Here is a 922746-nt window from a genome sequence, read left to right as displayed (position 1 = left end):
TTTAGATTATAAAGGTGATAATAATCAACTTATACAATTGAACCATCGCTTTGCAAATGATGTCTCAGATAATATAATTGAACAAATGGGTGCCTTTACTAGCATTCCAATTGCTGATAATTGGCAGTTTATTGCGAGTTATCAAAGGGACTTAGAGCATAACCGTAGTGTTGAAATTTTATCAGGACTGCAATATGAATCATGTTGTTGGGCAATTCAATTCACAGGCCACAGACAAATAGAAACTGATTTAAATCAATCAGACTCAGAGTTTGGACAACAAGACGCAGTATTTAATTCAGGATTTAGACTGAATTTTGTATTTAAAGGGCTGGGTGGAAAAAGTAACTACGATGCTAAAAAGTTATTACAACAAGGCATCTTTGGTTACCGTCGCCCTTATTTTATAAATAATTAAATCAAGAAATTAAAATGAAGTTAAAAACACTATTAGTAAGTACAGTATTTGGAATAGGTCTCAATTTTGGCCTAAGCAGTAACTTAGTCGCAAAAGAAGTTGAGCTAGATAAAGTCATTGCAATCGTGAATTCTGGCGTGATTTTAGAAAGCGAAGTAAACACTATAATTAATCGAGTCAAGAGCAGAGCTAAAACCGAATCTCAAACACTGCCTTCAGATAAAGCGCTTTATAGCCAAGCTGTCGATCGTTTGATCAATCAATCTTTATTAATGCAAATGGCCGATAGAATGGGCCTTAAAATATCTGATGGTCAATTAGATCAAACATTAATGAGAATGGCACAAGAACAAAATGGTAGCATTGAAGATTTAAGAACAACCATAGAAAATTCAGGCGATAACTACCAAGCTTACCGCGAAGAAATCCGTACAGAGATGACCACACAGCAAGTTTTACGTGGTAATGTTGACCGCCGTGTATACATCAGCCTGCAAGAAATTAATAACCTTCTAAAAATTATGGATAAGCAACAAGGTACTAGCGAAGAATATGATTTAGGTCATATCTTAATTGATATTCCAGCAGACGCATCCGCTGAAGATATTGAAAACTCAAAAAAACGTGCTGAAAAAGTAATTGAACTTCTTAATAAAGGTGAAGAGTTCAAACGTATTGCAATTGCTTCATCTAGTGGTTCAAGCGCATTAGAAGGCGGACAAATGGGTTGGATGAATATCAATGAAATGCCAACACTTTTTGCTGAAGCTGTAAAAGGAAAGAAAAAAGACAAGATAATAGGCCCGCTAAGATCGGGTGCAGGTTTCCATATTGTTAAGATTCAAGATATCAGAGGTATAGAAGTTGTTGAAACAGTTGAAGTACGTTCTCGTCATATTTTAATTAAGCCTTCAGTCATTGTTAGTGAAGAAAAAGCTCGTTCTATGCTAGCTGGTTTTGTTAAAGATTTACGTGCAGGTACAGCTGACTTTTCCGAACTTGCAAAAGAGCATTCAGAAGATCCGGGCTCAGCACTTAAGGGTGGTGAATATGACTGGACAGATCCAACTATGTGGGTGCCTGCATTTAGAAAGAACGCGTTAGCACTTAAAAAAGATGAGATCAGTGAACCATTTAGATCAAGCCATGGTTGGCACATAATTCAACTACTGGATAAACGCATTGCAGATAAAACAGATCTTGCTAAAAAGAATCGCGCTTCAAAAATGCTTTACAACAAAAAATATAAAGAAGAAAGCTTTGCTTGGCAACGTGAGATCAGAGAGCAAGCATATATAGAATTAGTGGTGGAAGCACAGTAATGACGATTAGAATAGCAATTACGCCAGGCGAACCAGCGGGTATAGGCCCGGATCTGCTAATACAACTTATTCAACATGGCTGGTCTGCCCAGCTAGTTGCTATTGCTGATAAGGAATTACTTAAGCAAAGAGCCCAGCAATTAGGTCTCCCATTAAAACTTATAGAGTTTAATGCCGATAAACCTGCTCAGTCAAATAAAGCAACAGAGCTTTATTACACACAAATTGATATGACAGTACCCGCGATACCAGGTGAATTAAACGAAGCCAATGGCGAGTATGTTTTACATACCCTGCGCCTTGCCTCAGAGCAAAATACCAACGGAACTTTTGCTGCAGTTGTTACAGGCCCTGTTCATAAGGGCATAATCAACAAGGCTGGCATCTCATTTAGTGGTCATACAGAGTATTTTGCACAACAAACTAATACATCTGATGTTGTTATGATGTTAGCAACTGAGGGACTAAGAGTTGCGTTAGTTACCACCCATATTCCATTGGCGTATGTATCTAAGGCTGTCACAGCTGAAAGATTAACTAAAGTAACCGAAATTCTGCATCACGATTTACAAGAAAAATTTGGTATCAAGCACCCAAGAATTTTAGTCTGTGGTTTAAACCCACATGCTGGGGAAGATGGCCACTTAGGCACAGAAGAACTTGAAACCATCACGCCTACAATTGAAAAATTAAATGATTTAGGCATGAATTTAACAGGCCCACTTCCTGCAGATACATTATTTCAGGATAAATACCTAAATCAAACTGATGCCGTGCTTGCTATGTATCACGATCAGGGTTTACCTGTGCTAAAATACAAAGGATTTGGTAACTCAGTAAACATTACCTTAGGTTTACCTTTTATTCGCACATCAGTGGATCACGGCACAGCATTAGATTTAGCTGGCACAGGTCAAGCTGATGTTGGAAGTTTTGAATTAGCTATTAGTGAAGCCATTCACTTAGCAACAAAAAATAAAGTAATTATTAATGACAGATAAAGTACATTTAGGCCATAGAGCAAAAAAACGTTTTGGACAAAACTTTTTATATGATGAAGGCATCATTGATAAAATAGTGACTGCAATTGATCCAAAGCCGGAAGATACCTTAGTAGAAATCGGTCCAGGTTTAGGTGCAATTACCGAGCCTGTTACCGCGCTTGCTGGTCATTTGACTGTTGTTGAATTAGATAAAGATCTTGTTAAACGCTTAACATACCACCCAACCTTAGGTGACAAGCTAACAATTCACCAAGGTGATGCACTTACTTTTGACTTTTCTCAACTGGTAAAAGCAGATTGTAAATTCAAAGTATTTGGGAATTTACCTTACAATATTTCTACACCTTTATTGTTTCACTTATTTGAATATGCTCAAAATATTGAACATATGCATTTTATGCTACAAAAAGAAGTTGTTAAACGCATGGCTGCACAGCCAAATTGTAAAGCCTATGGCCGCTTAAGTGTAATGACACAATATTACTGTCATGCAATGCCTGTAATCGAAGTTGGCCCAGAATGTTTTAAACCAGCACCTAAAGTTGATTCAGCAGTAGTAAGGTTAATTCCTAAAAAACCTGAACAGTTAACTGCCAAAAGCACAAAAATGCTCAATACCGTTTGTTTAGAGGCATTTAACCAACGACGTAAAACAATTCGTAATAGTCTTTCAAACCTATTAACACCTGAGCAAATTGAAGCGCTTGGTTTAGATTTAAAAATGCGAGCTGAAAACATTACATTAAATCAGTTTATTGTTATAGCAAATTGGCTTTATGATAATAAAGCAAACCTTGATAATTGTAACACGGTATCAAATGACGATTAAAAATAGCTTAGGCTCACCAATAAAGGTTTCTGTTGAAACCTTTTATATTGAAGCACAATCTGAACCAGAAAAAGAAAAGTATTTATTTGCTTATACTATTACGGTTAAAAACCACAGTTTATGCAGTGCGAAGCTCGTAAGCAGATTTTGGTTAATAACCGATGCGAATGGTAAAGAAGTAGAGGTTGAAGGTGAAGGCGTTGTGGGTGAACAACCGAGTATATCTCCAGGCGAAAGCTACAGCTATACGAGCGGTGCGCAATTAGATACACCTGTTGGTACAATGCAAGGGCATTATAAAATGCGAAATGAGTTTGGCACTGAGTTTGATGCACCTATAGATGTCTTCAGATTATCAACCCCTAACATTCTTCATTAAAAAAGCACTCATAATAAATAACCTAATTTAATTTAGGTTATTTAATCTCCTCCAAAGTATACAAAAAGGTTAAATCTATGGCTGATTATGCAGTTGGAGATCTTCAAGGATGTTTTACTGAGTTTAAGTTACTTTTAGAAAAAGTAAACTTTAACCCTAGTAAAGATATCTTATATCTAGTCGGCGACATTGTTGCGAGAGGTCCTGATTCACTCGATTGCTTAAGGTATTTAAAAAACCTAGGAGACAGTGTAAAAATCACATTGGGAAACCATGACTTACACTTAATTGCCACATATTACTTAGATAAACAACCAAAAAAAAATGACCTATTAGATAGTTTATTTTCTGCATCGGACTTTCCAGAACTTATCTCATTTTTACAAAAACAACCTTTAGCTATTTGGCTTGAGTCTTATCAAACATTAATTTGTCATGCTGGACTTTCACCACATTGGAATATTAAAACCGCACTCACTCAAGCAAACTTAGCAACAAAAAAATACCAAAGTGATGATGCTTTATACTACTTTAAAAATATGTATGGTGAAGGACCTTTAATTTGGTCTGATGAATTATCTGAGATTGAGTCATTTCGCTACACTGTAAATGCCTTTACTCGAATGCGTTTTTTAACCCCTAATAATGAAATGGACTTTATCCATAAAGACGCACCACACAATACCCCAGAACTACAACCTTGGTTTAAACATCCAAATATACAACGCTTAAAAAATACTAAAATTATATTTGGACACTGGGCGTCCCTTTTAGGTAAAACCGACAATGAAAATATTATTGCATTAGATACTGGATGTGTCTGGGGTAAAGAGCTAACCTTATTAGAGTTAAATACAGGTACAATTACGACACAAGCAGCAATTTAGTTCCAATTTTATAAAGTATTCGCTATGTTTTATGTAATTTAGTGTTTATTTTATAAATATCTGTTAAATTTATTACAAGTAATACTCAACTTATTGAGTTTATAACCGATACTTTGAGTAGAGTATTTCACCTGTTCAATAGGAAATTATATGAACCTAACTGTTAGTCAGCGGATCTGGGGCGGATTCGTCTTTATTACTTTTTTACTTCTATTAATTGGGGGTAACTCGTTAGGGAAAATTTCGAATATAAATAAATCAGCACAACTTGTTAACCAGCTTTCTTTGCCTGCTTTAAGTATCAGCTCTGAACTGCAAGTTGAGTTTGTTATGATGGGTAAAATTAGTTTACAAATTTACCATGCAAAGGAAGAAGCTGAGCTTGATAGATTAAGAGCTGAATTTAAAAAAATTGAAGGGAAATTTGACGCATTATATAAAAACTTAATTCAAAGTGTCAGTGTTCATCAAGCACTTTCTAATGAAAGCGCTCAAATCAAAAAAACATATACAATCTTCGCTGAAGATGTGAATACACTCTACCTTAAAAAGAAAGCAGTTATTCAACTGCAAAAAACATTAAAAACTCAATTAGAAGAAATCGAAATTAACTCTGACGATGCCAGTACAGTTGTACTTGATATCATTGATGAGACTAATTTAGAATCTGAAGCGCCTCGCGCATTTCAAGCTGCGAGTAATATGGAGAATAGCTTTTTATCTATTGTCAGTAATAGCACAGATCTTATTTCTGTAAACAATGCTCAAACACTAGAAACGTTAAATAATGAGCAAAAATTTAGTATCACAGACTTAGAAAGAGGGCTTAGCCTTATAAATGAAGCTATTGCCAGTAAAGAACCTGACTTACTCTCGGATTTAACTGATTATTTTGAAGTACTAAAGACTAACATTATTGGTTCAAATGCATTAGTCATAAATAAACAAGCACATTTAGATGCCTTATCTCAAGCAAAAACAGCCTTAGATCATGCTGAAAATGAAACTAAGACTGCTATTGAGCAACTAGATAAGTTAGTACAAATATCTAGTACTTTGGCTTTTGACTTACAAGCAGAAGTTAATGATAACGTATCTTCTGCTAATTTATGGACTCTGATTGGAATGGCAATTGCTACATTGATTGCAATTTTAGTTGCTTACTTAACAGTTCAACGCATCATTCGTCCATTAGCTGAAGTTAACAATATATTAGAAACTGTCGCTTCAGGTGATATGACCAGAAAACTAGATGATTCAGCGCAAGATGAGTTCGGTGAACTTGCAACAAACTGTAATACCCTGATTGATAATTTAAGAACACTAATACAAGGGATTATATCCCGCTCAACACAACTTGCAGCAGCTTCAGAGGAAACATCTACAATAACCACTGAATCAAGTCAGGCGATGCAAGCACAACGCGCTCAGGTTGAACAAGCAGCTACAGCAACAACTGAAATGAGCAGCACATCACAATCAGTTACTCATAGCGCAGAAGAAGCACTTAATGAAATAAAACATGCCGATAACGAAGCTGAACGTGTCAAAGGCATTTCAGCTGAAAACAAAAACACCATTGAAAAACTTGCTAGCGAAGTTGATTCAGCATCAAAAGTTATTAATAAACTTCATCAAGATAGTGCCTCTATTGGCAGTATCTTAGACGTTATTAGAGGTATCGCTGAACAAACAAACCTACTAGCTTTAAATGCAGCAATTGAAGCTGCAAGAGCCGGTGAACAAGGCCGAGGCTTTGCTGTTGTAGCTGATGAAGTAAGGTCTCTTGCGAGTAAAACACAGGAATCAACCCAAGAAATACAAGCTATGATTGAATCATTACAATCAGGAGCAGAAGAAGCTGTATCTGTGATGGCTAAAGGTAAAGAGCAAGCAGTTTCTTGTGTTAATCAAAGTGAGCAGGCAACACGAGCCCTTGAACTTATTACTAAAGCCGTATCTCAAGCTCATGATATGAGTGAACAGATCTCAACGGCCGCACAAGAGCAACACCATGTCTCTCTTGAGATAAGCGAACGCTTAGAGTCAATTGTATCAATCACAGAGCAAGCTTCATCAGGAGCCGAACAAACTTCAACTGCCAGTCAGGAAGTTGCAAAATTAGCTGAAGAACTGAGATTATCAGTAGATGAGTTTAAAGTTTAAATTTATCAATAAGTAAATAATAAAAAGCCAGATGAAATCTCATCTGGCTTTTTTGTATGCGCGACCTTGTTTAATCTAGTAACTAATAATCAACTTTATCAACACATACAAAAAAAGCGCACTATGCACTTTTTTATTTATGATCAATTACAATATTTAAAGACCTGCTCTTTCCTTTATCGCTGCAACGATAGGCGATGATGAGTGGCCATTTGAGCCAGCCCACTCTACATCTCCACCAGATGCCAATGTGCTCTTAGGAAGCTTTTTAACGATAAATTTACCTGTTCCCTCGGCATTATTAGCCATAGCATGACGTAATAAATTATTACCGCCACAACTTATACCAGAAAAAACATTTCTCAGTTTTATACGTGTTTCTTTCATTTTTTTACGAAGACGACTTTTATCATCTGCAGCAACATAATCACATAAGCTCGCGGCTAGCTGATCATTTGCTTGAGCAGAGACCGAAAATAAAACTGAACTGGCACAAATTACAGACAGTGTAAAAATACTTTTCATTTTCATATCTTATCTTATCTCCAAATATTAAAATTATTTAAATCCCAGCTCGTGCTTTTATATCGGCAACTATCGGAGATCCTGAATGACCATTTGCAGCAGCCCAATCAACATCACCGCCTGAAGCAAGATCAGATTTTGGTAATTTTTTAACAATAAATTTTCCAGTACCATTTGCATTGCTTTGCATCGCATGTCTTAGTAAGTTATTGCCTGAACACGATACACCCGCAAAAACATTTCTTAACTTAACTCTAGACTCTTTTAGTTTTTTACGTAAGCGGCTTTTATCATCAGCAGCAACATAATCACATAAACTAGCTGCTAGCTGCTCATTAGCAGACGCCGGCGTAGCCACTAAAAAAGAGCTTGAAATTAAAGCGCTTACTACAAGTGTTGTCTTGAAATTCATTAACGTACCTTATTTAATACTTTATAACTACTTCGTTATAACAAATTCTATCAGCAAGTTAAAAAATGTGCAATAAAGTAACACTTAGTTACTGTATGTTATAAAAGTATAGTTATAAGGATTCGAACTGTCACTTTTATGTTCTTCTACCTGTTCTTTTGTCCAAGTTCTAGCTGATTCATAATCTGGAAACTGTGTATCTCCTTCCACTTCTAAATCAATATGAGTAAGGTATAACCTATTACATAATGGCAAAAAAATATCATATATATGTCCGCCACCTATAATCATAACCTCAGGCACATCACCAGCACTTTCAATAGCTAACTCAGGTGTTGATACCACCTCAACACCTTGCGCTTCGTAGGATGTATCTCTACTAATCACAATGTTCTTTCTACCTGGTAATGGGCGCCCAATTGATTCAAATGTCTTACGACCCATTATTATTGGCTTGCCTAAAGTCACAGCTTTAAAATGTTTTAAATCAGCAGGTAAATGCCAAGGCATTTGGTTGTCTTTACCTATAATACGATTATTTGCCATCGCAGCTACCATTGAAATCTTCATAGTCAAATCCAGTACTTTAGTATTAATTTAAATTGAGAGTTTTTGTTTTAAATTATTATTTTTTTTGTTATTTCTTTATGAGGTAGTTTTATATATTAAAAAAGGCGCTAATGCGCCTTTAAAAAGTAATTTTTTATTTATCTTTGGTAGATAACTTCTACATCGTAGTCGTCTTCATCCCAGTCTTCATCATCTTCAAAAGAGCCACTTTCATCAATAACTGCGCCTTCATGGTAAGTATCCCACTTAAACTCAATTTCTTCTTTTGTTTCTTCAAACTTATCTACTGGCATTGTATCAAGTAGATCCATGATATCGAAACATAGCGGTTCAGTATTCAGCTTATTAATCGCTGAGATTTGATAAATATTTTCTGTTTGACCTAAGGCTTCGGCAATATCGTTACATATTTCTTTAGCTTCGTCTTCAGGCATCAAGTCAATTTTATTAAAAATAAGTAAACGAGGACGTTCAGCTAATTTAGGGCTGTACTTTTCAAGCTCTCCGACAATTGCTTTTGCATTTGCAATTGGGTCAGAGCCATCTACCGGCATAATATCAATGATATGTAGTAAAACACGACAACGCTCTAGGTGTTTCAAGAACTGAATACCTAAACCTGCGCCATCTGCTGCACCTTCAATCAATCCAGGAATATCAGCAATAACAAAAGATTTATTCATTGCAGGACGTACAACACCCAGATTAGGCACTAATGTTGTAAACGGATAATCAGCAACTTTAGGTTTTGCAGCTGAAACACTACGTATGAATGTAGACTTACCCGCATTTGGTAAACCTAATAAACCCACATCAGCAAGTAACATTAGTTCAAGCTTAAGCTGACGAACTTCACCTGGCGTCCCAAGCGTTTTTTGGCGAGGCGCTCGGTTTGTACTTGTTTTAAAACGTGCATTACCTAAACCATGAAAGCCACCTTTAGCAACTAGCAACTGCTTACCATGTTCAGTTAAATCGCCAAGCATTTCGTCAGTGTCAATATCACGCGCTCTTGTACCAACAGGCACCTTTAGACATAAGTCTTCGCCTTTTTTACCCGTACAGTTAGCACCACGGCCATTTACACCTCTTTCAGCTCTATGAAAACGCTCAAATTGATAATCAATTAAAGTATTTAAATTTTCATCAGCTTCTAGATAAACATTTCCGCCATCACCGCCATCACCGCCATCTGGACCACCAAATGGCACGTATTTTTCACGACGAAAAGACGACGCGCCACTACCACCATCACCAGCTTCTACACGGATTTCAGTTTCATCAACAAATTTCATAACAACCCTTAGATTTGTATCTTGCTTGCGCTCACTTCTCAAGTATCACTGAATTATAGCTTAAGTTCATAACGACGAAGTGAATTAGGTGCAAGTCTATCGATTCTTGAATATATATCTAAATATTCTAGTTAACTTGTGAATATTTTTAAATTATTGAGATATATACTCATTAAAAACAAAAAACCCCGCCTGAGCGAGGTTTTTCAGCATTCATTTGAGTAATTACTCAGAAACGATGCTTACGTATTTACGGTTAAGTGAACCTTTTTGTTCAAACTTAACTTTACCGTCTGCTTTAGCAAAGATTGTGTGATCTTTACCTAGGCCTACATTTGTACCAGCGTGGAATTTAGTACCACGTTGACGAACAATGATGCTACCAGCAAGAACTGACTCACCACCGTAACGTTTAACACCTAAACGTTTGCTTTCTGAATCGCGACCGTTACGAGTACTACCAGCTGCTTTCTTATGTGCCATTTTTCCGTACTCCTAATTAAGCGTTGATGCTTGTGATTTTAACTTCAGTGAACCACTGACGGTGGCCCATTTGCTTACGAGAATGTTTACGACGGTTAAATTTAACTATCTTAACTTTCTCGCCACGACCGTGAGATACGATCTCAGCAGAAACCTTGCCACCAGCAACAAAAGGTGCGCCGATTTCAATTTTTTCGCCATTTGCAACTAAAAGAACTTTATCAAATTCAACAGATGCACCTGTTTCTACGTCTAATTTTTCAAGACGGATCGTTTGACCTTCAGTCACACGATGCTGTTTACCACCACTTTGGAAAACCGCGTACATAATTAACTCCGTTGTGCGCCCTCAAATCGGCGCAACTAATATATTTTTCAATGGTCGCGAATTCTACGGTAAATTTAAATAACAAGCAAGCCAAAGTTCAATAAAAACACAAATATAAATAAAGTCATATTTTTGCAAAAATTAAGCTATTAAGAGAGGCCATTTATTATGTATAATTGCGGCCAAAATAACCATCACATTAGAAGCAGGTTTCAAGCTCAATGGATATAAAAACTATCCAGGCGTTAACTGACAACGACATGCATAACGTAAATCAACTGATTTATGCACAAATGCAATCTGATATCGCCTTAGTTAACCAATTAGGTCTATATATAGTTAATAGTGGTGGTAAAAGAATTCGCCCTATGTTGAGTATTATAGCAGCAAAAGCATTTGGCTATAAAGGTGATAAACATATTACCTTAGCAACGATCATAGAGTTTATTCATACGGCAACTTTGTTACATGATGATGTTGTAGATGAATCTGATTTAAGACGTGGTAACCCAACAGCAAACGCTGAATTTGGTAACGCCGCAAGTGTATTAGTTGGCGACTTTATCTATACCCGCTCATTTCAGTTAATGATCAATTTAGAAAAAATGTCTGTTATGAAGATTTTATCTGATGCAACCAATGTTATTGCTGAAGGTGAAGTCCTTCAATTAATGAACTGTAACGACCCAGATACGACTGAAGAAAGTTACATGCAGGTTATTTATAGCAAAACTGCAAAACTGTTTGAAGCGGCTACACAACTTTCAGCCATAATCACTGAACAAGATGAAGCAACAGTAGAAGCTATGAGACTTTACGGAATGCATTTAGGTACAGCATTCCAGCTTATTGATGATGTACTAGATTACAATGCTGATCAAGATACTTTAGGTAAAAGCATTGGTGATGATCTTGCTGAAGGCAAACCAACACTTCCGCTTATATATGCCATGCAAAAAGGTACACCTGAACAAGTAGCACAAATAAGACAAGCGATTGAAAAGTGTGATGGCATGGATTATCTAGACGATATTCTTGCTACTTTAGCGCAAACTAAAGCCCTTGAATTCACAACTCAAAAAGCTGAAGAAGAAGCACAAAAAGCAATTAACTGTTTATCTATTATTCCTGATAATGAATATAAACTTGCATTAGAATCTCTTGCTCGCTTGGCTGTGGCACGTAATTCATAAATAAATTTCTACGCAATCTTTATTAAAGCCACTTAATGGCAAAAGAAAAAGAGATAACATTGTTATCTCTTTTTTAATACCTAAATACATTTAAGCATATAAATTACAGCAATAAAAAAGGGTGATATAAATATCACCCTTTTTCTATAATAGCATTGCAAAGCAAATCTATTAAGCCATAAAATCAACACCTTCTTGGATGTCTGATTTTAAAGTTGCTAACATATCATTTTTAGCTTGCTCTTCAAACGCGCTTAATGCACCGTAAGAAAGAATCTCTTCAACACCGTTTTTACCTAAACGTACTGGGTGTGCAAAGTATGGCGCATCGCCATTCTCAACAGCTACATATGCGTAATCGACAACATCTTCACCTTTTAGGCCTTTAACTAAAGACATACAAAAACGAGCTGCTGCTGCGCCCATAGAAAGTGTCGCTGAACCGCCACCCGCTTTAGCGTTTACAACTTCAGTACCCGCATTTTGGATACGAGGAGTAAGTGTAGCAACTTCTTCATCAGTGAAAGTAGCACCTTCAACTTGTGAAAGAAGTGGTAAAATAGTCGTACCAGAGTGGCCGCCAATTACAGGTACTTTAACGTCAGCAACGTTTAAGCCTTTAAGCTCTGCAATGAACGCTTCTGAACGGATCACGTCAAGAGTTGTGATACCAAATACACGGCTAGCATCATAAGTACCCGCTTTTTTGAATACTTCAGCAACAATTGGCACAGTACCATTAACTGGGTTAGTGATAATACCTACTAAAGCTTTAGGACAGTTAGCAACAATGCCTTCTGCTAAAGTTTTAATAATACCAGCATTAACATTGAAAAGGTCAGCACGGTCCATACCAGGCTTGCGCGGCATACCTGCTGGGATTAATACAATATCAGCACCAGTTAAAGCATCACCTAGGCTATCAGCACCAAAGCCAGCTACTTTAACGTCAGTTGGGATGTGAGATAAATCTACAGCAACACCAGGAACAACTGGAGCAACATCATAAAGAGATAATTCTGAACCTGCAGGTAACTGAGTTTTTAACAATAAAGATAGAGCTTGACCGATACCACCAGCGGCACCTAAAACGGCAACTTTCATTTGTATTCTCCGAAGATTAAAGAAGGGTAATTAATTTCGCCCATAAAGATAAAGAAAATCTCTCCTAAAGACAAATGAAACCCGCAATTATTAAGCAAAGTTTCGACTATAGTTGTAAATAATTTCAATTTAGACCATTTTCAAGCATTACCGATGAAAATATCGGCTCTAATATAGGCTTGATCGTAAAATTTGTGTAAACTTTACAAAACCCGTTCAAAAAAAGTTACGTGATGCAAATTCAAGATAAACAAGAAGCTTTAGTTAAAGCCTTTAAAGCATTATTAAAAGAAGAAAATTTTGGTTCTCAAGGTGAAATCGTTGATGCTTTAAAAGATCAAGGTTTTACAAATATTAGCCAAAGTAAAGTTTCACGTATGCTGAGTAAGTTTGGTGCTGTAAGAACGCGTAATGCCAAACAAGAAATGGTTTATTGTTTACCTGCTGAAATGGGTGTGCCAACTGCCAAAAGCCCTTTACGACAACTAGTAATTGATATCATGCATAACGAAATGATGATCATCATACGAACGAGTCCAGGAGCAGCACAATTAATTGCGCGATTACTTGATTCATTAGGTAAAGCAGATGGTGTATTAGGCACAATTGCAGGCGATGATACTATTTTTATAGCACCAGCAAAAATATCTGAAATTGATGTCACGTTAGAAAAAATCAAAAACTTATTTGAAACTGTATAGATCAACTTCTCATTTCGATTAGGAGCACTAGCAAACTTTAAATTGTGCTCCCTGCTTCATTTATTTTTATAAAGCGTTTAAAAAATCAATTGATGGCGCAAAAAATGAAGCCCCCATATCTGCTTGAGTAAAATCAAGCCAAGCATCATAACTGTGTGCATCCCCTAATCGCGCTTTAGTCAATACCTCAAATGCATCACCATCATTACTACAAGTAACTAATAACATACCTTGCTCATGCATATCACCATATGGCATGCCCTGATGTAATAATATAGGTTGGCCAAGCTCATTCTTTAATTCAATTTTATTTGCGTGACTTGAGGCATTGACAGGCATAATTAACTCATTATCTAAACGTGTACGTCCAATTACCTGTTCTTGCTCAGTAACCGATAACTTTTGCCATTCAACTAAATTATGGCGATAGCGCTGCACATGGATATAACTCCCTTGCGCAAACTCACAATCGTTTGCGACTAAAGCCATATTCATTTTAGTGCGCCCTCTTGGTGTATCACCACCATATTTAAAACCATTAAAATCACGGCCATCTAAAAAGCGAAAACACTTAACTTGATCAACAAGCTCTACATCAGATGAAAATAAAGAAAGTATATTTGATGCAAACAAATGAATAACATCTAATCTATCAGATCTAATTTGAATCAATAAATCAACTGGCTGACTCGGCATTGCATGTTCATCATGACTTATATGCGGAAAGCTTTTTAAGCCACTCGGGAGTGATGAAGGATATAAATGCGGCCAATATTGCGCGCCTATCGCAACCATACTTGAAAGCATCGCTTCTGAAAATTGCTCACTGTACTCTTCTTGTAATGCCGTAATTTTTCCAAGCTTATTTTTTATCGCATCATCATGGCCATCTAATACATTAAAAAAAAGGTATAGGCCATGTAGGTTTGCTTCAGCACAAACACCTGATTGAGCTTGGGGCATTAAAGTTCCTAAATATAAGTAATACCAATAAAGAGATTTTCACTAACTTAATAGAGTTGGTATAAATCGACTAATTTATAAAAAAGTTTACTGGATGTGGCAAAATATTCAAGTTAACTTGATCGCCATGATTAAACTCACCATCATCAGTTGATGCTATTTCAATCTCTTGTTCTAAAATATTAATGCGATAAATATAACGCGTTCCCATAAAACGCTTACTTAATATCGTTACACTATGATCTGTTTTACTAGTGCATTTAGATTTTAAGCTAATATACTGGGGTCTAATATATAAAACGCCTTGGTCATTATCAGCATTAACATCTTGAGTTGATGTTACAGCCCCCAAAGGTGTTTTGAAACTCAGTTCACCTTGATATTGCGCATCGATATAAATTCCTTGCCCTAAAAATTCTGCAACCATTTTGGCTTTAGGTTGGTAGAATAACGCTTTTGCAGTGCCCTGCTGAATAATCTTACCTTCATTCATGATCGCCAGCTGATCTGCAAACGCAAACGCTTCATCTTTAGAGTGAGTAACAAAAATAGCAGATACTTGCTGATCTTTTATGATCCGACGAATATCTTCAATTAACTGAAATCTTACTTGATGATCTATATTCGAAAAAGGTTCATCTAATAACAATATACTTGGTTTATATGCAAGCGCTCTGGCAATTGCGACTCTTTGTTGTTGGCCACCAGATAACTGATGCGGAAAACGCTCACCAAAACCTTTAAGCTTAACCAAACCCAACATTTCATTAATGCGCTCTGAGTTAGCCTTTTTATCTTTACTTAATAAACCATAACCAATATTTTGACTAACGGTTAAATGGGGAAATAAAGCATAGTCTTGAAACATCATGCCAATATTGCGCTTTTCGGGTGCAATACAAGATTTGTTATCATTGAATGTTTTATTTGATATTTTAATCAAACCTGAAGCCGGTTCAATCAAACCTGCCACAGCTTTTAATGTTGTTGTTTTGCCACAGCCACTGGCACCTAACAAACAAACGATTTCATTTTTTTCTATCGTCAAAGATAGATTATCAATCACTTTATTACCTTGATAATCAAAGTTTAACTTTTCAATCAACAAATCACTCATTAGCGGTTTCTTCTTCTAATTTAGCACTTTCCATAGAGCTGGTAATAAAATACAAAGGTAGTAAACCTACCAAAACAATAAATAATGCAGATATTGAAGCTAGCTCCAACTGCTCATCGCTCACATATTGAAAAACATGTGTTGCTAAAGTATCAAAGTCAAAAGGCCTTAATAGTAACGCGGCTGGTAGCTCTTTCATACATTCAATAAAAATCAGCAAAGCAGCTGTTAACATGCCTCTGCGTAATAATGGGAAGTGTATCTTAGAGAGTGTTTGCCCCGGTGTTTTACCCATAGAGCGACTCGCCATATCTAATGAGGGAGAAATACGCGAAAAACTCGCTTCTATTGTGCCTTGAGATATTGCATAAAAACGTACGACATAAGCGAGCGTGATCGCAACTAAGGTACCACTAAATATCAGTCCGGGCTCTTCCATAAACGGCCTTACAAATTGATTAACAGCATTATCTAGTAAGCTTAAGGGTAATAATACTGCAATCGCTAATACGGTACCGGGTAGCGCATAACCCATGCTTGCCATTCGACCAGGAATTAAATCTATTGATTTTGTCGACAAGCGCTGATTAAAAACAACAAATAAACTCAAAGCAACACAAATAAAACTGACAATAGATGCTAATTTTAAGCTTTGCCAAGCATATAAAAAGAATTCGCTATTAAAAGCCTGATCAAAATAACTGATGGCATAACTCACTAATATTGAAACAGGAATGAAAAAAGCAAATAGCAGCACCAAACAACAAAATGAAGTTGCTAAAAAACCATTGCGTTTAGACAACTTATAAAGCATGGCATCATTATTAACCCCACCTCTTTCATGTACAGCTTTATTACGTCGGCTAAAGCGCTCAATGCTTAAAAACATAAATACAAATAACAGCATAATACCTGATATTTTTGCAGCGGCTGTTAATGAGTAATATCCAAACCAAGTATCATATACTGCTGTTGTTAACGTACTAACAGCGAAGTAATTTACAGTGGCAAAGTCAGCCATTGTTTCCATGGCAATTAAAGCAAGTGCTGCAACAATAGAGCCCCGAGCTAAAGGTAAAGAGACTTTAAAAAAGCTTTGTATCGCGCTATAACCCATTAGTTGACTTGCTTGTACAAGTTTAAATGATTGCTCTCTTAATGCAGTTTTAAAAATCAAAAATAAATACGGATATAATACCAAGGCAATCATCACAATAGCGCCCGGCAGTGTTCTTATATCAAAAAACCAATAATCATCTGGATTTTGCCAACCAAAGGTATTTCGCAACCAAATTTGAATCGGACCAGCATAATCGAGTAAATCAGTATAAACATAAGCGATGATATAAGTTGGCATTGCCAAAGGCAGCATTAACGCCCATTCAAACTGCTTTTTACCAGGGAAATCACAATAAGCAACAAGCCAACCTAAAGGCAAAGCAATTAAAGCGCTTAATGCTAATACACCAAAAATCAGTACAAATGTATTATAAGTGTAATCCCATAAAACGGTATTCCATAAATGATCAAATACATCAGGATCGGGAATGAGAGATTCAAAAATAAGAAATATAAGCGGAAGAGTTAAAATAATTCCGGCAGACCAAGCAATGACCTGCCATCGAGAAATTGAAAAACGCATTGATACCTTTGAAATGCTACGAGTTTAAAGCAGTATAATACTTTAAACTCGCATATTTAATTAGTTATAAATCAAATTTCACTTCATCAATTAATTTTAGTGCTAACGTGCGGTTTTCACTGATTTTATCAAGTGAAATTGCATCTTCTGAGAATTTTCCCCAAGAAGCGACCATATCTGATAAAGCAACACCTGATTTAACAGGATATTCCATATTTAATGAAGCATACATTTTTTGTGCTTTTTCATCACTCATAAATTCAATTAATTTCAATGCATTGGCTTTATGCTTAGTATATTTACTTAAAACGACACCTGACACATTAATATGAGAGCCTCGATTGGTTTGATTTGGGAAATTAATAAATACAGAATCAGCCCACACTTTTTGTTTAGGGTCTTGCATCATTTTACCAAAGTAATAACTATTACCTAACGCGATATTACATAAACCTTCTTTAACTGCTTTTACTTGTGCACGATCATTTCCTTGAGGTTTACGCGCTAAATTAGCTTTAACACCTTGCAACCAAGTTTTTGTTTCTTGCTCACCATGATGGGCAATCATAGAGGCTATTAAACCTAAGTTATACGGATGCTTACCAGAACGAGTACATAACATGCCTTTATATTTAGGATCGGCTAAGTCTTCGTATGTCAGTTCCGGTAACGCACCTAAACGCTCTTTAGATGAATAAACATTACGTACACGCTTAGTTAAAGCAACCCAATTGCCTTGAGCATCTTTAAATTGACCAGGGATGTTTTTATCTACAGTATCGCTTTGAATTGGCTGTGTTAGATCTGCATTTTCTAACTGTAATAAAGCACTAAAGTTTGAAGTCAGTACTAAATCGGCAGGAGTATGTTTACCCTCACGCTTCATTCGCTCAATAAGACCTTTTTTTGCAAATACCACTTTTGTTTCAATTCCGGTTTCTTTAGTGAACTCATTTAAAATAGGCTCAATCAAAAATGGTTGGCGAAAAGAATAAACATTCACTACCTGTCCACTTGCTTTTTCCTTAGTATTTTCGGCAGTTGTTTCAACCTTGTTTTCTGATGGCGCTTGATCACAAGCTGCTAACCCCAAAAGGGATAATGCTAGAATTGTTTTTTTCATTTTAGAACCTATTTTTATAATACTTTATTGAACAGTATCTTTTTAAAATAAAACTAATGACAAGCCATGAATAATAACGATTATCAATTAACTATTCAAACTTTTTAAGTTTTTCTATGATCTATCTCACTCAAGGTAAACAATAAAATTAAAATGTAGACTATAAACGGATAAATACTGTGAGATATATCCCACAAATATGACAGACATATCATTAATTAACGATACAAAAAGAATAAAAAAACAATCAAACCATTGAATTTACTTACAATAAACATAAAATCACAATATTTCATATGTAAAACAATTAATAATTCATCTCTCACTTATACCTTTAAAGCATCATTTCTCTATAATTTACTCATCGCTTGAAGGGAAGAAGGATGCTCAAGCAGACAGGATGTTGATTACGACTCAGATGAGTACAAGTTGAGGAAGAGCAAGATGCTCACAGTTTAACGACTGATATCATGGAACGACTTAGTTAAGGAGTAACAGACAAGATGTCTGTTTTAAGGATATATAGCAAAGATTGCTAACATTGGATGTTTTTCAGTGATGAACCGGATTATGACAAGGGATTTGTTAGTCATATTAGAATAAAAATATGCCTAGGGAAAAGTTTTAACGGAACTAGTATTACTAGAAAGCAGGACGCTTAGAAAGATTCCAGTCAGCGTGGTATATGTTTTCATATATCACGCATTTTCTTGTCCTAAATAAATATGCGCAGCAGATTTATCTTTTTTTACACTTTAAATATGCTTCTCTAAAATCTTCAAAGTGCTGACTTAGTTTATTTGCCGCATCTACTTCATTTGCAAGCTCTAATACCATAATAGCAACTTCAGCTGTACCTAAATGATTATCATGTACTGCTACTCTCAATTTATATTCAGATAACTTATCAGGTGTAATCGATAAAACAGGGTATTGATCTAAATAAGGACTTTTACGGATCATTTTTTTAGCTTCACGCCATGTGCCATCCAAAAAGATCAATAACGGCTTTTTACCTTCTGTACGCTCAACGGTTTCAACGACTCTTTGTGACTCGATGCCTTCTGATGGAAAGATAATCAAAGGTTGATACTGCTCATCACTAATAAGCGCTAAAAATCCTTTATCTGGATCAGTTCGATCCCAACGAAACGCGAAGTTTTCAGGTATTACATCAGCTATTAGACGCCCTGTATTTGAAGGCTTAAAACTTTCATTATGATACATCAGCATACATACAGCTAAACCACACTGCGCTTCCTGAATGCCATCGCAAATACATTCATTGATATCTATTAAACAATGATCACATCGTTTAAGTTTAGCGCCACGTGCTCTGAACTCTTTTTTAGATGTTTCTAATTGTTTTTTTCTTAATACCAATACTGAATTTTTCATTTAAATCTAACGAGCAATTAAAAGGGCAGCTAGTTTATAGGGAAATGGGTGTTTGATCTATAATTTAAGTTTATTAAACCTCAGCTTCACATTTTTTGACGTTAAAAATAGTCAGGCTAAAGCCCAACCTACAAAATCATACCTAATAACTACACATTCAACCTGCGTAGATAAATTTCTGCCACAAAACAAATAAAACTAAGCATTGGCAATAAAGTGAAATAATACGTTAATAAATCAAACAATAAAAAAGGGTGAAATCATTCACCCTTTTTTCGGCATAGCCGAGTTTTAAATAAATTTGTTTACAAATTTATTTTTTCTTTTTAACTGCTTTTTTGTTTGGTAAATCTGTGATTGAACCTTCAAAGATTTCAGCAGCTAGACCAATTGACTCATTTAGTGTTGGGTGAGCATGAATCGTAAGCGCTAAGTCTTCACCGTCTGCGCCCATTTCAACTGCTAAACCAATTTCGCCAAGCATTTCGCCAGCATTGATACCAATCATAGCACCACCGATCACACGACCAGTGTCTTTATCAAAGATCATTTTAGTTTGACCTTCAGTACGTGCAGAAGCGATTGCACGACCAGATGCAGCCCAAGGGAATACTGATGTTTCGATGTTTAAACCTTGCTCTTTTGCTTCTCTTTCAGTTACACCAACCCAAGCAATCTCAGGATCTGTGTATGCAATTGAAGGAATACATTTAGGGTCGAAGAAATGCTTTTGACCAGCAATTACTTCAGCAGCTACGTGTGCTTCATGTACTGCTTTATGTGCAAGCATAGGCTGACCTACGATATCACCGATAGCAAAGATGTGGTTTACATTAGTACGTAATTGCTTATCAACATTGATAAAGCCACGCTCATCTACTGCAACGCCCGCTTTTTCAGCATCAAGTAGTTTACCGTTTGGCGTACGACCAACAGCAACTAATACTTTGTCATAACGCACTGGTTCTGTAGGTGCTTTTTTACCTTCAAAAGTAACGTATAAACCGTCTTCTTTAGCTTCAACACCAACAACTTTAGTAGAAAGCATTACGTTGAATTTATCTTTTACGTATCTTTGGTAGATTTTCATTACGTCTTTATCAGCAGCAGGCACTAATTGGTCTGCAAACTCAACAACATCAATTTGAGAACCTAGCGCACGGTAAACAGTACCCATCTCAAGACCGATAATACCACCACCTAATACAAGTAGTTTCTCAGGAACATCTTTAAGCTCTAATGCACCAGTTGAATCAATTACACGGTCATCCTGTGGGATGAATGGTAAGTTTACAGGTTGAGAACCTGCAGCTACGATAGCATTATCAAAAGTGATTGTGGAAGTTGTATCACCATCAACAACTTCTAAAGTGTTAGATCCAGTAAATTTACCGTAACCGTTAACAACTTTAACTTTACGCATCTTAGCCATACCGTCTAGACCACCAGTTAACTGGCCGATCACAGACTCTTTCCAAGAGCGGATTTTGTCTAAATCGATTTTAGGCGCGCCAAAAGTAACACCATGAGATTCCATTGCTGCTGCATCATCAATTACTTTAGCAACATGTAGTAATGCTTTAGAAGGGATACAACCAACATTAAGACACACACCACCTAAAGTATTGCGAGACTCAACTAAAGTTACTTCTAAACCTAAATCAGCAGCACGGAAAGCTGCAGAATAACCACCAGGTCCACCACCTAGTATAACGACTTGCGTTTTAATTTCGTTACTCATGCTTTTACCTTTATATTTTTGAACGGGACAAAATCAGTTCTGCCCACTTATTTTCCTGTCACCCATCACTGAAAATCGTATCAATAACAGGAATAAGGACATATTGAATAAATTTGTGGCCGGATTGTATCACCCGACCTAAAAAAGCGCGAATAAATTCGCGCTTACAATTACATTACTAACTGGCGAATATCGCTCATGTAATTAGCAAGTGTCACAGTGAAACGTGCAGCTAATGCGCCGTCGATAACACGGTGATCGTATGACATAGATAAAGGAACCATCAGTTTTGGTTCAAACTCTTTGCCATTCCACTTAGGCTTAATTTCAGATTTAGATACACCTAAAATTGCAACTTCAGGTGCATTTACGATAGGTGTAAATGAAGTACCACCAATGCCACCTAAAGATGAAATAGTAAAACAACCACCTTGCATATCTGAAGATGTTAATTTGCCTTCACGTGCTTTTTTCGAAATATCCATTAATTCGCGAGATAGTTCGATAATGCCTTTATTGTTCACATCTTTAAATACTGGAACAACTAAACCATTTGGCGTATCAACAGCAACACCAATATTGATGTATTTCTTAAGAATTAGGCTTTCACCATCTTCACTTAATGAAGAGTTAAATCTTGGGAAATCTTCTAACGCTTTAGCTGCTGCTTTCATAACAAACACAAGCGGCGTGATTTTCACGCCAAGTTTGCGTTTTTCAGCCATCACATTTTGTTCTTTACGGAACACTTCAAGGCTAGTGATATCTGCTTCATCAAACTGAGTAACATGAGGGATTTGAACCCAGTTACGGTGTAAATTAGCACCAGACAGTTTTTGAATACGAGATAGTTTTTGCTCTTCAACTTCACCAAATTTAGAGAAATCTACTTTAGGCCATGGAATTAAACCTAATTCACCGCCACCAGCATTTCCTTTAGAAGCAGAAATTTGACCTGATTCAACTTGCTTAACTAGGTTTTTAACATAGTTTTGCACGTCTTCTTTAACAACACGACCTTTACGGCCAGTACCAGTTACGTTAGCTAGGTTTACACCAAACTCACGGGCTAAACGACGAATAACAGGCGAGGCATGTGCATAAGCATCATTTTCTGCAAAGCTTTCTTGTGCAGCTGATACTTTAGCTGCAGGTGCCGCAGCAGGTTTTGCCGCAGGCGCTGTAGAAGCAACAGCTTGTGCTACTGGCGCTGCAGCAACTGGCGCACTTGAAGTTGTTTCAAATATCATCACTAAAGAACCAGTAGATACTTTATCACCAGCAACTACTTTAATTTCTTTAACAGTACCTGCAAATGGTGCTGGTACTTCCATTGAAGCTTTATCGCCTTCAACGTTTAAAATTGATTGGTCTTCTGCAACAACATCGCCAACAGCAACTAAAATTTCAGTTACTTCAACTTCGTCACCACCGATATCTGGTACATTTACTTCCTGTACTGCAGATACAGCAGCTGGTGCTGCTGCAGGAGCTGCTTCAACAGCCACAGGTGCTGCTTTTGCTGCACCCGCTACTTCAAAGATCATCACTAAAGAACCGGTAGAAACAGTATCACCTGTTGCTACTTTGATTTCTTTAACAGTGCCAGAAAATGGTGCAGGCACTTCCATTGATGCTTTATCGCCTTCAACGTTTAAAATTGACTGGTCTTCTGAAACAACATCGCCAACAGCAACTAAAATTTCAGTTACTTCAACTTCATCACCACCAATATCAGGCACATTTACTTCCTGTGCTGCTGATGCAGTTGCCACGGGAGCCGCAGCTGGCTCAGCTGCAACAGGTGCCGGAGCAGCAACTTCTGCTGCACCTTCAAAAACCATTACTAAAGAACCAGTTGTTACTGAATCACCTTCAGCTACTTTGATTTCTTTAACAATCCCTGCAGTCGCTGCTGGGATTTCCATTGAAGCTTTATCACCTTCAACATTTAAAATAGATTGGTCAACTTCAACCTTGTCGCCTACGCTTACAAGAATTTCAGTCACTTCAACTTCATCTGAACCGATGTCTGGTACATTAATTTCGATTGTCATGTTTTTATCTCTTATGCGTATAAAGGATTAAGTTTATTAGTATCGATGTCGAATTTAGCAATCGCATCAGTGACAACACTTGCTTCTACTTCACCACGTTTTACTAACTCAGTTAACGCTGCAACAACAACATAACCTGCATTCACCTCAAAATGACGACGTAAATTATCACGGCTATCTGAACGACCGTAACCATCAGTACCTAGTACTTTATAGTTTTCTGTTGGTACGAATGCACGTACTTGCTCTGCGAAGTTCTTCATGTAATCAGTTGCAGCAATTGTTGCTTCAGAACCTAATACTTCATTGATATATGCTTGGCGTTGTTCAGCCGAAGGGTTAAGCATGTTGAAACGCTCAACATCTTGTCCATCTCGCGCTAATTCATTAAATGAAGTTACAGAGAATACATCAGAGCTAATACCGTATTCTTCACTTAAGATAGTTGCTGCTTTAAGTACTTCTATCATGATAGTACCTGAGCTTAATAGCTGAACTTTCGATTTCTCGCCAGCAAGCGTTTTAAGTTTGTAGATACCTTTACGAATACCTTCTTCAGCACCTTCAGGCATAGCTGGCTGATGATAATTTTCGTTCATCACAGTTAAGTAATAATAAATATTTTCTTGTTCTTCACCATACATACGACGAATACCGTCTTGTACGATTACAGCAACTTCATAGCCATATGTAGGATCATAAGAAATACAGTTAGGCACAGTGCTCGCTAGAATATGACTGTGGCCATCTTCATGTTGTAAACCTTCACCATTTAACGTTGTACGACCTGCTGTTGCGCCTAATAAGAAACCACGTGCTTGCTGATCACCAGCCATCCAAGCCATATCACCAACACGTTGGAAACCAAACATTGAATAATAAATATAGAATGGGATCATAGGTAAATCGTTTGTACTATAAGATGTTGCAGCAGACACCCATGAAGACATTGCACCTAACTCATTGATACCTTCTTGCAATACCTGACCAGAAGTACTTTCTTTATAATAAGAAACAATTCCTCTATCTTGTGGTGTGTAGTTTTGACCATGAGGATTGTAGATACCAATTTGACGGAATAAACCTTCCATACCAAAAGTACGCGCTTCATCAGCAATGATAGGGACAATGTTTTCGCCAATATTTTTATTTTTTAATAAAATATTTAATGTACGAACAAACGCCATAGTTGTAGAGATATCACGTTTTTGCTCATCTAATAATACTTTGAATTCTTCAACTTTAGGGATCACAAGATCTTTAGTAAAGTTTGGTAGACGTGCAGGTGTATAACCATGTAATGCTTTACGACGCGCGTGTAAGTATTTATGTTCAGCCGAACCTTCTTCTAGCGTTAAATAAGGCAATTCTTTTAATGCTTCATCAGATACTAAATCTTGTAAACCTAAACGAGAACGTAAATGCTCAACATGGCTCATATCCATTTTCTTAACTTGGTGAGCAATGTTTTTACCTTCGGCAGCTTCACCCATACCGTAACCTTTAACTGTTTTAGCTAAAATTACAGTTGGACGACCTTTAGTTTCTTCAGCTGTTTTAAATGCAGTATAAAGTTTAGAAGGCTCATGACCACCACGCTTAAGCGCGAAAATTTCATCATCTGTCATATCAGCAACAAGTGCTGATGTTTCTGGGTAACGTCCGAAGAAGTGTTCACGTACATACGCACCATTTTTAGCTTTATATGTTTGATAATCACCATCAATTGTTTCATTCATTAGCTCTAATAATTTACCTGTCGTATCTTTAGCAAGTAACTTATCCCAACCAGAACCCCAAACAACTTTAATTACATTCCAACCAGCGCCTTTAAATAGACCCTCTAGTTCTTGAATGATTTTACCGTTACCCATAACTGGGCCATCTAAACGCTGTAAATTACAGTTAACTAAGTAGCACAGGTTATCTAACTTTTCACGCGCTGCAAAAGAGATAGCACCACGTGATTCTGGCTCATCCATTTCACCGTCACCTAAGAAAGCAAAAACTCTTTGGCTCTTAGTATCTTTTAAACCACGGCCATCTAAGTATTTTAAGAAACGAGCTTGGTAGATAGATGCAATTGGACCTAAGCCCATAGATACAGTTGGGAACTGCCAAAACTCAGGCATTAATTTAGGATGCGGGTATGAAGGTAAACCTTTACCATCAACTTCTTGACGGAAGTTATCAAGTTGATCAGCACTAATACGACCTTCAAGGAAAGCACGTGCATAAATACCAGGAGAAATATGACCTTGATAATAAACTAAATCGCCACCGTTGATTTCATTTGCAGCTTTAAAGAAATGGTTAAAACACACTTCATAAAATGCAGCTGATGATTGGTACGATGCCATATGGCCGCCCAAATCTAAATCTTTTTTAGATGCACGTAGTACAATCATGATCGCATTCCAGCGAATGATTGAACGAATACGACGCTCTAGGTTTACATCCCCAGGATATGCAGCTTCTTGATCTGCAGGAATTGTATTTACATAGTTAGTTGTTATACCTGTAGGCATATCAACACCATCTAAACGTGCTTGCTCTAGTACTTGCTCAAGTAAAAACTGAGCACGTTCAACACCTTCTTCTTTTACTACAGATTCTAGTGCTTGCAACCATTCCTGAGTTTCAAGTGAGTCAATATCATGTTTCTGGACTTCAGACATAGGATGTTTCCTTAATCTATTTAATATTAAATTTTTGTATTCGTACAATCATAAGTATTCTATTGAAATACTAGTTTTGCTGTGTACGTCTTAAACTGCGTTTTATTCTGGAATTCTCTTTACCTGCTTTTAATAAAGCTTCTTCAATAAAAGCTAAGTGAGCATTACTTGCCTCTCTTGCTTGTACTGGCTGCCCTTCTATTACGGCATTAAACAGGGTTTTTCTATGTTCTGCTAACTGCGCTTTCACGCTATCCTTCTCAACTAAAACAGTTAAATTTTCTAAAATGCTTTGCTCTAGTAAAGAAGACATACCACGTATTAAGTGCAATAACACAACATTATGTGATGCTTCAGCGACTGCAAAGTGAAATTCATTAATCGCTTTTGCTTTCGCTTCTAAATCTATCGCTTTTTCAATTTGGTTGAAGCTCAGTTTCACTTCTTCGTAATCAGTATCTGTACCGCGCAATGCTGCATAATAAGCTGATATACCTTCAAGTGCATGTCGAAACTCCAATAAATCAAACTGCGATTCAGGATGTTTACTTATCAATTCAAATAAAGGGTCTGTCATGCCTTCTTCAAGCTGGTTTTTAATATAAGTACCACCCCCTTGACGACGATAAACTAATCCTTTTACTTCTAGCTTTTGAATTGCCTCACGCAATGAAGGACGGGAAACTTCAAATTGTTTTGCGAGTTCTCGTTCTGGCGGTAATTTTTGTCCTGGCGCAAGCGACCCTTCAAGGATCATATTTTCTAACTGCTCAAGAATGATGTCAGATAATTTTGCTGTTTTAATTTTAAAATTCATGGCTAAAAATAGTACCTAAACCTCAACGGTAAATTGGTCATACCAAATTATTCTGCATAAATTAACAAAAATAGTGAATATAGTCAAAGTTACGCAGACCAATGGCTGTAATTTAAACCGATCTATATCAACAAAAGGTAAATTATGGAAAAAATGTCAAAAAAGAAAGGTAAATATCGATAAAACAAAGTGGTCAGACCAATGAGTTGATTCTAATTATAGCCAGAGATGTTTTAGATTGCTTCACTATATTAAACGCAACTTTATCGGTTAACTCAAAAAATAAAAGATAGAAATAATTCTATCTTTTAAATGCCACGTAATGGCCACAATAAAGGTGCGAAGCAGATTTATTAAGGCAAATCTGAAAATAAAGTTAATAATGCGGTCAATGCTAAAAACAAAAATATATTTCTTTTCACTAACCTGACCATACATTTAGCTTCGAATGTACAGCCAATATGTTTTTGCTCTACTTGCTCAGCCGCTAATGCGGTATGAGTAACAACTTTTCGATTACTCACTTTAAAATCTAATAAGTACTTTAACCAACATGTAGTGCCTTTATTAAAATTACCTATAATCAAATAACCTAAACTAGCGATACGTGCCGGTAACCAATCAAGCCAAAACAATAAAGACTGCAGCACTTTGTGATATTGCGTAATTGAATATTCAAAGTCGACTTGCTCTAATTCTTCAGTATCTTCATTTTTTTGTTTAGTTACTTCTATGTCTTTTCGTACCAAATCAGCATAAGTGCGCACTAAGGCATAAAATACAGCGCCAGCAGGTCCTAAAACAACAAACCAAAATAATACCGCACAATAAAACCTAAAATTAATCCAAGAGAGTGTTTGCCCTAAAGTTTCACTATCCAGTTGTTCTGCAGTTTTCTTTTGGCCTAATTGCAAAGCATATAAGGTTGCAGCTTCATTATCTTGACGCTGCATGGCATTTAAGTAGCCTTTGTACTTTTCTCGTAAATAAATACAACCAATGCAAATTAATAAAATGACAACATTAATTGCCAATTGAAACAGCACAAAGTCAAATAAGGTATAAATAAAGCCCACACATGCAGCTGGTATTACCAACCAAAGTAAAAAACCAATTTCTTTTTTTAACAAAGGTTGAGTGACTGAATGAGCAATTGAAGAATCACCCGTTGATAAATTTAAGTATTTACTGGCATATATGTGCATTTGCCAATAACGGCCTTTTGCATCTAAACGTTCAATAATTAAAGCTATTAATATAGAAATCAGCGTCATAGTTCACCTAGGTAGCAGTAAATCATAAGTACTTTGAGATTATAAATCGATTAATTGATAAAAATATGACCAATCAAAACTTTCACCAGGATCTGTTTTTCTACCTGGTGCAATATCTTGATGACCAACGATACGCGCTTTAGTGAGCTTAGGATAATGCTTTATTAATATTTTTGCTATAGCGCTAAGTGATTGATACTGCATTGAAGTATATGCAATCGTATCTGTGCCCTCTAATTCAATACCAATACTAAAATCATTACAGCCATCTACACCATCAAAGCTTGATACACCAGCATGCCATGCACGCTTATTAAAAGGTACATATTGTATGACTTCTCCACAGCGTTTTATTAAACAATGCGCCGATACTTCTAAACCTTTTAAATCAGAAAAACTATGATGTGCATTGCAATTAAGTGCTCCCATAAATAAATCATCAATATATGAATTACCAAACTTTCCCGACGGTAAAGAAATATTATGGACCACTAAAAGAGAGATATCATTCTCATCTGGTCGTTCATTAAAATGAGCCGAGCAATGAAAATCAACCTCATTTAAACAGCCATTACTAATAGAGTAATCTTTCATAAAAGATGTATTCCCTTAAAATCCAACATACCTAAAACAAGTAAGGCCCATAAATTAATATGGGCCTTACTTAGTTACAAGATAATTATTTATCTTTAATTATTTAATTTCAACTCTTTGAGAGCGCATTACCACTTCATCATTCAGTTCGATGCCAATACCCGGCTCTTCAGACACTTCAAAGAAACCATTTTTAGGTTGCGGATCTTGTAAACATAATTCACGATTCCACTTTTTAATCGCATAAGTATGATGTTCATGAATTAAAAAGTTAGGGATCGCAGTTTCTAAATGTAATGATGCAGCTGTTGCAACTGGACCACCACAAACATGTGCTTGAATACGTACATCAAAAATATCAGCGTAATCACATACCTTTTTAGTTTCTGTAAAACCACCACATAAACCAATGTCAGGCTGCAGTACATCTACACTTTGATCTTCAAGGTATGGACGAACTTGCCATCTATTATAAAGTCTTTCACCACCCGCAATTGGCACATTTACTTTGTCAGCCACTTTTGCATGTAACGAGTGGTTTAAGTAATTTACGGGTTCTTCATAGTACATACAGTCAAACTCTTCAGCAATTTCACCTAACTGAATTGCAGATGTTGCGCCAGGTAAACTATGACATTCAAAAATAATATCAACTTCATCGCCAACTGCTTCACGAATAGCTTGCATACGTGCACGATATAACTTCATTTCTGAACGATGAATAATATTAGTACGATCATAATAAGTTTCACCATTTTTGTTATACATAATAGGATCAACTTTAACTGCATCGTAACCTTCTGCCACCGCTTTTAAAGCCGCCTCAGCGTATTCTTGTGGTTGTACTAGTGCTTTAAACTCGTCATCCCAATCAAATTGTAATTGCGATGCATAAGTTCTTAATTTGTCGTTTACCTTGCCACCTAAAAGTTGATAAACAGGCAAACCTAACGCTTTACCTTTAATATCCCAAAGTGCAGTATCTAATGCACTCATAGCTGAATACACAACTGGTCCGCCGCCTAAGCCCCAAAAGCTTTCTCGTAACATACGAGCCCATAGCTTTTCTGTTTGGAAAGGGTCATGACCAATTAAAAAGGCTTCAGCCATCTCTTTAATCATCGCAGCTGCAGCACTGTGACCTAAATCATAAGCTAGGCCCGCTTCACCCACACCAGATATACCTTCATCAGTATGAATACGAACAAAAACAGGTGTCCAAGCAGGTCTATCTGGACAATGGATATCAAACACTTCGACGCGAGTTACTTTCATGATTGTTCCTATTTAATTTGATTATTGAGTCAAGCCCTGAAATACAGCGCTTAGCTTTAATTTACTTAGCAAAACTTGGATCTAAACGATATGCTTTACGTAACATAGCAGGCCAAGAAACCTGACCGCCTGTACTACCTGTATGTACTTTATTTTGCTGAGTTTTAACTGTATCTAAAATATTTCCCGCTATTGGGATCAGCGGCTTTCCTGTTGAAAGTGCCATCACTTGCACTTCACACGCACGTTGTAAATCAGCCCAACGCATAAATGCTTCACCCACTGTTGGCCCTAAAGTTAAAGCGCCATGATTTGGCAACATTAAAGTATGGGCATTGCCTAAATCTTGTTGTAAACGTGCTTTTTCTGCTGCATTAACCGCTAAACCCTCATAGTCATGATAAGCAATCGCACTTAGTGGAAACATTGCATGCTGACAAATAGGTTGTAAGCCATCCTCTAAGGTTGAGACAACAATGGTTTCATTAGTATGTAAATGAATCACACAATGTGCATCTTCACGTACTTCATGGATCGCACTGTGAATTGTAAAACCAGCAGGATTTATCTTAAATGGTGAGTCATCTAAAATCTCTCCTTGTAAATTTACCTTCACTAAATTGGACGCTGTGATTTCATCAAATGCAAGACCAAAAGCATTAACTAAGTACTCATCTTTACCCGGAAGTCGTGCAGAGATATGTGTATAAATGGTGTCATCCCAACCATATGAATGCGCAAGTCGATAACACGCAGCGAGATCTATTCGTAATTGCCATTCATCATCTGGAACTTTATTTTTTAAATCTAATTGCGGTAATTCAAACATGATGAGATCTCTTCTTGAAATTTAGGATCGCCAGTCAAACTAACGATAGATGTTTAGAAGTCTAAAACAAGCTTTAGAATGTTACAATGATCTAAAATAAAAAAACCGCTTAAAGCGGCTTTTTTATAATTACGATTACCAGTTCAAATCATCTGGCACTTCAAAATCAGCATATGGATCATCTTCGTCTTTTTTATCATCTTCAGGCAATGCATGTAATACGATATATTTTTCGTCTACTTCAGCTATTTTACGAGCTGGTTCATCATTTAATACATAAAAAATGCCTTCAAGCACACATATTGCTAAGCGACCTTTTGCCAGTGCATTTTTTGTAACTTCATTTACATCTAGATCTTTGATCTTATTTTCATAAGTAAAGTTAAAGGTTAACTCACCTTTGATCTCTGATTGATTATGATGCTGTAAAATCTGTTTAACACGCGCTATTTGCTCTTTTTCTTTTTGCTCAATCACTTTAGCTTGGTTAAGTGCTTCTGCTTTTTTCTGCTGCTCTAATTTATTTTTTTCAATATGCTTTTGTAAGTCGCTTGGATTGCTACTTGCGCCTTTTTTCTTCTTTTTTTGTTGCTTGCGTTTAGTTGTTTTTGCCACTTTAATTTTATGTTCAGTGGTTAAACCTGATTTTAATAGCTGGTCTTGTAATGAACCCATGATCATCATGCTCTATATAGATGGAATACGCTTATTTTAATAATCATTTTGATTAATTAAAAGCCTTGTATTGAAGTTTTAAAGGATTAAGCTATCCACAGTTTAATTTCTAAGTATTGTAAAAGCTAACTTATGCATTTTTTTCACTTATTGTGCAGCTCTGTTTTCATCTTTTTTGTGCTTTATGCACCACAACCACTGCTGCCCTTATTTTCCAACACATTTAATGTTAGCCCTGCCGCTGCTGGTAGTTTAATGACTGCCACTATGATCCCCTTAGCAATCGCACCACTGTTTTATGGTTTTATATTTCAAAAACTAAATACTTTGAAAATACTAAAAAATACTATGATGTTATTAGCGATTACCTGCATCATATTTCCTTTTATAAAAACCTTTGAGCTATTGTTATTTTGTAGAGTGTTACAGGGGTTATTACTACCAGCGGCATTAACAGCTATGACAAGCTATATCGGTCAAACATATCAAAATGATCAGCTGCAAAAAAATATGACCATCTATATTGGTAGTACCATTCTTGGCGGTTTTTTTGGCAGGTTATTAGCAGCCAGCTTTACTGAGTTTTTTAATTGGCAGAGCTTTTATTACCTAATCGCTATTAGCTTATTGAGCTTAGCTATTTTTATTAAAATTAATATTAAAGGACATATCCCAACCAAGAATAAGACACAAAATAAAGCAACGCCCTCTATTCTTTCGGGCATTAAAAATTTAAAACAACCTGGGCTATTTAAAGTTTATAGTGCCATTTTTTGTATGTTCTTTTGTTTTACTGCAGTTTTAAATTATCTACCATTTATTTTAAAACATGACTTTAATATGCAAAATACTGCCAATATAGGCTTAGTATATATTGGCTACCTATTTGGGGCTATTGCATCATTATTAACACCATTCTTAGTTAAAAGATTCCAGATACCTTTTAAATTATTGAGCATTATTTTCATCATTTATTGCAGCGCAATTGTATTAATGATGCCAAATCAGTTCCCTGTCTTTTTTACCGCTTTTTCACTCTTTTGCGGCGCTATGTTTATTATTCACTCAATCTCAGCACCGCTAGTAAACAAAATAAGCCAAGCACCAGCTAGCGTCACAAATGGTGTTTATGTCTCTTTTTATTATTCTGGCGGTGCGCTAGGGTCATTTTTACCCGGATTAGTTTATCAAAGCCATGGTAAAACAGCTTTTTTAATGGTTATTTTATTGGTGTGTATATTTGGACTGGGGTTAGTATATTCAGGTTATTTAAAATCAAATAAGCAACTATTGGAATATGAATAACTTTTACAAGAAGGGTTCAGCTACTGTTTGACCAATAGCTGAGTTGTATTACTATAAACACTTACCACTTAATTTCACACTATAATCACGCCACACTACATCATCTATCGAGTGAGTTTTGTCACAATAACTGCGCTTTTTAAGCTCTTTTTCTAACATGTTAGCGGCTTTATCTTCTAGCTCTAATTTTAACGCACCAGAATCACTAAAGCGCTCTGTGAGCAGTAATTTTTTATAAGCACTGCGTGACATATTTTTTGTTGGGGTCAGGTCAACTGCCCCCGTAGGTTTAACTGAGACCGTATATGAAAACGACTTTTGTTTATTTTCAGTTGAAGCGATAAACTTTTCATTATTAATTTCATAAGCGGGCATGTCTGATTTACTGGCGCACCCAGATAACAATGTTAATAATATTATCGGTAAAGCCTTTTTCATTGAATAACCCTTTTGTAATTTTGCTTATGATTTCATTAACTACATTAACCCTTAGCGCTAATCTACACAATGCCCTAATATTCTAAAAGTGGTATTTTGCCAATATTTCTCATCAAGCTCATAACCATAACTGCACCATTTTTTTGATTTAAGTTTTTATCTAACATACTTAAAGCTTTTGTTTTATTTTTAAACATTCAAAAAAATAATAATAAAAAGTACTTGACCAAAGTTATGAATAAACATACAGTACGCACCGTTCAAGGCAACCAGTAACCTTGAATGATGGAATGTGGGGTTATAGCTCAGCTGGGAGAGCGCCTGCCTTGCACGCAGGAGGTCTGCGGTTCGATCCCGCATAGCTCCACCACTTATTCATCAAATAAATATATACACTTCTAAAAAATCTAGTAATACCCTGTAAAAAAAACCTATACTTAATAAACAATTTGTTTTGGTTATTTCAATTATGAAATTCTCAATTGCCTTGATATGTGCTTTATTGCTTTTAATACCTTTAAATAATAATGCCGCTGATAAAAAGCTTAATATTGTTCGAACCATAGCACCTCAATCTGATACAGATACTGCCCACTTATTTTTTACTGACATCATCCAATTAGCACTTGATAAATCTCAAGACAAATACGGCCAATCACAACTGGTATTAAGCACAATTTCTATGACTCAGGGTCGCTGGTTCAGAATGCTAAAAAATAGAATTTATCTTGATATCACTTGGGGCGGAGCCAATAAAGAACGAGAAGAGAGCTTTACCGCCATTCCAATAGATTTGCTTGGTGGTATTTTAGGTGTTCGCGCACTCATTATCAGAAAAGCAGATAGAAAAAAGTTTTCAAACATCACTACTATGGAACAATTAAAAACATTAACCGCCTGCCAAGCAGAGCATTGGCCTGATACCACCATTTTAGAAAATGCGGAATTAAAAATTTTAAAGGTTAATAAATTTGAAATTAACTTCAAAATGCTAGAAAAAGGACGTTGTGACTATTTTCCAAGGGGCATACATGAAGGCTACAGCGAAATAGAAAAGTATCAAATAATGTGGGGCAATAAATTGGTTATATTTGACGAGTTTTTATTAGTTTATCCATTTAATATGTGGTTTTATGTTGATAATAAAAACTATGCCTTAGCAAGCCAAATCAGTTATGGTCTCAAGCAAGCAATAAAAGATGGTAGCTTTAAAACAAAACTTGAAAATCACCCTATTACAAGTCACTTGTTTCCATTAAGTAAATGGGGCGGTAAAAGGCTATTTTTATTAAAAAACGATCAACAAGATCTACAAGCTACTCAAGATGCTTGGTGGCTACTTAAAGAATTTCCTTTTTATAAAGATATAAAATTTAAATAAATATATGAATTTTCATCTTGTTATGTAATTTAGACTCCCATAAGATAAGAAAAAAAATTCATTTATTAATGCATTCACATAACCAAAGCCTCATATATTTACACATTGCCGTATTTTTGTTTGGTGGTACCGCTTTATTTTCTAAACTAATAGGCATGCCTGCTTTAGATATTACAGTCTATCGCACAGCAGTCGCTGCTATTACTTTATTCATTTTATTATATCTAACAAAAAAGAAAATAAAGCTCGCTAATAAAAAAGATTATGGCATTGCTATCTTATTAGGTATTGTTGTTGGCATTCATTGGGTTACTTATTTTACTGGCATGCAAATGGCTGGCGTAACCATCGGTATTATCGCTTTTTTTACTTACCCTGTTTTCACTATTTTTTTAGAGCCATTATTTAATAAAACGCGCCCTAAATTAAAAGATTTAATGCTAGCGTGTGTGGTTGTTTTTGGTATTTATTTACTTATTCCTGAAGCCAGTTTAGGTAACCAAGTAACAATTGGCATAATAATCGGTGTGATATCTGCGGTATTTTTTGCCTTAAGAAATGTATTACATAAAAATTACTTTGTGCATTATTCTGGCCCGCACACTATGCTTTATCAAACTTTAGTGGCTTGTTTAATGTTATGTTTATTTGTTGAAGTGCCTCCATCTGAAGTAACACAAACTGATTGGTTATTAATACTGTTAGTTGGCGTGATATTTACGGCAGCACCACATTCATTATTTGCTTCAAGTTTACAAAATTTATCTGCAACAACCGCAGGTTTAATCTCGTGTTTACAACCGCTATACGGCTGCGTTTTATCTTTTATCTTATTAAGTGAGCGACCAAGCTTAACAACCTTTATTGGTGGTTTTTTAGTTGTCAGTGCGGCTTTTTATGAAACTTGGTCGGTTAATAAAGCAAAAAAAGCTAAAGCGAGTAATAATGGCAGTTGTATTAAGTAAGTTCCCACTCAGAGGCATTGGGTTTTTCAATTCTAGGCATGTTATCGCAGTAATGGTTACTCACTTAAAAGATAACATAACAACGAAGTGTAAATCCCCAGAGGCTTATGTAAGGTGGGTTTAAATAAAAGGAGTTGATTGTTAAATGAAAGTATTTGCTCACAGAGGTGCCAGTGGAAATTATCCTGAAAATACCAAAAGTGCGATAAAAGCGGCTTTAGAGATAGAAGTAGATGGCATTGAAGTCGATTTACATAGCGCTAAAGATGCCTATGTCATTATTCATGACTCATGGTTAGACAGAACAACCAATGGCCAAGGTAAAGTGAGTAATTACACTTTAAACCAATTAAAAGCACTTGATGCTGGCATGGGCGAACAAATCCCTAGCCTACAAGAACTAATAAATTGGAATAATAATCAAACTTTATTAAACATTGAGCTTAAACATACATTTGATTTAACTCAACTTGTTGAAGATATTAAAAACAACCTTGAAAACGGTAAAATATCACAAGAAAATTTAATCATTTCATCTTATGATCACCACCAATTAAGATTTATAAAACAGCAATTACCTTGGATTAAAATAGGCGCGCTTACCTCAAGTATTCCTCTTGAGTATGCTAAGTTTGCTCGCACATTAAATGCTTTTAGTATCCATTTAGATAAAGATTTTATTAATCAGGATTTTGTTTCTGACGCTCACAAAAGAGGTTTAAAGGTTTACGCTTATACTCTAGATAAAGTAGACGATATCAAAGCCATGCTGACCTTAGGTGTTGATGGTATTTTTACTAATTACCCAGCAACAACCAAAGGTATTATTCAAGATCTGACTAATTAACCGGTTAAATAAATCTAAGCACGCTCTATATCAAAGCTAATCACATCTTTGATTTGACTCTGCTCTAGCGCTAGCATTATTAATCTATCAATACCTAAAGCCACACCTGCACACTCAGGCATACCAGAAGCTAAGGCATCTATTAGATTAAGATCCGCAGGCACCTGAGCTAAGCCCATATCTTTTCTTTTTAAGTTATCGCTTTCAAACCTGTTTAACTGCTCATTGGCATCTGTTAGTTCATTAAAACCATTAGCCAATTCCATATTTTTAAAATACAGCTCAAATCTATCAGCTACTTGTGGGTTATCTTTGTTTATTTTAGCAAGCGCTGCTTGAGATGCTGGAAAGTCATAAATAAAACAGGGTTGTTCTTGCCCTATTGTTGGTTCAACAACCATACTAAATAATAGCTGTAACAAGGTATCTTTGTCTGTTTCGTCTTTAGCTATGTTTTCAAAACCATGTTGTTCGCAAAGCTGTTTCAGTGTTTCTAATGAAGCTGTTAATGGGTTTGTATTAAATATAGATCCAAAAGCAGCTTGATAGGTTATTCTCTGTGCTTTTTCGCACTTTAAAATAGCTTGCATGAGAGAATCAATTTCATCCATTAAGTCAAAATGATCAAAACCAGGTCGATACCATTCTAACATTGAAAATTCCGGATTATGATGCTTGCCCGACTCTTCATTTCTAAAAGCTTTGCTTATTTGAAAAATAGCGCCACTGCCACCAGCTAATAGCCTTTTCATTGCGTATTCAGGTGATGTTTGCAAATAAAGCGGTACACCGTTGCTATAATTTGGCCCTAAAAATTCAGTATTAAAACTGATTAAATGAATGTCTGTCACACTTGCTTGAGATAGGCTTGGCGTTTCAACTTCCATTACATTTCTTTGGTAGAAAAACTCTCGAATACTACGAATAATTTCAGCACGTTTTTTTAAATTTTTTATACTGGCGCTTGGCTGCCAAAGAGGAGAGTTCACAATAAGACCTTAAGGAAATTTAAATAGGGAAGTTAGCAATGCAGATAAGTGGGATATGTACCCAAACGACTTTGAGAGTCATTTAACTACATACCCACGGAGATAGCCACGCAGTGGCCTTAATAGAAATGCGAAGCAGAACTATTTAGCAACACGACTCACATATTCACCAGTACGAGTATCAACACGAATTACTTCGTTTACTTGAACAAATAATGGAACACGTACAACAGCACCTGTTGATAAAGTTGCAGGTTTACCACCAGTACCAGCAGTATCACCTTTAAGGCCAGGATCTGTATCTGTGATCTCTAGCTCTACAAAGTTAGGCGGAGTCACTACAATAGGACGACCATCCCAAATTGTAAGTGTACACACATCATTTTCAACTAACCACTTAAGTGCATCACCTAATGCTTTTTCGTCTGCAGCAACTTGCTCAAATGTTTCGTTGTTCATGAAGTGCCAAAACTCACCATCATTATAAAGGTAAGCAAGCTCTGTATCCATTACATCAGCAGCTTCAACAGTATCACCTGATTTAAATGTTTTCTCTAATACTTTACCAGAGATCAATTTACGTAATTTTACACGGTTAAAAGCTTGGCCTTTACCAGGTTTTACCATTTCATTTTCGATAATACTGCAAGGTTCGCCGTCCATCATAAATTTTAGGCCTCCCTTGAATTCATTAGTGCTATAATTCGCCATCTTATCCTCTATTAATCAATTCGAGTTATTTACTAAGCTATGATACAAACAATTGAAGCAAATTTGCATACTAACTGGCAAAAAGAATTAGCAATGGCCGTATCTGAGCCAAATAAATTGCTAAAAATGCTCAAAATTGATGAAAAAGCTTTTTCTGAAGACATGAAAGCACGAAAACTGTTTGCGATGCGTGTGCCTTTACCTTTTATAAAAAAAATGAAAGTCGGTGATAGTCATGACCCCTTATTATTACAAGTACTGCCTTTACATCAAGAATTTTTAATCAAAAAAGGTTTTGATCACGACCCTTTACTTGAACAAAACAATCAAATCCCTGGTTTATTACATAAATACAAATCCCGTGTACTTATCATTTTTAAAACAGGTTGTGCCATAAATTGTCGTTATTGCTTTAGACGTCACTTTCCTTATCAAGATAATCATTTAAACAAAAAAGCACTGATCGATTCTTTAAAATATATCGCTAACGATAAAAATATTAATGAAGTGATTTTAAGTGGCGGCGATCCGCTTATGGCAAAAGATGATGCGATTGATTGGTTTATGACAGAACTGGAAAAAATACCTCACATAATAAGAATAAGGATCCATAGCCGACTTCCCGTGGTGATCCCTAATCGGATCACAGATCAATTGTGTAGACGTTTCAAGTCTTCACGATTAAAAGTTATTTTAGTAACCCATATTAATCACGCTAATGAAATTGACCTCGCATTAAGCCAAAAACTACAACAATTAAAGTTAGCAGATGTCACTTTATTAAACCAAGCAGTACTTTTAAAAAATATTAACGATACAGTTAAAGCGCAAGTTGATTTAAGTGAAGCGTTATTTAGTGCGCATGTTTTACCTTATTACTTACATGTTTTAGACAAAGTACAAGGTGCTGCACACTTTGAGGTTGCTGAAAAAGACGCGATCATAATTCAAAAAGGCATCTTAAATGAGTTACCAGGGTTTTTAGTACCAAAATTGGTAAGAGAAATAGGCGGCGAAAAAAGCAAAACGCCTATTGATTTAGCATTACAATAATATGCAACTAGACGCGTATATTAATATTTTGCCCTAACGTTGCTGTCACAGAAGAAGCTGAAGGTTGATTGCTCACGATTTGTGAACTACTAGTCGCTGATTGAATTAAAGCTAATGCAGCTTCGCCTTCTAGCTTTTGGTGTGACTTTGCCAATGCAGCTGAATACACTTGTGAACCTTGAGAGTTATTAATTGAAGATAAACCTCCACCTGAAATATCCATCTAATTCTCCATTTTAGAAATCAAGCATTAATGATATTATAGCGGCAATTTTCAAAAAACCTTTAGATAAAAATGAATCCAGTAATAGAGCAGTTAAATAACAACTTAAAAGTATTATACAGACAAGCCCTTGATGCAGATAATCAACTAGACACATTACAAAAAAATGGCCATGCTAAATTTAGTGCTCTGTTAAAAGATCCTGCTTTTTCGTTTGATGCAAAACGTTTTAAGCCTTATATATTAGATATTGCATCTGCAGTTGAAACATTAAGTAAACAAGATGATTTAGATACAGCGTTATTAGAATCAACAGTTGTGAAATTACAAAAAATTCACCAATTACTCGCTAATTTCAACAGCAAGTAACGTACATTATTCAACCAGGCGGTTAATTTAAGCTATACTTAATCTAATACCATTTATTTGGAGGGATTATGTCGATAGCACTCCCTTTAACTGTCGGTAGTGAAATACAAAAGGCGGGCGCACTTCAAAAACAAAAAGGCTCTGAATCATCGAGCTCTCGATTTGGTGCGTTTTCCGATGATGTTATTAAAATATCGCAGTTAGGTTTACAAAAACAGTTAAGTGAAAAGCTAACTGAAACCTCAGTCAGTACATCAAATGAATCGGTTAGAGTAAGTAGCACAATTGGCAAGTCGCAATCAGTAAGCAATTTAACGCAAACACAAGCAACACAACTTTATAAAGATATTGCTGCTATTTTATAAAACACTTTAACCTTTTCAAAACAAAAAACCTCATTAAAAATGAGGTTTTTTTGTATTTATTTGTAGTATCGCTTTATTTAATTTGCGTTAATAATTGTTTATTAAACCACTCTGATATTAACTTATGATCGTAGTAAAAAGAGCCATCTCTGCCACTTTTAATTTTATCCATAAAACCCATATCTTTTAGCTTTACATCATCTTTGTTTATTAACTTGCCTTTACTGTCGGTTAATACATAGCTAAATTTAATTTTAGGGAAGTAGATAGGTTTTACAACGCGCATTTCATTCATACCACCAAAACGCACATCACCCGCTAAATCTAGGTCATTAACTTTAACTCTTAATTTATATCCATCAGGTAATTTTTTAGCTAATTTAGCAAAATGCTTTTCAAATGATTTCTTAACCTGTTTATGAAAAGATCCTTTAGGTCCGCCATTTGGTCTCACGTCCGTAAAGTCGTTAAAATCACCCCAAGTTACTTTTGATTTAAAATCACTAGGACTATCAGAAGCATTTGCCAGAAGAGGTATAGATAAAACCAATACTGCTGCTATTTTATTAATTACTTTCATTACGCCATCTCCAAGAGAAAAACAACTTAAAATATTTGCAGCTAAGATACCAAGTATAAACTTAACATAAGCTTAATGAGCATCAGACAATCAGCATATAATATCAATAAATTTTACGAATTATTTACCTAATAGTAAATGGAAAACAATTGAATAAAAAGCTTAATAAATGATTTTCATAAGAGAAAAGTCATTGCCTACAATCAATATATTCCCTAAAGCGCTTTGAATTTACGCTGAGTGACTGGTAAATTAACGGAAATGCTATTAAGTCAAAATGCCTGACATGCTTTGTTTATAACGACGAGATAAATTAAGTAAATCACCATTTTTTAATGTTACTAAATAATCGCCATTATCTGTTGGTTTTAGCTCAGTAATACTCTGTTTTTTCACCAGTGAAGATCTATGAATACGAATAAACCCATATGATGTTAATTTATCTAACATAGCTGATAAGGTTTCTCTGTGTAAAATAGGCCTTTCTTCATCGGATAAATGTAGTTCAACATAGTTTCCTGCACTGCCAACCCATAAAATATCATCGGTATCTATTATGCGAATTTTGCCAGTATCTTTAACAACGATGGGGTCTTTTGCCGTATTAGGTAATTGAAATTGACTCAATAAATTTTGAATGTGTGCCATAGGAGCTTCAACAACACGATTTAATTCTCTTAACAATTTACGTATGCACTTTTGGAATCGCTCACTACAAAAAGGCGTAATTAAATAGTCAATAACCCCTAAATCAAAAGCATTAGCAGCTTGAATTGAATTTTCAGATAAATATACAATTCTGATATTTGGGGAAAGTTTTTCTATTAAATGGCTTTGTTCTTCATCAGAAAGCAGATTTGAGTCAATGAATAAAACATCTATCTCACCAGATAAACATACACCTAATACATCGTCTTTATTACTTGTCAAAGCAACGGCTTCAAAGTCAAAATAAAACTCTAATAACTGCTTTATATTAAGGCGTGTTTTTTCATTTGCACTGGCGATAACAACATTATATTTATTCATTTCCCACTTCCTTATACGATAGAACTCGCAGTAATATACGAAACTTATCGTACAAGTCAATACTTTAGGAATTTATTTCACGTTATTTTATACTTACTTACTCAGAAACAAGCTCTACTGAGCGATAAAAACCATCATCATTTGAAAGTAATTCAACTAACTCTGGCATCACTGAATCCATAGTATTACTTAGATTCCACGGTGGGTTTATCACTATCATGCCTGATGCTGTCATGCCATGTTCTTCGGTATCTTTTGAAGTGCCTAGCTCATAAAGGTGAACATTTTTAATACCTGATTCAATCAGTGACGCTTCCATTTTTTCAATTCGCTCTCTATCTACAACTGGGTACCAAATCATATAAGTACCTGTTGCAAATTTTTTATATGCAGTTGCAACTGTTTTAACAACTAATTCATAGTCTGATTTAATTTCATAAGGCGGATCAATTAAAACACAAGCACGACGACATAAAGGCGGTAATAAGCCTAATAACCCCTGAAAACCATCTTCTTTTCTTACTTTTCTTTTTCTTGTTGGTCTAAAATTATTAGATAAATGGCCATGATCTTGCGGGTGTAATTCAAATAACCAAGACTTATCTTGTGCTCTTAATACCTTATGAGCAACCGCAGGAGAACCTGGATAAAATGACAATTCATTTTGGTTAAAACCTTTGATTAAATCTAAGTAATCTATAATTGCTTGATTATCACCTGAATACGACCATAATTTAGCGATACCTTGTTCAAATTCTTGCGTTTTTTGTGCTTCACTTGAGGAAAACGCATACATTCCAGCTCCACTATGCGTATCAATATACTCAAATGATTTATCTTTTTTTGTGAGGTACTTTAATACTTCAAACAATACTAAGTGTTTTAACACATCGGCTGGGTTTCCAGCATGAAATGAGTGACGATAACTAAGCATTTAAAATCCTATTTTTCTTTTAATAAAGAGGTAGCTTTCGCTATTTTACTTAAAAAGCTAACTTATTTCAGCTATTCGTGCGTAAACAGTAGCAATATGTACAAGTTTAGATTAAATTTGCAGTTATTATTAAACCAGTTATAAGAGCGCCTTATGTTAAACGAAACACTTCCTCAACTCGAACAACTGATCAATCAACTTATTGAACAAAACAACCAGTTAAAACAAACTGTTTCTGAGTTAAAAGATCAAAACCACAAACTTACTGATGAAAATGAAACACTACAACTTGAAGCGTTAGAAGTAGATGAAAAACAAAAGCATGCTGCAACAACTCTTGAAGGTTTATTAACTAAATTACAAAGTGTTCAGCAGGCTAATTAATGTCTCCAACCCACCCAAAAGGTATTAAGGTTGAAATCATGGGGCAGCAACACCAGTTTGCTTGCCCAGATGGACAAGAGCCCGCTTTAAATGAAGCAGCACAACATTTAGATAAGTTATTTTGGGATATCAAACAGCGTAGTGGTATTCGAAATAATGACAGAGCACTTTTGATGACAGCTTTAAATTTAAGTCACGAACTCGCTTTGGCAAATCAAAAATTAGAGAAAAATCAGCAAGATCTCAATGCTTTAATTTCTACAGTAAATAACGCACTCGATAATAAATAGTGCGTTATTTCGCATAAACCTCTGGTAATTAATACCCTTTTATAACCATAATGTACTCCACTTTTGTAAACATGAAAACTTTATGGCTTCAAAAAGTAGAATATTAGGCATTAAATTCATTTTAGTAAGCATTACTTTGCTTGCTGTTTTAATTAGTGATGCGCATGTATTTGCAACCTTACTTAAAATTCAACAAACTCAAAGTACCAGTCTTTTACAGTTATGGGGCTTTTTAATTGTTGCTGGCGGATTGATAGCGGGTTGTTCATTGTTAAAAATTAAAAAAACGCATTATATTCATTCAGCAATTTATTTAATTATGGCGGTTGTTTTTATATTTTTACCTTTCATAATCATTAAGTCTCCTTATGTGGTTTTACAAGTTATTAGTTAATATTTTTATTACAGCTATTTTTTAAACTAGTCTACACTCAAAATATTCATCAGCTCGGATTACAATCTGTATGGCGCAGCTTAGAATATTAATTATACTTGCTCTTATCGGCTGTCAATCAAATAACGTGGCGGTTAACAAATCAAGCCTTAAAGTTAAAAATAACCACTCACCGATAAAGCCTAATGAAGCAGATAAAACACCTAAAATTACACAAATAGCAAATAAAGAAAAAATACAAAAAACAACGATTAAAAAACCAGCTGAAGTTACTGACCTATGGCTTAGAATAGCTATGCAGTTAAAACTGCCAGCTCCGAAAAATAAAAAAATAGATCAAAGAATTGCTTGGTATTTAAAACACCCTTATTACATGCATACAATAACAAAACGCAGCGAACCCTTTCTTTATCATATTGTAAATCAAATAGAACAACGAAAATTACCATTAGAGCTGGCTTTATTACCCATAGTAGAAAGTGACTTTGAAATAAAAGCGCTATCAGCACAAGGTGCAACGGGGATTTGGCAACTTATGCCAATTACCGCAAAACATTTCAATTTACAAAAAAATGCTTGGTACGATGGTCGCTATGATGTGCTAGCAGCAACCACTGCCGCTTTAGATTATTTAGAGTATCTACATTTTAAGTTTTCAAAAAATTGGCTACATGCCATTGCTGCATATAATTCGGGCGAAGGCCGTGTAAAACAAGCTATTATTGAAAATAAACGCTTAGGTAAAAAAACTGATTTTTGGTCATTAAAGTTACCGACTGAAACAACAAATTACATACCCAAACTACTTGCTTTATCATCTATTTTAAAGCAACAAGACAAATATCATTTTTGGCCTAAATTAAAAAACCAAGCAACTACAATTAATATAGATATAGGCCAGCAATTTGATATGTTAATTGCTGCTAAAATCGCAAAAATAAAAATGCAGACGTTATATAAGTTAAACCCAGGTTATATAAGTAACTCAAGTCCAAAAGATGGTCCGCATCAATTATTAGTACCCATTAGCCAAGCTCATTACTTCGACTCGCATTATCAATTAATTGATGGCAAACTTGTTTATGGCCGTTATCAAGTAAAAGCAAAAGATTCATTATTTAAAATATCAAAGAAATTTAATACCACAGTTAATAAGTTAAAAGCTATCAACCAACTAAATGGCGACTTAATTAAAATAGGCCAAGTATTAGCATTACCAGCATATAAGAACTCAGAACTCACAGTTAAATATCATATAAGCCCCTATTTACAACGTAAAAAGATACCTAATAAAGTTAAAGTAAGTACGTATTACACCGTTAAAAAAGGCGATACATTATGGGATATAAGCCAGCTATATGGGGTATCCTTTAAAGATTTAGCTGTTTGGAATGAAATTGATAAAAATGCAATTTTAAAGCTAGGTAAAAAAATTATTATTTGGCTAGAAAAAGATCCCGCACCACTTGAAGCCAAACCAAAAGCGACTGTTAACAATCAGTTTTTAGATATATTAAATATAAATACTACTATTCCTAATTAATTTGTTTTAAAGCGTTATATTCCAGTACAATTATAAAAATTTATAAATAAACTGAAATATTATGTCTATAAGCAAAAATTCTGTTGTTGAATTCCATTACACACTTACTGAAAATGATGCAGAGATTGAAAATAGTCATTCATCTGAGCCGCTACAATACTTGCACGGTCATAATGCCATGTTACCGGGTATAGAAAACGCTATTGAAGGCAAAGCAACTGGCGATAAGTTTGAAATCACTTTAGCGCCAGAAGATGCTTATGGTGAAATCCAAGATGGTTTACAACAAAGAATTCCATTAAAACATTTATTAGACGGTTCTGGTGCACCAACTAAGAAAAAAGCCAATATCTTCAAAGCAGGAATGAACGCTTTTGTTGAAACAGATCAAGGCCGCCGCCAAGTTACAATTCTTAAAGTAGGTAAATTTAATGCCGACTGTGATTTAAACCACCCATTAGCAGGTAAAACACTTACATTTGCAATTGAAATAAGCTCAGTAAGAGAAGCTACTGAAGAAGAGTTATCTCATGGTCACGTACACGGCGCAGGCGGTTGTGGTCAATAACCAATCTGCTTCGCACCTTAGTATTAACCACTGCGTGGTATTAAGATAAAGCAGTGCGATACAACTAGATTCAATAATACTTTTTGCATTTTAAAACGTATTATTGAATCCCCTATTAATTAAAGCTATTTTCAAGTAAATAAACACCAAAAACTAACCAGTCATTCCAGAAGTTTTTTATCGGAAATCTCGCCACCTGAAAACTAGTTCTCTACAATATTTAAAACTATTTTTAAATGAATAAACGGCAAAAACCAGCCTAGTCATTCCCGAAGTCTTTTATCGGGAATCTCATTATTTAAAATCAGCTCACAACAGTCTTTAAAGCGATGTTTAAATGAATAAGCACCAAAAACAGTCCAGTCATTCCCGAAGTCTTTTATCGGGAATCCCATTATTTAAAATCAGCTCACAACAGTCTTTAAAACGATATTTAAGCGCATAAACTTCAAAAACCAGCCTAGTCATTCCCGAAGTCTTTTATCGGGAATCTCATTATTTAAAATCAGCTCACAACAGTCTTTAAAACGATGTTTAAATGAATAAACGGCAAAAACCAGCCTAGTCATTCCCGAAGTCTTTTATCGGGGATCTCGTCATCTGAAAATAAGGCAGTTATACTCACCTCTCAAGGTTCTTAATATCAAATCAATAAGCGATGAAAAACAAATGAAACATAAAATAATAGACCCACATATTCACTTATTTGATTTAACAAAAGGCCAATATCACTGGTTGCAAACTAATAACCCGCCCTTTTGGCCAGATAAGCACATCATTCAAAAAAACTTCACCGAGCAAGATCTCCAGTTAAATAATAATTTTATCCTTGAAGGTATTGTGCATATTGAAGCTGGTTTTGATAATGACTCTCCGCTAAAAGAGATCAATTTTTTACAGACAACAATTATCAATACACCTTTTAAAGCGGTTGCTTTTATTGATTTAACGCTACCGAGTAAAGAGTTCAAACTACAACTATCTAAACTTCAACAACATAAAAATAATCAACTAATAGGCATCCGCCATATAATGGAAGGTACTGATAGTGATTTAATATTTAATGAGAACTTATTTACCAACTTAACTTTATTGGCTGAATTAAATTTAATCTTTGAAGCACAATTTGAATTTCATGACCTTAATGCCACTAAACAATTAGCAATACACGCTAAAAGCTTATCAAGTTTAAAAATAGTGATAAACCATTGCGGTTTAGTTACTCAAGGTAAATACGAGCTTTGGCAACAAGCGATTAGTATTTTATCTCCCTATGAAAATATACATATAAAATGCTCTGGCTGGGAAATGGATAACAGACAATATAAACAGCTATGGCTAGAAAAAATCGTTAATCATTTATTATCTCAATTTGGCGAAAACCGAATTATGTTAGCAAGTAACTTTCCGCTTTGTTTGTTTAGTAAAAGTTACAACAATTTATGGCAAAGTTATTATGATTTAAATTTGCCAAATAATATTTGGCAAGCTATCAGCTTTGATAACGCAAAAGATACTTACCAACTAGAAGCAAAACCTAGCATCACAGTTTAAATACAGGTAAAATTTAACCATAAACTTATCTTAGGTATAAACCTGAGTAATTGACTCCACTATTCAAACAATACTTTGTAAAGAGAATTAAAAATGTCACTCTCACCAGACTTAATCAGCCAACTTGTTAAACTTGCATTAGACGAAGATTTAAATACAAATAAAGATGATACTTCATCAGGCCTAAGTACCACTGGAGATATCACGGCTTTATTAATTCCGCAAACACAAACAGCCAATGCAATCGTGATCACTCGTGAAGATTGCGTATTTTGTGGTAAGGCTATTGTTGAAGAAGTTTTTAAACAAGTAGATTCAAGTGTAAAGTTAGAGTTTTTAGTAAACGATGGCGACTCAGTAAAAGAAAATAGCATATTATTTATTGCAACTGGTAGCGCAAGAGCTATTTTAACTGCAGAACGTACAGCGCTTAACTTTGTGCAAACATTATCTGGCACAGCGACGACTACATCAATGTGTGTTAAAGAGCTTGAAGGCACAACGACACAATTACTTGATACCCGTAAAACGCTCCCAGGCTTAAGACAGTTACAAAAATATGCAGTTAAATGTGGTGGTGGACAAAATCATAGAATCGGCCTTTTCGATGCGTTTTTAATTAAAGAAAACCATATAGCAGCCTGCGGTGGTATCAATCAAGCAGTAACAGCTGCTAAACAAAGTATCGCTAAGCAAAAAAACCCAAGCATAAAAGTAGAAGTTGAAGTAGAGAACTTTGACGAACTAGAGCAAGCTATCAATGCAGGCGCTGACATTATAATGTTAGATAACTTTACAGTGGAACAAATTCAACAAGCAGTCACTTTTACAGATAAAAGAGCTAAATTAGAAGTTTCGGGCAATATGACTATTGAAACGTTAAAACAATACTCGCAAGCAGGTGTTGATTTTATCTCTAGCGGTGCATTAACAAAACATGTAAACGCAGTTGACTTATCAATGCGCTTTAGCAACAACTAATACAAAATACCTACTTGACTTTCAATAAGTAGCGCCATTTAAGTATCAGAAATAACATAATGTGTGTCTTAAAAAGTGAATTTACTCTAAATACAGTCTAAAACACAGATTTGTTATAAAAAGGTAACTAATAAACTACCAATAATCATTTTTGCATGATAGCATCTAATAATAATTGAGGGGTATATGGAGACACCTCTAATGATAAAGGGTTAGATGTTTTTTTTGAATTTAGTAATAAAGTCAAAAAACAATCTACTCTGAGTTTATAATGTATCAATGAGTTAAAACGGAATTAAATAAAAACTCAAAGACACACTTTCTCATTAGAGAATTTTAACTATACTAGAATAAATGCGTAGTTTAGCTGCCCAGTAGGCAGTGACATAGCGCTCTGTATATTAAGTCCCAACCCCGTTAGGAGAATAACGATGCAAAACATGAAAAATATGAAACAAAAAGCCCAAAAGGGTTTTACACTAATTGAATTAATGATCGTAGTCGCAATCATCGGTATTTTAGCAGGTGTTGCACTGCCACAATATAAAGAATATGTGCAACAGTCAAAATCTACTGCGGCAGTAAACGCATTAGAACCAAGTAAATTAAGAGTTGCGATGGCTTATTCAATTGTTGGCTCATTAGGCTGTACAGATAAAGGAGCTGGTACTACTAGTGACTCTACAACAATTAAAAACTGTAGTGGTAAAGGTATATTAGAAGTTACAAATGAAGGTATAACGGCTAAGCTGACACCTGCAGCATCTGATGATCAAATAACTTGGGCCTGTGAATTAGCTGGCACCAATGTTGTCGCTATCAAAAACTGTACTATTAAAAAGTAAATCTAACTTTTATTATATACGGAGCCTGTTGATATACAGGCTCTATTCTTTAGCTTAATCTCCCCTAAACAATTCTCTTAATAAAAATACTCATACAGCTTATTTATCCAACTATTAAATAAATAATTATTTTTATGATGCTTTTTATTTCAAATAGTTACAACTACTACATTAAAAACACTCACAAACAGCCTTTCTCAATTAAAAACGTTAACTATACTGAAATAAACGCATGATTTTTAATCAGAGTATATTTGTATTTAAGCTGATTTATTTAGATTAGATATTATGTGATTTATGAAGTAATAAATTAAAAAATTAACTAATTTTATCCCCAATCCCCGTTAGGAGAGTAACCATGATAAATTTTAATTTTAAACAAAAGGCACAAAAGGGTTTTACACCCGACATTCCGCAGCATTTTTAGCAATAAATTTCTTGATAGATGCTGCCCATGCAATTAATTATAATACTGTTCCTCTCCTCCACATTGAGGACTAATTGTTGCTCGCCACTGATTGTTAATACATGAAGACCTCGAAAGCAAAAGAACACCCAGCGAGCAGTTGGATTTTGGCACGTTTTGTATTTTAAGTTGGGAAAATATACCGACTGAGCCTTTAACTTTCTTCTGAGCTTATGCTCCAATGCGGCATAAACCATTAAGCAACACGTCATTACCATCAGTAGTGCTTCAATCCTTTCTGGCTTTTTCAAATAAAGAGACGCGGTTAAAAAGTCAGGACTCTTTAGGGATCTAAAGCCCTTTGCTACACTTTGTTGTGATTTATAAAGGCTAAGCATTTTCTCCATAGTTAGTGTTTCACTCAAGTCATTGTTTCTAAAATAAACATACCTTTTTACTGCAATCGCTGCTCCCGATTTTTTAACGACCAATATAACAGCCCTGTTATTTGATATTCATAGCTATCGGGTTGCTGATTTAGTTTGGGACGGCCACTTTGTTTAAATACAGCGTGTTTGAGTATTTCACTGTCACTTTTTCCAACCTCACGATAGGATTTTAACCATGTTTTTAATGCCTTATCCGCATCTAATGCACAAGAAAAACGTTGATGACTAAGTTTTTTGAATGATTTGAGAGCCGCGTTTGATTCTTTTTCCATACGTTTATCTAGCGTATGTTGCTCTCGTTTTTTCGCTTGTTCACTTTTAATTAATAACCAACGTTGCTTAACTTCGCCATAATTTGACTCAAGCCATGCTGCGCTTTAACCGATATCAAGCGGCTTAAAGTCGAGGGTGTACTGCTGAGCTATTGCTTGTTTTACTTGTTTTAACTACTGTGGGGCACGAGAAATAAATAACTGCTTCTGTTCGTCAAGTGATTGAATTGTTTCAGCAGTGCTGCATCGGCAATAAAGTATTGGCCATCTTGAGCTGCTTTTAGACTGCTAATATGATGTTTAACAATATTTTTAAACCCTTCATTGTTATTAATATTGCCACTGGCTGCTTGTATATATAATGGAATACCTGCCTTGTTTTCAGTGATCAGGTTAAGTACAAACTGATTCAGCTCTGGGCGATAGTCTCGACTGTAACCTCGAACTAGTTTTACTACTTTACTGTCGTTGTCATGCTCATAATTGCCATCAACATGAATACTTGTTGAGTCTAAATTAATGCCCTAGCAAGGAAGCTCTAGGTGCTTCACTACACTCGCTGATAACGTTTGGTAAATATCTGACACACCAGTTTCATAAAGCTTATCAAGGCAGCGCCCCAGAGCATCATCGTTAATATACTCCGCCTTGATCCCTTTACCTATAAAGCGCTCAACAGGGGTTCTTTAAAATATTGCGGATACATATGCAAAGTACGCCCAACAAAACCAAGGCCATTTAAAATCATGGCTTCAACAAGCTGACCATAAGAAATAAGCTTGTCATCACTGTGCTCAGGGAGTGCCTTATCAATTAACTTGGCAATACCAAGCTCTTTGTTCTTGCCAGAAATCAAACCTAAATAATCAAGACCTTTTGTTGAATACGACGCCATTATTTTTCCATCACCCAAAGATAAGTAATAGATCAAATATGGAGATCTGCGTCAAGCTTTTTTAATTAAATTTTTAGGTGCGGAAAGACAGTTACACTAATCGAATTAATGATTGTTGTTGCAATCATAGGCATTTTAGCCGCTGTGGCCTTACCTAAATATCAAGCGATACCGCAGGCTCAAAAGCAAATTCATGTTATAAAGAAATAGTTCCTGGAAAAACACAATTTGGAGTACTCACTGTATCTGGTCGTACTGCTGAATTAACTGATGGACCTGCAATTGGTTTACCGGTTGCTACAGTTTTTGAAAGCCACACAGTGACAACTACAACAATCGTTGGTGCTCTTCAGGGTGCTGCATCTATTGATTCAGGTGTTTTAAAGCTCACTAGAAACGCAACTGCAGGCATTTTGACTTGTACAACAACAGTTGCTGATCATGATTTAGTCCCTTCTGAATGTAGAAATGCACCTTAATTTTATAATCATAGTTTGAAAAACATGGTGTGATACTTCACACCATTTTTAATTATCTAATAGTATTTGCCTAATAATTATGAAATCAAACAATTTTGGCTTTACCTTAATAGAGTTAATGATAGTAGTTGCAATTATTGGCATATTTGCTGCTGTTGCTTTACCTGAATATCAGAGTTACGTTGCCAAATCCGATGTATCTTCATGTTATAAAGAAATACAATCTGGTAAAGTATTATTTGAAATAAAAGCAAATTCAGGAACACCTCAAATTGCTGCAGCTAAACTCTCTGAAATTAACGTATTAAACTCAGAATCTTATTCAAGCCATAGTATAACCTCTACGACTATCACAGGTGTAACCAAAGGTAGTACACCTGTAGAGCAGGTGCGAGTATCAATTTAGTAAGAAATGAAATTACAGGAATATGGACATGTAATATAACAAGTAGGCCTACAACATGGAGTAGTGATTATTCACCTCAAGGGTGTACTGAACTTTAATTACAGACTAATGAATTAATTATCTTCATTTTATTTATATTCTAGACCTATTTAAATTTACTATTTTATTGACTTAATGACTCTTTTCTATTGAAATGGTTATATAAATTATTAATTAAATAATTAGCGATATAATGTTATTAAACTCCCCCTTAATTAGAAAATTAGTCCACTTAGGTGTACTTGATTTTGAAAAAATAAGTAAAGCTGAAAATACTGAAAATTTATCAGTGGCTGAGCTCATTTGTAGGGAGTCGAGTTTAACCGCACCAGAACTTGCTCAACGTGCATCCCAATTATTTCATGCTCCTCTTCTAGATTTAACTGATTTTGATAATACTCTTTTACCTGATGAAAAAATCCTTAATGAAAAGCTTATAAAAAAACATCATGTATTACCTATATCAATAAAAGGTAAAACCCTGTATTTAGCAACCAGTGACCCTACTAACTTTGATGCCTTTGAAGATTACGAATTTAATACAGGTATGCAGAGCGAAGTAATAGTTGTTAGCTACGATCAACTTGAACTTGCTATAGAATCTTTATTTGATACCACATCAGCATTAGAGCTCACAGATGCGCAAATGGCTGAGCTCAGTGGAGAATCCCCTGATGGTGATAAAAATAGCGCATTATCTACCGATGTAAACAATAAAGAAGATGATGCGCCTATTATTGTTTATATAAATAAAATATTAATGGATGCAATTAAACGAGGTGCATCAGATTTACATTTTGAACCTTATGAGCATATGTACCGGATTCGTTTTCGTATAGATGGTGTTTTGCATGAAATAGCTAACCCTCCTATTGGGTTAGAGAGTAGAATATCAGCTCGCATAAAAGTTATGTCGCAAATGGACTTAGCTGAAAAACGCAAACCGCAAGATGGCCGTATTAAATTAAAAATAAATAAAAAGAAAAGTATCGATTTCCGTGTTAGTACCCTACCGACTTTATGGGGTGAAAAAGTTGTAATGCGTATTCTTGATTCATCTAGTGCCATGTTAGGTATTGATGTATTAGGTTACGAAAAAGAGCAAAAGGAATTATATCTCGCTGCTTTAGCTCAACCGCAAGGCATGATTTTAGTCACAGGTCCTACTGGTTCAGGTAAAACAGTATCTCTTTATACTGGTTTAAATATACTAAACAAACCAGAACGTAATATTTCAACAGCCGAAGATCCTGTAGAAATAAATTTAGTGGGCGTAAATCAAGTACAAATAAACGTACGTGCAGATATGACCTTTGCTAATGCATTACGTGCTTTCTTACGTCAAGATCCTGATATAGTTATGGTGGGTGAAATTCGTGACCTTGAAACCGCCGAGATATCTATTAAAGCAGCACAAACTGGTCACCTTGTATTATCTACCTTACATACAAATTCAGCCCCTGAAACATTAACGCGGTTAATGAACATGGGTGTACCGAGTTATAATATCGCCAGCTCAGTGACTTTAATTATAGCCCAGCGATTAGCTCGCAGGTTATGCCACCATTGTAAAGAGCCGGAAACTTTACCTAAAGAAGAACTTATTCGTTTAGGTTACCTTGAAGATGATATCCCTAATTTAAAGCTTTTCAAAGGCGTTGGTTGTGAACACTGTACTGAAGGCTACAAAGGCCGCGTTGGTATATATGAAGTGATGCCTATTACGCCTGCAATAGCACAAATTATTATGAGAAATGGTAACTCATTAGAGATTGCAGAAGCCGCTGAAAAAGAAGGTATTAATAACTTAAGAAAGTCAGGCTTAAAAAAAGCAGCAAGCGGCGTAACCAGCTTAGTTGAAATAAACCGCGTAACGAGTTTTTAATAAAGATAAAGTATAGCTAATATTACCAAAGCTATATTATAGAGTATTGTGTGATATAAAATTATGGTCATTCCCGAAGTGTTTTATCGGGAATCTTTCTAAAACTTGACTTAGAACCTTAAAATAGGATCTCCGATAAAACACTTCGGAGATGACTGATGTTACATTAATGCTTACAGCCAATTTTTATTTACATACTTATTATTGAAGTTATTAAAATATAATACAACTTCAATCAGCTAAGAACTTAAATAAAATAACTATAAAGAGCTAATACAAAGAGCTAAATTATGGCCACTAAAAAAGCAAAAGTAGTAGAGCAGGATATATACCAATGGATAGGTGTAAATAACCGAGGTAAAAAACTCGAAGGAGAAATGAGCGAAGATAGTCTTGCTCGTGTAAAAGCAAAACTACGCCAACAAGGAATTACTCCCTCAAAAGTAAAGAAAAAAGCTAAACCGTTATTTGGACTTTCAAGCACTCCTAAAATTACAGCTAAAGATATTGCTTTATTAACACGACAAATAGCGACTATGTTGCTTGCTGGTGTACCATTAGTACAAGCTATAGATATGATAGGTAGTGGCGCAGATAATAAGTCAGTTAAAAAGTTAACGGTAAATATTGGATCAGAAATTAAATCAGGGCTTCCGTTAAGTGATACTTTAAGAAAGCATCCTCTATATTTTGATGATTTGTATTGCGATTTAGTTGAGTCAGGGGAAACCTCAGGAGCATTAGATCGTATTTTTGATAGAGTTGCTATATATAAAGAAAAAACAGAAGCTTTAAAATCTAAAATTAAAAAAGCGATGTTTTATCCAATAGCAGTAATGGTTGTTGCAGGCATAGTTACTTCAATACTTCTAATTTTTGTTGTACCACAATTTCAAGATATTTTTGCTGGTTTTGGTGCTGATCTGCCAGCATTTACTCAATTTGTAATTGGTATATCTGAATTTATGCAAGAATATTGGTGGGTTGCGCTAGCTGGTATGTGGGCCGGAGGTTATGCATATAAACATGCCCACCGAAATAGTAAAAAGGTAAGAGACAATACAGATAAAGCAATCCTCAAACTCCCCATTATTGGAACTATTTTAAACAAAGCAGCTGTTGCTCGCTATGCGCGTACACTTTCTACTACTTTTGCTGCAGGCGTACCTTTAGTTGATGCTTTAGATTCTGCGGCAGGTGCATCAGGTAATGCAGTGTATAGAGATGCTATATTAGAAATAAAAGCAGAGGTAAGTTCTGGTAACCAAATGAACTATGCTATGCGAAACTCAAATATCTTCACTTCAATGGTAATTCAAATGGTCGCTATTGGTGAAGAATCTGGATCACTTGACAGTATGCTTGATAAAGTTGCCAATATTTATGAAAGTGAGGTGGATGATGCCGTAGATGGCTTATCTAGCTTATTAGAACCTCTGATTATGGCCGTTTTAGGTGTATTAGTGGGTGGTTTAATTATTGCTATGTATTTACCGATATTCCAATTAGGAGCTGTAGTTGGTTAATTTATTTCAAGATATTATTATTACTTTTACTGAAAGCCCTGTATTTTTTCTATTAACTATAGCCTTGACCAGCTTATGCATTGGCAGTTTTTTAAATGTAGTAATTTATCGTTTGCCAGTAATGATGCAAAACGAATGGAATCATGAATGTAAATTATTATTATCCGATGATTTAAAGCAACCATATGAACAAGGCCAAGCTACAGAATTTAACTTAGCTACACCGGCTTCAACTTGCCCTAAATGTAAAAGTAAAATTAAAGCTTGGCAAAATATACCAGTTTTCAGCTGGTTATTTTTAAAAGGTAAGTGCGGTAGTTGCGATAACTCAATATCTATTCGATATCCTAGTATTGAATTACTTACAGCAATTGCAAGTGTTGCCATTGCGCATTATTTTGGCCCTACAGCATTAGGCTTATCCTATTTAATAGTTACTTGGTGTTTAGTAGCACTCATATTCATTGATATTGATCACATGTTATTACCAGATCAAATCACCCTACCTTTACTTTGGTTAGCGCTACTTGCATCAGTATTAGGTTTTACCATGATAGAACCTGCGCAGGCCATTATAGGAGCTGCTGTTGGCTATTTATGTTTTTGGTCTGTTTACTGGGTATTTAAACTGGTAACTGGTAAGGAAGGCATGGGTTATGGTGACTTTAAATTAATGGCAGTATTTGGTGCTTTATTAGGATGGCAATCTTTACCTATGATCATTCTATTATCTAGTTTAGTTGGCGCTGTAATTGGCATTACGCTATTAAGTATTCAAGGCAAGGATAAAGCGACACCAATTCCGTTTGGACCTTATATTGCGATTGCTGGCTGGATTGCCATGATTTGGGGTGAACAAATTACATCTGCTTATTACCAATTTGCTTTAGGACATTAATTATCTCTCAAACAATTATTGGTTTAACCGGTGGCATAGGCTCAGGTAAATCAGCCATCAGCAATAAGTTTGAACAATTAGGCATTAATATAGTTGATGCCGATATTGTAGCGCGTGAAGTGGTTGCTGTAGGCTCTGATGGTCTAAATGAAATTAGTAACCACTTCGGTGCTGACATTCTCAATGCTGATAAAACCCTTAACCGAGCTAAGTTACGTGAAATAATTTTTAAAGATGAGTATCAAAAGGCTTGGTTGAATAATTTACTTCATCCAATGATCCGTGAGCAAATAGTTTACCAGTTAAATCAAGCTACAAGTCATTATGTTATTTTAGTCGCACCATTATTATTTGAAAATAATTTGAATAAACTATGTGATCGCAGTTTATTAATTGATGTGCCCGTTGACACTCAAATTCAAAGAACAACCTCAAGAGACAATGTAAGCATAGAACAAGTTAGAAATATTATTGCTTCTCAAATGTCTCGAGAAGATAAATTAAATATTGCAGATGATGTATTAGATAATTCATTGCCCTTAGAACATGCATTTGAAAAAGTCGATGAGTTACATCAATATTATATTACTTTAAAAAATTAGCCCAAAGCTAAGCCGCTTTATGATTTCCTTTCAAACTTTTATGAAGACTCTTTATTTATATTAAAAGTACACTGATGCTAACCCTACATTTGAACATAATGGAAAATTTAATACATTTCATTTAGGTTGGGCTTTAGCCTAACAGCTTTAAATTCAAGTTTTGGGGCTTTGCAAGGCTGAAGCCTCACCTACAAAAAAGACACCATCTAAAATTTAATGTTAACCCTACATTTGAACATAATGGAAAATCTAATACATTTCATCTAGGTTGGGCTTTAGCCTAACAGCTTTAAATTCCAGATTTTGGGCTTTGCAAAGCTGAAGCCTCACCTACAAAAAAGACACCATTTAAAATTGAATGCTAACCCTACATTTGAACATAATGGAAAATCTAATACATTTCATCTAGTTTGGGCTTTAGCCTAACAGCTTTAAATTCCAGTGTTTGGGCTTTGCAAGGCTGAAGCCTCACCTACAAAAAAGACACCATTTAAAATTGAATGCTAACCCTACATTTGAACAGAATGGAAAATCTAATACATTTCATGTAGGTTGGGCTTTAGCCTAACAGCTTTAAATTCCAGTGTTTGGGCTTTGCAAGGCTGAAGCCTCACCTACAAAAAAGACACCATTTAAAATTGAATGCTAACCCTACATTTGAACAGAATATTTAAATTTAATACATTTCATGTAGGTTGGGCTTTGGCCTAACAGCTTTAAATTCCAGTGTTTGGGCTTTGCAAGGCTGAAGCCTCACCTACAAAACTACTATCTAAAATTTGATGCTAACCCTACATTTGAACAGAATGTTTAAATTTAATACATTTCATGTGGGTTGGGCTTTAGCCTAACTGCTTTAAATTCCAGTGTTTGGGCTTTGCAAGGCTGAAGCCTCACCTACAAAAAAGACACCATTTAAAATTGAATGCTAACCCTACATTTGAACATAATGGAAAATCTAATACATTTCATCTAGGTTGGGCTTTAGCCTAACTGCTTTAAATTCCAGTTTTGGGGCTTTGCAAAGCTGAAGCCTCACCTACAAAAAAGACACCATTTAAAATTGAGTGCTAACCCTACATTTGAACATAATGGAAAACTTAATACATTTCATCTAGGTTGGGCTTTAGCCTAACGGCTTTAAATTCCAGTGTTTGGGCTTTGCAAGGCTGAAGCCTCAACTACAAAAAAGACACCACCTAAAATTTAATGTTAACCCTACATTTGAACAGAATGTTTAAATTTAATACATTTCATCTAGGTTGGGCTTTAGCCTAACAGCTTTAAATTCCAGTTTTTGGGCTTTGCAAGGCTGAAGCCTCACCTACAAAAAAGACACCATTTAAAATTTAATGCTAACCCTACATTTGAACAAAATATTTAAATTTAATACATTTCATGTAGGTTGGGCTTTAGCCTAACAGCTTTAAATTCCAGTTTTTGGGCTTTGCAAGGCTGAAGCCTCACCTACAAAAAAGACACCACCTAAAATTTGATGATAATGCCAATCACATTAAATTCATAAACACCACAAAGCAAAAAAGCCGATACATATCTGTATCGGCTTTCTTATGATTATGAGAGTGGAGCCTGATGTATTGGCATCTTTAGACTGAATAATATTAGACTCTAAAACGCGAAAATCCCAACTCAATGAGTTAGGCTTTTTACTGAAATTATGAGGGTAAGCCTGGCGATGCCAGCTAACACAATATTTTTAAATTATAAAAAGCAAAAAAGCCGATACATTTCTGTATCGGCTTTCTTTAATTAGGAGCCTGGCGATGTCCTACTTTCACATGGGAAACCCCACACTATCATCGGCGCTGTTTCGTTTCACTTCTGAGTTCGGCATGGGATCAGGTGGGTCCAAAACGCTATTGTCACCAAGCAAAATTTGTCTGGAACAATTTTCAACGCACTTTAGTGCGGCCCGCTAGGGTAAATTACATGGATGTAATTTATAAAATTATTCCTAATTCGCTTTGTTCTTGTTCTTTAATAAATTCGGTCTGCTGATACAGATATCGTAAAAGTATTCTACTTTAGTTAACACTAACTTCTTGCTTGTTTCTATCACACACAAAACCACTTTGGCGTTGTATGGTTAAGCCTCACGGGTAATTAGTACAAGTTAGCTCAAGGCCTCACAACCCTTACACACCTTGCCTATCAACGTTGTAGTCTCCAACGGCCCTTCAGAGTGCTTATAGCACTAGTGAGAAATCATCTCGAGGCCTGCTTCGCGCTTAGATGCTTTCAGCGCTTATCAGTTCCGAACGTAGCTACCGGGCAATGCCATTGGCATGACAACCCGAACACCAGCGGTTCGTTCACTCCGGTCCTCTCGTACTAGGAGCAACCCCTCTCAATTCTCAAACGCCCACGGCAGATAGGGACCGAACTGTCTCACGACGTTCTAAACCCAGCTCGCGTACCACTTTAAATGGCGAACAGCCATACCCTTGGGACCGACTTCAGCCCCAGGATGTGATGAGCCGACATCGAGGTGCCAAACACCGCCGTCGATATGAACTCTTGGGCGGTATCAGCCTGTTATCCCCGGAGTACCTTTTATCCGTTGAGCGATGGCCCTTCCATTCAGAACCACCGGATCACTATGACCTACTTTCGTACCTGCTCGACGTGTCTGTCTCGCAGTTAAGCTTGCTTCTACCATTACACTAACCGTACGATGTCCGACCGTACTTAGCAAACCTTCGTGCTCCTCCGTTACTCTTTGGGAGGAGACCGCCCCAGTCAAACTACCCACCAGGCACTGTCCGCAATCCCGCTTAGGGACCTACGTTAGAACATCAAAACTACAAGGGTGGTATTTCAAGGTTGACTCCATAACATCTAGCGACGCTACTTCAAAGTCTCCCACCTATCCTACACATGTAGGTTCAATGTTCAGTGCCAAGCTGTAGTAAAGGTTCACGGGGTCTTTCCGTCTAGCCGCGGGTACACAGCATCTTCACTGCGATTTCAATTTCACTGAGTCTCGGGTGGAGACAGCGTGGCCATGGTTACACCATTCGTGCAGGTCGGAACTTACCCGACAAGGAATTTCGCTACCTTAGGACCGTTATAGTTACGGCCGCCGTTTACCGGGGCTTCGATCAAGAGCTTCTCCGAAGATAACCCCATCAATTAACCTTCCGGCACCGGGCAGGTGTCACACCGTATACGTCATCTTTCGATTTTGCACAGTGCTGTGTTTTTAATAAACAGTCCCAGCCACCTAGTTTCTGAGACCAACTTCAGCTCCACACGTAAAGTGCTTCACCTAATGTTGGCGTACCTTCTCCCGAAGTTACGGTACAATTTTGCCTAGTTCCTTCACCCGAGTTCTCTCAAGCGCCTTAGTATTCTCTACCTGACCACCTGTGTCGGTTTGGGGTACGATTCATTATGAACTGAAGCTTAGAGGCTTTTCCTGGAAGTATGGCACCAACAACTTCATCACCGTAGTGACTCGTCTCGTGTCTCAGCCTTAATGACAACCCGGATTTACCTAAGTCATCAGCCTACGCACTTTCACATGGACAACCAACGCCATGCTTGTTTAGCCTGCTCCGTCCCCCCTTCGCATTCATAATAAGTACGGGAATATTAACCCGTTTCCCATCGACTACGCCTTTCGGCCTCGCCTTAGGAGTCGACTCACCCTACCCTGATTAACATGGGATAGGAACCCTTGGTCTTCCGGCGTGGGGGTTTTTCACCCCCATTATCGTTACTCATGTCAGCATTCGCACTTCTGATACCTCCAGCATACCTCCCGGTACACCTTCAACGGCTTACAGAACGCTCCCCTACCCCGCATACAAAGTACGCAGGCGCATCTTCGGTGGTATGTTTAGCCCCGTTACATCTTCCGCGCAGACCGACTCGACCAGTGAGCTATTACGCTTTCTTTAAAGGATGGCTGCTTCTAAGCCAACCTCCTGGCTGTCTGGGCCTTTCCACATCGTTTCCCACTTAACATACACTTTGGGACCTTAGATGGCGCTCTGGGTTGTTTCCCTCTTCACGACGGACGTTAGCACCCGCCGTGTGTCTCCCGGATATTACTTAACGGTATTCGGAGTTTGCATGGGGTTGGTAAGTCGGGATGACCCCCTAGCCCAAACAGTGCTCTACCCCCGTCAGTATTCATCCGAGGCTCTACCTAAATAGATTTCGGGGAGAACCAGCTATCTCCCGGTTTGATTAGCCTTTCACTCCTAGCCACAAGTCATCCCCTCACTTTTCAACGTAAGTGGGTTCGGTCCTCCAGTTGATGTTACTCAACCTTCAACCTGCCCATGGCTAGATCACCGGGTTTCGGGTCTATACCCTGCAACTAGTCGCCCAGTTAAGACTCGGTTTCCCTACGGCTCCCCTATTCGGTTAACCTCGCTACAAAATATAAGTCGCTGACCCATTATACAAAAGGTACGCAGTCACAAAGCAAAGCTTTGCTCCTACTGCTTGTACGTACACGGTTTCAGGTTCTATTTCACTCCCCTCACAGGGGTTCTTTTCGCCTTTCCCTCACGGTACTGGTTCACTATCGGTCAGTTGGGAGTATTTAGCCTTGGAGGATGGTCCCCCCATATTCAGTCAGGATATCACGTGTCCCGACCTACTCGATTTCACTTTATATAAGTTTTCGTATACAGGACTATCACCTTGTATCGTTGCACTTTCCAGAGCATTCTACTAACTACAATAAAGCTTAAGGGCTGTTTCGATTTCGCTCGCCGCTACTTTCGAAATCTCGGTTGATTTCTGTTCCTACGGGTACTTAGATGTTTCAGTTCTCCGCGTTCGCCTCGTTAACCTATGTATTCAGTTAACGATACCTATAAATAGGTGGGTTTCCCCATTCGGAAATCTAAGTCTCAAGTGCTTTTTACTAGCTCGACTTAGCTTATCGCAAGTTAATACGTCCTTCATCGCCTCCAACTGCCAAGGCATCCACCGTGTACGCTTATTCACTTAACCATACAACCCAAAATAGTCTTACAACTAAAATGCGCTGTATTATTTCGTGACAGTTAACTTCGCCAGAAGTTAATGTTTTGAATACTAAAGTAGACGCCAATCATTAATTACTTATAAATAAGTAAACAATAAATTGGCATGAATGCATCACCATATAACATGGCTATCATTCGTTTCTTTTACTTTTTGAAAACTCTTAATAAATGTTTAATAAACATTTATTAGAATTTTTATATCAGCTTTCCAAATTTTTAAAGAGCACATAAATAATTCATTCCAAAGAACAAACTATTTAATAATCATCTGTGTGGACACTGGCATGCAAACCAGTTCTTTCGTATAAGGAGGTGATCCAGCCCCAGGTTCCCCTAGGGCTACCTTGTTACGACTTCACCCCAGTCATGAATCACTCCGTGGTGACCGTCCTCTGCAAGCAGTTAGACTAGCCACTTCTGGAGCAACCCACTCCCATGGTGTGACGGGCGGTGTGTACAAGGCCCGGGAACGTATTCACCGCGGCATTCTGATCCGCGATTACTAGCGATTCCGACTTCATGGAGTCGAGTTGCAGACTCCAATCCGGACTACGACAGGCTTTAAGTGATTCGCTTACCCTCGCGAGCTCGCAGCACTCTGTACCTGCCATTGTAGCACGTGTGTAGCCCTACACGTAAGGGCCATGATGACTTGACGTCGTCCCCACCTTCCTCCGGTTTATCACCGGCAGTCTCCCTAGAGTTCTCAGCATTACCTGCTAGCAACTAAGGATAGGGGTTGCGCTCGTTGCGGGACTTAACCCAACATCTCACAACACGAGCTGACGACAGCCATGCAGCACCTGTCTCAGAGTTCCCGAAGGCACGAAACTATCTCTAGTAACTTCTCTGGATGTCAAGTGTAGGTAAGGTTCTTCGCGTTGCATCGAATTAAACCACATGCTCCACCGCTTGTGCGGGCCCCCGTCAATTCATTTGAGTTTTAACCTTGCGGCCGTACTCCCCAGGCGGTCTACTTAATGCGTTAGCTTTGGAAAAGTCATCCGAAGATTCCAGCTCCTAGTAGACATCGTTTACGGCGTGGACTACCGGGGTATCTAATCCCGTTTGCTCCCCACGCTTTCGTACATGAGCGTCAGTATTGACCCAGGTGGCTGCCTTCGCCATCGGTATTCCTTCAGATCTCTACGCATTTCACCGCTACACCTGAAATTCTACCACCCTCTATCATACTCTAGTCTGCCAGTTCGAAATGCAGTTCCCAGGTTGAGCCCGGGGCTTTCACATCTCGCTTAACAAACCGCCTGCGTACGCTTTACGCCCAGTAATTCCGATTAACGCTTGCACCCCTCGTATTACCGCGGCTGCTGGCACGAAGTTAGCCGGTGCTTCTTCTGCGAGTAACGTCACAGCTATAGTCTATTAAACTATAACCTTTCCTCCTCGCTGAAAGTGCTTTACAACCCTAGGGCCTTCTTCACACACGCGGCATGGCTGCATCAGGCTTGCGCCCATTGTGCAATATTCCCCACTGCTGCCTCCCGTAGGAGTCTGGACCGTGTCTCAGTTCCAGTGTGGCTGATCATCCTCTCAAACCAGCTAGGGATCGTTGCCTTGGTGAGCCTTTACCTCAACCAACTAGCTAATCCCACTTGGGCTAATCTTTAGGCGTGAGGCCCGAAGGTCCCCCACTTTGGTCCGTAGACATCATGCGGTATTAGCAGTCGTTTCCAACTGTTGTCCCCCACCTAAAGGCATATTCCCAAGCATTACTCACCCGTCCGCCGCTCGTCAGCAGATAGCAAGCTATCTCTGTTACCGCTCGACTTGCATGTGTTAGGCCTGCCGCCAGCGTTCAATCTGAGCCATGATCAAACTCTTCAATTAAAAAGTTTTTTGTCTTTGTCTATAAAATAGATGAGACAGCTCAATGAATTCTGTTTTTGATATTAAATTTAACAAAGTTAAACTTAACGTCGCATATGACTGTGTAGTCACTCGCTCTTTCCTAAAAGGATTAACTGAACAGATTTTAATGAGACTCTAATTTTGTGTCACTTCGAAAAGTGACTTTAGAACTCAATCTGCAAGAGTGCCCACACAGATGATTACTTATTGTTAAAGAACGTTGCTTTGAAGCTGAGCTTCTAAGCGGAGGTGCATAATACACCTTAAAAATTTTGAGTCAATGGTTAATTTAAAATTAATTTTTTAACTTTAAATCTGATTCAAACTTTTTGGAGATAAATCTCCTTCCAACATCATTCGATATCGCTACATCCCTTTTAGAATGTTGCTTGCCGTCTGTGTCGGTGGAGGCGCAGTATAGGCATTTTTAAATTCTGCGCAAGTGTTTTTTTGAGAAAAATTGATTTAAATGACTATTCGTTTATATTTCGAACGAAACAGCCTAAAACGAGATGTTTTCATGCTTACAATAGAGGCAAAGCTTCACTTCTTGATACCCAAAACACTGCTTTAATCAATTTATAAAAACGTATTTGATAATTTGTAGGCTTCTTCTACCGCTATTGCATGACGCTGCGCTAATAAATGCTCATTTTTATCATAGCCACCACCTATTACAGTGGCCACTGGTATCTTTAATTCTAAGCAACGTTTTAGTACATAATTATCTCTAGCACGAATTCCCGATAAACTAACATTTAATAAACCGAGCGGATCATCTATGAATACATCAACGCCGGCATCATAAATAATAAAGTCTGGTTTACTTATAGCTACAGCCTTTTCAAAACCATCAGCCATTATTTGTAAGTACTCATCAGTTTGGGTATCTCTTGGTATATTTATGTCTAAATCACTTTGGGCTTTTCTAGCAGGAAAGTTTTTTTCACAATGCACTGAACAAGTAAATACTTTATCGTTATTCTCTAAAATTCGCGCAGTACCATCTCCTTGATGAACATCTACATCAAATATTAAAACCTTTTTTACCTTTCCTTGTGTAATAAGCGTATTTGCGGAAATTGCTAAGTCGTTCAAAATACAAAAACCAGATGCAAAATCATAATGTGCATGATGCGTGCCACCAGCTAGATGACATGCAATGCCATTTTTTAATGCTAATTGGCAAGCTAAGGTAGTACCTACGGGTGAAATAAGTGTTCTACGCAATAAACCTTCACTCCAAGGCAGGCCCATTCTACGTATTTCTTTATCTGTAAGTTGATTAGTTATAAATCTATTTAAATAGTCAGGGCAATGCGCGTTTTGCAGTAATTCTATTTTTGCACTGCCAGGTCTAACTGTATTTGAAGCTGTCGCTATGCCCTGCTCTTTTAAATATTGATGTAAGAGTTTAAATTTTTGCATCGGAAAACGATGCTTTTGGGGAAAGTCATAACTATATTCAGGGTGGGTAACTAAGGCTAAAGACATTTTAAACTTAAAAGATGCAAAAAATGTCATGATACTGTTGGTTATGTATAAGCGCAAATGTGAGTACTAGAGCAAGTAGTTACTTATCACCAAAAATAATTACTTCTTTTGATTCTAGCCATAATGGATATTCTTTCATTACTTTAGAAAACAATGCACTTTGTAAGTAGCTATTAAGCCAAGCTCTCATTTTTGGATAAGGTGATTGTAAATACCACTTGCGTTCAACTCTCGCAAATTTTCTAATAAAGGATATTAATGCAATATCCGCTAAACTTTCATTTTCTGATATTAAAAAGGCATGTTTAGTTAATCTTTGCTCTAAATCGCTTATATATACCTCACAATCTTGGCGATACTGTTCAACATTGTCGTCATGATAACGCTTTGCTGCGCTGTATTTATCAAAAGCGGCTTTAAAACCGATATCAAAACTCTCTATCAATTTTAACATTAAAGGTAAAGCTTCTTCATTATTACTATGCAAAAGATCATTTGGATCATTTTTATTTAAAGCCCAAAGCATCACCTCTAAACTTTGATCTATTATTAATGAGGGTGAAACAACTAATGTAGGCACTTCCCCTTTTGGGGATGCAGCTATCATTTCATCTGGTTTATTACTTAAAACGATATCTCGTAAAATAACTTGCTGTTTAGATTTAAAAATACCAAACCTAGCACGCATCGCGTAAGGGCAATTTCTTAATGAATAAAGTATTGGTAAATCAGTAGGTTCTTTCATTTTAGGTTTTGGTTTGGCTTTATATGTAGTAATAATACACTTTAATTATGTTCATAGTACAAAGATGTATGTAAAATCCCCTCCTTTAAATTTAACAGATACAAGTTGTAAATATGAATCCTAACATTGAATTATTAGCGCCTGGTGGCGATGTTGATGCCATAAAAGCAGCGATTATAGCTGGTGCCGATGCCGTTTATTGCGGTTTAGATACCTTTAATGCCCGTAATCGTGCATCTAATATTTCTTTTGATGAACTCATTGGGATCATACGACTTGCACATCAATATGAGTGTCAGATCTTTTTAACACTTAACATTGTTATTCTTGAAAGAGAATTTAAAGCGCTCACAAAATTATTAAATAAATTAGTAAATACCACATTAGATGGTGTAATTGTTCAAGATTTGGGTATGTTTAATCTGCTTACTAAACATTTCCCTACGTTAGATATTCATGCTTCAACACAGTTAACAACACATAATGCTGGCCAAATTCCATTTTTGAAAAAGTTAGGTGCATCACGTGTTAACTTATCTAGAGAGTTAAATTTAAGAGAAATTACCGCATTAACCGCTGTTGGTCGTAAGCATGACACTTTAACTGAAGTATTTGTGCATGGTTCTTTATGTGTGGCTTTCTCTGGATTATGTTACTCAACATCTGCAAGTGTAGGTAATTCAGGTAACCGTGGTCGTTGTAGCCAAGCTTGTAGAGAAGAATACGAAACAACCGAGTCAGGTAACAACTTTCCGTTAAACATAAAAGACAACTCAGCATTTTTTGATTTACCTGCATTGATCGAAGCTGGCGTACATTCTTTTAAAGTTGAAGGGCGTATTAAAGGTTCAAGTTACGTACATACAGTAATTGATAGCTTTAGAAAACAAATTGATGGTTTTTTAAAAACGGGCGAATTATTAGAAGATGGCGAACGTTTATATAAAGTATTTAATCGCGATTTTACAAACTCATTCTTAAAAGGTGATTTAAACCAATCAATGTTTATTGATAACCCACGTGATAACTCAAAAGATCACGCTATCAATAAAAGTAATGCCATTTCAGTGGTGCAAATTTTTGATGCCAAGCAAGAACTTCATCAAGAAAAAAGCATTATTAATGCCACTGTAGATGACAAAATAAAACATCTGAGTATTGAAAAAGTACCGCTTACCTTAAGCTTTTCGGGTAAACAAGGTACACCATTAACTTTAACAGTAACAACTGAAGGTTTTTCAGTAGAGCAACAAACTTATGTTGTTATATCTGACTCTGAATTAAGACAAAGCGATAAAGTTAATTTTGATGCTGAGTTATTAGAGCACAGATTTAAAAGCCTAAATAATGCAGGCTACAACTTACAACCTATTAATACGGATGAATTAGAGTCAGATTTATGCATTACTTATAAAGAGTTAACGCAAATTAAAAATAAAGTATCTGCTTTATTAAATGAATCTCAAGAAATTGTAGCTGAAGTCGCATTACCAAAATTAGTTAACCATGAAAAAACAGAGTCAGGTACTAAATTATCAATTTTAATTTGTGATGAAGCAGATGTAAAATTAGCAGATACGACTGATGCAGATATTTATTTCAAACTACCAGATGCTTACAAACGCGGCTGCACTAAATACATCGACTTTTTAAAGCAAAATCCAAGGTTAATTCCTTGGTTCCCTTCTGTATTAATTGGGAAAGATTACGATGTAGCGCTTAATATCCTACAACAAGTAAAACCTGAACTTATTGTAACTAACAATACAGGCATCGCTTATGAAGCGCATAAGCTAGGTATAAAATGGATAGCTGGTCCATTTTTAAATATCACAAATTCATATGCCCTAATGGCAATGAAAGAAACCTTTGATTGTAGCGGTGCGTTTATTTCAAACGAAATAAACCGCCAACAAATACAAAACATTGCGCGTCCTGAAAACTTTAAAATGATGTACAGTATTTATCATCCAATTCTATTAATGGTAAGCAGGCAGTGTTTCTTCCAACAAAGTGTTGGTTGTGAAAAGCCACGTATTGATAATGGCTGTATGTTGTCGTGTGATAAATCTACCAGCATTACTAACTTAAAAGGTGACTCTTTTGCCATTGATAAGCAAAAAGCCGGTTACCCTAGTATTTATAATCAAGATCAGTTCTTAAATATGGAGATCATTAATGATCTTTCTCACTTATTTGATAACTTTATGATTGATTTAACTAATATCGGTGCTGGTGATAAAACATCACCAGATAAAGAAGATCTGATAAAACAGTTTGAATTATTGCTTGAAGGTAAAACTGAAGCTGAGCAATCGTTGAACCATTTAGTAGAACAAAGAACTAACGTGCAGTACCACAACGGTTTGTAATACCATAAATAGTCTAAACCAAAAAGAGCCTATCAATTAAGATAGGCTCTTTATATACCCAAACCACTCCAAGATGCAGAATTCAGTTGGCGTTAGAAACGCTTTAGACAAGGCATTGATTGCAGATAATGGTCATTCCCTTTTCAAAATCAATAACGCAGTATAAAGCGTTTCTAAACCAACCCTGCGGGGACATCTGAAACTCGCATCTTGAAGTGGCTTGGGTATAAATTAACCATCATTTCTAATAACCATACTCCCTGCTAACATATCGTGCCAGCCTCGTTTTTTTTCATCAAATAAAGCCCAGATAAAACCTAAACCAAATGGAATAGCAGAAATAATATAACCGACATATCTAATAATTGATTGGCCGATAGATAAGTTATTACCCGTTTTGGCATCAACCACTTTGGCATTTAATAACATTTTACCTGGTGTAGCTGCTTTATGAACCCAAAACATCACAACTAGCAATAAAGGTAATAGCTCGTTATACACTATACCGTTAAAACTCCATTCATTTTGATTCGCTAGCCAGTCTGAATCACCATAAAAAACTGCAAAAAATACAGCTAAAATCAAACTTAGTAGAATGCTGTCTATTATGATTGCTGCAAATCTACGGGTAAAACTCGTAAGTTCAACCGTTATAATATTTTTGTATTCTCTATTTTGTGAATATTCATAATTTGAACTTGTCATAATTACATCCTCTTCTCAATATGCACAAAAACCTAATTTGGCATAATAAACCTAACTAAAATGAGTAGGCTTTATTTTTCTGATGTAATAAGTATCTAGCAATTTAACTTGTAGAAATTAAATTAATGACAAACGGTAAATTGAGATGATAGAAGCACATTATGAGAGTTAACAAGTAAAAATAAAGAACATGCTTTTAATAAAAAACAATGATATAAAAAAGTATAATAAGAACTATAACCGCCAAAAATGAATTTATTTCACAAAACATATATATCACGTATATCCATTATCACATTATTATGTAGCATTATTTTATTTAGTTCATCATCTCAAGCTCAAACTATTGATGAGTCATTAAACTTAATTGAGAAATACTATTTTAAAAACATACAATCTGCAGAAGCTGAAATACAAAAAATAGAACCTGAATTTAATAATATATCAAACAAGAATAAACTACGTTTAATCGTAATAAAGCTCAGTATTGCTGCAAATCAACAAAATCACTTTCAACTACTGCAAATCAAAAACCGCCTACCTGCACTATTACAATCATTCGGTAATAATAAAGAGATATGGCTGTCATTACTCTCACTTAAAGTCGACCTCTCTTTAGGTAACTCACCGAAGTTTTTAGAACAATTACAAGCATTAGAGGCTGAAATAGAATCACATAATAATGCCTATTTAAGCGCAGTATTTAATCGTGCTTTATATTATGAATTTATTCGTAACAATATTATTGATGTTGCTTTAGATATTGCTATTAAAAACAAAAAGCAATGGCTGAAACAAGAACAATATTATCCGGCTTTAGAAATGCAATATAACATTACGAATCTCCGTGTCACTATGATGATGGATGCTAGTTCTGAAGCACTTATCAATAAGCTTGAAACTGAAGTACTCAAACTTGAAGCAGATTTATATTACCCCTTAATTACTGAACTAAAAGCTATTTGGTATACAAGAAATGGCAATGCACAAAAAGCTTATGAGATAGTTGAGCAAGCACTAAAAGATCAAAACCTAAAATTATCCGATAATGGCAGAATCAACCTAACATCATCATTAGCCTCTATTAGCTATCAACTAAAAAACTACGCTCAAACAATATCTTTATTAAAGGAGCTATTAGAACACCCCAATCTAAAAAATATTCAAAAAATAAAACAAATTAAGCTCACCTTAGCAAAAGCCCTCATAGAATCAGGGCAGCATGAAAAAGCGCAAAACATTATTCTAGAAATTGAGAAAAACATAAAAGATATCAGTACTTATGCACAGTTTGAAATAGACAATATGAAAATTGATATTTTATATAAAAGTAAAAATATTGATGAGCTGTATCACACAACAAAAAACATGATAAAAAACATTACAGCCCCTGAATCTCAAAGCCATATGGAAAGACGTGTCGCACGAGCAGAAAATGCAGCCCATGTTGAAGAGCAAACAAAGGTAGTTTATGCGCTTGAAAAAAATAACCAATCACAGCAAAAAGAGTTAAATTTAACCAAACAACTCATAGATGCAAAAGATAAATACCTATTGATACTGTCTAGTTTTTGCATTGTATTAATTGCTCTATTTATATGGCTAATATATTTACTTAAAAAGGTTAAAAAATTAGCAAATACCGATGGACTAACACAAATTAGCAATCGTAGATTTGGTATCCAGCAAGCACAAAAAATACATAATAAATTTTTCAAATCTAGTGCTAATAATACAATGGCAATTGCTATGATGGATCTTGATCACTTTAAAAGTATAAATGATGCTTATGGCCATGACATTGGTGATGAAGTGATTAAAGCGAGTGTAAACATTGCTTTATCACAATTAAGTAAAAATGATGTTTTTTGTCGGATGGGCGGTGAAGAGTTTTTATTTGCAATCAAAGGTGCAAGTAAAACGGAGATAATAAATAAGCTTGATCTAATTAGGGAAAAGCTATATCAATTTGACACTCTCCCTTTAGGTATGTCTAAGCCTATTAGCGCCAGTTTTGGTATCTCTATCATTAGTAAAAACGACAATCTTAAAATATCAGATCATATCACTCAGTCAGATACTGCACTTTATGATGCCAAAAATTCAGGTAGAAACAAAGTGAGTCTATTCTCTATCGATGAGCCTACTCATAATAAATAGGAAGACAATAAATGGATAAATCAGCAGCCAAAATACTCGTTATTTGCATGGGTAATATATGTCGCTCACCTACGGGTGAAGCGGTTCTAAAGTCAAAGGCACAGGAACTAGGTATCAATATAACCGTAGATTCAGCGGGAACCATAAGTTATCACGCAGGTAATCCGCCAGATCCTAGAACGGTTCAAGCTGGAGTTAGTAGAGATTATAATTTTTCCGGTATGCAATCGCGCCAAGTTACAATTAATGACTTTGAAGATTTTGATTATATTCTTGCTGCTGATAAAAGTAACTTAAGCGATTTAATAGCGCTATGCCCTTCTCACTTACAATATAAACTGTCTTTATTTTTATCTCATGGCGACTCTGATCATATTGAAGTGCCTGATCCCTATTACGGTGGTGAAAATGGTTTTGAATTAGTATTAGATTTAATAGAAGAAGCCAGTGTTAAGTTTTTAGAAAAGATTAGTAATGGCTAGCTGAATATTAACAATAACTGCAAACGAACCTAAGTTAGCGCTTGCCATCACCACATTATTAGTTGGCTTATGGATCATAAAAGGTCTTACTAAGGTTTTAAAAGTATCAATGGAGCGATCTAAAGTAGATCCTACATTAATTCCTTTTATGAGCAGCTTAGTATCATGGATGCTCAAAGTGCTATTGTTTATTTCTGTTGCTTCTATGATAGGTATCGCAACAACTTCTTTCGTAGCTGCATTAGGTGCAGCAGGTTTAGCAATTGGTTTAGCACTACAAGGTAGTTTAGCTAACTTTGCTGGCTATGATATTCAAGCTATACAAAGTAGGTGATTTAATTGAATCTCAAGGCCACTTAGGTGTCGTTAAAGAAGTACAAATATTTAATACCATTTTACTGTCGCCACAATCTAAGCGAATAATAAATAGCGTGAGAATTTTAATACTCACGCACCTCCCTTTCAAATTTCAAATAAAATGACTCTCATCCTAGAAAAATTATCTAAACTGCAATTAATTATTTAAAGTGAGAACCTGTTTCTTAATGCTTTAATTATGACTTTATTAGCCACTAAAAAACCGAGATAATAAGCTATTAATACCGAAAATACACATTAGGTGAAAAAGTGAAAAAAATATCAAAGTTAATAGGAATATGTGCTAGCTTATTGCTATCGTCAAATACAATGGCATGGGGCCAAAATGGTCATAGAGTTGTTGCGCAAATCGCTTTTAATCACTTAACACCTGATACTCAACAAGCAATATTACCTTTATTAGAAGGTAAAAAATTAGCTGAAGTTTCAACTTGGCCAGATGAAATGCGCTCAAATCCTACTGATTTTTGGCAAAAACAGTCAACACCTTGGCATTATATCAATATGAGTAAAGCGTCTGAGTTTAAACCTGCTAGCTATGAAATCCCAGAAACTAAAAACGATATTAAAGACGCTTACGCATTAATGATAAAAGCAACAGATGTTTTAAATGACTCAAAAGCTTCAATTGAAGATAAGCAGTTTTACTTTAAGTTTTTGGTACACGTTGTCGGTGATATTCATCAACCTATGCATGTAGGTCGTAGTGAAGATTGGGGTGGAAATAAAGTTAAGGTTAAGTTTTTTGGAAAAGAGAGCAACTTACATAGCTTGTGGGATACTTTAATGGTTGAAAACCAAAAGCTATCTTTCACTGAGTTTACAACTTTCATTGATACTAATGATTCAAAAATCATCGCTAAATACCTAAATAGCCAACCGAAAGATTGGGTGATTGAATCTTTTTATGAAGCAGAAAAGCTATACAACGTAGGTAATGCAGACTTTAAATATAATTATGTTTATGAACAAAACCCGTTAATGAAACAAAGGTTAACCCAAGGTGGCATCAGATTAGCCGGTTTACTAAATGGCATATTTGATAAATCAGCTAAACCTTTAGTTAATGCATTGAAGAAGTAACTAATTTAATCAAACTAACTAAGCAACAATCATTATTCTAGCGTTGCTTAGTTGGGTATCCCCTTAACTTGCTTTTCAATTAACAGCAATTCTAGCCTCATTATTAAATCTCAAACTGTTCAATCAAATAATAAATTTGATATTCTATAAATAAAACCTATTCTTAAATTTATGATTAAAACCAAGGATTGGTTATGTATAAATCACAAAATTTAAGAAAAAACAGAACGTCAACCCCTTTTCATTATTACTCAGTAACGACTGTGTCTCATCAACGTAAAGCAATTTTCAACTCAATTGAAGTTTCTCAGATAATAACAAACAATATGAATAAACTAGATAATGAACAGGCCTCTAAAACCATTTGCTTTGTATTAATACCAGATCATATTCATTGGCTATTTCAATTGCAGGATAAATTACCATTGTTCAGAACCATTCAATATTTTAAAGGGCGATGTGCACGAGAAATTAAGATAATAAACCCTGATGTTCATAATATTTGGCAGAAAGGTTATTTTGAACACTGTGTTCGTGATGAAAAGGATTTAATCAAACAAGCCAGATACATCGTCGCTAATCCGTTACGCGCAGGGTTAGTTAAAAAAATTGGAGATTATCCATATTGGAATTGCATCAATTTGTGATTAAAGAGTCTCAAACAATAAAATGGGATTTATTCGATATTATTTAAAACTTAAAACATGCGCGACTAAAGTCGAGCCTACGTCGATCGTTATTTAGGACTAGTCACAGCCAACAAAAAAGGCTCCAAAGAGCCTTTTATATTTCAATAAATATCAATTAAATATTTATTAGAAAGTATAACGCATACCTAGTTTAATACGCCAAGTTGATTCGCTTTGGTTAAACGTATCGTAGTTATTTGTATCTAAACCATATGCTTCAGTTAAGATATATTGACCATCATCGTTAATCGTTGCGCCAATTACTGCATTGTTACCGTAGCCCATAGTATGAACTTGGCCCCAATCGCTGTTTAGTAAGTTAGCTAAGTTATCAACTGTGAAGTATGCCATACCTTTTTGATCGCCTTGGAAACCTTTAAATTCTTGTGTAACGTTTAAATCTAATGTTGTTACCCAAGGCTGTGTTTCAGAGTACTTGTCAGCATAACCGCCAGCTTCGCCATTAATACCTGCTTCGTCGTAAAGCGCCATTAACTCATCATATGTATAAGTACTGTTGTCCCAATCAACTGCAGAATCATCAGGACCGGTTGGGATATATGGTAAGTAAGTTTGAGACTTAGACATACCGTATTGATCGCCAAAGCTAGTATCGCCGTGTGTATCCATAGTAGCTGAGTAAGGACGACCAGAACGACGCTCGAAAAATAAATCGATGTTAGTATTGTAACCATCAACAAACTGAGCTGTATAACCTAAGTTTAAAACAAAACGATGTGCTACTTCATAGTAAGCTGTGCCTACTTGTGATTCATTTTTATTTACGCCAACATTATATTGGTAGTTTGACTCTGCTTGTGAGCTTGTACCAGGATTCGCTTCTGTAATATCTTGATGTGTGTATGACATATTCATACGAACACCGTTATCCCAGATTTTTTGTAAGCTAGTCGTGAAGATTAAGCTACGGCCGCCATCATCCATGTTTGTCATCATGATATCTGAATTACCTTCTTGATCAGTGCCTTCATAAACACTGTCATAAATAATTCTGCCACCATCAGCAGTTGTTTTGCCATTGTCGATACGTGATACATCTTCCCAAACTGTTGCATCTTGACGATCAACATAGTTCATTTCAACAGTTAGTTTAAAGTCTTCGCCAACTTTAGGGATGTCTAGTGTCCAATCTAAGCCTAACTGGTAACGCCAATCTGAGCTGATTTTGTAGTTAGGATCTAAGAACGTAGTAGAGCCCGCACCTTGTTGCAATGAATCTTGTGCAACATCTGGTACATCATGGAAATCGATACTTGAAGGATCGTTTTTACCATTTACAATAACTTGTTGCTCTGCAGCTTGTGTTGCTGATACGTAAGTTACACCATCTGTCGGTACTGCCCAAATATTTGGTTTACCACCTGAGAATTTACCAATACCACCACGTACTATCATGTCATCGTTTAAGTAGTACTTAAAACCAACACGTGGTAATAAAATATCTAAACCATCAGTTGTTGCAGTATTGCTCATACCATAAGTTTCGTTAAAGCTATCATTTTCAGACGCAGAAGTATCTGCACCTAAACGCTCATAACGCACACCAAAAGTCACATCTAAATCAGAATCAACAGTCCACGTATCTTCAATATATAACGCAAGTGTTGAACTTTCGTATGTGTAAGACGCATCATCGGTATCATTTGTATATGCATTTGAGTAAGAAAAACTTGAAATATTACCAGATGCAAAATCTTCTAAACTATCAAATTCCCATACACCCATAGATTCTTTTGAGAACAAGTTATATAAATCTAGTGCTTCAAAGCTCGCACCAAACTTAATATCATGGTCGTCCATTAAGTAGTTAGCACCAAACTTGTAGCTCCATGTTTTTGTAGAGCTAGTGTTACCTTGACGGTAAACATCTTGACCTGCGTTAATAGTACCGCTGTCAGTACGAACACTTACTTGACCAAAATCAGAGTTAGTTTCTGATTCACGGTAAGAATCTTTATATGCAATGCTTACTTCAGTTGAGAAATCATCATTCCAATCTGAATATAAGTGAACTGCGTAGTTATCTAGTGAAGTCGTATCAATATAACCATGAGAACCCATATTTAAGCTATTGCTGTAATCATTGGTATTTTTATCTTCAGCAGTGCTTTGGTATTGGTAAGTGAAGTCAGCACGATGGCTATCGTTAATATTCCAATCTAATTTTACTAAAAACTTGTCATCACTTTCTTCTGGATCGCCGCTATTTACGCCATCTTGAATGCCGTAAACATCGTCCATAATAGTAACAAACTCGTTATATTCTGCTTCAGTTACTTTACTTGGGCTACCTTCATCAATACCAAAAGCAACAGGTGTTACTTTATTGAATTTTTCAGCTGAGAAGAAAAAGAATAACTCATCTTTAATTAATGGACCACCAACTGTGAAACCTGTTGTTTTTTGCTCGCCAACATTAAAGTTATTGCTACTAGGATTATCTGACTTAGAATCTTTTGGCTCACCGGCCATGTCTTCGCTCATCATTTCAAAGAATGTTGAACCTTTAAATTCATTAGTACCAGACTTAGTTACTACATTAACTGTACCGCCAGAAAAGCCCCCTACAGATGAAGAAAATGGAGAGCTATCAACTGCAATCTGATCTACCGCATCTAAAGAGATAGGTGAACGGTTAGATGGGTAACCGCTTTCGTTAAGACCAAAATCATCATTTTGACCGATACCATCTACTGTAATTGAGTTAAATTTAGGGTTTGAACCACCAAAGCTTAAACCACCTTCTTCATCAACAACCGCCATTGGGTTATTACGAACAATATCTTTTAAATCACGGTTAAATGCAGGAGCTCGTGCTATGTCTTCTTGACCAAATGAAGATGCAGCACCGCTTGAATCAAAACCAATAGCAGAGCCAGTTACTTGAATTGTTTCCATGCTGCTTTTAGCTGAAAGTTGAAAACTTAAGCGCTTAGTATCACCAAGTTGAATGCTAATGCCTTCTTCTACAGTATCTTGATACTGATCAGAATTAACAACGATAGTGTAAGGACCACCTACACGTAAACCTTTAACACTGAATAGACCAACTTCGTTCGTTTGCACTTCACGAATGGTACCTGAAGGTTGGTGAATAATAGTGATTTTTGTATTTAAAGCGGGTTGGCCATTAGGGCCTACGATTTTACCACGCATGCCAGATGAAGTTTCAGCAGCTGATGCTACACCACTCATACCTAAACATGCGGCAACTGCCAATGTAACTGCTGTTTTTTGCAATCGAGTTTTCATTTTGTTTCCCATTTAACATGATTTTTCAGTAAAATTACTGGTTTCGGTTATCAATTTTTTAATGTGAGCTTACAACTGTTATTGAAATTTATAATTTCAATATGATGGGCACTTATTGAATTGTTTTTATTTTTAGAAATGAGTGGCAATCAGCAAGAATCTTTTAAATTTAAGTTATGTCATTTTTTGAGTTATCTCACTTAATAGTCTGGAATAAATTAGCGATAGTTATTTATTAATGCGCTTATTTTATTCATCACCTATTAGATTAACTGAAAATTTTGTGGGGTAATTATACTAATATGGTTAAAATAAGTTCCGCCTAAATTGTTTTCCTTTGTCACAACCAGTTATCAGCGAATTACACTTACGTACAGATAGTTAAATTTAGAGGTGCGTAAAACAGTAATTAAACCTATGATTTACAAAACAAGAATAGGAACAAGTCAAAAGCAATAAATAGGAGGGTAAAAACAATAAGAGCGTTATTTTTATACGTAAATATATAAAGTAATATCTATATAACAAAAAGTAAGGTTATTTATGCAGTTATAAATTAGCCTTTATTAGGGATCAAATATCCCTACAGTTTATGATTTATAATCAATAAGTTAACCTTCTAAGCTACAAAATATAAATTTTACAACTACAACTATAACTTCTCTTTAAAGCCTTCTTTGTAGCGTCTTGAAAGGTTTAAAACCTTGCCATTGATGAGTTTTATCTCGCTATCTCCACTACTGAGCGGTGTAATAGAGTCAACATAATCTAAGTTAACAGCGTGTGATCTATGAATTCGACTAAACCCTTTATCAGATATTCGATCGATTAAACTCGTTAATGTTGCACGAATTGGATAAATGCGACCTTTAATATGCAAATTTACATAATTGCCAGCAGATTCAAGCCATTCAACATCATCAATTTTAATAATAAATTCTTTACCTAGTTTTTTAACCAATAAACGATCAATATTATGTGCCTCAGTCGGACTTTCAGTTTCCTCTTCACTTTGCGCTATAGGGTTTGCCTCGCCTTGTAATCTACTGATAATGAAGTTGTAACCCTGAATAAATATAAGGAAGAAAATAAAACTCCAAAGATCTTTTCGGTATTCATAAAATAATTCAAACCAAATATCACCAAAGTCATAATTACCTGACATTAAAAAATATACAAGCTCCCTCATGCCTACCATTAACAACACATGAGATAACGAAAACACCACAGACGCTAAAAAATAGTAAAATAAAGACTGCTTTAAGGTCAGCCAACTTAAAGGCACTTGCTTTAATAAATAAACAATCGCAGGAAATAACAACAACGCACTTAAAGCGCTAGAGTATTCCCATACAAAAGGTTCCCATAATTGAAATGGTAAAACGCTATAATTTCGCTGCCCTTCCATAATCACAGACGTTGCCAGTAAAGTACTATTAATTAAAAAAAAGCAAACTAAAAAACCAATTTCATATTTAAATTTGTATTTTTGAAAGTGTTGTAATTTATTCATTTTCATCTCATATCAAAAAAGGTCGTAGTTTCCATCCCACTATACCACCACTTATCCCTATCCATTGTTTTTAAAGCCATTTAACTAGTGTAAAAATAATTTATTTTGAAATGATAACCTTATTAATTATATATAGGACTTTAATTATTATGTCATTAAAGATAAACAATTTATCATGGATTAGCAGTTTATTCATACCTGATAAAAAGGATATGCCAGAGCGTAGACACGATCTAGATTGGCTTCGTATTGCTGTATTTACTTTACTCATTTTATTTCATTCGGGTATGTTTTATACAGCAAATTGGGGGTGGCATGTTAAAAGCAATTACCAATCACAAACGCTTGAAAGTATCATGTTACTGGTTGAACCATGGCGTATGGCTGTACTTTGGTTAATTGCTGGTATCTCAATAAAATTTATTATGGCTAAAGTATCTATTTGGCGCTTTATTAGTATCAGGAGTTTTCGCCTATTATTACCCCTGCTATTTGGCATTTTAGTAATAGTGCCACCTCAACTGTATATTGAAATGACACATAATGGCGATCTCAATATGAATTACTGGCAATTCTTAACTGAATTTTTTGCGACCAATAGTAATGTTTTTGAAAAGTATCAATCTGGTATTTGGCCACATATAGATGTTAACCACTTATGGTTTATTCGGGCATTATGGCAATACTCTTTAATCATTTTATGTCTATTACCTTTATTAAACTCCAAATTCGTCAATCATGGAATTAATTGGCTTTTTAATCAAAATACAGCAGTTGTAATTTTCATCGCTACTTTGCCGCTTTTTATTATCCAAGTGAATTGGGATTTAGATACAGTTCGCTACCCTATTGGTTTTACTTTGATGCTTTATGGTTATTTGATTGGTTGGCATAAAGTTTTTTGGCTAAAGATAACAAACAACTTAAAACCATTAATTTATGTATTCATAACTTGTTATGTAATCGTAATTATTTTTTATAATGGCGTTTGGATCGATATTATCAAAGGCGGTCAAACATCTGATGAATGGCTGATTATGTTAGGTTTATTCAATTACAGCTTATTGAGAGTGATAGGTGCATTCATGGTATTTTCTATTGCATATAAGTACTTTAACCTTCCTTCCAAAAAATTAAGTTATTTAAATGATGCTGTTTATCCATTTTATATTCTGCACCAATCACTCATTGTTGTATTTGGCTATCAACTATCACAATTTAATTTAGGACCAATTATAGAGCCTTTAATACTAATTGTATTAACGATTGCGGGCTGTTTGATTGGCTTTGAAGTGATCCGAAGAACAGATATTTTAAGACCTTTATTTGGCCTTAAGGTAAATAACAATTATCGATTGGAAATACAAAAAATGGGTTATACATTATCAAGTTTATTCATATTCATTATTGGATTAGAAATTCTAATTTAAACTTCATTACTGATAAATGGATTAGCAGATAGCCCGATTATAGAAATATAATGTTATATATATAAAGTTACCTTATGTTGCAATAATAGGGATTGTTACAGAATATAGGGACATCCAATGCTTGCAATACTCTTCAATCAAGGAATGTAAAATGATAAAAAAAACAATATTATTTTCTGCAGTTGCTATCGTAATAGCAGGCTGTAACAATACTTCACAGCAAGTAAATACACCTATAATTCAAAACCAAAGCCAATTTGAACAATACTCTGCCGAAACCTTTTTTGATACTACAAGCATCATGGGTAGTTCTTTTTCTCAAGATGGTAAACGTATCTTAGTCAGTTCAGATGAAACAGGTATTTTTAATTTATATTCAATAGATACAAATACAGGCTTAAAAACTCAGCTAACTGAATCAAGTGATACAACATATCCTGTACGTTACTTTCCTAATGATGAACGTATTTTATTAACACGAGATCAAGGCGGCAATGAGCTATTCCACCTTTATGTACGTGATGAAAATGGCACTATTACCGATTTAACGCCTGGTGATAAAGTTCGCGCTAGATTCAGTGGTTTTAGTGATGATAATAAATCATTTTATATCTCAACCAATGAACGTGACGCTAAATTCATGGATTTATACCGTTACGATGCAAAAAATTACAAACGCACACTCATATACCAAAATAATACAGGCTTAAACGTTCAAAGTATAAATTCTGAAGGTAACCTTTTAACATTAGGAAAATCTAATTCAAACAAAGATAGCGATATATTTTTACTTGATTTAACAGAAAAAAATGCAAAACCACAGTTAATTTCAAATTTTAAACAAGATGCTCAAATCACTGCCAACACCTTCTCAAAAGACGGTGCTTACCTATATTACACAACAAATGGCAAAGGAGAATTTAGTCAAGTCTGGCGATATAACCTCAAAAACAGCCAACATAGTGAATATATAAAAGAATCGGCCGCAAGCGACCGAGTTTCAAAAGAGTCCTAACTGACTTTCGAGCTCTTCTTTTTTATCCAATTCAACCAATTGGTTTTGCACATATTTACGAATAGTATCTTCCGTTGCATTTCCAATTGTTTCAACAAAATAACTCTGAGTCCAAAGCTTCCCTCCCCAGAAATAACGCCTTTTAATATCTGGGTATAATTTGAAGAATTCTCTGGCTGAAATAGTTTTTATCACCTGCATGATCTGGCTTGGTGACATTTTTGGCTCACTTCTTACGACCATATGAATATGGTCTTCCGGTATTTCTAACTCGACTATATCAATGTCGTAATCGTAACCAATTTTTTGGATTATTGTTTTCATCGCCTCACGATAAGGCTCCGAAAAGACTTTACGCCGATACTTAGGTATCCACACAAAGTGGTACATTAATCTAAAAACATGATGCGAATTTCTTTGAATTTCCATGTATTGGATACTACAGACTGAGGCAAGCTCAGTCTACACTATCCAGCACGGGGGCAAGCCCCCGAGATTTTCGCTACGCTCTGTTAAAGGATGATTGGGATATTAACTTTATATACTTCTCTAAATCAGGCAAATACAGAGTTAAAGTAGTAAATGAAGATTCTAGTGCAAAAGTAACTGTTATAGATACACAAACCAATCAAGATCTAAGTTTACCGTCATTACCTGCAGGCAGCCTAAGCCGTGTTAATTTTTCAGATGATGAATCTCGTATGTCATTTTACTTAAATTCAGATACATCACCTAACAATTTATATGTCTGGCCTATTGGTAGTAAAAATGTAAAAAAATTGACATCATCTCTAAGTCCAGCCATTAATCCTAATAACTTAGTAGAAAGTACTATTGCTCGCTTTAAGAGCTTTGATGGCTTAGAAGTACCAGGTGTACTTTATAAACCGAAACAAGCCAGTAGTGTTAATAAAGTACCAGCCATTGTTTTTGTTCATGGTGGTCCAGGTGGACAAAGTCGAACAGGCTATAGTGCAATGAAGCAACATTTGGTCAATCAAGGGTATGCTATTTTTGCTGTTAACAATCGCGGTAGCTCAGGTTACGGAAAAACCTTTAATCATCTTGATGATAAAAACATGGTGAAGACGATCTACAAGACATTGTTTGGAGTAAAAAGTACTTACAAGGACTTGAGTGGATAGACGGTGAAAGAATTGGCATCATGGGTGGTAGTTATGGTGGTTACATGACTGCAGCAGCACTTGCATTTGAACCTGAAGAATTTAAAGTCGGAGTTAATATTTTTGGTGTGACTAATTGGGTCAGAACACTAACTTCAATTCCACCTTGGTGGGAAAGCTTTAAAAAGTCACTGTATGATGAGATGGGCGATCCAGCAACAGATGGCGACCGTCATCGTCGTATTTCTCCGTTGTTTCATGCTAAAAACATCACAAAGCCATTAATGGTTGTGCAAGGTGCTAACGATCCGCGAGTACTTCAAGTAGAAAGTGATGAATTAGTAGAGGCTGTTAAATCGAATAATGTACCTGTTGAATACGTATTATTTGATGATGAAGGTCATGGTTTTACTAAAAAGGTAAACCGAATAACTGCATCAAATGCTTATGTCACTTTTCTTAATAAGCACTTAAAATAGTTAAGCTATTTATCTAAAGCGTCATAGCAGGAACTATGACGCATTTTATTTACCAAATTAAAAATAACTAGTCCAATTAAATAAAGTAAACCACCTAGTACTAACTTATATTAACCTATCATTAACTGATATTTATTTGGTTTTATATTTTTCAAACCAAGCTAATGTATGCTCAATTTTAGTGATCATACGAGAAGGTTTACCAGCAATACCGTGTGGCGCACCTGGAACTTTCACCAATACAGTATCTATTTTACGTAATTTTAATGCTTGGTAATACTGTTCAGTTTGTGCCATTGGTGTACGTAAATCTTCTTCACCTGTCATTAATAATGTAGGTGTAGTGACATTACCCACTAACGACATAGGCGAACGCTGCCAATAATGTTCAACGTGATCCCAAGGCATACCAGGGAATTGCGTAGGAATTTGACCTAAACCACTGTCTGCAGTTAATACTTTGCTCAACCAGTTAATTACAGGTTTTACAACAGCTGCTGCTGCAAATCTATCAGTTAAACCAATTGCATAAGCTGTTGCGATACCACCAGCAGAACCACCAGCGATAAATAGGTTTTTATCATCTATAAAACCTAAATCTATCATCGCATCTACACCTGAGTTGTGATCTGCAAAGTCTTCTTTTGAGCTGTATTTGTATTTAAGTAACATCGCAAAACGCTCACCATATGAGCTACTACCACGATGATTATCATAAAATACAACATAACCTTGTGCTGCAAAACGCTGAAGTTCAGCTGTAAAATGCGGACCGTAAGCTAAATGTGGACCACCATGTATCTCTAAAATTAAAGGATATTTTTTTGTAGGATCAAAATCTGGTGGCGTAATGTACCAACCTTGAATTTGCTCACCATCAAATGACGATTTGTAGTTAATTTCATGCATTTTCCCTAACTTTTTATGCGCTAATAAATCTTCATTCAGGCTAGTTAACTGTTTAACTTTACCGCGTGTAGTTACCATAGCAACATCAGCTGGGCGTTCTGCAGAGCCCGTTGTAAATACAATTTTACCTGATGAATTCGCGTCAAATTCACCACTAATATATGGTCGACCTAAAGTAGTACCTGTTACCGTATCTGTTAAATCTTTGATTTTACCTTTTGTCGTAATCGTCGCTATTTTGCGTTTACCAAAATCATCGTAACTAAAAGCAAGTGATGAAGAAGAAATCCACTTTGGTGATCTTATTGAACGATCAAAATCAGCAGCTAATGGCGTTACTTTTTTAGAACCCCAATTTAAAATGTTTAATTTTGCATTACGATAAGGGTTTAGCTCATTAGAACCTGAAAGAAACGCTAAGCTTTTACCATTTTCAGAAAAAGTAGGGCTATATTCTTTACCTGGAGTAGAAGTTAACTGAGTAATTTCGCCAGTATTGATTGCTACCGAAAATAAATCACCTTCCAGTCTTTTATATTCCCAATCACTGATGCGATTAGCTGAAAAAACAATATTTTGGTTGTCTTTAGTCCAAGCAAGCGTGCCTTTATGATGGTATTCACCACTGGTTACTTGGCGTGCTGTACCGCCATCAGCTGGTAATACAAAAATATGGTTATAGCCAGGCTTAATTAAACCACTGCCATCAGCTTGATAATACGCTTTATCAATGACAATGACTGGCTCAGCCCATTTAGCCCCTTTTGGCTTTTTAGGCATTTTTGTTAATTGAGTTTTTTTACCTTTGACTTTTTGGCTAAAGGCTAACCACCTGCCATCTGGCGACCAAGTTAAACTGCTCACGCTTGCCTGTACTTGACTCACCATAGCTGTTTTATTTTCAGCGATATAATGAACATGAATTTGTTTGCTACCGGTTTCATTGCTCACAAAAGCAATTTTTTTACCATCTGGTGACCAAGTTGGTTGTGAATATTGATTGCCATTAGAAAATAAAGGTGTTTGCTCACCTGATTTAACATCAACCAACCATAAATTTTTATTTTTATTGTCTGTCATAATGTTGTTTGAATTTCTGATATAAACAACTTTTTTACCATTTGGAGAAAGTTTAACGCTGCTTGCATATTCAAGGGCAAAAATATCTTCGGCTTCAAAAGTAGATGATGCAGATACCAATGCAGAACTTAGCATACTGCTAAGTAATACAGCACCTTTAAAGGCTTTTTTCATGTTTAGCTCCAAATAGAAAATAAGTTCATTTATTACATTACGTTAAACTATGCCTTTGTCATTATTGTTTCGCAAATATTATGCGTTTATAGGGTGGTTTTTTAAGGTAAAGCTTTAATTTATCTTATCAAAAAAGTTTACTTTGGAATTAATTTCAATATAGTGTCCCTGTTTTTTACACTTTACTTAAACAAGGATAATGTTTAATGAAATACGCAGTTCTTCCTGTTCTCTAGCTACGGGATTATTTTCTCAATCAGTTATTGCAAAAGATGCACCTTCTTTCACATTTGCTGAGGCATTTTATACCCAATCAGATTTTTGCTGAGGCATTTTATACCCAATCAGATTTCGACAGCGACTTTGATACTTCAGGGTTTGGTATCAAAGGTTCATATGAATTTGGTGAATACTTTTTTGTAGAAGCTAATTACACTCAATCATCTGGCGATATTAATAATTTTGATATCGATTATGATACATTTCAATATGGTCTAGGTGCTAAGTATGCTCTTGATAATGGGGTAACTGTATTTGCCTCATATAACTTAGGTGATTGGAAATTAGAAGAAGCAAATACTGGTGATGAATCTTTTGATGTCGATACATTTAAACTAGGCTTACGTTCTAATATAACAGATGCAATTGAACTTAATGCTGCGTACACAAATACCGATCCTGAAGAAGGTGACCGTGAATCAGGTTTTGTTTTAGGCGCTAATTATAAAGTAGCGGAAACTTGGTTTGTTACAGCTGGATATAGCCGTATAGCAGGTGATAGAGACGTTGATACGCTAAATATTGGTTTAAGAAAAACTTTTTAGCTATTTATGAGTAAAGGTACAAACTTTGTACCTTTACTCTTCTAATTATTCGATACGTCACCGCTAAACTCTATTTTAAAATAAGCTTAATTGTTCAGTGATATGGATAGTATCACCTACTTGAATATCAGCATCATTTAATACTTTACACGTTAAGCCAGCTTTAAAGTTATCATTTAATGCCACTGATAACCCAGGGTGAACCCAATCCATTTTATAGCAAGGTTCAGTTTCACCTGTAATCAATAATTGTAACTCACCTATATGTATCACTTTACCAACATGCTGGATATTAAACTGTATGCCACTAACAAGTAAGTTAGCTCTTCTTGCGGTCCAAGGTAACTTTATATTTAAAGTATCACACGCTTGTTGCCATTGTTCAAAAGATAAAAGTGTCACTTGCCGATTACCTTGTCTCCTGGGCAATCCAATATTAATACCTTTCTCTTTTGTCACTTTGGCAGAGTTTACTTCAAAAATTGGCCCACCTTTTAAGTTTTTATATCCTATTGCTCTTAGCTCTGCCATGTACTTCTCATAAGTTATCTATTTAACCAATAATACGTATAAACTTATCACCAAGTTTGCAAATAAACGAGAAACATTAAACTGATGTTCAATAAGTCATTTAGAATTAAAAAACTAGCATTAAAAATTATATTAACCTATGCTTTTTAGATAGTTACGGTAGCTTTCATTACGTTCAATTCGGCTTTTAAGCCAATTTTCATCATAATAACTATTTAAATAACGCTCTCCACTATCGCATAATAACGTCACAATAGAGCCTTTTTCGTTTGCTTTTTTCATACGTTCGGCAAGCTTTAAAACCCCCACAAAATTAGTCCCTGTAGAAGGACCCACTTTACGACCTAGCTGTTCACTCAGCCATAACATAGCTTCAATGCTTTTCGCGTCAGTTACCTTTAGCATTTCATCAATCACGCCAGAAATAAAAGAAGGCTCAACTCTAGGTCGCCCTATGCCTTCAATTTTACTTCCTTGTGTATTTTGTAAACCTGCATTACCCGTTTTGTAATAATCATAAAAAACTGAATGTTCTGGGTCGACAACTAATAATTTACTATCTTGACCTTGATAACGAATGTAACGACCTATCGTTGCTGATGTGCCGCCCGTACCAGGGCTCATTACTAACCAACTTGGTACTGGAAAACGCTCTTTCGACATCTGGCTAAAAATACGTTCAGCTATATTATTATTACCACGCCAATCGGTGGCTCTTTCAGCAAAAGTGAACTGATCCATATAATGGCCATTTAACTCTTTGGCTAACCTTTCTGACTCACTATAAATTTGTGTAGTGCAATCAACTAAGTGACATTCACCGCCATAAAATTCAATTTGTTTTATCTTTTCTTTCGCCGTACTGTTTGCCATTACAGCAATAAAGCGTAAACCTAATAATCGTGAAAAATACGCTTCAGATACCGCAGTTGAACCACTTGAAGATTCAATAACAGGTGTATTCTCATTGATCCAGCCGTTACATAATGCATATAAAAATAACGAACGGGCTAAACGGTGCTTTAAAGAACCGGTTGGATGGGTGCTTTCATCTTTAAAATAAATATCAATATCTTTAAAGTACGGTAAAGGTAATTGAATAAGATGCGTATCTGCTGAGCGTGTATAGTCAGCTTCTATTTGGGAAATCGCATATTTAGTCCAACTCGTATTCATATAAACTCCAAAGTTAATCTTACAGCTTGTGTATCAATATAAAATTTAGAAATAAAACAATACACTAATAATGAAATAAGTGATTGTATTAAATCAAACTAACGATTATGTAATTAATAACATTAAACATGATATCAAAACGACATAAAACAACTTTGTAATCACAGCTATAAAAATAAGGTATCTAAAAATGCGACTAATAAACAGGAACTGATTTGGTTTGTAGAAGATAAAGCAGAAAACAAACATTTACTCGACGAGAATTATGATATCGGTGATAACATCAATATCAGAGATTATCTCATTTAATACCGCTTCAGTTTGTGTGGCTTGTTGCACACTTTCAATGCCCTGCTCTTTACAGTTATTTACGACTGCAACAATATCAGACGTTTTTACTTGAAGCTCACTTATAATAGAGGTTATTTCAGCGGTTGAACTTTGCGTTCTCACAGCTAGCGGTCTAACTTCATCAGCTACAACAGTAAAGCCTCGTCCCTGCTCTCAGCCCTAGCGGCTTCAATTGAAACAAAAAGGAAAACAGCGACCAATACTAGCCGCTGAGCAAATTATCTACGTGTAGATTCTGAATAGACAATAGTCTGAGGTGTTAATTTCATAATACCTATTAACAGAATAATCCCCTGAATAATAAGCAAGTAAGCACCAGATACTGGCATAATAATAGCAACAATAATCCCTATTGCTATAAACCCCCAAGCTAAAGACAGTGGCGGCGTAAAACCTTCTTTAAGCGCTTTTTGTAACATTAAACCAAATAAAACCCAAAAGAATCCTGTTAATAAAAACCAGACTATGGCTTCTCGCTGGAATATCATTTGGCCATTTACAATAGTGCTAGCAAACCAATTATCTTGATGCATATCAACTAAGCTTTGCCAACCTAAAGCTAGACCAATTAAGTTGTGAATAATACCTGTAAAAACTAAGTAATAACCGGAGTATTTCATTGCTTTCATCTTCTTGTTCCTTAAGTTTATAAAAATTCAATGTTAACTTACTTGATGTTAGTTATTATCAATCTTGCAGTTATGGCATAAATACCTTTGATGCCATAGCCGATACCCTTAAAACCGTTTCCATTGACGGTTTGGGATGTATCTGCTGCATACCTAAAAAATTAGCATAAGCCATTAGCGCAATATCTTGTGCTTGATCTTTATCCATCCCAAGCTCTATATAACAATGCGCTAAATAGCTTTGCCTTTGTTGGTCTATTCTTTCTAAATGCTTTGCGATGGTTTTCTCTTTTAAAGCCCATGCACGGATATGCATTTCAGCTTCAATGTTATGACTCGCAATCACTTGGTCTAACTTTTTTAATCGTTCTAGAGGAGATGCTTGTGTATTGGCTTGTGTTATAAACTCTAGTGTCATTTCTTGATACCAATGCATCATTAAGGTTTCAATAAACTCAGAACGATTTTTAAAATGGTGGTAAAAAGAGCCTTTAGTGACGCCTTTTAAATCACACAAAGGGATTATTTTTAAAGAGTCTGGCCCCTTTTTAATTAATATATCTAAGGCAAATTCAAGCCAGTCTAACTGACTATTTTTAGTTTCTTTTTTCATATTCTATTGGCTTTAATTGCATTATTTATCACTGTACGCGCAATAATATAGTGAAAAGGTAAAATACTATTTACATAAATGCGTCCAATCAGTGTTTTTTGATTTACTAAAGTAGACACAATAACTTCGTCTGATTTTTTTAATACTGATATGTAAAACGTCATATGTTTATCTTCTGAATAAGAGATGATTTCACTCTCTGATTTTTCAGTGATTGTTAAAAAACCCGCTTTATCACCTACTTCTAATTCATCACTGGTTGGTTTTAAGTTATCTGCCCCTACTTTAAAACCAAATGATTTCACAATACAATTACGTAATCGCATTAAACTGCTAACCCAGTTTGGCATGTAAGCAAAAATGGCATGCTGCAATTGACTAGGTGAGAGTTCAGATTTTGTTATTGCAGCAGATAATGCATCACGAAAATAATGACTTTCAGCTTTACTGGCTAGATTATCGTTTACAGGCGCTTCGAGTGTGCGCACATTTGGGAATAAAAAATTCATCACAACTCCTACGAAAAAAACATACCATACAGCATGGTATGCATGTTAAGTTGGTTTTCATTATAGGTAAAGTGTTTTGTGTATTTTTTATGCTATTTAAAATGAGTTATCTAGTTACCATATCACTCTTTGAATTTGCGTATTTTTAAAAGCGCGCTTGGTTATTAAAAATCGCTCATCATCAGCTGCAGCAAACGAGTAAGATTTAAATGGCAGTTTAACTTCACTCACTTCACCAGATTTCAAACTCATACGATATATAGTTGATATGCCATCCGTACTATAAAAATAGTCTTTTCCTATTGCTAAATTGACTAAGCCAACATCAGGTATTTTTACTTTTTTTTCATAAGTACCATCAACTGACTTTAAACTATTCTCACTTAGATAAAACACATTACCTTGTTTATCCGATATCAGATTTTTACCGTTTGTTGACGAAATTAAGCTTTGTTTCCTCGTTAATAAATCAAATTCAAATATTTGACTGTTTTTATCATTAATTTCAGAAACAAAATGAAGCTCTTTCGTATAAACATTAATAAACTGAAGCTTTTTATTACGAACAAATAATAAATATTTTTGATCATTTGAAAGCCGTAAATTTTTGATAGTAGAACTAGAGTCTTTAAACTGACTTATTTGTTCAATTTGATCTTGGTTGCCTCGCCATATTTGACTTTGACCCGAACGCTGAGATACAAAATAAAGTGATTTAAGCTCATCTCGATTGACTGTTGGATGAAAATTACTCTTATCAGATTCGAAAACAATCGAATAACTAAGTGGCTCTAATGTAAATAAGTTTTCTACATTTAATATTTCATAATGCTGGGTATTACGTGTAGATAATAAGATTTTATTTGTATCTCCAACAGCCAAATAAAATGGTGTAATATCTTCAGGCAAAGTAATAATGTCAACTTGTTTAGACTCTATGTCAATGTGAAATAAATCATTGTTATCGGCAACTACAATCTTTTTATTATCTTTACTCCAATCAAGTGCAAAAGTGAGTTCAGCTTTGTTTAGTTCATGCAAAAAAATATTTTCTCTCGTTTGCAAGTTGATCAAATATACCTTAACTGGCGACTCTATTTCAGACCAAAGATACGCTAAATATTTACCATCATTTGATACTTTTAAATTCAAAGCACCATAATTTACATAGCTAGGAGGGACTATAATGTTATTTTTATTACGTGCAATATCGTATTGATATATTGCATTGCCGCCATAACCTTCATCTTGTTAACTAAAATATAAGAAATTACTATTTGGACCCAATTGCGCATATCCGTTCTTTCTCATATCACAAGGCTTTATAATTTTAGGTTCACTCAAATTAGGAAAGCTTGATACATCAGCCAAAGCATATTGGCACTCATTGCGACCTAAGTGCTTTAATTGTAATAATATTTTTTGGTGCATTGGCTGCCATGAAAGTACGCCAACGCCGTAGTCTTTATAAATGAGTTTTTCTTCTTTTTTATCTTTATTACGTTTAACAAAACTCGTCCATTTTCCTTGATAAATATTACTATAAGCAAAGTATTTTTGATCCGTGGATACTAGAGGGTTTCCTTCAGCCCCTAAATTCCAAGTAGCAGCCGTTATAGAAAATGACTTTGGTTGAACTTGCTTTATTTCAACGGAATTAATTTTCTTTGAATCTGATCCTTCACTGATAAATTTCACAAGTATAAAAACAACCAATATAGCTGCAATCCATTGTGATTTAATAAAGCTTAATAATGGTTTTATTTTTTGTTTTTTAATAACACTCTGGGTTTGATTTAAATCGCCATTAAAGTTTGATTCAATTGGCTCTGCTTTTTCACGACTTATATTTTTATCTATTATTTTTTGATTTTCACTTTGACTAACCATATCTTCAGATATGACCAAGTCACTTTTCTCTAAACTACTTTCTATTTGTTCATTGCGCTGTTTTACCTCAAAAACTTCAACTGTCAAACTGTAACCTTTTCGGTAATGCGTTTTGATTAATTGCGTTTTATATGTGGGGTGACTTAACTGTTTACGTAATTCAGAAACGGCACGATTTATTGCATTATCATCTACAAAACTTTGTTGCCAAACACACTCAATTAACTCCTGTCTTGTGACTATTCGGCTCCCTTGTTTTACCAAGTAGTTAAGTAGCTTGAATGACAGAGGATCTAGTTCGCGCTCAATACCCTTAGAATTAATTAAACATAAAGCAGGTTCAAAAACCCAAGGACCAAAGGAGTAGTTCACAATAACTCAATAATTGAAAGTAGTTTCCATAAAAGTAACGAAAATAGAAACAGATTAAAATATCCCTTATAAATTAGCAATTTAAGTTACAACCTTATCAAAAAAACTAACTTTATAAGGTTTCTATAATGATTAGCCATTAAAAACGTAAATCACTGTTATTTAATAACTATATTGAAATAACCCTTATTTATTAGTTAGAGTTTGATAAGGGACTTTAACTTAAAACATCATTAATCTTGTTTCCATCAACAGTAAGTGAACTCAATATTAAATATCATAAAAACAAAAGGGGCATGAAATGAAAAAAGAAAACACAAAATTCACAGCTTTAATTATCACTATATTTTTATGCTTATTTGCAATTAGTAACACTATAAAAGCAAGTGAATATATACAAAACACTTCAGTTGTAACAAAAGAAAACAGTAATTTAAAACTCGAAAAACCAGCTAGTGGCATACAACTAGAACTATGCATCAACCCATTTAATTTAGAGCTTTGTATTAAATTAGCTTAATTTTTAAATAAGAAATATATCCCATTATTCCAGTCGATTTTAATTTATAAAGGCTCCCTAAAATGAAGTTTTAGTGTTTTAAAGAAGATTTATTTATGGAAGCTTGTATCAAAGCACTGCTAACTAGCATAGGTCTCTTTATGGTGATTTTCAGCGCGAGTTAAATGCCTAAATTATTGCTATTACCTATAGGTCAAACATTAAAGCCACAAACGGCGACAATTTTAGACAACTCAATTTTGCTACAATATCTTTCTTTTATTGGCGGCACACTATTCATAATTACTCTAATATTAAATTTAGTCAGTTAACATTTTATTTCTTCTTATGAAGCACAGTGAGTTATTACAGTAATAAAAAAAGTCCTTAAAGCATTGCTGCAATAAGGACTTTGACAACACACGTTAGGTTATCAATTGATCACAGTATCTATTACATGGATCACACCATTAGATGTATAAATATCTGTTGTTGTAACATTGGTACCTTGCACTTGCAGTGATACTTGTTGCTGCTTCACAGTCCACCAAGCATCGTTTACACCTTGACCTTTCATATCACCTTTGGTGGTATCGCCAACATAAAAATAAAGTGGGCGGCCTAAATATGCAGCCTGCATTGTATTGTCATCACGGGTAATTGTTGAAAGTCCAGGAATGTTATCAACAGCACCATCTGTCACTAATACTGGTGGCCAGTTAGCGGCGCACGTATCATTACATGTACTACCTGAAGTCCCTAAGTCATTATCAAATACGTATACTGTAAAACCATCTGATTGTGAGTTCATGCCACCCACTAACATTTCAGATAAAGCATTGTATGCAACCTCATCAGATTCACTATTGGTCGTTTTAGTAAAATTAACTAAATCAACACTGACTTTATCACCTGAAAGTGTTTCAACCATGGCGCCATTTGCCGCATAAGCAGACAAAGCATTTACTTCAGCACCCACAACGTGTTTAAGTAAAACATTAGTTAATGCAGTGGTATCTGCTAATAACGCACTCAGTGCAGCACTATCAATTTTTGAAAATGCATTATTGGTTGGTGCAAATACAGTGAATGTACCAGCGTCATCATCAAGAGTAGATACAAGGTCGGCAGCTGTTAGTGCGGTTACTAAAGTAGAAAATTCTGGATTTGATACTGCAACATCAACAATACTCATTGAAGAGTCAACTTTTACACTAGGCGGTAAAATAACCTGGTCTACAACATGGATCACACCATTATCTGCCATAATATTAGCAGCTGAAACTGCTGATTTATTCACATATAATGTAGAATCAGTTAATGATAAACTTGCCTTTTGTGAATTGGTCATAGTAATCATTTTGTTATCTGATTGCGCGATAGTAACAGCTTGATCTTGCATAACTTTAGCGTCTGATACAACGTGGTAAAGCAATATATTACTCAGAGCTTCAGGATCAGCTAACAAGGCATTGATTGTATCTTCACCTAATAATGCAAAAGCCTCATCTGAAGGCGCAAATACTGTATATTGTGCATCTAAATTAGCTAATGTTTCGTTTAAACCGGTCGCAGTTAGCGCAGCAACTAAAGTATTAAAATTCCCTGCTTGCGTTGCTACATCAACAATACTCATTGCAGGCTCAGGCACTACAACATCAGCAACAACCACCATATCAATTACATGTATTACCCCATTGGTAGTGTAAAGATCTGACATCACAATTTTAGCACCGCCAAAGGTTAAACTATCTGTTTCACTATTAATGTTAATTGGGACCATCGCACCAGATAAAGTTGTCGCTTGCTTCCCATTCAAAGTGAAGGCTGCTGTTGAAGATACTGTTGTTTCTACAACATGCTGTAATAAGATATTTGAAAGCGTTTCAGTATCAGCTAATAGTGCAGCAATCGTATCAGCGCCTAAAAGATTAAAAGCCTCATCAGTTGGTGCAAACACTGTAAATTCTTTAGTTTCGTCTGCTAATGCACCGTCTAAACCAGCCGCTTGTAATGCTGTTACTAAGGTAGTGAAATTACCTGCATTAACTGCTGTTTCAACAATATTCATTGTTGGTTCGCCTTTATCTTTAGGCGGTAAAATAACAGCATCAATTACATGGATAATGCCATTATCTGTTTGTAAGTCGGTAGTAATAACTGTAGCAGTATTAACGAGTAAATTATCGCCATCGAGTGACAGCCCAACCATATCGCCATTGAACATTTCAACTGTATTACCAACACTGGCTAAAGCTGTTGCTGCGTCAACTTCACCACTAATAACATGATAAGTTAGGATATCTGATAATGTTTCGGTATCTGCAAGTAACCCATTAATTGTATCTTCGCCTAATAATTCAAAAGCATCATCTGTTGGCGCGAATACTGTAAACTTAGCATCTGGATCTGATAACGTCGCATCGAGTCCTGTTGCCTGTAGTGCTGTAACTAAGGTTGTAAAACTACCATTAGCAACTGCGGCATCGACTATTGTCGTTACAACTGGCTCAGGTAAGGTAACGGTTTCTTTTTTGTCATTATCATTGTCACTACAAGCTTGTAATAAAAATAAGCTTGTAATTAGAAGTATCATTTTTACGTTTTTCACTGGCCCATCCTCTAGTTATAAATTATTTAACGAACGATCAGGCATACGCTTTAAAAAAACATAAAGTTCATATTTTATGCGAAATAAAAAAATATTTTAAATGTGCAAACTTTATTTAACACAACATCGTATTTTTGAATTTTTTGTTTTTTTAGACTGAAAATGAAAAAAACATCACTTTTATTAGCGATTACGCTAGGGGTTACATCAGTAGGTACTTTTGCGGCTCAAACAAATAGTTGGTGGCGAACAGTTTCGGCTCAAGCATCTTCACCAACCCCTGCAGATCACAATCAGGTATGTGCTAAAGCAGAGTCTAAACTTAGAGCATCATATAGTGATGTAACAACAGTAAAATTAGCGCCGAGTTTTGACCAGTATAATAGTATTCTTTATTGTACTGCTAGAGGCCAAACTCAGCAGTAACAATAGATTAGCTTTAGTGTTGTGAGGCATTAAAGCTGTTATTTTTGATCGTACTATTAATTTATTTCGTAATGTAAAGTAATTATTAAAATAATACATATTATAGGTTACACAATGAAGTTACTTATTTGCTTAATTATCACTATCATTATCACTGGCTGTAGCACAGCTTTCCCAAATAAAAATGTCACAGGTTTAACACTCCCTGAAATGGCTGGTGAAACACTCACACAAAAAGAAGTTTCCTTACCTAGCATGTTCGCTACAAAAAATACCTTACTGTTAGTTGGTTACAAACAAAATTCACAATTTGATATTGATCGCTGGCTTATCGCGCTAGATATGACAAATACTGATGTAAAAGCTTATGAAATACCAGCTATTCAAGGCATGTTCCCACGTATGTTCAGCACAGTTATAAATGATGGCATGAGAGCTGGGATCCCAAAAGAGCTTTGGGGCGGTGTAGTCACTTTGTATGCTGATGGCGAAAAAATGCAAGCCTTCACAGGCAATGAAGGCGGTAACAACGCAAGAATTTTGTTGATTGATGAAACCGGTAAAGTTTTGTATTTTTATGATCGCGGCTTTTCAGTACAAGCGCTCAATGACTTGAGAGATATTCTTAAACAAAGTTAGTAATACTCAGTTTTAGCTAAGCACCATTTAACTTAATGGTGCACAGTTTTAATCACATGCTTTGAGCTAAATATTCAAAGCATGTGATTTCAATAAATTTAACGATATTCACATGATTACTGTCATTTAATAATTCGTTCAATTGCGCTGGTTTTAAATTCATTATCACTAATTGGTTTTTAATCTCTAAACCTAAGTCCTCTGGGTTTGTTAATTCTTTTACTGCGCTCACAACTTTGTTTTTTGGCAAGTTTGTAGAATGCACCAATTCAGGGAAATTAAAGTCTGCTTGCCAAAAAGACAGTTACTTAAAAAATCAGTACACGTTACAGCATAATATCTACCTAATTTACAATCATCTCTATCATTACTTCCTTAGAAGTATTTTCTATTTAAAATGTGGTAATCTGTGTACAACCTTCTATATATCTTATTTAAATGGAATTGAATAATGAAGTACTTTTTACTATCAGTTTTTATACTCATTGTTTGCTTGATCGTCAAAGCACAAGCAGCTGAACAATCAGCTTTTGTTGGCAAATATAAAAAATCAGATCATGAATCTTTATCAGAACTTTATATATTAAACGATAAGACGTATTGCTATGTTTTTATGGGAGGATCTTTAGATTTAATACGCTCAGGCAGTTGGGAAGTAAGCAATAAGCATAAAAATGCGATAGTGCTAAGTGATAAAAATATCGACAGCTCGAGTCATCTTGCACGTGGTCAAAAATTTAATCGCCTAGATAACAAAATCTCTATTTCCATAAATGGATATAGCCTGCATGACGTCAATACGCCAGTGTTTGCTTTTTCCAAGAGTAATACTCCTCCGTCTAAATTTAGAACCTTATTACCTAAAAATAATAATGTTGGCAGAGCGAGTTATTCATTTCCTTTAATTTCACCTGATGATGCAAAATATATTTATTTAGGCAGTATTGTAGATTCTGATAAAAACAGCACTCAACAGCTACAAATTACCCAATATAAAATCGGTTCAAACGACGTATTACAACTTGGTTTTGATAACCAACAAAACATGTTACCTCAAACTATGTATGCGCAATTAATCGATGGTAAATTAAATTTAAATGGTGAATCCATAGGGAGAAAATCCAAGTTAAAACAACGAATGATAGATGAAGTAAAAGAGCATTGTATAAAAGCCAATGATCAGGAAGAAAACTCTGAATGGACGATATTAAAGCCAAGTGATACTTTTTATGAAGAGCAAAGTGTTATTATCGATAAACCATATTTTAATGAGAATGACAGCGAAGAAGCTAAAAGAGAAAATGACATAAGTGCACTGATAAAGGATGAAAAGCAACTTTTAGAAATACATTATCAAAATGCTCAACAAGATCTAAAAAGTTTTAATGAATTCTTAAGTATCTCAAAAAATTTGCTACTCAGAAAAAAACGTAAGAATATCTATATCGAAGATATCAATATGAAACTCTCACAGTTATTGGTAAATACCAATCAATTTGGGAAAGTAGATTCTGCCATAGAACAATTTAATGCCTATGCTTTAGACATTTACCCACTAATAAAAGACAGCACTAACAAACAAGTACAATATTCAATCTTAGTGATGGCAAGTCAAGGCGCTGTTATTTATGGGATAACTCGTGATGAAACAATACTAACAACAATATTTAATACTTTACTTAGCGAAAATTTCGATATTAAAACCACGAATAACCCAACACTTGCCTATAACTTAGCTTGTATTTATGCGCTGACAAAAAACAAGTCTGAAATGATTAAAGCAATCACAGCTGCACGAAAAATGAAAAAGCCGACAGAGCAATTTATGAAAGATGGAGACTTTGCCTTTTACTTAACGGATAACGACTTTCTAGCGGCAATAAATACGGGTTCAACTGAATTATAAAACTTGGATTATTAAAGCTTTAAAAGGGAGATATGATCACCCTTTTTATTTTTATCTTCACATCCAATGACTTTAAGTATGTTGGTATACTATGAGCAGTTAAATATCTAAGTTAAGCGCTTTAATTGCTTTTTACGCATGATTATTTCAACAATAGATAAATTGATAACGATACCTAATAGCCGACCATAATCGTACTGAAATTGCGTTAACATTGTATAAATTACCTCAAAGTTACTGAATATGATTAAAATAAGAATATCTAAAAATAGCGGTGTAATAGCCGCCAAAACGATTGCAACGGATCGTGCCATCCATAACTGATGAACTTGAATATTCCCTTTAATTACATAAAAAAGTGCAATTAAAAAACTGCTACAAATAGCCATACTCGTTATTATAAGAATACTGTAACGTACTCCCTGAGATTCAGGCGACAACACATTATGCATCCACACACCTGATATCGCCATAATACAACCTGAAATCACAGCAATGCGACCTGCTAATTTATGTCGTTTCGGATTAGCAGCACGCACTTTAGGTGAAAATTGAAATGGCATCGTTAAGAAAAATAAAATACCCGCTCCCCCATGTACAAACATTGCCCCAGGCTTACTAAAATGAATACTACTAATAAACGATGGTTCACCTCCAAGTCCTACTACTGCCAAAGCGACCATAGCGACACCAAACATAGCTGGTATGCCCGCAATTCCAGTTAAAAAAAGTAATGTGCCAACCACGGGCCAATTGTAAGGTGTATTTGATGAGTCAATATTATTAGTTTTAGATAACATCATAATGTCATAATTTCTCGAATGGCTAAGTTGAGACCGATTATGTAGAATAACTTTAAAATTAGCGTCCGGTTGGGTTGATTGAGACCAATTAATTAGTTCGGCCTATAAGGCTGGATATATAAAAACCTTCCAGAACGCCTATAAAACCTAGCTTTAAAAAAGTAAGAGAATTATTAGCAATGGAAAGCACTGCACTGTTTGCAATTAACTTATCAACACTTATTATCATTATTTTTAGCGCTCATTTGTTATGTTTACGTGCTTTTGAACGTCAAACATATTTGCCATTAGCTATATTTTTATTATCCATTGGTATTGTTATTTGTCAGCCTACATTAGCTAATTTAGCTGATCAGTTACGACCTACTATGATCATACTTTCACTGCCTGCTATTTTATTAACAGCACCTAGTTTTTGGTTTTATGTAGAAGGTATTACTGCCAAAAAGCCTTGGCAACTTAATCAAATGCATAAAAAGCATTTTATATTATTCATAATAGGATCAATTGTTGCCTTGATGGGGTTATTTATACCATTCGATATTCAGTATGCTTTGCTAATTAATGATGATGAAAGTATTTTCGACAAAATCACTCCAACAGAAAAATCTACAACGATAGCAACGCTTATTGCAACCGTATTACTGGTACTTGCATGGATAGCTCAATCAGGTTTTTATCTTTATAAGGTGATAAAAAGATTAACGCAATATAGAGAACATTTAAAAAGCCTATTTGCCAGTACAGAAGTTAAAGAGGCTCGATGGATCAGTTGGTTATTACTCGCTATTGCAATTGTATGGGCTGCGACTGCTGCCAACATTATCGTAAACAACATATTATTTTCGAACGAAGTTAACGCAACAGTATCTGGTTTGATTATTTTAATTATGACTTGGAGTGTTGCTATTTGGGGGCTGCGCCAAAAACCTGGATTTGAAGAACTATATGATGCTGATGAAGATATTCAACAAATACTAGAAGATACTCCCGCACAATCAGAAAAGTACCAGCGTTCAGCTTTAGATAATCAAAACGCAGTAAAAATAGCAGAAAAAATAGAACAAGCTATGCAACAAGATCAACTCTATTTAGATGCAGCATTGTCTTTGCAAAAACTCGCTAAACATATCAACACCTCACCTAATTACATTTCACAAACGCTGAATGAAACATTAGGCGCTAATTTTTTTGATTATATTAATCAGTACCGAATCAATGAAGCAAAAAAGCAATTAAAAGAAACTAAAAACACTGTTTTAGATATCGCGATGAATGTGGGTTTTAATGCAAAATCATCTTTTTACACTGCATTTAAAAAAGAAACCCAGCAAACACCAAGTCAATATCGTAAAGTGAGGCTTAAGTAGAGTTTTATTAAATAAACTCAAATTTCACCTACAGATTTGGTTTTTGTAGGTTGCCCTTTAGTGAAAGACTACCGATAACTGCTATTGCGTTATTCTTGTGCCTAAATCCATGTAGGCAAAGCCTCATCTACTTAAAATTACGAATTTAGTAAGATGAAGCCGTTAATTCAATTGTATACACAACTAAACCGCACCACCACAGGCAACACCAGAGCTCCACGCAAACTGGAAGTTATACCCTCCTAGCCAGCCAGTTACATCTATTACTTCTCCTATAAAGTATAGGCCAGGCGCTTTTTTAGCTTCAAAAGTTTTAGAAGATAATTCGTTGGTATCTACACCACCTAAAGTCACTTCGGCTGTTCTGTAACCTTCTGTACCATTTGGTTTAATTTTCCAATTGTGAATGTAGTCACTTAAAGCTGCTATTTCGCCATGTTCAAGCTGTTTAATGGTTTTATCAATGATGTCTCCTTGGGTGATCATCGCTTCAATAAATCGCTTAGGCAATATAGTCACTAACATGTTTTTAAGTGATTTTTGGCTATGCTGCTCTCCCCAGTTTTCAAGTAATTCAGTAATAGGCGTATCAGGTAAAAGATCGATTGTAACTGTTTGGCCGGCTTGCCAAAAAGAAGAAATTTGTAAAATTGCAGGACCTGATAAACCGCGATGAGTGAACAATATATTTTCGCGAAATTGCGTGCCATCTTCGCTTGTCACTTGTGTATCAACACTTATGCCAGATAAACCATCAAACCTTTGTTTATCGTGATCATGCAAAGTAAATGGCACTAATGCCGCAGTGGTTGGTAATACATTTAAACCAAACTGTTCAGCAATCTTATAACCTATTGGCGAGGCACCAAGTTTTGGCATAGTTAACCCACCAGAAGCTACAATCAGTGAATTACATTCAAAATCATCTTCACTGGTAGACACTAAATACCCCGATTCAGTTTTTTCAACTGAAGTCACTTCATTACGCAAAAAATGCGATACACCTGCCCATTCACATTCGGTCATTAAAATATCTACGATATCAGACGCACTGTTATCACAGAATAATTGGCCTAATGTTTTATGATGATATTCAAGACCATGGCGATCCACCAACTCAATAAAATCATGTTGTGTATAACGACTTAATGCTGATTTAACAAAATGCGGGTTTTGACATAAGTAATTTTCTGGGCTGGCATTTTCGTTGGTAAAATTACAACGACCACCGCCGCTAATTAAAATTTTACGACCTGGCTTTTTGCCCATATCTAATACTGCAACACTGCGGCCTTTATAACCTGCGGTAGCTGCGGCCATTAAACCTGCTGCGCCTGCACCGATAATTACTACGTCAAACTGTTTCATTTTTTACCTTGAAAGCTGATAAGTTACTTGTGTATTACTACTAGAATCATTTACAGATTTAAAATAGCGCCACTGAGCCGCGCATTTTCTCATACATAACGCTTGTAAGCTATGTAATACGTATGCCTAAGGTTGAACAAATTTAGCTCAACTTGCTTAATGCTTGTTTAATCTCGAAAAGCTATTTTTTGTACCAAATATTTAATATGCTTATATCACTTAAATTTACTGTGAATTTGAATTTTTAACTCATGATTTCAATTAAAGGGCTCAGTTTTAGCTGGCCAAAACAACACGCTATTTTAAAAATAAATGAACTTGAGATAAAAAAAGGCGAAAGCATTTTTTTACAAGGCCCGAGCGGCTCAGGTAAATCAACTTTACTGTCATTACTGGCAGGTATAAACCAGCCTAGCAGCGGTAAAATAGAAATATTAAATACAAATTTAAATGAATTATCGGCAGGTCAAAGAGATAAATTTAGAGCTAAGCATATAGGTTATATTTTTCAAATGTTTAACCTATTACCTTATTTATCTGTTATTGAAAATGTCACGCTTGCGTGTGAGTTTTCTACAAAAAGAAAAGTTAAGGCCCTGCAAAAAAGCAAAACCGTCATTGATGAAGCTAAACGCTTATTAGATCATTTAGAAATCCCTGAACATTTATTTGATCAAAAAATTTTAAACTTAAGCATAGGTCAGCAACAACGTGTAGCCAGCGCACGCGCTTTAATTGGCAGCCCTGAATTATTAATTGCTGACGAACCTACTTCAGCACTTGATCAAGCAAGTCGTGAAGCTTTTATAAAACTGCTATTTAAAGAATGTAAAAGTGCCGGCACTACTTTGTTATTTGTAAGTCATGATGAAACATTAAAGCCCTTATTTGAGCGCTATGTATGTTTAAAAACAATCAATGAGGCCTGCTAATGAATATGTTTACTTTGGCACAAAAAAGCCTACTCAACCGTAAATCAACAGTATTGCTAACCTTATTAACCATAGCCGTAAGCGTCATGTTATTGCTAGGTGTAGAACGCATCCGTACACAAGCTAAAGCCAGTTTTGCAAATACTATATCGGGCACAGATTTAATTGTTGGTGCACGGACAGGTTCAACTAATTTATTGCTATATTCGGTTTTCAGAATTGGTCATGCTACGCATAATGTTAGCTGGCAAAGTTATGAAAATATAAAAAAACATCGCACTGTAAAATGGGCGATTCCGTTATCGTTAGGGGATTCCCATAAAGGATTCCCTGTACTTGGTACCACAACAGATTATTTTGAACACTACAAGTTTGGTAATAAACAGCATTTAACTTTTGCACAAGGGCATGCTTTTGAAAAACCATCTGATATTGTTTTGGGTGCTGCAATCGCCAAAAAACTGGGTTATAAACTTAACGATAAAATAGTAGTGTCTCATGGCGCAGGCAATACCAGCTTTCATCATCATGATGAGCATCCGTTTACTGTAGCTGGTATTTTAAAACCAACAGGTACACCGCTAGACAAAACATTACACCTACCGATAATAGCAATAGATAAGATGCATGGTTCTAGCACGAACACTCAAAATCACGATCACGATCACGATCACGATCACGATCACGATCACGATCACGATCATCATAACCATGACATAGATTTGATTGGTGAACCAAAGCAAATTACAGCCTTTTTATTAGGGCTAAATTCGCGTATTGGGGTTTTATCTTTACAACGCAGTATTAATACAGATGCTAACTTAACTAAAAATGAAGCTTTATTGGCGATTATTCCTGGGCTTACATTACGTCAACTATGGGAAATGCTCTCTATGGTTGAGCAAGTTTTATTAGTTATTTCAGGCTTTGTAGTCGTTTCAGGCTTATTAGGCATGTTAACTAGCTTATTAACCAGCTTAAACCAACGCCGCCGCGAGCTGGCAATTTTACGCTCACTTGGGGCAAGGCCATGGCAAATAGGCATGTTATTAGTCAGTGAATCTGTACTACTGACCGCAACAGGCTGTATTATAGGCATAGGATTATTATATGCTGTGCAATTAGCGACAGCCGCGCAATTACAAGAGTTATCTGGTTTGCAATTATCGCTCACTTGGTTAACACAACATGAAATATTATTAATAGCGGGTGTATTATTGTCTGGATTATTAGTCGGTTTAATACCAGCTTGGCGCGCTTACAAATACTCACTCAGCGATGGCATGAGCATTAGAGTTTAACAAGAGAGAACAATGCAAAATTTAAAAGCAATTTTAGTGGCGAGTTTAATGGCTGTTACGTCATTTTCAAGTTACGCAGGCCCTTCTAAAGAGTTATTTTGGGATGAGCTTATTCCTAAAGGTCATGTGCAATTAGAGCAACAAGATGCAAGTAGCCATAACGAAAATACACAAGCGAACTGGGTGCAACCCGATTTAGATGCGCCAGTTGTGCAAGAATTAAATGGTAAAACTGTCAGTATTCCTGGCTTTGTAGTGCCGCTTGAAGGCGATGATGAACTCATCACTGAGTTTTTATTAGTGCCTTATTTTGGTGCTTGTATTCATGTGCCACCACCACCGCCAAATCAAATTGTGCATGTGATCATAAAAGACGGTGTACCAATTGATAGCTTATACGATGCAATTGTTGTAACAGGTGAGCTTTCAACTAAAGGTTGGAGCGGTGAAATTGCCGAAGTAGGCTACACAATGAAAGGCATTGGTGTAGCACCATTTGAGGGTTAAGCTTCAATTTACGAGCTAATTTATTATTACAAACTTTAGCTCGTAACATTCTTTAACGTATTAACCTATCAGCATTCCTCGCCTTTTTTATTTTTTTGCCTTACACTTATTTTTAATTTATATCCCCAAGTAAAATAAAGGAAAAAACATGGCTCTAGCAACTGCAAGACACATTTTAGTAGACGACGAAGCAAAATGTAATGAACTAAAAGCGCAAATTGAAGCTGGTGCTGATTTTGCTGATATCGCAAAGCAAAACTCTAACTGTCCTTCAGGCTCTGAAGGTGGTGATTTAGGTGAGTTTGGTCCTGGTATGATGGTTCCTGAATTTGATAAAGTTGTATTTTCTGCACCTGTAAATACAGTTCAAGGTCCAGTACAAACACAGTTTGGTTATCATTTATTAGAAGTTACTAGCCGTAGCGAATAAAAATATCCAGTTTCTCGCATCAATCAGTAAGTGATGCGAGATATTTAAAATAACATTTACCAGCAGTGGCCTATAAATCTGCAAAGCAGGTTTATTTTAAAAGGAATTCCCATGCAATTATTTGGTTCAACTAGTTCCCCTTATGTTCGTCGTATTCGCGTTTTATGTCATGAACTTGATATTCAACATGAATTTATTAACTTAAATATATTTGATGAGAAAGACCGTCAAACACTTATTGAGCTAAATCCAACACGCAAAATCCCTATGCTAAAAGATGGCGAACAAGTCATTTTTGATTCAAATATCATTCACCGTTATTTAAAACATACATTTGAATTAGCACCACTGAATTGGCATCAAGAAAATCAACTTACATTAATTAATTCATGTAATGATTCATTAGTTGAAATGCTGATCTGCCAACGATCTGATCTAGACACAAAACAAGATAGTTTATTCTTTAATTTACAGAACGAACGTATTACAGAAGTACTGTCAGTACTGAATCAACAAGTGATGAATAAAGAGTTTAACTCCTTTGATTATCCTGAAATCAGCCTATACTGTTTAATAGACTGGATACAATTTAGAGAGTTAAAAGATCTGTCAGTTTATCCAGCATTAGTGCATTTTTGGCAGTCTCATCAAAGCCGTACAAGCACACAAAAGAACGACCCAAGGTTGTAAAGAGGTACACATGGATATTAAAGAATTGGCGCCTGAGCACTATGATGCTGTTATCGCATTGGGGAATTTAGTTCATGGCGATAATTATTTAGATCTTGAATCAATTAAATTGATCCATCAAAAAAGCATTAAAGATAATATAAATGCGAGTTTTATTGCTACAGAAAACAGCCAACTTTTAGGCTTCAGACTCACTTATGCACCATTAAACTGGCAAGTAGATCAATGGTGCAGCAGTGAACTATGGCAAGTACCACTCGACAAAACCTGCTATTTTAAATGTAATACCGTTGCCGAAGCTGCTCGCGGTAAAGGCATAGGCCGCTTATTATTAGCCGAATCAGTTAAAGCCGTAAAAAAACAAGGCGGCGTTGCAGGCGCAAGTCATATTTGGATGCAAAGCCCTGGCAACTCAGCATTTCGTTATTTTACCAAAGCAGGTGGAGAGTTAATAAAAGTCCACCCTGATCGCTGGCTACCCGATAGCTTAGATCATGGATATGTTTGTACAATTTGTGGTAATGAATGCCATTGTGATGCAGCTGAAATGCTATTAAAGTTTTAATAAAAAAATAATAAATATATGACATACGATCCGTTAATTTCAAAAAATTGTGCAGACCAACCTTTGCCTGATAGCTATTGGGCAAGTACCATAACTTATCCACCAGCTGAAAACCTTTTATCACAAAATCAACAAGTCGATGTCGCCATTATTGGCGGTGGCTTTACCGGGCTTTTAACAGCTTACTATCTAAGTACAGAATATCAAATTGATTGCTGTGTATTAGAAGCAAACCAAGTTGGCTTTGGTGCTAGCGGTCGAAATGCAGGTTTTGTACTTAAAGGCTCTGGACGTTTGAGTTACAGTCAAATGGCCAGCAAGTGGGATTTAGATATAGCTAAAGGCATTTACAATGAATTTAGCGAAGCCGTAAGCAGAGTTGAAGGTTTAATAGAGTCACATAATATTGATTGTGATAAGCAAGAAAATGGTTATTTAAAAATAGCACACAACAAAAAAGCACTGAGCTCTTTACAAGCGCAAAGTGACTTTATCGCTAAAAATATTGGCGGTAATTCAGAGTTTATTTCATCTGAAAAGCTTAAATCTGATTTTATGATAAACCATGAAGCTTATGGCGCATTAAGATTAAATGATGGTTTTGGTATTAACCCATTAAAATTAGTACTTGGCTATGGAGATATGGTTCGTAAACAAGGGATCAGCATTTTTGAGAAAACTCCTGTATTAGATTGGCAGCATAATAGCGATAAACATATTCTCACTTGTCCTAATGGCACAGTAACCGCTAAGCAAGTTGTATGTGCAGCTAATGCTTATAACAGCCAAAAAACACATCAAGCAATTGCGCAAAGGTATTTGCCAATTCTCAGCAATATAATGGTCACTCGCCCGTTAACTGAACTTGAATTACAAATAACAGGCCTTAAAACCAATCAAGTCACTATGGATACGCGTACTTTAAAATACTATTACAGATTATTGCCTGATAATCGTATTTTATTTGGCGGTCGAGGTGCTGTAAAAGGCAAAAATCAAGATAAAGCAATTTATAAACAACGATTACAAGCTGCATTAGGTCAATGCTTTCCAGTATTAAAAAATATAAATATTGATTACTTCTGGAGTGGTTGGATAGCAGCAGCATTAGATGATATGCCGCATGTTTTTAGTAATAACAATACCGCATATAGTTTAGGTTATTGTGGCTCAGGTGTTTCGTTTAGTGCACAAGCTGCTTATAGACTCGCACAGCAAATAGCTAAAGATAAAGTCCCTGATTTGCCTTTATATAATGCGCCTTTACCTAAATTTCCTTTTGCACAATTTAGACGTTTAGGCCAAGCAGCTTATTACAATTACGGTTGGTTAAAAGATAAGTATTTGTAGTTTATACATTTTGCGCGGCTAAAGCCCAGCCTACAATTGAATTTTTTGTAGGTTCATTTCAAATCTTTTGTAGATTTGTGCTTTAGCTTAACTTTTTTAAGATTAACCTTGAAAGGCTAAAGCCTCTCCTACACATTCATATTTGTATGCACATAGCAAAAAACACAGCTGGTTGACTGTGTTTTTTAAGTTACAAACGGGTTGGGTTTGTGTCTAATTTTTACTAAATTTTTTAAGATTACTTAGTTAGCGCATATGTTGCACTCATTATTGTGACCGCTATTACTGAACCGACCGCGACAGCTGATTCCATGCCATTAAATGCTAATACTCCCATTACTAAAGCGCCTAAAACAGAAGTTGTAAAAAGTTCGCCATTGCTTGAAGTATTCATAATCATTTCCTTTATATAATCAATTCAGTTTTTAAATGAGTGTGCTACTGAGTAGCTGTTGAAATGAATAATAGTGAAGATTTTAAGTGTTTATTTCACCTAAGTGTTTAATGGTCAATTTTGGTGATAGTGGGCAATATAATGTGATGAGTGAATATAAAATTAACAAATTACTAAAAGACTATTCCACCAATTTAAGATAGAATTCTCGTAGTGCTTTATTTCAAGGATATTGGTTGAAAACACACTTAGGTCGCCGCCCCTTTACTGCAATGGAATTGCACGCTTTATTTAATGGTTATATATATTCTGATAGCAAAGTATCTAGAGAACAACCAAAGCATTGGCATTTTTGGCTACCCGTTTTAGCGTATTATACTGGCGCTTATAGCGATGAAATTAGCCGACTTACCTTAAATGATGTCATTGAGATTGATTCAAACTTATATTTTCACTTTCATACTAATGGCAAAATAAAATCCAGATTAGTGCCCATCCACCCTGGTTTAATTCACGCGGGATTACTCAATTTTTTTGAATTTATTAAAGCACAAAATCAAAACAGGCTGATGTATGATCTCCCCGCTAAATCAGGACGCTATAGTGAAAAAGTAAGAATTTGGTTTTCTGGCGAAGGTGAACGATTTGGTTATTTACAAAAATGCGGCATTCCCAATATAGATCATGTTGGTCGAAAAGCTGCAATTAGCTCTTTTCGTTTAAACTTCGAAGAACAAATACGCATATTTGCCATTCAAGCCAAAAATAAAGATGTCTTTCATTATTTACTTGGCTTTAATGAATATAATCAAAGTAACTTTGAACATTCGCAGCTATTAACCGACGTTGTAAAACAACTTAGGCCTCTTTCAGATAAAACGACTTGGCAGCGATTTGTCGAACGTGAAAAAGCTTAGCTCTAAAACAGGGCCTCCCCCCTCTTCACTTTCATTTACGATTTGTTACCAACTAACAGGTTGTAAACTTTATACTGCATGCGAGATTTGCTACTTTTTTATTACTATTAAAATAAATCGTAATAATTATTTAATGAACTAGGGAACCTTCATGAAAAATAAAAATATTTCTATGCTGAAAAAAGCATTCTCGCTTTTAGCATAGGCTTTAGTCTTTGTGGTGTCGCACAAGCAAATAAGTTTCAAGTTGCAAAACCAAGTTTTCAACATGTGAATTTAATGCTAAATACTGCAAAAGATAACTTTTCAGGCTCAACAACGATTAAATTAGAAGCTCTAAAAAAACTAAAATCATTGAATTAAGTCGCAAAGATTACACAGCACAAATAATTAAGCTAATAGGCGATAAAAACTGTGATATGACAGCAACTATGCTAGAAACACATAAAGTTAGCTTAGAATGTGAACATGATATTCAACCTGGTAAATACACACTAAATATCGACTTTACGGCGCCTTTCAACAAATAATCTATTGGTTTATATAAAACCATAGATAAAGAACTCCCTTATTTATTCACGCAATTTGAAATGAGCGATGCGCGTCGTGCATTTCCAGTTTTTGATGAGCCTAGTGACAAAATTCCATTTCAGCTAACAATTACCGCACATAAAGATCAAAAAGTATATGCAAATACACCTGAGCTAAAAACTATTATTGTTGGCGATATGGCAACACATCATTTTGATAAAACACCGCCTATTTCATCTTACTTAGTTGCTTTAGCAGTCGGTCCATTTGTTGAAACTAAAGTAGATGGAATGCCGATTGAAGGTCGTATCATTACAAGTAAAGAAAAACAAAAATTAGCACAATATGCCGCAGATGAAATACCTGCCATTTTAGCTTCCATGAAAGATTACTTTGGTAGCCCTTATCCATATAAAAAGCTAGATTCTGTTGGTGTGCCTGAGTTCCCGTTCGGTGCTATGGAAAATGCAGGTAAAGATGTACCTAGTGTTTTAAAATCATTTATTGAGCAATCTTCTTTCCCACTTGTTGCAGTAAAACAAAATGGTAAAACTATCTCGCTATCGCAAAATCGTTTTGCTAATAAAGGCGTTGATGCGCCAGCACAACTGTGGAGCGTACCAGTTACGATTAAATATGGTCGCGGCAATGAAGTAAAAGAAGCAAAATTTTTATTAAATTCAGATTTAGCTAAAGTTGATTTAGATTTTGAGCCAGAATGGATTTACCCTGATGCAAATGCGATGGGCTATTACCGCTGGATGTTAGAAGACAAACAGTTAGATACTTTATTAACGAATGCAGCTGATGTATTTACAGTACGTGAGAGACGTGTATTTATCTCAGCGAGTGATGCCTTGTTAGATTCAGGTTTAATGTCTGTGGTAATTTGCTTAAAGCTTTAGGTCAATTTATTGATGATGCACACCCTAGAGTGGTCTCTATGGCACTAGGTTATATTCAAAGCCAAAAATCTGTCTTTATTGACGAAAGCAATGAAGATGTATGGGCTAAATTTATTACAGCAAAAGCACAAAGCGCGTTAAATAAATATGGAGTAACAGCTAAGCAAGGTGAAAAAGCTGCTATTAGCAAGCTGAGACCGCAACTTATTAGTCTGTTAGCATTTTATGGTGATGAAAAGCAATTAACTCACTTCACTCAGGCATTTGAAACAACGCCAGACCCTCAAGCCCGCACTAACTTATTAATGGCGCTATCTTACTTTGGTAATAAACATCTGCAGCTTTAAGTTAAGTGTTTAATTTATAATTATTAAACATACGCGGCTCAAGTCCAGTTACGTCGTATAAAATCCCGCCTAATGTGCGGGATTTTTTCGTTGGAGTACATCATAAGGCTAAAAGCTTTCGGGACTAATTAAAAAATGATGAATATTGTAGGTAAGACTTCAGTCTTACGAGCTCAATATTAAAAAGTTAAGCTAAAGTTCAACCTAGAACACCTCGAAACCTCACAAACAAATCACCAAGTATTTTTAAGCTATGCCTTAACATGTTATCTTATACACCATATTGATGATCCCAAATGAAACTAACTCATGAGTCATACAAACAAAAAAATATTATTAGCCATATCCGGTGGTATTGCTGCTTATAAATGCCCTGAACTAGTAAGACGTTTAAAAGAACGTGGTATGCAAGTCAAAGTAGTTATGACTCAATCTGCACAATCATTTGTCACACCTTTATCGCTACAAGCAGTATCTGGAGAGCCTGTTTCAGACTCTTTATTAGATCCAAGCGCAGAAGCTGCTATGGGCCATATTGAGTTTGCTAAATGGGCTGATTTAATTTTAGTTGCTCCAGCCACCGCTAATATCATAGCTAAGATGACTCACGGTATTGCCGATGACTTATTAACAACCCTGCTATTAGCAACGCCAGCAAAAGTGGCTGTTGCACCCGCTATGAATCAACAAATGTATGCCCATGCATCAACACAAGCTAATTTAAATACTTTAAAACAACGTAATGTAGATATCTGGGGCCCAGCAAGTGGTGAACAAGCCTGTGGTGATTTAGGTTTAGGTCGCATGTTAGATCCACTCGATATTGTTGAGCATTGCATAAACTTTTTTGATGAAAAAAATAACAGTACAAAAGGTGATTTACTAAAAGGAAAAACAGTAACCATCACAGCAGGACCGACTCGTGAAGCTTTAGATCCAGTGCGTTATATTAGTAATCATAGCTCAGGGAAAATGGGATATGCATTGGCTATTGCAGCCGAGCAATTAGGTGCAACAGTCAATATTATTAGTGGTCCGGTTAGCTTATCTACACCAAATAATGTTAGCAGAGTGAATATTTCAAGTGCCCTAGATATGCAGCAAGCTGCATTAGAATTCGCACCACAATCAGATATTTTTATTGGTTGTGCAGCAGTAGCTGATTATCGCGCAGCAGATATACAAACTCAAAAAATTAAAAAACAAGGCAATGAAATCTCATTAACTTTAGTGAAAAACCCTGACGTTATCGCCTCTGTGGCATCTTTAAAAAATAATAGGCCTTTTACTGTTGGTTTCGCAGCTGAAACACAAAACGTCGCCCAATACGCTCAAGGTAAATTAAAAAACAAAAACTTAGATATGATTTGTGCCAATGACGTGTCTCAAGAAGATTTAGGTTTTAACTCAGAGCGGAATGCTTTAACCCTTTACTGGCATGATAAACAAGGTAAAGATGCCCAGTTAAACCTACCCGAAGACAGTAAGCAAGCATTAGCTATCCAGATCATAAAAACCATTGCTAATGCTTGTTTTTAAAGTGCTGCCACTTTATGATAACTGCCAAATAAAAAGCTTAGTCCTAAAATAAGAATAAGAAGTAAGGGATAAAAATGCCTGCTAAAAAAAGTAGCAATAGAAAAGAACAAATACTGCAATCATTAGCGCAAATGCTTGAAACAAACCCAGGTCAAAGGATTACTACAGCTAAATTAGCTGCTGAGGTCGGTGTTTCTGAAGCTGCGTTATATCGCCACTTCCCAAGTAAAGCAAGAATGTTTGAAGGTCTAATTGAGTTTATTGAAGATACTTTATTATCTCGCATCAATATCATTTTAGATAATGAAAAAGATACACAAAGCCGCATGTATAATATTTTAATGCTGCTTTTAGGCTTTGCAGAAAAAAACCCTGGTATTACACGTATTTTGACAGGCGATGCATTACAAGGCGAGCAAGAACGCTTACGTGCACGTATTCAAGGTCTGTTTGAAAAACTAGAAACCCAATTCAAGCAAGTATTAAGAGAGCGTAAATTACGCGAATCAAAAACCTTCACTATTGACGAATCTCATTTAGCTAATTTATTTTTGGCTTTTGTAGAAGGTAAAATGAATCAATTTGTGCGCTCTGATTTCAAACAAAAACCAAGTGCGTCATTTGAAGCACAGTGGCAGCAGTTGTCATTTGCTTGGCATTAATAGCTTTCAATAAATATGCCTACATTCTAGTGGGCATAATTTCACACTCTTATTAAATCAGCACTGTTCAAAAAAACAATCAAATTACTCTCAATTTAATATCTTTTCTCTATCGATTCGTCTCATTTGTATTCAATTTAACTCATTTTCGCTCGACCTCACTTGTTGAATGTTTACAATAGGTTCACCTTAAACACATTAATAGTTTTGAATTTAATTTATGAAACGTCTCCTCTCTATCGTAGCGAGCGCCGTTGTTCTATCAACAACACCCGCTCACGCTCAAGAAGCTCTACAATTTAATGATGTATTTGATTTTAAATATGCTAAGTCTCAGCAGTTATCTGAAAATGGTAAAATTTTAGCGCTTTCTGCAACGCCTTATCGTGGTGATGCACAAGGCCAAGTATATAACCTGTCAAATAATGACTTGTTAAGCCAAGTACCTATGGGCACAAAACCTGTTATTAACAAAAATGCTAGTTGGGTTGCTTTTACAGTAAAACCTAGCCTATTAAAAAGTGAAAGTGCTTCAAAAAAAGAAAAAAAACAGCTTAAAAACTCACTCACATTAATCAATGCTAACACTGCTGAAAAATTTGAATTTGAAAATGTGAAAGACTTTAAGCTATCAGATGATGGTTTATGGCTAGCTTACAGATTAGATGAAAAATCAGATGATAAAAAAGCTGATAAAAATAAAGATAAATCAGCTATAAAAGCAGATAAAAAAGATACTGCATATAACTTAATGATCGTCAGCTTAAAAGATCAATCAAGTCACACTTTAAATAACGTTTTAACTTATGGTTTTAGCCATACAAGTGAACAAATGTTAATAAGCACTGTAGTAAAAGATGGTGTTAAAAATCAAATATCTTTAATTGATTTAGCAAAAGATTATAAATCAACGTCACTAATGAGCGAACCAGGCATAGTTGCAAGCAAAATAAGCTGGCATCCAGAACAAGCGAGTGTTGCATTTACGGCGGGTAATTATATAAATGACGATAAACGTCGCCGTGAATATCAACTGTATATTTGGCATGATAAACAAGGTGAGTTAGCTAAAGTAGCGACACCAAAAGAAAACTGGTTTGTTGGTAAAACTGCAGATATTAGCTGGTCTGAAACAGGTGAAAGACTTTATTTTAAAACACGCCCAGAACTTGCTAAAAAAATAGCAAAAAAGAAATATAAAACAGCTGAAGATTTAACTGATTACGCTACAATCCGCGATCAAAAAGGTTTAAAAGTTTGGCATAATAATGACGCGCAAATAAAACCAAGAGAACAAATTACTTGGAATAAAGACGATAAAAACCGTCATTTTCAAGCTGTATATCACTTAGCAACTAAGCAAAGCATTCAATTAGCAACACCTAATATGAACGATGTAAATCTTCATAAAGAAAAACTGGCATTATTAGGTGAATCAAATAATAAACACCTAGAACGCATCATGTATGACGGTTTTTTTGCAGATTACTATGCTGTAGATATAACTACTGGTACTCGTAAAGAAATTATATCTAATACACGCACAAGGCCTACGCTATCACCTGAAGGTGGCTTCGCAGCTTATTTTGATAAAGGTCATGTGCAGCTTAAAAACATGCAAACAGCTAAATTAAGCAACCTTACTAAAGGGATCCGTAGTAGTTTTGAAAATGATCAACATGATTACCCTACTGAAGTCCCTGGTTATGGTTTTGCAGGCTGGATGAGTGATGGTAGTGCTGTTTTAGTTTATGATAAATACGACATTTGGGCATTTGATACCAGCTCATTAAAAGCAACACGTTTAACTGATGGTGAAAAAAGTAATACCCGCTACCGTGTTATAAAGCTTGATAAAACAACTGTAGGCTTTAAAAAGGGTGATACAGTATTTGTTAAGGCAATCAACCTGAAAGATAAACAGACTGAAATTGCTAAATTAAACTTAAGCGACAAGTCACTGACTAAAGTACTAACAGGTAAAAGCCGTTTTGATTTAATCAAAAAAGCAAAACACGCTGATAAATTATTATTTACTCAGCAAACTTACCATCAATTCCCTGATATTTGGCAAACGGATGCTAGCTTTAAAAATAAGCAGCAAGTTACTAAACTAAATCCTCAAATGAAGAACTTTGATTGGGCTCAAAAACCTGAGCTTGTAAGCTATAAAGGTTGGGATGGCGAAGACCTTCAAGGTGTTTTAATTAAGCCTGCAGGTTACAAAAAAGGCGATAAGCTACCTGTTGTTATCTACTTTTATCGTTATATGAGTCAACGCATGTATGACTTCCCTAAAATGGAGTTAAACCATAGGCCTAACTTCCCTATGTTTACCTCTAACGGTTATGCGATATTTTTACCTGATATCCGTTTTGAAGTTGGGCACCCAGGTCGCTCTTCAACTAAAACTATGATCAATGCTGCACAAAAACTAATTGATTTAGGTATTGCAGATCCAGATAAGATCGGTTTACAAGGTCATTCATGGGCAGGTTACCAAAGTGCGTTTATGGTGACAAAAACAGATATGTTTAAAGCTGTCGTTTCAGGTGCGCCAGTATCTAATATGACAAGTGCTTATAGTGGTATACGTTTAAAATCTGGTTTAGCACGTCAATTTCAGTATGAGACTGGTCAAAGCCGTATTGGTAAAAACTTATTTGAAGCACCTGAGTTATATATTGAAAACTCACCGGTATTTTTTGCAGATAAAGTAAATACACCTATTATGATCATGTTTGGTGATAAAGATGGCGCTGTACCTTGGCAAGAAGGTATTCAGTATTATCTAGCTTTACGTAGAGCTGGAAAAGATGCGATCTTCTTACAATACGAAGGTGAACCTCATCACTTGAAAAAATTCCCTAACCAGGTCGATTTTTCAATTCGTATGATGGAATATTTTGATCATCACCTTAAAGGCAAACCTGCTCCAGTATGGATGGAAAAAGGCGAAGCTTTTATTAAAGAGTAACGCTTAATTCTTGAAGCTAACCTTAAAAGATAACATAACAACGAAGTGTAAATCCCCAGAGGCTCCTGTAAGGCGGGTTTAAAAGCGGTTTATATTGCGTTAAATAATTTAGAAATAGAATAACTATGACTTCAATTATTTACCTTGTCTAAAGCGCTTTTAACTCCCGCTGAATGAGAAGTTAATTAATACAATTGGTATTACTTACGCTTTTTATTACCGCCAACACGCGGTTTAGTATTAGCAGTATTAAACTGGCTAGAACCTGTATGGCGAGATAAAGCTGGACGACCGCCCTTTTTAGCTGTACCTGGCTTAGCATTTTGATATTTGCCATTGCCTTTAGCTGAACCTCGTTTTTCTTCACGCGATTCTGGTGGTACTAAATGCTGCGGTGCTTTACCAATTAAATTAGCCATGCCCATTTTACGTAACGCTTCACGAATAATCGGCCAACCAGATGGATCGTGGTAACGTAAAATTGCTTTGTGTAAGCGACGCTGACGTGCACCTTTTGGCACTGGTACTTCATCTTTATTATTTTTAATATTACGCAACGAGTTCATTTCTGTATGGTAAATGGTCGTTGCATTTGCCATAGGAGATGGATAAAAGTTTTGTACTTGATCTAATTTAAAGTTTTGTGACTTTAACCAAATTGCCAAGTTAACCATATCTTTATCTGTGGTACCTGGGTGCGCAGATATAAAATAAGGGATCAAATACTGCTTTTTACCCGCTTCTTTAGAGTATTTATCAAATAGCTCTTTGAATTTATCATATGTGCCCATACCAGGTTTCATCATACGAGATAATGGACCTTCTTCTGTATGCTCTGGTGCAATTTTTAAATAACCACCTACATGATGTGTTGCAAGCTCTTTAATATAACGCGGATCTTCAATGGCTAGATCGTAACGCACACCCGATGCAATTAAGATCTTTTTAATACCTTTAACTTCACGTGCTTTTTTATAAAGCGATATTGTTGGGCTATGATCCGTATCCATATGCTTACAAATGTCAGGGAAAACACAAGATAAACGGCGACACGTACTCTCGGCTTTTTTGCTCTTACATCTTAATTTGTACATGTTAGCGGTTGGACCGCCTAAATCAGAAATGACACCAGTAAAACCAGGTACTTTATCTCTGATCTGTTCAATTTCATTTATGATAGATTCTTCAGAGCGACTTTGAATAACACGCCCTTCATGCTCCGTAATAGAACAGAAAGAACAACCACCAAAACAACCACGCATAATATTTACAGAAGTTTTGATCATATCAAACGCTGGGATCTTTTTATCACCATAGCTTGGGTGAGGTACGCGTTGATAAGGTAAATCAAATACGTGATCCATTTCTTCAGTTTCAAGTGGGATCGCAGGCGGGTTTACCCAAATATGGCGATCACCGTGACGTTGGAATAGTGCTCGTGCACAACCAGAGTTTGTTTCTTGATGCAAAATACGAGAAGCATGTGCATATAAAGGTTTATTAACACTTACTTGTTCAAAAGCAGGCAGTTTAACATAGGTATTTTCCCATGGCTTTTGACGTTCTTTTTTTGTTTTATGAGGCTGCACCATGATAGGTTTTGCTGCTTCTTCAGCTAAATCTATACCAGCTTGCTTAAACTCTGATTTATCACAGCCAACATCATCAGCACCATAAGGGTTTGGGATCGGATCTATTTTACCAATTTTATCGATTGCTGTTGAATCAGAACCGCGCCAACCCGGCAAAGGCTCTTTACGAATAACAGCTGTACCACGTACATTATGGATTTGGGATGGCGCTTCACCATTTGCTATTCTATGCGCTATTTCAACTAAAGGACGCTCAGCATTACCGTAAACTAGAATATCTGCTTTAGCATCAAAAATAACACTACGACGTACTTTTTCAGACCAATAATCAAAATGAGCAATACGGCGTAAACTCGCCTCAATACCACCAATTACAACAGGCACATCTTTATATGCTTCTTTACATCTTTGACTATAAACCAATACAGCACGGTCTGGGCGTTTTCCACCCACATTATCAGGTGTATAAGCATCATCATGTCGCATACGCTTTTCTGCAGTATAACGATTAATCATTGAATCCATATTACCTGCGGTCACACCATAAAATAGATTTGGCTTACCAAGCTCCATAAAGGCGTTTTTATTTGACCAATCAGGCTGAGAAATAATACCAACTCTAAAACCTTGCGCCTCTAAAACTCGGCCTATTACTGCCATACCAAAGCTTGGATGATCTACATAAGCATCACCAGTAACCACTATAATGTCACAGCTATCCCAGCCTAACGCGTCCATTTCAGCGCGTGTAGTCGGTAAAAAAGGCGATGTATCGTAACACTCAGCCCAATATTTTGGATAAGAGAAAAGTCCGCTATGTGGTGATAAAGCTATCATTCAATGACTCTAGTAAATGCAAAGGGTGCGGATTATACACGAGTTTAACGCTAAGGTGAATTGTTTAAATATTAAGCAGGTAATTATCTACTCTGCTCAATATTTTAAATAACTGATTAGAGGGGTTTAAGTTAGCTATCGAGATTTATGCCATTACATTTTACAAATTCAATTAGCTCTTGTGCTGGTAAAGGTTTTGAATACATAAAGCCCTGTGCTTCATCACAACCTAAATTTATAAGGTAATTAGCTTGGTCTTGTGTTTCTATGCCTTCAGCTATGGTTTTTAGGTTCATTTTTTTACCTAAAGAAACAATCAGTTCAGCAATTGCACCGGCATCTTTTTCAGGGATATCTTTTACAAAAGCGCGATCTATTTTAATGCGGCTGATAGGCAATTTTTGCAAGTAACTTAATGACGAAAATCCTGTACCAAAATCATCTATCGCAATCTCAATACCATAATCTTTTAATTCAGTTAATACATTGATCACAGCTTGAGGATCATCCATTACAACGCTTTCAGTTACTTCAAGCTCTAAACAGCTAGGATCAACACCATATTTATCTAAGGTATCTTTTACTTGTTGCACATAGTTAGGGTTCCTAAACTGAGGCACTGATACATTCACTGCCATTCTTACTCTATAACCTTCTGATTCTAGCTGTTTTTGCTGCATACAGGCTTTTTCAAGTACCCATTGACCTATTTCAACTATCATTCCTGCATCTTCTGCTAGCGGCACAAAAACAGCTGGAGAAATAAAGCTACCATCGCTGGCAGGCCAACGTAATAAAGCCTCGCAACCTATCATTTTTAAATTTTTAAAATCAATTTGTGGTTGATACCATACTTTCAATTTATTATCAGCGAAGTCTTGTCTTAACTGACGAATAATACCTAATCGCCATGTCATTTTTTCTTCCATTTCAGGAAGGTAAAACTCATAATTATTTTGAGATTTGGTTTTTGCTAAATTCAGTGCAATATAAGCGCTTTTTAATGTTTGCAAACCGCTTTTATTAAAGTGCTCACCATCACAAATACCAAATGTAAAATCTATCGGTAATAAATGCTCACCCGCTCTTAAAGGTACATTTAATAGTTCATTTAATCGTTCAGGCTCTAATAGAGATTTATCGATAACTACTGCAAATACATCAGCACCGATTCGCGATAATAAACTCGCATCTGGTAATTCTTCTTGTAATCTAGTGACAACAGATTTCAATAATAAATTACCTATGTCTTGCCCTAAGCCATTATTAATATCTGAAAACTGTGAAATATCAATCAAAAATAAGCGGTTACTTTGTCCTTGCTCAGTTGCATAGGTTGATACTTTATCAACAAAATCTGTTCTGTTAGATAAACCCGTTAATGCATCTTTAAAAGCAGAATTTCTCAAACTATTGAAAAGTTTTATATTATCAAAGCCAACATCTACATTAGTTAAAAATATTTCTGCAAACTGTAATTGTGCTTGAGATGGCGGGTTTGTAAGTTCAAGAAAAACGGCTGACTGCTGTTCATTTGCATTTAATATAAAGGTAATATCAAACTCGGTTATTTGCAGTTTTCTGTGTGTTATACAATTTTGAATTTGATGTATGGCACGACCATTATCCAGCTGTTCAATACCTAGCCCCACTGAGCCTTGATACTCTGAACTGCCACCTAATATAAGCAACTCATTATTTGTTTTAGCACACAAAACACCTAACGCAGGGCAGTCTAAAATATCAGCCAACTGTGTTACTACGGCATTTGAAAAATCATGAATATCTGTAATACCAAGAATTGATTTTGAAGCTGAAATAACTTTTTCTAGCCCAAGACTTTGCAGCTCTAATTGACGAAGTTGCTCATATGAGCGAATAGCAGCCACTAAAGAAGTTACAAGTTTACTACGTGTTAATTCTGTTTTTGTTTTATAGTCATTGATATCGTATTCACGTATGACCTGCTCTTCAGGCGCATAACCAGGTTGCCCCGTTCTTAAAATGATACGAATATTATTGTTTTTAAGGGTTTCACGAATATGTTTAACTGCATTTAAACCTGCGTCGTCACTTTCCATAACAACATCAAGTAAAACTACAGCTATATTGTGGTTTTTAGATAAGAAGTCAATCGCCTCTTTACCTGAATATGCATGAGAGAACCTTAAGGGTTTATCCCAAAACAAAACACCAGACAGCGCCAGTTGTGTCACTGAATGTATTTCAGAATCATCATCAACTATAAGCACATCCCAAAATTCAGTGTGCTGAATTTCTTGTTCAGGCTCATCCTCTTGTAAAAACAGGAAGTCATCATGGTCTGCTTCGGTCATGTCACCTCAATAATGAACAAATATTTACATAAATGTGAAAGTTATGTTTATTGTTATAATACTATTAATATAGATATTTGGAAGCGCTAAATATCCCTCAATCATTATAGTTGATAAATCATCAAAAAATGTAGTGCTCAAACAATTAATATCAATTGCATAACAAACCATTTTTGTTTAACTTCATTTAATATTGGATTTTAATACATTGAATATATAACAAATAAAATTTTATAATTTATTAAACTAGAGCTCATAAGCAACAAAGAGGCTTAATGAAACGACTACTTAAATACGCTTTTATTTTTTTATTAAGCTTAATTATTATTGGCTTATTTTTACCAACACACTATAACATTAAAAAAAGCATTAACATTAATGCAGCACCGCAAGCTATTCAATATTGGGTAAATGATTTTAAGCTATGGCCCACTTGGTCTCCATGGGAAGTAATCGACCCTTCATATAAAACCACCTTAGGTACAAAAACCCAAGGTGTTGGCGCAAACCTAGCTTGGTCAGGTCAATCTGGTCGTGGAGAGTTAACAGTTACTCAGGTTAATAGTTCAAGCGTAAATTATAATATTATTTTTAATAACGAACATTTAGCAACGTCTTCTTTTAATTTTAAAAAAGAGAAAACGAGTACACAAGTAACTTGGCAAATAACAGGTAATAACCACGCAGCTATTATTGCCGGTTATCAAGTATTGCTAATAAAATATATAATATCACCTACGCTAGAGTTAGGTTTAAAAAATATAAAAAGCCAAACAGAAATGAATTCAGCAATAAAAAGCGACTCACAAAATGCAACTTAAAGTATCTACAATAAGTGATAACTTATCGTTTATTATTAAAAAGAAACTCGGTACTGAGGTTCATAAAAGTGAACCGATACAACCTTTGCTCAAACAAGAAAATAAAATAGCTGATCGCCATGGTGTTGCACCTAAATATACTTTTGATATGAGTGATTCTTTGCAACAAAGGGCACAAAAAAGACAAAGACTTGCACTACTTCGAAAACAGCAAAATATTGAATCTATTATGGCACTCGCTTTAGAGTACTGCCCTCAAACAAGCGCAGAACAAGAACCCGATCCTGACTGGGTTGAGAGATTTATTAGCCTGGCAGAAGATAGTTCCAACAAAAAAATGCAAAAACTCTGGGCTAAAATAATGATGGGTGAAACCACCAAGCCCGGCACTTTTTCTTATAAAAGCTTATTAACCTTAAAGCAAATGACGCAAAAAGAAGCCAGCTCATTACAACTTTGTAGTAGCTTAAGTGCCCGTAGCCCAATAGATAACGGCAGCCTGATTTTATTAGGTTATTACAAAAAACCATCGTTATTTAGCTTTTTACGCTTACAAAACAAACCTCACTTAAATTTAAGTAAAGCCGGGTTAAACTTCCCTGATATTTTGACTTTAATAGACATTGATATTATTTATGGGCAAGAAATAGAATCTGCAGAATTAAAATTTGGTGATGAATATAAACTTAATTTTAAGAATATCGAGTTAACTTTAAAAGCAAAAACCTCAGGTTTAGTACTCAATTATTATAAGTTAACACAAACAGGCAACGAGCTAACCCAGTTATCCAATACCAGTATAAATAATCAATTTAAACAGCAATTAGAATCGATATTCGCCAGAGATTTTGAATTCAGTTGGAAATAATCCTAATCCGAATATAAATTTCAGAATAAAAAAACCAGCTATTAAGCTGGTTTTTTTATTCTCTAAGCTATAAATTTTACGTTTCCTAAAAAGGAAGACTTACAATTTAAAGAGCGTAAAGCTCGTTCGTTCGTTATATTTCCATTTAAATTCAAGTTAATAATGACAAATTAAATAATTAATCACCTTAAATACATAGAATAAAACAAAAAACGTAAAGATCAGCTGATTTTTATCAAGCCTCTTTACATTTTTATCAAAATCGATTTTATTCTAAAGCGGCATATTTATTAAAAACACAATAAAAATGGACTTCCCAAATTTCACTAGACAGACTTTTATTCAGAAAAACAAACTGCATATAGAGTAATTAATATCTATTCGAGAATAAAACCCTAAGCCTCCTAATTCACTTCAATAAGCTCTCTCTTATCTAGCATACTACTTTCAAGTGTATAAACATGGTTGTTTTTCATGCTAACAAACTAAAGGTTACATCTTTATATTGAATAAAAAACTTTTTATCTTCATTATGTTACGTTGCATTCAGTTCTAATCTTAGATTTAACACAATGCAATATTTACGGTGAAGACTTGTTTTCACTTTTTTTTACACTCCAAAGGATAATCCAATGGAAACTAAATTTTTGAGGAAAGTAAATTATAATGAGCACGATAGAAAAAAAGGACCTAGTTTATGCAGCTAGACTAATTAGTAAAATTGCAGGCGAAACAATTCCAGCCCAAGAGATTGAAAGCATTCCTATGAAAAAACTGCCATTTGCAGTTCTAGAAGCAATAAATGCAAAGGATGATTCCTTAGCTGATGATGTTGGAATGAATGAAGTTCGAAATGTGGTTGTTGATGAAATTAGCCGTCATGTAGAGTCAAAGTTATCTGGACGCTCTCATTCCGTACCATATCAAGAAATTCCTAAGAATTCGAAAATGTACCGCATTCAAGAGACCGGCTATGATTCAGCGATCTATTACGGAAACGGTACAGATGGTCGATACAATCACCATCGTGGTGAAGTAAATGTCATGTACGCAGCTGAAAAGCCAGATACGTGTCTTGCGGAGATTACAGAGCGAACAGCTGATGGTAAGGGAGAAGGAGCAACAGCCGACAATACCAAAGTTCAAGATTCATTTTTTGATGATTATGACATTGGTGAATTGGAAGCCCAAAGGGATTTGAAGCTTTTAGATGTAAGTATGCTCGGTACTACGTTGAAGTTATCAGGGCAATTAACTGACAATTCTAACTATCGACATACACAGGCAATTGTTGCTGCGGCTACAAATTTAGGTATAGTAAAAGATGGCTTTTCATACACAAGTGTACACCATGGAAATGGTGCTGCTTATGCTTTAGTTGAAAACGAATCCAATCCTCAATTGAACTCATTGGTGGTTACTAAACTTTCTGAGCATCAGGTAGATGCTGCGGAACTTCCTTCTAGTGAATTTACTAAACAGAATAAGCAAGTAACGATGAAAGCCGTTATGACCGAAATTCTGGGTGGTGAAATCTACGACGAAAACTAACTAGTAGGGGCTCTAAGCCCCTACTTTCTTTCACCCATAGAATGGATAGACCTTGCTCTTTTCTCAATCTGTTCATAAATGTAACGAGGCTGTTTTTCTCCACGGAGAATCTTATATATCGGCTTTAAATTTCCATTTCTATCTTCAAGCTTTTGAGTAAAAAAGAAAAAGCTAGAAACTCTATCCTTGTTAGCCAAAATAGTGAGCACTTTCTTAAATGCACTTGAAACTTTCTTCTCATCAGAAAATTGGAAAGTAGGAAAATATGTTTGACCACCTACTTTTACATAAAACAGCTGTTCTCGACTCTTCTTATTAGATATAGCTTGCTTGGAGACTTCTAGTTTTTCAGCTAATTGCATAGAAGTATAACCTCCTCCATGCTCTTTTAATGATTCCAAAAATTTTTGTATCATCTTATTTTTTTTAATACTACTATCAACTACTTCACTATGAGTTTGCAGCATATGCCTTTCAGCAATTGCATTTCCAAACCTCATCGAAAAATCAATATCTTGGAGGGTTAATAGTTGAATAACCTCATCATTACTAACACCACTAATGTTATTAATAATATTAGTAATGCCTCTTCGAATTAATGTCATTTTCAAAGGATCATTACTAACAGACTCGGCAAGAATTGTGACTTCTCTTTCTTGTATAGTGTTCATAATTAGCTCTTTACTAAGTTATATATTAAGTTATTTATTAGATTCTGTTTACCTGTGTACTATAATAGAATACAGTACACTAAAAATCAACATATCTTCTACCTTTTAAAATGTCAACTCAAAATAAAGCTCCAAACCAATAAACGCTTAAAACCAACCTCTATTAATATCTATTCATTAATAACCCCTCCTAGTCCTACGTGTCTATTAGATGAAGTTGAAGGTTCAATAATAGCTTTATTTACACTACCTAAATCTCCCATTACAATAACATGCTCACTACAGTCAAAGTTTAGTTTCTAAGTAATTTATTACTACCAGATTAGGTCGAAGTTTAGTTTCGAAGTGATTTACTACTACCAAATTAGGTCGAAGTTTAGTTTCGAAGTGATTTACTACTACCAGATTAGGTCGAAGTTTAGTTTCGAGGTGATTTATTACTACCAGATTAGGTCGAAGTTTAGTTTCGAAGTGATTTACTACTACCAGATTAGGTCGAAGTTTAGTTTCGAGGTGATTTATTACTACCAGATTAGGTCGAAGTTTAGTTTCGAGGTGATTTATTACTACCAGATTAGGTCGAAGTTTAGTGCGAGGTGATTTATTACTACCAGATTAGGTCGAAGTTTAGTGCGAGGTGATTTATTACTACCAGATTAGGTCGAAGTTTAGTGCGAGGTGATTTATTACTACCAGATTAGGTCGAAGTTTAGTGCGAGGTGATTTATTACTACCAGATTAGGTCGAAGTTTAGTGCGAGGTGATTTATTACTACCAGATTAGGTCGAAGTTTAGTGCGAGGTGATTTATTACTACCAGATTAGGTCGAAGTTTAGTGCGAGGTGATTTATTACTACCAGATTAGGAGCAGAACTTATTATAAAGAATAAATAAAGCACCTATAGAAAATCGATGGTTGTGTTTTCATTGGCGAGTCGATATGCCAATATTTCCTGCACTTTACTTGCGTCTAAGCTTCTAGAGATATGACCAAATTTATTCAAATAGTCACTATATTTTTCTTTTCAATCACTCATGATTTTCTCTGTTTTAAATTGTACGATGTAGCGTCTGTACCTTCGTTTTTATTACGTGATATTGCTTCGAAAATAACAAAGGCTAATTTGATTAATAAGCTTTCATCTACTCTATAATGTTGTAACTTTTACAATAGTTTTACCATCCCATAATCCATACCATGAGGATACTCTTCCTATTATCATTAATAGCATTGGTCTCTTAGGCATTTTTTTTTGCCATTCAGATAAATCTAGCCCTGACGGAGTTGGATGATCTTCCGGATGTGTATGCCAATCTCCTGTAAAAGTTTGAATATGTTTAGAGGCCGACCAAGCACTTATAGCTGCAGTATTATGGTGTGGACTCCGCCTTTTAAATCTTATTCGACTTCTTTTATCAAGGATACCTGGTAGGGTTGCGCTAACTATCCTTAGATCTTCCCCTCTATATTCACCAATTAATATACCCCCAGCTTCAGTATCTTTAGATTTTTTTTGTCGATATTCTTGAGGAGCGTTTAAAACACCTTTTTCAATCAGAATCCGAGTTCCGTTATTTGCATGCAGAATTAGTTCAGGCATACAGGGCATCCTTTTTGCCTTGAAAGTTTTACATCTTTTACTTCTTTTGCCGATTGAGTAATTCGTCTTTGTAAAAAATTTGGCGACGTCTTATTTTCTTGCTGGAGCAATTGTGTAATCATTGCAGCCGAACTCATACTGGCATTTGAAGAAAAAGGTAAGTGACTAGCCCCACAACTACGTTTAAAGGCTAAATAATCAGGGCTGTTTCCTTTTGTAAAACTTTCATGACGTTCTCTTTTTGGTTTATGACTGTAATCAAATTGACATGCATAACAACCTAATCGACCATCATCCCTCAGCGCTCGAGTAATATGCCCAAACCCTGATATCCATCCATGAATAAGTAAAGGTTTATCTCTTTTATTAACTCGGTATCCATGAATCCATTTCGCTAAAAGAAGTGAGAATGAATGACTTCCTGTAGCATCAATAATAACATCCCAATTAGCTGATACATCTTCATATTTAAATGAGTGTTGATGTAATATCTTATTAGCCAAACCTGTTGATTTTAACCAATGAACCATTGCCGCACTTTTATTTTCACCTAAATAATTTATTCCGAGTAAATGTCTCCCTAAATTACCCGGCTGAATATTATCTTTATCAAACAGAGTAAGGCTACCATTTAGGCTCCCAGCTCCTAGCTGAACAAGAGATTGAGCTGTATAACCACCAATAGTACCACAGCCTATCAATGCTATTTTTTTCCTAGCTAATGGAGGTTGGTTATTAATAATGTTTCGCTCTAAAATATAACTTTCAGTGCATAATTTAACATCCATTCGCCAGAAACTTTCTTCAGACTGCTTTGAACTAAGTAACTTTAACATCTGGCTTCGGCTAGTTTTTCCTACCTTCCTATTTCCTTTACGCTTTACATGTTTATTGTTTTTACCTAAATAACGTTTAAGAGCCTCCCTACAAGAAGCATGTAAGGTTACAACAAAACCAACAAGCTCAGTTTCATAACGTAAAACAACCGATACCATAGCCTTTTCTGTTCTATTTCCAATTTTAGCTATTAAGGAATCAACAGCTGGAGGCTCTATTCTACTTAGCCATTGGATCACATCACTAAATGATTTGAGAGGCCATGAATTTCCAAAGGGAACATATGGGCCGCACCTTAAATCCACAACCACAGAGGGTATTTCTGAGTCCAAAGATGAGCCAATACGTTTTTCCCTCCATTCATCAGCATTCTCTCTTGAATCAGCTACTACAAATTCTGTTTTCTTCTTTTTATCAACTCCAATTCTAGAGTAGCCACAAAGAACATTATCAATTTTAGATGAGATAAAAAAACAGCTTATTTCACTTTGCCAATAAGAAGAAAATTCAGCGGCAAATTCCGATTGCAAATCTTTAGATACCCAAAGATCTATTATTTTTTCAACTTGTACAACCCAAGCTGCCACAACAGACTTTGGGTTTAGAGGGTCTAATATGATTGTTTCTTCATCAAAGAGACAACAATAACGTCCGGCACTGAGATGGGGGAGTTTTTCTTTTTTTAGTTCATCAGGCATTTCTTCTACAGAAACTAAGGGGAGATGTTGGAGTGTCATATCCCACACTTCAAATTTAATTGTAAACCGCCCTATCTCTTTATCATAAGTTCTGATGAAAGATTGCCCTTTACCATTAGATGTTCTGCAAAAACTATAATCTCTAGCTAAAAACTCATCTCCTATTGAAGCAGATAAAATCACTAACCAGCATCCGCATTATGTACTGATGGCTCAGGCTGAGTTTGTGCTGGTTGCTTTCTAATTGTTGCAGCCAAAGGAATAGCTTCCACTAAATCAGGTCTATTTGGGATTCTATTCCCAAAAACTTGCTGACAACGACTAATAACCTCATTATTAGATACTGCACCAGTCAATGCTAAATCTATTTCCGATGAAAGTTCTTCTGCTGCAGAAATAATGTTATCGATTTCGTTATCACTCATATGTGATTTTGGAAACATCATTTCCTCTTGTTCTTGTGCTAAATTTCTTACACCTAGCCGTAATTGTTCAGGAAGATCTTTAACACAACACAGTAAAGCCTCAGATTCATCTTTATTAGTAAATCTTTGTTTTCTTTTGGATGTATGTATCTGAAACGACTCAACTGCACACATCATTAATGCAATCGAAGAGGGGCCTCCATCTTTAAAAGTAAAATCTCGCCAAGCTTTTAAGTAACGACAGATTCGGCGTAATACCTCACCATGAAAGCCTACATGCTCAAGATACCAATCACTAATTACTTTAGGATCACTTACAGTCCAATTTTCGGCATTACGAAGAGCTAAATTAACTTCTTCGGCTTGAAGGTATAGATCTGCGTTATCTTGATAGCTTTCCATTGCTAAGTTTGATTTTTCATTTATCGAAGAAGCCATCATTTCAAATCGTTCTTTCGGTATAGCATACAAGGGGACATCAACATGAATATCATGACTAACAATCACTCTAGAACACGTATTCTTCTTACCATCAAATAACCAGCCATTTGCATCAGCAAGTTTTTTTAACGTTGAATCGACAAATGAAAAAAATAAATCTTTGCTTACAATAGGCTTATCTTCAAACATATCTAATGGTAGGTAAATTCCATCATCCAAATCCATCTGTTGTGGAGTCTGACATGGACTATTCATAGTTTTATATACAAAAGAGCCCTGACTAGAGAACTTGGGTTTTAGATTATGAATAGATGACTTTTGCTCAGAAGAAAGTTTGAGTAACTCTTCAGAAAGAAACTTTGTTTCTGCTGTTTCAATATAATGCATTCGACCTTGTTTTTCTTCAAAAGAAGATGCTAAATGCTGAAAACTTTCTCTTAGTGCTTTACGCACAATAACTCGAACAGACTTTAATGTACTTATTTTATCTGCAGCAGGTGTAATTGTACTTAAAAAACAGCTACTTCCCTCAGTTAACAACCTATTAATACTATATTTCATTTATTGTATGCCTCAATTGTAAAACGTAGGTGCTTTAGCTTCATGTTGAAAGAAGTCCATTATATTTTTCTGGCCTGTTGCTTGTTGAGCACGATCATTAGCATGCAATTTGAGCGCCTCAGCTGTATCATCACTTGAATCAGCCAAATTAAAGTCATGTATATTCTCATCATCTAAAGAAACAAACCGCTCTTCAAGATAATGCTCCGTCATTTTGTTGTGCCAATGTTCAGAAACTCCCATGACCATTTCTAGTAAGCCACGGCCAAATCCCCAACCTTTTAAATAACCCTCTTCACCTTTAGAACCAATTGACATTTTAGGAGTTGTGCCCATAGTTCCAACTTTTAACATATGTACAGAGTTTGAGGAAATACCTAAAAAGCGAGAGCAAGTTGTTTCGTGATAAGCTATGAATGATGGGCTATTTGCAAAAAGCCCTCCATCTAACATCAAGCCCATATTTTCTTCAGAGAATGAATGAGCTTTAAAGTAAGTAGGAGCTGCACTTGTTGCTAGAGCAACATCTGATACCTTTCTTTCACCATCCCAAGTAAACTCTTCATGGTGGGGAGTTTTAAAAACCTTTGGCAAACCTTTAGAACCGTTTACAGCAGGAACGATAACTCTGGTGCCTAAGTTCTTTAATCGAATAGTACCAATTTCTGTTTCAATAATCTGAGCCAAAATTTCAGCATCAAATGCAACACCTTTAGCTTGACTCCACCATCTACGTTTCTTTTGCGGAAAAATGACTTTCCGCTTTTCATCAAGAAGAGTTTGAAGAGAGCGAGCATTTTTACCTGCCGCTAGTGCAAGAGCTAATATACCTCCAATTGAAGTGCCCGCAACCATATCGAAATGCTTTACGATATTATAATCATGTATGCCTTTATCTTTTGAAAGTTTGTCTTCAAGTTCGGCTAATACACTAATGGTATAAAGCCCTCGAACTCCTCCTCCAGATAAGCAAAGTATCTGAAATCTACCTTTTTCTTGTTCTATCACTTCAATCACATGTATAAAATATAAACTAAATCAATAATATCAAGAAACAAGAAAAAATAAAGATTTAATTCAAGAAGATATGATCTAAATGGTATTGAGTTTCAAACAAATTAATTCATAAAATACAAAATTATAATACTTAAATTAATATGACTTCTCACTCAAAGTTTGATCAATGAATTCCCCCAATCCTACATGTCTATTGCTTGCACTTGGTAATTCTGTAATAGATCTATTTATAGCCAATAAATCCCCCATTACAATCACATGCTGACTAGCACGTGTTATTGCTGTATATACTAAAGTTCTATCAAGATTTACGGATTTGACTGCCGCAAATATAACTCGAGGAAATTGACTACCTTGTGATTTATGGACTGTAATTCCATATGCTAGTTGGATGCTCTCGACAAGTTCCAGAGGCAATTCTGTTATATATCCGTCTTTACTGCCGTCATCCCAACAAATTCGACCGTATGTCGCTATATTGACTGTTTTTTTTGATTTTTTTGACTTACGTATCTCTATTTCTCTTGGATTTCTATAGACTTCGATTACCCTCCCCATTGAGCCATTACGAAGATCATATTCATCGCGATATATATTGGCTTTGCAGATAACAGGATCATTTAAGCGAATACCTGTGCCATACATTAAATTTTCAAAACTATAAAATACTTCGACTCCATTAGGATTTAATAGCCCCTGTGCTTTTGTGTTGATCTCGAAAACTAATTTATTAGTTGCACAAAGGATCTGAGTTTTTCCTGATTGTTTAGTATATTCTTCAATAACTTTATCTATAAGTTCCATTTTATTAATATTATGAAACTCAACATTATTCCCGTACTCATGAGGTATTTTACCATTTCGAATATTTTCAGCTACTTTGGGGATGGAGCTTTCCTTTCCCTGACGCTTAACTACTGAGAGTTCTGAGACAGGGAGATACTTACGTTCAACTAATTCATGCAAAACCAAACCTCCACCGACTGGAGGTAACTGATAAGGGTCACCAATAAGAATAATATGTACTTGCTCTGGTGTTTTATCTATTAATCTATACATACTATGAATATCAACCATTGAAGCTTCATCAATCACTAATACTGTTTTTGATTGTTTCTCCGGAGTAATATCATCCCAGTTAAAATGGTATAGATAACCTGCAATAGTGCTAGCCTCTTCCTGAGTCGCTTCATACATACGCTGAGCTGCTCGCCCTGATAAGGCTAGTTGTTTACGTTCATATCCAGCAGCATCATACAAGGCGAAAAGAGCTTTTAATACCGTCGTTTTACCAACCCCAGCACCACCTGTAATAATAGAAAACGGATGTGATACTGAGCTTGAAATGGCTATCTTCTGCTGATTGGTTAAATTGAACCCTTGAACTAACTCAAATTTAGCAATAACAGAACTGATTTTTTCATGTGACAATGGCGAAACGTAGTTTATACACACTAAGTCTACAATACGGTTTGCCACCATCATTTCCATTACTGCAGGCTCAAACGGATGAATATAATTATCTCGCAAAATTCCGCGAGACTCCTCTATCATACAAATATGAGCCATTACCCATTCTTCTAGCTCACCACCTAACAACCTTTTCATCAAAGGTACAAATTCACTCACAGGGAGCTTTGTATGCCCATATTCATTATATGCCCCCCATAAAGCTTCAGTTACCGCGGCCTGTAAACGTCTATTATCAGTGCAACTAATATTAAATGTCTTTTTGGCAAGTGCATCAACAGTCTTCCATGGCATATTAAATGAGGAAAGACGATAAGGATCTTCTTCAATAGCAATAATGCTATTTTCACCATGAAAATCGAAAACTTTTTTAGCCAAAATTGGATCTATACTTTTTTCTTCAAACCATTTCAATGCATCAGTACTACCATGCTTAGCCCAGCCTTTGATCAGAACATTGGCATCCCATTCGGTGATCTGTGGTGCAGAGAATAATGCCTCAGCATTATTTGTGTCTAACGCTTGATAAAGCGGTTCATGACCATTTTTATTGCTTAAAGTATCTATAAGGTTAACAGCCTTGTTTTTACCAATACCGGGATACCAATCAGAATGAGTAAAATGCCATATTAGGTGTTTACCTGAAGGCCGTATTAACACGGTTTCAATTGGCTCTATTGTAGTTACAGGTCGAGCATAGCCATGCTCAGTGATTAACTCGCTACTCCATGAAGTACCACTTATGACACTCCATATCTGACCTTCTTCAACAAAATTTCTAAACAGTTTATGAGATGCTTGAAGGTAATAAAGACCTTTGCGATCAAGCATATTTCCAATCATATCAACTAGCGTACACGTTGCTTTAAAATTACCGGCTGAATCGTTATCAACACGTAATATTCGCAGTAATCCTGTAAACTCATTTGACTTTATTTTCATATCAAACACCTCAGCCTACACTATTTACGTGGCTTCATTAACTGCTGTATAGCACGGTTCAATTCGGATAAATCTGTATACTTCTGTAATTCATTCTCCAATTTTTTGATCCGAATATTAGCTTGGTGAAGCTTGCCTTCAGTTTGTTGTAGTTTAGTTTTCAGCCGCATATCGGCTAAATCTTTTAATGGATTACTTTCAGCTGTGACAGTCTGACGAAAAGCAACAAAATTACCCTTTTGATTTTCATTATCAAACTCAGGAGAAACAGATCCAACTAAACCACTTTCTTTAACTAGAACATTCATCTGATTCAACAAAGTCCTGAACCGTTCTCTTTTCCAAATATTATCAGTTGCACAAAGCTCCGCAGCTATTTCACGTTGATTTAACTTTCCAGTTTTTTCATTGATAAGCCGTAACCAATCCTCTTTTTCTTGCAGTGGAAACCATAATTCCAAAGCATCAAATATTGCATCTCCTTTTTTTTTACTGGCAGGCATTCTCCTAATTTGTTCTTTGAGTATCTCCAGCTTAGATGTAGTTGCCATATTAGTTCTCTTGAGTACGTTTACGGAGTTGTTCTTTAATCGTTGGGTCAATAGGCTTATTAAGTGCCTCTACACTTATTCCTTTAGCCATGGCGTTCTCTTGCCATCGAATATACTTCTGTTCATATTCATGAATTAATGCATTTGCATCCGTAATTTCTTTTTTAAGCTTTTTATTTTCTTTTGCTATATCAGCTAAAATATCGATTTCACTTGTAGTATCTTTAAGGGTAGTTATCACATCATTATAAGCTTCTTTAATTACCTTATTTCCACTCAATGCTTGTCGAGAATAACCAAATGATTTACTAATAATTCCCCAAGTTAGCTTTTTCCCATACTTCCCAGTTTTCCACTCACCTAAGTATTTAAGAATGTCAGATTCAATCTCGACTGTTATATATCTATTCATCATTAGCCTCTTCACATTGATCGATACCTTCAGGAAATATTTGAATAATCTCACCTATTGAGAATCGTTCATCCGTTTCTATGGCTAATGCAGCATCACAACCACTAACTAATTCTTTATGGTTCAAATACCAATTATTAGCACCTTCAAAGTCATCATCAGCATCTTCCTTAGCAAGCCTCATTTGCTTAATCGTCATATCCCTTCTTAATGTGATTTTTTCAATTTCCGCAGGATCTCCTTTTTTTCGTTTGTAGTTAATACAGTTACGTAGACACATGTAATGCATTCCACATTGCCCTTGCGTATAATCATGCCTACAGCGCCCAATATCTGTAAAGTGGTATGAACCAGCGTCATCCAGATCTTTTTGCAGTTCTTCATGGGAGAGTAATGGAAATCGTTGGATAACATCTTTAGCTTTCTCAGCGTCTAGATTTAGTTTACTTAATACATTATCTTGGAAATGCTTAGTTCGATCGGCATATTTAGTAGGCTCAATTTTATGGTTATAAGCCTTATTATCTTGGCTATTTTTGCGTAAAAAATTTTTAGCAATATCTTCTTGCGAGAACATATCTGACTCTTGCATCAAAGTATTCAGTAAATGACGAAATTGATGTGTTCTAACAGAACCATCTACATCCCCTAATTCAAGAAATTCATATCTTTCAAAAACACTGAGCACACGTTTTTCATCTCGGCTCACTCTGGAAATATAATCTCGACCCCTAAAAAAATCTTGAATCTGAGTGCCTGTTAATGGTTGCGCAAAAACATTGAGTTTTTCTTTCGGCGTATATTGATCTTGGAAACGCAAAGTTAGCAACTCCCAAATCGGTATTATTAACTCTCCATGACCAAAGCCATTACGAATAGGGCCTATTCGATCAACATAATAATCACGAAATCCCTCATGAATATCTCCCACTCTAAATCGGGTATGTCTAGGCGGTGAATCAGGATCCTTCTCTACACCATAGCGCTTCAAAGTACTTATAATATTAGATGTTGAATGCCCTGAAAACCCTAAGACTGATTGCACCTCTTTTGCTGATAAATACTCATCGTCATCATAAGATGCGAACTTTAGCCATTTTCCCTCTTCAAGAAATGTTTGTGCCATAAGCCGATGAGGCTCACTAATCACTTTAAGTCTATCAACGGCCTCAAAGATAGTATCAACAGTACATGAAGGTACTATTTTCTCATCCCAATGGTATTTTTTCCTTGCTAATGCTCTAATCCTAAGAACTCGTGTATATGTGCCTCGCTCTGGATCAAGTTCATAATCTTGAGCTTCATATTCTTCACGGCTAGGGATACAATTCATGTCTAAACCAACAAATTCATCCATACGAAAGCCACAAACCATAAGAATAACAGCCATACAAACTAAAGCCTTGTCACGCTCTTCAATTTCATCATAATTTGCCCACATTGCAGACAAAAAAAGCAAAATTTCAGTTTTAGGGAGCTGCTTAGCTCTTTCTTTTTTAGCTTTTTTTCCTCCTCGGTTATGAGCTGAACCACCATGTTTATAATTACGAGGAATAGAATTTTTCCACTCTATAAGCGATCTAGTCAAACGATGCTTGTCTAATACTGAAGCAATTTCCTCTAACTTTCCTCCAGTAACATAAAGTGTGCTGTTTTTTTCTCGCTTCATTGCACGGTTAAGAGCCAAATCAAAATGCTCAGGGAGTATATCGCTGATACAAGGAAACTCTTTATTGGGTAGGACTTCATATATATATCGTATTGCTCTCATTGAGACCATATGCGAAGCATGATTTTTAGGTTTAACTTTATGGTTATGAGTTATAAAAGCTTTAGCAAAAGATGCAAATGGTTCTGCAAAAGGTGCTTCATGAACTCTAGCTATTTTTTGTTTTGGTTTTAACCCATTGCTTTGAGTAAAAAGGATATTTGCATCATGGGTTACATCTTTTAGACCTGTTGTAGATTCAAACCCCCGAATATCCCAGCAGTAATCATCCCACTTAACTCCATAATCAAACATCGAATTATGAATTTTTTTAGCATTTTTAATAAAATCATCTATATTTTCAATGTTATTATCAGAAGCATCGAACAAGGGTATGACGTTTTGTTTGCGTCTTTTCATTCGATTACTTTTTTTAGATCCGTTACTGGAATTAATAACTTTCAACTCATGATCCATATTATCTTTCATCTGCAACCTCCAATTGTGAAATTAAAGATCGACAGGCTTTAATATGGTCCATTTCATATTTCTCAGGAGCTGCTTCATCTCCAAATAGATGTATTACGTCTTCAAACATGACATCGAGAACTTCCTCATGTAACTGCTTATTATTACAAGCTTCAAACTTCCGGCATGTATAGCATGAATAAGGGGGAGCCAATCGGCACAACTTATCTTTTCCGCAAAACCCTATTCCCACCAAACGACGCAAACCAGTAGGACCGAAAACTTGTTCATTTTTATTAGCCTCACTTAATTCTTTTAGTGTGATTGTTCCCTTGAAGTAATCAAGTATTGTGCCGAATTGATCTCGATAAACGTTGTCAATTTTATTTGAAAAATTTGCCCCTAACTTGTAATACACCATAATGTGTTGCATATCCTCATGGTCCAGCAATTCCATTAGAAGCATTGCAGGAGTACCACAAGCAGCAGCATGAGTAGCAAAAGTTTTTCGTAGGCGGCGAGGTGATACTTTTTGATTAAAACTCCTTTGCCCAGAATCAACTTGATATTTATTTAGTTGCTTCAAAAGTAAGAAAGGAGCTTTTGTTATTGGAACCGAACTATAAATATTATTGAATACAGAATTTCTAGAGTTACTTTTGCGCTTATGATGACCTGTCGTTGGCATAAACAAAGGGATTTCTTTTAATGAAATCTCAAAATCATTCTCTTTTATCCATTGAAGGTTATAATCTTTCAAAGCTTGTAGCATTTCCCCTAAGAAAGCAGGGATAGGACGAGATCTAAATCTGCTTCTGGGAGTCTCATTCCTTTTTTTTACTGATGGCACATTTAAAATATAAGTCTTTCGCCCAGTATTTTCATCCTCATTTACTGCCAAATCTATAGTCATTAATAGGCGTAATTGTAGAGGACGAATTCCTAGCGTGATAAATACCCAAGTAGCAACTAAACGCCAATAATTAGTTTGCCCAACCATAAATTTGTATGCGTATTTCTGTAATAATTGACGAATATCTGCAAGTTGGTTTGAATTTAGCGGACTCTTGTTCTTGATATGTACAAGAATATCTAAACCCTTTATATTACCCTTTAGTTTCAATTCACCCAATGCATCCGAAACTGCCTTCTGAAACATCGGTAATTTTAGTTTAGTTCCTTTTTGATACCATAAACGTAGCAGGTTTAGGCTTCCTTCATCATGTTGCCTACGGTTATTAACAAAATAATATAGAATCTCATCTGCTAAGGCATCTGCTAAATCCTCCCCTGACTCGTCATCAAAAGACTCACTTGAATTAAGTAATACTTTTACTGCTCTAAAGACGCTATAAGCGTGCACAGGACTCTTGGATTTAACAAGGTATGCTACAACATATTTAAGCTGATCTAACAATTCCATATTTGATGTTTCGATTAAATCAAAATTCAAAAGATAAGAAGTTGATTCACCTATGTCCCATTGCTCACCAGAGGTATCCACCATACGATTACGGGTTTTTATATGATCTTCTGTAAAGAGCTGTTGGTAATTGTAAACCTCCTTTGATTCTATGCCGAGTCCTGAGTCATTAATTATCGATAAATCAGACATTATTCTTACTCCTCATGCCACTAGTTTTACATAGGGATATCTTCGTCATATTGTGAGCTATCATTCATAGTGCTTTCTTCTTTTCTCCAAACACCATTCAGAATGTTGTCTTGAAGATTTATCAAATGTCTTTGAACTCGCATCTCTTGAGATCTATGTGTATAAGTTCCACCTTCATCGCTAGTATCAGACCAACCATTTAACCATCTCTGCAAATTTAAAAATTCTTCTTCACCCATACTATCCGCATAGGATAAAACCAAGTTGTCATTAAATGTGTGCCTTAAGCGATGAGGGTGTAAATTAGCAAGTCTGTCTGGAAATTTTTCTTTCAGATGGTTCGTCATATGATAAATTGCTCCTTCAGTCATTGGAGATGGGTTTTTATACGTATTTAGGAACACATAAGATGCAACTTTTCGAGCTACTCGCCCACGAGCTTTTCGCTCATTTAAAATATAACTATCAACCTCATCAGCTAATGAGGGAGTAATATATATTTTACGAGGTAAAGTTTTAGCATCGGGAGGTAGTTGTCGAGGATCTTTTTCTTTTGTGATGTTGTGCCCAAAATAAAGGAATGGTGTATCACCGATCAGGTGACAATTCTCAGTTTTAAGTGCCAGCAACTCCCCCATACGAACTCCACATAAAACAAAAATTTTTATTATCAACCCATTACGAGCTTTGGTTCGTGATTCGAATGGATTTTCTGGATTATCAGGGTGTGTGATATCAAGAAGAGTTCGTTGCTCTTCCACTGTTAAGCCTATACGAGGCTTACTTGTAGAACTGACTTTTCTTGCATCAAGCTGCTCATTCAAATGTTTAATAGCAGGACTAATTGCTGCATAGTAAGGATCTGTGATTAACCTGTTTTCAACAGCCAGTTGCCCCAACCATGTAAAGTAACCTTTCACAGCATCTATTTTCTGCTTTAGCATTGATCCAGAAACATAACCTGAAAATTCTATAACATTACCTTTTTCATCTTTACTAGTTTCTTGCTTACGTACTTGTCGACGATTCAAAGAGAGATACTTCATTAATGAATCGATCTCAGTAATACCAAAGATATGCCCCGACTTAATTCGCTCGTTTAGATCTACCCCAGCTTCATCAGCCCAGCGATAAAGTTGGCAAATATTTTTAGCTAAATTTAAAACAGTCTTAATAGAACGAGGTTCGCGTTGCCTTAATAAATATCGGCTAGGCAGATCGACCGGCATACCTGAACCGCCCACAATCATGACTGCCCGCTCTCCGGTATCATCAATTCGGAACAACTTAGCCGTAAATGACATGCATCCTCACTTGACACTTTAACTACGCATAAACCTAGCGTAGTACACCAATCTGAACATGCAAGCTACAAAATAAAAAAATTATAAAAAAGCCCCGTTAAAACGGGGCTTTTTTATAATCTCATTTAAATTGTCTTTACAAAAAAGACAACCCGGAGCCTAAAACGGAATATCGTCATCAAAATCAATTGGCGGTTCCATAGGTGCTGAAGCACTGCCTGGATTTTGAGGTTTAGGTGCAAAACCACCACCTTGTGGTGCTGGTGCAGACTGCTGTTGTGGTGCAAAACCACCTTGTTGCGCTGGTGCAGACTGCTGTGGTTGGTTAAAACCACCTTGTTGTGCTGGTGCAGATTGCTGTTGTGGAGCAAATCCACCTTGCTGAACTTGTGATTGACCTTGGTTAAAATCACCTTGTTGTTTTTGGTAGCCGCCTTGCTGCTGTTGTGCAGGTTTTTGGAAACCGCCGCCACCAGCTTGTGCGCCATCATTACGACCACCAAGCATTTGCATTTGACCACTAAACTGATCTACAACTACTTCTGTTGTGTATTTATCTTGGCCTTGCTGATCTTGCCATTTACGAGTTTGTAATTTACCTTCAACATAAACTTGAGAGCCTTTACGTAAGTATTCGCCAACGATTTCAGCTAGCTTGCCAAAAAATACAACACGATGCCATTCAGTTTTATCAACCATTTGGCCTGTGTTTTTATCTTTGTAGCTGTCTGCTGTTGCTAAAGTGATGTTTGCAACTGCACCGCCATTTGGCATATATCTTACTTCTGGATCTTGGCCTAAATTACCAACCAGTATTACTTTATTTACACCGCGAGCCATTAAGTACTCTCCTTTTATTTGGTTACATATACCCAAACCATTTCAAGATGCAGAATTCAATTGGAGTTAGAAACGTTTTAGACAAGGCATTGATTGCAGAGAATGGTTAATCCCTTTTTAAAATCAATAACACAGTATAAAACGTTTCTAAACCAACCTTCTAGGGTCTCCTGAGTAAATCATGCTCGTTGTTTCATCTTTTTTTAAGGGAATAACCATTAATACAAAGATGAGCCTAGATCATGAGTTACTCAGAAGTCCTGAAACTCGCATCTTGAAGTGGCTTGGGTATAATTAATTAAGCAGCAACGATTTCTCGTGCTTGTTCAAGGTCAAATTCTTTATCTTTAACCTTTAAATATGTTCTATTCTCTTCTAAAACAACCGTTGCTTCAACTACACCTTTTAATGCCACTAAACGTGCAGCTAACTCTTGCGCTTGTTGTTCTGTATTTATTTCAGTTAATAAACTAACTAATTTACTTCTCGGTGGAATTACCATACCTGAAGCGATAGCAATCCATATTACCCCAACCAAGGCCGCCGCGGCAAATACTGATTGCGCAGAATCAAAAGAAGCAATCAATCCTCCTAAAATCCCACCTAAAAATGCGCCAAAAAATTGCCCCGATGAAAACACGCCCATCGCAGAGCCTTTTTGGTTTGCAGGTGCCATACGAGAGACCATAGCTGGCATGGTTGCCTCTAAATAATTAAAAGCAACAAAATAACCTAACATACAGGCAGCTATGCCCCAAGACGATTCAGAGACTAAAGTTAATGTCATTAAGCTGGCAACCATAAGTACAATTGAACCTATGAAGGCTTGTTTTTCTTTTTCTTTTTTTATGGCGATAATCATTATAGGTACCATCAAAAAGAAAGCTAAAAATAATACTGGTATATACAACTGCCAATGTTGCTCAGCATCCAAACCATCAGCGATAAGTTGGCTTGGTAATACAACAAATATCGCAGTTAAAGTAAGGTGTAATATCATTACGCCAACATCTAAACGCGCTAACTGTGGGTTTTTTACAATTTTTTTAATATCATCAAATACTGCTGATGTTTCACCTTTTGGTGCACGATTAACAGCTGTTGGTACTAATGTTAATACAATCACGATACCCGCTAATGCTAATACTGCCGTTAACCAAAATATACCGCTCACACCATAAGAGCTTGCGACTATTGGCCCTAATAACATCGAAAATGCAAAGCTTAGCCCAATGCACATACCTATCACAGCCATTACTTTTGGCCTTTGTTCGTCACGGCTTAAATCTGCTGCTAAAGCCAATACTGTACTAGCTATTGCGCCCATACCTTGCAAAGCACGGCCAAGTGTTACCATATAAATAGATTCAGCCATCGCAGCAATCAGTGAACCGATAGCAAATAATACTAAACCTGACACAATCACCCGTTTACGGCCAAATTTATCTGACAGCCAGCCCATAGGGACCTGTAATAAAGCTTGTGTTAAACCATAAGCACCAATCGCTAAACCTATCCATAAAGGCGAAAAGCCCTCTAGATCTTGACCATAAATAGCCAAAACAGGCATTAGCATGAATAAACCTAACATGCGAAACGCAAATACGCTGGCCAATGTCACTGCGGTACGTTTTTCTAATGCATTAAGGGAAGATGAGCTCATATTATTTTTAACACTTATTTATAAAATAAATAGGGGGAGATTAATTGCGGGCAGTTTAACACAGATATTCAAAACGGATCAAAATGCTGTTGACAAAAGTTTGATCTCAACACTTAAAATGTCATAAAACTGCAAAAATAAAACAACTGTATAAATATCCACTAAAAGCGTAAATTTAAGTTAGGTTTCTTGATTAATTGTGAGATACTCACTTTAAGATTAATAAAAGTTAAAAGCGATAGCATGGACCAAATAGACGTTAGAGGCGCAAGAACCCACAACCTAAAAGACATCAGCCTAACCATTCCTCGAGATAAATTAATAGTTATCACAGGTTTATCGGGTTCAGGTAAGTCATCTCTTGCTTTTGATACTTTATATGCCGAAGGCCAACGTCGTTATGTTGAGTCTCTATCAGCTTACGCGCGTCAATTTTTATCTTTGATGGAAAAACCAGATGTAGATCATATTGAAGGTTTATCGCCTGCTATTTCTATAGAACAAAAATCAACATCACATAATCCACGCTCAACTGTGGGTACCATCACAGAAATATACGATTATTTACGTCTTTTATTTGCCCGTGTTGGCGAGCCTCGCTGTCCGACACATAGCTTACCTTTAACGGCACAAACTATCAGCCAAATGGTTGATCATGTTTTAGAGCTAGAAGAAGGCACTAAAGTCATGTTGCTTGCTCCTGTTGTTAAAGAACGTAAAGGTGAGCATGTAAAATTACTAGAGCAACTTGCTGCGCAAGGCTTTATTCGTGCAAGAATTGATGGCGAAGTCTGTGATTTATCAGATCCGCCTACATTAGAACTCCATAAAAAACATTCAATCGAAGTGGTTGTTGATAGATTAAAAGTGAAAGACGGTTTACAACTTCGTTTGGCTGAATCATTTGAATCAGCACTGGCTTTATCAAATGGTGTTGCCCATATCGCCTTTATGGATGAACCCGATAAAGAACACATTATTTTTTCAGCTAACTTTGCTTGTCCTAGTTGTGGTTATGCCATGACAGAATTAGAGCCCAGGCTATTTTCATTTAATAATCCGGCTGGTGCATGTCAAACTTGTGATGGATTAGGTGTTAAACAATTTTTTGATCCTGACCGTGTCGTACAAAATGCAGAACTTAGCCTTGCAGGCGGTGCGATCCGAGGTTGGGACAAACGCAGTTTTTATTACTTTAAAATGCTGCAAGCAGTCGCAGAACATTATGAATTTGATGTTGAAATGCCTTTTAAAGATTTACCAAAATCAGTACAAAAAGTGGTTTTAACTGGTTCAGGTAAAAAAGAAATAGAATTCAAATACTGTAACGATCGCGGTGATATTGTAGTACGTAAACATGTTTTTGAAGGTGTGCTTAATAATATGAGTCGCCGCTATATTGAAACCGAATCAACTTCTGTTCGTGAAGAGCTCGCGAAATATCAAACCAATCAAGATTGTCCAAGCTGTTCAGGCACCCGTTTAAAAGAAGAAGCAAGAAACGTATTTATAGGCCAAACTAATTTACCTGACATCACCAGTATGAGCATAGGTGAAGCCACTACATTTTTTGATAACTTAAAACTGACAGGCCAAAAAGGCCAAATCGCCGATAAAATACTAAAAGAGATCAAAGACAGATTATCTTTTTTAGTGAATGTTGGTTTAACGTATTTATCACTTGAACGCAGTGCAGAAACTTTATCAGGCGGTGAAGCACAACGTATTCGCTTAGCCAGCCAAATTGGCGCAGGCTTAGTTGGCGTGATGTATGTATTAGATGAACCATCTATAGGTTTACATCAAAGAGATAATGATAGACTGCTTAAAACCCTGACTTATTTACGTGATTTAGGTAATACAGTTATTGTTGTAGAACATGATGAAGACGCTATTCGTTGTGCCGATCATATTATTGATATTGGCCCAGGAGCAGGTGTTCATGGTGGTTATGTGATCGCTGAAGGTCAATATGAAGATATTGTTAGCTGTAAAGAATCAGTCACCGGACAATACCTATCTGGTGAAAAAGAAATTGCAGTACCTAAAAAACGCCATCAATGTGATAACGGCCCTGATGGAAAATGGTTAGAGCTGTTAGGTGCAAGTGGAAATAACTTAAAAAATGTCGATTTACGTATACCATTCGGCTTAATGACTTGTGTTACTGGGGTATCAGGATCAGGTAAATCAACTTTAATAAATGATACTTTATATAAATTAGCGCATACCGAACTCAATGGCGCTACGACAGCAGAAGCCTCTGCACATAAAGAAATCAAAGGCCTTGAACATTTTGATAAAGTCATTGATATCAATCAAAGCCCAATAGGTAGAACACCAAGATCAAACCCTGCAACTTACACAGGCATATTTACTGCAATACGCGAATTATTTGCAGGCACACAAGAAGCACGTTCACGCGGCTATAAAGTCGGTCGATTTAGTTTTAATGTAAAAGGTGGTCGCTGTGAAGCCTGTCAGGGCGATGGCATGATCAAAGTAGAAATGCACTTTTTACCTGACGTTTATGTACCTTGTGATGTCTGTAAGTCACAAAGATATAACCGTGAAACCTTAGAAATTTTATATAAAGGTAAAAACATTCACCAAGTATTAGATATGACAGTTGAAGATGCTTACACCTACTTTGATAAAATCCCTGCAGTAGCACGTAAGTTAAAAACATTAATTGATGTCGGTTTATCTTATATTCGCTTAGGACAATCAGCTATCACGCTATCAGGTGGTGAAGCGCAAAGAGTTAAACTAGCAAAAGAGTTATCTAAACGTGATACCGGTAAAACGTTATACATTTTAGATGAGCCTACAACAGGCTTACATTTTCATGATATTCAGCAACTATTAGCCGTACTGCATAGACTTCGCGATCATGGCAATACTATGGTTGTTATTGAGCACAATTTAGATGTTATAAAAACTGCTGACTGGATTGTAGATCTAGGCCCTGAAGGAGGTTCTGGAGGCGGTGAAATCTTAGTATCAGGCACGCCTGAAGAAGTTGCAGCTCATAAAAAATCATTTACTGGGCACTACTTGAAGCCATTGTTAAATTAATCATCGTTTTCTAAACGGTGAAGCAAGCAAAAAAGGGGGATTTGAATAATTCAAATCACCCTTTTTAAATTTTAGCTATTAAAACATTAGCTAATAATTAGTCTTGCATATAATTAATTGGTAATGGTAATTGCGCAACACCAGAATCTATAGCAGCTTGTGCTACCGCTAAAGCAACACGCGGTAGTAAACGTGGATCCATAGGTTTAGGTATAATGTAGTCTGTACCAAACTCTAATGAATCAACACCCGCTGCTTTTAATACTTCTTTTGAAACAGGCTCTTTTGCGATATCTCTTATTGCGTGTACTGCAGCAATTTTCATTTCATCATTAATTTTACTTGCACGTACATCAAGTGCACCGCGGAAAATAAATGGGAAACATAAAACATTATTAACCTGATTAGGGTAATCTGAGCGACCTGTAGCCATAATTAAATCATTTCTAGATTCATGTGCTAACTCTGGATTTATTTCAGGATCTGGATTTGAACATGCAAATACCACAGGCTTATCAGCCATTAATTTAAGATCATCTGCTGATAATAAGTTAGGGCCTGATACACCTACAAATACGTCCGCTTCAGCAATCACGTCTTGTAATGTACGTTTATCAGTATTGTTTGCAAATAACTGCTTATATTCATTTAAATCATCACGACGAGTATGAATTACGCCTTTACGATCTAACATGTAAATGTGTTCACGCTGTGCGCCACATTTTATTAATAACTCCATACATGCAATCGCGGCTGCACCGGCACCCAAACATACAATCAATGCATCATGTATGCTTTTACCTTGCACTTCTAACGCATTTAACATGCCTGCAGCTGTTACAATTGCAGTACCGTGTTGATCATCATGAAATACTGGAATACTACAACGTTCAATTAATGCTTTTTCAATTTCAAAACACTCAGGTGCTTTAATGTCTTCTAAATTAATGCCACCAAAAGTATCGGCGATGTTTTCAACTGTATTAATAAAGTCTTCTGTTGTTCTATGTTTTACTTCAATATCAATAGAATCTAAATTAGCAAAACGCTTAAATAAAAGTGATTTACCTTCCATTACTGGTTTTGATGCAAGTGGTCCTAAATTACCTAAACCTAAAATAGCAGTACCATTAGAAATAACAGCAACCATGTTACCTTTAGCTGTGTATTTATATGCATTATCAGGATCTGCTGCAATTTCTCTTACCGGCTCTGCAACACCTGGACTATATGCCAATGCAAGGTCGTTTACTGTTTCTGCCGGTTTTGTTAGTTCAATACTGATTTTACCGGGAACGGGTTCGGCGTGGTATTTTAAAGCTTGTTCTTTGAAGTCAGACATGATGTGAGTTTTTCCTGCTAAGAAATTAAAAGTGTGAGAGATAAAAACAGTCGCGACTAGGTTAAGCCACTAAATACAACAATACGCATATTATTTTTAAATTCAAGTAAAAACCAACTGTTCATCATGAATTTTTATAACTTTAATTTTAGCGGCAACTTTAACAGAAGTTAGACCACTTTTCCCTGAACTTAAAAGCAATCAATTTGTAACGCCAAGTATTAGCATTGTAAAAAAGATTATAAAACAAGCGAACATAACAACTTTTAGATATAAAAAACAGATTACTTATAACTAAAGTTAAAATCATTGACATCACAAACAAAAAACAAAAGAAACCTAACTTTGACAGCAATTTAGCAGAATTTAACCGCAAAGTTTCACTTAAAGTATAATTTACAAACGAATCTGTAATTTTTTAGATAAGTTATTCTTTCAAAAATATTGCAAAAATATTCATTTACCGGCTTCCACTAAGTACCGCACAGGCCCAATAAAATTGTATTTTTAAATATAAAAGAAGAAATGTGTCAGGCGATATAAAAATGAGTATCAAGATTTCCATAACCTCTCAAGCTGAGGAGTCACGCTCTGAAAATTTAACCTAATTTATATTTGATCGATACTTATATCATTTCCGATAATTTACTGGTCACTTAATTATCGGAATTGGTATTAATAGAGTTGGTATTAATAGAGTTGGTATTAATAGAGTTGGTATTAATAGAGTTGGTATTAATAGAGTTGGTATTAATAATTGGCATTAAAATTGTGGATATATATGACTCTCATAAATTTTAGGCACAAAAAAAGCACCCTTAGGTGCTTTCTTCTGCTTGAAGCGGCAATTACTTGCTGCTAAGGCTTCCGAAACGCTTGTTGAAGCGATCAACACGACCACCTGTATCGATAACACGTTGGTTACCAGTGTAGAAAGGGTGACATTTACCACAGATATCTAAATGGATGTCTTTACACAAAGTTGAGTTCATTTCAAATTTGTTACCACATGAACAAGTTGCATTGATTGTTTCGTACTTAGGATGGATATCTTTTTTCATTTTGGAAAACCTCAGTTAAGGCCGCATCGCTCTCCAAACCCGAAGTCTGGTACCATACGTTGTTAATTTATACATCAATCATTGATTGATAAGTTAGGGCGCGTATTTTAGACAAATCACCCAAGATCTTCAAGCATTATTAATTATATCTATAAGCATTATATTTGATGGCGATATTTATACTTAATTAGATTTAATTAATACAAGTCTATCAGTGATTTTAACTATCAAGAGACTGATGATTTTAGTAAATTAGAGTCATAATAATATTTAAGATTTTTATTAATGAAAATTGCTGCTGTATCAATCAAAGTACCTTTACATAAAACTTTTGATTACCTGCTACCTGAGCATTTACCTTTTACTGTAGAACCGGGAATGCGCGTCGTTGTGAATTTTGCACGTCAAAAAAAGATAGGCATCATAATTGAGGTTAAAAACGAATCTGATTTTGATATAAAAAAATTAAAAAAAATAGATGAAATATTAGATAATACCCCCATTTTACAACCTCAGCTTCTCGCGCTGTTAAAATTCGCAGCTAAATATTATTGTTACCCTTTAGGTGAAACTCTACAAATCGCTTTGCCTAAATTATTAAGACAAGGAAAAAGCCCAGATAAAACCAGTATTAGTTACTTAGAGCTCACTGAACAAGGCAAAACACAAAAGCCGCTAAAAGGTAAAAAACAACAAGCTTTAGTTGAGCACTTACTTGGCTCTGGCAAAACACCAATAACAGAACTAAAAGCTTTAGGTTTTGCCAGCCAAACCATTAAATCTCTGATCGACAATGAAGTAATTCATGAATTTATTGAATTTGATGAACAATGGCAATCTCGAGAATTATCAGTACAAAGCCGTCTAACATTAAATAGTGAGCAAGCTGTTGCTTGTGCTGCTATCAATCAAAGCAAAGGCTATAAAACATTTTTGCTAGAAGGCATAACTGGCAGTGGTAAAACTGAAGTTTATTTACAAGTATTAGAGCAAGTATTAAAACAAGGGAAACAAGCCTTAGTATTAGTACCGGAAATTGGCTTAACACCGCAAACAGTTAACCGTTTCCGTCGGCGATTCCCTGATACACCCATCATGTTATGGCATTCAGCATTAACCGATAACGAACGACTACAAACATGGCGTTTTTGTGAAAAAGGCAGCTGTGCAATCGTTATTGGTACTCGCTCAGCTATTTTCACGCCATTCGCGAAACTAGGTATGATAATTGTTGATGAAGAACACGATAACTCATTTAAACAACAAGATACATTACGTTATCATGCGCGTGATTTAGCTGCATTTCGTGCCCACCAATTACAGGTTCCATTAATTTTAGGCAGTGCAACACCCGCTCTTGAAACCTTACATAAAGCCTTGGCAAACAAATACCAATTATTAACTTTGGCTAACCGTGCGCAAACAGCAACAGATAACCAATATCACTTACTTGATATGAAAGGCCAACCTGAAGAAGCAGGCATTGCAAAAGCCAGCTTAGACACGATAAAACTACATTTAAAAAAACAGAAACAAGTCATGATTTTTTTAAACCGCCGTGGTTTTTCTCCTACTTTAATTTGCCATGAATGTGGTTGGTTAAGTGATTGCGAACGCTGTAGTACCAATGCCACTTATCATAAAAGCATACAGAGCCTTATTTGCCATCATTGTGGTGAGCAAAAGCCACCACCATTTCAATGTCCTGATTGCGGCAGTACGCAAATTATGCCAGCGGGTAAAGGCACTGAACAAATTGAAGAATATTTACATGAGCAGTTTCCTGATATTCCTATCAATAGAATAGACAGAGAAACAACACGTAAAAAAGGTAGTTTAGAGCAGGCACTAACCGAGATTAATACTTCTGGCCCCCGTATTTTAGTGGGCACACAAATGCTCGCTAAAGGGCATCATTTTCCTGATGTCTCTTTAGTGATTATTTTAGATGTCGACTCAGGGCTTTATTCGTGTGATTTTAGAGCCACAGAACATTTAGCCCAGTTAATAATTCAAGTATCAGGCAGAGCAGGACGCAGCGGTGAAGCCGGACAAGTTTTATTGCAAACACACTTTCCTGAACATCCGTTATTACAAGATTTAATCAATAATGGCTATCAAGACTTTGCCCGTTATGCCCTCACTGAGCGGGAAGTAACTGAATTACCACCCTATACTGCTATGGCATTATTTCGTGCAGAAGCACACGATATACAATTAGTTCTCGATTTTTTGAATTTACTTATACCTGAGCAATCACTCCATGGTATACAATTGCTTGGTCCAATCCCTGCTCCATTAGAAAAAATAGCAGGTAAATTTCGATATCAGATACATATACAATCTGATAATAGAAATAATTTACATCAATACCTTTCTCAACTAGTTGATTACTTATCAAAAAGTAAGTTAGCAGCCAAAGTGAGATGGAGTTTAGATGTTGACCCAATTGATATGGCATAAAAATTTTAGATACATCAGATACAAGGCATAGTTAAATAAAAAATGGCACAACACGATTTTATAAATAAAAAACGCCCGAATAAATCAAAAAAGAAGGCAGCTAAAAAGAAACCTATTGGTTGGATTTTAGTTGCTTTAACACTGCTCTTTGCATTCATTTACGGTTTATTTTACGTATTTACTAACAGCGAAGAAAAGTTGCAATCTGAAGCAAAAAAAGTCAAAGCTGTAAAAAAAGAAGCACTGAAAAAACCTATAGATTCTGATTTTATACAAGCCATAAAAGAGCCTGACTTAGTAAAAGTTGAAGTCACTGAAATGGCACAAAAAGGGCCTTATGTTATGCAGTGTGGCTCTTATAAATCAAGAGAGCAAGCTGAAACATTAAAAGCTAAAATTGCTTTTACTGGCATTATCTCATTTATAAAACATCAAGGCTCTTGGTTTAAAGTGCGTTTAGGTCCCTATGAAACAAAACGTAAAGCCGAAAGTGATAAAAACTTACTAAAACGCCAAAAGATCATAGGCTGTAATATTTGGTTCTGGAATAAGTAACCTATATAGAAATAATTAGATTTCTATATTTTAGCGCTGTTTACCAGCGCTTTTACTTGAAATTTTCACACCCCTCCCCCATCTATTAGTCATTAAAGACTAAAAGACATAAATACAAAGCAGCAACCGCTGCTATGTGATCACGTAATAAAAAGAGATTAACATGACTACAATTGTTTCAGTTCGTCGCGGCGATAAAGTTGTGATCGCTGGTGATGGCCAAGTTTCACTTGGTAATACAGTGATGAAAGGCAATGCACGTAAAGTACGTCGCCTATATAACGATAAAGTAATAGCGGGCTTTGCTGGCGGAACCGCCGACGCATTTACATTATTTGAAAAATTTGAAAGTAAACTTGAAATGCATCAAGGTCATTTAACACGTGCAGCTGTCGAAATGGCAAAAGACTGGCGTTCAGATAAAATGTTACGTAAATTAGAAGCGTTATTAGCAGTAGCTGATGAAACGGCTTCTCTTATCATTACAGGTAATGGTGATGTCATTCAGCCTGAAAATGATTTAATTGCAATTGGTAGTGGTGGTGCATTTGCACAATCTGCAGCAACCGCACTATTAGAAAATACAGAACTTTCTGCAAGAGAAATTGCAGAAAAAAGCCTAAAAATAGCAGGCGACATTTGTGTATTTACTAATCATAACCATACTATCGAAGAATTATAATAGGAATTATTATGTCAGCTATGACGCCAAGAGAAATTGTTCATGAATTAGACCAACATATTATTGGTCAAAAAAATGCAAAAAAAGCAGTTGCTATCGCATTAAGAAACCGCTGGCGCAGAATGCAACTTGACGAAGATTTTAGAGCTGAAGTAACGCCTAAAAATATACTGATGATAGGTCCAACGGGTGTTGGTAAAACTGAAATTGCACGTCGTTTAGCTAAATTAGCAAATGCACCTTTCATTAAAGTTGAAGCAACTAAATTTACTGAAGTAGGTTATGTTGGTAAAGAAGTTGAAACGATCATTCGCGATCTTGCTGACATCTCAATTAAACTAACTCGTGAGTTAGAAACTAAAAAAGTGAAACATCGCGCTGAAGAAGCCGCTGAAGAACGTATTTTAGATGCCTTATTACCGCCAGCAAAAAATACATTTGGTGAAACAGAGCCTGCTGATAACTCATCTACAAGACAAGTTTTCCGTAAAAAATTACGTGAAGGCAAGTTAGATGATAAAGAAATTGATATTGATATTTCACAGTCTCCAGTTGGCGTTGAAATCATGGCGCCTCCAGGCATGGAAGACATGACAAATCAATTACAAAGCATGTTCCAAAACATGTCGAATGAGAAAAAATCTTCTCGTAAATTAAAGATTAAAGAAGCCTTTAAACTGTTAATTGAAGAAGAAGCTGCAAAATTAGTAAACCCAGAAGATCTTAAAGAAAAAGCGATTCAGGCTGTTGAGCAAAACGGTATTGTATTCATTGATGAAATGGACAAAATCTGTAAACGCGGTGAATCTTCAGGTCCAGATGTAAGCCGTGAAGGTGTACAACGTGACTTATTACCTTTAGTTGAAGGAACGACTGTTAGCACTAAACACGGTATGGTTAAAACTGATCATATGTTATTTATTACCTCAGGTGCTTTCCAAATGTCTAAGCCATCTGATTTAATTCCAGAGCTTCAAGGTCGTTTACCAATCCGTGTAGAACTAGAAGCTTTAGGTGCTAAAGATTTTGAACGCATTTTAACTGAACCTCATGCATCTCTTACAGAGCAATACGTTGCGTTATTAGGTACTGAAGGAGTTAATGTTGAGTTTACTGAAGAGTCAATTACAGCGATTGCAGAATCAGCATGGCGCGTAAATGAAAAGACCGAAAACATTGGCGCACGTCGTCTTCATACTGTGATGGAACGCTTAATGGAAGAAGTATCATATGATGCTTCTGAAAAAGCAGGTGAGCAACTAACAGTTGATGCTAAGTACGTAGAGAAATTCTTAGGTAGTTTAGTTGAGAATGAAGATTTAAGCCGCTTTATTCTATAATACCTTTGCTACGCAGGTCTATTTAAGGCAACTGCGTAGCAAAACATAAAACGAAATAGGCATGAATCAATCATGCCTATTTTTTTGATGTAAACTAATTAACTATATATCCCTTTAGTTAAATCTTCCGCCACGTAGTGGCTTTAATACAACTGCGGAGAAAATTTATATGTCTATATTAGTCACTAAATTTCATTATCATAAAAAAACTAAATTACTGGATGTCTATTTTAAAAATACATCGAATGAAATAACACAATCTCATTTTAGTACTGAGTTTCTACGTGTACATTCACCATCAGCTGAAGTACAAGGTCATGGCAAAGAGGAGATGAAGTTAGTTACAAATAAAAAGCAGGTGAAAATAAATAAAATCGAAGCTGTGGGTCATTATGCCGTGAAACTTATATTTGATGACGGCCATGATTCAGGCATATATAGCTGGCAATACTTAGAATATTTACAATTAAACCAAAATAGTCTTTGGCAAAAATATTTAGACCGACTGACAAAACACAATGCCAGCCGAGATCAAATTATCCCAATTAGGATCCAATAATAAAAACTGCGCAGCAGGTTTTATACTTTAAACTTAGCTATCGCTCCGTGTAATACTCTGGCTTGTTCAGAAACTTCCTCACTTGTGTGTGCGTTTTTACTGGCATGTTCTGTTGCTTGCTCTGCTATATCACGAATTTTCACCACATTTTTATTCACTTCAGAAGCAACTAAGTTTTGCTCATCAATTGCAGTCGCAATTTGAGTGCTCATATCCATAATATTTTGCACATCTTCAGTAATTGATTGTAATAATTCACCCGCCTTAGTTGCTTGAGCAGAGCTTGCATCACCTTGTTGGCGACATTGCTGCATCAAGGATACCACTTGCTGTGTTCTTTGCTGTAACGTGCTTATAATACTCTCTATCTCTTGAGTGGACTCTTGTGTTCTTTGCGCTAATGATCTCACTTCATCAGCTACCACAGCAAAACCTCGTCCTTGCTCCCCTGCCCTGGCTGCCTCTATTGCTGCATTTAAAGCCAGTAAATTAGTCTGTTCTGCGATACCTCTAATAACATCTAATACCGAGCCTATAGTTTCACCATCTTTTTCTAACTGGGATACCACTTCAGATGCGCCGCCTAAAGAAGTCGATAGCTCAGAGATACGTGCCACAGTTGAATCTACTTCACTACGCCCCTCTAAGGCACTTACATTAGTTGATTCTGCTTTGTTTGCAGCTGCTTCCGTATTATGTGATATATCTTGTATTGTGGCCTGCATTTGTGTTGCGGCTGTTGCGACCATATCAGCTTCATGTAACTGGTCTTGCATACCATCACTGGTTGCCGAAGTAGTTTCTGCTAAGTCTTCTGTTGCTGCATTTAAAGTTGAAAGAGCAGAATTGACTTCAAATATAAGGGTTTTAAAGTCACAAATTAAACCATTAAAATCATGGGTCATAGCCGATACTTCATCTTGGCCTTTTTCAACTATTGATAAAGATAAATCATTTCGTTCTCTAATTTTATGAATTGTTTCACACACTTCATTTATAGGGATTATGATAGAACTACTGGTGAGGTAAACTAGACTCATCACAATTAGAAGGGATATACCAAATACAGTAAAAGCCGTAACTTTAGCGCTACTAGATGTTGATTCAGTCATTTCTTTTGCTTCACTGAGCATTTTTTCAAACATCGCATCAGTGCTTTTAATTGATTTACGCATTTTACCTAGTGCACCTAACTCCATAGATAAACCAAGCTCTTCACTTTTATTAACTAACAATATAAATTTATTTTGATAAATGACTAACATAGATTTGATATCTGATTTAATTTGCTCAGATAAAGCCGATGAAGAAACATCTTGCTCCAATTGTATGATGTTTTTTTCAAATTTAGCTAAGTATTTTAAATCACTTCTCAACATGAAGTCTTTTTCATTTCTTCTTAATTGCAGCATACCAGAGAGCAATTGATAAGTTTTATATTCATTAAGTAACTCTTCAACAGAGTGCACAGCGGCTCTAAGCTCACCATACAGCGCATCTTTTGGGTGTAATCCAATTTCTCTTTGTAAACTGACCACATGGTCAAAATCTTTTTTATATTGTCTTGCCAAACTCTCAAATTTTAAAAGCTTATTTTGATCTACATTTAAATCTTCATAGTAGACTTTTAATGTTGTAACACCTTGTTGCATTTCTTTATATTTTTTTTCGAATTTGTCTAATGATGTTTGTTGTTTATAAGCTAAAAAATCTTTTTCATCTTTTCGCATACCTAATTCTTTAGCGTTTAAAGTACCCGTAATGCTAGTTATTGCATTAAGTGATTGCATTGTTTGCGATTGAAAAATTATCACAAATAACATCACAAGCATAGCAATACCAACCACTAGCGCATTTATTTGCAAACGCATTTTTATTGATAAACGTTCTAGTAAACCCATTACTTTGTGATCCTTATATTTATAATTATCTAAAGTATAGAAAATAAATAAAAAACTGTCTTCAATAGTTTAAAATTTAGCAAAAATTTAATTATTGTCTTGGAAATCAAGCTAGGTATACTAACAACTTGTTTTTATGACTTTTCGAAGGATCACAACATGGAATACAATACATCTGCATTATGTGATAAATACCCAAACCTCATCGATGTTTTAGAGCCTATGTTTATCAATTTTGGTGGTAGAACATCATTTGGTGGCCAAGTTAGCACTATAAAATGTTTTGAAAGCAATGAATTGATCCGAGATGTATTAGCACAAGATGGTACAGATAAAGTTTTATTAATTGATGGTGGCGGTTCTACACGTCGTGCATTAATCGATTTAGAAATTGCCGAGTTAGCACTTAATAATAACTGGGAAGGCTTAGTTGTTTACGGCTCTGTAAGACACGTAGATGAACTAGAAGAGCTAGATATTGGCATACAAGCGATTGCTTCTATTCCGGTTGCTGCAGACAGTAACGGTCACGGTGAAGCTAATTTAGGTGTTAATTTTGCTGGCGTATCTTTTTTTGATGATGATTATATTTATTCCGACAGCACCGGCATGATTTTATCACCTGAACCTCTAGAAGCTGAAGAAGACTATCTAGCTGAGTAATCCCTATATTTTTAGAGCTTTGCTTTTTAACTTAAAACCAAAGTTCTATCTGTTACCCTAAATGATAAGGGACCACTTTTTCATCAAGTTTTTTCTGCCATTGCATAAGCCAACTGGTCAACCCCTCTGAATTTAACGGTCTGGTAAATACATACCCTTGTGCACCGTAGCAATTAAAACCTTTAATAAACTCTAAAAGCTTTTCTGATTCTATGCCTTCACAAATTACTTTAGTTTGTAAATTATTACCCATATCAATAATGCCACTGAGTAAACTGCGCCCATTAACATTACGGCTTAATTCTTCAATTAAATGCTCATCAATTTTAATATAGTTTAATGGCATAAAAGATAAGTTAGCTAAGGATAAAGGGCTGGCGCCAACATCATCTAAACAAATAGGCAAACCTATGGCTTTAAGTCTTTTCAGCATAGTAGCGCCACTATCATCAAAGTTAGTGAGTATATTGGCTGGGCACTCTATAATAATATCTTGAGATGTTAAATTATGCTCAGTTAAAATTGCATCCACTTTTTCAATAAACTCATCTTGCAATAATTCTGCACCAAATAAATTAATACTGACCGGGACATTCAAGTCTTGGCACCTTAATACTAAAGATATTTCAGCTGCTTTTTCCAATACCCAAATGGCGACTTCATACGCTAAACCAGCTAAACGAATTTCTTCAACAAAACTAGAGGCGCTTAATAAACCTTGCTCTGGATGTTTCCATCTCAGTAATAATTCAACAAATTCTATTTTATTGGTTTCGAGCACGACAATAGGATGAAAATGTAATTCAAATGCATCATCAAAGTTTAGCGATGCTAATTCACCTATTGTTTTTAATTGCGCTTGTTGATCAACTGACATTTCAGGCCGATATTGTGCAATACGTTCCCCTTCACATTGCACACTATCGATCGCAAGATAAGTATGTTCTATTAAGCTTTCGATGCTTGTGTCTTTATCTCCTTTTGCAAAAGCAGCTCTTAATAAAATCTTTTGTGAATGCCCATTAATGACTGAAGCTTGTTCTGTCGCAACTTGAATTTTTTTAATGAGTTTTTCATGTAAATGCTGATGCATATTAGTGCCAATCACAAATACAAAATCAACATTGCTTAATTGGGCGAGTTTAATGTGTTCTTCATCAAACTCCAATATAGTAATCAATTCCTCATGATCTAATTGTTTTTTTACTTTAGATGCCAGCTGAGTTAATAAAACATCGCTTAACTCACGCCCTAACCTTTGATTTATATCATTTAAGCCATCAAATTTAATCAGTACAAAAATACATGCTTTACCGTCATTTTGCTGCCATTTATTAAAGGCTTGCTTTAATAAAGCACGATCAGGCAAAGACGTGCCTTGACCGCTATTAGTCGCATGTTGCTCATTCGTATTGATCGATGTTAAGCCCGGCACTTCTATCAGTGAGGTTTCAGTCGATTGGGATAATAATAATGGAATAATAACTAAGGAAATAACGCTAGCTGGTAATATTGATAACCATGCTAAACAAGATAATACCACTATTGAGCTTAACGTGATTAACATACCTATTTTAACAACTTTATTACCTTTTTCTGTTGTTAAAAGATATATCGCTTGAGCTGACACTAAAAATACAAAAGTGATAAGTAAAATACTAGAATTAAAACTTAAAAACGATAAAACACCTATGCCAGATAATAAGTTAAATGCCCTATGAATGATACTTTGCTTATGTTGCACGCACGACAGTAAAGCCAAAAAGGCCATGCCCGCAAAAAAGTAGTCTAAATTACCATTCGACATAGCAGTGGATGCCTGAGCATATGGTGTAAATACCACCATCATAAAAATGAGTCCTAACTTTTGCATCCACTTACCTCTTAATCCAATTTAAGGAAGCCATCCCCTAGCTAACAACATTCTCGCCCTCAATCCATTGTTTTGCAAGTGGGTTTACACCAAATTGATAAGCTAATTCTGCTGGATGTTCTATATCCCATAAAACTAAATCAGCACGTTGGCCTTTAGCTATCACACCACGATCCGTTAAGCCTAAGGCTTTAGCGGCATTAACTGTTACACCCGCTAATACTTGCTCAGGTGTCATGCTAAATAAAGTACAACCCATATTCATCATTAATTTTAGAGAACAAACAGGAGATGTGCCTGGATTAAAATCTGTAGAAATCGCAATTGGTACATTATATTGTTGTAATAACTTAATTGGCGGTAATTGCGTTTCACGTAAAATATAAAAAGCACCAGGCAATAACACAGCGACAGTGCCAGCATCAGCCATGGCTTTTACACCTGCTTCATCTAAAAACTCAATATGATCAGCTGACAAACCATTAAACTCTGCAACAAGTTCAGCACCTTTTAAATTAGATAGCTGCTCAGCATGTAGCTTAACTGGTAAACCTAGCTCTTTTGCTTTTTCAAATACTTTACGTGTTTGCGCATTTGAAAAACCGACACCTTCACAAAAAGCATCAACCGCATCAGCAAGCCCTAACTCAGCCACTTTAGGCATCATTTTTTCACATACTAAATCTATGTATGCATCAGCACCTTGCTCTGGTGGTGTCGTTTTATATTCTGGTGGTAACGCGTGCGCACCTAAAAATGTCGTTTTTACATCTACTTTATGATGCTCACCTAAAAGCTTAGCAACTTTCAGCATTTTAATTTCAGATTCTGTATCTAAACCATAGCCTGATTTAATTTCAACAGTCGTAACACCTTCGTTATATAAAGCGTTTAATCTTTTTTTAGCACTAACAAATAATGCTTCTTCTGACGCTTCGCGAGTTGCCTTTACTGTTGAAACGATACCGCCACCTTGGGCTGCTATTTCTTGATAAGAAACACCTTGTAAACGCATTTCAAATTCACGGGCGCGTGAGCCACCAAATACTAAATGAGTATGACAATCTATCAAACCAGGTGTTAACCATTGACCTTTAGCTGCAATAACAGGCGTTGATAAAGCATCAAACTTAGGCAAGTCTTCATATTTACCTAACCAAGCAATCTTGCCATCTTTTAGTGCAACAGCCGCATTTTCAATGGCACCATAAGCTGCAGACATTGCAGGATCCATTGTCGCTACATTCACATCAATTATGACTTGATCAAATTCTTCATTTAACATCATACTCACCCAGACTCGTAATAAAATTTTATTTAGTCTAACATTAGAACTTGTATATACAAGTAATCTATGCCACTTTATTAATCACCAGTTCTTTTGAATTATTAATCATTTACCATGAGCACATATTTAATAGACTTGGTATCATATTATTTTATAATCCGTTTATCTAAATAAGGTCCCCACGGCATTGACGATGATCACACCTAAATTTGCGCAAATAAAGCGCTTTATTATCGACAAAATAAAATCAGGTGAATGGCCTGAGCATAGCCGAATTCCATCAGAAAACGAATTAACAGTGCAGTTTTCTGTCAGCAGAATGACAGCAAGACGTGCATTAACAGAATTAACCGAAGAAGGTATTTTAACTCGCTCTCAAGGGTTAGGGACTTTTGTTGCGAGCTTTAAGTCGCAATCATCTTTATTAGAAATAAGAAATATCGCAGATGAAGTAAAAGACCGTGGTGGCCAATATACTTGTAATCCAATTGTGCTAGAATCAATGCAAGCTATCGCCCCCATTGCAATCGCTTTAGGTGTTGAAGTTGATTCTTTAGTATATCGCAGTATATTAGTGCATTTTGAAAACGATAAACCCCTGCAAGCTGAAGAACGCTTTGTTAACCCAAGTCTAGCACCTGAGTATTTACAGCAAAACTTTGAACAAATCACCCCACATGAATATTTAAGCCAAGCGGCACCATTAACTGAAGCTCGCCATACTGTTGAGGCCATTACGCCCTCTGATGAAGTGTGTGAATGGTTAACCCTTTATAATCTAGAGCCATGTTTACAAGTTATTCGTAGAACTTGGTCATCAAAAGGTGTTGTAAGTTTCGCTCGATTAATTTCACCCGGTTCTAAGTATCGCTTAGGTGGTCATTTAACATTTAAAAAATAAAAAAACCGTATCTCATACGGCTTATTTATTAAGTTTAAACTATGAATTAACTAATCTACTAACAAGTGCTCACTTAACATATTTTTTTCTGACTCAGATAAAGCTTGTGCTTTTTTAGTATCAAAATCATAACGTACAACAACCGTTTTACCTAAAGCACACAGCTCCTCATGCTGCCATGCACTTTGCTCGATAACAAAAGAGCTGTTCCCAATTTTACGAATAGCAGTTTTAATTTCAACTTCTTGCCCGTAGAATAACTCACCTTGAAACTCAACCTCTATTTTAGCAATGATCAGTTTCCACTGTTTTGGATCAAGATCTGGGGTGAAAAACCTAAAAATAGGCGTGCGAGTTGCTTCAAACCAAACTGGTAGTACGGTATTGTTTATATGCCCTAAAGCATCCGTTTCAGTGAAACGTGGCATTATTTTTTCTTTAAACATATCTACACCTAAACAGGTTCCCAAAGAAGAACCTTACATAATAAATTTAACAAGGGATCTCATTTATGCCAGATCTTATTCGTACATATGAAAACGCACTTAGCCCTGAGTTCTGTAATAACTTTATCAAACTTTTCGAACAAAGCCCCCATTTAAAACAGGGAACTACCAGTGGTGGTATCGATTTAGCTAAAAAAGATAGCAAAGATCTGTATTTGAGCATGCACCCTGAATATGCACAGTACAACCAACATATACAAAAGATCACCGCTGAAAAAGTATTTGAATACATATCAGATAACTTTTTAATCATGATAGGTGCATTTGGTTTAACGGTTTACCATCCAAAAACAGGTGAACCAACCAATTTAACAGTAGAAAACTTTGAAGAAGTAGGTAAACCTCAAGTATCTACTTTAGTGCAGCAGCTTTTTAGACTGGGGCCAATACAAGCGCAAAAATACGAAAAAAATAAAGGTGGATATCCTTATTATCATAGCGAAGTATATCCACAAGCAGGTCATAACGAAGCGCTGCATCGTGTGCTTGCATTCATGTTCTATTTAAATGATGTTGGAGAAGGAGGAGAAACAGAGTTTTATTACCAAAAGCTAAAACTGAAACCAACCCAAGGTACTATGGCTATTTTTCCTGGGTATTTTACCCATACACATAGGGGTAATACGCCAATCTCAAATGATAAATACATTTTTACCTCTTGGGTTTTATTTAATCATGCTGAAAAAATTTACGGCACGCCTCAAACAAACAAATGAGAAAAACTAACATGCTAAAAAAAGTATTAATTGGCTTATGCGCAACTGGGATCGCCAATACTGCATTAGCTGAAGCGCTAGATAAAAGTAAAATCAATTATCTAGGTCCTATTGCACCGCAAAGTCAATTTAAGCCTTATGAAACGGCTCAACAAAAAGAGATCATAAACAACTTATTGCCGCAAATTTCACAAAATAATAAATCAGTGAATATTTTTGGTGAAAAAATAAAATGGCAACCGCTTTCTCAAGTCAGCGCGCTGACAGAGCCTGGCCTACAAGCGATTAAATTTACTTTATCAGTAGATAGATTTGTACAAGGTGATTTAAAAATACAAGGTATAGAAACAGCAAGCGTGTTTATTAACAATACTCCTATAAGTGCTAGCGATAAAAAATACCCATTAACTTTACCTACAGGTGACCACCAGATCACGGTAATTGCTGAACAAGTCAGCGATTGGAAAAAAGTAATGTTAGATTTTGATGGTCAATCAGATCATGACAAAGTCACACTGACTAATCATGATTCTCATCCTTTATCAGCTAAGCAATTATATGATGCAAAAGTGATTTCAGGTGTATCGCTATCACCCGATGCAAAGCAAATGATCTACAAAAGCAAAGCATATAACGATAAGTCAGCTAATAAAGCAGTACGTACCGCTCAGCTATTAGATACTAAATCAAATACTGTAAGATACCGCTGGGAAGACGGCAAAGCATCTAACTTTATTTGGAGCCCAGATAATAAAAAATTAGTTTATTTATCAAATGGTAAATTAAAACAATTAGACAGAAAAACCCTTGAAATAAAAGTATTAAGTGACAACTTAGCCAGTACCAGCGGCTTTGAGTTTTTTGATAACGATACTTTAATTTTCAGTTGGAATAAAACCCCAACTAAAAGTAAATCGCTTACAAAACATTATAAAGGCTTAGAAGATCGTTGGTCATATGCACGAAATACCAACCAGGTTCATTTATTAGATCTTAATTCTGGTTTGATCCGCCAAGTAAGCTCACCAAAATTCAGTCATAGTCTTGAAGATCATAATGCAAAACGCGGTACTGTTTTATTAAGCCGTAATCCAATTGATTATGCTGCACCACCACATATGATCACAGAGTTAGTTGAAGTTAACTTAAAAGATCATAGTGAAAAGGTAATCGGTAAATATCGTACGTTTAATAATGCACAATATCGTAAAAATGGCTTTTATATCACAGCAGGTCCTGCATTTATGAATGGTGCTGGCCAAAATTTACCTAAAGATATGCTACCTAATAACTATGATGGGCAGTTATATAAACTTAGCTTTAATGGTAAAGATGTGACTGCTTTATCTAAAGAGTTTGATCCGTCAATTGGTCGTTTTGAAGTATTAAAAAATAGCGATGTTGTGTTATCTGTAACAGAAAAAGATACTAAACAAGTCTATTTATTTGATGAAAGCAAAAGCAGCTTTAAAAAACTCAACACTAAGCTTGATATTGTAGAGCGTTTTTCTTTATCTCAAGGTAAAAAGCCACAATTATTATATACAGGCACCACAGCCTCTAAGCCTCAGCAGGTTAAGCTGTTAAATGTTTATAAAAATAAAGCTAAAACGCTATCAGATAGCCAAGCTGACTTTTATCAAAACAGTGAAATTGCGACTTTAGAAGAATTTAACTTTGTAAATAAAGACAATGTTGAAATTAGTGGCCGTGTTTATATCCCTCATAATTTAGATAAAACTAAAAAACACCCTGCACTTGTTTATTATTACGGTGGTACATCACCAGTAACACGTGGTTTTACAGGTCGTTATCCATTTAACTTATGGGCAGCTAATGGTTATGTAGTTTATGTATTACAACCAACAGGCGCGACAGGTTTTGGCCAAGAATTCTCAGCTAAACATGTGAATGCTTGGGGTAATTTCACTGCTGACGATATCATGCAAGGTACAGGCGAGTTTTTAAAAGCTTATCCTTATGTTGATGCAAAAAAAGTAGGTAACTTAGGCGCATCATACGGTGGTTTTATGACTATGCTACTTACTACCAAAACAGATATGTTTAGTGCGTCAATATCACATGCTGGGATCTCAAATATCACCTCATATTGGGGTCAAGGTTGGTGGGGCTATTTATATTCTGGTGAAGCGTCTAAAGGCAGCTTCCCTTGGAATAATGCAAAGCTTTATAGCCAACATAGCCCAGTATTTAATGCTGATAAAGTAACAACACCATTATTACTGATCCACGGTAATGCAGATACTAACGTACCACCAGGCGAGAGTCATAATATGTATACTGCGCTTAAATTACTTGGTCAAGATGTTGAGCTTGTTGAATATCATAATACTAACCATCAAGTCTTTGCCCGTGATAAACGTTTTCACTGGTGGGATACTATGATGGCATACTTTGATAAAAATCTAAAAGATCAACCACAATGGTGGGATCATTTATATCCAAGTAAATAACTTATTTACCTGGGCTTTGGATAAGCGTTTTGCTTATCCGAATTTCAGATTAACAGGACTACTGACATTTATTGTCAGTAGTCCCTGATATGCTGTTCTTAGTTTATAAAACAAATTAAGGACAATTATGATCGAACTTCACCAATTTCCACCCGCTTTTGGCCTAGCCAATGCCAGCCCTTTTGCCATAAAACTACAAGCTTATTGCCAATTAGCAAATATTGAATATAAGAACCATTATCGTGTTGATAGCCATAAAATGCCTAAGGGTAAATTACCTGTCGCTATAATTGATAACGAGTTAATTGCTGATTCAAGCCTGATCATTAATAAGCTTGAAGCCACACATGAACTAGATAAAGATCTGACACCTACAGAACACGCGCAAGGTCATTTATTACAACAACTATGTGAAGAACAGCTTTATTGGTCACTAGTTTATAGTCGTTGGATTGACGATGATTTTTGGCCTGTTAGCAAAGAAGAGTTTTTTGGTAAGTTACCCGCTTTTTTAAAATTATTTGTACCAAATTCAATGCGAAAACGCGCAATCAAAAACTGTAAATCACAAGGAACAGGTCGACATGACAAACAAGAGATATATGCCATAGCCAATAAATCAATTGATCATTTATCGGTATTATTAACAGATAAAAACTTTTTTATTTCAGAAAAGATGACTCGTTACGATTGTGCAATATACGGTTTATTAACTAACTTTTTAAACGGTGGCATTCAAAGCCCAATCAAAAAACGATTAGAAAGCCATAAGAATTTAGTGGCGTATATTGGCGAAACACAAGCAGCCACGATGCTAAGCCGAACACCTAATTAATTCTGCGCGTAGCTGAAAAGGTGGTGCGGGTATTGCAATTACCACCCTATTAAACCGTCTTTTCTCTTCAGGCAACGCGAGACTTAAAGAAAGTGATTAATATTAAGAGCTAATAGGTCTATTTTTTGTTTTTAGAGGTTTTTAGGTTTTGTTTGTAATTGTGTTTGTTTTTGTTTGATAGGCTTAAAATGCGTTATAGAGGCTTTGTAATTGATAAAAATTAATTTTATGTTATTTTCAATAGTGTAGCTTGATGGCTCTGACTACTTTGTTCATAATAATCAAGTGGAAATTTTAATGACTATTGGGATTTCCACAAAAGGCAATCGAAACAAAGGAGCTATGATTAGCTGTTTTTTGAAACCCGTCGATTCAAAAGAACTACACCCTTCTCAATTAACAGTAATCTAAATTCTAGTGTAAAAATTCCCATTTTGTTTATTTTCTTACATTTATTTGCTTACACTATGGTAAATTTTTATCATTTTAATAACTATTATTTCAGCTATATTTTGCTTAGTGAAAGCATATACAATAAACAAACATCCCATTAGTATATAATTAATATACCCAAAAGATTCCCATAAATTGTACTTAAAAAAATCCAAAAGCAATTGTTCGATACCAAAAAAAACGAAAGCTATACCTATAAAAAAACCTAAAACTCGAATAACCATAAAATCCTTACCCACTTAATTTTCTACAATAATTATATGCTCCGAATTGATACCCTGCCGCAAAACTTCCTATAAAACCATTAGCCTTTAACAAAAATTTAAACTGCTTCAAAGTTGTCACTTTTCTTAATGCACCTTCAAATCTTTTTTTACTTCCATATAAATCTCTAGTAGATGAGTCTTTTAATCCATCAAGAATTGCATCACTAAGTACATTTAATGAGACAGCTGTAAATGATAAAGGGCTAGCTAATGATGCCAATTCATAGGATTCACCATAATTATTTTTTATACATTTATTTATTTTAATTTTTTTTAATTTTCCTTTTAATTTATTTATATGTCTTTCCATGTGCAGCTTAGCAATTCCTTCAAGTTTTTCTTTTATAATTTTTAGAGCCTCAATTTCTTCTTCAAGCTCTTCTTGAGGGGTTCTTTCTCTCATTCTTTCTCTTAATTTAGCTAAAGTATCTATTCCTTTAAGACCTAAAAAATCTAAATATTTTTGTCTTCCTTTTGATAAACCATATTTATTTTCTAAATACATATTGTATAAATAATAAGGATATCTTTTTTTGTTTCTAGCATCTAAATAAGCCGAAATAGTTATGACTTCCATTCTTGAACTAGGCCTATAACTTCTGCTCATTCTACCCGAAGATGTTTTCATTTCAGTAATTTCATCTATTATTTTTAAAAACTCATCATAACCAAGTTCTACAGCAGATGGATTGTTAATTTTGTATGTATCATTATCAACATTAACTCGTAACACATTTAAGTTTGGATGTGATTCAGTGAAATATTGCTTAATTTCACATGATTTATCCAAGATAGTTCTAGCATCTATTGAAGCAAAGATAGTAACCGTATTTTCTTGAGTCATTAATACTTGAGATATTTTTTCTGATGCTTCTTTAAAGCTAGTGAAACTATCAAAAACTAAGTCCTGCTCAAAAATAGAGCCTTGATAATTTTCAATGAATGAAAAACTTCCATTCATTTCTATAGGAGGGGTAACTGAATAACATTCCTCAGCCGAAGAGTTAAATGATATACCTAAGAATATTAGGAAGCTTAAAGCGATGCGGTCTATTAAACGGTTAGGAATTTGAAAATTTTGAAAAGATTTAAAATACAAAGTATATGCTGACGCGTTTACGCTGAACTAAATTGAAACGCGGCAAGAGATACTGAAGCTAAGAGTGATTTTTTATTAAATATCATAATTTTACTTATTTATTTTAGATATAAAAAAGCCTAATAAGGTATGAATTATTCGGCTTTTTTGAACCGTTTTTTATGATTTCGTAAATGCAGTAGTAAAGCATAAACTATACTATTAAATTTTGTCATTCAATATATTATTTTATTAGAAGTTTTTAGGTTTTGTTTGATAGGCTTAAAATGCGTTATAGGGATTTATAATTGATAAAAATTAATTTAATGCTATTTTTGTTGTGTAGTCATCCTTACTACGTACACAATTAATCACTTTGAACCTAATAAACCGAATCTTTTCCTTGTTCGGTTTATTTTTCTCCCCCTGGTACTTGATTGATGTAACGTATTTCAAATTATTTCTCCCGGGCTTGTTGATGACATATCAAAGAGTGATAGCAAGCCTAAACTCCGTCATTCCCTAAGTGTTTTATAGGCAATCTCATCCCTTGTTCTTAAACACTAAAGCCAGATCTCCGATAAAACACTTCGCAGATGACATATGAAAGAGTGATAGCAAGCCTAATCTCCGTCATTCCCTAAGTGTTTTATAGGGAATCTCATCACTTGTTCTTAAAAACTAAAGCCAGATCTCCGATAAAACGCTTCGGAGATGACATATGAAAGAGTGATAGCAAGCCTAATCTCCGTCATTCCCTAAGTGTTTTATAGGGAATCTCATCACTTGTTCTTAAAAACTAAAGCCAGATCTCCGATAAAACGCTTCGGAGATGACATATGAAAGAGTGATAGCAAGCCTAATCTCCGTCATTCCCTAAGTGTTTTATAGGGAATCTCATCCCTTGTTCTTAAAAACTAAAGCCAGATCTCCGATAAAACACTTCGCAGATGACATATGAAAGAGTGATAGCAAGCCTAATCTCCGTCATTCCCTAAGTGTTTTATAGGGAATCTCATCACTTGTTCTTAAAAACTAAAGCCAGATCTCCGATAAAACGCTTCGGAGATGACATATGAAAGAGTAATAGCAAGCCTAATCTCCGTCATTCCCTAAGTGTTTTATAGGGAATCTCATCCCTTGTTCTTAAAAACTAAAGCCAGATCTCCGATAAAACACTTCGGAGATGACATATGAAAGAGTGATAGCAAGCCTAATCTCCGTCATTCCCTAAGTGTTTTATAGGGAATCTCATCCCTTGATCTTAAAAACTAAAGCCAGATCTCCGATAAAACACTTCGCAGATGACATATGAAAGAGTGATAGCAAGCCTAATCTCCGTCATTCCCTAAGTGTTTTATAGGGAATCTCATCCCTTGTTCTTAAAAACTAAAGCCAGATCTCCGATAAAACGCTTCGGAGATGACATATGAAAGAGTGATAGCAAGCCTAATCTCCGTCATTCCCTAAGTGTTTTATAGGGAATCTCATCCCTTGATCTTAAAAACTAAAGCCAGATCTCCGATAAAACACTTCGCAGATGACATATGAAAGAGTGATAGCAAGCCTAATCTCCGTCATTCCCTAAGTGTTTTATAGGGAATCTCATCCCTTGATCTTAAAAACTAAAGCCAGATCTCCGATAAAACGCTTCGGAGATGACATATGATCGATTAGTGATAACTTTCTTTTACTGCCAAGGACGCTGTTTTTTAAGTTGTGCTTCAAATGCATCAATTTGTGGATTAAATGTTTCAGTCACACCAATAAAATCTAAACCACTTAATAAACGCTGTTTAATATCAGGACGAATATCAAAGTCGATTGGCTCAAATTTATCACTGATCAATTGCTGATTTTGTAGATCTACATTAATCTGAATATCTTGCTTATCCGCAAAACATTGTTCGCTAATGGCAAATAACTTATCTAAAGTAGCTTCTGGTAAAGCAATCGCTAACATTTGATTATTCATACAGTTATTAAAAAAGATATCTGCAAAACTTTCAGCAAGAATCACAGTAAACCCATACTGTTTTAATGCCCAAGGCGCATGTTCCCGAGATGAACCACAACCAAAGTTGTCACGAGTTAATAATACAGTCGCACCTTGATAGCAGGCTTCATTTAAAATGAAATCTGGATTTTGATCGCCATTATCTAGATAACGCCAATCATAAAATAGAGCTGCATCAAACCCATCTCGACTCGTTGATGTTAAAAATTGCTTAGGAATAATTTGATCAGTATCTACATTATTTTTATCTAAAGGCGCTAATAAACCTGAGTGATAAACTTCATTACTTGCAGTCATTATGCTTCTCCTCTGATATCTACAAATTTACCATAAACAGCTGCTGCTGCTGCCATTGCAGGACTTACTAAGTGAGTTCTACCACCACGACCTTGACGACCTTCAAAATTACGATTTGAAGTAGATGCACAACGTTTACCAGCTTCTAATTTATCGTCATTCATTGCTAAACACATAGAACAACCGGGCTCACGCCATTCAAAACCAGATGCTTTAAAGATATCAGCTAAGCCTTCATCTTCAGCTTGTTTTTTAACTAAACCAGAACCTGGAACAATCAAGGCTTCAATGCCATTTACAACTTGCTTGCCTTCGACAATTTGCGCTGCAGCACGTAAATCTTCAATTCGGCTATTAGTACATGAACCAATAAATACAACATCAACTGCAATATCTGCAATTGCCTGACCTGGCTGTAAATCCATATAGGCAAGTGCACGGCGAATGGCATCAGCTTTAATTAGATCTGTTTCTTTATCTGGATCTGGAATGATCTCATCAATGCCAATTACTTGCTCAGGGCTAGTACCCCAAGTAACTTGTGGTTGAATATTATCAGCATGCATTACCACAACATGATCAAACTCTGCGCCTTCATCTGATGCTAAAGTTGACCAATACTCAACAGCCGCCTGCCAATCATCACCTTTAGGTGCAAATGGGCGACCTTCTAAATAATCATATGTTGTTTGATCCGGTGCAATTAAACCTGCTTTTGCGCCCATTTCGATGCTCATATTACATAACGTCATACGCGCTTCCATCGAAAGCGCTTCAATGCCAGTACCACAAAACTCTGCAACAAAACCTGTACCACCAGCAGTACCTAGCTCACCAATTACCGCCATGATTAAATCTTTAGAAGTAACCGTTGGCTTTAAAATGCCATCAATTTGAATTTTAAGAGAACGTGCTTTTTTCTGCTGTAGTGTTTGAGTTGCTAAAACATGTTCAACTTCAGATGTACCAATACCATGAGCCAGTGCACCAAATGCACCATGAGTAGATGTATGGCTATCACCACATACGATTGTTGTACCAGGTAAAGTAATGCCCTGCTCAGGACCTACAACATGAGCGATACCTTGCTCTATCGAGTTTAAATCATAAAGCGGTACGCCAAACTGCTTACAGTTATCTGTTAAAGCATTTAACTGATTTTGCGCCACTTCGCTTGCTGCTGATATTTTACGAACTTTGGTCGAAATATTATGATCCATAGTCGCAAATGTTTTATCTGTTCTTCTCACTGGACGGTTTTGTTCACGCAGCCCTGAAAATGCTTGTGGAGAAGTCACTTCATGTACTAAATGTCTATCTATATATAATAAATCTGTTTCATCGTTGATTGCTGTGACAGTATGCGACTGCCAAATTTTGTCATATAAAGTGTGTGCCATTACTTATTTCGCCCCAAAATTTTTATCTGAATACTTTATTGCTTTCTGCGCGGATAAATCCCCGCCTACAAAAACTAACACCGTCATATCCGATTGCTTTTATCGCAGATCTTTATTTAAAATCTCAATTCCAACAAACGAGATTCCCGATAAAACACCTCGGGAATGACGGAATTTATAGCTACGCGGATAAATCCTCGCCTACAAAAAACTAACACCGTCATATCCGAGTGCTTTTATCGCAGATCTTTACTTAAAAATCTCAATTCCAACAAACGAGATTCCCGATAAAACACTTGGGGAATGACGGAATTTATAGCTACGCGAATAAATCCTCGCCTACAAAAAACTAACATCGTCATCTCCGAGTGCTTTTATCGCAGATCTTTATTTAAAATCTCAATTCCAACAAACGAGATTCCCGATAAAACACCTCGGGAATGACGGATTTTATAGCTGCGCGGATAAATCCCAGCCTACAAAAAACTAACATCGTCATCTCCGAGTGCTTTTATCGGAGATCCTTTATTTAAAATCTCGATTCCAACAAACGAGATTCCCGATAAAACACCTCGGGAATGACGGATTTTATAGTTAGTTATCACATCGTTAATTTCATTTATCTAACAGATAACTTAAATTCTCTCAACGATCGCCGCTGCTACATCACTTGTTGTGTAACGCTCGTTTGGATAAATATCTTGCGTGCCAATGCCAGCTTTAACAGTTTCTGCTACTGCCTTTTCAATTGCACGAGCCGCTTCTTCTTGTTTAAGAGAATAACGTAACATTAATGCTGCACTTAAAATTTGTGCAATTGGGTTTGCAATGCCTTTACCTGCAATGTCAGGAGCTGAACCACCAGCGGGCTCATATAAACCAAAACCTGTTTGGTTTAAACTAGCTGAAGGCAGTAAACCCATAGAGCCTGTGATCATGGCACATTCATCAGATAAAATATCACCAAATAAGTTATCACATAAAAGTACATCAAATTGTGCTGGATCTTTAACTAACTGCATTGCAGCGTTATCAACATAAATATAATCAAGCTCAACTTCTGGGTAACTTTTAGATACTTCAGTAACCACTTCACGCCATAAAATACTTGAAGCTAATACATTAGATTTATCTACCGAAGTCACTTTATTACTACGTAATTTAGCTGCTTCAAAAGCAAATTTAGCAATACGCTCTATTTCGAAACGAGAGTATTTTTGTGTATCGAATGCAAACTCTTGCTCGCCTTCGCCTGAACGACCTTTTTCGCCAAAGTAAATACCGCCTGTTAATTCACGTACGCATAAAATATCAAAACCTTTTTCACTGATATCAGCACGCAGTGGTGATGCAGCGCTTAAAGCTGGTAATAGCTGTGCTGGGCGTAAATTACAAAATAAGTTAAAATGTTTACGAAGCGGTAATAAAGAACCACGTTCAGGTTGCTCTTGTGGTGGTAAATCAGCCCACTTTGGACCACCTACTGAACCAAATAAAATGGCATCTGCGTTATCACATGCAGCTAAAGTCGATTCTGGTAATGCTTTGCCAAACTTATCAATTGCAGCGCCACCAATTGCATGGTGTTCACGGTTAAGCTTTAAATTAAATTTACTACATACAACATCAAGTACTTGATCTGCTGCATTCATGATCTCAGGACCTATGCCATCCCCGGCTAAAACTGCAATATTAAATTCTTTTTGAGTCGTCATTTCTCTTATCCTGCTTTTTTCTGCTGCTTTAAACACATAACTTGCTGTGCACGATTAATTAAGTTGTATACGTGGATCATGGCGCGAACCGATGATTCAACAACATCCGATGCTAAACCTGAACCATGGTATTGGCGATCTTGATATTCTGTGATGATATCAACTTGGCCTAATGAGTTTTCACCTTTACCTGTTGCATCTAAGTGGTATTGACGCATTTGCGTATTCATTTGGGTGATGTTTTTCATTGCGGTATAAGCGGCTTCTACTGGTCCATCGCCTGTCGCTGCTTGAGTAAATAATTCACCATTCACTTTTAAGCCTACAGTAGCACTGGCTACGGTTTGTGAGTTAGTTGTGGTATTTAAGAACTCAAGTTGGTAATAATCATTATTATCTGAGATTTTATTAAAGTAGATCATGGCTTCAAGATCGTAGTCGTAGACTGTGCCTTTTTTATCAGCCAAAGCGATAAAACTTTGGTATAAGGTATCCATATCATAATCACCTTCTTGGTAACCTAATTCAGTTAATCTATGCTGAATTACGTGACGACCAGAACGAGAAGTCATATTCAACTTATTATTTGGCACACCTACTGTTTCTGGTGCCATAATTTCATACGTATTTTGCGCTTTTAATACACCATCTTGGTGAATACCCGAACTATGGGCAAAGGCATTTTCGCCGACAATCGCCTTATTTGGCTGCACTGGCATATTACATATTTGGCTTACTTGACGAGATGCATGATAAATTTCTTCACTTTGAATATCACAATTCACACCTAAGTGATCGCTACGCATTTGCATAATCATAGCAACTTCTTCTAACGAACAATTACCAGCACGTTCACCTATGCCATTTACAGTACATTCAATTTGACGTGCACCTGCTTGAACTGCAGCAATAGAGTTAGCAACAGCTAAACCTAAATCGTTATGACAATGCACACTTAAGCGTGCTTTATCAATGTTTGGTACATTAGCCATTAAATAGCTGATCATCAATGCATATTCATCTGGTGTAACATAACCGACAGTATCAGGTAAGTTAATAGTAGTAGCACCAGCATCAATCACAGCTTCTACCACTTTACATAAATCATCATGCGGTGTACGACCTGCATCTTCACAAGAAAATTCAACATCTTCAGTGTAAGTTAATGCTAACTTAATTGATTTAACTGCCATTTCAATGGCTTTATCTAAGGAGATTTTTAATTTATGTTCTAAATGTAATGGGCTAGTAGCTATAAATGTATGAATACGGCTTTTTTCTGCGGGTTTTAATGCTTCACCACATGCTTCAATATCTTTAGCCACTGCACGTGCTAAACCACATATCACAGGACCTTTTACTTCTGTTGCAATACGTTTCACGGCATTAAAGTCTGCAGGGCTAGAAACAGGAAAACCCACTTCCATCACATCAACATTCAGGCGGCTAATAGTATGTGCTAAACGTAGTTTATCATCTTCAGTTAAGCTGGCTTTTAGTGCCTGTTCACCATCTCTTAATGTGGTATCAAAAATCCAAACTTTATCGCTCATACTATCACCTCAAACCCTATTACTTTAAATTCAAAAAAAAACCCCGCAATCTATGCGGGGTTTTTTTGTATTACTTGATGCAAATACACTAACGCCCGCAAACTCTTTGTAAGAGCTCCAGTTTTAGAAGTAGTGTAATTAAAAGTGTTTTTTGCATCGTTAAATTCAGCTATTTAATTAATGATTAAATTATGATGCTATTTTTATCACCATTAAACATAATGAGCAAGCATAATTTATACTTTAAAATTTGAAATAAACAGCGTACAAAGGAATTAAAATTCAATATAATGCAAATATAAGAATTAATTATTCACACATTCGAATTTAAATGACAAGTAAACATCAAGTTAACAAATATATGAAATAAATATACTAAATCAGTTAACCATTAAAATTCCTCAACCCAGCAAATACCTTTGTAGGTTGGGCTTTAGCCTAATGGTTTTGGTTTGATGTTAAGAGTTTTAGATGAGGGGTTTTATATAAGACTGAAACCTCACCTACGCGGTAAGCTTTATCGGAGATCTTGTTTTAATGTCTACTTCGGTGGCATAGATTCCCGATAAAACCACTCAAAACAATCATTCGTCATCTGCGAAGTGTTTTATCGGAGATCTTTTTTATATCTAAATATCAAGTAAGGCTAAAGCCTCACCTACAAAATCGCGAAACCATTAAAGTCCCCCGCAACCTAACAAATATCTTTGTAGGTTGGGCTTTAGCAAGTCGCGGTAAGCTTTATCGGGGGTCTGGTTTTGACTTTTATTATACATTTAAGCTCTAGTGATGAGATTCCCGATACAACAATTCGGGAATGACATGAGTTGTAAATTAATCACAACCTTGACATTCGTCATCTCCGAAGTGTTTTATCGGAGATCTTTTTTATATCTAAATATCAAGTAAGGCTAAAGCCTCACCTACAAAATCGCGAAACCATTAAAATCCCCCGCAACCTCACAAATATCTTTGTAGGTTAGGCTTTAGCCTAATGGTTTTAAACCTCGACTCTAAACTACTTAATATCGCTATAGATTACGATAAAACAACTCGGGAACGACGAAATTAGAGGGCGGCTTTTCCCTAGCACCTAGTCTTTTCCTAGTACCTGTACCTTCTGAGCACCTAGCCTTTAAGAACCATACCCTTGCGGATTTTTACTTTGCCAGCGCCAAGCATCGGCCATCATGGCATCTAAACCACGAACAGCTTGCCAATCTAACTCTGCTAATGCTTTTTCAGGAGCAGCATAACAGGCTGCGATATCACCAGGGCGACGAGGCACTACTTTATAAGCTAAATCATGACCACAGGCTTTTTCAAACGCTTTAAGCATTTCAAATACCGAATAACCATTGCCAGTGCCTAAGTTAAATACATGTACACCTGATTCTGAATCAATCTTAGTAAGCGCTTTTAAATGGCCTATAGCTAAATCAACAACATGAATATAATCACGTACACCAGTACCGTCTTTAGTATCATAATCATCACCAAATACAGCTAACTCTTTTAACTTACCAACAGCAACTTGTGAAATATAAGGTAATAAGTTATTTGGTATGCCATTTGGATCTTCACCAATCAAACCTGACTCATGAGCGCCAACTGGATTAAAGTAACGTAAAATAGCAAAAGACCAACGTTCATCTGATTTAGCAACATCTTGCAAAACCATTTCAACCATTAATTTAGATGTACCATATGGATTTGTAGTACCACCTACAGGAAAGTCTTCTTTAATAGGTAAGCTTGCAGGATCACCATAAACAGTAGCAGATGAGCTAAATACCAATTTAAATACATTAGCATCACGCATTGCATCTAATAAAGTTAACGTACCTTGTACATTCACTTGATAGTACTCAACAGGTTTAGCAACTGACTCACCAACAGATTTAAGACCTGCAAAGTGCACCACACTATTAATTGAGTGCTTTGCAAAAACCGAATCTAAAAAGGCTTTATCTAAAATATCACCTTGATAAAAAGTACAGGCCTTTCCAGCCAGTTCAGCAACACGCTTTAATGACTCTTGCGATGAATTTTCTAAATTATCAACAACAACAACATCTTCACCTTGTTGTAATAATTCTAAAACAGTATGTGAGCCTATATAGCCTGCACCGCCTGTAACTAAAATTGACATAGTTTATCCTTAATTAAGGCCTAAAGAATTAAGAGTCAGAACCAAATAAATCTCTTGTATATACTTTCTCAACAACATCATCTAAATCAGCAGACATACGATTAGAAACTATAACATCAGATACTTTTTTAAATTCATTTAAATCAGTCATCACTTCTGAGTGAAAAAACTCAGCTTCTTTTAACTCAGGTTCAAACACTACAACTTTAATACCTTTCGCTTTTATGCGTTTCATAATACCTTGAATGGCTGATGCTCTAAAATTATCAGAACCTGACTTCATAATTAAACGGTAAACACCAACCACTTGTGGGTTACGTTTTAAAATAGACTCTGCAACATGATCTTTACGTGTTGTATTAGCATCAACTATGGCACCAATTAAAGAGTTAGGTACATCTTTATAATTAGCACGAAGTTGCTTTGTATCTTTAGGTAAACAATAACCACCGTAACCAAAAGACGGATTATTGTAATGTGTTCCGATACGCGGATCTAAACCAACACCATCAATAATATGCTGTGTATCTAGACCATGAGATTCAGCATAGCTGTCTAGCTCATTAAAGTAAGCTACACGCATCGCTAAATAAGTATTAGAGAATAACTTAACTGCTTCAGCTTCCGTTGAGTCAGTTAATAAAACGGGAATATCAAGCCTAACAGCACCTTGCACTAACAAGTTTGCAAATGTGCGTGCACGTTCAGACTCTTCACCTACGATAATACGGGATGGATGAAGGTTATCGTAAAGGGCTTTACCTTCTCTTAAAAACTCAGGTGAAAATAATATATTTTCACAATTGAACTGTTGTTTTATTTTTTTAGTAAAACCAACGGGTACAGTCGACTTAATAATCATTACCGCATTAGGATTAATAGCAATAACATCTTTAATAACAGCTTCAACTGAATTGGTATTAAAATAGTTAGTCTGTTGGTCGTAATCAGTAGGCGTTGCGATTACTACAAATTCAGCATCTTTATAGGCCAAGTTTTTATCTGTAGTCGCAGTTAAGTTAAGACTTTTATTTGCTAAAAAGTCTTCAATTTCAACATCAGAAATAGGAGATTTTTTATCGTTAATTAAATCTACTTTTTCTTGAATTATATCAACCGCAATCACGTCATTGTTTTGCGCTAATAATACTGCATTCGACAAACCTACATAGCCAGTCCCGGCTATTGCTAATTTCATTTTATATTCCTTTACTTATTTTTAATTTTATTACTAATAAATTAATTAACTATTCTTGTAAAAGAGAATTGATTATACGCTGACAAGCCTGTCCATCTCCGTATGGGTTATGAGAAAAGCTCATTTTTTCATATGCAGCTTTATCATCTATTAACTCTGATACCGATGAGACAATCAGATCAACATTTGTACCTACAAGTTTAACTGTTCCAGCTTCCACTGCTTCAGGGCGCTCTGTAGTTTCACGCATAACAAGAACAGGCTTACCTAATGATGGTGCCTCTTCTTGAATTCCACCAGAATCAGTCAATATCAAATATGATTTATTCATTAAGTAAACAAATGGAAGATAATCTTGAGGCTCAATTAATTTTACATTTGAATGACTAGCTAAAAGTCGATTTACAGGTTCTTGAACATTTGGATTTAAATGAACCGGATACACAAAGTTATGGTTTGGGTATTTAGCTGCTAACTGTGAAATCGATTCACAAATTCTTTCAAAGCCACCACCAAAACTCTCTCGCCTATGCCCCGTAATTAAAACAATTGGTTTTTCAATAAGATCACTAAACTTGGAAGCGAATTTTTCGTTAATTTCAGATTTAGTTAAAACCTGCTCTTTAACCTGTAATAAAGCATCAATTACAGTATTGCCTGTTATTGCAATATCTGTAGGTTTTACATGTTCATGAAGTAAGTTATTAGCAGAGCCCTGAGTTGGAGCAAAATGGCGGTTAGCTAAAGTTCCTGTCAATGTTCTATTTGCTTCTTCCGGCCATGGGCTATATAAATTACCAGTTCGTAAACCAGCTTCCACATGTCCTACTTTTATTTGCTTATAAAAAGCAGCTAACGAGGCTGATAATGTTGTTGTTGTATCACCGTGAACTAAAACCCAATCAGGTTTGAACTCATCTAAAATAGGACGTAAGCCAAGTAGTATTTTAGATGTGATATCAGATAAATCCTGACCTGCTTTCATTATATTTAAATCATAATCGGGCTTTATTTCAAATAACTCTAAAACTTGATCTAACATTTCACGATGCTGAGCAGTAACACAAACCTTTGACTCAATACCTTCAGCATCTTGTAAAGTCAATACCAATGGTGCCATTTTAATTGCTTCAGGACGCGTGCCAAATACTGTTAATACTTTCATTATATTTTTACCTAAAAAAAGCCCACTATCGAGTGAGCTTCTTAATCATTATTTATATTTAAAAAATACCACGACTATCTATTAATACTTTTTTAGCCATTTCTACTGGGTCAATTTCTTTAAACTCTTTATGATCAACCAAAACAGCAAATGTATTAGCCGTATCCATAGCTTCTTCTATTGATACTAATTTAATATTTAAACCATCAAAATCCTGTGGCAACTCATCTATATTAGGCTCCACAACTAATACTTCACCAATTTCTGCATGAGCTAACATTTTAGTAATATCAAGCGCTGGACTTTCACGTAAATCATCAATATCTGCTTTAAAAGCAATGCCTAAACAAGCAATAACAGGTTTTTTAAACTGATCAGCTGCCTGCTTTATTTGTTCAAGAATATAATGTGGTTTTGCATCATTAACTTCTCTGGCTTGGCGGATTAACTTTGCTTCCTCAGGAGCAGAACTAACTATAAACCATGGATCAACAGCAATACAATGGCCACCAACGCCAGGCCCTGGATTAAGAATATTTACTCTCGGATGCCTATTTGCCAGCTTAACAAGCTCCCAAACATTAATATCTAGCTTATCACAGATCACCGAAAGTTCATTTGCAAATGCAATATTTACATCTCTAAAAGAGTTTTCTGTTAGTTTGGCCATTTCAGCAGTACGTGCATTTGTAATTAAGCACTCACCTTTAACAAATAGTTTATATAAACCAATTGATTTTTCAGAACAAGCATCTGACATACCGCCAATTACACGATCATTTTCTACTAACTCTCTTAATACATAACCTGGCAATACACGTTCAGGGCAATGTGCTACATTAATATCAGCTTCACTTCCAACTGCTTGTGGGAAAGTTAAATCTGGTCTTGCTTCTGCAAGCCACTCAGCTAATCTTTCTGTTGCACCAACTGGGGAAGTTGATTCCAAAATAACTAAATTACCCTTTTCTAATACAGGAGCTATCATTTTGGCAGCTGATTCAATATAAGATAAATCTGCTTTATAGTTTTCTTTAAAAGGTGTAGGTACCGCAATCATAAAAGCATCGGCTTTTTCAGCTTGAGTTGTCGCTTTTAACTTGCCATCAGTTACTACAGCTCTTACAACAATATCTAAATCTGGTTCAACAATATGTACATTGCCACTATTAATAGTATCAACAGCAGATTGATTAACATCTAAACCAATCACATTAATACCACGTGAAGCAATAACCGCAGCAGTTGGCAGCCCTATATACCCTAAGCCAACAACTGACACCCTGTTAAACTGAACCATTATATTTACCTAATTACTTTAAATTACCTGCATTGTAACGTAAATTAAACTGAAACAAAATGAAGCTTTCTGATAATCATCCTATATTTAGATACTAAAATACGAAACCTAAATAATTTAACCTTCTCCATATTCAATCAACTTTTTCACTCGCGCATAAATAGATATTTCATTCTCAAATTTTTTATTATTAACCTCAGTTGAGACAGTAACTATATCTACATTATGCTTAAGTTCATTAATGGAGGGTTTATAATTTTCTTCATTTAATGTAAAAACATTAACAGCAATACCTAAAGCTTTAGCATAATCACTTAACAGTGATATCGTATCTGTATTTGTTTTTATATCAAATTCAACCATATCCAAACCGCACTGATAAGCTTGATATACATCACTAGTCATTGAATTGTGACTTTGATTTAAGTACAAGCGGCTTAATTTTAAATAAGGCTGAATATCAACAAACTCATCCTCGCTTAAAACATCTCTAAAGTTTGATAATGTTTCATAATGACGAGAACTACGGATAATAGTAAAGCGCTCTGCTCTAAAATATGCAGAATCACCAGATGAGTTCCGTTGTTTTTTTAATATATTCAGAATACTTCTAATATGTGCTTTAGATTCTATTTTATCTTTAATTTCAATAAACAGAATTTGTGATGCGTTAGTTAATATTTCGCTTTCTACTACTTTCTCAAATGAACCCCCCTCATAAGAGAGCCCATTTAAATTACCACCATGACTAATTACAGCTTTAGCATCTAATTTATTTTCTTGAATAATATCTAATTCAATTAAATCGACACCTTCCTCCATAGCAGCTTCTATTTTAACTAATGTATCTTGATATTCTAAACGGCTATTGTCATAACAATTATGACAAGCTATAGCTAATCTATTCCCTGAATCTTCACTTAAACTAATGTTTTGGTTAACCCCATCAAAAAGCTTACTCTCTGAAGTTAAAGTTGGAACAACATTCAAACAAGACTCTTCTTTATTAGAATTGTCACAAGCTTGAAGTTGCAATAAAACAACGCAAGTTACTAGTGTTTTTATTTTTGTTATCACTAGATAGCTCTCCTTTATTTTAAATAATATAAATTAACCGTTCAAAATACGTAGTCTGATAAAGCCTCAGCCCAAATTTGATAACCTAAAGTACTAGGGTGCAGCCCATCAGGCATTATTTCACTAGGTATGTCACCATTGTCATTTTCAAATACAGAATTTATATCTAGGTATATCACTGAAGGGTTATTAATTTGTGAAGCAACTAATTCACTTGCTTTATCTAATATCTCCCTCTTAGGATCTGTTGATGATCCTCTGGGAAATATACGATGAACTATCAATTTAGTATTAGGCAACCTTAATACAATACTATCAATAACAACCTTTATTCCTTCAGCGATATCTTCCGCTGAGTCATCAAATACATTATTAGTTCCAATCATCAATACAGCTACAGAAGGCGACATACCATCTAACGCACCATTTTCAATTCGCCATAATAGGTTTTGTGTTTTATCACTACTAAAGCCCATATTAAAAGCGAAATCAGAGCCATAATGTTGTGACCACACACTTAAACCAAACTTAGCGCTCTCCCAGTTTTGAGTAATAGAATCACCTAAAAACAGTAGTTCAACATTTGATTTATCAGCTTCTAAAATCGCTTTATGGCGAGCTTGCCACCAGCTATCTGAAACCTCTTTAGCAATTGCTGAATCAGGGGGAGACAGGTCATTTGAATCAGTACTGCACGAAACCAAAAAAAGACTAGCAATAAAAAACAACAAAATATTTAACGGTTTACTTATAAAAAATGTCATATCCTTTAACCTAACTAGCTCTAATTAATATAAAAAACCTCACATATTCGTGAGGTATATTTTATTTCTGTGTTTTACTTTCTAAACGCCTCGTTTTGATACCGTAATTAGCTCTCGACGGAATAAAATGAAACATTAAGCGATAGACAATTTGAATAAAAGGTATTATCAAACGATTTGTTTTAGGTGTATATCCCGATTCCACTTTTGCACTCGTATATTTATACGCTGCATTTTTCCATAATTGTCCAATAGTCTTATAAGTTATTGCATCAAAAAAATTATGGTGTATTAAAGTATTAAAAATGCGTTTATGTGTAAAGGGTGATACTACACTATACGGTTGTGCGCAAAGAATATTACTGCAAAAAACAGTGTATCTTCCCCCTCTACCAAATAAAGACTCATAATATGCTACTTTTTGAAATTCATTTAAATCTAAGTTAAGGGTTTTACTTTTAAAGTCTTCATTTAGCAATAAGAATTCTTCATCATTTAATTCTTTATAACGCTTTCTTAAAAGTGTTTTAGCATCCCAGTTTAATAGCTTATTGATGCTTGGGAAGATTTTAAATAGCTCCCCTAAAATACCTTTAAAATTAACATAGGTACCTCGTTGTAAGCCATCCCCTAAATACCCATCAAAAAAAGCATTTGAATCAGGATACTTATCTTTAACATGCAAATAATTAGTTAATAACCTTGGAAGAGGGTTTACCGAACCAAATGACATTTCATTAATTATTTGTTCTTCAAAATCATGTAAAGGTGGTGCATTATAATCGAAAGCATAATATTGAGAGAAGTCACCTGAATACTGACCTGCAATATTAATCTCAGGTGAATTCTCAGGGCCGTAAGTAAAACCATTACAAAATTTTCCGTTTGCTAAAATAAACCTAGAATCCAATCCACTACTTAAAGGTAAAATCCTTTCATTATAAGACCATTTATCAGCTAACTTCGAAATTTCCGAACCAACCTCTGTCAACGGGACTACATAATCTTTTGATAAACAACTTAAGTATGAAACACCATCAAAAGAGTAAATGCCACCAGGTGAAAGTCTTTCTATACCATCATAAATAGTATAATTACCAAATAAATGCTCTTTTTTATGCAAAATACTTTTAAATAAAGGGTTTATTGAATGTACATTTTGATCAAATAAAACCTTAGGGCTAGGTGCTATTTTCAAACTATTTTCTGTTAAGTCTATGAAGTGATTAGATAGCCCCATAGGATCAACTATCACACTCGAATTTTTTCCATCATTAATAAAAATAACAAAAGATCCCATTTCAATATCACTCACCACCTCAGGACCTTTTGAAATAATATTTTGAGCTAACTCTTGGAGATTATTTTTTTTATTTTTATAAATAAACCAACCAGCTACAATAAATACAAAATTATCTTCTATAAATATAGGAGGTGACAGCCATTCCTTTGGATTATAAATTACTTGACCTTTACCAAGATCTTCAGGGAATATAAATGTTTTACTATATTTTTCTGATAATCCAATACTTGCTGGAATATTACTACCATCACAATTGATGTATAGGCCTCTCATTTATTTACCTCTAACTCAGATTTATTTTTATTGCGCTTGAACCTATTACTATACAACACTCAGAATAAAAAACATTTGAATATTCGTTACTTTAAAAGTTATTAAAGTAACAGCTTCAATAACGAAAATACTCTTCCACCTTAATACAAAAAATAATGTCACTAGTAATTAATAAAAAAATAAAAAATATAACTGTGATAAAATATGTTCAACCAAAATAAATATGCTTAATTATGCCAGCTCAAATATCTATCTCTATTATCGTTCCTATTTATAATGTTGAACCATATTTAAATGAATGCTTAACAAGCCTTATTTGTCAAAACATTAATAATTATGAGGTAATACTTGTAAATGATGGTTCAACCGATAACAGTCCCGAAATAGCCCAAAGGTTTTCAGATTTACACCCAAATATATTTAAATTTTTTACTAAAAAAAATGGAGGCTTATCTGATGCACGCAATTATGGGCTTAATAAAGCTCAAGGTGAGTTCATTGCATTTTTAGACTCTGATGATTATGTTTCTCCAAATATGCTTAGTATCTTATATAATGCAACTCAGTTTAAAGCTGATATAATTTGTTTTGGCATGAGTGAGGTCAGTGAGAGCGGTGCATATTTAAGGGGTATTCCTGCAAACTCAAAAATATCATCAGGCACGTATACTCTCAGTGAATGCGATAACTTGATCAGTAGTTCTTTGCCTAATGCTTGCAATAAACTTTTCAAAAAGTCTTTATTTACTGCGAATTCAATTATATTTCCTAAAGGCTTATGGTATGAAGACCTTGCTGTTATTCCACAACTATTTTACTTTGCAAATAAAATTACATACATCGAGGATGAGCTTTACTTTTATAGAAAAAGAGAAGGAGCAATCACTAAAACATTTTCTTTAAAAGTAATGGATATTTACCCTATTTTAACTAAAATTTCTGATTTTTTTGAGACTCATACTAAATACAAAAATGCCCAGCATGAACTAAATACTTGGTATATTAATTTAACGTCTATTACCCTAGCTAGATTTTCAGCTGTAACCAATACAAAAGAAAAAAAAGCTGCTTTGAAAAAACTTGAGATAGAAATCAAAAACAGATTTCCACAGCCTTTAAATATTTTTAATTGTGCATATTCAAAGCCACAGTATAAAATATTTGTTTTACTTGTAAGACTTGGACTTACAAAACTCACTGCGATTGCTATAAAAAAACTAGTTGAAATGAAAGTAATAAAAATATGATAAAAAAAATAGCCCTAATTGCCTATTATGGTTTAGTAAAACACCTACCTACAAATGAAACATTATTCTTTGGCAAAACTAGCTGTCGATTACGCCGAGTGATCACTAGAATGATTTTTAAATCATCAGGAGATGGAGTTAATGTCAATAGAAATGCAAGTTTTGGTTCAGGCACTAATTTATCAATTGGAAGTAATTCCTCTATAGGTAGAAACTGTCAATTGGCAAATGACGTTACTATTGGCGATGACGTAATGATGGCCCCAGACGTAATTATCTTTTCTGTTGGTCACAATACTCAAAGCATAGATATGCCAATGCGTAAACAAGGAAATACCCTACCTCAACCTGTTACTATTGAAAATGATGTATGGATAGGCCAACGAGTGATTATCTTACCTGGAATTACCATTGGCCGAGGTTCAATAATTGGAAGTGGTTCAGTCGTTACAAAGGATATTCCTGCATTTTCTGTTGCAGCCGGAAATCCTGCGAAAGTAATAAAATCGAGACTCAAATAATAATTATACATTCATCTTAAAAGGACTGTTATATGCGAATTCTATTAATATTATTATCTTTTTATTCTTTCGATATATATGCCGTTGACTTTAACCAATATTGCCAATTTAATAAAGGTGAAGAAGATTGCTCCGAAGAGTTTATATTAGCTTTAACGGATGCTTCAATAACAAAAGAAAGTATTACATTAAATAGCAATGAAACATTTGTTTTAAATGAAGTTAATACGGCAGGCATACACTTAAGCGACATAAATATTATCGGGTTATCAGACTCAACTAAGAAACCGATAATAAAAACAAATAAGCTTTACCTCTTTGATATTAATGATTTATTAATCAATAATATTAAAATTATGGGTATCAATAATGACGAGGGTGAAACAAAACAGAGTAATACTTTAGTTTTAATAGGTGCAAAAGATAAATACAACAAAGCAAGTAATATAACTATAACCAATAGTGAGTTTGAAAACTCAGCTGAAGATTTATTGGTATTCTGGAATACCCAAAAAGTAATAGTCAAAAATAATATATTCAAACGCTCTGGCTTAGCAATGCGAATTGCTGAAACAATCGGAGATCCGAATGATCTCAGACCTAGAGGAAGTGGTTTGTTATTTCATAATATTATTAATGCATCAATTGAAAGTAATGAATTTTATGAAATGAAAAAGTTTGCTGTTTTTTTAGATGGTTCTGACATATTAGATGATGATATACGCATATTTGATAACCACATTGACATGCTTAACTTTGAAAAACCAACAAAAAGATACGGGCTAAAAGGTGGTGCAGGAATTTACATAGGAAATTCAACTAACTCTCAAAATATTCACATTTTAAATAATCGCATTTTAAATTATACAATGAATGGAATGCGTATTAATGGTGATAATATTATCGTTGAAAAAAACTCATTCAATTTTAATTCCGCATGTACAACAGCTGATCATACAATTTCTTCGCCACTAGTTGGTATGGCAATCAAAGCCCATTTTTTAACAAACTCTAAAATTGAAAATAACTGTGTTCAGAATACCGCAGCTGGAATTGTACTTGAAAGTTGGGAGAATATTGAAAATATTGATATTTCACAAAATTCAATTTATGGCGCAATCACCCCTTTTTATTTCATTAACAAATATGGTGGACAACATTCAAATATCACCAAAGAAAACAATATAATAAGTGATGCAGTTCCAGAAAAAGAAAAAAACACCTCATCAGGCTCTCTATACATCTTACTCTTCATCAGCTCATTTTTTACATTAAAAAGAATCTTTAAATCGGCGCAAACTCAAAAGGAATTAGTTTCCTTTAGTTGAATATTGTATTATCTACGCAATTTTTATAATGGACTAATTTTATGCATATTTTTTTATTCGGTTTATTACTGCTTGCATTAAACGTGTTTGCTTTAGACTTTAATCAAGTTTGTAAATACAACCAAGGACAACAAGATTGTTCAAATGAATTTATCGAAGCATTAACTATTCTAAACGAATCAAATGAAGCTCTTATTTTTGAAGAGGACGAAATATATCGCTTAGAGAACATCGATACCGCTTCTCTAGATTTTAGTAATATCAAGCTACTTGGTGTTAGTACTAATAAAGGAAAAAAACCGACTATATTAACCAATAAACTATATTTATTTGATATCAATAATCTGTTAATTAATAACTTAAGAATCATGGGAATAAATAATGATGAAGGTGAAACAGAACAAAGTAATACATTGGTACTGATAGGCTCTAAAAACAAAGACTATAAAGCTGAAAATCTTACTGTAAGTAACTCTGAGTTCATAAACTCTGCAGAAGATCTTTTAGTTTTTTGGAATAGCCGAAATGTAACTATCAATAATAACGAATTTCGTCGCTCTGGTTTAGCAATGAGAATAGCACCAATCATTGGAGATCCAAACGATTTAAGACCTCGAGGAAGTGGTTTATTATTTCATAATATTATTGATGCATCTATTAACTTCAATGAGTTTTATGAAATGAAAAAATTTGCCATTTTTTTTGATGGTTCTGATTTATTAGATAAAAACATTAATATTTTTAACAATCATATCGATATGCTTAACTTCGAAAAGCCGACAAAAAGATACGGTTTAAAAGGCGGTGCAGGTATATATATAGGTAATTCAACTAACTCTCATAACATCCGCATTCAAGGTAATAGAATTCTAAACTACACCATGAATGGCATGCGAATTAATGGTAGTGAAATTATTGTTAAAAATAACTTTTTTAACTTTAGAAATAACTGTAATGAACATGATGAATCTATAACAGGTCCATTAGTCGGTATGGCTGTAAAAGCGCACTTTTTAATTGATTCTGAAATAACTGGAAATTGTGTAAGAAACACCAGTGCAGGTATCGTACTTGAAACTTGGAAAAATATTAAAAACATCAATATTGAGAATAATACAATTACCGATGCAAAAGCATCAATTTATATCACACATAAATATTCAGGAGTTTATTCAAATTTAAAAATCAACCGTAATATTTTGCTTGGCTCTATTAATAATGGCATTGCAATGTATTCCAATGGTTTAAGTGAAGGTAATTCCATTACTGGAAATACTATGGTCGATAAGTCAAAATCGCTTCAAGGCCCGCTAATATCATTACAGAATCAAACAAATTTATATTTTGATAACAACTGGCTTACAGGCCAAGCAACATCATTAAAATGGAATTTTTTAAGATTAAGAAACGTACATAATTCATCATTTAAACGCAGTGCAATAAATAGTTTTAGCGGTAATGATAAAGCTTATGGCGGTATATATATTGAAGATCCACTTTCTTCAGGAAATTATTTTAAAGATATAACTTTTAAAAATTTATCTCCTGGCGTCCATGATAATGGTGTTAACAATATTTTTGACAATATAACTATTAATTAAGTCGATTAAAAAGGCTGTTGAACTTAATAACTCACTCAATAGCCTTTGCTTTATATAACGTTTATCTTTACGATCTCATTTTCTAATTATAAAGATTTTCAACCAATATTATTTTATTTTCTTGCTGTGCAATAATATCTAAATCACCATCTTTATCTAAATCAAACCATAACCTAAAAATTGCATTTTCAGGTAATTTTGCAGAGATTTTCTGTGTAATAACGGGCGTTTTTAATTGCTCATTAAAATCATAAATACTGACATACTGATTATCATAATCAAAAAAGTAACGACTCTCCTTAGAAAATAATGCATCATAATATTGCGGTATAAAAGCAGCCTCTATTACTTTTCGCTCACTGTCTAACGTACTCGATGGCAGCCAAAATAATATTCCATCATCTACATTCTCACGATATAAATAACCATAAACATCATCATGGCCATCACGATTTACATCTGCAACACTTAAGTAGCGAAATGTATCGCCTTCACTGCTAATTACTTGCCAATCTGAATAATCATTATCTTGAAGCTTTTCTCTGTATTTAAGTGATTTTAAGCGATAAAAATTCCCCCCTCCCAATAAATCAGTATCTCCATCTAAATCAAAATCTAAATACACCTTATAAAAATCGTCAAAATCATCATCGTGATGACCATCATTACCGCTACTAAAAATAAATTGAGCGCTATCAGGCTCCCAAACAAACCAAGCAGAGCCAGTGCCTTCTCCAGTATAGTCATATTTTAAATCGAGATATTCATCGTCATTAATATCTTTTAGCTCACTTATAGATTTAACAAATGTATTCATTTGCCAACATGTAGAATTTGGATCGTCTAATAAAGAATTTATATTGCTACTATACCAATCCCCTTCTCCATATCTAATACTGATTCCACCATATGTACCATAATCATATGAACCATCATCATGAAAATTATAAGTACAAGCATTAACATATAACAAATCTTCGGTTCCATCTTTATCAAAATCAGCAAAAAATACTGTTCCATCTATAGATGAGTCTGGGCTGTCGTGGCTTTGTGCCACATCACTTTTAATCGGTTGGTGCTCAGATAAAACTAAAGCACTATCATTGTAAGAATAAAGAGCACTTTCGTCTGATTCATAAACTTGTAAATGTTTACCATAATCACTTATGTAAATATTTGAGCTTGTGAATTCTTTAATCACTTTAGCGGGTGAAAAATAATTATCTGCGGGGTTAATCTTAACCAATATCTTTTTTACGACTTGGGTATTAAAGTCATCTGTAATCAAAAGCTGGAGGTTAAATATAAGAGAGTCACCTTCAATTAAAGGTGCTTTAAAACTAATATAGTTACTCGTTATGCTAAGTTCTGAGCTTTCTGACAATTCTTCAGGTGTATCTATTTCAAATTGTGCTTCACCAACCTCAATTGAGGCTGAAATAGGAATAACGACATTAGCACCACTTTTAACAGTGATTTCAGAGATTTGATTTGAAGAATTGATATTCGGTAAAATAGCAATAGAGGCTAATTTACTGAGCGTTTGACCGCTATTATCCGTTGCCTTAAATTCGAAAGTAAGTTCACTAGCACTTTCAATAACGGGAATATTAAAAATACCGGAGAATTGACTGTAACTCCTGATAATTGAACCCAAGTAACATTTGTTGTATTTTCACCTGCGGTGATATTTATTACGATACTTTGTCCTGAAACACCCTTTAAAGGCGCTTCTAAACTTAGCGTTGGAGATATAGGCTCTTCACTTTTATCTTTATCACCACAAGCAACTAACAAAAGTAATAAAGTTAAAAATAATATTCCTTTGATAAAAAATTTCATATGCATCCATTCAAATTCAATAAGTATCAATAGCATATAATAACTAGGATTAAATATGTACCTTTTTTAATCTTTGAATATCAGTTAATAATATCTCTTATTTTATTCCATAGTTGTTTGCTACCTTCCCCTTCAGTTTCGTTATAAAATGATTCCCTTATCGCTAATAGATCTATTTCATTATGAAAATACTGAGGTAGCAGGTTTATTAACTCAGGCCAGTTTTTTGCCATTTCATAAGGAAATAACTCCTTAGGCTGAAAATATAGCTGACGATCTTCATTTAAGTACGAGTCCAAACCAAATGGCGCCATAATTGTTTTAATATTTACCGAAACTGCATCATAGTAAAGACTTGAAAAATCAGTTATTACCATTTCATATTCAGTGATCTCTTCATATAAATCTTTATCACCACCAAGAGAAAGTCGGTCCATATTAGCTATCTCAAGTTGTAATGATTCAGGCAAAGTATTAGCTGGGTGAAGTCTAATAGTTAAATTCTTATCATGTTCGGTAAGCCACTGATTCATGCTTTCAGGATCAAAACCAAACATAGTCAATAAATCATTCTCACTATTATATTCTCCTCTATAGGTAGGAGCATATAAAATAGAGCCTCTAATTGGTTGTTTTATCTCTTGAATTAAATGATCTAATTTAGGGTAACCTGAAACAATAATATGATTAACGTCAACACCCATTGCTGAGCTTAATAGAGTGGCAACTTTAGGTGAACTCGCTAAGTAATAAAGTTCTTTATCAAGTAACTTATTTTTAAATTTTCTTATATAGTTAGGCGTATTACGGCTAATAAAACCGCTGCGCTTTACCCCTAAGCGTTCCGATGAAATATCTGATGCAATTGCATCGAAACCTATTTTTTTTATTGGCGTACCATGCCATAAATTAAAAATAATCGTTTTTCGATTCAGGTAATTTCCAAATAAATCAGTGTTTGGTGAACAGTTACAAAAAACAGCTTTAGCCCTTAAATGAAACCAAATAACCGGTAAACTATTACCATAAAGCACATTGATATTTTTTGCTTTTAGTTCTTTATATACTTCACTATTTTTGGTAATCCAATAGCATTGATAATCTGTGTTTTTTAAATGCCATTCAAAAAAGTATCTAGGATTATCGCCATATTTATTACCATACCAAGAGCCAAACAAAAGTAATTTTTTTTGAGTTGGAATTAAAAATGATATTACTGAACAAATCAAATGTACTAGTAGTGTTTTCAACTTAACCTCTATTTAGCAATAACTTATCAAGCTCTGCTTTCAATAGCTTATGTACATGATTAAAACCTTGTTGGCTCAAATGAATGTTATCAATTGTATTTAGCTTAATCTCTTCAGAAGACCATGTAGATAAATCAATAAATGTATTCAAAGACTGTTTACATATATTTGAATATTCTAAAATCATATTCATATTATTTGGTCTTTCACGCCAATAATTTCCTCTCCAATCACTTAATACTGGACTACAACCAACCATAATTAGATTTGGAATGTTCTTTAATTGAGGAATAATACTATCTTTCAAAAAACCTTTGGGGTAAAAATTCTTAACTGTTTTACCAAAATACAAATCATCAAATGAATCATCATGATAAGCTTTAAAATCACTTATCAACTTGCGACCATTATCAAAAATATATTCTATTTTATGAGATTTAGCTGCCATCATGTCATCTAACATGGAAGTTGGCCTAGGAGAAAAGTCAACCACGCCCACATGTGCTATTACAGCATCATAATGCTGGCCGCTTGTTATCCGTTTTTGATATTCATATACAAAGTCTATTACTGTTGTACTGAACTCAGGGCATATTACATAGTCAACATCATACTCTTGACATAAGAGCCCAACATAAGACGCATAGGCGCTTTTGCGATTCCAAGGTTTTACAACTTCATAACCTCTAGAATCAGTAAAAACTAACAACTTAGGTTTGCTTTTATTCTTTTGCTTGTAATAAACATCTTTAGCAATATGACAAAGCTGCCCAGTTCTAAATGAAGCGGCATCTGTTACCCTTTTAGTAAAACTGATTTTACGCATTTTGCCCCCTTTTAATAGATGATAGAGAAAAAATAATAATCAAGATAGAAGATAATAAATAAGTAGCTATAGAGGACCCAATCACACCATTTACCCCATAATTACCGACTAAGAACCAAGCTAAAATTACGTGTAATGCCGATGAAAAAAAGGTAATACTCGATAATAATTTAACGCGTTTAAAAAAGTATAAAAAGTTACTAAACAAAGTTACTGTAGCTTGAAAAAAAGCAACTGCACACATTAAAGGCAGCAGACTCTTAGCTTGTTCAAATTTTACATCTATCAATAAGTCAAAAATTAAAGGAGCGGATAATGCCAGTAAAATACAAATAATCATATATCCAAATATCACTTTAAAGCACAATAAAACCGTTTGTGAAAACTGATTTTCACTGAGCATTTTCATTATCTTTGGTGTAAAAGCTTGATTTACCGCATTTGAAAATACGATCACAATTAAGCTCAATTGTGCTGCAATAGAGTATAAACCGACTTGATGTACAGAAACGAACTTAGCAATAATCATACGATCCATGCCTGTTCTTGCCCACCAACTTAATGCATGAGGCAATACACCTAAACCAAACTTCAAAGCTGGTTTTGATTGTTCGGTATTAAGTTTTGGCCAATTTTTATTTGTTCGTTTATAAACAAATAAACTAATGCACATAATTAAAATTGATGTAAATAAATACGCAATATAACGCGCTTCATCTAAGTATTCTAAGCTTAAAAAATAAACCGTAAGTATACCTGAAACCGCTGCTGATAATAAATTTAGTAGCCCAACATATAAGGCCTGTCCTTTACATTGCAAAAATGCAAGAACCAATAATATGATACTTTGAGTTAATGCAATTAATACCGCAGCATATAACCAAAATGCAGAATGTTGCGTTGGATCTAAATCAAATAATACAAATAAAAACATTAACAATAACGCAATTGGTAAAGTCACAACTAAATTAATAAATACTGAACCAAATAATGATGATTGTTGTTTTGTTTTAAAATACTCTACTCTAAAGTAAGTATTCCCTCCCATAACGACAAAAATTATCATTATTTCAACTATTATATTAAAGACAGCAATGCTACCAAATTGCTCAGGTGTTAAATAAAGTGTATAAAATGGAATTAATAAAAATGGGATCCCTTTAGCTAAAAGATCCGATAACATATATATCAATACGTTTCGGTTTTCACGATTTGACCATTTTTGCTTTAAAGAATTAAACACGCTTTTCTCAATAGTGAATAGTTAGGATATTATTTGCCAAGATATATTTTATAAATTTAATGTTACTTCAATAACGCAATAATATTGTGGCAGGCAGTTTTTGATGTATAATTTTCTAGCACTCTTTGAGGGCCTTTACCTGAATAAACAGATAAATCAGTACAAATATCTACAATGGCGGTTTTAACTTGCTCAGCACAAGGTTTAGAGCAACATATCCCCACATCTGGCGTAACTACGTCGGATATTGGCCCCCAGCCATAAGCTATAACAGGTAAATCAAAAGCCATAGCTTCAATAAAAACCATACCAAAAGAGTCATATGTTGACGGTAAACAAAATAAGTCTGCTTCAGATAATAACGCCTTCTTTTTCTCCCCGTCAATCCAGCCAAGAAACTCGACTCTATCTGATACACCGCTGCTCTGAGCCAATTGAACTAGCGACTCTTTAAGCGGTCCTTCACCAGCAATTTTAAGCTTATAATTATTAGGCAACTCGCTGATAGCCTTAATAACAAGCTCAACACCTTTCCCCTCAACCAACCTAGCCATAGATAATACAGTAAACGACTCTTGAACTTTTACGAGTGATTTATTACTTTTAAAATATTTTTTAGCTATATCGCAATACTCATCACTATTTGGGTTTGGAGATACAACAGCTTTTTTTGATATGCCATTTTCACATATTAATGATTTCCACCAAGGTGTTAGCATAATTAAGTGAGTATAAGGACTAATTGATAACTTAGTTAAACATTGAGAAACTTTACTTTTAGTTAAGTAATCATTAAATGCAGGAGAATGAATATGCCCTAATGTTTTACAACCGAAAAGTCGCGGAATAATAGCTAAACTAAATTTACGTATTGCTGATAGCCATGGTCCGCAATGAAACCAAAAAACAGCATCACCATTTCTATGTTTTATCGATAATAATAATATTTTCCAAAAAGCTGAAAACCAAGCAACAATAATCCCTTTACTATTATGAGATTCAACCAGCTGATATTCTATATTTTCCTCTTTAAATCCGTTTAAGTATCCATTTAAAGCTGATGATATACCACCTTTACCACCATCTACTTTAGTTGCTACAACAATCAGTTTTTTCACGAATACTTTCCATAAATTTTTTAATGGTTAGCATTTGCCTTTTAAAATTATCTTTTATAAACAAATACTAAACCTTGATTTATTTTTCTAAAATTTGCCTACGAATTTTGGCAAAAAACTTTAAATTGGATGATAAAAAATAACGACTTTTTTGCAACATTAAACCCGCTTTCAACTGCGTATATAACACATTAAGCTTTAATGGTTGCTGCTGTGCTATCATACGCCTAAATTCTTGGTTCGTTTTATTCTTATCAGTCATATCTTTTTGGTGTTTTGCCATAAATTGACTATGTCCTCTAAGCCAATTATCAGACTGAGTTAATCTCGTAATACCTTTATCTCTATGTATTACATATAAAGCACCTTCAACCCGCTTTGCGGGGCCAAACTCTTTAATTAATCGAGTCCAAGTATCATAATCCTGACAGGCAACAAACTCACTATCAAAACCACCTATGGCTAATAAGCGATCTCGTTCAACTAAAACCTGATTGGTGGCATAGTTATAACTTAATTGCTCTTTTAAGTTAATAACCTTAGCAGTTGCATCAACACGACGGCACTTACTGCCATAATTCCACAAAAACCCCGTACATACAAAAGCATAACTACTATCATATTGCTTAATTAAACTTGCTATTCTTTCAGGTAAAAACTCATCATCGTCATCTAAACCAGTAACAAACTTACCTTTAGCATGACTAATTGCTAAGTTTCTAGCAACACATGCACCTAAAGGTTTTTCGTGTTTGAAAATTTTAATATTTTCATTAGCTATAGAGCTGAGGTAGTCCCAAGTATCATCACTAGAGCCATCATCAACAATAATTAGCTCTATATTTGAGTAAGTTTGCTTTTGTACTGATTTAATCGCTCTTTCAAGAAAATTTCTACGGTTATGAGTTGGAATATAAACAGAAACTAAATCAGACATGAGTCTTTACCATTTTATTTTTAGCCATATAGCGGCTGTATTCCAGATAAACCATGCCATTTAACAGCCCCCACAGAGGCGCCAACATACCTGATGTTAATGTATGACCAGCTATAAAAGACAAACCAAATAGTAAAATATTAGCTATTAATGCAAAAGGAGCCCAAAAGCTAATTTTTTTAAGGGCAGCGCGATAACTAATATAAATAAATGAACAAAATAACCCCACCAAATAGAGCAAGCCAGGTATTCCAAACCAAAAATACATATCTATAGGTTCAATTTCGACAGTTAATCGCTCAATCACTGCAAGACCACTTAAGCCGATACCAAATAAAGATTCAATAATGCCTGCATGTTCATAAAAGGATTCAAGAGTAGCGACTGCAAATTCATTTCTACCAGAGAATATAATGCCAAATACACCTTTTTTCTCATAAAACCAAACTAAACGATCCCACAGACCTGTAGCTTGTAAAATAGGAACTGCAAAATATACTATTGCTATCAATCCAACTAATGCAGGTGTAAAAATAGATATTTTTAACCAAGTAAGATTGAACATTTTATAACGTTCATTTACTAAAGGAATTAATACCACTAATAATAAACCCGCAATCATAGCTGCTTTTGTTGCGATTAAAACACCACTTATAACTGCTATTGGAGCCATTATTAAAAAGTAAATTTTACGAGGTGAATTCCATGCAGCACTTAAAATAAAACTGAACAATAATACAAATAAGCCACTTACTTCATTACCTGCATAAAAAAAGCCTTTTATACCGATCGATACTTCACCGTCTTTACTTCCATAACTAGAAAAACCAAAACCAAGAATACCTGCAATGATATTAAAAAGTAAAACACAAAAACTAAAATAGAATACTTTTAAGCCATACCTATATGCATTATCAGGCCAACGTTTTATAACTTCAATACAAAACAAAAAAATCATTAAAGGGGTTAATATTTTTATTACATATGAAAAATCGAACAAAAAACCCATAACATCATAGGTATTTATGAGATTAAAGAGTGGGCCTATTAATAAAGTAAGCATTAAAGAGAATAGAATAATGATATTTTTTCTTGAATAACAGGCAAGTGCAAAAATTAGCAATATGAGTAAACCAAACTTAAACATTGCAGAAAGCTTTAAATCAAGTCCAAGCCCAGATACAAAAAAACCCGTAAGTGTATCTATTGCAAGAGAGCAACCGAGTAATAAAAAAGTAAATTGAAAAATTGAATAGTTCATATTAATGTCACTAATTAATTAAATATAAACTATTTTCTTGCCGCTCTAACAAAAACAAATATCACACCTATAATGCCACCTAAAAAGGCAACCACAATACCGATTAATAAGCGTTTAGGTTTAGATTTTAATTCTGGTACTATTGCAGGATCTATTACCTTCATAGCGTATTCTTCTTTTAGTTCCGTCAGCATTTTAGACTTAACTTGTTCTTCCATTAAGGTAGAAAAAACTGTTTTCAGCTCTGAAATTCGAGTTTGAGCAATCAAATTCTCTAAATATTTAATGCTTTCTGTCGCTTCTTTTTGATCTATCTTTTTCAAGCTAGTATTGAGTTTTTTAACTAAAGCATTTGCCCATTTTGCAGATAATTCTGGAGAATAAAACTCTACTGACAACTTGTAGAATTTATTACCAGGATCTTGCTCTACATTTAAAAACTTTAGGAATTGCTTATGCGCTTCCTGCAAGCTTGGCTTTGCAGCATAAGGTCCTTTAATTGGGCGGATCCATGTTTGTGTACTTTCATCATACATTTTTTCATTTATGATCAACTTACCGGTATTACGATCCCAATTTGTAGCAGCCATTACTGGCACAAGTAAATCATTTTCTTCAATAAACTCACTTAAAAAACGATATGATTTCACAAGTGCAATTGCCATTTTAGCTTGCGACTTAGAGCTATCAGGTAAAGAAATACCCGCTAAAGAAGCCATTCCAGACAAACCACCTAAGCCACCTAAAGAACCTTGAGAAGATTCAGCAGGCATCATTAAAACGGTAGATTTATAATGATCAGGTTGATAAATAGCCCAAGTGATAGCAGCTATACCAAAAACCATTGAAAAACCTAATAATACATACCACTTTTTCAACAATAGAGAAAATAAAGAATAAAGAGAAATCTCTTCTGTTTTAGATTGTGCATTACTTGTCGTTACATTCATGTAAATTAGATCCGATAAAAACAGTTAAATTATATAGCCACTAAGCGCTTTTAATTACAGCAACAATTTATAATTGCCGAGTAAGTTCTAAATAAAGATATTTTAATAAATTAGTTTGACGAAACAACCTACTAGGCTGGCTCATTAAACGGTAAAACCACTCTAAATTGAGCTTAATAAAAAACTCAGGAGCACGCTTTACATTTTTGGTATATACATCATATGTACCACCTACACCCATAAAAAACGTATCAGGGCATACTTTACGGCACTTTTCTATAAAGATTTCCTGCCTTGGAGAGCCTAATGCAACCGAAACAACTAAAGGTTTAGCTTTAACTATTTGATCAATCACTTCTTGCTCTTTTGCTTGATCAAAATAACCATCTTGAAAGCCACACACATTAACTGAGTATTCTGCTTCAAGTTTTAGCTTAGTTTGCTTAATGACATCAGCAGATGCTCCAACTAAAAAAACAGGCGTTTTTAGCTTACCTGACTTTTTCATTAGCGCTTCCCACAATTCACAACCCGGAATGCGAGAAACTTTTGATTTTGATTTTCGGGTTAATGTTTTAACTACTCCTATACCGTCGGCATAACGTATCGAGGCGCACATTAACGTATCGTATATATCAGAGCTTTGCATTGAACGAATTATTTTTTCTGGGTTTATTGCAATTGCACTACCCGGAATTACTTTACCATCATCTGGTAATATACTTTGTAAGCAATTGTCTATACTTGAAAATATATTAAGCGGAAGTCCGCCAACTAGATTTTTATCTTTACTCGGGTACATTAAATTCCAAATACTCTCATATCCCGAAAAAGGATTGTTTTTATAAGGTGAATATTGATTATTGACAGCAGCAGATAAAGCACTTTCTATCAATGTTAAATCATAACAAACACTTGCAAGGTTCTCATCATCTACATATTTAGCTAAATCAAATTGATGGCTATCTATACGTACATTATTTGGCACCACAACTAATTTTTTTTGTTTTTCTAACAGCTTAAATACTGAGCCGGCACCGGCATGTGTAATTACAACATCAGCTTGATCTATGTAGTCATTTACATGATCTGTAAATTTAAAATATGTATGATTCTTTGGCGTATACTGCCCTTCAGCCAATTGAATTGTTACATCAAAGTCATCCGGAGAGATTATTTCATCTATTGCCTGAATCAAATTGTTAAAGTAAGTATTACCAACTGTCACAAAAATCTTCATAGTCGCCCCATATACTTACTTTTGGGATAGAATTTTTTAATCGATTTATGCTGTATAAAAAATAAACTCGCAATTTTATGCATTAAACGACCAGCAATTGATGGGGTAAAAAAACGAGACCAAGACTCAAAAAACACAACTTTCTTACCCGTTAATCGGCATAATATGCCAGGAATAACAGCTAAACCAGGCCCTGTAGAAATCATACCTACAACTTTATATTTCATAAAAATTCTAAATACTTGGCAAGTAGCCAATAAAAGGTAAGCCATAAAAATAAATACATTCACATACCAGTGATATTTATTTCTCGCTTCCATTAAAAAGAAATACTCTTTAACCTGAGAAAAACTTAGATTAGAATTAGTTAACGCAATATATTCTTTCGGTGTATCGGTAGTAGGTTGATTTTTTAAAAATCGTTCCATCTGAGCTGTGTGCCCACCTTTTCCATAAACCAACAAAACCACTTCTGGCCGACTTTTAAACATTTTTTACCTGTAAACAAATAAGACTTTAGAATAAATTAAATCTCTTTAACTATTTCGATTAATTCAGTAGTAGAAATTGAAGGGGTTCTTGGTAAATAAATTACTTCACAAATATCTTTAAATTCATCAAACTTCCCTTTCCAGTCATCGCCCATAACCAATATCTCGGCTTTATAATCAATGATATACTGTCTTTTAAGCTCAAGAGAATCTTCATAAAAGACTTCACTAACACACTTTAAAGCATCAATAATTTCAGAACGACTGTTTTGAGGGCAAATTGGATATCTTTGCTTTTTTGAGTAATTTAATGCGTCGGTAGAAATGCCAACAATTAAAGTATCACCTAAAGCAGCTGCTCTTTTCAAAATATTTAAATGACCAACATGAAAAAGATCAAAAGTACCAAATGTGATTACTCGACTCATTTAATTACCAAATTAAAATTAATAAATTTTTGCGCATTTTACATCAAATATATAATAGGTGCTAGTTAAGTCACCAGAATGACAAGATGGTTTTGATAATACCTAAAAATGCAGTTATGTAGCATTAATAACTTCTGTTACTTTTTTCCACATTTGTTCCGATAAAGCCTTAAACTCCGTAATTTTTGGCTCTAATGTATTTTTTATTAATGCTTGTTCATTTATAGAATAGCGAACGAAATCTTCGAGGCTTTTATTTGATAGTTCAGGAGTCAGTAGCATAGTGCTTACACCATATTCTGAAAACAACTTTTCATATTTATGGCTCCAACTTGTGCCTAAACACGGCACTCCCTGAGATAATGCACTCACACAACCATGGTACCGAGAACAAACAACGGCTTTACTCTGACCTATTACTGCTTTTACATCTAAGGACGAGTCAGGTGATAATACTTCTAATTTAGAATTTAATAATGAGTTAATCTCATTGCAAACATTTAAATCAGATTTACCTTCATGGTTCAATAAAAAAACATTTTCACCAAGATCTTGATATGCATTTATTGTTTTAACAAGAATAGATAAATAATTTTGTCGCCATAATGTATTTTTATTTTTAGTGCTGAGCATTTTACTATTCGGCACTATGGCAATTTTATCTTTAAAAGGTTCAAACTCTTGTTTCAGTTCAGCTTTAACTAAATTTGTAAAATCAGGAGCTAAAATAACATTGGTATTTTTAGAGCAATCATTAACATTAGCTAATGATTCAACTTCTCGAGCAAACACTATTGAAGATGCTTCAAATGCTTTTTTTGCTGCGGCTCTGTTTGCTGAAGAACTGAAAGGCCCTAAAGCTTGTGGCATAAAAATATAATGCTTATTTTTTCTTTTTAGTCTACGGGCTTCAATGGCTGTTTGCTTTAAAATTAGCGTATTCCATTGATCGCCATATGCAAAGCCTGAAGCGTCTAACACGATATCAATATCGGCTTCTGTAACTATGCCCCACTTACTTTTTAGCTTTTTTCTTAGTGATAGAGGCAAAAAATAAAATATGCTATTTAAATCCAAAACATTCTTTTTTAAACCTAACTTTTGAAAAGCCCCGACATCAGTGCGCTTTAAATAGGGAGAAAGTGGATTTGGAGCTAAGCAAAATTCAGCATCAGGCCAAATAGCCTTCGCTTTTTGTAAAATAGCATGCAGCATTAATTCAGCACCTTTATTTACAAACTGCACGCCCTTTATTTCAATTAGCATTAATGTACTTCCTTGATCAGTAAACTCGGGCTTTTCTTTTGAGAAAATGGGATAAGTCCATCAGGATCGCCATAACCCACAGCCATTAGCATAATAGTTCTTTGGTGATATTCTAAATTGAGCTTTTTTGAAATTTTATTTTCAAACTTATCAATATCAGGCCAATTAATCGGACAAGTAGATAAACCTAAAGTTTCAAAAGCCAACATTAACTGCATAGCAACTAAACCACCATCAATATAAATAACATGGCGATCTTGCTCTTTAGGATACGCAGATAAATCACCAATGATAGCAATTAAAGCAGGTATATTTTCAGAAAAACCAGCGGTTCCCATAGCTACTTTTGCAATTTCACTAGCTTTATCTAAATTAGTAATAACGTGAAACTTAAAAGGTTGCCTATTACAAGCGCTTGGTGCTAGAGTCGCTAACTCAACCGCTTTTTCAATCAGTGTAATATCCACTTGTTTGTCTTGATACCATCTTACAGAGCGACGTTGTTTAAATAACTTATGTAATTGTTCCGTTGAAATGTTTGACTGAACTCGGTCTTCATGTCGATAAGGCAAGGATTCATCCGATGAACTTTTTTGCTTGTGTACCAAAGATTTAAATTTTTCATTTGCTTTATCAATAACACTTGAGCCATTTGTAACTGAAAAAAACTTGGTTAGTACATCATAAGCCCACTTTAATTCATCTTTACATAGTGAAGCTGAGATTAAACATTTTTCATAACATTCAACGGTTTCATCTATATAGGCTTCAGCAAAAACATCTCGCCTAGGCTGCATTATTAGGCCTTTTTCTATTCTATGAGTATTTCGCCTTAATAGAACACTCGTTTGGTTAATAACGTCTAAAGATTTAGCATATTCTAAACGACCCTTTAAAACAGCTTGGTGCTCTCGATGAAATTTTGAATTAAAAAGCACAAAATAAACAGAGCTAAAAAAACCTTTGCTCGCAAACACAGGTAATAATTTATTATCTAAACGACTTATCAGTTTTTTTAAAATATCGATAAAGTTTGAGGGGAGTAATTTCTTTAAAAAAAGCTTCATAAATAAATTTGGGGTTAAACTCAAAGAATAATAGCTAGACTTTACTACCCTAAAGTATGTTTTCCTAGCTATGTTTGTTGATATTGCTATTAACGTAAGTGATTAAATATAAAAACTTAAGTATTAGCTTCTTTGAGCTAGGCTGGCTACCTTTTTACTTTTACGGCCAACACCAAATAAACGTCTAATTTTAACACTTACTTTCCAAATACGACTCATCATGCGGTAATAAACTAAAAACATAACAATAAAGCTATAAAACATAATATATTCAGGTACATTCATCATTTCACCGATAACACCAACAGCAGCAAATACAGACGCTAAGCTACAAATAGTGACTAAGGTCATAGATGAGTTTAACCCTAAGCGCTGTAAAATATGGTGTAAATGTTTACGGTCTGGTTGAAATGGCGATTGACCTTTTTTAATACGTCTAAAAATTGTATAAACAGCATCCATAATTGGAATAGCCGCAATCCATAGTGCCGTAACAGGGCTAATGGCTGGCGAACTTGACTGTGAGCCTTCAATTAATAACCAAACAACTGTAAAGCCTATTACAGTGCTGCCTGCATCACCCATAAACACTTTGAATCGTTGTCCTAAAGGCAAACCTAAATTAAGTAAAATATATGGTAGTGTTGCTACAATAATAGCTAAACAAAATGACATTAGGTCTAACTGGCCATTCATAAAAAATAATAAACCAAGGGAGCCAAAAGTAACTATCGACAAACCACCTAACAAACCATCAATACCATCAACCATATTAAAAGCATTAATAGCGCCTACAACCGTAATAACTGTGACAAAGTAGCCAAAAAATGACAAATCAAGTGTAAATGGTGCAACCAACATACCTAAATTTTGCAGCACTAAGCCGCCCACAAACATCATTAAGCCAGATATAACAACTTGTAATAATAGGCGAAATTTAAAGCTGATATCGAGTAAGTCATCAAAAACGCCAACAACTAACAAAGTAATAGCACAAGACAAGTATAAATAAGGAGTTGTAATGGTATCTGGAAAAGCAAATAAAAATGAAAAAACAACAACGAATATCGCTAAGCCACCCACTAAAGGTACTGAACCTGCATGATGTTTTCGGGCGTTTGGGCTATCAACTAAATTAATTGCTTTTGCTAATTTTCTAAATAAAAATAAACTTAAAAAAGAGCAAAAAAAGATACCAATATTATTTAAAATCACGCTTAGATTAACCTATATAGATCACTCTTAAATAATAGAAAATCAAAGAGCGAAGCATTTAAACAAAAACACAGATAAATTAGACCAAAAATAATACAAGCCTAATAAAAATTCAAGAGGCGAATTTTATCTGTTTGTATCCATAACTTCAACTCTTATAGCACAATCACATAAATATTATGTGATTTTAGTAAATTTACCTTTTTAAAAACTATTTATAGATATACATCAAACTTTGCTAATTGAAGCTGTGCATTGTTTAAAATATACTTATCTTCTTTATGATTAAGCACCTAAAAATATGACTGCTGTTAAATGAGATTATCTAAAAATATAAAAAATAGTCTGTTATTAATCACTGAAAAAATAGTATTAATCGGCTTAAGCTTTTTAAACAGTGTTTTAATTGCCCGTATTGCAGGTCCTGACTTTTTTGGTAGCTACTCATATATTTTAAGTTTTGGCGCTTTATTTTTACCTTTAACCGTAATGGGATTAAATAACTTAACCAGTAAATACTTTATAAAACACCCAAAAAATAGTCATTATTATTTTTTAGCAGCACTTAAAGTAAGGTTTTCAGGTGCTATTTTTAGTTTACTATTAGGCAGTTGTTTAGCTTATTGGTTTTTTAATGAAGTAGCACACATACAAGCCATAATTTTACTTCTATGTTTTCAAGTTTTTAATATCTTTAATCTTGTTGAATACTACTATTTAGCAAAACAAAAAGTGTCGAACACGCTATATATTAGACTCAGTATTTTATTAATAACGAAACTGGTTATATTGTTTTCAATAATTAATAATGCAAGCCTAATAACCTTAATTGCGCTTAATGGGGCTGAATTCATTCTGCTTGGAAGTTGTTATTTATTTATTTATTATAAAAACAAACAGCATCAACACATAAAAAAACAACCTAAGTTCACAGCTTCACTGTCTCTATTTAATAAATCAAAATGGTTATTTTTTTCAGGTATTGCAGCTGTAATATATTTAAAAATAGACCAGTTGATGATCGCTCATATTCTCAATACCAAAGAAGTCGCCTTTTATGCCGCAGCAGCCAAGCTTTCTGAATTTTGGTATGTATTTCCTGTACTAATTGCTAATGCATTTAATGCTCAATTAACTAGCACAAAACTTAATAACGCTCGTAAATATAAGCAGCTACTTTTGAAAATTTTAAGCTTTATGGTCAGCGCTGCTTGCCTTATCAGTATTACTACTTTCTTATTTTCAGATCAAATCATCAATGTATTATTTGGTGAGCAATACAGTAAAAGCGCTAAAATTCTTCAAATTCATATATTTGCTTCTATTTTTATTTTTCAGCGCGCTATTTTAAGCAAATGGTTAATTATTGAAGGTCATTATAAATTTAGCTTATACACTACTGGCTGCGGAGCTGTATTAAATGTACTACTCAATCTATGGCTAATACCTAACTATGGTGGTGTTGGCGCTGCTTGGGCTACATTAATGTCATACATGATGGCCAGCATGTTTAGCTTAGCTTTATTCAAACATACACGACCCTTCTTTTTATTGATGGTAAAAGCCATGTTAAAATGGCCTAGCATATTGCTTAATTCATATACCATAGCTAATAGAAAACATATCAACTAACTCAGCATACAAAAAACTTTAAAGGAAAATAATGAAACATAAGATTAAAGAATGGATTGGAATTGGTTCAGCATTAACCGTAGTTAGCTTAGCTTTAGTTGGTATTTACTCACTTATTCCTTTGATATCGATTTACGGCGCAGTGCTAATTTTAGTTTTACTTTTTATTTCATTCAAATATGTCTGAGTTGATACTATGAATACAGGTTATGAGTTATTAAATCAACATTCAGTTGCCAATATAGAACCTTTATATCAGCCTAATACTATAAAAAAATGGAATGAACTATTTGACGAGGTTTTTAGCAAACAAACAACCAAAAGACGATATGTATTCGCTGATGATTTATATAAACTAAACCTACTCGATGAAATTTTCACTTCTAAATTACAGTCATTATTATATCAACTGATACCCGATGCAGAGCTGTATCATTGTCATGCATACGAAATAGCGGCTAATCAAAGCAAACCTCATATCATAGGTGATAACAACCTAAGTGGCTGGCATAGAGATATTGATTGCAAACATGATTTTGGAAAATCAAACTTACAACATATCAGCCTATTCGTTTATTTAACCGATGTAAGTGAAGGCAACGGTTATTTTGAAATATCAAACAAAAGATTTAGCCTTTTACCAAGCTTTGGTAATACTGCTAACTGCTATAAATTATTTGGTAATAAGGGACAATGTTTTTTATTTGATAGAAAAGCGTTTCATCGTGCAAGTCCAAACACCAGTAAAAGCGCACGTCGCGTATTAAAAATTTCTATACAGAGCAAGTCACTCTTTAACCATAAACTCAATACTGATGCGTTTATTGCAGTCAAAAAGCAACTAAATAATAACCAAGCTTTTTTGCGCCAATTATTTGGTGATAAAAACATTAATACCCAAGTAGTTGATAGCTACGCTAAACAACATTTATCATCAGATAAGTTTAGTGGTGAATTACCAAATGAAAGCTACCAAGAAAACTTTTCATTAATGCAAAACTATCGTCGTTATATTCGAGACTTACGCTATGCAAGTAAAAGGTTAATGATAAAATATTTACAGCTAAATGATGCAAAAACACCAATAAGTAAAATCAAGAATAATTAGAGCTTTATAATTTATGACAAAAAAAATATTACTTATCGGCTCCGGCATGTTTATTGAGCAAACCATATTGCCAGCCTTAGTATGCCTTAAACAACAATTTAAAATAGTTGGTATATTAAATAATAGTGGCAAAGTAAGTACCACTATTGAGCAACTTCAAGCAAATTTAACTGTTACTAACGATATTAAACATTTTAGCGCTAATGAGATTGATATTGTTTTTATGTGCATTCCTGTGCAAAGCGTGCCTAGTACGCTAAGCAAGCTACTTAAAAACAACTTTAAAAATGTGACCTTGTTTGTTACTACACCTGTTGTACCGTTAAACAAATTAAACTTAACCCGCGAACTCAAACAATTCAAAAAAGCTTATGCTTTTGAGTTTGTGCCCTTTTTATCTAAATATCGCCTGGCAAGAACATTAATAACAGAAGGCAAAGTGGGTAAATTTAAAAAGTTATGGCTAAACCATAATGGCTATTTATATCACGGTTTAGCAACCATACGCTCGTTTATGAATTGGCAGTACCCTGTTAGCGTTAAAGCCTTAAAGTTTGGGCCATATAGTGAATACCAGTTTAAATTTGCTAACAGTGCTTTTGCTGCTATTAAAGAACCTAAAGATTATCATAATGGTTCATTTTTAATTGCTGGCACAAAAGGTTTGATCTGTGATCATCCTCTGAATGCTAAAAACACTTACCTTATTGACCATGCACTAGATAAAAGTGGAAAAATAACTGGGTTTACTGTAAATAATACCCAGCAACCTATTACAGAGGCTGAGCAAATTGTATTTTCCGAATTACCTCTTGAATTGTTATCCGATAAAACTGAAATAAGGCAACTCAATATAATTGCAGCCGCAGAGGTATTTAATGCTGCATTTAATAATGATTTAAGTAAGCTCTATAGTTATCAAGATACGATTTTAGATCATGCTATTATCAGAATAGCTAAAAAATGCAGACACTATTTAGACCCTTTTGCCTATTTTGGCACTTCAATTCTAAAAGCGATAATTCGAAAGTAATTACAATTTCATAATTAAAGCAGAAGCGCATATAGTAATGTGTATTACAACTTACTATATTGCTCTTTTGCTTTTGCATAGTTTTCAATTTCATACTTAGCTAATGTATTTAATTGTAGTTTAGTTGCTTTATCATCAAAAAAGTTACGCAATGTTTCTTCTACTTTTGCTTTTTCTTCACCCACTATTTTATTAGTAACATTTTTTCTTGGAATGACGATATCTTTATTAGTCACTTGTTTTATTTGTTCTACAAATTGAGGTAATTCATCTAAAAAACCAACTGTAGTAAAGTGTTTTAGATTATTAGCTACTGTACTTTGCACTTGTTTTGCGTGCTCTACATCTTTAGGAAACTGCCCAGTAAGACACATAGTCGGCGTATTAATCATATGCCAGCCTCTACGACTATTTAAAATATCTCTCGCCTCTGCAATTAGGTTATCTGTATTAAATTTATTAGGCAGCATTATAGGTAGCTCATTAGTGAGTTTGGTATAGATATAGTGTGATATGAAACGTGCTACCGGCTCTCGCAATACCGTTACAAAATTGTTTTTATTTGCATATTTAGCTAAAAGTTCAGATGTCACCGCAGTATGCCCGCTAATATATGACCAATTTAGCTCAAGGTGATAATTCACTAACATTTGAATGGTGTGTGAGTGTAAGTCACCAAAGCGAGCACTGTTCTCAGGGGATTCACAATCTTGGGTGAAGTTTTGCAAACTAGTATTAATAGCAGCATTGCGATTTATTCTAGGTTGACCAGGAGATGCAAAAACACTACGTAATGCTGTATCTATCGAAATACCACCACATTTAGCAATATGCACAAATACAATGCCTTTATCTGTATATGCTGTTGGAGATATACGGTTTAGCTTTAGCTCAAACCCCGCTTTACGAATAATATTTTTTACAGCTTGCTTTAAAAACAAATTGGGTACCTTGATTGATTAATCTAAACGATTAAAGTGGATGCAACTTAACGTAAACAAGTAAAATATCTATATTCACTCATTTAGTGCTGCTTTTCACCTCTAGCTCAAGCATGGCTAAGCGTTGGGCTAGTCTATCTAGTTTAACTTGTGTTTTGGCTCTTTCAATATCAGCTAATAACACTTTCACCATCAAAACCAAACAGGCAATAGTAACAGGTAATATTGGAGGGTAAGAAATACCTAATACACCAGCGGCCAAATCAGAGAGTTGAGGATATACACCTAATATAAGAGTACCAATAGCAATTGCAAACCATCGAAATGCTGCTCCCATTAAAATAGAATCTCTTCTAATTAATGTGAACACGATAATGAAGAAAATAATCGCTATTGAAGCGGTGAAAACTTGATAATGCTGCAACTTAACTCTACTTAATATTTAATTAGTAATTTCTTGTCTATTTGTCTTAAATTTACTAATGCATAACATAGTTGTGTAAGCCATATAATAAAGTACGGCACCCCATGAATAAAAAATACGAGATATACCATGCTCTCGCTCTTTCATTGCAACTTCAACTTCAGATTTTTCTAGTTTAAATCTACGTAACATAAGTAGAACCCCAACATCTTGATACTCTAACAAAGTTGCTTCCTTAGAACTCAATACTGAAATTGCAGCTTTATTATAAAGTCTCAGTCCTGATGTTAAATCTTGAACTCCCACTCCAGAAATCGCTCTAAATAATTTCCAGGCTATATGCCTAGCCAGAGTGCCTCTTTTAGGGCAAGATCCAATAATAATATCTGCATCAGTGTTAATACTAACTGTTATTAAATTAGCAAGTGAATCAGCTAAGTGCTGGCCATCGGCATCAAAAGTAATAGCGTACTCAAAATTATTTTCGTTAGCATAGCGTAAACCAGCTTGAGTCGCTTTCCAAGCTCCCATATTGTAAGGTAAACTCATTACCTTAGCGCCTGCTTTCGTTGCTAATTTTGCAGTATCATCTTCACTAGCGTCATCTACCACCAACAAATTAGTGAAGCCATTTGTTTTTAAGTCATTAATAACAGATAAAATTGTATTTGCTTCATTATGTGCAGGAATAATTAAAAGTACTGAATCCATTTATTATTTTTATTCCTTGAGGGTTAGAATTCTGTAAAGTAAAAGCCATTCTACACAAATGAAACTTTTTAAGCTAGAAAATGAAATATATTAACTTTATATTATTTAAATAAAGAAAATAAAAAGTATGACAGTTTTTTTAATTGTTTAAAATCAAACCTTATAAAGGATTGGAAAATTAAAAAAATAAGATGTAATTTAATAATCACTTTTTTATTCGCGACTTTTTTTGTTAGTAACCAAGAATCCAATACATCACTTTCCACCTGAGTATAAATAGATACTTCTTCTTCAAAGCGAATTAATGATTGGGTTAACTTTGATGTTTGATTATTTGAATGACGCCGATATAAATACAACTTTTCACTTGTGCCAGTCAACACCCCACCTGTTTTTATAGTATTAATATAAAAATCTAAATCAGTTACCATTTTCCATTTTTTATTAAAGGGTTGCTGAGTTAATTTAGATTTTCGATAACACATTGTAGGACAAAAAATAAATACTCCTTTCAATAAATGAGCTAAGCCTTTATCTCCACTTAAATGAATAAACTTACCTTTAGGCTGTATAAATCGTTTAATATAATCAGCTATAGTGAGAGTCAATTGCTCTTGTTCATCAATGGTATTTACATTACAAAAATAAGCTGATGAGTTTGGGTTCTCTTTTGATAATTTAACCATTTCTTCTATATAATTTGGAGAAAGCATATCATCATCGTGTAATAAGGTCACAAGCTCAGTAGCAGCTAAATTGAAAGCATAGTTCCAGTTTCCAGACATAGATTTATCTTGAGAATTAATAACATATTCAATTTTTTTATTGTTTAAGCCTAAAGCCCAAGATTTTATTTTTTTTGATGGTTCTGTTGAACCATCTACTAACTTTAATATCCAGTCACTTGAAGACTGCGCTAGCACACTTTGCACTGCACGATCTAAATATTCAAAATTGGAATTGTAAATAGGTATACATATCGAAATCATTTAAAACTTTCATCAATATATAACAGTTGCGTTATTCTCATATCTATAACCATTTTACTAGAAAAAACACAAAATAAAGATAAACCCTCTCATATTTTGACCTATTTTTAAAAATATCATGAGCATACATAACTCTTTTACAAGAGCTTATGTTTTTTAAATTAGCAAAATCATTGATAAATATTTCATAACATTCGTTTGCATAAGGCAGTGTCTTTGCGCCTGATTTGCTTAAAATTTCTGCTTGCTGAATAGCTGACGACAACAAAAAAGGGAATTTAAATAAAGATTTATATATGTACTTTTTGAAGAAACTTCTTTGTTCTTTAAGTCGAGTAGCACCAATTGAGTTTATTCCATGCTGACGATAATAAACCAAAGGCTTAGCTATAAACTTTTCAGCCCCAAAAGATTGAGCACAGAGACCAAACCACCAATCATGGACTGGTGCACATGATGGGATTGGTGTTGCAAGATCTAACAGTGCCTTGTTAAACATGGTTGCACAACCAGTCACTACATTTTGATATAAAAACTCCGGAAAGTTATGCTTATCAGGGTTAGGTAATCCTTGATAATTGATAAATGAAGGAGCAATTTCATCAAGCCGCTCATCAACAACAACAAGATCTGAATGCACTAAAATTGGTAAATTCACCCCATGTTGTTTTTCAAGCTTATGTATTTCATGAATCATTAAACTCAATTTATTACTGTGCCAGACATCATCTTGATCACTAAAACAAAAATATTCTGACTGGCTATTTAATGCTATTTCAGATAAAGCTGAAAAATTAAAGCTGTGTCCTTTTTGCTTAGAAGTATTTTCAATTAAAGTGATATCAAGATCACATTTTTTTTTATAGCCATTTATTAAGTCAATAGTGTTATCGGTAGAGCCATCATCCCTAATAGTCACTTTAATATTTGTATAAGATTGAGAAAAAATTGAGTCTAATTGTTCAATTATAAACTCAGCGCCATTATAACTTGCTAATAATATATGAATTTGTGGAGGGTTATATTCTGACATACCAAACAACTTTATTTTCAATTAACAATGCACTTCCATAAAAACCAAATTATTAAATAATATGCTCATAAAGCAATAAAAAATAAATTTATGGTAGAAATAAACACTTGACAAATTTAAGTTCGATTAGAGTTTTTTCGAACGCTTTATATCACAATGAAAGTCTCCTCCCAACTATTTAGTATATGGGAACACAGTTTCCGAATCGGAACATATGTATAAAGTAAATTTATATCATAGTTCCGAGTAAATGTTCAACACTAAATATTACAATTGTAATTTAGTCTATTCATAGATAATCAACTAATGATATGTTTTTATTTTTAGTGCTGGCCCAAGTATCAAAATTATTCATTTCACTAAAATGAGATATATCACCCCACTTACCACTAGTCACGAAATCAATAAGTAACCAATGAAGCTCCTCTGTCGAAGAGGGAAATGCCAAACGGGTTAATAATTGCTGATATTTTTGAGAAAAATAAAAGCCACCTTCATTGATTTCTTTAACTTTATTGATAGATTCATATTTTTCGCCACGACCGGTATCAGTTACAGGAAAAACCTTCGAATTATGAATCTGTAAACCTATAACAGTATCATGTGGTGCAGAGAAGAAAGTTTCAATCGTCACTCTGTTTTTATAAATATCGTTGAGTGTTTTAATATCTACCGATTCAGCTGAGATCAGACCAGCCATGTTCTGACTATTTTCTCTTTCTTTTTTTTCTGAAGTTTCCGCTAAGCAAAAATAGTAACCAAATACATTCACATCTATCAACTGCTTAACAACTTTGATAAACGATTCTTGTGATGAACCACTCCAACCGACATCAATCAAAGCGATGTTATCCCCACTTTTTATGTTTAGCTCATTCAGATACTTAAACAGCGCTCTGCGATTCCTTTTACAAACTTTCAATATTTCCCAACGAAAAGCATGAAGAAAACGCTGCATATCTATATCATTGGAAGCATTCAAAATTAAACCATCATCAAGCCCCAAAGACTCCATCACTCCTGCATCGGGTGCAGCAACGCCAATCCGCTCTAAAATCTCAAAAGGTGACAGGCCTTCAGAGCCAGAAAGAAAGTAAGGAATAGCTTCATTGAAGTTATCTTCGTTAATCGCAGCAAGGTTAAAAGTGGTTCGAGAGCCATAAAAATAATCGTATTTGGGGAAGTCCACTGACTTATATTCATCAACGATTTGTTTTAACAAGAAACCATCACGAGCCAAAAACAGGACTTTATCTATTTTATCCTCTTTAGCTTTATTTTCAATCCACTGTAAATATGATAAACAAGCAGGACCACCATACTGAAACCCCAATTCAAAGCATGATTTTTCAGCGACAACAGGATAGTGAAGTTGTATTGATCCCCTTGCCAATGAAGCAGCAGGAGAATAATGAAGAGGTGCTTCCGGAACCCGTTTTGGCAGGTAATGATATGCCTGTAAGCCCTTCTCTATTGCCTTTTCTACATCTCCTTGATAATTATCACCTAGATGCAATATACCAGCCTTATCAACACCCAACTTATTCGACATAACATCAAATAAGTCTCCATGATCTCTTTTGGTAGCATTATCACTACTTGAAGCAAAAATAGGTACCATACTGATATTATGAAGCTCTAATGCTTTAACAAAAAATGACCTTGGCAAGTACATATCGGAGGTGATGACCACGGTCTTCCCTTGACTCAAAGCCATTTCATAAATATCAACTAATTCCGCATTAGGATGAACCAACTTAAGCTCAAGCTCATACTCGGCATCGACCAACTGCTGTGTAGTATATTGGTCAGTGATGAAATTATCATAGATCATCTCAATGGTAATTTCTTTTAATCCCATGGCATGCATTTGTTGAAAGCCCAAGGCTTGAGCATGCTTTCTACGCTCCCTAAAATCTTCTATATCTAACTGAATACCTAAAATATCAAAAGCATCCTCAGGCTTACACAGCGGCCTGACAAATAAGGTATCAAAAAAGTCGAATGATACCACATCAACGTTATTCACCAGCTCGGTTAGTTCTTTTAAATGATTAACTGCATTGCTGCCTATTTCTGTACTATTCATGGGCACATCTCGAATTTAATTCCATTTGGGTGCAAATTTACATTATAAAACGGGTCATTTTGAAAAAAGTCAGGGTGTTTGTAATACATTCTTTTCCGTTCTTGTTCGAGTCGTAACATTTTTTCAGGATTGACATCATCATGCCCTCTACTGATGGATTCATGATGAGTCAAACGTGCCGCTTGGCAGACGGTATTATAATACCCAGCATCGAGTAATCTCATACACAATTCAACATCATTATAGGCAATTGGAAAATCTTCATCGAAGCCCCCAACTACTTCAAACTTTTTCGCATCGACCATTAAACATGCACCAGTCACAGCAAACCAATTATACTCAAGTAGGCTGCGCATATAATAACCGGGTGCATCACCATCATCTTGCAAAAATGCATGGCCAGGTCCAGCCTGTAAATTCAAGATACCACCGTGCTGAATCGAAGTGGAATCCGGATACAGTAGTTTGGCACCAATAGCACCTGAATGTTTTAATTGGGCGTAGCCTCCTAAACGTTCCAACCAGTCTGGAGTAATAACTTCTGTATCATCATTCAAGAATAGCAGCAGTTCTCCTGAGGCCTCTCTTGCACCAATGTTATTCAACTCAGAATAATTAAAAGGATGATCATGCCGGATCACTTTTGCCTGGCCTTCATTACTAACTTCCTCAAGATAGGATAAAGTGCGTTCATTGACTGAGCCATTGTCGAGAATAATCACTTCGATATTTTTATAACTGCTAAGCGCGTAAATAGAGTCAATGCAGGCTTTCAAAACTTTGGCATTATCTCTTGTCGGAATAATAATCGAAATCAAAGGCGAATTAACAAGTTCATAACGGACCCTGAAATATCCAGGGACTTGCTTGATCTCTTCCATAACGCCATTATAGCCTCGTCGTTTCATCGCATCTAAGCGAACATTTTTAGAAGCCTCAATAGCATATGATTTGGCACTCAGAGATGACGCTATTGATTGCGGAATAATACGCCAGTGATATAAAACTTTTGGTATATGACTGATCTTATCGGTTTTTTCAGTAACCCTTAATATTAAATCCCAATCCTGACAACCGTCATACTCAGAACGAAAGCCTCCAATACTTCTTATTAAGGATGTACGTATACAGCATACATGACAAGTATACATTGTACTCATCATAGTATCTGGAGACCAACCAGGTTTAAAATGTGGTTCTACATATGCACCTTCTTCGGACAGTTTATCTTCATCACTATAGATAAAATCAGAATCATCCCTATTTATACAAAGCGCCAATTCATATAAACAGTCAGCAGTCAGTTCATCATCATGGTCCAATAAAACAATAAAGTCCCCTTTTGCTGCATCTAAAGCTACATTGCTCGCTCCGGCGATCCCTTTATTCTGCTCTAACCAAACTACGTTTACAGATTCATTTGTGATTTGCGATAAAGCTTCCCTAACATCTTCGTTAGGACTGCAATCATCTGCGAGAATCAGCTCATAGTTTTCATACCACTGTGACTCTACAGACGATAACATTTTTTCCAATAAATCCAAGGGAGTATTGTAGATTGGAACCAAAATGGATAAAAATGGCTTGTGATCCATAGCTATAATGGTCTTTTCGAAATCGCTCGGCTTCCTTTTGGGAATATAAGTATAAGAGCTGGGATTTCTGCACAATAAATATTTATTTGATTCATTATCAAAACCAATAGATGCATTCGAATTGGAATTGAGTCTAACCAACTTCTTTGACATTCCATTGTTTTTGTTCTCAACAAGCCACTTTTGGCGTATTTCCAATTGCAGCTCTGGTGAAGCTTCAATTTCCACTAATTGCTTAAATAGCTGCTTTCTAGCACCATTAAGAAATGATTTAAAAGAAGAAATTTGAATGTCAAATGAACCTTGTCCTTCTGACTTTTTAATACTTTTCAATTCTCTGGTTTTACAAGATAAAACCGCCAGTCGATCGACTTGTTTTACTTCCAATCCACTAAAATGAAAGTCAATTTGGCTTTCGTCGGGATCTAGACGAATATTTTTTATATTTTTTTCAAAAAAATAGCAACCAAAAATTGTTCCTTTATTATAACAAAGAGGGTATCTATGGATTTCTGAAAAGCCCTCTCCAAAATCTATATATAAAGAAGGGGTCACTTTATCTGTATTAAACTTTGCTTTAAATTCGAATGAAATCCAGCCTTTTAACTCATAAACATCAGGTTCAATTTCAGATTCAAGTACTAAGTACGGGTCATTTGAACTACTAATATATCGACCATCATACAACTCACAGTTCGTTGGAACAAAACCTTTAAAAATACAGGCCTTATTTTGTATTCGATTGTATGTAAATTTGATAATTGAACCTAGGCTCCTTAGAGGGGCAGTGCACCTCCATGACCAGCTATTTTTTAGGTCCTGAATCGACTGTTCCAGTGCTTTTCTATTTTTAATTTCATTGGCTTCTTTTAAAGACATTAATTGTATCTCATCACTTATTTCTTTTAGAGTATTCTCTAGAACAACTTCCCTTTGTTGCTGTTCGATTAAAATTTCGCCTTTACTCCGTAAAGATTGCTCGATAATCTCCAATTCAGAATCCTTTTGATTCAATAACCTTATACTTTTTTCTATATCAAAATCTTTAGTAACTAATTCATCTTTTAATTTATTAATTTTTACTTCTTTATTCACTAACGTTTCACTGAGTTCATTGATGTTTGCTTCTTTACTCACTAACATTTCATTGAGTTCATTGATGTTTGCTTCTTTACTCACTAACATTTCATTGAGTTCATTGATGTTTGCTTCTTTACTCACTAATGTTTCATTGATTTCATTGATGCTAACGTCTTTATTTAATAGCGCTTCGTTAAGATGATTGACTCTTTGCTGTTCAATACTCAACTTAAAATATAATTTATCAATATAAATTATAGAAGTTGTGAGGTGTTCATATTCTGATACCCACTGACTAACTTTACAAGTTAAAAGGTTAAAGTCATCTGTATCAGCTGATTTAACTTCTTTAATAATCTGAACGTATATTTCCTTAACCAACGCGGGACAACTCTGATCATTTAATAGGTCAGTATCAGTATAATTTTCGTTACGTAATTTTTTATCTAAAAAACTTTTCAAATAAAGATCTAATTCTTCATTATTAACTTTCAGTTTTAGCTTTTTTGCAACTCTGGTTATCTCATATTCAGGTGACTCAAGTAAACGATTATATTCCACCGTAACTCTCTGTTCTTGAGTTGTATTAATCAAACTCGGCATCATATGAGCTAACCACAAAAGGTAGCCTTTTTCTGTATCAAGACCATCCCTGCTTAGAAGGGACTTTGCAACGCATAAGGGGTTCCTAACAATTAAAACATAATCAACATCAACGCTTAGCTCTTTGAAAACTTCTTGCCAAAACAGCAACAACTTTGACGTTCTTGGATCTTTAAAACCAAATAAGCAACAACTATCAATTTTGTTCTTTAATAAATTAAGCGCTTTATCGAAGTACCCATTCTCTTTAAAAAAATCAACATCATTATGAGTGATTTTTTCTAAATAATGCCAATCGCTATTCAATGCTTTCAATAATTCCACATTAAGCGCATTAATACTATTATCCTCAAAAAAACCTTTCTCATTATTCCCTTTTATAGCTGGCATCAAGTCATTTCCAAGCTCAACACCAAGCACTTGCAGAGATCTAGTAATCGCACTTGTCCCACTACGATGCATACCTAAAACAACAATTATTCTTTTTTTCATCTTTTAGCCAATATTTAAATAACTTTACAATAAAAACAACTTACACCAAAAATATAATTTTATTATTTAAACTAATCATCAAAACATTTGACTGTATTTATTCTAGAATCAGTAGAAGAGAAATCAATTAACCCAGTAACACGTAAACTATTTTCATGAACAACTCTAAAAACACAAGCATCAACAATACGATGTAGAAAAACCTCACTACTATCCTTATTCCCTACGACTCCTGCATTTAAAAAGAATGTGCCTGGTAACAAAGTACACTTAAAATTAAATGTAAATTGGAGTGTCGTACCAGCTTCAACATACTTTATACCATTACCTTGACTATGAGATTGGATACCTCCTAGTTCAACTCCTGTAGTGGTTTTAAACATATTGCCAGCTCTCACGTTGAAAGCAGCTTGATCAAATTGTACAACATAACGAAATATGTAGTTTTTGCCACGTTTTAGAATATTTACTGTTTGGCCATTTGAATTTAGAATGCATATATCATTTATTACAGCACCTTCGGATGTGTAATTTATTGTACTTTGGGCTTTAAGATTTGGATCAAAAAAATCATACTCACCTATAGTTGAAGTAAACTCCTCCTTTACATCAGCCTTATAAAACTCCTCATCTTCAGTACTAATAGATTCCTTTATTTCCTCAAGTATAGCCGTATGTTTTTCTTTCGGCGCATGTAGCAAACGTTGATATTTACTTATAACTTGTTTTGGTGTTCCTGATAATACTAATTGCCCTGCATCTAACAATAGTGCTCGGTCACACAGTTCGACTATAGCTCCAGCAGAGTGAGAAACAAACAATATTGTAGCTCCGCTCTCTTTGATTTCTTGAATTTTTGCAAAGCACTTCCGCTGAAAAAGCTCATCTCCTACAGAAAGGGCTTCATCTACTATTAATATTTGCGGCTCAACATTTATAGCTACAGCAAAAGCTAAGCGCATCATCATTCCACTTGAGTATGTTTTTACGGGTTGATCTATAAAAATACCGATATCTGCGAAGTTAACTATTTCATCATATTTATGATCTATTTCTTGCTGTGTTAGGCCCAGTATTGTTGCATTAAAATATACATTTTCACGCCCTGTAAATTCGATATTAAAACCTGAACCCAGCTCAAGTAAAGCAGCTACCCTACCATTTGTTTCCATTACACCTTTTGTTGGGGTTAATATTCCGCAAATAAGCTGTAACAAAGTAGATTTACCACTCCCATTCTTCCCAACTATGCCAACAGTTTCACCCTTTCGAATCTTAAAAGATACGTCATTTACTGCACAGTATTCATCATAATAATCTTTTCCTCCAATAGAAATCATTTGCTTTAAACGATCTTGAGGTTTATTGTAGATATGGAAGTTTTTACTTATATTTTCAACGCTAATAGCAATATTAGAGGACATCAGCAAATCCTTTTCTAGTTTTCTGAAAACAAACAAACCCTAACCAAGCAATAAAAGTAGATACTAAACTATAATTAAAAAGTAAATTCCAATTAGGTAACTCTCCGTAAAAAGCTATCGCTCGCAATTGTTCAATAGGAATTGTTAAAGGGTTCATCATTAAAAAAGGTTGGTAGACTTGTGGCATTGCAGACAAAGGAAAAAATATTGGAGATAGAAACATAGTAGCTGTTATTAATAAAGTAACAACTTGTCCTATATCTCTTAAATATACACCAAAAGCAGCTAGAAACCATGAGAACCCCATAATAATCCCCATGAGAAGTAACAAAATAATGGGGGTAAATAAAATTGTGAAATGGGGAACTCCATACAATAGAATATAAGCAATAATCCATACCGTCATACTGATAATAAAATGAAAAATAGCACTCCCCATTGTAACCCACGATAAAGTTTCAATTGGAAAGATCACTTTTTTTACATAATTTTTATTAGCAATGATTTGTCCTGGTGCTTGGCTAATACACTCTGAGAAAAGGTTAAAAACAATTAACCCCGAAAATAAAATTAAAGCAAATTCTACTTTAGAGTCAACTCCTCCACTCCATCGCGCATTAAATACCTCACCAAAAACAAATGTATAAATAGCCAACATTAATAAGGGATTAAAAAAAGACCAAAAGATCCCCATTATTGAACCTTTATATCGACCAATAATATCCCTCTTAATTAGTCTCAATAATAAAGTTCTATGCTTCCATAGACTAAAAAACATCTCTACAGGAGTAGAACTAAACTTATTCATCAATCAAAAACCTCGGCAGAATTTAAAGTTTTACCTATTTGATCTTTTGTAGACAGTTGAGGTGTAATATTTTCAGGCCATGAAATATTAATAGCTTCATCATCCCATGCAATACAACGTTCATGCTCTGGTGAGTAGTAATTAGTTGTTTTATAAAGAAACTCAGCTGTATCGCTTAAGGTAATAAAACCATGAGCAAAACCTTCAGGTACCCAAAGCTGGCGTCCATTCTCAGCGGAAAGAACTTCACCTACCCACTGACCAAAAGTTGGTGAATTTTTACGAATATCCACTGCGACATCAAACACTTCACCTTGGGCTACTCTTACTAACTTGCCTTGAGCCATCGGAGGTAATTGATAGTGTAAACCTCTTAAAACACCTTTTTGAGATTTTGAATGGTTATCTTGAACAAAATCACGCTTTAAGCCGGCTACTTCTTCAAATATTTTTTGATTAAAACTCTCAAAAAAGAAACCTCTCTCATCACCAAATACTTTTGGCTCAAACAAAATAACTTCAGGAATAGTTAACTTTGTTGCTTTCATTATAATATATTCTCTTTTATAACTTGCTGAAGATACTGGCCATAACCATTTTTCAATAAAGGCTGCGCCAATTTTTCAAGTTGTGTCGTATCGATCCAATTTTGTCGAAAAGCAATTTCTTCTGGACAAGCAACCTTAAGCCCTTGCCTATGTTGTAATGTTGCAATAAATTGACTTGCTTCTAATAAAGAATCATGTGTACCGGTGTCTAACCAAGCATAGCCACGTCCCATAATTTCTACATTTAATGAACCTTGTTCTAAATATATACGGTTTAAATCTGTAATTTCTAATTCACCACGTTCAGAAGGCTTAATACTCTTCGCAATTTCTACAACTTGACTATCATAGAAATAAAGCCCAGTTACTGCATACTGCGATTTAGGGTTTGTTGGCTTTTCTTCAAGGCTTATTGCTTTATTATTTTCATCAAACTCAACAACACCATAGCGCTCAGGATCATGTACATGATATGCAAATACACTTGCCCCTTCTGTTTTTTCAGATGCACTTGTTAGTAAATGAGGAAAATCATGGCCATGATATATGTTATCACCTAATACTAAGGCGACTAAATCATCACCAATGAAGTCTTCACCAATAATAAAGGCTTCTGCTAAGCCATTAGGCTCTTCCTGAACTGCATAAGAAAGCTTTAAACCCCACTGCTCACCTGAACCTAGTAACTGTTCAAATCTAGGAGTGTCTTGCGGAGTAGAGATGATTAGTATTTCTTTAATACCCGCAAGCATTAACGTACTTAACGGGTAATAAACCATCGGTTTATCATATACCGGAAGCAACTGTTTGCTAATTGCTAATGTGGCAGGATGAAGACGAGTCCCTGAACCACCTGCTAAAATAATGCCTTTACGCTTGGTCATTTTATATTCCATTTAAATTAGTTCTTCTAACATTCTGTCGACATAAACAGGCCAAACAGGCAAATTAATTGAAAATGCTTGTTCAAGCTTGTTTGTATTTAATTTTGAATTTTTAGGTCTAGCAGCTGGTAATGGATAATCATCTGTATTTATGGGTAAAATATTTTCAGATGGAGTACTTAGGCGCTGACCTAGTTCACTTGCTTTATTTATTACATGTTGAGCATATGTGTGCCACGTAGCCTCACCATTAGCAACGAGATGATAAGTACCAATCCTTTCATTAGCAAATTGTTCTGTATTTGAAGTTAATTGATGGATACATAAGGTTGTAACATCTGCAATTAACTCTGCTGACGTAGGGGCGCCAACCTGATCTGCTACAATTTTAAGCTCGGTTCGCTCAGACGCCAACCGTAGCATAGACTTTATAAAATTATTGCCCTTAGTAGCAAAAACCCAACTGGTTCTAAAATTAAGGTATTTACATCCTGATTGGCGTATAGCATTTTCGCCTGCCAATTTACTTTGACCATAAACAGATAAAGGATTTACACTGTCTGTTTCCAAGTAATCAGTAATTTTTGTGCCATCATATACATAATCTGTGGAATAATGAATAAGCCATGCATTTAACTTTTTAACTTCTTCAGCTAATACAGCTACAGATTCAGCATTTATTTTATATGCTAATTCTATCTCAGTTTCAGCCTTATCAACAGCCGTGTAAGCAGCCGCATTAACTATAATATCAGGCGCGCAGTTTGCCACAAAAGCTCTTAATTGCTCTGGTTCTGCTAAATCGACTTGTGTTCTATCTACAGCTATTAGTTCACCTAATGGTGCAAGCGCTCTTTGTAATTCCCAGCCTACTTGCCCATTTTTTCCTAATAATAAAATTTTCATTAATATTGCTTTTCAACCCACTTACGATATTCACCACTTTGCACATTAGTGGTCCACTCTTTATTGTTAAGATACCACTCAACAGTCTTGCGTATACCAGTTTCAAATGACTCTTCAGGAACCCAACCTAATTCTTTCTCGATCTTAGTTGCATCAATTGCATACCGTACGTCATGACCAGGACGATCTTTTACATAAGTAATTAAGTCAGCATATTGAGTAATGCCATGTGAAGATTCATCTGATTGTAATTTGTTATTTTTACTAATGGGTACTAGTTCATCTAAAATTGAACAAATAGTTTTAACAACTTCAATATTTGCTTTTTCATTATGACCACCAATATTGTAAGTTTCACCTACGACACCTTTACTTACCACTTTAACTAATGCACGAGCATGATCTTCAACATATAGCCAGTCTCTAATTTGCATACCGTCACCATATACTGGTAGCGCTTTACCCTCTAATGCATTTAATATTACTAATGGGATTAGTTTTTCAGGGAAGTGATATGGACCATAATTGTTTGAACAATTAGTTATTACAACAGGTAAGCCATAAGTTCTGTTCCATGCACGTACCAAGTGATCGCTAGATGCTTTTGATGCTGAGTATGGGCTACTCGGTTCATAAGAGGTCGTTTCTGTAAATAAGTCTGTTGTTCCTTCTAAATCTCCATATACTTCATCTGTAGAGATATGATGAAACTTAAATTCTGATTTCATAGACTCATTCAAAGTTTCAAAATATTGACGTGCAGCTTCTAATAATTGATATGTGCCTACAATATTTGTTTGAATAAACTCACCAGGACCATCTATAGATCTGTCTACATGTGATTCAGCAGCTAAATGCATTACCCATTTTGGTTGATATTGCTCAAATAAGCGATTTAGTTCTTTTGCATCACAAATATCTACTTTTTCAAAAGTGTATTTTTCATGCTCTGCAACAGATGAGAGGGATTGAAGGTTACCTGCATAGGTTAGTTTATCTATTACAACTATCTGAAAATTTGTACTATCTATTAAATAACGAACCACTGACGAACCAATAAAACCAGCACCACCAGTTACAAATACTGTATCCATATTCTTAAAATCAACTTCTATAGCTTAAAACTTACAAATCCCAATCATATAATAAAGGACACTTTAAGGGGGGATTATAACCAAATAAAAATTACAAAGCTATTATATATATTTAAGGGTTTCATTGGTTGTTACAGAAATAATTTAGAACAGCCGATGCTCTTTCCTATTTATTTATTAGGTAAATATATTCAACATGTTATTATACTGCTTTACCCTTCAATAAGCTGTAGGTTATTTATGTCAGGTAGTTTTTTATTAAACAAATGGTTTTCGATTTTTATAATTGCTTCGGTAACTTGGCTTATCTATTTCAATAGCTTATATGTGCCTTTTTATTTAGATGACATACGCTCTATTTCACAGAACCAACTACTTATAAATGGCTCTACTTTTGAAATTTTCAACCACAACATAATGCGCTCTCTTGGGTACATAAGTTTTGCATTTAATTTAAATGATTCAAAAGATGTTCTACCGTTTCATATTACCAATGTTTTGATACATATGATTAATGGTATATTAGTATATTGTTTGACTTACTTACTTATTTTCAAAACATCTTTTGATAAAAAATACAAAACTATTAATCTGAAATATTTACCACTTATAGTTGCTATTATCTTTATTGTTCACCCGTTACATACACAAGCCGTAACTTATATAGTGCAACGTATCGCAGCATTAGTCGCATTATTTTATTTTGCTGCATTATGTAGTTATATTATTTTGCGAAATCAAACCGAATTAGCTGCAAAAGCATTTTGGTTTATCATTTTTATTGTAATGACTATTTCAGCACTATTAACCAAACAAAACAGTGTCACTTTACCGCTTGTCATTATTGCCTTGGAGCTAATTTTATTTCAAAAGTTAAAGTTCAAACATATTGGAATAATTACTAGCATTGTTTTTACAGCACTTATTTTGGCATTTATTACAAACGCTGAAGGATTCAAGGAAGTTTACACGGCACTAGATAATTACACTCGAGAAACTAAACAATTTAGTCGATTAGATTACTTTTTAGCACAAGCAAATGTTATTTGGATTTATATCGCTAAACTATTTGTACCTTATCCTATCAGACTAGAATACCCTTACCATGTTAACTCCTTTGAGTTATGGCAAACAGTAATAGCTGCTCTAGGTCATATTTTAGTTTTTTCATTAGGTTTTATATTCAGGAAGCATGCGCCATTAATTTTATTTGGTATTTGTTTTTATTATTTGGCTCACATGGTTGAATCAGCTTTAATTCCAATAAGGGATATTACTTTCGAACATAGAAGTTATTTACCTGATTTTGGTTTGATTTTAGCTGTATTTTCTGGGTTTTTAGTATTACTTATTAAATATAATTCAAAGCCAAACCATACGTTCTTAGCTATAACCTTACCTATCATAGTTATTCTTTCTGCTATTACTATAAATCGTAATAATCAATGGCAAGATCCTATTCTTTTTTATCACAATGAACTTGTTCATTCTCCTTATAATACTCGAGTGTTAAATAACTTAGCTACTGCTTACTACAATAATAATGAATTATCAAAAGCAATGCCCCTTATCGAAAAAAGTGTACAACTTAGTCAAGGAGAAATGAGTGGTGAAATGATAAATAATTATTTAGCATTTATGATTGAATCTGGAAGTTATTTAAGAGCTGAAGAAATCGGTCTAAAATCATTGCCTCAAATAAAAGACTTACTTGCTAAAGCTCGTGTATTAAATAATTTAGGGATTTTAAAACTTAAACAAGGCCTTTTACCTGAAGCTGAAACCTATTTTAAGCGCTCAATTAAACAGCCGAATTATGCCACTAAAACATTATTCTCTTTATCTTTAACCTTAGCAAAGCAAGGTAAGTTAAAAGAAGCGCAACAATACAACATTAAGGCCTTAAAGCTAGATCCCGAGAATAATGATGGACATAAGTTGCTCAATCAGATTAATCATTATTTACAACAAGCTCAAAGGAGACCTTAGCTAATAGCTCTTAATATGCGTATCATAAGTCTTTTATGATACGCTCGATGCTAGCTGGTTACACTATGATTATTGAGGTAGATTTGTATATATAATAGAGTATTCTCTAAAATTACTTATTTAATACTCTTGCTATAGTTTAAAGCTTTTTATCAATCTTGAAAATTCTGATTTAACTTCTCTTACAGCTCTTTCATTACCACTTACGGACATAGTGTAAACCGTATTGTTTGATTTATCTAATACAGCTAAATTGTAAATATGCTGTTTATTTCCAGGCACTGATCCTGTAAATATATATTCTTTATGAGCTAGTTTACCTTGATAGACTTTATCATCCTCACCTACCATAGTAATTTGTAAATCTGTATAGTTTGCTTTCAGCAAACCATTAACCGCTGAGCTGATAAACGATTGCCACTCTTGCTCAGAACCTGTGTAGCTTGCCCCTGACAGCTTTTGACAAATAGCATTTGAAGCTATTTTTACCCCACTGCTACTGTGTACTGCTAGCATTTGTTTTATGTATATACTGACATCTTTAGATGCAGGTATTACTTGCTGTTTTTCTTTAGCGTTAGTTACAAAATCTACATTTATTTCGCACTTAGAAGCAGAAAATGCCTGAGCCGAAAACAAACTGAATATACCTAACAATGTGTAAAATTTTCTCATTTATCTTTCCTATATTTAAAGCAGCTAAATATTATATGGTTCAATGTACATCTGGGAATAATCTAAATCTGAAGGGGGAGTTTAAGGTTTTTTTATTTTTATTGAAAGAAGTTATTTTAAGTTAGTAAATCACAAATTTAGTATACAAAAAACCCGGCTAAAGCCGGGTTTTATCTATCAGCTTAAACTGATATTACTTACGTTGTTGAGAAGTAGAAACTTCAGAACGACCGTCAGCACTTTGAACAGTAGCGTATGCGTTAACATCGCCTTTATCAGCATCGATGTTGAAAGTAACACTTAGTTTAGTAGCAGTATCAATTTTGAATAAAGTAGCAATATCAGTTTGCTTAACTTTAGTTACTGTTTTAGCAGCAAGCTTAGAACCTAAGTTAAGTGGACCGTATTCAGTACCATTATTATCAATCGCAGTAACGATAACGTCAGCTTCTTTTTTGCTTTCATTTGCAAAATGAACTGAAGTACTTGTACCTGTGTATAATACTGGGAAGTAAGGAACATTAATTACAGTAGCATCTAACTCCCATTTACCAGCGTCAACAGATGATGCAATGACTAGACCACCAGTAGGTAAAGTACCAGTACCAGACTCAGAAACAACTACAGCTTTCGCTGAAACATCACCTGTTACTGGGATTACTGCAGTACCATTTGTAAAGTCAATAGCAGTTTTAACAACAGCTTTACCTGTCATATCAGAATCAGCTAGTTCTACAACTACTTTTTTATCTGAGGCAGCAACAGTACCAATTGAATTCATAGCAACAGAAGTAAATGAAGTTACATCTTTAAAGTTACCATCAAAAGTAACATCAATTTTAGAACCTAAAATAGCTAAACCTAAAGTTTCATCATTTGAAACAGTAAAGCCTAAAGAATCTTTAGTTTGAGTTACATCGTTAAGCACCCATGATTTTTGCTGTTCACGCTCAATAACACCGTCAAGATCAGCTGTTACAACAAAACCATACTGAGATACTTCTTGTGCAATTACACCAGTACCAGTCTCGATAGCTGTTTTATCTGATTTAGCTGATGAGTAAGCTAAGTTTGAAGCACCTGATACTAAGATAGCATCAGTGCCAGTGTTAGGAGCAACTGCGAAATCATGCTTACCTAAGATTACACGGAAAGCAGAATCTGCTGATAAAGCATTACCTAAGTTTACGTCAAAAGTAATTTTATCAGTTTCACCTTTAGTTGCATTACCATCTGTAACTACAACGTTATCAAATGTGAAGCTACCAGTACCGTAGTTAAAACCAATATCACCACAATATGCTTTACCACCACCAACTACTTGAGTCACTGAACCTGAAGAACAGTTTAACTTAGATGTAAAAAACTCAACGTTTTTATCAAAATCTAAAGTGATAGTAGATGCTGCTGGGTGATTTTTATCTACAACGATATCAAAAGTTAAAGTTGTCGCTGTAGCAGAAACTTTAGCTGCAACACCTTCAGAAGAAAGTTTAAGAGGTGTGCTTGATACAGTTGCGGCTTGAGTTGCAAATGCACTTAAGATAGCCGAAGCTACTAGGGCTTTTTTTAAAATTTTCATTTTTGTTTCCATTCTCCAGTTTCATGAAACTGGCTTATTAAGACATTTAACAAGCCAAAATTATTAGATCCGGCAAGGAGTTTACCAGATCGAACATAAATTTAAGATTATTTAATAGCTAAGTCAAGTGCAAAAAACACCTAAGTAATGATTTTTTTTGCTGTTTAAAGGCATTCATTTTATTAATCTACAACATTTTGGCAACATTACTCAGCTAATTAGTGGTATTATCATATAGAATCTAATCAATGTCTAGACTGCTCAGTCATAATGTGTACATTTAACATACAAAAATTTGATCTAATACAATTTTTAACAATTGTTAATTAGAAAAGGCTAAAATTTAAGGTTTTCTAACCCTTTTATAAAGCTATCTTTCACTCTTTGCCAATCTTCTAAATTATGAATAATTTTAGGAGTTACTAGAATCACCAATTCGGTTTTATCTGTTTCTTCGCTATCGGTTCTAAACAAATGCCCTAAAATAGGCATATTCCCTAATAATGGGATTGATGTAGCTGACGTATTTTTATTTTCACTGATTAAACCGCCTAACATTACAGTCTGACCATCACCTGCAACAACTTCGGTACTGACTTTACGTTCAAATACAGCTGGAGACCCCTCTAAACTTGAAGCACTCGAGACATTAGAAATATTTTGTTCTATAGTCATAATCACAGTGCCTTGCGCATTAACTGTAGGTGTTACCATTAAGTCAACACCCGTTTTTCGGTATTGGATAGTAGTTGTTTCCCTATCACCACTGATGGGATCAGATGTTGTACTGCCTACAGTAGGTATATCATCACCCACACTTATATTTGCTGATACACCATCTCGTACTAATAATGTAGGTCGGGACAATACATTAACTAAACTATCAGTTTGATCTAAATTAAAGTTTACATTACCATTCATACCTACAACAGAATAAGCAAAGCCCCCTTTGCCTTTAAAACTAAAATTCTCAGTTCGACTACCACTAGGGCCATTTTTCACTGCAAATTCAACTCCTTTTGCAAAAGTACCAGCTAGCTTAACCTCTGCTATCACAACTTCTAACATCACTTGCTTAGGCATGACATCTAATTGACGAATAATAGGTTGCAACTCTTGGTAATATTTACCCGAGGAGTAAAAGATTAATGCGTTAGATCTATCATCAACAACTAAGCGCATATTATCACCTTCTACAGTTTGCACTGAGTTAGCTGATGCTTGATTTGCAGCCACATTATTTGAAGTGCTAGCTGATGTTGTTTTTTGATTTACTTTATTACCACCAGATAAACTACCACCAAGTAATGGTGCTAAACTTTGCCCTAAATCGGCAGCTCTAGCATATTTAGGATGATATATATAAAAACTTTGCTCAGCTCCTGTGGCTGGTTTATCAAGTTGTTCACGCCAATACTCTACTTTATTAATAATTTCATCGGCAGTTGCAAATACAACTATTTGGCCTAAATGTTCAATAGGTACAAAATTAATACTGCCACTACCAACAAATCTGCCACCTACTTTGATCCCTTGTTGTGCTAATAATAAAGTAACTTTTTCGATGAAACTTTCAGAATCAATATAATTAAAAGTTAATAGTGCTACAGCTTTATTATACACACTTGGGCTATCAAGCAATTTTACTAATGATAAGGCTCTAATAACTGTTTCCCTTTTACCTACAACAGTCAATAACCCTTGAACCTGATCTAAACTAACTTCAGCATCTACAAGCCTATTAAGTGTACTTCTAAGCCCTGGCGACATACCATATTCCACTGGTACTAACTGAATAATTTCACTTGATACATTTGGTACACTTGACTCTTCCCTGCCAAAACCAAATGCCTTTGCTGAGTTTTGATCGTCTTTTAATGCTGGGTGAATGTAAAAGATTCCGTCATTTAATGCGATATTAATATTATTCTGTGATAGTACTTGTCGTGTTAATTGAAACAACCTTTTACTAGTAATGCTTTCTTTAAGTTCTAGTGTTACGGGTACATTATTCGCTTTAACAGTCGGCTCAATTAAATATGACACTTGTAATAATTCACCTAAAGCATAATGCAAAAAGTCATTTAAAGGCAGTGAGTTAACCGACATTTGGTGTTTTTTATTGTTACTAAACTGATTGGCTAAATCAATTTCCAATTTCAAATCTTGGTTTGATTGAGAAAGCACATGTAAATGTTGAATGCCACCTGCATTAATATCATTTTGTGTTTCAGTCAGATTTTGCTCTTTAATTTCTGCTGTTTTTTGATCTAAATAAGACTTTTCAACATTTACTCGAGATGGAGCAACATCGGAATTCGGTCTCAAGAGAGAATTACAACCTGTTGTAGACAAAACAAGTGCTACCGTAAAGGCTAAATTATATTTTTTAATTTTATACATTATTATCACGTTCAAAAAGTTTAAATTCGATAGTTTTTTCGGTAGTTGTTAAGGTGATTTTATCAGAACTCACACTTGTTAATATCACTCCCGGGCTAATTTCGGTTCCTTGCGGCACCTGCTTTAATTGTTCACTTTTAGTTTTTAATAAAATAAATGGATTATCACCTGTTTTAAAAATACCTAATAACTGATATTTAATTCCTGCAATTGTCAGGGTAGGCAGCACTTTTGCTTTAATTTCAGGCTTTGCTTTCAAATCTGGTTGTAACACAGCTTTAGCAGCAGCTATTCTTTGTTCTTTTAAGCCATGCCATTGTTTTTCAATTTCAAGCTTATCTACAGCTGCCTTAGGCGGGATAAACATTGCCAATTCCATCACTGATTTTGTCTGTTTATTTTGTGAATTGTTAATGAAAAAATCACTACCAAATAAATAAAGTGTGAGCATTGACAATATTACGCTAAGCCACTTCATAAAGATTCCTCACCTAAATATTGCCACATAACTAACTCTAATTGAGCTCTAACTATACTAGAAGGGTCACTATCAATACGACGGCCGCCATAAAAATAATCGTTAACTCTAACTATAGGCTTTAAAGATTCAAGCTCTCGAGCCGCTGTTAATAAGCAGCTAGGTCCACCTTTAAAGCGCGCATCAAGCTGCCATCTACGAATATCATTTGATAAATTTTCTGAGCCTTGCCACCCAATTTGTTCAACTTCACAATTAGCTTCTTTTAAGCTAGTTTCAATTGCAGTTTGTGCTGTAAGTTTAAAAACAGCTTCATCTTTTTGTTTGTACAAAAGAGGTAAAAATTTAAACAAGTTAAGTTGAATTTTTCCTTGCTGTATTTCTAGCAACTCTTTTTGAGTTATTAAGTGTTCTACTTTATTAACTCTATTTTCTATTGAATTAGCTTTACTTTTTAACTCGGTTTGATTTTGCCATAAAGGCTCTATTATATAGTTTGCGATTAGTAAGGCTGCTAAAAACAATAAGTGGTGTTTAAATTTTATTAAATCCTGCATCATAAATCCCTCCCTAATTGCAGTTGAATAATAAAATAGTCTTGTCCTCGTGACTTTCTTACTGCACCATCAAATACAGCACTTGAAACTTGTGGTAACTTATTAACACCAGCCAAGACTTTTGATGCATTGTCCGCTATACCACGTAATATAATTTTCTCATCTCTTTTACGAAATTGATGAACTTCCATACCTTGTATCGTTGCTTGATGTACAATATCCCAACTTGGAAGCACTGCCTTATGCGTTTTAATTTCAGAATTTAGTAATTTAATCAATTCAGAGTGCTGATCTTGTTGCTGTTTAAAATTTAAAAGCTCATCAACAATTGACCCTTTAGCAGTAAGGTTATTTTCCAGTATATTATTTTTGTAAATTAAATAGCTATTAGTCGAAATTAAAAATAACAAAGCAGTTATCAATGGTGCCCAATATAATGCGTGCATTGATTTAGGCTGTATGAATAAATTAATTTTAAATGATGAAAGAGATAACAGTTTTTTTATAGGTAAATTTAATAATCCATTTTTCAACAGTTTTAAAAAATCTACTTCAGTAAATAATTTCTGCTCCACTGTATCTGATAATCCGACACTCATTTTAAAGGTAGTAACATTATTAACCATACCTTTACGATAAGCACTATGTGTCTTTGTATCTGTTTTAGCTAAAAACAACACTCCTGCAGGTGTTTCTAGTTCACAAATAAACCTATTGATATTTACTAAATCAAACAGCTCAGTTTCAGGGATCAAGATTGTTTCTGCTGGTAATAAGGTATTTAGTTCTGAAGAGAAAGTTATAGTTTTAACATCAAAACCATCATGCTCTTTATTCACAAAATATTGCTGAATAGGTGAAAAACCTGAGCTGACTTGCTTCTGCAAGTCTAATAAACTTTTCAGCTCTTTTAAACTCAATGCAGGATACAATTGCCAAGTTTCATTATAATGATGCCTAGCAACAATCATTACACTCTTTGACTTCTTTGTTGCTGATAATGCACTCTTTGAAAGTTCAAAAAATGTATCCGACACATAACCTATTTTGTTATATAACCAACTTTCTGTTAGTTTTGACTTTGATATAATATTTAATTTCACATGTTATTCCATTTTACACCAGTCAGTACAATTGGGTACATTATTGACCTAGGCCTACGTTCTACGATAAAACTTTTAACTATTCTTTGAGTTTCATTATTTGCTTCTATCGTAACAAACAGTTGGTTACCGGAAGAAAAAGAAATAAACTCATCTGAGTCCATTCCTGTTATTTGTACAAATCTTAACTCTGTTAATTTACCTTCTTCCCTTAATTCTATCACTTCTTTAACTTTTGAATCATCCTTTACAATTGATTTTAATATTGTCTCAGGTGAATTTAAGGGGTTAAAACCATTTACAAACTCAACCGAAAAGTACTTCTGCCATTGAGTAAATGTTAATGTATCAGCACCTTTAATATATTCAACCTCAGAAAGTGATTGCAAGTATCCATTTCTTGGCCCTTTTTGCTGTATGGAACGATAATAAGCTGATTCAGCACCATTTAAATGCTTTAGATCGTCTTCATCTTTCCAGTCCTCTAACGAATCTATAAATATATTTGTTTCTTCAATTGAAAGACCGAGGTCACTCAGCAAAGATTTTGTTATGGTTTTATCGATACTATTTAAACTAATTAAACCATTCAAATCTTGAATTGATATTTTTACATTCTCAGTAATAGAAAATTCTTTACCATAAAAGTTCCACTTTCTCACTATCTCATTTCTTGATGTTTTACTGACATATAAATGTTCAGTCAAAATAGTTTGTAATAAACGGGCCTCTGCATCCTCTATTTGTAAACGAAGTTTAAATGCATCATTCATCGTATGTGCAATAGCTGTTTGAAATTGAACAGTTTGAGCAATAAAAAGACTCAACAATGTCAATACGACTGAAATGATCAATACTTGAACTAAAGCGATACCTTTGTGAATATGCACTTTAAATATCCTCTCTTAAATACTTAATAAGAGCTCGATGTGAGTTTTCAGGAAGCATTAACTCTAAGTTTGTTTCAGTATTATTATGATGTTTAATATATAAATTTACTTTATTAGGTAAAATTCGATATTTTTCTAATTGATGATTTGTATACCAAATAGGCTTTATTTCATCATCAGTATTACCTGAACTTCCTTTATCATCTAATTCATTATTACTTAGTAACTCATCTAAATTTTGCCAACCAAAATAGCTAAAGCTTGCTGTATTTATATTATCAAGCAAAATTACTTCATGCTGCCATTCAATAATATCTGACTGCTCTAATAATAAGTAACCTTCTAAAGATGACTCACGATAAATAATTGATGATTCATTATTTTTAGATTCAACTTTCAATTCAACAATTGCTAAGCGATCTGTGAATATTCCCGAGTGACTTACAAAAAGTACTTTTTCTTTAGATGCCTGAAAATAAATTGCTGGTAAATTATTATCAGCTTTAATAATGTAAGGTCTAGTAGACTCTATCAATCTGTTTATTGAATCGAAGGCTAAAGCAGATTGAGTTTGTTGCCAAAATATATCTGTTCTTTTTTGCCAGTTATTTGTATACAAACCATAGGCATAATAGCCAGAAAACATTATTAACATAAGTAAGCTTGTTGAAATCATAAGCTCAATTAAAGTAAAACCTTGATTCTTTTTCACTTTTATTACCATGTAGCAACCTGAAATGAAAAACTCTGTATCTTGGTTCCTTGATTAGCTTGAACTAGTACCTCAAACATTCCGAATTGTGGCTCACTTTCAGTATTACTATCTTGCTCTTTTGGTTTAGGTAGGAATGAAATGCGTTCGGATTGCCAAGTATAATACATACCAAAAACATTTAATTCACCAGCTATATGAGTTTTCTTTTTATTTCTAGCTTGAGATCTTAAATCTAGTTTTATTGCTGAAATTACTGCAGGATGAATTTGAAAAAAACGAGCGGACTTTGCCGCTTTGTTAGCTGAAAAAGTTGATGAATTATACATTTCAGCTGCAAGTGCTAAAACTGAAAATAATATAATGGCTGAAATTAACACCTCAACTAAAGTAAACCCCTTTGATTTATTCATAAGGCTTAAACATTGGTTGGATCGGGAAAGTACGCGTTTGACCATTCCATATCACAGAATACTTAGCTGGCGAAATAGATGCTTTAGTTGAGATGATAAAATCAGTCATAACAAATTCTAATTGTTTAAAATCAACTGTATAAATTTCCCTATCTGTGTTCACTTTTATTTGCGAACCTTGTGCATGTAGTTGATAGTTATATCCACTATAATATGCTTGGTAACTTAAGCGTTTAAATAATTGCTCAACCTTTTCTAGTTCAACTTGCCTTTGTTGCTGATCGATACTCTTGGTGACTAAACCACCAGTTAGCGCCAGCAATCCACCCATGATTGCCATAACAACCATTAATTCAATTAAAGAAAAACCAAGTGTTTTTTTAAAATGCAACATCATTGATCGATACCATGCTCATCAACATAGAAATGACAATACCACCAACAAATCCACCCATGAAAATTAACATGATAGGTTCAAGCATCGTTGTGAGCTTTTGAATTACTTGCTCTAAGTCTGCTTTACTACGAGTTGCAACCTCTCTAAATACCCGGGGTAATCTTCCTGTTTCTTCTCCTACTTTTATTATTGATAAAAAGAAATCAGGAAAAATTCTTGTTTTAGCTAACACTTGACTTAATTGCTTACCAGATTTTAGCTGCTTGAGGGCAAGTTTAGCATCACGTTTTAATTCTTCATGTTTTAATGTATCTGATGTAAGTTCAAGTGTTGTATCTAGCTGCAACCCGGCATCCAACATCATCGCCATTGATTGCGCAAAACGAATTCGCTCTGCCGTTAAAATAACTTTACCAATACCTGGTATATGAGATGCCTTTACATAAAACCAGTTTTTAACCTCCGGCTTTTTAAATGCATAAGCAAGAGATATAAGCCCTGCAATTACACCCCCAATTATAATTGTTTGATAATCGACAAAAAAACTACTCACTTTGATTATAACTTGGGTATACCAGGGAGCTTGGGTCAAATCTGTAAATATACCAGCCATTTTTGGTACAATAAATGTCAATACAAAGTATACAGCCATGATACATACAAAAAAGATAACAGAAGGGTAAGTTAATGCTGTTGTGATTTGGGAGCGCAATTCTTTTTGGAACTTAAGATCATCAGCCAAGCGATTTAATACTTCAGGCAAATTACCTGATGTTTCACCTATTTTTAATAAACTAATATATAAAGGGCCAAATAACTCTTCGTGATCTGCAAATGCTGCACTTAATGAAGCACCCTTTTTTAAACTTGATGATATTTGATTTAAAAGACGACTTAATGAAGGGTGCATATTAGATGCGCGAATAATATCTATCGCTTTATCAACTCTTACGCCACTTTCTAGTAATAACGCCAATTGGCTTGTAAAGAACTCTAACTGATCTAAAGTCACAGTCTGAGAAAAAAGATCTAATAAGCTTTGTCGATTTGAAATTTGATTAATCGCCATTGCATTTAGCCCTTGCTGAGCTAGGCTTTTCTGTGCTTCTAATTTAGATAAAGCTAAAATAACCCCATCGTGACGAGCACCTTGAGAGTCTATCGCTTTATATTCAAACTCAATCAACCTGCAACCCTTAACACTTCGTCTATTGTGGTCACCCCAGAGACTACTTTATAAAAACCATCCTCTAAGAGGTTTCTTCTTTTTAATTTAGCATTATGCGCTTTAGCATTAGGAATAAACAGCTCATTTTTAGGGATTGATTTAATTTCATCATCACTTCGTAAGTACTCATTAATAGCAACTCTTCCCTTATAACCAGAATTATTACAATGCTCACAACCTACGGCTTGTTTGATATCTAAATGTGAAATTCCTGCGTCGTCAGCTATTTGTTGTAATGGGTATTTTTTCAATAATTCTAGGGAATTATCTGCTGGCTTTGCACAATGCTGGCATAAACGACGTGCTAATCGTTGTGCTACAACAGATACTAATGCGGCATTAAGTAGAAACTCTTCCACTCCTAAATCGAGTAAACGTGTATAAGCACTAGCGGCATCATTAGTATGGACAGTACTAAATACTAGATGCCCTGTTAATGCTGACTGTAATGCGATACGTGCAGTTTCTGCATCTCGAATTTCACCTACCATGATAATATCAGGATCTTGCCTTACTATTGAACGTAAACCCGCCGCAAAGTCAAAACCAATTTCAGCGTTTACTTGTACTTGATTTACTCCTTCTAGTTGATACTCAACAGGATCTTCAAGGGTAATAATTTTTACATCAGGATTATTTAGCTCATTTAAAAAAGTATAAAGTGTAGTAGTTTTACCTGAACCAGTTGGCCCAGTTAATAAAATAACACCTGTAGTTTTTGCTAAATCTTGCTGGATAGATGTTTGTGTATCTGCTGATAAGCCAAGAATAGACATATCATAGCTTATAGAATCTTTAAGTAAAAAGCGTAAGACAATGCTTTCGCCTTCATTAAGAGGTAAAGCTGATACTCGTATATCTAGTTCTTTATTCGCGATCCGCATTTCAATTTTACCATCTTGCGGGCGTCGTTTTTCGGCAATATCCATGCCTGATAATATTTTCAGCCTAGTCGTAATGGGTAATTGCATTTTAGGCGCTAAAGCATCGACTTCATGTAAAACACCGTCTATTCGATACCTAACTCTAAATCGGCCTTTATGAGGTTCTAAGTGCATATCGGATGCACCACGGGCAAGTGCCTTTGTAATTAATGTATTAAGTAAATTAACCGTAGGTGCTTCAGATGCTAACTCTCTTAATCTAGCTTCTTCATCATCTGTTAATTCAGTATTTTCTTCAGCATTATTATCAGTCAAACTCTGAATTTCAAAAAAATAAGGCTGCAGCTGTAACTCAGTCGCTATCGATAAATTAAATGGGGTAGATTGCTGCTGAAGGAATTGTATTAGCTTCAAATCTAATGGATCTTTACAAACAAGCTCCCAACTTTTCTCAGTTCCTTTTATTAGTAAGCAATCAAAAGATTTTAATTTCTCAATCGTGTTTAGAGATATATTAGGAACGGACCAATCTGGATAATCTTCAGATTTAAAAAGAGGGTATGATAATAGCATGCTATAAAATGGTGCCAAGTTATCCTCTGTTAGACAGCCCATATTTACTAAAATCAACTCTAATCTACCATCATATCTTTGTTGATATAATTTAGCTTTATCTAAATCTGTAGAGCTAACTGAAAACTCCTCAATTAGCAGTTTATCCATTTCAATCATTTATGAATAACATCCATATTTTCATCATTCCCACCTGGTTGACCATCAAGTCCGTACGACATAATTCCATAAGGGTTACCATTTTGGCCTGGAACAGTATAAATATAAGGTTTACCCCATGGGTCCATAGGAATTTCTTTAGGTAAATAAGGGCCATCCCAGCTAGGGTTCGAACTTGCTCTAAGCTCTTGAAGGTTAGCTGGCACAGTACCTATATCCAATCTATAGGTATCAATTGCAGTTTCAAACATTTGCATTTGTGCTACAGCTGCTTTCTTTTTAGATGAACTTACTTTAGAAAATAATTTAGGCGCCACTAAGGAACCTAATAAACCCAAAATAATAAGTACTATCATCAGCTCCATTAAGCTGAAACCTTTATTTTTATTCATTGAAACTACCTTTTAAATATGACTTTCGAATATAGCAATTTGATAACTTAATGTCGAATCGCTATATGTTAAAAAATATTACAGACTTGAAATTGCAGCAGCTGCCAAACCTAATTGGTAAATAATTTGTGTTGCAGTGCTCCACAATGTCAGCTTATCCATATGCTCTGTATCAAGTGGTACTACTATGGTATCTCCTGGAGATAAGTAAGTATTATCAGTTACAGCAAACCAGCTACTTGCTTTTGGTAATTGCACTGAACCATTTGCTTTAATAATGTAAATACGCTCGCTATCAGCTCTTTGTTTTAAACCACCACTGCGTGCGATATATTGCTCTAAAGATACATTATCTTGATATAAATGTGATACTGCTAAATTAACTTCACCAATTACATTGATTGTACTTTGTGCGATTGGCACATATAGTGTATCGTTATTTTGTAACTCAACATCTAATGAACCTTTATATACGCTTGGTAAATCAATAACTAAACGCCCTAACGCTTCTACTTTTGATAAATCATTCAGTAGTTTATTAGTATCTTCATAATTAAGGCTTGAATCGGTTACTGAGCTTTGGAAACTACGTGTTGCTATTTCTCTACGTAAATCATTTGCTAGTTTAGTTAATTGTGTACGCTCTTTTAAACGTATAGATTCACGAGTAAATATTGCAGCATCGGTTGCAGCTAAATCAGTAAAACCTCCTGCGCGCTCTAAAATAGAACTCAGTTTTTCACCACGTTTAATTGTATATTTACCAGGGAATTTTACTTCACCAACAAGTTGAATATAACGCTCTTCTTGCCAGTTAGGCATAGTAAAAATATTGATTGTATCTTTACTTTGTAATAAATATTTAGAGTCAGTTTCTTTAGTTAGATTAAGTGAAATATGCTCGATCTTACTGCCATTATCAGTTTTAATACGAGTTACTTCTGCATTTTCTACAAAAGCAGATTCTAATAAACCACCAGCAGCATTAATTGCCTTATTCATGTCTGCATTTTTAACTAGAGGATATATACCCGGGTATCTTACCTTGCCGTTAACAGCAATTAATTTCGCCTCGTTACCAAAAGAAGATTGTTTTTGTAATTTAATAATTAAAGGTTTTAAAAATAAAGTACGACCAAAAAGCGTTAAGCTATTTTCTTTAATTTCCTTTTTTTTGCCTTTTAATAAATCAGTTAAATTTGTTTCTAATTCAACGTCTTTATTATCTTCAATGTCTAGGCCTATAAACTCTTGATATTGTTGATTCTCAAAATCATGCCATTGCTGCATTTTTTCTTGTTGATAAAACTCATCTTCTGTTAGCAACATATTTGACAGCGTTCGTTTTTCATCTTCTTTTTCTTCGAAGCGACTGAACACCATTACAATATCTCTAGGCATTAACTTAACATCGTCTTCTATATTCTTATTTAATGCATTCAACAATGAAAATTGAATAACCTCTACATCACCTTTTATATTTTTTTCACGTACGATAAGTGAATAATCAAAATCAGCGATTGGCAGTACATCTGTTTTCAGAGAACTAATTAAACCTGAAACAGTATCGCCTTTAGTCCATTGATAATTACCCGGGTGCGCTACTGCACCAATTAATGTTACTGCATTTTCAAGCTCACTAGATGAAGCTTGTACTTTAATAACATCGCCATCTTTAGGTTGGTAATTAATATTTTTTTGTGAAAAATCTAGAGTAAGTACTGTTTTAAAGCTGTTTTCACTGTAACGCTCAACTAATGTTTTTTGAGGGAAAGCTTCAGCTTTAAAGCCACCGGCCATGCTAATTAGTTGCTTAGCAGTTTCATTTTTTTTTAATTCAAAAATAGCAGGTCGTTTTACTAACCCTGAAATAGTCACTTGTTTATTAACCGTAGGAATAAATACAACGTCACCTGGTTTTAGCATGATATCGCCCGAGCTATCACCTTTAATTAATAAGTCGTATAAATCAAAGTATTGTACTATTTTTCCTGCACGTTTTACTTGTATATTACGTAATGAACCAATATCTGATACGCCACCACTTACAAACAAAGCATGAGATACGGTTGTTAATGATGATACTGAATAACTACCAGGTTTAAATGATTCACCTAATACCATAATACGCATTGAGCGTAGTTGGCCTAAAGAAACAAACGCTTTTACACCGATTACTTCTTGAGATATTTTACTTTTAACTAACTCTTTCACTTCTAAAAAGCTTAAACCCGCTACAAATACAGGTGTTAAGTCAGGGATTGATAAGCGACCTTCACGATCTACAACAACACTATGTGTTACGTTTTCTTTACCATATAGATTAATTTGAAACTCATCGCCTCTACCAACAGTATACGTATCTGGCACTGCCGATATTTCACTTGGCATAAATGATGTTGGGTCGCCGGCAAAAAGCTCATAACCAAATGGTTTTATTTCATCTTCAATCGGTTTATATTTTCTCTCATCATCTGATAATTGTGACTCTTCATCTTGACGAGGAAAAACTGTTGGCCCTAACTCAATTTTCTCTGACGAAGAGTTATCTGAAAAAGCGGAAATATCAACTCCCATTTTTTTAGCTAAGGCTTTTTGTTGTGCTTTTGGTAAACTTTTGAATTGTTCCATTTGCTGTTTTGTAGGTGTTGCAGCATTTGCCGATACTGATAACAGCATGATCATGCTAAATAAAACAATATTAAAAAACTTCACAAAAATCCCTTCTAATTAAAAATGAGCAATAAAGTGCATTATTCTACCTGAGTTTAAATAAAAAAAAAGGAAGCTAGGCTTCCTTTTTTCTGAAATGTGCATTTTAAATGTTAGAAATTGTAGACTAATGTTAATGTTGTTGCTGTATCTGTGTTTTCTTTATCTGAATCTACATCACTATTATGTGTTACGTTAAAACCTACCTTCATTTGCATTGAACCATTAATTTTAGTTAATAATGCAGACTCTGACTTAGTTTTAGTATTAGTTGAACCGTATTCCATACCCACAGTTTGTGTAAACTTAGCGTATTCTGTGATATCCCAGTTAAAGTTAACTTTACCTAATGCGATTGCTTCGCCATCAGTATCACCTTTAGTACCGTCTTCATTTTTTGACTCTTCAAAATATTTATAACCCGGACCAATTTCCGCATCAAAATACATATTTGATGTATCTAAAAAACGCTTACCGTAACCAAGTGAAAATACGCTTTCATTTCTAAATGAACCAAAATAATCAGATGTATGAGAACCAAATAAGAAGAAATGTGAATTTTCTTCATTTAATTTATAGTTACCTTGCGCAGAAGCAAAGTACTTTTCGTTAGTACGTTGTGTTTCTTTAGTGCCGTCATCTTTTTCAATTTCATCTTCTTTGAACAAACCATCTAGTTTATATTCGTTTGTCCAGTTTTCCATTTCATGCTTGGCTTTAATTGCACCTTTAAGTGTAGTAGTTTCTGTATTACCACTTGTTAAAATCAAGCCTAGTTCACTCGTAACTTCCCAATCTTTATTTGCTTCTTCAGCAACAACATTAGTTGCGGTTAACGCGGTAACAACAAGTGATAAATATGCTTTTTTCATTTCAATTAAAACCTTTATTTAATAACTATTTAATAAATACTATGTATGCCATTTAGGCTGCTTTACCAGTGATTTGGGCTTTAGCTCGTCATTCCCGAAGTCTTTTATCGGGAATCTTAACAAACTCGTCATTCCCGAAGTCTCTTATCGGGAATCTTGTCACCTAGAGTTAAATCGTTCGCTTACAATCAAAACCTTAAAACCAGATCTCCGATAAAACACCTCGGAGATGACGTTGGTAAGTTCGTACTCTCGTCTAATTTAAAACAATTCACCTTGAGTACGTTAAACTAAACCCTAAATACCACTTTCCACCCAGTCATTCCCGAAGTCTCTTATCGGGAATCTCACTAAACTCGTCATTCCCGAAGTCTCTTATCGGGAATCTTGTCACCTAGAGTTAAATCGTTCGCTTACACTCAAAACCTTAAAACCAGATCTCCGATAAAACACCTCGGAGATGACGCTGGTAAGTTCGTACTCTCGACTAATTTAAAACAATTCACCTTGAGTACATTAAACTAAACCCTAAATACCACTTTCCACCCAGTCATTCCCGAAGTCTCTTATCGGGAATCTTGTCACCTAGAGTTAAATCGTTCGCTTACAATCAAAACCTTAAAACCAGATCTCCGATAAAACACCTCGGAGATGACGTTGGTAAGTTCGTACTCTCGACTAATTTAAAACAATTCACCTAGAGTACGTTAAACTAAACCCTAAATAAAACTCCCAATCTAGTCATTCCCGAAGTCTTTTATCGGGAATCTTAACAAACTCGTCATTCCCGAAGTCTTTTATCGGGAATCTTAACAAACTCGTCATTCCCGAAGTCTCTTATCGGGAATCTTAACAAACTCGTCATTCCCGAAGTCTCTTATCGGGAATCTTGTCACCTAGAGTTAAATCGTTCGCTTACACTCAAAACCTTAAAACCAGATCTCCGATAAAACACCTCGGAGATGACGCTGGTAAGTTCGTACTCTCGACTAATTTAAAACAATTCACCTTGAGTACGTTAAACTAAACCTTAAATACCACTTTCCACCCAGTCATTCCCGAAGTCTCTTATCGGGAATCTTAACAAACTCGTCATTCCCGAAGTCTTTTATCGGGAATCTTGTCGCCTAGGGTTAAGCTTCTTTTTGAACGTGCACATCCATTTGTGGATATGGGATATTAATATTTGCTTCATCTAGCGCAAGTTTAATATTTTCCATCAAATCAAAATATACAGCCCAATAGTCTGCAGTTTTAACCCACGGACGTACTACAAAGTTAACACTTGAATCTGCTAAATCAGATACCGCAACTGTATAAGCAGGATCTTTTAATATGCGCTCATCAGCATCTAATACTGATTGTAAAACTTGTTTTGCTTGTTTTAAGTCTGCGTCGTAACCCACACCTATTACTAAATCAATACGGCGAGTCGCTTCTCTTGAGTAATTAGTAATAGCACCAGACATAATTGAAGAGTTAGGCACGATAACTACTTTGTTATCTGGTGTGCGTAATTCAGTTGCGAATATTTCGATTTTTTCTACTGAACCCGACTTACCTGCAGCTTCAATATAATCACCTGATTTAAACGGGCGAAGCATGATAATTAATACGCCAGATGCAAAGTTTGATAAAGAACCTTGTAATGCTAAACCGATTGCTAAACCAGCTGCACCTAAAATTGCAATGAAAGACGTTGTTTCAATACCAACTTGCGATAACGCCATTAAAATAGCGACAGCAAAAACTAAAGCATTAATTATACTTGAAACAAATGAACTTACGGCTTTATCTACTTTCTTTTTAGCAAACGCTTTTTCGGTGATTTTAGCGCAAAATTTTGCTACTTTATTACCAATAAGAAATATCACTATGGCTAAAATTGTATTTATACCGTAATGAGTGATTAAATCTGAATTATTGTTCAACCAATCAACTGCCTGATCCATTTAATGTTCCTTTATATAAATTAAGAAATATATGCCTGTTATCACTCAAGCTTTTAATTAACAAAAATGAATGAAAGGTATTATATATGATGTTTCTATAAAAGGTTACATTTAATTACACATCAATCGGGCTAGAGGGCCTAGTCCATATGAAGATCAGCACGCTTATCATGGTAATTATTACAGTGAGTTTTACCCATATCATAATAGGCAGAAAAATCAGCGGATAAGATACTAAAATCAGCATGCTTGCTGTTGCAATGCATTTTGTTTTACAACGGATCACACCATGCTTTTCCCAGTCAGAAATCAATGAACCAAATAATTTATGATTTAATAACCACAAATGTAATCGTTTTGACGATTTAGAAAAACAATAGGCACTTAGCAATACAAAAGGTGTTGTTGGTAGCAAAGGTAAAAATACGCCAACTATGCCTAAGAATAAACTCAGCAAACCAAAAAGCAGCCAAAACGTACGTTTTATCATCTATTTTCCTTTTTTTTTAATTTTTAGAAATAAATAGTAACATAGCTCTTCCCATGACGTTTATTTTTATGTATTATGCGCGCCAACACAAATACTGTGTTTAAAGAAGTGGCGGTTGTAGCTCAGTTGGTAGAGCCCTGGATTGTGATTCCGGTGGTCGCGGGTTCGAGCCCCGTCAATCGCCCCACTCTTTAATTTATCTTAATATTCCCTGTAGTTTTCAGTTTACTCTATCTTATTAATTTAAATATTTTTTATTCTATTTTACTTTAAATCTATTGTTTAAAATAACTATCACTTTCCTTATTTTGTAATTTATTACTTAAGCTTACGTAGTGCTAAAATCCTTTCATTTATGAAGTTTTGAATTGGAAGTCTTTTTTGGCTTTAATTCATGAATATAAGATCCCCGATAAAACAACTCGGGTATGACTGTTCTTAATAATAGCGTTTAAATTGAGCTTCAAGGCCAACCACTTACACCGCTGTCAAACCGTCATTTGTGAAGTGTCTAATCGGAAATCTTATTTGTTAGCTTATATGTATGAGATCCCCTATAAAACAACTCGAGGATGACACATCTTGGTATCGGTGTTTAAACTTAACTTCAGGATTCACACTTCAACATCTTACTTATACCATCGTCATTTCCGATACCGCACCCCAAACCAATCCAGCCGTCATTTGTGAAGTCTCTTATCGGAAATTTTGTTAATAAGCTTCAAATAATACTAGAATACAAATCTTGCCACTGAGGGTTATTAGATTCAATTAAATGTATTTTCCACTTTCGATTCCATTTCTTTAACTGCTTTTCTCTCGATATTGCATTATACATATCATCAAATACTTCATAATAAACTAATGATTTAATATTGTACTTGCTAGTGAAACCAGTCGAACTCTCTTGTCGATGCTGCCAAACTCGTTTAACTAAATCGCTAGTAACACCTATATAAAGAGAACCCTTGGGTTTATTGGTCAAAATATAGATTGCAGGTGCTTTCATATTATCGTCCTTGATAAATACGCATATTTAGATGTTAGATGAGTAAGCTGTTACGTCAAATTTAATATTAAAGCTTTTTGAAACAGCTCGATACCTACCTCTACGTCATTTGTGAAGTGTCTTATCGGAAATTTATCAACTCGTCATTTGTGAAGTCTTTTATCGGAAATCTTGTTTTTACTTTACTTTACTTTATGAACATGAGATCCCCGATAAAACAACTCGGGGATGACTGTTCTAAATACTTTTGTTTGAATGACAAACTATTTACTTTTGACACTCGTCACAAAATACTGAGCTACGTTGACCTATTTTAATTTCGGTTAATGGCTTAGTACATTTTTTACAAGGTAATCCTGCTCGACCATATACTAATAGCTCTTGTGCAAAATATCCGGGGCTGCCATCGGTTTGCGCGAAGTCTTTTAAGGTTGTACCACCTTGCAGGATTGCTTGCTTTAAGGTTTCTTTTATCAGTACCACTAGATTTTCATAGCGTTTTTTACTAATTTCACCTGCAGGAGTTTGTGGGTGAATACCGGCTTTAAATAAAGCTTCATTAGCATAAATATTCCCGACGCCAACTACCACTTCATTTTTCATAATAAATTGTTTAATAACTGTTTTTTTATCTCGAGACTTTTTATATAAATCATTGTGATTAAAAGCCAAGGTAAGCGGCTCTGGCCCTAGTTTGGTTAATAATTTATGTACTTGTCCTGGTGGCTGAAATAAAAAACAACCAAAACGTCTTGTATCGTTAAAGCGTAGTGTTTTACCAGTTTCCATTTCTATGTCTATATGATCATGTTTGATCCTAGGCACTGAACTGTCGATCACTCTTAATTTGCCCGACATGCCTAAATGTAAAATTAAGCTGCCCATAACAGTTTCTAGCAATAGGTATTTTGCACGCCTGATCACTTTATTTATGACTAAGCCTTCAGTAAGCTTAACTTCCTCAGGTACTGCCCAACGTAAACTTGACTGATAAACATGAATTTTCTTTATTACCTCACCTTCAAGATAAGGTGAAATCCCCATACGACTTACTTCAACTTCTGGTAACTCAGGCATAGCGCTCTTTTAATCCTTAACTTGTGGGAATAATAACAGGTATTGTTCACTGTCTAATTTCAACCAGTTCATATTTTCAGATTTTGGCATATGAATAAAATAATCACCGCCCAATTTAAAAAATGCGAATACTTGGGGTAGCTCTTCGCCTGCAAACCAAATAGTGACAATGTTTTCTGATGATTTATTTTTAAACTCTGACTTGATGGTATTAATATCAGCAAGCTGTAAACCTGTTGCTTGCTGCCAATTAGTTAACAGCTCAGATATTTGTATTTGTGATAATGTTGAATTACTGCGCCAACCTGTGCCTATGCGTTCAATTTTAAATAAAGGATATTCGATTGTTAAAATATAGCTCTGCTCTTTTAACAGTGGTTGTATTACGTCATCAGCTTCTGCATCTATTAATTTATGATGTAGGCCATTGAACAAAAATACCATTATTAGCATGGAAAATATTAATACGTTATTCCAGCCTTTTTTACTTAATCGGATCATAAAAATTAAATTTTATTAAATTATATTACAGGAATTGTAACTAATTAGCGCTAAAAATGGCAAGTCAGAGCAGGATTGTTGAATTTTAGACATAAAAAAACCCGATAAATCGGGTTTTTCTTTAAAAAGCAAAATTACTTGATTTTTGCTTCTTTGAAAATCACATGTTTACGAACCTTAGGATCGAACTTTTTGATTTCCATTTTTTCAGGCATGTTACGCTTGTTCTTGTCGGTAGTGTAGAAATAACCAGTACCAGCAGATGAAACTAAACGGATTTTATCACGCATTATTCAGCTCCTTAAACTTTTTCGCCGCGAGCACGGATATCTGTAAGAACCGCGTCGATGCCATTTTTGTCGATGATACGCATACCTTTAGCAGTAGTACGTAGTTTAACAAAGCGTTTTTCGCTCTCAACCCAAAAACGGTGAGTTTGAAGGTTTGGTAAAAAGCGACGCTTAGTTGCATTTCTTGCGTGCGAACGGTGATTACCTACCGCTGGACGCTTACCTGTAACTTGACAGACTTTAGACATTATATATATCTCCAATATCTTGCTCGAGCTAATTTCCCCAAGCCATAAGTACAGCAACTACAGGCAAAGATCTTGTAAAGTGGACTATCTGACCACTTCAGCTCATGTGTAAATTTGATAGCGGCTAATTATAGAGATCCTCTCGACTAAGTGAAAGTAAAAAGTGCAGTTAATTTAAACTAATTTGCATAAAAAACGATTTTTTGGCTATTTTGGGTCCAAACCACCTAATTATTTTTATTTAAAGCCAGCCTCGCTCGGCAAAAGAGACGGTTTTGTTACTCGCCACCACTAAGTGGTCTAAAATTTGAACATCAATTAATTGCAAAGCATCTTTTAGTTTATTGGTAATAAGTCGATCGGCTTCACTTGGCTCTGCAATTCCTGATGGATGGTTATGCGCCAAAATAACAGAAGCTGCATTATGTCTTAAAACCGACTTTACCACCTCTCTTGGATAAACACTTGCGGAATTAATTGTGCCATAAAATAATGCTTCATCTGTTAATAAGCGATTTTGGCTATCAAGATAAAGCAACATAAAAACTTCTTGTTGCTGTGCTTTTAATTTTAACGATAAAAAGTCACGCACTGCTTTTGGTGAATCAAATAAGGTTTGTTGCTGGCACTGCTCAGCTAAGTAACGTTTATTTAATTCTAACACGGCTTGTAGCTGCACATATTTAGCATTACCTAGCCCCTTAAACTTAACAAACTCAGATAAAGGCGCATTAAATAGGTTTTGTAATGATCCCGACTCATCTAATAAATGCTGCGCCAGCTCTATCGCATTCATGCCATGAGTACCGGTTCGTAAAAATATCGCCAGCAATTCACTATCTAGTAATGCCGTAGCACCTTTATCTAATAGTTTTTCTCTTGGGCGACTTTCTTTGGGCATAGCAGTCAATTGCATATTCATTTCCTTATAAATCTGCTGCGCATTTTTATTAATCCACTACGTGGAAAGTATTTTGAATTTATAACTATAGCTTACCGTTAACACTTCCCCCATTTATATGAAGGATCATATGTTCATTATAAGATTTATATTTCAGCTAACATCATTTTTTATCGATTTAGATATATCAATCTAGATTAATAAACTTGACCTATAGCGTACTGCCATTTACTTTATATAAAACGAAAGAGCATATGTTGAAATAGTTCAGCTTATAAAATTAAACTTATTTCATCGCCACGCAGTGGCCATAATAAATATGCGTAGCAAATTTATATAATAAGAAGAATAAAAAATGTCAGTTAAGCACCCTATAATTGCGATTACAGGTTCATCAGGCGCAGGTACTACAACCACTACTAACGCTATTCAGCATATTTTTCGTAGCTTAAACATTAATGCAGCTACCATTGAAGGCGATAGTTTTCATCGTTATACCCGCCCTGAAATGGATAAACGTGTACGTGAAGCCCAACAAGATGGTAAACATATTAGCTACTTTGGTACTGAGGCTAATGATTTTTCGGCACTGGAAAATTTATTTACTAGTTATGCCGAATCAGGCCAAGGCAAAACCCGCCGCTATTTACATACCTTTGATGCTGCTGTGCCATATAATCAATTACCAGGCACTTTTACTCCTTGGCAAGATTTAGAGGCGACAACTGATGTCCTGTTTTATGAAGGTTTACATGGTGGCGTAGTTGATGACGAACACAATGTTGCCAAACATGTCGACTTATTAATTGGCATGGTGCCAATAATCAACTTAGAGTGGATACAAAAGCTTATTCGCGATACTCGTGAGCGTGGCCACTCGCATGAAGCCGTAAGAGACTCTATTGTCCGTAGTATGGATGATTATATAAACCATATTACACCGCAATTTTCACGTACGCATATAAACTTCCAGCGTGTGCCAACCGTTGATACTTCAAACCCTTTTAGCGCCAAAGATATTCCATCACTAGATGAAAGTTTTGTTGTAATTCGTTTTAGAGATATTGCCGATGTTAACTTTCCTTACTATTTACAGATGATAGAAGGCAGCTTTATGTCACGTATTAATACTATGGTGGTGCCCGGTGGTAAAATGGGTTTAGCAATGGAGTTAATACTGAGACCGTTAATAGAAGATATTATCGTTAAAAAACGTGCTTCGATGAATTTAGCACCTGCAGGATTGCCAGTTTAGGATCTAGGTTCTAGGTTCCATATTTAAAACAATCAACAACTTATGACATCCCAGAAGTGTTTTATCGGGGATCTTGTTTAAGACTTTATATCAGATGCTGAGATTTTCGATAGGACCATTCGGAAATGACGCTTCAACTTTTATAGTTCTAAATCTGAAACTAAAACTATGAACTTAAAACCCGTCATCCCCGAAGTGTTTTATCGGGGATCTTGTTTAAGACTTTATATCAGATGCTGAGATTTCCGATAGGACCATTCGGAAATGACGCTTCAACTTTTATAGTTCTAAATCTGAAACTAAAACTATGAACTTAAAACCCGTCATCCCCGAAGTATTTTATCGGGGATCTGGTTTAAGACTTTATATCAGATGATGAGATTTCCGATAGGACCATTCGGAAATGACGCTTCAACTTTTATAGTTCTAAATCTGAAACTAAAACTATTAACTTAAAACCTGTCATCCCCGAAGTGTTTTATCGGGGATCTTTTTTAAGACTTTATATCAGATGCTGAGATTTCCGATAGGACCATTCGGAAATGACGCTTCAACTTTTATAGTTCTAAATCTGAAACTAAAACTATGAACTTAAAACCTGTCATCCCCGAAGTGTTTTATCGGGGATCTTGTTTAAGACTTTATATCAGATGCTGAGATTTTCGATAGGACCATTCGGAAATGACGCTTCAACTTTTATAGTTCTAAATCTGAAACTAAAACTATTAACTTAAAACCTGTCATCCCCGAAGTATTTTATCGGGGATCTTGTTTAAGACTTTATATCAGATGCTGAGATTTTCGATAGGACCATTCGGAAATGACGCTTCAACTTTTATAGTTCTAAATCTGAAACTAAAACTATTAACTTAAAACCTGTCATCCCCGAAGTATTTTATCGGGGATCTTGTTTAAGACTTTATATCAGATGCTGAGATTTTCGATAGGACCATTCGGAAATGACGCTTCAACTTTTATAGTTCTAAATCTGAAACTAAAACTATGAACTTAAAACCTGTCATCCCCGAAGTGTTTTATCGGGGATCTTGTTTAAGACTTTATATCAGATGCTGAGATTTCCGATAGGACCATTCGGAAATGACGAGGCTAAGATACAAACCTTACTCTGAAAAATTTCTGCCGTAAAATATCTCTTTCATTTCACTTTTTAATTTATGGGTAATATCTTTTTGTTCTTGTTCTGATAAATCACGCTTTGTGATACCAAATAAATATTGGTTTAAATTAAATTCTTTGAGCACCATTTTGGTATGGAAAAGGTTTTCTTGATAAATGTTTACATCAAGCATTTGATAGGCTGATAAGGTATCTTGAGTCATGAAGTTTTGAATTGAGTTGATAGCATGATCTATGTAATGCTTTTTACCTGATTCGTCTCTGGTAAATCCTCTTACCCGGTAATCTAAAGTGACGATGTCAGATTCCAACGTGTGAATTAAATAATTAACGGCTTTTAGTGGAGAAATCACACCACAGGTTGATACTTCTATATCAACTCTAAAAGTACAAATACCTTCTACTGGATGGGTTTCTGGATAAGTATGAACACAAATATGGCTTTTATCTAAATGCGCGACAACTGAATCAGGTAAAGGACCTGGTCTTGCTTCTTGTACTGAGCTTTGCGCTTCACTTTCTAATTGTGATTCATCTGAAATAAGTAAGGTAACACTGGCACCTTGTGGATCATAATCTTGGCGTGCAACATTAAGTATATTTGCACCAATAATATCAACCACTTCTTCTAGAATATTAGTTAAGCGCTCTGCACTATAACGCTGACTAATATAATCTAAGTATTCTTTACGTTGTAGCTGTGTTTTAGCGTAGCGAATATCATAAATGCTAAAGCTTAAACTTTTGGTTAAATTATTGAAGCCGTGCAGTTTGAGTTTTTCAAATGGTCTGTGCACTAAAAAAACATTCCTTGTTGAGTATATCTGCGCTTGCAGAGCTTAATTGTTAAAATCTTATACGAAAAAAGCTCTGCAAAAAAGCTTTATACAGCTAATACTTCAAAGCTATGGGTAATTTCTACTGATGCTTCTAGCATTAAAGCAACTGAACAGTACTTTTCAGCTGATAGTTTTACTGCGCGCTCTACGTGTTTTTCAGAAACATCATTGCCTGTTACAACAAAATGTAGATTAATTTTTTTAAATACGCGTGGTGCAGTTTCTGCTCTTTCACTACTTAACTCTACACGTGCTGCTGTTACGTCTTGACGTGATTTTTTTAAGATACTGACAACATCTACTGAAGAACAACACCCTACAGACATTAAAACCATTTCCATTGGGCTTGGTGCCGCACCGTCAGAACCAGTATCAAATACTACGTTATGACCTGAGTCAGATTTACCTATAAATGTATCACCTTCAACCCACTTTACATTTGCCTGCATTTTAATTCCTATTTGATATATATAAGTATATTAATGCATATTAATTATATGAGGATTTAGTGCAACAAAATGAGATAAATTTTTATTTAAAACTGAGGAAAATGTAAATTGATCCAAAATAACTTTCCTGGGATCGTCAGATCTGTTTGTTATTTAAAGATTTGCAATTGCAGAGTCAAATAAGTTTTTAACTAAAGTAGAAAACTCATCAATAAATGCATGCTGCTCAATGGTAACCGGTTGATGGATCACACCAGATAATACTTCTTGTAAATCATAAACGATGCCATCAACTTCTCTGACTATTTCACCACGTTGATCTGTATCTAGTTCAGTATGTTGTTGACATAATGCAATGATCTGCTCAGCAATATCGTCTTCGATTAAAGTGATCACGGTAGGTGCGTTAGGTGCGACTTCACCAGGTTTTTCAAAGATAGATAAATGCTGTGTTAAATACATGATGAGATCATCATAACCTTGCTGGTCGGTAACCATAAAATACCTTTGTCGTTTTTATTTTTTATAAATTTGATTTAAACAGATATAAATCGGAAATACTAGAGAGAATAGAAAAAAGGCCTTTGATGTTCCAATCTAAGGCCTTTTGCATTGTTGTTCTTTATTAGAATTAGTTTTCTACAAGCTTAAACCTGGGCTTAATGTCGCTGGTAATACTACTTTATCTAGCTCAACTGATGCTACCGGGTATGCACAGTAATCAGCAGCATAATATGCACTTGCTCTGTGGTTGCCTGATGCGCCAATACCACCAAATGGTGCTGCACTTGATGCACCTGTAATTGGACGATTCCAGTTTACGATACCTGCACGTACACGACGTAAGAAGTAATCATAATCTTCACTGTTATCACTTAGTAGGCCAGCAGATAAACCGTAAGCCGTATCATTACCTAGCTCAATTGCTTGATCAAAGTCTGTGTAGCGGAATACTTTTAATAATGGGCCAAAATGCTCATCATCAGGGAAGTCACTTACGTTAGTACATTCTAAAATACCTGGTGATACAAAACCGGTATTTTCTGTATGTACTAATTCAACTAAGCTCGTAGCGCCTAATTCAATTAACTGGCTTTGTGCTGCAACCATAGATTTAGCTGCACCGATTGAAATCATAGAACCCATAAATGGTTGTTCTTGATCATCATAAAAACCGACCTTAATCGCTTTAGTTGCTGCGATTAATTGGCTTAATATTAAATCGCCCTGCTCACCTTGTGGTAAAAACAGTTTACGTGCACATGTACAACGCTGACCGCTTGAGATAAATGCAGATTGAATAATATCGTGAACCACAGCTTTAGTATCAGCAACATCTTTTACGATTAATGGGTTATTACCACCCATTTCAATTGCTAAAATTTTGCCCGGCTGACCTGAAAATTGCTCATGTATAAAATGACCAGTACGAGAAGAACCTGTAAAGAATAAACCATCAATTCCACGATGTGATGCTAATGCTTTACCTGTTTCAACTTCACCTTGCACTAAGTTAATTACGCCAGCTGGTAAACCTGCTTGTTGCCATAACTTAAGAGTTAGCTCAGCTACCATAGGGGTTAATTCAGATGGTTTAAATACCACGGTGTTACCTGCTAATAATGCAGGAACGATATGACCGTTAGGTAAGTGACCAGGGAAGTTATAAGGACCAAATACAGCCACTACACCATGTGCTTTATGACGAATTACCGCTTTACCTACTGGCATAGCGTTTTCGACTGTACCAGTACGTTCGTGGTATGCTTTTTCAGAGATAGCAATTTTTCCCATCATAGCGCCGACTTCAGTGCGTGTTTCCCAAATTGGCTTGCCTGTTTCTTTTGCGATTGCATCAGCCATTTGTTCTTTATTTTCGCCTAATACTTCACCAAACTTTTTAACTATGTTTAGTCTTTCTTTAAAGCTTAAATCACTCCAAGAAAAAAAAGCATTACGCGCTGATTTTACAGCTGTATCTACTTGTTGTTCTGACGCGCTATTAGCGGTCCAGATCACTTCATTTTTTGCTGGGTTTACTGAATTAAATTCGGCGCCTTCGCCTGCTGACCATAGGTCATTGATAAATTGAGCTGCATGAGTCATTTCAATCTCTCTTATATTTGTTTGGCTATTATTTGTTTGTCACAGTTCGATATAAAAACAAGATCCCCGATAAAAGCCTTAGGGAATGACATATCTTTAGATTCCCGATAAAGCACTTCGGGAATGACGTAACTTAGATTCCCGATAAAAGATTTCGGGAATGAAATATGTTTAGATCCCCGATAGCAAGTACCGGGAATAACTTACTTAATTAAACAGTTGCAATGCGAATTGTATCGCCTTCGCTTATTTGTAATGCTTCAGCCATTTTTGCTGTGATCACAATATCGTCGCCGTCTTTATCAAATGATAAATCAGCTAATGTCGCTCTAAAGTTTTCAAGCTCTGTATTTGCAATCATAACTTGTTGACCGCCAGCGTTATCACCAATAATGACTTTTTTATGACTTGATGATCTTACTGTACGAATATTATTTAATTTTGCTTCAACGGTTGGGCCGGCATCAAAAATATCTACATAGCCATTAAAGGTGAAACCTTCATTTTTAAGCAATTGAATTGCTGGCTTAGTTTTTTCATGCACTTGACCTACAACCTCTTGTGCTTCTTTGCTTAGCAAGTTGACATAAATTGGGTATTTAGGCATTAACTCTGCGATAAATACTTTCTGGCCTATGCCAGTTAAATAATCGGCTGTTGGGAAATCCATAGAAAAGAAGTGCTCTTCTAACCATTTCCAGAATGGACTTTTACCATTCTCATCAGAAACACCACGCATTTCTGCTAATAATGTATCTGCAAATCTGTCTTCATGTTCTTTAATAAACATAAAGCGTACTTTTGATAATAATTTACCATTGCCATTTTTACGGGCTTGTTCGCGTAAAAATAAAGTACATAATTCGGTTGCGCCAGTGTAATCATTACATAAAGTAAGAATTTCAACTGGGTTATAAACATTTAAAGTGCGAGATGAATGGATCACCTTGCTCAAATGATAATGATAAAAAGCATCATCTAAACCAACAGCCGCTTCGATTGCTGATGTACCAACAACTTCACCTGTTTCAGTATTTTCTAAAACAAATAAATAACCTTCATCTTGTGGGCAATCAACTGTTTTTATAAATGAAGCTTCTGAGCGTGCTATTTTAGCAGCTAACAATTCTTCATTATTAGGTAATGAAGTAAAGCCATGACCAGATTCGTCTGCTATTTTAACTAATTCAGCAAAATCACTTTTTCGGATTGGGCGAATAACCATCATAGTGCCGCTTACTCCCTTATGTTTATAATGAAAATAAAAGGTGGTTAAAAACCACCTTTAAATACGTTACTCAATAAGTAACTCTACAAAGCTTTAAATTAAGCGTTTGCTTTTACTACGTCAGCTACTGCTTTTTCAAAACGTGCCATACCTTCACGGATATCATCATCAGAAATGACTAATGACGGTGTGAAACGTACTACATCAGCGCCAGCAACTAATGACATTAAGCCATGTGCAGTTGATGCAACTAAAAACTCTTTAGCTTTACCTTTGTATTGCTCAGTCACTACAGCACCAATCAATAAACCTTTACCGCGAACTTCTGAAAATACATTGTATTTATCGTTTATTGCGGTTAATAACTCACGGAATAAGAGTTCTTTTTGTTTAACACCGTTTAATACTTCTTCAGTATTTACAGTATCAAATGCCGCTTCTGCTACAGCACATGCTAGTGGGTTACCACCATAAGTAGAACCATGAGTACCTACTTTTAAATGCTTTGCGAATTCAGTTTTAGTGATCATTGCACCAATTGGGAAACCGCCACCTAATGCTTTAGCTGTTGTTAAGATATCTGGCGTAACACCTAAACCTTCATATGCGTATAAATCACCAGTACGGCCTACACCTGTTTGTACTTCATCAAAAATTAATAGTGCATTGTGTTGGTCACATAAAGCACTCACACCTTTAATGAAATCAGCTGTAGGAGAAACGATACCGCCTTCGCCTTGTAATGGTTCAATCATTACTGCACATGTATCATCTGAGATAAGTGCTTTAAAGCTTTCTAAATCATTGTAGTCTGTATGCACGATATCAGCAGGTTTTGGACCAAAACCGTCAGAATAAGCAGCTTGACCACCAACAGTTACGGTAAAAAATGTACGACCGTGGAAACCTTTATTAAATGCGATGATTTGTGATTTTTTCTCGCCAGCAGTATCTAATGCCCAACGACGTGCTAGTTTTAATGCCGCTTCATTTGCTTCTGCGCCAGAGTTAGCGAAATAAACTTTATCAGCAAAAGTAGCATCAACTAATTTTTTAGCTAAACGTAATGCAGGTTCATTTGACATTACATTTGATAAATGCCAAATTTTTTCACCTTGCTCTTTTAATGCATTAACTAATGCAGGATGACAATGACCTAAACAGTTTACTGCAATACCGCCAGCAAAATCGATATATTCACGACCTTCCTGATCCCATACACGAGAGCCTTCACCCTTTACTGGGATCACAGCCGAAGGCGCGTAGTTTGGTACCATTACTTCATCAAAAAGTGCACGATTTATAGTCATTTTATTTCCTCTGTTAACAAGTAAAACACCGCTAAATAATAGCGTTTCACTTTGAATACTATTGGATAAGGAGACGTATTATTTCAAAAAAAAACGCTTTTGTCTCCTTTGTAATTTAGCTCAAGGCCTTGGTTTATAAGGAAAGCGGGTATAATTTCATTGATAGTGAATAAGTATCTAACTTAATAAGGGGATCACGCTTGTAAACGCTATTAATGGTTAATTTTAATAATAAAAGAGAGACTGAATGAATAGTCGAAAATAAATAACTAAAAAATGAAGGATTACACCATTTTTTACCTGCTTTATATTAAAAAAGTAATTCTTAATACTCAATTCTTAACTGCAGGTTGTGCAAAGTGGTGCTCGCTAATGTTTTAAGTTCGATCATTTTAAATTGATAACTACTAAACCATGCTTTCACTTCGTCTGCTTCTACTAAATTATGTTCTTTTAATTTTTTGTACTGACCATAACATTGCGCTTTAGCAACTACTTTAGCCAAGTCATCCATTTCTGAAAATTCAGTATTATTGGCTAATTGCGCCATTGCGCTTTGTATTGGTAAATATTTAAAGCCCATTTTACTGCTCAATTTATATGAGAGGTCAACTGAGTGCTCTACCATTAAGTTGCGTAAACATAATGGGTCGGGTTTAAGTGCTAATAATGCATCGTGTAAATCTTTTTCTTTATTATCGCGGCTATCTTTGGTTTGCTGCTCCCAGAGTGTATCGAATGTCCTCAAATATAAGCGCACTAATTCAATTTTACCGACATCATGGAACATACCTAATACAAATGCTTGATAAGGGTCAACATCATTGAGTTCAGCTAATGTTTTAGCTGTAATGGCAGTTGTCATAGCTGACTCCCATAACTTACGCTTTAATAAGCAAAATTATGTCATAACAATAAGTCATCTCAACCTATAACCTAGCGATATTGTTTTATAAAGTTATCTAACAGCTCTAAACCTGACTCAGTTAAAATGGCCTCTGGGTGAAACTGCACACCTTCTAATGCTAAAGAGCGATGTTTGAATCCCATAATTTCTGATAACTCATTTTCCTCATTATTTAGCCATGCTGTTACCTCTAATGCTTCAGGCAATGTTTTAGGATCAACAACTAAAGAATGATAACGACATACAGTTAAAGGTGATGCCAATCCCTTAAAAACACCTTTATTATTATGCATGATCTTGGATGTTTTGCCATGCATCACCTTTTTAGCGCGGATTATTTTAGCACCGAATGATTGCGCTATAGTTTGATGGCCTAAACAAACACCTAAAATAGGTGTATGACCTTTAAATTGATTGATAAGTTCTAAAGATATGCCAGCTTCATTAGGTGTGCAAGGACCTGGAGAGACAACTAAATATTTAGGCTTGAGTGCTTTTACTTGAGCGCAGGATATTTCATCATTGCGCTTAACTAATACTTCAACATCTAACCTTTGAAAATATTGAACTAGGTTATAAGTGAAAGAATCATAGTTATCGATCATCAATAGCATATTAAAACCTAAATGCTTAAAAGAAGTTTGGATATGAGTTTAAAAATGAATTAGCGAGCTTAAAAGTCGCTCGCTAATTATTATTTATCTAACTTAAAAGTATGACTATGGGCGTGGAATAAAACCAACAGCGTCGTAAACAGCTTTAAGTGTTTGCTCTGATCGTGCACCCGCTTTTTCTGCACCATCACGCATTATTTGATTTAATAAAGTTTGATCTTCGCGGATCTCTTTAAAACGCGCTTGAATTGGCTCTATCATTGATACTAAAGCAGCTGCGGTATCTTTTTTAAGATGACCATACATTTTGTCTTCGTATTCTGGTACTAAATCTTCAATTGAACGCTTAGTCGCAACCGACATTAAAGTTAGTAAATTTGAAACACCTGGTTTTTCTATATTATCAAAGTAAATACGTGCTTGTTCATCAGAATCTGTTACAGCTTTTTTAAGTTTCTTTTCAATCTTTTTAGGCTCATCTAATAACATGATGTAGCCATTTGGATTTTCATCAGACTTTGACATCTTTTTAGTTGGATCTTGTAAGCTCATTACACGTGCACCAAACTCTGGAATATAAGGTTCTGGTACTGTAAATACATCACCATAAACATTGTTAAAACGATTAGCAATATCGCGTGTTAGTTCTAAATGTTGCTTTTGATCTTCACCTACTGGCACTTGAGTTGCTTGATATAATAAAATATCCGCAGCTTGTAGTACTGGATAGCTATAAAGTCCTACATTGATATTATTGGTATTTTTAGCTGATTTATCTTTAAACTGTGTCATGCGGTTAAGCTCACCCATTTGCGCATAACAGTTTAAAACCCAACTTAATTGTGCATGCTCAGGTACTTGAGATTGTACAAATAAAGATGACTTTTTAGGATCGATACCGCAGGCAGTATAAAGTGCGATGCCATCTAATACTCGTTGCTGTAATAACGCAGGATCTTGGCGCGTTGTAATGGCATGTAAATCTACCAACATGAAATAACACTCACTGCTTTCTTGTAGCGTAAGCCATTGGTTTATAGCGCCAATATAGTTACCGATTGTCATACCACCAGTTGGCTGAATACCACTTAATACTACAGGCTTGCTCATGTTATTTCTTCACTCTTATTTGATTAATAGCGCTGCTTTACCTATTTATAATTAGGTCGGTTTGTCATAAACCAAAACATCTCTATTGAAGCCACACTGTGGCGGGATTTTATCGGTAATTTTAATTGTTTCAGATTTTGAAGCAAGGTAAATTTTCAGCTATTACATTTACACCTATTAGAAAACTTACCGTGGCGTATATTTAAAACGACAATTGCGCTAATTCAGTTCTCATATTGTCTATCACTGCTTTATAGTCAGGCTGATTGAATATCGCAGAGCCAGCAACAAACATGTCAGCTCCTGCTTGCGCTATTTCTTTTATATTATCAACTTTAACGCCACCATCTACTTGTAGACGTATATCAAAACCAGACTCATCAATGAGTTTGCGCACTTGTTTTAGCTTTTCAAGTGTTTGAGGAATAAATGATTGACCACCAAAACCAGGGTTTACAGACATAAGTAAAATAACATCTAGCTTATCCATCACAAATTCTAAACATGTTAATGGCGTTGCAGGGTTTAATACTAAGCCCGCCTTACACTCTTGCTCTTTGATTAATTGCAAACTACGGTCGATATGCTCACTTGCTTCTGGATGAAAAGTTATAATGCTTGCACCTGCTTGTGCAAATTGCGTGATCATAGTATCAACCGGCTTTACCATTAAATGCACATCAATTGGTGCCGTAATACCGTAATCTCTTAATGCTTTACATACCATAGGACCAATCGTTAAATTTGGTACATAGTGATTATCCATTACATCAAAATGAACAACATCAGCGCCGGCTTGTAAAACAGCATCAACATCTTCACCTAAACGCGCAAAATCTGCAGATAAAATTGAAGGGGCAATTAAAAATTTTGACATAATAAATTTACACTCTTTAAATGACGGTAAAAGAAGCTAAAAGACAAACAGATCATTGCAGGAATGGACCTTTAAAGCAAGTTGATAGCGAGAGTATAAAAACGCGATTTATGACGTTAATTTCTCAAAAACACAAAAATAAACTTTATATACATTTAAACTTTACAATCTATTAACAGTTGATGTATATTTGTAGATGAATACCTATAAATATGGGACTAATAACCATTGTATTCTGATTTAACTTTGGTTAAGCTTTAGCCATTGCTTAGACAGAGGGTATTGTTATGAAGTTCAATAAGTCAAAAGGGATACTTTTAGCATCTACAAGTGCTATATTTTTTGCGTCTACATTTTCATTAGTAGCATACGCTAAGCAACTTGATAACGAGTGCTGTTCTACCATATATAAAACTCAAATAGCACTCTCTCAGTGCCAAGCATCTAATAAAAGTTGGTTTTCTTGGTTAACAGGTAATAGTAGAAGTGCACAATTTCATTATCTAGATTTACTTGAATTACTCAGTGATTCAGAAAAGAAAACACAAGAAACTGCAGCTATAACTAATCACTTTAAATGATGCATTTTTTCTCTTTAATTCAAAGTGTTCTCGCGGGTGCGTTTGGCGTGCAAAGTGAAAGTAAACGAAAGCAAGACTTTCAACAGGCCTCGCCAATACATTTAATTATTGCTGGCATTATGTTTTTAGTGATTTTTATCTCTTTAGTATTGCTTACTGTGAGCTTAGCAATACCTTCTTTACAATCCTGAATCTTGATATCACCTACTTCGCTTTATAAAGTGCCATAATTTCATCAACTTTATTTCTTGAACCACCTTTAGGGCTAATCGTTCTTTTCACTTGAATAGTATCAAGCGTTGCTTGCTCATAGATTTTACGTGTAATAATCGTATCGTGATTTGAAATCAATACAGGAATGCCTTTATCAAAAGCACTGCATTCAGCCAGATTTGCAAGCTGAGCCTGATCATCAAAGTTAAAGCCACCCTTAGCGTATGAGGTAAAAGATGCCGTTTTGCTTAATGGCACGTATGGCGGATCACAATAAACAACTGAGTTTCTCGGTAAATTAGCAAAAACATCTGCATAGCTTTTACAAGTAAACGTGGCTTTTTGTGACTTTTCGGCAAAAAAGTTTAATTCAGCCTCCGGAAAGTATGGTTTTTTATACTTACCAAAAGGCACATTAAAAATGCCTTTTAAATTATAGCGACACAAGCCGTTATAACCATGACGATTCATATATAAAAATAATATCGCCCTTTCGTAAATATCCTGACACTCATTAAACTGCTTACGGTAAGCATAATATGCATCAGCATCATTATTTAGTTCCACAAATAGTTTTCTAGCATCTAGGATAAATTCATCAGGAGATCTCTTGAGCTCGTTATATAAATTAATTAAATCAGCATTGATATCATTTAGCACATAATGTTTAAAATCAGAATTTAAAAATACAGAACCTGCACCCAAAAATGGTTCAACTAAAGTATCTGCATCAGGTAATCGCTTATTGATCTCTTCAACTAAGCCATACTTGCCACCTGCCCATTTTAAAAAAGCTCGTGTTTTTTTCATTTATTATTTATGTGCCTTTTAAAATAGCTAAGTGAGTGATTACTAAATTGCAAACAGGCGAGTGATTTTACACTAATCAAATGGATTTGAGTAATGCAATCTCTGTTTTAATCGCTTTGATTGTTTTACTAAATGGTTGTAGTTGCTTTAACTGAGCTGACAATGCATTTTTATAAGTCTGACTTTGTGCAACATCTCTAAACGGGCCTACAGTCACAACCCACCAGTCACCGCCATAACGCGTGCTTTTATACACTTTAATATTATTTAAATCATGAGAAGCGATAAAGTTATTGATTAAGTTTTCTTGGCTAATACCGATTAATTGCAACATCACTAAAGAATCACTTTGCTGCATAAACCAAGTATTGTCGTAATCTTTATAGATAACCAAAGGTGTTAATGCGGTCTCTTTTATTATTGAACTTGCTAACGGCTGCGATACAACTTTAGTTTCTTCAACTTTCACTGTTTCAGCAGATGGTGTGCGTTGTGTATTATTTAAAGATTCAGCTATTTTATTTGGCGTCGCTGAACTGGTTTTTGAATTTACTTTTAAGTCATCAAGTTGCTCTAACTTTGAGATAGTTGAGACCACTGCCAGCTTGTCTTTTACAAGTTTTATAGCATCTGAATTTTGTTTTTCTTCTTTAGTGATAACAATTAACTTATCAGGTTGATTACTTTTTTCTAACACCTCAATAGTGAGGTTATCCAACTTAGTATCTTCAATGTTCTGGCTTATTCCTTTAACATCATTTTTCTCTTTTTTAGCAACTTGCCTATTTGACCCTAATACCTGAGTTGACAGGTTATCTAATCTGCTATTTTCAATATTCAGACTTATTTCTTTAACGTCATTTTTTTCTTGTTTATCTACCACAATGCTTTGCTCTTTATTTTGCTCGCCCAACTGCCTTAAACTTTCAATTTGATTAGTTTGCGATAAGTGCTCAAATAAATATGATAATGCGAGCGTCATAAAAAAAACAAATGCTAAACAAAGCAACATAAAGCCATGTTTACTCTTCTTAACCTCTACAACTAAGTTACTTGAATCCCAACTTAACAATAATGATGGATTGCCTTGTGCGCTCTCTACAAAAGCCTTAAATACCGGTTCATGTTTATTGGGTAATTGAGAAAAGTACATAGACATCAATTCAATGCTTTCATCAAATGACAATGCTTCAAAGAAGATATTAGCTGAGTTTTTAAATTGTATTTTGGAAGTTGATGCAGTTAAAACATAAAAAGTTGATTCTGAAATTTGTGTTAAATACTCAATTTCTTGAATTAATTCTTCACTTAAAAATTGTGCATTATCAATAACAATTACAGTGTTTTTACTTGCTTGCTGTTGATTTAAGTTTAAGTAGTTTTCACTTAATGAGTGGGTAAAATCAATTAATGGTTGGCTAAATGTTTGCTCTAACAGTTGAGATATAACTTGTTGAACGGTTGTTTTAACCGTTAACTGTAAATATATTTTATTAAATTCAGAATATTTGTCAGTTACAAATGATTCTAATATATAACTTTTACCAAGTCCTGGACCTCCAAGCAATGCCACAATTGATTGACCGTATTCATATTGCAATTCAATACGATCAACTAATTTCTGTCTGCTCGGTAATATTTGGACTTGCATCAGTTAGCCTAAAATAAAGACTTCAATTGCTGTTCAGTCACATCTGATACAAGCGCACAACGACCAAATTCTGTTGGTAAGATAAAGCGAATAGTCCCTTTAAGGTTCTTTTTGTCTTTAGACATATGACCTATAAAGTCTTCATATCTCATTTCTTTTGGTGCTTTAACAGGCAAATCAAACGCTATCAATAAATTAATAACGCGTTCAACTTCTGAATCACTGAGTGAACCTCTCACTTGTGATAATTCACATGCCATTACCATACCCGCAGAAACAGCCTCTCCATGAAGCCATACGCCATAACCCATCTGAGCTTCAATAGCATGGCCAAAAGTATGACCTAAATTTAACAACGCTCTTAGGCCTGATTCTTTCTCATCTTGAGCCACTATATCAGCCTTGATTTGACAGCAACGCTGGATTATATGCTGCATTGCGCTTTCGTCTAATGATTTAAGCAGGTCAACATTGCTTTCGATATATGAAAACAATTCAGTATCATAAATCAAACCATATTTTATGACTTCAGCCATGCCAGCAGAGAACTCTCTTGCATCTAGCGTAGATAAACTCAAGGTATCAATAAATACAGCTTCAGGTTGATAAAAAGCACCTATCATATTTTTACCTAAAGGATGATTTACTGCTGTTTTACCTCCTACTGAAGAATCTACCTGAGATAAAACAGTTGTAGGTACCTGAATAAATGGCACACCTCGCTGATAACAAGCAGCAACAAATCCGGTTAAGTCACCTATCACACCACCACCTAAAGCAATTAGACAGGTATCTCTACCACAATTATTTTGCAGTAAAAAGGCGTTTACTTTTTCAAATGAGGTCAGGGTTTTATATTGTTCACCATCAGGAAGAATGTATGTCAATGGTGATAGTTCTTCAAATTGAGATATAAAAGATTCTAAATATAGGGGAGCTACGGTTTCATTGGTTACTATTACTGGTCGACAATCACCAATATAGTTTTTAAGTCTTACTTCGTCGTTAAGAACACCAGATGCGATAAAAATAGGGTAGCTACGCTCACCTAAATTAACATTCAACTCAAGCATAACATAGCTCCTGCTATTTTTATTTTTACTTAATTTTCAAGACTAAAAATCAAGTTTTGCAATTATTTGATTTGCTACAACTTTTGCACTTTGTTCGTCAGTACGAACAACAAAATCAGACACTTCTTCATAAAGCGGGTTACGTTCTTCAGCTAAACGCTCTAAAACTTCTCTCGGATCTTCTTTAGTTTGAAGTAGAGGACGTTTTTTATCACGCTGAGTACGTGCTACTTGTTTCTCGATTGGCGTTTCAAGGTAAACGACAATGCCACGTGCAGAAAGTTTATTACGTACGTCTTTGCTTATTACTGAACCACCGCCAGTAGCAAGAACAATACCCTGCATTTCTGTTAAGTCAGAAATAACACCTTCTTCACGAACTCTAAAGCCGTCTTCACCTTCTATGTCGAATACCCATGCTATTTCAGCACCGGTTCTACGTTCGATTTCTTGATCAGAATCGAAAAATTCAAGGTGTAACTGGTCAGCTAAATGACGACCAATTGTGCTTTTACCTGCGCCCATAGGGCCCACTAGAAATATATTACGTTTTTCAGCCATATTGTTTGTACAAACGAACTCTAATTTAAATAAAAATAACCCCGTCCTACGACATGGCCCCAAAATTAAGGGGTGATTATCTCAGTAATTGAATAGGTATATCAAGAAAAAAAACAAAAAAAAGACCCGTTAAGGTCTTTTTTATTTTAAGACTGTGATTTTAATCGATAAATCACTATAAAGAACTATAAAGAACTATAAAGAACTATAAAGAACTATTTATAATTTTAGGTGTAACAAAAATGAGTAACTCTTTTTTCTCATTAAACTCACTTGTACTTCTAAACATATAACCTAAATATGGAATATCTCCCAATAAAGGCACTTTTTTAACTGAGTTCACTATTTGCTGTTGAAAAATGCCGCCTAATACAACTGTTTGACCATTATTGACTAAAACTTGGGTTTCAATACGTTGAGTATTAATCGCCGTCGCTGGACCTGTTGGTGTTGATACCGTATCACCACGTGTATCTTGCGTGATAACTAAGTCTAAAATAACTTTGTTATCTGGCGTAATATGCGGCGTCACTTCTAAGCTTAATACTGCTTTTTTAAATGTTACTGTTGTGGCACCACTTGATGCTGCTTGTACATATGGTATTTCAGTACCTTGCTCAATTCGCGCTTGTTTTTGATTAGCGGTTGTAATGCGAGGACTTGCGATAATTTCAGCTTTATTTTCTTGTTCTAATGCCGAAAGCTCTAAATCAATTAAAGTACCATCAGCAAGTTTAGCAACGTGCATGCCAATACTGCCCGCAGGATTTGCTACCGGTAAATTAACATTCAAACGTTCTGTTAATGATGGAATAGTACCGTTAGCTATTTTCTCTGCGCCTGAAATTGTTCCTGCAACGCCATCAGACCCTTGCTGATCACTAAAACCCCAGCGAATACCTAAGTCTTCTTGCACGTTATCTGTCACTGTTACCATACGAGATTCAATTAATACTTGTTTAACAGGAATATCGAGTACTTCTATCATACGACGCACACTTTCAATACTTTTAGCTGTATCTTTTAGCAACAAAGTATTGGTTCTTTGATCTACAGCGACACTACCACGTGAAGATAATATGGTATTGCTATCAGTTTTAAGTAAGTTTACAAAGTCTTCCGCTTTTGCATAATTAAGTTGAATATATTCACTATATAGTGGTTCTAAGTCTTCAACTTGCTGTTTCGCTTTTAATTCTTTGGCTTCACGTGCTGCAAGCTCTTCAGTTGGTGCCACCATTAAAATGCTGCCATCCATACGTTTATCTAAGCCTTTAACCTTTAATACGATATCTAAAGCCTGATCCCAAGGAACACCATCTAATCGTAAAGTAATATTACCACCAACTGAGTCACTAGTTACTAAGTTAAAACCATTATAATCCGCGATAATTTGTAAAACTGAGCGTATCGCAATATCTTGGAAGTTAAGCGACATAGGTTTACCTTGATAATCCTTACCATCACCTAAAAAGCTTTTTTTAGATTCATCTTTTTCTACTGTTAATGTAAAAATATTATCAAGTTGTTGATAGTTATAATCAAACGCATTAGTTGTATCTATTACAATTCGACTATTAGCACCATCTTTAAAGGTTTCAATAGTACTTACAATTGTGCCGTAATCTAAAACATCTAACTGATACAATAAATCATCTAGAATATCGGTATTATGAAATTCAACAACAACCTTGCCTGCTTCTTCGCGTACATCAATTGCAGCCATATTTTCTTGCATGAAAATTAAAACACGTGCTTCACCTTTCTCACCTCGTCTAAAGTCAACTGCTTGTATCTTATTTATGTAAGTTTGCGCATCATCTACAATAGATGCTTCTGCAACGTCTTGAGTTGGGTTATCTGATACGTGTAAATAAAATAAATTTTTATCTGTACGTGTTTGGTAGATTTTTAAATAATCTAAAAATACTGTGACTTTAAAGCCATCATTTTTAAATTCACTCACTACTTTTTTTACACCGGCTTTGTTAATTAAAACTTCGCCTAAATTTTCTTCGTAATCAGCTTCATCAAAAAACAATTCAATTCGCGCGGGCTCACTAAAAACCTGAATCTTTGGTTCGATGTAAATCTCTTCATCAAACACAAATTCAATTTCAGTTTCACCTTCTAATAATGGGTTATAGCGCACATCGTATAACAAAGGCACAGCATTAGCAGATGTCATAAATAATAATGCTACTATAGCAAGAAATACTGATGTAAATTTATTCAGTAAATTACCATTTAACATACTTGTTCTCTTGTACATACAAGACCCTTTTTTGTTATTCAGATGCATCAGTAGCCTCCACGATCTCAACTTTCGTCAGGCGTTCCTTCCAACATCCTGCACCATCTGGTATTAATTCTAATAATTCGATAAAACGGCTATGAACCTGAAGTACTTTACCATGATATAAACCCATATAGTTTTCACGAGTTACACGATGTAAAGTATCATCTGACGCAGTAATTAAGGCCCAAGTTTCATCTCCTGCGCCTAATGTTCCTTTCATCATAATATTATCTAAAGGATACCTTTCTAGAGGCTCCTTCTTACGACGAGGATCCGGATGAAGACAATTTTGAATTTGCAATAACTTGTCTTGTATTACTTCCGGTTTAGGTGCTACAAACGGACTTCTTAAATCTGCTGTACCATAAGCAAAATGTTCAAACTTTTTAATTTCAGGGATTGGTTCTATTTTTGCAACAGTACTAGCTTGAACTCTATTAATAAATTCTTGCTGTTCCGTTGTATCGTCAAAACAGCCACTTAAAACTAAAGGGAGCGCAATATAAGCAATTTTTTTCATTATTGCACCTCTTTATAACGATAAGTTTTTGCGATTACACTAAACATTAAGCGCCCAGTACCATCAGGCTTGATACTAAAATCATGTAAACTTACGATTCTAGGTAATAATGCAACCTTACTTACAAACTCACCAAACTCATGATATTGGCCTACTACTTCAATTTTTATAGGTAGCTCGGTATAAAATTCATTTTCAATTTCAGGTAACCAACCAATTTTATTAAAAATCAAACCGCTTGTTGTACCAACGTAAGATAAATCATCTAATGTACCTGGTATTTCACTTGAGGTAGGAAGCCTTTTTAATAATTTCGAAAACTTATCTTCCATTTCAATCATTTGCTGTTTATAAATTTCTAAATTTGATGCCACTGCATATTTAGCTTTAAATGTACTACGTAGCTCAGTTTCTTTATTTAGCGCATTTTCATAACCAGAGACTTCATCAGCAACAAATAAATTATATGTAAGCAAACTCACAATCGCAGCAACAATAACGCCTGCGATTATTTTTACAGCCAAAGGCCAAGCACCAATATTTTCAAGGTCTAATTCATTAAAATCAATTTCATTTAAAGCTTTTAAATCAATGTTCATTGCTTAACCTCACCAATTTGTTCATAAGGTTTCACTGTAAATTTCATATTAAAGTCACTTAATAACCTTGCTTGTTGCTCACCAGCGATAATATCTTGCAGCGTCGCCCCTTGAAACAAATAAGAGCCCTCTAATTGGCGTAACATCCTAGAAAGGCGGTTATTAGATTCACTTTTACCTATGATTTGTATCGCATTATCACGACGCTCTAATTTCGTTAAATACACTCCAGACGATACAACTGTCGCTATTTCATCCATAATTTGCGTACCTAAGTTACGATTGCTTTGTAACTCTTCAATTAAACGCATTCTTTGGTGTAAATTTTCTTTCTTTTTATCGAGTTCTTTTATTTGAGCAATTCTTTTATCTAATACTGAAATTTCTGATGTCAAAAATTTATTTCTCTTCACTTGACCGTCTTTCATTGCCCCGTAAATCATACTAATGGCAAAAACCGAACCAAATGAAATTAAAGTTACTAGAAAAAGTATTGATAAGAATTGTTTTTGCGTTTCTTTTCTTGAAGCCTCTCTCCAAGATAGTAGATTTATATGTGGCATGAAGAAAAGCTCCTTAATGCTAAACCAGACGCTACAGCTAATTGAGCGCGATGTTTATCTAGCAGTTCGCAATCCATCTCTGGAGATAATTCCATATCGGCAAAAGGGTCGATAATAATTGAGTGAATGCCTAACTCATCAATTAAAAGCCTATCAATGCCTTGAATTAATGATGTACCACCTGATAACACAATATAATCGAGTTGATCATTGCCACTCGTAGTCAAAAACATTTGCACTGCTCTACGAACTTGCTGAAGGAAAGTAGTTTGAAATGGCGCTAATACCTCAAAGGTATAATTCGGCGGTAAATCACCAGTAATTTTAGCTTGCTCGGCTTCATCAAAACTTTTGTTATAATAAGATACAATTGTTTTGGTATATTGCTCACCACCAAAAACTTGGTCTCTGGTATAAATTGTTTTACCTTTTTGAACCACGCTAAATAAAGTTGTGGATGCGCCGACATCAATAAATGCCACTATTTTATCTTCAGCATCTTCCGGTAGTTCATTGGTACACAATGTCATTGTTCGACTTAATGCATAAGATTCAACATCAACCACTTTTGCTTCAAAGCCACCGGCATCGAGTGCACCAGCTCTTGCTTCAACACTTTCAGTTCTTGCAGCTGATAATAATACATTTACTTTGGAAGGATCAGCTTCATTGATATCTAGCTTTTCAAAATCAAGGCTTACTTCATCAAGTGGATACGGGATTAAACTGTCAGCTTCAATTTCAATTTGTGATTCGAGCTCGCTATCTGATAAGGAAACGTCCATAAAGATAACTTTAGTGATCACAGTTTGCCCAGACACAGCGACTGCTGCCTGAGTTACTGCTTTAGGCATTTTTTTTCTTATTTTATGGATCACTCGTCCGACAGATTCAATATCTTGTATTGAACGTTCAACCATAGCACCCTTAGGCATAGCTTCAACAGCAAATGCTTCAAGCCTATAGAGCTCATCTTTTTTACTGAGCAATACGGCTTTAACCGAATGTGAACCAATATCTATCCCGACCATCCAGGTAACTGGTTTTTTAAAAAGTTGACTTAACATAACCCAACGCTAATCCTTTTTTTTATAATTATAATAAGCTTATAAAATGTAGCGAAAAAATTTTATTCATTTATTAATCGATATATACTAGCAGCCTTACCCCCAAAATGGGAGTTTATTTAGGGAAAATTAAGTGACTTTGTTAAAAAATATTTTACGTTTCATTATCATATCGAGCATATTAGGTCTTTTAACCCTAGTTGGACTCTATTTTTATGTGAAGTCGGATATTCCGAGCGTTTCAGTTTTAAAAGACGTTCAATTACAGACACCTATGCTTGTATACACAAAAGATGGCAAGCTTATTAATCAGTTTGGTGAAAAGCGTCGAATTCCTGTATCAATTGACCAAATCCCCCAACCTCTTATTGATGCATTTTTAGCAACCGAGGATAATCGTTTTTATGACCATTTTGGCATAGATCCTATAGGCATAGTACGTTCGGCTATTGTATTAATTACCACAGGAGAAAAAAAACAAGGTGCAAGTACAATAACAATGCAATTAGCACGTAACTTCTTTTTAACCCGTGAAAAAGCATATATTCGTAAGGTAAAAGAAATCTTTATAGCAATGCATATCGAACGATTATTATCCAAAGATGAGATATTGGTATTATATTTAAATAAAATAGAATTAGGTAATCGTGCATTTGGCATAGGTGCCGCTGCACAAGTTTATTATGGTAAAGAATTAAGTGAATTAACATTACCGCAAATGGCAATGTTAGCGGGTTTACCTAAAGCACCATCAGCCCTTAACCCAATCAGAAATCCTAAACGCGCTAAAGCACGCAGAAATGTAGTACTCGGCAGATTGTTAACAGAAAGTTACATCACTCAAGCCCAATATGACACAGCAGTAAAACAACCTATTACAGCACGTTTTCATGGAGCTGAAATTGAAGTATCAGCACCTTATATTTCTGAAATGGTACGTGCTGAAATGGTAAATCGTTATGGTTTAGAAGAAGCTTACAAAAACGGTTACCATGTATATACAAGCATAACGTCAGATATGCAGCTAGCTGCGCAAAATGCTGTCACTAAGAATTTAGAAGGATATGATTTAAGACATGGCTATAGAGGACCAAAAATTCACCTATGGAATTCTGATAAAGAAGAATCGTGGCACCCCTCTGATATTTTAATGCATTTAAAATCAGTAAAAGAAATAGCCGATTTAAAAGTTGGTATTGTGACTAATATTTTTGAAACTAGTATTGAAGTATTACTTAAAGATGGTCAATTTATTACTGTTGAGTGGGATGGTTTAAAGTGGGCCAGACCCTATATCAATAATAATAGACAAGGAAAACCACCTAAAGTCGCTTTAGATATTCTAAACGTTGGTGCCCAAATATGGCTTAAAAGTATTGATAATAATCAATATATGTTAAGTCAGATACCGGAAGCATCAGGTGCTTTAGTCTCTTTAAACCCTCAAGATGGTGCTATTTTAGCGATTATTGGAGGGTATAGTTTCCAGTTAAGTCAATATAATCGTGCTGCTCAAGCTAAGCGCCAGGTTGGTTCAAACATAAAGCCATTTGTATATTCAGCGGCAATAGATAATAACTACACGCTAGCAAGTATTATGAATGATGCCGCGATCCATCAATGGGATAAAAGCCAGGGAGTTGCTTGGCGGCCAAGAAATAGTCCAGATGTATATCATGGTCCTATTCGTGTTCGCCGTGCTTTAGCGCAATCTAAAAACGTAGTCTCCGTTAGATTATTACGGGGTGTGGGTTTAAATAAAACCGCAGACTATTTATTGAACTTTGGATTTAAACCACAAGATATACATAGAAGTGAAACGCTTGCATTAGGTAGCGCATCATTAACGCCTTTAGAGTTGGCTACTGGTATGGCGACCTTTGCGAATGGCGGCCACTTAATTGAACCTTATTTTATAAGTAAAATAGATGATGCTTTTGGTAATGAGCTATTTAAGGCTAAGCCACTAATCGCATGTGCTAAATGTAATGTTCAAGAGATCAGAGATGGCTTTGATTATGCACCTAGAGTCATCAATAAACAAAATGCATTTTTAATAGCCAACGCCATGACAAGCACCATTATGGGCGGCGGTAGTTGGAAACATAAAACTGGTTGGAATGGTACAGGTTGGCGAGCGCAGAAAATAAAATTAAACAAGCGTCCACGAAAAGACTTATCCGGAAAAACAGGCACTACTAATAATTATGTAGATGCTTGGTTTACTGGCTTTAATAGTAAAATTTTAACAACTACCTGGGTAGGCTTTGATAATCCAGGTAAATCACTTGGTAAAGCAAGTTATAATGCTAACTTAGGGAAAAACCAAGTAACGGGTAATGAATTTGGTGCCAGAGCAGCTCAACCTGCCTGGGTTGAATTTATGCAATACGCCTTAAAAGATCAGCCTTTAGCACCAATTGAGCAACCTGAAGACCTTGTTTCTGTCAGAATTGATTTAAAAACTGGTCTTTTAAGCCATAAAACAGATCATACAAGTCGATTTGAATTTTTCGTTAAAGGCACTGCTCCTACACAATATGCTCAAATAGCCGAACAAGATATATTTGAAGATGATGGTGAAGGCAAAGTGATTGAAGAAGAACTATTTTAGACTTAACAATATGAGCCTCAGAAGAGGCTCATATTTATAATATTTAAAGATATTGCCAACCTTTAAATACCAATCTTGGTTTTGTTGCTGAACCACTATTATTACCAGAATTAGCCAGACCGAGTGCCTCATCATAATGCACACCGCCTGCTCCTGTAACACTTACCGACTTACCTAATAATGAGTCTTTAAATCCTACTGCGGCAGCGATTTTAATATCAGTTAAAGGCGCATAACTAAAACTATCATCATTTCAATTAACATTAGCATTCTAATTGAAACTTATCGCTATATAATATGTAAAATAACAGGTACAAAATTCTTAGTTAGCGTTGTTCAAGTATTAACATTATATTAAAGAAGTTTAAATTTAATCCACTTGAAGCTGATGTAAACAAATATGCGCAATAAGTTAAACAACTGATTAAAAAGAGATTGTGAAACTTTAGGTTGAATATAAGGCTAAAGCCTCATCTACAAAGTCGAGGAGCATGACATAACAGTTTATAGGTTTGAGTTTAGGTTTATACAGGCAATAAAAAAGCCGTGTAAGAACACGGCTTTTATCAAAATTATCATCTCACCAAAGTGAGCTAATAATTAAGCTTCAGCGATAACAACAACTTTAATAGTTGCAGTTACGTCTGAGTGTACTTGAATTGCTACGTCAAATTCACCTAACTCACGGATAGTACCTAGAGGAAGACGAACTTCAGATTTAGCAACTGTAACACCAACAGCAGAGATAGCATCAGCGATATCGCGAGTACCGATTGAACCGAATAACTTACCTTCATCACCAGCTTTAGATACTAATGTAACTTCAGCTAATGCAGCAAGAGTTTCAGCGCGCGTTTCAGCAGCTGCGTGTTGTTCAGCAATCTTAGTTTCTAATTCTGCACGACGTGCATCAAAAGTTTCAATGTTTGCTTTAGTTGCAGGAACTGCTTTACCTTGTGGGAAAAGGAAGTTACGAGCATAGCCCGATTTAACTGCAACTTGATCGCCTAGAGTACCTAGATTAGCGATCTTGTCTAATAAAATAATTTGCATTTATCCACACCTTAAAAAATGTTGATCCGCTGCTTACTTATGTAAGTCAGTGTATGGAAGAAGGGCTAAGTAACGAGCGCGCTTGATAGCGGTAGCTAGTTGACGCTGATATTTTGCGCTTGTACCAGTGATACGGCTTGGTACGATTTTGCCACTTTCTGTAACATAGTTTCTAAGAGTAGCTAGATCTTTATAATCTATTTGTTGTACGCCTTCCGCTTTAAAGCGGCAGAACTTACGACGTCTGAAATAACGTGCCATGAGATAAATCTCCTAAACTAATTCTGTTTATTTGTTGAGCATGTAGCACTAATTGACTTAGTCCATTGCGACCTTCATGGCGATTTAAAAATCCCGTGATAGCCAACTCTTGCCCAACTTCTAAATTTTGAGTATGTTCCATAATTGAATGACCACTGGCAACAACTTGAATTCGAACATAACTATTACGGTTAAATCCTGCTTCGACTTGTTGTGACTTGTGCTCCAACACTAATATACAGTGTGGAATACCCGCCGGGCTTTGGCTAAATTTTGGCGTTTTACATAAAATACCAGATATATTCAGCTCATTCATACAGATACATTACTCAACAACGATTAAACTGCTGCTGCTGGAGCGGCTGCTTCTTTCTTCTCTTCTCTTGCAAGAGGAGAAGCTTCTGTTACTACGTTCTTAGTACGGATAACTAAGTTACGAATAACTGCATCGTTGTAACGGAAAGTAGTTTCAAGCTCGCTTACTACTTCAGATGTTGTTTCAACATTCATAAGAACATAGTGTGCTTTATGAAGTTTGTTTATTGGGTAAGCCAGTTGACGACGACCCCAATCTTCTAGACGGTGGATAGTACCGCCAGCTTCAGTGATTGAACCAGTGTAACGTTCGATCATACCTGAAACTTGTTCACTTTGATCTGGATGAACCATGAATACGATTTCGTAATGACGCATGGGTATTCCTTACGGTTAATTAGCCTTTTATCGTTCGACCGGTCGATTTAAGGCAAGGAACTAATATTAAGTTGGTCGAAAGAGCGCGTATTTTACACACTGTATGCAAATGATGCAATAAATGATTCCAAAAGCATAAACTCAATTTACTCACTTATTAAAGTAGCAACTTAAAATAACACTTAACCAAATGATTAAATTAACAATTCAGTGTATATTCTAATTTCAAATATAATCAGAATATATAATAAAAAGGATTTCTAATGATCTGGCGATTACTTTGCATTTTAATAATTTCAACTTCATCTAGTTATAGCTCAGCATAAAAATCGTCATTTATTGTCTTAAAATTAGAATATTTATATAAAGAACAGGCGCATTTAGCTGCTAATAGGCTATTTTGGCAAGCAATATCCGAAGGCCTTGTTGATGGTCAGGCTATCATTCGTTATTTAAATAAAGATGAAAACAATAACCATGCTGTTCATTACAATTTATCACTAGTCTATACAAAACAGGCTAAATTTCGACTCGCTAAACAGCATTTAGAAAAATCACTCATATTAAAACCGCTTGCTTTTAAACAAAAAAAATTGCAATTAATTATCGATTAACAAACGAAACTCCAAGCGCAATCAAATGATGATATAAAAACCGCCTTTGCTTTTCATTTAATTGACAATCTAGCAACCGGTTATGGTCAAGATATCAGTGATATATTTACACTGATAGGCAAACCAGCAGTGCCAGCTTTAATTGATGCCTATTGGTATGAGAATAAGCTACAAGTTGGCACTATCGAAATAAATGAAAAACATAAATTAATTTATCAAGTATTTTCAAGCAATGAAGAGTATGCTGAGTAAATTTTCGATAGAACAAAAAGGGTAAGATCATTATCACCCTTTTTTTAATTACGCCACCAAGTGGCCGCAATAGAAATGCGCAGCAGATCTATCCTCTTTGTCTTAAGACTTCAAACAAACAAATACCTGTTGCGACTGATACATTTAAGCTTGAAACCGTGCCAACCATCGGAATTTTAACCAATGAGTCACAATGCTCACGGGTTAAACGTCGCATACCCGTGCCTTCAGCACCCATAATAATAGCAACTGGCCCTGTTAATTTGGCATCAAATACATGGGTATCAGTTTCGCCAGCAGTGCCTACAACCCAAACACCCTGATCTTTAATTTCTCTTAAAGTACGCGCTAAGTTTGTTACTTGAATAAGCGGTATGGTTTCAGCTGCACCACATGCCACTTTACGGGCAACACCATTTAATCTTGCTGAGTTATCTTTTGGTACTATAATCGCATCAACACCGGCAGCATCAGCACTACGTAAACACGCGCCTAAGTTATGTGGATCTGTTATGCCATCTAAAATTAAGAAAAAAGCATCTTTGTTCTTTTCAGCTTTATTCGTTAAAATAATATCTAAATCTTTTTCACTGAATTTTTTACCCGCTTTAACTTTAGCGATAATACCTTGATGCTGTTCGCCTTTGGCTTTTTCATCTAAGGTTTTTCGGTGCATAAACTGAATTGAAACACCAAATTCTTTTGCAGTTTCTAATACTGGTGTTAAACGCTTGTCATCACGGCCTTTAAGTGCATAAATTTCTATAAAACGCTCAGGTTCAGTATTTAAAATTGCTTCTACTGAATGAAAACCAAAAATTAATTCATTACTCACTTGTTGTTATCTCCTCTACTCTATTCACTAGAACGCTTACGTGCATTCTTGCCTGGGCGCTTTTTCTTTGTTTTAGACTTGTTTTTCGATTTTTTAGCCTGCTTATTGCCTGCCTTTGAATCAGTTTGAGCGGTTTTACGTTTATTTGGTTTGCGTTTTTTATTTTTACTCGGCGACTTTTTATGATCTCTGGTATCTTTTTGTTGCTCATCTGGATTTTCTTCATCATTTTTATGAGATGAAATTTTAGGAATTTTTCCAGATTTTAACTGCTCTCTGACACTTTTATTAGCCGGTGTATATCTACGAGGTGATACAGGAGAAGCGTTACCATTTTGTTTACGACGACGTGCATATCTATCTACAACAGCATCTTCAGCTAAAACAAGATTAATACGCCTTTGCTCTAAACTAACAGATACAACACTCACTCGCACTTTATCACCTAAGCGATATACTTTTTTAGAGTTTTCACCCACTAATAAGTGTTTTGCACCATCAAACTGGAAAAAATCATTAGTCAGTGACGTAATATGAATTAAGCCATCAATATACAATTCATCTAAACGAATAAATAAACCAAAGCTAGTGACAGATGAAATCACACCAGTAAATTCATCGCCAACATGGTCTTGCATAAATTCACATTTTAGCCAATCAGCAACTTCTCTTGTTGCATCATCGGCACGGCGCTCAGTTTTAGAACACAGCTCACCAAGTTGGTTTACTTCATCAGGATTATAAACATAATCACCAGAAGTCTGTTGACCTTGTGCTTTTACCACACCTTTAATTGCACGATGTACCACTAAATCAGGGTAACGACGTATCGGTGAAGTAAAATGGGCGTAAGCAGGTAAAGACAAACCAAAGTGACCAATATTACCAGACTGGTAAACAGCTTGTTTCATTGAACGTAATAACATTACTTGGATCAATTCAACTTCTGGTCTTTTACCTAGTTTTTCGATGCATTGTGTTATTTCTTTAGGGCTTGGCTCTTCAGGCAATGGATTTTCAATGCCTAACTCACCTAAGAACTTTCTAAAGTTAGATAGCTTTTCTGGATCTGGTTCATCATGAACACGATATAACGCACTTGCTTCATGTTTTTCAAGTAAACGTGCCGCAGACACATTTGCTAAAATCATGCATTCTTCAATTAATTTATGTGCATCATTACGCTCAATTGTCGTCACAGCTTCAATTTTACGATGGGCATTAAATACGAACTTAGGCTCTACTGTTTCAAACTCAATTGCACCCCGATTTTGGCGGGCTGATTTCAGCGCAAAATACATTTGATATAGATTTTGTAAATGCGGCACAACATTTTGACTTGCTGAAATTTGTTGTTCATCGCCTTTCAAAATTGCAGATACTTGAGTATAAGTCATACGTGCATGTGAATTCATCACGGCTTCATAAAACTTATAACCTGATAAACGACCCGCTTCTGAAATGGTCATTTCCGCAACTAAACATAAGCGGTCTACTTTAGGATTTAATGAACATAAGCCATTTGATAATACACGCGGTAACATAGGTACCACTTGCTCAGGAAAATAAACCGAGTTTCCTCGATTAATCGCTTCCTCATCTAATGCGGAGTCTTTAGGCACATAATGCGATACATCTGCAATGGCTACCCATAAACGCCAACCACCTGACTTTTTAGGTTCACAATAAACCGCATCATCAAAATCTCGCGCATCTTCACCATCAATTGTTAATAATGGTAAGTCGCGTAAATCAACACGCCCTAGCTTTGCTGACTCTTCGACTTCATCAGCTAGAGGTGCAACTTGTGCTTCAACTTCTTTAGGCCACACATAAGGAATATCATGGTTGCGAAGCGCCACTTCAATTTCCATACCTGGCGCCATATGATCGCCGATGACTTCAATTACTTTAGCTACCGCATCCATACGTGGACTTGGTCTTTGTGTTATTTCAACTTGCACCATTTGATTATGGCGTGCGCCTTTTTCACTACCTGGCAAAATCATAATATTTTGTGTGATGCGAGGATCTTCTGGGATCACTAATGCCATGCCATGATCAACAAAATAACGACCTACAATCGGTGCTCTTTGACCATCAATTACACGTATTATACGCGCATCACATTTACCACCACGACCTTTTGATGCCGGTTTAGCAAGCACAACATCGCCATGTAGCACTGTTTTCATTTGATGTTTAGGAATAAACCAGTCTTTACCACCGGCTTCTAATTCCAAAAAGCCAAAACCATCTCTATGGCCTATCACTTTGCCTTTAACCAGCTCTGATTCATCAATAATGCAATAACATTTATGTTTGTTAAAGAAAATTTGCCCATCGCGTTCCATCGCACGTAAACGACGTTTTAAACCGATTTCTCGTTCTTCGTTTTGCACAGCGAGTTCTTCACACAATTCATTAAAACGCGCAGGTTTAGTACGGTTTTGCATGTGTGCTAAAATAAACTCCCGGCTAGGAACTGGGTTATCGTATTTTTCTTGTTCTCGAGTTAGAAATGGATCCTGATCAGACATTAAAGGACTTTTTGAATTGAATATGTTGTTATTTTAAACCAAAAGCGAAGAATGAGACAGGAGAACTTAAGATTAGCGCTATTTAGCGTCAATTTATTGAAAAATATAAGACGCTAAAAATTTATTTTGTAATTTACAACTTTATTACAGAGCACGCTTGGCGCGCTTAATCACACTTGGCGGCATTTTTTCTGCCAGCTGGCTTAATAAACTTGTGATCTTTTTATGTGTTTTTTTATCTGCGGTAACTGAATTAAATAACCAACGATAAGCATCTTCATAATCTCTAGGGCTACCAACACCTTGGTTAAATAATGATACCAAACGCATTTGTGCATTTAAGTTACCTAAAGAAGCAGCTTCACGTAAATATATAACGGCCTGATCTAAATCTTTTTGCACAAATTTAGCTAAATGATAATAACGCCCCATTTGCTCTAATGCCTCCGGTAGACCTTGTTCTGCCGCCAAGCGCATATAATATATGCCTTGCTCTACATCACGGTCAACACACACAGCATAAGCGAGCATATCACCAAATAAAAACTGATAAGCTGGGATTTTCATTTTCATAGCGCGTGCTTCAATATCTTGAACAAGCTGGCAATTATCTAATTTGACTCGTGTTAAATGACTATTTTTTTTAATTAAATCTAATAATTCATCTTGAGTATATATTTGCACAGCCTCAAGCGGTGCTGCGGCCTTAGCAAAAAAAGGGCTAATACATAATATAAACAAATATACTGATAATTTTTTCATAGATATAACTTTCATCATAATAGTTAATTTTAACTCAACTTAATAATAACGCGACTGCCGTAAATAACACCCGTTACAGATGACAAACTTAAGTGACACCTAAAAAACATACAAGAATCAAACCAATTTTATAAGAACCTTAAAATTTAGCTATAAAAAAAGCTACCCTAAAGTAGCTTTTCTTTATCATTCACCAAATATTGGCTAAAACAAAACTGCTATGCAGGTTTATTCGCCAAATGGGCTGCGAACGATCATCGTTTCTACACGATCTGGACCTGTAGAAATAATATCAACAGGAACACCTGTAATTTCTTCAATACGCTTAATGTAATCAATTGCCGCTTTAGGTAATTGATCAACAGAAGTAGCACCGACTGTATTTTCAGTCCAACCAGGCATTGTTTCGTATACTGGAGTCACTTTCTCGTAACCTTCAGCTGCAAGAGGCGTAATATTTGAAATCGAGCCATCTTCTTGTTTGTAACCAGTACAAATGCTGATAGTTTCTAAACCATCTAATACATCAAGTTTTGTTAAACAAAAACCTGTGATGCTATTGATTTGAACTGCACGACGCATAGCTACGGCATCAAACCAACCTGTACGGCGTAAACGGCCAGTAGTTGCACCAAACTCATGACCAACATCACCTAAATGCTTACCAATTGGGTCTTGCTTGTCTTCACCATCATATAATTCAGTTGGGAAAGGACCTGAGCCAACACGTGTTGTGTAAGCTTTAACAATACCAAGTACATAATCTAGGTTTAATGGACCAAAACCAGCACCAGTAGCAACGCCGCCAGCAGTAGTATTAGAAGATGTGACATACGGGTAAGTACCGTGGTCGATATCTAGAAGTGTGCCTTGAGCACCTTCAAATAAGATGCTATCACCCGCTAAACGCGTTTGATCAAGCAGCTCAGTAACATCAACAACCATCTCTTTAAGGATATCAGCAACAGCCATTGCATCATCATAAGTTTTTTGGAAGTCTACTGCTTCAACTTTATAATAATTAACCAATGTAAAGTTATGATACTCAAGAATTTCTTTTAATTTCTCAGCAAATAACTCTGGGTTGAATAAATCACCCACACGTAAACCGCGACGAGCTACTTTATCTTCATATGCTGGACCGATACCACGACCGGTTGTACCGATTGCTTTAGAACCACGAGCTTCTTCTCGCGCTATATCTAATGCAACATGGTATGGTAAAATTAGTGGACAAGCTTCACTGATAAGCAAACGATCACGAACTGGAACGCCTCGCTTCTCAAGCATACCCATTTCTTTCATTAACGCATCAGGAGCTAGTACAACACCGTTACCAATCACACATTTTACGTTATCACGTAATACGCCTGAAGGGATTAAATGTAATACAGTTTTTTCGCCATCTATAACTAAAGTATGACCAGCATTGTGGCCACCTTGATAACGAACAACTAAAGATGCTTTATCAGTAAGTAGATCAACTATCTTACCTTTGCCTTCGTCACCCCATTGGGTGCCCAATACAACAACGTTTTTACCCATTGTAGATTCACTTTGAAAAATTAGGCGAGGATTTTAACAAAAAATATAGGTGAAGATCACCTAATTTTGCATATTTTTACAACAAAAAGTAAAAATAAAAACACAAGAAGCTTTAATTTACTGATTCTTAAGAAAAATATAAATTACTCAATTTTATCAAACTCAGGTCTAATGTCTAACAAACAGAAACAAAAGCCAACCAATCACTATAAGTGAAATACCTATCATTCGTATGCTTTTACTTGATTGATTTGATAGCTTAGCTAAATACTGCCTCCATTTATTTGGAAATAAGGCTGGTATTAAACCTTCAATCATAAGTAATAACGCTAATGCTAATGCTAATGCTAATGCTAAGAAAACGGTATCTAAAGTGATATAAGATCTTAGTAGTCAATAATTACTATAGTTTACATTTTTTTTTAATGATGATTAAATAAAGCTACACAATATAAAATATACAATAAATATGAAAACGATTCTTACAGCCTTATCTATTGCTGTTTTAGCTAGCGCTAATTGCTATGCAATGCAAAAAAACACCCCGTCTTTAGACTCTGTATTATCTCAAGTACATGACTGTAGCCCAACTATCACGATTCGCTCTGAAGCATTAACGCCTGAATTAATAAAACAAGCGTGTATTATGCTTAGTGAAAGAGAGTCTGATTTTCACAAAACTTTTAATAGTAAAAATAAACCTGTAGCAAACGATAACAATCATAGTATGCGCGCTAATATATATGCAAATAGAGATTCTTACGTAAAACACGTTACCAAACACTTTGATGTGCCATCTGATAATGGCGGTATGTATTTAGAAGGCCTACCTCATGTGAAAGGTAATCACGCGGAATTTGTGGCTTACCAAAAGAAAGGACAAATTTGGAATTTACGTCATGAATATATTCATTATTTAGATGGTCGCTTTAATATGTATGGCGATTTTTGCTCATCATTACACGATTCACATTCAGCACCTGAGTATTGCCCTAAACCAGCCCCTTTGTTACCTCACTTAGTATGGTGGAGTGAAGGTATTGCAGAATATATAGCCCAAGGTAATGATAATTCACGTGCAATTGAAAACGGTATTAAAAAATCATATAAATTAAGTGAGCTTTTTAATACCAGTTATGAAACCAATGGCGGCAGTGAGCGTGTTTATGATTGGGGCTATTTAGCAGTACGTTTTATGATGGAAAATCACAGGGATCAGATTGATAAAATGCTTACACTAACACGCAAAGGCTTTTATACACGCTATCAAGCTTTAGTAAAAGAATGGGGCACACAGTACGATACTGAGTTTACTCAATGGTTGATTAGCTTAGAGCCGAAAAAAGCAAACAGCTAAATTTCCACTATTTATTCAAAACAAAAAAACCTCACTATTAAGTGAGGTTTTTTTATAATCTAAATATTAAAAGTAATTGCTTAGCTTAAGCTACTTACCTTCAACACCTTTCATAAATTTAAAGAAGTCGCTATCAGGTGCAAGCACCATTACATCACTCTTAGAATTAAATGTAGACTTATATGCGTCTAAGCTACGTAAGAAAGTATAAAATTCAGCATCTTTAGAATATGACTCAGCATAAATTTTAGCAGCATCTGCATCACCTTCACCACGAACTGTTCTTGCGTTACGCTCTGCTTCTGCAAGCATCACTGTTACACGACGATCAACACCCGCTCTAATCGTTTCTGATTTTTCACGACCTTCCGATCTATGCTCTTTAGCAACAGCAGTTCGCTCAGCACGCATACGTTGGAAAATAGAGTTACTTACTTCAGTAGGTAAGTTAATCTGTTTAACACGTACATCAAGTACTTCTATTCCTAGTTCATTGGCACTTTCAGAAACTTGAGTTAGCGCATCACGCATTAATTCACTTCGCTTTCCTGACACAATTTCTTTAATCGTTCTTGAACCGAAATTAGTTCTTAAACCATTATTTACTTTTTGTTTCAATAAAGTTTCAGCATATTGTTTATCACCACGTGCACGCAGGTAATATGCACTGAAATCTTTAATTCGCCATTTAACATATGAGTCAACAATTAAGTCTTTTTTCTCACTTGTCACAAAGCGGTCTGGTGCACCATCTAAAGTTTGAATACGTGCATCAAGTTTACGTACCTGTGTAATAAATGGTACTTTTAAATGTAAACCTGGTGGGTATACAACGGCTTGATCATCAGTGTCTTTTTTTACTTTTGAAAATTGAAGAACGATGGCGTTCTGTCCTTCAAAAACAACAAACACTGAAGAAAAAGATAAAAATAATACAACAACAATACTAGCTAAAATAAAGTTCTTCATTCTTATCTCCCATTACCAAATCTATCAGTTGCAAAACGATCAGATGAACTATTTACTTGGCTGTTATTGCCTCGAGAGTTACCCATTTTTTGTCTTAAGTTTTGTAGGTCACTTACTTTAGGTAAAGTAACTGTACCGCCTTGGCTATTTTGCATAATTTTATCCAGTGGTAAGTACATCATGTTGTTACCACCTTTGACATCAACTAATACTTTTGAAGTGCTACCTAAAACATCTTCCATCGCTTCAATATATAAACGCTGACGTGTTACATCTTTAGCCATTTGATATTCAGGAAGTAACTTATTAAAACGTGCAACTTCACCTTCCGCTTCTAACGTTACACGTTCTTTGTAACCTTCAGCTTCTTGTGTCATACGTGTTACTTGACCACGAGCTTGAGGTTCAATTTCACGCTCATAAGCTTCTGCTTCACGTACAAAACGTACTTCATCTTCTTGTGCAGCAATTGCATCATCAAATGCATCTTTTACTTCACCAGGTGGGCGGGCATCTTTAAAGTTAACGTCAGTTAAAATTAAACCTAAGTTATAAGGTTCAATAATTTTTGTTAGTTCATCCCAAGTTTTTTGGCGTATTTCTTCACGACCTTTTGTCAGAATATCATCCATTGATGAATGACCAACAACATAACGAAGTGCACTATCTAAAGCTTGCTGTAAACTATGATCGGCATCTGTCACGCTGAAAAGATAAGCACGTGGATCTGTTACACGGTATTGCACAACAAATTCAACACTTACAACATTTTCATCTTCAGTCAGCATAAAGCCTGAAGCAGATAACGAACGAACAGCTTCGATTTCAACTGGAATAACTCTATCAATAAAAGTCATTTTCCAACGAAGACCCGGATCTGAGATTGAATGGAATTGGCCAAATCGTAAAATAATACCGCGCTCAGCCTCTTTAATAGTGTAAATACCACTTAAAGCCCAAACAACAAGTGCAATCACTAAAACAAAACCAATAGCCATACCACTTAGGTTGCTATCGCCTTTATTATTGCCACCACCATTACCGCCAAACATACCACCTAGTTTGTCGCTATATTTACGAAATACCTCATCTAAATCAGGTGGACCTTGATCGCGTCCGCCTTTATTTTTCCAAGGATCGTTGTTTTTATTACCATTGTTACCCGGCTCATTCCAGGCCATAGCACTACTCCAATGTTATATAAAATAAATAAGTTAGGTTAATACCAATTCCGATAAATATATAATCATTAACTTAATGGAATTGATCTATTTGCGTTTTAAAAGTCTAAAAATAATACAACGCTTTTTTACACCTTTGAATAAGTTAACAAATTTCTGACCGTTTTCATAATAAATCAGCTTAGCTGATCTAATTTGATTAATTCATCAATTTCGTTACCAAACTCTTTTTTTAATCGATTCCAATCAATCATAGGTAATCTGATATCAAGTAACCAATTGCCTAAATCATCAAATTGCTCGTCTGTAATACAACTCAAACGATACAAGGCACCTCTTAAAGCACCATATTTCCCTGATAATTCAAGAGTACAAGCTAAAACTTGATCCGATAATCTCTCACTAATTGCTTCAAGTAATAACTCGCAGCCAGCACCAGTTTGAGCTGATAACCATACTCGAATAGGGTTACCTTCATCATCACGATCTATACGGGGTGATAATTCTTCAACCAAATCAATTTTGTTATAAATTAATAATTGAGGTACTTCATCAGCCTCAATTTCTTTTAAAACAGCATTTACTTGTTCAATATTTTCTTGTCGCCTTTCATCCGCTACATCAATTACATGGAGCTGTAAATCAGCTTCACGTGTTTCAGTTAAGGTCGCTTTAAAAGCCGAAACTAAATCATGCGGTAAATGGCGAATAAAACCTACGGTATCGGCTAAAATAGTACTACCAACATCTGCGATCTCTATTTTACGTAGTGTAGGATCGAGTGTTGCGAACAATTGGTCTGCAGCATACACATCAGCATTAGCCATCTGATTAAACAATGAGGACTTACCTGCATTGGTATAACCCACTAAAGATAAAGTAGGAATTTCATTACGACTACGCGCTCTGCGACCTTGATCTCGTTGCTTGGCTACTTTTTCTAAACGCTTTTGAATATTTTTAATTTTACCACGGATCAAACGTCTATCTGTTTCTAACTGCGTTTCACCTGGTCCGCGTAAACCAATCCCCCCTTTTTGTCTCTCTAGGTGAGTCCAGCCTCGGATCAAACGAGTAGAAATGTGACGTAATTGTGCTAGTTCTACTTGTAACTTACCTTCATGGGTTCGTGCACGTTGCGCAAAAATATCTAAAATTAAGGTAGTACGATCTAGCACCCTACATTGACAAACAACTTCGAGGTTTCTTTCTTGAGATGGGGTTAATACATGATTAAATATAACCACATCGGCTTGATGCATTTGAACAACCTCAGCTATCTCTTCTGCTTTACCAGTACCAACAAAAAATTTGGCATGCGGTTTTTGACGGGAGCCTTGCACTACCGCCAAGGAATTAACACCCGCAGAAGAAACTAACATTTCCAATTCATTCAGATCTTCACGATCATGCTCTTTTGGAAATTCTATATGAACTAAGACTGCCTGCTCACCGGCTTCATAACGGTCAAACAAACATTAAACTCCTAATTAAAATGTATCGCCTTCCTCTGTGTTCTCAGGTGTTTCAGAACCAGTTGGAGTCGATTGGAAGTTAATTGCTCTTGCAGGAACAACTGTAGAAATAGCATGTTTGTAAACCATTTGGTTTACTGTATTTTCCAGAAGAATTACAAATTGGTCAAAAGATTGAACCTTACCTTGTAATTTAATGCCATTAACTAAATAAATTGATACTGGAATGCGCTCACGACGTAATGCATTCAAAAATGGGTCTTGCAATGATTGCCCCTTTGCCATTATTATTTTCCTTAGCTTTAGGTGTTATTATTAAGTAATAAAAAATCTTTAAGTATAAGATTTCATAATTTTTTTGTTAATGTTACTAGCTTAGCGAAGATATCACACGATGCAAGTTTTCTTCTGCACCTGACTCAAGCCAAGTTACATTTTCCCAGCCTCTTAACCAAGTTAATTGTCTTTTTGCTAATTGTCTTGTCGCAACTATGCCACGAAAAACCATTTCGTCGTAATCAATATCACCTTCGAAATAATCCCACATTTGGCGATAACCAACACACCGGATAGAAGGTAATTTTACATTAAGGTCCTCTCTGTTATATAAGGCCTTAACTTCTTTTTCAAACCCCTGATCTAACATTATTTTAAATCGTTGTTCTATTCTCTGATGTAAAACGCTGCGATCTTCAGGTGCTATTGCAAATTGCAATACTTTATAAGGTAAAGCCCCAGTCTTAACATTTTGCAGTTCAGACATAGGTTTACCTGTGATTCGATATACTTCCAACGCGCGGTTAATGCGTTGAGAGTCGTTTTCACTAATTCTGCTAGCTGCTACAGGATCTACAGAGGTTAACTCTTCATGTAGTGCAGGCCAGCCTTTTTCATTTGCTTCTATTTCAAGGTGTTTACGAATTTCAACATCAGCTTCAGGTAAGGGTGAAATCCCCTCTAATAAACTTTTGAAATACATCATAGTACCGCCAACAAGCAATGGAATTTTCCCTTGTGCATGTAACGCTTCTATTTTATTTAAAGCATCAGTGCAAAAGTTTGCCGTTGAATAAACCTCTGATGGATCTAACATATCAATTAAATGATGCGGAGCCTGAGCAAGTTCATCAGCACTCGGCTTAGCCGTGCCAATATCCATATCTCGATATACTAGAGCTGAATCAACGCTAATCACTTCAGTGTTTAAGGTTTGACATAGCTGTATCGCTAAATCTGTTTTACCCGCAGCTGTCGGGCCCATCAAAAAAATAACTGGTAAACTCAATTGCTTATTTTCCGCTATAATTGGCTTAAATATTCGGTTAAATCTATTTTAACCGCATTTTGTGAAATTAAGCGCATTAATTCTGGTTTTCTTTGAATAAAATCAATCAAACCATTATTAACATCCGTTGAAAAGTAATTTTTAGCAGTCCAATTCGATTGCCAATCCAACCACGAACTAATATCGGAACAATTCATTTTAGATACTTCAATCAATTTATCAACAACTAAGTTAACGTCTCCTGAATAAATACACGCTGGTAACTTTTTAATCATAATAAAACTAGTCGAAAGCTGAAGGTCATAACCTAAAATGTTTAACCAAGATAAACTCTCTTTAATGATAGCTAAGTCTGCTTCAGTGACATTTATACGCACAGGCAATAATAACGGACGTCCGGTTAACTCTCCTGACTTTTCAATTTCTGCTTGCCAAAAATCAGCTAATATCGATTTAAAATGACCTAAATAAATCTCATCATCTTGTTTAATAATACAAGCACCACCATTAAGTCCGATGATTTCTTTTTGCTTTATCGCGACTTGATTTTTTTGAAAGTCATCATGTTCTGAAGTTGATAGCTCATTCACATTATCAAAATGTTGCGCAGCTTGCTCACCAATGCCTTGATAAAATGCATTTACTTTTTGTTGTTGCTGATAACTCACGTTTTCTCTAGGAGCTTGCGGTGCACGTGCTTGTTGAGAACCGCTACCTGATGAATAACTTGTGTTTGCAGTTGGTTCAACAGGTAAATAATCAGATAAAGAGAAAGGTACATCATCTTCATCTTCATCTTGGTGTATGGGTGCTGCAGGTTCACTCATTAAAACAGTTTGTTTGGCCAACTGTTTAACTGCCTGTAAAATAAAATCATGAATTAAACGCGCTTGATGAAAACGCACCTCGTGTTTAGCTGGATGCACATTAACATCAACTTGAAGTGGATCGATTTCTAAATATAAAACAAACGCAGGTACATCATAATCCGGCTGGATTTCCTCAAAAGCTTGGCGGATTGCATGCAAAATTAATTTATCTCGCATCATACGGCCATTTACATAAGTATATTGCGGGTCTTTATTTAAGCCTGAAGGTAGCGCCCAACCATACATTTTAAGTTTATCTTCACCTGACTCTAAATATAAAGCATGATCTAAAAAATTACGCCCTGCCACTTGAGCAACACGTTTAACTCTTTGCTCTGTGCTGGATTGTGCTCGATATTGACGTACCACTTTACCATTGTGTTTTAATGTAATACCCACATCAAAACGACTTAATGCAATGCGTTTTATTAGTTCATCAATATGATTAAACTCGGTTTTTTCAGTTCTTAAAAACTTACGTCTTGCAGGCGTATTAAAAAACAAATCAACAACTTCAATTGTTGTACCATCTGGATGCGCTGTTGGCTGAACTTTAACGGCCATATCACGACCTTCAGCATAAGCTTGCCACGCTTCATTTTGTTCTTTTGGTTTTGAGCTAAGTGTTAATCGAGAAACTGAGCTAATAGATGCGAGTGCTTCACCACGAAAACCCAAGGAGTTAATGCACTCTAAATCATCTAAGGTTTTTAACTTGCTGGTTGCATGACGAGATAAAGCAAGTGCCAACTCATCCTTCTCGATACCAGAGCCATTATCACGAATTCGGATCAGTTTATGTCCGCCACGGTCAATATCAATTTGAATACGTGTTGCGCCAGCATCTAAACTATTTTCAACTAATTCTTTAACCACTGACGCCGGACGTTCAACTACCTCACCAGCTGCGATTTGGTTAGCTAAACGAGCCGGTAAGATTTCTATACTCATGTTATTTCACTTGTTAACTGCGGGGGATTGTTAAGTTTTGACCAATAAATAAGGTATTTGATTTCAGTTTATTCGCTTGCTTAAGCTTATAAACTGTTATGCCATATCGCTGCGCCAACACACTTAAAGAGTCTCCTGATTTTACCCTATGAGATTCTGGGGTAGCCGATTTTATTTTAGCAAAATAAGAATCCTCAGGAGGATTGTTTCTAAAGTGTGCTTTTACAGACTTAAAAACTGCTTTAGCTAATTTATTTTGATGTGCGGCACTTTTTAGTAGTTTTTCTTCTGCTGGATTTGAAATAAATCCTGTTTCAACCAATATAGAAGGTATGTCGGGAGACTTTAATACAGCTAAACTTGCATATTGTGGTTTAGTTTTATGCATTTTAGTGACTTTTTTCAATTCATTTACGACTGACAAAGCAATTTCTGATCCCGTTTTCATGGAGTGATCCATCTTCATATCTAATACAGCTTGCACTAAGTATTTTTCATTTTGGGTATCTTTAAGCACACTTGCAGCACCACCCAATAAATCAGAATGTTTTTCACTACTTTCAATCCACTTACCAATTTCAGAGTTAGCCCTTCGTAACGACAGTACCCACACTGATGCACCTCTAGGTTGCGGACTCGTAAACGCATCAGCATGAATTGAAATAAAAAAATCAGCTTTATGTTTTCTTGCCCGTACTGTACGAGTATTCAATTTTACGTGATAGTCACCGGTACGCGGCATTACTGCCCTCATACCTTTTTCATTATTAATCAGTTTTGCTAATTTTTGTGATATTTGTAAGGTGATTTTTTTCTCATACATGCCAGAAGGACCAATAGAACCGGGATCTTCCCCACCATGTCCAGCATCTATGGCTATCACAACATCACGATTACCGCTCATATCTCTATTTTTTGCAACTATCGATTTTTGAGGTTTTTTATTTATGGCAAATAAATCAACAACCAACCTATCCTTTTTAGGTCCTGTTGGTGCAAGCGAAAAAATAACTGGTTTAACCGGCTCTAAAATTTCAAAAACCAGTCTTGTCCAACCTTTTTTCTTAGGTTTACTAAAGCGTACTTTTTTTATTAATTGATGCTCTTTTGTGACCTTTGGCAATGATACTTTTTGACTGGTATTTTTTAAATCAACCACTAAACGAAGTGGTTTTTTTAGCACAAAATAACTGTAATCAGGCTTTTCTTTTAAATCAAAAACAACACGTGTGCTTTGGGGAGATGGCCAAACACGTACGCTGGTTATTTTATTTTGCGCATAAGCATCTGTAACAGCAAATATGCTGAAAAAAATGAAACTGATAAATAGTTTTATTATTATATTTTTAAGACTATGCATTATCTGTATTTGATAGCCTATCGACTATTTCTTCGCCTTTTTGAGTTTTACCCATAATACTAACTTTACGTTTTTGTGCAACATACTCAAGTGTAAGCTCTAAATCTGCTGTAGCTAAAAATTCAGCGCCTTTTTCAGGCCATTCGATCATGCAAATTGATTTCTCATTAAAATAATCACGGATCCCCATAAACTCAAGCTCTTCAGGATCAGCTAAACGGTATAAATCAAAATGATAAATACTTTGGTTTTCTAGCTCATACGGTTCAACCAAAGTGTAAGTTGGGCTTTTAACTTTACCTGTATGACCAAAGCCTTGAACAACGCCTCGTGTAAAGGTCGTTTTTCCAGCACCTAAATCACCGTGCAAATATATAACAGCACCTTGTGTAATATTTTTCGCTAAAACACCGCCCATGGCGACTGTTGCTTGCTCATCTTCTAATAAACAGCTAAATACCTTGCTCATTTTATACCTTTGTTAACCAACTAAACGTCTAATATATGGAAATAAATCACTTGCTAACAAACCATTTATGCCATCTTTTTCAGCTAATTGCGCTGCTTTTCCATGAATAAACACTGATAAACATGTCATATCAAATACGGCTTGTTTAGTATCTTCTGAGTTTTCACTGTTGAGCGTTTTTACTTTTTGCGCAATAAGTGCACCGATTATACCAGATAAAACATCTCCCATCCCAGCACTTGCCATAGATGGCGAACCAGAAGTATTGATATTTAATCTATCGCCCTGGCAAACTAGAGTCCCAGGACCTTTAAGTACGCTAGTTGTTTTATATTTGTTTGCTATTTTATTAACAGCATCAAAGCGGTTTGATTCTATTTCAATATTAGTAGCTTGCAATAATCTTGCAGCCTCCCCTGCATGCGGAGTTAAAACACAATTTGGTAACGCTAGCGCTTTTTCAGCTAAAAACGTTAGCGCATCGGCATCTATCACTTTAATTTTATCTTGATGACAAAAAAGCGTATCAAAAAGCATTTTACCCCAATCTGATTGCCCCATGCCTGGCCCAATTACAATCACAGATGCCTTTTCAATTAACACAGCTAACTGAGTTTCATCCTCAATGCCATGCACCATTAATTCATAACGGCCTTGCAAAACACTGGCGACATTATCAATATGGGTGGCTATGCTCACCAAACCTGCGCCACTTCTTAAACACGCCTCTCCTGCTAAGCGAATTGCACCAGCCATGCCTTTATCACCGCCAATTAATAATACGTGGCCTTGCTGATTTTTATATGTCGATTGTTCACGGTGTATTTTTTTATTTAGCATACTTTGTTCAGATAAATAACTTACTGGAGACTGTACTGTTTTTGCAAATTCCTCATCAATGCCTAAACCTGAAAAATACAATTCACCAACATAATCTTTTACTTTTCCAGTCAGCAATCCTTTTTTGAGTCCAATAAAAGTAACCGTGCTATCGGCATAAATCGCATTTTTTGATATTCCCCCTGTTGTTGCATTCACTCCGGAGGGCACATCTATACTAATGACCTGTTTGCCAGTTTGATTTATTTGTTGGCAAATCCTTTTAATATTACCTGATAACTCGCCACTCAAACCGGTCCCTAATAAAGCATCAATTATTAAATTACACTCTGAAAAATCGAGTTCCTGTTCAATTACGCCACCTACCTCACTAAATTCTAAATAAGCTTTTAATGCATCACCTTTTAATTCATCTGGCTGGCAAATACTAAATACTTTTACTTGAATATCATTTTCAATGGCTAACTTAGCAACAATATAACCATCACCACCGTTATTACCTTTGCCTGTTAGTATTAAAATATTATTCGCAAAACTATAGCGATCCCAAAGTAGTGAAAACACACTTTCTCCGGCATTTTGCATCAATTGATACATCTCAATGCCCATTTTTTTGGCTATGATAGATTCATTTGATTGAACTTGCTGCGCGCTATAGGCGATTTGTGGTAAATTAGCGGTGTATAAAACGGCCATATTTAATCATCATGAATTCTAGTAATACTGACTATTCTTTACTTTCTGACAAAATTAAGCAATGGGGCAAAGATTTAGGCTTTGCTCAAGTAGGCATTGCCGATATAGACTTAACTGAACACGAAGCGCAATTACAACGCTGGTTAGATAATAACTATCACGGTGAAATGGACTATATGGCAGCCCATGGCATGATGCGTGCGCGCCCGGATGAATTAGTTCCTGGCACTAAACGCGTGATAACAGTACGCATGAATTACTTACCCCCAGACGCCAGTTTTGCTCAAAATTTAAAAAAAACAGATAAAGCCTATATCAGTCGGTATGCATTAGGGCGTGATTACCATAAATTAATGCGCAATAAGCTCAAGAAATTGGGTCAAAGAATAGAACAAGAATTAAAAGACTTAGTCCAAGGTGAGCTTTCTTTTCGACCTTTTGTTGATTCAGCACCTGTGCTAGAAAGGCAATTAGCAGATAAAGCCGGACTCGGCTGGACTGGAAAACATAGCTTAATTATTAATAAAGAAGCGGGATCTTGGTTTTTCTTAGGCGAATTATTTGTTGATATCCCCCTACCTGTCGATAAACCTGTAGAAGAACACTGTGGCAGTTGTGTTGCCTGTATTAAGCTTTGCCCTACAAACGCCATTGTTGAACCTTACGTAGTTGATGCTAAACGCTGTATTTCTTATTTAACCATAGAGTTAAAAGGCGCGATCCCTGAAGAGTTTCGACCTTTACTGGGTAATAGAATTTACGGTTGTGATGATTGCCAATTAATTTGCCCATGGAATAGATATGGACAAATTACAGATGAAAAAGATTTTCACCCCAGAACGCAACTCAAAGATAAAGACCTAATTGAACTCTACTTATGGGATGAGACTACTTTCTTAAAAAACACAGAAGGCAGCCCTATAAGACGTATAGGCCATGAACGTTGGTTGCGAAATATATCCGTCGCCTTAGGTAACGCTGATTTTAATGGAGAAATAATCGCAGTTTTACAACAACGCTTAGTTGAGGCAACTGAATTAGTTGCCACTCATATTAATTGGGCACTTGATCAGCAACGGCTAAAAAAACCTGAAAACAAAAAAACACAACGCTTGATTAAAGCGATAGAGAAAGGGTTGCCAAGAGATGCTTAGTCTTTAGTCTTTAGTCTTTAGTCTTTAGTCTTTAGTCTTTAGTCTTTAGTCTTTAGTCTTTAGTCTTTAGCCTTTAGATTTTATGAATATCAATTAAATTAACAACGAACTCAGCCCCAGTCCTTCCCGAGTGTTTTTTATCGAGAATCTCATCACTTAAATTTAAACTGATACAAAACTAAAACAAGATCTCCGATAAAACACCTCGGAGATGACATATGAAAATACTGAGTTCATGCTCTTTTGAGATAATAGCTTTATATTCAAATTTCAAATCTAGCGCCTAGTCCCTCAAACCTAATCCAAAATATGCGATAGATCATCTTCTATTTCAAAAAAAGCACTTTTAACATCGGTTAGTAAATCTTCCCGAGCGACTGATTTTTGAATTGTTGCATCTACTTTTTTGAAAATATAAAGCTCCTGATCTTCATCTAGACCCATATAAGGAATGCGGTTTTCAAATTCCTCTTGCAGTTCCCTAAAAATCGCTTCGTTCATTTCATGGCTTAAATTAAGTACACACACTAACTCTTCAAAGCGAGATTTTACCAAAGCAAAAGCGCGTTTTAGCTGCATTTTTTGATATTTTAAAACCCTAGCGGTTAAAATTGCATTTAATTGTTGCTCGGTAACACTGACAATAAAACAGGTATGATCGCGGATCCTGCCTAATTTTTCAGGATCATCTAACGGCATGTTGAGGATTAATAAACTTATGGTGGGATAGTTAACTAAAATTCTCGGACTAAATTCATATAAACGCCCTTTATTTTTTAGTAATTCAAAAAGCTCAATCACCATAGGTGAACATATGCCTTCTGAACTAAAGTGAGATACTTCTTTATCAACTAAAAAAGCACTACATGTTTTTAAACCGAAACTTTTTAAGCATTGGCTCAACGCACTTGCCAACTCTTTTGGCTCATCAATTGTGCCGATATTTTCAATATATTGAACTATTGTGCCCATCTCACTTGAAAGTGACATAGCATTAAAAGCCGCAGAAGTGGCGTCCTCAACTTGCAGCTCTAACATTTCACGATTTTCAATCACCTTAAAAAGGCTTGATAATTTTGATTGTAATTCTTTATTGCCAAAAGGTTTGACAATATAGTCTTCCGCGCCCACATCATAACCTGCAATACGCTCCTCAACAGTTCCTCTCGCTGATACAAACATCACTACAATTTCTGAAGTTGCGGGGTTTTCTTTTAATTTTCGACAAACTTCATAACCATCCATATTCGGCATGCTTACATCAAGCAATATTACACGCGGTTTAAGTTCCTCTGCTATTTTTAAGCATTCAGGACCGCTATTAACGCAGTGTAGCTGATAGTCTTCTTCGAGAATTTCTTCAATTATCTCTAAATTATACGGCTCATCATCTACAGCTAAAATTTTATTCTGGACCATTATTTCTCCCTAAATAATCTATACAGCTCAGTACCTTATTTGTGACACTCACAGATAATAAGATACTAAGCTAAAACAAGCTAAAACAAGCATAGTTAAGCTTTTTTACTTTCTCCAGTTTTCAGTTGAATGTACCCAATTCATCTTATTTTAGGCAAAACAATGATAACGGAGGCTCCTTGTGTGATATTATTTTTTGCATTAATCGTACCTTGATGGCAATCAATTAATTCTCTACATATTGCCAAACCTAAACCTGTACCACCAGCACCTTTATTGGTTTTACTACTTTGTGCAAACTTACTAAAAATTAGCTCTAACTCATCTTCAGGTATCCCTATACCCTGATCTTTTACTTTAATTTCTACATTACCTTTACTATCAAAAACGTTGATCTGTATTTCGCTATTATCAGGACTAAATTTAATGGCATTTGAAATAATATTTTTGAGTACCTGTGATATCTGATCCCTATCACAATTTAACATTACCTGAGATAAATTAGCCTCGAGACCAACCCTAATATTTCGTTCGAGCGCAAAACCAGAAAGGTCATCAATACTGGTTTTTATAATAGGTAACAGATCTTGAATCTCAGGGTAAAATGGAAATTTACCGACATCTAGTTTAGAAAGATCTAATAAATTATTTAATAAAGTTAATAATCTATGACCACTGCTTTCAATTCGTGACAAATACTTTTTCATTTTATCAATGGGGATCGGCTGTAATTCTAATTTATCTAAGCCAAAGCGAGAAAAACTCAATATTGAGTGCATAGGTGTTCTTAATTCATGGGACATATTCGCTAAGAAGTCTGATTTACTCAGATTAGCCTGCTCAGCTTGATCTTTTGCAAGTTCCAACTCTGAAGTACGATCTTTCACTTTTTGCTCTAACATATCTTTGGTTTCTTTGAGCAGCTCTTCTTTATGCTTTAAGTGTGATACATTTTTTAAAATAGCCGCAAAAGCAATTTCGCCATGAAAATCTATTTCAGAAAACGATCCAGCTAAAGGGATCTTTAAACCATCTTTTAATAAAACTTGTAGCTCACAGCTGAACTGCTTATTGCTTCCAGCCTGAAAAATAGCAGTTTTAACTTCTTCAGCAGACTCAACATCTATCAACGAATAAATAGAGCTACCCACTAAATCTTTATTTGAAGCTGAAAATAGATAAGCACATGAATCATTAGCTTCTAAAATATTACCTGACTGCTCAAACAGTACTATGCCATCAGGGGTGTTTTTATATATCACCCTTAGTAAGCTATCTTTTTCGATTAACGCATCAACCGTATCTTGAAGCCTTTCGACTAGCTCTAAATTATTACGTTTTAATAATTCTGTTTGCCATACTTTATGCAAGGCTTGCAACAATACACTTTCATTAAGTGGTTTTTCTAAAACATCCTCAACACCAATACGTATCGCTTCTATCAGTGCACTCTGATGTGGTTTTGAAGTAACCAATAAGCAACGACAATCTGAGTTAATTACCTTTAGCTGTCTAAAAACATCAATTCCCGTGCATTTGGCCATATTAAAATCAGATATTAATAAATCAAACTTTTTATTTTTAGCTAATTCAATAACGTCTTTAATCTCAGATGCTGTTGTCACATCTAAATGAGCACCTTTAAGGCTTTTGTCTAGTTTTTCTAACCGCTGAATATCATCATCAACTAACAGTACCTTAGGCAGTAATATTTCGGCCTCTGCACTATTAATTCTTAATTCCTCCTCTAAAATACCTATAATTTCCTTATTATCAAAAAATGGATAAATCATTTGGGAAGAAGGTAAAAGTTGATGCAATTCAGCAAAGGTTGATGATACTTTTGCATCTTGTGAGTGAGGTGCAACAAGCAAAAAGGGGATTTCTTTAAAATTATTTTTTAATTCCTGCACTAAATAAACTGGAATTCCGTGAACCACAACTATCATATCAAAATGATCGTTTATCAAATCATTTTTAGGCACATCTTCTATTTCTAAAAAATGATTTAATAAAGTTTCACAGCCCACTAACTCTAGCAATACCTTGACCCGCATTGCTAATACACTGCTATTATCGACGATCAAAATCCGTTTTAACATGATCTAAATATTGCTCTTTTCTTTTATTACATTCTAATAGAGTAGCGTGTTTTTGTTTGTCATTCATTGTATTCCACGACAAAATCTCATCTAAGTGCCTAAAGCACCCCAAACAACTATCTCTTTCCGACAGGCAACAGTTGCCAACGCATGGATTATCTTTGGCCATATAAAAACCAAATAAAAGGATGTATTTTTAAGTATAGAGTGATTTTAGAAAAGAAGATAAATGGCGCACCCTGCAGGATTCGAACCTGCGGCCTTCGCCTCCGGAGGGCGACGCTCTATCCAGCTGAGCTAAGGGTGCATTTTATAAATTACAGTAAAATATTTTTTATCATGCCTAAGTACTGTAGGGGGTTACAGGCGTATAATAAAGCCAACCAAAGTTAAATGCCAGCTTATTGATTCTATTTGCTTAATAATTCCACTATACTTTTTGTCGTTAGTAAGCTTTACTTAAAATAGTCTGATTTATGAATTGGCTAATTATAAAACTAGGAGAGATAAATGGCATTAATGACAATACTAGAAGTTGCCGATTTTTTAGGCGTAAAAGAAGAACGTGTAAAACGCTTAGAACGAGAGCATTTATTAATTGCAAAAGAAAATAATGATGCAGGAGATCCTCTTTTTGATGATGGTGATGTACAAAAATATAAAGAGCTCGCTGAGCGTATTGGTGGCCTTTAATTATATAGCAAACCCCTGCATAAAAGCCTACTTGCTTTTAAATTCACTTTGATTCAATTGTGATAAAGCAAGTATGGCTGCCTCATCAAACCCACGCTTTATATACCAAAAATAACATAATGCATTATAAATAAAGCAAAATATATCTAGCTTGTTTTTTGCTAACTCACGATTAATCGTTAAGTTACCTTGCTGACAATATAAATTCACTAACTGTGATTGTTGCTGTTCATAAAATTGATAACTTGACGCTATCGCAGCTAAATCAAAAAATACATCGTTAGTTTGTGCATACTCAAAATCAATTATAACAAACCTGTTGCCCTCATTTATAATATTGTTCTTTATTAAATCGTTATGACAAAAGCCTAAAGTTTTTGGTAACTGGCTCACTAAAGATAAAGCTAAGTTAATTTTATGCTCAAATGTTTTATATTCGTTTAACTGTTTATAAGGTGAAAAGTGTGCGGTTAAATCCAAACAAACAGAGTCTGTTCGGAATTGATGTAAATGAATTAATGATTCAACAATTGTTGTGATAGATATGTTATCTGCAACCTCACCTGGGGCGTAATCAAATAAAGCTGTATTGTTTATTTTATTAAAGCCATATACCTGTGGCGCAATATCTTTTTTTGCTAATTGCTTTTGCACAAGTAACTGTGCAATAGGTAATGCATTACGGTAACACTTTAATAAATAATGTTGTTGCTCAGTAATAATATGATAATTAATATTACTGAGCCCAGTAGGTAAAAATGTTGCTTTAAGGATTTTTTCATCAGGTTTAAAGTGATAAAAAAAGTCTGATACCTCTTCCATTAAACTGCGTTTTTCATATCTTGATTATCGGTTATATCAAGTCTGTTTTTTTCATATTCTTGATACCAAGTACTAAAACCCCACGCTGCCATTATGGTATAAAAAATAAACAGCACAACAGTTGGATAATAGCCTTTTTCAACATATAAATATATTGAAGCGCCATCAATTACAATCCAGTATAACCAGTTTTCAAGCACTTTTTGAGTGACTAAATAAGTTGTGACTGCTGCAAAAAAGGTCGTAAAACTATCTAAATAGGCAAAATCAGCATGAGTATAATTCGACATGATATAACCCACAACGATTGATACTAGCGTTGTAATAGCGATAATTTTAAGATGCCGACTTAAGCCCCAAGATTGAATAGACACTTCCATTTTTTCTATTAAATCAGGCCCTTTATTGTGCTTATGCCAAGCAGTCCAACCATACACTGCCATGCCCATGTAATACACATTTAATAGCGATTCCATTAACAAAGCACCATTAAAAAACAAAATGGTATAAATAAAAGTACTAAAAAATGCAGCAGGCCAACACCATAAGCTTTCTTTTATCGCAAGCAACAGATATGCAATTGAAAAAAATACGGCGATATACTCCCAATGAGACATAGCAGTAAAGCCAGATAAAGTATCAGTGGCAACTTGTGTCCAGTTTAAATCACTCATTCTGGAGATAAATCGCCATTAATAAACTTACATACAAATATCGCTTTACCAAAAGTTTCATAAGACTTTTTAATTTCTTGGTTTAATACACTCATAACTAAATCATAATCACCAAAAATCTGAGTCGACATGGTATTAGTAATTACTTTTAAGCCTTCATGCGCATTTAATCTATCAATAAAGTCTTTAATAAATGGTATGTAGTCTTGATTTAATGGGTATTTGCTAATTTCTACAGAAAGTTTCATATATTATCCTTGGTAAACTGTAGATTCATATTTGAATCTACAGTTTTGATTAAACTAATTAATTAAAAATTATAGTTAAAGCTTATACCAGCAGCCATAGGCTCACCATATTGCACATAAGTATCAGTTTCATAATCTTTGGTTGCATCATTACCAAACTGAAACCCACGCACAGCATATTCTTCATCAAATAAATTACGAGACCATGCGCTTAGTTCCCAATCATCTTGCGAATAAGCTATTTTGGCATTCACCAAATTAACGCTTGGTGCTTTTGAATTATGGCCATCTGAGAAGTAATAATCATCCTTACCTTCAATGCCTACACTCATGTATATCGCATCAGTGGCATCAAATTTAGCATTCACTGAATACTGATATTTAGGCGCTTGTGCTTGCTCACGGCCATCTTGGTTTAAACCTGATTTAGTTACATAATCATTAATTTTAGACTCTAAATACCCAACACTACCGTTTAAGCTAATGCGATCAGTTAGTTGGTAAGAACCATCAATTTCTAAACCATAGTTAGTACCACTACTTCCGTTAGCATAAAAACCAGTGAACTGCTCTTGCCCGCCATCTGTTTCTTTAATATTCCAATCTTTTAATTGAATATTATCGCGATACATATAAAAAGCGGTAACACGAAGTAATAATTTGTTATCTGCAGATGACCCTCTTACACCAAACTCAGCGTTATATAAATACTCAGGCTCAAATGTTGTATGGTTTTTAAAAAACTCATGATCTTCTCCTATGCCACCATCTTTCGCTTTGGCTAATGCTTCACCATTCACGCCACCAGCCTTATAACCACGAGATAAACTCGTATAAATCATAGTACGTGGAATAACTTGATATTCTAATGCGACTTTACCACCAAACATCGTATCTGATGTGCTTTCTGCTATGGCATTATTATCACTATAATCACCGTCGTTTTGCTCTACTCGAAGCCCGGTAATTAAAGTGGTTTTATCATTAAATTGAGTCTCTATTTGACCGAATAACGCTACATTTTGTGTATCGTATACAGATTGAAAATCTTGTGATAACCAAGTGTATTTACGAGTTAAATCAACATCTCGGCTTTGATAATATATACCAGTTACCCAATCACCTTGTTTACCCGAAACCGATAATTCAGCACTACGATCTTCGCGATCTCTTGAGTAAGAGTCTGTCGAACTATAGCTCCATACATCTTTTATAGGGTCTGCAATTAAACCAGGTGCACATAGTTCTGGTTTGCTAGTATCATCACATACCCAGTCTTCATCATAGCTATATAATAATTCTGAGCTAATACCTGATACATTAAAAGCCACATCAGCACTGTCAAAACCCGTAAACGTATTTGCCAAACCAATCGCTAAACTTTCTTGATCATCTTGTCCTGGTTCATCAGCAATACTAGTACGACTGTTATCTAAAGTGAAACCATCGTAACCATTATCAATATCAATAAAATGCACGGTTAATTCAGAATGCAATAAATCCGTGATTTGGCTATCAAGTTTAAAACGACTTACAACTTCATCTCTGCCTTGTGTATCATCTCGCTTTAAATAAGCATTTTCGACAAAACCATCTGATTTAGATTTATATGCACTAAATCTAAATGCAGTATCTTCAGTAATACCAGTACCAAAGGCGACACCTGCATCTTTACTGTTGTAATTTCCTGCACCCACTTTAAAGTTAAAGTTGGTATCAGTTGACGCTTTTGCTGTTTCAATATGTATCATGCCAGCCAATGCATCAGCACCAAAACGAGTCCCTTGTGGTCCTCGGTAAATATCAACTTGTTCAGTATCAAATAACAGTGCTGCACCACCTAAACCAGAATAATTAATGCCATCAATTACCACTCCAACCGAAGGGTTGATAGGATCAACAAATTGTGAGCGTAAACCCACACCACGAATTTGCATAAAACGACCACGAGAAGCACCCGCAGTAAAGTTTATATTAGCTGCACCATTTAAAATTTCATCTAGTGCCGACGCGCCACGTAAATCAATATCATCTTTAGAAAATACTGACGCACTAGCGCTTAAAGTTTGAATGCTTTCTTTTTTAAAATCACCTGAAACCAGAATACGCTCAATATCAGCTTCATTTTCTGTTGCAAGAGCAGGCGTTAATAGCGCCTGTGAAACTGCCAAAGCAAGTATTGATGTGGATATTTTAAATTTGAATTTCATGATGAAGTTTATTCCATTGTTGTCTGTAGCGCGATGCGCGTTATTTTATGTCAAAGATACTGATTTAAACAGTAAAAATGTGTAGTAGATTTAATAAAGACTAAAGTGGCTTTATTGGCAAATATCACAATTAGGGTTTGCTGAAAATGCTATTTTTTGTTGCCCAAAAGTCATTGCATCAAAACTTATAAACTGATTTAAATGCATATGACCTAAAATATAATTTAAGGCCAGTGTCGCTTGCATAGAACCCATTACCCCTAATAACGGACTCACTACTCCTGAGTTTTCGCAATTAAGTGCTGCTTGCTGCTCTGATGGCTCAAATATGCATTGATAACACCCATTACCTTGCTGACGGTTATCAAAAGCCATCAACTGACCTTTTGTTGCTATGGCAGCCGCTGAAATTAAAACTTTTTGCAAATTAACGCAGTGGCGATTTATCAAATATCGCGTTTCAAAGTTATCACAGCAGTCAAGTATAATATCTGCGTTGCTGATCAGACTTTTAGCATTATCAGCTGAAAACTGTTCGTTAACAGTATTGATGATTATTTCATTATTTAAGCTAGCTAAACTTTTTTTAGCAGCCTGTGTTTTAGCTTGTCCTAAGTGATTAATCTTATATAAAATTTGCCTTTGCAGATTAGTAAGTTCTACTTTATCGGCATCAACTAAGGTGATTTCACCTATACCCGAAGCAACCAAATACAAAGCCGCTGGGCAGCCTAAACCACCTACACCAATAATCAGCACTTTAGCTTTTTTAAGCTTTTGTTGGCCATCAAAACCAACCTCTTTAAGCATAAGTTGACGGCTATAACGAATTTTCTCTTTATCACTTAGCAATTCATTACTCACAATTAATTTCCGCTTGTAGCTTTTCAATTGCCAATGCTGGATCGTCTGATTCTGTGATAGCACGGACTACTGCAACACTGCCAACACCTGTTCGAGCTACTTCATTAGCGCGAGATAAATCAATGCCACCTATCGCAACCGTCGGGTAAGATTTCATTAACGGCACAAAGTGTTTTAGCTTTTCTAAACCTTGAATTTGACCTGTCATATCTTTAGTTGTTGTAGGGTAAATAGCACCAAATGCTAAATAGCTAGGTTTGTAATTATCTGCTCTAAGCATTTCATAAAAACCATGAGTCGATAAACCTAAACGTAAACCTGCCATTTTTATGGCTGCTAAATCTGCCAAGTACAGATCTTCTTGACCTAAATGCACACCATAGGCTTTATGTTTTATCGCTAGCTGCCAGTGATCGTTAATATATACATTGGCTTGATATTTATGACCTAAAGCAACTGCCTGCGCTATTTTAGATTCAAGTTCAGGATCTAACTTGTCTTTTATACGTAATTGAATTGTTTTTATATTATTTACTAAACAAGTTTCAAGCCAAGACACAGTATCTACAACTGGGTATAAACCTAGCTGCAAGCTATCACACTTAGCAAAATCCATTGCTGGAGGGTGCGCTGAGATAGGGTCTAAATCTAACTCTAAACCTAAATAACTATCTGGTTCTATCACTTGGGGAAAATCATCTTTATTTTCAGGAAATCCACAATGGGCAACCGGACCAATACCTTCTCCAAATCGTTTAGCTACTTTTAAACCTTGATTAATATAGGCTTTAGCTAAAATAAAGGCGTCTTTTAATGGGTATTCTTTTGCTAAACATGCAGCCATTGCTGATGCAAAACTACACCCTGTGCCATGACTGTGAGGTACTGCCAAAGTTTTATTACCTAACCAATATTCCGTACTCAAATCATCACTTGATTGGCAATAATCAATACAATAACCTTGTGGATAATCCCAGTGACCCCCTTTAAGTATCACAGATTGAATACCCATTTTAAAAAATGTCGCTGCTGCGTCTCTTACTGCGCTAGGGCCAATTAAATACACCCCAGTTAAAGTTTGTGTCTCTCTGGTATTTGGCGTTAAAACATCAATTAAAGGCAGTAAATGCTCTTTTAATGCAGGTATAACATCATCTTCAGTTAAGTTTTCACCGCTTGATGCCACTACAACAGGATCGTAAATAACAACAGGCTTGCTCGACCAAGTATTTTTATATTCTTGAATTTTTTGCGCTATAAACTTGATTTGCTCTTCATTTGCTAACATACCAATTTTTATAACAGCTGCCGGCATATCTTGCTCTAAGGCTTTTAGTTGCGATGCAATCACATCAACTGCAACAGGGTTGATAGCTTCAAGCCCCATACTGTTTTGTGCAGTTAAAGCCGTTACAACAGTACAAGTATGAATGCCAAAACTTTGCATTGCTTTTACATCAGCTTGAATTCCTGCACCACCGCCAGAATCAGAACCCGCAATAGTCCAAACTATCTTATTCATTTACAACCTCTTAAAAATTTTTGTCAGTGAGTGCAGCTTCAATAAACATTTATAAAACACAATAAACGCGTTTATGATTTAAACCTGCTCATGCCAAAAAGGCGTGCCTAATGTAGGCGTAGAAGCATGCGCCGTTTGCCTTTGTGGCATTATACCCGCTAAATATCCTTGGCTGCCGGCTTCAATTGCATTCGCAAAAGCACGCGCCATTAAAACAGGATCATCAGCTAAAGCCACTGCACTATTTAATAATACGCCATCATAACCCATTTCCATGGCAATGCAGGCATCTGATGGTTTACCAATTCCCGCATCTAAAATTAAAGTCGCATCAGGTAGGCGCATTCTGATAGTTTCTAGGTTATATGGATTCATTAACCCTTTGCCTGTGCCGATAGGTGATGCCCAAGGCATAATCACTTCACAGCCTAAATCGTATAATCGTTGGCAAATCACTAAATCATCAGTGCAATAAGGTAATACTTTAAATCCTTCAGCTATCAATTGCTCTGCTGACTTTAACAGCTCAATTGGATCAGGTTGCAGATTATAATCATCGCCAATGACTTCTAGCTTTATCCAATTAGTATCAAAAATCTCTCGACTCATTTGCGCTAATGTAAATACTTCATCAGCTGATTTACACCCAGCTGTATTTGGCAATAGCTTTAAACCCATGTTTTGAATGTGCTGCCATATTTGAGCACCACTTTGCTCTGATGGATTTTGACGCTTTAAAGATAATGTAATTACCTGAGAGCCACTGGCTTGTACTGCTTTACTCATAATTTCTGGTGATGGATATAAAGCACTGCCAATTAATAAACGGTTTGTTAGTTCTTCACCATAAATAGACCAAGTCATGTTTATCCCCCTGTTATTTGAAATAGAGAGACATTTATGTCGTTTATATAACAAACCATATTATCCTCCCGCTATCGGAGACATAATATCTATCTTGTCACCTGGCTTTAAAGTTGTTTTAGCGTAATTGCCTTTTGCGATAAATTGCGCATTTAACGCCACAGCAAAACTAGTTGTAAGATTTTTATTTTGACTATATTCGGCTAATACATCAGCTAAACAAGCCGATTCATTCACTGTTTTTTGTTGAGAATTAATTAATATATTCATGCTAACTCACTTGTTTAATAAGTGGATTGTTATGGCTCAAATCTAAAGAGTTTGATGAAAACTGCTCTGATACTGCAACTAGTGCTTGCTGCAATACAACAGGTGCTAATAAAAATCCATGACGATACAAACCGTTTATACGCAGCAAACCCTTTTCACTATAAACAGCAGGGCTATTATCAGATAACGCAGGTCGACAAGCGGATACTTGCTCTTTAATTTCTGCTTCAGCAAAGCCTGGATGAACACTATAAGCTGCTGATAATAGCTCTAAAGCTGAACGCACTGTCATAGGCCCCGTATTATCTGATTCAATTTCAGTTGCGCCAACCACATAGTGATTATTTGGTTTTGGTGCGATATATAAATGATAATGTGGATGCATTAATCTTACGGGCCTAGTGATATTAACTTCAGGTGCAAATAACTGAAATAACTCCCCTCGCACAGCTCTTAAATTTTTAAGATCACCCGTTGCGCCAGCGCCCCTACAATCAATCACTAAATCAGCTGACATGTGCTTGTCATTACAAATAACTTTACCTTTTGAAAGGTGAGTAACCTCGCTATTTAAATACCAATTTATACCTTCAACCTCTAATTGATGGGTTAAAGCTGACATCAGTTTTCGGTTACCTAATTGACCTTCTTCAGGTAAATAAATAGCTGAGTTAAAACGACGTGCTATTTCGGGTTCAAGTTCAGCAAGTTGGTTGCGATTTAATTTTCGCATATCACATTGTGACCAATTTGTTTGAATATGACGCACAAAACGCTGCATATCTCCGACATCTTGCGTATGAGATACAACTAAAGAGCCTTGTTGTTGATAAAAGGTGTATTCATCTAAAGTAGCCAATATATCTGGCCACATTGAGATCCCTTGCATGCCCATTTTGACTATTTCAGGCTCAGCGATAAGTGATTCACTATAAGGCGTTAACATGCCACCAGCTGCACGAGCTGCACTACCAGTACCTTTTTTATCTGCCTTATCATATAAATGAATATCATGACCTTGGCGACCTAAATACAAAGCCATTAACCGACCAATTAAGCCACTACCCACTATGATAATTTTATTTTTTTTCATATAAAGTCTGTAGACGGGGCTTTTGCCGCGCTCACACAATGAAGAAATGCGGGACTAAAGCCCCGCTACAAAACAGAAATTACATTGGCTGGTAAATTTCAGCACCCGCATTTTTGAACTCAACTGATTTAGCTTTCATCTCAGCTTCAACATCAATCATTTGGATTTCGATAGGTTCACCTAATTTATTAGGATCCATGCCTTTATCTTCAAGATCTTTGGCATAATCACGCACTTCTTGTGAGATTTTCATTGAACAGAACTTTGGCCCACACATAGAACAGAAATGTGCCACTTTACCTGATTCTTGTGGAATTGTTTCATCATGATATTCACGTGCACGCTCAGGATCTAAACCAATATTGAATTGATCGTACCAACGGAATTCAAAGCGTGCTTTAGACATGGCATTATCACGAATTTGAGCACCCGGATGACCTTTCGCTAAATCAGCCGCATGAGCAGCTATTTTATAAGTGATTAAACCTTCTTTTACGTCTTCCTTTTTAGGTAAACCTAAATGCTCTTTTGGCGTTACATAACATAACATCGCACAGCCATACCAAGCGATTTGGGCGGCACCGATACCAGATGTAATATGATCATAACCTGGTGCAATATCAGTTGTAAGCGGACCTAAGGTATAAAAAGGCGCTTCATCACAATGCTTAAGCTGCTCTTCCATATTTTCTTTGATCATATGCATTGGCACATGACCCGGACCTTCAATAAATACTTGAACGTCATGTTTCCAAGCAATTTTTGTTAATTCACCTAAAGTACGTAATTCAGAGAATTGCGCTTCATCATTAGCATCATATACAGAACCTGGACGCAGACCATCACCTAGAGAGAAAGTCACATCGTATTGCTTTAATATTTCACAGATCTCTTCAAAGTGCGTATATAAAAAGTTTTCTTTATGGTGTGCTAAACACCATTTAGCCATGATAGAACCACCACGAGATACAATACCCGTTAAACGCTTTGCAGTCATAGGTACATAACGTAATAATACGCCGGCATGAATTGTAAAGTAATCTACGCCTTGCTCTGCTTGTTCTATTAACGTATCGCGGAAAATTTCCCACGTTAAATCTTCAGCAACCCCATTTACTTTTTCAAGCGCTTGATAGATAGGTACTGTTCCAATTGGCACTGGCGAATTACGTACAATCCACTCACGTGTTTCATGAATATAACGACCAGTAGATAAATCCATTACTGTATCTGCACCCCAACGCGTAGACCATACTAACTTTTCAACTTCTTCTTCAATTGAAGAGCCAACTGATGAATTACCAATATTAGCGTTCACTTTAACTAAAAAGTTACGACCTACAATCATAGGTTCTGATTCTGGGTGATTAATATTATTAGGTAAAATAGCACGACCGCGGGCGATTTCGTCACGCACAAACTCAGGCGTAATAAAATCAGGAATACTGGCACCAAAAGACTCGCCTTTATGTTGCTCAGCTAATATTTCGTCACGAATTTCTTTACGACCCATGTTTTCACGGATCGCAACATATTCCATTTCAGGTGTGATAATACCTTGGCGAGCATAATGCATTTGCGTCACATTTTTACCTTTCTTACCACGACGAATTTTTGGTAAGTGCTCAAAACGAATATGATCTAAACCTTCATCAGCCATACGCTGTTGTGAAAACTGTGAAGTCACAGATTCTAATAATTCAGTATCATCACGTCCCTCAATCCATTGCTCTCTGTATTTTGGCAAACCTTTACGCACATCTAAAACAAAACCTTCATCCGTATACGGACCTGATGTATCGTACACTAAAACCGGATCATTTTTTTCTACAACAGGATTATTTTCTGGGCCACTGATATAAGTATCAGTAAGTGTAATTTCACGTATACCTACGCGAACACCGGGCATATCACCTTCAACATAGATTTTTTCTGAACTAGGAAAAGGCTGACCCGTTAAATTATAAATATAATCTGACGCGGATTGTCGTTCTTCACGACGTGACGGTTTATTTTTAATTGCTGACATGACTTACCTCATTGCTATTAATGACGGCTTGTCAGGAGAGTACCAAATGGCACAAGTGAACTGGATTTAAGTATTAAGACAAGATAATGCACTCAATGGCATTGCCCTTTTGAAGTGTTTTTCACCCATAATTGCATTTTATACAACAGGGCGAAAACAACCCCATTGTAATTGGGCGCTTGTTTCCTACGTAGATATTAATCTATTCAGGTTCACGGATCCCGCTAATGCGATCTCAGCTCCACATATACAATTGTATAATTAGAGCACTCCGACAAGTAACTATTTGGGAGCTTACTTATATTCAGATTGTATAGCAAGTAATACTGATATAACAAAATGAATATTTTTATAAACTTTTTATGATATTTGGCATCCAAGATTTAACAAAAAACATTTTATATTTTTGCTATTATTAAGAAATTAGCATCTAAATTACCTAATATTGAGTATTTTCATGAAACTACCTGCATTTTTAGCTAGCGTTTGCATTTTATTTACTAGCGGTTGCCAAATGACAAAAACAATTAAAGAAAGTGAATTAAAACATCATAATTTTAAATTAAATACAATTGACAGTAAGCCAGTTGAATCAATACAAGTGATCAATATAGAGTTTATCGAAGCCATGCGTGTAAATGGCTTTGCTGGCTGTAACCGATTTTTTGGTCAAGCTATGCTAGAAGAAGGCAAATTTAAAATAGATAAAATAGGCATGACACGAAAATCGTGTGGTAATAAAATCAACAAAATTGAAAATGACTTAATAGATACGCTATCTAATTGGTCTGAGGTGACAATGATAGATCAAATGCTCACGTTAAAAGGAAAACATCAGTTAAGCTTTAAAATGACTAACGATTTAAATAAAATAATGAGCAAATAAAGCTTTATAGTTTAAATACTCATCTTATAGTTTTATCTCTTACTCCTTTTATATAGGAGCACCTTTGTAGGTTGATGCAACAATTCAACCTACAAATAATCTAAGCTATTCTGACGGAAAAACAGAGTCTATATAATCAGGTAAAAATGGGCGACCACGTTGATTTAAAGATGTTCCAATAATTAACGCATCAATCGCTACTTTTTCATCTTTTAACCTTACTATTTTTTGTCTAAAACCAAATCGGGTTTTAGAAATACGCTCAGGTACAATTTCTACATAAAACTCATCGCCCGGAACTAAAGATGATTTAAAATCTATTTCACTACGAATAACCACTAAATTAATTTTATCAGCAGCCAATTGCGCAAAATCAATATTATTAGCAGCTAAAAACTCATGACGAGCATGCTCTAAATAATTAAAATATACGCCATTGTTCACGATACCTTGTAAGTCACACTCATAGTCACGCACTTTTAATTCAATTCTAAACGTCATTGATAGCCTCATTGTTAACTGTAATAAACCTATTTGCATATTGCGCACTAGATTCGTATAAATTAATACGCCGCTAACATAAGCAGCACTTCATATAATTTATATGGTATTCAGCATTAGGTTTTTTAATTGTTTACTCACCTAAGATTGATATTAGGTGAATATATTTCGCAGTAATCTAACAAAAAACGACCTTAAATCATAAATAATGCGCGTTTTTATCACTTATTTTGACTTAAAAAAGCACTATCTGACTACAAAACAATCACTCAAACTAAAATCTGATAAAAATACACTTGAAGGTGATGACAACAGGAAAAAAAACTCATATACTTCAACCCGCTTCGAATATCGCATCGTTGATATTTAGCAAGCTTTAAAAAGTGGCCCTTTAGCTCAGTTGGTTAGAGCATACGACTCATAATCGTCAGGTCCCCTGTTCGAGTCAGGGAAGGGCCACCATTTTTAAACTTAAAAACCTTTAAAATCATACCACTACAAAAAATTAGAGCGTTTCTGTTCCACTTTCATTCCACCTTTTAGTTTATTTTTCATATCTTTTATAGTCAATATAATAAAAAACTTAATTATCAATAGCCATCCCTTTGTAGACTTCATTCAAAGATTCACTTCAACTCATGACAGTAGAAATTAGTAGTTCTTTACTGGTATGCTTCAAAAAATTATCTGTTAACTCTATAGCTTAGAATGCGAATAACTTATTTCTTGGATGGAACAACCACCCAACTTGGTAGCGAAGGGTCAGAAGGGATAACTGAAGTTTTATACCCTGATTCAAATTACAACTCTCACGAAATAACCATAACAAAAATGTTTGAAGGATACCCCCATCATCGCTGGCAAGTAATTACTGTAGATCACCCTAGCGAAAGTGAAATATCCATTTCATTAAAACCTCGGATCACAAAAGCAACTGAAGTTTATTTATCACAAACCCATAAACACAAGAAAAGTGTTATTAGTAACCTTCAGAAGGGAACTTTAGTTGAGATAGATTATGGCTATATCCCATCAATAAAGAAAAGCTCAGGAGTTTTAAGATCAAATAAACGTTATCCTGATGCACGACAAAATGGTGAAATGCACAAAAGAAGATTAGCTGTAGTAGTGAATGCGTCAGGTAAACGTATTCAAGTTGTTCCCATCTCCTCAAATGAACCACCTATAGGTGACCGTAGTTGCTTTTCTCTAGATAAAGGTTCTATTGAAAAACTCGTACATTACAACAGTAAAGATATGTAGTGGTACAGTAGTTTTGGCCACCTAATAAGAAATGTTATGATTATTTCATAACCAATTTAGGTGACATATGACAAAGAAAAACCGTGTAACATATTCTGCAGCGATCAAACTTGAAACAGCTCAGTTAGTAATTGACCAAGGCTACACTCAAGAAGAAGCAGCAAAAGCTATGAATGTGGGTAAATCAACTGTGAGTAAATGGGTTGCCCAGTTAAAGGTTGAGCGAAGCGGAAAATCACCTTCAGCATCACCTATGACGCCTGAACAAATTGAAATTCGAGAACTGAAAAAGCGTATACAGCGAATTGAATTAGAAAAGGATATATTAAAAAAGGCTACAGCTCTATTGATGTCGGACTCTCTGAACAATTCTCGATAATCGAGAAACTCAATAAGAGCAATAGTCACCCAGTTAAAACATTATGTGATGTATTTGGCGTACATCGCAGTAGTTATAAATATTGGGTTAACAGAGATAAATCAGTATCAACTGATGATTTAAGGTTATCTATTGAAATCAAAGCAATACATAAAGAAAGTAATGGCTCTGCGGGTGCCAGAACTATCTCTGATATTGCATCTTATCGTGGTTTTAATTTAAGTCGGTATCGAGCGGCTAAATTTATGAAAAAATTAGGACTGGTTAGCTCTCAACCGCCAAATCATAAGTACAAAAAAGCAAAGAAAGAGCATATTTCAATACCCAATTTATTAAACAGACAGTTTGATGTAATTGAACCCAATCAGTATTGGTGTGGTGATGTGACCTATGTTTGGATTGGTCACAGGTGGGCATATTTAGCCGTTGTAATTGATTTATTTGCAAGGAAGCCAATTGGTTGGGCTATCTCCTTGTCTCCAGATAGTGAATTAACAATAGCCGCTGTAGATATGGCTTATGAAAGCAGAGGAAAACCTAAAGGTATCATGTTTCACTCAGATCAAGGCTGTCATTACACAAGCTTAAAGTATCGTCAGAGGCTATGGAAATATCAAATAAAGCAAAGTATGAGTCGACGAGGAAATTGTTGGGATAATGCGCCAATGGAAAGGTTTTTTAGGAGCTTTAAAACTGAATGGATGCCGAAAAAGGGTTACATCGATTTTAAAGAAGCCAAAGGTGCAATTACTGATTACGTAATAGGTTATTACAGCGAGATCAGGCCTCATCACTATAATGCAGGCTTAAGTCCAAATGAATCAGAGCGAAGGTTCTGGTTAAATTCTAAAACTGTGGCCAAATTTAGTTGACCACTACAATAAGCTTCCATTCGTGATTTGTAACATGATTGAAACAGTCTCTTTAACGCGGATACTGCCACCTATGGCAATACCTATTAAAAAGGGAAAAAGACAAATAGCCCAGCGTTCTGACGGCTATCCTCACAAGTTAGCTAAAGTGGATATGCAAGCCCTAGATAAAGCTTTAGGTGTCACGGTAAAAATGCCTGACTATCATGACGTAAAAACAAAATACAGTATTTTATATAGAGATCATAAGAAAATCAGCGAAGAATTTGATCAACATAAAGATTTATTTTTAGTTCAATCCGATAAGCTGGAGAAAGCACTCGAAGAAGTCAAACAGCTCAATCCTTATAAGAAACTATTACAAAATCATTATCAACAGCTTTATTCATCAAAAACACCTGAAGAATTACAGGAATTAATAGATGAAGAGATTCAAATTATGATGGAGCTTGATGAAGACTAGTATTTGTAGATTCTAACTACTTATATTATTGACAACCTAGTATAATTTGAACTATTATCTTCACATCGGGTAGGAACTGGAACGGCTCCCAGCTTACCGACGTCTATAAACGACTTAGCCGAAAATGTAACATATACATCTTAAAAACCCACTTATAGTGGGTTTTTTCGTTTAAGCTCATTCACTAATAGCTTTCTCTCATATCCTTTCTCTGCGGCTAGTTTACTACTAGCCATATTTGCTTTCTTATAGTGCTTAACAGCATGAAGTGAAAGATGTCCTAATACCGATGCTAATGTGTAATCATCAAACTCTTGCAAGCGGCCTAATAACGTCTCCCTAAAATCATGCAGACGATATTGATACTCTTTCTTACCATCACCTGTATTAGTGTAAAAACCAAGTTCTTCAAGCATCTCATACCAGTAATCATCAAAGTTCGCTCGATGTCCCGTTTTAGATTGCTTAGATGGAAATATATAGTTTTCTTGACTCCCTCTAGCTTTAAATTGATCTTTCCTTTTGGCAACCAAGTTTACAACGTCTATCGGTAGATGAATTGTTACCTCTTTACCCCGCTTTGGTTTCACTCTTACAAAGTTATTATCAAAATCAAAATCGCTAAACTTCAATTTCATTACTTGACCGCGCCTAAAATGACCTGTCGATTGAAGTTTGATGAAAAATACGAAGTCAGGGCATACATGATCATCAAGATACTCAAACATTCTCTGCATGTGTTCACCTGATATCTCAACATGTCGCTCACGATCAATTCTTCTAGCTACAAAAAATGGTCTAGCATCAGTTGCTGAAATTAATTTTTCATTGAATGCCAAATTAAATGCCGCTTTAACTCTGGAAATAATCTTATCGTGTACACCATTTTTCGCTCTGAACGTTTTCAAGTAGGCATTGAATCTAGCAACTGTGAATGAACAGAACTGCTCATCCATCAAGTTGATCACTTCCTTACGCTTACTAGGCAACGTTACTTCAACATCTTTAGATAAATGATTACGAATTAAGCTTTCGATAAGCTTATGCTCGTCTGAGCCTTCACCATGTTTATCAAACACATTGAAGTGAAGATGATTGTAAATAACATCACTCATAGTTTTAAGCTGCTGACTGTAAAGTTTGTATTCTTGTGTTTCTGGTCTTCGGTTTAATTGAGTAAATACGTGTTCATAACGCTCAATGTGTTTTTCTAACAGCGATGGTTGAATATCATCTAAGTTCGTCCATTCATGCAGTACACATCGAATCGCTTTCGTTTTAACAATCAACTTGCGCCCGTATTCTGATCCTTCAAGCTTCAAACCTTTAAAGCCAATATTTGCAATGACTAAAGGTGTTCTCTTACGACTAGCTGCAAATAACTTGCTAGTATGATTAAAGTCACAAGCTTCAACGATTGTAATTAGCTTTTTAAAATTCAGCTTCTCATTATTAGTCGCTACACTTAGTTGCTGCCTTAGTTGCTGCGCTTCATTTTCAAGAGATGGTTGAGTAACCTTTGCCTTGGGGAGTTCAGCTACAGATTTATACCTATAATCACTTTTCATGGAACTGTTATCATGAAAAGATATTACTTGGGTCTGCATTTCTGGTGGTGAAGGTGTATTACATTTAGCCTCTCCCCACAACACTAACTTATCAATCGGTGGGAACAGCCAGTCACCTGACCGCAGAGGAATTGCATTGATATGGCCGTCTTCTGCCAAGCCCTGCGCATCACTTTCTGAAATACCAAGTAAGCACGCTATATCTTGTAATTTGCTAGCCAATTGACTTGAACGCACAGCAAAATCGACCATACCATCAGGTATAGTGTTTTGCTTAGGGTTTGCGCTCAATACTTGCATTCAATAAAGCTCGTTCGTTGTTTAATACAAAAATGTTAAAAGAAAACACGTTTCCAAACCGCAATAAACACGATCTTTTTTAGCCTAATCTGATTTTTTTTTTCTGAAGCTAAACTCCACTAAGATTGAATGACCGACGCTAAAAGGCACTAGATAACTGGTATCGCGATTAAAAATATACACCAGCTCTATCTAGATAATGGGCGCCACGGAAGCTGAGATCCGGAGTTCGATCAAATTAACATTGGGTGTGAACGTGACACCTGCAAAACTAGGAATAACAGATATGAGATAGTTACCCAACCATGAGGCTATATACCTTTAGGTCAAAAAAAGAGGTATTAAACATGGCTTCACACATTGAGTTTTATAAAAGCTACAGCAGAGAATCTAGATCACCTTGGAGTGATAACGCTAGATATTGCTTATTGTTTCTGCCTGACTCGAAGCATGGTATTTATTTGCATGTAGGTGATTCAGGGCTTAATGGCTTGTCTGTTAGTAGAGAATTACAAAAGCGGCTACCAAGACAATTGCAACAGCAATATACCAATTTGGATCATATTGATGTGGTAATGCACGTATTTGAAAAAGAATTAGCCAAATACTGCCAAACTGAGATTGATCAGCAAGAATTTAAAAAAGCATTCTTGGTAAGCCCAACCGTCTTTTTCTCGGAGACAGCACAAGCTCAAAGGAAACAGTCATATGATGACTATTTAGCTAGTTTTAAAAACTAGCAGCACCGCCCTGAGATGGGCGGTTTTATTTTGCCCACTGTGTACTTACTTATAAATGTACAGGTTACACCTTGGCGGCCATTGCAGGCTGCGACTCATTCAAGTTTGAATGACTTATTAACGTAGAGTATGCAAACCTCTACAACTTAGAGACTTCATAAGCAGTATGCGCGTGACTTAACTCGCCTGAACATAAAAGCTCGTATGCGGAATAACGCATTCGAGCTTTTTCTTAATGAAAATCATAAACCTGATAAAAAGTTAATTTTATCTTCAACGTATTTATTGACATAAACAAAAACAACCCCTAGTATAACCCCGAAATTACTAGTAGAACTAGTAACAACACAAAATACTAGGAATTATTATGTATACAACATTGGCTTACTACGCCTCACCAATTGACGGTAACTATTACCCAACGTATTTTGCACTTCCAAATGGGCAATTGACCCCTGTGCATTTTTTTCTTGATCAAAATGGATATAACTTGGTTTACTTCCCGCCAGTGATGTGGGGAGCACCGCCCAACCCAACAAAAGTAAATATTGTTATTAATAATGGCTTTTCTAATATTGTCTACTATCAACCTCAGAATTTTGGTCAAACACAACTACTGTACTGCTGTGGAAATACACCCAACCATATTACCTTAATGTGTAATATCGAGTTCCAAAGATTTTTACCTATCACAATTGGGGATACAGTTAGACCTCAACAAAATACTGCTAATTTGCCATCAACTCCTTTCATGGAGCAAAACCCGAATCCAGTGCCTGTACAACAAAGTAGTAGCATTCCATCTGAAATCACAAATGCTCTTAGGGCTGTTCAAGACGGTAAGCTTTCAAATGTATCGATAAATCAAGACCAATTTGGGTTTAAGCTAACGGCTGAAGATTTTGAAGGCAACAGGATTTTATTTGAGAGACATACTAAAAATGGAATTAAAAAAACCTCTCAAACAATAGTAGATAACAATACCAATAAACTTAGTAGGCAACAGCAAGTCAAACAGCTTAGGGCTGAAAAGAAGACTCAAATTCAAATCGCAAATCATTTAGGCGTATCACAAAAAACTATTTCTAATGATATGAAGGAGTTAGGCATTGATTAATCTGCGTGCTTTTTCCTTTAAAACGCCCAAAATGATTCATACAACTCAGCGATGATTTGTCGGCTAAACACAAACTTCAAATGAGCTTCAAAAAAAACTTTATCTAGTTTGTTATCGGCATCTGCAAAAAGCTTGTCATGAATACGCTCCGCGTCACGAAGGTGGCGCCTTTTGTGGCTAAACATTAAGATTTTACTGACTTTCTGCTCTTCAACGATTGCACTACGATAGCGCCTTATAATGTCCAATCTATACGGTATTGTTTTTGAGGAACATTCAACCTCGATCCCCTGTAACTCACCACAATTATAAACAATGGCGTCTAATCTACGTTTTTTACCTGTACCATCCTTACCTTGTTCAGCTTCATTGATGAAAAAGCGATAGCTACCATCACAGCATCCTTTAGCAACTAAGTATTGAACCATCAAGTCATGCGTAAGCGTCTTGATAGGAAATGAAGACGCTTTGGTCTTGTACTTGAAATCAGCTTGATGAAACGACTCAATGGTGCGCAGCCCTGCTGGCTTTAAAATAAAAACACGTTTGTCGCGGCAGCTATAAACAGGTACTTCTGCGATAAGCTCTTCTCGGACATATCGTCTAACCATACGGTTGATTACTGATTTATCTAGCCCCCAAAGCGCTTGCAACACCGCAGGTGATGTATACCCCCAACGTTGTATCCAATCTAATAGAGATAATAACTTCGCTTGATGCCTCGCTTTTATTGAAGTTGTGGTGATGTAACGAGCCAAAATACCTCGATCATAAACACTAATCATAGAAACTCCTTTTCTTTTAAATACTGTGCACACTATGCGAATTTTAACGATTTAAAGACAAAAAGATGATTTGCCAGTAGGCAAATAAGTAAAGGCAATAAGATTATTACCAATAAGAGAAGAACGTTTATAACTTCTTGTTTTCGTTGACTCGTCAACTACAACTGCGAGTTTGCTTTCATCAAACACGTTAACACTGAGCGCATCTCTACTCGCATTCTGCGAGCGGAGTCACCCGCTTCCGAAGAACTTCTGAGACAAGAAACGGAACCGTGTGACTCCGCTCGCCTACTCACTTGAGATGCGCTGAAATCTTTCAGATTGCTACAGAACAAATTCAACTGCGTTAATTTATTCTTACGCGATTTGCAGCTTAACTTCGTTAAGTTTTTCTATTTCATTGGGCTTCGCTCAATGATCTTAATTATCCATTCTGGCTATACTTACTAAAAAAGGCGGCCTCCCTTAAAGGGAGGCCGCCTTTTTTAGTAAGTTGAAGCTAGGGGGATTTTCTTCATTTTGAGCATCTATAACTAAACTCAAACAATTTCGCCTAAGATAAACTTAGTTATTGGCTCAAACTTATTATTCAAATTATGGAGTATAAATGAGCCAACTAGAATTAGACTTTAACACCCTTTCTAATGCTGATTCAGAAAAAGATGAACAGGTTGGGCTATGTATCAACAAATTACTAGCAACAGATATAAAGCCACCTCAAATTATCATACCGAATATATTAATCGCAGGCGAAGCAACCATGCTAGCAGCACTAGCAGGTGGCGCAAAAACGTATCTATCGCAATTTGCAGCCGCATGTGTCGCTACAGGAAGTTCATTTTTAGGGATGCCAGCAGTTGCTCCAGAACCAGTGCTTTATGTTGACTCTGAATTAAGCCCTTTTCAAATTCAGCAACGATTTAGACTAATATTTGGTTTTCTTGGCAAGCAGCCTGAAAAAGGTTTTTTAAAAATCATCCATAAACGCTCTTTTAAAAATGGAATGCCAGACCTCACAAAAATCAGTGGATTTGAAAAACTGCAACCAGACATCAAAGCTGCGAAAGTAGTCATACTCGACAACCTCTCATCACTGTATCGAAGTGCTGAAGAGTTAATTCAGAATGACTGGAACTTTTATAACGATTGCCTAGATGTACTGCGAGAACAAAATAAAGCAGTGTTGGTGCTACATCATACAGATAAAGACTCTCGCAACTATCGAGGCCACTCAGAAATTGCCAGAGCGATTGATAACGTGCTTATCGCTGTCAAAGATAAAAAAGCTAGTAACGCACATAAAACGGTGGTGAATGTCAGAAAGCCCAAAAGTCGTCATGGAGCAAACAATGAGGACTTATTGGCTTTTGAGTTTGGGGGAGAACACTTCTCTTTTAAAGAAGTAAAAAATTAACTGTACTAAGCTAGTTTTAGTGGTTGGGTACAGTAACCAAGCCACTTAACCTATACCTTGAAAAATTTATCTGACTTTTTAAGACTTAATATCGTATTTTCAGTTATAAACTCTGGACTTAAAGAAGCTAATTTATCTTTTAAAATAGATACTACAACTTGAATTTTCTTTTCGGATGAAAGCTTAGCTAATGTTGCTAACTTATCCTGATCCGCTGCTTCTAAATAATCTTGAATAGTAAAATGTGGAAACTTAATCTTTTCCTGTTTTACAAATTCTACAAATGCCATATCAAATGACAATGACGCAGCTCTTGGAGAACCGTCACCTGAAACCTTGTCCATATTTACAATTGAGAACTCAAGTTCACTAGAGTCGCTTTTTGTACTCACATTTAAGCTTAGTGAAAAGTCTTTAAAAACCTGTCTACTAATAACTTTAAAATGTTCATTAAAAATATCCGTCTTAGCTTTTAAAGAAACTATTTTTTGTTTATTTCTAGCTCTCAAAGTTTGTATTTGGCCTTCCAAATCATTAATCTCATTGGACTCAATCGCTACTTCATCAATAATAACTGAAACACGCCCCCTTTCTTCTCTTTTTTCCTGTATTTCACTCTCAATAACAAAAAAACCAGATAAGTGAGACTCCCCAATTAATGATTTAAATAACTCTTTTTCTTTATCAAGTTTTCTATTTAAAAAAACAGTATTTCTTTCGACATCCTGCTCATACCCCTCAATCTTCTCTTGTAAATACTGTACTTTCTTATTTATTACCTGCTGATGAAATATAACAACATCATCAAGCTCTTTTTGTAGATTAGGAACAAGCTTCAAAGCATCGTTATAAATCTTTTCAATTAATGCAGTATCAATATTAACCTTACTATTTTCATAACCTTCTATCGTTTGAATAGAATAACTAATACGAGCATTAATTTTGGTGATAAAACTAGTTAATAAGGAAATTTCTTCTCTCAAAGACTTTAGTTTAATAACACCTTTGTTTTGTACGTCTTTAAAGTCAAATTCTTCTTCTTTAAGTTTTAAGAATTCAATTTCATCATCAATAGATTTTAACTTATCCTTGTAATATTTTTCTGGCATCCCCTTTAAAAGAATTGATATTCTGGCCTGTTTCTTACCTTTCTGTTCATCTAGTTCTATAGCTTTAGCAAGATCATCATGACCAGAAAAGCCAAATAGATATGAATAATAAAGTGTATACTTTTGATCAGAAGTAGAGCTATGAAGGTATCTATAGATTGATGATGCCGTATTTTTATCTAACCTGACGAATCTATTTTTTATGGAAGAATATGAAGGGTTCTTTAAACATAACCCTAATGCAGGTGCTAAAGCTTCCTTAAATTTTTCTTGAGAAGAATATTCCTCTCCATTTATTGTCGAGTATATTTTTGTAATTACCTTACTCTTTTGTTGTAGCTCACTAATCTTTCTTTTTATTACATAAGCTTTACCACTAGTAGATAGAATTAGTTCAAATTCGACTCTACCACTTGTGACAAGCTGTTTTACTTTATCATTAACAACTTTAGAATCTGGATCTTTCCAAATACTTTTTCCATCTGATCCCAAGCAAAAATTAATAACTCGTAAGGCTGTACTTTTTCCAATTTGATTGCCGTTTTCTTCGGTATTAGTGACTATATTCAAGCCTTTATTAAAAGTTAAGGTTCTTAAAACCTTCCCATCCTTGTAAACATTTAAAACTTCTAATTGCATAATATTAAATTTCCATATTCATCCAAGTCTATAGCATCTATTAAATACAGCCAATCAAGGCCAAAGTGAAAATAACTAATAGAAATACTAAGCTCATTTGATTTGTTTACTTCATTAAATAGGTGTATAGGCTCAACTGAAAATTCTCCAAGTTCCTTCATTGTCTTTAAAATATAAGCTCCAATAACATAAAGGCTTTTTTGAGGCCCAGATGCATTATTAATAATCATCCGGCCTCTCCAAAATTTTACAGTTAACAAAACCAAAGCAAACTATTAACGCAACTGAGTCTTTTACTTCTTCTATAGGGAAACCATATAGATCAACTTCTCCCCTATTAACAATGCTATCACCTACATTTCTAATCAAAACGTCAGCATTATGACGAATAGTGTTTAAAACTAACCCACTATCTTTAAGATCTATTTCGCTGCTCAATAAAAGATCATTTTTATGTTCTTTATAACTTTTATAAATCGCATTTAAAAAGCGTTCTCTAGCTCCTGGGTAGGCATTATCGATTTCATCAATTATTTCTTCTATTTTGTATAAGAAACTAGCTAAATCAGAAATATCATCTGAGAATAACTGTACATGATTAAAGTCTAGCTTTTCATCTGGACTAAATAACTCTCTTCTCTCACTACTATCTGCGTCAAAGTCGCTGTTTTCAAGAATCCCCTCTAGCAGCACATTTAAGTGAGAGCCATATTTTTTGGCATTCTCAATACTAATTTTGGTTTGATTAGCAACACCAGAATTATCAATAGCTAAAGAGTTATCTATTGCTGAAATATTTTTTTTAGGAGATAGTTTTGAATCATTAAAAAGCTTGCTTGTAATTCTTTTAAAAAGCCCATTTTCGTCTGTAGTTCTAACAACCCCTGTTCCACTCATTTTTTTTCACCTTTTCTATCGAAAAGTTTGAATTTATTTAAAAAACCTGAGTTATCAATTGCATAACCTCCATTGTCAGCAGTAATTGTTTTACCTACAGACTTATTTCCTGCCGATAAAACTATTGCAAGAATTAAAGCTAAACCAGCAACCCCAATTGACCAAATAAAAGCGTTATAAGTCTGTTCTGGAGTCATTTGAGCAAAAATGCTTGCTTGAACAAAGCCTTCATGAACAGACCAAAATATTGCAGCTGAGATAGCAGCCAAACCGAAACCTGCTTTTACTGCCGATGATAAAAAATTAAGCATTGTAAATATCCCTGTAAGTTGTATCTTTATTCCTTCGAGAGGAGTTTTAGTAAGAAGTATTAGTTTAATATCGATATTACCTGACGTCCCCATTACGAACAACAAAATAAAACCAATTAAATTATATAGTTAAATATTCACTCTATTAAAAGCATCATCAATCGCACTTCTCACTTGCTCCACATTTGTATGCGCATAAATAATCGTATGTTTAAGTGAAGTGTGACATAGTGCTTTTGATACCACACTAATATCAGCCCCTGATTGGATCTGCCAAGTTGCAAACGTACGCCTCAAGTCATGAGGACGAGGGCGAATATTTGGATTTTCATGATATAACCCAGCTAGCGTGATTGCTTCTTTCCATACTCTATCGCCACCCGTGATATAGCCATATTTCGATTTATTGCGAGCAGGAAAAACAAACAGTCCAGAGCCGCACCGAGAATGTCTAGCACTTAAAATATCAAGCACCGCATGATGTAATGGGATTTTATAATGCTGACGAGTCTTTGTCAGCGTCGCTGGGATTAACCAAGTTGCAGACGAGAGGTTTAAGTCAGTCCATTGCATCGTCTTTACATTAGAAAGCCTAGCACCAGTAAACAGCGCTATTCGATAAATGTCTGCGGCATCTTGATCAGTAACCATTTTTAGCGCATCCAGTAAGCGCCCAGCTTCTTCATAAGTCAAATACCGATTACGAACAACGCCTTGCATTTTCTTTATTCGGTCAAAGGGGTTAACTGAAATGCTCAAGTGCTCTTCATAATCCATGGCGTAGTTGAAAGCTGCTTTCAAAACACTCACGACTTTGTTGTGCGTGCTATACCTCTTTACTTCTGTCTCTTTAAGAAAATCACGAGCGAACTTTTTAGATACCTCTGCAACAAAACATTCTCCAATTAGACCTCTAACATGAGTATTATATGCAACTTCTAAAGCATGAGTACGACCAGCTATTGTTTTACGGTAATCAAGTACATTTAACTTATACAGTTCAAATATGTCATTAATTGTAAGGTACTTACTGGGTTTATGTTGTTGAGCTATATCAAGCTTACCATCGCCATGCTTTAACTCTCGCAGCATTGTATCTGCAAGTACCTTTGCCATTGCTACCGTTATTTCACCAACTTCCCCAAGCTTACGCTTAATATCTTTACCATTGCATTTGGCTCGAAAATAATAGCTTTTTACCAGACGGCCGCACCTGTAATTTAAGATGCGAGTGATGTCGATCAGCATAGGTTTTAATGCTCATTTTTACTGGTAGATTATTAACTAATTTATCTGTAAATGTTTTTCTAAATTCTGGCATGTTCCAGCTTTGCTCCACTCTTTTAAAATTAAAGAAGGTGGAACAGAGCGGCTCAAAGTAGCTATTTCACTGATTTTATAAGTTCTAAAACAACACAAAGCGTTGATTTAATGGCACCTTTGAGTCAGGGAAGGGCCACCATTTTTAACTTCAAAGAAAAACTCACACTGAAATAAATCTAGACCTTATAAACTCTAAGTAAAAATCTGTTTTAAATTTATTATATATTGCCTAATTACAACCTACACCCAAATTATTTATGCCTTTGGCAGCTAAGCTTGAAGCAAGTAAGATTTAATAATGTCACTAATACAGCTCATAATTTATTTATGAGCTGTATTAGTGAAAAGTTTAGAAAAAGCCTAGCGGGCTAGTATCATAGCTGACCAATAAGTTTTTGGTTTGTTGATAATGCTCTAGTGCCACTTTATGCGTTTCACGCCCTACTCCTGATTTTTTATAACCACCAAAAGCAGCATGTGCAGGATACATGTGATAACAGTTTGTCCAAACACGCCCGGCTTGAATTTTACGACCCATACGATATGCCACATTCATATCTCGACTCCATACCCCTGCACCTAAACCAAACTCAGAATCATTGGCAATCGCTAACGCTTCTGCCTCTGTTTTAAATGTCGTCACAGAAATCACTGGTCCAAAAATTTCTTCTTGGAAAATACGCATTTTATTATTGCCTTTAAGCAAAGTAGGTTGAATATAATATCCATTTGAGTATTCGTTATTCAATTGCTCAATATCACCGCCAATGAGCAATTCAGCGCCCTCTTCTTTGCCTATATCTATATATTGTAGTATTTTCTCAAATTGCTCTTGAGAAGCTTGAGCACCTACCATAGTATCTGTATCTAATGGATTGCCACGTTTGATTAATTTAGTACGTTCGATGATTTTAGCGACAAATTGTTCATAAATATCTTCATGCACCAGTAAGCGAGAAGGACATGTACATACCTCCCCTTGATTAAAGTAAGCAAGTACTACGCCTTCAACACATTTACTTAAATAATCATCTTCATGATCCATCACATCAGGGAAAAAGATATTTGGAGATTTACCGCCAAGCTCCACCGTAGAAGGAATAATATTTTCAGCTGCACATTTTAAAATATGTGAGCCAACTGGTGTAGAACCCGTAAATGCAATTTTAGCGATGCGTGTGCTGGTTGCCAGTGCTTGACCCGCTTCTGCACCATAGCCATTTACGATATTAAGTACGCCTGCTGGTAATATATCTTCAATTAACTCCATTAAAACCAATATAGAAGCAGGTGTTTGTTCCGCTGGTTTTAATACAATACAGTTACCCGCAGCGAGTGCTGGCGCTAACTTCCACGCTGCCATCAGAATAGGAAAATTCCAAGGAATGATTTGACCAACAACGCCTAACGGCTCATGAAAATGATACGACACAGTATTTTCGTCAATATCACCGATACTGCCTTCTTGTGCACGTAAACAGCCAGCAAAGTATCTAAAATGATCTACAGCCAATGGAATATCAGCAGCTAAAGTTTCTCGTACTGCTTTACCATTATCCCAAGTTTCAGCAACTGCTAATAAGGTTAAGTTTTGCTCCAAACGATCGGCTATTTTAAGTAATGTATTTGAACGTACCGTAACAGAGCTTGCCCCCCAAGCCTCTTTGGCTTTATGTGCGGCATCAAGTGCCAGTTCAATATCTTTTTCATTAGATCTTGGGATTTCACAGATCTTCTTGCCATTTACTGGACTTAAGTTATCAAAATATTGTCCGTCTTGTGGCTCAACCCATTGACCACCTATAAAGTTTTGATACCTAGGTTTAAAGCTCATTACTGCATCTTCAGTTCCAGGTGCTGAGTAGATCATGTCACTTTCCTTTTTTATTTTTAATATGGTTAATATTTGAACTTATCCTAAAAAAGTGTCATAAACTGTACTGTTAATTCACAAAAGTTGACTGTCAGTACAAAGTGCAAATTCATATTTAAGGAAAATGATGATCACCGAATTTCTTAATAATAAAAAAACTGAACCTAAGGTTTTGGTTGAAAATAAAATAAGCTTTAATGGACCCCAATCACAACTGAGTATTTACGATACATTTGAACCTGCACAAAAAGTACAGCTAAAGTCAGATCAACCGCTGTTTTGTGCGATGATCAGCGGTAAAAAAGTCATGCATAGCGATGATGACTATCATAGTGATTTTTTCCCGCATGAATCTTTTGTGATGGCACCTAATCAAACAGTTGAAATTGATTTTCCTATTGCACAATTGGCACAACCAACACGTTGTCTAGCTATTGAAATATCATCAGAGCGCATTGCTCAAGTAGCTGAACAGCTCAATTACAAACAGTATAAATTTCAAGAGTTTGGCCATTGGCGATATAAACCACAAATAGTGCATACACATCACAATGCACAAACTCAGGCGCTCTTACAGAGAATGACGCATATATATAGCGAAAATCATCAAGATCGCAGCTTTATGATAGATTTAGCAGTAAATGAACTGACGATAAGATTATTGAGGCAGCAAAGTAGAGAACTCATGATGTCATTTTGTATGCATCAGTCTGACTTTAGCGGTATGACAACAGCGATTAGTTACATAGAAGATCATTTAGCAGACAATATTGAAATAGAGTATCTATGCAAACTAGCTTGTATGAGTCGAACAAAGTTTTTTAACGAATTTAAGCAGAACTTAGGCTGTACACCATTGGCATTTCAACAACAGCAACGCCTTAGAAAAGCTTATAATTTAATTAAATCTGGTAGACAAATCACCCAAGTTTGCTTTGAACTGGGCTTTACCAGTTGCAGTCATTTCAGTCGTGTATTTAAACAGTTTTACGGTACTAGCCCGAAAGCATTTCAAAATAAGCAATAAAAAAGGCTTTACTTATTTCAGTAAAACCTTCTTTATTGTTAGAAAATGATAAGTTATTTTCTAATGCGCTTGATCCCAGTTATTACCAAAATCAGAGTCTGCAATTAATGGTACATCTAACTTAGCAGCTTGTGACATCAACTCACAAATTTTAGTTGTGTAAGCCTCTAAGCAGTCTTCCTTAATTTCAAATACTAATTCATCGTGAACTTGCATTAAGATTTTAATGGTATCTTTAGGTTGTTGCTTAACCCATTGATGTACAATTAACATGGCTTTTTTGATGATATCAGCTGCAGTCCCCTGCATAGGCGCGTTGATAGCAGCTCGTTCGGCCGCTTTCTTACGAGGGCCATTTTTTGTGATATCTGGTAAATATAAACGTCTACCAAATAAGGTTTCAACATAACCTTGTTCTGTTGCTTTCTCACGCGTGGTTTCCATATAGGTTAATACACCAGGGAAACGTTCAAAATAAGTATCCATATAATGCTGTGCTTCAGAACGTGGAATATCTAACTGATTAGCTAAACCAAATGCCGACATGCCATAAATTAAACCAAAGTTAACTGCTTTCGCTTTACGACGCATATCCGTTGTTACTTCATCAAGTGGTACAGAAAATACTTCTGATGCAGTTGCACTGTGTACATCTTTACCACTAGCAAATGCTGTTAATAAGCCTTTATCTTGTGATAAGTGCGCCATAATACGCAATTCTATTTGGCTGTAATCGGCAGCCATTATTTTATGACCTTCATCAGCAATAAACGCCTGACGAATACGACGACCTTCTTGCGTTCTAATTGGAATATTTTGTAAGTTAGGATCGGTAGAACTTAAACGTCCTGTTGCTGTTATCGCTTGATGATATGAAGTATGTACGCGTCCAGACTCCTCACTCACCATTAGCGGTAATTTATCAGTATAAGTCGATTTCAACTTAGATAAACCACGATACTCCATTATTATCTTAGGCAATGGGTAAGTTAACGCTAACTCTTTTAATACTTCTTCAGCAGTAGAAGCCGCACCTTTAGGGGTTTTTTTAATAACTGGCAATTGCATTTTTTCAAATAAAATCGCTTGTAGCTGCTTAGGTGAACTTAAGTTAAAAGGCTCTTCGGCTAAATCATGAGCTTCTTTTTCAAGCTCAATCAATCGCTCTCCTAGCTGCTGACTTTGCGCAGTGAGCATTTGACTATCAATTTTTACACCGGTTCTTTCAATATCAGATAGCACACTTAATAAAGGCAATTCGATATCTGTAAATACACTTTTAAGTGATGTATCGCTATCAAGTTGAGGCCAAATTTCTTGATGCAAACGTAATGTAATATCTGCATCTTCCGCAGCATAAGGTGCAGCTTGTTCTAATGAAATTTGGTTAAAGGTTAATTGCTTTTTACCTTTACCTGCAATGTCTTCAAAACTAATCGTCGTATGGTTTAGAAACTTTGATGCTAAGGCATCCATATTATGTTTGGTTGCCACACTATTTAATGTGTATGACTCCAACATAGTATCAAACGCAATACCATTTAATTCATAACCCGCACGCGCTAATACACTTTTATCGTATTTAAGGTTTTGCCCTACTTTCGCTTTATTTTCATCAGCTAAAATTGGACCTAATTTTTTAAATACTAATTCTTTACTTAATTGCTCAGGTGCATCTAAATAATCATGTGCAAGTGGCAAATAAGCCGCTTCACCCGCTTTTACGGCAAAGCTCATTCCAACTAAATCAGCCTGCATATAATCTAAGCTGGTTGTTTCAGTATCTAATGCAAATAGTTCGCTCGCATTGAGCTTTTCTATCCAAATATCTAACGCTTCTTCAGTTAAAATTGTTGTATAGTCTGCGTCAACGCTAGGTACTTCAGCTGGTGCTTCTTCAATTGATTCAACAGCTTCAGTTTTAACTGATTTTTTTGCTTTTTTCTTCGCTGGTTTATTTTTTAATAACTCATTGAGCCAACGTCTAAATTCCAATTCAGCATAATATTGGATCAACAGATCTTTATCTGGATCAACAATCTTTAAGCTTTCAAGATCTTCATCTAATTCAACATCAAGTTTGATTGTGGCTAGTTCATAGCTCATTGGTAAATGTGGGATAGCAGCTGCTAGCTTTTCACCAATTTTACCCTTAATTGATTTAGCGTTATCAATCACACCCGTCAATGTATCGTATTTTTCAATCCATTTAACTGCTGTTTTAGGACCACAGCCCTCTACGCCAGGAATATTATCAACTTTATCGCCCATTAATGAGAGGTAATCTATGATGCGATCCGGCGCAACACCAAACTTTTCCACTACAGCATCTGAATCTAATACTTCGTCTGTCATAGTATTAATTAAAGTGACGTGCTCATTAACTAACTGAGCCATATCTTTATCGCCAGTTGAAATTAATACATCGCGTTTGTTTTCTGTCGCAATACGTGCATAAGTACCTATCACATCATCGGCTTCAACTCCGCCAATACTGATCAGCGGAAAACCCATGGCTTTTATTATTTTATGTAAAGGCTCTATTTGGCAACGTAAATCGTCAGGCATAGACGGACGATTCGATTTATAGTCAGAGTACATATCATTACGAAAAGTTTTGCCTTTTGCATCAAAGATCACTCCTACATGACTTGGATCAAACTGCTTTACCAAACTTTTTAGCATATTAACTACGCCATAAATGGCACCAGTAGGTTCACCTTTAGAATTAACAAAATGCGGTGGTGAATGATATGCCCGAAAAAGATAAGAAGAGCCATCAACTAGAATAAGCGGATTTTCTGGGATCTGAGCCATTGATATGGATCCTAATAATAATTATGCCGTGATTGATGGATTATACCCAAATAACCCCAAGATGCGATATGACAAACTTATTAAACTGATATTTAATAAGATGTGGATAAGTGTGTAGATAAAAAAGAAAGCAGAAAAGCTCAAAATGATGTGAAAATCACTCAGAGTGTATGTAATTCTTTATTTATTAAGCTGTTATGTACTTCTAGACAGATTAATTGTTATTACTTTTAATTTTAATCTTATGTGGAAACTTTATTTTTACAGTGAATTTTTAATGACAATTTGTATTAAAATTAATCTCATCAAATTTCACAGAGGCGGTATACTACCATAAAGGATCGAAGATCATAGAGATCCTTTGAAATATTTTTGATTTTTTTATAAATTAAGCACTATAAAATTTTAATAGATGAGAATTAAATGAAAAAAATAGCTGTTATTTTAAGTGGTTGTGGTGTTTTTGATGGTTCAGAAATACATGAAGCCGTTTTAACCTTACTTCATATAGAAAAACTAGGCGCACACTATCAGTGTTTTGCTCCTAATATAGATCAACTGCATGTGATCAATCATTTAACGGGTGAAGTTGATAAACAAGCAAACCGCAATGTATTAGTTGAATCTGCTCGTATCGCACGTGGCGAAATTAAAGATATAAAAACCTTGGATGCTGCTGACTTTGATGCACTAGTACTACCGGGCGGGTTTGGCGCTGCTAAAAATTTATGTGACTTTGCAATAAAAGGTGCTGATTCAACAATTAATCTTGATGTTAAAAATACCTGTAAACAATTCTCAGAACACAAAAAGCCAGCGGTTTATATTTGCATCGCACCTGCGATCATAGGTCATATATATCCTAAAGGCACATTAGCTACGATAGGAAATGATGCAGATACCGCAGAGCAAGTTAATAAATTAGGCGCTAAACATATTAATTGCGCTGTGAATGACTTTGTTTATGATGAAAATGCACACGTGATCAGTACACCTGCATATATGCTTGCAGGGTCGATTGTTGAAGCTAATACCTCGATAGAAAATGCCATTAATAAACTTGGTGAAGTCTTAAATAGTAAATAATGGGATAAATGAGAAAAGTTATAGCTATAGACTAAAATAAAGTTTTGTTTAGTATTTTATATATTTATCGCTAGCGGTATAATCAGCTTAATATTCCGTCATCAATTCATAACGAGCAATGTAACATGAAAAAACTATCAACGGCGCTACTTATCTTATTAGCAACATCAGTTAACGCACAAAAAAATACTGAGATGACTGACGAAGCAATTAAAAATCGTCTTGCTCCAATCGGTGGTATTTACTTAGCAGGCGCAGCACCAGTAGTAGCTGCACCAACAGGTCCTCGTACTGGCCAGCAAGTTTTTCAAAATTCATGTATTGGTTGTCACGGCACTGGCGCTATGGGTGCACCTAAAACAGCTGCTGATTGGGCTCCTCGTATCGCTAAAGGTTCAGATGTATTATTAAACCATGCTATCAATGGTTTTAATTCTATGCCGCCTAAAGGAACATGTATGGATTGTTCTGATGATGAGATTAAAGCTGCTATCGACTTTATGATTAAGTAAATAAACTTAACCATTTAAACAAAAAATGCCGTTCATTTAAAAATGAACGGCATTTTTGTATCTAACACTTTTTAATATTATATCACCCGAGAAAACCTTTTCAGTTTTGCTTGGCTTTTTAAATGCGCATCAAAACTCATACAAATTATGCGAATAAATAACAAACCTTTTGATGTCACCTGAATATGATCATCTGTGATCTCTACCATTTTATCAGCAACTAAGCCTGATAATGATTCCAGAGAATCTGCAAAGTAGTCTTTAAAGTCAATATCAAACTCTTTATTAATCACATTCATATCTAATTCAAAATGACAAATAAGCTGGCGAATTACCGCCGCTCTTATCACATCATCTTGTGTTAGTGTTAAGCCTTTACATACAGGTACAGAGCCTAAATCAACTGCTTTATAATATTCTTTCACATCTTTTGGATTCTGAAAAATACTACGCCCTACTTGAGAGATACTAGACACACCTAAACCTAATAAATCACAGTCTCCATGAATTGAATATCCCTGAAAGTTACGATGTAATATGCCTTTTTGTTGTGCGATCGCAAGTGAATCATCTTTTTTAGCAAAGTGATCCATGCCTATTAAAATATATCCTGCATCATTCATTTGTTTGATGCTATTTTTAAACATTTGCAGTTTTTGTGCGGCAGTTGGTAATTGATCATCTTTGATCTTACGTTGTGCTGCAAATAAATCTGGAATATGTGCATAGTTAAATACTGAAACGCGATCAGGAGATAAAGCAATTAAGCGATCAATTGTTTTTGCAAAGCTTTCTTCTGTTTGCAATGGTAATCCGTAAATCATATCTGTATTAACAGATTTAAAACCGAGCTCTCTTGCTTCTACGACCAGGTCTGCAACGTTATCAGCACATTGCTCACGATTAACCGCTTTTTGTACTTCATCATCAAAATCTTGAATACCAAACGAAACACGATTAAAGCCTAAGCATCTTAACTGCTTTAACATGCCATCAGCTAATGATCTTGGATCTATTTCTATGCCTTTTTCTGCATTAGATTCAAAGGTAAAGTTTTTTTCTAAAATGCCAATCAGACGTGTCATTTGTTCAATAGTTAAAAACGTCGGTGTACCGCCACCCAAATGCATTTGTTCAACAGTATAAGATTGATATAACTGTGACTGAGATGCCGCTTCTTTTTCTAAATAATCAAGATAGAGATCTGCTTTATGCTGATGGCGAGTAATTATCTTATTACAACCACAGTAGTAACAAAGCTGCTTACAAAAAGGAATATGTATATAAAGAGACAGCTTATTATTATCAGTGGTCTTAACGGCTTTTACGACTTCAGATTCGCTATAACCTTCTTCAAATGATAATGCTGTTGGATATGATGTATATCTCGGGCCTGAGATATTATATTTTTTTATCAGGGAATCGTCCCATTCAATTAAGTTTTTCATGACGCAGATCTCTTAATTAGATTGTCGTAAAATTATACTTTGAAGTTATGATAAACGACTTGATCTGGAACAATAGAAGGAGTAAAAACAAAAAACCCCAGTTAATATCTGGGGTTCTTAAAACTGGTAACTAAGCTTAATAGCTTAAGCTATAAAGTGATGGTTTTAGCATTTGGATCAGCTTTAAACTGTAATACCACTTTTTCAAGATCTTTTTGGATCTCATCTTCAAGATCTTTTTCAGCTTTCCAGCGTGCCGAGTCCATTTTAAAGATCTCTTTTTTAGAGTACTTTTTACGTGCATCATGTGTTGGCATATCTTTAACCACATCATACATTTTTAAAATAGCGGGGTATTGGGACTCAATATTGCTTTCACTTTCAAAAACATATTGAGACATTAATACCCATACTCTTAAACAGCCTTCAGAATACTCACATTGCTTTTCTTTCATTGCTTTAGCAATCAAGTTAATGCTATCAGCAAGCTTGGTATTCTTCTGTGCTTGTTGCGCTTTTAGTTTTGCCTTATGCTCAGTGATTTTGGTGTTTTGATCTTTTACTTGTCTCAGTAAAGTGCCGGCATAAAATGCTAAGGCGGCAACTATCAATGCACCAACAATAAAAGCAATTATCCAAAAGGTGCTCACTATTCGTCCTCATCCATCCATTCATTCGCTAGATCATTTGATAAATACTGATCTATCTTACTTTCTTCTGGTGCATCAAACTCATCTTCTTCATCATCTAAGCCTAGTAACTCACATAACGCCTGATGACGTTCTACTTTAGTATTAAAGTATTTAGCATCTTTACCAGTTAACAGCTCACCAGCTTCATGACGGTCGATTAAGTCTAATAATCTTTGATCATTTTCTAACTGCTCTAATTCTTGCTCAGGAGCAAGTACCACTTCAGGTGCTTTCTTAAGTTCTGCAGCAGGTTTTAAATTACGATTCATTACAGGCTCAGGCTTAATTACAACACTTGGCTTGTTACCTGGTGTTAAATCAATAGGTTTTTTACTACCCATGCCTTTAGGCTTTTTAACATTCTGGTTTGTAACACCGCTATTTACAGTTTCATCAATCGCATTACGTGTTCCCGGTTTATTACCCTTAGGCTTTTTAGGACGGAAGTTCTTTAATGCTCTTTCTTCTTGTAACTTTTCTTTACTTAAACGCATTTTACCTGTGCTTTGACTAGGTCCTTTGCGTGATTTTTTTTGTCTGCTCATTTCTCTATCGATCAATATAAACTGAATTACCTGTATTTTATCTTAAATTGCAGGCTTTTTCAGCAAAATCACATGATAGTCCTTAAATAGAATAATTTTAAGACTTATAAAATCTAAATTACGAAGAAGGGATAGTAGCGATGTAATTTTTAATACTAAAATTGGAATTGAAATTTTTTATGGTAGGTATTTGATTAAATTAAAAATAAAAAGGCAGTAGATTGCTCTACTGCCTATTAATTAGAGTGTCTGTTTAACCTGGACACTTCTCCCTTCGACCTTTAGATATACATCTTCAGTCTTATTTTTATTTACTATCCGTATTGTTTTTATTATAAAACTTCCATGAGTTTCTTATTATTTTTATTTCCGGCCATCCTGACGCTATTATTTTTAGTCCTTAATCTGAACTTTAATCTCTTAGTGGATTTATTTATTCAGTTATTTTATTTCTCTGAACTTTCATCTCTTATTGGAGTCTTTATTCAGTTTTTACTCTGCTGAACTTTCATCTCTTATTGGAATCTTTATTCAGTTTTTACTCTGCTGAACTTTCATCTCTTATTGGAATCTTTATTCAGTTTTTACTCTGCTGAACTTTCATCTCTTATTGGAATCTTTATTCAGTTTTTACTCTGCTGAACTTTCATCTCTTATTGGAATCTTTATTCAGTTTTTACTCTGCTGAACTTTCATCTCTTATTGGAATCTTTATTCAGTTTTTACTCTGCTGAACTTTCATCTCTTATTGGAATCTTTATTCAGTTTTATTATTTTTCTGAACTTTAATCTCTTATTGGATTTATTTATTCAGATTTTTACTCTACTCTGAACTTTAATCTCTATGGATTTATTCATTCAGCTTTTCCCCATAACGCACTTAACTTATCGCTTAACTTTCCGTATTAACCTGCTTCCATGTTGTTTTATTATGTTTTTGCGACAGGGGTTAATTTACTGGTTAATAATTATTTTACAACTAATTTATACAAATTTAATCAATTATTTTAACGGGTTTATAACGATACCTATAAATAACATAGACTTAAGTATAATAAAAAGTTTTTAATAAGAATTAACTTACAGCTTTTTACGGCAGATAACTCACATTAAATGTGAGATATTTCCTACAGCATACTATTAACAACTAGACTTTAAGCTTAATTCATCAACTAATTGACATTTAAATGTTAAAAAATAGGCATAAAAAAAGCAGCTTAAGCTGCTTTTTTTAATATTTAGTACTAGCGCCTAATGAAGACCGCCTAAATATTTTGATAAAATGTCTATATCTTTATCAGTTAATTTTTTTGAGATATCAACCATCATACCATTTTGGTCGTTATTACGTGCACCGCTACGGAACTTTTCAAGTTGTGCTTTAATATACTCAGGGTGCTGGAAAGAGATTTTCGGGAATCCAGCTAGTGAAGTACCGTTGCCTCTTGGACCATGACAAGCTGAACATGCAGGAATACCACGTTCTGCATCGCCTGCTTTATATAATCGAGTACCCGCTTCAACAACCTCTTCTGGTGTTGTGCCTTCACTCATATTAAGAGTTGCATAGTATGCAGCTAAGTCTTTCATATCTTGATCAGTAAGTGCCATCGCCATAGCACTCATTACTGGATCCATACGACCTTCGCTACCGCCAGAAGTCATACCCAACTTTAAATCTTTAAGTTGTTTATATAAATATTCTGCGCTTTGCCCGGCTAATTTTGGATAAATATTAACTGGTGCGTTGCCATCGGCGCCGTGACATGCGGCACATGTTGCAGACTTCGCTTTACCAGCAGTTGCATCGCCATCAAATGCTGTTGCGTTGTTTGCAGCCAATGCACCAAACAACATAGTTAAAGTTAGAGCTATTTTTTTCATGCTGAATTCTCTGTTTCCGACCCTGTAAACTACAATGTGGGTATAAAGCCACCTATAATAAGTAAACTATTCTACACCATATTATGTATTCTGACAGTTTTTAACCCTGTAAAATCAATAAAAAGATAATAAAAATGGATAAATGATAACTAAACTCAACATTAGTGCCATCTTGGTATAAAATAACGAGCTTAGCTTAACCTTGTATCATAAAGGAGCCACAGTGCTTAAATCTCGTATAAAATACAGCGCAGCCACTTTCACCACCAGTGCACCAGATCTTTCTAAACTCCCACCTGATACAGGTATTGAGGTTGCTTTTGCTGGACGTTCAAATGCTGGTAAATCAAGTGCGTTAAATACATTAACAGACCAAAAACTTGCAAGAACCAGTAAAACACCTGGTCGTACTCAGTTAATAAACTCATTTGATTTAACTGACAATAAACGTTTAATCGATTTACCTGGTTACGGTTATGCCAAAGTACCGATTGAAATGAAGAAAAAATGGCAAAAATCTTTAGGCCAATATTTACAAAATAGAGATAGCTTAAAAGGTATCGTTATTTTAATGGATATTCGTCATCCACTAAAAGAATTGGATATGGATTTAATTACCTGGGCTGTGGATAGCGAAATCCCTATTTTAGCGCTATTAACTAAAGCGGATAAATTAAAGCAAGGTCCTCGTAAAAGTGAAGTATTAAAAGTACGTAAAACACTAGCAAGTTTAAATGCGGATATTACAGTGCATGCTTTTTCTTCTCTAAAAGGCACAGGATTACCTGAATTAGGTAAAAAACTTGATGATTGGTATTTAGGCGAAATCATTCATGAAAAGCCTGCTGAAAAGTAAGTTTTAGCCAGAAGAAAAAAGACCGGCTTATCTAGTAAGCCGGGTATAGCAATCTGGGGAGAAGCTATTAATACGGTGCATCCCTAAGAATGCATCATCAACAGGATGTCTTCATACATGAAGACGGCGCGCACTGTAACAAAGGGCTCCAGAGAAATAAAGCTCCAATGTAAACAAATGCAACGATTACTCAAATAAACAGTTCCTATTTACGTATCAGTAACAAATTTAACAGCTAACTCCCAAAGTTAGACCTCTAAAAGTAGTTTAAGAGGCCTAGTAGGTTACATCTATAAACGGTAAATATTATCTGCACCGTCTTTATCAACCAACTTCACAAATGGGTCAACACCCGCGAATTTAGGTTTACCTTTTACCTGCAACTTAATTTCATTCGTGCCCGATTTTATTTCATGCTTTTGTAAATACATCACAAAATCATCAGCACCTAAGTTTTCTGGATCATCACTAAATAAGCCAATATCAACTAAATCGGTAAACTCAACGGGTGTTTCTTGACCTTGACCATCTGCACGATTTAAGGCTGCTTCTATTGTTAAAGTAATATCAAATAAGTTTTCTTGGTCTTCAACTTGTGTAACTTTTACGTCCGTTGTTTTTAAGTCATATAAACTGATATGTTCAAACAAGTTACTCACAAATGCTTTTTCTTGATCATTTGCATCCTGTGTAATAAACGCCATTAAGTCGAGCGTTGTTGGATAAGGTGTACTTTGATACTTAAATTCATTTAAGAATGCCTGTAAAGCTTCATTTAATCTTGCTTCACCTAAACGATCTTTCAATGACATCATTACAACTGAACCTTTACGATAATGAATATATTGCTGATTCTCACTTCGTAATAATGGCATTTCTTCTAAAAACTCCACACTACGACCTCGTAAATAACGATCTAATTCATATTTTAAGAATTTACGAATTTTTTCTGGACCATATTTTTTCTCCATAATCATTAATGCTGAGTATTGCGATAAGCTTTCCGAGATGATTGCACTGCCTTGTACATTAGCTGCGCCGACTTGATGTCCCCACCATTGGTGAGCCACTTCATGCGCCGTAACATAATATACAGGGTCGATATTTTCAGGGTCTCTTAAATCAGTAATAAAACCAATTTGTTCTGAGTAAGGCACAGTATTAGCAAAACTTTGTGCAAATGAACGATAACCAGGAAACTCTATAATACGCATTTGTTTATGTTGGTATTCACCAAAATTAGCAGTAAAGTAGTCAATTGAATCTCGTACTGATTCAATCATACGATCTACATTCATATGATGATTTTCATGGTAATACACTTCTATATTTATGCCTTTGTATTGCTCTTTTTTCTGCGCTAACTTAGCTGACATTACGGAATAAAAGTTAACTATAGGCGCATCCATTTTATAATGAAAAGTACGACGGCCATTAGTCACAGTTTCGCTTTGTAAATAACCTGGTGCAATAGCAAACTGATCTTCAGAAGTGGTTACAATCGCTTCAAAGTCTATAAAACCAACACCTTTCCCAAAAAAACTTTCATTATGAAAATCTTCATCTTCCAGCTTATTTGCGCGTTTTAATGGCTCTAAATCATGTTGACGACGTTTATGACGATCAGTTAATTGATAACTTGGCACATAACCAAAGTTAGGGAAAATCTCAAAGTTATTTAAGAAAGTACCATTTTCAACTAAATTAACATCGGAATTTCCATCTGTAAAACCGCGTCTTTCACGCACAGCTGTTAATTTACCGTTACGCTCCTCTCCAGGCTGTAACGCAGGTTCGAAATTAAACCAAGCAGTATTAAATTTATCATTATGTTCACCCATAATGCCGCCTGTAATTTCAACATTCCATTGCTGTGTATTGGCACTTGGTCTAGAAACTAAAAACTTAGATATGGCTTTATTTGATGTGTTTTTTATGATGATATCTGCTTGCGCAATTACCTTCAGTTGCTCAGGGTAAATATCAATAATGGCTTTTGTTTTAGTAATTGTCGGAATTTCAGCATTAATAAATGCCACATATTCTTTCTCATATTCAGCCTGTAATGCTTCTCTATCATCTTGGATCACAAATTCATTTAATACTCGCGTATTATAGTGAATGTAACTCCCTGCACAGATCGAAATAACAAGTCCTGCCGCAATTGCCGTTTTACCTGGTAAACCTAAGTAATACCCTACATTTTTGATTCTAACTTTTAATGGTTGTGCTGGCCCTCTATGCCATAATGCATAACCTAAAGCTCCTAATATAATTGTAACGCCACCCCAATACAGCATATACCAAGAATGACTTGTTAAAAATTGACCGTAACCATTAATATCAGAATAAAGTACTTGTGGTGAACCTGAGAATTGGAACATGTTATGACTAAAACCAAAGTTACTTAATACAATTGTGCTGATGATATACAGTACAAATAACATCATGCCGATATACTTATTAGGACTAATCACTTGTAAAAAGAACGCCATCACAGCTACCATGATCCATGGCACTAAATTCACATAACCTAAACGAATCGCATATTGAGATAATTCAAAGTTACTATAACCATTGAACATTTGATTCAGTAAAGTGACACCTGTACCAAATACAAATAGCACAACTAAAATTAGGCTGATCGCAATCATTTTTGATAACCAAAAAGTGATATTATGAACAGGCATTGAGTCAACAATATCTCCCATACCTGAACTACGTTCACGCCATACTATTTCAGCACTATAATAGGCTAAAATAATCATCATCAATAAACTTGTTGAGTTAATAATTATACTCACCATAGCTTGAGTTAAAGGCCAATTAGGTGTGCCAAACATCCCCTGAGGGTCAACTAAAGGAGCAACTAATAAAAAGATTGTTAATACGCTTAAAACCATAAAAGGCGCACTAAAAATAACCTGCTTTATTTCAAATTTAGTACGCATAATTAAATGCGCTAGCGTTTGAATTCCCGCGCTTTTAAAAAGGATATTATTATTTAATAAATGACTGAAATCAGTTTCCTTTTCTTTTTTAGATTTTTTAGCTGTTTTAACTTTAGATAAACGCACTTTACTGCTAAAACCACCAAAAAACACCATGATAAATGCCGCAACAACCAGCCAAATCATACGGTTTTGTAACAATATGCCTGTCATTTCGATACCAGAGTTATTTTTATCAAACATAGTCCAATAACGTGTTACTTCACGAAAAGTATTTGAGGCAAATGGGTCTAATAAAGCAGCCAAAGTACGGTACTCAGGCTCAGAAGCAAACTGACCTGCAATGATATATAAAATAAACAAGGCTACAGCCGATAAATATACCGCCATCATAGATCTAAAACGAATCGCAACAGCATAAAAGAAACAAGATAAAACTAACAAAGTAGGTAAAGACAGGTAAAAGTAAGAAGTAATGTAGTGTGTTAAATCTGTTGTTCCTAAACGCTCTGGATCAACCCAACCAGTCATACCTCCGATTAAAGTACCTAATAAAATACCTAAAGGAACAAATAAAAATACAGTCGCTACAACAGCAAAAGACCCTAAAAAACGTCCTAATTGGTAACTTAAAGGGTTAATCGGTTTACTATAAAGTAGTTCTGACATGCGGCTAGTATCATTACGAGTTGCAGTACTAGCAACAAAATTCACCACTAAAAACATCGCAAATATGCCCATAATTAATAGTGTTTGCGCGATAGAGAATGGTCCGTTATATAATACGTTACCACCACCACCGATTTGTACATTTTCACTAACCGTGGCAAAAAAAGTGAGTAAAAAGAAAATCAAACTGGTCACATAAAAAGATGGCTGCCTAACAAAGTAGCGCCATTCAAAGATAAACATTTTAGCTAACATAATAGACTCCTAAGCAGCTTTAGTTTGATTAGTATTACGATGTGAATGCAAAGTAGAAAAATACACATCTTCTAAATTAGCAGGTGCACTTTCAAACCCTTCAGGTGCATTTTGCGCTAGGATATGAACAATTGTTTGACCTGCAAATAACCGCTTAGAGATCACAGGCATATTTTTTTCTATTTCAACCGATTCAGCTTGGCTTACTGATTTACGCCAAATTTGACCATTTAATGTATCTGTTAAATCAATTGGATTACCTTGCAGCACAATTTTACCTGAGGCTAATACTGCCATGTTAGGACAAAGCTCAGATACATCTTCTACTATATGTGTTGATAAAATAATGGCTTTTTGTTCACCCAAGCTCACTAACAAGTTATGGAAACGATTACGTTCTTCAGGGTCTAAACCTGCTGTTGGTTCATCAACAATTAATAAATCAGGATCACCTAATAAAGCCTGAGCGATACCAAAACGCTGACGCATACCGCCAGAAAAACCACTAACCGCATTTTTACGATGCTGATATAAATTGGTATGCGCTAATAAACCTTCAACCGCTTCTTTTCTTTCGCCTTTATTTTTAATGCCTTTTAAAATCGCCATATGATCTAATAATTCATAAGCGCTAATACGTGGATAAACACCAAAGTCTTGTGGTAAGTAGCCTAACCTTTGGCGCAGTGCTTGAGGATCAGCAAATACATCTATGCCATCAAAGTTAATCGAACCTTTATCAGCTTGCTGTAATGTTGCGATAGTTCTCATTAAAGATGATTTACCCGCTCCATTTGGACCTAATAAACCAAACATACCTTTTGGTATCTCTAAATTAACGTCATCTAAAGCTTTAACACCATTATCGTATGTTTTTGATAATCCATTAATAGTTAACATATTCACTCTCTCTTAAGCACTTGTTAGTTTTGTTTTAGTTATATCGCTTGTTATAAAATTGTAAATTAATTTATTTTACTGGCGCTATGCTAAATAAATAGGCTTAAAAAACATACAAGAAAGTGATTAAAGGTAAATTGCGGTGATAAGTGGTTTTTTGAAATAATAGAATAAAAAAGGACTGAAACAAAAAAACCGCCAAAATGGGCGGTTCTTAATTAGATACTAAACAGTGTAATCAATGGGAATTGTTTGATCTTCATCATTTGCATTAGCGTACACAGCTAATAATTTAGCTTGCTGCTCCATTGCTTCTTTAGCGACGACTGCTTGACGAACTTCATCATTATTTTTTACAACATATGCTTCTTTTGCTGACAACGAATCATCTGTTAAATTTTGATATGTATTATATTTAGCAATTGATTTTTTAGCTTCAATATATTGACCATCATTAGGTAATGTAGGATTTTCAGGAATACTTGGTCTATCTGCAGCAGATAAAGCCTGAGCTTGTGAAGACAATTGTACAACCGTAGAAGATACTTCATTTACTGCAGGGCCTGAACTTGAGCCTGTTCCATTTTAGGTGTACTACTTTGCCCAACTTGAGCATAATGATTTGATGGTTGAATTTGCATATTAACCGCTCCCCATTAATTTAATTTGATAGCTGTATTTTACACTGCCAATCTGAATAATTAATGAACAATTGTAATTTTTAGTACAAAAATTGTTTTTATGGCATTGTACAATGCTTAATCTAAACAATTTAGCCTCATAAATAATTCGCTTGATCTTTAATCATTACACAGCTATAACAATCAAAACAAATAAAAAGAGCTGCATATGCAACAACATAATAATATCCCATTATCTGATTTTATCGAATATCCACATGATGAAATGCTAGAAAAAGCTAAAGAAAACTACGAAAACATTAAACGTCGCCATTCTATTCGATCTTTTTCAGATAGACCCGTACCAAAAGAGATAATAGAAACTTGCCTAAAAGCTGCGGCCACGGCACCTAGTGGTGCAAACCATCAACCTTGGCACTTTGTTGCGATTCATAGTGCTGATATCAAAAAACAAATTCGTATTGAAGCTGAAAATCTTGAAAAATCATTTTATGAAGGTCGTGCTGGTGAAGAATGGCTAGATGCCCTAAAACCTTTAGGCACAGATGCCAGCAAACCTTATTTAGAATCGGCACCTTGGTTAATTGCTATTTTTAGCCAAAAGAAAGGCGGTATCCATGCAGAAGATAAAAACCAAAATTATTATGTTCATGAATCAGTTGGCATCGCTACTGGGTTTTTAATTCAAGCACTACATCATAGCGGCTTAGTAACATTAACTCATACGCCAAAACCTATGAGTTTTTTAACTAAAATTTGTAACCGAAATCCAGATAACGAAAGAGCCTATATGCTACTTATTGCAGGCTATCCAGCTGATGATGCCACAGTACCCGATCATGCATTAGTGAAAAAAGATTTAAATGAAGTTGCTAGCTTTATTTAAGATCAAAGTGATACGTTCCAATAGTATCTGCTTATCAGTAATACTATTGGATTCATTATATTAAGCCGCTTTCATTAAGTTCAAAAAAGCTTGCCATGTTTGCTCTGAATTTATCACTCGCCCATGCCCTAAGCCTTGTGTGGCAGTTAAGTTAACATGTTCAAATTGTGATACTTGCTCAGCAGTTAAATCAAAGGGGGCAAATTTATCACCTTCATCATGCACTATTTGAATTTGCTGTTGCGTTTGCGATAAATGCGGCTCGGGCAACAGCGATTTAAATTTTAAATCATGCTCAACTTCAATATCACTTAACAGATTATGAAATAATCGAGATTTTAATCCTGTTGATAAAATACGCTGCTCAAATGATTGATAAAAACCAAAAGTCGGCGCAATCAAAAGATGCTTGATTGATTTATCTTGGTTTAACGCACTATATCTTAGAATTAAATTTTATTAGCTAGCTGATTTAAAAAGATCGTTTAATACATAAGTTTGTTAATATCTCTCGTTGAATAGTTAACCCCTTTAAAATGAGACTAATAATGACGATTGAGCGCCTAGAAACAAAACAACGCATGAGCCGAATTGTAAAACATAACGGTACAATTTATTTGTGTGGCCAAGTATGTGCCGATGCGACACAAGGAATCAAAGAGCAAACTCAGACTATGTTAGATAAAGTAGATTCATTACTTGAACAAGCTGGCAGTGATAGAAACCATATATTATCAGCAACAATTTATATTAAAGATATGGCTGATTTTGCTCAAATGAATGAAGTATGGGATAACTGGGTAAATGAAGGTTATGCGCCGGCACGTGCATGTGTTCAAGCAAGTATGGCACGTGATGTATTACTAGTAGAAATCTCAGTAGTAGCAGCTGAAATTTAAGCTAGAAACTAGAAGCTAGAAGCTAGAAGCTAGAAGAAAACCTTATCTCCTAGCTTCAAGCAGTTTTATGCTTCATTAGGCACAATTTGAATCTCAACACGGCGGTTTAATGCTTTATTTTGCGCTGTATTATTAGCCGCTACTGGCTGTGTTTCACCATAGCCTGTCGTATTTAAACGCGCTGCTAAAATGTTTTGATTCATTAGGTATGATTTAACGCTTGTAGCACGTTGCTCTGAAAGTTTTTGATTAAAATCAGCTGCACCTGAACTATCTGTATGCCCTTCGATGCTTAATAATGTTTTATCAAACTTAACAAGTACTTTAGCTACATCGTTTAAAGTCGTGTGAAAACCAGATGTGATATATGACTGACCTGTTGCAAATGTAATATTCGAAGGCATGATCAAACGTAAATTATCACCTTCACGCACTACATCAATACCAGAACCTGATAACTCATCACGAAAAGCCTGTTCTTGCTTATCCATATAATCGCCAATCGCAGCACCTGCAATAGCACCAATTGCCGCACCAAATACAGCGCGTTTATTTTTATGATTACTAGTTGCTTTACCTAAAACAGCACCTGAAATAGCACCAATCACAGCGCCTTTTTCAGCGTTGGTAGATGCACAGCCAGTTAATACAAGTGAAGCCACAACGACCGGTACAAGTGTTTTTTTCAATAACATGATTCATTCCCTAAAGGATTTTTATAAAGCGATAACGCAATAATAAATAAAATTAACTGAACACAAGATGAAGCGATTACATTAAATCACAAACCTGTAACCAGAAACTTAAACTATTCATTAATTGGAGGTAAATTATAAGGTTTTACAAGCTCGGTTAACATGCCATTTTTTTGAAAATCACGCATTTTTTGTTTTATTTTATTTAAAATCTCTAAATTATGATATTTACGTGAGAAAGCTGCATAACCCAAAATAGTATCTGTATATCTATAATTTAATTTCTGCAATTTATGACGATCTTGATTTAAGTATTTTAAGGAATAGTCAGCGGTTTCTTCCACTGCAATAACAATGTCAACACGGTCTTTGAGTAACATATCCATAGCAACCTTCTCAGAAGAGACTAAAACTTTATCGAGTGTTAAATCATTATCAAATCGTTCAAAATGTGCTGCTTTTCTTGTAACAGCAATACGTTTATTTGAGAGTTGCTCATAAGTATTAACTTCAATATTATTATCTTTCAAAGCATAAAATACAAAGGACGAATTTAATACCATATAAGCTGGTTCGATAAAGTCTAAATAGTCATTTCTTTGCGGGTTTTTAATTAAACCACCCAACATATCTATTTTGCCTTCTTTAGCCATTTTCAAGCAACGAGGAAACGGACAAGATACAACCTCTAATTCAAAACCAACATCAACTTCAATGCGCTGCATTATATCCAATATAATCCCAGAGCCTTGTTGATTTGTATCGACAAAAGTATACGGGGGTGCATGATTAATACCTATAACGATTTGCGGATGATGTGCTATCGCAACTGGCATATCAAACATCAGTAAAAGTATTAAAAATATCATTTTATAAGATATGATTTTTTTCAAAAGTTACACCTAAAATAAGTGCAAAAATCCTTGCTTTGCAAAAGTAGAAAACATCGCCATTTTAATGTATTTCTCTATGTTTGTCGCTTTGATTACACTATTTACCTGTGTTGGTAACATTTGGCTACAGTTTCCCGCATCTATGAAAATGTATAATAAAAACACACCTCCTTTTGAATTTAGTTTATTTATATGAAAGCATCAATAATTGCATTACTGACAACCAGCTTAATTTTAACAGGTTGTACGAGTGACGAGACGTATGAAAGCGACGTTACAGCTATTAACTTAGTTAATAACGAATTAAACATTATATGGTTTGATAAGAATAATGATGAAGAAGTGTCTCTATCTCCTGATTCAGCGCTCGAGTACGGACAAGCAACTATTGAACAAACCTTATATCAAGATAAATTATATTCTAGCTATTCATTTAAAGCGACTGACGGTAATACTTTAGAAGATGTAATCGAAAAAACATCTTTTAGTTTATCTCATGATGAAGAATATGTTGTTTTTGCTTACCTTGATCAAAATGAAGACTCACAACTTGAGCCGACATTAGGTGCTGTTTTTGTAAAAGACGAAGACATTGCAGATAACCAATATCGTGTAATTATTATGCATACTTTCTCATCAAACACCGGTTTAATCGATGTGTATATCGGAGATAAATTAGTCGCTGAAGATTTAGAATATGGTGATGGTAGTGAGTACATCAATTTAAATATTGACAATACTCAACTTAAAATTACTAAAGCAGATTCAATTGCGCCAATTCTTGAATATACAATTGAACCTGTTGAAGATGAATTCCATACTATTTTCATCGCACCAGAAACAACTGATAACTACAATGCAGCCGCATTTGTTGTTGTAGATAAAGACGAAGATTAATAAATCTAAAAACTTCATTTATTCGTAGTGCTCTAATAAATGAAGTTCTCTCAAAAATGCTTTAACTTCCACATATTGTAAAATAGAAATTATCTATTTGAAGCGCTATAAAATTGCCATTTTGAATAAAAACAATTAAGGTCACGTTTCGAGAATAAAACCGGAACGCATTGTGCAAAAAATATTTCGTCAGTATAAAAGCTTAATCATCTTTCAAAGCTTGCAAATTCTATTACTGGCATGCATCTATCTTGAAATCCAGTTTACTCCGTTTGAATTTGATAAAAGTACAATTAGTACTTTTTTACATAACTGCGCGCTTATAGTTTTGCTCCCTTTAGTATTTATTTATTCTCCTATTAAATATATTCAATTTAAAAAACACACCACTAAAACGATATACCTCAGCGCTATTTTTTTCTCTTTTATCACAGGCTTTGCCAGTGCAACTTATACTCATACAGCCTCAGTCCCTGGTACATTTTTATTGCAAATAAAAACTGAAACAAACACAGATAGTGATAATAAGAACTCAGTTCATATCGGCTTCCAGTCCCCTTCACCTAATTCAGGATATGAAAATAAAACAGGCATTGGCATATTTTTAGCTGAAGCCTTTGTACATAGCTTATTTTATTGCTTATGGGCATTATCATTTTTACAATTTGTTGCTTATTTACATAAAAAAAGATTATTCAAAGAGTTAAAAAAACAACAACTGGATATTCTGACTTACCAGCTTAATCCTCATTTTTTATTTAACGCATTAAATAGCATTAGGGGCATGTTATTTGAGGATAAAACTGAAGCAAAAAAACTACTACAACAATTTAGAGCTTTGTTTCATCATCATTTTGAAAACAAACAACACCAATTAGAGTTACAACAAGAAATAGAATTATGTAAACATTATCTGAAGTTAGAAAAAGTACGATTTGAAGAAAGGTTAGAATTGCAGTGGCTTGTAGATCAAAAAGCACTCAACGCAAAAATACCAACGATGAGCTTATTTACCTTTATAGAAAATGCAATTAAACATGGTATCGCACCTATTATGCATGGCGGCTGTATTACTATTCGTGCCAGAATCTATCGTGGCAAACTCACTTTAGAAGTTATTAACCCAATCAAACCTGACTTTACTGCTGATGGTACTAAAACAGGACTCACCAATTTACAAAAAAGGTTAGATTTAATTTTTGATAAAAACTATAAACTTAAGTTTGGCTTAACAACTGATAATAATTATCATGTTAGCTTAGTACTTCCATATAACTTTGATAAAAATAAACATGCGTAGACTTACCGATTACTGGCTAGCCCAGGTACTAATATTTATTCTATTAACGACTTTACCCTTAATCGCATTGAGCGTTGTTGAAGCAAAAAAAGTACTTGCATATACACATGATTGGCTCATTTTTATCATTATGAATTTAATGGTATTGCACTATGTCGCACGAAAAATAATTGCAAAAAATAAAGCGGCCTCAACTTTAAAAAAGCTATTTAGTATTTTGATTGCCATTGTATTAACTAATTTAGTTTTGCTTTTTCCGTTGAATTTACTCACCATCCTCTGGGACTCAGAATCAACAAATAGGGATAAACTCTATTACGGCCTCATTGCCATCAGCATAAATATTCATATTATTTGGTGTATCGGCTATCAAATGGCTTTATCAGCCAGAGAGAAAAGCAAGCTTGAGCAAGATAATCAAAAATTAAATTTAAAAATTTTAGCACAACAAATACAACCAGAGTTTCTTTATCAGAGTCTAGATAATATTGAAGAATTAATTGAACAAGATGAAGAATTAGCATCAAATGCCATTACAGACTTAGCTGAGCTATTACGTTATAAACTTAAGGCGAGTAAACTTGATAATGTGCTTATTGGTGAAGAACTTCAAGCCGTTAAGCACATGCAGTGCTTGGCTAATTCTGGCGAAATTAATATTATAGATTTACCTCACATTTTAGCGCAAAATATAACTATACCACCGCTTTGTATTTATAATTTATTGACATTATTAAATCAAAAAATAGCATCCCCTTTATCTATTTCTTTTCAAATAGAGCAAGGAAAATGGTATTTAATAGTTTCAGGTGTACTCACCTCACCTAGATTGATCCGTAGAAAAATACTTAAGCAATACGAGATGTTTTTTAGACAAGATGCTGAATTAACTTATATTAACCAGCAACTCATTTTATCTGTAAAATTATAGTTTTAATTCGCCGCTAATGCTTTGGTAAGGTTTTAATTTAAAAATTAATAACATCGCTAAAAAATGGTCAATAATATCGGCTTGAAGGTGCTCATAAGGGATCCAGCGCTTATCTTGGCTGAAACAATAAAACTCTATTGGCAAACCGTGCTCTGTTGGCTGTAGTTCACGTACCATTAAAGTTAAATTTTGATTCAAACTGACATGTTGCTTTAAATAAAATTCTGCATATTGACGAAATAAACCAATATTCGTTTGTCCCACTAAAGGCTTTACATTTTTAAGTAAAAACCCTTGCAGGTTTTCATTATTGATTAATTCATTTTGCATTGATTCTGTAACGATTGATATTGATAACATATCAATATTCATAGATCGTTTGATTCTGCGGCCGCCAGACTCAGACATGCCACGCCAGTTTTTAAATGAATCCGAGATAAGTGCATAGGTAGGTATTGTCGTTATTGTTTTATCCCAGTTGCGTACTTTTACAGTATTTAACCCTAACTCTTCAACCTCACCATCAGCACCAAAACTTTTTACTTCAATCCAATCACCATAAGTTACTAAGCGATTAGCTGCTATTTGAATGCTAGCAACAAATCCAAGAATTGTATCTTTAAATACCAGCAAAATAACGGCAGCTAACGCACCAAAACCCGATAAAATGTAAGCGGGTGTTTTACCTATCATGATACTAAAAACCAGAATAGCAGCTACAATAAAGGTGACTAATTTAATGACTTGGATTAAGCCTTGAATAGGCACATCTTTAGAAAAAGAGAGTTGGTTATATATCGCCCCAGCAATACTCACAACAGAGCTAAATATTAAGCCTGCATAAATGACTAAGAGAATTTGCCCGCCTGATTTAAATATAGATGTAAGTAACTCTGTAGAAGGGTAAATAAAATGAAAGGTTGTTAAGAATAAAATTGTACAAAACAAAACCGAGAGTCTTCGATCAAGTTTATGGATTAAATGACTTAAAGGACCTATTGTTTTTGGCGAGAAGTATAAAGCGATTTTCTGCAAGGTTGGTAATAATAAGCGACTTGCAAATAAGTACACTACAACTAGTAAACTAATACCTAATAATACTGCGATAATCGCAGATATTAAACCAGCCTCAGGCATGTTAGCTAACCAAGGTAAAATCAGTGTTTGTAGCGGGCTCATTTGAATTCCTTTTAGTGAAACTTAAAGTTTAAGCAACCTCATTTTCAGATAGCTTTTTCATGTTTTGCTCTTTATCTTGCCACATTTTATTTAGCTCAGACTGAAACTGCACCCTAAAGTCAGTATCATTAGTATAGTCACCGATTAATGCATCCCTAATTGGCATCACTTCAACATGTACTTGAATACGCTTTACTTTACCGCTAGCAAAATCAACAAAATTAGGTATGCCATCAGGGTAATGTATGGTGATATTCACTATTTTAGAGAGTTGATCGCCCATAGCCTGTAAAACAAAAGCAATGCCACCCGCTTTTGGTTTTAACAATTGCTGAAAAGGACTTTTCTGCCTTTTATGTTTATTTTCAGTAAAGCGTGTACCTTCAACAAAATTCACAATACTTACAGGTACTTCTTTGAATTTTTCACATGCTTTTCGAGTTGTTTCTATATCTTTTCCACGTAGTGATGGGTTCTTTTTTAATTGTGCTTTGCTGGTACGTGACATAAATGGAAAGTCTAATGCCCACCATGCTAACCCTAAAAATGGCACATAAATAAGTTCTTTTTTCAAAAAGAAGTTTAAAAATGGAATACGATTATGTAATAAACGTTGCATCACTAAAATATCAACCCAGCTTTGGTGATTTGCAATAACCAAATACCAATCTTTCGGTTGTAAATCATCTAAACCTGTCACTTCTAATTTAAATGGTGTCATTATATTTTGAATGAGTGAGTTACAAGCAACCCAGCGACTCGCTAAAAATTTAGCAATCCAGCTTATAAACTGCTGCCACGGCTTAATAGGGATTAATTTTAAAAATCCACAAATAATAATAGGCAATACCCAAAAAAAGGTATTTATCGCATAAAACCCTATAGAAACGAACTGTCTAACTTTTGATAACACTGAACCCACTACAATTTCCTTAACTACGCTAATATCACAACGGCTGCAGTAATATGATAACGTTTTTTAATCCTCAAAATAAGGGGGGTACCTGTTAAGTCTCTTTAATATGGTTTTTTGCTTATAAATAGCGGGCTTTGGGGGAGTGAAAATGAAAATATGATTTATAAAAAACAACTTGTATATACAAATTACTCAATTGATTAAATTTGTATATACAAGCTTAAGTTATCTCTCATTAAAAGTGAATTAGTGAGTCACTTTAATACGTTCCAATAAATCAGGCGCTTTTTCACTATCTTTACTCATCGCATAATCTAATTGTACTAATAAACGCTTAGCACCATGCTCTGTTTTAGCAAATTTCCACTGCCTTAAAGCAACTTTTGAAACTTTATCAAATACTTTTTTAGGCTGTGCAGTAACTACGCTTACGTTTTCAACCAAACCAGCAGGTGTAATATCATAAACTAACACTACAGCCCCTTCTGTGCCTTCTTCGGCAGCTAGAGCAGGATATTTTGGTTCGATACGCATAATTGGAGAAACCTGTTCTTGTTTCATACCATGAACTTCATCTTGATGTGCTACTGCTATACCGCTCAACAAGCTTGTAGTCAGTGCAATTGCAGCTAATTGCGCTAAAGGTTTTGTAGATTTTTTTTGTTTAAGATTATTAATTCTTTGCAACATAGTACTCTTCTCTCCATAGTGTGTATAAGCACAAAGTTTCGTGCTTGTTTGCTCAGCGCATATTAATAAGGCTTTACCATATTCAATGCTCTGTGATTTTGTTTTACTTTTTAATACAGCTGAATCGCATGAGATCTCTTGCACGCGACGATAACTCAAATAGCCAAACCAAATCAGAGGATTAAACCAAAATAAACTTAGAACAATAATCGCTAGGCTATTACATAAATTGTCTTTACGCTTATAGTGATAAATTTCGTGCTCTAAAATCATTTTTAGCTGTTCTTGGCTATATAACTTTTGATAATGAGTCGGTAAAACTAACTTAGGCGAATAAACCCCTAATAATAAAGGGCTTGATACAATATCTGAGTGATACAGCCTTAATCTATCAGGTAACTGTAGTGGTAGATTTTGTGCTGCTGTCGGAGTTAAAGATGATGCTATCTGCTGTTGCTGCTTTGAAAAAAATCCAATAAACAAAATAACAAACGCACCTAACCCCCAAACTAAAGGTAGATAATTCAACTCCGTTTGAGAAAACTCAGGTGATTGAATCCCCACTAAATAACGGGTAATCTCATTATTTTCAATTGCCACAAACCCTAAAGGCAAATTATTCAAAATTATTCCCACTGGTAATATCAACCAAAGGCTATAACTTAATTTAGCGCCTAAACTAGGTAATGACTTTTTCTCAAAAAACACTAATGCGATCATAATTAAACAGATATAAAGTTGCTGCTCAATTAACCAAGTTAGCAATTGAGAATCAGCTAACATGTTAATCATTGTCTTGTTCCCATTGATCAATCAATTGCTTTAACTCTGATATATCTTGCTTTGATAGTTCATCAGATTTTGCAAAACCAGCAACTAAAGGGGCAATTTTCCCACTGAACATACGCTCAAGTAAGCTTTTACTTTCTTTTAATGTATAAGAGTCTCGCTCTAATAAAGGCGTATAAATATAAGTCCTTTGTTGTTTTTCGAATCCTATAGCGCCTTTTTTTACCATACGATTAAGTAAGGTTTTTACTGTTTTTTCATGCCATTCTTTATTTTCATTTAGCTTAGCAATGATCTCATTTGCTGAAGCAGGATGCTGCTGCCATAACACCTCTAGTACTTCAAATTCTGTTTTACTGATTTCAGTTATTGTCGACATAACGATTACCCTTGTAATTTATAAACCATAGATTACACCTGTAATTATATAATACAAGCTTTTTTTGATGTTTATTTACCCAGACTAAAAATTAACTTATGCTGAGATTAAATAATAAAAGGGAACTATTATGCTCAAACATGTTATTTGACTTAGCATTGCACTACTTTTAAGTACTTCATTTAGTTATGCAAACGTAGTTAAAGTACAAAAACTCAATCAGAATATTTATGTATTATTTGGCCAAGGAAGCAATATAGCGGCCAGTATTGGTGAAGATGGTATTTATATTGTTGATGATCAATTTGCTAAATTATCAGACGACATAAAAATGCTCATACCGATGGTGATGCCATTGTATTTTTTGATAACGCTAACATAGTGCATATGGGGGATATATATTTTAATTTAAACAGCCTGCCATTTATTGATGTGAATAGCGGAGGTAGTGTTAATGGTGTGATTGATGCAGTTACTGATGTATTAAAAAAAATAGATAACAATACTCAAGTGATCCCGGGGCACGGTCCTATTAGCAATAAACAAGAACTCAATAACTACTTACACTTAGTCAAAAAGGCTAAAGAATTAGTTTTAGAGACAATGAAAATAAATAAAACTGAACAAGCGATTATTGATGCACAACCTTTAAGCCCATTGAAATTAACTTACTCAAACTGGTTGCCACAAGAACGGGTTACAAAACTCTTTTACCAAAGTTTAAATAAGTGAATTCACTGCCAAAAATCTCCTTCATAACCCTTTTACGAGATAAAAATGACCAAAAATCATTTTTACTCTCGTTTGTCCCCTTAATTTGTTACTTTATGTTTTATCAGTAACATTTTAAAAATATATAAGGGAATAATATGCAAAAAAATCAAAATGAATTACCAGATCTCTCAACTATTGTCAGTAAAAAGAAAGGTTCTGCTATCGGTGTAATACTGGCTATTGCTGGCATAGCGACAGCATACCAAGCCATGTATACAGTTGATGAAGGTCACGTTGGCATAATCAAACGTTTTGGTGAAGCAACAGAGCAAGTAAACCCTGGGTTACATACTAAAATCCCATTTGTGGATACCATAGAAGTATTAGAAATTCGTACTCGTAAGAATGTTGAAAAACTAAATGCTTCGACCCATGAGCAAATGCCCGTTGTGGCAGAAGTGTCAATTAACTGGACTGTTAAGCGCGATCAAGCTTTTGAGTTATTTAAAGCTTATGGTGGTTTATCTCAGTTTGAGAGTCGTATATTAGACCCCAAACTCAGATCTGCTGCAAAAGATGCGTTAGCACGATATAAAGCAGAAGAGCTAATACAAAACCGCTCTCAAGTAATTGCGCAAATTGAAGAGTTACTTGTTGATGGCATGAAGGAGTACCCTGTTAAATTAGATTCAGCGCAATTAGAGAATCTCATTTTACCGGCCAAATATATTCAAAGCATTGAAACAAAACAAACTGAGAAAAATTTAGCTGCTGCAGAACAACATAAGCTCGATCGTCAAAAATTAGAAGCGCAACGAGAAGTAAATACTGCTATGGCGCAACGTGATGCTGCTAAAGCTAAAGCTGATGGTCGTGCTTATGCCATTAAAAAAGAGGCGGAAGCTGAAGCCGAGGCAATATCACTAAAAGGTTTAGCGGAAGCAGAAGCGATTAAAGCAAAAGCAGCTTCTTTGAGTAAATCAAAAACATTAGTTGAGTATGTAAAAGCCCAACAATGGAATGGTCAAATGCCAACAACAATAATGGGATCTGACCAAAACGTTTTATGGAGTATTGATAGTAAAAAATAACCCCTAAATATAGCTTAACTTTACCTTAAAGCGTAGGCGCGACTTCAGTCGCGCTTGTTTTAAATTATTGTTTTTTAATTAAAAAAGCACAACTAACTCCACTCTATTTTCTTATTTATTTTCAACACGCTTTACAATACCAGTGAAAAGAACAAACACACAAAAAGCCAAGGCCACAAGCACAATACTAATTGGTGCAAATAAAATAGGTGCTTTCATCATAGTGGTCATTAGGGAGTCTTGATAGTAAAAAAACCATTGGTTTTCAGCAGGAAAAATCACTTTATGTAACCAATAAAATACTTTTTGAGGGCCTATAATTAAAACCACCAGCCAGCTGTAGCCTATAAATAATAAAATAGATTTTATTTGAAATTTAAAACTTGGAAGAGGTTTATTTTTATATATAAAGCCAAATGAAAGCGTGCACCAAACCACAAAAAAACCTAATGCCATTTTCATTAATATATTCAATAAATATGCCACATCTTGCAAGTGAGTTACCTCTGCCTGATGTAAAAATGTCGATGATACTTCGAAATTTTCAGTATTTTTATACGTATAACTAATTTTGTCTAAACCCACCCCATCATTATGAATAGCAGTGACAATATCTGAAAATAGTGAAACATGCGTATCTTTTGAAGTAAGTTCAAAACCTTTTTTATAATAATTTTGCGGGCCAAATTCTAAAATAGTTTCATCAATAGATAACAAATCATAAAAAGTAGGGTATAAAAAATCCACCTTAAACATCACTATCCAAGCGATAAAAAATGCGATGACTAAACCGCTAAAGCTATATAGAGAAGAAACAAATCCTTGCGATATTTTATTAATCATACATTACCAATATAGCCGCTACAGCAATTAATAATAAACCTAACATATCTTGTTTTTTAGGTTTTTGTTTAAGCCAATAAATGGATATTAAAATAGTAAAAAATACTTCTACCTGCCCTAATGTTTTTACGTAAGGCACATACTGTAAACTCATAGCACTAAACCAACCAATCGAGCCTATACAACTGCAAAAACTAACAGCCGAGGTCGTTTTTTTATGCTGCCAAAGTTTATTTAAGGTGTCTTTTTGAGTAATTGAAATAAATAACAGTAATAAAATAGTTTGTAAGCTAATAACAATTAGCAGCACCCAAGCGGCACTATGTGGAAATGGCAAGCCTATATTATGACTTGCTTCTCGAACCCATAAAGATGTCAGTGCAAACGCACTGCCAGAGCCTAAACCAAGCATAATCGTTTTAAGGTTTGGTCTTTGTTTAAAGGATAAACCACTTAATAAAAATACAGCAACTGCGCCTGTTGCCACACCAAACCAGCCTAAAGCGGATAATTGACTACCAAAAAACATACTACCAAGAATAGCAGCGACAATAGCTTCACTTTTTGCAAGTCCAGCACCTACAGCGTAGTTATTGAGTTTAAATAATTTCACCATCAAAGCAGTCGCAATGATTTGTGCTAAAGATGCGCCTACAATAAATAAAATAAAGGTCGCATTTAATTTTGGCAGCTCAGTTGGCTGCCACTGATATAAAAGAAATAAATAAAGTGCAGCAATAGGCCCAGCGATAATAAACCTTGCCAATGTTACGCCTGATACACTGACCGACTGACTTAACTTACTTTGTAATGCATTACGCCATGCCTGCATAAATGCAGCTAAAAATGTAAATAAAATCCAACCCAAATCGATCTCCTTAAAAATGAACAAGCAATTTATCAGTTGAGTTAACTATTGTATACAAAGGAGAAATGCGAAATATTCAAGTCTATAGAATTATGCATGCCTTGTTGATCTTAACTAACTGCCCTTCGGGTAAGTCGGCAAGGTGATATTTCTCAAATCTGATGCGTTTTAAATCAATCACCTTATAACCGAGTTGATGACTCATTTTTCGGATCTGACGATTAAGTCCCTGGGAGAGTATAATTTTAAAAGTATCAGCTGAAAGTATAGATACTTTACAAGGCAAGGTTAATTGCTTATTAACAATCAAACCACCCGCCATCTGTTTAGCAAAGTCATTATCTAAAGGCTGTTGCTGTGGTTTTACTTGAACCTTAACCAAATATTCTTTTTCATGACTAAAGTCAGGGTGAGTCATTTGATTACAGAACTCACCATCATTCGTTAAAATTAACAACCCTCTCGAATCTTTATCTAAGCGGCCAATAGGATAAACTCGCTGCTCTGTTGGTAAACTATGACTCAAACTGGCTGGATCATCCATATTAAGCTTACAATCAATACCTACAGGCTTATGATAAGCATAATAAACACGCTGTGTATCAACTTTGATTCTCTGTCCAAGTATCGTTATGCAATCATTCTCTGTGACATGATCAATATGATTGGCAGGCTTACCATTAACCATAACATCACCGGCATCAATATGTCTTGAAGCCTGCTTTCGAGAACAGTAACCACTGTGCCCTATATATTTAGCAAGTCTTATCATGTGTCACTTTCAGTCTCTTTCTCATTTATAAAAGGCACTTCTATTGGTGGTAAGTCACCTTTGATTACAACTGTTGCACTAATTTTATCTTGAATTGCTTGTCGGTTTGGATCCCAATAAATCTGCATAAAACCCAATAAACCTGTAGCAAAACCGGCGCCATAACCGCCATAACGACCAAATGAATCCCAGGCATTTAAATACTCACCTGATAATGCGATTACTCTAATACCCATCATTTTTTTACCTGGCGTTTGACCTCTCCAAAGCAAAGTAAATAACGTAAAATACACAGCCGCCCAACCAAATCCTAAACCAAGATCGGTAATGACAACTTTAATCCACTCAACTAAGCTATGGTTTGTTTCAAGAGGAGAACTTACTGAATTATCTTTTTTAGATTGCAGCTTTTTTTGCTCTGATTTATAACTTTCATATATTCCCCAAATAACCGCTCTTACTATTTTTGGATCAGTTTGGCCTGTCAGTTCATTATCAAAAAAACCTTCATTTGCAATGTCTTTGTTATTCGCTTTTAGTTCATTTAACGCAGTTTGCTGACAGCTTAATTCACATTCATCTGCTTTAGTGGCTTCTAAATAATCCTCAATTCCTTTCTGTTGCTGCTCAGTCAAAGTCACATCACTTGAAACTGTAATTAAATCTTCTGAATGCTCGAAATAATCAACCGTTTCATCTAATAACGCCATACTGGCCACAAATAATATAATCGCAGCACTAAACTTTAAAAATTTACGTAGCCAAATTTTTGTTTGTGGTAGGTATTTATCATTCATGCCACGATAAAATGCTAACGCAGCCACAACCGATATTAGCGCAGCACTGAGTTTAGCAGCGACAAATATAAAAAATACATCTATCAAGATAGCAAAACCACGCCTATTAGCGCTTGCCAGCGGCAGCCCTAATAAGCTTTTGTTAATTTTAAAGGCGTAAGGTGTGATGATTTCTCTGCATTCTTCATTTGATAAATGAAGATCTTCAAATTCTTTAGGTTCCATGATTTATTTATATCTATTTTAAGTAGTTTTAGAATTTATAACTCAATGAGACTTTAGCGCTTCGTCCCTGCTGAGGATAAGGATGCACTGTCGTACCGCCTTGCTCGTATTGATGGTCTAATACATTATGTAAATTAAACTCAATATTAAAGTCAGATGTGATTTGGTGTTGATAATTTGCATTTAATACTAATGCTGGATCAACACTATACTCTTTAGCATTGACCTCACCTTCCATAAAAATAGGTGACGTTTGCGAGCCGATATAACGAATAATTAAATTAAAATCACTGTTTGGTGATACTGCTATCGTACTGATGAAGTTTGCAGTTAAGCTTGGTACATTATGAACATCGCCGTCAGTTTCACCATAATTTTCTGAACTAATCGCTTTTTGGTAACCTACCACAACTTTTAAACTCACATCTTTATGTTGATATTGACCTTCAAACTCTACCCCCCAGCTTTTTAGCTCTCCGGCATTGATATAGTTTGGACCTAAAATATCAGCGTTATTATCCCTAAAAATAAAGTCGCTCAATTCGTTATAATAAATATTGGTAGACAGTATTAGATTTTGATCTAAAAGCGTAAATGTGGGTGTTAACTGTATAGATTCTAACCTTTCAGGCTTTAAGTTTTCACTTCCTTGAAAAGAGGGCAAGGTACTAAAGCGATTCCAAAAAGTTGCATCTACAAATGACGATGCGTAAGACAGTTTTAAATTGAATTGTTCACTTTTGTTATAAACCAAAGACAATCTCGGGCTGAAATCTTCAATATATTCAGTTTCATAACGGGATTTATAATCATATCTAGCCCCAATATTAGCAAGCCATAAGTCGTTTAACCTATATTTCATTTGCACAAATATTGATGCGATAGACTCCTTTGCTTTTGGTAATAAATCAGCTCTACCCTCAATAGGTAATAAGTCTGAGCCTTCAAAAGAAGTTAACAGTTCGCTATCTTTTATCTTCATAGCGTCATACTGAAAGCCAATTAAATAATTAGCATTTTGAGTTTGTTTATTAATACTAGAGATCAAACCAACTGAACGCTCTCGCCATGAAGGCGCCAAATAAGTTTTTGTTTCCGGGTTCACGACCACTAAAGAATTAATTTCATTTTCATCCAGGTATATTTCTTGATGCCATAACCAATTATTAAGTTGCTTATCAAAACTAAAATTATAATGTTGCGATTGCCAACCTAAACCTGGCCCTATGCCATTTAACTTTGCATAATCATCGTAATCATAAGGCTCACCAGTTTTACCACCGCCAGAAAAAGGCTCTATATAATGACCCCTTCGCCAATTGGCATAAAAGCTCCAATTATCATCTTTAATTTTAGCGCCTATATCGTAGCTAGGTAGATCATCATAACCACCAATAATGGCACTATCACTTTGACTTGTCTTGGATAAATAAATAGGACTATTAGGAATATTAATTGTATCCCCTTCACTTTTAAAATACTGTCCCCAAGCAAGTACATCTAAATCAGCGATAGTTTGACCGTGTAAGAAATTAACTTGTTGCGTATTATTTTTAGCTAAGCCAAGGGTTACTAGAGTTGAATCTAGCTCACTGCCTTTTTTCAAAATAATATTGATAGTCGCTGTTAATGCAACATTGCCATATAAAGATGAAGCAGGACCTCTAAGAACTTCTATTTGTTTAATTTTATCTAAACTAATCCCATAATCAGGCGCCGCCATAGAGTAGCTACGGCTATTTAACCTATGCCCTTCAATCATGATTAATATTTTTTGCTGTGAAGATGTGAATACACCTCGAGCAGCTACATTTTGCTCATTTTGGTCTTCTACACTGGTGAAGTTTGGTATAAAGGTGGTTAATAAATCTTTTAAATTGCGAGCGCCCGTTTCGTCTATCATTTGAGCTGTGATCACAGTAATAGGTACAGGCACATCTGCGAGGGACTCTTTAAAAAGAGAAGCCGAAGTAACTTCTATTTCGACTAGCTCTTCTAAAGATAGAGAAAATATATCTTCATCAGCACAGGCTGTATTGATAAAGATAAAAGCTAAACTGAATAAACTACCGCGAATAAAGTTCAAAGCAGATTCTTTTTTATTATACTTTTTATTTATTCTAGAGTTTATCTAGTGAAACAACAACGATTGTTTTCCCTGCATATCAGCACGAATAAATTTATTGTCTTGCCAAATGAGTAACTCGCCATTTTTACCTCTTTTGATTGAGGCATCAATCGCTAAAATTTTATCGTTAAACCGTGTTTCAAGTTGCTTCATCGAAGTATGACCCACAATAATACGCTTAGCATCTAGTTGCTTTAATAAGCTTTCTATTTGTTTTTGGTCTAACTCACCCTCTTTAAAGAAACCGCGATACCAAATAGGCCCTGTAGATGCATGCAGCACTTTATATATATCATGAGATTTCACCTCTTTTTTACTAAGACCTATACTGTTTCTAAACTGTTCATTAGCCTCTTCTAAGCTTAGGTTTAAATCTAAGAAATCTTGATGTATGCCACCATGTAAAAATACAAAACTATTAACTTTAATGACAGTTGATTTGCTACGTAACCAACGACCTAATACTGTATCTTCGGCAAAAAGTGCTTTTAAATCTCGGTTAATCACTTTAAGTGTGCTGATATATTTATTATGTAGGTAACGCTCATCTCCGCGTAAAACCATATATTCATGATTTCCTAATAAGTAATGTAATTTACCGCCCGCCTTTACTGCTTGTTGCTCTAATTTATAGACTAACCATAATGCTTCTGTCACAGTATCACCACGGTCAAAAATATCACCTGTAATAACTAAATGTCCCTTGCCCCAACTCCAGTTATGCTCAGCATCAATCACACCGTTTTTCTCAAGTAACTGTATAAAAATATCAACTTGACCATGTATATCACTAATTGCAGCTATTTTTTCTGCATTGTTATATACATCTGTTTCATTAATTTTAAATGTTTTAGGGATTGATAAATCACCTTTATAATCAGAGATGTTGAGCTGATTATTATTAATTTGATATTCCATCAAAGCTTTATCACCACCAATCAAATAAGGCCCATCACTATATAATTTTGCCGCTGATACTAAATTTGTAAAACAAGCTAAGAAGCTTGTGAACAGTAAAATATGAGTTTTCAATTTTTATATCTCTTAATCTTTTTATCTATTGTACATCTGAGCAAAAATATAATTTGTATACAAATCTATCTTTCTCTTTTTAATCTCTATTTAAAGTTTATCCAATTAAAACAATTAGATAATAAATTAATTTAAAAATAGTAATTTGTATTTATGTCGCTTTATCCGTTTATTGTTATTAGAAATTATGACCTTTCATGATACCTTGTGATTGATTTTTGTATGAGATTTAAATTTTTAGGGCTTAAATGAAACCTGTTTGGATAGATGGAAACAAAATAGATTGGCAACGCAGCGAACTTATCACCCCAGCGAGTACCACCTCTATAGAGCCAAAAATATTAGCTGTTTTAAAAGTACTGGTTGAAGCTAATGGCGATGTTGTTTCACAACAGCTAATTTTAGATGCCGTATGGAAAAGTGTCGTAGTTGCACCCAATGCACTTCAGCGCTGTATTGCACAACTAAGAAAGCTATTTTCGGATGATGCAAAAACACAAAAGGTGATCAAAACACACCCTAAAAAAGGTTATAGTTTAGTTGCTAATATCTCTTTATCAGCCCCAGTCCTAAATAACTTAATTGATGAGAAAAACAAAAGTTCACAATCCGATATAAAGCATTCATCAACACAAGCTAAACTCTATGTGTTTTTGGTCACTGTAATTATTTTCTTTATTGGTTTTTACTTAGTGAAATCATTTAATGGTTTTGAAAAGCAATATAAAACAATGGAGTCATTCACAAGTTCAGACAGTATAGAGAGCATGCCATCCCTATCTCATGACAAACAATTGCTCGCATATATTAATACCCAAGCTGATGATGAATTTTCAGATAAATCTCAATTAATTATTAAACACTTACCTTCTCAAACAGAATCCGTTTTATTAACTGATACGCGTTTCAAAGGCAGACTCTCTTTCAGTCCAGATAATCAATCTATTACTTACTCACAAGTACGATTTTTTAATAACACAAAATGCGCATCTATAATGCAACTCACCATTGAAACCAAAAAAGTAAAACAACTTATTCCGTGTGAAAATAGCTTTTATCATGATGCGCAATGGCTTGATAGTAATACTTTAATAACACTAAAAACAAATAAGATAGGCGATAGCGAATTTATATTATTTGATGTTTTATCAAATAAACAAACAAAATTTACTACTGATTTTCAAAAGCCAATCAGCTTCGCCTATAACCCGCTCTCACAACACATGGCTGTTATCTCTCAATCTATTAACGATAAATACCAGTTATCATTTTCTGCACTCAACCTAATAAACTCAAAGCTGATCACAACTAATCACTACCCTTTACCTATGAGCAATGTAAATCAAGCTCAGCCAAAATGGTTTAATGAAAACAAACTAATAATTGCCGCAGATAAAAAAATATATTGGTTTGATAATTCAGGCCTAATGAATACCACAGAGATACTGACACCTAATACAATATTTTCTGCACAGCCGTTTAATTCTCATGGCGATATACTTGCAGTATTAGGCCAACAAGATATGGATGTTAGATTACGTACATGGGATAAAACTAATTCAGATAACTTTACTGATCACGTGGTTGAACGCTCTACAAAAAAGGAATATTCAAGTAAATTTCAACCAAACACTCAAAATATAGGTTTGGTATCAAACCGAACAGGGCATGATCAAATTTGGCTCAATAGCAGCCAAGGATTAAAACAATTAACGGATATCAAAAATGAACCAATAAGTACTTTTTTATGGTCTACAAATGGCAATAAATTAGCCTTTTTAACAGATAATGCAGTTTGGACTAAAACCTTAAACAACCCTGAAAAAGCATTAAAACTCAATTTTAAAGTCAAAGGTATTTACCAATGGTGGCAAGATGGAAACTCTGATTATTTATTAGTTAACGCATTAATATTTGATAAAGCGTCAAATAAAACCCAGCCAAAAATCATATCGCTTAACTTAAAAACTTTAGATTTTACTGTCGAATTTATAGGTGAAAACTATTGGGCACAAAAAACATCAACCAATACTTTGGTTATGAACGATCATCAAGGACGTATTTTTAAACTAGTTAATAATCAAAAACAAATAATTAAAGATTTAGATCACATAACAGTGCAGTGGCGCTATTACTGGCGCAACAACATGCTGTATATACAAGATAAGCAACAGAATATTTGGCAATATGATGCGATAAAAGACCAAGCAAATATTATTCAGCAGTCTGATTTAAACTCTCTGTTTATGACTGATTTCAATCCTTTAGAAATGAAAATGCTGTCAGACAATTACGCCCCACAGCAAAAAGATTTAGTGTTATTGAAAGCAGCAAACTAATATTATAATTTTAATACTTTTAATTTATTTTGGATAAATTGAATGCTTTCGTCATCACCCTTTGCTTTAGCTAAAATAAGCGCTTTATTATAAGTCTGTTTGGCCGCTCTATTCTTCTTAGCGGCCAATTGCGCTTTTGCTAAACGTGTTAAGTAATAAGCGTTTTCTGGTGATTGATTGACTACCAATTTAAGAGTTTTAATCGCATCAGTATATTGAGAGTCCTTTAATTGCATATCACTTAAATCCATCAAAGTATTAATTGAAGATAACTCATAACCATATTTCGCTTTTAAATTATCGTAATAAACCTCTACACTCTTTACCCCAGATGCTTTAAATTGCGTCATATCTGCAGGGCTACGGTCTGAAAATAGTTTTTGCACCGCTTTAGATACACCTACCATAGGCCCAGTCATATAATTATCTGTTCGAAAATCTTCTGTATGCCAAGTTAAATCATTATGCGCATATTGATTTAACTTCTTTTCTAATCCCTCAAATAAAGGGGCATTACTAGTGAAGCTGCCTAGGCTTAAATATAGACTTTTATTTTTATAATCAGGCGAAGCCAATCGATTATCAAATTTAGTCAATAAACCTGATTTATCCAAAACTAAAGCAGGGCTTACGCTAATATATGCATTAAATAGTTCAGGTTTATTAGCTAAAACATATAAAGGAAAATTACCACTACTGGAAAAGCCTTCTAAAATATTAAACGGATGTGTTTTAAAGTGTTTGTTTATATAAGGCATCACTTCTTGATTTAAAACTTCAATAGTTAAATCACTATTGATACCTGAGGCAGAAATATATTTAGGCTCCATATCTGTTTCAATTTCAATATAAGGCACTGTGACGATAATCACTTTAGGTAAAGCACCAAAACCTACATGGCTCAACCAAGCTAATTGTTCTTTCAGAACGTTTATTCGACTGCCTCCTGCTGTTGTATAAAATACAGGATAACGCTCATCAGAGTCATCTTTATAACCATCAGGTAAATACACCTTAAATTTAACATCATGACTGGCAAACTTACTCGGCAATACCACAGGCAGCTCTATATTTTTTGCCATTAAATAACTGCAATTAAAGATGAAAAAGAAACATAGCAGCAATATATATTTATTAAATCCGTTTTTAATATCGTTCATAGTACTCTCAATTATTTAATATAAAATTCAAAGTTACTATCCTTTAAGTCACTGCTATTAAATTGATTTTTAGATGATAAAAAGCTGATGGTTTTATGATGAAATAAAAAATAACCCACTTATTTTTAGATAAGTGGGTTATGGTTACAAGATAAGTTGGGTTTAATTACCTGTAATATAAAGTGTTAGTTTTTATAAAACCGAGATGTTTTAACTAGCTTAATATCTGGGTTTTCTACCGATTGAATTGTAAAATTCACATCTGTTATTTTCTTTTTAATATCATATCCGTCAGCGGTGATGGTGACAGGGACTCGATGCATCAACCCTGAACCAATTTTAATGTCTTTTGATACATCGAGTATGCCACCTAATACACCGTCTGATGTAATATTAAAGTGCAGTGGTTTTTGTGTTTTGTTTATAATTCTTAAAGTATAAGTATTCTCAACTAAACCTTCATAATTAACACGGTAAAGTGCATTACGATCTCTTAATATAGAGGTTTCTAACGGTACACGGTTAAATGCCCACAAACCCATAAGTACAAATAATAAAACTGTCAATACACCATAACCGACAAGCTTCAACCTAAATTTATTGACGCTTTTACCAGATAGTGCATGCTCACTGGTATATTTAATTAAACCTTTTTCATAACCAAATTTATCCATCGTATCGTCACATGCATCAATACATAAACCACAGTTAATACACTCATACTGCATACCATTACGAATATCGATACCTGCCGGACATACCTCTACACATAAGTTACAGTCAACACAGTCACCTAAACCAAGTTTTTTAGGGTCATCTTTACGTTTACGGCGGCCTCTGTTTTCGCCTCGTGCTGTATCGTAAGCAACAATTAAAGTATCTTTATCAAACATGACCGCTTGGAAACGAGAATATGGGCACATGTATATGCACATTTTTTCTCTTAACCAACCCGCATTGCCATAAGTACAAATAGCAAATAAAAATACCCAACCACTGGTGATACCAGACCATTCAAGTGACAACATTTCACTATACAAATCAGTAGCAGGAATAAAATACGACATAAAAGTTGTTGCTGTGAATAGAGATAAAATTAGCCAAATACTATGCTTAGCGAATTTTTTACTAACTTTACTTACTGACCAAGGAGATTTATCTAATTTGATCCTCTGATTACGTGTGCCTTCAATTTTATGCTCCACCCAAATAAATGCTAAAGTCCAAATTGTTTGCGGACACATATAGCCACACCAAACACGACCTAACCAAACCGTGATAAAAAATAAAGCAAAAGCAGCCCCCATAAATAGACAAGCTAAGATCATGAAATCTTGCGGCCAATAAGTGACACCAAAGATACGGAACTGCTGCTGAGCAACATCTAATAAAACGGCTTGCTGACCATTATATTGAATAAAAGGGATCAGGATGAAGCTAAGCATGAGTATCCAACCCATAACTCTGCGAATTTTTTGAAAGTATCCTTTTTGTTCTCTGACATAGATCGGCCCATCGGTTTTATAGGGCTTGATGATCATATCTTCTTCTTTAATATCGAATTTCATATTGCTACAACTCAGTGACGGATTCACTTAGTTATAATCAAATATCGAGCCAAGAAGATGACATTATAAGCCATTGATTTAATTTAAAATAAATCTAATGTTAAATTAAAGAAAACACGACATATCACATACACACGATATATCGCGCTTTAATTACGACTTATATTTAATTTTTTCATTCGAGATCTCAAAGTACTATCTGGCATACCCAATATTTGAGCTGCACCTTGTTCACCGCCTATACGCCAACGACATTCACTTAATACTTCTAAAATATAGCGTTTTTCAATTTCAGCTAGTGGTACTTTTGTAATGTTTGGCACGTTTTTACTGATATTAAAGTTTTGTTTAATATGCAGAATTTTACCTGTAGATAAAATCATTTCTCTTTCTAGGATATTTTGTAATTCACGAATGTTACCCGGCCAGTTATAACGCATTAATTTATCTAAACTGCGATTATTAATACCCTCGACTTGTTTATGCAGTTTTTGATTTAATTGATGTAATATGCTTTTAGCTAAAGCAGGAATGTCTTCAATACGTTGTCTTAATGCAGGCACCTCAATCGGAAAAACATTAAGACGGTAATATAGGTCCATTCTAAACTTACCTTGTTCAACCATTTTGAGTAAATTTTGATTAGTAGCAGCAATAATACGAATATCAACAGCAATAGTTTGATTACCGCCCACTCGTTCAAATTCTCTTTCTTGCAAAACCCGCAAAAGTTTACTTTGCGCCTCTAACGGCAGCTCGCCAACTTCATCTAAAAATAAAGTCCCTTTATGTGCCAGCTCAAAACGTCCTTTACGTATTTCATTTGCCCCTGTGAAAGCACCTTTTTCATAACCGAATAACTCTGACTCTAATAAACTTGCAGTAAATGCCGCGCAATTTACTTTTACTAATGGAGAGTGGCATCGAGCGCTTAACTGGTGTAAATTTCTAGCGATGACTTCTTTACCTGTGCCATTTTCACCTAAAATTAATACTGTACTATCTGTTTGCCCTACTAACTCTATTTGCGACAACATTTGTTTAAAACAATCAGTTTTACCAACTAAACCAGAATCAGCCCAACCTTCATTAATCTCAGCTTGTAAGTAAGTATTTTCAGCTTGGAGTTTTTCCGTAAGTTGTTGTACTGTTTTTAATGCATCGCGTAACGCCTGATCTGTTTCCCTTTGCTGGCTTACATCTCTAAATACTGCAACTGCACCTATTAACTTGCCATCCTTATGAACCGGTGTAGATGTATATTCAACAGGAAAACTCGTGCCATCTTGACGCCAAAAGACTTCATGGGTAATTTTGCGTTCAATACCATCGCGCATTGTATTATAGATATTACATTCTTCTGCTGGATAATCACTGCCATCAGCATGACTATGATGATGATATTTATGGATGTTTTTACCCAATAAATGCTTTGCTTTCCAGCCTGTCATACGTTCAGCTGCTGGATTAATAAATACCGCATTGCCATCTAAATCAAAACCATAAATACCTTCACCTACGGCGTTTAGTAATAATTCAGAGTCTGCTAAAAATTGCTTTATTGGGTGTGCCACTATTGTTTATTCCATTGCGCGATATATCGTGGCTTTAATTATGAGTGATAAAAGCCACGAAATACAATGTTATTTTATAGTGTTTGATGCGCTACTAAGCTGGTGAATAATAATTAGATTAACGATAAACCACAGGTCTTTAATAATAAATTGCCCAGTACCAGTTAGTAGGGTCGATGCCGATAAAGAACCGCTAAATGTTAATAAGAATGTTTGTGTCACTAAAAATACTGTACTTGCTAATAATAAACTAAACACTAGGTATCGCTTGGTATATAAGCTTATAGCTAATAATAGTGTTATTACTAAATCATATATGCCAATTAAATTTGAAGTCATTTGCACATCAAAGAAGCGATATAACCACGACATTAGAAAAGAACTTTTAACCAAAGCCTCAATACCTTGCGCTTCAAATAAAGTAAACTTCATGCCACCAATCCAGATATATACCAAAGCAACAGGTAAAAAGTTAAACCATATCAGCTGCTGCTTAGAAAGCTTTTCAGGTTTAATTAAATAAAGCCCGATAGCAAATAACGCAAAATATTTAATGATGCCTTGCCCTGACCCTATTGCGGGAAAGTCTCCTAACGAGGCAATCCACACTTCATCACTTAACAAAGTAATTAAAGGCACTAAGCTCATTAAGATCAGTAAATAACCTAAGTAGTTTGTTACTTTTTGATTATTTAAAGCAGAAAAAGATAAAACGGCACCAACAATAAAAACAATTGCAGCCATTAAAACAAATACTGTATTTGACAATATCCCATTAAGACTATAAAAATCAGCAGTAAAGCTAATGGATTTGTGGTCACCAATTAAATAAGTACTTAGCCCCATTAAAATAAATGAGGTTAATAATAATATTAATATGGCTTTTTGATGTGATATGAGATTTTTCATAATAACTCGATTCAATAATAACTGACTTACTTGACCGAGTTTTTACAAGTTTTATTCTGATAATAAAATATCTTGTATATAACTCACTACTTGGCGAGAGTAAATCAGGCTTGTATGGCTTAGGTGAAAGACTTTATGCTCAGCCATGCCCATTAGTTTAGTTTCATCTAATAATACCGTACCATCTGATTCACTGCCTCTTTCAAGTATCGGCATCAAACCTAAAGGTAAGTCTCCAGCAATACTGTATAATTTCGCTTTAAAAGGCCAGTCGTTATTAGGAGATAGTAAATACTCCACGCTATTTTTAAGTAGTTTATCTAAACCCTTTTCATGCATTTGCTTAGCAATACTACTACCTTTGTGCGGCGTACCTAAGGTAATCACTTTAGTAATAAATTGCGATGATTCAGAATTGTTCTCTAAATACGCCCTCGCAATTAAACCGCCTAATGAATGACAAACTAACACCGTTGGTTTATCGGCAATAAAATCATCCAACTGGTTAAAAATTTGTTTACTATCAGGATCACGGCTTTTATAAGTTAGGTTTAATATGTTAACGCCTGATTTTGCTAGTCGGTGACATAAAGGTTTCATCACAAAACCTGACATATACAAGCCATGTAATACAATGACTTGTATATCTGAAACCTCATTCACTTGCTGGTTTATTTCTGTATGTATATTCAAATTAATACTATGTCCTTATCAATCTCTATTTGAGTTTAGAGGCTCAATAATCTTATGTCATCTTACTTGCGGCGATAAAATGCAAATCCAACTAAAGTTAATAATATATATGCCACCGAACCTGAGCTATGTACCACTTCAACATACTCTTCTTGTACATACTCTTTAGACTCTAATGCAAGACCTGATAAATTCGCCCATGAATTAGAATTTATATAATGTAATTCATGTCCGTAATCAGCATCTCGTAAAATAACTTCAATATTATAATAACTGCTCACAAAACCTGATTGTAAATTGATATCAAAATATTGTTTATCTTCTGTTGAATCTGCATAAATAGTAAAAGCATTACTTGAATAAAATAATTGGCCATCAATTAAAATATCAGCAACAACATTCTGATAGCCATATGTGGTATCCGCATCAATCGCTAAAGTAAAATTTTCATAATACTGATCATTATCTGCATCTTGATAGTATTGAATTGCAAGTGAATAAATTGATAATTCATTATCTTGATCGTACACACTGCCTTCTAACGGTAAATCTGCTAATGCATAAAAATCAGTATTATTAGCCGTTAAATAAACCTCTGAAGAGTAAGCATCACGTACTGTAATATAAACTTGATAATAATCGGTAGGCCATAAATCAAAAAACTGAAAATCAAACTGCTGGTTATCTTTATCTGAATCACCATTTAAGGTAAATAAATCAGATGTATATACAAGCTCTGAGATACCGTTTTGATTTATAAATGCGATATCAACAAATACATCTAAACTTGAATAATCCGTATCTAAATCAAAATTTAAGGTTAAATTTTGAAAATAGCCATCTTGATCTAAATCTTGGTATGCCTCACTCGTTACATCATAAAACCAAATTGTCTCTTGATGATTCATAACTGAGTTTTTAACTGTGCTTTTAACTTTATTCTTAACTGTACTTTTTGCTGCACTTTTAACTGCATTCTGCTTTTTTACAGATTGCTGAACTTTAATACTAGAGGAAGTTTTAGTAAGTATTTCAGCCGATGAAGTAAAACTGCTCAAAACTGCTATTAATAATGTAACTGTAAATAAACGCATTTTTGTATTCCGCTTTTATGTTTGTCTACCTATATAAAAGCGGATCTGCGCTGAATCAAAACTGAACAAATGTAATTTTTTGAAATTATTTTGTAATCAAAGTACTATTTCAGTTGAATTGGTTCTAGTAAAACACTGTTATTTTCATCAGTAAACCATACCTGACCATCTTGAACTGTCACAGATAATTGCATGCCTCGACTGATCATGCCAGCTAACGCTTGCGTTGTTATAAACGGTAAGCTGAATACTTCTAAATTATCAATTTTATTTAACTTTTGAGCATTTTTTTGCCACCAAATATCTTGTGCACCTTCACCATACGAATAAACACGTACTTTTTTAGAACGGTTACTGGCTTTTTTAACTCGTTTTTCATCAGGTAAACCTAAATCGATCCATAACTCTATTTCTTCAGAGTAATTTACATGCCAAAGCTCTGGTTCATCTTCTTCACATAACCCTTTAGTAAACTCTAATCCTTCACAGGCATTTAAAGCAAAAGTTAAAATACGCACCATCAAACGCTGATCTGTTTCAGATGGATGCTGGGCAACAGTAAAACTAAAATCTTGATAAACATGTCTATCCATATCGCTTAGTGATAGTTTTACTTTGAGAATTGTTGCTTTAAGTGCCACTTTAAGTACCTTAAAAAAGAGAATTAAAAAAATTTGTGCCAGTATACCTGAATAATGTTGGCTCAAGACACTATCGCCAGTTAAAATACAATCTGAATTTAAAGTGAGGAGTAAACAAATGGCTATCCAGTGGTTCCCAGGGCATATGAATAAAGCCCGTAACGAAATAAGTGAGATCATGCCACAAATGGACGTGATCATAGAAGTACTGGACGCACGTATTCCTTACAGCAGCGAAAACCCAATGATCAGTGAATTACGAGGTGATAAACCTGTAATTAAAATACTGAATAAAGCCGATTTAGCAGATCCTAAGTTAACAAATGACTGGATGAGTTATTTAGAGCAAGAAACGGGTGTTAAATCTTTAGCTTTAGATACCAATAAAGCAGGTGAAGTAAAACGTATTACTGATCTGTGTAAAAAGTTAGTACCACTAAAAGTCGGCGCTGACAAGCAAATTAAAGCCATGATTATGGGTATTCCGAATGTTGGTAAATCTACGCTAATCAATACATTAGCAGGTCGTATAGTAGCTAAGACAGGTAATGAACCAGCAGTAACTAAAGCACAGCAACGTATTAAAATTGATGAAGGCATCATGCTTTACGATACACCAGGCATGTTATGGCCAAAAGTTGAAAATGAGAATTCAGGCTTTCGCTTAGCCGCAACAGGTGCTATCAAAGATACTGCCCATGATTATGAAGAAGTAGCCAGTTATACTGCTGAATATTTATTAACTTCTTACCCTGAGCTTTTAACAAAACGCTATAAAATTGAAGATTTACCAGAAAATGACTGGGAGTTTGTTGAGATGGCAGGGAAAAAACGTGGTTGTATTCGTTCAGGAAACCAGGTTGATACCCATAAGATGTCTGAAATTCTGATCAATGAATTAAGAGATGGCATTATCGGTCGTGTGACCATGGAAACACCTAAGATGCGCGATGAAGAAGAAGTGATTGTAGCTGAAATGCGCGTTAAAAAAGCTGCGCAATTAGAAGCTAAAGCGCAAGAAAAACTTGCCCGTCGCTCTCGCGCTCGTAAAAACAGACGCTAATTTTATTATAATAGGGAATGAGTTAAGTTTCGGTTCAGGTAAGCATTGCTATAGTAGCGTTATTCCCTGGAACGATTACTCCCTGATGTAAAAATTCACTTGTAGCATGAATAATTAATGCTTTAGCCAATCTCTTTAGATTGGCTTTTTTTTGCCTGAAATTTATTTTAATTTTTTACAAAATGGCAATAAATAAAATTTTGCTTAGTATAAAAAGGTGTTTGGTGCGTTTCTTTGTGATGGGAGACTAAAGTGAAATTATCACCTAACTCTAATACTAAGGATTTTTCATTATACTGACAAATATCTAGGCCACTGCACTTCTGCGGACCATCATCAGCAAAGGTCGCAATGATCACATGACCGCCTTTATTTAATATATGATTTAAATTATCTATATATCTTTGGCGCTGATCCTTTTCAGTCAAAAAATGAAATACTGCCCTGTCATGCCATAAATCAATTTTAAGCGCTTTTAGTCTTTCCTCTGTAATGTCTGCTTCAATCCATTTAACTTGCTTTGAAGCATTTCCTAAGCGTTTTTGAGAGGTTTTTAATGCCGCAGGCGATATGTCTAAAATATTTACGTTTGAGTAACCGAGTTTAATCAAATCATCTACTAAAACTGACGCACCGCCTCCTACATCTATCAAAGATGCAAATAAAGGTAAACCAATTGAATTTATAAGCTCAAGTGACTTAGTACTATGAGATTGAAACCAGCTCACCTCATTAGATGATTTAGTTCTATATACATTTTCCCAGTGATCTTTAGCTGTCATATTTTTATTCTATTAATTGCCCTGTTATAACTATCTCATTATTTCAGGCATAACAAAAGAGCACATAAATGAGCTTAATTCCGCAGAGCTGACATTAGTTAAATAGTAACCTGCGCGGCTGAATCCCTGCTTAAACATTTAGACTCACAGCATCAAATTTCAGGCATTAAAAAAGGCCGCATAAGCGGCCTTTTTTGATAACAATTAGATTAACTAATTATTATTCTACGATGCTAGCAACAACACCAGCACCTACAGTACGGCCACCTTCACGGATAGCGAAGCGTAAACCTTCGTCCATCGCGATTGGACAGATAAGTTCAACAACCATCTTAACGTTATCACCAGGCATAACCATTTCTACGCCTTCTGGTAATTGAACATCACCAGTTACGTCAGTTGTACGGAAGTAGAACTGTGGACGGTAACCTTTGAAGAATGGAGTATGACGACCACCTTCATCTTTTGAAAGTACGTATACTTCAGACTCAAACTTAGTATGAGGGTTGATAGTACCTGGAGCTGCTAGTACTTGACCACGCTCAACGTCTTCACGCTTAGTACCACGTAGAAGTGCACCAATGTTCTCACCAGCACGACCTTCGTCTAGAAGCTTACGGAACATTTCAACACCAGTACATGTAGAAACTGTAGTTTCTTTGATACCAACGATTTCTACTGCATCATTTACGTTGATGATACCAGCTTCAACACGACCAGTTACAACTGTACCACGACCTTGGATTGAGAAAACATCTTCGATAGGCATGATGAAATCTTTATCGATGTCACGCTCTGGCTCTGGGATGTAAGAATCTAGTGCTTCTGCAAGCTCAACGATCTTATCTTCCCACTCTTTCTCGCCTTCAAGCGCTTTAAGAGCAGAACCAGCGATTAGTGGTAAATCATCACCTGGGAATTCGTATTCAGAAAGAAGTTCACGAACTTCCATTTCTACTAGTTCAAGTAGCTCTTCATCATCAACCATGTCACATTTGTTCATGAAAACGATGATGTAAGGAACGCCAACCTGACGAGAAAGAAGGATATGCTCACGAGTTTGTGGCATAGGGCCGTCAGTTGCAGCTACTACTAAGATAGCACCATCCATTTGAGCAGCACCAGTGATCATGTTTTTAACGTAATCGGCGTGACCAGGACAATCTACGTGTGCGTAGTGACGAGTTGGAGTATCGTATTCAACGTGAGAAGTTGAGATAGTGATACCGCGTTCTCTTTCTTCTGGCGCATTATCGATTGCTGCGAAATCTTTAGCGTCACCGCCGTATACTTTTGCAAGTACGTTTGTGATTGCTGCTGTTAGAGTTGTTTTACCGTGATCTACGTGACCAATTGTACCAACGTTAACATGCGGTTTCGAACGTTCAAACTTTTCTTTTGCCATCTTAAAAATTCCTATTAAGAATATAATAGTCCAATCCAGCCTTGCGAGCTGTGAATCGGACCGAACTAAAAATTATCTAGCAGTACGAGCTGCCATGATTGTTTCTGTGACATTTTTTGATGCCTCAGCATACTTCAAAAACTCCATCGAGTATGAAGCTCGACCTTGTGTCGCAGATCGAAGGGCGGTTGCGTATCCAAACATTTCTGCTAGTGGTACAACAGCATTTACCTGTCGTAATCCACCTGGAGCGTCAATCATACCTTCAATCAAGCCACGACGGCGGTTTAAGTCACCTACTACGTCACCCATATTGGATTCAGGAGTAACAACTTCAACTTTCATCATAGGTTCAAGTAATGCAGGGTTTGCATCTAATGCACCTGTTTTTAAACCCATGGATCCTGCGATTTTGAACGCCATTTCATTGGAGTCAACATCGTGGAATGAGCCATCAAACAAGGTTGCTTTAACACCAAGTAGAGGGAAACCAGCAAGAACACCATTTTGCATTTGTTCTTGAATACCCTTATCTACTGCCGGTATAAATTCACGAGGAACAGCACCACCTACAATTTCGTTTTCGAATATGTAGTTTGGCGCATCATCATCGTTTACGTCTATTTCTAACGGTTCAAGTCTCAGCCATACATGACCATATTGACCTCGACCGCCTGATTGACGTATAAATTTGCCTTCAACTTCTACAGTTTTACGAATCGATTCGCGGTATGAAACCTGAGGTTTACCCACGTTACATTCAACGCTAAATTCACGTTGCATGCGATCTACGATAATATCGAGGTGAAGTTCACCCATACCTGAAATAATTGTTTGACCAGTTTCATCGTCCGTATGGACTTTGAAAGATGGATCTTCAGCAGCTAGTTTACCTAGTGCGATAGCCATTTTATCTTGATCAGCAACTGTTCTAGGCTCAACTGCAATTGAAATAACTGGTTCAGGGAAGTCCATACGCTCAAGCGTAATAACTGAATCCTGATCACATAAAGTTTCACCTGTAGTGACTTCTTTAAGACCAATTGCAGCAGCAATATCACCGGCTCTTACTTCTTTGATTTCTTCACGGCTATTAGCATGCATCTGTACGATGCGACCAAAACGCTCTTTTTTACCCTTAATCGGGTTATAAACAAAGTCGCCTTGTTTTACTACGCCAGAATATACTCTAAAGAAAGTAAGCGTGCCAACAAATGGGTCGGTTGCAATTTTAAATGCAAGCGCAGAAAACGGTGCGTTGTCATCTGCCGGGCGCTCAGCTTCGGAATCATCTTCAAGAATACCTTGAATCTGCTTCACTTCAGTTGGCGACGGTAAATAATCAACAACGGCATCTAATACTGCTTGCACACCTTTATTCTTAAAAGCTGAACCACATGCAATAGGAACGATTTCGTTCGCTAAAGTACGTTTACGTATTGCGCTTTTAATTTCAGCTTCTGAAAGTTCACCTTCTTCAAGGTATTTATCCATTAGCTCTTCGGTAGCTTCAGCAGCCGCTTCAACCAATTGTTCACGATACATCTCTGCTTCTTCTAATAAATCAGCAGGTATCTCATCGTAACTAAAAGACATGCCTTGATCTGCTTCAGACCAATTAATGACTTTCATTTTAACTAAATCAATTACGCCAGAGAAGTCTTCTTCAGCGCCAATTGCAAGTTGAATTGGAACAGGATTAGCACCTAGGCGGTTCTTTATTTGCTCGACTACCATAAGGTAATCTGCACCAACGCGATCCATCTTGTTTACGAAGATCATTCTTGGAACTTCGTATTTGTTCGCTTGTCGCCAAACTGTTTCAGTTTGCGGCTGAACACCAGAGGATGCACAAAGAACCACTACAGCACCGTCAAGTACACGCAACGAACGCTCAACTTCAATTGTGAAGTCAACGTGTCCTGGCGTATCAATGATATTGATACGATGGTCTTGGAACTGTGCGTCCATACCTTTCCAGAAACATGTGGTAGCAGCAGAAGTGATCGTGATACCACGCTCTTGTTCTTGCTCCATCCAATCCATCGTTGCAGCACCGTCGTGAACTTCACCAATCTTATGTGAAAGACCAGTGTAGAAAAGCACACGTTCAGTTGTGGTAGTTTTACCAGCGTCTACGTGTGCAACGATACCGATATTACGGTAGCGCTCGATTGGGGTTGTACGTGCCATACTATTCCTCTTAAAACTTTAAACCACTTAAACAAGAAAGATCTGACTAATAAGCCAGACCATTTCAATTTTAAGTAGTGACTACCAACGGTAGTGAGCGAATGCTTTATTCGCTTCAGCCATACGGTGAACGTCTTCACGTTTCTTAACCGCAGTGCCTTTATTATCAGCAGCGTCAACGATTTCTTGAGCTAAACGTAAGCCCATAGATTTTTCGCCACGCTTACGTGCAGCGTCTACTAACCAACGCATACCTAATGCGTTGCGACGAACTGGACGTACTTCTACAGGAACTTGATAAGTAGAACCACCAACACGACGAGATTTAACCTCTACTGTTGGGCGGATTGCTTCAAGTGCCGCTTCAAAGATTTCTAGATGCGCTTTACCTGATTTCTCAGCAGCCACGTCTAACGCACCGTATACGATTTTTTCAGCAGTTGATTTTTTACCATCTTGCATTACAACATTTACGAATTTCGCAAGAAGTTCTGATCCGAACTTAGGATCTGGAAGAATTTTACGTTGACCTACTACGCGTCTTCTAGGCATTTTGTATCTCCGGTTTATTCAGGTTGGACTTGTTAGTCTCATACCCAAAACAAAAAAATTAAATTATGTGTTTGGCCTTACTAACGGAGACTATTAACCCTTAGGTCGTTTAGCACCGTATTTTGAACGTCCTTGACGACGATCGCTTACGCCTGCACAGTCTAATGCGCCGCGTACTGTGTGAAAACGCACACCTGGTAAATCTTTAACACGACCACCACGGATAAGGATTACACTATGCTCTTGCAAGTTGTGACCTTCACCACCGATGTATGATGTTACTTCGAAACCGTTCGTTAAACGAACACGCGCTACTTTACGTAATGCAGAGTTTGGTTTCTTTGGAGTAGTAGTATATACACGAGTACAAACACCACGTTTTTGCGGACATGCTTTAAGCGCCGCTGAGTTGCTTTTTACAACTTTACTTCTACGTGGCTTACGTACAAGTTGGTTGATAGTTGCCATTAAATAGCTCCTAATGATTAATTGACTGCTGAAAGAATTAAAATTCTGCCTAATGTTTGGTCAAAAATGATTAAGTTTTTACACTCTAAAATTTTTGCCCTCAACATAAGGGTGGCGGAATTTTAATGAGCAAAGTTTAACCTGTCAACAATTAGCGTAAAAAAGGCGGTATTAACCGCCTTTTTTCTTTATTTTGTCTTAAATTTGACTAAAAGACTCATAAAAACTAGTCGCCTAGGGTCGCGTTAAGTGCATCAGTTAATGCTTGAGCAGCATCTTCTGCACTAACCGTCTGTTCTTCAACAGCTGGTTCGTTACGCTTTTTACGACGATTCATACGATCTTGATGATAAGAGAAACCTGTACCCGCTGGGATCAGACGACCCACGATTACGTTCTCTTTCAAGCCGCGAAGCTCATCGCTCTTACCATTTACTGCTGCGTCAGTCAGAACACGAGTTGTTTCCTGGAACGATGCTGCAGAGATGAAAGATTCTGTTGCCAATGACGCTTTAGTGATACCCATTAACTGTATTTCAAACTGAGCTGGGATCTTGCCTTGCTCTTCAAGTTCACGATTCGCGATATTTACGCGAGATACTTCAACTTGTTCGCCTTTTAAGAACTCAGTATCACCACCGTGAGTGATAATACACTTACGGATCATTTGGCGGATAATAGTTTCAATGTGCTTATCATTGATTTTTACGCCTTGCAGGCGGTAAACATCTTGCACTTCGTTAACAATGTAGTTAGCAACATCTGTAACGCCACGAAGACGTAAAATGTCATGAGGAGACTCAGGACCATCGGCGATAACCTCACCTTTAGACACAGATTCACCTTCAAACACGTTAAGCTGACGCCACTTTGGAATCATCTCTTCGTAGTGATCACCCTCTGGTGGCGTGATTACTAGACGTTTCTTACCTTTAGTTTCTTTACCGAAACTAATAGTACCTGTTACTTCAGCTAAAATAGCTGGCTCTTTTGGTTTACGCGCTTCGAATAAATCGGCTACGCGCGGTAGACCACCCGTGATATCACGAGTTTTTGAACCTTCTTGCGGGATACGTGCTAATACGTCACCCGGATTAACTGTCGTGCCATCACTTACTTCGATTGTTGTAAATGCAGGTAAACGGATTTCTTGTAAACCAGTTTCATCACTTTCAACAATAAGTTTTGGTTCTTTAGCGTTAATCTTAGAAAGATCTTTCACAACCATACGAGTTAAACCAGTAAGCTCGTCTGTTTGTGTTTCAGTGTTTGATTCATCAATGTCACTGAATGAGATTTTTGATACACGTTCTACAACGATTGGGTGACTATGCGGGTCCCAAGTTGCAACAACGTCGTTCGCTTCGATTGCGTCAGTATCTTTAACTGCTAATACCGCACCGTAAGGTACTTTATAACGCTCTTTTTCACGACCGTGATCATCAATAACACAGATTTCAGTTGAACGTGAAGTAATAACAAGCTTGCCATCAGTATTTGTTACTGATTTAGCGTTATGTAGCTTGATAGTACCTGTGCTCTTAACTTGTACAGAGTTTTCAGCAGATGCTCTTGATGCAGCACCACCGATGTGGAATGTACGCATCGTAAGCTGTGTACCTGGCTCACCGATTGATTGAGCAGCAATAACACCTACAGACTCACCTTGGTTAATCAGGTGACCACGTGCTAAGTCACGACCGTAACACTGAGCACATACACCGAAGTCATTTTCACAAGTGATGATTGAACGTACACGTACTTCATCAACTGAGTTTTCTTCTAACATGTCACACAGTTTTTCGTCTAGCATTACATTACGTTCTACTAAAACAACATCTGTCGTACCAGGCTTAATGATATCTTCAGCAACAACACGACCTAATACACGTTCGCGTAACGGCTCAACAACATCACCACCTTCAATTAGCGGTTTCATTGTTAGACCATCTAATGTGCCACAATCTTTGTCATTGATAACCAAATCTTGTGCAACATCAACTAGACGACGTGTTAAGTAACCCGAGTTAGCTGTTTTAAGTGCCGTATCGGCCAAACCTTTACGCGCACCATGCGTAGAGATGAAGTACTGTAGTACGTTCAGACCTTCACGGAAGTTTGCTGTGATTGGCGTTTCGATGATTGAACCATCTGGACGTGCCATTAGGCCACGCATACCAGATAACTGACGTATCTGAGCGGCACTACCACGCGCACCAGAATCTGCCATCATAAATACTGAGTTAAATGAATCCTGTTTTACAGTTTCACCTTGAGCAGTAACTACGTCATCTTTTGATAAGTTTTCCATCATCGCACGTGATAAGTTTTCATTTACACGTGACCAAATATCGATAACTTTATTGTATTTTTCACCAGCAGTAACAAGACCAGATTGGAATTGTTGATTGATTTCGCTTACTTCTGCTTCAGCGTTACCAATGATTTCTGGTTTAGTCGGTGGAATTTCTAAATCGTCGATACCGATAGAAACACCTGACTTCATTGCGTAATGGAAACCGGTATACATGATTTGGTCAGCAAAGATAACGGTATCTTTAAGACCTAAACGACGGTAACACTCATTAAGCAAGTGAGAAATCTGCTTTTTACCCATAGGGTTATTGATTAAGAAGAAAGGTAAACCTTTAGGTAATACTAAAGATAGAATCGCACGACCAACTGTAGTTTCTACAATCTTAGTCACTTCAGTGCGGTTACCTTCATTATCAATCTCAGTTTCAGTCATACGTACTTTTACAATCGCGTGTAAATCAAATACGCCTGCACGGTAACCTTTTTCTGCTTCTTTAGCACTTTTAAGTACTGCACCTTCGCCTTTAGCGTTAATGCAATCACGAGTCATGTAATAAAGGCCTAATACAACATCCTGTGAAGGAACGATGATAGGCTCACCATTTGCTGGTGATAAGATATTATTTGTTGACATCATTAGTGCACGAGCTTCAAGCTGCGCTTCAATTGTTAACGGTACGTGTACCGCCATTTGGTCACCATCGAAATCGGCATTGTATGCCGCACAAACTAGTGGGTGTAATTGAATCGCTTTACCTTCGATTAGTACCGGCTCAAATGCCTGGATACCTAATCTATGAAGTGTTGGTGCACGGTTAAGTAGTACAGGATGTTCACGGATAACTTCATCTAAGATATCCCAAACTTCAGCTACTTCACGCTCAACCATCTTCTTGGCAGCTTTAATCGTAGTTGCCATGCCTTTAAGTTCTAACTTTCCGTAGATAAACGGCTTGAATAATTCAAGTGCCATTTTCTTAGGTAGACCACACTGATGAAGTCTTAAAGTTGGACCTACGGTAATTACAGAACGGCCTGAATAGTCAACACGCTTACCAAGTAAGTTTTGACGGAAACGACCTTGCTTACCTTTGATCATGTCAGCAAGAGATTTCAGAGGACGTTTGTTAGAACCAGTAATAGCACGACCACGACGACCGTTATCTAATAATGCATCAACCGCTTCTTGTAACATACGCTTTTCGTTACGTACGATAATATCTGGCGCAGCCAGTTCAAGAAGACGCTTAAGACGGTTATTACGGTTAATAACACGACGGTATAAGTCATTTAGATCAGAAGTCGCAAAACGACCACCATCTAGTGGTACTAATGGACGAAGATCAGGTGGCAGAATTGGTAGTACTGTCATGATCATCCACTCAGGGTTATTACCTGATTGGTGGAAAGATTCCATTAATTTAAGACGTTTTGTGATTTTCTTACGCTTAGTTTCAGAGTTGATTGTTGGTAACTCTTCACGCATTTCTGCGATTAACTGGCCTAAGTCTAATTCACGAAGTAAATCAAGTACTGCTTCAGCACCCATTTTAGCTTCGAATTCATCGCCATGCTCTTCTAGTGAATCAAGATATTCTTCTTCACCTAAAAGTTGGCCACGCTCTAATGTTGTCATACCTGGCTCGGTAACAACAAAAGATTCAAAATAAAGAACACGTTCGATATCACGAAGTGTCATATCTAGCATTAAACCAATACGAGAAGGTAATGATTTAAGGAACCAGATGTGTGCAACGGGGCTTGCTAATTCGATATGACCCATACGGTCACGACGAACTTTAGTTAATGTAACTTCAACGCCACATTTTTCACAAATTACACCGCGGTGCTTAAGACGTTTATATTTACCACATAAACATTCATAATCTTTTACTGGACCGAATATACGGGCACAGAATAAGCCATCACGCTCAGGCTTAAAAGTACGGTAGTTAATCGTCTCTGGTTTTTTTACTTCACCAAATGACCATGAACGAACCATATCGGGTGAAGCAAGACCAATGCGTATTGCATCAAATTCTTCGGTCTTATTTTGTTGCTTCAGAAACTTAAGTAAATCTTTCACTTTAGCTCTCCTGTCGGAAGTTAATAGTGTGGGCCGTTAATTAATCTGTTAACTAACAACCCAGTTATGCTTGCCATGCGAGTTGCTAACCTCATTTAAATGAAGTTAGCTGTTTCGCTTACTCTTCTTCCAACTCGATATTGATACCTAGTGAACGGATCTCTTTCAACAATACGTTGAATGATTCCGGCATACCAGGTTCCATCTTGTGGTTTCCGTCTACGATGTTCTTATACATCTTAGTACGGCCGTTAACATCATCAGACTTAACAGTAAGCATTTCTTGTAGGGTATAAGCAGCACCGTATGCTTCTAATGCCCATACTTCCATCTCACCGAAACGCTGACCACCGAACTGAGCTTTACCACCTAGTGGTTGCTGAGTTACAAGGCTGTAAGAACCGGTTGAACGCGCATGCATTTTGTCATCAACTAAGTGATTCAGTTTAAGCATGTACATGTAGCCTACAGTTACTTGACGCTCAAATGCATCACCTGTACGACCATCATATAATGTAACCTGACCACTTCTTGGATAACCACCAAGCTCAAGCATATCTTTGATTTCGTTTTCAATTGCGCCATCAAATGCTGGAGTAGCGATTGGTAAACCGCCTTTAAGGTTTTTAGCAAGACGTCTAACTTCGTCATCAGTGAAGCTAGCAATATCAACTTCTTGACGAGATTCGCCTAGGTCGTATGCTTGCTTAATGTAATTACGAAGCTCATGAACTTCACGTTGTTCTTTAAGCATCTCTTCGATACGCTCACCGATACCACGTGCAGCAAGACCCATATGTACTTCTAAGATCTGACCGATGTTCATACGAGACGGTACACCAAGCGGATTCAGTACGATATCAACGGTACGACCGTTTTCATCGTATGGCATATCTTCAACAGGAACGATAGTTGAAATAACACCTTTGTTTCCGTGACGACCAGCCATCTTATCACCAGGTTGGATAGTACGTTTAACAGCTAGGTAGATTTTTACAATCTTAAGAACACCTGGTGCTAAATCATCGCCTTGTGTGATTTTACGACGTTTAATTTCGAAACGCTTATCGTAGTCAGCTTTAAGTTCGTCATATTGCTCAGCTAATTGCTCAAGCTCAGCTTGTGCAGTTTCATCAGCTAGACTTTGAGTTAGCAATTGCTCACCATTCAAAGTTGCAACTTTATCTGCATCAATGCCATTCGCAACTAGTAAAGTACGTGCACGACTTAAAACACCTTCTTCAAGGATTTTAAATTCTTCATTGAAGTCTTTTTTCGCTTCACGAAGTTGCATATCTTCAATTTCTAAAGCACGCTTATCTTTTTCAACGCCGTCTCGAGTGAAGACTTGAACATCGATAATAGTACCTGAGATAGAGTTAGATACACGTAGAGAGCTATCTTTAACATCAGACGCTTTCTCACCGAAGATAGCTCGTAAGAGTTTCTCTTCTGGTGTTAGTTGTGTTTCACCTTTAGGGGTTACTTTACCAACTAAGATATCACCGCCTTTAACTTCAGCACCGATGTAAACAATACCTGACTCATCAAGTTTGCTTAGTGCTGACTCACCTACATTAGGGATATCGGCAGTTATTTCTTCAGGACCTAACTTAGTATCACGAGCGATACATTGTAGTTCTTGAATATGAATCGTTGTTAAACGATCTTCATCTACAACTTTTTCTGAAAGAAGGATTGAATCTTCGAAGTTGTAACCGTTCCAAGGCATGAAAGCGATACGTAGGTTTTGACCTAGTGCCAAGTCACCTAAATCCGTTGAAGGGCCATCAGCTAACACGTCACCCGCAGTAACCGGTTCGCCTACCATACAAGTTGGACGTTGATTAATACATGTGTTTTGGTTAGAACGTGTGTATTTAGTTAGGTTGTAAATGTCGATGCCCGCTTCACCAGGGATGCGTTCTGCTTCATTTACGTTAACTACGATACGACCTGAGTCAGCGTAATCAACAACACCACCACGTTTAGCAACAACAGTTACACCAGACTCTTTAGCAATAGTACGTTCAATACCAGTACCAACTAGCGGCTTATCTGCTTTTAACGTCGGAACTGCTTGACGTTGCATGTTTGAACCCATTAATGCACGGTTAGCATCATCGTGTTCAAGGAACGGGATAAGTGCCGCAGCAACTGAAATAACCTGTTGTGAAGAAACATCCATGTATTGAATGTCATCTTTACCCATAAAGGTTGATTCACCTTTATGACGACAAGGAATTAACCCGTCAACAAGTTCTTTATCAACAGTCATATCTGCGCTCGCCTGTGCGATTACAAATTGACCTTCTTCAATTGCTGATAAGTAGTTTACTTCGTCAGTAACAACGCCATCGATAACTCTACGGTAAGGAGTTTCCAAGAAACCGTAATCATTTGTACGTGCATAACACGACAAAGAGTTAATTAGACCGATATTCGGTCCCTCAGGAGTTTCGATTGGACATACACGACCGTAGTGAGTTACGTGAACATCACGTACTTCAAAGCCAGCACGTTCACGAGTTAAACCACCCGGCCCTAATGCTGAAATACGACGTTTATGTGTTACTTCTGAAAGCGGGTTATTTTGATCCATGAACTGTGATAGTTGTGATGAACCAAAGAATTCTTTAACCGCAGCAGAGATAGGCTTAGCATTGATTAAATCTTGCGGCATAATCGCATCAAGATCACCTAATGTTAAACGCTCTCTTACAGCACGCTCTACACGTACTAAACCAACGCGGAATTGGTTTTCAGCCATTTCACCAACTGAACGAATACGACGATTACCTAAGTGATCGATATCATCTGATTCGCCTTTACCGTTACGAATGTCGATCAATGTCTTCATTACGTCAACGATATCTTCTTTAGCTAAAATACCTGGTCCAGTGTCAGAGTCACGAAGTACACGACTGTTGAACTTCATACGACCTACTTTAGATAGATCGTAACGGTCTTCATTAAAGAATAAGTTTTCAAATAACGCTTCTGCAGCATCACGGGTTGGTGGCTCGCCCGGGCGCATCATGCGATAGATTTCAACAAGTGCTTCTAAACGGTTCGTAGTTGAATCAACGCGAACTGTATCAGACATGTACGATCCACTATCAACTTCGTTGATGTAAAGCGTATCAATTTGAGTGAAGCCAGCTTTAACTAATTCAGCCATAAGCTCTAGAGAAAGTTCTGCATTTGCTTCAGCAACAACTTCACCTGTTTCTTCATCTACATAATTTTTAGCAATTACACGATCAATCAAGTACTCATGTGGTACTTCAAGTTGTGTAACTGATTTTTTCTCTAGTGTTCTGATATGACGAGCAGTAATACGACGACCTGCTTCAGCAATCACTTCACCCTCTTGATCTTTAATATCAAAAGTAGCGATTTCGCCACGTAAGCGTGAAGGAACTAATTCCATCATTACTTTACCGTTAGCAACTTCGAACGTAGTTGTTTCGAAGAACATCGCTAGAATTTCTTCTGTAGAGTATTCTAATGCACGTAAAATGATTGATGCCGGTAATTTACGACGACGGTCAATACGAACGTGTAAGTTATCTTTGATATCGAATTCAAAGTCTAACCATGAACCACGGTATGGAATAACACGAGCATTATATAAAACTTTACCAGAAGAGTGTGATTTACCACGATCGTTATCAAAGAACACACCTGGACTACGATGCAGCTGAGAAACAATAACACGCTCTGTACCATTGATTACAAAGGTACCCGTATCTGTCATGAGTGGAATTTCACCCATGTAAACTTCTTGTTCTTTTATGTCTTTTACTGTGCCTGGATTTTCTTTATCCATTACCACTAGACGTAATTTTACGCGTAGAGGAGCAGAAAAAGTAACACCACGGATTTGACATTCTTTAACGTCAAATACTGGCTCGCCAATACGGTAACTTACGTATTGAAGCTCAGCACTACCCGAGTTGTTTTTGATAGGGAATACTGAACGGAAGGCTGCTTCCAATCCATATTCGCCTTCGGCGTTTGGCTTTAAGAATTTTGCGAACGAATCCAACTGCATAGCTAGCAGTTTAGGTATTTGCATAACCTGTGGTCGTTTACCAAAATCCTTACGGATACGTTTCTTTTCAGAATAAGAGTAATCCATGAGGTTCCTCAGCTTGCTGAATCTTGAACACCACTCATAAATGAGCAGACTAAAATGGCGATTAATGCCATATTTTTTACTACATATTGTGTGTTTGCACACTTTGATTTAATTGTAAAAAACAATATAAATCATAGAGGGCAAAATGCGCTGCAGTGCAAAACACTACAGCGCAAAAAGGCTGATGATTAAAAAACCATCAGCCCGTGCCTAATAAATTAGGCAGATAACCTAGCAAAAGCCAGATTATTTAATTTCAATTGTTGCACCGATAGCTTCAAGATCAGTCTTAAGTGCTTCAGCTTCTTCTTTAGTAACACCTTCTTTAAGTGCAACTGGAGCAGATTCAACCATAGCTTTAGCTTCTTTAAGGCCAAGACCTGTAGCGCCACGAACAGCTTTGATTGCAGCAACTTTGTTAGCACCAAAAGATGCTAAAACAACGTCAAACTCAGTTTTCTCTTCAGCAGCTTCAGCAGCTGGACCAGCAACCATTGCAGCAGCAGCAGTTACACCGAATTTTTCTTCCATTGCTTCAACAAGAGCAACAACATCCATTACAGACATTTCTGCAATAGCATCAAGGATTTGGTCTTTAGATACAGACATTTCAAATTTCCTAATAATATGAACTATTATTTACAATAAATAATGTTCTAAAAAAATATTTTACACCAATAAAAACAATCTAAACTTATAGGATTCTATAAGATTATGCAGATTGCTCTTCTTTTTGTACACGTACTGCTTCAATTGTTTTACACAATTTACCGGCAGACGCTTCTTTCATAGCGCTCATTAAGCGTGCAACTGCTTCATCGTATGTAGGCAATGTAGCCAACATAGCAACGTCTACAACGTTACCTTCAAAAGCGGCCAATTTAAGCTCAAAATGTTCATTTTTCTTCGCGAAATCTGAGAAGATACGCGCTGCAGCACCAGGGTGCTCGCTAGAAAAAGCAACTAAGCTTGGACCAACTAAAGAATCGTTAAGACACTCAAATTCAGTTCCTTCGATAGCACGTTTAGCAAGAGTGTTACGAACAACTTTCATCCATACACCAGCTTCACGAGCTTCTTTACGAAGGGCTGTAATAGCGTCAACAGGTACACCACGAGAATCTGCAACTACTGCAGATAGAGCACCACTAGCGGCTTCGCTGACTTCAGCAACAATCGCTTTTTTGCCTTCAAAGTTTAAGGCCATGGGTGTGACTCCTGGTTCTTGGAAAACTTAAATTAAGTTCTCCGATTTACTCATCCTAAATATCACAATAATATTTAGGTGCTTTTTACGGCGAGAGCCAGAAGATTAGGAAAAATCTATCTGGGGTTCTACACCATCTACGTAGGAAATTAAGCTTTTATTACGAATAATAAATAACACCTACGGTCTTGGACGGAAGTTTTAATTAATAAATAATCAAAACTTCAACCCGAATTTGTTATTTATTGAAAAATTTAGCTTTATTTTAAATAAAACATTTCTTCAATAAAGTGGCGCAGAATTATAGCTTAAATTATGCGCCAAGTATACAGTAATAGCTAATTTAAAAATTAAGCTACAACAGTATTAAGTGTACCCTGATCAACAGTTACACCAGCACCCATAGTCGTAGAGATAGTTACTTTCTTCAAGTAAACACCTTTAGCTTGAGCAGGCTTAGCCTTCTTAAGCGCAACGATTAGTGCTTCTAGGTTACCTTGAAGCTGTGCAGCATCAAAAGAAACCTTACCGATAGTAGTATGGATGATACCATTCTTATCATTACGGTAACGAACCTGACCCGCTTTCGCGTTTTTAACTGCTTCAGCAACATTTGGAGTTACAGTACCAGTTTTAGGGTTAGGCATCAGGCCACGTGGACCTAAGATTTGACCAAGTTGACCAACAACGCGCATTGCATCTGGAGAAGCAACAACAACGTCAAAGTTCATTTCGCCTTTTTTCACTTGCTCAGCAAGATCTTCCATACCTACAAGCTCAGCGCCAGCTTCTTTTGCAGCTTCAGCGTTTGCGCCTTGAGTAAATACAGCAACACGTACATCACGACCAGTACCGTGTGGTAGCACAGAAGCGCCACGAACGTTTTGGTCAGATTTACGAGCGTCGATACCAAGGTTAACAGCAACGTCAACACTTTCTACGAACTTAGCAGTAGCTAACTCTTTTAAAAGTGCAACAGCTTCATTGATATCATATTCTTTAGTAACTTCCACTTTTTCGCGGATATTACGCATACGTTTAGTAAGTTTAGCCATCTGATTAACCCTCTACGTTCAAGCCCATTGCACGTGCAGAACCTGCAATTGTGCGTACACCAGCGTCCATATCAGCAGCTGTTAAATCAGCTTGCTTGATAGTAACGATTTCTTCTAGTTGTGCACGTGTTACTGTGCCACACTTTTCAGTGTTAGGACGACCTGAACCAGATTTGATTCCAGCAGCTTTCTTAAGTAAGTAAGCAGCAGGTGGAGTTTTCATATCGAACGTGAAAGAACGATCTGAATATACAGAAATGATAACTGGAACTGGAGCGCCTTTTTCTAAAGACTCTGTACGAGCATTAAAGCCTTTACAGAATTCCATGATGTTAACACCGTGCTGACCTAGTGCAGGACCAACTGGTGGACTAGGGTTAGCCATACCAGCAGCTACTTGTAGCTTGATTACAGCTTCAACTTTCTTAGCCATTATAAATACCTCGATTGTGGGTCTTAGCCTAGTGCGCGTGAGGACGCGTACTCAAACGGCTTCCCGTGTTTTACAAAAATTTTAATTCATGCTTTTTATTAGAGATTTAGCTAATTAATAACTAGCCCAATAACAAAAGGCCGCTGATTATAGTTTAATCAGCTCTCGTGATCAATATTTAATTAATATGAATTTTGAAAGTAGAGATAGTAAGAAATATCACAGCTTTTTTACCCATATGAAGACACGGAAATTTAAAAAACTCACATATTAAATATTTTCTTTATTGTTCAGTTTTGATTCAAAGAAAGAAATATATACTTGTTGCATTATTTAAAGGAGAGTTTAAATGAAAAAATCAATTATCACGTTATTAGTCTCTCCTATATTAACGGCCAGCTTACCGATGTCGGTAATGGCTTCACCTAATGACAGAAATAACAATGCGGGTACAGACAAAATAACAGAGGCGATAACCGTGGCGACCGTCAAGATAATCGCGGTGACAACAGAGGTGATAGACAAAATAATTACCAACACAACAACAGATATAAAACTCCGCCATATCATAAAAATACACTTGTCGTAGTTACACCCCGTAAACGTGTATATCACAATTTGACAGAATATCATCCTAACCCTTCTAAAAACATTTTAAAGATTTCCTTTGTGATCAATGCGCCCTATATTTAATCGCGCTGCAATTGATACGTAATCAAACTAATCACTTAAAGGCATCACCTCTAGATCGATTTTCACTATTTGAGATCTAATTTAAATCAGTTTTTTAATGTTTAAATTACCCTCTATTTAGGTATTGGTATTGGTATTGGTATTGGTATTGGTATTGGTATTGGTATTGGTATTGGTATTGGTATTGGTATTGGTATTGGTATTGGTAAAGCAGGTTAATGTCATCAGTCTGATGAGCACAAGCGAAAATAAAAAGTAAAATTTAAAATATAAAATATATTACAAAGTAGTAGGTATTAATCTATAGGATCAAAAAAGCACAGCTAATGCTGTGCTTTTTAAAATAATAAAAGCGTGCTTTTATTATTTATCTGTTTCTACTTGGCTAAATTCAAGTTCAACAGGCGTTGAACGACCAAATATAAGAACAGAAACTTTTACGCGACATTTGTCATAATCTACTTCTTCAACAACACCGTTGAAGTCAGCAAATGGACCATCAATAACACGTACAACTTCACCAGGTTCAAACATAGTAGCTTGCTTAGGTGAATCTGCATTTTCTTCTAAACGGTTAAGAATCTTATCAGCTTCTCTTTGGCTGATTGGTGCAGGACGTTCTTTTGTACCACCAATAAAGCCCATAACACGTTCTGTACCTTTCACTAAATGCCAACTAGCATCAGTCATAGCCATTTTAACTAAAACGTATCCAGGGAAAAACTTACGTTCTGAGCGGCGTTTTTGACCAGCGCGCATCTCAACAACTTCTTCCGTAGGTACTAGTACTTCTTCAAAAAGGTCTTCTAAACCTTCTTGTTTGATATGTTCTTCTATAGTCAGTTTTACACGCTTTTCATAGCCTGAAAAAGCTTGAACTACATACCAACGAAATTTTAATTCTTTATTCTCATCCGTCATAGGATCAGATCTCCAAGCCAGTTAAAAAGCCAACAACTCTAAATAAAATACCATCAAGACCCCAAAGGATTAATGCCATTACAACTGTTGCTATCATTACGATGATTGTTGTATGAATTGCTTCTTGGCGTGTTGGCCACACCACTTTACGCACTTCTAATTTAGCTTCTTTTGAAAAAACAATGAAATCTTGTCCTTTCTGAGTTTGTGATGCAATCCCCATTGCAGCAGCTACAGCAGCAACTACGCCAATCGCACGTATCAATACTGATAGATCTTCTAACATGTAGTTTCCAACCACAGCACCGCCAAGCAGAGCAAAGGTTAAAATCCACTTAATAGGATCCATCGAACTAGACGGGGTTTCCACTTTAGTGCTCATAATTATTTACCTTAATAACAGACACAACAACCCTGCACGCTGGCAGGGTAATTCCTTTAAATCTAAACTTAATAACGTGCTATTAAAAACCGGCTATTAAGTTCAGACTGGTTTAATAAATGGCAGGGGCGGAGAGACTCGAACTCCCAACCATCGGTTTTGGAGACCGCTGTTCTACCAATTGGAACTACGCCCCTGCAAAGTGGATTGACATTATACTGAGGAAGCATGTGAAAACAAGAGTAAAAGATGATCAAGTTGCTTTTTATATGTAATTATTATTAAAAACTTCGATTTTAACCCATCTTTAGGCTAGAAAAATCGAGTATAACCTACTTATGTAGTTATATTTACCATCCTAAACAGCTAATATCTCTCATTGCTCATTATTTATTAAGCATATTTAAACTACTCATCAATTTTTCTTGAATACGCCTTTCTACACTTTTTTACTTTATAGTGAATGACTTAACAAAGGCAAGTCCCTAAAATAATACTAAACCACAACAAGGAAGTATTATGCGCCTACTTAGCTTGACCTCTATCGCATTGTTAATGAGCTTTAACAGCTCGGCACAAGACACCACTTACCATCAATTTGATATTGGGTTTTCTGATATTAGAGATTTTGATGATAGATTTTTTGGTATGCGATACAGGTTTTATTTTGAAGATCTTATCAAAAAAGATGGTCCACATAAGTTAATACCTTATTTGAATCAAATCGATTCTATCTCAGTCTCCGGTTTTAGTATCGATGATGTTGATCATTTGGCTATTCAAGGCGAAAAATTCCTTGAAGATGACTTAATAGTCAGTGGCTATATCAAATATATACAAGACGTCACTTTTTATGGCAATGAAAAATTTTACGAAACTGCTGTTACTTTAGGTAAAAAGTTAACTGATACACTGCAAGTTGGTATCAGCGTTTTTTACAATTATGAAAAAGAATATGACTCATATCATTCTTCTTCAAATAGTGAATTTACTGTAGGACCCTATGTCAGATGGACTAACATTGAACAAAATCAAGGCTGGGATTTAGAGCTAAAACAATACTCAGGTAAAGAAGAGTATATCCAAACCCAAGCTGCTTATTATATCAATAAACAATGGAGCATTTCTCTTTCTTCAAGTATTGAAATGGATGATTTTGATAATAACAATGTAGAACTTCAAACCGAATACTGGTTTGGCGATCTGGCTTCAATTCGCTTTGGGTTAGGTACTAGATTAGGTGATGATAATAACGATATAAAATCAGCTACTTTGTTGGTCAGTACACGTTTTTAATGTTGTATGACTTTAATCTTAAAATAACTGTTTACTTATCTATATATCAAGTTAATCTGACTGTATATTTTATCCACATAATTAAATAAAAATGCAACTATGAAAAAATTAATTTTAATAAGCCTTATATTTATAAGTCAGCTTGCTAATGCCAGTACAGGTAAAGAAGATATTTTAAAAGTAATGGCAATGCAGCAAGATGCATGGAACCAAGGTGATATTAAGCAATATATGCAAGGTTATTGGCAATCAGAAGAATTAAAATTTGTTGGTAAGAATGGCATTAAATATGGGTGGCAAAATACGTTAAAAAACTACATTAAGACGTATCCTGATAAAGCAACCATGGGTCAATTAACATTTGATGTACTAGAAGTAAACGTCAATGAAGATTCTGCATTTGTTTTAGGTAAGTGGTCTTTACAAAGAAAAGCCGATAACCCAAATGGTTATTATTCGCTGTATTGGAAAAAAATTAACAATGAATGGCGTATTGTTATAGATCACAGTAGCTAATACCATTTCCGTTAATTAACTGGTCACTTAACTATCGAAATTAGTTTAAATTAGTAGGCAGGGCTTCAGCCGCGAGAAACTTTATCTCACTTGTTACATTACAAAGCGGAGCATATGCTCCGCTTTGTAATGTTCTGTTCTAAGATTGGTGATTACTCATTCCAACCCTCGTCATTAAATAAACCACTACTTACAGCCATAGACTCAACTATCTCAGCAAAGCCTATAGCGAAGTCAGGCATCAATTCAAACATTTGTTGGCTCATAGTTTCTAAATGCATATTTTGCTCTTGAGCTTGTTGCTGTGCGCTTGATTCATTAGCAAAAAAGCTTAAACAACTAATCGCCATAGCAAAAGCAGATCTCAGTTCGTTATCAATATTCTCACAATTGAGCAAATCGCCGGCATAACCTACACCACGCGCAAACCCCTTACTCCAATTGTGCAATGCGCTGTCATGTGTAAAATTAACAGCGACATTATCATCAACAATCAGTGATTTAGGAAGTTGATATCCGGTTTCAAATATATCTGTGCTCAGATGATTATAAAGTGCCATAAGTGCAAATAATTTATCATCTGATAGTGTTGATAAATCACCTGCTAGCACTTCATTTAACCAAACTTCATCTTCAACAGGTGCAGGTGCACAAATAAGTGCAAACAGAAAACCTTCAACACAGGGTAAATTCATCGCCTTAGCTGAAGTTTCATCCCCACTTAACCACTGGGCTAATAAATTTAATTCTGTTTCTGTTAAGTTAAGTTCTTGCAAGTATCACCTTTATCTCATTTTTTAAATTTTTAACCTTAATTCAGGTTATATCATTATAAACTTACTTTATAACGGCCCTGAGGATCAGGTCGGCCTAAAAATTTAACCGCATCATGTACATCTTTTGGCATATTCGCTTTTGGTTTTATAAAACCATCAACTGTTAATTTATTTTTTGCAGCTAATACAATATCAAGCTGTAAACCTAAGTCATTTTCTTTATTAACCGCAAATGTAATATTGCCAGATTTACACTTTCCTTTAGCTGCAATCTCATCAATCGCAAACCAACCTGATAACCCTTGAATTTGTAATTGTTGCGTTGATATATCTGCATTTAACGCTTTACAATAAGGTTGGCCTAATTGATATTCTTTAACTTTTACTGTCACACGACCTTTAGCATTAATAGGCAAAGGTAGGTTAGCTTGCGCCATTAGTTGTGTAATAGGTGCTCGTAAATTAGCATTAGTCACGGTAAGCTCGTTTGATAATAAACCAAACTTAATATTGCCTTTACCTGAATATTCTTCTTTTTGACGAATATTACCAAACTTTATATCTGCGACTAAATTTGCTGTGAGCAATGAAGTTGCACTAAGTGTCCAGCTTAATTTATTTAATAACTGTGTTTGATTTCTATCTTTAAACTGCACCTGCGATACTGAACCTTGCCAAATTGAACCAGATACAGCTCCTAAACTAAGTTGTTTGGGTAAATAAGGTTTAGCAAACGATACAGCTACATTTGCAGGCATTAGATGCAAAACAAAAATAAAAAATGTGATTAAGAATACTAAGGTTAAACCAATTGTTTTTTTTATATTTTTCATTATTACTTCTCTAAAACCAAGCTACTAACTTTAACGTAACCTGTATTATCATCTTTACTCATATCAATTTTTACAATCGTGATCTGATGTTTTTCAACTAATAATGTTAGCCAATCAATTAACTTATTAAACTCTACACTTTCTACAGTTAACCTAAGTGTATTGTCTTTTGGTTGCATTTTACTGATAGAGATCTGATATTTATTACGCGTACTATTAACAACCTGACTTAAACTTCCTGAACTCATGCTTGCTTTAGGATTCGCTTGTTTAATTTTTGCGATACTAGAGCGCATCCAAACAGATAAATCTTGTTGTTTTTTTAACTCTTTTGATGATGTCTCTATCGCATTATTTAAAGGACGCCAAATTCCCATCACAAATACAAAAAGTACAAAAATACCGCCAGCGATCATTAACAGTTTTTGTTCTTGCTCTTTAAGTGATTGCCAATATTCCAACATTGCTTTCATATTCTATTCTCCTGGCTCACGACTGGCGTTTAATTTTAACTTCACCAACAACATTATCACCATCATTATTAAGCGACCCTTGAGATACTTCTAAACCTTGATTTTCTAAGATAGACTTAACCTTGCCAAATGTTTGAAAGTCTTTGCCTTTCGCTCTTAATCTTATTTCATTGCGCTTTTGATCATAACGGAATGAGTCTGGCTCAAAATTATCGACCTCTTTAAATACGATCACCAAATCATTCATAAGCTCTAAGAAACCAGCATCACTACCACCCTCGACTTGCTTTAAACGATTGCTGAGCTGTTTTTTAATTAAGTGCGGGCGCACTTTTGTACCTGGAAAAGCCGACTTATATTGGTCAATTACATTTTGCTTAGCTAAGTTAGCTTGTTGATCTAGTTGATAAGCCTGAAACCCCTTTAAACCTAAGGTTAACAACAAAGCGATTGATGCAGCAATTGCTGGCGCACGCCACGCAGGTCTTACTACATTTTTTTGTTTCTTAACCTGATAATCCCCTTGCAGTAAATTAAAAGGATTATGAGTTAATTGCTTTGCAAATATAGCTAAAGGTAAATCAAATTTTGACTCATCAGACGCCAAATTTAAATTGCTAATCTCACTTAACTGCTCACTTGGGCTGAAGTGAACTAAAGTCTCAATATTAGCAGCGTCTATATAAACACTTAACCATTGAGGTTCAACTTGCGCAATTTGCCATTCATTTGTTTTAACAAGCCAATTATCATCTAATGAGATCGCAGGCGCTTTATCAGCTTCAAATGGTAATAATAAGGCATCAGGGATCACTTTTTGTGGTGAAAGCCCATAACCAGATAAACATTCAAGCCAAGCCTCAAACCACGCCTTATTTAAGATAGCAACTTTAATACCATGCTTTGTTTCTTCGTTTTGAATCTCTTGGAAAGGCTCATCTATAGCGATGAATAAATCATCTAAATCACACGCTAACTCATCCTCAATAATATAAGGCAAAGCTTGTTGTAATTTACGATTCCATTTAGCGGGTAATATTACTTTTTTTAATTGCACATCAGATGCAGGTAACAAAGCCACTAACTGACGACTATCAGCCTTATCAGTTAAGCTCGCTAACTCACTAGCATTTGCTAATTCACCACTGGCTATAATTTCTTGTTCTGCATCAGAGAAAATTAGCCAATGTAATTTATCTGTTTGCTTATGACCTAAACGTATTATTAGAGTTTCACTCATCTACGTCGCCTCCAAATTTACGAGCCAATATACTGACTTTATTATCTTTTATTTTCATCGTAGAAGTCATTTTAAATCGACTATCTGCAAATGTTGTCTTTGCTACCAGTTGGAAATACTCACTATTTACAACAAACTGTTTATTATCTTTTTTTAATTTCTTAGCTAACTTTTCATTCGCATCACTAATAAACTTATCTAAATCAGTCCAACCTTCAGGTTCTCTTTCAGAAATAATTTGATTAGCAGTGTCAGTATCTGTATCTAATAATGCAGCTAACAAACTTGCTTGCTCTGCCAAGATTGTATTTACATTAATTTCAAATAAATCTGTTCCAGGAATAATGCATACATAAGGTAATAATCTTTCAACAATTAAAGGGTTAAAACCTTTGATTGTACGTAACTCTGATATAGAAGCTAAAAAATGATTGGCTGTTAAGTAAGGTATTTCACGAGATAAATATTCATCTTCTTCAGCGCCTTCTGGTCTACGGTTATTATCTTCATCAATCCAATCTAATAAAGCATCTGCAAGCTCTTCTTGAGAGTTTTCTATTGGTAGGGTGTCCTCTTCATCCAGCTTTTCTAATAACCTTAAAAAAACACCATGTACTTCAGGTACTTTATCAGCTGAACCATTTTCAGGTTTAGCCCTAAATGCATTTAAATTTAAACAACCTTGCAAATCTGAAATTTTACCGCTGATCGTGCCACCATCAACTGGAAAAGTCGCTTCTTCTTGCGCCCAAGCTTGTTTTAAATGAACAACTTTATCATCATCTTTTTTGGTTTGAATTAATGCCTGCTTAGCTAATGCCTCTGCTGCATAACCATACCATTTTGCTTGTTGGTGCTCTTGTAAAATACTATTTTTATTAACAAGTACCATCATACGAGAACTCATTTCAACAGCTAAAGTTGCCGCTAGCGCAACAACAAATAATACTATGATTAGCGCTGCACCTGAGTTATTTTTCATCTTCAACAACTCCCGAACCTGGCACTAAAAACACTCTTGTGAACGGCTCAATATCTTTTAGCTTCAATTCAATTTTTACAGCTCTTGGCAATGACTTTTCTTTCCACGCTTCTAGCCATTTATCTTTATCATTGCGGTATGTCAGCACAAAATCTTCTACATTTTCCATCAAAACATGACTACGAGACTTTGTATCATCTAAGCTATCAATATAAACTTTATATATGCGCTCTAACTTATCATCAACAACTCGATAGCCTATTGCTTGAAGCTCACTGCGAGGTAATAAGTTAGCTGGGTTTCGCCAGCCATCTCTTACAAATGCGACACCATCATATTGACTGTTCATCAAATATCGTCCAGCAATTAAATATTGCTCCACACGTTCACCCGACTCATTTCGCCCCATACGTTTAGTTATTTGACTGAAATCTTGATCCATTAATCTAAATGTTGCTTGCAAGGCATTCAGCTCTGCAATTGTTTGTTCAGAGGTTTCACTTGTGCGAATGGCGGTATCTAAAATTTGATGACTTGCAACAACAATAAAACCTAAAATCCCTAAAGCAACCATAACTTCTAGTAAGGTAAAACCGACTTGTTTTGAATATGACTTCAAACTATTCACTTGGAATTACTCTTAGTGACATAGGTATTAAGCTCGTACACAGCTTCTTGATATTTTTCATTTTCAAATACAATTACTGTTACTTGATAAAAATCTGCCGTTTCTGTTTTTACAACTTTTTGCTGCCAATACCATTTATGTCCGGCTTGTTCTTGATTGCCTTTTTTATTATTTTTAGGTGGCCACTTATCACTTAAGGTAATTTCAGCTAATTGGTTTTCAGCAACCCAAGAGGCGTAAGCTTGCTGCTCAACAATTGAAAGGTGATTAATATGTTGCCCAGCCACTTGCATGGCAGCAATGCCCGCCATGGCGCAAATACTCAGAGCAACCATGACTTCTAATAAGGTAAAACCTAAATTATTCTTTTTCATAATTCAGGTTCTCGTTTGAATATAACCGGAGCCATGAATTCACCTTGAATAAAAAAGGTGGGCTCGGCTTGTTCTTTTAATGAAAGTGAAAGCGAAAAAGGGCTCACTTCACCTGAAGATAACAATATCACTTGTGGAATTTTTAGTTTTTCTAGTTCTAAAAAGCTTTCTTCATCTTCAGTGTCCATTAGTTCGCGCCAATCGACTTGTTCTAATAAATTTTCTTCTGCCCAAGGTAAATCATCTAGCTGTAATTCTACATCTAAAAATTCAGGAAATTTAACTGCTTTAAAAACCTTATTACCTGTTAGTGGTATCCATTTTTCACCATCAAATGCAAGAAACTCTAAAATGCCTTTATCTAAATGGAAACCTAATTCAAGCTGATTTAAAACAGCATAATCTGCTGCTAAATTAATCACGGTATTCATTTTAACCGCTGATTTTTCTAACTCGTCTTCTTGGCCGCCGCCAAGATTATAAATCATCATATTAGTGGCAAATGCAATAATCACTAATACAACCATAATTTCAATTAAACTAAAACCAGTATTTTTTTGTCGAAAACGATTAAAACCATGCGCTTTAGTGCATGGTTTTAATGTATGTTTTTTGATTTTAGCTTTGTTAAACAATTGTTTTTCCAAAAACGGTATTAGTGCCCTGAATCTTCTTCATCCCAATTACCAATATCATCTTCTGTTCCTACCTCACCGTCAGGGCCCATAGAGAAAATATCTATTTTACCAATCTCACCTGGACTTACTAACTGGTAAGGGTTGCCCCAAGGATCTTCTGGTAATTTATCAATAAAACCACCTTCAGGAAAACGTCTAGGTAAAGGCTCAACATCAGTTTCTGTTACCAATGCTTCAAGACCTTGCTCTGTTGTTGGATATGCTTTATTACGCAATTTATACATAGCCATTGCATCTTCTAACTGCTGGATATCTAAATGTGCTTTATCAACTGCAGCTTCTTCTTGCTGACCCATAATATTTGGTGCAACTATCGCCATGATCATGCCTATGATCACTAAAACAACCATTACTTCTAATAGTGAAAAACCAGACTGCTTTCTCATTGTTTACCTCTAAATTTTGAAATTTCTAATAATATTTAAAATTAAGACTACATTCCTATTGCTTTGTTCATTGCCATTATCGGCTGTAAAATCGCCATTACAATAAACAATACGATTACTGCCATTCCTGCAATCATGGCGGGTTCAAGAAGCTTTAATGACACACTCACTAAACTCTCAAATTCTCTATCTTGGTTGTCAGCTGAACGTTCTAACATTTGTTCAAGCTCACCTGATTTCTCTCCACTGGCAATCATGTGAAGCATCATAGGTGGGAAAAATTTTGTTTGCTGTAATGAAGCTCTCAGTGTTGCACCTTCACTTACTTTAATTGAAGCATCACCGACTGCTTTTTTTATCTGTTCATTTGCTAAGACTTCACCCGATATTTTCATCCCCTCTAATAAAGGAACTGAGCTTGAAGACAAAATACTTAAAGTACGTGCAAACCTTGCTGTATTTAAACTACGGCTTACTTTACCTAATCCTGGTAATGTTAACAGCTTACTATCATACCAAAACCGTACTTTTGGTTTTGTAAGTGCTTTTTTAATTCCAAAAACCAAACTGAAAAATACCACTAAAGTGATCAGCCAATAGTTTTGCACATAATTACTCGCTGCCAATACCCACTCGGTTGTCCAAGGTAAAGCTTGTTTAGATTTCTCAAAAGTTTTTAATATTTTTGGTACTACACTACCTAACAATATCGAAATAATACCAATTGCAAAAACCACAAGTACCATTGGATAAACCATAGCTTGGGTAATTTGGCTACGCATATGCTGACGTTGTTCAGTGTAGTCAGCTAATCGATTTAGTACTTTATCTAAATGCCCTGATTTTTCACCTGCGGCAACCATAGCGCGATATAAATAATCAAATACATGGGGGAATTCAGCTAAACCATCCGCTAAAGTGTAGCCTTCTACCACCTTAGAACGGACCGACATCAACATACCTTTTAATTTCGGCTTTTCACATTGTTCAGCCACCGCAAGGATTGCCTCTTCAACAGGTAATGCCGACTGAATTAAGGTTGCTAATTGACGTGTAATTAAAGAGAGATCAGCGGTTGATACTTTAGTTTTAAAAAAGCTACTGCCCTGCTTCTTTTCTTGCTCAGCGGCAACATTGACCTCTAAAGGTGTTAAGCCTTTTTCTCTTAAATTATTTCTGACTTGTTTGGCCGTATCAGCTTCAAGTAAACCTTTTTTAGTTTTACCTTTGGCATCTAAAGCCTTGTACTCAAATGCTGGCACTAGCTTTCCTCTCTAGTGACGCGCAGTACTTCTTCTAAAGTTGTTTCACCTAACAGTACTTTTCTACAGCCATCTTGGCGAATACTTGGAGTTGTTTGGCGAATATACTTTTCAACTGCTTGTTCACTTTTACCATTATGAATAAGCTCTCTGATAGCATCATCAACAACTAGTAACTCGTGAATACCAGTTCGGCCTCTATAGCCATTATGATTACATTCAGTACAACCTACCGCACGGTGAATTTTAATACCTTGATTAAACTCAACGCCTAATAAACGACATTCTTTTTCATCAGCTACATGCGGTTGCTTACAATCAGGGCATAAAGTACGCACTAAGCGCTGTGATAAAACACCTAACAATGATGAAGATAATAAGAAAGGCTCTACGCCCATATCTTCCATGCGCGTAATTGCGCCTGCAGCAGTATTTGTATGCAGTGTTGATAAAACCATATGACCCGTTAATGAGGCTTGAACAGAGATTTGTGCTGTTTCTAAGTCACGAATTTCACCTACCATCACCACATCGGGATCTTGACGTAAAATGGCACGTAAACCACGCGCAAATGTCATATCTACTTTTGTATTTACTTGCGTTTGGCCTATGCCTGCAATTTCGTACTCTATTGGATCTTCAACAGTTAGAATATTACTTTCTTTTGAATCTATCTCAGCAAGTCCGGCATAAAGCGTGGTACTTTTACCTGAACCCGTAGGACCTGTAACCAAAATAATACCGTGAGGTTTGCGCACTAAATCAGTAAAAACAACACGATTTTCATCGCTCATGCCTAAGTCTTGTAAATCAAGGCGTGCATTATTTTTATCTAATAAACGTAACACAACACGCTCGCCGTAACTGGCAGGCATAGTTGAAACACGCACATCAACTGCACGCCCGGCTATTTTTAAGCTAATACGACCATCTTGGGGTATACGTTTTTCAGCAATATCTAATTTAGCCATTACTTTTATACGAGACACTAATAAAGAAGATAACTTACGGTTAGGCGTTAATACTTCTTTTAATACACCATCAACTCTAAAGCGAATAACTAAATCTTGCTCAAAAGTTTCAATATGGATATCTGACGCACCATCTTTAATCGCTTCACCTAACATGGCATTAATCAGCTTTATAATTGGCGCATCATCATCGCTCGCTAACAAGTCTTCAGTTGTTGGCAGCTCTTCTGCTAAAGAAAATAAATCAACTTCGTTGCCAATATCTTCCATTATCTGTTGCGTCTCAGAGCTGTCTCTTTGATAAACGGCTTCAATTTGCAATTCAAATTCATCGTCATTTAGCTGCACAGCTGTAAAACTTTGCGCTGCAATGCGTCTTGCTTCTAGCAAGACTTCAAGATTTAACTCGCCTTTATAAAAAAGGGTAAGTTCATTTTCTTGCTGTTCATGACTCAAAAACACACCAAAACGACGCGCATAAGAAAAAGGCAAACGTTTAGGAGCCACTGAAACTTCGGCTACTAACTCAGTCATCTTTTTTCTCTTCTTTGTTTTTACCGTGTAAGAATTCTTGATACGTAGGCGGTAATACTAATTCATCGTTCCACTCAGGTAGTACAGGTGTGTTAGTGCCAGGCATTAGTGATACACCTTCATCTTCTCGTTTTTGTTGTTCAGAACGTAAGTAATTATATTTTTCATGGCTAAGTTGATTCATAGTGACATCGTCACGCACAATTGTCGCACGAATAAACACCATTAGATTACGTTTACGTTTTTCTGTTTTACTTGATTTAAATAAGTGACCTAAAATTGGAATATCACCTAAAACTGGTACCTTAGACACACTTTCTTGCACTTCTTCATCTATTAAACCACCTAAAATCACCATACCACCATCATCAGCTAAAACAGTAGTTGTGAACTCTCGTTTATTGGTAATGATATCCACTGACGTAGAACCACTGATACTTGATACTTCTTGCTCAATGGTTAATAAGATTGCTGAACCATCATTGATTTGTGGTGTTACTTTTAACTTAGTACCAACCTCTTGACGGTCTACTGTGCTAAATGGATTTGAGTTATTACTTCCTGCGGCAGAGCCAGTTAAAATTGGGATCTCTTGACCCACTATCATAGAAGCTTCTTGGTTATCCATAGTGGTAATTGAAGGCGTTGATATAATATTGGTATTGGTATCAGTAGCAGCCGCTTGAATAATTGCACCCCAGTCACCTTTTATAATACCCATCGCCATACCACTGACACCGGAAAGTAAGCTTGCAGCAGCGGTTAAATCACCTTCTACAACTCTTGTAGTCGGAGCAGAACCCACAGTACTGCCATTAGCATTGGTAGAGGCTGTTGTTTCGGTAATCGTTTTATCTCTTGCTTGTTCCGCTGCGACAGCTAATGAACCGACAGGCACGGTACCATTATTAAACTGCACCATGCCACCTTGTTCGCTGATCCACTGAAAACCTAAGTTAATGCCATCACCTTCAAATACTTCAAGGATAATCGCTTCAACCAATACTTGTGGGCGGCGCACATCTAACTTAGCAATCACTTTTTCAAGTGAGCGCATTACATCTGGTTGTGCTGTAATAACCAATGCATTGGTTTCAGCATGTGCTTCTATACTGGTTTGATTTTTATTATTCCGACTTTTAGACTTCGAGCTAGATTTTTTTTGCTCATCAGCAATCGATTTACTTACACCTTGTAAAACTTTTACCAACTCTTCTGATTTAGCGTAATTTAAGTAAACAACTTTAGTATTACCTTGGGTTTCAAGTTCGCCATCTAATCTTTTTATTAGCTCTAATGCTCGCTCTCTTGCTTGTGTTTCACCACTAACGATTATGCTGTTAGTACGCTCATCAGCAACGACTTTTGGAATTAAAAAAGCAGGAATATTTGATTTACCAGAAGTCGGTTTATAGATTTTTTCAATTACTGACACAACATCAGCTGGTGTTGCATGTTTTAAACGAATAATATCAACTTGTTTATCACCCGCTTGGTCAACTAAGCGAATAATTTTTACTAAACGATTTACCGATGCAGCATGACCTGTCAACATCATTACATTGGCATCTTTATAGTTAGTGACATGGCCACCATCTTTTTGATCACTAAACTGACGAATAAGTGGGCCAAGCTCTTGCACACTGACATTTTTAACGCGAATAACACGTGTCACCATCATATCGCCATATGAGGTTTCATCATTGTCATCCATTACTGGAACGCTAGATTTTTTAGCGCTAGAACTTTTTTCAATTTTTAGTATGCCATTATCCATTTCTACAACAGCAATACCTTGTACTTCAAGTACATTTAAGAAAAATTGATAATACAGTTTTTCATCCATTAACTCATAGCTGCGTACATTAATTTTACCGCGTACAGCCGGATCGATAATAATGGTTTTATTTAAATTTTTACCTACGATATTAATAAATTCATTAATATCGGTGCCCTTAAAATTAGCAGAATACTCTACAGCAGCAACCGATAGCGAAGTTCCAATAGCAAGCATCAATGCGGCGTATTTTGCCAACCCTTTTTTAATTCTTGTACTTTTTTTTAGGCGGCCTTGCATGTGATTCATCTTATAAACTCCGAATCTATTATTCTAAACTAAACAATACGTCCAATTGCTCGCCCTTGCGGTCAATTGAAATCGTAGCTGATTGTGCGGTACGCAATTCATTAATAGCAGCCATAGCTTGCTTCATATCAGTAAGCATATAACCATTAATTGATGTTGCTAAATCGTTGTGTTTTAAACCCATTTTTCTAAATAAAGCGGGATCTTTACCTGGTCTTAATTTATACCCCACTAATTCACCATTTACTCTTGATGGCGATACACGAATATAATCAAATAACTTACCTGGATCTTTTACTAATTCTGCACGTTTTTCACGAATTTCACGTTTTACATCTGCATTTTGAGTCGCTTTGATAGTGCGTGAATTTTGTTTTATTTTCCGAGGTGACGAGCTTTGTGGTTTTCTTTTTGTACTTGTTACAGTTTTAGAAAAGTTAAAACCATCTAACATCAAGGTTTCATATCGGCTACGCACTTGTAAAATAACACGATCTGCAAAAACTTGCTTTACCGTCGCTCGTGTACCTTTTACAACATCATCTACTTGATATGTCTCTTGTGCACCTTGGCTTTCTATAATAGCTAAACCCGCTTTATCATCTTGATTTACAGCCACAACACCCGTCAAATTGATATTCAATGTGGTTTCTGGTGCATCATTTATTACTTTAGGTTCTTCTACTTCTTTTTTTACGGGCTGAGCATTCACCTTACCAAAAAGATTGATAGCTGTGATATCTGAACTATTTAATGTGCTGCGACTAGCTGAATTTGAACTTGCGCTATTAATAAATGAATTTGATTCTTGAGGTTTAGGCCAAATTAACCAAAAAGCTTGCGCAGATAAATAAGCGACATATACCACTATAATTAATAGTAGTGTAAAACTTATTTTCCTTTCAGGAAGCTTGGCAATTAAATGCTGAAATTGTTGTAATTTTTGTAATTTCTGTTGCATAGCCTTTATTTTTTATAATTAATAGCGATGACATCTTAACTCGCTTGTTTTGATACAACAAGCGCCTTAATAGTGAATATTGTATCGAAACAGAAAAATAAGGTATAAAACCCTTTCCAACACTTATAATTACTAAGCTTTGTTATTTAGTAAACAAATGTAGTCTCTTTTTAAAATTCCCTTTTTGTGCTATATTTCGCGCAATTTCTCAGCGATATTTAATTTAAAATGGCAAAAATTCAAAAAGCACAGCCAAATGAAATTCTTAAAGTCCGTTTAGATAAATGGCTTTGGGCTGCGCGATTTTATAAAACACGCGCTATAGCGAGAGACATGGTTCAAGGCGGAAAAGTTCAATATAATGGCCAAAAATGTAAAGCCAGTAAAACAGTAGAGTTAAATGCTGTAATCACCTTAACTCAAAACCATGATGAAAAAATTATCACTATTTTGAAAATATCAGAACATAGGCGTGGTGCACCAGAGGCGCAGCTTTTATATCAAGAGTCTGATGAAAGCATTAAGCAACGTGAAATCAACACCATAGCTCGAAAAAACAATAGCTTCTTTTCTCCTCATCCAGAGCGCAAGCCTGATAAGAAACAAAGAAGAAAGATCATTCAGTTTAAACAAAGCTAAGCACGTCAAAACCAGATTATAGCAATACTGCAGAAATAAAATTCTGCTCTATATAAATTAAAGATAGGCAAGTTCAGATGCAAGATTTATTACACAGATATATTTTTGAAAACCTCGATGCACGAGGTGAATTAGTTCAATTAAACACTACGTTTAACGAAATAATTGAAGGCCATAATTATCCAGATCCAGTTAAACATTTATTAGGTGAATTATTAGCCGCAACATGTTTATTAACTGCAACGTTAAAGTTTGAAGGCGATATCGCGGTTCAATTACAAGGTGATGGTCCGCTTAAATATGCTGTAATAAATGGTGATAATGAACAAAACATGCGCGGTATTGCTCGCCTACAAAATGAAATTAAAGGCACAACAATCAAAGATTTGATTGGTAAAGGTCATATGGTTATCACAATTACGCCTAAAAAAGGTGAAAGATACCAAGGTATCGTACCACTTGATGCAGATACATTGTCTGAATGTTTAGAGCAATACTTCACACAATCAGAGCAATTAACAACACGCTTATGGTTTGCAACTGATGTAACTGAAGGTGCAGCTAAAGTTTCGGGGTTATTTTTACAAGTATTGCCTGTCGACAAAGAAAAAGCAGAGCAAGATTTTATTCACCTTGAAGCTTTAACAAATACCATTAAAGATGAAGAGCTATTAACTCTAGATGCAACTACTGTACTTACGCGTCTTTATCATGAAGACAACCCAAGAGTATTTGAACCACAAGCAGTAAACTACAAATGTACTTGTACAAGAGATAAAACTGCAGGTGCATTAGTTAATGTTGGACTTGAGTCTTTATTAGAAGAAATAGAAAATAGTGGTGACATTCAAATTAGTTGTCACTACTGTCTTAAAAATTACGTTTTTGATGAGTCTCAAGTAAGGGCGCTTTTTCATTAGTTGTAAACTTTTAAATACGAGAAATGATGAATTGATTGTTTAAAACAGTCATTCTCATAATAATAAAAAACCGAGCATTGCTCGGTTTTTTAGTACTTATAGCTCAACAAATAAATCTGACACCGTTGTCATTAAAAATCTTCAAGTTACATTTCAAAGATGATACCGGTGTCATAAAAAAAAGTCCTGAAAACTGCGTTTTAACGCCTTTTATTGCTTTTGTTTTAGCCACCGATCACCTAGAATTAGCGCCGTATCTCACAATCGTTCTTTATAACTAAACCCCGTTCAAACGTTAGGAGTGTTTTTGCATGACCGCTTTAGAAAACTCAATTGATTTGTCACAATATGGTATCAATGATGTGGCAGAAATTGTTTACAATCCATCTTATGAGTTACTTTTTGCAGAAGAAACTAAAGCCGGCCTAGAAGGTTTTGACAAAGGTGTTGAAACTGAACTTGGCGCAGTAAATGTAGACACAGGTATCTTTACAGGTCGTTCTCCTAAAGATAAATATATTGTTCGTGACGAAGTAACTCGCGACACAGTATGGTGGTCTGATCAAGGTAAAAATGATAACAAACCTATGACTCCTGAAACATGGGATCATTTAAAAGGTTTAGTTACAACTCAACTAAGCGGCGAGCGTTTATTTGTTGTTGATACTTTTTGTGGCGCTGATGAAGCAACACGCTTAAAAGTACGTTTTATCACTCAAGTAGCATGGCAAGCACATTTCGTTAAGAATATGTTTATTCGCCCTACTGATGCTGAGCTTGAAAATTACGAACCAGACTTCGTAGTTATGAACGGTGCAAAAACAGTAAATGATAAATGGGAAGAGCAAGGTCTTAACTCTGAGAACTTTGTTGCTTTCAACCTAACTGAAAAAGTGCAACTAATCGGTGGTACTTGGTACGGCGGCGAAATGAAAAAAGGTATGTTCTCAATGATGAACTACTACCTTCCGCTTCAAGGCATCGCATCTATGCACTGTAGTGCTAATGTTGGTAAAGACGGCGATACAGCTATCTTCTTTGGTTTATCAGGTACTGGTAAAACAACGCTTTCTACAGATCCAAAACGTGAACTTATCGGTGATGATGAGCACGGTTGGGATGATAACGGCGTATTTAACTTTGAAGGCGGTTGTTACGCAAAAACAATCAACCTAAGCAAAGAAAACGAACCAGACATCTATAATGCAATCCGTCGTGATGCATTATTAGAAAACGTAACTGTTGATGCGAATGGTAAAATTGATTTTGACGATAACTCAAAAACTGAGAACACACGTGTTTCTTACCCAATTCACCATATCGACAACATCGTAAAACCAGTATCTCGTGCAGGTCACGCTAAGAAAGTAATTTTCTTAACTGCTGATGCATTTGGTGTTTTACCTCCAGTTGCTAAATTAACGCCAGAGCAAACTGAATACTACTTCCTTTCAGGTTTCACAGCTAAACTAGCTGGTACTGAACGTGGTATCACAGAGCCTACTCCAACTTTCTCTAGCTGTTTTGGTGCTGCTTTCTTAAGCCTACACCCAACTCAGTACGCTGAAGTATTACACAAGCGTATGGAAGCTGCAGGCGCTGAAGCTTACCTAGTAAACACAGGTTGGAACGGTACTGGTAAACGTATCTCTATCAAAGCAACACGTGCAATCATTGATTCTATCTTAGATGGTTCAATTGATAACGCTGAAACTACAGTTATCCCAATGTTCAACCTAGAAGTACCTACTTCAGTAGAAGGTGTTGAAGGTGACATTCTTGATCCTCGTAAAACTTACGAAGATGCAAGCGTATGGAATGACAAAGCAGTAGATTTAGCAAAACGCTTTGTAAATAACTTCGAGAAATTCACTGACACAGAAAATGGTAAAGCATTAGTATCAGCTGGTCCTCAGTTATAATCAATATTGCTACATAGCAAATAAAAAGGTTAGCCACGGCTAGCCTTTTTTAATGTCCTCAATAAAGGGGTCGGAGTACATTAACCCATTTAAAGTTAATTGACTCCGACCCTTTTTTAGTTTGATTTGTTATTTTACTGTTTAACGAGGAAGTTTACTTTTGCTTCTAAGCCGCCTTCAGGCATATTTCTTAATGTTACTGTGCCATTATGCATATCTACAATACGTTTAATAATCGCTAAACCTAAGCCGCTACCTTCACTGCCGCGTGCTAAGTCACCTTGAGTGAATGGTTGAAATACACGCTCAAGTTCATTTTCTGGAATGCCAGGGCCTTTATCTTGAATGGCCACATAAGCATATTTTTTAGATTTATCTAAACCAGTTAATACCTGAATATCATCTTCAGAATAACGCAATGCATTCTCTATCATATTGGTAATTACACGTTTAATAGCAACATGGCTTAATGGAATATTTGGTATGCTCTCATTAAGTTCGGCATTGATCACCCTTTGCTGCTTTTGCTCTGAAGCGACTACTTCAGCCACCAAAGCATTTAAGTCTTCATTAACCAATTCAGCCACTTTATGATGTCTTAAATACTCTATGAATTGATCGATAATTGCGTTCATATCTTCAATATCGTAAATAATACCTTCACGTAAATAGTCTTCATCATCAGACATCATTTCCGTTGCTAAACGAATACGTGTTAAAGGTGTTCTTAAATCATGCGATACACCTGCCATTAATAATCTCCTGTCTTCTTCAAGCTCTTTAATGCCTTTCGACATTTGATTAAATGCACGGGTTACTTCGATTACTTCTATTGAACCGCGCTCTTTAAGTTGGGTTGAATAATCTCCTACACCTACTTTTACAGCTGCATCTTGCAATGACTTTAACGGCCGATTTAACTGACTCGCAAATAACCAGCCACCTAAAACACTTAATACACCAATACAGGCTAAATAAAATGTGAGGAATTCTAGCTGAGTTTCTTGAAAGCCCATTAATGGCACTCGCACCCAATAACCTGGCGCTTGAGGAGATTCTACCCAATAAACTAATTGACTTGCTTGATTGATTCTAACGCGTGCGGGTCCGCCTAACTGATCTGACATGATGTTAGACAGCATGGGATATTCAGAAGCCATTTCTAGGCCGTTTTTGAATGCTTCTGCTTCGCTCATCACTTCCGTTCCTGTTGCTAAATAAAACTTTTCAGCAATTTCAGGAGGTAAAGTAATACCATCGTTCACACCAATGAAAACAGTTTTAACTTGTTTAGAAAGCATTAAAGTTACTTGCTCTATCGTAGGTTTTACGACATAAAAAGTAACTGATATGTATGAAACGATTTGATTGATTAAAAGTAGTGCACCAACAAAAAAGACTGTTTGCCCAAATGCACTACGCGGAAATAACCGCATTATTCATCACTGTCAGGAACAAATACGTAACCAAGTCCCCACACTGTTTGTAAATATCTTGGATTAGCTGGATCTTCTTCAATCATACGACGCAGGCGAGACACCTGAACATCAATACTCCGCTCAAGGGCGCTGTAATCTCGACCACGCGCTAAGTTCATTAACTTATCACGGCTAAGTGGTTCTCTTGGATGAGTCACTAAGGCTTTTAGTACCGCAAATTCACCACTGGTTAGCGAGATAATTTCATCACCATGGTTCATTTCGCGAGTTGCTAAATTCAGTTTAAAATCACCAAATTCAATTTTATTTTCTTCTGCTGCTGGCGCACCAGGTACATCAGCTGAACGACGACGTAAAATCGCTTTAATACGTGCTAATAATTCTCTAGGATTAAAAGGCTTAGGAATATAATCATCAGCGCCAAGCTCTAAACCAATAATACGGTCTACTTCGTCGCCTTTTGCAGTTAGCATAATGATTGGAATATCATTTTCTTTTTGACGTAAACGACGACAAATAGATAAACCATCTTCACCTGGTAGCATTAAGTCTAATACTAATAAATGAAAATTTTCTCGCTCAATTAAGCGGTCCATTTGTTCTGCATTACCAGCTGAGCGGACAATAAAACCTTGTTCTACTAAATAACGCTCTAATAATGAACGTAAGCGCATATCATCATCTACAACTAAAACTTTGGTTGTTTCCTGTCCCATTATCCCACTCCGAGCTAAATTTTATTATTTATCTGCACTAAATATAAAAGAAAATGGTCATAATAAAAATCCTTTTATGATTTAGTTTGTTACGGAAAGTTTCATAAAGCCTAATTTAACGCCATACTAAGCATAAACCTCACCATTTAAATAAACTACTTTTCATATTCAATTGAATTTACAAACCACTCTTTATCGCCTTCAGGTGTTTTCACTATAAAGTCATCATCTACTTGCTTTTTTAATAGTGCTCTTGCCATCGGAGAATCTATAGAAATTAAAGGTTCTTTTTCATCACCATATATTTCATCTGGCCCTACTATTTTAAATGATTTCACTTCCCCAGCTTCATTTTCAATTTCGACCTTAGCACCAAAAAATACTTTACCTTCTTGCACAGGCGAATATTCAATCACCTTTAAATCTGGCAATCGTTTTCTTAAATATCTTACACGCCTATCAATTTGGCGTAATACACGTTTATTAAAGGTATAATCTGCGTTTTCAGATCGATCACCTAAGCTGGCAGCCCAAGATACTATTTTTGTTATTTCTGGACGTTTAACTGTCCACAAGTAGGTTTCTTCTTCTTGAAGCTTTCTATAGCCTTCTGGGGTAACTAAATTTGTTTTCAAAAGTTTAAATCTTCAATTAAAAATGGAATGCTTTGGCATCATAAGCAATTACAATTAGCTTTCAAATACACAAACATTAATTATTTATGCAAATAGGCTTTAAAATTGGACTTTTGCAACACTTACAGAGACAATCTTATTCATTCTATGGTCTATCACTCTAGGTTTAAATTTAGCGTCCATAATTGTTCAGGCTAAATAAAAAAACCAACTTTTTTCAAGACCACTTCATCTAATATAAGTTTATAGGTTCAAAATGAGTAAAATCGCATCTCTATTGGCACAAGAACTCAATGCTAAAGAAAACCAAATTGTTGCTGCCACACAATTATTAGATGAAGGTGCAACAGTACCTTTCATAGCCCGCTACAGAAAAGAAGCAACTGGCGGATTAGACGATACCCAACTGCGTTTATTAGAGCAGCGCCTTAATTATTTAAGAACGCTAGAAGAAAGACGCGAATTCATATTAAAAACCATAAAAGAACAAGACAAACTAACAACGCAGTTAGAACAAGATGTCAAAGCAACTAACAGCAAAACTGAGTTAGAAGATTTATACCTACCATTTAAAGCTAAACGCCGTACTAAAGGCCAAATCGCAATCGAAGCGGGTTTAGAGCCATTAGCAAATAGCTTGTTTTCTCAGCCATCATTAACGCCTGAAAACGAGGCGCAAAAATATTTAAATCCAGAGAATAAAATTGCTGAAACTAAAGATGCCCTAGATGGCGCTAAGTTTATTTTAATAGAGCGTTTTGCAGAAGACGCTAAGTTACTAGCTAAGTTACGCCGCCAAATAAACCAATACGGTGTAATTGAAAGCAAGCTAATAAAAGGTAAAGAAAACGAAGGCGCTAAATATCAAGATTACTTTGAGCACACTGAAAACCTTAAAAAAGTACCATCTCATCGTGCACTTGCTATGTTGCGTGCCCGTAGTGCTGGCGTAGTTCAAGTAAAAATAATTCCAGATCCAAGTTTAGAGCGCCCAGAAGGCATTTGCATTAACATCATTGCAAAACACTTTGATATCGATTTAAAAAACAACCCAGCAAGTGAATGGTTATTAAGCGTTGTGCAAACATGTTGGAAAGCAAAACTATCACTTCATCTAGAAAATGAATTTTTAGGCTCTATGCGTGATAAAGCAGAAAGCGGTGCGATAGACGTATTTGCTAAAAACCTAAAAGATTTATTAATGGCAGCACCTGCTGGCCCACGTGTTACTTTAGGTTTAGATCCAGGTTTACGTACTGGGGTAAAAGCAGCTTTTGTTGATGCCACAGGTAAAATGCTAGGTCACTGTACAATATTCCCACATGCCCCACAAAATCACTGGGATAAATCATTGCGTACTTTAAGCCAACTTTGTCGTCAACATAAAGTCGAGTTAATCGCCATAGGTAACGGTACCGCATCTCGCGAAACCGACAAACTAGCAGCTGAATTAATCAAGGCTGAAAGCGATTTGAAAATGAATAAAATTGTGGTCAGCGAAGCAGGCGCATCAGTTTATTCAGCATCTGAGTTAGCAGCAAATGAATTCCCTGATTTAGATGTTTCAATTCGTGGCGCAGTGTCTATTGCACGCCGCTTACAAGACCCACTAGCCGAGCTTGTAAAAATTGAACCTAAAGCTATTGGTGTTGGTCAATACCAACACGATGTATCACAAAGTCTATTATCTACTAGCCTAGATGGCGTAGTAGAAGATTGTGTAAATGGCGTTGGCGTAGATATCAACATGGCTTCAGCGCCATTATTAGCCCGCGTATCTGGTTTAAATAAAACGCTTTCGCAAAATATCGTTAAATACCGCGACGAAAATGGCGTATTCACTAACCGTAGCCAACTTAAAAAAGTGGCACGCTTAGGGCCAAAAGCCTTTGAACAATGTGCAGGTTTTTTACGTATCAGCAATGGTACTGACCCACTTGATAGTTCATCAGTTCATCCTGAAGCTTACCCTGTGGTAAAACGCATTTTAATGAAAACTAATATTGAAGTATCACAGTTAATTGGTAACAGCGAAAGCCTAAAAGCACTTAATGCCGATGACTTCACAGATGAAAAATTTGGTTTACCAACGGTTACCGACATCATTGAAGAACTAGATAAACCAGGTCGTGATCCACGCCCACAATTTAAAACAGCCACATTTAAAGAAGGTGTAGAAACAGTATCTGATTTAAAACCAGGCATGATTTTAGAAGGTGTGGTATCAAACGTTGCTAACTTTGGTGCATTTGTAGATGTAGGCGTACACCAAGACGGTTTAGTGCATATTTCATCTATCACTAATAAGTTTATTTCAGATCCGCGTGAAATCGTAAAAGCCGGTGATATTGTAAAAGTAAAAGTGGTAGAAGTAGATGTTGCTCGTAAACGTATTAGCTTTACTATGCGTTTAGATGACGATATTAACCAAGCACCTAAATCTAAACAAAGCCATAAACCACAGGCTAATAAATCGCAAACAAACGATGCACAAAGAAAGCCACAGCATCAAGCTAAACCAAAAGCTGCTAAACCTAGAAAAGAATCTAGTAATGCCGCTATGGGCAATGCCTTTGCGGATGCGTTTGCTAAGTTAAAGAAGTAAATTGAAACAAGGACTTAAAACCATAACTTGGTTTTAAGTCCACTAGTTAACTACACTGAGGTGTGTACTGAAGTCAAAATGTAAGCCCATAATTTAAACATTAATTCTAGTTAAATCGTTGCGTACTTTTTATCTAAAGAGAAAAAGTAATACATTCCTTTCATCACATACCTGTGTACCCAAAATATTACAATTGAGTAACTACAAACACCATATAAGCTCTTATTAAAAACGGTACCTTAAACCTAAAGTTACCGTATCAAAATCGGCCTTAACTCCAGAATTTTCAAAATCAGATCTGACGTGATATTCAACAAAAGTACTTGTATTATTTGTAAGTCTATAAGATATACCAACCCCTAAGCCAAGCCCAGAATCAGAAATAGAGTCTTTAGCGCTAAAACTATAACCAGACTGAAATTGATTGCCTATATTGAAACCGCTAACTGAGGCATCGAGTTCAGTTTTAGTATAAGCAATCATGCCATATAATGAAAAGGAATCCTCAAGTGGCATGCTTGCTTTTAAAATTAAAGACATTTGTTTATCGACTTCTACTTTGGTTTTAAAATGCCCTAAGTCTTCAGAGTCATCTTTAATACCAACACCAAAACGAGTCTCAACAGCAAAATGGCTATTGACTTGATAGCCAACTAAACCATCTAAAGTACCAACCTTAGCGGGTTTACCTTCACCATCTAATGTTTGGGCGTTATAGGTACTGCCTATATACCAGTTACTCTGCCCTGCTTCTTCAGCTTTTACACTACTTACTAATACTAAACTTAATACTAAACCAGATACAACTTTCTTCACTTAGTTTAACCTCTATAAAATAAAATGACACTAAATGATTGATTTTACACTTTGTATTATCTAAACAAAACCAAACAGTCATGCTTTTGTAAATAAAAATAGATACATATGGACACTTTACAAGCACGATCGGTTTAAAACTTGAAAAAATACAAATGAACCTTTTATTCTTTTGTTAGCCAATACTAACAAATGTAATTTTATGATTAATACGTATAAAAAAAATAAAATAGACAGTCATACTTTCTTTTATTAACTACCTCCTTTATCCTTAATTTTCTTATACTTGTTACACAGCACATTATAGATAATTGAAGAAAAAATTATTACTAATAGTGAGTGTATTATTAGACCAAGTCCAGTTAATGCATCTGGTATACACTCAAATCCGAGTATATTGCAATATATATAATCTACAGCGTATGTAGATAAAATACCTAGTAAAATAATAACGATATAGGAAAGCATTGAATTTAATTTTAAACTTATTACTAACCCTAAGATAATTAAGGTTGGGATTCCAACAATTAATAAAAAAACCATAGATTACAAAGCTTTACCATGTGCAGTTAACGAGCTTTTAGAATTTATCTAAAAGCTAAAATTAATAAAAAAGTGATTCTCTGTATTACACCCTAAGCTTAACAATAAAAACTAAAAAAACTAAAAACTAAAACTAAAAACTAAAAACTATAAAAACTATAAAAACTAGACAGTCATATTTTTCTTATTGATATATAGTGTTAAACCTCGTTTTATATCCTAAACTTTAACCACTAATAAATGTTATTGGTGGTTATTATGGCTAGGGCGAGAGAGTCGTTAATCGATTTAGATGCAACACCTTATTATCATTGTATTAATCGCTGTATTAACTATAAAAACTAGATAAAAACTAGACAGTCATATTTTTCTTATTGATATATAGTGTTAAACCTCGTTTTATATCCTAAACTTTAACCACTATTAAATGTTATTGGTGGTTATTATGGCTAGGGCGAGAGAGTCGTTAATCGATTTAGATGCAACACCTTATTATCATTGTATTAATCGCTGTATTCGCAGAAGTTATTTGTGTGGTGATGATAAAAACTATAAAAACTATAAAAACTAGACAGTCATATTTTTCTTATTGATATATAGTGTTAAACCTCGTTTTATATCCTAAACTTTAACCACTAATAAATGTTATTGGTGGTTATTATGGCTAGGGCGAGAGAGTCGTTAATCGATTTAGATGCAACACCTTATTATCATTGTATTAATCGCTGTATTCGCAGAAGTTATTTGTGTGGTGATGATACATATTCAGGTAATAACTTTGACCACAGAAGAACTTGGTTGGTCGATAGAATAAAATTCCTTGCTACTGTTTTTTCAATTGATATTGCAGCTTATGCAATCATGTCTAATCACTATCATCTTGTTTTAAAAGTTAATAAACTATAAAAACTAGACAGCCATACTTTTCTTATTGATATATAGTGTTAAACCTCGTTTTATATCCTAAACTTTAACCACTAATAAATGTTATTGGTGGTTATTATGGCTAGGGCGAGAGAATCGTTAATCGATTTAGATGCAACACCTTATTATCATTGTATTAATCGCTGTATTCGCAGAAGTTATTTGTGTGGAACTATAAAAACTAGACAGCCATACTTTTCTTATTGATATATAGTGTTAAACCTCGTTTTATATCCTAAACTTTAACCACTAATAAATGTTATTGGTGGTTATTATGGCTAGGGCGAGAGAATCGTTAATCGATTTAGATGCAACACCTTATTATCATTGTATTAATCGCTGTATTCGCAGAAGTTATTTGTGTGGTGATGATACATATTCAGGTAATAACTTTGACCACAGAAGAACTTGGTTGGTCGATAGAATAAAATTCCTTGCTACTGTTTTTTCAATTGATATTGCAGCTTATGCAATCATGTCTAATCACTATCATCTTGTTTTAAAAGTTAATAGAGACGACGCTTTAAACCTATCAAATGATGAAGTCATCGCGCGTTGGTATCAGCTATATCATGGTTGTATTTTGGTCGACCGCTACAGGTCTGGCGAAAAACTCAATGCTGCATATATGTTTAGAATTAATGAAATAGTCGATGAGTGGCGTACTAGGCTGTATGACATTAGTTGGTTTATGCGCAATCTCAATGAGTTTATAGCGCGAAAAGCCAATAAAGAAGATAATTGCACAGGTAAATTCTGGGAGGGGAGATTTAAATCACAGGCCTTGTTAGATGAAACTGCAATTCTCAGTTGCATGATGTATGTTGATTTAAATCCAATTAGAGCAAAAATGGCGAACTCACTTTTGGATAGTGAATTCACATCAATTCAAGAACGTATAAAGCAATATCAGTCTTTTCAAAAACAGTGTCATTATAAAAATAATAAATCCAATAAGAAACCAGAATTTAAAGTGTTGCAACAGCCAAGGTTACTATTAGATTTTGGCTGCTCAATTGATAAAAACACCATCCCTTTTACTCTTTTTGATTATTTAGAGTTAGCTGATTTCAGTAGTCGTTTAATCAGGCCCAATAAACGCGGTTCAGTTTTAAAAGAGGCGCCTAATATTTTATCCATGTTAAATATTGAAGTTGATTCATGGTTTAATACCATTAAACATTTCAGACGACATTATGCTAACTTTGCGGGTTCACAATCCTCGTTAAGAAAATGTGCTCATAGTCATCACCATAGTTGGTATAAAGGTTCAGCTTAGAAAACTAAAACCAGTCTACTAATGAATCTACATATGCTTGAGGTAATATATGACTACCTTTTAAAACAATATGCTTTTTGTCGCTGGCTGTTATAGCACTGAATAAAGACTGATTTTCATCTTCAGTGGCATACTCATCATTATCAGCAGTCACTAGCCACACTTTTTGGTTATTTAATAAAGAAACAACATTTTTAGGCGCAACTAAGGCTGTAGTATCTTCAATATGCGGTGGCACAATTGCTAAAACATTACTGATACGTTTGTCTACACCTGCTAATAAAAGGCTCAATTGTGCACCCATACTATAACCCGCAACATGAGTGTTATTTATATCTAATTGTTTTTGCTGTGCAATCCAGTCGATTAATACACGGTGATCAAGCACTGTATGGTTAATCATCTCCACATAATCTTTTTTATTGCCTAAAAAACTCACATTTAACATGATTGAGCGCAGAGATTTATCCGCAACTTTACGCGAACCGTGATTTCTCGCATCCATTGCAATCACAACATACCCTTTATTCAATGCTTGTTGCGTTATCTTATTAACTTGAGTAACGGTAGGACGCCCTTTTATCGAGTCAGTCCACCAGCGCGGATAACTGCGCCCTTTAGCATGTAACCCGATTAATACTGGGTATTTGTCTTTCACTTCTGACGGGTAATTAATTTGCCCTTTAACTTTTGAACCATCAAAAGTGGTATAGCTAAATTCAAATAATCTTTCGCTTATCTCGCTTAGCTGAAAATCCATATCTTCAACAGCAGTGTAATTGTAACTATCAACTACTTGCTTAGTCGTTAGATTTTCTGTTTCTAAAGTGAAAAACATATAATAAATAGCGCCTAAAAAGAACAACGCACCCGTAATTACCTTTAATACTTTAGCTGAAAATAAGTTTTTGATTGTCATGTTAATTTCCTTTCTTTGGATAACACAACTTTAAATCAGTAAATGTGAAATTAACGTGAAATAATAAAAACTCGTACATATTTAGCGTGATAATTAAAAAACATAAAGTCTGATACTATTATTTATACACCATAAGCATTACCTCTTATCCCACCAAAATTGCAAGCTAAGTTAATAATTGTAATACTGATTTATAAATAACCTATAATCGGTAATCTAAATGAAAACGAGTTTATATGTGTTCATTAATCTTATATGCGTTTTAATATTAACTGCCTGTGGTGTTAGCTCGGATAAACCTGTTAGTACCAAGTTTACTGGCGTGCAAGATACAATAACAAACACCATAGATACTTATCTTAATGCTAACCCCGCGCCTAATGAGCCAGGCCTCAGTATCATTATTAAAAAAGACGATGTGGTTGTATATCAAAGCAACAGAGGCCTCGCAAATAAACAAACCAATACAAGCCCGACAATGAACAATATAAGCAATTAATCTCTGAATTTTTATATTTATACATATTAAAAGTGAGGTAACAAGTCTGGAAATAGCCAGAGAATATAATGTTTTAAAATCTGCTATAAAGTAGATAAGGAGTGAGCCAGTGCTAGATTTTTTTGCATCATGCACTGACTAAGTTATGTTACAAATTTAATATTGTGTGCTAACAAGCAAGTTTTTTATAAAGTCATTACTTAACACTACCTAGGTATTTGTTCATTCGTTCCTTATTCATTACAACTCCCGCTTTTACAGCGTTCCAGTCTGAGAGAACAGAAGAGGTATCATTGTAATTACCAACTTGTATCACACCAACCATACCCAAGGCAAAATGCGGTAAACACTTGTATAAAACAACACCCTCATCATTAAAGGTTACTTTAGCTGTTTTACCCATAGGAGTATTGAAAGCTAACTTATCTGAAGTGGTAGACATGGATTGTGCATTATGGGATGGATCTGAAGGTACAAAGTTAATGGAATCACCTTTCTCTATTTTTATGAAAGCAGGCTCAAATACCATAGTTTCTCCATTTTCTCCTGAAGTCAGCATTTTCACTTCATGCTCTTTAGCATTCGCTGTTACAGTAAAAAGGAATAAACAAATGGTCGTAATTTTCAAAAATTTCATAATGTAATCCTATATTTATTAGCTATATGTTCTCAATCAAACTTCAAATAAGATAATGGTTCACAATTATTGGTGAAACATATTCACTATCATGTATTTAGTAGTATCTGCTATAGACGTGTTCAAAATTATTAATAAGTAGATGCGTGCTTTCTTAAGCTACAAATAATGTGTGAAATCAAATCAAAGCAAAAATACGCGATTGTGAGTAGGTTTTGTATTTGCTCATAATTGTTTAAATTTAAATTATTCAACATTGGTATATACGTTTGATACATGGAAAAAGACCAAAAATTTATACTTGATTTATCCTGCTATCGGAAAACTTAAACTCAATGGCAAACGATTATTGGCAAGTATCTTATAAGATAAGATACAAATAAGTCAGGGCATTGTAAAAAACATAACAAGGCGCTGACTTATTTTTGGGGAATTTTTAAGAGTGAATCAAAACTATAAGGCTATAAAGATAAACCTAATTCATCTAATATTTGATCTAAATGATTCATGGCTTCTTTTGTTGGTCCTGGGTAGTCGCCTGCGACAGGTCTATTACCCAAATAACCAATATCTTTAGTGCCTTCTGGACTACAGAAAAATGCAGCTAATACTAATTGGCGTAATCGAGAAAATGCATTGGCAGCATGTATAAACTCATCCACTAATTTTGCTTTTTTAAAGGCAATATCATCAATAATCATAAGTTGTTTTGCTGCACTGATATCAACAAATAAACGATTAAAACGCCTTGCTGATTCATCATCAAACCAAGCCAGTAAATTTAATATTTCGATTCTATCAGCTTGTTGTCTTTCATAAGGAGCACTGACCCATTCATCTATTACATCAGGTACTTTTACTTGTGTGGCAGAAGGCACTACACCTTCGCTTGGCACAATGATATCTGATATAACAGCCACTAAAGTTAATTGTGCAGTAGTTAGACTTAGTGGCCAAAATTGTTGGTTAGGAGTTAATAATATCGGATCTTTGCCGTACCCTTTAGCCGTAATAGCTGGCAATTTAAGCTGTGGCCAATTCCCTTTGCTTTTAGTCGCAATTGTTGTTTTACTTCCTGAAATAGCTGGCAATGCAGCACCAAGAGATAAAGCACCCATCCACTTTAAAGCATCTCTACGTGTTAAACCGCTTTGATATGGATTTTCACTAGAGTAATTGGTTTTTAAAATGTTCATTTTATAAAACCCCATTCACTAATTGCTTAGATAACCAAGTCGAATTACGCATAGCTAAAGTCATAATGGTTAAAGTACAGTTTTTATGTGGATTAGAAGCAAATACGCCACCATCCATAACAAATACATTATCGCAATCCCATGTTTGTCCCCATTGATTGGTGACAGACTCTTTTGGATTAGCACCCATACGCGTACTACCTACTTCGTGAATGATTTGCCCACCTTTAAGAATGGCATCTTGTGCTTTTGGTAATGGCTTAGTAAAGCTTGCACCCATAGTTTCGAGTATTTTCTTGGCGGTTTTTAGGCCATGCTCAACTTGTTTAAGTTCATGCTCAGACCACTTCCAGTGAAACTTAACCACTGGAATACCCCATTTATCTTTCACTTCTTCATCAATTTCCATATAAGAGCCTGCATTTGGCAGCATTTCACCACGTAATGCTAATCCAACATAAGTACCATAGGCTTGTTTAGCGATATCTTTTAGTGGTTTACCATAACCATCTAAATCTCCACCTACCCATGATCCTGGTGCACGAAAGCCTGAGCCGATTTCAAAGTGATAACCACGGGGGAAATCTAACTCTTTATTTTCCTGCTTTTTATGACCCCACCAAGGAATAAACAAGTGATTAGCGGTATGTCCGTCTTCATTGTATTTAGGTCTGCCTTCAAGTGATGGGATATGGGCACCAAAGCTCACACCTGTTGAATCCATAATATTTTTACCAACATGGCCACTCGAATTCGCTAACCCCTGAGGATGGCGCTCACTTTTAGAGTTTAATAATATACGTGCTGATTCACATGCACTAGCCGCTAAAATAATCACTTTAGCGTCTAGCTTATGGGTTTGTTTCGTTTTTTTATCTATGTAAGTAATGGCGTTTACTTTGCCTTTATCATCTACATTAACCGCTTTCACCATAGCATCAGTAATTATCGTTAAACGACCCGTCGCTTTTGCCATAGGCAGTAAAGAGGTGGTTGTTTGAAATGCTGCACCAATAGAACAACCTCGAATACAAGAAGTCGCATAAAAACACGCTTGGCGATCATCTTTAGGTCGTGTTAATACCGCTCTATGCATAGGTGCTGTTGGTATGCCTAATTTTTTAGCCGCTGCAGATACCAGCAACTCAGGAATACGTGGTTTTGGTGGTGGTTGTAATATACCTTCTGGAGAATCTGGCATATCATCTAAACCCGTGTTGGTACCACAAATGCCAACTAGCTCTTCGGTTTTATCGTACCAAGGTGATATATCGTCATATTCAAACGGCCAGTCGGCGCCTAAGCCATCACGGGTAAAACCCTTAAAGTCGTGCTTACTAAAACGTAAAGAATAACGACCCCAATGATTTGTACGCCCGCCTAACATACGTGCACGCCACCATAAAAACTCGCTATCAGGCCCTGTTGTATAGGGTTCATCAGGTACAGTCCAACCACCATCTACTGTGGCATCATAAAAACCGAAGTCTTTATCTACATTACCAGAACCCATTAATGGTGCATCACCATTGGTATTAAACATCGGGGTTTCGGTTTTAGGATCGTAATCTCGACCTGCCTCTAACATTAATACTTTATGGCCTAACTTAGTAAGCGTATAAGCTGCCATGGCACCACCAGCACCAGAGCCAACAACTATCACGTCGTAGTTTAATTCACTCATTAGTTAAGCTCCCTGATTTTGATATTTTTGAACCACACAGGGTCGCTATGATCTTGTAAACCTATATGGCCTTTTTGTGCTTTTGCAAAACCTTGCCATGTTTTAAATTTACTCTTACCAACTAAGTCATTCCATTGCTTGCCACCAACTAGAATATCAACAGTTTTAATGCCATTTTGCTTAACCGTTAATACATCATTGTTAATACGAATATATACACTATTCCACTGGCCAGCTTCTTTATGAGCAGCTTTTGGCGAAGCGGCGATATCATAAATAGAGCCAGATAAGTGCGAATCAATTTTGTTATCTGAATGCCTTTCATTATCTAAAATTTGTACTTCAACCGCATGAGAATAAATATGTTTACCCAGTTCATCAGCCAGTATAAAAATACCACTGTTACCTGCTAGTGCTATTTTCCAATCTAATTTCAGTTCAAAGTTTTTATATTGTTTTTGGGTCATCAAGTCGCCACCACCGCCAGCAGATAAATGCATCGCATCTTGCGCTATCACCCATTTTGAATTAACACCTGGTTTTTTAAAGTTACGCCATTGAGACATATCTTTACCATTAAAAAGCAATTGCCATTCCTGCGCCTGCTCTTTAGTTGAAAGCTGATTATCAGCTGCGGTACTTACCATTGCTAACGTAGATAATAAAAATCCACTAACAAGCTTTAACCAAGATGTTGGGATCCATCTACTGTGTATTGTTTTCATTGTTACCCCTGTTTTTATATCTGTAATTCGTTTCTAAGAGACTTTTTCGCACATAGGTTTTGCTTGCTGTTTTCGCATATAAAGCGCCAGCCCTGTAAAAGCAAAAATAAGTACCAGTGGAAAAATGCTTAAATTTTGTAAAGTGGCCTGCCCTGCAGCCAATTCGATTAATTCAGGTTCAGTGCTCACAGCTTTCGCTTGTTGTCTTGCTTGATCTATCCAGTTGCCAATAATAGGATTCCAAATACTCACTGCAAACATACCTGCGCCGCCCATAATCGACATACCTAAAGCACCCGTTTGCGGAATATTTTCTGCTACAAATCCAATCATAGTTGGCCAAAAGTAAGTCACGCCTAATGCAAATATTAAGGCACTTAAATACACCATGCTGCCAGTTGCCGTACTCATTAAATAAATGCCTAAGGTTGTAACTATCGCAGAGTAAAGCAACACACCATAAGCGTTTAACCTATGCACGATAGGGCCAGCAAAGTAACGCCCAACAGCCATAACACCTGTGATCATCGCCATAATCAACATAGGTGAAGCGCCCGACGCCCCTAAAATTCGCTCTATCCATTGCTGCGTGCCTAGCTCACTTGTTGCTGTTAAGGTCATGCAAAATGCCATAAATAAAAATAGCGGGGAGAATAAGCCTTTAATATTTTCAACGGTAGATGTTTGAATAGCTTCGGTTTCAGGGAATTTTTGATTTAAAATCAGATAACCATATATCACAGTTGGTACTAACATCACTGCAATTTGAGACTGCCAGCCAAAACTCATATCTGTCATGGCTTTAGAAATAAGTGCACCTATCACTATGCCACCCGGAAACCACACATGAAAACGGTTTAACATCGTCGTTTTTTGATTAGGATACATATCTGCAATCAGTGGATTACATGCGGCTTCAACTGCACCGTTAGCAAAACCAATGCAAAAGCTAGAGATAAGTAATAACCAAAATCCATCAGCTGATATAGTGAGCGTTAAGCCAACAAGGTGCCCAATAAAAGCAATAATAACTAAATTTTTAGCGCCAAACGTATTGTAAAGTAAGCCTCCCAGCATAGTTGCTACTGGAAAACCCAAAAATGCCATCGCGTTAATCCAACCAAGTTGTGTATCACTTAAAGCAAAATCTTGGCTAAGCTGACCTAAAATGCCTGCTCGAATAGCAAATGTCATGGCAGTTACTGTGAGTGCTAAGCAACTTGCTATGTATAAACGGTTTTTATTATTTTTATCTAACATAAGTTTATCCTAGAGGCCTAAAATACGGCGATTTAAAGACTCATCAATGTCACTTGCTGCAAAGTCATCAAATGCATATTCTGGTGTTTTTATTAAATGCTGTGTAATGAAAGGTGCACCTTCTTTTGCACCATCAGTTGAATCTTTTAAACAGCACTCCCACTCAAGCACAGCCCAACCGTTATAACCATATTGGGTTAATTTGCTAAAGATTTGTTTGAAATCTATTTGGCCATCTCCAAGAGATCTAAACCGTCCGGGACGTTCTTGCCAATCTTGATATCCACCATAAACGCCACTGCGCCCATTAGATCTAAACTCAGCATCTTTTACATGAAAGGCTTTAATATGCTCATGATAAATATCGATAAAACTAAGGTAATCAAGTTGTTGCAGCACAAAGTGGCTCGGATCATATAGGATTTTGGCTCTACTATGGTTATCTGTTGCTGCTAAAAAGCGTTCAAACGTCACACCATCATGTAAATCCTCACCTGGGTGTAACTCATAACACAGATCAACACCTGCATCTTCAAACTTATTAAGTATAGGTAGCCATCTTTTAGCTAATTCTTTAAAGCCGTCTTCAACTAAGCCCGCAGGACGTTGTGGCCATGGATAAGCTGTATGCCATAACAAGGCACCTGAAAAACTAGCATGAGCATTTAAACCTAAAGTTTGGCTCACTTTTGCAGCCATAGAAACTTGGTCAATTGCCCACTGTGTTCTGGCTTTACTATTATTTTTAACTTCATCAGGTGCAAAGGCATCAAACTGTTGATCATAAGCCGGATTCACTGCAACCAACTGGCCTTGCAAGTGTGTAGATAACTCACTAATACTCATACCTGCATCAGTCACTATGCCCTTTATCTCGTCACAATAAGTGTCACTTTTATGAGCAAGTTCTAAATCAAATAAACGTTTATCCCATGTTGGAATTTGAACTGCTTTATAACCTAAATCTGCCGACCATTGGCAAATGTTTTTTAAGCTATTAAATGGCGCGTCGTCTTGACAAAACTGCGCTAAAAAAATACCCGGCCCTTTAATTTGCGACATATTAGTGGCTCTCCAAAATCAAGTTTTGTTCTATTTTAAATGGCTGCCATTTTTCATTGGACTGACTTGCAGTAACGACATTTTCTATAAATGCCATACCACGAATCGCTTCATCTATTCCTGGCACATCAAATAGCTGATTATCACAAACAAGGTTGGCTTTTTTAGCTCTAATCTGTTTCACAAAATTAGAATAAATATTACCAAATGCTTCAAGATAACCTTCGGGATGACCAGCCGGAGTCCGCAACGCTTGATGTGCTGCATCACACATTTGGCCAACGCCAGCACGGATCATTTGAGTAGGTTCATTACTCGACTTAAGCCAAAGTGTATTAGGTTCTAACTGCGACCATTCAATGCTTTTTTTGTCGCCATATACTCTTAATCTCAGGTTGTTTTCATCACCTAAAGCGATTTGACTAGCTAATAACACACCTTTGGCACCATTTGAAAACTTAAGTAATACCGTGCCATCATCATCTAATGTGCGGCCATTAATTGTTGACGTTAAATCTGCGCACAGATCAGTTACAGTAATGCCCGATACATATTCCAGTAAATTGGCCGCATGTACGCCAATATCTCCCATGCAACAGCTGATCCCTGACTTGGTCTTATCTAAACGCCAGCTTGCTTGTTTGCTTGATTCATCTTCTTTTGATGCTAACCAGCCCTGACTGTACTCAACCACAACTTTAGTGATATTTCCTAAGTCACCTTGTGCTACTAAGTGGCGGGCTTGTTTAATTAATGGATATCCGGTGTAGGTGTGAGTTAATCCATAAAGCGCATCATTGTTCTCAATAATCGTTTTTAATTCTAGCGCTTCATTTAAGCTGATGGTGGCCGGTTTATCAGACATAACATGAAAGCCCAGCTCTAACGCCATTTTGGCAATCGGAAAGTGCAAATGGTTAGGTGTCACTATTACCACAAATTCCATACGCTCTTGGGCAGGTAATTGCGCTTCACTTAGTAACATTTCTTGATATGTGGCATAACAACGTTGCTCGGGTAAATACAATGATTTACCTGATTCTATGCTACGTTGATGGTCAGAACTAAATGCACCACACACTAATTCAATATCACCATCTAAAAATGCAGCAATACGATGCACTGCGCCAATAAATGCACCTTGACCACCGCCAACCATACCCATTCTAATTTTTTTCATCATAAATAAAATAATTTTGATTCATTGAAAATCTAGTCCCTACTATAGAAGTTAACAACAAAAATGTGTTATTACTAAATCGGTTTTCAATGCAACAAAATCGGCGTTTGATTATTTATTAACAAACCCTATTTAGAAAGAGGTTGGTCATGAGTATTAAAAAAGATAACAAGTTTCTTCACCAAGTTGCCATAGAGCAAGTTATCAATATGTTTGATTTATTACCTGGAGTATTGTTTTGGATTAAAGATGAAAATCATCACTTCATTCATGCTAATCAAGCCTTTATAGAGCACCAAGAAGTAAAAAGGTTGTCTCAGATTGTAGGTAAAAGTGACTTTGATTTTTCACCCGCCCATGTAGCCAAACAATTTATGCGCGATGATGACAAAATCATTTCAGGGCAAATCGTGACCGATAGGTTAGAAGTAAATATGACACAGACAGGCGATACAGCTTGGTATGTCACGTCAAAAAGACCACTATTGAGTAAAACAGGTGACATCATAGGTTCTTATGGCATTACACGACATTTGCAAAAACAAGCTATGGCGCTATCTGGCTTTGAAGCAATAAAAGCGCCTGTTGATTATATTCGAGCGCATTACCCTAATCAGTTTTCTATTGAGCAGCTTGCCAATGTTGCGCATTTATCAATTAGTGCATTAGAGCGACGCTTTAAAAAGTATTTAAGTAAAACGCCAAAACAGTTTATAAACGAAGTTCGTCTTGAAAACGCACGCCGCTTATTAATAGAAAGCAATATGCCCATCTCTCAAGTAGGTGATAAAGTCGGTTTTACCGATCACAGTTACTTTAGTAAACAGTTTCGACTGTTATTTGGCGAGTTGCCCTCAGAGTTTAGAAAAAACCACCACAAGCCAATATAAAACACTTTCACAAAAACATATGTATTTGAGCTAACCTTTAACGAATAGAGTCAGGCAAAACACAAGACCTGACTTGGATTATATTGTACAATCGTCGCCCTAATTATTTATTAAACTACGCTGCAGTCGCCCTATGAAAAGAACTTTTACCAAGCATTGGAATGATTACGAACTTATTGATGCTGGCAACCAAAAAAAGCTAGAACGCTGGGGTGACATTATCACCATTCGTCCTGATATGAATGCTTATTTTAAAGCAGTATTAAGTGAAAAAGAATGGTTAGATAGCGCACACTTTGAGTTTGTAGAAAGTTCAAAAAGCGCTGGAACTTGGAAAGCCTTAAAAGCAGATGCACCTACTAAGTGGGCGATTCAATTTAAGCAGCTAACACTTAATATAGAGCTGACTAAATTCAAGCACGTAGGTATATTCCCAGAACAAAGAGTTAACTGGGATTTCATCGCAGATAACTTAAATGATGGCGATCGTTTCTTAAATTTATTTGCTTATACTGGTGCAGCCTCAATTGCTGCCCGTTCTAAAGGCGCTGATGTTTTTCACTGTGATTCTGTAAAGCAGGTGATCTCTTGGGGCAATGAGAATATGCAGTCATCAGGTTTATCTGATATTCATTGGATACATGAAGATGCACTTAAATTTGCACAACGTGAAATTAAACGCGGTAAGAAATATAACGGTATCGTAATGGATCCACCAGCGTTTGGCATAGGCGCTAAAAAAGAGCGTTGGAAAATAGAAAATAAATTTCCTGAACTATTAGCTGCTGCTTTAGAGCTAAAAGAACCAGGCGGCTTTATTGTGATCAATACTTACTCACCTAGATTAGACGAAGAAAAAATTCGTAAAGCCACTAAAGCGCTTGTTGCCAATGAACAAGTAGAAGTAACCACCTTAAGCATGAAAACCACAACAGGTAAGATTTTAGAATATGGTTTAAGAACGATAATTTCAGGTTAGTATGTGCTTACACCTAAACTTTAGTTACCCATGTTAGAAGCGACAATTATCAATTCTTAAAATTGACGTAATTGCTTAATAAATTACGTCAGTCAAGAACCTATTGCAGTCGTTACTTAAGAGCCTAATCATCCATGATAAATATCACTTAGGTACGAAGCTGAATTTCATTAATTTTTTTAAGACTTTTCTATTTAATTGACAAGCAAAATAAAGGTTTTATAGTCGGTTAGCGTTTAACAAACAGCAAAAGGAATATTGAGTGAAAATAATTACATTGTGCATTTTTTTTGGATTACTTCTAGTGAATTCGAATGCGACTTCATCTTCACTCACAAAGGGAAATATACAAGCAACTGAAAAAAGTGAACAACAGAGGTTAGCAGAATTTGATCAATGGATTGATAGCCTATATGTGGAAAAAGAAATCAGTGGAACCTTTCTTTATGCTCGTAATGGCAAAGTACTATATAGCAAAGCTGTTGGTAAACTTCATCCACATAAAAACACACCAATAACAATCGATTCATCTTTCAATCTTGCCTCAGTCTCAAAGCAATTTACAGCCTTTGGGATCATGCTACTCAAATATCAAGGTAAATTAAAATATGACGACAATGTGCAAAATATTTTAAAAGAATTTCCTTATCCAAATATTACTGTACGTCAGTTACTTAATCACACATCTGGATTAATAGATTATGAAGAACTGTCCGATATTTATTGGGATAAGCAAGCTTTTACAAATCAAGATATGCTGAATTTGTTCAGTATTCATAAGCCTAAATTGGATTTCGCTCCTAATACTAAATTTGAATACAGTAATACTGGATATGTCATACTTGCCGCCATTATAGAAAGATTATCTAATCAGTCATTGGAAGATTTTTCATATCAGAATATTTTTCAACCACTTAATATGTCAAATACCCGCGTCTTTACCATTTTGTCTAAACAAACAGAGTTTCCGTCTAGAGTTTTTGGCCAAGATAAGGGAGAACTACTTGATTTGTATAAAATTGAAGGTGTGACAGGTGATGGTTCTGTTTATTCCACTGTTGGCGACCTTTTGAAATGGCATAGGGCACTACTGAATAATACATTGCTACCAGAATCAGAAAAACAAGAAGCATTAAGGCATTCCTCGCTGGTTGACGGCTCAACCTATAATTATAATTTTGGTTGGATTGTTGATAGTAAATCGCCTCATAAAATGACTCATGATGGTAGTTGGGTTGGGTTTAGAACTTTTTTGACTCGAAATGATAAAGATGACGAAATATTAGTATTTCTGACAAACAATCTTTATGGGGTTCAATTTCAAGAACTTCTTAAGAGATTTTTTTCATCAGTTGATGCAGATATTGTTTACGCAACAGGTGATTTTACTCTTTGTGGAAAGAACTCAACTTCCTCAAAATGCAATTAAGGAGACGGATGTTGAGGTTCGTTTTAACTTGAACATTTACATATATGCAATATTTTCTAGTATGAAAATTTATACGGTAGCGATGGAACAAATGTAGATTGATCTAAAGTTCCTATCAAAATACTTTAAATAATGTCAGTTTTGTCGAAAAAGCAACTCTTTTGTTTATTCATCGATTTAAATAAAAAAGTGCACTTTGATCAATTTATATAAATCGTTATTTTGAAATTTGTAAAATCAGTTACTGGCTAATTAATCTTAAAAATAAAAAGCGCTCACAGTAATGTCAGCGATTTTTAAAAATAAACAACATAAACTTAATTAAAGTTTTCGCTTCAGTCTTTTTTCAACTTGCTTTCTTTCCCAATCTGCACCAAATAAACTAAACACTTCAAATACACTCAATCCGTGTGAGATCACACCTATGCCCCAACCGAGCGCAGCCCACCAAGCCCAAATATACTCTGGACTTATAAAGTAGTTTAAAATGAATAAACCACCTACAACTAAAACATAATTAATTAAATGGGAATAAAATCCTTTTATGTCTCTTACATGCTCTAGGACTTTCTTTTCTTCTTCAGTCATTTTTGATTCAGTATTACTTTCAGTATTTATATTCGTATTCATTTCCATCTCCTGCTGTAATTGAGTTAATTGGATTTCAAAAACAGCAGCTAAAGATTTTAATGATTCAAGACCCGCTTTTTGGCCTCTTTCGATTCGTTGAATGGTTCTAATATTTAACCCACTCAATTGTGCTAGTTGCTCTTGAGACCATGCACGTTGCAGCCTGAGTTTTCGAACGATCATTTATATATCCTTTTCTGTTGTTCGAAATGAATTATCAAACAAAGTTAACTAATATTGGTACGACTTTTATCTGACATTAATATGACAGTAACTAAAAATCAATACGTTACATTAAAACCTGACATACATAAAAATAATGCGATACTAATTTATTTAATGTTCGATACTAAAAAAGGTTTATTTATTTCACTACCCAAGGTTGTGAAAACCAATAAAAATGTCCTTTTTTACTGATTGATGGTGCAGTACAGTTATATCTTGAACGCCCTTTCCCTAATGGTTTTTTAGGACTTATTTCAACACTTTTAACATTATTAGGTAAACCTGATTCAGCAGCTTTGTTATCCAACCATTTGATAGTCGCTTTGCCTTGACCTGATACATAACAGGCAAATTGTGATTTATAAAAATCTTCGACGACTACCTGCATAATTAAACTTGGCTGGTTTTTAACTGTAACTGATTCACTATTTGTCAGCCCTGTAATACTAAAAGGTAAAGATTTTAATTTGGTTTTTAATGTTTTTAAATTTGCGTAAATACCTGAAGCTGGAAAACGCGGTAAACGACTAAAGTCACTATCAATACCCACAGCACCTGAGTGCTGGCCTATACCAATAAAATGTAACTCCTTAATGACATTTTGTAGTTCATGATTAAACTCACCATAAGGATAAGCTAAATAGTGATAATTATGACCCGTTTCTTGTTTAATGCGCTCTTCGGACTGTATTAAGTCCTTTTTAATACGGTCTTGCCATTGTATTAATGTTTCATTTTCAAGCTTTTGATGCAGGTATAAATGCTCAGCACTGTGATTTGCGATTGTGGCGCCTTTTTTAGTCAATTCGCGAATTTGCTGCCATGTCATTACATAAGATTTCTTTTCATCTATCATTTTTGGGTTTACAAAAATGGTGTATGGAAAATTAAACTTTTCAAGAATTGGTGCAGCGGTGGTATAGTTGTTTTTGTAACCATCATCAAAAGTAATTGCAACCGTATTATCAGCTAAGGTTTCACCTTTTTTTAGCTGAGATAACATATCTGGTAAGGAAATCACATTAAAGTTGTGTTGCTTTAGGTGTGTCATATGCGCTTCAAAATCAGCTGGGCTGATAGAAGTCACTGCAGGCATAGTCTCGCTGACATGATGATATTGTAAAATCACACTCGCCATAGCGTTATTTGATAAAAAACACAGCGGTAGTAATAAGGTTAGTCTTAATACATGTTTAAATTTGTGCAACATTTTCATAAAAACCTATTTAGTAAAAGTAATTTAACCTATCATAAAAGCTTACTGCTTTTAGCTTGGCCTATGATTTTATCAAATATTACAGTGCCTTTGTTAGGTTTAGTTGATACAGCTGTGATTGGGCACTTAGATAATTCATTTTATCTTGCAGGTGTCGCTATTGGCTCTATGGTGATCAGTTTGATATTTTGGTTATCTGGCTTTTTACGTATGAGTACAACTGGGTTAGCTGCTCATGCTTTTGGCGCACAAGATAAACTTGAGCAAATGGCGGTATTAAAAAAAGGGCTAATCTTATCTTTTGGCTTTTCTATTTTTTTATTATGTTTACAGCCACCCATAACCTATATATTACAAAATCATATCACAGCCTCTAATGAAGCATTAGAACAAGCACAAATCTACTTTTCAATCCGTATATTGAGCGCTCCCGCAGCACTGGCTAACTTAGTATTATTAGGTTGGATGTTAGGCATGCAATACGCCAAAGGGCCATTTTATTTACTCTTGGTAGCAAATATTACAAATATCGTTCTAGATGTGATTTTAGTTGTTTGGCTCGACTTTGCTGTAGCCGGAGCAGCTTGGGCATCTGTTGCTTCTGATTATATATCGCTTATTTTTGGCTTAATGATAGTAACCAAACTACTTAACAAACATAGTTTATCTTGGTCAAAAACATTTATTCAACCTTTAACTAATATACAAGAAACGCTCAGTTTAAATCGCGATATATTTATTCGTTCATTGTTTTTACAAATCTGTTTTGCCTTTATCACGTATTACGGTGGTCGTTTAGGCGACAATGTTTTAGCCGCCAATGCCATTTTGTTAAACTTTTTATTACTGGTAAGTTTTGCATTAGATGGCGTAGCTTATGCGGTAGAGGCCAAAGTTGGCGAAGCCAAAGGCCAACAAAACCTTAGACAATTAAAACTTTGGGTTAATATCAGTTTATTTTGGGGCGTATTATTTAGCATTTTATATAGTTTAGGGTTTGCTGTATTTGGTGATGAACTTATCGCTTTATTAACTGATATCCCAGAAGTCATAGCAACAGCACAAAATTATGTCATCTGGTCTGTATTACTGCCTATGATAGCGGTATTTTGTTTTATATTTGATGGTATATTTATCGGGTTAACACGGGCTAAAGATATGCGAAATGCCATGATAGTTTCGAGTATATTTGGCTTTTTTGGGGTGTTTTTACTATTAGAATCGTGGGGTAATCATGCTTTATGGGCAGCAATGAGCAGCTTTATGTTATTGAGAGGATTAACCTTAATCAAAAGGTATCACGATTTAAAACGTACTGGGCAACTCATTTAAAAAAGGTCTTTATTGAGTTTTTCACGATCTTTTAATATTTGTGAAAAGCGATTAGCAAATATGCCTAAATAGCCATACATGGCAAAATATAAAGCGATAGGTAATAAAACTAAACCAGGAAGTTGTAATAAAGCAAAGTGCAAATAACCAAATATAATTAGCCCTGCACTGATGGCAAATAACACTATGCCAATAAAAAATCGCCTTAAACTCAACTTAGGGGTTGAGCCGAGGCGATATATTGTATTTTTAAATTTCATTTTGGCTAATCAATTTAACTCTAAATAAAAAATAAAACTCAAGCTAAATTAATATTAGATTCCCGATAAAACACCTTGGGAATGACAATATATTTAACAGAAAGTAACTTAAGCTAATTCAATCTCTAACAAATAAGTTACCACGTAGTGGTTTTATAGAAATGCGTAGCAGATCTAGTAATAAGAATGCTCACCAGGATTATGGTCTGTTGCATCTTTAACACCTTTAATTTGTGGGAATTTAGCTAGCATTTCTTTTTCGATGCCTTCTTTTAAAGTAACATCAATCATAGAACAACCGTTACAACCACCACCAAACTGTAAAATAGCGATATCATCAGCAATTTCAACTAGGCTTACTTGGCCGCCGTGACTTGCTAGCTGTGGATTTACTTCAGTATCGATCATATGCTGAATTTGTGCTTCTAGCGATGCATCATCACCTAACTTTTTAGCTTTTGCATTTGGTGCTTTTAAAGTTAATTGAGAACCCATTTTATCAGTTACAAAGTCTATTTCAGCTTCGCCTAAAAACGGTGCGCTTTCAGCATCAACAACGGCATCAAAACCATTAAATTCAAGGTGAATATCTGTATCTTCAACCGCATCTTCAGGGCAGTAAGAAACGCCACACTCAGCTTGCGCCGTACCTGGGTTTACTACGAATACGCGGATTTTTGTATTTTCAGCCTGATCGGCTAATAATTTTGCAAAGTGACTTTGCGCTGTTTCTGAAATATTGATCATAAGACGGTATACTTGACTAAATTACTAGGTTACTGCATATCATACTCCGCTCGTCTTATTGTCGCTAGTACCTGTCGAAAAAATTTGGCTTTATTATTGTGCAATGTTAATTTTAAGTTATCAGTCACCTTACCTAGAATAAATAACTATGCGCTTGTTTCGTTTTGTTTTATTAATATTTTTTAGTCCACTCGTCTTGGCCAAACCTCTTAATTTTTATTTTGACTCGGATGTTAAATTCGACACAAATATTCCCACGCCAAAAGAAGTGTTAGGTTATGAAGTAGGTGATTGGCATGTTCGTCACGATCAATTAGTACGTTATATGCAGGTATTAGCTGAAAAAAGTGACCGTATTAACATTGAAACAATTGGTTATAGCCATGAGCAACGTCCGCTTTTAATGCTTACAGTAGCAACACCTGAAAAATTAAAAAATATTGATACGATTCAAGCTAAACATATTGCTCGCTTATCTGATGGTGAAGTTAAAACTAATGAAGATGACCCTGCTGTTGTATGGATGGGTTACAGCGTTCACGGCAATGAGTCTTCAGGTAGTAACGCTTCTTTATTAGTTGCTTATTACTTAGCAGCAGCGCAAGGCGAAAAGATTGAAACATTATTAAATAATACTGTTATTTTAATTGACCCTTCTTTAAATCCAGATGGTTTATCGCGTTTTGCACAGTGGGCAAATATGCATAAAGGTCAAAACTTATCAAGCGATCCAAGCCATAGAGAGCATGTTGAAGCTTGGCCTAGTGGTCGTACAAATCACTACTGGTTTGATTTAAATCGTGACTGGCTTTTATTACAACACCCAGAATCGCGCGCTCGTGTTGCTAAATTCCACCAGTGGAAACCAAATGTATTAACTGACTTCCATGAAATGGGCCCGCATAGTACTTATTTTTTCCAGCCTGGGATCCCTAGTCGTAAGCACCCACTTACCCCTGATCGTAATGTAACATTAACGAAAGATATTGCTGTATTCCACGCTAAAGCATTAGATAAGCAAAACCAGTTATACTTTACTGAAGAAAGCTTTGATGACTTTTATTATGGTAAAGGCTCTACTTACCCAGACGCTAACGGCACTATCGGTATTTTATTTGAACAAGCGAGTTCTCGTGGTCATCAACAAGAAACAATCAATGGTTTATTAGAGTTCCCTACAACCATTAAAAATCAACTTACAACTTCTTTATCTACTTTTGATGCGGCAGTAGCAGGCAGAAACAACCTATTAGACTATCAAGATAATTTTTATAATGAAGCATCTGAACTTGCTGGTAATGATAAATTAAATGGTTATTTGGTATCTGAGCCGAACGATAAAACACGTTTAAATAAGTTTTTAAACTTACTTAAACAACATCAAATCAATGCTTATAAAATTGATAAAGACTTAAAAATTGCCAATAAAACATATAGCGAAAAAAACAGTTATTACATTCCTTTAGATCAAGCGCAATACCGTTTAATAAAAGCAATATTTAGCGAACAAAAAAACTTCGAAGATAATACTTTTTACGATGTATCAGGCTGGACAATTGCTCACGCCTTTAATATTGAATTTGCTAACTTAACAAGCAAGTGGGGTTTAAAACACTCAGATACTGCTTGGACTAAACCACAACCTAAATCACTTGATAAATTAACAAATAACTATGCTTACGCTTTTTCTTGGGATGATTACGCAGCACCTAAAATGCTAAATACTTTATTAAAAAAAGGTATAAAAGCACGTGTTGCTTTAGGTGATTTATCTGCAGTGACTTCAAAAGGTAAACATGCTCTTTCAGCTGGTTCCATAATATTACCTACAGGATTACAAACTGTAGATAATTTCACAGAGATCTTATCGCAAGCACAAACTGAATTTAATATCCCTATTATTGGTATTCAATCAGGTTTAACACCTACAGGTGTTGATTTAGGTTCACGTAAACTAGCTCCAGTTAATTTGCCTAAAGTTTTATTAATTGGTGGTAAAGGCACTAGCCAATATGAAGTTGGTGAAACTTGGTATTATTTAGATCAATATGTAGGCATTGCACCAACAGTGATTGATGTCGATAGATTAGCGCGCATTGATTTTAATAAATATACCCATGTAATTATGGCTAATGGTAGTTACTCTGGTTTTACTGATGCAGCTAAAGTGAAAATGAAACGCTGGATCAAAGAAGGCGGTGTAATTTGGGGTCATAAGGGTGGTGCTAAATTTTTAGTTGATAATAAGATTCTAAAAGCTAATTATATTTCACCAAAAGATATGGCTGAAACTTTTGATACAAAAGCACTGACTTATGCAGATAAAGATAGCTTAGCAGGTAAGCAACGTATTGCAGGTGCGATTTATAAAACGCAAATCGATTTATCTCACCCGTTAACTTATTCAATTCCACGTGAAGATTTACCGGTATTTAAAAACAGCACATTTTTATTAGAGCCTGTAGATGTACCATTTGTAAATATTGCTATTTACGATAAGAACCCATTAATGGCAGGATTTAGTCACGATAATAATATTAAACAAATTTCAGGTGCTGCAGCATTAATGGCCCACTCTTATGGCCGTGGCCGTGTAGTTGGTATGACAGATAACCCTGTATTTAGAGGTTATTGGTACGGTACCAGTCGCATATTAAGCAACGCTTTATTTTTTGGTAAAACATTTAGTGCAAGAGCTGAATAATAACTAAAATAGCTAATCTAAAATTTATAGGGCATGATAGTTTTATGCCCTTTTTTATTCTTGGATATTTTATTTGTAAATTTATAAATAAATTCCCTATTCTAGTTGATTTCAAATAAAATAAATAAAAAGTACCATGTAGGTACAATTTAAGGATGAATATCAATGAAATACCTAGCTATATTATTAACAGCTTTTATATTAACCGCTTGTTCAACGACATCTAAATACCCACATTATTCAGTATCTGATGCTGCTCAAACCTCAATAAAAAGTCAAAATGGCTTACGTAGTACGCTTAACTTTAAAGTAGAGGGCATAGGACATTTAAAGGGTAATAAAGAGTGGTACCTCAACGCATTACACAATTATAAATTACCAAGCAATGTCACTGTTGTTATAAAAGAAAAACTTGCACCTCAATTGAGCGACAAATTTAATATTAAATCACTGAATGAACTTAAAAATAAAGAAATCGAAGTATACGGTTTAGTAAAAAGAGAAAAAATTTACTTATATAAAAAAGGGTTAAGCACTGGTAAGTTTTATTACCAAAACCATATACAACTGACTGATATCGAACAAATTAAATTACTAAATTAATAAGCTGATATAACCACTCTACTTTTCCAAAGGTGTTAAACAGGTTGCCCAAGCCGATACATGTTTAGCACCTGCAGCTTTTAAACAGCTTGATACTTCATTAATCGTGGTACCTGTGGTGATCACATCATCAATTACCGCGACAACTTTACCTTTCACATTACCCGTTACAGTAAAGGCTGAATTGATATTTTTACGCCTTTGCTTAGCATTTAAGTTGGTTTGCGCTTTGGTGTATTTTTCACGTATTAACACCTTTTCTTGCAGCAATGATTGATTGAAATTAGGTAAAGTAAGCAATGCATCTCGCCAAACTTGCTCTACTTGATTAAAACCTCGCGCATGATAGCGCCTGTGGTGTAACGGCATGATTATTATCATATCGGGCCAAATCCAATGCGCATGTTCTTGAGCGACTATTAGTTGATGTTGAATGATTTGAATTAAGACATGACGGTAATAAATTTTATTATGAAACTTAAATTTACTCAGCCAAATAGAATTTGGCTCTTGGTACCACAATACTGCAAATAAACTATCAAACTTCACTTTTTTAAAGAGTCGTTTAACATCAGGTCTCAGCAATAAATTAGGCTCTGTTATTGGCAAGGCAAGCTTAGGTAAATCCTGTAAACACACTTTACATAACTTAGGCTGATCTTTAATTGTACTACTGCACATTAAGCAAGAATGGGTATATAACAAGTCTTCAATATATTTTATAAACCAGAATAAAGTCACTCCTTGGCCCTTATGTTATTATCTTGTCTAATTTAGTGTGGTTAAGGTTTATTGAATATGCAAAACGAATGTGTTTTTTTACACGGCTGGGGAATGAATAAAAATGTATGGCAGCTATTAATTCCAGAGCTTGAATCTGAAATATCTATGCCGATAAAAACATTAGATTTACCTGGATTTGGAGATGACCAAGCTTGTCCAGCACCTTATAATTTAGCTAATGTCGCAAATGAACTTGCTGAAAAGTTATCAGATAATAGTACGCTTGTTGGTTGGTCTCTTGGTGGACTTATCTCACTTTATATTGCTAAACACCACCCCAAAAAAGTCGCTAAAGTAATTTTAGTTGCCTCAACACCCTATTTTACAGAACAAGATACTTGGTCAGGTATTAAGCCAGATGTACTTAAGGCCTTTATGTCACAACTGAGTGCTAATACCAATAAAACCATAGATAGATTTCTGGCGATACAAGCTATGGGCAGTGATTCAGCCAAACAAGATATCAAACAACTTAAACAATTTATAAAAAGCGCTCCTGAACCACAAGAAGTAGCCCTAAGTACTGGCCTCGACTTTTTATTAAACGAAGATTTACGTACATTATTTTCTGAGTTGACGATACCTATGCACGGTATCTTTGGTGCTTTAGATGCATTAGTCCCCGCTAAAGCAGTTGCTAAAATTCAAGCTTTAAACTCTAATTTTAATGCCCATGTAATCAATAAAGCATCTCATGCACCTTTTATTTCTCATAAATCAGAATTCATAAAAGAGCTTAAAGAAATGCTTTAAAATTAGTGGATTAAAGCAAGCTAAAAAATAGTATTTAGTTATTTTGACCTGTTACTTTATTTCGCGCGTTTTTTGAGCGATAATTAGGTTAGAAAGATCGTTTATAGGAGTTATTTTATGATTAGCCCCGCTTTAAATTCCGGTGTTCAAGGGTTTCAAAGAGCAAATGCAGAAATTTCTGAATCATCCAGAAATATCAACCGTGCTGCTCAAGAGCAACAAGCACAGCAAAATAACCAAATAGATCGAAATCAAAATCTTGAAGCTGCGCGTACTGATGAAGCAATAACACAACCAGCTCAGCCTCCTGCTAAAATTGATGAAGAATTAGTTAATTTAAAAGTTGAGCAATTTAATGCGCAAGCAAATGTAAGCACAATTCAAACTGCCGATGAAGTATTAGGTACTTTAATTGATGTAAGAGTTTAAAGTTCGCTTATGAATATTGTTACGACGCCTCCTCCAGTTAATCTAAATACAGCCAATGTACATACTGAGACTGCGCATCGTGACAATCAAAAAAGAGAACTTATACAAGAAACAGTAAAACCGCAAGCCTCTCCTGCCGAGTCTAAATTGGCAGGTGATTCAGATAAAGCCAAATTACCGGGTCAATCCGTTAGTGAAAATCAAGAAGTGTTATTCAGTGAAGAGGCTACGAATAAAAGAATAGAAGAAGAGAAAGAAAACGAATCTAAAAAAGAAGAGGAAAAAAATCAACAACAGGAAGAGCAAAAAGAAAAACAGCAAGATAAAAAGCAAGAAGTTGAAAAACTTGAATTACAACAAATAAAAGAACTTAAAGCGCGAGATACTGAAGTTCGTAACCATGAGAATGCCCATGCAGCTGTTGGCGGACAATACGCAGGCTCACCGAGCTATGAATACCAACGAGGTCCCGATGGCGCTAATTATGCTGTTGGTGGTGAAGTACCTATTGATATCTCAGTTATCCCAAATGATCCTCAAGCTACTATAAATAAAATGCAGCAAGTGCAAGCTGCAGCCCTTGCTCCCGCAGAGCCATCAAGTGCTGATCGCGCTATCGCAGCTGATGCCACTCAAAAAATTTCTGTAGCGCAAGCTGAGCTAACTAAAGAAAACGCTAAGCTAGACAAAAAAAGTGATGCCACTGAAGATGAAAGATTAAAATCAGATGAAAAATCATTAAAAGAAAATAATGAAGAACCGCAAAAAAAAGAGAGTTTATTATCTCAAAGGGATACATCAATAAACGAAAGAGCTGAACGCATCGCTAACTTTTACCACGCAGCCACCTCACCTTTTACAGCACAAAAATTTGCCCAACAAATATAGTCAAAATAAGTCTAATACCTCACATATTTATAAATATCTTTAGTGTCTTTTTTAAAATATGAGGTAAGGTTCTAGGTTCTAGGTTCTAGGTTCTAGGTTCTAGGTTCTAGGTTCTAGGTTCTAAAAGTAAAAAACCAACACACTCAAATCAAGTTATGTTGGTTATTTTTAATAGCTGATCCTACAGGTTTTAAGCTGGGTATCTAGCTTCTAAACCTTGGTATACTAATTTTGAGAAATCAGGATGTTCAGTATCTAGTGACTTAACCACTTCTACTAAATGTTCGTTATCTTCTTGGCCATTCCACACTTTAATGTAGCTACCATCTTTATAACCATGATCTTGTCTAAAGAAATTAAGCGTATTTTTACCTACATAACCTCTAAATAAATCATTTAAATCCATGCCAATTTGTTGCATACAACCAGCAAAAGCAGCAGCATCAAACTCTTTATTGGCTACAGCAGCAGCGGCTAATAACTCTAAAGTTTGCTTGAAGTCATCTGCAAGTTTAGGTTCAGACATTTCAGCTAGTATTGAATTAGCTAAATCTTGATAAGATGTTTTACCATCAATGCGTAATGCTAAACCAAAATGAAAGATATCAACAAGCTCTAAAATTACTTGATCAGTATCTGGAGACTGTTTTTTCCACCACTTCCAACCATAATGATCAAGCATTTCAGCACACTCAACCCAAATAGCACGATTCCATTCAAATCCTTGCTCAAACCATTTTTCATGAATTTTGGTATTCATTGCGTTTTGCATTTCAAGCATAATCGCAATTTTATTCGCATCTACAGACATTCTTAATTCTCTATTTATGGATTTACGAGGGGAATTATAATTTATCTAGCATGATTATGCACCCAGCTAAGGTCAGCTCAATGCATATGATTTTGTCTAATATAATTTGGCAAAATTAAACGCTTTAAGCTACCTTAACTCAAAGTCACATTCATTCACTATCACGTAACGTGACTTAAAGCTTTCACCAGTATTGAATTCAAACCGCATAGAATCTAACTCAAATCTTGGGTGTGGATATTTTTCAATCCAACCCATAGTTGCACTACAAATCTCTTCTAATTTATGCAATCTGAAGCTATCAACAATCACAACCGCTTCTTTATGTTCTAAAAAGCTACGCTCAACATTTTCAGACCAATCAGTATTAGCAAAGTTTTCTTTTAAATAATAAGATAAATCTGAATTATAAAAATCTTCTGATTTTTCAGCCCGTTGTGATTTTGCCTTTTGAGCAAATTGCATCAGTGATTGATCTTTTTTGATCGCTATTTCACGCTCACCAGAACTACATCCTCTTGTTGTATAACGCATTTCACCTGAAGAGCTAATGCATTTACTTACTTGTTTTTCAGCAGATGCAAAACCAGAAATCAACAACAGTACAATTAGAAAGTATTTCATTTTAATTCTCATTTTATCATACACAATTGCAGTTCTAATTCTGCCAAATTATGTACCTAAAGATCAAGTGTTAGCAAATTATTTACAAAAATATAATAAACTAGTATTTCAAATTTACTACACTTTGTAAATTAATACTTACCTATTTTCGAGTCGATTATAATCAAACAGTCCAAATTCAATACCTTTGTATTGCTTTGCGATCTTATGTAATAAATCACTGTAATACCAAAAATCGATATGTGTTCGCCTAATGCCATATGTCGATTTAAGAGCAAAATAATCGTTTTCGCTTTTCATAGCCTGTAACTGCGTTATGAAATCCGCGAGTTGATGCTTTTTCAAATACCAAATCGCACTAGGATAATCTCCCACAAACCCAGGTAGTAGACTTAGCGTATCTTCTTTATAGGCTGTTTGACCTTTTTCATTTAATAGACTTGTGATATTAAAATGCGCATTATGATGCAATGCCGTATAACCTCGATATGTATTATCATCTTCAACCATAATAAACGAGACTTGCGGCAATAAATTTATTGCCTGAGCGGGCATATGTTCAAGCTGCAATAGCCCCATAGAGTCTTGCTGCTGATCCATTTTATATTGCGTATTTAATACAGATTTTATGTTTTTTGTATTTTTTGATACAGCTCTTTTTGTGGATCGTCAGTAAGATATTCAATACCGGTTTCTTGCTCAAATCCTTGTTTATTTCTTTGCAAAAAATTAATTAAACTTAGTGTTGCATCACGATACCAATGTGATTTTATATCTTGTCTACTTTCACTTGGTAAAAGCGCTAAAAAGCTGCCTTCATCTTCGATACGTAAAAAATCCATATATAAACGCGTTAATAACTGACGACCTACATTGCCATAAACATCATAACCTGCCACTAGTAGGTAATGAATGCGCTCAAATAGTGCATAATCTATTATCCAAGCTGTTTTGGTGCTTGACCTACAAAACCCTTTAATACAGTAGCACTATCAAAATGACGGAATATCGTTAAAGCTGCATTATCATTAGTGCCTTTACCATGCCAAAGTAAATCTGTATTTAAATGCTCTCCTTGCTTAAATACTTTATTTGCTAACTTTGCTTTTGCTGTTAAATAATTATCTCGTGACTTTGAGTATTTCAGCCAACTAAAAATGGGCAATGTATTGCTTTGTTCTTGCGCTGGTAGCGCTAAATCATGAGTTTGCTCTGCTAAAAACTGGTTTGCATCTAAAGAACTATTAAGCGTAGGATCTATAAACATCACCCAAAAATGATCGTTTATAACATTGAGTGCTACTTGCCCTCGACAAACTGGACCTTTAATAAAACCCATAATAATCAATTGTGCTTCATCTAACATAAATTGATATTTACTTTTAACGGGTAATGCTGCAAAAGTTTTAAAAGGATTTGATGCCGATTCAATATCATAACTTGGCAATTGAGATATTTTATAATCAGCGGTAATAAATTGTTCAAAAAGCCGAGTTATCTTTTTATCATTTAATGCTAAAGGTAAATGTGTTTTTGAACGTACCAATTTAAAAAATATTGTGTCGTCTACTTTAGGAAAATAGATATGTGCTAAAAACCAATGTTCATAACATATATCTTGAGGCTAATTGATGCTTTAAAGAATCTTGATTTAAAAATGACTCCCATTTATCAACTTCTTGTTGTAAATCTATATTTAGTTTATCAGGCTTCGGCATTTTGCTGCCCGTTTTCAACCAATGCTCAATAGCTTTAAACTCTGTATGGTTAATAGCAGGTAAACCATATGGCATGCCAGATAATGGTTTATTATTTTATACTTGAAGAAATTGATCTATAGGTGCGCATGTTTGAACACGCTCTAACGAAAAATCAAATTCTTTAGGTAAAATATGATTACTTGGCAGAGGAAAGCTTTGTTTTAGCAATAAGGAATTATATAAAACACTGCCTGCTAAATTTGCTTCTTCGGTTTGCATACGCTCATTAAGCACGGGTGAAAAACCTCGCTCTCTCCAGTCTTGCGTATTTTGACCATCTATAAATAATCGGTTTGGTTTTTCAGCTAATAAGCGAGCACCATCATAAACTAGCTGATTTGAAATACCGCGCTCTATCCCTTGTGCTGATGACAGCTTTAATTGACATGGCGCATCATAACATCCGTGGCAAACCACAGATCTTGACTCTAATATCGGTTGAACTGACTGCGAAAAATGTCTACCTTCAACTGAGTCAGGATCAACCCTTCGTTCTTGAATACTCGCTTTACCAAATAAGGTGTCATATTGATGTATACCACATACGTAAAAACCACTTAAAACCTTGATTGTAAATAATAAAACGAGCTTTTTTTCACTTTATTCCTCGCCCTCTACATCCATATCAAAGGTAGGTAAAAAATCCATTTGCGGAGATACAAATGTTTTACCATCAGGGAAAATAACAATCGCAGCAATACTCGGCCCTTGAGTCACTTGCATTTGTGCCACATGCTCATCTCCAAGTAGTTTAAATTCAGCTGGCATATCAATTAATTGATATTGATTAATATAAATAGCAATACTGCTATCGGCTTCTGGCGCTTGGCACATATGAGATACTAGATCTTCATCTAATATTATATCAATTGAGAAATCAGGCTGTTCTGGATCTCTATTCTGTAATGTTTCATCAAGCAAAAATAAAGGTAATGTGAGGTTGGTTCCTAGCGCTAAATCCATAATTAATTCCTAATCAGAAATATCTTTAAAAATAATAATTGGATCATACCAGATTGTGCCACTTCATAATAAAAAAGGCACTCAATTGAGTACCTTTAGAATTTATTTGGAAAAATTATGGGGTTTCGCTCTGTATTATAGAAAATACTGCGCCTTGTGGATCAGTAATAACACTAAAGCGACCCACTCCAGGAACATCTGTTGCTTCAACACAAATATTAGCACCTAGGTTTTTAGCTTTTTCTATATATGCATCGCAATCAGTGACAGCAAAATATATCATCCAATGAGCAGGGATATCTTCAGGCCACTCATCAGTCATTGTCATCATACCAGCAACAGGCTCTTCTTGATCTCTAATGAAAAATAAAGAATAAGCCATTCCTTGCATATCTTGATCTTTAACCTGCCAGTCAAATAAGTCGCAATAAAAGGCCTTACTTTTATTCGCGTTTTTTGTCGCTAATTCATTCCAAACCATAGTACCAGGTTCTTTAAGTTTACGTGCCCTGGGGTGTTCCGCACCTTGCCAAAGCCCAAACATAGCACCACCTGGTTCAACCATTAAACTCATCTTGCCTGCATCACCTAAATTCATAGGCCCGCAAATAACTTCAGCATTGAGCTTTTTTGCTTTTTCAGTCATGAGGTCGACATCATCTACTGCAATGTAATTTAACCAATGGCTCGGCATACCCGACTCTTGCTGTGCCGCCTCCATTTGATACATAGCCCCAATATCTAAGCCATCTTGCTGTAGCATAGTATAAAAAACATTCTCACCTATAGGCTGGTCATCAAATCCCCAATTAAATAACTGAGTATAAAAAGCCTTTCCTTGCTGCCAATTTGTAGTACTGAGCTCCGGCCAACAAAAAGTACCTGGTAAATGAGTATCAAACTTTGCCATTATTACTTTTCCTTTTTATTATTTTTTCTTTATTTAAATTAATAGATAAAACACTTTTCGCCAATTATTTTTATCTATAAGCTAGCCTACATTGATCGTTAATTTATGAGCCAAAAATGAAAAAAATCATCTTTACATCTTTATTACTAAGTTCAACTTCTGCTTTATCAAGCCCTGCACCATTAGTATCTATTGATACACATGATCAGTTTTTTAACGCAATATCAAAACATTGTGGTAAGGCATTTTTAGGAAAAGTAACTGCTGGCGGCAGTAGTGACGATAGCTTCAGTAATAATGATTTAATCATGCATGTACGCCGCTGTAATGACACCGAACTACAAGTTCCTTTTCACGTTGGTAAAGATGCATCTCGTACTTGGATAATAACTAAAACAGGTTCGGGCCTATCTTTAAAACATGATCATCGTCATGAAGATGGTTCAAATGATACTTCAACTATGTACGGTGGCCATACTGTAGATGGCGGTTGGGCACAGGCTCAGTCATTTCCAGCTGACCAATACTCTAAAGAGTTATTTATAAAATCAGGTATTCCACAATCTACAGCGAATACATGGCATATGTATATCTACCCAGAGAAATTTACTTATCGCTTAACACGAGAAGGAAGAGACTTTAGAGTAGATTTCGATTTATCAAAAGCAATCACACCACCAGCTGCACCTTGGGGCTACAAAGACTAATCCTTTTTATTTATTATCGCTCTGTTCACATGAAACTATTACTTTTAGATTCTGTTGCAGAGCGCGAGGAGTCGTAGGCATCGAATCAAATTTCTGCACTCCTGATAAAACTTTCAATGTATAACTTTTACGATGGCATAATCTAGCACTATGGCGCAATAGAAAAGTACTTTGCTGATTAAAATGATGATAAGAGTCTGAGCGAATTTCTAATTGATATTTATTTTCAGATAATTTCACTTGCTCATAATTTACACCATGATCAAAATCATGTAATACATCCGCTTGAACTAATGTTCCAATAGATAACATAGATAATAAACTCACTTTTATTATTCTCATGTCATATAATCCTAAAAATGATCCTAAAACATAGCATCCTTTATTTACCGTTTTAATTCAACAAATAAAAAAGACCTATAAAATAGGCCTTGATAATTAAAAGTAATGAAATTTAACAATCTATAAAATTAAGCACAACCTACATCTAGCTTTTCAAACCAAGCTAAAAACTCCTGCACTGCGTCATCTTTAAATATTCGGCCATGCTGTGGCGCCATAATTTTTATATCGAGCTCTTTAACCCTTGCTATCCAATTCATTTTAGCCCGATTTGAAGGCATCCAACGGCGGTGAAAGTATTCTATATGCGCAACATGATCGCCAAAATCGTCAACAAACATGGGCACATCACCTTTTTCAAGCGAAGCGCCTAAGTCACCACTCATCAATATTTTAGCCTCAGGGTCATAAACATTAAAATTACCCGATGAATGCAAATAATGCGCGGGGATCAATCTAAAGTTATTACTGCCTAATTTTATTTCTCCCCCCTCATCTTTCACCGCCATAAATTCAATATTTTCCATGCCAAAATGACGAATAAACCCTTCCCATAACCCAGGAGCATATAGCTTGGCTTTAGGAATTGTTTTATCCCATAAACCTAAAGAGGAAATAATGTCGGGGTCTTGATGCGAGGCAAATAAAGTTGTTAGTTTACTTAGCTCTGTATAACCTAATATCCCGGTCAACATAGAAGAAAAAAGCTCTATACCGCCAGGATCCAGCAACATAGACTCAGTATCTGTACAAATTAAATATTGATTGGTATCTATTATTTTTTCTGGCTTTGATTCATCTCTACCAAACACAACCCACTTATGATGCTTTCCTTCATAAATTACACTTGATTTCATTTTTTATTCCATTATTAATCTAAGTTAATGTTCGTTATCCCCTCACTTTTATACGTTTTAATTGAGATAAGGTGCTCAAATTAATCGAAATGGCTGATTTTATTCTTAGTGCAGCCGAAGCGATATAATCAGATACTGACTCTAAGCTATCGCAATATTCACCTGCTTGAGAAGCCTCCACCCTAGAGGTAACCGCGATATACTCAGCGGCCCGCATTTGCTGTCTTATTTCTTCAAACTGCAACGTTAGCGCCTGCATTTCACTATTAAAGCGCGTTAAACTCTCCCTAAAAATTTGCGTTGATTCATTTTTAATTCTTTTAATTTCAACATGGTTTTTATCATTTAATGAGTAAGCACGATTAATATGGTGCTCAAATTGAGAAGCTCTTAATTGCTCTAAAGCAAGTTTAAATAACAAGTTTGAATGCTGATTGATTTCTTGGGTTGTTTGTATGGTTTTAGTCGAAAACTCATCAATAAAATTTGTGATGGATTTAAAACCTAAAGCCGCCTCTCCCGCTCGAATGGCAACTACACGTGCATTTTTTGCAGCTAAAGATAAATTTTTGGCTTCGACAAGAATGATATCTAACTGCGAAACCACGGTTGCCACAATAATGAAACATCCTATTTCTTGATTGTTTTCAACATGCACAGTCATATTTAGCTTTTTATTTAGAATATAGCTAAAGCATAGAAACAATTTAAGATTTTGCCGAAATTTTTTAAATATTTTTTAGATTGATGGATATTGCGTACTCAAAACTCACCTTTAACTATATTTTTTCGGTTTAAAAGTATACTATTTAATTGTAGGTTAACACTAAGGTTCATATGATAGATTTTCAGCATTTACTCGAAGCCCACAGAAAATTTAATACGCTATTGCGAGATTTAGCTCTGGGAATTGAAATTGATACTTTTATGCTTCAAGTTGTTGAAACAGTTGAAGAGTGCATCCCAAACTCATTTTCTTCCATCTTACATTTAGATCCTAAAACAAATACACTACACAGCGCTGCTAAAAACAATTTGCCCGATTTTTATAATCAAGCAATAAATGGGATTGAAATAGGACCTAACATTGGCAGTTGTGGTGCCGCTGCTTTTTTAAAAGAACCTGTCATAGCCTCGAATATAAATACACACCCTAACTGGCAAAACTATTTAGCGCTCACACAAAAAGCAAATTTACATGCTTGTTGGTCCATTCCTATTTTATGCTCCAAAAAGAAAGTCTTAGGCACATTTGCTATCTATCATCAAACGCCTACTACCCCATTACCCGAAGAACGTGAAATTTTAGATATTGCTGCTTTAGTGGTTTCTGTTGCCATTGAAAAGCAAGAATTAGAGGCTAAGGTCACTTATGCTGCAACCCATGATGAGTTAACAGGTTTATATAATAGAAACTACCTAAATCATGCAGGGGAAGCACTGCTTTCCATTAGCAAAAGAAAGCAACAACCGCTCGCTCTATTATTTTTAGACTTAAATAAATTTAAACGTGTAAATGATAACTTAGGCCATAAACAAGGTGATATTTTATTGAAGCAAGTGGCAGAGGAAATTCAAAGTTCAATTCGACCTTCAGATATTGCAGTACGATTTGGTGGTGATGAATTCATTATTTTGATATTGATAGAAAATTTAGAAGAATCAGAACTTATTGCAAAGCGCATTCAAAAAACAATGAAAAATAAAATAAATAAAGCAATTTTAGAGCTAGGTTTTGGCGTCAGTATAGGCATTGCGTCCAACGCTGAAAACTATCAATTCACGCTATCTAAGCTCATTAATATGGCCGATAAAGCCATGTATGATTCAAAGAAACATCAATCACAGTTTAGTCAATATACTACATCACTATAAAAAGTTTTTTGGTTTTGCTTGACCAGCCCAAACATTAAATAGCTTTTGTTGTTTACTTGATATTTTTAGCCCATAAGTCTTCTGCATATAAAAATAAGTATCAGCAATGTGTTTTTTTGCACTTTTTGGTGGTTGAATGACTCTTTGTTTAAAGTCAATTTTAACATCACAAGCACCATGTCTTGTTGCTCTTTGGTTAACTTTGCCTTTTTTGGTGAATTCTTTTGAGGAAGTACTAAATGGAGCAATAAAGACACAGAGTAAAAGTAATAACAAAAAGGGTTTTATCAAAATATTAACTTAATCAAAATTATATAATTACAACAAACCAATAATATCATCTTTAAAACATAACTAAAAATAAGAGATTAACTAGAGCCATAACGATAACTAAGGTAAAGTAAGGCTTTAAATACCTAAGCCCCTTGGTATAACCACCTCTGTAAATCGCTAAAGCACAGGAAAAAGAAAAATGTCTGAAATTCAATTCTTAAACGTTGATTTAGAACTCGAATCAAAAAATGATATCAGCGTATTAGTTGGCGAATTAGCTAAAAAAGCAATTGTATTAAATTATGATAAAGATGATTACCGACAGTCTGCACGTATAGAAGCTGATACTGACATTAAAACACCAGATCAAGCTATCAACCACTTATGTGAGCAACTAGAGTCATGCTCAAGAAACGCACTTAAACAATGGTTAACATGTTCAAAACGTACTTTTGATATTGGATTTAACTCTGGTACAAAACCAAAGTGTTTTAACCAAGCAATCAAATCGGATACTTTGTTAAGAATCTCAGCAATTGATGCAGGTTTGGAAATTACGATTTACCCTGTAGAGTAAACCTCTGCTAGGCAGAGGCTTTTGTTAATAGGGTTAATTGCTCCAAATTTGATCTACATATTCAGGGTGATCTATGAATGGATTTCTGTTTCCTTGGTGGGTAAATCCGGCTTCATTTCTATCTATTTCTTTTTGGCTTACAGGATCATTTTTGTGCCATCGAAGTAACATAGTAATCACCCACGGCTTAAATACCTGATCACTTGAGCCATCTAATATAGCTGCACCATAAACACTATTATTAGTCCAAGTAGAAATCACATCTTCATACCTAACAGCCATATATAAATGTGCTCTTGCTAAATCCCCTTTAAATTCATCAATAGGTTCAAATACAGTGCCTGAATATCCTAGTGTCGTGGTTGCTATGCCTAATTTACTATTGTTTGTTGAAGTAAAACTAGCAGTCGCTACTTCACCATATGGATAACCACTTCTTTTTGAATTCACAAAACCATCGGTTGCAAAAATATGATGCACATCAGAATTCATAGGTTCTATTTTTCCACCAAACCAACTCTTAGGAAACGAATGTTCTCGGTTATAACAGCCACCTTCAGCTGAATAGTTTCCACATTGATTTGTTACTTTTGTATAAACATAACTCTCAGAGCCTGATGGATTCTCAGAGTATATATCTAATATAAAGCCATCTTTTTCATAATAATTATCTAATGAATGTGATTCATAAAACGTCCATAAAGCAGAGTAACCTTTCACAGTATGTGCTTTAATTATATTATGTAAGGCTGCCTTCAAAACATAACCTGATTTACCTATCGCGGATTCATAGTAAGCACTAGGCTCACCACCTGAACCACCTCCACTATCATTTCCTATAACAAAAGTTTTAGTTTCACTATTGGTAAAAGTGCCACCTGAAATAAGCGACTTACCTGAGATTGATATATCATATGAACCATTACCATATGTACAACAAATACCGTCGCCATATGTATCATTAATGGTAAAACTATATTCTCCATCAACTAAGCATAAGTTTTCTTTATAACTCGTATTATTTGATAAGTTACTGCCATGGACAATTTCAACTGAATTACTATCTTTGATGCTCCAGTTTGTTTCATAACCATAGTTGTCAGTTGTTAAGCTAAACTGAACTTCAGTACTCGCACATGCATTTGGATCTGGTGTTTCATTAACTGAAGGTTGAAAGTCATCAATATACACTATCTCTGAACCATCAAAACCAGCAGTATCATAAAAACGTAGACCTACAGCAATATTTTTACTTGTACTAGCCGTATAATTAAAATCAATCTTCTGCCATTGATTGATTAAATTCTCATTCGAATACCCTTGATAACCATCAACATAAAGTCTCGCTTTTACGTTACCTTCAGTATGATAAACCCAAGTTGAAAACGCATAAGTTTGCCCCGATATAACAGCAACCAATTGCTGTAAATCGGTTGAGCTTTGCGAGTTAGTATTTACAGTAATAGCTGCAGAGCTCTCACCTAGCTTAACGATATCTTTATTTTCATTTACAGCTATGCCTGTATCTATCGTAGTCCATCCTGATGGAGCGCTATTTGACCAAGTTTCAAAACCACCGTTTTCCACTTCGGCATAAGCACCAGTATTAGCTACTAAAAGTAGGCTTAGCATTAATTTATTTTTATATTTCACTACAACTCCAATTATTTGATAATACGCAATTAGCTATTTATCGGACTATTATTAGACCCAAATGTTAATTTTATATTACAAAAACGATAACAGCAAAAATTAGAGTTATTACTCATGGTATTTTGTAAAGATTCAGGTACAAAAAATAACATTGTAACCAAAGAAAAAATATACGAATAAATTAACCATCTGATTTATATGTTTTTTCACGACAATAAAGGCAAAGACGACTAATCTATATAAAATAAATAACCAAACAATTAATTTTTATCATGATACTTGCAATCGATCAGGGCACTACTGGCACCACCATAGTTATTTATGATCAAAGTGGAGAGTTAAAAGGCAAAGCCTATAACGAGTTTACTCAAATTTATCCCAAAGCATCTTGGGTCGAACACGATGCTTATGAAATTTGGCTATCTACCTTATTAGGTATCAAACAAGCCTTAGAAAGTGCCAACTTAACCCATCAAGATATCAAATCAATTGGCATAACCAATCAAAGAGAAACTAGTGTTTTGTGGGATAAAATAACAGGCAAGCCTGTACACAACGCCATTGTATGGCAGTGCAGACGCTCTGCTGATATCTGTGAAAAAATAAAACAGGATGGTAAGTCAGTCTGGATCCAAGAAAAAACAGGATTAGTAATTGATGCTTATTTTTCCGCAACCAAAATAAAATGGATATTCAATCAGCACCCCGAAATAAAAGCCCTAGCAGAGCAAGGTAACTTAGCTTTTGGTACCATAGATTCATGGTTAATATGGCAACTCACAGGCGGTGAAAACCACGTCACCGATCATACAAATGCTTCCCGCACTATGTTATATAACATCAATTCAAAAGAGTGGGATCATGAACTATTAAGCTATTTTGATTTACCAAAATCTATCCTGCCTAACATTCAAAACTCAGCGAGTTATTTTGGCAAAACCGACCAACAACTGTTTAATGGTAACGAAATTCCTATTACTGGTGTTGCAGGCGATCAACAAGCTGCACTATTTGGTCAAGGTTGTATCAAGTCTGGTCAAGTTAAAAATACTTACGGTACTGGTTGCTTCATGTTAATGCATACTGGCAACATTAAGAATTTAAGTAAAAATGGATTATTAACAACAATTGCTTGTGATGAAAAGGGGCGGCCTTCTTATGCGCTTGAAGGCTCAGTATTTATCGCAGGTGCTGCTGTGCAATGGCTTAGAGATCAACTTCAATTGATCACCAAAGCCTCTGAGACAGAAACAATTGCACAAAGTATTAAAGATACACAAGGCGTATATTTTGTGCCTGCATTAACAGGATTAGGCGCGCCACACTGGGATATGGCAGCCAAAGGTGCAATAGTTGGTCTAACAAGGGGCGCGGGTAAAAGTGAAATTATTAGAGCAACCTTAGAATCTATCGCATACCAAACTGTTGATGTATTAAAACTAATGCAGTCCGAATCTAATACAAAAATTACATCTATGCACGTTGATGGTGGCGCCTGTGAAAATAATTTTTTAATGCAGTTTCAAGCAGATTTATTAGATATCGAACTTGTTCGTCCTGTGAATATTGAATCAACGGCATTAGGTGCGATTTTACTTGCAGGGTTAGGTGCTAATATCTGGCAAATAGATACATTGCCAAATAACATTTGTAAAATTGATAAAGCATTTTCACCTAAAATAGAAAAAGACCATAGAGATGCATTAATTGAAGGTTGGAACAAAGCAGTTAAACAAGTAATAAGTTGATTGTAACTATGAAACTTCCTCTTGTATTTTTGGGGAAGCCATAAAGGCTCACTTTGGCATGTGATCCTCCCCTGAAGTGAGTTAGTAGCTATATTACTGATAATATGCAAACCTAAACCGCTGCCACCTGCATTTCGGTTTGTGGTATAAAAAGGATTAAATATTTTACTAATATGATCCGGCGAAATCACCTTGCATCATCAGAAAAATTGAGCTCTATCCGCTCATGCATCTTTGAAAAATAGATTAAAATGCAACCTTCATTTTATCTTTATAGGCATGTAATAAAACACAAATAGTAATGCGATAGCTAACAAAATATTACGCACAATACCTGAAAGTAATATCACCATAGACCGCGATGTAAAAGCCAGAGCGCCATAATAGTCATCAACAACCACTATGAGGTGTGCATTATTATCTATACTATTTTGCGTATTTAAATTAATACTGAATTTTTGATTATCATCAAACAATTCTTCGGCTACACACCAAGGGTTTTCAATTTCAGTTTTCCTTGAGTTTTGCGCTAATACTTCACCAAAATCATCTGTAATAATCACTTCTATTATCGGTTTATAAGCAAATAAGCCATTAATCACCCTATTTGCTAGCGCTTCGTCATATTCATACACGGCTTGGGTTGCCGATGATTCTGTAACCTGCAAAATTTGCTCAACTGTTTGTGCAAGTAAATCACCTTGCTTTATATAGTCAGAATAGATTTGAAAACTACTTATCACTATGCCGAATACAAAGGCTATCAACACCCCCACTTTAGCTAAAGTAAATGAAATAAAGTTTCTTAAGGTAACACCAACTTTTTTCAACGACATGCATCAATACTCAGAGAGTAATGCAGAATAAAAACATAATCGTTTCTCAAATACTCAATATTCATCCACACTTTTTTATGAATCTCAGAGTTTGTCGCAGGAGTTTCAAAAAATGCTAAAAAGAATGAGAGTGACGCAATGGGGTGAGGATGTACTATAAACTTATCTTTGAACTTTTCATTTTCATCTTGGCGTACAGCCATAATAAAAAAGGTAATTAAACTTTCTGTATTATCACGAATTAATTTATAAAAAGAGCTTTCATCTTGTTGTGATATTTCTACCGGAATATTAGCCGTTTGAATTTTTTTGATAATATTAAGATATGCTTTAGGAATACGTATAGGTTGAGCAATGGTGTTTAATTTTCCTGAAAAATCATAAAGGCTATTTTTGGGTGTCACTAGGTTTAAATCAACCTGCATTAAACGCCAACGAGATGTTTCCTGTATTGCAACTTCAGGGTAATGTAATTAATAAACAGAGTAAAAATTTAATCTTAATCATCATTCATTACGCCATTGTTTTAATAAGGTTTCATAATCAATCGTCTTTGGCTCAGGTCTTACTCTGTGAGGCTTAGGAGAGCCTGGCTGTGATAACCAAGTAACATATTGAAAAATACGCTGTGCAATATTGCCCTGAGCAGCTTTGGGTTCAGCATCAACCCAGCGCTAATTTAACGCCTCTGGTGGTGCGTACTTTTTTAACCAATCAATATACTTAGGAAGTGCATATACCGCCGCAGGACTATTTAATGCGCCACCTCGAGAAACTGTTGATCCTACCGGAATACGATTTTCAACTCTGATCCCCATTCATCCACAGGGGAACCATTTGGTAGAAAGACATCACCAACTCCCGCAATAGAAAGCCAGGCATCGGTAAAGCGTCAACCTAAAGAGGGGTATTTTTTACCATAATCTAAATGCCCATATACTTTGACACCATCAATTGTCATCCCAGTAAAAAACTGAGCGATATCCTCATAAGCAGCCCAATTAAGAGGTACGCCTAAGTCATAACCAAACTGCTTTTTAAATTTTGCTTTAATGTCTTTACGGGAAAATCAGTCATATCGAAACCAATATAAATTAGCAAATTGTTGATCAGGCAATTGTAATTGGTTGCCATCATAATCTTGACCAAACTCTAAATTTACAAAATCGGCTAAATCTAAATCAGGATTCGTATATTTATCACCATCATTTTTCTTACGATTTGACCTTCGCCTATAATTTTATGCTCAACTTTAATACCGGTGATTTCTTCAAAGGCACGGCTTAATACCTCATTTTCCCAATGATGTGTTTTTATCTCTTTGGCTACACTCCTAATGTGCAACCCTTGGTATTGCTTCGCTGTTTGGGCAAACCACCTTAACTCTTTTATTTTCTGCTTTTTATCTATCGCTGAGGGGCTAAAAAATATGGCCCAGCGTTCAATTGCAGCTTCATTAATTGGATTATTTTGCGCCATGCAGTCAGGCAATAAAATATGATTAACATCATGTATTTATTCATCGAAAAGCCAATTTTGTAAAAAAGTACATTTAAGTATAGAAGAAATCTTATTTTTGGCAGTCTGAGAAGATCAAAAATAATAAGGGTATTTTCAATCTATTTTCTAAATAAATGCGTTTTTAATTCCAAAAAAGAATAACAAAGTATTTTCTATTCTTTTTTGTTCTGTTGATTGATCGTTATGCTTCACTCTCAGATTAGCCCTTTTTGTAGATAAAAAATATCAACAGGGGCAAAAAATATAACTTTGATGAAAACTGACAACTCAGTTATACAATTAAAAGTATATGGCAACTTTTTACAGCATTTTTAAAATATTGAGGAATACTCATGTTGTTAGGTCAATTATCTAGCGCAGCTAGCCCGCTCTCAGCAGAGCAAGTGCAAAAATTACAAGGCCTAGTGGCAGAGCTAAACCCAATTCAACAAGCTTGGGTAAGTGGTTATTTAGCTGCTAATGCCAATACAGCCGTTTTAGGTGATGTTGCTCCAGCAGCCCAAGCAGGCGAAGCTGCAAGTTTAACTATTTTATATGGCTCACAAACAGGTAACGCGAAAAATGTTGCTGGCCAACTTAAAACACAAGCAGAATCTCGTGGTTTAACTGTTAAGTTAGTTAATATGGCTGATTACAAACCTAACAATTTGAAAAAAGAAAAGTTTATCTCTGTTGTTGTATCAACATACGGAGAAGGCGAACCACCTGAAGATGCTGAAAACTTACATGAGTTTTTATACTCTAAAAAAGCACCTAAATTAGAGGGTGTTAAAGTTGCAGTATTAGGCCTAGGTGACTCTAGCTATGAATTTTTCTGTAAAACAGCGCAAGATTTCGATCAACGCTTTACTGATTTAGGCGCTGAGACTGTTTTTGCTCGTGCCGATTTAGATGTTGATTACGAAGATGAAGCAAATATATGGTTAACAGGTGCATTAGATGCCTTTGAACCTGATTTAAAAGCACAATCAGCTGGTTCTGCGCAAGTTATTCCTATGCCTGGTGCCGCTACAGTAACAAGTCAATATAACAAGCAAAATCCATTTGCAGCTGAGTTATCAGTAGTGCAAAAAATCACAGGTCGTGATTCAACAAAAGATGTACGCCATATTGAAATTTCGCTAGAAGGTTCAGACCTTACTTATACTGCGGGTGATTCATTAGGTGTTTATTTCTTAAATGATGAAGCTTTAGTAGACGAAGCGCTTTCTTTATTAACTATCGATGCTTCGACTGAAATTACTTTAGGCGATAAAACAATAAGTGTTCGCCAAGCATTAATCGAAAACCTTGAATTAACACAATCTTACCCTGCATTTGTCGAAAAATTTGCTGCTGCAACTAATAATGCTGAGTTAGCTAAAATTACAGAAGATAAAGCGACTTTACGTGAATTTATTGAACCTCGCCAAATCTTCGACATTATTCGTCAATACCCTGCAAAACTTGATGCACAAGCATTAGTTGATTGTTTGCGTAAATTACAAGCGCGCCTTTATTCAATTGCCTCTTCACAATCTGAAGTGGAAGAAGAAGTACATTTAACAATTGGCTTAGTAGAATTTGAAGCTTTTGGTAGCGAGCATTTAGGTGGTTGTTCTGGTTACTTGGCTAAACGTGCTGAAGAAGGCGCATCAGTTAAAGTATTTGTAGAGCATAACGATAACTTCCGCTTACCTGCAGATACAAATACACCAGTATTAATGGTAGGTCCAGGTACTGGTATTGCACCTTTTAGAGCGTTTTTACAAGAACGTGAAGCAAGCGAATCACAAGGTGATAACTGGTTATTCTTTGGTAATCCGCATTTTACACAAGACTTTTTATACCAAGTAGAGCTTCAAGGTTACTTAAAGTCTGGCGTGTTATCTAAGTTAGACGTTGCCTTTAGCCGTGACCAAGCTGAAAAAGTATATGTACAAGATAAACTACGTAAAAGTGGCGCAGAAGTTTATGCCTGGTTAGAAAAAGGCGCACATTTTTATGTATGTGGCGATGCTAATCGCATGGCAAAAGATGTTCATCAAGCGCTATTAGACATAGTTCAGGAGTTTGGTGGTAAATCTGAAGAAGATGCACAAGCATACTTAAAAGAATTACGTAATCAAAATAGATATCAGAAAGACGTGTACTAAATACAAAAGTATTAACAACACGTGAGCTTATAAACCGTCACTTTATAAGAAGTTAAAAAGAATTTAGGAAAAAGCAAAATGAGCGAGCAAGATAAAACCGTAAAGCTTTCTGATAACGAACGCCTTAAAAGAGAAAGTAATTTTTTACGTGGAACAATAGAAGCTGATTTACAAGACGAAATCACAGGTGGCTTTACAGCTGATAATTTCCAATTAATCCGTTTCCATGGCATGTATCAGCAAGATGACCGTGATATCCGTGGTGAACGTGCAAAACAAAAACTAGAGCCGCTACATAACGTTATGTTACGTGCTCGTATGCCTGGCGGCATCATTACACCAGATCAATGGTTAGCAATTGATAAATTTGCCGATGATAAAACAAGTTATGGCAGCATTCGTTTAACAACACGTCAAACTTTTCAGTTTCACGGTGTTTTAAAGCCAAACATTAAAGGCATGCACCAAATGTTAGATAGTGTTGGTATAGACTCTATTGCAACTGCTGGCGATGTTAACCGTAACGTCTTATGTACTACTAACCCAGTTGAATCAGAGTTACACCAAGAAGCTTATGAATGGGCAACAAAAATCTCAGAGCATTTATTACCACGCACTCGTGCCTATGCTGAAATCTGGTTAGATGGTGAAAAGTCAGAAACAACTGAAGAGCCAATTTTAGGCTCTAACTATTTACCTCGTAAGTTCAAAACAACGGTTGTGATCCCACCGAATAATGACGTGGATTTACATGCAAACGATTTAAACTTTGTAGCTATTAGCGAAAACGGTAAATTAGTTGGTTTTAATGTATTAGTGGGTGGTGGTTTAGCTATGACTCATGGTGATACTGCAACTTACCCTCGTAAAGCAGACGACTTTGGTTTTATTCCTGTAGAACATACACTTGCGATTGCTGAACATGTTGTAACAGTTCAACGTGATTGGGGTAACCGCTCAAATCGTAAAAATGCAAAAACTAAATACACTTTAGACCGCGTTGGCGTAAATGCTTTTAGAGAAGAAGTTGAAAAACGTGCAGGCGTTAAATTTGAAGCAAGCCGTCCATACGAATTTACAACTCGTGGTGACAACATCGGTTGGGTTGAAGGTATAGATGGTAAACACCATTTAGCGCTATTTATTCAAAGTGGTCGTATTTTAGATTACCCAGGTAAAACATTAAAAACAGGTTGTCGTGAAATTGCGAAAATTCACCAAGGTGATTTCCGCATGACAGCAAACCAAAACTTAATTATTGCTGGTGTACCAACAGAGCAAAAAGAAGCAATTGAAAAGCTAGCACGTAAACATGGCTTAATTGACGATAGCCATTCAAATCAGCAGAAAAACTCAATGGCATGTGTTGCACTACCAACATGTCCATTAGCGATGGCTGAATCTGAGCGTTACTTACCTAGCTTAGTTGAAAAAGTTGAAGGTTTACTTACTAAGCATGGCATTGCTGATGACAACATCATTTTACGTGTTATTGGCTGTCCAAATGGTTGTGGTCGCGCAATGTTGGCTGAAGTTGGTTTAGTTGGTAAAGGACCAGGCAAATATAACATGCATTTAGGTGGTAATCGCATCGGTACTCGCGTACCTAAGCTTTACAAAGAGAATGTCAGTGAAGATGTTTTCTTACCTGAGCTAGACACATTAATTGGTCGCTGGGCGACAGAGCGCAATGAAGATGAGTGTTTTGGTGACTTTGTGATCCGTGTCGGCATAGTGCAAGAAGTTAAAGTCAGTAAAACAGACTTTCACAGTTAAAAATCAAGATTAAAATGATATTAAGCTGGGCAACCAGCTTAAAATATCAGGTGGAATTATGAGCGAATTTAAAAACATTTTAGCTATGGATAAAGACCAGCAAGCACAATTATTAGCACAAGCTAATAATCAACTTGCTGAACTATCTGCCGAGCAGCGTGTTGCTTGGGCAATTAAAAACTTACCAAATACGCAGTTTTTGTCATCAAGCTTTGGCATTCAAGCGGCTGTAATGTTGCACTTAATGACATCACACAAAACAGATATTCCTGTGGTTTTAACGGATACTGGTTATTTATTTCCTGAAACCTATCAGTTTATTGATCATTTAACTGAACGTTTAGACTTAAACTTAAAAGTATATCGCTCTGAGCACAGCCCTGCATGGCAAGAAGCTAAATATGGCAAACTGTGGGAGCAAGATGTCGCAGGTATTAAACAATATAACCATATGAACAAAGTTGAGCCTATGAATCGTGCTTTAGAAGATTTACAGGCTAGTACTTGGTTTAGTGGTCTAAGACGCGATCAGTCTTCAACACGTGCCAATAAAAATATTGTTGAAATTAGCCGTGACACCGTGAAATTTCACCCTATCATAGACTGGAATAATCGTGATGTTTATCAGTATTTAACAAAACATGATTTACCATATCACCCTTTATGGGAGCAAGGTTATGTTTCTATGGGTGATGTACATACAACACGTAAACTAGAACCAGGTATGACTGAAGAAGAGACAAGGTTTTTTGGTTTAAACCGTGAATGTGGTCTTCATACAGATGGTGATGGAATCTAGATTTAAAAATTCATTGTTTCATGATTCAAACGCAGCTTCGGCTGCGTTTTTTATTTTATGCATTTAAATTAATAACCTACAAACAAAACTCTACTTTAGGTACTTGAAATATGTTAGCTTATAGATGGAAATTCATACAAATTCAGTTTGAGTTCAGCTTAAAGTGATTACTATCAATGCATTCAATGCGTTAACTATTTAGGGCCGAAAAATGAAAGCAATTTTATCTGTAACATTAGTAAGTGCTGTTTTATTAATGGGCTGCCAAACTAGCCCAGATACTGAGAAAAAAGAGACTAAACCAGACCTTAGAATCGGTGAAGAAGTGAATCAAATCTGCTTTGCTCGCTCAATTAATGGCTGGGAAACGGTAGATAAACGAAATGATGCCATTATATTAAACAAAAATGTAAAAGATAAATATATTTTAAGCCTAGCTGGAATTTGTGATCCACAATGGGCGATGAGTAGAATAGGCACTGTTTCTAGAGGTAACTCTAGTTGCTTATCTCGTGGTGACAAAATTATTACTGATAATAATATGAGCCAAAATGCCAGTTGTACCATAATGAAAATAAATGCATGGCACCCAGAAAAGCTTGTTGAAGAGCCAGTTGAAAAACCAACAGAAGCGGTTATGAAAACTGAAGAAAATTAAAACCGTTCAAATAGATAAAGATAAAACACTTAAGTTTTATCTTTTTCGCTTTCATTTTTCATAAATATTAGGGTTAAATAAATCTTACTAGGTAAAGATAAAATCAAACCTAAAGCAATACAGCCTGCACTGATTACGATACCTGTTACACCATGGCTTTCATCAAAATTAAGATAAGAAATCAAATAATGCCCAAGTAAAATTAGACTAATTCCTATCAACATTATCACTTTTAGTAATCTATGTTTATTTTTTACATTCATAAGCGACTCTAATCTAAACTTATAAACTTAAGTTAAATCATCTTTATATTGTAATTATTGATTTGTGTCATGGCTTGATTCAATTATTAATTTTCAGGCAAAAAAAAGCGCTTTTAAGCGCTTATAAATTCTATTTATTGATCTACACTCAGTTAATTTTTCACATCAACCTTTCCATTAATATCATGCATTTTTAAGCTACCAGAACCTGATTCTGAAATCACAAGGCCACCAGTATTATTCACATCTATATTTCCTGAAGCATCTTCAATCGTTACCACACCAACAACTTGAGTTACGCTTAAATTACCTGAACCATCATTAATGTTTACATCACCTTGAATATCTTTAACTGATAATTCACCAGAGTCATCTGTGACAATCAAAGAACGCGCTAAATGAGAAATATTTAAATCTCCAGAGCCATCATCAACTGTTACATCACCCTTAATAGATTGAATCGTTAAATTACCGGAATCATCTTTTACTTCGAGCGAGCTAGATAAGTTAGTGATAGTTAAATTGCCAGACCCATCTTCAACATCAACATGACCTTTAATTTCTGTAATATCTAAGTTTCCGGAATCATCTTTCACTTTTAGAGACCCTGATAAATTAGCGATGCTTAAATTTCCAGAACCATCTTCTACAACAAGCTTATTTCCACCATCAATTGAAAGATTACCAGAATCATCTTCAATCACCATATCACCCGTGACTTGTGTTATTTCAATATTACCGGAGCCATCATCTATCACTAGATTATTACCACCAGTAATAATGATGTTGCCAGAATTATCATCAACTTTAATATCAGCTTTACTCCCTTTTATTTCAATATCACCTGAACCATCCTCTAAATCGAGGGCTAAATTAGCTGGTACTTGAATGGTTAAATTTATGCGTGGAGAATTACCAGAATAAAAACCCATTTTTGCATTATGCTTGGCAATGAGCTTTGCATGAACACCTTGTTTTTCTAAGGTTAGGGTATAAGGTTTATCATGATTATAAGTTCTAATGTCAGCTTTCACTGTGATCTCTTTTAAGCCTTCCACACCTATAATTTTTACATTACCTGAAGATGTTTCGGATACAAATTTGCTTACACCCTGCGTACTCATTGCTAGCGCTTTGTGTTCTTGAATATTTGCTGAGTCTGGAGATATATGAATAACACAACCTGATAACCATAAAGCGGTACATATTGGAGTGAGTAATTTAAGCATCTAAATTCCTTGATAGTTTAGTTGTTATATAAGTTATATTTTCAAGGAATTATTGCAAACATCAAGCCAAATCACATCTTGTTGTAATTATTGAACTTTTAATTTTCATAATTTTATAACTGGTAATATAGACCAAAATTTAGTGAATATTTACGCATGAAATTACATTTTTGCTATCGATAAATAGCTATTTAATTGTTTGTTATCTAAATTTTTAGGCGTAATTTGATCTATGATATTTAACGCACTCGTTACTGTTTTAAAGCTTTGCTGATCTGCAGATGTTAATTCTTTAAACTCTTCTGAAGACAAAAATTTATCAAACTCTGAAATTGTTTGATCTAAAATGCGACTAAAACCCACGTCTTCTTTTGCTTTATTTACATTACCTAATATATGTTCAGCATTATCTAAACTAGCATTTAAGTTTTCACTTAAACCTTTACCTTGAGCAGAATTTGAGAAATTATTTAAGAATGAAGACAGTTTTTGACTCGGTTGATGCGCATTTTCATTATTACCTTTCAAATTACCATTAAGTTTTGCATGTTGCTCTGGCGAGATTAAACCGTATTCACCTAATCTTTGAGACAATTGACCAATATCTAACTGGGTTAAATCTTTGCCAGAAAAAAACTCACTTGTAATAGCTGCTAATTTTTGTGATCTTGATGATAATGCCACATCAGCAGAACTATGGGCTGTTGCAGCTTCTTTATCTATTTTATTAACCGCTGTTTTTGATGACAGAACGGCGCTCTGGTCTTTAACTTGATTATTGGCAATATCATTTGTTTGGTTATAGCTGTTATTTGGATTTATTAACATGATAAAATTTTGACATAAAAGTGAGGTAGCTTATTCAATGCAATAAACGCACCCATTTAAAAACAAAAAACCGAAACTTTTAGTTCCGGCTTTTATATATCAGTTCTTGCTATGCGTTAATTAACTTTACTATCTACGGTACTAACAAACTCAATACCATTGTCAGTATAATCCATTAAAAAATGAAGACGCATATCGGTATCTTTAAGGCTATTTAGTTCTTCTGGCAATTCTTGATTTGCAATGGCCGCAACATCAAATAAAGGCGTGAAAAACTTTTTATAATCTAAACTAAAGCTATTAACACCGTTATTTACCAGTGCTTGTTTAGATAAAGCCTCAGCAGTTTGTGATGCAATAGTGCCGCTATACAAAGCAATATTGTCACCTTTAACAGCAACATCTACTTGAGCACCAAACATATCTAACATGGGCACAAATTCATTTAAGCGTACAGGCGAGCCATCTTCTGGTAATTTTAAATCAGCTAACGGTGGATAAAATGCTTTTACGCTATTAAAAAATGAAATTGGCTTATTTACCGATAAAGTCACTAAACTATCTAATGCTTTTAATGTGGGTTGATCGTTTTCGTTACTTAACTCAAAATCAAATAAAGCTGTGCTAAAACCTTTTACGTCAGATGCCATACCGGTAAACATAGCTGTCATCATAGGGCTGTTTTTTGCAACCTCAGCTTGCATTTCAACTAATGGTGCACATTGATATTTTGTTTGCGTAAAATCATTCCATAACGTGGTAAGTACAGGTGTTACTTTACCAATATCTAACCCCAAACCTAAGCTCATTATTTTGTTATCGGCAGAATGTAAATGCTCAGGAATAAAGCCTCTTAATCCAGATAAAACACGCATCATATCTGTATTACCTTCTATCACCATAGATGCTTTCATATTGACAGAAGACTCTTTTATTTCAAGGTGTTGGGTGCCAAAGGCTGTTCTGGGCCAGTTACTCACCAATTGTGCTAAATCATCCTGACATGCTTTTTCTCGAAAAACGGTTAGCTCTTTTCCTTTCAAATCAGTATCAGATAAAGCTAAAGTTTTATTCAGCATTTTATTAAAGTAATTATTATCTTTATTTGTTAAACCATTAACGAGGGCGACATGATTAAAAAAGCCCACATAGGTTGCATCAAAACCATGTTTAACCATCATATTTTTTAAGGTGTCTTCGCTGGCAAGTGACTTTTCAGGCTTGTTAATAGTAAGCGCCAGTGATAACTCGCTTTGTTCATTAACAGGCGTATTAAAAGTAAGCGTAGCCCAACCGTTTTTAACAGATGCAATCAGCTCAAATACTTGACCATCTTCTTCATAAAAAGCATAACTTTTATATTCAACTCCTGAAATTGTTTGAGTTTGAGCCGCTATACCTGACTCACTTTCAGCTTTAGCAAGCATATTCCATAAGGCTTCAGGTTGAGCAATTTCATAACGCATTACAGGTAGCAACCCCACTGTATAAAAGAGGCTTTTAAAGCTATCGTTTACGCCATAGTTCTGCATTAACAAATCAGGAGACATGAGAGTTTGATTATATATTTTTAATAAACTAGCAATGAATTTTTGCCCAGCATGCTCACCCTTTGACAATTCATCAGCCATAAAACCAAACTGCTCATAAGAAGCTTGGTTTTGTGATAATAGCTTAATATAGTTTTTTACTGGAAAAGGCTTTAACTGGCCAGCAAACATCAAAGTATCTGCTGGTATATACGCAAGTTCAGATAATTTTAATGCTTGTTCAGTCGATTTATCTGATGAATTAGTTTGCTTATCATACAAATAAACGGTACCAACAGCAGCCAATACTGCCACTGCAACTAAGAGTTTTTTCATTGTTAACTTCCTTTTAAATAATACGAGTTTCAAAAATAGTAATATTAGCTAAGATACAGTTAAAGCTTACGTTTTACATCTTCTAAATAAGCCGCCAAACTTTTTTGCCATAAGTCCGTCACGTCTTCAATATCAGCTTCAATTGGCTTTTTATCAAGTAACTTTCTTTCTAATTTCTTTAATTCCATACCATATAAATTAAAACCTAGCTGCAATGCGGTGCTTGCTTGTCGGTGCAATATCTTAATGCACTGTTCAGTATCACTACTTAATAACTCTTGTAGATGATTAAACTTGCTTCTCGCTGACAATACAAACTCATTATAAACAGAAGATAGCTCCTCTTCTGTAAAAGAGCTTTCAAGGGTTTTAGTTGCTGTATCATCATATAAAATAGGTTTTAACTCTGTTACCAATGAAGGAGCCTGAGTACTTTGAGAGTTAAGTAAAGCCTGCCTTAACTTTTCTAATTTAATTGGTTTGCCAACAATATCTTTAATACCTAATGCTAAATACTCTTTAATTTCATCAGGGCTTAAACTCGCTGTAAAAGCTAAAATAGGAGTACGTTGATTTTTATGATCTAAGTTTTTTAGTTTTTTTAGTACTTCGGGACCATTAAAATCCGGTAAATTCATGTCAAGTAAAACCAGATCAAATCGATATTTCTGCATCATTAAAATCGCCGACGCACCATCGTCTGCCAGTTTGACTTTATGCTCATCCATAGCCATAAACTCCAAGGCTATTTTTTGATTTAAGGGTAAATCCTCTACCAATAGAATATCTAATCCAGTTAGATATTCTGATGACTGATGGCGCTGCTCTACTAAGCTTAATTCGCCTAAACCTAAAGTAATATCAAAGCTAAAAATACTGCCTTTACCTAACTCACTACTAATATCTAACCTACTTTTTAATTTAGATAAAATACGGCTACTAATCGCTAAACCTAAACCCGTGCCTCCTTTAACTTTACCGGCAGTACTTTGTACATAAGGCTCTGTTAAATATTCAATTTCATCACTCTCAATACCCGGTCCTGTATCTTCAACTGCAAATCGCAAATTATGCTCTAAAGCAGTTGAGTGTATTAAATCAACTTGTATTTTTATGCTGCCATTATCAGTAAACTTTATCGCGTTACCCACTAAATTGATTAATACCTGCCTAATCTTTTGCTGGTCACAGTAATAACACGCCTGTTCAGCTAGGTTAAAATTCAATTCAAAGTTAAGGTTTTTTTGACCTGCTAATGGGCTTAATAATAAACATAAGTTTTCAAGCCATGGTTTGAGTTCTATATCTTCTTCATAAAGCGCACCAGTACTCTGATCTAAACTGGCATAATCTAATACTTTATCGATTAATAAGTTTAAAGATTCTGCAGAGTTAATAATCGCTTCACAATAAGGTTTATCTCTCGGGTCATTAGACTGATTCATTACTAACTGAGCGCTACCCAAAATGCCATTTAATGGTGTTCTGATTTCATGGCTCATAGTGGATAAAAATAAACCTCGAAGTTCGGCATCTTTTTGTGCTTTTTCAGTCAGGTTTTTTAAATGTAATGCCCGCCTTTCATTACACAAAACAGCGATACCTGTGGTAATTAACATTGGAGACAAAATACCAGCCATAAAAATAGGTAAGCTAAAATATAAACTTTGCGTTATGTCTTCATTATTCACGTCTTGTAATAAAACAGCACGTAATGAAAAAACAATTAACAGTAAGCTAAAATTAAACAAATAAATATAGCTGCCATTAGGATATTTTTTTAAGCCAATATTAAAAAATAAATAGCTTAAAAAGACCGCTTCTATAATACGGTGAATGTCGACTATTAAAATGCGACTATGACGATCTAAGTCACCATACAAAAACCACCAAAACGCAATGATTAACCAAATAGTAGCCGCTATAAATACATTAAGGGAAGCATGTTTAAATTCAAAAAACTTACATAATGCATAAGCTTGAATTATTGAAGCTAAAAATAATAAAGTATTGCCTAGCCCTAGATTGAAATTAAGACCGATAGGCAATAAATTGAGTCCTGTAAAACATAATAAAGACGTTAAAATTACCACAGGATAAAACACATATAATAAAGTACCCGGAACTACTTTATTGGCTCTCCAAGTGACAAAATTAAGCAAACTCATAAGAACAGTGACGCTAATACTGGTATAAAATAAAGTATTTAGATCTAACATTTATTATCCTTCATAGAATGCCTTACTATTCTACAGGGGTCACTAAGTGACGATATTTATAGTTAAACATTGATTGTACTTGAAAATAAATAAATTTACTTACTCTCTTATTTAGGTATGGTTACACTGCATTTATTAATAACCGTCTTTAAGGTGCCTTATGAAACTATCTCCCTCTGTTAGCATTAATCAAACACAAACTGGTCTAGAATATATCGAAGTCGACTCTCCTTTATGTGATGCCAAAATATTTTTACAAGGCGCTCAATTAACTCAGTTTACTCCTAAAGAACAAAAGCCTTTAATTTGGGTTTCAGAAGATGAAGACTACATAGCAGGCAAAAGTGTAAGAGGCGGCATTCCTATATGCTGGCCTTGGTTTGGTGTAAGTGAACATCAAGATTGGCCTATTCATGGTGTAGCACGCACCCAAGTATGGCGCGCTGAAGAAGTAAATGAAAAAGATGATTACATAGAAGTCAGCCTTTCATTGCCTATGTTACAAGTTAATAAAGCGTACTGGCCACATGAAACTCGATTAAATGTTATCTTTAAATTATCAAAAACTTTAAGTGTCAGTCTCAAAAATACTAACCTAGATAAAGAAGAAATTTCATTTACCCAAGCATTGCACACCTATTTCCCAACGCCTGATATTAAAACAACTCAAGTTGATGGCTTACAAGGTTCACAATACATTGAATTTGGTGAGGGTCCATTTGATCAAAATGATATCGTCAATTTTGCTCGTGAAACAGATATGGTTTATAACAACGCGCCTCTAGTTCAAAAAATTAAAACGCTAGATGGCACTATTAGTGTGGCAAGAGAAAACTCAACATCATGTGTATTGTGGAACCCCTGGGTAGATAAAGCACAACGTTTAACTAACTTCCAAGATGATGAATACAACAAAATGTTATGTTTAGAGGCAGCTAATGTAAAACAAGATACTATAAAGCTTGCGCCGGGCGAAAGTCATACACTGGCAACTATCATAAAATGGGAAAGCTAAACAAACCTTAAATCAATAATAAAGCATTAATTCTTATCGAAATTTGTTGTAGATATTAAATATTAATTGCATTCGCTAATTAAAAACTATGATAGCGGAGTTGCCTCAGTAGTATCTTGTTTATCCAAAGTAAAAGTTGAAAACTCCTGTGTCTGCTGATTCATATGCCAAATACTATTTGTCAGCAGACAATAACGTTTGATCATTTAAGGAGCTGGAGTAACTGATAATTCCCCTTAATGACAATAAAATTTGATCGTTTTTACTGTTTTATTGGCATGTAGCCGATGACCGCATAGTGCCATAAGCGGACCCTCATGAATATATTTTAGACTAAGCTATTGGTATAAAATCAGACTACGTTTTATCTTGTATAAAAGTAAGCCAGCTAGAGGAAAAGCAAATCTCTTAACTGGTATTTATACCAACCAATAGTGCTTAATTTCAGGTTATATCACTTCAATTAACACTTCATTTTGACGAAACCATGGGATAGTGAAAGGACCATTGTATGCAGCTTTAATAGGCTCGCTAATAGGTGTGTAGCCATTTTTCATCATCCAATTATTGAGGATTTTGGTGTGTGTCTCGACGTTGCTATCACTGAGAAACCCACTGAACTTTATTACCACAACTTTGTAATCCTTTACTTCTGTGATCCAAACGTCTGGATTGGTTGGCTTAGGGGTACTTTGTAACGTAAAGTCGTCTGGCATTACAAATGACATTACTTGTTGTTCCGAACGCTCTTTCATAAATACCGGCGCAGTCATCGCGATTTCAGTCCCTTTGGAGTCTGTATTTGACTCATCCATCAATACAGGTGCTGTCATCGCGATTTCTGCGGAGCCTTCATTCTCACCAGTAATGTATCTGAACAGTTTTCTGAAAGCACTGTTCATTCCGTCTTCTGATATGCTTGAGGATACTAGTACCATAGATTCATAGTTACGCACTTCAATTTTTTGTCCCTGATCAGATTTCAATAATGTATAAGGCGCGTCTTCAACGCCGCTTTCTCCTAATACCGAACAACCGGCTAAAACGAGTGGAAAGAGTAATGTAATGAGCAATTTCATAGATTTATCTCGTTGTGTTATCAAGCAGTATTTATTACTTTTTGGTTTATGTATTAACACTCAATACGTAACTCTCGTAAATTAGTTCAATTCAATATTAATAATTACTCTTTTTAGTATGACTGGCGAGGGACCGTTGTGCTCTTTAATTAATCACTGAGCAGTGTAATGCCAACTTCAACTCAGCACCGTCAGGCACGACGGATAGAGCCGCGAATCTCCAGAACGAAAGGGAAAACTTTGTTATATCTTAGTCTCGATTATTAAAGGAAATAAACTGACTCGCAGTAGCTTTTGGAGCCTCCATCATGGGTAAATGCCCAACATCATCCATGATGATAATTTCAGATTGAGGTACTATTTTTGAAAGCACTTTCGCACCTGAATGATGTAGAACTCGATCCTGCCTGCCCCAAGTAATTAATACAGGCTTGATAAAATTAGCCAACTCATAATCCAAGGGCAAAGAAAAGCTTATCTTATTTTGATCTAATTTATGAACTTCATGAAATATTTTATAGTTAAGAACGTAGTTTTTGATGGCATTTTTAGAAAGTTCAGAGATTACAAATTCAGGCATGAAAGGTGGATTTTCGAAAACGAAAGAAATTAATTGTTCAAACTCGCTTTTGTTTTTCGCAAGAACCATAGGTCTTTTATTTTCAAAAATATCCTTGAACATTTCGCTATCATCAGCGGACTGAATACCCAACGTATTCAATAACCATAAGCTCATTATTTGTTCAGTATATTTTGCAGCATAATTTCCTGCTATATATCCGCCCATTGAATTTCCAGCAATGTGAAATTTTGTAATACCTAATTGATTTATAAATTCATTAATCCTACTAACTTGAGATTCAACATCATAATCCAAATTAATATCTTTAAAACTGTTACCGAATCCGGGTAAATCCAAGGCGATCACAGAGTAATCATTTGTAAGATGCTTTGCTAATCTTACCCAATTATCCTTATTTGCCCCAAAACCATGAAGGAAAAGTATTACTTCACCTTTACCACCTTCAATGTAAGATATTTCTCCCTCATCAATCATGATTGATTTCGTACTTAGACCAGCTAATTTTCGTTCAGCTGATACACCAACCTGAAATAAATGTTCAGATGGTGTAACTAAATATCCAATCAAACCCAGTAGTAGTAAGACTAATGCAATCTTTGATATTTTATTCATAAAGAGCTTTCTCCTGATTTTGCACTTTACGGTACAGCATACATCAACTGACTTAAGTACATAAATTTACATATATTTAAATGAAATTAGTATTTACAAATGGGAGTCTACATAAGTTTATTAGTGAGTTCGATTAAGGTTGCCTATCTTGTAAGATAGAAATTTATTCAAACACGACTCACTTTACAATATCGAAAAATATTAAATCAAAGGTAAGAAATAATAAATTTAATGTTTATGATTCATTCTGGCAAGGGGACAAGCCATTACTAGTTCATCCAAGAAAAGCTTTAAAAGCAGACTTTAACGGTGATGGTGAGGCAGATGTGTTTTTTATTGGCCATGGTTATGATGCTGAACCATTTGAAGGTGAGACGCTCACCTATATGCTCTCAACAACTAATGGCTACGAAGCACGGAACTTATCTGACGTCGGGTTTTGGCATGGTGGAAGTGCCGCTGATATCGATAATGATGGAGATATAGACATTGTATTAGTAACAGGTGGTAATGATTTTACTTTCTATCGTAATGATGGTTTAGGAAACTTCACCAAGTCTAAATCATCAGTCGTTATGCCAAGTCATGGTTACTACACGCTTGAGTTAATTGATATAAATGGAGATAGTATTCCTGATATTGTAACTGGTGGACATGAGAATGAAGGTGCCATTTCAACAGTTTTAATCGGTAATGGGGCAGGAGATTTTACCGCAGGCTCTATCCCTTTACCTAAGTTAACTGGATTCGGAATAGTATTAGATTTTGATGCTGAGGATATTAACGGTGATGGCCACATAGATATAATAGTTAACCGTACAGGAGATGGGGACTCAGGTGCTGGGTTTTATGTGGGCTACGAAGTTGAGCTTATATTAAATGATGGTACTAACAGCTTCCCAACGCAAATATCTTTATTTTCAGGTACTGATAATTGGTTTCCTTGGATAAGAGTACAAGATTTAGATGGAGATGGAGATTTTGATGTTTTTAGTGAATATAAAGATAATTATTATATATGGGAAAATGAACTATAGCCTTTAAGTTAATAGACATAATTAACAATTAAGGAGTGATCACCCTTCAGGGGTATCTCTCCTATATTTATCATATCGTATGCTTTAATTTACCTCTTTCCTTTTACTATAAAGAGGAAGCATACTGCGTAAGTAGATTTAGGATCGCTTTGTCGGAGCGCTTGTCACTAGGTAAGCCAAAGCTAACGTCCGCTATCGTATCTTAACTGTCAGCAGTTAAGATAATTATTATTCGTGATTATAGTCCGCTTCAGGCTCTTAACTGATTGCCATACTTAAAACTCTTAACAACCAGGGAGTTTAGTATGAATAAGTTAAATAAGCCACCATGGAACAAAGGCAAAATAATAGGTCAACAAAAGACCAATACACCCGTGCAGTTTGAGATAACTAAAGGGACGAGAGAATCAATTCAGCTATGGATAAACAGAGCAAAATTAAAGCCTAATGATTATCTTTTTTAGTCTAGAATTCATAAATCAGACCATATCACCACTGGACAATATAATCGTATTTTCCGTCGCTGGATTGAAAAATTAGATCTTGATTACACGCTTTACAGCACCCATTCGATGAGAAGAATCAAAGCTTATTTAATTTACCAAAAAACTAAGAACCTAAGAGTAGTTCAGTTGCTTCTTGGACATAAGAAATTAGAAAGTACAGTTCGGTATTTAGGTATCGAAGTTGATGATCCCTTGTAAATTTCAGAGTCTATTGAAGTTTAAATGAACCGAGGCAGATATTCTGCCTCGTGCCATTAGCAGACCTTTGCTATTTATGGATGGCAACTTTGAGCCTATTGCAGACGTTAGATTTTGTGAAGCTATAATCATTGACAGGGCAACTCTGATTAAAATTCACTGCTTATTTGTGGGACTGGTTTAAACCCTTAAGTTCAAACCGTCATTGAACTCGCTCATGTGTACATTTCGCCTTACAGAATATCCCTATTTAACTCAAAATTAGTAGCCATATTGACATATTTGTGATTTTTTATGTATTGAAAGTATATCTTCAATAACAGCGTATCCTGTTTCCAGGCGTCCCGCACCTGGTCCAATTAATGTAATATCACCTAGTAACTCTGTGGAATAGGTAATAGCATTTTTAGCACCTTTAATTGATGCTAATGGATGTTCACTCGATACCATCTCAGGTTTAACTGATGCAAAGACCTCACCGTTATGCTTTTCAACTGTTCCAATTAATTTCCAATGCTTATTTAAAGAAGTAGCGTTAGCAATATCATTATTTGTGATATGGCTAATGCCTTCACGATCTACATCATCTAATGTAAGAGATAAATCCATTAAAAGATTTCCCAGAATAACTACTTTTGCAGCAGCATCATAGCCCTCAACATCACCTGTAGGATCTGCTTCAGCATAACCAAGTTCTTGAGCCTGTTTAAGAGCATCTTCATATCCAGATCCTGAAGACATCTCACCTAATATATAATTTGTCGTGCCATTAAGAATCCCTTGGACTTTTGTTATTCCTGAGGATAACAACATCTCGTTACCTAAATTTAATGAAGGAGTTCCACTCATCACAGTACCTTCAATACCAATTTGAACATTTTTGCTTAATGCTATTTTACGGAGTTCAGGAAAGTGTAAAGCAACGGGTCCTTTATTAGTCATAGAAACATGCATACCATTATTTAATGCCTGTCTAATATGACTTATTGCTGGTTCACCTGTTTGTAGATCCGTAAACGCAAGTTCTACTAGAATATCAGCTCCACTGTTATCAATTGTCTCTGTCGCATTCCAACCAGTGATTGGAGCATAAGTACTTTTTAAATCTCCATGTTTCTCTAAATCAGATAACAGAACCTCAGGATCCAAACCGTTAGGGTTAGAAACACTGCCTTTATATAGGTCACAAATAGCTACGATGCTTAAATTAATACCAAACTTTGCTTTCAATAGCTTTTTTTTGTCATTAATTATTTTAGCTAGGCCTTGACCAACATTCCCAAAACCGATTATTGCTAATTTATATGTTTTCATTACGTCCTTCCTAAGTTAACTATTTAAAATGTTGAATGATTGTTTGATATCGTTATTTTCGTAAATTAAAACAATAAGTTTTTATGTCTGTCATTTCTTTAACAGCATTCATTACACCCTCTCGACCAACACCTGACTCTTTAACTCCGCCAAATGGCATTGCATCAATTCGATAATCACTGCTGTCATTTATCATTACGCCACCACAATCCATTGAGTCTGCAAGTTCAAAAGCTAATTCAAGGTCATTGGTAAATATTCCAGCTTGTAAGCCAAATTCGACATCATTTGCTTGAGTTATTGCTTCTTTTTTATCAGAAAATCGATACAATACTGTTATAGGTCCGAACACTTCTTCTTTGGCAATTAAGCAGTCACTACTTACATTCGCAAAAACAGTAGGTTGAAAAAAGTTCCCCTCCCTTTTACCACCACATAGTAATGTTGCATTTTTCTCAAGAGCATCTTGTACCATCGCTTCAACTTTAAGAGCAGCGCGACTATTAATCATTGGGCCCATCTGTGTAGATTCTGATAATTTCTCTCCCATAGAGATTTTGCTTGCACGAAGACAAAATTCTGAAGCAAACTGTTCATATATATCATCTTGAATATAAATTCTTTGAACATGTAAACAGTTTTGGCCTGCTGCCCAGAAAGCACCACTCACACATGCCTCCATTGCCATCTCAATATTTGCATCATTCATTACTATTGCAGGGCAATTACTTCCAAGCTCCATAGATATTTTCTTTAAACCTGCGAGACTTAGAATCCTTTCTCCTACACTTTTTCCTCCAGTAAATGAAACCATATTAATACGAGGATCTGACACGATCATATCCCCTATATCTATTCCATAACCTGTGACTAAATTTAATATACCCTTAGGTAAATTTGTTTTATTAAATAGCTCTACAAGCAGTTTTGCTACAAGAGGCGTCTCATGGTGCGGTAGAAGGATTACTGAATTTCCTGCCGCTATAGCGGGACCTATTTTATGAGCAACTAAATTTAAAGGGTCATTAAAAGGAGTTATAGCTGCAACAACACCAAGCGGTATTCTACGATAATACCCAAACCTATTTTCAGAGCCAGGTGCTTGATCAAAAGCAATAGTTTCACCAGTTAAACGCCTAGCTTCCTCCGCGCTGATTCGTATAGTTTCTATACATCTAGAAACTTCTTTTCGAGCTTCATTAATTGTTTTAATACCTTCGCGCGCAATCATTTGAGCGAACAATTCTTTTTGATTACTTAAATTATCAGCAACCTCATTAAGTACAGACATTCGTAAATTTGCAGAAAGCTTTTTAGCTTTTTGGGCACCTATTACTGCTGTCTCAATAATAGCCTCAACTTCACTTAAAGAGTTGTTCACAACTATACCGACTAAACTGCCATCTTCAGGGTTTAATACTTGTATCTGTGGATGTGAGCTTTTTATATCTATAATGGTCTGAGGAAACAAACTTTGTATTGCAGGCATGGAGGTACTCCTTTTTTAATGATTTAGCGAACTATAGATAGTTTACCTGCCTTCAATGATATGAATTGTTCTAATATTTAAAATAAATGATTATTTTATCGTTTTTTTTAAGGTATATTGATTCAATAGTGTCAATCAATTCTGTAAGTGTACTAAATTATGAAGTTGAGTAAGCAAGATTTAAAAATATTGGAATTATTGCAAATAGATGTAAAAACTTCTGTTGAGCGCCTTTCTGAAGAAGTAGGATTATCGACGGCAAGTATACAGAGACATTTAAAGCGCTTAAGAGATAATAAAGTTATCGCTCAGGAAGTAGCGATAATATCGCCAAACGCTGTAAACCAATCAATGACTTTTATTATATCTGTACAACTAAATAGAAATTATAACGACTGTTTCAATTACTTTAAAAACAAAGTAAAAAAGAACAATAATATCCAGCAGTGCTATTACATTACAGGTGAAGCGGATTTCGTACTGATAGTGACAGCAAAAGATATGGAAAATTTTGAAGAATTTACTCAATCATTTTTTTTTAGCGATATTGCTGTTCTTCATTTTAAAACATCTGTTGTTATGGGTAGAACAAAAGTTGGTTTAACATTGCCTCTTGATTGTGCAGATAGTTAAAATACCAAAAATAGCTAAAGATGTTATTATTGTTAATGACCGCGTTGTCGCAGAAGCTGTCGTTAACGAAACTAATACCAACTACTGCTTTTCGCTCACAACTGAACTTTGCATTAGTGTCGTAGTTGTTTAGAGCAAGATTAATTACTGGAGATGAACCAACCATTGATGCCCCCATGATAGGTGGTGTGGTTGCTGTAGGTTAGAGACCTCCGGCTACTCGATTAGGCTACTGAACTTAGTACACTAACAACTGTTTTATTTGCGGTTTCACTAAGCAGAGGTTTCATTTTAATAAATAAATAATATAAGCCTTTTCCATGCTCTGCTAAAAACTCATTGCTATCGATTGCTAGCTCAATTTCATTTGCTACTGTTAATTCACAAAACTGTTGTGCTTGTTCGTGTGTCAAAATAAATTCTTCATCTTTAAACCGATCTCTAAATTTGATCCGTTCGTTGGCATTAAAATCCTGAAAGACAAAATTCCGATCACAAGAACAATATAAATAAACAATTTCTTCAGCAGCATCTCCGATAATATTAGCTATATCATTTCGTTGAGATAAAGAAACAACTTGCTCGTCAAAACCAGCAGTGCCATAAGCGGCATGGTATAGACCCGAGTCACAAAGCTCTTGCGAAGCTCCCCATTTTTCTAATAGTTTATATGTATTATGTAAGTGCTTAATTAAAGAGCCATTTAAATGTTCAAACTCTCCAGCACCTAATTCATTTAATTTCTCAAACTTTGAATTCACACCAATCCTTAAGTAGCCTAACGTGTTTATAGCGAGCGAATTGCTTGTTTTTCTACCACTATGTCGCTCATTTTCTAAATACGCTATTTTTACCTGAACCATTAACTAATTGCTAGCAAAAAGAAAATTGAGTCTAATTGAAATTTGATACTGAAAAAAAAGCGATTGGGTCGTTTTCCTGACTATGCAAGCAATATATTTTGACAAAATAGAAAAGTAATTATGAACGACCACTCTTCGCTCTTAAGAGATATTAGCTTTATGTGAGTAATATTATAAAATCACTTCAAACAACACTCACTAACCAACACTCTTCTTTATTAAAAAATGACCAAGTGTTCATTCAAATTTTTGATGAAAAAGGCTATTTACCTGAGCTTTCATTTAACCACCTAATAAATAGTACTGAAAATGGTGCGCCTAGTGTATTGCCGAAACAAATCGCGAAATATATCAATAAGCATTTCACCTTATTACAAGCGGGTCGTTATATTCGTTCTGATAACATTTAACCTTGCGTTAGTAAAAATAATATCTACGCATTAAGCTCAAGCAATATCACTCAAACCAGAGTGCTCATAAAGTTTGCGGTCAAACGTATTAAAGATGAAGACTCTCAGTGGCAATCACTCCATCTTATGATTATGTATTCCCAAAACACCGCAGTGACTATCGCGCTGGAGATAAAGTCCTAAACCCTAAAACCAATAAAATATATCAATGTAAACCTTGGCCGTATACGGAGTTTTGTCGTCTAGGCACACATATGAATGAACAGTAGGAACCTGGAATAGGTAAAAACTGGTCTTTAGCTTGGTCACAATGCTAGTAATTAAAATATAAATTAAACAATCAAGTTTATTTCTAGATAAATTTTGCGGTTTTTTGAGGTTATTTTTAACTCGAATGTAACAAGATTTTTCATCCGCTACAGGTTAAAAATGTATACAACTTTTTAACATCAAAAATGCCAAATAATCACTTTTTAGTTCAATGGACTAAATCGAAGGTTAAACGGCTAAACTTGCCTTTAAATATGAAACTAAAAGTATCTTCAGATACATTTAGACATATTCTTTATTGTTCAATTATCATTCGATTTACAAGTTTGCTTTGATGAAAACACACCTTGTTACGCCATCACATTGTTTTGATACACACTTTTTTAAATTCGGATCTACTATTCATTCAACGGTAAAACAACATTACTTAAATGAAGCATAGAGGGATTTATTATGAACTTATTAACGACAGTTATCGCAGCAAGTATTATTACATTATCAGCAAGTGCAAGTGCACATCAAACGCAAAAGTTGATTGCAGCTGATGGCAATGTAACCACTGAAGTTTGTATGGCAGTTGCAAGTAACAAACCAATTAAGCTCGTTAAAGCACTACGCAATAACCGCTTAAATATCACTAATGCAAATAGAGGTATTCGCTGTAATGACATGACTTTAGCTGAATTTGGCGAAAAACATCACGCAGTTAAAACACTCGCAAAAATACAACGCCATCAAGTTAAAACGGAACTATATACAGCTTTATAAGGTATATACCCAAGCTACTTCAAGATGCGAGTTTCAGTTGGAATTAAAAACGATTTAGACAAGGCAGTGAATGGCCGGTTCCTTATCAAAATCAATAACGCTGCATAAATCGTTTTTTAACCAACCTTTTAGGCCTTATTTTTAAATTGGATTTATTTCTATTCGATGGATTGAAGCTGATGGAAGTAAAGGGGTATTTTTCTCTTTAGCATAATCATCAAACCCTGAACGATAAAAAGGAGAAAGTGGATGACCCGACTGCCCTCCTGGAATGGTTAAAATTGCGTTTTCTTCTAGACCTGGTTGCACAAAAAATCGTTGTGACGCACCAAAACCATTCTTTTGAACTGCAGGCATAAAACTATCACCAAAACCTGGTACCGTTGGCATATCTAACAGCGAAGATAAAAATGGCATTTGTTTACTAAAAGGGTGTTGTAATTTTAATGCATTAACCTCACCCCAAGCTAATACATGCAAAGAGTCTTGCTCATTAACGCCATGCTTCTCTAATAGGCCTTTTCGCATATCGACATATACTTGAGTCATTAACTGTGGCCATGAAGCATGTTTATCACTTAACCACGAATCAGGAAAACCTTTTATTAATTGCCATACACCAGCTTCTAAATCTCGTTTAATAGGCGATAAACTTAAATCATGTTTTACCAAAGCCGATTCAACTGGCGCAAATATTTCATCTATTAATGCGGCTCTATAATTACGCACTAATGTATAACCAACAGAGTCTGCACAGGCGCATTCACCCCACAGGCTTAATAATTTAAGATCTTCTTGATACTTTACTGGTTGTGCGCTTAAAACTTGTGTTAATAACTGATGCCAAGGCTTTAAAAATAAGGCTTGGTTATCTAATTGAATTTTATAAAAATCAGATTCAGTAAATTGTTCTTTTTCAAATAATCTATCTTTAATTTGCTGCGCTCTTGCGCCCATAGCATAGGCACCATTACCAAAACGCTTTAGTTGCTCAGTTGAAATTACACGCGAATTAGCAGTCCAAAGCCTGTTTATTTCAGGGTTAAGCACGTTTGGTAATTTCGCCTCATCTGTTGACCACATTGATGAGTATTGATCTGAATTAGCAGCAGTTTGCATTGGTTGTACTCTTGCTGGTATCGCCCCCGTAGGTTTCCAAGCGGCATCACCATTACTGCCAACCACTATCATATTCTGCACAGGTATACCGATAGTTGTTGCGAGATCTAAAGCTTGCTCAACTGTTTTAGCGGCTTCTAAATTAATTAACTCCATATCAACAGCGTATTCTTGATGAGCCACCCAAGCGAGTGCATATTTTTCGCCATCAAGTGTTTTAACCGGACCAAAATCGCTCATTTCCAATTCATAATTTTCACTACCCTCAGGTAATTCAATTGTTTCATCTACAAAATATGTTTCATCTTTATCAGTTAATTTATACCAATCTGCGGTATCTAAATAACCATTGGTAAAACCCCAAGCAATATGACCATTTGAACCTACAACAACAGCGGGAACGCCCGGTAAAGTCACGCCATTAACTTCATGGCTTTCGCCATTATCAATGTAATTAAGTTGCGCTCGATACCAAATAACGGGCACTCTTAATGATAAATGCATATCATCAGATAACATACCATGACCACTTTGGGTCAACTTACCAGTGACAGCCCAATTATTACTGCCTATGTCTAAAGGTTCTTCAATTTTTTGATAACTGATTTTTGTCGTTTTTTCATTTGTGAGTTCTGGCAAAATCGCTATTTTCTCTGGTAATGTACTACCATCCAGTGCCGCTTGATATGGACTAGGTTGAGTAATAAAATCTAGCATTTGAGGACCAAATTCTTTCTCAATTTGAGTTAATGCCAAATCTCTTTTAAAAGTATTGGTTTGTAAATCTAAATACATAGTATAAATAACTAACAGGCTATCAACTGGTAACCAAGGTTTAATAGTCGCACCCGATACCATATATTCAAAGCTAGGATATTCAATTTGAGCTACAGCCTCATTAACACCTAACGCATACGCTTCTAACTGTGACTTATTAGCTTGTGGCAGTTTTGCAAACGCTTTTTCAGCACGCGTTCTAAATTGATGAAATCTATGTTTTTTATCAACAGGTATCGCAGCCTTACCAAATAACTGAGATAACTCACCCGCCGCATTACGACGCAATAAATCCATTTGAAAAAATCTATCTTGTCCATGAGCATAACCTAAACCATAAGCTGTATCCTGACGACTTTTCGCGTGGACTACCGCAATTCCAAGCTTATCCCTTTCTATTGTTACTTTTTCGCTCACGCCTTTACTGCTGGTATTTCCCGAAAGCGCTGGTAAGCTTAAGCTTAATAACCCATATACAATTGCTGTCAGAAATAGGGCTAAAATAGCGAAGCCTACAACCGATATTTTTAATCTTTTAAGCATTTTAAAATGACCTTTGTATTATTAGTAATTTGATTTTACGCGATGTTTTGTAAAAATCATTATTAACCCTCTTTATTTATTAAACCTAGCTCACTTCTATCTTTTCCCACCTCATATATTGGGTTAAACTCAGTTCAGCCTAAATAAAATAGAGAATTTAACAATGCAAATAAAACTCTCAGCCATTCAAGCCAGAGTGATCGGCTGTATGCTAGAAAAAGAAGTCACTACCCCGGAACAGTATCCACTTTCTTTAAATTCTCTTACCAATGCTTGTAATCAAAAGTCTAGTCGCGAACCTGTGATGTCTTTATCTGAAGGTGAAGTACAACACACTTTAAATGAATTAACAGAGCAACGATTAGTCATGATAGACGAAGGTGTATCTGGGCGCGTCAGTAAATATCGTCACCGTTTTTGTAATACAGCTTTTGGCAATTTACAATTTAGCGAACAAGAAAAAGCCATTGTATGTGTCACCTTATTGCGCGGTCCACAAAGTATTGGTGAACTAAAAACAAGAACAAATCGCCTAGCAACATTCAATGACATACAGCAAATTGAACAAAGTTTAGATAAATTACAAGAAAAAGGTCATATGGTTAAACTTGCTAAAGAAGCGGGTAAACGCGATCATAGGTTTGCTAATTTATTAACCGATGCCCGAGTAGCTGATGTAGCTGAAAATACAACCTTATCACTTTCACAAGCTATCATTACAGAAATGCGTGTTCAGCCAAGTATTGATGCCGACTTTGAAATTAAACGCCGTGTAGATTTTATAAAAGCTAAATTGCTGCAATCGAATACGAAATCTTTAGTATTAGGGATTAGCGGTGGTGTCGACTCTTCAACCTGTGGTCGCTTATGCCAAGTGGCCATTGATGAACTTAATGCTGAGAAATTCACAGATCAATTTCAATTTATTGCAATGCGTTTACCTTATGGTATTCAAGCTGATGAAGACGAAGCACAATTAGCTGTAGACTTTATCAAACCATCAAAACGTGTAACGGTAAATATAAAAGATGGGGCTGATGGCATTCATAATGAAGCACTTGAAGCACTAACAAAAGCAGGCTTAACACAACCAAATGAAACAGCTGTAGATTTTGTTAAAGGTAATGTAAAAGCGCGCCAGAGAATGGCTGCACAATATGAAATTGCAGGCTTAACCGGTGGTTTAGTTGTAGGGACAGATCATAGCGCTGAAAACATAACTGGATTTTATACCAAGTTTGGTGATGGCGCTTGTGATTTAGCTCCTTTATTTGGTTTATCAAAACGCCAGGTACGTTTATTAGCTTTAACCTTAGGCGCGCCTGATTTATTAGTAAATAAAGTACCAACCGCCGATTTAGAATGCGACAAACCGGGACTTGCTGATGAAGATGCTTTAGGTATGAGTTACGATCAAATAGATGACTTTTTAGAAGGTAAACCTGTCGCTCAAGAAATAGAAAAAAAACTCACTGCAATCTATCAAAGGACACAGCATAAGCGCCAACCTATCCCGACAATCTACGATTAATACTGTCTAAAAAAGCTAACTATTTAATTTGATATTAAATAGTTAGCTCACCTGAAATAAAAAATTCTAATCTTCATACCCAAGTTTTATTTCCTTTACTACACTGAACAATACACAACTAAGTATAATGGTTAAGTCTTTAATACTTTGTGCCTTCTATGGTCAAGTACACTATTGCAGTTACTCCCTCTAATTATGCCCTTTGGTATACCTATGTTTCAGGTAATCACCTTAAATTAAATGAAAAGTTAAACTCAGCATATTAAGAAATATCTAGGCTTCAAGATGAACTGGCCCATTCACAACAAGCTGCAACCACAGATGCTTTAACGGGTCTCCTGAACAAAGGCTCTTTTGATGCCGATATACAACTATTATGTGGAAGTGATCATAGTAAATAATACACCATACCGCTTTGGTGGAGAGGAGTTCTATATATTATCGCAAGCAAATATTATTAGCGAAGCATCAAAATATGCCGAAAAATCCGAAATGATATAGAACGCATCATTATCAAAGATGCAAAGTTAGGTCTCAATTTACAAAAAATCACAGCATCTTTTGGTGTTGCTGAATATTTTAAAGAAACCCCAGATGCCTTTGTAGAAAAAGCCGATTCAGCGCTTTATAAAGCCAAAGAGAATGGTAGAAATAGAGTTGAAATTCATTAGTGCTAATTTAAAACCTCATACAAAGTAAAGCTTATTTCTAATGTTATTAGTATTAATAAAAAAGCCATTAGAACGTGGGGTTTTACTTTTGCGCAAAAATACGCTCCAAGAGGCGCTCCGATCACCACAATAGGAATAGCCGCTAAAACATATTGGTTTATTTGTGCTGTAAATGAGTCTAAAAAATAAAAATTATAAAAAGAAGCTATCACTGATGTAATTGCCATAATAATCACAGATGTCGCTGTTGACGCTTTTAAGTCTTTTTTATAAAACAGAATTAACAGCGCAAATATTGCAATATCAGCACCTGAGCCAATAAGTCCGCTTGTAATACCACCAATAAAGCCGACTGATGGTAATAAATAAATTTTGTGCCAATGGCAAGTATCAATAGTGCTTTTTTTTGACCAATGAAGTTTTAACAAAGTAATCGCAAAACAAAATATTAATAAACTAAATAGTGATTTCACAGCTAAACGAGGCAGTAAATCAACAATCCAAGTTAAACTAATTATGATACCCGGAACAGCCCCTAATAAGGCTAATAGCACAACATTTTTATAATATCGTATACCACCATATATAATAGTCAGCGAGGCTGCTGTCATGCCGAAACTTTGAATTGCTAATGAGAAAACTTTTGCTGTTGCTGGCTCTATTAGTAAAACCTTAGTCATGACTGGAAAAGCAATGGCGCCACCACCTAAAGCCGTACCGCCTGCAACAAAAGAGCCCAACACCATAGTCAGTGCAATATGAAGTTGCTCTGTCAGATTCATCAAAGCTTCTGTAGGGCCTTGACCATAGAACCAAAAGCCATATACCAAGATAGAAAAACAAAATGGAATATATTTAGTGTGAGATATATTTTGAGTCTTTTTTAGCTGCATAATCATTAAAATATTTGGACAACGTTGTCATTATGCTTAATGAACAAAGTAATTAACAACTCTTTATTATAATAACTTATGACTTATCGCCCGAAATGTTTATTAATTTACTGATCTTAGTTTATAATTACGGCACTAATTTTCAGTAAAATGACCGTAAACATAAAATAATGACATCACCTATATTAATTACAGGCGCAGGACAAAGAATTGGGCTGGCGATTGCCCATCATTTACTGCATCAAGGTTATCACCTTATTTTAAGTTATCGTACACGCCATGCTGAAATTACTCAATTAGAGCAGTTAGGTGCAACTTGTATTCAAGCCAACTTCATTGATGATATCAGTATTCATTCTTTTATAGAGCAAGTGAAACAACATACAAACAGTCTTTGCGGCATAATTCACAATGCATCAAGCTGGGATTGTGAAAAAAATACAGATGATTTTGCTACCTTATTTGATGATATGATGAGAATACATGCCAAAGTCCCTTATCTTATAAATTTAGCTTGTAGTGGTTTGTTAAAAGCGAATAACGACACATCAGATGTGATTCATTTAACAGATTATATTGTTGAAAAAGGTAGCCCTAAACATATAGCATATGCAGCAAGTAAAGCTGCTTTGGATAATATGACAAAATCATTTGCTAGCCAATTAGCACCTAAAGTTAAAGTAAATGCAATTGCACCATCGCTTATTATTTTTAATCAAAATGATAGTGAAGAATATAAAGCCAAAACGCTTAAAAAGTCCTTAATGGAAATAGAGCCTGGCAGTAAAGAAATACTAAATTGTCTAGATATGCTGCTAACTAGCAGTTATATTACTGGTCGCACAATTCAAGTCGATGGCGGACGTCATCTGAAGTAAAAAAGTCGAGCTTATTATGCATGAAGAATTAAAAAAGAGTTATCAGCAAATCATTAAAAGTGTTGGTGAAGATCCAGATCGTGAAGGCCTATTAGATACGCCTAAACGTGCAGCAAAAGCAATGTCTTATTTAACTCAAGGTTACACACAAACCTTAGATGGCATTACAAATAATGCTGTATTTACTTCAGACGCTGATGACATGGTTATGATCCAAGACATTGAATTGTACTCTATGTGTGAGCATCATTTATTACCATTTGTTGGCCGTTGTCATATCGCTTATATCCCAAATGGTAAAGTATTAGGTTTATCTAAATTTGCACGCATTGTTGATATGTATGCGCGTCGCTTTCAAATCCAAGAGCAAATGACGCATCAAATTGCAAAAGCAGTTGAAGAAGTTACTGGTGCTAAAGGTGTTGGTGTAATTGTTGAAGCGAAGCATATGTGTATGATGATGCGCGGCGTTGAAAAACAAAATTCAAAAATGCGCACATCAGTTATGCTAGGTACCTTTAGAGAAGATGCAAAAACACGTAATGAGTTTTTACAGTTGCTAAAAAGCTAATTATTGTTTAATTTAAGGTGGTATTTATTTGTTATATCACCTTAATTCGCTTAAACAAGGAAAGAAATGCAAGCTGCAATTATTAATGTCACTAATCTCAGATTAAGAACTTACATCGGCTTTAATCCTGATGAAAAAAGCAAAAAACAAGATGTCGTGATAAATGTAGAAGTACATTATCCCGCAGAGCTTGCCTGCCAGTATGATCAAGTTGATAAAGCACTTAACTATAAAGTAATTACTAAAGCGATTATTGAATTAGTAGAAACCGGCCACTTTCTTTTACTTGAAAAATTAGTCGCTGATATTTTAGAAGTCACTCACCAGCATGAGTCCGTTACATTTGCTAAAGTTCGAGTTGATAAGCCCCACGCACTCCGGTTTGCAGATTCAGTTTCTCTCACATTAGGTTGGCAAAAAGACTAAATAAGCCCCTATAGCTAAGCTAAAGTATGTAGGTGAGAATTTATTCCCGCAAAAAGACGAATTTAAACTATCGATATAGCAAGCAAAATAACCAAGGCATATCTTACACCTTTACCTAAAGCAACTAGCAATACGAACAAATCAAACCGAATTCGCATTACACCAGCCATTAAAGTCAGTGGGTCGCCTACAATGGGTAACCAAGCAAACAATAATGTCATTATGCCATATTTTTGAAACTGTGCTTGTGCTTTATTGAGCTTATTCTCTGAAACGGGGAACCATTTTTTATCTTTAAATCTCAGACTTTCTTTGCCTAACCACCAATTAACACAACTACCTAAAGTGTTTCCTAAGGTTGCACAAAACCAAAGCAGCAATAATGCATACCCTTGTGTCACTAAAGTGCCAAGTAAAGCCTCTGATGCGGCAGGTAGTAGCGTTGATGCAATAAATGAAGTTATAAATAAGGAAATATATACCATTGTAAAATGAATTGTTAATCTACGGTCTAAGTAAAAAAGCATCATACATAAAAATAACTCGGAGCAACAATGAAAACAGTTTTAGCGCTTACTTTCATCAGCTTTTTAATGGGCTGTTCAGTCACACAAAATAATAATCAACCGGTCAAAGAAAACTATCAAACCTATATCTCGATAGGTCAAAGTTTTCCAATAGAAAATTTAATAGATATCGATGGCATAGAAATTACTCTCAACAACTCAAAACAAAAAAAGCTAGTGTTATTATTTGCCACTTGGTGCCATGACTCACAACGTACTATAAAAGATATTTTAGACTCTGATTTAGCCAAAGATAACAAGCTACAAATCATAGGTATAGGTCGCGAAGAAACAAATGAATCTTTAGCAAAATTTAAAAACGAATATAAAGTTTCTTTTCCACTGGTATCAGATCCAAATAAAGCCATTTATATGCAATTTGCCAATACTGGTGTGCCACGATTATTACTATTAGATGAAAATAATAAACTCGTTAAAGCATTAATTGGCGAAGATCAACGCACGATAGATCGTATTATTTGGTAGCTTTGTATTTCATTAAACGAGTCAGTCTATTGAACCCTGACTCTCTATTGAACTTCCCTTCTTTAATTAATCTTGTGATAAACCTTCTATTTAATTGTGATAAAAACGTGATAACTCAGTGACACTTCTTTGATATTTATTTTGCATACTTTTCCTATCAGCTTTATTAGCCCATAAAAAGGAAAACAACATGAAGGTTTCAGCAATTGCCGCTTTAGGTTTAATTACATTAGGTATGCAGTCAGCACAAGCTGCTTCTTTAGATATCAAGATAACTAATTTAACGCAAGGCATATACTACACCCCTATTTTGATTGCAGCCCATTCAGGTGAAAACCACCTTTTTGAATCAGGTATGACAGCATCAACTGAACTACAAATGATGGCAGAAGGTGGCAATATCTCAGGTCTATCAACAATGTTAGATAGCTATTCAGCTGATAAGGTAGAAAATCCAGCTGCTGGATTACTTGCACCAGCACAATCTACTATGGCCATGCTTGAAACTAGTGACGGTAATGACATGTTATCTATCACAGCCATGATGCTGCCTACAAATGATGGATTTGTAGGTTTAGATAGTTGGAAAATACCTACTGAAGCCGGTAGTTATACCATTTTTTTAAACGCATATGATGCAGGTACCGAAGCTAATAATGAATTGATTTTAGAGGGCTCGGGCGCGCCAGGTATGTTAGGGATCCCAGCAGCACCAGGTATGGGAGCAGGAATGTCTGGTAGTTCAGTTACGAATGAAGAAACTAATACCATGGTACATATTCATCGCGGAAATTTAGGGGATGATGATATGGAAGGCGGTAAAAGTGATTTAAATAATACTGTTCATAGATGGTTAAACCCAGTGGCTAAAGTAACCGTAACAGTAAAATAAGGGGCGTATCATGTTTAATAAAAAATCTCTTTTATTACCTTTACTTGGCGTCACTTTACTAGGCTGTAGTGGTGGTGATAACAACAATGAAGTTGTTGAACCGATAACACCACCAGCACCAACACCTATGTATAGCTTTGAAGTCACAGTTAAAAATTTAACCTATGCACAACCATTATCGCCAATAGGTATCGCTCTACACACAGAAGGTAATTTTTGGCAGCTGGGGCAAACAGCCTCTGTTGAACTTGAAACTTTAGCTGAATCAGGAGATAACTCAGGGTTACTTGGCCTAAGTATCGTTAACACCTCGATCAGTGATGCAGCGCCGCTAGGGCCTGGTAGTTCTATCACTTTAACCCTTACTACTGAAGATATTATGGATGCTAAATTAAGCCTTGTTTCTATGATGGTGAATACAAATGATGGATTCTCCGGTCTTAATGCTATAGACGTATCCGCGTTAGAAGTTGGCTCACAGCTAAACTTTAAAACTGGCGCTTATGACTCTGGTACAGAAGTAAATAACGAAGCTTCCGGCACGATTCCTGGCCCAGCAGATATGGGAGAAGGATTTAACGCCGCAAGAGATGATGTTGATTTTGTAGCTGTTCATCCAGGTGTTGTCAGTAGCGACGATGGTTTAACTCAGTCAGTATTAAATTATACGCATAAATTTGATAATCCTTTAATGGGAGTTTCTATCACACGGATACAATAATTCTTTGAGTGATGTCTATACATTTTTTATCTTGGGAAGAGACATCACTCCTTTTTTATTGGGTGTGAACATGCAAGACAAAGTTTTAATTGTAGAAGATGATCATGATATCGCAGGCATTCTAAAAGTACATTTATCAGAATTATCCTTAGATACAGATCATGTAGATTCCGCAGAATCGGCTTTACATGCCATGGAACAACAAAAATACGCTATTTTATTATTAGATATTATGTTACCTGGCATGGACGGTCTCACTTTGTGTCGCAAAATAAAAGATAAGTCACCTGAACAAAGCATATTAATACTCACATCACGAAGCGATGAAATGGATAGAATAATCGGATTAGAAATGGGTGCTGATGACTATATTACTAAACCTTTTAGCACCAGAGAATTACAAGCACGCATAAAGGCGCAGCTTAGGCACGTACATTTATTAAGAGAAAAACACAATCCTAAAGTTGAAATTGAATCAGTGTATGTAGGAAAGTTATTAATCAATTTACAGAGTCATCAGGTATTTTTTGAAGATGATCTTATTAATTTAACCTCTACCGAATTCGATTTATTACACTTTTTTGCCAAACAACCCAACAAAGTATTTTCTCGCACTCAGTTATTAGATTCGGTTTGGGGCTATCAACATAGTGGATATGAACATACTGTTAATTCTCATATAAACCGCTTACGCTCAAAACTAGAACAAGCTTGCAATACTCAAATAATCGAAACTGTTTGGGGTGTTGGCTACAAGCTTGATTCCAGTAATTTAATTCAACATTAGGCCATATTATGAAAATTTCACTCTATCAAAAGTTGGCTTTTTCTATTTTTATCATATTTAGTTTGATCTGTACTTTAGTGTTATCTTGGAGTCAGCAGCTAGACCAAGTATCTCAACATCAAGCAGAGCAAAAATTGCATTTAGAGTTAGCTGAGCATTTAGTGAGTGATAATCCATTATTAAAGCAAGGTATTTATGATTACAAAGCATTAGAGAACTTATTTCATACTTTAATGTTATTGGGCCCCGCCTTTGAATTTTATTTTGTAGACCCATCGGGTGAGATTTTAACTTACTCAGCAAAGCCAGGAAAAGTGAAACGTAAACGCATTAATTTAAGCCCTGTTTTACAATTAATCGAAAATGCTGAGAACATGCCAATATATGGCGATGATCCTAGAAATTTTGACAAATTAAAAATATTTTCAGCAGCACCTGTATATAGCGCCTCCACAAATATCAATCAAAACGATAATGGCAAGTTACAGGGTTATCTGTATGTGATCATAGGAGGTGAAGTTTACGACACTGTGTTTTCACGTATAAAATCTAATGATACCTTGCTAATCTCCGCAAGCTGGTTATTAGCTGCATTAGTATTTTTATTTATCATTTTATTACTGCTATTACGCTATTTTACTAAACCTATAAAACAGTTAGCAAAAGAGATAACTCTAATACAAGAATCAAATTTTGATTTACAAAAAGTCGCATTAAGCCAATGGCCTAAACATCAATCTAATGAAGTCCACATGCTTGGTGATAGCTTTAATACCATTGTTAGATTGATTCACCAACAAATTAACTTGCTAGAGCAAAATGATAATCAAAGGCGTGAATTACTTACCCATTTATCACACGATTTAAGAACACCTTTAGCGTCACTTCAAGGTTATTTAGAGATATTAACATTAAAAAAGGCTGACCTAAATGAAACGCAACAGCAGGAATATTTAGCGATAACATTGAATAACTGCAAACAACTCAAACATTTAATCGACCAAATTTTTGAATTGGCACATTTAGAAAGTGGCAGAGTTTCAGTGAATAATGAACTATTTAACTTAGGAGAACTAGTTTATGACATTGTTGCTAAGTTCGCTTTAAAAGCACAAAAGTTAAAAGTTAAACTGATTATTAAACCCAAAGTATGTAATTTTAATACCTTTTGTGATATTGCAAAATTAGAACGTGTTCTCAGTAATTTAATCGAAAATGCGCTTAGGCATACACCAGGAAATGGGTCGGTCACCATTAATGTATTTGCTAAAGATAACAAGTTAACGATACAAGTGAGTGATACTGGTTCTGGTATTAAAGCTGAGGAAATTAACTATATTTTTGATGCTAGGTATCGTGCAAGTAATGCCGTCGGCAATAAAAAACAACATGGAGGTTTAGGGTTAGCTATCAGTAAACGGTTATTACACATTTTAAATTCAGATATAAAAGTACAAAGTGAGTTTGGCCAAGGTACACAATTTGAATTCAGTATCCGACAAGCGATATAAATCTACTTCGTATCTTTATTAAAGCTACTGCGTAGCGAAAAATATAAGTGAGATTAAAATAATAACGGCTAATCCTTAAGCCGTTATTATTTTATGAAAAGCGATATTACAGCTTATTTTTACCAGCTAGATCAAGAATAAATGCATACTCTAATGCACGATCTTTAAGACCTTTAAAGCGACCAGATGCACCACCATGACCGGCTTCCATATCGACTTTAAATAATAATTTATTATTATTTGTTTTATAGTCTCTTAATTTAGCAACCCATTTTGCAGGCTCAAAATATTGTACCTGAGAATCATGCAGACCCGTTGTAACTAATAGGTTTGGATAAGCTTGCTTAGACACTTGATCGTATGGAGAGTAAGACAACATGTAATCGTAATATGACTTCTCATTTGGGTTACCCCACTCATCATATTCATTTGTTGTAAGTGGAATAGTTTCGTCTAACATCGTTGTTACGACATCAACAAATGGCACATGCGCAGCAACGCCTTGATATAGCTCTGGAGCTTGATTGATCACAGCACCCATTAATAAGCCACCAGCACTACCACCGACAGCAAATACTTGTTCTTTATTTCCGTAACCTTGCTCTGTTAATGATTTAGTGACATCAATAAAGTCATTAAAAGTATTTTGCTTCGTTAATTTTTTACCTTCGTTATACCAAGGTCGACCCAACATTTGAGAACCACGAATATGTGCTATTGCATAAACAAAACCACGATCTAACAAACTTAATCTAGTACTTGAAAAGCTAGGCTGAATTGTATGTCCGTATGAACCATAACCATATTGATAGATTGGGTTTGTGCCATCCTTTGTAAATTTATCAGTGCGATAAACTAAAGATACAGGTACTTTTATGCCGTCTCTCGCTGTAATAAAAATACGCTCTGATGTGTAATTGTCAGGGTTAAAGTCACCCAGTACTTTTTGCTGCTTAAGTAACTCAGGCTCAGCGCTATTTAAATTAAAGTCATAGTGAGTGCCTGGCGTTGTTAGGCTTGTATAATATAGACGTACACTGTCATTATCTAACTCGTTATTGCCATATAAATAGGCAGCAAAAGCCTTATCTTTAAATTTAAGTTGTTGTTCTTTACCTGATTTCAAAGAGCGAACTATGACTGTATTGATACCTGCTTCTCGCACTTTATAAACTAAATGATTATTAAATAACGATACATCTTCTAGTTTTACACCCTCTTTATGCGGTATCACTTCTTGCCAATTATTTTTATTGCCTAATTTGCTTTGGTGAACTTTCATTAGCTTGAAATTCACAGCATCTAAGTTGGTATTAACATAATACCACTGCCCTAATTTTGATACTTCATACTCTAACCCTTGCTCTCTTGGGATAAACCTAATAGGTTTTGCTTTATGGTCATTAGCATCAATTAACGACATACCTGATGCTTCAGGGCTACTGTGATATATGTAAATATGAGAACCATCTTTGCTTTTACTTATACCAGTGTAATATGACTTATTTTCTTCTTCGTAAACTAATTCATCAGTATCTTGTGATGTTCCTAAAGTATGGCGGTATACTTGAAAGCCAAGTAATGTCTGTAAATCTTTTTTAATGTAATAAACCGTTTTATTGTCATTCCCCCAAATAGCCTTACCTTCAGTCCCTTTTAGTTCATCGGCAAGCAGTTTACCTGTTTTTAAGTCTTTAAAACGTAAAGTATAAACGCGTCGACTTAATGTATCTTCACCATAAGACATAACTTTGCCATTAGGGCTAACATCTAAACCAGACACCTGAAAGTACTCATGATCTTTTGCAAGTGCGTTAACATCTAATAGTACTTGCTTATCATCACCTTTAAAGTTTTTACTACGTACATAAATTGGGTATTCATTATCACCGCGCATTTCAGATGAATAATAAAAATCGCCACGTCTCACAGGTACTGAATCATCGTCTTTTTGAATACGTGACTTTAGCTCTTCAAACAAGTTATCTTGTAGCTTTTCTGTATGCTTTAACATAGCATCTGTATACGTATTTTCAGCAGCTAAATGCGCTAATATCTCTGGATTTTCACGTTTATCATCACGCATCCAGTAATAGTCATCTACGCGTTTTGAACCATGAATACTCATTTCATGAGCGACTTTTTTAGCAACAGGTGCTAATACATTATTTTGCGTTTCTGCTGCTTGCACAACTTGATTTTTGTCAGTCTTTTCAGTGCTATTACAGCCAGCTAAAACAGCTAACGAGAGTAAACCTAAACTCAACGAATACTTTGTTTTCATTTTCAAATCCTTTGTATTTGTTTTAAATTCTAACCTAGCCATCTTAGAACAAATAAAATCAAAATATAGATAACTATGTAAATAGGTGTAAATACAAAAAGGGCGCATAAAGCGCCCTTTAAAATATGATTTTATAAAATCAAATTACTTTTGAGATTTTCTTCTGCGTAAGAATGCAAAAGGAGTCGCAAGAAGCATTAACCAAGCCAAAGAACCTGAAGATTTTTTCTTAGGTTCAGGCACAACAACTGGAGTTTCATCAATATCCGTTAATGTTACTTTCACTTCAAAAGCAGTAGACATTAATTCAGCAGAGTCTTTAGCAACGACTTTAGCCATAAGCTCAGCACCTGCTTCAAAGTCTTGACCTGCTTTTAGGAATAACTGCGCATCTTCAATTTCAAATGCATCGCCTTCCATCACTTCAAAACCAGATAGAGTTGCACCAGCTTCATGAACCATTGCAGTTAAATCAGCAACTAGAGTGCGTTCATTATTTTCTGCAACTGTATCAGTAACCATAGTAACAGTTAATTCAGGAGCAGAATCTGCAACATTATTAACCATAACTTTAATCATTTCTGATTCAGACACTTCACCTGAAGTATTAACAGCAACAACTTCAAGTTCAATCATAGTTAAACCCGCTTCAAAATCTAATTGCTCAGAGTTAGCAACAACCACGGAACCTGATGCAGTTACATTAACAGCTGAAGAAGTTGAATTTAGAACGATATATTCTGCAACTGGGTTAGAAAATTCAGCTGGGTAAGTGACTTCAAGCTGGCCAATTACCGTTTCACTTGCTGTATTTTCATCTACAGAAAACTCAGCAGCTGTAACTACTGGAGCGACATTTTGATCAGAACCTGGAGTGGCATTTAATGCTTTTGAGCCAGAAGTTGATAAGACAATAAAGTCAGTACCAGCAGTATTAATCTGAGCTGATTCACCAGGTTTTAATACGTCAACTACAGACATAGATTCTGCATCATTTGCACTTACAGACATAGTTCCTTCACCACTTGCACTTACAAGTTCTGCAACAACTTTTGCTTGAGAGAATGTATATTCAGTAGTTACATCATCTAATGATGCGCTTGGAATTGGTGTCCAAGTTTCTTCCTCAGTACGAAAACGTACTGTTGCAGTTGCTTGATCTAAATCTTTAGCTTCTAAACCAAAATCACCTAAACAATTTTGCAATGTAAGGAAGTTATTACCTACAGTGTGGTATGCATTATTTAATGCACCACTAGTTGAGCCATAACCATGAGTGAATGTAATCGGTGTTGGCGGAACATCATAGAACCACTCTAACTTACCATTTTGCACTGTCACATCATACGCACCATCTTGGTCTAAATCGAAATCAGCCATAAAGCCGCCGATATATGTATGAGTGAAACCTTTATCCATGACAAGTGTAGTAAATGTTGCATAACCAGATGCACACGCTTCTGGAGAAACAGCAACTGTTTCAATAGAAGCTGAAACGAGATCTAACATCGCACCTTCAGCTTCATCTACAGCAGTTACTTCTGCAAAAATAGGTTCAAAATCAACAGAGCCAGTATTAGTTAAAACATGAACTGTTCCCTCATCTGTTAAAGTTGGTGTAATTTCAACTGATGCAGCCGCTTTAGGCAATACATGATAAACTAAATGGAATGCCTGCTCACCGCCTTCAGAAAAGTTTAAAGCACCATCTAATTCTAAAGTAGTTAAGTCATTAGTTGCTTCTGGCGTTCCTACATTACCTGAATTAAGAGTCCATTCTGGTAATTTAGCTGGATCAATTGTTGCAACAACATCAAATGAGAATACTTGACCTGCTGGAACTGTAATAGACTCAGGGTAACTCATCGCAATAGCACCACGCTCAACATCATCAGCAAAACGATGTTCTAAACTTAGCGAGTATGTTTTAGCTTCATTTGAGAAGTTTTTAACTTGTACTGTTTTTGTTAGCTCAGCAGTTTCAGCAAGGTTTACTAAACCAAATGATAATGCTGCTTGTTTAGTATCTTTAGCCCATGCAGCTACTGGTAAATTAGATGCTTTTTCAACATCAACTAACCCAGCACCAATATAACTAATAGGTGCCATTGTAGTATCAGGGTTAGTTGCTCTTGGCTCCATAGTCACATTTAAGCTAGCAGTATTCATGATTGTTGCTTTAAGTTCAAAAGCATTACGCTCAGGAAGCGCCTCTCTTAATAAACTCATCGCACCAGCTGTCATAGGACCAGAAAAAGAAGTACCTGTCGCGCCAGCTAAACCATCACCAGTACCTGGCTCTGCAGTCATAATTGAAACACCTGGAGCTGTAATTTCAGGTTTCAATAAGCCATTCATTGAAGGACCACGAGATGTAAATGATGCGATTGCACCTTCTTGGTCAAACAACTCAGAAGCTACAGAGTAAACAACTTGATCGTCACCAGCTAATGCTTCTTTCAATGACATACCAAGCTCATAGCTGATACCAACTGAAGGAATTGCTACAGCAGGATCTGAACCACCTGGAGCGGTAGCGCCTGCACCAGCAGTATGATTAGCGATTAAAACAAACAAAGCACCTTTTTCTTGTGCATTTATTACTTTTTGCGTGAAGTTACACGCACCACGATCAACAATTACAGCTTTACCGGTAAAATCAGTACCTTCTGCAAAAGGGTCACATGCCATTTGATTCTCTTCAGGATATACTAAAGGAGCCGATGTATTATCAAATGAAAACTCTTTTTCTGGGTTAAAACCTGAAGCATTAACACTTGCTTCAGCACCTAAAAAATCACCTGAAACAACTGCTGATTTTAATACTGGATGCGTCATTGCACCTACTGAAAGTGCGTTTTCTGATGTACTTGGGCCACCAACAATAAATGGATATGCACCATCATTACCAGCAGAAATAACTAAGTTTGTGCCTAATCTCACAGCTTCATTTATCAATAAACCTACAGCATCTGTTGCTCTGTCACCATAGTCTCCACCTAAAGACATATTGATAACATCTACACGGTCTTCAATGTTGCCATCGCCATTTGGATCCATCGCAGATTCTAGTGCTAGTAACTGTGCTAGACCAGGACAACCACTATTACATACAGAATAAACGAATAGCTCAACATTTGGAGCAATACCTGTTACTGAGTGAGATACATGAGTCCCGTGACTTGTACCTGCATCAATTGGATCTGGATCGTTATTTACAAAATCCCAACCACCTTTAACTTGACCTTGTGGCCAAGAAACGGTATCTGCTGGATCAGTTGCTGCTGCGGCGTAAGCTTCTAAAGTACCTGCACCACCAAAAGCAGCATGAGTATAGTCAATACCAGTATCTAAAACAGCTACTCGAACACCCTCTCCATTTGCAACACCGCTTTCTAATAATGGTGTTGCTTTAATGTAATCTGCGCCATCAGCGATATCTAAGTCATAATCATATACTGGGTAAACATTTTCTACTTCAGCGTGAGATAATAGTTTTTCAACTTCTTTTTGATCGCCTTTAACAACAATAGAGTTAACTAATTTCGACGTTTTAGCTAAAACTGTTACATTTAAATCCATAGAGCTGATAGTGCTCTCTACTGAATTTTGTGCAGCTTCAATATTTGCGGCATTTGCCATGCTAGTTTGAGAGATAGACGCTGTTTTTAGCTTAACCAACCAACTAGAAGCGATTGATGCATTTTGCTTCATTGCTACAGAAGCTTCAGGTTTGATTAATTTTTTATTATTTAAATTATATTGTTCTGCTGTTGCAGCACTTACTGAGCTGGCTGCAACTAATGCACCGGTTACAGCTAAAGCTACAGCTGACTTTTTAATTAAATTTGTAGACATATTTTCCCCTAGAATAAATATTCTGTGCTTTTGATTTTATAAAAATAATTAGTGTTCTGCTCTCACTATAAAATGACTAACCACACAAAGGCAACATATTAGTAACAAAAATAAAAAAAAACATCAAAAATGAGTTTAACAACCACCTAACAGACTGTTAAACAAAAGGATAGCCAAAGACGTCCCTTGTTAATGAATGTAAACGAACATTTCATTTATTTTCATTGCGGGTAAATATTAAATTGTTTTTTACTAAAAGTAATTTGTAGCCATAAAAAAGGCGCATTTATATGCGCCTTTATATCTGTTAATAAAGCAATTAATGTGCTTTATGTCTCATTTCTAAGACTTCAATCCTAGTAACTTTAACCAAACCAGAAGCCTTAAGGATTTACTTGCTTCAATTAAATCTTGGTTTCCTGTTACTTTTAGTACCGCAATTTGAGTTCCAGCATAAGCTGAAACTAAAGATAAGCCAGTTTCTTCAATTACTTGATTTGCTGAGATACCTTTTTTAAGCAACACAGAAATATTACCTGATAAAGCTGATACTTCATTTGTTAAAGTATTTCGTACTAAAGTGCCGTTAGCAACACGTTTAATTTGAGTATCAAATTTTACAATTGCCATATTACCTTTTGTTGAAACGATACTATCAACGCTTGCAACAGACTTAGGAATATAAACTAAATTTCTTTCAACTTTGTAAGAACCAAAGTCAGCTTTTTGAACGACGTGTTTAGTTACTTTAGTTTCTGGCTTTAGTAATTCTCTATCAGAGTTAGCTTGTGCAAAAACTGATATTGATAATAAGGCACTTGCAGTTAATACAGCTATTTTATTAAATTTCATATCTATTCTCCTACTTCTTGAGATGCGTGGCCATATGCTCTAACTGCAACGCCTTCTAAAATACTTGCAGATGCATTATTAGTATAACCTACAAAGCCCCATCACTTTGACCACCATCTGATGTTGCAAATGTATTTGCGCTTGTATCTAGTATGCGAATTGTCCATTCACCTTTACTTGATTCACCATAAAAAGCATTGGAAAGTAAAACACCATCTTTTAAAATATAGCCTGGTTGTTCGCCATTCTCAAAAGAGTATGCAGGATAAGTAATGGCTTGCTTAGAAGATAAAATGACACTTTTAGTACCAGATGGTGAAGTTACTTCGATAGCTAAATCCATACCAGCTGTCGTTTGAGTCCCATCAATCAACCCATAATTCATATCAACATTACTGATATCAAATTTAAATTGCATCGCTTCTAAAGCTAATTCTTCTGTTACTTCAACTTTATAAACCAAACCTTCTGCATTATCAGCATCATTTTGTGAACTTGTAGATGCTAAAATATGACGCACATCACGCCAAGTTAACTCTGAGTTTGCAGATAAAATTAACGCAACAACACCTGAAGCATTTGGCGCAGCAGAAGATGTACCATTGAAAGTTGAAGTGTAATTACAGCTTGCATTTTCTTCATGTCCTGGGAAATTAAATGGGAACTGTGATTTTACAAATTCTTCGCCATAAAACTCAGTCCACGCCGCAATGGTACGGCCAGTAAAACCAGAATAACCACTTAAACACGTCATTTGATCTGTTGTTACCATAGCTGGTGCATAACGACCAAATTCACCTGAAGGTGCTGATACAAATACATTAGCACCCGCTGTAGAGTAACTTGTATGTCGACCATCAGAATTAACCGCTGCAACACTTAAATAGTAAGGGTGAATTTGGCTTGATTCAAACGAAGCGTTATAACAGGTTAAACCTAGTTCGTTCGCTCCATTATCTTCATATAAAGAACCTTCATTACCATCATCACCAAACGAATTACCGCTTGATTTCATAGTAACAGCACCCTTCCCATCACGTAAGTTTAGATTAGGGTAAGATTCTATTGCTTCATCTAGCTCTGAATAACTAAAGTGTGTTGGCCAACCTAAACCATAACTACGGTTAAACACACCTACATTATCGCTTTTAGCTATACCACTTCCAGGAAAACCATGAATTAAGTATTCAGTTTGAGGCACATTGCCACCACCTAAATAATTCATATCAATTAAGCTAGTATCAGGTGCAACACCACGTCCGCCTAATCCATTCCAGCCTTTTGCTGCAATTAAACCAGCAACAGATGTACCGTGATCGCCAGTAATTGAAGTTGGTGAGGGATCGGTTTTATCTGTAGCACCCTCTTTAATATTTAATGAGCGGTTAGGAAGTACATTAGGCTCTAAATCTTCATGACGAATTTCAAGTGCAGATACAACATAATCAATTTCAACTGCTTCACCAGATAAAGATACATAAGAGTAATCAAGGCCTGATAACTCTAGAACACCATGACTGAAAGTATATACACCATTTTCAGCTATGATAGTTTCACCATTTTCAGTAAAACTCACATTTAATGCATCACCGTTCGAGTCTACTGCTTTTAAAGTACCTGAAGATAGTACCCATTGTTTTGCTGAATCAACTACAACATTCACTGCTATAGGTACAACATCGACACGGCAAGATCATTATAAATTGAACCTTTTACTTTAGTCGCGATCAGATCTCAATATAATACATTGAGGTAATTAACATGAGCGCGACTTTCTTGACACACTTTGATTCGGTTTCTGATCCACGTATAGAACGTTGTAAAAAGCATAACCTGATGGATATCCTATTACTCGCGATAAGTGCCGTTATGTCTGGCTCTGAAGGCTGGGAAGACATTGAGAACTTTGGGCATATAAAGCTTGATTGGCTACGTCAATATGGTTCTTTTGAGGCGGGTATTCCGCGCCACGACACAATCGCTCGCGTAATGTGTCGATTAAAAGGTGATGAAATTGAGAAAGCATTTCAGTCTTGGATATCTTCACTTGTCAAAAATACTGGTTGCGATGTAATTGCCATTGACGGTAAAACGGCTCGACGTTCTTTTTCCACCAAAGATAGAAAAAATGCGCTCCACACCGTCAGCGCATGGAGCTGTCAGCATCAATTAGTTTTAGGGCAAGTTGCTGTAGGTAATAAGACCAATGAAATTACAGCAATCCCAGAGCTGTTCACCATGTTAGATATTGAAAATAGTATTATTACCCTTGATGCCATGGGCTGCCAAAGAGAAATAGCCCAACAAATTATCAAACAAAAAGCGGATTATATTTTGGCACTTAAGGGTAATCATTCGGGTATGCAGGCTGAGCTTGAAGCATGGTGGCATAAAATGGAGCGAGAAGGTTTATCTGATGAGATATTTTCCAAGCACAGTGATGTCAGCTCAGGACATGGGAGAATAGAAACAAGAACTTGCCAGCAATTACTGATTAATAAAACCTGGTTAGATAAAAAATATCAGTGGAAAGGTTTAAAAAGTATCATCAAAGTAACATCTGAAGTAATTGAAAAGAGCACAGGGAAAGAGACGAGAGAAACACGCTGGTATATAAGCTCGTTAGGCTTAAATGCCAAGCAGGCTCAAGATTCGGTACGAAGCCATTGGCAGGTTGAGAGTATGCACTGGGTACTCGATATGACGTTTAGAGAAGATGAGTCTAGAATACGTAAAGCCCAAGGTCCACTGGTATTCAACGTTATGAGAAAGATAGCAATGGCATTATTCAAGCAAGATAAAATGAAAAAAGCCAGTGTGGCGGCCAAAAAGAAAATGGCAGGGCTGGATGATAAATATCGTTCAACCCTTTTGGAATCAGGGATTAAAATGCGCTAGCCGTGACAACATCAACTATTTCAACTTGTTTAGGCTTAGAGTCACTGCCACCACAGCCTGCTAGAGATAGCAAAATAGCTGTCGATAATACTGAAAGCTTCAGATTATTCTTTTTCATAAATTTCCCATTATTTTTATTTTATTCAATGCAAGAAAGTACCGAATATAATAAACAGCTTCAACAGGCTATTTACATTTGTTTTCAATTTTTATACAAAAACGATAATGAGGTTAAAAAACATTCCTATATTTCTGGCATTGAGCGTTTTTATTTGCCCATTTAATATTACTCAGGTAAAAAGGATAAAAACCAAACAATAAATTGGAAATACCATGAATTTAAAACCGTCACTTTTAATCATCGGCTTAACAGCTAGCTTACTTTCAGTATCCGCCACTGCTAATACTGCTTTTGAGAAACCATCAGATGCCGTTGAATACCGCCAATCAGCCTTTTCAATGATAGGCACTCAAATTGGTGATATGGGCGCGATGCTAAAAGGCAAAGTACCTTTTGATGCTAAGCGTTTTGCTATGCGTGCAAACAATGCTGCTGCATTATCAAAAATGCCATGGGAAGCTTTTATTGCAGGCACTGAAATGGGCAAAGCTAAAACAAGTGCTTTACCAGAGATTTGGTCTGATAATGAAAAATTCATGAAAAAAGCAACTGCTTTTCAGATGTATGCAGATGAATTAGCAACTGTCGCCGCGACTGGAGATAAAGGTAAGATAAAAAAAGCATTTGGTAATTGGGCTAAAGGTTGTAAAGATTGCCATAAATCTTTTAAAGACTAATTTGCCTATTTAAAACATTTGATAGGGCTTAAAGCCCTATCAAATTAAAACTTTTTATGAGAAAAGCATTTGTAACGGCTCTAAACCCCAAACATAAAATACAAGACTCAGAATTACCACAAAGATCAACATCCCCCACCAACCTGTCTTCATGTCACCGCTTTCAAGCTCTGATCCATAACTAAAACCTGTGATCATAGGTTTAACTAAATTTTTGCCTCGAATACGATAAACTGCAATAGCAAAAACATGCATAGCAATCGCAATTAAAAGAATATCAAAATTTAACTTATGCACACTACTGGCAATCTCAACCCAGCCCGATGCGACATATTGCACTAACGGCCCATCAGTTAATATGTCATCTGTTGTCATTAAGCCTGAAATACCTTGAACTAGAAGTAAACAGAAAAATGCCAACACCATATAACTACCCGCAGAATTGTGACCTCTTGTATATGAATTTGACTTAATAGAGTTAATGACTGCTTTAGGAGAGTGTAATAAAGCTTTTAATTTTGCAGTATCACTGCCAATAAAACCCCAAAGTAAACGCGCTACGATTAAAGATAATACGCTATAACCCGCTACAAAATGCAAGTCCATCCAACCTTCTTCACCTGAAAAGTAAAGCACACCTATCAGTAAAACCAATGACCAATGAAAAAAGCGGATGAAACCATCCCACACCTTAATTTTTTGCACTTTAAACTCCAACTCAATAAAAATCGATACTTTGCTTATGCATTATTGTGCCATAAAGTGAAGTAATATGCGTAAAAATGAGACAGCAAAGCATTTTTAACTGTTAAAACACTAAGCTAAAAGTGTTCAAAAATTGACAATTAAATCGTACACGATATAATTTATTGAATATCTACTTAGGAACAAAGTTATGTCTGATTTTTATCAACTACAAGCGACTAGTTTGCAGCAACAAAATATCAATATGAAAGACTATCAAGGTAAGGTGGTTTTAATTGTTAATACTGCAAGTAAATGTGGTTTAACACCACAATATGAAGGTTTGCAAAAATTATATGATAAATATAAAGATCAAGGTTTAGTTATTTTAGGTTTTCCATGCAACCAATTTCGCCAACAAGAGCCAGGTGATGCAAATCAGATATCTGAAGGATGCCTCATCAACTATGGCGTAGATTTTCAAATGTTTGAAAAAATAGATGTAAACGGCGCGAACAGCCACCCTATTTATCAATACCTAAAATCAGCCTTACCAGGTATATTTGGCAACAATATAAAATGGAACTTTACCAAGTTTTTAATTGGCAGTGATGGCACACCTATTAAACGCTTTGCTCCCACAACTAAACCTGCCGCAATAGAAGAGCATATTCAGCAAGCTTTAGCGAAATAAATATGTCATCAGCAAACGATCATCAAATATTAGAAAACCAGTTATGTTTTCCGCTTTATGCTGCGTCTAGGTTGGTAACACGTTTATACCAACCGCTTTTAGAGCAATACAAGCTTACCTATACACAATACATAGTCTTAATGATTTTATGGCAAGATGATGGCCTTAGTGTGAAACAAATAGGCGAAAAAGCATTACTTAATAGCAATACATTAACGCCATTATTAAAACGTATGCAACAAGCTCAATTGTTAGAGCGAATAAAAAATAAATCTGATGAAAGGCAAGTGGATATCAAGCTCACACCTAAAGGATGGCAGTTAAAACAAGAACTAGCCTGTATACCGCAACAATTAATCAATCAAACCGATTACGATACTGTAAAAGCGAAACAGCTTAAAATTTTATTAGAGCAGCTTATTAAGCAATTAAAATAAAGATCTCAGAAAAGTAAAAGTAAATAGAGGCCGCTGGTTAGACTATAGGCAACAAACAGATCGCCGAAAAAGCTTAGTTTTTTACGCTCAAATATAAATTGGCTATTAAATTGTTTATTTAACCATTTTTTAGTCTAAATACTAACAACCATACTTTCCACAAAAACAAAATACAGATAACCCATTGTTTTAACTTAAAATAAAAACATGGCACCGATATTGAAATAGCTTATACATCAACAGGAAAGATAATAACTATTTTGATACAGGAAGCTATAACATGACAACATTCGCAAAAAAAACATTATCAGTACAGTCTAAAACATTTGGTACAGCGCTTGTTTTAGGTTCAGCTCTTTTATCTGGTTCAGCACTTGCTCATAACAATTCAAATAGCATTAATATTTCATCTGACAGCTGTAATATGGCGTTCCAACATACTGTTCGCATTCAACCAAATACTCTTGAAATACAAACTCAAAATGATCGAGTAATGCGAATCGAACAAGATGGTACTTTATATATAAACGATGAAGTTATTAGCTTAAATGCTCAAGAGCAACAAACTGTAGAGAACTATGCCGATAACTTACGTGAGCAATTACCACAAGTTGCCAATATAGCACTTGAAGGTGTAAAAATTGCGGGCATTGCAATTGACGAAGTTGGTAATGCATTTGGATTAAATAGCATGGATTCAATGTCTGAATTAATGGATGAATTATCAGTTGAAATTCATGACCAGTTTTACCAAGACGGTACTTTTGTAATGAGTCAAAACGGATTTGATTCAATTGACGATACATTTGGTGAATCATTCGAAAATAAAATGGAAGAAGCCATGCAAGCTGCAGTAATGGATTCAATTGGCGGCTTATTAGTTGCATTGGGGTCAGAGCTTATTGGTTCAGGCGGAGATATGGATGAATTTGAAAACCGAATGCAAAACATGGGCAAACAAATTGAAGAAAAAGTAGAGCTTCAAGCTAAAAACTTAGAAGAAAAAGCAGAAGCACTTTGTGGCTCAATGGAAAAACTAGCGAAACAAGAAGATCAACTTCAAGAATTTTTACCTGAACTTAAAGCTTATGATTTATTTGCGGTAAATCACTAGTCCAACCAAAGTCAGTCATCAAAATAGAGAGGCCACATATGTGGCCTTTTCTATATTCAACAAAAAAACCAGCACAAATAATCACAGTGAGATTAAACCTCTTTAAGTTATTTTTAATTAACAATTACGATATTTTAATCTATTCAACAAGATGAATTTACAAGCTATTAGTATAGTTATCACGCGTTCCTGCATTACTAACCAGTTGTGGTGTTAATAGCAATATTCCCATCGCAATTGGTCGGTAATTTTTCATTTTAGCGTTTTCATATATTGCTTTATTTTTGCTTTAAGGCTTAACAATATGAGACCCACTTTAACGCCCTAATTATTTATTACCCTAAACTCGTTATTACGTTCTTTTGCTTTTTCACTATAACGTGTTTTTTTATTTCAATTCATGGGTATACTTAAAATACCTCTGCAACTAACTTACTTTGGATCTTTATTGAACTCAGTCACTAAAAAGCTAAAATGCAGTAAATTAACCCATAAATTACTACTGTCATTTGGCATTATTTTTATGCTTAGTGGCCTAATTGGTTTTTTTGGCTCTATTTGCGTTAAGTGTTGAATAATTCCTTTTGTGGGAGAAAACGTGGAAATTACTGATTATTCCCACGCTATTTTGAAAAGTATTTTAAATATTATTCACATTGAAGTTTTGCTTGTTCAGCACACCTAGCTTTTGCTTCTTCTTCAGAGCTTCCGCCCATACAAAAATCTAAGCGTATTACCTTTTCTTCAGCTTGGCTTGGCTGGCCTGAAACATTTTCCCAGCGCCACTTTTTTATGACCTTTTTAGCAGGTTTGAAAATAACTTTCTTAGGAATAGACGAAACTAATTCTATATCTTGTGATTTACCGTCTTCATCTACGGTCAGCTTAAAGACTCCACAACCAGCTATACCTTTCATAGCTAGATCCATAGGGTATCTAGGAGTGACTTGTTTAGTTCTAACCCATGTAGCAGCAGACTTTTCTGGATCTAGGTGAGTAAGCTTAACGTCAGCATAGTTATTAGCTTGAGCTACAGCAGAAAACTGCAACCCTAATATTGAACTTAATATTGCGATTCTCTTTTTCATTTTTTCCTTCCTTAGTATTTTTATTATCAATATGTAAGTACACATTAATGTAACAAAATCGCCTTCATAATCAAATAAATATAAATCTAGGCAACGAGGCCATAAGCAAGATTTTCGTCAATTAAGTATGCAAGCCTTACCTCTTTGTACTTATCTTTCTTGCTATCCATCATTCTCATCCAACCCAAGTAATTTGGGAGATATTCTGTACCAACACCATTAAACCTTCGCATCCAGCCCCGTAAACGGCTCATATAGCCATTTACGTTCTGGATATGGAATTGACCACCGATCACTCGCTCACCTTTACTGACTATCGTGCGATAATGCTGGATATTTTCTTCCTTGGCGAAAGAACGATAGGCGTGTGCGCCATCGCTACAGAGAATACTGTCGTGATTTACTATTGGTCTCATTGCATTGTGAATTTCATCGCTTGAATGTTCTTCAAGTACGAAGTCTGTTAAACCTCCGCTTCTATCTACTACGATCAATACAGGGATTTTATCATCAACAGTACGTCTATCGCCCATGCCACCTCGTTTTCTAGGCTTACGATCATATATCGTTTGGTTGCCTTTAAAGCTCTCCATGAAAAACATTTCATCAGCTTCGATGATTCCCGCTACTTCTGATGGTTTGCGCTGTGCTGGAGCTTTAAGGAATCTGTGTCGCCATCGAAACGCTGTAGTCTCTGCAACTTCTAAGAGTTCCGCAACTCGTCTAATTGGCAAGCCATCTAACATGTACTCTAGGTTCTTTGCCCAGAGTTCACGCTTTCTCAATCGAGCTAGAGGTGTTTTAGTTAGAGCATTAAAAGTTTTTCCACATGAAGAGTTTTTACATTTGAAGCGTTGTAAGCCAGCAGCCATGCCCCATTTGCCAATTTCCTCATTACCACAGTGAGGGCAGATAACATCATCACCTTTACATTCATTGATCAAGTTATCAGTATCACCACGTTTGAGGTCTTCTACAACGTGATGGTGTAGCAATCGTTTTTGGTTATGTGTTAGCTTAGATAACGATTCAATTATTAGTGTGAATTGATTTTTCTTCAATGTCCCGACCTCTCTAGCTTTGGGACAATTAATTATAGTACAAATTCAGATATCAACAACTAACGCAAATAGAGCCGTTTTTTCTATTTCGACAGCTCAAATCAATATAATCAACACGCTCAAGAATCAGATTATACTCACGATATATTAATTAAATATTCTGATGTAGCTAAACTGAGTTTAGAAAAACTGATTGCTATGGGCGAAATAGTCAGAACAGGGCAAGTACAAACTCCCCAATTAAAAGCAGAAAAAGCTCAAGTATTACGACAATCCCTATTTGATATTCGTCAAATTTTATTAAAAAAATCAAGTGTCACTAACCATGCAAATATCAACCTTGAATTACAAGCGTATGATAAAATTTCGCAAAAAGTAGAGCGAATACTGAAAACCAATAATGAAATAAAGCTGCTTGTTGCTGAAGATAAATTACCACCGGCTAAAAAATTATTTAGCTTGTTACAACAACAAAATATAGATACTGAGTTTAACTTACTAATTGATAAAGCAGTAAAGCAAGAGCAATTTCAAGCAGAGCAAATTCGTAAAAGTGTAAATCAACTTTATCATAGAAATAATCAAATATTATTAACTGCATTAGGCGTAATGAGCATTTTTACCTTATTTACATTTTGGTACTTTTGGCGCCGTATTAATGTAGCAACAAAACAATTATTAGGTGCAACACAAGAGTTTAGTAACGGCGCTTTAGATTACCGAATTGCACCACAAAAGGATTTTGAATTTCAATTTTTAGGTGAATCTTTAAATAATATGGCTGAACAGTTATCTGAACAGCAATATCAGCTCACAATAGCAAAACGCTCACTTGAAGAAAAAGTACAACAAAGAACTTATGACTTAGAATTAAGTAATACTCGGTTAGCTCAAGTAGATCAGCAGCGCCGTCAATTTTTAGCTGACATTGGCCACGAATTACGTACACCTTTGACTATTATTAGAGGTGAGTCTGAAGTGGTACTAAGAGGAAACACTGACAATATCAATGATTACAAACAAGTACTAAGCTGTATTATTGATGAAGTAAAACATACTACAGCACTAATTGAAGACTTAATGTTAGTTGCTCGCTCAAGCGCAGGACAGCTCTCATTACAAAGAAGCGAGTTTAATATCTCACTGTTAATAAGTGAGTTATTCGAAAAATATCAAAGAAAAGCACAAGAAAAACAACAAAAAATATCTTTGAATTTACCCGATGACGAGCTTTATATGGAAGCCGATGAGCGTCGTATTCGACAAGTATTAATGATTTTATTAGAAAATGCGCTTAGTTATTCTAAAACAGATGCCTTAAATGAAATTAAAGTATCTATGCATAAAGAATTTATTGCGGTTAAAATAATAGATCAAGGCATTGGCATTACTGACAATGAGCAGCAACAAGTATTTGAACGATTTTATCGTGGTAATCGTAGTGTCACTTCTGGCTCTGGCTTGGGTTTACCCGTTGCCAAAGCCATTATTGATGCTCACGAAGGACATATAACTTTAAAACCGAATAAAAATGGCCAAGGCAGTACTGCAACCGTATTATTGCCATGGCGCTTTAAAGAAAAGGCTGAAATTAAATGAGAATTTTATTAGTTGAAGATGACGATCGTGTAGCCAGTTTTTTAGAGCGAGGATTACGAGCTGAAGGCTACTTTATTGTACGTGCTGCAGATGGCAAAGAAGGATTAGCATTGGCACTTGAAGGTGACTTTAAACTTATTTTATTGGATATAATGTTACCAGGTTTAAATGGCTTAGAAGTCTGCCAAGCCTTACGAATAAAACAAAATCATACGCCAATTATCATGCTTACAGCCATGGATGAGTCTCAAGATATTGTCAAAGGCTTGCGCTTAGGTGCTGATGATTATGTTACTAAACCATTTGCATATGATGAGTTGTTAGCAAGAATTGAAGTTGTATCTAAACGCACACAAGCCACTAAAACCAATAGTGACGCTTTATCATTTGGACCTATCAACTTTGATCGTGATAGCTATGTTGTTACTTTAAATGAAGAAGAAGTGTCTCTTACCGTAAAAGAGATGGCGATATTAGAATTATTAATGACACATCCTGGAAAGTACCTAAGCAGAGAGCGCATATTAACTAATGTTTGGGGTATGGATATGGACCCTATGACTAATGTCGTTGATGTGTATATAGGTAAATTAAGAAAGAAATTAATGTTCGAATTAAATGATAAACAAATCAGTATGGTTGAAACCAAACGTGGTATTGGTTATCGCTTAGTTGAATGTTAATAAATATAGCCAAATAAATTCCATCGATATATAATTTAATAGACCATTACTGTTAAATCATATAAAAAGGAATTTTATGAAAATTAAAAAATATCGATTAAGATTTGATAAATCTTTAATGGATTTATTTTTACCTATTACAGGTTGGACTCTTTTAACACTCGTAACTTTTGGCTTAGCCACGCCTTTTTTCATTATTTATATAATTAAAATCACAATAAATAATACCGTCATCGAACATTATAATACTATAGATTAAATGCCCTTTTTCTTAACAAAATACGCTTAAGTTTATGTCTTCTAACACTTAATAACGCAATAGTGATAATTAAGTATATAGCGGGCTCTATCCAACCAGACTTTAATGACCAATAAAAATGTAAAATCACAATAGGCACAGTTACATAGATTAAGTTATGTAATGGCTGCCAACGTTTACCTAGTTTTCTCCTAATAAACATTGGTGAACTTATAGAAAGCAGCAACAATACCAGCCAAGCAAACATACCAACTGTTATATAAGGGCGTTTTACAATCTCACTGAATAATAATGGCCAATCAAGCTGTAAATCAAATATGAAAAAGCTTAATAAATGCAAGCTTGCATAAAAGAATGCATACAAGCCAACAAGTCGCCTTACTTGCATTAAAGGTATAAATTTAACTTTTGGTGCTAAAGGACTAATTATTAAGCCTAAAAGTAAAACCTTAAGTGCACTTAGCCCAGTAAAGTGAGTAAGTTCTTGTACAGGATCTGCGCCTAGCTGATCTTGTATCGCCAAATAAAACACAAAAACAGCGGGCAGAAATAAAATACAGTGTAATGCTGTTTTTAATAAAATGATTTTATCTTTAGTTTTTAACTTCACTACTATTACCTCTTTTACGCGGCTAAAGTCCCTTCACTAGATAAATATTAAAAGTACTTTTTAAGATTCATGCCTTTATATAAATGTGCGACGTCTTTGCCGTACCCATTAAAAGGTAAAGTCGCTATACGGTTCCTATCAAATAAACCGCCGCTAGTGATGCGCCTTTCTGATGCTTGGCTCCACCTTGGGTGTGATACATCAGGATTTACATTGGCATAAAAGCCATATTCTTGCGGTGCTAATTGATTCCAGCTTGTTGGTGGTTGATGTTTTACTAATTTAATAGAAACAATCGATTTAATGCTTTTAAAACCATATTTCCAAGGCACCACTAACCGAATTGGTGCACCATTTTGAGGTGGTAGCGTTTTTCCATATAAACCAACAGCCAAAAAACTCAGCGGATTCATCGCTTCATCTATTCTCAATCCTTCAACATAAGGATAATTTATGCCACCAAAACGACTACGCTGACCTGGCATTTGTTCCTTATCATGCAAGGTTTCAAATGCGACATATTTAGCATCTGAAGTTGGATCAGCTTGTTTTATTAATTTTGCTAGTGAAAAACCAAGCCAAGGGATCACCATAGACCAAGCTTCTACACAGCGAAGGCGATAAATACGTTCTTCTAAAGCAAACTGTTTATATAAATCATCATAATTCAGTGCAAAAGGTTTATTCACTTCACCGTGAATTTTTAACTGCCAAGGTTTTACTTGAAAGTGCTGTGCATTTTCAACTGGGTCTGATTTTTTTGTACCAAACTCATAAAAGTTATTATGAGAAATCACTTTAGCTTCAGGTGTACGCTTTTGCTCATCAAGTACCGCAGCTTTAAAATCGAGCGGTTTAGTTTCAAATAATGGTTTTTCTTCTTTACTAAAAAGACTAAAAGGATTGGCATTTGCAGCATTTGAACTTGCTAATAATCCACCGGCACCAATAAAGCCCATTTTTTTTATCACATCTCTGCGCTGATGATAAATCGATTCATCAGTCACTTGCGCTTCAGTTAAGTGATTTATACCTTTATTTTTTATTAGCATTACAACTCCAAATTTAAAACGCTCTCATAATTAGAACGAAATACTCAATAAAAACGTTCAAATAAATCTAAAAAGGGCTAAAAATTAATATATTTATAATTAAATTCACTTTTTTGACTGAATTTTAAGCAAACAGTCAAGTTAAGTATTTACACAAGCATATCAGCTAAGTATTATCTCACCCCAACGGAGAGATGGCAGAGTGGTCGAATGCACCGGTCTTGAAAACCGGCATGGGTTTATAGCCCATCTAGGGTTCAAATCCCTATCTCTCCGCCATTTAAAACTTGGTTGAAAAATAAGAATATTAAGTCTAATTTTATAGACTCATATCCTAAGGTATAAACACCTATTTCTCTGCCACTTTCTTTTACTAGGTTATTAATATAATTTAGATTTAATTCACTCCTTTATCTAAATAATTCCCTATAAAAGAAGACTTGAGCATTTATGTTCATTTTAATGCGTTAAAATTAAGCGTCGGAGAGGTGGCCGAGTGGCCGAAGGCGCTCCCCTGCTAAGGGAGTATAGGGTTTGTAGCTCTATCGAGGGTTCGAATCCCTCCTTCTCCGCCATTTAATTATTATCGAAGGCCTCTTATGAGGTCTTTTTTGTTTCTGAGATATAATTTTACAACTTTCACAAAATCTCATCTAACTCTTTTAAAATCAACGACTAAAAAAACAATCAATACCATTCTAAAATCTCTAAACAACGTTTTTTTTCATAAAAACATCAATTTGTATCATTTTTGTTCATTGTTTTTTTAACTTCTATTCCCATCTAGTTCACATTACCTTATAATAGCGCCCCAAATATCGAGTCAAAGCGGAAGAAATTTAAAAATTCGCTTATACCGTGACTCCAGAATTCATTTTGAATGCAACTTTAAGAGTAGAACAATGGCAGATTTATCAAAGTACAGAAATATTGGTATCTTCGCTCACGTTGATGCTGGTAAAACAACGACAACTGAACGAATCTTGAAACTTACTGGTCAGATCCACAAAACTGGTGAAGTACATGATGGTGAGTCAACAACAGATTTCATGGAACAGGAAGCTGAGCGCGGTATTACTATCCAGTCTGCTGCTGTTACTTGTTTCTGGAAAGATCACCGTTTTAACGTAATCGATACTCCTGGACACGTTGATTTCACAGTAGAAGTTTACCGTTCACTTAAAGTATTAGATGGCGGTGTTGGTGTTTTCTGTGGTTCTGGTGGTGTTGAGCCTCAGTCAGAAACTAACTGGCGTTATGCGAATGAATCAGAAGTTGCACGTATTATCTTCGTAAACAAATTAGACCGTATGGGTGCTGATTTCTACCGCGTTGTTAAGCAAACTCAAGACGTACTAGCTGCTAACCCACTAGTAATGGTTTTACCAATCGGTATCGAAGACGATTTCGTTGGTGTTGTTGACCTTCTTACTCGTAAAGCATACGTTTGGGATGACACTGGTCTTCCAGAAAACTACGAAGTAACTGATGTTCCTGCGGACATGGTTGATAAAGTAGAAGAGTACCGTGAGCAACTAATCGAAACTGCTGTTGAGCAAGACGATGATCTTATGGAAGCTTATATGGAAGGTGAAGAGCCTTCACTAGAAGACATCAAGCGTTGTATCCGTAAAGGTACTCGTACAATGGACTTCTTCCCTACTTACTGTGGTTCAGCATTCAAAAACAAAGGTGTTCAATTAATTCTTGACGCTGTTGTTGATTACTTACCATCTCCAACTGAAGTTGATCCTCAACCTCTAACTGATGAAGAAGGTGAAGCAACTGGCGCAGTAGCAACAGTTTCTCCAGACGAAACATTTAAAGCATTAGCTTTTAAAATTTCTGATGACCGTTTTGGTGCACTTACTTTCGTACGTATCTACTCAGGTACACTTACTAAAGGTGACACTATCCTTAATGCTGCTACAGGTAAAACTGAGCGTATTGGTCGTATGTGTGAAATGCAAGCTGATGATCGTAACGAACTTACTTCTGCACAAGCGGGTGATATCATCGCTATCGTTGGTATGAAGTCTAACGTTCAAACTGGTCACACTTTATGTGATCCTAAAGATCCAATCATCCTAGAAGCGATGGTTTTCCCTGAGCCAGTAATCTCAATCTCTGTTAAGCCTAAAGATAAAGGTTCAACTGAGAAAATGGGTATAGCTATCGGTAAAATGGTTGCAGAAGATCCAACTTTCCGCGTTGAAACTGATGAAGATTCAGGTGAGACAATCCTTTCAGGTATGGGTGAGCTTCACTTAGATATCAAAGTTGATATCCTTAAGCGTACTTACGGTGTTGAGCTAGAAGTAGGTCAACCACAGGTTGCTTACCGTGAAACTATCACATCTGAAATCGAAGATTCTTACACGCATAAGAAACAATCTGGTGGTTCTGGTCAATTTGGTAAAATCGATTACCGCATCAAGCCAGGTGAGCCAGGTTCAGGTTTCGTATTTACTTCATCTGTTGTGGGCGGTAACGTTCCTAAGGAATTCTTCCCTGCAGTTGAGAAAGGCTTCAAAGTAATGATGGACGAAGGTGTTCTTGCCGGCTTCCCAGTACTTGACGTTGAAATCGAATTATACGACGGTGGCTTCCACGCAGTTGATTCATCTGCTGTTGCTTTCGAAATCGCTGCTAAAGGCGCTTTCCGTCAGTCTATCCCTAAAGCGGGTGCACAGCTAATCGAACCTATCATGAAAGTTGACGTATTCACGCCAGACGATCATGTTGGTGACGTAATCGGTGACCTTAACCGTCGTCGTGGTATGATTGCAGGTCAAGACGCTGGTGCAACTGGTGTTCGTATTAAAGCTGACGTACCACTTTCAGAAATGTTTGGTTACATCGGTTCATTACGTACTATGACTTCAGGCCGTGGTCAATTCTCTATGGAATTTGGTCATTACATGCCTTGTCCTAACAGCGTTGCTGAAAAAGTAATTGCTGAAGTAAAAGAAGCTAAAGCAGCTAAAAACAAGTAATTAACTTGTTTTAGTTAACCTGTTAATTCAGGTACTTACCTTGAGGTAAGTAATGCTAAATAAAAACCCCAGTTATTTTATAACTGGGGTTTTTTTAATGCCTAAATTATAGAGAGCTACTTTTAGCTAATGTAAATTCCAACAGGTAAAAATACTCTAAATAGTAATTTGATGGTCGATAATAAAGGCAGGGAAGAAGTACAAAGAAAGTAATATTGCTGGAAAGGGTGTATTTAAATAATGAAAAGATTATGACATTAAACGTATTGGTTTTTTATTATTTTGCTTAATTGCACACTGACAAAGGCCGCCAGATAAAGCAGGACACTGTTTACAAGGTGATTTTTTTAATGGTTTAAGCGCAAAGCTCATATTAGTAGGCTTAGGTGCTATTTTAACAACAACTTGCTTATTCGTAACTACTTCGTTTTGCCCTAAAGCCTGAGTTACCATTTTATTTGCTAACTTTTCAATGTCTAAAGCAGATAAGTTCATTAAGTTATTACGCATACTTTCATCAGCTTTAAGTGACTTCTTTAGCTCTGATTTTATCGCTTTTTTTAATAATTTATATTGCTTCTTTAAGGCTATTTCAGCTTGATCGGTCATCATATTTATTTACTAAGATATTCAGAATCCTGTATTCTAAATAAAAATTATTCTCAGTCAATTAATATCCATCGATAAATCCCATTAATTATATATCTAATAAAACACTTGCCTATAAACCAGATAACTGTAATGATAACAATTATCATTACAGTTATCTGGTTTAATATGAATAGTGCACAAGCTACCGTTATTTATAATCAACAAGTGAAAATGCTTAATCGCTGTAAAAGTATGCATAGTGCTCATGTTGTTGCACAGTTTATTGATGCAGGCTTAACTTTGGCACGAAGCTATTCAAAAGAACAGTGCATCCTACTTCAGGAGCTATTCCTTCGGCGCACTTATCATGACCTTATCAATAAAATTTGTGACCCATTGCAATCAGAATGCATGAGGAAGCAATGCTTAGATCAACTCTATAAGCCATTATTAGCATTAAAACGGTTTTATAAACAATACGACGCTAGTCATACAAAATATCATAAGTTAGAGCGTGAGTTACGTATTTTAAGCCATGAATTTAACCCCTATTAAAGAAGAACATTATGAAAAAGAGCAGAATTGAAAAAGACAGCATGGGTGAATTAGAAGTCCCTGAAACCGCCCTATATCAAGCGCAAACACAAAGAGCGATAAATAACTTTCCAGTAAGCGGTTTAACTATGCCTGCCAGTTTTATACAGGCATTAGCCTATATCAAATATGCTGCAGCACAGACCAATGCTGAACTGGGATATTTAGATGGCGAACGCGCCATCGCGATAGAAAAAGCATGCGAACAGCTCATTGACGGCAAACATTTAGAGCAATTCCCAATAGATGTATTTCAAACTGGTTCTGGCACTAGTTCAAATATGAACGCCAATGAAGTGATTGCAAGTTTAGCAAGCCAACAAGCTAATTTAGATATCAATCCAAACGATCATATCAATATGGGCCAAAGCTCAAATGATGTGATCCCAAGTGCAATTCAAATTAGTAGCGCAATCACGGCATATTTCAATTTATTACCTGCAATTGAGCATTTAATACAAGCATTAGACAAAAAATCAGCTGAAATTGGTCATATAGTAAAAACAGGCCGCACACATTTAATGGATGCGATGCCTGTAACTTTTACACAAACATTAGCAGCATGGAAAAGCCAAATTCAAAATGCAAAACTAGGAATTATGCAGTCACTTGAACAAGTAACCTCTCTAGCACAGGGTGGCACTGCGGTTGGCACAGGAATAAACGCCGATGCACAGTTTGCAGGAAAATTTTCTTCTAACTTAAGTGCTGCAACAGGTATCAGTTTTAAACCTAGTGATAACTTTTTCTATAATATCGGCTCACAAGACGTCATAGTGACCTTATCTGGTCATTTAAAAGTATTATCAATTGCCTATATGAAAATAGCGAACGATTTACGCTGGATGAATTCAGGCCCTCTTGCAGGATTAGGTGAAATAGAGCTTGAAGCACTTCAACCAGGTTCATCCATTATGCCAGGCAAGGTAAACCCTGTTATACCTGAAGCGACAGCTATGGTGAGTGCACAAGTAATAGGTAATGATGCAACGATAACCGTTGCTGGTCAATCTGGAAATTTTGAACTAAATGTTATGCTACCCGTTGTTGCATACAACATATTACAAAGTATAGATTTACTGAGTAACATAAGTTATTTATTAGCTGATAAAGCAATCGCTAGCTTTGTAGTAAAAGAAGATCATATAAACGAAGCTCTCACTAAAAATCCAATTTTAGTAACCGCTTTAAATCCTGTCATTGGTTATTTAAAAGCTGCTGAAATAGCAAAAAAAGCCTATAAACTGGGCCAACCGATAATTGATATTGCAGAACAAGAAACAGATTTATCTCGTGATGAATTATTAAAATTGTTAGATCCTGCAAAGTTAACTAAAGGTGGAATTAGTAATACAGATTAATAGATAGCAACTATACTTAAAGCAAGGATTTAAATAGGAAGCCTTGCTTTATGATAGTTCAACTTTTAGTGACACAAACTGATTTTTGTATTCATAATCTTGAATGTGAATTTCAAACTGTGGGTATCGATTACCATATCGACTACATTGAAGATAACCCAAAGTTAGTCAGTGAAAACAATATTCGTCATTCACCTAATATTTTTATAGATGGCGAGCTTGTTTTTAGACACCAACCTACAACTTCTGAGCTACAAGCCTATTTTTGTAGTTGATCCAATAAATGCCTAAGCTCACCCACATCGCTTTACATGTTAAAGACGTAGATGCTTGTGTATTATTTTATCAAAATTATGCAGGCCTTAAACTTGTTAGAGACCGTCATGTAAATGGTAAACATATTATTTGGTTAGCTGAACCAGATAAAGAATCGCAATTTATTTTTGTCATTTTACCCGGAGGGCCTGGCCACCAGCAATCGCAATCTGATTTTTCTCACTTTGGTTTTGCATTATCTAGCAAAGAAGACGTAGATAAACTAGCCAATAAAGCAAAAGAGGATGGCATATTATTATGGCCGCCAAAACAAGAGCCTTTCCCTGTCGGCTACTACTGCGGCATATTAGATCCCGATGGTAATCGTATAGAGTTTAGTTTTGGACAACCTTTAGGCTAAAATCAAGTTTTTGTTTTTAACATCTAAAAATGTAAATAATAACTTCCAATTTCTACTCATAAACTTAACTCATCTAACTTTACCTCAAAGCCCCTTTAATGCTTAAATACTGCTCTCTTTAAAAGGCGCGCTTGGAAACCATGAAAAAATTACTCTGCACATTAGCTATTAGTAGCTTAACATTTATAACTTCTGTTACTGCTCAAGAATTTACACCTAAACAAATAGAGCAAGTTTCTGAAATTCGTACTAATGCATTAAACAGTAACTTAGCTTTCGATATTCTAAGTTCACTCACCACAGAAGTCGGTCCAAGATTACCTGGCACTAAAAATGATACTTTAGCAGTACAATGGGCTCAGGAAAAATTCAAAGAGCTCGGTTATGACAAAGTATGGATTGAGCCTGCTACATTTCCTTCATGGCGTCGATACAGTGAATCAGGTGCTATTATCACACCTTCAGCACAAACATTACATTTAACAGCTCTAGGTGGCAGTGTCAGTACGCCTAAAGCAGGTATTACAGCAGAAGTTATTCAATTTGAAACGTTAGATGAACTTATTGCTGCACCTAAGGGTATCGCCAAAGGAAAAATTGTATTTATTAACTATAAAATGAATCGCCATATAGACGGTAATGGTTATGGTCCTGCAACACGCGCACGCCGCACAGGTGCCATTGAAGCAGCAAAAAAAGGCGCTGTAGGTTTTATGATGCGATCGGTAAGTACATCACACCATAGATTTGCTCATACAGGCGCCAGCCAATATAAAAAAGGCGTTGATCAAATTGTAAAAGTCGCCATTCCAAACCCAGATGCTGATCAAATTTCTCGTTTAACTGCTTTAAATAAAACAGTTAAAGTGAACATTAACGTACAAACTGAAGATTTAGGTGAAGGAAAAAGTTATAACGTTATTGGTCAGATCAACGGCACACAAAACCCTGAACAATATGTATTAATTGGTGGTCATTTAGATTCTTGGGATCTAGGTACTGGAGCATTAGATGATGGTGCTGGTGTTGCTTTAACTATGGCAGCAGCAAAATTCATCGCCGATGTTAAACGTCCAAAACGCAGCGTACGTGTTGTGTTATTTGCAGCTGAAGAGCTAGGTTTATGGGGTGCTAAAGCTTACGCAAAAGCACACGCTAAAGATAAACATAATATTGTAGCTGCTGCAGAGTCTGACTTTGGCGCAGATTTTATTTATGGCTTCCAATCAAATGTTGAAGCTGCGTCATTACCAGTTGTAAGAGCAATAGCAAAGCAATTATCGCCGCTTAATATTGAGTATATTGGTGCTAACAAAGCTGCAAATGGCCCTGACTTAATTCCATTACGTCAATTAGGTGGACTTGCAGGTTTCGCATTACATACTGATGGTACAGACTATTTTGATTACCATCACACAGCTGATGATACTTTAGATAAAGTAGATCCTAAAAAGATACAGCAAAATGCCGCAGCTTACGCAGTATTTGCATTTATGGCAGCCGATGCTGATACGACAATTAAAGGTAAATAATACCAATTCCAATAAATATGTGATCAATCTAAATGGTCTAAATATACAATAGCTGCGTTGCTTTCAATCCCAATAGCCAGCTATTGCTCAATCAAGCGCCTTGCTCTTGAAAGTTTATTCTAATTTATATTAGCTCACTAACTTAATAGAATTGGTATAAGTTATAGGGGACTAAACTCCCATCTACTTTTCTAATTAAGTAGACTGTGCTTTAGCCTCGATAAGTAACAAAAAAGACCGAAACGAGTTATCTCTTTTCGGTCTTTTTTATAATCATAACTCAATAAAGCTTAAGCTATTAATCAACAGACTTTAGTCCAATCTAAGTAGACGGGACTTCAGTCGCGTAATGTAAACTTAAAACCGCACACTGGTTTTTAACTGCTCAACAAAACACGGATTTGTTCTACAGATATTAGTCTCTTTTTGTGCTGCTTTATAATCTTCATCCATACGATGTGCTTTACCAAAACTACGTACTAAAATCGGTTTAATTTTTAACATCGCTTTATTATAAAAATCTTGAATGTCATTCTGACTCAACTTCTCAATAGCTGATATCAATTGCTTATCACTGTCAAAGTTAAATTCCTTTGCATTAATTTCAGCCCAATAATGTGACGTACGCTCATTCAAGTTTTTATCTTTTGCTTTTAAGTCTTTAATTAAACCCTCTTTATAATCTGTAAATTGTTCTTGTGTCATTTGAGTAAGTTGCTCATCAAAACCAGTTAGAAATGCAGAGATACGGCGCTGTAATTCTACAGGTCCAGCTTTTGGTGACTGCACTAAAAAGAATAAACCCGGTAAGTCTTCTAACATACGAGAACGACCAGCGACTATATAGCCTAACTGCTGTTCAGTACGGATCGCTTTATAAAAAGGTGCGTTTATTACACGCCCGATTAAAGCAAAATGGGCTCTGCTATCAAGTGATGAATCATCGCTCACATAACTTAATACTAATGATGAATCATTATGATCAACATCGAGCTCTCTTACTAAAGTTGCATCACTATTATTAAGCTTAACCACTTTCTCAGCGCGCACTTTAGCTTTAGAGCCGGTTAAGTTGAGAGCATACAAATTATTAGCAAGCAATATGGATTCTTCTTTTGTCATATTGCCATGCACTAGAGCTTCAATTTCAATTTCACGATGAAAACTTTCAATATAAGACTTTAGTTCTTCTATATTTACTGCTTCTAATGCTTTTGCTAATTTACTTGCCGCATATACTTTTGTTCTTTGCACTTGAGATAAAGCAGATAAACTTTGTGAATAAGGACGGTCAAATTTCGCATTATTCCAACTACGTATTAAGCGCGCTTTATGTAATTCAAATGCAGCAGGATCTATTGTTAAATTTCTTATACGCTTATTAATTGTAACTAGTAACTCAACTTGTTTTTCATCATAACCATTTACACCAAACCCCATACCACGGTTTGTAGACCATAAGTTATAATTTAAGCCCGCTTGTTTTGCCGGATAACCAAACTCATTTAAGCTGTCTTTTAATAAAGCATTATATAAAGTATTTTTAGCGCGCGATTCTGCATCTTTGCCTGCTTCATCAGAATAAATTTGAATATTCACAGAGGCCTTAGGAATTTTAAACTCAGTATCTTGCTTATGCCAAAGTTTAAAACCCGGCTTTTCAAAAACAACCTCAGGATTTACAGCATCAGAAGTAATGGTTTTTAATTTAAGATTTTTTGCTATAAATGGATTTTCTTTTGGTAACTTAAGCGCTTCTATTACTTTTGGGTTTTGATATTTATCTAACTCAGCTTGAGTCAGTTTAGCCATTAAATATGGCGTATTATATTCAGCTTGTACTTTATCGGTTTCAAGACCTTTAGCGACTCGAGTTTGACGCATATTACTTGGTATTAATAAATCTAAGTACTGATTTACAATTTCAGCTGAAAAATCTTGATAAATATAGTCAGCATTTAGTAGATGCTCAGGTGAATAATACTGTAATTGCCCTGATAAATTTTGCACCGTATTTGCTGCTGAGTGTTTTTCTTGAAACTTAAAGCTGGTATCTGCCACAGACTTTAACTCTTCAAAATAAGCCGGATTAAGTCCTTTTGATGCGATTAATTTTAAATATGCAAAAGTCGCTTCTGTTACCTGTTGATAATCAGCTAAACCTTTTTTAGTGAGGTTCATGCTCACTGTAAATAATTCAAAATCATCAGGACCATAATGATAAGCACCTAAAGATTCAATCAAACCTTGCTGCTTTAAATAACTAAATAGACTACCCTCACCTTCATTACCTAATATATGGCTAATAAAAGTCAGCGGCTTTTCTTTATAATGCGCTAGCGAACTTGGTACTGGAAAATTAAGAGTTAGGGTTCGCACATCTTTCATTGGTTCAATATCAATGCGTACTGCTAACTGCTCTTCAAGATAAGGTTCAACAGTTTCAGGCTGAGAAATTGATCCATTAGTTGGTACTGCCGAGAACTTTTCTCTAACCCAAGTTTCTAGCGTATCTAAATCTTCTTTACCAACAACAGATAAAGCCATGCGACTTGCTGAATAATATTTTTTATATTGCGCTTTTAAATCATCAACTAGCTTTGAATCTTCTCTATCGGCTAAAGTATCTAAATTACCAACAGAAAACTGGCTTGCAGGATGCGCTTGATTTGACGTTTCTTTGCGCACTTCTCTAATACGGCGCGCATCATCTTTTATTTTCATCTGATACTCAGAGTGCACTGCATTTTTTTCGCGCTCTACATATTCAGGATCTAAAGTAGGAGAGATAAAAAATTGTGCGAATCTATCTAATGCTTCATTAAAAGCACCCTGATTCACTTCAAAAAAGTAATTTGTATGTTGTTGACCTGTGCCTGCATTTGACCAGCCACCATTAGCTTTTAAATATTCATCATAACCGCCTACTTTTGGATACTTTTTAGTACCTAAAAACAACATATGCTCTAAAAAGTGAGATAAGCCATGCCTATCTGCAGGGTCGCTCATATGGCCAATATGCACATCTAGTGAGGCTGCAGCTTTATCCGCAGTGACATCTGATACTAACGCAACTTTAAGACCATTATCTAATTCTATAAAACGGTAGTCTCTTCGGTCATTTTGACTTTTAATAATTTGATTTGATTGCATAGTGCCTTGCTGTGATTGAGAGGTCATATTTGAATTATTAGAACAAGCGGTTAAAGCACTTGCTCCTAGTGTTGCAGCTATACACAGTGCAACCAATTTAATCTTTTGCTGCTTCATTAACTTCCTCGATAATATTAAATGCATTTAAATAACCAAATACAACAGGTTATTTAAAGATATAAGCCAACAGATATGATTTGAGATAGCTATTATAAATTAAAGCTAACCTCACCATAAATTAGCAAACAAATGCTCGCTAAGAAATAGCCTATTTGCTTTTGCTTACAATTAGCAGCTAAATAACTTAACTTTACATCACCTTAGATAATAAAACTGACATTTAGTATAAAAATCACACAAAAAAGATGAAGCCTAAGTCAATTATTGGTATCATGGCCGGCTTTTTATCGGGCGATACTGAATTATATGAATCAAGTAGTACAAATCCAAGACATTGGGGCTTATCAAGCTCCTCGTTTTCAAGTTTATCAACATAGACAAATCGACAAAATCGAGGCTCTTTCACAGCTTCCTGAGCATCTTAGATTTGAGATGCGCGTTGTTGCAAGCGTTTTTCCTTTTAGGGTGAATAACTTTGTTATTGATGAACTGATTGATTGGCATAAAGTACCTAATGATCCAGTATTTCAGCTAACATTCCCACAACGCGGCATGTTAGATGATGAGTCATATGACTTAATGGCTACCTTATTAAAAACGGATCCAAGCGCTGATCAAATATTAGAATTGGCACAGAAAATCAGAAATAAGTTAAATCCACATCCTGCGGGTCAAATGGATAAAAACGTACCTGAACTTGACGGTGAAACCGTAAATGGTATGCAGCATAAATACAAAGAAACTGTGCTGTTTTTCCCATCTCAAGGCCAGTATTGTCATGCATACTGTACTTTCTGTTTCCGCTGGGCACAGTTTGTAGGTAAAGCAACACGTTTTAATAATCACGATGCCGATGAGTTACACCGCTACTTAAAAGAACATACTGAAGTAACTGACTTATTAATGACAGGCGGCGATCCTATGGTTATGCGCACTGGTAAAGTACGTGGATACCTAGAAGAGCTTAAAAAACCAGAGTTTGACCATATTCGTACTATCAGAATTGGTACTAAATCTTTAACTTTCTGGCCACACCGCTATGTAACAGATCCAGATGCAGATGATTTATTAGCGCTTATTAAAGAATTAGTAGATGCTGGTAAACATGTTTCTTTCATGGCGCATATCAACCATATTCAAGAATTAAGATCGCCTGTAACACTAGAAGCAATAAAACGCATTCGTGCAACAGGTGCACAAATACGCACTCAAGCACCATTATTAAACAACATAAATACAGATCCTGAAATGTGGTCTGAAATGTGGAAGCTGCAAACTCAACTAGGCATGATCCCTTATTATATGTTCATTGAACGTGATACGGGCGCTAAACGCTACTTCGAACTACCTCTTTATAAGACATGGGAAATATTCCGTGATGCATATCAGAATGTTTCTGGTGTAAGTAGAACGGTACGTGGTCCTTCAATGAGTGCGGGTCCAGGTAAAGTAGAAGTATCAGGCGTAACTGAAATTATGGGCGAAAAAGTATTTGTTTTACGCTTTATTCAAGCACGTAATCCTGATTGGGTTCAGCGTCCATTTTTTGCTAAATATGATGAAAAAGCAACTTGGTTAGACGGCTTAAAACCTGCGTTTGGTGAAGAAAAATTCTTCTGGGAAGATGAATATAACGTGATGTAATAATAAAGCGGCTACGCAGCTTTATTAAATCCCACTACGTGGAAAAAACATAAAATAAATTAGGCTGAAATTTTTCAGCCTAATTATATAGATAATATTCGATATCTAGACATACTACCTATAAAACTTCACAGCAAAGTTATTTGCAAACTGTCACTTTCTTACAAAGCTGTTGGTATTCAAATTCAGCAGTTTTATTCCCTCGTTTCACAGCCTCACCATACCAATGTAACGCCTGAGAATTATCAACTTTAGACCCTTCACCATCTCTATACATTTGCGCCAAATTAATTTGCGCCCATGCATCACCTTGCTCAGCAGCTTGCTTAAATAAAGACATTGCTTCAACAAAGTCATCGTTTCGATAGCTTCTAATACCTGCTTGGTTTAATGGCGTTGGATTATAACCTTTGTAAAGCTTCTCTGGCATAGTTGGACGCACAGCAACACCACCAAACAAAGTATAATTAAATGGTCTTAATACCCGATAAACAATTTCCTCTTTATAAAGCGTGTTTAATTCAGCTGGTGTTATAAACTGACTTTTTGATGGAAAGAAGTCATCAAAAACTAAGGTATCTAAACGTATCGCTTTTATTAAATCTCGCTTTCGTGAGTAAATATAATTACTTATCACAATTTCAATCGCATCTTTATTTGCGGATATCACTTTAGCAATAACAAATTCAGTCCTTTGGCTTTGCACTTTATTAAAGCGGTTATTATCTATTAAATAAAAATCATATTTCTGAGGTGCCTTTAATACATCAAACTCCTTTGCAATATCATCTTGATGGCCTTGCCAAAAATACAAAGCGATAAATAAAACAATTATAATACCAATAAATTTATTAAAAACACTCAGTATACTTATTCTCTTTTTAGGCGCTTCTATAGTAGATTTACATATTTTACACTGTGTTTGATAGTGGGTAGAAAATGGAAAGAGAGGAATAAAAGAAAGTTTTACATATTTAAGTTCTGCGTATTGTACTGTATTTTTATCACAACATAATTGAGATTGTGGTGTTTCAGTTACTTGCTTGCCAACATCCATAAAAAACATACTGCATCCTAACTAAGTTCTAATTCATCAAGCATTACTTTACACAAATCAATATAATCATTCAGCGTATTTTTTGCCCAATATTGCCTTTTATTAGCACTAGTTTGTATCAAATAATTATTAAACTCTTCAAAACCGATATTAGTATTATTATTTGCATACCCCTTAAAAGCCTCATGAACCGTTTTATGGCCTACGGTCGCTTCACTTATTACAACCTCATATGCCTCAATTAATAGGCTTGTAAACTTTAATAACTCCAAGTTTGGTGTGCCACGTTGTTTAAAACGATTAAACCTTTCAAGTAATACTCTTTGCTCTTCTTTAGCCAGTTCAAGTACAACATCTGTTAGGTAGCGGGTTTCACGATTAACTTTATTATAAAGCGCTTTAGTACGCTCTAGTTCTTTACGATAGTTTTCACCTCGTACATAGAGTAAGGCCATAATAAAAATGCCAATAACAATGCCACCCACTAAGGTTATGTTCATAAATTCACTCTATTATTAAATAGTTAATCGTTTAAACGTTCATTGCCTGATTTTTACTAAGTATATGCAGGGAATGATAGTAATGAAATAAAGTCAGATCATATATATTTTATCTGACTTTACTTAATAGGCTGCGGGTCAATATTATGGGTTTATAGATGTTACTTCATCTATCACAGACCAACGCTTAACCTTAGGTTTACTGCCTTTTCCTAATATCCAATAATCATAGAATTTTTGCACTTTTCCATTGGCCTGCTTTATATCTAACCAAGAATTAAAATAGTTATTTAAATCTAAGTGTCGCTTAGAAACCGCAAATCCAATTGGGTATTTAGTACTCGCATTTTCTGGTACAACAACACCATATTCAGGGTAAAACATAGTCCAAGAAAATGCGGCTTCAGCACTTATTACAAGCGCATCATATTGATTTTTTCCTTCAAAAAAATCTCGATAATTATCTATGGTTTTAAAGTGTAGGCTAGGTTGTTGCTGAGATACTTTTTTCAAAAAGGGCTGATGCTCAACACTGGCAAATAATAAAGGTTCATGCTCTAGTATTTTCTCTCTTGAACTAAATTCTTTCATGCGATGATCTTTAGTTACTAATGCTAGCTGTAATTCTAAAACAGGATCTGAATAGGTCACCTTTTCTAAATCTCTCACATTAATTTCTAAGCCTGACATGGCAATATCAAAGTAACCTTTATTTAAATATTGCGCTAATTGATCTTTTTTAAATGGAATAAACTCCACTTTTACTTCTAAATCTGCGGCTAATTCATGAGCCAAACTAATATCAAAACCAACTAACTCATGTTTACGATTAAAATATGAAAATGGGGCGTTTTCAGCCATATAACCAACACGAAGTAATTTACGCTTTTTAATCACATCAATATTAGTTAAGGATAACTGACCCGCTTCATATGCTTTAGGCACAAAACTTAACACATCAGCAGGTACCTTTGTTGCCACTTGCATATTAGCGATTATTTCATCTGATGCCGTGCCAGACTCACTTAGTTTGCTATTAAGCATAAATGCCACCAGCATCAAACTTGGTAAAACTACACCTACAATACCTAAGTTAAATACGGTTTTTACACGTTTAAAACTCAATTCTGAGCGAATATAAAAGATACTTAATAAAGTAAAACTAATGATATAAGCAACCGAGGTAGGCGATACAAATTTTGCCGTCAATACCGACATGGCTAAATATAATTGATAAGCATCAGCGGGTACTCTGGCTGCATCTAATAAATAAGGAATAGCAATATGTACGTTTGCAAAGTAGCTTAACAGTGCAGTTAATGTGAGAGAGGGAACTTCTTCAAAACCGATTTCATGCCCAGTTAACCAAGCTGAAAAAGCAACAAACAGTAATGTTGTTAACTTTCCTAAGCTTGGAAAAGTAAATGCGATAGGTACTAATACTTCAGCAACATGATCTGATTGCGCATCTGCGATTTCACGTTTATGCATATAGTCTTTAATGCCTTCAGTGATCACAGGTAGCGTGATGAACACACTGCCCGTAGTAAAGGCGGTGATCAGTGCATTTCGTGCAATGCCAATCACATCTCTATATTTTACCGGCGTCAGTGCCGAAACCAGCATAGGCAATAATACAAATATTAAAAACAATGTAGTTAATACCACTAATACAAAATAGACTTGTAAGTTGTTTATTTGCTCTAAGCTAATAGTTCCGGCAGTACTCGCTGTAATTGCAAAAATACCAATTGGAAATATCTTAATCATCTTTTTAGAGATAACCGATAACCCTTCACCCAATACATCTAATATATTAAGTAGGCTACTTTTACGTACATTACCCATTAGTGCCGTACCTAACGCAATACAAAAAACCACTAACGCAGGCACGTTACCTTCAGCCATTGAAGCAAATGGATTTGCAGGTATATATTGCGCTACAAAATCAATATCTGGACGTGTAGCAACTAAAGCAGATGAGAAAAATGTGCCCGCATCATGATGTGGTAATGTAAATGCAAAACACCAAATAACCACAATACCAACCCCCCATAAAGAGAGCATCATAATCACAGCTTTTAGAATAATGGATTTAACTTGGCTTGGCTCAAATTTACCCAAACCAACGATAAGAGAAACAACAATATATGGGAAAATAGTGATCTGCATAAGTTTAATAAAAGCAGCGCCAATAGGAGACATCCACTGAACTCTTTCACCAAAAATAAGCCCTACTACAATACCTAATATTAAAGCCCATAACATTAAGTTTGCCTTACTTAGGTACGCAAACAGTTTTTTCATTTTAATATTTTCTCTTACCCTAAAATGGCAAGCTTAGCGGAACAAAATCATCTTAACCAGAAAAAATAAAAACAAATTGTTACCCAAAACCAAATAACTAATCTATTGATTTAAATACTTATTCAACTATTTTTTTAAGAGTATGATAAATAATATATAAATTACCTCTAAGAGTTTGAATCATAGAAAATATTACAAATTACTTGATTATGAGATCATCATTTGAATTTGTATTATTAAGCATAAACATGCCTATTTAGTGCATTTTATTTGTAATTGAGTAGATATAAATAAGAACTATAAAAATAGCCCTTATAGTGAAACAATTATAAAACTAAATAATCTGACTTTTTAATAACGATTCTAATGTTAATGAGATCATTTCATTAAATGATGTTTCACGTTCTTGTGCAGTTGTTTGTTCGCCCGTGCGAATATGGTCTGATACAGTCAATACACATAATGCATTTACACCATACTCTGTAATTAACTCTTTAGCATAAATGGATCATGATGGAATACCCATGCTAGAACCCATTACTGATACTCTTAATTGTTCACCATTTTTACTCGTGTAATAACCAGTAAAACCAAGCATGTTTCGTACATTATTAACCTGTTTTACATCAGTTAAAAAAGTATCAGCGATATATTTTGCTCTTAATGGATCGCCTGGAAATAATACTGTTTGTGCAAAATCATCGGAAGCTGCATTGATATAGGAGTTGCATCAGCTTCCCTTAGTAACTATTTGATTGAACTTGATGTTCAACTTCTAAAGTTGATAATAAATCAGCTAATAAACTAGATGCGCCAAACCTAAAGTGTCTGGCATTAATCCAATCTGAACCCATGATTTTTACTGCTAAGTCTAAATACTCTTTTGCGTCACTTGCCACTCTTACGCCACCAGCAGCTTTAAAGCCCACGTTAGGTTTTTTATTTTTTATCACATTAAGCATGATGTCAGCTGATTCTAAAGTAGCATTAATTGATACTTTGCCAGTGCTCGTTTTAATAAAGTCAGCACCGGCATCAATTGACAGCTCACTGGCTAATTTAATTAACTCAGACGTTTTTAGCTCACCTGATTCAATTATTACTTTCAGTAAAACATCATCGCCACAAGCTTGTTTACACGCCGATACTAAATCAAAACCTACTTGAGAATTACCAGCCATTAAGGCGCGGTAAGGAAAAACAACATCAACTTCGTCAGCACCCAAATCAACTGCTTGCTGTGTTTGTGTAACGGCTGTAGCAACATCATCATTACCATGGGGGAAATTTGTAACTGTCGCTATTTTAATATTTGATGCTTTAAGGTTTTTTAGTGCTTCTTTAGCAGCTGGAATAAATTGCGGGTAAATACAAATTGCGGCAGTTTCACCTACGCTCGTTTTAGCTTGCTGACAAAGTGAAGCAACGATTTCATTGGTATCGTTATCGTTTAAGGTTGTTAAATCCATTAATCCAAGTGCAGTTTGTGCAGCAATTTTAAGATCAGACATGAGGTTCTCCAATAGTTTTAAATAACGAACATAGGAGAGAAAATACAAATAACCAAAGATGTTATTTAGAATATAAGAGGACTAATAGTTCACTCTGCTCCTAAGAACGATAAGAGTGGACTTGGTTCCTTGAAGACTTTGCTTATTTATCGCCAAAACTATGGCAAGCAAATTTAAATCCATTTATACCGCATGTTATTTATATAAATTTATGGTAAATATTTAATAACAGCAGCCCTATTACAATAGATTATTGTTCAAAATTCAAGCTTGACAGCTACTTTTAATGATTAAGAACATATTTGTTTTTAATTGCATAGAATATATGAGCAAAGTAAACCACTGCTGCGACCTAAACGAAATACTAAAAAATAAATGCCTATCAGTTTTTAACTAACAGGCATCATTTTAGTAGCTTAAACGACTCTTTTTATTCAATAAAATACACCTTATTCTGTAAAGTCTTCTTTATAATTTTTATAAAAACTCTCACACAAAGAAGCCATCCAATTGGAAAAAATAATATACAAAATAATGAGCTCTGAAACAGTTCCGAGGATTTTATCAAATTTTGCTTTCTAAAATACGCTAAAACAGATATTAAAATCACTGTAATCACTAAATAACCGACAAAAACTTCATTTATTGTTAGCATTAGCTAAATCCTTAGTTTGAGACTCTTACACATTTGTTATTTTTATCACAAATGATATCCGTTATACTTCCTGAACCTCCCCCGCCACCAGTTAATCTAGACATAGTTCTGACATAGGTTACACCAAATCTAGATGCGGCATTCAAAAAAACACTAACTTCCGATATTGTAGTGAAGTTCATAAGGTTATCTTTTTGCTCTTGGGCTTCCTTTTTTGTTACAGGTATATCATTTCCATTTTCATCTTTCATATCAATTAAAATAAACTCTACCTCGCCTTTAGAGTTTATTCCTGTGATAGCTATAGTTCCTTTCATTCCATCAGAAAATTCAATGCTAGCAGTTATTTTAACGTTAAATACTTTACCAGCTATAGCAGCAAGCGAGCCTGTGTATAATGACCAATGACTTCCAAACGTTTGACTTTGATTGTAGTATTGAATGACATTGCTAAAGTTAGCACTTACACCAATGACATCGTAGCCACTGCCAACTACTGAGTCAGGAACAACACGATCTACATTAAAGAAATCATGGATGCCATTTATTGCATTTTTTACCTCATTAGCTCTTTGTATATCACTTGATGAAGATTCAGTTAAAACTAACCCCCCTCTACTTTCATACCCAGGTTCAAATGGCTCAATATCCACCCTATATGTTCTCAGTTCCGCAGTAAATGGGTTTAATGTTTTTATCGTAGTCATACCAGGTTCAACTACAGCTTTTGCTGTAAATAGAAAACTAGTATCATTTTGTCAAGTTGTACATACTTTAAGAACTGATGATGCTAAAGTGGTATTCGAAGTCAATAGTAGAATAAAAAAACTTAAAATTTTTTTCATTATTTAATTCCTTTAATTAATTTAGATTATCAAATCATTTGATAAGCAATCATTATAATCTTATTTTTGAAATACCTCCAAGCAAAAATACGCATAAAGGGAACTAATTTAAACCCCATGCAGCTAGCCAACGCTTTTTAAGTTCGAAAAAAGGTGAGCCAACCTACATTTGTTTTTGCTTTTAGAACAATAGAACACTATTGTAATTTGAGCAAATTTAACCTCACTTATATATTTCTACCTTGCATTCAAACCTTCTTGTACTAGCCTTATATGTGTTACTAGGAATGGTACTTATAATGTAAATACAAGGAGGTTACATGGCTACAGAAAGAAGATTAGATCACATTTCATATAATGATCATTGGCTTGACTTATCAATGGCTCAAAAAGCATCGGTTAATGAATTATCTCGTTTTGATTTAGAGTTCGTGCGCGCTTCAGGTGAATAGAAGCTTGCTTTTACTAGCTTAGATAATAAGTACGCTAGCATTAATGAAAACGTTGAGATTACAATGAACTCCGACCAAATGGTCAGAAATTGAACTAGACTTTTAGTGCCATAATAAATATCATACCACATTAGAATTATAGCAATAATTAATCAGATGAGGGTTATATGACAGCGCTGTCAAAATATAATGCAGAAGCATCTATTGAAGAACGTCGGAAGCCCAATTACATATCTGATTCTGATGAAATATGGAATATTCTCACTTTAGCGCAAAAAGTCGCCCTTAATAAGTTAAACCAATTTGGTTATCGCTTAGCTTTTACCCGTGCATCAGACGGGACTTACTTAGCCATTGCTATTTGTGACGAAATGATTGCCACGATTGATTTTGAAGGGGAAGTAAACCTTAGCCCTAAAATAAAAATCAGATAGCATATTACTTAAACATATAATTTAAAATGAAATTGACTATTTTAATACCCTAAGTCAATTTCATCATGTCAATAATACTAAATATCAGACCAGTTCACTTCGCTAGTCAACAATCTACTCTCAGAAATATAATGCAAAATATTACCATTTTTAATTTCATAAGCTAATTCAGGATTTAAAGTTAAATTATCACCAATACGATTATCAGCAACGCCTAATAAAATAGCATTATGCTGATGTTTAAAATAATGAAAAACCTTTTCAAAATTAAGCGTATTAGATAATTTAGGCACCTCAATACTAAATTGTGTATCGCCAGTAAGTGTAGATAATAGCTCTTCCTGAACACGACTTGAGCCAGGATCTTGCATTGAACGTACTAAAATCTCCGCTGATTTAGAACTGCTGCACTCAACATTAATACAATGCTCTCGAAGCATTTCTATTTTAGTTTCATCAATGAAATAAGCGCAAATATGACTTTCTGCTTTAACAATACGGCTAATACGTAACGCAGTCGTAAAAGTTTGATCGTCATCTTTACCATCTATAATCACTTTATCTGCTTTATCTAAAGCAACACGATTAAGCTGTTCAATATCAGTAAAGCTCGTTAGCTTTGCAAAATCCACTTGTGGATTTTCTATAAATGGATGTGTCATTTCATCCATAACCACCAACAAAATTTGTCGTTGCTCTCGTTTATTATCAGCCAATATATATTGAATCATTTTAGCTGTTCGTGTCTTGTGCCAGCCAAAAATAATAATGTGGCCATCATAATGAGAATAATTTTTATCGCCTGTCATCGCTTTTTTTATCAACTGTGTAATTGTTTGCCCTGTCTTTCCTAGAAAGACCCCAAAAAGTGCCAACCCAATAGGAATTTGCCCAAGTGCAACAAACCACTTTCCTAAGTCTGTAACTGGACTGAAGTCACCATACCCAACGGTTGAGGTTGTTACTATGTAATAATAAATAAAATGATTAAATGAAATCAGCTCTTTTTCATTCGCCATGCACAATAAAAGCCAAGTAAAAAGAACATGCGCTAAAACAGCAAATAAAACTGTAGGCCAGCTTAACTGGTCTATATGGTTACGAACCTTAGATAAAAACTTTTTAAATAACAAATGCATTGATTCGGTTAGCTTGAATGAGATTAATAGTTAGGCTACTAGAAGAGTTAAAAAGAATCAATTTATTACAATTAATACCATGACAGTTTTCAGTTCACCGACTAGACTAAAAGAGAACTGTTTAAGTAAGTAAAGGCAAACTTAGTGAAAACTAAGGACGCAAAGCTATCGATCTAAGGGTTAGTTTTATTTATTAAGGCCTATGATTGCGATGCCGCCAACGATAACAGGTCGGGGGCTTTTGGCTGCTTCGTTTACTTCTCCTAATATGAAGCAGCCATATTTATACTTCCCAATTGAGAGTTATTTAAGCTTAGTTTCTGTAATATATAAAGCGATTTGCTGCTCTAATATAGACAAAGGTACTGAACCATTTTTCAAAATTTGATGGTGGAATTCTCTTACATCAAACTTATCACCTAAACTTTCTTCTGCTTCTTTCCGTAAACGCTTAATAGTTAACTCACCAATTTTGTATGATAGAGCTTGTCCAGGCCATGAAATATAACGATCCGTTTCAGTTTTTACATTATGCAAAGACAATGCTGTATTGTCTTTCATGAAATTCATCGCTTGCTCACGACTCCAGCCAAACATATGCATGCCTGTATCAACAACTAGCCTTGCTGCACGCCACATCTCATAAGTTAAACGGCCAAAGTTACTATAAGGATCTTGATAAAAGCCAACTTCTAAGCCTAACCACTCAGAATATAAACCCCAGCCTTCACCAAAAGCAGAAATATAAGCATTTTGTCTATAGCTAGGTAGATTTTCTAGTTCACTATTAAGTGAAATCTGTAGATGATGACCCGGTACTGCTTCATGTAAAGTTAACGCTTCTAATACGTATAAAGGGCGTTTATCTAAGCCATATGTATTTACCCAATAATAACCTGGCTGATCATCTCGACTTGGACCAACATAACGACCTGTAGTGTATTTAGGTGCGATACTTGCCGGAACCGGCGCTACACCATACGGGGTGCGTGGTAAGGTATGGAATAATTTAGGTAACTGAGCATCTATTTTTTTAGAAATAAATGAGGCTTCTTTTAATAGTGCTTCAGGTGTTTTTGCATAAAACTGAGGGTCTGTACGTAAAAACTCTACAAACTTAGCAAAGTCACCTTCAAAACCCACTTGTTCAATAATTACCTGCATTTCAGCGCGTATACGTTTAACTTCTTTTAAACCTAGCTGATGAATTTCTTTTGGAGACATCTCAGTTGTAGTGTAATGCTTCGCTCTATTGGTATAAAATGACTCACCATTTTCAGTAGTTGAAACACCAATTTCATTTCTCGCTGCAGGATAATACTCTTGAGTGAAAAAAGCTTTGTAATCTTGGTAGGCTGGAATCACTTTTGCCTGAATAATTTTTTTAGCTTGTTGCTGTAAAGATGCAAATTCAGCTTTATCTAAATTTGCTTTATTTTCTTTAAATGGTGCATAAAAGCTAGATTGCTCAGGATCATCTTTAATAAAAGTTGTTATCGAATCTTCATAACCAACAAGTACAACTTTAGGTTGTGTAAAGCCAACTTCAATGCCTTTTTTCATCCAAAATATATTTTCAGAAAAATACCTAGGCATATCTGCAAGGCGTTTCAGATATAAATCGTAGCCTTGCTTATTTGAAAAATCCGATCGAGAAATCAAAAATGACATAGATGAATGAAAACCAAATTCAGAGGTCAATGGCATATAATGCGCATTGAACCGATATTCATCTAATGTATTTTGAACTTGAGCCTTAATAATTGCCAAGTTGATTTTATTATCCGCATTCATTAACTCAGGATCGAGTGCATTTAATTGGGCTAATAAAGCTGAGAAGCTTTCATTTTTTGCTTTTAAAAACGCTGGCGATAAATCGGGTAAAAAGTGATTATCAATGCCTTCATTAGCACTATAGGTATCGATACTTTTACGGTAATCTACAATTTTTTCAGCTAGCTGAGTAAAACTATCATTTGGGTTTGATGCAGTCAAATTGCAGCCAGTTAAAGCAACCATCAACGCACCAGCGATTAATGTTTTATTAATTATTTTTTTCATCTTCACTCTCAATTATGCTACCAATACATTAAGGCTAACCCAAATAAAAAAGCGAACAAAGAAAAATACGATATAAACCCACATTTTAAGATACAAACACAAAGTGAGGCATAATTACCGAAATAAAGAGCGTGTGGGTTAATAAACTCCCACTTTATTCTGGTTTTATATAATTATTAGCTAAAACTATTCCAATATAATCAAATTTGTTTTTTAATGGTAAAATAACTCATGGATTGAGGTTTGTTTTCTTATTTAGCTGAGGAACAGCTACGAATTTTATTGATTGGACAATTATGAAGTACCATGATTCCATGGCTAAAGCGCAAGATAAAATGACTCAGCTTTGCCTATTTTTAGAAGAACATAAACTCGCTCCCCATCCGATTAATTATCATGTGGCATATGCTTATATTTCCGCAGATAATGCAGAATTAAACAAAGACATAGAACGTTCCATTGCTAATAAACAGCAACTTGATGATTTTATCCTTGAGAGTTTTTATCAACGCCATTTATCTCAAGAACACAAGTCTCAAGACTTGTTAATAAAAGGTGTTACTGAGGTTGTTAATAATATTGAAGCTTCAACAACGGAGGGCAATCAAGCGATAAACCAATATATAGCTCAATTGGATAGTTCTCTTTTATCGATAGATGAAAATAACCTAACACAATCTCGTCAGGTGCTATCAAGTATTATTGATGCCAGTTATAAACTCAAAACATCACAGTTAAAATTACAAGATAATTTACTGCAAGCACAAACAGAAAATAAAAAGACTAAACAGAAACTACTCTCTTTAAAACAAGCAACACATAAAGATCCTTTAACAGGATTATTTAAGCAAAATTATATGGCTGAACAAGCCCAATTATGGATAGATGAAAATAAATCCCTGTGCGCTATCAATATTAGCATAGATGATTTCAATGACTTCAGTCGTAAATACGGTCATATTATTAGTGATGTTGTACTTAATAAAATAGCTTCAAAGGTAAAGTCTTATGTACTCGAAAGCGGTTTACCCGTGAGAACAAAAAAAGAAGAATTTTTAATTATTTTACCTGAAGTAGAGTTAACTGCAGTCACTGAAATAGCAGAAAAAATGCGAAGTGGTGTAGAAAAACTACGCTTTGTCAGTTCAAGAACAGGCCGTAGATTACCCACAATCACAATTTCTATGGGTATTGCTGAAATATCTCCAAGAGAAGAACTCAATAGCTTAACCCATAAGGTGCACTCAGCTACTGAGCAAGCAAAACAAGCAGGGAAAAATACAGTGATTCAATTCGCTGACTAATCAAACAAATTTATGAGAACAAAAATCAAACTGTTTTGTTCTCATAACTATCTTTAAATTTTATATTACCTACTCTCAATCATACATCCTATATTGTCCTTAGCCATCAATCTTAGGCTAGCATGGGTATACATAATCAAGTAAACTATCAAAGATAATATCTCTCGCATTTGATAGGGAAAAATGATGAAACAAACTCAAGACAACACCACTCACTTTGGTTATAAAACGGTCAGCAAGCAAGAGAAGGTTGGCATGGTTGCCGACGTTTTCCATTCTGTTGCTGCAAAATACGATATTATGAACGATTTGATGTCTATGGGTATTCACCGTCTTTGGAAACGTCAAACTATCGCCAGTTCAGGTGTGAGAAAAGGTCATAAGATTCTAGATTTAGCTGGCGGTACCGGCGACTTGACATCTAAGTTTAGCCAAATTACCGGTGAAACGGGTCAAGTTATTTTAGGTGATATTAATGACTCTATGCTTAAAGTCGGTCGTGAGAAATTAAGAGATCAAGGCCGAGTAGGTAACATCGAGTATGTACAATTAAATGCTGAAGCATTACCTTTCCCTGATAACAGCTTTGATATTATTACAATTGCATTTGGTTTACGTAATGTTACTGATAAAGATAAAGCCCTGGCCTCAATGTTTCGCGTATTAAAGCCAGGAGGTCGTTTATTAGTGCTAGAGTTTTCAAAGCCTGACAATGAGCTTTTAACTAAAGTTTATGATTTTTACTCATTCAACGTTTTACCAAAAATAGGCTCTGTTGTGACTAACGACAGTGAGTCATATCAATATTTAGCTGAATCTATCCGTATGCATCCAGATCAAGAAACATTAAAAGGCATGATGGAACAAGTTGGTTTTGAGCAAACAAGCTACCAAAACTTAACTGGCGGCATAGTAGCCCTACATCGTGGTTTTAAATACTAAGCTAAATTTTTAGGCGGGGAAACTCGCCTTTACTTTCTAGGGAATCAATATGCTATCCCAGCTCATTATCGCCTTAATCGAATCAGTGTTAAATCAAGCGATAAAATTATCGCCTCAACTTCACACTAGTTTAAGTGCAATCAAACACAAAACATTACAGCTAAACATTAAAGATTGGCAACAAGCTTTCATCTTATTATATACCGGCGAAAAGTTTATAATTTTAACCACAGATGAAAAACAAGCTGACTGTATTATTTGCGCAAGCATAGACACCTTATTAGAACTTAAAGATCCAGCAAAAATCACCAAATTAATTAGAGAAAATAAACTTGATTTAGAAGGTGATATTCAATTAGCACAAGCTTATAGCAGTGCATTCTCAAAAATAGAGATAGATTGGCCTGAACAGCTATCTAGTTATCTAGGTGATGGCATGAGCCATAGAGTGACACTTGGTGTTAAAACCTTACATAGCCAACAACAAAAATTAGTAGAGAAACTCAAGGCTACAACAGCACATACACTACAAGACGAACTTAAGGTAGCGATGCACCCTATTGAACTTACCATTTTTAAAAATGACAATAGGCAACTGACCAGTGATCTAGATGTATTAGAACACAGAATTAATATTTTGATGCAAAGCGTTAAATAACTAAATTTGACCACAGAGATACGCTCTCTACTATGAAAGGAAATAGACTTTGCGGATTGCCCGATTATATAAAATAATCCAAACCTTATTACACTTTGGTTTAGATGAACTAATCCCAAAACATGTTCGCCCTTGGTTTTATACGCCATTACGCCTTTGCTTTTTTTGGTTGCAAAATAAACATAAAGACAAAAGTGCTGGGCATAGATTACGATTAGCACTACAAAGCTTAGGTCCAGTTTGGATCAAGTTTGGACAAATGCTTTCTACTCGTAGAGATTTGCTATCCGATGATATCGCTAAAGAACTCGCATTACTGCAAGATCAAGTGTTACCTTTTTCTGGTGAGCAAGCACAAAAATTAATTGAAAACGCATTAGATTTAACTGATATCGCTGACTTATTTGATGACTTTGATATTCAACCGTTAGCATCAGCTTCTATAGCCCAAGTGCACACAGCTAGGCTTAAAGAGCAAGACAGTGAAAGTCATGACATCGTCATTAAAGTAATTCGTCCTGATATTGCGCCTATCATTCATTCAGATCTGAAATTGATGCAAGATCTTGCTGTGCTTGTCAGTAAATTCATTCCAGATGGTAAACGTTTAAAGCCAATTGAAGTCATTAAAGGCTATAAAAAAACGATTTTAGATGAGCTTGATTTGTTACGGGAAGGCGCGAATGCCATGCAACTTAAGCGTAACTTTGAAGGCTCAGACTCACTTTACGTACCCCATGTTTACAGCGACTACAGCAGAAAAAATATATTAGTAATGGAGCGTATTTATGGTATTCCAGTATCTGATCTTCCCGCATTAGAAGCACAAAATACTAATATGGCCTTGCTTGCTGAACGTGGTGTTGAAGTATTTTTCACTCAAGTATTTCGTGATAGTTTTTTTCATGCCGATATGCACCCAGGCAATGTATTTGTTTCAAGAGAAACACCTGAGAACCCTAAATATATTGGTATAGATTGCGGCATTGTTGGCACATTAAATAAAGAGGATAAACGCTATTTAGCTGAGAACTTTATCGCATTTTTTAATCGTGACTATCAAAAAGTGGCTCAGTTACATGTCGATTCAGGCTGGGTGCCAGCAGATACCAGCATTGAAGATTTTGAGTTTGCGATCCGTACCGTATTAGAGCCTATTTTTCAAAAGCCACTTGCTGAAATATCATTTGGTCAAGTATTGGTAAACTTATTTAATACCGCGCGACGCTTTAACATGGAAGTACAGCCGCAATTAGTATTACTACAAAAAACACTACTTTATATTGAAGGTTTAGGCCGTCAACTTTATCCGCAACTCGATTTGTGGAAAACAGCCAAACCTTTCCTTGAAAAGTGGGTAAAAGAACAAATGGGCCCTATGTCGGTTTTAAAACAAATTAAAACCAACTTTCCATTTTGGGCTGAAAAATTGCCAGAATTGCCAGATCTTATTTATTTGAGTTTAAAGCAACAAAACAGGCTACAAAATACAGAAAAAAAAGCGCCAGATCAAAAACCCTTAATGCTAGCTATGGTATCGTGTACTGGGTTTATTGTTACGACCTTGCTCTTTATTGCACACAAAGAAATAGAAGCAATTATTAGTGGCAGCATTGCCTGCTTTAGTTTTATTGCAGCTTGGCGTAAACTTTAACTTATAAACAGCAAAATTTTGCGTCGTAAAATCTAAACAAATTAAGTTATTAATATTTTAAGAGGAATGTATTATGGGTTTTGGTGGAATTGGTATTTGGCAGCTATTAATCGTATTAGCCATCATCGTGCTTTTGTTTGGTACAAAGAAATTAAAAAATATTGGCGGTGATTTGGGTGGCGCTATAAAAGGCTTTAAAAAAGCGGTTTCGGATGAAGATAAAAAAGCAGAAGCTGAATCAATCAATCATCAGGAAAAGCAAGAAAGCACAAGCTCTGATGTACAAGCTAAAGAAAAAGATAAGGCCTAACTATGGGCGCTTGGGAATTGGTTATTGTTTTTATCGTGGGTCTAATCGTTTTAGGCCCTGAGCGCTTGCCTGTAGCAATACGCACGGTAAGCCGCTGGATTAAAGCAGCCAAACAATTTGGTCAGTCTGTACAGTCTGAGATAAATGAAGAGCTGAGAGTCCATGAGCTTCATAACAACTTAAAGGAGGCTGAAGAGAAAGGCATGAAAAATTTATCGCCAGACCTTCAAAGTTCGCTAGATGAACTAAATCAAGCAGCCCAATCTGTCACCCATAGTTACAAACAAACAGATACTAAAGAACCTAAAAATGACAAATGAGAAAGACGCTTCACAAAGCCAGCCAGGATTTATTGGCCATCTGGTTGAGTTAAGAAATAGACTGGTTCATGCCATTTTATCTATTTTGGTAATATTTATTGGCTTAGTATACTTTGCCAATGACATTTACAGCTTTGTTGCAGAGCCTTTGATTTCGACCTTACCACAAGGTACGAGCATGATAGCAACAGATGTGACTTCACCATTTTTTGCCCCTTTTAAACTTACGCTGTTTGTGTCACTTTTTTTAGCTTTTCCATTTATTTTGCATCAAATTTGGGGTTTTATCGCACCAGGTTTATACAAAAATGAAAAGCGCATGCTGATACCAGTGCTAATTTCAAGCATTTTACTCTTTTACTCAGGTATCGCCTTTTGTTACTTCATCGTTCTGCCTATTATTCTTGGTTTTTTTACAGGGGTAGGTCCAGATATGATGACTTTAAGCCCTGATATAAGTAGCTATTTAGGGTTTGTTTTAAAATTATTTTTTGCATTTGGCATAACATTCGAAATTCCTGTTGCAATTATGTTACTGTGTTGGAGTGGTGCAACTGATGTACAAAGCTTAAAAGAAAAACGTGCATACATAGTTGTTGGCGCTTTTGTTGTAGCGATGTTTTTAACACCACCAGATATTTTATCTCAAACATTACTAGCGATTCCAATGCTCGCGTTATTTGAGTTAGGCCTAATTTTGGCGTCATTTAGTAATAAAAAACAAGAACCGACAGAACAAGAGAATTAAATGAAAAAACTAACATTATCATTATTAATGCTATTATCAGCTAACAGCTTCGCTCAAGATATCAATACTCAAGCATTAAAAGCTTGTAGTATGGTTGAAAATGACTTTAAAAGACTTGTGTGTTATGACCAAATAATTGCAGGGAAAAGCATTGATATATCAAATGCTAAACCCCCTGTCATGGTTGAACAAAGTAAAGCTATAAATAAAGAAGAAAAGTTTGGCTTAGAGCATAAAAATATCTCTGCTAACTCAGATTCAGAACAAATAGCACTCGTTAAAAAAGCGAAAAAATCCCCTCATGGAGAGCTTGTTATTACACTTACTAACGGTCAAGTTTGGCGTCAAATAGGCACCGATAATTTTAGAGTTAAAGCCGATAATGAAGTGACAATTATGCGCGGTGCTTTAAATTCATTTTTATTGAAGAAAATGGGGTCAAATAAAACAATCCGAGTTAAACGTGTAAAATAAGCCCAATGCGGCAAAAAGGAATGAGTATGCCAAAATATTTGCTTGCCACATTGTTTATACTGTTATCTTTTTTACAATCAAACAGTTTATGGGCAAGCAATATTTATATCAATGCACAGTTTAGTTACCAGCACCCTATCAATTATTTATACACCACCTCTGAAAACTCTATTGAATCAGCTCAATTAAAACAAGAACATCTATGGCAAAAATCTCTAGATGGGCAGATAAATTTAGGCCTACAAAGTAAAGCCGTATGGATGAAATTCAACTTAACTAATAATACTGATGAGATAAAAAAAATATTTGTAGTACTAAGCAACCCGTTAATTGATGAGCTTTCTCTTTATCAGCTCACAAATAAAACGGTAATTCAGCATCATACTATTGGCGATACTCAACCGCTATCAAGCCGAGCAATTAAAGATGAAGCTTTATTATTTAGCATATCTTTAGCTGCTAATAGTAGTAATAGCATTTACTTGAAAGCCCAAAGCAAAGGCGCTTTAAAACTTCCTCTTAGCATATGGACACCTGAGCGATACGTGCAATATAAAAGTAAACTAAACTTACTAACTGGTCTACTTTTAGGTTTTTTATTAGCATTAATAATAAGTAATTTCCTCATCAGTATGCTGACTAAAAACAGTTTATTTTTAATGGGCAGTTTATATATTACCTGTCTTTGGGCTATATTGACTGGCTATTTTGGGCTCAGTTATCGCTACTTCAACTTTGATGCTTTTTGGTTACAACAAATAAATATATCAGCCTTATTTTTATGCGCTGTTACACTGTTAAATCCAATTACTTCCAAGTTATTAAAACTAGCCCAGGCAGATAAACTACAATTCAAAATATTGAGCATCTCCTTTAGCTTAACTTTCATTATGATCTTCTTGAGCCCTTTGTTTAGTTATTCAAACAGCTTAATAGTGAGCTTCACCATAGGTTTAATTAATATGAGTGTTTGCTTAGTGATTACAAGTTTTCATATCATAAAAAAAGCAAAACATGCCAAAACTGTATTCGCCTATCAACTGCCTATTTTCTTAACTTTGCTGCATGGTATTCTATTATTTAATGGGCATATATTTTCAGCCATAATAATAAAGCCAATTTTGATTGTTTGTTTCTTAATGAGTAGTTTTATTGTTTCCTATTTATTAATTGTTAAATTTATTACGCAACGAGATGAGAAGGCGCAGCAACAGCACCTATTAATTGCTGAAGTCAGAGCGAAAGATGGATTATTAGAAGAAAAATTAAAAATCCAAAATCAAGCTCAGCAAGACCTTGAATCAAAAATTCAAGAGCGTACTTTTGAACTCGAAATAACCCTTAGAGAACTAGAAGAAAAAAATAGAGAATTAGAAGAAAAAAATACCCACGATGCATTAACGGGCATCCGTAATAGGCTCTACTTTGACAAAAAACTCGCAATGGAATTTAGACGCTCTCGAAGAGAGCAAACAGCGTTAGCCATTTTAATGTTAGATATTGATCACTTTAAAATTATTAACGATTCTCTTGGGCATTTAGCTGGCGATGAAGCGATTAAGTTTGTCGCAAGCACCATTAAAGAATGCCTTCAACGCCCTTGTGACGAAGCATGTCGATATGGTGGTGAAGAGTTTGCAATAATTTTACCTAGCACACCGACAGATGGCGCTATCGCAGTTGCAGAGTCTATAAGAGAGAATATTGAAAAAGCCAAAATACATACATCTGCAGGTATAATAGAGATGACGATTAGCGCAGGAGTGTATAGTGCGATTGCAGAGCTAAATCGAGATCCAAATCAACACACTGCGTTAGCAGATAAAGCATTATATCAAGCAAAAGAAACTGGTCGAAATAAAGTATCATCAACCTCAGAACAGTTTGTAAAAACAGATAATCCACAATAGGTAATACACATGGCACAATCAGGTTTAGATTTATTCCCATATTCACGCATGCGCAGAATGCGACGAGATGACTTTTCACGTAGTTTAATGAGTGAAAATACTTTAACAGTTAAAGATCTGATATATCCTGTTTTTGTATTGGAAGGAAAGAATCGCCGTGAGGCTATCGAATCAATGCCTGGTATTGAACGTATTTCAATTGATTTACTAATAGAAGAAGCCAAGCAACTATCTCAGCTAGGTGTTCCGGCTATTGCTATCTTCCCCGTTACACCAAGTGATAAAAAGTCACTTTTAGCCGAAGAAGCTTATAATCCTGATGGGTTAGCTCAAAGAACCGTTCGTGCATTAAAAGCTGAAGTACCTGAGATTGGCGTGATCACAGATGTGGCACTAGACCCTTTCACTGTACACGGTCAAGATGGCATTATTGATGAGCAAAGTTATGTGATTAATGATGTGACAACTGAGGTATTAATCAAACAAGCGCTTTCACATGCTCAAGCTGGAGCAGATGTTGTAGCGCCATCAGATATGATGGATGGTAGAATTGGTGCAATACGTGAAGCGCTAGAAGAAGCTGGCTATATACATACACGTATTATGGCTTATTCCGCAAAATACGCATCAAGTTACTACGGACCATTTAGAGATGCGGTAGGCTCTGCTGGCAATCTTAAAGGTGCAGATAAGAAAACCTACCAAATGGATCCTGCAAACTCAGATGAGGCCTTAAGAGAAGTCGCATTAGATTTACAAGAAGGTGCTGATATGGTTATGGTGAAGCCAGGTATGCCATACCTTGATATTGTACGTCGTGTTAAAGATGAATTTGGCGTCCCAACTTTTGCCTACCAAGTAAGTGGGGAGTATGCGATGCATATGGCTGCAATTCAAAATGGCTGGTTAGCTGAAAGACCTTGTATTATGGAGTCTTTATTAGCATTTAAACGTGCAGGTGCTGATGGCATCTTAACTTATTTCACTAAACAAGTTGCTATTTGGTTAAACGAAAAGAAATAAGCTAAACAACGCCCCATATTTATTTCTCCGTAACTGTTCAGATACCATGTTACGGAGAGCCTAAATTTTTATTTCATGATAAAGCAAAGATCAAACCATAACATATACAGCAAATAGCAATGCATATCCCAGCCTTCATCATATAGAAACTTCTGATCTGATTTTTAAACCAAAAATCATAAAAAAACCGAACAAAATACGTTGCTGTCATACCAAAAAATGCAAACAATAAAATATAAATAAAATTTAAAATCACATCACACCATTCAATTAAAATACATATATTGGAAACTTATAATCACATTTAATATGATACAGTTAAATATATTTTTCAAATAGGTCTTTTTCCATGAATTTAAAACATCTTAGCTTAGTGCTACCATTTGCTTTTGCTTTAACCGCTTGTCAAGATGAGCAAAAAGCACCAGCTGAAGCAGTAGAAAAAACACCAACTACCCAAGTGGATAATCACCATAAAGAAAAACTTGAAGCTATTACTGCTGGAAGTTTAAATGAAAAAAAATCTGAACTTCAGGCTTTCATCGCTAATAAAGAGTGTGATACTTCAAATCAATGCCAAGTAATCGCAGTTGGCAGCAGAGCATGTGGTGGACCAAGCCAATATGCTATTTACTCAAATAAGGCGGTAGATTCAGACAAAGTACAAACTTTAGCAGCTAAAATTACAGTTGCTGAAAAAGTTTTTAATGAAAAAAATAAAATGATGAGTATTTGTCAGCACCTAGAAGAACCCGCTGCACAATGTATTAATAATACATGTACAAAAAGCCTAAGAAACGGTGATATTTATTAGCTTACAGTGAAAGCTAGGTGTTTTCTATAAGTTACGGAATGTACTTCTCCTAAGCTGTATTTTAAACTCACAGCATCAAATTTCAGGCATTAAAAAAGGCCGCGTAAGCGACCTTTTTTGATAACAATTAGAATTAACTAATTATTATTCTATTATGCTAGCAACAACACCAGCGCCTACAGTACGGCCACCTTCACGGATAGCGAAGCGTAAACCTTCGTCCATCGCGATTGGACAGATAAGTCCAACAACCATCTTAACGTTATCACCAGGCATAACCATTTCTACGCCTTCTGGTAATTGAACATCACCAGTTACGTCAGTTGTACGGAAGTAGAACTGTGGACGGTAACCTTTGAAGAATGGAGTATGACGACCACCTTCATCTTTTGAAAGTACGTATACTTCAGACTCAAACTTAGTATGAGGCTTGATAGTACCTGGAGCAGCTAGTACTTGACCACGCTCAACGTCTTCACGCTTAGTACCACGTAGAAGTGCACCAATATTCTCACCAGCACGACCTTCGTCTAGAAGCTTACGGAACATTTCAACACCAGTACAAGTAGAAACTGTAGTTTCTTTGATACCAACGATTTCAACTGAATCATTTACATTGATGATACCAGCTTCAACACGACCAGTTACAACTGTACCACGGCCTTGGATTGAGAAAACATCTTCGATAGGCATGATGAAATCTTTATCGATGTCACGCTCTGGCTCTGGAATGTAAGAATCTAGTGCTTCTGCAAGCTCAACAATCTTATCTTCCCACTCTTTCTCGCCTTCAAGCGCTTTAAGAGCAGAACCAGCGATTAGTGGTAAATCATCACCTGGGAATTCGTATTCTGAAAGAAGTTCACGAACTTCCATTTCTACTAGTTCAAGTAGCTCTTCATCATCAACCATGTCACATTTGTTCATGAAAACGATGATGTAAGGAACGCCAACCTGGCGTGAAAGCAGGATATGCTCACGAGTTTGTGGCATAGGACCGTCAGTTGCAGCTACTACTAAGATAGCACCATCCATTTGAGCAGCACCAGTGATCATGTTTTTAACATAATCGGCGTGACCGGGACAATCTACGTGTGCGTAGTGACGAGTTGGAGTATCGTATTCAACGTGAGAAGTTGAGATAGTGATACCACGTTCTCTTTCTTCTGGCGCGTTATCGATTGCAGAGAAATCTTTAGCTTCACCACCGTATACTTTTGCAAGTACGTTTGTGATTGCTGCTGTTAGAGTTGTTTTACCGTGATCTACGTGGCCAATTGTACCAACGTTAACATGCGGTTTTACGCGTTCAAACTTTTCTTTTGCCATGACGGAACCTATCTGTATTATCGAAATGATTTATTAAAAGCTAATTATAAACAAGCTTGATTAATTTTTGAAATATAAAGACAAATTAAAGGAAGTTTTTTAGAGGTTTTTAGACTGGTGCTGATAGGCAGATTTGAACTGCCGACCTCACCCTTACCAAGGGTGCGCTCTACCAACTGAGCTATATCAGCAACACAAGAACTTGGAGCGGGCAGCGGGAATCGAACCCGCATCATCAGCTTGGAAGGCTGAGGTAATAGCCATTATACGATGCCCGCGATACAAACCTGTATGAAGCGACCTAATAACCGTCGTGATAAAAGTGGTGGAGGGAGGTGGATTCGAACCACCGAAGGCTGAGCCGTCAGATTTACAATCTGATCCCTTTGGCCACTCGGGAACCCCTCCACGAAACTGTTCATTAACTATCTTTTAGCCTAGAAGAAAGCAACACTTAAAGTGTTTTGAAATGGTGCCGACTAACCGAGTCGAACGGTTGACCTACTGATTACAAGTCAGTTGCTCTACCAGCTGAGCTAAGTCGGCACATAATACTTTATATAAGCATTGTTCTGCTTGAGTACGGGGCAGGATTCTAGAGCAAGGTTCAAAATGATGCAACCCTTTAATTAAAATAATTTTAATTTTTTGATTGTTTGTTGAATCTTTAGGCAAAAACGAGCAAAAATCTAAGAGTTAACTTCATTTTGATACCAAACAAGCAAACCTTTAAAAATAAGGTCATTGCTATAGATAGCTTGTTGATTTAACTCTAGCGGCATTTGATCTTTTAATAACATGCCATAACCCCCTGCAAAAACTAATAGCGGCTCATTATCTAAAAGAGAGATAGCATATTGAATTGCGCCTAATGTTGAAATCAAACAGCCATTCTTTAACGCTGCAGGTGTATTGACACCAAATTCTGCTTTAAAAGGTGTTTTTTCATCTACAAATACTTTTTCAGCTCTAGAGGCAATAGAGTCCACCAATAAATCTAAACCAGGTAAAATCCAACCGCCTAAATGCTGCTTTTTGTGATTCACAATATCTACTGTTGTTGCGGTACCTGAATCAATAATAATAACGTCTCTATTTTCAGATGTAAGCTCATTTGCACACGCCAATACAACTAACCAACGGTCTATGCCTAATGTTTGATAGTTTGCATAGCCACAACTCACACCTGCACACTCTTTAGCTACCACAGCTTTATAGATAGGAATACTTTTTCTTTGAGCAACCTCAATTAGAACTTCAAGCTTTTTAGTCGTTGCAACATGGGAGTAAATAACATTGCTTATCACTGACCAATCCAAATCTTCAAATGGACAAAGCAAAATTTTAGAACCATCAAATAACGCAGTTTTAAGGGCTGTATTACCAACATCAACTAATAATATCATGACATTAATTTACCTTTCTTAAAGATATTTCACCGCCAAAATAAGTATTTACTTCGCCATCTTGCCTTATTTTAATGCCACCTTGTGCATCTATTCCCTCACAAATGCCTTGCCAATTACGTTTACCTGTTGCCAATGTGACTAACTGCTCTTGAAAGGCATGTAATTGATTCCACTCTTGGTGCATGTTTAATAATCCAGTTTGACGATATTCCTCTAATCTTACTTCTAAACAATGTGTTAATTGAGCTACCAATTTGTTTTTATCTATCACATCTGTATTAGAGTTTAATAAAGACAGATCGGTCCAAGGTTGATCGATTTGATCGCTATAGGTTTGCGGCATTTTAATATTCAAGCCTATGCCTATCACTAATTTACATGGTCCTTGAGGTTGACCATCAAGTTCAACTAATACGCCTGCAAGTTTTTTATTATCAAACAAAATATCATTCGGCCATTTTAATTGTACTTCAATGCCATATAGTGCTTTTAAAGTATCATAAACAGCTAACCCCACTACGATACTTAATCCCATAGCAGCCTGTAGACCGTCATCCAATAACCAATAATAGCTATAGTATAGATTGGCACCAAAAGGTGATTGCCAAGTACGCCCTCTTCGCCCCCGACCTGCTGTTTGCATCTGAGCAACAATGACAGTCCCTGAAGCTAAGGTTTCACCTGATTGTATGCGTCTCATTAATTCACTATTAGTTGAATCAATAACTGGATGAACTTCTAATTTACTTTCTCTTGATGCCGCTAAGCGGTATTGGTCTAATATTTTTTGATGATTAAGTAGATTAAGTTCATTACTCAAGCGGTAACCTTTACCTGATACTTTAAATATATCTAAACCCATGTGTTGTAATGACTGAATATGTTTTGCCACTGCTGCACGACTTATATTTAGCTCGTCTCCTAAAAGTTGACCCGAGACAAACTTGCCAGTAGTTGCTTGTGCTTGCTCTAAGTAATTTAAAATAACTAATTTATTACCTTGCGGCGCCTTCATGACTGTCCTTCAATAAATATGTTATGTAAGCCTACCTTACACTCACCGTTTGTATTAATGATCCTAACTTCATGCTCTAATTCAACAGAAAATTTTTCTCTTATGGTTTTTTGAATTGTTAAGATCATTTTAGTGATATCATCACCCGTGCTATTCCCATGGTTCAGTAGTACTAATGCTTGAAGAGGGTTTACTTCTATTCCTGCAACTCTAAAACCCTTTAATTGAGCTTTGTCTATTAACCAACCTGCCGCTAATTTAAATTCATTCACATTGTGAGTATTCAAACCTACGGGATAATTTGGGATATCTGGATACGCTTTTTTTAAGTCAATTAATTGTGTTTCTTTAATAATTGGATTTTTAAAAAAACTGCCAGCATTGGGGATTTTGTTAGGATCGGGTAGTTTTTCTTGTCTTATCGAAACAACTTGTTCAAAAATTGATTTTGCATCTTTAGCGTTATTACCGGTAAGTGATACCTGCTTTAGTGGCCCGTAACTTAACTCTGGCAGCCATAATTTGTTAAACTTAAAGCCAACCTCTGTAATAATAAATTTTTTATTTAATTCGTCTTTAAATATAGACTCTCGGTAAGCAAACTCACACTCTTCATTGGTTAAAGTATAAAAACGATTTTGGTTAATATCATAGCCAGTTACATATTCAATAAATTGCCTGACTTCTACGCCATAGGCACCTATATTTTGTACTGGCGCGGCACCCACTGAACCAGGGATTAAAGCGAGATTCTCCAAGCCTAATATATTATCAGCCAATGTAGAGCATACTAACTCATGCCAGTTTTCACCTGCAGATACGTTTAAATATATAAATTCATTATCTACTTTTTTCTCTATACCTTTATTTTTCATAGAGATAACTAAACCAGAATAATCATTTAAAAAAACAGTATTACTTCCTTCACCTAAAATCATAAAAGGAACATTAAAATCAATTTGAGTTAATTGTTCTGCTTTTTCTATCTCGATTATATCTCGTGCCATAACAGGCAAAGCAAAAGTGTGGCGTGATTGAAGCGATAGCAATAGAAAGTCTCTTTTTTATGCTAATTATAATAGCAATATCTTACCGTAAACTATAAAGCATGGTATATAAGAGATTAAATACATAACATAAACATTTTCGTTCAAGGGTTATACATGAAAATTAATAGCATTGCTTATGCTATGGCACTCTCTAGTGCTTTATCACTAAGCTCAACAGCCATCGCAGCTCAAGATCAACATAGTTACGCCAATGTAGAACAAGTTGTCACAACTCATGTTCATTTAGATCTGGATATAAACTTTTATAAAAAGGAGCTTGAAGGCTTTGTTGAACATACACTTAGTTGGCAGGATAAAAATAGCAAACAACTAATTTTAGATACTCGAGATCTTGAAATAGATAAAATCATGTACAAAGCTCAAAATGGTGCATGGCATAAAGCCAATTATAAATTAGCTCAAAGAGATGATGTTAAAGGCTCAAAGCTAACTATAAACTTAAATAGCCAAGCAGAAATCGTTAGGATTTATTATAACAGTTTACCTATTGCATCAGGCCTGCAATGGTTAACACCTGTTCAAACAGCAAGTAAAACGCAACCTTTTATGTATAGCCAGTCTCAAGCTATTCATGCGCGTAGCTGGATCCCGATTCAAGATACTCCTGCAATGAGAGTCACTTACTCAGCTCGTATCCAAACACCTGAAGATATTCGTGCCGTTATGAGTGCAGACAATTCAGATGTAAAAATTAAAGATGGTGATTACCGCTTTACTATGCCACAAGCTATCTCTCCTTACTTAATTGCAATTGGTGCTGGTAACTTAGAATATAAAGAAATGTCACATCAAACTGCCATTTATGCTGAGCCCGGTATCTTAGATGCGTCTATTGCTGAATTTAATGATACCCAGGCTATGATAGACAAAACCAACCTTATGTATGGAAAATATGCTTGGGGACGTTACGATTTATTAATGCTGCCACCTAGCTTTCCTTTTGGTGGCATGGAAAACCCTCGATTATCTTTCATTACACCAACGGTTGTCGCTGGTGATAAAAGTTTAGTATCTTTAATTGCACACGAACTTGCACATTCATGGTCTGGTAACTTAGTTACCAATGCAACATGGGAAGATTTATGGCTAAATGAAGGTTTTACTTCTTATGTTGAAAATCGCATTATGGAAGAAGTTTTCGGAAAAGATCGTGCAGTAATGGAGCAGTCATTAGAAGTTGCGCGCTTAAAAGGGCAATTAGAAACGATTGATGCGTCAGATACAATTTTAAACTTAAAGCTAAATGGTCGTGATCCTGATGATGCATTTTCAAGTGTACCTTACATTAAAGGCCAGCTATTTTTACTTTACCTAGAAGAAAAGTTTGGTCGTGAAAGATTTGATATTTTTGTTAAAAAATACTTTGACGATTATTCATTTAAATCTCTAAATACTGCTGAGTTTGTTACTTACTTAAATAAAAACTTAATTAATAAATTCCCTGGTATCGTATCTTCAGACAAAGTTAATGAATGGATTTATCAGCCTGGCTTACCGGCAGATGCGCCAAATCCAACTTCTGATGTATTTAAAGTAGTAGATGCAGACCTAAAATCTTGGTTAAAAGGCTCAACTACACTAGATACATTAGCAACTGATAAATGGACAGTTCATGAATGGCTTCATTTTATCAATAATTTACCTCGTGAAATTTCAATTGATAACATGAAAAAAATTGACGCCGCATTTAACTTAACGCAAACAACAAATGCAGAAATCGCTTTTGCATGGTTTATGTTAGCTGTTGGCAATGGATACCAAGAAGTATACCCAGCTTTAGATAAGCACTTAACGGGAATAGGTCGTAGAAAGCTAATTGTGCCACTATATAAAACATTAGTGAAACATAATAAAAGAGACTGGGCTAACAAAGTGTACCTAAATGCACGTCCTGGCTATCACCCATTAGCACAAGGAACGATAGACGCCTTATTTAAATAAAGTATTTATCGAACATTAAAACGAGGGTCTAATGACCCTTGTTTTTTAGTGTATTCAAAAAACTTTCCTTTTCCTGTTCATTTGCTTGTTGCCACCAGAAGTTAAGCATTTCTAATGTTTTAGGTGATGGCATTCCTTTCGCCAGCTGAACTACTCCTACCTTCTGGGCAGGCTCTGAGCTTTTAGCTACTGAAACTAATTCTCCTGTTGAAATTGCTTTTAATGCCACGCTTGGTGATTTGGCAAATACTTGCGCTTCTACTTCATCTTCTGGTTTATTAAAAATCACCTGGTAATTAACATTCTCAGATATCTGAATCTCTATCCAAAAAGGCTTTGATTCAACAACTTCATGGTCATCATAGTCAAGTTCAAATAAATCAGAATATTTGATTTTTAATTTATGAGTCCCTTTCTTTAGTGTTATTTCATCAACTTTAGAAAATAATGAATGTTCTATTTTTTCTGCACCTACCTGCAACGGAATTAACTCAGCAGGAAATTTTATCTGCGTAGCATAAGTTAAAGATGAAATAAAAGGTAAGCATAAAAGAAAGTATCGCATAATTAGTTCAATCCATTAATAGACAAGTAAATGTAAAGTGACATAATTAAGCCACAAAATTATAAGGAATAAAACCATGGCACAAGACACTTTGTTCACTAAAATTATAAACAGAGAAATCCCTGCTGATATTGTTTATGAAGACGAGTTAACTTTAGCTTTTAAAGACATCAATCCTCAAGCGCCATTTCATGTATTAATTATCCCAAAAAAAGCAATAGAAACGATCAATGATATTAAAACTGAGGATGCTAGTTTAATTGGCCAACTATATCTAGTCGCTGCTAAATTAGCTAAGCAGGAAGGTTTTTCAGACTCTGGATATCGCGTCGTAATGAATTGTAATGAAGATGGTGGTCAAACGGTATATCACATCCACCTTCATATGCTTGCAGGTAAAGAAATGGGCTGGCCGCCATATACAAATAATAAAAAAGTATTAATTTAAAAATAAATTAAAATAAAAGCAGCAAAAGAAACCCTAAAGTATTAGTTGAAACAAAAAACTAATACTAAGGGTGTTATTTCTATGTTAAAGTTAGCCCTAATTTGAAATTTAGATACCTATTTGAAGACAACGAACAAATAGGTAAGGGTAATTAACATGAAAAGTACTGCTTTTATTCTACAAGAACCTAATCCAATTAATGATATAAGCTTAGATGTACTAGCGCCTTTATTAAAAACCCAAGGATTGGAAGTTAAAAGTAGTACAGATACATCTGATATCCCTACTAATACTCGACTGTTGTTTATTGAATCAGGTGAAGAAAATGCATGGGAGAAATTGCAAGCGAAAGTAGCTGCACTTACTTTTGAATGTGATATCGTATTATTTAATATTAGCCAAAATACTGAGCTTGCAAATCGTGCACTATTAAGTGGTATCCGAGGTGTATTTTATGCCAATGATAATGCTGATGTATTAATGAAAGGTATCCGATTATTACTTGAAAACCAACTTTGGTACCGAAGAGATATTATGTGCAATGCCTTAACTCGGTTATTACACTTTAATAAGGAAACAATCGCTAAGTTTACAGATGCGCCTGTAGAACCAGTGAACTTAACAAAGCGTGAACGTGCAATCATAACCTTGATGAGTACAGGCAGTAAAAATAAAGAGATCGCCGACAAGTTAGATATCAGCCCTCATACAGTAAAAACACACTTATATAGTGCTTTTAGAAAAACAAAATGCCGCAATAGAATCGAGCTATTATCATGGGCACAACATAACATTCCTAATGAATTAAGATAGTAATAAAATAAAAACCAGCTTTAGCTGGTTTTTTATATCTACAACTTTATATAAAACCTTTGCCATACCAATTCTATTAAGCTAATTAGCTAAGAAAATTCATCATATAGTTAAATTGGGTTTAATTCTGGTGAATACGGTAGTAATGGGCTGATTGATGGATTTTTAAATTCCAGTTTTTGGGCTTTGCAAGGCTGAAGCCTCACCTACAAAAAAGACACCACCTAAAATTTAATGTTAACCCTACATTTGAACAGAATGTTTAAATTTAATACATTTCATGTAGGTTGGGCTTTAGCCTAACGGCTTTAAATTCCAGTGTTTGGGCTTTGCAAGGCTGAAGCCTCACCTACAAAAAAGACACCATTTAAAATTGAATGCTAACCCTACATTTGAACAGAATGTTTAAATTTAATACATTTCATGTAGGTTGGGCTTTAGCCTAACTGCTTTAAATTCAAGTTTTGGGGCTTTGCAAGGCTGAAGCTCACCTACAAAAAAGACACCATTTAAAATTTAATGCTAACCCTACATTTGAACATAATAGGAGATTAAATACATTTCATGTGGGTTGGGCTTTAGCCTAACTGCTTTAAATTCCAGTGTTTGGGCTTTGCAAGGCTGAAGCCTCACCTACAAAAAAGACACCATTTAAAATTGAATGCTAACCCTACATTTGAACATAATGGAAAATCTAATACATTTCATCTAGGTTGGGCTTTAGCCTAACAGCTTTAAATTCCAGTTTTTGGGCTTTGCAAGGCTGAAGCCTCACCTACAAAAAAGACACCACCTAAAATTTAATGTTAACCCTACATTTGAACAGAATGTTTAAATTTAATACATTTCATGTAGGTTGGGCTTTAGCCTAATACCAATTTCATTAAGTATTAAGTCACTTTAATCCACTCTCTTGAACACATTTTTCGAACCCTATCAGGGTTTGAAATGAATGTGTTCCATGCTTTTGATACTTGCTCTACTATATCTTGGTATCCCGTAAATATTCTGTTTGATAGGCAATGCTGACGGATCCAACTCCAGATCTGTTCTATAGGGTTTAATTCTGGTGAGTATGGCGGTAATTTTATTAACGTGACATTGTTAAAGGGCTGAACTGTATCGAAAGTATGCCAACCAGCGCCATCCATGATCACAACAGCGTGCCTCCCATACTCAGTTGCTTTAGATATTTGCTCCATATGTAATGTCATGACTTCTTTATTAACACAGGGGGTTACTAAGGCTTCCGTCTTTCCATTGTGAGGACATACTGCACCGAATAAGTATCCATATTCAAACTGTTGTTGTTTTACGGCTCTTGGCCTAGAGCCTCGCTCAGCCCAAACTCTTGTTGTTTGATTTTGCTGGCCAAATCGTGCCTCATCTTGAAACCATATATCCATATTTTCTGGCATCACATTAAAGGGGGTGTGAAGGATCGTTGACATACTGAACTTTTTTAAAAGCTTCTTGAGCTTCTTTTGATTGCTTAGGGTGTTTGGAGCGTGTTGTGATCCAGCTTAATTCAAGGCTATGTAATAAGCGGTATACACTGCCAAGTTGATAATTAACATTAAAATTATTGCTAATATAGGTTTGAATATCAGCAGCAATTAATCGTCCACCGTCACTGGACTTTGCATGCTGTAACACAAACGTTTTAACGTCTGCTTGCTGTTTTTCTGTCAGGTTAGCTGGACGACCTGAAATAGGTTTGTTGTCTAATCCCGCTAAGCCACTGTCTAAATAACTTGATACCCATTTATTGACACTACTTCTAGCTGTACTTAGTCGACGAGCAATATTAGCGCGATTTTCACCTTCAAAAAAGAGTGACACTGCAAGTAAGCGCATACGCTTTCTCGCGTTTGATTCTTTTCTCGATAGGGTGAGAAGTTGTTTTGATTTTTCTAAATTCAAGGCTGTTTTTAATGGTTATGGAAACAGCCTATATTAGATCAGAAATTTAATTGAATTGGTATAACTGCTTTAAATTCCAGTGTTTGGGCTTTGCAAGGCTGAAGCCTCACCTACAAAAAAGACACCACCTAAAATTTGATGATAATGCCAATCACATTAAATTCATAAACCCCACAAAGCAAAAAAGCCGATACATATCTGTATCGGCTTTCTTATGATTATGAGAGTGGAGCCTGATGTATTGGCATCTTTAGACTGAATAATATTAGACTCTAAAACGCAAAAATCCCAACTCAATGAGTTAGGCTTTTTACTGAAATTATGAGGGTAAGCCTGGCGATGCCAGCTAACACAATATTTTTAAATTATAAAAAGCAAAAAAGCCGATACATTTCTGTATCGGCTTTCTTTAATTAGGAGCCTGGCGATGTCCTACTTTCACATGGGAAACCCCACACTATCATCGGCGCTGTTTCGTTTCACTTCTGAGTTCGGCATGGGATCAGGTGGGTCCAAAACGCTATTGTCACCAAGCAAAATTTGTCTGGAACAATTTTTAACGCACTTTAGTGCGCCCCGCTAGGGTAAATTACATGATGTAATTTATAAAATCATTCCTAATTCGCTTTGTTCTTGTTTTCTTTAATAAATTCGGTCTGCTGATACAGATATCATAAAAGTATTCTACTTTAGTTAACACTAACTTCTTGCTTGTTTCTATCACACACAAAACCACTTTGGCGTTGTATGGTTAAGCCTCACGGGTAATTAGTACAAGTTAGCTCAAGGCCTCACAACCCTTACACACCTTGCCTATCAACGTTGTAGTCTCCAACGGCCCTTCAGAGTGCTTATAGCACTAGTGAGAAATCATCTCGAGGCCTGCTTCGCGCTTAGATGCTTTCAGCGCTTATCAGTTCCGAACGTAGCTACCGGGCAATGCCATTGGCATGACAACCCGAACACCAGCGGTTCGTTCACTCCGGTCCTCTCGTACTAGGAGCAACCCCTCTCAATTCTCAAACGCCCACGGCAGATAGGGACCGAACTGTCTCACGACGTTCTAAACCCAGCTCGCGTACCACTTTAAATGGCGAACAGCCATACCCTTGGGACCGACTTCAGCCCCAGGATGTGATGAGCCGACATCGAGGTGCCAAACACCGCCGTCGATATGAACTCTTGGGCGGTATCAGCCTGTTATCCCCGGAGTACCTTTTATCCGTTGAGCGATGGCCCTTCCATTCAGAACCACCGGATCACTATGACCTACTTTCGTACCTGCTCGACGTGTCTGTCTCGCAGTTAAGCTTGCTTCTACCATTACACTAACCGTACGATGTCCGACCGTACTTAGCAAACCTTCGTGCTCCTCCGTTACTCTTTGGGAGGAGACCGCCCCAGTCAAACTACCCACCAGGCACTGTCCGCAATCCCGCTTAGGGACCTACGTTAGAACATCAAAACTACAAGGGTGGTATTTCAAGGACGACTCCATAACATCTAGCGACGCTACTTCAAAGTCTCCCACCTATCCTACACATGTAGGTTCAATGTTCAGTGCCAAGCTGTAGTAAAGGTTCACGGGGTCTTTCCGTCTAGCCGCGGGTACACAGCATCTTCACTGCGATTTCAATTTCACTGAGTCTCGGGTGGAGACAGCGTGGCCATGGTTACACCATTCGTGCAGGTCGGAACTTACCCGACAAGGAATTTCGCTACCTTAGGACCGTTATAGTTACGGCCGCCGTTTACCGGGGCTTCGATCAAGAGCTTCTCCGAAGATAACCCCATCAATTAACCTTCCGGCACCGGGCAGGTGTCACACCGTATACGTCATCTTTCGATTTTGCACAGTGCTGTGTTTTTAATAAACAGTCCCAGCCACCTAGTTTCTGAGACCAACTTCAGCTCCACACGTAAAGCGCTTCACCTAATGTTGGCGTACCTTCTCCCGAAGTTACGGTACAATTTTGCCTAGTTCCTTCACCCGAGTTCTCTCAAGCGCCTTAGTATTCTCTACCTGACCACCTGTGTCGGTTTGGGGTACGATTCATTATAAACTGAAGCTTAGAGGCTTTTCCTGGAAGTATGGCACCAACAACTTCATCACCGTAGTGACTCGTCTCGTGTCTCAGCCTTAATGACAACCCGGATTTACCTAAGTCATCAGCCTACGCACTTTCACATGGACAACCAACGCCATGCTTGTTTAGCCTGCTCCGTCCCCCCTTCGCATTCATAATAAGTACGGGAATATTAACCCGTTTCCCATCGACTACGCCTTTCGGCCTCGCCTTAGGAGTCGACTCACCCTACCCTGATTAACATGGGATAGGAACCCTTGGTCTTCCGGCGTGGGGGTTTTTCACCCCCATTATCGTTACTCATGTCAGCATTCGCACTTCTGATACCTCCAGCATACCTCCCGGTACACCTTCAACGGCTTACAGAACGCTCCCCTACCCCGCATACAAAGTACGCAGGCGCATCTTCGGTGGTATGTTTAGCCCCGTTACATCTTCCGCGCAGACCGACTCGACCAGTGAGCTATTACGCTTTCTTTAAAGGGTGGCTGCTTCTAAGCCAACCTCCTGGCTGTCTGGGCCTTTCCACATCGTTTCCCACTTAACATACACTTTGGGACCTTAGATGGCGCTCTGGGTTGTTTCCCTCTTCACGACGGACGTTAGCACCCGCCGTGTGTCTCCCGGATATTACTTAACGGTATTCGGAGTTTGCATGGGGTTGGTAAGTCGGGATGACCCCCTAGCCCAAACAGTGCTCTACCCCCGTCAGTATTCATCCGAGGCTCTACCTAAATAGATTTCGGGGAGAACCAGCTATCTCCCGGTTTGATTAGCCTTTCACTCCTAGCCACAAGTCATCCCCTCACTTTTCAACGTAAGTGGGTTCGGTCCTCCAGTTGATGTTACTCAACCTTCAACCTGCCCATGGCTAGATCACCGGGTTTCGGGTCTATACCCTGCAACTAGTCGCCCAGTTAAGACTCGGTTTCCCTACGGCTCCCCTATTCGGTTAACCTCGCTACAAAATATAAGTCGCTGACCCATTATACAAAAGGTACGCAGTCACAAAGCAAAGCTTTGCTCCTACTGCTTGTACGTACACGGTTTCAGGTTCTATTTCACTCCCCTCACAGGGGTTCTTTTCGCCTTTCCCTCACGGTACTGGTTCACTATCGGTCAGTTGGGAGTATTTAGCCTTGGAGGATGGTCCCCCCATATTCAGTCAGGATATCACGTGTCCCGACCTACTCGATTTCACTTTATATAAGCTTTCGTATACAGGACTATCACCTTGTATCGTTGCACTTTCCAGAGCATTCTACTAACTACAATAAAGCTTAAGGGCTGTTTCGATTTCGCTCGCCGCTACTTTCGAAATCTCGGTTGATTTCTGTTCCTACGGGTACTTAGATGTTTCAGTTCTCCGCGTTCGCCTCGTTAACCTATGTATTCAGTTAACGATACCTATAAATAGGTGGGTTTCCCCATTCGGAAATCTAAGTCTCAAGTGCTTTTTACTAGCTCGACTTAGCTTATCGCAAGTTAATACGTCCTTCATCGCCTCCAACTGCCAAGGCATCCACCGTGTACGCTTATTCACTTAACCATACAACCCAAAATAGTTTTACAACTACAATGCGCTGTATTATTTCGTGACAGTTAACTTCGCCAGAAGTTAATGTTTTGAATACTAAAGTAGATGCCAATCATTAATTACTTATAAATAAGTAAACAATAAATTGGCATGAATGCATCACCATATAACATGGCTATCATTCGTTTCTTTTACTTTTTGAAAACTCTTAATAAATGTTTAATAAACATTTATTAGAATTTTTATATCAGCTTTCCAAATTTTTAAAGAGCACATAAACAAATCATTCCGAAGAACAAAGTGTTTAATAATCATCTGTGTGGACACTGGCATGCAAACCAGTTCTTTCGTATAAGGAGGTGATCCAGCCCCAGGTTCCCCTAGGGCTACCTTGTTACGACTTCACCCCAGTCATGAATCACTCCGTGGTGACCGTCCTCTGCAAGCAGTTAGACTAGCCACTTCTGGAGCAACCCACTCCCATGGTGTGACGGGCGGTGTGTACAAGGCCCGGGAACGTATTCACCGCGGCATTCTGATCCGCGATTACTAGCGATTCCGACTTCATGGAGTCGAGTTGCAGACTCCAATCCGGACTACGACAGGCTTTAAGTGATTCGCTTACCCTCGCGAGCTCGCAGCACTCTGTACCTGCCATTGTAGCACGTGTGTAGCCCTACACGTAAGGGCCATGATGACTTGACGTCGTCCCCACCTTCCTCCGGTTTATCACCGGCAGTCTCCCTAGAGTTCTCAGCATTACCTGCTAGCAACTAAGGATAGGGGTTGCGCTCGTTGCGGGACTTAACCCAACATCTCACAACACGAGCTGACGACAGCCATGCAGCACCTGTCTCAGAGTTCCCGAAGGCACAAGTCTATCTCTAGTCTCTTCTCTGGATGTCAAGTGTAGGTAAGGTTCTTCGCGTTGCATCGAATTAAACCACATGCTCCACCGCTTGTGCGGGCCCCCGTCAATTCATTTGAGTTTTAACCTTGCGGCCGTACTCCCCAGGCGGTCTACTTAATGCGTTAGCTTTGGAAAAGTCATCCGAAGATTCCAGCTCCTAGTAGACATCGTTTACGGCGTGGACTACCGGGGTATCTAATCCCGTTTGCTCCCCACGCTTTCGTACATGAGCGTCAGTATTGACCCAGGTGGCTGCCTTCGCCATCGGTATTCCTTCAGATCTCTACGCATTTCACCGCTACACCTGAAATTCTACCACCCTCTATCATACTCTAGTCTGCCAGTTCGAAATGCAGTTCCCAGGTTGAGCCCGGGGCTTTCACATCTCGCTTAACAAACCGCCTGCGTACGCTTTACGCCCAGTAATTCCGATTAACGCTTGCACCCCTCGTATTACCGCGGCTGCTGGCACGAAGTTAGCCGGTGCTTCTTCTGCGAGTAACGTCACAGCTATAGTCTATTAAACTATAACCTTTCCTCCTCGCTGAAAGTGCTTTACAACCCTAGGGCCTTCTTCACACACGCGGCATGGCTGCATCAGGCTTGCGCCCATTGTGCAATATTCCCCACTGCTGCCTCCCGTAGGAGTCTGGACCGTGTCTCAGTTCCAGTGTGGCTGATCATCCTCTCAAACCAGCTAGGGATCGTTGCCTTGGTGAGCCTTTACCTCAACCAACTAGCTAATCCCACTTGGGCTAATCTTTAGGCGTGAGGCCCGAAGGTCCCCCACTTTGGTCCGTAGACATCATGCGGTATTAGCAGTCGTTTCCAACTGTTGTCCCCCACCTAAAGGCATATTCCCAAGCATTACTCACCCGTCCGCCGCTCGTCAGCAGATAGCAAGCTATCTCTGTTACCGCTCGACTTGCATGTGTTAGGCCTGCCGCCAGCGTTCAATCTGAGCCATGATCAAACTCTTCAATTAAAAAGTTTTTTGTCTTTGTCTATAAAATAGATGAGACAGCTCAATGAATTCTGTTTTTGATATTAAATTTAACAAAGTTAAACTTAACGTCGCATATGACTGTGTAGTCACTCGCTCTTTCCTAAAAGGATTAAGTGAACAGATTTTAATGAGACTCTAATTTTGTGTCACTTCGAAAAGTGACTTTAGAACTCAATCTGCAAGAGTGCCCACACAGATGATTACTTATTGTTAAAGAACGTTGCTTTGAAGGTGTGCTTCGAAGCGGAGGTGCATAATACACCTTAAAATTTTTGAGTCAATACTTAATTTTAATGTTCTTTAGAAGAAGTTTAAATTCAAGTTTTAATTTGACTGACCAACCTAGTCGATCTCGCTACATCCCTTTAGTCTCTTACCTTAAAGAATGTTGCTTGCCGTCTGTGTCGGTGGAGGCGCAGTATAGGCATTTTTAAATTCTGCGCAAGTGTTTTTTTGATAAAAATCAATATAAAATCAATTTAGCTCACTTATTGATCTTAATGGCTATTTATCAATCTAAATATGGAGCTGTAAGCTCTATATTGTATTGATCACCAGTTTCAATCCGACTTTCTTTTGATAATGTACTTCTTGATCTAGCTCAGTTCTCATCAATGGATGTTGATCTAACCATGCTTTTGGAAAAGTTATGTTTAAATCATTAGCTTCTGATTTAAGTTTAATCAAAGGCAAAACATCATTTTTACGCCTCATGGCTAAAATGACAGATAATCTTAATATTCGGACTAATTTTTCGGCTTCAACTTTATTTACACCTAAATATAAAAACTGTTCATTATCTATATCAGCTCTATGCTCAGATACCAAAGCAACAAGTAATTTATGTTGAGTTTGATTAAAGCCAGGCATAAGGGTGTTTTTCAAAATATAGGCTGTGTGCTTTTCATATCTCTTATATTCAATCAGTAGACCGACTTCATGTAATAGAGATGCAGCATTAAGCATAGCTATAGTAGTATCTACTTCATCAAACCACTGGTTTGCTAGTTGCTGTGCGAAAGAAATAGCGAGATCAGCAACTCGTCGTCCTTGATTCTGATCAACATGATATCTTTCTATGAAGCTATCGATTGTTCGCTTACGAATATCATGATTTTGTAATTCTTTGACCATGCTATACAAAACACCTTCGCGCAATGCACCGCCAGCCAGACCCATAACCTCTATTTCCAGAGATTCAAATAATGCTATCAGAATAGATAGGCCCGATACAAAAACCAATCTACGATCTTCAACTAAGCCCGGTAATGCTAACTGATCTATTGTTTTATATAGAACAGCCTGTTTCTTTATACTATTAAGCTTATCTAATGTTAAATTTTCATCTAAGCCTTGAGCCAGCATAATTTCTTGAATTGCCTGAACAGTCCCAGATGCACCAGATGCACTTTTCCAACCAACTTTTATGTATGTCTCTTTTATGGGTGAAATCATTTTATGAGCAGCTTTAGTCGCTGAATCAAAATTTTCTAATGTTAACTTACCATCTTTAAAATACTTTTCTAGATAAGTTACACAACCCATATTTAAACTTTTATAATTTAGCGGTTCAAATGCATCACCGATAATAACTTCTGTACTTGCACCACCAATATCAACAACAAGTTGCTTGCCACAAAACGCAGAAGTATGCGCCACACCCTTATAAATCGTTTTAGCTTCAAGCTCTCCACTTATCACTTCTAGCTTATGATCTAAGATTGCTTGTGCTTTATCAATAAATTGCTTTGCATTCACAGCTAAACGCAAGGTTGCTGTTGCAACGATGCGAATATTTTCAGCTGGTATATCCTGTAGCCTTTCAGCAAATAAATATAAACACTCCCAGCCTCTTTGCATTGCTTCTAGGCTAAGTGTATTACTTTTATTTAGACCTGCTGCTAAACGTACTTTACGCTTGACCCTACCGATTGTTTGCAAATCTCCTGCAACTGATTTTGCTATTAGCATATGAAAGCTATTAGAACCTAAATCAATTACAGCATAAATATTTTGATGCTGATGTAAAGCAGCTGCAGCCATTGTTACCTCTGAATCCTTGTGACTTTTGACTTCTATTTTTTATCTTGGGCGATGATGATTTGGCTTACGTCCACCAGAACGATTTCTGTTTTGACCTGGGTGACTTCTACGCTTTTGTAACACAGGGACAGTTAAATCATCAAGCAATGCTTCTCTATCATAATGAGATAATGGAATTGCGTGCTCAATATATTCTTCTACCGCTTGTAAATTATAGGCGTATTTCTCACAAGCAAAGCTAATCGCGTGACCTGACGCGCCAGCACGACCCGTTCTACCAATTCGATGTACGTAATCTTCACAATCATCTGGTAAGTCAAAATTGAAAACATGGCTTACTTCTGAAATATGCAATCCACGAGCAGCAACATCCGTTGCAACTAAAATATCAATATTACCTTTGGTAAATTGGTCTAGAATAGACAATCGCTTTTTCTGGGCTACATCACCAGTTAATAAACCTACTCTATGCTTATCAGCATTTAACCAAGCATGAATTGTTTCACAGCTATGTTTTGTATTAGCAAAAACAATTGCTTTATCTGGCCATTCATCTTCTAGTAAAGTTAAAAGCAAAGGCATTTTATCTTCTTGTGAAGGCTGAAATAACTCTTCTTTGATTCTTTTACCCGTTTTCTGAGTCGGATCAACTTGTACATGAACAGGATCGGTCATATGTTCAAACGCTAATTCTTGAACTTTATATGATAATGTCGCTGAAAACAGTAAATTTAAACGATTAGCAGCTTCAGGCATACGTCTGAATATATAACGTATATCTTTTATAAAGCCTAAATCGAACATACGATCAGCTTCATCTAATACAACAACTTCAATATCATTTAAGCTATAAAAGCCTTGTTTATATAAATCAATCAATCGGCCAGTTGTGCCAATTAAAATATCAACACCACTTTCTAATTGTGCCCGTTGTTTTTCATAATCTTCGCCACCATATACTAAACCTAAGTTAAGATTACAGTGAGGTGCGAGTATTTTTGCATCTTTATGGATCTGAACAGCTAACTCCCGAGTAGGAGCCATGATCAGGGCTCTTGGGTGTTTGCTCGGTCCTTTGGTATTTTTTAACAGGTGGTGACACGTCGCAGTTAAAAATGCGAGTGTTTTACCAGTACCTGTTTGTGCTTGCCCTGCAATGTCACGCTTTTGAGCGACATAAGGAAGGCATTCAGCTTGAATGGGAGTACAATATTCAAACCCATTAGCGCTTAAACCGGTTACTACTTCCGGTGCAATATCAAAGTCCGCAAACTTTTTTTCAGTCAAATGTGTATTATTCATAGCGATAAAGCATAACGCTTAAGCTTGCAATAAGAAACAATAGTGTTTAAATACGCACTAAATAAATTAGCGAACCACAACGGAGAGCGCAATGAGCGACAAAATTATTACATTAACAGACGATAGCTTTGAATCAGATGTACTAAATGCATCAGGTCCAGTATTAGTAGATTTTTGGGCAGAATGGTGTGGTCCTTGTAAAATGATAGCGCCAATTCTTAGCGAAGTTGCTGAAGAATTTGCTGGTACAGTGACTATTGGTAAATTAAATATTGACCAAAACTCAGCTACGGCACCTAAATTTGGTATCCGTGGTATCCCTACTTTACTTCTTTTCAAAGATGGTCAAGTTGCAGCTACTAAAGTTGGTGCTTTATCAAAAACTCAATTAGTAGAGTTTATCAACGAAAATATCTAGTAATAGTGACATAAAAAAGGGCCTTGCCCTTTTTTATTCTATTAATTTGTATAAAGACTGGACGAGTAGCAAAAGAGCTGCTAATTTATAAAGCCAAACAATATTCCAATTTAATTTCTGAATACCCAATCAAAACTGAAATCAATTTAACCACTATACAAACATTGAAGAACCCACCTTATGCATTTAGCTGAACTTAAAGACAAATCAATTAACCAACTTGTAAAACTAGCTGAGTCTATGGGACTTGAGCATGTTGCACGCCTAAGAAAACAAGACATCATTTTTGCTATTTTAAAAGCGCATTCTAAAAGTGGTGAGAATATCTATGGCGGTGGTGTATTAGAAATCTTACAAGATGGTTTCGGCTTTTTAAGATCTTCAGAGGCTTCATACCTTGCAGGCCCTGATGATATTTATATTTCTCCGAGTCAAATTCGCCGCTTTAGCATGCGAACAGGTGATTCTATTTCAGGTTTAATTCGTCCACCTAAAGATGGTGAACGTTATTTTGCACTGTTAAAAGTTAATGAAGTTAACTTTGATAAGCCTGAAAATTCACGCAACAAAATTTTATTTGAAAACTTAACACCATTACACGCTAATGACCGCTTAAGAATGGAACGCGGCAATGGTAGTAAAGAAGATTTAACTTCTCGTATTATTGATTTAGCTTCGCCAATTGGTAAAGGCCAACGTGGTTTATTAGTTGCGCCTCCAAAAGCGGGTAAAACGATGTTACTTCAAAACATCGCACAAGCAATTGCTCATAACCATCCAGAATGTGAGCTAATGGTTTTACTTATTGATGAACGTCCAGAAGAAGTAACTGAGATGCAACGCTTAGTAAAAGGTGAAGTTGTTGCTTCTACTTTTGATGAGCCTGCAAATCGACATGTTCAAGTTGCCGAAATGGTAATTGAAAAAGCAAAGCGTTTAGTTGAGCATAAAAAAGACGTTGTTATCCTATTAGATTCAATCACTCGTTTAGCACGTGCTTATAACACTGTAATTCCATCATCAGGTAAAGTACTTACGGGTGGTGTTGATGCAAACGCACTACATAAACCAAAACGTTTCTTTGGTGCTGCACGTAATGTTGAAGAAGGCGGCAGCTTAACAATTATAGCAACTGCACTTATCGATACCGGCTCTAAAATGGATGAAGTTATCTACGAAGAGTTTAAAGGTACGGGTAATATGGAATTACACTTAAACCGTAAGATTGCAGAAAAGCGCGTTTTCCCTGCTATTGATATTAATCGCTCTGGTACACGACGTGAAGAACTATTAACTAAAACTGATGAACTACAAAAAATGTGGATTTTACGTAAAATCGTACATGAAATGAGTGAAGTGTCAGCCATTGAATTCATGATAGATAAATTATCAATGGACAAAACAAACGCTGCATTCTTTGCCTCTATGATGCGAAAGTAACATTTAAAATTTAATATAAATACCTGCTAAATGCAGGTATTTTTTTAGCTCAAAATTGAATTCTGTTCTATAATTTCACTAAATGAAATTTTTTAATTTGAGATTATGCCAGCCTCCAAAATTGCCTTTATACCCCTCTTAGGATTATTAATTTTACACCTTGTATTATTAAGTTATATTTCTGATACAAGTGATATCTTCATAATCTAAGATCTTGTTATCGTTTTAAGTTTATTTGGCTATTTAAAAAGCCACCCTTCAATGAAGGAGAGTTATTTAAATAATCTAGCAAAATCTGTGAATAACCCTGAAAAGATAAATCTAAAATTTCGCTTTGATGAACAAAAAAATCAACCTCCAGAATGCTTTGCGATTAATAACGGGCTAGAGTTAGTAGATCATTTATTTACTGAGATTTACGCCTCTGCAGCAAGACTAAACCCTATGGCTAACGAACTTCATGAAACCTATAGCTCCATGACCCAAAAAGCAGCAATGCAGCATAGTCATAGTCATAGTCATAGTCATAGTCATAGTCATAGTGAAATTTTAAGCCACTCTATGAATGATATGCTTGAAGTATCGCGTAATTTAGATGCTAACTTAGATGACATTTACCAAGCTGTGAAGCCTCAACAACTTCAGTTAAACAAACCAGAGAAGACGCTAATAAAAGCCAGAATAGCTTAATTAAATTAGCCAAACAAATAGATCAAATTGAAGCCGCTATGATAGATATTCAAAATTTTTCAGAAAAAATTCATCAACAAGTACAACAACAGAAATCTGTATCCGATGAAGCACAATCATTCGTTGATGCACTTATGGAGCTCAATTCAGAAGCACTATCGAGCTCAAAAATACAAGCCGTTTCAAGCCATGATTTACAAAAATTATCAGCCAGCTTAAAAGCAAAACTAGAAATGTTTGATTTCAATGACATGCACTGGGATACCGAAATTCGAGATAACAAACAACCACAAGCTAAGAAAGAACATAATACTAAAGAAGCAGATAAAATCGGTGAAGTAGAGCTATTTTAATTTGCTTTTAACAAGATAATGTTTAGCTCATTTAATAAATTGTCAGCATAAACACCAATCTTATCCATATCATAATTTTTTAGCTGGGATTCTAATTCTTTTGCAATCTTAGCTAAATTTTTAAAACCAAACATTTGTGCTGCGCCAGCGAGACTATGTGCTTGTTGCTCTATTTTAGAGATGTTATTTTTTTCTATAGACTGGACTAAATTACTTTTCTCTTTATTTAAACTATTTTTAAATTCTTCAACTAAATCTGTCATATCTAACATATCCAGTGCTTGATATGCTTCATTTAAAGCACTTTGAGATTGACAATATTGTGCAATTAATTGAATGAAAATAGCCCTTTCAATTGGTTTTTTTAAATGTCCATCAAATCCGATTGATAAATACTGTTCAATTTCATGAGACATCGCATTTGCTGTTAAAGCAATAATAGGCTGCGAACATCCGCATTGTCTTAATAACGTAAAAGCTTCTATACCGTCCATTTCTGGCATCTGGATATCGAGTAAAATAAGCACAGGATCATGCTGTAAAAATAACTCTACTGCTTCTTTACCATTTTTAGCACTCAGTACTTCTAGCCCTAAACTTGTTAATATTCTTGCTATTAAGCGTCTATTGTCATCATGATCTTCAGCTAATAATACTTGACCTGAAAACACTTTATTTAAATCAATCTCATCTGCATATGCTGGTTTATCCGGTATCAAAGCATCATCATTCAAATGAGAAAAAGGCAGAAACAAAGTAAAGGTGCTTCCTTTATTAATTTCACTTTGAACAGAAATTTCACCATCCATTATTTTTGCCAATTGCTCAGATAAACACAAACCCAAACCTGTACCGCCAAAACGACGACTTATACTTGTATCTCCCTGGGTAAAGCTTTCAAACAACCTCTCTAACTGAATATCATCCATACCTATGCCAGTATCTGTCACTTTAAAGGATAATTCATTATTTATTACAGCCACTTCAAGTAACACACTACCATTGGAAGTAAATTTAATCGCATTTGAACATAGGTTTATTAAAATCTGCTTTAAACGAAAACTATCTATATTGATTATAAATGGCGCATTCAAAGAATGCGTTATTTCAAAAATTAAACCTTTTGTTTTAGCTTGCTGGGTAAATATATTATTTAATTCTTCGAGAATGGTATGTAAATCTTGATTTTGTAATTCAAGCTCAAGTTTATTTGCTTCTATTTTGCTTAAATCCAGAATATCATTTATCAGATCAAGTAAATGCAAACTATTATTGTGAATAATCGATACCTCTTTACAAATAAACTCCTCTTCAACATCACCCGATACGATTGCTTCTGCTTGACCAATCACAGCAGTCAAAGGCGTTCTTATTTCATGGCTCATATTGGCTAAAAACTGACTTTTAACATTGTCAGCCTGCTTTAGTTCCTGCATTAAACATTCTAATTCATGCGTTCTTTGTTTTACTTGCACCTCTAACGTTAATTTAGAGTTACGCTCCATATTTCGCCTAAAAATGAAAAATAGCACTAGAACAATTAATAGAATAGCAATTATTATAAAATTACGTTTCTGAGTCTCTTGCTTCATTTCAAGTTGCTGTAATTTTTTAGATTGTTCCAGCTGCGTTACTTGTTGTTTTAATTTTTGAGCCTCAAAGCGAGCGAACTCTTCATTGAGTGCAGCATTGGATACTTTGTTATTTTCTTCAACATATAAATAATGATTTTTTAAAGCGCTGACTGTATTTCCTTGCGCAGCCTTAATTAAGGATAATAAAGCCAAGTTACTTCGCAGTTGTGCTTGATAATCAATTTCTTCAGCTATTTTCGTTGATTGATTTAACGCCTTAAATGCTTCATCAATCTGATTTTTGTAAAATAGTGCTTTTGAGTAACTATATAAACTCCCTGCATAAGCACTTTTATGATCTTGAATTAAACTAAGATCTACAGCTTGCTTGGCATAATTAAGTGCTTTATCAATTTCTCCTAATTTATTATATAGCTCTGAAATATTATGTAATTGAGAAGCGGAGTTATATAAGTCTTTTTCCTGTTGATAGAAACGTAAAGATTTAAATAGATATGTTTTAGCTAATTCATATTGCTTTGAATGTTTATAAGCCACACCTATATCACCATAAGCAAGTGCTAACCCTTTTTTATCCTTATTTTGCTCTCTAGATGAAATGACATTTACTAACATTTCTATAGCAATATCAAAACGGTTTAGCCTTAAGTACAGCCCAGCAATATTATGGCGTATATCAACTTGGTCTACTTCAGTCCCATCCTTTTGATAAATAGTCTCTGCTTGTTCATATTTTTTTATAGCTTCTGAAATATCACCTTTAGCTGCATATACTAACCCTATATTGCTCAAAAGGTTGGCATATCTTAATGGTGTATTTGCATCTTTATAAAAAGCCTCACCCTGTTTATAGGCTTCTAAAGCTCTGAGGTGCTCTCCTTTCATGTAGAAAATGATACCTAAATTAATAGATACATTTGCAGCAGACTTTCTCATATTATTTAAACTAGAAAACGCTTCTGCTTGTTTTAATGTAGTAACAGCTAAAGGAAAGTTACCCATAGCATGAAATGTACGGGCTTTAATATTAAGTAACTTAACCGTCTGCTTCTTTGTAATTTTAGATGAAGCTAATAATTTTTTTATTTCTTCAATGAGTAAATTATTATCTTTGACTTGGGATAAGTTCGTGATTTTTTCTTCAATACTTAATTGAGAAGCATTAGTTGAAAAGCAAAGCAATAAACTAATAAAAACAATTACACTGATTTTTTGGAAAATATGTGAGAATGAAGTCATAATTTACACTTAAAGTTATTAATATATATCTGAACATACTAGTTATATCATTATATTTAACATGCGCATAGTAACCTCTAAAACTGAAGTACTCGTCAGTTAAAATATAATACTAAAAGGCGAAGAACTTGCAGACCAACCCATTATCACAAGTGATTTTTGAGTGCTTACTAAAAACATCTAGCTGGAAAATTCACACTTTAGCAAGTCATTTAAGTAGAAATAGCTACCTAAATGAGCTCGATAAAGATTACAACAAAGATTTATTTAAAAAGAACTTCCTTATTATGAATGCGCTATTTCAATTGAATGAAGACTTAGTAAGGACCCAGCACACATTGATAATTGAACCCCTCGAGATTCGCCTAACCAAAATAAATGACACACTAATATCAGCTTCAAATGAAAACTTAAAAGACTACTATCTCGATTGGAATAATTTTGAAACGGACAGTGAAGCAATAAAAAGTTTACTAAACTCCTTTTGGCAAAACTATTCAACCTATGATGTAAAAAACACATATTCACCTGAAAAAATATCAAGTGCACTACAATTCTTCCAATTACCAGAAAGCGCCACAACGACAGAAATTTCAAAACGATGGAAAACGCTAGCGTTAAAGCATCACCCAGACAAACAGAATGGTGACAAAGATGTATTTCAACAGCTACAAATTCATTGGCAAGTGCTAAAAACTACTTTGAACTAAAAAACGACAACATCATAGTAAATCGGTATAATGCAACTAATTATTATTTTCCATAACGACTAACTTAATGAAATACAAAGACCTACGGGACTTTATAAAGCGACTAGAAGAAAGGGGTCAGCTTAAAAGAATCACGCAAGAGATCGACCCTTATCTAGAAATGACAGAAATAGCCGATCGCACATTAAGAGCAAAAGGCCCCGCTCTGTTATTTGAAAACCCTAAAGGTTATTCAACTCCTGTCCTTGCTAATTTATTTGGCACGCCGCAAAGAGTCGCTATGGGCATGGGCAAAGAAGATGTTTCATCATTACGTGAAGTTGGAAAGTTACTGGCATTTTTAAAAGAGCCAGAGCCACCAGCAGGAATAAAAGAGGCTTTAGGGCAAATTCCCGTATTTAAACAAGTATTAAATATGCCGCCTAAAGTGGTAAAAAAAGCACCTTGTCAGGAGTTTATTCTTGAAGGTGATGATGTTGATTTAACTAAGTTACCTATCCAGCACTGCTGGCCAGGTGACGCTGCGCCATTAATCACCTGGGGTTTAACCATTACCAAAGGCCCTTATAAAAAGCGTCAAAACTTAGGTATTTATCGCCAGCAATTACTTGGCAAGAATAAAATCATCATGCGTTGGCTATCCCATCGCGGTGGCGCTTTAGACTTTCAAGAATGGTGTAAAGAAAACCCAGGTGAGCCATACCCTGTATCAATTGCATTAGGTGCAGATCCAGCCACTATTTTAGGCGCAGTGACACCTGTTCCAGATACATTAAGTGAATATGCTTTTGCAGGTTTATTACGTGGCAGTAAAACTGAAGTTGTAAAATCAATTTCAAATGACCTAAAAGTACCAGCGAGCGCTGAATATGTATTAGAGGGCTATATTGCTCAAGATGAAGTGGCTCCAGAGGGCCCTTATGGCGATCATACTGGCTATTATAATGAAGTTGATGACTTCCCTGTAATGACAGTAACACATATTACTCATAGAAAAGATCCTATATACCATAGTACATTTACAGGTCGTCCACCTGATGAACCAGCAGTTTTAGGCGTGGCATTAAACGAAGTTTTTGTGCCTATTTTACAAAAGCAATTCCCTGAAATTGTTGATTTCTATTTACCGCCAGAAGGGTGTTCATACCGTATGGCAGTGGTCACGATGAAAAAACAGTACCCAGGTCATGCCAAGCGTGTGATGATGGGGGTTTGGTCTTTCTTACGTCAATTTATGTATACCAAATTTGTGATTGTATGTGATGACGATATTAATGCCAGGGACTGGAATGATGTCATTTGGGCCATTACGACTAGAATGGATCCAGCCAGAGATACGACTATGATTGAGAATACGCCAATTGATTATCTGGATTTTGCTTCGCCTGTTTCAGGTCTAGGTTCAAAAATGGGCTTAGATGCCACAAATAAATGGCAAGGTGAGACTGATAGAGAATGGGGTGAACCCATAGTGATGGATCAAGAGGTAAAAGATAAAGTAGATCAGATTTGGGACTCTCTGAACATTCTAGATTGAGCGATCCCAGATTAAGAAATATCAAATAAATAACGAGTACTAATTAGCACTCACTTAACAAAAAACATAACCAGATTAGCGTCTTAAAAGGTAATATAATGCAAGAGTTAAAGGCAAACGTTGTTGCTATTAGCCCACTTAGTGAGTTTATTTTCAAAGTTGAATTAAAACCTGAACAAGCTGCAGAGTTTTCTGCAGGCCAATATTTACAAGTGGTATTAGGCGAGAAAGACAAGCGCGCTTTTTCGATAGCCAGCCGCCCTAGTCAAAATAACTTGTTAGAATTACATATTGGTGCGACAGCTGCCGATGCCTATGCGATTCAAGTACTAGATCATTTACGTGAACACCTTAAAAATAATACTCAAGCAACACTAGAAGTTGGCTTAGGTGTTTCACAACTTCGTGAAAAAAGTGATAGACCTATTATTATGCTTGCTGGCGGTACAGGGTTTTCATACGTAAAATCTATGGCTGACCATTTAGCAGAAGTTGGCTGTGATCGCCCAGTATTATTTTATTGGGGCGTAAAACAAGAATCTTCACTCTATGCCAAGGCAGAAATGGAAGCTTGGGCAGCATCAAATCCTAAATTCAATTTCATTCCTGTTATTGAATTAGCCGATGATAGCTGGAAAGGTCACACTGGTTATGTACACAATGCAGTATTAAAAGACATTATTTCATTAGATGCATACGATATTTACATGGCAGGTCGTTTTGACATGATAGGCCCAGTACGTGATGACTTTATCAATCAAGGTGCTATTCGCGAACATATGTATGCAGATGCATTTGCCTTTATAAAATAAATATAATGACTTCTAAAGCACGATAACCTATCGTGCTTTTCTTTGCCTCCAACAATACTACTAACACAAACCTATCCTGATATTTAGTTACAAACAACTACCATTTAGTGGAAAATATTACTTAAATGAGATAAATCAGTTACTATGAGTTAGTGTTAAGTAACAGAAAAGTAAAATGAAATATAAGTTTCTGGATTTTGAGTTTGATAGCATCAGCTTAATTTTAAGTAAAAATAACAATGATATCGCTATTCGCCACAATGAAGCTAAATTACTCGCTTTAATGATAAGCCAGCCAGAACGTGTATTTAGTAAAGAAGATATATTAGCTGAGGTTTGGCAAGATAAAGTGGTATCTGAGCAAGCTGTCTTCCAAAATATTAGCCACCTTAGAGGACTTTTTGGTAATACAGCAATAAAAACCTTCTCTAAACGGGGATATCAGTGGCAACTTGAATTACAAACAAACCCAGAGATCAGCACTGTAGAACCAAGCAAAATAAATGTAATTGAAAAAGCATTATCAAATTCAACAAAGCTGTTATACATTACCGCTTTCTCGCTCATTTTTATCTTGGTAATCTTTTTCGGTTACACATCACCGAATAAAACCTCATTACCAACAACTGAAATAGCTTACATTCCTTTTGAAAAGCAAACGGATAATACTTTCAAGGAGTTTTCAAATAATCCAAATTTCAACTTTATAGCACTAAACGATTTAGATTATAGAGACTTTATTGCGACTTCAGAATTAAAGTACCCCAGTTTATCAACTAAGCACCCTCTAATATTAACTGGAGAGTTTCGATCTCATAATCAACAAGCTTATTTAGACTTTATTTTAAAAGGCCCTTTTGCTCAATGGAAAGGGTTACTCAGTGGTGATTCTCAACGCGAAGTGACTGAAAAGTTAAAACGACACTTACAACAAGACTTTATTTATGACTTAATAGGTAAACCACAGGCACCTGAACTAAAGCTAGCAAACCTTTCTATTGCACATCAGAGTCGACCTAAAGATTTCATAGTTTTAAACCAACTTATAAAGATTTATCTGCAAACAGGTGAATTTGATAAAGCGATGGTTATGGCTGACAAACTAGCGAATATCGCAAAATTAGAAAATAGCCCTCAACAAGTGGGCATGGCACAGCTACTTCAAAGTGAAATCCTAACCCAAAAAGACCTCTTTGAATTAAGTTCACAAAAACTGCAACTTGCAATCATACAATTTAACAAAATTAATGATTTAAAACGCCAAGCAGACGCCTTACATGCAAAGTCCTGGATTGATCACCAACAAGGTGATTACATTGCTATCAAAACAAGTTTACTAAAATCTGCAGAGTTGGCTTTCAACGCAAAAGATATACCGCGTGAATTAGATGCGCTTACATATTTATCTGTCATGGCACACAAACATAAACAACAAGAAGATAAATATCTCTACTTACAGCAAGCTGAAAATAAAATGCTGCAATATGAACTCCCCATCTATCACTTTGCAAAAATACCATTCCATTACGCTATTTTTGCTAAAAATTTAGCTGATAAAGAACCTCATTATAAACAGGTGCTTGAACATACTTTGTTAACACCTAATCACTGGGTAGCCAAACATAGTAGAGAAAGTTTAGTTAAATTTTACATTGCACAAAATAGGCTTGATGAAGCACAAGCTTTAGTTAAAGACCTAACAACAGATAGTGCTTACAATTCATACCTCAAAACAATTTTAGCGCAAGCACAACTTCAAACAGAGCTATTTATCACACATGCTCAGCGTACATTTGAACAAGCACAGTTGTCAGGTATGAGATATTTAAGTTTGGATGCTGCTTTATTGCTATGTGACGCACCTAAAGAGCTCATAAATTATGACTTTTACTCTCAATTTATTAGTGAAAATGCCACATTAAGTTGGCGAAGTAGAAATGAAGAAAAATTAGTCGCACTTAACCTATAAAAAGGTAGCGTTAGCTACCTTTTTAACTTTTCAGGTTAGTCCTCCTTGAGTGCTAACCAGTTTAACTTCCAATTATTATCTAAAGAGTTAAGGCTCAACTTGTTTTTCCCCTTTTGAAGATAAACTTTACCACCTTGCTGCGTTTGCCATTTATGATAACCTCCGGTTTCAGTCACTTTTTGCACTTCATGCTTGTTACCATTAACCAATACAGTAAAACCTTTAGTATCTCTTGGAGATGCAACACGATAACTCAGTACGTACTCTCCTGATTTCACTACTTCAATCTGATATTCTAACTTAGCTTCATTTGAAATACCGCCAGCCCCTGTAAGGTTGTACTTACCATCTACATCAGAAGTTCTCGCTACCGAAGTACCTGAAAGCTTTACTGCCGCTTCCGCTTCTATTCTTCCCGGCGTTTTCACCCAACCACCCGCTTTGGTTGCAACAAAGTTACTATAATCACTTTGTAGATTCTGTCTTACAGCTACCACAGCATATTCATATTGATGCACATCTGCATTTGCATCTTTAAAAGTTGAGTCCATAATATTTGAAGCTAATAGCTTAAATAGACTACCAACACCTGAATTTCTATAAATACGATAGTTTTTCACATCAGCTTCAGTACTTTCATCCCAATTTAAAGTGACCATGCCTTTATCTTGCTTAATTGTAAGGTTAGTAACAGGTTTCGGATATTCAGGTTTGGCATCTCGGTGTTTTTGCTCTGTTTGCTGGGCTAATTGTAATTCGGATTTAAATTGCTTAGTCGAGCTAGGCTCTACACCAGTTGTACCATCTAATGCAATTCTAAAACCTTCTACTCCACCTATAAAATCTTCTCTAATACTTGTACGTTGATTTAATGGAAATGTATTCCAATGCCAACTGCCACCACGGGTCACTCGGCGCTCACACTTATCATCTATATAAGCTTGACCATTTAATGTCGCCTTTTCGTAATTTGGTAAATAACAATCAGCTATAAATTCCACCACATTACTTATCGTATCGTGTAAACCATAAGAGTTAGGTTTATACATACCAACAATACTTGCATAAGCTGAGTGATCCACACAATTAGATTTACCGTTAGCAAAATTCACGTAACTTGTATTTGAATCTCTTTGTAATATGTTTTCACCCGCAAGATCAGCTGTATTTTCATACTTACAAATTTCTGTTTGCGCTAAATCATCTCCAAAGAAATATTTAGTTTTAGTCCCTGCGCGAGCTGCATATTCCCATTCAGCTTCACTAGGCAAGCGATAAGGCTTTCCTGTTTCTTTTGCTAACCATTTAACGTAAGCATCAGCAGCTTGCCAACCAATACAATTTACAGGTTGAAATTCACTGGTTGTTAATTCATTATTATCCCAACTTCCAGGTGTGCTACCTATAAACCAACTATCAAGTTGATGATAACACTCTGTTGGAGTTTGGTAGTTTGTCGCTACAATAAAACGACGAAACTCTTTTACCGTTACCTCATATTTACCTAAACTAAAAGCCGGTAATACAACCTTATGAACAGGCTGTGCATTTTCCTCATCAAGGCTACCCATTTCAAAACTACCACTGGGAATATCAACCATAATTGGCTCTATTGGTGAACCTGCAAAAGTTTGATAACTTATTGTAGATAAACACAGTGCCATTATTATTTTATTAAGATTCATTTTAGACTTCCTTTTTAAAAGATGAAGCTAGAATGAAAAAACACCATAAATAAATCTTAATAAAAATCTATAATCCATTAAAAATAGAAAAATCATAGAAAACAAAAAACACAACCAACTGATAATATATGGTTTAATTTAAAATCATAAAATAGAACTCTTAAATTTCAGATATAAAAAATGCGCCATATAGGCGCATTATTTGGTATTTAAGTAGTTAGATTTTAAATCTATAAGCTCTGTAGAGCCTGTTTTTCGGCAGCAGTTAAAAACGCAATTTCCAGTGCATTTTTTTGTGCTTTAATCATATCAGCTTGGCTTAAACCAGCTTTAGGTGCAGCTACTTCGTATTCATAACCAATTTCAATACCACTTACACCAGGATCATCAGTATTAATTGACGCCAAAATACCATGGTCTAAAAATGTTTTAAGCGGATGTGATTGGTAACTGGCAACAGTACTGGTTTGAATATTACTGGTTAAACAAGACTCCATACCAATCTTATGCTCAGCTAAGTAATCCATTAAACGAGGGTCTTCAATCGCCTTTACACCATGACCAATACGTTGGGCGCCTAGCTCATTAATTGCTTGCCAAATACTTTCAGCTCCTGCGGCTTCACCAGCATGAATAGTCACATTTAAGCCAGCATCTCTGACTTGATTAAAATGACTAACAAATAACTCTCCAGGGAAGCCTAACTCATTTCCCGCTAAATCAACTGCAATTAAATCATCTTTACAACTTAGTAATGCATCAAGTTCTAGTTGGCAGATTTCTTGACCATAAGTACGAGATAAAATACCAATCAACTTTACTTTTACAGGATATTTTTCACAAGCAGCTTTAATACCATCAACAACAGCTTCAACAACGCCTTGCGGGTTTAAACCTTGCGTTTGTGCCATGTAATAAGGGCTGAATCTTAACTCAACATAATGAAGGCCTTGGTTAAAAGCGTCTTCGACGTTTTCGATTGCGATACGGCGACATGCATCATAGTTACCTAACACTGCCACGCCCCAGTCTAACTTTTGTAAAAAAGCCATTAAATCAGGTTCATTCTCTAAAACTTGCACATGAGGCTTTAAAGAAGCTAAATCATTAGCTGGTAATTTAATATTGAATTGCTGACCCAACTCTAAAATTGTTTGTTGACGTACGTTACCATCAAGGTGGCGATGTATATCAAGTAATGGAATTGTTTTATCTATCATAATTGGCTCAGTCTTTTAAAAATTTTCAGGATCATACTTGAGTAATAGCTCAAAACCAAATTAACTGACTTTGAGCTTGTTTAGTGAGCTACGAATTAGCTATATTTTTGATATAAAGTAAGCGCTAAAGGCGCATCATCATGTTGATTAAAACATGCAACGGCAGCGCGCCAGTGAGCTTGTTTATATATTTCGGATTGATTAAATACAGCTTTAAATACTTTTGCAGCAAGCGTTTTATCTTGCTGTGCTTTTGCAATATAAGCCAAGCATAGCAGTAACTCAGGTTGTTCTGGATGTTTTTTTAGAACTTGTTGCACTAAGCTTTGTAACTTATTGCACTGATAATTGTTAGCAGCTGCGAGTATATCTAATAACTCAGTATAACGCTCTTTTTTAAGCATTTTGATCAAGTCAGCTTCTATATCTTTACTTTCACCTAATGCTAACAATGCTTTTAGGTATATATTATTCGCAAGGGCTTTTAAATGCCTACTTAATTGGTTATATCGTTTTTTAACCTCTTCAATATTAATATCACTGAAGTAAGATTTTAAAATTGCTAACCATTGATCATCATTTAATACTTTCTTTTTCTCTAGCTGTGGAAATAACTCACTTAATTCAGACCATTTCTTTTGCTGTATCAACAGCTGACTATATAAGTTTAATTCAATGCTTGAGTTTTTCTTATTTTTAGCCACGGGAGCCAATAATAATTGCGCCACTTCAACTTGCTCTAATTCAACAAATAACTGCGCTGCATATTTTTGATCTTGCTCATCTAAATTATTAAGTAAATCTAGCGCTTGAGATTTATTGCCTTGCGCTAACGCAGCTTTTGCCGCTGTCGCTTTACTTAGCCCTTGCCAGCCATCTGGTACAGATGATTTAGATAATAATTTAGCAGCTGTTGTATGATCACCCGATAAGCTTGCCCACATACCTTGCTGTAAGTTTTCTAATTTCTTTTTTTCACTTCGACTAGTAAAGCGAAATTTAGTATTGCCATAGAGTGACCATAAATATGACACTAGCTTATAAACAACAAAAATGCCTACGCCAGTCATAGCTAACATAATGCCAAAGCTGACAATCGTGCCTTCAATTGTCCAATTATTCAGTGCAATTAATACATAGCCTTTTTCACCAATCGCTAGAGGCGCTAATGCTAATACAATAACTGCAGCTAATAATACCAACCAATTTTTTGTCATAGCGACCACTCCTTCATTAACTGACTAGAAGCTAAGTTTAATTGTGGATTAAAATTAAGTGGTGTACTTTTAAGTTGATTCAATTCGTTATTTACATTTTGTACTTCGCTTGAATTAGTATCAAAAAATGACACCAATACTTTATTTGCTTGCTCTAAAGCAGCTTTATAAATAACAACTTGCTGGTTTTGCAATGCAGTTTGACTTTGCGAAATATAAAAACGTACTTGCTGGCGAATTAGGCTCTGCTCTTCTTGCGTTAATAGCGGCTCTATTTTTTCAGTTCTTTCATTAACTTTAATAAAATCATCAACCAATAAAGACCATGAATGTTTTAAGTTTGCCTGCCAATCAGAAATATCTTCAGATAAAACTTCTTGCTCTGCATTTTTTACTAAACTAGGTAACTTCACCATATTAAGTGGTAAAACATCCACTTGATTCAACAAACCATGTAGTTTTAAATATAAGTCCTCTACAGCTACATTACTTAAACCTTTAAGCATTTGTATATCTTCAGCTATCACAGCGCGAAGTTCACTGGTATCACTGTGTTCAGATAACAAACTATCTAGTCTTGTTAGAATGTCGACAGCACCTAAATAATCTTTTTCTACTTTAGCCTTAAATTCAGCCATGCGATGTAAGCTACGCACTTCTTGTGGATTTAGAGTGACTTTAATGTTTTTTACTTCATTCAAACTGTTTTCAAGCTGCTCAGAAATATTTTTTTCACTGGCATTTAGCGCGGTTTCAACTTGCAATTTTTGACTGATTAATTCATTTTTTATAGCGCCCGTTAAGTTAGCACTGGTATTTTGTATTTGTGCTTTTAAAGCATTTAACGACTGCTCTAAACTTTGGTTATTCATTTGTAGTTGCTGAACTAAAGTTTGTTGCTGACTATTACTATAAAAGTTAAACGCAAAGCCACCAGCAGCGCCTAAAGCAATTAATAAAGATAAAATGGCAACTGCATTACCTTTTGGCTTTGAGCTTTGTTTAGTCACCGTCTCAAGCTGTTTAACTTCTTTTTCATTGATATTTTTATCACTCATAGTGGCAGAGGCCTCCTGGATACGAGCATGAACTAAGTTATTTTTTATTTTGCTATTTTGGCTCATTATTTTTGACAAAATAGCCTCATCTGATGCGCCATTACAATTATGAATATTATCAATAGGCACATTAAATGTTTTTATATATTGTGCAGTTCTATCACTGACAAGGTAAAACTGGCATGTTTGCAGCCAATCTATACCTTTTACTGTTAAATCATTAAAAATGACATCAACTGCAGCATTACTGGTTAATACTATACTGTCTATTTTTTGGTGTTGCCACTTTTGGAACCAATCACTTACCTTTCCATCCGTTTTTTCACGCAGATAAAGATTAATCGCATTTAATCTCGCACCTCTTTTATTTAAGATTTGAGCGATTAAAGGTCTGCCGCCCTTACCTTTAGCTAATACAATGCTTTGAGAATCTACCTGCTGTAACTGCTTTAATGCTAATAAACCTTCTGAATCTTGCTGTTTTGGCACAATTGCTCTTTTATTAAACAATTCAGATATTGTTTGCGCTGTTTTATCGCCCACAGCAAAAAATGTGGTGTTTGGACTTATTTCAGGTGATAAAGCAGCTAATGATTTGACAGCATCTTGAGAAATAAAAATAAGTTTATCGGCATCAATTAGCGGGCTTAGTTGAGATGATGTGACATCTAAAGTTTGTAAATTTAGTAATGGAAATGAAAATGCCTCATAGCCTTTTTCTTCTATCGACTTTATTAAGCTTTCATTTTTATTTTCTGGGCGAGTGATGAGAAATACAGGCATTTATTATTCCTTAATGAAAAATTCCCACATTGTTAAATTTCATCATTATTGTAGGAATTTTATGAGTATCGCTCTGCGATTAATAATCACATTGATATTTTTGCAACATAGTGACTTTAATAACCATGCTCAGCAGGTTTATTATGCGTCGCGATAAACTTCAGCAAGAATTTTATCAGCGCCTCGCTCTAATAATGTATCAGCTAATTGCTCGCCTAATTGCTCAGCTTGTTTAACAGAACCAGATACTGAATCTTGTAAAATAACAGAACCATCTATTGCACCAACTAAACCTCGCAATGTTAGATCATCACCTACGATTTCTGCATATGCACCAATAGGTACCTGACAACCACCTTGAAGTTTACGGTTCATAGCTCGCTCTGCTAATACGCGCATACGTGTTTCATGATGTTCTAATGGCGCTAAAAATGCCTTTGTCGCTTCATCATCTATTCTACATTCAATACCAACTGCACCTTGACCATTCGCAGGTAAAGAAATATCAGCACCAATAAAATCACTAATACGCGCTGGCATTTCTAAGCGAATTAAACCAGCAGCAGCTAAAATAATTGCATCATATTGACCGTCATCTAGCTTTGCTAGACGTGTATTTACATTACCGCGTAAATCTCTGATCTCTAAATCTGGGCGTAATGCTTTAATTTGACACTGACGACGTAAGCTAGAAGTACCTACGATTGCACCTTTTGGTAATTCATCTAATGTTTTATAAGTATTAGAAACAAACGCATCTCTTGGATCTTCGCGCTCACAAATCGTATTAAGTGCTAAACCTTCAGGAAACTCTACCGGTACATCTTTCATCGAATGTACCGCGATATCAGCTCGTCCATCTAACATAGCTTGCTCAAGCTCTTTAACAAAAAGACCTTTACCGCCTATCTTTGCAAGTGGTGTATCTAAAATTTTATCGCCCTGCGTAGACATAGGAACTAATTCAACAGTTAGTTCTGGATGAAACTTTTCAAGCTCAGCTTTTACGAATTCTGCTTGCCATAATGCAAGGGCACTTTTACGCGTCGCTATTCTTAATACTGTTTTTGTTGCAGTTGTCATAGTGTACCTTTCAATAAATCTTAAAATTAATATATATGCTTCATTGTGCGTTAAAACAGCGCAGTGATATAAACTACACTCGAGTCATTATTTAATATGAAATGACTTACTTGCTAAAATATTTTGATTTGAATTAACTAGCTCAACACGCCAGTTACCCCTTTGCTTTGTCATTATCTTTTTTGACGAATATGTTCTATACCTTGTGCTGAAAATATCGAGTTCAACTTCAGCCATTAAAGTATTTTCAAAAAACCAACGATGAAAAACTGTTTGCGACTTCATGTTATTCACTTCAGTAAAAAAGAATAACTTTTCATTTATGCTAAAAAGAGATACCTGTGCATCTAGTACATCAACCGGTTCTTTATTTACAACTGCCGTTGTTAATACCGCTCGTGTTACAAAGTCAGTATCAATTGAACCACCATGTGATATTTTTGATAAATGACTTTGCGGAATTAATGTTGATACATGCATTACCTGAGTATCTCTTAAAACTGTATCTTTAGGCTCATCTACTTTCTTAACTTCTACAGCCTTTACAATTTCAGGAGCCAGCTTTTCTTCTATTTCATTTTTGGCATCTAAAATCACAACTTGTTGATCTTGTATTTGCGCCAGTTCAATTGTTTTAGCTTTTTCATGATTATCAACCGGCACAACTTTATGAGTAACTACTCGCTCTTTTTCTTGAGAACTTATGAGAGTTTTATTTGCCGAAACTCCCGACGATAGAGCCCAAATAATGCAGGCTGAAATAACGACTAGAGAAAAACAAACTAACACAATGCGATTCCAATGCCATTGATATTCAACTTTATCAATGGCACCAGTCTCTTTTTGTATCTTAGTTGTGATTGTTATTTTTTGACTCACAAAAAACCTTATTGAAGTTGCTCAATTAACCAATTACGAATTACCATAACTTCTTCACCACATACTTGATGCCCCATAGGGTAATCATGCCAAGTAACTTCTAAACCAGCGCTTTGCATTACATCTAGCGCTTGCTTACCAGCAAACATAGGAACTACTTCATCCTGTGAACCATGTGCCATCAATACAGTTAAATCTTTTTGTATTGCTTCATCGTTAAACTTTTGTGGTGCACACATATAAGTTGATAACGCCATAACTCCTGCAAGTTTATGCTTTAATCTAGGTGCTAAATGTAATGCAATTACACCACCTTGAGAGAAACCAGCTAAAATTATTTTATTAGCTTCAATGCCTTGAGCCATTTCTTGCTCTATGATTTCTGCTACCTGTGCAGATGATTCTCTCACACCTATTTCATCAGCGCGTTTATCTAGATCAAAAGAAACGATGTCATACCACGCTCGCATTTCAATGCCATTATTAATTGTTACAGCACGAATTGGCGCATGAGGAAAAATAAATTTAACACCGATTTCATTTGGAATTTCCAACTGTGGCACAATTGGCGCAAAACCGTCACCAGAATCACCCAAGCCATGTAACCAAATAACTGTTGCTTTATGCTGTCCTTGTGGCTCACAAATAACCGATTTTAAACTCATTCTTTATCTCTCTTTTAAATTTTTATTATTTTAATTCTGACAACCACTTAATTTCGACACCCGCCTGCTGGCTAGATACTTCAGATAGAAATTGCCAAAATTCTGCTTGGCTTCTATTATCGATCCATTGCGTGCCATTAAACTCAAAGTGATGGCCATTAAATTTAGTTGCCACCCATAACTGATGTAGAGGTGCTTGTTTATTTAGAATTATTTTACTTTTATCAGGAAAAATTATTTCTAAAATACTCGGTGCTGATTCGTAATCTAAATCAGCTTCAAAATCATCAACTTGTTCTTCAATAGTCAATAAAACTGCATCTACAAGTTCGTGATATTCATTGTCTGTCATTTTACTTCCTAATACGCTTCATATTGATAATTTTAATAAAATAAGAACATTCCTATAATCCAATGATTTATGCTCATTCGATAGGATTTTCTTTATATAAACTTAGTTTTCATGTCGAGATAAAAAAAAGCCTGCTCGACTGTCTGCATTTACAATTTTTTCTGTTACTCTGCGATTATAAAGAGTAAATACTTTGATCTAAAGAAAACTTATGCAAAGAATAAAATATAGCCATATCATACTATTTTCATGCTTATTATTTATAGGTGCTTGTGGTCAAACCGGTGACCTTTATTTACCAAAAGAAACACAAGAAAAACCTAAAGTTAAAGCTGAAGAAAAAAAAGAAAATCAGCAAAACAAAGATAAACAGGACAAATAAATGGATTATTTTAATTATCGTTCACAGCACCTTTATGCTGAAGATGTAGACATAAACGATATTGCCCAGCAATTCGGAACTCCTTGTTATATTTATTCTCGTGCAACTTTTGAGCGTCACTATAATGCTTTTGTTGATGCAGCCAAAGCACATAAAAACTTAGTGTGTTATGCGGTCAAAGCAAATTCTAACATCGCAGTATTAAATATATTAGCTAAATTAGGCTCGGGTTTTGATATTGTATCTCAAGGCGAGTTAGCTCGAGTAGTTGCAGCCGGTGGTGACGTTAAAAAAGTTGTTTTTTCTGGCGTAGCTAAAACCAAAGAAGAAATTGTTTACGCTTTAGAGTTAGGCATTAAGTGTTTTAATGTTGAGTCTATCGCTGAGCTTCATAATATTTCAGCTATTGCATCTGAACTAAATGTTATTGCGCCTATTTCCATACGTGTTAATCCGGATATTGATGCAAAAACACATCCTTATATCTCAACAGGTCTTAAAGAGAATAAATTTGGTATTGATATAAACCAAGCTGTTGAAGTTTATAAAAAGGCATCTCAATTACCTGGGTTATCCATTCAAGGTATAGACTTTCATATTGGTTCTCAGTTAACTGAAGTCACACCTTTTCTTGCAGCCTTAGATAAAATATTAAAATTAATTGAAGAGTTATCTCAATTAGGCATTAAGATTTCTCACTTGGATGTCGGTGGTGGTCTTGGTGTGCCTTATCAAGGTGAAGAACCGCCTCACCCAAGTATTTATGTTGATAAAATTAATGAAAAACTAATCAACTTGCCTGAGTTAGAACTTATATTTGAACCTGGTCGCGCAATTGCTGCCAATTCAGGTATTTTAGTAACTAAAGTTGAATACCTAAAACAAAATCAAGATAAACACTTTGCAATTGTTGATGCCGGTATGAACGACTTATTAAGACCTTCTCTTTACCAAGCTTGGCAAAATATTATTCCTGTTAACCTTAAGCCTGAACAAAATTCACAAACATATAATTACGATATTGTGGGCCCAGTATGCGAAACCGGAGACTTTTTAGGTAAAGATCGTGATTTAGCACTCATACAAAATGATTTATTAGCTGTTCGCAGTGCGGGAGCATATGGATTTACAATGAGTTCAAATTACAATTCGAGACCGCGAGTGTGTGAGATCATGGTCGACGGTGATAAAGTACATGAGGTACGTAAACGCGAAACCATAGAGCAACTATATCAAGGAGAGAGCTTACTACCATGCTAATTAATTTTTCAAAAATGCACGGCTTGGGTAATGACTTTATGATGGTTGATAACATTACTCAAAACGTATTTTTATCAAAAGATCAAATCCGTAAACTTGCCGATAGAAACTTCGGTATTGGCTTTGACCAGTTATTAATGGTGGAAGCACCTTATGATCCTGACCTAGATTTCCATTATCGTATTTTCAATGCTGATGGCTCTGAAGTTGCTCAATGTGGTAATGGCGCACGATGTTTTGCACGCTTTGTTCGCATGAAAGGTTTAACCAATAAACATAAAATCGCCGTTTCTACCAAAGGCGGTAATATGACTTTATATATTGAAAAAGACGGTCAAATTAGTGTCAATATGGGACAGCCTAAATTAGAGCCTAGTAGAATTCCCTTTAAAGCAAGTAAGCGTGAAGCGACTTATATTTTCAGAGCAGATGAACACACTATTTTTAGTGGTGCGGTTTCAATGGGTAATCCTCACTGTGTTGTAGAAGTAGATGACATCGAAACTGCTGAAGTTGAATTATTAGGTCCTTTACTAGAAAACCATGAACGCTTTCCAGAAAAAGCTAACATTGGCTTTATGCAAATTTTAAGTCGTGAACATATCAAACTTAGAGTTTGGGAACGTGGCGCAGGGGAGACCTTAGCTTGTGGTAGTGGTGCATGTGCAGCAGCAGTGATCGGTCAAGTTCAAAATAAACTAGATCCCCATGTTCAAGTTGATTTACCAGGTGGCACTTTACAAGTGCGTTGGCATGGTGAAAACCAAACGGTAAAAATGACGGGACCTGCAGAACACGTATTTGATGGCCAAATAGCGATTTAGAGAAGTATAAATATGAACACATTATCTGAGCAGCAAGTAGTAGCGTATTTAAAACAAAACACGGACTTTTTAAAAAATAACCCTGACTTGCTTGATCAGTTAGATGTCATTTCTCAGCAAAGTGGTACGGTTTCCTTAGCAATACGCCAGCAACAAATATTGAGACAAAAAAACCAAGATTTAAAAGAAAATTTAGCTTCGTTAATACAAACAGCTAAAGCAAATGAATCTATTTTTAAAACTTTCAGTGCATGTCAGCGTGATTTAATGCTTATAAACGACTTTAATGAACTAAAGGAGCAGTTAAACGCAACTATAAGCAAAGCGTTAAATGTTAAAGAGTCTAGATTATTGCGTTATAAACCTGAACTTAAAACTGTCATTGAGCATAGATTACAAGACTCAAAACATTATTTAGGAAGAACAAGCCAAGATGAAGTTGCGTTGTTATTGAATGAAAACTGCCAATCAATCGCATTGTACTTAATAGGTGAAATCGATAATCCATTAGGCTTATTAGCTTTTTCGAGTGATGACCCTCTGCACTTCACACCATCACATGACAACATTTTCATCGATGAATTTATTCACTCCTTAAAAATTAAACTCATTGAACTGAACTAGTGGAAGCCAGCCAATCAACTCCAATTCCAGCACAATGGCTAAACCCCATTGATGCTTTTATTCAATATCTAAAAATTGAAAAAAATTACTCCGAACATACGTTATTGCAATATCAAACTCAGCTAAAACAAGCCGCTGAGTTTTTACAACATCAAGCTGAAAACTGGCTAAAAGTACAGCCTGAGCATATTCGCAGCTTTAGTATGCAACTAAAAGCAAAACGCCTGAGTAGTAGAACGATTAATTTAAAGCTCTCATGTATACGCAGTTTATATAAATACCTACAAGCACTAAAAATACAACGCTCAGGCAAAAAAAAGCAATCAGTAACACCACTTAACAATCCAGCTGAAGCGATTAAAGGCCCTAAGTTCGAAAAACCTTTACCAAAAAATCTCGATGTAGATCAAATGAATCAACTACTAGAAATTCCGCCTGAAGATAGTTTAGCTATTAGAGATAAAGCGATGATGGAATTGATGTATTCATCAGGGTTACGGATCAGTGAGTTAGTTAATGCTAATTTAAAAGACATAAAATATAAACAAGCAGAAATTCGCGTATTAGGTAAAGGTAATAAAGAACGCGTGATTCCTGTCGGTAGCAAAGCATTAAATGCATTAAATGATTGGTTGAAATGTCGCGGAGAATTTGCAAAACCTAATGAAATAGCACTATTTTTAAGTAAACGTAAAAATAGAATATCTGTTCGCCAAGTACGTGAAAGAATGAAGCAATGGGGAATTAAGCAAGGTATTTCGGCCGCTATTCATCCTCATAAATTACGCCATTCATTTGCTTCTCATATATTAGAATCAAGTAGTGATTTACGGGCAGTTCAAGAACTATTAGGTCACAGCAGTCTATCTGCTACTCAAGTATATACCCACCTTGATTTTCAACATTTAGCGCGGGTTTATGACAAAAGCCACCCGAGAGCTAAAAAGCTTGATAGTAAAAAATAAGAGAGTTACATGAAAATTTCTAGAAAACTAAATGACATAAAAGTATTAAGTTTTGATTTAGACGATACACTTTACAATAACAAACCTATTATTAAAGCGGCACTTGATGCACAGTTTAATTACATAAAACAAATCCCAACTGTTGGCGATAAATGGCTAGAGCAAGGTGCTGACTTTTGGGAAAAATGCAGAATAGCCGCACAAAATAATACTCCTGGAATAGAACAAAATGTGACTTTATTACGCCAACACGCTCTACACTATGCTTTTACATCTTTAGGTCATAACGACCAAGAAAGTGAACGTCATAGTAAAGCGGCTTATCAAGCATTTATTATAGCCAGAAGCCAAGTTGTTGTTGCACCAGAAGTATTAGCTTTACTTAAAAATTTAAGTCAAAAATACACATTAATAGCGATTACCAATGGCAATGTTGATATCAGTAAGTTCTGCTTAAAAGACAGCTTTGAATTTTTACTTATGGCGGGCTTTGATGGCGCACAAAAACCAGCAGCTGATATGTTTGAACTCGCAGCGGATAAATTAAATGTAAAGTTAGAAAATATCTTACACATTGGTGATAATTTAGATTCAGATATTCAAGGCGCTAATAATAATGGTTGCATGTCTTGCTGGTTGAATGATGACCCGATAAAAACAAGTTATAAGGGCTTAGCAGATATAGAGATCAGTAATATTCTTCAGCTAGAAATGCTACTTAAATGAATACCTGTTTATAAAAACAGTATTCTATTTGAACTGCCTAAGGCTCCTGTTGTATCATAGCAGCAATTATTAATGCCACCTAGTGGCTCAATAGAATTGCAAAGCAAATCTATTAAATGACAACTTTGGTGGCACTAATGGACGTATCTGAATTACTTGATGGCTTAAACGATAAACAACGAGATGCCGTAGCAGCACCTTTGCAAAATATGTTGGTATTAGCAGGTGCAGGCTCAGGTAAAACCCGAGTTTTAGTTCACCGTATCGCTTGGTTAATGCAAGTTGAAAACGCATCTCCATACAGTATTTTTGCAGTAACTTTTACTAATAAAGCCGCTAAAGAAATGCGTGGACGTGTAGAAGAAACGATAAAAAGCTCAATTGGTGGTATGTGGATAGGTACTTTCCATGGTTTATCACATCGAATTTTACGCGCCCATCATAATGAAGCAAATCTGCCTGAATCATTTCAAATAATAGACTCTGACGATCAAATCAGAATGATACGAAGATTGCTTAAAGCCTTAAATATTGATGATAAAAAATGGCCCGCTAAGCAAGTAACTTGGTACATAGGCGCTAAAAAAGATGAAGGTTTAAGGCCTAAAGATATCAAAGCCTATGACCCTAACGAGCAAATGCTACTAAGAATTTATACCGCTTATCAAGAAGCCTGTGATCGCGCTGGTTTAGTAGATTTTGCTGAAATTCTTTTACGTTGTTATGAAGTGTTAAATAATAACCAAAGTTTATTACGCCATTACCAAGACCGATTCCCACATATTTTAGTAGATGAATTCCAAGATACCAATACCGTACAATACGCATGGTTAAAACTGCTTGCCGGTAAACAAAACCATGTAATGACGGTTGGTGATGATGATCAATCTATTTACGGTTGGCGTGGTGCTAAAATTGAAAATATTCGCCGTTTCTTACAAGACTTTAGTGCTGAGACTATAAGACTAGAGCAGAACTACCGTTCAACAGCAACCATTTTAAAAGCAGCAAATACCTTAATCGCCAACAACTCAGAGCGTATGGGTAAAGATTTATGGACTGAAGATAACGAAGGCGAATTAATCTCTATTTATGCGGCTTTTAATGAGCTAGATGAAGCGCGATTTATTGTTAGCAAAATCAGTGAATGGAAAAGCAAAGGCAAAGATTTAACTGATACCGCTATTTTATACCGAAGCAATGCACAATCTCGTATTTTAGAAGAAGCAATGCTGCAAGAAGGTTTAAAATACCGTATTTATGGCGGTATGCGCTTTTTCGAACGTCAAGAAATCAAAGATGCATTGTCTTATTTACGCTTGATCAATAACCGTCAAGATGATGCCGCATTTGAACGTATAATTAATACACCAACTCGTGGTATCGGCAATAAAAGTATCGGTTTAATTCGTGATTGCGCACGGTCTGAATCACTACCTTTATGGTATGCAGCGCAAAGCTTGATCGATCAAAAGCAACTTACTGGTCGCGCAGCTAATGCTGTAGGTAGTTTTATCGCCTTGATCAGTCATATAGAAGAACAAATCCAAAACTCAGAACTTGCTGAACAAGCTAAATTTGCAATTAATCATTCAGGCTTAATGGCAATGTATCAAGCTGAAAAAGGCGAAAAAGCACGTGCACGTGTAGAAAACTTAGAAGAACTCATTAATGCCTGTTCACAGTTTGAAATGCCTGAAGATGAAGAGTTCTCTTCACCACTTTCTGGTTTCTTATCACATACAGCATTAGAGTCAGGTGAAGGACAAGCTGATGAGCACGATGATGCTGTTCAAATGATGACATTACATTCAGCAAAAGGACTAGAATTTCCATTAGTATTTATGGCAGGTGTTGAAGAAGGCATGTTCCCATCACAGCAAAGTCATGATGATTCTGAACGTTTAGAAGAAGAACGTCGCTTATGTTATGTTGGTATTACACGAGCAATGCAAAAGCTATATATAAGTCATGCCGAAAGCCGCCGTTTATATGGCCAAGAGAAATATCATTCACCATCACGTTTTTTACGCGAGATTCCGGATGACTGCATTGAAGAAGTTCGCATAAAAACACAAGTGATCAAACCTCAAGCAAGTAACCGCTTTAGCAATACTGTCACCAGTGCCGCTTTTGAAGAAACTGGTTTTAAACTAGGTCAAAGAGTGATTCACAAAAAATTTGGTGAAGGCACAGTTCTTAACTACGAAGGTTCAGGGCCTCAAGCGAGAGTTCAGGTGAACTTCTTAGATGTTGGCAGTAAATGGTTAGTGACTTCATACGCTAAGTTACAGGCTTTATAATGAACTCAGCAACAATATTGCCAATGAATGTCACCGCATATTTTGAAAATTTAAATAACAATAGGCATAGGCAGTTATTGTTGCTTACAGGTTCTCAAGATTGGACCACGCTTCAAGCAAATAGACTGATAGAACAACTAAAAGGTCGCAGATGTATTATAAGTCGAAATAAAGATTTATTAGATGCTAATTGGCCCGAACATAACCACCAAATTTTAGGCCAAGAATATCAAGTCGGCCTTTATGATGGTTATCAAGGGATCTCACCTGATAAGTTAGCAGCCCTTGCAGGTACCATCACTGCAGGTGGCGTTTTAATTTTAATACAACCAGAACTAAAACTGCTTAATACCTTTGTAGATCCTGAGTTTCAAACTTTTCAATCCGCTGAAATAAAATCAAACCTAATTAGCTATTTTAATCAAAGATTCAGCAAGCAACTTGATAATCAACTTTGTATTAAGTTGGACCAAAAAAATGGTTGGCAATTACCTAAAATAGAATTAGTCCCAGAACAACCTAATCTTTCTAAACAACTAACTTGTATTGAAGCCATCACTAAAACAATTTTAGGTAGAGCAAATAGACCTTTATTAATAACGGCTGACAGAGGAAGAGGTAAATCATCTGCTTTGGGCTTAGCGGCTGCCGCATTAATTAAAAATAATAAGAAAGTCATTATAAGCGCGACACAACGTAGATCTGTAGAGTCTGCATTTAAACACTTAGCATTAGCCACAGAGCAAAACTATAAGACTGGTGAAAATACTTTAGCAAATTTAAGTTTTATTGCGCCAGATAAATTAATTAATGAAGCCCATCAAGCCGATGGAGTTTTTGTTGATGAAGCCGCAGCTTTACCTGTACCTATATTACAAAAAATATTAAAACTTTACCCAAGAGTTGTATTTGCAACAACCATATATGGATATGAAGGCACAGGACGCGGATTTACATTAAGATTTATTCCATATTTAAATAAACACTATAAAGATTGGCAAAATACTTTTTTAAATACACCAATAAGGTTTGCTCTAAACGACCCTTTAGAAAATACAATCAATCAGCTACTGTGCTTGCAAGCTGACTGCTCTGTTGACTTACCCGAGCGATTTGAAAATATTCAGATAAAAGAGATCAACCAAAAAGAACTATCTCAAAATGAAACCTTATTAAATCAAGTTTTTGGTTTGCTCGTATTAGCCCATTACCAAACGACAGTAAACGATTTACGCCAAATGCTTGATGGTAATCAAATAAAAATTTTTATTTCTCTAAAAGAAGATATCATCATAGCAGCTGCGTTAGTTGCTATTGAAGGCCAACTATCAGAACAATTGAGTGCTGAAATACTAAACGGAACACGTAGACCTAAAGGTCATTTACTAGCGCAATCTATCGCTCAACTAGACAACTCAGATTATTTTTTAAAAAATAAAGTTGCTCGTATTATACGCATAGCTGTGCACCCAAAATTAACTCGAAATAATTTTGGTAGTCAATTACTCCAACATATTGAATCAAGCCTTAGCACACAAGTAAAAGCGATTGGAGCCAGTTTTGGAGGTTATGCTTCATTACTAAGCTTTTGGCAAAATTTAAATTACCGAATAGTAAAAGTTGGTTTCAAGAAAGATAAAGTAAGCGGCGAACATGCATGTTTGGTTTTAAAGTCGCTAAACTCTACTAGCCAAATTCCAATCCAAGAACTAAAGCAACAACTCAGCCATCAGTTACCTCTTTATTTAATACATAGTTTTAATACGCTTAACGCGGCTCTTGTTGTAGAGCTGTTAAAATATTTATCACCAAGTAATATTGCAGGCCTTGAGCATGATTTAGCTGATATTAAACGCTATTTAGGAGCCCAACATAGTCTGGAACAAGTTGTACCTAATTTATGGCGTGTCATATGGCAAAACATACCACTAATTGTTATGTGTAATACATTTACACAAGAGTTGATTATTAGACTAATATTACAAAATCAAAGCATCGAAGTTATACAAAAAGAAATGTTGATCAAAGGAAAAAAACAACTTTCGTCTGATATTAAAACCGCAATCTCTGAGTTTATTGGCTTATTAAAATAAAGGTAAATCAATTATAAAAAAATTTTATTTATTACCCTTTTCTTATTATGTAAAAATGCAATATCAGAAACAGGTGTAAACGATAGAGAAATATTGCTTGGCATGTCTAATGTGACTCTAGGACCAAGTGCTGAACTTGGGTTACAGATTTACCAAGGTTACAAAGTGTGCACTGACGATTTGTAAACAATTTAATTTAGATATGAAAGTAGCCGGTTATAAGGAAACAAGCCAAATTCAATTTGAAGGTTATCTTAATGCCTATATATTTCATACTGCTGTCAATAAGTGCAAAGCAGATTTAACAAGAAGTTGTTTGCTAAAGTCACTTAGAGCAATAGATTTAAGTTTATTAGGCTTTGAAAAAAGAAAACATCTAATCCCCTAAAAACAATCTATTTTTCTTTTCAATAACCCTGCAAATTTATTAACCTGCGCTATGCTTTAAATTCGTCAGGCGGAAAATAATAATTAGCAGGGGAAGCAATGGACTTTATAAACTTTAAAGTTGGCTCAAAAACTATCTCTCTTAAAATCCTAGATATTCTTGTAACTGAAAGATTTGAAGATGCTCTAACAAAATTACCAAATAAAAATAAAAGCTTTATTGGCATAAAAGATTATATGGGAACACCCACACCTGTATTTGATTTAGGACTTATTTTAAATGGCGAGTCAACCTATACAACAAATGCAGAATTAGCAGAATTACTACAAGCTAGAGAAAAAGAGCATATAGAATGGATACAATCGCTGGAAAATAGCTTAGTAAACAATGTAACTTTCGATGGTGCAAGAGATCCCCATAAATGTTCATTTGGACAATGGCATGACAAATTTAAAACTGATGATGAAGATCTTCAACTAATTCTCGAAAGATTTACAGAACCCCATAATAGAATCCATCAGCTTGCAGATGAATTATTAAGCAAAGTTGAACAAGGACATAAAGAAGAAGCCCTAAAAATTTTTGAGCAAGAAAAACGGACTACATATACATTTCTACTAAGGTTATTTGAATCAGCAAAAGAACAAGTCATGCTAGATTACAAACCCATTATAATATTTACAACACCTGATGGCGTTCACCCTCATATAGGATTGTTAGTCGATAAAGTAGGCCAAAGTGTCAATGTTAATAAAGAAGATATTAAGCCGTTAGAAAAACTTACAAGCGTTGGATTCGATATCGATCCACAAACAAGAAACATGATGAGAGGCCTAATAAAAATGGAGCAAATTCATAGCGTGATAATAGACCCATCAGCAATTTTCTTAGAAAAATCTGAAAGACCTGAGCCTGAAGTAGTAGATTAAAATAGTATGATCCATAAGCGAGTATTCCCCCTTACTGTTTAGTGCTTGTTTATATAAAAACTATAAACATAAAAAAACAAAAAAGCCGATACATTTCTGTATCGGCTTTCTTGTGATTATGAGAGTGGAGCCTGATGTATTGGCATCTTTAGACTGAATAATATTAGACTCTAAAACGCAAAAATCCCAACTCAATGAGTTGGGATTTTTACTAATTAGGAGCCTGGCGATGTCCTACTTTCACATGGGAAACCCCACACTATCATCGGCGCTGTTTCGTTTCACTTCTGAGTTCGGCATGGGATCAGGTGGGTCCAAAACGCTATTGTCACCAAGCAAAAAATTGTCTGGAACAATTTTTAACGCACTTTAGTGCGCCCCGCTAGGGTAAATTACATGGATGTAATTTATAAAATCATTCCTAATTCGCTTTGTTCTTGTTCTTTAATAAATTCGGTCTGCTGATACAGATATCGTAAAACTATTCTACTTTAGTTAACACTAACTTCTTGCTTGTTTCTATCACACACAAAACCACTTTGGCGTTGTATGGTTAAGCCTCACGGGTAATTAGTACAAGTTAGCTCAAGGCCTCACAACCCTTACACACCTTGCCTATCAACGTTGTAGTCTCCAACGGCCCTTCAGAGTGCTTATAGCACTAGTGAGAAATCATCTCGAGGCCTGCTTCGCGCTTAGATGCTTTCAGCGCTTATCAGTTCCGAACGTAGCTACCGGGCAATGCCATTGGCATGACAACCCGAACACCAGCGGTTCGTTCACTCCGGTCCTCTCGTACTAGGAGCAACCCCTCTCAATTCTCAAACGCCCACGGCAGATAGGGACCGAACTGTCTCACGACGTTCTAAACCCAGCTCGCGTACCACTTTAAATGGCGAACAGCCATACCCTTGGGACCGACTTCAGCCCCAGGATGTGATGAGCCGACATCGAGGTGCCAAACACCGCCGTCGATATGAACTCTTGGGCGGTATCAGCCTGTTATCCCCGGAGTACCTTTTATCCGTTGAGCGATGGCCCTTCCATTCAGAACCACCGGATCACTATGACCTACTTTCGTACCTGCTCGACGTGTCTGTCTCGCAGTTAAGCTTGCTTCTACCATTACACTAACCGTACGATGTCCGACCGTACTTAGCAAACCTTCGTGCTCCTCCGTTACTCTTTGGGAGGAGACCGCCCCAGTCAAACTACCCACCAGGCACTGTCCGCAATCCCGCTTAGGGACCTACGTTAGAACATCAAAACTACAAGGGTGGTATTTCAAGGTTGACTCCATAACATCTAGCGACGCTACTTCAAAGTCTCCCACCTATCCTACACATGTAGGTTCAATGTTCAGTGCCAAGCTGTAGTAAAGGTTCACGGGGTCTTTCCGTCTAGCCGCGGGTACACAGCATCTTCACTGCGATTTCAATTTCACTGAGTCTCGGGTGGAGACAGCGTGGCCATGGTTACACCATTCGTGCAGGTCGGAACTTACCCGACAAGGAATTTCGCTACCTTAGGACCGTTATAGTTACGGCCGCCGTTTACCGGGGCTTCGATCAAGAGCTTCTCCGAAGATAACCCCATCAATTAACCTTCCGGCACCGGGCAGGTGTCACACCGTATACGTCATCTTTCGATTTTGCACAGTGCTGTGTTTTTAATAAACAGTCCCAGCCACCTAGTTTCTGAGACCAACTTCAGCTCCACACGTAAAGCGCTTCACCTAATGTTGGCGTACCTTCTCCCGAAGTTACGGTACAATTTTGCCTAGTTCCTTCACCCGAGTTCTCTCAAGCGCCTTAGTATTCTCTACCTGACCACCTGTGTCGGTTTGGGGTACGATTCATTATAAACTGAAGCTTAGAGGCTTTTCCTGGAAGTATGGCACCAACAACTTCATCACCGTAGTGACTCGTCTCGTGTCTCAGCCTTAATGACAACCCGGATTTACCTAAGTCATCAGCCTACGCACTTTCACATGGACAACCAACGCCATGCTTGTTTAGCCTGCTCCGTCCCCCCTTCGCATTCATAATAAGTACGGGAATATTAACCCGTTTCCCATCGACTACGCCTTTCGGCCTCGCCTTAGGAGTCGACTCACCCTACCCTGATTAACATGGGATAGGAACCCTTGGTCTTCCGGCGTGGGGGTTTTTCACCCCCATTATCGTTACTCATGTCAGCATTCGCACTTCTGATACCTCCAGCATACCTCCCGGTACACCTTCAACGGCTTACAGAACGCTCCCCTACCCCGCATACAAAGTACGCAGGCGCATCTTCGGTGGTATGTTTAGCCCCGTTACATCTTCCGCGCAGACCGACTCGACCAGTGAGCTATTACGCTTTCTTTAAAGGGTGGCTGCTTCTAAGCCAACCTCCTGGCTGTCTGGGCCTTTCCACATCGTTTCCCACTTAACATACACTTTGGGACCTTAGATGGCGCTCTGGGTTGTTTCCCTCTTCACGACGGACGTTAGCACCCGCCGTGTGTCTCCCGGATATTACTTAACGGTATTCGGAGTTTGCATGGGGTTGGTAAGTCGGGATGACCCCCTAGCCCAAACAGTGCTCTACCCCCGTCAGTATTCATCCGAGGCTCTACCTAAATAGATTTCGGGGAGAACCAGCTATCTCCCGGTTTGATTAGCCTTTCACTCCTAGCCACAAGTCATCCCCTCACTTTTCAACGTAAGTGGGTTCGGTCCTCCAGTTGATGTTACTCAACCTTCAACCTGCCCATGGCTAGATCACCGGGTTTCGGGTCTATACCCTGCAACTAGTCGCCCAGTTAAGACTCGGTTTCCCTACGGCTCCCCTATTCGGTTAACCTCGCTACAAAATATAAGTCGCTGACCCATTATACAAAAGGTACGCAGTCACAAAGCAAAGCTTTGCTCCTACTGCTTGTACGTACACGGTTTCAGGTTCTATTTCACTCCCCTCACAGGGGTTCTTTTCGCCTTTCCCTCACGGTACTGGTTCACTATCGGTCAGTTGGGAGTATTTAGCCTTGGAGGATGGTCCCCCCATATTCAGTCAGGATATCACGTGTCCCGACCTACTCGATTTCACTTTATATAAGCTTTCGTATACAGGACTATCACCTTGTATCGTTGCACTTTCCAGAGCATTCTACTAACTACAATAAAGCTTAAGGGCTGTTTCGATTTCGCTCGCCGCTACTTTCGAAATCTCGGTTGATTTCTGTTCCTACGGGTACTTAGATGTTTCAGTTCTCCGCGTTCGCCTCGTTAACCTATGTATTCAGTTAACGATACCTATAAATAGGTGGGTTTCCCCATTCGGAAATCTAAGTCTCAAGTGCTTTTTACTAGCTCGACTTAGCTTATCGCAAGTTAATACGTCCTTCATCGCCTCCAACTGCCAAGGCATCCACCGTGTACGCTTATTCACTTAACCATACAACCCAAAATAGTTTTACAACTACAATGCGCTGTATTATTTCGTGACAGTTAACTTCGCCAGAAGTTAATGTTTTGAATACTAAAGTAGATGCCAATCATTAATTACTTATAAATAAGTAAACAATAAATTGGCATGAATGCATCACCATATAACATGGCTATCATTCGTTTCTTTTACTTTTTGAAAACTCTTAATAAATGTTTAATAAACATTTATTAGAATTTTTATATCAGCTTTCCAAATTTTTAAAGAGCACATAAACAAATCATTCCGAAGAACAAAGTGTTTAATAATCATCTGTGTGGACACTGGCATGCAAACCAGTTCTTTCGTATAAGGAGGTGATCCAGCCCCAGGTTCCCCTAGGGCTACCTTGTTACGACTTCACCCCAGTCATGAATCACTCCGTGGTGACCGTCCTCTGCAAGCAGTTAGACTAGCCACTTCTGGAGCAACCCACTCCCATGGTGTGACGGGCGGTGTGTACAAGGCCCGGGAACGTATTCACCGCGGCATTCTGATCCGCGATTACTAGCGATTCCGACTTCATGGAGTCGAGTTGCAGACTCCAATCCGGACTACGACAGGCTTTAAGTGATTCGCTTACCCTCGCGAGCTCGCAGCACTCTGTACCTGCCATTGTAGCACGTGTGTAGCCCTACACGTAAGGGCCATGATGACTTGACGTCGTCCCCACCTTCCTCCGGTTTATCACCGGCAGTCTCCCTAGAGTTCTCAGCATTACCTGCTAGCAACTAAGGATAGGGGTTGCGCTCGTTGCGGGACTTAACCCAACATCTCACAACACGAGCTGACGACAGCCATGCAGCACCTGTCTCAGAGTTCCCGAAGGCACAAGTCTATCTCTAGTCTCTTCTCTGGATGTCAAGTGTAGGTAAGGTTCTTCGCGTTGCATCGAATTAAACCACATGCTCCACCGCTTGTGCGGGCCCCCGTCAATTCATTTGAGTTTTAACCTTGCGGCCGTACTCCCCAGGCGGTCTACTTAATGCGTTAGCTTTGGAAAAGTCATCCGAAGATTCCAGCTCCTAGTAGACATCGTTTACGGCGTGGACTACCGGGGTATCTAATCCCGTTTGCTCCCCACGCTTTCGTACATGAGCGTCAGTATTGACCCAGGTGGCTGCCTTCGCCATCGGTATTCCTTCAGATCTCTACGCATTTCACCGCTACACCTGAAATTCTACCACCCTCTATCATACTCTAGTCTGCCAGTTCGAAATGCAGTTCCCAGGTTGAGCCCGGGGCTTTCACATCTCGCTTAACAAACCGCCTGCGTACGCTTTACGCCCAGTAATTCCGATTAACGCTTGCACCCCTCGTATTACCGCGGCTGCTGGCACGAAGTTAGCCGGTGCTTCTTCTGCGAGTAACGTCACAGCTATAGTCTATTAAACTATAACCTTTCCTCCTCGCTGAAAGTGCTTTACAACCCTAGGGCCTTCTTCACACACGCGGCATGGCTGCATCAGGCTTGCGCCCATTGTGCAATATTCCCCACTGCTGCCTCCCGTAGGAGTCTGGACCGTGTCTCAGTTCCAGTGTGGCTGATCATCCTCTCAAACCAGCTAGGGATCGTTGCCTTGGTGAGCCTTTACCTCAACCAACTAGCTAATCCCACTTGGGCTAATCTTTAGGCGTGAGGCCCGAAGGTCCCCCACTTTGGTCCGTAGACATCATGCGGTATTAGCAGTCGTTTCCAACTGTTGTCCCCCACCTAAAGGCATATTCCCAAGCATTACTCACCCGTCCGCCGCTCGTCAGCAGATAGCAAGCTATCTCTGTTACCGCTCGACTTGCATGTGTTAGGCCTGCCGCCAGCGTTCAATCTGAGCCATGATCAAACTCTTCAATTAAAAAGTTTTTTGTCTTTGTCTATAAAATAGATGAGACAGCTCAATGAATTCTGTTTTTGATATTAAATTTAACAAAGTTAAACTTAACGTCGCATATGACTGTGTAGTCACTCGCTCTTTCCTAAAAGGATTAAGTGAACAGATTTTAATGAGACTCTAATTTTGTGTCACTTCGAAAAGTGACTTTAGAACTCAATCTGCAAGAGTGCCCACACAGATGATTACTTATTGTTAAAGAACGTTGCTTTGAAGGTGTGCTTCGAAGCGGAGGTGCATAATACACCTTAAAATTTTTGAGTCAATACTTAATTTTAATGTTCTTTAGAAGAAGTTTAAATTCAAGTTTTAATTTGACTGACCAACCTAGTCGATCTCGCTACATCCCTTTAGTCTCTTACCTTAAAGTCTGTTGCTTGCCGTCTGTGTCGGTGGAGGCGCAGTATAGGCATTTTTAAATTCTGCGCAAGTGTTTTTTTGAAATAAAAAGGTTTAAATTCACATTTGTATAAACCCCAGCCTATTCGTTCAATAAACAGGCTAACATTATCAAAATCTAGGCTTAAACTTATTGTTTCACAAATTTTCATAAAACATATAATAGGTATTAGTATTAATTAATCTGTATTTTTTGAATTTAGGAATAAAAATGACAATTCGCGCTTATAAAGGCATCCAACCAAAAATTGGTATTAATACATACGTAGATGATTCAGCCGTTATTGTTGGCCAATTATATCTAGGTAAAGATTCTAGCATTTGGCCTTTAGTTGCTGCCCGAGGTGATGTTAATTATATTCAAATTGGTGAGAGAACTAACATCCAAGATGGTTCTGTTTTACATGTTACTAGAAAATCTGAATCAGTGCCCGATGGATACCCGCTTATTATTGGTGATGATGTCACTGTTGGTCATCAAGCTATGCTACATGGCTGCAAGTTAGGAAACAGAATCTTAGTTGGCATGGGCGCTATTATAATGGATAACGCTATTGTTGAAGATGATGTGATAATAGGTGGAGGCTCTTTAGTGCCCCCAAACAAAAAATTAGAATCTGGTTATTTATATGTTGGTAGCCCTATTAAGCAAGCTCGCCCTTTAACTGAACAAGAGCGCGCTTTTTTAAAGATCTCTGCCGATAACTATGTATTATTGAAAGATGAATATTTAGAAGACTTATAATATTTCAATTATTTTAGCCAAATCTCACCGAGTTCATTATACTCCTCATCTTCAATGAGCTCAGTGGCTTGATCTTCTAAATCAAACTTATTTTGATTTAGATACTCTTCTACTTGATCACCATTGTGTTTAATAAAGCAATAAACTATTAACCCTGAGACAATCGCTTCAAACTGTATCGCTTTTCGTTCAACTATATATGTGTATCGATCTACAAACTGTATTGCTTGATTCATAGTTTATAAGTCACTTTTCAATTTAATTAAAACATCTTCTACATTTGGCTTTGAATTACGCCATAAGTAAAAACTCTCAGCAGCTTGACCAACTAGCATACCGATACCGTCAATGACTTTCGCATTGTCATTATTTTCTTTAATCCAATTTAAGAACGAAGTTGGATTCTTTTCATAGAACATATCATATGCAGATTCACAAAACTGGGTATGTATTTTATCTAGTGCAGGTAAATCCCCCGTCACACTTGTAGAGGTAGAATTAATAATTAATTGGTATTCACCTTTTGGTAGTGAATCAAAGCTTGATGCTGAAATACTAATGTTTTTCTCTAATGCAAACCCTTTAAATTTTTTCGCTAATAATTGTGCTTTTTCAACGGTTCTATTAACGATAGTAAGTGAAGCTGGTTCTTGCTCCAACAAAGGTAATATAGCACCTCTTGCTGCTCCACCAGCACCTATTAATAATATGTTTTTATTTTTTATAACGACCTTATTTCTTAATAAATCAGCAACTAAGCCAGCACCATCTGTATTATCACCTAAAATACTGCCATCATCACATTTCTTTAAAGTATTGACCGCACCTGCAAGTTTTGCTCTTAAGGTAAGAGTATCTGCATATTGAAAAGCCTCTTCTTTAAAAGGCAAAGTTATATTAGCACCTTTTCCATGACCTTTAAAAAACTGCTCCAATGAATCGATAAAACCATCTCTAGGTGCTAAAATCGCGCGGTAGTCAAGCTGATGACCGACAGATAATGCAAACATTTGATGAATTATCGGCGACTTTGAATGTTTTATTGGGTTACCAAATACAGCATATGAATCCATTTCAATCCTTTTTATCGTAGTTTTGGAGTTAACTTAACAGATGAGCCTTATAAAACGTATTTTCACTAAAGAACAGACACAAAACAAGCCCCCTGAAAAACCGGCAGTTGAAAAAACACCTTATGAGATTATTGGTGGTGAAACTGGTGCGCATAACTTATCAAAACGATTTTACGATATCATGGAGCAAGATGAATATGCTCGCCCTTTATTAGAACTACATCCTCAACCTTTAGACCGCATTCGCTTTGTATTTTTTGAGTTTTTATCTGGCTGGCTAGGAGGTCCTGATTTATTCACAGAAAAATATGGCCACCCTATGTTACGAAAAAGACACTTACCTTTTTTAATAGATGAAGAGTTAAAAAATCAGTGGATTTATTGTATGGATAAAGCGCTCGATATTGAAATAGATAACCCTTTACTACGTCAAAATTTAAAAAAATCTTTTTTACAATTAGCAACTCACATGATTAACCATGAATAATTTAATCTAGATCAATATCAATCAGCCAGTATTAGCGCATTATATTTTTACTTATGCTCAGGATAAGATTTATGCGCTCACTCTCTATTCAAAACAAAATTTATATTCTCCTCGCTATTACAGGTATTTTTGTTTTATTCGGTAGTATTATAAATGGTACTAACCAACAGCAAAAACTAACCGAGCAAACCATAGAGTCAAATATCAAGCTGCTAATTATTTTGATTCAATAAATACCCTTATGCTTACTGGCACTATGGCAAATAGAGATATTTTAACTAATAAAATATTAAGTCAAAAAAACATTACCGAAGCTAAAATCATTCGTTCTGAGAAAGTGAATAAATTATATGGCAAAGGCAATGACCACGAAAGTGCACAATCCCCAGCTGAATTAGCGAGTTTACAAGGTATTGCTGGGCAAACGAACTTACTTGCTTTAAATGCAGCGGTTGAAGCTGCCCGAGCAGGCGAAGCTGGCAGAGGATTCGCAGTTGTAGCAGATGAAGTAAGAACCTTAGCAAATAGAACTCATGATTCAACCGATGAAATAAAACGCACTATAGATAAATTACAGCAAGAAGCGAAACGAACAGTTGATGCAATGAGCGAATCTTGTGAAGAAGCAGATCAACGTGCGTTACAAGTACAAAAAGTGGCGCTTTTTTTAAAAGATATATCAGAACAGATGCAAGAAATTAATCAGCTCAATGTACAAATTGCAGATGCCACAGAACAACAAAATTTAGCATCTGAAGAAATCAATCAAAGTGTTGTTGCAATAAGGGATAACGCGGATAGATCTTTAATTGATGCCAATGACAGCAAACAAACCAGTGAAGAACTACTTTGTTTAGCTAAAAACTTAGACGAACAGGTAAAAGCTTTTAAGTTAACGAAATAATATTTTATTAAAGCCAGTTTATTAACTGGCTTTAATATGAATCACTATTTTAGATTACTCGGCTAGCCAATCTCTTGGTTTTAAGTAATCACTATAAAGTTTTGCTTCTAAAGAATCAGCCTCAGGGGAATAGTTATATTCCCAACGTGCTAATGGCGGCATAGACATCAAAATAGACTCAGTACGTCCACCTGTTTGCAAACCAAACAAAGTACCACGGTCCCAAACTAAGTTAAATTCTACATAGCGACCACGGCGGTATAGCTGGAAATCTCTTTGTTGCTCAGTGAAAGGTGTATCTTTTCTTTTTTCAATAATTGGCACATAGGCATCTAAGAATGAATCACCTACAGATTGCATAAATTCAAAACTTTTCTCAAATCCCATTTTATTTAAATCATCAAAAAATAAACCACCCACACCGCGCGTTTCATCTCTATGTTTTAAATAAAAGTATTCGTCACACCATTTTTTATATTCAGGATAAACTGATTCACCAAATGGATCACAGGCATTTTTAGCGACCGTATGCCAATGCACTACATCTTCCATTTGAGGGTAAAAAGGTGTTAAGTCAAACCCACCACCAAACCACCAAATAGGTGCTTCGCCTTCTTTTTCAGCGATGAAAAATCTCACATTCGCGTGACTGGTTGGAATATGTGGATTTTTCGGATGTATAACAAGAGATACACCACAAGCATGAAAACTACGTCCAGCAAGTTCAGGTCTATGTGCTGTCGCTGATGCTGGCATAGAGTTACCATAAACATAAGAGTAATTAACCCCTCCCTGTTCAATAACAGCACCATTTGTAACGACACGCGTTCTGCCACCACCGCCTTGCTCTCTTTGCCAGGCATCTTCAACAAATGCGGCTTCGCCATCAGCTTGCTCTAAACCTTGGCATATACGATCTTGCAAACCTAAGAAATACTCTTTAACTTTTTCTAAACTAACGTTCTGCATATATTCCTCGATTAACTTCTGATGACCGCACCAGTCATAGCATCTTTTATTTGACTAGGTTTATTAGCTCGACCTAATTCACCTTGTACATAAAACAGGTTTCTATCGTTAAAAACCTGTTTAGCTTCTTCGATACCTTTTACTGGATCGCAACCGGCTAGATTTGCACTTGTTGAAACTAAAGGTTTACCAAACTCTGAACATACAGCTTTTACATCTGCATGGTTTGTTACTCTAACTGCTATGCTATCAAATTTTCCGGTAATCCATTTTGGTGCTTTATCTGAAGCTGGTAAAATCCAAGTAACTGCACCAGGCCAAGACGAAAATATTTCAGGTCTTTTATCCATTGGAATTTTACTATCATCAATATAGGGTAGTAGCTGGCTATAATTATCCGCAATTAAAATAAGACCTTTCTCAACTGAGCGTTGTTTAATCGCCAATAAATCCATAACAGCTTGTTCATTATCTGGATCACAACCTAAACCAAATACAGCTTCTGTTGGATAAAAAATAACAGAACCTTGTTTTAAAGCTGTTATTACATTCAATTCATTATTTAATTCAGTCACTATTTTCTTAACTCTTAAAATTAATCTTTTTGTTTATAACCACATAATTTTTGTGGACACTGTAATTTTTTACCTGACGCCGTCGATTTTGCAATTAATACCGACCATCCACATTGCGGACAAGCTTGATCTATAGGTAATTGATTTAATATATAATTACAATCAGGGTAAGCATTACAAGAATAAAAAGTGCGTCCTGATTTATTACTACGCTTTACTAATTGTCCCGCGCTACATTTTGGACATTGAGGTAATTTATCTTCAACTGACTCATCGTTATCATGCGCGATATAGTGACAATCAGGAAAACCTGTACACCCTATAAACATACCATAACGACCATTTTTAACAGCTAGCACTTCACTACATAAAGGACAATGAGAACCATCTAGTACTTTGACTTGCTCAACATCATGTTCAATCAAAGACTTAGTATATTCACAATTAGGATAACTAGCACAGCCAACAAATGGCCCACTTTTACTATGACGAATAACAAGTTCAGATCCACACTCAGGGCATACACCAAACTCTTTTTCTAGAGCATGTTCATGTGCGCTAAAAAGATCATTGTCTATTTTTGTCATAACAATGCCTGCAAAGATAATTAATATAAGGATTATACCTAACAAGGCAAAAAAATACCCTGAAACTATCAGGGTATTATTTATAAAACAGTCTATTTCATCTTTTGTTTATATAAAAAAACATAAATCGTTATTTAAAGTTTAAAAATAGTAAACCAAGTACTCTTAATGTACTTGCCCTCTTCGCTCATCAAAAATCAAATCTTCCATCTGAGCATACGCCCCTTCTTGACCTGGTACATTAAATAACACCATTAATACAACCCACTTTAAATCATCTAAACTAATAACTTCTTTATCTAAGTCAAAAATGCGATCTATCACCATTTCTCGCGTAATGGGGTTAATAAGTGAAACTTGTTCTAGAAACATTAAAAAACTTCTACAAGTAATATCTAATTTATCACATTCTGAATCTGTAAAAATTCGTATTGAATGTGATGGTGAGCGATTTAAATATGGAAATTCATCGCTATTTTGCAAGTCAGCTAACTGCTCCAACCAATCAAGTGCTTTATATATTTCTGAACTATGAAACCCTGCTCGTTTAAGCTCTTCAGTCAATTCATTCTCTTCAACAAATATGGCTGATTCACTATGAATATAATTTTCAAATAAATACATAAGGATATCGAACATTTTAACACCTCCTTACCTTAGTTTAATGTAGCCGTCTATAACACGCGCTATTTTATCTTCTAATTCAAGATCTAATAAACGAGGTAATATTTGTTCTATTGGTAACTGAACCCTCTGTGCAATAACATCAACCGGAGTCACCTCAAATCCAAGCTGCTCTAAAATTGGATCATCTTCCTTAATTTTTTCTTGCTCTCTATTAGTATATAGACAACTTTTTGGAAAAATGCTCACCTCTTCTAATATATCTTCCACATTTTCGATTAATTTAGCCCCCTGTTTAATCAAAAAATGGCACCCTTGAGATAATGAACTGTCTATGGAGCCTGGCACAGCAAATACTTCCCTATTTTGCTCCAAAGCATATTTAGTTGTGATCAATGAACCACTTTTTATTTCAGCTTCAACCACCACAACACCTAAAGATAACCCTGAAATAATGCGATTTCTTCTTGGAAAGTTACTTGCTTGTGGTTTGCTTCCAGGTAAAAACTCGCTTACTAATAATCCTGAATTTTGTATTTGCTCAAATAAAAAACCATGCCTTTTGGGATAAATCACATCAATACCTGTACCTAACACCGCTATAGTACGTCCTTTTGATGCTAAAGCGCCTTTATGTGCTGCACCATCAATTCCTAAAGCCAAACCCGAAGTAACAGTAAAACCAGTTTCAACTAAATCATGAGCTAACTGCGATGCAGTTGTTAACCCGTTAGGTGTGGCACTACGACTTCCTACCATAGCTATTTGTGGCGTTGATAATAAGTCGAGTTTGCCTTTACAAAATAATAATAACGGTGGACTGGATATTTGCTTTAGTGATTCAGGATAGTGAATATCAAAATAACAAAGCACTTCTATTTTTTGCTCTAATATAGAATTGATTATTTGATTGATATAAGCCCAATCAGTATTTATGAGGTTTGTTGATATTCTTGCGGTTAAACCAAGCTCTAATAGTTGGTTATATGATTTTGAGGTTAGCTGAGATAATTGCAGCTTGTCTTGTAAGCGAATTAAAGTCCCAACTCCAAGCCCTTTACATAAATAAAAAGCGAGCCAATTCCGAAGCTCGCTTTTTTTAATATTTTCCATGCTCTCTCCCTAGAGCCTGTCACTATTACTCTACGCTAACAGCATCTCCTACTCTGATAGGCTGTAACGTATCTGTGACTAAGGCGTAACTTAAATTGTTATAAACCTTAAATACCATTAACTCACCAACTTTTTCTTTTGGCATTTTCCAAACAGTGCTGTCGGCATTCGCTTCGCTACCAAATAACTCAGCCGCAGAAGCTGCTATTTTTGAAAATCGAGATGAATCTTCCAAATACTTAGGACCATCACTGCCATCTACAACTGTAGGTGATTGACGACGAATATCAAAAATATGCCCCGGTTTTATTTCATCATCAGTGCCAATGTCAATAACAACGACATCTAACTTACTAAACTCTCTTAATTTAGTTGTTGAAGCGATAATAGAACCATCCACTTCTTTCTCTGGTTTAGTTAAATTAAAGAAAGCAGGTAACGATTGGCCTTCCATTGCAGGCATTAAAAAGTCACCCGCATGAATTTCACGCTTAGAATTTTTCACACGAACAGATGCCGGCACACCATTATCAATATCGCCATTTCTAAACGCGCGAACAGTGCCCACTAAAATAGCTTCGTGTGCTAAAGGCTCACCCGTCTCTGGATCGATATAAGCTTCACCTTTACGATAAATACCATAATACTTACTACGTTCTAAATTACCTTTTACATATAAAATATGGCCAGAAACTAAATTTTTAGCATTGGTATTTCCACCTAAAACATAAGGTTTTGTTGCCATGGTTTTTTCATCCATAGCTTGTTCATAGGTTAAATAAGGTCGAATAAGCTCAAGAGGTAAAGTAGGAATAGCACCATCTTTCTTCATGGTTTTACGGCCATGAGGAGATAATTTTTTATATTTTTGATTCATCACAAGCATAGGCTGACCATCAGCATCATAAACCAGTGAAAGTGTATCGCCTGGATAAATTAAATGAGGATTATCAATGTGAGGATTAAATCGCCATAGTTTAGGCCACAACCAAGGTTGCTCTAAATAAATGGCAGAAATATCCCAAAGCGTATCGCCTTTTTTAACTACATACTGCTCAGGCGCATTATTTTTAACTTTCAAAATATCTGCGATAGCAGGAAAAGCCATCGACAATGAAAGCGCTATAGCGGCAATTTTTTTAATCATAAAAGCTTCCTTTGGTCTTTTCTTTTATTATTATTGACCTAAACCTGTAAAAAATGAACACGAATGGCTAAAATACAAACATTAGCATAATCTAGAGTTTTAAGCACAGCTTTAAAAGGTAAATATGGCAATTTTAGAAGTATTACGTTTCCCTGATGAACGTCTACGCACTATCGCAAAAAAAGTAACACAAGTCGATGATTCAATAAGAAAGATTGTTGATGACATGTTTGACACTATGTACGAAGAAAACGGTGTTGGTTTAGCTGCTACTCAAGTTAATATCCACCAGCGCATAGTTGTAATGGATGTTTCTGAAGAGCGAGATGAAAGAATCGTTTTGATTAATCCTGAAATAATTAAACAATCAGGCAGCACAATCAGTGAAGAAGGCTGTTTATCAGTACCTGAAGCACATGCAAAAGTAGACAGAGCAGAATTTGTGACTATTAAAGCATTAGATGCACAAGGTGAAGAATTTGAAATGGATGCAGATGAGCTATTAGCGATATGCATTCAACACGAATTAGATCACTTAGTTGGTAAACTATTTATTGATTATTTATCACCACTCAAGCGTCAACGCATTCGTAAAAAATTAGAAAAAGAAGCTAAGCTAGCCGCTAAAGAAGCAGCTCAAAGCTAGAAAACCTAGCTTCTCTATTTTAACGGCCACACAGTGGCCTTATATAATGATGCTTTGCATTTTTATAACCAAAGGAAATTTTAGTGACACAACCTTTACGCATTGTTTTTGCGGGCACACCTGATTTTGCAGCTCGCCACCTTCAAGCTCTTATAGACTCTGAACATCAAGTCATAGCTACATATACTATGCCAGACCGACCTGCTGGACGTGGTAAAAAATTAAAAGCAAGTGAAGTTAAACAACTTGCTGTTGAAAATAATATTGATGTTTATCAACCTGAATCATTAAAAGTTGAAAGTGAACAGCAAATATTAGCCGACTTAAACGCTGATATTATGGTTGTTGTTGCTTACGGTTTAATTTTACCGCAAACCATTTTAGATACGCCTCGTTTAGGTTGCATTAACGTGCATGGTTCTATTTTACCTCGCTGGCGCGGTGCTGCACCTATTCAAAGAGCAATATGGGCAGGCGATAAAGAATCTGGCGTAACCATAATGCAAATGGATTTAGGTTTAGATACCGGTGATATGCTCAATATTACCACTTGCGATATCAACCAAGATGAAACAAGCGCCTCTCTATATACAAAATTGGCAGAACTAGGTCCTAAAGCATTAATAGAAACACTAGCTGAATTAGCAAACAGTACTGCTAAAGCAATTGCTCAAGATGAATCCCTAGCTAATTACGCTCACAAGCTATCTAAACAAGAAGCTGATATAGACTGGTCTATGGATGCAGAACAAATAGAGCGAAATATTCGCTCATTTAATCCTTGGCCGGTATGTTTCACACAAATGTCAGGTAATACCGTTAAAATTTACCAAGCGAAAGTTGTCGAGTTAACAGGTGAGCCAGGCACAGTTTTAGCAAGTGATAAAACTGGCATTACTATAGCAACAGGTAAAAATTCAGTTAAAATAGAGCAGTTACAACCTCAAGGTAAAAAACCTATGTCTGCACAAGATTTTTTAAATGGTCGTGCTGATTGGGTCGAAATTAATAGCATTATTGGTAACAAAGGTGAAAACGAATGAGCGATGTAAGAGCCTTAGCAGCTGAAGTTATTTATCAAGTTATCATAGAAAAGCAATCTCTGAATCAAGCTTTACCTACTGCTAGCACCAAAGTTGCCGTTAAAGACAAAGCTTTATTACAGCAACTTTGTTATGGCGTATTGCGTCACTATTCAAGCTTAGAGTTTTACTGCTCTAAATTATTAAGCAAGCCATTAAAAGGTAAACAAAAAGTATTTGAATTTTTACTTTGTGTTGGCATATATCAATTACAACATATGCGTACACCACCACATGCAGCAGTTGCTGAAACCGTAAATGCATTAACAACTTTAAATGCGACTGGCTTAAAAGGTTTAATCAATGCAGTTTTACGTAATTTTCAACGTCAACAGACTGAATTAGAAGCCCAAGCTGATGAGATTAACGCATGTCGTTATAACCACCCAGGCTGGTTTATCAATCAAGTTAAAGCAGCTTACCCTGAAAAATGGCAGCAAATTTTAAAAGCGAACCAACTACAAGCTCCAATGTGGTTACGTGTAAATCAAGCAAAAAACAGTACAGCGCAATATAGTGAAAAGCTAAATCAAAAAAATATAGCGCATAAATTACAAGATGGTTTTTATGATGCTGTTCTATTAGATAAACCATGCGATGTATTTAGCTTGCCAGAGTTTGAAACTGGCGGCAGCTCAGTACAAGATGGTGCAGCTCAAATAGCAGCAAGATTATTAGATCCACAAGATGGTGACTATATACTAGATGCATGTGCAGCGCCAGGCGGTAAAACATGTCATTTATTAGAGCTTGCAAAGGTAGAAGTACTAGCTTTAGATGCGGATGCTAAAAGATTAGAGCGCGTACAAGAAAACTTAACTCGCATTGGTTTAGAAGCAAAATTAACTTGTGCAGATGCTTCAAAACCAGATGAGTGGTTTGATGGTAAGCAATTTGATCGCATTTTATTAGATGTACCATGTTCAGCGACAGGTGTGATACGCCGCCACCCAGATATAAAATGGTTACGCAGAGCTGATGACATTGAAAAACTCGCTCAATTACAAGGGCAAATTTTACAAGAAATATGGCCTTTATTAAAACCAGGTGGTACTTTGCTTTATGCTACCTGTTCAGTTTTACCTCAAGAAAACAAAAGTCAAATTTTGAATTTCCTTGAACAGAAAACTGATGCAGAACATATTGCAATAAACTCTGATGATACTTTAACCACTCCAGGATGGCAGTTACTGCCAGATCTCACTGATGGTTTTTATTATGCAAAGTTAACTAAAAAACACTCTTAATAAAAATAATAAATATTTGGTAGATCATGAAAATTATCATTTTAGGCGCGGGTCAGGTTGGCGGCACTTTAGCTGAAAACTTGGTTGGTGAAAAAAACGAAATCACAGTTATAGATATTAACGGTGATAAACTTCACCAACTTCAAGATAAATACGACTTACAAGTAGTAACTGGACATAGCGCCCATCCTGATATTTTACGCCAAGCTGGAGCTGAAGACGCAGATATGATCATTGCGGTAACCAGTTCCGATGAAGTGAACATGATCGCCTGTCAAATAGCCTATAGTATCTTTAATACACCAACAAAAATTGCCCGTATTCGTTCAGAGCAATACTTACGTTATAAAGAAAAGCTTTTTCACAATCATGATTTACCAGTAGATCACTATATCGCGCCAGAGCAACTTGTAACTAAGTACATACGTCGTTTAATTGATTATCCTGGCGCTTTACAGGTTTTACAGTTTGCTGAAGGTAAATTATCTTTAGTGGCAGTAAAAGCCTACTACGGTGGCTTATTAGTTGGTTATGCACTTTCAACATTAAAAGAGCATATCCCAAATGTTGAAACCCGAGTAGCTGCAATTTACCGCCAAGGCAGGCCAATAAAACCTTTAGGCACCACAGTCATTGAAGCCGATGATGAAATATTTTTTATCGCTGCTACTAAACACATACGTGCAGTAATGAGTGAACTGCAAAAGCTTGAACAATCTTATAAAAAAATAATGATTGTAGGCGGTGGCAATATAGGCGCGGGTTTAGCCCGTTCTTTAGAGAAAAACCACACAGTTAAATTGATTGAACGCAATCCAGCACGTGCAGCACAACTATCTGAACAATTGGATAAAACAATTGTGTTTTGTGGTGATGCATCAGATCAAGAGTTACTATCTGAAGAACATATAGAGCAGGTTGATGTATTTATTGCGGTAACCAATGATGATGAAGCTAATATCATGGCTGCTATGTTAGCAAAACGAATGGGTGCACAAAAAACCATGGTATTAATTCAACGTAGTGCTTATGTTGATTTAGTACAAAGTGGTGAGATTGATATTGCCATATCACCGCAACAAGCAACCATATCAGCGCTGCTTACTCATGTACGCCGTGGTGATATTGTTAATGTATACTCATTACGTAAAGGCGCTGCTGAAGCTATAGAAGCAGTTGCCCATGGTGATAAAAACACTTCTAAAGTAGTGGGTAAAGCAATTAGAGATATCAAGTTACCTGCAGGTACAACCATAGGTGCAATTGTCAGAAATGATGATGTACTCATTGCCCATGATAGTACTGTAATTGAATCAGGTGATCACGTGATCATGTTCTTGATCGATAAAAAGCATATCTATGTGGTAGAAAAACTATTCCAAGTAAGCGCTATATTTATGTAACTATTTATATGCATAACAAAAAAGCGCGATTAAATCGCGCTTTTTTGTTTTATCCCCGCCAGAATGTAGGGGTAAACAGTACCAATAGGGTAAATATCTCTAAACGACCAAATACCATCGCTATGGTTAAAATCCACTTTGCGGTATCTGTAATATCACCAAAGTGAGAAGCAACATCACCTAATCCTGGGCCTAAGTTATTTAAACAGGCAGCTGTCGCTGAAAACGCAGTAATATTATCCATGCCCGTACCCATTAACATCAACATGATAATGACAAATACCAAAGCATAAGCTGAAAAGAAACCCCAAACCGCTTCAACTACTTTATCTGGCAGTGCTTTACGTCCAAGTTTTATAGAATATATCGCTCTAGGATGCACCAGACGATTTAATTCTCGTATACCTTGTAAGTACAATAGAAATACACGAACAACCTTCATACCGCCCCCTGTTGAACCTGCACAGCCACCAATAAAGCTCGAAAATATTAATAACATAGGTAAAAATATAGGCCAGGCCGAAAAGTTATCTGTGGCAAAACCCGCAGTGGTACTAATTGAAACAGCCTGAAATATCGCTTGATTTAACGTTTCATCACCACTTTCAAACATATTATGCGAAGACAACACAGCAAAACAAACCAAAACTAATGCAGCTTGAATAAACAAGAATGCTTTCAATTCTGGATCTCTAATGTAACTTCTTAAGTTTCGATTTGCGACTACCGCATAATGTAATGAAAAGTTCACTGCGGCTATCAATAAAAAGAACACACATATCATATTTATGAGTGGGCTATTAAAGTGACCCATAGATGCATCATAAGTAGAAAAACCACCAATTGCGATAGTAGAAAAAGCATGACAAATCGCATCAAACCATCCCATTCCCGCACTCCAATAAGCTAAAGTACAAGCTAAAGTAAGTGATACATATATATACCAAAGGTGTTTTGCCGTATCAGCGATACGCGGCGTCATTTTAGAGTCTTTCACCGGACCCGGTGTTTCAGCCCTATAAAGCTGCATACCACCAACTCCTAACATAGGTAAAACAGCAACAGCTAATACAATGATCCCCATACCACCTAACCACTGTAATTGCTGACGATAAAACAATACTGATTTAGGAAGGAACTCTATGCCAGTTAAAACAGTTGCGCCTGTTGTAGTTAAACCCGAAAAAGATTCAAATACCGCATCAGCTAAAGATAAATTTGGCTCTTCAAGAAATATTAAAGGTAGAGAACCAAACGCACCTAATACCAACCAGAATAAAACAACAATCAAAAACCCTTCTCGGGCTTTTAAATCTGCTTTTTCACTTCTATTAGGATACCAAGTCAATAAACCTATGATGACACTAAATACAAAGGCAAGAACAAAAGGAAAACCACCACCATCTTTATAAATCAAAGAGACAAGTGCAGGAGGGATCATAGTGACACTGAAAAGCGCAACCAATAACCCGAGGATTCTGATAATAGTACGAAACTGCATTAGATAATATTTATCCTACATACCGATTTTATTCGGAAGTAATTAATGCATATAGATTACTTTAAATTGACTTAAAAAATAACAGCTAACAAATTATTCTTTTAACTTAAATTCAACTCTTGCATTTGTTTTCTCAAATACTTCAGCTAAAGCACGCTCGACTTCCCTGCTATCAATTTTTATTTGCCAAGCAATTTGAGCTGTAAATGTTTTTTCAATATCTAAAACTTTATAAGCCGTTAATATATTTTCAATCAATCCTTGATGACTATACTCTGAAATACCATAAATTATTGCTTCAGGAATTTTAGTCTCGGTTGTCAATTCCAGCATGGCATTATTTAAGCTGCCGCCATATGCACGAACAAGACCACCCGTACCAAGTTTAATGCCACCAAAATAACGTGTTACCACTGCTGTAATTTCACCTAATCCAGACCCCATTAACACATTTAGCATAGGCTTGCCTGCGGTACCGTTAGGCTCTCCATCATCAGAAAAGCCAAAAACATGACTGCCACTCGGTTCACCTGCAACATGCGCCCAACAGTTGTGCCTTGCATCAGGATATTTAATACCAATACTCTTAATAAATGCTTTCGCTGACTCTAAATCTGGAGTGTGTGCGATATGTACAATAAATTTACTTTTTTTGATATCTTCTTGATAAAAAACAGCTGCGGAAGGGATTTTATATTCTTGTGGCATGGCTTTAATCTATAATTTATAGCGTGGCTAAAGCCCCGCCTACTCTGGTAAATAGACAGTAGGCGGTAATTTCTCATATAAAAAATTACCGCCTACAAAAATAACTAGACTAACTTTAAGTCACGAGTCATATTTTCATTATGATCACGGTGAACAATAATATTATCTTCAATTCTAATGCCGCCATAAGGCTTAAACTCAGCTACTTTATCCCAATTAATGTACTGGTTATTATCTGTTTTTGATAGGTCTCCTAGTAATGAGTCAATAAAGTATAAACCTGGTTCAATGGTAAATACTTGGTTCACTTCTATTGTACGTGTACAACGTAAGAAAGGATGACCTTCAGGAGCAGCTTGATGCGTGCCGCGTTCATCAGCCATAAAACCGCCCATATCATGTACTTGTAAACCTAAGTGATGACCTAAACCATGTGGGAAGAAAGTTTTAGTGATGCCTTTTTCAATAATGGCTTCAGCAGATAAATTTACAATATTAAATTGTGATAATAATTTTGCGATACGCATATGACAATCAACATGCAAATCACCATATTTAACACCCGGCTTTAAACCCTCACACATTTGTAGTTGCTGTGCATTTAATTCACTGATCAGTTCTGCAAATTGACCTGATTTATTAAAATCATATGTACGTGTGATATCAGATGCATAACCATTAAAACTTGCACCAGCATCTATTAAAAATGAACGTATCGTTTTAGGTGCTAGCTGATCAAAATGTGTGTAATGTAAAATTGCACAGTTTTCATTTAATGCCACTATATTATCGTAAGGTACTTCATTTGCACCTTGACGTGTCGCTAATAAATACGCATTTTGAATATCAAACTCAGAACCGCCAGCAAAAAAAGCATCTTTAGCTGCTTGATGACCATTAACACCTAAACGGTTAGCTTCACGTAAACATACATGTTCATAAGCTGTTTTATATGCCCTATGATAGTGAATATAATTAAGCACTGGTTCAGGGTTTAATTCTTTAAATCCTAACGCTTTAGCAACTTCTACATATTCACCTAAGTAAGCATACTTTTCTTTATCATAAGGTAATAACTGTTCAACTTGATCTGGCACTTGTAATAATTGAATATCAAAATATTCAGCCCAATAATCACCTGGCTCATCAGGTACTTTATGCCAAAAATCTACCGGACGATAAAAAATTAATTTTGGTTTATCAGTACCATTTAGCACTAACCAACAATGTGGATTATCTACAACCGGTAACCAAGCTTTAAAATGCGGGTTAACTTTAAACGGATAGCTCATATCATCTAAAAATTGACGTTTTGCCTGACCCGAATGAATAACTAAACCCTCAAGTCCTTCTCGCTCTAGCAGCGTTTTAGTTCGTTGCTGTAAAGTCGTAATATGTTCAGCATATAAAGAAGCGAGTTTATCCATTATTTTTCCTAAATGTGTGAGATTAAAATAATAACGATTTGTGTCAGTTTAACACATGATAATCATTGATGAAGTATGCATCATTTTTGAATTGTCATCGTGAGTAAATCATCAAATAAATTATCAGTTTTACCCATTCTTGTATGGTAAACTTGCCTATAAGCAAATACATTCTTCACGTAATCACGTGTTTCACTATATGGAATAGACTCTATCCATAAATCAACAGCGATAGGATCTTTGGGTAGCCACCTTTTCACGCGATGATAACCGGCATTATAAGAAGCCGTTGCCAAAATCTCATTGCCATTATTCTTACGTTTTAAATAACTTAAATATTGCGATCCCAGCTTAATATTTGTTTTTGGATCATAAAGTTTTCTACGTGAAATACTCGACTTAGAAATATATTTAGCGGTACTTGGTAATATTTGCATTAAACCTAAAGCTCCCGCATGGGAATTTGCATCAGGCGCAAAAGAGCTTTCTCTTCGAGAAATAGCATAACTCCATGTGATATCTATTTTACTTTTATGACTATATCTTTTAAATAAACTTTCAAAAGCCTCAGGAAAGCGCAAATCTAAATGGTGAAATTTTTTAAGTTGCGCCATTGTATAAATCACACGGTCATGCCAATCTAATTGACTGCCTAATTGTGCAGCTGCTAACTTTTCTTCTTTTGAGGAAGTATTAATTAAATAATTCCATTCACGTCTAGAAGAAGTGGTACGTTTTAATTCAGCTAACGCCTTTGCTCGAATAAAACCAGGCGCTTGAGATACTTTTTCAATTAATAATGGTGCGATTACAGTTTCTTGATATTGCATTTGCGCAGGTAAACTTAATCTTGCAGCTGCCATAAAACCATAATAATTGCGTTTCTTTGCAATTTCAGACCAAAGAGATTCTGCTTTTTGCTTTTTGCCTTGCTGCTGGTACGAATAAGCTAACCAATAGTTTTGACCATTAGATAAATTTTCTTTACCGGTAAAGTACGCAATAATACCTGGCCAATCAACACTTTGCAGCATATTAGTCAACTGCCATTGCATTAGCTTTTTATCGTGTTTTTCAACTGCTACTTTGTTTAACCAAAACTTAGCTTCTTTATGCTTAGAAGATGCCAGGGCCAAAGCAAAAGTATAATAAACCCCCTGCTTTTGTTGTTCAGTGAATTTAAATTTCACATCTAGTTTTCGCCAAGCACGTAAAGCTAAATCATCATCGCGCCAAATTAAGCGCTTAATACCATAAATAGCAATTTCAGCTTCTTTTAGATTGGCATTTTTAAACCGATATAAACCCGCAGATGCTGATGGGTCTTTTCGCATTTTATGATATAAGTCAGCTAGGTATTGCTCATTTTTAGGAAGTTGTAATTTAAGGTAAGGAATTAAAGTATGCTTTCCTTTTTGTGCAGCTAACGTCAACCTTTGCCATATGCGCTCTTGCGTCATATAACCTTGTTTACGCCACTTTTTAAATAAAGCATCACACTCTTTTGGTTGAGATTTTCCAACAACCCATAAATCTGTTACTTGTTGCAATATGGCGCTTTGAGGCGCACCTAATTGCAATTGATAATTTAGATTTGTACAAGTTAAAGCTGCGCTGCTTGTTGGTTTAAAATACTTAATAAAAAGCGCTTTTTTATTTCTCTTTTTTAAATTATTTAACCAAGCTCCACGTACAGGCCACTCTAATGGTGACCCTTGATAAATATTTAAAAAAGATTCTATATCGGCTTCATTAGATAAATAAGGATACTTTTTTAAATATGCCATTTTCACATAAGGCTTTAATGGGTGATCTAAATTAGCTAAAGCTTTTTGGTATCTTTTTTTATTGCCCGATAAAGCCGCTTTTTCTGCTGAAATAAAAGCTTTATGCTCTACAGGAATTGCATCAGCTGAAAAACTAGCAAGTGAAATACTAGAAAATAGCGCAGCTGAAATAAAAAGTTTTTTAATAATCGTCACTAAAAAATAATCCTTATGAATATTCTCTAACCCTACTAAATTAGCACTTTATCAAACGATCTTAATAAAGAATTTAAAATGCGCTGAATAACTGACCTTAACATGTAGTTTTTAACCAAATGTTAAGAAACAGAGAAAATTTATTGCTATTTTTATTTAAAGAGGCGAAACTGCATAAAAACCACACTCATCGTACCAGTTAATTTTACTTCTTAACTACAGTTTGAGTTAGAAGAATAACCAGGGAGATAAAAATGTTATATAAAAGCGATAGCTTTGAAGTTACCTTCATCGAAGACGCGATTACAAAAAAATCAATTGCCGAATTTAAATTTTGTGTACCAGGCTCTGTCAATAAATTATCACAACAAACACTTCAAGAATGTGGTGTTGCATTTGCTGAACTTTCTAAACGTGATGATATTCAGGGCATGGTTTTTACCAGTGATAAAGATCACTTTATTATCGGTGCTGATATTTTTGAATTTTTACCTACTTTTGATTTACCACAAGAACAATTAACTCAGTGGATTAAAAATGCGACTGACGTATTTGATGCACTTGAAGACTTACCTTTCCCAACTGTAAGTGCTGTAAATGGTATGGCACTTGGTGGCGGCTGTGAGTGGGTATTAGCAACAGATTACCGTGTAGCCAGTGATGATGTGAAAATTGGTTTACCTGAAGTACGTTTAGGCATTATGCCTGGCTTTGGTGGCACAGTACGTTTACCACGTATTATAGGCGCTGATAACGCAATGACTTGGATCACCACAGGTAAAGAGCATAGAGCAAAACCAGCTTTAGCTGTTGGTGCACTTGATAGCGTAGTAGCAAAAGATAAATTATATAGCTCAAGCATTAAAGTACTAGAACAAGCAATTGATGGTAAGTTAGATTGGCAAACAAAGCGTGCACAAAAGCTAGCACCACTTGCTATGAACAAACTAGAACAGGGTATGAGCTTTGCGACAGCTCAAGGTATGGTTTTTGGTAAAACGAAAGGCCATTACCCTTCACCTTTAATGGCGATTAAAACATTAAAAGCAGCAGCTAATAGTGAACGTACTGAAGCGATGGCAATTGAAAATGCTAATTTTGCAGCACTGGCTAAAACAGATGAAGCAGCCGCTCAAGTAGGTATTTTCTTAGCAGATCAATACTTAAAGAACAAAGCACGCAAACAAGCAAAAACAAGTACAACTGATATTAAACAAGCAGCAGTTGTTGGTGCAGGTATTATGGGTGGTGGTATTGCATATCAATCTGCCTATAAAGGCACGCCAATTATCATGAAAGATATTGCACAAAGTGCATTAGATTTAGGCATGGGCGAAGCGTCAAAACTTCTTGGTAAACAAGTAGAACGTGGTCGTATGAAATTAGATAAAATGGTAAAAACTTTATCTGCTATCAAACCAACGCTAAACGATTCAGACCTCAATACAGCTAATATTGTTGTTGAAGCTGTTGTAGAAAACCCAAAAGTAAAACAAGCTGTTTTAGCTAAGCTAGAACAAGATATGCCAGAAGGCACTGTTTTAACGTCAAATACATCTACGATTCAAATTGATGAATTAGCAAGTGCGTTAACAAAACCTGAAAACTTCTGTGGTATGCATTTCTTTAACCCAGTTCATCGTATGCCTTTAGTTGAAATCATTCGTGGTAAAGATACTTCTGATGAAACTATTGGTGCCGTTGTTGATTACGCTTTAAAACTTGGCAAGTCGCCAATCGTTGTAAATGACTGCCCAGGATTTTTCGTAAACCGTGTTTTATTTCCTTACTTTGCTGGTTTTAACCAACTTGTTGTTGAAGGTGCTAACTTCGCTAAAGTTGATAAAGTAATGGAAAATGTATTTGGCTGGCCTATGGGTCCTGGTTATTTATTAGATGTTGTTGGACTAGATACAGCAAACCATTGTACTGGTGTTATGGCAGCTGGCTTCCCTGAACGCATGGCAATTCAAGAAAAAGACCCCGTTGCATTATTTGCTAACAATAATCGTTTTGGTCAAAAGAACTCTGCTGGTTTCTATCAATATGTACCAGATAGAAAAGGCCGTCCACAAAAGAAAAACGACCCAGCAGCAATTGAATTATTAAGCTCAATTTGTGATTCAGAAAAAGAGTTTTCTAAACAAGAAATTATAGACCGATGTATGATCCCTATGCTAAATGAAGTTTTACTTTGTTTACAAGAAGATATTATTGCATCTCCGCAAGAAGCAGATATGGCACTTATTTACGGTATCGGCTTCCCTCCATTCAGAGGCGGCGCATTCCGTTACTTAGATCAAGTTGGTTTAGCTAATTTTGTAGCAACTGCCGATAAATATGCTGATTTAGGTGCTATTTACCAAGTATCAGATTTAACACGTCAATGGGCTGATCAAGGCCGTAAATTTTATCAAGTAGAGGGCGTATAACATGCAAACTCCAGTAATAGTCGATTGTATCCGCTCTCCTATGGGTCGTTCTAAAAACGGTATTTTTAAACATACCCGTGCTGAAGACTTAAGTGCACATTTAATGAAAGGTTTAGTTGATAGAAATCCACAACTAGACCCAACTGAAATAGATGATATCTATTGGGGTTGTGTACAACAAACATTAGAGCAAGGTTTTAATATTGCTCGTAATGCATCATTACTTGCGGGTATTCCTCACTCTGTACCAGCAGTAACGGTAAACCGTTTATGTGGCTCTTCAATGCAAGCAATTCATGATGCTGCTCGCGCCATCATGACTGGTGCTGGTGATGTTTATATTGTTGGTGGTGTAGAGCATATGGGTCATGTGCCAATGAACCACGGTGTAGACTTTAACTTAAAACTATCTAAATCAGTTGCACAAGCAGCAGGTATGATGGGATTAACAGCTGAATACTTAGGTAAACTACACGGTATTTCACGTCAACAACAAGATGAGTTTGCAGCACGTTCACATAAACGCGCTCATTCAGCAACAGTTGAAGGCCGCTTTAAACGTGAAATTTTACCCACTTTAGGTCACGATGCTGATGGCTCGTTAGTTTCTATTGATACCGATGAAGTAATTCGTCCTGAAACAACGGTGGAAGGATTATCACAATTGCGTCCTGCATTTGATCCTGCCAATGGTACTGTAACAGCAGGTTCTTCTTCTGCATTATCAGATGGCGCATCAGCTATGTTAATGATGTCTGAAGAAAAGGCGAAAGCGCTTGGTTTACCAATTCGCGCACGTGTTAAATCTATGGCTGTTGCAGGCTGTGATCCATCAATTATGGGTTATGGACCAGTGCCTGCAAGTAAAAAAGCATTAAAAGATGCAGGCTTAACGATTGAAGATATGGGTATAGTAGAACTAAATGAAGCTTTTGCTGCACAGTCTTTACCTGTTATTAAAGATCTTGGTTTAACTGATGTTGTTGATGAAAAAGTTAACTTAAATGGCGGTGCTATTTCTCTCGGCCATCCATTAGGATGTTCGGGTACTCGTATCAGTACTTCACTTATCCATTTAATGGAAGATAACAACGCTAAATATGGTTTAGCAACTATGTGTATTGGTTTAGGCCAAGGCATAGCAACTGTATTTGAACGTGTTGAATAATTTTAGACTTTAAAATTTTGGTGTTTCAGGCAAGGGATCGTTTATTAATAAGCGCTCTTGCCTTTTTATTTGTTTAAACTCGTACAGCTACTCTGGTATAGGTAAACTAATTTTAAAACATGTACCTTTATTAATTTCACTTTCAACTTCAATTAAACCTCTATAGGCTTCAATAATTTTATAACTAATTAACAAACCTAACCCTGTTCCCACGCCAACTTCTTTTGTAGTGAAAAAAGGGTCAAACAACCTTTGTTTCGTTTTATCATCCATTGCGAACCCAGTATCTGTAATATGTAAAAATACAAATTCAGAATTGGCAAAAGTTTCTATAGTAATAGTCCCTTTATCTTTATTAATAGCATGTTTAGCATTAATTAATATATTCATTAAAACTTGTTCAATTTGATTTTTTGTACCAAAAACCTCAGGTATATTAGCTGTTAATTTCGTTTTTATATCAAATTGAGACATATAATCTTTTAATGATTCGATATTACTCATTAAATAACCTACAGGATTATTAATTTCAGCGAACTTTCTTCTGATTGCAATGCTAACAAGTTGACGACCTGACTCTAATGTTTTTAATTTAAGACTATCTAAATTGCTATCATCCTGAAAAAACAACTATCATGTGTGACTGGTTTAAAATTGAAAATAAAGGCAATACAACTTGAGTCTCCATTAAAGATTCAGGATAAAAGAGCTCATCCGCGGTTAAAAATATCGTTTCATTTTGTGCTTGCTTAATATTATCTACTACCTGAGTTACATTAATATCATTTTCTGCTTGCTTAACTTTTTCAGTGAGCTCAGCTTCTATACCTTTAGTTAATGGTGCATTTGCCTTTTCATGGCAATAAATATAACTACAACTAGTAGATAAAAAACTCACACAGCGCACTAATAAGCTTTGTATTATTGTTTCTACTTTATTTTTATTAAAAGTTACCGTTGCTAGAAATGTTAAAAATTCGAGCTGCTGCTGTTTAGATTGTTCATATTTAGATATTTTTTTTCCATTTGTATCTCAATTTTTGTTTTCAACTGATAAAAAAAATGCCTATACTTATATAAAGGATAGGTATATTTTTTATATATTGTTAGGGCAAATCAAAATTATTTTAGGATAAAGCAATCGAGTTTATAAAAATGACCCTTATTCATATCATTATTTGTGATATGCGAATGCCTGAAATATCGGCGATAAAGTGCTAGCGCAAGTAAAACAGCACCAACCAAAAGCAAGAATAATTTTACTATCTGGTTATTCAGATATGCAAAGTACCATAGCTGCGATTAATGATGGTGGCATTCTCAAGCAACTAAAGGCGCAGATATTTTAGATGTGATGCCATCGCTTAAACATATTTCTGATACCTTACGTTACCAATACGAAAAATTTAATGGTCATGGTTATCCAGGAGTAAAAGCTAAGAAAGAAATACCGCTCGCTTCTCGTATTCTCGCTGTTGTACGTGATTATGATAAGTTTGTTGCTGGTTATCGCTCAAGATGTGAAATATAGCAATGGTAATGTACTTATTACCAAAAATACTGAGCTGACTGAAGCCACCATAGATCGTATGGAGCAATATGAACTTGAACACGACTTCACTTTCTTTATTTTCATTTTAATACCTGAAAAAACCTCAAGTGAAGTTAATTAAAAATCAGCTTTTATTCACTGAAAATTAAGCCTAAAATACAGCTTCTTTTTTTAGAGTGTACTCCATGACTGATTTAACTATAAACTCTACAACTCAAGCAGATCATACTTTAGACGCTATGGGTTTACGCTGTCCTGAACCTGTTATGATGATCCGAGGCACAGTAAGAAAAATGCAGGAAGGTGAAACCTTATTAATCGTTGCTGATGATCCATCAACAACGAGAGATATTCCCAGCTTTTGTCGTTTTATGGATCATACATTATTAGCACAAGAGGTTGAAAATGAAACTTTTCGCTATTTAATCAAAAAAGGTCTGTAAATATAATCCTGCTTCGCAGTATTATTAAGTGCCACTACGTGGCGAAGCATATAAATAAAAAAACGATATTAAATTTAAGTTGCCTGAATAGACAAATAATTCAGTTATATAAGTTCTTTTAATTTTTTATTCTTAATTTCTTTTGCTGCGAAGCAAGCAGCCTTCAATAAAGCTGTACAAGCAGATTTATTATTCGAATACTTGATTGATTGTTACTAAAGGTTTTGCTTTTTGTCTAAAGTTAATGCTTACCTGATACCAACCTGATTCATACGGTGTAAAGCTAAAGTAGTTATAAATGCTGTTACAGTTAGCTTGCACCGGAATACCAGACTCTAATAACTGATCTAAATCTTCATTTAAGTAACCACAATTTAAACCTTGGCTCCAATTTTCATCTGCTATTTTAAATTCGTATGTTTGACCTGCAGTTGAAAGTTTAATTTTAGTTTGCAGCACATCGGTGCTTATTTGTTTTAGTTGGTATTCAGGCTGTGCTTCCCAAGTATTAAAGTTACCTCTTAAATAAATAGGTGTTTCAATGCCTACATTTTCAACTTCATTTTCTTTGAAAGATTCAGTACTTGAACAAGCAGTTAATACTGAAGCTATAAATATGATCGGTAATATTTTTTTCATTTTTATTCTTATTCCCCACACTCTAATACTGTTATAGTCGCACAAAAAAGCCGGTTTAAAAACCGGCTTTTTATCAATTTTATTTATACGCACTATTAAGCTCACGCATAATTATTTAGCTTTACTGAAGTACAGAGATATCAGCAATATCTAAGAATAAGTTTCTTAGTTGATTAAGCAGTGCTAATCGATTTAGTTTAACTGCTTCATCATCAGCCATCACCATTACATTATCAAAGAAAGTATCAACCGTTTCTCTGATATCAGCTAATTGAGTTAATTTCTCTGTATAGCTTCCTTGACCTAGTTGTTCAAACTTAGCTTTAAAAGATGATACAGTCTCAGCTAAAGCTTTTTCTGCATCTTCAGATAACAGCGATGCATTAACATAATCAGCTACTTCAATCTTATTTTTAGCTAAGATATTGCCAACACGTTTATTCGCTGCTGCAAGTGCTTCTGAAGAATCTAAGCTACGGAAATGACTTACCGCTTTCACACGACGATCAAAGTCGATAGGGTAAGATGGACGACGTGCTAATACAGCTTGTATAACATCAACTTGAATACCCTGATCTTGATACCAAGATCTGAATCTACCTAACATAAAGTCAAATACATCCGTTGCTACATTATCGTTGGTTAACTTATCAGCAAATAACTCTTGTGCTTTAGCTACGATCTCAAGAATGTCTAATTCTAATTCTTTTTCAACCATAATACGTAATGCACCAATAGCGGCACGACGTAAAGCAAATGGGTCTTTATCACCTTTTGGCGCTTGACCTATACCAAAAATACCGACTAACGAATCAAATTTATCAGCTAAAGCTACAGCTTGACTGATTTCATTTGAAGGTAAATTGTCACCCGAAAAACGCGGCATATACTGCTCATTTTGTGCAATAGCAACTAACTCATCTTCACCATCAAAATGCGCATAATGCATGCCCATTACACCTTGTATATCAGTAAATTCCATGACCATATCAGTCATTAAATCTGTTTTACTTAATAAACCAGCGCGTGCAGCTTTTACTTCATCAGCACCTAATTTTGTTGCAATAAATGCAGCTAATTTTGAGATACGTTCTGACTTGTCTTTTAATGTACCTAATTGCTTTTGAAACAATACGCTATCAAGTGACTCTAAACGACTCTCTAGAGTTTTCTTTTTATCAGTTTCAAAAAAGAACTGTGCATCAGCTAAGCGAGGACGAACAACTTTTTCATTACCTTTGATAACTTGCTCTGGGTTCTTACTTTCAATGTTAGAAACAAATAAGAACTTATTAAGTAATTTACCATCTTGATCTAATAATGGAAAATATTTTTGATCGTCTTTCATTGTGTAGATCAATGCTTCAGCTGGCACTTGTAAGAATGATTCTTCAAATGTCGCAACTAAAGTAACAGGCCACTCAACCAATGCAGTTACTTCTTCAAGTAAATCCTCATCCATAGCCACAACAGCGTTATTTTCTGCAGCAACAGTTTCTATTTGTTTACGTATAAGCGCTTTACGCGCTTCAAAATCGGCAATTACATATGCAGATTTTAGTGCGTCTTGTGCATCATCAGCATGATTAATTGCAATGCGTTCAGGGTGATGGAATCTGTGACCCTGTAATTCATTGTTGATATCTTTACCAAGAATATTACCTTGAATTAACTTATCACCAAACATGACAGTAACTGTATGAACTGGGCGTATAAATTGAATATTAGAAGCGCCCCAACGCATAGGTTTTGAAATAGGTAATTTAGCTAATGCTTTGCTGATAGCATCTGGTAATAGCGCATCTACTGCTTTACCCGTTACTTTAGCTTTATGTAATAACCAAGCACCTTTTTCTGTTTCATAACGTTCGGCATCGGCAACATCAATACCACAACCACGTGCCCAACCTTGAGCCGCTTTAGTCGGATTACCATCGGCATCAAATGCAGCTTTAACTGCTGGTCCACGTTTTTCAACAATTTTGTCTGCTTGTGTTGCAACTAAATCAACAATTTTAATGCCTAAACGTCGTGGTGATGCATACCAAGTAATAGCTGTATTATCTAACTCTAACGCTGTTAGTTCAGCTTTGATATTAGTAGCAAAAGCTTCTGCTAATGTACGTAATGATTTTGGTGGTAACTCTTCAGTACCAATTTCAATTAATAAATTTTCAGTTGTCATATCATTACGCTCCTTTCTTAGTATTTGTCTTATCTTTACAAAGTGGGAAGCCTAACGCTTCTCGTGCAGCATAATAGCTTTCTGCACAGGCTTTAGATAATGCTCTTACACGTAAGATATAACGCTGACGTTCAGTTACAGAGATAGCATGACGAGCGTCTAACAAGTTAAATGCATGAGATGCTTTCATCACTTGCTCGTAGGCTGGTAATGGTAAATTTGCTTCAATTAGTTTTTGGCTTTCTGCTTCACAATGATCAAATTCAGCAAATAAAGCTGGTACATCAGCATGCTCAAAATTGTAAGTTGATTGCTCCACTTCATTTTGATGAAAGATATCACCGTATGTCACTGTGCCTAATGGACCATCAGTCCAGATCAGATCATAAATACTATCTACGCCTTGAATATACATAGCTAGACGCTCTAATCCATAAGTGATTTCACCGGTTACTGGTGTACACTCTAAACCACCTACTTGTTGGAAGTAAGTAAATTGTGATATTTCCATACCATTTAACCACAACTCCCAACCAAGGCCCCAAGCACCTAATGTTGGTGATTCCCAGTTGTCTTCAACAAAACGCACTTCATCAGTTAATGTATCAATACCGATTACAGCTAATGAGTCTAAATATAATTGCTGGATGTTTTCAGGTGATGGTTTTATCACTACCTGAAATTGGTAATAATGTTGTAATCTATTTGGATTATCACCATATCGACCATCAGTGGGTCTGCGACATGGTTGAACATATGCACTTGCCATTGGCTCTGGGCCAATTGATTTCAAGAATGTGAATGGATGAAATGTTCCAGCACCAACTTGCATATCTAATGGTTGAGCGATTACACAACCTTGTTGTGCCCAATATTCCTGTAAAGCCAGGATTAAACCTTGAAAGGTTTTAGTATCATGTTTTGTATTTTGCATAGTGGATTTATTCGTTTCTTTTAGCGGTCATATGTCGATAATTCCTACAAGTATACCCGTATTAAATCTGCTACGCACCTTTATTAAAGCCACTCATACCAATTTATATTGATGCTTATGATAATATTTAATTTGTTTTTTATGACTGACTCAACTCAATCATTTTGGTGCAAGTCCTATGAATTAATTTATTATATTTAAGGCATAAAAAAAGAGACTGTTTAGTCTCTTTTTTATAATTCATATTATGCCACTAGTGGCAAAATGATATATCAGGATTATACGTCTAAATTAACAACGCGTAGTGCATTCTTCTCAATGAACTCACGTCTTGGTTCAACATGATCACCCATTAATGTAGAGAACAACTGATCTGCTGCAATCGCATCTTCAATAGTTACTTGTAACATACGACGAGACTCAGGATCCATTGTAGTTTCCCATAATTGACTAGGGTTCATTTCACCTAATCCTTTATAACGCTGTATATATAAACCACGTTTAGATTCAGCCATTAACCAGTCTAGTGATTCAACAAAAGTAGTGACTTCTTTTGTTTTCTCACCACGTTGGATATAACCACCTTCTTCAATTAAGTTAGCAATATTCTCGCCTGTAACTTTAATTTTGTCGAAATCAGCTGATGTGATGAAGTCATAGTTAAATACATAATCTTTATCGATACCATGTTGACGAATAGTGACAACAGGTAAAGTTAAATGACGCTCTTCATCTTCAATAGTATTTGCAGTAAATATTGTAGCATCAGTATCATTTTCAATTAAATCTGTAACAAATGACTCAATCCATTTAGTAACTATAGTTGAATCTTTTAAATCATCCGCAGTAATTTCAGATTGATATACTAACCTTTCCATTACAGTTAATGGATATTTACGAGATAAACGTTCAATAACAGTTGAAGTATTTTGGAAGTCTTTAACTAAGTTTTCCAAGCCAACGCCATTAATAGCTGGCGCACTATCGTTTACATATAAAGAAGATCCATCTAACGCTAACGTAGTTAAGTACTCAGTTAATGCAGGATCATCTTTAATATATCTTTCTTGTTTGCCTTTTTTAACTTTATATAAAGGCGGTTGAGCAATATAAATATAACCACGCTCAACAATTTCTGGCATTTGACGATAGAAAAAAGTTAACAGTAATGTACGAATATGAGAACCATCGACATCGGCATCTGTCATGATGATGATTTGATGATAACGTAAGTTTTCTGGGTCATACTCATCACGACCAATACCACAACCTAATGCAGTGATTAATGTTGCCACCTCTTGTGAAGATAACATTTTATCAAAACGGGCTTTTTCAACATTCAGTATTTTACCTTTCAATGGTAAAATAGCTTGGTTTTTACGATTTCTACCCTGCTTAGCTGAACCGCCAGCAGAGTCTCCTTCCACTATATATAGTTCAGATAATGCAGGATCTTTTTCCTGACAATCAGCAAGTTTACCTGGTAAACCAGCTAAATCCATAGCACCTTTACGACGCGTCATTTCACGTGCTTTACGAGCTGCTTCACGAGCACGAGCAGCATCAATAATTTTCATTACAACTGTTTTTGCTTCATTTGGGTGCTCTAATAAATATTCAGCTAGTTTTTCACCCATAGCTTGCTCTACTGCAGATTTAACTTCTGATGAAACCAGTTTGTCTTTTGTTTGTGAAGAAAACTTAGGGTCTGGCACTTTAACTGATATAACAGCTGTTAAACCTTCACGAGCATCATCACCTGTTGCATTGCTGGTGGTTTTAGCTTTTTTATTAAAACCTTCTTTTTCCATGTAGTTATTTAATGTACGTGTTAAAGCACCACGGAAACCAGCTAAATGAGTTCCACCATCTCGTTGTGGAATATTATTTGTAAAACAGTATATGTTCTCTTGGAAACCATCATTCCATTGCATAGCAACTTCAACAGAAATACCATCTTCTTCACGGTGTGTTGTAAAGTGAAAAACTTCTTTATGTACAGGTGTTTTATTAGTATTTAAATATTCTACAAATGATTGAATACCACCTTCATATTTAAAGTGTTCACGCTTATCTTCAACACGTTCATCAATTAAGATAATGCTCACACCTGAATTCAGGAATGATAATTCACGAAGACGTTTAGCTAAAATATCAAAGTGGAAATTAATATTTGTAAACGTTTCTTCACTTGGCCAAAAACGTAATTCAGTTCCTGTTTTTTCTGTATCACCAACAATTGCTAATGAAGCATCCGGCACGCCATGAGTATATGTTTGCTCATGAATATGACCACCACGATGAACTGTCACTTTTAATTTAGTAGATAAAGCATTTACTACTGAAACACCTACACCGTGCAAACCACCAGATACTTTATAAGAGTTATCATCAAACTTACCACCTGCATGTAATACAGTCATGATAACTTCGATTGCAGAAACACCTTCATCTTCATGTATTTCTGTTGGAATACCACGACCATTATCACTTACTGATACAGAGTTATCAGGGTGTATTTTTACAAAAATATCATCACAGTGACCAGCTAAGGCTTCATCAATAGAGTTATCAACAACCTCAAATACCATATGGTGTAGGCCAGAACCATCATCTGTATCACCAATGTACATTCCAGGACGCTTTCTTACAGCATCCAATCCTTTTAGTACTTTTATACTCGACGAGTCATAATTTTCAGACATGCTTTAATTCCACTCAATTTGTTATTAGTTTGCCATGTTTCACGTGGAACATTTCTAGTTTTCGCTTCATTGGTTCCACCACAGCTGAAATACTGTCAGATTCAATAGCCGTTATAAATATTTGAGAATCGCATTGAGCAAGTAGTTTGCCCACCTTTCCTCGCGTATCTTCGCCTAGCTCTGAAGGTAAATCATCTATAAGTAATATTGACTGTTTATTTGTTTCAGTCTCTATAAGGCTATTCTGTGTTACTTTTAATGCATACAACAAAAGCTTTAATTGTCCGCGAGAAAAATAGTTCTCGACACTAGTACCATCCACAGAGAAGCTAAAATCAGCTTTATGCGGTCCTCTACTAGTAAAACCTTGTTTTAAATCTCTTTCAAAATTTTCAGATAAAATATCAGTTAATTCATTAGTCGATTTCCAGCCTGGATTAAAGTCTAAGCTGATGTTTTCCACTAAATCTAAATCAACACATATTTTATCAAAAAACTGCGTCTTAAACCTATTTATATACGATAAACGTAGATTATTTATGCTGACTGACAGTCTAACAAATTCTTTATCCCAAAACCTAATTTCATCAAAATAGTTTTTAGGTTTTTGCTTTAATAATGCATTTCTTTGTTTCAGTATTTTATTAAAGGATTGCCATAAAGAAAAAAACTGATGTTCCACGTGAAACAATCCAAAATCTAAGAATTTTCGACGTTCTTTTGGGCCACCAAAAAATATAGAATAACTTTCAGGAGTGATAACTTGGACTGGTATCAGTTGTGCTAGTTCAGATACTTTTCGAGAAGACTTCCCTTGTATCTTAAGGTTTGTTTCACCAGCCTGACTTTTACTCAGACCAACAGGAATAGATAAGTTATTTACAGATTTCTTGCCATGAATAACAAATTCATTTTGCTGTTTTTTAATGATGTTTTTGTGTTTAGCTGTACGAAAAGATTTACCATGAGACAAATAATAAATTGATTCTAGTAAACTGGTTTTACCGCTACCATTGGCACCATAAATTAGATTTACCCCGTCCACAGGTGAAAGAGATAAATCTTCAATATTTCTAAAATTTTTAACTGTTAATAGCTCTAGCGACATATTAACTTATAAATAGCGTAATAATTAATTCCAAATTGATTCATTATCTATTATTACAATCGCATTGGCATAACAACGTACATCGCTTCAGAATCACCACAACCTTCAACTAATGCACTACTATTTGAATCCAATAATGTAAAACTCACATCGTCAGTTTTAAGTGTATTTAAAACATCTAAAACATACGATACATTAAAACCAATTTCTAAATCTGGACCATCATAAGACACTTCAACAACTTCTTCCGCTTGCTCTTGCTCTGGGTTATTAGCGCTTATTTTTAATTGGCCAGCTGAAAAGTTTAGTCTTACCCCTCTAAACTTCTCATTAGATAAAATAGACACGCGCGCAAATGCCGAGCGTAACCACTCTCTATTAGCTGTTACTATTTTGTCTCCGCCTCTGGGGATAACACGACGATAATCAGGAAAGCGGCCATCAACTAACTTACTGGTAAATACAAATTCTTGATCTAAAATACGAACATGATTTGCACCAAATTGAATCGTTACTAATGCATCATCACTATTCATTAAACGCATAATTTCTTGCACCCCTTTTCTTGGGATGATTAATTGTCTTTGCGTATTTAAAGATTGTGATAAAGTTTTTTGTGCTAACGCCAATCTGTGACCGTCTGTTGCTACGGTTTTTATTTCAGTATTATCAACTTCAAAAGACATACCATTTAAATAATACCTCACATCTTGGTTAGCCATAGAAAAGTGCGTACTTTCCAGTAGCTTTCTAAGCTCTAGACGTGTTAATTGAAATTCAACTTCACCATCCCACTCTTCTAAATTAGGAAAATCATCCGCTGATAAAAATGCTAATGAAAAACGGCTTTTTCCAGATTTAAGAATGATTTGACTTTCTTTTAGAGATAAAGAAATGTCAGAACCGTCAGGTAAACTCTTACAAATATCTAAAAGTTTTTTTGCAGGCAAAGTCAGTTTATTATCTTCAACAGTTTGATCTAACATCACACTGGCAACTAATTCTATTTCTAAATCAGTACCAGTCATAGATAGTTTGCCATCTTGAACTTCTAGCAAAACATTAGATAATATTGGCAATGTATGTTTGCGCTCTATTGCACCAGATACTTGCACCAAAGGTTTAAGAAATTGATCTCTTGAAATTGTTATTTGCATTTTAAATCTAACCCTACGATGAAAGTGTTCTGATCAAGTTTTGGTAATCTTCTTTTATTTCATGGCTTTCTTCTCTAAGAGATTTTATTTTACGACATGCATGTAATACAGTTGTATGATCTCTACCACCAAAAGCATCCCCAATCTCAGGTAAGCTATGATTAGTTAACTCTTTAGATAGTGCCATTGCCACTTGTCGTGGTCTTGCGATTGAACGCGTACGTCTCTTTGATAATAAATCAGATACACGTATACGATAGTATTCAGCAACTGTACGCTGGATATTATCTATTGTTACTAATTTATCTTGCAGTGCTAATAAATCTCTCAATGCTTCTTTAACAAAGTCGATTGTAATTGGGCGACCAGTAAAATTAGCATTTGCAATTACCCTATTCAATGCACCTTCAAGCTCTCGCACATTAGATCTTAATCTTTTAGCAATAAAAAATGCGACTTCTTCAGGTAATTTAATCTGACTTTGCTGTGCTTTTTTCATTAAAATAGCAACACGCGTTTCTAGCTCAGGTGGCTCAATCGCAATTGTTAAACCCCACCCAAAACGAGATTTTAACCTGTCTTCAACGCCATCAATTTCTTTAGGATAGCGATCAGATGTCAATATAATTTGTTGATTACCTTCTAATAACGCATTAAAAGTATGAAAGAACTCTTCCTGAGAACGTTCTTTATTAGCAAAGAATTGAATATCATCTATTAATAATGCATCTACGCTACGGTAGTAACGCTTAAACTCTTCAATTGCATTGTTTTGTAATGCACGCACCATATCTTGAACAAAGCGCTCAGAGTGCATATAAACAATTTTAGCATCAGGCTTATTAGCAACGATGCCATTACCTACAGCATGCAATAAATGCGTTTTACCTAGACCTGTGCCACCATATATAAATACAGGGTTAAAAGCCGTGCCAGGATTATCTGCTACCTGAACTGCAGCCGCTTTTGCCAATTGATTTGATTTACCTTCAACAAAGCTATCAAAGGTATAGGTATCTTTTATATTCGCTTTTGGAAACGATTTAGGTGCCGGTTCAACAACTTCAGGTTTCTTTTCTACTTTACGAGATTTACTAGCAGCAGGTTCTTTTGCTTCTACCGCTGTTTGCCCTTCTTGAGCAGGACTTGGCACAGCAGGCTTAGTGCCACTGCCAACACCAAAATGTAATTTAGGTGCCTCATCGCCACAAATCTCTATTAATAATTCATTGATCCTATTTAAGTATTTATCACGAACCCAATCCAAAACAAAACGATTAGGTGCAAAAATAGTTAAAGTATCTTCTGTACTCTCGGCTTGTAATGGACGTACCCACATACTAAATTGCTGTGAAGGTAACTCATCTTGAAGCACATATAAACAACTTTGCCAAACAGACAGATACACGGCTAACTCCTAAAGGCGGAAAACATTCCCGGTCATCATAAAAGAGGAAATATTATGATAAATATATAAAAACACGCCATTATGAATCGACTTATCCACAAGTTCAAGAATGATTTATAAATATTTTAAAAAAACCACCACAATAACACCTAACTATATGTTTTTATTATTTATATTTTTTATAATATGTTGTGTATATTTTTATAATTTTTATTATGTTCTTTTGATCATCAACCGATCTAATCACTTTTTCCAAAGCTTATAAGCAAACTATAAATAACAACTGTGGAAAACTATTTTTAAACTGCTATATGTAGTAAAGATCACTTCATTTGGAAACGATAAAAAATCCAGATCCTGATCTTTAAAATTTTACAAATTGAAAATACCAAGCCAGATCACACAAAAAGATCTCGCAATGATCTTTAATTTTTTATACATATAATAAGTACCATATAAAGGTATGCACCAAGCGATTTAATACCTACCTTATATAGATAGTAAAATTAAAAATTTGACCTTTATCATTCAATTAATATGCAATATAAAGATAAATTACAAATTGGCGGCTTAAATAGCGCTTTTATATTGACTTTGAGTGCGACCCTCTATAACATCTCGCGCTCGCAATGGCACCTGTGCCAGGATCGCGACCTGCATAGGATGTTTTTAACTTAAACCGATCGGAAGTAATAAAATGAAAAGAACTTTTCAACCAAGTGTACTAAAACGTAAACGTAGCCACGGATTCCGTGCTCGCATGGCAACTACAAATGGCCGTAAGCTAATTAATCGCCGTCGTGCGAAAGGCCGTAAAGTACTTTCTGCTTAATATGGTGGAAAGCTTTGGCTTTGGTAGGGAGTTACGTCTGTTAACTCCCTCGCATTATTCAAGAATCTTCAATGAGCCTGTTCGGGCTGCAACTAACTGTTTCACACTGTTAGCAAAACCTAATGATGTATCTACTCCTCGCTTAGGCTTAACTGTAGCCAAAAAACGCGTAAAAAAAGCCTGTGATAGAAATCGTATAAAACGCCTTGCACGTGAAAGCTTTCGACTTAGCCAACATAAACTAGATAACATTGATATTGTATTAATGGTTAAAAATGGTTGTGAATTACAAGACAACGAAGAACTAACCAAACAATTAAATAAAATGTGGCTAAAACTTAACGAAAGATGTAAACCTGGCGCACCAAAACCAGCACCTTTTAAGAAACGTCCTCGAAATCAAAAAAAACCTAAATCTAAAACGAAATAACACTGCTCTAACTAGATAGAATTGGTATTAAAAGCCGTTTTAGGGTATCTTTAGCCTACCTTTTATCCATGCCATTTAGTGAATAAATTTTAGTGAACAAACATTATACTATCTGTAATATAAATTTATATAATTAACAATAAGTTATGAATATAATTTTGCTATTACCTAAAAAAATATTAATGCTACTTATTAAAGGTTATCAAAAATTTATAAGTCCATTTTTAGGATCTAATTGTCGCTTTAATCCAACTTGCTCCAGTTATGCAATTAATGCAATTGAATTACATGGTTCAGTTAAAGGAAGTTGGCTTACGCTAAAACGCATAATAAAATGTCATCCCTTACATTCAGGCGGAGATGATCCTGTGCCTGGCAATCCCATTAATCTAAAAGACGAGAAATAAGAGCTGTTATGGAATCTCAACGCACGTTTTTATTTATCGGTTTGATACTTGTATCATTTTTATTATTTCAAGAATGGAATAATGATTACAATCCAAGTCAACAAATCGAGCAAAGTGCCAATAAAAATCAAGTAAATAACCAATCGAATGGAACAAATCAAAGTAATGATGGTAATTTTGTACCTTCATCATCTGACGATTCCATACCAAGCCAAATCGCACAAGTAAGCCGCTCTGTGATCTCTATTGAAACTGATGTTTTTACAGTGAAAATAGATTCAAAAGGTGGTGATATTATTGAAGCGAACCTTTTGGCTTATCCTACTGTGCAACATGGCGATACAGCTTATAAATTATTAGGCGAAATCGACGGTCAGTATTTCTCTCAAAGTGGTTTAATAGGTAAAAGCGGTCCAGATGCAAATCCTAAAGGACGTCCAGTTTATGCAAGTGAGCAAACTGCTTATGTATTAAATGGTGATGAACTAAGAGTCCCACTTTCTTTCACTGATAAAAATGGTGTGCAATTTGTTAAGACTTATATATTCAAAAAAGGCCAATATGATGTTGGTTTAGAATATGTAGTAAATAACAATACGAGCGAGAATGTATCTGTACAGCTATATACACAAGTTAAGCATACTGTTGCAGAAAAAGGCAGTTTAACAGATCAAACTTACTTAGGTTTTGCATACGGAACAGCTGAAGATAAATATAACAAATATGACTTTTCAGATATTGAAGAAAAAAATATCAATATAAATGAAACGGGTGGTTATATTTCATTTATCCAACATTACTTTGTAAGTGCTTGGGTACCAAACCAAGACGAGCAAAATAATATATATACGCGTATGCTTTCTGGTAATGCGGCAATTATGGGTATTAAAGGCCCGCAAGTAAATGTACCTGCAAATACCAACCATGCTATTACATCAACTTTTTATATGGGGCCTAAAGATTCTGAAGCGTTAGAAGCTTTGCATGAAGACTTAGATCTAACAGTTGATTACGGTATATTATTCTTTATTTCTCAGCCTTTATTCACATTGTTAAAATGGTTATTTAGCATATTAGGTAACTGGGGTTTTGCAATTATCGCTATTACAATCATAGTTAAAACATTGCTATACCCTCTTACAAAAGCGCAATATACTTCAATGGCTAAAATGCGTAATCTTCAACCTAAGATTGCAGCTATGAAAGAGAAATACGGCGAAGATAAACAAAAGTTTGGCCAAGCTATGATGGAAATGTACAAAAAAGAGAAAGTTAACCCAGCAGGTGGTTGTTTCCCTCTTTTACTACAAATGCCAATTTTCTTAGCATTATTTTATGTTTTCTTAGAATCTGTAGAACTACGTCATGCTGAATTTGGTTTATGGCTAACTGATTTATCAGCAATGGACCCATACTTTATTTTGCCAATATTATTTGGTGTAAGTATGTTTGTAACTCAAAAACTACAACCTATGACTGCAACAGATCCAATGCAGCAAAAGATGATGATGTGGATGCCTGTTATCTTCTCAGTATTCTTTCTATGGTTCCCATCAGGTTTAGTACTTTACTGGTTAGTATCAAATGTTATTTCGATTATTCAAATGCTGATTATTTATAAAGGCATGGAAAAGAAAGGCATTAAAGTTAAAAGCTAAATTAGCTTTTACATGTAAAAAGGCGACTTAGGTCGCTTTTTTTATGCCTAAATAATTATTTGAATCACATCTATTGTCAATTTTATACAACAATTTAAACCTCTTTGAATACTCAAATCTCTTTCATAAATATATCATTTATTAATACGCTTTTATTTTAACCAATGAAGTTGGGCTAATAGATATGCGTCGCAGATATATCTGTTATACAATTAGCCTATTCTTACCTAATCAATAGAATTCATATCAAATAATGGAAAATCAAGAAACAATCGCAGCTCAAGCAACAGCCCCAGGCCGTGGCGGTGTTGGTATTATTCGCGTATCAGGCTCACTCGCCCGTGAAGTAGCAAATAAAGTATTAGGTAAGTGCCCAAAAACACGTTTTGCTGAATATTTACCTTTTAAAAATCTAAAAGGTGATGAGCTAGACCAAGGCATTGCACTGTTCTTTGAAGGTCCCAATTCATTTACGGGTGAAGATGTACTAGAACTACAAGGTCATGGCGGCCCTGTATTGCTCGATATGATACTCAAAGAGATTTGCCAAATAAATAAAGTACGTATTGCTAAACCAGGTGAATTTTCAGAACGTGCATTCTTAAATGATAAAATGGATTTAACGCAAGCTGAAGCTATTGCTGACTTAATTAATGCAAATTCAGAGCAAGCAGCACAAAGCGCCCTACACTCCTTACAAGGCCAGTTTTCAAAGCATATCAATAAACTTGTAGAGCAAGTTATACATCTGAGAATGTATGTTGAAGCTGCGATAGATTTCCCTGAAGAAGAAATTGATTTTTTATCTGATGGTAAAGTCTCTGGTGATTTAAATGCGATTATTACACAATTAAATGAAGTCACCTCGCAAGCGAAACAAGGTTCTATTATGCGCGAAGGTATGCGCGTAGTAATAGCTGGTAGACCAAATGCAGGTAAATCAAGCTTATTAAATGCTCTAGCAGGTAGAGACGCAGCAATCGTAACAGATATTGCAGGTACCACGCGTGATGTGCTTAGAGAGCATATACATATAGATGGTATGCCATTGCATATAATTGATACCGCAGGTTTAAGAGAGAGCCCAGATATAGTTGAGCAAATAGGTATTGAGCGCGCATGGGATGAAATAAAACAAGCTGATCGTGTTTTATTTATGCTTGATGCGACAGATACAGATGAAACTGATCCCCATCAAATTTGGCCAGAGTTTATTGATAAATTACCTGAAAAAATGGAAATTACAGTGATCCGAAATAAGGTAGATTTATCAAAAGAGCAAGTTGGTTCACAAGAAGTTAATAACCAAACTGTTATCAATTTAAGTGCTAAAAATAATGCTGGTATTGATTTAGTAAAAGATCATTTAAAACAAATAATGGGATATAAAGGCGCCATCGAAGGTGGATTTATGGCTCGCAGACGTCATTTAGAAGCTTTAAATCATGCAGCTGAACATCTAGAAATAGGCCAAACTCAATTAGAATTACACATTGCTGGAGAGTTATTAGCTGAAGAACTGAGATTAACACAACAATATTTAAACGAAATTACAGGTGAATTTACATCTGATGATTTACTCGGTCAGATATTTAGCTCATTTTGTATTGGTAAATAAAGTTAATTCTGCAAATTTACTGGTAATAGCTACGCTTTATTAATCAAATAATAAAGCGTAATAGCTCCATTTCATATATCAATTCACGATCATCAATAACCAAATCAACAATAAACTCCCCTAATAACATATAAATTAAATACTAATCTGAAGATAAAATTGAATCTCTATAAGTTGATTAGGGCCTAAATTTGCAAATTATTAGAAGATCTATAAGTGATTAATAACATTAAAGCCACGTATTTCAAGGCGCTTTATAAGTAAAACAAGCCGATCTAATCGCCAAGTTCTCATCTCATTTATACGCCCATGACGTACTGCATAGCCAATTTTTGATTGCTTATTGATCCCTAATAGATGATACTTATCGGGCTGCTGGTGAGACTCTTGAGCAAAAACTTCATTGATCCCACCCGCCTCAACCAAGCGTATAAACTCCCCTTCCTTGATTTGATGAAAAATAACACTCATACAAAACACCATAATAAACATTACATTTTGTCATTATGTAATCTAATTGATCTATAAACTAGTTAATTCTTGGTTCAATAATGAAATAAATCTATTTTTTACCTATGAATAGATCATAAATTGGATTTTTTTCAATTTTTTTTATATCAATTAGATCTAATAAAATATTTTTAAGATCTAAAAACTAGATCTTAAAAAGCGATCCATCAAAATTTTATAGTAGATCTATCCACAAAAGAGATCAGCGTTGCAAATTCACATAGATCGAATGCAAAAAAATCTCTTAGATCGGTTGTTCGGATAAGTTTTAATATAAAATAACTCCATATGTATAAAAAAGATCACTTTAATGACAAATTAATAACGAGTTTCCCCAAGTTTATCAACAAGATGATCTCATAATGAACAACTTAAAATTAAAAATATATCCTTTTAAAACAGAATCTTAACGAACTAAAATCTTAAATGTGTCAAAAAACAACCAAAACGAATAAAATTATATACACAGTCGATCTATCAGATTAATTAAAAATAAATTATGATCATATAAAGACAGTAAAATCGAATGGTAAACAGATGATGATAAATAAAGAAATTCACATCATAGTAGGCAGTCAGATGGGATCATCTGAATATGTAGCTGATCAACTAAGTGAAGTATTAGTTAATAAAGGTTATACATGCCAAGTTCACGAACAACCCAACTTAGAACACATTCCTTCAAGCAATGTAATATGGTTACTTTGCACATCAACTCATGGTGCTGGAGAGTTTCCTGATAATTTACAAGAGTTTATAACTTCTTTAAACGAAAAAAACAACTTAGATGACTTAAGCTATAGCGTAATTGGCTTAGGCGATACAAGCTATGATAACTACAATAAAGCAGCAAATGATGTAGATTCTCTATTGAAAACCAAAAATGCAAAACAAATCAGCCAGGTTTTAGAGATCGATGCTATGGATGAAAATTTACCAGAAGACATTGCGATCGCATGGTTGCCTAGTTGGTTAAACGCAATTTCTATAAATGAGCAATAAGATCTCATATCAATAGGTTATACACAATATATCACTGTTTTAGATCGTACTGTTGATAACCTTTGATCAACATGCGTATATAGGGGGTATTATCCACTGGATAAAATTAAAGACAATCATCTCTGTGGATAAACAAGCCTTTTGATCAGAGCTTTTACATAGGAAGATCCGATCATACTAACAAATAAGATCTGCTCCAAGTAACTGAACTAATAAAAGAAAAGTGACTTATATACAGAAAATTGGCTCTATAGTAGTAAGATCTAATAAAGATCTCTTTAAAAGATCCTTTATTTATATAAGATCTTTAAAAGGATCCTGAATAAAAAATAACCATTTCACTTCTTTAAAATTCTAGGTAGAATACGCTCCCTTTTGAAAATTGATGGCTTATTGGAGTAGGATCGTTAGATGATTTTTCATGAACATTTTGATGTAATTGTTGTAGGTGGTGGACATGCAGGTACAGAAGCTGCACTAGCATCTGCAAGAATGGGTATGAACACATTACTGTTAACTCAAAATATAGATACCTTAGGTCAGATGTCATGTAATCCCGCTATAGGTGGTATTGGTAAAGGACATTTGGTAAAAGAGATTGATGCTTTAGGCGGAGCAATGGCGAAAGCGATTGACAAAGCAGGTATTCAATTTAGAACGCTTAACTCATCTAAAGGCCCAGCAGTTAGAGCGACAAGAGCTCAAGCTGATCGCGCTCTTTATAAAGCTGCAATCCAAGATATTTTAGAAAGCCAAGAAAATTTAAAAATATTCCAACAATCATGTGATGACCTTGTTGTTGAAAACGATCGCGTAACAGGTGTTGTTACACAGATGGGCTTAAGATTCTCAGCTGGATCAGTTGTTTTAACAGTAGGTACTTTCCTTGGTGGCCGTCTACATATTGGTCTTGAAAACTTTAGTGGTGGTCGTGCGGGTGATCCGCCTTCAATAGCACTTGCTAATCGTTTACGTGAATTACCATTTCGAGTTGATCGTTTAAAAACAGGTACACCACCTCGTATAGATGCACGTACTGTTGATTTCTCTGTTATGCAAGAACAACCTGGTGATACACCGACTCCAGTGTTTTCATTTATGGGTAAACAATCAGACCATCCTAGACAGATTCCGTGTTATATCACTTATACAAATGAAAAAACACATGATGTGATCCGCGATAACTTAGATCGCTCACCTATGTATGCAGGCGTGATTGAAGGTGTTGGCCCACGTTACTGTCCTTCGATTGAAGATAAAGTGATGCGTTTTGCAGATAAAGATCAACATCAGATCTTTGTTGAGCCTGAAGGTTTAACATCAAACGAACTTTACCCTAATGGGATCTCAACAAGCTTACCATTTGACGTCCAAGTTCAAATTGTTAGATCAATGAAAGGTTTCGAAAATGCACATATATGTCGACCTGGTTATGCAATCGAATATGATTTCTTTGATCCAAGAGATTTAAAGAAATCTTTAGAGACTAAATTTATTGAAGGTTTATTCTTTGCAGGCCAAATAAACGGTACTACTGGTTATGAAGAAGCGGGTGCGCAAGGTTTAATCGCTGGATTAAATGCTGCGTTGAAAGAGCAAGGTAAAGAATCTTGGACACCGCGTCGCGATGAAGCATATATGGGTGTATTAATAGATGACCTAGCTACTATGGGTACAAAAGAACCATATCGTATGTTTACTAGTCGTGCTGAATACCGTTTATTATTAAGAGAAGATAATGCTGATATTCGACTAACTGAAAAAGGTCGCGAACTAGGTTTAGTTGATGATGCTCGCTGGCAGGCATTCAATGAAAAGATGCAAGCGATTGAAGTGGAAAGCCAAAGACTAAAAAATACTTGGATCCATAAAGAGCATGAACAAATTGATGCTGTAAATGATCTACTTAAATCATCTTTATCAAGAGAAGCGAGTTTAGAAGATCTGATCCGCCGTCCTGAAGTTAATTATAAAACTTTAACTCAGATCCCAGATTTAGGATCTGAAGTTGAAAACCAGCAAGCATTAGAACAAGTTGAAATCCAAATAAAATACGCGGGATATATCGCTCGTCAGCAAGAAGAGATAAATAAACAACTTCGTCACGAAGAAACTTTATTACCTGCTGATTATGATTATTCAATTGTTTCAGGTTTATCTAATGAAGTTGTTTCTAAATTAACTGATGCAAGACCACAAACAATTGGCCAAGCATCGCGAATTTCTGGTATCACACCTGCTGCTATATCACTATTACTGGTATACTTGAAAAAACAGGGCCTGATTAAAAAAATGGCTTAGTAAAATTTGTTATCCCTAATGGCACTCATTAGGGATATTTTTTATGTTATATATAAAACGTAACTTAAAATTCATTATTTGATAGTAATATCAGTATTGAATACAAAATATGCAATTAAAGGTATCGTGTGTTATTAGAACAATTAAATAAATTACTCGCGCAAACATCTATTGAATTAACTGATGAGCAAAAATTAAAATTAGTAAAATATGTTGAACTGTTAGATAAGTGGAATAAAGCTTATAACTTAACTTCAGTGAGAGAGCCTTCTCAGATGATGGTGAAACATATTTTAGATGCGCTAGTTGTTGCACCTCATATTAATGGTAAAAATTATATTGATGTTGGAACTGGACCTGGACTCCCGGGAATTGTTTTAGCAATCGCATTACCAGATACACAATTTATTTTGTTAGACAGTTTAGGTAAACGTGTTAGATTCTTAACTCAAGTAAAACACGAACTTGGTTTATCTAATGTGACGCCTGTACAATCAAGGGTTGAAGAATATCAAGCTCCGGTAAAATTAGACGGCGTTTTAAGTCGTGCTTTTGCTTCAATACAAGATATGGTTCAATGGTGTGAACACTTAATTGACGATTCAGGTAAATTTATTGCCCTTAAAGGTCAATATCCTGATGAAGAACTTGCATCTTTGCCTGAAAATATTAAATTTGAAGAAAATATAATACTTGAAGTTCCTGGATTAGATGCGCAAAGGCATTTAATTATTTTAAATAAAGCACAATAAAAACTTAATCAGGGGATACTGTGGCAAAAGTTATCGTCATTGCTAACCAAAAAGGTGGTGTTGGTAAAACGACCACTGCGGTTAATTTAGCTGCTTCGATGGCAGCAACAAAGCGAAAAGTATTATTAATTGATTTAGATCCTCAAGGTAATGCCACTATGGGTAGTGGTGTTGATAAGTATGCGGATGTTTCAACCGTGTATGATTTACTGGTTGATGAAAAACCATTTGATGAAATCGTAGAGAAAGAAACGTCTGGTGAATACCACTTAATTCCAGCTAATGGTGATGTCACTGCCGCTGAAGTTAAATTGATGGAGTTGTTTGCCCGCGAAGTTAGATTAAGAAATGCATTAGAGTTAATAAAAGATCGATATGAATTTATTTTTATAGACTGTCCGCCATCTCTTAATATGTTAACAGTCAATGCAATGACTGCAGCCGATTCAGTACTTGTACCGATGCAGTGTGAATATTATGCATTAGAGGGACTAACTGCATTAATGGACACGATCACCCAATTATCAAAACTGGTTAATCCTGATTTGAAAATTGAAGGTATTTTACGAACCATGTATGATCCACGAAATCGTTTAGCCAATGATGTATCTGAACAACTAAAACAACATTTTGGCGAAAAAGTTTACCGAACTGTCATTCCTAGAAATGTAAGATTAGCAGAGGCCCCAAGTTTTGGTGCGCCCGCTATGTATTATGATCGCACTTCTACGGGCGCTAAAGCATATTTAGCATTGGCAGGTGAAATACTTAGACGTAAAGAACAGGTCGAAGTTGCATAATATTTTAAGGTAGTAAATCACAATGTCTGCAAAAAAACGTGGTCTTGGTCGAGGCTTAGATGCCTTATTAACATCAAGCAAACCTGCTGTAGCTAAAACAGCACAGACATCAATCGATCCGGTTGAAATCACACAAAATTTAGAAAAAAGCGAATTGAAAAAGTTACCAATTGAGTTTATCAAACCTGGTAAATACCAACCGCGTAAGGATATGTCGGAACAAGCGCTTGAAGATTTAGCGTGTTCAATTCGCTCACAAGGTGTGATCCAGCCAATTGTGGTACGTGAATTATCTACTGACAGCTATGAAATTATTGCTGGTGAACGTCGTTGGCGTGCAGCACAGCTTGCAAGTTTAGAAGTGGTTCCTTGTTTAATTAAAAATGTTCCTGATGAAGCTGCTGTTGCTATTGCTTTAATTGAAAATATTCAACGTGAAGATCTTAATGCAATGGAAGAAGCCGTTGCATTAGATAGGTTACAAAATGAATTTGAATTAACACATCAACAAGTTGCCGATGCAGTTGGTAAATCTCGTACAACTGTTACAAATTTAATGCGTCTGAATAATTTAAATGAAGATGTTAAAAAATTGTTGGAACATGGTGACTTGGAAATGGGTCATGCCCGTTGTCTTTTAGCACTTGAAGGCAGTTTACAATCTGACACTGCTCGCACTGTTGTAGCTAAAGTGTTAACGGTTCGTGAAACTGAAAAATTAGTTAAATCAGTATTAGACCCCGCTTCTAGGAAAGAAACTACTGAAAAAGATCCTGATGTTAAACAGCTTGAGCAGCAACTAGCTGAAAATTTGGGTGCTAAAGTAGATATTAGCTACAATAAAAAAGGAAAAGGTAAGTTGGTTATTTCATATACTGACTTAGCTGAGCTTGATGGTATTTTAGAAAAAATTAACACTCAAAATAATTAATTTTCATTCTAAATGCCTGAAGATAGACTTAAAAATAACTTAAGCCTATCTTCAAAGTTTGATAAGAAAATGAGATGTTTTTTTTAAGTTAAATTTAGTTTCCATTTTATTTTTATTCATAATGTTTAAATATCTATAACACCTCATAAAATCTAAGATAAAACCCCACTATCTATGTCATTCTTCCATTGCAAAATCGGCAGGAATCAGTATAATTTCGCCAGTTTTTGTATATTGATGTTTAATAATAAAGCAAAGGTTTGAATTAAATGAATAATAAATTATCCAAACCTTATCAGCTCGCTGGATTAAAGCTTATTGGATTTCAATTTACAGTAGCTGTTTTTGCTACATTAATAATTTCTATAATTTGGGGGTCTTCGGCGGCTTTATCTGCATTTGCAGGTGGCATGGTAGCTGTACTTCCTAATTTTGTATTTGTCTTATATGCCTTTCGTTTTGTCGGAGCTAGTAAGATGGATCAGGTGTATAAATCGTTTAAACGAGGCACCAGTTTAAAATTTATGTTAACCATTGTGTTGTTTGTATTGATATTTAAAACTATAACCATAGTGCCTTTGGCATTATTTGGCTGTTTTATACTTGTTAATTATTCACAATGGTCTTCAGCGATTTTTTTTAATCATTAACTTTTGGGATAAAACATGGCTGCAGAAGAAGTTTCTCTATCAGGCCATATTCAGCATCACTTAACTAATGCAAAAATGTGTTCGACCGATACCGGTTTAGCATTTAATAAAGCATGTAGTGACAGTGGGTTCTGGACATGGCACATAGACACCTTAGCATGGTCAATCGGTCTTGGCTTGCTATTTTTATGGGTATTTAAAAGCGCTGCTAGTAAAGCAACGTTGGGTGTACCTGGAAAATGGCAATGCTTTATCGAAATGGTCGTCGAATTTGTTGACTTAAACGTGAAAGACACTTTTCATGGAAAAAGTAAATTAATAGCACCTCTAGCTCTAACTATTTTTGTTTGGGTGTTCTTAATGAATCTGATGGATTTAATTCCTGTAGACTTTTTACCTGCTTTAGCCGGTTTCATTGGTTCTAGCGCATTTGGTATGGATTCTCATGATGTTTACATGAAAATTGTACCTACAACTGATATCAACTTAACAGCTGCTTTAGCTATTGGTGTTTTCTTATTAATGATTGGTTATTCAATCAAAATAAAAGGCATTCAAGGCTTTATCGCTGAATTAACTTTGCACCCTTTCAGCTCAGATAATAAGCTGGTGCAAGTTTTATTGATACCTTTTAATCTGTTACTTGAAACAATTGCTTTAGTTGCTAAGCCATTCTCGTTAGCACTTCGTTTGTTCGGTAACTTATACGCTGGTGAGTTGATATTCATCTTGATCGGCGCGGTTGGCTTAATGCAATTACCATTGCACTTTATTTGGGCAATATTCCACATCTTAGTAATCGTGCTTCAAGCATTTGTATTCATGATGTTGACGATTGTTTACCTAAGTATGGCAAGCTCAGATAACCACTAATTTTTTGTTTTACAATTTAACTTTAACTTTAACTTTAATTTACAATTAAAACTCTGGAGAAAAAAAATGGAACTAGTATTAGGTCTTAAGTATATCGCTGTAGCTTTACTTATCGGCTTCGGCGCAATCGGTACTGCGATTGGCTTCGGTAACATGGGTGGTAAATTCCTAGAAGCATGTGCTCGTCAACCTGATCTTGCACCTTCACTGCAAGTTAAAATGTTTATTCTTGCTGGTCTGATCGATGCTGTTGCAATGATCGGTGTTGGTATCGCAATGGTATTGTTGTTCGTACTTTAATTTCATTTTTTGAACAGCATACTATTTAAGGAGGAGCGGACGTGAACTTAAACGCCACTCTATTAGGTGAATTAATTGCATTCGTAGTGTTTGTATGGTTCTGCATGAAGTTTGTGTGGCCACCACTAAATGGTGCAATTGAAGCTCGTCAGAAAAAAATTGAAGATGGTTTAGCCGCTACAGATAAAGCTGAAAAAGATTTAGAACTTGCTCGTAACAAAGCAACTTCTCAACTTAAAGAAGCTAAATCTCAAGCTGCAGATATCATCGAGCAAGCTAAAAAACGTGCTACGCAAATCGTTGATGAGGAAACTCAGCGCGGTCATGAAGAACGTGAAAATATTATTGCTCAAGGTCATTCAGAAATTGAAGCCGAAAGAAATCGTGTAAAAGAAGACCTGCGCAAGCAAGTTGCTTCTTTAGCGGTACTCGGTGCTGAAAAGATCATTGAGCGCGAAATAAACGAAGCTGCACACAGTGACATTGTTGAAAAACTTGTTGCTGAGCTGTAATTGGAGGTCTGAGTATGTCTGAATTGACTACTATCGCTCGTCCTTACGCTAAAGCAGCTTTTGAATTTGCCGTTGAGAAACAAACTGTTTCTGATTGGAATGACATGTTGGTATTTGCTGCGCAAGTTGCAAATAACCAACAGGTTAGTTCTTTTATCGCAAACAAAGCGGCAGAGGAACAAGCAAATATTTTTATTTCTGTTTGTGCTGAGCAAATCAACGAATACGGGCAAAACTTAGTAAAAGTTTTAGCCGAAAACGGGCGTTTAGCTGCGCTACCAGAAGTTGCTGAATTATTCACTGAATTTAAAGCTGAATATGATAAAGAAATTGATGTTGACATCATTTCTGCAGCTGAGCTTGCAGAAGCTCAACTAGCAACATTGGTTAGCGCGTTAGAAAAACGTTTTTCACGTAAAATTAAGCTGAATTGTAGTGTTGATGAAACACTTGTTGGTGGTCTTATTGTTAAGGCTGGTGATAATGTAATTGATGGCTCACTACGCGGTAAATTAAACCGTTTAGCCACAACACTACAATCGTAATTAGGAAGAAAGAGCATGCAACTTAATTCCACTGAAATTTCAGAACTAATCAAACAACGTATTGAGAAGTTCGAAGTTGTTAGTGAAGCTCGTAACGAAGGTACTATCGTATCTGTTACTGACGGTATTATCCGTATTCATGGCCTTGCAGACTGTATGCAAGGTGAGATGATTGAGCTTCCAGGTAGCCGTTACGCTATCGCACTAAACCTTGAACGCAATTCAGTAGGCGCCGTAGTAATGGGCGCTTATGCTGATTTGAAAGAAGGCGTAAAAGTATTATCTACTGGCCGTATCCTTGAAGTACCTGTAGGTCCAGGTTTACTTGGTCGTGTTGTAAACACACTAGGTGCTCCGATCGATGGTAAAGGCGCAGTAGACAACGATGGTTTCGAACCAGTTGAGAAAATCGCACCAGGCGTTATCGAACGTCAATCAGTAGATGAGCCAGTTCAAACTGGTTACAAATCTATCGATGCGATGATCCCAGTAGGTCGTGGTCAACGTGAACTTGTAATCGGTGATCGCCAAACAGGTAAAACTGCTTTAGCAATCGATGCAATCATTGCACAAAAAAATACTGGCGTTAAATGTGTATACGTAGCAGTAGGCCAAAAGGCTTCTACAATTGCTAACGTAGTACGCAAGCTAGAAGAGCATGGCGCTCTAGAGAACACGATTGTTGTTGTTGCTTCAGCTTCTGAATCAGCTGCGCTTCAGTTCCTAGCACCATTCTCTGGTTGTACTATGGGTGAATACTTCCGTGACCGCGGTGAAGATGCATTAATCGTATATGATGATCTGTCTAAGCAAGCAGTTGCTTACCGTCAAATCTCATTACTACTTAAGCGTCCACCAGGTCGTGAAGCGTACCCAGGTGACGTTTTCTACCTTCACAGTCGTCTTCTTGAACGTGCATCTCGTGTAAACGCAGATTACGTTGAAAAATTCACTAACGGCGCAGTGAAAGGTAAAACAGGTTCATTGACAGCATTGCCTATCATTGAAACTCAAGGTGGTGACGTTTCTGCGTTCGTACCTACTAACGTTATCTCTATCACTGATGGTCAGATCTTCTTAGAAACTGATTTATTTAACTCAGGTATCCGTCCAGCTGTAAATGCTGGTATCTCGGTATCTCGTGTTGGTGGTGCAGCGCAAACTAAGATCGTTAAGAAACTAGGTGGTGGTATCCGTCTAGCGTTAGCTCAGTACCGTGAGTTAGCGGCATTCTCTCAGTTTGCATCTGATCTTGATGATGCAACTCGTGCTCAATTAGAGCATGGTGAGCGTGTTACAGAGCTTATGAAGCAAAACCAGTATGCTCCAATGTCTGTTGCTGATATGTCTCTATCACTATTTGCTGCTGAAAAAGGTTACTTACAAGATATCGAAATCGAAAAGATTTTAGATTTTGAAGCAAGCCTAATCGCATTTGCTAATAGCGAATACGCACAGTTAGTGGCTCAAATTAACGAAACAGGTAACTATAACGCCGAGATCGAAGCACAGCTTAAAGAACTTCTTAAGAAGTTTAAAGCTACGCAAACTTGGTAATAATGAGTTATTTAATAAGGTGGCCTTTTAGGTCACCTTGATTCGGAGATTGAGTCATGGCTAGCGGAAAAGAGATAAAAAGCAAGATCGGTAGTATTAAAAATACTCAAAAGATCACTAGCGCAATGGAAAAAGTTGCTGCGTCCAAAATGAAAAGGGCGCAAGAACGCATGGCTTTAAGCCGTCCATACGCTGATAATTTACGTAAAGTGATCGGTCGTGTTGCTCGAGCTAATCTAGATTTTCATCACCCGTTCTTAGAAGAACGTGATGTGAAGAAAGTTGGTTATATTGTTATCTCTACAGATCGTGGTCTGTGTGGTGGTTTGAACACTAATATGTTCAAAACATTAGTACAAGATATTCAAAAATTTAAAGCTGATAAAGTAGATGTAGAGTTTGCTGCCATAGGCACTAAAGCTACTAACTTCTTATATCGCTTTGAAGATACTGTACAAGCACAAACTTCTGGTTTTGGAGATAAGCCTACACTACAAGACATTATAGGTCCTGTAAAAGTTATGCTAGATGCATACAGTGAAGGTAAAATAGACCGTTTATTCGTGGTATATAACAAGTTTGTTAATACTATGAAACAAGAGCCAAAGATCGATCAGTTATTACCTTTGCCTAAAGCTGAAGAAGAAGTATCAGCCTACGCTTGGGATTACTTATATGAACCAAGTCCAGAGGCTACTTTAGAAACTCTGTTAACGCGTTTCATTGAGTCTCAGGTTTACCAAGGTGTGGTTGAAAATGTAGCTTCAGAGCAAGCCGCGCGTATGATCGCCATGAAAGGCGCAACAGATAACGCAGGCGACTTGATCGATGAGCTTCAACTTATTTATAACAAAGCTCGTCAAGCTGCTATCACACAAGAGATCAGTGAGATTGTAGGCGGTTCAGCGGCTGTTTAAGCTGCTTAGGCAAAGTTAAGAGAGGAATAGACATGAGTTTAGGTAAGGTCGTCCAAATAATTGGTGCTGTTGTGGATATCGAATATTCACAAGATAACGTACCAGCAGTTTATGACGCACTAAGAATTAGCAACGGCGATTTAGTTGGTTTGACTCTAGAAGTTCAACAACAGTTAGGTGGCGGTTTAGTTCGTGCAATTGCATTAGGTACTACAGATGGTTTACGCCGTGGTACTGAAGTAGAAAATACAGGTAAAGGCATTCAAGTTCCAGTTGGTAAAGCAACACTAGGTCGTATCATGAACGTTCTAGGTGAGCCAATTGATGAAGCTGGTCCTATCGGCGAAGAAGAGCGTATGGCTATACACCGCGCTGCTCCAAGCTATGAAGAGCAATCAAGCTCAGTTGAACTTTTAGAAACTGGTATCAAGGTAATTGACCTTGTATGTCCATTTGCTAAAGGTGGTAAAGTTGGTCTGTTCGGTGGTGCCGGTGTTGGTAAAACTGTAAACATGATGGAACTTATCCGTAACATCGCTATCGAGCACAGTGGTTTCTCTGTATTCGCTGGTGTTGGTGAGCGTACTCGTGAAGGTAACGATTTCTATCACGAAATGAACGAATCTAACGTACTTGATAAAGTATCGCTAGTTTACGGTCAAATGAATGAGCCACCAGGAAACCGTTTACGTGTAGCACTAACGGGTCTTACTATGGCTGAGAAGTTCCGTGACGAAGGTCGTGACGTTCTTTTCTTCGTAGATAACATTTACCGTTACACACTAGCGGGTACTGAAGTATCAGCACTACTAGGTCGTATGCCATCAGCGGTAGGTTACCAGCCTACACTAGCTGAAGAAATGGGTGTTTTACAGGAGCGTATCGCTTCTACTAAAACTGGTTCAATCACTTCAATCCAAGCGGTATACGTACCTGCGGATGATTTAACTGATCCATCTCCAGCAACGACGTTTGCTCACTTAGATGCAACAGTAGTACTATCTCGTGATATCGCATCACTAGGTATTTACCCAGCGGTTGACCCACTTGATTCGTCTTCACGTCAACTTGATCCATTAGTAATCGGTCAAGAGCATTACGATGCTGCACGTGGCGTTCAAACAGTACTTCAACGTTATAAAGAGCTTAAAGACATCATCGCTATCTTAGGTATGGATGAGTTGTCTGATGAAGATAAAAACACAGTAATGCGCGCGCGTAAGATTGAGAAATTCCTTTCTCAGCCTTTCTTCGTAGCTGAAGTATTTACTGGTGCTTCTGGTAAATATGTATCTCTTAAAGATACTATTGCTGGCTTCAACGGCATCTTAAACGGTGAGTTTGATGATCTTCCAGAGCAAGCTTTCTACATGGTTGGTTCTATCGAAGAAGCGATTGAAAAAGCTAAAAACATGTAATTAGGAGGTTGTAATGGCTATGACTGTACATTTGGACGTTGTTAGCGCAGAAGATATTATTTTTTCTGGTCTAGTTGAAACTATCCAAGTAACAGGTAGTGAAGGTGAGCTAGGGATACTTCCTGGTCATGCTCCATTACTTACAGCCCTTAAACCTGGAATGGTACGTCTAGTTAAGCAACATGGTCACGAAGAAGTGATTTATATTGCCGGCGGTACACTTGAAGTTCAACCTTCAAGTGTGACTGTACTAGCTGACGTAGCAACAAGAGCTGAAGACTTAGATGAGAAAACAGCCCTTGATGCAAAACGCAAAGCTGAAGAGCATTTAGCTAGCTCAGCAGCAACAGATATGAGTTATGCAGAAGCTGCGGCAGAATTGTCACAAGCAATCGCACAACTTAAAGTATTGCAAATGCGTAAATAACCTTTCTAGTTAATAGAAAAAACCACCTTTAGGTGGTTTTTTTTTGCCTAAAATTTATTAAAAATTAGTAATTCATATTTAGTTATAAGAGCCAATATTCTAATAAAAAACATTCACTTTTTTACTTTTGACATTCCCCCTTTTAGAACCATACTTTCGGCGTAAATTTAATTTAAAAGTAAACATGGACAGGGAAGAATGTTATGAAGATTAGGACTAAGTTATTATTAATGATGTCACTAATGGCGATATTACCGCTGATATTACTAGCCAGTATTTTAAGTAAAACCTCGATAGATAGTTTATTTACTTCATTAGAGAAAGAGCAAAAGCGCGCTCTAAAAGCATCAAGAGAACAAAAGAAACAACAAATAGAAGGATACTTCAAAAGTATAGAAAACCAAGTGAGTGCTTTTCAAATAATCTGATGGTTATTGAAGCTGCAAAAGAATTTAATCAAAACTTTTTCAATATGGTCTGCCAATCAAATAAAAAACGATGATTTGAGTACCTTTTACAGAGAGGACTTTAACAACGAATTCAAAAAAAGAAATTAAAATCGCTTAAATTAAAACTAAACTATTGAAAAGCCAATAAATAGCTTAAGTGGCCTTTTATATTTGATTCTTACTTATATATTGCTCAAATAACCGCTAAAATACTCGTCAATATTATTACTTTTTATTTCAACGTTAATATTTAAACTATTTAATTTTTATGCCTACGGATTAGGATAAAAATAATACATCATAGTTATAAATAGTAATCTAGATCTAATTATGTAAAACAAATTAATAAAACAAAGAAAGAAGGAAATTGTTTTAATGTCTCTGACTACTGTTATTTTAGCTGCGGGTAAAGGCACGCGTATGCGTTCAGCTTTACCTAAAGTACTTCACCCTATTGCTGGTAAACCTATGGTTCAGCATGTTATTGATAAAGCCCAAGCACTTGGCGCTACAAAAACTAATTTAGTTTATGGCCATGGCGGTGAATTATTGCAAGATGCTATCAAAACATCAGATCTAAATTGGGTATTACAAGATGAGCAATTAGGAACTGGCCATGCAGTTGCAGTAGCTAAAGAATTCATTTCAGATGAAGATACCGTTCTTATCTTATATGGTGATGTGCCTTTAACTAAGCAAGAAACACTTGAAAAACTATTAACTGCTTTACCTGAGCGTGGATTAGCTGTTTTGACCGTGGATTTAGTCAACCCTATGGGTTACGGTCGCATGATACGTGAAAATGGTAAATTAGTTGGTATCGTTGAGCAAAAAGACGCATCAGCAGAGCAGCTTAAAATTACAGAAGTTAATACTGGTATTATGGCGGTTAACGGTGGTTTATTAAAATCTTGGTTAGGCCGTTTATCTAATAAAAATGCACAAGGCGAATACTATCTAACAGATATCGTTGCTATGGCTAAAGAAGATGGCATCGAAATTACATCTGCTCAGCCTGAACATCCAATGGAAGTAGAAGGAGCTAATAACCGCGTACAATTAGCTGGTTTAGAGCGCGCTTATCAAGCTTGGTTAGCTGAAGAGTTAATGCTAAATGGCGCAAGTTTAGCTGATCCTTCACGTATTGATGTACGTGGAGAGATCACAACAGGCCAAGATGTTGTGATTGATATCAACGTGGTTTTTGAAGGTAAAGTCACTTTAGGTAACAATGTTCAAATTGGCCCTAATTGTGTACTTAAAAACTGTGAAATCGGTGATGGTGCAGTAATTAAAGCAAATACATTAATTGAAGATGCAACTGTAGGCGCTGCATGTACTTTAGGTCCATTTGCAAGATTACGTCCAGGAGCTGTGATGGAAACAAACTCTCACATTGGCAACTTTGTTGAGATGAAAAAGTCTGTTTTAGGCGAAGGCTCAAAAGCCAATCACTTTAGCTATTTAGGCGACGCCCAAATCGGTAAAAAAGTGAATGTGGGTGCAGGTACCATCACTTGTAACTACGACGGCGTAAATAAATCTAAAACAATTATTAAAGATGGGGCATTTATAGGCTCTAACTCATCTTTAGTGGCGCCAGTTGAAATTGGTAACTTAGCCACTGTGGGTGCTGGTTCAGTTGTCACAGGTACAGTTGGCGATAATCAATTAGCAATCGCGCGTGGTAAGCAACGTAATTTAGATGGCTGGAAACGTCCAGTTAAAAAGTAAGTGTTAATATTACTTTAGAGCAGGTTTAGTGAAAGCTTAACCTGCTTTTTTATTATAAATCCCACCAAAATCCAGTAACACTTAGTCACCTTTGATCGCATTTGTAATTCTAACAATCGGCTTCTTAGGTGCGATTGGTCTGCAAGCGAAAGCTAAACAAGCAAGTTATGACTCTTTGCAAAGAGCTGCAGCTTTAAATTTAGCAAACGATGTAATACATCGACTTAGAGCAAATGATACCTCTGACTTATTAAGCGCCTATAACATAGAGATCGCCAGTACAGATCAAGCCTATCAAGTGATAATCAAAAAATATCATGTGGCATTAATACCAAAAATAGACGGTTAATCACGTTAAATAGCTTTATTCTACTTAGGAGCTAATGATGAATCAGCGCGGCTTTACGCTTATTGAAATGATGATTTCACTGGTTGTCAGTGGTTTTATATTAGCGGGTGTGATGTTCACCAAGGCAAGATCATTATAAATTGAACTTATAGAACAAGTAGCGATCAGATGAAGGCATAATCCCCCTTTGCTAACTTAATATGAGCGCTACTTTTCTGAAACACTTTAATTCTATTACAGATCCTCGCATTGAACGCTGTAAAAAGAATGAACTTATCGATATTCTTCTGCTAGCAATTAGTGCCGTACTCTCTGGTGCAGAAGGATGGGAGGATATTGAAGACTTTGGGCGCTTAAAACTTGATTGGTTAAAAAAATACGGTACTTTCAATGCAGGAATTCCAAAACATGACACTATTGCTCGTGTTATTTGTCGATTAAAAGCAGATGAAATAGAGCATGCCTTTCAATCTTGGATATACTTATTAATAAAAGCTGGTTAGCCAAAGATTACCAATGGTCTGGTTCAAAGAGTGTCATTCAAGTCACCGCTGAAATTCACGATAAATCGGCCGGTACTGATACAATAGAAACTCGGTGATATATCAGTTCGTTAGGGTTAAATGCAGAGCAAGCCCTCAATGCTGTACGTAGACATTGGCAAGTTGAAAGTATGCATTGGATGTTAGATATGAATTTTAGGGAAGATGAATCAAGAGTACGTAAGAAGCAAGGGCCAGTTGTTTTTAACGTCATGAGAAAAATAGCTATGGCGTTATTTAAACGAGATACCACTAGATCAGCAAGTATGGCGAGGAAAAAGAAAATGGCAGGGCTAGACGATGATTATCGCTCAACCTTGTTAGAGTCTGGGATTAAAATGTGCTGGCCGTGGCAGTTCAGCCGCTTACAGGAATAAATGCTGATTCCATTGAATTCGCGTCAATCATTTTACAATCAATGTCGATAACTGGTTTCAGATTCTTCGTAGGCTCGTTAATATGTTAGAGAGACCCGTCACTAGTACTACCAACTCAAAGCGTTTGAATGCTTATGCTGGCTACAACCCTAAATGGATGTCTAAACTCATTGAGATTATGCGTGTGTATAATAATTTTTGCCGGACAAATGAAAAATCATTAAAAGACAAGCGAAGCAAGGAACCCCCGACAACCGCAGCACAACGCATAGGTCTGTCAGATAAAGTATTTACGGCACAAGATATACTAAGCTTTAGTTCTGTTCTGGAGTTCGGAGGAGTAAAACCACACATAAGTTGCATGTAATTCATATTTGACCTGATACTTTTAAATATTTGTTCAGATCTAACTGCACAGCAAGCATGGCCTAACAGTGTAACTTTCATTAATATTGGAAACTTATCTGCGTGTCAGCGTCCGCTCACGACACAATGTATGGACTCCACTTGCTTTACAACGATTAATTGACATAAACATATAAGACGCGTACGTATATATGGCATTTAGTTGAAGAAAAATTGCACCAAGTTTGTAGCTCAGCCCAAAGTAAGCAACATCGGGCAGTATACTTTCTAATGGCTATAGCTATGAATCGTTAAAAACAACATAAAACCACATATGAATCACTGAGGTATAAGACCAATTAAAGTTTGTTATTAGCATCACTTTATGGCAAATTAACTCGCCTATAATTATTTATTAAAAAGCCAGTCCTGTATGTTAAATACACTGAATCATACGAAAAAAAAAGCCGTTGTGTTGATCTTTGGCTTGGCAAGCATACTCTACACTATACTTAGCGTTAGCCAGCTTTTCGGTGAAACGAGCTTTTACAGCCCTATCGAGCATTTGTTATTTATTTTATACGGATTAAGTAGTTACTTTTCATGTGCGTGGATTACCCGGACTATCATTTACGATGATCGCCAACTCAACTTGAGTGCGATTATACAGGTGATATTTATTTCAGGCATTATCAATGCAGTGGTTACTACTGGCATTTTTTTGCTCACCCGCTTAACACTTTTTATATACTTGGATAAATCAGGTTGGTATCCATCAACTGCTGGCATAGTAACCAATATTGGCTACACTTTCTTTATTATCCACTTAATTATTGCCGCATTGTATTTGTCTTATCTGAGCTTACAGGTAAGCCATCGCTCCGCAATACGGCAACTCGCTGCCGAAAAAGAAAATGCAAACGCTCAATTTAAGCTATTGCAGCAGCAAATAACCCCGCACTTTTTATTTAATAGTCTAAATGTACTGGCGAGCTTAATCCCTATTGACGCCAAACTAGCAGAGCAATATGTCACTAAGTTCTCTAACCTCTATCGGTTTGTTCTCAATCACAAAGATGAAGAACTAATAAGCCTAGCCGATGAACTACAATTCATTACCCAATATTGCGAAGTCATGAATATTCGATTTGAAAATGCATACAAGCTGGTTATTGATCAGGCGCAAGAATCTATATCAGAAACCATGATTGCCCCCGGTGCAATACAAACTTGTGTAGAAAACGCAATTAAACATAATATTGCTTCAACGAGAGAACCGCTAACTATCTCTGTAACTTTTGGCAATGATATGGTTCACATAGAAAACCCGTTGAGGCAAAAACTCAATGCGCCCGCATCAACCAAGACAGGATTAGAAAACCTTGTAAAACGCTACCAAAGCTTAAGCGATTCACCTGTTACCATTTTAAAAACAAGTGAGCTGTTTAGGGTGTCAATACCTGCATTAATTTTAACCAAAAATTCCGGCCAGTGAGGGACTGATGTTAGTAGGTATTATTGAAGATGAACCATTGGCGGTAAAACGCCTAATCACTTTATTAAAAGAAATAAAACAGGACATTGAAATTGATTTTGTTATCGACTCAATCAGCTCGGTTGTCGAAACAATTAACAAAGGCACAAAAATCGACCTGCTATTTTCTGACATAGAGCTGCTCGATGGCTCGGTATTTATTGCGCTTGAACAAGTTGAAGTTCCCTGCCCGATTATTTTCACTACAGCTTACGATCAATTTTTAATGGAAGCATTTAGCTGCAACAGCATTGGCTATTTGTTAAAGCCCTTTGACAAAGAATCTTTGATAGGTGCATTAAACAAGTATCATCAGCTGAAAAGCAACTTCTCCATACTTAATCAAGACATTTTAAATCAGTTGCAATCAACACTTGCAACCAACGCTCAACAAAATTTCAAATCGCGTTTCACAATAAAACGCCATTCAGGTATTGAACTATTGAAAGTTGAAAATATTGCTTATTTCAGAATTGAGCTATCAGGCTTACAAGCTTTTGATCAGCTAAGCAAATCATACCCATTATCTGACGCCAACTTAACCACCGTTGAAGGTCAGTTAAACCCGAGCAATTTTTTTCGCCTTAACCGTCACGAAATGGTATCAATTGATGCAATCGAAAAGATCACACCGCTAGGTAAAGATCGTTTGGAGGTTTCGGTAATAGGTCGTAAGCAGCCATTAACTTGCAGCGCCCAACGAGCACCAATATTTAAACAATGGCTTGAGCAATAATCATTTATTTGCTATGAAGGGAATAAATTATTCAGCGCTATATTTCCACGTTCAGTTATAGAATTTCTACGCTCACCGATTATCCGGTTGAGCCTTTTCTCCGAGAAACATAATCTATACCTAATCAAACAACAGGGATATAGAACATGACACCTTCAAATAATAAGCAAGTAAGATCTTTAACATTCGTCAGTACAATTCAAAGCGTTTTGTTAGCAAGTGTTATTGGCTATTCAATTTATGATTTTCAAAAAAGCAGCTATGGTGAAATTGACGTTGAGCGTATCAATATCGTTGGTGAGAATGGGGTGAATCGCGTTGTACTAGCAACACCGGAAAGAGCACCAAACCCAGTAATTGACGGTAAAGAAATTGAGCGTTCAATTAAGCCTGCCGGTCTTGTATTTTATGATGAAGATGGTAATGAAACTGGTGGACTTGCTACCGCCAGCATGAAAGGTACCAAGGCTGATTTAATGATTTTTGACTACAAAAATTCTGAGGCCATAGGTTTTAACAAGTTTGAAAACGATAAAGGCGACTTTTCAGCAAGCTTTGTCATTCTTGACCGTTTAGATTTAGACAAAGACATGTTCGAACACGGCTCGGCAGGCGCTACCCGTATAGCTATGTCGACTAAAAATAAAGACGCCGCTTTTTCACTGCATGACACTAAAGGCAAAGAGCGTATTAGATTCGCCGTTGACAAAAACGATGTTGCCACCATTCAAATGCTAGATGCCAACGGCAAGGTAACTTTCTCTATCCCTGAAATGCCGAAATAACATCAATTGTTTCCCACAATGAAAGCGAATCAAATTCGATTCGTATTGTTTAAATTAGTCAGTCACACACAACAGTTTATGAGTTAAAATCAAAGGAGAAAACGTATGGGCGAAGCAATAGAAAATAATACAAGAACTATGGGTGCTGCTAAAATTGTTTATATTTTATATCTAGTTGGCAGCCTAATTGGCATAACATGCCTGATTGGAGCCATAATGGCTTATATTAACAAAAATGAAGCCTCTGATTGGTTAAAGTCACATTATCAATATCAAATTAGAACATTTTGGATAGGTGCGCTCTACTTGCTTATGGGTACACTACTCTCAGGAAATGTAATTGGCTGGTTTATTATTTGTTACTTTATAGTTTGGCTTGTTGCCCGCTCAATAAAAGGCATGCAATATATTGACAGAGAAACAGCACACCCAAATCCAACCAACTGGTTTTTCTAAGAAAAAAGCAAGCAACCTTAATAGGTGAAATACAGGACGGAAATTCCCCATTTAGTACCAACCTGTATTTTATCGCTTAACAGAAAGACATTTAGCCATATTATGTTTTGACTAGTTATCAATATCTTGGCTAATCTGAATTACAACATTAGCATGATTTGGCAGCGCTCGCTCCTATAGAAAAGCATTGCAGCTCAACGACCGCTATTGGCCGTGAGCAGATATTTCTGTGTGTGAACAGAGACGATAATTTAATATGTGTTTTTAGTTACCGTTATTTGATCTAATTTCGCCTAGGTAAAATCTAGAAAATACTGCGTAATCATAGCTAAGTCGCTGTTATCTCTTGACTCCTCGTACGACCTCTCTGCTAATCGCCTGGCTGGAGGTGTTGTTTTTATTGGGGTTAAAATAAAAAATGGCCGTTTAATTTAATAAACAGCCACAGTTTGACTTAATAGCCCGGAATAATTGAGGTTTTTTTGTTTTATATATAACTAAGAAGATTTACATCTAAGCAAAATGCTTAGCATGAAAACGTAAGTGATCTTCAATAAAGCTGGCGATAAAAAAGTAGCTATGATCAAAGCCAGGCTGCATTCTTAACTCTAGCGGGTAATCAACTTTGCTTGCAGCTTCAGTTAATGCTTCAGGTTTTAATTGCTCGACTAAAAAGTTATCTTCTGAACCTTGATCCACCAGCATAGGTAATTTATTCAGCTTAGTTTCAGATTTTTGCATTAAAATAGTGGCATCGTATTCTTGCCAAGTTTTTTTATCTTTACCTAAATAACCTGTAAATGCTTTTTGACCCCAAGGACAGTTAATTGGATTAACGATTGGGCTAAATGCTGAAACAGAGCTAAAGTTTTCAGGATTTTTTAAAGCAACCGTTAATGCACCGTGGCCACCCATAGAATGACCGCTTATCGCACGTTGTTGTGTTACTGGAAAATGTGCTTCTATTAATTTAGGTAGCTCATTCACAACATAATCATACATATGATAATGACGATTCCACGGCGCTTGCGTGGCGTTTACATAAAAACCAGCACCTTGTCCAAAATCATAACCATCATCGTCTGCAACATCTTCGCCTCTAGGGCTAGTATCTGGCGCGACAATCGCCATACCTAGCTCGGCAGCTATGCGTTGTGCACCTGCTTTATGCATGAAGTTTTCGTCAGTACAGGTTAAACCTGATAACCAGTATAAAACGGGTACTTTTTTACCTTGCGCTATTTGTGGCGGTAAATAAATAGCAAAACGCATTTCACAGTTTAAACTAGTAGAAGCATGAGTATATTGCTTATTCCAACCACCAAAGATTTTATTGGAACTGATATTATTTAAAGACATGGATTTGTAACCTCTGAATGATTGCAACTGAGTAGCTCAATTTATAACTAATTTACAAGTCATCTCCGAGGTGTTTTATCCCAGATCTCGACTTTTAGATTGATGAAGCCTTAAATTACATATCTATAATAAAAGGCTTAATAGGTTTAAGTAAAAACCTTACTTATCTAAATGAATAACAGTACGAATACTTTTACCTGCATGCATCAGATCAAATGCTTCGTTAATGTTTTCAAGTGGCATAGTGTGCGTAATAAAGTCATCAAGAGCAAACTCGCCAGCCATATAGCGGTTTACGATCTCTGGTAACTCAGAGCGACCTTTAACACCACCAAATGCACTGCCACGCCATACACGACCAGTTACAAGTTGGAATGGACGAGTAGAAATCTCTTGGCCAGCACCAGCTACACCAATAATTACAGATTCGCCCCAACCTTTATGACAACACTCTAGAGCTGAGCGCATTACATCAACATTACCGATACACTCAAAAGAGTAATCAACGCCGCCATCAGTCATTTCAACAATCACATCTTGAATTGGTTTATCAAAATCTTTTGGATTGATGCAATCTGTTGCACCTAATTTCTTAGCTAGCTCATATTTGCTCTCGTTGATATCAATACCAATAATACGGCTTGCCCCCGCCATTTTAGCACCGATAATCGCTGATAAACCAATACCGCCTAAACCAAATATGGCAACTGTATCGCCTTTTTCTACTTTAGCTGTATTAAGTACCGCGCCCATACCTGTAGTAACACCACACCCTAATAAACATACTTCTTCTAAAGGTGCTTCTTTATTTACTTTAGCTAATGAGATTTCTGGTAATACAGTGTATTCAGAAAAAGTAGAACAACCCATATAATGGTAAATTGGTTGACCGTCTTTATAAAAACGAGTTGTGCCATCTGGCATTAGGCCTTTACCTTGTGTTTCACGAACAGCCTGACATAGGTTTGTTTTACCAGATGTACAGAACTTACACACACCACACTCTGCTGTGTAAAGAGGAATAACATGGTCGCCAACAGCAACACTTGTTACGCCTTCACCAATTTGTTCAACAATACCGCCACCTTCGTGACCTAAAATTGAAGGGAAAATACCTTCTGGATCATCACCTGATAATGTAAATGCATCAGTATGACATACGCCAGTAGCTACTATTTTTACTAATACTTCGCCTTTACGCGGTAGCATGACATCAACTTCTTCCATTTTTAATGGTTGATTCGGGCCCCAAGCTACAGCAGCTTTTGATTTAATAAATTTATCAGTCATTGTTTATCTCCAATGTGGCTCAAGGCCTATGTTTTATGTGTGCGACTTATTGTTTAATACTATAGAAGTTAACTTAAATAACGACGAATTATTAGCGTCGTATATTTTGATAGGGTGAATTCTACTTTGTTTCTTATTAAATAATAATTAGCTTTAAATGCAAATTACTTTTACCATATGGTAATAATAGATAAAGAATTAATTCGGGTGAGTTATGTTTTTATGGGAAGGTGTATCGGAGTTTGTATCTGTGGCACAAACATCTAGCTTTACAGGTGCGTCTAAAATATTAGGCATATCAACAGCTCAAGTGAGTCGTCAGGTAAGTGCATTAGAAAACCGCCTTAATACTAAACTTTTTTATCGCACAACCCGAAAAGTATCTTTAACCGAAGAGGGTTCGGTTTATTATAGCCATTGTCGCCAAGTAATGGCAGGGCTCGAAGATGCTGAACGCGCCATAAGTAATTTACGCAATGCACCACAGGGGTTAGTTAAACTCACTGCACCAGTGACTTATGGCGAAAAATATATCATGCCATTAGTAATTGACTTTATGACGAAATATCCTGAAGTCGAAGTAAACGTGGTATTAAGTAATCAAACTGTAGATTTAGTAGAAGGCGGATACGACTTAGCAATACGATTAGGTAAATTAGGTGACTCTAGCATGATGGCAAAACGCCTCACTAGCAGAACCCAATTCGTATGCGCATCACCTAAATATCTGGAGAAATTTGGTATTCCACACTCATTATCAGAACTAAAGCAACATAACTGTTTAGTAGGTAATACAGACCATTGGCGTTTTATAGAATCAGGAAAAGAAAAATCCATACGAGTATCAGGTTCACTGACATGTAATAGTGGTTATGGTTTAAGAGATGCTGCAATCAAAGGTATAGGACTTATAAAACTACCGGATTATTATATAGGTGAAGATTTAAAATCGGGTGATCTGGTTTCAATTTTAGAAAACTACCAAGAACCAAAAGAGGGTATTTGGGCACTCTATCCACAAAATAGACATATATCACCCAAAGTACGCTTGCTGGTGGATTATTTATATCAATATATAAATTAACTTTCTGGTTTTAGTTTTAAGCTTACAATAAAATTGTCTTTTAGCGAAACGGTATTAAGATATAGTGCTTTATGGTATTTAGTATTAACTATTTGTATGTTTAGTATGGATTCATTTAACTCAACATATTCAGTTGCTTTTAATTCCTGTTTTAAAGGCTTTTTGAATATTTTATTACCCATTTTATAATATATATTCTCATCATCAACACACCATACTACCTTAGAAACGTTTTCAAGTTTCATTAAAACCTGCTCGGATCCTGTATTTATATTTTGTTGTATTAATTCAAATTCTTCATTGAAAAACATAATGCTGTTGTTTACATAAAATACTGAATTCATATGAGTGTTAGATAGTTTAATTAGTTTTTTTTGCTCCAAATCATAAAACCAAGGGTTAGTTTGTAAACTTTCTGCATAGCTTAAGAGAATTTTAGAGTTTAAAGGCCATGTAGCTTTTTTTATTACACCTTCAAGGTTTATGCTATATAAAGTTTTTAAGCTTGCTAGGTCAATCACTATAATTTGCTTTTGTAGTGCTATTAATAGTTGAGTATCATCAGGTGAAATAGCAATACTAGTAATGTATGATAAATCCAAATCTTTAAGCTTTTTACGCACACCAGCTTGATAGAGCCAAATACTTTGATATTCACTTTCAACAATAAAAACACTCTCTTTTGATAAATTAAAAGGCGCAATTAATCGTTCTTTTAAATTAGTGTTAGAAAAACTTGCTATTTGTGGATTTTCGTCGCTAATATTGGTAGTTAAAAGGTTAAAATCAGCCAAACTGGTTGCAAGTAAAATTTCTTCATCTGAAACAATTTCACTAAATTGTAAACTATACTGTGTTTTAATCTTTCGTTCATTTTGTTGATTTGTTTCTAAATCAAAGTTAATGATTGTTTTATTTGCTCTATTTAGCCAAGTAATAGTGGTATCACTAGGATCCCAATTAACGGAGTTTACTACATAATCCAATTTAGCGATTCTATTTTGATGACTGCCATCTATATTTGCTATATATATTTCAGTGCCCATTGACTGAGCGCGCAAAAAAACTATTTTATCTTGTTGATGAGAAATATTTATAAAAAAGTCACCGCGTTCTTCATTATTTGGTGAACTAACTTGAAATTCAGAGCCACTACTCAAATCCCTACTTACAATGACAGATACATCAGCAATATCACGATAATTGTATTTGGTATAAATTAACTTATTACCGTTATCAAACCCTGAGCCACTTAAGATTTCATCCGAATTACAGTTAAATAATTTTTTGTGTTTAGTTGCAGAGATATTGTTTAATGAGCTCGCTTGCCATATTTCACATTTTGGATTGGCTTTGGAATTTACTTTTTGATAGTAGAGAGTATTTATATTTGACCACCCAATAGGGTAAATATCATCTTCACTTTCAACCAAAATATACTGCTTTAATGAATGTGTATTTTTAATATATAAATTAAAACTATTTGTATCATCTTGCTTAAATGAATAAGCAATTAAAGATTTATCGTTAGAAATCTTAGGTTTCAAAGAAGTACCTTGATCCCAAGATAAAACTTCTTCTTTAACTTCTATTGGTTTTTCTATTTTATCTAATGTTGGGTTAAAAAAATTTGCTTGAATAGTGATATATAAAACATAAAATAAGAATAAAGCGGCTACAATAAAAGAAAAGCCAAACATAAATTTTCTTTTTTTTGCATTATGGTTATTAGAGGGGGTTTTAAATGTTTTTTCTTGTTCGATATTAGCAATATTTTCTTCTAAATATATAAACTCTATATCAAGCAGAAAGCTATAGCCTTTCCTGTAATGCGTTTTTAATACTAGACCACGCTGAAGTTCAGATTTTAATGCTTTACGTAATTCAGACATTGCTCTATTTATAGCATTATCATCTACATATGCTTGTTTCCATACATCGTTTATCAGCTCTTGTCTTGTTACGATACGATCATTATTTCTAATAAAATAAATTAGCATACTATATAAAAGGGGTTCTAATTCCCTTTGAATTTGACCATCAAATATAATCTGGTGTTTAGGTGTGAGCACCCAATGTCCAAATTTAACCTCCTTTATTTTTTTGGAAAAATCAATTTCAGATTCACTAATGAACGCCATTTTAAACCTTATAACTATAAAAGATGAGTACAAAAGATGTTTACAATGGATAATAACAAGAGTGACTAATAAAAGGAAATAAATTAAGCCCCAAACATGGCGGTGTTTGGGGCTTAGTACAAATGCGAGAAAATGCAGATGTAATAAGGAATATTTATTATATTGTAGAATTTGTATATTTACAATCTCTAATTTTATTAGTTAATAAAATCATTATGAAATGTTATCACTGATTATAATCAATTACTTATGTTAAAATGTTACTTTGATTTAATAACTAATTTATAAGCCATTATTATTTATTTTTTGTTATTGTAGATTTATCTACAGTAATAACTATTTTATACATTTTTTCAGGTTGTAATATGAAACTTAATTTAAAGAAAAAGAAACTAAAAAACTTATCACTAGATCATAAAGTTGTTATGTTAGAACAAACTAAATTTATAGGAGGTGGTAAAAAAGATTTAGGGAATAAGGGTACACAAGAGACTTGGTTATCTGATGTTGATACACAAACAATGTAAGGTAACTTGTAATATCCCACTTTTTATTGTGAATAGATAAGATGATATAAAACTAAGAATATGAGCGTGTAATTTTTAGTTTTATTTAAAAAGTAGTTGAGGGAGAAAGTTATTTTTTGTGGTCTATGGGTTCCAACGAGATTAAAAGTCACGTAATAATTTCTATTAACCTTACGCTTGTTTTAGCTACAACTCCTCTTTATAAGTCAAAGTAATAACTTAAAACTCTCCATAAAATATATTTAATCCTAACTGAGTTACTATTATAAATAGTTTGTTTACTAAACAACCTCAGATCAACTTAATAAAAAGTCTATTAAAAGCGACTTTATTTACTGCTACTTGATAAGTATTAACGCTTGAATACCCTTTTACAGCTTGATCTCTTATATGCTAAGCGAGCAGCAAGTTAAGTTTAAGCAGCCCTTTGTATGCTAATAATTAAACTGCTGGTCACAGCTTTAATTTATTCCAAAAATGATTTTATAAGTATTCACATTAAACGTTGGTAATCGCTATTATCAATAATTACCAGACTATAATCTATGGTTTTAAAATCTTATTTCGCAATAAGTTTTTGATTTAAGCTGCTGTTTTATATTGTTTTTACTTTTTTTTTCTCACGGTTGACTGAAGTCGTTTTTAACGACATTATTGATTTCGTTAAATAATAACCTTGCTCATTAATTATTATAAAAGTTTGTATGTCTGCTTTTAGTATCAAAATGAGTTTTCATAAAAATGAGATAACCGCATGACAATAAATGATTATTTTACTACTTATTATGGGATTGTTAGTAAAGGAAGTTTAGATGAGTTAGATGTATTCTTTCATAGCAATTCTCCTTTCTTAATAGGTGTAAAGCAGCAGTATGAAGCTATTCGAAAGCAAATAGAAATGACTATTAAACTAGAGTCAATTGACCTGATATCTAAGTTAGATGATCTCCTAGTTATAAGAGATAAAATTTTATTTGAAGGAAAGGCTGATGGCAATATACAAAGAAATATAAGTGAAAACCTGCATATTATGGTGAAAGAGAATGGTTCTTGGAAAGTACAGTCAACAACCACTTTATCAGTTAATAATGTGTGAGGTGATTGATGTCTGATTTATTTAGAAAAGAAGCAATTGATCATCAGGGACAAAAACTTGATGGAGAAGTGACAATTGCAACACATATGTCATTCAACGTTATTGTAATCTTAGTTGTTTTTATTGTTTTAGTTGGCCTTACTTATCTTTTCTGGGGGGAATACCATAGAAAAGAAGTTGTTTCAGGTTATTTGAGGCCAACTACAGGGCTTAGTAAGGTTTATCCTGTAGCGGCTGGAGTAATCGATGATATTTATGTTAAAGAAGGTGAATTAGTAAAAAAAGGACAATTACTTGCCCGTATTCGTATGGACAGGCATTTAAGCTCAGGAAAAGAAGTGAGTGACTCTATAATTCAAGAGTTGATAATTCAAAAAAAACTAATTTTAAGTAAAGTTGAGAATCAAGAATACTTGTCACAAGTTAATAAAGATAAAGTGATTTCTCAAATAAAAAGCACAAAAGCGCAATTGCTTCAGGCTAAAAGTCAGCAATCTTTACTAAATGAGAGATTGAAGTTAAGTAATAAAAAACTAGCCAATACTAAAAAGTTAATTGAAGAAGGTTTTGTATCAAATAGAGAGTATCAAGAGCAACAGGATGTAGCATTAGCTATGAAACAGCAAGTTGAAGATATTCAAGCGCAAGTTTTAACTCAAGAAGAGCAGTTGAGCCAGCTTAACTTTCAAAAAATACAACAACCATTTGAATTCGAAGATCTTATTTCTCAATTAAAATCTCAGCTAGCAGGAGTAAATCAACAAATATCACAAGCTGATTCGCAGCGAAGTTTAGATGTGCGTAGTAATAGAACTGGAAAAATTACCAACCTGTTAGTTAAAGCTGGCATGATGGCTCAAACAAATCAACCTTTATTAACTATTTTGCCAGAAGGAGCCGTTTTAGAAGCCGTTTTGTTTGTGCCTACTAGAGCTTATGGATTCGTGAGGGCAGGACAAAAAACAAGAATTCGTTATCAAGCTTTTCCATATCAGAGGTTTGGTATTTACCAAGGGGAAATTGTAGAAGTTTCACAATCGGTTATTTTACCAAATGAAACATCTCTACCTGTAGCTTTCCAAGAACCGGTATATCAAGTAGTGATTAAATTAGATGGACAAGGTGCTATGGCTTATGGAACTAAGGTACCACTTCAGTCTGGGATGTTATTAGAAGCAGATATTATGGTTGATAGTAGAACATTATTTGAATGGTTGTTCGAACCGATTTATAGCATTAAAGGGGCTGTTTAAATGGAAAATCCTAGAAACTTACTTAAATTTAGTGGTTTAAATCGTTTACCTATGATTTTGCAAACTGAGGCTGCAGAGTGTGGTTTAGCGTGTTTAGCTATGGTTACCGGATTTCATGGACATAAAACTGATTTAACGCATTTAAGACAATCGCACTCAATATCTTTAAAAGGTGCAAGTTTAGAAGAGTTAATGGATATTGCTGATAAAATGAATTTAAGCTCAAGAGCGCTTAGATTGGATATAGAGCATTTATCACAATTAAAAACACCCTGTATTCTACATTGGGATATGAATCATTTTGTTGTTTTGAAAAAAGTAACAAAAAATAGCATTGAAATTCATGACCCTGCTGTAGGAGAGCGTAGATATACCCTTGAAGAGTTCTCTAAACATTTCACTGGTGTAGCATTAGAACTTTCGCCAACAAAAGAATTTAAATCTGAAGATAAAAGAGTCAATATGCGACTCTCAGACTTTTGGGGATCTATTTCAGGTTTAAAATCAACCCTTGGAAAAGTTTTTGTTTTATCTTTGCTTCTCCAGGTATTTGCAATAGCTAGTCCATACTACATGCAGCTAGTTGTTGATGAAGTTATTTTAAGTTATGACCAGAACCTTTTAACAGTATTAGGAATAGGCTTTGGTATTTTAATGTTAATAGAAATGATTACAGGAGCTGTGAGGAGTACATTATTACTGCATTTTGGTAATTTGATGAGTATTCAACTTGCTGCAAATCTATTCCATCACTTGGTTAGGCTACCTCTTCAGTATTTTGAAAAAAGACATATAGGTGATGTTGTTTCTCGGTTTGGATCTTTACAGCAAATCAAGCAATTACTAACAACAGGTGTGATAGAAACAGTTATAGATGGCTTAATGGCAATTACGACCTTAATAATGATCTTTTTGTATAGTCCTAAATTAAGTGTTGTTGTTTTAATTGCTATCGCTATTTATGCTATTTTTCGTATTGCTATGTATAGGCCTTTGCGTCAAATGTCTGAAGAGGTCATTGTAAATCAAGCTAAAGAGCAGTCAAATTTTATGGAGACTGTGCGCGGTATTCAAACTATAAAGCTATTTGGTCGTGAAGTTCAAAGGCAAAGTGTTTGGCATAATAAATATGCTGATAGCTTAAATTCAGGTATAAAAGTAGGACATCTAAATATTGGTTATGACGCTTTTAATAAACTTATTTTTGGTATTGAGAATGTATTAGTAGTGTACTTTGCCGCAATACTTGTTATGGATGGTGATTTAAGTGTTGGGATGTTATTTGCTTTTATGGCATATAAACGACAATTTATAGAAAAAATGGCTAGCTTAATTGAGAAAGTAATAGAGTTTAAAATGTTAAGTTTACATTTTAATCGCTTGGCTGATATTTCTTTAACAAAAAAGGAAAATAACTTAAAGAGCAAAACATCTGATAAAACACTTTCAGGCGGTATTGAATTAAAAAATGTAACTTATAGATATAACGAAAAAGAAGAACCTGTATTTGCAAATTTAAATTTGAAAATAAATCCAGGAGAATCGGTTGCTATCGTAGGCCCTTCAGGCAGTGGTAAAACAACGCTCGCTAAAGTTATGTTAGGACTTTTTGAGCCTGAAGGCGGCAAAGTGGAAGTTGATAATATTGATATAAAACAACTTGGTTTAGGTCAGTATCGAAGCCAAATTGCAGCTGTCATGCAAGACGATCAATTATTGTCAGGTTCAATAGCTGATAACATTAGTTTTTTTGACCCAGAATTAAATATGGTTCAAGTAGAGTGGGCTGCAAAAACGGCCGCTATTGATAAAGACATTATGAATATGACTATGGGTTATAACACTTTAGTGGGAGATATGGGCGCTGCTCTTTCTGGAGGGCAAATTCAGAGGTTACTATTGGCAAGAGCGTTATATCGAAAACCAAAAATTCTATTTATGGATGAAGCAACCAGTAGTCTTGATACAAAATTAGAAGCTTCGGTTAACTGTGCAGTCAAAAATTTAGATATCACTCGGATTATAATCGCACATAGGCCAGAAACGATTGCGAGCGCAGATAAAGTTGTTGAACTTAGGTATGGCAAAGTGAATGAAGTCGAAAAACCAGACCTCAAGGGTACTAGAGAAATAAAACCTAAAATTGAATTAGATGTATCCGATTTAGAAGCTATAGGTATATTAGATCCTTTGGGTAGTGAGTTTAGCTTAGTTTAGTCGTTATATATGGATAAAATAAATTTGTATTAGGCTAAAAATCATGGCTTGGATTGTGTGTTGATTTGATCTTTGTTTGTTGATTAAGTTGTTGAAAAAATTGATTTAAAAGTTGTTTTTGGTTGACTTTTTAGCTTTTTTTTGACATTGTATTTACATTGATTGGGTTGGCGGACTTAATCTAAAAATCATTTATCCCTCTGGCGGGTGTGGTAACTGACTTATCAAAATGTGTAATAAGGTTTGTGCGAGATGAAGGCTTATCTTCATCTCACTATTTTAAAATAGTGAGAGTCAAAAATGAAAACATTAATAAATTTAGAACTAAAAGCTGTAACTGGTGGTTATTTTATTGTTCATGCTGATAATCCAATTGCTTTTGCGAACTATCATGGCTATCCAATGCCAGAGTATTTACGTCGCGCACTTAAGTAATCGTTATTAACTCCTAAATTGGCTGTCCCTCTGGCGGGTATGGTAGCTGACATATCAAATGTGTAATAGTGTGAGAGAGATGAGGGATGATCTTCATTTAGTTGTATATAAAAGAGGAAATAAAAATGCAAACTTTAAATAATAATGAAATACAAGAAGTAAATGGTGGCGTAGTAGCACTATATTGAGTAGGTGTTGGAGCTGTGCATGCTTACAGAACATATAGTGCTGTTAGGTTTGTAGCTCATGCATCTGCTGGTGGCGCTTTATGGGATGGTATCAAAAGCGCATTTAATTAAGATTTAAGATTTTCTTTATATTGTTATAGCAAGAGTAAGTAATATTTGAGGTGCATAATGCTTTCTAGGAAATGTCCAAATTGTCATACAAAAATTAGCTTTAAGGCTAGGCTAATATTTATTTGTAAAGAAAAAATGGCATGCCCTTCATGTGAGAGTAGCTTAATGTCTACAATTATTGCTGGGGCTATGGGGGTACCATTTGGTGCATTATCTTGGTATTGGGTTGATAGTTCTTTACAAGGTGTTGGTATAAGTTCATATATTTCAATATCACTGGGTTTTGCTTCTTGTATGTTTATAACAAGGCTTGGGTACCCTTTTGGTCCTCTGACTTGCTTTCAAAAAAATTAAGTAAGTTTAGAATTAAAAATTATGACTAGTGGCTGTTACTTGGCTTGTAATCAAGTCGCTTTGAAGGGTATCGATAGATATCGATAAACTACTTTTTTACGACGAGTACTTAAGTAATAGTTTTTAATTCCTAAATTGGCTGCCCCTCTGGCGGGTGTGGTAGCTGTCATATCAAATGTGTAATAGGGTGATCGAGATGAAGGATGATCTTCATTTCGTTGTATATAAAAGAGGAAATAAAAATGCAAACTTTAAATAATAATGAAATACAAGAAGTAAATGGTGGTGTAGTAGCACTATATTGGGTAGGTGTTGGAGCTGTGCATGCTTACAGAACATATAGTGCTGTTAGGTTTGTAGCTCATGCATCTGCTGGTGGCGCTTTATGGGATGGTATCAAAAGCGCATTTAATTAATTTTACTTGCTATATCAGTTATCTCTCTGGCGGGTGTGATAACTGACTTATCAAAACATGCAATAAGGTTTGTGCGATATAAAAGTTTTAAAATTAGTTGTTAACATAATCTTTATATCACAATAATAGCTTTTTTTAATTTAGAAATATTTCACTCATTTTTAGCTGAAATAATATCAACGTAAGATGATTTTAAGGAGTGTATAAATGAAAAAAATAACTTTTATATCATTAGTTGTATTTTTTTTGTTTCAACTTTCTGTCGATTTATTATCTATTACTTCAAGTGGCTATATGTTTTTCGGTGATAGTGTCCTCTTGAATGTTTATTTAAAATATCTTTTTGTAATAGGTATTTTAATTGGCAATTTTTTATGTCGTTGTTTAGATGTAAATAATAAAAATTAAACGATTTTTAATCATGAGACGTGTTAGTAATTAAAAGATAATAACCAATATTTTTGATTTTTTATCTTCAATGATTAAATCGAGTTACTCCTCTGGCGGGTGAAGTAATTGGATAAATAGACCGTGTAATAAGGTATGTGCGAGATGAAAACCGACTTTCATCTCACTATTCAAAATAGAGAACCTAAATTAAATTTCTGAATTTAAATGAAAAGCTATCCGCTAATATTTGGGGAAGTGATTATTCATTAATTTTTCATTATTAAAATAAAGTTCAATCTCTAAAATCAATATAAATAAAGGTTTAGTGTAAATGATAAAAAAATACTTAGCGCTAATGTCATTAGTGTTTATGTCATATCAAGTTTTAGCAAACAATACAGAATTAAACTCTCAGGAGAGTATTGTTGAAGTTAATTCATTATATTATGAAATAAAAGACAAAAAGCATTTATCAAAAAAAAATGAATTTAATACTCAAATTGAAGAACTCGAGTTTTTAGAAGTTACACCATATTGGATAAATCAAACAAATTTAGATGGCATTCCACAACCATCAAATTATAAATTAAAAGTGTGTATTATCGACTCTGGTGTAGATTCTGGACACACTGATTTACCAAAAGTTAACATCAATGGCTACGATACTTCTTATAGTGGTTTTTGGGGACGAGATTCTGTTGGGCATGGTACACATATATCAGGAATTATCAGTGCGCTAAGCAATGATGTAGGGGTTAGGGGGGCAATTGATAACGGTCAGGTAGATATACATATTCAAAAGTTAATGCGATCTGCTCGAGGTATAAATTCAACCATTAGTGACAATAGTCTTATTGAGGCAATTGAGATATGTGCAGGTACAGGCGCTAAAATAATTAACTTGTCTTTAAGTGGTGCTGGATATTCTGAAAAATTAAGAAATGTAATAGATCGACTGACATATCAAGATGACATCATTTTTATTGCTGCAGCGGGCAATCACGGTACAGCTACGGGTATAGATATGCCTGCATACCCAGCAGCCTATCGAAACGTAGTAGGCGTAGGTGCAATTAATATAAATGGAGATTTGGCTGATTTCTCTCCGTCTTATAGAGGAATAACATTTGTTGCTCCAGGGGTTGATATCTTATCTACGGTCTCGCACGATAATATTAAAGTCAATTCTGTATATTATAAAAGTGAGGAAGGATATTACGAATTTGATTACTCTCAAATAGATAATGGAAATTTTGAATATTCATCTACCTTACCGACTGCTTCAGCGTGTTATTACAATTTGTCTGATAATGCAGTCACTGAACAAATAATTGAAAATAAACTAAGTGTAACTTCAAAGAAGGAGATCCAAAATGCTTCACGTATATGTGAATCTGAAGGAGGTTCTTTATTAGTTATTTCGTATAATTATTTAGATACAGTAGATAGAGAAGAATTTGCCAAGTATAACTCTTGGCTTACATCGCTTGATTATGAAGCTACGATGCCTACTTTATTAATGCCTGGACTTAATGATGAAGAAGTGAGCTTTTTTCAAGAAGGAAATGTCAGTATATCTTCTGGTAAGCAGAGCTACGCAGCTTTAACCGGAACCTCTCAAGCGGCAGGCGTTGCGGCTGCTGGTATTGCAAAACTGTGGGCTAACTTCCCAAATACAACTGCAGAACAAGTTCTTAACTCTGTAAAAAATACAGCCTCAAGTCTTAATGAAAATTATCCTGATAATGCTGTAGGTTATGGTGCAGTTAATTTTAGCGATGCATACTCATATCTTCAGGACTACAATAATGTTTATATATCACCTTCTTGCCCCGAGTTATGGTATGACAATCAGAGTTACGAAAAAAATGATTCTGTAACTTTTAACGGTATTGTTTATGAAGCAAACTATTGGACTAAAAATCAACTTCCTAGTGAAAATAGTGGAGACTATGCTCCTTGGAATGAAGTTAGAAAATGTGATGATTTTGACAATAATACAAATGAGAGTAAGAAAGAGTATGTAGACCCAGCGTATAGCTTGAAAGAAATAGAAAGAATTACAGTCACTTATAAATGTGAATCATACACCTTGAGTTGTGGTGGCGGAGGCGGATTTAGCGGGTTCGGTGGCTTCAATTTTGGTGGTGGCTACTCTGGTGGAGGAGGTTATTCTGAAGGAGGCTCGGGAGGTGGTGCTGGGTCAAATAATAGCTCTGACAAAGAAAAGGAAGCAGCAAGACAGAAAGAGTATGATGATATTAAGAAAAGAGCAGATAACCAACCCAAGCAAAAGCCTGGCGAATCCAAAGAAGACTATAATAAAAGGTTATCACAATACTATAAAAAGGTAGCAAGTGACTTAAAGAAGTGGGATGACAAGTATCAAAAAGGTAGACATACTCAGAAAATTATAGAACTCAATAATAGGGCTAACAAGTATGACAAAGCCTATCAGAATGCTAAAAGACACAGAGAAGTTACTCAACGTTATAATAATGGCAATAAAGGTAAAAGTTCTCTATGTAAAACAAAAACACGTGGAGTAGTAAAGGTCATTCAAACGATTGGCTGTTTATTCGATGAGCCATAAAGTTATGGAGCCGTAATGCGGCTCCTTTTTTGATATGAAAGTATGGGTAACAATATGATAGATAATGAAGAGATTGAAGTTTGGGAAAAATATATAAACCAAGGAGGCTGTGAGAAAAACCTTGATTTAGTTTATGCAAAAAAAACATTTTTTAATGTATCAAAGCAAGCGGTTTTAGCGAGCTTTAATCGTAATGTTATTGAAAGAGCGGATGAACTGAGGTTTATGCCAAATATACTCTTTAATAAGTATTTTTATTTTTTTACAGATTTCATTATTAACCAAAAGCATGATGAGTTTGATGCTGGAGAAATAGCGAGTTGTTTTACTTCCCTTTTGAATGAAAAGTTAGATGCAAAAGCAATAGAGTGTAAGGATCTTCATCAGACAGTAATAAACGCTGTAAAGTTTCTACAAGATCATATTGAATTTTATAATACTGACGCGGATATCTATGGCGATTTAGATAGCAAATTGTTGTTACTGCAAAATAAATTATCTTTGTACAAAGTATAGGTTTAAATTTAAAGCCAATTTACTCATAGAATCCAGAATGACAAAATTTCAATAACCCCCCTAAAAGCACCCATCGTGGTGCTTTATTTTTTTAGATAGGCCATCCTTAATATAATAACCTCCGCTACATTTAAAATGTAAGCTTTGGGTTGTGCTCGCTTGTTAAAACAAAGAGGTTCTTTTCGTGAAAATATATAGATAAATAGTTTGCTATTTATAACTGTTCTAACATAACTAGACTTTTAATTTAGTTAGTAATATCAACTTTTGGAATAGGTCCTTTAGAATTTTTAAATACAGCGCAGAATACTTTTTACTGGACCTTGTATGTTTTGTATTAATGAGATTGTATTAGTCGTTTAATATAGTTATTAAATAAGCTATACATATTAAATGAGATATTGCTCTCATCTATATTTAGACTGAAGTTAGTTTAATTACATTCCCTTTTTATTTTTTAATAACCTCTGCCATATTTCACCTTTATTGTGTTAGCCATATCCACTCATTGCTACTGTAAATCTAAATACAGTACATTCATGTAACGCTTATCCAAAGTAGATTTTCAAATTAATTGATTTATATTCTTCATCCTCTCAGTTTTTAATTTTTGGAAAGAGCTGGTTAAGTTAAGTCATTTATAAAGCTTGGTTTACTTATATTGATTGCAATGTAAATACTAATTTTTCCGTATTAAATTCAAAATTTATGGATCTAATTTTTTAACTGAAACTCATTTGTTATTTTCATAATAAATAGTATTTGATTCTATTATTCTTTCATATTTAACCAAAACTCAATCCTTATATCACAATAATAATTCTATTTAAGCTTTTGATTTTAATTATTAATGTTGTTTTTTTGTGGGTTTTGATTTTTGTTTTTTTTCAATGCAATATTTATCTCGTCGAAAAGAGGTAGCGTAAATAAACCTCGTTAACAATTAAAAATAATTTTATAGAAAGTGCGGTTTAGCAGTTGTTTGGCTTCTTATATATAGCCATGAAATGAATCTCCACCTTCTAACAATGAGATAGGTGATATGACTAAAGTTTATTATTCAGAAGATGCATTACAAGAGCTGCTCAATCAAGAAATTTCGATGGACTTAATTGATTCAATTGATTTTAGACATACTGATGTATCAATTAACTGTACTGCATTTAATGCAACACAAAGTAATAATGATTACTTTGATTTTGATTCAATAGATTAAATTTTAAAGTAAGGAAGTAGGTTTATGTGTCACATAATTTTGGGTCATCACAGAGATGAACATGCTCAATATATGATAGAAAAATTAGAGCGGCGTGGTTTAAAAGTTTTTTTGTTAGAAACCCATGATTTTCCTAAGTCAGTACAGTTTTCATTCTCACCAAATGATGGTGGTGGAAATTTAATATTAAAAAATGGTGAAAAAGTTAATTTTTCAGATATTCAATCTGTTTATTGGCGCAATTTTTGTGGTGTGACTGATGAATCTACAAAAGCTAATTTCACATCGATTGATGACATTTCGGCAAGAGATAGCATGGCATGTATCCGCACCTGGTTTGAACTAAATAATCAAACTGTTTGGGTAAATAGTTGGAAAGCCTTTCAACACCATCAAGAAAAGCCACTACAGCTGTGGAAGGTTAACCAATTAGGTATCAATATTCCAAAAACGTATATCGGTAATGATATTGATGAAATTCGCAGTTGTTATAGCAATTTAGGAACAAGTATCTTTAAGCCTGTGTTTGGTGGTGCTCATACCGAAATTTTGACTGAAGCGCATTTAGAGTCATCAAGAGTCCGTGAGGCATTGACTAAATCTCCAATTACAGTGCAAGAGTTTATCAAGGGCACGAATATAAGAACTTATGTAATTGGTGATAAAGTTTTTTCTGCTGAACTTAAAAGCGACAATGCCGATTTTAGGGAAGATGATAATTTAGAAGTATTACCTTTTGAGACGCCAGTTGATATTCAGCAGCAGTCAATTTTGATTCGTGAAAAGTTACATTTAAACTGGACTGCTATTGATTGGAGAAGAAATGAATCAGGTGAATATTATTTCTTAGAAGCAAATCCATCTCCAATGTTTATTGGTTTTGAGAAAAGATCAGGTATCCCAATTAGTGACCATTTAGTTGACTTTATGGTTAAGCAAAATCAACTTTAACTTTATAAAAAATTCTAGCAATGAAAATTAAAGTTGAGAGTTCATGCTTATAATTTTTTTAAATTAATAGTTTTAATGTCTATAAAAATTAGGAAGGTAAAAATTATGCATCCATTTGCATTAAGTAAAGAAAGTATAAAAAAAATCGCTGGTGCGAATTCAATTGACACGTTCACACATAGTACTGGTTGGGCTGAGACTGGAGGTCGTGTAATGGTGCCTTTTTTACATCAAAACAGGCCTCCAGTTATGGTTGATGATGTTGTGTTTATTGCCCCGTTAGAGGTGAGGTTTCAAGGCGAAATCGTAATTAATTAACATTACACAATGAAAAAATTATTCATGATTTTAAAGTGATTCAGATAATTAACTTTAGCTGGAACTAATAAAATCAAACTATGTAAATTTAATAAGGATGAACAATGCACCCATTTTCATTAGAAAAAGAAGCAACAAAAGAAGTAACAGGCGGAGTACTTACAGAGACTGGTTCAACAAATTCTAACGGTCCAGTTTTTCCTCCACCACTTACAGGAGTTCTTGGTGAACAAGGTAGTGGTTTACCTCCTTTTGGTGGTTATGAATAGGAATTACCTTACTTTTTATAAGTGGTATGAGAGAAATATATAAATTTAATAAGGAATGCACATGCATCCATTTTCATTAAGTAAAGAAAGTATTAAAAAGGTCACTGGTGCGAATTCAATTATAGCTCCTATTTGGCCTTGTGGTCTGATTATAACCCATTTACCTGTACCGTCTGATCCTCCTGTTATGGCTGATGATATCGTATTTATTGCCCCGCTAGACGTCAGGTTCCGAGGCGAAATCGTCATTAATTAACTTTGGCGTGAACTAATAAAATTAAACTATGTAAATTTAATAAGGATGAAAAATGCACCCATTTTCATTAGAAAAAGAAAAAACCAACCAAGTAACTGGTGGTAATTTAATTCCTAAAGTTACTTATGGTCACTCTGGAATTGAGGCTGGAGACTGTATTGTGCCTCCTCCAATTAAAGGTATTGGCGATGTTGTGACTATGGCTATTCCAGAAGATGGCTATGATCCAAGGTTTCCACCAATTCGATAAGCGATTATTTCTAGAAGGAAATAATATATGAGTATTAAATTTTAGGAATAAAAATGAAAGAACTAAGAGTCAATGAAGTTTTAAAGGTAAGTGGTGGCAGATCATCTCAAGCTAAAAAAGCATCTTTAGTTATTACTGATACTGTTTTCATTGCTCCTAATAGCGAGTCCGTTAGTTGGGGGGCTGGTAACAGTCCAATCAAGTTTAGAGGTCCAATTGTAATGTATTAACTGTGTAAGCTGTTGGATATATATTTACTTTAGAGGACAAATAGATGCGAAATTTAGTAATTAATGAAATTCAAAGTGTAGTTGGTGGGGTTTCATCCAATATTTTGAGTGGTTATGATAGCTCAAGGGGTGGGTCTGAAACAAACTCTGGAATATTAGGTTTTGGTGGTACTGGTAGTAGCATTGCTAGTAGCTTTGGTAAATATACTCCTTTCAGCAGGAATATTTTTTAAAAATACATAATTGTTATTTCTGGCGGGAAATAGACAACTAAATTCGAAGCTAAATGCATTTTGGTAAGGTGATTATTACATGATTAACGTAAAAGGAAGTTGCATTAATTTTATACTGAAATTGACGGGTTTTGTATTAGCCTTAATTTTTGGTTTAGCTTTAGGCTCTTTATTGGTGGAGCAGTTAATCAGCATAATAATTAGATTATAAAAATAGCTTACCAAGCATTTTTAGCAGCAAATAATAAAAGAAAATACTTTAAATTTAATAAGGAAAAACAAATGCACCCATTTTCATTAGAAAAAGAAAAAACGAATCAAGTAACAGGTGGTCGCATGATAGACCCTGTGACATACGGCTGTACAGAAACGGGTGGTGGCATCGTGCCTCCTCCAATTAAAGGCATTGGCGATGTTGTGACTATGGCTATTCCAGAAGATGGCTATGATCCAAGGTTTCCACCAATTCGATAAGCGATTATTTCTGGCGGGAAATAATAAGAGAAAATACTGAAATTAAATAAGGAAAAACACATGCACCCATTTTCATTAGAAAAAGAAAAAACGAATCAAGTAACTGGTGGTACTTTTACTTTAGGTTCTAAAGTTGAACCTGTATTAAACCCAAATCCAGTGAAACCGGTTTTCCCACCAAAAGATTGGGCTACAACTTTGGCTGTAGGTGAAGAAGGTGGTTACCCACCAATCGATACGACTTCTTAATTACGCATAATCGCTAAATGTTTGAAGTCACTAATTTCACTCATAGCGACTTCAAAATTTGTAAACGTTATTTCTGGCGGGAAATAACAAGAAAAAATAAGGAAATAAAATGAAAGAATTAAATAAAAAAGAAATTAAAAATGTAGCAGGTGGTGATGTTGATGCTTGTGGTATTGCTGTTGGTGCGTTAGGTGTAGTTGGTGGTGCTAATACTGCTGTAGCAGGATATGTAGCAACGTTAGCTTGGGGGGGACCTGTTGGACTTGCTGTTGGTGTTGCTGTTGGTATTACATATGGTGGTTTAGCTACATGGGCGGGCGCATCTTGTTCTGCAACAGGTAGCAGTGATACTAAATTTAAAGGCGAAATAGTAAAAAATTAAGAATAATATGATAGTAAGTCATGCTTATATCAAGTTGATAGAAATAAAATTAATAGAGTAAATTATTTCTGGCGGGAAATAATTAGAGAAAATAAATTTAATAAGGAAAAAAATGCAAAAGTTAAATAAATTCGAAATTCAAAATGTTTCTGGTGGTGATGTTGATTGGGGGGCTATAGGTGCTGGCGCGACTTTAGTTGGAGTTGGTCTTGCTATAGCAGCAACTCCAGTCGGTTGGGTTGGCGCTGCAGGAGCAACATTATTCTCTTTTGGTGGTGGGTATTCAATTGGTACTGGTTTGTCAGGCGGTGGTAGCACTAAGAAGTTTCGTGGTCAAATTGTAAAATATTAACAAGTACTATTGTAAGTATTTAATTTACCATAAATGTAAATGTTTAATAGTAAATAGTAGGAAGTGATTATGATTGCAAATCATAAAGGCATGTTGCTTGGTATGGCAATAGGAGGTTTAATTGATTTTTATTTTGAATTTTTTCCTTTGTTTACCGGAATGATAATGTTAATTAGTGCACTAACTTTTCATTTCTATGGAAGGTTAGCTAATCAAACAACTTCATTTATTAAAAATGGAGTTAGTTTAAAAAACTTTGTTACCGTAATTGTAACACTTCTTATTTGTTTTTTATTTGCGTTGTATTTTGAGTTGTAATCTATGGACTTCTTACTCAAAAGTTAAATTATTTCTGGCGGGAAATAATAAGAGAAAATACATTAATTTAATAAGGAAAAACACATGCATCCATTTTCATTAGAAAAAGAAAAAACGAATCAAGTAACTGGTGGTACTTTTACTTTAGGTTCTAAAGTTGAACCTGTATTAAACCCAAATCCAGTGAAACCGGTTTTCCCACCAAAAGATTGGGCTACAACTTTGGCTGTAGGTGAAGAAGGTGGTTACCCACCAATCGATACTACTTCTTAATTACGCATAATCGCTAAATGTTTGAAGTCACTAATTTCACTCATAGCGACTTCAAAATTTGTAAACGTTATTTCTGGCGGGAAATAATAAGAGAAAATAAATTTAATAAGGAAAAAAAATGCAAAAGTTAAATGAAAATGAAATTCAAAGTGTAACTGGTGGTGTTACTCAAGGTGAGGCCATTGGTGGAAATATGTCAATAGTAGCAATTGGAGTTGGTATTGCTGTTGCTGGTTCAGCTCCTGCTTGGTTTCCTATCATGATGATTGGCGTTAGTGTTTCGTTAACAGCTTCATATTTGTCAGGCAGTGGTAGCACTAAGAAGTTTCGTGGTCCAATTGTAAATAATTAACAAGTGTTAATGTGTGTACTTAGTCTGCCATAAATGTAAATTTTAAATGATAATAAGCAATTATGATTACAAATCATAAATACATGTTGCTAGGTATGGCTTTATAATAACTCATTGATTTTTATGTGTTTTATTTGCTTTTTTTCGTAATGTTAATTAATGGAATTATTTTTCATTATTGTAAAAGGTTAACAGGCTATGTAACTGCATTTATTAAAAATGAAATTAGTTTAAAAACGTCATTTTCGTAATTGTAACGCTTCTATTTTTTAAACGATATTTATTGAATAATAAATATAGAGATATTTACTCAAAAATTAAAGTGTTTCTGGCGGGAAATAATAAGAGAAAATACTTTAAATTTAATAAGGAAAAATTAAATGAAAAAATTAAATGAAAATGAAATTCAAAGTGTAACTGGTGGTGTTACTCAAGGTGAGGCCATTAGTGGAAATATGTCAATAGTAGCAATTGGAGTTGGTATTGCTGTTGCTGGTTCAGCTCCTGCTTGGTTTCCTATCATGATGATTGGCGTTAGTGTTTCGTTAACAGCTTCATATTTGTCAGGCGGTGGCGGTAAATATAGAGATAAGTTTGTGCCGGTGCAATCGAAATAAAAACTGGAAGAGACTCAAAATAAGTCTAAGTTTGTCACTAAAATATTTTTGGGAAATGGATAAATGTCTAAAAAGAATAGCACTTGGGGTGGTTTTAATGAATTTTCAACTGAAAAAATGCGAAAAGCTTTTGTATCAGGAATGTTCATAGGGATTGCTATTGGTATACCTATAGGTCTTATGCTTACATAATTTCGATTTCTTGTTCGTATTTGATCCAGTGCTAATCTAAGAGATATAACATTGTTTGGAAATTTTTACGACCTTGGTTATTCCAAAGTTGGCTATGATTTAGGCATTATAACTCGAAGTTAATCTATTATTTCTGGCGGGAAATAATAAGAGAAAATACATAAATATAATAAGGAAAAATAAATGCAAAAATTAAATACAATAGAAATTCAAAGTGTGAATGGTGGTGCGTTGGCTTTTGGTGCCGCTATAGGTGCCATTGCTGGTGGTGCAAGTGCAGCTGCGGGTGGCGGTGATTTCGGTGATGTTGTATCAGGTGCTTTTGTGGGAGGAATATCTGGTTTCTTTGGAGGCGCAGGTGGTATGCTATGGAGTGCTGGTTCTAAATTTGGTGGTGCTGTTAGTGGTGCTGGAAGTGCCTACTTTGGTGCACTTCCTGCACTGATAGAAAAACAAGCTAATTAAGATTGAACTATAAAAAGCATACAAGAGGTAAAGAATAAAGCTTGTATGCTTTTAATTGATGGAGGCTTTGTTGTGGTTAATTTTTTTGTTAGATATTGTTCTTTATACAAAATCTGGAATAAGGATAGTATTACTAAGTGGGAGCAGCAAAAACAAGCTGGTATTGTAAAGTTTATTTTGATTGAAGGTGTATTGAAGTGGGGACTACTTTCAACATTAGTCTTTCTTGGCATGATGTTTTCAGGAAAAAATGTTGGTCATAAGGAAATTGTCACAACTTGTTTGATTTGGTTAATTGCTTCAATTGTTTATGGCTATTCAATGTGGCACGGAACATCGCTAGCTTACAAAGCGCAACTGCAAGCAAGCATATCAAAACAAGATGAGGATTAACTGTTGTTCTTTTAGTCGTTAAACCTAAGGAGTCTGAATGAATATCATATCTTTTATTATAACAATAGTAGTGATTGCTACTTTTTTAGCTTGGCTATGGTTAAAGTTAGAAAAAAGTATAATCGCTATTTTTAAATCACAAAAAGAAAGTGCTTTAATCATTGTATTACGTATGTTTTTTATATGCTTTCCTACAGTGTTAAGCGCTAATCTATATTTCTCTTTGTTTGGTGATCCCTTTTAGTTGTAAAGTTTACATGCGTTTTTAAGGATAATTATGGATAGAACTTTTTTTTATATTTATATCGCAGCATTTATTATAACAGTAATAGGGCTATTAGCTCTTTTTGCTAATATGCATGCTATAGGGCGTTCATTTTCTGAAATTTTTATAATGTGTATTATTGGTGCTATTTGTTATTTTTTAGGCGTTGTCACTATGCTTTTAAAAAATCAGATGAAAAATATTTGATCATCTTGATATTAAGCCCATTTTTGATCCTAAGAGGTTAAATGAATTATAAAAGAGATAAAATCATAGTTAGGCTATTCTTTAGGGTTATAGGTCTATTGGTAATAGCTGTTAACTTAATTATTTTATCTTTTTATATTAAAGGTAATGATATAGAAGTAATGCAGATATTAAGTGTTTCTTCTTTTAGTTTACTTTATCAATTACTATTTGGTTTAGTGTTGTATATTACTATTACCGTTGTAATAGGCTCATCTTGTTTGTTGGGGTATGTCCCATTTTGGATTTTAAAGATTACTCCTAAATCAGTTAAAGACATTTTATTACTTAAGCTTTAATTTAATTAAGTGATTATTTTCCATGTTAAAGGTAGTTACTTAAAGTGAGTCGTTAGATAAAGTTAACTCTCTAATATAAATGGACTTTATTACTTTTAGTTCTTCAGCTGGTAAGTCTATATTTAATGCTTTTTTCATTAATCTAGCCTCATTCTGATTTTACCCATGCTTAAATATAGGGGCAGTCACTCTAGTTAATTTGTTGGGAAGAGTTATGATCAAGATTTTTAAAGAAATTATAAAGCTTATAACAAGCGCTATTTCATTAAAAAATCATAAAGAATCATGTATAGCGAGTTATTATTTTATAGTGATAAGTTTGATAGGAATTTGCAATTATGGTGAAATAAATTCTTTTCGTTTTGTTCCTGATCTTGGCCGACTATTAAATTCCTTTTCATTTCAGATAAATATAAAAATACCTATTGATCATGGAAATATACAAAAAAACCACATGTAGTATTAACAACATGTGGTTTTATAAAGTAGAACTTGTTTAGTAAAAAACTAAGATGCTATTACTGGTTGAACATCTAATCCATAACCAAATATCACTGCCAGCACTAAAACAAGCGAAGCGGCAGCCATTAATTTCAACAATAATGGTAAACAGAATCTAAACCAGTGACCATAAGGCACTCCAGCCATACCTAGAATACCCATTAATACGGCATTAGTTGGTATGATCATATTAGAGAAACCATCACCAAATTGATAAGCTAATACCGCTACTTGTCTTGGTACGCCCACTAAATCACCTACAGGCACCATAAGCGGCATAGTGACATAAGCTTGGCCTGAACCAGATGGAATAAAAGTATTTAAAAAGGTTTGAATTACTAACATACCAACAGCTGAAATCTCTGCAGTCACATAAGATAGAGGTAACGACATGCTATGAACTAAAGTATGTAAAATTTGACCGTCTTCTAAAATTAAAGCGATACCACGTGCCACACCTATTAAAATAGCCGTAGTAACTAAGTCTGATACACCTTCAATAAAACGTTCAGCTGTTTCATCAGCTGATAGTTTTCCTAGTATGGCAATTACAGCGCCCCAAGCAATAAAAACACCACCAAGTTCGTAAAGGTACCAACCTTTAGTTGCAATGCCCCAAACAGCTAACGTTAACGTAATTAAAAAGCTACCTAAAATGACTTTGTGTCTAGTTTCTAACTTAGGGTAACTTGGTTGTGCTTGACCAGATAAAGGACATGCAACACCTATCATCATAGAGCTATTTGGATCTGCTTTTACTTTTTGCGCATATTGCCAAACATGATGAAAGCCAATTAATACAAACGGAATGAAGATAGCTAATCTAAGCCAAATACCAGAATAAACAGGTATTTCAGCAATTTGCTGAGCTATAAGTACTGTAAATGGATTAAAAGCAGATACACCGTAACCAATACCATAACCAGCTACGATCATGCCTACTGCTGTCATCGCATCTAGTTTCATGGCTTTACATAATGCAACTAAAATGAGTACAAAAGGAATATATTCACCAGCTGTGCCTATACTACTTGAGGCCATAGCAAAACAGAAAACGACCATAAAAATAAGTTTTTGCGGGCGAGTGCCATATTTTTCTAATAAACGACCAATTAACGCATCAACAGTGCCCGTTGCTCGTGCGATAGCTAATACACCGCCAACAATTAGTACAAAAAAGATTACATCTTGTGCTGCAGCAAAAGCACGCGGAATGGCGGTTAATAAATCCCAAGGAGTTAAGTAGGTTTTGTCTTCAAGCACTTGATAAGTGCCAGCTACCACCATTTGTCTACCTGACTCAGATAAACTGGTTTCAAAAAAGCCCTGTGGCACTACCCAAGTGGCAAATAATGCAATTACCATCATTCCCAGTAAGAGAATTAAAGTATGAGGTACCTTTAACGTACTAAACATGTGTACTCCTATCGTTTATTAGAACCACACTATGCGGTCCTTAAATCGCGACATAATACCTGTTTTATTTTTGGATTACATTTATATTAATACAGGTTCAATCTTAATTTTAGGTAATTTATTTAAAATATAAGATCATTACTTTAACTTAGGGGTTTAAGTTAGGATGCTATATATTTAATTAAACATTAACACCTAACTTAATTTATAAAATTTTAGAGTGTATTAATTGACGATTAACCATTTTTTTAACCAAGAAGACTGTTGAATAAGTACTTGATTTAAATTTTCTTTAGCTTTGTAATTATGACCTTCAAATGGGAGCATGATTAATTTAGCTGTTTTATTGTTCGCCACTAAAGCTTGGTACATTCGTTTAGATTGAATTGGGTAAGTACCAGTATTTAAATCATTTTCACCATGAACCAATAATAAAGGCTCATTTATTTTGTCAGCAAATAAAAATGGAGACATATCTAAATAGCTTTTTTTTGCCTGCCATAAATTACGTTTCTCACCTTGAAATCCAAAAGGGGTTAAAGTGCGATTATAGGCTCCACTCTTAGCTATCCCAGCTTTAAATAAGTCAGTATGTGCAAGCAAGTTAGTTACAGCAAAGGCACCATAAGAATGACCCATAATAGCAAGGTGCTTAACATCTACTTTTCCAGTTTTCTCTAAAGCGATTACAGCTGCTTGAGCATTCATGATTAACTGTTCTATAAATAGATCGTTTGGTTGCCCATTATTTTCAGCTACTATTGGCATAGAAGGTGATTCAAAAACAGCGATATTATCATGTAAAAAAACTAAAGGACCATTAGGGTTAAATTTTCTAAACTGATTCGTTGCTATCGTGTTTTGTTCGCTTAATTTCTTATTTTTAAAAGCTTTAGGGTAGATCCATAAAACAGCAGGGTATTTTTTATCTTGTTTTGAATTATAGCTATTTGGTAAATGTAATGTACCTTGTAAGTTTAACCCATCATTTCTTTGATAATTAATTAACTCAGGCTTGTGTTTAAATTGCATTTGGCTGTTATCAGTATAAATGATAGTAGCATGTTTTTTTTGTTGACCTGTTAGACGTATATATTGTGGTGGGTTATCAGCTGCTTCTTTTTTTATAATCAATGTAGTTGGTGTGATTTTTATAGGAACTTCTAAAGAACTGCCTTTGCTAGTAAAAACACGATTTCGATCGGTTTTATTATATGAATCTACATAAGGTGTTACACCTGTTTTACTTTGACCTAGTGACATAAAAAATATATTACTGAGTGCGTCTTCAACTAAAACTCTATTACCCATCGAGGTTCTATCACTATATGGATCTCCAATATCTTGGTATTTATCACGATAATCTCTTTGTGATAATGTTTTAACACTGTTTAAGTCTGAATAATGAATTAATTGGGTTAAAGCTTGTTTATCTTTGTATCGCCATTGTTGTAAAACTCCTGTTCCAGATTTACTCCAGTAGATATCATAATAGCGCCATTTGGTTGATAGTATTAAATCTTTTTGTTCATTAAATGGAAAAGGCATTTTGTATATATGATCATGGATAGATAAATCTTTAGCCATATCACCTCCATCCACAGCTTCAACCCATGAGATAGTCGCAGGCTCAAATGGTAGCCATTGAACACTTCGAGATCCTATCGGAACACTATCTTTTTTAAGCTTATATTTATCTTTTAATTGAGGTAATGGAGATTTTGATTTATTTGTTGCTAAATTGAGAATGTAATATTGGCGCCCCCATTTTTTATATGGAACTAGAGTTGATAGTTTAGTTGGTAAACTTGAAATTAAAAGATATTGTCCGTTGGGTGAAACATAAAAATCATCAACCATACTAGTATGATTTAAAGTATTAACTTCTCCTTTTATGTTAATGCTTATTAGTTTTGAATCTGTAAATGACTTAAATCTTTGTTGTTTGATTTCATCATTTAATAAGTGAGTGTAGGTTCTCCCTTGTATTTTTTGAAGTTCGGTAGATTCTATTTTTGGCTTTAATGAATTTTTAATAGGTGGTAAAAATTGATTTTTTGCTTGTTTTACTAATATTGTCTTATTATCTGGCAACCAGCGTAAATGTCGACCACCAATTCTGGTTGATAGGTTTTTATTGCTTAATTGTTGTAATTTTTGGAATTGAATATCGTACGACCATAATGTTGTTTTATGATTGTAATGAACTAATAAAGCAATTAATTTTGAGTTTGGTGACCAGTTAAAATCTAAAATAACCCCTGATTTAGGCTTGATAATTGATTGCTCATTATTAGCATTAACTAAAGTAAGGTGGCTATATATATCATTTTTAGGTGAATTTGTATTTTGAGAATAAAACTCAAGACCACCTAAGGCTTCTCTCCCTTCTGATAGTGTTTCAATCGAAGGATAATTAATTTGATGTAATAATAAAGTTTGTTCATAATTTGGTGATAAAACTAAATATTGTTCGTTAGAACTATCCATTAATTTATTCCAGTAATGAGGCTCAATAGCACTTAAATTTACCGAGAATATTGAAATATAAAAACATAAAACTAGAACTGATAGATTATTCATTTCTTAGTGCCTTAATAGGATCTTGTTTTAAAGTTTTTTGAATGGGAAAGTAACTAACTATCAAAGAAATAATGAACAATCCAACCCATATACTAAGAATAAGTCCCCAATTCACAGGTAGCGTAAAGTTAGGATTAGAAATACTATAACCAACCACTAAAAAGCAGATTGAAAAGGCGAGTATCAAGCTCATTGATATAGGTTGCATTAATTCAATGATACTGTCTTTAAGTAAACGGCGGTTATCTGCTCCCATAGCTAGTTTTACGCCTAATGTATAACGGCGAACTTGTACGAGGTAATTTACAATACCATTGATACCAATACATACCATCAGTAGAGAAACACTTGCTAAAACAATTGAAATCCAAGCAGCGGTAAGGTGATGTTTTCTTTTTTCATCAAAAAGCTGTGTTAAAGATGCTAAGCGATTGATATCTAATCTACTATCTATTTCAGTTATGTTGTTTATTATTTGTTGCTCAACTAATAATGGTTCATATGTTGTAATTAAGTAAGAGTATTGACGCCAACCTGAATAGCTTTTGGGAATATAAATTTCATAAGTCTCGTCTTCTTGGTTCCCAGGTACATTTATATTACTCGTTACACCAATAATTTTGTGTTGCGTCTTTCCATCTAAACTGATTTTTTGTGCTCTTACTTCTTGATTGTTAGTCGCTAAAATATCAGCTAATCGTTGATTTACTAATATAGGGTAGTTATTTAGTTCTCTGTCACCTTTGCTAAAATTCTTACCATCCACCGTAATACCGAGTTGGTGTAAATAATCATGACCAATTAAAATTTTTCTAGCTTGTGCAATATATTGGTTATTTTCATCATAAACTTGGTTTACATTAAGTGACTCTGGCAATCTAGATTCCGATGTTACAGTAACACTATCTATAGAATCTAACTTCGAAAGCTGATTTATTATCGATTTATGTAAATTGATACGCTCTTCTGAGTTTTTGATATTGGCGTAATTTATAGTTAATGACCATTTGTTTTCAGTATCGATTCCAGAATCCCTTAAAGCTTCTGCCAAAGTATCTAAGACAACATGACTAGCAGAAACTAAAACTAAAAAAGAAAATAAAATTTGCAGACCTATTAGACTATGGCTTACGCCTGAACTTATTTGTTTACCAGTACCTTTACCACTGCTTTGTAAGCTATCAGTTAAGCTCTTCTCTTTAACGACACTCAATTCAATATAGGAGTATAACAAGGCAATTAATATAGTTAATAAAGCTGAAACTAAAATGGTATTAAAACTAATAGCTAAAGTATCTAATCTTTGAATAGAGTTTGAGGCAAGTTGCTGGATGATTTCAAAACTTGTTTGCGTAAGAATCAGCGCAAATATTACTGAAATACTGATAACAATCGTATTATGTTTAAACGATTCAATAATCAATTGCTTGTTAGTGGCACCAAAGGCAAAGCTAATAGCAATAGACTTTATTTTTGTTACTGCTTTAGCTAATTGCATACTTGATAAATTAATTAAAGCAATGAGCATTAACAGAAGTACACCGAGTAATAACATTAATACAATATTACCGCTATCACCTTTTAAAGCAGTATTAAAATCTGTCAATTGTGCACTAATCTTAAAGTCTTTTAATACATTTGGTGCATATAATTGTGCAGCAGTATCAGACAACGTTTTAATTTGTTCTTTGGCATTGTCTAATTGATTTAATTCTGCTCTAGCGATACCTTTAAAGGCACCCATAAAGCCATTAGCCGTTTTAGGATCGAAAGTTTCATCCATATCTATCGGGATCCAAAAGGCGGAATTTATATTGCTTAATTGTGGTAAAACTAAATTATCTGGCGCAACACCAATTACTGTAAATCTTCTTTGATTTAATTGGATTTTTTTACCGATAATATTTTTGTCGGCATTATATTCTTGTTGCCAAGTGCGATACCCTAAAATAATAGATGTTTGTTTATTACCTAAACTTTCTTTATCGCTAAATAGGCGGCCTAATTGAGCTTGAACACCGAGTATTTCGAATAAATTATTTGATGCTAAAATTACATTTACTTCAGGTCTTTTTTGATTATCAAATAATTTATAATTAGACCATTGATGGTAAGTAGCCACATCAGAGAATACAGTATTATTACTTTTTATATATTCTATTATTTGTGAATTTGTACCAGGTCCTGAATAACTTTTCGACTCTAAAGTACCTTCTAATAAATAAATATTGTCACTATTTTTATAGGGTAAAGGAGAAAAAAACACTAAATCAACTAAACTAAACGCACTTAATACCATAGATAATGTAAGAGCTAAGGTTATCACTGTTGTTAAGTAATATTGTTTTGCACGCTTAAATGTTTGTAAGGCTGTTTTTATTAACATGCTGTTGCAACCTTAATTGTTTCATCAGGTAAAATTAAACCATCCTTTAGTTTTATACTACGAGAAGCCATATCGGCATATCTGGGATCGTGAGTTACTAAAACAATGGTTGTACCTTGCTGGTTTAAATCTTGAAGTAGCGACATAATAGCATCACCATTTTTTGAATCTAAATTACCAGTTGGTTCATCTACGAGCATAATGCCAGAATCACCCGCTAAAGCTCGAGCTATTGAAACTCTTTGTTGTTGACCCCCTGAAATCTGGTTAGGAAGTAAATTAGCTTTATCAGATAGGCCAACTTTATCTAAACATTCTAATGCGCGAGCGTGACGGACTTGTAAGGTTGCGCCTCTATACTTTAATGGTAGTGCTACATTATCTAAAATGGATATCTCATCAATTAAATTAAATGATTGAAAAACAAAACCTATTCTATTACCTCTTATTTGCGCTCTTTGAGTTGCGTTCATTTCTGAGACAAGTAAACCATCTATATAATATTCGCCAGTTTGTGACGTATCGAGTAACCCCATAATATTAAGTAAGGTTGATTTACCACAACCAGAAGGACCAGATATAGATACAAACTCACCATCATAAATTGTAAAGCTAATACCTTTTAATACTTGAGTTACTTGATCACAAGAAGAAAAGGATTTCGTCATTTTGTTAATTTTTAATATTTCAGTTTTCATTGTTATGCCTTTTCTTAGTATTAACTACCAATCTTTATTTGTTTTGTGTTGGAGTTTAAATCGAGTCGAGAGGTAATAATTTTATCTCCGGCCTTAAGACCTGAAATTATTTGAATCAATTGTCCTGATGTTTTACCAAATTGAACTTCTACTTGGCTGGCTTTATTATCATCAGTTAATTTATATAACATCACAGTACTATTTTCATTCACCCCAGTTGGTGTTTTTATATAGTTTGTATTCTTTTGCACCTGAGCAAAAATAGTGGCATCGACTTGTTGCATTGGTTTAATCCCATCAAGCTTGTTAGTTACAAGTTTAATGTCTATTTGTACTGCGCCTTCGTTAATAACAGGATCAATACGGACAACTTGCCCAGTAATTTGATTATTTAATGTTTGGATTTCAGATTGCATACCAGCTCTGACTAAATGGGCTTGAATTTGAGGTACTTTTATTTCTGCAATTAATGGGGATAAACTACCAATTAACGCTAGCTCAGTTCCAGCAGTAACACTTTGACCTAAATTTAAGGGAAAGCGTTGAATAACGCCATTTATACCTGCTCTGACAGATAGCTGTTCAACCATCAGTTTTGCTACTTCAAATTCTTCACTCGATTGAGCTATTAAGTCATCTTGAATTGATGTCGCTTCCTTTTGCATCATAACCAATTTGGCTATTTTCGATTCTTCTAACTGAACTCTGTTAATTAATTGCTTAGCTTTTAATTCATTTTTTTTTGCGTTAATACCAGAAATGATCCCTGATTTTGCTAAAGTTCGTTCGGCTTCTACTTGTAACATCGCTATTTCAACTTGGGCTTGTAACTCAGATAAGTTCGATTTGCTATTAAGCATTTCTCTTTGTTGTTGTAGTACTATCTGTCGTTTTTGAGTTTTTGTATTTTTTAGTTTCGCAAGTGCTTGGCGTAACTTTCCTTCAAGCTCTGGATTTTTAAGTTTTAAAATAACCGTATCATGCTTAACAACTGCCCCTGCTTTTAATTTTATTTCATCAACAACTGCATTACTGGTTGCAGTGAGTAAGCGTTTATTGATTGACTGTAATAAACCATACCCTTCAATTTTTATCGAAAAATCACCATTTTGAACTTTATCAATACTAATGGAATCACGAGAAATAAAATGTGCATTATCAGCATAGCCGAGTTGCCAGCCAGAAATTATCATGATAACTGATAAACCGATTAATCCTTTGTATATATTTTTTGAATTTATTTTCATTATTTATAGACTCTTATTACTAGTTTTATTAGCTAGCTAGTTCAATTTTATTATTTTTGATTAAGCTTTCTAAATCGATAATTCTATCTGCACTTTCGATTGTTTCTTGGCGGTGAGCAACACTTATGCGAGTGATGCATTTTTCTTTTAGATATTGATTTACATGCATTTCTGTTTTGCTATCTAAATGACTTGTTGCCTCATCTAAAAATAAAACTTTAGGTTGGCTGTATAAAGCTCTCGCTAATAGTAGTCTTTGTTTTTGCCCTCCAGATAAGGAACTTCCTAAATCTCCTGCTTGAGAGTGTAATCCCATAGGCATAGCTTGAATTTCTTGCCAAATATAAGCACCTTTTGCAGCTTCAATAACTTTGTCTAAATTTGGATTTGGTTCAAAAAATGTGATGTTTTCGATTAAAGAACCATTTAAAAGTTGATCGTTTTGCATTACTGTGGCGCATATTGAGCGGAAGTTACGAGTCCCTATACTTTTAATTGATTGACCGTCGAGAGAATAATCACCTTGCTCTGCATTGATAAGTCCAGTCATTAGTTTTAATAGTGACGATTTACCTAAACCTGATCTTCCTGTAATTACGACAGACTCACCCGCTTGTATCTCAAAACTTAACCCCTGAAATAACCAAACTGAAGATGAACTATATCTAAAATGTAAATTGCGTATTTCTATATGCCCTTTGATATTATCTTTTATTAAGTGTTGAGTGCTATTGTCAGTTTCTTGCTCTTGAAGAACGATATCTGACATGCGACGTAAATAAGTGGATGCGAGTCTAAACCGAAATAATTGGTCAACTAAAGTTTGTGCACTGTTACTAAATTGCTGTCTATAAGCTAAAAAAGCGATAAACATACCAACAGTAAAAACATTATCAATTATTAATAAAGCGCCTAAAAAAATAACAATTAGGTAATCTAATTTACTGAGGAACTCTTGGCTAATTTCAGCTGCAATAACAACTTTTTCTCTTTTAATATTTTCGTTAGTTGTATCTGCAAATAAATTTAGCCATGAGGAGAGTCTGGCACTCTCTTTGACATAGCTTTTAATTGGCTGGATAGCTCGAACAGTCTCGATGAAATGACTATTTTCTTTTGCTTGCTTTGAAAGTGCTTGCTCTAAATGTTTATTTTCTTTGCTAGTTAAAAATAATCTAACCATTAAAGTTAATATTAAAAAGGAAAGAGATATAATAGCGAGAGATGGCTCGTAACTGTACATAATTATTAAGGTAGTGATCCCTAATAATCCTTCAACCACTGCTGAAATAAACCCTCGGCTGATCATTCTTTGTACTTCGTTAAATGCTTCAAATCTAGATTTAATATCACCTATATGCCTAGTTTCAAAAAAAGACATGGGTAGATGCAATAAATGACGTTGGATATTGGCTTTGACTTGAAAGCCTAAATTTTTATCTAAATATAAAATAGCTGCGGAGCGAAGAATATTACTTGCAGATGTTAGTAAAGTGATTGTAATAAAGCCACCTAATAGCCAAAGCAGCATGCTGTTATCAGATAAGGGTATTCCTTGATCTATTACTAAGCGAATATAATAAGGAGCGACTAAAAATAAGCATTGTAAAATGATTGCAATGATAAAAATTTTCGATAAAGAAGCTCCAAGCCCTTCTACTTTTCCAATAAAGGCTGTTAAAGGCATTTTTACGCGATCATCTTTTTTCTCAAAATTTGAAGAAGGCGTTAATTCAATAACAATACCGGTAAATGATTCGGATAGCTGATTCCAGTCTAATTTTATTTTACCTTTTGCTGGGTCGTGGATAACGACACCTCTTCTATTAACAGAGCATAAAGTTACAAAGTGATTAAAGTTCCAATGTAAGATGGCTGGGCCTTTTACTTTAGCTAATTGACCTAATTCTAATTTGAGTACTCTGCCTGATAAACCAATGTCATCAGCCACTTTCATAATTTGTTTTACGGTGATCCCTTGAATACCAACTGGGTATTTTTGACGCATGGCAAGCATGTTAATTTTATAACCATGGTAGTAAGCAATCATAGCTAAACATGTAATGCCGCATTCAGCTACTTCGCTTTGTAGAAATATGGGTAATTTTGTTGTTTTGAAATCAATATAATCTGATAATTGCATTGTATACCTCAGCTAGTTGAGTAGTTGAGCAATAGATTTTGGTTGCTGCTTTAAAGACAGTTGCATTTCTGCTTTCGGGGATAATGATGATAGATCTCGTGAACTTTTAAATTTGATAAAGATTTTTTTACCTTTCTTATTGGTGAAATTACCCAACATCATGGATATTTTCCCTTCAAGTTTCTTTTCACCAATTGTTAATTTGACTTTATCTCCAACTAAAATCGTTTTTTTCGGTTTGTCTTTTAACCAAAAAGAGAACTCATTATTGGAGTTGTGTTTTAAAATAAACCCGATAGGCTTATAAGGGGAACTGATATTGCTATCTGTGTTTAAATGAAAAAATAATCCAGAAGATGGGGCTCTAAGGTAATATTGTTTTGGTTGGGTTTCATTTATGTTGGATAATAAATATATAGATTGATTTTTATCTACTTGTTCAGCTTCTTGAACTAATTGTTCTTTTATGATGCTCGGTGAAGGTACTACTAGGGGCTGATAATTATCTACTGCAATACTGATATTAAAGTTTTGAGTGCTAGCTAGCGTAATAAATTTAATACAAATCACTATAAGAAGTATAATAAAGCATAAAACCCATATAGCTTGATTAATAATATTAGGTTGTTTGATCACTGAGTGACCAAACTCTTGAGATTTATATTGATTCCTTAATGCTTCTTTACGAAACATATTTATTACAGACATTATTTTAACCTACTTTTTTAAATTGAATATCACCAACTGAATTATGGTGATTCATATAGCTTAAAGGACAACCCATTTGCCAGCTATCAAGAGTTGAAAAGCCTTGAACCCAAGAGCTAAACCTTTGATTGTTAATGTCTAAAGAGCCATCTTTATTTATTTTACCAATAGAGTTTCTGTCATCATTCAATGCGACAGTACATTTATTTAAATTGCCATTAGCACGAATTGAAAGGGAATTTGGTTTACCTGCATAACAAATATAATTTCCTTTTGAGCCTAGTTTTACACTTTGATCTGAGTAACTAGTTGTGAGTTGGGAAACTAGTTCTGTAGCTGATTTTTGTGATGTAAGACTATTTACATCAACTTTATTATTACCACCTAGATCTTCAATTGCTTTAAAAAATAACTTAAACCTTGAATCTTCTGCTAAAAATTTATCGTAACGATTACAGAAATCAAGAACACTATCTTGATTAAGGTCTGTTACATGAACTCTTAAGGTAATTGAAAATTTAAGATCAGTGTTTGCAGCATCTAATAAACGTTGCCATATTTTATCAAAGCTACCTCGCCCAGTGCGAGTTACTCTAGTTTTATCATGGGACTCTTTGTCACCATCGATAGATATTTGAAAACTATTTTGTTTTAATGAAATGAGTTTTTCTAGAGTTTTAATATCTAGCAATAATCCATTTGTGGTCATATCTCCAGATACATCACAATTTAATTGTTTTGCTAAATTAAAAGTATATTCAGCTATATTAAAAACAACATCTTTGGCTAATAATGGCTCACCACCAAACCAGCTAAAATGAAATTTAGAAAGTTTAGGTAATTTATTAGATATTAATTTTTTGGTAGCTTCAATTAACCAATCAGGCATTTTTCCGATTTCAAAGTCTTCATAACAATATACGCATCTGAAATTACATTGCTCTGTAGGGAAAAGAATTAACTGAAATTGTTCGTTACTTAAGCTGTTTATTAATTGTTGTTTGGAGAAGCCTTGAATTTTTTCTACTGAGGTAGTCATTAATTAAATCCTACGTTAAAAGTATACTGCTACATGATGTATTTCATGTAGCAGATTAGCTTTAGTTTTACTTTAATTGTTTGCCACATGAACCATTTAATGTTGGACAGCTACCATTTATTGCTTCATCTTCATTTTCATCTTCTGGTGAAAAACCACCTGCAATTGCATTTGTTAGTTCTTCACTTAGTTCAATTTCACCATCTTTGTTTAATTTAATTTCTTCGTTTTTAATGTTTTCTAATTTATCAGTCATTGTATTACTTCCTTTAGTTAGTTTATTACGTTTGTTTTTAAGACAACTTCATTATGTATTGATCAGTTAATTTAAAAACTGGTAAATATACTAGGTTTTAATATTTTTATGGTGTTTCTTCTAAGGTTGAACTTAATAACGTTGTAATTTTTGAGCACCACTCAGAGGGTTGTTTTTCTGGTAAATAACCTAAAATTACTTTTATTTTTTTTCGCAATATTATGTAATCTGTGAGTGTTGCAATATCGAGTATTTTTCTTTTTAAATCACTATTTGGATAGTTTTGATATAATGAACAAAGTAGCATGCCATAATTAAATTCATCATTTATTAATTGGTATTGTTCTAAGGTTTGCGTTACTAATAAAGAGGTTGGTTTGAGGTTTGCTTCTTCTATGATACGAGAGGAAAAAATTAGCTTTGTTAGGCTATTTAAAGATGTTTGCTCCATTTTATCAATTAAATGTTCCATAACCGTTTTTGCATTTTTATATTTCTTTTGTCCTTTGTACGATTCATATAATCTGTATAAGTAGATACCTCTTTTTATACAGTTACTTTGATTCATGCCTTGTTTTGATAATTGCTCCGCCTGTTCAAATTTATTTAATGCAAGTAAAGATATTATTTCAGACTCTAAATAAATAGACTCCATATATGTCTTTTCAGATAATTGACTTTTTAAGTTTAAAACTTCAACGAATTTAGATTCAGAAATATATGTTTTTAGTTGTTCATCAAGCGATACTACCTTTAACATTTTCCAATGTTCTTGTAGTTCAGCTTCACCTACAGTGAAGCCTCCTAGCTCTACTTTTCTATCATTTGAAAATCTATTTATTTTATTAAAAGTCGGCCAAAACTTATTATTTCGCATTAACCTATGTAACCTTGCTAAGTTAACGCTAGGATCTACTAAGTTTTTTAATTTTTCAGTATCTGCTTGCTTGTTATGCGATATTGACCAGTACTTAATGATTTTATTGAGAGTTTGCTCACTCTCCTCTGTTTTTCCTTGGTATGCTAAAATCAGAGGGTAGGCATTAAATATCCAACTTAATGTTTTGTTTTTTTTTAACTCTAAACCGTTATTATTTTTAACACTTTCATTAAATTCTAGACTCATTTTTTGACACCAGTTGTCTATATTAGATAAAGAATTCAAATCTCTTGTTTCTGTAAGCCTTTTGAAATAAGGAGTAAATGTACTTTGAGTAGCATTCATTACTTAATTCCATCTGCTGAATAATGTTTTGTAGTGTTAAGATGCTCTTCCTTAAGTTGGCATAAAGCTGTTTCTGGGCTAATTAAGCCACCAACCATTTCATCGAGTAATTCTAAACTGGTAATTTCGATGAATCCTTCATTAGTTCTTATTGCTTCTACTGTTGTATTTTTGCTCAAGTTTGAATTGTTCATCGTTATTCCCTTTTATTGTTAAAGTCTTATTTTGGCTTTTTACATTGCATATAAATGTAAATTAAGACAAATAACGAGCAATAATCTACCTGTGATTTATGTGTGACTATGCTGTAACTTCTTTATTTATCATTGATTTATGTGTTTTGTAGTAAATGAAATTCGATTCAGTTATTATCAAGCTTGATACTGGGGAGTATCTTTTTCGGGTAAATTAGGACGGTATAGTGATTAAAATAGGATGTTTCACATTAAATGTAGAGGATATAGTACTCACTCGTGATGGAGTTGATGTAATACTAGAACCTAAAGTGTTGTCTGTATTGTTGTATTTTTGTGAAAATAAAGACCGTTATATTTCAATGACGGAATTACATGAAAACGTTTGGAAAGGCCGTTGCGTATCGGATGCTGCAGTTAGAAGAATAATTAGTAAAATAAGGTTGTTATTTAATGATGATCATAAATCTCCCAAATATATTCAATCATTTCCTAAGCGCGGCTATAAATTAATTTGCTCAGTCGAATTTGATGTTCCCAAAAAAAATGAAGTCTTTCAACAAGAGCCTTTAAGGGCAGTTGAAAATAAGTCATTACCTGCTAAAAGGTTTCTAAAGTTAAAAAAGATATATTTCATTATAATTTTATCTTTGATTTTATTTAGTGGGTTAAGTATCCAGCACTTTTTATTAGGGAGTAGTTTTGAAGTAAAAACATCACATAAAGTACTGCCTACAATACCTGGTAGTAAAATTGCGGTAGAGCAATCATTAAATAATGAGTTTTTTGCTTTCTCAGGGAGAGTTAGTGAAAACAGTAGGTTTAAAGTCTTTATTAAGCAAAAAAATCAGCATGATTTTACTGCAATTCAAGGTGATGTCCACTTCCCTTTCTCTCTTGCGTTTTCAAGAAATAATGAGTTATTATTTTTTTCAGATCTAATAGAAAGCAACTCATCTATTTATCAAGTTACCTTAAATAATACTGGAAATGACTATATTCCAAAAAAACTGATTGATGGATTTTATTTAATTGGTGATGTATTCACCTCGGAAGATTACTCAATAATTTACTTCTCTGGGCAAAAAAATATAAATGAGCCCGTTAATATCTTTAAGTATAATTTAATAAGTACAAAAACTTCTAGAGTTACATCAAGTGTAGATGAATCACATTCAGATATTCGTGGAAGTATCTCTCCTAATAGCCAGTTTATGGCTGTGCTCAGGAAGTCAAAATATGATAAAAGTTATGAAGTTAGAGTAGTTGACTTATTGAGTGATGATATTATTTATCGGCATACCCAAACGAAGAAAATAAAAGATATTAATTGGCTAAGTGATGACGATTTACTGTTGCTAGATCAAGACAGTTTATATCAACTTAATTTGAAAAGTGTACTTAGTACAAATATAGCTACTAATATAGTTGATACGACCGCTGTATCTGTCATTAATAAAAATGATTTATTATTAATAGAAAAACAACCTCCCAAAAAAATATATGTTGAATTACAACTACCTATGAAAAATTGGAGAACGCATAAAGTTTTTGATATGCCAACAACAATTAAACATCTTACTTATCAACTTGACAACTATTTAGCTTTGGATGTTAAGCCAACTCATACCGAATTATTTAAATTTGATCCATTAACAAAAAATAGAGTTTCTTACTTAGAGACTCAGTATCCCATTGAGTTAATAAATTCACACAAAAATCAACCTGTGGAATTAATAAAAATTAATGATAGATTTGCGCTGATAAGTATAAAAACAAGTCAATTAACATATATCACTGGTGGAGATGAATTTATTGGAGATGCAATATTTTCTGATGATGGTAGATATGTATTTTATTCGGTTAAAAGGTTTAGTGGTTGGGTGATTTTACAATATGATATTGAATCATCAGAGAAAAAACTATTTCTAGATGGGTATCGTTCAATTCGATATCTAAAAACAGACCTTGTACTGACAGATGAGTCTGGTGAATTATATTTATATACAGTAAAAACTAAAAATATTTTAGATTTAAAATATCAAATATCAATTGAGCCAGATACTTATTGGGACACTCATAAAAGCTCTATTTATTGGAGTAGTCATGATTTAGTAGAAACAACATTTCATCAAATAGATCTCAGTGATTTAAATAAAGTTAAAGAATATAGTAAATCTTACGACTATGAAAAAGTACCTCCGGCCTTTGTTATTAATAAAGAGAAAAATAAATTGTTATTTTCTCAAAAAGATATAAAAGGTTCTCAAATCTTAAAACTATCTATCAGATAATGTGACTTTTATGTGATTTTCATAAAAGTCATATCGTTATTATTGTTTTATGCTTTTATTTATTTAAAGTTATTCCTGTTTTTATTAAATATTTATAGGGTGCAACAAATAATGAAATCATTAAATTTATTAATAATTTTAACTGCAGTTTTTACAATGAACTTAGTTTTACTAGATTCTATTTTAATCTCTGAAACAGATTCTATTTCTCCTTTTAGTGTTTGTAAGATATTAGATACATGCAAAAAGGAAGGGTAATTCTTAAAATTTGTGAGTTGGGGTTAACATGCAGTACATCGAAAGCTTAATTAAAGAAATTAACTGTATTGATTCTAAAGAGCAGTTAGTTTTATTCTTTGAAAAAGTAACTGATTTATTTAATTATAAATGGTCTGGTTTAGTCATTTTCAAACCAAAATTGAATAATAAATATGAAGTGAGTGTTCTTGGTAATATACCTATAAACATGCAAGAAAGAATAAAAAAAAGCATAGATATAAGTGATTATTGTTTAAATGAGATAGAACCAAAATCTTTAGTTATTAAAGGTAAAGCATCAATTGAAAGTAATAATCTTGAAATTTTGGTTATACCTATTAACGGTGTGGGATCTGAATTTGCTTGTTTAACTTTTTTATTAAACTCAGAAAAACAAAGAGGGTTGGTAGTTGAAAAAATAGGCTGGTTTTGGCTAATGTTATCTTCATTTATCTATAATAAATACAAAAAAGAAATAGCAGATGATAGTCATAAAATGACTAAAAGAGAATTGGAATGTATTAAATGGGCCTCAGATGGCAAAACTTCATGGGAAATTAGTCAGTTATTGTCTATCAGTCAAAGAACTGTTGATTTTCATTTAGCTAACTGCATAGTAAAAACAGATAGTATTAACCGACAGCAAGCAATTGTTAAATGTGCTTTAAATGGTCATTTATTAGTATAGCTAAAGTGCATTAAGCTAAAGCAAGTAATTGTTTTAGCTTTATTATTTTATGATAACTATGCATTAGTATTTTAAGCTTGTTTCAATAAACCTATAACTTTACTTTATGGGATTAATCCTGCCAATTAGCTGTTCATTTATTCAAATATCAATACTAGATAGTCTGATATAAAAATCTACGATTGTTGATGCTCGATCATTGTTATTTCAGTTAAGTTTTGTTTAAATACATCTATCTTTCGAATCGAAACTTAATTGCAGCCAAATGACCAAACGAAATACGCAACAAAGACGCCATACCATACTTAACCAAGTTAATGATCTTGGTGAAGTAACGGTTGATGTGTTGGCTGAACAATTTGAAACGTCAGAAGTTACGATTCGAAAGGATTTAACCGCATTAGAAAAAAGTGGCTTATTATTGCGCCGTTATGGTGGTGCTATCGCATTACCGCAAGAAATTGTTACACAAAGTAATGAAGCGCTTGTTTCGCGTCGAAAAATGGCAATTGCTAAAGCAGCTGCTAACCTCATTAAAGATCATAATCGCATTATTATTGATAGTGGTCGAACGACGGCAGCTTTAATATCACAACTGACCAATAAACGCGGATTATTGGTAATGACAAACGCCATGAATATCGCTAATCAATTATTATCTTTAGAAAATGAACCCACATTATTGATGACCGGAGGAACTTGGGATCCGCATTCTGAGTCTTTTCAGGGGCAAGTTGCAGAGCAAGTTTTGCGCTCATATGATTTTGATCAGCTTTTTATTGGTGCCGATGGCATTGATATTGACCGGGGTACGACAACGTTTAATGAATTAATGGGATTAAGCCAAGTAATGGCTGAATCTGCTAGAGAAGTAATCGTAATGGTCGAATCTGACAAGATAGGCCGAAAAATACCTAATTTAGAATTACCTTGGCACAAAGTGACAACCTTAATAACCGACAACAACTTGGCTGAAGATATTTGCCAAGCGATTAAAGGTTGTGGCGTACAACTTATTTGTGCTGATGTGAATGATTAATAGTAAACAAATAACGTATCCATAAGGATATTGATATTTAACCATACACCCGTGCAGGAGAAAGATATGTGTGGAATAGTTGGGGCTGTTGCAGAACGCCCAGTAAATAAAATTTTAGTTGAAGGTTTAAAGCGCCTTGAATACCGTGGTTACGACTCAGCTGGCGTTGCCTTATTAAATGGCTCTGAGCTATCAAGTGTAAAAGCAGTTGGTAAAGTTGTGAACTTAGAAAAAGCGTTAAATGAGTCTGGCTGTAAAGGTACTACTGGTATCGCACATACGCGCTGGGCAACGCACGGTGGTGTTACTGAGGCTAATGCGCATCCGCATTTATCAAATAATCAAATAGCGTTAGTGCATAACGGTATTATTGAAAATCATGAAAAATTACGTAACGAGCTAAAAGTAAAAGGTTACGAATTTTTATCAGATACAGATACTGAAGTAATGGTACATACCATTCATGATTTACGTAAAACGTCAGATAGCTTGTTATCTGCAGTACAAAGCGCGGTTAAATTATTTGAAGGCGCTTACGGTACAGTTGTTTTTGATAAAGATAACGACAATGAAATGATCGTATCTCGTTCAGGTAGCCCGCTTGTAATTGGTTTAGGTTTAGGTGAAAACTTTATCGCCTCTGATCAATTAGCACTATTACCAGTTACGCGCAGCTTTATGTTCCTTGAAGAAGGTGATGTTGCACGTGTTACTCGTGAGTCAGTTGAAATTTACGACTTAAACGGTGAGTTAGTTGAGCGTGAAGTGCATGAATCTAACATTACGCAAGATGCATCGGGTAAAGGTGAATTCCGTCATTACATGCTTAAAGAAACTTACGAGCAGCCAGTTGCGGTACGTAATACCCTTGAAGGTCGTTTAACTGATGATCGTGTTGTTAATGATGCTTTTGGTACTTTTAATGGTAAAAATGCCATCGAAATATTAAAAGATGTAAAACATGTACAAATCATTGCATGTGGTACGTCATATCACTCAGGTATGGTTGCGCGCTACTGGTTAGAGCAATATGCAGGTGTAAGTTGTAATATCGAAATTGCATCAGAATTTAGATACCGTAAATCTTTTGTTCATGAAAATAGCTTATTAGTCACCATTTCACAATCTGGTGAAACAGCTGATACCTTAGCTGCTTTACGTCTTGCAAAAGAGCAAGGTTACATGGCGTCGATGACGATTTGTAATGTAGCGGGTTCATCTTTAGTACGTGAATCTGACTTAGCATTTATGACTAAAGCCGGTACTGAGATTGGTGTTGCTTCAACTAAAGCATTTACCACACAACTTGTTGGTTTATTAATGCTAGTGGCAGGTATCGCACAAGAAAAAGGCTTAGACCAATCACATATTATTAAGTCACTTAAAACATTACCAAATAAATTAGAAGAAGCATTAAGCTTAGCCTCTGGTATTGAAGATTTAGCCGAAGAATTTGCCGATAAACATAACGCATTATTCTTAGGTCGTGGCGACCAATATCCAATCGCAATGGAAGGTGCTTTAAAGCTTAAAGAAATTTCTTATATTCATGCTGAAGCCTATGCTGCTGGTGAGTTAAAACATGGACCACTTGCATTAATTGATGCTGATATGCCGATCATAGTAGTTGCACCTAATAATGAATTATTAGAAAAACTTAAATCTAACGTAGAAGAAGTACGTGCACGTGGCGGCATCATCTATGTATTTGCTGATAAAGCGTCAGAGTTTAAATCAGATGACACTATGCGTGTAGTAAACGTGAACCATGTTGAAGATATTCTAGCACCTATCGTTTATACCATACCTCTACAGTTATTATCTTATTACGTAGCTGTGATCAAAGGCACTGATGTTGACCAACCTCGTAACTTGGCAAAATCTGTAACTGTAGAATAATCAATATCTTGTATTTTTAGAGGTTGTCGAAAGACAGTAAGGTCTGATTGTCATTTTAACCTCCTGATAAGTTTAACTTAACAGGAGGTTTTTTATGTCAGATGTCGAAATGTAACAAAGTTAAGTTTGATCAGTTACATTAATGATTGATCATTTTTTAATAAAGAAGAATGATCGGTAGCGAACGTTGTTATAAGTAATTTGATAATATTACTCACATAGAGTTAATGTCCCTTAAGAGCGATCAACGGACGTTCATTTAAATTCCAAACTTAAAATAAACATGTAAAAATGAGCAGTTTGAGTGTTTGCTAAATATCAGCAGAGGCTAGTTGATTGATAGCTAAAGTCTCACTTTTAATTGAACTTGGAATGCACACTGAGGGGTTAAGCTAGATAGTATATTTTATTTTCGAAGAAGACTACCTAAGTGGTTGGTGTTAGAGAAATTTGCTTTGGTTTAAATACACAAAAACTTATTTCAGCTGTTACAGTCAGCAGTCGTTTGCCTAAATTAAATATCGTTTCTTACTAGGTTTTTCAATGTAGCTATAGTTGACACGAGATCGGTGCGTTTAGGATTTTCTTTTGCTACTTGACCAATCAAGTGCAGCGCATCGCTGTATTGCCCTTGTTCAATAGCTATTTTTGCTCGACCTAACATGGCTGGCTCACGATGACTAGGTAATGCCTCAGCCCTTAAGTAATAATGCTTAGCTTGGATATATCGCTGTTGATCTCTTAGCAGTTTGGCAAACTCCATTAATGCTTCCCCTTGTGTTGGTGCAAGCTTTAATGCGTTTTTTAATACTTTTTCCGCTTTAGATACCTCACCTTTGTGAATGCCAAGTCTTGCTTCTGTAACAGCTAAGGTGACATTAAGTTCTTTAGAGATAGATTGTGTCTTACTGCGCGTTAATAACGCCTGCAAATTATCCCATTGCTGCTCAGCAGCTAACCATTTAGTGATTTGTATAAGTTCGTGCTGATGTGCCTGCTTAATTGATTTATTGAGTAAGGCAGGGTGAGTCAATAACTCAACAGCGCGTTTAGGGCTACCTGTGGTTAAGTGAAGTTGTATCGCCGTCATTAAGTTGTCAGGTGTTTTCTCACCTAATTGTATTGCACTTTCTAAGCTGCTAACGGCTTGTAAGTTATCACCACTTTGTAATGCTATTTGGCTTCTTAACATCCACAGTTCTTTGTCTTGTGGTGATTGTTCAAGTATTTTTTCGACTAAAGCCGAAGCTTGTGCAAGCGACTTTGAACGCACCAATGAAAATAGTAGGCCCTGTTGCCAGTCTTTATTTGTCGCATCTAAAAAGGCTGCTTGGCGGAAGCCTGCAACGGCTGCTGATGGATGGCCTAGCTGCATGTTAACGTAGGCCAATTGGCCGATTAATTGGGCACTGCTTTTGCCTAACTCTATCGCCTTTTGTAAATGCGGACGTGCTTTTTCAAATGCGCCTTCACGTAAATAAGTCAGTGCAAGTGCATTATGGGCTGGCGCTAGCTCAGGCTCTTTTATAGTAGCCTTTTCGAGCATGGTTTTGGCTGTCGAAAACTGCTCTAACGCCATGGCAATTTGGCCGCGTAACAACAGCATTGCTCCGCTTTCTTCGTCAGGCGTGAAGCGCTTTAATTTTTTGCTAACTTCTTGATAATTATTAGCTTTTAGTAATGGTTGAAGATTGTATAAAAAGCTATTTTCAGACGGCAGCAATGCCCGAGGGTTAACCGCATTGTTTTGAATCAAAAAGGTCCACTCTGGCTCGGCTAATGCTAATGTTAATTCTTTCGCTGTCGTTGCGCTTGAATACATTAAGGTTACACATACTAGAGCAACTAAGTTTTTGGTTTTCTTGGATAACATGGTATCTCTCACGCGGTAATATCTAATGGCCAAATAAAACGTGCTTTAACAGCAACACCTTCTTTTTGTGGTGCAGTGAATTTACTGCGTTGAATCAATCGTTTAATTTCTTTATTAAGCTCTTCGTAAGGGTTTTCGACAATGCGATTAAGTGTCACTTTGCCCGTCGTATTTATCGTGATATCTAATCGCATATGTACTTTTTTAACGCCTCGCTTTTTGAGACTGTCAGGCATGGTAATACGAGTTTTGGTTAATAGGCTTGGTAATCTATCTAGTTGATTTAGTTTGAAAATTTCTATGTTAGGCGTAAAGTCGACAAAGCTTACTTCATTCATTGTAATATCAGGGACGTCTGGTTTATCGATATCGATATCGATAGTCTTTGGTACTTCAATATTGGGTAATATTGCCCCTGTACCTTCAATAGCAATATCTAAGGTAATATCTTGTTGTTGCTGAGCTTGTGGCTGTGCAGGCGGTGGTGGAGGCGGTGGTAAAGCGGCACTTAAACGTCTTACTTCTACCTCTGGCTCGATCAGACTTGGTAAGTATTGGGCGACAATTAACACTGCCATGAGCGTGGTTAAAAATGCGATACTTAATATACTCGTAAATAGGCGTTGCTTCATTTGGCGCACAGGGCGAGTTGGTGTAATTAGTGCGGTATTTGACATGATACTAAGGCTTTAATGAAGCGATACTTACGCTACTAACGCCAGCGAGCTTTACTTCATCGATCACGGCAATAAGTTGCTCAGTAGGTACTTGTTTATCAGCCTGTACAACGACAGGGCGCTGGTCATCGGCATTAGATTGTTCAATGACCGAGCGAACACCAACAACACCAATATTACTGCCGTCGTAAACTACATTACCTTCAGCGGTAATTGCTATTAGAATGACATTTTTTTCAAGCGTAGAAGCCGATAACGCTTGGGGCTTATCAACTTCAACCCCTGTTTCTCGCACAAATACTGTGGTGACAATAAAAAATATCAACAAAATAAAAACGACATCGATTAACGGCGACATATCGATGCCTTGTGCTGTCTGCTGGTGGTCGAGTCGCTGCTTTAATTTACTGGCCATTGGCAAACCCATGCTTATTTTGACGGCTTACTAACATGCCGTGAATGGTCCATGCAGGAATTGCAAATAAAAGCCCAAGTTGGGTTGTTAACAAGGCATCACTAATGCCTTGGCTAAATAACGCTGTGCCTGTTGCGCCAGTTTGTAATGCAACAAAGCTGTCTATAAGTCCAATAATGGTGCCAAGCAACCCTAATAATGGCAACACGGTAATGAGCGTTGGCGTAATATCTTTACTGCTTTCTTCGTGTGTTGGCTGCGTCATCCACATAGTAAAAAGTTGCTGATAACAGACAAGTGCCACGATTAGGATGATCCAACAAACACCACTCCCAACAATTTGAGTAAACAATGTTTCAATCATTATGCAGCACTCTTTTGTTGTGAGTGAATAGGCGTTTGTGTAAGCATTAATGCAAAGTTTTCCAACAGGCTGTGGTAGGCTTTTGCTTTGCGAGAGAGTATCGAATGGATAATTAACGCAGGGATCGCTACCACTAAGCCCATTTCAGTAGTAATTAAGGCTTGAGCGATACCGCCAGATACCACTTCTGGATCGCCAGAGCCAAATAACGTCATCATACGGAATGTTTCAATCATGCCGCTAACAGTACCTAATAAGCCTAATAGTGGTGCAACCGAGGCTGTAACCGCAATGGCGGTTAGACGTTTCTCTAAGGTATTTTTATCTTGCTGCAATTGCTGGAATAACAAATCATCGCGCTCTTGCTCTGATCTCGCTAACGTTGACATATCTAATAGTGTTGACTGCATTTTACCCATCACAGGTTGAGCACTTGTACCATTGACCAACGCATCAAGCCCAGATTGTGAAAAAAGCTGTACTTTAGGTAAGCGCCACAAGGCGAAACCTCTACCTATGGCAATAACTAAGGCAACTAATGCAAAGCTTAAAATAGGCACGATCCAAATGCCGCCTTTGTGCACGTGATCTAAAATAGTTTCTTTTGGTACTTGAGTAAGCTTACTTAAACTCGGATCAAAGCTCAGCTGCGCAGGTTTGCCTTGTTTTAAATCTAAAAGGGCATTACTCATCGACTCAGATAAACGCTGTTGAACAATCCACTCTTTACCTGAACGTTCTGCGCGGTAGGCTTGTTCGCCATCTAACATCCAGTGAGTAGGCCCATAGCTAATGTGCTCAGCATCGGTAATTTGACCGCTTTCAAGTACTAATTGTGCTGATGTAAAAGCAGGCTCAAACCACAGTTCTCCTCGCTCGGTAATATCTGCAACGGTAGCCAGTTTTTGCTCAGTGGTGACATTTTTAGTGACAGAGTCGGCATGAAGACGCAAGAATTGCTGTAATAAGTTTTGCTGATAGTTTTGCTGGCTTTGCCATTGTTTCAAGCGGTCTTCTAACTGGCTTAGGTTGAGGTTTCTATCATCGGCAATTTTACGTGCGCTAATTGTTGTCTTTTCTAGATCAACAAGTTCGTGTTCTAAATCAACAATGGTTTTAGTTAATTTACCGCGGGTTTTCGCAATTTGTGATTCGGTTGTTGCTAACTCTTTTTGGGCTGTACTAATTTTTTTTAATAGTTCTTGCTCAATATTAGTGTTTGCCACCGTTGCAAAACTAGTTACCGCAAAACAACTCAGTAGTATGCGCAAAAAGGAGATTGAGGTTACCTTTTTCATTGCGCTACTCCTGTTGGTAATTGCTTGATATCAAAAGTGACGTCACTTGCGTTTTTCTGATTTTCGACAATAGCAATAGCATCAAGTATTTTTTTGCTGTTTGATTCTTGGCTGAAGTGCCACTGCCAATTACCGTTTTCAACTAAGCCATAACCAGAATATTCGCCGTTTTGGCTAGTGAACCAGGCTTGTGATAAGCCCAAGTACAGCTGTTTAACGAGTACCTCATTACCTTGATCATTAGGCAGGCGCATTGAATGCAGCGTAATACGTTCGTTGAAATCTTTTAATCGACTTAAGCGGCTCAGTTGTTGTTCAAGTACTACCGCATTGTTATCACTTGGCTCTACTTGCCAATCTGTTTTCAACGGCGGCGGCAAAAGTGATTCTATGTTGTCTAAGCGATTTTTTAATCGGGTGATAGCATCAGATGTAAGTGATTGATCACTTTCAATCTGTGCTTGCTTTTTAAGTAAGTGTTCTCGTTTTTTCTCTACTTCATTTGTATTCACCTGATTGGTATCCAATAAGGTGTTTAATTGCTTTTTCTCGATTTTAAGCAGCTTAATACGTTGCTCGAGTAATGGTTGCTCTGTTTGCCAATTCGCTTTTAAGTGTGAGGTTTGGCGTTCGGTCTCAAGCCACTGCTGAGTAAGTTTATCGATTCGGCCAGCGGTTAGCTCCGCATGAGCAAATTGCATTACACAAATAGACAAAAAGCAAAAGCTGAACAAGCGGACACTTGTCGCACCGAAATATCTAAGGCTCATAAAACTACTGTCAGAAAAAAAGTGGTGCAATTATACATAAAGCATATTTCAAAATCAATAAATGATAACGGTTTGCATTTGCATTTGCATTTGTTTTATTGCAAATGATAATGGTTCGTATTAAAATGCGCCCGAATTTTGACGTGAAATGTTAGCAGCACATGACGATTTCATTGCTAATTCAACTGCTTATCAAAATGCCAGATGACTAATTTTATCCCCTTAAAAGAAAAGTATTTGTAGAAAAATATTATTCATAACAGATGTTTATCGTTGAGGAATTAGTTTTATCCACTTTTAGTTTTTAATTAAGAAGAGATTTTTAACAATGAAAAAAATAGTGTTCACTTCTATCGCCTTTGCAATGTTAAGTGGTTGTGTTGCAACTCAAGAACAATCTGCACCAGAGCAAGTCGCTAAAACACAAGCGGCTAAAACCGAGGCAGCAGTTTTAACCAAACAAGACAGAGAAAAAGCAAAAAAAGATGATCGCGGACATCGACCTATGCCAATGACTGAGCAGCGCTTAAATTGGTTACTTGCTCAATACAGTATAGGCCAAGACGAACAGTTAACGTGGGCAGAATATAACGAATGGCGTCAAACACGCTTCAATACCACTGATGCAAACGACAATGGCACAGTCGATGTAGAAGAGTATTTATATGAGTTTGAAAACCGCTTAGACAAGCGCTATGAACAAGGTCGTAAAGCGCATATAGAACAAACTAACCGTCGTTTTAAATCGCTTGATAAAGATGAAAATAAAGCGATTGAATGGAGTGAATATGAAGCTTCAGGTGTTCGCATTTTTGCTCGTTGGGACACCAACGAAGATGGCGTTATTGATGAAAAAGATCCTAAAAAAGCGTCAAAGTATAGCAAGAAAAAATCAGGTAGTTCTTGGTACAGTAAAAACCCAATCTCTTATATCAAAATGCCAACTACTCATAACCTAAAAGGCTTACAAAGTATTTATGATGCCAACAAAGACGGTGCGGTATCGAGAGATGAGTTTACCAACGAACGTCGCTCTGTATTTTATGTAACAGACACAGATAAAAATGGCGTGTTATCTGCTGAAGAATACCTTATTGAATTTGAAGATCGCATTGTTCAAACGGTAGACAAAAGCCGTCGTGGTTCAATTAAGCAAACTTATGTGCGTTTCAATGCCTTAGATGACAATAAAGATGAAGCCATGACGTTTGAAGAGTTTCAAATTTCAGGTAAGCGTATTTTTACGCGTTGGGATAAAAACAGTGACGGTGTGATTTCAAGCGCTGATATTGGTGAGTAGCCTAGTGCGTCACTTAATCCGTAACGCAGGGACAGCCATCAGTTTGATGGCTGCCCTACTTTTGTCTCCCAGTGTAAAAGCTGTAAAAGTGCAAGACAGTGAACTACAAAAGTTTACTCGCTCGAATGTGCTCGGTACCTCGTTTGAAATGGGCGTTAAAAGTTCTATTGACGAGGCTAAGCAAGCGCAAGCAGCTGCTCTGGCTGAAATAGATCGCTTAGCAAGCGTTTTTAGTACTTACGAACCAAGCTCTGAAGTGAGCGAATTAAACCAAAATGGTGTCACTAATGCGCCATCAAAAGATTTAGTTGCACTGATCAGGCTTTGTGAGAAATGGCAAAAGTCACTGCCAAAATCATTTAGCTGTCGTTTAGGTAATGTTATTGCAATGTGGCAGTCGTTTGAGCAACAGCAGCAACGCCCTAATCGTGTCGATATTCGTAAAACGGCAAGAGCAGCACAACAAAGTAACTTTAGTGTTGATGATTTAAAGGCTGGTATCGCGAATCAAGATTTCACTTGGGATTTTGGTGGTATCGCTAAAGGCTATATTTTAGACAAGGCAATGGAAGTGGCTAAAATGTCTGCGCCAAATGCCAACGCAATCAAAATCGACATTGGAGGAGATGGTGTTTATTGGTCCTCATTAAGTGATAATCGACAACAGTGGCAAGTTGGGTTGGCTGTGCCGCATAGTATCGATGATGGTCAAGCAATACGATTGGGTATCTTAAATATCAATCGTGGGGCGATAGCTTACAGCGGGCATTCAAGTCGCAGCAGAACAATAGCTCGTCGAGCATACTCTCATATCTTAGCGCCGCGTGATGGCTGGCCAAAACACAATGCTATTACGGTAATCGTTAAAGCACCAGATGCCACAAGTGCTGATGCATTAGCGACGGCGCTTGCTGTCAGCGACATTTCAGTGGCATTAGATTGGCTGGAAAAAAATCCAAGATATGCGGCACTGCTGATTGACAGTGACGGCCGCCAATACGCGTCCAATAATTGGTATCAGAATTACCAAGCACAGCACACAGACGAACAAACCAATAAAGGCTATCAAGCCAAAATTAGCTTTACCTTACCCAAAATAGATGTTGCTAAGTACCGCAAGCCCTATGTATCACTTTGGATTGCCGACAAAAAAGGGAAAGTCGTTAAGAACCTATTGATATTGGGACAAAGTGAGCGCTGGATGCAAGAAAATCGTTCGTGGTGGCGTATCCAAGGACGTAAAACGCCACAATTGCTAGACGGTTTTGCCAGGCCAACAAGACGACCAGGTCACTATGAGGTGATTTGGAATGGACGAGATGACTTTGGGCAGTCATTGCCAGAAGGGGAGTATCGTTTGTTTGCTGAAGCGTCTCGCGAGCACGGCGACTACGAAAAAATTTCGTTACCTTTTAATCTGATGAATCAAAAGCAAGTATTGACGAAAAATGGCAAAAAGGAAATTGACGCACTCACCATTACGTTCAATTAACAATTTTTAAAAATACAATTGATAATGATTTGCATTTAGATTATTATGCGCGCAAATTTAATAACCTCATGTAATCGCACTTTCGAATTAGTCCTTTGTTATTAAGGAATGCGATAAACGATTAAACAAATAAGACGCTTCACATGGGGACTGAAACACTAATACCGGAGAATAAAATGAACTTGAAAAAGACCAGTTTAACACTTGCTATTACTGTGGCTCTCGGTCAAACAGCCTACGCAGAAACTCCAGCTGACGAAGATCTTAATACGTTAAATACAACGGTTATTCACGCTAAAAGTATTAAGCGAGATGCGACAATTGAAAAGATTGAAGCAACAGATATAGATACTAACCAAATCAAAGACATGGAAGGCATCGTTAAATATATTCCTGGTGTAAACGTATCAAAAGGCGATGACCGTTGGGGCTCGTCAGGTTTTAATATTCGCGGTTTAGATGAAGATAGAGTAGCGATTACCGTTGACGGGGTACCACAAGGGGAAACGCTTAAAAATGAAGGTGGTCAAGCTTACGGTTACTTCAAAGGCTCTCGCAATGGCGTTGACATTGAAGCGTTAAAGCGTGTAGAAATTGTTAAAGGTGCTGACGCTATCTTATCTGGTAGTGGGGCTTTATCTGGTGCAGTTTCATTTACGACAAAAGATCCTTCTGATTTTTTAGCCGCAGAAGGTAACGATACAGCTGTAGGCGTTAAATTAGGTTACTCAGGTAATAACAATGAACAAATAGGCTCACTGTCGCTTGCAAACAGAACCGGTAACTTAGAGTCAATGATCATGTATACACAGCGCGATAGTGATGAGTATGAAAGCTACGACATGGATGCGCTTGATATCGAAGGGGCGGCACGAGAAATTCCTGATCCACAGGAGCATGATACAACCAGTTACTTAGCAAAAGTGATTTACCATATTCCAGAAAACACTGAAGTTGGTGTAGTAGCAAGTCAATACAAAACTGAAACGATGACAGACGCTCAGTCATTCAACGGCGGTTGGTACAGCAACCGTATCGGTGATGACACGTCTGATACAAAGCGCATTGGCGTATTTTTAAACCACGAGCAAGACACAGTATTATTTGATCGAATCGAAGTCGCTTACAACGACCAAAGCATCGACTTTGAAGCTAAAACGACACAGCATGTAACTTACGACTTTGGTCCGTTCTTCCGCGCAGATGAAGACCGCATTGACAGCCGTAATTTCGATCAAGACGTTATGCAGTTCACGGTTGATTTAGTTAAATCATTTGAATTAGCCGAGACACAACACGAGTTAACTTACGGTTACGAACACTTAGATAAAGATTTCGCAAACTACCGTAGGCGTGCTAAAAACAGTAACTATGATGATTTAGGTTGGGTCGAAGCAGACAATGGCGCTTTGGTACCAAAATCAGAATCTCAAACTCACACTGTTTATGCATTAGATACGTTTGAAGTAACGCCAGGCACTCAAATTCGTCTTGGCGCACGTTTTGATGACATTACTTATGATGCACACGAAGATGAGTACTTCAGTGACGAACTAGAGTTATTAACTGAAATTAGTTTCAGTGAATTTACTTGGACGGTCGGTGTTGAGCACGAAATTAACAGCGACTTATCTATCGAAGCGGGTGTGTCGACAGGTTTCCGCGCACCGACAATTGAAGAGCTATACATCGCAGGTGGTACACCAGACGATATCACAAGTATGCCAAACCCAGATTTAGAAGCAGAATATGCAACAAACTTCGATGTTGCTTTAGTCGGTAATGCTGGTGCGCTTGATTACCGTGTAGGTGTTTTCTTCAGTGACTACAAAGACTTCATTGAAAACGTAAGAGTGGAACGTACTAACCCTGAAACAGGCTTACCAGATCCTGACGGTTACTTAACACCTATGAATGCTGCTGATGCGGAAATTAAAGGGTTAGAGTTAGCGTTAAATCTAGACCTTAACCAATTTGGTTTAACAGGTTTTAACACGTCACTTTCAGCTGCATACACTGATGGTGAAGAAGACAACGGCGACCCTATTTTCTCTGTTCAACCGTTCAATGCGGTATGGAGCGTTGAATATAGCGCTGATAACTGGGGTGTAGCGATGTACACTAACTTTACCAAAGGTAAAGATAAAGACGATGCTTATAACACAGATGCAGAAGATGGTTCGCGTACTTACCCGTTATACCTAAGTAACACTGCTACTGTTATCGATTTAGCGGGTTATTACAACGTAACAGAAAACATCACGTTGCGTGCAGGTGTGAACAACTTGACTGACAAGGAATACTTCTTGTGGGATAACGTGAGATTTGTTGACCAAGCTGACATGCGTCCAGGTATCGGTGTTGATGGTGACGGTGTTAACCGTTACTCAGAGTCTGGAAGAAACTTTGAAGCCAGTATTAATGTAATGTTTTAATTGAATTATTTATTAATTAAGTCATTAGTTAATTAAAATTATTTATAATAAAAACTCTGAATCTTTCGCAAGATTCAGAGTTTTTTTTGGTTCAGATAAAGTGTGTAAATATGCGTATTAAGTTCTGGCTATTGAGTATTCTTTTGGTACTGTCGCTGATGCCTATCGGCCACACAGTTGTGATGTTATTAAGGGAAGTTAACGACGTTAATCTTTGGATAGTTGCCCATCTTACGATTGGCTTTATGGGTATATTTGTTATCCATCAAGGAAGCAAGTATTCAGAAACAACCGCTTCTATCCTTGATTTTCTCGGCGCCCATTTTATTTTTATGGGAGTTTTTGAATTATCACTCCTATTTTGTACCCATTTAAATATCCAGTAGCCAACCTAGTGACCGTTTTTATTACAGTAACGTTATTGGCTTTAACCTTAGTAAATAAAGACGCTAAATTAGCAACTAAAGGTTCTTGAGTATCTCATTTATTAGATGTTCATTAATAAAGATCAGTTCGCAATTGGCCATGTTGAATCATGCGTTGATATGCTTTTTGCCCAAATATTTCAGTGAGCTTTTCGCAGACACTTTCGCCAAAACCTACCTGATTACCACAAACGTAAATGTTAGCGCCTAACTCTTGAACCCATTCAAGTAGTTGTGCTTTTTCTCGCGTAATATGCTCACCAATATAGCTAGGCTCATTATCGCGAGACCATGCTAAGCTCAACTTGCTAATAAGCTTTTGTTGGCACAATAGGTCAATTTCTTTAGAAAAGTAAAAATCTTTTGCTTGGTATTGCTCACCAAATAGTAACCAATGTTGTTGCGAGCTAACCGTCGCCGCTCTATGGCGTAAAAAGCCTATTAGCGGTGCTAAGCCTGTACCTGCGCCAATTAAAATGAGCGGCGCGTCATGTTTAGGTAAATGAAAATTAGAGTGCACGCGTATTTCAGCGTTCACCAATTGCTCTGGTGTTAAATCGCATAAGTAATGAGATGCAATGCCAGGCTCCCCATTTTCTAGAGTGTGACGACGCACCAAAAGCTCTATCGTGTCGTGATAAGGCGAGCTCGCTATCGAATAGACGCGTGGTACTAATGGTCTTAACTTTTCGACGAGTTGCTGTGCCGTTTCTGCTTGTTCTCCTTGCCACTCTAATGTGGTTAACGCGTTCAACAGTGTTGTTTTTTGCTTGGCTAAAGTCACTGTGTCTTGCGCTTGTAACCCTAAGCTATCGATAATGCGTTTTGCGTGTTCTGTGCTGCGCACAGGCGATATAGCGAGCAGATCACCTGGCTGGTAGCTGAGCTGTTGCTTATCAAATGCGATAACATGCGCATGTCGATGACCTTGTGTTGGATTACAGACTGTATTCTCAACCACTGGCAAGGAGACGCAAGCCTGCTTAATATCTTTGGTGCGCCAGTTAAGTTGCGTGGTTAATTTCTGCCACCAATCATTGACCGAATTGTTGTCGAGGCGATCAACTTCGACCGTATGAACTATAGATTGAGCACCTTTTAACGTAAGTAACTGCTCGAGGCGATGACCAAAAGCGCAAAAGTCGCTATAGTGACTGTCTCCCAAAGCCAAGATTGAAAAGTTTACTGCGCTTTCATAAGTATTTAAAGACGTTAGTTTACGCAAAAAATTTTGTGCCTTTTCTGGAGGTTGGCCTTCTCCGTAGGTACTAGCGATCAGTAATACGTTCTCGTACTGGCTAAAAATATTCGGGTCTAATGTTGAAACACAGCGCACATCGCTAGTGTGAAGTAACGCTTTATTAAATCGTTTCGCAAGTGACATTGCACTACCAGATTGACTTGCATAAGCGATTAATGTGCTACTTACATGATTGTTCTTAAGTAACCATTTATTGTATATCCAAAGAATTAATGCGACGAAAGTTAAGCTCGTTATTGCGTAACTGACAGGCGTAGTAATAGCAGTTTTTTCATCAAACAAAAATGGCGTCTTGAAGTGAAAAATCAACAAAATATTGATGGCGCTTAGTGCTACCAAACGCAAGTAATTTCTGCTGGCAAGTAGCAAAATCACGGCTAATATGCATAGCGCTGTGAAGCATTTCAAAATTGATTGGCTAGTGAGGTAGACTGTTAGATGCTGTGTACTAAGTTTATTTTTAATCAAACCGTTGTTAGTGGTAATAATCACACCGCCACCTAGCTCAGGTTTTATCCTCCAAAGGCGGCTATCGAGTAATTGTTTATACTCGGCCGACACTAGCGCACCCGATACTAACGTATTTGCATATTGCAACTCTCCTAGCGTTTCTGAATCTGTGTGTGCAGCTTGAATCGACCAGACTAACGTAAACAACACTAACGATAAAACTATCATCGCAATATTGATGACACTTAATATGCGCGCCAAAAAAGGGGCTGCACGCTGTATAACTAATGAATTGATCATCGATGGCATCAGAATTTTACCACTTAAAATAAATCTAAATAAAAATTATTTGCATATGTTATTGAGAATTATTCGTAATTACTAGTATAATTGCATTCTCAAAAATTTTGGGTATTCAATTGAAAAGCGTTAATAAGCTCGACGAAACGCGTCGACAACATCATATTCAGTTACATCAAGTCACAGCTATTATGCGAAAGGTGCATATATACAGTGCCTTACCGGTGTTGTTATTAATGATATTTTTTGCCGTTACTGGGATTTTATTAAATCATCCAGAATTGGAAATGGGTGAAGTTGATAACAAGATGAGTGAAATTCAATTGCCAGATTGGGCGGGAGAAATGCCAGATTGGCCACAAAATTATGGCTCGCACAGTTTGGTTTTGTTGCAGTGGCTAGATAAAGAACACGATATCCGTGGGGTTGATTTTTCGATTGAGTGGGATGATTACGATCAACTGTTAATTGTTGATCTCACTGGCCCTAACGGATCTACCGTCATTGAAGTATTTTTTGCAGACAATCTGATTGCTGTAGATAACCGTCAGCTATCGACAATAGCCATGTTGAATAACCTTCACAGAGCCAAGCATGTTAGTGGCTTTTGGCGAGCAATGTCAGATCTGAGCGCTGTTTGTATGTTGTTGTTTTGCATCAGTGGATTCTGGTTAGTAGTGGTTAATCGTTTAGAACGTGTGCCTGCCAATATCTCAATGGTTATGGGTGGCGGCATATTTATTTTTGCATTGTATTTAATGCATTAGGAGGAATTTTAAGTGTTTCGTAAATTTTTATGTATGTTGGCGTTAATAGTAGCAAGTACCAGCGTACAGGCAGAGCAGTTGGATGTTAGTTTTGAGTTACCGAGCTTTGACAGCGCAAATTATCACAAACCATATGTTGCCATTTGGATAGAAAGCAAGGAAAAAAAAGAAACGCTATTGCTTTGGCATCTTACCAAAAAATCAGAAGACAAATGGCTTGCAGACATTCGTCGTTGGTGGCGTAAGCAGGGACGTTATGGCGATGCACCAGACGGTGTAACAGCTGCGACTAAAGGGCCTGGTGAGTATAAAAAATCGTTCAATGTTGAAGGCGTCAGTAAATTTAAGCTTTATATCGAAGTGGTGCGCGAAGACGGCGGCCGTTCGTTAATTAAGCAAGCTATTGATTTTAACAGTGACCAAAAAGAATTCAATTTTAAGGCTGATAAAGAAGTTGGCCCAATAAGTATCAAAATAGGAAAATAATAATGAAGTTTAATCACTTTTTAAAAGCCGTTGTTGGCTCTCTTTTCGCTATTTCAAGCTTTGCGAGTAACGCACACGACATTTACATTTGGCCGAGCTTTTTTTCAGTAGATACGGATAAGTCAAAAAGCGTAACGGTGGATATTACTGCGTCACATACTACCTTTAGACCAGATTTTTCAATGCCTAGCTCGGGTGTTAAAGCCTATGGTGTTGATGGTAAGCAAATCCGTCGTGTTGGCTCATTCTATCAAGGTGCACAGCGCTCTACGTTTGATTTAGCTGTTGAAGCTCAAGGTACTTACGGATTGATTTATGAGCGAGGCCCTTCGTACTTCTCTCGCTACACAGTAGGTAAGCGTGAAACTGAAAAACGCTTAAGAGCGAGCAAATCAGAAGCACAAGCTAAAATGCCTAAAAACGGCAAGAACTTAGAAACCTCTAAGTACTTTACTGTTGCAATGTCATACCTGACTAATGGCGCACCGACTGATGCCGTTTTACAGCCAAAAAATAAAGGTTTTGAATTAGTGCCTGTCACTCACCCAGCAGACTATGTAACAGGTGAAGAAATTCAAATTAAGGCACTATTTAATGGTGAGCCAGCTAAAGACTTAGATTTCACCTTAGAAAAAGAAGGTCCACAATACCAAGAAGAGCCGTTAGTTGTTGATCTTAAATCAGACAGCGAAGGTTTGGTTAACTTCTCTTTAGAAGAAGGTGGACGTTTTATGCTTAAGGTATATCATAAAATGAAAAGTGAAGATGCCGAGGCAGATTTCGACATTACTCGTGTTTACTATGCATTTGAAGTGATTTATGAATAAGCAATTTTTTGCAAAAACATCACTAGCGCTTATTGCCTTGGTGCTTTGCAGCAAGGCGTATGCGCATTTTCCGACACTAAGTTGTGAAGTAAAGCCTGAAGATAAAACAACACTGCACTGCTTAGCCGGTTATAGTGATGCCAGTTTAGCTGGTGTTGTCGCGCTTGAAGTATTCTCTTACGACGAAGAACTACTTTCTAAACAAACTACCGCAGAAGATGGCAGCGTAGCTTTTAAAATGCCCGAGAGTGAATTCTACATCGTATTTAACCCCGGCCACGAAAGCCCAGCTGAGTTCGATTATGCCGAACTTTAATAATCAAGCACACCAAACCCAAGTGGTTAGAGAAGTTATTCCATTAACGGATAGCCATAAAGAGAATCGTTACTTTTTTCTCACGTTAATTGGTATCTTATTATCTGCTGCTTTATTGCTATGGTTTACTGGGCATAAAGATCATCACACGATTCGACTGCCTAACCACCTCAGTAATTTAGCTACACAGCTTAGTATCGCTAGCGACGAACTTGCCATGCTTCAAGATATTGAAATAGTAAGTCAGCAGCCGAGCTTAACTGAATTACTAGACAATGAATTAGCACCGTTTACCGCTGAGCACTTTGAGATGGCTGGCGAAAATTGCTTTGTAATTGATAAACAGGAAGTGCAGTTGCGTTTGATTAAACTCTATAACGAGCCGTGGCAGGTTCAATGGCGTGAGAGCGGGGCTCATGAAAATCATGAAAATCATGCAGATACTCTCGATGAAACTCACAATGACACGCGCTGCCAAGCGATTGAAGAATGGCGAGCCGTCGCCCATTTAGCTACTGATAAGAGCAGGATATGAAACACCTAATTACCTTATTTCTACTGTTAACCTTTGCGGGGTTTACCATTGCTGAACCATCGACAGACAAAAAGCTTACTGTCGGTATTACATTGCATCCTTATTATTCGTATGTTGCTAACGTATTGGGTGATAAAGGCGAAGTATTACCGCTGATTGAAACAGGGTTTAATCCTCACAGTTACTCGTTAAATCCGGCGGATATTGCTCGGTTGAATAAATTAGATGCCTTAGTGGTTAATGGCATTGGTCATGATGAGTTTGTAATGCATGCCGTAGAGCGCGTAAACCCTAAAAACCTCAACATGATTTTTGCTAATAAAGATGTGCCGTTACTTGGTCATGGTGGTAAGTCAAATTCACACACTTTTGTGTCGATTGATGCGGGCATTCGTCAAGTTTACAGCATTGCTAAAGGGTTAGGTAAAATTGATCCCGAGAATGCGAAGTACTTTAGTAAAAATGCTTTTTTGTACGCTAAAAAGTTGCGTGCATTAAAGAAGAATGTTCAACATATCTTAATCAATAAAGATTTGAGCAAGGTTAAAATTGCCAGCACTCACAATGCCTACGGTTATTTACTACAAGAATTTGGTTTAACGGTTTCTGCCGTGGTTGAACCTGCACATGGGGTAAAACCAAGTGCCTCACAGTTACAAGCGACGATTGATGAAATTCGCAAAGCGGATATCGACGTATTGTTCACTGAACTAAACATGTCAAATGATTACATTGACGTGATTGAAAAAGAAACTGGCATTAAAATTTACCACTTTTCTCATATGACGCACGGCGAGTACACCAAAGAATTAGTCGAATTAGAAATGCGTCACAATATCAACAAATTAGCAGAAGCATTAACGTATGCTGCTAACAAGGTAGGTTAATGTCATACACGGCTTCCGATAGCGCTTCGCCATGCGTTACTTTCGATAATACATCAGTAAAAATAGAGCGAAATCATTTACTATCAAATATTAATCTCACCATTGAGCCTGGCTGCTGGTTGGGTATTGTCGGCCCCAATGGTGGTGGTAAATCAACGCTGATCAAAGCACTGCTTGGACTTGTGCCTCATCAAGGTGGCATCTATTTAGATTGGCCACAAGGGAAAGTGGGCAATATTGGCTATGTACCACAGTTGGCACCGTTTGATGCCACTTTGCCAATTACCGTACTCGATTACTTACGCATGGTAGCGGAAAACCGCGCCGTTTGGCTTAAGTACAAGCACAATCAAAAAATCATGCAAACCATGGAAAAGTTCCAAATTAGTAATTTTGCTGACAAACGCATCGGCACCTTATCAACAGGTGAAAGACAGAGAGTGCTGCTGTGTGGCGCTTTGCTTAATGAACCAGACATTTTGTTACTGGATGAGCCGTTAGCGGGCGTTGATAAAAAAGGACATCAACTGATCCTCGATCTGTTAAGTGACTATCATCAAAAAGAAAATTCGATCTTAATGGTCGAGCACCATTGGCATATTGTTGCTAAGTATTGTCAGCAAATAGCACTTATTGAACAAACCTTAGTTGAAGTAGGCAGTGCTGATAAAATTTTTGACGTATTACAACAAAATGCGTCGCCGTTAGATTTCGCCAATATGGGTTAGCCATTATTATGTTAGACAGTATTCATCAATTTTTCGCTGGCTTAGCAGAGCAAGGCTGGCTACCCGAAATGTTTGGCTATAGCTTTTTAGTTAATGCCTTTTTAGCCAGCTTAATGATTGGCCCGTTATTAGGGGTACTTGGTACCTTAGTCGTGGTTAAGCGCTTAGCGTTTTTATCAGAAGCGGTTGGTCACTCTGCACTTACAGGGGTGTCGATAGGTATTTTACTCGGCGAGCCGACCACTGCACCGTGGATTAGTCTATTTGCCTTTTCCATTGTGTTTGCATTATCTCTGCAATGGGTGCGCGGTAGAACAACTGTGCCTTACGATGCCTTGATTGGCGTATTCCTATCATTCGCGTTAGCTCTTGGTGCAGCTTTGTTGATGGTAGTGGCCAAGAAAGTCAATGCTCACTTAGTTGAACAAGTGCTTTTTGGCTCAGTACTCACGGCCGATTCACAAGATATCGTGATTTTATTTACCATGTTTGTGCTTATTACCGCATTGGCGTTTAAGTATTCAAACAAAGCGTATTTAACTGCACTGTCGCCAGAAATTGCAAAAAGTTTACGCGTAAAAACCAAGCTACACGATTACAGCTTTGTATTGCTCATTGCCTTAATGACCGTAGCGGCGGTAAAAATTATTGGCGCGGTGTTAGTTGGTGCTTTGCTATTAATCCCAGCGGCAAGTGCACGGCTTTTGGCTAATAATTTAAAAAGCATGTTGGCGTGGTCAATCCTTATTGCCACCTCTAGCGCCTTAGCGGGTGTCTTGTTGCCTATGTATATGCAATGGGCTGTAGCGACAGGACCTGCGATTATTTTGGTGGCTTGTGTATGGTTTGTGTTCTCAATCAGTTCTCATAGCTTTATGCGGAAAAAAGGATAAAAAATGCGACTTAACTTTATGTATAAAACGTATTTCGCGCTATTTTCTTGCTTGTTGGCAAGTACCGCATTGGCAAATGTAGCACCAATAAACTTCGTTTCAGCAAATGGTAGCATTGCGACAGTAAGCCCCATTAGCTTTAGCTTAACGCAGGCAATGATCGACAATACGCCACTTAACGTGAGTTATTTACCGCCAAAGCGTTTACCTGTTAACAGGGTGCCGAGTTGGCTGAGAAAAAATGCCAGCAATAAATTTGCATCGTTTGATGCCTTTGTTGGACTAAGTGCGGTAAAGCCAGAATTAGATTTTTTTCCAAGTTTAAGACTAAGTAATATCCGCATTGTTGATATTGATATTGCACATGCGATTATGCCCAATGGCGAAAAAGTAGTTTTGGCCTCTGATAATGAATTTTTTTGGCTGAATAGTAATAATTTGCTGGTAATGGCGGGTATATTAAAGCGTGACCTTGGCACGTTATGGCCAGCGCATATTGAACAAATCAATCAAAACTACCAACGCATTTCAGCGGAAATTCGCCAAATCAATTTGCAATTAGACGATGTCTTGATGACAAAAGAAGTTGCGTCTATAGTGCCTAAAAGTACCAAAATAGCGCCTTTTATCGCAAGTTTGTCCAGTGATATTAGTACTGAAGAAGATGCGGTGGCAATAGGGCTTCGCTACCTGATAATAGATAGCGGAAAGAAAAACTCAATTGGTGTATGGAAAATCGATGACTTTTCTCGCTTTAGTACAGGTAGCTTAATCAATAGGTTAGAAAAACAGCTGTCTTCGTTAAATGAAGCATTAAAGTCCGGTTAGCGGAGTTTTTGTACTTTAGTGATATCATCATGAAAGCAAAGCTTTGCCAGTTTTCAGCAAGCAACTGTATATGCAAACTCGGTGATTTCTTTAAAGTGACATCGCGTTATTTATTATATTCGAATGTTAAGTTTGCTGTTTTAACAGCTCTTAAGGATGTTAAGTGAAGTTTAATCAAATTAATAAAATGTTTTGTGTATTAGCTGCACTTAGTGGTTGCAGCACAAACGTTGAAGAGCGAGTTAGTAAGCCATTAATAACATTTGAAAAAACTAATAGTGGGTGGTTATCCTCGCAACCATTAACTTCTCTATATTCATATCAATTAATTGATGTGAGAGGGCAGCAGCCTAAAATTGTAAATATTAACGACACAGACGGTGGTTTACGTGACTACGATGTCGTGTTTATAGGTGAAAATCATCGACACCCAGGTAATCATCTGGCGCAAACGATGATTTATCAGCGTATGTTAGCTGGTAATAATGATGTCATATTATCAATGGAGCAATTTGAACGCGATACACAAAAAACCGTTGATGCTTATTTGGCTGGAGAAATTGGCGAATGGACGCTTCGGCACTTTGGCCGAGCGTGGGATAATTATCAAAGTAGTTATCGCCCACTCGTTGAAATGGCCAAAGCTCTAAATCTACCCGTAATTGCGGCTAATGCACCAAAAGATACTGTTGTGTGCACGGGGCGCAACGGGCTTGAAGTTTTAGAAAAATTACCCAAAGAAAGAAAAGATGAAGTGGCTGCTTCTTTTCATATTCCAGAAGAAGGCGATTATTTCGAGAAATTTGCGGGTGCAATGAGCCATGGTAGCTCTCGCAGTAAAGCCAGTTTAAACAGCTATCACGCGCAGGTGGTTCGCGATGATACTATGGCTGAATCAATACATTTAGCAATGCAAGCTCATCCTGATCACAAAATCGTTCACTTAAATGGTCATTTTCACTCAGCGTCTGGTTTAGGTACGGTAGAGCGTTTGAAGCTTCGCAATGACAGTCAGATTGCGGTTATTCAACCTATTTTGGTCAATGACCCAATCACTCCTAGCTTTAAATACACTGATATGGATAAAGGTGACTATTTATTACTTATTTATCCATTATCACCGATGGTGATTACTGATGAAAATAAAAGAGTGTGGCGTGAAAAAGTATTCAAGCGCTCTAAACAAGACTGTTCATTTGGAACTGATAAGGCTTGATTTAAATCATTGTGTTAAAATTTAGAGGGAAGTTGACTTATCGGTTTGGTTCTATTTAATTACTATTAGATAGTAGGTAACTATTGGGTTTTTACTTAAGTTACTGAATATTATATGAAATGTTTTTTGGGGTGCAAAGTGTGTGACAAAATCAGCAAACTTAAAATCATTCAAAAAATGTAAGTTGATAATTTAATTTAAAATCAAGCGATTAAGTGGAGTTAGAAAAGATTACGAAGAAGTAACCTCCTCTTGACTAAGCTTATATCAATTCTTTTAGTGTAATATTTTCAGTTTTTAATTTCCTTTTCGACTGTCCGTTATTGGCACTTTTACGAAGTTTGGTTCAGAGCGATAAGCGAACCTTTTTCAATTGAATCTTTGTAGTCCGCTTCAAGCCACAGAAATAGGTGAAATGATGGCTGCATTATGGGCAGCTATACCTCCTTATGAAATTGATCTAAGAATGGCAACCGCGAAGAAGTTAGCAACAGTAATACATTTACATATTGTCAAAGAAAAACCGACTGAAACTTAGTTGTTAATAATGAAAGCAATAAGTCAAATGATTGAAGTGCTTGATCTTAAATTATGTCTGAAGGTTAGATGAAAACGAGGCTACATCTAACCTTCTAAAGATAATTAATTACCTTTTATTGCGTATGCTAAATTACCATAAATTTGCATTATGCTATGGTTATTACCTTTCAAATTTTGATTAATAATAACACTAGGTTCTTCCACAGTATCAACACCTAGCCATTTCAAATATATATTTTTAAGATCCGAGTCAAATCTAGCGAGTTTAACCCAAGCACCTTGCAGCGCGCCTAAATTATTGTAATAGCGATCTTTTAAAGGATAAGTCGAGTTGACAGGCATACAAGAAGTACACACGTTACTTTGAAACATTTTATCTTCAGTTGAAATTATACCGTATTTAACTGTATTAACTAGCTTTAATATATCTTCCTGTTCAAAGATTTCCTCAAACTGCTCATCTGATTTACCCTCTAAATAAACCTCAACAATAAATGAGATGATATCTCTCGCATGACTCACATCAAGTGTCCCTTCTATTGGAAGCGTAGCAGTTGCACAGTTTTTATCTGAATTTGTATAGCAAGTAATATTGTAAGCTTTATCTTCAGCATTAATATCAATCTCAATCTCTCTTAAAGCCCCTTTGAGTTTCTTAGAGTTTTCTTCAATAAAATCAGAGTATTTAGTATTTTCTGTTATTTTATATAGATTTAAAGCAATTATTCCAGCTCGACTAATAAAATGAGGAACTGTGAGACCACTGAGTTTATCTCTAAAGCCATTTTCTCCCCATTTTTTCCAAACATGCTCTTCAAGGAAGTTAGTTAATTCAATCGCTGTATCCTGCTTAGTGTCAACATTATTTGCTACAGCAGCCGTTCTTGCAATACCTTGAGCTGCTCGCCATTCATAATGAAAATCATGATATTTAATAAGTTTAGTAAGCTTCTTTTTAATAGAAGAGTTATATAGATTAGAACTAAACCAAGTTTTATACTTACTATCCTCTTTTCCTTGTTCTATATACTTTCCTTGTTCTATATACTTTCCTTGTCCTATATACTTTTTAGATAATTCTATAGCTAAATCAAGATAGTCCTCATCATTTGTCGCTAAATATAAATCCAAAATCCCATCAATGCCCTGAGAAGCATTGTACATATGTTTTACATCGCATTCATAATAATCTGTTTTTTCAGGGTCTAAATCCTCTAAAGCAACCTCTGTAAAAGTTTCAGGATCTATGTTACAGATAAGACCACTGACAAAATTATCTACATCTATATTTTTTGCCTTTTCAATTACAGTACTGCCCTTAGGCCTCTCTAAAACAGTATACTCCGATGATTTTTCTGTTGTTCCTCCTGGTCCACTACAAGTGATAGATGAGGTAAAAGTACCGGCTGTATTTCTGACTGGATTCCAAGAACCTTTTAAACTAATGCTGTTACCATTATTATTTTTACACTCTGTTGCGTTTGTAGTTGACCAAGTTAGCAATACTTTTTGACCTACGTAAACCGTTGAAGGTGTGTAATTATATTCTATCGTTGGGGCTGGGTAGTTTACTGTATAACTAGATGATTTTGTAGTGGAACCACCTAAACCCGTACAAGTGATAGATGTGGTAAAAGTACCGGCTGTATTTCTGACTGGATTCCAAGAACCGTTTAAGCTAATGCTGTTACCATCATTATTTTTACACTCCGTTGCATTTGTAGCTGACCAAGTGAGTAATACTTTTTCACCTACATATATACTTGATGGAGTGTAGTTATACTCTATTGTTGGGGCTGGGTAGTTTTTTACTGTATAACTAGATGATTTTGTAGTGGAACCACCTAAACCCGTACAAGTGATAGATGTGGTAAAATTACCGGCTGTATTTCTGACTGGATTCCAAGAACCGTTTAAGCTAATGCTGTTACCATCATTATTTTTACACTCCGTTGCATTTGTAGCTGACCAAGTGAGTAATACTTTTTCACCTACATATATACTTGATGGAGTGTAGTTATACTCTATTGTTGGGGCTGGGTAGTTTTTTACTGTATAACTAGATGATTTTGTAGTGGAACCACCTAAACCCGTACAAGTGATAGATGTGGTAAAATTACCGGCTGTATTTCTGACTGGATTCCAAGAACCGTTTAAATTAAGGCTGTTACCATAATTATTTTTACACTCTGTTGCATTTGTAGCTGACCAAGTGAGTAATACTTTTTCACCTACATATATACTTGATGGAGTGTAGCTATACTCTATTGTTGGGGGTGGGTAGTTTTTTACTGTATAACTAGATGATTTTGTAGTGGAACCACCTAAACCCTTACAAGTGATAGATGTGGTAAAAGTACCGGCTGTATTTCTGACTGGATTCCAAGAACCGTTTAAGCTAAGGCTGTTACCATAATTATTTTTACACTCCGTTGCATTTGTAGCTGACCAAGTGAGTAATACTTTTTCACCTACATATATACTTGATGGTGTGTAGCTGTATTCTACTATTGGTGCGTTAGAAGCAAACACTGGACTTTTAATAAATAAAAATATAATTGAAATATATATTTTTATTCCTAAGTTGACAGTAATCTTCACTTTATTTCCTTTTTAAATTGAATTTAATAAAATTTGTTGGGCTGTTGTCTATTGCTCAATACGTATTTATAACTTATATAGCAAAAGTAAAATGTGTAACTACACAACTCAAAAAGTATATCAAAACATTCCAAAAAATTTTAATAAGTAATTGATTTTTTTAAAATAAAAGCATTTTACATGCTAAATTAAATAATATACCTTTATTCTGTAATTTACTTGTGCAGAACAAGATCTTTAAAAAGAGCTTCAGAGAATATAACAATGCTCTTTAGTTCTTTAATACTCTCCTTGTGCTCCATAGATCCCAACGTCTTAATATATGAATTAATTCCATGTTTAAACCCTTATTAAAACTAGGTTACATTGCTTATTTTTTGATTGTCCAGTTAAGCTCTAAATTCAAAATTATTAATACAAGATAGCATTAAGTTTTAGAGGTCTAATTTTGAACTGAATGATTATTTGGTTTACTTTTATAATGTCAGATAAAGGCTCTGAGTAGTCTTAAAATGTAAGCGACTGAAGGTCCGCTTATGGCACAAGGCGGCCATTGGTTACATGCCAATAAAACAGTAAAATGATCAAATTATATTGTCATTAAGGGTAATTATCAGTTACCCCAACTCCTGAAATGATCAAAATTTATTGTCTGCTGACAGAAGTTGTCGAAAGACAGTAAGGTCTGATTGTTATTTAACCTACTGATAAGTTTAACTTAACAGGAGATTTTTTATGTTTGATGTAGATAAACCACTTAATAATTTATAAAAATAGTGAGTCGATATTTTATTAAATAAAGCTAAGCAATAAATAAGTCGCTAGTACAACAGCGACCCACATCACCATACTACCTGAAGGGTGGTTTCGTGACAGTAGAATACTTAGTCGGTCATTCTTGCCAGAAAAATAACTTAAATATAGATTAAGCTTTAATTTCAATGCATCTCTTAGTGAAAGATCTAGTTGCCAAATAACGCTAAACATTTTTTGCAATACGTTTGGCACTGCACGGCGATAAATCCAATCTGCATCAAGGGTTATAGTCAATGTTCGTTTCATCCAAGGCAACATGAGGAAAAAAGCAAAACCAGAGAATAATAACAGCTGCAACATGTGGATCACATGCGTGACAGTATAAGGTTTGTAAGTGACCTCATAGGGCAGCATAGCGTATAAATATTCTGGAAATACGCCTAAGCCGATGCAAATTCCTGAAAAAAGAAGCATTGCTAATCTCATGCTCCAAGGTGGATCTGATGGGCGCATGCCTGAATCTTTTTGGAAAAAAACAAACCAAGGAAATTTAATACCCGCATGAAGAAATACACCAGCAGAGGCTGCCATCAAAAAAAACCAAACGGTTGTTAAGCTTTGATCTGCGGCAGCTTGACTGATCATTGATTTACTAATGAAGCCAGAAGTCAGAGGAAATGATGAGATTGAAAGTGCGCCAATAATGCCGCAAATGGCGGTGAGAGGCATGCTTTGAAATAAGCCACCAAGGTCGGTACATTTGCGTTTTCCAGTCATGTAAAGCACAGATCCAGCAGACATAAGTAGTAGTGCTTTGTAGATGATGTGTGTAAAGGCATGTGCAGCGACACCGTTTAGCGCCATATCGGTACCAATCCCGATACCCGTCACCATAAACCCCACTTGATTTACGATACTATAAGCAAGGATCCGGCGCATATCGTTTTCTAATAACGCGTAGATAATCCCGTAAAAAATCATAAATATTCCGATATAAATTAGAATATCTGCACCTGGAAAACCACGCAATAAAACATATACGGCTGTTTTTGTTGTAAAAGCAGAGAGGAAAACGGCGCCACTGAAAGAGGCTTCTGGATAGGCATCAGATAACCATGCAGAAAGTGGTGGTGCAGCAGCGTTAATAAGAAAACCAGCCATGATAAGTATTGTGCCAAAGGAATTTGGCTCCATTGCACTGAATGTTATCGAACCTGTGTCCAAGATATGCGCTAATATGCCCACTAATAACAAGGTACCGCCGAATACGTGGACTAAAAAGTAACGGATTGAAACTTGTAGAGAATGTTTATTATTGACGGAAAGCACGATAAGAGTAGAAGCCACTGCCATAAGCTCCCAAAATATAAATAGACTTATCAGGTCTCCTGCGAATACAGCGCCAATAGCACTGCCCGCGTATACAAAGACCGCAGATAGCTCCAAAACACTTTTCTGCCTAAGCGCATACAAACTGCCTCCAAATGTCATAATGGAAAAAACCGTCGCGAATATTCGACTTAGGGCGTCACTCCGAACAAAGGACAGTTGATAATCGAAAAGTGGAAATGTAGAAAACACACCATTTGGTAAACTCCATATTAAATAGAGTGTCACAATTGGTAAACCTAACGTAAGGATAGGTCTAAATTTTTGACTTATAATTGGCAATAAAAAGGCACCAAAAATTAATATAAGCCCAGGCGGGAAATCACTCATCATCATAATAAGTATCCTTACGCTTTAAAAAAATGGCCAGCGCTTTAGCAACAAGCACCATTGCTATGCAGGTTGTAAGCCCGAACCATGAATAAAAGCCAAAGCTGCCGTCAATCCCGAAGTATGGGTGAGCATGAACAAAAAAATCTGCCATAACCAACAAGAACAAAATCATCAGACCGACACGCCAAAGTAAAACAATCGTTTTCTTTCTTACTAGCCAGTGTTTCTCATTTTCACTTTCATTATTATTTAGCATAATTTATTTCTCGTGTTCGAGTGCGGCCGCAGCTAACTCATAAAGCGCTTGTGGGTAGATAAAGAGGATCAAGCACCCTAAGGTGGCAATACCTATCGCAATTAATGAAGCGAGCGGTGCTTCTTTTATTTTAACTTTAGTTAAAGCGCTATCTGGAAATTGATCATTATTGTTTGAATTCTTAGGGAAAAAAGCGTGAAAAGGGATAGGCAACAAATAGGCAATGTTGAGCAGGGAACTAATCATTAAAACAGTCATCATTATAAACTGTTCTGTTTCTAGGGTGCCCATTAATAAATACCACTTACTCCATACTCCGCCTGTAGGTGGTAAGCCGATAATACTGAGCGTGGCGATAAAAAACGCAGTCATGGTAAATGGCATTTGCCTACCAAGACCATGCATTTCACTAATCTTTGATTTATGTGCCGCCACTAAAATAGCACCTGCACAGAAAAATAACGTAATTTTACCAAAAGCATGCATAGCGATATGCATAGCGCTACCAATTACGCCTGAAGAGGTTGCTAGTAAAGCACCGATTGTTATATAACCTAGCTGACTCACGGTTGAATAAGCCAATCTTGCTTTCAAATTGTCTTGTAGCATGGCAATAATGGAGGCAAGCAATACAGAAGCTCCGGCCAGATATAATAAATATTGCGTGGAGGGTAATTGGGCCAATAAATCTAAGCCAAAAATAAAGGTGCAGACTTTTAATACCGTGAACACACCTGCTTTTACGACGGCTACTGCATGTAAAAGGGAACTCACTGGCGTTGGTGCAACCATAGCGGCAGGCAACCAGCGATGAAAAGGCATGATAGCGGCTTTTCCAATGCCAAAAATGAACAATACCAATAAGATGCTAGCAGTTATTTTATCAACATCATCTGTAAATATACCACCGGGCTTAAAGTCTAAAGTGCCTGCTACAAGCCAAGTACTGACAATCGCTAGCAGGAAGAAAACGATTGATGTTGTTAGTAAAATCCCTAGATAAGTTCGTCCACCTTTTTTTGCTTTTTCAGTACCTGCGTGTGTCACTAAAGGGTAAGTTGAGAGTGTCAGTACTTCATAAAATATAAACAAAGTAAAAAGGTTTGCTGAAAAAGTAAGACCCATCACCGCGCCAATCGCAACGGCGAAACACACATAAAAACGCGTTTGATTCTTTTCTTGGTGGCTGCGCATATAGCCAATGGAATAACACGTAGTCACCAACCAGAGGAAACTTGCAACTAACGCGAACAACATACCCAGTGGTTCAATATTAAAACTAATGGTTAAACCGGGTAAAAGCTCCCACCAATAAACGCTGATAAATTTTCCTGAAGATAAACCTTGATATAAAGTCACAACTAAAAAAATTAACACTAGGCTGGTTGAAAGGGTGACACTTTCTCGCAGGTTTGGATAACGTCTTGATGCAACAATCGCGAATGTTGCTAAGAACGGAATGATAATACACAGTTGCAGCATCAGCTCTAAAGAAAGATTCATGGTGATACTCCAAACAAGCTTTGTGCGGCACCTTGTGCTACCTGCACACTCAATCGAGTATCAATGCCAAAGTAAATATTGGCGATGACAAGTGTCCATATAGGGATCAGAAAACTCACCGGCGCTTCTTTAACTTTTATATTTTCATCTAAGGGCGCTTTGAAGTAAGCAACTTCTACTATTCTCCAAACATAAATAACCGCTAGCATTGACCCTAGAAGAATGAGCACCGCAACAGGCCACCATCCTTGTTCAACTAATGCAGTGAGTAAATACCATTTACTGACAAAACCAACAGTTAAAGGCACGCCAATTAAACTTAATCCGCCAGTAACAATTGCCGCCATGGTCAATGGCATCTGACGCCCTAAACCACGTAAATTATTGAGTTCAACATTGCCTATTCTATAAATAACCGCGGCTAAGGCTAAAAATATAGCACCTTTCATTAACGCGTGATTGAACATATGCAATAAGGTTGCGGTTAATCCTGCTGCTGTACTTAAACTAAAACCTACAATCATATAACCAATTTGAGCTATGCTTGAATAGGCAAAAATATGTTTAACATTATTTTGATAAATAGCTGTTGCTGAAGCGATAAAAATACCAATCAATCCAAGTGCCATAAATAATGTTTGCAATGGAATCGTTGCGAAAGAAAAAGAGAAGCCAAATATTGAAAAAGTAAATCTAATTAATAAATAAACTGCTACTTTGGTTGCGGTGGCTGCAAAAAAAGCAGTGACGATAGAAGGTGCATAGGCATAAGCATTAGGTAACCATAAATGCAGTGGAAACATAGCCAATTTTAAACATACACCCACAATCAAAAAAGCAAAGGAAACAAATACGGTACGCGTTTGTGCTACTTCAGGTAAACGGTGTGACAAGTCCTGCATATTTAGCGTGCCTGTCATTTGATACATCAAACCAATCGCAATTAAAATAAAGGTGGCGCCTATGGTTCCCATGATCAAATATTGATACGAAGCCCAAAGCGCTTGTCTCTTTTGGCCCATAGCGATTAAGGCATATGCAGATAACGATGATATTTCTAAAAACACAAAAACATTAAAGGCATCGCCAGTTGCAACAATACCCAACATGCCAGTGAGAGAGAGTAGATATAAAACGTAAAAATAAGTGTGTTTATCTTTGGGGATTTCTTTTTCAATGCTGGTTTGGGCTGCAACTAAAACGACCGTACTGATACCTGAAATAATTAACAGTAAAAAAGCATTAAGTTTATCAATGCGATACTCTATTCCCCATGGCGCTTGCCAGCCACCTAATTCGTAGCTAATCACACCAGATATCATCACTTGTTGTAATAACAAAATGCTTATTACAAATGCCAAACCACTAGCAAGGAGAGAAAACAGCCATACCAATTTAGCGCGATTTAACAGTAAACAAATAGGTGCAGACATTAGCGGTACGATAACTTGTAAAATAGGAAGGTGTGTAATCACGCGCTTTCCTCCGCTTTATTCTTAGACTGCTGCTCTTCATTGTCTTGCTGTTGAATTTCTTCTTCTTCAATTGAGTGATAGGTTTCTTTAATACGAACAACTAATGATAAACCTAACGCCGTGGTCGCAATGCCAACAACAATGGCTGTCAGAATAAGAACATGAGGTAAAGGGTTTGAGTATTGCGTTATGCCATCAGCTAAAATCGGAGCGGTTCCGCCATCAACTTTAGCGATACTAATATAAAAAATAAATACCGAAGTTTGAAAAATAGTTAAGCCTATAATTTTTTTTATTAAGTTACCGTGAGCAATCACAATGTAGAGCCCAATCATCATCAAAATTATCACAATCCAATAATTAAAAAGACCTATTAACATATGGGTGATTCCTTATCTTGAGATGGCTTTTTATGTTGTTTGCGCTCTCTGCGACCTGCGAAGTTGAAAAAGATAACGACCATAACGGAGGCAACCGTACATCCCACTCCCCATTCAATTATTAAAATACCTAAGTGTTGGCCTGTAATGGGATTGCTTGATAACACATTGTAATCAAGGAAGTTCCCTCCATTCATCAAAGATACAGCACCCACACTGCCATAGATCAATACTCCCAGTGCCGCAATGAATTGAATAAAGGTTTGATTAATGACTTTACGTGCAGTAACTAACCCAAAAAGCATCGCATATAAAATAATAGCGGAAGCAAAGATAACACCTGCTTGAAAACCACCTCCAGGACCAAAATCACCATGGAATTGAACATAAAGAGCAAACAAGAAAATAAAAGGAATGAGCATCTTAGCAACAATACGAATAACAAGGTGCTGTCGATGCATAGAATCATTGATTGACTCAATTTCATCATCATTGTTTTTAGTGCGAGCAACTGATAGCAGTGTTAGCACACCGATACCTGCAGTAAAAATAACAACCACCTCACCAAAAGTGTCAAATGCTCTATAACTTGCAAGTACGGATGTGACAATATTTGGTATTCCAATTTCTTGCATCGAATCATTGATATAACGAGGTGATGTGTGGTTATGAATCGGAGCGTCTTCGGAGCCAAAATGAGGCATATCTAATGTGCCGTAGATGAGTAATCCACCTGTTATAATTACAATAAAAAGTGCTGGTAGTGGTTTGTGTCGAGTTGGCTTTTCTTTACGCCCTGTCATCGAGATAACAACCAACATGAGTAAGGTTGATATACCAGCCCCCACAGCAGCTTCAGTAAAAGCAACATCAACTGCATCCATAGCAACAAAAAAGCTTGCGGATAAAAGTCCATAAATACCAGCGAGCATAACAACGGCAAAGGAATCTTTCGTGCGAATTATCGCAACGGCGATAATAATCAAGAAGGTTAATAATACGATATCAATCAAATAATCGATGAGTTATTCTCCTTTTGTTTATCTTGGCTAAGGTTACTTGAACCTTTAGGTATGACACCATTATGAAAAGCGGATTTGGCTAAGACATGACTGGCTGTAGGGCCAACTAACAAGGTTAAAAGCAATACCATAACTAATTTGGCAAAAACTAAAAGATCAGTACTAAGTATCATAAGCCCGACCAAAATCATACCAGCGCCTAATGTATCTGTCACACCAACTGCATGCATACGGGTATAAAAATCAGGAAAACGTAGCAGTCCAATACCGCCTGAAATACAAAGAAAGCTACCAAGGAGTATAAAAAAACCACTACTAATCGTTATTACAATCTCCATTTAAACATCCTTCTTTATAGATTCGTTATCGTTAGGTGTATGTTTAAATTGATGTGTATCCGAGTAACGTAATACCCCAATGACACTAATAAAGTTGATCAGTGCATACACTATGGCAATATCTAAAAATTCAGGCCTGCCCATTACAAATCCCAACAAAGAAATGAGTAATACCGTTTTAGTGCCAAACATATTAACCGCCAAAATACGGTCATAAAGTGTCGGCCCAGCAATTCCTCTAATAATTGCTAAAATCATGGCGACAAAAATAGCAAGTGTGGCTGCAATTAACATTAGCGTTCCAATAAGGTTACTCGGCGATCCATTTCACCGGTTTCTAAAGCCTCAATATCCTTATAAACTAAGGCGTGTACGGTAATTTCGTTATCTACTAAATCGATTGCGACTGTACCTGGCGTTAAGGTAATTGAATTAGCATAGATAACTTTTCCCATGTCAGTTTTCTGGCTGATTTTAATTGTTTTCAGTGTTGGTGAAATACTATTTACACCTAGCCAAATATGTTTTACGACAGTGATATTGGCTTTAATAATCTCTTTGATTAACCACATATAGTAGCCAAATATTTTGGTTGATAAATAGACTGGTTGTGACTCATTATCAACGACATCCATTTTATGAGTAATGACTAAAACTAACGCGATAGACGCGAAACCAAGAGATGAGATTAGCAGACTGTAATGGCCTGAATTAAGAAGCCAAAATGCGATTAAAATCAGAAATAAACTAATGGTATGTTTCATTGATAAACCCTGGGCTGTTCATGAGGGAAAATTGATTGTTTAATCATGCGACTTGCTTTTTGCAATACACTATCTATTACATATTCAAGATCCATTTGCATGTTTTCGATCACAATCTCTCCTTGGTTAACAATTTCTAACGTTAGTCGACAATGCGTGTTATTACCCTTTGCATTGAGAACATTAGTGAGTTTTATTGAAAATTTGGTGATATACGCGTCAACGCTCGAAAATGCGAGCGTAGCCTTTAATTTTCGTTTTTAAACCACCGTTAATATCAACCCCACAGGGTGGATACTTGCCTACGTTATTGCCTTACTTTCTTGGTGTTATCAGCAAAAATATCGCGAAAAATGATAGGGAGATATGCATAAACACTGTTATAAAATATTACTAATTTCAAAAAATTATTTATAAATATTCATTACTTATAGCTCATTTTTTGTTATTGGTAAATTCAAATCGTATTTTTTTTCATCAAAAAAGTGGCGTTTTTTTAATTATATGGGTTGACTAAATTACAACCATATTTTTTATTTATATGCTGTCATGACCTAAGATAACATCACCAAAGCCAGTGAAGGCGCAATTTAACACCACAAATCATAAGTGGTTAGCTTACGAATTTTCAAGAGAAAATAGTGACTAAATTATTTGTTCAAAAAGGAAAAAAATTTTAATTATTATCGCGAGTGTTAAAAAGGAGTAAGCGTATTCAATTGATATGCCAAGAAGGAGGGCTAAGTTTACTATCTGTGGTTCAGTTTAATGAGTTGTTCAGGTTTTTTTATTTATAGTCATATCTTAATCCCTTTTTTATTGTATTAACCTAAGGGTTAATACAATAAAAAGTTTCTTAAATATTACTCATAATCAGCAGCGTAGGTTTCTTCATATGTATGTGAGTAGAGTTCAAATAAATTACCAAAAGGGTCTTCTAAATAAACCATTTTAGCGGGTTTTGAATCATCTTCTGGGTGATAGCGCATTACGTCCATTCTTACTTTACCGCCATATTCTTCAGTTTTTTGCATTACAGTTTCAAAATCATCAGTTTGCAGACAAAAATGAAAAATACCCAGTCTCGAAAAATCAAGATCATGTCGTTGGGCACGTTCTTTCATTTCAAATAATTCAACACCGATTCCGTCTGTTGTTACTAAATGCGCAATATTAAAACCTTTAAATCCTTCGCCAAAAACGGCAATGCACATTCGGCCAATTGCAGTTTCACGTTCTTCTTGTACTTTAGTATTGTTCATAACTATTTTAAGGCCAAGCACTTGAGTATAAAACTCAACAGCTTTGTCCATTTCACCAACCATAATGCCTATGTGATTCATTTTCATAACTTGCTCCTAAGACTTTTTTATTCATTTCTCATTTGATGAAGCAAGTGTATGGCGTTATCTTTATTATTTAAAATTATCAATTATAATCATAATAATAATTTTTTATTATGATGTTTGGCATGTTAAATCCTATTTGGTTAGAGACCTTTGTGACCTTAGTTGATACTGGGCATTTTACACAAACGGCAGAAAAGCTTTTTATGACTCAACCAGGTGTGAGTCAGCATATTAGAAAGCTTGAAGTTGAAAGTGGGTATTCACTTATATCGCGAGATAAAAAAAGCTTTGAATTAACTGAGCAAGGGCGTTTAGTTTACCAATACGCATTAGATCTAGTTGAAAATGAACAAGCGTTATTAGCGCGGTTAGCTTTTGATAATCCGTTTTCTGGTTGTTGTACTTTAGCTTGCTCAGGCGCACTTGCCTTAATGCTTTATCCTAATTTATTGGACTTACAAGTTCTACACCCTGGGCTTGTTGTTAAGCTAAAAGCAGCCCCTAATCATCAGATATTAAATGAAATACAAACGGGAATAATAGATTTAGGTATTATCACTGATATGCCAAGTCAGGGTTTATTTGATGTGACTGAAATCGGTTTGGAACAACTGTGTTTAGTGCTGCCGGCCAATATTGAAACTAATGATAATAGTGATAATTTACTTATTCAACTTGGTCTTATTGATCACCCAGATGCAGAGCTTTATTTATCTCTTTATTTTGCACAAAGTCAGGAGTCAATTCAGACACATTTAAACATTGAAGAAATACCTGTTAGTGGTTATGTCAATCAAATCAGCCAAATACTAGAACCTGTAGCAAAAGGGCTAGGTTTTACTGTTTTGCCAAAAAGTGCCGTAGATACTTTTCAAACACCAGAAAGGTTACAGATACTTTCTTTAAAGCAGCCCGTAATGCAAACCCTATATATGGTCAAAAAGAGAAAGAGAGCACTACCTGCGCGCTTTGATGTTGTGAAGTCGATATTGAAAAAGCATTTGGATGTAGTCAAAAGGTGATGAGATAAAGATTCTTTGCTCGAATATACAGATTTAACTTAAAATGGGTACAAAGTAGTTGTTTATAATTGTATCAAGTGTTAGTTTAATCCCATGAAAATACTTTGTTATATCTCACAAATTTGCTGGTGGCGCTCTTTTTAGAGCGGCACTTGAATCTATTTGTTCAACGGCTGCCGAAAGGTAACAGTTGAATATCATACTATTTCTTTCGGTCGCTTATTTTAAATTGAAGGAAATACACATGACTCATAAAATTTTAACAGGTGACAGACCTACAGGACCACTTCATTTAGGCCATTATGTTGGTTCGTTAAAAAATAGAATTGAATTACAAAACCAGTATTCACAAACAATCTTAATTGCTGATTTACAAGGCCTTACTGATAACGGTCATAACCCACAAAAAGTGTCGGGCAATATTTTAAATGTTTTGGCTGATTATCTTGCTGTTGGTATTTGTCCTACAAAAACTACTATTTGTTTGCAATCAGCTTTACCTGCTTTATCTGAACTTGCCATGTTTTATGCAAACTTGGTATCTGTTTCACGTTTAGAAAGAAATCCAACCGTTAAAGCTGAAATTGCCAGTAAGCAATTTGGTAACTCTATTCCTGCTGGTTTTTTTAGTTACCCAATTAGCCAAGCTGCCGATATTACAGCTTTTGATGCGACTTTAGTTCCTGTTGGCGATGATCAGTTACCTATGATAGAAATTACCAATGAAATAGTAAGAAAATTAAACAATATTGCACAGCAGCCTGTTTTAATTGAAGCGAAACCATTATTGAGTGATACACCTAGATTACCGGGTGTAGATGGTAAAGCTAAAATGTCTAAATCACTGGGTAATGTGATTACTTTTGGTAGTAGTGATGACATGATAGTAAAAGCTGTTCGCGCTATGTATACCGATTCAAATCACTTAAGAGTAGACGATCCTGGGCAAGTAGAAGGTAATGTTGTATTTACTTATTTAGATGCTTTTCATGAAGATAAAACCTATATCGCACAACTTAAAAACCATTATGCATCTGGTGGGTTAGGGGACAGTAAATTAAAAGGTATTTTAAGTGATTGTTTAATTAATCTAATCACACCGATCAGAGCTAAGAGAGAGCGTTACTTAGCTGATAAAGCAGAACTCATTTCTATTCTTAAATCTGGAACTGAGCTGGCAAACCAACAAACTCAGGCCGTCTCTCAGCGTGTTAAATCAGCTTTTGGATTAAATTTATTCTGAAATACAACTTTGCTTTTACGTTTAAAAACAGCCATTATTAAACTTAATGGCTGTCACATGCCACCTTATTTATTTAAGGGTTCAGGTTGAAATGTTTTTTGAGAAATTTTATAAGTATTGAAGTTTGGAAAGTCTCTTACTGACGCCTGTACTTTTGGATCTCCGGTTATCATACGTACTAAGTGATTGGTATCACTTATAAAGTAATAAGTAGCAGGTCCTTTGCCATTAGGACGTTGAAAAAACCATTCATCAACTTCATGACCTAGAATATTAGATGTACCAATATATTGTGCATTGCATGTTATTAATACATCTTGCGTAAGTATCAGTTCATGACAAGGGTCTATTTCATCATTTAATACTGCAGCTTCAAATGCAGAAGTCTTTGTCATATCGTTCCGCGTATATGACACTTTAGATTTAAATGATTCATCAGTACTGGGGTACATGATTTCAGACATCCATAATCTGTGACCCTTTTTTTTCTCAGACCAAGGGTTAAATAAACCATCAATGCGACAAACATTTTTTTTATAATCGAACCAACAGTACCCTGAAGTAATATCATCGTCAGGCTGCATAGGAATCCAATATGAAATGTAACTGCTACTCCATTGTTCAGGTAATAAAGGAGCGACTTTTGTTATTTTATTAAACTGCATTTACTTTTCTCCTCGCGCTAAAGCTTTTTCAAGTGCTTGTCCTAACGCTGGCGGTAGAGGAGGTAATTGGTTTCTGCGCGTCGCAAAGCTTTGTGCTAGCTCAGGAGTTGATAAATGCATGCGGTCTTCTACGCTTTCAAACCATAATCGGCTAGTACTTGCATGTTGATCAAACAATTGCATGACAGGCATCACATTTTGGTTAAAATCTTCTAACGCCGTAGCAATATTATCACTATGATCGTAAACCGATTTAACTAACATTTGTGCGCCAACTACAGCCATAGTCGTACCGTGACCAATAGAAAAATGTCCTGATTGCAGTGCATCACCTAGTAAAACAATATTATCGCTATAGGCTTGTTCATGACTCAATGTCATGAAGTTACGCCATTTGAGCCCTTTTGGTGATATAACCGTTTGACCGTCTAACTCTTCTTCAAATACTGAAGCAATAAAGGCTTCGGCATTTTGAGTCGACATTTCATCAAGACCTGAATTTATATACGTTTCTTCACTACATTCAACAACAAAAGTACTCATATTACTGGAATATTTATAACAGTGAGCAACAAAAATACCTTTAGCTTTCGTTTTGAAAATTAAATTCATTTCATCAAACTTTTTAGTCGTCCCGTACCACATATAACGATTTTTACCGAATTCAACTTTAGGCTTTAATGCTTCTTTATAGTACGTTGATGTATGATTAATACCATTTGAAACAACAACTAAATCATATTTGTTACATTGTAGGTCAACGAGTTTTGATGCCGGTTTTTCATATTCAATCGAAATACCTAAACCAATACATAATTGACGAAGTTCATGCACCATAGATTTACGCTCGGCACCACATAAAGTGACGCCGGTTTTAGTTAAGGCTGAGTCATTATGATGTGTAAGCTTAAACTCTTCTATGTATTGCGCATCTAATGATTCATGATTAGATAAATATGACAGCGGATTCGCAGGATGATGTGGTGCTCTACCTGGCAACACAACACCCCAACCAACACTTTCATCTTGATTATTTTTTTCTATAATATTGATATGCCAATCAGGGTTTAGTTTTTTGATTTGACTAGAAAACATAAGACCTGCTGGACCTGCACCGATCACAAGAATATTCATTAATTTAATCTCCCTATTTTGTACCAAACATTTTGTTTTTGTTGAAAGTGTCTAATTTTGCTGTATTTCATTGAAGTGAAATATAATTTCTCTGCCATATCTGGCGGGTAAAGCTTTGGAAGTTTTTGACCCATATAACGTAAGTATCTGGCTCTTAGGAAGAAAATAGGGTTTGAACAACTTAATACTTCATAATTTGCTCTTGCCATGTCTTGCATTGCATCGGCTTCTACTTTTCGTAAGGTTGTAAAGTCAGGTAAAATTTTACTTAAATTAGCATCATATTTATCAAATAAGCATGATAAAACATAAGCGTCTTCAAGAGCCATATTCATGCCTTGACCTAAAAATGGCGCTGTTGCATGCGCAGAGTCGCCAATCAGTAAGGCTTTATCTTTATAGTGAAAAGTAGATGAGCGCACATTAATAAGATCATTACTCGGCTTAACCATAAATTGTTCTAGTAACTCTTGGCGAATATGTTTAGGTACCATAGAGTAATATCGGTCAAAAAATTCTCGCATGGCGACTTTATCATCTGTATGTAGACTTACTTTTCCTTTAAAGGGTAGGCAAACCGCGAAGCTGATACTGCCATCAGGGATCGTTGCTGCCCTACCTGCAAATTGACCATGAGAGTCCATGCCAAAAAAGTGTAAAAGATCAGGCCTTAAGCCGACTTTTTTAGCATCTGGAATAACTAAGGTTTTATACCCATGTTTAAAAAATGTTTGCTCAAATTCAAATCGTCGACAGTGAGTTTGCATGGCATCTCTTACACAAGAGCGTGCGCCATCCGCACCAATTAATAAGTCACCTGAGTGCTCAATAAAATTATCATTTAAATCTTTAGTTAACAGGTGACATTTATTTAAATTAACTTCAATGCAGCGCTGGTTGTAATGGTAATTAACGCCTGCTTTTTCTGCATATTTATTGAGTAATAACTGAAAAGCACTGCGACTAAGAGACAATGGTTTTAACTTATCTAATGGAGGGAGTTCTCTTATTTTATTTTTACCGGCAACAAATAAAGACATACCTGATACTTCTATACCACAGGCTTGAAGCTCTTTAAGTGGAATGCCAGCTTCAACAACAGCCTCTATGCCACGGACAGTCATACTGACACCTATTGCCCTTGAGCTAACTTGGTCTATGTAATCACTTTGATCGAGTAAAGGATTTCCTCGCTTTTCAATAACATGAATTTCGAGTCCTTTTCTCGCTAAAAATATTGCTGTAAGACTGCCAGCTAGACCGCCGCCAACAAGGATTATTTTTTTCATTATTAACCTTCCCTTGATAATTTATTTGTTGCGAGTTCAGTCATTTGTTTTTGATAAAACTCAAGTAATTCTATTTGTGTTTCTGGTGGGGTTGCTTTTATTTCTTTGGCTGTTTCAGCAAGTTCTTTACACGCTTGCGCTAATGCAAGGCAGCCTTTTTCGTAATTTGATGTCGCTTTAAATTTAATAGCTTGAGGTAGTGGGGGACCTGCATTTCGACCTGCAGTTCCAGACGGTAAAGTCATAAGGTGCACTGATAAAGGCCTTAAAATACCTGTCATTAAATCTATAGCGGCATTCATTAATCGAGATCGACGCATACTCCCTTTTGAAGTTTGTGCAAAATGTTGCATCATCATTTTAAACATCAGTTCATGACAACCTTGATAAAGCGTCATTAAAGCTCTGGCATTCGGGTTTGTAACAACATTGCACCCTGCTCGCTGACTTATCACTGGATTTTTTAAAACGGGATAAGCAGGTTCAAAAGGAATGTCGCTAAGAGTGAGGTTTTTAGATATAGATCTTAAGCGGTTAAAATGGCTATGTTCAAATTGTGGAGAATCAGCACTAGCGCCTTCACCTTGCTCGGTAACAAAGTCGATAGCAAATAATGCAGTTTCTTTATCATAAACTTCAAACTGATAATTAGGATAAGCACGGTTTATTATTTCGTTTAAAAATAAGTGATGTTCACCACCTTGCTTATTCATGTCTTGGGTATATAAGTCGGGTATTTCGTTGATAGCAATACGAATTTCGTTATAAAAATCGGCTATCGACTTACCAACAGAAGGAAAGAAATGAGGCCATTCAAAGCGGACAAACTTAGCAATAATATGCTCAGAAAAAGGCTCAAAAGAAAATTCAGTATCTAAGCCAAACTTCTCTTTGGCGGCTTGTGCAAAAACAGGCTCTCCAGGGTAGAAAGGCTCACCTAGAGACATCAAGATATTATTGATGACCAAATAATGTATCATTTCTTCATGGGCGATCTCTAAAATAGCACCTCGCCAACCACTGTTTTTTCGCCTTTCCTTGGAACCGTTAACTAACTCTAACTGAGCTTGTGTCCAACGTTCTGACTCTACATATTGCTCCCCTGCAGCATAGGTAGGTAACGAATAGGCGCTATAAAGATATTGCAACATAATCGATAACTCTAAATCTACCGCATCACGTAGCTTGCTTATTAACTGAGCTTTAGTTTTAATACTACCTTGCGCAGTAAACTGGGGCTCTAATGGCGGTAGCTCTTTAGGCATTGCTGATTGCTCAACATTACTTAAATATTTCAGAAATAAATGTGACTTAACCGAGGACATTTCTCGAGTACTAGGCATGTAATAACTTTTGTCGCGGTTTTTAGGGTCGCACATTTGCCACATTAAACGGGCATAAGTCTCACATTTACACTTATCGGCCATACTAAATACTTTGTCAGCCATAAAAGGATAAAGTAGTTCGTAATAGCCCATTACATTATGATAAAGGAAATCATAATCTACATTTTCATCTGCGACATCGAGTAAAGACCAATCATCACTGAGTATGCGAACTTGTACTGGGCTATGGTGCTCACCTAAAAACAATTCACCGCTACCAGGCGCTAAGCTTTCAATATTGAGTTGACCTCTACCACTTTTATCAGTTTCGATATAAACATCACACCGTAAATTGTTAGGCGTTGTTATATTAGGAATTAATTTATTAATAGGGTGGGGTTTACCTCTGAAATAACTAAATACATCGATAGCGTGTGTACTTTTATAATCAGATTTAGGATTTGCCGATTCAATTGCGATGATGTGCTGTTCAGCTTGTATGTGCCAATCAGTTTCATGCCAGTTATGCTGATTTGACTGTAAACTGAGTGATTGCGTTTCTAGTTGCGCATCATTAACGAGTAAAGGCACATCAAATACACCAGTACTGTTATTGGCTTGTTGGTATACGGATTCAGGTAAAACAGCGAGCGTTTTTCCTGAATCTGATTTTAATATTAAATCACCAAGAGCGGCTTTGTGGGTTAGTTTTGGCGGCAGACCGCTTTGAACTGGCAACACCTCAGCATAACTTTGATATGGAATGCTAATGGGCATATTAAAACTGACCCAATTATCTTTTATTTTTACCGCTATTGGTGAAAATTGAGAGGTATCATCTGGTTGTAGGATCCTGCCAGTAGGGCTGGTTGCCATATCTTGTTTACGCCACACACTGATAGTGCCTTGTAAATCACAAAATACAGGGGTATCTGGTTGGCTGGGGGGAGATAAATTAGAAATACAGTACTGAACTGTTAAGCCTAGTACCTCAGGATCTTCAAGTGTAATCTTTAACTGCTCTAAGAATGCTGAATCAATATTAAGCTGATTAAATATAAAGTTTTCATTGTCTTTACTCACTGAAAATTGAAATAACCTTGCTTCAGCCATTTCATCTTGCATGAAATGTTTTGGCTTATTAACAATGTACCCTGGGTTTAGCCAGCGCACACCGTGAGTGCAATCTATATCTGAAGATAATATATGAGCGGTATTCGCACTCGCATCTCCATCACTAATAGTTAATTGCCCAGCATATATTAATGCCGAATCTCGTCGAGTTGGATCGTTATCAACCCACCGAGCACGATTAAAAGATGTCCTTAAATACTCATTATAATGACCCCATAATGCCAATTTACTACCTACCAGCGGATCATCTGTTTGGTAACTGCCATGTTTTAATTGAACCGATGTGACAAAAGTATTCTCCCAAGAAAAATGGTTATTACCTATCATGTTATAACCAGTAACATGATTAAATTGTCCTGCTTTATCTTCTTGGCCTTGCGCATTGAATTTAGGTTCAAAAGCTTTTAAATATTCATGACATTTACTTGGGTGTTGTTTTAAATCAAAAGCTGCACCATTTTGTAAAACAGTATTTGTTGTTATATCGAGTGTATTATTGATATTTCTGTTTGCTGTTGGCACGTTAACACGCGCCACACCTTTAAAATGAACTCGTGGAAAATCGAGAATACTCATTTTATGTAATTTCCTATTTTTGTCATTTTCTTTAACTTTTATTCATGACTATCGGTCATGCTTTCTTCTTCAGCTTCAATCCGTTTTAGAAGTTTTAAGGCCGCACTTTTACCAGCCATAATGCCTCCTTCCATCCAACCACAGTGGGGTGTATAAGCATCAGAAGCGGAAATTATTTTACTTTTTTTGTGTACAAAACTCAGAGGGTGGGTTGGACTACACTCTTTGGAAAATTCAACACCATGTATCCAATATTTATGAGTCTGTTCAATTGGATCTGGAATTTGATCTATGTGGCACTGAATTGCTTCAGCCATCAATTCTTTTACTGTTTTTAAGTAATGTTCTTCGCCATGTTGACTGGTTTCTTGCCAGAAATTAGCGTATTCACTATCAGTGTAAAAAAAGATGTATCTATTATCTTTAAAGTACAGCTTTCGTATTGGGTTATTGGTGATGATGACATGATCTGTTAATGATAATTCTTGCCACCATGATGTATCGTAGAAAAGAAAACCTTTGAAGAGAGGAATAGAACCATAAGTATAATGGGTCCAATCTTGCGGAAAGTTACAATTGAGCCTGCTCATTGCTGTTGGTGGCAATGTGACGATCATATCCCCTTGGGTTATTCGAATAATCTCATCATCACTATTTTTTAAAGTTAAAGCCGGTTTTTTTATATGGGTATCAATTGTAATAAGCTCATAATCAAAATGAAACTCAACACCTAATTCAACTGCTTTTTTATATAAGATTTGAGGTAAAGTGCAAAATCCGGCCTTAAGGTTTCGCCATGTATATCCCGCGTTATCAGAGAACCCTTGGATCTCAGGGTGCTTTTCAATAATATCGTAAGCAATATTGGGGGTGATAAATGGCAAGGATAAAGAATCATATCCAAGCGCATTGATAATATCTTTACTTTGTTCTTCACCTAAATAAGAGGTTAAAAAATCCAAAAAGGATTCATCTTTGTGTTCAGCACACAAAGGCTTTAATTTGTTTAAAATCTCCTTTAATTCACTATGAAGTTCTTGTGGTCGTGTTAATTGTGTAAAAGGAAAACTTTCATGTTCAATATTAAAATGTGCTATCAATTCATTAATATTTTTATGAAGTTGTGGTGAAAATCGACCAGCCCCAAGATCAATAAACTGTTCTTGAACTTTAATTGCATGCGCTCTGCCGCCGACACGTTTTTTATGTTCAAAAACTTTAATTACTTTTTTGCTACCTAGATGGAAATTAGCGAGCGTAAGCGCGCACATAATCCCTGAAACTCCAGCCCCTACAATGGATATAGTATTTTCTTGATTCGACATATGTCATGTTCCCTGAAAAATTTTAAATGGCTTGTTGTTTACCCCTGTAAAATACAAGACCCCAAAAGAGGTACTCGTGTAAACGAATGTAAATTAACATATGTTCCTATAATAGGGAATAGAGGGGTGTAATTAGTACTATTTTTGTATCTTTATATAAAAGAGATTATTGAGTATTAAAACTAAGGTACTTTTTTGACTATATAAATAAGTTTATTAGCCTGAACTTTAAAGTTATTTAAATATATCTATCCTGAATTAATATTAATGTTACATCGGATTTTAAATATTTATTGCATTGTTTTTTATTGTGTTTTTTATTGTGCTTTTTATTGTTATGGGTTGATGTTACGGCGTTTAACAATGAAGGTTGTATAAGAAATGAAGGTGTTATTTCATTAAAAGATCTCGATTGCCTTAAACAAAAGACAATCGAGAAAAGGCGTATTTTTATAAATGTGGGAATATGAATCTTTTATGACGATCTAGTATTTCGTTTCTTTTGTTAGTTTATTTAAATGAAATAAAGAAAAAGAAACTGCAAATAGTCCTCCTGCTAAATCGGCGATAGGAAATGCAAACCAAACGCCTTGTTCGCCAATCAGACTTGGTAAAAAGTACATCAATGGTAAAAGTAATACATAGGTTCTAGCTGCATCTAATAATGTTGCCGGTAAAGCTCGACCTAAACCTTGAAATAGTCCACTAGACATCATACAAAAACTCGCTGTAATGAATCCAGCAAAACAAATTGGTGCTAGCTCACTACCAAGTTCAATAACCTCTATATCATCTGTAAACATGGTAAGTAACCAGTCTGAATTGAAGCATAAAATGAATGTTACAATTGCGCCCCAAATAGTACTCGTTGCAATAGCGACAAAGTAAGCCTGTTTTACCCTATGGTATTTACCTGCGCCATAGTTATATCCAGATAAGGTTTGCAGGGCAACCATCATGCCTATTATTGGTAAAAACAAGAACATAAAGCACCTTATTAATATGCCATGTGCAGCGATTAACGGCTCTGATACACCTATAAATACAGTTGAAATAGAATAAACGGTTACTGCAAGCGTCACTGAAAAACCACCGTGGGATAATAATACAGGCAATCCTAAACCTAATATTTTTAGGTGAAACTTTATTGGGCTAATAAGCTTACACCAGCTAAATCTTACCGCGCTTTCCCCTTTTTTCTGTAATTGCATAGCCATTAATAAACCTAGTGTAATTGCAATTATCGTTGCCCAAGCAGCACCAGCTATGCCCCATTCAAATACAAATATAAACAACGCATCTAAAATGATGTTGAGAATTGAAGCTGTTGATAGTACCTGCATCATCGCTTTTGGATTTCCTGAAGCACGAAATCCCTCGGTTATTTGGTTGCTAATGAAACCAATCACCCAAAATATAATGATAGGGGTAATGTAGCTATTAGCTTCAAAGCGTAATGCAACAGGAACTGCCAATAATTCATAAATAGCATCTCGCGTTATATAAATTAATAGGCAAAAAATAAGTGCGCTTATGACAGCCAATAAAAATGAAGTTGAAAAAACGGTATCAGCATCTTGCTGTCTTTTTGCACCTAAATAACGCGCAACAACAGAGGCCATTCCGCTACCTATCATAGTGCTAATTGAGATTAAAAACATTTGAATTGGAAATACAGCAGAAACAGCCCCCATGGCATTAGCTCCAATCCCTTGAGAAATAAATAAAGCATCTACAAAACTATACATACCATTGATTAGCATCCCCAAAATAGCTGGAATAGCTAGAAAACTGAATTGTTTAAAAACAGTGTCTGTTAATAAAGGAGACTGCAATTGTTCTGGCTGATCTTCAAGCTCTAAGGTGTTAGTGGTCATTTTGTACCTAAAATGGTTGATTTAGTGTGCGCTAGTTTACTAATAAATGGTTATGGTTTTGTATCACCCTTTTTTATGAGGTTTTATATTTGTTGCTTTCACTACATAAAAATAAACATGCAAAAATGTTTGTTAAACTTTAGCGGGAGACTGATAAAAACTTAAGAATTGGGTATCTATTAATTTTTACATCTTTAATTTAGTGTAAATATTTCCAACCACCGCATTTTTTATTAACTATCAATCAAAACTGTTCATGTATTAATAAACAAACTTTTAGAAAAATAACAAATATAGAGCCGATAGGCTTTATTCAAAGCTGTATATAAATGGGTATTTCATGGATAAGATAACAATAAAACTAAAAAATGACCCAAGTTTTGAACTTACAAATATGCAATCTGAATTTATTTATAGTTTGTTATTTAAAGAAGTAAAAAATAAATATGGTACAGAATGATGTGAACAAATTTTAGAAGCATTTAATAATGATAGATTTTCAATTTTAAAGTGCTTTATTTCATTATTAGCTTAAGGGGAATTAAGTGGACAAATTAATAACACAGTTAGCTCAAGTAAGTAGTGCTGCAGATAAATACATCGCACAATATGCAACTCATGGTGGTTTTGTGGGCACTAAAGAGCAAATTATGGATCAATTAATAAGTTTGAAGAAGGTAAACGCTATTAATAGCAACCAACGAAATGTAAGTAATTTTGATGATATTTATGAATGTATTTGGCCGATTTATCAGAAATATGATTATCAAACTTACCGGCCCACAAAATGTGATTGGCTGGCGTAAGCTACTTAAAAATAAAGTTATTTAATATGTACTTAGGAGTTTAGGGTGGAGTTAACCCAAATATTATCAAAATATAAAGGCCGCACACTTAAAGAAGAAGAGCTAAGTCATTATGTTAATTGGGCAGTTCTACGGATCAGTGGGTCGCTTTGAGAAAGGGCCTAATTCATTTACAAGTAGAGGTTTGGCAAAGTGAGCGTATAGGGCCCTTTAGAACTTATGTAAATAAAGGTTTTATTGTTGATGTTGGTAGTCATCAAGCTATTGGTCGGGAAGATTGGTGGTATCCAGAGTATGTAGAAAAAAGCTGTAGTGGATTACCAGATTGGCGCGCATTAAATAATTGTGCAAGTATTTTTAATCTTGATAACAACGCTGAAAAAGGAATTTTTTATACCGGACCATGGAATTATCGCGATGCTGATTTAATTAGGGCGCTTAAATTAAACTTCACTATAGAAAGGTTAAAAGATGCAAATACGATTTGGCAAAAATTAAAACAAGCACAAGAATCAAATCAACCTATCGTTATACTTAACTGGACACCTAATTGGATTGATGTGCGTATTAAAGGTATATTTGTTGAATTCCCTGAGTATGAAGAAGCATGTGAATTTTATCCCACTTGAGGGCAAAATAAAAAAATGCTTCATGATTGTGGCAATACAAAAAGCACATTATTAAAAAAAGCAGCTTGGCCTGGACTTGAATCAAAATTACCCTGCATCTATGCACTTCTCAAAAAATTAGTTTTACCAACGACATGATTTCAGAAGCATCTGCTTTAGTTTCTGCTGATGGTTTTTCTGAGGAGCAATCTGTAGCGCTGTGGCTAAAAAAATATGCAAAACAAAATCAGCAATGGTTAGATTTTCAATGTTCCGAGTTTGATCAATAAATTGAGTGAGAGATCAATTTGGATCTTGCCATTTTCACTATATTAAAAAAGATCTTTGTATTTCTAATCAGAAACTGGAAATTGAAGGCCTTGCTCAATAATGAAACTAAATCTGTTCTAATTTTAAACTTTAAATATATGATTTATATTGGTTTTTATTTTCTGTTTTATTAATTATTAAGGTGTGTTTTATTGATTCTATTTACATATTAACGTATTTAACAATTTTGCAACTCTTATTCTTGGTGTTCTAGTTGGTTGCTTTACATCTTGTTAATCTATTAGAGGTTTATTTGAACGAGATTGGTTTTGAGGTAAATATTAAGGTTTTAGTTTTTATGGTTGTTATTTAAACATTTTTTATATTAGCTACTCTCAGCTTTTCTATAAAAAGATGATTTATGAGGTGAAAATAAGGATCTTTAAAGCTTTTTAAACCCGCGTGCATGAGTGAGTTAAACGATAGCGTTTTTATTGCTTCTATTGACTGAATAACAATGTCAATCACACTGTATTATTCTTTATTTCGACTATAGTTAATTGGACAAAACTTCTCGTTTTAGGTGTGGTTATGAATGAGCAAAATAAAACAGAATTTAAATGGTTAATGGGGCTGTTAACTTTTCTGTTCTTGTTTCTAATATTGCCCTCTGATGAGCTGTCTCTATTTCATACTTGGTTTTTACATTAACTATGTGGACCACTTTGTTACTCTTTGCAGCTCTAAAACCTTATATATTGTTTAAAAGAAATAGGGTGTCTTAGCTTATGGATAAACGTTCCATCTGTTTTATTTTGATAGCACTACTTTTTGCAAAACCACTGTTCGTTATAGCGCAGGAAATTTTCACGGATGTAAATTTACCTATGATGAATTTCACTCCGGAGTCTGGTTTAAGTCAGGTGACAGTAAATGCGATTACGCAAGATAAAACAGGGTTTATGTGGTTTGGTACACAAACGGGTTTAAATCGTTTTGATGGTTATGAGTTTGTGCAGTATAGAGCTACACCAGCTTCAAAAAATCATTTAGCGGGTAATTTTATTACAGCGCTACAAAGTTGTGATGAGAATGGATTATGGATAGGTACTACGAGTGGATTGAGTTTATATGATATAAATACAGGTTTATTTCGTTCATTTATAAAAAGTTTTAACCCGACGATTCCTTCAGATAATGTGCAAAAAATAATATGTTCAAAAGAACACATTTTTGTAGGTACTCAGGCAAATGGTGCATATAGAATTAGTTTAGATGATTTTAAAGTAACTATATTTCACGGAACTCAAAACTTAAAAGTGATGGATATGAGGCTATCTTTAAATCATGTATTTATCGCAACTGATGAAGGTTTATTTTCTGTAGAGCGAAAAACGTATGAATTAAAAAAACATACAAATAAAGCTCTAAATACAATTGCTATACTTGAAAACTTTATAGTTGCAGGTCGAAACGATGCATGGCTAGAGTATTATAAAATAAATGACTCTAATCTAGATTTAAAGTGGCGGCATTCGTTAACTGAAAACGATAAAAACACAATCAAAGTTGTAATAAAACAGAGTAATATGATTTATGTTGGCACTAATTTAGGGGTCTCAATATTTGATACAAAAGGCCAACTTCTCCAAACTTACCAACATAATGACTTAATATCAAATAGCTTAGCTGATGATATTGTATTGTCTTTATTTATTGATAATAAGCTTGGCCTTTGGATTGGAACAAACTCAGGTGGTGTGAGCTACTTCTCTAATGAAATAAAGAAGTTTGGTCATGTTAATCATCAAAATTATCAAGAAAGCCCCATCGACCATGTAGATATCAGAGCATTTTCTTCCGATGCTAAAGGCCAACTCTGGTTTGCTACAACTAAGGGAGCTTATGTATTTAATGATGAAAAATTTATTAAAGCTGATATTTTATATGAACAGTTAAGGCCATTTGAGAATGCTTTCATTACTAATTTTTTTATAAATGGTAATGATATTTGGTTTACAAGCAGAGGAGATGGTATTGCTAGATTTAATATTAATACTAATGAGTTTGAGCAATATTCTTCAGAATTTAACAATTCACCTGCAGTATCTGTTAATGATTTAGTTCTATATGGTCGTGATATTATTGCCAGCACTCGAGGTTATGGTTTGTTGCGCTATGATGAACATAAAAATATGTTTGTTGGGTATTTGAATGACAAAAATAATACCTCAATGGATACAACTGATCTTTTGGTTAAAGATGAGACTCTTTGGTTTGGTTCTGTAGGTGCCGGGTTATTTAAATATCGCAATAATCGTTTAGAACAATTGAATACATCAAATGGATTGTTCTCAGATATCATATTTTCATTAGCATTAGACGATAAAGGTCGAATTTGGAGTACCAGTGAAGTAGGAATTAATATTACGGATGATAATTTAAATATCATCGAATCTTTAAATCAAAAAAAAGGCCTTATTAATGAATCTGTTTGGAGTATTGTTTTTGATGATATAAATAGCATGTGGGTAGGTACCAGTGATGGTTTAGCACGTATATATGTAGATACTTATGAAATTGATAATTATAGTGCTCTCGAAGGTGCACAAAGTGCAGAATTTAATTTTGGCGCGGCTTGGAAATCGAATGAAGGGAGGATTTTTTTAGGAGGAACCAATGGCTTTAACCAATTTTTACCGAGTGAAATAGTTGAAGTGACGCATAAACCTAATTTATTACTGAATACTATTTCTATTTTAGGTGAAGAGATTACTCCCCAAAATTCACCAGAATTAATTCAACTTCAGCCTCATTTGGTGAAAGAAATTACATTAAATTACGATCAAGATATTATGTCATTTAACTACGTTGTTTTAGCTTTCTCTAATCATCGACAGATGTCATATTTTTACAGAATTATAGGCTTATCAGATAAGTGGATGTCCTTAGATGATAATAGTAGGCAGATAAATTTAATTAAACCTTTACCAGGTAGTTATCAATTAGAAGTTTATGCATTAGATCAGCATGGCAATAAGTCAAATATGCATCAATTAAATATTGAATTATTAGCTCCTTGGTGGTGGAGTTCAGTCAGTAAAGTTGTTTATATATTTTTAGTTACTAGCGCAATAATCTTAATATTTTTATATCGTTACTGGGTATACAAGCAAGTTATTAAAGATAATCACGCTATGGCTGAACTCAAACAAAGGTTGGAACTATCATTATGGGCTAGCGGTGATGAACTTTGGGATTGGGATTTAATCAAGAATAAAATACGTCGTTATACAGTTGAATCTCGCATTGATTATGGAAATGGGCAAAATGGTGAAAGTATTGATTTTATTCATATTGAAGATAGAGATGCCCTGCATAAAAAAATAGAAGCCTGCTTACATCAAGGTGTTGATAGTTATGAATTAGCAGTGCGAGTTAAAGACTTTTTTGGTAATTGGTGTTGGGTATTAGATAGAGGTAAAGTTGTGGCTAGAAACTCACAAGGAAAAGTCACTCGTATTGCAGGTTCAATGAGAGATATAACTGCTCTCAAACAGCATGAAGATTCTTTACAAGACTTAAATGACAAGTTAGAGCAAAAGGTGTCGCTAAGAACAGTTGAAATATCTAAAAAAAATGAAGCGTTAAAAAGTGCATTGTCTCAATTAGAGATTGCGCAAGAAGAGTTAGTTGAAAGTGAAAAAATGGCTTCTTTAGGTAGTTTAGTCGCGGGTATTTCTCATGAAATAAATACACCATTAGGAATTGCAATGACAGCAATTACCCATAATCAAGATTGTTTGATCGAAATGGAACAAAAATTAGATAATAAAAGTTTAACTCAAGATGACTTAATAAATTCTAATAATAATCAAAAAGAGGGTTATAGGTTAATTTTAAAAAATTTAGATCGCGCAAATCATTTAATCGCCAGTTTTAAACAAGTTGCTGTTGATCAAAACTCTGAAACTCAGAGGGAAGTGAATTTAACTGAATATATTCATGAAGTAATGAATTCTGTTAAACCTTTATTTAATAAAAAGGTGATTGGCGTTGTTATCGATGGACCAGAAGCTTTAACTATAAATACATACCCTGGTCCCATTTATCAAGTTATCACGAACTTAGTTAATAATTCTGTTTTACATGCTTTTGAACATTTAGAAAAAGGTGAAATTCGCATTGAAATTAGCATACTTGAAGGGCGTATATGCTTAAATTACTTTGATAATGGTAAAGGTATGGATCTTTATATGCTCAAACATATATTTGATCCTTTTGTTACCAGTAAACGAAATCAAGGTGGCAGTGGCTTAGGAATGAATATCGTTTATAACTTGGTAACTCAAGTATTAAAAGGAGAGATAAAGTGTTTCTCAAGCCCAGAAAGTGGCTTTGAAGTTAAAATCTATTTTCCGGTGAGTATAAACTAATTTTAATACCAGAATATAAGCAGAAAAGCGTTTTATAACCTAATTAGACAATTTTCATTAGATTATAAAACGAGGGGAATTACAGTTATCTCAAGCGGTTATTTTTGTGTTTTATACTGATACAACATGTATAAATGAGCGGCACTCCAACTGAAGTTAGTTGCACCTTGTACTGCACCGGTTTCAGGGTTGTAGTTTTCTCTAATTGGGCCATCATCCGCTAGACCCTCAGCACTTTTTAGTAGCTTAGTAACCATTAACTCAGCTTGTTCGTTAAAACCATAATTAGCTAAGGCAATAACACCAAAGTAATACTGATCAAGCCATACTCTACCACGCCAATAAATATCAGCATGATAAGCTGGATTACTTAATGCTGCAGTGCCCAATGGAATAGTGCTATTAAACTCTGTAGCTTGTGACATGATTTTTGCAACTTCAGAGGCTTTACTTGACTCTGCAATGCCAGCCCATAAAGGACTCCAACCTTCAGGACCGCGACCTCTGGCTACTAATAATTCGCCATCACATTGCGTGGCACTGCTTTTATCACTGGTAATTTTTATGTCGTAATAAAACCCTGTTTTATCATCATAAAAACAGCTGTTGATACGTTTTATTAATGTATTGGCTTGTTGTTTGTATTGATTCGCTGCTTTTTTGTGGTTGAGCAGATTTGCCATTTTAGCGAGCAGTTGTTTTTCTTGCGCTAAGTAAGTATTTAGTTCAACGGATTCCTGATCGATTGAAAAACCAAGCAGTTCGTCTTTATCGTTTTTATTTTCAAAAAAGCGCACTTGCCAATCAGCTCTAGCTTGCTTTAAGTTGCCTTTATAATGCTTTTTAGCGTACTGATTTATTTGCTCTGAGTTAATAAAACCAAAACGGGCAGCGTTATCCATGCCAGATTCCCAACCTGCGCCATGTTGCGCGCCAATATCTAAATCGAGATACAATCCAGTATCTAAAACTTGTTCGTATAACACTATGCCTGAACAGGCATACCAGTTTTTTTCTTGTTTAGTACAGTTAGATAAATCGATCTCTTTAGGGTGTTTATCATATTGCACTTTAAAGGTGATATTACCGTTAGGGTTGTTATGTGCTCTATGTTTGGTGGCACCATACTCAATTAAACCATTTTGATTATGGTCGCGATTGCGATACCACCAATCATGATAGGCAATAAGTTTAGGGTACATTTCTTCAATAAATTTGATGTCATTGGTTTGTTGGTAAACTTGCCAGACAGCCCAACTTGCTAAAGGCGGTTTAGTATTACGTTCATTCCAGTTACCGCCTTTTCCGCCACGGGCTTTGTCTTTATTATAAAATACTGCATCTATCACCATGCCTGCATCTTGTGGTCGTAGTGCATCATCAGCGTGTATTTGATAATCAAACATTGCACGAATATTGTTTTTTGCGATTTCAGGATTAAAGTTAGCCATAGCATAGGCATGTTTCCAAGTATCCCAAGCCCAGGCACCATTAAACCAACGTGCCGTAACAGAAGGTGACACCATATCGTGTTTAATTTCACCTGCTGCGCTGCGCCAATTACCATTTAAGGTTTCTATGGTTTTAACTGCCAATCTATTATCAATTAGAGTATTTTGATTGCTTAAGCCTAGATCTAAATAATTTTCCCATCTCAGTTTTGATTGAGATATATAATCTTTTGGCTGGCTTAGTATTTTTGCTACCTGTATTTGTTCACTTAAATATTCATCTTGATTGTGCACATAAGATTGCACTGTATAAAGCGTTTCGCTTTTATTTGCTGGAACTTTAACTGTGCTGTTACTGGTATAACTTAAATTTGTTTTATCAATTGTCGTATTGGAATCAATAGAGCGTTTAATGCTATAACGTGCTTGATCGGACATCATAATGTTCCAGGTATTTTGTACTTCACTGAAACTGATATCTAAGCCCCGCTCAATGACGCTAATATTGCGTTGCCAATTTGGTAATGCTTGTTTTATGGTTTTATTACCATTGTACTTCTTAAGTAATTTACCTTGCCAGTTTAAATCTAATTCTAAATCCTGATGTGTTAAATTTGAGATTTTAGTACTGACAATCGCACTGCGGTCGGTTGCAAATGAAAGTGATAATTCAAGTTTTAAATCAGACCAAATATAGCTTTGTTTTAAACTACCAGGTAGAGAATTAAGCTGTTTATTCGCTTTTGAAAAGTCATAATTATTACCTGTATTTTGATTAACTAAAGTTAATCGTTCTAATGATTCGGCTAAAAATAAACTATATTCTTCGGCAATGATCATAGGACCTGTAAAAGCGCCTAATAAGCTATCTTCATCTGGTAATAAAAATCCATGCCAGCTACCCATATCAAGTAAAGGGCTGAATTTTTGATTGCCATATTTATCATAATCTTTCATTTGTTCTGGTGAACCAAAACGGTTGATCACATCTGCATAAGTAGTATTACTTGCGTTAACCGAACTGCTTAAACTAGATAAAACTAATAAACTTAAAGCAGGTTTGAGTTTTTTAAATGCTTTATTCATTATTGTTTCCTAGCTGCTAGTTCAGTAACGCTTTGTGGTTTAATAAAAGGCACTAAGGTGAAGCCATAACTGTGATCTTGTGCTTTTATCGTATAAGGCGCGTGTACTAAACGGCCCCAAGATGTATCACCGCCAACACCCATTTGTTTATGATCTATATTTACTGTTACTAAGTTTCTCATAGGCACTTCTGCACCATGTTTAGAGGTAACAGGCACTAAACCTGAGGCTGATTCTTCGCCATCTTTACCTGCAATAAAATCAATGTCAGCTTGTAGATATGGCCATGCACTGACTGATAATGGTTTATCACCAATAGCTAATAGCCCTGCGCCATTGTTACTTTTTAACGCTAACCAACGTACATCAGTTTTATTGCCGTTTTCTTGTGGGCGAGCATAATGATGGATTTGATCTTTCACTTTGCCTTTATAGGTCGATATTTTGGCTGCACTTTTACGATCGGCATAGGTTTCATGTGGTCCACGACCAAACCAGCTCATATTTTGGTATTCGCCAGGGATCACTAACTGCATACCAAAACGCGGTAAATTAGGTAATTTTTGATTATCAGCTAAATCGAGTGCTGTTTTTACATGGATTTCGCCTGAATGAGAAATAGTATAAGTCACTTGATAGCTGCCTTTAAAGGCATTGCTGCTGTAGTGGGTATTTACTTCAACGCCTGATTCGTTAGCTTTATTATTTATGCTATTTAACTTAAGTTTTGCGCCTGCACCTTGCCAAATACTTGCCCATTTTTGCATTTGATTGCCTAGGTCATTATCTGTTGGTGCACGCCAAAAGTTAGCAACTAAAGGCCGCGTTATTAGCTGATTATTTAGATATTGATACTGGGATAACCAACCAGTTTTTTTATCAAATGTTGCCGATATTAAGTTATTACTAATAGTCATTAAGTCATTTTGATTGGCTATTTTTAAATTATCAGCACTTGGGATTGATGGAATGTGAGTTTTACTCTGTGAAAATTTTACATATTTCACTGGCACTTCAAATTGCTCAAAAGCAATCTCATGGCTTTTTTTAAGCAAGGGTTTCGTTTTATTTACAACAGCCTTAACAGTTACGAAATACTCTTTAGGGCTAGCGCTCGGTAGCTTAGGTAAGTTTAATTGAACTTGTTGTGTTGTTTCAGGTTTTATATTTGGCATTGCTTGATGGCCAGTTGCAATAACCTCACCGTTAGCCTCTAATTGCCACTGTAAATCGTATTCATTTAAGTTAGTGAAAATAAACTTATTATGAATATCAATCAGACCAGCTTTTATATCTACCGCTTTAAAGCCAACCGGTTGGTATACTTTTTTCACTTCAAATAAATGAGGGTGAGGTACGCGATCTGGATTAATTAAACCGTTATTTAAAAAGTTACCATCGCTTGGTAAATCAGGATGAAAATCTTTACCGTATGCCCAATATTTAACGCCTTGCGCATTGGTGTATTCTAAAGATTGATCAACCCAATCCCAAATAAAACCACCTTGTAATACATCGTACTTTTCGATCACATCCCAGTAATCTTGTAGGTTACCAACAGAATTACCCATAGCGTGAGCATATTCAATCATGATCCCTGGCCGGTCATTATTATTTTTAGCGTATTTTTCTAACCTTTCTATGCTTGGATACATAGGTGCAAAAATATCAGTATAATGTGCTTCGCCAGCAGGCTCATATTGGACTGGACGGGTACCATCGTTCTCTTTTAACCATTGGTAAGTGGCTTCAAATACTTTACCTTCACCGGCTTCATTACCTAAAGACCAAATAATAATAGAAGGGTGATTTTTATCACGCTCAAACATGCGTTGAGTTCTGTCTAAATGCGCTGGCAACCAGCTCATTTCATTACCTATTTGGGTATTCTTATCGATTGCTAATGGATGCGATTCGATATTAGCTTCATCAATCACATACATGCCGTATTTATCGGTTAGCTCATACCAATATGGGTCGTTTGGATAATGGCTAGAGCGTACTGCATTAATGTTGAATTGCTTCATTAAGCGAATATCTTGTTCCATTAATTCTTTAGTTACTACGTGACCATTTTGCGGTGAGGTTTCGTGACGATCAACTCCTCGTATATAAATTGCTTTGCCATTTACCGTTAACTGACCATTTTTAATTTCGATATGACGAAAGCCGATTTGATCCGTTAAGGACTCAATGATTTCGCCATTTTCATTTTCTAAATTAATTAATAAAGTATATAAATTGGGTGTTTCGGCAGTCCACAATCTTGGTTTATTTAACTTACCATTTAAAGATAATTCATTTTGACCTAGCTTATTTAAACTTAGTTTTTGTGAAGCATTTAAAACCACTGTCATATTTTGCGCAGGGTCTAATAACTGATAGCTAGCAGTTAAATTTTTAGCTTGTTTATCAGCATAGTTTTTAACAGTTAAATCGAGCTCAAATTCACCTTGAGTGAAGTCTTTATTTAAACCAGGCTTAGCATGAAAATCAAAAATATGTTGTTTAGGCGTTGCGTATAAATATACGTCTCTTTCTATACCTGAAATTCTCAGCATATCTTGGCTTTCTAGATAGCTAGCGTCTGTCCAGCGGCGAATTTGAAAAGCTAATAAATTATCTTCTTTTACATATTCGGTTAAATCGAATTCTGCAGGTGTTTTTGAGCCTTGGCTATAACCTATTTTTTTACCATTTAACCATACATCTAATGAGGATTTAGCGGCACCCACATGTAAAAATACTTGTTTGTTTTTCCAGCTATCTGGTAATTTAAAAGGTTTTCGGTAAGAACCTACAGGGTTGTAATCTTCAGGGGCATCTGGCCAAGTTGTGGTAAATGGAAAGCGTTCATCAAGATAAATTGGGTAACCAAAACCTTCAATCTCCCAGTTACCAGGCACAGGAATTTGCGACCATTGTGAATCATCAAAACCTTTTTTCTCAAATCCCGTTGGTGCATTTTTAGGATCTTTTTGCCAATTAAACTGCCATAAGCCATTTAATAATAAGTAGTTATTGTTTTGGCTTGGTTGGTCTACTAATGCTGCTTGCTTTGATAAATACGGGAATAGTGTGGCGTGGGGTGCTTGTTTGTTTATGGCAAATACTTGGTGGTTTTGCCAATTAGGCTTTTGTTCAGCGAAAACATTAGCTGTGATACCCGCACACACTATTAAAGTAGAGAAAGCAATTTTCATAAGATTACCAGTTTTGTATATTATATAATTAATATTATAAATAGGTTTGTATCATAATTAGTCGTCAATTTTCAATAAAAATGCATGTAAATACTTAAAATTTTTTAGTAGGGTTATTTCAGTGAGCAAAATTACAAGCTTGAGAGATACCTCTTAATAGTGCAGTCACATATTTAATCGGGTAAACTCAAGGCATACTTATCTTATTGATGGACTAACGTTTAGTGTCTGAAAAAATATCTGAAACTTCTAAAGAAATTAAAGCGCCGATAGCAAAAAAATTATCACATTTAATGACTCACCATGATCACCAAAGAGACGATAGCTACTACTGGATGCGTGATGATGAACGTCAAGATGAAGAAATACTTGCTCATCTAAAAGCTGAAAATGATTATTGTGATCATATCTTAGCTGGCCAAAAACCATTAGAAGATAAGATTTTTGAAGAACTGAAAGGTCGTATTGTAAAAGATGACAGCACAGTGCCTGTACGTGATGGTGATTTTTGGTACCACAGTACGGTAAGTGGCGATGATGAGTTTGCATGTCACTACAGAACAACTAGCTTTGAAGGCGCAAATAAACTTTTATTGTTAGATGTAAATCAGCTTGCCAGTGATTATGAGTTTTATGAACTTGGCGATATCTCAATAAGCCAAAATGACGAATTACTTGCCTATAGTGAAGATACTGATGGTCGCCGTATTTATACCATACGTTTTAAAGATATTGATACCGGCGAATACTTGGCTGACGTATTAGAAAATACTGAAGGCCAAACTGTTTGGGCTAATGATAATAAAACAGTTTTTTACGTTAAAAAAGACTTAAAAACGTTATTAGGTTTTGAAGTTTATCGCCATAAATTAGGCACTTCACAAACTGATGATGTATTAGTTTATCAAGAAAATGATCGTAGCTTTTACATGGGGTTAGGTAAAAGCCGTGACGAGAGTTTAATTTTCATCGACCTTGAATCTACTGAAAGTAGCGATACTTGGATTTTAGATGCTAACAATCCCGATGGTGAGTTTACTCAAGTAATTGAACGTGAAGAAAAACATGAGTTTGATATCAATAAATTAGGTGATATTTTTTATATCACAACCAATTGGCAGGCTAAAAACTTCAGGTTAATGACTGCTAATCAAGATACGATTCATGATAAAACTCAATGGCTAGAATGTATTGCTCATAGAGAAAATATATTATTTGAAGGCGTAGAGTTATTTACTCACTTTATGGTTGTTACAGAGAGAGAGCTTGGTCAAATTCGTTTTGTTGTTTATAAAAAAGATGGCACTAAATACCCATTGGAATTTAACGACCCTTGTTATTATGCTGCTGTGGGTGATAACCCTGAGCCAAGTAGTGAAACTGCAAGACTATATTATTCAAGCTTAACAACACCGGGTTCATTATTTGAATTTGATTTAAATACTGGTGAGCGTAAACTATTGAAGCAACAAAAAGTACTAGGTGACTTTAACGCTGATAATTATGGGTCAGAGCGTTTATTTATTGAAGCCAGAGATGGTGTAAAAGTGCCGGTATCTATTGTTTATCATAAAGAAAAATTCAAAAAAGATGGCACAAACCCATTATTTCAATATGGCTACGGCGCGTATGGCATCACAATCGATCCAAACTTCTCAAGCTCTGCATTAAGCCTATTAGATCGCGGTTTTGTATATGTAATTGCGCATATTCGTGGTTCAGAAATGTTAGGCCGTGATTGGTACGATAATGGTAAAAAACAGTTTAAACAAAATACCTTTAATGACTTTATCGACGTAACAAAAGCTTTAGTAGAGCAAGGCTATGGTGCTGAAGATAAAGTATGCGCATCGGGCGGTAGTGCGGGTGGTTTATTAATGGGCGCAGTGGTAAATCAAGCGCCTGAGCTTTATAAGGGCATAGGCTGTCATGTACCATTTTTAGATGTCTTAACTACTATGCTTGATGAAAGTATTCCGCTTACAACAAATGAATATGATGAATGGGGTAATCCGAACGATAAATCGGATTACGATACTATTTTAGCTTATTCTCCGATGGATAATATCAAGCAACAAGCGTATCCAAATACTTTAGTGACAACAGGCTTACACGATTCACAAGTACAATATTGGGAACCAATGAAGTGGGTTGCTAAAATGCGTGAATATAAAACAGACGACAATGTTTTAGTATTCAAAACAGATATGGATGCAGGTCATGGCGGCGCATCAGGCCGCTTTAAAAGCCTAAAAGAAAAAGCCTTAGAAATGGCATTTTTCATCACCCTCACAGACGTATAAAATTAAGAGATCTATAAAGGGGTCGGAGTACATTAATTTAAAAATGAATTAATGTACTCCGACCCCTTTTCAGTCTTTTACTACGCCAGAAGAGCTTGCTAAGTTAGGTGCTGTTCGTACATTTATAAAATTACGAGACAATTCAAATACTAAGCAAAGCTTAAACTTTTTATTTGCGTTAGTTGGGGCTTTAGAGAATAAACATTGGGCGAAAATTGCTAAAGAAGAGAAAGGACGTTTATTAATTGAGTTGGATGGTTTTAAAGAGTTAGAAGAAGAAATAAAAAGGGGGCGGAGTCAATAAACGTTTTTATTAACTCCGACCCCTTTTTAAGTTTTGTGGTTAACGCAGTTTATTACCTTCGGTATCCCAAACTTCTACGTCGCCTAAGTTTAACTTTTTAACATCGGCTTCAATTTTATTTAAATCACCTACTACAACCCAAACCATAGCATTTGGATCAAATGCTGATTTAGCAAGTTCAGCCATCATTTCAGGCGTCATGTTATCGTATTTGCTTTGTAGTACCTCAGCTGACTTTTGTGGACGTTCAAGGTTATTATTGCTAACCATATGACCTAAAACAGTTTTAGCTTGCTCAAATTTGCCTGGTAAAGTTAATGTTTTACTCTTAACAAATAAATCCAGTTCAGCTTGTGTCGCAGGGTGTGTACTTCTGTAACGGGTGATTTCACCAATAACCTCATTCATTGCATCGGCTGTTTTATCACTTTGTACTGGTGCGTAGTTATACCAAATACGTTGGCCACGAGCAGTCGTAATTCCTGTGTAAGCGCCGTATGCCCAACCTTTGTCTTCACGTAAGTTCATATTCATACGTGCTGTGAATGTACCACCTAATAGACCGTTCATAGTTTCTAGTTCTAGGTGGTTTTTTTCACCTGAAGATGGCATTAAATGCCCTGCTACTATCATGCTTTGTGGTGAATTAGGGCGGTCAATTAAGATTACTTTTGGCTTTTTAGCTAAGGCTACGGTTTCGAATGATTTATTGCCTTTAGCTGCTTCAGGCGCTTTCCAGTTACCAAAAGAAGCCTCAAGTTGTTCAGTTATTTCAGCTAATGTTGTATCACCAGCTACAAATATTTTTGCGTTATCAGGTCTGATCCAAGCGCTATGGAATTGTTCCATATCGTTAGTGGTAAATGACATTACAGACTCTTCGGTACCAGAACTTGGGAATCCATATGAATGCTCACTACCGTATAGCGCTGGTAATAACACATCAAAAGCGATTGATTGCGGGTTGTTTTGGCTTTTTTTGATGTCTTCTATTGTTAATAGTTGATCACGTTTTAAATCATTAGCGTTAAATGCTGGATTCATAACAACATCAGCCCATAAATCAGCAGATGCCGCTAAATTAGATTTAAGTACAGATGCATTTACTCTAAATATATCTCTAGAAGAGCTTGCACCTATACGGGCACCTAAAAGCTCTTGTTTTTCGGCTAACTCAAGTGAAGAGAGTGATTTAGTGCCTTCGTTCATCATGCCTAAAGTGAAAGAAGCTAAACCCATTTTATTTTTTACATTAGCCGCATCACCGCCATCAAAAACCATGCTCATTTCTACAACTGGCACACTGTGACGTTCTGATAAAAATACTTCAATACCGTTAGATAGCTTAGCTGTTTGCACATCTGGTAATGAAAGTTTTTTAGCTTCTGTCATCTCAGGACGTTTACTGCGATCAGCACCCGTTTTAGCAACCTCATGTTTGCCAAATGGTTTAACAGTTAGTTTGTAATGTCCGTCAGATAACCATTCTTTTGCTGTTGCTTGAATATCAGCAGGCTTTGCGTTTTCAATCCAGTTTAATCGCGTATTAACAAAGTTAGGATTACCTGCGTAAAGTGCGCCTTGTGCTAAAGTGCTTGCTTTACCACTGATAGACTCTAATGAGCGAATTACACCGCCATTGATAACAGTTTTAATTCGAGCAAGCTCTGCTTTTGTCGGGCCGGATTTTAAATATTCATTTAAAATATCATCTACCATTTTTTCCATTTCTTCAGCGTTACCGCCAGATTTCAAAGTAACTGAAATAGAGAAAGTACTTGCTAGTTCATGTCTTTCTAATGATGCATATACATCGGTTGCAGCTTGGTTTTTATGAATTAACTCTTTATAAAGACGAGAGCTTTTACCTTGTCCTAAAATTGCAGCTGCAAGTGATAACTCAGTTGCTTGTTTAGTTGTACGTCCAGGTACAGCCCAATTCCATGTAATACGTGTTTGTGAAACGTTATCGTACATAACTTCAGAAGTATTAACTGTGCGCTCAGGGATCATAGACGTCATATGGTGTAATGGGTCGCCTGATGCAATATCACCAAAGTATTTTTCTACTTTTTCTTTTGCTGTGTCAACATCAATATCACCGGCTAAAACAACAACTGTATTGGCTGCGCCGTAATATTTAGCAAACCAAGATTTAACATCGTCAAGTGAAGCTGCATCTAAATCAGCCATAGAGCCAATTGTAGAATGTCTGTAAGGGTGGCCTGCAGGGAATAAACCTTCTAATACACGATATTCAGACATACCATAAGGCGCGCTATCACCTTGGCGTTTTTCGTTTTGTACAACTTTGCGCTGTTCATCTAATTTATCTTGAGAAATTGCACCTTCAAGATGGCCCATGCGATCCGATTCCATCCAAAGAGCGATATCTAAACCTGAAGTTGGTACAGTTTGATAATAGTTAGTACGGTCAAACCAAGTTGTGCCATTTAACCCTGTGGCACCAATTTCTTGTAGTGGTTTGAAATAATCTTCGTTTGCGTTTTCTGAGCCATTAAACATCAAATGTTCAAATAAATGGGCAAAACCAGTACGGCCTTTTGGCTCATTTTTAGAGCCTACATGATACCAAACACCTAAAGTAACTATAGGTGCTTTACGATCTTCATGTACAACAACGCGCAGGCCATTTTTAAGGGTAAATTCGTTATAAGATAAGTTAACAATATCTTTAGATGTTGACGCTTCTACATTAGTTGTTGTATTTGATGTTTCGCTTGTTGAAACACACGCTGTAGTCATAAAAGCCAGCGATAGTGCCGCTGCTAGTCTGGTTTTTTTAGATAAATCCATGATATACCCTTTGAAGTTTGACCTAAACAATTTATAAAAGTTAAGTAAATTAATTATATAGTGTTTGAAACTAAATAAGAATGCTTCAGCGTTTCTGTATAGGGTAAAGAGGGGCTTTAATTGCAAATGTTTGTAAATGAAATTTCTTATTTTTTTGGTAAATAAGCATCGTAAACAGCTTCAAACTCACCAGTTTCTTTAATCCTCAACAGCGCTTTATTAAAATCATCTCTTAGTTGTTGATCGGTAAATGCCATAAAAGAGTGGGATGTTGGAATATGAAATAAATAGTGAAAATTGAGGTCATTTAATTTAATGTCATTCTTTAAATTATTTTCTAAATAATACGCAATTATATTTTTATCCATAATCACTACCTTCACGCGATTTTTTGCTAGTTGCATTAACAAAGCATCCATATGAAGGTGTTCATAATAACTAGGGTTTTTAGTCACTGTATCTTTAAATTGTTCACCAAAAAACTCAGTTGCACCTTGAAAAGATGCGACTGAAAATTGACTCAGTTCAGGTATCTTATTCAGTGTTATATTTTGATTTTTTAGTGAAACCGCAACATCAGAATATCTGAATACAGGTTGCGATAAATAACCTTTTTTGATTTGTTGTAAGCTATTAATATTGGCTGCGGCATCGAGTCTACCTAAAGATAACTCTCTTGCTATGCGATTGTTACCCATATAAACAAACTGAATCTTATAGTGAGGTAATTGTGCATATACAGCACGTATCACATCAACAAATAACCCTGAATTGTCTTTTTGAATAAAAAAGGGCTCAAAATTTCCGACGCCAATCGTTAGCTCTTTTTGATTTAATTGCGCAAAAGCTAGGTTTGAACAGATAAGAAAAGCTATTGTGGGAAGCGTTACAAAAAACTTCATACTTATAAAAATTCACTATTTCTTTTTGAGTGTGTGAATTTCAGTATAGTTTAAAATAACAGCAGGACATATTTGCAATATGTCCTGCTCTATATTTGTAAATTTATTTGATTATTTAGCTAATTCAATCATCACAGCGGTATACATTTGTAAGTTGAGTTTGAATTGTTTCATCGTAATAAACTCATGTTCTGAATGCCCTGTATATTCAGCATTTGGCATGGATGGACCAAAGCTAACTGCATTAGGAAATAATCGTGAGTTTGTACCACCGCCTATCGAAATAGGTTTAGGGTTTTCAATACCTGTGTAGTGTGAAAATACATTTAATAAGGTATCTAAGTGAGGCGCATTTTCTTGTACAAATGGTTCTTCTATTTCACTTTCAAAATTTAATAAGGTTACTTTATTTTTAGCTTGCCATTGGGCTAATACTTGCCTTATTTCTAGCTCAAGTACACGAGTCATCTTTCCTTTTGGTCTACGGATATTAATATTAAGCTGTATGCCATCATCTAGTTGTTTTAAAACAGTTGGCGATACAGTCATTTTTCCCATAAAGGCATCTTCATAGCTCATTTCGCCAAATTTTTCGCCATATAAACCGGTACCTAAATTATCATTGATAAAGTTAACTAAAGCGCCACTTGTACTATTTGGCCAATGTTTAAATGATAAAAGCTCAGCGAGATGTGTTATTGCATTTAAGCCATGTTCTGGTTTAGATGAATGTGCTGATTTACCTAAAGCTGTGATGGTGAGCTGTTTTTCTTGCCATTGATAGGTGTATTTTATTTTAGGGTGTTTAGCTGCAATTTGTTGAATATGTTTAACAATAAATGGGTTGGCATTTTCTATTACAGCTTGGGCATCTTCAGGAATTTGGCTACCAAACAAACCGCCAGTAAAAGCACTTAAATAAGGTTTATTACTGCTAATTTCACTTTTAGGAAAGGTCATTTTTAACATGCCCCAGCCTTTTTCTGCTATTACAGCTGGATATGATGCATCAATAGTAATGTTAGTTTGCGGCAAGCTATTATGTTTTATAAATTCCTTTAATGGCTGCCAATCACTCTCTTCAGCCATGTACACATAGAGTTCTAAACGCTTATTAAGTATTATGTTTTTATCTTTAATTGCTTTCATGGCATACATAGCGGTAGAAATAGGGCCTTTATCATCTTCTGTACCGCGGCCTATTAACTTGCCAGGTTGTGATGTTGAATCTAATTCAAATGGTGATTTAGCCCATTTAGCTGGGTTTACAGGTTGTACATCTCCATGAGTAATAATACCTACACGTTCTTTACTTTTTCCTAAACCAACGATGGCTACATAACCATGATCTTCAAAATCTAACCCTAGAGATAAGGCTTGTTTTTTGAGCTCTTGTTTAAACGCAATATGGGTCGGATTTTTTGTAGAGGGCGTGCCTTCTATAGCCACCGTATTATATTTAATTAGCTGTTTTAAGCTTTGCACCATATCTTGTTGGTAAGTTTTTACTGCGTAATCAGCAGTACTTTGTGATACAGAACTGACTTGCTGAGCTTGACACAATAATGGCGTAAATAAACATGATAACAAAGCTAACTTTTTAAACACTGGCGCTCCAAAAACATAAATTAAATGCAGAAAGAGGCATACTATAACAATTACTGATTAATCAAAAACGTAAGGGCATCCAGAGAAGTCATTGAATTCATCGTTCCATCTTTGTACGTCATTGGCTAAACGCCAGCGAGAATGAAAGAACTGCATGAGGCAGGTGCCTTGTTTTAGTTGTACTAAAAACGTATCGAACTCTTTTACATCATCATAATTAGGATATGTGGCACTTTTAGGCCAAGTTAAACCGCCTTGGCTGTGCGTGTAACTTAGCCAAAAAGCTTCTCCTGATTGCCACTCTTTTGCATCTTGATTCCATACTTGTAAGGTGTCGCTGGTATATTTAGCTTCACCGTGTTCAAGTGCATTTGAATATGCACTAAATAATAAAGTGAAGCATAAAGCCATAATGGTTTTCATAGGGGGTTTCATAAGGGTATCCAAGGTTAACTACTCTAAAAATACTAGACCTGAATATGCAGAATAAATTTCTTTTGTTAGGTTTGCACAGTGAAAAACTTATTTGTAATGCCTATTTTACGTTACAGGTAAACTTACTTATTCTTGTGGTTTCTTCATGCCGATTTTTATAGGTGATTTTTAATTTGTTTAAGTTGTTGTTTTTATTTGTTAATTTTTCTATTGGTTTTTTATTAAGTAAGAATAATTTTTGGATAAGACTTAATGTTTCTTCTTCATTATCTTAAATATAAATTTGTTGAAGGTATTTGGTTATGAAACTTAAAGTGTTATCAAAAATTATTTCTGTTCTGGTACTAGCTGGATGTGGCACGTCTGCTACGCGTATAGAAAATCCTGAACGATTAGAAAACAATGGACAATATCAAAATTTATTTCCTAGCCATTATGTTGGTAATGGCCCTCATCATATAAATGATGATTTAGATTTGCTAAAACCAGAAGAAAAAAAAGTCATAGAAAGAGCGTTCTTTGACCCTTTACCATCCCATAAATATAGTAAAAGTCATGGATATGAATTTTCAAATTTGGTGTATTCAGATATTAACATTGATGCAAACAAGCAAGGTGAACTGACCTGGTTAGGGCATGCTAGTTTTTTAATTCAACAAATGAACAATGACGCTTTAGTCACAGATCCTGTTTTTCACGAGTTTGACGATTTTTTAGGTTGGTTAGGGCAGCAATTAAGTAGTTCTTTTGTAAGACTTGGAGAAGCACCTGTTAAAGCAGATAAATTACCTTTTGTTTCAGGGGTTCTGATTTCACATGATCACTTTGACCATTTAAGTAGCACAACACTTAATACTTTTAGTAAAAATACGCATTTGTACTTACCACTAGATAATAGCGATGATGTTGATTACTCATCTGGGCCAATCACTGAAATGGATTGGTATACACAAACCCAACATAACAAAACCAAGATTCATTTTTTACCAAGCAATCATAATTCATCTAGAGGTATGTTTGATACTGATAAAAGCTTGTGGGGGAGTTGGATGATAAATGATGGAGAATACAAAGTGTACTTTGCTGGAGATACAGGTTATAGCGATGTATTCAAAGATATACGGGAAAAAGTAGGTGCTATGGACGTATGTTTAATGCCTATTGTTGCATATCACGAAGGTAAGAGACGTGTTCATATGTCACCAGAAGATGCCATACAAGCTGCTGAAGATTTAGGTTGTAAAATATTTATCCCTTGGGGATACGGCACTTGGACTTTAGGCTGTGAACATGTTCATGAGCCACTTAGACGGTTAGATTTAGCTATACAGCAATCAAAGCCAAGCTTCATTGTAAATCCTTTAAAAATGGGAGAGAGCTTAAATTATCACAAATTATTAAGCTCTATCGAAGGCAAGGCTGCAAAAAGTGTAGGTATTTAATGTGTTAAATTATCAAAGTAACCAAGTTTAATTAACTCATGCTTATGTTTGTCTAACCAGAAATTAGATGCATTGTGTTTAATATAATTTTGATAATCGGGAGTATGAGGTTGGTTTATATGTGTTTGAAACTGATATAGCAATAATGCCGCATGTAAAGCATGGTTGTGTTGATAATTTAATCTTGCTTTGTCAAATGCGCTTTTTGCAATATTGAATGCATCATTAAATTTGCCTTCAGCTTTAAAAAGTCTCGCTTTTTGGCTGAGATTAAAACTATTTTCAGGTTGAGAGTGGAATAAAGATATAGCTTTGTCCCATTGTTTGTTTTCTATATACCAACTGAGTAGATCTTCAATAGCGCTTTCATATAGCCATTGATATTTAGCTAGCTTTGGTAAACTTAATATTTTTAAATAGTATGATTCTGCTTCTTTTTTATCAGATGCAAATAGACCAAGATGATAATAAATAATTGCAAAGTGAGCGTCTGAAACTTGGTGAGTAATTAATAGTGACTTAGCTGTATTTAAATATTTGTAGCGATTAACCATATCATCTAATTTATGAAATAGAATTGAGCCTGTGGTATATGCTGATATATGGGCTAATACATCATTTTTTTGTTGGGCATACTTGGCTGCATTAAGGATATGTTGCTCTACTTTAGCTGATTTTTTTAATGCGTAATAAAGCCATGCCTTTGAGCTTGCTACTTTGTATCGTATTTCTGGAAACTTCTCGTCCGCTAGTTGTGTTAACGAGAGGTTGTAATGTTTTAAGGCTTGATCAAATTCTTGCTGCTGATGAAAAATTCCGGCTTTGACTAATGATCCTAGAGCGATATAAGGAGATTCAGGCTCTAGGTTGATCAACTGTTCAACTAATGCTTTGGCAACATCATAATCTTGGTTATTAAGCTGTTGTTTTAATAAGTGGTAAATTACAGAGTGATTATTAGGCTGTTTATCTAAAAGCAATCTAAGTTTTGAGCTTAATAAAGCTGGGTTTGCTTCATTAAGGTAACCTGACTCCTGTATGCCATCGATAGTCTTTTTAAGTGATGTAGCTAATGATTTTTCATCTTGAGCAATTAAATAGCCTGACCAACTTCTTTTGCTACCTACGAGTTTGTATTCTATAAGTAAATTTTTATAATAAGGGGATAAATATCCTGATAAAACCACCGAGTTGCTTTCCAATTTCAACGTTTTTTTTGTCATATCTGGATAGTTAAATAAAGATAATGTCGAGGTCGATGACAAATGTTCATTACCATACTTACTTATTAAATTGTTTAAGTTATCAAGTTGTTTTTGCTCTGCATCACCCGCTAAAGAAAAAGGGATTAAATGAAGTTTATTGTTAGGTTTTTTTTCTTCTGAAAAGTAGAGAAATATAGCCATGGCAAAAATAATAATTAAGGCGGAAGTAATTAAAAAAGGATAATTTAATGGATTATTATTTATTTTGGCTGGTGGTAAGTCGATTTCACTTTGTGGCGATTGTTGTCGTTCAAAAGGTAATTGTAATTGATAACCTTTTTTAGGAAAGGTTTTAATAGCATGACTGCCAAATACGCTACGTAATTGACTTATGGTCTGAAATACAACTTGTTCGGATACACTTTGTTCTCCCCATATTTCTGTGAGGATTATTTCTTTACTTAAAATAGTGTTTTTATTTTTAATAAATAAAGCCAGTAATTTAGCTTCATTGTTTTTTATCGCTTTGGGTTGTTCATTGAAGTAAAGCGTTAAAGTATCTTGGTCAAAACAATACTTTTCGAAGTAATAACGCATGGTTGCTTTCTATTTGTTTTTTTAGAATTATATATTGTTTCGACTTGGTCGCTAACAGTTTTCATAACATCCTGAATAATAATTTTATTTCAGGATGTGTCATAGTTTATGACTAATAGAGAATTAAACTTTTTTAAAGTGCGATTTTACAGTGGAGTTAGTTTGAAGTTTTATCCAATTAGCTGTTTTATCGTATACCCAGTTAAAAGCGATGGCATAAATTAAAAAGAATACAATAAAACCAATATCCATTAATAAAGCAGTTAAAAAGCTCAAATTTAAGGCCCACATGATCAGCGGTAATGTCAGTATTAACATACCTAATTCAAATGTCAGGCCATGAAGTAAGCGGTTAGAGATACTTCTATTGATACGGTCCGTACCAAATATTTTGTCAAAACCCATATTAAAAATATAATTCCAGGCCATTGCGATTAGTGATAAACCAATAGCTAAACCTGTCATAGTGCTCGCAGAGCCTTCAACAAAGAAAAATGCAAAGCTGATTAATAGCAATAACGCCAATACTTCAAATAAGACTGAATGAAAAATGCGTTCTTTATGTGATATATAAATAACCTGATAAATTTAACTTGTGGTAAATAATATCTGCTAAAAAGATTGAAGAAAGTTAATAACTATCAATAAAACTGATATGTATAATATTGAACAATTAAAAATGTTAGTGCTTTGCGCTGAGTTAGGTTCATTTTCAGCATGCGCTAGAAACTTAGGGAAAGTTCAGTCAGCTGTAAGTCAGGGCATTGCTAATTTAGAAATAGATTTGGTGTTGCAATTGTTTGATCGCAACACCCGAAAACCAACTTTAACTGTTGATGGTCAAAGAGTTTATCAATATGCAAAAGCGGTATTATTCCAAACTTCTGAATTAGATAAAGTCGTTATTTCTATTACCAAGCAAGAAGAATCGATCATAAAACATGGAGTATTCCAGTAGATATAGTGACAACAAAAGGCGTTGTTATGGGGCCTGCCATGACGTGGCTTTATAATGAATTGAAAACCATTATTTCAGACTAAAGCTATCAATATTAAAGGTTTAAAATTTGTTGTTTAATCCATTTAAAGCTAGGTTTCGCAGAGTTAATTTTGTGCCAATATATATTTAAATGGTAGTTAGGGATATCAAGTGGCGTTTCAAATATTTGAATATTGATTTGATTCGATAATTGCTCTGCTATGGCCCTGGGGATTGTTAATAATAAATCAGAATGTAACACCGTATGTGGTGCGACTAAAACACTTGGTAATTGCAGGGTAACATTACGACTGAGCTTTAGTTTTGCAAGTGCCTCATCTACTACTCCCGACTGCTCACCCCAAGGCGATACTCTGACGTGAGATAAAGATAAGAAGGTGTCTAAATCTAAGCCATTAGCTAATGCTGGATGATCAGCTCTTGCTATTGTGCAATAGCTTTCTTGTAACCAAGTAAAAGACTCTATAGTTGATGAGCTTTCAATAAGGTGACTATATCCTAAAGCAAAATCTACTTGATGATTTTCTAATAAAGCTAGAGGATGCTGCTCTTTAGCGCCAATAACATTGAGTTTAATATTAGGGGCTTGATGATTAATTTTACCTATTAATCGCGGTAAAAGGCTAAATTCAGTGTAATCGGTTGCTGAGAATTTAAATTCTGAAGTATCTATTTTTGGGTTAAATAATTGAGTGTCATTTATCGCTGATGAAATTAATGGCAGCGCCTTAGTTAAGTATTGAGCAATTTCTTGTGCACGCGCAGTGGGTACCATTACATTATTTGTTCTGATAAATAAATCATCGTTTAAGCGTTTTCTTAATCGAGATAAACCATGGCTAAAAGCCGACTGACTTATGCAAAGCTCATTGGCTGCTTGAGATACAGATTGATGTCGATATAGGGCATCAAACATAACCAATAAGTTTAAATCCAGCTGATGCAAATCCATTGTTATGCCCTAATTAATTTTTCAGTTCCAATTGTAAACTTAAAGGTCTTAGTTTGATAAGTTAATTTATCAGACCTGAAATGATAACTGCAGTTACGCTTAAAAATAAAATACCTGTTACTAGGTTGATAGTTGGCGTAGCGCTTTGCATTGTTTTTTGAATATTAGGCTTAGATAAAACAAAAGCGATAAAAATAAACCAAGCTAATGATAAAACAAGCAAAAGACAGGTTGCAGCGATTTTAGTTGTAAGGTTTACATTAGGGGTTATCAAAGTCGAAAATAACGTAATAAAAAATACCATAGCTTTAGGGTTTAGCATATTGGTATAAAACCCTAATAAAAATCCTTTTTTGACTGATAACTTGTTTCTATTATCTTTTTCAAAAATAATGCTTTCTTTGTCTTGCCAATGAGTAATCGCAGCTTTTATAGCACCTATTCCAATCCAGCCTAAATAGCTAGCACCTATGAGTTTTACAATAATAAATAGGGTTTGTGAGCTTTGAATAAGTAAACTGACTCCTGTTAAGCTCAATAGTGTGTGCGCCAAAATCGCAATAGATATTCCTATTGCAGCTGCAATAGCTGTACTGCGACGTTCTTGGCTTGCCATTTTTACTACAAGCGCAAAATCAGGGCCTGGGCTTGCAAGTGCAACACTGTGGATCACAGCAAGTGAGATAAGAAGTTGTAGTTCCATGATTTAGCCTAAAAAGTGATTTGATATAAGTTTGCACTTTGCTCATTGATAATGATTGTAAATTATTGCAAAACAGCCGTTAGATATATTAATTAAATTTGAGATTATTTAATCTGTTTTTGAAAATGAGTGGGTGTAATCAAATATGCATTTTTAAAAGCTTTATTAAAATGGCTTTGATCAAAAAAACCAACTTTATGGGCGATATCAGCCATATTGCTGCCTTTAGCTAAGGCTTTTTTAGCATATTCCAATCTTACACGTTTTAAATATGCGTGAGGCGTCATGCCTGTTGCGGCTTTAAATTGTCGTAAAAATTGAAATTTACTTAAGCCAATAGAGCTAGCTAATTGCTCTAATTGAAAAGAGTTGCCCATTTCATCGTGAAAGCGCGCTTTTATATTAAGTAAATTCTCTTGTGAGAGGTTAGGGCTTGTATTGCTTAAATTAGAGACGCCAAATCGCATAAATAACTCAGTACAAAAAGCCATCAATGTTGTTTCTATTTGCAATTGATTTTGGCGTGTTTGAGCTTGAGTTAGCATGTTATGAAGTTTTAAAAAATGATTATAGATATCAGGCTCATGATTTAAAGGCTTAGCAAAAAATAGTTCTTTAAGATTTAGTTCATTGGCGATTTGGTTGGCGTAATCTATAGGAATCGACATTACAAAAGCTTGATAAGCTTCATTATTGATACTTTGGCCATTATGGCTTTCGTCTGGGTTTAAAGTTGATATAAAACCTTTGTGTAAACGGTACTTTTCGCCTTTATGTTTATATTGCTGACCGCCTTGGGTAACTACGCCTATGTGATAATCTAAATGAACATGCTGGTCGAATTCAAAATGTTGAAAACGAGCATGGCTAAGTTCAATATCTGGAAGAATAGGGTTATGCCAATAATCAATTTTTTCTTCAAACATATTTTAATTAAAACCTAGTTAGCCATTATAAAACTGAATTTTGTGATGCCTTTTCTCATTGTAGTGCTGTGTTTATCCTGTGCGCTAGTAAATTATTGCAGTATATGAACGTATCCTTATGAATATTAATCATGGGTTGTTGATAACTATGCATTGGTATCATCTAGCTTGAAAATATAAGCTATCAGTAATGAATATTTAACGAATAGAGATAATAATGAGTGAATTAACAATAAGAGTAGCGACAGAAAATGATGCTGGCACCTTGTTTAAATTTATAAAAGAATTGGCGATTTATGAAAAAGCTGAACATGAAGTATTAGCAACTGCAGAGACGATTAAAAGCAGCATGTTCTCAGATAACAGTAATGTGCATGCGCTTATTTGTGAGCTAGATGGCGTTGAGATTGGCTCTGCGATTTACTTTTTTAATTATTCTACTTGGCTCGCCAAATCAGGGCTTTATTTGGAGGATTTATATGTATCGCCTGAATTTAGAGGCAAAGGCGCAGGTATCAAACTTTTAAAAGCATTAGCTAATATAGCGATTGAAAAAGAGTGTGCGCGTTTTGAATGGAGTTGTTTAGATTGGAATACACCTTCTCGCGATTTTTATGCTTCTATTGGTGCAAAAGATCAGCCTGAGTGGATCAGTTATCGTATGACAGGTAAAGAATTGGTTGATTTTTCTAAGCTTAATTAAATAGTTAATGTGATTATTTGCTTTTTTTAAAGCGATTAAAAGCCATGTTTATTTTTTTAATTAACTCATTTGGTGAGTCTTTATGAATAGCCATGCAAATTTCGTTTTGCCCTGTTAAATCAATAGAGAATATCTTTGTTACTGTGTTAAAAGGAAGGTTATGCTTTTTTAGCTCTAGTTTCATGCCTAGTTCTGAATTAACAAGTAGGTTTATGCGACCTGCTATTAATTTACTTGTATTGATAGACATTTCAGGGGCTAAATCTAGCTGTTCGCCTTCTTTAAACCCTAAGTTGAGTAAATATGAGTGACTCCAATCCCCCCTAATAATTCCGATTGTGTATTGTTTTGCTTGTTCAATATTTTTAAATTCAATCGCTGGGTTATTAGCCATTTGATAAAAATGCATTGGAGTAGGTTTTATTATGGGGCAGAACCAGTGAAATTTATCTTCACGCTCTTTTGTTTTGTAAATAGAATAAATTAATGTGTTTTTCTTTTGGGAGGCAATCTGAAAGCTTCTAGCCCATGGGTACATCAGTATTTTATATTTAATATCGGCATCGGATAGAATTTTATTTACTATAGCTGTTGAGGTACCAACTAGCTTTCCATCTTTATTTAAATAGTTATAAGGAGGCCAATTTTCAGTTACAACGAGTAGGTCTTTTGATTTCGATTCAAAAGATATTAGGGTTAGAAATGTGATTATTATAAATAATTTCATAAAATCACTTTAAACTAGAAGTTGAATAGATGCAATTTTTGTATGAAATTTATACATTAAGGGCGTGTGAAGTACTAAATTTTTCTTAATGTATTGGGTGTCATGCCTGTCCAGCGTTTAAAGGCGCGTCTGAAATTGGTTGCATCATTAAATTTTAGTGTGTGAGATACATTGTTATTATTGCTGCCTTCTATGGTAATTTGATAGATGGCTGCCTGTTTTTTTACTAAATCTAATAGCTGTTGAAAGCTCGTATTGTGTTGCTTCAACTTACGTTTAAAAGTCGCGGGGCTTATTTTTAAATAAGAGGCACTTTGCTCTAGTGTTGCGCTGGTATTTTTATCTAGATAAATCAATATATGTTGAATTAAACCGGGCTGTTTATTACGCTGTTTTTTACATTTTGATAAATATAAAGATTTTAAGGTTTTACTGCTGTCTTGTAGTTGTAAGTTTAAATATTTATTTTCAATCCCGATCATAAATATATGTTGGTCAAATTGTAGGTTTTCGCCAAGGCTTACTTGATACTCTTCTATATGTGACGGTTGAGAGTAAGGGAATTTAAATGCGATGGGAAAGTTTTGTCCAAACCGCAGTTTAATCACACTCACTAATATACTGCAAAATAACTCTGCCATAAATATGGCGTGTTTATCATTAAACTCACCAAAAGCGTGATTAATAATCAAATAGGTTTTATCGTTATATTGTTTGTATTGAACAAACATTAAAGGAAATAATAATGGCTGAAAACACATTATTATTTTTATCATCTCGGATAGGTTTTTTGCATTAAGTAATACATTTGATATTGCACCCAAATTACCAGGAAAAAATCGCCTGCCAAGTAAAAAACTCATGTCATGATTATTCAGCAATTTTTGGCTGTTTTCTATCAGCTTAAACAATTGCAAAGGGCTGATAAATATTTCACCTTTGCAAATATCATCGTAAAACAGCTGAGTACCTTTAAGTAATTTATGTTGATTAATGCCACGCATTAAACATAGATCGATTAACATCACAGCCAAATGCGGGCTCTTTAAAGTTTTATCTGTTACTTCAAATAGTTTACTCATGCTGCAAGGTTTTTAATTTTTGATAATTTAGTTTGCAGCATATTTTGATTTAGTTTATCGATTAAAATACTGTAATCATCACCTTGCTGGTACTGGTATATACAAGCTAAAAATTGATGATATACAGCTTGCGAGGTACGACCTGGTTTATAAGCTAAATGAGAAATGGATGCTTGTATTTGATGCGCTATTTCTTCTGCCGTTTGCTGATGGGTATGCGGTAATAAAATAATAAACCTATCAGCGGCAAACCGGCATGCTAAATCGGTATCACGTATATTCATTAAAATGAGATTAGCAAATTCTCTTAGTAATTTATTGCCTTGCAGATCACCAAACTGACGATTAAAAGTATCAAACTTGCAGACATCAAGCATGATCACACTAAAGCCTTGTTCTTCAGTATTCGTGTTTATCTCGCGTGTTATTTGATTTTTCATATACTCAACACTATTTAGCCCTGTTATGTAGTCTGATAGGCTGTGTTCTCTATAAAACCGCTCTTTTTTGATTAATTGCGCATTGAGCGTTATTTGTTCTTGATGCCAATAATATAAAGCAATGCTCATCATGATCATGCCTATTGGGGCTGGCAATGATTCAATGGTTGAGATCCAAGCACTGGCTTGCGGGTAGTGAATAAATTCATCTAAAAAATCTAACATCATCGACAATTGCATAATAGCGAGGCCACTGATCAATAAATGGGTCACTTTGCCTTTGGGTCGACTGATCATGGTGAAAAAAATCCAGACCATAATCATTAAGTTGATACAGCCTTCACCCAAGACATCAAACCAATCAATTAACTTGATTGGCTTTAATGCACCCAACGAAAACGTATACATAATCAATGATGTAAAGAAGAGTGTAAGCAAGACAATTGTTTTAGTATGTAACTTTAATAAGGAAAGATTCATGGCTTAATTCGATTTTCAAAGGTGATAAATAAAAATACCATTTCAGTTAGTGAAGCGCTCATTCAGCGGGAGTGCAAAGTACTTAGGCAAGGCGTTAGTTGTAGATAATGTATTTCCTTATCAAACCAATAACCCACTATAAATCACTTTGAAACCAGCCTACTAAAAGACGTTTAGTTCTAAAGGGAATAATAATTAATTCACAGCCATGCCTAGAATGCTAAATCTTCATAAGCTCTCAGTGATAACTTCATTATCAAAATTGGTATACAGCTAATAAATTTAAAAGCAGGGTCATATTAGCTCACACAGATGACAGTATTTTTACAAATTATTATTGAAACTCTTCAATTAAGGTTGAATTCAGATCTTTTATGCACAATTTAGGGGGTCATATCAGCTCATTTATAACCAACTTCGCGCCAAATTAACCTGTGATCCTATTTTTTGAAAAGCATTAAAAATAACTGAAATATTTTTGTCATGAATAGCGATTAGTTTGTTGCCCAAGCAAGAACCGTCACCAATAGAACGCAACTAACATTGAGAAACTCATGAACCGATCCAAACAATCATTTAGTTTAATGAAGAAAAGTATCGTATTTGCCTGTACTAGTTTAATTTCATTATCAGCCTTAGCTGATAGCAATCTTGAAGGTCGTATTACCGACCAAAGTCAGTCGGTATATTTTGATGGCGCACAGATTAAAATAAAAGAACTTAATTTATCAACTGTGTCTGAACGTGATGGTTCGTTTAGGTTCCCTAATGTTAAACAAGGTACTTATACCTTACAAATTCACTACATAGGTATCGCACCTGTAGAAAAGCAAATAACAATAAGCGATGGCGTAGATTCAAGTCAAAACTATGTGATTGGCAATGCAAGTAATGGCATCGAAAATATTATTGTTTATGGCCAAATTGCAGGGCAAGCCAGCGCGTTAAGCCAACAAAAAAATGCAGAAAATTTAAAATCGGTTGTCAGTGCAGATGCAATCGGTCAGTTTCCAGACCAAAATGCAGCGGAAGCGCTTCAGCGCTTACCGGGTCTGTTTATTCAAAAAGATCAAGGAGAAGGGCGCTTTGTTGGGGTACGAGGTATTGACCCTAATTTAAATAATGTCAGCATAAATGGTGTAAATGTGCCATCTCCAGAGGCAGGTGTCAGAAGTGTTGCATTGGATGTTATTCCAAGTGAGTTAATTCAAAGCCTAGAAGTGAGTAAATCTGTTACTCCTGATATGGATGCTAACGCTGTAGGTGGCTCGATAGAAGTTAAAAGTTTAAGTGCATTTGACCGTGAGGAGCAAAGTGATAGCTTTTCAACTGAAGCTTCACACAATGAATTGGTATCAAAAACCAGCCCAAAAATTTCGGGCAGTTTTACCGATAAGTTTGAATTAAAATCAGGTGCAGAGCTAGGTGTAGCAAGTGCGCTATCTTGGTTTAAGCGTGATTTTGGTTCACACAATATGGAAACTGACGGTGGCTGGAGCACCATTGAAGTTGAAGATTCACACACGGATGAAGACACTGAAATATTTGGTGCTGAAGAAATTGAACAACGAGCATATGAAATTTCACGAGAGCGTTTAGGTGCTGCGTTAAATTTTGATTTACGTACAAGTACAACTGATAAATATTACTTACGTACTTTATATAGTGATTTCTCTGATGATGAATTTAGATTAAGAAACGAATACAAGTTTGATAAAGGCCAAGTAGCTGCCAGTTCAGTAACCGATTCTGCAGCGCAATATACTGATGCGCAAATGGATAGAGATACTAAAGATCGTATTCAAGTACAAGAAATCCTCTCTCTGGTAGCTGGTGGCGAAAATAAATTTGATGATTGGGCATTTGAGTACAGCGTTGGTTATTCAAAATCGAGCGAAACCGAAGATGGTCGTATTGATACCGACTTTAATGGCGAAGGTTTTGATTTAGGTTACAGTAGCAATGGTAAAACACCACAGTTAACGTATTCTGCTGATTCTCAAGACTTAACTAACTTTGCGATGGATGAAGTGTCTTATTCAGACAGCTTAACAGAAGATGAAGAGATCAGTTCTCGTTTTGATATTAAGCGCTATTTTACTTTTGATGATCACTATGGTGAATTCAAGTTTGGCGCTAAATATCGCAGCCGTGAAAAGACAAATGCTGTAGATGCAACAGTTTATGATGGTGGTTTTGGTGATGTGACAGCTGATGAATTTGCCACACCAGCACCTGATTATGCATTAGGTGAATTTGGTCAAGGCTTAGATGAAGATGGTTTGCATGATTTTGTAATGATGAATAAATCTACCTTTGATATAAACCAAAATGAATCGGACATCATAACTCAAGGCGAAAGCTACATAAACACTGAAGATGTTTTTGCAGCCTACGGCATGGTCACTATGGATATTGAAGACTGGCATATCGTAGCGGGTGTGAGATACGAAAATACTGCGTTCTCAACCAGTGGTAATAAAGTTGATTTGATCATAGATGAAGTGAATGATTCAGAAAGCGCAAATATTGAGGCGTGGCAGGTAGATAAAGATTACGACCATTTACTACCTAGCTTAAATGTACGATATGAATTTAACGATAACTTAGTTACACGTTTTGCTTATACCAATACTATAGCAAGACCAACATTTGGTGATTCTGCTGCTTATCAAATGATTGAAAGTGAAAGCACGCAAGATGGTAATCAAATCGCAACAGAGCGTAAAGCAGTGGTAGGCAACCCTGATTTAGACCCATATGAGTCATCCAACTTAGATTTTTCTATTGAATATTATCCTGATCGTGTCGGTGTCATATCTGCAGGCTTATTCCATAAAAATATCGCAAATTTTATTGAGCAAAGAGATGTGCATGATAATGGTCAATGGGATGGATACGACGAAGTAATACAAATGGTTAACGGCGGCAATGCTAAGTTATCGGGTGTTGAGCTGGCTTGGACTAAAACCTTTAATAACGGATTATTATTAGGTTTAAATGGCACATTTATAGATGCTGATTCACAGCTACCAGCGCAATCAGATACCTTTGGTAACTTAATGATAGGTTATGAAAACAATGCAATGAGCGCGCGCTTAACAGCAACCCATAAAAGTGAAAGTTTCCGTTTTTATGAAGCCGATGCAGCTGTATATGAGGCGGCACATAATCAGTTAGATTTCAGCCTGAAATATAATTTAAATACCAGCATGCAAGTATCGTTTAATGCCATCAATATTACCGATGAGCCTTATTATTTATACCACGGTGAAACACAAAATAACTATCAATATGAGCAATACGGTCGCTCATTCCAGTTAGGTTTTACCATTAAATCATTTTAAGTTTTAAATTTACCCTATGGTTATATTAGCCATAGGGTTATTTTGTTATTGAGAAAATATTATGACTGCAAAAATTACATTACTGACAGCGAGCTTATGTTTAGCTCTCTCAGCTTGCTCAAACAATGAACCTGCTAATACACAAACTGATGCAGCTAAAGATATTAATTTTTTAGCTTTTGGTGATGGTGGTTATCATGTGGATTATCCTAAAACTAAGCATATTAAAAACCCTAGAAATAAAGCGCAATTTATAGAAAAAGAACGTGAAGACTGGCAAGAAGATTATCGCCCTATGTCTGAGTTTGATCATGCACCTATTTATGTGTATCCAAATACCCAAATTGCCACAGAACAAGGCGGAGCACTCGCTGTAGGCACCGCGATGGCAAGCTTATGTAAAACTAAAGCTTGTGAATTTGGTATTCAATTAGGGGATAATATATACCCTGATGGTGCTGCAGCAGCGGATGGTAAAGATGATCAAAAACGAATGAATGACTTAATATTAGCACCATTAAAGCCTTTGTTTGAACAGCAGCCAGAGCTAATTGTGTATTCTGCATTAGGTAATCATGATTGGAAGACATCTCGTAAAGGGGTTGCCTTACAAACGCAGTGGATGGCACAGCAACCTAATTTTCATTTAGATGCCAATGGTTATTACAGCTACAAAATAGGTGAGCCGGGTAACGATGTAGAGTTTTTTGTATTAGATACCAATATGTTGTTATCTGGGCAAACTTTTTACGAAGTACCGCTTAATCCTGATGGCAGTGAAAAACCGGATCATATTGCGATTGCTGACGGCACTGCAGAGCTTGAAGAGCATGAACCACATGAAAAACCAGCTAAAGGTGAAGATACCAAACAACTAAAATGGTTGGCTGAAGGCTTAGAAAACTCAACAGCTAAATGGAAGCTTGTTTACGGTCATCATATTCTTTGGTCGATTGGCGGTACTAAATATAGCGAAGGTCATGTTTTACGTAAGTTATTAATGCCGTCATTATGTGAAAATGCTGATGCCTATATTGCTGGCCATGAGCATGACTTAGAATTATTAACTGATGACTGCTCTAAATATACAAATGAGTCAGGTAAAAAGTTACCCTTAATCATCAGTGGGGCAGCATCTAAAATGCGTGGTAAACATACACCATTTGCTGAATTTCAAGAGCGAAACTACCCTGAATACGATTTAGTTTGGTCTAAAAGTTTTGTATGGGGCTTTGCACATATCAATTTAGATAACAGCAAAGATGAGCTTAATGTTGAATTTTATACCACACCAACAGATGGTAGCGGCAAGCTTATTACAGAACAAAGCTTTAGTTTTGAGCATAGAACTCAATAGTTAACCTCATATGAAGGGGAAAACTGGTTAACTTGCAATAAAGTTAACCAGTTTTAGTTTTTTATCATATGTTTAGTTGGCAGCAAGACTAAAGAAAAACAGAGGCTCAAGAGGTTTATTGTGATTAACGGTTTGAATAAATGAGAGGAGGAGATAAGGCGTTGTTTACTAAATTAATTTTATTCTTTATTCTATTTGAAACTGTAGCGACAGTTAAATCAATCCACTAATTAGGGTTAACATCATTAAAGGAATAAAATGAGAAGTATAATAATATTATTTTTATTTGTAGTCACTTTACCTGCCAGCTCTGCCAACCAAAAAGAGTTTGATACAGAGTCTGCATGGCAAGAATTTACGCACAATTTTACTCAGAATTACGCTTACCAAAATAGTACAGGTGTCGATACAGCAAAATTATTGGCTCGATATAAAGAGAAAGGATTAGCTGCTAAAAATGAAAGAGAATTTATTGACGTAATTCAAATTTTTTTACGCTATTACCGTGACCCACATTTAGCTATGGGGCCTATGGATGAAAAAGATTATAGTGTGACGCCAACTGGTTCTGATATTTGGGCTGTATACCAAGCAGGGAAATATTTGGTTGAAGATATCAAGTTCAATAGTGCTGCATATAAATCACAGCTACAAGTTAATGATGTCATTATCTCTGTTGATGGTTTATCCGTAGATGAGGCTATTAACCAAGTATTTGGAGGCGATTTCGCTAATTTATCAATTAAACAAAAAGAGTGGGGTTTAAATATCGCGTTAGGAGGTTTAAGAAATCAGGCTAGAACACTGACAGTGCTGCAAGGTGCTAACAAAAAAAGATTTGAACTAGCCGCTACTTATGAAGCGATTAACCTTGCAAAACAAGCGCCTGTATTATCTTATAAAAGTATAAATCAAGTCGGTTATATTCGTTTTAACAATTCGTTAGGTAATTCCGATACCGTAACAGCTTTTAAAGAAGCAATCGAAAACCTCATTGATACAGAAGCATTGATTATAGATTTACGAAATATACCAAGTGGTGGTAATACAGGTGTTGCGGAGCCAATCTTAGGTCATTTTGTTAAACAAAAAACAGCTTATCAATTATATCAATTGCAAGAAAATGGAGTGATGTTTCAAGAAGCTCAAATGCAGCAAGCTTTTGCTAAACCTAATACACCTTTTTATAGTAAACCTTTTGTGGTTTTAGCTGGGCGGTGGACAGGTAGTATAGGTGAAGGCATGATGATTGGATTTGATGCGCTTGGTGCTAGAGCAATAATAGGTGCGCCTGTTGCTGATTTATTGGGTGGCATTAAAAGCTTGAACTTAGGCGAGAGTAACAGTGTTTTATACCTAGGTTTTGAAAGATTATTTCATGTGGATGGTACCTATCGTGAAGATTTTGAGGCAAACATAGCGGTTATCCCAGCAGATTGGGGTGTTGATGGTACTGATCCTGCCCTGAATAAAGCATTAGAAGTTATTCGTAAAGGCAACAAGCAATAAAGACTTTTTTAGCAATAGGCGCCGCTTGGCGTCTAGCGTTAGATTTAAATTGATTAGTCATCTTAGGGTTAATCAAGTCAAATTGTGAATAGGTTTTATGATCACGACCTTGCTTAAAACCGTTTAACTGAATTTACAACCGTTTAATTCTGATATCCTCAAGTCGGCACCTTTTTTACTGAATTAATTTTGTATTCCCTAAAATAGCTAAAAAAAGGGGAACTTTATGAATCTATTTAATAAATCTAAGAAAATTCAATCAGTGTGTTTGACGCTTATAGTGTTGATGATTTCATTTATCAGCTCAGCTAGCAACGTTCAGCAAGTTAACAACGTCGATACATTAGAACAAAAAATCACTTCGATACGAGAAAAGTACGGTGTGCAAGCCTTAGGTGTCACAATTATTGAGGCAAATAAACCAGCCAAAGTATATGCATCTGGTATTGCTAATAAAGCACATCAAGAGCAGGTTACCGGTAAACACCTTTTTAGATTTGGCTCAATCACAAAGTTACTTCCTGGCATTGCAATATTACAACTGCAAGAACAAGGTAAATTGGTTTTAACAGATAATTTAAAAGATATCGCACCAGGTATTCAATTTGAAAACCCATGGTACCAAACTAATCCAGTAAAAATAATGCATTTACTAGAACATACAACTGGTTGGGATAGCCATCCTGCAGAGCAAAAGATATTAAAAGATGATGCGTTGTCATTAAAAAGTATACTCGAGATTTATCCACAAAGTCGCGTGAGTCGTTGGGTACCTGGAACACGTTCAGCTTACAGTAATACAGGGCCAACTGTTGCTGCACGTATTGTTGAAGTTGTATCAGGCATGACATTTTCAGACTATGTTGATATGCATATATTTAAGCCTTTAGATATGAATAATAGCGCTATTTTAAAACCTGATAACTGGAACTCCTTTGGTGTGACTCCGCATTTTAACAATGGACTTGAAGTGGGTTTTGAACATATTGCCACGCGCCCGGCATCTGCTTTAACTGCTTCAATGGAAGATATGGCTAAGTTTATCAATTTATTTTTACATCCAGAACAAAGCCAAGTTTTAACAGCTAAATCAGTTGAGCGTATGCAGAGAATTGAATCAGAGTTAGGTTTTGCTGGTGGGTTAACAACGTTTCAAGGTTTTGCTCATGCAAAAGATAGTATTAAAGGTCAGTTATTTTATGGCCACAATGGTGGTATTCCAGGTGCGATTAGTGCGATTAGATACAACCCAAAAACACAATCAGGTTTTGCCTTTGCTTTATCTAAAGTATCTGGAGCCGCTTTTAATGAAATAAAATCTGTAATTGCCGATCACTTAATTGAAAAGAGCATAATCGCTAAAAAAACACCGCAATTACTTAATCCTGTTTTTAGCAAGACAAATGGTATTTATACAAAAATAAATTCAACTATGAGCTTAAGCAATATCACAGACTATTTTACAAGTGCCGTTAAGGTGAATACTTTTGATAAAGGGCTGACATTCACTTGGTTATTAGGTGGATACCAACTGGCCTATCATCAACAAGATAATAGCGCTGTATTGTATAGCTCAAAAGGGTTGGCACAAGTTACATTAGCCAATGACCCCATTTCAGGAGAAGTTTTATTGCGCCACTCAGATGTGTATCAAAAAACAGTTGCATGGGTGTTTTATGCTAAAGCTGCTACTTTAGCATTGAGTATGATACTGATTTTAACTAATGTTTTTTATGTGTTTTATTCAGTACTAACGCGTTTAGTAATGCAAGTTCGTCGTAAGCCAAAAGCGGCATTATCATTACCGCGTTTATTGATATTTATGTGTACTGCCCTAATATTGGCCGCTGTGTTACCTATTTTATTGGTTGATGAGTCAATTTTATTTGAGAATTTAGTTTGGATAGATCCAATTTTGCTGCTTACAACGACACTTTATCCTGTATTGGTAATGTTAACTGTTTGGTTATGTTGCAAGCAATTTAAAAAACTAGAGAAAGGCTTTCATCGTTTTTATCTGAGCAGTATAGTAATGGCCCATACACTATTCGCAGTATATTTAATGAGTTATAAACTTTTTGCGATTCAATTATCAGCTTAATTATAAGAATAGGGCACGTTAAGTGCCCATAATAAAATTATGAAAATAAAGTTTTTACCGCGCGATTTTACCTTTTGGATTTATCATTGCTGTGCCTTATTTATTGTTATTGGTGTTGACCTAATTACGTCAATGAGTAATGGTCAAATCAATCACAATATTTCAAAGGTATCGTGTTTGTTTATGGGATTGTTTACCTTATTTGCTTTGGTATTTAGGTATACATTTAATACATTTTCTTGGTATCAAATTGAATATCGAAAGCAAATCCCAAGCTTGTTATTTATTGGTACTTTGCTTTCGATTTTGATCACCAGCGTGATTATTATCACATGTTATTTTGTGCCTTATTTTAATCCTATTTATCAAGCTTATATTGGCAAAGGTACACAATTACTATCTGCCTTTTCAACAGCTTTTATGCTTAAACAATCGTTACAAACACAATTGTTTATGTGTTCATGGATTTTTATTTACACCAGTATTACTCATCAAAGGCATGCCTTATCTGCAAAAATGAAAAGCTTAGAGTTAGCTAATTCGTTAAAATCGGCACAATTAGAAAATTTAAATACGCAACTTAATCCACATTTTTTGTTTAACTCACTCAATAATATACGCTTTATGATTGCCGAATCAGTTGATATGGCTGATGATATGATGGTGAATTTGTCTGAATTACTGCGTTATGCATTAGAAATTTCGCAATCCAACAAAGTTTCTTTAAATGATGAGTTAGCAATGCTTAATAAATATATGCAACTTATTAAAGTGCAATATGAAGATAAACTTAACTTTATTAACGAAGTTCCTAACAATAGCCACAACTTAATGATCCCACCTATGATGCTGCAATTATTAGTTGAGAACGCTGTTAAATATGGTGTAGAAAGTTCGACAACCGCAGGCACAATTAAACTCACTTCAAGCCAAACAGATAATACACTGACTTTGAGTTTAGCTAATACATTACCCACAAAAAATGATGTATCGGTTTCGAGCATGCAAATAGGGATTGCCAATATTCGAGACCGCTTACATTTACTTTATGGCAATAAAGCCTCTTTTAATACTCAAGTTAAAGACAATTTATTTATTGCAACTCTGGAGCTACCTAAGGAAAGTCGATGTTAAATGCTGCCGTAATTGAAGATTCGCGTTTAGCGCGCCATGGTTTAATTCGCTTATTAGCGGCCTATGATGAAATAAATGTGATAGGTGATGCTGATAATGTGGCCTGTGCCCTAGCGCTAATAGAAAGTAAGCAACCCGATGTATTATTTTTAGATATACATATGCCAGGAGAAAGTGGGTTTGATTTACTTGAGAAATTAAATTATTCACCCAAAGTGATTTTTACTACGGCCTATAATGAACATGCATTGCGATCTTTTGATTATAACGTTGTTGATTATTTGCTTAAACCTATCAGTAAAACTCGACTAAGCGATGCTGTTGCTAAATTAACAGCACAATCCAACCAAGATACTGAATATGTAACACCTAAAGAAGTTGAGCCAGAAATAAAGCTAACCATGACCAGTAAAGTCTTTATTAAAGATGGTGAACATTGTCATTTAGTACCATTGGCTGATATAGATTATTTTGAAAGTTGTAAAAACTATACGCGCGTTTTTTTTGGTAAAAAAAATGCCTACATTAAAAAGCCGTTAGTGAATATTTTAAATCGACTGCCTGAAAGTGATTTTTTACAAGCAAATCGCCAGCAAATTGTTAATTTAAATTCTGTTACGCAAACTGATTTAGGGGTAGGAGATACCTGCGAAATTGAACTAAATCACATAACGCCAATTTCTATTTCAAGGCGTAATTTACAAGTGCTAAAAACACGTTTAGGTTTTTGATATTTTTATGTGATTTACTTAACTATCTTGCCAATATTTCATGCTCACAAAAGCATTCTAATTATATGTATTTATAGCTAATATATAAAATTATTTAAACTGACACAGTAAATCTAAGTTAAGGGTGAAATTTTGGCACAAGATAGCAGTATTAGTGATGTTCAATCACAAGAGTTAATGGATGTTATTTCAACTAAATGTGATGAGTTAGATTTGAGCCCAGAACAGGTTTTAGATGGTATTGCCCGTTCTTTATTAGGTGCATCAGTTGCTTTTGGCACGAAAGATTTAAAATTAGATATTGAAAATGTTGGTATGGTTCAGGTGTCTGTTGTTGATGGTGAAGATTCATAATGACATTGAATTTAAATGATATAAAAAGGCGCGATAAAGCGCCTTTTGTATTTAGTTTGATTGATAAATTATAATGCGGATTTAAACTGCTCTGCTAATTTAACTCTTTGCTCGGTGCTTGGATGAGTTGATAGAAAATCAGTGAAAGAACCTGATTGCGAATCATCATCTGCTTGATAATAACTTTCTAAATTTCTCATAATTGATACAAAGCTTTGTAATGGAATATTATGTTTATCGAGCTGCTGTAGTGCGTAATTATCTGCTTCAATCTCAAATTCCCTTGAGTAAGACATATCTAAAATTAAAGTAGGCAAACCTGTAATTAAATCAAAAGTCTCAACATCACCAGTGATAAACACTACCATAAGTGTGATCATGGCATCTTGTAATATTCTTTGCGTCATGTGTTTATGTTTCAAGTGACCTAATTCGTGAAACAAAACAGCAACTAATTGATCATCAGATTGTGCCAACTTAACAAACTCATCAGTGAATACGATAACACCGTTAGGTAAAGCCAGTGCATTTGCTTGCATGCCAGATCTAAATTCAAGTTTAGGTGTTAAATCTGAATGCAGTGCTAAATACGGTGAGGCTAATGCTCTAATTTCTTGCTGTTTATCCAACGATAATTCAGAAGGTTCAAATACGGTATTATCTAGCACATCTAAGCTAGAAAAAAACTTATCTGAAGTAAAGCCAGGGGCATTATGCGCGATTACTTTTGCTGCTGATGGGATCCCATAAACAATGGCGCTATATAAAAAAACAATCGTGGCAAGCGTAAATACCGATATCATCGGCAAGTTATTTTCTAAGCGATATAACAATGATTTGTTATTGCTACTATGCTGCCATTGAGAAAAAGTATCAACATCGTCATTATTATCGGTGATAAATAATTGCGCATCAGTAAAAGCGATTTCTCTAGGTGTATTGCCTAAGCGAGATTCTATATTGCATTGTTTAAAATCAAAACACAGTGATTGCTGTTGATCAGTCAAATGAATATGTATGAGTTTATGGTCATTAATCACCTCTAAACGCGCATTATGGCGTTTAGAGGTTTTACCATCTAAATAGATTCCGTCTATTAACATGGTGTTCCTTGCTTAAGCAAAATCAAATACTTGACCCATTTCTTCACCTAATGCGCTGATATTTTCTTTTTCAGCTGCTGTAAAGGTGTCTAAACTACCTTGCGCATGCATTGTAATACATGAACAGATATATTTAGTCATTCTTACTTTTGCTGCAGGTAGGTATAAGCCCAGAGTGATAATGGTAAAGAATAAGTTGATTAAAATAACTTTGGTTTGCCCTGTTACTGTTAGTTTTGCATCAAATTTATGTTCTACTAAACTTAAGCTTGCGTAAAATACATTGGTCATAGACACCATAAAATAAACAAATAAACCAAAATAAACCGCAAAGATAACAAAAGGAGAAATCATTGCAAAAGCTGGTACTAAATAAGTGAGTAACCCCATAGGAATACCAATTGCTAATGCAATGCCTATCATAGTTAAAAAGATCATGCCGTAATCTTTATAAGTCGCTTTAAAATCAAATTGAGTTGTACCGTATGCGCTATTTCTTACAAAATACTCATTGGCTTTAAGGATAGCTAAAGGATATAAAATGCCCAATGTTAACACACCTAATAATGGCCAAATATAAATCACCATAAAGGCTTCGCCATAAGAGCCTTTAAAGCGAAATTGTATGTTTTTATATGCCGACATTCTATTAGTAAATGCCACTGATTGATTCACAAAATAAGGAATGGCAAACACGAGTGCTATGGCAATCATCACTCCAAAGATAGGGGCATAAATACTTGCAACATAGTAAGCAATAAAAGCGACTATTGCGATAATTCGACCTTTTAATATGGTGATCGGATCTGCTAGATAGCGAAAGTTAGTATTTTCTAAATATAGATTTGAATAAAAGTAACGATTATTTCTTACCGTAGCCCAAGCTGAATAAATACCTAAAGTGACTATGGTTAATAATATATTCACAATCCAAATTTTGAAATATTCCATTCCGTCTCCACGGAACTCAAAATTTAGAATGCTAGTTTGTTTTGGTGCATCAGCACCGTGTGTTATAGATGCGTTCTCTGGCACTTCTGTGTTCATCTTATTTCCTTGATGTTATTGTTTTAATCTTACTTCAACAGATGTGAAGTAAGCGGTAGATAGTATACATACTTTGTTACAGGTACAGTAACTAAATATTTCACATGGCGTTTTAAAATGTGGTTATAGGGTAAGGTGTAGGAGCTGGCTTTAGCCGCGAATGGCATTTAAAAACCAGTTGAGTTAGCACCGTTTACAACGAATGTGTAGAATTACTTTAATGCTAAATATCAGTATCAATATAATAATTAATGAGGTTTAAATTTTGACACAAGAAAGCAGTATTAGTGATGTGCAATCACAAGAGTTAATGGATGTAATTTCAACTAAATGTGATGAATTGGATTTGAGCCCAGAGCAAATTTTAGATGGTATTGCTCGTTCATTATTAGGTGCATCAGTTGCTTTTGGTACTAAAGATTTAAAAGTAGCTATTGAAAATGTTGGTACAGTTCAGGTTTCAGTTGTAGATGGTGGGAATTCGTAATTAATATAGGAATGGCTTTAGCCACCAATAGTGTTGTTTGATATTTGTGGTTGAACTCAGTTATTAGTTTTTACATAGCAACTTTCATCCGTCATTCCCGAGGTGTTTTATCGGGAATCTTGTTTGTGAGTTTGATTTTAAGCCTGAGTTCAACTCGGTTTTTTGTTCATTCTTTTACTCCCTTCTAAAACAAAGACCAAAAAGAATGAACCACAAATTTATCGGGAATAAATTTGAACAGTTTTAGCTGACCCGTAGGGTGAAATACAGGACGTATTTCATAACAAAAAGTCGCCCCTGCTTTTATAAATAATTGGCACACTGATCTTCAAACTTTCAATTTATGTGAACGCAAACGTCATGAGAGCTACGTCCATGTAGCAAGCATGACTTAGCAAACATCCTGTTTGCTATTGCTCATCAATTAAAACTTTTCAGGTGTGATTAAAGGGAAATTGGAGTCAAAATTGATATTTGTGCACGATGCAAGACCTGACCCCGTTGTTTTTTTGACCCCGTTGTTTTTTTTCCGTTGTTTTTTTAATCATAAAATCATGTAAATGATGCTTAATAAGTTGAAATATATTAAATTATAACTTCTGAAAATGATGTTAGGGGCGTTAGGTTAATGGAATTCGATGTGCTACATGAAAGGGAAGCGCTAAAATTAATATTACAAGGCTCTGGGCCATGGAATGACTTCTTTAAGGAAAATGAAAATACTCATATCAAGCTTGATAACATTGATTTTGACTTAGAGAAATTAAAAGAGAAGTACGTTAACGATACAGAAATCACTGAGCTTCTTAATTTAGCTAGGTCAATTAGCTTTTCACATTTTATCTTCAATGACAAAACCACATTTACGAAATCAAACTTCTATTCATATGCTAATTTTCAACATACTCAATTTAGAGGTGATGTAAACTTTCAAGGTGTAACATTTCATAAATGCGTTAATTTTAGAGGAGCTACTTTTTCAGGAACGACATTTTTTAATAAAGCTATTTTTAAGTCTAAATTAGATTGCTCTAATGCGGTGTTCGAAAAAGACCTTAACCTTATGTTAGAAGATGACTCTGCCTCTAAAGATATTGCATCAAGTCAACCCAGAGAAATAGTTTTTTATAAAGCAATCTTTAATGAAAGTGTTCACTTTGATAATACCAATAAAGAAGGTGTCAGAGTAGATAAGCTCTCATTTCAAGGGGCGTCATTTGCAAAGATATTAGAGTTAAAAGGGGATTTTGACTGCGTGCCAGATCTGCGACTGACAAAAACAAGTCACCATGTTGATTTAAGCCAGTTAAACGTTAAATTAAGAAGAACGGCTAAAATTTGCTGTTTTCGTAAACCAGTTGAGACTGAAGATGCTGAGTGTCTTTGCAGGTTAAAAGAAATAGCAGAGTCCAACAAGAAGCACAAAAAAGCCTTAGCGTTTCATGCTGATGAGCAAAGAGCGAGAAGGTGGGGAGAGTTGAATAGTCTTCAATCGTTATTGGATAAGCTCTTTTCAATAACAAGTAATTATGGTCAGAGTATATTAAAGCCATTTTGCTTGTTATTAATTTCAATTTCTTTGTTTGTCCTTTTTAATTGGGTTCAGACTAACGACTCAAAACTTAAGCATAGATTTGAAAAGTCACTTACTTTATCGGTGGCGCTTTCAACCCCATTTATCTCACTTTCAAAAGGCACAAAACAAGAGGCTCAAAAGAGTTTATATCCTGATGGTGTGCCAGATTACTATACTTTGTTTGGCTATACCCACTCGGGGGTTTCATACCTATCTATTTTCTTGTTTGGTTTGGGTTTGAGAAATAGATTTAAACTTTAGAGAACTATTAAGTGCTATTGATTGTGGGATACAAATTGAATTGTATAACTGAAAAAGCCAACATTGGAATAGTTCAGATATGAATCAAAATACCCCAAAGTGATGCGTTTCAATTCATATTTTGATTCCCCCTTGAAAACACAAAACTAAAAAGGTTTTGCGTTTAATCGGTCATCATATTTATTACCTTATATCTTTTTGTATGACTTAACCTTAACCACCAAGCTTTCCTTTGTTTTACCCTCTTTAATAAAAGCTCAAAATTTCATCAGATTTTATTGTTTTTAAAAAACCTCTATACACCTGTTTTATATGGCTTGTTTTGATTTTGCTCAATTTGAACAAAAATTAAAGCTTGAATCGTGATGTTATCTTGTTAATATAGCTATATGTAATTACTTATATCATTTAGTTATATTTGATTGAATCAATATAAAGAGCCTGTATATGACCGTCCAAAAATCTTTAAGCCAAATTTATCTTGATGCCAATGCAACGACGCCGGTATTGCCACAAGCTGCAGCTGCGGCTTTAACGACGATGGAAACGATGTTTGGTAATCCAAGTAGTAGCCATATTTCTGGTCTGCAAGCGAAGCAGATTATGGATAATGCGCGTGATAAGGCTAAACAGGTTTTAGGGTCAGGTAATGGAGAGGTTATTTTTACCAGTGGTGCGACTGAAGGTATTCAAACAGGTATTTTATCTGGGCTTTATAGTGCTAAGTCGCAAATGCAAGCTGGTAAAAAGTACACGATTTTATATGGCGCAACTGAGCATAAAGCGGTACCTGAGTCGTTAAAGCATTGGAATAATATTCTTGAAATTAATGCAGAAGTAAAAGCGATTCCGGTTAATCGTGATGGTGATTTAGATTTAGAGTTTATTGCTAATGAAGTACCCAATGCTTTAATGATTTGTACTATGGCGGTGAATAATGAGACTGGCGTTTATCAAGATTTAGCACGTTTAGAAAAAGTAATACGTGATAATAACGCCGGTATTTACTGGATGGTTGATTGTGTTCAAGCACTTGGTAAAACATCTTTAGATTTAGCCAATACGAGTATTGATTACGCACCGTTTAGTGGTCATAAATTATATGGCCCTAAAGGCATAGGTTTTGTTTATATTCGTGAAAATGCACCTTTTACACCATTTATTGCTGGTGGCGGTCAAGAAGGTGGTTTGCGCTCTGGTACTGAGAATTTACCGGGCTTAGCGGCATTGAATGTGATTTTTGATATGTTGTTATCAACTAACGATGAATCTTTTACTGATGTTGAGCAACTACATAATTTTAGAGCGCAATTAGTTGCAGCACTTAAGCAGTCTTTTCCTGAAGTGGTATTTAATCATAGCTTTGAAAATAGCGTGCCTACCACGTTAAATTTTGCGATTCCTGGTTTTAGCTCTAAAGAAATTATGGATTTATTTGATGCGGCTAATATTCGTGTGAGTTCAGGTTCTGCTTGTAGCTCTAAAGTAACACGTAGTTTTGTATTAGATGCTATGGGTTTACCTGCATGGCAAAGTGAGTCGGCGATCCGTATGTCGTTTGGCCCTGCGATGACACAAGATCAAATTGATATGGCGTGTGAGCGTATTATTCAATCAGCACAAGCTTTAGGTCAAAGCTGTTTAACCCTTGATGCAGATGATTTAAATCCTCGCGCAGATCTGGCAGGTTTAGTGCAGTTTAAAGTTGGTGGTAGTTGTACTTGGTTATATGTAGATCAAGCAACAAAATCTGCGGTAGTAATTGACCCGCTTGCAGAAATCACTGAAAGATTATCAACCGTATTAAATTGCCAAAATTTAACGTTAACTGCGGTGATTGATACTCATGGTCATGCCGATCATGTATCTGATCGCGGTCAATTGGTTGATAATTTAGATTTGTCACAAAAAACAGGTGCATTAGGTTGGCCAGTTCACTGTGACGCTAAAATATTAAATGGTCAAAGCTACCCTATGATCAAAGTGGGCGAAAAATACTTAGTAAAAGTAGCAACGCCAGGTCATACCGATGATAGCATTAGTTTAGTTTTATGCTCTGAAGTAAATAACCAGCTTAAAACAGAGTATGTATTCTGTGGCGATATGATTTTAATGGGCAGCTTAGGGCGAACTAACTTCTCAACAAGTAGTTCAGAGCAAATGCTACAAAGTATTCAGCTATTACACAGCATAGTAGGCACTGACAGTTTGTTATGTGCTAGCCATGATTATCATAATGAATTTGTGACCACCATAGCGGCAGAGATGGGTCGTAACTGCTTATTATCTCGCGTGATTAATAAAGAGATTACAGTTGCCGATTTTGTAACAGAAAAAACAGCGCTAGATACTAATATTAATGATGAAACGGGCAGTGAAATCATGTGTGGTGCGTTTGTAGAGTCTTGCAATACAAAACCTGTTATTGATTATAACTCGCAAACTTTATCTGATGCTATGTCTCAGTCAGGTGATATGACGCTAATTGATATTAGAGAACCACATGAATATGCATTAGGACATGCGCAAAAATTTGGTATAAACGTACCGCTTACGCGTTTGGTTGATTTTATTGGTGCACATCAAGATAAGTCTGAGCAACTAGTATTAGTATGTCGTAGTGGCAGTCGCTCTCATATTGCAGCGCAAGCATTGGCACGTTTAGGCTATAAAAACGTAGGTCATTTAAAAGGCGGTTACGCTTTAAATAACTAAACTTTAATCATTTAGTAAAGCCATCAATATTTATATATTGTTGGCTTTTTTGTTTTGGTTTAATGCTAAAAATAGATTACCGATAATTCAACTAGGGAATGACCTCGGTTAAGGTTTTTCTTATCGATGATTGATTCTATTGCTTAACAACTACATCCGTGTAGAAAATTAGAGCCTCAAGTAACGTTATTCTTCCATTCGTCATCTCCGAAGGTTTTAATCGGAGATCTTGTTTTATGTTTGAGTCAGCGTTATATATTTAAGTATTGATGATGAGATTCCCGATAAAACAACTCGGGAATGACTTTCCTCAAAGTATAATTGTTTACTGAAATGATCCTACAACAGACTAGTTAAATTTGAGCTCTGGGTTGTCTTATAGTTAAATAGCGGGCTATCTACTTTGATTGTCAGTGGCAAGTTTGGATTTTTTAATAGGCTAAAAACATTGGTAATTAATTGATTGGTTTTTAAGGTCAAAGGAATGTTAATTTTATCTTTACCTTGGGTAATTTTTTGGTTATTTAAAACACCATTCAGTAATGACTTATTACCCGTTGAGAGTGAATAATTAACTTTATCTAAAGGTAATACAAAGTCGTTTTTATTATTAATGTTAAAGCTTGCCATTAAAGTCATTTCATTAATGTTCGCCTTTTTAATTGTCAATTTGTTAACTGATATACCAAGCCAGGTAAACTGAAGATTGTCTCCTAAAGTAGTTTGGATTTTGTGTGATAATTACAATCGCTTATTTTTGTTGAGATAAACGATAAATTAATATTGCAGTTTTTTCGATATTTTTATTTAAAGTGGTTAAGTCTGCTACTTCATTTTTAGTATGTGCACCCCAGCCCATTAACCCTAAACCATCAAGTGCCATATCAACATGTTCTGCGGCAAATGAAATATCGGCAGCGCCAGCTTTTCGAGGGTTAGCAGGTTTTACTGGGTTATAACCTAAATCTTGACTGATTTGACTATATTGCGCTAATAAATCTAAGTTCCCTTGTGTGAGCGCCATAGGAGGATAACCGGCTTCAAAAATAAGTTCAGCACTTGTATGGTTTAGGTTGTTTTTAACGATATTTAGCATCGTTTGCTTAGCTTTTTTAAGTTGGCTGTTTGATAGCGCCCTTAAATCACCTCTTACTTTAGTTGTTTGCGCTATCACATTGCTTTTACCAAAGGCTGAACCGCTAGACTTAGCTTTATCGTAGTCAATATTAGTGCCGCCAATAATCATGCCTGGGTTAAATGTAAGGTTTTCTTCTTGTTCTAATTGCGCTCGAAAAGCTTCTAAAATACGGGCTGTTTCATAAATTGCACCGTAGCCGATTTCTTCATTAAATATTTGTGACGAATGTGCTGGTTTGCCTGATACATTTAAAGTCCAGCCGGTATAACCTCTACGAGCAGCCATGCCAGTATTAATATTGTTATCACCATTTTCAAAACCTAATGCAATATCTGCCCAAATTGCGCTATCTACGATGGCTTTTTTAGACAAAGATAAAGGTCGGCCACTGCTTTCTTCATCGCCTGTTAACAGCACTTTGATACTGATGTTATCAAGTAAATTAAGCTTTTTTAAAATACGCATTGCTGAAATTATAATGGTATTGCCGCCTTTCATATCGGCTACACCTGGCCCTGCGGCTTGCGTATCACTTAACATTTTAAATTTTTGAAAGTCATCATTTTTTGCAAATACAGTATCTAAATGACCGATCATTAAAACTTTAAGTGCATTAGGTTTTTTACTATTATGGGTTGCTAAAATATGGCCTGCGCGATTAAATTCGCTGCCATCTAGCCATTGTACATCAAAGCCAATATCAGATAACTGTTGTTTGGCCAATTCGCCAACTTGCTTTACACCTGCAATATTCATTGAACCACTATTGATATTAACGGCTTGTTCTATTTCTTGTAAGGCTTTTGGTATGGCTAATTTAACTTCAGTAACAATCTGTTTTTCATTGTGATCTAGGTACGCATTTGCGTGTGTTAATGATGTAAAACAACATACTAATAGTAATAATGTGGGTATTTTTATTATTTTAAACATAGCTTAAATATCATTTTATTTATTAATTTTAAGTATGTTTAATATCTAGTAAAACCCCGTTATTTACAATGAGTATATGCGGAAATTTTATCGTTTTTTTGTTTCGGATTTTGATATAAAAAAGGCTCCATATTTTTAGGTGTAGGTACATTAAAATAAAGATATTTTAATGGTACATCTAATCTTAATAATTTAAATTCTCTTGAACTGGTTAACCGTTTAAATAAAGGGAGTACGCGTTTTTTAGGCTTTAGTGGCAAGGAAGATAAACTCGGTTTATACATATATGCACCAAGTTTCATATACAGTGCCATTGCTCCTATGCTGGTCGACGAGCCAAGTATGCAATTTACTTTAAAATGATTAAAAGCGTATTGATTGCCTTTTCTGATTAATCGACGACCTAATTGTAAGTTTTGAAAGTCAGGGTGAACTATAGCTCTAGAGCCTATGGCAAAGCGTTTTATATTGAAATGCTTTGCGATATCTTGCGCCCATTGTGGTGCCATTTTAATAAAAGGCACAAAATAAATTTGGCGAGCAGCTATGATTTGATTGTTGTATTTAAACTCTAAAATATATAGGTTTTCTAAGTGTTCGTTATGATCAAATAAGTCATTAACCGTTAAAGTTTTATAATGACGATTTAATAAATTAAGTAGTGAACTTTTATGCGTTAATGATATTGCTTTTGCATTGATAATATCAAAGCTTAGCGCATTTGAATGCGCATCAATCTGAATAATATTTTGTTCCATAAAAACCACCAAAAATCTCAATGAAAAAATGTCAGAAATCGAAATTTAACCATTAATTTTTACTGCTAGATGACAAGTACGTTTAATTTTTATGAGAAGGTGGTGGATCTGTTAATGAATAAAACTGCGTTTTTTATAAGAGCCTAAATTAACGCCTTTAGATTTGTATATTAGATTATGAAAAGCAGATAAATACTGTTTTTATCTGCTTAGGATTGGGTTAAAAAATAATTAAGTAATAGAGTGAGATTACTCAACAGTCATTTGTATCAGTGAATGAGTTATACCGCTTAACACCTGATGAATCTCAGCAAATTTTGGTCGCTGAGATGTTATTTGCTGCATACAGTTATCTTTTATCTTGTAAAGCTGATCAACCACTAAATTATTTTCGTTATTCAAAGATAATAAATCATCTAATAAGCAACCAAACGCACGAACTTCAATACTTTCAATGGCTTCTTGTTGAATACGTGTTAAACCAGATAAATCAGTTGCAGCGCCAAAGTCACCAAATAACATGTCACAACGATTATTGAACATCGTATTATGCGCATAGATATCACCATGACTTACTTTGTTTTTGTGTAAATGCGCTAAAGTAGTGGACATTTGTATTGTGATTTTAAGTATTTCAGAAATAGAAAACGAAGTGTTGGTTTCGAATGTATCTCTAGTACAGGTTTTTAATGAAGGTGGTAAGCCTAAATTACCATAAGTACTTGGTATTAATTCCATAACTAAGCCAAGTTGATTTGTTTGGGCTATTTTGCCAATAACTTTAATTAAATTAGGGTGTTCGCCCGCTGTAAGACAACAATTTAATTCATCTTGAGGATAGCCATCACTCGTTACTTCGCCTTTAAATAATTTAACAGCAATATCTTGTGAGGTACCCGTTAAGCTATTTGGTTGATTAAGCCATTTTGCTTTATGAATACAACCAGATGCGCCTTCACCAATCTGCTGGGTTAATTCAAAATCAGTCAGTTTTACTTGTGCAACTTGGCTGTTATTGGATGTATTAGCATTAAAGTCATTACCTGAGCATGCAAACCACGCAAGTTTAGGTAATTGTATTAACCAATCAGGTAATGCTTTTAATTTATTAGCTGATAAGCGAATTAATTCTAAATTTTTACAGTTTGCCATTGTATCTGGCAGCTTAGTCAGCTCATTACCCGCCAGTGCCAGCTTTTGTAACCTGTGTAATTTACCTATATTGTTAGGTAATTTTTCTATTTTATTATCGGTTAAAATTAACCAACGTGTTTGCACTGGTAATGCATTATCTGCGATGGTTTTAATTTTATTGGCTTTAAAACCTATCATTTCTAATTTAGGGCATTTACCTAAAGCATTAGGTAGGTGTTCAAATTCATTATTTGAAATAAATAGGATTTTTAATTGATGTAATCGATATAGGTCTTCAGGCAAACTTGAGAGTTTGTTGTTAGATAAGTCTAATATTTCTAAAGAATCGGCTAAATCAAAAATCTCTTGTGGAAACTGAGTCAACTCTTCTACAAGTTGCAGCCGCTTAATTCCGTTTAACTGTCCCGCCTTGAGTTGCGCTAAAGTTTGCAAATTAATAATCCATGTTTAAAAAATACTAAAATCGCGGTTATGGTAGTTTATTAGCTGTATTTGAGGAAGTTTTGATTGTAAGTTTTTAAAAAGCCTCTCTAGTGGTGAACGAGAGAGGCTTAGGGGATGCTATTTACGTCTGAATAAAGTTAAACCAATTAACATCGTAAATAAGTAATACAGCGAACCACCACTTGAAGATTTATTTTCTTCAGGCTTAGCTTCTTCCGTTTTATTTGTAATGTTAAAGCTTGCAATTTCAGTAACTGTTTCACTATCCTTTGTAATTGTTACACTAAAGCTAATTGCAGTATCACTGTCTACATCAGGTGCCGTAAATGTAATGTTCGCTTCGGTTGTATTTGAAAGTGTAATTTCAGGACCACTTACTTGTTGCCAACTGTAAGTGACATCTTCTAGGTTAGCTGAAGCTGTAAGTGTTATTGATTGTCCTTCTTCAACATTTTGAGCACCAGAAATACTAGCTGTTAATGCTTTATCTACAGGTGTTTCACATTGTTCTTTATAAATAACATCAACCCATTCTGGATGATCTATATACGGGTTACGGTTACCTTGATATTCGTAAATTGTATTATTTCGTTTTAATTCAAATTCATCAATTGGGTCATTTTCATGCCATTCTAATAAAGTACATAATTTGCCAAGTTCACCTATGCCATCAGAGAAACCTGTGCGTAATGTTTCTGCCTTATCAACTAATACAAGATCAGGCATGTTTGAGACATTACCCACTTCATAACGTGTATCCATATAGAACATCATACGCGCAACGTCACCCTTAACTGGATTTCTTGGTTCCCATGAAATTGAACCATTTTTTGAGTTTTCGGGTGCTTCTATTACCGGAGTACCGCCATTACCAAAGTCATTATCACTACGTTGTGTATTCATTGATACATCAGCAGGGCGAAGATGATGAATATCTGTATAACCTAATTGGCTAGAATCAGGAAAACCATGGCTTTTAGCCCAAACGTGTTCGCGATTCCAGTAATCTTGATTGGTTGAAGCAGAACCAGATCCATTCTCAGCTTTAGGAATTGAACGACCTGAATAAATTAACAGAATATTATCTGCGATAGCAGGATCTTGATCTGTATAAGTCATTGCAGTCCATACTTCAGAATAACTAAGCTGTTTATGAAATGCTGATATATCTTGTGTGATAGCTGCTTTGAAGGCTGTTTTGTTACTTTCATCTGCGGCAATCGTATTTGTGTAATAAACACTATCGTTAAATGTAGCTTGATCTGCCACTTTAGTAATATCTGGACAGTTTGTACAAATGCTTTCGCTACCACCGCCGGTTCCATCACCGGTTTCAGTACCTACACCTGGTTGTGGCTCAGTGCCTGTACAGATATCTTCACCAGTACAACCAAGGCCATCTGCAGTATCTTTATCAAATACAGACCATTGTGATAACTGACTTGTAAAGTCATCATCAGAAATAGTATCACCAGTTAATACAGTTCCTAATCGACGTAAGGTTTTATCTTTAGAATCAAAACCTGAGTCATTTGTCCACTGTTGGCGAACGCCAACTTGACCAAAACTATCAACAACGCCATCTTTATTTGATAACACAATGGCATCATCACCGTTGAATGCAATGACGTTTGATGCTTCAATCCCTTGAGGTGCTTCTTTCTTAAAGTCATCGGTTGCGCCGTTATTGTATATAACAATACTTGAACCGGGTACTAATAAACCTTGTAATAATGCCTCAGAGTTTGCTTCACTGGCACCATTAGAAAATAGCTCTAATTTATATCCTTCAGGTGCTAAATCAACGTCAGAGCCACCAATGTTAGATATTTCGATAACTTTATTGTTACTACCACCTTCAATGTACTCTGAAATAATCACAACACCTGGCGGTGTATTATCGACTTCTTCAATAGGTAGAGGTTCATTACCTGTACAAGCAGCTTCACCCATGCAGCCTAAGCCGTCAGAAGTATCTTTATCAAAAGTAGCCCATTGTGACATTTGACTAGTAAAATCCTCGTCAGAAATACTATCGCCTTCAGTGATACTTTCTAAGCGGCGTAAGGTCTTATCTTTAGAATTAAACCCATCATCATTAGACCATTGTTGACGAACACCCACTTGACCAAAGCTATCAACAATCCCTGCTGAATTAGATAAAACAACAGCATCATCACCATTAAAGTTAGCTGAACTACTGCCATCAATACCTTGTGGTGCCGATTTTTTAAACGCATCTGTTGCACCATTATTATAAATAACAATACTAGATGAGGGTATTAAAGTGCCAATCAGGTCTGTTTCACCTGTTGCCGTTGCTGAGCCATTGGAGTACAAAGAGAGCTTGTAACCTTGCTCTTTCAGATTTACATTCTCAGTGCCAAGATTGGATATTTCGATCACTTTATTTGTGCCACCACCTTCAACGTACTCAGTGATCACAACATTTGCGTGGGCGTGTGAAACAGCTAATCCAGCTAGAATTGGTATTATTTTTTTCATTTCAGTCTCTAATTGATAATAATGTAAAAAATGTTCATTAAAGAGGCGGCTTTGTAATTTTAATATCTTAAAACCGACTGTATTTTATGGTTATTTCTACACTTGAAGTGGCAATAACTATATTTAAGGTAAGCGCCTTTATGATCGGTAAAAAGGGTTTGATGTCATTCATAATTTCTTGTTCATAAAGTATTTAAATCAATATATTAAAAGTGATGAGTAAGTTTACTTATTGAATAAAGTTAAGGTGTTGGATGGTTGTTTTGAATAAAGGAGGCGAAATGTAGCAAATTGACGAATACTGTTTATTTAATATTTACAAATTTTCCAGGTGTAGTACCTGTTTGTCTCTTAAACATTTGAATAAATGCAGGCAGTGAGTCATATCCTAAACTTAAAGCGACATCTGTCACTGATCTATTTTCACTTAGCCATTGAATTGCTTTATGTAATCTTAATTGTTCTCGCCATTTAGTGAAGTTAATACCGAGTTTTGAGTCGAATCGTCTGGCTATTGTTTTTGTACTAGCGCCCAATTCCTGTGACCACATTTGTAATGTTTTATTACTATCAGGAGTTTTTTGCTGCCAAATCAGAATGGGTAACAATAATGGATCGTTTGATAAAGGCAGGCATAAAGGTACTTGTTCTAGTTGTGTTATTTCATCAACTAGCACATTAAGTAAGCGGGTTTGTTGCTTAGTAAAACTAGAATTGATGGTTTCAGAAAAGGGAAAGTGAGTTGCCTTGCTAATTAACTCTCTGGTTAAACTATCAACTTTTAATACTGTAATATCTTTATCTAATTGATTTATTAGACCTTTCTGTAGATGCACACTGCGAAGTTTTGCCCCATTAATTGTGGCAATACTATGAAGTTGATTGGCTGGTATCCATATAGCTTGCCCTGATGGAATAAGGTGATCGCCTTTAATGCTATTGACTTCTAATAAGCCTGATACTGCATAAATCAATTGGTCCCAATCATGTTTGTGACCAATTACTTTTCCTCTAGGAGGCAAATCTTTTGCTTTCATAAAAACTGGATAAGGCAGTTTTTTGAATATACTCAGCCTAGGTTTAAATAATTTCCAGTCGTGTCCGTTAGTCGACATAAATAGTCATTTATTAGTAAGAAAGACATTTGTGGGCAGTATATGCTGTTTATTCAATAAAGTAATCAAGTAGTTTTATATCTTTACTTGGAATGTTTCACTTTTAAACAGGTATATATCATGAAAAACAATAGATTAGTTGAATTAATTGAGCTGCAAAGCATAGTAACGGCACCTGGTATATTTGATGGTTTATCGGCGCGCTTAGTTGAACAAGCAGGTTTTAGCGCAATTTATGCAAGCGGTGGGGCTATTGCGCGCAGTACTGGGGTACCTGATATTGGTTTACTCACTTTAACTGAAGTTGCAGACAGAATGAGGCAAATAGTTGAATCAACCAATTTACCTGTCATAGCGGATGCGGATACAGGGTTTGGTAATGAAATAAATGTTAAGCGAACAGTTGAGCGATTTAGTAATGCTGGAGTGGCTGCATTGCACATTGAAGATCAGCAGTTTCCTAAGCGATGTGGTCATTTAGATGGCAAGTCACTGATCAGTATTGAAGAAATGAAACATAAGATTGCAGTTGCAAAAAAATATGCTGGTAACATGATGATAATTGCACGAACTGATGCCATTGCTGTTACTGGGTTTGAAGATGCCATTGGAAGAGCTAAAGCATATGTTGAGGCAGGTGCTGATATGATTTTTGTAGAAGCACCAGAAACAGTAGCGCAAATAGAATTAATAGCGGAGCAAGTTCCCGGCCCTAAATTGATTAATATGTTTCATAGCGGTAAAACACCTTTAGTATCAACGATACGCTTAAAGCAGCTTGGTTATCAACTCATAATTATCCCTTCAGATTTGCAACGCGCAGCGATGGCAGGCATGAAAAATGTATTATCTGAAATTTATCAATCAGGAAATTCAGGTGCAGTTGCAGATCAAATGTTAAGTTTTTCTCAAAGAGAGCAAGTGGTTAAAACTCATGAATTTCTAAAACCCTAATTTTAAATAGGCTATTTAACTTGCTCTATAAAATAGCTAACACGACTTCTAGGGCTTAAATATTCATATACCTCTTTGGATATCTGATTTAAATTTAATGCTCTAGCAATTTTTAATTCATGTGATTCATCTAAATCTATGATCACAGCCTGTTCTTTGGGAATTAGTGGATCAAAAATGAGCACATTAGGAAATAGTAACTTACTTAAATTTACTGATATAACTAAGCTAATTTGCCCTGTATCTAACTCTACAACTGTTCCAGGTGGGTAAATTCCTAGAAGTTTAACGAATAAGCCTAATGAATGAGGTTCATATTTATGCTTATCTCTTTTAAATAAATGGGATAAAGCAGAATAGGGGGTTTTAGCTTTTTTAGTGTCGCTCGGGTGGCATAAATTATCGTAACTATTCACAACGCTATGTATATTTGCCAAAGGGTCTAACTGATGACCTTTAAGTTTATTTGGGTAGCCACTGCCATCGTATAATTCATGATGCTGCTCAATTATTCGTTTGGCTTTTTTATCAAAGTCATGAGCTAAATCTAATAATTCAATACTGTATTGCGGGTGCAATTTTAAAAAGTTTTCTTCTGGGCCGGTTAGTGCTGCTGTTTTGCGTAATATTTGAGTGGGAACTTTCAGTTTACCAATATCATGAAATAATGCGGCCATACCTAATGTTGTTAGAGATGTTTTTGCTAGCCCTTTCTTTTTACCAATAAGCATAGCTAAAATGGCCACATTTAATGAGTGGTAATATAGATTTTCGTCTTCTTTTGACTCACTCATTAAGTGTAAAACAATATCGCCTTTACTTAATAACTGCTCTGATATTTCGTCTATCAATTGGCTAGCTTGATCTATTGCTTGTACTGGCCTGCTGCGAATATCTTTCATCACGGTGCGAACATGCAGCATTGAGCGTTTAAAGTTTTTTTCAGAGCGATTTATATTGCGACGGAATTGTTTTAATTTTTCAATTCTTAGCTCTTTTAAAACCGTTAGTTCGTCTTTTAATTCATTGGCCTCTGTTGGATTTGTTGCAACTTCAATACATATTTCACTTACAGTAAGTGGTTTCTTATCACTTTTTGTTGGAAAGGCGATAACATGTTTGATGCCTAGGTTTTTGATTACTTTAATTTGAACTGTCGATTTTATTTTAAAGTTATTTAATACGAATGGATGTTGAAACCACTTAAGCGGTAGCTGAATAAATATACCCGGCTGTAATTGTTCTACTGAAACTTTAATGCCTTTCATATGTAACTGTAAAGCCTACCTTAAACTTAAATATTCGCGTTAAGTATAAAATACCAACTAAATCAGAAGAGTGGCGATATTCATGGAGAACTGGCGGTCTATTAGACAAATTGATTATTTTGATAATTATGACTCCCTCGGTTAATTTCTTATCAGGAGTTCATACTCATGATGACTCCTTGTTGAGGTTTTGACACCTCAATCAAAGTTAGCTGTGGATCATCATACAAACTGATTATTTTGATAATCCTGAATCGCTTGATTAATTTCTTCTCTAGAGTTCATTACAAACGGACCATATTGCACTATCGGTTCATTTATTGGTGTACCACTTAAAATAATCGCCTTTAATTCTTGGTTATTGGCTTGTATAGACAAGGAGTCTCCTTTGGAATATAGCCCCATTTGGCGATATTTTAGTTCGGTAGATTCACCTTGGTAAATAAATACTAATGCGGGGTTGTGGCTGTTAAATTTAAGTTCAGCAACTTCGTTTGCATTAAGTTCAATATCTAAAAATATAGGTTGAGTTGAAAGATCAGGTAAAGGCCCTATTGCTTGTTGCTCATGATTTTTTAAAGTACCAGCTATCACACTGGCTTTACCGCCTGATTCAAGTGTTAACTTAGGAATATCAGTATTGCGTAAATCTCTATAAGCTGCAGGTTTAAGTTTTTCATTGGCAGGTAAATTTAACCAAATTTGAAAACCGTGTAATAAGCCATTTTCTTGCTCAGGTATCTCGGAATGAATAACGCCTTTACCTGCTGTCATCCATTGTACATCTCCACTTTCAATGATGCCGTTATTGCCCATATGATCTTTATGGCGCATTTTTCCTGCTTTCATATAAGTGATGGTTTCAAAGCCGCGATGTGGATGCGATGGAAACCCGCCAATGTAATCACCTGCATTGTCTGAGTTTATCTCATCTAACATTAAAAATGGGTTTAGCAGCTGATGAACGTGCTGTCCGCCCACTCTATGAATATTTACACCATCACCATCTTTAGAAGTTAAGGCATTAACAACTTGTTTGAGTTTTCTCATTATTTCACTCCAGCTTTTATTTTCATTTCATTACGACCATGAGGTCGCATAAAGTTAAGTTCAGGGCCGATAGGAACAACACCAGTTGGATTAATACTTTTATGACTTTTGTAGTAATGATCTTTTATATGTGTCATATCAACTGTATTTTTAATCCCTTCGATTTGATAAAGCTCGCGAATATAGCCACTGATTGCTGGATAGTCGGCTAACTTTTGTTTATTACACTTAAAATGACCATGATAAACAGCATCAAAGCGTATGAGTGTTGTAAATAATCGCCAGTCAGCTTCAGTGAGCGAATCACCTGTTAAATACCTGTTGTTTGTGAGTATGCCTTCCACCCAATCTAACGCATCAAAAAGGGTGTGATAAGCGGTTTTATATGCCTCTTGGCTTGTTGCAAATCCGCTGCGGTACACGCCATTATTGATGTCAGAGTAAATTCGAACGTTTAATTGGTCGATATTATTCTGCATTGCCTTAGGGTAATAATCATCTTGATTATTAGTGTGCTGATTAAATGCAGTATTAAACATTTTGATAATGTCAGCTGATTCATTGTTTACGATTGTTTTTGTTTGTTTGTCCCATAAAACGGGCACTGTTACACGACCTTCATATTGAGCATCGGCTTTTAAATAGACCTGATATAAATAATTAAAATCGTATAAAGGATCTTTTACTTCCCAGCCATTCTCAGCCATAAGTGGATCAACTACAGTGACATCTATATAATCCTCAAGCTGTTTTAAAGCTCTAAAAATTAATGTGCGGTGTGCCCATGGGCAAGCTAAAGAAACATATAAATGATAGCGGCCTTTTTCTGCTTTAAATCCCAATTTACCAGTTGGCCCTGCGCTACCATCATAGGTTATCCAATTTCTAAATTTGCTGGCTTGGCGTTTAAATTCACCCTTATTTGCTTCAGTTTCGTACCATGCATCAACCCATTGACCGTTTTGTAATAAACCCATGATTATGCTCCTAACTTATTAGTTATTAATTTGTCTAAACTTATACTGCCTGCACCTCTAAATACTAAGCTGATACTGATAATTAGTAAGGCGAGTGCAAACTCATAACCGTTATTACTCATAAATAGACCATTGCTGATATGGACGCTAAAAATAGCAACTAGCATAGTGATAGCTAATACAATCGAAGCTGGGCGTACTAATAAACCGAGTATTAAAAATAAACCACCAAAAAATTCAGCAGAGCCAGCCATTGCAGCCATTAAAATGCCGGGTGTAATACCGATTGATTCCATCCAACCTCCAGTACCCTCGAGTCCGTAACCACCAAACCAGGCAAATAGTTTCTGTGCACCATGGGCAAAAAAGATAGTACCTGCACCTAAACGTAATGCTAATGTGTCGAAGCCTGATTTTGAAAATGTTGTATTTTGTATAAGTTGTTTTATTGTTGAAAGTGACATAATTAATTCCTCTATAGTGCTCTGTCGATTTGATGTAACCAGTTTATTGAATTTAAAATTTCAAAACACAGTGGTTTTTAGATTAGAATGTTCAAATAATTTGAACAATTAAATGCGTGTATTTATGAATAAGAACCCAATAACAATAGAGGCTTTAACTGTTTTAGATGCAATAGACAGACGACAAAGTTTTGCAAAAGCAGCTGAAGAACTGAATAAAGCAACGTCAGCACTCTCTTATGTCGTGCAAAAACTTGAAGAGCAATTAAATATCACTTTATTTGAGCGTCAAGGACGAAGATCTGTTTTAACAGCCGCTGGCAGGCTTGTATTAGATGAGGGACGTTTGATCTTGCAAGCAACAAGCTTATTAGCTGATAAAGCAAAGCAAGTTGCAACAGGTTGGGAAACAAAATTAAATATCGCAATTGATTCAGTGATTGATAAAGACTTATTTTTTAAGGTGTTATCGGAATTTTTACTTGTGCACCCAACAATTGAAATAGATATTCGAGAAAGTGTTTTAAATGGTGGTTGGGATGCATTGGAACATGATGAAGTTGATTTAGCTGTTGGTGTAACTGGCCCCGTACCATTACAAAAAGGTTTTAGAGCCGTCCCTTTGCAATCAATTGATATGCTTCCAGTTATTTCAAGCGCGCATCCAAAGGCTAGTTTAGCTAAAAATACATCTGCATTTAAGGCTGAACTTAAAAATATAAGGCGTATTGTGACTCATGACACCACTAAAGTAAATGTAGCTCGTACAGCAGGTTTGATTGATAGTCAGCAAATTTTATATGTTCAAAATATAGGTCAAAAAATAGCAGCGCAATTAGCCGGCGTAGGAATAGGTTATTTGCCTCGCCATAGAATAGAGCAGTATTTAAAAACAGGGGAATTCATCGAAATTAATTTAGGTAGCACTAATACAGCTGAATGTTTTTTAGCATGGAAAATAAGCAATAAAGGTAAAGGGTTAAAAGCACTCACTGAATTATTATCTCAATCAGGGCTTTAATGTACTTTAACTAACGTATTCTTACAATTTCAGACAATTATACGTCCATAATTTATATATACTGCCTGCAATTTAATTTGAATTGTTTTCAAGCCTAATATTAAGGATGATGATGAAAAATTTAACCTCAATATCTGCTATTTTTGCCACAATTTTAAGTGCTTCTGCATTTGCTAATCAAGAAGTTGCTCAAACCCAAACGGATAAAAAACATACCTTTGGTGCACAATGGTCGTTAGGTAGCGCTGATTATGATAGATCGCACTTTAGCGACGATGGTGTAATTCAATTATATGGATATTATAATTATGCAATCAATAATCAAGTAGCTATTGAAGTTGGTATAAACTCAGGCTCTGATTGGGGTTGGGATTGTGATAACGATTATGATAATGATGATTGGGACTGTGATTCTGGCTGGTTTAATTGGGATGATGATGATATTGAATATGCTAACTTAGTTATTGCAGCCAAAGGTGCAATACCTTTAAGTAAGCGTAATAGCTTGTTTGCTAAGCTTGGCGGTCAATTCTATGATTACGAAATAAATTATAGAGGTAATACAGATGCAGATGAATCTGGATTTGGTCTGTTTGCAGAAGCTGGTTGGCAGTATCGTTGGGACTTTGGTTTAGGCTTAAATGCCGGTCTGCAGTTTATTGATATGGGCAACTTAGATACCTCAACATTCACAGCCGGCGTGAGTTATCAGTTTTAGTTATTTTACCCCCGATAGGTATCGGGGGTTTTAAGCTTTAGCTTTTAGCGATTTTTTGTAATCTTGCTATGTATTGATCCACTAACCTCTCTAATATATGTAAAGGAACCGCACCATTTTTTAGTACTACATCGTGAAAATCTCTTAAAGTAAATTGCTTACCTAAAGCCGCTTTGGCTTTCTCTCTTAGTGAGAGTATTTTCATCATGCCAACCTTATAAGACGTGGCTTGTCCTGGCATCACGATATAGCGTTCAATTTTAGAAGTAACATCTGATAGGGCCATGCCAGTATTTGCTAACATATATTGAATGGATTGCTCACGCGTCCAGCGCTTATGATGTAAACCTGTATCGTCCACTAATCTTACTGCTCTAAATAGCTCGGCTTGTAAGCGCCCTACATTGTCAAATGGGTCATTCTCAAAACCTAATTCCCATGCTAAATACTCTGCATATAAAGCCCAGCCTTCAGTGTAAGCTGTAAAAGGTGACATGCGTCTAAATAGAGGCATACCTTCAAGCTCCATACCGATAGCTATTTGAAAATGATGCCCAGGAATACCTTCATGATACGCCAAGGTTCGCATACTATATTTTGGCGTAGCTTTAATATCATATAGATTGGCGAAAAATAGCCCTGGACGACTGCCATCAATCGAAGGTTGTTGATAATAAGCCCCTGGTGCTGTTTTTTCTTTAAATTCAGGAATACGCCGTACTTCCATCGTTGCTTTTGGCTGTATGCGAAACGCGGGATCTAACCCTGTGCTGATTTCATCTAATATAGTTTGATAATCAACAAGAATTTGCGCTCTACCCTCATCTGTATCTGGATAATAAAATTCTTCTTGCGCTTTTAATATTTCAATTGATTGGGTAAAACCTTGTTCGGTTTCATATCCTTGAGACGCTAAAATGCTCAATATTTCACTTTGAATTCTGGCTACTTCGGCTAAACCCATTTGGTGGATTTGTTCGGGTGAATAATCGGTAGTAGTAAAAAATTTTAATGAAGCAGCATATGCTTGTTCGCCGAGGGGGAAGCGCCAAAAACCATCATCGGTACTGGCTTTAGATTTTAAATTGGTAAAATATTCAATGAGTATTTTGTAGGCTGGGTGAACCGACTCCTGCATTTGAGTTGTTACTTTAGCTAAAATTTCGCTTTGTTGCTTAGAGGAAATGTCATCTGATTTATCAATTTTAGTTTTTAAAGAGGAGTATAAAATATTATCTTCAATCGGTTGCTCTACAAAACGCGTCATTTCATCTAGTACGCGCTCTATGACAAATAGAGGTGGAATAATGCCTTTTTCTTCCCTTATTTTTAGCCCCTCAAGACTTTGTTCAAATTTAAGTTTTACTTTAGATAATCGAGATACATAGTTTTCAGCATCTTCAACTTTATTGACTTGGTGTTGGGCATCCATAAAGCTTGGATAGTCATTCTGTATACCAAACAATTGATTAACGGGGTAGTTATGATATCTAAACTGTTCTGAATTGGTGCCAAAATTAAGGAGATATAAGGCTATTTCTCTAGATAGGTTTTCTGAAGCGTTTAGTTCGTCTTCAGAATAGTTTTCAATTGAGAATTTTACATGCTTCATTAAAGCATATAATTTATCAGACTGTTTTTGGCTACTGTCGTCTAGTTCAGCATTATGCCCTTTAATGCCTATGGACTCTAAAAAGCCTAAAGAAGTTAAAGTTTCAGGGCTATCAAAGGCTACTTTAATCATGGCTCGGTCAAGATATGATCTGAAAAAGAAAGGTTTGTTGGCATACCATTCATGGGAAGCAAATACCCCTCCCAAAATTAGAATGGTTAAAAGTAAGATGCTAATCCACTTGAATATTATTTTTATCATTATACATTCTTTCGAATTGTAAAATTAATGTTAATAATATTTTTGGCTTATGAGCAAGTAAAGGCTCTTAATTAGTTTAGGACAATCTACCTATATGGTTTTGAAAAAAATCTAAAAAAGCACGTGTTTTTAAAGGAATACTTCTGCTTTGATATAAAACACTTAATTGCTGCGCAACAGGGTCTTTAGCGAGTTTTACTCTTTTTATTTTATTATTACTTTGGCAAGTGTAGTCAGGTAATTTAACTATACCTAACCCTCTTTGCATTGCCTCCAAGCGCATTTCAGGACTGGGCAGTATGATGCGACTATCAATAGGCACTGCTTGTAGTGTATTTTTATCCCGAAAAAGCCATTGTTCTTGTGGATTGGCTAAAATGCATGATTCATTAATTAAGTGCTCTGGTTTTGATAATTTACTCACGTCGTAATCACTTGATGCAAATAATGATTGGGGGAAACTTAATAGGGTTTTAGCTATCCACTGAGATGCAGTTAATGGTGTTTCGTGTAGTACAAATGTGAGGTCTGTTGTGTGATTTATTTCAGGAATAACACCTGAATAATGGCCGCAAGTCAAGTTAATTTTAGGGTACTGCTTAGCAAAGTCAGTTATTAACTCACTAATAATACGGCTGAAAAACTCTATTGGTAAAACAATGTTTAGTTGCCCTTTCGGTTCATTAATAAATGAACCAACTTCTTCTTCTACTTTCGACAATCCTTCAATATAAGGTTTACTTTTTTGATAAAGAAGTTGGCCACTTTGTGTTAATTCTTGACTTCGTGTTGTTCGGATCAGAAGTTGAGTAGAGAGCTGTTTTTCTAGTTGTACTAAATGACGACTCAACTTTGATTTTGGCATGTTGAGTTTTTTTGCCCCAAGGGTAAATGAGCCTGACTCCACTAAAACAATAAACATATATAAATCATCTAAATTAGCTTTCATCAGTTTTCCATTTTATTAGTTTTTAAAAGTAAATTTAAACATTGTTCTAAATTTAGAACAATGTTTTTAATATTTACCCTCTAATCAAAGTGAAGCAGTTTCTTTAGACTGAGAGTAACTAAATAGCAATGGAAATAAAGTGATGTCGAATGTAAATGAAATTTTAGCGAATGATTTTGAGACTGAAGTAGAAAACTTTGAAGGCAGCGTTTTGGTCGATTTTTATGCGCCTTGGTGTGGACCTTGTAAAATGATTGCACCAATCGTTGATACTATTTCACAAGAACGAGACGATTTAAAAGTTGTGAAAGTGGATGCGGATAAATCTCAAGAGCTTATGGTACGTTTTGGTATTCGTGGCATTCCAACTTTATTATTAATGAAACAAGGTAAAGTGGTAGATACTAAAGTGGGTGCAGCCTCTTTATCACAAATAAGAGAATTTACAGCTCAGGTATAAATTTTTAATTAGAATATAGGGAGAGACAGCTCTCCCTATAGAGCTAAGCTTAGTTATATCCCAAAATAAAATCATGTTCATCCTCAAATAATAAATTGAATGCCTCATCTTGTAGTGGTTCTTTCAATGAAGGCGTTATGCTTTTCAAGGTTTCAAATATACTTGTTGTTGCATTTTGTTCAGTTTGAGAGTCAGATAATAAAGTTAAATAGGTCATGTGAGTACTCCAATGGTTAAGTCACATATTTAATAATGCATACTCGATACCAAGTTTTAGCTCTATGATTTATATCTAGTTGTTAGTTATTGCAGGCAAATTGCAAATAGATAATTGCAATTTGCTAACTCATTTTGAAAATTAAGGCGCATATTCCTTTAAACACGATTTTAATTTATCAATATCAATTGGGTGTAGATCCTTTGAGTCGACGAAAGATCTTTTAATTTTAGTACGTTAAATTCTTTTTAGAAGAAAGAAGAGCCTTTTTGTGCTAGTTATGTAGTTCTTACACAGCACAAAGAGCAAAAAAGGCCTTCTATGAATGTAGCTTACTTGAATACCCCTGACTTTTCATTTTTTGTGATGCGAGCAAACAGCTTCACCACATGGTCGAGTACCTTCAATCTGATAAGCGTTTCGATAATGAGCATGGTGATATTGAACAATATATTCAAAGTGAAGGATTTGAGGTGTTACGAAGCTTGTTCCAAGGTTATCTAGACCTTAGAGCAGCGAGTGAAGAAACCATGTCAAACGTGTATACCGATGAAGGCATACACCTTAACCATACCAAACATTGTACCAAGCGAAAACTAACGACACTCTTTGGCGATGTTATTGTTAAACGTAAAAGCTACAGTCAACGTTTACATAAAAGTGTTTTTCCATTAGATGCTCAGCTAAATTTACCAGCAGATCAATACTCTGACGGTATACGCCAACGAGTCGCAATTGAAGCGAGAAAATCGTCCTATGATGAAGTAGTTGAATCAATTAAGCAGACGACAGGTGGTTATATTCCAAAGCGGCAAAGCCTTAAATTAGCTCAAGACGTAGCGCAGGACTTCGATGATTTTTATCGACAAAATCGTTACTTAACGCCTGAGAAAACAGGCAACTTGTTAGTATTAACATTCCATGGAAAAGGTATTGTCATGCGACCAGAAGGTCTTCGAGAATGCACTAAAAAAGTCGCATTAAAATCAAAGAAGCTAAAATTAAAATCAAAGAAGCTAAAGAGCCGATTAAGTGCAGGAGAAAAAAAGATAGAAAACGCATGGCACAAGTGGCTGCTGTCTACACGGCGCTACCTCATATTCGAACGCCTGAAGTGATTATGAAGAGTGAAACGCAAGAAAGTAATGTTCATCATCTTAACGTTGCAGAGCGCAATAAGCGGGTGTGGGCAAGTATTGAGAATACGGCTGAAGATGTCATTGAAGCTGGTTTTCTAGAAGCTTTACAGCGTGACCCAACTCAACAACGCCAGTGGGTTGTATTGATTGACGGTCATTCTCACCAAATAAGATTAATCAATAGGATCATGAAAAAGTATCAGATTAAAGCGAGCATCATCATGGATTTTATCCATGTACTTGAATACGTGTGTAAAGCGGCGTGGTGTTTTTATGAAAAAGGCGATGAAAACGTTGAAAAGTGGGTAGCGAAGCATGCGCTGAAGATACTTCACGGTCACAGTAATCAAGTGGCCAAGGGAATACGTATTAGTGCAACAAAGTTGGGGTTAACTCAGCGTGAAAATATTGATAAATGTGCAGATTATTTACTGAAAAACAAAGCGCGTTTAGAGTATGGCCAAGCACTTGAAAACGGCTACCCCATTGCGAGTGGAGTTATTGAAGGAGCTTGTCGACACCTGATCAACGATAGGTTAGATATTACAGGAGCACTTTGGGGTTTACAGGGGGCTGAAGCAATTCTGAAATTACGGTCCTTAAAATCAAGTGGAGATTTTAATGACTATTGGGATTTCCACAAAAGGCAATCGAAACAAAGGAGCTATGATTAGCAGTTTTTTGAAACCCGTCGATTCAAAAGTACTACACCCAAAGCAATTCAATATGAATGCGTAGATGTTGAGGCATTTATAGGTCGAATGGTACAGCATATACTACCGAAAGGTTTTCAGCGAGTAAGGTATTACGGATTACAAGCAACAGCGAGTTTTAAAAAATGGTATGAAGTGATAGCCCGTATTGCTGTTGATTTAGTTGATGCGATGGTAAGTAATGTGAACCGATTGAGATACGCAGATTTTTTTTAAGAAGTGGCGGGGCGAAATCCTTTGTCATGCGCGTATTGTGGTGAAGAAATGGAACTTACCCGGTTGTTTCACCCAGTGAAGGGGTTTTTCTATGATATATTTGCACCAGATTAGGTTTAGTTTTTTTGTTCATTAATATGGAATAAAGTTAACGGAAATAAAAACTAAATAATTAATTAGATTTAGTCGTTTAGTTTACTTCTCGGTTAAATAATTAACTACCGTACCAAATAAACCGAACATAACCCGTTCGGTTTATTTTTATATCTAAAATAAATAAGGAAAAGCATGATATTTAATAAAAAATCATTTTTTAGCTTCAGTATCTCTTGCCGCGTTTCAATTTAGTTCAAGCGCAAACGCGTCAGTATATACTTTGTATTTTGAATCTTTTCAAAATTTTAAAATTCCTAACCGTTTAATAGACCGCATCGCTTTAAGCTTCCTAATATTCTTAGGTATATCATTTAACTCTTCGGCTGAGGAATGTTATTCAGTTACCCCTCCTATAGAAATGAATGGAAGTTTTTCATTCATTGAAAATTATCAAGGCTCTATTTTTGAGCAAGACTTAGCTTTTGATAGTTTCACTAGCTTTAAAGAAGCATCAGAAAAAATATCTCAAATATTAATGACTCAAGAAAATACGGTTACTATCTTTGCTTCAATAGATGCTAGAACTATCTTGGATAAATCATGTGAAATTAAGCAATATTTCACTGAATCACACCCTAACTTAAATGTATCACGAGTTAATGTAGATAATGATACATACAAAATTAACAATCCATCAAATATCGAAATTAGTTATCATAATTTTTTACAAAGAACAAAGCAAATCAGTCTATTAAATACACCATCAGCACTAAGCGATGCCGGTTCATCTACAAATAAATTTATTCCAACCTGGATAACTTATCTAAACAAAATCTCATTAAATGACTATCCTTTTTATTTATATAATAATTATCTAACTGCTAAATATGGTCGAGATATAGGTAGACAAAAATATACAGCGTTTTTACTTGATAGAAATATAAATAGTTTAGAAACATTAAAAAAACATATAAGAAATAGAACAGAAAAACAAAAATTAGAAGAAGAAATAGAATCATACGAACAAATTAAAAAAGAAGTAAAAGGTATAGCTAAATTGGAGATTCAAAGACAAATAGATAAAATAAAAGCCGAATTAGAATTTTCACAAAATATAAAAGGAAAACATGATAATGTACTTAAAAATTGTCTAATTAAACAATTAGGTGTTACTGAGCTATCGAGTGCAGTAGGTGCTTTATCAACAGCAAATATCATATGTAAACCAAGAATGGGAGTAGCAGGAGGCGGTTTAGCAGGAAATAAGACAAGTATAGTTAGTATAATAGGAGGGCAAGTAAAAATAAAATTTCCTACTGGAGTAAGATTTCAAGGTACTAATAATGTAATTAGAGCCGGAGGTAGAGCTATAGGACATATAGCTAGTCGGGCTATACCGATCTTAATTTTATATGACATCCACCAAATTAATCGTTGTGTAAGAGAATAGTTATTATGAAAAATTTAGATATTTTTAAAAAAATAATTTTAAAGTATTCATCTAGTTATTATGTCAATATGAAATCTAATTTAGTCCATGATTTAATAATAGTAGGAGATGATTTTTCCGATTTAATTTTTGAATTAGAGAAAGAGTTTAATATAGAATTACACTTTTTAGCTAAATATAAATATTGTCCAACTGAAGGTGAATGGGGATCTCTGAGTTGGTTTAGAAAATCTGATACAAAAAAACTTCTAGATAAATGTAAACCCTTATCATTAGAATATTTATTTAAGGAAATAGAAAGTGAAATGGGTGTAGATCGAGGGCGTTCATAATTCTGTGTCAGCGTATAATTTTTAAATATCAAGTACGCTGTCTAAGCGCCCTTCAAAATAAATTATTAGCTATGCGACCATGGGAATTATCATTATTTAAAGATATGAGGAGATGGAAATAATTTACCAATATACAAGGTCTACTTTTCTTTAAGTAATAGGCTTTATTAATGACTGAAAATATTTCTTGTGATGCCCATGATTATTTTGAAATAGTATGCATGCGCCAAAGTAAAATAGAAGTGACTACAAAAAAATGAAACCTTTTTAGGTATCGCTACGGATATTGTTCAACTTAATGATCTGGAAGTATTAACAATAAAGACTCAAGCACATTTAGCGAAAGTGGCGTTAATTGAGGTGAAAAAATTAACTGCGATAGGTAATCAAGTTACCAGTCATAACTTTTCAGTTGAGTGGTAGTTTTTATTTGTTCGGATAAAAAGTAGTTATGCTAAAGCCCAACCTACAACCAATCTTTAAGATATATGTGTAGGTGGGACTGTTAGCTTATTATCGGAGTCAGTATTGCTTTATATTTTTAAGTCGCAGAGCATTTAAAAGTCATATTGGTCAGATATGGCTTGCCTAAAGAGGCTTCACCAATGGCTGTGCCAATAGCAACTAAAGCGCCTGCATCATCAACATGACCGTCACCAAAAATCCATAAAGCAGTACTGATATCATTTACAACTTCTAAACTTTGCTTAGCTTCTAAATAACTCGCTTCGTCTTTTTCACCTTTATAAGATTGTTGCTGATCGACTACATACATTTTTTTATTGTCTTCTTTACAAAAATGCTTGGCTTGTTTTAAAGCTTCTCGTGTTGCCTCATCTTTTGATGTGGTTTTTAATACAATATAGTGAGTGCCACTAGCATCAGGTACTACATCATCATGATGTGCGCAGGCACCTAATAAGCTAGTTAATAATGCGATTGATATAATTTTTTTCATGATGCTATCCTCTTTAGTTTCTGTGGGAAATAATAACAATCCACTGTGTATTTGTGGCGTAAAAAATTGTTAGAAACTGCAAGCTAAATCTACATTTTATTACAGAGTCGAAGATGAGTAGATATTTTAATAAAATGGTTAAAATTACTAATAAATAGTATTAAATTTCAACCATATTAAAGCGAAAATTTTAAGTTGTTGATAATTAGTGTTTTTTATTCTGGTCTGTGTTTTGCTTTAAAGAGAAAAGTAAAAAATATAACTATATAAAATGGATAGATTTAAAATGAAAAAGACTCTACTACTAATTGCTGCGCTTTCTACTCCTTTACTTACGGGCTGTATTGTAAAGGTATCAGATGGAGATATAGATACCCACTGGGGAAGTTCAAGTTCATGGCAAGCATTTCATGAGAATAATAGAAAAAAAATTTCTCAGTTAAAATTAGGTACAGACTATAAAAGTGTATTATCGGACTTTAATACTCCAGAGTTTTCTGAAGTCATGCAGAAAAATAGTAACGAATACCGAGTGTACTTTTTTGCAACAAGCCATGATGGTGATATGAGTAAAAAAGCCTGTACTCCGGTCATTTTCAAAAATGGTATATTAGATGGTTGGGGCGAAACTGCGTACCAAGCAATCTTGTAATTTATCAATATTAAGTGATAGGTCTAATTTGCTTGATACCAATACTCACTTTCAAAATTGTATATTAGAAGGTTGGGGTGAAACTGCGTATCAAGCAATCTTGTAGTTGATAAAAGCTTATTAGTGAATTTAAAATCGAACGTGATTTCGCTCGATTTTATTTTTCAGTCTTTTATTTGTAGTGTGTTTTACTCGAAACCGATATTATTTCCATCCTCTAAACTTCATATAAATAACTAAAAATGAAAACTTTAATACGTATGCGCAAGCACCAAAAAATCTCTTAGCCATTTTGTTTCTACATCCATACTTTTAATTAATCAAATGAGTTTTGCGTATGCTAACGCATGCTAGCTAAGCTTTTGAAATGAGTGCTAATTAGTTCGGTCATCATTATTATCTTTTTCATTTTTTATGGCTATTTTAAATGCCCAAACTACTAATAAAATTAAAATAAAAGGTAGTAACGCTAATGAATATTCAACCCAAAGTGTATTGTGAAAAATAGGTTTCATTAAAAAATGCCCGGCTATTACTAAAACAATAGCGATTAATACTAGCGGTATTATTTTTAATTCACTTTTAGTTGAATGCGTTTTCATTATTTAGCCAATATAAATTTTTTGCATATTGTACTTTATTTCATTTTAAAAAGAATGATGTGAATTAACTATTCAATCAATACTGGCAAGATATGTTGCTCTAATATTTGAGTTAAATTTCTTTGTTCTCTTTGACTTGGTTCATATGCACTGCCTGTTATTGCAATCACAGAGTCAATTTGTGGAAATACAAAGATATATTGACCACCAAAACCATCGGCATAATAAGTATCAAGCTTTTGATTATTGGCAAAGTAGGATGTCATCCACCATTGATATCCATATCCCCAATTCCCTTTATTTATTAATTGTTTTGTAGATTCGGTTATCCAAGATTCAGAGATAACTTGCTGACCTTGCCATTTTCCTTTGTTTAAAAATAATTGACCAAATTTAGCCATATCTCTAGTAGTTAAATATAAGCCGCTGCCAGTGTGTAATTGTCCATCTAATTTCCAAGTATCAAAAAGTGTTATATTTAAAGGTTCAAATAAATACTGTTTCATAAAGTCAGTGACAGTCATATCAGTAGCATGTTGAAGGATGCGTCCTAATCCAAAACTGACGCCTGTTGAATAAGCAAAGGTTTCACCTGGAGTGGTGCTCATGGGGCGGTCTAATAAAAACTGTATGGGATCTTTTGCATTATTCATTTGGCTATTTAAATTACTGGACTCTAAATAGGATACATTCCATTCATCCCACAATAATCCATGGCGCATGGTGAGCCAGTTTTTTAAAGTGACGTCATTTTTGCTGTCGTGCCAATTTTTATCAAAAGATTTATGTTGAAAATAGTCAGTTATTTTAACATTTACATGAGTGATAAAACCTTGATCTATTGCTATGCCAATGAGTGCTGAAGTCATACTCTTTGTCACTGAATTTAATATATGTAAATCAACATTTGTGTTGTTGCTCCAGGCGTCTGTAAAGTCTAATTTATCTTTAATTTGCTCATGAAAAATTAATTTATTATTTTTGACGATGACAATTGAATCTATAAAGCGATAGCCGAATTCATTGTTATTAATATTGTCCATCAAAGAATTTAATGATGTGCTTTCAACATTTAGCTCATCTAAGCTAGCGGTTTGCCAGCCATCATTAGTTTCTATCGGCTGTTGATATACATAAGGGGAGGGTGGTGTGTTTGTCGCTTGTTGTTTTTTATTACCAGAACCACAAGCAATCAGTTGAGATATCAAGACAACAATGAATAACGATTTATTTAAATGCATAAGCTCACCTAAACAGAATACATCTATAAACTATAGAAGGCTTAGGAAAATTAGCTGTGTTAATTTTATGAATTAAGTAAGGTATAAATTTTAGGCAATAAAAAAGCCCGTTAGGGCTTTTGGAGCAATTTATCGACCGTCACCGATATAATTTTTATGTAGCAAGTAGTAGTTGTACAGAGTACGTTGATTACCTGAGTCAGGAGGTAATCAATGAGAATGATTATCAGTTAGATTTTTATTGGAGTCAAGCCTTAATTGTAAAATAAATTAAAATAATTACCTTTAATAGGGTCTAACTCTTATAAAACTAAGATCTTACATCTTATTTTGATTAGTTTGAGGGTGAGTGCTCTCCTTTAAGTTGACACTAAACTCTCATCAATAAATTCTATCTTAAAATTTAAATAGGCATAAATACCGCTGACAATTGGGCAGATCAGATTAAAAAAGGCATAAGGTAAATAAGCCATCGTTGCGACACCTAAAGTAACTGCCATATAAGCACCACAGGTATTCCATGGCACTAACGGGCTGGTAATCGTAGCTGAATCTTCTATCGTTCGACTTAAATTAATCGGATCTAATCCATGTTTTGCATATTCCACCTTTAGCATGCGACCAGGTAATACAATAGCGATGTATTGATCTGCAGTGATAATATTGGCACCTATACAAGTCGCTAGCGTTGTAATTATGAGACTGGAGCTGCCTTTGACTAAAGTTAGCAATGATTGCACGATACGTTTTAACATACCGCTGACTTCCATCACACCACCAAAAGCCATGGCACATAAAATTAGCCAAATTGTATTGAGCATACCGCTCATGCCGCCTCTACTTAATAATTGATTGATCACAGCATCAGAAGTATTGGCTTCATAACCAGAAAACATAGTGATCCAAATACCTTTTAATGCAGCAACAATAGGCTGTAAATTATCATCGTCAGCAAACAGTACTATGCCTTCGAATTGAAAAGCGATCGCACATAAAGCACCTGATAATGAACCTAAAATGACGGTGGGAAATGCAGGGGTTTTTTTATAGGCTAAAAATAAAACAACAACTAATGGCAGTAATAGATGCAAACCGATTGAAAAATCATTATCTAATATCACTAAAATATCATTTAACTGGGTAGCTGAGTTAGTTGCATTTTTATGAAAACCGAGAATTAAAAAGCCAGTTAATGCGATTAAAATACTGGGTATAGTTGTCCAACTCATATGTTTGATATGTTTAAAAATATCGGTACCTACTACGGCAGGCGCTAGATTTGTAGTATCTGATAATGGCGACATTTTATCACCAAAATAAGCGCCGCTAATGATTGCTCCTGCTGTGATTTCTATATTTAATCCTAGTGCAGCAGCGATACCTATTAAGGCAACACCTATCGTGCCGGCAACAGTCCAAGAACTACCAATACTAATTGCTATTACAGCACAAATTAAACAACTGGCAGCATAAAAATAATCTGGACTTAATAGTTGGATACCGTAATAAATCATGGCTGGTACTGTGCCTGCTAATATCCATGTTCCTATGAGCCCACCCACCGCAAATAAAATAAGTAATGCGCCTGTGACTGAAGCAACGCTTTTTACGATTCCAGCCTCAATTTGTTGCCATTTATAGCCATTTTTTACGGCGACTAATAAAGCGATACAAGCAGCCATAATTAAAGCGATTTGATTGGCACCAGAAGAGCTATCGGAAGAAAATAAATAAACAGAAGTTGCAAGCATAATCAAAAGTGCAACGATAGGGGTGAGCGCATCCAGCAGACTAGGTGCTTTAGTTTGAGACATACGTATTTCCTTATTATATTTTTATGGGTAAATACTATCTTTATGATCCGCACATTTATTTATGGCGGTTTATTCCCAAATCATCTTTCAATTTAGAAGTGATTTGGGAGGGGGTAATTATAAATGCGCTAAGCAGTCCTTTAATTGAGCAATGAAATAATCCACATTGCTTTGATTAAATACGATAGGCGGTTTGATTTTAAGTACGTTATTAAATGGGCCATCTAAGCTAAGTAAAATATTACGTGTTTTGAGTTGCTCAATTAAAAATTTAGCTTCTTCAGTGGCTGGAGTCAGATTTTGGTCTCGTACAAGCTCGGCACCTATAAATAGCCCTAAACCTCGTACATCTCCTATAATAGGAAATTGATTTTGCAATTGTCTCAACTGCATCATCATATAGTTGCCAGTCATGATCGCATTTTCTCTTAGCTTATCTTCAGTTATGGTATCGATAACCGCTTTACCTATGGCACAAGATACAGGGTTTCCGCCAAAGGTATTGAAATACTCCATACCAGTTACAAAAGCATCAGCTATTTTTTTAGTGGTGACAACTGCAGCTAATGGGTGTCCATTACCTATAGGTTTACCTAAAGTGACGATATCTGGCACTACATCTTGTGTTTCAAATGCCCACCAATGTGTGCCAACCCGGCCAAATCCAACTTGTACTTCATCAGCAATACATAATCCGCCAGCAGCTCTTATTGAACGATATACAGACTTTAAATAACCATCAGGCATAATTAAATTTCCGCCGACGCCTTGTAGGGATTCACAAATAAAGCCACCAATTTGCTTGCCTTGTAAAGTCAGTTGGCTAATGGTTTCACTCACTGATTCTGCATAAGCTTGACCTGTTTGTTCACTCATGCCTTTAAACTTACCGCGATAGGGATCTGGCATAGGCACAATATGAATATTATCTGCAGCGCCGTCGCCACCAGGGCCATTAAATTTATAAGGGCTGATCTCAATCGCTTTGTTGGTATTACCGTGATATGCGCCATCAACAACAATGAGCTCATTAGATTTGTTGTAGCACTGCATTAAACGCATCGCTAATTCATTGGCTTCACTGCCTGAGTTTACAAACATCACAACAGATAATTCATCTGGCATTTTGCTTAATAACGCTTCGCTATATTCAATAATGTTGTTATTTAAATAGCGGGTATTGGTATTAAGCATCGCCATTTGTTTTTGACCAGCTTCAACAACTTTTGGATGACAATGACCAACATGGCACACATTATTTACCATATCTAAATAAGCGACATTGTTTTCATCTAATAAATATTGGCCTTGGCCTCGTTCAATGATCAGGGGATCTTTGTAAGACACACTTAAAGTTTTAAATAGATTATCTTGTCTTTGTTGTAAGATTTCTTGATGTTGTTGGTTATTTTGAGCTTTAAACTGACATAACCTTTGTAGCTCAAAACCTATGGTTTTTGCATCAAATTTTAATAACTTTTCAATTGCTCGCCATGCAGGCTTAGCTGAAATAAGTAAGTATTCATTATCAGGTTCAGCTTTTATAGCTTGTGCTGAATTACATACGCTGGTGGCTAAGCGCGCACAAATAAGTGGAAATAAAACCCAAGCTTCAGTTGGATTAAGCTTTCTTTGTTGATGATAAGCTAAAGTGATAGTTTTGATGACCGATATAGGGTTGTTTGTATCTAACAGTGCGTAAGTACAAGCAATAGCTAATTCATGTATTTGATAGCTTTTCACCATATCGCCAAAATCAATAACACCTTGTATATCTGAATTTTCATCATGGCTAGATAACAATAAATTGTAATCATTAATGTCATTATGGATCACAGCTTGTGGTAATCCTTCAGTAAAAGGACTAACTTGATGGATAAAAGTCGATAAAATACGTTTAACTTGTTGTTTTTGTGTATCACAACTGAGTTCATGTATTTTTCTTTCAATTACCTGCTGTGCATTTTTTAAATCCCAATCAAGATATCGCTCACTGGCATCATGATCAAAATTAACTAATTGGCTATTAAATTTCCCTAGCATTTCACCTAGTTTTTGATGGTGCTGGCAGTTAATATTTTTATGTTCTGAATAAAAAATACCATCAACAAAGCTTAATAAGCGCATGTATCTAGGTTGGTTTTGAGTATCAATTAAAATGGTAATATCTTGATGGTTAATATCAGCAATCACCTGAGGGAATTGATACTGCTCAATCGGATTTTGCTCGATAAACTGCATCATTTTGTTTTGCATATCGAGTTCAGCCAAAGGCTCTGCACTATTGGCTATTTTTAAAATATATTTTTTGCCATCTTCAGTTGCTAGTCGGTAATTTAGATCTATATACCCAGGTAGCTTTTTAACTTTTACTAATAAATTGTAATGCTTAGCTACTAACTCCTGAATTTTTGACTCAGAACAATTGGCATCAAATAACGCTAAATTTTCCACAAAACACCCTCTATTTTGACGACTAAATCTTAATATTTACTATATCGTATAATTTATATCATTGATAATATATTTCATTTGTACTATAAATAGCACTAATTGTTCAAGTTCATTTTGCTTATTCAATCAAAAATGTTGAAAAGCAGTCATCTGAGGTCGTTAAATATGAGTAAAGCACATATTTGGTTGCGTGCTGAAACAAAACCATTAGAAGAGCGTATTGCGCTTACCCCAAATGTAGCTAAGCAGCTTTTAGATGCTGGTTTTAAAATAACAGTTGAAGAGTCTGAGCAAAGTGCTATATCAAGCAAACCATACAGAGAAATAGGGTGTGATATACAGCCTGCACATAGTTGGCGCGAAGCACCACTTGATACCATTATTCTTGGTTTAAAAGAGCTAACGGAAGAAAAATGGCCATTAGCGCATAAACATATCCACTTTGCTCACGTATATAAAAATCAGCAAGGTTGGAAAGAAGTGCTGCAACGTTTTACTCAAGGACAAGGTCAATTATTTGATCTTGAGTATTTGGTTGATGAAAATAATCGTCGAATAGCTGCTTTTGGTTATTGGGCTGGTTTTGCCGGTGCGGCAGTTGCTTTAAAGGCATTTGCAAGGCGTTCACAACAAATGGCTCCAGTTTTACCAAAGTTAGCTTCATCAAAAAATCAAGATACATTAGTGAATGAAATTAAATCTTTATTAGCGCTGAGTGATAAACCAGTTAAAGTTTTGGTGATCGGTGCAAAAGGTCGAAGCGGTCGTGGCGCTGTTGAAATGGCCAAAAGTGTTGGTGTTCAAGTGATTGAGTGGGACATTGAAGAAACTAAAGTTGGCGGACCTTTCCCTCAACTCTTAGAATGTGATGTTGTGGTTAACTGTGTATTTGTTCAAGCTGCATTGCCACCATTTTTAACCACTGAAATGTTACATCAAGCAAATCGTAGATTATCAATTATTTGTGATGTGAGTTGTGATCCGTATGGTGATTATAATCCGCTACCAATTTACGATACATGCACAACATTTTCAGATCCGACATTGCGTTTAGTTGAAGGCGATAATCCGTTAGATTTAATTGCGATTGATCACTTACCTTCATTATTACCTGTTGAAAGCAGCGAAGATTTTTGTCAGCAATTACTACCTCATTTGTTACAACTAGATAATTTAGAGCAAGGTGTTTGGCAAAGAGCTAATCACACATTTAATCAAAAAATTAATCAAATATAAGAGAATGACATGAGCACAGTTCATTGGTTAGGCGCAGGACTATCATCACTTCCAGGTATACGCAAAGTTGCATTATCTGGACAAAAATTAGTGTTATGGAATCGAACTTTAGAAAAAGCACAACAAGCTGTTACAAGTTTAAAGATTGATATTCCAGTTAAACAACTAGATTTGTCATCATTAGAGCAAGAAATACAAGCGGGTGATGTTGTTATATCTATGTTGCCAGCAACTATGCATGTACAAGTAGCTGAAATTTGTTTGGGTCATAAAGCACATTTTGTATCGAGTAGTTATGTATCGCCTGAAATGCAGGCTTTAGATGAAAAAGCGAAAGCAGCTGATTTAAGTTTTGTAAATGAAGTTGGTTTAGATCCAGGCCTTGACCATTTATTAGCACATGCTTTAGTGGCTAAATATGAAGCATCTGAAAGCTTTGATAAAAATAATCAGCACTATTTCCGCTCATATTGTGGTGGTTTTCCAAAAGTAGCCAATGAGTTTAAATATAAATTTTCTTGGTCACCACTGGGTGTTTTAAAAGCACTGAAATCTCCAGCACAGTGGATAGGTGAAGGCGAAATAAAACAAACAGAAAAACCTTGGTTAGCATTATCAGACTTTGATGTGACTTTGGCTGATGGTTCTAAAGAGACTTTTCAGGCTTATCCAAACCGTGATTCAGTCCCATTTCAAGCGCAATATGGCTTTGCAAATGATTGGAATGTACAAGAGTTTGTGCGTGGTACGTTACGTTTAAATGGTTGGGCACAAGCATGGGAAAACTTATTCACTGAAGTTGATACATTAACTGGCGATGCGGGCATGAAACGTTTACAAGCTATCAGTGACGAACTTTGGACTAAACATCAATATGACGAAGGCGAATCAGACCGTGTAGTATTATCTGTTGAGCTTGAAGTTAAAGATCCGTCAGGTGAAAAAACAGTATTTAATGGTAGTTATGGTGTAGATGAAGCGGGCAATGAAAATGGTTCAGCTATGGCGCGTTTAGTGTCTTTAACTGTTGCTATTGCTATTGAGTCTTTAATTGCTGGTGACTTGGTTAAAGGTGTATCACCTGCACCTCATGATGAAAAAACCGTTACTAAATGGCTAGATGCTTTAACTGAGTTAAATGAACATATTTTTAGCCATTAATTTTAGTTGTTTAGTTAAACATATAATTTAATTATCTTCACAGCAGCAAATTTCCTCTTTTATTTGTTGCTTACATAACCTGAGTATTTAAGAATTGAAAAAAGAGAAATGTTGGGCTGGGAGTTAGTGTGCACTTAGCTATGCAATTTGTTATCTTATATTTTAGTTATTATACTTTTGAGAATATAAATTAAGCCTTAATTGGTCTGAATTTTCCGATAATGTATTTATCTGTTCTGTTTGAAGCAAAAAAAATAGGTCATCAATTGGGGCAAAGGCTGCTCAAAGAAACAAAAGTTAAATCAATCCATGTTATAGGTCATAGTTGTGGTGCTTTGTTGCTTTAGGTTTATGTGAAGCAGTAAAAGAGCAAAGTTCAGATATTAAAATTCAAACGACCTATTTAGATCCTGTGTCAGTTTATGCGGGGTATGGTGGAATTACGGTATAGATAAATTTGGTACTTGTGCTGATTTTAGTGATAGTTATATTGATACCCGGGACGGTGTGCCTGGTAGCAATATTAATTTACCTTATGATGTGACAGAGCTAGGAGTTAAAAATAACAATATGAAGCCACATAATTGGCCGACACAATATTATTTATCAGCCTATAGAAATAAAAAAGTCCCTTTAATAAAAGAGACTCCTCAACTTCAGAGCTATGATTTAGATAAGTTAATAACCACCCATTAAAACTTCATCGTGAAAGATAGATTCTGGCTAATAATATTTTCATGGGTTTTATTAGCAAGTGCATAATCGACTTGTTGTAACTCTAAAGTAAGTTGGCTATCTTGACCTATATTCCATAACATACCTAGCGCACTACTGGCATTAAACTTACTTTCGCTCCCTGTTAGACTAGAGTCATAATTAGCCAATGCGCCACCTAAACGCGCAGTAAAAGCAAATACATTGCCAACAGGTTTCGTAGCACGAAGCCCAATAAAACCATAATTATAGTCTTGTTTTAAAGTCACACACTCATTAGAAAATTCAGCGGAATCACAAAAACGATTTGATTCCTTGTTATGTAAAATAAATTCTGATTCAACGGCTAGCCAGTGATTTAAAATATAGCCGCCTTTTATGCCATATTTTGTATCCGGATCACCGATATTATCGTCATCTGTATGGTTAAAGCCTGCAGTAATACCTGCATACCATCGGGGCGGATGTTCTTCAGCTAAAGTGATTGTGCTGGTAAATATTAGAGGTATTAAAAGGAGTTTATTTATCATGATTAATTACCTGCCTGTAAATTTGTTAATGTAAATTTGCGAGTTGAGTGGCTACTTATTTTATAGGTACCGCCTGCAAAATTTTCATCAACTAAGCCAGTGCTCTCATTAAAAAAGTGTGCTGTGACTTCACAAGTCTCCTGCTCATACCAAGTATTGATTTGTAAGCTATTTGCAGCAATCGTTAAGCTTGTTTGGCCTAGAGTGATATCAAAATTAGGACCTGATATATCCTTAAAATCGTATGGATAAGTGTCTACTAAACATTCACCTTGAAGATATAAGGCATTTTCCTTGGCAGAAGCTAAATCCCATTCAATTATCAAATCTTCAGAACTATGGTCAATTTGTTGCGCTTCTATCGGGGTAATAAATTGAATGAAAGCGGGTAATGAAGCAGATGATTCTAAAGTATTACCGTTTGAACGCTCAAATATAACTGCAAACTGATCACCACTTAATAAGCGGGATTCTAATTGGCTCTTGTCTATATAAGTAGTGAAATTATGATGGGAGTCGGCTAAAGATGACCTTTGTACATTTAGTTCAAATTTTTTATCGCTGTTTATTGTCAAAAACTGTTTTTCATTTTCAGAGGAAAAGTAAATGACATCATTAGAATAGTATTCACTTTTAGCTTTAATACTATCTTGTGTTGCTATGATATCTATATGTTGGAATATTGTTTGCTCTGGATATTTGGTCGAGGGGTTATCGCCACAGCCGGTAATAATGCTAGGTAAAAATAATAAACCAGCTAGCTTTACAAAGTGATTCATTTTATTAAATGTCTCCTTACATTGAGTTGTCACGACCCTACTTTAGGGGTTATTAAACCATGTTATCGGATGCGAATAGAAATTAATACCAGTGTAGGGAAGAGAATTGTATGTTTTTGTAAAGAATTCATTATTTTATTTATATCAGCTGGTTAGGCTTGTTTTCTAAATTCTCTCGGGGAAATTCCTATAAGTTTTTTAAAGTAACGGCCTATATGGCTTTGATTTGAAAAACCAACTTCTAATGCAATGTCAGCTAAATTTTGTGTTGAGTGTAGTAGGGCATTTTTAACATGGCGGATTCTTACTTTCATTAAATATTCTTGTGGTGTTTGCGCTAGGCTTTCTTTAAACATTCTACAAAAATGATACTCACTTAATTGTGCTAATTCAGCCCATTCAGATAGGTATATTTGTCTTTGATAATTTGCATGAATGTAATCACACACAAGAGTGCATACCCTAGGAGATAATCCGCCTTTTAAAGGTTTTTTTAATTTTGTATTTCCCATGTTTTGTAACATGGAAATTAAAATGGTATCTGTGACTTGTTCCATTGCCAACTGCATATCATTGGTATGCCAATTAGCTGCTGCCATATTGTGGCGAAATAAAGCTTCTAAACCTAAGTCTTGGGTAAAAGTGAGTTCAGGTAGTTGCACTGTTCTAGGGTCGATATCAAGTACGCTCAGCGCTAACCTTTTAATGTAAGCATCATCAAAATATAAGTGCATGAACTCCTATCTATCGCCTAATTGCCATTGGCTATCTGCGCCTTTTGGCATTAAACAAAACTTACCTGGTGCGCCTTTATTGGCTTTAATATCAGTTCGAAAGGTATTATATCCGCCAGTTAAATACATGCTCAGCGTATGTTGATTATTATTCTCATAGTATAAATGTTCATCTTTATTACGCTAATGCGCCCAAGTTAAACCATGTGTTAAAGACTTTTGCCTAACACAGGTTTTTTTTGACAGCTCAAAACTAATCGGTTTTTTGTTGAGTGGCTTTTCGATATTCGCATTCATATATAAACAGTAACTGTTAACCATAAAGGGCTCAAGTGTTCAGGAAATAATAACCGCAATATTGTGTTAGTTTTCAAAATATCGTGACAGAAAAGCTTGGCATATAGATTCATAATATTTTTTTATTATGTATTGGGGAATGGAATGACAGCTTTTTTATATGCATTAATGATTTTTGTATGGGGGTTTTCTTGGATTGCTATTAAGTGGCAACAAGGCAGTACGCCAATGGAAGTTTCTATTTTATATCGCTTTTTATTTGCTGCGATAGTGATATTTATTATCGGAAAAGCATTTATAAGCTGCAATCGGTGAAAGTAACAGACCAAAAGTTTTTCGCTGTTCAGGGGGCGTGTTTATTTTGTTGTAACTTTTTATTTTTTTATAGCTCTACATCTTATATTGCCAGTGGTTTAACGGCTGTTGTTATGGCGACTGCACCTATTTTTAATGCGATTCACGGTCGAATTTTTTATGGCACAAAAACTAACAATAATTTTTGGCTTGGAGTGATAATTGGTTTAACGGGTATTAGTTTGTTATTTGCTGGCGATTTTATGCAAACCAATTTATCTAAAGAGGTTTTGCTAGGTTGGTTTTACGCGATAGCTGGAACTTGGTGTTTTTCTATTGGTAATATGATCACACAAATCAAAAAGCCGATATATAAATATTTTATTAAATCCAATAAATTTAAAATGTTAATTTAATGGTTTGCCTTAATTATTTCATATTATATTTTGGGTAATACAGAGCATTTTTACTATACTTCAATACTATGTAATAACTCTTTATTTAAGGCTAATGAATTTTAGAATTATTTTCACATTTTTACTTTTTAGTCCGATACTTAATGCAGTAGAGCCTGTTAGGTTTGTTGTGCCAAACTTTCCCCCGTATATGTATCAAAAAAATGGTGAATTAACGGGTGAGGGAGTTTCTAGGGTGTCTAAAATATTAAAAAAGGCAGCAATTCCATTTAGTTTTAAACTCACCACAGATTATGACCGTGCAATATATGAGGTTAAGTCGGGTTATTCTGATGGCTTTTTTCTAGCCTCAAAAAATGACGAAAGAGATAAGATTGCGGTATTTACAAAGCCTGTTATGCAAAATGTTTGGTGTTGGTTTTTGCTTCGTACATCAAATTTAGATCCTGACTCGGCTAAATTTAAATTGGCTAATGTAGGCACTATATCAAATACCAATACGCATAAATGGTTAAGTAAAAATAAGTTTGCATCTGTATCAGGTGTTTTAGAGCCGGATACACTTTTGAAAATGCTCAGTAAAGGAAGGTTAGATGCAATTTTTTTATCTGAAGCTGTTTTTTTAGAAGCAATAGATAAACTAGGGCATTCAAGAAGCTATTATAAAACTGTAGTTCAAAAAGTGAGACCTTTTGGTATGTATTTATCAAAAGGTTATTTAGCTCAAAACCCTGAAGCATTAGAGACTATTAATAAAGCGATTGAAACTTTATACCCAGCTAAATTTAAAACTCTAAAATAAAAAATGCACTTAATATTCTTATATTAAGTGCATTTAATTCTGTAACTTTTAAAAGTTTAAGCTTCTAAAGCTTTTTTGATGATGAGATTTAAATATGCTTTGTGCGCTTTAGTTGAATTATCAGCACCCCAAGGAGCATCTTGACCAGCAATAGTTTGTAATTGATACAGCGTAGATGTTTTAGCTAAATTATCATAAGCTGATTTTTACCTATGCTTGCGATTTTAATTAACCTTTGTACATATTCAATTTGCAGGTTTTGGCTCATCGAATTAACTGACTTTCCATCAACAAATATTGAAGATGTTAAATCTTTCATAAAGCTTGTTAAGCTGTAATCATTACCATATAAACCAGTATCAGAAATACGTTGTAATACATATTTAGCTAATGCATTCATTGCCGCTTTTTGTATAGCCTTTGGTACTGGCGTATAAGGTTTTGATGCAGCTTTGCTATCAACAAAATTACGCTCAACATATACGCCACCTACTTGGTGTGATATTACTTCAGCTTGTTTTTTGTATTGTCCGTATAACACATTTGCTGAAATCAGCAGTTTCATCTTCTAATGCCGTTGAATAACCGTATTCAATAGCCCAGTTATCTTATGGCTCAGGTTTTACTTGGAAGTAATCGCTTTGAGTTACACCTACAGGAGCTACATTTGCTGGCGTGTAATCCATCACTGAACCAGTTAAAATGCCTTTTGTAAGTGATTTATCGTGAACTTCTTTTTCATCCCACATGATAGAGGCTTTCATATTATGGTTAAGCCCTAATGTATGGTCAACTTCATGCAATATCAGCATGCGAAGGCCTTCATCCAATAATGCTTTTTCTTGGATAGATGAACCATTTTCTAATGTTTTACCTAACATCATGCCCTGCTGCAGGTCATGACCCGCACTACAGTTTAGACCCTCGATTTGCGCTGTCATATCAGTTAGGCTCGCAGCACCTTGACTATATAGCTTATCGTATATACCAGTGATCTTTCATAAATACGAATTCCAACATGATGTCGGCACCCAATATTTCACCGGTAAGTGGATTTGCTAATGATGGGCCGTAACCACCAAATGACGGGCGAGGAGACGAAGTCCAGCGTAATACATTGTAATTTATATCACCTGCATCCCACTTAGCATCATCTGGTTGCACTTTTACTTGAATCGCATTTTTAAAACCTGCTTTCTCAAATGAAATATTCCAATCTAGCACTGCTTCTTCAATTGTTTTGCGCCATTCATGAGGCGTTGTATTTTCTATCCACCAAACAATTGGTTTTACAGGCTCAGATAATGCAGCTGAAGGATCTTTTTTCGTTAAATCCCAACGATTAATCACATCTTGATAAGGTGGCCATTCGCTTGATGTCATTTGATCGTATTGTTGAGTGAAATAACCAATACGCGCATCATCTAATCGTGGTTTAAAATTATTTTTAGGTAGCTCTACAAATGAATGTTGTATTTTGATTGAAACTGAACGGGGATCGGTAACTGCATTTGAGCCGTAAACCTTAGGGTTACTATTATTAAATACATAATCTACAACAACATCTACGTTATTTTTTATCGTTAAGTTTGCTTAAATTAAAACGTTTTTTATCATTTAAACGCGCCCAAGGTGATACTTTATGTAAAGCTTCACTTAAAAATAGCTTATCAACTTTCAGTGCTATTTGGCCTTCTTCTTCTTCTTCTTTTTCTATTTATCAGCTGCGTAAGCTGTACTACTTCCTGCAATAGCGAGCGCAAGTGCTAAAGAAATACTGGTAAATTTCATTTCTCGCTTCCTTTTCAATGTGTGTCAATATTTTTACAGGATTAAGTTACACACTTTAGTTAAGGTTAACAAAACGTAAACGTAAGGAAATGTTAATTCAATAAATTAGCTCAGGTAGTGGGATAAGCGTAAAATGCAAGAAACTCTCCGGTAGAAATTAAATATGGCATTAAAAAATACAGCTAGCTCTTTAGTGATACTCGATTTTGAAACAACAGGTTTATCACCCAATATGGGCGATCGCGCTATCGAAATTGGTGCCGTACGTATTGAAAATGGGCTGATAACAGATTCTTTCAGTCAATTAATGGATCCTGGTTTTCAAATTACTGGTTTTATTGAAGATTACACCGGTATTAGTAATCAAATGCTAAAAGGCATGCCCTCTTGTGCAGAAGTAATGGATGAGTTTGCCAATTTTATTGGTGATTCAAATTTAATAGCCCACAACGCATCATTTGATAAACGATTTTTAGATGCTGAATTACAGCAAATTTCACGAAGTTATTCTGGTGAGTTTGCTTGCTCTATGTTATTAGCGCGACGGATTTATCAAGATGCACCAACACATAAGTTGGGAGATTTAATTAGATATAAAAATATTCCTGCTGATGGCGGTTTTCACCGAGCATTATTTGATTCGCAAATGACAGCCAAGCTTTGGGTAGCAATGTTGGAAGATATAAGGTTAGATTATGATTTAACTGATATTCCATTTTCATTAGTGAAAAAACTAGTGAAAACACCTAAGCAGGCAGTCCATGAATTATTAAAAAATTGGTAAGGATAAAATTAGTAGGGTACTTAAAAGAATAGGTTGAAATACAGTGTGTATTTCAACCCTTTGAGTAAGAAGAGCTATTACTCTTGGTCTTCTTCTCTTTCTTCTTCAGCAGCAAGGCGTGCAGCTAAACGCTTTGCTTTGTATTCTTCTTCTTTCTCGATAGCTTGCGCTTCAAGTTCATTACGAACAACACGCTTTTCAGCTTTACGCTTATTACGCTCTTGTAAGTTTTGTAAGAATACTTCTAATTGCTCTTTACCCCATTGCTCAGCGGCTTCTTGAGATTCAAAACCTTTTTTACGCTTAGAAACGCTTGTTTTTCTCGCTGAAACACGACGAGTAATTTCTGCGTGCCATTTTTCGCCATCTTGAATTACTTTGTAATCAAATTTCTTTTCTTGTGCCATGTCTTTTATTTCCTAAATTCTGTGTATTTAATATGTGTTTATTTTGAAGGTGATAAGTGTTTTATCTAACACGTCTAACTCTAAATGAGCGACCTTTTAATTTACCTTCAGATAATTTTGCAAGGGCTGGTTTTGACGCATCTTTATGTACTGCAACATATGCCCAGTTATCAAACATATTGATTTTGCCAACTTGTTTGCCAGCAATACCGTTTTTACCTGTCAATGCGCCTAAAATATCTCCAGGACGTACTTTTTGTTTTTTACCGCCATCAATTTGCAATGTCACCATGTCTGGTTTATAACCTGGTTTTTCCAATATGCTAAATGGCGGCAATACCGAAAGATCGAACTCTTTATCCATATACTCAGATACTTTTTCAAAGCGATGTGTTTCTGTTTCAATGAAAATAGAGTGCGCTGTGCCTTTTTTACCTGCACGGCCAGTACGACCAATGCGATGTACATGTACTTCTGGATCACGAACGACTTCAAAGTTAATCACCATATCAAGTGAATCAACATCTAGACCACGCGCTGCTACATCAGTTGCAACTAATATACATACGCTTTTATTGGTAAAGCGGACTAAGGTCTGGTCCCTGTCTCTTTGCTCTAAATCACCGTTTAAAGCTAAGGCGCTTAAACCAAAGTTATTAAGTTCATCTGAAATTCTTTGTGTTTCAACTTTTGTATTACAAAATACAACACAGCTCTCTGGACGGTGCTTTAAAAGTAATAAACGAAGTGCGACTAAGCGTTGTTTATTATTTTCTACTTTATAAAAATATTGACGAATATTAGTATTGTTATCAGAAGAAGCAACTTTCACCATAACAGGATCAACCATGATATGTTCAGATACTGTTTTGATAGAATCAGGGAATGTAGCACTGAATAATAAAGTCTGGCGGTTATCTGGTGTCGCATCTGTTATTGCATCAATCGCAGATTCAAAACCCATTTCTAACATGCGATCAGCTTCATCAAGTACTAAAGTCGTCACATTGTCTAAATTTAATGTGCCGCGATGTAAGTGATCTTCAATTCGACCTGGCGTTCCTACAATAATATGAGCCCCATGCTCTAAAGAACCAACTTGTGGACCAAAAGGCATACCACCACAAATAGTTAAAACTTTAATGTTATGAATACTACGCGCTAATTTACGAATTTCTTTAGCAACTTGATCGGCTAATTCACGAGTAGGACAAAGTACCAATGATTGAATTCTAAATTGTTTAACTCTTAATTTCTCTAATATACCTAAACCAAAAGCAGCGGTTTTTCCTGAACCAGTTTTTCCTTGTGCGATCACATCTTTACCCGCAAGAACATGGGGTAGACTTTCGGCTTGAATTTGCGTCATATTGTTATAACCCAGAGAAGAGAGGTTCTCTATTAGGGCCGGTTGTAACTTAACGGATGTAAAGGTGGTTTGACTCAAGGTGTTTTTCCTATAATTGATCTGTTATGACCTGTATATAATAGACCTTGAGTACAAAGCTGTACTTTTAGGCCGTTTTGACCCTGTATAATATCAGATTTATAGCTTTATGCTTTGACTAAGTTTGTTCTATTATTAAATAATAGTTTATATAGTTGAAAAATAGCTTAATTCATTAAGCATTATTGAGAGCAAATCATGAAAAAACCACAGCGCGATATAACATTGAGATTTTTAGCAGAGCCGCAAGATGTTAACTTTGGAGGCAAAGTACATGGTGGTGCAGTAATGAAATGGATAGATTTAGCTGCTTACGCATGTTCTGCAGGTTGGAGTGGGCGTTACTGTGTTACGGCTTATGCCGGTGGTATTCGATTTGTGGCACCTATACATGTCGGTAGTTTAGTTGAAGTTGAAGCTAAAGTTATTTATACAGGTACTTCTTCTATGCATATTGCATTAGAAGTAACAGCCTGCGACCCAAAATCATTGAATAGACGTATTACAACACATTGTATTGTAATTATGGTGGCAGTTGATGAAACGGGTCAAAAGATCGAAATACCTAAATGGATCCCAGAAACTGAAGCTGATATTAAGCAGCATGATACTGCAATACGATTAATGGAAATGCGTAAGCAAATCGGCGAAGAAATGGAAATATTTGTAAAATAGTTACTAAATCTAAATCTCTTACAGAGATAAAGCCGAGTTTACTGACTTTATTTAATAGAAACGTCCTATTTTAGGACGTTTTGTATATATAATGAGCGAACGGCAAGTAATATCAACTTATCTTTAAAAAACACTTGCGCAGAATTTAAAAATGCCTATACTGCGCCTCCACCGACACAGACGGCAAGCAACATTCTAAAAAGGATGTAGCGATATCGAATGATGTTGGAAGGAGATTTATCTCCAAAAAGTTTGAATCAGATTTAAAGTTAAAAAATTAATTTTAAATTAACCATTGACTCAAAATTTTTAAGGTGTATTATGCACCTCCGCTTCGAAGCACAGCTTCAAAGCAACGTTCTTTAACAATAAGTAATCATCTGTGTGGGCACTCTTGCAGATTGAGTTCTAAAGTCACTTTTCGAAGTGACACAAAATTAGAGTCTCATTAAAATCTGTTCACTTAATCCTTTTAGGAAAGAGCGAGTGACTACACAGTCATATGCGACGTTAAGTTTAACTTTGTTAAATTTAATATCAAAAACAGAATTCATTGAGCTGTCTCATCTATTTTATAGACAAAGACAAAAAACTTTTTAATTGAAGAGTTTGATCATGGCTCAGATTGAACGCTGGCGGCAGGCCTAACACATGCAAGTCGAGCGGTAACAGAGATAGCTTGCTATCTGCTGACGAGCGGCGGACGGGTGAGTAATGCTTGGGAATATGCCTTTAGGTGGGGGACAACAGTTGGAAACGACTGCTAATACCGCATGATGTCTACGGACCAAAGTGGGGGACCTTCGGGCCTCACGCCTAAAGATTAGCCCAAGTGGGATTAGCTAGTTGGTTGAGGTAAAGGCTCACCAAGGCGACGATCCCTAGCTGGTTTGAGAGGATGATCAGCCACACTGGAACTGAGACACGGTCCAGACTCCTACGGGAGGCAGCAGTGGGGAATATTGCACAATGGGCGCAAGCCTGATGCAGCCATGCCGCGTGTGTGAAGAAGGCCCTAGGGTTGTAAAGCACTTTCAGCGAGGAGGAAAGGTTATAGTTTAATAGACTATAGCTGTGACGTTACTCGCAGAAGAAGCACCGGCTAACTTCGTGCCAGCAGCCGCGGTAATACGAGGGGTGCAAGCGTTAATCGGAATTACTGGGCGTAAAGCGTACGCAGGCGGTTTGTTAAGCGAGATGTGAAAGCCCCGGGCTCAACCTGGGAACTGCATTTCGAACTGGCAGACTAGAGTATGATAGAGGGTGGTAGAATTTCAGGTGTAGCGGTGAAATGCGTAGAGATCTGAAGGAATACCGATGGCGAAGGCAGCCACCTGGGTCAATACTGACGCTCATGTACGAAAGCGTGGGGAGCAAACGGGATTAGATACCCCGGTAGTCCACGCCGTAAACGATGTCTACTAGGAGCTGGAATCTTCGGATGACTTTTCCAAAGCTAACGCATTAAGTAGACCGCCTGGGGAGTACGGCCGCAAGGTTAAAACTCAAATGAATTGACGGGGGCCCGCACAAGCGGTGGAGCATGTGGTTTAATTCGATGCAACGCGAAGAACCTTACCTACACTTGACATCCAGAGAAGAGACTAGAGATAGACTTGTGCCTTCGGGAACTCTGAGACAGGTGCTGCATGGCTGTCGTCAGCTCGTGTTGTGAGATGTTGGGTTAAGTCCCGCAACGAGCGCAACCCCTATCCTTAGTTGCTAGCAGGTAATGCTGAGAACTCTAGGGAGACTGCCGGTGATAAACCGGAGGAAGGTGGGGACGACGTCAAGTCATCATGGCCCTTACGTGTAGGGCTACACACGTGCTACAATGGCAGGTACAGAGTGCTGCGAGCTCGCGAGGGTAAGCGAATCACTTAAAGCCTGTCGTAGTCCGGATTGGAGTCTGCAACTCGACTCCATGAAGTCGGAATCGCTAGTAATCGCGGATCAGAATGCCGCGGTGAATACGTTCCCGGGCCTTGTACACACCGCCCGTCACACCATGGGAGTGGGTTGCTCCAGAAGTGGCTAGTCTAACTGCTTGCAGAGGACGGTCACCACGGAGTGATTCATGACTGGGGTGAAGTCGTAACAAGGTAGCCCTAGGGGAACCTGGGGCTGGATCACCTCCTTATACGAAAGAACTGGTTTGCATGCCAGTGTCCACACAGATGATTATTAAATAGTTTGTTCTTTGGAATGAATTATTTATGTGCTCTTTAAAAATTTGGAAAGCTGATATAAAAATTCTAATAAATGTTTATTAAACATTTATTAAGAGTTTTCAAAAAGTAAAAGAAACGAATGATAGCCATGTTATGGTGATGCATTCATGCCAATTTATTGTTTACTTATTTATAAGTAATTAATGATTGGCATCTACTTTAGTATTCAAAACATTAACTTCTGGCGAAGTTAACTGTCACGAAATAATACAGCACATTGTAGTTGTAAAACTATTTTGGGTTGTATGGTTAAGTGAATAAGCGTACACGGTGGATGCCTTGGCAGTTGGAGGCGATGAAGGACGTATTAACTTGCGATAAGCTAAGTCGAGCTAGTAAAAAGCACTTGAGACTTAGATTTCCGAATGGGGAAACCCACCTATTTATAGGTATCGTTAACTGAATACATAGGTTAACGAGGCGAACGCGGAGAACTGAAACATCTAAGTACCCGTAGGAACAGAAATCAACCGAGATTTCGAAAGTAGCGGCGAGCGAAATCGAAACAGCCCTTAAGCTTTATTGTAGTTAGTAGAATGCTCTGGAAAGTGCAACGATACAAGGTGATAGTCCTGTATACGAAAACTTATATAAAGTGAAATCGAGTAGGTCGGGACACGTGATATCCTGACTGAATATGGGGGGACCATCCTCCAAGGCTAAATACTCCCAACTGACCGATAGTGAACCAGTACCGTGAGGGAAAGGCGAAAAGAACCCCTGTGAGGGGAGTGAAATAGAACCTGAAACCGTGTACGTACAAGCAGTAGGAGCAAAGCTTTGCTTTGTGACTGCGTACCTTTTGTATAATGGGTCAGCGACTTATATTTTGTAGCGAGGTTAACCGAATAGGGGAGCCGTAGGGAAACCGAGTCTTAACTGGGCGACTAGTTGCAGGGTATAGACCCGAAACCCGGTGATCTAGCCATGGGCAGGTTGAAGGTTGAGTAACATCAACTGGAGGACCGAACCCACTTACGTTGAAAAGTGAGGGGATGACTTGTGGCTAGGAGTGAAAGGCTAATCAAACCGGGAGATAGCTGGTTCTCCCCGAAATCTATTTAGGTAGAGCCTCGGATGAATACTGACGGGGGTAGAGCACTGTTTGGGCTAGGGGGTCATCCCGACTTACCAACCCCATGCAAACTCCGAATACCGTTAAGTAATATCCGGGAGACACACGGCGGGTGCTAACGTCCGTCGTGAAGAGGGAAACAACCCAGAGCGCCATCTAAGGTCCCAAAGTGTATGTTAAGTGGGAAACGATGTGGAAAGGCCCAGACAGCCAGGAGGTTGGCTTAGAAGCAGCCACCCTTTAAAGAAAGCGTAATAGCTCACTGGTCGAGTCGGTCTGCGCGGAAGATGTAACGGGGCTAAACATACCACCGAAGATGCGCCTGCGTACTTTGTATGCGGGGTAGGGGAGCGTTCTGTAAGCCGTTGAAGGTGTACCGGGAGGTATGCTGGAGGTATCAGAAGTGCGAATGCTGACATGAGTAACGATAATGGGGGTGAAAAACCCCCACGCCGGAAGACCAAGGGTTCCTATCCCATGTTAATCAGGGTAGGGTGAGTCGACTCCTAAGGCGAGGCCGAAAGGCGTAGTCGATGGGAAACGGGTTAATATTCCCGTACTTATTATGAATGCGAAGGGGGGACGGAGCAGGCTAAACAAGCATGGCGTTGGTTGTCCATGTGAAAGTGCGTAGGCTGATGACTTAGGTAAATCCGGGTTGTCATTAAGGCTGAGACACGAGACGAGTCACTACGGTGATGAAGTTGTTGGTGCCATACTTCCAGGAAAAGCCTCTAAGCTTCAGTTTATAATGAATCGTACCCCAAACCGACACAGGTGGTCAGGTAGAGAATACTAAGGCGCTTGAGAGAACTCGGGTGAAGGAACTAGGCAAAATTGTACCGTAACTTCGGGAGAAGGTACGCCAACATTAGGTGAAGCGCTTTACGTGTGGAGCTGAAGTTGGTCTCAGAAACTAGGTGGCTGGGACTGTTTATTAAAAACACAGCACTGTGCAAAATCGAAAGATGACGTATACGGTGTGACACCTGCCCGGTGCCGGAAGGTTAATTGATGGGGTTATCTTCGGAGAAGCTCTTGATCGAAGCCCCGGTAAACGGCGGCCGTAACTATAACGGTCCTAAGGTAGCGAAATTCCTTGTCGGGTAAGTTCCGACCTGCACGAATGGTGTAACCATGGCCACGCTGTCTCCACCCGAGACTCAGTGAAATTGAAATCGCAGTGAAGATGCTGTGTACCCGCGGCTAGACGGAAAGACCCCGTGAACCTTTACTACAGCTTGGCACTGAACATTGAACCTACATGTGTAGGATAGGTGGGAGACTTTGAAGTAGCGTCGCTAGATGTTATGGAGTCGTCCTTGAAATACCACCCTTGTAGTTTTGATGTTCTAACGTAGGTCCCTAAGCGGGATTGCGGACAGTGCCTGGTGGGTAGTTTGACTGGGGCGGTCTCCTCCCAAAGAGTAACGGAGGAGCACGAAGGTTTGCTAAGTACGGTCGGACATCGTACGGTTAGTGTAATGGTAGAAGCAAGCTTAACTGCGAGACAGACACGTCGAGCAGGTACGAAAGTAGGTCATAGTGATCCGGTGGTTCTGAATGGAAGGGCCATCGCTCAACGGATAAAAGGTACTCCGGGGATAACAGGCTGATACCGCCCAAGAGTTCATATCGACGGCGGTGTTTGGCACCTCGATGTCGGCTCATCACATCCTGGGGCTGAAGTCGGTCCCAAGGGTATGGCTGTTCGCCATTTAAAGTGGTACGCGAGCTGGGTTTAGAACGTCGTGAGACAGTTCGGTCCCTATCTGCCGTGGGCGTTTGAGAATTGAGAGGGGTTGCTCCTAGTACGAGAGGACCGGAGTGAACGAACCGCTGGTGTTCGGGTTGTCATGCCAATGGCATTGCCCGGTAGCTACGTTCGGAACTGATAAGCGCTGAAAGCATCTAAGCGCGAAGCAGGCCTCGAGATGATTTCTCACTAGTGCTATAAGCACTCTGAAGGGCCGTTGGAGACTACAACGTTGATAGGCAAGGTGTGTAAGGGTTGTGAGGCCTTGAGCTAACTTGTACTAATTACCCGTGAGGCTTAACCATACAACGCCAAAGTGGTTTTGTGTGTGATAGAAACAAGCAAGAAGTTGGTGTTAACTAAAGTAGAATACTTTTACGATATCTGTATCAGCAGACTGAATTTATTAAAGAAAACAAGAACAAAGCGAATTAGGAATGATTTTATAAATTACATCCATGTAATTTACCCTAGCGGGGCGCACTAAAGTGCGTTAAAAATTGTTCCAGACAAATTTTGCTTGGTGACAATAGCGTTTTGGACCCACCTGATCCCATGCCGAACTCAGAAGTGAAACGAAACAGCGCCGATGATAGTGTGGGGTTTCCCATGTGAAAGTAGGACATCGCCAGGCTCCTAATTAAAGAAAGCCGATACAGAAATGTATCGGCTTTTTTGCTTTTTATAATTTAAAAATATTGTGTTAGCTGGCATCGCCAGGCTTACCCTCATAATTTCAGTAAAAATCCCAACTCATTGAGTTGGGATTTTTGCGTTTTAGCGTCTAATATTATTCAGTCTAAAGATGCCAATACATCAGGCTCCACTCTCATAATCATAAGAAAGCCGATACAGATATGTATCGGCTTTTTTGTTTTATATAATTTATAAATATTGTGTTATACCAATTCAATTAAATTTCTGATCTAATATAGGCTGTTTCCATAACCATTAAAAACAGCCTTGAATTTAGAAAAATCAAAACAACTTCTCACCCTATCGAGAAAAGAATCAAACGCGAGAAAGCGTATGCGCTTACTTGCAGTGTCACTCTTTTTTGAAGGTGAAAATCGCGCTAATATTGCTCGTCGACTAAGTACAGCTAGAAGTAGTGTCAATAAATGGGTATCAAGTTATTTAGACAGTGGCTTAGCGGGATTAGACAACAAACCTATTTCAGGTCGTCCAGCTAACCTGACAGAAAAACAGCAAGCAGACGTTAAAACGTTTGTGTTACAGCATGCAAAGTCCAGTGACGGTGGACGATTAATTGCTGCTGATATTCAAACCTATATTAGCAATAATTTTAATGTTAATTATCAACTTGGCAGTGTATACCGCTTATTACATAGCCTTGAATTAAGCTGGATCACAACACGCTCCAAACACCCTAAGCAATCAAAAGAAGCTCAAGAAGCTTTTAAAAAAGTTCAGTATGTCAACGATCCTTCACACCCCCTTTAATGTGATGCCAGAAAATATGGATATATGGTTTCAAGATGAGGCACGATTTGGCCAGCAAAATCAAACAACAAGAGTTTGGGCTGAGCGAGGCTCTAGGCCAAGAGCCGTAAAACAACAACAGTTTGAATATGGATACTTATTCGGTGCAGTATGTCCTCACAATGGAAAGACGGAAGCCTTAGTAACCCCCTGTGTTAATAAAGAAGTCATGACATTACATATGGAGCAAATATCTAAAGCAACTGAGTATGGGAGGCACGCTGTTGTGATCATGGATGGCGCTGGTTGGCATACTTTCGATACAGTTCAGCCCTTTAACAATGTCACGTTAATAAAATTACCGCCATACTCACCAGAATTAAACCCTATAGAACAGATCTGGAGTTGGATCCGTCAGCATTGCCTATCAAACAGAATATTTACGGGATACCAAGATATAGTAGAGCAAGTATCAAAAGCATGGAACACATTCATTTCAAACCCTGATAGGGTTCGAAAAATGTGTTCAAGAGAGTGGATTAAAGTGACTTAATACTTAATGAAATTGGTATTAGCTGGCATCGCCAGGCTCCGCTCTTCTAAGTAAGTGCTAATTTAACCCCACGTGCCAATTTCAATCAGCTTTAAGCAAAATTATCTCATCCAATTTATTCGAGATAATTATGAAATATCAACAAAAAATAAAGCATTGGCAGTCACTTTTTATCCAACAACAAAACAGTGGCCTTTCTATTTCTGATTTTTGTAAACAACAGCAATTCGCTACTTCTACATTTTCCTATTCGCTACGAACGATATTTACGTTTTAGGCTCTTTCGTGCCTTTTTGAACCTATCGGTTTCTATAACCAATTCCTCCAAACGCGCATAACAACTTAATATTGTGCCCTTACCACCATTATTTGCTCCGGCATATATTGCTCCGAAATAACTCTTTGAGCCGTTATAGCATTGTTAAGCTTTGCCATGTATTCAAATTCATCGTCGGCAACAATTTCACCTGCTATACGTGAGAATATACCCGTTGCGGCCACAGACTCGTTAACGTCATAAGTACCATGCTTTAATACCAATCAGATTATTTAAGCACCCAAATTAATCCAGTCTCTCATACACATTGATTTTACTCGTTCTAAATCACTAACGAAGCTATTCAAAACATCGCAACATGAATTAACAATATCCTCATAACCATTAAAGCATTTATTGGCTAGTTCATTTTGGCGTTACTATTGCCTCTGTTGCTCCAGTCGCAGGACAAATAGCACCAAAAAGATTAGCATATTGAAATTGTTGCTGTTTCACAGCCCTTGGCCGTGAGCCTTTTTCAGCCCATAATCTTGTCGTTGTATTCTGTTGCCCAAACCTTGCTTCGTCTTGAAAGCAAATATCTATGTTTGCTCTATCATGATCCTCAGGGAACATTTCAGTTTTGAATTTTTTAAAATCGTCTTGAATATAATAGACAAGTGATTTACCTATAAGGCGACCACCATTTGGCTTGATGCTATTTTGTATTACATATTCTTTGAATTTTGTAAGTTGCTCTGTGGTCAAATAGCAAGGCCGCTCTGTTCGGGATTGTTCTTTTATTCCATCAAGTCCGTTTGCATAGACTTTTTTAGCCCAATTATTTACAGCTTTACGACTGAGCTTTAATATATAGCGGCTTGTGTTCGATCTGCACCATCTTTGATGTGTGAGAGAGCCAACAAGCGAATACGCATTCTACAATTAGTTTTTTTGGCGATAAGAGATTTAAAGTCTATTGATTTCATCTTCTCTTGAAGTTGTTTTTGGGAAATATATTTCACCCACCTATTAGATAATAAATTTAATCTGATGGGTATAATGTTTAATTGAATTCGGGGACTTGTTTATAAAAACTTAAACATAGTGATAGATCATAAAGAAATGAGAGGCTGCGCCTCCTATTACAAATAAATGCCATATAGCATGATTAAAAGGTATTTTCTTTTGCACATAAAATATAACACCTAAGCAGTAAATTAAGCCGCCTAATGCGAGTAGTGTTATCCCTTCACTAGCTAGGTTACTTTGTAATTGTGGTAGTACAGCAAGAGAAATAAACCCCATTCCTAAATAGGTAGATAGAGAAAGCCATTTAAATCGACTGCCAAATTTAACTTTGAAAATGATTCCAGCCAGTGAAATTAACCAAATAAGTGCTGTCATGACGTAACCAAGTGCACCATTTAAAGTTACTAACATTAGCGGAGTATAAGAGCCGGCTATTAATAAATATATAGCGCAATGATCTAATAGCTTAAATACCTGTTTCACTTTTTCATCACTAAAAGCATGGTACAAAGTTGATGCTAAAAACAAAATAATGAGGCTTGAACCATAAATGCTAAAGCTAATGATCTTAGTTATGTTCTGTTGTTCAATCGCATTTATTAATAATAAAGTTAATCCAGCTACACTGATTAGTGCGCCTATTCCATGGCTAACAGAGTTAGCCACTTCTTCTTTAATACTATAAGTTGCTATGACGTTCATATTTTTCCAAATAAACTTAGTAATTAAAAGTAGAGTTTTTCAATTTGAGTGTACAAGTGTACGCTCAAATTGTGTTTAATGAAAGCTGAATATATTTTAAGTTTATTTAATTAAAAATAATTAGATGAATTTATTAAATGAGAGCTTTTGAATGAATGTAATTTTTGTTTTTTATTAAATGCTGAATTGATTATCTATTTTATGGGAGTGCGCTGATTTATACGAAAAATTGATTTAATTAAAGTATAGACACTAAAACCCATAAGGGGTACATTTGTAATCACTGGATTACAATTAGGTTAGTGACAAATTAACAAAGGAAGCTTATGATCTCTACAGCAACAATAAATACAGCTTATATTGTTACATCAGATGAGACTCTGCATAGCAGCTCTCATAAGGTAGCTTTAACTAGCTTTATCGGTTTAATAGCAACCTGTTCAAATAAGGTCCTCAAACAGAATAAGAGTGTTGATAATCAGTTTAATAAAATTGATGGAATATATTTTATTGATTTATTTTATTGTAATTGGAACAACAAAATACCTGATGATATTTTACAGTTAGCACAAAGGTCAAAAATTGTTTTATTTAATGTCCAAAATGACCAGTTATGCGAAAAAAATTTATTGTTAGCGGGTTTTGAAGGTATTTTTTACCTTTCAGATAGACCCGATCTTATATTAAGAGGGTTAAACCAAATTAAAAATAATGAACGTTGGTTTAAACGCTCATCAATGAATAATGCTTTTTCATATTTACTAAAGTCAAATAAAGCTTCAATATCACCTTCCAATAGCATCACAGGAAAATCTGTATTTCCAACGCTTACTAAACGTGAAAATACAATTATTAAATTAGTGACAAAAGGGTCTCAAAATCAAGAAATAGCTGATCAACTAAATATAAGTACAAATACGGTTAAAACCCATATTTATAGTATTTTTAGAAAGACTAAATCACGAAATCGTATTGAATTAATTACTTGGTCTTTACAATCATCAGGCCATTTAGATGCAGCCATTAATTAAATTTTAAAGTAGCAACTAAATGCTACTTTTAATCTCGCTTATTTATATTGGTTATGATGTAAATATGACACTGTAGTATCTTGTGCTTTCCATACACGCTTATCTAATCCTTTTTTAACTAACTCTGTAATTGCTTTTTCTAATGCTTGTTTTACACAGATATGCATCGGTTCGTTGCTAGTATAGCCTGCCTCCGCTTCAGCTAAACGTTTAAAGCTGACATAACGAAAGAATCCAGCTCTTGCTTCAGTGCTCAATACTGTCTTGCTGGTTGATACAGAAACAAGCACTTGCCCTGTTCTGACGTCAATAGCACGCATATATACTGAGATGATATCTTCTCTATATAACTCAGAAGCACCTATGCCAAAATATTCTGCACCAAATCCGCCCGTTTTAGTGTTTGAATCATAGCTTATAATTCCGCCTTCTAATAAGATTTTTGCTGTCGTCAGAGGCGGTAATTCAACTTGTTTATTATTTTTATTTGAAGCCCTAGTAATTTTTCGCTCAGTTAAAATATTTTGTAAACCTTCTCTTTCAACGGGTAAAAACCAATCAGAGTCACTGAGGGCTTGCATCAAAATAGAGGTGGCGCCTTGTGTTACTGCTGTTGAAAATGAACTTACATTTGCTTGCGGTTTATATTGACCTGTTTGATCTCTAAACGCATATACTGATACAGGAATTGCGCCTTTAGGTTTAGGTAAAGACTTCAGTTCTTTAAAAGTTTCCGATTCTTCAATTTTTATTGCTGTCGTTATGTCTGGTGGTACAAGATTACTTAAACTACTGCAGCCAGATAATATTAAAGTAAGTGATAGTATGATTGTTTTCATTTTTATTCCCCATACTTAGGTATTTCGATAACTGTCACTTCACCCGTTACTGTATTTGTGATTTGTACAGTTATAGCATCGGTATTACTTGTCAGTACTAAAATTTCATAATCACCACTACTAAAAATAGAATCTTCTCCAAATAAACTACTATCACTCTCTTCGCCAAATGCAAGATCTGTAATTTCTCTTACCATTTTACTGATATAAGCACGCTCAAGAGACTCTTGAAATTTTTCAGCGTATGACTTTTTGGCTACAGGTGCTTTGTGTTTATTTTGTGCACTTGCTTTTCCTAATAAAAAGCTGCCATTAAGAGGGTTACCACCAAAACTGGGGTTGATTGGTTTGTAAACTAATTCAGATGCCTTTGAGGGAACTGAAATTAAAATAAATATTATGAATAATGCTAAATATACCTGATTGATAATGAATTCTTTCATTACTACCATCCATTCGTTGCTAAGTCAGGGTTACTTTGACCTAATTGGGATTGTGCCATTGCTTCTATTAAAATTAATACCGCCTGTTCTACGCGATCTTTTATTGGACTTTGTCGTCTGCCAAGGTGGGTAACATATACATTTTTATTATTTAAAGTCACACTTAAGCGCGTGCCTGAACGTGGAATGACGATTTCTTTTATAGTGACTACATGACCATTAGTATTAGGAATATCTTGCCATAATTGACTAAAAGCCGTAAAAAATTCATAGCCTTGTCGACTTCTTGTATTGTCTAATAGTAAACCGCCAATTTCGACTTCATTAGAAAGCAGTGACAAGGGGGTGCTTAGGAATATTAATATTAATAATTTATACAGCATAATTATATAAAGGGGATTGCTCCCCTCTATTAACTTTTAAAGTTTATTGTTGTGTAATTGTAGCGCTATTCCAATCACCAACTTGCGTAATAGAAACACTACCTGAAGCACTGATGATTGAACCTTCAACCACATTACCTAACCCTGTTTGGCTAATGTTTAATGTGACATCTGCGCCGCCAATTAACATTGCATCACCATTGCTACCGATTACTAAGTTTTCATCGCCAGCTTGTGCAATATCAATACTATGGCCACTGCCTTCGACTAAAATATCTAATGCGTTTAAATCGCCATCTTGTGCAATGTTAACCGTATTATCATTACTGTCTAAAATTGTGCTCATATTAATGACTGCATCATTCATATCACCAGCTTGATTGACAGTGATATCGTTGTTGTCAGCTGTTAATGCATTGTTGTCTGCTGATGCTTGAACGATAGCTGTATTTTCATTGCCAGCTTGAATGACATCAATGTCATTGTTATCGCCGTTAAAGTTAACAATATGACCTTCATTTAAATCACCTGCTTGGGTAATTGCAAAGGTATTATCTATACCTAAACCACCAATATATGCCGTATTTTCCGTGCCAGCTTGTGTGAAGCTAAAGTTATTTTCATCACCTATTACATCAAATGTTGCGCCATTATCATCACCAGTTTGATTTACAGAAACTTCATTGTCGGTGCCAGTGAAGATATTAGATGTAACTTCATTGTAATTACCGTCTTGATCAATTTCGATTTCGTTTTCATCACCAGTTACTTCAGCAATCGTAATTCGGTTGCGGTCGCCATCTTGTACAAAATCTAACTCATTTGTATTGCCTTGAAGATCTGTCACTTGAGTGACATTCCAATATCCGTCTTGCTCAACTTCAATCGTATTATCATCGCCAGCAACACTATCTAAATAGGTTTCATTCCATTGGCCTGATTGTGTTGTTTCAATTGTATTAGCATTACCATTTAGATTGCTATTATATGACCAATGACCACCATCACCTTGATCCATTGTTATATTGTTATCATTACCAGTTACTGTATTGATAGATTTATTACCTAAACCTAAGTAGCCTTCGCCTGCTTGCGTTAAGTTTAGTGTATTTTCACTACCATCAACTGTTGTTTCTAATTGATTATTAATACCTTCTTGGTTAATTATTTGAGTATTGCTTTTACCAAGAGATGTACTAATTGCAATATTATCTGAACCAATTTGCTTTACGTCAGTTGTATTGTTTTCACCATTAATCGTTGCACTAATTCCGTTTAGATCACCTTCTTGGAGCAAGGCGACCTCATTTCCAAAAACTGCACCTGTTTCAGATGTTTGCGATAAAACAATAACATTACCAGCTGCATTTGCCATTAATTGAGTATTGATTGGATTTGCTGCGCTTTTTGTTTCTTTTTCTGCAGCGTTTGCTGAATGACTAGCACTTAATGCTACAAGTACAGCAGCTGTTATAATTGATTTTTGTAATTTCACCGTATTCTCCGTTCTAGTTTTAATATTGTGTAATATTGACTAGCATTTCATTGCCAATTTGATGAACGATAAAATTTTGTTCACCTGTTTGTTTTATGTTGGCGATATTGGCGTCACCTTCTTGGATAACATCTACTAAATTACCGTCACCTTGTTGCAAGAGGTTGACTGTATTATCAGCGCCCGTTTGGACTACGTTAGCCTTATTGTGCATACCGTTTTGAATAATGTTTATGTCGTTAACCATATCCGCCGTTTGGTTAACCATTACTTTGTTTTTTATTCCATATTGATTAATAGCCAAATGTTGAACACTGTTATTAATCGTGACTGCTAAGCTAGTTGTAAGGCTTAATGACAAAGGAGAGTCTTGTAAATCAGTACCAGACATAAGGTCATTTGCATGACAAAAAAATGAATTTATAAGAAGTAAAGGTGCCGTAATTAAAGCGATATTAGATTGCTTATAATGTATTTTACGATTGTTATTATTTTTACTTATTAGTTTCATTTTTCTTACCATCAAGTACTTCAGTTCGCTAAAAACTTTAATATCTTATATTCATTTTGAATATCACCTAAATTTTGTATTTGTATTTTTTTGAATAATATTAATGACTTATATTATTATAAATTGAAGGGGGATATTATTGTCATAAAAAAGGGTGATATTTGTATTTTGAATTTACTTGGATATTTGGTACTAAAAAAGTGCTAAAAAATAACGACTGAGAAATTATTTTATACCAGAAAAGTTGTGTTTTTAGTTTTTAGTCTAGATTTGTAAACTCGAATATGGTTAAAGTGTAAGGGTTGCTCAATTCCATATATTTAAGTTTGTAAGTTTTAATATGAAGGATCTGTTTAATAGTCCGTTAACTGGACAATATTATTATGGATTTAAACATGAAATATAAATTATCAGCGCTAACTTTAGCGTTAATTCCTGCATTAGCAAACGCTTCTGTTGAGATCAGTGCATCAAATCAAGACGCATACAAACATGATTCTTTAATCGTTGTTTATAAAAAAGAAGCGACAGCATCTAATCGCCGAGCTGTAAGAAATTTAGTATTAGCTAAAATTTCAGACATCAATAATGATGAAGTTGATGATAAATACAGTAATATTTTAAATGGTCGTATGGCTAACTATGAGCTAGATAAAATGTCTGTTAAAGATGCACTAGCTAAAGTTCGTAAAGATCCTGCAGTACTATACGCAGAGCCTGATTACATTGTTAAAGCTAATGTTATGCCTGACGATAGCAGCTTTTCAGAGTTATGGGGTATGCATAATACTGGACAAACTGGTGGTGTAGATGATGCCGATATTGATGCCCCAGAAGCATGGGATATCTCTACAGGCGATAGCAGCATTGTTGTAGGTGTGATCGATACTGGTGTTGATCATACTCACCCTGATTTAATTGCTAATGCATGGGTTAATCCTGGCGAGATTGCGGGTGACGGCATTGATAATGATGGTAATGGCTATGTAGATGATGTACATGGTATTAATGCGATCACAAATGCAGGTGATCCTATGGATGATAATGGCCATGGTACACATGTCGCTGGAACAATTGGTGCATCAGGTAATAATGGCTTAGGTGTTGTAGGTGTTAACCATGAAGTTGCAATCACAGGTTGTAAGTTCTTAGATGCTTCTGGCTCTGGTTCTTCATCAGATGCTATTAAATGTATCGACTATATGGTTGATTTAAAAAATAGTGGTGTAAACCTTCGCGTACTAAATAATAGTTGGGGCGGTGGTGGTTTTAGTCAAGCTTTATCTGATGCAATTACCGCATCTGAGCAAGCAGATATCTTATTTGTAGCAGCTGCAGGTAATAGTGCTGTCGATAATGACGTAAATGATTCATACCCATCAGGTTATTCTCATGAAAGCATTTTAGCGGTAGCAAGTACTACTTCTAGCGATTCTATGTCTGGTTTTTCTCAATGGGGTTTAACAACAGTTGATATGGGTGCACCTGGTTCTGCTATTTTATCAACTGTGCCAGGCGGCGGTTATGATTCTTTCTCTGGTACATCTATGGCAACACCTCATGTTGCTGGTGCTGCTGCACTTGTACTATCAGTTAATCCAGATTTAACAACGAATGAGCTTAAATCATTATTAATGAATAGCGGTGATGATAATAGTGCTTTAACAGGTAAGACTGTTTCTGGTAAACGTTTGAATGTTCATACAGCATTATTAGATGCTGATCCGACTCCTGGATTTAAGTTATCAGTAACGCCAGCTAACGTTAATTTAACGGCTGGTGAAACAGCAACTTATACGTTTGATGTTGGTTCAATTGCAGAGTGGGAAGGTGTTGTCTCATTAGCGCTGACTGGTAATTTAGAAGGTGCTGTGCTTTCTTCAACAACAGTGAGCCCAGGCGAAAGTTTCCAAGTAACAGTACCAACTTCAGCTGATACACAATGGGGTGCTTATGAGTTTGAAGTGACTGCAACCAGTGGTGAGTTAGTAAAATCTAAAACATTAGGTTTATATGTTAACCCTCAAGGTTTAAATGATTTCACTTATACAAATGATACACCTGCTGCGATCCCAGATAATGCACCTGAAGGTGTGTCATCTGTATTAACAATTGCAGATGATTTAACGATATTTGACTCAAGTACATACTTAAACATTAGCCATACATACATAGCTGATTTAGTTGTTACTTTAACTTCGCCAGCTGGTACAACTGCAACATTACACAATAAAGCGGGCGGAAGTGCAGATGATATTAATCAAAGTTTCACTTCTTCGGCGTTTAATGGTGAATCGACATTAGGTGATTGGACATTACATATTGTTGATACTTATGCAGAAGATACGGGTAGTTTAAATAATTGGTCAGTGTCTTTTTCTGCTTTAGGTGAAGTTGGCCCAGCAGCACCAAAAGCTGATTTTGATGCGGCAGTTAACTACTTGAGCGTTAGCTTTACAGATACCAGTTATGATGTAAATAATGACATTGTAAGCTGGAGTTGGAATTTTGGTGATGCAAATACATCAACAGAGCAAAATCCAATGCATACATACGCACAAGCGGGTACATATGATGTGACACTGACAACTACTGATGCTGAAGGCATGAGTGATAGTAAAACAATGTCAGTTGTTGTTTCTGATGTAGATATTGAGTTAGCAGTTAAACGCGCTTATAAGTCTCGTTTAGGCAACTTACGTGTTGATATTACTTACCAAGGAAGCCCTGCTGAGATGGTTGATGTTTACCGTAATGGTGAAAAAATTGCGACTGTAGCAAATAACGGTATTTATCGAGATAGAGAACGCCGTGTTGAAGGTTCACAATTCATTTATAAGATTTGTGATGCTTCAAGCGCATGTTCTAATGAAGTAACTGTAAGCTTCTAAATATAAATATATCAAGTTTCCCCAAAGGCCAGGTTATCCTGGCTTTTTTGGTTTTCAATTAGCGCTTAAATGGCATTTTTTATTGTTGTTATAAGCTGCTCAATATCATTTTCATCATTATAAATATGGGGTGAAATACGAATTCCTAAACTTCTACTATCGACACTAATATTGTTATTGTGCAGTGCAAGCAGAATGCTTTCTTGTCTATCTTTAAAGTCTAAAATGAGCGTACCACTGCGCTTACTCTGATCTTTTGGTGATACAAATTCGCTATCAAACTCCTTTGCTACAAGATCTATCAATTTTTGATTATGTTCTCGTGATGTTAAAGCTCCTATATCTGAAAAATACTCAATGCTATGAGTTGCAATTGCAAATGGTGTAATAGAGGGGGTGCCGCCCCAAAATTTTAATGCACTATTGTGGTAATCAAAGTGATGAATATCAAATTCAAACGGATTCTCATGAGAAAACCAACCAACATCTTTAGGTTTGCACTCTTCTAAACGTTTTGGGTTAACCCATAAATAGGCTGCGCCAGGACCACCACATAACCACTTGACGCTAGAGCCAAGCATAAAATCGGGTCTTTGTTTTTGTAAATCTAATGGGAGAATACCCGCTGATTGTGCAATATCTAGAATTGTTAATATATTTAAATTTTGACACCGTGATAATATGTCATCTAGAGGAGCTTGCTCTCCTGTATTGGAATATGCATGACTAATAAACGCTAAATCAACATCTTCTGATAGATGAGCCTGCCAAACATCTATATCGGTTATATTGCACTCTTTTGCTATAAACCTGAGCTCACAATGCTCAAGTAACGTTTTTTTAAAAGCAAAACCCATGCTAGGGAAGTCGCTTTCGCTTAATAAAATAACAACAGATTTTTTTTGTAATACCTCTAGTGACATTAATACTTTTGTTAAAGCGCTAGAGAGGTTTACTTGCGGGCAAAATTCAGTCATTGGCGCATTAAACATTTTTCCTAAAGCGTTACGAAAGTTGTCAATAATTGTTAGCCATGCACCCCAAGGTTCACGGCCACTATTTTGCCAAGGATCTAAAAAAGCATCTTGAAAAGCACTTTGTGCTGTTACTAAAGGGCGGCCAACCGAGTGATTGAGCAAGTAATTAGTATTACTGAGTATAAAGTCATTTTTAAAATTCATGATTTAGCCTATACCGTATTTAAAGTTGCTTTAAGCCTTTGAATATCTGCATAACAGGTTCTTATATCTGTGCGGTTAAAGGCTGCGCGTTTATCGCGTAAATTTTCTAAGGTATTAAGCAGTTCAGCTAACGGAGGTCCGCTGGCGGTCACCTTATCCATATGTTGCTGCTCCATAGTGATAGCGGGGTTGGAAATGTACTTATTAACCAATTGATCATGATGTTGAATCGCTGTTTGTCCATGTCTATCACATACTTTTAAGAATAGTTTAAGGTTCTCTTGATACCAACTTGCTTGATGATGTTGTGATTGCGCTAAAAAATCATCCATTAAACTCGTTTTACACATACAATCACGTAAAATACGCTGATCTTCTGGCATCATATATAAAAACTTATCTACTAACATTTGTGAGTAATCAGGATCATTGGCAAAACATAAACCTAATGACATATCTATTACATTTATACCTGCAAAATCACCTGCGTTAGCGCCTCGATATACTTGAGAGCCGACACGGTAAGGTTTGTAATATGGCCTCACTTGATAAAAAAACTCTTCTGTATCAAGTTTATTGAATAATGTTTTATTTGAATTAATAACGTCTTGCAGCGCTGTTTTTGTTACGTTTAATAAATCAAAAGTCATAGGATGAGAAATGCCCAAAGGTTGAATTTTTAGTAAGGCATCGGATGCACGTTTGTAGGCTAAAATAGATTTGGTATTGTAATCAACAAACAGTTTTTCACAGGGTAGGTCGGTAAAGCGTTTATAAATGCCATTAATAGATTTATTGTGAGTTGTTAAGTGCGCGGTTGCAAATCTAGGTGTGACTCCAATTGATGCACCTATATGCATCGCTAAAGCTGATGCTTCTATTAATGGGGAGCTTCGCTCTCTACTTGGTTCTGTTATTTCATGACGGCGACATGCAGCCATATATAAACCAACGTTACCTAATAAATCAAAAGCATTATCAAAACCTTCATCGGTATTGCCTTCTTCTAAAAGGGTTTTTATTAAAGCTTTGCCTTCTTGCTCCAATGCATTTTTTTCACTTTTTCCTATACCTTCAATATTCGCTTTATCTTGTTGCTGCCAATATTGCGATTCTAGTGCGGAATTTAAAGTAACAAATCGTGTTCTAATCCAGTTATCAAAAGCTTGTGTATTATTGGTCATATTAGACTCTTTTTTATAAGCGGTGACTTATTAAAAGATAGCATGTCTACAAAATAGCATTTCATTAAAAATCACTTTTATTTTGCTTAAAAAGAGTGAAATAAGGTATAAATATTATATTAATTATCGAAATCCACTAAGAATAAAAATGAAAGCTGATTTAGATAAAACAGATTTAAGTATTTTGCGTATTTTACAAAAAAAAGGGCGTATTGCGATTTCACAGCTTGGTGAAAAAATCGGTTTGTCCGATACTCCATGTCTAAGGCGAATTCGTAAATTAGAAAAAACAGGAGTGATCACTGGTTATGGTGCCCAATTAAATCCACAATCTGTTGGTTTAGATGTATTGGTTTATGCTGCCGTTAAATTAGCCGAAAGTTCAGATGTTTATGCTCAAGGGTTTGAATGTGCCATACTTGAATTTAATGAAGTAATTGAATGTTCAATTGTCACTGGTGCCCATGATTATATTTTAAAGATAGTCGCGTCAAATTTGCATAGTTACGAAGTGTTTGTTAAAAAATCCTTAGGTAGTTTAAAGTATGTATCAAGTATTGAGTCAACAATTGTTCTAAAACAAACGTTAATGAGAAGAGAGCTTCCTTTGTGATTTGTGAAGTTATTTAGACATAACACTTCAGTTCTATATTTTTATTATTAGGTTTATATATTATTTATGAAGCATTTATTTTCGATTGTTCTGTGTTCATTATTGATTCTTCTTATGCCTTTTCAGGCTGTGGCTACGCCTTCATTTTGGGACTTCTTCAATAAACATAACTCAATTATGCTTTTAATTGATCCCAGAAATGGAGATATTAGACATGCTAATAACGCGGCTGTGCAGTTTTATGGCTATAGTCAAAAACAATTACAATCAATGTCTATTCAACAAATAAATACCCTGACTGCAAAGCAAGTTTCTGATGAAAGGTTACTAGCGGAAAAAGAAGGACGTAATTTTTTTATATTCAGGCATAGATTAGCAAATTTAGAAATTAAAACCGTTGAAGTGTATTCTGTTCCACTCAATTTTGATGGTAAAACTTTACTTTATTCTATTATCAGAGATATTTCTAAAGAAAGAGGATTAGAAACCGATCTGTGGCATTATCAAACTCAGCTTGAAAAAATGGTTGAAGTACAAACTACAGAAATTAAAAATCAAAATGAGCTCCTAATTTTAATTTTTTGCGCTGCTACAATATTTCTATTATCTTTAATTGTGGTGCTCATAATTGCATTACGGCATGTTAATTCATCTAGAAAAACACTGATACAAAATGAAAAAGAATTAAGACTTGCTGCAGGTGTATTTGAAACTGCAAATGAAGCTGTGATGATCACTAATACACACAATGAAATTATAAAAGTGAATAGTGCTTTTAGTGATATAACAGGCTATTTGGCAAGTGAGGTGATTAATCAAAATTTAACTCAATTTAAATTTATCTCGGAAGATAAAAGCTATTTAAAAAATATTTTTACCATATTAAAGAATCAAGGAAGTTGGCAAGGAGAACTTTGTAGCGAGCAAAAAAATGGCGAAAAATACTTACAATGGTTAGCTATATCAACGATGAAAGACCCTAATAATCGCGTTGAAGGATATGTTTTTTTATTTAGCGATATCACGCAAAGAAAAGCGGATGAGCAACGTATCTGGAAGCAAGCTAATTTTGATTCTTTAACAGGACTTGCAAATAGAGGTTTATTTATCGAGCATTTTTATCGCAGTATTGAACGAGCCAAAAGAAAAAATAAGCTGGTGGCTTTACTTTTTATCGACTTAGATAGATTTAAATATGTAAATGATACCTTTGGTCATGCTGCTGGTGATTTATTATTAATTGAAGCTGGAAATCGAATTAATAAAAACCTCAGAAAATCCGATACAGTGGCAAGGTTGAGCGGTGATGAATTTGCTTTAGTATTACCTGATATAGATGAATTACATAGTGTCGAAGCTGTTGTTAATAAGCTTTTAGCTTCCTTATCTCAACCATATGACTTAGAAGGTAAAAATGCTTTCATATCAGCAAGTATTGGTATAACAATTTACCCTGAAAATGGCACTGATACGGAAACTTTATTAAGAAATGCAGACAGTGCGATGTATAAAGCGAAAGAAAAAGGGCGTAATGCCAGTTACTTTTTTACCCATGAAATGGATGTTAATGCGCAGCGTAGAAGAGCGTTAGAGCAAGCCTTGCACTATGCACTAAAAAATAATGAATTGTTTTTAAATTTTCAACCTATTATTAATTTCGAAACAGGTGAAGTTACCAGTTGTGAAGCGCTGATACGCTGGAAAAATAGCGAGTTTGGCTTTATCTCACCTGATGAGTTTATTCCGTTAGCTGAAGATGTCGGTTTAATAATCCCCATCGGTGAGTGGGTATTAAAGGAAGCATGTAAAGTCGCTATGACTTGGGTTACAACTAGACGGGAAACCGCGCCTTCGATTTCCGTCAATTTATCTAGTTATCAATTTAAAAAACAAGATATTACTCAGTTAGTAAAACAAACTTTATTTGAAACAGGATTGCCTGCCTCAAGACTCACATTAGAGATCACGGAAAGCTTATTAGTTAATGATGATGAATCAACATTAAGCCAGTTAGAACAATTAAGAGCGTTGGGGGTTTCATTGTCTATAGATGATTTTGGTACAGGTTACTCATCATTAAGTTATTTGAAAAAATTTCCAATCAATTATTTGAAAATAGATAAGTCCTTTGTTATGGATCTCGTATTAGATAAGGAAAGTAGGGCCTTGATAGAAGGTATTTTATCTATGGCTAAAAGCTTACAATTAGAGGTGATTGCTGAAGGTGTAGAAACTCAAGCTCAAGCAATATTTTTGAAGTCGCGAAGCTGTCCATACGGTCAAGGTTATTTATATAGTAAACCTTTAGTAGACATCGCATTTCAGCAATATTTAGATCAAAATTAAGGTATAAGTTATGAGTCAAGTATTAGATGATTTATTATCATTATTGGATTTAGAAACCATAGAGGAAGGGCTTTACCGCGGTGATAGCCAAGATTTAGGTTTTAAAGCTGTTTTTGGCGGACAAGTAATGGGGCAGGCTTTATCAGCTGCAAAGGAAACAATCGTTGAAGAAAGGTTGGTACATTCACTTCATTCCTATTTTTTACGCCCTGGTGATGCCGCTAAACCTATCGTATATGATGTCGAAAATATTAGAGATGGTAAAAGCTTTAGCACGCGAAAAGTAAAAGCGATTCAAAATGGTAAACCGATATTTTATATGACAGTCTCATTTCATAATGAAGAGCTAGGAGTAACGCATCAAGCATCTATGCCTAATGTACCAGGACCCGAAAATTTACGTTCATCATTAGAGTTTTATCGCGAAAATGCCAATTTGATCCCTGAGAAAATAAGAGACAAAGTATTATGTGATAAACCGATTGAAATGAGGCCTGTTAATTTTCAAAGTCCATTTAAACCAGAAGTCACTTTAGCAAATAGGTATGTGTGGTTTAAAGCGAATGGTGAAATGCCAAATGATCCTCGCATTCATAAATACTTATTAGCGTATGCGTCGGATTTTGAGTTTTTACCAACCGCATTGCAACCACATGGATTGTCTTTTATGCAGCCAAATATGCAAGTTGCGACTATAGATCATGCGATGTGGTTTCATAGAGAGTTTAGAATGGATGAATGGATCTTATATGCAGTTGATAGCCCTTCAGCGAGTGGTGGTAGAGGGTTAGTAAGAGGTCAGTTTTTTAATCAGGATGGCGTATTAATTGCGTCAACTATGCAGGAAGGCTTGATACGTCAAAGATAACTATCAGAATTGATATTGAAATATAAATAAAAAAAGAGGGCTAATAAGCCCTATTTTTATATTTATCAAATGTTACTTAATTAGCCTATGCACTTATCATTATGTTGAGATGTAGTCAGTTCTATTGACTGTAAAACATTTGGTGAAAGTAAATGTGTAACAGCATCATAAAACGCAAATAATTTAGTACCCGATTGAAAATCATTATTATGATCAACTTCTAATAATTCATTTTCTTTTAAGCCTAAAATAAAACTACTTAAAACTTTTTTATCAAAGAATTCAGGTGTTTTAATGCCATGTAACAAACTGAGCCTTTGCGCTAAGTTTTGACTACTGATTTCTAATTTAGCACGACTAATGCCAGATGATTTTGGAATTAAACCTAATACAACTGCGTATCTTTGCAAAGTGCAGTCAATAATACGGCTTAATAAATCTAACTGAAAATAGGCACTGCTAGAATCACTAATAAGAGATATATCGTTCCCAATGACTTCAATTAATCCTTGCGCATTTAAATTATTTAAAATTGTTGCAACATAATCATCGGCGAGTGGTTTTAAGAACCATTCAGCAGAAAATAAAGGATAGAGTTTTTCTACTAGCGCTTTACAGCTTTGAATATCCGTTTTTTGTTGTTGCAAAATAAAACGCGCTAATAAGCTAGGTACACAAAACAAATGGATTACGTTGTTTCTGTAGTAGTTTAATAAGACTTTTTCTTTATCTTTAATCGCAACAATATCACCAAATGAATCTTGTAATAAGTTGAGCTTGTTTAATTTAAGTGCATGCTCAAGTAGCGCATGTGCATCCTCATTAGGTTGCGTTACTCTGTCTGTATAAGGTGCATTAGCTTGTAGGTTTAAATACAACTTTAATTGAGTAATCACTTCAGGTTTACTTAAAGCATGTTTATCGCTATTTAATAATATTAAAGCTAATAAATTGATAGAATTTAATGCCGCAGCGTTATTAATGTTCACCATGATTTCTTGTGATAAATCGCTTACTTGGCTCCCTAACCATTGCGGTTTGATTGAATCATCATCGCTAATTGAATCTCGCCAATTAGGTTGGTTATCATTTAAAAATTGATTCACATTGATAGGTTCAGCAAAATTTACATAACCTCGGCCATAATTTTTAAGGTTTTTAATGGCTTTAAAAATACCAAATACAGATTCGTTCTTTTTATTGTCACCAGCAAGCTCTTTTAGGTAAGTGCTTACTTCCATAACATGCTCATAACCTATATAAACAGGCACGATAGAAACCGGTCTATCTAAGTCTCTAAGCATAGCTTGTATCGTCATAGCTAACATGCCGGTTTTAGGTGTTAGTAACCTGCCTGTTCTACTGCGACCGCCTTCAGTATAAAATTTAACTGAATGACCTTTGTTAAATAACTGGAAAAGGTATTCTTTAAAAATACTAGAATAAAGTTTATTACCTTTAAATGAACGACGAATAAAAAAGGCGCCACATCGTCTAAATATAGGTCCTGCAGGCCAAAAGTTAAGGTTAACACCAGCTGCGATATGTGGTGGTACTAACCCTTGTTGATAGATCGCATGGGTTAATAATAAATAATCCATATGACTTCGATGGCAAGGGACATAAATTATTTCGTGACCTTTTTGTGATAATTCATTAACTTGCTCAATATTTCTAACGTCAATGCCATTATAAAGTTTGTTCCATAACCAAGTTAATATTCTGGCAAAAACGCGTATCACTGCATCGTTATAATTGGCTGAAATTTCATTGAGTTGCTTTAAAGCGTTTTCTTGTGCTTTTTCATTACTGATATTCTTACTTTTAGCTTCATCAGCAATGGCTTTTTTGATGTTTTTTGAGGCTAAAAGGCCTCTAAATAGCTTATCTTTAGAAGGAAGTTTAGGGCCTGTTGCAGCAAGCTTTTGACGTTGAAAATGTGCACGTGCAACACGAATTAATTTATGAGGTAAATCATCGGTAGCATGTTTTTTATTGAGTAACTCTCTTGCATCAACAGCTTGGCTAAAGCGAATCATGTTATCTCTACCAGAAAATATTACAACGAGTAACTTTCTTAGCCAGCTAGGACTTAACGAGTGCGATAATAAAGTACCTAAACCTGGCTTTTCTTTACCTGGGTCTCTGCCCCATAATATGGTGACTGGAATAATTTGCACCGTTTGTTCTGGGTTTTCTCGCAAAGCTTTAAATATTATTTCACCTTGCTCTATCGCATTTGTTTTTTTTCTTTTTGAGCCAAATAAAGGCGCCGGATTTGATAATGGGATTAAGCCTGGCAGCGAGTAGTCACCTAAGATCTGATTTTTTCTTGGGTTAGGTAAACCTAGCTTTTTACATTGATGACCTAACGCAGCTAAATCGCTTTGAGAATTAAGTCTTGTAATGTAAAAGGTCGGCAAATTGGTTTTAAGGCCTAATTGTGAGCAAGGGTCTTCAGGAAATAATTTGCTTTTTACAAAAATGCTATTTGTTAACTTTGCTAGAAAGTTAAACCCTGTATTTATAAAAGAAAAAAACGCCATTGGTCCACCTAAGAAAAAAGTTTGCGCAAGGATATCAGTAATTCAACATTTATTATAGAACTGGACAGACCATTAAGCTTTATCAAGAGTAAAATATCTTTTAAATACTTGTTTGCCATTTTAAAATAACTGTATATACTCACAGTAACATGTACTGTATGGAAACCCAGTTGTATGCGACCGTTAACAAAACGACAAACACAAATTTTAGAACTAATTAAGGTATTTATCAAAGATACCGGTATGCCTCCTACAAGGGCTGAAATAGCGCAATCTCTCGAGTTTCGTAGTGCAAATGCAGCTGAAGAGCATTTAAAAGCTTTAGCTAAAAAAGGTGTTATTGAAATGGTGCCGGGTGCTAGCCGAGGTATTCGCGTAGTTGAAGACGAACAACCTGAGCAACTTGGTTTACCTTTAATAGGCCAGGTCGCTGCTGGTTCACCGATACTTGCACAAGAGCATGTTGAAAGCCATTACGAAGTTTCAGCTGAATTATTTAAACCTGCTGCAGACTTTTTATTACGCGTAAATGGCATGAGTATGCGAGATATCGGCATAATGGATGGCGATTTATTAGCGGTTCATAAAACCCAAGTTGCAAATAATGGACAGGTTGTCGTTGCTCGTGTAGGCGATGACGTAACCGTTAAACGCTTTGAAAAAAAGGGCAGCCAAGTACTTTTGCATCCTGAAAACGAAGACTTTTCTGATATTGTAGTTGATTTAGAAAGTGAGTCTTTTGACATTGAAGGTTTAGCAGTTGGTGTTATAAGAACAGCCGATTGGATGTAATATAAATTTAATTAAATGTATACCAATTCCAATAAATATGTGAACAATCTTAATGGTCTAAATATACAATAGCTACGTTGCTTTCAATCCCAATAGCCAGCTATTGCTCAATCAAGCGCCTTGCTCTTGAAAACTTATCCTAATTTATATTAGATCACTAACTTAATAGAATTGGTATTACACAAACTCATTAACGCTAATATTATTTAATAAATGAATATTAGCGTTTTTTATTATTTTTAAAATCATATTGTTACAAAAAAAACTCTTCAAATACAATTAATGCCAATAAAAATCAATTAAACACTGTTTTGCAATAATTAATATGCTTTTTTTAGGCTGTACCCCTTATATTTATGGCTTTCGACTAGAGCCCTCTTCTTGAATTTTTCTAATTAACTTACTGATTTAACAAATTTATCAAAAATATCTATGTTATTTTTTTGTTAAAACTTGAACAAATAACAATCATGGACTATTTAGTTATAGAGCTGTTTAAAATAAAATTTATTTAAAGCGGTAATAAAAAATATATCAAAATAAATACCAATTATAATAGTGAAATGGCAAAAGCATTTGAAGTTTAATTTAATTACCTGGTCTGAGGTGGTTTTATTCGATTGATATTTTAACCATTTCTTTGCTTTAAGCATAAAAGGAGATGTCACATGGGTGTCGTGCGCTTTACCTTGTGGCTTATATTGCTTATCCCTCAATTAAGTTTTGCAAATAGCTCGCTTAATATGAGAACTGGAGTAACCGATATAAGTGAAAACGTTTATCAACTGCATATGATCATTTTTATGATTTGTTGTGTGATAGGTATAATTGTCTTTGGCCTGATGTTTTGGGCTATATTCCGTCATAGAAAATCAAAAGGGGCAAAGCCAGCCCAATTTCATGAAAGTACAAAAATAGAAATATTATGGACTGCAATTCCTTTTATTATATTAATAGGTATGGCTGTGCCAGCTACTAAAACATTGATTGCTATGGAAGATACTTCAAAAGCAGATCTGACTATAAAAATAACCGGATCTCAGTGGAAATGGCACTATGAATACCTGACTTATGAAGGTAAAAAGGGAGACGTGGATTTCTATTCCATTATGTCTACTTCACAAGATCAAATAGCCAATAAAGAAACTAAAGGAGAACATTATTTACTTGAAGTAGATAAACCTTTAGTGATCCCAACAGATAAAAAAGTACGCTTTTTAATGACGTCAGATGATGTGATCCACTCATGGTGGGTACCTGATTTCGCAGTAAAAAAAGATGCTAATCCCGGATTTATCAATGAAGCTTGGACCCGTGTAAATACCCCAGGTACATATAGGGGTCAGTGTGCAGAGCTATGTGGCAAAGACCATGGCTTTATGCCAGTTGTTGTTGTTGCTAAAGCGCCAGCTGAGTTTGATGCCTGGCTAAATGAAAGTCAGCAAGAAAAACAAAATGCAGCTCAAGCTGATCAAGCTTTATTATCTCAAACTTTATCAAAAGAAGAATTAATGACTTTAGGTCAACAGGTTTATATGTCTAGCTGTGCAGCATGTCATCAGCCTACTGGGTTAGGGATTCCAGGTGTATTCCCAGGATTAAAAGCAAGCCCAATCGCTTTAGGCGATGTAAATGCACATATCGATGTGGTTTTACATGGTACGCCTGGGACTGCAATGCAAGCATTTGCGAAACAACTTACTTTAAAACAGTTAGCTGCAATTGTAACTTATGAGCGTAATGCTTGGGGTAATGATACGGGTGATTTAGTACAACCTAGCCAAATTAAAACCAGATTAGGGGGTGATGAATAATGAACTCAATTACTCAAGATCAAAAAGATTCTCAAGAGCAAACAAATGCGCATGAAGGAGCGATCATATCAGATCATGATGGTGCGCACGCAGAGGATCATCATGGTCCTGCTAAAGGATTTAAACGTTGGTTATATACAACAAACCATAAAGATATAGGATCAATGTATTTGATCTTTTCATTGGTTATGTTTTTAGTGGGTGGCACCATGGCTATGGTGATCCGGGCTGAGTTATTTCAGCCTGGTTTACAATTAGTCGATCCCCACTTCTTTAATCAAATGACAACTGTGCATGGTCTTATTATGGTGTTTGGTGCCGTCATGCCTGCTTTTGTTGGTCTAGCCAACTGGATGGTACCTTTAATGATAGGTGCGCCAGATATGGCACTACCAAGAATGAATAACTGGAGCTTTTGGATTTTACCATTTGCTTTTGCTATTTTACTTGGATCATTATTTATGGAAGGCGGTGGCCCTGCTTTTGGTTGGACTTTTTACGCACCACTTTCAACAACATATAGTAATGATAATACCGCTTTATTCGTATTTGCAGTGCATATAATGGGTATAAGTTCAATAATGGGCGCAATTAATGTGATTGTAACCATAGTGAATATGCGTGCTCCGGGCATGACTTGGATGAAGCTGCCATTATTTGTTTGGACTTGGCTAATAACCGCATTTTTATTAATAGCAGTTATGCCGGTACTTGCTGGTGTTGTTACTATGGTTTTGACCGATAAATATTTTGGTACTAGCTTCTTTAATGCCATGGGCGGTGGTGACCCCGTTATGTTTCAGCATATATTTTGGTTCTTTGGTCACCCTGAAGTTTATATTATGATTTTACCTGCATTTGGTATCGTCTCTTCAATTATCCCTGCGTTTTCTCGTAAAAAACTCTTTGGTTATGCATCTATGGTATATGCCACAGCCTCTATCGCATTTTTATCATTTATCGTTTGGGCACATCATATGTTCACAACGGGCATGCCATTAGCGGGTGAGTTATTTTTCATGTATACCACTATGTTGATCTCGGTTCCTACTGGGGTGAAAGTCTTTAACTGGGTGGCAACTATGTGGCGAGGCTCTTTAACTTTTGAAGTGCCCATGTTGTTTGCGATTGCATTTGTGGTGTTATTCACTATAGGGGGGTTTTCAGGGTTAATGTTGGCAATTACGCCCGCCGACTTTCAATACCATGATACCTATTTTGTGGTGGCACATTTCCATTATGTATTAGTGACGGGGGCAATATTCTCCATTATGGCAGGAGTGTATTATTGGCTGCCAAAATGGACTGGCAATATGTTTAATATTGCACTAGCAAAATGGCATTTTTGGCTTTCTTTAGTATCAGTAAATGTATTGTTTTTCCCTATGCACTTTGTTGGTTTAGCGGGAATGCCGCGTCGTGTACCAGATTATGCGCTGCAGTTTGCTGATTTTAACGCCATTATTAGCATCGGTGGTTTTGCATTTGGCTTATCACAATTACTATTTGTGGCTGTGGTTTATAAGTGCGTTAAAGGTGGCGATAAAGTACCTGCAAAGGTATGGGAAGGTGCTGAAGGGCTAGAGTGGGAAATTGATTCTCCCGCACCATATCATACCTTTGAAACACCACCAAAAATCAAGGATTAGACAATGACGAGTCAGGAGAAATTAATCCGAAAATTAGCTTTTGCCTGTATTGGTATGTTTGGTTTTGCTTTTGCATTAGTGCCGCTATATGACGTGTTTTGCGATATCACAGGACTCAATGGTAAGCCTAGTTTAGAGCAAGCCAAAGTGAGCGATATGATCGATAAAAGTCGTATAGTTGATGTGGGTTTTATTACTCACATTCAAAACCAAGCTCCTTTTAAGGTATCTGCTGATCAAGCTATTATTTCAGTACAACCTGGCGCTATGAGTAAGGTGGTGTTTAAAGCAAAAAATGTGAGTAATGAAAATCGCTTGATGCAAGCTGTGCCTTCTGTATCACCGGGACTTGCTGCTAAATATATGCATAAAATTGAGTGTTTTTGTTTTGATCAACAAGCATTAGCACCTGGAGAGGAAGCTGATTTGGCTCTGATGTTTTATATAGACACAGCACTCCCTTTAGAATTTGAAGAATTAACTTTGTCCTACACCGTATTTGATATAACAAAAAGCGGTCAAATGGGTTCAACCCAAGGAGCAAGTAAATGAAAGAACAATATGAAAAGTATTACGTACCAGCACAAAGTCCATGGCCATTTGTGGGTGCTGTTGGCTTATTTTTTATAGCCGTTGGTGCTGGTTTAACCGTAATGCAAATGGGGAAAGAAGCAAGCTCTGGCCAATATGTATTATTAGTCGGGGTTTTAGTGATCCTTTATATGTTATTTGGGTGGTTTAAAAATGTAATAGATGAATCTATGGCAGGTTTATACTCCAAGCAATTAGATATTTCTTTTAGGCAGGGAATGGCTTGGTTTATTTTGTCGGAAGTCATGTTCTTTTTTGCCTTTTTTGGAGCATTATTTTATGCCCGAATGTTATCAATACCTTGGTTAGGCGGTGCTGATAATAATGCAATGACCAATGAAGTATTATGGAACGGCTTTGAAGCTGCTTGGCCACTATTAACAACCCCTTCTGGAGAAACAACTCAGGCGATGAGCTGGCAAGGCCTGCCATTAATTAATACCTTAATTCTATTAACCTCATCAATTACTATTCACTTTGCCCATGTCGCGTTAGAGAAAAATAAACGAGGTCAACTTAAAGTATTTATGATGCTAACTGTATTGCTTGGCGTCGGTTTTTTGTTCTTACAAGTTGAAGAGTATATTCATGCATATAATGATTTAGGTTTAACTTTGGAATCAGGTATATATGGCAATACCTTTTACATGCTGACTGGGTTCCATGGCATGCATGTGACGTTAGGAACTGTCATGTTGTTTATCGTGATGCTTAGAATCTTTAAAGGGCATTTTAGTGCTAAAAATCATTTTATGTTTTTAGCCGCGGCTTGGTATTGGCATTTTGTTGATGTGGTGTGGTTAATTTTATTTATGTTTGTATATGTTATTTGATTCTAAATACCGCCTACATTGTAGGCGGAAATTTAATCGCGTAACTAAAACGGGCTTGAATTGGGTGTGATCCAACCAAGCATAATAGCAATAACCATAAATATCATAGCAAGAGCTGAAAACATGACCCTGCGACCTAGTAGCTGAGAGATAGAAGGACCATTAGGGTCATTTTTTAACATAACAAATAACGCTTTAAAAAGATTAAATACGATAAAAACTAATAATAAAACAATAATAATTTTAACTAACATCTTATTCTCCGGAAGTGTCTATGTTGATTAGTTTAAGAAACAAACAATATCAGTTTTCATTTATATCACTAATTTTGGTGATATTGGTAGTATCTTCATGTTTCTATTTAGCTGTATGGCAATTGCAACGAGCTGAAAATAAACAACAAAGGCTAGACTATATAGATGTGATGCAAAATAAAGGCGAGCTTGACTGGGCTAAGCTTGATAGCTTACCAGCAAAGTTTAATAAAACCGGCCTACAATTAAAAACAACAGGCACACTAGATACCCATAAATATTGGTTATTAGATAATAGAACCTTAAATGGCCGCCCTGGTTATGATGTGATCACCATTTTTTACCCTTTAAATAGTCAACAGGCATTGCTTGTCAATTTTGGCTGGATACCACAAGGTAAAAGCCGCAACCAATTACCTAAAGTGCAATTACCCGAGCAAGAGATTGACATCAAGGTGCAGCTTAAACAAGGTGACTTAGCAGGTTTTTATTTAAATGAAGCAGAGCTCACAAATAAAGGTTGGCCAAAGCAAATTCAATTTATTGATATCAAACTACAAACAGAGCAAAGCAGTCAGCCATTAGTTAATTTTATGGCTTATGCAATAGATAAAAATCCGCTCGCACAGCCTCATTATCAAAGTGTTGTAATGCCGCCTGAAAAACATCACGCCTATGCTTTGCAATGGTTGCTTATAGGCGTAGCCGCCTTGGGTATTTTTATATTTGCAGTACGTGGTCAAAATAATAATCAAAAAAATATAAATAAAGCACTAAGTAGTCAAGTTTCTATAGGAGAAGTAAATGACAAATAAAAAAACCATGATCATTTTCATCGTCAGTTTTATCGTGCCATTAGTCTTGGCATATACGGTATTAAAATTAGAGCTAATACCAACAAATACAGTTAACCAAGGAGAGTTTTTATCACAAGAAATAAAGTTAGAATCTTGGGCTGAAATAGAACCGAAGGCTTGGTCTATTGTCTATGTCTCATCAAGGCAATGTAATGATAAATGTGTCACTCGTAGAGCTGAATTAAAAAATGTTCACTTAGCCCTAGGTAAAAATCAAGGCAAGGTAGATTTAGTTTTATTAGGCAAAGAAGAAGTCACTGAGGAAGGCTTTAAAAATTATGTCTATAACAATAATCAATTAAAACAAGACGCTTTATATTTGGTAGATCATATGGGGTTAGTGGTATTGGTTTACCCAATAACCGATGATGAGCAAACAAATAGAATAACTAATAAAGGTTTGATGAAAGATCTTAAAAAATTGTTGAATTATGCTCGTAGCTCTTAATGGGACAATAAAGGAATAATAATAAAAACTTAAAAATAATGATGTTAAGCAGTTGAAGGATTAATAATAATGAATAAAAACATATCTAAATATATTAAAAGTAAATATCAGGCTTTAGTTTTATTTAGCTGTTTATTTGCAGTAGTGGTAGTCGGTTTAGGAGCTTATACAAGATTAAGTGATGCCGGTTTAGGTTGCCCTGATTGGCCCGGGTGTTATGGTTTTTTAACTGTGCCTAAAAATTTAAGTGATATGTCTTTAGTTGAGCAAAACTTCGCCGGTGCAGTGGTTGAAACAGGAAAAGCTTGGAAAGAAATGATCCATAGATACTTTGCTGGCACTTTAGGTTTAATGCTTTTAGCTATCATGCTTTATTCTATTTACCTTTTTAAAAGCCAGTCTGTAAACCCAGCTAAATTAAAGAAACATATCATTCCACTTAAACTACCTATATTTTTAGTCTTGCTGGTAATATTTCAAGCGATATTAGGCATGTTAACTGTGACTATGGCTTTGCAGCCTTTAATTGTAATGGGTCACCTATTAGGTGGTTTTACCATCTTAACTTTATCTAGTTTGTTATATTTTCGTATAACCAGTAAACCTATAGCAGGAGAAAGCACTGCTCTAATAGGTTATTTCTCTTGGTGCCTTATTGCCTTGGTTGTATTGCTGATACAAATTGCATTAGGAGGTTGGCTGGCAGCAAACTATGCTGCACCATATTGTGTTGGTTTACCTTTGTGTTCAGGTGATTGGCAGCAAACATTTTCTATTTTTGATGTATTTCAACTTCCTTCTCCGTCAAGCAATTATGAGTTTGGTGTTTTATCGTCAGAGGTGCGTCAATCCATTCATTTAGTTCATAGATTTTGGGCCATAGTCACAGCAACTGTGATTGTATTTGTCGCTATTCGCATTTGGCTGCAAGCTCAAACGCGTAAAATTAAAAATGCATCTGTGCTTGTTGTTGTTGCTGTAATTTGCCAAATTTTATTAGGTGGCATTTTAGTATATTGGCATTTTCCTATTAGCATCGCATTAGCTCATAACTTAATGGCTGCTATGTTATTAATAAGTTTGATCCGTTTAAGTTATTTCATACATAAGGTACGAGAAGGTACTTCAAAAATAGCAAAGCCGATTTTGTAGGCGGGGCTTAATCCGCGTTATTTATAAGTAAGAATTACAGAATGAAACAATAATAAAAGTCCGTCCCTAATTTTTAGGAGTAGCAAAATGGAAAATACATTAGTACAAAAAACACATTTAAAAAGAGCTGTTAAATCTGCAAGTATTAAAGATTATTTGGAATTATGTAAAATAAAAGTGGTTGCTTTATTAGTACTCACCGCGCTGGTGGGGTTAGCATTAGCACCAGATATGGGCAGAAATATATTACTTCAGAGCTTGAGTTTAATTGGTATTGGGTTGTTAGCGAGTAGTGCTGCGGTGATAAATCACATTGTAGATCATGAAATCGATGCAAAAATGGCACGAACTAAAAATAGACCTGTTGTGAAAGGACGCGTATCACGTAAACAAGCACTCATGTTTTCAGCATCCATTGCTGTGATTGGTTTTGTATGTCTGGTATTGGCAGCTAACTGGTTAACCGCAGGGTTAACCTTATTTGCTTTAGTAGGTTATGCCTTTATCTATACCTTATATTTAAAGCGTGCTACACCACAAAATATCGTAATTGGAGGGTTAGCAGGTGCTATGCCGCCATTATTAGGCTGGGTATCTGAAACAGGTCAACTGGCTGCTGAGCCTTGGTTATTAGTAATGATAATATTTACTTGGACGCCACCACATTTTTGGGCTTTAGCGATACATAGAAGAGAAGATTACAAAAAAGCCAATATTCCTATGTTACCAGTAACACACGGAATTACCTTTACCAAAACTTGCGTATTGCTATACAGCTTATTACTGGCGTTAGTTTGTATTTTGCCTTACTTGATAGGCATGTCTGAATACTTTTATTTAGCTGCTGCAATGGTTCTAAATGGAGTATTTATTTATAAAGCAGCAAAACTAAAGCTATCAAATACATCTGATGGTGCAATGGATTTATTTAAGTTTTCTATTATTCAATTAATGTTACTCTTTATCGCACTATTTATAGATAAAGCAATTATTGCGTAAAAAAATGATGATCAGAATATTATTGATTTTATTAATAGGTTGTAATGTTATTGGGTGTTTTGACGTGCAACCTCCAGAGACTAAGGCACTCGTATATTCAGAGGCTAGAGAGCTTAAACCTTTTGTTTTAGAAGATCAGAATGGGCATGAAATTAACAATGAGGCACTAAAAGGCCAATGGAATTTATTATTTTTAGGCTATACCCATTGTCCTGATATTTGCCCTATGACTTTAGCTAAATTGAATGAGGTTCATAAGCTTGTCGTTAAAGAATATGATTTAAAAATATGGTTTATTTCAGTTGACCCTGCTCGTGATTTAGTCGAGAAAAGAAAGCAGTATATAGAATACTTTAACCCCGAGTTTATTGGCGCTACAGGGCCGCATACTCAGCTTTTTCCTTTTGTAAGAGATTTAGGTTTAATTTATGCTATTACTGATGGTCAAAGTCATGGAGAGGATAAGCAAGAATATTCCGTAGATCATAGCGCTTCGATTGCTTTAGTTGATAATGAAGGCAAACTTAGAGCTATTTTTAAACCCGAATTCATAAAAGGTCAGCCACCCTTGGTAAATACAGAGCAGCTTATTACGGATTTTAAATTGATTACCCAATTCTATTAGTTTGAATTATGTAATAAATAATCCCTACTTTTACTGTGATTTTCATCCTAAATACTGGTGTTTCTATTAAATAGATTCACCTTTATTTGTCTGCTATCTAGCTTAGTCGCACGTTAAATTCATAAGCCAAGATATTTATTCAATAATAAAAATCATTTCACCATGTATCAACTCACTTAATTACCTTATTTTATAAATATCTCTATTAAATTTAATTGATTATCAATTTTTTGTGGAAAATTAAAGATCACCGTCTAAGCTTTTAACTAAAGATAAACAAGGATTGATTATTAATGTTTCAGTTGCCAGAAGAGCTTCAAATAAACAATGTTGCTACATTACATCAAAGCTTACTTGAGCTACTTAATGAAGGTAAAGAAATCGAGATAGATATCAACCAAGTCGTACAAGCCGATACTGCATCAGTGCAATTATTATGCGCCTTACAAAAACACTTATTATCAACACAACTCAAAATTCAATGGCATGGTAAAAGCGATGCCTTGATTGCCTCGGCCAAATCGCTTGGGGTATTAACATTTTTAGAAATCGAACAATCATAATAAGAGGTCATTATGAAAAAAATCTTGGCTGTAGATGATTCTGCATCTATGAGACAAATGGTTAGTTTCACCCTAAAAAAAGCAGGCTTTGATGTTACAGATGCTAAAGACGGTAGTGAAGCGCTAGGGATTGCAAAGCAAGGTACTTTTGATGCGGTTATTTCTGATGTAAATATGCCAATTATGGATGGCATTACCTTGATCAGAGAATTAAGAGCATTACCTGAATATAAATTTACACCTATGTTAATTCTAACAACTGAATCTGGATTAGATAAAAAAACGGAAGGTAAAGCTGCAGGCGCAACTGGCTGGATAGTTAAGCCATTTAACCCTGAACAATTACTAGCTGTGATTAAAAAAGTAATACGTTAAGCAATATGTAATAGGGAGATTATATGAGCATCGATCTTAGTCAGTTTTTTGAAGTGTTTTTTGAAGAAAGCTTTGAAGGCTTAGATGCAATGGAAGCTGAATTACTAAATTTAGAACCAGGAGATCTTGACTCAGAAACCATCAATACTATTTTTAGAGCGGCTCACTCAATTAAAGGTGGTAGTGGTACATTTGGTTTTAACTCAGTTGCAGATTTGACCCATGTTTTAGAAACCTTATTAGACCAAATAAGAAATGGTGAGCGAAACCTCGAAACGGTTCATGTAAATCTATTATTAAAATCGGTTGATTGTTTAAGGGAAATGCTTGGAGCCTTACAGTCAGAACAAGAACCTGATTTAACAGATTCAAATGTATTAAAAGCGGAATTTGAAGCAATATTAAATATTGTGCATGACGATTCTCAAGCTTCAGGTGCTAGCGTTAATGCCAAATCATTAGACACCTATCAAGTTGATTTCAAACCTCTACATCATTTATTTAAAACTGGTAATGAGCCTTTATATCTTTTCAGTGAATTAGCTGATTTAGGTGAGTGTTCCGTTTCTAGTGATTTATCAGAATTACCAGATATTCACGATATTCAGCCTGATGAATGTTATTTAGCTTGGACATTTTTTGTAGAAACCCATGAAGATGATAAAAAAATTAAAGAAATTTTTGAATGGGCGGAAGATGATGCAAAGATTGACATTACACTTTGTGGAGGGGTATTTGAAGATGATGAAGCAACGCCAGAAGCGACTGCAACACCTGAACCAGAAAAAGCAGCTGTAGAAACCTCCCCCGAACCTGATGCCGTAAAAGCACCAACAAAAGAGGCTTCTAATGAGCCTGCCAAAAAACCAACTAAAACCAGTGGTGAATCAACTTCAATACGCGTAGGAATCGATAAAGTTGATTCTTTGATTAATATGGTTGGTGAGTTAGTGATAACTCAAGCTATGTTAACTCAACTTGGTGAAGGAGATATGATCGAAAATAAACAAATGGCGCTTAAAGAAGGTTTAGCGCAACTTGCTCATAATACAAGAGATTTACAAGAAAGTGTCATGCGTATTCGTATGATGCCAATTAGTTTTGTATTTAGTCGTTTTCCTCGTTTAGTACGTGACATTTCGCAAAAATTAAATAAAGAAGTTGAGCTAAAACTCATAGGTGAAGCAACAGAATTAGATAAAACAGTAATGGAAAAACTATCTGATCCTATGGTCCATTTAGTGCGAAATTCATTGGATCATGGATTAGAGACACCTGAACATAGAATTGAAGCTGGCAAAGACCCTATTGGTAAAGTCACATTAAATGCCTTTCATCAAGGAGGCAATATTGTTATTGAAATTATGGATGATGGTAATGGCCTAAATACCGACAAAATAAAGTCAAAAGCGGTAGAAAAGGGCTTGATCAGTGACAATGAAAATATGACAGATGATGAAATAAATGAATTAATCTTTATGCCAGGGTTTTCAACAGCAGACGCTGTAAGTGATCTTTCTGGTCGTGGAGTTGGCATGGATGTAGTTAAAAGAAATATACATGCATTAAATGGCTCGATTGACGTTACTTCAGAGCGAGGTATAGGTTCAACCTTCACAATACGTTTACCACTTACGCTAGCCATATTAGATGGTCAATTGGTCACTTTAGGTAAACACACTTATATCGTACCGCTAATTTCAATTGTTGAATCGTTACAAGTTGATTTAAAACAAGTCAACTGTGTTGGTGGAGGAGTTGATGTGCTTAGACTTAGAGATGAATACATACCTATATTAAGATTATTCCAAATATTTAATCATACAGGTGCGATAGAAGAATTAGATAAAGGTTTATTGGTCATAGTTGAAAGTGATAATCAAAAATTGGGTTTATTAGTTGATGATTTATTAGCGCAGCAGCAAGTTGTAATTAAAAGCTTAGAAGCTAATTATCAAAAAGTGGATGGCGTATCAGGTGCTACAATTTTAGGTGATGGTCGTGTATCTCTTATTGTAGATATCAGTGGGCTAATTAAGTTAGCTGGTTTGAAAAAAGCAGGCAGTCAAAAACTGGCAATTGATAACTCTATGTTAGAGCCTGGGTAAATAAGAAATCAATTCATAGTTAAATTATGTGCAAAGCATTTAATAGGTAGCCAAAGAGTAGTAAAAATTATGTTGGGGTAGGTTAGATGGAACAAACACAACAGCAGTCGCAGCAGCAAAATGAACTTCATTCACCAAGTGTAAATCAAGAAGATATTCAACAATTTTTAACTTTCATTATGGATGAAGAAGAATACGGCGTTGATATCTTAACTGTACAAGAAATTAGAGGCTGGGAAGAAATTACGGCAATCCCTAACGCGCCAGTTTTTGTTAAAGGTGCTATTAACTTAAGAGGCACTATAGTGCCAATTATAGATTTACGGTTAAGGTTTGGTTTGACATCTGTCAAATATGGACCATTAACCGTAATTATCGTCGTTAAAGTTGAGTTGAAAGTAGGTTCAAAAATTATGGGGTTAGTGGTAGATGCTGTGTCTGATGTTTACAGCATAGGCCAACAACAAGCCAAGGGGGTGCCCGATATTAGTAAAAGTGACAATGCCGAATTTGTGCATGGTTTAGTAAATGTAGGAGAAAAAATGGTTGTGCTTTTACATTTAGAAAGAGTGTTAAATTTATTACAAGAAACAGATCACGATTTATTAGCAGGTTAACTATTCAATACATTCAAGTTTCAATTATTAAGTCAGGAAATTCCTTGCGCAAGGGGGCGAAATGGAAAAAGTTAGTTTAAGAGCAAAACTCGTGAATAAGCTGCTAATAGTAGCTTTTGTTATTCTTATATCCTTTATTATTTGCCTGCAAATCGCGGGTGTTAATTTTGAACAACAAACCATGATGGCGATTGTCATATTTGTTTTGGCAACAAGTGGCGCCATGTTTTATTTGCATCAAACCATAGATATATTAGCGGTCAAACTTGACTTAGTAGACTCCAGCTTACCTTACTTAAAAAATAATGACCTAAATGGTTTTGATAACCTAAATCAAGACGCTTACCCGGCTTTTTTTAGAAGTGTGTCTCGTTTAATGGTTTTAGAGGAAAAGGAACTAGCAACCTCAAATGAGCAATTAGCTGCAATTAACAAGTCATTAGCGGTAATTGAGTTCAATATTGATGGAACGATTATCACAGCGAATGATAATTTCTTGATGACACTCGGTTATAGATTAGACGAAATCCAAGGTCAACACCATAGTATGTTTGTTGATCCTGAATATAAAGCGAGTATCGAATATCAACAATTTTGGGCTAAATTAAACCGCGGTGAATACGATAATGCAGAATATAAGCGTATTGGTAATGAAGGTAAAGAGGTTTGGATACAAGCTTCATATAATCCGATTTTAGATAGCCAAGGTAAAGTGTGTAAGATAGTTAAATTTGCCACTGACATAACTGCAACTAAATTAGCTATGTCAGATTTTCAAGGTCAAATTTCAGCAATCGACAAATCCCATGCGGTTATCGAATTTAATTTGGATGGAATTATACTGAACGCAAATGATAATTTCTTAAATACAGTTGATTATCAATTAAACGAAATTAAAGGCAAACAACATAGTATGTTTGTAGAGCCTGAATATAAAGCAAGCTCTGAATACCAGCAGTTTTGGGATAAACTAAACCGTGGGGAGTTTCAAACTGGTGAATATAAACGCATTGGTAAGTTCGGAAAAGAAATCTGGATACAAGCGTCATACAACCCAATTTTTGATTTGAACGGTAATGTATATAAAGTGGTTAAGTTCGCCACTGATGTTACAAGTACTAAATTAATAATGGCTGATTTTGAGGGGCAAATTTCGGCAATCGATAAATCTCAGGCAGTTATCGAATTTAATATGGATGGAACGATAATCAATGCTAATGATAATTTCTTGAATACTGTGGGTTACCAGTTAAATGAAATTAAAGGTCAACATCATAGTATGTTTGTAGAGCCAGAATATAAAGTTAGTTCAGAATATCAGCAATTTTGGCAGAAATTAAATCGTGGTGAATTTGAAGCGGATGAGTTTAAACGCATTGGTCAAGGCGGTAAAGAAATCTGGATACAAGCATCGTACAATCCTATTTTTGACTTGAATGGAAAACCGTTTAAAGTTGTAAAATATGCGAGTGATATTACCGAACAGAAAAATCAAGCCGCAGCAACCGCTCTAATTGCACGAACAGTAAGTGCACTGGATGTGTGTCAGGCAAATGTAATGATGGCTGATGCTGATTACAATATTGTATATGTTAATGAAGCGGTAACAGCCATGTTATCAACTAATGAACAACAATTACGTACAGTATTACCTAGGTTTAATGTAGCAAGTTTAATCGGGACTAATATAGATACCTTTCATAAAAATCCAGCACATCAAAGAGGTATGTTAGATAACCTTAAATCTACTTATCAAACCGATTTAGAGTTAGCGGGTTTTACCTTTGGTTTAATTGCCACGCCAGTATTTAATAATAATGGTGAGCGTTTAGGCACAGTAGTTGAGTGGGAGGATAAAACAGAACGTTTAACGAGTGAACGAGCTGAGCGAGCAGAAGCGGCTGAAAATTTACGTATTAAACAAGCGCTTGATAATGTATCAGCCAATGCAATGATAGCTGATGCAGGTAATAACATTATATTTATGAATGAAGCCGTGCAACGCATGATGCGTGATGCAGAAGCTGATATACGTACAGATTTACCTAACTTTAATAGCAATAATCTAGTTGGCCAAAATGTAGATGTATTCCATAAAAACCCTGCTCATCAACAAAATATGCTTAAAAATTTAGCCAGCACCTATAAAACGGAAATCGTAGTTGGCGGACGAACTTTTAGCTTAATTGCAAACCCAATCATATCAGACAATGGTGAACGCGTGGGTACAGTTGTTGAGTGGAATGATAGAACTGCGGAAGTGGCAATAGAAAAAGAAATTGATGAGATTATCGCATCGGCTGGTCGAGGTGAATTGGATGCACGGCTTGAAGAAGGCGATAAGTCAGGTTTCTTCTTAAACTTAACGCAAGGGCTTAATACTTTAGTTGAAATCGTTGATGACGCAGTTGCAGAAACTGGCTTTATGCTAGATGCGATGGCACACGGTGATTTAACTAAACGTATAGAAAAAGACTATCAAGGATCTTTTGACAAACTAAAACGTGATGCCAATACTACAGCAGAAAAACTTACTGAAGTAATAGATCAAATTAATACTTCGGCTACTTTAGTGGCAAGTGGGGCGGAAGAGATATCACAAGGTAATGCAGATTTAAGTCAAAGAACTGAAGAGCAGGCATCTTCATTAGAAGAAACAGCCTCTAGTATGGAAGAAATGACCAGCACTGTCAGACAAAATGCAGATAATGCTAAAGTTGCTAATGAATTAGCTGCTAATACACAAGAGCAAGCATCTCAAGGTGGTCAAGTCGTACAGCGAGCAGTGAATAGCATGGCTGAAATTAACGATTCCAGTAAAAAAATATCAGATATCATAGGTGTAATTGATGAAATTGCTTTCCAAACTAATTTGCTAGCATTAAATGCAGCAGTTGAAGCAGCAAGGGCGGGTGAACAAGGTCGTGGTTTTGCGGTTGTAGCTGGTGAGGTAAGGAACTTAGCTCAGCGTTCAGCAGCAGCTGCTAAGGAGATTAAAGAGCTGATTCGAGACAGTGTAAGCAAAGTAGAAGATGGTACATTACTAGTTAATGAGTCAGGTACTACGTTACAAAAAATTGTACTTTCAGTACAAAAAGTAACTGAAATGATAGCTGACATTACGGTTGCTTCAGAAGAGCAAAGTTCGGGTATTGAACAAGTAAATAAAGCCATTACGCAAATGGATGAAATGACACAACAAAATGCGGCATTGGTAGAGGAAGCATCAGCAGCAGGTGAATCTATGGCCGAACAAGCAAATGGTATGCGTCAGTTATTAACCTTCTTTAAGTCTAACGCTGGTGGGAATGCCTCTGCACTACCTGTTTCAACTTATTCCAAGCCAGCACCTAAAGTTGCAGCGCCAAGTAGGACACAAAGGTTATCCAGTCCGTCAACTGGAGATGACTTTGTTGATTCAGCGGATGAATGGGAAGAGTTTTAGACCCATAAATAAGTAACGACTTGTTTAGCGAGCTATGTTAAATCTGTCTTTGATATTTAACATAGTTTTGCTTTCATCTAACAAGATAAAGGAATAACTGTGAGCAAAGAGTTTTTACTTACCGATAATGAGTTTTCTCATATAGTTGATTTAGTTTATAAGGCATGTGGCATCGTGCTTGGTGAGCATAAAAGGGAAATGGTTTATTCCAGACTTGCTAGGCGCATTCGTAGCTTAAAACTAAACAGTTTTGAACAGTACCTTGATTATTTAGCATCAAATAAAGAGGTTGAATTTAGTAATTTTATTAACGCGATTACAACTAACCTGACCTCTTTTTTTCGGGAAGTGCATCATTTTGAGTTTTTAAAACAAACCTTAGTACCAAAATTACTCAAAGATAATAAGTCGACTAAACGGGTTAGGATTTGGTCTGCTGGTTGCTCTACAGGAGAGGAGCCGTATTCAATCGCGATGACAGTGGCAAATATGTTCCCAATAAGTTGGAATGTTAAAATATTAGCGACAGATTTAGATTCAAACGTATTAGAAAAGGCCAGTTCAGGAGAATATTCAGCTAATTCAACAACAGGGTTAGATCAGGACACTTTAAAGAAGTGGTTCTTCAAAGATAAACAAGGCGACAACTACAAAGTGAAACCTGAACTGAAAAAGATGATTCACTTTAAACGGTTAAATTTACTGCAAAAGTGGCCAATGAAAGGCCCGTTCGATTTGATTTTTTGCCGTAATGTGGTGATTTATTTTGATAAAGAAACCAAAGAAAATCTATTTGATAATTATTCCAATATTTTGATATCACAAGGTCATTTATTTTTAGGTCATTCAGAGAGTATGAGTAAAGACCAAAATAATTTTAATGGCCTAGGAAAAACCATGTATCAAAAAATAAAATAATATGCGTGTAGTCACAATAACAGGAAGTTTAACGTTAAAAGTATGCTCGGTTTACTTTTAATAGCGAACACATAAGGTTGTATTTTGCAGCATGAATTTAAACCGGTATATCCCGGGTTTGAGCATATAAAAAGGTACTGGGACCGCAGTAGGAAGATCGTGGTAGCTAAGATATTGCCTGGTGAGTTTTATGTAACCAAACAAAGAGAGGTTATTTCAACCGTTTTAGGCTCTTGCATCTCAGCGTGTATTTATGATGATGTGATGGGGATAGGTGGGATGAATCATTTTATGCTACCTATCAATAAAGCTGCATCAATGGGTACTGAAGAAGATCAGTTAAGTTGTCGTTATGGTAATTGGGCGATGGAGTTTTTAATTAATGAAATAATTAAAAATGGTGGTAATAGAAAAAACTTAAAGGTAAAGCTATTTGGTGGCGGGCAAATAATTCAGTCTATGACAGACGTTGGAGAAGGCAATATTAAATTTGCTTCTACGTATTTGAAGCAAGAAGGGTTTAATGTTGACTCCCATGATGTTGGAGGCCCATGGCCCAGGAAAGTATTGTTTTATCCTGAAACAGGTAAAGCACAGGTTAAGAAATTAAGAAGTATGCACAATGATACAATTCAACAGCGTGAAAATAGATACTTACACGAAATCGAAGAGCAAGATACGCATACCGATATTGAATTGTTCTAATTTTTAGTAACTTAAGACCAATCACCTAAAAAGAGGTGTTGTATGATAAAAGTATTGATTGTTGATGATTCCCCATTAATTAGGGCTTTATTAACAGAAGTTTTGCAAATAGCGACTGATATTCAGGTAATTGGTACTGCTGAAGATCCTTTTGATGCAAGAGAAAAAATAAAAACATTGAATCCGGATGTATTAACTCTCGATATTGAAATGCCTAAAATGGATGGCATTAGTTTTCTAAAAAACTTGATGCGTTTAAGGCCCATGCCAGTGGTAATGATTTCCACTCTAACACAACAAGGCGCACCTGCAACGCTAGAATCTTTAGAGCTAGGCGCTATAGATTTTATTGCTAAACCGACTAAAAATGTTGCACAAGAATTAAGAGAATATACCGATATATTACATGATAAAATTCGTGCAGCTGCAAGCGCTAGAGTTAGACCTTATTTACCATTAAAAGAAAATAAACACGCTAAAATTGCGAACCCCGAATCTGTTAAATTTAAAATTAATCACTTATCTGTAATAGGAGCATCAACTGGTGGAACTGAGGCGATTAAAGAGGTATTAACGCGTTTACCTGCACATTTTCCTCCGATTGTTATTACGCAACATATTCCTCCTGTATTTAGTACATCTTTTGCTGAACGTATGGATCGAACTTCAGTTATGACTGTAAAGGAGCCGATAGATGGAGAAATAATAAAAACAGGCACTGTTTACATTGCCCCAGGGGATTATCATTTAAGCATCAAAAATAAAGATGAGAATTTAGTATGTCACTTATCTCAAAGTGAACCCGTGAATAGGCACAGGCCTGCTGTTGATGTATTATTTGATTCTACGGCTAAATTAGGGTTAAAGAGTTTAACAGCATGTATTTTAACGGGTATGGGGTCTGATGGCGCTAAGGGTTTATTAAAGCTTAGAGAATCTGGCGCAAAAACCTTTGTGCAAGATGAAAAAAGCTGTGTCGTATTTGGGATGCCAAAAGCGGCATTTGAGCTTGGAGCTGCCAGCAAGCAAGTTCCTTTAGAACAAATTGCTGACGTATTAATGCGCTTAGCGATAAAACGCTAATTTATTGGTAATAAGTCTCGGTAATCAGTGATAGAAGAAAATTGACTAATCGTATTGACCGGCTTTTTACTATCAGGATTAGCAACTGCCAATAAATGTTTTATACCAAAAGTTTGCGCCGATTTAAGGATTGTGAGGCTATCATCTACAAATAATGTTCGGCTTTTATTAAAGTTTAACCTTTGCTCTAACTGTTGCCATAACGATTGGTGCTCTTTACTTACCCCAAATTCATGAGTTGAAATTATTTCATCTAAATATTTATCAATTTGGGTTCGTTCAATTTTTAAAGATAAACTTTCAGGATGAGCGTTTGTTAATAACACAAGTTTTTTACCTGAGGTTTTAAGTGCGTTTAAAAACTCAGGCACATCTTCTCGTATTGCTATTAAATGTTGTATTTCACGTTTAAGTTCTACAATAGGTAAAGATAGTTCTTTTTGCCAATAATCTAAACAATACCATTGAATTCTTCCTTCTACGGCTTGATATTTAGATACTAAGTCAGCCTTGGCTTCATCAAAGGTGATATTTTGTTTTTGTGCCATTTTGCTCGGTACAAGCTCTAACCAAAAATGGTTATCGAAATGAAGATCTAAAAGGGTGCCGTCCATGTCGAGTAATACAGTGTCAATATCAGACCAATTTAACATAGTTTTTAATCGCAAAGTTTATATGTGTTCTTGCGGCTATAATAACAAAAAAACATAACTTTTAAAGTTCAACTCACTCTAGGCTTTTTATAATAAAAGACTTATGATTCACATATTATTTATTCAATGCAAAGTGATGGTATGGCACAGAAAAAGAAGCATCAGTTGCCGGATATTTTAGCAACTGACATAGTAGCTAAAAGTGGATTATTCACTGTAGAGTCTTTAGATTTAGAGTTTTCAAATGGTCAAAAACGTAAATATGAGCGTATTAAAGGTGGTGGTAGAGGTGCCGTAATGATAGTACCCCTTGTTGACGATGATACGCTATTATTAGTAAGAGAATATTGTGCGGGTACTCATGATTATCAATTAGGCTTCCCTAAAGGTCTTATTGATCCAGGAGAAGATGTAATGCAAGCTGGTAATCGTGAATTGAAAGAAGAAGCGGGCTTTGGTGCTAAAGAGTTAACCGAGCTAAAACAAGTAAGTTTGGCACCAAGCTATTTTAACGCAAAAATGCATATTATACTTGCAGAAGAATTATTTAATGAATCGTTATTAGGTGATGAACCTGAACCTTTAGAAGTTGTGCATTGGCCTTTAAGCCAATGGCAAGCGCTATTAACTCAAAAAGACTTTACTGAAGCCAGAAGTGTGGCTGCATTATTCTTAGCCAAAGAGCACTTAGCTAGTAGAGCAAAATAAACAGGATCTTATTATGCAGTCTTTCCTTGAACCCTGTATTGAAATAGCAAAACAAGCTGGCCAAGCGATCATGGATATATATGATCAAGAAGATATTGGTCAGCAAAAAAAAAGTGATAATACGCCTGTTACTAAAGCTGATTTGGCAGCCAATAAAGTCATTATTAATGGCTTAATGAAGTTAACGCCTAATATCCCTATTATGTCTGAAGAAACAACTATTCCACCTTTACATGAAAGAAAAGATTGGACGCGTTATTGGTTGCTTGACCCTATGGATGGTACTGGTGAGTTTATTTTAAAAAGTGGTGATTTTGCTGTAAATATAGCTTTGATCGAAAATAATCAGCCTGTTTTAGGTATTATCCATTGGCCCATTAAAAATGCGACCTATTTTGCAGCCAAAGATTTTGGTGCTTTTAAACGTGAACACGCAATAACTATAGATAATAACCGAGATACTAAGCTTGAAGTGGTAAAACATAATAAATTAACTTTAGCAGTAAGTCGCAGACAGAAACTAGAAGCTGTGAGTTGCTATTTAGATCGCGATTTTGACACTATAGCTGTAGGTTCTTGTTCTTTAAAAGCTTGTATGGTTGCAGAAGGAAAAGCTGATTGTTTTTTACGTGTGGGGCCTACTGGTGAGTGGGATACAGGTGCGTCACAAATTATAGTTGAGCAAGCTGGTGGTCAAATTCTAAGTGCTGAATTCAATCCTATCTCCTATAATCAAAGAGAGATCACTGAAAACCCTGATTTCATTATTATGGGGCATAATGATTGGCCTTGGCAAAAAATGATTACGCCACATCGTAGAACTGAGTTTTTGTAAATTGCTGTAAAATTAGGCATTTTCAAGGTAAATTAACACTAAGTACTATCTTATTGAATTTAGTGCTTGCATTAACGTAATAAAACTATATTATGGCGCTCTTGTTAACGAGGGGTCACGCTCTTAGCTAGCAAATACAGGCGCGGGATGGAGCAGCTTGGTAGCTCGTCGGGCTCATAACCCGAAGGTCGTCGGTTCAAATCCGGCTCCCGCAACCATTTTCTAAAAGGTTTTCCTTGGTTAAAAAATGGTTACCGCCTAAAGTCGTTAGTGTAATCGACTTAAAATACATGCACAATTCAGGCGCGGGATGGAGCAGCCTGGTAGCTCGTCGGGCTCATAACCCGAAGGTCGTCGGTTCAAATCCGGCTCCCGCAACCATTTTTTATAAAAATGGTAACCAGATAAATATTGAAGTCGTTAGTGTGATCGACTTAAAATACATACACAATTCAGGCGCGGGATGGAGCAGCCTGGTAGCTCGTCGGGCTCATAACCCGAAGGTCGTCGGTTCAAATCCGGCTCCCGCAACCATTTCTTTCTATGAAAGTTAATTGGTACTCTGATAAAGGAGTGAGTTTCTACTTAATCGTCAGTTGTTTTTAAATTAAACTCCGCAGCCATTTTTAATAGTGCTGAAACGTCGTTAGTGTGATCGACTTAAAATACATACACAATTCAGGCGCGGGATGGAGCAGCCTGGTAGCTCGTCGGGCTCATAACCCGAAGGTCGTCGGTTCAAATCCGGCTCCCGCAACCATTTTCTTTCACTAAGAAAATAAACGCCAAAGACTTAAACTAGTAGTAAAACTCCAATCTATATTCTTGCTATAAAAATCGTTAGTTGCAATTTTAATTCATTATTTGTTTTTTTCATAAAACACATGCAAAACTGGCGTTTACGATACTAAACCTGTGTATTGATTCTATTTAGACGTGTATTTCTACTAATACACAATAAAAATATCTGTTAAGTTAGTATTAAGTCTACTTTATGTACAGTAGGATTATTGAGTTGAAGTTGTTCTTATAATATTTTCTGTTTTGAAGGAGAGTTATGATGAATGAAGTTTTGAACAAAGAAGAAATAGATTTTATTTTAGATGTGTGCTCTGAAAACCCTGAGAAACAATACAGAGTAAAATATTATTTTAATACTTTTTAAAACATGCTGCCATTTTACTTATTGTTTTAGTTTCGTATTCAGTTAGCGTCGAATTTAGCTGTTATATTTCTTTAGGGTTCCTTAAAGTCTTTGTTGTTGAATCCCTTTAAGGCAACTTTAATTAGTTAGTTTTATTTAACTATTTAAACTCATTTTCATTTTGTTGAAAAGTTGCTTTAGGCATGATGTTGATGCTTTCATGTAATTCAGAGTAAACAATTACAACATTACCTTGGTTTAACTGGGTTTTAATATGTGTAATTTTATCATTTAAGCTAAACTCGCCTTCACCATAATCAGTACCTTCACGTAAAATAAAGCTCTCGATTAGGTTGTTTAGTGTTTCTGTGGGTAACTCTTTAAAAGGGATTATCATTTTATTTTTAACTGCTTCTTAAAATACTCAGGGATACGTTGTTCCAACCAAAAAATGGGCTTAAATGGATTTTTGCCACTAATAAAACCAACATGGCCGCCTTTTTGTGTGATCTCCAGATCAACATATTTGCTTATATGGGAGCTATCAGGAACAGACTTGATTGATAACATTGGATCATCAACTGAATGTATGATCAAGGTTGGTGTCGTTATTTTTATTAAATAAGCTTTACTGCTAGCTTTGTTGTAATAATCTTTTGCATTTTTAAAGCCATGTAAAGGCGCTGTTACTTTATCATCAAACTCCCATAAACAAGGAATATTTTTAATATCTTGCTTACTTAACCCTAATAAAGGTTTAATTAAAGATTCTTTTCTCCCAGTTGAATGCTTTAACCTATCAAGTAAGTATTTTTGATAAATCTTACCTAAACTTTGTTGGATCACTTGGCAAGATGACGCTAAATCAAACGGTGCGGATACCACCGCAGCTGCATCTAAGTGACTATCGTTTTGATATTCACCTAAATATTTACTGAGCACATTACCGCCCAACGAAAATCCCACGGCAACTATTTTTTTATTTGGAAATTGTTCTTTTAAGTGTGTTATTAAAAACCTTGCGTCAGATGTTTCGCCGCTATGATAAGCGCGTGCAGTTTTATTTGGCGCAGCTGAGCAATTTCTAAAGTGCATGAGTACGGTATCAAACCCGTTATCTTGCATGGCTTTCATCATGCCTTTAGCATAAAAGCTATGAATATTACCTTCAAGTCCATGAAAGATGATAGCTAATGGTTTGGTATCATTTTTTGCAATAGGGCAGCCCCAAGCAAGTTCAATAAAATCTTGATCAGGTGTGCTAAGCGATTCTAATTGATAAGTAAGTTTTAGTTTTGGGCGAAAAAAACGCGGTAAAATAGTTTGTGCGTGTTTATTTACCATCCACCAAGCTGGACGAAAGTGACTGCTCATTATGTTTTAAATAAGATTAATAAAATACGTAATTAGTTTAACTGGTAACCATAAAGATATAAAGGACCAATCCAAGTAAACTTGAAATGGCCCTTTAGTGCGTCGTGCTTAATTATTGACCTGTTATTCACTATTGTGAGGATAACTGGAATATCACTGGGGTGAAGCTTCATTTATTTTCTTCATAAAAAAGAATGCAAAGAAAATACAAATTCCGATTACAGTAGCAAGAAAACCGAAAGACAAAAATAGAACTGGGTCGCTAAAAAAATCTCTAAAAAAAACTGACATGGTTATTCTCCTAATCTGTGAACAAACTTAGATTAAGGCATTATGGTTAAGTAAAATATGATATAGATCAAATTCTATTAGCATTGAATTAAGAGTGGGAGCAGACTTTGATTTAGATCAGTTTTTCATCAGTAGGAAGTGGGCATAAAGAATTTTAATTTGTATTACGCCATATTAAAACTTAGGTAAAGTTGCAGGTTATCAATGTCTTTTTTTGGTGAGGTTTCATAATTCTTAAGTGCATTTATTAATTGAGATTGTTGATGTTTTTCCATTAACAGTTCCGAATCAAGTAATGTCTGACGCATTTTTGCGTAGAGTGAAATGTCGGATTTTTCTGCTTTTAGTCTTAGCCTTAAAGCTCTTAGCGGTAATAAGTAATTTTTTTCAAACTCTGAAATAGCTACAATTAATTTATACAAAGTATTTTGGCAAATTGAGATGTTCAGTTTATCTAAATACAGCATTAACAGGCATATATTGACATTCTTATTGAATTTATTTTGTAGTTCGAGCAATGAGTATTCTTGTTTATCTTTTTTATACAGTTCATTTTTACTATAAAGATCACAAGAAAAGTGCCAAAAATCTTCGGCACTTACTTTCTGTAATTCATTATTGTTAGAGTGAATCATTAAAAGCAGACTCTTTTTCTTCAAGTAATTCTAATTGCTCTAATAACTGCTCTTCCACATCATTTAGCATAGGCACACATTTAGCTTGTTTTTCTAATAAAGTATTTAATTTCGCTTTATTATCTTCTTGATATAAATCGTTATCGGCAAGCGCGCTTTCGATTTCATCTTGTTCAATAGACAGTGTATCTAGCTTTTTCTCTAAAGAAGTTATTAGCTTTTTAATTGGTTGAACAGATTTTCTAAACTCAGCTTCTAAGCGTTTTTGCTCTTTTCTATTGACGGATTTACTTTCAGCTTCATCTTTAATGTTTTCTGCTTCAGCTGTCGTATCTTTTTTAGCGTTCATTAGCCATTGATAATATGCTTCAACATCATAACCAAAAGGTGTAACTGTGCCTTGATCTACTAAATAAAATTCATCGGCTGTATTTTTTAGTAAGTGACGATCATGAGAGACAGTGACCATAGCGCCTTCAAAGCCTTGTAATGCCATAACTAAGGCATGACGCATTTCTAAATCAAGATGGTTAGTTGGCTCATCAAGTAAGAGTAAGTTAGGCTTTTGGTAAACTAGCATAGCTAATACTAAGCGTGCTTTTTCACCACCTGAAAAAGGCGCTACCGGTGATGTTGCTTGATCTCCCATAAATGCAAAGCCGCCCAAGAAGTCTCTTAAGCTTTGTTCTGTCGCTTTAGGGTTTAAGCGCTGTAAATGTAAAATTGCACTGGCGTTTAAATCTAAAGACTCTAGCTGATGCTGCGCAAAGTAGCCTATATTAAGGCCTTTGTGTTGAAATACCTCGCCACTTTGTGGGCTTAAATCACCAGATAATAACTTAATTAAAGTAGATTTACCTGCGCCATTTCGGCCCAGTAATGCGATTCTGCTACCTGGCACTAAGTTTAGCTTAATGTTATTTAAGATAGTGACGTCACCATAACCTGCCTTTGCTTTATCTAGTGTTAATAAAGGGTTAGGTAATGCTGTAGGCTCTGAAAATTCAAAATTAAATGGAGAGTCTACATGGGCTGGGGCGAGCTTTTCCATACGTTCAATGGCTTTAACACGGCTTTGTGCTTGTTTTGCTTTGGTTGCTTTTGCTTTAAAGCGGGTGATGAACTTTTCTAAATGGGCTATTTGCTCTTGTTGTTTTTCATAACTTGCTTGTTGTTGCGCTAATCGTTCGGCTTTTTGGCGTTCAAACTGAGAGTAGTGTCCTTTGTAGACATTGACTTTTTGATTTGAAATTTGCCAAATCTCATCAATTACTGCATCAAGAAACTCTCTATCATGAGATATTAAAACTAAAGTGCCTGTATAAGATTTTAAAAAGCGTTCTAACCAATAAACAGCATCTAAATCTAAATGGTTTGTTGGTTCATCGAGTAATAATAAATCAGATGGATGGATTAACGCTTGTGCTAAATTAAGACGCATTCTCCAACCACCAGAAAATGAACTAACAGGTGATGTAAGTTGTTCATTAGTAAAGCCTAAGCCATGTAATAATTCACCTGCTTTAGATTCTATGCCATAACCACCTACGATTTCGAGTTGTAAGTGTATTTTGGCTTGAGCTTCACCATCGCCATTCTTTTCAGCTAAAGCTAAGGCTTCATGTAATACATAATATTTTTTATGGCCTTGTAATACATATTCTAAAGCGGATATTTCTAGAGCGGGAGTTTCTTGTTTAACTGAAGATATTTCCCAGTCTTTGGGAATTAAACAATCACCAGAGTCAGCATGTAATTTACCTTGTAGTAAGGCAAATAAGCTAGACTTACCGCAACCATTAGCGCCCACTAGACCTACTTTATGTTTTGGATATAAAGTGGCATTGGCATCTTTTAATAGGCTTTTACCGCCTCGTAGTAGCTCTAGTTGGGTAATTTGAATCATGTTGCAGTAATAACTCTTAATAAAGCATAAAAATGGCTGCTGAGTATATCAGACTTATGAAATAAGGAGTAAAATACCAAGAGTTAAATATGAGAGTAAATAAAAATGAAACAGAAAAAGCGTTTTATTGCGGGTGCTACCTGTCCAGAATGTAATTCGATGGATACTATGATGCTGTATAAAGAGAATGACGTAGAAAAAGTTGAGTGTGTGCAATGTCATCATATAATGACACAACCAAAAGAAGCTGTTCAAGCTTCAACACGCCAATTTGAGCAAGTTATTGGCGTATTTAATCCCGAGTAATTCTGCTACGGGGTTTTATTAAAAGCTACTTGTTACCAAAGCTAAACGTATTGGCTTTGAACATATTACTATTTAGTTGCAAAAATTTATAAATATGCTTGGTAGTGGCCTTAAATAATGATGCGAAACCGAATTCTTTAGTAATGGGGCGGCGGCGGCTCTATTTGTGGTTCTGAGCCTAGCTCTAAATTTTGAGACTCTTTCACTTTTTCAGCTAAAAGTTCTGTTTGTCTTTGTATTTTAGCTATTAATTGCTGATGCATTTTTAATTCATCATTTAAAATATCAATTGTTTCATCTTGGAAAGCTATTTTAGCTTCCAGTTCATTTACTCTATCTTCTAATGCACTCATAGTTTAAAAATGCTCATTTTAGGTTTTTAGGTATGGTCCAAGTTTCAGCTAAACCACTGGAACTTTCAGTAATAAGAGACTGACCATCTTGTGTAAAAGCGACATCATACACGACTGCAGATTTAGGGCGAGAACCTTTTCTTGGACTTACCTGCCATTTTTTTAATTGCTCGCCAGTTTTGACATCCCACAAAGCAAGTTTTCTTGAGGGGGCACCTGTTGCTAACAAATTGCCATCAGCACTAAAACGAACGGCGCTAAAAATTTGTTGCCTACTTAAATACTGTAAATTAGAGATCATATCACCTGTTTGTAAATCCCATATACGTGCTTGTTTTTTACTATCAGCAGTAAAAGCATAACGGCCTTTAGGGTCTAACTTTACTTGAGTCACCCTGCTTGGGTGGTTAAATCTATGGATCACTTGACCTGTGCGTGTGTCCCATAAATAAGCTGCATAATCATTAGAACCAGTGAGTGCAAAATAGCCATTTGGTGATAAATCTACCGCGTTTATTTTTTCTTGATGGCCTAAAAATTCAATACGTTTACCTGAGAGCACATTGATATGTACAGCAATGCCATTACTTTTACCATATAAAATATAACGACCTTGGTTGCTTAAAGCGATATCCCTTATATTAGAATCTTTTACTTTCCAAAAACCAATATTTTTACCTGTTTTTATGCTCCAAAGGGCAAAATTTTCTTTATCTGCAGTGACCGCAATTTTACTATCAAATGATATATCAGTAGTAAGCACTAAGTTGCCTGAATTATCTTGCGCAAGCCATTCATCTAAGTTTGACTCTGCATTGAGTTTTAGGTTTTCTTTATCATTAAGATGATTCCATTGATATTTTAAAGCATTCTTTTTGAGATCCCATAACGCAAGACCATGATGCATGGAGGAGATTACACTGTAATTTGCGTCATCTGAAATACTTGCTGCATAAGCTCCTTCTACTGCATGTTCTATGGCATTATCGGGTAACTTTTCTTCTGAGCTGCACGAAGTAAGCAAAATTACGAAAAGTAAGTGAAATAAAGGTCGATTTATGGTCATATTATGTATGTTTTTCCTTAACTCTTGCTGTGCAAGAGGTTAGACTAAGGAGCGATTTGGCTTTAGGCTACTCTCACAATGCATTTGTAAAACTCATTGTGCAAGTAGCTTCGTTTCTCGTCAATTGAATTATTCAGATGAGAAATGACTTTTGTATATTAAATATCATCATATTTGAAGTTCGTGCTTTCAATTGAGTTAAATATATTGGTTAGCCGTTATTTTAAATTAGTTAAGTTCTATGAAAATGGCAACTTTCATTTGCCGGAGACAATAATGAAAAAAACAATGAAATTATCACTACTTGCAGCCTCTATTTTGGCGCTTACAGCTTGTAATCAAGAAGCTGCTCAAAAAACAGAAGTTGTTGCTGAAGTTAAATTAGAAACGCCAGCACAACAGCAAGCATACGGTATTGGTGCATCAGTTGGTGTATTTTTAAATAAAGATTTAGCTGATAAAAATGAGCTTGGTTTTGCTTTAGAGCAAGAACTTTTAATTCAAGGCTTTAGAGATGCACTTGCTGGAAACTCTAAACTTGATGAAGCTAAGATCAGAGAAGTTTTAACAGAACTTGATAAATCAGTTAACGAGAAAAAAGCAGCAGCAGCTAAATTAGCAGCTGAGGCAAGCAAAGCTGAAGGCATTAAATTTTTAGCTGATAATGCTAAAGTTGAAGGTGTAACAACAACTGAGTCTGGCCTTCAGTATCAAGTAATCACTACAGGCGAAGGTGATAAACCTGCTAAAACTGATATTGTTAAAGTACATTACAAGGGTACTTTAATTGATGGTACTGAGTTTGATAGCTCTTACAAACGTAATGAACCTGCTACTTTCCCACTAAATCAAGTGATCAAAGGTTGGACTGAAGGCGTTCAGTTAATGAATGTTGGTTCTAAATTTAAATTTACAATCCCTTCAGAGCTTGCTTATGGTGAACGTGATTTAGGTAAAATTCCTGCTAATTCAGCTTTAGTATTTGAAGTAGAGTTATTAGAAATAGAGCAGCCTGAAACAGCTAAAGCAGAATCTGCTAGTGAGTAATGCTATATTGACTAAATAATGATTTTTAAATTGTTATTTAGTCAAACATAAAAAAAGCGAGATGAAATTTCTCGCTTTTTTTATGTTTGATTCTAAGAGGGCTAGTGATTTGAATAAAGGTTATCAATTAGCTCATCTTTGTATTCAAACCTTTGCTCAAGGGTTTGGCCTAGTTGAGAAAGCTCCGAATCAAAATCTGGTAGTGTACTACCTTGTTTTGTTTCGGCATATTTATCATTGAATGATAAAGCAATATCAGTGGATGCTGATATTTTAGGGTATAATTGTTGTGCTAAGGCTAAGCTTTGCTCGCCTTTTATTTCACACGCTTTAGCAATATCGTTATAAATTTCGAAATGTCCTGCCGATAAATAATCCATTAAAATCTGACAAAACTTTTGAATATGATCTTGCTCAGGTAGTGCTTGTTCATTGCGGTCAAAAGGAGGTAATCCAACTAACTTGCAATATAGCACCAATAATTCTTGGCGCTCTTCTAACCATGAGTCAATAACAGAGTGAGAACCACCCCATTCTTGTTGTGCTTTTTCTAGTTGTGATAGCATAATTATTCTCTCTGCTCTTACTATACCTCTATAAGAATGAAATATAAGCAAAAGATCAACCTATTTTTAATAATAAGTTCAAACTTAAGTGTAATGTATTGATTTGTATTGATTTATAAAATACGTTATATTTTTGTTATGGCTATTAAAAAGAAAAAACCACCAACTTAATTTACTAAGATAGGTGGCTTTAATTCTATGTAGGTCTCGTTTTCACAAGATTCTTATTATTTATTTGATTAGCATACAAATTTATAACAAATAGTTTTCTTTGTCGCAACCTTTTATTTTTTGATTGTTATATATTCCTTGATCTTACACATAGAGGGTTTGAGTTCTAAGTGTTAATATAGTCATATAACTTAGACATCCTGCAGTAGTCATTTTAAAATTTATAAAATGTTGGGATTAATCAGCTAAAAGAGACTTACATGAGTGAATTGAAAAACGATCGTTATTTACGTGCTTTATTAAAACAACCAGTAGATGCAACACCTGTATGGATGATGCGTCAAGCAGGTCGTTATTTACCAGAATACCGTGCATTACGTGCTGAAGCTGGTGACTTTATGAGTTTATGTAAAAACGCGGAGTTTGCCTGTGAGGTAACATTACAGCCATTACGTCGTTACCCTTTAGATGCCGCTATTTTATTTAGTGATATTTTGACTATTCCTGATGCTATGGGCTTAGGTCTTTATTTTGAAACAGGTGAAGGCCCTAAATTTGAACGTACTATTGAACGTATGTCAGATGTAGAAAACTTACCAGTGCCTGATCCAGAGCAAGAACTTGGCTATGTAATGAATGCTGTGCGTACTATTCGTCGTGAATTAAAAGGTGAGGTTCCATTGATTGGTTTTTCAGGTTCACCTTGGACGCTTGCAACTTATATGGTTGAAGGCGGAAGCAGCAAAGCGTTTGGCAAGATCAAAAAAATGGCATTTGCTGAACCTAAAATGTTGCATATGTTATTAGATAAATTAGCTGATTCAGTTATTTTATATTTAAATGCACAAATCAAAGCTGGTGCGCAATCAGTAATGATTTTTGATACTTGGGGTGGTATTTTAACACCAAGAGATTACAAGCAATTCTCATTAGCTTACATGGATAAAATTGTTAAAGGCCTTATTCGTGAAAATGATGGTCGTAAAGTTCCTGTAACCTTATTCACTAAGAATGGTGGCATGTGGATTGAAGATATCGCAGCAACAGGTTGTGATGCGGTAGCGCTAGATTGGACAATCGATATGGCTGATGCAAAGCGTCGTATTGGTGATAAAGTTGCACTTCAAGGTAATATGGATCCTGCAATGTTACATGCATCTCCTGAACGTATTCGTGAAGAAGTTAAAATAATTCTTGAAGGATTTGGTGAAGGCGGCACAGGCCATGTATTTAATTTAGGTCATGGTATTACACCAGATGTAACACCAGAAAATGCAGGCGTATTTATTAATTCAGTACATGAGCTAAGTAAGCCTTATCACAAATAAGGCGATACAATAGTAATAAAAAAGGAGAGCTAAACTCTCCTTTTTTATTACTTAATGACTAAAGTATGTTTAATTATTTAATCTTAAACTTGCACCACTTGCCATCATAGCTGCTTCTCCGCCTTCAATTAAATCTAAGTAGTTCTTCGTTGGCCAGTTACGGTTTTTTGCTTCATCATACGCTTGGCGTAATAACTCATCACCTTGTTGTACACGACCCATTTCAGTATATGCTGCGCCTAATACTGATAATAATGTTGGGTTTGTTGCATCTAATGAACGTGCCAGTTCTGCATATTTGATTGCAGATGAAACATCTCTAATACCTGCTTCATCAGAAAAAGCTAATAATCTTGAGTATTCAACCATAGCAGGGAAGTACTCGTGTAATGTTGCAAGTTTTAAGAGTTCAGCGGCTTTTTTAACATTGTAATGCACACTTTCATAATTTAAATATGTTGTCGCTAATTGGAATTGGGCTCTGGCATTTTGTGTTTCACTTGCTTTTATTAACCAAGCAAATGCTTTGTTTTCACTTGGTTGGCAACCTTCACCATTTTCAAAACAATGTACTAAACGCAATTGGGCATCGTAATTACCATTAACGGCTGCTTTATAATACCAATTAATATGCTCGCCTTTTGATGACTCTATTACTCCTTGTTCTAGCATTAAGGCGTAGCGTGCTTGTGCATAGCTATTTCCTTTAATAGCAAGCGCTTTTAGTTTATCTGTGTATTGCGCAAGCTGTTTTTTATATTGTTTATGGTTTTTAGAGCTTTGGCTTTTTGTTTTAAAAGTGGTAATTAAATCATGAGCACGATCTGGCTCACCATTGCGTTTTACTTGAGGCTCATATTGCCATTTTTTAACTGCTGCAAGTGCATATTCATCTAATGCGCCCTTAGGGAATGACGCTAATACACGCGCATCTTCCACATGACCACTTTCATCAACATTATAAGATATGCTGACCCAGGCGCTATTAAGTGCTGCAAGGTCTGATGGGTATTGCGGTTCTACTTTTTTGGTCAACTTAGCTCGAGCTGGGTAAAAGTTAGTGCGCTTTACATCTGGTTCATAAAGAGATTTATGCTTTTGACTGCCATATTTATTTTTAAGAGCAAGGTAGGCCTGTTTGCCTTCTTTTCTAGAGGGGATGCTTCTTCTTAAATTACGGTACTTTTCTTTAGCTTCAGGGTGCTTAAAATCTACAGCAAGTAAGTACCAAGCATATGCAGTTGTGATATCTTTTTCTACACCTAATCCTTTTTCATAAAGCTGTGCTAATTCGAATTGTGCTTTTGAGTGACCACGTTGTGCTAAAACTGTAAATTCTTTTGCGGCCGCTGCAAAGTTATTATTTTGTAAATCTTTGTTGGCTGATGAAAAATCAGCTAAAACACTTGTAGAACAAAGTGATAGAGCTATAGTTAATAGCTTCATTTTACTTTTCATTTTGCACCAGCCTAATTATTGTTATTATACAATTAAGTTTACAATAATTTTACACAGATACAATAGTTAGATTGAAAAGTAGGCGCAATTAGTACCTACTTTTTATGGTGATATTACTTTATTAAGCGATTAAGACCATTTAATGCTGCAACGCGATATGCTTCAGCCATTGTAGGGTAGTTAAATGTGGTATTAACAAAGTAATTAATATTATTACCGCCATTCTTTTGTTCCATAATTGCTTGACCGATATGAATGATTTCAGTCGCTCTCTCACCAAAGCAATGTATGCCCAATATTTCTTTGGTTTCGATATGGAATAAAATTTTCAGGCTACCGACTTCAGTACCTGCAATTTGTGCTCGTGCTAAATGTTTAAATTGTGCTCTACCTACTTCATATGGTATTTTTGCCATCGTTAGTTCTTGCTCATTTTTACCAACTGAACTAATTTCAGGAATAGTATAAATGCCAACAGGCAAGTCGCTAACCAATTTAGCTGAGCAGTGGCCATCAACAATTGCATCAGCAGCGATACGACCTTGATCAAAAGCAGCACTTGCTAAGCTTGGATAACCAATGACATCACCCACAGCATATATATTGTTAATTTCTGTTTGATGACTGTCATTTACTTTTAATAAACCTCGGCCATCGGCAACTAAACCCACTGATTGTAGATTTAAAGTATCAGTATTACCTGTTCTGCCATTCGCAAATAAGATGCAATCAGCTTGCATTTTTTTACCTGATTGCATATGTACGATTACGCAGTCATCACGTGTTTCGATTTTATCAAAGTCTTCATTATGACGAATTACGATGCCACTGTTCCAGAAGTGGTAGCTTAATGCATCTGAAATTTCAGCATCCATAAATGCCAGTAGGCGATCACGGGTATTGATTAAATCTACCTTTGAACCAAGGCCTCTAAAAATAGAGCCGTATTCACAGCCAATCACACCTGCACCATAAATGATGATATGTCTTGGGTCGTGTTTTAGTTTTAAAATAGTATCACTGTCGTAAACACGGCTATGATCAAAATCTATTTGTGGTGGATGGTATGGGCGAGAACCCGTTGCAATTACGATTGTTTCAGCTGTCAGTAATTCTACTGAACCATCAGGTTTTTTAACTTGAATTGTGTGTTGATCTACAAAAGAAGCTTCTCCGTGATATAAGCTAATGCGGTTTCTATCGTAGAAGCTGGTACGTAAGTTAACTTGCTTAGAAATAACATTACCAGCATGGCTTAAAATATCAGGAAAAGTAAGCTTGTTTCTAGATTCTCGAGTATTAAAAAGCGGGTTACTATTGTACTCGATTAATCGACTTACTGAGTGACGTAGTGCTTTTGATGGGATTGTGCCCCAATGTGTACAACCGCCACCAACAGATTCTTGTTTTTCGATAACGGCGACACGTTTTTTACTTTTAGCCAAGTTCATGGCGGTGCCTTCACCGCCAGGGCCTGTGCCTATAATTATGGCATCAAATTGATATGATACTTCTTCTTGTGCCTTTTTAGACTTACTTTGCTTTGCCACTGGCTATCCTCAATTATTTCGCTTGAAACAAAAATAACCAGATCATAACCTTAAAGCCTATGATTGGGGTATTTTAGTTAACTATACCGAGCATTAAGTAACTTGATGTTTAAATCAAGCCATGCTTGTTTTTGCTGCTGCCAAGCCTGTTCAAACTCTTGGTACTGTTTATTTAAAGCTAGTTTTTCATATTGTTGCAATATGGTACTTTTTTTAGCTTCAAGCAATTGTTTTTTTAGTTTTGCGTAATGTTGTAATTTTTTGATTAATAATTCGTATTCGCTCTGCAACAAGTCTAGCTTGTCTTGAGTGGCAGAAAATTGTGATAATTTTCTGGTTGTTGCAGCTAGTTGCGTTTCAGCTTTTGCTTTTTCTATGCGATCTATCGAAATCGTTTTAAGTTTTTTTGTAAGACCAAAGTATGAAAGTGACTTGATCATCCATTTAGTTGGGTCGTACTGATACCATTTTATACCATTTCTATAATCACTGGCAAAAATATGATGGTAATTATGATATCCCTCACCATAGGTGAAAAAAGCTAAAATACCATTATCTCTGGCCGTATTTGATTCAGTATAAGGTCTAGTTCCCCAGATGTGTGCGACTGAATTAATAAAAAAAGTAAAGTGTTGGCTTAGCACCAGTCTTAATAATCCTGATAATAGTAACATGCCAAGCACATCACCAAATATGATCCCTAACAATAATGGAATAGATACATTAACAAAAAATGCTAGCGGGAAATAATACTTGTGTTGCCACATGACTATTTTGTTTTTTTGTAAATCTCGCGCATTGTTATAACTACCATATTGATCACCTTGATAATTGCGTAACATCCAACCTATATGGCTATACCAAAAACCGTTAGTTGCAGCGTAAGGGTCTTTAGCTGGATCATCAACTTGGCCATGATGAATTCTATGATCTGAGCTCCAGTGAAGTGCGCTATTTTGCATTGCAAATGCACCACCAATGGCAAAAATACACTCTATAACAGGGTGTGCCTCATAAGTTTTATGAGCCCATAATCTGTGGTAACCCGCTGTTATTGATAACCCGGCAAAAAACATACAAGCAATAAATGCCCACCAAGTTGTGCTGCTATATCCAATCATTACGCCATATAGAGGCACTAAAATGATTGCGGCTATAAATGTCAGTGTAAAAAATAGGACGTTTGCCCAGATCAATGGTGGTTTTTTCATTTGTCTTCTTCGTTAATAATTTAAATTAGTTCATTTGAGCGTACAGCTGTGCGCTAAAATAGTAGTAAATTATCTTTTAGTCAAGTTATTCGATAGAGTAAAAACGAATTTACCTAGTAGTTATGTTAGACTTCTGACTTGTGAAACTTGTCTAAGTAGATAAAAGAAAGACAAAAGTTAAATTTATAGAGGTAGCTATGGCTGGCGTTCGTGCAAAACAAAAAGAAAGAACAAGACTTGCCCTAATTGAAGCGGCATTCAATCAATTGAGCGCAGAGCATAGCTTATCCAATTTAAGTTTAAGAGAAGTTTCTCGAGAAGCCGGTATCGCGCCAACTTCTTTTTATAGACACTTTAAAGATATGAATGAATTAGGTTTAACTTTAGTTGATGAAGCGGGGTTAACACTTAGGCAGTTAATGCGCCAAGCGAGAAGAAGAATAAAAAGCGAAGGCAGCGTAATACATACTTCAATTCATACTTTTATGGAGTTTATTGAAAACTCGAGTAATCAGTTTCGATTATTGCTACGTGAACGTTCAGGTACCTCAATTGCATTTAGAAGTGCAGTAGCTCGAGAAATAAAACACTTTATTTTAGAGCTGGCTCATTATCTAGAAAACGAAACAAATTGTGATGCTGATCATGCTTACATTCAAGCGGAAGCTATGGTTACTTTGGTATTTAATGCAGGAGCTGAGGCTTTAGATATTGATAAGAAACAAAGGGATGAATTGGTTGATAGATTAGTTTGGCAATTAAGGTATGTTGCTAAAGGTGCTGCAATCTATGGTAAAAAAGCAGCACCTAAAAAAGACTAAGTTATTTTCGCGTTAAAAATACGCCGGATTCTATATGGTGTGTATATGGAAACTGGTCAAAAATAGCAAAGCGCTCAACTTTATGTGTTGTGGTTAATTGCTTTAAATCTCTTTCTAATGTGTCTGGATTACAAGAGATATAAATAATATTATCGTAGTTTTGCGTTAAAGTAGTTGTTTTCTCATCCATACCCGCGCGTGGTGGGTCAACTAAGATCGTTTGGCAGTTATAACTCTTTAAATCGATACCATTTAATCGAGTGAATTCTTGCTCACCATTAAGCGCTTGCGTGAACTCTTCACTGGACATGCGGATGATATCAACATTATCAATGTTATTTTCAGCAATATTAAATTGTGCTGACTTTACTGATGATTTTGAAATTTCAGTTGCTAATACACGGTCGAATGCACTTGCCAGCGCGATAGAGAAATTGCCATTACCACAATATAGTTCTAATAAATCATTTTCTAAATTTTGGCTAATATCTAACGCCCATTCTAGCATTTTTTGATTTAGCTTTGCATTGGGTTGTGTAAAGCTATTTTCTACTTGTTGATAGGTAATTTCTTTACCTGCCACATTAAGTTTTTCTACTACGTAGTCATTACCTAGTAATATTTTTTGCTTTCGTGCTCTACCAATAATATCAACATTAAATTCTTTGCTTAAAGTTGCTTTTAATTCTTCTGCTGCGACTAACCACTCATCTTCTAAAGGCTTGTGATATAATAAGCTTATTAATACTTCACCACTTAGAGTTGATAAATAATCTATTTGAAATAACTTACGTCTTAAAATTTCATTGAATTGTAATAATGAAATTAATTTAGGCATTAAGTCGTACATAATAGGTGCAGCTGGTTCAAAATGTTCAACTCGGATTTTTTCTTTGGTTTCTTGGTTAAACATTATGTGGAATAAATCATCACCTTCATGCCATACTCTAAATTCAGCACGTTGGCGGTAATGTTTTGGCTCAGAGTTGAAAACTTCTAATTTTTTAACTCCGAATTGTTCAAATTGCTTTTGAATTCGGATTTCTTTTTCACTTAGTTGTGAATCGTAAGTAGTTTCGTCAATTTCAATAATAGCCATTATATTTTCTCGTCTGAGCTGGTCGCGCTATTTTATGGAGTGATATTAGTTTGTCTATATAAATTTAAATATTTTATTAGTTGATACTTTAGTATTGACATAAATTGCCGATAAGCAATAAAGACACTGAATTGGAGCAAGTCATGAAAATTGGTTCTTCTGGGTTTCAGCCCGCATCGTTATTTAATCAGTTGTTCAAAAAGAGTGATAAAGCACAAGAGCACTCTCAAATGTCTGGTTCAGTGCAGTTTTCAAAAAATACCCAAATTGCCTCAAGAGTTATGCAAGATAAGTTATCTAACTCTTTATCCATGCCGCCAACTTCAGCTAATAAAGCTGAGTCTTTATTTGATTTTGAAGAAGTCGCAAAAAATGTTTTAGGTTTTGTCAAAACAGCTGTTTTAAATGCGCAAAGTAATGGTGCGTCAGATGACAAACTTAAAGATATTCTTAATCAAGCAAGAAGCGGTATTGAAACAGGTATAAAAGAAGCATCTGAAGAGCTAGAAGATTCTGGTTTAATGACTGATGATATACAAGAGGGCATTGCTAAAAGCTCAGAACTGATGAATAAAGGTTTAGATGAATTTGAAAGTGCGTTAGAAAGACCAAAAGCATCATCAGTAAATTATGCTCAAGCAAGTAGTTATAATTTATCAAACGGTGCTGATTTAACAATAAAAACTCAAGAAGGCGATGAAATTCGTATTAGTTTTAATTCAGATTATCAGCATCAAAATGCTTCAGTCTATCAGTCAAACAATCAAAATGAATCATTCGCATACCAAGATTCAAAATCATATTCAGCTGCATTTTCATTTGAAGTTGATGGCGATTTAAATGAAGAAGAGCAAGAAGCGATAAATGCGCTTATGTCTGATTTACAAAAAGTCAGCGATGATTTTTTCTCTGGTTCATTGGAAGATGCATTTGAACAGGCAAGCAAAATTAATATGGACACGAGCCAACTCGCAGCATTCTCAATGAACTTACAACAGACTGAAAGTCTCGTAAGTGTGAAAGAATATCGCTCCAATATGCCAGGGATTGATTTAGCCAAGCAGCTCACGCCACTTAATGAAGGTTTGGAGAAGGCATATGAGCAGGCTAAGCCGTTATCTATTGAAAATGAATTAGCTGGGATCTTACAGTGGTTAAATCAAGAAAGAGAGCAGGCTGATAAATTTATAGAATATAGCCAATCATTATTTGATCAGCTTGCTTTACTTGACAATGAAATACCAGAGACTGAAAAGTCAGATAGTGATATTCAGTCTTAAATTTTTCAAACTAGCTCAGTTTCTTGAGCTAGTAAGGGTATAATGTCACAATAGTATGTCTTCTTATATTTATTGAGCTTTACCTTTGCAGCATATTGTTATTTTTGATTCGGGTATTGGTGGTACATCTGTATTAGCACATATTCAAAAAGCGTTCCCTAATGCTAACTATAGTTATTTGATGGATAACCTATATCTTCCATACGGTGAATTAGAATCAAAAGTATTACAACAAAGATTATTACAAAAGCTTAAAACTGTTGAAGCATCTTTTGAACCGATAGATCTTATCGTTGTTGCTTGTAATACAGCAAGTACACAAAGTCTTTGTTTATTGCGTTCTCATACAGATATTCCTATTGTAGGTGTTGTGCCTGCAATCAAACCTGCAGCAAGTAAAACCAAAACTAAACAAATCGGTTTATTAGCAACGCCTGCAACTACAAATAATAAATATATTCAAAAGTTAATTAAAGATCATGCAAATGATATTGAGGTTCATTTATATGCTTCTGTAAATTTAGTGACTTTAGCAGAGTATAAATTTTGGAGGGGTGAGGTAAATCAACTAGCATTAAAGGAAGAGATTGAGAATTTAAATATCTCCAAAGAAATTGATTATTTAGTTTTAGGCTGTACACACTTTCCTATTTTATCATCAGAGATACATAAAGCGTTAGATATGGATATTGAATTAATTGATTCAGGAAATGCTATTGCAAATAGAGTAATTGATGTATTGCCGCAAAATAGAAAAGATAAAAAATCACAACAAATAAAAAGGCCGGTGCGATTTTACGCAACGGCCCCAATTCAAAATACCAAACAAAGAGTGGAAGTAATTAAACTGATTGATCTCTAGATTCAGTTTTTACTGGAGATTCATTATTCTCTTGTTTTTGTTTTGCCTCTCTTACTTTTAGTGTACGTTGCTGAAATTCAGCATCGTTTAAAGATGTAATAGCAGAGTCAGCATCTTTAGCTGCCATTTCAACAAACCCAAAGCCGCGGCGTTTACCTGTATTTTTATCTTTTAATAAACGTACTGTAAAAACTTTACCGTGTTGTTCAAATAATTCTCTGACAACACCTTCATTTGCACGGTAAGGAAGATTACCTACATATAAAGTTTTAGTTTCAATTTTAGACTCATCTTCATCCGTAGATATAAACGAAATGACGATACCACCAAGAAGTAACCCTAAAGCGAGGGCGATTGCAGGATTAGTAAAAACACTGGCCAATAGAAATTCCGCTAAGACAAAGCCAATAATAGCCAAGATAATAGAAAAGATTATAGATTTTTGATTAGATGATTTCATTTTTATATACCAAATACACAAATTAAACATTAATTTAACATCGTAGTAGAGCTTATCTTAACCTTATCTTTAAACTTCGCAATAAAATTGTGATTAAAATATAAAATACATAACTAAATAATGATTTTGATGAGCATATCACTGTGATTATGATGTAATAATAGCCGTTAAGTTTACTTTTTATGCAAATATACATTTTTTTGAATTATATTTAAAAAAACACTTGCGCTGAAATAGAATCTCTCTATACTGCGCCTCCACCGACACAGACGGCAAGCAACATTCTTAAAGGGATGTAGCGACATCGACTAGCTTGGTAGAGTTGATTAAAACTAGATTTAAAATTTTTTAAAAACTTTTAAATTAAGTCTTGACTCAAAATAATCACGGTGTATTATGCACACCCCAAGCGAAACGGCACTAGCCAAAAAGCTTGAAACGTTCTTTAACAATAAGTAATCATCTGTGTGGGCACTCTTGCAGATTGAGTTCTAAAGTCACTTTTTGAAGTGACACAAAATTAGAGTCTCATTAAAATCTGTTCACTTAATCCTTTTAGGAAAGAGCGAGTGACTACACAGTCATATGCGACGTTAAGTTTAACTTTGTTAAATTTAATATCAAAAACAGAATTCATTGAGCTGTCTCATCTATTTTATAGACAAAGACAAAAAACTTTTTAATTGAAGAGTTTGATCATGGCTCAGATTGAACGCTGGCGGCAGGCCTAACACATGCAAGTCGAGCGGTAACAGAGATAGCTTGCTATCTGCTGACGAGCGGCGGACGGGTGAGTAATGCTTGGGAATATGCCTTTAGGTGGGGGACAACAGTTGGAAACGACTGCTAATACCGCATGATGTCTACGGACCAAAGTGGGGGACCTTCGGGCCTCACGCCTAAAGATTAGCCCAAGTGGGATTAGCTAGTTGGTTGAGGTAAAGGCTCACCAAGGCAACGATCCCTAGCTGGTTTGAGAGGATGATCAGCCACACTGGAACTGAGACACGGTCCAGACTCCTACGGGAGGCAGCAGTGGGGAATATTGCACAATGGGCGCAAGCCTGATGCAGCCATGCCGCGTGTGTGAAGAAGGCCCTAGGGTTGTAAAGCACTTTCAGCGAGGAGGAAAGGTTATAGTTTAATAGACTATAGCTGTGACGTTACTCGCAGAAGAAGCACCGGCTAACTTCGTGCCAGCAGCCGCGGTAATACGAGGGGTGCAAGCGTTAATCGGAATTACTGGGCGTAAAGCGTACGCAGGCGGTTTGTTAAGCGAGATGTGAAAGCCCCGGGCTCAACCTGGGAACTGCATTTCGAACTGGCAGACTAGAGTATGATAGAGGGTGGTAGAATTTCAGGTGTAGCGGTGAAATGCGTAGAGATCTGAAGGAATACCGATGGCGAAGGCAGCCACCTGGGTCAATACTGACGCTCATGTACGAAAGCGTGGGGAGCAAACGGGATTAGATACCCCGGTAGTCCACGCCGTAAACGATGTCTACTAGGAGCTGGAATCTTCGGATGACTTTTCCAAAGCTAACGCATTAAGTAGACCGCCTGGGGAGTACGGCCGCAAGGTTAAAACTCAAATGAATTGACGGGGGCCCGCACAAGCGGTGGAGCATGTGGTTTAATTCGATGCAACGCGAAGAACCTTACCTACACTTGACATCCAGAGAAGAGACTAGAGATAGACTTGTGCCTTCGGGAACTCTGAGACAGGTGCTGCATGGCTGTCGTCAGCTCGTGTTGTGAGATGTTGGGTTAAGTCCCGCAACGAGCGCAACCCCTATCCTTAGTTGCTAGCAGGTAATGCTGAGAACTCTAGGGAGACTGCCGGTGATAAACCGGAGGAAGGTGGGGACGACGTCAAGTCATCATGGCCCTTACGTGTAGGGCTACACACGTGCTACAATGGCAGGTACAGAGTGCTGCGAGCTCGCGAGGGTAAGCGAATCACTTAAAGCCTGTCGTAGTCCGGATTGGAGTCTGCAACTCGACTCCATGAAGTCGGAATCGCTAGTAATCGCGGATCAGAATGCCGCGGTGAATACGTTCCCGGGCCTTGTACACACCGCCCGTCACACCATGGGAGTGGGTTGCTCCAGAAGTGGCTAGTCTAACTGCTTGCAGAGGACGGTCACCACGGAGTGATTCATGACTGGGGTGAAGTCGTAACAAGGTAGCCCTAGGGGAACCTGGGGCTGGATCACCTCCTTATACGAAAGAACTGGTTTGCATGCCAGTGTCCACACAGATGATTACGTAAATGAGAATGTATAAAAATATTGTGGGTCTGTAGCTCAGCTGGTTAGAGCGCACCCCTGATAAGGGTGAGGTCGGTAGTTCAAATCTACTCAGACCCACCACTTCTTAGCAACGAAGTGGCACACAATATTGAGATCTTTTAGTGGGGTTATAGCTCAGCTGGGAGAGCGCCTGCCTTGCACGCAGGAGGTCTGCGGTTCGATCCCGCATAGCTCCACCACTTCTAAGTACTTTTCATAAATAAACATGCTTTTACAAGCTTGGTTACTTATGAGAAGTTTTTCTCATGCTCTTTAAAAATTTGGAAAGCTGATATAAAAATTCTAATAAATGTTTATTAAACATTTATTAAGAGTTTTCAAAAAGTAAAAGAAACGAATGATAGCCATGTTATGGTGATGCATTCATGCCAATTTATTGTTTACTTATTTATAAGTAATTAATGATTGGCGTCTACTTTAGTATTCAAAACATTAACTTCTGGCGAAGTTAACTGTCACGAAATAATACAGCGCATTTTAGTTGTAAGACTATTTTGGGTTGTATGGTTAAGTGAATAAGCGTACACGGTGGATGCCTTGGCAGTTGGAGGCGATGAAGGACGTATTAACTTGCGATAAGCTAAGTCGAGCTAGTAAAAAGCACTTGAGACTTAGATTTCCGAATGGGGAAACCCACCTATTTATAGGTATCGTTAACTGAATACATAGGTTAACGAGGCGAACGCGGAGAACTGAAACATCTAAGTACCCGTAGGAACAGAAATCAACCGAGATTTCGAAAGTAGCGGCGAGCGAAATCGAAACAGCCCTTAAGCTTTATTGTAGTTAGTAGAATGCTCTGGAAAGTGCAACGATACAAGGTGATAGTCCTGTATACGAAAACTTATATAAAGTGAAATCGAGTAGGTCGGGACACGTGATATCCTGACTGAATATGGGGGGACCATCCTCCAAGGCTAAATACTCCCAACTGACCGATAGTGAACCAGTACCGTGAGGGAAAGGCGAAAAGAACCCCTGTGAGGGGAGTGAAATAGAACCTGAAACCGTGTACGTACAAGCAGTAGGAGCAAAGCTTTGCTTTGTGACTGCGTACCTTTTGTATAATGGGTCAGCGACTTATATTTTGTAGCGAGGTTAACCGAATAGGGGAGCCGTAGGGAAACCGAGTCTTAACTGGGCGACTAGTTGCAGGGTATAGACCCGAAACCCGGTGATCTAGCCATGGGCAGGTTGAAGGTTGAGTAACATCAACTGGAGGACCGAACCCACTTACGTTGAAAAGTGAGGGGATGACTTGTGGCTAGGAGTGAAAGGCTAATCAAACCGGGAGATAGCTGGTTCTCCCCGAAATCTATTTAGGTAGAGCCTCGGATGAATACTGACGGGGGTAGAGCACTGTTTGGGCTAGGGGGTCATCCCGACTTACCAACCCCATGCAAACTCCGAATACCGTTAAGTAATATCCGGGAGACACACGGCGGGTGCTAACGTCCGTCGTGAAGAGGGAAACAACCCAGAGCGCCATCTAAGGTCCCAAAGTGTATGTTAAGTGGGAAACGATGTGGAAAGGCCCAGACAGCCAGGAGGTTGGCTTAGAAGCAGCCATCCTTTAAAGAAAGCGTAATAGCTCACTGGTCGAGTCGGTCTGCGCGGAAGATGTAACGGGGCTAAACATACCACCGAAGATGCGCCTGCGTACTTTGTATGCGGGGTAGGGGAGCGTTCTGTAAGCCGTTGAAGGTGTACCGGGAGGTATGCTGGAGGTATCAGAAGTGCGAATGCTGACATGAGTAACGATAATGGGGGTGAAAAACCCCCACGCCGGAAGACCAAGGGTTCCTATCCCATGTTAATCAGGGTAGGGTGAGTCGACTCCTAAGGCGAGGCCGAAAGGCGTAGTCGATGGGAAACGGGTTAATATTCCCGTACTTATTATGAATGCGAAGGGGGGACGGAGCAGGCTAAACAAGCATGGCGTTGGTTGTCCATGTGAAAGTGCGTAGGCTGATGACTTAGGTAAATCCGGGTTGTCATTAAGGCTGAGACACGAGACGAGTCACTACGGTGATGAAGTTGTTGGTGCCATACTTCCAGGAAAAGCCTCTAAGCTTCAGTTTATAATGAATCGTACCCCAAACCGACACAGGTGGTCAGGTAGAGAATACTAAGGCGCTTGAGAGAACTCGGGTGAAGGAACTAGGCAAAATTGTACCGTAACTTCGGGAGAAGGTACGCCAACATTAGGTGAAGCGCTTTACGTGTGGAGCTGAAGTTGGTCTCAGAAACTAGGTGGCTGGGACTGTTTATTAAAAACACAGCACTGTGCAAAATCGAAAGATGACGTATACGGTGTGACACCTGCCCGGTGCCGGAAGGTTAATTGATGGGGTTATCTTCGGAGAAGCTCTTGATCGAAGCCCCGGTAAACGGCGGCCGTAACTATAACGGTCCTAAGGTAGCGAAATTCCTTGTCGGGTAAGTTCCGACCTGCACGAATGGTGTAACCATGGCCACGCTGTCTCCACCCGAGACTCAGTGAAATTGAAATCGCAGTGAAGATGCTGTGTACCCGCGGCTAGACGGAAAGACCCCGTGAACCTTTACTACAGCTTGGCACTGAACATTGAACCTACATGTGTAGGATAGGTGGGAGACTTTGAAGTAGCGTCGCTAGATGTTATGGAGTCGTCCTTGAAATACCACCCTTGTAGTTTTGATGTTCTAACGTAGGTCCCTAAGCGGGATTGCGGACAGTGCCTGGTGGGTAGTTTGACTGGGGCGGTCTCCTCCCAAAGAGTAACGGAGGAGCACGAAGGTTTGCTAAGTACGGTCGGACATCGTACGGTTAGTGTAATGGTAGAAGCAAGCTTAACTGCGAGACAGACACGTCGAGCAGGTACGAAAGTAGGTCATAGTGATCCGGTGGTTCTGAATGGAAGGGCCATCGCTCAACGGATAAAAGGTACTCCGGGGATAACAGGCTGATACCGCCCAAGAGTTCATATCGACGGCGGTGTTTGGCACCTCGATGTCGGCTCATCACATCCTGGGGCTGAAGTCGGTCCCAAGGGTATGGCTGTTCGCCATTTAAAGTGGTACGCGAGCTGGGTTTAGAACGTCGTGAGACAGTTCGGTCCCTATCTGCCGTGGGCGTTTGAGAATTGAGAGGGGTTGCTCCTAGTACGAGAGGACCGGAGTGAACGAACCGCTGGTGTTCGGGTTGTCATGCCAATGGCATTGCCCGGTAGCTACGTTCGGAACTGATAAGCGCTGAAAGCATCTAAGCGCGAAGCAGGCCTCGAGATGATTTCTCACTAGTGCTATAAGCACTCTGAAGGGCCGTTGGAGACTACAACGTTGATAGGCAAGGTGTGTAAGGGTTGTGAGGCCTTGAGCTAACTTGTACTAATTACCCGTGAGGCTTAACCATACAACGCCAAAGTGGTTTTGTGTGTGATAGAAACAAGCAAGAAGTTAGTGTTAACTAAAGTAGAATACTTTTATGATATCTGTATCAGCAGACCGAATTTATTAAAGAAAACAAGAACAAAGCGAATTGGGAATGATTTTATAAATTACATCCATGTAATTTACCCTAGCGGGGCGCACTAAAGTGCGTTAAAAATTGTTCCAGACAAATTTTGCTTGGTGACAATAGCGTTTTGGACCCACCTGATCCCATGCCGAACTCAGAAGTGAAACGAAACAGCGCCGATGATAGTGTGGGGTTTCCCATGTGAAAGTAGGACATCGCCAGGCTCCTAATTAAAGAAAGCCGATACAGAAATGTATCGGCTTTTTTGCTTTGTGGGGTTTATGAATTTCGTTAAATTACCAGGAACCAATAAGCGGCTAAAGCCCCGCCTACGTCTATTTCAATAATGTTAATTTACTTATACTTTGTAATTGTTTGAAGTCAGTTAATCCCGACAGCACTTTTAGAATGCCATCTTGCGTTAAAGTACTCATTAATCTTTGAGCTAAAATCCCAATGCAGGCATCAGTAAAGTTAATGAGGTCTAAACCTATGTCAATTAACCTAGTGATTGTTTCAGGCGCAGAGTTTGTATATAGTGTTAATAATACTAAGTGTCCAGTTAGTGATGCTTCTATACCTGCGGCTGCCGTTTCTAGATCTCTCATTTCTCCTATTAATATAATATCTGGATCTGCCCTTAAAAATGCTCTTAACGCGGTTTCAAATTTAAATCCGAGTTTATTGTTCATTTGAACCTGGTTTAATCCTGCTGAGTTATTTCAACTGGATCTTCGGCTGTCCATATTTTTTGTCGGGTGTATTTAATAAACCTAATACAGCATGTAAAGTTGTTGTTTTCCCTGAACCAGTAGGACCAACAACCAGAATTAATCCGTGTGGTCCTTTTGACATATGTTTTAGCATTTCGCTATTTCTTGGGGATAACGTTTTTCAGCAATATCTAAACGAGAAATTATTTTGATCCTAGCTACCATAGCTTGAAGATGGTTTGCTGGTATTTTGATCAAATCTCGACAAATTCCATCTACTCTAATTCGGACTTTAGTTGGAATTTTTCCTTTGTTCTAAAGTTAGAGCTAGTATCAAATTGCTTAGCAAATCTTAATTTTGGATGGATAGATATGAGTTCACTTCCATTATATGCATCTTTAATTAAAAGTGACTTTTTGCTCATAGCAACATACCCAGCTAATGATTGCGGGGTAATATTTACGTTTATTTCTGTTAATTTTGATCCAGTTTTAAATCGGGAGACTATTTCTTGGTTGAATTTATTGCGTTGATAAATCGTAAGTCTTTATGCATTAAATAAAGTTAATATTTTATTTTCTATAAGAGGTAATGCTTCTGAGAAATAATGACTTGCGTGTATTTGTGTAAATATAGTGGTTAGTTCTTGATAAAAAGATGGCATAACCTACTCTGTTTTAAGTTCTTTACCTTACTATAGTCAAACTGAACTTTTTGGTATTACTTTTGCTGCTAAAATTTAGCTAAGGATCCCTGACATACTTTGTTTATATCGTCTTGATAAATTAAGCGTGGCACCATTTTTTAATGTAACAAGGTAATCTCCATTGTCAGTTGGTTTTAGCTCGCTAATAGATTGCTTTTTAACTATGGCAGATCTGTGTATGCGGACAAATCCAGAAGAAGTCAGTTTTTCTTGCATGGATGCCAGTGTTTCTCTATGTAGTATTGGGCGGTCTTCATTTAATAAATGTAGCTCTACATAATTTCCAGCGCCACCAATCCAAAGAATATCGTCAGTATCGACTATCCTTATACGTCCAGAATCTTTTACTATGACAGGTTCTTTATACACTGTATTAAGCTGTAATTGTTGAAGCATGCTTTGTACATCAATTAAAGGTGTTGTTTCTGAGTTGTCTAGCCTTTTTAGTAGTTTATTTATACATTTTTGAAATCTGATTGGGGTGACAGGTGTTATTAAGTAGTCAGTGACATCAAGCTCAAATGCATCTATCGCTTGAATATCTGAATTAGATAAATAAATAACTTGAGTACAAGCAGGTAATTGTTCAACGATATTCAAGTTATCTAAGTCAATTGTAATATCAGGATTGATAAATAAAACATCTGCTTCTAAGTTGAGGCATATATCTCGGGCTTCATCTGCATTAAAAGCTAAAGCGATTGGATCAAAATCATCGCGAATTTTAAGATGCTGCTGAATATTACGACGAACAGCTTCACAACTATCGGCAATAACAACACTGAATCTTTTCATATTTCATCCTGTTTAATATAAATTGAACTTTTATACTTTCTTGTGTTCGTATAGGTACAAGAAGACAAATTTTACGTTTTTATCTGTATAGAATAAACTATGTGGATATGAACTTTCGTAAAAATATGTAACAAGATACTAGTGGTTACTAACTCTAACCCTCTATTGTTAATGGAAATGTAAATTCTAAGTAAGAAATAAATTCCTAAACACGTAAAACTCGCCTTTTATCCAAAATACCCCTCCTCTTGTGGATATGTGCTAGCTAGTTCAATTAACACTCTTTAATTTGTTCGCTGCAGCAATCTTTAGAATTGCTAAAATAAAAATTCCAGGGAGAAAAACATGTCTAAATTAAAGCTTTCAGCTTTACACCTAGCAATAGGGTCAACTTTATTATCAGGGCTTGCTTTTAATGCGAGTGCTGCAGAAGATGCTTCAGCTGAAGAAGTTGAAAGAATTGAAGTAACAGGTTCTCGTTTAAAGAGAACTGATTTGGAAGGTGCATTACCTGTAACTGTTATAAGTCGAGAAGATTTAGTTTCTAGTGGTGATGTTTCATTAGGTGAAGTGTTAAGAAATTTCCCTGGTAACTCTCAAGGTTCATTTACACCTAGATCTGGTAGTAGTGCACAATCAACTGCAGATATTAGTTTACGTGGTTTAGGTTCAAATAGAACATTAGTTTTAGTGAATGGTAAAAGATTGCCATCAGATGCATTAGGTGGTGGTTCAGGCCAAAACTTAAGCCTAGTACCAATGGCTATGGTAGAGAAAGTTGAAATTCTACAAGATGGTGCTTCATCTATCTACGGCTCTGAAGCAATTGCTGGTGTAGTTAATATTATACTTAGAAAAGACTTTGAAGGTTTACAAGTAAATGCTCAAATGAGTAGCCCATCTAGAAATGGCGGAGGTGATGAAAAAACTTTTTCATTAGTGGGGGGTGTTTCAAATGATAAAGGTAATGTGACTTTTGCAATCGAGCATAAAGAAGTTTCTAAGCTTATGGCTAATGAGCGTGCTGACACATCTGCAAATGTAGATGGTTGGGTAGGATACTCAACTAACAGTGATCCAGCGAACTGGCGTGTTACAGATTTCTTTAATGATGGTACTAATGTAAACGGTCCATGGAACCCTGATTCGCGCTGTGATTCTAACCTAATTAGTGAAACTCCAAGAGTACGTACTCATCCAGTAACTGGTGAAGTAACGAATGTTACAGATAGAGAGTGTCGCTTTGCTTATGCAGACGTTGCTTCTTGGTTACCATCTACTAAGACTGATTCGATTTTTATAAATAGTAATTATAATATTACAGATGAAGTTTCATTATTTGCTCAAGCTTCTGTTATGAATTTACAAAGTAAAGCTAACTATGCCCCAATCCCATTAGTTGCTGGATTTGGTATGACAGTTGCTGCAGATAATCAATACAATCCTACTTTTGGCACTGATAACCCACAAGAAGTTGGTGTTAAATGGCGTCCGCAAGCTTTAGGAACACGTGACTTTATTGTTGATACATTACAATTAGACTTTTTAACAGGGTTTACTTGGAGTAGTGATTACGGAACTTTTGATACATATGTTCAATGGAACAAACAAGATTCTAAAGATACTAGTAGAAATTATGTATTAACTAGTGCAGTGTTTGATTTAATTGAATCAGGTGACATCAATCCATTTGGTCCAGCAGAAGACGTTGCTGCAGCTACAGATGCTATTAGAGCTGATGCATTCCGTGAAGCTAGAGTTGATTTATTTGTTGCTGGTGCAACTTGGTCTGCTGATTTACCAATTGAATTGCCTGGTGGTGAGTTAGCTTACTCTCTAGGTTGGGAATTCCGTAGTGAGGATTTTGCTGAAACTTACGATGCATTAACAACTTCAGGTTCAATTTTTGGTGGTACAGGTGGCCCTTCTGGCGGTGGTCGCGATGCTCGAAGTGCATACTTCGAAGTGGCACTTCCTGTTCTAGATGAATTAGTTATAACATATGCTGGCCGTTATGATGAATTTACATTACCAAAAGATGCAAGTGAATATACTCAATCTCTAAGAGCACGCTATCAAGCTTCTGATTCTGTGGTACTTCGTGCTTCATACTCTGAGGGTTTCCGTGTTCCAAATATAGATACGCTCCTACAAACTGGTGGCAAGTCAACAGACCAAGCGATTGATAGACAAGCATGTAATCAAGTTGGCGACCCATCATCACCATTGTGTCTTGCCGGTGAGATTGAAGCTGAGCGTCGTCCAGGTGCTGAAACACAGCCTGAACGTTCAAAAAGTTATGCGATGGGCGTAGTGTGGGATGCAACTGAAGAGTTAAATATGACGTTTGATTATTTTGATGTTGAAATAATTGATCAAATTAGTTTCCTTTCTACTCAAGCTGTATTGGATTTAGAAGCAACAGGTGTTGACCCTAAGACATTTAATGTTGATGTTGAACGTGATAGTCAAGGTGAAATTCTTAAAGTTGTAAACGGTTATGCAAACTTACCTGGTTTCCAAACAACTGGTTTAGATTTTAACGTTACACATACATTAAGAACTGATTCTTTTGGTGATTTTAGAACCAACTTAAATGGTACTTATACTATGAGCTTCGATAGTGAATCAGCTCCTGGTTTAGGTGTATTTGATAATGTTGGTTTTGTTTCAACACCAGATTTAAGAGCTGCATTATCTTTTGATTGGATGATGGATGATTTAAATGCTCACGTTGGTATTAATTATACAGCAGGCTATGATGCTCGTACTCCTGAGGATAAATATCTAAATGATGTTGGTTCTGATGTTGGTACTTTACCTAGTTTTACTACAGTTGATACGTCAGTGGCATATACTTTATCAACACAAACGAAGGTAACTCTTGGTGCTCGTAATCTTATGGATAAAACTTCAGAGCCTAATGCGTTTGCATTTGGTAATGGTATCTATGACCGAGGCTTAGGTGAAATTTTAGGTCGAGTGGTTTACTTAAGCGTTAATCAAACATTTTAATTTTACTTGAATGATAAAAAAGAGAGCTATGCTCTCTTTTTTTATATGCGATTATAACTTAATGGTTTAAGTTTAAATAAGGGAACATAATGGAACATTGGAGTCAATTTTGGGGAGGTAATAAATTTGGAGATTGCTTTTCATTAGATGGGAATTCTAACTTAACCCATGTATTAATTCATTACTGGAATGATTACTTTACAAAAAAAGAAATAAGTGGATTTGTGCTCGATCTTGCCTGCGGCAATGGGTTTGTAGGCAAGTGCGCAATAAAAAAAATGAAGGAAACTCATTGCATAGGGGTTGAGCAGGCAATTGATATTGAGACAACGCATTACCATGATGTAGATACTGGAAGTCAGCTTAAAATATTAAAAGGGTTAAGTATCGCTGAAACAAGGTTTGTAGAAAATGAGTTTGATTTAGTTGTTTCTCAATTTGGTTTAGAGTATGCAGTGGTAAATGAAAGCTTAATTAAGCATGTCATTAAGCAAATTAAACCAGGAGGAGAATTAAATTTTATTGCTCATCATTCAAAATCTTTTATATGCATACAAAGTGAAAAAGAATTAAAGATTATAAAATATATAAATAATCAACAAAAAATTTTTAATGGTATACGTAAGTTAATAAATTCATCAAGTGAAGAGGAAAGAGATGATTTTATTAAAGGTATCATAGAAAAAGGCATTGAGATTTATGGTGAGGGGATCAGTGAAGTCGAGCATATATTTCAACTCATAATTAAACTCGTTGCATCAATAAAGTACGGAGTGCAACGTGAACACATAAGTGAGCTAGAGTCCCATTATATTGCTTATGAAAAGCGTTTAGAAGAGCAACTTAATGTTGCTTTAAGCCCGCAAAAATTAAACGATCTTATATCAATTATAAAAAATGAGAATGTTAGTTATATAAATAGTCAGATATTTCACAATGAGAAGCTAGGTTTAATTGGATGGGAAATTAATGTGAAAGTTGAAATGTAAAAAATTTAATCAGAGAATATTCAGAAACCTCCTTTTATCACACTATTGATTCACTTTATCACAATGTAATTGTTTCTCTTTTGTGAATCCCTTAAATTTAAGACTGAATCGCATCGCGATTTTTCTTTGGACCAAAGTGGGGGCTTATCCACCCCCGTTTTTTTTATCTCCTTTAAATTACAATGTAATTCTTTCTATCGTTAAATCTTCGAAGTTTGATTGATATAAAATTCATTAAAATTACCGTAGACTCAAGGTTTTTAGCTTGCGCTTCAATATAAATATAATTAATGTAGAAAAAACATGCATTATCTAGATGACGCTGTTATACTCCCGCCTCCACCACTTTCCGTTCGTATATTATCATGGGTGTTTACACTCATTTTGGTTGTGAATTACAAACCTTTAAAGGTTTAAGTGTATGAACGGCAGTAATTTTATTTTTTACTTAAAGTAATAACTGCCTGTGGTTTTAATAACACAATGGATTTTAAAAAATGAAAACTTTTGTAGCTAAGCCAGAGTCGGTAAAACGCGACTGGTATGTAGTTGACGCAGAGAATAAAACTCTGGGTCGTATCGCGACTGAAATTGCTCACCGTTTACGTGGTAAGCATAAGCCAGAGTACACTCCTCACGTAGATACAGGTGATTACATCATCGTTATCAATGCAGAGAAAGTAACTGTAACTGGTAATAAATTTAAAGACAAAATGTACTATGCTCACTCTGGTTTCCCAGGTGGCCTTAAGTCAATCACTTTTGATAAGCTTCAAGCTAAAAAGCCTGAAATGATTATCGAAAAAGCTGTTAAGGGTATGTTGCCAAAAGGACCTCTAGGTCGCGCAATGTATCGTAAACTTAAAGTTTACGCTGGTGCTGAGCATGGTCATGCTGCACAACAGCCTAAAGTACTGGACATTTAAGGAATACTATCATGGCAAATCAATACTACGGTACAGGTCGTCGTAAAAGCTCAGCAGCTCGCGTATTTTTACGTCCGGGTACTGGCAACATCGTAATCAACAAACGTTCTATCGAAGAATATTTTCCTCGTGAAACAGCACGTATGGTTGTTCGTCAGCCATTAGAGCTTGTTGAAATGACTGAAAAATTTGACTTACTAATCACTGTTTCTGGTGGTGGTATTTCAGGTCAGTCTGGCGCAATTCGTCACGGTATCACTCGTGCACTTATGCAATTTGACGAGTCACTTCGTTCTCCTCTACGTAAAGCTGGTTTCGTTACCCGTGATGCACGTAAAGTTGAGCGTAAGAAAGTGGGTCTTCATAAAGCACGTAAGCGTCCACAATTCTCAAAACGTTAATATTTATTACGTTCCAAAGAATTTCAAAAACCCAGCTTTTGCTGGGTTTTTTGTTTTTAAACCATTAAAAATTTTTTTTTGATGGTTTTTTATAAAATTTATATAAATCAGTCAGTCAAGGTGCAATATATTTGCTACAATTGAAGCACAATTATAATCTAAAATTTTAGCGTGCTTAATTTGAGTCTTTGACTCTATGTATCCTTATAATAAATAAGGGTTTTATTTAAGATTGTGACTGTTTGTAAGTAATTTTTTGTAATTTAACCTGCTGTAACTGAATTCTCAATGTGGCAAGTATTGAGAAACATCGTGGAGATGAGTGGATGAGCAATGCGCCAGTAGACAATAGCCGACGTCGCTTTTTAACCATAGCTACCTCTGTCGTAGGTGGTGTGGGAGCGGTTGGAGCTGCTGTCCCTTTTATCGCGTCTTGGAACCCAAGTGAAAGAGCCAAATCTGCAGGTGCACCTGTAGAAGTGGATATCAGTAAACTTGAGCCTGGACAATTAATTCGTGTTGAGTGGCGAGGAAAACCTGTATGGGTTGTGAGTCGTACACCAAAAATGTTAGAAACGTTGAAAACGTTAGACGGTCAATTGCGTGATCCGCAATCGGCAGAGGAGCAGCAACCTGAGTTTGCTCAAAATCCTCACCGTTCTATACGTCCTGAGATATTTTTAGCTGTGGGTATTTGTACTCATTTAGGATGTTCTCCAAGTTTCCTTAAAGGTAACTTTGGTGAGAAAGTGGAAGGTGTAGAAGATGGTTTCTTCTGTCCTTGTCACGGTTCTAAATTTGATTTAGCTGGTCGTGTATTCCAAAGTGTACCTGCGCCGTTAAATCTTGAGATCCCTCCTTATATGTTTATTGATGATACCACTATCATGGTTGGCGTTGAAGAAGGGGCTGCATAATGTTAAAAAAACTAGCGACAGATACGATTGATTGGATTGATCAACGTGTTCCTATGACGCGTGTTTGGAATATGCATATTGCGCAATATCCAACACCTAAAAACTTTAACTTCTGGTACTTTTTTGGTTCTTTAGCCATTTTAGTATTAGTAAACCAAATCCTTACGGGTATTTGGTTAACAATGAACTACGTACCATCTTCTGAAGGTGCTTTTGCATCTGTTGAATACATCATGCGTGATGTTGAATACGGTTGGTTACTCAGGTATCTGCATTCTACCGGTGCGTCTGCTTTCTTTGTTGTTGTTTATTTACATATGTTCCGTGGCATGATTTACGGCTCCTATCAAAAACCGCGTGAGTTACTGTGGTTATTTGGTATGTGCATTCTATTAGTGCTAATGGCTGAAGCTTTCATGGGTTACTTATTACCTTGGGGTCAAATGTCATTCTGGGGTGCACAGGTAATCATTTCTATATTTGGTGCGATTCCAATTATTGGTGATGACTTAACGCTTTGGATCCGTGGTGACTATGTTATCTCTGGTGCAACACTAAACCGCTTCTTTGCATTACATGTTATTGCATTGCCACTTGTTTTAGTAATTTTAGTATTCTTACATCTTATTGCTTTACATGAAGTTGGCTCTAATAACCCTGAAGGCGTTGAAATTAAACGTAAAAAAGGTTCTGTTAAAGAAGAAGATAAATCTAAATTTAAGTTTCATGAGTATTACTCTGGTAAGAAAGATATTGTTGATGCGATCCCATTCCATCCTTATTACACAGTGAAAGATATTGTTGGTGTTGTTGGTTTCTTATTCTTCTTCTGTGCAATTGTATTTTTTGCGCCGGCGATGAATGGTTTCTTCCTTGAAGCGCCAAACTTTGAAGCTGCAAATCCGTTGAAAACACCTGAACATATTTTCCCTGTTTGGTATTTCACACCTTTCTATGCAATATTACGTGCAATTCCTGATAAGTTATTGGGTGTAATCGCTATGGGTGGAGCAATTTTTGCGCTGGCATTATTACCTTGGATTGATCGTGGTAAAGTTAAGTCTATTCGTTACCGTTGTGGTTTCCATAAACTTAATATTGCTCAGTTTGTTGTAACTTTCATCATCCTTGGTTGGATTGGTGCAACACCACAAACAGACTTTAAAACGATTTTATCGCAAATCACGACTGTGACTTACTTTATGTTCTTCGTATTTTTATTTGTTTATAGTAAAAATGAAGTAACTAAGCCATTGCCAGAGAGGTTAACTAAATAATGAAAAAGCTTATTGTAGGTTTATTCGTATTGTTGCCAATTTTTGCAATGGCAGCGGGTCCATCTGTACCACTGATGAAAGCGGGTAATGATTTAACTGATAATGCATCATTACAACGTGGTGCTAAGTTATTCATGAACTATTGTCTTGCGTGTCATCAAATGCAATACCAACGTTATGAACGTACGTTCCGTGACATTGGTATTCCTACTGCAATTGGTGAAGAGCAGCTTATTTTTGATGGTTCAAAAGTTGGTAGCCATATTAAAAATGCAATTGATATAGATGATGCTTCTAAGTGGTTTGGTGCTCCACCACCAGATTTAACTTTAGTTGCTCGCGTAAGAGGTACCGATTGGATTTATACTTACCTTAAATCTTTCTATAAAGATGATTCGCGCCCATTTGGTGTAAATAATGTTGTATTCCCTTCAGTAGGTATGCCACATGTTTTACAAGAGCTTCAAGGTGTTGCTACAGCAGTTACTGAAGAAGTTGAAGAAAATGGTCAAATGGTCACTAAAGTTGTAGGTACTGTTTCAGATGGCTCTGGCGAAATGAGTGATGATGAATATGATCAAGCTGCTCGTGATCTAGCTAACTTTTTTGAATACGTGGGTGAACCTTCACGTTTAGAATCAAAAGCGTTAGGTATTAAAGTGTTAGGATTCTTATTTATACTATTTATCTTGGCATTTTTACTGAAAAAAGAATACTGGAGAGATGTTCATTAATTGAACTTTCTTTAGCATGAAATAATGCAATAGGGGCTTAGCCCCTATTGCTGTCTCTAGCAAAAAATAAATGGAGGTAGGCATGGCTGTTGCTGCCAATAAACGCCCTGTAATGACTCTTTTCTCTGGTGCAAACTGTATGTACAGTCACCAAGTACGTATCGTACTAGCAGAAAAAGGCGTAAGTGTTGATATTCACCTAGTAGAAATTGATAATTTACCGGAAGCGTTGCATGAAGTTAACCCTAACGGATCAGTACCAACATTAATTGATCGTGAATTAGGTTTATATCAGGCAAACATCATCATGGAATACCTTGATGAGCGTTTCCCACATCCTCCACTAATGCCAGTATATCCTGTCATGCGTGGCCGTAGCCGTTTACTTATGCATAGAATACAGCAAGACTGGTATTCATTAGCATTTAAAGTATACGAAGGCGGTAGCGATGCTGCTCAAGCGCGTAAAGAATTAACTGAAGCGATTTTAGCTATCGGTCCAATCCTAGCTGAAGTACCTTACTTTATGAGTGAAGACTTTAGTTTAGTTGATTGTTATATTGCTCCATTACTTTGGCGTTTACCGGAGTTAGGCATTGAACTAATTGGTGCCGGAAGTAAAGAAGTTAAAGAATACATGAAACTTGTATTTGAACGTGAATCATTTGAAGCTTCTCTTACTGAAGCTGAACGTGAAATTCACCTTTAATATTTCATAGCTTAGTATTTATAAAGCCTTCATATATTGAAGGCTTTTTATTTTGATTCTAAAGTAGCCATGAAGTTATGTGATTGGTATTATTTTAGATAGATTTAGATTTAGATTTAATTTAGGTGGTCAAATGATGACTTCAAATCGCCCATATTTATTACAAGCTTTTTACGATTGGATTATTGATAACCAATGTACGCCTCACTTAGTTGTAAATGCAGAGCATCCCGCTGCGGTGATCCCTACTCAGTTTGTGCAAGATGGTCAAATTGTATTGAATGTAAGCCCTACAGCAGTTGCACAGTTTAATATGGACAATAACGAGCTAAGCTTTAACGCTCGCTTTTCTGGGCAGCCAATGCGTGTTTCTGTGCCAATTACTGCTGTGTTGGCAATATATGCCAGAGAAAATGGTGAAGGTACTGTATTTACGGCGGAAGAAGATGAGCTGTTTGAAGGTGATGATGTTGAAATTCAAGAAATTGATACCGAAGCGTTAGCACCAGAAAAAAAGCCAGATACTAAAAAAGGATCGCATCTTAGAGTTATTAAATAATATGATTTTTATGCTAAAGCTTTACCATTAAGTTACTTAGGTAAAGCTTTAGTTATCCCGCTACATTAAGTGATTATAAGTACTCAAATACTTTAATTACCTTAGCAACACCAGAAATATTTCTTGCGATATCTACCGCTTTATTCCCTTCATTTTGTTCCACTAAACCCATTAAAAAGACTTCACTATTCTCAGTGACTACTTTGATATTGGTGCCACTGATATTGTCATCGGTTAATAACATGGTTTTTACTTTTGAGGTTAACCAAGTATCAAGGGTTTTTGTGGTCATGCCAACATTACTACTGATACGTATTTGGTTATGTACTTTCTTTATTGCTGGTATATTTTTAATTAATTGCTGCGCTTGAGACTTCATCTCTTCAGTAGGCGCTTGACCTAAAAGTAGTACAACACCATTTAAGCTAATGACTGAAATATTCGAATACTTAGCGAGTTGATCGTTACCTTTGATCTCTAATGTCGCTTTAATTTCAATGTTATTATCGTCAATTTGAGAACCAATAGTACGCCTGTCATTTGCGGCAGTAACGGCACCAGCTGTACCTGCAACAATCGCAGCTGCACATCCTTGTAATATGAAAAGGCTCACTATTATTAAAAGCGTATTACGCATGTGTTTCATCCTGTGGAAATAGGGTTAAATCAATTAATTCACTTAGGCAGTGTAAACTTAATAAATGAGACTCAATAATACGGCTTGGCCTTTTTGAAGGTACGCGAATTTCAACGTCATTTGGTCCTAGCAAACCGACTAATTCTCCGCCATCGTCGCCTACAAGTACTATGACAGTCATATCTTTAGTAAGTGCAGATTCCACAGCAGAAATGATAGATTTTTCATTACCGTTAATGGCAATCGCTAATAACATATCACCTTGCTGGGCGAATGCTCTGACTTGTCGAGCAAAAACATCATGTTCATTTTGCTCTGTATAAGTACTTAAGTTAGTCACCTCAGTATTTAATGCGATGGCCGGTAAGCAAGGTCTTTCAGTCTCATAGCAATTTACTAATAATGTCGCTATGTGTTGTGCGAGCATTTGGCAGCTTTGAAAACCGCAGCATATCAGTTTATTACCATTAATAAGGTTTTGAGCTATGGTAAAAGCAGCTGATTCTAATGCGCTAGGGAGCACTTCGCCAGCAGCAATATGTGCTTGAATGCTTTCAGTGTAAATCTCTTTGACTATCTCTTGCATTGTTAAACCTTAATGAAGCCTATTTTATTATTTTAAGTCCTACGAGAGAACATTTTTAATCCAATTAAATTGATATGGATTTTGCCCATTTATCGCAATAAAGTCGACCCTTAAAGCGTTATTTTGTAATTGGTGATGTTTAATATAATGCTGAATTGCTTTTTTTAATTTTGTTTTCTTAGCGAAAGTTAAAGCATGTAAAGCGCCACCATATTGTTGTGATTTCCTATATTTAACTTCAATAAATACAACCGTATCTTTATCTAACATTATTAGGTCTATTTCACCTAATTTACACCAATAATTACGTGTAATGGGTTTTAAACCATGACCTTTAAGAAAGCTTTCTGCTTTGATTTCATAATACTGACCTTTCTCAGTATTATTACGCCATAATGTTTTTAGCCAATTCATCCATGAATCCTTAAAATTAATAAACATAGAATGAAAAGGCGTTATATGCAATTAATCCATATTTTCAGATGGTTGCAAAAATAAAGGTGTTGGCTTCACTTCTTTGAGCTTGAGTACTTTAATTGATTTTTGAAAATAGCGTGCCCATTGTAATTGACGATGTATTTGACCATCCTGGTTGATAGACAGTAACCCTGTTAAACCTTGAATACTTTTTCCTGATAAAGCACTTAATTGTTTTAGCTGAGGGATCAATTTAACCGCGTCATAACCCATAGCAAACAGCCTTTGCTGTAAGTCACCTTGTTGAGGCCAAAGTTTATCAAATTGCGCTCTTAATGCAGGTTGTGTATGACCCTGAGGTAGCATCCAAGGTATTTCAGTAAAATACAGGCCTGCTAAATCACGTTTATCAGTACGGTCAACTTGTAAGCTATGGCTTTTTGAACTGGCATACAAAGGTACTTTTTCGGCAAAGGTACTAATATTAACGTCAAAGTAAGGCTTTAACAGTCGTGTTTGAACTGCATCGCCGATTAAATAAATCACATCGATATCTCGGCGAGAGCGGGTTTCATTATTTACTTTTTCTCTAAAAAGCAATTTTATTTTATTAATGCGTTTCTTACTTTCATCAACTTCTAATAGTCTTTTTACTTGATTTTGCATATCCTTTTTATCGGCATAAAAACCAATTTCAGGTAAGTTTTTTGAATATAACTGCCATTGTTGGGTAAAAGATTGTACTAATCTTTCTCCTGATTTATTTTTAGGAGCCAATAATAAAGGTTTCTTATACTCTTTGGCTAAAAAGTGATTAATTGCTTGAGTGAGTTCATGCTCGGGTGACAGCGCAAAAGAATAGTGTTCTAAACTGGTATGCTCTGATGAACTTGAATTAAGAAATATAGTTGGATAATTTGCTAGTATTTCAGATTGTTTAATTTTATCTATATTATTTTTTAATAATGGACCTATGATAAAATCTGGCTTTATTAGCGTGATGTGTTCATTGATTTTTTCTATAGACTCAATTGAGTTGATATAGTGAATTTCTGCATCATGATTTATATAAGAAGCTGCTAGTATGCCATTTTTTACAGCTTCACCAATACGTGCATTCTTGCCAGTTTCAGGTAGTAAGACAGCTAATTTAGTGAGTTTATAGGGCTCAATAGCCAGTAAGTTTTTCATTTTATCTGGTAGCGCAAAGCTTGCTGGGTGCCTAGGGTAGCGTCTTTGCCAGTTGTTCATTGCACTATGTAAAGATACCGGATCACCAACATATAACTGATTATATAAAGCTAAATTAATCCAACCTTGTTGTATGCTTGATCCTGTATTGAGTTCTTCTAGTGAATCGCTTTGAAGTTTGGCAAGTTCTGCCCATAGCTTTTTATTTAATTCATTTGCATCAATATCATGCTTTTGTGCAATTTCAGAGGCTCTAAAATAATAAGGGACAGCTTGTGCGGTTAGTGATTGTTTGGCATAAATATTCCCCGTTATTAACTGATGCCAATAATAATGGGCTGGGCTTGTAAGTTTATCATTTAACTTTTCTAATAAAGCGAGTGCGCTTGCATATTGATATTGATGGTACTGAGATAATGCAATATACAAGCTGTTTTGTATGTTATCTGAGCTTTGACTAGAAATTAATGTCGTGCAAATAGACTCAAGTAACGACCAGTTTTGTTCTTCTAACGCTTTTTCACGTGCAAGATATAGCAGTTGTATTTTATCTGCGCCACGTTTTGCCCTTGCGTTACTGTACAACTGAGTTGCAGTATAA

General features: G+C 35.7%; 820 protein-coding genes, 17 tRNA genes, 15 rRNA genes, 23 pseudogenes and 2 riboswitches (2 of these 877 only partly in view). Of the genes and pseudogenes, 397 read left to right on the top strand and 478 right to left on the bottom strand.

From position 1 onward, the window contains the following. The 7 genes from lptD to PSA_RS05260 form a co-directional block, all read left to right on the top strand. A protein-coding gene (lptD, locus tag PSA_RS05290) for an LPS assembly protein LptD (protein WP_042147393.1) crosses the window boundary here: on the top strand, positions 1-418 show its 3' end. Its footprint begins 1838 nt before the window's first position; only the last 418 of its 2256 coding nucleotides appear in the window; the start codon falls outside the window, past its left edge; the stop codon is at positions 416-418. Positions 419-432: 14 nt separating this feature from the next. After that, positions 433-1740: a peptidylprolyl isomerase SurA gene (gene surA / locus PSA_RS05285; RefSeq protein ID WP_042147391.1), complete on the top strand. Its 1308-nt coding sequence runs from the start codon at positions 433-435 to the stop codon at positions 1738-1740. Beyond that, positions 1740-2741 (top strand): 4-hydroxythreonine-4-phosphate dehydrogenase PdxA, encoded by a 1002-nt coding sequence (pdxA, locus tag PSA_RS05280; RefSeq protein ID WP_042147388.1) that lies wholly within the window; start codon positions 1740-1742, stop codon positions 2739-2741. The genes surA and pdxA overlap by 1 nt, the downstream gene beginning before the upstream one ends. After that, positions 2731-3573: a 16S rRNA (adenine(1518)-N(6)/adenine(1519)-N(6))-dimethyltransferase RsmA gene (gene rsmA, locus PSA_RS05275; RefSeq protein ID WP_042147385.1), complete on the top strand. Its 843-nt coding sequence runs from the start codon at positions 2731-2733 to the stop codon at positions 3571-3573. The genes pdxA and rsmA overlap by 11 nt, the downstream gene beginning before the upstream one ends. Beyond that, entirely contained in the window at positions 3563-3952 is a 390-nt protein-coding gene (gene apaG, locus PSA_RS05270; RefSeq protein WP_042147382.1) for a Co2+/Mg2+ efflux protein ApaG, read from the top strand. The genes rsmA and apaG overlap by 11 nt, the downstream gene beginning before the upstream one ends. Before the next feature lie 77 nt (positions 3953-4029). Continuing rightward, entirely contained in the window at positions 4030-4839 is an 810-nt protein-coding gene (locus tag PSA_RS05265; RefSeq protein ID WP_042147379.1) for a symmetrical bis(5'-nucleosyl)-tetraphosphatase, read from the top strand. Between the two features lie 150 nt (positions 4840-4989). Continuing rightward, complete coding sequence (locus tag PSA_RS05260) at positions 4990-7005, top strand: methyl-accepting chemotaxis protein (RefSeq protein WP_042147375.1); 2016 nt, start codon at positions 4990-4992, stop codon at positions 7003-7005. Positions 7006-7161: 156 nt separating this feature from the next. On the opposite strand, the gene PSA_RS05255 is transcribed toward PSA_RS05260, so the two are convergent. From PSA_RS05255 to rplU, 6 genes are all read right to left on the bottom strand, one after another. Next, on the bottom strand, positions 7162-7530 hold the full coding sequence (locus tag PSA_RS05255) for a DUF3718 domain-containing protein (protein ID WP_371257782.1): 369 nt from the start codon (positions 7528-7530) through the stop codon (positions 7162-7164). 37 nt (positions 7531-7567) lie between these two features. After that, complete coding sequence (locus tag PSA_RS05250) at positions 7568-7942, bottom strand: DUF3718 domain-containing protein (protein WP_042147370.1); 375 nt, start codon at positions 7940-7942, stop codon at positions 7568-7570. 84 nt (positions 7943-8026) lie between these two features. Continuing rightward, the gene (gene folA, locus PSA_RS05245) at positions 8027-8512 is read right to left on the bottom strand and encodes a type 3 dihydrofolate reductase (protein WP_231665221.1); all 486 of its coding nucleotides are present in this window, start codon (positions 8510-8512) and stop codon (positions 8027-8029) included. Between the two features lie 137 nt (positions 8513-8649). After that, positions 8650-9807 carry an Obg family GTPase CgtA gene (cgtA, locus tag PSA_RS05240; RefSeq protein ID WP_042147365.1) on the bottom strand — a complete coding sequence of 386 codons (1158 nt, stop codon included), beginning with the start codon at positions 9805-9807 and terminating at the stop codon, positions 8650-8652. Between the two features lie 225 nt (positions 9808-10032). Then, complete coding sequence (rpmA, locus tag PSA_RS05235) at positions 10033-10290, bottom strand: 50S ribosomal protein L27 (RefSeq protein ID WP_042147362.1); 258 nt, start codon at positions 10288-10290, stop codon at positions 10033-10035. Between the two features lie 16 nt (positions 10291-10306). Then, complete coding sequence (gene rplU / locus PSA_RS05230; protein ID WP_042147360.1) at positions 10307-10618, bottom strand: 50S ribosomal protein L21; 312 nt, start codon at positions 10616-10618, stop codon at positions 10307-10309. A 221-nt stretch (positions 10619-10839) separates the two neighbouring features. Between rplU and ispB the strand changes: the two genes are divergently transcribed. Further along, positions 10840-11811 carry an octaprenyl diphosphate synthase gene (ispB, locus tag PSA_RS05225; protein WP_042147358.1) on the top strand — a complete coding sequence of 324 codons (972 nt, stop codon included), beginning with the start codon at positions 10840-10842 and terminating at the stop codon, positions 11809-11811. Between the two features lie 171 nt (positions 11812-11982). On the opposite strand, the gene mdh is transcribed toward ispB, so the two are convergent. Continuing rightward, positions 11983-12915: a malate dehydrogenase gene (gene mdh / locus PSA_RS05220; protein WP_042147355.1), complete on the bottom strand. Its 933-nt coding sequence runs from the start codon at positions 12913-12915 to the stop codon at positions 11983-11985. A gap of 233 nt (positions 12916-13148) precedes the next feature. Between mdh and argR the strand changes: the two genes are divergently transcribed. Then, complete coding sequence (gene argR, locus PSA_RS05215) at positions 13149-13616, top strand: transcriptional regulator ArgR (RefSeq protein ID WP_042147352.1); 468 nt, start codon at positions 13149-13151, stop codon at positions 13614-13616. Positions 13617-13682: 66 nt separating this feature from the next. Here argR and PSA_RS05210 read toward each other — a convergent pair whose 3' ends face one another. The 14 genes from PSA_RS05210 to PSA_RS05145 all read right to left on the bottom strand — a co-directional run bounded on the left by PSA_RS05210 (position 13683) and on the right by PSA_RS05145 (position 31799). Then, positions 13683-14579, bottom strand: a complete 897-nt coding sequence (locus PSA_RS05210; RefSeq protein ID WP_042147349.1) for a Dyp-type peroxidase — start codon at positions 14577-14579, stop codon at positions 13683-13685. A 70-nt stretch (positions 14580-14649) separates the two neighbouring features. Next, positions 14650-15696 (bottom strand): ABC transporter ATP-binding protein, encoded by a 1047-nt coding sequence (locus PSA_RS05205; protein ID WP_042147346.1) that lies wholly within the window; start codon positions 15694-15696, stop codon positions 14650-14652. Next, on the bottom strand, positions 15689-17338 hold the full coding sequence (locus PSA_RS05200; RefSeq protein ID WP_042147344.1) for an iron ABC transporter permease: 1650 nt from the start codon (positions 17336-17338) through the stop codon (positions 15689-15691). Before PSA_RS05200 ends, PSA_RS05205 begins: the two co-directional genes overlap by 8 nt. A gap of 64 nt (positions 17339-17402) precedes the next feature. Continuing rightward, positions 17403-18461, bottom strand: a complete 1059-nt coding sequence (locus PSA_RS05195) for an extracellular solute-binding protein (protein ID WP_042147341.1) — start codon at positions 18459-18461, stop codon at positions 17403-17405. A gap of 738 nt (positions 18462-19199) precedes the next feature. Next, positions 19200-19859: a tRNA-uridine aminocarboxypropyltransferase gene (locus PSA_RS05190; RefSeq protein ID WP_042147337.1), complete on the bottom strand. Its 660-nt coding sequence runs from the start codon at positions 19857-19859 to the stop codon at positions 19200-19202. 313 nt (positions 19860-20172) lie between these two features. Next, positions 20173-21600: a dihydrolipoyl dehydrogenase gene (lpdA, locus tag PSA_RS05185; RefSeq protein WP_042147334.1), complete on the bottom strand. Its 1428-nt coding sequence runs from the start codon at positions 21598-21600 to the stop codon at positions 20173-20175. Positions 21601-21770: 170 nt separating this feature from the next. Beyond that, the gene (gene aceF / locus PSA_RS05180; protein ID WP_042147331.1) at positions 21771-23657 is read right to left on the bottom strand and encodes a pyruvate dehydrogenase complex dihydrolipoyllysine-residue acetyltransferase; all 1887 of its coding nucleotides are present in this window, start codon (positions 23655-23657) and stop codon (positions 21771-21773) included. 11 nt (positions 23658-23668) lie between these two features. After that, on the bottom strand, positions 23669-26335 hold the full coding sequence (gene aceE / locus PSA_RS05175; RefSeq protein WP_042147329.1) for a pyruvate dehydrogenase (acetyl-transferring), homodimeric type: 2667 nt from the start codon (positions 26333-26335) through the stop codon (positions 23669-23671). 70 nt (positions 26336-26405) lie between these two features. Next, positions 26406-27152, bottom strand: a complete 747-nt coding sequence (gene pdhR, locus PSA_RS05170) for a pyruvate dehydrogenase complex transcriptional repressor PdhR (protein WP_042147325.1) — start codon at positions 27150-27152, stop codon at positions 26406-26408. A gap of 353 nt (positions 27153-27505) precedes the next feature. Continuing rightward, positions 27506-28426, bottom strand: coding sequence for a beta-lactamase regulator AmpE (gene ampE, locus PSA_RS05165; protein ID WP_042147322.1), 921 nt, complete (start codon positions 28424-28426; stop codon positions 27506-27508). Between the two features lie 39 nt (positions 28427-28465). Beyond that, a complete protein-coding gene (gene ampD / locus PSA_RS05160) occupies positions 28466-29020 on the bottom strand; it encodes a 1,6-anhydro-N-acetylmuramyl-L-alanine amidase AmpD (protein WP_042147320.1) in 555 nt (184 codons plus the stop codon). Between the two features lie 99 nt (positions 29021-29119). Beyond that, the gene (locus tag PSA_RS05155) at positions 29120-30295 is read right to left on the bottom strand and encodes a mandelate racemase/muconate lactonizing enzyme family protein (protein WP_042147317.1); all 1176 of its coding nucleotides are present in this window, start codon (positions 30293-30295) and stop codon (positions 29120-29122) included. Between the two features lie 61 nt (positions 30296-30356). Further along, positions 30357-31124, bottom strand: a complete 768-nt coding sequence (locus PSA_RS05150) for a class II aldolase/adducin family protein (protein ID WP_042147314.1) — start codon at positions 31122-31124, stop codon at positions 30357-30359. Positions 31125-31259: 135 nt separating this feature from the next. Then, positions 31260-31799, bottom strand: a complete 540-nt coding sequence (locus PSA_RS05145; RefSeq protein ID WP_042147411.1) for a DUF2058 domain-containing protein — start codon at positions 31797-31799, stop codon at positions 31260-31262. Between the two features lie 132 nt (positions 31800-31931). Here PSA_RS05145 and PSA_RS05140 point away from each other — a divergent pair, with 132 nt between their 5' ends. Further along, entirely contained in the window at positions 31932-33104 is a 1173-nt protein-coding gene (locus tag PSA_RS05140; protein WP_042147311.1) for an MFS transporter, read from the top strand. Positions 33105-33155: 51 nt separating this feature from the next. Here the strand turns inward: PSA_RS05140 and PSA_RS05135 are convergent, their stop codons facing one another. Continuing rightward, positions 33156-33542 (bottom strand): hypothetical protein, encoded by a 387-nt coding sequence (locus tag PSA_RS05135; protein ID WP_042147309.1) that lies wholly within the window; start codon positions 33540-33542, stop codon positions 33156-33158. Positions 33543-33836: 294 nt separating this feature from the next. Here PSA_RS05135 and PSA_RS05130 point away from each other — a divergent pair. The 4 genes from PSA_RS05130 to PSA_RS05115 all read left to right on the top strand — a co-directional run bounded on the left by PSA_RS05130 (position 33837) and on the right by PSA_RS05115 (position 36735). Further along, positions 33837-33912: transfer RNA gene (locus tag PSA_RS05130), tRNA-Ala, on the top strand. A gap of 99 nt (positions 33913-34011) precedes the next feature. After that, positions 34012-34923 (top strand): hypothetical protein, encoded by a 912-nt coding sequence (locus PSA_RS05125; RefSeq protein WP_042147306.1) that lies wholly within the window; start codon positions 34012-34014, stop codon positions 34921-34923. Between the two features lie 68 nt (positions 34924-34991). After that, positions 34992-35888 (top strand): DMT family transporter, encoded by an 897-nt coding sequence (locus PSA_RS05120; RefSeq protein ID WP_042147303.1) that lies wholly within the window; start codon positions 34992-34994, stop codon positions 35886-35888. 145 nt (positions 35889-36033) lie between these two features. Beyond that, entirely contained in the window at positions 36034-36735 is a 702-nt protein-coding gene (locus tag PSA_RS05115) for a glycerophosphodiester phosphodiesterase family protein (RefSeq protein WP_042147301.1), read from the top strand. Positions 36736-36749: 14 nt separating this feature from the next. On the opposite strand, the gene epmA is transcribed toward PSA_RS05115, so the two are convergent. Next, a complete protein-coding gene (gene epmA / locus PSA_RS05110; protein ID WP_042147298.1) occupies positions 36750-37724 on the bottom strand; it encodes an elongation factor P--(R)-beta-lysine ligase in 975 nt (324 codons plus the stop codon). A gap of 141 nt (positions 37725-37865) precedes the next feature. Continuing rightward, the gene (gene efp, locus PSA_RS05105; protein WP_042147295.1) at positions 37866-38435 is read right to left on the bottom strand and encodes an elongation factor P; all 570 of its coding nucleotides are present in this window, start codon (positions 38433-38435) and stop codon (positions 37866-37868) included. A 39-nt stretch (positions 38436-38474) separates the two neighbouring features. Here efp and epmB point away from each other — a divergent pair, with 39 nt between their 5' ends. Next, entirely contained in the window at positions 38475-39488 is a 1014-nt protein-coding gene (epmB, locus tag PSA_RS05100) for an EF-P beta-lysylation protein EpmB (protein WP_042147292.1), read from the top strand. Positions 39489-39495: 7 nt separating this feature from the next. Here the strand turns inward: epmB and PSA_RS05095 are convergent, their stop codons facing one another. Next, entirely contained in the window at positions 39496-39711 is a 216-nt protein-coding gene (locus PSA_RS05095; RefSeq protein WP_042147289.1) for a hypothetical protein, read from the bottom strand. 72 nt (positions 39712-39783) lie between these two features. On the opposite strand from PSA_RS05095, the gene PSA_RS05090 reads away from it, so the two are divergent. Together PSA_RS05090 and PSA_RS05085 are read left to right on the top strand one after the other, a co-directional pair. Continuing rightward, positions 39784-40080, top strand: coding sequence for a hypothetical protein (locus tag PSA_RS05090; protein ID WP_042147286.1), 297 nt, complete (start codon positions 39784-39786; stop codon positions 40078-40080). A gap of 68 nt (positions 40081-40148) precedes the next feature. Then, positions 40149-40445: a hypothetical protein gene (locus PSA_RS05085; RefSeq protein ID WP_042147283.1), complete on the top strand. Its 297-nt coding sequence runs from the start codon at positions 40149-40151 to the stop codon at positions 40443-40445. 73 nt (positions 40446-40518) lie between these two features. On the opposite strand, the gene PSA_RS05080 is transcribed toward PSA_RS05085, so the two are convergent. The 3 genes from PSA_RS05080 to PSA_RS05070 all read right to left on the bottom strand — a co-directional run bounded on the left by PSA_RS05080 (position 40519) and on the right by PSA_RS05070 (position 42988). Continuing rightward, positions 40519-41025, bottom strand: coding sequence for a DUF3016 domain-containing protein (locus PSA_RS05080; RefSeq protein WP_042147281.1), 507 nt, complete (start codon positions 41023-41025; stop codon positions 40519-40521). Between the two features lie 267 nt (positions 41026-41292). Then, a complete protein-coding gene (locus tag PSA_RS05075; RefSeq protein WP_042147280.1) occupies positions 41293-42054 on the bottom strand; it encodes a LytTR family DNA-binding domain-containing protein in 762 nt (253 codons plus the stop codon). Positions 42055-42151: 97 nt separating this feature from the next. After that, a complete protein-coding gene (locus PSA_RS05070) occupies positions 42152-42988 on the bottom strand; it encodes a 23S rRNA (adenine(2030)-N(6))-methyltransferase RlmJ (RefSeq protein WP_042147277.1) in 837 nt (278 codons plus the stop codon). A 153-nt stretch (positions 42989-43141) separates the two neighbouring features. Here PSA_RS05070 and zapB point away from each other — a divergent pair, with 153 nt between their 5' ends. From zapB to PSA_RS26795, 8 genes are all read left to right on the top strand, one after another. Continuing rightward, positions 43142-43372, top strand: coding sequence for a cell division protein ZapB (gene zapB, locus PSA_RS05065; RefSeq protein ID WP_042147274.1), 231 nt, complete (start codon positions 43142-43144; stop codon positions 43370-43372). Then, positions 43372-43662: a cell division protein ZapA gene (locus PSA_RS05060; protein WP_042147271.1), complete on the top strand. Its 291-nt coding sequence runs from the start codon at positions 43372-43374 to the stop codon at positions 43660-43662. The genes zapB and PSA_RS05060 overlap by 1 nt, the downstream gene beginning before the upstream one ends. An 82-nt stretch (positions 43663-43744) precedes the next feature. Further along, positions 43745-44056 (top strand): hypothetical protein, encoded by a 312-nt coding sequence (locus PSA_RS05055; RefSeq protein WP_042147268.1) that lies wholly within the window; start codon positions 43745-43747, stop codon positions 44054-44056. A gap of 70 nt (positions 44057-44126) precedes the next feature. After that, positions 44127-45599, top strand: coding sequence for a LysM peptidoglycan-binding domain-containing protein (locus tag PSA_RS05050; RefSeq protein WP_052380063.1), 1473 nt, complete (start codon positions 44127-44129; stop codon positions 45597-45599). A 61-nt stretch (positions 45600-45660) separates the two neighbouring features. Continuing rightward, positions 45661-46167, top strand: coding sequence for a peptidylprolyl isomerase (locus tag PSA_RS05045; protein WP_042147265.1), 507 nt, complete (start codon positions 45661-45663; stop codon positions 46165-46167). Between the two features lie 669 nt (positions 46168-46836). Continuing rightward, positions 46837-47721 (top strand): amidohydrolase, encoded by an 885-nt coding sequence (locus PSA_RS05040; protein ID WP_042147262.1) that lies wholly within the window; start codon positions 46837-46839, stop codon positions 47719-47721. A gap of 93 nt (positions 47722-47814) precedes the next feature. After that, positions 47815-48702 (top strand): carboxylating nicotinate-nucleotide diphosphorylase, encoded by an 888-nt coding sequence (gene nadC / locus PSA_RS05035; RefSeq protein ID WP_042147259.1) that lies wholly within the window; start codon positions 47815-47817, stop codon positions 48700-48702. A gap of 440 nt (positions 48703-49142) precedes the next feature. Next, positions 49143-49547, top strand: coding sequence for a prepilin-type N-terminal cleavage/methylation domain-containing protein (locus tag PSA_RS26795; protein WP_197276836.1), 405 nt, complete (start codon positions 49143-49145; stop codon positions 49545-49547). A gap of 423 nt (positions 49548-49970) precedes the next feature. Here PSA_RS26795 and PSA_RS27075 read toward each other — a convergent pair whose 3' ends face one another. The 4 genes and pseudogenes from PSA_RS27075 to PSA_RS27060 form a co-directional block, all read right to left on the bottom strand. Next, positions 49971-50444, bottom strand: coding sequence for an IS1634 family transposase (locus tag PSA_RS27075; protein WP_371257779.1), 474 nt, complete (start codon positions 50442-50444; stop codon positions 49971-49973). Continuing rightward, positions 50408-50674, bottom strand: coding sequence for a hypothetical protein (locus PSA_RS27070; protein ID WP_371257778.1), 267 nt, complete (start codon positions 50672-50674; stop codon positions 50408-50410). Before PSA_RS27070 ends, PSA_RS27075 begins: the two co-directional genes overlap by 37 nt. 170 nt (positions 50675-50844) lie before the next feature. Continuing rightward, positions 50845-51174, bottom strand: a complete 330-nt coding sequence (locus PSA_RS27065; RefSeq protein WP_371257849.1) for a hypothetical protein — start codon at positions 51172-51174, stop codon at positions 50845-50847. A 24-nt stretch (positions 51175-51198) separates the two neighbouring features. Next, positions 51199-51569, bottom strand: a pseudogene (locus PSA_RS27060) (DUF4277 domain-containing protein). Between the two features lie 108 nt (positions 51570-51677). Between PSA_RS27060 and PSA_RS26790 the strand changes: the two are divergent. The 7 genes from PSA_RS26790 (at position 51678) to coaE (ending at position 57404) form a co-directional block, all read left to right on the top strand. Then, positions 51678-51779, top strand: a complete 102-nt coding sequence (locus tag PSA_RS26790) for a hypothetical protein (RefSeq protein WP_082305631.1) — start codon at positions 51678-51680, stop codon at positions 51777-51779. Then, positions 51776-52048, top strand: coding sequence for a pilin (locus PSA_RS24335; RefSeq protein ID WP_231665315.1), 273 nt, complete (start codon positions 51776-51778; stop codon positions 52046-52048). Before PSA_RS26790 ends, PSA_RS24335 begins: the two co-directional genes overlap by 4 nt. A gap of 79 nt (positions 52049-52127) precedes the next feature. Further along, positions 52128-52454, top strand: coding sequence for a prepilin-type N-terminal cleavage/methylation domain-containing protein (locus PSA_RS26785; RefSeq protein WP_052380061.1), 327 nt, complete (start codon positions 52128-52130; stop codon positions 52452-52454). 232 nt (positions 52455-52686) lie between these two features. Beyond that, positions 52687-54378 (top strand): type IV-A pilus assembly ATPase PilB, encoded by a 1692-nt coding sequence (pilB, locus tag PSA_RS05015; protein WP_042147246.1) that lies wholly within the window; start codon positions 52687-52689, stop codon positions 54376-54378. A gap of 290 nt (positions 54379-54668) precedes the next feature. Then, positions 54669-55904 (top strand): type II secretion system F family protein, encoded by a 1236-nt coding sequence (locus PSA_RS05010; protein WP_042147241.1) that lies wholly within the window; start codon positions 54669-54671, stop codon positions 55902-55904. Then, on the top strand, positions 55897-56802 hold the full coding sequence (locus PSA_RS05005; protein WP_042147238.1) for an A24 family peptidase: 906 nt from the start codon (positions 55897-55899) through the stop codon (positions 56800-56802). The genes PSA_RS05010 and PSA_RS05005 overlap by 8 nt, the downstream gene beginning before the upstream one ends. A 2-nt stretch (positions 56803-56804) precedes the next feature. Continuing rightward, positions 56805-57404, top strand: coding sequence for a dephospho-CoA kinase (gene coaE, locus PSA_RS05000; protein ID WP_042147235.1), 600 nt, complete (start codon positions 56805-56807; stop codon positions 57402-57404). Positions 57405-59180: 1776 nt separating this feature from the next. Here the strand turns inward: coaE and rrf (PSA_RS04995) are convergent. The 5 genes from rrf (PSA_RS04995) to PSA_RS04975 form a co-directional block, all read right to left on the bottom strand. After that, a 5S ribosomal RNA gene (rrf, locus tag PSA_RS04995) occupies positions 59181-59295 on the bottom strand. Between the two features lie 212 nt (positions 59296-59507). After that, positions 59508-62396 (bottom strand): 23S ribosomal RNA (locus PSA_RS04990). A 340-nt stretch (positions 62397-62736) separates the two neighbouring features. Beyond that, positions 62737-64279 (bottom strand): 16S ribosomal RNA (locus tag PSA_RS04985). Between the two features lie 600 nt (positions 64280-64879). Then, complete coding sequence (locus PSA_RS04980; protein ID WP_042153204.1) at positions 64880-65794, bottom strand: histone deacetylase; 915 nt, start codon at positions 65792-65794, stop codon at positions 64880-64882. 79 nt (positions 65795-65873) lie between these two features. Further along, positions 65874-66539 carry a glutathione S-transferase gene (locus PSA_RS04975; RefSeq protein WP_042153196.1) on the bottom strand — a complete coding sequence of 222 codons (666 nt, stop codon included), beginning with the start codon at positions 66537-66539 and terminating at the stop codon, positions 65874-65876. 113 nt (positions 66540-66652) lie between these two features. On the opposite strand from PSA_RS04975, the gene PSA_RS04970 reads away from it, so the two are divergent. Beyond that, entirely contained in the window at positions 66653-68911 is a 2259-nt protein-coding gene (locus PSA_RS04970; protein ID WP_042153200.1) for a peptidase U32 family protein, read from the top strand. Positions 68912-69142: 231 nt separating this feature from the next. Here the strand turns inward: PSA_RS04970 and PSA_RS04965 are convergent, their stop codons facing one another. Then, a complete protein-coding gene (locus PSA_RS04965) occupies positions 69143-69616 on the bottom strand; it encodes an RDD family protein (protein WP_082305629.1) in 474 nt (157 codons plus the stop codon). A gap of 249 nt (positions 69617-69865) precedes the next feature. Between PSA_RS04965 and PSA_RS04960 the strand changes: the two genes are divergently transcribed. The 7 genes and pseudogenes from PSA_RS04960 to PSA_RS04940 all read left to right on the top strand — a co-directional run bounded on the left by PSA_RS04960 (position 69866) and on the right by PSA_RS04940 (position 74366). Further along, positions 69866-71776 (top strand): GGDEF domain-containing protein, encoded by a 1911-nt coding sequence (locus PSA_RS04960; protein WP_042153211.1) that lies wholly within the window; start codon positions 69866-69868, stop codon positions 71774-71776. Between the two features lie 11 nt (positions 71777-71787). Beyond that, positions 71788-72258, top strand: a complete 471-nt coding sequence (locus PSA_RS04955) for a low molecular weight protein-tyrosine-phosphatase (protein ID WP_042153213.1) — start codon at positions 71788-71790, stop codon at positions 72256-72258. Between the two features lie 4 nt (positions 72259-72262). Then, positions 72263-72343 (top strand): annotated as a pseudogene (locus PSA_RS27055) (hypothetical protein); the annotation flags it as partial. A gap of 24 nt (positions 72344-72367) precedes the next feature. Beyond that, positions 72368-72592: a mechanosensitive ion channel domain-containing protein gene (locus tag PSA_RS26175; protein WP_231665220.1), complete on the top strand. Its 225-nt coding sequence runs from the start codon at positions 72368-72370 to the stop codon at positions 72590-72592. Then, positions 72564-72740 carry a mechanosensitive ion channel domain-containing protein gene (locus PSA_RS27050; protein WP_337590003.1) on the top strand — a complete coding sequence of 59 codons (177 nt, stop codon included), beginning with the start codon at positions 72564-72566 and terminating at the stop codon, positions 72738-72740. Before PSA_RS26175 ends, PSA_RS27050 begins: the two co-directional genes overlap by 29 nt. 205 nt (positions 72741-72945) lie before the next feature. Then, positions 72946-73719 (top strand): S1/P1 nuclease, encoded by a 774-nt coding sequence (locus PSA_RS04945; protein ID WP_082305628.1) that lies wholly within the window; start codon positions 72946-72948, stop codon positions 73717-73719. Between the two features lie 194 nt (positions 73720-73913). Then, positions 73914-74366 (top strand): transposase, encoded by a 453-nt coding sequence (locus tag PSA_RS04940; RefSeq protein WP_042153219.1) that lies wholly within the window; start codon positions 73914-73916, stop codon positions 74364-74366. A 168-nt stretch (positions 74367-74534) separates the two neighbouring features. Here PSA_RS04940 and PSA_RS04935 read toward each other — a convergent pair whose 3' ends face one another. Next, on the bottom strand, positions 74535-77681 hold the full coding sequence (locus tag PSA_RS04935; RefSeq protein ID WP_042153221.1) for a TonB-dependent receptor: 3147 nt from the start codon (positions 77679-77681) through the stop codon (positions 74535-74537). Between the two features lie 652 nt (positions 77682-78333). After that, positions 78334-79194: a LytTR family DNA-binding domain-containing protein gene (locus PSA_RS04930; RefSeq protein ID WP_042153224.1), complete on the bottom strand. Its 861-nt coding sequence runs from the start codon at positions 79192-79194 to the stop codon at positions 78334-78336. A 149-nt stretch (positions 79195-79343) separates the two neighbouring features. On the opposite strand from PSA_RS04930, the gene PSA_RS04925 reads away from it, so the two are divergent. Continuing rightward, positions 79344-80624 carry an acyltransferase family protein gene (locus tag PSA_RS04925; protein ID WP_052380278.1) on the top strand — a complete coding sequence of 427 codons (1281 nt, stop codon included), beginning with the start codon at positions 79344-79346 and terminating at the stop codon, positions 80622-80624. 151 nt (positions 80625-80775) lie between these two features. Continuing rightward, positions 80776-81639 carry a PD40 domain-containing protein gene (locus tag PSA_RS04920; RefSeq protein ID WP_052380279.1) on the top strand — a complete coding sequence of 288 codons (864 nt, stop codon included), beginning with the start codon at positions 80776-80778 and terminating at the stop codon, positions 81637-81639. Here PSA_RS04920 and tnpA read toward each other — a convergent pair. Beyond that, the gene (gene tnpA, locus PSA_RS04915) at positions 81625-82068 is read right to left on the bottom strand and encodes an IS200/IS605 family transposase (protein WP_157575743.1); all 444 of its coding nucleotides are present in this window, start codon (positions 82066-82068) and stop codon (positions 81625-81627) included. The genes PSA_RS04920 and tnpA overlap by 15 nt on opposite strands. A gap of 83 nt (positions 82069-82151) precedes the next feature. On the opposite strand from tnpA, the pseudogene PSA_RS04910 reads away from it, so the two are divergent. After that, positions 82152-83242, top strand: a pseudogene (locus PSA_RS04910) (alpha/beta hydrolase family protein); the annotation flags it as partial. A gap of 132 nt (positions 83243-83374) precedes the next feature. Here PSA_RS04910 and PSA_RS04905 read toward each other — a convergent pair. After that, the gene (locus tag PSA_RS04905) at positions 83375-85366 is read right to left on the bottom strand and encodes a S9 family peptidase (RefSeq protein ID WP_231665313.1); all 1992 of its coding nucleotides are present in this window, start codon (positions 85364-85366) and stop codon (positions 83375-83377) included. A 311-nt stretch (positions 85367-85677) separates the two neighbouring features. Between PSA_RS04905 and PSA_RS04900 the strand changes: the two genes are divergently transcribed. Further along, positions 85678-86229, top strand: a complete 552-nt coding sequence (locus tag PSA_RS04900; RefSeq protein ID WP_042152233.1) for a porin — start codon at positions 85678-85680, stop codon at positions 86227-86229. Between the two features lie 75 nt (positions 86230-86304). Here PSA_RS04900 and PSA_RS04895 read toward each other — a convergent pair whose 3' ends face one another. The 8 genes and pseudogenes from PSA_RS04895 to PSA_RS04860 form a co-directional block, all read right to left on the bottom strand. Continuing rightward, the gene (locus PSA_RS04895) at positions 86305-86760 is read right to left on the bottom strand and encodes an MOSC domain-containing protein (RefSeq protein ID WP_042152235.1); all 456 of its coding nucleotides are present in this window, start codon (positions 86758-86760) and stop codon (positions 86305-86307) included. Positions 86761-86892: 132 nt separating this feature from the next. Next, the gene (locus PSA_RS04890) at positions 86893-87936 is read right to left on the bottom strand and encodes a PLP-dependent cysteine synthase family protein (RefSeq protein ID WP_042152237.1); all 1044 of its coding nucleotides are present in this window, start codon (positions 87934-87936) and stop codon (positions 86893-86895) included. 249 nt (positions 87937-88185) lie between these two features. Continuing rightward, positions 88186-88428: pseudogene (locus tag PSA_RS26780) on the bottom strand (methyl-accepting chemotaxis protein); the annotation flags it as partial. A 77-nt stretch (positions 88429-88505) separates the two neighbouring features. Next, complete coding sequence (locus PSA_RS04880; RefSeq protein WP_042152242.1) at positions 88506-88916, bottom strand: DUF6463 family protein; 411 nt, start codon at positions 88914-88916, stop codon at positions 88506-88508. Positions 88917-88986: 70 nt separating this feature from the next. Further along, positions 88987-89529 (bottom strand): TetR/AcrR family transcriptional regulator, encoded by a 543-nt coding sequence (locus PSA_RS04875; RefSeq protein ID WP_042152245.1) that lies wholly within the window; start codon positions 89527-89529, stop codon positions 88987-88989. Continuing rightward, positions 89526-90038: a DUF2867 domain-containing protein gene (locus PSA_RS04870; protein WP_042152248.1), complete on the bottom strand. Its 513-nt coding sequence runs from the start codon at positions 90036-90038 to the stop codon at positions 89526-89528. The genes PSA_RS04875 and PSA_RS04870 overlap by 4 nt, the downstream gene beginning before the upstream one ends. 114 nt (positions 90039-90152) lie before the next feature. Further along, positions 90153-91190: a PD40 domain-containing protein gene (locus tag PSA_RS04865; protein ID WP_042152250.1), complete on the bottom strand. Its 1038-nt coding sequence runs from the start codon at positions 91188-91190 to the stop codon at positions 90153-90155. Between the two features lie 99 nt (positions 91191-91289). After that, complete coding sequence (locus PSA_RS04860; protein ID WP_042152253.1) at positions 91290-92300, bottom strand: winged helix-turn-helix domain-containing protein; 1011 nt, start codon at positions 92298-92300, stop codon at positions 91290-91292. 301 nt (positions 92301-92601) lie between these two features. Here PSA_RS04860 and PSA_RS04855 point away from each other — a divergent pair, with 301 nt between their 5' ends. Beyond that, a complete protein-coding gene (locus tag PSA_RS04855; RefSeq protein ID WP_042152255.1) occupies positions 92602-92820 on the top strand; it encodes a hypothetical protein in 219 nt (72 codons plus the stop codon). 412 nt (positions 92821-93232) lie between these two features. Here the strand turns inward: PSA_RS04855 and PSA_RS04850 are convergent, their stop codons facing one another. After that, positions 93233-95395, bottom strand: coding sequence for a fasciclin domain-containing protein (locus PSA_RS04850; RefSeq protein ID WP_042152333.1), 2163 nt, complete (start codon positions 95393-95395; stop codon positions 93233-93235). A 177-nt stretch (positions 95396-95572) separates the two neighbouring features. Between PSA_RS04850 and PSA_RS04845 the strand changes: the two genes are divergently transcribed. Beyond that, on the top strand, positions 95573-95836 hold the full coding sequence (locus PSA_RS04845; RefSeq protein WP_042152258.1) for a hypothetical protein: 264 nt from the start codon (positions 95573-95575) through the stop codon (positions 95834-95836). A 114-nt stretch (positions 95837-95950) separates the two neighbouring features. Continuing rightward, positions 95951-96475: a hypothetical protein gene (locus tag PSA_RS04840; RefSeq protein ID WP_042152261.1), complete on the top strand. Its 525-nt coding sequence runs from the start codon at positions 95951-95953 to the stop codon at positions 96473-96475. A gap of 52 nt (positions 96476-96527) precedes the next feature. Here PSA_RS04840 and PSA_RS04835 read toward each other — a convergent pair whose 3' ends face one another. Then, on the bottom strand, positions 96528-96725 hold the full coding sequence (locus tag PSA_RS04835) for a hypothetical protein (protein WP_059364765.1): 198 nt from the start codon (positions 96723-96725) through the stop codon (positions 96528-96530). Positions 96726-96926: 201 nt separating this feature from the next. Here PSA_RS04835 and PSA_RS04830 point away from each other — a divergent pair, with 201 nt between their 5' ends. Next, positions 96927-98381, top strand: coding sequence for a hypothetical protein (locus PSA_RS04830; RefSeq protein ID WP_042152269.1), 1455 nt, complete (start codon positions 96927-96929; stop codon positions 98379-98381). A 107-nt stretch (positions 98382-98488) separates the two neighbouring features. Here PSA_RS04830 and PSA_RS04825 read toward each other — a convergent pair whose 3' ends face one another. Continuing rightward, on the bottom strand, positions 98489-99184 hold the full coding sequence (locus PSA_RS04825; RefSeq protein WP_042152271.1) for a DUF2306 domain-containing protein: 696 nt from the start codon (positions 99182-99184) through the stop codon (positions 98489-98491). Positions 99185-99363: 179 nt separating this feature from the next. On the opposite strand from PSA_RS04825, the gene PSA_RS04820 reads away from it, so the two are divergent. Beyond that, positions 99364-100554, top strand: a complete 1191-nt coding sequence (locus PSA_RS04820) for an AraC family transcriptional regulator (RefSeq protein ID WP_052380244.1) — start codon at positions 99364-99366, stop codon at positions 100552-100554. Between the two features lie 183 nt (positions 100555-100737). Here the strand turns inward: PSA_RS04820 and PSA_RS04815 are convergent, their stop codons facing one another. Further along, positions 100738-101922: an NAD(P)/FAD-dependent oxidoreductase gene (locus PSA_RS04815; RefSeq protein ID WP_042152275.1), complete on the bottom strand. Its 1185-nt coding sequence runs from the start codon at positions 101920-101922 to the stop codon at positions 100738-100740. 251 nt (positions 101923-102173) lie between these two features. On the opposite strand from PSA_RS04815, the gene PSA_RS04810 reads away from it, so the two are divergent. From PSA_RS04810 to PSA_RS04780, 7 genes are all read left to right on the top strand, one after another. Next, positions 102174-102854 (top strand): ABC transporter ATP-binding protein, encoded by a 681-nt coding sequence (locus tag PSA_RS04810; protein WP_042152279.1) that lies wholly within the window; start codon positions 102174-102176, stop codon positions 102852-102854. Then, a complete protein-coding gene (locus tag PSA_RS04805; protein WP_059364762.1) occupies positions 102854-104155 on the top strand; it encodes an ABC transporter permease in 1302 nt (433 codons plus the stop codon). The genes PSA_RS04810 and PSA_RS04805 overlap by 1 nt, the downstream gene beginning before the upstream one ends. A gap of 12 nt (positions 104156-104167) precedes the next feature. Continuing rightward, complete coding sequence (locus PSA_RS04800; protein WP_042152285.1) at positions 104168-104662, top strand: DUF3299 domain-containing protein; 495 nt, start codon at positions 104168-104170, stop codon at positions 104660-104662. Positions 104663-104810: 148 nt separating this feature from the next. Further along, entirely contained in the window at positions 104811-105092 is a 282-nt protein-coding gene (locus PSA_RS04795) for a peptidylprolyl isomerase (RefSeq protein ID WP_042152288.1), read from the top strand. Positions 105093-105203: 111 nt separating this feature from the next. Continuing rightward, positions 105204-105782 (top strand): glutathione S-transferase family protein, encoded by a 579-nt coding sequence (locus tag PSA_RS04790; RefSeq protein WP_042152291.1) that lies wholly within the window; start codon positions 105204-105206, stop codon positions 105780-105782. A 10-nt stretch (positions 105783-105792) separates the two neighbouring features. Next, positions 105793-106347, top strand: coding sequence for a GNAT family N-acetyltransferase (locus PSA_RS04785; protein WP_042152295.1), 555 nt, complete (start codon positions 105793-105795; stop codon positions 106345-106347). Between the two features lie 18 nt (positions 106348-106365). Next, positions 106366-107697, top strand: coding sequence for an FAD-binding oxidoreductase (locus PSA_RS04780; protein ID WP_042152298.1), 1332 nt, complete (start codon positions 106366-106368; stop codon positions 107695-107697). Positions 107698-107935: 238 nt separating this feature from the next. Here the strand turns inward: PSA_RS04780 and PSA_RS25080 are convergent, their stop codons facing one another. After that, on the bottom strand, positions 107936-108091 hold the full coding sequence (locus PSA_RS25080) for a hypothetical protein (RefSeq protein WP_157575741.1): 156 nt from the start codon (positions 108089-108091) through the stop codon (positions 107936-107938). 236 nt (positions 108092-108327) lie between these two features. On the opposite strand from PSA_RS25080, the gene PSA_RS04775 reads away from it, so the two are divergent. The 5 genes and pseudogenes from PSA_RS04775 to PSA_RS04750 all read left to right on the top strand — a co-directional run bounded on the left by PSA_RS04775 (position 108328) and on the right by PSA_RS04750 (position 115969). Further along, the gene (locus PSA_RS04775) at positions 108328-109008 is read left to right on the top strand and encodes a hypothetical protein (protein ID WP_042152301.1); all 681 of its coding nucleotides are present in this window, start codon (positions 108328-108330) and stop codon (positions 109006-109008) included. Between the two features lie 186 nt (positions 109009-109194). Next, positions 109195-110506: pseudogene (locus PSA_RS27045) on the top strand (M1 family metallopeptidase); the annotation flags it as partial. Positions 110507-111100: 594 nt separating this feature from the next. Then, positions 111101-112330 carry a bifunctional phosphopantothenoylcysteine decarboxylase/phosphopantothenate--cysteine ligase CoaBC gene (coaBC, locus tag PSA_RS04760; protein ID WP_042152304.1) on the top strand — a complete coding sequence of 410 codons (1230 nt, stop codon included), beginning with the start codon at positions 111101-111103 and terminating at the stop codon, positions 112328-112330. 74 nt (positions 112331-112404) lie between these two features. Beyond that, the gene (gene slmA, locus PSA_RS04755; RefSeq protein WP_042152307.1) at positions 112405-112992 is read left to right on the top strand and encodes a nucleoid occlusion factor SlmA; all 588 of its coding nucleotides are present in this window, start codon (positions 112405-112407) and stop codon (positions 112990-112992) included. A gap of 220 nt (positions 112993-113212) precedes the next feature. Further along, positions 113213-115969, top strand: coding sequence for a prolyl oligopeptidase family serine peptidase (locus PSA_RS04750; RefSeq protein ID WP_042152309.1), 2757 nt, complete (start codon positions 113213-113215; stop codon positions 115967-115969). Between the two features lie 200 nt (positions 115970-116169). Here PSA_RS04750 and PSA_RS04745 read toward each other — a convergent pair whose 3' ends face one another. Then, positions 116170-118398, bottom strand: a complete 2229-nt coding sequence (locus tag PSA_RS04745; protein WP_042152311.1) for a YgiQ family radical SAM protein — start codon at positions 118396-118398, stop codon at positions 116170-116172. A gap of 131 nt (positions 118399-118529) precedes the next feature. Next, entirely contained in the window at positions 118530-120734 is a 2205-nt protein-coding gene (locus tag PSA_RS04740; protein WP_042152314.1) for an EAL domain-containing protein, read from the bottom strand. A 275-nt stretch (positions 120735-121009) separates the two neighbouring features. Here PSA_RS04740 and PSA_RS04735 point away from each other — a divergent pair, with 275 nt between their 5' ends. The 3 genes from PSA_RS04735 to PSA_RS04725 all read left to right on the top strand — a co-directional run bounded on the left by PSA_RS04735 (position 121010) and on the right by PSA_RS04725 (position 123974). Further along, a complete protein-coding gene (locus tag PSA_RS04735) occupies positions 121010-121555 on the top strand; it encodes an SRPBCC family protein (RefSeq protein WP_042152317.1) in 546 nt (181 codons plus the stop codon). Further along, positions 121545-122423, top strand: coding sequence for a TIGR03899 family protein (locus tag PSA_RS04730; RefSeq protein ID WP_042152320.1), 879 nt, complete (start codon positions 121545-121547; stop codon positions 122421-122423). Before PSA_RS04735 ends, PSA_RS04730 begins: the two co-directional genes overlap by 11 nt. Before the next feature lie 666 nt (positions 122424-123089). After that, complete coding sequence (locus tag PSA_RS04725; protein ID WP_042152328.1) at positions 123090-123974, top strand: RES family NAD+ phosphorylase; 885 nt, start codon at positions 123090-123092, stop codon at positions 123972-123974. A 20-nt stretch (positions 123975-123994) separates the two neighbouring features. On the opposite strand, the gene PSA_RS04720 is transcribed toward PSA_RS04725, so the two are convergent. From PSA_RS04720 to PSA_RS04660, 13 genes are all read right to left on the bottom strand, one after another. Further along, complete coding sequence (locus PSA_RS04720; RefSeq protein WP_042152330.1) at positions 123995-124645, bottom strand: hypothetical protein; 651 nt, start codon at positions 124643-124645, stop codon at positions 123995-123997. A gap of 1148 nt (positions 124646-125793) precedes the next feature. Then, on the bottom strand, positions 125794-126246 hold the full coding sequence (locus PSA_RS04715) for a Mov34/MPN/PAD-1 family protein (protein WP_052380294.1): 453 nt from the start codon (positions 126244-126246) through the stop codon (positions 125794-125796). Further along, positions 126234-127964 (bottom strand): ThiF family adenylyltransferase, encoded by a 1731-nt coding sequence (locus tag PSA_RS04710; RefSeq protein ID WP_059364760.1) that lies wholly within the window; start codon positions 127962-127964, stop codon positions 126234-126236. The genes PSA_RS04715 and PSA_RS04710 overlap by 13 nt, the downstream gene beginning before the upstream one ends. Next, on the bottom strand, positions 127964-129208 hold the full coding sequence (locus PSA_RS04705; protein ID WP_052380256.1) for a cyclic GMP-AMP synthase DncV-like nucleotidyltransferase: 1245 nt from the start codon (positions 129206-129208) through the stop codon (positions 127964-127966). The genes PSA_RS04710 and PSA_RS04705 overlap by 1 nt, the downstream gene beginning before the upstream one ends. Before the next feature lie 12 nt (positions 129209-129220). After that, positions 129221-130216, bottom strand: coding sequence for a CBASS cGAMP-activated phospholipase (locus PSA_RS04700; RefSeq protein ID WP_052380257.1), 996 nt, complete (start codon positions 130214-130216; stop codon positions 129221-129223). Positions 130217-130360: 144 nt separating this feature from the next. After that, entirely contained in the window at positions 130361-132637 is a 2277-nt protein-coding gene (locus PSA_RS04695) for an AAA family ATPase (protein ID WP_042152555.1), read from the bottom strand. 20 nt (positions 132638-132657) lie between these two features. After that, positions 132658-133188 carry a hypothetical protein gene (locus tag PSA_RS04690; RefSeq protein ID WP_042152558.1) on the bottom strand — a complete coding sequence of 177 codons (531 nt, stop codon included), beginning with the start codon at positions 133186-133188 and terminating at the stop codon, positions 132658-132660. A 1-nt stretch (position 133189) separates the two neighbouring features. After that, positions 133190-133600, bottom strand: coding sequence for a hypothetical protein (locus PSA_RS04685; RefSeq protein ID WP_042152562.1), 411 nt, complete (start codon positions 133598-133600; stop codon positions 133190-133192). After that, a complete protein-coding gene (locus PSA_RS04680; RefSeq protein WP_127924245.1) occupies positions 133593-135797 on the bottom strand; it encodes a hypothetical protein in 2205 nt (734 codons plus the stop codon). The genes PSA_RS04685 and PSA_RS04680 overlap by 8 nt, the downstream gene beginning before the upstream one ends. Further along, a complete protein-coding gene (locus PSA_RS04675; RefSeq protein ID WP_197276805.1) occupies positions 135787-137391 on the bottom strand; it encodes a tyrosine-type recombinase/integrase in 1605 nt (534 codons plus the stop codon). Before PSA_RS04675 ends, PSA_RS04680 begins: the two co-directional genes overlap by 11 nt. A 26-nt stretch (positions 137392-137417) precedes the next feature. Next, the gene (locus PSA_RS04670; RefSeq protein ID WP_042152564.1) at positions 137418-138695 is read right to left on the bottom strand and encodes a site-specific integrase; all 1278 of its coding nucleotides are present in this window, start codon (positions 138693-138695) and stop codon (positions 137418-137420) included. Positions 138696-138854: 159 nt separating this feature from the next. After that, on the bottom strand, positions 138855-139535 hold the full coding sequence (gene ssb, locus PSA_RS04665; protein ID WP_042152567.1) for a single-stranded DNA-binding protein: 681 nt from the start codon (positions 139533-139535) through the stop codon (positions 138855-138857). A 298-nt stretch (positions 139536-139833) separates the two neighbouring features. Continuing rightward, positions 139834-141198 carry an MFS transporter gene (locus PSA_RS04660; RefSeq protein WP_042152570.1) on the bottom strand — a complete coding sequence of 455 codons (1365 nt, stop codon included), beginning with the start codon at positions 141196-141198 and terminating at the stop codon, positions 139834-139836. A 243-nt stretch (positions 141199-141441) separates the two neighbouring features. Between PSA_RS04660 and uvrA the strand changes: the two genes are divergently transcribed. Further along, positions 141442-144276: an excinuclease ABC subunit UvrA gene (uvrA, locus tag PSA_RS04655; protein ID WP_042152573.1), complete on the top strand. Its 2835-nt coding sequence runs from the start codon at positions 141442-141444 to the stop codon at positions 144274-144276. Positions 144277-144373: 97 nt separating this feature from the next. Here the strand turns inward: uvrA and PSA_RS04650 are convergent, their stop codons facing one another. Both PSA_RS04650 and rpmE read right to left on the bottom strand, forming a co-directional pair. Next, on the bottom strand, positions 144374-145618 hold the full coding sequence (locus PSA_RS04650; RefSeq protein ID WP_042152576.1) for a malic enzyme-like NAD(P)-binding protein: 1245 nt from the start codon (positions 145616-145618) through the stop codon (positions 144374-144376). 848 nt (positions 145619-146466) lie between these two features. Then, positions 146467-146679, bottom strand: a complete 213-nt coding sequence (gene rpmE, locus PSA_RS04645) for a 50S ribosomal protein L31 (protein ID WP_042152579.1) — start codon at positions 146677-146679, stop codon at positions 146467-146469. 285 nt (positions 146680-146964) lie between these two features. Here rpmE and priA point away from each other — a divergent pair, with 285 nt between their 5' ends. From priA to PSA_RS04620, 5 genes are all read left to right on the top strand, one after another. Further along, positions 146965-149142 (top strand): primosomal protein N', encoded by a 2178-nt coding sequence (gene priA / locus PSA_RS04640; RefSeq protein WP_042152582.1) that lies wholly within the window; start codon positions 146965-146967, stop codon positions 149140-149142. 42 nt (positions 149143-149184) lie between these two features. After that, on the top strand, positions 149185-149697 hold the full coding sequence (locus PSA_RS04635) for an SPOR domain-containing protein (protein ID WP_042152585.1): 513 nt from the start codon (positions 149185-149187) through the stop codon (positions 149695-149697). 163 nt (positions 149698-149860) lie between these two features. Continuing rightward, positions 149861-150379: an ATP-dependent protease subunit HslV gene (gene hslV / locus PSA_RS04630; protein WP_042152588.1), complete on the top strand. Its 519-nt coding sequence runs from the start codon at positions 149861-149863 to the stop codon at positions 150377-150379. A gap of 11 nt (positions 150380-150390) precedes the next feature. Further along, a complete protein-coding gene (gene hslU / locus PSA_RS04625; protein WP_042152590.1) occupies positions 150391-151719 on the top strand; it encodes an HslU--HslV peptidase ATPase subunit in 1329 nt (442 codons plus the stop codon). Between the two features lie 169 nt (positions 151720-151888). Next, complete coding sequence (locus tag PSA_RS04620; protein WP_042152593.1) at positions 151889-152278, top strand: gamma-butyrobetaine hydroxylase-like domain-containing protein; 390 nt, start codon at positions 151889-151891, stop codon at positions 152276-152278. A gap of 20 nt (positions 152279-152298) precedes the next feature. On the opposite strand, the gene PSA_RS04615 is transcribed toward PSA_RS04620, so the two are convergent. Continuing rightward, positions 152299-154179 (bottom strand): methyl-accepting chemotaxis protein, encoded by a 1881-nt coding sequence (locus PSA_RS04615; RefSeq protein ID WP_042152596.1) that lies wholly within the window; start codon positions 154177-154179, stop codon positions 152299-152301. Positions 154180-154338: 159 nt separating this feature from the next. Between PSA_RS04615 and rraA the strand changes: the two genes are divergently transcribed. After that, on the top strand, positions 154339-154842 hold the full coding sequence (gene rraA, locus PSA_RS04610) for a ribonuclease E activity regulator RraA (RefSeq protein ID WP_042152601.1): 504 nt from the start codon (positions 154339-154341) through the stop codon (positions 154840-154842). A 52-nt stretch (positions 154843-154894) separates the two neighbouring features. Here the strand turns inward: rraA and PSA_RS04605 are convergent, their stop codons facing one another. Together PSA_RS04605 and hutI are read right to left on the bottom strand one after the other, a co-directional pair. Beyond that, positions 154895-156715 (bottom strand): GGDEF domain-containing phosphodiesterase, encoded by a 1821-nt coding sequence (locus PSA_RS04605; protein WP_052380258.1) that lies wholly within the window; start codon positions 156713-156715, stop codon positions 154895-154897. Between the two features lie 37 nt (positions 156716-156752). Beyond that, positions 156753-158000 carry an imidazolonepropionase gene (hutI, locus tag PSA_RS04600; protein ID WP_042152604.1) on the bottom strand — a complete coding sequence of 416 codons (1248 nt, stop codon included), beginning with the start codon at positions 157998-158000 and terminating at the stop codon, positions 156753-156755. A 196-nt stretch (positions 158001-158196) separates the two neighbouring features. On the opposite strand from hutI, the gene hutC reads away from it, so the two are divergent. Continuing rightward, positions 158197-158904, top strand: a complete 708-nt coding sequence (gene hutC, locus PSA_RS04595; RefSeq protein WP_042152606.1) for a histidine utilization repressor — start codon at positions 158197-158199, stop codon at positions 158902-158904. Between the two features lie 50 nt (positions 158905-158954). On the opposite strand, the gene PSA_RS04590 is transcribed toward hutC, so the two are convergent. Beyond that, positions 158955-159350, bottom strand: coding sequence for a thioesterase family protein (locus PSA_RS04590; RefSeq protein ID WP_042152608.1), 396 nt, complete (start codon positions 159348-159350; stop codon positions 158955-158957). Between the two features lie 65 nt (positions 159351-159415). On the opposite strand from PSA_RS04590, the gene PSA_RS04585 reads away from it, so the two are divergent. The 3 genes from PSA_RS04585 to PSA_RS04575 all read left to right on the top strand — a co-directional run bounded on the left by PSA_RS04585 (position 159416) and on the right by PSA_RS04575 (position 163435). Further along, on the top strand, positions 159416-160126 hold the full coding sequence (locus tag PSA_RS04585) for a 2OG-Fe(II) oxygenase (RefSeq protein ID WP_042152611.1): 711 nt from the start codon (positions 159416-159418) through the stop codon (positions 160124-160126). 11 nt (positions 160127-160137) lie between these two features. Further along, on the top strand, positions 160138-162600 hold the full coding sequence (locus PSA_RS04580; RefSeq protein ID WP_042152639.1) for a S9 family peptidase: 2463 nt from the start codon (positions 160138-160140) through the stop codon (positions 162598-162600). 127 nt (positions 162601-162727) lie between these two features. Further along, positions 162728-163435 carry a glutathione S-transferase family protein gene (locus tag PSA_RS04575; RefSeq protein WP_042152614.1) on the top strand — a complete coding sequence of 236 codons (708 nt, stop codon included), beginning with the start codon at positions 162728-162730 and terminating at the stop codon, positions 163433-163435. Between the two features lie 684 nt (positions 163436-164119). On the opposite strand, the gene PSA_RS04565 is transcribed toward PSA_RS04575, so the two are convergent. The 12 genes from PSA_RS04565 to PSA_RS04510 form a co-directional block, all read right to left on the bottom strand. Then, positions 164120-165253, bottom strand: coding sequence for a hypothetical protein (locus PSA_RS04565; protein WP_157575739.1), 1134 nt, complete (start codon positions 165251-165253; stop codon positions 164120-164122). Positions 165254-166922: 1669 nt separating this feature from the next. Then, complete coding sequence (leuD, locus tag PSA_RS04560; protein ID WP_042150771.1) at positions 166923-167546, bottom strand: 3-isopropylmalate dehydratase small subunit; 624 nt, start codon at positions 167544-167546, stop codon at positions 166923-166925. Continuing rightward, a complete protein-coding gene (gene leuC, locus PSA_RS04555; protein ID WP_042150769.1) occupies positions 167546-168946 on the bottom strand; it encodes a 3-isopropylmalate dehydratase large subunit in 1401 nt (466 codons plus the stop codon). Before leuC ends, leuD begins: the two co-directional genes overlap by 1 nt. 635 nt (positions 168947-169581) lie before the next feature. Further along, positions 169582-170661: a 3-isopropylmalate dehydrogenase gene (gene leuB, locus PSA_RS04550; protein WP_042150767.1), complete on the bottom strand. Its 1080-nt coding sequence runs from the start codon at positions 170659-170661 to the stop codon at positions 169582-169584. Between the two features lie 5 nt (positions 170662-170666). Next, positions 170667-172214 carry a 2-isopropylmalate synthase gene (leuA, locus tag PSA_RS04545; protein ID WP_042150765.1) on the bottom strand — a complete coding sequence of 516 codons (1548 nt, stop codon included), beginning with the start codon at positions 172212-172214 and terminating at the stop codon, positions 170667-170669. A gap of 1135 nt (positions 172215-173349) precedes the next feature. Further along, complete coding sequence (galE, locus tag PSA_RS04540; protein ID WP_042150764.1) at positions 173350-174366, bottom strand: UDP-glucose 4-epimerase GalE; 1017 nt, start codon at positions 174364-174366, stop codon at positions 173350-173352. A 28-nt stretch (positions 174367-174394) separates the two neighbouring features. Beyond that, positions 174395-175564 carry a nucleotide sugar dehydrogenase gene (locus tag PSA_RS04535; protein ID WP_042150762.1) on the bottom strand — a complete coding sequence of 390 codons (1170 nt, stop codon included), beginning with the start codon at positions 175562-175564 and terminating at the stop codon, positions 174395-174397. A 49-nt stretch (positions 175565-175613) separates the two neighbouring features. After that, positions 175614-176729, bottom strand: a complete 1116-nt coding sequence (wecB, locus tag PSA_RS04530; RefSeq protein ID WP_042150760.1) for a non-hydrolyzing UDP-N-acetylglucosamine 2-epimerase — start codon at positions 176727-176729, stop codon at positions 175614-175616. Between the two features lie 58 nt (positions 176730-176787). After that, positions 176788-178029 (bottom strand): UDP-N-acetyl-D-mannosamine dehydrogenase, encoded by a 1242-nt coding sequence (gene wecC, locus PSA_RS04525; protein ID WP_042150759.1) that lies wholly within the window; start codon positions 178027-178029, stop codon positions 176788-176790. 117 nt (positions 178030-178146) lie between these two features. Beyond that, complete coding sequence (locus PSA_RS04520; RefSeq protein WP_042150757.1) at positions 178147-179106, bottom strand: hypothetical protein; 960 nt, start codon at positions 179104-179106, stop codon at positions 178147-178149. A gap of 41 nt (positions 179107-179147) precedes the next feature. Continuing rightward, positions 179148-179870 (bottom strand): GDSL-type esterase/lipase family protein, encoded by a 723-nt coding sequence (locus tag PSA_RS04515; protein WP_052380198.1) that lies wholly within the window; start codon positions 179868-179870, stop codon positions 179148-179150. A gap of 61 nt (positions 179871-179931) precedes the next feature. Continuing rightward, positions 179932-181446, bottom strand: a complete 1515-nt coding sequence (locus PSA_RS04510; RefSeq protein ID WP_042150755.1) for a hypothetical protein — start codon at positions 181444-181446, stop codon at positions 179932-179934. A gap of 233 nt (positions 181447-181679) precedes the next feature. On the opposite strand from PSA_RS04510, the gene PSA_RS04505 reads away from it, so the two are divergent. The 5 genes and pseudogenes from PSA_RS04505 to PSA_RS04490 all read left to right on the top strand — a co-directional run bounded on the left by PSA_RS04505 (position 181680) and on the right by PSA_RS04490 (position 186143). Beyond that, entirely contained in the window at positions 181680-182693 is a 1014-nt protein-coding gene (locus tag PSA_RS04505) for a glycosyltransferase family 2 protein (protein WP_052380197.1), read from the top strand. After that, a pseudogene (locus PSA_RS27040) lies at positions 182690-182959 on the top strand (hypothetical protein); the annotation flags it as partial. The gene PSA_RS04505 and the pseudogene PSA_RS27040, both read left to right, overlap by 4 nt. A 93-nt stretch (positions 182960-183052) precedes the next feature. Further along, positions 183053-183205 (top strand): annotated as a pseudogene (locus PSA_RS27035) (DapH/DapD/GlmU-related protein); the annotation flags it as partial. A gap of 41 nt (positions 183206-183246) precedes the next feature. Continuing rightward, entirely contained in the window at positions 183247-184542 is a 1296-nt protein-coding gene (locus PSA_RS04495) for a hypothetical protein (RefSeq protein ID WP_042150751.1), read from the top strand. A gap of 41 nt (positions 184543-184583) precedes the next feature. Further along, positions 184584-186143: a hypothetical protein gene (locus PSA_RS04490; protein ID WP_042150749.1), complete on the top strand. Its 1560-nt coding sequence runs from the start codon at positions 184584-184586 to the stop codon at positions 186141-186143. An 82-nt stretch (positions 186144-186225) separates the two neighbouring features. Here the strand turns inward: PSA_RS04490 and PSA_RS04485 are convergent, their stop codons facing one another. The 14 genes from PSA_RS04485 to wecA all read right to left on the bottom strand — a co-directional run bounded on the left by PSA_RS04485 (position 186226) and on the right by wecA (position 201277). Continuing rightward, on the bottom strand, positions 186226-187800 hold the full coding sequence (locus PSA_RS04485; protein ID WP_042150746.1) for a VCBS repeat-containing protein: 1575 nt from the start codon (positions 187798-187800) through the stop codon (positions 186226-186228). A 265-nt stretch (positions 187801-188065) separates the two neighbouring features. Beyond that, complete coding sequence (locus PSA_RS04480) at positions 188066-189235, bottom strand: CDP-glycerol glycerophosphotransferase family protein (RefSeq protein ID WP_042150745.1); 1170 nt, start codon at positions 189233-189235, stop codon at positions 188066-188068. Position 189236: 1 nt separating this feature from the next. Continuing rightward, positions 189237-190061, bottom strand: coding sequence for a hypothetical protein (locus tag PSA_RS04475; RefSeq protein ID WP_042150743.1), 825 nt, complete (start codon positions 190059-190061; stop codon positions 189237-189239). Further along, on the bottom strand, positions 190054-191304 hold the full coding sequence (locus PSA_RS04470; RefSeq protein WP_042150741.1) for a lipopolysaccharide biosynthesis protein: 1251 nt from the start codon (positions 191302-191304) through the stop codon (positions 190054-190056). The genes PSA_RS04475 and PSA_RS04470 overlap by 8 nt, the downstream gene beginning before the upstream one ends. 62 nt (positions 191305-191366) lie before the next feature. Then, positions 191367-192422, bottom strand: coding sequence for a glycosyltransferase family 4 protein (locus PSA_RS04465; RefSeq protein ID WP_042150739.1), 1056 nt, complete (start codon positions 192420-192422; stop codon positions 191367-191369). A gap of 79 nt (positions 192423-192501) precedes the next feature. After that, positions 192502-193359 carry a glycosyltransferase gene (locus PSA_RS04460; protein ID WP_042150737.1) on the bottom strand — a complete coding sequence of 286 codons (858 nt, stop codon included), beginning with the start codon at positions 193357-193359 and terminating at the stop codon, positions 192502-192504. After that, entirely contained in the window at positions 193352-194620 is a 1269-nt protein-coding gene (locus PSA_RS04455; protein ID WP_042150736.1) for an O-antigen ligase family protein, read from the bottom strand. Before PSA_RS04455 ends, PSA_RS04460 begins: the two co-directional genes overlap by 8 nt. 29 nt (positions 194621-194649) lie before the next feature. Further along, a complete protein-coding gene (locus tag PSA_RS04450) occupies positions 194650-195570 on the bottom strand; it encodes a Wzz/FepE/Etk N-terminal domain-containing protein (protein WP_042150734.1) in 921 nt (306 codons plus the stop codon). A gap of 67 nt (positions 195571-195637) precedes the next feature. Next, positions 195638-196810 (bottom strand): PssE/Cps14G family polysaccharide biosynthesis glycosyltransferase, encoded by a 1173-nt coding sequence (gene pssE, locus PSA_RS24325; RefSeq protein WP_082305622.1) that lies wholly within the window; start codon positions 196808-196810, stop codon positions 195638-195640. Beyond that, positions 196807-197301 carry a PssD/Cps14F family polysaccharide biosynthesis glycosyltransferase gene (gene pssD, locus PSA_RS04440; protein ID WP_052380196.1) on the bottom strand — a complete coding sequence of 165 codons (495 nt, stop codon included), beginning with the start codon at positions 197299-197301 and terminating at the stop codon, positions 196807-196809. Before pssD ends, pssE begins: the two co-directional genes overlap by 4 nt. A gap of 35 nt (positions 197302-197336) precedes the next feature. Beyond that, the gene (locus tag PSA_RS04435; RefSeq protein WP_042150732.1) at positions 197337-197729 is read right to left on the bottom strand and encodes an adenylyltransferase/cytidyltransferase family protein; all 393 of its coding nucleotides are present in this window, start codon (positions 197727-197729) and stop codon (positions 197337-197339) included. A 114-nt stretch (positions 197730-197843) separates the two neighbouring features. Next, positions 197844-198995 carry a polysaccharide pyruvyl transferase family protein gene (locus PSA_RS04430; protein ID WP_042150730.1) on the bottom strand — a complete coding sequence of 384 codons (1152 nt, stop codon included), beginning with the start codon at positions 198993-198995 and terminating at the stop codon, positions 197844-197846. Beyond that, a complete protein-coding gene (locus PSA_RS04425) occupies positions 198995-200062 on the bottom strand; it encodes a nitroreductase family protein (protein WP_042150773.1) in 1068 nt (355 codons plus the stop codon). Before PSA_RS04425 ends, PSA_RS04430 begins: the two co-directional genes overlap by 1 nt. Positions 200063-200185: 123 nt before the next feature. Next, a complete protein-coding gene (gene wecA, locus PSA_RS04420) occupies positions 200186-201277 on the bottom strand; it encodes a UDP-N-acetylglucosamine--undecaprenyl-phosphate N-acetylglucosaminephosphotransferase (protein ID WP_059364745.1) in 1092 nt (363 codons plus the stop codon). Positions 201278-201592: 315 nt separating this feature from the next. Between wecA and PSA_RS04415 the strand changes: the two genes are divergently transcribed. The 4 genes from PSA_RS04415 to PSA_RS04405 are packed head-to-tail and all read left to right on the top strand — an operon-like array spanning position 201593 to position 205050. Further along, positions 201593-202909, top strand: a complete 1317-nt coding sequence (locus tag PSA_RS04415; protein WP_042150714.1) for a flippase — start codon at positions 201593-201595, stop codon at positions 202907-202909. Between the two features lie 31 nt (positions 202910-202940). Then, positions 202941-203096: a hypothetical protein gene (locus PSA_RS25075; protein WP_157575737.1), complete on the top strand. Its 156-nt coding sequence runs from the start codon at positions 202941-202943 to the stop codon at positions 203094-203096. Positions 203097-203105: 9 nt separating this feature from the next. Then, a complete protein-coding gene (locus tag PSA_RS04410) occupies positions 203106-204017 on the top strand; it encodes a hypothetical protein (RefSeq protein ID WP_042150712.1) in 912 nt (303 codons plus the stop codon). Positions 204018-204030: 13 nt separating this feature from the next. Then, complete coding sequence (locus tag PSA_RS04405) at positions 204031-205050, top strand: Gfo/Idh/MocA family oxidoreductase (RefSeq protein WP_042150710.1); 1020 nt, start codon at positions 204031-204033, stop codon at positions 205048-205050. A gap of 44 nt (positions 205051-205094) precedes the next feature. On the opposite strand, the gene PSA_RS04400 is transcribed toward PSA_RS04405, so the two are convergent. From PSA_RS04400 to rfbB, 13 genes are all read right to left on the bottom strand, one after another. Next, the gene (locus PSA_RS04400; RefSeq protein WP_042150708.1) at positions 205095-205991 is read right to left on the bottom strand and encodes a sulfotransferase family 2 domain-containing protein; all 897 of its coding nucleotides are present in this window, start codon (positions 205989-205991) and stop codon (positions 205095-205097) included. Between the two features lie 79 nt (positions 205992-206070). Beyond that, a complete protein-coding gene (locus PSA_RS04395; RefSeq protein ID WP_042150706.1) occupies positions 206071-206415 on the bottom strand; it encodes a DUF2304 domain-containing protein in 345 nt (114 codons plus the stop codon). Positions 206416-206433: 18 nt separating this feature from the next. After that, positions 206434-207126: a glycosyltransferase family 2 protein gene (locus PSA_RS04390; protein ID WP_042150705.1), complete on the bottom strand. Its 693-nt coding sequence runs from the start codon at positions 207124-207126 to the stop codon at positions 206434-206436. A 101-nt stretch (positions 207127-207227) separates the two neighbouring features. After that, positions 207228-208115, bottom strand: a complete 888-nt coding sequence (locus PSA_RS04385; protein WP_042150703.1) for a glycosyltransferase — start codon at positions 208113-208115, stop codon at positions 207228-207230. 43 nt (positions 208116-208158) lie between these two features. Beyond that, positions 208159-209148, bottom strand: a complete 990-nt coding sequence (locus tag PSA_RS04380) for a glycosyltransferase family 2 protein (protein WP_052380195.1) — start codon at positions 209146-209148, stop codon at positions 208159-208161. Positions 209149-209437: 289 nt separating this feature from the next. Next, positions 209438-211237, bottom strand: a complete 1800-nt coding sequence (locus PSA_RS04375; protein ID WP_052380194.1) for a hypothetical protein — start codon at positions 211235-211237, stop codon at positions 209438-209440. After that, positions 211234-215007, bottom strand: a complete 3774-nt coding sequence (locus PSA_RS04370) for a glycosyltransferase (protein WP_052380193.1) — start codon at positions 215005-215007, stop codon at positions 211234-211236. Before PSA_RS04370 ends, PSA_RS04375 begins: the two co-directional genes overlap by 4 nt. Positions 215008-215078: 71 nt before the next feature. Further along, positions 215079-216431 carry an ABC transporter ATP-binding protein gene (locus PSA_RS04365; RefSeq protein ID WP_042150700.1) on the bottom strand — a complete coding sequence of 451 codons (1353 nt, stop codon included), beginning with the start codon at positions 216429-216431 and terminating at the stop codon, positions 215079-215081. Then, on the bottom strand, positions 216421-217239 hold the full coding sequence (locus tag PSA_RS04360; RefSeq protein ID WP_042150698.1) for an ABC transporter permease: 819 nt from the start codon (positions 217237-217239) through the stop codon (positions 216421-216423). Before PSA_RS04360 ends, PSA_RS04365 begins: the two co-directional genes overlap by 11 nt. Further along, complete coding sequence (gene rfbC, locus PSA_RS04355) at positions 217239-217787, bottom strand: dTDP-4-dehydrorhamnose 3,5-epimerase (protein WP_042150697.1); 549 nt, start codon at positions 217785-217787, stop codon at positions 217239-217241. The genes PSA_RS04360 and rfbC overlap by 1 nt, the downstream gene beginning before the upstream one ends. Beyond that, positions 217787-218671 carry a glucose-1-phosphate thymidylyltransferase RfbA gene (gene rfbA / locus PSA_RS04350; protein ID WP_042150722.1) on the bottom strand — a complete coding sequence of 295 codons (885 nt, stop codon included), beginning with the start codon at positions 218669-218671 and terminating at the stop codon, positions 217787-217789. Before rfbA ends, rfbC begins: the two co-directional genes overlap by 1 nt. 12 nt (positions 218672-218683) lie before the next feature. Beyond that, positions 218684-219577: a dTDP-4-dehydrorhamnose reductase gene (rfbD, locus tag PSA_RS04345; RefSeq protein ID WP_042150695.1), complete on the bottom strand. Its 894-nt coding sequence runs from the start codon at positions 219575-219577 to the stop codon at positions 218684-218686. Then, the gene (rfbB, locus tag PSA_RS04340; protein WP_042150692.1) at positions 219577-220671 is read right to left on the bottom strand and encodes a dTDP-glucose 4,6-dehydratase; all 1095 of its coding nucleotides are present in this window, start codon (positions 220669-220671) and stop codon (positions 219577-219579) included. The genes rfbD and rfbB overlap by 1 nt, the downstream gene beginning before the upstream one ends. A 240-nt stretch (positions 220672-220911) precedes the next feature. On the opposite strand from rfbB, the gene PSA_RS04335 reads away from it, so the two are divergent. Then, a complete protein-coding gene (locus PSA_RS04335; RefSeq protein WP_042150690.1) occupies positions 220912-222660 on the top strand; it encodes a tetratricopeptide repeat protein in 1749 nt (582 codons plus the stop codon). A gap of 132 nt (positions 222661-222792) precedes the next feature. On the opposite strand, the gene PSA_RS04330 is transcribed toward PSA_RS04335, so the two are convergent. The 17 genes from PSA_RS04330 to PSA_RS04250 all read right to left on the bottom strand — a co-directional run bounded on the left by PSA_RS04330 (position 222793) and on the right by PSA_RS04250 (position 241132). Then, the gene (locus tag PSA_RS04330; protein ID WP_042150688.1) at positions 222793-223335 is read right to left on the bottom strand and encodes a hypothetical protein; all 543 of its coding nucleotides are present in this window, start codon (positions 223333-223335) and stop codon (positions 222793-222795) included. A 193-nt stretch (positions 223336-223528) separates the two neighbouring features. Beyond that, positions 223529-224917 carry a hypothetical protein gene (locus tag PSA_RS04325; protein WP_042150686.1) on the bottom strand — a complete coding sequence of 463 codons (1389 nt, stop codon included), beginning with the start codon at positions 224915-224917 and terminating at the stop codon, positions 223529-223531. A gap of 336 nt (positions 224918-225253) precedes the next feature. Beyond that, positions 225254-227320 carry a secretin N-terminal domain-containing protein gene (locus tag PSA_RS04320; RefSeq protein ID WP_042150685.1) on the bottom strand — a complete coding sequence of 689 codons (2067 nt, stop codon included), beginning with the start codon at positions 227318-227320 and terminating at the stop codon, positions 225254-225256. Further along, positions 227313-227798, bottom strand: coding sequence for a hypothetical protein (locus tag PSA_RS04315; RefSeq protein ID WP_042150683.1), 486 nt, complete (start codon positions 227796-227798; stop codon positions 227313-227315). The genes PSA_RS04320 and PSA_RS04315 overlap by 8 nt, the downstream gene beginning before the upstream one ends. Continuing rightward, complete coding sequence (locus PSA_RS04310) at positions 227795-228358, bottom strand: hypothetical protein (RefSeq protein ID WP_059364742.1); 564 nt, start codon at positions 228356-228358, stop codon at positions 227795-227797. Before PSA_RS04310 ends, PSA_RS04315 begins: the two co-directional genes overlap by 4 nt. Continuing rightward, a complete protein-coding gene (locus PSA_RS04305) occupies positions 228355-229458 on the bottom strand; it encodes a hypothetical protein (RefSeq protein WP_042150679.1) in 1104 nt (367 codons plus the stop codon). Before PSA_RS04305 ends, PSA_RS04310 begins: the two co-directional genes overlap by 4 nt. Next, the gene (locus tag PSA_RS04300) at positions 229455-230348 is read right to left on the bottom strand and encodes a general secretion pathway protein GspK (RefSeq protein ID WP_042150677.1); all 894 of its coding nucleotides are present in this window, start codon (positions 230346-230348) and stop codon (positions 229455-229457) included. The genes PSA_RS04305 and PSA_RS04300 overlap by 4 nt, the downstream gene beginning before the upstream one ends. Before the next feature lies 1 nt (position 230349). Continuing rightward, positions 230350-231060: a PilW family protein gene (locus PSA_RS04295; protein WP_193216555.1), complete on the bottom strand. Its 711-nt coding sequence runs from the start codon at positions 231058-231060 to the stop codon at positions 230350-230352. A gap of 5 nt (positions 231061-231065) precedes the next feature. Continuing rightward, the gene (locus PSA_RS04290; protein ID WP_042150673.1) at positions 231066-231473 is read right to left on the bottom strand and encodes a prepilin-type N-terminal cleavage/methylation domain-containing protein; all 408 of its coding nucleotides are present in this window, start codon (positions 231471-231473) and stop codon (positions 231066-231068) included. Beyond that, positions 231466-231870: a type II secretion system protein gene (locus PSA_RS04285; RefSeq protein WP_042150671.1), complete on the bottom strand. Its 405-nt coding sequence runs from the start codon at positions 231868-231870 to the stop codon at positions 231466-231468. Before PSA_RS04285 ends, PSA_RS04290 begins: the two co-directional genes overlap by 8 nt. Beyond that, complete coding sequence (locus PSA_RS04280) at positions 231854-233056, bottom strand: type II secretion system F family protein (protein ID WP_231665219.1); 1203 nt, start codon at positions 233054-233056, stop codon at positions 231854-231856. Before PSA_RS04280 ends, PSA_RS04285 begins: the two co-directional genes overlap by 17 nt. Continuing rightward, a complete protein-coding gene (locus PSA_RS04275) occupies positions 233053-234705 on the bottom strand; it encodes a GspE/PulE family protein (protein WP_042150719.1) in 1653 nt (550 codons plus the stop codon). Before PSA_RS04275 ends, PSA_RS04280 begins: the two co-directional genes overlap by 4 nt. A 5-nt stretch (positions 234706-234710) precedes the next feature. Continuing rightward, positions 234711-235106, bottom strand: coding sequence for a type II secretion system major pseudopilin GspG (gene gspG, locus PSA_RS04270; RefSeq protein ID WP_042150669.1), 396 nt, complete (start codon positions 235104-235106; stop codon positions 234711-234713). A gap of 78 nt (positions 235107-235184) precedes the next feature. Further along, positions 235185-237821 carry an SLBB domain-containing protein gene (locus tag PSA_RS04265; protein ID WP_371257775.1) on the bottom strand — a complete coding sequence of 879 codons (2637 nt, stop codon included), beginning with the start codon at positions 237819-237821 and terminating at the stop codon, positions 235185-235187. A gap of 110 nt (positions 237822-237931) precedes the next feature. Next, positions 237932-238690 (bottom strand): YdiY family protein, encoded by a 759-nt coding sequence (locus PSA_RS04260; protein ID WP_042150667.1) that lies wholly within the window; start codon positions 238688-238690, stop codon positions 237932-237934. A gap of 1133 nt (positions 238691-239823) precedes the next feature. Then, positions 239824-240642, bottom strand: a complete 819-nt coding sequence (locus PSA_RS04255; protein ID WP_042150658.1) for a mechanosensitive ion channel family protein — start codon at positions 240640-240642, stop codon at positions 239824-239826. Between the two features lie 115 nt (positions 240643-240757). Beyond that, entirely contained in the window at positions 240758-241132 is a 375-nt protein-coding gene (locus tag PSA_RS04250) for a YbaN family protein (protein WP_042150656.1), read from the bottom strand. Positions 241133-241243: 111 nt separating this feature from the next. Here PSA_RS04250 and PSA_RS04245 point away from each other — a divergent pair. Continuing rightward, positions 241244-241319: transfer RNA gene (locus PSA_RS04245), tRNA-His, on the top strand. Positions 241320-241853: 534 nt separating this feature from the next. On the opposite strand, the gene PSA_RS04240 is transcribed toward PSA_RS04245, so the two are convergent. The 6 genes from PSA_RS04240 to radC all read right to left on the bottom strand — a co-directional run bounded on the left by PSA_RS04240 (position 241854) and on the right by radC (position 245173). Further along, the gene (locus tag PSA_RS04240) at positions 241854-242141 is read right to left on the bottom strand and encodes a GIY-YIG nuclease family protein (RefSeq protein ID WP_042150654.1); all 288 of its coding nucleotides are present in this window, start codon (positions 242139-242141) and stop codon (positions 241854-241856) included. A 267-nt stretch (positions 242142-242408) separates the two neighbouring features. Next, positions 242409-243218: a bifunctional DNA-formamidopyrimidine glycosylase/DNA-(apurinic or apyrimidinic site) lyase gene (gene mutM, locus PSA_RS04235; RefSeq protein ID WP_042150652.1), complete on the bottom strand. Its 810-nt coding sequence runs from the start codon at positions 243216-243218 to the stop codon at positions 242409-242411. 9 nt (positions 243219-243227) lie between these two features. Beyond that, positions 243228-243719 (bottom strand): hypothetical protein, encoded by a 492-nt coding sequence (locus PSA_RS04230; protein WP_127924213.1) that lies wholly within the window; start codon positions 243717-243719, stop codon positions 243228-243230. A 134-nt stretch (positions 243720-243853) separates the two neighbouring features. Next, on the bottom strand, positions 243854-244009 hold the full coding sequence (gene rpmG / locus PSA_RS04225) for a 50S ribosomal protein L33 (RefSeq protein ID WP_042150650.1): 156 nt from the start codon (positions 244007-244009) through the stop codon (positions 243854-243856). Positions 244010-244020: 11 nt separating this feature from the next. Beyond that, positions 244021-244257: a 50S ribosomal protein L28 gene (rpmB, locus tag PSA_RS04220; protein WP_042150648.1), complete on the bottom strand. Its 237-nt coding sequence runs from the start codon at positions 244255-244257 to the stop codon at positions 244021-244023. 241 nt (positions 244258-244498) lie between these two features. Then, positions 244499-245173, bottom strand: a complete 675-nt coding sequence (gene radC, locus PSA_RS04215) for a DNA repair protein RadC (protein ID WP_042150646.1) — start codon at positions 245171-245173, stop codon at positions 244499-244501. A gap of 340 nt (positions 245174-245513) precedes the next feature. On the opposite strand from radC, the gene PSA_RS04210 reads away from it, so the two are divergent. After that, on the top strand, positions 245514-246413 hold the full coding sequence (locus tag PSA_RS04210) for a phosphoribulokinase (RefSeq protein ID WP_042150644.1): 900 nt from the start codon (positions 245514-245516) through the stop codon (positions 246411-246413). 1121 nt (positions 246414-247534) lie between these two features. Here PSA_RS04210 and speD read toward each other — a convergent pair. The 10 genes and pseudogenes from speD to rpe form a co-directional block, all read right to left on the bottom strand. Next, positions 247535-248347, bottom strand: coding sequence for an adenosylmethionine decarboxylase (gene speD / locus PSA_RS04205; RefSeq protein ID WP_042151237.1), 813 nt, complete (start codon positions 248345-248347; stop codon positions 247535-247537). Positions 248348-248433: 86 nt separating this feature from the next. Further along, on the bottom strand, positions 248434-248838 hold the full coding sequence (locus tag PSA_RS04200; protein ID WP_042151239.1) for an OsmC family protein: 405 nt from the start codon (positions 248836-248838) through the stop codon (positions 248434-248436). A 153-nt stretch (positions 248839-248991) separates the two neighbouring features. After that, positions 248992-249336 carry a DUF3802 family protein gene (locus PSA_RS04195; RefSeq protein WP_042151242.1) on the bottom strand — a complete coding sequence of 115 codons (345 nt, stop codon included), beginning with the start codon at positions 249334-249336 and terminating at the stop codon, positions 248992-248994. Positions 249337-249477: 141 nt separating this feature from the next. Further along, complete coding sequence (gene astD / locus PSA_RS04190) at positions 249478-250944, bottom strand: succinylglutamate-semialdehyde dehydrogenase (protein WP_042151245.1); 1467 nt, start codon at positions 250942-250944, stop codon at positions 249478-249480. 211 nt (positions 250945-251155) lie between these two features. Then, complete coding sequence (gene astA, locus PSA_RS04185) at positions 251156-252172, bottom strand: arginine N-succinyltransferase (RefSeq protein ID WP_042151248.1); 1017 nt, start codon at positions 252170-252172, stop codon at positions 251156-251158. 98 nt (positions 252173-252270) lie between these two features. Further along, positions 252271-253482, bottom strand: coding sequence for an aspartate aminotransferase family protein (locus PSA_RS04180; protein ID WP_042151250.1), 1212 nt, complete (start codon positions 253480-253482; stop codon positions 252271-252273). A 325-nt stretch (positions 253483-253807) separates the two neighbouring features. Then, positions 253808-254356, bottom strand: a pseudogene (locus PSA_RS04175) (HDOD domain-containing protein); the annotation flags it as partial. A gap of 62 nt (positions 254357-254418) precedes the next feature. Beyond that, on the bottom strand, positions 254419-255003 hold the full coding sequence (locus PSA_RS04170; protein WP_042151253.1) for an aminodeoxychorismate/anthranilate synthase component II: 585 nt from the start codon (positions 255001-255003) through the stop codon (positions 254419-254421). Between the two features lie 105 nt (positions 255004-255108). Next, entirely contained in the window at positions 255109-256113 is a 1005-nt protein-coding gene (trpS, locus tag PSA_RS04165; RefSeq protein ID WP_042151256.1) for a tryptophan--tRNA ligase, read from the bottom strand. Positions 256114-256315: 202 nt separating this feature from the next. Next, complete coding sequence (rpe, locus tag PSA_RS04160) at positions 256316-256990, bottom strand: ribulose-phosphate 3-epimerase (RefSeq protein ID WP_042151259.1); 675 nt, start codon at positions 256988-256990, stop codon at positions 256316-256318. A gap of 287 nt (positions 256991-257277) precedes the next feature. Here rpe and PSA_RS04155 point away from each other — a divergent pair, with 287 nt between their 5' ends. Further along, positions 257278-257571, top strand: coding sequence for a hypothetical protein (locus PSA_RS04155; protein WP_042151263.1), 294 nt, complete (start codon positions 257278-257280; stop codon positions 257569-257571). Next, complete coding sequence (locus tag PSA_RS04150) at positions 257568-257762, top strand: DUF2970 domain-containing protein (protein ID WP_042151266.1); 195 nt, start codon at positions 257568-257570, stop codon at positions 257760-257762. The genes PSA_RS04155 and PSA_RS04150 overlap by 4 nt, the downstream gene beginning before the upstream one ends. Before the next feature lie 13 nt (positions 257763-257775). Here PSA_RS04150 and PSA_RS04145 read toward each other — a convergent pair whose 3' ends face one another. From PSA_RS04145 to PSA_RS04105, 9 genes are all read right to left on the bottom strand, one after another. After that, complete coding sequence (locus PSA_RS04145; RefSeq protein ID WP_042151269.1) at positions 257776-258594, bottom strand: Dam family site-specific DNA-(adenine-N6)-methyltransferase; 819 nt, start codon at positions 258592-258594, stop codon at positions 257776-257778. A gap of 76 nt (positions 258595-258670) precedes the next feature. Further along, complete coding sequence (locus PSA_RS04140) at positions 258671-260245, bottom strand: AAA family ATPase (RefSeq protein WP_052380217.1); 1575 nt, start codon at positions 260243-260245, stop codon at positions 258671-258673. An 8-nt stretch (positions 260246-260253) separates the two neighbouring features. Continuing rightward, positions 260254-261318 carry a 3-dehydroquinate synthase gene (gene aroB / locus PSA_RS04135; protein WP_042151272.1) on the bottom strand — a complete coding sequence of 355 codons (1065 nt, stop codon included), beginning with the start codon at positions 261316-261318 and terminating at the stop codon, positions 260254-260256. 42 nt (positions 261319-261360) lie between these two features. Next, positions 261361-261879, bottom strand: a complete 519-nt coding sequence (gene aroK / locus PSA_RS04130; protein WP_042151275.1) for a shikimate kinase AroK — start codon at positions 261877-261879, stop codon at positions 261361-261363. Between the two features lie 205 nt (positions 261880-262084). Then, positions 262085-264151, bottom strand: coding sequence for a type IV pilus secretin PilQ (locus PSA_RS04125; RefSeq protein WP_127924224.1), 2067 nt, complete (start codon positions 264149-264151; stop codon positions 262085-262087). Positions 264152-264167: 16 nt separating this feature from the next. Next, positions 264168-264698 carry a pilus assembly protein PilP gene (locus tag PSA_RS04120; protein WP_042151279.1) on the bottom strand — a complete coding sequence of 177 codons (531 nt, stop codon included), beginning with the start codon at positions 264696-264698 and terminating at the stop codon, positions 264168-264170. Beyond that, a complete protein-coding gene (locus tag PSA_RS04115; RefSeq protein ID WP_042151282.1) occupies positions 264698-265297 on the bottom strand; it encodes a type 4a pilus biogenesis protein PilO in 600 nt (199 codons plus the stop codon). Before PSA_RS04115 ends, PSA_RS04120 begins: the two co-directional genes overlap by 1 nt. Next, positions 265294-265860 carry a PilN domain-containing protein gene (locus PSA_RS04110; protein ID WP_042151285.1) on the bottom strand — a complete coding sequence of 189 codons (567 nt, stop codon included), beginning with the start codon at positions 265858-265860 and terminating at the stop codon, positions 265294-265296. Before PSA_RS04110 ends, PSA_RS04115 begins: the two co-directional genes overlap by 4 nt. Beyond that, a complete protein-coding gene (locus PSA_RS04105; protein WP_042151288.1) occupies positions 265848-266927 on the bottom strand; it encodes a pilus assembly protein PilM in 1080 nt (359 codons plus the stop codon). The genes PSA_RS04110 and PSA_RS04105 overlap by 13 nt, the downstream gene beginning before the upstream one ends. 133 nt (positions 266928-267060) lie before the next feature. Here PSA_RS04105 and PSA_RS04100 point away from each other — a divergent pair, with 133 nt between their 5' ends. Continuing rightward, the gene (locus PSA_RS04100) at positions 267061-269541 is read left to right on the top strand and encodes a penicillin-binding protein 1A (RefSeq protein ID WP_042151290.1); all 2481 of its coding nucleotides are present in this window, start codon (positions 267061-267063) and stop codon (positions 269539-269541) included. A gap of 600 nt (positions 269542-270141) precedes the next feature. On the opposite strand, the gene rplI is transcribed toward PSA_RS04100, so the two are convergent. From rplI to rpsF, 4 genes are read right to left on the bottom strand one after another with little or no spacing between them, the layout of a single operon-like run. Next, the gene (gene rplI / locus PSA_RS04095) at positions 270142-270594 is read right to left on the bottom strand and encodes a 50S ribosomal protein L9 (protein ID WP_042151292.1); all 453 of its coding nucleotides are present in this window, start codon (positions 270592-270594) and stop codon (positions 270142-270144) included. Positions 270595-270627: 33 nt separating this feature from the next. Further along, positions 270628-270855: a 30S ribosomal protein S18 gene (rpsR, locus tag PSA_RS04090; protein ID WP_002962753.1), complete on the bottom strand. Its 228-nt coding sequence runs from the start codon at positions 270853-270855 to the stop codon at positions 270628-270630. Continuing rightward, on the bottom strand, positions 270830-271171 hold the full coding sequence (gene priB / locus PSA_RS04085; protein ID WP_042151309.1) for a primosomal replication protein N: 342 nt from the start codon (positions 271169-271171) through the stop codon (positions 270830-270832). The genes rpsR and priB overlap by 26 nt, the downstream gene beginning before the upstream one ends. Before the next feature lie 23 nt (positions 271172-271194). Further along, positions 271195-271548, bottom strand: coding sequence for a 30S ribosomal protein S6 (rpsF, locus tag PSA_RS04080; RefSeq protein ID WP_042151312.1), 354 nt, complete (start codon positions 271546-271548; stop codon positions 271195-271197). Between the two features lie 743 nt (positions 271549-272291). Between rpsF and PSA_RS26775 the strand changes: the two genes are divergently transcribed. After that, the gene (locus tag PSA_RS26775) at positions 272292-272414 is read left to right on the top strand and encodes a hypothetical protein (protein ID WP_269432765.1); all 123 of its coding nucleotides are present in this window, start codon (positions 272292-272294) and stop codon (positions 272412-272414) included. Positions 272415-272502: 88 nt separating this feature from the next. On the opposite strand, the gene rlmB is transcribed toward PSA_RS26775, so the two are convergent. The 5 genes from rlmB to PSA_RS24320 form a co-directional block, all read right to left on the bottom strand. Continuing rightward, positions 272503-273249 carry a 23S rRNA (guanosine(2251)-2'-O)-methyltransferase RlmB gene (gene rlmB, locus PSA_RS04075; RefSeq protein WP_042151313.1) on the bottom strand — a complete coding sequence of 249 codons (747 nt, stop codon included), beginning with the start codon at positions 273247-273249 and terminating at the stop codon, positions 272503-272505. A gap of 20 nt (positions 273250-273269) precedes the next feature. Continuing rightward, positions 273270-275789, bottom strand: coding sequence for a ribonuclease R (rnr, locus tag PSA_RS04070; RefSeq protein WP_042151315.1), 2520 nt, complete (start codon positions 275787-275789; stop codon positions 273270-273272). Positions 275790-275933: 144 nt separating this feature from the next. Then, positions 275934-276551: a tetratricopeptide repeat protein gene (locus PSA_RS04065; RefSeq protein WP_231665218.1), complete on the bottom strand. Its 618-nt coding sequence runs from the start codon at positions 276549-276551 to the stop codon at positions 275934-275936. 228 nt (positions 276552-276779) lie between these two features. Next, positions 276780-278096, bottom strand: coding sequence for an adenylosuccinate synthase (locus tag PSA_RS04060; RefSeq protein ID WP_042151321.1), 1317 nt, complete (start codon positions 278094-278096; stop codon positions 276780-276782). A gap of 168 nt (positions 278097-278264) precedes the next feature. Next, positions 278265-278474: a DUF2065 domain-containing protein gene (locus PSA_RS24320; protein WP_269432817.1), complete on the bottom strand. Its 210-nt coding sequence runs from the start codon at positions 278472-278474 to the stop codon at positions 278265-278267. Positions 278475-278565: 91 nt separating this feature from the next. On the opposite strand from PSA_RS24320, the gene PSA_RS04055 reads away from it, so the two are divergent. Next, positions 278566-279453, top strand: a complete 888-nt coding sequence (locus tag PSA_RS04055) for a collagenase (RefSeq protein ID WP_042151324.1) — start codon at positions 278566-278568, stop codon at positions 279451-279453. 90 nt (positions 279454-279543) lie between these two features. Here the strand turns inward: PSA_RS04055 and hflC are convergent, their stop codons facing one another. The 9 genes from hflC to PSA_RS04010 form a co-directional block, all read right to left on the bottom strand. Then, positions 279544-280422 (bottom strand): protease modulator HflC, encoded by an 879-nt coding sequence (hflC, locus tag PSA_RS04050; protein WP_042151327.1) that lies wholly within the window; start codon positions 280420-280422, stop codon positions 279544-279546. 2 nt (positions 280423-280424) lie between these two features. After that, complete coding sequence (hflK, locus tag PSA_RS04045; protein WP_042151329.1) at positions 280425-281603, bottom strand: FtsH protease activity modulator HflK; 1179 nt, start codon at positions 281601-281603, stop codon at positions 280425-280427. A 176-nt stretch (positions 281604-281779) separates the two neighbouring features. After that, positions 281780-283078, bottom strand: coding sequence for a ribosome rescue GTPase HflX (gene hflX, locus PSA_RS04040; RefSeq protein ID WP_042151332.1), 1299 nt, complete (start codon positions 283076-283078; stop codon positions 281780-281782). A 15-nt stretch (positions 283079-283093) separates the two neighbouring features. Continuing rightward, the gene (gene hfq / locus PSA_RS04035; RefSeq protein ID WP_042151335.1) at positions 283094-283363 is read right to left on the bottom strand and encodes an RNA chaperone Hfq; all 270 of its coding nucleotides are present in this window, start codon (positions 283361-283363) and stop codon (positions 283094-283096) included. A gap of 85 nt (positions 283364-283448) precedes the next feature. Further along, complete coding sequence (gene miaA / locus PSA_RS04030) at positions 283449-284339, bottom strand: tRNA (adenosine(37)-N6)-dimethylallyltransferase MiaA (protein WP_042151336.1); 891 nt, start codon at positions 284337-284339, stop codon at positions 283449-283451. 38 nt (positions 284340-284377) lie between these two features. Continuing rightward, a complete protein-coding gene (mutL, locus tag PSA_RS04025; RefSeq protein WP_042151339.1) occupies positions 284378-286183 on the bottom strand; it encodes a DNA mismatch repair endonuclease MutL in 1806 nt (601 codons plus the stop codon). A 13-nt stretch (positions 286184-286196) separates the two neighbouring features. Next, positions 286197-287543, bottom strand: coding sequence for an N-acetylmuramoyl-L-alanine amidase (locus tag PSA_RS04020; RefSeq protein ID WP_042151342.1), 1347 nt, complete (start codon positions 287541-287543; stop codon positions 286197-286199). Next, positions 287536-288012 carry a tRNA (adenosine(37)-N6)-threonylcarbamoyltransferase complex ATPase subunit type 1 TsaE gene (gene tsaE, locus PSA_RS04015; RefSeq protein ID WP_042151345.1) on the bottom strand — a complete coding sequence of 159 codons (477 nt, stop codon included), beginning with the start codon at positions 288010-288012 and terminating at the stop codon, positions 287536-287538. Before tsaE ends, PSA_RS04020 begins: the two co-directional genes overlap by 8 nt. A 12-nt stretch (positions 288013-288024) precedes the next feature. After that, the gene (locus tag PSA_RS04010; protein WP_042151348.1) at positions 288025-289548 is read right to left on the bottom strand and encodes a bifunctional ADP-dependent NAD(P)H-hydrate dehydratase/NAD(P)H-hydrate epimerase; all 1524 of its coding nucleotides are present in this window, start codon (positions 289546-289548) and stop codon (positions 288025-288027) included. A gap of 11 nt (positions 289549-289559) precedes the next feature. On the opposite strand from PSA_RS04010, the gene queG reads away from it, so the two are divergent. Then, positions 289560-290702 (top strand): tRNA epoxyqueuosine(34) reductase QueG, encoded by a 1143-nt coding sequence (gene queG, locus PSA_RS04005; protein WP_042151351.1) that lies wholly within the window; start codon positions 289560-289562, stop codon positions 290700-290702. 297 nt (positions 290703-290999) lie between these two features. On the opposite strand, the gene PSA_RS04000 is transcribed toward queG, so the two are convergent. The 4 genes from PSA_RS04000 to PSA_RS03990 form a co-directional block, all read right to left on the bottom strand. Continuing rightward, a complete protein-coding gene (locus PSA_RS04000) occupies positions 291000-292121 on the bottom strand; it encodes a response regulator (RefSeq protein ID WP_042151354.1) in 1122 nt (373 codons plus the stop codon). A 140-nt stretch (positions 292122-292261) separates the two neighbouring features. Then, the gene (locus tag PSA_RS03995; protein WP_042151357.1) at positions 292262-294223 is read right to left on the bottom strand and encodes an ATP-binding protein; all 1962 of its coding nucleotides are present in this window, start codon (positions 294221-294223) and stop codon (positions 292262-292264) included. Continuing rightward, entirely contained in the window at positions 294195-294392 is a 198-nt protein-coding gene (locus PSA_RS24315; RefSeq protein WP_082305617.1) for a DUF1289 domain-containing protein, read from the bottom strand. Before PSA_RS24315 ends, PSA_RS03995 begins: the two co-directional genes overlap by 29 nt. A 61-nt stretch (positions 294393-294453) precedes the next feature. Then, a tRNA-Arg gene (locus PSA_RS03990) sits at positions 294454-294530 on the bottom strand. 203 nt (positions 294531-294733) lie between these two features. On the opposite strand from PSA_RS03990, the gene PSA_RS03985 reads away from it, so the two are divergent. After that, positions 294734-294916, top strand: coding sequence for a hypothetical protein (locus PSA_RS03985; RefSeq protein WP_042151359.1), 183 nt, complete (start codon positions 294734-294736; stop codon positions 294914-294916). Between the two features lie 27 nt (positions 294917-294943). Here PSA_RS03985 and PSA_RS03980 read toward each other — a convergent pair whose 3' ends face one another. The 10 genes from PSA_RS03980 to thiC form a co-directional block, all read right to left on the bottom strand. Further along, on the bottom strand, positions 294944-295738 hold the full coding sequence (locus PSA_RS03980) for a phosphotransferase (protein ID WP_042151362.1): 795 nt from the start codon (positions 295736-295738) through the stop codon (positions 294944-294946). Beyond that, on the bottom strand, positions 295738-296412 hold the full coding sequence (pnuC, locus tag PSA_RS03975) for a nicotinamide riboside transporter PnuC (RefSeq protein WP_042151365.1): 675 nt from the start codon (positions 296410-296412) through the stop codon (positions 295738-295740). Before pnuC ends, PSA_RS03980 begins: the two co-directional genes overlap by 1 nt. Then, complete coding sequence (locus PSA_RS03970; protein WP_042151368.1) at positions 296409-296660, bottom strand: YkoF family thiamine/hydroxymethylpyrimidine-binding protein; 252 nt, start codon at positions 296658-296660, stop codon at positions 296409-296411. The genes pnuC and PSA_RS03970 overlap by 4 nt, the downstream gene beginning before the upstream one ends. Before the next feature lie 62 nt (positions 296661-296722). Further along, positions 296723-298870 carry a TonB-dependent receptor gene (locus PSA_RS03965; protein ID WP_052380218.1) on the bottom strand — a complete coding sequence of 716 codons (2148 nt, stop codon included), beginning with the start codon at positions 298868-298870 and terminating at the stop codon, positions 296723-296725. 111 nt (positions 298871-298981) lie between these two features. Continuing rightward, the gene (locus PSA_RS03960) at positions 298982-299734 is read right to left on the bottom strand and encodes a HesA/MoeB/ThiF family protein (protein ID WP_269432764.1); all 753 of its coding nucleotides are present in this window, start codon (positions 299732-299734) and stop codon (positions 298982-298984) included. Beyond that, the gene (gene thiE / locus PSA_RS03955; protein ID WP_042151371.1) at positions 299727-301256 is read right to left on the bottom strand and encodes a thiamine phosphate synthase; all 1530 of its coding nucleotides are present in this window, start codon (positions 301254-301256) and stop codon (positions 299727-299729) included. The genes PSA_RS03960 and thiE overlap by 8 nt, the downstream gene beginning before the upstream one ends. Positions 301257-301334: 78 nt before the next feature. Continuing rightward, entirely contained in the window at positions 301335-302120 is a 786-nt protein-coding gene (locus tag PSA_RS03950) for a thiazole synthase (RefSeq protein WP_042151374.1), read from the bottom strand. A 60-nt stretch (positions 302121-302180) separates the two neighbouring features. Beyond that, entirely contained in the window at positions 302181-302390 is a 210-nt protein-coding gene (gene thiS, locus PSA_RS03945; RefSeq protein WP_042151377.1) for a sulfur carrier protein ThiS, read from the bottom strand. A gap of 1 nt (position 302391) precedes the next feature. Further along, positions 302392-303483 (bottom strand): glycine oxidase ThiO, encoded by a 1092-nt coding sequence (gene thiO, locus PSA_RS03940; protein WP_042151380.1) that lies wholly within the window; start codon positions 303481-303483, stop codon positions 302392-302394. Between the two features lie 79 nt (positions 303484-303562). Then, positions 303563-305512, bottom strand: coding sequence for a phosphomethylpyrimidine synthase ThiC (thiC, locus tag PSA_RS03935; RefSeq protein ID WP_042151383.1), 1950 nt, complete (start codon positions 305510-305512; stop codon positions 303563-303565). A gap of 166 nt (positions 305513-305678) precedes the next feature. Further along, a riboswitch (TPP riboswitch) is annotated at positions 305679-305796 on the bottom strand. Between the two features lie 230 nt (positions 305797-306026). On the opposite strand from thiC, the gene PSA_RS03930 reads away from it, so the two are divergent. Then, complete coding sequence (locus PSA_RS03930; RefSeq protein ID WP_193216557.1) at positions 306027-306398, top strand: META domain-containing protein; 372 nt, start codon at positions 306027-306029, stop codon at positions 306396-306398. Between the two features lie 105 nt (positions 306399-306503). Here the strand turns inward: PSA_RS03930 and PSA_RS03925 are convergent, their stop codons facing one another. Then, complete coding sequence (locus tag PSA_RS03925) at positions 306504-306899, bottom strand: thioesterase family protein (protein WP_042151404.1); 396 nt, start codon at positions 306897-306899, stop codon at positions 306504-306506. Between the two features lie 385 nt (positions 306900-307284). Here PSA_RS03925 and PSA_RS03920 point away from each other — a divergent pair. The 4 genes from PSA_RS03920 to PSA_RS03900 all read left to right on the top strand — a co-directional run bounded on the left by PSA_RS03920 (position 307285) and on the right by PSA_RS03900 (position 309876). Next, positions 307285-307361 (top strand) — tRNA-Ile (locus PSA_RS03920). A gap of 246 nt (positions 307362-307607) precedes the next feature. Next, entirely contained in the window at positions 307608-308162 is a 555-nt protein-coding gene (locus tag PSA_RS03915) for a hypothetical protein (protein ID WP_127924225.1), read from the top strand. A gap of 67 nt (positions 308163-308229) precedes the next feature. Beyond that, positions 308230-309413 (top strand): IS3 family transposase gene (locus tag PSA_RS24310; RefSeq protein ID WP_371257771.1). Its coding sequence is split into 2 segments (ribosomal slippage): positions 308230-308488 and positions 308488-309413, totalling 1185 coding nucleotides; the frame shifts between segments, so codons are not numbered across the junction. Positions 309414-309486: 73 nt separating this feature from the next. Beyond that, positions 309487-309876: a hypothetical protein gene (locus PSA_RS03900; RefSeq protein ID WP_042150227.1), complete on the top strand. Its 390-nt coding sequence runs from the start codon at positions 309487-309489 to the stop codon at positions 309874-309876. Between the two features lie 152 nt (positions 309877-310028). On the opposite strand, the gene PSA_RS03895 is transcribed toward PSA_RS03900, so the two are convergent. After that, positions 310029-311744, bottom strand: coding sequence for a site-specific integrase (locus PSA_RS03895; protein ID WP_042150224.1), 1716 nt, complete (start codon positions 311742-311744; stop codon positions 310029-310031). Between the two features lie 347 nt (positions 311745-312091). Here PSA_RS03895 and PSA_RS03890 point away from each other — a divergent pair, with 347 nt between their 5' ends. Next, positions 312092-312484, top strand: a complete 393-nt coding sequence (locus tag PSA_RS03890; RefSeq protein ID WP_042150222.1) for a hypothetical protein — start codon at positions 312092-312094, stop codon at positions 312482-312484. A 367-nt stretch (positions 312485-312851) separates the two neighbouring features. Next, complete coding sequence (locus PSA_RS03885) at positions 312852-313601, top strand: transcriptional regulator (protein ID WP_042150218.1); 750 nt, start codon at positions 312852-312854, stop codon at positions 313599-313601. Positions 313602-313618: 17 nt separating this feature from the next. Here the strand turns inward: PSA_RS03885 and PSA_RS03880 are convergent, their stop codons facing one another. Beyond that, the gene (locus PSA_RS03880; protein WP_042150216.1) at positions 313619-314386 is read right to left on the bottom strand and encodes a MarR family transcriptional regulator; all 768 of its coding nucleotides are present in this window, start codon (positions 314384-314386) and stop codon (positions 313619-313621) included. Positions 314387-314993: 607 nt separating this feature from the next. On the opposite strand from PSA_RS03880, the gene PSA_RS03875 reads away from it, so the two are divergent. Further along, positions 314994-315800, top strand: coding sequence for an AAA family ATPase (locus PSA_RS03875; protein ID WP_042150214.1), 807 nt, complete (start codon positions 314994-314996; stop codon positions 315798-315800). Positions 315801-315850: 50 nt separating this feature from the next. Here PSA_RS03875 and PSA_RS03870 read toward each other — a convergent pair whose 3' ends face one another. The 6 genes from PSA_RS03870 to PSA_RS03845 all read right to left on the bottom strand — a co-directional run bounded on the left by PSA_RS03870 (position 315851) and on the right by PSA_RS03845 (position 321949). Continuing rightward, on the bottom strand, positions 315851-317548 hold the full coding sequence (locus PSA_RS03870) for a DUF2326 domain-containing protein (RefSeq protein ID WP_042150211.1): 1698 nt from the start codon (positions 317546-317548) through the stop codon (positions 315851-315853). Beyond that, positions 317539-317778, bottom strand: coding sequence for an ABC-three component system middle component 6 (locus PSA_RS03865; protein ID WP_042150208.1), 240 nt, complete (start codon positions 317776-317778; stop codon positions 317539-317541). Before PSA_RS03865 ends, PSA_RS03870 begins: the two co-directional genes overlap by 10 nt. Next, positions 317768-318445, bottom strand: a complete 678-nt coding sequence (locus tag PSA_RS03860) for a hypothetical protein (protein WP_042150205.1) — start codon at positions 318443-318445, stop codon at positions 317768-317770. Before PSA_RS03860 ends, PSA_RS03865 begins: the two co-directional genes overlap by 11 nt. Continuing rightward, entirely contained in the window at positions 318442-318756 is a 315-nt protein-coding gene (locus tag PSA_RS03855; RefSeq protein ID WP_042150202.1) for a hypothetical protein, read from the bottom strand. The genes PSA_RS03860 and PSA_RS03855 overlap by 4 nt, the downstream gene beginning before the upstream one ends. A gap of 129 nt (positions 318757-318885) precedes the next feature. Continuing rightward, positions 318886-320004, bottom strand: a complete 1119-nt coding sequence (locus PSA_RS03850) for a site-specific integrase (protein WP_231665217.1) — start codon at positions 320002-320004, stop codon at positions 318886-318888. A gap of 424 nt (positions 320005-320428) precedes the next feature. Then, a complete protein-coding gene (locus PSA_RS03845) occupies positions 320429-321949 on the bottom strand; it encodes an aldehyde dehydrogenase family protein (protein ID WP_042150199.1) in 1521 nt (506 codons plus the stop codon). 130 nt (positions 321950-322079) lie between these two features. On the opposite strand from PSA_RS03845, the gene PSA_RS03840 reads away from it, so the two are divergent. Next, complete coding sequence (locus PSA_RS03840) at positions 322080-322979, top strand: AraC family transcriptional regulator (RefSeq protein ID WP_042150196.1); 900 nt, start codon at positions 322080-322082, stop codon at positions 322977-322979. Positions 322980-323039: 60 nt separating this feature from the next. Here the strand turns inward: PSA_RS03840 and polA are convergent, their stop codons facing one another. After that, positions 323040-325796 (bottom strand): DNA polymerase I, encoded by a 2757-nt coding sequence (polA, locus tag PSA_RS03835; RefSeq protein WP_042150193.1) that lies wholly within the window; start codon positions 325794-325796, stop codon positions 323040-323042. A gap of 423 nt (positions 325797-326219) precedes the next feature. Here polA and elbB point away from each other — a divergent pair, with 423 nt between their 5' ends. Further along, entirely contained in the window at positions 326220-326882 is a 663-nt protein-coding gene (gene elbB / locus PSA_RS03830) for an isoprenoid biosynthesis glyoxalase ElbB (protein ID WP_042150190.1), read from the top strand. A 125-nt stretch (positions 326883-327007) separates the two neighbouring features. After that, positions 327008-327394: a cytochrome c5 family protein gene (locus PSA_RS03825; protein ID WP_042150188.1), complete on the top strand. Its 387-nt coding sequence runs from the start codon at positions 327008-327010 to the stop codon at positions 327392-327394. 77 nt (positions 327395-327471) lie between these two features. Here PSA_RS03825 and hemN read toward each other — a convergent pair whose 3' ends face one another. The 4 genes from hemN to PSA_RS03805 all read right to left on the bottom strand — a co-directional run bounded on the left by hemN (position 327472) and on the right by PSA_RS03805 (position 331963). Next, complete coding sequence (gene hemN, locus PSA_RS03820; RefSeq protein ID WP_042150185.1) at positions 327472-328842, bottom strand: oxygen-independent coproporphyrinogen III oxidase; 1371 nt, start codon at positions 328840-328842, stop codon at positions 327472-327474. Between the two features lie 149 nt (positions 328843-328991). Next, positions 328992-329492: a DUF2489 domain-containing protein gene (locus PSA_RS03815; protein ID WP_042150183.1), complete on the bottom strand. Its 501-nt coding sequence runs from the start codon at positions 329490-329492 to the stop codon at positions 328992-328994. Then, positions 329492-330079 carry a Der GTPase-activating protein YihI gene (yihI, locus tag PSA_RS03810; protein WP_042150180.1) on the bottom strand — a complete coding sequence of 196 codons (588 nt, stop codon included), beginning with the start codon at positions 330077-330079 and terminating at the stop codon, positions 329492-329494. Before yihI ends, PSA_RS03815 begins: the two co-directional genes overlap by 1 nt. A gap of 1251 nt (positions 330080-331330) precedes the next feature. After that, positions 331331-331963: a cytochrome c gene (locus PSA_RS03805; RefSeq protein WP_042150148.1), complete on the bottom strand. Its 633-nt coding sequence runs from the start codon at positions 331961-331963 to the stop codon at positions 331331-331333. 223 nt (positions 331964-332186) lie between these two features. On the opposite strand from PSA_RS03805, the gene yihA reads away from it, so the two are divergent. Continuing rightward, complete coding sequence (gene yihA / locus PSA_RS03800; RefSeq protein WP_042150145.1) at positions 332187-332819, top strand: ribosome biogenesis GTP-binding protein YihA/YsxC; 633 nt, start codon at positions 332187-332189, stop codon at positions 332817-332819. A 290-nt stretch (positions 332820-333109) separates the two neighbouring features. Here the strand turns inward: yihA and PSA_RS03795 are convergent, their stop codons facing one another. The 3 genes from PSA_RS03795 to PSA_RS03785 all read right to left on the bottom strand — a co-directional run bounded on the left by PSA_RS03795 (position 333110) and on the right by PSA_RS03785 (position 338119). Next, a complete protein-coding gene (locus tag PSA_RS03795) occupies positions 333110-336694 on the bottom strand; it encodes a M1 family aminopeptidase (protein ID WP_042150142.1) in 3585 nt (1194 codons plus the stop codon). Positions 336695-336703: 9 nt separating this feature from the next. Next, positions 336704-337594 (bottom strand): ABC transporter ATP-binding protein, encoded by an 891-nt coding sequence (locus PSA_RS03790; protein ID WP_042150139.1) that lies wholly within the window; start codon positions 337592-337594, stop codon positions 336704-336706. A 225-nt stretch (positions 337595-337819) separates the two neighbouring features. After that, entirely contained in the window at positions 337820-338119 is a 300-nt protein-coding gene (locus PSA_RS03785) for a hypothetical protein (RefSeq protein ID WP_042150136.1), read from the bottom strand. 324 nt (positions 338120-338443) lie between these two features. Between PSA_RS03785 and PSA_RS03780 the strand changes: the two genes are divergently transcribed. Beyond that, positions 338444-339121 carry a nitroreductase family protein gene (locus PSA_RS03780; RefSeq protein ID WP_042150134.1) on the top strand — a complete coding sequence of 226 codons (678 nt, stop codon included), beginning with the start codon at positions 338444-338446 and terminating at the stop codon, positions 339119-339121. Positions 339122-339181: 60 nt separating this feature from the next. Here the strand turns inward: PSA_RS03780 and PSA_RS03775 are convergent, their stop codons facing one another. Continuing rightward, positions 339182-339523, bottom strand: a complete 342-nt coding sequence (locus PSA_RS03775) for a hypothetical protein (protein WP_052380176.1) — start codon at positions 339521-339523, stop codon at positions 339182-339184. Between the two features lie 146 nt (positions 339524-339669). On the opposite strand from PSA_RS03775, the gene PSA_RS03770 reads away from it, so the two are divergent. Beyond that, positions 339670-340020 carry a RidA family protein gene (locus tag PSA_RS03770; protein WP_042150131.1) on the top strand — a complete coding sequence of 117 codons (351 nt, stop codon included), beginning with the start codon at positions 339670-339672 and terminating at the stop codon, positions 340018-340020. A gap of 65 nt (positions 340021-340085) precedes the next feature. On the opposite strand, the gene PSA_RS03765 is transcribed toward PSA_RS03770, so the two are convergent. Both PSA_RS03765 and PSA_RS03760 read right to left on the bottom strand, forming a co-directional pair. Then, complete coding sequence (locus PSA_RS03765; RefSeq protein WP_042150130.1) at positions 340086-340715, bottom strand: OmpA family protein; 630 nt, start codon at positions 340713-340715, stop codon at positions 340086-340088. 113 nt (positions 340716-340828) lie between these two features. Continuing rightward, positions 340829-341608 (bottom strand): ABC transporter substrate-binding protein, encoded by a 780-nt coding sequence (locus PSA_RS03760; protein ID WP_052380175.1) that lies wholly within the window; start codon positions 341606-341608, stop codon positions 340829-340831. A gap of 192 nt (positions 341609-341800) precedes the next feature. Here PSA_RS03760 and PSA_RS03755 point away from each other — a divergent pair, with 192 nt between their 5' ends. The 3 genes from PSA_RS03755 (at position 341801) to PSA_RS03745 (ending at position 344736) form a co-directional block, all read left to right on the top strand. Continuing rightward, positions 341801-342505, top strand: a complete 705-nt coding sequence (locus PSA_RS03755) for a DUF4397 domain-containing protein (protein WP_042150127.1) — start codon at positions 341801-341803, stop codon at positions 342503-342505. Between the two features lie 172 nt (positions 342506-342677). After that, on the top strand, positions 342678-343805 hold the full coding sequence (locus tag PSA_RS03750) for a sensor histidine kinase (protein WP_052380174.1): 1128 nt from the start codon (positions 342678-342680) through the stop codon (positions 343803-343805). Next, a complete protein-coding gene (locus PSA_RS03745) occupies positions 343798-344736 on the top strand; it encodes a histidine kinase (RefSeq protein ID WP_042150126.1) in 939 nt (312 codons plus the stop codon). Before PSA_RS03750 ends, PSA_RS03745 begins: the two co-directional genes overlap by 8 nt. On the opposite strand, the gene PSA_RS03740 is transcribed toward PSA_RS03745, so the two are convergent. From PSA_RS03740 to PSA_RS03725, 4 genes are all read right to left on the bottom strand, one after another. Beyond that, positions 344731-345921, bottom strand: coding sequence for a mechanosensitive ion channel family protein (locus PSA_RS03740; RefSeq protein WP_127924204.1), 1191 nt, complete (start codon positions 345919-345921; stop codon positions 344731-344733). The genes PSA_RS03745 and PSA_RS03740 overlap by 6 nt on opposite strands. 22 nt (positions 345922-345943) lie before the next feature. Beyond that, complete coding sequence (locus tag PSA_RS03735; protein ID WP_231665216.1) at positions 345944-346837, bottom strand: acyltransferase; 894 nt, start codon at positions 346835-346837, stop codon at positions 345944-345946. Between the two features lie 240 nt (positions 346838-347077). Beyond that, the gene (locus PSA_RS03730) at positions 347078-348313 is read right to left on the bottom strand and encodes a TonB family protein (protein WP_052380173.1); all 1236 of its coding nucleotides are present in this window, start codon (positions 348311-348313) and stop codon (positions 347078-347080) included. Then, complete coding sequence (locus PSA_RS03725; RefSeq protein ID WP_042150158.1) at positions 348306-348680, bottom strand: BlaI/MecI/CopY family transcriptional regulator; 375 nt, start codon at positions 348678-348680, stop codon at positions 348306-348308. Before PSA_RS03725 ends, PSA_RS03730 begins: the two co-directional genes overlap by 8 nt. A gap of 396 nt (positions 348681-349076) precedes the next feature. Here PSA_RS03725 and PSA_RS26160 point away from each other — a divergent pair, with 396 nt between their 5' ends. After that, entirely contained in the window at positions 349077-349421 is a 345-nt protein-coding gene (locus PSA_RS26160) for a hypothetical protein (protein WP_052380172.1), read from the top strand. A gap of 137 nt (positions 349422-349558) precedes the next feature. After that, positions 349559-350494 carry a prohibitin family protein gene (locus PSA_RS03715; protein WP_042150122.1) on the top strand — a complete coding sequence of 312 codons (936 nt, stop codon included), beginning with the start codon at positions 349559-349561 and terminating at the stop codon, positions 350492-350494. Positions 350495-350605: 111 nt separating this feature from the next. Here the strand turns inward: PSA_RS03715 and PSA_RS03710 are convergent, their stop codons facing one another. From PSA_RS03710 to PSA_RS03685, 6 genes are all read right to left on the bottom strand, one after another. Then, entirely contained in the window at positions 350606-351337 is a 732-nt protein-coding gene (locus tag PSA_RS03710) for a DUF1461 domain-containing protein (RefSeq protein WP_042150120.1), read from the bottom strand. Continuing rightward, on the bottom strand, positions 351330-352205 hold the full coding sequence (locus tag PSA_RS03705; RefSeq protein ID WP_127924203.1) for a DMT family transporter: 876 nt from the start codon (positions 352203-352205) through the stop codon (positions 351330-351332). The genes PSA_RS03710 and PSA_RS03705 overlap by 8 nt, the downstream gene beginning before the upstream one ends. A gap of 82 nt (positions 352206-352287) precedes the next feature. Beyond that, complete coding sequence (locus tag PSA_RS03700) at positions 352288-352977, bottom strand: pseudouridine synthase (protein ID WP_042150119.1); 690 nt, start codon at positions 352975-352977, stop codon at positions 352288-352290. After that, on the bottom strand, positions 352974-353999 hold the full coding sequence (locus tag PSA_RS03695) for an RDD family protein (protein ID WP_042150117.1): 1026 nt from the start codon (positions 353997-353999) through the stop codon (positions 352974-352976). Before PSA_RS03695 ends, PSA_RS03700 begins: the two co-directional genes overlap by 4 nt. Before the next feature lie 28 nt (positions 354000-354027). Further along, a complete protein-coding gene (locus PSA_RS03690) occupies positions 354028-356085 on the bottom strand; it encodes a TonB-dependent siderophore receptor (protein WP_042150116.1) in 2058 nt (685 codons plus the stop codon). A gap of 45 nt (positions 356086-356130) precedes the next feature. Continuing rightward, positions 356131-357159 carry a metallophosphoesterase gene (locus PSA_RS03685; protein WP_052380171.1) on the bottom strand — a complete coding sequence of 343 codons (1029 nt, stop codon included), beginning with the start codon at positions 357157-357159 and terminating at the stop codon, positions 356131-356133. A gap of 248 nt (positions 357160-357407) precedes the next feature. On the opposite strand from PSA_RS03685, the gene PSA_RS03680 reads away from it, so the two are divergent. After that, positions 357408-359498, top strand: a complete 2091-nt coding sequence (locus PSA_RS03680; RefSeq protein WP_042150114.1) for a winged helix-turn-helix domain-containing protein — start codon at positions 357408-357410, stop codon at positions 359496-359498. Between the two features lie 2 nt (positions 359499-359500). On the opposite strand, the gene PSA_RS03675 is transcribed toward PSA_RS03680, so the two are convergent. The 7 genes from PSA_RS03675 to PSA_RS03645 form a co-directional block, all read right to left on the bottom strand. Continuing rightward, complete coding sequence (locus PSA_RS03675; RefSeq protein WP_042150112.1) at positions 359501-360580, bottom strand: alpha/beta hydrolase-fold protein; 1080 nt, start codon at positions 360578-360580, stop codon at positions 359501-359503. A 263-nt stretch (positions 360581-360843) separates the two neighbouring features. Then, positions 360844-362226 carry a cytochrome c oxidase accessory protein CcoG gene (gene ccoG / locus PSA_RS03670; RefSeq protein WP_042150110.1) on the bottom strand — a complete coding sequence of 461 codons (1383 nt, stop codon included), beginning with the start codon at positions 362224-362226 and terminating at the stop codon, positions 360844-360846. A gap of 149 nt (positions 362227-362375) precedes the next feature. Beyond that, on the bottom strand, positions 362376-363800 hold the full coding sequence (locus PSA_RS03665) for a sigma-54-dependent Fis family transcriptional regulator (RefSeq protein WP_042150109.1): 1425 nt from the start codon (positions 363798-363800) through the stop codon (positions 362376-362378). Between the two features lie 69 nt (positions 363801-363869). Then, entirely contained in the window at positions 363870-364709 is an 840-nt protein-coding gene (locus tag PSA_RS03660; RefSeq protein ID WP_042150107.1) for a DUF417 family protein, read from the bottom strand. Positions 364710-364760: 51 nt separating this feature from the next. Further along, entirely contained in the window at positions 364761-365402 is a 642-nt protein-coding gene (locus PSA_RS03655; RefSeq protein ID WP_269432763.1) for an alpha/beta hydrolase, read from the bottom strand. A 62-nt stretch (positions 365403-365464) separates the two neighbouring features. Next, positions 365465-366496 carry a choice-of-anchor H family protein gene (locus PSA_RS03650; protein WP_042150105.1) on the bottom strand — a complete coding sequence of 344 codons (1032 nt, stop codon included), beginning with the start codon at positions 366494-366496 and terminating at the stop codon, positions 365465-365467. A 104-nt stretch (positions 366497-366600) separates the two neighbouring features. Next, positions 366601-367137 (bottom strand): YaeQ family protein, encoded by a 537-nt coding sequence (locus PSA_RS03645; protein WP_042150103.1) that lies wholly within the window; start codon positions 367135-367137, stop codon positions 366601-366603. Between the two features lie 118 nt (positions 367138-367255). On the opposite strand from PSA_RS03645, the gene ylqF reads away from it, so the two are divergent. Beyond that, complete coding sequence (gene ylqF / locus PSA_RS03640) at positions 367256-368200, top strand: ribosome biogenesis GTPase YlqF (protein WP_042150101.1); 945 nt, start codon at positions 367256-367258, stop codon at positions 368198-368200. Between the two features lie 167 nt (positions 368201-368367). Here ylqF and PSA_RS03635 read toward each other — a convergent pair whose 3' ends face one another. The 11 genes from PSA_RS03635 to rplK form a co-directional block, all read right to left on the bottom strand. Beyond that, positions 368368-368982, bottom strand: a complete 615-nt coding sequence (locus PSA_RS03635) for a class I SAM-dependent methyltransferase (RefSeq protein WP_042150099.1) — start codon at positions 368980-368982, stop codon at positions 368368-368370. Between the two features lie 220 nt (positions 368983-369202). Further along, the gene (tuf, locus tag PSA_RS03630) at positions 369203-370387 is read right to left on the bottom strand and encodes an elongation factor Tu (RefSeq protein ID WP_059364734.1); all 1185 of its coding nucleotides are present in this window, start codon (positions 370385-370387) and stop codon (positions 369203-369205) included. 72 nt (positions 370388-370459) lie between these two features. After that, the gene (fusA, locus tag PSA_RS03625) at positions 370460-372580 is read right to left on the bottom strand and encodes an elongation factor G (protein ID WP_042150083.1); all 2121 of its coding nucleotides are present in this window, start codon (positions 372578-372580) and stop codon (positions 370460-370462) included. Positions 372581-372661: 81 nt separating this feature from the next. Further along, entirely contained in the window at positions 372662-373132 is a 471-nt protein-coding gene (gene rpsG, locus PSA_RS03620; protein WP_042150080.1) for a 30S ribosomal protein S7, read from the bottom strand. A gap of 93 nt (positions 373133-373225) precedes the next feature. Then, positions 373226-373600 carry a 30S ribosomal protein S12 gene (gene rpsL, locus PSA_RS03615; RefSeq protein ID WP_042150078.1) on the bottom strand — a complete coding sequence of 125 codons (375 nt, stop codon included), beginning with the start codon at positions 373598-373600 and terminating at the stop codon, positions 373226-373228. A 226-nt stretch (positions 373601-373826) separates the two neighbouring features. Further along, positions 373827-378002, bottom strand: coding sequence for a DNA-directed RNA polymerase subunit beta' (gene rpoC, locus PSA_RS03610; RefSeq protein WP_042150076.1), 4176 nt, complete (start codon positions 378000-378002; stop codon positions 373827-373829). Between the two features lie 118 nt (positions 378003-378120). Continuing rightward, positions 378121-382146: a DNA-directed RNA polymerase subunit beta gene (gene rpoB, locus PSA_RS03605; protein ID WP_042150074.1), complete on the bottom strand. Its 4026-nt coding sequence runs from the start codon at positions 382144-382146 to the stop codon at positions 378121-378123. 246 nt (positions 382147-382392) lie between these two features. Next, complete coding sequence (gene rplL, locus PSA_RS03600) at positions 382393-382755, bottom strand: 50S ribosomal protein L7/L12 (RefSeq protein ID WP_042150071.1); 363 nt, start codon at positions 382753-382755, stop codon at positions 382393-382395. A 103-nt stretch (positions 382756-382858) separates the two neighbouring features. Then, on the bottom strand, positions 382859-383353 hold the full coding sequence (gene rplJ, locus PSA_RS03595) for a 50S ribosomal protein L10 (protein ID WP_042150068.1): 495 nt from the start codon (positions 383351-383353) through the stop codon (positions 382859-382861). Positions 383354-383703: 350 nt separating this feature from the next. Beyond that, positions 383704-384408, bottom strand: coding sequence for a 50S ribosomal protein L1 (rplA, locus tag PSA_RS03590; RefSeq protein WP_042150066.1), 705 nt, complete (start codon positions 384406-384408; stop codon positions 383704-383706). Positions 384409-384412: 4 nt separating this feature from the next. Then, on the bottom strand, positions 384413-384841 hold the full coding sequence (rplK, locus tag PSA_RS03585; protein WP_042150064.1) for a 50S ribosomal protein L11: 429 nt from the start codon (positions 384839-384841) through the stop codon (positions 384413-384415). 349 nt (positions 384842-385190) lie between these two features. Here rplK and PSA_RS03580 point away from each other — a divergent pair, with 349 nt between their 5' ends. Then, positions 385191-385430 carry a hypothetical protein gene (locus tag PSA_RS03580; RefSeq protein WP_042150062.1) on the top strand — a complete coding sequence of 80 codons (240 nt, stop codon included), beginning with the start codon at positions 385191-385193 and terminating at the stop codon, positions 385428-385430. 467 nt (positions 385431-385897) lie between these two features. On the opposite strand, the gene nusG is transcribed toward PSA_RS03580, so the two are convergent. From nusG to PSA_RS03565, 3 genes are all read right to left on the bottom strand, one after another. Next, entirely contained in the window at positions 385898-386455 is a 558-nt protein-coding gene (gene nusG, locus PSA_RS03575; protein ID WP_042150060.1) for a transcription termination/antitermination protein NusG, read from the bottom strand. A 4-nt stretch (positions 386456-386459) separates the two neighbouring features. Next, a complete protein-coding gene (secE, locus tag PSA_RS03570) occupies positions 386460-386837 on the bottom strand; it encodes a preprotein translocase subunit SecE (protein WP_042150058.1) in 378 nt (125 codons plus the stop codon). A gap of 120 nt (positions 386838-386957) precedes the next feature. Beyond that, a tRNA-Trp gene (locus PSA_RS03565) sits at positions 386958-387034 on the bottom strand. A 322-nt stretch (positions 387035-387356) separates the two neighbouring features. On the opposite strand from PSA_RS03565, the gene PSA_RS03560 reads away from it, so the two are divergent. Further along, entirely contained in the window at positions 387357-388133 is a 777-nt protein-coding gene (locus tag PSA_RS03560) for a hypothetical protein (protein ID WP_042150056.1), read from the top strand. A gap of 99 nt (positions 388134-388232) precedes the next feature. Beyond that, positions 388233-388649, top strand: a complete 417-nt coding sequence (locus tag PSA_RS03555; RefSeq protein WP_042150054.1) for a DUF4440 domain-containing protein — start codon at positions 388233-388235, stop codon at positions 388647-388649. A gap of 152 nt (positions 388650-388801) precedes the next feature. Here the strand turns inward: PSA_RS03555 and PSA_RS03550 are convergent, their stop codons facing one another. From PSA_RS03550 to gspC, 13 genes are read right to left on the bottom strand one after another with little or no spacing between them, the layout of a single operon-like run. Next, positions 388802-389425 (bottom strand): YecA family protein, encoded by a 624-nt coding sequence (locus tag PSA_RS03550; RefSeq protein ID WP_042150052.1) that lies wholly within the window; start codon positions 389423-389425, stop codon positions 388802-388804. 53 nt (positions 389426-389478) lie between these two features. Further along, positions 389479-390258 (bottom strand): type II secretion system protein N, encoded by a 780-nt coding sequence (locus PSA_RS03545; protein ID WP_231665215.1) that lies wholly within the window; start codon positions 390256-390258, stop codon positions 389479-389481. Between the two features lie 2 nt (positions 390259-390260). Beyond that, positions 390261-390731, bottom strand: coding sequence for a type II secretion system protein GspM (gspM, locus tag PSA_RS03540; RefSeq protein ID WP_042150050.1), 471 nt, complete (start codon positions 390729-390731; stop codon positions 390261-390263). 16 nt (positions 390732-390747) lie between these two features. Continuing rightward, positions 390748-391971: a type II secretion system protein GspL gene (gspL, locus tag PSA_RS03535; protein ID WP_042150048.1), complete on the bottom strand. Its 1224-nt coding sequence runs from the start codon at positions 391969-391971 to the stop codon at positions 390748-390750. Then, the gene (gspK, locus tag PSA_RS03530) at positions 391964-392953 is read right to left on the bottom strand and encodes a type II secretion system minor pseudopilin GspK (RefSeq protein WP_042150046.1); all 990 of its coding nucleotides are present in this window, start codon (positions 392951-392953) and stop codon (positions 391964-391966) included. Before gspK ends, gspL begins: the two co-directional genes overlap by 8 nt. Next, positions 392943-393572 (bottom strand): type II secretion system minor pseudopilin GspJ, encoded by a 630-nt coding sequence (gene gspJ, locus PSA_RS03525; RefSeq protein ID WP_127924202.1) that lies wholly within the window; start codon positions 393570-393572, stop codon positions 392943-392945. The genes gspK and gspJ overlap by 11 nt, the downstream gene beginning before the upstream one ends. A gap of 5 nt (positions 393573-393577) precedes the next feature. Then, positions 393578-393955 carry a type II secretion system minor pseudopilin GspI gene (gspI, locus tag PSA_RS03520; RefSeq protein WP_042150045.1) on the bottom strand — a complete coding sequence of 126 codons (378 nt, stop codon included), beginning with the start codon at positions 393953-393955 and terminating at the stop codon, positions 393578-393580. Then, on the bottom strand, positions 393952-394572 hold the full coding sequence (gspH, locus tag PSA_RS03515) for a type II secretion system minor pseudopilin GspH (protein ID WP_269432816.1): 621 nt from the start codon (positions 394570-394572) through the stop codon (positions 393952-393954). The genes gspI and gspH overlap by 4 nt, the downstream gene beginning before the upstream one ends. Positions 394573-394610: 38 nt before the next feature. Continuing rightward, on the bottom strand, positions 394611-395039 hold the full coding sequence (gspG, locus tag PSA_RS03510; protein WP_042150043.1) for a type II secretion system major pseudopilin GspG: 429 nt from the start codon (positions 395037-395039) through the stop codon (positions 394611-394613). A gap of 47 nt (positions 395040-395086) precedes the next feature. Then, positions 395087-396301, bottom strand: coding sequence for a type II secretion system inner membrane protein GspF (gspF, locus tag PSA_RS03505; protein ID WP_042150041.1), 1215 nt, complete (start codon positions 396299-396301; stop codon positions 395087-395089). Further along, positions 396301-397806 (bottom strand): type II secretion system ATPase GspE, encoded by a 1506-nt coding sequence (gspE, locus tag PSA_RS03500; protein WP_082305613.1) that lies wholly within the window; start codon positions 397804-397806, stop codon positions 396301-396303. Before gspE ends, gspF begins: the two co-directional genes overlap by 1 nt. After that, positions 397799-399892: a type II secretion system secretin GspD gene (gene gspD, locus PSA_RS03495; protein ID WP_042150038.1), complete on the bottom strand. Its 2094-nt coding sequence runs from the start codon at positions 399890-399892 to the stop codon at positions 397799-397801. The genes gspE and gspD overlap by 8 nt, the downstream gene beginning before the upstream one ends. Positions 399893-399911: 19 nt before the next feature. Beyond that, positions 399912-400853 (bottom strand): type II secretion system protein GspC, encoded by a 942-nt coding sequence (gene gspC, locus PSA_RS03490; RefSeq protein WP_042150036.1) that lies wholly within the window; start codon positions 400851-400853, stop codon positions 399912-399914. Positions 400854-401081: 228 nt separating this feature from the next. Here gspC and hslR point away from each other — a divergent pair, with 228 nt between their 5' ends. The 3 genes from hslR to pckA all read left to right on the top strand — a co-directional run bounded on the left by hslR (position 401082) and on the right by pckA (position 404334). Beyond that, positions 401082-401492 carry a ribosome-associated heat shock protein Hsp15 gene (gene hslR / locus PSA_RS03485; protein WP_042150032.1) on the top strand — a complete coding sequence of 137 codons (411 nt, stop codon included), beginning with the start codon at positions 401082-401084 and terminating at the stop codon, positions 401490-401492. A 77-nt stretch (positions 401493-401569) separates the two neighbouring features. After that, a complete protein-coding gene (gene hslO, locus PSA_RS03480; RefSeq protein ID WP_042150029.1) occupies positions 401570-402412 on the top strand; it encodes an Hsp33 family molecular chaperone HslO in 843 nt (280 codons plus the stop codon). 311 nt (positions 402413-402723) lie between these two features. Continuing rightward, positions 402724-404334, top strand: a complete 1611-nt coding sequence (gene pckA, locus PSA_RS03475; RefSeq protein ID WP_042150026.1) for a phosphoenolpyruvate carboxykinase (ATP) — start codon at positions 402724-402726, stop codon at positions 404332-404334. A 134-nt stretch (positions 404335-404468) separates the two neighbouring features. Here pckA and envZ read toward each other — a convergent pair whose 3' ends face one another. The 3 genes from envZ to greB all read right to left on the bottom strand — a co-directional run bounded on the left by envZ (position 404469) and on the right by greB (position 407124). Beyond that, positions 404469-405770: a two-component system sensor histidine kinase EnvZ gene (gene envZ, locus PSA_RS03470; protein ID WP_042150023.1), complete on the bottom strand. Its 1302-nt coding sequence runs from the start codon at positions 405768-405770 to the stop codon at positions 404469-404471. Beyond that, positions 405770-406489 (bottom strand): two-component system response regulator OmpR, encoded by a 720-nt coding sequence (gene ompR / locus PSA_RS03465; protein ID WP_042150020.1) that lies wholly within the window; start codon positions 406487-406489, stop codon positions 405770-405772. Before ompR ends, envZ begins: the two co-directional genes overlap by 1 nt. 155 nt (positions 406490-406644) lie before the next feature. After that, the gene (gene greB / locus PSA_RS03460) at positions 406645-407124 is read right to left on the bottom strand and encodes a transcription elongation factor GreB (protein WP_042150019.1); all 480 of its coding nucleotides are present in this window, start codon (positions 407122-407124) and stop codon (positions 406645-406647) included. 256 nt (positions 407125-407380) lie between these two features. Here greB and PSA_RS03455 point away from each other — a divergent pair, with 256 nt between their 5' ends. After that, the gene (locus PSA_RS03455) at positions 407381-409729 is read left to right on the top strand and encodes a Tex family protein (RefSeq protein WP_042150016.1); all 2349 of its coding nucleotides are present in this window, start codon (positions 407381-407383) and stop codon (positions 409727-409729) included. 225 nt (positions 409730-409954) lie between these two features. Here PSA_RS03455 and PSA_RS03450 read toward each other — a convergent pair whose 3' ends face one another. Continuing rightward, a complete protein-coding gene (locus PSA_RS03450) occupies positions 409955-410545 on the bottom strand; it encodes a porin family protein (RefSeq protein ID WP_042150013.1) in 591 nt (196 codons plus the stop codon). Positions 410546-411533: 988 nt separating this feature from the next. Between PSA_RS03450 and PSA_RS25070 the strand changes: the two genes are divergently transcribed. From PSA_RS25070 to PSA_RS03440, 3 genes and pseudogenes are all read left to right on the top strand, one after another. Beyond that, on the top strand, positions 411534-411659 hold the full coding sequence (locus tag PSA_RS25070; protein WP_371257769.1) for a hypothetical protein: 126 nt from the start codon (positions 411534-411536) through the stop codon (positions 411657-411659). An 89-nt stretch (positions 411660-411748) separates the two neighbouring features. Further along, positions 411749-411988: pseudogene (locus PSA_RS03445) on the top strand (alpha-amylase family glycosyl hydrolase); the annotation flags it as partial. A gap of 298 nt (positions 411989-412286) precedes the next feature. Continuing rightward, positions 412287-413291: a transposase gene (locus tag PSA_RS03440; protein ID WP_157575733.1), complete on the top strand. Its 1005-nt coding sequence runs from the start codon at positions 412287-412289 to the stop codon at positions 413289-413291. Between the two features lie 4 nt (positions 413292-413295). On the opposite strand, the gene PSA_RS03435 is transcribed toward PSA_RS03440, so the two are convergent. Next, positions 413296-414210 (bottom strand): alpha/beta fold hydrolase, encoded by a 915-nt coding sequence (locus PSA_RS03435; protein ID WP_042150236.1) that lies wholly within the window; start codon positions 414208-414210, stop codon positions 413296-413298. 220 nt (positions 414211-414430) lie between these two features. Here PSA_RS03435 and PSA_RS03430 point away from each other — a divergent pair, with 220 nt between their 5' ends. Next, complete coding sequence (locus PSA_RS03430; protein WP_042150238.1) at positions 414431-414709, top strand: hypothetical protein; 279 nt, start codon at positions 414431-414433, stop codon at positions 414707-414709. Positions 414710-414905: 196 nt separating this feature from the next. Here the strand turns inward: PSA_RS03430 and PSA_RS03425 are convergent, their stop codons facing one another. The 7 genes from PSA_RS03425 to PSA_RS03395 form a co-directional block, all read right to left on the bottom strand. Further along, the gene (locus PSA_RS03425; RefSeq protein ID WP_042150240.1) at positions 414906-415346 is read right to left on the bottom strand and encodes a plastocyanin/azurin family copper-binding protein; all 441 of its coding nucleotides are present in this window, start codon (positions 415344-415346) and stop codon (positions 414906-414908) included. Between the two features lie 461 nt (positions 415347-415807). Beyond that, positions 415808-416542, bottom strand: coding sequence for a gluconate 2-dehydrogenase subunit 3 family protein (locus PSA_RS03420; protein ID WP_042150436.1), 735 nt, complete (start codon positions 416540-416542; stop codon positions 415808-415810). A gap of 1 nt (position 416543) precedes the next feature. Beyond that, complete coding sequence (locus PSA_RS03415) at positions 416544-418226, bottom strand: GMC family oxidoreductase (RefSeq protein ID WP_042150243.1); 1683 nt, start codon at positions 418224-418226, stop codon at positions 416544-416546. After that, the gene (locus PSA_RS03410) at positions 418226-418951 is read right to left on the bottom strand and encodes a DUF1080 domain-containing protein (protein WP_052380177.1); all 726 of its coding nucleotides are present in this window, start codon (positions 418949-418951) and stop codon (positions 418226-418228) included. The genes PSA_RS03415 and PSA_RS03410 overlap by 1 nt, the downstream gene beginning before the upstream one ends. 33 nt (positions 418952-418984) lie before the next feature. Then, positions 418985-420211 carry a sugar MFS transporter gene (locus tag PSA_RS03405; RefSeq protein WP_042150247.1) on the bottom strand — a complete coding sequence of 409 codons (1227 nt, stop codon included), beginning with the start codon at positions 420209-420211 and terminating at the stop codon, positions 418985-418987. Between the two features lie 9 nt (positions 420212-420220). Beyond that, a complete protein-coding gene (locus tag PSA_RS03400; RefSeq protein WP_042150250.1) occupies positions 420221-421273 on the bottom strand; it encodes a sugar phosphate isomerase/epimerase in 1053 nt (350 codons plus the stop codon). A 1-nt stretch (position 421274) separates the two neighbouring features. Then, entirely contained in the window at positions 421275-422453 is a 1179-nt protein-coding gene (locus PSA_RS03395) for a Gfo/Idh/MocA family protein (protein WP_371257848.1), read from the bottom strand. A gap of 149 nt (positions 422454-422602) precedes the next feature. Here PSA_RS03395 and PSA_RS03390 point away from each other — a divergent pair, with 149 nt between their 5' ends. From PSA_RS03390 to PSA_RS03380, 3 genes are all read left to right on the top strand, one after another. After that, a complete protein-coding gene (locus PSA_RS03390) occupies positions 422603-423343 on the top strand; it encodes an AraC family transcriptional regulator (protein WP_042150256.1) in 741 nt (246 codons plus the stop codon). A gap of 133 nt (positions 423344-423476) precedes the next feature. After that, entirely contained in the window at positions 423477-424322 is an 846-nt protein-coding gene (locus PSA_RS03385) for a class I SAM-dependent methyltransferase (RefSeq protein ID WP_042150259.1), read from the top strand. A gap of 262 nt (positions 424323-424584) precedes the next feature. Beyond that, the gene (locus PSA_RS03380) at positions 424585-425751 is read left to right on the top strand and encodes a serine hydrolase (protein ID WP_052380178.1); all 1167 of its coding nucleotides are present in this window, start codon (positions 424585-424587) and stop codon (positions 425749-425751) included. Between the two features lie 321 nt (positions 425752-426072). Here PSA_RS03380 and PSA_RS03375 read toward each other — a convergent pair whose 3' ends face one another. Beyond that, positions 426073-426564 (bottom strand): 2TM domain-containing protein, encoded by a 492-nt coding sequence (locus PSA_RS03375; RefSeq protein ID WP_042150261.1) that lies wholly within the window; start codon positions 426562-426564, stop codon positions 426073-426075. Positions 426565-426745: 181 nt separating this feature from the next. After that, the gene (locus PSA_RS03370) at positions 426746-427816 is read right to left on the bottom strand and encodes a polysaccharide deacetylase family protein (protein ID WP_127924206.1); all 1071 of its coding nucleotides are present in this window, start codon (positions 427814-427816) and stop codon (positions 426746-426748) included. On the opposite strand from PSA_RS03370, the gene dinF reads away from it, so the two are divergent. Next, positions 427796-429154 carry an MATE family efflux transporter DinF gene (gene dinF / locus PSA_RS03365; protein WP_082305612.1) on the top strand — a complete coding sequence of 453 codons (1359 nt, stop codon included), beginning with the start codon at positions 427796-427798 and terminating at the stop codon, positions 429152-429154. The two genes, PSA_RS03370 and dinF, sit on opposite strands and share 21 nt — an antisense overlap. Here dinF and PSA_RS03360 read toward each other — a convergent pair. Together PSA_RS03360 and nfuA are read right to left on the bottom strand one after the other, a co-directional pair. Continuing rightward, positions 429151-429414: a hypothetical protein gene (locus PSA_RS03360; RefSeq protein ID WP_042150266.1), complete on the bottom strand. Its 264-nt coding sequence runs from the start codon at positions 429412-429414 to the stop codon at positions 429151-429153. The two genes, dinF and PSA_RS03360, sit on opposite strands and share 4 nt — an antisense overlap. A gap of 174 nt (positions 429415-429588) precedes the next feature. After that, entirely contained in the window at positions 429589-430161 is a 573-nt protein-coding gene (nfuA, locus tag PSA_RS03355; protein WP_042150269.1) for a Fe-S biogenesis protein NfuA, read from the bottom strand. A gap of 148 nt (positions 430162-430309) precedes the next feature. Here nfuA and PSA_RS03350 point away from each other — a divergent pair, with 148 nt between their 5' ends. Together PSA_RS03350 and PSA_RS03345 are read left to right on the top strand one after the other, a co-directional pair. Continuing rightward, positions 430310-432865, top strand: coding sequence for a M14 metallopeptidase family protein (locus PSA_RS03350; RefSeq protein WP_042150272.1), 2556 nt, complete (start codon positions 430310-430312; stop codon positions 432863-432865). Between the two features lie 165 nt (positions 432866-433030). Beyond that, on the top strand, positions 433031-433468 hold the full coding sequence (locus PSA_RS03345; RefSeq protein WP_042150273.1) for a hypothetical protein: 438 nt from the start codon (positions 433031-433033) through the stop codon (positions 433466-433468). Positions 433469-433486: 18 nt separating this feature from the next. Here PSA_RS03345 and PSA_RS03340 read toward each other — a convergent pair whose 3' ends face one another. Then, positions 433487-434209, bottom strand: coding sequence for a ComF family protein (locus PSA_RS03340; RefSeq protein WP_052380179.1), 723 nt, complete (start codon positions 434207-434209; stop codon positions 433487-433489). Between the two features lie 57 nt (positions 434210-434266). Here PSA_RS03340 and bioH point away from each other — a divergent pair, with 57 nt between their 5' ends. The 3 genes from bioH (at position 434267) to PSA_RS03325 (ending at position 436321) form a co-directional block, all read left to right on the top strand. Further along, positions 434267-435004, top strand: coding sequence for a pimeloyl-ACP methyl ester esterase BioH (bioH, locus tag PSA_RS03335; RefSeq protein ID WP_042150276.1), 738 nt, complete (start codon positions 434267-434269; stop codon positions 435002-435004). Between the two features lie 117 nt (positions 435005-435121). Then, positions 435122-435433 carry a hypothetical protein gene (locus PSA_RS03330; protein ID WP_042150280.1) on the top strand — a complete coding sequence of 104 codons (312 nt, stop codon included), beginning with the start codon at positions 435122-435124 and terminating at the stop codon, positions 435431-435433. A 9-nt stretch (positions 435434-435442) separates the two neighbouring features. Then, on the top strand, positions 435443-436321 hold the full coding sequence (locus tag PSA_RS03325) for a putative metalloprotease CJM1_0395 family protein (protein ID WP_042150282.1): 879 nt from the start codon (positions 435443-435445) through the stop codon (positions 436319-436321). Positions 436322-436511: 190 nt separating this feature from the next. Here PSA_RS03325 and PSA_RS03320 read toward each other — a convergent pair whose 3' ends face one another. The 7 genes and pseudogenes from PSA_RS03320 to PSA_RS03300 form a co-directional block, all read right to left on the bottom strand. Further along, positions 436512-437132, bottom strand: coding sequence for a dUTP diphosphatase (locus PSA_RS03320; RefSeq protein WP_042150284.1), 621 nt, complete (start codon positions 437130-437132; stop codon positions 436512-436514). Between the two features lie 129 nt (positions 437133-437261). Continuing rightward, positions 437262-437756, bottom strand: a complete 495-nt coding sequence (locus tag PSA_RS03315; RefSeq protein ID WP_042150287.1) for a hypothetical protein — start codon at positions 437754-437756, stop codon at positions 437262-437264. Between the two features lie 138 nt (positions 437757-437894). After that, complete coding sequence (locus PSA_RS27030) at positions 437895-438356, bottom strand: fatty acid cis/trans isomerase (protein WP_269432762.1); 462 nt, start codon at positions 438354-438356, stop codon at positions 437895-437897. Positions 438357-438382: 26 nt separating this feature from the next. Further along, a pseudogene (locus PSA_RS26765) lies at positions 438383-439314 on the bottom strand (fatty acid cis/trans isomerase). 46 nt (positions 439315-439360) lie between these two features. Further along, positions 439361-439933: pseudogene (locus PSA_RS26760) on the bottom strand (fatty acid cis/trans isomerase). A 183-nt stretch (positions 439934-440116) separates the two neighbouring features. Next, positions 440117-440479, bottom strand: a complete 363-nt coding sequence (locus PSA_RS03305) for a hypothetical protein (protein WP_042150290.1) — start codon at positions 440477-440479, stop codon at positions 440117-440119. Between the two features lie 115 nt (positions 440480-440594). Continuing rightward, a complete protein-coding gene (locus PSA_RS03300) occupies positions 440595-441389 on the bottom strand; it encodes a VOC family protein (protein WP_042150294.1) in 795 nt (264 codons plus the stop codon). A gap of 116 nt (positions 441390-441505) precedes the next feature. On the opposite strand from PSA_RS03300, the gene PSA_RS03295 reads away from it, so the two are divergent. Beyond that, complete coding sequence (locus tag PSA_RS03295) at positions 441506-442096, top strand: hypothetical protein (RefSeq protein ID WP_042150298.1); 591 nt, start codon at positions 441506-441508, stop codon at positions 442094-442096. 6 nt (positions 442097-442102) lie between these two features. On the opposite strand, the gene PSA_RS03290 is transcribed toward PSA_RS03295, so the two are convergent. From PSA_RS03290 to PSA_RS03280, 3 genes are all read right to left on the bottom strand, one after another. Next, positions 442103-442438, bottom strand: coding sequence for a hypothetical protein (locus PSA_RS03290; RefSeq protein ID WP_042150301.1), 336 nt, complete (start codon positions 442436-442438; stop codon positions 442103-442105). A 128-nt stretch (positions 442439-442566) separates the two neighbouring features. After that, a complete protein-coding gene (locus PSA_RS03285; RefSeq protein ID WP_042150304.1) occupies positions 442567-443295 on the bottom strand; it encodes an MBL fold metallo-hydrolase in 729 nt (242 codons plus the stop codon). Between the two features lie 34 nt (positions 443296-443329). Then, positions 443330-443959 carry a hypothetical protein gene (locus PSA_RS03280; RefSeq protein ID WP_042150307.1) on the bottom strand — a complete coding sequence of 210 codons (630 nt, stop codon included), beginning with the start codon at positions 443957-443959 and terminating at the stop codon, positions 443330-443332. Positions 443960-444132: 173 nt separating this feature from the next. Between PSA_RS03280 and PSA_RS03275 the strand changes: the two genes are divergently transcribed. Beyond that, positions 444133-445170: a sensor domain-containing diguanylate cyclase gene (locus PSA_RS03275; RefSeq protein ID WP_052380180.1), complete on the top strand. Its 1038-nt coding sequence runs from the start codon at positions 444133-444135 to the stop codon at positions 445168-445170. On the opposite strand, the pseudogene PSA_RS03270 reads toward PSA_RS03275, so the two are convergent. Further along, positions 445165-445377, bottom strand: a pseudogene (locus PSA_RS03270) (endonuclease); the annotation flags it as partial. The gene PSA_RS03275 and the pseudogene PSA_RS03270 sit on opposite strands and share 6 nt — an antisense overlap. Before the next feature lie 265 nt (positions 445378-445642). Between PSA_RS03270 and PSA_RS03265 the strand changes: the two are divergent. Next, positions 445643-446020 carry a hypothetical protein gene (locus tag PSA_RS03265; RefSeq protein WP_042150313.1) on the top strand — a complete coding sequence of 126 codons (378 nt, stop codon included), beginning with the start codon at positions 445643-445645 and terminating at the stop codon, positions 446018-446020. Positions 446021-446053: 33 nt separating this feature from the next. Here PSA_RS03265 and PSA_RS03260 read toward each other — a convergent pair whose 3' ends face one another. Continuing rightward, complete coding sequence (locus tag PSA_RS03260; protein ID WP_042150455.1) at positions 446054-447652, bottom strand: endonuclease; 1599 nt, start codon at positions 447650-447652, stop codon at positions 446054-446056. 293 nt (positions 447653-447945) lie between these two features. Here PSA_RS03260 and glpK point away from each other — a divergent pair, with 293 nt between their 5' ends. After that, on the top strand, positions 447946-449421 hold the full coding sequence (glpK, locus tag PSA_RS03255) for a glycerol kinase GlpK (RefSeq protein WP_042150316.1): 1476 nt from the start codon (positions 447946-447948) through the stop codon (positions 449419-449421). Between the two features lie 56 nt (positions 449422-449477). Here glpK and PSA_RS27025 read toward each other — a convergent pair. The 5 genes and pseudogenes from PSA_RS27025 to PSA_RS25725 form a co-directional block, all read right to left on the bottom strand. Continuing rightward, positions 449478-449612: pseudogene (locus PSA_RS27025) on the bottom strand (ATP-binding protein); the annotation flags it as partial. A gap of 69 nt (positions 449613-449681) precedes the next feature. Continuing rightward, positions 449682-450257, bottom strand: a complete 576-nt coding sequence (locus PSA_RS03250; RefSeq protein WP_059364729.1) for a hypothetical protein — start codon at positions 450255-450257, stop codon at positions 449682-449684. Beyond that, positions 450248-450682 carry a hypothetical protein gene (locus PSA_RS03245; RefSeq protein ID WP_042150322.1) on the bottom strand — a complete coding sequence of 145 codons (435 nt, stop codon included), beginning with the start codon at positions 450680-450682 and terminating at the stop codon, positions 450248-450250. Before PSA_RS03245 ends, PSA_RS03250 begins: the two co-directional genes overlap by 10 nt. A gap of 249 nt (positions 450683-450931) precedes the next feature. After that, positions 450932-451075, bottom strand: a complete 144-nt coding sequence (locus PSA_RS25730; RefSeq protein ID WP_193216550.1) for a hypothetical protein — start codon at positions 451073-451075, stop codon at positions 450932-450934. 358 nt (positions 451076-451433) lie between these two features. Beyond that, positions 451434-451736 (bottom strand): hypothetical protein, encoded by a 303-nt coding sequence (locus tag PSA_RS25725; protein ID WP_052380181.1) that lies wholly within the window; start codon positions 451734-451736, stop codon positions 451434-451436. A gap of 374 nt (positions 451737-452110) precedes the next feature. Here PSA_RS25725 and PSA_RS03235 point away from each other — a divergent pair, with 374 nt between their 5' ends. The 4 genes from PSA_RS03235 to PSA_RS03220 all read left to right on the top strand — a co-directional run bounded on the left by PSA_RS03235 (position 452111) and on the right by PSA_RS03220 (position 457146). Then, positions 452111-453913 (top strand): assimilatory sulfite reductase (NADPH) flavoprotein subunit, encoded by a 1803-nt coding sequence (locus PSA_RS03235; RefSeq protein ID WP_042150325.1) that lies wholly within the window; start codon positions 452111-452113, stop codon positions 453911-453913. 78 nt (positions 453914-453991) lie between these two features. Beyond that, positions 453992-455689: an assimilatory sulfite reductase (NADPH) hemoprotein subunit gene (gene cysI / locus PSA_RS03230; RefSeq protein ID WP_042150328.1), complete on the top strand. Its 1698-nt coding sequence runs from the start codon at positions 453992-453994 to the stop codon at positions 455687-455689. Between the two features lie 58 nt (positions 455690-455747). Further along, positions 455748-456488 carry a phosphoadenylyl-sulfate reductase gene (locus tag PSA_RS03225; protein ID WP_042150332.1) on the top strand — a complete coding sequence of 247 codons (741 nt, stop codon included), beginning with the start codon at positions 455748-455750 and terminating at the stop codon, positions 456486-456488. A 211-nt stretch (positions 456489-456699) separates the two neighbouring features. Continuing rightward, entirely contained in the window at positions 456700-457146 is a 447-nt protein-coding gene (locus PSA_RS03220; RefSeq protein WP_042150336.1) for a DUF6491 family protein, read from the top strand. Positions 457147-457175: 29 nt separating this feature from the next. Here the strand turns inward: PSA_RS03220 and PSA_RS03215 are convergent, their stop codons facing one another. The 5 genes from PSA_RS03215 to PSA_RS03195 form a co-directional block, all read right to left on the bottom strand. After that, positions 457176-457409 (bottom strand): hypothetical protein, encoded by a 234-nt coding sequence (locus PSA_RS03215; protein ID WP_042150338.1) that lies wholly within the window; start codon positions 457407-457409, stop codon positions 457176-457178. A gap of 152 nt (positions 457410-457561) precedes the next feature. Beyond that, complete coding sequence (locus PSA_RS03210; RefSeq protein WP_042150340.1) at positions 457562-458638, bottom strand: hypothetical protein; 1077 nt, start codon at positions 458636-458638, stop codon at positions 457562-457564. Between the two features lie 162 nt (positions 458639-458800). Beyond that, positions 458801-459466: a hypothetical protein gene (locus tag PSA_RS03205; RefSeq protein WP_042150343.1), complete on the bottom strand. Its 666-nt coding sequence runs from the start codon at positions 459464-459466 to the stop codon at positions 458801-458803. A gap of 116 nt (positions 459467-459582) precedes the next feature. Further along, positions 459583-461331, bottom strand: coding sequence for a hypothetical protein (locus tag PSA_RS03200; RefSeq protein WP_042150346.1), 1749 nt, complete (start codon positions 461329-461331; stop codon positions 459583-459585). A 59-nt stretch (positions 461332-461390) separates the two neighbouring features. Continuing rightward, entirely contained in the window at positions 461391-463550 is a 2160-nt protein-coding gene (locus PSA_RS03195; RefSeq protein WP_042150349.1) for an ATP-binding protein, read from the bottom strand. A 160-nt stretch (positions 463551-463710) separates the two neighbouring features. On the opposite strand from PSA_RS03195, the gene PSA_RS03190 reads away from it, so the two are divergent. Then, the gene (locus PSA_RS03190) at positions 463711-464565 is read left to right on the top strand and encodes a D-hexose-6-phosphate mutarotase (RefSeq protein WP_042150352.1); all 855 of its coding nucleotides are present in this window, start codon (positions 463711-463713) and stop codon (positions 464563-464565) included. A gap of 449 nt (positions 464566-465014) precedes the next feature. On the opposite strand, the gene PSA_RS03185 is transcribed toward PSA_RS03190, so the two are convergent. Together PSA_RS03185 and PSA_RS03180 are read right to left on the bottom strand one after the other, a co-directional pair. Continuing rightward, a complete protein-coding gene (locus PSA_RS03185; RefSeq protein WP_042150355.1) occupies positions 465015-465644 on the bottom strand; it encodes a heme-binding protein in 630 nt (209 codons plus the stop codon). Between the two features lie 250 nt (positions 465645-465894). Beyond that, a complete protein-coding gene (locus tag PSA_RS03180; protein WP_042150357.1) occupies positions 465895-466839 on the bottom strand; it encodes an alpha/beta fold hydrolase in 945 nt (314 codons plus the stop codon). Positions 466840-466994: 155 nt separating this feature from the next. On the opposite strand from PSA_RS03180, the gene PSA_RS03175 reads away from it, so the two are divergent. From PSA_RS03175 to PSA_RS26145, 3 genes are all read left to right on the top strand, one after another. Beyond that, positions 466995-467876, top strand: coding sequence for a VCBS repeat-containing protein (locus PSA_RS03175; protein ID WP_127924207.1), 882 nt, complete (start codon positions 466995-466997; stop codon positions 467874-467876). Positions 467877-468181: 305 nt separating this feature from the next. Beyond that, positions 468182-468340: a hypothetical protein gene (locus PSA_RS26150; protein ID WP_231665214.1), complete on the top strand. Its 159-nt coding sequence runs from the start codon at positions 468182-468184 to the stop codon at positions 468338-468340. 6 nt (positions 468341-468346) lie between these two features. Further along, complete coding sequence (locus PSA_RS26145) at positions 468347-468580, top strand: tyrosine-type recombinase/integrase (protein ID WP_305777619.1); 234 nt, start codon at positions 468347-468349, stop codon at positions 468578-468580. A gap of 261 nt (positions 468581-468841) precedes the next feature. On the opposite strand, the gene PSA_RS03170 is transcribed toward PSA_RS26145, so the two are convergent. Both PSA_RS03170 and PSA_RS03165 read right to left on the bottom strand, forming a co-directional pair. After that, entirely contained in the window at positions 468842-469894 is a 1053-nt protein-coding gene (locus PSA_RS03170) for a homoserine dehydrogenase (RefSeq protein WP_042150364.1), read from the bottom strand. A gap of 52 nt (positions 469895-469946) precedes the next feature. Further along, the gene (locus PSA_RS03165) at positions 469947-471383 is read right to left on the bottom strand and encodes an aldehyde dehydrogenase family protein (protein WP_052380182.1); all 1437 of its coding nucleotides are present in this window, start codon (positions 471381-471383) and stop codon (positions 469947-469949) included. 159 nt (positions 471384-471542) lie between these two features. Here PSA_RS03165 and PSA_RS03160 point away from each other — a divergent pair, with 159 nt between their 5' ends. Continuing rightward, complete coding sequence (locus PSA_RS03160; RefSeq protein ID WP_042150367.1) at positions 471543-472016, top strand: Lrp/AsnC family transcriptional regulator; 474 nt, start codon at positions 471543-471545, stop codon at positions 472014-472016. A gap of 224 nt (positions 472017-472240) precedes the next feature. Here PSA_RS03160 and PSA_RS03155 read toward each other — a convergent pair whose 3' ends face one another. Next, a complete protein-coding gene (locus tag PSA_RS03155) occupies positions 472241-472777 on the bottom strand; it encodes a DUF6817 domain-containing protein (RefSeq protein WP_042150460.1) in 537 nt (178 codons plus the stop codon). A 263-nt stretch (positions 472778-473040) separates the two neighbouring features. Between PSA_RS03155 and PSA_RS03150 the strand changes: the two genes are divergently transcribed. Then, complete coding sequence (locus PSA_RS03150; protein WP_042150370.1) at positions 473041-473289, top strand: hypothetical protein; 249 nt, start codon at positions 473041-473043, stop codon at positions 473287-473289. A 723-nt stretch (positions 473290-474012) separates the two neighbouring features. After that, on the top strand, positions 474013-474327 hold the full coding sequence (locus PSA_RS03145) for a DUF3718 domain-containing protein (RefSeq protein ID WP_042150373.1): 315 nt from the start codon (positions 474013-474015) through the stop codon (positions 474325-474327). Positions 474328-474468: 141 nt separating this feature from the next. On the opposite strand, the gene PSA_RS03140 is transcribed toward PSA_RS03145, so the two are convergent. Then, the gene (locus tag PSA_RS03140) at positions 474469-476766 is read right to left on the bottom strand and encodes a penicillin acylase family protein (RefSeq protein WP_042150376.1); all 2298 of its coding nucleotides are present in this window, start codon (positions 476764-476766) and stop codon (positions 474469-474471) included. A 163-nt stretch (positions 476767-476929) separates the two neighbouring features. On the opposite strand from PSA_RS03140, the pseudogene PSA_RS26140 reads away from it, so the two are divergent. The 4 genes and pseudogenes from PSA_RS26140 to PSA_RS27020 all read left to right on the top strand — a co-directional run. Then, positions 476930-477334: pseudogene (locus tag PSA_RS26140) on the top strand (YceH family protein); the annotation flags it as partial. A 156-nt stretch (positions 477335-477490) separates the two neighbouring features. Continuing rightward, entirely contained in the window at positions 477491-478297 is an 807-nt protein-coding gene (gene nadE / locus PSA_RS26135) for an ammonia-dependent NAD(+) synthetase (RefSeq protein ID WP_042150463.1), read from the top strand. Positions 478298-478654: 357 nt separating this feature from the next. Then, on the top strand, positions 478655-478798 hold the full coding sequence (locus PSA_RS25720; protein ID WP_193216551.1) for a hypothetical protein: 144 nt from the start codon (positions 478655-478657) through the stop codon (positions 478796-478798). Continuing rightward, positions 478765-478968, top strand: coding sequence for a diguanylate cyclase domain-containing protein (locus PSA_RS27020; protein ID WP_082305787.1), 204 nt, complete (start codon positions 478765-478767; stop codon positions 478966-478968). The genes PSA_RS25720 and PSA_RS27020 overlap by 34 nt, the downstream gene beginning before the upstream one ends. A gap of 2 nt (positions 478969-478970) precedes the next feature. Here the strand turns inward: PSA_RS27020 and PSA_RS03130 are convergent, their stop codons facing one another. Further along, positions 478971-479867, bottom strand: a complete 897-nt coding sequence (locus PSA_RS03130; RefSeq protein ID WP_042150380.1) for a sulfite exporter TauE/SafE family protein — start codon at positions 479865-479867, stop codon at positions 478971-478973. A 164-nt stretch (positions 479868-480031) separates the two neighbouring features. Between PSA_RS03130 and folM the strand changes: the two genes are divergently transcribed. From folM to folX, 3 genes are all read left to right on the top strand, one after another. Beyond that, positions 480032-480739, top strand: coding sequence for a dihydromonapterin reductase (gene folM / locus PSA_RS03125; RefSeq protein ID WP_042150383.1), 708 nt, complete (start codon positions 480032-480034; stop codon positions 480737-480739). Between the two features lie 16 nt (positions 480740-480755). Beyond that, positions 480756-481310, top strand: a complete 555-nt coding sequence (gene folE / locus PSA_RS03120) for a GTP cyclohydrolase I FolE (RefSeq protein WP_042150385.1) — start codon at positions 480756-480758, stop codon at positions 481308-481310. A 66-nt stretch (positions 481311-481376) separates the two neighbouring features. After that, positions 481377-481736 carry a dihydroneopterin triphosphate 2'-epimerase gene (gene folX / locus PSA_RS03115; RefSeq protein WP_042150388.1) on the top strand — a complete coding sequence of 120 codons (360 nt, stop codon included), beginning with the start codon at positions 481377-481379 and terminating at the stop codon, positions 481734-481736. 62 nt (positions 481737-481798) lie between these two features. On the opposite strand, the gene PSA_RS03110 is transcribed toward folX, so the two are convergent. Beyond that, entirely contained in the window at positions 481799-482221 is a 423-nt protein-coding gene (locus PSA_RS03110) for a YqaA family protein (protein ID WP_042150465.1), read from the bottom strand. 69 nt (positions 482222-482290) lie between these two features. Between PSA_RS03110 and PSA_RS03105 the strand changes: the two genes are divergently transcribed. From PSA_RS03105 to PSA_RS03085, 5 genes are all read left to right on the top strand, one after another. Then, positions 482291-482788 carry a TlpA disulfide reductase family protein gene (locus PSA_RS03105; protein WP_042150391.1) on the top strand — a complete coding sequence of 166 codons (498 nt, stop codon included), beginning with the start codon at positions 482291-482293 and terminating at the stop codon, positions 482786-482788. Positions 482789-482978: 190 nt separating this feature from the next. Next, positions 482979-483680 carry a spondin domain-containing protein gene (locus PSA_RS03100; protein ID WP_042150394.1) on the top strand — a complete coding sequence of 234 codons (702 nt, stop codon included), beginning with the start codon at positions 482979-482981 and terminating at the stop codon, positions 483678-483680. A gap of 10 nt (positions 483681-483690) precedes the next feature. Next, positions 483691-484401 (top strand): spondin domain-containing protein, encoded by a 711-nt coding sequence (locus tag PSA_RS03095; RefSeq protein WP_042150397.1) that lies wholly within the window; start codon positions 483691-483693, stop codon positions 484399-484401. A 70-nt stretch (positions 484402-484471) separates the two neighbouring features. Next, positions 484472-485188: a response regulator transcription factor gene (locus PSA_RS03090; RefSeq protein WP_042150400.1), complete on the top strand. Its 717-nt coding sequence runs from the start codon at positions 484472-484474 to the stop codon at positions 485186-485188. A gap of 8 nt (positions 485189-485196) precedes the next feature. Then, the gene (locus tag PSA_RS03085) at positions 485197-486699 is read left to right on the top strand and encodes a cell wall metabolism sensor histidine kinase WalK (protein WP_042150403.1); all 1503 of its coding nucleotides are present in this window, start codon (positions 485197-485199) and stop codon (positions 486697-486699) included. A gap of 106 nt (positions 486700-486805) precedes the next feature. Here PSA_RS03085 and PSA_RS03080 read toward each other — a convergent pair whose 3' ends face one another. The 4 genes from PSA_RS03080 to PSA_RS03065 all read right to left on the bottom strand — a co-directional run bounded on the left by PSA_RS03080 (position 486806) and on the right by PSA_RS03065 (position 495356). Continuing rightward, complete coding sequence (locus PSA_RS03080) at positions 486806-488983, bottom strand: S9 family peptidase (RefSeq protein WP_042150405.1); 2178 nt, start codon at positions 488981-488983, stop codon at positions 486806-486808. A gap of 144 nt (positions 488984-489127) precedes the next feature. Next, positions 489128-492841, bottom strand: coding sequence for a S8 family serine peptidase (locus PSA_RS03075; RefSeq protein WP_042150408.1), 3714 nt, complete (start codon positions 492839-492841; stop codon positions 489128-489130). A 342-nt stretch (positions 492842-493183) separates the two neighbouring features. Then, positions 493184-493693, bottom strand: coding sequence for a hypothetical protein (locus tag PSA_RS03070; RefSeq protein WP_052380183.1), 510 nt, complete (start codon positions 493691-493693; stop codon positions 493184-493186). Positions 493694-493781: 88 nt separating this feature from the next. Further along, entirely contained in the window at positions 493782-495356 is a 1575-nt protein-coding gene (locus PSA_RS03065) for a S8 family serine peptidase (protein ID WP_052380184.1), read from the bottom strand. A 98-nt stretch (positions 495357-495454) separates the two neighbouring features. Between PSA_RS03065 and PSA_RS03060 the strand changes: the two genes are divergently transcribed. Further along, the gene (locus tag PSA_RS03060) at positions 495455-496591 is read left to right on the top strand and encodes an ISAs1 family transposase (RefSeq protein ID WP_042150412.1); all 1137 of its coding nucleotides are present in this window, start codon (positions 495455-495457) and stop codon (positions 496589-496591) included. On the opposite strand, the gene PSA_RS26755 is transcribed toward PSA_RS03060, so the two are convergent. Next, positions 496578-496709: a hypothetical protein gene (locus PSA_RS26755; protein WP_269432761.1), complete on the bottom strand. Its 132-nt coding sequence runs from the start codon at positions 496707-496709 to the stop codon at positions 496578-496580. The genes PSA_RS03060 and PSA_RS26755 overlap by 14 nt on opposite strands. 215 nt (positions 496710-496924) lie before the next feature. Here PSA_RS26755 and PSA_RS03050 point away from each other — a divergent pair, with 215 nt between their 5' ends. Further along, complete coding sequence (locus PSA_RS03050; RefSeq protein ID WP_042150418.1) at positions 496925-497389, top strand: cytochrome c; 465 nt, start codon at positions 496925-496927, stop codon at positions 497387-497389. 54 nt (positions 497390-497443) lie between these two features. Here the strand turns inward: PSA_RS03050 and PSA_RS03045 are convergent, their stop codons facing one another. Next, positions 497444-498094, bottom strand: coding sequence for a cytochrome b/b6 domain-containing protein (locus tag PSA_RS03045; protein WP_042150421.1), 651 nt, complete (start codon positions 498092-498094; stop codon positions 497444-497446). A 190-nt stretch (positions 498095-498284) separates the two neighbouring features. Between PSA_RS03045 and PSA_RS03040 the strand changes: the two genes are divergently transcribed. The 3 genes from PSA_RS03040 to PSA_RS03030 all read left to right on the top strand — a co-directional run bounded on the left by PSA_RS03040 (position 498285) and on the right by PSA_RS03030 (position 500318). Further along, complete coding sequence (locus tag PSA_RS03040; RefSeq protein WP_042150427.1) at positions 498285-498767, top strand: glutathione peroxidase; 483 nt, start codon at positions 498285-498287, stop codon at positions 498765-498767. Positions 498768-498769: 2 nt separating this feature from the next. Beyond that, positions 498770-499204 carry a MarR family winged helix-turn-helix transcriptional regulator gene (locus tag PSA_RS03035; protein WP_042150430.1) on the top strand — a complete coding sequence of 145 codons (435 nt, stop codon included), beginning with the start codon at positions 498770-498772 and terminating at the stop codon, positions 499202-499204. Positions 499205-499484: 280 nt separating this feature from the next. Beyond that, the gene (locus PSA_RS03030) at positions 499485-500318 is read left to right on the top strand and encodes a YggN family protein (protein ID WP_042150433.1); all 834 of its coding nucleotides are present in this window, start codon (positions 499485-499487) and stop codon (positions 500316-500318) included. Between the two features lie 647 nt (positions 500319-500965). On the opposite strand, the gene PSA_RS03025 is transcribed toward PSA_RS03030, so the two are convergent. Beyond that, entirely contained in the window at positions 500966-501406 is a 441-nt protein-coding gene (locus PSA_RS03025) for an energy transducer TonB (RefSeq protein WP_042153776.1), read from the bottom strand. Positions 501407-501492: 86 nt separating this feature from the next. Then, positions 501493-502467, bottom strand: coding sequence for an IS1595-like element ISPesp2 family transposase (locus PSA_RS03020; RefSeq protein ID WP_042153779.1), 975 nt, complete (start codon positions 502465-502467; stop codon positions 501493-501495). Positions 502468-502665: 198 nt separating this feature from the next. Here PSA_RS03020 and PSA_RS03015 point away from each other — a divergent pair, with 198 nt between their 5' ends. The 3 genes from PSA_RS03015 to PSA_RS03005 all read left to right on the top strand — a co-directional run bounded on the left by PSA_RS03015 (position 502666) and on the right by PSA_RS03005 (position 505008). After that, positions 502666-504066 carry a cell wall metabolism sensor histidine kinase WalK gene (locus tag PSA_RS03015; RefSeq protein WP_052380235.1) on the top strand — a complete coding sequence of 467 codons (1401 nt, stop codon included), beginning with the start codon at positions 502666-502668 and terminating at the stop codon, positions 504064-504066. Further along, complete coding sequence (locus PSA_RS03010) at positions 504063-504749, top strand: response regulator transcription factor (RefSeq protein ID WP_042151988.1); 687 nt, start codon at positions 504063-504065, stop codon at positions 504747-504749. The genes PSA_RS03015 and PSA_RS03010 overlap by 4 nt, the downstream gene beginning before the upstream one ends. A gap of 76 nt (positions 504750-504825) precedes the next feature. Then, positions 504826-505008, top strand: coding sequence for a hypothetical protein (locus PSA_RS03005; protein WP_042151986.1), 183 nt, complete (start codon positions 504826-504828; stop codon positions 505006-505008). Here the strand turns inward: PSA_RS03005 and msrQ are convergent. Further along, positions 504998-505618, bottom strand: coding sequence for a protein-methionine-sulfoxide reductase heme-binding subunit MsrQ (gene msrQ / locus PSA_RS03000; RefSeq protein ID WP_042151983.1), 621 nt, complete (start codon positions 505616-505618; stop codon positions 504998-505000). The two genes, PSA_RS03005 and msrQ, sit on opposite strands and share 11 nt — an antisense overlap. 47 nt (positions 505619-505665) lie before the next feature. After that, entirely contained in the window at positions 505666-506670 is a 1005-nt protein-coding gene (msrP, locus tag PSA_RS02995; protein WP_042151980.1) for a protein-methionine-sulfoxide reductase catalytic subunit MsrP, read from the bottom strand. A 188-nt stretch (positions 506671-506858) separates the two neighbouring features. Here msrP and PSA_RS02990 point away from each other — a divergent pair. The 3 genes from PSA_RS02990 to fusA (PSA_RS02980) all read left to right on the top strand — a co-directional run bounded on the left by PSA_RS02990 (position 506859) and on the right by fusA (PSA_RS02980) (position 509666). Beyond that, positions 506859-506949, top strand: a tRNA-Ser gene (locus PSA_RS02990). 203 nt (positions 506950-507152) lie between these two features. Further along, positions 507153-507245, top strand: a tRNA-Ser gene (locus tag PSA_RS02985). A 327-nt stretch (positions 507246-507572) separates the two neighbouring features. Further along, positions 507573-509666 carry an elongation factor G gene (gene fusA, locus PSA_RS02980; protein ID WP_042151970.1) on the top strand — a complete coding sequence of 698 codons (2094 nt, stop codon included), beginning with the start codon at positions 507573-507575 and terminating at the stop codon, positions 509664-509666. A gap of 249 nt (positions 509667-509915) precedes the next feature. Here the strand turns inward: fusA (PSA_RS02980) and PSA_RS02975 are convergent, their stop codons facing one another. Further along, entirely contained in the window at positions 509916-510278 is a 363-nt protein-coding gene (locus tag PSA_RS02975) for a hypothetical protein (RefSeq protein WP_042151968.1), read from the bottom strand. A gap of 165 nt (positions 510279-510443) precedes the next feature. On the opposite strand from PSA_RS02975, the gene PSA_RS02970 reads away from it, so the two are divergent. The 5 genes from PSA_RS02970 (at position 510444) to PSA_RS02950 (ending at position 514420) form a co-directional block, all read left to right on the top strand. Beyond that, a complete protein-coding gene (locus PSA_RS02970; protein WP_231665213.1) occupies positions 510444-510812 on the top strand; it encodes a hypothetical protein in 369 nt (122 codons plus the stop codon). Positions 510813-510823: 11 nt separating this feature from the next. Beyond that, complete coding sequence (locus PSA_RS02965) at positions 510824-512212, top strand: lyase family protein (protein WP_042151963.1); 1389 nt, start codon at positions 510824-510826, stop codon at positions 512210-512212. Between the two features lie 50 nt (positions 512213-512262). After that, positions 512263-512487: a thioredoxin family protein gene (locus PSA_RS02960; RefSeq protein ID WP_042151960.1), complete on the top strand. Its 225-nt coding sequence runs from the start codon at positions 512263-512265 to the stop codon at positions 512485-512487. Positions 512488-512495: 8 nt separating this feature from the next. Further along, positions 512496-512888, top strand: coding sequence for a VOC family protein (locus tag PSA_RS02955; RefSeq protein ID WP_042151957.1), 393 nt, complete (start codon positions 512496-512498; stop codon positions 512886-512888). A gap of 140 nt (positions 512889-513028) precedes the next feature. Continuing rightward, on the top strand, positions 513029-514420 hold the full coding sequence (locus PSA_RS02950) for a M20/M25/M40 family metallo-hydrolase (protein WP_042151954.1): 1392 nt from the start codon (positions 513029-513031) through the stop codon (positions 514418-514420). A gap of 357 nt (positions 514421-514777) precedes the next feature. On the opposite strand, the gene PSA_RS02945 is transcribed toward PSA_RS02950, so the two are convergent. After that, positions 514778-517690 carry an insulinase family protein gene (locus tag PSA_RS02945; RefSeq protein WP_042151951.1) on the bottom strand — a complete coding sequence of 971 codons (2913 nt, stop codon included), beginning with the start codon at positions 517688-517690 and terminating at the stop codon, positions 514778-514780. A 309-nt stretch (positions 517691-517999) separates the two neighbouring features. Here PSA_RS02945 and PSA_RS02940 point away from each other — a divergent pair, with 309 nt between their 5' ends. Next, positions 518000-519337: a KamA family radical SAM protein gene (locus PSA_RS02940; RefSeq protein ID WP_042151948.1), complete on the top strand. Its 1338-nt coding sequence runs from the start codon at positions 518000-518002 to the stop codon at positions 519335-519337. Positions 519338-519476: 139 nt separating this feature from the next. On the opposite strand, the gene PSA_RS02935 is transcribed toward PSA_RS02940, so the two are convergent. From PSA_RS02935 to PSA_RS02910, 6 genes and pseudogenes are all read right to left on the bottom strand, one after another. Then, complete coding sequence (locus PSA_RS02935) at positions 519477-520403, bottom strand: tetratricopeptide repeat protein (RefSeq protein WP_042151945.1); 927 nt, start codon at positions 520401-520403, stop codon at positions 519477-519479. 8 nt (positions 520404-520411) lie between these two features. Further along, positions 520412-520894 (bottom strand): hypothetical protein, encoded by a 483-nt coding sequence (locus PSA_RS02930; protein ID WP_042151942.1) that lies wholly within the window; start codon positions 520892-520894, stop codon positions 520412-520414. Positions 520895-521038: 144 nt separating this feature from the next. Further along, positions 521039-523162, bottom strand: a complete 2124-nt coding sequence (locus PSA_RS02925; protein ID WP_231665212.1) for a cation:dicarboxylate symporter family transporter — start codon at positions 523160-523162, stop codon at positions 521039-521041. A gap of 373 nt (positions 523163-523535) precedes the next feature. After that, a pseudogene (locus tag PSA_RS24280) lies at positions 523536-523919 on the bottom strand (hypothetical protein). 22 nt (positions 523920-523941) lie between these two features. Further along, positions 523942-524712 (bottom strand): deoxyribose-phosphate aldolase, encoded by a 771-nt coding sequence (gene deoC, locus PSA_RS02920; protein WP_042151937.1) that lies wholly within the window; start codon positions 524710-524712, stop codon positions 523942-523944. A gap of 666 nt (positions 524713-525378) precedes the next feature. Further along, entirely contained in the window at positions 525379-526074 is a 696-nt protein-coding gene (locus PSA_RS02910) for a hypothetical protein (protein WP_127924236.1), read from the bottom strand. A 458-nt stretch (positions 526075-526532) separates the two neighbouring features. Between PSA_RS02910 and PSA_RS26750 the strand changes: the two genes are divergently transcribed. Next, positions 526533-526664 (top strand): hypothetical protein, encoded by a 132-nt coding sequence (locus tag PSA_RS26750; RefSeq protein WP_269432760.1) that lies wholly within the window; start codon positions 526533-526535, stop codon positions 526662-526664. Between the two features lie 167 nt (positions 526665-526831). After that, positions 526832-527098 (top strand): hypothetical protein, encoded by a 267-nt coding sequence (locus PSA_RS02905; RefSeq protein ID WP_042151927.1) that lies wholly within the window; start codon positions 526832-526834, stop codon positions 527096-527098. Between the two features lie 77 nt (positions 527099-527175). Here PSA_RS02905 and PSA_RS02900 read toward each other — a convergent pair whose 3' ends face one another. Then, entirely contained in the window at positions 527176-528237 is a 1062-nt protein-coding gene (locus tag PSA_RS02900; RefSeq protein ID WP_042151925.1) for a potassium channel family protein, read from the bottom strand. Between the two features lie 124 nt (positions 528238-528361). Then, a riboswitch (cyclic di-GMP riboswitch) is annotated at positions 528362-528459 on the top strand. Positions 528460-528540: 81 nt separating this feature from the next. Continuing rightward, entirely contained in the window at positions 528541-530298 is a 1758-nt protein-coding gene (locus PSA_RS02895) for a DUF885 family protein (RefSeq protein ID WP_042151922.1), read from the bottom strand. Between the two features lie 296 nt (positions 530299-530594). Here PSA_RS02895 and PSA_RS02890 point away from each other — a divergent pair, with 296 nt between their 5' ends. From PSA_RS02890 to PSA_RS02840, 11 genes are all read left to right on the top strand, one after another. Next, positions 530595-531602 (top strand): diguanylate cyclase domain-containing protein, encoded by a 1008-nt coding sequence (locus tag PSA_RS02890; RefSeq protein ID WP_042151920.1) that lies wholly within the window; start codon positions 530595-530597, stop codon positions 531600-531602. Between the two features lie 186 nt (positions 531603-531788). After that, on the top strand, positions 531789-532544 hold the full coding sequence (gene ubiE / locus PSA_RS02885) for a bifunctional demethylmenaquinone methyltransferase/2-methoxy-6-polyprenyl-1,4-benzoquinol methylase UbiE (protein ID WP_042151917.1): 756 nt from the start codon (positions 531789-531791) through the stop codon (positions 532542-532544). Between the two features lie 49 nt (positions 532545-532593). After that, positions 532594-533202, top strand: a complete 609-nt coding sequence (locus PSA_RS02880) for an SCP2 domain-containing protein (RefSeq protein ID WP_042151915.1) — start codon at positions 532594-532596, stop codon at positions 533200-533202. Between the two features lie 49 nt (positions 533203-533251). Further along, positions 533252-534856 carry a ubiquinone biosynthesis regulatory protein kinase UbiB gene (ubiB, locus tag PSA_RS02875; RefSeq protein ID WP_042151912.1) on the top strand — a complete coding sequence of 535 codons (1605 nt, stop codon included), beginning with the start codon at positions 533252-533254 and terminating at the stop codon, positions 534854-534856. A 73-nt stretch (positions 534857-534929) separates the two neighbouring features. Further along, positions 534930-535166, top strand: coding sequence for a Sec-independent protein translocase subunit TatA (gene tatA / locus PSA_RS02870; RefSeq protein ID WP_042151909.1), 237 nt, complete (start codon positions 534930-534932; stop codon positions 535164-535166). A 2-nt stretch (positions 535167-535168) separates the two neighbouring features. Then, entirely contained in the window at positions 535169-535486 is a 318-nt protein-coding gene (gene tatB / locus PSA_RS02865) for a Sec-independent protein translocase protein TatB (RefSeq protein ID WP_042151908.1), read from the top strand. Beyond that, positions 535476-536234, top strand: a complete 759-nt coding sequence (gene tatC, locus PSA_RS02860; RefSeq protein ID WP_042151904.1) for a twin-arginine translocase subunit TatC — start codon at positions 535476-535478, stop codon at positions 536232-536234. The genes tatB and tatC overlap by 11 nt, the downstream gene beginning before the upstream one ends. Continuing rightward, on the top strand, positions 536235-536708 hold the full coding sequence (locus PSA_RS02855) for a hypothetical protein (protein WP_042151901.1): 474 nt from the start codon (positions 536235-536237) through the stop codon (positions 536706-536708). A 26-nt stretch (positions 536709-536734) separates the two neighbouring features. Continuing rightward, positions 536735-538618 (top strand): diguanylate cyclase, encoded by a 1884-nt coding sequence (locus PSA_RS02850; protein WP_052380231.1) that lies wholly within the window; start codon positions 536735-536737, stop codon positions 538616-538618. A 9-nt stretch (positions 538619-538627) separates the two neighbouring features. Next, positions 538628-539641, top strand: coding sequence for a porphobilinogen synthase (hemB, locus tag PSA_RS02845; protein ID WP_042151898.1), 1014 nt, complete (start codon positions 538628-538630; stop codon positions 539639-539641). A 349-nt stretch (positions 539642-539990) separates the two neighbouring features. Beyond that, on the top strand, positions 539991-540455 hold the full coding sequence (locus tag PSA_RS02840) for a hypothetical protein (protein ID WP_042151893.1): 465 nt from the start codon (positions 539991-539993) through the stop codon (positions 540453-540455). Between the two features lie 144 nt (positions 540456-540599). On the opposite strand, the gene tuf (PSA_RS02835) is transcribed toward PSA_RS02840, so the two are convergent. From tuf (PSA_RS02835) to murB, 8 genes are all read right to left on the bottom strand, one after another. Then, on the bottom strand, positions 540600-541784 hold the full coding sequence (gene tuf, locus PSA_RS02835) for an elongation factor Tu (RefSeq protein WP_059364727.1): 1185 nt from the start codon (positions 541782-541784) through the stop codon (positions 540600-540602). Between the two features lie 115 nt (positions 541785-541899). Next, positions 541900-541975: transfer RNA gene (locus PSA_RS02830), tRNA-Thr, on the bottom strand. 12 nt (positions 541976-541987) lie between these two features. Beyond that, a tRNA-Gly gene (locus tag PSA_RS02825) sits at positions 541988-542062 on the bottom strand. A gap of 45 nt (positions 542063-542107) precedes the next feature. Further along, positions 542108-542192 (bottom strand) — tRNA-Tyr (locus tag PSA_RS02820). 62 nt (positions 542193-542254) lie between these two features. Further along, positions 542255-542330 (bottom strand) — tRNA-Thr (locus tag PSA_RS02815). Between the two features lie 143 nt (positions 542331-542473). Continuing rightward, complete coding sequence (locus tag PSA_RS02810; RefSeq protein ID WP_042151880.1) at positions 542474-543190, bottom strand: type III pantothenate kinase; 717 nt, start codon at positions 543188-543190, stop codon at positions 542474-542476. Between the two features lie 4 nt (positions 543191-543194). Next, a complete protein-coding gene (gene birA / locus PSA_RS02805; protein WP_042151877.1) occupies positions 543195-544208 on the bottom strand; it encodes a bifunctional biotin--[acetyl-CoA-carboxylase] ligase/biotin operon repressor BirA in 1014 nt (337 codons plus the stop codon). Continuing rightward, a complete protein-coding gene (gene murB, locus PSA_RS02800; RefSeq protein ID WP_042151874.1) occupies positions 544205-545257 on the bottom strand; it encodes a UDP-N-acetylmuramate dehydrogenase in 1053 nt (350 codons plus the stop codon). Before murB ends, birA begins: the two co-directional genes overlap by 4 nt. A 141-nt stretch (positions 545258-545398) precedes the next feature. Here murB and PSA_RS02795 point away from each other — a divergent pair, with 141 nt between their 5' ends. Next, the gene (locus tag PSA_RS02795) at positions 545399-547219 is read left to right on the top strand and encodes a M1 family metallopeptidase (protein WP_371257847.1); all 1821 of its coding nucleotides are present in this window, start codon (positions 545399-545401) and stop codon (positions 547217-547219) included. Between the two features lie 28 nt (positions 547220-547247). Here the strand turns inward: PSA_RS02795 and PSA_RS02790 are convergent, their stop codons facing one another. Next, positions 547248-547784: a DUF2057 family protein gene (locus PSA_RS02790; protein ID WP_042151869.1), complete on the bottom strand. Its 537-nt coding sequence runs from the start codon at positions 547782-547784 to the stop codon at positions 547248-547250. 76 nt (positions 547785-547860) lie between these two features. Here PSA_RS02790 and PSA_RS02785 point away from each other — a divergent pair, with 76 nt between their 5' ends. Both PSA_RS02785 and PSA_RS02780 read left to right on the top strand, forming a co-directional pair. Further along, entirely contained in the window at positions 547861-548232 is a 372-nt protein-coding gene (locus PSA_RS02785; protein ID WP_042151866.1) for a histidine triad nucleotide-binding protein, read from the top strand. 156 nt (positions 548233-548388) lie between these two features. Next, a complete protein-coding gene (locus PSA_RS02780; protein ID WP_042151863.1) occupies positions 548389-549045 on the top strand; it encodes a response regulator transcription factor in 657 nt (218 codons plus the stop codon). Positions 549046-549935: 890 nt separating this feature from the next. Here the strand turns inward: PSA_RS02780 and PSA_RS24275 are convergent. From PSA_RS24275 to rhlB, 6 genes are all read right to left on the bottom strand, one after another. Beyond that, positions 549936-550902 (bottom strand): IS630 family transposase gene (locus PSA_RS24275; protein ID WP_127924266.1). Its coding sequence is split into 2 segments (ribosomal slippage): positions 549936-550508 and positions 550510-550902, totalling 966 coding nucleotides; the frame shifts between segments, so codons are not numbered across the junction. A 485-nt stretch (positions 550903-551387) separates the two neighbouring features. Continuing rightward, positions 551388-551502: ribosomal RNA gene (gene rrf, locus PSA_RS02765) — 5S ribosomal RNA — on the bottom strand. Positions 551503-551715: 213 nt separating this feature from the next. Then, positions 551716-554604, bottom strand: a 23S ribosomal RNA gene (locus PSA_RS02760). 340 nt (positions 554605-554944) lie between these two features. Continuing rightward, positions 554945-556487 (bottom strand): 16S ribosomal RNA (locus PSA_RS02755). Between the two features lie 558 nt (positions 556488-557045). Then, positions 557046-558551, bottom strand: a complete 1506-nt coding sequence (gppA, locus tag PSA_RS02750; protein ID WP_042152758.1) for a guanosine-5'-triphosphate,3'-diphosphate diphosphatase — start codon at positions 558549-558551, stop codon at positions 557046-557048. A 39-nt stretch (positions 558552-558590) separates the two neighbouring features. Then, entirely contained in the window at positions 558591-559853 is a 1263-nt protein-coding gene (rhlB, locus tag PSA_RS02745; RefSeq protein ID WP_042152762.1) for an ATP-dependent RNA helicase RhlB, read from the bottom strand. A 91-nt stretch (positions 559854-559944) separates the two neighbouring features. On the opposite strand from rhlB, the gene trxA (PSA_RS02740) reads away from it, so the two are divergent. From trxA (PSA_RS02740) to PSA_RS02725, 4 genes are all read left to right on the top strand, one after another. Continuing rightward, entirely contained in the window at positions 559945-560271 is a 327-nt protein-coding gene (gene trxA, locus PSA_RS02740; protein WP_042152767.1) for a thioredoxin TrxA, read from the top strand. A gap of 180 nt (positions 560272-560451) precedes the next feature. After that, positions 560452-561711 carry a transcription termination factor Rho gene (gene rho / locus PSA_RS02735; protein WP_042152770.1) on the top strand — a complete coding sequence of 420 codons (1260 nt, stop codon included), beginning with the start codon at positions 560452-560454 and terminating at the stop codon, positions 561709-561711. Between the two features lie 261 nt (positions 561712-561972). Further along, entirely contained in the window at positions 561973-562401 is a 429-nt protein-coding gene (locus PSA_RS02730; protein WP_127924247.1) for a hypothetical protein, read from the top strand. Between the two features lie 38 nt (positions 562402-562439). Further along, positions 562440-562754, top strand: a complete 315-nt coding sequence (locus PSA_RS02725) for a hypothetical protein (protein WP_042152777.1) — start codon at positions 562440-562442, stop codon at positions 562752-562754. Here PSA_RS02725 and PSA_RS02720 read toward each other — a convergent pair. Then, positions 562751-565588: a tetratricopeptide repeat protein gene (locus PSA_RS02720; protein WP_042152780.1), complete on the bottom strand. Its 2838-nt coding sequence runs from the start codon at positions 565586-565588 to the stop codon at positions 562751-562753. The two genes, PSA_RS02725 and PSA_RS02720, sit on opposite strands and share 4 nt — an antisense overlap. A gap of 128 nt (positions 565589-565716) precedes the next feature. Here PSA_RS02720 and PSA_RS02715 point away from each other — a divergent pair, with 128 nt between their 5' ends. The 4 genes from PSA_RS02715 to PSA_RS02700 all read left to right on the top strand — a co-directional run bounded on the left by PSA_RS02715 (position 565717) and on the right by PSA_RS02700 (position 570616). After that, positions 565717-566298, top strand: a complete 582-nt coding sequence (locus tag PSA_RS02715) for a DNA-J related domain-containing protein (RefSeq protein WP_042152784.1) — start codon at positions 565717-565719, stop codon at positions 566296-566298. A 67-nt stretch (positions 566299-566365) separates the two neighbouring features. Beyond that, positions 566366-567835, top strand: a complete 1470-nt coding sequence (gene ubiD / locus PSA_RS02710) for a 4-hydroxy-3-polyprenylbenzoate decarboxylase (protein WP_042152787.1) — start codon at positions 566366-566368, stop codon at positions 567833-567835. 98 nt (positions 567836-567933) lie between these two features. Beyond that, complete coding sequence (fre, locus tag PSA_RS02705) at positions 567934-568647, top strand: NAD(P)H-flavin reductase (protein ID WP_042152790.1); 714 nt, start codon at positions 567934-567936, stop codon at positions 568645-568647. Positions 568648-568822: 175 nt separating this feature from the next. Next, positions 568823-570616 carry a winged helix-turn-helix domain-containing protein gene (locus tag PSA_RS02700; RefSeq protein WP_042152793.1) on the top strand — a complete coding sequence of 598 codons (1794 nt, stop codon included), beginning with the start codon at positions 568823-568825 and terminating at the stop codon, positions 570614-570616. A gap of 35 nt (positions 570617-570651) precedes the next feature. Here PSA_RS02700 and PSA_RS02695 read toward each other — a convergent pair whose 3' ends face one another. From PSA_RS02695 to cyaY, 8 genes are all read right to left on the bottom strand, one after another. Next, the gene (locus tag PSA_RS02695) at positions 570652-572301 is read right to left on the bottom strand and encodes an SUMF1/EgtB/PvdO family nonheme iron enzyme (protein ID WP_042152797.1); all 1650 of its coding nucleotides are present in this window, start codon (positions 572299-572301) and stop codon (positions 570652-570654) included. Between the two features lie 230 nt (positions 572302-572531). Further along, entirely contained in the window at positions 572532-573521 is a 990-nt protein-coding gene (gene add, locus PSA_RS02690; RefSeq protein WP_042152799.1) for an adenosine deaminase, read from the bottom strand. Between the two features lie 95 nt (positions 573522-573616). Beyond that, positions 573617-574738: a heme biosynthesis HemY N-terminal domain-containing protein gene (locus PSA_RS02685; protein ID WP_052380266.1), complete on the bottom strand. Its 1122-nt coding sequence runs from the start codon at positions 574736-574738 to the stop codon at positions 573617-573619. Next, the gene (locus PSA_RS02680) at positions 574735-576579 is read right to left on the bottom strand and encodes a uroporphyrinogen-III C-methyltransferase (RefSeq protein WP_042152804.1); all 1845 of its coding nucleotides are present in this window, start codon (positions 576577-576579) and stop codon (positions 574735-574737) included. Before PSA_RS02680 ends, PSA_RS02685 begins: the two co-directional genes overlap by 4 nt. 141 nt (positions 576580-576720) lie before the next feature. Beyond that, positions 576721-577662, bottom strand: a complete 942-nt coding sequence (hemC, locus tag PSA_RS02675; protein ID WP_042152807.1) for a hydroxymethylbilane synthase — start codon at positions 577660-577662, stop codon at positions 576721-576723. 87 nt (positions 577663-577749) lie between these two features. Then, positions 577750-578541 carry a DUF2914 domain-containing protein gene (locus PSA_RS02670; RefSeq protein WP_042152810.1) on the bottom strand — a complete coding sequence of 264 codons (792 nt, stop codon included), beginning with the start codon at positions 578539-578541 and terminating at the stop codon, positions 577750-577752. An 8-nt stretch (positions 578542-578549) separates the two neighbouring features. Beyond that, on the bottom strand, positions 578550-579206 hold the full coding sequence (locus tag PSA_RS02665) for an alpha/beta hydrolase (RefSeq protein WP_042152814.1): 657 nt from the start codon (positions 579204-579206) through the stop codon (positions 578550-578552). 25 nt (positions 579207-579231) lie between these two features. Beyond that, on the bottom strand, positions 579232-579558 hold the full coding sequence (gene cyaY, locus PSA_RS02660; protein ID WP_042152816.1) for an iron donor protein CyaY: 327 nt from the start codon (positions 579556-579558) through the stop codon (positions 579232-579234). Between the two features lie 211 nt (positions 579559-579769). Here cyaY and PSA_RS25060 point away from each other — a divergent pair, with 211 nt between their 5' ends. From PSA_RS25060 to PSA_RS02615, 9 genes are all read left to right on the top strand, one after another. Further along, entirely contained in the window at positions 579770-579940 is a 171-nt protein-coding gene (locus PSA_RS25060; RefSeq protein WP_127924248.1) for a lipoprotein, read from the top strand. After that, positions 579941-581200: a diaminopimelate decarboxylase gene (gene lysA / locus PSA_RS02655; RefSeq protein WP_042152819.1), complete on the top strand. Its 1260-nt coding sequence runs from the start codon at positions 579941-579943 to the stop codon at positions 581198-581200. Further along, positions 581194-582024: a diaminopimelate epimerase gene (gene dapF / locus PSA_RS02650; protein ID WP_042152822.1), complete on the top strand. Its 831-nt coding sequence runs from the start codon at positions 581194-581196 to the stop codon at positions 582022-582024. Before lysA ends, dapF begins: the two co-directional genes overlap by 7 nt. Before the next feature lie 12 nt (positions 582025-582036). Beyond that, positions 582037-582648, top strand: coding sequence for a DUF484 family protein (locus PSA_RS02645; protein ID WP_042152824.1), 612 nt, complete (start codon positions 582037-582039; stop codon positions 582646-582648). Next, positions 582648-583613: a tyrosine recombinase XerC gene (gene xerC, locus PSA_RS02640; protein WP_042152827.1), complete on the top strand. Its 966-nt coding sequence runs from the start codon at positions 582648-582650 to the stop codon at positions 583611-583613. Before PSA_RS02645 ends, xerC begins: the two co-directional genes overlap by 1 nt. 9 nt (positions 583614-583622) lie before the next feature. Then, complete coding sequence (locus PSA_RS02635; RefSeq protein WP_042152829.1) at positions 583623-584339, top strand: HAD-IA family hydrolase; 717 nt, start codon at positions 583623-583625, stop codon at positions 584337-584339. Between the two features lie 137 nt (positions 584340-584476). After that, positions 584477-586642, top strand: coding sequence for a DNA helicase II (gene uvrD, locus PSA_RS02630; protein ID WP_042152832.1), 2166 nt, complete (start codon positions 584477-584479; stop codon positions 586640-586642). Continuing rightward, entirely contained in the window at positions 586642-588735 is a 2094-nt protein-coding gene (locus tag PSA_RS02625; RefSeq protein ID WP_052380267.1) for a GNAT family N-acetyltransferase, read from the top strand. Before uvrD ends, PSA_RS02625 begins: the two co-directional genes overlap by 1 nt. 486 nt (positions 588736-589221) lie before the next feature. Continuing rightward, positions 589222-590052, top strand: a complete 831-nt coding sequence (locus PSA_RS02615; protein WP_042152838.1) for a CZB domain-containing protein — start codon at positions 589222-589224, stop codon at positions 590050-590052. A 221-nt stretch (positions 590053-590273) separates the two neighbouring features. Here the strand turns inward: PSA_RS02615 and rrf (PSA_RS02610) are convergent. The 3 genes from rrf (PSA_RS02610) to PSA_RS02600 all read right to left on the bottom strand — a co-directional run bounded on the left by rrf (PSA_RS02610) (position 590274) and on the right by PSA_RS02600 (position 595373). After that, a 5S ribosomal RNA gene (gene rrf / locus PSA_RS02610) occupies positions 590274-590388 on the bottom strand. 213 nt (positions 590389-590601) lie between these two features. Then, positions 590602-593490 (bottom strand): 23S ribosomal RNA (locus PSA_RS02605). A gap of 340 nt (positions 593491-593830) precedes the next feature. Beyond that, positions 593831-595373, bottom strand: a 16S ribosomal RNA gene (locus PSA_RS02600). A gap of 646 nt (positions 595374-596019) precedes the next feature. Here PSA_RS02600 and PSA_RS02595 point away from each other — a divergent pair. Beyond that, positions 596020-596553 carry a gamma carbonic anhydrase family protein gene (locus PSA_RS02595; RefSeq protein WP_042147613.1) on the top strand — a complete coding sequence of 178 codons (534 nt, stop codon included), beginning with the start codon at positions 596020-596022 and terminating at the stop codon, positions 596551-596553. Between the two features lie 8 nt (positions 596554-596561). Here the strand turns inward: PSA_RS02595 and PSA_RS02590 are convergent, their stop codons facing one another. Beyond that, the gene (locus PSA_RS02590; protein ID WP_042147616.1) at positions 596562-596789 is read right to left on the bottom strand and encodes a DUF1488 family protein; all 228 of its coding nucleotides are present in this window, start codon (positions 596787-596789) and stop codon (positions 596562-596564) included. Positions 596790-596792: 3 nt separating this feature from the next. Continuing rightward, positions 596793-597626, bottom strand: a complete 834-nt coding sequence (gene aroE, locus PSA_RS02585; RefSeq protein WP_042147619.1) for a shikimate dehydrogenase — start codon at positions 597624-597626, stop codon at positions 596793-596795. Positions 597627-597666: 40 nt separating this feature from the next. Between aroE and PSA_RS02580 the strand changes: the two genes are divergently transcribed. Together PSA_RS02580 and PSA_RS02575 are read left to right on the top strand one after the other, a co-directional pair. Further along, positions 597667-598113 carry a group II truncated hemoglobin gene (locus tag PSA_RS02580; protein ID WP_042147622.1) on the top strand — a complete coding sequence of 149 codons (447 nt, stop codon included), beginning with the start codon at positions 597667-597669 and terminating at the stop codon, positions 598111-598113. Positions 598114-598184: 71 nt separating this feature from the next. Continuing rightward, a pseudogene (locus tag PSA_RS02575) lies at positions 598185-599017 on the top strand (methyl-accepting chemotaxis protein). A 54-nt stretch (positions 599018-599071) separates the two neighbouring features. On the opposite strand, the gene hemF reads toward PSA_RS02575, so the two are convergent. The 6 genes from hemF to PSA_RS02545 all read right to left on the bottom strand — a co-directional run bounded on the left by hemF (position 599072) and on the right by PSA_RS02545 (position 604032). Next, entirely contained in the window at positions 599072-599986 is a 915-nt protein-coding gene (gene hemF / locus PSA_RS02570) for an oxygen-dependent coproporphyrinogen oxidase (RefSeq protein WP_042147627.1), read from the bottom strand. Positions 599987-599997: 11 nt separating this feature from the next. Then, on the bottom strand, positions 599998-600561 hold the full coding sequence (locus tag PSA_RS02565; protein WP_042147630.1) for a Sua5/YciO/YrdC/YwlC family protein: 564 nt from the start codon (positions 600559-600561) through the stop codon (positions 599998-600000). Between the two features lie 20 nt (positions 600562-600581). After that, positions 600582-601148, bottom strand: coding sequence for a type I DNA topoisomerase (locus PSA_RS02560; RefSeq protein ID WP_042147633.1), 567 nt, complete (start codon positions 601146-601148; stop codon positions 600582-600584). Between the two features lie 165 nt (positions 601149-601313). Beyond that, a complete protein-coding gene (locus PSA_RS02555) occupies positions 601314-601787 on the bottom strand; it encodes a DUF494 family protein (protein WP_042147637.1) in 474 nt (157 codons plus the stop codon). Between the two features lie 12 nt (positions 601788-601799). Further along, a complete protein-coding gene (gene dprA, locus PSA_RS02550; RefSeq protein WP_042147641.1) occupies positions 601800-602885 on the bottom strand; it encodes a DNA-processing protein DprA in 1086 nt (361 codons plus the stop codon). 25 nt (positions 602886-602910) lie between these two features. Next, the gene (locus PSA_RS02545; RefSeq protein WP_042147644.1) at positions 602911-604032 is read right to left on the bottom strand and encodes a LysM peptidoglycan-binding domain-containing protein; all 1122 of its coding nucleotides are present in this window, start codon (positions 604030-604032) and stop codon (positions 602911-602913) included. Between the two features lie 124 nt (positions 604033-604156). On the opposite strand from PSA_RS02545, the gene def reads away from it, so the two are divergent. The 4 genes from def to trkA all read left to right on the top strand — a co-directional run bounded on the left by def (position 604157) and on the right by trkA (position 608410). Beyond that, a complete protein-coding gene (gene def, locus PSA_RS02540) occupies positions 604157-604678 on the top strand; it encodes a peptide deformylase (RefSeq protein WP_042147648.1) in 522 nt (173 codons plus the stop codon). Positions 604679-604761: 83 nt separating this feature from the next. Next, positions 604762-605721 (top strand): methionyl-tRNA formyltransferase, encoded by a 960-nt coding sequence (fmt, locus tag PSA_RS02535; protein WP_042147651.1) that lies wholly within the window; start codon positions 604762-604764, stop codon positions 605719-605721. Further along, positions 605718-607007: a 16S rRNA (cytosine(967)-C(5))-methyltransferase RsmB gene (gene rsmB / locus PSA_RS02530; RefSeq protein WP_042147654.1), complete on the top strand. Its 1290-nt coding sequence runs from the start codon at positions 605718-605720 to the stop codon at positions 607005-607007. The genes fmt and rsmB overlap by 4 nt, the downstream gene beginning before the upstream one ends. A 26-nt stretch (positions 607008-607033) precedes the next feature. Beyond that, complete coding sequence (gene trkA, locus PSA_RS02525; RefSeq protein ID WP_042147657.1) at positions 607034-608410, top strand: Trk system potassium transporter TrkA; 1377 nt, start codon at positions 607034-607036, stop codon at positions 608408-608410. 49 nt (positions 608411-608459) lie between these two features. Here trkA and PSA_RS02520 read toward each other — a convergent pair whose 3' ends face one another. From PSA_RS02520 to PSA_RS02505, 4 genes are all read right to left on the bottom strand, one after another. After that, complete coding sequence (locus PSA_RS02520) at positions 608460-609911, bottom strand: TrkH family potassium uptake protein (RefSeq protein ID WP_042147661.1); 1452 nt, start codon at positions 609909-609911, stop codon at positions 608460-608462. Positions 609912-610004: 93 nt separating this feature from the next. Then, on the bottom strand, positions 610005-610619 hold the full coding sequence (locus PSA_RS02515) for a YigZ family protein (protein WP_042147664.1): 615 nt from the start codon (positions 610617-610619) through the stop codon (positions 610005-610007). Between the two features lie 104 nt (positions 610620-610723). Next, on the bottom strand, positions 610724-612046 hold the full coding sequence (gene pepQ / locus PSA_RS02510) for a Xaa-Pro dipeptidase (RefSeq protein WP_042147667.1): 1323 nt from the start codon (positions 612044-612046) through the stop codon (positions 610724-610726). Positions 612047-612126: 80 nt separating this feature from the next. Next, positions 612127-614019: a transglycosylase SLT domain-containing protein gene (locus PSA_RS02505; RefSeq protein ID WP_042147827.1), complete on the bottom strand. Its 1893-nt coding sequence runs from the start codon at positions 614017-614019 to the stop codon at positions 612127-612129. A gap of 263 nt (positions 614020-614282) precedes the next feature. Here PSA_RS02505 and fadB point away from each other — a divergent pair, with 263 nt between their 5' ends. Both fadB and fadA read left to right on the top strand, forming a co-directional pair. Further along, entirely contained in the window at positions 614283-616460 is a 2178-nt protein-coding gene (fadB, locus tag PSA_RS02500; RefSeq protein ID WP_042147669.1) for a fatty acid oxidation complex subunit alpha FadB, read from the top strand. 1 nt (position 616461) lies between these two features. Then, a complete protein-coding gene (gene fadA, locus PSA_RS02495) occupies positions 616462-617628 on the top strand; it encodes an acetyl-CoA C-acyltransferase FadA (protein ID WP_042147672.1) in 1167 nt (388 codons plus the stop codon). Between the two features lie 87 nt (positions 617629-617715). On the opposite strand, the gene PSA_RS02490 is transcribed toward fadA, so the two are convergent. Both PSA_RS02490 and PSA_RS02485 read right to left on the bottom strand, forming a co-directional pair. Beyond that, positions 617716-618258, bottom strand: a complete 543-nt coding sequence (locus PSA_RS02490) for a sensor histidine kinase (RefSeq protein ID WP_042147675.1) — start codon at positions 618256-618258, stop codon at positions 617716-617718. Continuing rightward, positions 618242-618526 carry a hypothetical protein gene (locus PSA_RS02485; protein WP_042147678.1) on the bottom strand — a complete coding sequence of 95 codons (285 nt, stop codon included), beginning with the start codon at positions 618524-618526 and terminating at the stop codon, positions 618242-618244. Before PSA_RS02485 ends, PSA_RS02490 begins: the two co-directional genes overlap by 17 nt. A 316-nt stretch (positions 618527-618842) precedes the next feature. Here PSA_RS02485 and PSA_RS26745 point away from each other — a divergent pair, with 316 nt between their 5' ends. From PSA_RS26745 to tusA, 4 genes are all read left to right on the top strand, one after another. Then, a complete protein-coding gene (locus PSA_RS26745; protein ID WP_269432757.1) occupies positions 618843-618977 on the top strand; it encodes a hypothetical protein in 135 nt (44 codons plus the stop codon). Positions 618978-618982: 5 nt separating this feature from the next. Continuing rightward, a complete protein-coding gene (locus PSA_RS02480; protein WP_231665298.1) occupies positions 618983-619159 on the top strand; it encodes an HD domain-containing phosphohydrolase in 177 nt (58 codons plus the stop codon). Beyond that, positions 619149-619301, top strand: a complete 153-nt coding sequence (locus PSA_RS25055) for a hypothetical protein (RefSeq protein ID WP_157575729.1) — start codon at positions 619149-619151, stop codon at positions 619299-619301. Before PSA_RS02480 ends, PSA_RS25055 begins: the two co-directional genes overlap by 11 nt. Positions 619302-619365: 64 nt before the next feature. Further along, entirely contained in the window at positions 619366-619623 is a 258-nt protein-coding gene (gene tusA, locus PSA_RS02475; RefSeq protein ID WP_042147682.1) for a sulfurtransferase TusA, read from the top strand. 189 nt (positions 619624-619812) lie between these two features. Here the strand turns inward: tusA and PSA_RS02470 are convergent, their stop codons facing one another. From PSA_RS02470 to dnaA, 7 genes are all read right to left on the bottom strand, one after another. Next, positions 619813-620262, bottom strand: a complete 450-nt coding sequence (locus tag PSA_RS02470) for a hypothetical protein (RefSeq protein ID WP_042147685.1) — start codon at positions 620260-620262, stop codon at positions 619813-619815. Between the two features lie 121 nt (positions 620263-620383). Further along, positions 620384-622447: a glycine--tRNA ligase subunit beta gene (gene glyS / locus PSA_RS02465; RefSeq protein ID WP_042147688.1), complete on the bottom strand. Its 2064-nt coding sequence runs from the start codon at positions 622445-622447 to the stop codon at positions 620384-620386. A 4-nt stretch (positions 622448-622451) separates the two neighbouring features. Continuing rightward, positions 622452-623381, bottom strand: coding sequence for a glycine--tRNA ligase subunit alpha (glyQ, locus tag PSA_RS02460; protein WP_042147691.1), 930 nt, complete (start codon positions 623379-623381; stop codon positions 622452-622454). 278 nt (positions 623382-623659) lie between these two features. Then, positions 623660-626086, bottom strand: coding sequence for a DNA topoisomerase (ATP-hydrolyzing) subunit B (gyrB, locus tag PSA_RS02455; RefSeq protein WP_042147694.1), 2427 nt, complete (start codon positions 626084-626086; stop codon positions 623660-623662). 13 nt (positions 626087-626099) lie between these two features. Continuing rightward, positions 626100-627194: a DNA replication/repair protein RecF gene (gene recF, locus PSA_RS02450; protein WP_042147697.1), complete on the bottom strand. Its 1095-nt coding sequence runs from the start codon at positions 627192-627194 to the stop codon at positions 626100-626102. A 53-nt stretch (positions 627195-627247) separates the two neighbouring features. Then, positions 627248-628351, bottom strand: coding sequence for a DNA polymerase III subunit beta (gene dnaN, locus PSA_RS02445; RefSeq protein ID WP_042147701.1), 1104 nt, complete (start codon positions 628349-628351; stop codon positions 627248-627250). Positions 628352-628364: 13 nt separating this feature from the next. After that, positions 628365-629759, bottom strand: a complete 1395-nt coding sequence (gene dnaA, locus PSA_RS02440) for a chromosomal replication initiator protein DnaA (RefSeq protein WP_042147703.1) — start codon at positions 629757-629759, stop codon at positions 628365-628367. Between the two features lie 697 nt (positions 629760-630456). On the opposite strand from dnaA, the gene rpmH reads away from it, so the two are divergent. The 5 genes from rpmH to mnmE all read left to right on the top strand — a co-directional run bounded on the left by rpmH (position 630457) and on the right by mnmE (position 634704). Then, positions 630457-630591, top strand: a complete 135-nt coding sequence (gene rpmH / locus PSA_RS02435; RefSeq protein ID WP_042147707.1) for a 50S ribosomal protein L34 — start codon at positions 630457-630459, stop codon at positions 630589-630591. A gap of 4 nt (positions 630592-630595) precedes the next feature. Then, positions 630596-631021: a ribonuclease P protein component gene (gene rnpA, locus PSA_RS02430; protein ID WP_042147830.1), complete on the top strand. Its 426-nt coding sequence runs from the start codon at positions 630596-630598 to the stop codon at positions 631019-631021. 146 nt (positions 631022-631167) lie between these two features. Beyond that, complete coding sequence (yidD, locus tag PSA_RS02425) at positions 631168-631428, top strand: membrane protein insertion efficiency factor YidD (RefSeq protein WP_042147709.1); 261 nt, start codon at positions 631168-631170, stop codon at positions 631426-631428. A gap of 8 nt (positions 631429-631436) precedes the next feature. After that, positions 631437-633086, top strand: a complete 1650-nt coding sequence (gene yidC / locus PSA_RS02420) for a membrane protein insertase YidC (protein ID WP_042147712.1) — start codon at positions 631437-631439, stop codon at positions 633084-633086. Between the two features lie 253 nt (positions 633087-633339). Then, positions 633340-634704: a tRNA uridine-5-carboxymethylaminomethyl(34) synthesis GTPase MnmE gene (gene mnmE / locus PSA_RS02415; protein ID WP_042147714.1), complete on the top strand. Its 1365-nt coding sequence runs from the start codon at positions 633340-633342 to the stop codon at positions 634702-634704. Positions 634705-634914: 210 nt separating this feature from the next. Here the strand turns inward: mnmE and PSA_RS02410 are convergent, their stop codons facing one another. Continuing rightward, a complete protein-coding gene (locus PSA_RS02410) occupies positions 634915-635175 on the bottom strand; it encodes a hypothetical protein (RefSeq protein ID WP_042147717.1) in 261 nt (86 codons plus the stop codon). Between the two features lie 576 nt (positions 635176-635751). Between PSA_RS02410 and mioC the strand changes: the two genes are divergently transcribed. The 23 genes and pseudogenes from mioC to PSA_RS02290 all read left to right on the top strand — a co-directional run bounded on the left by mioC (position 635752) and on the right by PSA_RS02290 (position 655506). Beyond that, positions 635752-636216, top strand: coding sequence for an FMN-binding protein MioC (gene mioC / locus PSA_RS02405; RefSeq protein WP_231665211.1), 465 nt, complete (start codon positions 635752-635754; stop codon positions 636214-636216). 411 nt (positions 636217-636627) lie between these two features. Next, a complete protein-coding gene (gene mnmG, locus PSA_RS02400; protein ID WP_042147720.1) occupies positions 636628-638517 on the top strand; it encodes a tRNA uridine-5-carboxymethylaminomethyl(34) synthesis enzyme MnmG in 1890 nt (629 codons plus the stop codon). A 128-nt stretch (positions 638518-638645) separates the two neighbouring features. Then, complete coding sequence (gene rsmG / locus PSA_RS02395; protein ID WP_042147723.1) at positions 638646-639269, top strand: 16S rRNA (guanine(527)-N(7))-methyltransferase RsmG; 624 nt, start codon at positions 638646-638648, stop codon at positions 639267-639269. 20 nt (positions 639270-639289) lie between these two features. Beyond that, positions 639290-640069, top strand: a complete 780-nt coding sequence (locus tag PSA_RS02390) for a ParA family protein (protein WP_042147726.1) — start codon at positions 639290-639292, stop codon at positions 640067-640069. A gap of 22 nt (positions 640070-640091) precedes the next feature. Further along, positions 640092-641000 carry a ParB/RepB/Spo0J family partition protein gene (locus tag PSA_RS02385; RefSeq protein WP_042147729.1) on the top strand — a complete coding sequence of 303 codons (909 nt, stop codon included), beginning with the start codon at positions 640092-640094 and terminating at the stop codon, positions 640998-641000. Positions 641001-641269: 269 nt separating this feature from the next. Beyond that, a complete protein-coding gene (locus tag PSA_RS02380) occupies positions 641270-641650 on the top strand; it encodes an ATP synthase subunit I (protein WP_042147732.1) in 381 nt (126 codons plus the stop codon). Between the two features lie 15 nt (positions 641651-641665). Beyond that, on the top strand, positions 641666-642523 hold the full coding sequence (gene atpB, locus PSA_RS02375) for a F0F1 ATP synthase subunit A (RefSeq protein WP_042147736.1): 858 nt from the start codon (positions 641666-641668) through the stop codon (positions 642521-642523). A gap of 66 nt (positions 642524-642589) precedes the next feature. Beyond that, positions 642590-642823, top strand: a complete 234-nt coding sequence (gene atpE, locus PSA_RS02370; RefSeq protein WP_042147739.1) for a F0F1 ATP synthase subunit C — start codon at positions 642590-642592, stop codon at positions 642821-642823. Between the two features lie 41 nt (positions 642824-642864). After that, positions 642865-643335, top strand: coding sequence for a F0F1 ATP synthase subunit B (atpF, locus tag PSA_RS02365; protein ID WP_042147741.1), 471 nt, complete (start codon positions 642865-642867; stop codon positions 643333-643335). Between the two features lie 14 nt (positions 643336-643349). Then, a complete protein-coding gene (atpH, locus tag PSA_RS02360; RefSeq protein WP_042147744.1) occupies positions 643350-643880 on the top strand; it encodes a F0F1 ATP synthase subunit delta in 531 nt (176 codons plus the stop codon). Positions 643881-643895: 15 nt separating this feature from the next. Continuing rightward, positions 643896-645437: a F0F1 ATP synthase subunit alpha gene (atpA, locus tag PSA_RS02355; protein ID WP_042147747.1), complete on the top strand. Its 1542-nt coding sequence runs from the start codon at positions 643896-643898 to the stop codon at positions 645435-645437. Between the two features lie 56 nt (positions 645438-645493). After that, complete coding sequence (gene atpG, locus PSA_RS02350; protein ID WP_042147750.1) at positions 645494-646354, top strand: F0F1 ATP synthase subunit gamma; 861 nt, start codon at positions 645494-645496, stop codon at positions 646352-646354. 32 nt (positions 646355-646386) lie between these two features. Next, entirely contained in the window at positions 646387-647772 is a 1386-nt protein-coding gene (gene atpD / locus PSA_RS02345; RefSeq protein ID WP_042147753.1) for a F0F1 ATP synthase subunit beta, read from the top strand. Positions 647773-647785: 13 nt separating this feature from the next. Further along, the gene (locus PSA_RS02340; protein ID WP_042147755.1) at positions 647786-648199 is read left to right on the top strand and encodes a F0F1 ATP synthase subunit epsilon; all 414 of its coding nucleotides are present in this window, start codon (positions 647786-647788) and stop codon (positions 648197-648199) included. 203 nt (positions 648200-648402) lie between these two features. Next, positions 648403-648627: a hypothetical protein gene (locus tag PSA_RS02335; protein WP_042147757.1), complete on the top strand. Its 225-nt coding sequence runs from the start codon at positions 648403-648405 to the stop codon at positions 648625-648627. 396 nt (positions 648628-649023) lie between these two features. Further along, the gene (glmU, locus tag PSA_RS02330; RefSeq protein WP_042147759.1) at positions 649024-650382 is read left to right on the top strand and encodes a bifunctional UDP-N-acetylglucosamine diphosphorylase/glucosamine-1-phosphate N-acetyltransferase GlmU; all 1359 of its coding nucleotides are present in this window, start codon (positions 649024-649026) and stop codon (positions 650380-650382) included. 91 nt (positions 650383-650473) lie between these two features. Then, on the top strand, positions 650474-650731 hold the full coding sequence (locus tag PSA_RS02325; RefSeq protein ID WP_052380074.1) for a hypothetical protein: 258 nt from the start codon (positions 650474-650476) through the stop codon (positions 650729-650731). Positions 650732-650768: 37 nt separating this feature from the next. After that, complete coding sequence (locus PSA_RS24270) at positions 650769-650870, top strand: prepilin-type N-terminal cleavage/methylation domain-containing protein (protein WP_127924169.1); 102 nt, start codon at positions 650769-650771, stop codon at positions 650868-650870. 61 nt (positions 650871-650931) lie between these two features. Continuing rightward, positions 650932-651650, top strand: a pseudogene (locus tag PSA_RS24265) (ISAs1 family transposase). Positions 651651-652428: 778 nt separating this feature from the next. Next, a complete protein-coding gene (locus tag PSA_RS02305) occupies positions 652429-653490 on the top strand; it encodes a sensor histidine kinase (protein ID WP_042147767.1) in 1062 nt (353 codons plus the stop codon). Between the two features lie 7 nt (positions 653491-653497). Next, positions 653498-654265, top strand: a complete 768-nt coding sequence (locus tag PSA_RS02300) for a LytTR family DNA-binding domain-containing protein (RefSeq protein ID WP_042147770.1) — start codon at positions 653498-653500, stop codon at positions 654263-654265. Between the two features lie 146 nt (positions 654266-654411). After that, positions 654412-655050: a hypothetical protein gene (locus tag PSA_RS02295; protein ID WP_052380075.1), complete on the top strand. Its 639-nt coding sequence runs from the start codon at positions 654412-654414 to the stop codon at positions 655048-655050. Between the two features lie 105 nt (positions 655051-655155). Then, positions 655156-655506 carry a membrane protein gene (locus PSA_RS02290; protein ID WP_042147773.1) on the top strand — a complete coding sequence of 117 codons (351 nt, stop codon included), beginning with the start codon at positions 655156-655158 and terminating at the stop codon, positions 655504-655506. Positions 655507-656019: 513 nt separating this feature from the next. On the opposite strand, the gene fghA is transcribed toward PSA_RS02290, so the two are convergent. Then, the gene (gene fghA, locus PSA_RS02285; RefSeq protein WP_042147776.1) at positions 656020-656865 is read right to left on the bottom strand and encodes an S-formylglutathione hydrolase; all 846 of its coding nucleotides are present in this window, start codon (positions 656863-656865) and stop codon (positions 656020-656022) included. A 159-nt stretch (positions 656866-657024) separates the two neighbouring features. After that, the gene (locus tag PSA_RS02280; protein WP_042147779.1) at positions 657025-658155 is read right to left on the bottom strand and encodes an S-(hydroxymethyl)glutathione dehydrogenase/class III alcohol dehydrogenase; all 1131 of its coding nucleotides are present in this window, start codon (positions 658153-658155) and stop codon (positions 657025-657027) included. A 214-nt stretch (positions 658156-658369) separates the two neighbouring features. On the opposite strand from PSA_RS02280, the gene PSA_RS02275 reads away from it, so the two are divergent. Next, on the top strand, positions 658370-659239 hold the full coding sequence (locus tag PSA_RS02275) for a LysR substrate-binding domain-containing protein (protein WP_042147780.1): 870 nt from the start codon (positions 658370-658372) through the stop codon (positions 659237-659239). On the opposite strand, the gene PSA_RS02270 is transcribed toward PSA_RS02275, so the two are convergent. Beyond that, complete coding sequence (locus tag PSA_RS02270; protein ID WP_042147783.1) at positions 659236-661380, bottom strand: winged helix-turn-helix domain-containing protein; 2145 nt, start codon at positions 661378-661380, stop codon at positions 659236-659238. The genes PSA_RS02275 and PSA_RS02270 overlap by 4 nt on opposite strands. A gap of 365 nt (positions 661381-661745) precedes the next feature. Between PSA_RS02270 and PSA_RS25050 the strand changes: the two genes are divergently transcribed. The 32 genes from PSA_RS25050 to PSA_RS02145 all read left to right on the top strand — a co-directional run bounded on the left by PSA_RS25050 (position 661746) and on the right by PSA_RS02145 (position 680076). Further along, positions 661746-661907, top strand: a complete 162-nt coding sequence (locus PSA_RS25050) for a hypothetical protein (protein ID WP_157575727.1) — start codon at positions 661746-661748, stop codon at positions 661905-661907. Positions 661908-662661: 754 nt separating this feature from the next. After that, positions 662662-663003, top strand: coding sequence for a hypothetical protein (locus tag PSA_RS02265; RefSeq protein WP_042147786.1), 342 nt, complete (start codon positions 662662-662664; stop codon positions 663001-663003). A gap of 8 nt (positions 663004-663011) precedes the next feature. Then, on the top strand, positions 663012-664256 hold the full coding sequence (locus PSA_RS02260; RefSeq protein WP_042147789.1) for an HlyD family secretion protein: 1245 nt from the start codon (positions 663012-663014) through the stop codon (positions 664254-664256). Next, the gene (locus PSA_RS02255) at positions 664257-666473 is read left to right on the top strand and encodes a peptidase domain-containing ABC transporter (protein ID WP_042147792.1); all 2217 of its coding nucleotides are present in this window, start codon (positions 664257-664259) and stop codon (positions 666471-666473) included. Positions 666474-666773: 300 nt separating this feature from the next. After that, positions 666774-666908, top strand: a complete 135-nt coding sequence (locus tag PSA_RS26740; RefSeq protein WP_269432756.1) for a hypothetical protein — start codon at positions 666774-666776, stop codon at positions 666906-666908. 464 nt (positions 666909-667372) lie between these two features. Beyond that, entirely contained in the window at positions 667373-667561 is a 189-nt protein-coding gene (locus PSA_RS02250) for a hypothetical protein (protein WP_042147795.1), read from the top strand. A gap of 242 nt (positions 667562-667803) precedes the next feature. Next, entirely contained in the window at positions 667804-667977 is a 174-nt protein-coding gene (locus PSA_RS25045; protein WP_157575725.1) for a hypothetical protein, read from the top strand. A gap of 207 nt (positions 667978-668184) precedes the next feature. Beyond that, the gene (locus tag PSA_RS02245; protein ID WP_042147801.1) at positions 668185-668385 is read left to right on the top strand and encodes a hypothetical protein; all 201 of its coding nucleotides are present in this window, start codon (positions 668185-668187) and stop codon (positions 668383-668385) included. 313 nt (positions 668386-668698) lie between these two features. Further along, positions 668699-670960 carry a S8 family serine peptidase gene (locus tag PSA_RS02240; protein WP_042147804.1) on the top strand — a complete coding sequence of 754 codons (2262 nt, stop codon included), beginning with the start codon at positions 668699-668701 and terminating at the stop codon, positions 670958-670960. A gap of 54 nt (positions 670961-671014) precedes the next feature. Continuing rightward, positions 671015-671476 carry a hypothetical protein gene (locus PSA_RS02235; protein WP_127924163.1) on the top strand — a complete coding sequence of 154 codons (462 nt, stop codon included), beginning with the start codon at positions 671015-671017 and terminating at the stop codon, positions 671474-671476. Positions 671477-672518: 1042 nt separating this feature from the next. Then, complete coding sequence (locus PSA_RS25040) at positions 672519-672692, top strand: hypothetical protein (protein WP_157575723.1); 174 nt, start codon at positions 672519-672521, stop codon at positions 672690-672692. A gap of 24 nt (positions 672693-672716) precedes the next feature. Then, positions 672717-673643 carry a RimK family alpha-L-glutamate ligase gene (locus PSA_RS02230; RefSeq protein ID WP_042147809.1) on the top strand — a complete coding sequence of 309 codons (927 nt, stop codon included), beginning with the start codon at positions 672717-672719 and terminating at the stop codon, positions 673641-673643. A gap of 105 nt (positions 673644-673748) precedes the next feature. After that, on the top strand, positions 673749-673961 hold the full coding sequence (locus PSA_RS02225) for a hypothetical protein (RefSeq protein WP_042147811.1): 213 nt from the start codon (positions 673749-673751) through the stop codon (positions 673959-673961). A gap of 104 nt (positions 673962-674065) precedes the next feature. Continuing rightward, the gene (locus PSA_RS25035; protein ID WP_157575721.1) at positions 674066-674230 is read left to right on the top strand and encodes a hypothetical protein; all 165 of its coding nucleotides are present in this window, start codon (positions 674066-674068) and stop codon (positions 674228-674230) included. A gap of 61 nt (positions 674231-674291) precedes the next feature. Beyond that, on the top strand, positions 674292-674486 hold the full coding sequence (locus PSA_RS02220; RefSeq protein ID WP_042147814.1) for a hypothetical protein: 195 nt from the start codon (positions 674292-674294) through the stop codon (positions 674484-674486). Between the two features lie 52 nt (positions 674487-674538). Continuing rightward, complete coding sequence (locus PSA_RS02215) at positions 674539-674736, top strand: hypothetical protein (RefSeq protein ID WP_042147817.1); 198 nt, start codon at positions 674539-674541, stop codon at positions 674734-674736. Positions 674737-674789: 53 nt separating this feature from the next. After that, the gene (locus PSA_RS25030; RefSeq protein ID WP_157575719.1) at positions 674790-674966 is read left to right on the top strand and encodes a hypothetical protein; all 177 of its coding nucleotides are present in this window, start codon (positions 674790-674792) and stop codon (positions 674964-674966) included. Between the two features lie 44 nt (positions 674967-675010). After that, entirely contained in the window at positions 675011-675199 is a 189-nt protein-coding gene (locus tag PSA_RS02210; protein ID WP_042147820.1) for a hypothetical protein, read from the top strand. Between the two features lie 282 nt (positions 675200-675481). Beyond that, on the top strand, positions 675482-675673 hold the full coding sequence (locus PSA_RS02205) for a hypothetical protein (protein ID WP_042147824.1): 192 nt from the start codon (positions 675482-675484) through the stop codon (positions 675671-675673). A gap of 60 nt (positions 675674-675733) precedes the next feature. Continuing rightward, a complete protein-coding gene (locus tag PSA_RS02200; protein WP_059364719.1) occupies positions 675734-675922 on the top strand; it encodes a hypothetical protein in 189 nt (62 codons plus the stop codon). A gap of 109 nt (positions 675923-676031) precedes the next feature. Then, positions 676032-676304: a hypothetical protein gene (locus tag PSA_RS02195; RefSeq protein ID WP_042147851.1), complete on the top strand. Its 273-nt coding sequence runs from the start codon at positions 676032-676034 to the stop codon at positions 676302-676304. Between the two features lie 112 nt (positions 676305-676416). After that, positions 676417-676656 carry a hypothetical protein gene (locus PSA_RS02190; protein WP_042147854.1) on the top strand — a complete coding sequence of 80 codons (240 nt, stop codon included), beginning with the start codon at positions 676417-676419 and terminating at the stop codon, positions 676654-676656. 69 nt (positions 676657-676725) lie between these two features. Further along, entirely contained in the window at positions 676726-676974 is a 249-nt protein-coding gene (locus PSA_RS02185; protein WP_042147856.1) for a hypothetical protein, read from the top strand. Positions 676975-677058: 84 nt separating this feature from the next. Continuing rightward, positions 677059-677247: a hypothetical protein gene (locus tag PSA_RS02180; RefSeq protein ID WP_059364719.1), complete on the top strand. Its 189-nt coding sequence runs from the start codon at positions 677059-677061 to the stop codon at positions 677245-677247. 118 nt (positions 677248-677365) lie between these two features. Beyond that, positions 677366-677599, top strand: coding sequence for a hypothetical protein (locus PSA_RS02175; RefSeq protein WP_059364716.1), 234 nt, complete (start codon positions 677366-677368; stop codon positions 677597-677599). A 380-nt stretch (positions 677600-677979) separates the two neighbouring features. Further along, positions 677980-678216: a hypothetical protein gene (locus PSA_RS02170; RefSeq protein WP_059364713.1), complete on the top strand. Its 237-nt coding sequence runs from the start codon at positions 677980-677982 to the stop codon at positions 678214-678216. Between the two features lie 63 nt (positions 678217-678279). Next, positions 678280-678408, top strand: coding sequence for a hypothetical protein (locus tag PSA_RS26735; protein ID WP_269432755.1), 129 nt, complete (start codon positions 678280-678282; stop codon positions 678406-678408). Between the two features lie 183 nt (positions 678409-678591). Further along, positions 678592-678873, top strand: a complete 282-nt coding sequence (locus PSA_RS02165) for a hypothetical protein (RefSeq protein ID WP_042147866.1) — start codon at positions 678592-678594, stop codon at positions 678871-678873. A gap of 45 nt (positions 678874-678918) precedes the next feature. After that, positions 678919-679266 carry a hypothetical protein gene (locus PSA_RS02160; RefSeq protein ID WP_042147868.1) on the top strand — a complete coding sequence of 116 codons (348 nt, stop codon included), beginning with the start codon at positions 678919-678921 and terminating at the stop codon, positions 679264-679266. A gap of 37 nt (positions 679267-679303) precedes the next feature. Then, positions 679304-679510 (top strand): hypothetical protein, encoded by a 207-nt coding sequence (locus PSA_RS02155; RefSeq protein WP_042147870.1) that lies wholly within the window; start codon positions 679304-679306, stop codon positions 679508-679510. Between the two features lie 33 nt (positions 679511-679543). Next, positions 679544-679738 (top strand): hypothetical protein, encoded by a 195-nt coding sequence (locus PSA_RS02150; protein ID WP_042147871.1) that lies wholly within the window; start codon positions 679544-679546, stop codon positions 679736-679738. A 41-nt stretch (positions 679739-679779) separates the two neighbouring features. After that, positions 679780-680076 (top strand): hypothetical protein, encoded by a 297-nt coding sequence (locus PSA_RS02145; RefSeq protein ID WP_042147872.1) that lies wholly within the window; start codon positions 679780-679782, stop codon positions 680074-680076. Positions 680077-680583: 507 nt separating this feature from the next. Here PSA_RS02145 and PSA_RS02135 read toward each other — a convergent pair. The 11 genes from PSA_RS02135 to PSA_RS02085 form a co-directional block, all read right to left on the bottom strand. Further along, positions 680584-681993, bottom strand: coding sequence for a YfcC family protein (locus PSA_RS02135; protein WP_042147874.1), 1410 nt, complete (start codon positions 681991-681993; stop codon positions 680584-680586). A gap of 225 nt (positions 681994-682218) precedes the next feature. Beyond that, positions 682219-684576, bottom strand: coding sequence for a S9 family peptidase (locus PSA_RS02130; protein ID WP_042147875.1), 2358 nt, complete (start codon positions 684574-684576; stop codon positions 682219-682221). Further along, on the bottom strand, positions 684569-686962 hold the full coding sequence (locus tag PSA_RS02125; protein WP_042147876.1) for an ABC transporter permease: 2394 nt from the start codon (positions 686960-686962) through the stop codon (positions 684569-684571). The genes PSA_RS02130 and PSA_RS02125 overlap by 8 nt, the downstream gene beginning before the upstream one ends. Next, a complete protein-coding gene (locus tag PSA_RS02120; protein ID WP_042147879.1) occupies positions 686956-687660 on the bottom strand; it encodes an ABC transporter ATP-binding protein in 705 nt (234 codons plus the stop codon). Before PSA_RS02120 ends, PSA_RS02125 begins: the two co-directional genes overlap by 7 nt. A gap of 20 nt (positions 687661-687680) precedes the next feature. Next, entirely contained in the window at positions 687681-688907 is a 1227-nt protein-coding gene (locus PSA_RS02115) for an efflux RND transporter periplasmic adaptor subunit (protein ID WP_042147882.1), read from the bottom strand. Between the two features lie 28 nt (positions 688908-688935). Next, on the bottom strand, positions 688936-691050 hold the full coding sequence (locus PSA_RS02110) for a peptidase domain-containing ABC transporter (RefSeq protein WP_042147886.1): 2115 nt from the start codon (positions 691048-691050) through the stop codon (positions 688936-688938). A 12-nt stretch (positions 691051-691062) separates the two neighbouring features. Further along, positions 691063-691758, bottom strand: coding sequence for a hypothetical protein (locus PSA_RS02105; protein WP_042147889.1), 696 nt, complete (start codon positions 691756-691758; stop codon positions 691063-691065). Positions 691759-691762: 4 nt separating this feature from the next. Next, a complete protein-coding gene (locus PSA_RS02100) occupies positions 691763-692797 on the bottom strand; it encodes a radical SAM protein (RefSeq protein ID WP_042147892.1) in 1035 nt (344 codons plus the stop codon). 67 nt (positions 692798-692864) lie between these two features. Next, a complete protein-coding gene (locus PSA_RS02095; RefSeq protein WP_042147894.1) occupies positions 692865-693053 on the bottom strand; it encodes a hypothetical protein in 189 nt (62 codons plus the stop codon). Positions 693054-693159: 106 nt separating this feature from the next. After that, on the bottom strand, positions 693160-694179 hold the full coding sequence (locus PSA_RS02090; protein ID WP_127924166.1) for a hypothetical protein: 1020 nt from the start codon (positions 694177-694179) through the stop codon (positions 693160-693162). 98 nt (positions 694180-694277) lie between these two features. Next, complete coding sequence (locus PSA_RS02085) at positions 694278-694472, bottom strand: hypothetical protein (RefSeq protein WP_042147899.1); 195 nt, start codon at positions 694470-694472, stop codon at positions 694278-694280. A 227-nt stretch (positions 694473-694699) separates the two neighbouring features. Here PSA_RS02085 and PSA_RS02080 point away from each other — a divergent pair, with 227 nt between their 5' ends. From PSA_RS02080 to glmS, 4 genes are all read left to right on the top strand, one after another. Then, positions 694700-696766, top strand: coding sequence for a winged helix-turn-helix domain-containing protein (locus PSA_RS02080; RefSeq protein WP_052380076.1), 2067 nt, complete (start codon positions 694700-694702; stop codon positions 696764-696766). Between the two features lie 286 nt (positions 696767-697052). Next, positions 697053-697712, top strand: a complete 660-nt coding sequence (locus PSA_RS02075; protein ID WP_052380077.1) for a helix-turn-helix transcriptional regulator — start codon at positions 697053-697055, stop codon at positions 697710-697712. A 265-nt stretch (positions 697713-697977) separates the two neighbouring features. Beyond that, entirely contained in the window at positions 697978-698751 is a 774-nt protein-coding gene (locus PSA_RS02070; RefSeq protein WP_042147901.1) for a DeoR/GlpR family DNA-binding transcription regulator, read from the top strand. Positions 698752-698817: 66 nt separating this feature from the next. Then, entirely contained in the window at positions 698818-700650 is a 1833-nt protein-coding gene (gene glmS, locus PSA_RS02065) for a glutamine--fructose-6-phosphate transaminase (isomerizing) (RefSeq protein ID WP_042147903.1), read from the top strand. A gap of 514 nt (positions 700651-701164) precedes the next feature. Here glmS and PSA_RS02060 read toward each other — a convergent pair. From PSA_RS02060 to PSA_RS02035, 6 genes are read right to left on the bottom strand one after another with little or no spacing between them, the layout of a single operon-like run. Further along, a complete protein-coding gene (locus tag PSA_RS02060; RefSeq protein ID WP_059364710.1) occupies positions 701165-702523 on the bottom strand; it encodes a tetratricopeptide repeat protein in 1359 nt (452 codons plus the stop codon). Between the two features lie 8 nt (positions 702524-702531). Then, entirely contained in the window at positions 702532-703200 is a 669-nt protein-coding gene (locus PSA_RS02055; RefSeq protein ID WP_052380078.1) for an energy transducer TonB, read from the bottom strand. Between the two features lie 4 nt (positions 703201-703204). Then, positions 703205-703615 carry a biopolymer transporter ExbD gene (locus PSA_RS02050; protein WP_042147909.1) on the bottom strand — a complete coding sequence of 137 codons (411 nt, stop codon included), beginning with the start codon at positions 703613-703615 and terminating at the stop codon, positions 703205-703207. Next, positions 703605-703919, bottom strand: a complete 315-nt coding sequence (locus PSA_RS02045; protein ID WP_193216537.1) for a MotA/TolQ/ExbB proton channel family protein — start codon at positions 703917-703919, stop codon at positions 703605-703607. Before PSA_RS02045 ends, PSA_RS02050 begins: the two co-directional genes overlap by 11 nt. A gap of 59 nt (positions 703920-703978) precedes the next feature. Next, complete coding sequence (locus PSA_RS02040) at positions 703979-705277, bottom strand: MotA/TolQ/ExbB proton channel family protein (RefSeq protein WP_052380079.1); 1299 nt, start codon at positions 705275-705277, stop codon at positions 703979-703981. Then, complete coding sequence (locus PSA_RS02035; protein ID WP_082305604.1) at positions 705274-706047, bottom strand: DUF3450 family protein; 774 nt, start codon at positions 706045-706047, stop codon at positions 705274-705276. Before PSA_RS02035 ends, PSA_RS02040 begins: the two co-directional genes overlap by 4 nt. A 328-nt stretch (positions 706048-706375) precedes the next feature. Here PSA_RS02035 and PSA_RS02030 point away from each other — a divergent pair, with 328 nt between their 5' ends. The 4 genes from PSA_RS02030 (at position 706376) to PSA_RS25715 (ending at position 711660) form a co-directional block, all read left to right on the top strand. Then, the gene (locus PSA_RS02030) at positions 706376-707347 is read left to right on the top strand and encodes a hypothetical protein (protein ID WP_052380080.1); all 972 of its coding nucleotides are present in this window, start codon (positions 706376-706378) and stop codon (positions 707345-707347) included. A 61-nt stretch (positions 707348-707408) separates the two neighbouring features. Continuing rightward, positions 707409-708839: a DUF2271 domain-containing protein gene (locus PSA_RS02025; protein ID WP_193216538.1), complete on the top strand. Its 1431-nt coding sequence runs from the start codon at positions 707409-707411 to the stop codon at positions 708837-708839. Positions 708840-709015: 176 nt separating this feature from the next. Then, complete coding sequence (locus tag PSA_RS02020; protein WP_042147921.1) at positions 709016-711274, top strand: TonB-dependent hemoglobin/transferrin/lactoferrin family receptor; 2259 nt, start codon at positions 709016-709018, stop codon at positions 711272-711274. A gap of 110 nt (positions 711275-711384) precedes the next feature. Continuing rightward, complete coding sequence (locus PSA_RS25715) at positions 711385-711660, top strand: hypothetical protein (RefSeq protein WP_042147924.1); 276 nt, start codon at positions 711385-711387, stop codon at positions 711658-711660. Between the two features lie 112 nt (positions 711661-711772). Here PSA_RS25715 and PSA_RS02010 read toward each other — a convergent pair whose 3' ends face one another. Beyond that, positions 711773-713719 (bottom strand): flavodoxin domain-containing protein, encoded by a 1947-nt coding sequence (locus PSA_RS02010; protein ID WP_042147927.1) that lies wholly within the window; start codon positions 713717-713719, stop codon positions 711773-711775. A gap of 110 nt (positions 713720-713829) precedes the next feature. Between PSA_RS02010 and PSA_RS02005 the strand changes: the two genes are divergently transcribed. The 11 genes from PSA_RS02005 to PSA_RS25025 all read left to right on the top strand — a co-directional run bounded on the left by PSA_RS02005 (position 713830) and on the right by PSA_RS25025 (position 721731). Further along, positions 713830-714477: a PepSY-associated TM helix domain-containing protein gene (locus PSA_RS02005; RefSeq protein ID WP_127924167.1), complete on the top strand. Its 648-nt coding sequence runs from the start codon at positions 713830-713832 to the stop codon at positions 714475-714477. 12 nt (positions 714478-714489) lie between these two features. Then, positions 714490-714963 (top strand): DUF2271 domain-containing protein, encoded by a 474-nt coding sequence (locus tag PSA_RS02000; RefSeq protein WP_052380081.1) that lies wholly within the window; start codon positions 714490-714492, stop codon positions 714961-714963. 2 nt (positions 714964-714965) lie between these two features. Next, complete coding sequence (locus tag PSA_RS01995) at positions 714966-715790, top strand: DUF4198 domain-containing protein (RefSeq protein ID WP_042147931.1); 825 nt, start codon at positions 714966-714968, stop codon at positions 715788-715790. Beyond that, positions 715783-716106 (top strand): hypothetical protein, encoded by a 324-nt coding sequence (locus PSA_RS01990; protein WP_052380082.1) that lies wholly within the window; start codon positions 715783-715785, stop codon positions 716104-716106. The genes PSA_RS01995 and PSA_RS01990 overlap by 8 nt, the downstream gene beginning before the upstream one ends. Beyond that, positions 716093-716641, top strand: a complete 549-nt coding sequence (locus PSA_RS01985) for a hypothetical protein (RefSeq protein WP_042147934.1) — start codon at positions 716093-716095, stop codon at positions 716639-716641. The genes PSA_RS01990 and PSA_RS01985 overlap by 14 nt, the downstream gene beginning before the upstream one ends. Next, positions 716638-717528 carry a metal ABC transporter solute-binding protein, Zn/Mn family gene (locus tag PSA_RS01980; protein WP_042147937.1) on the top strand — a complete coding sequence of 297 codons (891 nt, stop codon included), beginning with the start codon at positions 716638-716640 and terminating at the stop codon, positions 717526-717528. Before PSA_RS01985 ends, PSA_RS01980 begins: the two co-directional genes overlap by 4 nt. Then, positions 717528-718256: a metal ABC transporter ATP-binding protein gene (locus PSA_RS01975; RefSeq protein WP_052380083.1), complete on the top strand. Its 729-nt coding sequence runs from the start codon at positions 717528-717530 to the stop codon at positions 718254-718256. The genes PSA_RS01980 and PSA_RS01975 overlap by 1 nt, the downstream gene beginning before the upstream one ends. 5 nt (positions 718257-718261) lie before the next feature. Beyond that, on the top strand, positions 718262-719149 hold the full coding sequence (locus PSA_RS01970; protein WP_371257846.1) for a metal ABC transporter permease: 888 nt from the start codon (positions 718262-718264) through the stop codon (positions 719147-719149). A 3-nt stretch (positions 719150-719152) separates the two neighbouring features. Further along, the gene (locus tag PSA_RS01965; RefSeq protein ID WP_042147943.1) at positions 719153-719977 is read left to right on the top strand and encodes a hypothetical protein; all 825 of its coding nucleotides are present in this window, start codon (positions 719153-719155) and stop codon (positions 719975-719977) included. 163 nt (positions 719978-720140) lie between these two features. Continuing rightward, positions 720141-721193: a ChaN family lipoprotein gene (locus tag PSA_RS01960; RefSeq protein WP_052380084.1), complete on the top strand. Its 1053-nt coding sequence runs from the start codon at positions 720141-720143 to the stop codon at positions 721191-721193. Positions 721194-721566: 373 nt separating this feature from the next. Continuing rightward, positions 721567-721731 (top strand): hypothetical protein, encoded by a 165-nt coding sequence (locus PSA_RS25025; protein ID WP_157575717.1) that lies wholly within the window; start codon positions 721567-721569, stop codon positions 721729-721731. Positions 721732-721835: 104 nt separating this feature from the next. Here PSA_RS25025 and PSA_RS01955 read toward each other — a convergent pair whose 3' ends face one another. The 11 genes from PSA_RS01955 to PSA_RS01905 form a co-directional block, all read right to left on the bottom strand. Then, positions 721836-724334 (bottom strand): hypothetical protein, encoded by a 2499-nt coding sequence (locus PSA_RS01955; RefSeq protein WP_059364701.1) that lies wholly within the window; start codon positions 724332-724334, stop codon positions 721836-721838. 792 nt (positions 724335-725126) lie between these two features. After that, positions 725127-726815, bottom strand: a complete 1689-nt coding sequence (locus PSA_RS01950) for a Na(+)/H(+) antiporter subunit D (protein ID WP_042149080.1) — start codon at positions 726813-726815, stop codon at positions 725127-725129. Beyond that, positions 726802-727068: a hypothetical protein gene (locus PSA_RS01945; protein ID WP_042149077.1), complete on the bottom strand. Its 267-nt coding sequence runs from the start codon at positions 727066-727068 to the stop codon at positions 726802-726804. Before PSA_RS01945 ends, PSA_RS01950 begins: the two co-directional genes overlap by 14 nt. 3 nt (positions 727069-727071) lie before the next feature. Continuing rightward, entirely contained in the window at positions 727072-728571 is a 1500-nt protein-coding gene (locus PSA_RS01940; RefSeq protein ID WP_042149074.1) for a monovalent cation/H+ antiporter subunit D family protein, read from the bottom strand. Further along, entirely contained in the window at positions 728568-730046 is a 1479-nt protein-coding gene (locus PSA_RS01935; protein WP_042149071.1) for a monovalent cation/H+ antiporter subunit D family protein, read from the bottom strand. The genes PSA_RS01940 and PSA_RS01935 overlap by 4 nt, the downstream gene beginning before the upstream one ends. After that, positions 730043-730426, bottom strand: coding sequence for a cation:proton antiporter subunit C (locus PSA_RS01930; RefSeq protein ID WP_042149065.1), 384 nt, complete (start codon positions 730424-730426; stop codon positions 730043-730045). The genes PSA_RS01935 and PSA_RS01930 overlap by 4 nt, the downstream gene beginning before the upstream one ends. After that, a complete protein-coding gene (locus PSA_RS01925) occupies positions 730420-731439 on the bottom strand; it encodes a DUF4040 domain-containing protein (protein WP_337589999.1) in 1020 nt (339 codons plus the stop codon). Before PSA_RS01925 ends, PSA_RS01930 begins: the two co-directional genes overlap by 7 nt. Further along, the gene (gene mnhG / locus PSA_RS01920) at positions 731436-731786 is read right to left on the bottom strand and encodes a monovalent cation/H(+) antiporter subunit G (RefSeq protein WP_042149063.1); all 351 of its coding nucleotides are present in this window, start codon (positions 731784-731786) and stop codon (positions 731436-731438) included. Before mnhG ends, PSA_RS01925 begins: the two co-directional genes overlap by 4 nt. Continuing rightward, entirely contained in the window at positions 731787-732080 is a 294-nt protein-coding gene (locus tag PSA_RS01915; protein ID WP_042149059.1) for a monovalent cation/H+ antiporter complex subunit F, read from the bottom strand. Further along, on the bottom strand, positions 732080-732550 hold the full coding sequence (locus PSA_RS01910; protein WP_042149056.1) for a Na+/H+ antiporter subunit E: 471 nt from the start codon (positions 732548-732550) through the stop codon (positions 732080-732082). Before PSA_RS01910 ends, PSA_RS01915 begins: the two co-directional genes overlap by 1 nt. A gap of 863 nt (positions 732551-733413) precedes the next feature. Continuing rightward, a complete protein-coding gene (locus tag PSA_RS01905; protein ID WP_042149054.1) occupies positions 733414-733899 on the bottom strand; it encodes a VOC family protein in 486 nt (161 codons plus the stop codon). Between the two features lie 122 nt (positions 733900-734021). Here PSA_RS01905 and PSA_RS01900 point away from each other — a divergent pair, with 122 nt between their 5' ends. Next, on the top strand, positions 734022-734921 hold the full coding sequence (locus tag PSA_RS01900) for a LysR family transcriptional regulator (protein WP_042149050.1): 900 nt from the start codon (positions 734022-734024) through the stop codon (positions 734919-734921). A 244-nt stretch (positions 734922-735165) separates the two neighbouring features. Next, positions 735166-736164: a tryptophan--tRNA ligase gene (gene trpS / locus PSA_RS01895; protein ID WP_042149047.1), complete on the top strand. Its 999-nt coding sequence runs from the start codon at positions 735166-735168 to the stop codon at positions 736162-736164. A 65-nt stretch (positions 736165-736229) separates the two neighbouring features. Here the strand turns inward: trpS (PSA_RS01895) and vioE are convergent, their stop codons facing one another. The 6 genes from vioE to PSA_RS01865 all read right to left on the bottom strand — a co-directional run bounded on the left by vioE (position 736230) and on the right by PSA_RS01865 (position 745489). Continuing rightward, a complete protein-coding gene (gene vioE / locus PSA_RS01890) occupies positions 736230-736829 on the bottom strand; it encodes a violacein biosynthesis enzyme VioE (RefSeq protein ID WP_042149044.1) in 600 nt (199 codons plus the stop codon). Continuing rightward, positions 736830-737963: a tryptophan hydroxylase gene (locus PSA_RS01885; protein WP_042149040.1), complete on the bottom strand. Its 1134-nt coding sequence runs from the start codon at positions 737961-737963 to the stop codon at positions 736830-736832. It lies immediately after the preceding gene. Beyond that, positions 737963-739252 carry an NAD(P)/FAD-dependent oxidoreductase gene (locus tag PSA_RS01880; protein WP_042149038.1) on the bottom strand — a complete coding sequence of 430 codons (1290 nt, stop codon included), beginning with the start codon at positions 739250-739252 and terminating at the stop codon, positions 737963-737965. The genes PSA_RS01885 and PSA_RS01880 overlap by 1 nt, the downstream gene beginning before the upstream one ends. Before the next feature lie 2 nt (positions 739253-739254). Further along, positions 739255-742287 carry an iminophenyl-pyruvate dimer synthase VioB gene (vioB, locus tag PSA_RS01875; RefSeq protein WP_042149035.1) on the bottom strand — a complete coding sequence of 1011 codons (3033 nt, stop codon included), beginning with the start codon at positions 742285-742287 and terminating at the stop codon, positions 739255-739257. 38 nt (positions 742288-742325) lie between these two features. After that, entirely contained in the window at positions 742326-743612 is a 1287-nt protein-coding gene (locus PSA_RS01870) for an FAD-dependent oxidoreductase (RefSeq protein WP_042149032.1), read from the bottom strand. A 485-nt stretch (positions 743613-744097) separates the two neighbouring features. Next, a complete protein-coding gene (locus PSA_RS01865; protein ID WP_042149027.1) occupies positions 744098-745489 on the bottom strand; it encodes an MATE family efflux transporter in 1392 nt (463 codons plus the stop codon). 545 nt (positions 745490-746034) lie between these two features. Between PSA_RS01865 and PSA_RS01860 the strand changes: the two genes are divergently transcribed. The 4 genes from PSA_RS01860 to PSA_RS01850 all read left to right on the top strand — a co-directional run bounded on the left by PSA_RS01860 (position 746035) and on the right by PSA_RS01850 (position 751609). Beyond that, positions 746035-746295: a hypothetical protein gene (locus PSA_RS01860; protein WP_042149024.1), complete on the top strand. Its 261-nt coding sequence runs from the start codon at positions 746035-746037 to the stop codon at positions 746293-746295. A 119-nt stretch (positions 746296-746414) separates the two neighbouring features. Next, complete coding sequence (locus PSA_RS01855; RefSeq protein ID WP_082305602.1) at positions 746415-746924, top strand: glycine betaine ABC transporter substrate-binding protein; 510 nt, start codon at positions 746415-746417, stop codon at positions 746922-746924. A gap of 134 nt (positions 746925-747058) precedes the next feature. Continuing rightward, on the top strand, positions 747059-747193 hold the full coding sequence (locus PSA_RS26730) for a hypothetical protein (protein WP_269432751.1): 135 nt from the start codon (positions 747059-747061) through the stop codon (positions 747191-747193). A 768-nt stretch (positions 747194-747961) separates the two neighbouring features. After that, a complete protein-coding gene (locus PSA_RS01850; RefSeq protein WP_052380131.1) occupies positions 747962-751609 on the top strand; it encodes an ATP-binding protein in 3648 nt (1215 codons plus the stop codon). Positions 751610-751707: 98 nt separating this feature from the next. Here PSA_RS01850 and ygjK read toward each other — a convergent pair whose 3' ends face one another. Then, the gene (ygjK, locus tag PSA_RS01845) at positions 751708-754146 is read right to left on the bottom strand and encodes an alpha-glucosidase (protein ID WP_042149021.1); all 2439 of its coding nucleotides are present in this window, start codon (positions 754144-754146) and stop codon (positions 751708-751710) included. Continuing rightward, positions 754146-757349, bottom strand: coding sequence for a glycoside hydrolase family 2 TIM barrel-domain containing protein (locus tag PSA_RS01840; protein WP_042149018.1), 3204 nt, complete (start codon positions 757347-757349; stop codon positions 754146-754148). Before PSA_RS01840 ends, ygjK begins: the two co-directional genes overlap by 1 nt. A 224-nt stretch (positions 757350-757573) precedes the next feature. Here PSA_RS01840 and PSA_RS01835 point away from each other — a divergent pair, with 224 nt between their 5' ends. Together PSA_RS01835 and PSA_RS27015 are read left to right on the top strand one after the other, a co-directional pair. Next, positions 757574-759652 carry a S9 family peptidase gene (locus tag PSA_RS01835; protein WP_042149015.1) on the top strand — a complete coding sequence of 693 codons (2079 nt, stop codon included), beginning with the start codon at positions 757574-757576 and terminating at the stop codon, positions 759650-759652. Between the two features lie 91 nt (positions 759653-759743). Continuing rightward, positions 759744-759956: pseudogene (locus tag PSA_RS27015) on the top strand (TfoX/Sxy family DNA transformation protein); the annotation flags it as partial. Positions 759957-759995: 39 nt separating this feature from the next. Here the strand turns inward: PSA_RS27015 and PSA_RS01830 are convergent. From PSA_RS01830 to PSA_RS01815, 4 genes are all read right to left on the bottom strand, one after another. Beyond that, positions 759996-762773: a pitrilysin family protein gene (locus PSA_RS01830; RefSeq protein ID WP_042149012.1), complete on the bottom strand. Its 2778-nt coding sequence runs from the start codon at positions 762771-762773 to the stop codon at positions 759996-759998. 146 nt (positions 762774-762919) lie between these two features. Further along, positions 762920-763675 (bottom strand): ABC transporter substrate-binding protein, encoded by a 756-nt coding sequence (locus PSA_RS01825; RefSeq protein ID WP_042149009.1) that lies wholly within the window; start codon positions 763673-763675, stop codon positions 762920-762922. A gap of 111 nt (positions 763676-763786) precedes the next feature. Continuing rightward, on the bottom strand, positions 763787-765283 hold the full coding sequence (locus PSA_RS01820) for a dipeptidase (RefSeq protein ID WP_052380130.1): 1497 nt from the start codon (positions 765281-765283) through the stop codon (positions 763787-763789). 57 nt (positions 765284-765340) lie between these two features. Then, positions 765341-765718, bottom strand: a complete 378-nt coding sequence (locus PSA_RS01815) for a hypothetical protein (RefSeq protein WP_042149006.1) — start codon at positions 765716-765718, stop codon at positions 765341-765343. A gap of 302 nt (positions 765719-766020) precedes the next feature. Here PSA_RS01815 and PSA_RS01810 point away from each other — a divergent pair, with 302 nt between their 5' ends. Next, positions 766021-767160: an MBL fold metallo-hydrolase gene (locus PSA_RS01810; RefSeq protein WP_042149004.1), complete on the top strand. Its 1140-nt coding sequence runs from the start codon at positions 766021-766023 to the stop codon at positions 767158-767160. Here the strand turns inward: PSA_RS01810 and PSA_RS01805 are convergent. After that, a complete protein-coding gene (locus PSA_RS01805; protein WP_052380129.1) occupies positions 767157-768962 on the bottom strand; it encodes a winged helix-turn-helix domain-containing protein in 1806 nt (601 codons plus the stop codon). The genes PSA_RS01810 and PSA_RS01805 overlap by 4 nt on opposite strands. 123 nt (positions 768963-769085) lie before the next feature. Next, a complete protein-coding gene (locus PSA_RS01800; RefSeq protein ID WP_371257845.1) occupies positions 769086-769514 on the bottom strand; it encodes a PACE efflux transporter in 429 nt (142 codons plus the stop codon). Positions 769515-769617: 103 nt separating this feature from the next. On the opposite strand from PSA_RS01800, the gene PSA_RS01795 reads away from it, so the two are divergent. Beyond that, positions 769618-769920: a LysR family transcriptional regulator gene (locus PSA_RS01795; protein WP_052380128.1), complete on the top strand. Its 303-nt coding sequence runs from the start codon at positions 769618-769620 to the stop codon at positions 769918-769920. Between the two features lie 94 nt (positions 769921-770014). Here PSA_RS01795 and PSA_RS01790 read toward each other — a convergent pair whose 3' ends face one another. The 3 genes from PSA_RS01790 to PSA_RS01780 form a co-directional block, all read right to left on the bottom strand. After that, complete coding sequence (locus PSA_RS01790) at positions 770015-770914, bottom strand: LysR family transcriptional regulator (protein ID WP_042148998.1); 900 nt, start codon at positions 770912-770914, stop codon at positions 770015-770017. A 61-nt stretch (positions 770915-770975) separates the two neighbouring features. Beyond that, entirely contained in the window at positions 770976-771617 is a 642-nt protein-coding gene (locus PSA_RS01785) for a LysE family transporter (protein WP_042148995.1), read from the bottom strand. A gap of 104 nt (positions 771618-771721) precedes the next feature. Beyond that, complete coding sequence (locus PSA_RS01780; protein WP_042148993.1) at positions 771722-772543, bottom strand: AraC family transcriptional regulator; 822 nt, start codon at positions 772541-772543, stop codon at positions 771722-771724. A 217-nt stretch (positions 772544-772760) separates the two neighbouring features. On the opposite strand from PSA_RS01780, the gene PSA_RS01775 reads away from it, so the two are divergent. Continuing rightward, on the top strand, positions 772761-773246 hold the full coding sequence (locus PSA_RS01775; RefSeq protein WP_042148989.1) for a GNAT family N-acetyltransferase: 486 nt from the start codon (positions 772761-772763) through the stop codon (positions 773244-773246). Between the two features lie 13 nt (positions 773247-773259). Here PSA_RS01775 and PSA_RS01770 read toward each other — a convergent pair whose 3' ends face one another. From PSA_RS01770 to PSA_RS01760, 3 genes are all read right to left on the bottom strand, one after another. Then, a complete protein-coding gene (locus PSA_RS01770) occupies positions 773260-773973 on the bottom strand; it encodes an ABC transporter substrate-binding protein (protein ID WP_052380127.1) in 714 nt (237 codons plus the stop codon). Positions 773974-774047: 74 nt separating this feature from the next. Beyond that, positions 774048-775055 (bottom strand): AraC family transcriptional regulator, encoded by a 1008-nt coding sequence (locus PSA_RS01765; RefSeq protein WP_042148987.1) that lies wholly within the window; start codon positions 775053-775055, stop codon positions 774048-774050. Beyond that, complete coding sequence (locus PSA_RS01760) at positions 775052-775975, bottom strand: GGDEF domain-containing protein (RefSeq protein ID WP_042148984.1); 924 nt, start codon at positions 775973-775975, stop codon at positions 775052-775054. The genes PSA_RS01765 and PSA_RS01760 overlap by 4 nt, the downstream gene beginning before the upstream one ends. Positions 775976-776529: 554 nt before the next feature. Between PSA_RS01760 and PSA_RS01755 the strand changes: the two genes are divergently transcribed. The 7 genes from PSA_RS01755 to PSA_RS01725 all read left to right on the top strand — a co-directional run bounded on the left by PSA_RS01755 (position 776530) and on the right by PSA_RS01725 (position 786508). Continuing rightward, on the top strand, positions 776530-779322 hold the full coding sequence (locus PSA_RS01755; protein ID WP_042148981.1) for a TonB-dependent receptor: 2793 nt from the start codon (positions 776530-776532) through the stop codon (positions 779320-779322). Between the two features lie 61 nt (positions 779323-779383). Continuing rightward, positions 779384-780679 carry a metallophosphoesterase gene (locus PSA_RS01750; RefSeq protein WP_042148978.1) on the top strand — a complete coding sequence of 432 codons (1296 nt, stop codon included), beginning with the start codon at positions 779384-779386 and terminating at the stop codon, positions 780677-780679. 258 nt (positions 780680-780937) lie between these two features. After that, the gene (locus PSA_RS01745) at positions 780938-782188 is read left to right on the top strand and encodes a S41 family peptidase (protein ID WP_042148975.1); all 1251 of its coding nucleotides are present in this window, start codon (positions 780938-780940) and stop codon (positions 782186-782188) included. Positions 782189-782414: 226 nt separating this feature from the next. Continuing rightward, on the top strand, positions 782415-784289 hold the full coding sequence (locus tag PSA_RS01740) for a serine hydrolase (RefSeq protein ID WP_042148972.1): 1875 nt from the start codon (positions 782415-782417) through the stop codon (positions 784287-784289). Between the two features lie 39 nt (positions 784290-784328). After that, on the top strand, positions 784329-785423 hold the full coding sequence (locus tag PSA_RS01735; protein ID WP_082305601.1) for a sensor histidine kinase: 1095 nt from the start codon (positions 784329-784331) through the stop codon (positions 785421-785423). Then, positions 785417-786154 carry a LytTR family DNA-binding domain-containing protein gene (locus tag PSA_RS01730; RefSeq protein WP_042148968.1) on the top strand — a complete coding sequence of 246 codons (738 nt, stop codon included), beginning with the start codon at positions 785417-785419 and terminating at the stop codon, positions 786152-786154. The genes PSA_RS01735 and PSA_RS01730 overlap by 7 nt, the downstream gene beginning before the upstream one ends. A 132-nt stretch (positions 786155-786286) precedes the next feature. Beyond that, positions 786287-786508, top strand: a complete 222-nt coding sequence (locus PSA_RS01725; protein WP_042148965.1) for a hypothetical protein — start codon at positions 786287-786289, stop codon at positions 786506-786508. Positions 786509-786576: 68 nt separating this feature from the next. On the opposite strand, the gene PSA_RS01720 is transcribed toward PSA_RS01725, so the two are convergent. Together PSA_RS01720 and PSA_RS01715 are read right to left on the bottom strand one after the other, a co-directional pair. Continuing rightward, positions 786577-787611, bottom strand: coding sequence for a M48 family metallopeptidase (locus PSA_RS01720; protein WP_042148962.1), 1035 nt, complete (start codon positions 787609-787611; stop codon positions 786577-786579). A gap of 12 nt (positions 787612-787623) precedes the next feature. Further along, positions 787624-788658 (bottom strand): YjgN family protein, encoded by a 1035-nt coding sequence (locus PSA_RS01715; protein WP_052380125.1) that lies wholly within the window; start codon positions 788656-788658, stop codon positions 787624-787626. A 265-nt stretch (positions 788659-788923) separates the two neighbouring features. Between PSA_RS01715 and PSA_RS01710 the strand changes: the two genes are divergently transcribed. From PSA_RS01710 to PSA_RS01700, 3 genes are all read left to right on the top strand, one after another. Next, positions 788924-789145, top strand: a complete 222-nt coding sequence (locus PSA_RS01710; protein WP_042148958.1) for a hypothetical protein — start codon at positions 788924-788926, stop codon at positions 789143-789145. Positions 789146-789773: 628 nt separating this feature from the next. Beyond that, a complete protein-coding gene (locus tag PSA_RS01705) occupies positions 789774-790982 on the top strand; it encodes a pentapeptide repeat-containing protein (protein WP_042148955.1) in 1209 nt (402 codons plus the stop codon). Positions 790983-791429: 447 nt separating this feature from the next. Further along, entirely contained in the window at positions 791430-793697 is a 2268-nt protein-coding gene (locus PSA_RS01700) for an aminotransferase class V-fold PLP-dependent enzyme (protein WP_042148952.1), read from the top strand. Between the two features lie 339 nt (positions 793698-794036). On the opposite strand, the gene PSA_RS01695 is transcribed toward PSA_RS01700, so the two are convergent. The 6 genes from PSA_RS01695 to PSA_RS01670 all read right to left on the bottom strand — a co-directional run bounded on the left by PSA_RS01695 (position 794037) and on the right by PSA_RS01670 (position 801745). Further along, complete coding sequence (locus PSA_RS01695; RefSeq protein WP_042148950.1) at positions 794037-794336, bottom strand: LEA type 2 family protein; 300 nt, start codon at positions 794334-794336, stop codon at positions 794037-794039. Between the two features lie 112 nt (positions 794337-794448). Further along, positions 794449-795759, bottom strand: coding sequence for a M20 family metallopeptidase (locus PSA_RS01690; protein ID WP_042149095.1), 1311 nt, complete (start codon positions 795757-795759; stop codon positions 794449-794451). Positions 795760-795827: 68 nt separating this feature from the next. Further along, a complete protein-coding gene (locus PSA_RS01685) occupies positions 795828-796526 on the bottom strand; it encodes a GNAT family N-acetyltransferase (protein ID WP_042148947.1) in 699 nt (232 codons plus the stop codon). 249 nt (positions 796527-796775) lie between these two features. Next, entirely contained in the window at positions 796776-798113 is a 1338-nt protein-coding gene (locus tag PSA_RS01680; RefSeq protein ID WP_042148944.1) for a leucine-rich repeat-containing protein kinase family protein, read from the bottom strand. 129 nt (positions 798114-798242) lie between these two features. Next, positions 798243-800630 carry an endonuclease gene (locus PSA_RS01675; RefSeq protein WP_052380124.1) on the bottom strand — a complete coding sequence of 796 codons (2388 nt, stop codon included), beginning with the start codon at positions 800628-800630 and terminating at the stop codon, positions 798243-798245. Positions 800631-800935: 305 nt separating this feature from the next. Beyond that, entirely contained in the window at positions 800936-801745 is an 810-nt protein-coding gene (locus PSA_RS01670) for a helix-turn-helix transcriptional regulator (protein ID WP_082305599.1), read from the bottom strand. A 120-nt stretch (positions 801746-801865) separates the two neighbouring features. Here PSA_RS01670 and PSA_RS01665 point away from each other — a divergent pair, with 120 nt between their 5' ends. After that, on the top strand, positions 801866-802699 hold the full coding sequence (locus PSA_RS01665; protein WP_042148942.1) for an oxaloacetate decarboxylase: 834 nt from the start codon (positions 801866-801868) through the stop codon (positions 802697-802699). Between the two features lie 11 nt (positions 802700-802710). Here PSA_RS01665 and PSA_RS01660 read toward each other — a convergent pair whose 3' ends face one another. From PSA_RS01660 to PSA_RS01645, 4 genes are all read right to left on the bottom strand, one after another. Then, a complete protein-coding gene (locus PSA_RS01660) occupies positions 802711-803967 on the bottom strand; it encodes an HD-GYP domain-containing protein (protein ID WP_042148939.1) in 1257 nt (418 codons plus the stop codon). 222 nt (positions 803968-804189) lie between these two features. Next, complete coding sequence (locus PSA_RS01655) at positions 804190-805017, bottom strand: pirin family protein (protein ID WP_042148936.1); 828 nt, start codon at positions 805015-805017, stop codon at positions 804190-804192. Continuing rightward, positions 805017-805994: a glutathione S-transferase family protein gene (locus PSA_RS01650; RefSeq protein WP_042148933.1), complete on the bottom strand. Its 978-nt coding sequence runs from the start codon at positions 805992-805994 to the stop codon at positions 805017-805019. The genes PSA_RS01655 and PSA_RS01650 overlap by 1 nt, the downstream gene beginning before the upstream one ends. A gap of 2 nt (positions 805995-805996) precedes the next feature. Beyond that, positions 805997-806458: a DoxX family protein gene (locus PSA_RS01645; RefSeq protein ID WP_082305598.1), complete on the bottom strand. Its 462-nt coding sequence runs from the start codon at positions 806456-806458 to the stop codon at positions 805997-805999. A 124-nt stretch (positions 806459-806582) separates the two neighbouring features. On the opposite strand from PSA_RS01645, the gene PSA_RS01640 reads away from it, so the two are divergent. Next, a complete protein-coding gene (locus PSA_RS01640; RefSeq protein ID WP_042148931.1) occupies positions 806583-807479 on the top strand; it encodes a LysR substrate-binding domain-containing protein in 897 nt (298 codons plus the stop codon). 112 nt (positions 807480-807591) lie between these two features. Continuing rightward, a complete protein-coding gene (locus PSA_RS01635; RefSeq protein ID WP_052380122.1) occupies positions 807592-808197 on the top strand; it encodes an outer membrane beta-barrel protein in 606 nt (201 codons plus the stop codon). A 37-nt stretch (positions 808198-808234) separates the two neighbouring features. Here the strand turns inward: PSA_RS01635 and PSA_RS01630 are convergent, their stop codons facing one another. Together PSA_RS01630 and PSA_RS01625 are read right to left on the bottom strand one after the other, a co-directional pair. Next, the gene (locus PSA_RS01630) at positions 808235-810070 is read right to left on the bottom strand and encodes a DUF885 family protein (RefSeq protein ID WP_042148925.1); all 1836 of its coding nucleotides are present in this window, start codon (positions 810068-810070) and stop codon (positions 808235-808237) included. A 76-nt stretch (positions 810071-810146) separates the two neighbouring features. Next, a complete protein-coding gene (locus PSA_RS01625; protein ID WP_042148922.1) occupies positions 810147-811019 on the bottom strand; it encodes a LysR family transcriptional regulator in 873 nt (290 codons plus the stop codon). Positions 811020-811158: 139 nt separating this feature from the next. Here PSA_RS01625 and trxA (PSA_RS01620) point away from each other — a divergent pair, with 139 nt between their 5' ends. After that, complete coding sequence (trxA, locus tag PSA_RS01620; protein ID WP_197276802.1) at positions 811159-811479, top strand: thioredoxin; 321 nt, start codon at positions 811159-811161, stop codon at positions 811477-811479. 49 nt (positions 811480-811528) lie between these two features. On the opposite strand, the gene PSA_RS25020 is transcribed toward trxA (PSA_RS01620), so the two are convergent. After that, positions 811529-811696 (bottom strand): hypothetical protein, encoded by a 168-nt coding sequence (locus tag PSA_RS25020; RefSeq protein WP_157575715.1) that lies wholly within the window; start codon positions 811694-811696, stop codon positions 811529-811531. A 389-nt stretch (positions 811697-812085) separates the two neighbouring features. Between PSA_RS25020 and PSA_RS01615 the strand changes: the two genes are divergently transcribed. The 6 genes and pseudogenes from PSA_RS01615 to PSA_RS27010 all read left to right on the top strand — a co-directional run bounded on the left by PSA_RS01615 (position 812086) and on the right by PSA_RS27010 (position 815902). Continuing rightward, a complete protein-coding gene (locus PSA_RS01615; protein ID WP_052380121.1) occupies positions 812086-812814 on the top strand; it encodes a hypothetical protein in 729 nt (242 codons plus the stop codon). Continuing rightward, positions 812757-813509 (top strand): ISKra4 family transposase, encoded by a 753-nt coding sequence (locus tag PSA_RS01610; RefSeq protein ID WP_127924183.1) that lies wholly within the window; start codon positions 812757-812759, stop codon positions 813507-813509. Before PSA_RS01615 ends, PSA_RS01610 begins: the two co-directional genes overlap by 58 nt. Before the next feature lie 36 nt (positions 813510-813545). Beyond that, a pseudogene (locus tag PSA_RS24255) lies at positions 813546-813764 on the top strand (transposase); the annotation flags it as partial. A 376-nt stretch (positions 813765-814140) separates the two neighbouring features. After that, positions 814141-815310, top strand: coding sequence for a hypothetical protein (locus tag PSA_RS01605; RefSeq protein ID WP_157575713.1), 1170 nt, complete (start codon positions 814141-814143; stop codon positions 815308-815310). Positions 815311-815315: 5 nt separating this feature from the next. Continuing rightward, the gene (locus PSA_RS01600) at positions 815316-815642 is read left to right on the top strand and encodes a DUF1493 family protein (protein ID WP_042148904.1); all 327 of its coding nucleotides are present in this window, start codon (positions 815316-815318) and stop codon (positions 815640-815642) included. A gap of 170 nt (positions 815643-815812) precedes the next feature. Further along, entirely contained in the window at positions 815813-815902 is a 90-nt protein-coding gene (locus PSA_RS27010; protein WP_082305596.1) for a Rho-binding antiterminator, read from the top strand. A gap of 281 nt (positions 815903-816183) precedes the next feature. Here PSA_RS27010 and PSA_RS01595 read toward each other — a convergent pair whose 3' ends face one another. Further along, on the bottom strand, positions 816184-816600 hold the full coding sequence (locus PSA_RS01595; protein ID WP_042148901.1) for a hypothetical protein: 417 nt from the start codon (positions 816598-816600) through the stop codon (positions 816184-816186). 286 nt (positions 816601-816886) lie between these two features. Here PSA_RS01595 and PSA_RS01590 point away from each other — a divergent pair, with 286 nt between their 5' ends. Further along, the gene (locus tag PSA_RS01590) at positions 816887-817252 is read left to right on the top strand and encodes a DUF3192 domain-containing protein (protein ID WP_042148910.1); all 366 of its coding nucleotides are present in this window, start codon (positions 816887-816889) and stop codon (positions 817250-817252) included. A gap of 374 nt (positions 817253-817626) precedes the next feature. Here PSA_RS01590 and PSA_RS01585 read toward each other — a convergent pair whose 3' ends face one another. From PSA_RS01585 to PSA_RS01570, 4 genes are all read right to left on the bottom strand, one after another. Then, the gene (locus PSA_RS01585) at positions 817627-817854 is read right to left on the bottom strand and encodes a hypothetical protein (protein WP_042148900.1); all 228 of its coding nucleotides are present in this window, start codon (positions 817852-817854) and stop codon (positions 817627-817629) included. 68 nt (positions 817855-817922) lie between these two features. Next, the gene (locus PSA_RS01580) at positions 817923-819095 is read right to left on the bottom strand and encodes a serine hydrolase (RefSeq protein ID WP_042148897.1); all 1173 of its coding nucleotides are present in this window, start codon (positions 819093-819095) and stop codon (positions 817923-817925) included. Positions 819096-819454: 359 nt separating this feature from the next. Beyond that, positions 819455-820909: a Na+/H+ antiporter NhaC gene (nhaC, locus tag PSA_RS01575; protein ID WP_042148894.1), complete on the bottom strand. Its 1455-nt coding sequence runs from the start codon at positions 820907-820909 to the stop codon at positions 819455-819457. Between the two features lie 117 nt (positions 820910-821026). Continuing rightward, a complete protein-coding gene (locus PSA_RS01570) occupies positions 821027-823363 on the bottom strand; it encodes an aminotransferase class III-fold pyridoxal phosphate-dependent enzyme (RefSeq protein WP_042148892.1) in 2337 nt (778 codons plus the stop codon). Positions 823364-823528: 165 nt separating this feature from the next. Between PSA_RS01570 and PSA_RS01565 the strand changes: the two genes are divergently transcribed. From PSA_RS01565 to PSA_RS26725, 3 genes are all read left to right on the top strand, one after another. Continuing rightward, entirely contained in the window at positions 823529-824599 is a 1071-nt protein-coding gene (locus PSA_RS01565; protein WP_042148889.1) for a saccharopine dehydrogenase, read from the top strand. A 9-nt stretch (positions 824600-824608) separates the two neighbouring features. Beyond that, positions 824609-825760, top strand: a complete 1152-nt coding sequence (locus PSA_RS01560) for a saccharopine dehydrogenase family protein (protein ID WP_042148886.1) — start codon at positions 824609-824611, stop codon at positions 825758-825760. Positions 825761-826085: 325 nt separating this feature from the next. Next, the gene (locus tag PSA_RS26725; protein ID WP_269432749.1) at positions 826086-826211 is read left to right on the top strand and encodes a hypothetical protein; all 126 of its coding nucleotides are present in this window, start codon (positions 826086-826088) and stop codon (positions 826209-826211) included. A 241-nt stretch (positions 826212-826452) separates the two neighbouring features. Here the strand turns inward: PSA_RS26725 and PSA_RS01550 are convergent, their stop codons facing one another. The 3 genes and pseudogenes from PSA_RS01550 to PSA_RS01540 all read right to left on the bottom strand — a co-directional run bounded on the left by PSA_RS01550 (position 826453) and on the right by PSA_RS01540 (position 828814). Further along, the gene (locus tag PSA_RS01550; protein WP_042148883.1) at positions 826453-827004 is read right to left on the bottom strand and encodes an outer membrane beta-barrel protein; all 552 of its coding nucleotides are present in this window, start codon (positions 827002-827004) and stop codon (positions 826453-826455) included. A 2-nt stretch (positions 827005-827006) separates the two neighbouring features. After that, on the bottom strand, positions 827007-827783 hold the full coding sequence (locus tag PSA_RS01545; RefSeq protein ID WP_042148879.1) for a hypothetical protein: 777 nt from the start codon (positions 827781-827783) through the stop codon (positions 827007-827009). A gap of 152 nt (positions 827784-827935) precedes the next feature. After that, positions 827936-828814 (bottom strand): annotated as a pseudogene (locus PSA_RS01540) (helix-turn-helix transcriptional regulator). Between the two features lie 144 nt (positions 828815-828958). Here PSA_RS01540 and PSA_RS01535 point away from each other — a divergent pair. Further along, positions 828959-829461: pseudogene (locus PSA_RS01535) on the top strand (DMT family transporter); the annotation flags it as partial. A gap of 157 nt (positions 829462-829618) precedes the next feature. Then, positions 829619-830326, top strand: coding sequence for an ABC transporter substrate-binding protein (locus tag PSA_RS01530; RefSeq protein WP_082305595.1), 708 nt, complete (start codon positions 829619-829621; stop codon positions 830324-830326). A gap of 56 nt (positions 830327-830382) precedes the next feature. Here PSA_RS01530 and PSA_RS24245 read toward each other — a convergent pair. Beyond that, positions 830383-832043, bottom strand: a pseudogene (locus PSA_RS24245) (zinc-dependent metalloprotease); the annotation flags it as partial. Positions 832044-832280: 237 nt separating this feature from the next. Between PSA_RS24245 and PSA_RS01510 the strand changes: the two are divergent. Further along, positions 832281-832901, top strand: a complete 621-nt coding sequence (locus PSA_RS01510) for a PolC-type DNA polymerase III (protein WP_042148875.1) — start codon at positions 832281-832283, stop codon at positions 832899-832901. A 77-nt stretch (positions 832902-832978) separates the two neighbouring features. Here PSA_RS01510 and PSA_RS01505 read toward each other — a convergent pair whose 3' ends face one another. After that, positions 832979-833308: a DUF3622 domain-containing protein gene (locus tag PSA_RS01505; RefSeq protein ID WP_042148873.1), complete on the bottom strand. Its 330-nt coding sequence runs from the start codon at positions 833306-833308 to the stop codon at positions 832979-832981. Between the two features lie 61 nt (positions 833309-833369). Beyond that, entirely contained in the window at positions 833370-834755 is a 1386-nt protein-coding gene (gene dbpA / locus PSA_RS01500) for an ATP-dependent RNA helicase DbpA (protein WP_042148871.1), read from the bottom strand. 198 nt (positions 834756-834953) lie between these two features. Between dbpA and PSA_RS01495 the strand changes: the two genes are divergently transcribed. The 5 genes from PSA_RS01495 (at position 834954) to PSA_RS24240 (ending at position 842488) form a co-directional block, all read left to right on the top strand. Continuing rightward, positions 834954-835430, top strand: a complete 477-nt coding sequence (locus tag PSA_RS01495; RefSeq protein ID WP_042148865.1) for an acyl-CoA thioesterase — start codon at positions 834954-834956, stop codon at positions 835428-835430. Positions 835431-836027: 597 nt separating this feature from the next. After that, positions 836028-837570: ribosomal RNA gene (locus PSA_RS01490) — 16S ribosomal RNA — on the top strand. 338 nt (positions 837571-837908) lie between these two features. Further along, positions 837909-840797 (top strand): 23S ribosomal RNA (locus PSA_RS01485). 214 nt (positions 840798-841011) lie between these two features. Next, positions 841012-841126: ribosomal RNA gene (rrf, locus tag PSA_RS01480) — 5S ribosomal RNA — on the top strand. Positions 841127-841521: 395 nt separating this feature from the next. Then, positions 841522-842488, top strand: a protein-coding gene (locus tag PSA_RS24240; protein ID WP_127924266.1) for an IS630 family transposase whose coding sequence is annotated in 2 segments (ribosomal slippage) — positions 841522-841914 and positions 841916-842488 — 966 coding nt in all. Because the reading frame shifts where the segments join, the coding sequence is not laid out codon by codon here. A gap of 682 nt (positions 842489-843170) precedes the next feature. On the opposite strand, the gene PSA_RS27005 is transcribed toward PSA_RS24240, so the two are convergent. Further along, on the bottom strand, positions 843171-843512 hold the full coding sequence (locus tag PSA_RS27005) for a hypothetical protein (RefSeq protein WP_059364695.1): 342 nt from the start codon (positions 843510-843512) through the stop codon (positions 843171-843173). 330 nt (positions 843513-843842) lie between these two features. After that, entirely contained in the window at positions 843843-844478 is a 636-nt protein-coding gene (locus PSA_RS01455; protein ID WP_042151560.1) for a hemolysin III family protein, read from the bottom strand. 326 nt (positions 844479-844804) lie between these two features. On the opposite strand from PSA_RS01455, the gene PSA_RS01450 reads away from it, so the two are divergent. Beyond that, positions 844805-845509 carry a helix-turn-helix transcriptional regulator gene (locus PSA_RS01450; RefSeq protein WP_052380220.1) on the top strand — a complete coding sequence of 235 codons (705 nt, stop codon included), beginning with the start codon at positions 844805-844807 and terminating at the stop codon, positions 845507-845509. Between the two features lie 38 nt (positions 845510-845547). On the opposite strand, the gene PSA_RS01445 is transcribed toward PSA_RS01450, so the two are convergent. From PSA_RS01445 to PSA_RS01425, 5 genes are all read right to left on the bottom strand, one after another. Beyond that, a complete protein-coding gene (locus tag PSA_RS01445) occupies positions 845548-846348 on the bottom strand; it encodes a CsgG/HfaB family protein (RefSeq protein WP_042151557.1) in 801 nt (266 codons plus the stop codon). Between the two features lie 2 nt (positions 846349-846350). Next, positions 846351-846800, bottom strand: coding sequence for a curli assembly protein CsgF (locus PSA_RS01440; RefSeq protein ID WP_042151555.1), 450 nt, complete (start codon positions 846798-846800; stop codon positions 846351-846353). Continuing rightward, the gene (locus PSA_RS01435; RefSeq protein WP_231665207.1) at positions 846794-847132 is read right to left on the bottom strand and encodes a curli production assembly/transport protein CsgE; all 339 of its coding nucleotides are present in this window, start codon (positions 847130-847132) and stop codon (positions 846794-846796) included. Before PSA_RS01435 ends, PSA_RS01440 begins: the two co-directional genes overlap by 7 nt. A gap of 85 nt (positions 847133-847217) precedes the next feature. Further along, complete coding sequence (locus tag PSA_RS01430) at positions 847218-848669, bottom strand: hypothetical protein (protein WP_042151549.1); 1452 nt, start codon at positions 848667-848669, stop codon at positions 847218-847220. A 19-nt stretch (positions 848670-848688) separates the two neighbouring features. Then, the gene (locus tag PSA_RS01425) at positions 848689-849180 is read right to left on the bottom strand and encodes a hypothetical protein (protein WP_052380219.1); all 492 of its coding nucleotides are present in this window, start codon (positions 849178-849180) and stop codon (positions 848689-848691) included. Between the two features lie 395 nt (positions 849181-849575). Here PSA_RS01425 and PSA_RS01420 point away from each other — a divergent pair, with 395 nt between their 5' ends. After that, entirely contained in the window at positions 849576-852071 is a 2496-nt protein-coding gene (locus PSA_RS01420; protein ID WP_127924227.1) for a S8 family serine peptidase, read from the top strand. A gap of 65 nt (positions 852072-852136) precedes the next feature. Here the strand turns inward: PSA_RS01420 and PSA_RS01415 are convergent, their stop codons facing one another. After that, complete coding sequence (locus PSA_RS01415) at positions 852137-853252, bottom strand: aminotransferase class V-fold PLP-dependent enzyme (RefSeq protein WP_042151543.1); 1116 nt, start codon at positions 853250-853252, stop codon at positions 852137-852139. An 8-nt stretch (positions 853253-853260) separates the two neighbouring features. Then, positions 853261-854436 (bottom strand): monodechloroaminopyrrolnitrin synthase PrnB family protein, encoded by a 1176-nt coding sequence (locus PSA_RS01410; RefSeq protein ID WP_042151540.1) that lies wholly within the window; start codon positions 854434-854436, stop codon positions 853261-853263. Positions 854437-854584: 148 nt separating this feature from the next. Here PSA_RS01410 and PSA_RS01405 point away from each other — a divergent pair, with 148 nt between their 5' ends. The 3 genes from PSA_RS01405 (at position 854585) to tesB (ending at position 858263) form a co-directional block, all read left to right on the top strand. Continuing rightward, the gene (locus PSA_RS01405; protein WP_042151538.1) at positions 854585-855049 is read left to right on the top strand and encodes an Lrp/AsnC family transcriptional regulator; all 465 of its coding nucleotides are present in this window, start codon (positions 854585-854587) and stop codon (positions 855047-855049) included. Between the two features lie 66 nt (positions 855050-855115). After that, positions 855116-857395 (top strand): EAL domain-containing protein, encoded by a 2280-nt coding sequence (locus PSA_RS01400; RefSeq protein ID WP_231665206.1) that lies wholly within the window; start codon positions 855116-855118, stop codon positions 857393-857395. 10 nt (positions 857396-857405) lie between these two features. Then, positions 857406-858263 (top strand): acyl-CoA thioesterase II, encoded by an 858-nt coding sequence (gene tesB, locus PSA_RS01395; RefSeq protein WP_042151531.1) that lies wholly within the window; start codon positions 857406-857408, stop codon positions 858261-858263. 80 nt (positions 858264-858343) lie between these two features. Here tesB and plsB read toward each other — a convergent pair whose 3' ends face one another. Next, entirely contained in the window at positions 858344-860809 is a 2466-nt protein-coding gene (plsB, locus tag PSA_RS01390) for a glycerol-3-phosphate 1-O-acyltransferase PlsB (RefSeq protein WP_042151528.1), read from the bottom strand. A gap of 174 nt (positions 860810-860983) precedes the next feature. On the opposite strand from plsB, the gene lexA reads away from it, so the two are divergent. The 5 genes from lexA (at position 860984) to PSA_RS01365 (ending at position 866488) form a co-directional block, all read left to right on the top strand. Further along, complete coding sequence (gene lexA / locus PSA_RS01385; protein WP_042151525.1) at positions 860984-861601, top strand: transcriptional repressor LexA; 618 nt, start codon at positions 860984-860986, stop codon at positions 861599-861601. Positions 861602-862269: 668 nt separating this feature from the next. Beyond that, positions 862270-863415 carry a cytochrome c oxidase subunit II gene (gene coxB / locus PSA_RS01380; protein ID WP_042151522.1) on the top strand — a complete coding sequence of 382 codons (1146 nt, stop codon included), beginning with the start codon at positions 862270-862272 and terminating at the stop codon, positions 863413-863415. Then, positions 863415-865064: a cytochrome c oxidase subunit I gene (ctaD, locus tag PSA_RS01375; protein WP_231665205.1), complete on the top strand. Its 1650-nt coding sequence runs from the start codon at positions 863415-863417 to the stop codon at positions 865062-865064. Before coxB ends, ctaD begins: the two co-directional genes overlap by 1 nt. 3 nt (positions 865065-865067) lie before the next feature. Beyond that, on the top strand, positions 865068-865616 hold the full coding sequence (locus PSA_RS01370; protein WP_042151519.1) for a cytochrome c oxidase assembly protein: 549 nt from the start codon (positions 865068-865070) through the stop codon (positions 865614-865616). Continuing rightward, a complete protein-coding gene (locus tag PSA_RS01365) occupies positions 865613-866488 on the top strand; it encodes a cytochrome c oxidase subunit 3 (protein WP_042151517.1) in 876 nt (291 codons plus the stop codon). Before PSA_RS01370 ends, PSA_RS01365 begins: the two co-directional genes overlap by 4 nt. 44 nt (positions 866489-866532) lie before the next feature. Here PSA_RS01365 and PSA_RS01360 read toward each other — a convergent pair whose 3' ends face one another. Then, the gene (locus PSA_RS01360; protein ID WP_042151514.1) at positions 866533-866742 is read right to left on the bottom strand and encodes a DUF2909 domain-containing protein; all 210 of its coding nucleotides are present in this window, start codon (positions 866740-866742) and stop codon (positions 866533-866535) included. 20 nt (positions 866743-866762) lie between these two features. Between PSA_RS01360 and PSA_RS01355 the strand changes: the two genes are divergently transcribed. From PSA_RS01355 to PSA_RS01295, 13 genes are all read left to right on the top strand, one after another. Next, complete coding sequence (locus PSA_RS01355) at positions 866763-867557, top strand: SURF1 family protein (protein WP_042151512.1); 795 nt, start codon at positions 866763-866765, stop codon at positions 867555-867557. After that, entirely contained in the window at positions 867547-868047 is a 501-nt protein-coding gene (locus tag PSA_RS01350; protein WP_042151509.1) for a hypothetical protein, read from the top strand. Before PSA_RS01355 ends, PSA_RS01350 begins: the two co-directional genes overlap by 11 nt. Positions 868048-868140: 93 nt before the next feature. After that, on the top strand, positions 868141-869199 hold the full coding sequence (locus tag PSA_RS01345; protein WP_127924229.1) for a heme A synthase: 1059 nt from the start codon (positions 868141-868143) through the stop codon (positions 869197-869199). An 87-nt stretch (positions 869200-869286) separates the two neighbouring features. Beyond that, the gene (gene cyoE / locus PSA_RS01340; RefSeq protein WP_042151503.1) at positions 869287-870198 is read left to right on the top strand and encodes a heme o synthase; all 912 of its coding nucleotides are present in this window, start codon (positions 869287-869289) and stop codon (positions 870196-870198) included. 7 nt (positions 870199-870205) lie between these two features. Further along, positions 870206-870823 (top strand): SCO family protein, encoded by a 618-nt coding sequence (locus PSA_RS01335; RefSeq protein WP_193216558.1) that lies wholly within the window; start codon positions 870206-870208, stop codon positions 870821-870823. Between the two features lie 293 nt (positions 870824-871116). Further along, positions 871117-871386, top strand: a complete 270-nt coding sequence (locus PSA_RS01330) for an STAS domain-containing protein (RefSeq protein WP_042151500.1) — start codon at positions 871117-871119, stop codon at positions 871384-871386. Positions 871387-871398: 12 nt separating this feature from the next. Next, complete coding sequence (locus tag PSA_RS01325) at positions 871399-871761, top strand: response regulator (RefSeq protein ID WP_042151497.1); 363 nt, start codon at positions 871399-871401, stop codon at positions 871759-871761. 23 nt (positions 871762-871784) lie between these two features. Continuing rightward, positions 871785-873869, top strand: a complete 2085-nt coding sequence (locus PSA_RS01320; protein ID WP_042151494.1) for a chemotaxis protein CheA — start codon at positions 871785-871787, stop codon at positions 873867-873869. A gap of 86 nt (positions 873870-873955) precedes the next feature. After that, complete coding sequence (locus PSA_RS01315) at positions 873956-874486, top strand: chemotaxis protein CheW (RefSeq protein WP_042151490.1); 531 nt, start codon at positions 873956-873958, stop codon at positions 874484-874486. 376 nt (positions 874487-874862) lie between these two features. Next, the gene (locus PSA_RS01310; RefSeq protein ID WP_082305780.1) at positions 874863-877931 is read left to right on the top strand and encodes a methyl-accepting chemotaxis protein; all 3069 of its coding nucleotides are present in this window, start codon (positions 874863-874865) and stop codon (positions 877929-877931) included. Between the two features lie 99 nt (positions 877932-878030). Next, a complete protein-coding gene (locus PSA_RS01305; RefSeq protein WP_042151487.1) occupies positions 878031-878849 on the top strand; it encodes a protein-glutamate O-methyltransferase CheR in 819 nt (272 codons plus the stop codon). A gap of 84 nt (positions 878850-878933) precedes the next feature. Next, on the top strand, positions 878934-879554 hold the full coding sequence (cheD, locus tag PSA_RS01300) for a chemoreceptor glutamine deamidase CheD (RefSeq protein WP_042151484.1): 621 nt from the start codon (positions 878934-878936) through the stop codon (positions 879552-879554). Between the two features lie 42 nt (positions 879555-879596). Continuing rightward, positions 879597-880637 carry a chemotaxis response regulator protein-glutamate methylesterase gene (locus tag PSA_RS01295; protein ID WP_042151481.1) on the top strand — a complete coding sequence of 347 codons (1041 nt, stop codon included), beginning with the start codon at positions 879597-879599 and terminating at the stop codon, positions 880635-880637. Here PSA_RS01295 and yrfG read toward each other — a convergent pair. After that, positions 880634-881290, bottom strand: a complete 657-nt coding sequence (yrfG, locus tag PSA_RS01290; protein WP_042151478.1) for a GMP/IMP nucleotidase — start codon at positions 881288-881290, stop codon at positions 880634-880636. The genes PSA_RS01295 and yrfG overlap by 4 nt on opposite strands. 141 nt (positions 881291-881431) lie before the next feature. Between yrfG and nudE the strand changes: the two genes are divergently transcribed. From nudE to PSA_RS01260, 6 genes are all read left to right on the top strand, one after another. Further along, entirely contained in the window at positions 881432-881998 is a 567-nt protein-coding gene (gene nudE / locus PSA_RS01285; protein ID WP_042151561.1) for an ADP compounds hydrolase NudE, read from the top strand. Positions 881999-882011: 13 nt separating this feature from the next. Next, positions 882012-882833 carry a 3'(2'),5'-bisphosphate nucleotidase CysQ gene (gene cysQ / locus PSA_RS01280; RefSeq protein WP_042151476.1) on the top strand — a complete coding sequence of 274 codons (822 nt, stop codon included), beginning with the start codon at positions 882012-882014 and terminating at the stop codon, positions 882831-882833. 141 nt (positions 882834-882974) lie between these two features. Beyond that, positions 882975-883051 (top strand) — tRNA-Met (locus PSA_RS01275). Between the two features lie 86 nt (positions 883052-883137). Beyond that, a tRNA-Met gene (locus PSA_RS01270) sits at positions 883138-883214 on the top strand. A gap of 76 nt (positions 883215-883290) precedes the next feature. Further along, positions 883291-883367, top strand: a tRNA-Met gene (locus PSA_RS01265). 149 nt (positions 883368-883516) lie between these two features. After that, a tRNA-Met gene (locus tag PSA_RS01260) sits at positions 883517-883593 on the top strand. Between the two features lie 544 nt (positions 883594-884137). Here the strand turns inward: PSA_RS01260 and PSA_RS01255 are convergent. The 4 genes from PSA_RS01255 to PSA_RS01240 all read right to left on the bottom strand — a co-directional run bounded on the left by PSA_RS01255 (position 884138) and on the right by PSA_RS01240 (position 888183). After that, positions 884138-884374: a YheU family protein gene (locus PSA_RS01255; RefSeq protein ID WP_042151469.1), complete on the bottom strand. Its 237-nt coding sequence runs from the start codon at positions 884372-884374 to the stop codon at positions 884138-884140. Further along, positions 884371-885351, bottom strand: a complete 981-nt coding sequence (locus PSA_RS01250; protein WP_042151466.1) for a hydrolase — start codon at positions 885349-885351, stop codon at positions 884371-884373. The genes PSA_RS01255 and PSA_RS01250 overlap by 4 nt, the downstream gene beginning before the upstream one ends. A gap of 455 nt (positions 885352-885806) precedes the next feature. After that, complete coding sequence (locus tag PSA_RS01245) at positions 885807-886277, bottom strand: TIGR02444 family protein (protein ID WP_042151463.1); 471 nt, start codon at positions 886275-886277, stop codon at positions 885807-885809. After that, on the bottom strand, positions 886264-888183 hold the full coding sequence (locus tag PSA_RS01240; protein WP_042151460.1) for an ATP-binding cassette domain-containing protein: 1920 nt from the start codon (positions 888181-888183) through the stop codon (positions 886264-886266). Before PSA_RS01240 ends, PSA_RS01245 begins: the two co-directional genes overlap by 14 nt. 105 nt (positions 888184-888288) lie before the next feature. Here PSA_RS01240 and PSA_RS01235 point away from each other — a divergent pair, with 105 nt between their 5' ends. Then, complete coding sequence (locus PSA_RS01235; protein ID WP_042151457.1) at positions 888289-888489, top strand: YheV family putative zinc ribbon protein; 201 nt, start codon at positions 888289-888291, stop codon at positions 888487-888489. 137 nt (positions 888490-888626) lie between these two features. Here PSA_RS01235 and PSA_RS01230 read toward each other — a convergent pair whose 3' ends face one another. After that, positions 888627-888842, bottom strand: a complete 216-nt coding sequence (locus PSA_RS01230; RefSeq protein WP_042151454.1) for a SlyX family protein — start codon at positions 888840-888842, stop codon at positions 888627-888629. A 13-nt stretch (positions 888843-888855) separates the two neighbouring features. After that, on the bottom strand, positions 888856-889908 hold the full coding sequence (locus PSA_RS01225; RefSeq protein WP_042151451.1) for a WD40 repeat domain-containing protein: 1053 nt from the start codon (positions 889906-889908) through the stop codon (positions 888856-888858). Between the two features lie 276 nt (positions 889909-890184). On the opposite strand from PSA_RS01225, the gene fkpA reads away from it, so the two are divergent. Next, positions 890185-890955, top strand: coding sequence for an FKBP-type peptidyl-prolyl cis-trans isomerase (gene fkpA, locus PSA_RS01220; RefSeq protein ID WP_042151448.1), 771 nt, complete (start codon positions 890185-890187; stop codon positions 890953-890955). Positions 890956-891056: 101 nt separating this feature from the next. Here fkpA and PSA_RS01215 read toward each other — a convergent pair whose 3' ends face one another. After that, entirely contained in the window at positions 891057-891521 is a 465-nt protein-coding gene (locus PSA_RS01215; RefSeq protein WP_042151445.1) for an Rsd/AlgQ family anti-sigma factor, read from the bottom strand. Positions 891522-891952: 431 nt separating this feature from the next. Here PSA_RS01215 and hemE point away from each other — a divergent pair, with 431 nt between their 5' ends. Then, positions 891953-893020: a uroporphyrinogen decarboxylase gene (gene hemE / locus PSA_RS01210; protein WP_042151442.1), complete on the top strand. Its 1068-nt coding sequence runs from the start codon at positions 891953-891955 to the stop codon at positions 893018-893020. 69 nt (positions 893021-893089) lie between these two features. Here the strand turns inward: hemE and PSA_RS01205 are convergent, their stop codons facing one another. The 3 genes from PSA_RS01205 to PSA_RS01195 all read right to left on the bottom strand — a co-directional run bounded on the left by PSA_RS01205 (position 893090) and on the right by PSA_RS01195 (position 897239). After that, positions 893090-894478: a TonB family protein gene (locus PSA_RS01205; RefSeq protein WP_042151440.1), complete on the bottom strand. Its 1389-nt coding sequence runs from the start codon at positions 894476-894478 to the stop codon at positions 893090-893092. A gap of 113 nt (positions 894479-894591) precedes the next feature. Then, on the bottom strand, positions 894592-896028 hold the full coding sequence (gene sthA, locus PSA_RS01200) for a Si-specific NAD(P)(+) transhydrogenase (RefSeq protein WP_042151437.1): 1437 nt from the start codon (positions 896026-896028) through the stop codon (positions 894592-894594). A 77-nt stretch (positions 896029-896105) separates the two neighbouring features. Beyond that, positions 896106-897239, bottom strand: a complete 1134-nt coding sequence (locus PSA_RS01195; protein ID WP_042151434.1) for a fatty acid desaturase — start codon at positions 897237-897239, stop codon at positions 896106-896108. A 197-nt stretch (positions 897240-897436) separates the two neighbouring features. On the opposite strand from PSA_RS01195, the gene fabR reads away from it, so the two are divergent. Next, on the top strand, positions 897437-898060 hold the full coding sequence (gene fabR / locus PSA_RS01190) for an HTH-type transcriptional repressor FabR (RefSeq protein WP_042151431.1): 624 nt from the start codon (positions 897437-897439) through the stop codon (positions 898058-898060). Between the two features lies 1 nt (position 898061). On the opposite strand, the gene trmA is transcribed toward fabR, so the two are convergent. After that, positions 898062-899159 (bottom strand): tRNA (uridine(54)-C5)-methyltransferase TrmA, encoded by a 1098-nt coding sequence (gene trmA / locus PSA_RS01185; protein WP_042151428.1) that lies wholly within the window; start codon positions 899157-899159, stop codon positions 898062-898064. A gap of 143 nt (positions 899160-899302) precedes the next feature. On the opposite strand from trmA, the gene PSA_RS01180 reads away from it, so the two are divergent. Then, positions 899303-900439, top strand: coding sequence for a DUF5610 domain-containing protein (locus PSA_RS01180; RefSeq protein WP_042151425.1), 1137 nt, complete (start codon positions 899303-899305; stop codon positions 900437-900439). Positions 900440-900524: 85 nt separating this feature from the next. Then, positions 900525-901301, top strand: coding sequence for a glutamate racemase (gene murI / locus PSA_RS01175; protein ID WP_042151421.1), 777 nt, complete (start codon positions 900525-900527; stop codon positions 901299-901301). Here murI and PSA_RS01170 read toward each other — a convergent pair. Next, complete coding sequence (locus tag PSA_RS01170; protein WP_042151418.1) at positions 901282-901761, bottom strand: RNA-binding protein; 480 nt, start codon at positions 901759-901761, stop codon at positions 901282-901284. The genes murI and PSA_RS01170 overlap by 20 nt on opposite strands. A 680-nt stretch (positions 901762-902441) precedes the next feature. Between PSA_RS01170 and PSA_RS01165 the strand changes: the two genes are divergently transcribed. The 5 genes from PSA_RS01165 to rrf (PSA_RS01145) all read left to right on the top strand — a co-directional run bounded on the left by PSA_RS01165 (position 902442) and on the right by rrf (PSA_RS01145) (position 907796). Beyond that, positions 902442-903984 (top strand): 16S ribosomal RNA (locus tag PSA_RS01165). Positions 903985-904056: 72 nt separating this feature from the next. Then, positions 904057-904133: transfer RNA gene (locus tag PSA_RS01160), tRNA-Ile, on the top strand. Between the two features lie 43 nt (positions 904134-904176). Continuing rightward, positions 904177-904252: transfer RNA gene (locus PSA_RS01155), tRNA-Ala, on the top strand. A 326-nt stretch (positions 904253-904578) separates the two neighbouring features. Next, positions 904579-907467: ribosomal RNA gene (locus tag PSA_RS01150) — 23S ribosomal RNA — on the top strand. Between the two features lie 214 nt (positions 907468-907681). Then, a 5S ribosomal RNA gene (rrf, locus tag PSA_RS01145) occupies positions 907682-907796 on the top strand. Positions 907797-907985: 189 nt separating this feature from the next. Here the strand turns inward: rrf (PSA_RS01145) and PSA_RS27000 are convergent. From PSA_RS27000 to PSA_RS01135, 3 genes and pseudogenes are all read right to left on the bottom strand, one after another. Continuing rightward, positions 907986-908585: pseudogene (locus tag PSA_RS27000) on the bottom strand (GspE/PulE family protein); the annotation flags it as partial. Then, a complete protein-coding gene (locus PSA_RS26995) occupies positions 908561-908710 on the bottom strand; it encodes a hypothetical protein (RefSeq protein WP_371257761.1) in 150 nt (49 codons plus the stop codon). The pseudogene PSA_RS27000 and the gene PSA_RS26995, both read right to left, overlap by 25 nt. 315 nt (positions 908711-909025) lie before the next feature. After that, positions 909026-909787 carry a LytTR family DNA-binding domain-containing protein gene (locus PSA_RS01135; RefSeq protein WP_042153281.1) on the bottom strand — a complete coding sequence of 254 codons (762 nt, stop codon included), beginning with the start codon at positions 909785-909787 and terminating at the stop codon, positions 909026-909028. A 345-nt stretch (positions 909788-910132) separates the two neighbouring features. Here PSA_RS01135 and PSA_RS01130 point away from each other — a divergent pair, with 345 nt between their 5' ends. From PSA_RS01130 to PSA_RS01090, 9 genes are all read left to right on the top strand, one after another. Further along, entirely contained in the window at positions 910133-912802 is a 2670-nt protein-coding gene (locus tag PSA_RS01130) for a TonB-dependent siderophore receptor (RefSeq protein ID WP_042153278.1), read from the top strand. An 89-nt stretch (positions 912803-912891) separates the two neighbouring features. Next, the gene (locus tag PSA_RS01125; RefSeq protein ID WP_042153275.1) at positions 912892-913791 is read left to right on the top strand and encodes a class I SAM-dependent methyltransferase; all 900 of its coding nucleotides are present in this window, start codon (positions 912892-912894) and stop codon (positions 913789-913791) included. Between the two features lie 497 nt (positions 913792-914288). Next, positions 914289-914717 carry a 50S ribosomal protein L13 gene (gene rplM, locus PSA_RS01120; RefSeq protein WP_042153272.1) on the top strand — a complete coding sequence of 143 codons (429 nt, stop codon included), beginning with the start codon at positions 914289-914291 and terminating at the stop codon, positions 914715-914717. Between the two features lie 8 nt (positions 914718-914725). Beyond that, positions 914726-915118: a 30S ribosomal protein S9 gene (gene rpsI / locus PSA_RS01115; RefSeq protein WP_127924255.1), complete on the top strand. Its 393-nt coding sequence runs from the start codon at positions 914726-914728 to the stop codon at positions 915116-915118. A gap of 326 nt (positions 915119-915444) precedes the next feature. After that, complete coding sequence (gene petA / locus PSA_RS01110) at positions 915445-916035, top strand: ubiquinol-cytochrome c reductase iron-sulfur subunit (protein ID WP_042153266.1); 591 nt, start codon at positions 915445-915447, stop codon at positions 916033-916035. Then, positions 916035-917312, top strand: coding sequence for a cytochrome b N-terminal domain-containing protein (locus PSA_RS01105; protein WP_042153263.1), 1278 nt, complete (start codon positions 916035-916037; stop codon positions 917310-917312). The genes petA and PSA_RS01105 overlap by 1 nt, the downstream gene beginning before the upstream one ends. Continuing rightward, positions 917309-918046 (top strand): cytochrome c1, encoded by a 738-nt coding sequence (locus PSA_RS01100; protein ID WP_042153259.1) that lies wholly within the window; start codon positions 917309-917311, stop codon positions 918044-918046. Before PSA_RS01105 ends, PSA_RS01100 begins: the two co-directional genes overlap by 4 nt. Positions 918047-918128: 82 nt before the next feature. Beyond that, positions 918129-918755 carry a stringent starvation protein SspA gene (sspA, locus tag PSA_RS01095; protein WP_042153293.1) on the top strand — a complete coding sequence of 209 codons (627 nt, stop codon included), beginning with the start codon at positions 918129-918131 and terminating at the stop codon, positions 918753-918755. Between the two features lie 136 nt (positions 918756-918891). Further along, positions 918892-919314, top strand: coding sequence for a ClpXP protease specificity-enhancing factor (locus PSA_RS01090; protein WP_042153289.1), 423 nt, complete (start codon positions 918892-918894; stop codon positions 919312-919314). Between the two features lie 73 nt (positions 919315-919387). Here the strand turns inward: PSA_RS01090 and dolP are convergent, their stop codons facing one another. The 4 genes in view from dolP to PSA_RS01070 are tightly spaced (at most 51 nt apart) and all read right to left on the bottom strand, a layout consistent with a single transcriptional unit that may run on beyond the window. Then, complete coding sequence (gene dolP, locus PSA_RS01085; protein WP_042153256.1) at positions 919388-919951, bottom strand: division/outer membrane stress-associated lipid-binding lipoprotein; 564 nt, start codon at positions 919949-919951, stop codon at positions 919388-919390. Beyond that, positions 919944-920537 (bottom strand): SIS domain-containing protein, encoded by a 594-nt coding sequence (locus PSA_RS01080; RefSeq protein WP_042153253.1) that lies wholly within the window; start codon positions 920535-920537, stop codon positions 919944-919946. The genes dolP and PSA_RS01080 overlap by 8 nt, the downstream gene beginning before the upstream one ends. A 39-nt stretch (positions 920538-920576) precedes the next feature. Then, the gene (locus PSA_RS01075; protein ID WP_042153248.1) at positions 920577-920951 is read right to left on the bottom strand and encodes a YraN family protein; all 375 of its coding nucleotides are present in this window, start codon (positions 920949-920951) and stop codon (positions 920577-920579) included. A gap of 51 nt (positions 920952-921002) precedes the next feature. Continuing rightward, positions 921003-922746: the 3' portion of a penicillin-binding protein activator gene (locus tag PSA_RS01070; protein ID WP_231665203.1), read on the bottom strand. Its footprint extends 98 nt past the window's final position; 1744 of the gene's 1842 nt are visible here — the last part of the coding sequence; the start codon falls outside the window, past its right edge; it ends in the stop codon at positions 921003-921005.

The sequence above is a fragment of the Pseudoalteromonas sp. '520P1 No. 423' genome, assembly GCF_001269985.1.
GTDB lineage: Bacteria > Pseudomonadota > Gammaproteobacteria > Enterobacterales > Alteromonadaceae > Pseudoalteromonas.
The sequence above is the reverse complement of the archived record's forward strand: the minus strand, read 5'-3'. Positions and strand labels throughout refer to the sequence as shown.

Excerpts from the sequence above, each read along its gene's own strand:
- PSA_RS04855 (WP_042152255.1), top strand. The coding sequence starts at position 92,602 with ATGAAAAAAGAAAACACAAAATTCACAGCTTTAATTATCACTATATTT.
- PSA_RS04380 (WP_052380195.1), bottom strand. The coding sequence starts at position 209,148 with ATGTCAGAATATAACCCTCCACAAATTCATATATTATTAGCAAGTTAT.
- PSA_RS03860 (WP_042150205.1), bottom strand. The coding sequence starts at position 318,445 with ATGAGTGGAACAGGGGTTGTTAGAACTACAGACGAAAATGGGCTTTTT.
- add (WP_042152799.1), bottom strand. The coding sequence starts at position 573,521 with ATGATAGATAAAACAATTCCATTACTTGATATACATCGCCACCTTGAT.
- gspD (WP_042150038.1), bottom strand. The coding sequence starts at position 399,892 with ATGAATCACATGCAAGGCCGCCTAAAAAAAAGTACAAGAATTAAAAAA.
- PSA_RS01715 (WP_052380125.1), bottom strand. The coding sequence starts at position 788,658 with ATGAACACAGAAGTGCCAGAGAACGCATCTATAACACACGGTGCTGAT.
- rpsF (WP_042151312.1), bottom strand. The coding sequence starts at position 271,548 with ATGCGTCATTACGAAATCGTATTCATGGTTCATCCAGATCAAAGTGAA.
- PSA_RS02270 (WP_042147783.1), bottom strand. The coding sequence starts at position 661,380 with ATGGCGTTCATTAGTGAATCTGAAATTGATTTTTCCAAAAAAATAAAG.
- PSA_RS05060 (WP_042147271.1), top strand. The coding sequence starts at position 43,372 with ATGTCTCCAACCCACCCAAAAGGTATTAAGGTTGAAATCATGGGGCAG.
- PSA_RS03325 (WP_042150282.1), top strand. The coding sequence starts at position 435,443 with ATGAATATTGTTACGACGCCTCCTCCAGTTAATCTAAATACAGCCAAT.
- PSA_RS01565 (WP_042148889.1), top strand. The coding sequence starts at position 823,529 with ATGAGTAAAGCACATATTTGGTTGCGTGCTGAAACAAAACCATTAGAA.
- PSA_RS03205 (WP_042150343.1), bottom strand. The coding sequence starts at position 459,466 with ATGTTAATAAATCCAAATAACAGCTATAACCAAACAAATGATATTGCC.
- nfuA (WP_042150269.1), bottom strand. The coding sequence starts at position 430,161 with ATGATCAATATTTCAGAAACAGCGCAAAGTCACTTTGCAAAATTATTA.
- PSA_RS03305 (WP_042150290.1), bottom strand. The coding sequence starts at position 440,479 with ATGGATTTAGCGCTAGGAACCAACCTCACATTACCTTTATTTTTGCTT.
- PSA_RS04155 (WP_042151263.1), top strand. The coding sequence starts at position 257,278 with ATGAAGTTCAATAAGTCAAAAGGGATACTTTTAGCATCTACAAGTGCT.
- PSA_RS01080 (WP_042153253.1), bottom strand. The coding sequence starts at position 920,537 with ATGCAAGAGATAGTCAAAGAGATTTACACTGAAAGCATTCAAGCACAT.
- petA (WP_042153266.1), top strand. The coding sequence starts at position 915,445 with ATGAGCAATGCGCCAGTAGACAATAGCCGACGTCGCTTTTTAACCATA.
- PSA_RS02085 (WP_042147899.1), bottom strand. The coding sequence starts at position 694,472 with ATGAACAATTCAAACTTGAGCAAAAATACAACAGTAGAAGCAATAAGA.
- PSA_RS01450 (WP_052380220.1), top strand. The coding sequence starts at position 844,805 with ATGATCTCTACAGCAACAATAAATACAGCTTATATTGTTACATCAGAT.
- PSA_RS24270 (WP_127924169.1), top strand. The coding sequence starts at position 650,769 with ATGAATCAGCGCGGCTTTACGCTTATTGAAATGATGATTTCACTGGTT.
- PSA_RS01650 (WP_042148933.1), bottom strand. The coding sequence starts at position 805,994 with ATGGGTTTATTACAAAACGGTCAATGGGTTGATGCATGGTACGAAACT.
- PSA_RS04620 (WP_042152593.1), top strand. The coding sequence starts at position 151,889 with ATGTCTATATTAGTCACTAAATTTCATTATCATAAAAAAACTAAATTA.
- PSA_RS02060 (WP_059364710.1), bottom strand. The coding sequence starts at position 702,523 with ATGTTATCCAAGAAAACCAAAAACTTAGTTGCTCTAGTATGTGTAACC.
- PSA_RS01335 (WP_193216558.1), top strand. The coding sequence starts at position 870,206 with ATGATCAGAATATTATTGATTTTATTAATAGGTTGTAATGTTATTGGG.
- PSA_RS01870 (WP_042149032.1), bottom strand. The coding sequence starts at position 743,612 with ATGTCGAATCAAGAAAATACTATATCCATTGTAGGGGCTGGAGTTTCA.
- PSA_RS25060 (WP_127924248.1), top strand. The coding sequence starts at position 579,770 with ATGCAAAGAATAAAATATAGCCATATCATACTATTTTCATGCTTATTA.
- PSA_RS03315 (WP_042150287.1), bottom strand. The coding sequence starts at position 437,756 with ATGAAATACTTTCTAATTGTACTGTTGTTGATTTCTGGTTTTGCATCT.
- yihI (WP_042150180.1), bottom strand. The coding sequence starts at position 330,079 with ATGAGCAGACAAAAAAAATCACGCAAAGGACCTAGTCAAAGCACAGGT.
- PSA_RS01815 (WP_042149006.1), bottom strand. The coding sequence starts at position 765,718 with ATGAAACCCCCTATGAAAACCATTATGGCTTTATGCTTCACTTTATTA.
- PSA_RS02290 (WP_042147773.1), top strand. The coding sequence starts at position 655,156 with ATGGGCGAAGCAATAGAAAATAATACAAGAACTATGGGTGCTGCTAAA.
- PSA_RS03560 (WP_042150056.1), top strand. The coding sequence starts at position 387,357 with ATGCGCCTACTTAGCTTGACCTCTATCGCATTGTTAATGAGCTTTAAC.
- cysQ (WP_042151476.1), top strand. The coding sequence starts at position 882,012 with ATGCAGTCTTTCCTTGAACCCTGTATTGAAATAGCAAAACAAGCTGGC.
- dapF (WP_042152822.1), top strand. The coding sequence starts at position 581,194 with ATGCTAATTAATTTTTCAAAAATGCACGGCTTGGGTAATGACTTTATG.
- PSA_RS04425 (WP_042150773.1), bottom strand. The coding sequence starts at position 200,062 with ATGAAGCTTTTTTTAAAGAAATTACTCCCCTCAAACTTTATCGATATT.
- PSA_RS01425 (WP_052380219.1), bottom strand. The coding sequence starts at position 849,180 with ATGAAACTAATAAGTAAAAATAATAACAATCGTAAAATACATTATAAG.
- PSA_RS01775 (WP_042148989.1), top strand. The coding sequence starts at position 772,761 with ATGAGTGAATTAACAATAAGAGTAGCGACAGAAAATGATGCTGGCACC.
- PSA_RS02255 (WP_042147792.1), top strand. The coding sequence starts at position 664,257 with ATGGAAAATCCTAGAAACTTACTTAAATTTAGTGGTTTAAATCGTTTA.
- PSA_RS01530 (WP_082305595.1), top strand. The coding sequence starts at position 829,619 with ATGAATTTTAGAATTATTTTCACATTTTTACTTTTTAGTCCGATACTT.
- PSA_RS04510 (WP_042150755.1), bottom strand. The coding sequence starts at position 181,446 with ATGAGAGGCCTATACATCAATTGTGATGGTAGTAATATTCCAGCAAGT.
- PSA_RS03875 (WP_042150214.1), top strand. The coding sequence starts at position 314,994 with ATGAGCCAACTAGAATTAGACTTTAACACCCTTTCTAATGCTGATTCA.
- wecC (WP_042150759.1), bottom strand. The coding sequence starts at position 178,029 with ATGGTTCAGTTTAACAGGGTGTCAGTTGTTGGCTTAGGGTATATAGGG.
- radC (WP_042150646.1), bottom strand. The coding sequence starts at position 245,173 with ATGCAATTGACTGCTATGCCCAAAGAAAGTCGCCCAAGAGAAAAACTA.
- atpG (WP_042147750.1), top strand. The coding sequence starts at position 645,494 with ATGGCTAGCGGAAAAGAGATAAAAAGCAAGATCGGTAGTATTAAAAAT.
- PSA_RS03010 (WP_042151988.1), top strand. The coding sequence starts at position 504,063 with ATGAGAATTTTATTAGTTGAAGATGACGATCGTGTAGCCAGTTTTTTA.
- PSA_RS03260 (WP_042150455.1), bottom strand. The coding sequence starts at position 447,652 with ATGCTAAGCCTACTTTTAGTAGCTAATACTGGTGCTTATGCCGAAGTG.
- PSA_RS03235 (WP_042150325.1), top strand. The coding sequence starts at position 452,111 with ATGTTGTTAGGTCAATTATCTAGCGCAGCTAGCCCGCTCTCAGCAGAG.
- PSA_RS02090 (WP_127924166.1), bottom strand. The coding sequence starts at position 694,179 with ATGAGTCTAGAATTTAATGAAAGTGTTAAAAATAATAACGGTTTAGAG.
- PSA_RS01750 (WP_042148978.1), top strand. The coding sequence starts at position 779,384 with ATGACTGCAAAAATTACATTACTGACAGCGAGCTTATGTTTAGCTCTC.
- PSA_RS04830 (WP_042152269.1), top strand. The coding sequence starts at position 96,927 with ATGAAGTACTTTTTACTATCAGTTTTTATACTCATTGTTTGCTTGATC.
- hslR (WP_042150032.1), top strand. The coding sequence starts at position 401,082 with ATGGCAAAAATTCAAAAAGCACAGCCAAATGAAATTCTTAAAGTCCGT.
- PSA_RS01735 (WP_082305601.1), top strand. The coding sequence starts at position 784,329 with ATGAAAATAAAGTTTTTACCGCGCGATTTTACCTTTTGGATTTATCAT.
- PSA_RS05115 (WP_042147301.1), top strand. The coding sequence starts at position 36,034 with ATGAAAGTATTTGCTCACAGAGGTGCCAGTGGAAATTATCCTGAAAAT.
- PSA_RS02680 (WP_042152804.1), bottom strand. The coding sequence starts at position 576,579 with ATGCCTGTATTTCTCATCACTCGCCCAGAAAATAAAAATGAAAGCTTA.
- PSA_RS04715 (WP_052380294.1), bottom strand. The coding sequence starts at position 126,246 with ATGCCTGAACTAATTCTGCATGCAAATAACGGAACTCGGATTCTGATT.
- glmS (WP_042147903.1), top strand. The coding sequence starts at position 698,818 with ATGTGTGGAATAGTTGGGGCTGTTGCAGAACGCCCAGTAAATAAAATT.
- PSA_RS01170 (WP_042151418.1), bottom strand. The coding sequence starts at position 901,761 with ATGAAATCATCTAATCAAAAATCTATAATCTTTTCTATTATCTTGGCT.
- ubiE (WP_042151917.1), top strand. The coding sequence starts at position 531,789 with ATGAAACAAACTCAAGACAACACCACTCACTTTGGTTATAAAACGGTC.
- rfbA (WP_042150722.1), bottom strand. The coding sequence starts at position 218,671 with ATGACCAAGCGTAAAGGCATTATTTTAGCAGGTGGTTCAGGGACTCGT.
- PSA_RS25030 (WP_157575719.1), top strand. The coding sequence starts at position 674,790 with ATGAAAGAACTAAGAGTCAATGAAGTTTTAAAGGTAAGTGGTGGCAGA.
- PSA_RS01625 (WP_042148922.1), bottom strand. The coding sequence starts at position 811,019 with ATGAAAGCTAATTTAGATGATTTATATATGTTTATTGTTTTAGTGGAG.
- PSA_RS04615 (WP_042152596.1), bottom strand. The coding sequence starts at position 154,179 with ATGGGTTTACTAGAACGTTTATCAATAAAAATGCGTTTGCAAATAAAT.
- PSA_RS02945 (WP_042151951.1), bottom strand. The coding sequence starts at position 517,690 with ATGAAGCAGCAAAAGATTAAATTGGTTGCACTGTGTATAGCTGCAACA.
- PSA_RS03040 (WP_042150427.1), top strand. The coding sequence starts at position 498,285 with ATGTCTGATTTTTATCAACTACAAGCGACTAGTTTGCAGCAACAAAAT.
- PSA_RS04975 (WP_042153196.1), bottom strand. The coding sequence starts at position 66,539 with ATGAAAGAACCTACTGATTTACCAATACTTTATTCATTAAGAAATTGC.
- PSA_RS04505 (WP_052380197.1), top strand. The coding sequence starts at position 181,680 with ATGCCAGCTCAAATATCTATCTCTATTATCGTTCCTATTTATAATGTT.
- recF (WP_042147697.1), bottom strand. The coding sequence starts at position 627,194 with ATGTCGCTAGAGCTATTAACAGTTAAAAATTTTAGAAATATTGAAGAT.
- PSA_RS03730 (WP_052380173.1), bottom strand. The coding sequence starts at position 348,313 with ATGATTAACATGTTAGCTGATTCTCAATTGCTAACTTGGTTAATTGAG.
- gspL (WP_042150048.1), bottom strand. The coding sequence starts at position 391,971 with ATGAGTGAAACTCTAATAATACGTTTAGGTCATAAGCAAACAGATAAA.
- PSA_RS04690 (WP_042152558.1), bottom strand. The coding sequence starts at position 133,188 with ATGGCAACTACATCTAAGCTGGAGATACTCAAAGAACAAATTAGGAGA.
- PSA_RS03440 (WP_157575733.1), top strand. The coding sequence starts at position 412,287 with ATGGCTAGGGCGAGAGAATCGTTAATCGATTTAGATGCAACACCTTAT.
- PSA_RS01850 (WP_052380131.1), top strand. The coding sequence starts at position 747,962 with ATGGATAAACGTTCCATCTGTTTTATTTTGATAGCACTACTTTTTGCA.
- hemC (WP_042152807.1), bottom strand. The coding sequence starts at position 577,662 with ATGACAACTGCAACAAAAACAGTATTAAGAATAGCGACGCGTAAAAGT.
- rplM (WP_042153272.1), top strand. The coding sequence starts at position 914,289 with ATGAAAACTTTTGTAGCTAAGCCAGAGTCGGTAAAACGCGACTGGTAT.
- thiC (WP_042151383.1), bottom strand. The coding sequence starts at position 305,512 with ATGTCAGCAATTAAAAATAAACCGTCACGTCGTGAAGAACGACAATCC.
- PSA_RS03420 (WP_042150436.1), bottom strand. The coding sequence starts at position 416,542 with ATGAACATTTTAAAAACCAATTACTCTAGTGAAAATCCATATCAAAGC.
- PSA_RS27050 (WP_337590003.1), top strand. The coding sequence starts at position 72,564 with ATGATATTCAAGCTATACAAAGTAGGTGATTTAATTGAATCTCAAGGC.
- PSA_RS02685 (WP_052380266.1), bottom strand. The coding sequence starts at position 574,738 with ATGACAAAAAATTGGTTGGTATTATTAGCTGCAGTTATTGTATTAGCA.
- PSA_RS01780 (WP_042148993.1), bottom strand. The coding sequence starts at position 772,543 with ATGTTTGAAGAAAAAATTGATTATTGGCATAACCCTATTCTTCCAGAT.
- PSA_RS03085 (WP_042150403.1), top strand. The coding sequence starts at position 485,197 with ATGAAAATTTCACTCTATCAAAAGTTGGCTTTTTCTATTTTTATCATA.
- PSA_RS03700 (WP_042150119.1), bottom strand. The coding sequence starts at position 352,977 with ATGATAAGACTTGCTAAATATATAGGGCACAGTGGTTACTGTTCTCGA.
- PSA_RS01135 (WP_042153281.1), bottom strand. The coding sequence starts at position 909,787 with ATGAAAAGATTCAGTGTTGTTATTGCCGATAGTTGTGAAGCTGTTCGT.
- bioH (WP_042150276.1), top strand. The coding sequence starts at position 434,267 with ATGCAAAACGAATGTGTTTTTTTACACGGCTGGGGAATGAATAAAAAT.
- PSA_RS01590 (WP_042148910.1), top strand. The coding sequence starts at position 816,887 with ATGAAAAAGACTCTACTACTAATTGCTGCGCTTTCTACTCCTTTACTT.
- PSA_RS03745 (WP_042150126.1), top strand. The coding sequence starts at position 343,798 with ATGCGTAGACTTACCGATTACTGGCTAGCCCAGGTACTAATATTTATT.
- PSA_RS03915 (WP_127924225.1), top strand. The coding sequence starts at position 307,608 with ATGCGAATAACTTATTTCTTGGATGGAACAACCACCCAACTTGGTAGC.
- PSA_RS02180 (WP_059364719.1), top strand. The coding sequence starts at position 677,059 with ATGCATCCATTTTCATTAGAAAAAGAAAAAACGAATCAAGTAACTGGT.
- PSA_RS04785 (WP_042152295.1), top strand. The coding sequence starts at position 105,793 with ATGGATATTAAAGAATTGGCGCCTGAGCACTATGATGCTGTTATCGCA.
- hslU (WP_042152590.1), top strand. The coding sequence starts at position 150,391 with ATGTCAGCTATGACGCCAAGAGAAATTGTTCATGAATTAGACCAACAT.
- PSA_RS02175 (WP_059364716.1), top strand. The coding sequence starts at position 677,366 with ATGCAAAAGTTAAATGAAAATGAAATTCAAAGTGTAACTGGTGGTGTT.
- PSA_RS02555 (WP_042147637.1), bottom strand. The coding sequence starts at position 601,787 with ATGTTCGATATCCTTATGTATTTATTTGAAAATTATATTCATAGTGAA.
- fadB (WP_042147669.1), top strand. The coding sequence starts at position 614,283 with ATGTTATATAAAAGCGATAGCTTTGAAGTTACCTTCATCGAAGACGCG.
- PSA_RS04845 (WP_042152258.1), top strand. The coding sequence starts at position 95,573 with ATGAAAAAAACATCACTTTTATTAGCGATTACGCTAGGGGTTACATCA.
- rpe (WP_042151259.1), bottom strand. The coding sequence starts at position 256,990 with ATGTCAAAATTTTTAATTGCCCCTTCAATTTTATCTGCAGATTTTGCG.
- PSA_RS02250 (WP_042147795.1), top strand. The coding sequence starts at position 667,373 with ATGTCTACAATTATTGCTGGGGCTATGGGGGTACCATTTGGTGCATTA.
- ompR (WP_042150020.1), bottom strand. The coding sequence starts at position 406,489 with ATGGGACAGGAAACAACCAAAGTTTTAGTTGTAGATGATGATATGCGC.
- PSA_RS02795 (WP_371257847.1), top strand. The coding sequence starts at position 545,399 with ATGGCACTCTCTAGTGCTTTATCACTAAGCTCAACAGCCATCGCAGCT.
- hutI (WP_042152604.1), bottom strand. The coding sequence starts at position 158,000 with ATGTTAAATGAAGAATTTGATCAAGTCATAATTGATGTGAATGTAGCG.
- PSA_RS02890 (WP_042151920.1), top strand. The coding sequence starts at position 530,595 with ATGAAGTACCATGATTCCATGGCTAAAGCGCAAGATAAAATGACTCAG.
- PSA_RS03195 (WP_042150349.1), bottom strand. The coding sequence starts at position 463,550 with ATGTTAGATCTAAATACTTTATTTTATACCAGTATTAGCGTCACTGTT.
- PSA_RS04935 (WP_042153221.1), bottom strand. The coding sequence starts at position 77,681 with ATGAAAACTCGATTGCAAAAAACAGCAGTTACATTGGCAGTTGCCGCA.
- PSA_RS04460 (WP_042150737.1), bottom strand. The coding sequence starts at position 193,359 with ATGTCTGATTTAGTTTCTGTTTATATTCCAACTCATAACCGTAGAAAT.
- PSA_RS01980 (WP_042147937.1), top strand. The coding sequence starts at position 716,638 with ATGAAACACCTAATTACCTTATTTCTACTGTTAACCTTTGCGGGGTTT.
- PSA_RS01760 (WP_042148984.1), bottom strand. The coding sequence starts at position 775,975 with ATGAATCTTTCCTTATTAAAGTTACATACTAAAACAATTGTCTTGCTT.
- ispB (WP_042147358.1), top strand. The coding sequence starts at position 10,840 with ATGGATATAAAAACTATCCAGGCGTTAACTGACAACGACATGCATAAC.
- PSA_RS03245 (WP_042150322.1), bottom strand. The coding sequence starts at position 450,682 with ATGCAGGTTGATTTAAACCTAGTGACACCCAAAAATAGCCTTTATGAT.
- cgtA (WP_042147365.1), bottom strand. The coding sequence starts at position 9,807 with ATGAAATTTGTTGATGAAACTGAAATCCGTGTAGAAGCTGGTGATGGT.
- PSA_RS01675 (WP_052380124.1), bottom strand. The coding sequence starts at position 800,630 with ATGAAAAAAATAATACCAATTCTAGCTGGATTAGCTGTTTCACACGCC.
- PSA_RS01695 (WP_042148950.1), bottom strand. The coding sequence starts at position 794,336 with ATGACTTTAATGGCAAGCTTTAACATTAATAATAAAAACGACTTTGTA.
- PSA_RS04110 (WP_042151285.1), bottom strand. The coding sequence starts at position 265,860 with ATGCCACATATAAATCTACTATCTTGGAGAGAGGCTTCAAGAAAAGAA.
- nhaC (WP_042148894.1), bottom strand. The coding sequence starts at position 820,909 with ATGTCTCAAACTAAAGCACCTAGTCTGCTGGATGCGCTCACCCCTATC.
- glmU (WP_042147759.1), top strand. The coding sequence starts at position 649,024 with ATGTCTCTGACTACTGTTATTTTAGCTGCGGGTAAAGGCACGCGTATG.
- PSA_RS05200 (WP_042147344.1), bottom strand. The coding sequence starts at position 17,338 with ATGCGTTTTTCAATTTCTCGATGGCAGGTCATTGCTTGGTCTGCCGGA.
- PSA_RS04680 (WP_127924245.1), bottom strand. The coding sequence starts at position 135,797 with ATGAAAGATAATATGGATCATGAGTTGAAAGTTATTAATTCCAGTAAC.
- aroK (WP_042151275.1), bottom strand. The coding sequence starts at position 261,879 with ATGGCTGAAAAACGTAATATATTTCTAGTGGGCCCTATGGGCGCAGGT.
- PSA_RS02955 (WP_042151957.1), top strand. The coding sequence starts at position 512,496 with ATGCCTAAGCTCACCCACATCGCTTTACATGTTAAAGACGTAGATGCT.
- PSA_RS26755 (WP_269432761.1), bottom strand. The coding sequence starts at position 496,709 with ATGAAAAAGAATAATCTGAAGCTTTCAGTATTATCGACAGCTATTTTG.
- envZ (WP_042150023.1), bottom strand. The coding sequence starts at position 405,770 with ATGCGGTTATTTCCGCGTAGTGCATTTGGGCAAACAGTCTTTTTTGTT.
- PSA_RS04980 (WP_042153204.1), bottom strand. The coding sequence starts at position 65,794 with ATGTCTTTAGCCTTAGTTACCCACCCTGAATATAGTTATGACTTTCCC.
- PSA_RS02130 (WP_042147875.1), bottom strand. The coding sequence starts at position 684,576 with ATGAATAATCTATCAGTTCTAGTTTTATGTTTTTATATTTCAATATTC.
- PSA_RS04730 (WP_042152320.1), top strand. The coding sequence starts at position 121,545 with ATGCAACTTAAAGTATCTACAATAAGTGATAACTTATCGTTTATTATT.
- PSA_RS02305 (WP_042147767.1), top strand. The coding sequence starts at position 652,429 with ATGTTAAATACACTGAATCATACGAAAAAAAAAGCCGTTGTGTTGATC.
- PSA_RS26790 (WP_082305631.1), top strand. The coding sequence starts at position 51,678 with ATGATTGTTGTTGCAATCATAGGCATTTTAGCCGCTGTGGCCTTACCT.
- PSA_RS01405 (WP_042151538.1), top strand. The coding sequence starts at position 854,585 with ATGAAAGCTGATTTAGATAAAACAGATTTAAGTATTTTGCGTATTTTA.
- PSA_RS02625 (WP_052380267.1), top strand. The coding sequence starts at position 586,642 with ATGAACTCAGCAACAATATTGCCAATGAATGTCACCGCATATTTTGAA.
- PSA_RS01965 (WP_042147943.1), top strand. The coding sequence starts at position 719,153 with ATGCGACTTAACTTTATGTATAAAACGTATTTCGCGCTATTTTCTTGC.
- PSA_RS02520 (WP_042147661.1), bottom strand. The coding sequence starts at position 609,911 with ATGCAGTTTCGTACTATTATCAGAATCCTCGGGTTATTGGTTGCGCTT.
- PSA_RS01810 (WP_042149004.1), top strand. The coding sequence starts at position 766,021 with ATGAAACTTAAAGTGTTATCAAAAATTATTTCTGTTCTGGTACTAGCT.
- def (WP_042147648.1), top strand. The coding sequence starts at position 604,157 with ATGGCAATTTTAGAAGTATTACGTTTCCCTGATGAACGTCTACGCACT.
- PSA_RS04060 (WP_042151321.1), bottom strand. The coding sequence starts at position 278,096 with ATGGGTAAAAACGTTGTTGTATTGGGCACCCAATGGGGTGACGAAGGC.
- PSA_RS25075 (WP_157575737.1), top strand. The coding sequence starts at position 202,941 with ATGAAACATAAGATTAAAGAATGGATTGGAATTGGTTCAGCATTAACC.
- PSA_RS25020 (WP_157575715.1), bottom strand. The coding sequence starts at position 811,696 with ATGACCTATTTAACTTTATTATCTGACTCTCAAACTGAACAAAATGCA.
- PSA_RS01685 (WP_042148947.1), bottom strand. The coding sequence starts at position 796,526 with ATGGAACAAAATATTATTCAGATTGATGCGCATTCAAATGCGCTAAGC.
- PSA_RS04450 (WP_042150734.1), bottom strand. The coding sequence starts at position 195,570 with ATGAATGTAACGACAAGTAATGCACAATCTAAAACAGAAGAGATTTCT.
- PSA_RS03370 (WP_127924206.1), bottom strand. The coding sequence starts at position 427,816 with ATGTTGCACAAATTTAAACATGTATTAAGACTAACCTTATTACTACCG.
- PSA_RS25040 (WP_157575723.1), top strand. The coding sequence starts at position 672,519 with ATGACTAAAGTTTATTATTCAGAAGATGCATTACAAGAGCTGCTCAAT.
- PSA_RS01645 (WP_082305598.1), bottom strand. The coding sequence starts at position 806,458 with ATGTCACTTTCAACAATAAAACAACTTATACAAAATACAACATTTTCA.
- PSA_RS02200 (WP_059364719.1), top strand. The coding sequence starts at position 675,734 with ATGCACCCATTTTCATTAGAAAAAGAAAAAACGAATCAAGTAACTGGT.
- PSA_RS04720 (WP_042152330.1), bottom strand. The coding sequence starts at position 124,645 with ATGAACACTATACAAGAAAGAGAAGTCACAATTCTTGCCGAGTCTGTT.
- PSA_RS01670 (WP_082305599.1), bottom strand. The coding sequence starts at position 801,745 with ATGTCGACTAACGGACACGACTGGAAATTATTTAAACCTAGGCTGAGT.
- PSA_RS02580 (WP_042147622.1), top strand. The coding sequence starts at position 597,667 with ATGAGCCTTATAAAACGTATTTTCACTAAAGAACAGACACAAAACAAG.
- PSA_RS03895 (WP_042150224.1), bottom strand. The coding sequence starts at position 311,744 with ATGCAAGTATTGAGCGCAAACCCTAAGCAAAACACTATACCTGATGGT.
- PSA_RS01245 (WP_042151463.1), bottom strand. The coding sequence starts at position 886,277 with ATGATTCACTCTAACAATAATGAATTACAGAAAGTAAGTGCCGAAGAT.
- PSA_RS02850 (WP_052380231.1), top strand. The coding sequence starts at position 536,735 with ATGCCAAAATATTTGCTTGCCACATTGTTTATACTGTTATCTTTTTTA.
- PSA_RS03635 (WP_042150099.1), bottom strand. The coding sequence starts at position 368,982 with ATGACAGCTAAAGATCACTGGGAAAATGTATATAGAACTAAATCATCT.
- PSA_RS02935 (WP_042151945.1), bottom strand. The coding sequence starts at position 520,403 with ATGTTTTTTATGGATGTTGGCAAGCAAGTAACTGAAACACCACAATCT.
- leuA (WP_042150765.1), bottom strand. The coding sequence starts at position 172,214 with ATGAGCGATAAAGTTTGGATTTTTGATACCACATTAAGAGATGGTGAA.
- rpoB (WP_042150074.1), bottom strand. The coding sequence starts at position 382,146 with ATGGATTACTCTTATTCTGAAAAGAAACGTATCCGTAAGGATTTTGGT.
- PSA_RS02220 (WP_042147814.1), top strand. The coding sequence starts at position 674,292 with ATGCATCCATTTTCATTAAGTAAAGAAAGTATTAAAAAGGTCACTGGT.
- priA (WP_042152582.1), top strand. The coding sequence starts at position 146,965 with ATGAAAATTGCTGCTGTATCAATCAAAGTACCTTTACATAAAACTTTT.
- PSA_RS01090 (WP_042153289.1), top strand. The coding sequence starts at position 918,892 with ATGACTTCAAATCGCCCATATTTATTACAAGCTTTTTACGATTGGATT.
- lpdA (WP_042147334.1), bottom strand. The coding sequence starts at position 21,600 with ATGAGTAACGAAATTAAAACGCAAGTCGTTATACTAGGTGGTGGACCT.
- PSA_RS04210 (WP_042150644.1), top strand. The coding sequence starts at position 245,514 with ATGTCAGTTAAGCACCCTATAATTGCGATTACAGGTTCATCAGGCGCA.
- trpS (WP_042151256.1), bottom strand. The coding sequence starts at position 256,113 with ATGAGCAAGCCTGTAGTATTAAGTGGTATTCAGCCAACTGGTGGTATG.
- PSA_RS26740 (WP_269432756.1), top strand. The coding sequence starts at position 666,774 with ATGAAAACATTAATAAATTTAGAACTAAAAGCTGTAACTGGTGGTTAT.
- mutL (WP_042151339.1), bottom strand. The coding sequence starts at position 286,183 with ATGAGTATAGAAATCTTACCGGCTCGTTTAGCTAACCAAATCGCAGCT.
- PSA_RS01700 (WP_042148952.1), top strand. The coding sequence starts at position 791,430 with ATGACCGTCCAAAAATCTTTAAGCCAAATTTATCTTGATGCCAATGCA.
- PSA_RS01235 (WP_042151457.1), top strand. The coding sequence starts at position 888,289 with ATGAAACAGAAAAAGCGTTTTATTGCGGGTGCTACCTGTCCAGAATGT.
- nudE (WP_042151561.1), top strand. The coding sequence starts at position 881,432 with ATGGCACAGAAAAAGAAGCATCAGTTGCCGGATATTTTAGCAACTGAC.
- PSA_RS02240 (WP_042147804.1), top strand. The coding sequence starts at position 668,699 with ATGATAAAAAAATACTTAGCGCTAATGTCATTAGTGTTTATGTCATAT.
- PSA_RS03845 (WP_042150199.1), bottom strand. The coding sequence starts at position 321,949 with ATGATCTACTCAGCACCTGGAACTGAAGATGCAGTAATGAGCTTTAAA.
- PSA_RS03415 (WP_042150243.1), bottom strand. The coding sequence starts at position 418,226 with ATGAGTGAATTAAACTACGACGTGATAGTTGTTGGCTCTGGTGCTGGT.
- tuf (WP_059364734.1), bottom strand. The coding sequence starts at position 370,387 with ATGGCAAAAGAAAAGTTTGAACGTTCGAAACCGCATGTTAACGTTGGT.
- PSA_RS05210 (WP_042147349.1), bottom strand. The coding sequence starts at position 14,579 with ATGCCCCAAGCTCAATCAGGTGTTTGTGCTGAAGCAAACCTACATGGC.
- PSA_RS02160 (WP_042147868.1), top strand. The coding sequence starts at position 678,919 with ATGCTTTTAATTGATGGAGGCTTTGTTGTGGTTAATTTTTTTGTTAGA.
- PSA_RS04365 (WP_042150700.1), bottom strand. The coding sequence starts at position 216,431 with ATGTCCTCTAATATTGCTATTAGCGTTGAAAATATAAGTAAAAACTTC.
- PSA_RS02170 (WP_059364713.1), top strand. The coding sequence starts at position 677,980 with ATGAAAAAATTAAATGAAAATGAAATTCAAAGTGTAACTGGTGGTGTT.
- PSA_RS03060 (WP_042150412.1), top strand. The coding sequence starts at position 495,455 with ATGAGCGCGACTTTCTTGACACACTTTGATTCGGTTTCTGATCCACGT.
- PSA_RS03410 (WP_052380177.1), bottom strand. The coding sequence starts at position 418,951 with ATGAAAACAATACACAGTAGATGGATCCCAACATCTTGGTTAAAGCTT.
- PSA_RS01455 (WP_042151560.1), bottom strand. The coding sequence starts at position 844,478 with ATGAACGTCATAGCAACTTATAGTATTAAAGAAGAAGTGGCTAACTCT.
- trmA (WP_042151428.1), bottom strand. The coding sequence starts at position 899,159 with ATGGCTATTATTGAAATTGACGAAACTACTTACGATTCACAACTAAGT.
- PSA_RS26995 (WP_371257761.1), bottom strand. The coding sequence starts at position 908,710 with ATGAGCAAAAAGTCACTTTTAATTAAAGATGCATATAATGGAAGTGAA.
- PSA_RS01905 (WP_042149054.1), bottom strand. The coding sequence starts at position 733,899 with ATGAAAATGAATCACATAGGCATTATGGTTGGTGAAATGGACAAAGCT.
- PSA_RS03005 (WP_042151986.1), top strand. The coding sequence starts at position 504,826 with ATGAAAATTAAAAAATATCGATTAAGATTTGATAAATCTTTAATGGAT.
- aceF (WP_042147331.1), bottom strand. The coding sequence starts at position 23,657 with ATGACAATCGAAATTAATGTACCAGACATCGGTTCAGATGAAGTTGAA.
- PSA_RS04120 (WP_042151279.1), bottom strand. The coding sequence starts at position 264,698 with ATGAAAAAAATTGCTTATATTGCGCTCCCTTTAGTTTTAAGTGGCTGT.
- rsmA (WP_042147385.1), top strand. The coding sequence starts at position 2,731 with ATGACAGATAAAGTACATTTAGGCCATAGAGCAAAAAAACGTTTTGGA.
- gspK (WP_042150046.1), bottom strand. The coding sequence starts at position 392,953 with ATGAAAAATAACTCAGGTGCAGCGCTAATCATAGTATTATTTGTTGTT.
- yidC (WP_042147712.1), top strand. The coding sequence starts at position 631,437 with ATGGAATCTCAACGCACGTTTTTATTTATCGGTTTGATACTTGTATCA.
- PSA_RS02725 (WP_042152777.1), top strand. The coding sequence starts at position 562,440 with ATGATAGATATTCAAAATTTTTCAGAAAAAATTCATCAACAAGTACAA.
- PSA_RS04475 (WP_042150743.1), bottom strand. The coding sequence starts at position 190,061 with ATGCGTAAAATCAGTTTTACTAAAAGGGTAACAGATGCCGCTTCATTT.
- PSA_RS01130 (WP_042153278.1), top strand. The coding sequence starts at position 910,133 with ATGTCTAAATTAAAGCTTTCAGCTTTACACCTAGCAATAGGGTCAACT.
- hfq (WP_042151335.1), bottom strand. The coding sequence starts at position 283,363 with ATGGCAAAGGGGCAATCATTGCAAGACCCATTTTTGAATGCATTACGT.
- PSA_RS04880 (WP_042152242.1), bottom strand. The coding sequence starts at position 88,916 with ATGAAAGCAATGAAATACTCCGGTTATTACTTAGTTTTTACAGGTATT.
- PSA_RS04515 (WP_052380198.1), bottom strand. The coding sequence starts at position 179,870 with ATGACATTTTTTATAAGTAAACCGTTAAATATTTTGTTGTTTTTTATT.
- astA (WP_042151248.1), bottom strand. The coding sequence starts at position 252,172 with ATGATGGTTATTCGCCCAATCCGAAAAAGTGATTTTGCTGAATTAGTT.
- rnr (WP_042151315.1), bottom strand. The coding sequence starts at position 275,789 with ATGTCTGATCAGGATCCATTTCTAACTCGAGAACAAGAAAAATACGAT.
- PSA_RS03090 (WP_042150400.1), top strand. The coding sequence starts at position 484,472 with ATGCAAGACAAAGTTTTAATTGTAGAAGATGATCATGATATCGCAGGC.
- gyrB (WP_042147694.1), bottom strand. The coding sequence starts at position 626,086 with ATGTCTGAAAATTATGACTCGTCGAGTATAAAAGTACTAAAAGGATTG.
- PSA_RS02295 (WP_052380075.1), top strand. The coding sequence starts at position 654,412 with ATGACACCTTCAAATAATAAGCAAGTAAGATCTTTAACATTCGTCAGT.
- PSA_RS01825 (WP_042149009.1), bottom strand. The coding sequence starts at position 763,675 with ATGAAGTTTTTTGTAACGCTTCCCACAATAGCTTTTCTTATCTGTTCA.
- polA (WP_042150193.1), bottom strand. The coding sequence starts at position 325,796 with ATGGCTCAGATCCCAGAAAATCCGCTTATTCTAGTTGATGGCTCTTCT.
- PSA_RS02855 (WP_042151901.1), top strand. The coding sequence starts at position 536,235 with ATGAAAAAACTAACATTATCATTATTAATGCTATTATCAGCTAACAGC.
- rplU (WP_042147360.1), bottom strand. The coding sequence starts at position 10,618 with ATGTACGCGGTTTTCCAAAGTGGTGGTAAACAGCATCGTGTGACTGAA.
- PSA_RS02615 (WP_042152838.1), top strand. The coding sequence starts at position 589,222 with ATGGACTTTATAAACTTTAAAGTTGGCTCAAAAACTATCTCTCTTAAA.
- PSA_RS25730 (WP_193216550.1), bottom strand. The coding sequence starts at position 451,075 with ATGGGGATCAGAGTTGAAAATCGTATTCCGGTAGGATCAACAGTTTCT.
- PSA_RS03295 (WP_042150298.1), top strand. The coding sequence starts at position 441,506 with ATGAAAAAAATCATCTTTACATCTTTATTACTAAGTTCAACTTCTGCT.
- PSA_RS04605 (WP_052380258.1), bottom strand. The coding sequence starts at position 156,715 with ATGCAAAAGTTAGGACTCATTTTTATGATGGTGGTATTTACACCATAT.
- hflC (WP_042151327.1), bottom strand. The coding sequence starts at position 280,422 with ATGAAGAACTTTATTTTAGCTAGTATTGTTGTTGTATTATTTTTATCT.
- PSA_RS02030 (WP_052380080.1), top strand. The coding sequence starts at position 706,376 with ATGAAAAAAATAGTGTTCACTTCTATCGCCTTTGCAATGTTAAGTGGT.
- PSA_RS03210 (WP_042150340.1), bottom strand. The coding sequence starts at position 458,638 with ATGCTTAAATTACTCACTCCAATATGTACCGCTTTATGGTTATCAGGT.
- PSA_RS03100 (WP_042150394.1), top strand. The coding sequence starts at position 482,979 with ATGAAGGTTTCAGCAATTGCCGCTTTAGGTTTAATTACATTAGGTATG.
- PSA_RS01915 (WP_042149059.1), bottom strand. The coding sequence starts at position 732,080 with ATGTTAATTGCAGCCACACTTGCTATTTTTGTCGCCATGATTTTAGCA.
- PSA_RS04930 (WP_042153224.1), bottom strand. The coding sequence starts at position 79,194 with ATGAATAAATTACAACACTTTCAAAAATACAAATTTAAATATGAAATT.
- PSA_RS03430 (WP_042150238.1), top strand. The coding sequence starts at position 414,431 with ATGAAAACGAGTTTATATGTGTTCATTAATCTTATATGCGTTTTAATA.
- aroB (WP_042151272.1), bottom strand. The coding sequence starts at position 261,318 with ATGCTTGAGTTGAATGTTAATTTAGGTGAGCGTAGCTACCCTATTTTT.
- PSA_RS26150 (WP_231665214.1), top strand. The coding sequence starts at position 468,182 with ATGAATAAGTTAAATAAGCCACCATGGAACAAAGGCAAAATAATAGGT.
- PSA_RS01635 (WP_052380122.1), top strand. The coding sequence starts at position 807,592 with ATGAAAAATTTAACCTCAATATCTGCTATTTTTGCCACAATTTTAAGT.
- secE (WP_042150058.1), bottom strand. The coding sequence starts at position 386,837 with ATGAGCACTAAAGTGGAAACCCCGTCTAGTTCGATGGATCCTATTAAG.
- miaA (WP_042151336.1), bottom strand. The coding sequence starts at position 284,339 with ATGGGCCCGACAGCTGCGGGTAAAACAGATTTAGCGATACAGCTATGT.
- PSA_RS03660 (WP_042150107.1), bottom strand. The coding sequence starts at position 364,709 with ATGAAAAATCTCATATCACATCAAAAAGCCATATTAATATTATTATTA.
- PSA_RS01295 (WP_042151481.1), top strand. The coding sequence starts at position 879,597 with ATGATAAAAGTATTGATTGTTGATGATTCCCCATTAATTAGGGCTTTA.
- PSA_RS05155 (WP_042147317.1), bottom strand. The coding sequence starts at position 30,295 with ATGAAAGTAACTCGCGTCGAAGTGTTTGATATCCATTGTCCAGATAGA.
- PSA_RS04385 (WP_042150703.1), bottom strand. The coding sequence starts at position 208,115 with ATGATTTCGATATGTATACCTATTTACAATTCCAATTTTGAATATTTA.
- PSA_RS01585 (WP_042148900.1), bottom strand. The coding sequence starts at position 817,854 with ATGAAAACGCATTCAACTAAAAGTGAATTAAAAATAATACCGCTAGTA.
- PSA_RS04660 (WP_042152570.1), bottom strand. The coding sequence starts at position 141,198 with ATGAGCTCATCTTCCCTTAATGCATTAGAAAAACGTACCGCAGTGACA.
- rpmG (WP_042150650.1), bottom strand. The coding sequence starts at position 244,009 with ATGCGTGATAAAATCCGTTTAGTTTCATCTGCTGGTACTGGTTATTTC.
- rpsR (WP_002962753.1), bottom strand. The coding sequence starts at position 270,855 with ATGGCACGTTATTTCAGACGTCGTAAGTTCTGCCGCTTTAAAGCGGAA.
- PSA_RS04285 (WP_042150671.1), bottom strand. The coding sequence starts at position 231,870 with ATGATGTTGCATTTTAAAAAAACACTTGGTTTTTCTTTAATTGAATTA.
- leuB (WP_042150767.1), bottom strand. The coding sequence starts at position 170,661 with ATGACGACTCAAAAAGAATTTAATATTGCAGTTTTAGCCGGGGATGGC.
- PSA_RS01790 (WP_042148998.1), bottom strand. The coding sequence starts at position 770,914 with ATGGATTTGCATCAGCTGGATTTAAACTTATTGGTTATGTTTGATGCC.
- PSA_RS01495 (WP_042148865.1), top strand. The coding sequence starts at position 834,954 with ATGAAAAAACCACAGCGCGATATAACATTGAGATTTTTAGCAGAGCCG.
- birA (WP_042151877.1), bottom strand. The coding sequence starts at position 544,208 with ATGAAGGCGCCGCAAGGTAATAAATTAGTTATTTTAAATTACTTAGAG.
- PSA_RS05190 (WP_042147337.1), bottom strand. The coding sequence starts at position 19,859 with ATGAAAAATTCAGTATTGGTATTAAGAAAAAAACAATTAGAAACATCT.
- PSA_RS01840 (WP_042149018.1), bottom strand. The coding sequence starts at position 757,349 with ATGAAAATTGCTTTCTCTACTTTAATAGTGTGTGCGGGTATCACAGCT.
- hutC (WP_042152606.1), top strand. The coding sequence starts at position 158,197 with ATGATCACACCTAAATTTGCGCAAATAAAGCGCTTTATTATCGACAAA.
- PSA_RS04435 (WP_042150732.1), bottom strand. The coding sequence starts at position 197,729 with ATGAGTCGAGTAATCACATTTGGTACTTTTGATCTTTTTCATGTTGGT.
- PSA_RS02300 (WP_042147770.1), top strand. The coding sequence starts at position 653,498 with ATGTTAGTAGGTATTATTGAAGATGAACCATTGGCGGTAAAACGCCTA.
- ctaD (WP_231665205.1), top strand. The coding sequence starts at position 863,415 with ATGAACTCAATTACTCAAGATCAAAAAGATTCTCAAGAGCAAACAAAT.
- PSA_RS01365 (WP_042151517.1), top strand. The coding sequence starts at position 865,613 with ATGAAAGAACAATATGAAAAGTATTACGTACCAGCACAAAGTCCATGG.
- PSA_RS01320 (WP_042151494.1), top strand. The coding sequence starts at position 871,785 with ATGAGCATCGATCTTAGTCAGTTTTTTGAAGTGTTTTTTGAAGAAAGC.
- PSA_RS02165 (WP_042147866.1), top strand. The coding sequence starts at position 678,592 with ATGCAAAAATTAAATACAATAGAAATTCAAAGTGTGAATGGTGGTGCG.
- PSA_RS03925 (WP_042151404.1), bottom strand. The coding sequence starts at position 306,899 with ATGACGTTTAGAATTGAATTAAAAGTGCGTGACTATGAGTGTGACTTA.
- PSA_RS04195 (WP_042151242.1), bottom strand. The coding sequence starts at position 249,336 with ATGGTTACCGACCAGCAAGGTTATGATGATCTCATCATGTATTTAACA.
- PSA_RS04410 (WP_042150712.1), top strand. The coding sequence starts at position 203,106 with ATGAATACAGGTTATGAGTTATTAAATCAACATTCAGTTGCCAATATA.
- gspE (WP_082305613.1), bottom strand. The coding sequence starts at position 397,806 with ATGACTGAGTTAGTAGCCGAAGTTTCAGTGGCTCCTAAACGTTTGCCT.
- msrP (WP_042151980.1), bottom strand. The coding sequence starts at position 506,670 with ATGCTAATAAAAAATAAAGGTATAAATCACTTAACTGAAGCGCAAGTG.
- atpD (WP_042147753.1), top strand. The coding sequence starts at position 646,387 with ATGAGTTTAGGTAAGGTCGTCCAAATAATTGGTGCTGTTGTGGATATC.
- ubiD (WP_042152787.1), top strand. The coding sequence starts at position 566,366 with ATGAAATACAAAGACCTACGGGACTTTATAAAGCGACTAGAAGAAAGG.
- PSA_RS01885 (WP_042149040.1), bottom strand. The coding sequence starts at position 737,963 with ATGAATATTCTTGTGATCGGTGCAGGTCCAGCAGGTCTTATGTTTTCT.
- PSA_RS04290 (WP_042150673.1), bottom strand. The coding sequence starts at position 231,473 with ATGAATAAATCAAAGGGGTTTACTTTAGTTGAGGTGTTAATTTCAGCC.
- PSA_RS01350 (WP_042151509.1), top strand. The coding sequence starts at position 867,547 with ATGACAAATAAAAAAACCATGATCATTTTCATCGTCAGTTTTATCGTG.
- PSA_RS02665 (WP_042152814.1), bottom strand. The coding sequence starts at position 579,206 with ATGAGTTTAAAATCGGTTATTTGTGAGCCACAAGGACAGCATAAAGCA.
- PSA_RS04315 (WP_042150683.1), bottom strand. The coding sequence starts at position 227,798 with ATGAAGTGGCTTAGCGTAATATTGTCAATGCTCACACTTTATTTATTT.
- PSA_RS03790 (WP_042150139.1), bottom strand. The coding sequence starts at position 337,594 with ATGTTAACTATTAATGGATTATCAAAAACATACGATAATGGTGTTAAA.
- thiS (WP_042151377.1), bottom strand. The coding sequence starts at position 302,390 with ATGAATATATTAATTAATTCTCAACAAAAAACAGTGAATGAATCGGCT.
- PSA_RS01075 (WP_042153248.1), bottom strand. The coding sequence starts at position 920,951 with ATGAATTGGCTAAAAACATTATGGCGTAATAATACTGAGAAAGGTCAG.
- PSA_RS02070 (WP_042147901.1), top strand. The coding sequence starts at position 697,978 with ATGACCAAACGAAATACGCAACAAAGACGCCATACCATACTTAACCAA.
- PSA_RS04735 (WP_042152317.1), top strand. The coding sequence starts at position 121,010 with ATGAAACGACTACTTAAATACGCTTTTATTTTTTTATTAAGCTTAATT.
- PSA_RS02880 (WP_042151915.1), top strand. The coding sequence starts at position 532,594 with ATGCTATCCCAGCTCATTATCGCCTTAATCGAATCAGTGTTAAATCAA.
- PSA_RS05255 (WP_371257782.1), bottom strand. The coding sequence starts at position 7,530 with ATGAAAAGTATTTTTACACTGTCTGTAATTTGTGCCAGTTCAGTTTTA.
- PSA_RS01215 (WP_042151445.1), bottom strand. The coding sequence starts at position 891,521 with ATGCTATCACAACTAGAAAAAGCACAACAAGAATGGGGTGGTTCTCAC.
- PSA_RS04455 (WP_042150736.1), bottom strand. The coding sequence starts at position 194,620 with ATGAACTATTCAATTTTTCAATTTACTTTTTTATTACTCGGTTGCTCT.
- gspG (WP_042150043.1), bottom strand. The coding sequence starts at position 395,039 with ATGAGAAAGCAGTCTGGTTTTTCACTATTAGAAGTAATGGTTGTTTTA.
- PSA_RS05095 (WP_042147289.1), bottom strand. The coding sequence starts at position 39,711 with ATGGATATTTCAGGTGGAGGTTTATCTTCAATTAATAACTCTCAAGGT.
- PSA_RS02185 (WP_042147856.1), top strand. The coding sequence starts at position 676,726 with ATGATTGCAAATCATAAAGGCATGTTGCTTGGTATGGCAATAGGAGGT.
- PSA_RS03095 (WP_042150397.1), top strand. The coding sequence starts at position 483,691 with ATGTTTAATAAAAAATCTCTTTTATTACCTTTACTTGGCGTCACTTTA.
- PSA_RS05080 (WP_042147281.1), bottom strand. The coding sequence starts at position 41,025 with ATGAAAGTAATTAATAAAATAGCAGCAGTATTGGTTTTATCTATACCT.
- PSA_RS01105 (WP_042153263.1), top strand. The coding sequence starts at position 916,035 with ATGTTAAAAAAACTAGCGACAGATACGATTGATTGGATTGATCAACGT.
- PSA_RS01630 (WP_042148925.1), bottom strand. The coding sequence starts at position 810,070 with ATGATAAAAATAATATTCAAGTGGATTAGCATCTTACTTTTAACCATT.
- PSA_RS04810 (WP_042152279.1), top strand. The coding sequence starts at position 102,174 with ATGATTTCAATTAAAGGGCTCAGTTTTAGCTGGCCAAAACAACACGCT.
- PSA_RS01325 (WP_042151497.1), top strand. The coding sequence starts at position 871,399 with ATGAAAAAAATCTTGGCTGTAGATGATTCTGCATCTATGAGACAAATG.
- PSA_RS02235 (WP_127924163.1), top strand. The coding sequence starts at position 671,015 with ATGATAGATAATGAAGAGATTGAAGTTTGGGAAAAATATATAAACCAA.
- PSA_RS03385 (WP_042150259.1), top strand. The coding sequence starts at position 423,477 with ATGAAAAGAACTTTTACCAAGCATTGGAATGATTACGAACTTATTGAT.
- PSA_RS26735 (WP_269432755.1), top strand. The coding sequence starts at position 678,280 with ATGTCTAAAAAGAATAGCACTTGGGGTGGTTTTAATGAATTTTCAACT.
- PSA_RS03375 (WP_042150261.1), bottom strand. The coding sequence starts at position 426,564 with ATGATCGTTCGAAAACTCAGGCTGCAACGTGCATGGTCTCAAGAGCAA.
- PSA_RS02120 (WP_042147879.1), bottom strand. The coding sequence starts at position 687,660 with ATGAAAACTGAAATATTAAAAATTAACAAAATGACGAAATCCTTTTCT.
- PSA_RS04705 (WP_052380256.1), bottom strand. The coding sequence starts at position 129,208 with ATGAAATATAGTATTAATAGGTTGTTAACTGAGGGAAGTAGCTGTTTT.
- cyoE (WP_042151503.1), top strand. The coding sequence starts at position 869,287 with ATGGAAAATACATTAGTACAAAAAACACATTTAAAAAGAGCTGTTAAA.
- PSA_RS02225 (WP_042147811.1), top strand. The coding sequence starts at position 673,749 with ATGCATCCATTTGCATTAAGTAAAGAAAGTATAAAAAAAATCGCTGGT.
- PSA_RS02195 (WP_042147851.1), top strand. The coding sequence starts at position 676,032 with ATGAAAGAATTAAATAAAAAAGAAATTAAAAATGTAGCAGGTGGTGAT.
- PSA_RS04275 (WP_042150719.1), bottom strand. The coding sequence starts at position 234,705 with ATGGATAAACTGCTAATTGAGGAGTTTTCAGTTAGCTCTACAGATTTA.
- PSA_RS05265 (WP_042147379.1), top strand. The coding sequence starts at position 4,030 with ATGGCTGATTATGCAGTTGGAGATCTTCAAGGATGTTTTACTGAGTTT.
- PSA_RS01990 (WP_052380082.1), top strand. The coding sequence starts at position 715,783 with ATGAATAAGCAATTTTTTGCAAAAACATCACTAGCGCTTATTGCCTTG.
- rpmE (WP_042152579.1), bottom strand. The coding sequence starts at position 146,679 with ATGAAAAAAGATATCCATCCTAAGTACGAAACAATCAATGCAACTTGT.
- PSA_RS01550 (WP_042148883.1), bottom strand. The coding sequence starts at position 827,004 with ATGATAAATAAACTCCTTTTAATACCTCTAATATTTACCAGCACAATC.
- ylqF (WP_042150101.1), top strand. The coding sequence starts at position 367,256 with ATGGCTATCCAGTGGTTCCCAGGGCATATGAATAAAGCCCGTAACGAA.
- rho (WP_042152770.1), top strand. The coding sequence starts at position 560,452 with ATGCATTTAGCTGAACTTAAAGACAAATCAATTAACCAACTTGTAAAA.
- epmB (WP_042147292.1), top strand. The coding sequence starts at position 38,475 with ATGATACAAACAATTGAAGCAAATTTGCATACTAACTGGCAAAAAGAA.
- PSA_RS01900 (WP_042149050.1), top strand. The coding sequence starts at position 734,022 with ATGTTAAATCCTATTTGGTTAGAGACCTTTGTGACCTTAGTTGATACT.
- glyS (WP_042147688.1), bottom strand. The coding sequence starts at position 622,447 with ATGACAACTGAAAATTTATTAATTGAAATTGGTACTGAAGAGTTACCA.
- wecB (WP_042150760.1), bottom strand. The coding sequence starts at position 176,729 with ATGAAAGTATTAACAGTATTTGGCACGCGTCCTGAAGCAATTAAAATG.
- PSA_RS02785 (WP_042151866.1), top strand. The coding sequence starts at position 547,861 with ATGGCACAAGACACTTTGTTCACTAAAATTATAAACAGAGAAATCCCT.
- PSA_RS04370 (WP_052380193.1), bottom strand. The coding sequence starts at position 215,007 with ATGAAAAAAAGAATAATTGTTGTTTTAGGTATGCATCGTAGTGGGACA.
- PSA_RS02335 (WP_042147757.1), top strand. The coding sequence starts at position 648,403 with ATGAAGATTAGGACTAAGTTATTATTAATGATGTCACTAATGGCGATA.
- gspM (WP_042150050.1), bottom strand. The coding sequence starts at position 390,731 with ATGAAAGCAATGTTGGAATATTGGCAATCACTTAAAGAGCAAGAACAA.
- PSA_RS04250 (WP_042150656.1), bottom strand. The coding sequence starts at position 241,132 with ATGATAAAACGTACGTTTTGGCTGCTTTTTGGTTTGCTGAGTTTATTC.
- PSA_RS04115 (WP_042151282.1), bottom strand. The coding sequence starts at position 265,297 with ATGAACATTGATTTAAAAGCTTTAAATGAAATTGATTTTAATGAATTA.
- PSA_RS04795 (WP_042152288.1), top strand. The coding sequence starts at position 104,811 with ATGGCTCTAGCAACTGCAAGACACATTTTAGTAGACGACGAAGCAAAA.
- PSA_RS01745 (WP_042148975.1), top strand. The coding sequence starts at position 780,938 with ATGAGAAGTATAATAATATTATTTTTATTTGTAGTCACTTTACCTGCC.
- pnuC (WP_042151365.1), bottom strand. The coding sequence starts at position 296,412 with ATGAGTGATTTAAACTGGACACAAGTTGCCACTGATACTTTATCTGGC.
- vioB (WP_042149035.1), bottom strand. The coding sequence starts at position 742,287 with ATGAGTATTCTCGATTTTCCACGAGTTCATTTTAAAGGTGTGGCGCGT.
- PSA_RS03165 (WP_052380182.1), bottom strand. The coding sequence starts at position 471,383 with ATGCCTGCAATACAAAGTTTGTTTCCTCAGACCATTATAGATATAAAA.
- PSA_RS03280 (WP_042150307.1), bottom strand. The coding sequence starts at position 443,959 with ATGACTGTGCATGTTGAAAACAATCAAGAAATAGGATGTTTCATTATT.
- PSA_RS01615 (WP_052380121.1), top strand. The coding sequence starts at position 812,086 with ATGGTCGAGTACCTTCAATCTGATAAGCGTTTCGATAATGAGCATGGT.
- PSA_RS01785 (WP_042148995.1), bottom strand. The coding sequence starts at position 771,617 with ATGGAACTACAACTTCTTATCTCACTTGCTGTGATCCACAGTGTTGCA.
- PSA_RS03545 (WP_231665215.1), bottom strand. The coding sequence starts at position 390,258 with ATGAAAAATATAAAAAAAACAATTGGTTTAACCTTAGTATTCTTAATC.
- PSA_RS01705 (WP_042148955.1), top strand. The coding sequence starts at position 789,774 with ATGGAATTCGATGTGCTACATGAAAGGGAAGCGCTAAAATTAATATTA.
- dolP (WP_042153256.1), bottom strand. The coding sequence starts at position 919,951 with ATGCGTAATACGCTTTTAATAATAGTGAGCCTTTTCATATTACAAGGA.
- PSA_RS03110 (WP_042150465.1), bottom strand. The coding sequence starts at position 482,221 with ATGGTATATATTTCCTTATTTATAACTTCATTTATTGCATCAACGCTA.
- PSA_RS01755 (WP_042148981.1), top strand. The coding sequence starts at position 776,530 with ATGAACCGATCCAAACAATCATTTAGTTTAATGAAGAAAAGTATCGTA.
- PSA_RS03765 (WP_042150130.1), bottom strand. The coding sequence starts at position 340,715 with ATGTTATTGAAAAAAACACTTGTACCGGTCGTTGTGGCTTCACTTGTA.
- rhlB (WP_042152762.1), bottom strand. The coding sequence starts at position 559,853 with ATGAATAATACACATTTGACTGAAAAAAAGTTTGCGGACTTTGATATT.
- tesB (WP_042151531.1), top strand. The coding sequence starts at position 857,406 with ATGAGTCAAGTATTAGATGATTTATTATCATTATTGGATTTAGAAACC.
- PSA_RS03170 (WP_042150364.1), bottom strand. The coding sequence starts at position 469,894 with ATGAAAACATATAAATTAGCAATAATCGGTTTTGGGAATGTTGGTCAA.
- PSA_RS02265 (WP_042147786.1), top strand. The coding sequence starts at position 662,662 with ATGACAATAAATGATTATTTTACTACTTATTATGGGATTGTTAGTAAA.
- galE (WP_042150764.1), bottom strand. The coding sequence starts at position 174,366 with ATGTCAATTTTAGTTACAGGCGGTGCAGGCTATATAGGCTCACATACT.
- folX (WP_042150388.1), top strand. The coding sequence starts at position 481,377 with ATGCAAGCTGCAATTATTAATGTCACTAATCTCAGATTAAGAACTTAC.
- PSA_RS01600 (WP_042148904.1), top strand. The coding sequence starts at position 815,316 with ATGAAAAATTTAGATATTTTTAAAAAAATAATTTTAAAGTATTCATCT.
- PSA_RS04840 (WP_042152261.1), top strand. The coding sequence starts at position 95,951 with ATGAAGTTACTTATTTGCTTAATTATCACTATCATTATCACTGGCTGT.
- PSA_RS25720 (WP_193216551.1), top strand. The coding sequence starts at position 478,655 with ATGCCGATATACAACTATTATGTGGAAGTGATCATAGTAAATAATACA.
- PSA_RS25050 (WP_157575727.1), top strand. The coding sequence starts at position 661,746 with ATGAAACTTAATTTAAAGAAAAAGAAACTAAAAAACTTATCACTAGAT.
- tsaE (WP_042151345.1), bottom strand. The coding sequence starts at position 288,012 with ATGAGCAAGGTATTTAGCTGTTTATTAGAAGATGAGCAAGCAACAGTC.
- PSA_RS02230 (WP_042147809.1), top strand. The coding sequence starts at position 672,717 with ATGTGTCACATAATTTTGGGTCATCACAGAGATGAACATGCTCAATAT.
- PSA_RS05145 (WP_042147411.1), bottom strand. The coding sequence starts at position 31,799 with ATGGGTTCATTACAAGACCAGCTATTAAAATCAGGTTTAACCACTGAA.
- PSA_RS04260 (WP_042150667.1), bottom strand. The coding sequence starts at position 238,690 with ATGAAAAAAGCATATTTATCACTTGTTGTTACCGCGTTAACCGCAACT.
- PSA_RS03275 (WP_052380180.1), top strand. The coding sequence starts at position 444,133 with ATGATAGATTTTCAGCATTTACTCGAAGCCCACAGAAAATTTAATACG.
- PSA_RS02975 (WP_042151968.1), bottom strand. The coding sequence starts at position 510,278 with ATGATGACCGATCAAGCTGAAATAGCCTTAAAGAAGCAATATAAATTA.
- PSA_RS27070 (WP_371257778.1), bottom strand. The coding sequence starts at position 50,674 with ATGGAAAAAGAATCAAACGCGGCTCTCAAATCATTCAAAAAACTTAGT.
- PSA_RS03965 (WP_052380218.1), bottom strand. The coding sequence starts at position 298,870 with ATGAAATTCAAATTTAAAATATCCACATCAATACTTGCTTTGGCAGTT.
- cyaY (WP_042152816.1), bottom strand. The coding sequence starts at position 579,558 with ATGACAGACAATGAATATCACGAACTTGTAGATGCAGTTTTATTGACT.
- PSA_RS01560 (WP_042148886.1), top strand. The coding sequence starts at position 824,609 with ATGAGCACAGTTCATTGGTTAGGCGCAGGACTATCATCACTTCCAGGT.
- PSA_RS04850 (WP_042152333.1), bottom strand. The coding sequence starts at position 95,395 with ATGATACTTCTAATTACAAGCTTATTTTTATTACAAGCTTGTAGTGAC.
- gppA (WP_042152758.1), bottom strand. The coding sequence starts at position 558,551 with ATGGCTGCAGCTGCTTTACATCAGCATCAAAATATTTATGCTGTAATT.
- PSA_RS02810 (WP_042151880.1), bottom strand. The coding sequence starts at position 543,190 with ATGATATTATTAGTTGATGTTGGTAATACAGCCCTTAAAACTGCGTTA.
- PSA_RS05250 (WP_042147370.1), bottom strand. The coding sequence starts at position 7,942 with ATGAATTTCAAGACAACACTTGTAGTAAGCGCTTTAATTTCAAGCTCT.
- PSA_RS03855 (WP_042150202.1), bottom strand. The coding sequence starts at position 318,756 with ATGCTTAATTTTTTATCATCGGCAGTAAAAGCAGGTTTCGGTTTGGCT.
- PSA_RS03580 (WP_042150062.1), top strand. The coding sequence starts at position 385,191 with ATGAAAAAATCAATTATCACGTTATTAGTCTCTCCTATATTAACGGCC.
- PSA_RS04140 (WP_052380217.1), bottom strand. The coding sequence starts at position 260,245 with ATGCAAGTCCAAATATTACCGAGCAGACAGAAATTAGTTGATCGTATT.
- PSA_RS01665 (WP_042148942.1), top strand. The coding sequence starts at position 801,866 with ATGAAAAACAATAGATTAGTTGAATTAATTGAGCTGCAAAGCATAGTA.
- fre (WP_042152790.1), top strand. The coding sequence starts at position 567,934 with ATGCAAGAGTTAAAGGCAAACGTTGTTGCTATTAGCCCACTTAGTGAG.
- PSA_RS02965 (WP_042151963.1), top strand. The coding sequence starts at position 510,824 with ATGAAAAAGAGCAGAATTGAAAAAGACAGCATGGGTGAATTAGAAGTC.
- PSA_RS04800 (WP_042152285.1), top strand. The coding sequence starts at position 104,168 with ATGCAAAATTTAAAAGCAATTTTAGTGGCGAGTTTAATGGCTGTTACG.
- PSA_RS03285 (WP_042150304.1), bottom strand. The coding sequence starts at position 443,295 with ATGAAATCAAGTGTAATTTATGAAGGAAAGCATCATAAGTGGGTTGTG.
- glpK (WP_042150316.1), top strand. The coding sequence starts at position 447,946 with ATGATACTTGCAATCGATCAGGGCACTACTGGCACCACCATAGTTATT.
- PSA_RS03995 (WP_042151357.1), bottom strand. The coding sequence starts at position 294,223 with ATGTTAAAACGGATTTTGATCGTCGATAATAGCAGTGTATTAGCAATG.
- PSA_RS04415 (WP_042150714.1), top strand. The coding sequence starts at position 201,593 with ATGAGATTATCTAAAAATATAAAAAATAGTCTGTTATTAATCACTGAA.
- PSA_RS04675 (WP_197276805.1), bottom strand. The coding sequence starts at position 137,391 with ATGTCTGATTTATCGATAATTAATGACTCAGGACTCGGCATAGAATCA.
- trkA (WP_042147657.1), top strand. The coding sequence starts at position 607,034 with ATGAAAATTATCATTTTAGGCGCGGGTCAGGTTGGCGGCACTTTAGCT.
- PSA_RS01795 (WP_052380128.1), top strand. The coding sequence starts at position 769,618 with ATGTATAATATTGAACAATTAAAAATGTTAGTGCTTTGCGCTGAGTTA.
- astD (WP_042151245.1), bottom strand. The coding sequence starts at position 250,944 with ATGACTCATGCAGCTCAATTTATCAATGACCTATGGTCAGCAGGCGAA.
- PSA_RS03710 (WP_042150120.1), bottom strand. The coding sequence starts at position 351,337 with ATGATTAATAAAATATCGCAAGGATTTGTTTCTTCTCTATATAGCTTT.
- PSA_RS01730 (WP_042148968.1), top strand. The coding sequence starts at position 785,417 with ATGTTAAATGCTGCCGTAATTGAAGATTCGCGTTTAGCGCGCCATGGT.
- PSA_RS01505 (WP_042148873.1), bottom strand. The coding sequence starts at position 833,308 with ATGGCACAAGAAAAGAAATTTGATTACAAAGTAATTCAAGATGGCGAA.
- PSA_RS02730 (WP_127924247.1), top strand. The coding sequence starts at position 561,973 with ATGAAGGAGAGTTATTTAAATAATCTAGCAAAATCTGTGAATAACCCT.
- PSA_RS26730 (WP_269432751.1), top strand. The coding sequence starts at position 747,059 with ATGATTTCAGAAGCATCTGCTTTAGTTTCTGCTGATGGTTTTTCTGAG.
- PSA_RS02095 (WP_042147894.1), bottom strand. The coding sequence starts at position 693,053 with ATGACTGATAAATTAGAAAACATTAAAAACGAAGAAATTAAATTAAAC.
- ampD (WP_042147320.1), bottom strand. The coding sequence starts at position 29,020 with ATGAAAGATTACTCTATTAGTAATGGCTGTTTAAATGAGGTTGATTTT.
- rsmB (WP_042147654.1), top strand. The coding sequence starts at position 605,718 with ATGAGCGATGTAAGAGCCTTAGCAGCTGAAGTTATTTATCAAGTTATC.
- zapB (WP_042147274.1), top strand. The coding sequence starts at position 43,142 with ATGTTAAACGAAACACTTCCTCAACTCGAACAACTGATCAATCAACTT.
- PSA_RS02010 (WP_042147927.1), bottom strand. The coding sequence starts at position 713,719 with ATGCCATCGATGATCAATTCATTAGTTATACAGCGTGCAGCCCCTTTT.
- PSA_RS04650 (WP_042152576.1), bottom strand. The coding sequence starts at position 145,618 with ATGTCTGACTTCAAAGAACAAGCTTTAAAATACCACGCCGAACCCGTT.
- PSA_RS24315 (WP_082305617.1), bottom strand. The coding sequence starts at position 294,392 with ATGGCCAAAGATAATCCATGCGTTGGCAACTGTTGCCTGTCGGAAAGA.
- PSA_RS01240 (WP_042151460.1), bottom strand. The coding sequence starts at position 888,183 with ATGATTCAAATTACCCAACTAGAGCTACTACGAGGCGGTAAAAGCCTA.
- PSA_RS01805 (WP_052380129.1), bottom strand. The coding sequence starts at position 768,962 with ATGCGTTATTACTTCGAAAAGTATTGTTTTGACCAAGATACTTTAACG.
- mnmG (WP_042147720.1), top strand. The coding sequence starts at position 636,628 with ATGATTTTTCATGAACATTTTGATGTAATTGTTGTAGGTGGTGGACAT.
- PSA_RS04925 (WP_052380278.1), top strand. The coding sequence starts at position 79,344 with ATGTCATTAAAGATAAACAATTTATCATGGATTAGCAGTTTATTCATA.
- PSA_RS04065 (WP_231665218.1), bottom strand. The coding sequence starts at position 276,551 with ATGAAAAAATTATCAGTATATTTGTTTATATTATGTATTAGCCCTTTT.
- folE (WP_042150385.1), top strand. The coding sequence starts at position 480,756 with ATGCATGAAGAATTAAAAAAGAGTTATCAGCAAATCATTAAAAGTGTT.
- PSA_RS02145 (WP_042147872.1), top strand. The coding sequence starts at position 679,780 with ATGAATTATAAAAGAGATAAAATCATAGTTAGGCTATTCTTTAGGGTT.
- PSA_RS04335 (WP_042150690.1), top strand. The coding sequence starts at position 220,912 with ATGTCAGGTAGTTTTTTATTAAACAAATGGTTTTCGATTTTTATAATT.
- hemE (WP_042151442.1), top strand. The coding sequence starts at position 891,953 with ATGAGTGAATTGAAAAACGATCGTTATTTACGTGCTTTATTAAAACAA.
- PSA_RS02560 (WP_042147633.1), bottom strand. The coding sequence starts at position 601,148 with ATGACAAAAATAGACAATGATCTTTTTAGCGCACATGAACATGCTCTA.
- rpmH (WP_042147707.1), top strand. The coding sequence starts at position 630,457 with ATGAAAAGAACTTTTCAACCAAGTGTACTAAAACGTAAACGTAGCCAC.
- slmA (WP_042152307.1), top strand. The coding sequence starts at position 112,405 with ATGCCTGCTAAAAAAAGTAGCAATAGAAAAGAACAAATACTGCAATCA.
- hflK (WP_042151329.1), bottom strand. The coding sequence starts at position 281,603 with ATGGCCTGGAATGAGCCGGGTAACAATGGTAATAAAAACAACGATCCT.
- queG (WP_042151351.1), top strand. The coding sequence starts at position 289,560 with ATGAATTCTAGTAATACTGACTATTCTTTACTTTCTGACAAAATTAAG.
- PSA_RS03770 (WP_042150131.1), top strand. The coding sequence starts at position 339,670 with ATGACGATTGAGCGCCTAGAAACAAAACAACGCATGAGCCGAATTGTA.
- PSA_RS03985 (WP_042151359.1), top strand. The coding sequence starts at position 294,734 with ATGGCATTAATGACAATACTAGAAGTTGCCGATTTTTTAGGCGTAAAA.
- mnhG (WP_042149063.1), bottom strand. The coding sequence starts at position 731,786 with ATGGAGATTGTAATAACGATTAGTAGTGGTTTTTTTATACTCCTTGGT.
- rplA (WP_042150066.1), bottom strand. The coding sequence starts at position 384,408 with ATGGCTAAACTTACTAAACGTATGCGTAATATCCGCGAAAAAGTGGAA.
- PSA_RS01985 (WP_042147934.1), top strand. The coding sequence starts at position 716,093 with ATGCCGAACTTTAATAATCAAGCACACCAAACCCAAGTGGTTAGAGAA.
- PSA_RS26795 (WP_197276836.1), top strand. The coding sequence starts at position 49,143 with ATGAAAAATATGAAACAAAAAGCCCAAAAGGGTTTTACACTAATTGAA.
- PSA_RS04405 (WP_042150710.1), top strand. The coding sequence starts at position 204,031 with ATGACAAAAAAAATATTACTTATCGGCTCCGGCATGTTTATTGAGCAA.
- ssb (WP_042152567.1), bottom strand. The coding sequence starts at position 139,535 with ATGGCTCGCGGTGTAAATAAAGTAATACTGGTTGGTAATTTAGGCCAA.
- PSA_RS04105 (WP_042151288.1), bottom strand. The coding sequence starts at position 266,927 with ATGTTAAGTCAACTTTTTAAAAAACCAGTTACCTGGATGGTCGGGATA.
- PSA_RS04325 (WP_042150686.1), bottom strand. The coding sequence starts at position 224,917 with ATGAAAATTTTAAAAAAAGCCCTAGTAGCTTCGGCTATCTTAAGTGCA.
- PSA_RS01415 (WP_042151543.1), bottom strand. The coding sequence starts at position 853,252 with ATGAATTTTAAAAATGACTTTATACTCAGTAATACTAATTACTTGCTC.
- PSA_RS02245 (WP_042147801.1), top strand. The coding sequence starts at position 668,185 with ATGAAAAAAATAACTTTTATATCATTAGTTGTATTTTTTTTGTTTCAA.
- PSA_RS01440 (WP_042151555.1), bottom strand. The coding sequence starts at position 846,800 with ATGGTAGTAATGAAAGAATTCATTATCAATCAGGTATATTTAGCATTA.
- tatA (WP_042151909.1), top strand. The coding sequence starts at position 534,930 with ATGGGTTTTGGTGGAATTGGTATTTGGCAGCTATTAATCGTATTAGCC.
- vioE (WP_042149044.1), bottom strand. The coding sequence starts at position 736,829 with ATGCAGTTTAATAAAATAACAAAAGTCGCTCCTTTATTACCTGAACAA.
- PSA_RS02055 (WP_052380078.1), bottom strand. The coding sequence starts at position 703,200 with ATGTCAAATACCGCACTAATTACACCAACTCGCCCTGTGCGCCAAATG.
- PSA_RS03850 (WP_231665217.1), bottom strand. The coding sequence starts at position 320,004 with ATGCTGATCGACATCACTCGCATCTTAAATTACAGGTGCGGCCGTCTG.
- PSA_RS03345 (WP_042150273.1), top strand. The coding sequence starts at position 433,031 with ATGAAATACCTAGCTATATTATTAACAGCTTTTATATTAACCGCTTGT.
- PSA_RS02020 (WP_042147921.1), top strand. The coding sequence starts at position 709,016 with ATGAACTTGAAAAAGACCAGTTTAACACTTGCTATTACTGTGGCTCTC.
- rpsL (WP_042150078.1), bottom strand. The coding sequence starts at position 373,600 with ATGGCAACTATCAACCAACTTGTACGTAAGCCACGTAGAAGTAAAGTT.
- PSA_RS02385 (WP_042147729.1), top strand. The coding sequence starts at position 640,092 with ATGTCTGCAAAAAAACGTGGTCTTGGTCGAGGCTTAGATGCCTTATTA.
- PSA_RS03390 (WP_042150256.1), top strand. The coding sequence starts at position 422,603 with ATGAGTATTAAAAAAGATAACAAGTTTCTTCACCAAGTTGCCATAGAG.
- PSA_RS04745 (WP_042152311.1), bottom strand. The coding sequence starts at position 118,398 with ATGATAGCTTTATCACCACATAGCGGACTTTTCTCTTATCCAAAATAT.
- PSA_RS03650 (WP_042150105.1), bottom strand. The coding sequence starts at position 366,496 with ATGCGTTTATTTACAGTTACATTATTAATAGCAGTTTTGAGCAGTTTT.
- PSA_RS03350 (WP_042150272.1), top strand. The coding sequence starts at position 430,310 with ATGCGCTTGTTTCGTTTTGTTTTATTAATATTTTTTAGTCCACTCGTC.
- fadA (WP_042147672.1), top strand. The coding sequence starts at position 616,462 with ATGCAAACTCCAGTAATAGTCGATTGTATCCGCTCTCCTATGGGTCGT.
- PSA_RS04695 (WP_042152555.1), bottom strand. The coding sequence starts at position 132,637 with ATGAAAATAAAGTCAAATGAGTTTACAGGATTACTGCGAATATTACGT.
- PSA_RS03890 (WP_042150222.1), top strand. The coding sequence starts at position 312,092 with ATGGCTTCACACATTGAGTTTTATAAAAGCTACAGCAGAGAATCTAGA.
- PSA_RS03885 (WP_042150218.1), top strand. The coding sequence starts at position 312,852 with ATGTATACAACATTGGCTTACTACGCCTCACCAATTGACGGTAACTAT.
- rplL (WP_042150071.1), bottom strand. The coding sequence starts at position 382,755 with ATGTCTGTATCTAAAGACCAAATCCTTGATGCTATTGCAGAAATGTCT.
- PSA_RS03900 (WP_042150227.1), top strand. The coding sequence starts at position 309,487 with ATGGCAATACCTATTAAAAAGGGAAAAAGACAAATAGCCCAGCGTTCT.
- PSA_RS01355 (WP_042151512.1), top strand. The coding sequence starts at position 866,763 with ATGTTGATTAGTTTAAGAAACAAACAATATCAGTTTTCATTTATATCA.
- atpA (WP_042147747.1), top strand. The coding sequence starts at position 643,896 with ATGCAACTTAATTCCACTGAAATTTCAGAACTAATCAAACAACGTATT.
- PSA_RS04170 (WP_042151253.1), bottom strand. The coding sequence starts at position 255,003 with ATGCTATTGATGATCGATAACTATGATTCTTTCACTTATAACCTAGTT.
- PSA_RS04670 (WP_042152564.1), bottom strand. The coding sequence starts at position 138,695 with ATGTCATTTACGGCTAAGTTGTTCCGAATTGATGATACCGGAGAGCGG.
- PSA_RS02150 (WP_042147871.1), top strand. The coding sequence starts at position 679,544 with ATGGATAGAACTTTTTTTTATATTTATATCGCAGCATTTATTATAACA.
- PSA_RS04895 (WP_042152235.1), bottom strand. The coding sequence starts at position 86,760 with ATGGCAGAGCTAAGAGCAATAGGATATAAAAACTTAAAAGGTGGGCCA.
- PSA_RS03405 (WP_042150247.1), bottom strand. The coding sequence starts at position 420,211 with ATGTTAGATAAAAATAATAAAAACCGTTTATACATAGCAAGTTGCTTA.
- rplJ (WP_042150068.1), bottom strand. The coding sequence starts at position 383,353 with ATGGCCTTAAACTTTGAAGGCAAAAAAGCGATTGTTGCTGAAGTCAGC.
- PSA_RS04580 (WP_042152639.1), top strand. The coding sequence starts at position 160,138 with ATGCTAAAAAAAGTATTAATTGGCTTATGCGCAACTGGGATCGCCAAT.
- yrfG (WP_042151478.1), bottom strand. The coding sequence starts at position 881,290 with ATGTTAAATTGGTCTGATATTGACACTGTATTACTCGACATGGACGGC.
- PSA_RS03330 (WP_042150280.1), top strand. The coding sequence starts at position 435,122 with ATGATTAGCCCCGCTTTAAATTCCGGTGTTCAAGGGTTTCAAAGAGCA.
- PSA_RS03190 (WP_042150352.1), top strand. The coding sequence starts at position 463,711 with ATGAAACTATCTCCCTCTGTTAGCATTAATCAAACACAAACTGGTCTA.
- nadE (WP_042150463.1), top strand. The coding sequence starts at position 477,491 with ATGCGTGTTCAGCCAAGTATTGATGCCGACTTTGAAATTAAACGCCGT.
- PSA_RS05040 (WP_042147262.1), top strand. The coding sequence starts at position 46,837 with ATGAAACATAAAATAATAGACCCACATATTCACTTATTTGATTTAACA.
- PSA_RS01610 (WP_127924183.1), top strand. The coding sequence starts at position 812,757 with ATGGCACAAGTGGCTGCTGTCTACACGGCGCTACCTCATATTCGAACG.
- PSA_RS03795 (WP_042150142.1), bottom strand. The coding sequence starts at position 336,694 with ATGTTAGCTAAAATGTTTATCTTTGAATGGCGCTACTTTGTTAGGCAG.
- atpH (WP_042147744.1), top strand. The coding sequence starts at position 643,350 with ATGTCTGAATTGACTACTATCGCTCGTCCTTACGCTAAAGCAGCTTTT.
- PSA_RS02895 (WP_042151922.1), bottom strand. The coding sequence starts at position 530,298 with ATGAAAAAAATAATTAATAAAACATTAATCGCTGGTGCGTTGATGGTT.
- aroE (WP_042147619.1), bottom strand. The coding sequence starts at position 597,626 with ATGGATTCATATGCTGTATTTGGTAACCCAATAAAACATTCAAAGTCG.
- PSA_RS04740 (WP_042152314.1), bottom strand. The coding sequence starts at position 120,734 with ATGACCGAAGCAGACCATGATGACTTCCTGTTTTTACAAGAGGATGAG.
- PSA_RS01945 (WP_042149077.1), bottom strand. The coding sequence starts at position 727,068 with ATGCTAAATAATAATGAAAGTGAAAATGAGAAACACTGGCTAGTAAGA.
- PSA_RS04125 (WP_127924224.1), bottom strand. The coding sequence starts at position 264,151 with ATGTACAAGAGAACAAGTATGTTAAATGGTAATTTACTGAATAAATTT.
- PSA_RS05260 (WP_042147375.1), top strand. The coding sequence starts at position 4,990 with ATGAACCTAACTGTTAGTCAGCGGATCTGGGGCGGATTCGTCTTTATT.
- uvrD (WP_042152832.1), top strand. The coding sequence starts at position 584,477 with ATGGACGTATCTGAATTACTTGATGGCTTAAACGATAAACAACGAGAT.
- PSA_RS05140 (WP_042147311.1), top strand. The coding sequence starts at position 31,932 with ATGCATTTTTTTCACTTATTGTGCAGCTCTGTTTTCATCTTTTTTGTG.
- PSA_RS03865 (WP_042150208.1), bottom strand. The coding sequence starts at position 317,778 with ATGATTATTAATAATGCATCTGGGCCTCAAAAAAGCCTTTATGTTATT.
- PSA_RS02190 (WP_042147854.1), top strand. The coding sequence starts at position 676,417 with ATGCAAAAGTTAAATAAATTCGAAATTCAAAATGTTTCTGGTGGTGAT.
- PSA_RS02840 (WP_042151893.1), top strand. The coding sequence starts at position 539,991 with ATGAATTTAAAACATCTTAGCTTAGTGCTACCATTTGCTTTTGCTTTA.
- rraA (WP_042152601.1), top strand. The coding sequence starts at position 154,339 with ATGGAATACAATACATCTGCATTATGTGATAAATACCCAAACCTCATC.
- PSA_RS04145 (WP_042151269.1), bottom strand. The coding sequence starts at position 258,594 with ATGAAAAAAACACGAGCTTTTTTAAAATGGGCAGGTGGCAAGTATGGC.
- PSA_RS01410 (WP_042151540.1), bottom strand. The coding sequence starts at position 854,436 with ATGACCAATAATACACAAGCTTTTGATAACTGGATTAGAACACGATTT.
- PSA_RS03755 (WP_042150127.1), top strand. The coding sequence starts at position 341,801 with ATGAAAGCATCAATAATTGCATTACTGACAACCAGCTTAATTTTAACA.
- PSA_RS02410 (WP_042147717.1), bottom strand. The coding sequence starts at position 635,175 with ATGAGTGTTATTTTTCATCAAATCAAGGAAGGGGAGTTTATACGCTTG.
- PSA_RS01995 (WP_042147931.1), top strand. The coding sequence starts at position 714,966 with ATGAAGTTTAATCACTTTTTAAAAGCCGTTGTTGGCTCTCTTTTCGCT.
- PSA_RS01940 (WP_042149074.1), bottom strand. The coding sequence starts at position 728,571 with ATGAATCTTTCTTTAGAGCTGATGCTGCAACTGTGTATTATCATTCCG.
- PSA_RS04685 (WP_042152562.1), bottom strand. The coding sequence starts at position 133,600 with ATGAATAGATATATAACAGTCGAGATTGAATCTGACATTCTTAAATAC.
- rplI (WP_042151292.1), bottom strand. The coding sequence starts at position 270,594 with ATGCAAATTATTTTATTAGACAAGATCGCTAATCTAGGTACTCTAGGC.
- PSA_RS05075 (WP_042147280.1), bottom strand. The coding sequence starts at position 42,054 with ATGAATAAATATAATGTTGTTATCGCCAGTGCAAATGAAAAAACACGC.
- PSA_RS25715 (WP_042147924.1), top strand. The coding sequence starts at position 711,385 with ATGCGTATTAAGTTCTGGCTATTGAGTATTCTTTTGGTACTGTCGCTG.
- rfbC (WP_042150697.1), bottom strand. The coding sequence starts at position 217,787 with ATGAAAGCAACAAAGTTAACTATTCCTGAAGTTATTTTGTTTGAGCCA.
- PSA_RS03435 (WP_042150236.1), bottom strand. The coding sequence starts at position 414,210 with ATGACAATCAAAAACTTATTTTCAGCTAAAGTATTAAAGGTAATTACG.
- tusA (WP_042147682.1), top strand. The coding sequence starts at position 619,366 with ATGACTGATTTAACTATAAACTCTACAACTCAAGCAGATCATACTTTA.
- PSA_RS04815 (WP_042152275.1), bottom strand. The coding sequence starts at position 101,922 with ATGAAACAGTTTGACGTAGTAATTATCGGTGCAGGCGCAGCAGGTTTA.
- PSA_RS01655 (WP_042148936.1), bottom strand. The coding sequence starts at position 805,017 with ATGAGAAAACTCAAACAAGTTGTTAATGCCTTAACTTCTAAAGATGGT.
- PSA_RS03695 (WP_042150117.1), bottom strand. The coding sequence starts at position 353,999 with ATGGAACCTAAAGAATTTGAAGATCTTCATTTATCAAATGAAGAATGC.
- PSA_RS02900 (WP_042151925.1), bottom strand. The coding sequence starts at position 528,237 with ATGCATTTGTTATTTAAAAAGTTTTTATCTAAGGTTCGTAACCATATA.
- PSA_RS01770 (WP_052380127.1), bottom strand. The coding sequence starts at position 773,973 with ATGAAATTATTTATAATAATCACATTTCTAACCCTAATATCTTTTGAA.
- aceE (WP_042147329.1), bottom strand. The coding sequence starts at position 26,335 with ATGTCTGAAGTCCAGAAACATGATATTGACTCACTTGAAACTCAGGAA.
- PSA_RS03425 (WP_042150240.1), bottom strand. The coding sequence starts at position 415,346 with ATGAAATTTTTGAAAATTACGACCATTTGTTTATTCCTTTTTACTGTA.
- ygjK (WP_042149021.1), bottom strand. The coding sequence starts at position 754,146 with ATGAATAAAGCATTTAAAAAACTCAAACCTGCTTTAAGTTTATTAGTT.
- PSA_RS03455 (WP_042150016.1), top strand. The coding sequence starts at position 407,381 with ATGAGTAAAATCGCATCTCTATTGGCACAAGAACTCAATGCTAAAGAA.
- hslV (WP_042152588.1), top strand. The coding sequence starts at position 149,861 with ATGACTACAATTGTTTCAGTTCGTCGCGGCGATAAAGTTGTGATCGCT.
- fkpA (WP_042151448.1), top strand. The coding sequence starts at position 890,185 with ATGAAAAAAACAATGAAATTATCACTACTTGCAGCCTCTATTTTGGCG.
- PSA_RS04430 (WP_042150730.1), bottom strand. The coding sequence starts at position 198,995 with ATGCTAATTGAAATAAAGGGCGTGCAGTTTGTAAATAAAGGTGCTGAA.
- PSA_RS02075 (WP_052380077.1), top strand. The coding sequence starts at position 697,053 with ATGCAGTACATCGAAAGCTTAATTAAAGAAATTAACTGTATTGATTCT.
- PSA_RS02590 (WP_042147616.1), bottom strand. The coding sequence starts at position 596,789 with ATGAATCAAGCAATACAGTTTGTAGATCGATACACATATATAGTTGAA.
- PSA_RS03805 (WP_042150148.1), bottom strand. The coding sequence starts at position 331,963 with ATGAAAAAAATAGCTCTAACTTTAACTATGTTGTTTGGTGCATTGGCT.
- PSA_RS04495 (WP_042150751.1), top strand. The coding sequence starts at position 183,247 with ATGCGAATTCTATTAATATTATTATCTTTTTATTCTTTCGATATATAT.
- PSA_RS03880 (WP_042150216.1), bottom strand. The coding sequence starts at position 314,386 with ATGATTAGTGTTTATGATCGAGGTATTTTGGCTCGTTACATCACCACA.
- PSA_RS03400 (WP_042150250.1), bottom strand. The coding sequence starts at position 421,273 with ATGTCGCAAATTAAAGGGCCGGGTATTTTTTTAGCGCAGTTTTGTCAA.
- PSA_RS01580 (WP_042148897.1), bottom strand. The coding sequence starts at position 819,095 with ATGCATTTAAATAAATCGTTATTCATTGTTGTCTTGATATCTCAACTG.
- pdxA (WP_042147388.1), top strand. The coding sequence starts at position 1,740 with ATGACGATTAGAATAGCAATTACGCCAGGCGAACCAGCGGGTATAGGC.
- PSA_RS03950 (WP_042151374.1), bottom strand. The coding sequence starts at position 302,120 with ATGACTTGGTCTATTTATGGTGAAGAACTAACAAACCGTTTATTAATT.
- PSA_RS01255 (WP_042151469.1), bottom strand. The coding sequence starts at position 884,374 with ATGATAATCCCTTTTAAAGAGTTACCCACAGAAACACTAAACAACCTA.
- atpB (WP_042147736.1), top strand. The coding sequence starts at position 641,666 with ATGGCTGCAGAAGAAGTTTCTCTATCAGGCCATATTCAGCATCACTTA.
- rfbD (WP_042150695.1), bottom strand. The coding sequence starts at position 219,577 with ATGAAAATTTTATTATTAGGAAAAAATGGGCAAGTAGGCTGGGAATTA.
- PSA_RS01445 (WP_042151557.1), bottom strand. The coding sequence starts at position 846,348 with ATGAAAACAATCATACTATCACTTACTTTAATATTATCTGGCTGCAGT.
- gspI (WP_042150045.1), bottom strand. The coding sequence starts at position 393,955 with ATGAAAAAGAATAATTTAGGTTTTACCTTATTAGAAGTCATGGTTGCT.
- pckA (WP_042150026.1), top strand. The coding sequence starts at position 402,724 with ATGACCGCTTTAGAAAACTCAATTGATTTGTCACAATATGGTATCAAT.
- PSA_RS02100 (WP_042147892.1), bottom strand. The coding sequence starts at position 692,797 with ATGACTACCTCAGTAGAAAAAATTCAAGGCTTCTCCAAACAACAATTA.
- PSA_RS02635 (WP_042152829.1), top strand. The coding sequence starts at position 583,623 with ATGAAAATTTCTAGAAAACTAAATGACATAAAAGTATTAAGTTTTGAT.
- thiO (WP_042151380.1), bottom strand. The coding sequence starts at position 303,483 with ATGAAAAAAAATAAAATTATCATAGTGGGTAGTGGCTTAATTGGTCGG.
- PSA_RS25035 (WP_157575721.1), top strand. The coding sequence starts at position 674,066 with ATGCACCCATTTTCATTAGAAAAAGAAGCAACAAAAGAAGTAACAGGC.
- PSA_RS04330 (WP_042150688.1), bottom strand. The coding sequence starts at position 223,335 with ATGAGAAAATTTTACACATTGTTAGGTATATTCAGTTTGTTTTCGGCT.
- PSA_RS01125 (WP_042153275.1), top strand. The coding sequence starts at position 912,892 with ATGGAACATTGGAGTCAATTTTGGGGAGGTAATAAATTTGGAGATTGC.
- mnmE (WP_042147714.1), top strand. The coding sequence starts at position 633,340 with ATGGAAAATCAAGAAACAATCGCAGCTCAAGCAACAGCCCCAGGCCGT.
- PSA_RS01930 (WP_042149065.1), bottom strand. The coding sequence starts at position 730,426 with ATGTTAATAGGTCTTTTTAATTATTGGATTGTGATAATTTTGATGATG.
- PSA_RS05125 (WP_042147306.1), top strand. The coding sequence starts at position 34,012 with ATGAAATTCTCAATTGCCTTGATATGTGCTTTATTGCTTTTAATACCT.
- PSA_RS05050 (WP_052380063.1), top strand. The coding sequence starts at position 44,127 with ATGGCGCAGCTTAGAATATTAATTATACTTGCTCTTATCGGCTGTCAA.
- PSA_RS02790 (WP_042151869.1), bottom strand. The coding sequence starts at position 547,784 with ATGCGATACTTTCTTTTATGCTTACCTTTTATTTCATCTTTAACTTAT.
- PSA_RS01250 (WP_042151466.1), bottom strand. The coding sequence starts at position 885,351 with ATGAGCAGTCACTTTCGTCCAGCTTGGTGGATGGTAAATAAACACGCA.
- hemF (WP_042147627.1), bottom strand. The coding sequence starts at position 599,986 with ATGCAGAACGTTAGTTTAGAAAAAGTTAAAGAGTATTTCTTAGGTTTG.
- PSA_RS02125 (WP_042147876.1), bottom strand. The coding sequence starts at position 686,962 with ATGTTAATAAAAACAGCCTTACAAACATTTAAGCGTGCAAAACAATAT.
- PSA_RS02155 (WP_042147870.1), top strand. The coding sequence starts at position 679,304 with ATGAATATCATATCTTTTATTATAACAATAGTAGTGATTGCTACTTTT.
- PSA_RS03320 (WP_042150284.1), bottom strand. The coding sequence starts at position 437,132 with ATGTCTGTAGATGCGAATAAAATTGCGATTATGCTTGAAATGCAAAAC.
- PSA_RS03250 (WP_059364729.1), bottom strand. The coding sequence starts at position 450,257 with ATGTCGTTGAAAAAAGTTGGTGTTACCTTAAGAAACTTTATTTCATTT.
- PSA_RS01420 (WP_127924227.1), top strand. The coding sequence starts at position 849,576 with ATGAAATATAAATTATCAGCGCTAACTTTAGCGTTAATTCCTGCATTA.
- PSA_RS03145 (WP_042150373.1), top strand. The coding sequence starts at position 474,013 with ATGAACTTATTAACGACAGTTATCGCAGCAAGTATTATTACATTATCA.
- PSA_RS04970 (WP_042153200.1), top strand. The coding sequence starts at position 66,653 with ATGAATCCTAACATTGAATTATTAGCGCCTGGTGGCGATGTTGATGCC.
- tatC (WP_042151904.1), top strand. The coding sequence starts at position 535,476 with ATGACAAATGAGAAAGACGCTTCACAAAGCCAGCCAGGATTTATTGGC.
- priB (WP_042151309.1), bottom strand. The coding sequence starts at position 271,171 with ATGAATGAGCTGAATATATCTGGTATTTTATGTAAAACGCCAAAATTT.
- coaBC (WP_042152304.1), top strand. The coding sequence starts at position 111,101 with ATGAGTCATACAAACAAAAAAATATTATTAGCCATATCCGGTGGTATT.
- elbB (WP_042150190.1), top strand. The coding sequence starts at position 326,220 with ATGAAAAAAATAGCTGTTATTTTAAGTGGTTGTGGTGTTTTTGATGGT.
- argR (WP_042147352.1), top strand. The coding sequence starts at position 13,149 with ATGCAAATTCAAGATAAACAAGAAGCTTTAGTTAAAGCCTTTAAAGCA.
- deoC (WP_042151937.1), bottom strand. The coding sequence starts at position 524,712 with ATGTCTGATCTTAAAATTGCTGCACAAACTGCACTTGGATTAATGGAT.
- tatB (WP_042151908.1), top strand. The coding sequence starts at position 535,169 with ATGGGCGCTTGGGAATTGGTTATTGTTTTTATCGTGGGTCTAATCGTT.
- PSA_RS02215 (WP_042147817.1), top strand. The coding sequence starts at position 674,539 with ATGCACCCATTTTCATTAGAAAAAGAAAAAACCAACCAAGTAACTGGT.
- PSA_RS02110 (WP_042147886.1), bottom strand. The coding sequence starts at position 691,050 with ATGCAATTATCAGATTATATTGATTTCAAAACAACAAAATTACCCATA.
- PSA_RS27030 (WP_269432762.1), bottom strand. The coding sequence starts at position 438,356 with ATGGATCAGCAGCAAGACTCTATGGGGCTATTGCAGCTTGAACATATG.
- PSA_RS03840 (WP_042150196.1), top strand. The coding sequence starts at position 322,080 with ATGATCACCGAATTTCTTAATAATAAAAAAACTGAACCTAAGGTTTTG.
- dprA (WP_042147641.1), bottom strand. The coding sequence starts at position 602,885 with ATGGAAAATATTAAAAAAAGCGAGCTTCGGAATTGGCTCGCTTTTTAT.
- PSA_RS02040 (WP_052380079.1), bottom strand. The coding sequence starts at position 705,277 with ATGAAAAAGGTAACCTCAATCTCCTTTTTGCGCATACTACTGAGTTGT.
- folA (WP_231665221.1), bottom strand. The coding sequence starts at position 8,512 with ATGAAGATTTCAATGGTAGCTGCGATGGCAAATAATCGTATTATAGGT.
- PSA_RS03290 (WP_042150301.1), bottom strand. The coding sequence starts at position 442,438 with ATGAGAATAATAAAAGTGAGTTTATTATCTATGTTATCTATTGGAACA.
- PSA_RS03050 (WP_042150418.1), top strand. The coding sequence starts at position 496,925 with ATGAATTTAAAACCGTCACTTTTAATCATCGGCTTAACAGCTAGCTTA.
- PSA_RS01740 (WP_042148972.1), top strand. The coding sequence starts at position 782,415 with ATGAATCTATTTAATAAATCTAAGAAAATTCAATCAGTGTGTTTGACG.
- PSA_RS02925 (WP_231665212.1), bottom strand. The coding sequence starts at position 523,162 with ATGTTATGGGCTTTAATATTAGGTATTGTAGTAGGGCTTATTTTTGGT.
- PSA_RS05085 (WP_042147283.1), top strand. The coding sequence starts at position 40,149 with ATGTCGATAGCACTCCCTTTAACTGTCGGTAGTGAAATACAAAAGGCG.
- PSA_RS04575 (WP_042152614.1), top strand. The coding sequence starts at position 162,728 with ATGATCGAACTTCACCAATTTCCACCCGCTTTTGGCCTAGCCAATGCC.
- PSA_RS26785 (WP_052380061.1), top strand. The coding sequence starts at position 52,128 with ATGAAATCAAACAATTTTGGCTTTACCTTAATAGAGTTAATGATAGTA.
- PSA_RS02960 (WP_042151960.1), top strand. The coding sequence starts at position 512,263 with ATGATAGTTCAACTTTTAGTGACACAAACTGATTTTTGTATTCATAAT.
- PSA_RS04965 (WP_082305629.1), bottom strand. The coding sequence starts at position 69,616 with ATGACAAGTTCAAATTATGAATATTCACAAAATAGAGAATACAAAAAT.
- hemB (WP_042151898.1), top strand. The coding sequence starts at position 538,628 with ATGGCACAATCAGGTTTAGATTTATTCCCATATTCACGCATGCGCAGA.
- PSA_RS01910 (WP_042149056.1), bottom strand. The coding sequence starts at position 732,550 with ATGAAACATACCATTAGTTTATTTCTGATTTTAATCGCATTTTGGCTT.
- PSA_RS02105 (WP_042147889.1), bottom strand. The coding sequence starts at position 691,758 with ATGTCTGTAATAAATATGTTTCGTAAAGAAGCATTAAGGAATCAATAT.
- PSA_RS03035 (WP_042150430.1), top strand. The coding sequence starts at position 498,770 with ATGTCATCAGCAAACGATCATCAAATATTAGAAAACCAGTTATGTTTT.
- PSA_RS02275 (WP_042147780.1), top strand. The coding sequence starts at position 658,370 with ATGTTTTTATGGGAAGGTGTATCGGAGTTTGTATCTGTGGCACAAACA.
- PSA_RS02115 (WP_042147882.1), bottom strand. The coding sequence starts at position 688,907 with ATGAAAATAAATTCAAAAAATATATACAAAGGATTAATCGGTTTATCA.
- PSA_RS03080 (WP_042150405.1), bottom strand. The coding sequence starts at position 488,983 with ATGAAAACAAAGTATTCGTTGAGTTTAGGTTTACTCTCGTTAGCTGTT.
- PSA_RS03300 (WP_042150294.1), bottom strand. The coding sequence starts at position 441,389 with ATGGCAAAGTTTGATACTCATTTACCAGGTACTTTTTGTTGGCCGGAG.
- pssD (WP_052380196.1), bottom strand. The coding sequence starts at position 197,301 with ATGTTTAAAAGTCGGCCAGAAGTGGTTTTGTTGGTTTATGGAAAAGGT.
- nusG (WP_042150060.1), bottom strand. The coding sequence starts at position 386,455 with ATGACGGATGAGAATAAAGAATTAAAATTTCGTTGGTATGTAGTTCAA.
- leuD (WP_042150771.1), bottom strand. The coding sequence starts at position 167,546 with ATGACTGCAAGTAATGAAGTTTATCACTCAGGTTTATTAGCGCCTTTA.
- PSA_RS02780 (WP_042151863.1), top strand. The coding sequence starts at position 548,389 with ATGAAAAGTACTGCTTTTATTCTACAAGAACCTAATCCAATTAATGAT.
- pssE (WP_082305622.1), bottom strand. The coding sequence starts at position 196,810 with ATGAAGATTTTTGTGACAGTTGGTAATACTTACTTTAACAATTTGATT.
- PSA_RS05010 (WP_042147241.1), top strand. The coding sequence starts at position 54,669 with ATGGCCACTAAAAAAGCAAAAGTAGTAGAGCAGGATATATACCAATGG.
- PSA_RS02970 (WP_231665213.1), top strand. The coding sequence starts at position 510,444 with ATGAATAGTGCACAAGCTACCGTTATTTATAATCAACAAGTGAAAATG.
- atpE (WP_042147739.1), top strand. The coding sequence starts at position 642,590 with ATGGAACTAGTATTAGGTCTTAAGTATATCGCTGTAGCTTTACTTATC.
- PSA_RS05150 (WP_042147314.1), bottom strand. The coding sequence starts at position 31,124 with ATGTTTGAATTACCGCAATTAGATTTAAAAAATAAAGTTCCAGATGAT.
- PSA_RS03140 (WP_042150376.1), bottom strand. The coding sequence starts at position 476,766 with ATGCTTAAAAGATTAAAAATATCGGTTGTAGGCTTCGCTATTTTAGCC.
- lexA (WP_042151525.1), top strand. The coding sequence starts at position 860,984 with ATGCGACCGTTAACAAAACGACAAACACAAATTTTAGAACTAATTAAG.
- PSA_RS04150 (WP_042151266.1), top strand. The coding sequence starts at position 257,568 with ATGATGCATTTTTTCTCTTTAATTCAAAGTGTTCTCGCGGGTGCGTTT.
- PSA_RS01225 (WP_042151451.1), bottom strand. The coding sequence starts at position 889,908 with ATGACCATAAATCGACCTTTATTTCACTTACTTTTCGTAATTTTGCTT.
- PSA_RS25045 (WP_157575725.1), top strand. The coding sequence starts at position 667,804 with ATGCAAACTTTAAATAATAATGAAATACAAGAAGTAAATGGTGGTGTA.
- PSA_RS02380 (WP_042147732.1), top strand. The coding sequence starts at position 641,270 with ATGAATAATAAATTATCCAAACCTTATCAGCTCGCTGGATTAAAGCTT.
- thiE (WP_042151371.1), bottom strand. The coding sequence starts at position 301,256 with ATGAATAAGATAGTTTGGACTATTGCGGGTTCTGATTCTGGCGGTGGT.
- PSA_RS04590 (WP_042152608.1), bottom strand. The coding sequence starts at position 159,350 with ATGTTTAAAGAAAAAATAATGCCACGTTTCACTGAAACGGATGCTTTA.
- PSA_RS01230 (WP_042151454.1), bottom strand. The coding sequence starts at position 888,842 with ATGAGTGCATTAGAAGATAGAGTAAATGAACTGGAAGCTAAAATAGCT.
- PSA_RS04000 (WP_042151354.1), bottom strand. The coding sequence starts at position 292,121 with ATGGTCCAGAATAAAATTTTAGCTGTAGATGATGAGCCGTATAATTTA.
- PSA_RS04490 (WP_042150749.1), top strand. The coding sequence starts at position 184,584 with ATGCATATTTTTTTATTCGGTTTATTACTGCTTGCATTAAACGTGTTT.
- PSA_RS04750 (WP_042152309.1), top strand. The coding sequence starts at position 113,213 with ATGAAACGTCTCCTCTCTATCGTAGCGAGCGCCGTTGTTCTATCAACA.
- PSA_RS02260 (WP_042147789.1), top strand. The coding sequence starts at position 663,012 with ATGTCTGATTTATTTAGAAAAGAAGCAATTGATCATCAGGGACAAAAA.
- fusA (WP_042150083.1), bottom strand. The coding sequence starts at position 372,580 with ATGGCACGTACAACCCCAATCGAGCGCTACCGTAATATCGGTATCGTT.
- PSA_RS03030 (WP_042150433.1), top strand. The coding sequence starts at position 499,485 with ATGACAACATTCGCAAAAAAAACATTATCAGTACAGTCTAAAACATTT.
- rpsG (WP_042150080.1), bottom strand. The coding sequence starts at position 373,132 with ATGCCTAGAAGACGCGTAGTAGGTCAACGTAAAATTCTTCCAGATCCT.
- dnaN (WP_042147701.1), bottom strand. The coding sequence starts at position 628,351 with ATGCAAATAACAATTTCAAGAGATCAATTTCTTAAACCTTTGGTGCAA.
- PSA_RS02645 (WP_042152824.1), top strand. The coding sequence starts at position 582,037 with ATGAACACATTATCTGAGCAGCAAGTAGTAGCGTATTTAAAACAAAAC.
- fusA (WP_042151970.1), top strand. The coding sequence starts at position 507,573 with ATGGCAGATTTATCAAAGTACAGAAATATTGGTATCTTCGCTCACGTT.
- cysI (WP_042150328.1), top strand. The coding sequence starts at position 453,992 with ATGAGCGAGCAAGATAAAACCGTAAAGCTTTCTGATAACGAACGCCTT.
- PSA_RS05135 (WP_042147309.1), bottom strand. The coding sequence starts at position 33,542 with ATGAAAAAGGCTTTACCGATAATATTATTAACATTGTTATCTGGGTGC.
- PSA_RS04820 (WP_052380244.1), top strand. The coding sequence starts at position 99,364 with ATGGAAAGCACTGCACTGTTTGCAATTAACTTATCAACACTTATTATC.
- gspG (WP_042150669.1), bottom strand. The coding sequence starts at position 235,106 with ATGAATAAAAATAAAGGTTTCAGCTTAATGGAGCTGATGATAGTACTT.
- PSA_RS03015 (WP_052380235.1), top strand. The coding sequence starts at position 502,666 with ATGGGCGAAATAGTCAGAACAGGGCAAGTACAAACTCCCCAATTAAAA.
- folM (WP_042150383.1), top strand. The coding sequence starts at position 480,032 with ATGACATCACCTATATTAATTACAGGCGCAGGACAAAGAATTGGGCTG.
- PSA_RS02210 (WP_042147820.1), top strand. The coding sequence starts at position 675,011 with ATGCGAAATTTAGTAATTAATGAAATTCAAAGTGTAGTTGGTGGGGTT.
- PSA_RS04920 (WP_052380279.1), top strand. The coding sequence starts at position 80,776 with ATGATAAAAAAAACAATATTATTTTCTGCAGTTGCTATCGTAATAGCA.
- PSA_RS27010 (WP_082305596.1), top strand. The coding sequence starts at position 815,813 with ATGACTGAAAATATTTCTTGTGATGCCCATGATTATTTTGAAATAGTA.
- rfbB (WP_042150692.1), bottom strand. The coding sequence starts at position 220,671 with ATGGATACAGTATTTGTAACTGGTGGTGCTGGTTTTATTGGTTCGTCA.
- PSA_RS02340 (WP_042147755.1), top strand. The coding sequence starts at position 647,786 with ATGGCTATGACTGTACATTTGGACGTTGTTAGCGCAGAAGATATTATT.
- PSA_RS02930 (WP_042151942.1), bottom strand. The coding sequence starts at position 520,894 with ATGAACATAACCTTAGTGGGTGGCATTGTTATTGGCATTTTTATTATG.
- PSA_RS01660 (WP_042148939.1), bottom strand. The coding sequence starts at position 803,967 with ATGAAAGGCATTAAAGTTTCAGTAGAACAATTACAGCCGGGTATATTT.
- PSA_RS03825 (WP_042150188.1), top strand. The coding sequence starts at position 327,008 with ATGAAAAAACTATCAACGGCGCTACTTATCTTATTAGCAACATCAGTT.
- uvrA (WP_042152573.1), top strand. The coding sequence starts at position 141,442 with ATGGACCAAATAGACGTTAGAGGCGCAAGAACCCACAACCTAAAAGAC.
- yidD (WP_042147709.1), top strand. The coding sequence starts at position 631,168 with ATGAATATAATTTTGCTATTACCTAAAAAAATATTAATGCTACTTATT.
- PSA_RS01205 (WP_042151440.1), bottom strand. The coding sequence starts at position 894,478 with ATGAAAAGTAAAATGAAGCTATTAACTATAGCTCTATCACTTTGTTCT.
- PSA_RS03075 (WP_042150408.1), bottom strand. The coding sequence starts at position 492,841 with ATGTCTACAAATTTAATTAAAAAGTCAGCTGTAGCTTTAGCTGTAACC.
- PSA_RS04960 (WP_042153211.1), top strand. The coding sequence starts at position 69,866 with ATGAATTTATTTCACAAAACATATATATCACGTATATCCATTATCACA.
- efp (WP_042147295.1), bottom strand. The coding sequence starts at position 38,435 with ATGGCGAATTATAGCACTAATGAATTCAAGGGAGGCCTAAAATTTATG.
- PSA_RS26750 (WP_269432760.1), top strand. The coding sequence starts at position 526,533 with ATGGCTACAGAAAGAAGATTAGATCACATTTCATATAATGATCATTGG.
- PSA_RS04870 (WP_042152248.1), bottom strand. The coding sequence starts at position 90,038 with ATGAATTTTTTATTCCCAAATGTGCGCACACTCGAAGCGCCTGTAAAC.
- PSA_RS01195 (WP_042151434.1), bottom strand. The coding sequence starts at position 897,239 with ATGAAAAAACCACCATTGATCTGGGCAAACGTCCTATTTTTTACACTG.
- dinF (WP_082305612.1), top strand. The coding sequence starts at position 427,796 with ATGTTTAAATTTGTGCAACATTTTCATAAAAACCTATTTAGTAAAAGT.
- PSA_RS02470 (WP_042147685.1), bottom strand. The coding sequence starts at position 620,262 with ATGAAAAAAATATTACCGATCATATTTATAGCTTCAGTATTAACTGCT.
- PSA_RS03225 (WP_042150332.1), top strand. The coding sequence starts at position 455,748 with ATGAGCGAATTTAAAAACATTTTAGCTATGGATAAAGACCAGCAAGCA.
- PSA_RS03715 (WP_042150122.1), top strand. The coding sequence starts at position 349,559 with ATGCAAAAAAATCAAAATGAATTACCAGATCTCTCAACTATTGTCAGT.
- tuf (WP_059364727.1), bottom strand. The coding sequence starts at position 541,784 with ATGGCAAAAGAAAAGTTTGAACGCGTAAAACCGCATGTTAACGTTGGT.
- rplK (WP_042150064.1), bottom strand. The coding sequence starts at position 384,841 with ATGGCTAAGAAAGTTGAAGCTGTAATCAAGCTACAAGTAGCTGCTGGT.
- mioC (WP_231665211.1), top strand. The coding sequence starts at position 635,752 with ATGATGATAAATAAAGAAATTCACATCATAGTAGGCAGTCAGATGGGA.
- PSA_RS05045 (WP_042147265.1), top strand. The coding sequence starts at position 45,661 with ATGTCTATAAGCAAAAATTCTGTTGTTGAATTCCATTACACACTTACT.
- PSA_RS01315 (WP_042151490.1), top strand. The coding sequence starts at position 873,956 with ATGGAACAAACACAACAGCAGTCGCAGCAGCAAAATGAACTTCATTCA.
- PSA_RS26160 (WP_052380172.1), top strand. The coding sequence starts at position 349,077 with ATGGGGGATATATATTTTAATTTAAACAGCCTGCCATTTATTGATGTG.
- PSA_RS03025 (WP_042153776.1), bottom strand. The coding sequence starts at position 501,406 with ATGAAAAAGAGAATCGCAATATTAAGTTCAATATTAGGGTTGCAGTTT.
- PSA_RS04200 (WP_042151239.1), bottom strand. The coding sequence starts at position 248,838 with ATGCAGGCAAATGTAAAGTGGGTTGAAGGTGATACATTTATAGGTAAA.
- fghA (WP_042147776.1), bottom strand. The coding sequence starts at position 656,865 with ATGTCTTTAAATAATATCAGTTCCAATAAAATCTTTGGTGGTTGGAAT.
- apaG (WP_042147382.1), top strand. The coding sequence starts at position 3,563 with ATGACGATTAAAAATAGCTTAGGCTCACCAATAAAGGTTTCTGTTGAA.
- ccoG (WP_042150110.1), bottom strand. The coding sequence starts at position 362,226 with ATGAAATTCGATATTAAAGAAGAAGATATGATCATCAAGCCCTATAAA.
- PSA_RS25070 (WP_371257769.1), top strand. The coding sequence starts at position 411,534 with ATGGCTAGGGCGAGAGAGTCGTTAATCGATTTAGATGCAACACCTTAT.
- PSA_RS02515 (WP_042147664.1), bottom strand. The coding sequence starts at position 610,619 with ATGCCACAAGAATATAAAATCCCTTCCGCAGCTGTTTTTTATCAAGAA.
- PSA_RS04890 (WP_042152237.1), bottom strand. The coding sequence starts at position 87,936 with ATGAATACGAGTTGGACTAAATATGCGATTTCCCAAATAGAAGCTGAC.
- PSA_RS04255 (WP_042150658.1), bottom strand. The coding sequence starts at position 240,642 with ATGGATCAGGCAGTTGATTGGTTGAACAATAATTCAGATTTAATCACT.
- trxA (WP_042152767.1), top strand. The coding sequence starts at position 559,945 with ATGAGCGACAAAATTATTACATTAACAGACGATAGCTTTGAATCAGAT.
- PSA_RS04780 (WP_042152298.1), top strand. The coding sequence starts at position 106,366 with ATGACATACGATCCGTTAATTTCAAAAAATTGTGCAGACCAACCTTTG.
- PSA_RS04320 (WP_042150685.1), bottom strand. The coding sequence starts at position 227,320 with ATGTATAAAATTAAAAAATATAATTTAGCCTTTACGGTAGCACTTGTT.
- PSA_RS03870 (WP_042150211.1), bottom strand. The coding sequence starts at position 317,548 with ATGCAATTAGAAGTTTTAAATGTTTACAAGGATGGGAAGGTTTTAAGA.
- rpmB (WP_042150648.1), bottom strand. The coding sequence starts at position 244,257 with ATGTCTAAAGTCTGTCAAGTTACAGGTAAGCGTCCAGCGGTAGGTAAT.
- PSA_RS01510 (WP_042148875.1), top strand. The coding sequence starts at position 832,281 with ATGGCATTAAAAAATACAGCTAGCTCTTTAGTGATACTCGATTTTGAA.
- PSA_RS03220 (WP_042150336.1), top strand. The coding sequence starts at position 456,700 with ATGAAAGCAATTTTATCTGTAACATTAGTAAGTGCTGTTTTATTAATG.
- PSA_RS01765 (WP_042148987.1), bottom strand. The coding sequence starts at position 775,055 with ATGAGTAAACTATTTGAAGTAACAGATAAAACTTTAAAGAGCCCGCAT.
- PSA_RS03780 (WP_042150134.1), top strand. The coding sequence starts at position 338,444 with ATGCAACAACATAATAATATCCCATTATCTGATTTTATCGAATATCCA.
- PSA_RS02720 (WP_042152780.1), bottom strand. The coding sequence starts at position 565,588 with ATGACTTCATTCTCACATATTTTCCAAAAAATCAGTGTAATTGTTTTT.
- PSA_RS04940 (WP_042153219.1), top strand. The coding sequence starts at position 73,914 with ATGTATAAATCACAAAATTTAAGAAAAAACAGAACGTCAACCCCTTTT.
- PSA_RS04240 (WP_042150654.1), bottom strand. The coding sequence starts at position 242,141 with ATGAAAGCACCTGCAATCTATATTTTGACCAATAAACCCAAGGGTTCT.
- PSA_RS25080 (WP_157575741.1), bottom strand. The coding sequence starts at position 108,091 with ATGAATACTTCAAGCAATGGCGAACTTTTTACAACTTCTGTTTTAGGC.
- PSA_RS05120 (WP_042147303.1), top strand. The coding sequence starts at position 34,992 with ATGCATTCACATAACCAAAGCCTCATATATTTACACATTGCCGTATTT.
- PSA_RS03395 (WP_371257848.1), bottom strand. The coding sequence starts at position 422,453 with ATGAAAAAAATTAGAATGGGTATGGTTGGCGGTGGTCAAGGTGCATTT.
- gspC (WP_042150036.1), bottom strand. The coding sequence starts at position 400,853 with ATGCAACAGAAATTACAAAAATTACAACAATTTCAGCATTTAATTGCC.
- PSA_RS01720 (WP_042148962.1), bottom strand. The coding sequence starts at position 787,611 with ATGTTAATAGACGGAATCTATTTAGATGGTAAAACCTCTAAACGCCAT.
- PSA_RS03980 (WP_042151362.1), bottom strand. The coding sequence starts at position 295,738 with ATGGAAGAGGTATCAGACTTTTTTTATCACTTTAAACCTGATGAAAAA.
- PSA_RS01370 (WP_042151519.1), top strand. The coding sequence starts at position 865,068 with ATGACGAGTCAGGAGAAATTAATCCGAAAATTAGCTTTTGCCTGTATT.
- hemN (WP_042150185.1), bottom strand. The coding sequence starts at position 328,842 with ATGAAAAACTTAATTGAATGGGACGATTCCCTGATAAAAAAATATAAT.
- PSA_RS03265 (WP_042150313.1), top strand. The coding sequence starts at position 445,643 with ATGTCTGAAATTCAATTCTTAAACGTTGATTTAGAACTCGAATCAAAA.
- lysA (WP_042152819.1), top strand. The coding sequence starts at position 579,941 with ATGGATTATTTTAATTATCGTTCACAGCACCTTTATGCTGAAGATGTA.
- PSA_RS01180 (WP_042151425.1), top strand. The coding sequence starts at position 899,303 with ATGAAAATTGGTTCTTCTGGGTTTCAGCCCGCATCGTTATTTAATCAG.
- PSA_RS04805 (WP_059364762.1), top strand. The coding sequence starts at position 102,854 with ATGAATATGTTTACTTTGGCACAAAAAAGCCTACTCAACCGTAAATCA.
- PSA_RS03970 (WP_042151368.1), bottom strand. The coding sequence starts at position 296,660 with ATGAAACTTTCTGTAGAAATTAGCAAATACCCATTAAATCAAGACTAC.
- coxB (WP_042151522.1), top strand. The coding sequence starts at position 862,270 with ATGGGTGTCGTGCGCTTTACCTTGTGGCTTATATTGCTTATCCCTCAA.
- nadC (WP_042147259.1), top strand. The coding sequence starts at position 47,815 with ATGTCACTCTCACCAGACTTAATCAGCCAACTTGTTAAACTTGCATTA.
- PSA_RS03105 (WP_042150391.1), top strand. The coding sequence starts at position 482,291 with ATGAAAACAGTTTTAGCGCTTACTTTCATCAGCTTTTTAATGGGCTGT.
- PSA_RS01330 (WP_042151500.1), top strand. The coding sequence starts at position 871,117 with ATGTTTCAGTTGCCAGAAGAGCTTCAAATAAACAATGTTGCTACATTA.
- PSA_RS03185 (WP_042150355.1), bottom strand. The coding sequence starts at position 465,644 with ATGAAATTGCTCATTACATTACTCTTTCCACTCGTTTTAGCCGGTTGT.
- PSA_RS03215 (WP_042150338.1), bottom strand. The coding sequence starts at position 457,409 with ATGAATGTAAAAAATAAACATAGATTACTAAAAGTGATAATGTTGATA.
- PSA_RS03070 (WP_052380183.1), bottom strand. The coding sequence starts at position 493,693 with ATGAAATTTAATAAAATAGCTGTATTAACTGCAAGTGCCTTATTATCA.
- PSA_RS02545 (WP_042147644.1), bottom strand. The coding sequence starts at position 604,032 with ATGATTAAAAAAATTGCCGCTATAGCGCTTTCATTGTCGATGGCTTTT.
- PSA_RS02940 (WP_042151948.1), top strand. The coding sequence starts at position 518,000 with ATGAATCAAGTAGTACAAATCCAAGACATTGGGGCTTATCAAGCTCCT.
- PSA_RS04230 (WP_127924213.1), bottom strand. The coding sequence starts at position 243,719 with ATGATCCGATTAAGTAAAAAAGGCTGGAATAACGTATTAATATTTTCC.
- PSA_RS04905 (WP_231665313.1), bottom strand. The coding sequence starts at position 85,366 with ATGCTAAGTTCTGCATTGGTATCTGCATCATCTACTTTTGAAGCCGAA.
- PSA_RS04945 (WP_082305628.1), top strand. The coding sequence starts at position 72,946 with ATGGCATGGGGCCAAAATGGTCATAGAGTTGTTGCGCAAATCGCTTTT.
- surA (WP_042147391.1), top strand. The coding sequence starts at position 433 with ATGAAGTTAAAAACACTATTAGTAAGTACAGTATTTGGAATAGGTCTC.
- PSA_RS03360 (WP_042150266.1), bottom strand. The coding sequence starts at position 429,414 with ATGAAATTTAAAAATACAATATATCGCCTCGGCTCAACCCCTAAGTTG.
- tnpA (WP_157575743.1), bottom strand. The coding sequence starts at position 82,068 with ATGGAAATTCAAAGAAATTCGCATCATGTTTTTAGATTAATGTACCAC.
- PSA_RS04955 (WP_042153213.1), top strand. The coding sequence starts at position 71,788 with ATGGATAAATCAGCAGCCAAAATACTCGTTATTTGCATGGGTAATATA.
- PSA_RS01950 (WP_042149080.1), bottom strand. The coding sequence starts at position 726,815 with ATGATGATGAGTGATTTCCCGCCTGGGCTTATATTAATTTTTGGTGCC.
- leuC (WP_042150769.1), bottom strand. The coding sequence starts at position 168,946 with ATGGCACACACTTTATATGACAAAATTTGGCAGTCGCATACTGTCACA.
- PSA_RS03130 (WP_042150380.1), bottom strand. The coding sequence starts at position 479,867 with ATGATTATGCAGCTAAAAAAGACTCAAAATATATCTCACACTAAATAT.
- pepQ (WP_042147667.1), bottom strand. The coding sequence starts at position 612,046 with ATGGATAAACTCGCTTCTTTATATGCTGAACATATTACGACTTTACAG.
- PSA_RS02480 (WP_231665298.1), top strand. The coding sequence starts at position 618,983 with ATGCCATCGCTTAAACATATTTCTGATACCTTACGTTACCAATACGAA.
- PSA_RS01360 (WP_042151514.1), bottom strand. The coding sequence starts at position 866,742 with ATGTTAGTTAAAATTATTATTGTTTTATTATTAGTTTTTATCGTATTT.
- PSA_RS04585 (WP_042152611.1), top strand. The coding sequence starts at position 159,416 with ATGCCAGATCTTATTCGTACATATGAAAACGCACTTAGCCCTGAGTTC.
- PSA_RS01880 (WP_042149038.1), bottom strand. The coding sequence starts at position 739,252 with ATGAAAAAAATAATCCTTGTTGGCGGCGGTCTAGCTGGCAGTCTTACA.
- PSA_RS01545 (WP_042148879.1), bottom strand. The coding sequence starts at position 827,783 with ATGAATCACTTTGTAAAGCTAGCTGGTTTATTATTTTTACCTAGCATT.
- rpmA (WP_042147362.1), bottom strand. The coding sequence starts at position 10,290 with ATGGCACATAAGAAAGCAGCTGGTAGTACTCGTAACGGTCGCGATTCA.
- PSA_RS01595 (WP_042148901.1), bottom strand. The coding sequence starts at position 816,600 with ATGAAAAAAATTATATCAATCGCATTATTAACTAGCTTATTAGGTGCC.
- PSA_RS03555 (WP_042150054.1), top strand. The coding sequence starts at position 388,233 with ATGAAAAAATTAATTTTAATAAGCCTTATATTTATAAGTCAGCTTGCT.
- PSA_RS02700 (WP_042152793.1), top strand. The coding sequence starts at position 568,823 with ATGAAATATAAGTTTCTGGATTTTGAGTTTGATAGCATCAGCTTAATT.
- ampE (WP_042147322.1), bottom strand. The coding sequence starts at position 28,426 with ATGACGCTGATTTCTATATTAATAGCTTTAATTATTGAACGTTTAGAT.
- PSA_RS04790 (WP_042152291.1), top strand. The coding sequence starts at position 105,204 with ATGCAATTATTTGGTTCAACTAGTTCCCCTTATGTTCGTCGTATTCGC.
- PSA_RS02205 (WP_042147824.1), top strand. The coding sequence starts at position 675,482 with ATGCACCCATTTTCATTAGAAAAAGAAAAAACGAATCAAGTAACAGGT.
- PSA_RS04725 (WP_042152328.1), top strand. The coding sequence starts at position 123,090 with ATGAGCACGATAGAAAAAAAGGACCTAGTTTATGCAGCTAGACTAATT.
- PSA_RS01400 (WP_231665206.1), top strand. The coding sequence starts at position 855,116 with ATGAAGCATTTATTTTCGATTGTTCTGTGTTCATTATTGATTCTTCTT.
- PSA_RS05195 (WP_042147341.1), bottom strand. The coding sequence starts at position 18,461 with ATGAAAAAAACAATTCTAGCATTATCCCTTTTGGGGTTAGCAGCTTGT.
- PSA_RS04535 (WP_042150762.1), bottom strand. The coding sequence starts at position 175,564 with ATGAAATTAGCAATAGCCGGGACTGGCTATGTAGGTTTGTCGAATGCA.
- plsB (WP_042151528.1), bottom strand. The coding sequence starts at position 860,809 with ATGGCGTTTTTTTCTTTTATAAATACAGGGTTTAACTTTCTAGCAAAG.
- mdh (WP_042147355.1), bottom strand. The coding sequence starts at position 12,915 with ATGAAAGTTGCCGTTTTAGGTGCCGCTGGTGGTATCGGTCAAGCTCTA.
- PSA_RS01975 (WP_052380083.1), top strand. The coding sequence starts at position 717,528 with ATGTCATACACGGCTTCCGATAGCGCTTCGCCATGCGTTACTTTCGAT.
- PSA_RS05205 (WP_042147346.1), bottom strand. The coding sequence starts at position 15,696 with ATGAGTGATTTGTTGATTGAAAAGTTAAACTTTGATTATCAAGGTAAT.
- PSA_RS04375 (WP_052380194.1), bottom strand. The coding sequence starts at position 211,237 with ATGAATAGTACAGAAATAGGCAGCAATGCAGTTAATCATTTAAAAGAA.
- PSA_RS26175 (WP_231665220.1), top strand. The coding sequence starts at position 72,368 with ATGGAGCGATCTAAAGTAGATCCTACATTAATTCCTTTTATGAGCAGC.
- PSA_RS02280 (WP_042147779.1), bottom strand. The coding sequence starts at position 658,155 with ATGACTGATAAATTTATTAAATCAAAAGCTGCTGTAGCTTGGGGCCCG.
- PSA_RS04360 (WP_042150698.1), bottom strand. The coding sequence starts at position 217,239 with ATGAATAAGTTTAGTTCTACTCCTGTAGAGATGTTTTTTAGTCTATGG.
- PSA_RS02595 (WP_042147613.1), top strand. The coding sequence starts at position 596,020 with ATGACAATTCGCGCTTATAAAGGCATCCAACCAAAAATTGGTATTAAT.
- PSA_RS04180 (WP_042151250.1), bottom strand. The coding sequence starts at position 253,482 with ATGACTATAAATCGTGCACTTTTTGATGAAGTAATGGTACCAAACTAC.
- PSA_RS04825 (WP_042152271.1), bottom strand. The coding sequence starts at position 99,184 with ATGATGTTATCTAAAACTAATAATATTGACTCATCAAATACACCTTAC.
- PSA_RS03680 (WP_042150114.1), top strand. The coding sequence starts at position 357,408 with ATGAAACCTGTTTGGATAGATGGAAACAAAATAGATTGGCAACGCAGC.
- PSA_RS25725 (WP_052380181.1), bottom strand. The coding sequence starts at position 451,736 with ATGGCGCAAAATAATCCAATTAATGAAGCTGCAATTGAACGCTGGGCC.
- PSA_RS05090 (WP_042147286.1), top strand. The coding sequence starts at position 39,784 with ATGAATCCAGTAATAGAGCAGTTAAATAACAACTTAAAAGTATTATAC.
- PSA_RS02050 (WP_042147909.1), bottom strand. The coding sequence starts at position 703,615 with ATGGCCAGTAAATTAAAGCAGCGACTCGACCACCAGCAGACAGCACAA.
- PSA_RS02910 (WP_127924236.1), bottom strand. The coding sequence starts at position 526,074 with ATGACTACGATAAAAACATTAAACCCATTTACTGCGGAACTGAGAACA.
- PSA_RS04635 (WP_042152585.1), top strand. The coding sequence starts at position 149,185 with ATGGCACAACACGATTTTATAAATAAAAAACGCCCGAATAAATCAAAA.
- PSA_RS04875 (WP_042152245.1), bottom strand. The coding sequence starts at position 89,529 with ATGAAAAAAGAAACTAAAAATAGTCAGTTAGACTGGCTTGAATTTGCC.
- PSA_RS02950 (WP_042151954.1), top strand. The coding sequence starts at position 513,029 with ATGAAAAAATTACTCTGCACATTAGCTATTAGTAGCTTAACATTTATA.
- pilB (WP_042147246.1), top strand. The coding sequence starts at position 52,687 with ATGTTATTAAACTCCCCCTTAATTAGAAAATTAGTCCACTTAGGTGTA.
- PSA_RS05070 (WP_042147277.1), bottom strand. The coding sequence starts at position 42,988 with ATGCTTAGTTATCGTCACTCATTTCATGCTGGAAACCCAGCCGATGTG.
- PSA_RS01830 (WP_042149012.1), bottom strand. The coding sequence starts at position 762,773 with ATGGATTTATCTAAAAAAACCAGACTAGCAGCGGCACTATCGCTGGCT.
- PSA_RS03675 (WP_042150112.1), bottom strand. The coding sequence starts at position 360,580 with ATGGCAAAAAATATAGAGCTGCCTGTGGTATTGCCGAGTAAGTTTGCC.
- PSA_RS03200 (WP_042150346.1), bottom strand. The coding sequence starts at position 461,331 with ATGAAAAAACTCTTAGTTGCAGTGGCAGTATTGGCTGCTGTTGGTACC.
- PSA_RS01865 (WP_042149027.1), bottom strand. The coding sequence starts at position 745,489 with ATGACCACTAACACCTTAGAGCTTGAAGATCAGCCAGAACAATTGCAG.
- PSA_RS04055 (WP_042151324.1), top strand. The coding sequence starts at position 278,566 with ATGAAAACGATTCTTACAGCCTTATCTATTGCTGTTTTAGCTAGCGCT.
- trpS (WP_042149047.1), top strand. The coding sequence starts at position 735,166 with ATGACTCATAAAATTTTAACAGGTGACAGACCTACAGGACCACTTCAT.
- PSA_RS02035 (WP_082305604.1), bottom strand. The coding sequence starts at position 706,047 with ATGAGCCTTAGATATTTCGGTGCGACAAGTGTCCGCTTGTTCAGCTTT.
- PSA_RS03930 (WP_193216557.1), top strand. The coding sequence starts at position 306,027 with ATGACAAAAACAATTAAAGAAAGTGAATTAAAACATCATAATTTTAAA.
- PSA_RS02135 (WP_042147874.1), bottom strand. The coding sequence starts at position 681,993 with ATGTTTAGTACGTTAAAGGTACCTCATACTTTAATTCTCTTACTGGGA.
- pdhR (WP_042147325.1), bottom strand. The coding sequence starts at position 27,152 with ATGAATTTTAAAATTAAAACAGCAAAATTATCTGACATCATTCTTGAG.
- glyQ (WP_042147691.1), bottom strand. The coding sequence starts at position 623,381 with ATGCAAAATACAAAACATGATACTAAAACCTTTCAAGGTTTAATCCTG.
- PSA_RS05055 (WP_042147268.1), top strand. The coding sequence starts at position 43,745 with ATGGCTTCAAAAAGTAGAATATTAGGCATTAAATTCATTTTAGTAAGC.
- PSA_RS04010 (WP_042151348.1), bottom strand. The coding sequence starts at position 289,548 with ATGGCCGTTTTATACACCGCTAATTTACCACAAATCGCCTATAGCGCG.
- PSA_RS01310 (WP_082305780.1), top strand. The coding sequence starts at position 874,863 with ATGGTTTTAGAGGAAAAGGAACTAGCAACCTCAAATGAGCAATTAGCT.
- PSA_RS02905 (WP_042151927.1), top strand. The coding sequence starts at position 526,832 with ATGACAGCGCTGTCAAAATATAATGCAGAAGCATCTATTGAAGAACGT.
- PSA_RS04900 (WP_042152233.1), top strand. The coding sequence starts at position 85,678 with ATGCACCTTCTTTCACATTTGCTGAGGCATTTTATACCCAATCAGATT.
- PSA_RS03160 (WP_042150367.1), top strand. The coding sequence starts at position 471,543 with ATGAAGTTGAGTAAGCAAGATTTAAAAATATTGGAATTATTGCAAATA.
- PSA_RS02695 (WP_042152797.1), bottom strand. The coding sequence starts at position 572,301 with ATGAATCTTAATAAAATAATAATGGCACTGTGTTTATCTACAATAAGT.
- PSA_RS01640 (WP_042148931.1), top strand. The coding sequence starts at position 806,583 with ATGAATAAGAACCCAATAACAATAGAGGCTTTAACTGTTTTAGATGCA.
- PSA_RS04390 (WP_042150705.1), bottom strand. The coding sequence starts at position 207,126 with ATGGATTCAGTACTTTTAATTATTCCTGCACATAATGAAGCAAATACA.
- PSA_RS03180 (WP_042150357.1), bottom strand. The coding sequence starts at position 466,839 with ATGAATAAAATATCAAAGATTGCATTAGTCTTACTACTACTGGGTTTG.
- fabR (WP_042151431.1), top strand. The coding sequence starts at position 897,437 with ATGGCTGGCGTTCGTGCAAAACAAAAAGAAAGAACAAGACTTGCCCTA.
- sspA (WP_042153293.1), top strand. The coding sequence starts at position 918,129 with ATGGCTGTTGCTGCCAATAAACGCCCTGTAATGACTCTTTTCTCTGGT.
- PSA_RS04020 (WP_042151342.1), bottom strand. The coding sequence starts at position 287,543 with ATGCATAGTCTTAAAAATATAATAATAAAACTATTTATCAGTTTCATT.
- PSA_RS04310 (WP_059364742.1), bottom strand. The coding sequence starts at position 228,358 with ATGATGCAGGATTTAATAAAATTTAAACACCACTTATTGTTTTTAGCA.
- hslO (WP_042150029.1), top strand. The coding sequence starts at position 401,570 with ATGCAAGATTTATTACACAGATATATTTTTGAAAACCTCGATGCACGA.
- mutM (WP_042150652.1), bottom strand. The coding sequence starts at position 243,218 with ATGCCTGAGTTACCAGAAGTTGAAGTAAGTCGTATGGGGATTTCACCT.